Origin of the sequence: Paenibacillus yonginensis, from assembly GCF_001685395.1 — a bacterium.
Lineage (GTDB): Bacteria > Bacillota > Bacilli > Paenibacillales > Paenibacillaceae > Fontibacillus > Fontibacillus yonginensis.
Genome location: NZ_CP014167.1, coordinates 1,377,430 through 2,300,175 on the forward strand (window position 1 = coordinate 1,377,430; position 922,746 = coordinate 2,300,175).

Here is a 922,746-nt window from a genome sequence, read left to right on the forward strand (position 1 = left end):
CGAATTTTTTCAGCTGTGCCTTGAAAGCCTCCAGCTGTATCCAGCCTGGCAGACCCGAGTGAAGGAGGTGTCCGGGCGCACCTTTGAGTATACGGAATCCGGCAGCCTTTATATTGTTTATCATGAAGCGGATATGCTGGCTCTGGAAAGCCGTCGTTTATGGCAAAGGGAATATGGATCATCTGCGTCCATTCTGGAAGGGGATGCGCTGTTTGAGCGGGAACCCCAGCTGTCCCGGCAGGTGCGTGCCGCGCTGTGGACACCGGAGGAAAGCCATGTTTATGCGCCCGATTATGTCAAAGCGCTTGAAGAAGGCTGCCGCCGGCTTGGCGTGGTAATTGCCGAGGAATTGACTGCACTGGAGTGGGCGGAACAAGGCGGAACGGTGCAAGTGAAAGCTCGGGACGGCAGCGTATTTAGCGGCGATCAGCTGCTCATCTGCACGGGAGCCTGGGCCGGGGAGCTGTCTGAGCAGCTGGGAATTGTTGTCCCCATCCGGCCGATCCGGGGCCAAATTTGCGCTTATCATACCGAAGGGTTTCAAGAGCCGCTTCATCATATGGTCTTCAGCAGCCAGGGTTACCTGGTGCAGAAAGAGTCGGGCAATCTTGTCTGCGGCGCTTCCGAGGACATGGCCGGGTTCGATTCATCGGTTACGGAAAGAGGAATTAACCGGCTGATGGAATGGAATAAGAAAATGCTGCCGGTTTTGGCCGGGGAAATCCCATTTCACCGTTGGGCAGGTCTCAGACCGGCTACCCAGGACGGAGCGCCGCTGATCGGACGGCTGCCGGAACATCCGAATGTGATGCTGGCGGCAGGCCATTACCGCAACGGTATCTTATTGAGTCCAGTCACAGCCCAGCTGACGGCGGATATGGTTGACGGCAGGGAACTGCCGGGCTGGGCCGGAGCCTTCCGGCCTGAGCGGTTCGGCACTTTAACTTCAATCTAAGGAGAAAGACCCGGTCACCCGGGTTGAGTATGCACTGAATAATAGGTAGCAAAATACGAAAGCGTCCAGACCGGATCAGCCGGTTTGGACGCTTTTTATATTTATGGCATGCATGATTCATAGCCATTATGGAAAAATTATCATTAAAATTTCTTGCTTACGGGGCTTGCGGATTGTGAAAGAGCTTCGGTAGAACGGGAGAGGGAAAGGAGGATATGCATGGCCGCAGGAGCGTCAGGGGGTCAAGAGGATCAAGTTGTAAAAGTGAAAGGCATATTAAGCGAGGATCTGACTTTTATCCGGCAACACTTTCATCGCTGCTCGGATCTGGCTTACCGGACCTTTTCTTTTGAATCCGGACATCGGGGAGCTTTGGTCTTTATCGACGGGCTTGTAGATGATACGCGGATTGAGCAGGTGATTCTGGAGCCGCTGAAAACGGGGATTTTGACCCGGTACGGGCATTCCGATTTGACGGACCCTGAGCTGAGGTCCCTGCTCGAGCTCTCTATAAATGAAATTCAAGCCGATCAGGTGAAGACGTTGGATTTGATGAATGAAATTGCGGACAGCATTTGCCTTGGCGATACGGCTTTGTTTATGTAGGGCCTGCCGGAAGTGTTCATGATCAGCTTGAGGAAATCAGAGCAGCGCGCCATTGAAGAGCCCGGAACGGAAATGGCGATCCGCGGCCCCAGAGACGGCTTTGTGGAGAGTTTGAGAACCAATGCCACTTTGCTTAGACGCAGGCTGCCTACTCCGGATCTGAAGATGGAGGTTATGCAAGTCGGACGTTTGTCCAAAACGCAGGTTATGATCGTTTATCTGGATTCCGTAGTCATGCCCGGATTGACGGAAGAGATCAAGAAGAGAATTTCCAGGATCGATATTGATGCGGTGCTGGACAGTCATTATATCGAAGAAATGATCACCGACAGCGCCTTAAGCATATTCCCCCTGATGTTAAATACCGAAAGGCCGGATAAGGTCACGGCTGCGGTTCTGGAGGGAAGGGCGGCCATTCTGGTCGACAATACTCCTTTTGCTTTAATTGCTCCTTCGGTTGTGGCGGATTCCATTCAAACCCGTGAAGACTATTACCAGAATTATCTTGTGGCTACGGCCCTCAGATGGCTGAGAATGTGGCTTCATTTCAGCGCACTGGTATTTCCTTCAATTTATGTGGCGCTTTCAACCTTTCACCAGGAAATGATTCCGACCAGCCTGCTGCTCAGCATCGCTTCATCCCGTGAAGATGTTCCTTTCCCGGCGATCGTGGAGGCTTTGCTGATGGAAGCCGCTTTTGAGGGGCTCAGGGAAGCTGGCATCCGGCTGCCCCGGGCAGTTGGCCAGGCCGTGAGTATCGTGGGAGCGCTGGTTATCGGCGAGGCTGCCGTGCAGGCGGGGATTGTATCGGCTACGCTGGTCATTGTCGTGTCTTTTACCGGGATTGCCTCGTTTGTGTTTCCGCTATACAACCAGGGCATGGCGATTCGTGTACTGCGTTTTCCGATGATTTTATTGGCTGGTTTTCTGGGGTTATACGGGATTTTTCTCGGATTGCTGGTTTTAATGATTCATTTGTGCAAGCTTCGTTCTTTTGGCGTTCCTTATCTATCGCCTATTGCTCCCTTGCATGTGAGAGATTTAAAGGATTTGTTTATTCGTATTCCTCTCTGGGGAGTTAAACATAGACCCGTCTCTATTCAAAGCCAAAACTTGCGGCGGATGGAAGGGCGTCTGCGTCCTGAGCCGTCTAATAAGAGCTGAAGCGGGTATTTCTCGGAAAGGGTGAAACTATGCGTCGTAAGACAGCTTCCTTGCTGGTCATGCTGATAATGAGCCTGCTGTTGACCTCCTGCTGGAGCGAACGGGAAATTGACGGTATTGCCATCGTGACTGCAACGGGCCTGGACCGAATGGATAATGGAAAACTCCGCTTATCGCTGCAGATTGCAGTGCCTCGTCTCTTTGGAACGGGGTCTGCACAGGGAGGCGTGGAAAGCAAATTGGACAGCTCCGCGGGATGGGTCGTATCCGAGGAAGGGGATTCTATTATGGAGATCACTCGTATTCTCCAGACGAAGATCCCCCGGGAAATCTTTTATTCGCAGAGCCGGGTGATTATCATTGGGAAAAAATTGGCGGTCAGCGGCTTGCAGCCGGTAATGGACTTCTTTGAGCGTTACAGACAGTCCCAATTAATCAGCTATATAGCCATTTCCAAAACCACGGCCCTGGACATCTTAAATTTCCACCCCAAGTTCGAGAAGCTGGGCTCTGAGGTTCTTAAGCAGGAAATGCGCCAAAATTTGACTCCTAGCGTCCAGTTTATTGATTTTCTTAACACGCTTATGTCGGAAGGGATTGAGCCCTACGCGCCAATGGTAGAGCTGCTTCCTTCGCAGGAGGGGGAGGGAGCACAAAAACAGTTTAATAACGTGGCTGTTACCGGGCTTGCGATGTTTCACAAGGATAAAATGGTCGGGGAAACGGATGAAGAGACCAGCCGTGGGATCATGTGGGTCAACAACAAAATTCATAAAGGTGTCATCACGATCAGCGTGCCGGGAGCAGAACGCGAAGGGAAGATTAGTACGGAATTGGAAAGAGTTGCGGCGAAACGGATAACGGAAATCCGAAACGGCAAGGTGCATATTAAGTTAAAAATCAATCTTACAGAAAATGTTTATGAAAATACATCTGATCTTGATATGGACAACGCCCGGAATGTGGATCTGATTCAGCAGAAGATAGAGGATTCAATCAAGAAGCGGATATATGCAAGCTGCAAGCTGGTTCAGGGAAAATACAATACCGATGTCTATGGATTTGGACAATCCGTATATCGCCGTTATCCCAAGCTATGGCATAAGGAATATAAAGAGCGTTGGAATGAATTATTTCCATAGATTCAACTGGAAGTGAAAATTGACGGCCGTATTATCCGCAGTGGGCTGACCAACAATGTGATCAAAACCGAGGAGTGAGTTCATTGCTTCGAATTTCCAAGTATCAGCTGTTCGCCATGGTCGTTATTTTTCAATTGGGCACCACGATCATATTCGGATTTGCCTCTTCTGCGGGAAGAGATGCCTGGATTTCGAGTCTTCTTGTGACAGTGCTGGGCTCTATTGTGGTAGGCGGCTATCTGCTGATCTTCAGATTAACAGGAGGCCTTACCCTGGTCGAATGGCCGACGGCCTTGCTTGGGAAATGGATCGGCATGCCGATTGCCTGGCTGTACCCGTTTGTTTTTATTTATGACGGGGCAAGAATCGTCAGCGACATCCGGTTTCTATTTCCCATCACTATCCTCCATGGAACGCCCAATTGGATTATCGGCATCTCTTTTCTGGCGGTAGTAGCTTATGCCCTTTATAGCGGGTTTGAGGTCGTAGCCCGAATGCTCAGTATTTTTTTCCCGCTGCTTGTCGTGTTTCTGCTTGCAGAAACGGTGTTATTGGGGTTCTCCGGACGGATTAACCTGTTAAATTTGCTGCCTGTTTTGGGGGAAGGGTGGAACAGGGTTTTTCAAACGATCTGGCCCTTAGGGATTACGCAGACTTTCGGAGAAACGATCGAATTTGCGATGTTTTGGGGATATCTTGATAGCAAAGACAGGGCGCAGCTAGGCCGGATTATGGTGGGGGGATGTGTGCTGTCAGGTTTATGCATCACATTATATATCCTTCTAGGATCAGCATGTATGGGCGAATCGATCTATAAGCAGATGATGTATCCTGTCTTTGCTTTGCTCAAACTTCCAAATATATTCGATCTGCTGGATAACCTGGATGCAGTCGGCGTAATTTATTTGGTTATAACCGCATTCGGCAAGCTGTCTCTGCATTTGTTCGCTGCTGTATTCTGCATTCGAAAGCTTCTCGGAGCCCGGAAGGACTGGGGTATCATCACTTTCTTGTGTCCGCTGGTTTTTTTTTATTTCCATGACGATGGTGATTAGCTTTACGGATCATCTGCAGGTTGCCACTTTTGTGCTTCCTTCCCGAATATGGCTGCCTTTGTTCATTTATTTGCCAATGCTCTTTCTCGGGACAGCCCTGCTGAAAAAAATGTTCCGGGGGGCGAGGTTATGAACGAACATTGGTTTCCGTGGGAGTCCATGAATTTTATCACCACTCCCTGGAAGCTTCAGCTGGCTTTGCTCGGATCAGCTCTGGTTCTCTCAATGGTAAGCTGGTACAGATTATCCGGCAGCAAAACCAAAAGAAAACCGCCTTCGAACAAAAAGGGTTCGAGAGGCGGCGATTCAAAGGCTCGTATTATAGAACAGGATGACCCCGAGGTCAATGGATCGTAGCGTTCTTCCGGCGTTTTCGGCCTTTAAGCCGGACATTGACCAGCAGGATGCTCGCCAGCACCAGGATCATGCCGAGTCCAAGGCGCAGGCTGACCTGCTCGTGCATAAACAGGGCGCTGAAGCAAAGAGCGAGCAGCGGGATCAGGAAGGTGAACGAACCCACCTTGCTTGCTTCGCCGGATTGTACAAGCCGGAAGAATACAAACCAGCCGATCGCGATCACAAACACGGAAATAAACAGCAGGTCGCCAAGGAATGCGGGTCTCCACTCAATAGCTGTGAACGATTCGGTAGCGCCTCCCCATAGAAACAGGAACAGACTGCCGAACAGCAGCTGGACTGCCGTCATCCAGATAACATCTACAGAATCTCCGATCCGCTTAATGAAGACCGTTCCCAGACACCAGCTGACTGCGGAAGCAAGGGCAAGCAAAATACCTATCACCGACAGCCCTTCACTGATTCCTCCGGCGCTGATCACCCCAACCCCGCAGAAGCCGAGGAGCAAACCGGCCATTTTGAGCAGCGACATCGACTCGCCAAGCCATATCCAGGAACAGATGCCGAGCAGGACAGGCTGAAGAAAGACAATAGCCGAGAAGATACCCGCCGGCATATAGCCAAGCCCCACCGTTTGCAGACCGTAGTAGAGCGTGATGTTCAGAATGCCCGCTATTAAATAAGCCGGCCAGTTTCGCCGCAGATTAAGCTTTTTATAGTTGGGCAGGGCGATCAACACCAGAAGTATTCCGCCAATAAAAGTGCGGATCGCGGCAAACAGGACAGGCGGTGTATAGGCTAAGGCCATTTTGGAGAGAGGCCAGTTGACGGCCCAAACCAATATAAGGAACGATAAATAAAACGCCGTCTGGCGTTTGGAAAGTGGACTCATGCTGAGGAATCTCCTTTGCTCAATAATGACATATTTAAAAACTTAATTATTATATCGCAAAATCGACCAAAGCGGGTGAGTTTCATAAGAATGGTAACCGGATTTTGATGTATACTACGTTCATCCTGTATATCATGAACATAGAAGGGAGCGGCAGATCGCTATGAAAGCAGAACAGTCGAATTGGGAAAGGAAGCCGGCGGCCGGCCAGGAATCGGGAGTATGGAGGGTATTTGCAGCTGTGCCCCTTCCAGGCAGCATTAAGCAGCGTTTGGCAGCCTGGTGTAAGGAAGAGCAGTCCAAGCACCGGTTCAAGAAATGGGTTTATCACGAGGATTTTCATATTACGGTTCAGTTTCTGGGCGATATCAACCCGGCAAAGGTCCCGGAGATTCAGCAGGCCTTAACAACAGCGGCAACGGGCATAACCCCCTTCCCCGTAAAGCTGGCCGGGACAGGCATCTTTGGCCGTCCCGTGCAGCCCAGGGTGCTTTGGGCGGCCATTCGGGAGGGGAACAAGGAATTAGAGCGTCTGCATGCAGCGGTAACGGCAAATTTGGCGCCGCTTGGATTCATTCCGGAAGAGCGTCCTTACAGCCCGCATGTCACATTAGCCCGTCAATTTCTCCCCGGTCAGCTGGAAGCGGGTGCGAACTTACAGGCTGTAGAAACGGAATTTGGCAGCTGGAAGGCTGATTCCGTGGTGCTGTACCGGACCCGGATGGGACGTCAGCCGATGTATGAGGGGGTGGCGGAGGCGCCCTTCAAAGGTGTATGAATTCGCAGGCGTATGAATAATAAGGTTCCTTATTTAATGCCAAGTCTCATCCGATAACTGATTAAGAGCTCCAGAGTCTGACCGTCAAACGAGGCCTCCGTCTTGTGCCGAAATTCTTCGGCGGCCTCCAGAATATCCGCTGCTCCCAGCTTTAAAGCGGTTTGAATGCCGCCTTGGCTTAAGGCCAGGTTTACATATCTTTCTGCATTAAAGGTCTCGCGCTGATGGAACACAATCTCGCGGGTATAACGAAACCATCCGGAAGTGCGGATTTGCTGCAAATGCTGGTTTTTGTCTCTTTTTACGGCCCATTTATCCTGTTCAGCCAGCTCCCGGGCACGTTGATCGCCAAGCTCCAGCAAATTCATATACTGCTCCTCGATCTCCCAGCGGAAGGCAGGCGGCCAGTCACAGTCATAAGCGGCAAAGACGCCTCCCGGCTTCAATACGCGTGCGAACTCACGCAGGGTGCTGACGGGCTCCATCCAGTGAAAGGACTGGGAGCAGGTAATCACGTCGGCAGAAGCGGAAGGAAGCTCAAGCTGATGGGAGAGGCCTTTTACGAATGCAAGGCCTTCGGGTTCCTGCAGCTGCCTCCATTTACCGACAGCAACCGAACGCATGTCGTCATTAGGCTCTACGCCGATGACCTTTCGAGCCTCCCCCAGCCAAAGAAAGGAAGAGAGACCGGTTCCGCAGCCCACATCCACAACGAGTTCCGGCTTGCTGTTCAGATAGCCTTCAACGAGGCGGACAACCTCCGTAGGCGCACTAGGGCGGTTCTGGTCATAAAGATTTCCAAATCCGTTAAAGCGATTGATGTTATTGGGGTTCGTCTGCTCGGGCATGATGAGTCTCCTTCCTAAACAAGGGTTTGATTCTTTTTATTATAATTGGCTAAACGAAATAAGGAAAATTAAGACCGGAATGCTAAGTTCCTTGACGACTGTTTCGTGGCGGGGCATATTTGAGTTGCCTTAAATCATCCGGCTATGCAGCGGGATTGCTATTTCGGATCTATGGCGCTAAAGTGAGAATGTAACCTTATCATTATTCAAAGTAGGAGCCTTCTATGTTTCAAAACAAAAGTCAGAACAAGCAACTGAAACAAATTAATCAAATCAGATTTAGTCCACCGCAGATGTTGTCCTTGGGTTTCCTGATTATGATCGTTGTCGGCGCGCTGCTGCTGATGCTTCCGATTTCACTCAGGCCGGGAAAGTCCCTCTCTTTCCTGAACGCGCTATTTGAGGCAACCTCAGCCGTTTGTGTGACCGGACTTGTAGTGACCGATACCGGAACGACCTTCACGGTGTTTGGTCAAACGGTTCTCCTGCTGTTGATCCAGGTGGGAGGCCTCGGCTTTATGACCTTCGGTATCCTTGTAGCCATGCTGTTGGGCAAGAAAATCAGCCTTTCCAACCGCCTGATGGCGCAAAGCGCAATGAACCAGTTCAATTTGTCAGGGATCGTCAAACTGGTCAAGCTGGTGCTGGTCATGACGCTTGTCATCGAAGGGGCCGGCGCTTTGCTGCTGACTATCACTTGGGCAAGAGAAATGCCCTTGGGCTGGGCGATTTACTACGGGATTTTTCATTCAATATCTTCTTTTAATAATGCAGGATTTGATATCATGGGCGATTATGCCAGTATGACCGCTTATGTCGGCAGCTGGCCAGTCAACCTGGTTTTATCTTTTTTATATATTTTGGGCGGTTTGGGTTTCACGGTTATTCTGGAAGTTGTTCAGAAGATCAGGAAATGGAGATGGTCGCTGCATACCCGGATCGTTATGGGAGCAACGCTGCTGCTGAACCTTGTGGCATCGGTGCTGTTCTTCTTACTGGAACGCCATAATCCTTTAACCCTTGGATCACTCCCGCTCGGAGATCAGATTCTGGCTTCCTACTTTCAGGGGACGGTTCCGAGAACAGCAGGCTTCAATACGGTGGATTTGACCCAGATGAACAGCGATTCCGTGCTGCTGATGATGGGCCTGATGTTTATCGGCGGATCTTCGGGTTCTACGGCAGGCGGTATCAAAATCACAACCTTCTTCCTGCTGCTGCTAGTGGTATGGACGTTTATCAAACAAAGAGAGGACGTAACCATTCTTCGTAAACGGATCCCCAAGGATCTGGTATTCCGGGCGCTGGCTATTTCTATGATCGGGATCGGCCTCGTCTTTACAGGCAGCTTCCTGCTGGAGGTAACGGAGAAGGGACTCCCGCTAATGAATCTTGCCTTTGAAGCCGTGTCTGCGTTTGGTACGGTAGGATTAACGCTTGGGGTTACACCAAATTTGAGCGAATGGGGAAAAATCATCATTATGCTGCTCATGTTTGTAGGACGGCTTGGGCCGCTGACCATCGCGCTTGCGCTGACCCGTTCCAAACACGATTCCAAGCTTAAATATCCGGAAGAGAAAATCCTGATCGGGTAAAAATATCGCGGTTTGCAGCCTGGCAGCCCCGGCAGACACCGGTTGAAGCCAGAAAGAGGCTGTCCCAAAAGTCATCGAATGACTGAGGGACAGCCTCTTTTTTTGGAGGGAACTTCATTGGACAGGGGACTATGGCTGGGCTGTTTTGCTGAACAACAGCGTATCAGCCTGCCGACCGGTCACCCTTTGGTCGCTGACGAAATATTCATGCCTTCGATGAAGTATTTCTGGAACAGGAAGAACAGAAGCACTACCGGCAGCAGCACAATCACCGAGCCGGCCATCAAATAATGCCACTGCGTGGTTTCGGTGCTTTTGAAAGCCTGCAGGCCGATCTGCAGGTTGAACAGTGATTCTGAGTTGATGTAGATCAGCGGTCCGGTAAAATCATTCCAGGCTCCCTGGAACGTCATGATCGCAATGGTGGCGATCACCGGCAGGGAGAGGGGCAGCATCAGCTGCCACCAGATCCGGAAATGGTTTGCCCCGTCGACCTTGCCGGCTTCGATCAGCTCGTTCGGGATGGTCATGAAGAACTGCCGGACGAGAAAAATCTGGAAAGCGCTGCCGAAAAAACCAGGCACGGTAAGCGGTAAATACGTGTTGATCCAGTGCAGCTTCGAGAACAGAATATACTGCGGAATCAAAGTCACGAAGCTCGGGATCATCATCGTGCCAAGCATGATGGAGAACAGCAGCTTCTTCCCTTTGAAGCGGATTTTGGCAAAGCCGTAAGCCACAAACGTATTGGACAAGACATGGGAGAAGACGACGATCCCGGCGAGCAGCAGGGTGTTGAGCGCATATCTCCCAAAGTGGCCTTTCTGCCAGGCGTGAACGTAGTTGTCCCAATGTACCTGCTCAGGAACAATCGTCGGCGGGTATGACATGATTTCCCGCATCGATTTCAGCGAGGTCGAGATCATCCACCACAGGGGAACCAGCATCAGGAGGCCAACCAGAGTCATGAGCAGAAACAGCAGCAGGGTGGACAGCTTGCTGCGCAGCGGCTTGGCCGGCGAGGCCTTCATCAGCGCGATTTTGCGTGCTTGCTCGCGTTCCCGGGCATATTCCCTTTTGCTGAAAGTCGCCATATTCATTACTGCTCACCTCCCTCGTAATGGACCCAGAACCTGGATAAAGTCAAATTAATGAGCGTAAGCAGCAGTACAATCAGGAACAGGAACCAGGCCATCGCCATCGCATATCCCATATCGAACACCTTGAAGGCCTTCAGGAACATGTGCAGATTGTAGAACAGCAAGGAGTTCATCGGTGCGCCGGGATCGTTGCCATAGCCCATCACGTAGCCTTCCTGAAAGATTTGAAAGCCGCCGATAAACCCGGTCACGATTTCGAAAAAGATCACCGGCGTAATCATCGGCAAGGTCACATGCCAGAACTTGCGCAGCCTCCCTGCGCCGTCAAGCTCTGCAGCCTCGTACAGCTTGTTCGGAACACCCTGCAGGCTGGCCAGATACAGCAGCATCATGCTGCCCGCTCCCCAGAGCTTCATCAGGATGATGGCGTTCTTGGTCCAGGCCGGATCGGTCAGCCAGGCCGGGCCGTCGATGCCAAGCCAGCTGAGTGCCAGATTTACAAGTCCGGCGCTCGGGGAGAGCAGCATCATCCACAGGACATAGACACCGACTCCGGACAAGACGGATGGAAGGTAAAACACGGTCCGGAAGAGCCGGATGCCCAGCATCCTCCGGTTCAGAATCACGGCCAGCAGCATCCCGGCGACCGTCTGCAGCGGTACGCTGATGGCGACAAAATAAAGCGTGTTGCGGAGAGATTTCCAGAACAGCGGATCATGATTCAGCATGGTGTCGTAGTTCTTGAATCCGATCCAGGCCATCTGTGAAGTAATGTCATAATTCGTAAAGCTCGCGTAAAGCGAGAAGAGCATGGGGCCAGCAGTAAAGAGCAGGAACCCCAGAATCCAGGGACTGACGAATACAAATCCCTGGAGTGCTTCCCGGCTGGCGAGCGACCGGCCTCTCCGGGCGGCTGCGTGCTGAGGGTGTGCCATATGCTGCACCTCTTTCTTAGAAGTAATAAGGAATAAATCGTTATGACGGATATTGCTTTATTTGCCGGACACCAGCTTCTCCACGTCAGCCTGGGCTTTGTTCAGCCCATCCTGGATGGAGGTCTGCCCCAGCATGATCGCGTCCCGCTGCGGGTTGATCAGGTTCATGTAATCCGGCGCGTTCAGCGGATTCGGCGTAAGCTTCGTATGAGCAAGGTTCTCAACGGAAGCCTTATAGACCGGATTGGACATCAGCTCGGACGAATTCGAAGCTTCTTTGTTGGCGACATTGTCGAAGTTCTTCTCGGCCCAGTAGGTTTGAGCTTCAACGTCGGTCATGTATTTCAGGAATTCCCAGGCTTCATCCGGATGTTTCGCTCCGTAAGGGATTTCGATAACGAAGCCGCCGCCGACGCTCCAGTGTCCGGCGCCTTCTTTGGTTTCAGGCAGCGGAGCTACGCCGAAGTTGATTCCGTCCCCGTAGTCGCGAATCTGTGTATAGAAGTTGGTGACGTCGGTCCAGATGGACACTCTGCCGGACAGGAACGGGTTGGCCTGCTGGCTGCCGAAATCGGCTTTGAAGGCGTCGATATTTTTCTGCCCGAGCCGTTTGGCGTTATCCAGGATATACTGCATGGCTTCGGCTTTGGCCGGCGCGTTGACGACCGGCTTGCCGCTTTCGTCGAAGAAGTTGCGGCCCCCGTCGAAGTTCAGCTGCAGCAAATTCCAGTCGGAGTTGAATTGTGGCGAATAACCGATGCGGGTGTAAGTATTGCCATGTTTCTTATCGAGCTTCTGGGCGGCCTGCTCCAGCTCATCCCACGTATCCGGGAACTTGTCCGGATCAAGGCCGGCTTCTTTAAAATCGTCCTTGTTGTAGAACATCATGCGGGTATCGGTGTTGAACGGAAGCGCATAAGGGTCGCCGTTATAAAGCACCGTATTCCACAGCTCCGGGAAAAACCGGTCCTGCACCTTGTCGCGTTCGACGTATTTGGACAGGTTCATGGCTTGATTCTTGCTGGCGCGCTGCTGGACGGTGTTGATGTCGTTCATCATGATGTCCGGCGGGTTGCCTGCCGAAACTGCGGCAAGCTCTTTGGTGAAGATGTCGGAATAAGGATAATAGCTGTGCTTCACAAAAATTTTATCCTGCGATTTATTGAAATCATCGACAAGCTTCTCAATAATCGGACGGCGGGTTTCAGAACCCCACCAGGTCCAGTAGTCGAGCACGACCCGCCCTTCGGGGCTGACGGAAGAGCCCGAGCCGGAGTTTGCAGCTGCATCAGCCTGGGCTGCGGCAGGTCCCCCCGAGGTTCCGCCTGAGCAGGCGGCGAGCAATGAAACCAGGCTGGCTACAGCGGTGAGCTGGAAGACTTTTTTTAGATGTTTGAATGACATGTGGTTAAACCCCCTCAGATGAAGTAATTATGAGACTTATTTAACCTTCCTTGCTGAATTTGCAACAATCGAATCGAAAAAAGGCAAAGGATGGCGAATGCCAAGGGATGAAAATGTTTGAGGTCATCCGTAACATCCACCTTGTGAAAAAAACCTTCATGCCCTCTTGGAAGAGGTTGAAGGTTTTTATGGGCTGTATTTTCTATTTTTCTATTATTAAATGATTTCGAGGGAGCGCAACACTTGAACATACCATTTGTTATTGCCACTGACATGAAACTTAATCTTACTCAGCATTTGCTTGATTGGACGATGTTTGCTAAATAGTATTGCTGTCTTAAGCATTGGAGCGTCGCTGTTGTCTTTCCTCATGAAAAAATAGCGTATGAATTACAATCAGCGCAACGCCGCAGCATATGCCTGTATCAGCCATATTGAAGCTCGGAAAGACGTAGCTGCCGAACGTGAACTGTAGGAAATCCGTGACCTCCCCATACAGCGCACGATCCAGAAAATTACCAAGCGCTCCGCCTAATACCATGCCGAGTCCGATCTGCAGCAGCACTTTGCCGGAATGGCGGTTTTTATGCAAATACCAAACGATGAGGGCAACTACTACCAGCGTGATGGACAGGAGTAAAACACGCTGCTCCTGTAACGAACTGAAGGCCGCTCCGCGATTGCGAACGGAAGTTAGGCTAAAGAAACGCTCTCCGATGACATGAACGGTATCTCCTACCACTAGAGTGCTCTCAATGATCTTCTTTGTGATTAAATCAACGGCAAAAACAAATAGCCCGATCCAATAATAATAGTACTTCAATTCATCGTCCTCCCTGGACTTTTGTCGACAATCGCCGCGTATTTACATTTCGTTTTAAACTTATTCTAAAGAAATTTCAAACTTCGCACCCGCTTCTCCGGCAAAAACAAGCGTGATACAGAATGGTGTCGCCTCCTTTCGCCAACGCCTGAATGCCATATTCTCCGAAGGGATAAAGATCCACACTATCCCAGCCAAGCCCAAAGTTGATGGAAGTATCCGTGTCTTTAGGCCATATGCCGTGTGCATATTCCCTTTGCTCCATGGCCGCAACCGATTCATCCGAAAGTATACCTGCTTGAGGATTGGTGAAAATTTGCGAGAAACGGACTAAATCTTCCGCAGTCGAGTAGATGCCGCCGGCACCGATGATGTTCACCGTTTCGTTTGGCAGCTGGCCTTGATAAGCCGGGAAGTAGAGACCCGCCGTTCTGGAGGAATCGATCCTGTCCTTCGGCGTCATTGTATTGGACATGCCAAGAGGCTGCGTAAAATAACGATGAAGGTAAGCAGTGAAGTCCATACCGCTGACGCGCTCCACCAATATCTCTGCCAACGTAAAACCGTCGTTGCTATAAACCGAGTAGGCGCCCGGATCAGCTTTCAGTTTCTGTTTAGCCAGCTGTTTAAGCAGCGTATCGTGGGCATAACTGTCGTTATCCTCAAACAAAAAGGCGTTGGCCACCGAAGAACTGTAAAGTCCGGAGGAATGGTTCAGCAGCATGCGCGGCGTAATTTTCTTATAGCGATCATCTTGCATCGTAAAATCAGGGATATACTGAACGACAGGAGTGTCCAGATTCAATTTTCCTTCGTCGGCTAACTTCATTACGGCGGCCGTGATGAACATTTTGCTCGCTGATCCAATGCCGTATAACGTATTTCTCGTCAGCGGTATTTTTGCCTTTTCATTACTTCGGCAAACGCTCCCGAAACGACCATTTGACCATGATCAATAAGTGCATATTGAACGCTTGTTGTATCATATTGACCGGTGAGAAGGTCGGCCTTCTCTGCCGCAGCTTTACGCGTAGCTTCACAGGATGGTGTGGCGCTTTGTTCTGCTGCCGTCGCTGCGAGGGAGCCAAGGCCGTTAATAGCAGGATAACAGACAGTATCCGAGTTTTGTTCACCATTCAGCCTCCTAAATAACGAATAGTGGATTGCCCGTGGTAGAGAAGAAGGTTTATACCTTTTTGCTAAGATAGATCCAGTAACCGAGCCCAACTAGGATAGTTAGTGAGAATAGACTCGTAATACAAATTCTAAGCAATGTATACCCGATGTCGTTCCACCCCGTGACGAGGATAATCAGAGATAAACCTGCCAAAAGAAAGGTGAACAGAAAGCTGAATAATTTAAAACCCATAAATCGCGCTCTTTCGTCTGTTCCTTCCTTTTTAACTAAAACCGATAATACGATAACCCCAAACAGCGCTATTATCGAAACGCCGTTCGTAATATTTATTAATAACTCCATGGTCATTCCTCCTCCCCTGTTTCCAACTGAAACACTTCATTAATGTCTACCCCAAAAGCCTTGGCGATTTGAAAACCTAAAATTAACGAGGGAGTAAACTTCCCTTTTTCTACTGAAATAATGGTTTGCCTGCTTACTCCGACTTTTTCAGCTAAATCTTTTTGCGTCCATTGGCATTCCGCTCTTAGAACCGGCATTCGATTTTTAAGTACAGGAAATTTGTTATCCAACTAACCACCCTCTTTTGAAGTAAGTTTTACTTTACATAAGGTAATCTATATTTTACTTAATGTCAAGTACACTTTACTATCTTCTCAATCAAACTTCTCAATCAAAAAATCATTAAAAGTTAAAATGAATAAGTCCTCCTCACGCACACAGGTTGGAATCTATTCCGTCAGGTAAGCTGCGGCTCCGCGCGAGTCAGCCTGATGGGTACCCAACAAACCGGGCAGGAGGGATCTAAATTCACAGGTACTAGTACCAGCTACTAGGATAAAGTGTTATAATGAAATCCTAAATATTGATTTGGACAAAAAAGGAGACCGCAGGGTGAACATACAAGAATGGATTGCACCTGAGATTTACAACATCTCGTCGGAAGTGGAGAAGCATCCGCCTGCCAAAACGGCACTCAAATGGCTGAGTGAAAGCGGAGAATATAAAGAGATTATGTACGGGGAGCTGGTCAGTCGGATGAACCGCCTGGCGGGTGGCTTAAAGCAGCTTGGACTGACCAAGGGAGACCGGGTATTGGTCATGGTCCCCCGGACGATCACCGCTTACCTCATTTATTTGGCTTGTCTAAAGCTCGGTCTGGCTATCATTCCTTCCTCGGAGCTGCTTCGGTCCAAAGATTTGGTCTACCGTTTGAAGCATTCGGAGGCGAAAGCCGTGCTGGTCTGGGGCCAATTTACGGGTGAAGTGAATCGGATTGACGAAGAGCTGCCTAATCTGGATTACAGGATCGCCGTTGGGGAAGAAGAGGCAGAGCCGCAGGAAGGCTGGCTGGATTTGCAGCGGTTGATGGAAGGCCAGCCGGACAGCTTTCAGGCCGAGCCGACCCGCCGCGAAGATATGGCCATTCTTGCCTATACCTCCGGAACGACAGGCAATCCCAAAGGCGTCGTGCATTCGCATGGCTGGGGATATGCCCACCTTCGCATTGCAGCGGAGAATTGGCTGGATATCCGTCAGGATGACATCGTGTGGGCCACAGCAGCGCCAAGCTGGCAGAAATGGATCTGGAGTCCGTTCTTGTCGGTGCTGGGCAGCGGGGCAACCGGATTTATTTATAACGGCTCTTTCTCGCCTAAACGTTATTTGGAGCTGCTGCAGAAATACCGGATTCAGGTCCTGTGCTGCACGCCTACTGAGTACCGGCTGATGGCCAAATCGGGCGGGCTGGAAGAATATGATCTCAGCTCGCTGCGCAGCGCGGTCTCTGCTGGCGAACCGCTTAACCGTGAAGTTATTGATATTTTTAAAAGCCAACAGGGCATTACGATTCGGGACGGCTACGGGCAGACGGAAAGCACGCTGCTGATCGGTGCGCTGAAGGATGCTCCGCTGCGTATCGGTTCGATGGGCAAAGCGCTTGCGCCGGGCCTTGTGGAAATCGTGGATGAAGAGGGACGCCTGGTTCCGCCGGGCGAGGTTGGCAATATTGCTGTCCATCAGGATATGCCGGCTTTATTCCGCGAGTATTACAAAGATCCGGACCGGAAAAAGGCCGGCATGCGCGGGGAATATTTCATTACCGGGGACCGGGCTTCCAAGGATGAAGAGGGCTATTTCTGGTTTGAAGGCCGCGGGGATGACATCATCATCAGCTCTGGCTACACGATCGGACCGTTTGAGGTAGAGGAAGCGCTGATGAAGCACCCGGCTGTTAAGGAATGCGCAGTGGTGGCGAGTCCCGACGAAATCCGCGGACATATCGTGAAAGCGTTCGTCGTATTAAGGAATGCCGAAGAGGCTTCTCCGGAGCTGGCCAGAGAGCTGCAGAACCATGTGAAGCAGACAACGGCTCCTTACAAGTATCCGCGTAAGCTTGAGTTTTGTGACGACCTGCCGAAGACAAGCTCCGGCAAGATCCGCAGAGTTGAGCTTCGTGAGCAGGAGAAGAAAGCCGCCAAGACGAATCAGTAAATACGTGCCTCCAATCAAGAGCGGGGAATGGACAAGTGAAACACCCTTCGGGGTGTTTTTTTTTTGAACTGGAATACGAACGTATATGCGCATTCTGGTGGAGGGATGCTATAATAAAGGGGTTATACCTGTGACGAAAGATTGCCCGTCTGCACTTGCAGACTGGAGAGGAGAATTCATTTGGCTGAGCCGTTAAAAAATGTATACAACAAGCCTTTTATCAGGCAGCTTGCGGACAAGCTTCATCGGGCTTATCCCCCTTTTGACACCGAAGGGTTCATTCATTCCGTGCTGGATGAGGGCTGGGAAGGTCTGGAGCTCAAAGCGAGGATGCGCAAAATTACCGAAACGCTCGGACGTTATTTGCCGTCCGCTTATCCGGAGGCCATCGCGGTTTTGTTTGCGATTGATGGGGAGTGCAGCGGATTTCCGTATTTGATTTTTCCGGATTTTGTGGAGGTGTTCGGCCAGGGAAAGGAAGATTGGGAGCTGTCGATGCAGGCGCTGGAGCGTTTTACGCCTAAATCGTCGGCCGAATTCGCCGTCAGGCCTTTTCTGCTGCGCGATCCTGAACGGACGATGAAGCAGATGCTGGCCTGGGCGGGCCATCCCGACGAACATGTGCGCCGATTGGCCAGCGAGGGCTGCCGGCCCCGGCTTCCCTGGGGCCAGGCGCTCGGCATGTTCAAGAAAGACCCGGCACCGATTCTGCCGGTGCTGGAGCGGCTGAAAGCCGATCCTTCCCTGTATGTAAGGAAGAGCGTAGCGAACAACCTGAACGACATGGCCAAAGACCACCCGGATCTTGTGATCGAGCTTGCCCGCAAATGGAGGGGAAGCGCTCCCGAGACGGATTGGATCATCCGCCATGCCTGCAGAAATCTGATCCGCAAAGCGGTTCCGGAGGTGCTGGCCCTCTTTGGATATGCAGACCCGGAGCAGGGGGAACCGCTCGCAGTCTCGGCGGAGCTGTCGGCAAACCCGGATCACGCGGCCATCGGCGGGCAATCCGAGTTGTCTTATGAGCTTCGTCTCCGGGATGGGGAAGCTGTTCATATTCGGCTCGAATATGGCGTTGATTTCGTGAAAGCCGGAGGCAGGGTCTCCCGCAAGCTGTTCCTGCTAAGTGATAAAACGGTGCCTGGCGGGACAAGGCTTGCCGGAGTCCGTACGCACCGCTGGGCAAATCTTACGACCCGCCGCCATTACCCCGGACAGCACCGGCTGGTGCTGCTGGTTAACGGGCGGGAGATCGCGCAAACGCAGGTATTACTGTCGGAATCGGAGGAATAGCCGGTTCCTGTCAGCAAGGGAGAGCGGAAGGGAGCAAAGGAGGGGATTCAGCCTTCGATGCTGGCGGAATGCGTTTTACTTCCTGCCGGTTTGGTCCGCAGCAGCAGCAAGACGGCTGCGAGCACCAGAATCAGGCAGACCCAATAGACGTTCCGGAAGCCGGCCAATTGGGTAACGGTGCCGCCGGTCAAATTGCCGGCTACCTGTCCCAGTGTAGTCGCATTTGTATATAGAATGGTGGCAAGACCGGGCAGGGTCGGCAGCAAATCCTGAAAATAACTGAGTGCGATGGCAATCACCATAGCAACAAAAGAAGCCTGAAGCAGCTGACCGGCAATAATCGGCCACAGCTCATGGGTCAGCAGAAGAATGACATGATACATGGCAGCCAGCACGCAGCCGATCATCATCATGGCCCGGCTGCCGATTTTGGCCGCCACTCCGCCAAGGCCGATCATCAAGGGGATTTCCAGTCCGGCGCATAAAGCGACAACCAAGCCGGCCTGGCTTTCCGTACCGTGCAGCTGATTGACCACAAACAAAGGAATGGTCGAGTTGTAGACGGTGTTGCAGGTATTCAGCAGAATCAGCGTAATGAACGGGAGCATAATCACTTTGCTCCGAAGTCCCATGCCGCTTTCATTTCTAGGCTCTGAAATCGGCTTGACATTGACCGCGGATTTGACGCTTTTCTTATTCTTCAGCAGGAACAGCACAAGCAGTCCAATGGTTAAGAACAGGACAGAGGTGCCCAGAAATACCCCTCTGTAGCCGACCGTAAGCAGCAGCAGACTTCCGATCAGCGGACCGATCAGGAAGCCGGCCGAGAACAGCGAGCGAAGCAGGGAGTTGGCAAAGGTCGAATCGACGGCCTCCTGGTTCTCGTTGACCGCCTCGCGCGCTGAAGCAAAAATTTGCGGCAGAGCCGGAGCGCCGAGCCCAACCAGAAAGGAAACGCTGATTAGAAGCGCCGCATAATGATGGAAGATCAGAAAGGAAGCGTATCCCATCGCCGAGCAGCAGACAGCAGCGACGATGACCGCTTTGCGGTTCATGCCGCTATCGGAAAATTTGGCGAGTATCGTATTTACAGCAACCCCGCTTAAAGCGAGAACAGCCATAAACAGGCCGTAAGCTCCTGTACTCATGCCGATAACTTTGGTGCAGTATAACGATAGATAAGGGCCTGTTACGCCGATCGAAGCGCCAAGCAGCAGCATGGCGACGACGTACAGCCCGTAGTTTTTAATTCTGAAAAGGCTCCGTATTCGATCAGTCAATGATGTTCCTCCTGCCTACTATTCATCCTGTGTGCCTATATTTGTAGTTCCAACAAACCATTCTAGCACAAGTCGGCCAGCTGCACAGCCTGAAATCCCTCATTTCACCCAGGTTCGGATGGGAGAAGAAATCGGGGGGGGGACAATGACGAACGCGCCCGCCATATGGCGGGCGCGTTTGTCTGTGCAGAAAAACGTAGGCGAGCGGATATGATTTATTTCCGTTTCGGCAGGGAAGACACATAACCGTCGGACATGCTCACCAGCTTATGAGCCTTGTCGTATTCGGTTTTGTCCTCCAGCGGTTTGTTGACGAGTTCGCCGTCCAGCTTGTAGGTCTTCCCATCATTAAAGCTGGTGCCCGGAACAAAGGCGCCCTGCTCGGTAATGAAGGAGCCGGATGGGAGATAATAACGCTGCGGCAGCACGTTTTTCGTGTGGTTAAGCAGATCTTGACCGAAGTGCACCTGATCTTTAAGCGAAACTCCGATCAGGTTGGCGATCGTCGGGTAGATGTCCGATTGACCGCCGATCTGGTCAAACACCTTCGCTCCTTGGCCGGGAACCGACATCACGAGCGGAATGTTCATCATATCCGGTACGGTGTAAGTGCGGCCGTAAATCTCCTTCATGAGATTTTTCTCTTTGCTGTTCAGAGAGTAGACCGGCAGGCCCTGATGATCGCCGTAGAGCACGATAACACTGTTATCCCAAACGCCATTCGCTTTAAGCTCCTGTATAAACTGCCCAAGCGCATAATCCGAATAGTTCTGCGCCTGAATATAGTCGCCTACGAGTGTCCCTTTAAAGCGGTCAGGCAGCTTCATTTTGAATTTCGCTTCCGGAATCCGGAACGGATGGTGGCCGGACATCGAAATGATCTGCGCATAGAAAGGTTTGCCTTCCTGCTGGAATTTGCCGAGCTCTTCAGAGGTCTTCCTGTAGAGGACCTCGTCCGAAGAACCAAACGCAACCGGATCGCTGTCGCCGAAGAAGGTGTTGTCATAATATTTTTCCCAGCCTAAAGCTTTATACAGCTCATCCCGGTTCCAGAAAATGACGTTGTTCGTGTGGAAAGTGGCCGTGCGGTAACCGTTGTTTGCGAGGGTCTTGGGCATGCTCGGCAGCACCCGGTCCGCATAAACCTCTGAAGCCGCGCCATTAGGCGGCACGTACAGGGATGTATTCACCACAAATTCGGCATCGGCCGTGTTGCCCTGTCCCACCTGCTGGAAGAAATGAGGGAAATAGAAAGTGTCCTTCACCAAAGCATTCATGTTCGGCGTAATTTCCTGGCCGTCGATCTTCAGATTGATCAGGAAATTCTGAAAAGCCTCAAGCTGAATGATAATGACATTTTTGCCTTTGGCTGCTTCCCAGTAAGCAGGCTGGCCCGGATCGGTGATTCCCTTAACCTGGGCGACCAAGTCCGGCGTTACGGTCTGCGGATCAATCTTCAGGTCCTTGGAAGGCGCAAAAGCGACGTAAGCTTCGTAGTTGATGATGCCCATGTTTTTGGCCTGCTGCAGCTCGTTCATGCCGTTTCGGAACGGTAAAATAATGACGGCGCACAGCATGAGCATCACCACCTGCCCAACGCCGAGCAGACCGCGGTTCTCCCGAAACCGGAGTCCTCTTCCGAAGGCTTTAAACCGTTTGTTGGACAGCATAAGTACAAAAAGAACCACAATATCCGTGAACACAAACAGATAGTAAGGGTCCATCAGAGAGAAGACGCTGCTGTTCACCTCCGAAACCTGATTGACCTGACGAAGCTCATGGTAGGTGACAATAACGCCAAAATATTTGTAATACATAATGACGGCAAAATAAATAATCGTCAGCACCAAATCGGTGATCAAATAAGCGCTGAGCTTGCGTTTGTAAGCATAGCTTTCCAGCAGACTGAAGATGAACCATACCGGCGGAATGCCGACCAGCAGGGACTGGATCAAGCTGCCTTCATGCCGGAAAACAACGGCCCACACCAGCACCATTTTTAGAATCATGACGATGGAGAAAAAGAAGAACGGCTTTAGCGCGATTTTCCTCCAGGATAGTTGTTTCATCAAACCTTATCGCTCCCTTAGTAAAAACTTGTTGCAACGCTTGCATTTGGACCGCCCATGCTGCCCCGAATGTCCGGTTCCTCCGCTTAAAAGGTCCGGTACACGTAAGGATCGGGCGGGGCGTCAATCGTCTTCCAGCTGTCTACCTTAAGAATAGGCAAGGTCTGTTTAAACGGCTGGTACAGCTCAGAGGTTAAGCTCCCCGTCACCTGTACCCATTGATCGTCCTGAAGGACCGTGCCCTTCGGGAACTGGACCAGCATGCCAAACACGCCGGAGTCGGCCACGCAGTGGATGAAGCCAAAACGGAACACAAAATAATTTTGCTCCCGGGTCTGCTCGCCCTTGTAAATGAAACCTTTAAAGCTGATGGTCTTGTCAGCAAACTTATCCGGGTAATTGTACAGGGACTCCAGTCCGCTGAGGTAGCTGGCGTCCGTCAGATTCAGCTGAGGCTGTTCCTCGAAACCCGCCAGTTCCTTCTTCGATACGGTCTGGTAGCCGGACTTGCCGTAGAAGACGCTTGTATCCGGCTTCAGAAACTGGTGGTAGCCCGGATTGTCGTTGGAAACATCAATCGCCGGGAAGGAGAAGCCCTTTGCTTTGACAAAGCTGGAATCCAGCGTCTCCACAGGCAGAAACAAACCTGTCGCGACGGGGAAAACAAGCACCGTATAAGTGAGCAGACGAAGGAGCCGGGAAGAACTTCCGTGCGAGTGCCCTTCATGGCTGTCGTGGACATGACTATGGTGATGGGCATGATCCTGTTCATGCTGCGCCTGCCGGTGCTCGCGTTGATGCTCATAGTGATGCTCATGGTGCAGGTAAGGCGCCTGCACGTTATAGATCCGGCTCTCCGGATGGTTTCTGTCTTCCTGCAGGGAAGGGGATGGTTTCTCTTTGCGACTGACATCCCGTTCCTTCGCATAGAAACGAACCGCTTCAAAAATAAACAAAAGGCTCAACAAAACAATAGAGCTGACCGAGAGGTAAGCGTATTTGGTGTTGATATATTTGTTTAGATCCCCGTCAAGCTGCATTTTCAGAAACACCAGAATAAATCCGGCCAAGACATAAAGCCGTACCATTCGACCGACCCCCAAATGGCCTAGTTTTTGAGTTCATTATTGTATTATCTTACAATTCAGTGGAAAAATCTATTTTTACATCCTTTAAAGAGAAGAATCCGGACCCAAAACGAAGATCTGGACGAATTATAACCTTTCCTAATGGCATCCATAAGAGGAAGCAAATTGACCGTATGGGTCTTCTATGTTACGTTCAAACGAGCGATATCATTAATTCATATAAAATTGATCGAATTTAAAGAGATTAAAAAACATGTATGCTGTGCGAGGTGGATTTAGTTGGAACTATTAGTCACGAACAGTCCTTTTACGCAGGAGCAGGTTGAGCTGCTTAACCGCCTGCTGCCGACCTTAACCGATTCTCAGCGGATTTGGCTGAACGGATACCTGGCTGCTTTGCAGGGAACAGAGGGGGATGGGGCATCCTTCGCCCCGGCTCTTGCCGCTCCAGGTGCGCCGTCCCGTCCGAATGGCGCTGTATCCGCTGCGCCGGCCGCTTTGGAAGTTCCCAAGGAAGCAGCCGTCCTGTTCGGCTCACAGACAGGCAACAGCCAGGGGCTGGCCAAGAAGCTCGCCCAAAGGCTGGAGCAGCAGGGCTTCACGGTGACGCTCTCCGCCATGAGCGATTTCAAAACCAACACGCTCAAGAAACTTCATTATTTATTTGTTGTTGTCAGCACGCAGGGGGAAGGGGACCCGCCGGATAACGCGATTTCCTTTCACAGCTTTCTGAACAGCAAACGGGCTCCCGAGCTTAAAGAGCTCCGCTATTCGGTGTTGGCGCTTGGCGATACTTCGTACGAATTCTTCTGCAAGACCGGCAAGGACTTCGACGAGCGGCTTGAACAGCTGGGAGCGAACCGGCTTGTGCCGAGAACGGATTGTGACGTTGATTTTGACGAGCCTGCTGCCCAGTGGATGAATCAGGTGCTGGAAGCGGTCAATCAATCGGCAGCGCCCGCCGTAAGGGTGAGTCCATCGGAAGCGGGGGCAGCCTCAAGCGCTGAAACGGAGTCGGAATATTCCAGAACTCATCCGTTCCAGGCGGAGGTGCTGGAGAACCTGAATCTGAATGGCCGGGGAGCAGAGAAAGAGACGCGCCATCTGGAGATCTCGCTGGAAGGCTCCAATTTGACTTATGAGCCGGGGGACAGTCTCGGCATTTATCCGGAGAACCATCCGCAGCTGGTAGAAGATTTGATTGAAGCGATGGGCTGGAATCCGGATGAGACGGTGGCTTTGGATAAAAAAGGGCAGACCGGACCGCTGCGCGAAGCGCTGCTCCGGCATTACGAAATTACCGTGCTGACCAAACCTTTGTTGGAGCAGGCAGCCAAACTGGCTCCGGAGAGCGCGCTTCAAGGGCTGCTGGCCGAAGGTCAGCAACAGGCCCTGCGCGATTATTTGAAAGGACGGGATTTGCTGGATCTGGTTCAGGATTACAGCCTCAAAGGCATCCCGGCAGGCGACTTTGTTGGTATTCTGCGCAAGCTGCCTGCGCGGCTCTATTCCATTTCGAGCAGCCCTTCCGCCACTCCGGATGAAGTTCATGTTACGGTTCGGGCGGTCCGTTACGAAAACGGTGGAAGACAACGCTACGGCGTCTGCTCGGTTCATCTGGCCGATCGCGTGCAGCCGGGGGATAGTCTTCCGGTGTTTATCCAGCAGAATCCGAACTTCAAGCTGCCGGCTGATCCGGAGGCGCCGCTGATTATGGTCGGACCGGGCACCGGTGTAGCGCCGTTCCGCTCTTTCCTGGGTGAACGGGAAGAGCAGGGAGCATCCGGACGGACCTGGCTGTTTTTCGGAGATCAGCATTTTGCGACGGATTTCCTGTATCAGGTAGAGTGGCAGCGCTGGTTGAAGGACGGCGTGCTTACCCGGATGGATGTCGCGTTCTCCAGGGATACGGACCGGAAGATCTACGTGCAGCACAAGATGCTGGAGCGGGGAGCCGAGCTGTACAAGTGGATTCAGGAGGGCGCTTATATTTATGTTTGCGGTGACGAGAAACATATGGCCCAGGATGTTCATCAGGCGCTGCAGTCGATCCTGGTGCAGGAAGGCGGCCTGAGTGCGGAGGCAGCTGCAGAGTATCTGAGCAGCCTGCAGCAGCAGAAACGTTATCAGCGCGATGTGTATTAAGAGCCCAGCCTGTGAAAGGAGAAAGAGTTTATGTCAGAAAATCATTTGTTGTCCAAGAACAGTGCTCCGCACAGTGACGTTGAAGAGATTAAACGAAACAGTAATTATTTGCGCGGCAGCTTGACGGAGACGCTGGCAGATCCGATTACCGGCTCCATCCCCGAAGATGACAACCGGCTAATGAAGCATCACGGCAGCTATATGCAGGATGACCGAGATCTGCGGAACGAACGTGCGCATCAGAAGCTGGAGCCGGCTTACCAGTTTATGCTCCGCGTTCGCGCATCAGGCGGTGTCGTAACCCCGGAGCAGTGGCTGATGATGGACCGCATTTCGCAGAAATACGGGAATGGAACGATTCGCCTGACGACACGCCAGTCCTTCCAGCTGCACGGCGTATTGAAATGGAATTTGAAGAATACGATCCGGGAGGTCAATGAAGTGCTGCTCAGCACGCTGGCAGCCTGCGGCGACGTTAACCGCAACGTCATGTGCAACCCGAATCCGTATCAGTCCGAAATTCACGGCGAAGTGTACGAATGGGCGACCAAAGTCAGCAAACATCTGGACCCGCGGACCCGCGCCTACCATGAAATCTGGCTGGATGAAGAGAAGGTCATCGACAGCCGGGACCTGGATACGGAGGTGGAACCGATTTACGGGCCGGTGTATCTCCCGCGGAAATTCAAAATCGGTATTGCAGTGCCTCCGTCCAACGACGTTGACGTGTTCTCGCAGGATCTTGGCTTTATCGCGATTGTGGAGGACGGGAAGCTGGCCGGCTTTAACGTGGCAGTTGGCGGCGGTATGGGGATGACTCATGGCGATCCGAAGACCTATCCGCAGGTCTCCAAAATTATTGGCTTCTGCACGCCGGACCAGATGGTGGATGTGGCGGAGAAAGTCGTGACCATTCAGCGGGATTATGGCGACCGGGCAGTCCGCAAGCACGCACGCTTTAAATACACGATTGACGACCGCGGCATTGACTGGCTCGTAAAGGAATTGACGGCCCGTTTGGGTTATTCGCTGCTGGAAGCCCGCCCTTATCATTTCGAGCATAACGGTGACCGGTATGGCTGGGTGAAGGGCAGCAACGGCAAATGGCATTTTACCTTGTTCATTCAGAATGGCCGTGTTAAGGATTTCGATGATTATCCCTTAATGACAGGGCTTCGCGAAATTGCGAAGGTGCATGGCGGAGATTTCCGCCTCACGCCTAATCAGAACTTGATCATCGGCAACGTGAGCAGCAAGAAGAAGAAAAAAATCCAGAGCCTGATCGATCAATACGGCTTGACGGATGGCGCCCATTATTCAGCGCTGCGCCGAAACTCGATGGCCTGTGTTGCGCTTCCAACCTGCGGGCTGGCGATGGCCGAATCCGAACGTTATCTGCCTTCCCTGCTCGACAAAATTGAGCCGATGCTTGAAGAGGCTGGACTGCGCGATGAGGACATCGTTATCCGAATGACCGGCTGCCCGAACGGCTGTGCGAGACCTGCGCTCGCCGAGTTATCCTTCATCGGCAAAGCCCCGGGCCGGTACAATATGTATCTCGGCGGCGGCTTCACAGGCAACCGTTTGAATAAGCTGTACAAGGAAAACATCGGCGAAGAGGAAATTTTGAACTCGCTGCAGCCCATCATTAACCGTTACGCCAAAGAACGGCTCGAAGGGGAGCATTTCGGCGATTTCACGATCCGGACGGGATATGTGAAAGAAGTGCTGGATGGGCAGGAATTCCACGCCTGAGCAGGTTGTGTTTTTAAAGGCAAGAAATTAGCGCTCCGTATGGGGCGCTTTTTCTGGTTCTTTTTCTTAATACTCCGCCCCTTCATTTATCCCATATTAAGTACCCTGGAGGCAGCACCGTCTCTTTGAAACCGGCCATCTGACGTTCCAGGTAAAGCAGCGGTCTGGCTGAACCAGCCAATATAAAGTTCACTACGTCTCCGCGGCTGTCTGCCTTTAAAGAGAATGCTCTTGTATAAGCAAAATGCCGGCCCATGGTCTCCCCAATAGCTCCAAGCAGATGATCATGTCCGGCTCTTCCGGTGAGATTGATCAGGACTGAACCTTCCGGTTTAAGTTTGTCTGCTATCGTCTGAAAAAACGCCGTAGACACCAGATGCCTGGGAGTACCCTCCGCGTCAAAAGCGTCCAATACCACATAATCAAATTTACCGGCAGGCTGGTGCTCAAGCAAAGCTCTTCCGTCCCCCGTCTGCACATTATTCAGGCTGTAACCGAAATAGGTTTGACTGATCTGGACGATGACTGGATCGAGTTCGGATACGGTAACATTTTTCTCGGAAAAATAACGGGACAAGGTTCCGATGCCATGCCCAATCATAAAAACCTCTTCAAAATCCGGGACATTATGCTCCATTAAATGAATGATCGCTTTCGGGTATTCAAACAGGATCCGGTCCGGATTATCCATATCCAGGGCTCCCTGATTCGCTTGGCTTGCAAATTGCAGGACCCGAAATCGGCCTTTCTGCCCGTCAAGCTCATCTGTCTCATAAACAGCAATATGATGATGGCCGGTTTCCGTTTCAAATAATAAGCGCTGCAAAAGATGAATCCTCCATTCGTATAGGTGATGATGGTTATCCTTTTATTTGAGGCGTTTTCCAGTTCTGATGCCGCACCTCTCGAAGCTAATATCGAACAGTATAAGACTCGCCGGGCCTTACGGCAAGGATGGAGAGAAGAAGAGGTGCGAATGGGAAGCTCCCATAGAAACGCAGAGGGATTCGCACCTCATAAATTGTCGAAATTTAAGATATTTGTGCACATGCTCTGAGGACAGGAAGCGAATTTAGGCCGTTTTGCGATAAATGCTTTTGTAAAGAGCCTTATAAACTTGATTGTCTCGCAGATTCACTGGGCGAAGCGCAGTCAGCTTCGTCCAGTTTTGTTTTTTCGGACTATAATTAACTCCGCAATATAGAAATGGCCAAAAATATGTAGATTTTACAGTGGTCATATTTGACACATTCCTTTTATTCGTAAATCTGGAATATTCCATCTGAAACGGGGCGGGGCCTACTGTCGCCCCAAGTCCAAAGGAAGCTGAAGGATGCATTTTTAATCAAGCAAAAATAACATATTTACGTCCCGAACAGCCTTCACTACACTTTCTGTAAGCGCTAACAGTTTGGCGGCTGGTCTGAGAACCCGGGTCGATTCCTGGCCAGTGGGTGCCGCATAGGACATGATGAAGTTTTGATCAGACAGGGGGGAGAAACTGAAGGTCCAAGGTTAAGCCGCTCACTAATGAGGGGACAGGAGGAATCATGTAATGAGACAAAGCTTGAAACCGTGGGGGATCATGCTGTGCCTGGCGATGTTTGCTTCACTGCTTGCCGCATGCGGTTCCGGATCCGCGGGGAACGGGAAAGGCGGTCAGTCGTCCGGCTCAGCGGAAAGCGTGCATAAAGAGGGTTTTCCGATTGTCGACAAGCCAATCACACTGTCTGTTTTTGCGCCTGACGTTGGGGCTGCCAAGTGGGATACGATGCAGGTATTCAAGGAAATGGAGAGTATGACCAACATCAAACTCACGTTCCAGACGGCTCCAGTGGACAGCTTTGAAACCAAAAAAAATCTGATCTTTGCAAGCGGCGATCTGCCGGATATCTTCTACGCTGCAAGCCTGACCCCAGCCGAGCAGGTCACTTATGGAAGCCAGGGAACGCTGATTCCGCTGGAGAAACTGATTGACGAGTATGCACCGAACCTCAAGAAGCTGCTGGACGAGAATCCGGATGTCCGAAAGTCGATTACCACGCCGGATGGGCATATTTATGCACTGCCGTACATTGACAAAGGCGCCGTATGGTACAAAAGCCCGCTCTATTATAACGGAAGTTTCCTGAAGAAGCTGGGCGTAACCAAACTCCCAGAAACGCCGGATGAGCTGTACGACTATCTGAAGCGGGTGAAAACCGAAGATCCAAACGGCAACGGCCAGGCGGACGAAATTCCGCTGACCTCCACCAAGCTGAAGGATATCCGCGTGCAGCTGCTGGGCTTCTGGGGCATGTACGATGAGATCTATTATGCGGACAAAGAAGGAAAAGTACACTACACCCCGCAGGAGGAAGGATACAAGGAGTACCTGACCTTCTTGAACCGGCTTTGGAAAGACGATTTGTTGGACCACGAGACGTTCTCTCAAACGGACGATCAGAAGAAAGCCAAGGGGAAAAATAACCAGGTTGCGCTGTTCAACGACTGGCTGCCTTACTTTATGCTCGGCGGGGAGCCGAACACGGACAATCCGTTTATGGCCCCGCTCAAGACAGGGTTCCCGGACTCGCCGGTCGTGGCGAAAAACTCGGGCATCTCCAAAAATGGTACGTTTGCCATTTCCAAAACCAATCCGGCTCCGGAAGCGACGATGCGCTGGGTGGACTATCAGTATGGTTATGAGGGCTCAACTTTGTTTAACCAAGGACCGGAAAATGTGTTGTGGAAATATACGGACAAAGATAAACATATCAAAGAGTGGCTGCCCGTTCCAGATGGAGGCGACCGTGAGCAGTATCGCGGCACGTTGACGCCGAACTATGGGATTACGACGCCTGGCGTCAGTCTGCCCGAAGTTACCCAAGGTTTGAGATCCGAAATTGACGATTGGGTCGAGCAGGAGAACAAGGAGAAAATTTTGCCGTATGCTAAAGTGCCGTATCCGAATGTCTTCTTGACAGAAGCGGAACAAAATGAAGTTACGGCGCTTCAGTCGGACCTGAGCAACTATGTAGAACAGATGGAGGCCAAGTTCGTAACGGGTCAGGAGCCTCTTTCGAACTGGGAGAAATATAAAGCCCAAGTGAAACAAATGGGCGGCGACCGCATCGCCGAGATCTACCAGGCGGCATACGACCGCTGGGATCAGCAAGGAGCGGAATAAGGACCCAAACTGACAAACAACAAACGTCCTGTCTAGGCCGATACGGCGAGACAGGACGTTTTGTTGTGCGGATTCAGAGCCCATGCGAAGGTTTGAACCCAGCGAATAGAGTTAGAGTTAAAGTTTAAGTTAAAGTTTACAGCAGCCCGACCATTTGCAGCCCGTGCAGAATGCCGCCGTCATCCGCTGCTTTGGTCACGTATTTGGCGGCAGCTTTTGCTTCGGGAACGCCATTGCCCATAGCGACGCTGTTCGTAATTTGGGAGAGCATCTCAATATCGTTAAGTCCATCCCCAAAAGCGTATTGGCGTTCGGCCGGGATGCCCAGCTTCCCGGTGATTTTGGCGATGCCTTTGGCTTTCGAACCGCCTGCAGGAATGACGTCGGCCGAATAAGAGTGCCAGCGAATCAGGTCGAAGGCTTTAAATTGCTGCTCATATTCTTGTTCCTCGCCCTCAACGCAGAACAGCAGCGACTGGTAAATTTCGCGATTCTGGTAGTAGAGCGGGTCATGAGCGGGGAGCTCATGGATTTTTAATGTTCCCATGCTGGCCGTTACAAACTCATGATCCGGCACCGTAACTTTCATATCCTCATGATCCATATATACAACGGGGTGATTGCGCTGCAAAGCCAGATCTGTCAACTGCTGAAGGGCAACTTTATCCAGCGGATTTCTATAGATCGGCTCTCCTTGCAGAACGACATATTGCCCGTTATAGCTGACATAAGTTTCAATTTCCAGTTCCTTGCGCAGCTCCTTGAACATAAAGGGGGCCCGGCCTGTCGCAATCGCCACCTCGTGCCCCAGGCGTTTCAGGGCAAAAACCGCTTCCTTGGCCGATGCAGGAACCTTCTTATCCTCGCCCAGCAGCGTTCCGTCTATATCGAAGAAAATAATGCTTCTCTCCGTCATTTTTTCACCTGACTTTCAGAAAATTTTGTTTATTTGCAACTAGTCTTCATCATTATAACAAACCATTCTGAAATTGGCCGGAATACCGCTTATTTTTCCTTATCATTAACAATTCTTACATGGAGCTAACTTTTCTCGGAGCGAATTTTCATCTTCTGCCTGTATACTTGGAGTGTTCGCAAAGATCTTCGACGTTTATTCAGGAGGGAGCTGGTTCGTGAGATGCGTGAGCCGCGCATTATGATTTTAACGGCCGGTTACGGGGAGGGGCATCATCAGGTTTCCAGAGCTTTAGAGCAAGAATTGTCCGCAAGAGGCATCGAGGACGTTCTCATCGTCGATTTGATGAAGGAAGCCCATCCGCTGTTGAACTCGGTTTCGAAGAAACTATATTTGAAGAACAGCCTAACCTCCCAATATGGCTTGGACTTGTATGGCTGGAGTTACTATTGGACGAGGGGGACACGTCCGGGCAGCTCACTGGGCAGATATTTTAATTCTATTGGAAAAAGAAAGCTGAAAGCTCTGCTGCGCCAGGTCTCTCCCGATATCATTTTAAACACCTTCCCTTTCGGAGGGGCAGTTGAAGCCGGAAGCGAACTTGGCGTGCCGGTTTGCACGGTAATTACGGATTATACGCTCCATGGACGATGGATTCATCCGGATATGAGCCGCTATTATGTGGCGACGGACGAATTGAAATACGATATGCAGAAGAAAGCTTGTGCTTCGCCGCAGCAGATTCTGGTGACCGGAATACCGGTCCGCAAAGGTTTTGTCACGCAGAGCAAGTGCGCCCGGGAAGCCCGTAATCAGGAACAGGAACAGGGCGTTATTGCGGACGATCGCAGCCAAAGCAAAAAACAGGTAATGCTCACCGCCGGTTCCTTCGGCGTGCCGCAGCAGATGGAGGAGATCGTGAGGCGGCTGCTGGAGGCAGGAAACTGCCGGCTTGCCATCGTCTGCGGCCGCAATGAACGATTATATGCGAAGTGGTCCGTGATGTTTGGAGGCAACCCAGAAGTGGAAATTTTTGGCTTTGTGCCGCATGTTCACGAAATTATGGCGAAGGCCTCCTGTCTGGTTACCAAAGCCGGTGGGGTTACTTTATCGGAAGCGCTTGCTTTGCGAGTGCCTGTGTTTATCTATAAACCTTTTGCAGGGCAGGAGAAAGAAAATGCGGTATATTTCGCCGGAAAAGGCGCAGCCAGAATCGCGGAAAGCGCTCCGGAGTTAAGCCGGCAAATCAGTCGTTTGCTGGATAATCCCGCAGAAGAAGCGGACATTCGTAGACGAATGTCCGAGCTCTACAAGGGCGGAGCAGCGGAAAGGATTGTCAGCGATATGCTGGAGCTGCTGCAAAGCGGGCTGCGGGTAACGGTTTAATAAAAGGTCCAGGTTAGGGCCGATAGCCGGGGGAATTCATGGACAACAATAGGAACGGCAAAGTGGGCATGACAGGCGTGAAATGGATATCGGCTTTCAGTCTGCTGCTGATTCTTGCCGCCATCGTTTATGTAGCTTATTTAATCAAAACCGGACAATACGCCAAAGTCATGAATTCCGTACAGCAACTGGGGATTTTAGGGATTGTCGCCGGGGTTTTCATCCAGGCGGTGCTCAATATGCTGCCGGTTCCCGGTGAATTTTCCGCTTTGCTGCTGCTGGAGGTGTACGGACCCGTATGGGGAGGCGTTTATGCCTGGATCGGCGGAATCGTAGGTTCCATAGGCGGCTTTTATCTGACCCGCTGGGTGGCTAAACCCCATGTCGGAGCCGTAAAACCGGCGCTCGACAAGATGGAGGAGTGGCTGAACCGGTATGGGGACTTGGGGCTGCTGATGATCCGGTTTGTGCCGTTTGTCCCTTATCATATCGTCAATTATGCGGCGGGGCTTTTGAAAGTGGGATTATGGGGGTTCGCATGGACGACAGCCGTAGGGATTCTACCCTATTCCATAGCGATGAGCTGCCTCTATGCGGGGATGCGGAACAGCCCCTGGGTGTGGGCTTTTGTGCTTGGCATCGGCATTGCCGCGGCGGTCTGGCTGTTTTTTTCCCGGAGAAAAAATGTCGTGCTTGACCGCAAATGAGGTTGCCTTAATCAGCTAAAAAAGCAGCTTCCCGTCCTTGACGGAAAAGCTGCTTTTATTGTTGCTCCTTCGTATCTTAAACTCTGCTGCTCGTACTGAACCGCCAGGAGCCTGATTCCATCCATTCGATAAAATGGTCGGTGACCGTCTTCAAATATTGTTTGGTAGGTTCGTGGATCAATTCGCCATGCTCGTTGAATTTCTCGTGGGCTGTGCCGATATAAACTTCATTGCCCGGGTAGAACGGGGAAGCGATGCTGGGCGAAAACAATATTTCCCGCAGATGGAGCTGGGCGCGCACGCTGCCCAGAAACCCCATGGAGGATCCGAGAATCCAGGAAGGTTTGCCTTTCATGACTTTGTCTACGCGCGACAGCCAGTCTATCGCGTTTTTGGTGACGCCTGGAATGGAGTAGTTGTACTCGGGTGTGATCCACAAAACCGCATCGGCCATGCTGACTTTATGTTTAAAGATTTTAACGCTTTCCGGCGGGTCCAGCTCGATATCCTGATTATAAAAAGGCAGCTCATGAATCTTTAAAATTTCTATGTCAAGCTTGTGTTTAAATTGTTCCTGCATGTAACGTGCTAGTCTCATATTAAAGGAATCCTTCCGCAGACTTCCTACAATGGCCGCGATTTTCAAAAGAGGCTCCTCCTTTTCCTAAAGTATAAATATGTAATAGGACTAATAACTCTCCTGTTTAAATAATAGCACTAATGAACCGGTTTTAACCAGTCATATTAAGCATTTGCACATTTAGGAAAAATAAAAAAAACTGCAACAATCCAAAAGCATCCTGCTACAAAAGGTCACATCTATACAAGAACCCGGATAAGAAACAACCTTTATGGAAGTCCGCCGCTGTCTATTTTTGCTATTTGGCGCCCTGCGCTAAACGCGGAACCGTTTTGTCCCTTTGAATATTTGGGTATAAAATCCACTGAGGGAGAGAATCTACATAAGAACGTGGAGATTTCTTTAGCGGAAATCGAGGGGAAGGCAACCTTTTTGAACCCTATGTCGTTATATATATATATCCTGTACAAAGCGATCCAAAGAGAAAGACGGTCGCCAAGGATTAAAATTTGAACAACTGGAGTGGACAATCATGATGAAATCGATGAAATTTGCGGCGGGAGCCGTTTTCCTTTCTGCTGTATTTGCCTTAACGGCATGCAGTTCCCATTCTTCCAACGAAGCTCAAACAGCAAGCCCGGCACCGTCAGGGACGGAAATGGCCTCCGGAGCCCCTTCGGACGCCGGTGCGGGGGCATCCGTAACCCCGCCGGCAGGCGCTAATGAAGGCACCGAGCCTTCTGCACCGCCAGAACAGCCGTCCTCCACCGAAGATCAGATCAAGCAGCTGCTGGAGCTTGCGAAAAAAGGGGAAGCGCCCGGCATTCCGTTTGCCGCACATGACTCACTGATTGACGATGTAACCCAGGCCTGGGGCAAAGCCGACAAGGAGGATTCGGCAGGCAGCGGCTTTTACGCGACTTATGCGAAGAAAAATGCGGTGTTTGGATACAATAAAGGAAGTCAGCTTTTTGATGTCCGCTCGAGCAGTCCGGAATTGCAGAAGCTGACACTCGAAGAGATTGAGTCGGCTCTCGGCAAGCCGGTCTCTATCAAAAAGAACGGTGCCGACACTATTTATATTTATACTGCAAGCGATCAATTTCAATTGAAGTTCATCATTCCGGCCTCCACCGGTAAGGTGGATCATATTTCGGTATTTTCTCCCAAGGATTCCGTTAACAATATGGCGGGATAACCTGCTAAATCAAAAGCAATCCCCTTTGAAGTCTCTCCAAGGGGATTGCTTTTTTGCATCAGCCGGAAATTTAGTTGCAACAAAACTCAATCGAATTTTACAGGTGTTGCGGCCAAGCAGCTTCCAATAGCCTGGAAGGACAACCAACAGAGCCAAGAGAGCTATGCCAAGAATAATGCGGGTTAAGCGATCCGCTCCGCCTACGTTTTTCATTCTCGCCGAATATACCGCAGGGGCAATAATCGACTTGAAATGGAAGAAGACCAGGAAGGCCTAAAGTAAAGCCTAATACTGTTCGCTTTTATTAAGCGGTTGTTTCGGATAATAGGAGAAACCCGGATATTTTACGACGGGCCACTTTTCTTTCCGGAGTTTGGAAATGAAAGCGGGCTGCACTTTCAAATTGGATTCCACGAGCTGTTTCGGTGTCAGTGCCAGCCATTGATTAAGCGAAACATCCTGGAACCGGTCGCTTTTGAACATTTCGAGAAACCAAAGCGTCGTATCGCCCGTGTTTTGAATGTAGTGGCCGTAAGCAAAAGGGACATAACCTACGTCTCCGGCCTTGACATCGAAGGTTCGGGCGGTCCCGCCGCTGGCAAACACGGTCATGCGTCCGCTGCCGGATAAGTAATACTGCCATTCGTCATTGTTGGGATGCCAATGCATTTCACGCATGGCCCCGGGTTTGATCTCCACGAGCGCGGCCGCAACGGTTCTGGAGATCGGAAAGTTGGTCGAATCTACTATGCGCACCGATCCTCCAGGCGTAATCAGCGGTTCCTGGGCCAGCAGCTCGTGTTTAAACGACAGTGGAACCGTTCCGTAAGGGGAGGAGATGGCTTGGCTCTCCAGGCTGCCTGGCACCGGGGCCTGGTAAATATACACCTGTTCGTTCGGAATGCTGCTGAAATCCGAGACAGGTACGCCAAAGTTGGCGGATAAAACGTCTTTGGGCGTGTGGGCAACCCAATCAGAAAGGGATAACGTGTTTAAATCGGAGAAAGCCCCGTCGTCAAAGACGAGCAGAAATTCACAGCCTTCTTCAAGCCCTTGAATCGAATGGGGAATGCCCGGTGGAAAATACCAAAGATCTCCCTGCTTAACATCCGCGATAAAATTGCGCCCATTCTGATCCACCGCCGTGATCCGGGCGCTCCCTACCAGCATGTAGGACCACTCGGCCTGCTGATGCCAGTGCAGCTCGCGCACACCGCCCGGGGTCAGCGCCATGTTGACGCCGGCAAGGGTGGTAGCAATCGGCAGCTCGCGCTGCGTAACCTCGCGGGACCATCCGCCTTCATTCAACTGCATATGCGTATCCGAGAAAGAGAAACGCAAATTGGGAATAAGACCGTTATCTGTAATGGGAGGGACCAGCAGATCGGGATTTTGAAGATCCAGCATCACGTTTCTGGGCCCTTTATCTACCGTACCTTCCTTTCCTCTGATCGGCTGCGGAATCGGCACCGGCTGTTTTGACTCATCGTGTAGGGTCAATTTCATTCTCCTTTCCATCCTGGATTTCCGCGACGCTTGCGGCAAATATCCATACATCATTGAATATGAGCATAGATGTGTTTTATGCAGGGATAGGGTAAGGAAAATCAGAACCACCCGTCCAACGGGTGGTTTGCACTAGGGGTATAACCCCTTGTTGCCAAACTGCGCCTAAAGACGCTAGCCTGACCACAAAGCGTTCAGGCTCAGTGTTATTTGTCTCTTTCACTTACCAGTTAAACTGGTTTTACTTTTTCTTGCTCTTGTTGCTGCTGAATGGATCTTCATACTCTTTTACACTCAGCTTATCCACTGCCTGGTCATGTGCCTCTTGCTCTCGAATGTATTTGGCGACGGTGGCTTCATTTAGCCCCACTGTACTTACGTAGTAGCCTTCCGCCCAGAATTTACGATTCCCATACTTATACTTCAAATTGGCATGCTTCTCAAAGATCATGAGTGCGCTTTTCCCTTTTAAATAGCCCATAAAGGAAGACACAGTGGAGTGCTACGATAAAAATGCAGTCGAAAAACACCCTCGTATGAAATAAAATGAAAGCTAATGAGGGGATGAGCGAGAATGAATCGGTACGACAAAGCATTCAAAGAAGAAGCGGTAAGGTTAAGCGATGAGATCGGGCCCAAGAAAGCGGCCGAGCAGTTAGGCGTAGCCTACCACACCTTGCAGGACTGGAGGAAACGAAGAACCCTGCACGGTGATGGAGCGCATATCGGAAGTGGTCGCGCTTATGCATCTGCCAATAAGACTACGCGTGAAATCGAATTAGAAAGAGAAAACAGCGAGTTGCGTCGTGCGAATGAAATTCTCAAGGACGCACTTGGTTTTTTCGCAAAAGACCGGAAGCGCTAAAAGCATGCCAGCTCTATGGTTACATCCGTGAACGACGGGATCGATGGACCGTCAAAGAGATGTGCAAAGTACTTGCTGTCAGCGAATCAGGCTATTACCGCAGCTTGAAGCCCACACCCAAACGAGAGCGGCAAGAACGCCTTCTGGTCAAAATCAAAGAAATCATCGAAGAATATGAAGACAACAGCAATTACGGTGCCCAGCGGATTAGGCTGGCTCTAGCGCAAAAAGAGATCGTGACCAGCTACAGCACCGTCTATCGCATCATGAAGAAGCACGGTCTGCTGAAGAAAGTGAGGCGTCATCCAAACGGCATTACACGTGAGGATGCGGCAGCTCAAAAGAGCGAGAACCTGATCCAGAGAGACTTCAGCGCCTCAGCCCCCAACCAGAAGTGGCTATCGGATATCACAGAAGTGCCTTGTTTAGACGGTAAGCTGTATGTGTCCGCCGTATTGGACTGTTTCAATGGGGAGATCGTGGGTCTGGCCATGGATGACAACATGCGTAAGGAACTCTGCATCCAAGCTTTTGAGAATGCCTGCAGGGCCAGAAATGCTCGTGGAATGATTTATCACAGCGACCGAGGCAGCCAGTTCACGAGCCACGCATTCCGAGCGTGTCTGGCTAAACGAGATGTCGTTCAAAGCATGAGCGGCACAGGGCGCTGCTATGACAACGCAAGAATGGAAAGCTTCTTTGCTACGCTAAAGAAAGAAAAGCTATATAAGATCAAAACCGAGCAATACCCGATGGCCTATATGAAATCGATTATCTTCCGATACATCATGGTCTATTACAACAGACAGAGGGTTTACACCTCTAATCCAGGGGGATGGCCCCCAGCTATTTATCGCGAAAGAATGCTGTCACAGGCAGCTTAATCATGGGGTTCTCATGAGTGTGTTTTCAAACTGCACTTTTTTTGACAACTCCACAGATATTTTCGGTGGAATCGCCACCAGCATGTGCACATGATCCGGCATCATATGTCCTTCTAATATCTCGACTCCCTTGTATTTACATAGACGCTTCATGATTTCAATTAGATCTCGTCTCACTTGATTGTAGATCTCTTTGAAGTTAGACTGAATAGTAGACACAGAATATACTGAAAGGAGCAGCATTAGAAAAGGAGACTGTGTCCCATGAAAAAACCTGTGTATGACGAAGCCTTCAAGCGTCAGACGGTGCAACATATTAAGGAAAGTGGCCAAACGGTGGCGGAAGTCGCCCGAGAGCTGAAGATCAACGACAACACCGTGTACGGTTGGGTTAAGAAGTTTGGAACAGATCCGGAAGTGGTTGCAGCCCAGGTGTTCAAATCGGACGAGCATCAGATGCGGGAAATGCAGAAGCGAATCCGAGAGCTGCAAGAGGAAAATGAAATCTTAAAAAAAAGCGATGCACTACTTCGCGAAAGACCGTCGGTAAAGTATTCGTTCATTCATGAACACCGCTTCGAGTACCGATTGGAGAAGTTGTGCATTGTCCTGAAAGTCTCTCGTAGCGGGTACTACAAATGGCGGTGCAGACCGGAAAGTGAACGAGAAAAACATCACCGGGAGATGACGGAGCACGTCCGTAAGGCCTACGAAGAGTCCAGAAGGCTTTACGGGAGCCCGAAACTCACCAGGCAGTTGAATCGTCAAGGGATTCAGATCTCCGAACGCACGGTCGGTCGAATCATGAAAAAACAAGGCTTACGCTCACGTACCGTAAAGAAGTACAAGGCGACTACCAACTCCAAGCATGCGCTTCCCGTTCAAGACAATGTGCTGGGCCGCGAGTTTCAAGCCACGAAGCCGGGGGAGAAATGGGTAACGGATATCACCTATGTCTGGACCGTGGAAGGATGGTTGTATCTGGCGAGTGTCATGGACCTATACTCTCGCAGAATTGTCGGTTGGCAAATGGGTGAGCGGATGACCAAGGAACTCGTGATTGGGGCCCTTCAGCAGGCCTATGGCCGAGGGCGTCCAGACCCTGGATTACTTCACCATTCCGATCGGGGAAGCCAATACGCCTCTCACGATTACCAGAAACAGCTGTTAACATATGAGATGATCGGAAGCATGAGCCGAAAGGGGAATTGCTACGATAATGCCTGCATCGAGTCATTCCATAGTGTCCTCAAAAAGGAACTGATTTACCTGAACCACTATGAAACGAGGGAACAAGCGAAGCAGAGTATTTTCGAGTACATTGAGTTCTTCTACAACACTCGGCGTATCCATTCCTCTATTGATTACCATACCCCCATGGAGTATGAACTGCTTTACCTAAACCAGGCTGCTTAAAATCTGTGTCTACTATCTTGACAGAGGTCCACTTTACGTCTATACTTCGGGGTGAACACAATGTGATACTTACACATCCACTTTGTGTGCGCTAAACTAAAGTTTTTATTTGCCATTTAAGACCATCCTTTCGAATTGAGCCTGAACATCTCAATTTTATCGGGATGGTCTTATTGGTGTAACCCTAGATCCCTCCACCCGCATAGCGGGTGGTTTGGATCGGCTACACTAAGTTGGACAATGAAAATAAGGGCTTGTAGAATAGACCTATCATACGAAGGAGCGGATCTCTACAATGCCAAAACAACGACGTACCTTTACTGCAGAATTTAAGCGACAAATGGTACAGCTTTATGAGAATGGGAAGTCCAGGGCAGCGATTGTGGAGGAATACGACCTCACAGCTTCCGCTTTAGACCGTTGGATTATTCAGGCTCAGACAACGGGTTCCTTTAAGGAAAAGGATAATCGTTCATCAGAAGAAACCGAACTGATGGCGTTACGAAAAGAGAACCAACGTCTGAAGATGGAGGTAGATATTTTAAAGCAAGCGGCGCTGATCATGGGACGAAAGTAGCTATCATTCGGAATAACCTGGATAAATACTCGGTATCAGCATTGTGTAACGTCCTGCAAATTGCAAGAAGTACGTACTATTATGAAGCCAAAGAACGACCGAATGAAGATGGGTTATCAAAGGCTATTGTGGAAATCTTCTATAAGAACCGAAAAGCCTACGGTACACGAAAGATCAAAACCAAGCTCCAGGAACAAGGACTCATCGTGTCTAGACGCCGTATTGGCCGAATCATGCGTGAGCAAGGCCTGGTCTCCACCTATACCATTGCCCAGTTTAAGCCCCACAAAACGGCCTGTAATGAGGCGGCAACGACGAATGTGTTAGCTCGTGAGTTTGACCAGGCTGAAATTAAGCGCTTCGTGGTCAGCGATCTAACGTATGTGAAGGTAGGGCACCGTTGGCACTACATTTGCGTCCTCATCGACCTGTTCAATCGAGAGATCATTGGCCATAGTGCAGGTCCACATAAGGACGCTGCTCTGGTTTCGCGCGCCTTTGCTACGGTAGAAGGTGACCTGAGCCAAATCCAGTGGTTTCATACGGACCGTGGAAGTGAGTTTAAAAACCAGAAGATGGACGAGCTTCTGGAAACCTTTGAGATCAGTCGATCGTTAAGCGCGAAGGGTTGTCCTTATGACAACGCTGTAGCGGAAGCAACCTACAAGGTCATGAAAACGGAGTTCATCCATCAGATGGAGTTCCAGAGCCTCGATCACCTGCAGTTGGAACTATACGACTATGTTAACTGGTTTAACAAGCATCGAATTCATGGATCATTGGGGTACATGACGCCTGTTCAGTACCGTCAAGTAGCCCTTAAAAAAGCTGTCTGATTTAATGTTGACAATCCAGTTTTATATTTCGCGCGTTTCACGCGCTCAACAGGCTGAAGCCTAAAAAATAAAAAAAATCCCCGAAAAAAATTCGGGGATTCTCTACAGCCTGGCAGAGGATGTAAACAGAATAGCCTCCGTATGGCCTGCAAACTAATTTTATAAAAGAGTTGACAAGAAACGGAATAAGGAGTATAAATAAATTGTGGAAAATATAGTTGTTCAAAATTAAATTGGGAATGCGATTCAACGACTATTTCTTCAAGGCTGGACCGATCGCCTTTGTAACAAGAGAGGAAGCAGGTCCAGAAGGTTTTAAGTGGATAAGGGCTTATTTTTTTGACTAATGTATCGTTGACAATTTAATTGCTAACAACTAAAATGAGTGGGGGAATTGAACATGTATAAAGCAATCGTAATCGGTACAGGACCGGCGGGACTAACAGCTGCCATCTATCTGGCTCGGGCCAATCTTCAGCCTTTGGTTATCGAAGGGGATCAACCTGGCGGGCAGTTGACAACAACAACTGAAGTTGAGAACTTTCCCGGGTTTCCGGAGGGCATCCTTGGACCGGACCTTATGGACAATATGAGAAAGCAGGCGGAACGATTCGGCGCAGCTTTCCAAACCGGCTGGGTCAAGGAGATCGATCTGCAAAACCGGCCATTCACGCTGCGGCTGGAGAACGGGGAGACCTTGACGACGGAAGCCCTGATCGTTTCCACAGGGGCATCGGCCAATCTGCTGCATATTCCGAATGAGATGGAGAACATCGGCAGAGGCGTCAGCACCTGCGCGACTTGCGACGGCTTCTTTTTCCGGGGCAAAAAGATCATCGTGGTCGGAGGAGGCGACTCCGCTATGGAGGAAGCTCATTTCCTTACCCGCTTTGCCAGCGAGGTGCGGGTCGTACACCGCAGAGACGAATTGAAAGCTTCCAAGATCATGCAGGATCGGGCCCGGGCCAATGAGAAAATCGAGTGGAGCCTGAACCGGACTCCGCTGGAGGTTGTGGAAGGCGAACACGGGGTTACGGGACTCAAGGTGCTGAACAACGAAACCGGCGAAACCGAAGTCATCGACACGCAGGGAATCTTTGTAGCGATTGGACATCGTCCGAACACGGCTTTCCTGAATGGTCAACTCGAGACTGATGCGAACGGTTATCTGGTAGTTCAGCCGGGCACTTCCGCCACAAGCATTCCAGGCGTATTTGCCTGCGGCGATGTGAAGGACCCTGTTTATCGTCAAGCCATTACTTCGGCGGGCAGCGGCGCCATGGCTGCGCTGGATCTGGAGAGATTCGTAGAGGAGCATCCTGTATCTTCTCCCGCTGTGCAGGAGGTGGTCTAATCCTTGTTGCTTTGACCGTCAAGCCTGCTGCACAACAAAAAATATAAAACATTTATTGGAGGAATTTTATAATGGCACAAGAACGTACTGGAGTAGCAACTTTTGGAGGAAACCCAATTACGCTGATCGGACCTGAATTGAAAGTGGGCGATAAAGCCCCTGATTTCCGAATTAACAAAGACCTGGTAACCGAAGCCGGCTTGTCCGATTATAAAGGCAAAATCAAACTGATTTCGGTAGTTCCTTCTCTGGACACGGACGTGTGTGACGCGCAAACCCGCCGTTTTAACGAGGAAGCGTCCAAACTCGGCGACAACGTGGTCGTATTGACGGTTTCCGTGGACCTTCCGTTTGCACAAAGTCGTTTCTGCTCCGTTGCGGGAATCGATAAATTGGAAACCTTGACCGACTACAAACATCGTTCATTTGGCGAAGCTTACGGCGTATTGATTAAAGAACTTCAGTTGGAAATGCGCTCGATCTTTATCATCGATGCCGACGACACGATCCGTTACGTGGAATATTTGGGCGAGATGGGCAACCATCCGAACTATGAGGCGGCCATTTCTGCTTTGAAACAACTGGTTTAATTCTGACTGGAAAGGATCAGCGGCTGCTGCGGAGCTGCCGCCCTTCAGGCTTGAAAAGCGGTGATCGGGGACGTTTCTTGCGTCTTCCGGTCGCCGCTTTTTTATTTTGCTTATGTAAAATCAGCGATTAAGCCTTGGGTTGACTTTACAAAACGCTTCGTGATACATTGTGTATATACGATATTCACAATTTACGAAGGAGGCAGGTTATGCTGGCGTTAGACATTCGAAATTTGAGCAAAAAATACTCCGACTTTCAGATAAAAGACGTCTCATTTCAGTTGGAGAAGGGTTATATCATGGGGTTTATCGGTGGCAATGGCGCCGGGAAAACAACCACGATAAAATCGATCTTAAACCTGATTCAAATCGATAACGGCGAGATCTACGTTTTTGGCAAGAATATGGCGGAACACGAATTGGAACTGAAGCAGGAAATCGGGTGCACCTTCGGCGATATTGATTTCTATACACGCAGCAAGATAAAAACGATGACACGTATCACAAAGAAGTTCTATAAGAATTGGAATGACGAAACGTATTATAACTATTTGCATAGATTCAAATTGGATGAAAACAAAAAAATTGCCGAATTGTCTACAGGAATGAGAGTCAAATACAGCTTGGCCCTTGCTTTATCCCATGGCGCGAAGCTTCTTATCCTGGATGAACCGACAAGCGGACTCGACCCTGTTTCAAGAGACGAGCTGATCGATATCTTCCAACAGCTTATCGTTGATGGCGAGATCAGCATTCTGTTCTCCACTCATATTACATCCGACTTGGAGAAATGTGCGGATTTTATAACCTTTATTGAGAATGGACAAATCTTCGCCAGCTCCGAGAAAAATGATTTTAAGGATTCCTTTCGTTTGCTCAGCGGCAGCGAGGACCAGCTGCACCAGGTAAAGGAACAGTTAATTTCCTACAAAATAAACTCTTTCGGCTTTACCGGATTGATTCATACCAAAGACCTCAAGCCATCCTCCGAGCTAAAGGCAACCACGCCAAGCCTTGAGGAAATCATGATTTATTTCGCGAAAAAGGAGGATGTACATGTATAATTTGGTGATGAAAGATTTGAAATTAGGCGTAAATCCCTGGTTCCTTGTATTGCCTTTATTTACGGGGGCCTTGATGTTTGTTCCAGGCTGGGTTTATTTTATCGTCCCGCTTTATTTCTGTTTCATAACGGTGCCGAATATGTTTGGCGGATTTAAAAGTCAGAACGATTTGGTGTTTAGTACAATTATGCCCGTGACCAAAAAAGACATCGTAAAAGCCAGAATCACCGTTGTTGTCATTCTGGAGCTCTTGCATCTGCTTGTTGCCATGATCTTCAGCCTGTTTACGCTTCGGTTATACCCGAATCTCACTTATTTTTTCTTTGTGCCGCACACGGGTTTTTGGGGATTATGTTTCATCATGCTTGGGATCTTCAACCTCGTATTTCTGCCCATGTATTACAAAACGGCCTATAAGTATGGAGCGGCAACCGTTGCATCCATTACGGCCGCCATCCTTTTTGCTGGAGTCGCCCAATGGGCCGGAATAAGCAGTCCGTGGATGAACGGTATTTTTTATGGCTCCGGTACAAATCATACGTTGCAGCAGCTCTCCATACTGGCCCTAGGCATTGTCATTTTTATTGCTTTCACTCTGATTGCTTACCGGATTGCGGTGAAACGATTCCTAAAAGTGGAGATATTATGAACGTAACGATTTTGAATACATCCGAGAAACCGATCTATCAGCAGATTTATGAACAGATCAGCGCTCAAATCCTGAAAGGCGAGTTGGAAAGCGGTTATTGCTTACCGCCTATTCGGCAGGCGGCGCTGGAGCTTAGAGTCAGCGTCATCACCGTAAAGAAAGCCTGGGAAGAACTCGAACGAATAGGTTTGATCAATACGGTAACGGGGAAAGGATGTTTTGTAGCAGAATTTACCGCGGAAGAGATGTCGCGAATACGCAGCGAAATGATTCTGAAGCAAATGGAAAGCGACGCCTCGTACTACAAATCCTTTGGCGTCACCCTGGATGAAATGGTGGAGCTGTTGAAGAAGATTTATTGACGGCTTGACCGGTGATGAGCGTTTTTACATGTTAGTCGGATAGCTTCAGCAGGCGCTTAAATGGGCGCCTTTTTTGCGCTGCTGTTTGACTTTATTGTTATTCGGTTCGCAAGCCAAAGAAGACCCCCGGGTCCGCTATTCTGCGGCATTCGAGGGCCTTTGATGTAGGGCTAATCAGGCCTGCTTGGTTCTAAGCCGCTGCCCGCGTCTGGAGGACCAAAGGCGGAACCCGGTCAGCAGAGCGGCAGCCGTGCTGATGCAGGCCGAGGTCATAAACACAACATGCATGCCTGCAATAAAGATGTCCGGTTGCCCCGGAATCAGGCCGGTCACGCGGTGCCCCGCTTCCGAGCTCATTACACCGAACAGGGTTGTGGTAGCTACCGTAATACCCACCACCATCCCCACGTTTCGGATCAGGGAGTTGATGCTGCCAGCGATCCCAAGCTGAGTCTTGGGAATCCGCGACATGACCAGCGAGTTGTTCGGTGACTGGAAGACGCCGTTGCCGAAGCCCAGCATGGCGATCCATAAGCCGACCAGCGGAATCGGGCTTCCTTCATGCAGGTTGGCCAGGCCCACCTGAGCAATGACGGTCACGACCAGACCCGCGAAGGTCAGCAGCTCGGAACCGATTTTGTCCGATAAGGCGCCGCTCAGCGGAGCCACGATCACCATCATAATCGGGAACAGCATCAGCAGGAAGCCGGCATGAAACGGCGACAGATTCAAGATGCTCTGCGCGTAAAAAGGCGCAATGATGTTGTAGCAAAAATTGCCTACGAAGACGAGGAAACCGCAGGTAATGCTTAAAGAAAACAACGGATTCTTAAACATAGTCAGCTGGAGCAAAGGATTTTCCTTCCGTGATTCGACCCAGAGAAAAACACCCAGACTCACAACGGCCAGGATCAAAGCCGCCACGATCCTCGTGTCTCCATATCCGTATTGCTGGCCGAGCAGCAGGCCGGAGAACAAAGCCAATATAAACAAGGTAAACAAGAGACTGCCTTGGCTGTCGATTTTCACCTTCAGCTTCGTATAGTCCTTAGGCAGGACCCGGACCCCGAAGATAAAAGCAAGGATTCCAATCGGCAGGTTGACCCAGAAAATATACTCCCAGCCCAGCGCCGAGACGATAACCCCGCCCAGACTTGGACCGGCGATACTGCCCAGCGAAACAAAAGTTCCGACCAGGCCCAGCGCCCTGCCCCGTTCGGTGCTCGGAAAAATATCGGTGACAATCCCTTGGCTGTTCGCCATGGTCATTGAGGCTCCTACGGCCTGAATCAGACGGGAGGCGATGAGGAAGGGAAGGCTGTGGCTTAACCCGCACAAAGCGGAACCGATAATAAAGATCACCATGCCGATTTTGAAAATTTTGATTTTACCGATGATATCTCCCAGTTTGCCGAAAAATAAAATCGCCGCACAGATCGTCATCAGGTAGCTGGTGACCACCCATTCCGTTTGCGCTACCGGCAGGTTCAGCGTTTTGGAAATGACCGGAAGCGCGATGTTGACGATACTTCCATCGAGCGTAGACATGAAAGTAAACAAATTCATGACGATCAGGATAATCCAGCGCCTTCTCTGTATATTCGGATCGTCCTGGTAGGTCTTCCTGGGGGTTGCTGCTTGACTCATCAATATAGACACCTCTGTTTCATAAAAGAGTAGGTAGTTGCGTCCGCAACTATCTGAACATTTCTTAATGTACTCCGATTTTGTTGCGGGTGCAACTGAATTGGGGTAAACTTTTTCTCAAACCGGTTCAGCCGGATTGGTATTCCGAAGGAAGGTGCGAGTGTGAAACAGCCATCCATGGGGAAGCTTATTTCCCTGATCAGCCGGGTTAACCAAAGAAAGCTTGCCAGCCAGTTAAAACCGTTCGGCATCGGAAGCGGTGGCGCCCATAGCTATTTAAAAGCCATTCTCCAGCGTCCCGGGCAAAGTCAGGAACAGCTTACGGGCGATTTGAAATTCGATAAAGCCACGACTACCCGCACGGTCAGGCAGCTTGAAGAAGCCGGATATATCGAACGCAGGTCCGATGAGAAAGACAGGCGCTCCATCCGGCTGTATCCGACGCAGAAGGGGCAGGCTTTTGCCCCGACGCTGCAAGCCATTCTGGATGAATCGAACAGCCGGCTGACCCGGGATTTGACCGCAGAAGAGCGGGATCAGCTGGTACAGCTTCTTCAGAAGGTGTATGGCAGCCTGCTGGATCAAACCGAAGGAAAAGGCTTGTCCTGATGGTAGAATGAAAATTTGTTTAGCTTACTCTTCTAACCCGTTTGCAACATGCCATCCTTTAGGTCGAAAGTACGACATAATAGGAGGGAATCCTCACCCCGTTGCCGAATATTGGTATATAAATTGATATTCCCGGGGGAGATTTTGTGGCTAAAAGAAGAAAAAGCAAGGCGGGCCAAAGAGAAAACTTATTTAAAGTAATAATGGGACTTTCTTTTATTTTACCCTGTTTCATCGTATTATCAGCAACCAATGATTTGGCTGCAGGGTTATTGGCCGGAATGCTGGGAGTGGGCGTTGCTATAGGAGTCATAATTTATGTTGCAGTCTCGAAGGTAGCCAAATTAAAACGTTCGGGTATAGCTGAGATTGATAAAATGGATGGATACCAGTTTGAAAAATTTCTCGGCCATTTATTTCGATCACAAGGATATAAAGCTGAAGTTACTCAATCTTCTGGAGATTTCGGTGCTGATCTTGTATTAACTAAGGATGGAATTCGAATTGTAGTCCAAGCCAAAAGGTACAGCAAAAATGTTGGCCTGAAAGCCGTCCAAGAAGCTCATAGTGCGATGGCACATTATTCAGCATCCGAAGCTTGGGTTGTCAGTAACGCTGATTATACGGATCAAGCTTATAAATTAGCTCGGTCTAACCATGTACGTTTAATTAACCGAGACCAGCTTATTGAAATGCTTTTGGATATGCATTCCACAAAGAGCAAGTCCAAAAGGACTCCAGCACAGAATGCAAATTTATAAAAAAGAGGAAGTAATAGCTTATTGCTGTGTTCACTTTTCGAATTATCGGGTCAGCCAACGGAATTAATGTCAGTGGGATGATCACACGAATTAACCTTATAGCCAAACCCAAACAGCCTGCCGATCCGGGAGGCTGTTTCTTATGGTACGCCCAGCATGGGCGTCATCTCTAGGGTGAAAGTCCCGAATGGGGGCTGGCGAGCGCCTACCATTAGCCAAGGGCAAGGGTGTCCATCGTGAGGTGGAATCTGAAGGAAGCCGGAGGCAAAAGCACGAGCCAAGGTACACGAACTGGATTTGAGGCAGGAGCAGTCGGATGAGTTGCCCATACACAACGAAATCCAAAGCCGCCAAGGGCTAATCCTGTAGACTCCAGTGGTTGCGGGCGGAAAGATGACGTTCTTATCTGGGGAGGCCTGCCGGATAGGCAAGAAAAAAAAAACTTGTAACCGTAGCCGAGAGGCTACGCTGAACCGGCAGGAGTCAGCAGAGGCCATAGTACGTAAGCTGTTGCAACAGCCTACGGAAGGGCTGAACCGAAAGGAGAGAGGAAACCGATGCGTTCGTACGAAGAGCAACGACAGCAGAATATCTCGCCAGAGAGCTTGCGGCAAAGAGAAGCGGTGAAGCCGCCAGGGTATGCCGGAGCGCCGAGTTCTTTGTCGGCACAAGTCGCCCCTTCCTCTCGCGAAGCAAAGAACAACTTGCTGGAGCGAATGCTCGAAGGAGATAACCTTCGGCTCGCCTATAAACGAGTGGTAGAGAACGGAGGAGCGCCCGGTGTGGACCAAGTAACGGTAGCGAATCTACAAGCTTACTTGAAAACACACTGGGAATCGGCGAAAGCTAAACTTCTAGCAGGTACCTACAGACCTGCGCCAGTCAAACGGGTGGAAATCCCCAAACCCGGAGGCGATGTACGGCTGTTAGGCATCCCGACCGTGATGGACCGCTTTCTCCAGCAAGCCCTTTTACAAGTCATGAACCCGATCTTTGACACGCAATTCTCGTGGTATAGCTATGGCTTTCGACCGGGAAAGAGTGCCCACGACGCCGTGAAACAAGCCCAAAGATATATCCAAAGCGGCCTGAGATGGGTCGTGGATCTCGATCTGGAGAAATTCTTTGACCGGGTAAACCACGACATACTGATGGCAAGAGTGGCGCGGAAAGTGGAGGACAAAAGAGTGCTGACACTGATCCGTGCCTACCTGAACGCTGGAGTGATGGTAGATGGAAAGCTGGAGCGCAGCCGAGAAGGAACGCCGCAGGGTGGGCCCCTGAGTCCGCTTTTAGCGAACATATTGCTGGATGACTTGGACAAGGAGCTAATGGAACGAGGACTGCGATTTGTCCGCTATGCGGACGACTGCAACATCTTCGTCGCCAGCAAACGTGCGGGCGAACGCGTCATGGAGTCGGTAACACGCTTTGTAGAAGGAAAGCTGAAACTGAAAGTGAATCGAGAGAAAAGTGCGGTAGACCGCCCGTGGAACCGAAAGTTCCTCGGCTTTAGTTTCCTGAGGGATAAGAAAGCGACAATTTGTTTAGCCCCACAAACCATCTCGCGATTCAAGGAGAAGGTACGGGAGCTGACGAGCCGAACGCGGTCGATGTCCATGGAAAACAGGATTATGCAATTAAACCGCTACCTCATCGGCTGGATTGGATATTTCCGAATCGCATCGGCGAAGAGCCACTGTGAAAGATTCGATCAATGGATTCGCCGCAGACTGCGTATGTGCTTATGGAAGCAGTGGAAACGGGTACGCACTCGAATCCGTGAGCTTAGAGCACTCGGCGTTCCAGAGTGGGCTTGCTTTGCGATGGGCAACTCTAGACGAGGTGCATGGGAAATGTCCCGAAACACAAACAACGCCCTTCCGACTTCCTACTGGGAAGCGAAAGGGCTGAAAAGTTTGCTTTCTCGTTATTTGGAGCTTTGTTAACCTTTTGGAACCGCCGTATGCGGACCCGCATGTACGGTGGTGTGAGAGGACGGGGGTTAGTCACCCCCTCCTACTCGATTGTTTCGATTCCATTTTTAAGCGTGACCAATGTCACAGCAAGGTTCCTGACGCTATTTTATAATTACCCACAATTGAGAATGATTATCATTATAGAAGGTGAACATATGAAATTAACGGATGCCGGAATTGGCGAAGCCGTCCGGATTCTGGACCTGTCCTGCCGGAGCCGGCTGGTCAGCCGCCGACTAAACGATTTAGGCGTAATGGAAGGAATCGTAGTTCATGTGGAGCAGAAGCTTCCCTTTGGCGGCCCCTTTACGTTGGAAGCGGATGGACAGCGGATCGCAATCCGCCGCCGCGAGGCCGAGGAAATCCTCGTGAACCCCGTATGATGGAGGTTGTATTAGCAGGGAATCCGAATACGGGGAAAAGCTCGCTGTTCAACATGCTGACAGGCTCTTACGAATATGTAGGAAACTGGTCGGGCGTTACGGTCGAGAAAAAGATCGGCAAATTAAAAGGGGACCGGGGAAGGCTGACCGATCTGCCGGGCCTTTATTCGCTGAACCCGATCTCGCGGGATGAGGCGGTGGCTTCCCGTTTTCTGATCGACGAACCCTTTGATTTTATTCTGAATGTAGTAGACGCCTCCCAGCTCGAAAGAAACCTAAATTTGACGATGCAGCTGCTGGAATGCGGAAAACCTCTGGCAATCGGGCTGAACATGATCGACGTGGCCAAGCAGAAGGGCTGCCACGTTCAGGTGGACCGTTTATCCGACCTGCTGGGCGTCCGGGTGGTGCCTTTGGTGGCCCGCACCGGGAAAGGCTGCGATCAGCTGCTTGGCATGCTGGCCGCAACCTCAAGAGAATTGGAGCAGGCAAGTACAGAAGCGGATTCGGGAAATATTTTTTCTAAAACGGAGCCTTATCTGGTTCCATACGGTGATGTGGTGGAAGAGGGGATTGCCAGGCTGATTCGGTTGATGCCTCCTGAAATTCGGTTTCCGCGCTGGATGGCGGTTCAATTTTTCGAAGGGAACCCGGTAGTGCGCGATTTATTGGCGGCCCATGTAGACCCCGAACAGCTGGATTCGCTGCTTCGGTGGGCGGAGCTGGAAATTGCTCAACGGGATGGGGCCAGAACCTTATCTCTCTATATCCGCAAGAAACGGGCCGAGCATATCGCCATGCTGGTGAGACAGTGCACGGTTCAAACCCGGGGGGAGGCCAGCTCGCTCACGGAAAAAATCGACCGAATTGCCACCCATAAATTTTGGGGCATTCCGTTTTTTCTGTTCTTTATGTATCTGACATTTAAATTGACTTTTGAGTGGGTAGGCAGCCCGCTGTCGGATCTGCTTGACGGCTTCATTAACGGTCCCTTGAGGAGTGGAACGGGGTGGCTGCTGGACCGCATGGGGGCGGGGAGCCTGATCCAGGCGGTCATTTTTGACGGGATATTTGCAGGCGTCGGCGGAGTGCTTGTTTTTGTGCCGCAGATCTTTATTCTGTTTTTCATTATTTCTTTTATTGAAGATTCCGGCTATATGGCGAGGATTGCTGCGGTGATGGACCGCCTGATGGAGACGGTTGGCCTGAACGGCAAAACCTTCATCCCGATGATCATCGGCTTTGGCTGCAACGTCCCGGGCATTATGGCAGCCAGAACGATTGAACAGCCGAAAGAACGGCTGCTTACGATTATTTTGACGCCGCTGATGTCCTGTTCGGCTCGTCTGACGGTCTACAGCTTGTTTGTGGGGATTTTTTTTTCAGGCTCATCAGGCGTTTATTGTGCTTTCCTTGTATGTGCTGGGAATCGTGGTCGCGCTTGTCTTGGCTAAGCTGTTCTCAGGAACGATCCTGAAGGCGGAAGAGTCCATGTTTGTCGTGGAGCTGCCGCCTTACCGGATTCCGCAGTGGAGAACCTTGTCCCGCAGCACCTGGGAGAAAGGCAAAGGTTTCGTCCGCAAGGCAGGAACGTTCATTTTTGGCGGATCGGTGCTGATTTGGATTCTCGGATATACGGGGCCGCATGGCTTCGGCGTGCCGATGGATCAAAGCTTTTTGGCGAAAATCGGCGGAGGGATCGGTTATTTACTGACCCCGCTTGGTTTCGGGAGCTGGCAGACCGGGGCGGCGCTGATTACAGGTTTTCTAGCGAAGGAAATTGTGGTTTCCACCATGAATATTATTTACGCCGTTCCGGATACGGCCTCGCTGCAGGGGCTGCTTGCCGGCCATTTTACGGCGCTGCAGGCTTACGGGTTTATGGTTTTTATTCTCTTGTATGTTCCTTGCCTGGCGACAGTGGGGGTGATCCGGAAAGAAACGATGTCCACCCGCTGGACTCTATTTTCCGTCTCGTATTCTCTTGTCATCGCTTATTTCATAACCCTGTTGATCGTCCTGGCAGGCAGGGCTTTGGGTTACCACTGAGAAGCAGAATTTTTCAAGGAACGATAACGAAAGGTAGGGGTTAAAATGGCTGCCAGCCTTGTGCTCGGACTGTTGATCTTCGGTTATGCCGCTTGGACTCTAGTTTCCTTCATCCGCAAAAGCCGGAAGGGAAAATGCGCGGCCTGCTCCATGAACAAAAACTGCGGAGCGTCAGCATCCTGCGGCAAAACGAAGTAGGCGGAAGAAGTTAAAAGAAAGCTTTGCGGTATTTCAATAGAAAAATGTATGATTCTCCTGATAGATTCGTGGATGCCTTGCTAGATTCCCCGCATAAGATAAAGTGCAACAAGAAAAGGAGGAATGAAACATGGCTATCTTATTACCGCTGCAAACGTTTAACATCGGTCCCGGCATCGGCAAATCCTATTTCGAAGATTTGCTCGGGGGCACGGACGCAACCGTTACTGTCAATAACCTTGGCGCCGCTCCGGTTGACCTGGTTCTGTACCCGGTTAATTCTCCGGTGCTCACTTACACCGTACCTGCGGGTACAAGCCTTACCATCGGTGTCGGCCTGCTTTTGGTCGCCGGGCTTCTGACCGGACCGGCTGCCGGCACGGTAGGCACGATTCAGATTGCCACAACTGATTTCTAAATGAAGGGATATGCTTATGGCGGTTCCTCGTCTTTCACGGCGGGGAACCGCCTTTTTGATGATGCATCACCCAATCCTTTTAGCCGCCATATATAAACCGCTCAAGAGTCTCCAGCGTCTCGCTTATGTCCGGGTTTGAGTTGTCGAGCTCCAGCACGCTGGACTTCGGGATCGGCCAGGCTAACCGGCGGGGACCCAGCGAACGGCTGAAGGTTTCCCAGTTTGTCAGCTTCCAGTTGTCGAGCGGGGAATGCCGCTCTTCGATTCTGGAGCGGTACAACGCTTCGCTGGAAAGGCTTACAAGAACAACTTTGACTTCTACCTCCGCCAGCGTTCGGCCGATGCGCTGCAGTTCATCTTCAATCCAGCTCTTCACAGCCGTCTCCTTGGTGAAAGGACCAATGACAAAAACATCCGTATCCAGCGCCACATTGTCCAGAGCCGCGTCCATCGTAATCCGGTAACCCAGATCGCGGCACAGCTCTTTGTAGACAGCTGAGTCCCGGTCGGACGGGTCCAGGCCATGCAGGCTCATGATGGCCTCGGCTGCTGGTCTTAGCAGCACATCCATATCCAAAAAAGCGGCTTTGCGGCGTTGGCATAACGCCTTGGCCAGCGTTGTTTTTCCAGCTCCGGCAGGTCCCAGAAAAAATATCAGTTTGTTCACCTTTGTTCCCTCCCAAAGCATGTCCGCATTATCGGTGGGCTGCTTACTTATCATATTAAAAAACAAATTTGCCCGCTAGTAGGGAACGTTAAATTTTTTCCATAACCAGGGAACCTGGATAGGCATTTGCACATAGGATAAACCGACAAGGATCAGTCAGAAGGAGGAAACGTCTTGGCGGTTGTAAAGGCAAATTCGGAAGACGTTAAGCTGCTGGCCCGCCTGATGCGAGCGGAAGCGGAAGGAGATCTTGATCTGGGCATGTTGATGGTCGGAAATGTCGGAGTTAACCGCATTTTAGCCAACTGCCTGGATTTCAAGGGCATCCGGACCATGGACCAGATGGTATTCCAATCGCCCGGCGGGTACGAATCAACGCAGAAAGGTTATTTCTACCAGAGAGCCCGCGAAAGGGATATCCGTTTGGCGCAGCGCGCCATCAACGGAGAAAGAACGTGGCCGGCTACCAATGCTTTATGGTTTTTCCGTCCGGCGGGGGATTGTCCGCCAACCTGGTATAACCAGCAAAATGTAGGCAGATACAAAGCCCATTGCTTTTTTGCTCCGGAGGCAGGGGAGTGTCCGGCAGTATATTGAGCTAGTTCAGGCGATGCGCCAACATGTATGTTTATTCATTCATTATTAACCATCTGATTTAAGGAGGAAAAGTTCAATGTTTAACCCGAATTACCGCGCTTCTTATCCTTATGGAGGCACTCAGACAGCTATGCCTACTCATATGGGAGGTACACAGGCTCAAACGGCTATGCCAACGCAAACGGGGGGCGGCAGCATACCGCCGTCGCTGAGCGGCAACCAGATGACACAAGGAGGAGCGGTGGTTGTCTCGCCAACGCCTACTTATGAGCAGTCTTATATTGAAAACATTTTCCGCATGAATCTCGGCAAAGTCGGTACCTTTTATATGACGTATGAGAACAACAGCCAGTGGAATGCGAAAATTTTCCGGGGTGTGCTGGAAGCGGCGGGACGTGACCATATCATTATCAGCGACCCTAAAACCGGCCAGCGTATCGTGATGCTTATGGTGAATTTTGATTATGCCACCTTTGATCAGCCGCTTAACTATACTTATCCAGGTGTGATCGGCAATCCGCCTACCGCAACAAGACGGGGCTAAAAGGCGTAAAATGACGAACCTTCTCCACATTTGGGGGAGGTTCTTCCGTTTTTGCTGAGTTTCTGTACTATTACGGGGTTTGACTGTGTAGTGTATAAATATATAATGAAGTTAAAGATTTATGAAAAAGTTGACACATCTTTTCTGAAAGGGGGTGGAACCATTGGGAAGTTGCTGCTAAAGTCGATTCCGTTGCTTGCTTATGATCCATATTTTAATCCGCGAAGGAGGTGCTCCTACTCACCGCCTGCAGATGCGGGAGTAGGATTAAGGATTGAGTGACCCTTTACCGAGTCTTTTACATTTGGTATTGATTTTATTATTGGTGATTTTAAACGGTTTTTTTGTATCGGCGGAATATGCGATCGTCAAGATTCGCGGCGGCCGGATCGATACGCTTGTTGAAGAAGGAAGAAAAAAATGCGGCTGCGGCCAGAAGCATCATTAACCATCTGGATGGTTACTTGTCGGCCTGTCAGCTGGGGATTACGCTCGCCTCGCTTGGGCTTGGCTGGGTCGGGCAGCCGGTGGTGGCGTCCTTCCTGCAGCCTTTGTTTGAAACGTTCGGCTGGAAGCAGGGCTGGACGTACGGAATTTCGTTTGTTATTGCGTTTCTCTTTATTGCCGTCCTGCACATTGTGCTCGGCGAGCTTGCACCCAAGACAATCGCGGTGCGCAAGGCAGAGGAAGTTACTTTGCTGTCGGCGAAGCCGATGAAAATTTTTTACCGAATCATGTATCCATTTATTTGGATCGTTAATGGTCTTGCCAATTGGCTTCTGGGCTTGCTTCATATTAAACCCGCCAGCGAGCAGGATTATTTGCATACCGAGGAAGAAATCCGGATTATGATGAAGGAAAGCAGCGAAAGCGGTTTGATTGACAGCGCTGAAATGAAGCTGGTGGACAACATTTTTGATTTCGCGGCAACAACGGCGCGGGAGATTATGATCCCACGTACGGAAATGATCTGTTTATACGTGAACAATTCGCTGCAGGAAAACATCGATATCGCTGTGGGCGGCATGCGGACGCGTTATCCTCTGTGTGATACGGACAAAGACCATATTATCGGTTTTATCCATATCAAGGATATGATCCGTTCGGATTGCAGCGATCTCAGGGAGCTGCTTCGTCCCATACTGGCAGTGCCTGAATCGATTTCCATCAGCGATTTAATGAAACGCATGCAGAAAAGCAAAACGCAAATCGCAATCCTGATAGATGAATATGGCGGAACATCGGGACTGGTTACGCTGGAAGACATCATGGAGCAAATCGTAGGCGAAATTCAGGATGAGTTTGACGAGGAACGTCCGGGTATTGAGCAAATCGAAGAAGACGTTTATTCGGTTGACGGTCTGATGCTGATTGATTCAATCAACGACCGGTTCAATCTGGAGATGGATTCAGAGGACTATGATACGATTGGCGGCTGGCTGTATGCACGCATCGAGGTTCTCCCGCCGAAGGTAGGGCAGAGCGCTGAATTTGGCGGCTACCTGTTTACGGTTGAGGAGACGGACAACAAGAGAATTTCGCGCGTCAGACTGCTCAAACAGCAGTTTATTCCGCTTGAGGAAGCGGGCGCTTGATGAAATAGAAGCAGGCAGGTTGAATAGCAGTTAAGAAAGAGAAGGTGAAAGGGCGCGGCGGCTGGCCGCGCTTTTTCATGCCTTTTGGCCTATATGTAGAGATTTCTATGAGGACTTTAGTATAATAAAGGGAATTGAGAGGAGTGTGAAGCTGTGAACGAAGTGCTGAATGTAGATCTGCAGTTTAAACTGAAATTTGAATTTATAAGCAGCTTACATAGCTATATTTGCCGGAAATCCCACCGGAAAATCGACCTCACTCCCCATTGGGCCGAGGAGATCAAGCGGCGGATTACGCCTGAGTTCGCCGCCATGCTGGACGAGATGGAGATCAATGCCGATTGGAAGCTTGCTTATCTGCTGATCGTCATGTCCAAGCATGCCGAAACTCCGGAGGAAGTGATCGCCTGGCTGGAAGGGATGACGCCCGGCAACCTGTATGAATGGTTTGCTCCCTATGTGGGCCAGTTCCCGGAGCATATGGGGAACTTTCAATCCCAAATGATTAAGGTATTTACCGAATGGAATCGTCAATATTTTGAATCATGTAGTCCGGCCGTCCATGAAGCCTTAAAGCAGCATCTGGCGGATCGGACGGCCGAAAAAAAGAAAATGAACAAAGCAGAGTTTATCGACGATACCACGGGTGGTTTTGTATTTGATTCGACAGGAGGGGCGGATACACTGCTGCTGGTCCCCCAATATCATTTTCAGCCTGTCAATCTGATCTACCATTTTGGCTCTGTCCTGTTCTGTCATTATTCTTCCCGCATTGACCTCAGTGACGAGGATTTTATGTCGATGCATGATTATCGGGTCCTCCGCAGCCTTGCAGAGAAGAGCCGTTTGAAGATTCTCCGTTATCTGCAGGACGGTCCCAAGCCGTTTATTGAAATTGTCCGCGAATTGAAATTATCCAAAGGCATTACGCATGATCATATATCCAAGCTGCGAAGCGCCGGGTTGATTTACGCTCATTTTCAGGGCGAGAACTTGACCGGCTACAGTACCCGAATGAAGGGGCTTGAGCAGATGCAGGATAAACTGGTGAACTTTATCACCCATTAATTTTTGGCCTGTTGTTTTAGTCCGTTCCTTCCATGAAGGAGCGGACTTTTTAGGTTGATGAGCTGCTGATTTTGCAGTGGGCCTTACGTAGACTGGCATTATCTGCTTGCTGATTCTGTGGAAGAAGAAAAGCGTAAAAGTTCTCTCTTTACAGAACCGTACGACTTACTTATAATAGGGTTCAGCAAGCCAAAAGCACACTGAATTAATCGGAATTCTATTTATATACTACATAGAGAACTTCTCTGTGCTGTAGGCCTAGATAAATTGAATACGAGGGGTAGAGAGATATGAGAAAAAGTACGATTTTGTTAGCTTCCTTACTGCTTGCCGGTTCACTCCTGCTGTCGGCATGCTCTAGCAATAACAATGCTTCCAGTACTGCAAATTCCGGTTCCAACACAGCTGCAAGCAATAGCGGAAGCAATTCGTCTTCCAACACGGCTGGCGTTCAGGATGACTTGTCCATTCAAGCCAGCGATATGTCCAAACTGCCGCAGCTTGCCCAGAACCGCACCGATACGATTATTGTAGGACTTACGGATCCAAGCGGATCGTTTACGCCTTATTTCCAGCAAAGCGGTTATGACGGCAACGTTTCTTCCTTGCTTTATACCCCGCTGGTTACCCAGGACGAAAAAGGCTTGCCTAAAGCCGGTCTTGCTGAAAAATGGGAGGTATCCGAAGATCAGTTGACTTACACCTACCACCTTCGCAAGGATCTGAAATTCAGCGACGGTTCGCCGCTTACGGCTGACGATGTAGCTTTTACCTGGACCATCCTGAACGATCCTTCTTATGACGGGGACTCGCTGATTCCTTCGATCGGCATCAAAGGAGCAGCCGATTACAAAGCTGGGAAGGCAACAACAATCTCCGGGATCAAGGTGATGGATCCGCAGACTATTTCGGTTATGCTTGAGAAGCCAAATGCCACTGCACTGGAGCTGCTGGGTTCGGATGTGCTGTCCAAAGCCTATTACGGCAAGGATTACAAATTCGGCAACCTGAATTATATGAAAGACCTGTCTACGAAACCGCTCGGCACAGGCCCTTATAAATTGGAGAAATTTATTCCGGGTCAAGAGGTGCGGATGGCGGCCAACGAAAATTATTTTGCGGGCAAACCTAAAACCGAACACTTCATTTATAAGACATCCGATGGGGACACCTGGCAGTACCTTGAAACCGGCGAAGTGGATTATGCTTCCTTCAGCGCTACCCAGGAGAATATCGACAAGCTGAAAAGCATGGGTTTTGTCAATCTGGCAACTTATACACCAAGCAACTACGGTTATCTTCAGGTCAACCTGGAGCATTCGCAAATGAGTGATAAGAAAGTCCGTCAGGCGATCGCTTACGGTCTTGACCGTCAAAGTATTTATGTGGACGCCAACCAGGGGGCAGGCTCTGTAGCTAACATTCCGGCGGCCGCTATTTCCTGGTCTTACACGGAAGACGGCATCAACCCTTACAAATACGATCCTGACAAAGCCAACCAGCTGCTGGATGAAGCCGGCTGGACAGTAGGCTCTGACGGTATCCGCGAGAAAGACGGCAAGAAGCTGACGGTGCATTTCCTTGGCTTCAAGAACGCGCAGAATGATATCTTCATTTCGCTGGCAACCGAGAATTTTAAAGCGATCGGCATTGACTTCCAGCCGGAAGTTTTCGCTGACTTTAACGCGATGGTAGCTAAAGTAGAAGGCGGGGATTACGATCTGGCTGCATTCTCGACTTCGCTGCTGAACGATCCTTCCGACGGCGTCGCCCAATTTGTGGACGGCGAGCTGAAGGGGTATGACAACCCGCAGGTGAAAGAGCTTTATAACAAAGCTTTGGCGACCAGCGATATTGAGGAACGCAAGACGATTTACGCCGAACTGTATAAACTGTTGAACGACGAGCTTCCGGTTATTTTCACGAACTATAAGAAACAGGTTTACGCTTACAACGGACGTATCGAGAACTTCAAGATGGATCCGGTCCTTGGACTTTCTCCTAACGTAAACAATTGGACTCTGAAATAATCAATATGCGGACATCCCCTGCGCCTGCTTCTGGTGTGGGGGATGCCTTATCATAAGGAGCCGATCATGAGTAGTTATCTTACGAAACGTATTACGTATATGATATTGATTTTGCTTGCGGCCTCGCTGCTCATCTTTTGCCTTTATGCTTTTACGCCCGGTGATTTCATCAGCGGCAACATGAAGCTCAGTCCTGAACGCAAAGCAGAGCTTAGAGAAATTTACGGTCTGAACAAACCGGTGCTGGAGCGGTACTTGATCTGGATGAAAAACGCCTTCCACGGCGATTTTGGATATTCCCTGGCTCAGCAAAGACCCGTGCTTACCTTGTTTAACGATTACATCTGGAATTCGTTCCTGCTTGCAGTCGTGTCAACCTTCTTCACCTGGTTTATTGCGGTTGTTATCGGGGTGGTCGCTGCTTACAAGCTGTATTCCTGGTTTGATTCCCTGATCATGGTGCTGATCTTCGCTTGTATGTCCTTGCCATCGTTCTTTATCGGGCTGCTGCTGATCAAGATGCTTGCGGTAGACCTGAAATGGCTGCCGCCGGGCGGCATGATCACGACAGGCAGCAATGCGACCGGGATGGCTTATGTCTCGGAGGTCATTCATCATATGACGCTTCCGGTTATCGTTATGACGCTTCTGGGGCTGGGTTCTCTGACCCGTTACTTCCGAAGCAATATGATTGATGTTATTCAGCAGGATTACATCCGGACAGCGCGGGCCAAAGGGCTGAAAGAACGCAAGGTGCTGTTCGTGCATGCCCTGCGCAATGCGCTGCTCCCGGCCATTACGCTGATCGGTTTCGAGCTTCCGGGACTGTTCGGGGGATCCCTGATCATTGAAAAAATCTTCAACTGGCCCGGAATCGGCCAATTGTACATGTCGTCTTTCTCCACCCGCGATTATCCGCTGCTGATGGGATTTACGATGCTGATCGCGATTTTGACGGTGATCGGAACCCTGTTGTCGGATCTGTTGTACAAAATAGCCGACCCGCGCGTGAAATTATAAGGAGGTAGTCATACATGTCATCGGTTAGCGGCAAATTGGCCGCCGGAGGAACCCAGGCGCCTCCGGTCAAAACCTCGTTATGGAAACAATCGTTCAAACAGCTTCGGAAAAATAAACTGGCCGTAGCCGGCTTAGTTATTGTTGTTATTATGTTTCTTGCCTGCTTTGTAGGGCCTTTATTTTCCCCGTATACCGATAATCAGATTAATTTGCGAATCATGGGGAAAGGGCCTAATGCGCAGCACTGGCTAGGAACGGATAAGCTTGGCCGGGACGTGCTGCTGCGGGTGCTTATGGCCGGTAGAATCTCGCTTACCGTCGGATTTGCCGCGATGGTGCTGTCTGTATTTATCGGTACTCTTCTCGGAACGCTCGCCGGCTTCTACCGCGGAGTGGCCGACCAAGTTATCATGCGGATTGCTGATCTGCTGCTCACGATTCCAAGTCTTCCGCTCTTGCTTATTGCGGGCTCCATGCTGTCGAGCTGGAACGTGCCGACGGATTACCGGATGTACGTCGTGATGCTGATGCTGAGCGTGGTCGGCTGGCCGGGACTGGCCCGCATGATCCGCGGCCAGCTGCTCAGTCTTCGCGAAAGGGAATATATGCAGGCAACAGTAGTGCTTGGACTGCGGGACCGCCGCAAATTGTTTAAGCATCTGCTGCCGAACCTGGCTCCGCTCATCATTGTTATCGCTACTTTGAATATCGGCAGCTCGATTCTGCTGGAATCGGTGCTGAGTTATTTTGGTGTCGGCGTTACGGCGCCTACGCCTACTTGGGGGAATATGATTCAGGACAGCAACAACCTGATCGATTTCCAAATGAGACCTTGGCTTTGGGTACCGCCGGGTTTGTGTATTTTTGCAACGGTTATCGCCATTAATTTGTTTGGCGACGGCCTGCGGGATGTTCTCGATCCCAACCACAAAAGGTAGGTGGCAAGTTCGTCATGAATAAAACTTTGCTGGATATAGAGCATTTGAGCACACACTTTTTCACAGATGGGGGCACGGTCAAGGCGGTTGACGATGTCAGCTTCCAGGTTCGCAAAGGCGAAATCGTCTGCATCGTCGGCGAGTCCGGCAGCGGCAAAAGCATTACCGCCATGTCCGTAATGGGCCTCATCAAGGAGCCGGCCGGACGTGTCGTCAGCGGTCAGATCAAGCTGGAAGATCAGAACCTGCTCACCTTAACCAAGAACGAGAAACGCGTCATTCGCGGCAAAGAAATTGCGATGATCTTTCAAGAGCCGATGTCGTCGCTGAATCCGGTTCTGACAATCGGTCAGCAGATTATGGAGCCGCTGCGCGAGCATTTGAAGATGGGGAAAAAGGAAGCCCGCGAGCGCGCCATTGAATTAATCAAAGAAGTAGGCATTTCGCGTGCCGAGCAAATTGTGGACGCCTATCCGCATGAGCTGAGCGGCGGCATGCTGCAGCGGGTGATGATTGCGATTGCGATTTCCTGTCATCCAAAGCTGCTGATTGCAGACGAACCGACGACCGCGCTTGACGTTACGATCCAAGCACAGATTCTGGAAATGATGCGCAAGCTGCGCGAAGAGTCCGATATGTCCATTTTGCTGATCACACACGATTTGGGTGTTGTGGCGGAAATGGCCGATTACGTCGTAGTTATGTATGCCGGTCAGGTGGTGGAGCAGGGGGAAGTGGTGGAGCTGTTCGAGAATCCGAAGCACCCTTACACACAAGGCTTGCTGAAATCGAAGCCGGTTCTGAATCAGCGCCAGGATGAGCTTTATTCTATTCCCGGACAGGTTCCGAATCCGCTCGAATTGAGTGAATCCTGCTATTTCCATGACCGCTGTGAGCACTGCATGGATATTTGCCGGGTGCGGCAGCCGCGCCTGAAAGAGATTGGCAACGAGCAGAAAGTGGCCTGCTGGCTATATGAAGAGGAGGCCGTCACTCATGTCTGAACCCTTACTCGAAATCAAACATCTGAAGAAATATTTTCCGATCAAGCAAGGGCTGCTGAACAGGACGGTTGCCAATGTTAAAGCGGTGGATGACATCAGCTTGTCCATCGGCCGGGGGGAAACGTTCGGCCTGGTAGGCGAGTCCGGCAGCGGCAAAAGCACCGTCGGCAAAAGCATCGTACGGCTGACCGAGAAGACAAGCGGCGATATTTTGTTTAAAGGACAGGACATTTACGGCCTGTCCGGCGAAAATTTGCGGAAGATCAGACCGCAGATGCAGCTGATTTTCCAAGATCCGTACAGTTCCTTGAATCCCCGCGTACGTGTCGGCGATGCCATCGGGGAGGCCCTGCTGGATCATGGGCTTGCTCCTAAGAACGAAGTCCGGGACCGGGTGAAGGAAGTGCTGGGACTGTGCGGGCTTTCATCCTATCATATCGACCGGTTCCCGCATGAGTTCTCCGGCGGGCAGCGTCAGCGGATCGGCATCGCCCGGGCTTTAATTCTGAATCCGGATCTGATTATCGCAGATGAGCCGGTGTCGGCACTGGATGTATCCATTCAGGCCCAGATCATCAACCTGTTCCGAAAGCTTCAGGACGACCGCGGCTTGACTTATTTGTTTATTTCCCATGATCTCAGCGTAGTCGAACATCTTTGCACCCGCATCGGGGTGATGTATCTTGGCACGATGATGGAAACGGGCTCGCGGGATGAGTTGTTCAAGAACCCGCTGCACCCTTACACCAAAGCGCTTCTCTCGGCGGTACCGGTTCCGATTCCGAAGCTGAAGCGAGAGCGGATCGTACTGAAGGGGGATATTCCAAGCCCTGTTAATCCGCCTTCCGGCTGCAAGTTCCATACCCGTTGTCCATTTGCCGTCGAGCGCTGCAAATCCGAGGTTCCGGAATTCCGGAATATGGGCAGTGACCATTTTGTAGCTTGTCATTTGGTCTAATCGGCTAACGATAATGAAAAGGTTGATTTGAAATAAATAAAATTCAAATAGATGATGAAGCAATAAACGCGCCCCTTTCTGGGCGCGTTTATTTTGCAGTTGTGCATTTACGGAGCTATAGAATCTATTCGGCCAAGCTGCTAATCCTCATCCGGGGTAGTATCCGAAGCCATATCCTCATAGCTGTCCACGTTTCGTTTGGCGGACATGGCAGGCGAATCGGAATTGCCATAGCTCTCCACGGTTTTCCAGGCGCTGGCGTCATCGAACCGTCCGGCATTTTGCTGGCGGTGTTCACCGGCTCCGGTGGGCGGCAAAGTCATGACTTCTTCTTCGATAGGCCGAGTGTCGGGAACCTGCTGCTGCGGCGAATTTTCAACCGAATAGGTCGTGTAAGGCAGGGCTTCCAGACGCTCGTACGGAATCGGTTCCCCGGTCGTTACATCGATGCCGTATTCGCCGGTTTCCATTCGCTGCAGCGCTTCATTGACCTGATCCAGCTGCTGCTGGAGGTTCTCGTCCACTGCCAGATCACGGCTTCGCTCAAAGGTTTCTGTTCCTTCATCCGCCGGATGGTTATCAGCCGTACTTAAATCGCCTGTTGACATTCTGAGCGATTCATCGAGCCCAGGCCCTCCATCTTCTTTGAAATGATTCTCCAAATCCTCTTTCATTTCTAGCAATATATGCTTCAGCTTATCCAGCTGGGATGGGGTTAAGTGCTTCATGTCGGTTCCTCCTCCGAATAAGGTCATCTGTTATTTACCCGGAACAAGGGGAGGGTGACGCAAATCCTCATTTCAGCTACAATGAGGGGAGCGGTTTTGTTTGCGTTTTCAAACATTTGCAGAAGAGGGAGATTTTCAGATGAAAAGGTTGATCTGGATCAGCGGATGGTCTTATTTGCTGATCGGCCTGGCCCATGTCATTATCGGCTCGATTATGCCGGTGCTGCTGGAGCATTATGACCAGGATTACAGTGCGGGAGGAACGTTGATCTTCGCCCAGTTTGCCGGGTTCCTGGTGGGAGTGCTGATCTCTCCTTGGCTGATTTCAAAGCTGGGGAAGAGGACGGGACTGCTAGTGGCTTTGAGCGTTCTGGGCGCAGCTGAGCTGCTGTATACGCTGCTTCCGTCTTGGAAGCTAATGTATGTCATCGGGGCGTTTGCAGGGTTTGGTTTCGGAATGATCGAAGCGGTGATCGGCACGCTGATGATTGCTGCGGCTAAAGAGAAGGCGGCTATGGCCATGAGCCGGATTGAGGTGGCTTTTGGCGTTGGTGCCCTGCTGATGCCGTTATTATCGGGCTGGCTAATCCGCTCGGGAGCCTGGCGTTATGGTTTTCTCGTGATTTCGTTATTTGCGGCCGTCATGCTGATCACCTGGATGCGAACCCGATTTGGTGAATTGGATCAGGTGATGAAGGAACGTCCAGTCCGCTTCGCCGGAGACACAGAGCAACTGAGCCAGCATCTGCCCAAGCCCAAGCCGGAGAGGTGGACCCGGCATTATACGAGGGCCCACGGTATGCTGCTGGCTGTGTTTATTTTATTTTTCTTTATTTATGTTGGAATCGAAATGGGATTTGTTAACTTTCTGCCGTCGATGCTGGTTGAACGAAGCGGTGCTGCGGAAGCGACGGCGGCTTACGGCGTAACGGTATTCTGGCTGGCTATGTCGGTCGGAAGAATGTATGCCGGAGTATTGGCTCAGAAGATTGGTTTTGCGAAGTACATCATTTTCGGACTTTTTTTCTCTTTGCTGTTTCTGAGTTTGTTTAATCTGGTGGATCATTTTCTAATGTTTCTGCTGGCTGTCCTGTTCGTCGGGCTGTTTCTGTCGGGGGTGTTCTCGATCGCCTTGGTTTATGCTACAACTTTGCTGCCGGGCAGTGAAGAGACCACCCCAAGCCTGCTGATTGCGGCGGGCGGCATAGGCGGAGCCGTGCTGCCGCTTCTGCTTGGCCGCAGCATGGACCACCTTGGAGCGGCGCCAACAGGCTGGCTCCTGGCTGGTGTATTGGCGCTGCTGCTGGCGCTCGGCTTGATCATTGCCGGTGCCGAGAGGGTCCGGCGCCATCAACAAAGCCTTGAAGCGGCTCGATAACCGATCAGATAGAAGGCTGAACCATAAACGGAACAACAAAACAAGTGGACCTCTTCGCAAGAAGAGGTCCGCTTGTTTATTTGCGAGCAGGGCAGGGAATATGAACGATTAAATCGCCCAGCTGCCTTGCTTGAAGATTTGAATTTCTGTGCCGTCTTCAGTGACGCCGAAAATATCCATTTCACCGGAGCCGACCATAAAGTCCACATGGGTAATGCTGGTGTTCAAGCCGCTTTGCTCCAGCTGCTCCTGGGTCATTTCCTTGCCGCCTTTCAGGTTAAAGGCATAAGCGCTGCCGATGGCCAAGTGGTTGGAAGCATTTTCGTCAAACAAAGTGTTATAGAACAGAATGTTGGATTCGGAAATCGGAGAATTGTGAGGCACAAGCGCCACTTCGCCGAGATAATGTGCGCCTTCATCCAGGGAAACGAGCTGCTTAAGCACCTCTTCGCCTTGTTTGGCGGATACGTCCGTAATCCGTCCATTCTCGAAGGTAATCGTAAATTCGTCAATGATGTTGCCGCTGTAGCTGAGCGGCTTTGTGCTGGACACTTTACCGTTAACACCGGTTTTGAGCGGTGCTGTAAAGACCTCTTCCGTGGGCAGGTTAGCCAGGAAGGTGTGGCCGTTCTGATTGATGCTGTCAGCCGCAACCCATAGATGCCCTTCCGGCAGTTCAATGGTCAAATCGGTCCCTGGCGCTATGTAGTGCAGCTTTTTGAATTTCTTCTCGTTTAAGTAATCGGATTTCTCATTGAGCGTCCGGATATGGTTGTCCCAAGCTTCGAAGGTATCTTCGCGATCAATGCGGGTGGTATGGAAAATCGCATCCCACAATTTATCGATCTGCTCGGATTCCGGTACGTCCGGGAACACCTTGGCGGCCCATGCTTTAGAAGGAACCGCTACGATGGACCAGCTGAACTTGTCAGCCTGCTGATACTGGCGGTATTTGCTCATCGCTTTGCCGGTTACTTTCTGCAGGTTGGTAATCCGTTCATGACTAACGCCTTTAAGCAGGTCCGGATCGGAAGAAATGACATGCAGAACGGCTGCGCCATTCTCTACGAGTTCCAGCATTTCTCCCGCGTACCACTTAGGCTCATCCAGGAAGGATTCATCAGCGGCCATATCGTATCTCAGGCGGGTAACGGTGTCGTCGTTCCAGTTGACTTTCACGAGGCGCGCGCCTCTTTCATAAGCTTTCTTGACGATCAGGCGGACCAGCTCCGCGGAGTCAATCGCAGCATTTACGACTAGCGTTTGGCCAGGCTGAACGTTAACGCCAACCTTTACGGCGAGTTCGGCGTATTTCTCTAATTTCTGCAAAAAATCTGACATGTCGTTTGTCCTCCATTCACCAAATAACTACCCTTCCTATTGTACAGGAAATGTATATAGATTCCAAAATTAATTCGTATCGGCCGGGTCCAGAAGGCTGAGCACCCAATTGCACCACTTGATTTCTTCCTCTTCCATTTTGAGCTTGCGATTATGAACAATATAACGCCCAAACTGAAGCTCTCCGAATTCGGGGACTCTACCGCCGGACTCTTCAATAATACTTGCGATTTTGGCCTTACGGGTTTCACTGGTTGTTTGGTAGTAAGCGATTCGATCATGAAACAGGCGTTTAGCTGTTGAAAGCTCGGATAAGGAAAGAGCGTAAGCCTTAATCAGAAATTCATCCCGCGCAACAGGCAGAGCCGGAGATTTGGACGTCCAGTTCTTCAAAGTTTGCCGTCCTGAATCGGTAATATGGTAGATTTTTTTGTTGGGTTTTCCGGTTTGTTCCACGTTTTCAGATGTCAACAAAGCCTGTTCTTCAAGTTTAGCCAGAAGCGGGTAAATTTGACTATGCTTGGCCTGCCAGAACACTTCCATCATTTTGGCGAGTTCATAACCTGAGCAGGGCTTTCTAACCAACATGGCGAGCAGAGCATAACTAAGACCATTCATGAAAGAAAAACTCCCTTTCTTTTAGTAAAAACAAATGCCTGCTTGTACAAAAAATGATAGTATAAAGCGAGACATATCTTAAAATTACCACACAAATCTCCTTTTATGTGAGATAAATAAGCTTTTTCAATAAAAATTCATTTCAGAGAGGTTGTCCCGGGTTTGCGACAGAAAGTATGGAATATTCGCGGCAAAATACTACTCGGTTTCATCTTGATCATTGTTTTCCTCGGCGTCCTCCTGCTGGCGGTTGCCTCAAGGCTGGACGATCTGCAGACAGAGACGGCTTATATCAGCAATCATGATATAGAGGTGCAGAATGAGACCCACATTATCGAGAAGCTGGTGCTGGATATGGAAACGGCCCAGAGAGGTTATATTCTTACCGGCGTTGAATCCTATCTTGAGCCATATAATAATGCTCATACTTCCTGGAAGGAAGCCTCGGGAAAGTTAAGCGAGCTGATTGTGGGCGATTCCCGTCAAAGCGAGCGCCTGGCCAAAATTGATCAGTCCATCTCTACCTGGATTGAAACGGCAGGAGACGTATCTATCGAATATAAACGAAGCTACAACCAGGCTGAACTGGACAAGTTCTTCAAGAACGATCCAGGCAAACCGATCATCGATCAGATTCGCCAGGACTTCGAGGATTTTCGCACCTATGAAAGAAATGCGACCCAGCAGCGTGTAGAAACGCTTGAGACGGGGAACCGGAAGCTGATCGGCTATATTTTCCTGCTTTGGCTGGCAGTAACGGCAATTGCGCTTATTACGGCGATTACGATCTCTAGTAATATTGTTAAGATTATTACACAGGTTACGCGGGCGATCCGCCAGATCAGTACCGGCGGCAATTTGTCAAGCCGGATCAAGGTTCGAACCAAAGATGAAATTCAGGCTCTGGCCCAGACCACCAATGAGCTGTTAAGCAGGATAGAGCAGGAGAACTGGCAGAAAGAGCAATTGAAGGAGATGGCATTAAGTCTGCAAAATAAATCGTCCGCCGAGGAACTCGGCCAAGTGCTTCTGCAGAAGCTGGCAGAACTGCTCGGGCTGCCGGCCGCGGCTTTGTATCTCACATCAAAAGACGAAAGTCGTCTTGTCCGGACAGCTTCTTATAATCTTACGAAGGAACAGACGTCCGAGTTTCAATTTGGTGAGGGTCTTGTCGGACAATGTGCATTAAGCAGAAGCCGGGTTCAGGTCGATCATGTTCCTTCGGATATTCTTAACATCCAATCGGGGTTTGGGACGGTGGTGCCCGTGCATCTGGCTGCTGTGCCGGTCACGTTTGAAGATCAGATCATAGCTGTGCTGGAGTATGGAACGATGGAGGAGCTGACAGCGGACCAACAGCAATTTCTAAGCGAACTGCTGAACACGGTCGGGGCCTCCATTCATGCTACAACTACCCGGCTTGAGCTTGATTATCTGTACAAGGAATCCCAGGCTGTCAACGAAGAGCTTCAGGTGCAGACAGAAGAGCTGCAGTCCCAGGCGGAAGAGCTTCAGACCCAAACCGAAGAATTAACGATGCAGGCCGAAGAACTGCAGAATTTGAACGAGCGTTTGGAATCGCAGAAGACAGTGGCGGAGTATTCGGCCAGAGAGCTTGAGAAGTTTGCCAAAGAACTGGAGACCAGCTCCAATTTCAAATCGGAATTTCTGGCCAATATGTCGCATGAGCTTCGAACACCACTGAACAGCATGCTGATCTTGTCCCAGATCCTAGCCGAGAATCAAGGCGGCAATCTTTCGAAGGGGGAGCAAAATTATGCTTCAGTCATTCATTCCTCCGGGCAGGATCTGCTCTTGTTGATTAACGATATTTTGGATCTGTCCAAGGTGGAAGCCGGGCAGATGGACCTGGAGATGCTGGATGTTTCAGTCAAGGAAATAGCCGAATCGATGCAGGTGCAGTTTGAGAACACGGCCAAGCAGAAGAACCTGGCCTTCTCTGTCCATTTGGCTGAGAATGTACCGGAATTCGTCCACACCGATTCCTTGCGGGTTCAGCAAATACTAAAGAACCTGTTGTCCAATGCTTTTAAATTTACGGATGAAGGAGAGGTTTCGTTCACTATTGAACGGAGGGACGGCACGCACGTTCCGCAAATTGCGCCTCCTGTAGATCTGCTCGCTTTTGTTGTTCGCGACACGGGAATCGGGATTCCGGAGGATAAGCAAGAGTCCATCTTTGAAGCTTTCCGTCAGGCGGAAGGCAGCACCTCCCGGCGTTATGGCGGGACAGGCTTAGGCCTGTCTATTTCCCTGCAGCTGGCCAAGCTGCTCGGCGGCGCTCTCCTTCTCGAAAGCCAGCCCGGCATCGGCAGCACGTTTACTTTCTATTTGCCGCTGAACGAAGAAGGGGCAGACGACCTGATCAAGCGGAGCCAGGCCAGCTTGTCCAAGCCTTATGAATCCTTGCAGGAGGCGCAGGCGGCCGCTGCTGTTGAGGAGAACGGCGAATCGGCATCCGAGCTGCACCCGGATGCTGTGCAAACCGAACTTTTCAAGAATAAAACCGTGCTCATTGTAGATGACGATATCCGAAACGTATATGCGCTGACCAGCTTTCTGGAGAAGCTGCAGATGAAGGTCCTTATTGCCCAGAACGGTTACGAAAGCCTGGACCTTGTATCCGGGGAGCAGGTGGACCTGGTGCTTATGGATATTATGATGCCGGAGATGGATGGGTATCAGGCGATCCGGGAAATCCGGTCGACCCTGGGCTTCACGGAGCTGCCGATTATTGCTTTGACGGCGAAAGCAATGAAAGAAGACCGCGAGAAATGTCTGGCTGCCGGGGCTTCCGATTATGTAAGCAAACCGCTTGATATTCATTACGTATTAGGTATTATGCAGTTCTGGTTGGAGAAAAATAATTCGCAGACAAACGATGAAACGAAGGAGTTGGAGAACAAATGAACATAATGATTAAGGAAGCTGAAATGAACAAAGATTCGGAAGGGGTGTTCCTGGGTAAAACCGTATTTGAAGTTGAAGGCCACACCCAGCCCTATGAAATAACGTTCCATAGCAAAAAAGGGACCGACTGGGATTATAGTCTTCACTTCCATGCAGAGCCCGGAGAGGAAGAGAAGCTCCTTGCGGTTGATGCGTTTATTGAAGAAAGCGATGAGGCTTTCGACAACCTGCTGGATGCCGCCCTGGATTCCAATCCCGAGCTGTAACCGGCAGTGTTGCCTGGGCCTTGTTTGAGGACTGGGAGGAACAGGCATGCCGCAGAATACTTTTTTTAAAGCGTCGCTTGGCATCATTATGGTGCTTACGATGATTTATCTGTTACATAAAGTCAGCTTTATATTTAATCCGATTGTTACATTCGTTTCCATCATGATCGTGCCGGTGAGCGTCTCCGTCTTTCTGTATTATTTGCTGCGCCCGATTGTACATCTGCTGGACAAACGCAAGGTCCACCGGGTGGCTTCGGTTCTGGTCATTTATTTGGCGATCGGCCTTCTGCTGACCCTTTTTTTTCTGGTTATTTGGCCGCCGCTTCGCAATCAGATCCAGGAGTTCATTAACAACGTGCCGGCTTTGATCAACGGGCTTACCATCCAGATGAACGAAATTCAGAAGAGCAAATATTTTTCGATGTTCGACAGCGATAATGCTCAGTTTACCAGCAAGGTAACGGAGTACCTCAACGAGCTGCTCCAGACGATCAGCGGGTATCTGTCTCATTTCATTTCGTTCCTGAGCGGTTTCTTTATCGTTGTAGGTACCGTTCCTATCGTTCTGTATTACATGCTGAAAGAGGATGGAAAAATATCTCCCACCCTGGTGCGGATCATTCCGTCTAGATACCGCAAAGATGCCAAACATGTGACAGAGGAAATTGATAACGCGCTAAGCGGATTTATTGCCGGGCGAATTATCAGCTCTTTTCTGCTTGGGGTGTTAAGCTTCATCGGCTATATCATCATCGGGCTGCCTTATCCGCTGCTGCTGGCCATCATTTGTGCGATTTTCAACTTCATTCCTTATTTTGGCCCGCTGCTGGGGGCAATTCCCTGCGTAATCGTTGCTTTTACCGAATCGCCAAGCATGGTGCTTTGGGTGATTGTCGTTGTGTTTGTGGCCCAGCAAATCGAAGGGAATCTGATTGCCCCTTATGTATACGGCAGAACGATCAACATCCACCCGCTGACCACGGTAGTGCTGATCCTGATCGCCGGCGAGGTCGGCGGCATTCTGGGCATGCTGCTGGCCATTCCGCTTTACATGATTGTCAAAGTGACTATTGTAAGAATCTATCGGATATTTCTGGCGGACAAAGTTGAAGAGTTTGTCGATTAATGCCGCCTTTGCGCGGAAGTGACAGATGTCATATCGGTATCTTCCGGGGATAAGGGATGATGGAGTTATTCAAGTTCTCTATACTCCCGGGAGGCGATAACATGTCCATGACTGCGAAAGGCGGCAAGTTTGTTTATGCTTGGAGCCTGATCGCCGAAGACGGCTCCCTTCATCTGCCTGAGCAGGCCTTGCAGGAATACGGTATTGTTCCAGGCCCGGTCCTCCTCATGTCCGGACGAAACACTTCAAGCGGCTTCAACGTCATGTGTAAAGAACTGATTCCCAACTCGCCGCTGGCAGCTGTGTTTGCTAGTCTTCCTCAACTGCAGGACTTTTCTATTCAAGAGGGGGGCATCATCCCATTCAAAGGACGTTTGTTCTGCTGGGCATCTCTTCGGAGCGACAACTGTATGACCCTGCCGCTTCCAACCTTGAAACAATGGGGACTTAGGCCAGGGGACAAGCTGCTGTGTCTGCGCGGAAGCCACCTGTCTTTCTCTTGCCTTGCTAAAGGGCCGTATGTGGACAGGGCTGAATCTTCTTATGGAATTAAAGTTTATAGGGTTTGAACAAAAGCCGGTCTTTTCAAGATCGGCTTTTTTATTTTTAGGCTTCAGCCTGTTGAGCGCGTGAAACGCGCGAAATATAAAACCACCCGCTATGCGGGTGGAGGGATCTAGGGTTACACCAATAAGACCATCCCGATAAAATTGAGATGTTCAGGCTCAATTCGAAAGGATGGTCTTAAATGGCAAATAAAAACTTTAGTTTAGCGCACACAAAGTGGATGTGTAAGTATCACATTGTGTTCACCCCGAAGTATAGACGTAAAGAGATCTACAATCAAGTGAGACGAGATCTAATTGAAATCATGAAGCGTCTATGTAAATACAAGGGAGTCGAGATATTAGAAGGACATATGATGCCGGATCATGTGCACATGCTGGTGGCGATTCCACCGAAAATATCTGTGTCTTCCTTTATGGGCTATTTAAAAGGGAAAAGCGCACTCATGATCTTTGAGAAGCATGCCAATTTGAAGTATAAGTATGGGAATCGTAAATTCTGGGCGGAAGGCTACTACGTAAGTACAGTGGGGCTAAATGAAGCCACCGTCGCCAAATACATTCGAGAGCAAGAGGCACATGACCAGGCAGTGGATAAGCTGAGTGTAAAAGAGTATGAAGATCCATTCAGCAGCAACAAGAGCAAGAAAAAGTAAAACCAGTTTAACTGGTAAGTGAAAGAGACAAATAACACTGAGCCTGAACGCTTTGTGGTCAGGCTAGCGTCTTTAGGCGCAGTTTGGCAACAAGGGGTTATACCCCTAGTGCAAACCACCCGTTGGACGGGTGGTTCTGATTTGCAGCAAAATGGGTAATCAAACGGTGAACCCACTTGCATTTACACGAAGCGACAGGAGGAACTTATGAAGGCTGCAACCTACCAAGGCAAGACGAAGCTGGAAGTGAAGGAAGTAAGAGCTCCCATTATTCATTTGATTCCTGAACTTTATCTTCAGATCAAACACGGAGTGATCGATCCGACGGACATCATTACGCACCGCCTTGGATTGGAACAGGCGAAACACGGCTATAGCGTCTTTGACAATAAGGAAGAGGACTGCATCAAGGTGATTTTAAAGCCTTAACCGGTAACGGTAATCCGGCTATTAAAGAACGGGCAGAATGCCAGGCCGTCTGAACGTGGTTCGGACGGCTTTTTCTATCCCTTATTCCGCATTTGAATCAATGGAGGACTTATGTCAGAAATCTGCTGCAGGCCATTCCGGCACAGCAATCCCTCTTTGCGACATATATCAAAAATGTCGTTTTTGGGTTATGATTGTATCCGTATCACTAAAACATCATCATGGCTGGAGCGGGATGTATATGGAGAATTACCCCGAGAATTTTATCGACTGGCTGATTCAAACCATGCAGCTGGAGGGATACTCTATTTTGCTCGTGACGATCCCTCTGGCCCTTATTCAGTCCTTTATCGGTCTGTATCCGTTCGCTGCCTTGATCATGCTGAACATTTCGGCTATCGGTCTGGCAGAAGGGCTGCTTGTCAGCTGGTTAATGGGGACTTTGGGTACGATAGTGGTCTATGTCGTCTGCGAGAAGTTTCTCTCCGATTGGGTGCAGCGCAAATGGCTCAAAAAAATGAAGCGTTATGAAAAATGGCAGAAATATACGGAGCGTTATGGGATCTGGACGATTATCCTGCTTCGTACCCTGCCGATTATGCCAAATAACCTGATTTGTTTAATGGCATCTCTATCATCTTTAAGCTTCCGGAAATACTGCTGGTCTTCGGTGTGGGGCATGCTGTCTTATATCGGACTGATCGGGGTGCTTGGAGCTGCGGTGCTGATGCCCGAAGTGAATGTCGGATTGATAACCGGACTGTACGGCGGATTTTGCCTGCTGCTGGTGCTTATCTTTGTGTGCCAGGAAGTATTCAGGGCCCGGCAGAGCGGGAGGCGCAGAGCCGAGCAGGATGCTCCGCCTACCAATCACTTGATGTAAGGGCCCATAACACGAATTTATTTATTCAGAAAGCGGGGGGTTCTTATGAGAAAAAATCAGCTTGGAACATCGGATTTGTTCGTCTCGGAAATCGGATTTGGCTGCATGACCATCGGAACCGAGGAGCAGGCAGGCATCAGACTTATTCATGAAGCACTGGATCGCGGCATTAATCTGCTGGATACAGCGGATCTGTACGACGGCGGGCGAAATGAAGAAATAGTCGGCTTGGCTTTGAAAGGACGCCGTCAGGACGTCATTCTGGCTACCAAGGTTGGCAACCGGCGTATTCCAGGCCAGGAGGGCTGGGTATGGGACGCTTCCAAGGATTATATTCTATCGGCTGTCAAAGAAAGCCTTCGCCGGCTGCATACCGATTATATTGACCTGTATCAGCTGCATGGAGGCACGCTGGAGGATCCTATCGATGATACGATAGAGGCTTTCGAGCAGTTAAAGAAAGAAGGAATCATTCGCCACTATGGCATTTCTTCGATCCGGCCAAACGTCATAAAGGAATACGTTTCCCGTTCTTCCATCGTCAGCGTCATGAACCAATACAGCATTTTGGACCGGCGCGCCGAGGAGGAGGTTCTTCCGCTGCTCGAGAAGAACGGTATCAGCGTGATCGCCCGCGGTCCGGTAGCAAGCGGCAACTTGGCGGATGGAGGCGAGCGGAAAGCGGCCAAAGGTTATTTGGACTACAGCGAGTCCGAGCTGCTCGAGATTCGCCGCAGACTAACGCGGGTGGCGGCCGGTAGCTGTACGCTTAGCCAGCTGGCGATTCGCTATAGCCTGGCTGCACCCGCCGTAGCTTCGGCTATTGCCGGGGCAAGTTCTCTCAAGCAGCTGGATGAGAATGTAAGCGCCGCGGCTATCCCTCCACTGAGCGATGAGGGGCTCGGGCAAATTCGGCAGATCAGCCGTGCGAATCGTTATACACAGCATCGGTAATGGATTTATATCGCAAATGAATTTAATATAAACTCTATTCAAAACCGGCCCCCCTGGGACCGGTTTTTTTACACAATTTAACACAATTCATACACTCTATTAATCTAGCGGTTGTATGCTACTTTTTGGAAATGTTATTTCACCTTAATTAGGAGGGCATACAATGAAGCTAGCAAAAAGCACCATGAAGAAAACCGCGGTGGTTGCAGCCGCGACGGTAATGGTGGTAACAGGTTTCGTGATCCCGAAAGCATCCGAGTATGTTCAAGCCGACACCCCGAAGACGAAAAACGTCATTTTATTCGTTGGCGACGGTATGGGCACGGCTCAACGCAACGCGATTCGTCTGGCAACGGTTGGCCTGACAGGCAAGCTGGCTATGGACGATATGCCTTACAGCGGTCTCATTCATACCAGCTCAACGGTTCCGGTTACGGATTCCGCAGCTGCGGCTACGGCCTATGCAAGCGGAGTTAAAACCTATAATGGGGCTATCGGTATGGATGAACATAAACAATCGGTGAAAGCGATCATGGAATATGCCAAAGATGCCGGCTTATCTACAGGCGTAGTGACAACCAGCCAGGTAACGGACGCAACGGGCGCCGCCTTTGGTTCTCATGTAGAGAACCGTTCGGCACAAAGCGATATTGCAGAGCAGTATTTGAATGACAGCAAGCTTGATGTTATTCTTGGCGGCGGTGAAGACTACTGGTTCCCGGCAGGAGAACAGGGAGCTTTCCCGGATGAGCCTGCTGAAGATCCGTCCGAGAAAAGCAAGGGAACCAAAGGCAATCTGGTCGAAAAGGCCAAACAGCTCGGTTATTCCTATGTCACCAGCAAATCCGAGCTGGAGCAGGCAACCAGCGGCAAGCTGCTTGGATTGTTTGCGAATGAAGAAATGTTCCAGCAGAATGAAGAAGGCAAAGGCGCTCTCTACAATCCTGTGGTGCCGCTGGCTGATATGACCAAGAAAGCAATCGATACGCTTGCGAACAATGACAAAGGTTTCTTCCTGATGGTGGAAGAGGAGGCAACTGATGAAATGGCTCATCATAACAATGCTGAGCTGACCATTAAAGCAGGCCAGGAGCTGGACAAAGCGGTTCAGGTAGCCAAGGACTTTGCGAAACAAAATCCGGATACGCTGGTGCTTGTTCTGGCTGACCATGAAACCGGTGGATTCTCGATTGAGCCTGTAGAAGATACTGAGGACGAATCCGGCGACGGCATTTCTAAGGAAGACGGCCCATTTGCCATTAAGGGCTCCGCCCAGCAGTTTATGGTGGACTGGACCACTTCCGGGCATACGGCGGTAGACGTGCCAGTTACGGCTATGGGGAAAAACTCGGTTCTCTTCTCCGGCATGTTCGAGAATACCGAGGTTTACAACAAGCTGATGCTGGTTATGGGACTTGGGAACAACAAATAAAATTCGAATTGTAAATGGGAGGCCTATCCGGTTGCGGATGGGCCTTTTTCGATGCCTCCGACCATAGATAAGGGAACGGGCTCACCGGCCAGCATGGCTTGGAATACTCCTATAGTTGAGGTGATGAGTCGTGATCCAGATCAGTTTATGTATGATTGTCAGAAATGAGGAGGATACCATTGGCCGCTGCCTGTCCTCTGTGTACGATTTGGTAGAGGAAATCAATATCGTGGACACCGGTTCCACCGATCGGACCAAAGAAATCGTAAGCCGGTACACGGATCGGATTTATGACTTCGTATGGATCCAGGATTTTGCAGCTGCCCGGAATTACGCCTTCAGCCAAGCAACCAAACCTTATATTTTATGGCTAGATGCGGATGACGTGCTGCAAGAGGCCGATCGCAAGAAATTTGCCGAGTTAAAACAAACGCTGGACCCTTCCATAGATTCCGTGACGATGAAATATGACCTTGCCTTCGATGAATACGGGAACGTGATTTCAAGCTTGCGCCGCAACCGCCTTGTAAAGAGAGCGAACGGATTTAAATGGATCGGCCCTGTACATGAGTATTTAGAGGTAGGGGGCCATATTTATGATAGTGATATATCCGTAACGCACAGCAGTCTCCATCACGACAGCGACCGCAACCTGAACATTTACGAAGCACGGGAACAGGCGGGGGAGGATTTTTCTCCGAGGGATTTATATTATTTCGCGAATGAGCTGTTGGATCATAAAAAATACGAGAAGGCTATTGCATATTATCATCGTTTCTTGGCCACTGGTCTTGGCTGGGTGGAGGACAATATCGCAGCCTGCGGGAAGCTTGCGGATGCTTATACGCATTTGGGCCATAAGGACAAGGCGCTCGAATCTACGCTTCGAACGCTGCAATACGGCAGTCCAAGGCCTGAAGCCTGCTGCCGGCTCGGATATTATTTCCTGAATGAACAGGATTACCGCTCCGCCGTCTTCTGGTATGAGCTTGCCACTCAAATCAGACTGCCCGCCGGCCATTTAGGACTTGCTCATGCCGCCTGCTCAACCTGGCTTCCTCATCTTCAGCTTTGTGTATGTTATGACCGTCTGGGGGAACATAAGCTGGCTTACAGGCATAACGAGCAGGCACTGGCCTACAGACCGACCGATAAGAGGATGCTGCAGAACAAAAGTTATTTTGAAACGATATTAGGCATTTCCGGAGGTCAGGAGCAGGAGTAAGGCTGTAGGAAAAAAGCCAAATTTAATAGGCATTGCCCGTAGGGCATCCATATTCATTGCGCAAAGCAAGGGGATCCGGAAGGAGCTGGTGTTTGCGCTTCTTTTTTTAAATTCTTGTCCTGGAAAATAGGCGGCAACAGCTTTTCAGCTGCCCAAGCTATTTGCCTGGCTATGAATATATTAATTACACAACAAGACTGAGATCAGAGGGGGGTATTGCTTTAATTTGACGTTAGGAGGAGAAGAAGGTGGCAGTCTACCATTCAGGTCCGATAGAGAACCCGATTGACACCTCTACCGGATCGAGACCAACCGGGCAGGTGATGGTCAGCATTACAAACCGCAGTTTAATCAACTCGGCTGTGGCAACCGTTACAGGCTATAGTTTAAGTGGAGTAAGAACGATGTATATTGCGGAAGCGCTGCCTATCCCGGCGAACCAGGTGACGGTTCGGACTTATTACGCTGATGTGGATGCTTTTGAATTTGATTTCAACATCACGGGGGTTACGGCGGAGGAAGTTGAAATTTCGTTGTGGGGCAAAAATGCAAACAATCAGCTGGTCAGCGCGCATCGGTTGTTAACCTCTGAGCTGGTTGGACTTGGGCCTACCGGTGCTACGGGAGCTACCGGGGGAACAGGTCCAACCGGCCCGACAGGCCCGACGGGGCCACCGGGACCAACAGGAGCTGCCGGGCCGCCCGGTGCTGTAGGAGAAACAGGAGCCACTGGTCCGACGGGGCCAGCCGGAGCAAGGGGAGAAACAGGGCCAACAGGGGCCGCCGGGATTATGGGGATGACCGGCCCGACCGGAGCAACAGGGCCTACCGGTGCGACAGGCGCTACTGGTGCGACAGGGGAAACAGGAGCGATTGGCGATACGGGACCAACCGGCCCGGCGGGGGGAGCGACCGGTGAAACCGGGCCAACAGGAGCAACAGGGTCCACGGGGGCAACAGGAGCAACAGGAGCAACAGGGGCGACTGGCCCTACGGGCGCCACCGGCCCGACGGGCAGTGTGGAACCAAATCCGTTTAATGTTTATGTGCAAGCGGGTGCTGCTGGCGGTGATGGGAGCCAGGCAGCTCCGTTCGGCACGATCCAACAGGGAATAACCGCGGTATCACCAACGGGGACCGTGCATATTTTGGGAGGCACATACCCGCTGACTGCCACCATTACCGTCAACAAAGCCGGGGTCACGCTTCAGGGTTATCCGAACACGCAGATTATGCTGCAGGCAGCGGCAATTCCCTTCCTGGTGACAGGCAGCGGAGTGACGATAGACGGTTTGACCGTAACCAGCAATTTGCCTTATGCCGTTGAATTCTTTCAGTTTGCAGGAACGAATCATAGGTTGACCCATAATATAATCTTTGGCCCGCCGCAAGCCGGGCCTTCGACGGGCTGGGTGGTTAACCGCGGATTCTCAACCCAGGGCAACGTGACCAATCTGCTGGTCAGAGGCAATATTTTCTACAGCTTAAGACAGCCTGCTTATCTGAATCCGAACTCGACGGGGAATATCATAAACAATGTCGTGTATAACACCCGGGGGTTCGTAGTGGACGGCGCCATATTCGTCTTCTCGGGCAACTCCTGGGGCATCCCGGCGAATGCGGTAGATATCGCTTTGCTCGTCGGAACGCCAACCGGGGCGCCTTATGATCCGATTGTAGACCTTGCGGCCAACAACAGCAGCGCGAACATCGACGATCAAAGGTAAGGCGTCAGAAGATGGCACTCCGGTCTCGTTCTTAAAACAAAATAACAAATGGCCAGGGCGCTGTTGTTTCAATTCATTAAGGATTCTCGTAAATGCAGAGTCCTTTACTTTTTTTATCGCAGTGCTTGGGGATTCTTGCGATATTCGCTTGGAGTCATGCCGTAAAAAGAACTGAAATGTCTGGAAAAAGGGTGAATAGAGCCGTAGCCCAGCTTCTCGGCAATCAAGGTCACGCTCATTTCACTTTCAAGCAGCAGGTTGGCCGCTTTCTTCATCAGCAGATTGTGCTGGTAAGCTTTCGGGGTGAAACCGGTTTCGCGCAGAAACAATTCATGAAAATAAGTCCGCTTTAACCCGCAGCTTCTGGACCACTCGGCAATGGAGTCCCGCCGCTCGGGCGAGGCATGAAGCTGCTGCAGAAACCGGACAATCCGGTAATCGGTCGGCTGACGGGTTTGAAGCACGTTAAACCAGGCCAGCAGCCAGCCGTAAAAATAACTGTTCACCGTCTCATGCCGGTATAATTCCAGTTCATCAAAGAATCGGACCACCTGAATAAAGCCGTCATAGAGATGCGGAAAGGCACGCAGGGAATAAACCTTCGGCAGAAGGGCGAGCTCTTCGCAGCTTTCCTCCGGTGCTGTCTCATCCAAATGGAACGGCTGCGGCGCATAAATAATGGTCCGGCTATAAGGAGCACGACCGGGACGCTCCCACAGATCGCAATACAGATTATAAGAGGATAAGGGGCGTTCGGGGGAAATATGGAAAGCATGAGGCTGTCCCGGACGCAGAAAGATAAACGTGCCCCGTTCGATCGGATAGCGGATACCGTCAATCTCTATTTCTCCCGGCCCATCCGTGAACAAATGAAATGCATACACGCTGCAGACCCTTAACTTCTCGTTGCTGCTGCCATCGTATAAATATTTCATAGCATCGCCTACAAAGGGACGAACATCGGATAAACGCTTCATGTTTTAAGCTCCTTCATGATCAGCGGAATGATTTTGAATTGCCGGACAATTTGTCAAATCATTGAATCATCCGGCAAAGACAATATTCTGCTTAAAATGATACGATAAATGCACCGTTAATGAAAAGAGGCGGGGGTGCAGAGCGGATCATTCCGCAAGTCTTGCCATTTATGAATGCGTTTTCTTGTTGACTGGAAATATAATACTCATTTTGAATAGAAAGAAGGAATTTCCCATGAATAAGGACAAACTTTGGTACCTGTCGCCGGCGAAAGGGTGGGGGCAAGGCCTGCCGGTGGGCAATGGCAGAATGGGAGCAGTTGTGTTGGCGGAGGCTCTGAAAGAAGTGTGGGTCATGACTGAGGTTACCTATTGGTCCGGACAGCCGGAAGAGGTGCGGGCAGCTGGCGGCGGCAAAGAGGCGCTGGAAGAGATGAGAAGCCATTTCTTTGCCGGAGACTATGCGGGAGGGGATCAGCTGGCGAAACGTTATTTGCAGCCCGATAAACAAAACTTCGGGACAAACCTGAGCTTGTGCGACTTGATCATGGAATTCCAGCCAGCCTTGTCAACTGGACAGCTGAATGCAAACGGAGCGGAGCAGGAGCTTGTTGTATACCGGGAGCTGGACCTCGGCGAAGCCGTTGTGCGAACCGAAGTACAGAAAGCGGATGGAGGGAGCGGGGAGGATTCCGTTTTGTTCACACGGGAGGTTATAGCTACTCACGCCGAAGACTTGGTGGCCGGCAGGGTGCGAAGCGCGATGCGGGGAGGTCTCCATTTTACACTCCGTCTGGAAGGCCGAACCTCTGAATTCAAAGTAGGAAGCGAGCATCAGGATGCGGGGGGAATCCGGTTTCAGGGCCGGGCTGTAGAAACGATACATAGCGACGGAAGCTGCGGAGTCAGCAGCGCAGGGGCCGTCAAGGTGCAGACCTTGGGCGGCACAGTCAGCAGCCATGACGGAATTATTCAAGTCACAGGCGCGGACGAGGCGGTTATTTATGTTGCGGTAAACACGGACTACAAACAAAAGGACGGCAGCTGGAGCACCCGGGCGGCTGAACAAGTGAAAGGTGCCTCGGCGAAAGGTTTCGATCGGCTTAAAGCTGAACATCTGGCCGATTATAAGCCGCTGTATGAACGGGTGCAGCTCGATTTGGGAACCGCGGAAGCGGCGAAGCTGCCGCTGGACGCGAGAATCCGCCGCTTTAAAGAAGGGAAGCTGGATGACCCGGCGCTCGTAGAGCTGTTTTTCCAATATGGACGTTATTTGACGATTGCCGGAGCGAGAGAGGATTCTCCGCTGCCGCTGAATCTGCAGGGCATTTGGAACGACGGGGAAGCCAACCGGATGGCATGGAGCTGTGACTACCACCTCGACATTAATACCCAAATGAACTATTATCCAACGGAGATTGCGAACCTTGGCGAAAGCCATGTGCCGCTTATGAATTATGTGGAGGAGCTGGCCAAGGCCGGACGGACGACGGCGCGGGACTGGTACGGCGCGGACGGCTGGGTCGCCCATGTCTTCTCCAATGCCTGGGGATTTACGCTGCCCGGCTGGCAGACCGGCTGGGGGCTGAACGTAACGGGGGGCTTGTGGATTGCCACACATTTGATGGAGCATTATGAATATTCACTGGACGAACGTTTCCTGTGGGAGCAGGCTTATCCGGTATTAAAGGAAGCGGCGGCCTTTTTCCTCGATTATATGACCGAACATCCAAAGCATGGCTGGCTGGTGACAGGGCCGTCGAATTCGCCGGAGAACAGCTTCTATACTTCGAAGCCAGAGGAAGGCGGGCAGCAGCTGTCCATGGGGCCGACTATGGATATGGTGCTGGTCAGGGATCTGCTGCAGTTCTGCCTGAAGGCTGCCCGCCAGATACAGTTGGATGAAGAGCTGCAGGAGCGGTGGTCAGCGGCGCTTGCCAAACTGCCTCCTCTTCAGATCGGCAAGCAGGGACAGCTGCAGGAGTGGCTCGAGGATTATGAAGAAGCCCAGCCGGAGCACCGGCACCTATCGCATCTGACAGCTCTTTATCCGGGGAATCAAATTCACCCGGAGCGGACCCGAGAATTGGCTGATGCGGCGAAGGTGACCCTGGAGAAGCGTATGGGGCAAAGTAATCTGGAAGACGTGGAGTTCACGGCAGCTTTGTTTGCGATTTATTTCGCAAGGCTGCAGGACGGGGACAGGGCTTTGAAGCATGTCTCCCATTTGATCGGCGAACTTTGCCTGGATAACCTGCTGACGTTCTCCAAAGCAGGAATTGCCGGCGCCGAGACGAATATTTTTGTGATAGACGGCAATTATGGCGGAACCGCTGCGGTTGCCGAAATGCTGATGCACAGCCTTTCTGACGAAATTGAGCTGCTTCCGGCTCTGCCGCGAGTATGGGGGGAAGGACGTGTAATCGGCCTGAGAGCCAAAGGCGGCTTTGAAGTCGACCTCGAGTGGAGCGGGGGAGTGCTTCAGCGGGCTGACGTTCACGGCTGCTCTGCCGCCGGGTCCACCTGGATCCGCTACAAGGATCAACGCGTTTATCTGGAATTGGCGCAAGGCGAAACGGTTCAATTGAACGGAGAACTTCAAATCCTGCAAACCTCGGGAGGTTTGGGAACGATACGCTGACACCGGAATGAGACCTTGCCCCGCACAAACGCCTGCTGCACTGAAGGACAACTGCTGTGCTGAAGACAACTGCTGAGCCTTAATCGGCAGTTGTTTTTCCTGCCTTTGGGAAGCGGGTGCGGGGATCAGGAGACACCTAAGGGGGAGAGGTTTTTGCGTTTCTTGTCTAATCCAATTCTGCGAACTTCGGGAAAGCTGCTCCAAAAGTCAAAGCCTATGCTCGAAAGAACCAGGCAGGTACTGCGCCAGTCTCATTTATTTCGCCGATTCCTTATCTCCTATTTGATCATTCTGATCATTCCCAGCTTTGCCGGCTATTTGTCTTACAGAACGTCTATTTCGCTTACGGAATCCATGTCTATTGAGAACAGCGTGACGGAACTGAACAAAAGCAAGGAAATGCTCGAAAGACGGATGGCGGAGGTAGAGGGGTTTACCCGGCAGTTGGCCCTGAATCAGGATTTGAATGCGCTGTTGAATGAGAAACCGGCTGTCAGCGGAGAAATGAACGTATTTGGCATTTGGCAATTGCTCAAGCAGGTTACCCCGTTTAGCCAAACCAATGATTTTCTGCAAAATTATTATATCTACCTCAGCAACTACAATGTGATTCTTGCTAAAGGTTCGACCTACAGACCGGAGTCGTATTACCAATCCAGCCATTATGAAAATATGTCGTTAACCGAGTGGGAGGACCAGGTTCTGCATGGAACCCACCGCAGCGAAATTACACCGCTTAACACTCTGGTCACGGAAGACAAGCAAATCTCGGCGATTTCCTATATGCAATCGCTGCCGCTGGACAGCTTCAGCGGCTCTTCCCCGGCAGCGATCGTCGTAACGATTGATGAACAGAATATCCAGAATCTGCTGTCAGGCTGGATCGAAAGATATGGAGGATGGACCTCCATTACGGATAAACAAGGGCAGCCGCTCAGTCTGCAGGGAATTTCGACAGATAAAATGAAAGCGATATCATCGGAGCTGGAATCAGACAAAGGGGGGATAAGCCGCTTTGTAGACGATGATTTGGTCATCACCATCCCTTCAAAAGTAACTGGCTGGGTTTACAGAGCAGGTATTCCCAAAGAAATTCTGATGCAGAACGCGAATCACATCAAACATATTTCCTGGATGTTTACGGGGGCAGCGCTGCTGGTCGGCCTGCTGGTCGGTTTATTCCTGTCTTACCGGCACACTGCCCCTTTAAACCGGCTGCTCGCCATGTTTAAGGAGCAGGTGCTAAAGGAGGATCAGCCTCCGAAGAAACGCAATGAATTCGACTTCCTGCATGGCAACATTTCACAGATTCTGGTGGCGAACAGGCAGCTGGAGACCGTAGTAGCCCGCCAGTTCCCGCTTGTCAGGGACGGCTTCCTCAAAAGGCTGATCAACGGGGAATTTGAGACGAAATCGGAAATTTTAGCCGCAGCTATGCAGGCGCAAACCGAATTGGAGTCTCACAGCGGTTACGTCGGCATTTTACAGGTGAACGGTTATCCGGATTTGGACAGCGTGGATATTCTGAACGAGCTGTATGCGGCGCGTCTGCTTGTCAAACAGATGCTCAGCGGGAGCGAGACGGCATCGGGGATGTATCTGACAGATTTGGGCTCCGACCGGATCGTGATGATTGTGCTGAATGGAATGAATGGGGAAGAAGCGGACGGGGAGAAACTCCGCCTGCAGCTCGAATCCCTGATCGGCAAGGTGATCGAAACGGGGTACCAGGAATATAAAATGAAGCTGACCGCTTCTTTCGGTGCATTTTTCTCTTCGCTGCAGGAGATCAGCCAGTCCTTTGAGCAAGCAAAGCAGACAGCGGAATACGCTGCGGCCGAAGACAGTCCGGATATTGTCTGGTTCAGCGATTCCAGGCTTGAGAGCGGAAGTTATTATTATCCTCTGGACATGGAACAGCGGCTGATCAGCACTGTGCGTGCAGGGGACCGTGAAGAAGCGGAGAAGCTGCTTCGTTCGGTTCTGGAGCAGAACCGGGACAACCGGAACCTGCTGCTGGAGATGAGACACCAATTCATTAACGAGATCAAGGCGACCTTGATCAAATTGCTGGACCAGAAGGTCTTCCTTGAATCAGAACGACAACAGGAGCTCCATCTCAAGATTATGGGCATTCAGGCCGGGATCGAATGGGATGGCGCCCAGCGGGAATTTGGCGAGATTATCGCCGGGTTGAGCGAGATCGTAACCAGCAAACAGAATGACAGTCAGCGGCAAATCGTAGAGAAGATCAAACAATTTATTTCGCAGCATTATTCGGATGGCGAACTGAATTTGTACCGGATCGCCGAACAGGCGGGGCGGCCCGAAAAATATATTTCCCAGCTCTTTAAAGAAATCACAGGAACGAACTTATCGGACTATTTGGAGCGGGTAAGGATGGAGGAAGCCGTCAAGCTTCTTCAGGGCAAACAATACACGGTGGACGAAATTTCGGAAATGGTCGGTTACAACAGCGCCCATTCGTTCCGCCGGGCTTTCAAGAGAGTGAGGGGCGTTTCGCCCAGCGCTTATCGGCAGCTCGCGCAATAGTGCGGGCTCTTTTTCTTCTGTCAGAGCTTGCCGTATTCTGTTCAGGCGGGAAATGTACGCTTTGCTGGCTAAATGCCCTGTTCCATTCGGGGGAAAGGTACCTTATAAACCGGAATTGTACCTACCCCGTTTGCACGCTGCAGTCCTACAATGAACCCTATAGAAAGCGCTGTCATTTGGCGCAGATCATCATCTGAAGGGGGGATTTGTTTGAATGTCGCACGAAAAAGTTTTGCCAAGCATTGGCAGCTGTATCTCATCCTGATTCCGCCGATTCTGTTCTTTATCATCTTTAAGTATTATCCGATGGCAAACGCAGTGCTTGCTTTCAAAGACTACAATGTGACAAAGGGCATTTGGGGCAGCCCATGGATCGGTTTTAAGAATTTCAGATTGTTTTTTGACAATCCGATCTTCTGGACGCTCGTTAAAAATACCTTATTGATCAGTCTTTATCAGCTGCTGGTCGGGTTCCCAATCCCGATTCTGCTGGCGCTTGCCCTGAATGAAGTAAGGCATGCCAAGTTCAAGAAGCTGGTGCAAATGGTGACCTTTGCGCCTTATTTCATCTCGACGGTGGTCATGGTTTCGATGATCATGCTGTTCCTTGCGCCGCGGCTTGGTTTCGTCAATCTGGCTTTGAATGCGCTGGGGATGGACTCGATCAACTTCCTTGGGGAACCGGGAATGTTCCGCTCCATTTATGTATGGTCGGATCTCTGGCAGTCTGCCGGTTATGCGTCAGTCGTATATTTGGCAGCGCTCGCAGGGATTGATCCGGTGCTTTATGAAGCGGCCAAGGTGGATGGGGCTTCCCGTCTGCAAAAGATCATTCACGTTGATTTGCCGGGCATATTGCCTACTGTAACGATTCTGCTCATTCTGAATGTGGGCAATATTATGGCGCTTGGCTTCGAGAAAATTTATTTGCTGCAAAATCCGCTTAATACATCGAGTTCAGAGATCATTGCCACCTATGTGTACAAAATGGGCCTTTTGAACGCCAACTACAGCTTTGCAACGGCGGTTGGCTTGTTCAACTCGGTGATTAATCTGGTTCTGCTCGTTCTGGTCAACGGTCTGGCCAAACGGATTTCGAGCAACAGCATCTGGTAGAAAGGAGAGACTAGCCATGGCATCCCCGTTTTCGGCCACCACGGCACCCGGCAGTTCAAGAGCTTACCGCATTAAAAATTCGGCCGGCGACCGGGTATTTATGGCCATCATTTATACAGCGCTCAGTCTCATCCTGATTGCCGTGCTGTATCCGCTTATTTATATTCTCAGCAGCTCGATCAGCAGCCCGGATGCGGTCTCCTCCGGTAAAGTCTGGCTTTGGCCGGTGGATATTTCCTTTGAGGGATATACGACCTTATTTTCGACGCCGCTGATCCTGACCGGTTATGCCAACTCTTTGTTTTATACGGCTGCGGGCACCTTGATCAGCGTCACCTTGACGATTATGATCGCTTATCCGCTGTCCCGGCGAAGCTTGTACGGGCGCAGCGTGATCATGGTTTTTGTCACCTTTACGATGCTGTTTGGGGGAGGTTTGATTCCCACCTATCTCGTCGTAAAGCAGCTTGGAATGGTGGATACCCGCTGGGCGCTGCTCATTCCGAATGCGATCTGGGTGTGGCAGGTCATCATTGCCCGTTCTTTCTTCCAATCCTCGATTCCCGACGAATTGGTAGAAGCCAGCGAGCTTGACGGCTGCAGCGATCTGCGGTTTATCTGGAGCGTCGTGCTTCCGCTGTCCAAGCCGATCATCGCGGTGCTTGTGCTGATGTATGCGGTCGGCCAGTGGAACGCTTATTTCGATGCGCTGATTTATTTGAAATCGGACCATCTATTCCCGCTTCAGCTGATTCTGCGCAGCATTATCATTCTGAATAACGGGGCAGGAGCCATGGATGTCGCGGAGATGGTAGAGAAGCAGCATCTGTCTGATCTGCTGAAATATTCGCTGATTGTAGTAGCCACTCTGCCTGTGCTCTGCATCTATCCGTTTGTTCAGAAGCATTTTGTGCAGGGCATGCTGGTAGGTTCTGTGAAAGGCTGAAGCCTGTTGAAATTGATAATAAAGGAGAGGTCAGCTTTGAGAAAAAGAATGATCAGTTTATGGAGCTTGATCGTTGTATTCAGCGTCCTGCTTAGCGCCTGCGGAGGCGGCAATAACAGCGCGTCCTCCGGCTCCGGCAATGCTGCTAGCGGCAGTGCAGACAGCGGAAAGCCGGTTACCGTCAGCTTGTTTGCCCAGCAGGAATCCGGCATTGATTTGAAGACCAACTCATATAGCAAATTCCTGGAGAAGCAATTCAATGTTAAATTTGACTGGCAGGTCATCCCTACCGACGGCGCACAGGAGAAACGCCAGATCTCCCTGGCGAGCGGGGATTATCCGGATGCGTATTTCCTGACCGAATACATCGATCAGTTCACGCCGGCGGACCTCTTGAAATACGGCAAGCAAGGCGTGCTGGTCCCGCTGAATGACCTGATTGACCAATATGCTCCGCATATCAAGGCAGCTATGGAAGAAAACCCTTCGCTGCGCAGCTACATTACCGCGCCCGACGGCAATATTTACGGTTTGGTTGCCTATGCGGAGTGCTTCCACTGCTCATATCCAAACAAAATGTGGATCAATACGAAATGGCTTTACAAGCTGAATCTGGATATGCCGAAGACAACCGATGATTTCAAGAAGGTTTTGGAAGCGTTTAAAACACAAGATCCGAACGGCAACGGCAAAGCCGACGAGGTGCCTTTGAGCGGATCTACGGAAACGTTTGGCGTGCATGTCGTTCCGTTCCTGATGAACGGCTTCATTTATGACGACGACAATAACTATTTGCAGCTTAAGGACGGCAAAGTCGATTCGGTGGCCAACAAGCCGGAATGGAAGGAAGGCCTTGCCTACATCAAATCCCTATACGATGAAGGTTTGATCGATCCGGGAGCCTTTACGCAAAATGCCGACGCGTTCCGCAAGATCGGCGACAACGCCAGCGCGGAAATTCTGGGTGCGGGAGCCGGCATGCATCCGGCTATCTTCGTCAACACAAATACCAAAGATTATAATCCGGTTCCACCGTTGACCGGGCCGCATGCGAGCTATGCTACTCATAATGACGGCGGCATTGTTCCTGGAGCCAAATTCGTCATCACCAACAAAGCCAGCAAAGAAGCCCAGATTGCTCTGATTAAAATTGCGGATTACATGTATACGCCGGAAGGCCAGACGATTGCCAACTCGGGCCAGGAGGGCGAAGGCTGGAGAAAACCTAAAGAAGGCGAACAAGCGCTTGGAGATGGCGTTACGCCTGAGTTCGCCTCCATCAACTACCCATCCGGAGAAGGTCCGACCAACTATGGCTGGGGCGGCATGTCGCATATGTATATGCCAAAAAGCTACCGAGACAGCTTTGTAGCCGACCAGGACATCTATTCGCCGGACGGATATGAACGCAGATTGTACGAAGCAACGCTGCTGTATGAAGGCAAAGAACCGGAAGAGCTGTTCCCGTTCTGGTCGCTTTGGGTAGACCCAACCGAAACGGATGAAATGAGCATGCTGCAGACGAATATCAAAAACTACATTGATCAAAATACGCTCCAATTCATCACCGGCAGCAAAGACCTGAACAAAGACTGGGACGGCTACGTAAGCGGCCTTGATAAACTCCAGCTGAGCCGTTATCTGGAGATTCTGCAGAAAGCTTACGACGCCAGCCAATCAGCCGCCAAATAAGATGAAATTGTGCAAGGAGCTCAACATCCATTCAGAAAGATCCTTTCCCCTTTGTCGCCGCTTACGGCGGCAGAGGGGTTTGGTTTTTGGGGGAGGCAGTCATGGAGAAACACCGTCTGAATCATACGGCAGAGCCGGCAGCGTTTCAGGTACAGTACGGAGGCGCGGATGGAATCAAAGGATGCGAACAAGAAGAAACCGGATTTCGGTTTCGTGGAGGGCTTGTCCATACGAGGAATAGAATCAAGCTGAGCTGCCCCGTCCGGATCGCCTTTCTGGGCGGTTCAATTACGGAAGGGGCAGGAGCCTCCGAAGCGGAAAGGTCCAGCTGGCGGGCTTTGACCGGCTTTTATTTAAGTGAACGGCTGGGCAGTGAGCAGGTGAGCTGCGTAAATGCGGGTGTCGGCGGCACCTCTTCGGTATTTGGCGCCCATCGGCTGTGTGAGCATGTTCTCAGCCAGGGGCCGATTGACCTTTTGTTCGTGGAATTTAGTGTCAACGATGGCAGCGATCAGCTGGATCGGGCGGAGGTCATCCGGGGAATGGAGGGAATTGTTCGTCAGATGAAGCGGCTGTCGCCGCAGACGGATATTTGTTTCGTATACACCGCCTCGGAGAGAAACTTAAGTGCCGAGAGGCCTGAATACATCGCTATTCATGAACAGGTAGCCGAACATTACCAGCTGCCCAGCGTAAATTTGGCGTACAGAGTCTATCAATGGCTTCAAGCCGAAGCGGCCGAGTGGACCGACCTGGCGCCGGATGGTTACCATCCGAACGACAAAGGGCACGCGCTTTATGCCCGGTATATGAAAGAATTTCTTGAAAAAGCATTATCGGTAGCGTTATCCGCAAACTTATCAATCGGGCCGGTTGTTTTATCGCACAGCCAGGTTGTTGACAAATCTCTGCCGAAACCGATGGACCCCGCAAGTTATGAATTTGCAGCCATGGCGCTGCTTTCAGGACTTGAGGAAGAAGAACAAGGTGGAATCAGGCTGATTAGCCAGAGGGGCTTTAACCGGGTAAAACTCGAAGCCGATGCCCCTTTGATGAACTGGAGATATGACACAGAACATCTGGATGCAGAGCTGAAGGGAGCAGAGCTTGTTTTCCATACCTGGGGGAAGAGCGCCGGTGTTTCGCTGCTTTGCGGACCGGATTCGGGTATTTTTGAATATTCGGTTAACGGAGCGGAGTTTGTACAGGTTAATCCGTTTGACGAATGGTGCCTGGTGGCTTACCGCCCGGTCCATTTTTTATTCCCCTTAGAGGCGGAGCGCGGACCGGTTCACGTCATCCTGCGCAGCACCGGACTAAAAGACGAGCGCAGCTCCGGGTGCAGGGTAAAAGTTTTACGGTTGTTATCGAATTAAGGAGGCGTACAACAAGCAGTAAGACGTCCACTATTTCACTTCAACGGAAGGCAGCCGGATGTGCTCGGCTGCCTTCCGGGCGTTTATTAGGGATAGTTAATGAGGCATTCCGAATATGGGCTCCCTTCATTCTTGACAGCCTCACTATTCTGCGTTACTATGTAGTGGTAATAAGTAATACTGAATACAAGCGACACAGAGTACTGAAAAAAGCAAAACATGGAGGATCATTTTGGATAATATAACAGAAATGCTGAAAGGGGTACTTGAGGGATGCGTGCTTGAAATTATCAGCCGGGGCGAAACGTACGGCTATGAAATCACACATCAGCTGCGCGAGCTCGGGTTCTCCGATGTCGTCGAAGGTACGGTGTATACGATTACTATGCGGCTTGAGAAAAACAACCTGGTGGACATCGAGAAAAAGCCATCCACGATGGGACCGCCGAGGAAATTTTACACACTTAATGCAGCAGGCCAAGAGCAACTGAAGCTTTTTTGGATGAAATGGAACTTCATCTCGAGCAAAATGAATGAACTAAAAGCGAATGAGCTGAAAAGGAGAGAAGAAATATGAATTTGTTTGAAAAAATCATCGGTAGTCTGGATGACAAACGGGAATGGAGGGCGCTGGAGGCGCGGGCGAAAGCTCTCCCCAGCGAATACCGCAGTGCTTACAAAGCTATCCAAAAATATATGTGGACGGCTGGTGATAGTCCTACTGACTGGAAGGACAGCAGCCGGATTTTCGCCGGCATTCTGGATCTCTTGGAGGAAGGGGCGGCAGAAGGGAAAAAAGTGACCGACCTTACGGGGGAAGACGTGGCTGCTTTCTGCGATGATCTGGTAAAGGATGAGCAGACCTGGAAGGATAAATACCGCAAGGAGCTGAACGATACCATTGGCAGGGGATGACCTAAATCGGAACACCAAACTATCCATCAAATCGACTGAATAGCTGATAACGACTGAGAAAGAGAATCGCGCTATTCAGTTTTCTTTTTAGCCAGGTAGTCAGTAATACAGAATATCAGTACAACTAAGTAGCTAGGCGAACCGGTACACTTACTTTACTAAGGAGGAAAAAAAGATGAGCCATGCAGCAATTTCTGTACACGGATTAAAAAAGTCCTTTAAGGGTAAGGAAGTTTTAAAAGGGGTGGATTTTGAGGTGAGGGGCGGAGAAATTTTTGCCCTTCTGGGCTCAAACGGAGCAGGCAAAACAACGACCGTAAATATCCTCTCCACCCTGATGAAGCCGGATAGCGGGCAAGTGGAGATCTGCGGCTTTAACGTTCAAAATCAACCGGATCAGGTGCGCCAGCGCATCAGCCTGACCGGACAGTTTGCCGCATTGGACGGCATGCAGACCGGACGGGAAAATCTGATTATGGTCGCCAAGCTCAGGGGAATTTCCCAACCGGCTCAAGTCGCTGACAATCTCCTGACAAAATTCAGTCTGCTGGATGCGGCCAACCGCCGTGCGGATAAATATTCCGGCGGCATGAAACGCCGGCTGGACATCGCCATGAGCCTGATCGGGAAACCTGCGGTCATCTTCCTCGATGAACCGACCACAGGGCTTGATCCTGAAGCTCGACTGGAGGTTTGGCAAACCGTCAAGGAGCTTGCCGGCGGCGGCACGACCATCCTGCTAACCACACAATATCTGGAGGAAGCCGAACAAATGGCTGACCGGATCGGCATTCTGCATGAAGGGAAAATCATCACGACCGGTACGCTTGCGGAGCTTAAGCAGATGTTCCCCCCGGCAAAAGTGGAATATATCGAAAAACAGCCGACACTTGAAGAGATTTTCCTGGCAATTATTAAAAAGGAGGAGAAATAAATGAAAAATAAAACCGGGGTATTACTAGGCTGTCTAATGCGCAATATCCTGAGAAGCCCGGATACGATCCTGACGGTGGCGATTACGCCGGTCATGATGATGCTGCTGTTTGTTTACGTATTTGGCGGTGCCATTCAAGCAGGTACGGATAACTATGTGAATTATTTACTGCCAGGAATATTGCTGATCACGATCGCATCCGGCATTGCTTACACTTCCCTGCGATTGTTTACGGACGTTAAAAGCGGGCTGATGGCCCGTTTCATGACGATGCCCATTAAACGTTCTTCCGTGTTGTGGGCTCATGTGTTAACCTCACTCGTCTCCAATGCGCTTACTGTCGTGGTCGTTATTTTGGTCGCGCTTTTGATGGGTTTCCGTTCAAACGCCAACATTCTGGATTGGCTTGCGGTAGCCGGAATACTCGGGCTGTTTACCATGGCGCTGACTTGGCTCGCGGTTATTCCAGGATTGACCGCAGGGTCGATGGAAGGAGCGACGGCCTATTCGTATCCATTGATTTTCCTGCCCTTTATCAGTTCCGCTTTTGTCCCAACCGAAACAATGCCTGCTGTTGTCCGTGTGTTCGCTGAGAACCAGCCTGTGACCTCCATCGTAAATTCGATACGTGCCCTTTTGGAAGAAGGGTCTGTTGGTAACGGCATCTGGACTGCGCTGGCCTGGTGCATCGGTATCATGATAATCTCGTATTTTATCGCCAGTAAAGTATTTAAACGCCAGTTAGGTTAGGAGTCCTGCGGGAATCGGTTATTAGTTAATAGTTATTTAAAGCTATTTGATCTTTCTCCTGATGCAGTTATAGAATTAAAGCTGCCCTGATTTGAGACTTGAGGTGAGGACATGGAGATTCGCGTGTTAACTGCGGAGGATGCCGAGATTTACCGGGAGATCCGATTGAGGTCTCTGAAGGAAAATCCGGAGGCTTTCTTAACTACCTATGAAAGGGAACAAAACCTGCCTATTGAAGAGCTGCGGCAAAAAATCAAGGCCACGGAGCATCAGTTTACTTTGGGGGCTTTTATGGACGGCGAGCTTGCTGGGATCGTCACTTTTGTAAGGGAGAGCAGAGCTAAAATTACCCATAAAGGCAATGTTTTCGCTATGTATGTATCCCCTGAATTTAGGAAACAGGCATCGCCAAAGCCCTGGTTCGGCGGTTGATTGAAAAGGCAAAACAGCTTGAGGGACTCGAACAGATTAATCTTGCTGTTATCACAGCTAACAAAGGGGCCAAGCGGTTATATGAAGCAGCAGGTTTTATAACTTATGGAACGGAGCAAAATGCCTTAAAGGCTGGTGGCCGATATTGGGACGAAGACTACATGGTCTTGCGCTTAAACTGACGGGCGGGGAAATGAGACCATCCAAGTGGAGGGAAAATCATGTTAAAGGTTATTGTGCCGTATCAAGCCCATTACCATGATAAACTGGTGGGGATTTGGCACCGGGCTGTCGTTCAAACCCACACCTTTCTGACGGAACAGGATATCGAGTTTTATCATCAGATGGTCCGGAGTGGCGCATTGGGGCAGGTTGAGATCTGGATCGAGATAGAGGAAGATCAGGAGCCGGTCGGCTTTATCGGTCTTGACGGATCCAAAATCGAAATGTTATTCGTAGACCCTAAATATCATGGACGAGGAACAGGCCGCCGTTTAATCGAGCATACAAAAGCCTTAAAAGGAGATAATCTCCAAGTCGACGTGAACGAGCAGAACACTGGGGCATACGTCTTCTATGAACGGCTGGGTTTTATTTGGACCGGCAGGTCAGAGCTGGATGCTTCAGGCCGACCTTTTCCGCTGCTGCATCTGGAGTTTAAAGGAAGCGGCATAGAAGCGCCTTAGCACCTGACAAGGAATGAAGTTTAGGCCGCCAAAATAAACAAAATCGGCACTTTTAATGAAAGAACCTTCTGCGTTTTGAAGTGCACCCCTTAGAATAGACATTGGAAAAACCCCATGGTTATTCCGATGAATTCTAGGGGGTGTATTTTTGTGGCTATAAAAGGACAAAAGTTTAAGCGTTATCTAGAAGAACTCAAGCTTAAAGCGATTCGACTTCATATTGAAGAGAAGTGGACCTATCGGCAAATCAATGAACACTTAGGTATTCAGGATAAAGACCGAATGAAGCGATGGATGCGAAAGTATCGGGAGCAAGGTGAGTTTGGATTATTGGATCAGCGAGGTCGACGTAAAGCCTATATCGATCAGGATCGGTATGTTCAGAAGCTTGAGCGGGAGAATGAACGGTTAAAAAAGTGCTTGGAAATCTGGATGCGGGAAAAGGAACGCTTTACCCTTATCGAGCAAGCGGCAAACCGGGGGGAAGTAGCTGAACTCTGCAGCCTCATTGGCGTCTCAAGAAGTGGTTACTACGCTTATTTAAAGCGGAAAGGCAACGATCGGGATGCGGAAGCGAAACAGCTCATCTCTACGGTTTACAAACGCTACGAAGGAAAATACGGTTACCGGCAACTTCAGTTATTCTTGTGGCAAGATGAGGGCGTATGGATGAATCACAAGAAGATTCTACGACTCATGCAAGAGCTTGGCATTCAAGCTCAGATTCGCCGGAAACAACGCACAAACGCTGTTTACCGAGCGGCAGAGCGTGTAGCGGAGAATCTGCTTCAACGAAATTTCACGGCCGAAAGACCCAACCAGAAATGGGTCACGGATATTACCCAATATCGGGTTGGTGAGCGATGGCTCTACCTTTCGGCCATCAAAGACTTATTCAATAATGAAATAATCGCCTACCAACTTAGCGAACGGAATGACAACGAGTTGGTTCTCCGAACCTTCGCCAAAGCGTTTGCTAAGCAAAAAGACGTGACCGGGTTGGTCGTTCACAGCGACCAAGGTTTCCAGTACACGTCTCATGCTTACCACAACATGCTGCCAAAGGTTGGCGCCCGAATCAGCATGTCTCGCCGAGGCAATTGTCTAGACAACGCCTCCATGGAGAGCTTCTTCTCGCATCTCAAAACGGAAGGGCTCTATCCCTATGATATCCGAAATCTGACAGAGGCACAAAGACGAATTGAAAAATATATACGGTTTTATAACCAAAGTCGACCACAACGGAAGCTAAAAAAACTGACGCCGATCGAGTATCGACGTCAGTTCGCTGCCTAGGTGTTTTTTTGATGTCCACTAAATAGGGGCTTGACCATTTCGCGGAAGGTTCTTTTATTTTTTTTCCAATTTAAAAATGTTTCAATCAGCTCTTAATAGCTCCCATCATCATGCCCTTAACAAAATATTTCTGCACAAACGGATAAACGAGAATGATAGGAATCGTAGCAACCATCGTTGTGGCCATCCGGATGCTTTCCGTCGAGACCGGAATTTGTTTCGAGCTCTGGGCCAGCTGCTGGGCGTCCGACATCATGCCGGCAGTCTGGTATTGGTTGAGGATCTTGACCAGAACAGCCTGCAGCGTTTTGAGGTTTGGTTTGTAGGTGTACACATAGGAATCATACCAGGAATTCCAGTGGCCGATGGCCAGAAACAAACCGATGGTGGCGAGCACCGGCACGCACAGCGGCATGACGATCCGGAAGAAGATCTGCAGATCGTTGGCTCCGTCGATTTTCGAGGACTCTTCGATCTCCCCCGGAATCTGCTCGATAAAGGTACGAACCAGAATCATCAGGAATACGCCGATCAGCCCCGGGAAAATAAATACCCAGAACGAATCGATCAGGCCTACAGATTTAATGACCATATAAGTCGGAATCAGGCCGCCGCCAAAATACATCGTAAAGACGAAGAAGAAGGAGAAATACCTCCAGCCGAGCAAATAACGTTTGCTGAGCGAATAAGCCAGCATGGAGATGCAGAAGATCGACAATGCTGTTCCGATAAGGGTCCGAAGCACGGTCACCTCAAGCGCGCTCCAGATTTCAGGATTCCGGAAGATCGTCCGGTAGCTTTCAAAAGTCAGCGATCGGGGCCAGAAATATAAATTCCCGCGAAGCGTATCCGTCGCATCGTTCAGGGAAATGACCAGGATGTTCCAGAACGGGTAGAAGGTGATGATGAAGATACCCGCCAGGAAAATATACAGCGCCGCGTCAAACAAACGCTCGGCAAAAGTTTTGCTGTTCATATGAAGTCCCTCCGGTGTAAGGTTTAGAATAGGGAGTGCCCGTTCACTCTTTTGGCAATAAAATTGACGATCACCACAATGATGAAAGCGACTACGGAACTGAACATGCCTACTGCGGAAGCGTAGGAGAACATGCCGTTCTGGATCCCGTAGCGGAAGGAGTAGGTCGACAATACGTCCGAATAATCCATGGTCAGGTCATTGCCAAGCAGGAAATGCTGGTCAAAGCCCGCATTCAGGATGCCGCCGAGCGCCAGGATCAGCAGGATAACAATCGTTGGTTTCAAGTGCGGCAGCGTAATGTACCGGATTTGTTTAAACCGGTTGGCCCCGTCGACCTTAGCGGCCTCATACAGCTCCGGATTGATCGAAGAGATGGCGGCCAGATACATAATGGAACTGTAGCCCATGTCTTTCCAGGTATTGCCGAGGGCGACGATCCACCAGAAATATTTGCCGTTCTGCAGGAACAGAATGCTTTCATCCGTGATGTGCAGAAATTTGAGCAGACCGTTGATGGCCCCGTCCGAGGACAACAGGGTTACGATGATGTTCGCAGCGATAACCCAGGAGATGAAATAAGGCAGATAAGAAGCGGTCTGGACGGTTTTCTTAAAGGAGACATTCTTGATTTCGTTGATGGCGATGGCGATCAGGATCGGCATCGGGAACGAGAAGAGCAGGGTAATGAGGGTGGATGCCAGCGTGTTCCGCATAATGATCAGGAAATCGCCATTGCTGAAGAAATAATCGAACCACTTAAAGCCCACGAACTCACTATGAAATAAAGTCTGCCAAAATGCGCCGAGCGTCGGCTGGTAGTTGACGAAGGACATGTACAATCCGACCATCGGCGTATAGGCGAAAATGAGCGCCCAGATGATGGCGGGCAGCATCATCAGGAAGAGGAATTTTTGCTGCTTGAATTTCAACCAGGTCTTACGCTGCGGGATCGCAAGAGCCGGTATTTGGGGGTTCTCTTGCACTTTTGTAAAGGGTTTCATTTTGCTGCACCTCGCAATCTCAAGTTACTTAAAATTATAGGACCGGCCAAAAAGCAGTGTCGATATGACAATCTAACGAATGATACTTGAAAATAACTTTCATGCGTAAGAACGATTAAAGCTCTTTCATGTAAGCGCTATAATAAGTAGCAACAAGTGGAGGAGGGACAGCTATGTACAGCATACTTTTGGTGGATGATGAAACGATTGAGCTTGAGATGCTGCGAGATTATATAAGATGGGAAGAGATGGGGATCTATGTCGCCGGAACAGCTGTTAACGGCAAGGACGCTTTGGAGAAGATCGAAGTCATCCAGCCCGATATCGTCTTGACCGATGTGCAGATGCCCCTCATGAACGGGATTGAACTGGCCAAACGGGTTCGTGAACGGTACGATTGGATGCAGCTTGTTTTTCTGACCGGTCATGATGAATTTGCTTATGTCAAATCAGCGCTAAATGTAGGCGCTATTGGTTACTTGCTGAAACCGCTTGATCTGACGGAAATTGTCGCGGTTATGGAGAGGGTGAAGCAGAATTGCGAGGAGGTTGCGCTCAAGAACCGCTCGATCCAGGTTGCCAAAGCGAATGTCTTCAAAGAGCTGCTATTTGAACGCAATCCGGAAAGGATCGAGAATCTGAAGTCGAGCTTCTGCAAGCTGGCGCGCAGGCAGGAAGCGGGAGTGTACAGCCTGCTGCTGTGCGATATCCATCCTGGTGCTGCGGAGGACGGGGCGATCCTTGAGGATGAGGCCAACCTCTTCCGCTCTTTGGCAGAACGGTTTCTGGCTGCCGAGAAGCTGACGGGCATGACCGTTTCGATCCGTGACTGTGAAATAGGAGTCTTCCTTGAGCGTTCCGCGAAAGCGGGAAGTGTTCTGGAGGCAGAGCAGGGGAGTATGTTCCGAATTGCCCGGCTATGGTCGGCTTTTCTCCAGGAGAAGGCGGGGTTCCCAGTTACGATCGCCGTGAATGAGCAGATTGCGGAGCTCACCGATTTGGCGCATTTATATGAACGGAGCAAATCGGTCCTGGCCGATCAATTTTATGTGGGAGAAGGCACAGTGATTTCCGGTTCGGAGAACCGTACGGCGCTTCATGACGAATTAATGCCGCCTTTCCCGGCTGACCGCTGGCTGGAAGCCGTCAATCAGCTCGACAGGGAGACGGTGAGAGAGCTTGTCCATGAATATATGAGCGGGTTGATCCGGCTTCGTGCGGGCCGCAAGGCCGTATGCGATTGGGCGATCCAGCTGATTGGCCGGCTGGAGGAAGAGATTCTGCATCAATCGGCCGGCGGGTATGAGAGGGGCGAGCTGTATTATTCCGTTTATAATGTCCGGACGATCCAGCAGATTGAAGTTATGGTGCTGAAAGCGGCCGGCGAGACAATGGAGCGGCTTGGGGAGCGGTTTATGGACAAAAACGCCAAGCTGGTTCATCAGGTCTGCACCTTGATTGATCAGACCTATCATGAGCCTATTACCATTAACAGCTTATCCGATCAGGTCTATCTGTCTCCCAACTATTTAAGATCTATCTTTAAAGAGAAGACCGGAATGACCATCCATGACTATTTGACCAAAATCAGGCTCGACAAAGCCAAGCAGCTGCTGGCGGACGGCTCTCTGAAGGTTCAGGACATCGCCCGGAAGGTCGGTTATGAAAGCACCTCGTATTTTATTTCCTTATTTCTAAAAAACCAGGGAGTTACGCCGAATGAATACCGAAAGAACCTATAAGCATGGGAAAGCTGAGCCAGTGAAGGTGAAGGGGCATCCGGGCCTGAACCGGCGGCGTTTCTCGCTGCTGCAGAAAGGGGCGTTCGCGAATCTGCCCCTGCGAAACAAGTTTTTCTTTATCTTTCTGATTGTGCTTATTCTGCCGTTCTCGATGCTGATCTTCTATTCTTATTCTTCTACGAGAGATACGATTACGGAGCAGACCTATACCAGCCTGAACAGCACGCTTGAACAGATTGATACCAACGTCGAGAACCGGCTGGACTATTACAAGCAGCTGTCCACCAGTTTGTATATGGACGCGCAGCTCCGCAACTATCTGTCTTCGAATTACGAGCAAGCCTATTACTATTTGGACGCATTTGAATACATCAACCGCCTGCTGCCGTCGCTTATGATCCTGAATTCGAATCTGCAGGGCATTACGATTTATACCAACAACAAAACACTTTATACGGACGAGCAGTTTGTCAAATATATGGAAGAACTTCCGGACCCGCTCCGCCAAAGAGCGCTGGATGCTGCGGGAGGCACGGTTTATGCGCATTCCAGCGACTATAAAGCGGAAGATGCGCATATCACGCTGGCGAGATCGCTTAGTTACTTCAGTTTGAAGCATCCGTATGGCATCTTGACCATGGACATTAACAGCAGCGAGCTCTACTCGCTGATTGAGAAGGAGAACAACAATAAAAGCGTCTACATCATCGACGAAACCGGCGGGCTGATCAGCACCGGTGATCGAACCGTAACCTCAAGAAAGTTATTTGACGTTTATCCGATCAAAGACCAGCTGGCGGACAAAAATGGGGAATTTGACGCCGTTATTAACGGGCAGAAGCAATTTTTTACTTATAAGACACTCAGCAACGGCTGGAAAATTGTGATCACGATTCCTTACAATGAATTGCTTTCGAACACCAACAAGGCGACCGCCCACATTATCTGGATTTCGGCCATTGCTGTTGCTGCCGCGACGCTGCTGATCTTCGTTACAAGCAAGGTCATCACCAAACGGATCGAAATCCTGTTGTCCCAAATCCGCAAGGTCGAACGGGGGGATTTCAGGTTGTCCATCAAACCGATGGGCCATGATGAAATCGGCCAACTGTCCTTCGCGTTTAACAAGATGGCGGTGCAAATCCAGTCCCTGATTCATGACGTCTACGAGAAGGAGCTGGCCATGAAGGAATCGGAGCTGAACACGCTCCAGGCGCAGATCAATCCTCATTTTCTCTATAATACGTTATCTTCCATCTCCTCTTTGGCCGTCAAAGAAGGCGCGATGCCGGTCTACCAAATGGTTAACTACCTGGCCAAGTATTACCGGGTATCCCTGAATAAAGGCAAGCGGATTATTCTGATTGAACAGGAAATCAACCTGATCCGGAATTATGTGGCGATTCAGGCTATCCGGTTCCCCTACAAGCTGCACATGCACTATGACCTCGATGAATCCTTGTTCGGCAGAACGACCATCAAGCTGATCCTGCAGCCTTTTATCGAAAATTGCATCAATCATGCTATTTGGGATGAGAGCGGGATTAACATCATTGTGAAACTTCAACTGGATGACGGGGACATTCTGCTGAAGGTAATCGACGACGGGATCGGAATGACGGCCGAGCAGCTGGAAAGGGCTTTGAGCAAAACGGATAATTTGTCGGGGTACGGAATCAAGAATGTAGACGACCGAATCAAGCTGGCCTACGGGGACCGCTACGGCGTGCATATGTTCAGCAGACCCGGAATTGGAACTTCCGTGACCATCCGGATTCCTTTCGCCCCGGCGACAGACCGGTAATCATCACCCCTTCAGGATGAAAGACGTTTTCCATTATGGATTGTAAGATTGCGGTATGGATTATTGTTTGCGGCATTTTTACAATGGACTTGTATTCACAGCCATAGCATTCACATTCGGAAGGAAGGGATTTTAAGATGAAAAAGGTATTGGCAATCGCAGCCGCAGCTTCACTCTTGGCAGCGCTTACCGCTTGTGGAAGCGACAAGGGTGCCTCCTCCGGCAATGCAGGCGCTAACGCAGACACAGACACGGCGCCTATTACGCTGACCTGGTTTGACAAAAATACGGGGGATGCGTTCAACAACCCTGTGGCGAAAGCGATTACAGAAAAGACCGGGGTTACGATTGAAGTCCAGCAGCCAACCGGCAACCCGGCTGAGAAGCTGAACCTGATGCTGGCAAGCAACGATCTGCCGGATGTAGTTATGCTGGATCGTGGAAGCGATATCATGAACAAATATATTTCTTCCGGTGCAATCATTCCGCTGAACGATTTGATCGATAAGTATGGGCCGCATATTAAAGAAATGTACGGCGACACACTGAAGAAGACGCGGAGCGACGACGGAAAGAACTATTATTTTGCCAACTGGTATGGACTGGAGCAATATCCGGTGTTCGGGTTCATGATGCGCATGGATCTTATGAAAGAGTTGGGCGTAGGCGATAAGGTGAATAATGGCGAGCCTTTCACTGCTCAGGAATTTGAGGATCTGCTCCTTAAATTCAAAGAGAAATATCCAACGATTGACGGCAAAGAAAGCATTCCGATGACGCTGAACGGCGAAAATATCGGCAGCGTGACCGGTACGTTCAAAGGTATGTTCGGCATCATGCCTTACTACGAAGAGAACGGCGAGCTGAAGAAGGATATTCGGGACCCAAAATATCTGGACATGGTGAAATACTTAAATTCGCTCTACCAAAAAGGGCTGCTGGACAAAGAATGGGCAACCTTGAAAACCAAGCAGTATGAGCAGAAGCTGTCCACAGGCAATGTCTTTGCGACTGCCGAAGCGCTCTGGAATGTCGGCAATGCCAATACGGCGCTGAGAGCTTCAGTGACCGATCCGGCCAAGCAGGACGAACACCAATTCTATCAATACAAGGTGCTTGCTCCCGGCATCGGTCCGGATCAAACGACTTATGGTCCTAAGAGCTCCCTCGGCTGGGACGGCGTTGCGATTACCAAAACCAACAAAGATCCGGTCAGAACGATCAAGCTGCTTGATTACCTGGCCAGCGAAGAAGGTCAATATTTGCTGATGTGGGGGATTGAAGGCAAGGATTGGGATATGAAGGACGGCAAACACGTGCCGCGCCAAGAGACGCTGGATGCCTTCAAGAAAAATTGGGACGAAGCGTCCCGTACGACCGGTATCCGCAAATGGACCTGGATGATCAAAAACGGACCGGGCTCCGATGGCACGCCTTATGACCTGATCGGACGTTATTCCTCGGATCCGGTAACCGATCTGGCGATCAAGAACCTGGCAGATACTTCTTTCGATACAGCGCCTTATGACAGCCTGGGACCTGACGGAGGTACACCGGAAGCAATCATGGAGACCAAAGTCAACGATACAATCAATAAATATTTCTTGAAGATGGCGCTGGCTCCTTCTACAGATCAAGTAACGGATCTGTATAACCAAATGATCAAAGAAGTGGATGCAGCCGGTCTGCCGAAGCTGGAGAAGATCTATAATGAAAACTACAAGAAACGTCAAGAGCTGTGGAACAGCTAAGAGGCCAAACATCTAGAAATTCTATGCAGCTAAATGGCTGAGCAACTAAACAGATACCTTTGAGCAGGCATAGAGCAGGGAAGGGAGAAGAAGACGTCTGTCTTTGCTCTCCCTTTTTTTCGCGCAGCGGCTAATTAACGATGGGCTAATTAACGATGGAAGGATGATTACGATTGGCTATTCAGTTTGATGAACGGCTTCGTATTTTTGCTATGGATACGGTGCAAAGCTCTTACCTCTTTGGAATTAACGATAAAGGCAAACTCCAGCATTTGTATTGGGGGCCGCAGGTTTCCATTCAAGACGCAGCTCCGCTGCTTCGTTCCTCCTCGCACAGTTCCTTTGATGCGGAGCTGGACCGGGAAGCGGAAGAATACAGCTTCTGGGGTGGGGTCAGCTATACAGAGCCTTCCCTGAAGGTGCGCATGCCTGACGGAGTCCGGGATTTGGACATGGATTATGCAGGGCATACGGTCTTGAGAGAGGACGGCAAGGAGACGTTGGTTCTAACCTTGAAGGACAAGGTTTATCCGCTGGAGACGGTTCTTGTATACCAGGTTATACCGGAACACGATCTGATCGAAAGGTATGCCGTTATTAGAAATACCGGGCCGCAGGAGACGATCCTGGAAAATATGCAATCCGCAGCCTGGAGCCTGCCTTATTTGCCGGAGACGCGGATGACTCATGTAACGGGTAAATGGTCAGGGGAATTCCAGCTTCGCCGCACCTTCCTGACCGAAGGCAAAAAGGTGATTGAGTCCCGCAGAGGTTTTACGGACAGCCATGCCAACCCCTGGTTTGCCATTGATGATGGCCAAGCAACGGAAGATGCCGGCCAGGTTTGGTTTGGCGCTCTCGCCTGGAGCGGCAACTGGAAGATCACGGCGGAGAAGACGGCTTTCAACCATGTCCGTGTCACTGGCGGCATCAATGATTTCGATAACGAATGGGTGCTGGGAGGAGGAGAGTCGTTTCAGACGCCTGTGTTTGTCGGCGGCTATAGCATGAGCGGGTTTGGCGGCATGAGCCGGCAGCTTCACCGGTATCAATATGACTACGTCCTCCCTCGCAGCGAGACAAGGAAGGTGCTCTACAATTCCTGGGAAGCGACTTATTTCGACGTGAACGCCAAAGATCAGATGGCCCTTGCCGAGCGGGCGGCCAAATCCGGAGTGGAGCTGTTTGTCGTCGATGACGGCTGGTTTGGAGCCCGGAACCATGACCGTGCCGGTCTCGGGGACTGGTACGTGAACAAAGAGAAGTTCCCAAATGGCCTCCAAGAGCTGATTGACCGGGTTCATGAGCTTGGCATGGAGTTTGGCCTTTGGGTCGAGCCGGAATCCGTCAATCCGGACAGCGATCTGTACCGCGCCCATCCGGATTGGGTGTACCATTTTGAAACCCGCGAGCGGACCGAGCTACGCAATCAGCTGCTCCTGAACATTTCCAAACCGGAAGTGAAGGCTTATATTTTGCAATTCATGACCGAGCTGCTGGAGCAGCACGAGATTAAGTTCATCAAGTGGGACATGAACCGGACCATCTCCGAACCCGGCATGAAGGACCATCCTCTGAACCGGCAAAAGGAAATCTGGGTCCGCCATGCGCTCACCCTTTACGAGATCTGGGACGAGCTGCGCCGCAGATTCCCGCAGGTCGAATTTGAAACCTGTGCCGGCGGCGGCTCACGTATTGATCTGGGCATTTTTCGTTATGCCGACCAATCCTGGCCGAGCGATAATACCGATCCGTTCGACCGCCTGAGCATCCAGAAAGGGTTCTCTTACACCTATGCCCCCCGTATGATGACCTGCTGGGTGACGGAATCGCCGACCGGCATGAACAAACGCCAGGTGTCGCTCAAATACCGTTTTCACAGCGCTATGACGGGCACGCTCGGCATCGGCTCCAATCTGAATGAATGGAGCGATGAGCAGATTGCCGAAACCGCCTCCTATGTGGAGCAGTACAAACAAATCCGCCATCTCGTGCAGTTTGGCGATCAATACCGTTTGTCTTCCCTGGAAGACAAAGGCGTGACCGCCATCCAATATGCGGGCGGAGACGGCAGCGACCATGTCTTGTTTGCCTTCCTGCATTCGCAGAGGCTGGGGGAACCGCTGCCAAGGCTGAAATTAAAAAGTCTTAAGCCGGAGAAGACCTATGCCATCGAAGGGTTAACCGGTCTCTGGAGCGGCCGCGCACTGATGAACATCGGCATTGAACTGCCGCTTCGCGGCGACTTCGACAGCTTGATGTACCGGATTCGCGAGAGCGTTTAACCGGATTGAATATTGAATAACGAATATTGAATAGTAAAATGGAGAAAACCTCCGACTACCCTTTCCGGGTTTCCCGGTATTCGGTCGGAGGTTTTCCCATGATTTTTTTGAACAATCTGGAGAAGTAATAAGGGTCCTGAAAGCCCAGCCTGTGGCTGATTTCTTTAATGCTCTGGTCAGTCAAGTCCAGCATTTGGCAGGCGCGCTGGATCTTAAGCCTTAAATAATAATCGACCGGCGAATAGCCGGTGGCCTGCTTGAAGCGGTGTGTCAGATGAGGCACCGACAGATTGGCCTGCGACGCCAGTTCGGCCAAGGTTAATCGGCCTTCCAGATGTTCGGACATATAGCGGATCGTTCCGTCCATATTCCCTTTATTTCCGGGCTGCCGATTGGAATCGGCGGACAGCAGCTGCGGAAGTCTCAGCATAACCGCAAGATAAGCAGCGAGCTGGGACACATAAATCATGTGATTCAGCGAATACCCTTTCTGCAGAATCTCATATCCTTCTTCAAATAACCGCACGACATTGGCATTCTGCTGGGCGCCTAATAAAAGGGGTTCGGGCTGTTTATCGAAGTCTTCAAAGAAAACCGCGGCCTGTTCGCCTTTCATATGCCACCAGTAGATGCTCCAGGGATGGTCTTCGGAAGAGGCGTACCGATGCCCGGCGCCTGCAGGAATGACGGCGGCAAACCCTTTGCGCAGCCACTGCTTTCTCCCCTCCTGAAGCTGAATCCATCCTTCGCCTCCCGCACAATAAATGAGAATGTAAGCCCCGATTCCGTCCGGCCGTTCCCGGTAATGGTATTTGGCTTCCGGGAAATAACCGGTATCCGTTACATATAGAGGAGCAACAAGCGGATGCTTAGAGATCTTATTCAGTATATCGTCCGGCAATACAATCAGCTTCTGTGACGTAAATCCGTCTATTTTTCTTATCGTATCCATAGTTCAACTATGATCTATTCGGGGGGTGATGTCAACGGGCAACAGGTCCGAAATCATCAAATAATCCATCAAGACCATGAGATTGTCAATGGAACACGGAAGCGGGGGCGAGGTAACATAGCCTTATAAGAAAGCGATTTCTTGACAGAAAGGATGAATATGAACCATGTCCAGCATCTCTTTGCAACCCGCCGTCAAGGTTTGGGAGGAAGACGTTGAAATTCCGACTTATGAAACCGGCCGCCCGGATAAAAATCCGATGTTCCTTGAGAAACGGGTGTATCAGGGCAGCTCAGGCCGCGTGTATCCGCATCCGGTCATCGACAAGATTGAAGACGAGAAAGTGATGAAGTCCTACCGGATCGTATTCCTGGAGAATGAATTCGTACAGATTCAAATCATGCCGCAAATCGGCGGCCGGATCTACCGGGCTCTCGATAAAACCAATAATTATGACTTTGTCTATTACAATCAGGTCATTAAACCGGCGCTGGTCGGATTGGCCGGACCGTGGATCTCTGGCGGGATCGAATTCAACTGGCCACAGCATCACCGGCCAAACACGTTTGGCCCGGTAGAATACCGGACCGAGGAGAATCAGGACGGCAGCAAAACCGTCTGGGTCGGTGAAACGGACAAGATGTACGGCACCAAAGTGACCACCGGCTTTACGCTGTACCCCGGCAAGGCTTATCTGGAAATTCATGCCCAGCTGTACAACCGGACAGCAGAGCCGCAGACGTTCCTGTGGTGGGCCAATCCGGCGGTAGCCGTCAATGATCATACCCAATCCGTATTTCCGCCGGATGTCCATGCCGTATTCGACCATGGCAAACGCGACGTCTCCAAATTCCCGATCGCTACGGGCACCTATTACAAGATGGATTATTCCGCCGGCGTCGACATTTCCAAATACAGCAACATCCCGGTGCCGACCTCCTACATGGCTTATCATTCCGATTTCAACTTTGTCGGCGGTTATGATCATGGCGTTCAGGCCGGGATTCTCCATTTTGCCAACAAACACGTATCTCCGGGCAAAAAGCAGTGGACCTGGGGCAACGGTGAGTTCGGCCAGGCGTGGGACCGGAACTTGACGGATGAAGACGGTCCTTACATCGAGCTGATGACCGGGGTTTATACGGACAACCAGCCCGATTTTACCTGGCTGCATCCTTACGAAGAGAAAAGCTTCAAACAATATTTTATGCCCTACAAGCAGATTGGGATGGTAAAGAACGCCTCCCTGGAAGCTGCGGTAAACCTCGAAGTCCATGAGGGAAAAGCGATGGTGCAGGCGTATGCGACCTCCTTGTTTGAGCAGGCGCGGGTCGTTGTGCAAGGGCGTCTGAAGACCTATGTGGATCAAAGCTTGACCTTGTCTCCAACTCAAACGTATAAAGCCGAATTGGAGCTTGCGTACGGCGAGCTGGAAGAAGATCTGAAAGTAACGGTTTACGAGCAGGGCGGCCGCGAGCTGGTTGCCTTCCAGCCTCTGCCGAAGTCGATTGAGCCGCTGCCTGAACCGGCGAAAGCGATCGGAGAACCGGAAGAGCTGGCGAATACGGAAGCCTTGTATTTGGCCGGACAACATCTGGAGCAATACCGTCATGCGACTTATGAGCCGGAGCCTTATTATCTGGAGGGACTGAAACGGGATCCGGGCGATATCCGGCTGAACAACGCTTATGGATTGCTGCTGCTCCGCCGCGGGCTGTTCGCGGAGAGCGAAATGTATTTCCGCAAAGCGGCGGAGACGCTCACGCGGCATAACGCGCGGCCTTATGACAGCGAACCGTTCTTTAACCTGGGCAAAAGCCTTAAATGGCAGGGGCGGCCTGGCGAAGCCTTCAGCGCCTTTTATAAATCGGTCTGGTCCGCGGTTTGGCAAGCGGCCGGTTATTTCCACCTGGCCCAGATAGCCGCCGAGCAGGGAAATCACATTGAAGCGCTCGAGCTGATCGACCGTTCGCTGAATATGCAGTACCGCAGCTTCAAAGCGCGGCATCTGAAGACGCTGCTGCTTCGCAAGCTCGGTCAAGCACAGCAAGCCGAGCAGCTGGTGCTTGAGACGATAGAGATGGACCCGATTGAGTTCGGTTCTCGTTACGAACGTGTTCGTATAGCCGCGGAGCGGGGAGATTCGGCTGCGGAAACGGCTGCGCTCAGCGCCCTGCTGGGACTGCTGCGTGACGATCCTGCTAACTTCATCCATCTGGCCCAGGATTACGCGGATGCCGGTCAATACGAAGAAGCTTTGCGTGTGCTGGGTTTGTATCCGGGGCTGGAGAAAGGAAATCCGGGTTCGCCGCTGCTTCTGTACTACCTGGCTTTCTACAGCGAAAAGGCAGGGAAGGCTTCAGAGAGCGAAAGGTATTATAAGCTGGCCGCACAAGCCGACCCGGCGTATTGCTTCCCGAATACGCTGCATGATTACGTGCTGCTGCGCCATGTTACCCTGCATTCGCCTGAGGATGCGCATGCCTGCTACTATTTGGGCAATTTGCTGTATGACAAGAAGCGGCATGAGGAGGCCGCCCGCTGCTGGGAGGCGTCCATCAAGCTGAATGACCGCTTTGCTACTCCGCACCGCAATCTGGCGCTGGCTTATTATAATAAACAGCATCGGCCGGAGCAGGCTTTGAATGTGCTGACCCGGGCGTTTGAATTAAACCCGGCGGATGCCCGCGTGCTGTATGAACTCGATCAGCTGCATAAGAAATTGGGCAGTCTGCCGGACAAACGGCTGGAGCTTCTGGAGCAGCACAGGGAGCTGGTGATGCAGCGCGACGACTTATATCTGGAGTACATCACGCTTCATAATACCTTGGGGCATTATGACCAGGCCCTCGAGCTGATTCTGCAGCGGCATTTCCATCCTTGGGAAGGTGGAGAAGGCAAGGTGCCGGCCCAATACGTGTTCGCCCGGGTCGAACGGGCCAAGCGGCTGCTCCGGGAGCAGAAGGCGGATCAGGCCATCAGCGAACTGCTTGCTGCCAAACAATATCCGCTAAATATCAATGAAGGCAAGCTGGAAGGCGCACAGGAAAATAACATCGACTATTATCTGGGCTGCGCTTATGAGCAGCTAGGCCAGCAGGACCTGGCGGCTGCAAGCTTCGAAGCGGCATCCGTAGGGCTGGAAGAACCGTCGAGCGCTATGTTCTATAATGACCAGCCGCCGCACATGATTTTCTATCAGGGGCTTGGACAGCGGAAGCTCGCCCATGAAGCCGCTGCGCGCAGCCGGTTTAATAAGCTGGTGGATTACGGCGAACAGCATTTGTTCGACGATCCGAAAATCGACTATTTTGCTGTATCCCTGCCGGATTTTCTGGTTTTTGACGAGGATTTGAAACGAAAAAACATCATCCACTGCCATTACATGATGGGGCTCGGTTATTTGGGCCTCGGACGTCAGGCAGACGCCAAACGCCAATTCGAAACGGCGCTTGAGCTGGAGCCTCATCATCAAGGAGCCGCGGTGCATCTGGCGCTGGTTCTGGACAACGAAAGGTAGGGAGGTGAGAGCAGGTGAATCATCAGCCCCCCGTCTGGAGCAGAAAGCGCGTGAAAGACCTGGAGATATGGACAGGGGAGACCGCCGCCATGCGGATCTCCCTGATTCCCTCCATCGGCAGCAAAATGATTTCCCTTTATAACCTGGAGACAGGACGCGAATGGCTTACGCAATCCGAGGATTATAACGCTCCTGGATATGGCCGTCCTTTCACCGAAAGCAGTGGAAGCGGCTGGGACGAGATGTTTCCGACCATCACCCCCTGCCGTTACCCTGGAGCGCCATGGCCGGAGGTGGAGCTGCCCGATCATGGGGAGGTTTGGTCCATTCCCTGGCAGGCGAAGGTTGATGCGGAAGGGCAGCGGCTGCACTGTGAAATCCGGGGTGTCCGGCTTCCGTATCTGCTGAGCAAAACGTATGTTTTCCCTGCCCCTGACCGGCTCCGGATCGGTTATGCGGTGAAGAACTTAAGCCCTGCCCCGATGGTTTTTCTATGGGCGGCCCATCCGCTGTTCCGCATAGAAGAGGGCATGGAAATCCGGGTACCGCAAGGTTTGAATGAGATCGTGGTCTCCTATACGGCGGACAACAGGCTTGGCCGGACCGGTGAGGTGAGAGGCTGGCCGCAGCCTTTGGCGGATCGCCCGGACATCCGGCTTGACCGGACAGGAACCCCTGAGCAGGGAACGGCTGAAAAATATTATTTCGCCGGCCCTTTGCCGAGCGGGAGGGCGGGAATCTATGATCCCGCGAAAGGGGACGGTTTGGAGCTGGTTTTTCCGGTAGACAAGGTACCTTATTTGTCGGTTTGGGCCAATGATGGGGGATTTGAGGGCCAATACCATCTCGCACTGGAGCCCGCGACCGGATTTCTGGACGATCTGAGTTATGCCCGGAAGCACGGGCAGGCTGCAGAGGTCGGACCGGACCGTGTATACGAATGGTTTCTGGAAGTAAGCTGGATTTAAAACGGGAGCGGCTAGCGTAAGGAAGCTCGTGCAGCCAATTTTTTAACAAATGATATAATGACGGAAGAATAGAGGGGGAGATGAACAGGAAGATGAACCTGAGTGAGGAAAAGGAAAGATGAGCCGTATTCCTGCAGATCATTTGACCATAAAACGCATCTATGAGCCTTATGAAGCTGCGGATGGCTGCCGAATATTGGTAGACCGGCTGTGGCCGCGGGGCATTGCCAAAGAACAAGCCATGATCCAGGAATGGATGAAAGACGTGGCGCCAAGTCCCGGATTGCGGAAGTGGTTTGGTCATGAACCGGAGCGTTTTGAGGAATTCAGGGACCGTTACATGCTGGAGCTGGAACAGGAGGCTGTTCCGAGAGCAGCGGCAGCGAAAATCCGTGATTTGGCGGCCCTGCAGAAGGTGACCTTGATTTATGCCGCCAAAGACCCCGTGCACAATCATGCCCTTGTTCTGCGCGACTGGTTAAACAGTCTGGAGTAAGGCTTGGGCATGAATACCTCCGCGGGTGAATCTATTCCCTGCTGTTTCTCAATTTGAGCGATTGGCTGGGGCTGTCCCAAAAGTAAACTTTAGAACACCCTCAGCAATAAAATAAGATGGTATTCGTAAAAAACCAAGGAGCTAAGCGGTCTATTCTCGCTTAGCTCCTTGGTTCTTGGCGTCCACGGCAGCTTTTTTGAGTAAATTGTGGGCAAGGGAAAGCCACCCGACCTCCAAGCTTACTTTTGGTAAGCCTCGAAGCAGGAACCTTTTAAACCCCCGATTGTTCTTTATATCGCCAAACACAGGCTCCGGCTCGATCATGCGCCTTACGGCCAGGGCATAACCTTCTTCACTGCGAAGCTTCTGCCTTGCCTGGTTTTTTAGCCGCAAATACTTCATGCTCACTTTGATCTCCCGATCGCCTTTGGCTTTTGTACACTGCGGCTTTAGTGGACAGTCCTCACAGCCAGCACTTCGGTAATGTCGGTATTCGATCTCATACCCACTTTCTGTTTTCTCCTTACTTCCTCTTCGGAAATGGAGCGTTTGTCCAGCCGCGCATGTCCATGTATCTTGTTCGCTGTTATAGGTCCAGTTGTCCATCTTGCTGATGTCCTTTTTCCATGCCTTGCTTTTTTCGCGGTGATACGTGCTGTACTTCACAATGGCTTCGACTTCATTCTGCTCCAAATAGTCATAATTTTCTTCACCGCCATAGCCCGCATCGGCGATGATGGTGCTTGGCAACTTCCCCAACTGCGATTTTATTTTTTCAAGATGCGGGATGAGGCAACGGGTATCGGTCGGACGCTGGTGCAAACTGTAACCGACAATGAATTGGTTTTCAGTACCGATCTGTACGTTGTAACCCGGCTTGAGCTGGCCATTTCGCATATGGTCTTCTTTCATTCGCATAAATGTAGCGTCATGGTCCGTTTTGCTGTAGCTGTTTCTAGTCCCTAAAATCGCCTGTTGGGTTTCATACTTTTGAAGACGCGGAAGTAAGTCCTTGCGGAGCGTACGCACCGCCTTCTTGAGCGGCTTGTCCTTTGGTTTCTCCTGCAGACGCTCCTCCAATTGTTTGACGGCTTGCTCCAGCTTTTCACTGGTGATGGCAGAGGACTCGCCCAGTTCGAGAAGATCCTGGCCGCCGTGCGTTCCTTCTTCTTGCTTCTCGGCTTCCTCAATGGCGGCAAACAAGGCTTGGACTTTCTCCTGGAGCTTGGCTTTATACTTCACCACGGCCTTTCCCCAAACAAATGTATATCGATTGGCATTCGCTTCGATCTTCGTGCCGTCCACAAAGTAATGCTCCAGCTGCACGTAGTTCTCCTCGGCCAGAAACTGAAGAACGGCGGTAAACACCGTCTCCAGTACACTTTTCATTCGTTCTGATCGAAACTGGTTGATGGTGCGGAAATCCGGTCTTTGTCTACCCGCGATCCACATGAACATGATATTTTCGCGGACAGCTTTGGCGATTTGGCGAGAGGAGTAGATGCGCTGTGTGTATGCGTAAATAATGACTTTGGTGAGCATTTTAGGATGGTAGCTGTCTCGTCCGCCTCCAGGGTAGGCCGCGTCGAAGATGGAATCGTCGAGACGATTGACGGCGGCGTTGACCACGCGAACGAGGTGATTTGCGGGAATGTCCTCTTCTAAATCCATTGGTAAACAGAGTTGATCCATGGTATATTGAATGTACAAAGAAACCTCTCCTTTAGGGTAATGGTTGGAGGTACTTCCATTTTACCAAAGAGTGGTTTCTTTTTGTTTGACGAAATGTAAAAGAGGGTCGTCCCTTAGTCATCTATGATGACTTTTGGGACACCCTCATTTTTTTGGTTACGGCGAACCCATTCATATTCAATTCATAATAGCACGTTAATGTATGGATCATGACTCGTAACCTTATTTTGAGGAGATGGTTGGTGTGGCAACAAAAGAACAACAACGTATTACAATCATCGGTGGAGGTCCAGGCAGGTTAATGCTGGCGCTTGTTCTTCAGAAAAAGGGGATCCGTTCCACCATTTATGAACGTGAAATTAGCGGACCAGAACGCCAAACGAGGCGGTTCACTGGACATTCATGAAGATTCCGGACAGCTAGCGCTTCGAGAAATAGGACTACTTGAACCCTTTCAGGCAATAGCTAGATATTCAGGTGAGGAAATTTAATTTTTGGCAGTAAAGAAAGAACCAGCTGCCAGAATGAAGCGGCAACTGGTTGTTTAGTCTAAAAAGTGTCTGAACTCTGTCTTACAAGCAGGGGAAGCTCCCATAAGTAGCTTTATTAGACTCAGAGTTAACTGCTCATTTGAGTTATCGGAATATGACTTTCTAAAAGTAGATGAGTTAATTTCATGCTTAAGGAAAGTTTATTATTCTAAAAAACGATCTTTATTGAACAACTCATCAGATCTATTTTGTTACAAAATAATTAACAAAAATATATCTTAATGGTTCTCCTTGAACAATGTTTAAGGACTCCCAATTAATTTCGTCTGTATAGTTTCCTTTTGAAGGAATATTAGATGTATTTACGCCAGTCGAACCATCTGGAGCTATCATCCCTCTTGTGCCAATAAAAGAAATTTTAGAATTATTTGCAAAAAATATAATATTTCGATTTAGTTGTCCTTCAATGATATTAGCGGTTGAATCGTTCTTTATGTCTACTGTTATTTTGTTCTTCTCAATATCTTTATTTGTTAAAAAGGAAAAGTTGTAAGGAATGATTTTATTTTTGAAATCGTCATTGACTCTTTGCATCTCATCTATAACACTAAGTTTTTGGCTACTCATTATTCTAGAATCAGTTAAATGGACAACGTTTGAACTCTTATTGTAATCTATTTTGATTTTAAATGCTTCAGAAATAAATCTTGCAGGCACCATAATAGTTGAATTTTTTACTACAGATGTTGTGTCCATTTGTTTTTGTATTCCATTTACAAATGCGTTTTTTTTATTTAAGACTACAATGACGCTGTCTTTCCCCATAGTTACCGTTGCTTTTTGTTCTTTCGCATTCCAATTAACTGTTGCCCCCATTACATCTCCGATTAATCTTAACGGCAGAAGGGTTCTCCCATTAGATGCATAAGGTAATTGCTGGCTAGAATATAAAACGTAAGTATTGTTTAATTGAACCTTTAATGAAGGGGAGGTAATTCCGTTGGCGCTTGCAGAATTTTGGAATTCCATAAAAATAAAAGAGATTGAAGCTAAAAAAATGAACATGCCTTTAATATACTTCATTTTAAATTCCTCACTTTCCAAAAGATCAAATTTTTTGTTGCAAAATAATTAACTTCAATTAAGACGTTATATCTATATTAAAAGTTTCAATAATCAATAAAAGGTCTAGCCTAAGATATCTATTTGTATCTTAGGCTAGACAATATCGAAAAGGACGATAAAAAGTTACGGTGTTAAGGTACCAGCCTTAAGCTTAATATATTCATTGTTTTGAGAAATATAATTGACTAAAACATTAGAGATTTGATACCCGCAAGCCGAAGCAGTATTAGTTGAATCCATTAAGACTTCTGTTCCAGATGCTGTACCAACTTTAACATTATACCAATGAACATTATAGAGATACGAACCAGATGTGAGATTTTGAGGTTTTTGTGCGATAGTGGTTAAACGCTTAACTTGCATGTTACTTCCAGAAGTATTGAATCCTTTACTACTTGATACTTGGGCAGTCAACGTATATTCTTTAGCTACCCCTGATTTATTAACTCCATTAACATAGAGTGCTACTGCAGAGCTAGAAACGACATAGAATTTCATGAATACCTCAGACCCCATTTTAAAGTTACCAAAGTTTGCATCATTTGAGGTATCGCCTTTAATAAACATTCCCCATGTCTCATTTGTAGTAGAACTTCCAGGAGCGTAATTTAAAGCGAGCCCCATATCTAGTTCCCCTCCTGGGGCTGATGCTCCCATATAGATGTATGCTTGTTCAGTATTTGAATTAGAGATATACACTTCGGAAGCAGACTTTGATGGAAGATAAATGTTTGCAGTTATTCTGGATTTTCCAGTAGTGGAGAGAACTCTTCTAAATGGGCCAGCATTATCGCTGGTACAAACTGAGTTTGGATTTGTATAAGCATATGTAGTTATTGGACTATCCTCGTTAGCAAATCCATCTGAGGCATTCTCCACGAAGCCCCTTAATTCGTTATTTGGTGTCAGTTTTAACTTTCCATCAGGTCCTATACTATTGGCATTTTCGGCTTTGAATTCATTAATAAGTTCAACTTTATTCGCAGTAATGGTGCCATCTTCATAAAGGTAAATAACATTTTCACGATCTTCAGGATCAAGTCCTTCCATAACATTTTGTAGTGTCGCCCTATCGCGAGAACTAATCTGGGAATCAATCATTATTTTACCGAAGGATGGTTCTGCACTAACAGGTTTAATAGTACTTGCCAATAACATAACTGAAAATAAAACAGCTATAGTTTTTTTCACTTTATCATTCCCTCTCTTAATATATATTTTTCATTAATGTAATATTCCTCCATATATTACAAGGGTATATTATCATTAAATAGAAAAAAATACAAAAGTTTATTGGTATGTACACTTTGTATATCTTAAAGTCAGAAAAATAATCTTAGCAACAATTGATTGAAATTGTTAAAGTTGCAATTGGAAAGTAGCAACACTCTTTCAAATATAAATCTGATTGCTAGATGGAGATTGTCCTGTATCCGCATAGGAATTATATAAACATAGGAGATGTTAATTTAAACAGTAAAAAGAGATGAAACCAGGTCGTATTATTAATTTTTAGTGAGCTAATCCTGTTGCGACTATATAAAAATGGTTTATTTATTTTCCGAAATTTCATACATGGGTTATTTTTCACCGTTAGCCCCGTTAAAGCTGAACCGTATCACAATATAGAGGCAATTTCTCTGAAGAAAACTTGCATAAGTCTGAATTTACAGAATGCGGACGCTTAAGAGTAGGTTAGGGAGTGGTTTGAATGATAGACTCATTCTTTTAAATAGGGCGTAATCCCGCTTGAAAATAGGTTCTCTACTAATTTGAAAAATTCTTCTGATGATAAATCCTGTTGACGCTGGATCCAAAGACGAAACAAAGAAAGGAAGGTTGTCAGGTAAAATTCGATTAAGTATGGCGTTAAGGAATGGTTTTGCGGAACGTTTAATTCTAATTGACCCAAACTGATTTCTTTTTTTAAGCGTTTTAAAAAAACGGGAACTTCCATAATCGCCCAAAAGGGCATTAAGAACCAGGAGATGTTCTCTTTTGTCCAGGCAATAGAGCGTATCTTGCACCGTATGCATCGATAGCTCTTTATTCGCCAATTCATTTTTCATGTCATTCAATAAGTCGTTTTCAACAGAGTCCAACAATTCATAAATGTCAGTAAAGTATTGATAAAAGGTGCTGCGGTTATATCCGGACTTCTTCGTAATTTCCTGAACCGAAATTTTCTCAATCGGCTTTTGGCTGTATAACTCACAAAAAACCTCTACAAACTTTTGTTTTGTTTTCTCCGTGATTTGGGGTTGCTTTTTCATGTTGCCCTCCTGCTGGCGAATAAGAATATCATCCGACAAATCCTAAAATACTGATGGTTGATCAAGAAATAATAAAGCTTTATGATCGCATCATACAACATGTTGTCGGATAATCAAAAAAAGGTTACTAAGCAGGGGTGTTATAATGTCAGCAAAACAAAATCGAATTTTAATTTTCGGTGCAGGTGTTATCGGAAGCATGTTCGCCATCAAGTTTATTGAAGCAGGGTTTGACGTTACCCTGTTTGCACATACTAATCGTTTTAAATCCTTAAGAGAAAACGGCCTGCAATATAAAGAAAAAGGTACAGTTAAATCGATACAAGTGAAGGTCATAGATACGCTCGAAAATGACGATGTATACGATTATATTTTGGTTACCGTTCGTTATGATCGGTCCGAATCAGCCTTATTAGCGCTAAAAGATAATCAAAGCAAAAATATAGTTACGATGACTAATAATTCGATTGGATTTTCTTCGTGGCTGGGTATCGTGGGGGATAGACTTTTACCCGCTTTTCCCGGCTTCGGCGGACAGATTAAAGAGGGAGTTTTATATCCTCGATTTCTGCCAAAGATCATAGCGGCAACGGCATTCGGAGAATTGAACGGCGTAATGACAGAACGCATAGAAAAGCTCGCCAAATTATTTAAAACAGCAAAGCTTCCCTACGTTATTAAAAAGGATATGCCAGCGTATCTAATCACACATTCCGTATCAGACATTGCCCTGCTCAGTATTTTGCAATCCGGAAATAATATAATGGGCAACAAAACAGCCGGAACCGGAAAGATGGCACGCCAAATAACAGTCACTTTAAAAACGTATCTAAGGGCCATACAACAAGCCGGCGTTTCCATTGATCCGCCTATGCTTAAAAGGGTGCTTAAATTTGCAAACTTATTATTGGCTCTCTTCTTTATGACATGGCTGCGAACTAAAATGGTCAGGGATATAAGGCTGCCGGATTATGCGAATAGTGCCAACAATGAGATTGTGCAGCTGAGAAAGGATTTAATGAAATTTTTAAGTCAAAAGGGTATCCTCATAGTAGGCGCTACTGAGCACCTCTAATGGTTGTGATTATAATCACAATCGAAGGAGTTAGGCCATCTTACGCTGAGGTTGTTTCTTATTACCGGGCTGCTCTCGCAGCTTGACTATAAATTCTGGACTAATGAAGTAAACGCTAAGGAGAGGCTGCCCATGATCGTGGGCCAGGATGAGCGGGGCCTTTGCGTCGCTGTTGAAGACTGCTTTTGCAAAGGGCTGCCGGTGGATGAAGAGAAGATGGTGTGCGACCTGGAGGGCGCTATCATGGAAGGAGCGCTTAAGAAAATCCTGAACCGGACGGTCAGCGTACGGGAAGTGAAATGCAATGTGCACGGCGACGAGCGCTGCGAATATGAGGTGCGGCTGCAATAGCTGCGGCAAGGTGCCGAGGGTTTTCCCTAATGGGCAGATTGTGCAAGCTTGCTTACAATATTACATAGACGCATTACTAATTTGACAGATAAGGAGGATGTCTGTGGCAAGGTACATTCCCAAGCAGCATGGAGCCTGGGCGATGCTTGTCCTTCCCTTTTTGGCCGGGGCGGTCTCGGAAGGGAAAATGATTCATATTCCGCTGTTTCTTTGCTGGCTGTTTATTTATTTGTTCAGCTTTCCGGTGCTGCAGTGGATCAAGACGGGAAATAAAGCCCGATACCGCGGGCCCGCGCTGCTGTACGGCGTGATTTTGCTGCCTTTAACGGCTATTCTTATCGCATTTGACCCCATGCTGATCGGCTATGGCGTGCTGCTGCTCGTTTTTTTTATCCCGAATATCTATTACGCCAAAACCAAAAACGAACGTGCGCTTCTCAACGATTTTACGGCCGTTCTTGTCTTTTGCTCTTTCATTTTCCCGGTGGTCTATGTGGGGAAAGGAGGCAGCCGCAGTTATGGAGAAGCCGCGGAATTGTTTGCGTTGTTGTCCGCCTATTTTATCGGGACTGTCCTATACGTCAAAACCGTCATTCGCGAGAAAAACAACCCCAGGTTCTATTACGCCTCCATAACCTATCATCTCTTAAACATTGGGATTGCCGCAGCCGTCAATCTCTATATGATCTTTCCCGCCATGATCCTGCTGCTGCGCGCCGCTTGGTTTCCAACCTTAAGCTTGAAGGTTAAGCAAATCGGCATGGCGGAATTTGGTTTTGCCGCGCTCATCTATGGTTCAATTTTGTTTGTATACGTTTGAACCAAACCATCCGGTACTCCGGATGGTTTTTTGATCGTTGAAACACAGGGATTTCCCTGCAAGCAATAGGACATTCCCTGATGGGCACGCCGAAGCCTTCCTTTCATAATAAGTTTATGGTTATTCTCGGCTCTTGGAGATCACATGACTTATATAGGCAAAGGAGCGTCCTGTTTCAATGAAAAGAAAAAGAAGTCTGAATTTTTTTAAACCGATAGAAAGTTATTCCGGCAACTGGTCCATTCTCGAGGAGAAAAACAGGGAATGGGAGAACGTCTACCGCCAGCGCTGGTCGCATGACAAGGTAGTTCGGACCACGCACGGCGTGAACTGCACCGGCTCTTGCAGCTGGAAGGTGTTTGTCAAGAACGGCATCATTACGTGGGAGAACCAGCAGATCGATTACCCGTCCTGCGGACCCGACATGCCTGAGTTTGAGCCGCGGGGCTGCCCGCGGGGGGCCAGCTTCTCCTGGTACGAATACAGCCCGCTGCGCGTGAAATATCCTTATATGCGAGGCAAGCTCTGGCGGCTGTGGGAAGCAGCCCTCACGGAGCATAGCAACCCGGTGGAAGCCTGGGCCAGTATCATAGAGGACCTGGAGAAAGCCAAGCAATATAAATCCGCGCGGGGCAAAGGCGGCCATGTGCGGGTCAAATGGGAAGATGCCCTGAAGCTGATTTCGGCGCAGCTGATTTACACTATCCGCAAGTATGGGCCGGACAGGATCGCAGGTTTCACTCCGATTCCCGCCATGTCGATGATCAGCTACGCGTCGGGCGCCCGCTTTATCTCCTTGCTGGGCGGTCAAATGCTCAGCTTCTATGACTGGTACGCGGATCTTCCGCCGGCCTCCCCGCAAATCTGGGGTGAACAGACAGACGTTCCCGAGTCTTCGGACTGGTACAATGCCGGTTACCTGATCATGTGGGGCTCGAATGTTCCGCTTACCCGCACGCCGGATGCCCACTTCATGACCGAGGTCCGCTATAAAGGGACCAAGGTGGTTTCGGTAGCCCCGGACCTGGCAGAGAACGTGAAGTTTGCCGACAACTGGCTTGCGCCGAATCCCGGCACCGATGCTGCCTTGGCCCAGGCGATGACCCATGTCATTTTGAATGAATTTTATCAGGTTCGCAAGGAACCGATGTTTTTGAATTACGCCAAACAATACACGGATATGCCGTTTCTTATTCTGCTTGATTCTCATGAGGATGCCTGGAAGGGCGGCCGGTTCCTGAGAGCCAGCGATCTTGGAGAAACTTCGCCGAATTCTGATTGGAAGCCGGTCATTTATGATGAAGCTGCCGGGGAGTTGATGGTTCCAAACGGTACGTTGGGCCAAAGATGGGAGCAGGGCAAGAAATGGAACCTGATCCTTGAAAGGGAGGACGGGACGAAGGTCGAACCTGCGCTTTCCGTAGAAGGCCATAGGGAGCAGTGGGAGGAAATCGTGTTCCCGTATTTCGACAACGTTAAGAACGGGACGTTCAAACGAATGATTCCAGCTATGAAAATCCGTCTGGCCGACGGTTCGGAGCGTTACGCGGCTACCGTGTACGACCTTATGATGAGCCAATACGGCGTTGCCAGTACGGCGAGTTCTTATCACGCTAAAAATGCTTATCACGCTAACAATTACGAGGACGAAACGGTCCACTATACCCCGGCGTGGCAGGAAAAAATTACGGGCGTCAAGGCGTCCGTGGTCGTGCAGATCGCCCGAGAATTTGCCCAGAACGCTCTAGATACCGGGGGACGCTCCATGATTATTATGGGAGCCGGCATCAATCACTGGTTCAACAGCGACACGATTTACCGCTCCATTTTGAATCTGGTTATATTGACCGCTTGCCAAGGCGTTAACGGCGGAGGCTGGGCCCATTATGTCGGCCAGGAGAAGCTCCGTCCCATTGAAGGCTGGTCGGCGATCGCCTTTGCCAAGGACTGGCAGGGACAGGCGCGGCAGCAAAACGCGACTTCGTTTTTCTATTTTGCAACGGACCAGTGGAGATATGAAGAAAGCGATACGCATTCGCTGAAATCTCCGACCGCAGGAGACGTTCATTACCGGCATCCTGCGGACTACAATGTGCTGGCTGCCCGTCTCGGCTGGCTACCTTCCTACCCGCAGTTTAACAAGAACAGCTTGCTGTTCGCGGAAGAAGCGGCCCGGGAGGGCAAGAAATCGCCTGAAGAGATCATCCGCCATTCGGTGGAAGAGATCAAATCCCGTAACACTAAATTTGCGGTGGAAGATCCGGGTGCTCCAGAGAACTTCCCGCGTTCGCTGTTCGTCTGGCGGTCGAACCTGATCTCCATGTCTTATATAGGCGGATGACCGTAACCCGTAAATGGGAGAAAATTAACGGCCTTAAGTCCATTTAGCGGCCCACAGCTTCATTTCATGGCAGATGACATGCAGATCATGTCCTTTGGGTGTCAATGAATATTCTACGGTAACCGGCACGGTAGGGAATACTTCGCGTTCGAGAACGCCCTGTTCCTCCAAATGGCGCAGCGTACTGGTCAAGGCGCGCGGACTGACGCTTGGAATGCGCCGCTGCAGCTCGCCGAAACGCAGTTTGCCGCAGAATAGTTCGCGGATGACAAGAAAAGCCCATTTTCCGCCGAGCACGTCCAGTGTTTTCTCGATATTGCACTCAATATGTACCGGCTCTTTAGGGATATAGCTGCTTGCTTTTTTAGCTGTTTTCATAAGTTATCCTCCTCTGTGCAACTAACTATACAAGGTATAGTAGATATACTAACTATAATTAAGTGAAAATGATTTCACTTCTTTAAATCATATATGAACTTTATTAGAATGAAAAGGGTTACGACCCCAACAAAACACCCTAAGGAGGTACATCGAATATGAAATACCGGAGATTAGGCGGAAGTGGACTGAAAGTCAGTGAAATCAGCTTGGGCAGCTGGCTTACATATGGCGGTTATGTGGAACGTGAAAATGCGGTGAACTCGATTAAAACCGCATATGATTTGGGCATTAACTTTTTTGATACAGCTAACGTTTACGAGAAAGGCGCAGCAGAGGAACTGGTGGGCAAAGCGCTGAAGGAATACCCTCGCGAATCTTACGTGCTGGCTACCAAAGCCTTCTGGCCGATGGGCGAAGGTCCGAATGACCGCGGCTTGTCCCGCAAGCATATTACAGAGCAGGCCAACGCCAGCTTGAAGCGTCTGGGCCATGATTATGTGGATATTTTCTACTGCCACCGTCATGACCCGGAAACGCCGCTGCATGAAACCCTTCGTGCGATTGACGACCTGGTTCGCCAAGGCAAAGTGCTGTATGTGGGTGTGAGCGAATGGCAGGCTTCCCAAATCGCAGAAGCGCTTGGCGTTGCCGACCGTTATCTGCTGGACCGCATCGTCGTAAACCAGCCGATCTACAACATGTTTGAACGTTACATTGAGAAAGAAATCATTCCGCTCAGCGAACGTTCCGGCATCGGACAAGTCGTATTCTCCCCGCTGGCCCAAGGCCTGCTGACAGGCAAATACACATCTGCCTCCGACATCCCGCAGGACAGCCGCGCAGCCAAGCTGGACTGGATGCGCAAAGGCATTACGGAAGAGAAGATCAACAAGGTGCATCAGCTTGAAGGCATTGCCAAAGAGCTGGGCATTTCCGTCGGCAATCTGGCGCTCGCCTGGATTCTGCGTCAAAACAATGTGGCCAGTGCCCTGGTTGGCGCAAGCCGTCCGGAGCAGGTGACGGAGAATGCGAAAGCTTCCGGCATCGAATTGAGCGAAGATGTGCTGAACCGCATTGAAGACATTTTGAAATAATCAAATGGAATAAATGCAATAGAACGAAAGCGGAATATAACCATTGTGAAATGGGGATATTCCGCTTTTTTCTGGGGATCAGAAGTCCAAGAGGGAGAGCGGGAGAAGCTGGAGCGGCCATAACTCATTTTAACGATCCGGATAGGAAACTTCCGTTGATTCACGGCATAGATCGGAAGATCGAAGTATGGAAAGCGCTTTATTTTGTCTTCTATAATATCAGCGAAAGCTTATTCGTAAGCCAATCGGTCCCAAGAAGGAGGTAGCGTTATGAGTGTCAAAAGTACGATCCCCATCAAGGCGGCAAAGGAAGGGGCAACCCGATTTGTAGTGGAGAACGGGAAGCTGAAGCTTATGATTGATCTGGAGAAGGGGGAGTACACCTGCAGCGGTGAAGGATTCGCGGAGCTTGCCGGGCTGAAAAGCGCATTCCGTTGGAACGGACGCGAATATGATTCAGGGCATTACAACACCCGTCAATTGAAAGAACCGGTTCAGGTAGAAGATGGTTTCGGCAAAGGCATCCAGGTAACGGTCGTCCATTCCGAAGAGGGTCTGCCGGAATTGGAACAGAACTTCTACGCTTATGAGAATGCTCCTTTTGTGCTGCTGAGAACGGCTGTTACGGGAGGAGCTCTTTTTAAAGCCAACCGGTTATCCGTTTTCAAATTGAAGGCGTTGTCGTTTGTGGATGAACATCATCCTGATGACCAGCTTCAAGTGCTCCGGATACCGTTCGACAATGACAAGTGGGTGCGGTTCCACGCCGAACAGCTGCCGGTTTCAACGGAAAGTTATGAAGCGACGACCTTGTTCCTCCCGGAGAGCCGCAAAGGGATTGTGATGGGCTCCTTAAGCCATGACCTTTGGAAAACAGGGATTCGGATCAAAGCGGACAGCGCCTCCCAGATTGATGAGCTGGATCTCTACGCCGGGGCGGTGAGCGAGATGACCCGCGACTTTCAGCCGCATGGCTATGTTAAAGGCCCGCGTGTAGAGTCGCCGCTTGTCTTCCTCGGGTTCTATGAGGATTACCGGAGCGGGCTGGAGGCGTATGGCTGGGCCAATACGGTTATCGCTCCTGCGCTTCCGTGGAAGGGAGGCGTCCCATTCGGCTGGAACAGCTGGTCGGCTGCAGCCGCGAAGCTGGACTATGACCTTTACACATCGACAACGAATTTCCTTAAGCAGGAAGTTCAGCCGCTGGGTTTTGAAAATGAGGGAACACTTTATATCAACTTTGATGCCTTCTGGAACAACCTGTCCCCGGAAGAATTTAAATCTGCTGTTGAACGTGTCCGTCAAAACGGACATAAGCCGGGCACTTATTGGACGCCGTTTGCTTTCTGGGGAGCACCCGAGCAGTTCGGACAACCCGTTGAAGGAACAAATGGAAAATACGTATACAGCGACATCCTGCTCCGCGATGCGGATGGCGAGATCGTCGCCGATATAGCCGGAGGCCTGCCGATTGACCCAACACATCCCGGCGCGCTTGCCAGAATAGACTGGTTCATCTCCAAGGCGATTGCGGACGGCTTCGAATATATCAAACTTGATTTTATGGCCCATGGAGCCTTGGAGGGACGGCATTACAACCCGGATATTACGACCGGCATAGCTGCTTATCATTATGGCTTGTCTTATTTGGCGGATAAGCTGTCGCCCGAGAAGGCCGGCCGGCCCTTCTTTATCCATTTGTCAATTGCGCCGTTATTCCCGTATGCGTTCGCTCATGGACGCCGTATTTCCTGCGATGTGTTCGGTGAAATCGGGGACACGGAATATCTGCTGAATTCGCTCACGCATGGCTTCTGGATGAACAACACGTTATACCGCTTTAACGATCCGGACCATACAGTCATGTACAAAAGCTTCAATCAGGAGCCGACGACCCGCCACGAAGGGCGGAGCCGGCTTACGGCTTCCATCATTTCCGGTACAGTGCTGCTGCTTGGCGACGATTTCCGCAGGGAAGAAGCCGCTTGGCGGGCTAAGCACTGGCTGGCCAACCGCGAGGTGCTGAATCTGGCCCGGCTGGGTCAAACCTTTATTCCGGTGGAAGGGAATTTTGGCCAGCAGGCATGCGATATTTTTGTGCTGAAGACGGAGGAGACAGGTTCGGCAGGAGGGGAAGCGCTGTACGCGGCGGTCTTCAATTTCGACAAGCAGAATGCGGCCAGCAAAACCTTCTCGCTGAAACGGATGGGTCTGGAATCCGGACAAAGCTATCAAATGACCGAGCTGTGGGAGGGAGAGTCGGGGATCATTCGGGATAAGCTGACCTGCATCCTTGAACCGGCGGAGTCCAAAATCTACAAGTTGACCGCACTTGCGAAGGAGGAACTCCATGCCTATTAGGCCGATCAACCGTTTTCTGCAAAAATCAGCCGCAGCGGTCATGCCGCTTATCCTGGCGTTAGCTTTCTCAAACGGCTCTATAGCCGCCCCGGCGGATTCGTCAGCTCATGGACGGGAAGCTTCTGCCGCGCTTGTAAGCTATGAAGCAGAGGCCTCCGGCAATACCTTTACAGGCAATGCCGGTCCGGTGGCCTGCGACAGCTGCTCCGGCGGCTCCAAAGTTGGCAATCTGTATGGCGGCTCGACGCTTCAGTTGAATGGAGTCAACGTCAGTCAGGCCGGGGTTTATGATTTGACCATTTCATACATTTCCGGCGATTCGCGGGCGGCCTCTCTCTCCGTAAACGGCGGGGAGAAAGAGAGTATCAGCTTTCCTAAAACGGCGGACTGGAATACGGTGGGACAATATACTTATCAAATCTACCTGCAGGAGGGCAGCAATACCCTCTTGTTCGACGATGATAACGGCTATTCCCCCGATTTTGATAAAATCGAGCTTGTTTATGATGCTGCAGGCAGCGAAGGACCAAGCGGCGACGGCAATATCGGTGCGCTGGGGAAACTCGTCAGCGTTTCGAAATACGGGGCCATTACCCTCACGGAATATAAGAAAGGTTTTAAAGTCAGCAGTTCTTCCTATGACGTCGTGTATAACACTCATACAGGATTGTCACAGTACAACTGGGGAGGCCGCACGGTGGCAACGGGCTTGTACAGCATGATAGACACCGGGAACCAGCTTTCGAGCAAGGATTACAATTCGCATATGTTCAGCAAACAAGAGATCGTGCCTTTCCGGGATACGGTCGGCAAAGGCATCCGCTTGACCGTACACAACAAGAAGCAGGGAGCACCCACCCTTGACCAGATTTACACCATCTATGAAAAAGGCCCTTATTTGCTGACCCAGACGGTAGCCAAACAATCGAAGCCTCTCGCCACAAACTATATTGCGCCGGTTGTCATGGAAGCTAAGGGCGGCATCGATATCGGCAGCTATGGCGATAACAGAGTCCTCGTTGCCCCGTTCGACAACGACGCCTGGTCCCGTTACCAGTCCAAATCAATGAATACAAACCTGAATAACCATAATTTCGTCAGTTCCGAGCTGACGGCGGTCTTTGACAATACCAGCCGCAGCGGCCTCGTATTGGGCTCCGTGACTCATGACACCTGGAAAACCGGCATTTACTGGAGCGGGTCAGACAACAAGCTGAACCAGCTGCAGGTGTATGGAGGGTTTGCTTCGCCATCCTCGACCCGGGACAGTATTGCCCATGGAAAGGTAACGGGAACAAGCGTAGCGTCCCCGGAAATCTTCGTAGGCTTTTACAGCGATTACCGGACAGGACTTGAAGCCTATGGGGCGGCGAATGCTGCCGTAGCGCCTCCGCTTGCCTTTGGGCCGGATATTCCTTCGGGCGTGCCGGTGGGCTGGAACAGCTGGGGAGCTTACTCCAGCAATGTCAGCTATGATGCCGTTGCCGACACCTCCGAATATTTCAAGAATCAGCTGCAGAACCATTCCTTTGAGAATGACGGCAGCGTCTATATCAACCTGGATTCCTATTGGGACAACATGAATGATCAGCAGTTAGCCGATCTTGTGGCTCTGATTCATGGCAACGGGCAGAAAGCGGGCATCTATTATTCGCCTTTCGTATATTGGGGCGATAATCTGGAACAAACGGTGGAAGGCACCAATGGAGCTTATAAATATGGCGATATTGTGCTTCGCGACAACAACGGCCAGGTGCTGCCGAAGCTGGACGGGGCTTATGCGGTTGACCCGACGCATCCGGCTGTTAAGCAGCGCCTGGATTACTACATGGACCGTTTCAAGAAAGCTGGCTTTGAATATATTAAAGTAGACTTTCTGACGCATGGCTCGCTTGAAGGCAAACATTATGATCCGGCGGTTCAAACCGGTATTCAGGCCTATAACGAAGGTATGGCTTACCTAGATCAATCGGCAGGAGGAACAATGTTTATCAGTGCTTCCATTGCGCCGATCTTCCCGAGCCAATACGCGCACAGCCGGCGGATTTCCTGCGATGTGGACGGTTCCATTAGCAGCACAGAGTACCAGCTCAATAACCTGACCTACGGCTGGTGGCAGAACGGAACGATCTACTCCTACACGGATCCGGATTATATGGCGCTGAGCAAAGGCGGTTCCTTGGAAGGAGCACGTTCGCGCGTGAATGCCGCGGCCATTTCCGGAACGGTATATTTGGATTCTGACGACGTACACGATGCGGCTGCCCGCGAATATATGGAAGCTCTGCTGACCAATCCGGCCATTAACAAGGTTGCCTTGAAAGGCAAGGCCTTCAGGCCGGTCGAAGGCAACACAGGCACCCATGCGGCAGACACCTTTGTTTTGGAAGAGGGCCATACCTTCTACTTGGCAACGTTTAACTACACGAATACCTACATTGCAAGAACCGTTGATTTAGAACGTGCAGGATTGAAGGGCAGCAGAGCCTACAAGCTGACGGATCTATGGACCGGCGAAACCAGCACGGTTCGCGGCTCGTTCCATACGGCTCTCCAGGGAGCTGGCTCCAAGCTGTTTAAGCTTGAGCCTATGAATTGATTTTGGGAATTCTCGTTCGGAATTGTTGTTCGCAAAGCCGCTCTCCTGGCGATGGAGAGCGGCTTCTATTGATATGGCGAACAAGAATGAAAAGCGGAATCTTGCGAAAGCATTTTCAAATGAGGGAATTGTGGGGAATTTATTATAGAATCGCAACCTCATTAAGAGGTAAAATATTCCTTGCGGACAAGGCGGCAGCCATCAGGTTGGGCTTTGTTTAGTATGGATCAAGATCGGGGGCTTTACTTTGGAGAAACGTCAATATGGCAATACCGGTATGGAGGTCAGTGTGCTTGGTTTTGGCGGGGCTGAAATCGGCAGAGGCGTGTCTGAGCAGGAGGTTGAACGACTGCTGCACAGCGCGCTGGATGCGGGTCTAAACGTGATTGATACGGCCGAATGTTATGGTGACAGCGAAGAGCTGATCGGCAAAGTGCTGGGCGGAAGGCGCGATGATTTCTATCTCTTCACCAAATGTGGACATGCCTCCGGTTTGGAAGGCGGGGACTGGAATCCGTCCATGCTCGAAAGCAGCATAGATCGAAGCCTTAAGCGGCTGAAGACGGATTATGTCGATGTGATCCATTTGCACAGCTGCAGCGAAGAGGTTCTTCGCCAAGGCGGCGTGATCGAGGTTCTGCAAAAGGCCAAGCAGGCCGGAAAAACACGTTTCATTGGCTACAGCGGAGACAGTAGGGATGCGGCTTATGCCATTCAAACCGGCGTATTCGACAGCTTTGAAACGTCTGTCAATATTGCGGATCAGGAAGCTTTGGAGCTGACGATTCCGAAGGCCAAGGAGAAGGGAATGGGAATTATCGCCAAACGGCCGATTGCCAATGCGGCCTGGACTTATGATTCCCTGGATGAGAAAGCTTATCCTTATGTATACTGGAAGCGCCTGGGTGAATTGAAGTATGACTTCTTGACGCAGGAACTCAAGCAAGCGGTACAAACGGCTTTGCGGTTCACGTTAAGCGTGCCCGGTGTAGATACGGCTATCGTTGGCACCAATAAGCCAAACCGCTGGCAGGAGAACGCGGCTCTTCTGGCTGAAGGCCCTTTGCCTTCAGAGGTGTTTGAACAGATTCGGGCCCGCTGGCAGGAAGTGGCCAAGCCGGATTGGCAAGGTCAAGTTTAACAACCCTTGCACATAAAACCTGTCTGCAATGTGAACAATATAACGGACAAAGCAGGAACTGCCATGGCCTGGCAACCGTAAAATCCTGATTTATTTTGGAAAATATATCGTTTTTGGCCTTAATAGGCGATATCACTGAACTAACCCCTCGTTTAGGCTCTGAAATTGTCGAAATACGGTCACATGTGAGGTTTTTGCAAATTGACCTCTCTCAGACACGAGAGTATACTTGGGTAAGAAACTTTCAAAAATACATTAATTAAATTTGTGGAGGTTACCAAAAATGAAATTTTTCATCGATACTGCCAACCTGGACGACATCAAAAAAGCATACAAACTTGGTGTTCTGTCCGGCGTAACTACAAACCCTTCTCTGGTTGTTAAAGAAGGCGTTAAATTTGAAGACCGCATCGCGGAAATTTTGCAGGCTGTTCCTGAAGTTGAATCCGTATCTGCGGAAGTAACTCCGGATGCAGAATCCGCTGAAGATATGATTGCCCAAGCTCAAGAGCTGATCAAAATCAACAACGGCGACAAGAACATCACAATCAAGCTGCCTATGACTTTGGCCGGTTTGGAAGCTTGCCGCGCTTTGACTAAACAAGGCGTTAAAACCAACGTAACTTTGATCTTCACAGTGAACCAAGCTTTGCTGGCAGCACGTGCTGGCGCAACTTACGTTTCTCCATTCCTGGGTCGTTTGGACGACATCTCCGAAGACGGCGTTCAACTGGTTGCCAAAATTGCTGAACTGTTCCGTGTTCACAATCTGGACACTCAAATCATTGCGGCTTCCGTTCGTCACCCTGACCACGTTACACGCGTAGCGTTGGCTGGTGCGCACATCGCCACAATTCCATTCAGCGTTATCGACCAACTGACTAAACATCCATTGACTGAACAAGGTTTGGCTAAATTTGCTGCCGACTGGAGCAAAGCGGTTAAATAAGAACCGTCAAGCCCGCTTATCAGCTTAAGGGTTATAACCAAGCACCGCGTTGAATAAACGCGGTGCTTTTTTTTACATAAGCTTTACTTGCGATTGACGCTTCACAGCTATAGGAGTGATACGATAGGACTAAAGGGCTAGACGAACAGGAATTTAATTCTCATTTAAAGAACAATAAAGGGAGAAACCAAGATGAAGAAACCGCTCTTTCCAGCTATGGACAAAAGCGGTCTGTATAACTACATGACCTATTTCTATCACAACACCCGCCGCTCCCTGCTGGCTTATAAGCGGTTTGACGAGCTTCAACGCATTGTGCGCGGTAAAAAGCTGACCACTTATTTCCAGCCGATCTTTCATTTGCAAAAGAACGATTGTCTCGGCTTTGAAGTGCTGAACCGTCCAACTGTTTCCTCCCATTTCCCGACCACCGAATCTTTTTATGACTTTATCGGTCAAACGGATCAAGTGTTTGCCTTTGAGCGGTTTTGCCGGGAGTTATCGCTGGAGCGTTTCAACTTAGCGGCGGACGAGGGGCATAAACGAGCTGCCGTCATCTTTTTAAATGTTCATCCGGAGGTGTTGTCCGATGCCAATTACCGCAGCGGGGAGACCCTTCATCTGCTGTCCAGATTCGGATTCACGCCCGAGCAAATTGTATTTGAATTAACGGAACGCCAGGCCGTTCAGGACTACGATGCGTTTGAAAGGGTTCTGTCCCATTACCGCTCGCAAGGGTTCAGGATTGCGATTGATGACGCAGGCTCCGGATATAACAGCCTGAAAGCCATTGTCAGTTTGAAGCCGGAATTTATCAAGCTGGACAAGTCCCTGATTCGTGATGTGCATGTGCAGCCTAACCAGCGGAAGGTGGTCAAGCTGCTGCAGGAATTTGCCGAGGCCTCCGGCACGCATATCATCGCTGAAGGCATTGAAAGTCGGGAGGAAATCTCTTATCTGCGCTCGGAAGGGATCGAATTTGGGCAAGGTTATGCGCTGGGCAGGCCGGAGACCAGCCTTCAATCCGTTCCTTTGTCCTTTGCCCCGATTTAACCGAACTCAACGCTCCGGCATCATGGCATTTCTCCCAGGAGAGAGAGGATGAGAAGATGTTTACGAAAATCGGTGAGATAGCCGAATCTATCCCTTCCGTAACCCCAGACACCCCATGCAGCTTCGTGAATGCCTTATTTAAAGAAAATGCAAAGCTGGAAGGAATTGCGGTAGTTGATGGGAACGGACATCCTCAATTACTGATGCGTTCCCGCTTTTATCAGAAGATCGGTACGCAATACGGCTATAATCTGTATATGGGACGCCCGGTCCGCCTTTTAGTCAATAACCAGCCTTTGGTCGTGGATTACGAGGAACCGATTCCGGAGGTCAGCATCCGGGCTATGAGCCGGAGCGAAGAGGAGCTTTATGAAGGGGTAATTGTGACGAAGGATGGAGGCTTGTATGGGGCTGTCAGCATTCGCAGCTTGCTGCTCGCGGTCGCGGATATCCGGGCTGAGATGGCTATTTTTATGAATCCGTTAACCGGGCTTCCGGGGAACCGGATCATTGAGGACCGGCTGCACCAATCCGTCCGGCAGGAATTTTTCAGCGTGTTATACATAGATTTGGATCATTTCAAAACGTACAATGACAGTTATGGCTTCAAAATGGGCGATGAGCTGATTCAGACCACTGCCAATCTGCTGCGCAAATATTTTGCCGATGATTTCCTGGGGCATATCGGCGGGGATGATTTTATAGCGATACTAAGCCACCATGATTTTGAGCCGATGTGCCGTCAGGTCATTAAGGAGTTCGAGAAGCAGAAGCTGGAATTTTATAATGAAGAGGATTGGCTGAACCAATACGTGATGGGGGAATCTCGGGACGGCCTTTACACCCGAGTACCGCTCACCTCGATTTCTATCGCCGTAGTGACAAACCGGTCAAGGTCCTATAGGCATATGGACGAAGTGGTGGAAGAAGCCACACGGATTAAGAAGATTTGCAAGTCTACCCCGGGGAGCGTCAGTTATGCCGATGATGAGGTTGTTGCCCACAGCCCGGGTGTGCAGACGCTGAATGGAAAGAAATGAAGTTTAATTACGCATTGCTGTTCCTTGCGAGCAGGAGAGCTTGGAGTAGAACAGATTGAACCCGGTGTGTTCATCCAATTCGTTGTTCTGTGATACACTTTCATCAAGAATAGGATTAAATTCAAAGACGGCGGAGGGTGAGAAACAATGCAGATTGAAATTATAAAAGCAAACCCCGATCATCTTCAGCCATTAATGAGCATGATTGGCCGGGTTGTCCGGATAATGAATGATGGCGGCAACGAACAGTGGGGGGCAGATTATCCGGCCGAGGATATTATTGCAGAGGATATAAACAGCCAGACGATGTATATTGCGGCAGGGGAGAATGGCCAGGTACTAGGCATGATGGTGCTTGATGAGAATCAGGATGATCAATATGCAGGAATCGACTGGCAGCAGAAGCAGGGCCCGAACCTGATTATGCACCGGCTGGCGGTAGATCCGAATGCGCAGGGACAGGGCATTGCCAGCAAGCTGATTGCTTTTGCCGAACGGTATGCCCTGGAGAACGGGTACAGGAGTCTGCGCCTGGATACATACGAGAAGAACAGGACAGCGCAAGGCCTTTATCTCAAGCTTGGTTATGAAATTAGAGGGAAAATTAATTATCCGGGGAGAGAGGCCGATTTTCCCGTGTTTGAGAAAGTCCTTCGTCAAGCCTAGAGCAGTCAACCGGTGCGGCAGGAGTAGAAGTATGGATACAACTTTGAAATATAGGTGACAAGGATGTAACCATCTGCAAATGAAAAACAAACCTACCGTTTGCGGTAGGCTTGTTCATGAAGGGCGGTAATACAGCGAAACAGGGATTCTCCGTCATCTCTTCGTTCAAACCCGGGTTTCAAGGGGAGAACTAAAGCCCGATAAGGCTCCGGCACCCATATATAAGTATGAACGTAGTCTGTGGGGATAAAGCCGCATCGTCTCCAAAATTGAAGACGGGCCTGATTGATTTCGTTGTCTTCGGCTTCCGCTTCCAGAATAATCGCTTGAATGTTATGCTCCCGCACGGCCCAATCACGGATTTGATTCAGAAACAGCTTGCCCAAACCCTGCCCGCGCAGATCCTGGCGAATAGCCATATAATCGAGAATCAGCTTTCGCTCGCCTGCTTGCCCGACCAGTCCGGTTACGGCCATTGCTGCGGCTTCCTCCTCCTTATATCCGCCATGCAGAAACCCGATCTTCCGGTCCAGCATACCGCGGAGGATGGGTTCCGGTTTGGCGCCGTGAGGGAAGGCTTCCTCGTAAATGGGCTTCAGCTGATTCCATTTGTTCTGATCCCAATGAGACAGGGTTGTAAACGATAAATCCATCGCTTGTGTCCTCCAAATCCATGTGCAGCACTCTGCAGATGCTCTGATTATGCTTCTCAAACTTATTGTAGCATATGGGCTGTGTCGATGTGCAAAAGGCCCTTTTTTGTATCAAAATTGATATATTCTGTTTATAGGATCGTTACCCTTGAACGGCAGGGTTCAGGTATAGTCGAATAGGAGTTCCAAATGGAACCGGACAGATCCGCCCAGATTGAGCATGGCTTAAGCGGGGTAATGGGACAAAAGGCAAGCTTGACTTAACGATAAAGGAGCAGATTACTATGATACTCAAAAAAACCTTCACAAACGCGACACTTGCGCTGGCTATGGCCGGTGTTATCGGAGCCGGATCGTTCGGCCTATACGGAGGACTGGCGCCTGTACATCAAGCACAGGCTGCAGCCGTCAGCCAGTCCGATTCGCAGAAAGCGCTGGCTACCTTGAACAGCTTCTACAAGCCTGCTTTAAACGGTCATTTCCCTGGAGTGGCAAGCAGCTTTGTCATTGGGAAAACGACGAAAGAAGAGGTCATCAAAGCGATCGGTAAAGCGTCAATGCCGGCCAAAGATGCCGATTCGTTCGATGTATACGGAGCGGAAATGGGCAATCCGGGTTATGCCTTCAATTATAAGTTAGACAAAATCCGGGAAATCCGCTATTTCGGAACCAACGTGGAACGCCAGACGAATATCGGCGGCATCACCATCGCCATGCTGAAGAAAAACTGGTACGCACCAAACTCGGTGTCCACGTTCAAAACAGGCAAGCTCACCCAGACGAAATTAACTTATGTGCGCGGCGATTACAAGCTGGAGTTTATCTTTAACAGCAGCACGGATCTGGATCATATCAATCTTTTGAAGAAATAAGCACGTCATCAAATGGCCGGTACCCTGAGGGTGCCGGCTTTGTTGTTTCATGGGCCCGGATTGCGGATCAAAAAAATACAAATAAGGAGCGGAATCGTCCAAGCTTTCCGAAAGGACGCGGCGGTATAATGCTAGTAAGCATCAACCGGCTAGGTTGTCAGGTTGAATGAAGCAGAGAAGGAGCATAACCATGGAGAAGACGAGGAAGCTGAAGCTGCCGGAAGGGGCAGAACCAACAGGACAGAAAGGGCATTCCAGACCTTCCAATCAAGGGAAAGATCAGCAGCGGCAAGAAAAGGTGGGGGAGCTGCAGGAGCAGCCTCCCATGGAACTAGGGTATGTCTCGGCAACACCGCTTGGGGCGGCGGCCAATCAGATCCTAAACCGGCCTGAGCCGTTTACACATACGTATCGAACGTATTTTCGTCCTTATCGCTGCGGGCGCTTGCTGCTGCGTTTATGGCACAGCAATGCGGTGGACTCGACTTGGGACCGGGGGCAGGAAGCGACAGGAGGAGAGCCTGGCGGGAAATGGAGGATCGAATCCGCTTATCTGGGAGATGGCGGTCTTGAGCCGGACGGCCGAGTGAAGCCTGATTCCATCACCCCAGTTACCTTCGGGGGGACCGGGACCAAAGACGTGCTGCCGGGCGAAACCTTCGCCAGCGATGAAGTATCCGTCCAGGTCGAAGAAGGGCATTACATGGTCTTCAGCTGGACGCTTACGGCACTGGAGCCGGGAAAGTCGATTCCTTACAACGTGGAGGGCATGCTGGCCACTGCTTATGATGGACCGGGGAACTGGGCAGGAGAACCTGAAGCAGGAGAAGCTAAGCTTTCGGAGAATCTGCTTGTAATGCCGAGCTTCATAGGGGAGTATCGGCCGGACGCTTCACGGTTTGTCCTGCTCGGAGATTCCATTACCCAAGGCGTACGAACGGTCAAAGACGCTTATGAATATTGGGCGGCCCGAATCGGCAGCAAGTTAGCCGGGCGGGCCGGGGTCTGGAACATCGGTTCAGGCTGGGGCAGGGCTTATGATGCGGCAGCTGAAGGGAGTCCTTGGCTGCATAAAGCGCAATACGCGGACGAGCTGCTGGTTATGCTCGGCGTGAATGACATCGATATCGGAGAACGTTCGGCCGGGCAGCTTATGGCGGATTTGTCGGCCCTGATCTGCCGGCTTAAGGAGAGAAATCCGGACATGAGGATTTTATTAAGTACGGTTCCTCCTTTTAATTTTACTGGGCATCGGGAACAGGTTTGGCGTTCGGTTAATGAACAGATCTTAAATCAGCCGCCGAAGGGGGCGGACTTTGTTTATCCTGTCGGAGATTGCTTGTCCTGTCCTAAACCGGAGGATCACCGGATCAAACCCGAGTATATGAGCGATAGGTACGATCCCCATCCAAACGGGGCCGCCGGACAGGCCGTAGCCGAGGCGTTTATGGACTGGTACAGAACGCAAGGGGTGTCCGGCTGTTCGAGCCGGGAAAATGAATAATTTGAAAAACTTCTAATAATTTTGTACCCGAAATAGGCAGGTTTTGGGTTATGATAGAGAATGAAAGCGTTAACTATATGGCTTGTATGACTTGTGTGGCTTGTCTTATTCTTCCTGGAAGAGGAAAATTCAGTCAATGGAGGCGGTTGTCGTTCATGGAGAAAGTCAGAATTGGAATGGTTGGATATAAATTTATGGGCAAAGCGCACAGCAATGCTTACCGGGCTTTGCCCATGTTCTTCCCCGGCAGCGGCGCTAAGCCGGAAATGACGGCCATTTGCGGCCGCGATCCCAAAGCTGTCCAGGAGTCGGCAGAACGCTTCGGGTGGAGTGGAGCCGTAACGGATTGGCGCGAGCTTGTCGGCAGGGACGATATTGATTTAATCGATATCAACGCCCCAAGCGATGCTCACAAGGAAATTGCTTTGGCCGCAGCAGCGGCAGGCAAACATATCTTCTGCGAGAAACCTCTGGCCCTGACGCTTGAAGACTCCCGGGATATGCTGGCGGCTGCCGAGCAGGCCGGAGTCAAGCATATGATCGGGTTCAATTACCGCTTCTCTCCGGCGGTGAAGCTGGCCAAGAAATTGGTTGATTCCGGCCGGTTGGGCCAAATCTACCATTTCCGGGCCTTCTTCCTGCAGGACTGGATCCTCGATCCTGAGTTCCCGCTGGTCTGGCGGCTGCAAAAGGAAATCGCCGGTTCCGGTTCGCTTGGGGACCTTGGCGCGCATTTGATCGACCTGGCGCATTATTTGGTCGGGGATATGGAGGAAGTGATCGGCACGAGCCAGACGTTTATCAAGGAACGGCCGCTTGCGGACAACATGACCGGTTTGACGGCCAAGGGAAGCAGCGGAGGGCCGAAGGGGCAGGTGACGGTCGATGACGCCACTTCGTTCCTGGCCCGGTTTGAGAACGGCGCTCTCGGTTTATTTGAAGCTACAAGATTTGCGGCAGGCCATCGCAGCACCAACTCGTTTGAAATCAACGGCAGCAAAGGCAGTGTCCGCTTCGATTTCGAGCGGATGAACGAGCTGGAGGTTTATTTTACGGAGGATGAGGAAGATGTGCAGGGCTTCCGCCGGGTGCTGGCCACGGATGCGGCTCATGAGTATGCAGAGGCCTGGTGGCCGGCCGGTCATACCATTGGCTTCGAGCATACGTTCACGCATGAGATGCTGGAGTTGATGCAGGCAATTCAGGAAGACCGCCAGCCATCGCCGAATTTCCGCGACGGCGTTAAATGCCAGGCGGTGCTGGAAGCCGTGGAGCGTTCGATTGACGAACGGCGCTGGGTGAAGCTGAAGGAAATGTAAGAGCAATTGAATCGATCGGCCTTAATAAATCCATTCATTGAAGGAGCGAGATCCAGCATGAAAGCATTGATCGTATGGGGCGGCTGGGACGGCCATGAGCCGAAACAGGTAGCGGATATTTTCACACGGATTCTGGAGGCTGAAGGGTTTGAAGTAGAGGTTTCAGACAAGCTGGAGGCTTATGCGGATAAAGACAAGCTGCTTGCGCTTGATTTGATCGTTCCGGTGTGGACGATGGGGGAGCTGAGCAGTGAGCTTACGCAAAATGTGCTGGCTGCAGTGCAGCAGGGCACTGGAATCGCCGGCTGCCATGGCGGAATGGGCGACTCCTTCCGGACGAATGTCGACTGGCAGTTTATGGTCGGTGGACAGTGGGTGGCTCATCCCGGAAATGACGGTGTTGAATACACCGTGAATATCGTGAACCGCGAGACGGACGGCGAAGCCCTGCTTGCAGGACTTAAAGACTTTAAAGTGAAGAGCGAGCAGTATTATATGCATGTCGATCCAGTGGTACAGGTGCATGCGACGACCCGTTTCCCCGTGGTTCCCGGACCGCACGATACGAACCCGCCTGTTGATATGCTGGTGGTTTGGACTAAAATGTGGGGCCAGGGGCGGGTGTTCTACAATTCGCTGGGCCACCATGCGGACATCGTAGATATGCCTGAAGTGACGGAGATGATGCGCCGGGGATTTCTGTGGGCGGCTGCCGGCAAACAGCTGGCTGCAGCTGAAGGGGACCGGACTAACAAAAGCGTGTACAGCGGCATGCAGGACAGCCAATACGAATAGGGAATGGGGGAGAACAGCTTGAAACCAGTGAAGGTTGGCATCATCGGATGCGGAAAGATCAGCGGGATTTATATGGAGAACTGCAAGAAATTTGAACATCTTGAGCTGATCGCCTGTGCCGATCTGGATCGCACGCAGGCTGAAAGCAAGGCAGCGGAATATGGGATTCCCCGGGTCTACAGCCCGGAAGAGCTGCTGAACGATCCGGATGTGGAGCTTGTCATCAATCTGACAATCCCGGCGGCGCATGCTTCTGTCTGCCTGGAGGCGCTGCAGGCCGGCAAACATGTTTACGTGGAGAAACCGCTGGCGGTTACCCGCGAGCAAGGGCAGGAGGTGCTGCGGACGGCCAGGGAAAAAGGCCTGCTGGTCGGCTGTGCACCCGAAACGTTCTACGGGGCAGGGATTCAAACCTGCCTGCAGCTGATTCAAAGCGGACGGATTGGCCGTCCGGTTGCGGCTTCGGCCTTTATGATGAGCGGCGGCCATGAATCCTGGCATCCTAGTCCGGAATTCTATTATGCCAAAGGCGGCGGCCCTATGTTTGATATGGGACCGTATTATTTGACGGCGCTGATACAGCTGCTCGGGCCGATCAAGCGGATTACCGGGATTACCGGCAAAGCGCTTGAGGAAAGGGTGATTACCAGCAGTCCCAAAGCCGGGCAGAAGATCAAGGTGGACATTCCGACCCATGTGGCCGGAGTGCTTGAATTTCAGCAGGGAGCGATTGCCACGCTCGTAACAAGCTTTGATGTATTCGGAGGAAGCACCCTGCCGCCGATTGAAATCTACGGCACGCACGGGACGCTCAAGGTACCGGATCCGAACACTTTTGGCGGGAAGGTAGAATACAAGCTGGCCGGCGAATCCGAATGGACCGAGCAGCCGCTTCTTCCGGGCTTCAGCGAGAACGCGCGCGGCATTGCCGCTGCCGATATGGCTGAAGCGATCAGGACCGGACGCCCTCACCGGGCGACCGGCGATCTGGCCTACCATGTGCTGGAGGCCATGTGGGCGTTCCACGATGCCTCTGACGAGCAGGGCCATTACACGATGCAGAGCACGTGTGAGGTTCCGGCCCCGATGGAGGAAGGGGAAGAGGCCTTTTCCCTTAAAAACGGGGTTTCACCGTTATAAATAAAGCTTGTTAAGCATTCAGAGCCATCTCCGCGTGATATGCTCCCCTTGGTAGACAGGTGAAATCATAAAACCTGTCTACCAAGGGGGCTTTTTCATGTCAAAAATTATCCCGAAATCATGAAGCAGTTAAACATGCGAAATAAGACACAAGTAGAACAGAGGGTACCGTAGTCGTAGTGGCAAGCAGAATCGCTTAGAGCAGCCTGTAGGTAAACCATACAGCATGGCAAGGGACCGGAATATACTTCAGATTGGGAGAAGCTTAAGGCTAAGCTGACTCAGAATAAGCGGATTTCAATTAATGGATCTAGCTCTTGTTCTGGACAAAGGACAAGTGCTAGATCCAGTTTCGATTAGAGACAAGATAATTCCCATTATTGCAAAGGGCTGTAATTGTAAAGCTTGTCCCAATTTGGTGTCGCCATGTTCGCTTTATTCTTTAAGTCGGAGAAAGCCTGGTACAACATAGTCATTTCGTTAGAAGATACTGCCTTATCGCTTAGCGTGGTTCTGCCGATGGGAGTTGCTAATATAATCTCCACACGGCAAAAAACAGCTTGTGCTATTTTCGGACTAATTGCTGTTGATCCGTAGGCGTAACTGTGTAACCGTTTTTCTCAACACTTGATGGCCTTCATCTATTGCGTCAATGACGTAGTTAAGCCGCTTTTTGTCCTTTGCGGCTTTGCGCTGGTTCTCCTATACGAGACGGCAATTCGATTCAAAGACAAGTTCATAACGAAGTGGCTTTTCAGCCATTCATCCATATTTCTAGAGGGGATCGTCTTATACCTTGTGTTCTTTAAAGCTTGGTCAATGAAAGATCTCCAAGATAGTTGCTCTCCCAAGCCACCGAAAGCTAGAGTCACCTTTGGGCCGCGCAAGCAGGTTGGCCTTAGGGGAAAAGGATTGACAGAACACCTGAGTACGATTAACTTCGGGCAGCTCGAACACATTGAGAATCTCTACCCCTTGAAAGGCTCAGAGAATTGGCAAAGACTAGGGATTTGAGAGATAAATGAGGCGGTTATATTCGAAAAGAGGCAGCGGTGGGAGAGGGGCTTAAATCAGCCGCAGCCCGCTTGAGAGCAAACTTTTCTCTTTTTTGCTATAAAACAGGTCTAAAGCCCTAGAATAACGTCAGCCCGGCTTACTTTAAGGTCATTCAGACTATGAAAGATTCCCGAAAATGATTCGATAAAGGGAGAAAGGGCTTTTTTTGACATAAGCCACAATGTTCTTTAGTTTCGATGATGTTCTGCAGGAGGGGAATCGATTTGAAAGTTTCTGTTGTGAATCTCCAGCAAGGCGACCGCCTGCTGCAAGATACGTTTAACAGCTCCGGTCTTCACATTCTCAGGAAAGGGGCGGTGCTCAAACCGGAAGATATTGACCTGCTGCTGCAGCATAGGGTTGATTATGTGGAGATTGAATCCGCGCCCGAAGTCAAGGCTGAAGAAGCGGCTTCCGGACTGCTTTCCGATGACGAGGCTCATGCGGAGAAGGTGATCAAACCCCGGTTTGATTTTACCGTTCGTAATTATCAATCCGTGTTTCTGGATGCGCTGGTCAATGGCCGTTTCCATCCGAGCAGGATCGACAATGCTTTTTTGCCCTTGGTAAACGAACTGGCCTTGCATAAGGATGTTGTCCGGCTCCTGCTGATGCTTGAACGCGACGACGTCAATAATTACACGCATTCAATTCAAGTGGGGACTTTATCTTATTACATAGCTAGCTGGCTGGGATATACTGAAGAGGAATGTTATCAAATCAGCAAGGGCGGATATCTGCACGACATAGGCAAATGCAAGGTGCCGCTGCGGATCCGCTACAAGGAGGAAGCGTTAACTCCAGATGAGTGGAAGGAATACCGGAAGCATACCGTACGAGGTTATGACCTCATTCAAAACTCGAAAATGGATCAAACGACGGCGCTCATCGCTCTTCAGCACCATGAACGCGAAGATGGCTCCGGCTATCCCAACCAGATGATGAAGGGAGAAATCCATCCGTTTGCGGAAATTGTGGCGGTGGCTGACGAATATATCAGCATGAGGGAGAAATCCGAGCCGGACAAGCCCAACAATTTGATGGCCAATTTGAAAGAGATGTATACGCTTAGCTTCGGCAAACTGAGTGAGAAGCCGGTTCATGCTCTGATTCAGCATATGCTGCCGAACTTCATCGGGAAGAAGGTTCAGCTCAGCAACGGAGAGCAGGGCGTGATTGTGCTTAATAACCTGTCCGATATGTTCCGCCCGCTTGTTAAGGTGGACGGGAATGTCTACCGAGACCTGTCCAAAAACCGCAGTCTCGAGATTGAAGAGGTTTTGCTGTAAAATAAAGCCTGCCAAAGGGTGCACGATAGTGCTGACCTGCGGCAGGTTTTTTTAGGAGCAGTACAAGAGTAATATTATGCTGATTCGAGGACATATGTCCTTCCCTAAATCTCCTGATCTATCCTTTAATTAGTTAAGCAGAGTTATAAGAAGGAGAGAGAATCGTGAAAGGAATATGGAAAGGGAGTCTGTTTGCTTTGATGGGTGGGGCCTGCATTACGCTGCAGGGAGTAGCGAATGCGCGGATCGGCCAAGATATAGGCACCTGGCAGGCCGCGGCGGTCACACAGATGACCGGGTTTGTTATGGCCTTTTTGATTTTGCTGCTGGTTTGGCGCCGGACGACGCCAAAGATGAAAACTGGCGGAATCCGGGCCGTTAAGCCCTTATATTGGATCGGCGGGGCTTTCGGAGCCGTGGTCATCTTCAGTGAAGTGACGGCCATCCAGAGAATCGGCGTCACCTTGATGATTTCGGCGCTGCTGATCGCGCAGCTGCTCCTCGCTTTTCTGATCGACAGCTTCGGCTGGTTTGGCGTAGCCAAACAGAAGATGAAGCTGCCGCAGTTTGTCGGGATCGGGTTGATGATTGCAGGCGTCCTTATTTTAAAAGCCTTATGACAACTTGGAGGTTGTATTTAGACCATGAAAGAAATACAAGATCGGCAGCAGCTGGCGACCTATCTGAAGGAGCACGGGCTGGAGCCTTTTATTCCGCAGGAGCTGCTGGGCCATCTTTCGCTGTATACGTATGAGCGCGGGGAGCTGATTTGCTCTCAAGGCGAGCAGAGCGGTCAAATGTTTGTGCTGGTTAAAGGCAAAATCAAGATTTATACGACATCGGCGGAAGGGAAATCGTTGATTCTATCTTTTAAAACGCCGCTGGAGATTATTGGAGATATTGAATATATACGGGGCATCGAGATCATCAATACGGTTGAAGCGGTATCCTCGGTTGTGATGATCGGCGTTCAGTACCGCTGGCTCGACAAGTATGGACGGAATTACGCACCATTCCTGCAATTTATGCTGGATATCATCACGGAGAAGTTCTACAGGAAGTCTCATTTCCTAAGCTTCAACATGCTGCATCCGGTGGATGTGAGACTGGCCAGCTACCTGCTGTCGGTGTCATCGGATGAATTCGGTTCCTTTGTAGACAGCCAAATCAGCACTTCCAGCCTGAGAGATGCGGCGAACCTGATCGGAACCAGCTATCGCCACGTGAACCGGGTTATCCAGAAATTTTGTGAAGAGGGATGGGTGGAACGGCGCAAAGGATCTCTTCTGCTGAAAAATAAAGAAGGCTTGCGGGCCTTGACCGGCCAAAGCATTTATGAAGGATAACTGAAGAAAGAGGATTTATGAAAAGGAGGTGCTAATCTTGATCATCGGCATATGGCTAGCGGTCCTTGCGGGATCGCTGGTGAGTCTTCAGAATATTTTTAACAGCAAAGTGAATCAGCATGTCAGCTCCTGGGGGACAACAACTCTTGTGCTCGGCATGGGATTTGCTGCTTCCCTGCTGCTTGGACTAGTCTTTGAAGGCAAACGAATGTTTCATCTGGTGAACATGCAGCCCTGGTATTGGATCAGCGGAATTATTGGGGTAGGTGTGGTAATTTGTCTCGTGCAGGCTTTAAAAAGGCTGGAGCCGACGTTCTCGATCTCCATTGTTATGACCTCGCAGCTGGGTTTTGCTCTTCTGTGGGATTCGATGGGATGGCTTGGCCTGGAGAAGGTGCCCTTCCGTTTGAGTCAGCTGGTCGGCGTGCTGGTCATCATTGCCGGCATTGTCGTGTTCAAGACCGGGGGCAGCTTGGGCAGACCGAAGCGGAAACAGACTCCGAACCGGAAGGAGTCCGAACCGGCCGTTTAAATTTCCTGGGAAAGCGCAGAAATCGATTCGATTTGCTGCGTTTTGCTGGTTTCTTGTTGAAAGGTGACGGAAGAGGGATTCTATGCGGACAGACCTATTTCATGTAAACTAGAAACCATATGTTTAATAGTTATACTGGAGGTTCCATAGACATGATAATCCGTGAATTAAGGGACGAAGATAATAGACGTATTGAGCAGGTCATCCGCGAGTGCCTGATTGAATTTGGCGGCAACAGGGAAGGACTGGCCTGGGCGGACGAAAGCATGCATGATCTGTTTCGTTATTACAACCAGCCGGGCCGCGCTTATTGGGTGGTCGAGACCGAGGAAGGAGAAATTGCCGGAGGCTGCGGGATTGCTCCATTTGATGATGCAAGAGGCGTGTGCGAGCTGCAGAAGATGTATCTGGTCCCAGAGGCCAGAGGGACGGGCGCAGCAAGCCGCCTCCTGCAAAAGGCGTTTGATTTCGCCAGGGAACATTACAGTCAGTGTTATCTGGAAACCTTGGAGAATATGCATGCGGCCAACCGTTTCTACCAGAAAAACGGCTTTAAGCAGCTGGATGCGCCTCTTGCAGGATCTGAGCATTTTGCCTGTGATGCGTGGTACTTGAAAGATTTAAATCCTCATGCAGGTTTGTGAAAAAGGCTTCGTGCCTATCCAGTTAAATGTGCTCCGAGTGAACGGGTTTGGGTTTGGATTTGGGGATGTTCCTTTTCTTGAAGAGCATCGGCAATAAAGCCTGGGAATTGATCAGCAGCAGACCGGAAATCACAATCAGGACGCCGGCGGTCATGTTCCAGGTTACCGGTTCCCCGTACAGTACAAGCCCAAAGCCGAGCGCCAGCACCGGCGAAATATACAGCCAGGTTGTCGGGAACAGCGGTGTAGTCTTGACGATCAGCCAGTAATAGAGGCTGTGGGCTACCATGGAGCCAAAGACGATCAGATAAAGCAAGGACAATAACGCCTTGACATCAAGCAGCGCCTGGACGTTCGGCTTCTCGGCGAACAAAGACAGGATCAGCAGCCCGGCCCCGCCATACATCATTTGAGCTGCATTTTGCGCAATCGGCGAGACGCCTTGAAATCGGGGCATGACCTGTTTGGAATACAGGGTTCCGCCGGCATAAAATACTTCTCCGGCTATGATCACAAGGCTTGCGATCAGCCAGAAAGGGCCATGCAGGGAAGAAACGCCGGGCATCAGCAGGAAAACAATGCCGGCAAATCCGAGCAGGCAGCCCCACAGGGCGTTTTTGGAAGCCCGGACCCGCAGCACCAGCGCCTGAAGGATCAGAACAAGGATTGGACCTGTGGCAGATAACACGGCTGCCATGCCAGAAGGAAGGTACTGCTCTGCCCAATATAAGGCGGAGAAGGTCCCGAAGGTTAAACTGAGTCCGGTGAACAACATCTCTTTTCTCAGCAGAAGAGAGAAAGATACTTGTCCTCGTACGGCCATAAAGGCCAGAAGCACTAACCCCGCCAGCAAGAAACGTATGCCTCCCCCGAGAAAAGGGGTCAAACCTGCATCTATTCCCCATTTAATCGCCAAAAAGGTTGTTCCGAAAATCAAACACATCAATGAATATCCCAAGTAAACCATTTTTATTCCCCCTTTGGGGCTAATTATAGGGGAAAGATAATAGAACAGTTTGAATGAAGCAGAACAGAAAGGGCGCTAAATAGGCCAAAATATAGAACAGTACAACTAGAACAGTACAATAAAGAAAGGAGAACAGCAGCATGAACCTCCGTTCCTCTTCTTCCCCGCAAACGTTATTTATGCAGATTTATGACTATTTGGATGCCCAATTAAAAGAAGGGGTTTGGCAGGAGCATGACAAGCTGCCTTCCGTAAGACACCTGGCTGAAGAGCTGGGCGTTCATAGGCTTACCGTATTACGGGCTTACCAGCTGCTAAAGGACAGCGGGCGGGTTTATGTCAAGGAGAAGTCCGGCTATTACGTGCTGCCGCTAAAGCAGTTAACAGACCAGGGCTCAGAGCCGGTCCCTACCAAACGCCAGCCGTTTATCCAGAGAGGATTGCCTCTGCTTCCGGGGATCGGCGGAACAGCTTCAGGGTATCTGCAGGATATGCATATGATCAAGACGGATGCCAGCTTGCAATCCCTGTCTTTCGCCCAGGCTTTGGTGGATCCGGGTCTGCTTCCGAACCGTTATTTCTCGGAATATGCCAAAAAGGTGTTTGATTTATATCCGAAGGTGCTGGGCACCTATTCTTCGGTTCAAGGAGATGCTGAGCTGCGAACGGTATTAGCTCAGCATCTGGCCGAGACCCACAGGCTGTATTTGGGAGCGGATGACATCATGATCACAAACGGTGCGCAGCAGGCCATTGATTTGCTTGCCCGGGCTGTTCTGTCTCCCGGAGACACCGTGCTGATCGAGCAGCCAACCTATCATTCGGCCATCGATATTTTTAAACACCAAGGCGCCCGGATTGTGCCGGTGAAGATTCATCCTTGGGGATATGACCTGGATGAAGTAGAGAAGCTGATGCAGAACCATCAGCCGCGTTTGTTTTATTTAAATCCTACCTTCCACAATCCAACCGGTTATACGGTTCCGACCTTACAGCGCAAACGGCTGGCCGAGCTTGCGGAGCAATACCGCTGCCTGCTTGCCGAGGACGATCCCTTCCGCGACATTTATTTTCATACTGCACCTCCGCCTCCTGTTGCTTCCTATGACACGGAAGGCTGGGTCGTTTATATTCGGAGCTTCAGCAAATATGCTGCGCCCGGGCTGCGGATCGCCGCTTTGTGCGCCGGTTCTCCCCTCATGGAACAGCTGCTCAGCTTCAAGTACCGGATGGACAACGGGGCGGCGCTGCTTAATCAGAAGGTGTTCTTATTATATCTGGCTTCGGAAAGACTAACCGGACATTTGGAGAAGCTGAGGATTGCACTGGACATCCGCAAACAGATCATGGAGGAGGAGCTTGCTCCGGCCAGGAAACAAGGGTGGACCTGGGAAAGTCCTCAGGGGGGACTCAATTTATGGATCAAGCTGCCGGAGGATGGACCGGAGATGAATGAGCTGGCTGAGCGCTGCGCCCGCCACGGCGTTTATTTCTCCGCTGGAAGCTCGCATGACCCCTCAGGGCAGCCGAACAGGCACATCAGATTGAGTTATTCGTATGTCAACGAGGTTCAAATCCGTGACGGGATTCGGCATCTTGTGAGGGAAGGATTAAGTTAAGGGGTGAGCTGATCCGGTTCGCTTGAAAGCCATCACAAAATTCGTAATGAAATCCTCCGGGCGGGGCAATCTAATTCCGGGAGCCTTCCCAAATCCAACTTTAGACGAGGACCTGTCCAACATGAACAAATCTTCAACGAAACCCTCCACACAAGGCAAAGACAATTTGAAATGGTGGCAGCTTTCCCTGCTTGGGGTTGCCGGGACGATCGGGACCGGCTATTTCCTGGGGTCCGGCCTGGCGATTTCGATAGGCGGTCCAGCGGTTCTGCTGGCTTATCTGCTCGCAGCGGCAGGGACTTATATGGTGTTTGATGCCTTGGCACGGATGACGGCCGATCATCCGGAACAAGGTTCTTTCCGTTCTTATGCGAAACAAGCGTTCGGCGGCTGGGCCGGCTTCGGCAGCGGCTGGGTGTACTGGTTCTCCGAAATGCTGATCATGGGCAGCCAGCTCACGGCGTTGTCCATCTTTGCGCGTTTCTGGTTCCCGGCGGTGCCGATGTGGATCTTCGCTGCCGGATTCGGACTGCTGGGACTGATCATTGTCTTCTTCGGAAATAAAGGCTTCGACCGGGTGGAGAATGTGCTGGCCATCATTAAATCGGCAGCTATTCTAATGTTCCTGTTACTGGCAGCAGCCCTGCTTGCAGGGTGGATTGAGGGAGGCAAATATCAGCCTCATTTTCCGGATCATTATGGAGCCTGGCTCCCGACCGGCTGGACGGGACTTTGGTCGGCTTTCATTTTCGCCTTTTATGCTTATGGAGGAATCGAAGTGCTGGGCATCATGTCGTATAGGCTTAAAGACCCGAGTGAGGCGCCTAAAGCCGGGAAAGTGATGCTGCTGACCCTTGCCGTCGTTTACGTGCTGTCTATCGGACTTGCAGTGATTATGGTTCCGCTGAAAGCTTTCAGTCCTAAAGAGAGCCCGTTCGTGCTGGCTTTGGGCAGCGACCATCTGGCTTTTGTGCCGCATTTGTTCAATGGCGTGCTTATCATTGCCGGCTTCTCAACGATGACAGCCTCTTTGTATGCAGTAACCTCTATGATCAATACGCTGGCCCAGGAGGGGGATGCTCCAAAGCTGTTCGCGAGAAAATGGAAGGACAAATATCCATTATTCGGCCTCGGGCTCATCACATGCGGACTGCTCGCCGCGATCATTATGGCTTTGCTTCTGCCGGGCAAAGTGTATGAATATATTACGACTGCCGCGGGTTTGATGCTCCTGTACAACTGGTCGTTTATTTTGTTGTCTTCAGGCAAGCTGCTGGAATCGAGTGTCTGGAGCGGGATCAAACGCTGGATCGGGCTTGTGCTTATCGCGGCAGCGGTCAGCGGGACTTTATTCCATGCGCTGAGCCGTCCCGGTTTCTTTATCAGCCTGCTGCTTGTGTCCGTGATCGGAATTTGCGGGTTCCTGGTGGAACGCCACCGCAATAAAAACCGGGGGCAGGGTGAACCGCTTCTGCCGGAAAAGCCGCACAGGCTGGAGGAAGGAAGCGGTTACCGGATCAAAGGAATTATAAAGCAGAAGAGCCGGAGCTAAAGGAATAACATCCGGCTAGCTTGTACGCCGAAATAAACGCCGAAGCCGATGAGCGAAAGTCCGGAAAGTATGGAGATGCCTTTAAGCACTCGATCCGTAAGGATATTCCGGAAGATGCTGGAGGCTGCCGCCATCGAGAAATCCCAAATGATGATGCCAATGACAATGCCTACGCTGTAGATAAGCAGCTGGTCCATCGGGAAGCTGTTAGCGGCGTCCGCCAGAATGGACCCGTAAATTCCCAGCCAGAACAAGATGGAGAGCGGGTTGAACAAAGACATAAGAAAGCCGGACAGGAAGGACTTAAGCAGCAGGGAATCTCCGCCCCTTAAAGGCTGCGTTGTTATTTTGCCGGCATCCTTAATGCTTTCGATTCCTGTATACAGCAGCACCATAAATCCGAACAGCGATAGAAAAGCTCTGATATACGGGGCATCCAGCATATGGGAGACGCCGAAATATACGGCCAGCATATAGCCAAGATCGGCGAGCAGCGCGCCTAGCCCTACAGCCCAGGCGTGCCAGAAGCCGCCGCGGATGCCTTTATCCAGCTGGGCGGCGTTGATCGGGCCGATAGGAGCAGAAAGAGATAACCCCAGAAAAATATAACCGATAAATAGGTTGATTGAAATCTCCCCCTTTTTGTAAGCTGCATTACAGCTATATTCAAACATAGAAGAGAGTAGGACAGGTTTTCAATTTCGAGGCCGCAATGTCTGCTTAAAAAATCCACTCCCCAGTCATAAACTTCCAGCAGCTCTTCATAAAATGTACGAGCCAAGGGCAACCAAGACAGGAGTGAAAACGGCTGAGCGCTAATGTTTGGTTAAGTTATATTTTGCTCGGATTAACTTTGGCCGCCCCGATTGGTCCGGTAAACTCGGCTCGGCTGGATAAAGGGATCAAAAATGGATTTTTCCATGCGTGGGTAGTTGGAGTAGGTTCGATGATTGCGGATATGATCTTTATGCTGCTGATTTATTTGGGATTGGTTCAATTTCTGAATATTACGGCAGTTCAGATCTGTTTATGGCTGTTCGGGGGAGCGGTGCTGATCTATTCGGGATTTGAAAGCGGCCTGCGCGCGAAGAAGGTGCGTCTGGATATGATGCGAAGCCGCCGCGATTCTTTAACGAGCTGTTTTATGCTTGGTTTCTTCATGTCGATTACGAGTCCGTTGTCCATTCTGTTCTGGCTGGGCATATACGGTTCTGTCCTGGCTCGGACAGCCGTGTCGCACGGGACAAGCCATCTGCTGTTATACAGCAGTATGATCTTTCTGGGATTGGCTTTGTGGGATTTATTTGTGGCCGGATTGACGACCGGTTTAAGGCGTTTGCTGAACGATACCAGTCTTATGTTGATTTCATTTCTATCCGGGCTTTCTCTGGTCGGCTTTGGGGTTTATTTTGCTTTCCAGGGCGTACAGGCTTTATTCGGCATCTAACAAAATCCTATTTTCAGAATTTTAAGCCCGGAGACCATTTTGACTTCAAAGGACAGCAGGTTCCGGTCCTGACAAAGGCATGAGTCCGTGTATAAGTTTGCAGGTTTCCCCAATAATATAGGTAGTTTCCAGCTTACCGACATTTTGAGGAGGGCCTATTTTGAAACCAACCGAACACGGACTGCTGATCGCTGCCCTCGGCGGCGTTAACGAGATCGGGAAAAACATGTACTTCATTCAGTATAAAGACGACATTGTTGTGATCGACTGCGGCTCCAAATTTCCAACGGAAAACCTGCCGGGCATTGATCTGATTGTTCCGGACATCGCGTATTTATTGGAGAATCAGGAGAAGGTACGGGCTTTAATCGTCACTCATGGACATGAGGACCATATCGGAGGAATTCCTTACCTGCTGAAGCAGCTTAATCTGCCGGTATATGCAAGCAAACTGACTTTGGGGTTGATCAAAATCAAACTCAAGGAACACGGATTGTTAAGAGAAGCTCAGCTGCACACCATCAGCGCGGATTCGGCGATGCAGGCGGGGGAGATCAACGCGACTTTCTTCTCCATCAACCATAGCATCCCGGATTGCTTAGGCATCTGCTTTCAAACCCCGGAAGGAACCGTGGTGCATACGGGTGATTTCAAGTTTGATATGTCTCCTGTGAGTGGTCCTTATCCGGACCTGCACCGGATGGCGGAGATCGGCAAGCAGGGCGTCAAGGTGCTGCTGTCAGAAAGCACAAATGCGGAAAGGCCGGGCTTTACGCCTTCTGAAAGGCAGGTAGGAGAGCATTTGCTCGATGCTTTTATCCGGGCCAAACAGCAGGTGTTTGTTTCAACCTTTGCCTCCAACGTCAACCGGGTGCAGCAGGTGATCGACGCAGCCGTCGAAACGGGGCGCAAGCTGGTATTGCTTGGCCGCAGTATGGTGAATGTCGTGAATGTTTCAATGGAGCTGGGGTATCTGCAAATCCCCGATGGTCTCCTTATTGAACCGGAAGAATCCGAACGGTATCCAGCCGATCAAATTGCGGTGTTGTGTACGGGCAGTCAAGGGGAACCTATGGCCGCGCTGTCGCGGCTGGCCAGCTCGAAACATCCCAAGATCGAAATTTTGCCGGGGGATACCGTGATTATTGCCGCAGGGCCGATTCCGGGCAACGAACGCAATCTCGCCCATGTAATCGACAATTTATATGTGCTGGGCGCCAAGGTGATTTACGGCTCCGGCAGTGCTACGGGCATGCACGTCTCCGGGCACGGCAGCCAGGAGGAGCTGAAATTGATGCTGACCCTGATGAAACCCGAATATTTGATTCCCGTTCACGGCGAATTTCGTATGCTGTATCAGCACCGGCTGCTTGCGGAGTCGGTCGGGGTGCCAAGCGATCATGTATTTATCGTGAACAATGGGGACGCTGTTCGTATTGAGGACGGCAAGGCCTCGCTAGGCCCCAAAGTACCGGCCGGCAACAGCTTTGTTGACGGCATCGGCATAGGCGAGGTTGGCAATATCGTGCTCCGGGACCGCAGACACTTGTCCTCTGACGGGATGATTATTATTGTGACTACGCTGAGCAAATCGGAGAAGACGATGCTGGCCGATCCGGAGGTCATTTCAAGAGGATTTGTGTTCGTTAGGGAATCCGAAGAGCTGATGAACCAGATCCGCGAGCTGGTGCTTTCTACGATGAACGGGCTGAACGAAGCTGAACGAAGCCAGTGGAGCGATATCAAACAAACGTTAAAGGACAACATCGGCAGGTTCATTTACAGCCAGACGAAGAAACGGCCGATGATTCTTCCAATCGTGATTGAAGTTTAGAGCAAAGCGAGGCCTGGCAGCGAGCAGCCGTCTGGCTAAAGAAGAAGCGGAGTGCAAAGAGTCCATGCTTAGGCAAGGGCTCTTTTTTGTGCGCGGACTGCTGCCAGGAGCAACAAAAAGATTTACATCATAGAGTCGAGAAATATGAAACTTTTGCCAGTCCATCAACGTCAAATCAGTTACAGGAGGTGGGAGTTCGGGAATTTGAGGACAAACATAGCCAGCAAGACAAGACGAAGGCAAGACATACACAAGCAGGAGGGTGAATTTTTTGAAAAAGATGATTAGCGCCTTGATGGCTGCTATCCTTACCACAGCGGTTGTCACACCGTTCCACTCACAGGCCGCATCCCCGATTAAAATTATAATTGACGGCAAAGAGCTGGTGACCGATCAGGCACCGCTGATTACTGGAGGCCGTACGTTTGTGCCGCTGAGAGGGATCTTTGAGGCGTTGGATGCGAGTGTTCTCTGGAACAACTCCACCAAAACGGTCACGGCTTATAAAGATGGAACTACAGTTGTGCTGAAGCTCGGCGCAAATAAAGCAACGATTAACAGCCAGACCGTATATCTGGATGCGCCCGCAGTCAGCAAGAATGGACGGACTTTGGTTCCGCTGCGTTTCGTCAGCGAATCCTTGGGACAAAACGTGGAATGGCAACCTGCAAGCAGCCGGGTGGTCATCAGCACTGCAAACGGCGGAAATCCGACCCAGAACGATGTGGGCAGCGCGCCTTATGTGGGTGTACGTACCTCCGGTCAGACAGGCACGGGCTCCGATGTCACAGTAAGCTTTGCCCGGCCGGCCAATCCGGCGAACATTTCCGGGTATCGGATTTTTATCGTCAAGGAAGCAAACGCTTCAAGCTTTACCTATGAGAAGGCCTTAACGGTCAACGCTTCCAATTACACACTCGTAGCGGCCGTTAATTCCGACCCGTCCGTCAATCTTACGGCACAGACCCGGGACGCGGACGGTAATACACTTGTGGCAGGAGCATCTTATCGGGCGTTTGTTCTGAGTGTGGGAAGAACGGGCGGTTACGCGTTATCAGCATCTTCATCAGCCTTTACCTTGTCAGGCTTGTCTGTAGCGGCTGTTTCCAACCTTGCGCTTCGCGATGCCGGAGACTACGGCGATGGACGGGATTTATCGGTCAGCTTCACCAGACCGGGCAATGATGCGAATATTTCGGGTTACCGGGTTTTTATTGTGAAGACTTCAAACGCATCGTCTTTCAGCTTATCAGCAGCGAATGCCACTTCCAGCAGCTACTACACAGCAGTCGGCAAATCCGGCAGCAGCACGCTGAATGTGACCCTGAACGCCGGAAGCCGGGACACTTCGGGTGATCTGATCCGAAATGGAGTATCCTATACGGCTTTTGTGCTTTCGGTAAGCAATCAATCCCTTTATGCCAATAAGCTCTCAAGTCCTTCAGCCGCGCTGACGTTAAATACCGTGAACACGGCTCCGGTGGTCAATTGGCTGAATGACGTATCCGATTATGGAGACGGACGCGATCTTCAGATCAACTTCACGAGGTCGGCAGACGAATCGAAGGTCGCCTATTACCGGATCTTTGTCGTCAAATCCGGAAATGCAGGCAGCTTCAGCTTGAATTCTGCGAATTCGGTGTCCTCCGGCCGTTATTATGATGTTGGCAAAACCGGCAATTCTTCGATCAGCACGATTCTGCCGTCGAATATGAAAGACGTGCAGGGCTCAGCGGTCACTACAGGCGTCTCCTACCGGGTCTTTGTGATGGCTGTATCCAATAATCCGTCGCTGTATCCGAATCTGCTGTCCGCTCCGTCCAGCCTTTTGACGTTAAACAACAACGCAATAACGGCGGTAAGCAACCTGCAGGTAGCGGATACAGCCGATTACGGGGATGGACGTGATCTCCGGGTGTCCTTCAACAGAGCCGCTAATGAGAGCGGCGTATCCGGATACCGGGTGTTCGTAGTGAAAGCAGGAGATGCCGGCAGCTTTAATGTCAATCTGGCCGGCAGCTTGTCCAGCTCTTACTACACGAGCGTATCCAAGACAGGAGGAAATCTGAGTCTTAACTTGAACAGCTATACACGTTCTGTTGACGGCGCTGCGGTTACCAAAGGCCAAAGCTACCGGGTTTATGTACTTACGATGGGGATCGGCGGCAACAACGTCTTGTCTTCGCCTTCTGCTTCCATCACGTTAACGGATAATCTGACGATTGGCGCGGCAAGCCATCTTCAAGTTTCGGACAGAGGGGACGCGGGCAATGCCAGCGACCTGAATGTCAGCTTTAACCGAGCCGCAAATGAAACGAATATCAGCAGCTACCGGATTATGGTTGTCAAAGCTTCGGAAGCGTCCAGCTTTACGCTGGCTAAGGCTAATAAAGTTACAAGCTCTTATTATAAACAGGTTAGTCCGGTGGGCAGGGACATCAGTATCAATCTGGACAACGGGCAGAGAACCGTGAATGGAGACATCATCCAGAATGGAACGTCTTACCAGGTCTTTGTCCTGTCCGTTGGCGGGTCCGGTTACAGCGGAAGCAATGCTTTGTCCGCCGCCTCCCCCGCCATCACCTTGACCAACAACCTGACTCTTCTTCCGGCGACTGAAGTAACGGCTGCTGTAAATGCTGATAATCCCGACAGACTTGACGTCAGCTTTAAGAAATCCGAGACGGAGAATCTGATTGCGGAATACCGGATTCTCGTGGTGCCTGCCGAGCGGGGAACCTTTACGCAAAGCGAAGCCAGCGCGGTAGAAAAACGGGGTTATTTGAGCACCGGGAAGGATGGGGATACGGTTCGCGGTACAGCAACGGTTGATATTACCGGGGCTGACCTGCAGGCAGGTGCTGGCTACAGGGTTTATGTACTGGCGGTATCCAACGGCTCAACCCATGCGCCGGATGTCCTGTCCGCGCCGTCCGAGCCTGTAACCCTGCCTGCGGCAACGACAGCTGATCCTTCAACTGCTCAGGGGCAAGAGCAATCCCCTGCTACCAGCGGCTCAGTGCCTGCTGCTCCTGCGGATAACACCCTGTAAGCAGAAGGAGAAGAGGGGCCCGCAAGGGCTTCAAATTTGGAATACTAAAAATTTTTTCACATCATATGTTAATTAGGGCTGGATTAATTGCCTGGTTCCTGCTATTATAATGGAAATATTTAAATGCTTGGATGAGGAGCAGTACCCGCCTGTCCGGTTGCCAGAAAGCTGCTGGTCGATGCGAAGCAGTAGAAGGATATCGGGGAACTCGCCTTGGAGCAGCCGTTTCGAAACCTGAACTTACTGTTCTGGAAGTAGCTACGGACGGATCGCCCGCCGTTATGATGGGGTTGGATAAGGAGTAAGGCTCTTTATCCGCTGAGCGTATGAACAACTGTTCATAAACTGGAGTGGTACCGCGTAAGACATGGTCTTTCGTCTCTATTGGAATTATAGAGATGAAAGGCCTTTTTTATTATAAACAGCAAATGGGAGGGGTTAAGCATGATGGACTACAACAAGTATAAACGCGGATATTTTATGCCGCCGGTAATCACGTATGACTGGGTGAAAAAGGATTATATCGATAAAGCGCCACTTTGGTGCAGCGTCGATCTCCGGGACGGCAACCAAGCACTGGTGAAACCGATGAATCTCCAAGAGAAGCTGGATATGTTCCGCATGCTGGTGAAGATTGGGTTTAAGGAAATCGAGGTCGCCTTTCCGGCTGCTTCCGATACCGAATTCCAGTTCCTCCGTACGATTATCGAAGAGAAGATGATTCCTGAGGATGTGACGATCCAGGTCCTCACGCAGTCCAGGGAACATATTATCCGCAGAACCTTTCAGGCGCTGGAAGGCGTGCCGCAAGCTATCGTACACCTTTATAATTCCACCTCGGTTGCGCAGCGTCAGCAGGTGTTCCAGAAGAGTAAAGAAGAGATCAAGCAGCTGGCGGTAGACGGAGCGATCCTGGTGAAGGAGCTGGCGGCATCAACGCCGGGGAACTTCCGATTCCAGTACAGCCCGGAGAGCTTCCCGGGTACAGAAGTGGACTATGCTCTGGAAGTATGCAACAGCGTGCTTGAGGTCTGGCAGCCGGACAGCGCCCATAAAGCGATCATCAACATTCCAACAACGGTAGAAATCGCTATGCCGCATGTTTTTGCCAGCCAGATCGAATATATCCATAAAAATCTTGCTTATCGCGACGGGGTTATTTTGTCCGTGCACCCGCATAATGACAGAGGCAGCGGTGTGACCGATGCGGAATATGCTGTGCTGGCCGGAGCGGACCGGGTAGAAGGCACTTTGTTTGGCAATGGAGAAAGAACCGGCAACGTTGACATCATCACACTGGCAATGAATCTGTATTCTCACGGCGTAAACCCGGAGCTGGATTTCAGCAATATGATGGAGATTATTGAAGGTTATGAACGCCTGACCAACATGAAAGTCTCCGAGCGTCACCCTTATGCGGGTCAGCTTGTCTTTACGGCTTTCTCCGGTTCTCATCAGGATGCGATCGCCAAAGGCATGCAGTGGAGGGAAAAACATAACTCGCCGATTTGGGATGTCCCTTATCTGCCTATCGATCCTAAAGATGTAGGCCGGAACTACGAGACGGACGTAATCCGCGTGAACAGCCAATCCGGCAAAGGCGGCGTAGGTTATATGCTGCAGCAAAGCTACGGCGTGCAGCTTCCGACCGGCATGAAAGAGGAAATGGGTTATCTGGCCAAAGGTGCCTCCGACCAGGGTGAAAAAGAGCTGACCGCTGAGGAAATCTACAGCCTCTTTAAAGCCGAATACGTCGATAATACGCAGAAATTTGATTTGCTCGACTGCCATTTCAACAAGCAGGAAGGATCGATTGTAGCTACACTTGAGATTATCCGCGGCGGCAAACGGGATAAAATCAACGCTTTGGGCAACGGACATCTGGATTCCGTAAGCAATGCTTTTAAAGCTTATCTGGGCCTGAATTATGATCTGTCCTTCTATGAAGAACATTCACTTGGCCGGGAGTCTTCGGCCCAGGCGATCGCTTATGTAGGCCTTACCTCAAACGGCAAAATATATTGGGGAGCCGGTATCCACCCGGATATTATCCAGGCTTCCGTTCATGCGATGCTGGTTGCGCTTAACCGTATGGCATAGCCGAATGGCGACCTGGAGGAACGAACCGATCAGCCGATACATCTCCCATGAACCTAGACCCGCCAACTGGCGGGTTTTCTTTTTTTTACATTGGCTCTGTTAAAGTTAATTGTTAGTATTACTTATAAAAAATAGAACTTCCTAATTAATGGTAGTTCTATTTTGTAATATTTGCTTATTAAACTATCGCACCCGTTAGTTGAACAATTTATGCTTTTTTTTTATTGGTATGAATAGGATATTAAGTTCTTCATATTATTTAGGTAAATTTAGTTGCCACGAAACTCCATAACGGTCATTTAGCCAGCCAAATTTCTTACTGAATCCATAATCTCCTATTGGCATAAGTGCTTGTCCACCTTCAATGAGTTTCTGATAAAGATTGTCAAGTTCTTCTTCAGTATTACAAGTAACAAATATTGAGAATGAAGGTGTGAAGGAGAACTGATGTTTAATATTGCTGTCTATGCACATAAATTCTTGACCTTTTAAGGTGAAAGTAGCCTGCATAACAGTTCCTTCATCCCCACTTTCATTTGCACCATATCGAACAATATTTGTAATTGCTGAATCCTCAATCAGAGATGTGTAAAAATTCATTGCCTCTTCTGCGTTGCCCTCTTGAAACATTAAAAATGGTGTGACCTTTTCCATTATAAATCTACTCCTTTTAGAATCTATTTTCTAAATTATAATTCAACCTATATTATAATATCCATTCTTTTACTAACCTGTGCAACTCCATTAAAACGTTGTATCCTTCCTTTAAGCCTCCGGTGATAATTGTTAACGTTCTGGATATGGAATAGTCCCTTTGTGCGAACCTTACCATCAGACTTGAATTGATAAATATCCATCCCTTTTTCAGCAGCATATGTTTTAAAGGCACGCCAAGAATCGGTGCATAATACATTTTCGCTTGAAAGTTTATGTCCGATGGCTTTATCTAACTGTTCTTTTGTTAATCGCCCCATTCCCAACGTCTGCGAAAAAGTCATCTTTTCACGGTCTCTTGCGACCAATACACATACTTGTTCGCTGCTTATGCCACGTTTCTTAGCAGAACCTCCACGTTTACAAGGTTTTCTGTCTTTTATCTTTCTTTGCCCTTTTTCTGAGTATAGGAAACAGGTCTCGTCCATTTCAACGATACCTTCAAAATTAGATATTTCCATTTGTTTTAGTGATGATAAGAGTTTATGCCTCCAGTAAAACAATGTAACGTGAGTAACATTTCCAACTAATTTAGCAGATTTACGCAGAGAATACCCTTCTATCATACATTCGATGAATTTAATCCATTGATTGAGATGGCGTGTTCGATATAGAGCAGTATTTATGAGGTCAGTAAATGTCCTTTTAACACGCTTTACAGCGATAACGTTGCTTTTCTACTTCATCACCATCAACACTCGTTGAGTATGTGCCATACCGAACGATATGTTCTGATTCACAGTCAGGACAATGATAACCGCTCTTATTTTTGCGTTCAGATATTTCTTGCAGAACAGTTCCTGTCGAAGAAGATGCAGTAAGTGCATCAATTAAATCTCTCGTAGTCGGTGCTTTTCTTCTGGATTTAGTTTTTGTATGGTTTTAAGAATATCAGTTGCTCTCACGTTCATCACCACTTTTATATAGTTAAACCCATTATAGAACATAGGTTCCTGTGAATCAAATTATCAACAACAGGCTTTAACAGAGCCTTTACATTAGAAATGCCTACAGTTTCCGTAGAATTGCCTCTCATCCCTAAAAGGCGCTATTCCCTATAATGGGTAGGAAAGAAGTGGAAAGGAGGAAGGCTATCGAATTATGTAACCGCTAACACAATGTTGAAGAAAACGAGATAGAGGTCGTTATTCATTCCAAAACCCGGTTTTTGAGGAGGAATATAATGCGCAACAAATTTGTCGCCTTATCGCTTGTCATCAGCATGTTGTTCTCCGGTTTCTTTCTTGATGCGGGTCCGCTTACTCCATCTGCATCTGCTGCAGGAGGGTCTAATTTGACTCTGGGCAAAACGATTACCGCCAGCGGTCAGGCTGACGTCTATAGTCCGGATAACGTTAAAGACGGCAGCCAGAATACTTATTGGGAAAGCGCGAATAACGCCTTTCCGCAGTGGATTCAAGTCGACCTTGGAGCTGCCGCAAGCATTGATCAGATCGTTCTGAAGCTCCCAACGGCAAGCGGCTGGAATACAAGAACACAAACCCTTTCTGTGCAAGGCAGTATCAATGGCTCAAGTTATACAACTTTGGTCGGTTCCGCAGACTACGTCTTCTCGCCGGAATCGGGCAATACGGTTACCATAAATTTCTCGGCGGCTAATACCCGTTATGTGAAGCTTACTTTTACTGGAAATACAGGCTGGCCGGCTGCTCAGCTTTCCGAATTGGAGATTTACGGAGCCGATCCAACACCGACACCGACACCGACACCGACACCGACACCAACACCAACACCGACACCAACACCGACACCAACACCAACACCAACACCAACACCCGAACCAACGCCAACTCCAGGTCCAGGGTCGAATGTGGCTCTAGGCAAAACCATTACAGCTTCTTCTCACACGCAAAATTATGTGGAAAGCAACGCCAACGACAACAACCTGTCTACTTATTGGGAGGGCGCAAGCAATCCAAGCACGCTAACGCTTGATCTTGGATCGAACCATGATATTTCCTCAATTGTGCTCAAGCTGAATCCAGACCCGGTTTGGTCCTCGCGCACCCAAACCATTCAAGTGCTTGGCCACAATCAGAGCACAACGAGCTTCAGCAGCCTGGTCGGGGAAAAAGCCTACACGTTTGATCCGGCTTCCGGCAATTCGGTCACTATTCCGGTAACGGCTACGGTTAAACGGCTGCAGCTGAATATCAGTTCAAATACAGGAGCTCCGGCAGGCCAAATCGCCGAGTTTCAGGTATTTGGCACTCCGGCGGCCAACCCGGATCTGACGGTCACCGGATTGGCCTGGACGCCGGCTTCTCCGGCTGAGAACAACTCTTTTACGCTTAACGCGGTTGTCAAGAACAACGGAACCCACGCGGCGGGGGCGACGAGCGTGAACTTTTATTTGAACAATGAGCTTGCCGGCTCATCGCCTGTCGGGGGATTAGCCGCAGGGGCAAGCACAACGGTTTCTTTGAATGTGGGCAGCAAAACCGCGGGCACCTATTCCGTCACAGCTAAAGTAGACGAAAATAATGCCGTGATCGAAACGAATGAGAGCAATAACAGCTATACGAGTCCAGCTTCGCTTGTAATTGCTCCGATATCCAGCTCGGACCTGATCGGAACCGTCGCCTGGTCGCCTGCTACACCGCAGGCCGGAAATGCCGTCAGCTTCAGTGTTACCCTGAAGAATCAGGGAACCATCGCGACGGCGGGCGGGGCACACGGCATTACGGTTGTCCTCAAAAATGCTTCCGGAGCAACGCTTCAAACATTCACCGGTTCTTACAACGGTTCGCTTGCTGCCGGGGCTTCGGCTAATGTGGCTCTACCGGGCAGCTGGACCGCGCAAACCGGCAGCTATACAGTAACAACTACAATCGCTGCGGATGCCAATGAAGTGGGCTCAAAACAATCGAACAACACAACGACCAACAATTTTGTCGTTTACGGCGCCCGCGGAGCGAGCATGCCATACAGCCGCTATGACACCGAAGATGCGACCCGGGGCGGCGGCGCCGTATTAAAGACAGCACCTACCTTCGACCAGTCCTTGACGGCTTCGGAAGCTTCAGGCCAAAGCTACATTGCTTTGCCGTCGAACGGTTCCTATGCCGAATGGACCGTGAAGCAGGGGCAAGGCGGAGCAGGCGTAACCATGAGATTTACGCTGCCGGATACGGCTGACGGCATGGGGCAAAACGGTTCTCTCGACGTCTACGTTAATGGAACCAAAGCCCAAACAGTGTCGCTTACTTCGTATTACAGCTGGCAGTACTTTTCGGGTGACATGCCGGCCGACTCGCCAAGCGGCGGACGTCCGCTGTTCCGCTTCGACGAAGTGCATTTTAAACTGGATACGGCACTGAAAGCCGGCGATAAAATCCGCATCCAGAAAAATAACGGGGACAGTCTCGAATACGGGGTCGACTTCCTCGAAATCGAACCGCTGCCTGCACCTGTGCCTCGTCCGGCCAACTCGGTGTCCGTGACCGATTTCGGCGCGGTAGCGAATGACAACCAGGATGATTTGGCCGCGTTTAAGGCGGCGGTAAACGCTGCCGTCTCCGGAGGCAAAGTCCTGTACATTCCGGAAGGCACCTTCCATCTCTCGAGCATGTGGGAGATTGGCTCAGCGAATAACATGATCAACAATATTACGATTACGGGAGCCGGCATTTGGTATACCAATCTGCAGTTCACCAACCCTAACGCAGCGGGCGGAGGCATTTCGCTCCGGATCTCCGGCAAGCTGGATTTCAGCAATGTGTACATGAACTCCAATCTGCGTTCGCGTTACGGCCAAAACGCCATCTACAAAGGTTTCATGGACAATTTCGGCACCAATTCCGTTATCCATGACGTCTGGGTGGAGCATTTCGAATGCGGCATGTGGGTTGGCGATTATGCGCATACGCCGGCCATTTACGCAAACGGCTTGACGGTGGAGAACAGCCGCATCCGCAACAATCTGGCGGACGGCGTCAATTTTTCACAGGGCACCAGCAATTCTACCGTGAGGAATACGAATCTCCGCAACAACGGGGATGACGCTCTTGCTGTCTGGACGAGTGACACCAACGGCGCTCCTGCCGGCGTGAACAATACCTTCTCTTATAACACGATTGAGAACAACTGGCGGGCAGGCGGCATCGCTTTCTTCGGCGGAAGCGGCCACAAAGCGGACCACAACTACATTAGTGACTGTGTTGGCGGCTCCGGCATCCGCATGAATACGGTGTTCCCGGGCTACCACTTCCAGAACAATACGGGCATTTTGTTCTCCGATAATACAATCGTCAATTGCGGTACCAGCAAAGACTTGTATAACGGCGAACGCGGCGCGATTGATTTGGAAGCTTCTAACGACGCCATCCGGAACGTCACGTTTACCAACATCGATATCATCAACAGCCAGCGTGATGCCATTCAGTTCGGCTATGGCGGCGGCTTCCAGAACATTGTGTTCAACAACATCACGATCAACGGAACCGGTCTGGACGGCGTGACCACCTCCCGGTTCTCCGGCCCGCACCTCGGCGCGGCCATCTTCGCTTACACCGGCAACGGTGCGGCTACGTTTAATCGTCTGGTAACCAGCAATGTGGCTTATCCGGATCTGTATTACATCCAGAACGGATTTGGCTTGACGATCAACAATTAAGATTTGGAAAAGAGGGGTCCGACTTGGTCGGGCCTCTTTTTTTGAACTTTTATTCTCTGGGCACAAATGAGATACTGGTTGGAAGACGGGTTATTAAATCCGCAGGCACTGAAAGACCCTATCATCCGATTCGCGATTAGGATCTGTTTGGAGGAAATTCATGTGAAACCGATTCAAACTACGAAACAAGCGCTCAGGCGTTTTCTGCTCGAGACGCAGCTTTTGCCGAGCGTGAGCGTGGAGGCGGATGGCGATCAGGAGGCTCAACCTGCCGCTACGCATCAAAAGGTGTTAGAGGTTCTGCGTCATTTGGAATGTGTGCAAATTGACCCGGTGGCCGCTGTCAAACCCAATCAGCATTTGGTGCTTGCCGCCCGGATTCCCGGCTATCAGCCGTCCTTATTAAACGAGCTTCTGCGGGATAGAGCCGTGTTCGAATATTTTGCAAATGCAGCGTGCGTGATCCCGATGGAGGATTATCCGGTCTTTGAACCGGTTCGCAGGCGCATTTTCAGTCAGCTTGACAGCCGGCTCGAGGAGATCCGGCCGGTTGCGGACGAGGTTTTGAGCAAGCTGGAGCAGGAAGGCCCGCTTCCTGCCAAAGCTTTTCAATCCGATCAGAAGGTCCAGGGTTATTGGGATAATACGGCCAAAACCAAAGCGAGTTCCCACGCGATCAACCTGCTGATGGACATGGCGGAAATTCAGATCGTCGGCCGTGAAGGCAACCAGCGCCTCTTTGATTTAACCCGCCGGAGCATTCCCGGCAAATGGCTGGGGCTTGCGGATACGATTACGGAGGCTGAAGCGCTTGAGGGCATGCTGCAAAAATATTTCCGGGCTTACCGGGTTTTCGAACCCTCGGATCCCCGTTTGGGATGGCAGCGCCTCACGGCGAAAGACCGCCGGGAGACGTTAGCCAGAAGGAAGGCAGAAGGCGAACTTGTTCAGCTGGAGGTGGAGGGCGTCAAAAGCGGTTACTACATCCTAGCCGCTGATCTAAACCGTCTGCTGTTTCATCAGGCGGCAGAAGAGCGAGAGGATTCGCATGGGTTTCCCGCTCCCGTCCGGTTCCTTCCGCCGCTGGATAATTTGTTATGGAGCCGGAAACGTTTGGAGGACTTGTTCGACTTCGAATACCGCTGGGAGATTTATACGCCGGCCGTCAAACGGAAATACGGCTACTACGCCATGCCGATTTTGGCCGGCGACCGGCTGATCGGCCGGATGGATCCGCGGCTTGACACCAAAAAACAGCATTTAACCGTTCGGCTGCTGCAGATCGATCCTGGAATTGACTATACATCCGAACTCCGGCAAAGCGTGGAGCAGGAGCTTGAACGTTTTGCCAAAGTCCACGGGGCTCTTACGCTCACGGTTCAAAACGTGCAGATCGGCGAACAAGCCGCCATCGAATCAAACGAAGATTGACAGCGTTTTCGAATATTGAATATGATGAGGGTGCCGGAAAATGGAGGAGGAACCGAGGTACATATTCATTACCGGGGCTAACCCGGGGCGGGGGAAGAAATGCTGATTGAATCCAAGCTATAGGCAGCTGAAAGGAGCGTTATCCGAATGAATAAAATCGACGAACCCAATATCGACGAACCTAATAAACCTGAGGACCGGGGCGTCACCAGCATACTGGAGACGATCGACGTACAGACCGGAGAAAGGGGGGTGCTGGCCGAGTTCGAGGAACTGATCGAAGCGCCGAACTGGACCCGGGATGGGCGGACGCTTATCTATAACAGCGGCGGATCGCTGTTTAAATTTGATTTGGAAACAAGGGAGAGCACCCGGATGAACTCCGGTTTTGCAAACCGCTGCAACAACGATCATGTCCTGTCGCCGGATAACCGGCGGGTAGCGGTCAGTCATCACACCAAGGAGGACGGCAAGTCCAGAATTTATATTTTCCCGATGGTCGGCGGAAAGCCGGAGCTGATCACGGCAATGGCGCCAAGTTATTTGCACGGCTGGTCGCCGGATGGCAGCACGCTTGCTTACTGCGCGGAACGCGGCGGCGTGTTTAATATCTATACGATCCCGGCCGAAGGCGGAGTGGAGACTCAGCTGACGCATACGCCAGGTCTTGACGACGGGCCGGAATATTCGCCGGACGGCGCGCATATTTGGTTTAATTCCACGCGGACCGGGCTGATGCAGGTTTGGCGGATGAACCCGGACGGCAGCGAACAAACGCAGGTGATGGAGGAAGACAGCAACAATTGGTTCCCACATGTTTCGCCTGACGGTACCAAAGTGGTTTATATCGCTTACCGCAAAGGGGATGTCGACCCGGCGGATCATCCGCCGAACAAACAGGTCCAGCTTCGGATGATGGACTATGACGGCGGGAACATCCGCGTTTTGGCCGACCTGTTTGGAGGACAAGGGACAATCAATGTCAACTCGTGGTCCCCGGAAAGCCGGCAGATTGCTTTTGTCAGCTACCGATTGAGGGGATAAGCCGCAAATTCATGTGTTTGATCTGTTTCGTTTCGGCTAAATGGGCTCATGGAAGGCCCGGAAAAAAGAAAACCATCTTCCGTCCCTTTCGGGCGGAGGATGGTTTTTCACTTTCAGCCCACTGTTCAATCATCGTTCACTGTTACCAAGCGGCTACCGTGCCGTCTGTCCGGGAATCCGTCCCCCCGCAAAACACACCGGTATCCGGGTCCCGCCAGATGATTTGCCCGCGGCCGAAAGATCCGGAATCGAGCGTAATCCGGATATCATGCCCGAGCCGGGCGAGCGCCTGCGCGGTAGCGTTGGGAAAGGTTGGTTCCACAAGCACCGTTTTCCCGCCCGTCCACTGCCATCTTGGCGCATCCAAAGCGGCCTGGGGATGAAGGCCGTAGTCGATCGTATTCATCACTACCTGCATATGGCCCTGGGGCTGCATGTATCCGCCCATGACGCCAAACGGGCCGATGGCCTGGCCGTTTCTCGTCAGGAATCCGGGAATGATCGTATGATAAGTGCGTTTGCCGGGCTCCAGCCGGTTGTCATGTCCGTCCTCAAGCGAGAAATCGCTGCCCCGGTTCTGCAGGGCAATGCCGGTTCCCGGCACAACCAGTCCTGAACCGAAGCCCATATAATTGCTTTGGATAAAAGAGATCATGTTGCCTTCGCCGTCGGCCGCCGCCAGATACACCGTCCCGCTCGCATGCGGGTCCCCGGCCTCGGGCTGGAGCGCACTGGCGCCGATCAGCTCCCTGCGGCGGGCTCCGTATTCCTCGGACAGCAGGCGCGTTATGTCCGCCTTCATGTGGCGGCTGTCCGTTATATATTTCTGGCCATCCGCGAAAGCCAGCTTCATCGCTTCAATCTGGCGGTGGAAGTTCTGCACTTCATCGGCGCCGAATTCAAATCCTTTGGCGATGTTGAGCGCCATCAGGGCGACGAGCCCCTGTCCGTTCGGAGGGATTTCCCATACGTCATAACCCCTGTAGGCCGTGCTGATCGGCTGCACCCATTCCGGCTGGTAGGCCGCCAAATCGTTTGCCTGCAAATAACCGCCGGCCTGGCGCACGAACCCTGCGATCCGTTCCGCAAGCTCTCCTCTGTAAAAAGCTTCCGCTCCCGTTTCACCGATCAGGCGCAGCGTTGAGCCATGGTCCGGAGAACGCCACATTTCCCCGGGTCTGGGCGCACGGCCTGCCGGTGCGAAGGTGGCAAACCAGGGCTCAAAGCACTTGTCGGTAAAAATATCCCGGAAACGCGCATAAGCTTTCTCCCAAAAATAAGCGACCGTCGGCGAAACGGGGAACCCGTTCTCTGCGTAGTCAATGGCCGGCTGCAGCACCTCGCTTAAAGGCAGACGTCCGAAGCGGCGGGACAGCTCCGCCCAGCCGCCCGGCGTTCCCGGCACGGTGACGGGCAAAGCGCCGAACGTGGGCATTTTCGTATGTCCGGCGGCTTTGACGGCCTCTCTGGTTATCGACATTGGGGCGGGGCCGCTCGCATTTAATCCATGCAGCTTGCCTTGGGTCCACACCAGAGCGAAAGCATCGCTGCCAATGCCGTTAGCGTTAGGCTCTACAACAGTCAGTGCTGCGGCTGTCGCGATAGCCGCATCGATGGCATTGCCGCCGCTCCGTAGAATCTCTAGGCCGGCCTGAGCAGCCAAAGGCTGTGAGGCTGCAACCATGCCGTTACGGGCAAAGAGAGGTCTACGGTAAGCGGGGTGAGGCTGGTAATACGAATCAAACATAAGGAAGCACCTCCCTTTTTTTCATTAGATTATGAAGGAAATCTTCCAAAACATCCAGTATAAATTCTGGCGTTTTATGCCGCTTTCGGCAAGGAGTTGAGAATGTATCAAATCACTCTTTCCGTTTGGTCCGGCATGCACTATACTGGGGAAGGAGTAAATTGAAGCGCTTTCTAAATAACTGGGAAGTGCGGTTGTTATGTCTGAATGAGAAGCTTTCAGCAAGAGGGCTTAAGCGTGTACAACAGGGATGGAGGAATTTGAAATGGCTAAATTAAAGGTTACGGTTTGGAATGAATATCGCCATGAACGGGAAGATGCCAAGGTAGCAGAGATTTATCCGGCTGGGATTCATCAGGCGATCGGCGGCTATTTGGGGCAGGACAGCACGCTGGAGGTACGTACAGCGACACTGGATGAGCCTGAGCACGGTTTGACGGATGAAGTATTGGCTGAGACGGACGTGCTGATCTGGTGGGGGCATGTGGCGCATCACGAGGTGAAGGATGAGATTGTGCAGAAGGTAAGAGATCGAGTTCTGGACGGCATGGGACTGATCGTGCTGCATTCCGCACATGCTTCGAAAATCTTTGAAGCTCTGCTCGGCACGCATACCGGCCAGCTCAAATGGCGGGAAGCCGGCGAGAAGGAACGGTTGTGGGTCGTAGAACCGAATCATCCGATTGCCGCAGGATTAGGCGAATATATTGAAATTGCCCATGAGGAAATGTATGGGGAACGTTTTGAAATTCCGGCACCGGATGAACTGGTCTTCATTTCCTGGTTCGAGGGCGGGGAAGTGTTCCGCAGCGGCTGCTGCTACCGCCGGGGCAAAGGCAAGCTGTTCTATTTCCGTCCTGGACATGAAAGCTTTCCGACCTATCACCATCCCGATGTGATCAAGGTCATTTCGAATGCGGTCCGCTGGGCAGCTCCTGTCGCCGGTTCTAAGGTTACGTACGGCCGGGTGGAGCCTCTTGAAGCCCTTAAAGTCACGGAGCATGTTTGAGCATTTGGGGTTGATCTGATTCAGCCGCTTGCAGGAGGCCTTAAGCCGGGGAAGAAAAGAAGCCGCGTTCGTGCGGCTTCTTTTTGTCTGCTTGTGCAGAAAGAGCTTTTTCATCCTTGGGTGAATGACTTGGCCGGATAATGGACAAGCTTTAGTTACCAGAAAATGGTTTGTTTGGGAGGCGAAAATGGATAATTTCCGTGAAAAATGGCGCAGCCGACGTTATAAAGCCCATGTCAGCATTCTTGGAACCACTCAGCTGCATAAAAGAAACCCTTATACAATCGGCTTTTGGTCTATGGCTTTTCCAGGTTTTGGTCACCTGCTGCTTAACAAATACCTGCGTGGTTATGTTCTTGTTCTCTGGGAAATGTTCATCAATCAAAAGATCCATCTGAATGAAGCCATGGTCTTCACTTTTAACGGAAACTTTCAGGCCGCACGCGAGGTGTTGGACCCTAACTTTACTTATCTCTATATACCGGTTTATTTATTCGCCATTTGGGACAGCTACCGGACCGCTGTGGATATGAACAAGGTGTACATCCTTGCGGTAAGGGAAAATGCGCCCTTTAATGAATTCAGTATCGGTGCGCTCGAAGTCAATTACCTGGATAAACGCAAGCCTTGGGTATCGGTTGTATGGTCTATGGGGGTACCGAGTGTAGGTCAGCTGTATCTTCATCGGATCGTGCTGGCGGTTTTTATCCTGGTGACAACGATCGTGCTGGTGTGGGAATCCCATTTTATTCTGGCCGTTCACTACCTGATCCTCGGGGATCTTGCCAGTTCCAACCGGGTTCTGAATGCCCAGTGGCTGCTGTATTTTCCATCGTTCTATTTCTTTACTATCTACGATGCATATACCAATACGATAGAGAATAACAAACTATTTGATTCGGCAATGAAAACGTTCTTGTTACAGAAATACCAGCCTCAGGGCAAACATGTTACGGTAGGAGAAAAGGTGAGCTGATGCAGATTTTTGCTACTTTCGAATATACGTCGCTCCTCGAAATCGCCATTTCGGAGCTTGAGGAGAAAGGTATTACGGAGATCTATGCCGTGCCCCTTGATCTTCGCAAGCAGGAGCCCCGCCTCATGGACAGCATTCACCGGGCTGATGGACTCTCATTTATTGATAAAGGAATGGTGTTTGCCTTTATGCTGTCGACCATAGGGGCAAGCAAAGGTTTTGTTTGGCCAGGAGGCCCTATTATCTGGGGGCTGGCCGGGGCGGTAACCGGATTTACGTTTGGAATCCTGGTGAACTGGGTCATATATTTGGCGAAAAGGCATAAGAACCAAACCGAAATCCGCAAAGGCAAAAAGGGAGATGTCATCTTAATAGTCACCTGCGAGGAAAATCAGATTTCCGTTGTAGAGGATATTTTGTGAGATCATAGAGCGTATGGTCTAGCAAAAACCAGATAACAAGCTTTATGTCTGTTCCTCTCCCTAATCCTCCAATCCCTGGGCTTTGCCGGAATCTTGCTCTCGTAGCCTAAAGACCTTTTAAGTTTACGTATCCTGAGGGTATACTTGGCTTCAGGAGGTGATCAGGTTGCACATGCACAAGGAATTGTTCGACCATATCTATGAGACCGTGGCCAGGAAAGAGAGTACCTATGACGGCGTTTATTATACCTGCGTTAAAACCACCCGTATCTTCTGCCGTCCCTCCTGCCGGGCAAGGACACCTTTTCCTCAAAACATTCTATTTGCAACTTCTGTACAAGAAGCGATCGATGCGGGCTTTCGTCCCTGCAAACGCTGCAGGCCGGAGCTGCCGGGCAGGCAAACGCCGGATGAGCGGCTGGCGGCTGAAGTGAACAGGCTGCTGAAGCAAGGGATCAACGGGCCTATTACGCTTCAGGAGATTGCTGATATGCTTGCGATCAGTCCTTTTCACCTGCAGAGGCTTTATAAGCGGGTCACCGGTTCCACGCCTGCCGTGTACCTGCAGGAGCTCCGGTTAGCTGAAGCAAAAATAAGGCTTGAAAGCGGCGATGATGCCGGAACGATTGCAGCCGTCGCCAAGGCGGTTGGATATCGCAGCCATTCCCATTTCACAGCCTGGTTCAGCCAGGAGACAGGGATGACGCCGAGTGAATACCGCAACGTACATAAGGAAAGGGGCAGGCAAGGATGAGCAGATCTGTGGTTTATTGGGCAGAAACTGAGCCGGGGGAGGATTCATGGACCTTGCTTGCGACAGAACAGGGAATATGCCGAGTTCTATATCCGGGGGACTCCCCGGATCGCTGGAGCAGCTGGCTGAAACGTCTGGCACCTGGAGCAGAGCTGGAGGAGAACAGGGCAGCCATAACGCGTTTTGGAATCTTTGAGTTATGGGACGATTATTTTAAAGGCAAACCGGTCTCCTTCGATTCCGTACCGCTGGATGGATTCGGCACGCCGTTTCAATTGGAGGTTTGGTCCAAGCTGCAGCAGATTCCTTACGGTACGGTCTGGACTTACCGAGAGCTGGCTGCTTCCATCGGCCGGCCTCAAGCGGTTCGTGCAGTTGGAACGGCAAATGGCGCCAATCCGCTGCCGGTTTTGGTGCCATGCCACCGCGTGATCGGCTCGAACAGGACCTTGGTCGGTTACCGAGGAGGTCTGGCGATGAAGGAACGGCTGCTGCAGCTGGAAGGAGTGGTAGCCGTTGAACCGAAAGGACACGAACGTTTCCGGCACTGATTTCTATATTCCGGTTCCTGAAGGTTTTCAATTTGCCCACTGTCTTGATTATTTAGGAAGGTCGGAAGAAGAATGCCTCTATGAGATTCACGGACAAGCGGTACGCAAGCTGTTTGTTCTCAGCGACCGGCTCGTGCTGCTCGAATTCAGCAATGACGGCAGCCGCCGGATTCAGGCGGCAGTTCTGCATGGAGGTCCCTTACAGGATTCCGAGCAGCAGATGGTGGAGAAATACGTTCGCGAATGGTTTGATTTGGAACGGAATTTAGAACCCTTCTACTCGCTTGCCGCTGAGGATGTCCTGTTAAGCAAGGTTGTGAAATCGCTTTACGGATTGCGGATCGTAGGCATCCCCGATCTGTTTGAGGCGCTTTGCTGGGCTGTATTGGGTCAGCAGATTCATTTGTCTTTGGCTTATGCGCTTAAGAGAAGGGTTACCTATGCTTATGGGAGCGCGTTGGACTGGAACGGCACCCGTTATTATAGCTTTCCTTCTCCAAAGCAGCTGTTGGCTGCATCACCGGAAGAGTTGGGGGCTATGAAGGTATCCCGCGCCAAAAGCGCAGCTCTGCTGGAAATTGCCCGGAGCATGGAGAGCGGAGAGTTAAACCGGGAGATGCTGCTTGGACTTGGGGATTATGAGCAGATGGGAGAGAGGCTTCAGCGCATCAAGGGGGTTGGCCCCTGGACGTCCCACTATGTCCGGATGCGGTGTCTGGGAGATTCAGGGGCGTTCCCGATTGGGGATGCGGGTCTGCGCAATGCCGTCAAGTCGGCGGCAGGGCTCGCGGTCAAGCCTGACGAAGCTTGTCTCCGCGAGCTCTTCCTCCCTTGGAAGGGGTGGGAGGCTTACGCGACCTTTTATTTATGGCGAACCTTATATTAGCTTTAGCTCTTGCTGCGGAATTTCCGGAACGCGCTGACGATCAGTATAAGGAGGACCATGAGACAAACGCTGATGCTTAGGCGGTTCTGCGCATCAAACAAGAACAGCAGCGCGATTATGCCAAGGCAAGCCACGGCCGCAAAGTTGATATATGGGGCCCCCCACAGCCTGAAGGTCGGCTGGACAGGATAAACCTTGCGCAGCTTAAGCTGCGCGAGGCAGAACGTCATCCACACGAGCAGAACTACAAATCCCGGCACTGCCATCAGCACCCGGAAGAGCTGGTCCTGGGCGAAGAAGCCAAGCAGGGCACCGGCAACCAGAAGCACCGAAACCAGCTTCAAGGTTTGATACGGAACGCCGCGTTTCGAAACCTGTGCCAGCGCGGAAGGAGCCTCCCCGGCAGCGGCCATCGCATGCAGCATCCGGGTGGCCCCGTATACACCGGAGTTAGCCGCCGACAGCACAGCGGTTACAAGAATGAAATTCATGACATGCGCCGAACCCTTCAGACCGGTATAATTCAGCACCTGGACAAAAGGACTGCTGGTGCCGCTCAGCTCGTTCCACGGAATCAAGGCGCAAATGACCAGGATCGGGAGCGTGTAGAACAGAATAACGCGAAGAATAAAGCTGCTTACAAGACGCGGAAGGATTTTGTCCGCGTTTTCGGTTTCGCTCAGCGTAAGGCCGATCAGCTCAGACCCGCCGTAAGAGAACGTTACGACCAGCAGGGCGGAGAAAATGGCCGTCCAGCCATTTGGAAGAAAACCGCCATGTGCGGTCAAATGGTGCAGACCCGGAGCCGCAGCATCCCCGGTTCCCCGAATGACACCAAAGAGAACCAATATGCCAAGAACGACAAACAGAACGATCATGGCAATTTTGATTCCGGCCAGCCAGAACTCCACCTCGCCAAAGCTGTTCACGCTCATCATATTGATCATAATGATCAGCGCGGCGCAGGCCAGGCTGAGAACCCACAAAGGGACGGAAGGAAGCCAATATTGCAGAAAGCTGCCGGCCGCTATGATTTCAATGACACATACAGCCAGCCACATAAAGCAGTAAAGCCAGCCTAATATAAACGAGGTTCGTTCCCCAAACGCTTCCCGTACAAAATCTTTCATGTTCCGGCCCGGATATACCGTCGCCATCTCGGTCATGGCGCCCATAACCACCAGCAGCAGAAGCCCTGCCAGTATGTAGGTCAGGATAACTCCCGGCCCGGCCAGCCCGATCGTTTCGGCGCTGCCTTTAAAGATGCCCGTTCCGATTACACCGCCCATAGCCATTAAGGTAATATGCCGCGGCTGCAATTTCTTCTGAAGTGTATTGCGGGGTTCTTTGCTCATAACATCCTCCTGCCAAAACAGCAAACTTTTATTTAGTATTTTCCAGTATACAACCTCTTTACTAAAAACAATATGACTTTTACCGGATAAGGTTCTGTCGGTTTGGCGGATGCGGGTATAGGCGCGAGGGGAAGCTGCAATTTGCCTCACGGCGTTTGTCTTGATACGGGTATACTCAAGTATAGTAGCTATCTTGGATATAATTAAGTGAAGATCTTTTCACTTCTTCAAAACCGGACATAACTTATATAAAATGTAAGCGTAACAAAACAAAGGTTAGAAAATGAGAACGTTAGAGAGACAAACAAATCCATGACAGGAGGAATGCCGGATGAAATACAGAAGACTCGGAGGCAGCGGCCTAAAGGTGAGCGAAATCAGCTTGGGAAGCTGGCTTACATACGGGGGTTATGTAGAGTGGGAGAACGCGGTTAATTCCATTAAAACCGCTTATGAGCTGGGCATTAATTTCTTCGATACAGCCAACGTTTATGAAAGAGGGGCTGCTGAGGAGCTGGTCGGGAAGACACTCAAGGAATATCCACGCGAATCCTACGTGCTGGCAACCAAAGCTTTTGGGAAAATGGGCGAAGGTCCCAATGACAAAGGTTTGTCCCGCAAACACATCATCGAGCAGGCCAATGCAAGCCTGAAGCGGCTCGGCCATGATTATGTGGATATCTTCTACTGCCATCGTTATGACCAGGAGACTCCACTCCATGAAACGCTGCGCGCGATTGACGATCTCGTCCGCCAGGGCAAGGTGCTTTATGTAGGCGTTAGCGAATGGCAGGCTTCGCAAATGGCCGAAGCGCTTGCGTTGGCCGATCGGTACCTGCTGGACCGGATCGTCGTGAATCAGCCGATCTACAACATGTTTAACCGGTACATTGAGCAAGAGGTCATTCCGCTTGGCGAACGCTCCGGGATCGGACAAGTGGTCTTCTCGCCGCTGGCGCAAGGCCTGCTGACAGGCAAATACACTTCGGTTTCGGAGCTTCCGCAGGACAGCCGCGCAGCGAAGCTGGAGGGCATGCGCAAGGGAATCACCGAGGAGAAGCTAGAGAAGGTCCGCAGGCTTGAAGCTGTGGCAGGGGAGCTCGGCATCAGCGTCAGCACGCTTGCGCTTGCCTGGATCCTGCGCCAGCCGAACGTGGCCAGCGCTTTGATCGGCGCAAGTCGTCCGGAGCAGGTTGCGGAAAATGCCAAAGCCTCGGGTGTTGAGCTGAGTGATGATGTATTGGCGCGGATTGAGGACATTTTGAACTAGCCGAGAGGGGGAGAAAAGGGTGGCAAAGGTAGTTATAACCGGCGGCAGCGGCATGCTGGGCCGCTGGGTCGTCAAACATTTTGTAGAGCAGGGCTATGAGGTGCTTAACGTGGATACACGCCGACCTGAAGAAGAGCTTTGCCCTACGCTGATCGCTGATTTGGAGAACTTGGGCGAAACCTACAGCGTACTGGCCGGTGCGGACGCGGTCGTTCACCTGGCTGCGATTCCGGCCGCGCATATCCGGACGCCGGAGGTGACCTTCCGCAACAACGTGATGTCCACCTATAACATTCTAGAGGCGGCCGCTGGCCTTGGCATCCGCAAAGCAGTTATCGCTTCGAGCGAATCCTCGTATGGGATCGTATTTGCGGTCAACCCTCCATCTCCGCAGTATGTGCCGATTGACGAGAAACATCCTCAGCTGCCGGAAGACAGCTATGGATTGTCCAAGGTTGTGAACGAGAAAACAGCGGAGATGTTTCATCGGCGGACCGGCATGCAGGTCGTATCGCTGCGCCTTGGCAACGTCATTCCTCCGGAATGGTATGCACGATTCCCTTCCTTTATTGATAAGCCTGAGGAACGGGATCGGATTCTTTGGAGCTACATTGATACACGCGACGCCGCCGTTGCCTGCAGGCTGGCAATTGAAACGGATGGCCTTGGCGCCGTTGCCTTAAACATTGCGTCGGATGATTCCAGCATGAATGTTCGCAGCCGCGAACTGATGTCTGCCCGTTATCCCGGCGTAACCGATATTCGGGCACCGCTTGAGGGTTATGAAACCCTGCTCAGCAATGAACAAGCGAAAAAGCTGCTTGGCTGGCAGCCGACGCACAAGTGGCGCGAAGAGGTTGGGATACAGAGATCGGTATAAAGAAAAGGTAAAATTGAGAAAAGGTAGAATACCATCGGGTTCTTTAATGTGAACGGCGCCCGGTTATCCGTCTTAGACATTGTCCATTTCACTTCGAACCTCTATACTAGGAGCAATACATAGTGAGGGGCTGAGTTGTCTTGGAGATTAAAAAGGATGATTTGACCGGCGCGGCCGTCATTGCGCTGCTGGAGGAGCATTTACAGGATATGTTTGCTACTTCTCCGCCGGAAAGCGTACATGCGCTTGATCTTGAAGGCTTGAGAAAGCCGGAAATGACCTTCTGGACAGCTTGGGAGGGGAACGAACTGCTCGGCTGCGGGGCGTTAAAGGAATTGGATGCCGGGCATGGTGAAATCAAGTCGATGAGGACTTCTTCCGGCCACAAGCGCAAGGGCGTAGCGGAAGCGATGCTGAACCACATTCTTCAGGCGGCCCGCGAAAGAGGCTACAAACGGCTCAGTCTGGAGACCGGTTCCATGGCTTTTTTTTGAACCGGCGCGCAAGCTATATGAGAAGCTGGGATTTGGTTACTGCGAACCGTTCGCCCATTATACTGACGATCCGAACAGCGCATTTATGACCAAGGAAATTTAATTTAGAGTGTTGCAAGCCGAATAAGAGTGAGGGAGCATACCTGACGTAAGCCAGGATGCTCCTTTTTTGTCTTTCTGGCCCGCTTAACTAGGACTGAATTAATGTCACGTATAACACGGATTTCGAATGTTCTCTACTCCGGTAAGAGAATTCCTCTTCTCCCGATACCCGAATGGCCTGTCCATGAGCGATCTCGACGCCTTGCCCGTCTGCGTATACCGTCCCGGCTCCTTCCAGCAGCGTGGCGTAAAGACAAGCTCCCGGATGTTTATGAACGGGCAGCTGCTGCCCCGGGTCGAAAGTCAGTACAAACACCACACGTCCCGGTTCTTGAAACAGGATCTTTTTGGTGAACGGGCTGTTTGGGTAGGGATGAGGATGGGGCCCGGCCGAAAAATGTTGGATATCCATAGGTTTTACACTCCTTTGCTTATTCCTGTGCTTATATCGTACGTTCCTGCCGCACTTCAAATTGTGATTATGATCACAAAGTTGGCAGTTTGGCGATGGTAATTTGGAAGCAAGCCAAGCCAACCTTTTTAGACAAGGGTTGGAAATCAGGAGGGGAACGTCCATGAGCGAGTTGATTAACAACCGGGAACATTACAAAGAAGCCAATGCCGAACGGCTGGCCGCCCTAAAAGAGATCATCAAAGAATTGCATAACGGAACCAGTGTGGAAGAGGTTCAAGACCGTTTTCACCAAGCTGCAGGGGACATTTCGGTCGCTGAAATTTCAGCCTTGGAACAATCTCTGATGGAGGAAGAGGGCATCCCGGTAGAAGAGGTGCAGCGGCTGTGCAGCGTTCATGCGGCCGTATTTAAAGGTTCTATTCAGGAAGTCCATAGATCCGCTAAACCGGAGGAACAGCCGGGTCACCCTGTCCATGTGTTCAAGATGGAAAATCAGGAAATCGACCGGCTTGTCCGCTTTACGATTTCACTGCATGCCGGGCGGTTCCGGGAAGACGATAACGAGCAAAACCGCCTCAAGCTGCTCGCTGACCTCGGACTGCTTTACGATGTGGATAAGCATTACAGCCGTAAAGAGAATCTGCTGTTTCCTTTTCTTGAGAAGTACGGCATTCATGGACCAACCCAAGTGATGTGGGGAGTAGATGACGGAATTCGTCTGGGCATCAAGGAGCTGAAAGCCAAGCTGACAGACTATAACGGAGATCGTGAAGGCTTGCTTGGGCTGCTGGACCGGGTGATGAACGAAGTGACCGACATGATCTTTAAGGAGGAACATATTTTACTGCCGATGGCTCTTGAGAAATTAACGGAAGATGAGTGGGTTCAAATCGCTGCCGAAACCGAAGAAATCGGGTACTGCCTTATTTCACCGGAGCAGCGGTGGATTCCGGAACGTGCCCCGGAACCCTTTGAGGCAGGGGAGCAGGAACAACCAGGGGCAGCGTCTGAAAAGTCTCCGGAAGAACAGCTGGAAGAACGTTCGAGAGAACATTCGTCAGGACACTCGGTGAAACACGCGACAGAACGCTTGGAAAAAAGCTCGGATGCAGGGGCCATTTCCCAAGGCCTGATACGCATGGCTACAGGGGTGCTGTCCTTAACCCAGCTTGAGACGATGCTTAACCATTTGCCGGTGGATTTAACCTTTATTGACGATCAGGACGTTGTCCGTTATTTCTCGCACGGCAAGGAACGTATCTTTGCCCGGACCAAAGCGGTCATTGGCCGTACCGTACAGAACTGTCATCCGCCTCAAAGCGTGCATATTGTGAACAAACTGCTGGAAGACTTCAAATCCGGCGCCAAAGACGTGGAGGATTTCTGGATTCCGTTCAAGGATAAATTTGTATACATTCGTTATTTCGCCGTTAGAGATGAAGCGGGCAAATATCTGGGAACGCTCGAATTCACCCAAAATATCCACCCGATCCGGGAGTTGGAAGGACAGAAACGAATTCTTTCTTGATTTGATTAAAGAGGCAGATCTCAATGCCGGCCACCGCGAGTGCCGGAGCATCGTTGATGCCATCGCCAAGCAAGGCGGCCGTGGTTCGCCCGATTAACGGCCGCCTTGGCGCGTTTGAATTTTAAGCAGCCGGTTTATGGTTTCTCTCCTTAAGCCGATCAGCTGCCCGATTTCACTTTGGGTCAGAATATCGGTGAGGGAAGCCGGCTGAATAAACGTGTGAAGCCAGGACTGCAGCTGAGCCAGCTTATCGGCCGGCGATATTTCGGTCAGCTGGTCGATTCGCTGCTGCATCATGCGCAGTTTGTCCTGGAGCTGGAGAGCAATGGTGCGGTAACGCTCCGGATTCTGCTCCAGCTGCTGATACCATTCGCTGCTTGGAATTCTCTCCACTTCACATGGAATAAGTGCAACGGCTGTCCCGTAGTAGGGATTAGGGCTGATTAAGGAATGGTGCGGAATGGTTTCACCCGGCACAATGACGTTTACCAGAAATTCCGAACCGTCCTCATGGACGCGGACAATTTTCAGCATTCCGCTCTTCAATTGGAATAATGGACCTGACTCGCCTTGTCGAAATAGGATTTCGCCTTTATGTAATTGGATCATAGGGCCTCCTGTAAAATAAGATAGGGTTTGGCTTCCGTTCTAGCCATTTGCCAATAGTCTGATGATCCGGGCAAGCTGCTTCATTCCGTGTTCCATCTCAGGCAATGAAGCATAAGCGTAGGACAATCGCAGATGACGGTGATCGTTCCGGTCGTAGAGATAGCCGGGATTCAGCAGAATTCCCCGCTCCAATGCCGTTTCAAACAGCTTGGCCATCGAAAGGGCGGGAAGCAGCCGAAGCCAGATGTAAAATCCTCCCTGCGGAATCTCCCACACCGCCAGATCCCCGAAATCCCGCTCAAGCCATTCTAGCATAAAATCACGTCTTCTCTTCAATTCCATCCGAAGGTGTTCAAGATGCTCCTGATAGTATCCGGCGGACATCCATTGGGCAACCGTTAATTGGGACAATGAACTTGAGCCGTAATCGGTCTGCATTTTAATGTCGGCCAAACGGTCGATGACGGATTCGGGTCCCGCCACCCAGCCGATCCGCAAACCTGGACTGAGCGTCTTTGAGGTACTGCCCATATAGAGGACAAGTCCTTTCTTATCCATCGCTTTAAGAGGGGGCGGGGGAGGGATGTCAAACCACAAATCCCGGTACACATCGTCTTCTATGATCGGCAGTTGAACCTGTTCGCATGCCTTTAAGAGCTCCAATCGCCTGGAGGCTGGCATTAGCAGACCAGTTGGGTTCTGATAAGAAGGGATGGTATAAAGAAGCGCAGCCTGCTGCTTCTTCTTCTGTTCCTCAACCCGCTGCACGCAAATTCCCTTCTCATCCATGGGAAGACCGGTCAGCCCGATTCCGGCAGATTGGAACACATGCAGCGAGTTCAGATAGGACGGATTCTCCAGCAGGATCGACGATCCCGGCTGCAACAATCCGACTGCAACGAGCTGAAGCGCCTGAAGTGCTCCGGACACGATCAGGATGGAAGAAGGGGAGACCTCCATCCCGGCTCTCTTCATATGACTGCTGATCTGCTCTCTTAAAGGCAGCAGTCCTTTCGGCTCACTGTATCCGAGCGAATCGATATTCCCGGACAGGCTGGCAAGCGCCTGCCGCATCTTCTCCCGGGGGAACAATTCCGGAGAAGGCTCGCCTGTTCCCAGCCGGATGATCCCTGGGATGAACTCCGCTTTGTTGATCATTTGGATTGCAGGAACATTGGGAGGATGGATGCCTGATTGAACATAGGCATTCCAGTCGGGAGGCGGCGGAGAAGCGAGCAGGGACCAGCTGTTGTTGACGACGACCGTACCCTGGCCTCTTTTCCCTTCCAGCAGTCCTTCCGCGATCAGCTCCTCGGCCGCCGTTACAATCGTACTGCGGTTCACGTTCCAGGCTTCTGCCATCACACGCTGCGGAGGAATTCGACTGCCGACCGGCCATTCGCCGGTTTGAATTTTATGCCGGAGAAAATGCTTGATCTGCAAATACAGCGGTATTGTGGACAGCTTGTCGGGCTGCCAATCGGGTATATACAAAGAGGTTCACATCCTCGGACATATTTTCTTCATTGTACCTGTTGGTTGGGTCAGCAGCAATCCAATTGGTTGGATACGAGCCGGTAATTTGCGGTTACAATGAGAGTCGTGCACAGCCTGATAGGGATGCACAATCTTGATTTTGGAGGCCGTTTCAATTGTTAACCGCATTTATTCACGGATTTATTCTTGCTTTGGGTCTGATCCTTCCGCTTGGCGTGCAAAATGTATTTATCTTTAATCAAGGAGCCCAGCAGAGACGATTTCTGCTTGCCCTTCCGGCCGTGCTGACGGCCGCTCTTTGCGATACGCTGCTTATTTTGCTTGCAGTAACGGGCGTTTCTTTACTCCTTCTCGACACGCCCTGGTTAAAGACGCTGCTGATGGCTGTCGGCCTCTTGTTTCTAGTCTATATGGGCTGGCAAACTTGGAGGAGCAGCTTCTCCGTCCCGAAGTCAGCCGATGACGGGCAGGGCAAACCTGCAGGGGTCATGACTCCCCGTCAGCAAATGGGGTTTGCCGCTTCGGTTTCTCTGCTCAACCCTCATGCCATCATGGACACGGTCGGCGTGATCGGTTCAGGGTCCTTGAACTACGACGGGATGGACAAAGCAGCCTTTGCCGCAGCCTGTGTTCTAGTTTCCTGGCTTTGGTTCGCCGGACTGGCTTATTTGGGCAGAAGACTGGGCACCATAGATTCGACGGGACGTCTGTCCGCAGGCATTCAAAGAATATCGGCCTTTATCATCTGGGGGACCGCGTTGTACATTGGATTTACTTTAATGGGTTTACTTTAATTATGAATCTATGGATTAAGATCATCTGAACGGAGCGGGGAATGCACATTCCTTGCTTTATTTTTTAAAAGGGCCCTCAAATGGGTAAACATTCTTTGCTGACATCTTTCACATCATGAAATATAATTGAGCGTTTTGCAGTAATCTGAGGCCTTGAGCCGTAAGGATTTTCGGACATAAAAAAGGGACTTCACCCCAACTTGGAGAAGTTTTCAAGTGACCAAACCCAAAAACCTCAAGGATGGAGGAAGTCACTTTGTATATTCTCCAAGAATGTCTGTTTTCCTTCGAAGAACTTTTAAAAATTCAACCCAAGGAGAGATTGCCGATCTTCTTCAGCTCTCTCGATCTGAGACCGTATGCCAAGGAACTGAGAAGCCGTTCACCCCGAGGCGCTGAGGGATACTGCAGACAAGGTATTCTACGAGCACTCTTGGCTGCGCCGCTTGAAGGAATAAGTACCTTTTCAGGGTTGCATAAGCGTTTGGATACGGATCTCCGGTTTCGTTATCAGTGTGGTCTTCCGCTGGATCGAGAAGCTCCTTCCATATCCACATTAAGCCGAGTTTTCTCAGAACTGACGAGAAAGGACTTGGCAAAACGGCTTTTTGAGGATTTGGTCACACGCTGTCAGCAGGAAGGTATCATAGAAGGCAGTAACGTCGCCATAGACAGCGCCGCTCTCCGCGCTTACGAGAAAAAGCAGCCCAAACGCAAAAGCGAGCAAACGGGTAATGCGAACTGGGGCGCAAAAATTGATTCCTTCGGCAATAAAATCACATGGTTTGGTTACAAAATTCATCTGGCGGTCGATACGAAAAGTGAATTGCCGATCGCCTTGGAAGTAACGCCGGCGCATGTCAATGATGGAGAAATGGCGCCGGGCCTGATCGAGAAAACAGCGTCCAGGACGAGCACACGATTTTTCATACTCGATGCGGGCTACGACCAAATGAAAGTTTATGAGGCCGCCCGCAACGTCAAGGCACAAGCCATCATTCCCCTTAATCTTCGGGGGGAGAAGGAACCGCCTGCTGGCATGACCTCGAACGGAACACCGTGCTGTTCCATGGGTTATGCGATGACATACTGGGGAGTTGACGGCGATATGCATAAATTTCGCTGCCCGCATGCCACGGGTAAAGTCGACTGTCCGCTTGGCATGGCTGCCTGCTCGTCTTCAAACTATGGAATGGTCGTCAAAGTAAATGCGAAGGATGATCTCCGGCGATACAGCATCCCTCATCGGGATACAAAGCGTTGGAAGGAACTTTACAATGAACGAACCAGCGTAGAACGCTGCAACTCCCGATTGAAAACCTATTTGACGGCAGACGCCGCACATGTCCGGGGCATTCAGAAAGTCACAACTCACCAGTATTTGAATGCCATTGTTCTGCTTGCATCTGCGCTCGCCGTTTCTCATCATTCAAAACGGGCTGCCGCTTAAAAAACGAGCTGTTCTAAAATTCTGCAAGTCTGCCCTTTTCTTCATCCATATAATACCATTTTCGAAAATTACCCCTTAACGACAGTGAATATGCTATCGCTTCTTCTCTGAAACGGAATTATGCAAAACACTCAATTAGGAAACTTATAAGCTTCTAGACAACATATTGAGTAAGGAAGGATGTTTTGGATTTGAGGGACAAGATTCAAGCAGGTTCAGCAAAAGGAGACCGGTTTTCCTCTGCAGGCTTTATTTTAGCGGCCATTGGCAGTGCGGTTGGTCTCGGCAACATGTGGAAATTCCCGTACATAACGGGAAAATACGGGGGAGCGGCGTTTTTTTCTGCTGTTTATCATTTGTCTGGTCGTGATCGGTCTTCCGGTGTTATTGGCAGAGCTTTCTATTGGACGTGCAGGCAGAGGCAGCGCAGCTTCTTCGTTTGTGAAGGCCGGCGGCGGACGGATCTGGCAGCGCTTCGGCTTGCTGCAGGTCATTTCTCCGTTTATTATTTTGGCTTTCTATCTGATCGTGACAGGCTGGACGCTGCATTATGCGGTTCTGTCCTTTAGCGGACAGCTTTATACAAGTGATGACTTTGCTGGAAAGTTTGGTGACTTTACGGGAGGTTATCTTCCGATGATCTGGCAGCTGGTTGCCGCGATTCTTACAGCCTATATCGTAGGAAGCGGGGTTGCAAAGGGAATAGAAAGGTTCAATAAAATCGTCATTCCCGGTCTGATTATTTTGCTGCTGATCCTGCTGGTTCGTGCCGTTACGCTGCCGGGAGCCGGAGAAGGCGTTTCCTTCTTCCTGAATCCGGATTTCTCCAAATTGTCTCCGGAATCGGCATTGGTGGCTTTGGGACATGCCTTTTTCTCGTTGTCCCTCGGCATGGGGATTCTGATTACTTACGGCGCTTATGTGGATAAAAATCAGTCGTTAGGCTCAGCGACGCTGGCCATCGGCGCAGGCGATCTTATTTACGCGCTGATTGCGGGTCTGATTATTTTCCCGACGACGTTCTCGTTCGGTATTGACCAGACGCAAGGCGCTTCGCTGGTGTTCATCGCGCTGCCGGCCGCATTCTCGGCGATGCCGTTTGGCGCTTTCTTCGGCGGATTGTTCTTCATCCTGCTGGCGATCGCAGCGCTGACCTCAGCGGTATCGCTGATGGAGGTTCCAGTCTCCTATGTGATGGACCGCTGGGGCTGGAGCCGCAGAACCGCGGTGGCAGTGCTGTCCATTCTTTGCTTCGCGCTTGGTGTGCCGGCGGCGTTGTCGTTTGGTCTGGCTCCTTCGCTTGGGAATATCGGCGGCAAGTCGTTCTTCGACTGGATGGACTTTATCACATCCAATATCCTTCTTCCGGTCGGCGGTCTGCTGACTACGCTGTTTGCGGGCTACTTCTGGAAAAAGGCCGGGGAAGCCGCCGGTCTTACCTCCGGCTGGTTCCGCGCATGGGTCTTTACGCTTCGTTACATTGCGCCGGTGCTGGTCGTGCTTGTGCTTCTTCACACCACGGGAATTATCAAATTCGCTGGTGAATGATACAAATTCGATTATTCTACAAGGAAGTGTTTAAAGAATGGCTGTAACCATCGTGAATCGGATTACCGATTTAATCGGTGACACTCCGGCCGTTAAACTACGGCGTCTTGTCGGGGAACAGGACGCCGAGGTGTACGTCAAACTGGAGTACTTCAATCCAAGCGGAAGTGTGAAGGACAGGGCAGCAAGGAACTTGATCGAGCAGGCGGAGAAGGACGGCAGGCTGCAGCCCGGAGCGACGATTATTGAACCAACAAGCGGCAACACGGGGATCGGGCTGGCCATGAACGCCGCGGCACGCGGCTACAAGCTGATCATTACGATGCCTTCGAATATGAGCCGGGAACGCATCAATATTATGAAGGCTTATGGCGCTGAGGTTATCCTGACTCCGGCGGAGGAGAGAATGCCCGGCGCGATCCGCAGGGCGATGGAGCTGCATGCCTCGATTCCCGGCAGTTTTGTGCCGCAGCAGTTCGAGAATCCGGCCAATCCGGATGCCCATAGAGGCACGACTGCCCGCGAAATTTTGCAGCAAATGGACGGCAGGCTGGATGTGTTTGTCGCCACATCAGGAACCGGAGGTACGATCACCGGAACTGGCGAAGAACTGCGCAAGGCGCTGCCTGACCTCCGGGTGGTCGTGGTGGAGCCGAAAGGCTCACCGGTGTTATCCGGCGGACAACCGGGCCCGCATAAGCTGGTGGGGACAAGCCCCGGCTTCATTCCGTCGATTCTGAATCAGGAAGTATATGATGAAATTGTTCAGGTCGCGGATGAAGACGCCCTCCAAACGATCAGACAGCTCGCGAGGCTGGAAGGACTTCTCCTTGGCCCGTCCTCCGGGGCTTCCGTCTGGACGGCTCTCCAAGAAGCCAAACGGCTTGGCTCGGGTCATCGAATCTTGTGCATAGCGCCCGATAATGGGGAGCGGTATTTAAGCTCTGGTATTTTTGAATAGAAGTAGCAAAATAGCGAAGCCCCTTGCTGGCATGATGAATGCAGGCAAGGGGCTTTTCGTTTAAACCAACCTATTTGCTAAAGTTGATTTCAAACTTCCTTACTCAAATTTCTTTGCTTAAACTCCCTTATTCAAATCTCCTTGCTCATGCTTCCGTTTTAGCCAGCTTGTTCACGACAACTTCCGCTTTGATTTCATCTGCGGGTTTGACCCGCTTAATGAAGAAGGAGAGCACCAGGCCGATCAGGCCGATACCAAGAATAACGAGATAAGCATCGTTAATCCCTTCAATCATCGCTTCCATGGCCGTATGCTGCTCTGCTTCCGCAGTCGCGGCATTTTCGGAGGCCATCAAATCCATCAAGTGCGCTGTAGTGCGGCTGGTCATTACGGTTACCAGCAGGGAGGTTCCCACGGCCCCCGCTACTTGTCTAACGGTATTGGAAATGGCGGTACCGTGTGCGCTCAGCTTCGAAGGCAGCTGATTCAGGCCGGCTGTCTGGAGCGGCATCAGGAACAAGGCCATGCCAATCCGGCGTCCCGTAGACATCAGAATCAGGAAGATATAACTGGTGGAGTCCGTTAAATTTGTAAAGCTAAAAGTGGTGAGCAGGGTGATCGCCAGGCCAATGATCGACAGCCATTTAGCGCCAAAACGGTCAAACAGCCGGCCCGTAACGGGCATCAGGAAGCCCATAATCAAAGCGCCAGGCAGCATCAGCAGGCCTGATTCCAAGGCGGTAAAACCGCGGGCGTTCTGCAGGTAAAGCGGAAGCAGCATCATGTCGGCGTACATCATCATGGTAGCTGCAATATTAATGATCAAGGTCAAGGAGAACATATTATACTTAAATGCTCTGAGGTCGAGCAGCGGTTTGCGGGAAGCGAGCTGCTTCCATGTGAACAAGCCGAGGGCGACGACGCCGGCTGCAATGGACCATAATACTTCTGCGCTTGACCAGCCTTTGCTGCCTGCCGAGCTGAAGCCGTACAGCAGGGCGCCAAAGCCGATCGTCGAGAGAATAACGCTGATGATATCCATTTTGGAACGCTGGGTTTCCGAGACATTTTTCAAATAAATAAAGCCGCAGGCAATGACGATTACCGCAAGCGGAATCATGCCGTAAAACATCGTCTCCCAAGCATAATTCTCCAAAATATAACCGGCAAGCGTAGGGCCGATTGCCGGGGCAAAAATAATCGCGAAGCCGACCATCCCCATGGCGGCGCCTCTCTTTTCAACCGGGAAGATGGTTAAAATAACATTCGTCAGAAGCGGCATAATAATGCCCGCGCCGGCGGCCTGGATCAAACGGCCGATTAACAGAACAGAGAAGGTATCAGAGAATGCCGAAACAATCGTCCCGATCAGGAACAAAATCATCGATGCCTGAAACAGCTGCCGGGTCGTGAATCGGAGCATGAGATAAGCTGTAATCGGGATGAGCACCCCGTTAACCAGCATATATCCGGTGGTCAGCCACTGGGCGGTTGTAGCGGAAATGCTGAAGTCTGTCATCAGCTCCGGAGTAGCCACGCTCATAATGGTCTGGTTCAGAGTGGCCAGAAAGGCTCCCAAGATCATAACAAATAAGATGGGGCCTCTCTTGATCGTATTGCTTTGTGCTAAGTCGTTCTTGCTCAAGTCTAATCATCCTTTCAAACTGCGAGACTAAATTTACAGACTGTTGTATACTTAACAGGGTATGAATTAGATTATAACGGGGAGCAGAAGTTTGACAAGCGACGGAATTTTGAAAAATGTAAATTAGATTACGAAAATTTCATGATCTGTCGTTCATCCGGAAGTTAATCAACAGATTATTTAAAATTGTAGTTTAAAATTGAAGATTAGGACATGGAACTGAAAGGGGCTGCATGAAATGGACTCTAAACCGACTCGCGTCGATCCCCGCGTCCTCCGAACAAAACAGTTAATTAAAGAGGCGTTTATCGATTTGCTGCGGGAAATGGATATTGAGAAAATATCCGTGAACCGGATTGCGGAACGCGCAACGATCAACCGCGTAACCTTCTATCTGCATTACCAGGACATTCCCGATATGCTGGAAAAGCTGTCGGCCGAAATGAGGGACGAGCTGAGCCGTCTGTTGAAAAGTCCTGAGCTCTCCGATCCTGCTGAGGAGGAGTCGGATTGGCCGATGCTGGTCCGTCTGCTGGAGCATATCGCGGACAATGAGAAAATTTATAAAGTGATTCTGGCATCGAAACGGATTCCGATCTTTGTGGATGCTCTATTGAGTCCGATTGTAGAGATGATTACTGACAAAATTGAAACGATGGATGAAGGGTCCTTCTTGGCTAAAGCCAATATTCCCAAAGATTTTGCGGTTTGGTTCTGTTCCTCGGCGTTAATGGGGACGATCAGCGCATGGCTGCGTCAGGATAGCCCGTACACCCCGCGTTATATGGCTAAACAGTTCTCGCTGCTGCTTCCTTATTACTTCAAATAAGGGTTTAAACAAAGCTAAAACCTCCAACCCCACTTACATAGTGGTTTTGGAGGTTTTTTTGTTCTGATCTAGGGCTGGGGCTGGCTAATTAAATGTATCCTTTTAAGACAGCCCAGCTGGAACGGGAAGATATATGTGAAGGGGCCAATAAAGCTTACACCCAGAAGGTAGGATACTGCCGATTGTCCCGAAGGTTATTAATGATTAAAGCTAGCAGCACAATAATGATAGAACCGGACACAACCGGATAAAATAAATATCCAAATGTGAAATGTCCCATAATGACTACGATTGGATCAGCGCCGGCCGGCGGATGGGTCGTTTTGGTCAGCATCATGGCCGCAATCGCCAATCCTACCGCCAGAGCGATTGACCAGGGGCTGTCTCCGAATATGTATAAAGCCAGCAGCCCAATCAGGGTAGAGATGAAGTGTCCGCCAATCACATTTCTCGGCTGTGATAATGGGGCATTCCAGAGGCCGAAGGCCAGCACACAGCTGGCGCCAAACGGGGCCATGAGCCAGGTGGAAGACGTGTAATTTGTCAGCAGAACCAGGGCTAATATAGCGGCAAAGCCACCAATAAATCCTGTAAAAGCATCCCCGTAATTAATTTGCAGGGGGCTTTTTCCTTTGCCTTTCATTTTCATAAAGTAGGCGCTTATCGTATTCGTTTGGTTCGTTTGGACATTTTCGGCTATCGTTTCCATGCATCAACTTCCTCTCGTGATCTGTTAAAGCTAATTTACACCACGGCAAACTAACCTGTCAATGTAAATTTAAAGGGTTAGTTTTTGTGTTTGAGAAGGTCGTCTAAAAGCATAAAAAAACGACTTCCAAAGGAAGCCGTTTTAGCCGATATACAGATCAGGCATTCGAAGATTTTTGACTTTTAAACCGGGCAGCTTTGCTGCGGTTGCCGCATATTTTCATCGAGCACCATTTCCGCTTGCCGCTGTCATCCATAAACAGAAGCACGCAATCGGGATTGGAGCAGTGTTTAAGCGTGCCGAGTTTGCTCTGAGCCATTAAAGACAATGCGTCATAGGCGGCCAAGGCTATCAATACGTCAGCAGCGGTTTCACCGGCGGGTACGGGCACCAAATGGCCGGAGAGGAGTTTATATTGAAAAGGAGCTTTCTCGATCGAACGCTCCAGAAGGGCAATGAAGTCTTCGGCTATTTCTTCCCCGGCCGCGATAGACTCGAAATGTTCACGCACAATAGCACGGAATTCCAAAACCTGCTGAAATTCCTGTTCGGTTTGAATACTACGGGAACCGAGGCTTGCTTTGTAGAGAGTTCCTTCCCCCAGCATCGTATCAACCCAATGAAGCAAATCGGCTTCCGTGAGCAGCAGCTCGTAACGGCGGCCGCGTCTTACCAGCTCGGTGTTGACCAAATCAAGAGACAGAGAACCGGCAAGCAGCGGGAATTTATGATGATCGGTCATGGCTTAATCTCCTGTCTAATTTAGGATGGATATTTTTGGTGCGTCTTTGGCACAAATGGGCGCGTAGAATCATTTTATATAAGGATGAAAGCCCAGGTCTTTTCTTATTCCGGCTAACAGTGTACTATTGGTGATGCTGTATACTGATTAGGGATTGAGAATACTTGAGAATACGGGCAGCAAGAATCCATAACAAAAGCTTAAAGGATGAGATTGGGAATGCGCAAGTTTATGTACGATTTGGAGAATCAAATTCCAAGTGAGAAGATCAAATACGATGAACCTTTAAGAAATCATACCTTTATCCGGGTAGGCGGCGAAGCGGATGTTCTGGTCCAGCCTACACGCAATGACGAAATCCAAACGGTTATCGATATCGCACGTTTAAATAAAGTGCCTTTAACGATTCTGGGCAAAGGCTCCAATACCATTATTAAAGACAAAGGCATCCGGGGCATTACCCTGTCTCTCAGTCATTTTAATCAAATTGAAGTCAGCGGCTGTGAAATCAAGGCGCAGAGCGGCGCCGATATTATCGCTGTGTCGAGAACCGCACTGGACCACGCTTTGACCGGGCTGGAGTTTGCCTGCGGGATTCCGGGCAGCGTTGGAGGGGCGCTTTATATGAATGCGGGGGCGTACGGCGGACAGGTTTCGGATGTGCTGAAGAGCGCTCATGTACTGACCCGTGAGGGTGAACTGCTGCATTTATCCAATGAAGAGATGGAGCTGGGTTACCGGAAAAGTATTTTCCGCAGCGACCGGTATATCATTCTTGATGCGGTATTTGAGCTGAAGCAGGGCGATCAGGCTCTCATTGCCGCTAAGATGGAAGAGCTGACGATCGCGAGAGAATCCAAGCAGCCGCTGGAATACCCATCATGTGGAAGTGTATTTAAACGGCCGGAGGGATATTTTGCCGGAAAGCTGATTCAGGATTGTCAGCTGCAGGGAACCCGGATCGGCGGGGCTGAGGTTTCCACCAAACATGCCGGTTTTATCGTTAATGTTGACCATGCAACCGCTCAGGATTACCTCGATTTGATCCAACACATTCAGCAGAAGGTGCGCGAGAAATTTCAGGTTGAGCTGGAGACCGAGGTCATCACCTTGGGAGAATAAGCTTACGGCGGGAAGCGGGATCCTCAGCAATAATAGGGGCCCGTTTCTTCTTGTTGGCCAATTAGTCTAGTCCGCCTGGTGAAGGGGCATTGCCAGAAGGCAGCGGATGGGGGTAAGATGAAACCAGCAAAACCGGCTGGCGTTCCGTTTCGGGAAAGAGGCGTAATTTCTGCAGCCGGGACACTATCGAGGGTTCAGGAGGTTTGTTGAATGCGCATACAATTGAATCGTTTTCCAAACGGCCTAAGCAAAGCGTTGACCGTAAGCTTTGATGACGGGCGGGATTACGACCATAAATTAGTACAGAAATTAAACCAATACGGCATTCGGGGAACTTTTCACCTGAACAGCGGAAAGCTGGGAGAAGCGGGCCATCTGAAGAAGGAGGAAATTGAGCCGCTCTTCCGAGGACATGAAGTTTCCGTGCATACCGTCCATCATCCGTCTTTGCCTGAGCTGCCCGCGGAACAGGTTATGGAACAAATTCGGAAGGACCGGCTCGCTCTGGAGGAGCTGATCCGCTACCCGGTTAAAGGAATGAGTTATCCGTACGGGGCTTACAATACCGAGGTTGTAGCCTTGGTCAAAGCGGCGGGCATGGAATACGCGAGAACTGTCAACAGCCATGGTTCGTTCCATTTACCGGAGGATTGGCTCCGCTGGCACCCTACCTGCCATCATAAAGAAATGGTAGACTACGCTGACCGGTTTATCGAACGGAAGTCCAGGCATACCGGCGTTTCACTGTTTTACGTTTGGGGCCACAGCTATGAATTTGAAGAAGAGGGTCAGTGGGATTTAGTGGACCGATTCGGGGAAAAGATAGGCGGCCGCAGCGATATCTGGTACGCTACCAATGCCGAAATCGTCTCTTATTGCCAGGCAGTGGAGAGATTGCGAGTATCCGCTGACAACCGGATTCTGCATAATCCGTCTGCCCAGTCTGTATGGGTCAGTGTGGAGGGAGCGGCAACCGAGGTGCCCGGCGGGCAAATGCTGCTGCTGTAGTGAACCACGAACGCGCTTAAAAGCGCGGTCCGTGGTTCTTTTCCTTTTTTAAGCGGATATGGCATGATGGGGTTGGAGGGGAGTGCAAGATGTTTAACGATTTTAAAATACAGGATGAGGACCGGCCGGCCTACATCCAGGTGAAAGAATATTTGAAGCGGCTGATCGCCAAGGGGGCGCTGCAGGAGAATCAGAAGCTGCCTTCCACAAGGGAAATGAGCGTCCTGCTTGCCGTGAGCCGCAATACGATCTTGGCCGCGTATTCCGACCTTGAGGAGGAGGGGCTGATTTATGCCTTGAAGGGGAAGGGGAGCTACGTGGCAGGGGTTCACCGGACGTCCGAGGAATCACAGCCCGCTCTGCAAACCGACTGGTCTGCCCGGGTGAGCGGTTATGCCCGGAAAGCTGTGGAGCTGGACCGCATGAAGAACGGAATTCGGACACCGAGAAGAAGCACGATTTCGTTCACCAGTATAGCACCGGATGAGCAGCTGTTTGATCTGGACCATGTCAAGCGGGCGTTTCTTGACAGAATGGCTTTGGAAGGCCATGTTCTGCTGAATTACGGTTATGCCAAGGGATATAAACCGCTGATCGAGCTGCTGATGCGTTATATGGAGCAAAAAGGCGTAGAGCTGGAAGGGAAGGATCTGCTGATTACCAGCGGGTTCACGGAAGGTTTCGATATTGTCCTGTCCGCCCTGCACCGGAGACATGGAGCCGTCTTATGCGAGAATCCAACCCATCAGACCGCGATCAAAAATTTAAAGCTGAACGGCTTTGACGTAACGGGAATCGAAATGGAGCATGACGGCATCCATCTGGGGAAGCTGAAAGAAGCTTTGATGGAGCGGGCCTATGACTGTGCTTATCTGGTGCCTTCCTATCACAATCCGACGGGGATTGTCACTTCGCCGGCCAAAAGGATCGCGCTCATGAAGCTGATGGCTGAATATCAGATTCCAGTAATTGAAGACGGCTTTAACGAGGAGCTCCGCTATTCAAGCTCACATGCCTTGCCTTTAATGTCGATTGGAGGGCGAGGAAACGGCGTTGTTTATCTCGGCAGCTTCTCCAAGGTGCTGTTTCCCGGTCTGCGGGTAGGCTGGGTGCTGGCCGACAAGCAGCTGATCGATTATTTGGAAAGCATCAAGCGGGCGAGAAGCATTCATACCTCCACCATTGACCAGGCGATCCTGTTCCAATACCTGCATAATGGTCACCTCGACAAGTATTTGAAAAGAGCCCGCTTCGAATATAAGAAGAAATACGAATGGACCCGTCAATGCTGTGAAAAATATTTGCCTGACGCCAGATTGTCGGGGGATGGCGGGCTTCATCTATTTCTGGAATTTGCTCCGGGGTTTGATACTCACAAGCTTCTTGCAAGTTGTTCGGAGCAAGGAGTTGTTTTTACGCCGGGCGATATGTTCTATACCGACGGCAGCGGCAGAAACACGATGCGCATCGGGTTCTCAAGAGTGAGCCTGGAGGATATCGAGGAAGGGCTGCGCATCATAGGGGCAACGGCGCGAATGCAAGGCCAAAAATAAGTTTGAAATTCAACAGCAAGCCATCGGAAATTCGTCAGGAGATCATAACAACGGGGAGGAAACGACATGAAAGTAGGTGTGATTATGGGAGGCAGCTCGTCGGAACGGGAGGTTTCGCTGATGACCGGCCAAGAAATGCTGGCTAACCTGGATCCGGTCAAATACGAGGGGATAGCCGTAGAGATTGGGCGCTTGGAGGAATTGGCGGAGCAGGTCCGGGACATTGATTTCGCTCTGCTGGCTCTGCATGGCAGCTATGGGGAAGACGGAACCGTACAGGCGGCTTTGGAAGCATTGGGAATTCCCTATTCAGGCAGCGGCGTGTTCTCCAGCCATTTATGCATGGATAAACATCTCTCCAAACAGAAGCTTCGGGCGGCCGGAATTGCTACGCCGGATTGGCTGTTCTTAAAGGGAGCGGAAAATCACCTGGCCGACGAGGTTCAAAAGCTTGGTTATCCGGTGTTCGTGAAGCCCAATACAGGAGGCTCAAGCGTGGGAGCTCTGCCTGTCACAGATGAGGTTTCGCTTCTGCCGGCGGTCCAGCAGGCTTTGGAATGGGATTCCTCCGTCCTGGTTGAGCAGTTCATCCCGGGGGAAGAAATCACCTGCTCCATTCTGGGCGGGGAATTGCTCCCGGTTCTGGGCATTCGGCCTCGAACGACCGGGTGGTTTGATTATGAAGCCAAATATCAGATCGGCGGAGCTGAAGAGGAGGTCATTGAGCTGCCGGAGGAAATAGCCGCACAAGTGCAAACAACCGCACTGGAAACCTATCGTCTCCTGAAGTGCGGTGTTTATGCCCGTATAGATATGATGCTGAAGGATGGCATCCCTTATGTGCTTGAAGCAAATACGCTGCCCGGCATGACCCAAACCAGTCTGATGCCCAAAAGCGCAGCGGCAGCCGGGATCGGCTTCAGCCAATTGCTTGACCGGATTATCGAGCTGTCGATTCGCGAACGAAGCGAAGCTGGCAGACTGGGAAAGCCGGTTTAAACGGCTTTTCCAATTTTCTTCCCGAGCAGCAGCAACGGATAGAACAAAATCCCGGCGACAATTAGGGCCAAACCCAGCAGGAAGGTCTTCAGATCAGCTGTCCCCGCTATAATCACCCATAAGGAATAAATGGCAGCCAAGGCTCCAATCCCCCCTTCGATCCACCGTTCTTGTACACGTAGATACGTTTCTCCGGTCACGGTAAGCTTCAGATGATAAACGGCAGCAATCAGGTAGGGCACCAGATAAGCCAGTGTTGCTATATAAATGATAAAGTCAAAGGCGGCCGAAAGGGAGCCGGAAAGGGTCGACAGCAGCAAGATTTGTCCCAGCACATTGGAGACCCATAGGGATACCTTCGGCATGCCGCTTTCGTTCTCTTTGGAGAAAGAGGGCAGGAACACCCCCAGCTTGGCAGCCTGAAACGGGACTTCGGCACTGAGCAGCACCCAGCCTATGGTTGAGCCCAGCAGGCTGATCAGGCCAAGACCGGCCAGCCATTTGCCGCCGGCACTGCCCAGCACGGTCGATATTCCATCCACCAGCGGATTCTGGGAAGCAATCAACTGCTGCTGTGTCAGCAGCCCCATCGTAAGCAGGCTGATTCCGATATACAGAACCAGAGAGATCAGCAGTCCGGCAATCGTGGCGCGGCGGATATCCGGCTTGCGGCGGGCCCTGGCTGCAAATACCATCGCCGATTCGACGCCGATGAACGCCCAAAGCGTAGCCACTGCAGCTCCGTTGATTTGGGAGAGCAGCCCGATGCTTGCGCCGCTTTCACTGGTGCGAGGCGCAACAAACGGTCCGATATTGCTTTGCTGAAACGCAAATAAAGCAATGACGATAAACAGAACAAATCCGATCACCTTGGTTGCAGTCGCGATAAAGTTCAAACGTCCGGCCCCTTTGATGCCATGGAGGCAGATGGCATGTGTCCCCCACAGCAGCACGGAACAGACGATAAAGCTCAGCACGTTACCAGCCTGTAAAGACAGGCTGCCGATGGTCAGCCATACCTTATCACTGGTAAGCACCGGGAAGAAGGTGGACAAATAGCTGGTAAATGTGGTGATTACCGCCACAAAACCGGCGATATTGCCGACCCAATACCCCCAAGTAGACATAAATCCGGCCAGAAGAGAGCCGTGCGATCCAGCGCGAAAAAGTTCCTTCGCATAAATCTGCGGTCCGCCGCTGAGTTCGGGCTTGCGCACAGCCAGGCTGCCGAAGACGAGCGCCAGCATGAGAACACCGAACCCGGTTGCAGCCCAAGCCAGCAGGACTCCGGCCGGACTGGCCGCTTCCGCCAAGGAGCGGGGAAGCATAAAAATACCGGAACCGACCATATTCCCTATTACGAGGGCGGTCAGGACCCAGAAGCCTAATTTGTGTCTGGACATGTTGTACAAAAACTCCTTTAAGTTAAAATGATTATAATTTCGTGAATCACCAGATGAACCGACAAGTAATAATCATACACTTTCTTCTGGTAAAGCACCAGAGCAAATTTCAACCTTTTTTCATTTAGCCGAACCATACAGAACCACGACTGCCGACAATCCGGCGGTTTGTGGTTCTTTTCGTCTTCGCAGCCCCTGTGTCATGATGGACTTAAGCGAAAGTCAAAGACGAACAAGAAAAGAGACAGGAAGTGAATGAGAACGATGGGAATGCAAATGGTAAAAGAGATGAGTACGGCGGCTGTACCGGCCGGCGCAACCCCAACTTTCTACCGGGATACCTGGGTAGAGGTGGATCTTGATCATATCGCCTGGAATATTGCTCAAATAAGAAAGCAGCTGCCTGAAGAGACAGCCTTCATCGCCGTAGTTAAGGCTAACGCTTATGGACATGGGGATGTCCAGGTTGCGGCCGCCGCTCTGGAGGCTGGTGCCTCCTATCTGGCCGTAGCTTGCCTGGACGAAGCGCTGGCTTTAAGGGACAAGGGCATCACGGCGCCGATTCTCGTTCTGGGGGCGACCCGGCCGGTAGACGTGTCTTTGGCCGCTGCTCGCGGCATCACACTAACGATTTTTCAAAAGCAGTGGGTGAATGACGCCCGCATGCATCTGCATGACAAAGACCGGCTGAAAGTGCATGTGAAAGTCGATACCGGCATGGGCCGGATCGGCATACGAAGCTCCGAGGAGCTGACTGAAATCGAAGGTCTTATACAGGCGGACGACAGATTGGAATGGGAAGGCATTTACACCCATTTTTCGACAGCCGATGAGCCGGATACCGCTTATTTCGAGCGGCAGCTTGGCTTGTTTCAAGAGATGCTGGGCAGGTTAACAAGGCAGCCGGAAATGATCCATTGCAGCAACAGTGCGGCCGCTTTGAGATTCCCGAAAGCACGGTTTAATGCCGTAAGGGTCGGTCTGGCCATGTACGGCGTCACTCCTTCGGATGCAGTGAAGGATGAGGCCCAGCTGCCCTTAAAAGAAGCTTTCTCCCTGCGTACGAAACTGATTCACGTCAAAAAGCTGCCCAAAGGCGAAAAGGTCGGCTATGGGGCGACTTACGAAACAGAGGAAGAGGAATGGATTGGCACTCTCCCGATAGGTTACGCGGATGGCTGGATCCGCAGGCTGCAGGGGCAGGAAGTGCTGGTGGACGGAGTACGCGCTCCTATTGTAGGGAGAATCTGCATGGATCAATGTATGATCAGGCTGCCAGCACAGGCAGCAGTTGGAACAACGGTAACCCTGATTGGACACGCGGACACTTCCTTCATTCCGGTGGATGAAATTGCCGAGAAGCTTGAGACGATTGCTTACGAGGTCCTATGCCTAATAGGCAGCCGGGTACCGCGGATTTATAAGCGTACTCTCTTAGCATGAGCTGTTCATGTATGATCCGTTCTTACATGATTGCTTCCTGCATGATCTGTGCTGTAAAAGAACATAATACTTCTCGATTGGATGAACCAGGCAAGTGGATTTCTGGCTTGATATTTCTAAAACTCGATGAAGGAGATTAACGATTTATGGCACAAGTTCTATACATCACGGCCCACCCGAACGATCATCACAGCTCCTACAGCCTGGCTGTAGGCAAAGCTTTCATTGAAGCTTACAGTGAAGCCAATCCGAACGACGAAGTCGTTCATGTTGATCTGTACAAAGAGTCGATCCCTCAAATTGATGCGGATGTGTTCGCTGGCTGGGGAAAGCTGAGATCCGGCTCCGAATTTGACCAGCTGAGTGCGGACGAGAAAGCCAAAGTCGGCCGTCTCGGCGAGCTTGTCGATCAGTTTGCTGCTGCCGATAAATACGTATTTGTTACGCCGATGTGGAACTTCTCTTATCCGCCGGTTGTGAAGGCTTATATTGATTCCATTTGCGTAGCGGGAAAAACGTTCAAATATACGGAAAATGGTCCGGTCGGACTGCTGGGCGGCAAAAAAGCACTGCACATCCAGGCGAGCGGCAGCGTTTATTCAGAGGGTCCGATCGGTGATCTCGAAATGGCCCACCGCCATTTAAAAGTGGTGATGAGCTTTATCGGGATTCCAAATCTCGAAGGGTTATTTGCGGAAGGGATGGCCGCTATGCCGGACAAAGCGGAATCCATCAAGCAGCAGGCTATTGAGCGGGCGCATCAGCTGGCCAAAACCTTTTAACCGGACCAACTCGCAACCGGACGGGTCCCCCATCCGTAATACGATATCCCAAAGTGGAAGAGAACAAATGAAATTCAGACCCGCTAAAGCGCGGTCAGGTTAAGCCTGGCTGCGTTTTTTGTTGTGTAAAATCTAGATAAAACGGCCGATTTGTAGGGTAGCAAAGCTGACTGGTGGATTATAGCGGTGTTTGGCGTGATTTCCTTATTGGTACAAACCATTAATCAATTCAGACTGGACCAATTAGGGTTATTGTTTCTTTCCGTCCGGTTATGAGGTGAAGGGATTTTGATCTTGAGTGTATTCCTTGTTGGATAAAGAGCTGGATTTGGGCCATTGTAAGATGATGCTTTTTGGAGAAGGCCTGGCCCAACAAGACATCAGGCAGGCAGCGGATTGGATGCTGCGAAGAAGGGATATTCAGCTTTTAGTTTTTACTGCCGTGCCCTGCCCTTCAGCGCAGGAGGTCCTTTATGTCCAACCGATATCGGAGAGATTGTCTGGCAACTCGCTGATTCTGGCGTTAAGCAAAGACGGTACGGAATCCCCGTTTATCGTAGGCCAACATTCTCTTATGAACTTGAAAGGCGAATGCAGGAGGTTGGCCTGGATCCGATCATGCCTTTGGCGAAAGTCTCATCGTTACAAGAGACACGTATTAAAACCTGTTATTCATGCAGGTGCGATACGCCAAGCGAGTCCGCCAAAGCGGGCTAATTAAGGTGGTACCACGGGGGTTCTCGTCCTTTCCGGATGAGAAGCCCCTTTTTATTTTTCCAAGAGGAGGGGAAAGAACATGGCTCAACAAATCGTCCTTACGGGCATCAAACCCACAGGAGAGGTGCATGTCGGCAACTATGTCGGGGCAATCAAACCCGCGCTTCGGATGGCGGCAGGCAACACGTGCCAATCTCTTTATTTTATCGCCGACTACCATGGCTTGACGTTTATTCAAAACAAAGCGGATTTCAATCGTTTAACCTACGGGATTGCGGCGACATGGCTGGCTATGGGTCTGGACCCCGAGCAGGTGTTTTTTTATCGTCAGTCGGATGTGCCGGAAATATTTGAAAAATATTTGAACTGCACTGGATTTTGTCCTGTTTGACCCCAAAAGGGCTGATGAACCGTGCCCATGCCTATAAAGCGATAGTGGACCAGAATGAACAGACGGGGATGGAGAGGGACAACGGAGTTAACATGGGGTTGTTTACTTATCCGATCCTGATGGCGGCAGATATCCTGCTGTTTCAATCCGATCAAGTGCCAGTAGGCAAAGATCAGATCCAGCATGTGGAGATTGCCAGAGATATTGCAGAGGAATTCAATCGAAGTTTCGGGAATACCTTCAGGCTGCCAACCTTTGTAGTGGACGAAACCACGGCAGTTGTTCCCGGACTCGACGGCAGGAAAATGAGCAAAAGTTATAACAATACGATCCCGCTTTTTGCTCCGCCCGAAGAACTGGAGAAAAGGATCAAAAAAATCAAGACGGACTCGACGCCGCCAAACGAACCTAAAGATCCGAATACCTCCAGCGTATTTCTGCTCTACAAGGAATTTGCCAAACCCGAAGAAACCGAAAGGCTGCACGGCAGATTTCAGACCGGCATCAGCTGGGGAGAAGCGAAACAGGAGCTGTTTAAGGTGATGAACCGTTACTTGGAAGAACCTCGTGCGAAATACCATGCATTGATGGCCGATCCGGACCGGATCGATCGGATTCTAGCTGAAGGAGCACGGAAAGCACGCACAATGGCTCAACCGCTGCTTGAACAAGTAAAAACGAAGATCGGGCGCTTTAGATAGTTGAATAACCGATTAACCATTTTGTTTTGTACGCGCAGCTACAAAAAGAAACGCAGCGCCATCATGGCCAGCATGCCGACAATAACGGTCGCCAGCAGGCTGCGGGTCAAGACGGCTGCCGCAACAGCGGGAAGCGCAGCGATCACTTCTGCGCCAAACGACAGCTTCCCGTCTTGTACCAGCAATTCTTGTCCGATCAAAGCGGCCATCACGGCAACAGGTACAAAATTCAGCCAGCGCATGCCCCATTCCGGGATTTGAATCCGGCTGAGCAAGACAAGCGGCAGCACTCTCGGAATCAAGGTGACGATCGAGGCGCCGACAATCATCAGGAAGACCTCCCATCTTATTTCCATTTGCTCACCGCCATTCCGAGAGTTGCAGCAGCTATCGTTGCCAAGATGATCGTAATGCTGCTGGAGGTCAAATAACTTAACGCGACAACCAGGCAGATCGAACAGAAGGCCACAAGCAGATCGGCTTTAAGCTTTCTGCGGCTGATCAGCTGCAGCACCAAAAGGCCGATAAACATGGCCGGCAGGGCGAAGTCCAGCCCGAGCCGCTCGGGATCAGCAATCCACTGCCCCAGAAAAGCGCCGGCGATATTGGCTATGATCCAGTTCAGATAAGCTGTTAAGTTCAAGCCGTGCATCCACTTCTCCGAAAGCCTGTGCTTCATAGCTGCCTGATGAATGGCCACCCCAAATGTTTCATCAGTGAGCAGTGCGCCTACGAGCAGATTTTTGAGCGGGGAGAGATGCCGGAAATATGGCGATAAAGCGGCGCTGAGCAGCAAATGGCGCAGGTTGACGAAGAAGATCGTAAGCACGATCGCGGCCGGCGAACCGGAAGCGGCCAGCATGCCTGCGGCAATAAACTGGGCAGAGCCGGCATAAATGAGCACGGACATCAGCAGGATTTCAGCTATGCTGAGCCCGGCCGTTTTCTCGACAACACCGGCAGCAAAGCCAATGCTCAAATAGCCCAATAATGTGGGGATACAGCTTTTGACCCCTTGGAGAAAACGTTCTTCCTGAATGTGTGGTTCATAATTAGGTGCGGTTAAGTTCTCCTGCAAAGCCATCCAACTCTTTCTCTATTTAATGTTTCGTAAACCTATCGTATAACTTTCATCATACAATGACAGCGGGAAGAAAAACTATGGATTTCCCAAAATCGAAGTGCTGCGCTGCTGAAAAGTTGACGTTATAGAAGGAACTGGCTACAATAGCAATATAATTCGTAATTATTACGATTAGACCATAAAGCAAGCTCCCCTACGAACAGCGACCGAGGAACAATGCGGGGCAAAGAAGAAGTAGGGAAGCATTGAACAGGGACATGAAGGAGTAGTTTAACAGATTATGAGCAAAAGCAACCGGTTCAACAGCAGCCGCCTTCCCACCGCTAAAGGCATGGACATGGCCACCGTTTATTCCCCGAAGGAATGTTCCCGCAAAGCCAAACACATCGTGTTATCCCCGGCTAACAAGACGATTATAGAAGAGTTTCAGGCTATATTAGCGATGAAAGAACAATTCGAAGAGCATGATGTGCCCGTTCCGAACAAAATCATGATGTTTGGCCCGCCGGGGACAGGCAAAACGTTGACTGCTTTCTATTTGGCCGAACGGCTGGGACTGCCGCTTGTGCTTGCCCGGCTCGATACGCTGATCCATGCCCATTTGGGAGAGACAGGCAGCAATGTGCGAAAAATATTCGAATACGCCAAGGCCGTGCCCTGCGTATTGTTTCTGGATGAATTCGACGCTTTGGCCCGTACGCGTGACAATAATGATGAAGTCAAGGAGATGTCCCGGGTGGTCAATACGCTGCTGCAGTGTCTGGACGAGTTCAGCGGCGAGAGTATTTTTATGGCGGCGACTAATTTGGAGACCGAGCTTGATCATGCGATCTGGCGCCGCTTCGATACCAAAATGAATTACCTACCGCCTGACCGCAGCTGCCGGGAGGAGTATATCCGCCTGGTGGTCGATAAATTTGAGACGGAAGACGTCTTTGAGAGCCGTGCGGTTGACCTGCTCCAGGGCTGCAGTTACGCCGATATTGAGCAAATCATGCTTAAAGCGAAAAGAAAAGCGATTATCACTGGCCAGAATTTGACTGCAGGCCTGCTACAGACGTCTATCGGTGAATATCTGCCTCAACGCAATGAACGGAGTCTAGCCGAAGAATTGGAGTAAACAAATAAGATGCCGGAAAAAGAAAACAGAAGCGGTCCCTCAAAGGGCCGCTTCTGTTGTTTTATCAAAACTAATGACCGCTAAAGCATCATGCAGATGAATGGATTCTTCGTTCCGGCATTCCACCTTAAAAGCCTTCATGAAATCCATTTCGTACAAATCGGCGGCAACGAGCCGCGCCATATCCTCGACGAAACGGGGATTCTCATAAGCTCTTTCTGTAACGGCTTTCTCGTCCGGACGTTTAAGGACAGGATGTAGGGGAGAGCTGGCGTTGGATTCTATGGCATCCAGCAGGAGCGTTTTCCAATCGCCTTGCGGAAGGGAGGTCTCGTCCAATTCCACCGTAACCGTCACATTTCCCCGCTGGTTATGCGCACTGTATTCGCTGATCTCTTTGGAGCACGGGCACAAGGTGGTAACGGCCGTTTGGAGCTTCAAGACAAATTCCAAGGGGTTCCCTTGGTTGTAGATAACTTTCATGGAGGCCTGAGAATGGTTTAGACCCGTCATTCCTAAAACAGGGGAACTGCGTTCATAGAACCAGGGGAATTCAAGCTCGATCTCCGCCTGGGTTTGCCCCATGTATTCGGCCATTTCGGTGGCGAGCCGCTGAAGTCCCTCAAAGTCCGCTTCCCAATTCTCCCGTCTGTACCGCTCAAGCAGCTCGGTCAGTCTACTCATATTGATTCCTTTGGACTCCCGCTGCAGACTCGTCGTCAATGTTAATTCGGCAACGGTGGTTTGAAGGTCCGGCATCAGCTCCGAGCGGATTTTAATCGGATGACGGACTTTACATATACCTACCTGGTTGATGTTAAACAGATAATCATGGCTCCGATTCTGAAGATCGGGCATTTCTTCTTTGGTAGTCGGTTTGTTGCCGGGAATAGGCGGAACCGAACCAAATCGGATAAGACGCTCTTCTTTCGAAGGAAACGGCTGTGCAGCATATGATTTCATAATGATAGCTCCTAGAATTCTTGTTGAATTTTATTTGGTTGCTTAATCGTAATAATAACTATTAACAGTATAAAAATGATTCCGAGCCTTGTCAATTTACTCCTTGACGCAGCGTGTAAGTACAGACATGTCTATATCATTTCACGAGTAAAGATGTTCAATAGAAGATGTTAACAAAATATAGAAAATATTCCATGTCAGGGAGGTCCGGTTTTTTGCTGCCGCTGACCAATAATGGTAGTTCTGCTATTGAAAATTCTACCGATTGCCTTGATCCAGGACAGGAGTTTCGATTATAATACCCCCTGGGGTATAGGAAAGGTTAAGCAGCTAGGAGGCGCCACAAATGAATTATCATTATCCGGATGAGATCAAAGCTCGTCTTCGAAGAATTGAAGGGCAAACCAGGGGCGTACTACGTCTAATGGAAGAAGGAAAACCATGCAAGGACGTCGTGGCTCAGCTATCGGCCGTCCGAAACGCAGCCGACAAAGCCATAGCTCAAATTGTGGCGGAGAACTTGAGCAGGTGCATTTACGAAGAACAAGCAGCTGAAAATCCGGACACGGACCAGTTAGTGAAGCAAGCTATTGAACTGCTGGTCAAAAGCCGCTGATGAAATGGCTTTAACAATAAAGGAGGCCGAATGAATGGCTTTTAAAGTACCCAAAGAAATTTCGCCTGAGCAGCTGGAAGAGCGGCTGCATCAAGGAGAAACGGTGATGATGCTGGATGTGCGCGAGCCGGGTGAGTGGTTTGAAGGCCATCTTCCCGGGGCCAAACACATTCCTTTAGGAGCTCTTCCTGAACGGTGCGGGGAGCTTGACCGGAACAAGGAATGGGTTGTCATGTGCAGAAGCGGCGGCCGCAGCGGCCTTGCTTGTGAAATCCTGCATGAGAGGGGCTTCCAAGTCGTCAATCTGACCGGCGGTCTTCTGAAATGGACCGGGGAGCTGACTGGTGAAAGGGAGTCCAATTGACCATGATATTGGGGATCATTATGTTTGGAGCAGGAGGCATGTTCTTGGTCTGGCTGGTCCGTCAGCTTTGGCCTCTTCAGTACCTCTCCTTTGTCGATATTGGGGACTGGAAGAACAAGAGAAAGCAGTGCCCGGAGATGAAGCTGCTGGATGTCCGGGACACGTCTGATTTCCAGCAGCTTCACCTGCCTTGCTCTGTCAATATTTCATTGGGCCGTCTGCCTTACGTGTGGAGAAAAGCTTTGTCTCCCGAACAATGTGTGGTTATTGTGTCCGCTCATCCTTTCAAAACGAAGAAGGCCGCTAGAATTTTGCGGAAGAAGGGCTTTCACAAGCTGTATGCCATCCGCGGAAATATCTTTCAACATGAGGAATGGCGAAATCTGGCCTCCATTACGAAGGCGGATTGTCCCAATCAACAAGGCTTCAGTTTATAACCTTCAGAAATAGTATGCATAACAAGAAAAAGCGCTGCCGCGCACAATGGGGGAAAACCCTATTGTACATCGGGCACCGCTTTTTATCGTTTTGTTATCTCCAATCAGTTCAGCTTCCATAAAGCCGGTGTATTGGGTGGTTCCCATGTCACGATGGAGGTATGAGCCTGCAAGCAAGTATAGGTCTTTCCGCCATAAGTCACTACATCACCCACATGATAGGATACGCCGGCAGCCCAGGCTGATATGCCTGGCGCAGGGGTTGGAGAAGGCGTGGGAGCCGGAGTAGGACTTGGCGTAGGTGTCGGTGTCGGGCCAGGTGTCGGCGTTGGTGTTGGGGCAGGAGTTGGCGAAGGCGACGGTGTTGGAGATGGAGTTGGAACAGGGCCTCCGGGAAGATCCGCGTTTAATTTGTTAAGCAGCGTTTGGTTTCGGTCTCCGCTCAGCTCCCAGAACATGGCGCCAGCCAGTCCTTTGGATTTTAAATAGCTGATCTTGTATCCAATCGATTCCGAATCGTCATAGCTGATGAAGGTGCGGGTCGAAGGATTGTACAGGTAAGGGACTTTAGCCGTATCGTTCCAGTAACGGATGTAACCATTTTTGTTAATATAATTGGCCTCAAGGTCGTAGAAGTCATAGCTGCCGTTCTCCCAGGTTCCTGAATTCGAAATACCCGAGGATGTCTGGTATTGGCCGTTGCCATTGCTTGGAGTGCCGCCCCAGCCGCGTCCGTAGAAGGGCATGCCCAGCACAAGTTTATTGGCCGGCACACCGTTAGCCAAATAGGTGGTGACCGCCTTGTCGATGTTGAAGTTTTGCGGATCGGTCAAGCCTGTAGCGGCAGTGGCAGGATCATAATAAAGAGGTGCGTTATGTCCGGTTGTCGTGTTCCAGGAGCCGTTGAAGTCATAGGTCATAATATTGATCCAGTCGACCACGGAAGCAATTCCGGCCAGATTGTTATTGGCTGCATAAGAAGGGCTGGCACCGGAGGCGATGGTCAGCAAATAGGTTTTGCCGTCCGCTTGACCGGCGGCATTCAGTTTTTCACGGATTTTTTGAAGCAGCAGTACATAGTTTTGTTTATCTTCCGGACGGACGCTGTTGCCGGCAAGGCCGCCGCCTACCGGGTACTCCCAGTCCAGATCCACGCCGTCCATTTGATATTTCCGGATAAAATCGACAGCCGAATTCGCAAAAACTTCCCGTGTGGCTGCGGAGGCAGCTACGTCAGAAAATCGGTTTGACCAGGTCCAGCCGCCGACAGAGATGATGGTCTTCAGGTTCGGATTCCGTTCTTTCAATTTCCAGAGCTGTTTCAGATTGCCTTTAATCGGATCATCCCATTTGTCGCCGTCGAAGCTTTTGCCTGTATCAATCCAAGGATCGCCGAGGACAATCGTCCCGTTTGGCACATTGATGGTTTGGGCCTGTTCATTCTGACAGGTCCAGGTGACCGGGTTAGGGCCGGTCGGGTCGGGATTCCCATGAATGCCGTTCCAGCAAATATCGGCAAAAGCATAATTAATAACGTTCATCTTGGTCGGATCAATGTTCGAAACGTTGTATCCCCGGGCATAAGCCGCCCACGACGGATAGTAGCCGACAAGCTTGTAATCCTGTGCGGCTGTGACGGTTTTGACAGAAGAGCCCAAAGCGGGGAACAGCGTAAGGATAAGTACGGCGATCATGACGATGGAGAAGGTTTTACGAGCTTTTTTATTCTTAAGCCACATCATCGAATTGCCTCCCTCGTTCCAAAATTTGGCTGAAAACATGCTCATCGACCGGAAGCTTGTATTCGGTTTCACCTCCCGCTGTTTGAATTGGACCTTCACTCAGCGCTAACGTTTGGAGCTGAACTTCAAAATCCGACAGAACTTCTTCAGGAATCTTGCTGTACGGTAAGCCATGAGAGATTAGTAGAAAACAGGAAGGGGCAGATAAGTAGATTGGGTAGACAGATGGTCAGATGAATAGGCGATAGATGGCTGCACCCCATTCCTTAGGGGCAGGTGAAGGTAGTTCTATTTTCATCCATTTTTAGATAGGGGTCTAGGGATAAAATCCAACTATGATGGGGGAATTTTCTCAAATTCTTTTCAGTTAGAAAGGTGTGTTTCTCTTCAGGTATATAAGCGGGCAGGAAAGGCAATTCTGAATTTCGGAAAGCCAAATCCCTTGAGGAGGAATAAATGGAATGATGAACCCTATGAATGTGTCCCAGCAAATCCGTCAAATCGAGCAGACGATCCGTGAGCTTGAGCAGCAAACAAGACAGGCTACTGCCATGTATCAACAAATGCTGGAGCAGGAGCAGCAAAATGCAATGCGTCTTGAAGAACTTTCTCAGCGCGAACGTAAAGCCGCACAAACGATTCAGCAAGCGCTTCAAGGACACCATATGGCTATGCAGCATTACCAACAGATTTCCAATCTGGTTAACCAGATCGAACACACCGTTCAAAATCCGGCAATGGGCGCTGGTTATCAGCACACCGGCTACAGCCAGCCTGCCTTCGGGACGCCTTCTTTTGGACAAAGCGGCTATAGCAGTCACGCTTCGATGGGACAAGGACAAACCGGCTTCAACAGCACAAGCCATCTGAATGTGAGCAACCCGGGAACTGCCGGTTCCATGGGAAATGGTCAGCAAAACGGTTATCAGCAGTAATTAGCCGGATTACAAGCATGGAAGGAACCGCCGCAGCAGCGTGGCGGTTCTTTTTGGCTTACACCGCGCTCCCCATCTGTGCGCCAATGAAGTTTGTTCCCTGTAAACGAAATATTCCTGCCTGCGTTGGCACATACTGTGAACAAGATCCGCCAACGAGTTAAATGGAGGTTGCCATGGTATTCACAATCACACTTATCATCGCTATATTATTTGCTTTATGGGGAGCAATCGCCCCGGATAGCTTGGCTGCTGCGGCCAATCAAGCCTATAATTTCTCTATTCAAAATTTTGGCTGGTTTTATTTGCTCGCGACATTGTTTTTTCTGCTATTTGCGCTGTATTTAGCTTTCAGCAGGTACGGGAATATCCGATTGGGTGATGACGATGATGAACCGGAATATTCCACCCTTTCCTGGTTATCCATGCTGTTCAGCGCAGGTATGGGGATTGGACTTGTCTTTTGGGGAGTAGCGGAACCCTTGTCCCATTACTTATCTCCTCCGGAAGGGGCTAAAGGAGGAACAACGGAGGCGGCTCGCCTGGCGATGCGTTATTCCTTTTTTCATTGGGGGCTTCATCCATGGGCGATTTATACGGTTATAGCTTTGTCTCTGGCTTATTTTCAATTTCGAAAAGGATATAAAGGGTTAATCAGCTTCACCTTCATTCCTCTGTTTGGCGAGCGGCTGGTCAACGGATGGCTTGGCAAAACCATCGACATTCTGGCTGTGATCGCTACCATCTTCGGCGTGGCCACCTCGCTTGGGCTGGGGGCGCTGCAAATTGGAGGGGGCCTCCATCACCTGTTTGGACTTCCGAACACGGCTTGGTCTCAAATCCTCATCATAACCGTGGTAACTGTCTTGTTCCTGCTGTCGGCAAGCTCAGGTTTGGATAAAGGAATCAAGATCCTGAGCAACGCTAACCTGATTATTGCTTTACTGCTCATGGTGTTTGTCTGGGTAACAGGACCGACTTCTTTTATCTTTGATACCTTTACGACGACTTTGGGCAGCTACCTGCAAAATATAATCAACATGAGCTTAAGGCTCACGCCGTTCTCCGAAAGTACCTGGATTGGCGCATGGACGCTGTTCTACTGGGCCTGGTGGATTGCCTGGGCTCCTTTTGTCGGCACCTTTATTGCCCGGGTGTCCAAAGGCAGAACCATTAAGGAATTTGTCATCTACGTGATGATTATTCCGAGTTTGTTCGGATTTATCTGGTTTTCGGTATTTGGCGGCACGGGCCTGCAGCTGGAAATGTTCGATTTTGCGAATTTGGCGGAGGCTGTTCAGAGAGATACGACGACGGCTCTTTTTATTACGCTGGAGCAGCTTCCTTTAGGTACAATCATAGCTTTTATTGCCACGCTTTTGATCATGACCTTCTTTATTACATCAGCCGATTCGGCAACATTTGTACTCGGCATGCTGACATCGGATGGAAACTTGAATCCGAGCAACAAAGTCAAAATAACCTGGGGGATTTTACAATCGGGCATTGCAGTCGTCCTGCTGATCAGCGGCGGTTTAAATGGGCTCCAAACGGCTTCAGTAGCAGCCGCGCTGCCATTTGCCGTCGTTTTGATCGGCATGTGCTTCTCGCTGCTCAAAGCGCTGCAGGCTGAAGACAAGGAACGCCGCAGGAAAGAGAAGCAGCAGCGGATGAAACTGAAACAGCTGTTGGAGGAATCAACCGCGGCGAAATGACAATCACGTAGAGACAAAGACGACTGAATGAAAAAGAATAGCCTCATCCTTAAATGCCTTGAATGGATAAACTGTCGTAGACGGAATAGGCAGGGAAAACTAAAGGATTTTAAACTTAATATAATAAATAATTAATGTAATTAATAATATAACGTACTCTGATTTTCAACGTTTAATCGGCCTTAAGATCCTGTGGTTGGAATTATTTTCATGTCCACCTCACCGCAAATTTTTGGTAAGGTAGGGAGATACAATCCAAAATAACAGGTGATAAGTGCTTATGATCAAGAAACGTTGTTTATTCTGCGATAAGATCGTTGTGATTCAACCCGAAGGGAATTACGATAGATTCATAGATTGTGCCTGCTCTCCCGGCGGGTTCTATAATCTGCACCGAGACAGCTATGAACCGATTCAGTCGCTGCCGCATCCTAAAAAACGCGACACGCTGCATATCATCTCCGCCTATATTCGCGAGCAAACAGACCGCGGCGAACAAGTGACAATAGCAGCCGATGATTTGGATGCTATTGTCAATGACCCTCAAATTCCGGCAACTATGGAAGCTAAAGGCGGCCGCCTGCTGCAGTATTTATATCGGCATGCAGACCGGGAAGGGGATCCGGTAGTGATTCAGCCTTTGTCGGCCAGCTATAACCTGACATATTCTCACAATCTGCAGGAACTGGTGTATATTCTGGACAAGCTCAGCAGCGACAATCTGCTTATCAGGGAGGGCATGAGCTTCCGGCTTACGGCAAAAGGATGGAAGGAAGCCGCTGCCCAGGCAGGAGGCAAAAAGCTGAAAAATTGTTCTGTGCTCCTTTCGAAAGGACCGGAGCTGCGAGCGCAGTGGCAGGAGACATTGTTCCCAAAAATTGAGCAGCTTGGCTATCTGCCGCATATGCTGCCTCAGTCAAACTCGCAAAATACTTTGGAAGTCGTTGCCATGAGCCAAGCGGTCATCGCCGACTTAACGGACCATTCTCCGGAAGTCTATTTGGCCGCCGGATATGCGCTTGCTTTGAATCTTCCGGTCATATGGACGATAAACGGCGGGGAAACCGGAACCGGGCAATACTCCTCATCCTTCAAAGAGGTCCGGCCGATCGTTTGGAATACCTTTGACGAGCTGACGGTTATGATTCAGCAGAGGCTGAACAAGTAAACAGGATTAGATCATTTAACTGAACGGAAAACAGCGGTAGTCCCGGAAATCATATACACCTCCGGGCTGCCGCTGTTTTTTTAGTTTTTCATCTAACGGGTCAGCCGACCTCGAAGGGCGCGTCTGATACTTTTATGCGTGAGGAACAGTCCCGGAATGAAGATAAGGGCGAGGACAATCGCTGAAACCAAGAAGCCTGCATGATAACCTTTCAAGCCGTTTGCAAGGGTTGGCTGCAGACCCTGTCCCGCGTGTCCTGCGGTTGCGACAACGGTAGCGATTACGGCTGAACCAAAGCTTGAGCCGAGGTTCTCTATCATATTAATCCCTACACCCGCTTCCGGAAGCTGTTTGTTCTCAAGTCCTGTATAAGCGTCACTTGTGAGCGGAAGCATAATCCCGCCGAAGCTGGTACCCCGGATAAACAATACAAGGGCAATCCAGATCATGTTGGTTTGATCCGTAATGAAAATCAGCGGGATCGATCCGATCAGGGACAGAACAAGGCTGACCATCACGACGTATTTGGCACCGATCTTATCAATCAGGGTTCCGATCAAAGGTCTGGTTATCAGCATCCCGATGCCTTGAGGAATCAACGCAAGCGCTGCTTCAATGGCTGTGAAGTGACGAAAGGTTTGAAAGAACAAAGGCAGAATTAACATCGGTCCCATAACGGCCATATTGGCCAGGAACAAGCCGATGCTGGAGGCCGAAAAGCTCCTGTGGGCAAACAAATTCATGGGGAGCACGGTTTGATGGTTTCGGATTCGGTTATACACGATGTAAATGACAGCTAAACCAAGGCCAATTCCCAACCACAGACGGGTTTCACCATTGTTGAACGAGGCATGGTCCGCCGCTTTCGTAATGCCGTAAATCAAGGCCGCACTCATGAAGGACAACGCAATCATGCCGAATAGGTCCAATCTACTCTCTTTGTTGAAGGGTTCGAAGTCCGGGATTGTTTTGATCATTAGGGGTACCGCAATCACAACGATGAACACATTGATGAAGAAGATCCAGTGCCAGGACGCGCCTTGAACGAGGAAACCTCCGATTACGGGGCCAAGAATGGGACCAAAGATCATGGGTGTGCTGACGATAGCCATCACTTTGCCCAGATTGTTCGGACCCGCTGTTTTGACCAGAAGCGTGGACATAAGCGGAGTAATGATCCCGGCGCTAAAGCCTTGAAGCAAACGGAACAAGATGAAGCTGGAAACGTTCCAGCTCAATCCGGCAAAAACAGAAGTGACACCGAAGGCGATGACGGCGCCGATGAAGACTTTTTTACCGTTAAATTTGTTCATAAGCCAGCCGGATAACGGAACGGCCATCGCCAGGGCTAAAACATACCCTGTAATCGCCCATTGGATCGTGCTGAGCGTCGTATTGAAATCCTTGTTTAATTTGTCGACGGCGATGTTCACCATCGTGGAGTCAAGCATAGGGGCAATGGCTCCAAGGGCAATCGCCCAAGCGGCCATAAGAATTTCTTTGGGTAATCCTTGCTGTTTAATTTGAGAAGTTGTCATTTTATTCTCCTTTCAAAGGGTTTCGTTAAGAATGATTTTGTTTCTTTTTCAACTAAAAGTAATTCATTTTTGTTTCCTTGTCAATAAAAATTTCAGAATAAAAAAGCAGCCCGTTCTCTTCAGAACTGGGCTGCTGGCTGGTGAGACTTCATTTTCTTGATTCGGATTTAAAGGGCTTGCTTAATTGATTTCTAAACCTTGTTTCTTTATTTCTGCATCCAAATGTCTGCTGTACTGGTCTATGAAGCGCAGTGTGCTTTCAAGCTGTCCTTCCGTAATCTGCTCAAATACGGCTTTGTCCCGCTCCTGGAACTCTTGGTGCAGTTCTTCATGGATGTGATAAACGACCTTTCCTTGCTCCGTAAGCTTAAAATAGATTTCTTTCTTGTTGCCTGGCTTCTGGTAGCTTTCGATCAAGCCTTTATCCATAAGCTTCTTGGTCATTTTGCTGATGGCGCCTTTGGTCATATATAAGGATTCCGCGAGTTTGGTCACGTTGGGATCTACATTTTTTCCAATGGATTCGATACAATGAACTTCAGAAGGTTTGTAGCCTTTGAGGTTGTCTTCCATTTTATTTTTGTTAAGCCAAACCATCTTGTTAAATAAATCCCTGAATTCCGAGATGACCTGTTCTTGTTTGTTCATGACCTATCCCCCCAACCGCTCGTACATATCAACATTATATTATGATTTCAGGAATTGAGCCATCCGTGAACAAGAAACCCTAAACGAAAGGATGTTTAGCTATGCCGCACTATTATGGAGAGAGAATTGTTCTTAGGGATTACCGCGATTCAGATTTGGATGCGATCAGGCAATGGGTAAATGATCCGGAAATTACGAGCACTTTGTCTGACATTTTCTTATATCCGCATTCCCGGTTAGAGACGGAATCCTTTGTGAGAATGAATATGGAGGGGAAGTCCAGCAACAAAAGTTTTATCATTGCCTCGAAGGACACACTGGACTTTATAGGCCAGATTGAACTATATGCCATAAACATGAAGAATCGGCATGCTTCTCTGGCGATTGTAATAGGAAGCAAAGACAATTTAGGCAAAGGTTATGGCAGTGAAGCGATCCGGGTTCTGCAGAAGTTCGCTTTCGAGGAACTGAATTTGAACAGGCTGGAGCTTGATGTCTATGAGTTTAATGTAAGAGCCTACAACTGTTATTTGAGTGTTTTGCATAATTCCGTTTCAGAGAAGAAGCGATAGCATATTCACTGTCGTTAAGGGGTAATTTTCGAAAATGGTATTATATGGATGAAGAAAAGGGCAGACTTGCAGAATTTTAGAACAGCTCGTTTTTTAAGCGGCAGCCCGTTTTGAATGATGAGAAACGGCGAGCGCAGATGCAAGCAGAACAATGGCATTCAAATACTGGTGAGTTGTGACTTTCTGAATGCCCCGGACATGTGCGGCGTCTGCCGTCAAATAGGTTTTCAATCGGGAGTTGCAGCGTTCTACGCTGGTTCGTTCATTGTAAAGTTCCTTCCAACGCTTTGTATCCCGATGAGGGATGCTGTATCGCCGGAGATCATCCTTCGCATTTACTTTGACGACCATTCCATAGTTTGAAGACGAGCAGGCAGCCATGCCAAGCGGACAGTCGACTTTACCCGTGGCATGCGGGCAGCGAAATTTATGCATATCGCCGTCAACTCCCCAGTATGTCATCGCATAACCCATGGAACAGCACGGTGTTCCGTTCGAGGTCATGCCAGCAGGCGGTTCCTTCTCCCCCCGAAGATTAAGGGGAATGATGGCTTGTGCCTTGACGTTGCGGGCGGCCTCATAAACTTTCATTTGGTCGTAGCCCGCATCGAGTATGAAAAATCGTGTGCTCGTCCTGGACGCTGTTTTCTCGATCAGGCCCGGCGCCATTTCTCCATCATTGACATGCGCCGGCGTTACTTCCAAGGCGATCGGCAATTCACTTTTCGTATCGACCGCCAGATGAATTTTGTAACCAAACCATGTGATTTTATTGCCGAAGGAATCAATTTTTGCGCCCCAGTTCGCATTACCCGTTTGCTCGCTTTTGCGTTTGGGCTGCTTTTTCTCGTAAGCGCGGAGAGCGGCGCTGTCTATGGCGACGTTACTGCCTTCTATGATACCTTCCTGCTGACAGCGTGTGACCAAATCCTCAAAAAGCCGTTTTGCCAAGTCCTTTCTCGTCAGTTCTGAGAAAACTCGGCTTAATGTGGATATGGAAGGAGCTTCTCGATCCAGCGGAAGACCACACTGATAACGAAACCGGAGATCCGTATCCAAACGCTTATGCAACCCTGAAAAGGTACTTATTCCTTCAAGCGGCGCAGCCAAGAGTGCTCGTAGAATACCTTGTCTGCAGTATCCCTCAGCGCCTCGGGGTGAACGGCTTCTCAGTTCCTTGGCATACGGTCTCAGATCGAGAGAGCTGAAGAAGATCGGCAATCTCTCCTTGGGTTGAATTTTTAAAAGTTCTTCGAAGGAAAACAGACATTCTTGGAGAATATACAAAGTGACTTCCTCCATCCTTGAGGTTTTTGGGTTTGGTCACTTGAAAACTTCTCCAAGTTGGGGTGAAGTCCCTTTTTTATGTCCGAAAATCCTTACGGCTCAAGGCCTCAGATTACTGCAAAACGCTCATTTAAAAAACGGCTTTAAAGAAGAAGGCAGAGCCAGACAGAAGATCTATAAGAAAGGCCGGTATTGGGATGTGATCAGAATGAGTATTTTGAAAAGCGAATATGAGCAGGTTTGATGGAATGGGGAGAAAATATCATGAGACTTTCTAAAAAGGGGATAACGAATGAATCTTAAACTTGTACCGGTTCGGGCGGAAAACAAAGACACCTTAATCAATTTGTATCAGTTTTATGAATATGATTTTAGCAGATACATGGATACCGATGTTGATACCAATGGAAAATATGCGCTCGATATTGATTTTTATTGGGAAGGTGACGAGCGTTGGAATCCTTTTCTCATCGAAGTAAATGGTGCAATTGCCGGATTCTTGATAGTGTTGTTTGAAAACATGGATACTGATCCTGATCCAACTCACGTAATCTATGATTTTATGGTTTTACATAAGTATAGAAGGACTGGGGTAGGGCGAAGAGCAGCAGTAGAAGCATTTAACATGTATCAGGCGAATTGGTCCCTGGCCCAAATCAAAAATAATCTTCCTGCTATTTCTTTTTGGAGAAACGTCATTGAGGATTATACAGACGGAAACTTTACTGAAAGATATAGCCCTGATAGTGGAAATTACATCCAGAAATTCAGTACCAAAAAATAAAAAAGCATTAAACGAGAAACAATCTGCCGAACCCAAGTGATTTCAGGGTATATTTGTGAGGTGAGCAAATGATTCTTTGGATAAACGGTGCCTTTGGTTCCGGTAAAACTACAGTTTCTTACGAATTAAATAGAAAACTTCCTAACTCTTTTGTGTATGACCCGGAGAACGCAGGTTATTTCATTAGAAATAATACGCCTAAATCCATTTGGAAAGAGGATTTTCAAGATCATGAGATATGGAGAGAAATCAATTTCTCGTTACTTCAACAATTAAGCAGGGAGTACGACGGAATGATTATTGTACCGATGACTCTTGTGAATCCTCAATACTTTAATGAAATCGTCCAAAGGCTGCGGTCAGAGGGTGTTCAGGTTGTTCATTTTACGCTGTTTGCCAATCGGGAAACCTTGTTAAAACGCTTGAAAAGCAGGGGGGATCACAGAAACTCATGGCCGGCTCAGCAGATTGACCGATGCATCGAGGGTTTGTCCCAGGACCTTTTCAACATACATATTCATACCGATGATTTAACCGTTGATGAAATTGTGGATCAAATTGCAAGAGAGTGTAATCTTGATTTAAATGATCAACCGGACAGAAAAGAAGGTGTATCAATGCCATGAACACTTTGGTCTATTTTGTAAGGCACGCGGATTCTCCATATGCCCCAGGCGAAGAACGGACAAGAGGTTTATCCGAAAGAGGGGAATCCGATGCTCAGCTCGCAGGCAAAATTTTAAAAAAAGAAGGCATTGGAATCTTTATTTCCAGTCCTTATGAAAGGGCCATCCAAACTCTTAAACCAGCAGCTGGACACCATCAAATTCGGATTAAGGAACGGAGAATACGCCAATGATTCATTCCGATGTATTGCAGATCTTAAGCGGCAGATGAACGGTTTTGATAAACCTTGGTTTGTAGCCGGCGGCTGGACCATTGATTTGTTTGTAGGTGAAGTGACGCGAAGTCACAAAGACATAGACCTCTGTCTATTTCGGGAAGATGCCGAATACGCGTTGGAGTATTTCCATGAATGGGACATTTATGTGGCTATCCCGGGAGAGCAGCGGCTGGAGAAAGTCAGAGGGATCCAGGACATTGAATCGCCGAGATATGGTTTGCATATGTATAAGGACAAGCAATTTCTTGAAATTCTGTTGACTAACCGGACGGACGATCAAATTCTGTTCAGAAAAAATACCCGGATTCAAATGAGTTTAGATGAATTCTCGAAAAAATCCGGCGAGCTTCCGTACGTAAATCCGGCCTGGCAGCTTCTGTTTAAAAGCTTGAATCCCAGGGAAGAAGATGAACATGACTTTTTAATTTATTTGCACCGTTCGGCAGCAGAACGTCCAGCCAAGCTGTGGTTACAGGAAAACATGAAAGCCATGAACGGAAGCCCTAGATGGATCGAGGAACTGGATAAACATTTGCTGAAAACTTGAAGCTTGGGCTCAATGGGGCTAGAATATGGAATGGTAATGAAAATTAGGCGGCGTTTTCCACTTACATAACCTTATTTTCTATGCATCTTAGATGAGAACGCTCCTGCGTCAATTGTTGCGACATAGGATAGAGACCTAACGAACTTGGAGGAGGAAAACATGCGTCAGACTATGGAGAGAAAGCCGGACTGGCTTCGCATTTCGCTGAATACAGGTGAGGAATATAAGGAACTTAAGAAAATGATGCGCGGCCGCAAGCTCCATTCCGTGTGCGAGGAGGCTAAATGTCCGAACATCTATGAATGCTGGAGCCAGCGCACGGCTACCTTTATGATTTTAGGAAGCATTTGCACCCGAGCGTGCCGCTTCTGCGCGGTGACGAGCGGACTGCCGACCGAGCTGGATCTGGAAGAACCTATGCACGTGGCCGAGTCGGTTCGGGATATGGGACTGAAGCATGTCGTGATTACGTCAGTGGCTCGCGATGATCTGAACGATCATGGAGCATCCATGTTTGCTGCTACGATCCAAGCGGTTCGTGAACTTAATCCGCTCACCAATGTCGAGGTGCTGATTCCTGACCTTGGCGGAGAACCGGAACGAATTAAGGTTGTTCTCGATGCGAAGCCGGATGTGCTGAACCACAACCTGGAAACGGTCGCCCGCTTGTCGGACAAAGTACGGGCCAAAGCCAAATACGACCGTTCGCTCAGCGTGTTGCGCCAGGCCAAAGAGCTTCGTCCAGGCCAAACGACCAAATCAGGCATCATGGTGGGTCTAGGTGAAACGAAAGAAGAGCTGATTCAGGCGATGAAAGATCTTCATGAAGCCGGTGTGGACATTATTACGATTGGACAATATTTGCAGCCTACGCTGAAGCATATTCAGCTGCAGCGTTACTATACACCAGAAGAATTTGCAGAACTCAAGGAAGAAGGACTTCGCATCGGCTTCGCTCACGTGGAATCCGGCCCGCTGGTTCGCAGCTCCTACCACGCGCATGAACAGGCCGAGCATGCCAAGAACCGGCAGCAAACGCCGGTGGCCGAGTGACAAGGAGGTGCATTCCGTTTGAAGGAAAGAGAACAGCACAACCCTACACTAAATTCAGCAAAAGTAACGCCAATTCAAGCCAACGTTTTGCCCGCATGGCGTTTTGTTCATACGGGCCGGCGTACCGGCGCCATGAATATGGCCATCGACGAAGCGATGATGATTGCCCAGCAGGAGGGACGGGTACCGCCGACTGTAAGGTTCTACAACTGGCTTCCCGGCACGTTGACAGTGGGGTATTTCCAGAAGGCCGAGAAAGAGATCGACTTTGCCGCCGTTGAACGGCATGGCGTAGGTTTTGTGCGGCGGCCTACTGGCGGACGGGCCGTCCTTCACGACCGTGAGGTGACCTATTCGCTGGTTGTGCCGGAAACGTATCCCGGCCTTCCGGCGCGGGTGGATGAAGGTTACCGAGTGCTTAGCGAAGGCCTTCTGTACGGCTTCCGGCGGCTGGGCCTGGATGCGGAGATGACAGGAGGCTACAGCCTGGCTGCCGGTGAAACGCCTCAAGCGGCCCGGCTGTCCCGCTCGGCAGCCTGCTTTGATTCACCGTCACGATACGAGCTGACGGTTGAAGGACGCAAAATCGCCGGCAGCGCTCAAATGCGGACGCGGGGAATCGTGCTGCAGCACGGCTCGATCCCGGTAGATCCGCAGATCGATTTCCTGTTCGAGCTGCTTCATTTTCCGGAGAGCCGGACGAAAGAACGCTGGAAACGGATCGTGGAGGAGAAGGCCGTAGCGATTAACGAAGTGTTAAAGCGGAAAAAACGGCCGGGAAGTAACGCTTGAGGAAGCGGAAGAAGCCTTTCGCATCGGGTTTGCGGAAGCCTTTGGCGCTCCTCTTGTTGCTGAGCCGCTAACGGAATATGAGGAGGAGCTGGCGGAAGAGCTGGTTCGAACCAAATATGGAACCGAAGAATGGAACCGCTCCAGGTAATGAAGTTTTTGACACATAAAGAAACCGCCGGCAGATCAAGCGCCGGCGGTTTCTTCTAATCAGGCGTTCTGCCGCTGCTCCCGCCTGCGCGGCATGCGGAAGGTCAGCAGCAGGATGCCCAAACCGATGACAAAACCGGAAAGGGCAACCAGATGGAAATGGGCAGTCGTAATGTGTTTAGAGAACACGATGCCCAGCAGGCTCGACGAAAAAATCGTGCCCAAATAACGGGAAGTCATAAACAAACCTGAAGCGGCTCCCGTTTCCTCCGGCCTGGTGAAGGCATACAAGGAGGTTTGCATCGCAATATTGTTAAACCCGTTGCTGATCCCAAGCATCGACAACATGGCGAAAATAAACCAAGGCCCGGACCGGTCCCCGATGAGCAGCAGAAGCAGCGTGCCCAGCAGCAGGGTTGCCGAACCGGCAAGGAGAGCGGGTTTGGAGCCCTGCTTATCGATCCATTTTCCCGTCAAGGGAGCGATGATCACTCCAAAACCCGCAACGGCCAGCATGACTAAACCGGTCGTGCCCGAATCAAACTTCTGCACATGCTGAAGGTAAGTCGGAACCCCGAAAAAGACGGAATAAAACACAATGTTGATCAGGATGTACTGAAGATAAACAAAACTAAGATTCAGGTTGCTGACAAAACCGGCTACATCGATAAAAGGTTCCTTCCGGCGTTTCTCGTAAAAGCAGAACCATACGGTAAGGGCCAGACTGATCAGCAGATAGCCCAGGTTCACCCGTTTCTCGAGGGACAAAAGGAACAACAGCCAGCCGACAATGCTGGCGGAGAACAGCAAAACGCCCGTCCAATCGATTTTAGCTCCGGCTTCCGGCCGTTCATCGACCGGGAATAATTTCCACGCGAGCAGAAAGGATCCGATCAGGAACGGAAAATTAATGATGAAAATGGCCGGCCAGTCTCCAAGCTGCAGCATGAAACCGCCGATTGAAGGGCCAAATGCTGCGGAAATCGAAGTGAAAATCGACAGAATGCCAAGCGCCTGCGCCTGGTTTTGGGTAATCCGCTTTCGAATAATGCCCATGCCGGCCGGAAACAAAATCGAACTTCCAAATGCCTGAATGATCCGGAACAGGATCAGCCAAATAAAGTTGGGTGAAAAAGGGGCCAGGGCCGACGAGACGGCGATCAGCAGCAATCCGATGAGAAACAGCCTTTTCCGGCCCCATGTATCGCTGAGTTTGCCCATAACGGGCTGACCGACGGCACTGGCCAAATAGTAAGTCGAAATCAGCCAGGAAGAATCGGTAAAGCTGAGCCCGAACTGCTCCTGCAGCCGGGATAAGGCCACCGAAATCATGGAGGAGTTCAGGGGATTAAGCAGGGTGCCCAAGGCGACGGTTACGACAAGCCATTTCGTATAGTCGCGGGTTTTCGTCATGTACAGCTCACCTCAGATTCATAAACAATGATATTTAAATAAATATATATGTTTTTAGCCGGAAAAGGAACCGTTTTTCTGCCCGTCCAGCAGGCTTTGCTTGAGATCCAGCATGTCCAGCACCTGCCAGGCGAATTGAAGATCAAAAAACACGGCATGCTGTTCGAGCCGGAGATCCAATATTTCCTCGATGCGTTTCATGCGATAGGCAAAGGTGTTGGGATGAATATCGAGCAGGCTGGCGGCTTCTTTAAACCGTTTGCCTGAGAGAATGAAAGCGTCCAGCGCTTTCAGCAGCTCGTATTTGTTTATGGAGCAGCTGTCTAACTCTTCGCTGCTGCGCAATTGGTGCCTGGAGGACACAACGCCCATATATCGGGCGTTATTCTAAATATTTGCAGGAAGCAGGCTTCCGGGTAAGCGGCACGGTGAAGGACACGCTGGACAGTCTGTTAGCGAATAAGATGCTGATGCACAAGTCGACATCAATATAGAAAAAGAGAGTGAGCTTCGATCCTGGCGATCGGAGCTCAAATTTATATACTTGAGAACGGGGAGGATTAGGAGGTAGAATAGAAATGTCTTTAAATGAAGCGTTTTCACACCAATTAAAAAGGAGCACTTGCAGATGAATTCTAAAATTCCTGTTCCGCATCAACCGCTCGTCAGTCATATTTATACTGCGGACCCTTCCGCCCATGTGTTTGAAGGGAAAATTTATATTTATCCTTCCCATGACCTTGAACATGACGGGCCGGACAATGACAACGGAGACCAATATGCGATGGAGGATTATCATATCCTGTCGCTGGATAATTTCTCGTCGCCGGTAGTCGATCACGGTGAAGCACTGCATCTGCGCGACATTCCTTGGGCTTCCAAACAGCTGTGGGCTCCGGATGCGGCTTTCAAGAACGGCATCTATTATTTATTCTTCCCGGCACGTGATCATGACGGCATTTTCCGGATTGGTGTTGCCACCTCGAAGTCTCCTGCAGGACCTTTTAAGGCTGAACCTGATTATATCCCGGGAAGCTACAGCATTGATCCAGCGGTATTGGTCGATGAAGACGATAAAGCGTATATCTATTTTGGCGGACTGTGGGGCGGACAGCTGGAGAAATGGCAGACAGGCACTTTTGAGCCGAATCCGCCCGAACTGAAGCCGGACCAACCTGCCTTGGGCCCCCGAGTAGCACTGCTCAGCGAGGATATGCTGACCTTCCAGCAGGAGCCGCAGGAAATTTCGATCCTAGATGAAGAGGGGCAGCCGATTCTCGCCGGCGATGAGGACCGCAGATATTTTGAAGGGCCTTGGGTACATAAGTATAACGGACTCTATTATCTTTCTTATTCCACAGGGTCTACTCATAAGCTGGTTTATGCGGTAAGCGACAATCCGCTGGGTCCATTTACCTTCAAAGGTACGATCCTGACCCCGGTGATCGGCTGGACGACTCACCATTCCATCGTGCAGTTTGAGGATAAATGGTATCTGTTCTATCATGACAGCTCTTTATCGGGCGGGGTCAACCATAAGCGGAGCGTGAAATACGCCGAACTTACATATAACGCAGACGGGACGATCCAAACGATTGATCCGTACCCATCATGATCCTTTAAGCTACAATTTATATAATCAGTTAGGACCTGCTGGACCTGCTAGACTTGGCCGCTTAATGCGGCTTTTTTTATTGGAACAGGCTGTGTAGAAAATGTGTCTCTTTTCGGCTATGCTTAAATGAAGAAGAAAATAGATGAAGAGAGCGAAGCCAGAAGATGAAAAAGCTGAAAATAGACGATGTTGCCCGTGCTGCAGGCGTTTCCAAAAGCACGGTATCCCAATATCTGAACCAGAGATATAAATATATGAGCGAGGAGACCCGCCAGCGGATTGGAGAGGTCATTGACGAGCTGGGATACCAGCCCAACGGCCTGGCACGCAGCTTAAAACAGAACCGGACGCATCTGGTAGGCGTCGTTGTGGCGGATATTGATTACAGCTTGTCCATCCAGTGCGTAAAGGCGATTGAAAATGAACTTCAAAACCGCGGGATCCAGGTGTTGATCTGCAATTCGGATGAAAATCCGGAGAAAGAGCAGCGTCATATTGAAACGCTGATCGCAAGGCAGGTTGACGGTCTGATTGTCTTTCCTACCGGACATCAGGCGTCTGCCTACGAACGGCTCAGCGAGCAGCAGCTGCCGTTCGTGTTGATTGACCGGCTTGTCGAAGGTGTCAGCACGCAAAGCCTGCTGCTTGATAACGAAATGGCCGTGAAGCTGGCTGTGGAAGAGCTGGTTCGCGAAGGACATGAACGAATCGGGATTGTGACGCTCCCGCTCGGAGAGCAGGGGATTACGCCGCGTAAGGAGCGGCTGGGCGGATTCCGGAAGGCCATGGAGGAGGCCGGCCTGCAGCCGGTCGAAGATTATGTGCTCAGCGTTCCGGCAAGCGAAGTAGCTGCCAGATTGGCGGAACTGCTGGCACGGCCCGAGCCGCCGACGGCTCTGCTTGCAGGCAATGACATCGTACTTGCCGAGCTATTGAAAGCAGCTAACCGTCAGGGCATCATCATTCCGGAGCATCTTTCGCTGATCGGGATTGACGACGCCGAGTTTGCTCAAATTTATAATCCTGTTATCACGACTATCCGCCAGCCGGCTCACGAAATGGGCGCCCAGGCAGCCAAAGTCATATTGTCCGCTATTGAGGAGAAGGACCGTCCGGTACCGATCACGTACCGCTTTCCGCCTACGCTTCAGCAAGGGGCATCAGTGAAAGACTTGAAATCTAAATGAACGTTAAATAGACTCTAAATAGGCTTCCGAATGACTGTAAAAGGAAGGGACCGGTTTTCGGTCTCCAACAGTCAAAAAGGGATTTCTCCCGGCATCAATGCCAGAAGAAATCCCTTTTTGGTTTGATAAGTATAAGTTCTTTCAGCAGCATGAGGCTGTCGAATACGAGACTGCGTGCGCTGCTTAACTGACGGGGATGGCTTTAGCGAGAAAAGACTCCAGCTCGGAGCGCCGCGGCAGACCATCCATATCGCCCGGCGACATGACCGCAAGTGCACCCAGCGCATTGCCGCGCAGCACGGCGGAACGTACATCTAGCTTCTCCAGCATGCCGCTGATTACGCCCACAGCAAAGGCATCGCCTGCACCAACTGTATCTACTACTTCATCCACTTTGAAGCCTGGAACATAACCTTCCAGCCCGGAAGATTTGAAATATGCCCCGCTTGGTCCCATCTTGATCGCCACCAGCGAAACGCCTTGGCTCAAATAGAAATCGGCGATCTCCTCCGGAGAGGTAAGACCGGTCAAAATCCGGGCTTCACCAATGCCGGGCATGAACCAATCGGCACGGGCGGCCAGCTCATTCGTTATGCGGATCATCGTCTCCTGGTCGCTCCAGAGCACCGGGCGGAGATTCGGATCAAAAGAAACCGTGCGTTTAAGCGCTTTCATATAATCCATGGCATGACGGGAAAATTCCAGTGTGGACGGTGAAAGGGCGGCCGAGATGCCGGTAACGTGCAGATGTCCTGCCAGGCCGAAATAATCCGGATCAAAGTCGTCGATGCCGAGCGTGGAAGAGGCTGAATTTTTACGGTAATACTCGACCTTGGGGTCTCCGCTTTGTACACGTGATTTTAGGAGCAGGCCTGTAGGCCGTTCACTGGACATTTTGACACCGGAAGTCTCAATGCCTTCCTTCTGTTGAACTTGCAGAATATGCCGGCCCAGACTATCATCGCCCAGTTTCGTCACATAGCCGGTTGGATGGCCGAGACGGCACAACCCCGTTGCCACGTTATTTTCGGCCCCGGCTACGGCCTTTGAGAATGAAGTAACGTTCTCAAGTTCTCCAAATTCCTCAGCTCTGAACATAACCATCGGTTCGCCAAAAGTAATAGCAGCCAACTGCTTTGACATGCGGAATCCTCCCCGTAATCATTCTTTCACTCAAAATATCACATAAACCGGTTTAGTACAATGATCATTTTAACTTTGTCGTTCCCGTTAGAGCGATACGAGGCCAACTCTCCGGCATACAAATCAGAGCTAGAAATCAAAAATTCCTTAATATATCAAGGATATACAAATTACTCAATGATCTTACTTTCCAGGGCAGTTATTTCTGCAATCGTTTGCAAAAAAAGGTTGACGAAGCTTCGAATTGCGCTTAGTATCAAATTAAACAACTAATTATCGCAATTTAAAGACTTATTTACTAAATTTATTTACTAATTTTAAGTGTTATAGAGTTCATGGAATAACATTCAATAAACAAAAGGAGCAGAAACCTATGAAGAAGCTTAAAGTGCTGGAAAGCCTGTCCGCCTGCGGTGTAGTTGCCGTAATTCGGGCGGATAACGCAGAGGATGCCTGTAAAATGTCGTCAGCTTGTATTGAAGGCGGCTTGACGATGATTGAAGTAGCGTTTACAACGCCTGGTGCGGATGAAGCCATCCGCAGGCTGACTGCGGAACACGGGAATCAAGCGGTCATCGGCGCGGGAACTGTACTTGATCCGGTCACGGCCCGAATCGCGATTTTGGCTGGAGCCGAGTTTGTAGTCAGTCCATCGTTTGACAGCGAGACGGCGAAGATCTGTAATTTGTACGGAATCCCTTATATGCCGGGCATCCTGACCCTGGGCGAAATCAAAGAAGCTCTTAAATCTGGAGTCGATGTATTAAAGCTGTTCCCGGGCAGCGCGTTTGGTCCGGATTTTGTGAAAGCGGTCAAAGGCCCTATGCCTCATATCAGCATTATGCCAACCGGCGGCGTGGATCTGGAGAATATGGAGCAATGGCTGAAAGCAGGCTGCATCGCAGTCGGCATCGGCGGTAATCTGACGGCTCCCGCGAAGCAGGGAAGATACGACAAAATTACGGAGTTGGCCGCTGCTTATGTGGCCAAATATCAAACGCTGCGCGGCAGCGTATAGGAAGCTCTTTTTTAGAATATCCTTTGAAATTTTGGAGTAACGACGGTTTGACGCAGGTCCAGTGATGTGAACGTTTGAACTGCGAAACCTCATATTCCAGTTCAGTCCGGTCGTGGCTTGTCAGAAGGACGTGGATTAGCCATAATAAAATCTCCAGATACAAAATTGACCGGAAGGAGCGAGAGGGGATGGAATATAACCCTGCACAATTGATCGGACATGGCTTGCAGCTGGCCGGGACCAGCCTGCGTTACCCATTTTATCCGGATTTGCCTGTCTTGTATGTCGGAAGCAAAATGTTTGCTCTCTTCGGAAGGAATGAAGATTACCCGAGCATGACTGTAAAAACGAACCCGGAAGAAGCATGGATCGTTCGTGAGCAATATCAGGGAACTGTAATTCCAGGCTACCATATGAATAAAAAGCACTGGAATACGGTTCTGCTTAATGGGAAAGTGCCGGATGCTATTTTGTATGAAATGATCGAGGAATCCTACGGCCTTGTGTTTCGAAATCTGCCGCGCAGCGAGCGGGAGACGATAACCGGCTTATTGAAGTAGAATTTCACTTATAAAAAAAGCTTAACTTGACTATCTCCTGTCGGGTTAAGCTTTTTTACATTTTGCGTAGAGTAAGGTGAAAGGGTTATAGGACAAGGCCGGTAAAGAATACTTCCTTATAGGAGTGTGATCCAGGGGAGGAATTAAAACTTTGAACAAGCCAAGGAAAGTATATGTTTACGCCATAAGCGGAAAGACCGTCCGTTCGATTAAAATCATCATTCTGGTTGATGTTCTTTTGGGCACGGGGCTTTATTTCACGGTGAAATGGGTGACCTCCAGCCTGCTGATTTCCACTATAGGAAGCATTGCGGGCAGTGAAGGCTACAAATGGAGGCTTAGAAAACAGCGGTTCAAAGTGGTTTCCGTCAAGAAAAGACCCTATCCATCAAGGATAAATGAACAGTTCCATGGTAAAGCTATAAGCCTGTTCCGTAAAAATTGACAATTCCGCCAGAGGGTACTAATATATTCAAGCGTAGAAAAAAGTAACTTATTGCTCTATAAATAGCAGCTTACCTTTATAAGGTATTGCCGAACCTTAGCAGAAACTATTGGAGGGAACATACGGATGAGCAGCAACGAAGCTAAACGCCAGCAACTTCTGGACGCTTTTCATTTCAGACATGCTACTAAATCTTTTGATCCTAAGCGTAAAATTGCGGACGAGGATTTCCAAACGATCCTCGAAGCAGGCAGATTGTCTCCAAGTTCAGTCGGTTTGGAACCTTGGAAGTTTCTGGTTGTTCAAAACAGCGACCTTCGTGAAAAGATCAAAAAAGTCTCTTGGGGAGCACAGGGACAGCTGCCTACGGCAAGCCATTTTGTTGTCCTTCTTGCCCGCAGGAACGGACGTTATGATACGGAATATTTCTGGAACCAAATGACGAAGATCAAAGGGATTCCGGAAGATACGGTACGTCAAATGATGGGACGTTATGCCGAATTTCAGGGAGAAGACTTCAATTTGTTTGAAAGCGAGCGCGCCTTGTTTGACTGGGCCTGCAAGCAGACCTATATCGCTTTGGGCAACATGATGACCGCCGCAGCGCTGCTCGGCATCGATTCCTGCCCGATTGAGGGCTTTAACCAGGCTGCCTTAAATGAGGTTCTCGAGCAGGAGGGACTGCTGGAGAACGGAATATACGGCGTCAGCGTAATGGCCGCGTTTGGTTACCGGGTGCAGGAGCGGCGTCCGCAATCCAGAAGAAGCGCAGAAGATGTTATTCAGTGGCTTAACTGATGAAACATGAATAAGCAAAGCAAACCTAACCTAACATCTGATTGAAAAGCAGCAAGCCCCGTTTCAGGTTTAAAATCTGAACGGGGCTTTTCTTGTTTTTCTTTACATCCGGAGTGAGGAGAGCAGGTCGTCCAGCGTTCCGTTAAATTGATCCAGGTCGACATTTCCTGCCACACCAGGAATACTTCCGGTTTGGGAGTATTGCCATATGGACCAGCTGTCCCAAGCCGTAACCGGGGTAGGCAGCTTGCTGCTGTATTTGGCTACCCAAAGCTTATAAGCAGAGAAGGTAGCGTCAAAGTTAGCGGCAAATACATTGCCCGTATACATCATCGGGCGGACTCCGGCAACCGTTTCGAATTCGGACAAAAAGGCTTTGGCCACCTGGTTAATCTGGGCGGTTGTCAATTTGCCCGGATTATCTTCATAATCCAGCACGGGCGGAAGATCAAGCTGCTCAATCCCGCCTGCGGACTGCAGGGTTTCGATAAAGTGATCCGCCTCAAGCCGTGCATTCTCCGGCGTTGTGGCATCCAGGAAGTGATAGGCGCCTGTAAGCAAGCCTGCGGCTTTTGCACCTGCCAGATTGGCGGCAAACTGCGGGTCCTTAAACGTTTTGCCTTCCGAAGCCTTAATAAAAACAAAGGAATAACCGGAGGCGGCGACGTTTGCCCAGTCGATCGAGCCATTATGATGGGACACGTCAAGCCCCATGGCGATCCCGGTTGATGCGCCGGGCTGCGGGGCCGAATCGCTGGCAGCCGGCTGCAACTGAATCGTAATCGTACCTGACGATTGTTGAAGCTGATAGGATTGGTCTCCATTCAGAACCAAGACGATTTGGATCGAAGAGGAGTCATCCGAACCGCTGAACTGGGAAAGCTCGATTTCATTGACGTTAGGATCGCTTGGCAGAAGAATATCTCCGTGATGATTGTCGTCAAGCGGGTATTTCTGCGTAAAACCTGCATCAAAAACCGCAGCAGGCAAATCAATCTGGAGGCGATTCGGATCGCTCAGCAGAGCTGTCCCAGGCTCCGTTGAGCCTTGAACGGTCAGCACTAACTTCCCATCTGCCAGACTCAAATCCTTGAGCACGGCTTGAGCAGGTTTATCGGACACGGAGACGGAGGTGTCCTCTGGCTTGGAACCGAGAGCAGGCGAGGAAGCTTGTCCTGTCCCGGAACCCGAAACGGGATTGGGCTCCGCTGTTGTTCCCTTGGACGGCTGACCTTTAGATGTAGTGACTTTTACCGATTTTGTCGCTGAATCCCAGGCTACTACGCTCCCGAGCTGTTCCCCAACAAAACGGATCGGGACAAAAGCCGTATTGCCAGAGAGCACAGGGGCGGCGCTTAACTGAATGGTTTGTCCATCTGCCACAGCCTCAAGGCGGTTCAAGGTCAGTTTGATCGTCTGGCTTGCGTTATGTATGGTAATCGTTTTATCTCCGTTATTCCAATCCACGGTATAATTCATCTCTTCGGTCAAAACCCGCAGTGGAACCAGCACCCGGCTGTTAGAAATAATGATTTGCTCTGATTTCGATAGACTTATCTCCTGATTATTCAGGAACAAATGGGTGCTCTCCTTGGCCGAAACCGCCTGAGTCTGAACCCAGCAGAGCGTTAGGAACGCGAATAAGCCGAAAAATAACAGTTTCTTCATGATGTACCACCATTCTATGATTTGTAATCTTCAGGACGGAGAAGTTGTCTGTTGTCCTGACTATATACTTTGACGATAAATTAATCGTAAAAGTTTCGATTAGATTCGAGGATTTATAAAGTTTTTTAAGGGCTGCTGTCGAGTAAGGACCCTTCGAAAGGAGATAAATCGGTCTTTTCAAAATAGAAGTTTGTGATATAATCGTAAACATTACGATTAAAAGAGCAGAGGAAGCTGGCATATCCTTGGATATAGAAAACCAACAAGGGAGGGAATAGACCAAACTTCGAAGGATCCTCTGCAAGCTGTACAACTATGGATTACATATAAGGGAGATTGAGAGAAATGAATTTATCAGGTCGTAAAACATCCGCAGCAGTTATCGGATTGATGCTTACTTTAACTTTATCCGCCTGCGGGTCGTCCAATTCTTCAGTTCAGGAACAGTCCGGAAGCTCCGATCCTGCCGTTTCGGCGGCAAATGGAACGTCAGCTTCAAATGCTAATACAGATACGTCCCAGGCAGCTGCCTCAAGCAATCAAGCAAACGCCCCTTTCCTCAGCTTTAAGGATACCGAAGGGCGGGAGGTCACATTATCCAGCCAGCCGCAGCGCATCGTGGTGCTTTCTCCTGAAATTCTCAATATGATTTATGCCATCGGCGGCGAGGTGCTGGGTCGGGCAGACGCCGCGGATATTGAGCTTCCTTCGGGAGCGGAGAAGGCGGAAAGTGTAGGCCAGGTCTCCGAGGTAAGCAGCGAGAAGATTCTCGCGCTGCAGCCGGATCTTGTGATCGGCCAGCCGCGGTTCCACAAGGATTTGGCTCAAACCTTTGAAAGCAGCTCGATTCCATTTGCCTTAATGCAGGTGTCCTCGTATGACCAGATCGCCGATACGGTGGAGCTTCTCGGCAAGATCACGGGCAAAGAAGCCGAAGCCAAAGAGCAGCTGGATCAGCTGCAGCAGCGGGTGGACGCCATTAAAGCCAAACTGCCGGATAAACAATTAACGTTTGCTAACATGAATGTAACGCCGGCTTCCGTCTCTATTCAGCGCTCTGGAACCATTGGTCTGGATATCGCCAAAACCATGAATATGACCAACGTCGCCGAACAGCTTGAACCGGATAAGAAAAGCCCGACAACGGTTCCTTACAGCCTGGAGAAGCTGGTGGAGCAGGATCCCGATTATCTGTTTCTGATCATTCACGGCAGCCGGGCAACCGGAGAGAAGAAGATCAAAACGGATATGGAAAGCAACCCGGCCTGGAGCTCCTTGAAAGCCGTGAAGGAGAAACATGTCGTGATCGTGCCTTCTTCGCTGTTCCTGACCAACCCGGGACTGAAATACGATGAATCCATGACTTATTTGGCCCAATATGTGTATCCGGATATTTTCGGAGCGCCAGCGAAAGAAGAGGCTTCCGGCGCCCCTCAGCAAGGCCATGGTAAATAAGTGGACGAATCCCTATCAGGAAAAAGCGTTATATCGTCTATCAGTTATAACGCTTCTGATTCTGGCGGTTGTTGGAGCCAGCATATTCAGTCTTTGTGTCGGCGCCGTCAAGGTTCCGCTGCCGGATTTAATCCGGTATTTGTTCGATGGAAGCTTTAAGGGGCCTTTACGGGAAATTATTTGGAATATCCGGATCCCCCGGATTATAGTGGGGCTGCTGGTCGGGGCCTGTCTGGCTGTATCCGGCTCCCTGCTGCAGGGCATCATGCGCAATCCTTTGGCAGATCCCCATATTATCGGCGTATCGAGCGGAGCCGGCTTGTTCGGCATTCTGGTGATGCTGGTCTGGCCGGAATATGAATACCTGCTTCCGCCCATCGCATTCCTGGGCGCCGCCTCGGCGGCCGTCATTATTTATTTGCTGGCCTGGAGAGACGGGATACAGCCGGTACGGATCGCGCTTTCCGGCGTTGCCGTATCGGCTTTCCTCGGCGCCGGGATTTCCGGTTTGTTAGTCTTCTACAGCGACCGTGTACAAGGCGCTCTTGTCTTCATGGTCGGCGGATTGGCGGCCAAAAGCTGGCCCCATGTCCAGCTTATTCTCCCTTATGCGCTGCTCGGACTGCTTGCTGCGGTTGTAGGCGCTCCCAAGATGAACCTGCTGATGTTAGGAGATTCGGCGGCGCGGAATTTGGGCGTCCGGGTGGAGTGGATCCGCCTGCTGATGACGGCGGTCGCTACGATGCTTGCGGCCAGCTCCGTCAGCGTAGCCGGTCTGCTGGGATTCGTCGGATTGATTGTTCCGCATGCGGCGCGTCTGCTGGTAGGCGGCGATTATCGTCTGCTGGTGCCTTCCTCGGCCTTGCTGGGGGCGGCGCTTGTTGCTTTCTGCGACACGCTGGCTCGAATTGTATGGGCGCCCACGGAGCTTCCGGTCGGTATCATTATGGGGGCGTTTGGCGCGCCGTTTTTCCTGTATTTATTAAGGAGGAATCGGTCATGAGCATTTTGTCGACCAGCCAGGTGACTCTCAAATATGGGGGGAAAGCTCCCGTAATCCGGGAGTTGTCCTTATCGATTGAACAAGGGAAAGTGTACAGCATTATCGGCCCGAACGGCTGCGGGAAAAGCACGCTCCTAAAAGCGTTGTCTAAGCAGATGAAGGTTCCGGAAGGGCAGGTTTTCTATCAGGAGCAGAACATGAAACAGATGAAGCCCAAACAGGTGGCGCAGAAGCTGTCTTATTTGGCTCAGTCCAATGAGCCGGCTGATTTGACGGTCCGGGAGCTTGTGGCTTACGGGCGTTCTCCTCATCAATCTCTGTTAAGCAACCGGAAAGAAGAGGATGAGAGAATCATAGATTGGGCGCTTAAGGCGGCTTCGTTAAAGCATCTGGAGCACCGGAATATCGAGGGTCTGAGCGGGGGAGAAAGGCAGAGGGCCTGGATCGCCATGTCTCTGGCTCAGAAGACGGACGTTCTGCTGCTGGACGAACCCACAACGTATCTGGATATTCATCATCAGATGGAAATTCTGGAGCTTACCCGGCAGCTGAATCGGGAACTATCCATGACCGTTCTGCTGGTGCTTCATGATATCAACCAGGCCTGCCAATTCAGCGACGAGCTGATCGTGATGCGCGAAGGGCAAATTTACGCCCGGGGAGTGCCGGAGCAGATCATGAATGCAGGTCTGCTTAAAGAAGTGTTCGGCGTAACGGCAGCAGTCCAGCGGGATGAACAGACCGGCAGACCTTACTGCCGCATTATAGGAAGGGATAGAACGGCTGATTCAACTCCCTGATCTAAAGCTTGCAAAGGATGATGACATTGACTATACACCAAGAAACTTACCCGTTTACGGCCATCATCGGCCAGGAAACGATGAAGACGGCCATATTGCTAAATCTGGTTAATCCCAAACTCGGCGGCGTGCTGATTAAAGGGGAGAAGGGAACCGCCAAATCCACGGCCGTCCGCGCAGCGTCCGAGCTTCTTGATGACTTGCACGTGGTGAACCTGCCGGTCAGCGCGACGGAAGACCGGGTCGTCGGAACGCTAGATATTGAACACGCCATCCGGCACGGGGAGAAGAAGTTTGATCCCGGACTGCTGGCCCAGGCTGACGGGCACATCCTGTACGTGGATGAAATCAATCTGCTGGACGATCAGATCGTCGATGTGCTGCTGGATGCGGCCGCTTCCGGCATCAATACGGTTGAACGCGAAGGCATCTCCCATTCCCATCCTGCCCGGTTCATTCTTGTCGGAACGATGAATCCCGAGGAAGGGGATTTGAGACCTCAGCTCCTGGACCGGTTTGCTTTATCCGTTGAAGTAGCAGGAGAGAAGAAGATCGAAGAACGCGTAGAGGTCATTGAGCGCAGATTGGCGTTTGAAGCCGATCCGGCAACTTTCCATGACCGGTTCCGATCCGAGCAGGAGCAATTGAGAGCCAAAATTCTTCAGGCAAGGGAGCTGCTGCCTGCGCTCAAGCCAAGTCAGGAAATTCTGCAGAAAGCAGCCGAAATTGCCATCGCTCTGCAGGTAGACGGGCACCGCTCAGACATCACAATGATCAAGACGGCCCTGACGCTGGCCGCGCTTGAAGGCAGCAGCCAAGCGGAACTGGAGCATCTTAGCCGGGCTGCGGTGCTCGCCATGCCGCACCGGCTCAAGAAATCGCCTTTTGAGCATCAAACGGGAACAACAGAGAAGGTGCTTCAGGTGCTGCGGGAAGTTGGGGCTCTATCCTCATGAGTCTTCAACCCTTTCCTTTCCCTGCGATGACCGGCGGAGAGAAGCAAGGAACAGCGCTAGCCCTTATGCTGCATCTTCTTCATCCTGGACTGGGCGGTGTGCTGCTGAGCGGACCCAAAGGGACCGGCAAGTCGACCTGGCTTAACGGACTGAGGGAGCTCGTCCCTCATCTTAGAACAACGGTCATTCCGGTTGGCGTTACCGAAGACCGCTTGCTTGGCGGCCTGGATTGGGGAGGATTAAACGGAGCCGCGGGAGAGGCGGCAGGTGACTCAGCCGGCATCAAGTTCCGGGAGGGGCTGCTTGCCGAATCCGACAACGGATTGCTGCTGGTGGATCAGATCAATCGTTTGCCCGCCGAACTCCTTTATCCTTTGATGGAAGGTGCCAAATCCAAAAGGCTGCAGCTTGAACGCGAAGGTGTCTCACGCGAAATGCCTTGCTCTTTCCGTTTATTTGCTGCCATGGATCCCGAAGAAGGCGAACTGTCACCCGGAATTCTGGATGGATTTGGGCTCTGCCTGTTTATCCCTAACGACTTTGACGTTCAAAATCGGCTGGAAATCTCAAGCAGGCGTTTGGCCTTCGAAGAGGATCCGGCTTCCTTTATTGATCAATACAGCGAGCAGATGAAGCAGCTCCGGCAGCGTTTGGAACGGGCGTCGGCGCTGCTTCCCTCAGTCACTGCGCAGCCGAAAGTACTGCTCCTGGCTGCAGAGGTTGCGCATGAAGCCGGCTGCGATGGGCAGCGGGGAGAGTATTTTTTGATCGAAAGTGCAAGGGCGCTTGCTGCCTGGGAGAACCGGACATCCGTAACGGAGGCGGATATCGCTGGGGTTGCGCGGTGGGTTCTGCCGCATCGGATGAAGGAACGGCCGGAGCAAGCCCATCCGCGGGAAACGGAGGGAAGCGGCGAGTCCGGGCAAGCACCGGAGGAAGATCAGGAGTTCAACGCGGGTTCCCCGTCCTCAAACGCCGGCAGCTCCTTGCAGGGGCATGAACCTCGGGAGGAACAAAATCCATTTGAAGCATCTTTGTCGAGCGATGAACAGCTGTCCGAGCCGTCCTCCGACAAGCCGGACAGGGAAAAAATCCATGAGATCGGCCGTTCGCTGGCAGAAGAGGCGCTAAAAATTCAAGTCAATGCCGCATTAAACAAGACGCAAGCGAAACAAGGCGGAGGCGGCAAAAGGCAGCTTGTCCGATCCATTAACCAAAGGGGCCGGTATAGGGCTGCCGCACTGCCAAAAGGAAAAATCACAGATTTGGCGCTTGATGCGACCCTGAGGGCGGCTGCGCCCTTTCAGCGTATCCGAACCGGGAAACAGACGGCCTTTCAATTGGAGGCACGGGATTTCAGGCAAAAGGTTCGGTATGCCCGAAGCGGCACGGTGATTCTATTTGCAGTAGATGCCAGCGGCTCCATGTCGGCCCGCAAAAGAATGGAGGCCGTAAAGGGAGCCATTTATACGCTGCTGAATGAGGCCTATGTGCAGAGAGACCGGATCGGCATGCTGGCCTTCCGCAAAAATGAAGCCGAGCTGGTTCTGCCCTTTACCCGCAGCGTAGAATTCGCCGTCAAGCAGCTGCGGGAACTGCCGACCGGGGGCCGCACACCGCTGGGTCATGCGCTCCGTTCCACTTGGGATATGGTGCAGAAGCACGGCTTGTTAAATCAAGGACAGGCACCCGTAGTCGTGTGGTTAACGGACGGCAAAGCGAATCAAGGCACGGTACCGGGCATGTCCATCGCCGAGATCACGGAGGAGTGCCACCGTTTGGCCTCCCGGTTTCGTCAGGCAGGCATGCATACGCTGGTTCTGGATACCGAGCAGGGTTATCTCAGGCTCGGTCAGGCCCGGAAGCTGGCGGAAGTGATGGGCGCTTCCTATTATAAGCTTGAACAGCTGCAGGACAGCGAAGTCGTGAACGCGGTTCGGCATATTTTACATTAAAGAGGAGGAAGTAAACGAATGAAAGTAGTCCTGTTCTCAGCCTCCCAGTCTGCGCTTCGGGATCTCTCCACGGTGTATCCCCGGATGAGGGAGCAAGAGAGAGAAGCACTCACCTTATCCGTGTTTAATCTGGAGGGTTCATTTGACGATGATCCGCTTTGCAGCATCCAATCCGCCGCAGAAGAAGCGGATCTCATCCTCCTGGATGCCCACGGGAGCCCGGCGGAGAAGCTCCAGCCCGTGATCGGAATATGCAAATCTGTAAAGGCCAAGCTGATCCCGGTAGGGGGCAATTATCGCCAAATGGAGGGAGCTCTGTCGCTTGGCGAAATGACCCCGAAGGAACAAGAGTCCAGACAGCAAATCCGTGCCTATTGGCAGGGTTCTGGCCTTCAGAACCTGGAGCACCTGTTAGCCTATCTCCTGCATCAATACAGCGGGCGCCCTGATCAGTGGGCTTGCCCTCCGGTTCCCGTTCTGCTTGAAGGGATACAGATCATGGAGGCCGAAACGGGGGAACAGTTTGAGACGACCGGCGACTACTGGAAGGCAGCGGGAGCCGAGCTCTCAAAACCAACGGTTGCGGTTCTCTTTATGGGGAACTCGTATCCCTTGGATACCCGGCCTGTCGTTTCTTCCATCATCCGCAAAATTCGGGAACAAGCCGGAGCCAATGTTCTGCCCGTCGGCTTTGCCTCCATTGCCGGTATCGATGTCCAGAAGCTGCGGCATTATTTGAGCTGCGGCGGGGCGGATGGATCGCAGGTTCGGCTGATCGTCAATTTCATCCCGTTCCGCCTGGGGTCGGGACCTACAGGCGGTGATTCGGCCCAGGTCATGGAGCTGCTCGAGGAGCTGAAGGTTCCGCTGGTGCATCCTTTTTTCCTCACCCGCAAACAGCGTTCAGATTGGGAATCCTCCCCTCAAGGATTAGCTCCCTCGGAATTTATGGTCCAGATGATGCTGCCGGAATTGGACGGGGCGATTGACCTGCTGCCGGTAGCTACCATGGAACCGGGCGGGGGAGACGACGAGATAGGCTCCCATTGGAAGCAGCTTTCGGTGATCGGCGACCGGGCAGATCGTTTGGTCAGACGTATAACGAGATACCTGACTCTGCAGAGCAAGCCGAGAGAGGATAAAAAGGTCGCCATCATCGGATACAATTACCCGCCGGGTGAAGGCAATTTGTTTGGCGGGTCGTTTCTGGATACCTTTGAATCGCTGTCCCGCATTCTTTCCCATTTGAAAAAAGAAGGCTACCAAGTGGAAGAAATGACCGGAGAGGAAATCCGCAGCAAAATGCTGCAGGAAGGACTGGTCAATTCCGCCGTTTGGGCCGATGGGAATTCCCGGTCCGGCTTGATCCCTTTTCCTGCTAAGCAGTATCAGCATTCCCGCAATCCCAAGAGAGCCCAATCGATGCTGCAGCGCTGGGGCCCCCCTCCGGGTGAGGTGATGGCGGAGAAGGAGCATTTTCAAATTCCGGGCTTTATCAATGGCCATGTCTTTATAGGGCTGCAGCCGACCCGGGGGATTCATGAGGATCCTTCCAAATCCTATCATGACAAATCCCAGCTGCCGCCTCATCAATACCTGGCGTTCTACCAATATATCCGTGAACATTTCCAGGCCGATGCCCTGCTTCATATCGGTACGCACGGCACGCTGGAATTCATGGAAGGCAAAGAAGCGGGCATGTCGCAGGATTGTCTGCCGGATGAGCTGATCGGGGATCTCCCGCATTTCTACTACTATTACATGGGGAATCCTTCGGAAGCGATGATCGCCAAGCGGAGAAGTCATGCAGTGCTGATCAGCTATCAGTCACCTCCGTTTGAAGAAGCGGAGCTGTACGGGGATTTCAATAAGCTGGATGGGCTTCTGCACGACTATTATCAGGCTCAAAGGCTGAATCCCGGGCAGGCGGAAGAGCTGGTCCTTCAAATCCGGGAAGCTGCCCAATCGCTTCACTTAAATGGAGATGACCTGGAAGAGATAGAGAAGGAGCTGTACCGGATGCGCCGTTCCTTGATTCCTCATGGACTGCATATCCTGGGTGACAGGAACAGCCGGCAGCATGCAGCGGATTATATGGGGTTTGTATTGAAGCATGACCGGGCGGAAGCCCGTTCCCTTGTCTCTTTGTTGGCTGCGCGCAAGCAGTGGGATTACGAGCAGCTGGTGGAGCGAAATCAGCTGGAAGCCCTTGAAAGTCTGGATAAAGAGGCCGCCGCGGTTACTGATCTATTTGCGCGGACCGGTGAAATTCCGTTCACTCGCTCCGGTTCCCCGGAATGGGAGCAGGAGTGGTCCAAAACCTGGGCGTTCGGCAAACAAGCCTTTGAGCTGGCGCAGGCAAACCGCGAGCTGGAGCAGCTGACCCATGCCTTGGACGGGAAGTATGTTCCGGCCAAGCTGGCCGGCGATGTGGTGCGTCATCCGCATATTTTGCCGTCCGGATACAATTTGTATCAGTTTGACCCCCGTGCCGTTCCCAGCGACACTGCAGTCAAGCGGGGAGAGAGATTGGCAGCGAACACACTCGCCTTATACAAGAAGGAGCAAGGAGCGTTTCCTTCGACGATTGCTGTTGTCATGTGGGGATTGGAAACGTCCCGGACCCAGGGAGAGACATTTGGTCAAATCCTGAGTTATTTGGGGGCGCGAATCGCCCGGCGAAATGCCTTGAATCAACCCGTATATGAATTTATTCCCGTTCAAGAGCTTGGCAGGCCCCGAATGAATGTGGTGATTAATATTTGCGGTTTCTTCCGGGACATGTTCCCTAATTTAATCGAAGATCTGAACCAGTTGTTTGAGCAGATTTCCACCTTGGAAGAAGACGACACTGACAACGAATTCAAGAAGCAGACTCACCGGATCTATGAGCAGCTTGTGAAAGACGGAATGAACCCTAAGGCGGCCTGGGATCTGGCGTGCGCCCGGATCTTCGGTCCCGCTGAAGGTGAATATGGAGCCCGGGTCAACAAGCTGGTGGAGACGCGGGCCTGGACGGAAGAGGCGGATTTGGGACGAAGCTATATGGACAGCTTGAAGTATGTCTACAGCCGCCAAACCAGGGGCCAAGAGGCAGGTGATCTGTTCAGCATGAATTTGAAGGCGGTCGACATCGTCTCCCAGGTTCGAAGCAATCATGAACATGAAGTCACCGATTTGGATCATTATTATGAATATTTTGGCGGTCTGGCGAAATCAGTGGAATTGTCCAAAGGGACGCGGGCGGAAATCTACATTTCGGATACGACCGGCCAACATGTGCTTACGGAGGATGTGCAGGCTTCGATTCAACGGGGTCTGCAGACGAGAATTCTGAATCCGAAATGGATGGACGGACTCTTGGAGCATTCCTATCACGGCGTCCAGAAAATAGCGGAGCGGTTCCATAACATGCTGGGCCTTGCCGCCACGACCTCAAAGGTGGAAACCTGGATGTTCTCGGCGCTGCATGAAACCTACGTAGCGGATGAGCAGCGAAGCAGGCAGATGGAGGAGAACAACCGCTGGGCCTACCATCATATGCTTGAAACGCTGCTGGAGAGCCATCAGCGGCAGTATTGGGAGGCTTCCGAGGAAGAGCTGAGCCGCCTTTACAACCGGATGATGGAGCTGGAGGGTGAACTGGAAGGAAGCGAAGCCGAGCCGGTTTAGATTTATCAAGGAAAATGTCAGCAGAGAAAGGGAATTGTCCTGTCCGGGTCAGTCCCTTTCTTGCTTTTTCTTCTTTACTTTTCTAATAAGGACTTTTCAAAAGGGATCAACTCTGTTATTCTTTATTCGTAATTATTACGATTAAATATAGAGAAGCGTCTTTGCTCGTATAATTACGGTTTACTTTCTCAACTATGGGACGGAGTGTGAACAACAGATGCTGGATTCCTTCACCTTAACCCGAATCGGGGCCATTATGAATGGTTATATCGCGCAAAAGGTTCCCCCTGAACTGCGTGTTTCTGTTCGGTTGACTTATGACATCAGCAGGGACGAATTAATTCTGGCGGAAGAACGTCCTTCTGCCTGCCGATATGTATGGGACAAGGTCAACATCGCAAGGTTTTGCTGGAGCGAGGAAGGATGGAGGGTATATGCGCCTAGTTCAGAAGACAAGAGCTGGATCTGCGTTGATGTTATCCAGCCTTCCATGGATTTTGAAGCCCAGCTGGAACAAGTAGAACGGGACTCGCTGGGGATTTTTTGGCCGGAATAACAAGGGTTCGTTATTCACGGTTCATTTTAACACTGTAATGACATCAACTGGAGGGATTTCCATGGAGACAATGGATTGTATTATCGTAGGCGCAGGACCTTCCGGTATCGGGCTTGGCATAGTGCTGCAGGATTTGAAGCTGACTAACTTTTGTGTGCTGGAACGGGATTCCGTGGGGGCCTCCTTCAGGTTATGGCCTAAAGAAATGCGGATGATTACCCCTTCTTTTACGGGCAACGCCTACGGGCTTCTGGATCTGAACACGATTTCCATCGACACCTCCCCGGCTTTTACCTTGGGCACCGAACACCCATCGGGTCAAGAGTACGCGGATTATCTGGAAGCTGTTGCGAAATATAAAGAACTTCCGATTCAAACCGGGGTGGATGTAACGCGGATCGAGCCGACGTCCGAAGGGTTTCTTGTCTATACCAGCAAAGGTGTTATGAGCAGCCGGTTTGTGGTTTGGGCGGCTGGGGAGTTCCAGTATCCGAATCTGGGCGGATTCCCCGGAGCCGAACACTGCATACATAACAGTCTGGTACAGAGCTGGGATGATCATGTCAGTGAGGAAAGGATCGTCATCGGCGGGTTTGAGAGCGGGGCGGATTCGGCTATTCATTTAAGCCGGGCAGGAACGAAAGTGACGATCATTGACCGGGGCGTCAAATGGCTGGATAAAGACAGCAGCGATCCCAGCATGGAGCTTTCGCCTTTCACTAAAGACCGGGTCAAGGCCCTTGATGCCGGAGCTAAAATCGATTTTGCCGGCGGTTTGGAAGTGCAGTGGGTAGAGCCGGATGAGCAGGGCGGATTTGTTGTTTATGCCGAGGACATGGAGGGGACAAGCCGGTTGTTCAAGACCGCCGCTTCGCCTATCCTTGCAACGGGATTTAAAGGCAGTCTGGGTCTGATCGAATCGCTGCTGGAGCGGGGGGAAGACGGGCAGATTCTTCTAAGCCAGGTAGACGAGTCGACACGGACGCCGGGGCTGTTTGTCTCCGGGCCAAGTGTCGTTCATCAGCATTTGAAGCTTTGTTTTATTTACAAGTTCCGCCAGCGGTTTGCCGTCATTGCCGGGGTTATGGCCGAGCGGCTGGGACTTTCCACTGAAGCGCTGGAAAATTACCGCAGAAAAACAATGCTGCTGGACGACCTGTCCTGCTGCGAGGAAGACTGCACATGCTGAATGCGGCGGCCCAGCTGGCACCCGGCAAGCAGCACGTTGTTCTGATAGGCTTTGAGTCCTCCGGCAAATCCTCCTTATTCCGGGGCTTGACGGGCGAAGCAACCGGGGAGGAAGCCAATTTCAAAGGTTCTACCGTCATGTCGCGTCAAGCAAGGTTCACGGAGGACATGGATCTGATTGATCTGCCCGGCATGCGGCTGAAGGATGACAGTCTGACGACCCGGATCGCCATGCAGCATTTGTCAGAATCAGACCGGGTGCTGTTAGTCGTCCGGGGCACGCATGCTTCCGAGGAACTGCCCCGCCTGCTCGAAGCCGCTCAAGTTGAATCCAAACCGGGCGTGCTGGTCTTAACCTTCGAAGATAAGACAACCACTCAGCTTTATCAGCTGGCCGAACAGCTCAAGGATTGGCTGGGTATCCCCGTTATAACGGTAGACACCCGTCATTTATCGGAAGGGAAAATCCGGCAGATTCAAGCCGGGCTGCGGCTATCACGGCCTATTCGTCAGGGGGCAGCTGCGCCGGATATGGTTATGGAGGCCGTTAAGCCGCAGGAAACCTGGTTTGAGCATGCGGTTTGGGGAAGATGGCTTTCGCTTTGTACTTTGTTATTGATGTTTGCGCTGCCGGTTGTTTTGGCGTATCTAATCTCAGGCTGGCTGCAGCCGCTGCTCGATTCCGCCATTATTGATCCGGTCAAACAAGGACTCCAAGCAGCCCCGGCGTTCATTCAATCCTTATTGATCGGCGATTACGGGTTAATCTCTCTAGGCTTGTATTCTTTTGTTTGGGCTTTCCCCGTGGTACTGCTGCTTGGCTTCAGCCTGGCGGTCGTGGAGGAAAGCGGCTTGAAGGACCGGATAACGGATTCGCTTGATGGCTGGCTTAGGAAAATAGGCTTGACGGGCAGGGATTTGATCCCCGTCATTTCCGGCTTTGGCTGCAACGTTGTAGCCGTCTTCCAGAGCAGAACCTGCAGCAGCTGCACCCGTCAGGCCTGCGTATCCCTGATCGCTTTCGGCTCTGCCTGCAGCTATCAGATCGGCGCCTCGCTGTCGATCTTCAGCTCGGCCGGAAGGCTATGGCTGTTTGTCCCTTATCTGGCCGTCCTATTTATAGCGGGAGCGGTTCATACCCGGATTTGGAACCGGCACGGCCATAACCTCCCGCTGCCGGCTTATGAAGCCAAAACCTTCCTGCAGGTGCCTTCCGGCAAAGCCGTATCCTGGCGGCTGCGCTCGGTCATCAAGCAGTTTCTGACCCAGGCTATGCCGATCTTTCTGCTTATTTGCCTGGTGGCCGCAAGCTTAAATTATTGGGGCGTGCTGAACAAGCTTTCTGAATGGGCTGCACCTGCCTTGCAGATCTTCAGGCTGCCCGAAGAAGCTTCGAACGGAATCCTGTTCTCCGTGCTGCGCAAAGACGGATTATTAACGCTGAACCAGGATGGAGGAGCTCTGGTTGCCAGCCTGCAGACGTCACAGCTGTTTGTTCTGGTATTTCTGGCCTCGACATTGACAGCGTGCCTCGTTACGCTCTGGACGATCCGCAAAGAAATGGGGATACGGACAGCCGCGTCTATTGCGGGCAAGCAGCTCTTGACATCGGTGTGTGTCTCGATGCTGATCGCCTGGTTGACGGCTTGGCATTAATCGGATAGATCGAAGACACCTGTTTACAAATCGTAATCGTTACGATATAATCGAATCTTGTAATCGTAATTATTACGAATAATTAACAGGTACATAGTTATTGGCCAGTCAGAACTAGACGGCCAAAGCTTATCGAAAGACACGGTTTAAAGGGTTCTATTAGAAAAGGGGTTTAGAAATGAAACGCAGGAAACAGCTACTCGTTATACTTTCATTATCTTTAGTTCTGGTTGCAGCAGGATGCGGATCGAAACAGACCGGAGGTCAAAGTCAAGCCGGGGATGCTGTGTCAGCATCCAACTCATCGGCGGTATCGACTGCCGGGGTGAAACTTAAGATTGAAACAAGCTTCTACCCGATGTACGAATTTACCCGTCACGTAGCGGGCGATCTTGCCGAGGTGCACAATCTGGTTCCGGCTGGCGCCGAACCTCACGATTGGGAGCCTACGCCCAAGGATATTGCAGAAATTACGGATGCAGACGTATTGGTCTATAATGGCGCAGGTATGGAGGGCTGGATCGACCAGGTCACTTCCAGTGCGACAGGCGGACATTTGAATCTCATTGAAGCCAGCAAAGGACTGGATATCATGGACGGCTTTGTGGAAGAGGAAGAAGGCGAATCCGGCGAAGAAGAGGCTGGCCAGGATCAGGATCACTCGGGACTGGACCCTCACGTCTGGCTGTCTCCGGCACTTGCCATCAAGGAAGTTCAAAATATCGAGCAGGGTTTGTCTCAAGCCGATCCGGCCGATGCAGATACGTTCAAAGCCAATGCTGATGCTTATATAGCCGAGCTGCAAACGCTGGATCAGCAGTTTAAGGACAGCCTGAAAGATCCAAAACGCACGGATTTCATCACGCAGCATGCGGCGTTCGGTTATTTGGCTAGAGAATACGGCCTGACGCAGGTGCCTATTGCCGGCTTGTCGCCGGATCAGGAGCCGTCAGCTGCCAAAATGGCGGAGATTGTACAATTCGCCAAGGAACACCAGGTGAAGACGATCTTTTTTGAAACGCTGGTTTCATCCAATGTTGCTGAGACCATCGCCAAGGAAATCGGCGCCAAGTCGGATGTGCTGAATCCGCTGGAAGGGTTGACCGATGAAGAGCTGGCCCAGAACCAGAATTATATTAGTGTCATGAAACAGAATCTGACCGCGCTGCAAAAAGCTTTGAATGAATAACTCGTATCACTCTTATAACGGCATTTTACAATGCAATCAAAACCCGATCTAAAAAAACAATCTAACCCAATTTATAAACAGAAAGGTTGATTTTCAGTGGCTAAAAAATCCAAAGTGGTAAAAGAACTAAAACGCCAGGCCTTGGTAGAGAAATATGCGGAGAAAAGAAGAGAGCTGAAAGCCAAAGGGGATTACGAAGCTTTGCAGAAGCTGCCGCGTGATTCGTCCGCAACAAGACTTCACAGCCGCTGCTCGGTGAGCGGCAGACCAAGAGGTTACCTCAGCAAATATAAAGTATCCCGGATTGTATTCCGTGAACTGGCTCATCAGGGACGGATTCCGGGCGTGAAGAAAGCCAGCTGGTAAGCAGAGTATTAACGAAACGGGCTTTAATTGTGCTTGGTTGAGCTTTAATCGAGTTTTAAGCTTTAAATAACAAAAGCGGCGATCCGCCTTCGGAGTTTTTCATCCGGGCAGATCGCCGTTTTCTTTTGCAGGACGGGTGAATTGTAATAAAATGGAGTTAAATCAGAAAGGAGATAGACGTGATGAAACGAATGATTTCAGGTGCTGTTTTACCGGCTGCTCTCGGCATCCTTATCTTACTCGCAATCGTTATCTATACGGGCACTTATTCCTATAACCATTCTTCCATTTCCAAAGTGCTAAATTCAGAGGACGGCAGCTGGACATTTATCCCTTTCGCGCAAGGCGAAATAGCCTTATTGAATGATGATAAAGAGCTGGACGCCATTTATTTGAAAAAGGGACTGTTAGGCTGGAACAAGGTCATCGAGCCGGCTCCGATTCCAAAAAATACGCAAGCCTACAATCAACGATTTTCTTTCTTTCAAGCGGATGGTCAAACCTTTATATTCGGTTATTTTCCTTCTGATGATATGAAGACCGTAACTTTTAAGGATGAACCTTCTTCTTTCGGAAGCGGTTCTTTAGAAATCAGTTACAGGGTAGGGGAAGACGGGAGCTGGTGTATACCTGTAAACCGAAATATATCATCCCTAAATGGTGACGACCTGTTTGTCACTTTGGACGACGGCACCCGGATTTCTTACCCGTTTACTGAGTTGAACTAAATTATTGGGCTTCCAAATCGTGAGCACGGCTTACTGTCAAGGCGGCATGCAGCGCCACAAACACCATCGTAAAGACGCACACGAGAGCCATGGAGTCGTAGATGTCGCGATAGCCGGTACCGGTGAAGCATAGCAGCAAATAGTTCAAGCTTTGAATAGCATAGACCGCAATTGGCTCAAACCAGTAGGATTTGCTGAACGATTCCGTGCCTTTCTTGTCATATTTGGCAAGGTAAAGGGCAAAAATTTGCATAAACAGATAAACGACGAAGAACCAGCCGAAATAATTGGAGATCGGTACACCGTAATAATTTCCCCCGTCTTCCCAAATCCATTGTTGACTAATAGTTGATGTTAACGGGTCCATAACGACATCCCACATCACCATAATGAAGGCCGACATCAACGGAACCAGGAACACCTGAATGCCGCGAAGCTTCCGTCCATATTGGCCGTTTAGGATGTGACCGATCGTCCAGGCCATGTATCCCATGCCGAAATAAGCGATCATGATGACGAAAGGAACGTCAAATACACGTGGAATCGAAGCCGTGTAATGGTAATTCCCGAAGGGAAATCCGGTTCGGATACTCAGCGTTTCAAAGAAATTGCTGACTACCCAGGTGAGGACGAAGAACAGCGTCATGTTTTTCAGCCCATACCGTTTAGTACCATGGACAAAAGCCAGCACCGGAATGATGGGGAACAAAATGATCTCCATAATGCTAATGTCCGTACCGGAAGTAGGCATCATATATTTGACCACGGTAATGATCAGGAGAAGCGCGATAAATCCCCAGCGCACAGCGCTGAATGAAGATTTTTGATGAGGAATCGCCGGTTTCGCTTCAAGGGGAGCAGAGTGATTTGCCATGTTGTTGCCTCCTAGATTTTATTTCCTATAGATTGTTGTGTTTCCGTCACGACTACAATATACTGGACACAGTGTTGGGTTACAACCATCAATTGGGTTTCAAATGTTCATAATCCGACGCGGCGGAATTAAGTGTCGGATTTATATTTTTATTGGAGAAAGTGGGGGGAAGCATGAACGCTGCAGGGCCGAATCGGCGTGTGAAATTAACTAAAATGATTCTGAAAGAGACACTTATCGAATTAATCCAGAGCAAGCCGATCTCCAAGGTAACGATCAAGGAAATCTGCGACCTGGCGGACTTGAACCGAAGCACCTTCTATGCCCATTACACAGATCAATTCGATTTGATGAAGCAGGTGGAGCAGGAGCTCATTGATGAGTTGAATGCTTATGTAGAGGACAGAACCGGCGGGGAGAGCAGCAGGAGCGGGGAGCCAGCGAGCGATACGAACAGTGCTAAGTCCGAGTCCGAGGATCAAACGGTGGACGAATATGCGGTGATTGAACAAATCCTGCATTTTATGCTGCAGAACAAAGAGCTGTTTATTGCCTTGTTTAACGGACATGGAAGCCCGGATTTCGCAGTGCGGATTGCGGATATGGTCCGCTTCTACAGCATCCATAAATGGCTGGCTGACGAGGCTGTGGACCCCGAAATTGCGGAATATTTATTTAAATTTGCCGAGGCGGGCGGGACGGGCATGATGATTAAGTGGGTGAATGACGGTTATGTAACGCCTCCTGCCGAGATGGCTGCTTTGATTATCCGAATCATTCGAGGCGGAATATCCTCATTTACAGACGAAAGGTGACACCAGATTTAGTGGGTCACCTTTTTTGAATTTACGTCGTTCCTCTGCGATAGGAGCTGGGGCTGACGCCGGTCGCCTTCTTGAAGGTACGAGAGAAGTGGGGGAGATCCATGCCGAGCTGCTCCGCGGTATCCGAAATCGACAAATTGGAAAAAGAAAGCAGCCGCTTCGCCTTGTCCATCCGCTTCTGCTGGACATAGTGGATAGGCGTAACGCCCATCAGCTTCTTAAAATAAGGAATGAAATAATTGGGATGAAGATGGATAATATCGGCCAGCGTATCGATCTCGATCGTCTGATCCAAATGTTCTTCAATATACTGCAGTACGCTGCCGAGTTTGACCCGTTCTTCATGGAACAGGAAGCGGTCCAGCTCTGCTGTATATCCGGAATGCTCCATGCAGTAGGCAAGCAGATGAAGCAGCGCCGATTTGAGCCGCAGCGGAGCCAGATACCCGCCTTGACTGAACTGCTCCTCCATATTCAGAAACAGCCGCCGGGTTGCCTCCGGCTCCTCCGCATCTACAAGAATGAGTTTCCCTTCGGGGGCAAACAGCGGCCATTCGCCGATCTTGGCGTCAAAATGGCAGAAGTGACGGGTATAGGGGTTGTCCCGGGAAGTGGTGGTGGTCTGGACAGAACCAGCGGGCATAATCATCAGCTGCCCCGGCTTCGGGTAGTGGAGCTCGCCGTTCAGCAGCACGCTTCCTTCACCATCCGCAATATAATACAGCCGGCTAAACGACGGAATTTCATCGGTGCGGTTCCAACCGCCAAAATGAGATCTGGAATGAACCAGCGATACGGATACACTCAGATTCTCCATTAAACTTTCGGCTAAAGAAAGAGCTTCGGACATGTTGACAGCCTCCTGCTTCATCATCCTCTTCATTATAATCGACAAACAGGAAATTTGGCAGGAACACCTTAGTTATATACAAATCTGTCTTAGTTTGAATCATTCTCCTGATGATGAAAGCGTTATATTCTCTATCCATAAGAGGACCAAGGAGGAATTCAAAGGGATGAAGAAGGTACGATACGGGATCATCGGGATAGGAAATATGGGCAGATCGCATGCGGTTGAGCTGCTCGATCAGGTGAACGGGGCTGAGCTCGCTGCCGTGTGCGATAGCTCCCCGGACGCTTTGGCCTGGGCCAAAGACCGGCTGCCGGATAACGTTCAACAATTCGACCAGCCCGAAGTGCTGTTCAAGTCGGGACTGATCGATGCGGTGATTATCGCAACGCCTCATTATGATCATCCGCCGCTGGCGATTCAGGCGTTTGACGCCGGCCTTCACGTGCTGATCGAGAAGCCTGCGGGCGTGTACACCAAAGCCGTCAGAGAGATGAATGCCAGAGCAGCGGCTTCGGATCGGGTGTTTGGCATCATGTACAATCAGAGAACCAATCCGCTGTATCAAAAGCTGAAAGAGCTGATTGCTTCCGGCGAGCTTGGCGAGATCCGGCGGACGAACTGGATTATTACGAATTGGTATCGCTCTCAAAGCTACTATAATTCCGGAGGATGGCGAGCAACCTGGGCGGGGGAAGGGGGCGGCGTGCTGCTGAATCAGGACCCGCACCAGCTGGACCTTTGGCAGTGGACAACCGGCTTGATGCCTAAGCGGGTCCGCGCCTTTTGCCATTTCGGGAAATACCGCGATATTGAGGTTGAAGACGACGTAACGGCTTATGTGGAATATGAAAATGGTGCGACCGGCCTGTTCGTGACGACCACCGGCGAAGCGCCGGGCACCAACCGGTTCGAGGTCACCGGAGACCGGGGCAAAATCGTCATCGAAGACGATAAGCTTGTGTTCTGGCGGCTGCGGGTTCCGGAGCCGGAATTTAATGCGTCCTATAACGGCGGCTTTGGTGCGCCGGAATGCTGGAAATGTGAAGTTCCGGTGCCTGCGGGCCACGGCGAGCAGCATCTGGGCATCCTCAAAAATTTCACAAATGCGATTCTGCACGGCGAGCAGCTGATTGCGCCGGGTGAAGAAGGGATCAAAGGCCTGACCTTATCCAATGCCATGCACCTGTCCGCCTGGGAAGATGACTGGGCCGACCTCCCGCTGGATGAAGACCGTTTCCATGAGCTGCTGCAGAGCAAAATAGCCACCTCGAAATATAAGAAGAAAACGGACGAGAGCCGGACGCTGGACGTAACGGGCACCCATTGAAGCCTTATACCCAAACGCGTATCTGACTGGTACCTAATACCAAGCACTTAATGGCTGATGTCTGATATTAACCGGCGCTTTCAAGCCGTATTTCAAATTGAAGAATAGGAGTGAAGAGGATAGATGAAACCCGAGAACTTGGCTGTACAGCTGTATACGCTGCGAAATTTCACGCAAACCGAAGAAAGTTTGAAGGATACGTTTAACAAGGTGGCCTCCATCGGCTACCGCTCCGCTCAGGTTTCCGGGATCGGAGCGATTCCGCACGAAACGGTGAAGAAGCTGGCTGATGAAGCCGGGCTCTCCATCTGCGCGACTCATGTGCCATGGGATCGTCTGGCGGATGACCTGGAAGGGATTGCCGAGCAGCACCGGCTGTGGAACTGCCGTTATGTCGGGCTTGGTTCCCTGCCGGAATCCTACCGGGGATCTGCCGAAGGCTACAGAACCTTTGCGAAGCAGGCGAACGAAATTGCGCTCAAATTGAAGAACGATTACGATCTGCAATTTGTGTATCATAACCATCATTTTGAATTTGAAAAATACGGCGACAAAACTGGCCTGGAAATCCTGTTTGATGAAACCGATCCTGCGGCTTTCGGATTTGAACTGGATCTGTATTGGGTCCAAGCCGGGGGGGGCGACCCTGTAGAATGGATCCACAAGGTGGCCGGACGGATGCAGGTCGTCCATTTCAAGGATATGGCGATTGTCTCCGGCAAACAGGTTTTTGCTGAAATCGGAGAAGGCAATATGAACTATGAAGCGCTTATCCGGGCCTGTGACGAAACGGGCGTTGAATGGATGGTTGTGGAGCAGGACGAATGCCGCCGCGATCCCTTTGAAAGCGTGGGCATCAGCTTGCGGTACCTGCTCGGCAAATGCGAGGGGGTAAAAGCTTGAGCACAAACAACGGCATGATATATGCTCCGGTCCATCAAGCGAAGCCGGTTGTCGGACCTGGCGGATTTGTTATGGCGGCCATGGCGCTGGACCACGGGCATATCTATGGCATGTGCAATGGACTGATCGAAGCCGGTGCCACACTGAAATGGGTGTACGATCCGGACCCGTCCAAGGTGGGGGACTTCACCGCACGTTACCCGCAGGTCCAGGCGGCCCGTTCTCCCGAAGAGATTCTGGAGGATCCGGAGGTCCGGCTGGTGGCGGCTGCCGCTGTGCCAAACGAACGAGGCCCGCTGGGGCTGCGCGTGATGGCTGCGGGCAAGGACTATTTTACCGACAAAACGCCGTTTACCACGCTGTCCCAGCTCGAAGACGCCAGACGGGCAGCCGCGGCGACCGGGCGCAAATATATGGTTTATTTCAGCGAACGGCTTCATGTCGAGAGCGCCATCTATGCAGGCAAACTGATCAAAGAAGGCGTCATTGGCAAGGTCATTCAGGTCATCGGCCTCGGGCCGCACCGGCTGAATGCGCCGGACCGTCCGGCCTGGTTCTTTGAGAAGGAGAAATACGGCGGCATTCTCTGCGATATAGGCAGCCATCAGATCGAGCAATTTCTATATTTTGCCGGCTGCAAGGATGCCAAAGTGCTGCACAGCAAGGTAGCTAATTATGCCAATCCCGATTATCCGGAGCTTGAGGACTTTGGGGATGCCGCGCTGCTGGGCGATAACGGCGCTTCGAACTATTTCCGGGTGGACTGGTTTACGCCGGACGGACTTGGCGTTTGGGGCGACGGAAGATGTACCATTCTGGGGACGGAAGGTTATATCGAGCTGCGCAAATATGTGGATCTGGCCCGTTCCCAAGGAGGCGATCACGTCTACTGGGCCGACCGCAAAGGCGAGCATTACGCCGATGTTCACGGCAAGGTCGGTTATCCCTTCTTCGGCGAGCTGATCCTTGACTGCCTGAACCGGACGGAGACAGCCATGACCCAGGAGCATGTATTTAAGGCAGCCGAGCTTTGTCTGCAGGCTCAGGAGCTGGCGGTGAAGGTAACTCCTGCGGGAGGAGAACCGCCGCAGTGCTAGGCATTTCTAATAGAGAGAGGCGATTTACGATGAAAGAATTAGGAGCAGCCATAGTCGGCTGCGGCAGTATTTTCCCGCTGCACGCCAAAGCCTTGAGCGAGCTGGACGGGGTACGGCTTCGGGCCGTGGTCGATACTGACGCCGAGCGGGCGCGTCTGGCGGGTGAGGAGTATGAATGCGAAGCATTGAGCGATTACCAGGCGCTGCTGGGGAATCCGGATATCCAGGTCGTCCATTTATGCACGCCCCATCATCTGCATGTGCCGATGGCGCTTTCGCTCCTGAAGGCTGGCAAACATGTGCTGACTGAAAAGCCGATCTCCCATACGCTGAGCGAAGGGAAAGAACTGGCCGCAGCCGCTGCCATGAGCGGGAAACAGCTTGGGGTTTGCTTTCAGAACCGGTACAATGAAGCATCCTTACGCATCAAAGAAACGATATTGTCAGGCGAATTAGGCAAGCTGATTGGCATGAAAGCGATCGTGACCTGGTACCGGGACGAGGCGTATTACAAGCAAAGTCCATGGCGCGGCAAATGGGCTACCGAAGGCGGCGGCGTGCTGATGAATCAGTCGATTCATACGCTTGATCTGCTGCAATGGTTCGGCGGCGACATCAGCTCTGTCCGCGGAAGTGTTACAACGGATTCCCTGGACGGCGTTATCGAAGTTGAGGATACGGCGCATGCCCGCATTCGTTTCACGAACGGGGCGACAGCCTTGTTCTATGCTACTAACGGCTATGTGGACAATTCCCCAGTCGAGCTTGAGATTCTCTTTGAAGGAGGCAAGCTGATTCAGCGCAGCGATTCCTTGTATCAGGTGAAGGGAGCAGCAGAAGACGTCTTGTGCGGCGCCGCGGCCCTCACCGGACCTCCGGGCAAATCTTATTGGGGCAGCAGCCATGCCAGCCTGATTCAGGATTTCTATGCCTGCTTGCAGAAAGGCGAGGCGTTTGCGATTGACGGGCGGGAAGGACTGAAGGCCGTCAAGCTGGCCGACGATATTTATCGATCCTCTGGTGTGGAACGGTCTGTCAAGCTCCGCACTTAAACGGGCCTCATCTGCTAAAAAAATAAACTTTAAAGTAAGCCAGCCCGCCGGAAGGCGGGTTTATTTCATTAGGATAAGCGGAGAAACAAAACAGAAAGAAATCAGGAAAAGCAGGAAATAGAAGAAGATAATATTGGATTACGGTTAGTGAAATAGATACAATTTAAGCATAAGCTTTTTTGCTTAGCAAACGTATTGCATAAATTGGGAAGAGAAAGAAGGGATCGTATTGAATAACAGCGCTGTGCAGCTGGAGCTCCGAAGGCGAAGCGCCCTTAGTCTGGATGGAAGCACCTTAAAAATCATCGCCATGACCGCTATGCTGATCGATCATATTGCAGCCGTCATTCTGATTCATCCCGAGATTAACGGGAATCATCCCGCATTCGTACATACCGGACAATATATGCGAATGGCCGGCCGGCTCGCTTTTCCCATCTTCTGCTTCTTGTTGGTCGAGGGGTTCATGTATACCGGCAATAGGCAGAAATATGCCATGCGGCTTATCGCTTTTGCTTTCCTTTCGGAAATCCCGTTCGATCTCGCGTTCAGCGGGCAGATTGTGAATCTCGCAAAACAAAATGTCTTCTTCACGTTATGGATTGGACTGCTGGTGATGATGGGGTTCGAGTATCTTAGAAGCAGGGAGACAGACCCTAGGCGTTTCTCTCTGAGGGCGGTTATGGGGCTGCTGGCTTGTACATTTCTGAGTGCTTTCTATGTCCTCCCATCCGGGCTGCAAATGCTGAATGAGACTTTTCATGCGTTTGGCTCTTCGGCACAAATCACGTTGCCGCAATCTACTTTGGGAAACCTGCTGTGGGTAAACGGGCTGGTATGGATTATCATTTACTTAGCGGTAAGCTCCAGAATTCCAGTTCAAAGGCTGAACAAGGCTTTGGAGATGGCTTTTGTGACCTTTATCGGGGTTGTATTAGCAACGGTGCTCCGGACTGATTACAGCGGCTTTGGAATCATGACGATTGCAGCGATGTACGTGTTCCGCAGGCAGCGGGTAAAATCCATGCTGGCCGGCTCGTTTATCCTTACCTGTATGAGTTTGATCGAAATATGGGCTTTCTTAAACGCCGGACTCATCCGCTTCTATAACGGCAAACGAGGATTAAAGCAGAAATACGTTTTTTATTTCTTTTATCCCGTCCATCTGTTTCTTTTATATCTAATCGCCATCCTGATCAAAAAAAGCTGAATACGCGGCAGGGATTCCCGCTGCTTCGCCTGCCGGCCGGTTTACCACCTCCTCTTGGAGGTGTTTTTTTATTTAATAATCAGTAAATATATATTCATATTTGATAATTATTTATTGATAAACGATAAATATGGTGTTAGAATCAATTTCAGAAATCAAGGTGAGGTGTATAAAAATGGAACGCATATCAACTTTCTTTTTAAGAGCAGCGGTCATTCTGATGGGCCTGGTGATTCTGGCTTTGTGTATCTTTGGGCTGCCTTCGATTGCGAAAGGCTTTGACGGGTATTTTCCGGACTATTGGCTTTATCCGACTATTACGGGAATGTATTTGTCGGCTGTTCCGTTCTTTGCAGCCTTGTACCAAGCTTTAAAGCTGCTGAGTTATATTGACCGCAACACGGCGTTCTCGGATTCGTCCGTCAGGGCCTTAAAGGTCATTAAATACTGCGCTTTGGCGATCTGTATGTTGTACGCGGCGATTCTTCCTTTCTTGTATTTCATGGCCGAGCAGGATGATGCTCCCGGTCTCATCGTCATCGGGCTGGTTGTGATCTTTGCTTCTCTCGTGATCGGCGTTTTTGCCGCTGTTCTTCAGAAGCTGTTAAAGAATGCAATCGACATCAAATCCGAAAATGATTTAACGGTCTGAGGTGAGGACAATGGCGATTATTATTAATGTTGATGTGATGCTGGCCAAGCGGAAGATGAGCGTAACGGAACTGGCCGACCGGGTGGGAATCACGATGGCGAATCTCTCCATTTTAAAGAACGGGAAAGCCAAAGCGATTCGCTTCTCCACACTAGAGGCGATCTGCAAAGCGCTGGATTGCCAGCCGGGAGATATTCTGGAATACAAGCCTGATGAAGATTTGGAAGGATAAGAAGGTATCTGGGGAGATCTTGTCATGAAAAAGATGAAACCTGTAATCCAGCTGCTGCATTTTGGTTATCAGCAGGCAATGAGCTGCATTTTCCCTGCTGCCATTTTTCTGACGTTAGCGGTGTCGGGGGTTGTCCAGCTGCCATTCATCCACCGTTATGATCTGATTCTTGTGGTCCTGCTTCTGGTTCAGTACGGGATGTACCGGAGCGGCCTGGAGACGCGCGATGAGATCAAGGTAATCTGCGTGTTTCATATCATAGGATTAGCGCTGGAAATCTATAAGGTGAAGATGGGCTCGTGGTCTTACCCGGAGCCGGCTTTGAGCAAAGTGTTCGGTGTGCCGCTGTACAGCGGGTTCATGTATGCCAGTGTTGCCAGTTATATGTGCCAGGTGTGGCGCAGACTGAAGATGGATATGACCGGCTGGCCGGGGCTTCTTGCTGCGGGGCTGCTTGGCGGGGCGATCTACCTGAACTTCTTCACCCATCATTTTATCCCCGATTTCCGCTGGTGGCTGGCGCTGCTTGTGTTAATTGTCTTCTGGAGAACCTGGATCATCTACCGCGTGCGGGGGAAGGTTTACCGGATGCCGCTCACGCTGGCCTTTTTTCTGGTAGGCTTCTTCATCTGGCTGGCCGAAAATATCGCTACGTTCTTTAATGCCTGGAAATATCCGGACCAATACGAGGCCTGGCATCCCGTCAGCGTCAGCAAGATCAGCTCCTGGTTCCTGCTGGTCATCATCAGCGTCATTATTGTCGCTCAGCTAAAGCATGTAAAGGCTGGCAGAATGGCAGAAGGCACAAAGTTCGAAGTTGTGAAAGACCCGGCGGAGGAAGGTGCAGGCAATTCATGATAGCGCGTTCATGCCTGATTTTGCTACAATAGGAACGTTGGGATTTAATTGTAGAAAAATAAGGAGGCAACGTTTATGAACAAACGTCCGCTCGGCAGAACGGGCTTGCAGGTCAGTGAAGTCAGCTTTGGCACATGGGCGATCGGAGGCTCCTGGGGACAGACCAGTGAAGCCGAGTCGCTCCGCGCTTTGGATAAAGCTATGGATGAAGGCGTTAACTTCTTCGATACAGCCGATGTATACGGCGACGGCAGAAGCGAGCGGCTGCTCGCCCGCGCTACCAAAGGCAAGGAAGATCAAATTCATATCGCTACGAAATTTTGCCGCCAAGGGGATATCTTTGATCCGCAGACTTATTCGGAGCAGCGGGTCCGCCAGTGGTGCGAGGACAGCCTGAAACGGCTGGAGCGCGACACGATTGATTTGTATCAAATCCACTGTGCGCCGTTTGAGATTTTGCAGCAGGGCGCTGTGTTTGAGGTGCTGGACAAGCTGCAGCAGGAAGGCAAAATCCGCGCTTACGGCGTCAGCGTCGAAACCGTGGAAGAAGGGCTGTTCTGCCTGGAGAAATCCGGCGTGCAGGCGTTGCAGATCATCTTCAACATCTTCCGGCAGAAGCCGATCGCTGAGCTTCTTCCCCGCGCCAGCGAACGCGGCGTAGGGCTGCTGGTCCGGCTGCCGCTTGCGAGCGGACTGCTGACCGGCAAATTCACGGCAAATTCCACCTTTGAAGCGGAGGATCACCGCAACTTCAACCGTGACGGCGCAGCGTTCAATGTAGGTGAGACGTTTGCCGGGCTGCCGTTTGAGAAGGGCGTCGAGCTGGCGTCCCAGCTGGACTGGATAGCCGAAGGCCGCGGCAACATGACGCGCGCCGCTCTTCGCTGGCTGCTGGATTTCAAAGAAATTACGTGTGTGATTCCGGGCTTCAAGAACGTGAAGCAGGTTGAAGACAACCTTGGCGTATTGTCGGCCAAACCGTTTAGTGCAGAAGAACACGAGCGGCTGCGGAAGTTCTACGAAGAGCAGGTGCATCAGCATATTCGCGGCGCTTATTAAAGGAAGCCGCGAAGGCAAGGGAGCCTTGGGCTCCCTTTTTCCGATAAAATTCAGAACTGTCTGGAGGAAAAGTCAGTGAAATATAACCCGAGCCATTCCCATTGGCTTCATGAGCCGAAGAATTACGAGATTAAGGAAGATCAGATTACGATCTACACCGAGCCAGGCACGGATTTCTGGCAGCGGACCTATTACGGATTTAGAAATGATAACGCTCCGGCTTTATTGTTTAAGATGGATGAGCCGTATTTTTCTTTTGAGGTGAAAACCGAGTTTGATAGCCAGCACCGCTTTGACCAATGTGGAGTTATCATCTACCAGAACAGCGATAACTGGTCGAAAGCTTCCATTGAATATGAAAATGATGAATATCAACGGCTGGGGAGCGTAGTGACCAATCACGGGTACTCGGACTGGGCAACAACCGATATTGAAGCTTCCGTTAAACGGATGTATTATCGGCTGAGCCGCCGGGAAAGTGATTTCCTGATTGAACATTCTTATGATGGGGTGGCCTATAAGCAAATGCGGATTTTCCATCTGTTTGAAGGCGCGGGGGAAATTCAGCTGGGGATCTATGCCTGCAGCCCTGAGGAGTCCTCTTTCAAAGCGGTGTTCAGTGAGATTTGGCTGACGGAATGCAAATGGAAGGCACATGAATAATTGTCCGGCATAGACGGTTGAGGGAAGTTTGAGAGAAGAATGAGAGATCAAAGATGAGTATTTGGCTCATCTTTTTTTAATGACTAAATATAATCATTTACTTATATAAATGAAGGCGTATATAATAAATCCAGCGAATTTGGATTCTGAAAGGAGGAGGGCGATGTGAGCACGATTGGAGAGATATCCGAAACCATGAAGCTTCTCGCGGACAAAACCAGACTGACGATTATGGCCCTTCTTAAAGAACGGGAGATGTGCGTCTGTGACATTGTGGATATTTTAGAAACCAGCCAGCCCAACGTCAGTCAGCATTTGAAGAAATTAAAAACAGGAGGACTGGTGCATGAAGCCAAACGCAGCCAATGGGTCTATTATTCCTTGAATGTGGAGGACAAACCTTATCTGGAGAGCGTGGTGGACCAGCTCCCTTGCATGAAATCTCAACTCGAAGGCCGTACCGGCTTATCTTGTGATTAAATTTCCGGAGGTCTTATGTTGATTCTTGCTTCTGTTATTTTTATCCTCACTCTAGTATTTGTCATTTGGCAGCCGCGGGGGCTCAGCATAGGCTGGTCCGCAGCAGGCGGAGCCATATTGGTTCTGGCGTTCGGGGTTGTTGGGTTATCCGATGTCTGGGAGGTTACTCAAATCGTCTGGAATGCAACATTAACGTTTGTTGCTATTATTTTGATCTCCCTGGTTCTCGATGAAATCGGCTTCTTTGAATGGGCAGCTCTGCATATGGCCCGGTTTGCAGGAGGGAATGGCCGTCTGATGTTTATCTACGTGATCCTGCTGGGCGCGGCTGTGTCCGCCTTGTTCGCCAATGACGGCGCAGCTCTGATTCTGACCCCGATCGTACTTGCAATGGTCCGGGGACTTCATTTTAACGAGCGGATGATCCTGCCTTTTATTATGGCCAGCGGTTTCATCTCGGACACGGCTTCGTTGCCGCTTATTATCAGCAACCTGGTGAATATCGTATCCTCAGATTTCTTCGGGATTTCTTTCGTGGATTATGCCAGCCGGATGATTGTTCCGACCTTGTTCTCCGTCGCCGGCAGTCTGCTGATGTTGTACCTCCTGTTCCGCAAGCGTATATCGGTACGTTATGATGCCCACCAGCTTAAAAAGCCTGAAGAGGCTATTAAAGACCCTCGTTTATTCCGTTTATCCTGGGTCATCCTTGGCGTTCTGCTGGCAGCCTACATGTGCAGCCAGTTCATCCACATTCCTGTGTCCGTTATTGCCGGGATTGCTGCTATCGTATTTATTCTATTCGCCCGGACCAGTCCGGAGATTCACACCTGGAAGCTGGTGAAGGGCGCTCCCTGGGCGGTTGTCGTTTTTTCCATCGGAATGTATGTCGTCGTTTATGGTCTGAGAAATGTCGGTTTAACGGACGAGCTCGGGAAGCTGTTTGAAACGGTCAGCCGGCACGGTCTATTTGTATCCACAGTCGCTTCCGGATTTATCGCCGCTATTCTGTCGTCGATTATAAATAACCTGCCTACCGTCATGATTGACGCCCTGGCGATCAAAGCTACGGCCACAGAAGGATTCATTCGGGAATCGCTCGTTTATGCCAATGTAATTGGATCGGATTTGGGACCGAAAATGACACCAATCGGCTCGCTCGCTACTTTGCTTTGGCTTCATGTTTTGGCACAGAAAGGGGTCAAGATCAGCTGGGGAACCTATTTCAAAATCGGTGTAATCCTGACCGTGCCGACGTTGTTCATTACGTTGTGCGGCCTATACCTGTGGCTGGCACTGATCGGTTCCGCGGCCGTTCATGTGTGGATTCTCATTGCTGTAATTATCGCGGGCATCCTTGCTGCCTGGTTGGGAATACGATGGGGGAGAAGAACGTTGTTTCGCAGCAAGCTCAAACTGCCATCCTAAATTACTTAAAGGGGAATATTACCATGACCGCGACAGAGATCAATACAACCATTAACCTGAACGCCAACAACGATACGAAGAAACCTTTTGTTTATTTCCTGTGTACCGGCAATTCCTGCCGCAGCCCAATAGCGGACGGCTTTCTGGAGGCGCTTGGCGGGGACAAATTATGAAGTCAAAAGTACCGGGCTGGAGGCCCACGGATCAAATCCGCATGCTGTCCAAACGATGAAAGAGGCCGGTATCGATATTACCGGTCATACTTCCGACATGATCGATCCGGAACTTCTCAACCGCGCCGATTACGCAAGAAAGTAGGCGTTCACTGCGGCGGAGGCAGAGGCCGGGCAGGTACTGTTGCTGTCGGAACACTTATAGATTGGGGAATAAGCCGTAATCTGGAAGCTGTATCCATCACCCTAATGTTTAATGTCTGAAATTAGAGCTTGCACAGAAATCGAAAGAGGTCCGGAGACGGGCCTCTTTGTTTTTAGTTGAAATGATGCGTTTAAACTTTTACTTAAGGATGGATGGCTTCGCCGGAGGAAACAGGCTGCGGATCAGGACCTCCGGAATAGCCAGCAGCAGAATGATTGAGCCGTAAATACCAAGGGTATAGCTGGCTGAATAGCTGAAACCGAACCCGTATTGGAAGAGGGAAGCAAGCAGATGGATCGACAGGTTAGTGAAGCAAAAAGCGTAGCTCCGGATCATCCAGTCCCGGTGCCGGCCAATTTGTTTCTTCCTGATCCCGATCACCGCCATTACCGTAATAAACGGCCAGATCAGGTTTAAGGCGTTAAATCCAATGCTGCTCATCTTCCCACCAGTCGAATAGGGAGCCAGATATCCGGAGGTCAGTACCACGAGAAATACGGACATGAGATAAACATAGCCGTTTATACGATGGAATCTGCGGCTTTTCCGAAAGATACGATTGGAGAAATTGAGCAGCCCCGTTCCCATAGCTAGGCAGGCAAAGGCAACATGAACATACATCACGTTCAGCCAGGCCGGCAGGTTAAGCTCACGCTTCAGTCCTGTCTTGTGGCTTAGAAAGGCGGAGGCATTCGGATCTACCACGTAATTTTTGATTATCGCATACAAGATAAATAGAGAACAAACTGCAACTAAAACGCTGTATAAGAATCGTTGTCTCTTCAATTTTTGACTTCCCCCCGTGATTCCTGAATTTCATATTCTGTGATATACCGTCTATAGAACCCGTTCGCCTGTTAATTTGGAGGCCGGCAGCATTCCGGCTTTGGCGGTTCCGGCCATTTGGTCGCCTCTGACGTACACCTCAAATCGCAGATTTAAGCGCATCGGTTTCCGAATTTGCAGGGACCAGGTCATCCGATTCTCCACAAGCTGAGGATTGATAAACTCTACCGTCTCATTATCCTGAGTGGCCTTGCCCAGGATCTTCCCTTGGCTTGTTGCAATAGACAGCTTGACCTGGAGTTTCCCAACCGGCGTTGCAATTGACGTATCCCAATCTCCATCAAAGATTGAGCCTTGAGTAATAGGGTCTGGCTTTAGGCTAACCCTAGTCTGTTGATCCTGAGCCAAAGAAACCTTATCGTCCTGAAGCGCGTTAGCGGTGCTGAGGCTGCTGCCTGGCGCCAATCCCGATTGTCTCCACACCGTTCCTCTGCGTTCAAATTCAAACAACCGCTCAACCTCGTGGGCGATCATGGGGCCTAGCTCACGTTCCAGCAAATACAAAGCGACATCAAGCCCTGAGGTGACGCCGCCATAAGCTCTGTCCGGTGAGGATCCAGCTTGCTGCGTGCCTCTAATTGAATTCCGTCGATCCCGCTGGCAACCCTTCTTGGCCCTTCCGCCGTAACAAATTCTAAGTTTATCATGTTTTCACCCATCATGCTGGCAGCGCTGAAAACCTCGTAGGGAGCGATAGCGTCCAGAAGATCAAAGCCTTCAAATAAAACGATTTGAACAGACAACATGGTATGTCCTCCTGACATTAACTTGTTTTCAACCCGAATTATAACGAAGGGTTGTCTCAATCCAGGGTAGGAAAAGGTCACAAAAGAATAAACAAACAATCACAATAAAACGGGGATATCAGTTTCTGAACAAAAAAATGATAGACTAAGAAAAAGAGGTGGGATATTCATGTACATATCAAATACGATACTGGTGGTGGACGATGATCCGAGTATCGTTGATCTATTGAGGGACTTTTTGGAGCATGAAGGATTTGCAGTGTTGACGGCCGGGGACGCAAATGAAGCTTGGAGACTGTTTAAACAGCATTCGATCCAGGGAATCGTGCTTGACATCATGATGCCGGGACAAAGCGGGTTTGAGCTGTGCCGGCAAATCCGGGCAGAAAGTGATGTTTCCATCCTGTTCCTGAGCGCTCGCAGCGATGATGTAGACAAAATACGGGGACTTACGCTCGGCGGAGACGATTATATCGTTAAGACCGCTTCGCCAGGTGAAATTGTCGCCCGGGTAAAGGCGGTTTTGCGGAGAAGCGGTTCGAAAGCGCACAAGGATGAACAGCTGCTGGATTACGGCCGTCTCCGTCTGAACTTATCATCAAGAGAAGTATTTGTGGAAGGGGAGCAGATCCTGCTGACCCGAAGAGAATATGAGCTTCTGCAATTATTTCTGGAACATCCCAAACAGGTTTTCACTTATGAACAGCTGCTCGATCAATTTTGGGAAGGCATCGGAGACAAACATACAATCCGGGTTCATCTTAGCCGTCTTCGTGAGAAAATCGAAACGGATCCCAATCAACCGCGGCATCTTGTGAATGTATGGGGAGTAGGCTACCGTTTCGAGGGGGCATAAAATGAGAAGACTTCGTATTCGTTCGTTTACTTTGCTTTGTTTCTGCTTCATTCTTTTTTTGCCCTGGCTGTTCTTTATTACGGCTCACTTTATAGTCACCCGATCGTTTGAGTTCCCGGAGAATCCGCGCAAGGCGATCCTTCAGCACGATTTTAACAGATTGGTAGAGCAGGTGGAATCAGGGGCAGGCCGCTGGGCGGAACCCGCTTGGCAAAAGCAGCTTAAGTTTCATTTACAGCAGGCCCAAATTGACGTGGTTATTCAGTCCGCAGCAGATCAGATTGTTTACCAGTCTTCCCCGCAAGTCCCCAGCAGACTGTCATCTTCGATTGAACGGTACTCCTTGATCGAAGACGGCCGTTTGCTCGGAAGAGCCACTTTTTATTTGCCAAAATCCTATACCGTCCAAGTGATATCAGCTTTGGCGGGTCTTCTGCTTGCTTTCTTTATTATTGGGTTTGAAATGAGCAGGTTCCTCCTAAAACCTCTGGAGAAAATGAGCAGAGCAGCCAGACAAATTGCTGCAGGGGATTGGGAAGCCGAACTGCCGGTTTCCAGAATTGAGGAAATCGCCGAAGTGGGGGACGGGTTTCGGGTCATGGTAAATGGGCTGCAGCAAGCCAACCGGAAACAAGCCGAGCTGGAAGCAGAACGCCGATTTGTGATTGCGGCGGTCGCTCATGACTTGCGGACGCCGCTTTTTGCCCTTCGGGGGTATTTGGACGGTTTGGAGCAGGGGATTGCTCATTCTCCGGAGAAAATAGCCAAATATGTAGCGGTATGCAAGGAGAAATCAGCGCAATTGGATCTGCTGGTAGAGGACCTTTTCACTTATACGAAGTTAGAATATATCCCAATAGAACCCGGCAGCTTGCGGGTCGATTTCAGGAATATTCTCAGTAAATCAATAGACAGTCTGCAGCCGTTGGCCCGAAAAAAAGAGATCGCCCTCACAATTGAGGCTGGCGAAGATGGTTCCGGCTGCATCGCCATAGGGGACGCTCACTTATTGGAGCGAGCGATCAACAATTTGTTGGATAATGCGGTCAGACACACCCCCCGCCAGGGGGAGATTGCCGTTTGGTGCAAGCAAGAGGGGGATAAAATAAAATTCGCGGTGCGCGATACGGGACCGGGGTTCCCGGCGGAAGAGCTACAGCACGTCTTTGAACCTTTATATCGGGGAGAAACTTCCAGAAGCCGATCAACCGGAGGCAGCGGACTCGGATTAACGATTTCGCAGAATATTATTAGACGGCATGGAGGGGAACTCACAGCGAGCAACCATCCGGATGGCGGTGCGCTGCTATGCGGCTGGATTCCGGTAAAGATCGCATCTGAACGGCTGGAATGATTCATGATTCGCTCTATATCATCTTTCGTCCGGCATGTCCCCGAAGCTGCCGGCTCATGTAGGCCAAGGTCAACGCAACGGCCGCCAATATCCCGCCAAGCAGTTTAAATCCGCCAATGCTGAAGCTTCCGCCCATAATGATGCTTGTTAACAAGGAAGATAGAATGGTTCCCAAGTATCTGGATGTGTTAAATAATCCGGAGGCCACACCCACGATCTCTTGCGGCGAACTTTGGAATAAGGCCGCCTGCATACCGACACTGTTCAGCCCATTGCTAATGCCGAAAGCGGCCAAAGCCAAACAAACCCAGAGAACGGATGAAGTCTCATTCATCAGGAGGATTCCCAGGGAGCCCAGCGTCATGAACAGCGCAGACGTCAATAAGGCCGGCCTTGGCCCGGACTTATCCATCCATTTTCCAGCCCATGGAGAAGCAGCAAGCGAGCATACCCCCAGGCTTAACATGAGCAGGCCGGTATGAACTTCGCTGATCTGGCGTACCGTTTGCAGATAAGACGGAAACCCGAAGAAGACCGAATAATATAGAACGTTCACAAGCATGTATTGAATGTTAACCCGGGTAACTGCAGGATATTGGGCTAAAGTAAGCAAAGGAATAAAAGGAAATGCTGTTCTTGATTCATGACATACAAAAAGGATAAGAATGACGAGGCCGGACAATCCAAACAGGAAGTCGATCCCTGAAAGGTGCCGCGAGGCTATTGCCGACAACAACCCAACCAGTAAAGCCACCAGGCCTGTCGTAAACAGCAGAACCCCTGCCGCATCCAATCTGCTGAGCCATTTCCGGAGAGACAGTCCGTCTATTGCCGGCTTTGATCGATCGTCCTGCGGAATCGTTCTCCACGCGAGCAGAATCCCCGCAATTACAAAGGGGAAGTTGAACCAAAAGAGGGCCGGCCAGTTCCACCAGTCCAACAACACCCCGCCGATAAAAGGCCCTAGAGCCGCTGCTCCGGATAAAAAAATCGACAAAACGGACAGCGCCGTCGCTTGTTTCTCTGTAATATGGATACGGACTAAAGCCATTCCGACAGCCGCCAGCATGCTTGTTCCGATGGACTGCACAATGCGGAACACAATAATCCAACCAAAGCTCATTGACATTGGAGCTAATATGGAAGCCGCGAGGGATACCCAAAGGCCCATTAGAAAAATCCTCCTGCGGCCGAATAAATCACTGGCCTTTCCCATGATCGGCTGAGCGGAAGCACTAGCGATATAAAAAGAAAAAATAATCCAGGAAGCCGTTGTGAAATCGATATGGAATTCCTTTTGCAGCCCTGGAATTGCAACGGAAACCATTGATGAATTAAGTGGATTTAATAGAATTCCAAGACCTATGGAGATCATTAGCCACCAGCTGCGAGCCTTCATTTTGTGTTCCTCCTTAATCATATTAAGGATATCGTACCGGAAACAATACATTTACTCCAACGCATTTTATGATATGATTTCATTGATCCTAAGGAATGAATGGGGGACGCAAGTGGAACTTCTACAATTGCACTATTTTATTGAGGTAGCCCGATTAGAGCACGTAACCGAGGCAGCCCAGAGCCTGCATGTTACTCAATCTTCATTAAGCAAAACGATTCAGCGACTGGAGGAGGATCTGGGAGCTCCTTTGTTTGATCGAACAGGAAGGAGATTGCGCCTGAATGAGTTTGGAAGCAGGTTCCTTCAGCGTGCGGAAAAAGCTTTGTTCGAATTGGAGCAGGGGAGACAAGAGATCAAGGATTTATTAAACCTGGAACAGAGGACACTTGAGCTAGCGGTGACAGCGGCCAGCAAGATTCCACAAATTCTCCATGAATTCCGGAAGAAGCGGCCGGAGATTCAATTTCACGTTCAAATGCTGGCCACCCACGAAATGGCGCTCCTTCTCCAAAGAGGAGAAGTCGATCTTTGCTTGTCTTCCCCTCCGGTCGAAGCAGAGGAGATTGAAAGCTTGATCGTGCACCGGGATCCGATCCTTGTTGCCGTTCCCATGGGGCACCGGCTGGCCACGCGGGCAAGTGTATCTTTAACGGAACTAAAGAACGAATGGTTTGTAGGCGTAAAACCCGGTTACGGAACACGGGATTTAGTGGATTCTGCCTGCAGGTTGATGGGATTTGTCCCCCAATACGTGTATGAAGGGGATGAACCTGCCCGGCTCAGCGCTTTAGTGGAAGCGGAAATCGGGCTAGCTTTTATGCCAAGCACGGCAAGAGACGTAAGAGATCGAATCCATTATGTCGCGATAGAGGATCACAAGCTGGAGAGGGAAATTGCCTTGTTGTGGCACAAGAACCGTTTTCTTTCACAGGCGGCAAGGGAATTTAGAGAAGTCGTTACCGAATATTTCGCCGGCGAAGCCAAACAGCAATTAGAACAGATAAATAATCCGAATAATTCTTAGTAGAATAATAAGAATTATTCTTTTCAAATGACAAGCTTTGTGAGAAAATAGGGCCAATAAACCGTTTCCTCATTTAAAACTTTAAATCATTGAAGGAGGATTTATCTATGTCCGAAGACCGCAAGCTGTCCTTTGAAACGTTAGCCGTACACGCTGGCCAGGAGGTTGATCCAACCACGTTCTCACGCGCCGTGCCGCTTTACCAGACCACTTCTTATGGATTCCGCGATGCCGAGCATGCCGCAAACCTGTTTGCCCTGAAAGAGTTTGGAAATATCTATACGAGAATCATGAACCCGACAACCGACGTGTTTGAACAACGGATTGCGGCTTTGGAAGGCGGGGCAGGGGCGCTTGCTACGGCTTCAGGTTCTGCCGCGATTTCCTTCTCCATCCTTAATATTGCCGGAGCCGGAGACGAAATCGTATCTTCTTCCAGCCTATACGGCGGCACCTACAACCTGTTTGCGCAAACGCTTCCTAAACTGGGCATCAAGGTGCATTTTGTTGATTCGGACAATCCCGAGAACTTCCGAAATGCCATAAACGAGAAGACCAAAGCAGTCTTTGCGGAGACGATCGGCAACCCGCAAGGGAACGTGCTGGACATCGAAGCGGTAGCTGCCATCGCTCACGAGCAGGGTCTCCCGCTGATCGTGGACAATACGTTTCCGAGTCCCTATTTGCTGCGCCCGATTGAACATGGAGCCGACATTGTCGTGCACTCGGCCACCAAATTTATCGGCGGACATGGAACCTCGATCGGCGGAGTCATCGTGGACAGCGGTAAATTCGACTGGAAAGCCAGCGGCCGCTTCCCGGGGTTGACCGAACCCGATCCAAGCTATCACGGCATAGTTTATACGGAGGCTGTTGGTCCAATTGCCTATATCATCAAAGCCAGAGTGCAGCTTCTGCGTGATTTGGGCGCTTCGATTTCGCCGTTTAATTCCTGGCTGCTGCTGCAAGGGCTTGAAACGCTGCATCTGCGCATGGAGCGTCACAGCCAGAATGCGCTGAAGGTTGCCCAATATTTGGAGGCCCATGAAGCTGTTGAATGGGTCAGCTATGCCGGTCTGCCAAGCCATCCATCCTATGATCTGGCGCAAAAATATTTGCCTAAAGGCCAGGGGGCGATCCTCACATTTGGGATCAAAGGAGGGGCTGAAGCCGGCGTCAAGCTGATCGGCAGCGTCAAGCTGTTCTCCCATCTGGCTAACGTGGGGGATTCCAAATCGCTGATCATCCATCCGGCCAGCACGACCCACCAGCAGCTTACCGAAGAAGAACAACGTACGGCCGGCGTGTTGCCGGAGCTGCTGCGCGTGTCGATCGGCACCGAATCTATTGATGATATTCTATACGATCTGGAGCAGGCTATCGCAGCGAGTCAGCGGTAAATACTAAGGTGCGACTAAGTGCTGTCCAGAACAAAGAAACCGGATGCTGTCTAAACAGACATCCGGTTTCTTTGTTTTCCTAAAATGACCTCTCAAACAGCAGCAAACTGGCACAATAGCTTTATAACGTTCTCCCGTTTAACCGGTTTGCTGATATATTCATCCATACCGGCTTCGAGACATTTCTCACGGTCCCCCTTTAAAGCGTTGGCGGTAACAGCAACTATACGGGGACATTTGTCCTTGAGACTCTCTTTGAGCATGCGCGTAGCTTCAAAGCCGTTCAGCACGGGCATGTGAAGGTCCATAAAGATGATATCATACGCCTTGCGGCTTACTTCCTCAATTACCTCCTGGCCATTGGTAACGACAGTGACCTCGTGCCCCAGCTTCTCGAGCATCTTGCTCATGACCAGGCGATTAATCGGATTATCTTCGGCCAGCAAGATCTTGGTATGAACCGTGTTCTGCTGAAGCAGCTCCAGAGTAGGGTGTCCCTCCGGAAGCTGGGAAGCCGGTTTGAATCCGATTGTGAAAATAAACGAAGAGCCTCTACTGCCGTCGCTTTCGGCGTAAATCTCGCCGCCCATCATCTGCACTAATTTGCGGCTGATCGCAAGTCCCAAACCGGTCCCTTCATGCCTGCGGTTCATAAAGCTGTCAATTTGAGCAAAAGGCTCAAAGATGTCTTCAAGCCGCTTGGGATCAATCCCGATTCCAGTATCCGTAACGGTGAAGACCAGTGTGTCCGGCTTCGTTCTAGCATGCTCGACCTTAACCGATATGCTGCCTGTAGGCGTAAATTTGACGGCATTGCCCAATAGGTTAATCAGCACTTGCTTCAGACGGTCAGGATCGCCATAGATGTGGTCGGGAACATCATGATTCAAGGTATAGGACAAAGCGAGCTTCTTCTCTTCCGCCCTCCCCGAGATGACGGAGAAACTTTCCTTGATACATAAGCGCAAATCAAAGGGTTCCTCTTGAAGTTCGGTCCGGCCGGCTTCAATCTTGGACAGATCAAGAATGTCATTAATAATGCCTAATAGGGTTTCACCACTTTGGCGGATGACTTCGATGCAGTTTCTTTGTTCTTCTGTAAGGTCAGGCGTATCCAGCAGAATATCCGTCATGCCGATGACTCCGTTCATCGGTGTCCGGATTTCGTGGCTCATCATGGCGAGAAACTCGCTTTTGGCTTTGTTTGTGCTTTCGGCCGCCTCTTTGGCCAGCAGCAGCTTTTTCTGTTCGGAAATGTCTTTGCAGATGAGGTAAAACCCTATATTCTGCTCGCTGACAAAGATCGGCGCTATGCTGGCCAGCACCTCAACGGCGTTGCCGGACTTGGTAAACAGCTTGTCGATATGATGTTCGATAGAGTTATCGTAAAGAGATTTCTCCAGAATTTTGTCTACATTCTCTTGACCGATCAAATTGGCGAGCTCCATCCCGATCAATTCGGTTTCGTTCACATAGCCGGTCAGTTCTTCGGTCACTTTATTGGTGTTGATAATCCGGCCGTCCAATCCAAAGGAAATAACAGCGTCATGATTGTATTTCTTGAGAGACGTATAGCGTTCAACCGATTCCTGCAGCCGCCGCTCCGATTCTTTCTGCTTAGTGATATCAATCATCTGGGCGATGTAATAAAGAGGTTTCCCCGCTGCATCACTGAAGAGCTTGACAGAGAGCAGCACCCACATGATTTCTCCGTTTTTCTTCAGGTATCTTCTTTCAATTTGGACCTCGTCGCCATCGCCCATTAAAGATCTCAAACCGGCAATGTCCGTGTCTGTTTCGTCCGGGTGAGCAAAGGTGCCAATCGGCCTGCTGTCAAACTCTTCTTTGGTATATCCAAACATCTTCTCCATTGCGGGATTTACGGTCAAAACCATGCCTTCCGGCGAAATAAGGCCAATGCCGAACGAAGCATGATCATATACTTGCTGGTTGAAGGTAACTTGGTTCAAATTCACGCGATGCATAACTTAACCTCCATTGCCTGAGTCAAAATCAGGTCGAAATATATCCAGGTAACGATGCTTATAACTGACTTTGATTATTACCCAAAACACCTTCTTATGAATCACTCGGCAGCCCTTAATGAAAAAAATCAGAAGTCATTTGAAAAATGGACGAGTTTCGCATAAGATGAAAGCGTTATCCTGTATATCGGAATCTATAATTCAGACCGAGAGGTGAGAGGAATGAAATACAGAAGACTAGGCAAAACCGAACTGAACGTTTCCGTCGTGGGTGTAGGCACATGGCAATTTGGCGGTGATTGGGGCAAGGATTATTCCCAGAAAGAAGTGGACAGCATTCTGGACCGGGCCCAAGAGTTGGGCATTAACCTGATCGATACCGCCGAGTGTTACGGACCCCATCATTTATCAGAGCGCTTTATTGGGGATTATATCTCGCGAGGCCGGCGTGAGGACTGGATTATCGCCTCCAAGTTTGGTCATCAATGGCATGAACATTGGGAGCATGCCTGGAACGTGGACCAGATTCGGGTTCAGCTGGAGGAATCTTTAAAAGCCCTTAGAACCGATTACATTGATCTTTATCAATTCCATTCAGGACCGGATGAAGTCTTTGATCAGGATGACCTATGGACGATGCTGGACAAGCAGGTGCAAGCCGGCAAAATCCGAAACCTTGGCATTTCAATCGGAAGCAATGATAACCTGCATCAGACCAGCAAAGCTAAGGAGCTGAACGCGAAAGCAATCCAGGTTGTTTACAACCGATTGGACCGTACGCCTGAACAGCGAGTTTTCCCATCCTGCCAACAGCAGGATCTTGGTGTACTCGCACGGGTACCGCTGGCCAGCGGCTATCTCAGCGGTAAATACAAGCCGGGAGCTGTATTTAAAGACAATGTTAGGAAAGGGCATAAGCGTGAAGAGATCGACGAGAAGATTAAGCTTGTGGAGCAAATCAGGCAGCAGGAAGTGCCTGAAGGCGTAGGCATGGCGGAATGGGCGCTGGCCTGGTGTCTGAAGAATCCGGTCGTAAGCTGCGTAATACCGGGCTGCAAAAGCCCGGAACAGGTCGAGGCTAACGCACGTGCAGCCGATCTGGAGCTGTAGCAGCAGGGATTTTTTGCTTAAATAATGAACAAGGGGCCGATTGACAACCTAAGAAAACCTTTTAAGCAAGGGGAAGACTGGCGGCACTCCGCCGGTCTTTTTCTTTACGGATCAATAGCCTACGAATTAAAGTAAAGATAGATACCAGACAGAGAGGAAGGACTGGAAGTGAAACTTCATTTCTTGAAAGTGAATCAGGCGGAACAAATAGCAGAATTGGCGGCATTGGCGGCAGAAATCTGGCGTGAACATTATGTTAGCATTATTACAATGGAACAGATCAATTATATGATCGATAAATTTCAATCTGTTCCTGCTATCATGGATCAAATCCAGAGACAAGGCTACGAGTATTATGTATTCCAGCAGGATGGGGTTAAGATGGGATATCTGTCGGTCAAGCCAGAAGAAGGGAAGCTGTTTCTGAGCAAGTTCTATGTGGCCAAAGAGCACAGGGGACACGGTTATGCAAGCCAAGCCTTTGCTTTCCTGGAGCAGTTGTGCGAAGATCACAAGCTAAGCCATATCTGGCTGACAGTCAATCGCCATAATACAAACAGCATAGCGGTATATGAGCGAAAAGGGTTCCGGATCATCCGGGAGCAAAAGGCCGATATCGGCAGCGGATTTGTAATGGATGATTATATTATGGAGAGAGAAATTCCAATGTCAGAAACGGCAAAGGGGTAATGTCCAGGGTGGAGAGTCGATTTAAGCAGTATCTCTTGGAGAACGATGATTTGCTGCGAGACTTACGTTTGGTAAAAGAGCTTCAATTGCCCCAAAGCTATATCGCAGCCGGATACATCAGAAATTACATTTGGGACAGGCTTCATGGATTTGATTATAGAGGACGGCACAGCGATATTGACGTGATTTATTATGACCCGTCCGATATTTCGGAGGACAAAGATACCCGGTTGGAATTGGAAATAAAACAGCTCACCGGTAATCCTAAATGGTCTGTCAAGAATCAGGCCAGGATGCATCTGCGAAATGGGGAACCGCCGTATTCCTCAACTTGGGAGGCTATGAGAAGATGGCCGGAAACCGCAACTGCGGTTGGAGCAAGGATGGATGAGGAAGATCAGCTGCAATGGATTTGCCCTTATGGGTTAAAGGATCTGCTTGAATTAATCGTAAGGCGCAGCCCGCTCTATTTGGATAGGGATGATTATTTGCAGCGGATTCGCAAGAAGGATTGGAAGAAAGCGTGGCCTTTATTGAATGTTATTGAGGATTAAATAAGGTTCTGCGGCAAGAAGAAAATAAAATTCGACTAAAGAAGTCGCCTTTAGGGCGGCTTTTTTTTTGCGCAGATAATAGTGGATATGAATTTGCCGATGATCCGTCATTCGGTTCAAATAATCCAATGCGAACATAAGGAACAATAGGGTCGAATGCATATATTTCAACTAAATGGAGATTGTAAAAAGAAATTAGCTAAAAATGGCTGCTTCAAGGTATTTTTGGAAAAGGATCTTCTTAGGAGCTTAAGCGATGACAAACAAAAGCAATCATATTCCCGGTAGAGCAAATGAGTTCACAGACCTCGTAAGAGAAACTTTAGGGCAGAGCCCGGATATTATTTACCGAGAAATTATATTAGGCTGCAAGCCGGCGCTAATTATTTACATCGAGGGATTGGGTGATCCACATGAGATGCTGGAAGCCATCCATCAGGATATGCCGCTTTATTTAGAGAAACAGGAACAGGCAGCAGAGGAGCTCTTAAAGCTGCTCAAAGAACGCACGATTACCTTGGGAAAGATCGGGGAAGTCAAGACGCTCACGGAGCTGGAAGCCAAAATTCTGAGCGGTAATACGATTGTCTATATTGATGGACTAGATAAAGCCCTTTATGTGGGAACGGAAGCTTTAAAGCAGCGCGGAGTTGAGGAGGCCACATCCCAGTCCGTAGTAAGAGGGCCGAGGGAAGGTTTCACGGAATCGCTTCGGGAGAATACGGCCCTGGTAAGAAGGCGGATCCAAAGTCGAAAGCTCCAGCTTGAAGAACGAATAATCGGAGACAATACGAACACACAGGTTGCCATTATGTACATGCAGGGGCTTTGTGATAATGAAGTCCTTAATAAGCTTAGAGACCGTTTGGATCAGATTCGTTTGGACAGCGTGCTCGAGAGCAATTATATCGAAGAGATGATTCAAGATCAGACTTACAGTCCTTTCCCTACCGTATACAATTCAGAGCGTCCGGATGTCATTGCCTCAGAACTACTCGAAGGCCGCATTGCAATCTTTGTTGAAGGCACGCCCTTTGTGCTTGTTGTGCCGGCCTTGTTCGCCCAATTCTTCCAATCCAGCGAAGATTATTACCAACGCGGAGATTTCTCCAGTCTCGTTCGGCTTCTTCGGTATTTATGCTTTGGGATCGCTCTGTTGACTCCTTCCTTCTATATTGCGATCACAACCTTTCATCAGGAGATGCTGCCTACCAATCTGCTTATCAGTTTGATCGGACAGCGGGAAGGGGTGCCGTTTCCGGCGTTCGTAGAAGCGCTTATTATGGAAATAACCTTTGAGATTTTGCGCGAAGCGGGGATCAGGCTGCCGAAATCGATCGGGCAGTCGGTCTCCATCGTAGGGACGCTGGTTATAGGACAAGCCGCCGTAGAAGCCGGTTTAGTATCAGCAGCTATGGTTATCGTCGTATCGATCACAGCTATTTCCAACTTTGCACTTCCTTCTTTTAACGTTGGCATCTCCACTCGAGTTCTCCGGTTTGCCCTGATGGGCATCGGAGCCTCATTTGGTTTGTACGGCATGATTATTGCCTTGATTATTCTTGGTCTGCACCTTTGCAGCCTGGAATCGATGGGAGTTCCATACATGACGTCCTTTGCTCCTTTCCGCTGGAAAAGCCAAAAAGACGTCATGCTGCGCTTATCTCAGCGGACCAAAAAGAAGTATCTGAATCTGCTTGCTTCTTATAACAAAAACGGACCAGAAATCTAATCAAGATAAGGGGGGGAACCGGGATGCTGGGAAGACTGCTGCTCATGACCTTTCTTCTCCTTACTGTCATCTTTACTCCGGGCTGCTGGAGCCGTAAAGAGCTGAATGAAATCGCGGTTGTTATGGCTTTAGGGATTGATAAAGTAGAGGGCGGCTATGCCTTGTCAGCCCAGGTGCTGAATTCGGGCGAAACGGATGCCAAACGGGGCGGCAACATGGGGAGTTTACCCGTAATTACTTATCATTCTGTCGGCGTAACCATCCCGGAAGCGCTTCAGCGAATGCACAGCCAAGCCCCCCGGGCGCTATATTTATCCCACTTAAGAGTCCTCATCTTTGGAGAAAATGTGGCCCGTCAAGGACTGGGAAATGCTCTTGACTTTATAGCAAGGAATTACCAGTTTCGCACGGATTTTTTTCTGCTTGTTGCCAAAGCCGGGAATGCCTCCGAAATCCTCGATGTGGTTACTCCTTTCGAATATATACCAGCGAGTTCACTTTATTCTTCGATTGTGGTTTCCCATGATAGATGGGCTTCGACAGGGAAAGTCACGCTGCAGGAATATATCACCGCAATGAAGCTTAGTGGTTCAGATCCAATCTTATCGGGGGTGGAGCTAAGCGGGAAACCAAACGAAGGGAAAAGCACCGATAACGTAAAAAAGATTACACCGGATACACTGATTAAACACACCGGATTGGGTGTATTTCGAGGGGATCGCCTGGTGGGCTGGTTAGATGAGGGTCCCAGCAAAGCTACGAACTATATTCTTAATGAAGTTGACCACACCGGCGGAGTTATAGAGTTTCCGGAAGGGATTATCGGCTTTCAGATCAACCAAGCTTCCAGCGACTTGCAGGTGCACCTCAATGCAGAAGGCAAACCTGAATTTAATGTTCACTTGAAAGTCGAAGCGGATCTAAGTACGGTTCAGTTCCCGATGAATCTCAATCAGCCTTCCAAGATTATTCAAATTGAGAAACGTATTGAAGAAAAATATAATACTTTGATCAGCAAAGCGATTAAGAAGGTTCAGGTGGATTATGGAGCGGACATCTTTGGTTTTGGAGAAGCCTTACACCGTAAATATCCAAAGAAATGGAAAGAATATAGAGGGAATTGGGATGATTCCTTTAAAGATGTAAAGGTAAGTGTGGACACAAAGGTTGCAATACGGAGGATCGGTTCAATTATACAGCCGGTCACTGAGGAGACGAAATAGCTATGCATTGGGATTTGCCTCTTCTGTTTATATTGGCCTTTTCCTTGATTGAAGGAATTTGGAGGAGCATAAAGCAGCGCTCGCTTGCCCATATCCTTGGCTTTTTCTCAATATGGACGCTTGCGTTAGCTGCCGTGATTGTCGATATGATGCAGCTGCCGGGGTTTAGGCCTTTGGATTGGATTGGTTTTGTTATGCAGCCTATCAATAAATTTATGCCTTAATGAGGAAGGAGTGAAGTGTTGTCATGATCAATCAGAATCAGATTTTCCCAAGGCAATTATTTGTCCTGACGTTCGGTTTGGTCGTAGGCACCTCAATTCTAGTGACCCCTTCCGGGTTGGCCCATACGGCGAGAGAGGATGCCTGGATCGCTTCGTTAGTCAGTTTATCCATCAATGTTCTAACAGTTTTGCTCTATATAGGGATCCTGCGCTTATATCCGGGCCGAACGCTCTTTCAAATTCACGAGGATGTTCTCGGTAAAATTCTGGGGAAACTCGTTAATCTGCTTTATCTGTTCTACTTCCTCATTCTAACCGGTACCTTGCTTGGCAATCTCGGTTTTTTCCTTTCTAGTGAAATGATGCCCGAGACACCGATTGAAGCGATTCAAATCATCTTTTTGGTGGCAGCTATCGTTTGTGCCCGTAAAGGCATTATTATTTTGGCTAGAGTAAGCGAATTAATGTTTCCTTGGATTGTGCTGCTCTTTCTGATATTGGCAAGCTCCTTAATCCCCCAAATCCATTGGAATCACATTAAACCTGTTCTGGAGGACGGTTGGATGCCCGTCTTTAAAGCCGGATTTCATTCCTCCATGTTCGAGGAAACCGTCGTCTTGATGACTTTTATTTCGATGGTTAACGGAAAAAGGAATCAGGAGCGGACGTTTGTCTTAGGAACAGCAGGGGGAGGGCTAGTGCTCTCTATCATTGTGCTGCTAAGTGTGCTGGTATTGGGGATCGAGCAGACAGAGAACAGTACGTTCCCGGCCTTTGCGCTGGCCAAAACCATTAATGTCGGCAATTTCTTTCAAAGGGTCGAGGGAATCTTGATTACGATCTGGATTCTCACTTTTTTTATCAAAATTTCTTTGCTATTTCTATCAATGCTTGACGGCTTGAAGGCTATGTTTGGACTTAAGGAACGCAAACTTTTTATTTATCCCTTGGCTATTTTGTTTATTGTTGTAGCTTGGAATACATATACGAACACAGTCTATGTGGGAAATATCATTCAAAAAGTTTGGGCCGGATACGCAATGCTTCACCTGCTGGCTATCCCTCTAATCGTTTGTCTGGTCGGATTGGTCAGAAAAAAAATGATCCCTACTGAGTCCCGGTAAAGGAAAAAATCTTTAATCTAATGGGGATTAATCTTTAATTTGTCCGGTTGTTATGTATGCGCTTACTTACTATAATTTGGGTGGAAAGGAGGCGAAACCCAAGATTAACATTTGCGATGAAGCGGAGTCTGGACAAACTGCGAGGACAGAAGACAACCAGCAAGGAGTAGCAGGCAAGTACTCACTAATCCAAATCCCAAATCTAGGAGGTAACGTTATGCTTAAATTCAAAAAGAAATGGTTGACGGCGCTTCTTACTGCGGCAATGAGCTTCAGCTTGTTTGGGGCAACTTCTTATGCTGCGACCGACTATTGGCAGAATTGGACGGACGGCGGCGGCACAGTTAACGCAACTAACGGAGCAAACGGCAATTTTAGTGTCTCATGGACCAACAGCGGCAACTTCGTAATCGGCAAAGGCTGGCAGACAGGTTCGCCTTCCCGCATAGTGAACTATAATGCCGGCGCCTTCTCGCCGTCCGGCAACGGATATTTGGCCTTCTACGGTTGGACAAGAAATTCCCTTATTGAATATTACGTTGTTGACAGCTGGGGAACGTATAGACCGACCGGAACCTACAAGGGAACGGTCAACAGCGACGGAGGAACTTATGATATCTATACAAGCACGCGCTACAACGCTCCTTCCATTGACGGAACCCAAACCTTTACCCAGTACTGGAGTGTCAGACAGTCCAAGAGACCGACTGGCAGCAACGTGCAAATCAATTTTGGCAACCATGTCAATGCATGGAGAAACCATGGCATGAACCTGGGCAGCAGCTGGGCATACCAGGCGATGGTCGTTGAGGGTTATCAAAGCAGCGGCTACGCGAACGTAACGGTGTGGTGATCGGATTCTTTTTCATATAGCAAATGAAGGAAGCGCCTCTGGCTATTCAACTGTTTAGGGGCGCTTCTTCTTCACCCAAACGATTAAAGGAGATCGTGGAATGAAAAATCTACTCATCGTCCTGATCCTGGCCTGTCTCGTCACTGCTACCGGCTGCTCGCATGCAACATCTGGAAAGGAGAAAAATCAGCCAGATTTGGACAACGACGACTTGGTGCTGGTTAAAGGGGGGACGCTCACGACGGACCCATCCGATTCAAATGGAAAAGAGGTGACATTACCCGATTTCTATATCGGACGGTATGAAGTCACTCAGAAAGAGTGGGCCGAAGTTATGGGCAATGACCCTTCCCAATTCAAAGGCGATAACTCGCCGGTAGAAATGGTGAGCTGGTATGACGCTATAGAATACTGCAATAAAAGAAGCGAACAAGAGGGGCTTCAGCCCTATTATCATATAGATAAAGATACGCCAGATCCGAATAATAAAAGCGAATATGATTATTTGAAATGGAACGTTACGATTAACAAGGGGGCAAATGGCTACCGTTTGCCGACTGAAGCCGAATGGGAGTATGCCGCAAGCGGTGGGCAGCTCAGCAAAGGTTATACTTACAGCGGAAGCAATCAGGCGGATGAAGTTTCCTGGTATTGGCGAAATTCGGGGGACAAACCTTTATCCGGCGACTGGAGCTGGCCTGCTATCGAGAGCAACAAGGGAAGACCCCATGCTGTCGGCGAGAAGAAAGCCAATGAGCTGGGACTCTACGACATGTCGGGCAACGTCCGGGAATGGTGCTGGGACTGGTTCGAGGATGCGGATACGGCAAGCGGCTCTTACCGGGTTGTGAAAGGCGGCGGTTGGATCGGTGATATCAGCAGCGGCGAGGTTTCTTTCCGCGGTAAATTCGAAGCCAGCGGCTACGGCCCCGATCAAGGATTTCGGGTGGTTCGGGGAACATAGGAAATCAAGCGGAAGCAGGAAGCAAAGGGGCTGATCAGCTCTGCGCGTATTCCAGCTTCCGTTTTATTTTTCCGCAATAGTGTTGTACTGCGTCAGCCTGCTAATGTTTTTTCAGACGGACAAAGCGACATGGAGGAGCCTCCAACATACACTGTTCTCATGTTTGGGCAAATGTTGGCATGTACAATTTGAGAGGAGCAAAGGAATGTTGAGAAGCACCGCAGTCCCCCGCCGTTATGAATCAAGGATGAATCTGCTGGAGACTGAAAAAGCGATTTCGGAGGTTAAAAGTTATTTCGAGCAGCAGCTGAAGGATCAACTCCGGCTCACGAAGGTTTCTGCACCTATCCTGTTGAAAGCCGGGAACGGGATGAACGACAATTTGAACGGAACAGAACGGATCGTTTCTTTTGACGCCTTGGATCTCAAGGAGGGTCCCGTGGAAGTGGTTCAATCCCTGGCAAAGTGGAAACGTATGGCTTTGGCCCGCTACGGCTTTACCTATGGGGAAGGGTTGTACACCGATATGAGGGCCGTAAGACGGGATGAAGTGATGGATAATCTGCATTCGGTTTATGTCGACCAGTGGGATTGGGAGAAGGTTATTTTTGATGGCAAACGTACGATGGAGACACTCCAATTAGAAGCGCGCAAAATCTATAGAGCCGTTAAAGGAACCGAACAATATATCTGCCGTCAGTTTACCTGCCTGAAGCCCGTTTTGCCGGACGCTCTGTTCTTTATAACGACTCAGGAGCTCGAGGATCAATATCCGAACCTTTCTCCGCAGGAAAGAGAAAATGAAGTCGCCCAATTGCATGGAGCTGTCTTCATTATGCAGATTGGAGGCCGATTGAAGTCCGGGGAAGTCCATGACGGCCGTTCTCCGGATTATGATGACTGGTCCTTAAACGGGGATCTCGTGTTATGGAACCCGGTGCTGGAAAGGGCGTTTGAAATTTCCTCCATGGGCATTCGGGTGGATGCAGACACCTTGAAGCAGCAGCTGAAGGCAAGCGGCTGCGAAAATCGTTTGGAGCTGTTTTTTCATCAGGCGGTATTGAACGGCGAACTTCCAGCTTCTATAGGCGGCGGGATCGGCCAGTCCAGACTTTGTATGTTCCTCTTGGGCAAAGCTCATATCGGCGAAGTCCAGGTATCGGTCTGGAATCAGAGGACGCGGGAGGAATGCCGCGAGAGAAACATCCGGCTGCTGTAAACGGAGCGAGCAGCAGCCGGCCCCTGCTTAAGCAAGCAGGGTTTTTTTTATTTCCGGTTCCGTGTATTTCCTTTGGCTGTTTAAGGGACAAGCTGTCTGCAACGTTTCCTTCTTGACCCCTCTGATGAAACCGCTTATTCTATAACTTATTAAAAGTATTATAATAAGTGTGGAAAGGAGGCCGCTTTTTTTGAATCCGATTGTCCATAATACGATTCAAGTCAAGAAGATGAATCAGGAGCTTGTCCGCCAGGCGCTCAAAACGATGAAACAGGGGACAAAATCCATGGTCGCGCAGGCAACGGGGCTCAGCATAGCCACCTGCGGTAATCTGTTAAACGAGCTGCAGGAGCTTGGCGAGCTGATTAAGCTGGATGTGGAAGAGTCCAGCGGCGGCCGTCCGGCCAAGCTGTACAGATATAATGTGGATTTTTCTTATATTGCTTGTCTTATCATTAAATCGGGTGAACAGGCTCATTCGATCACCTATACTGTCGCCAACCTGGCTGGAGAAACTATAGAGAAAGGCTATCAGGAAAATAAGCGGATGGATCCGGCAGTCATCCACCAGCTTGTGGATCGGCTGATCGAACTGTTTCCTCAAATTCGGGCTGTAGGAATTGGAGTTCCGGGCGCCGTGAATCAGGGCATCGTCAATATCAGCGAAATCCAAGAATTGATGCATGTCCCATTGGAAGCTCCGATCCGGGACAAACATGGAGTAGAGGTCATCGTCGAAAATGATATGAATCTTACGGTGTACGGCTACTACCAGAAGCAGGACTATGAGGAGGAAGAGACGGTTGTAGTCGCCACCTTTGATCAAGGCTGCTTTCCCGGGGCAGGCATCATGGTGAACGGCCATATCCATAGAGGCAGTACCCGCTTCGCAGGGGAAATTTCTTTCTTGCCGTTCGGGATGTCTTCCGAAGAGCAATTTCGACAGCTGCATGACCGGGCTACCTTTTATGAACTGGTTGGACGTGCCGTATCCAGTTTGACGGCCGTTTTGAATCCCAAGACGGTTGCCCTTACGGGGAGTCTGGTCTTTCCCTCCGACATTGATCGGATTCGCCAGGAATGCCGGAAATCTATTCCGGATATGCATATGCCGCAGCTGACCCTGCTTGAACATCCTGACGAGGATTATGGGTACGGTCTGATAACAATGACCCTGGAAAGTCTAGCCTATTCGCTCCGGATTGTAGATAAACGGCGGTGAACAGCCAAAGCACGGGTTATTTTCTCGTTTTAGCAGAAGAGAGGACAAGGTGTTGGACATGAAAACCGAAAAACAAAAAATGCTGGCTGGCGAACTCTATGAGGCTTGGGATCCTGAATTGACCCGTGAGCGGGAATATGCGAGAAGGATGACACGCATATACAATCAGACCAGCGAAACGGATCATGAACTGCGGGAAAGCCTTCTGAAGCAGCTGCTTGGCCGGACCGGTCAGCGGGTGGGGATGGAGCCGAATATCCGTTTTGATTATGGCTACAACATTTATGTAGGCGAGAACTTTTTTGCCAACTTTGACTGTACCATTCTGGATGTATGCGAGGTGCATATCGGAGACAACTGTATGTTTGGACCGGGAGTTCATATCTATACCGCAACACACCCCATAGATCCGTATGAACGGATCAAAGGCCCGGAATTGGGCAAACCGGTTAAGCTCGGGGACAACGTCTGGGTGGGCGGCCGGGCGGTTATTAATCCGGGTGTGACAATTGGCAGCAATGTCGTTATTGCTTCGGGTGCCGTCGTCACAAAGGATGTCCCGGACAACGTGATCGTTGGAGGGAATCCGGCCAAGGTGATCAGAACAATAGAGATCGGGAGTAACTAAGATGGCAAGCATGTTCTTAATTATTATTTATTTGGCTTTTATCAGCCTGGGAATTCCGGATTCGCTGCTTGGGGCGGCATGGCCTTCGATGCGGACGGATTTAGGGGCTTCATTTGGTTTCGCCGGCATTATGTCGATGGTCGTGGCCGGAGGAACGATTGTATCCAGTCTAGCTAGCGGAAGTTTACTTAGGCGAGTCGGCGCGGGGAAAATCACGTTAATAAGCTGCCTGCTAACCGCTGCAGCATTATTGGGGTTCTCTCTGGCCCCTTCTGTAATCTGGCTGACTGTGCTGGCTATTCCGCTTGGGCTTGGCGGCGGTGCCATTGATGCAGCATTAAATCATTATGTAGCTGAACATTATAAGGCCCACCATATGAACTGGCTGCATTGTTTTTGGGGTGTCGGGGCAACCCTTGGACCCATTATCATGTCTTATTTTATTGCTGAGCATAATTCATGGCGGAACGGCTATAGCGCTGTATCCAAGATTCAATTCTCACTTGTGGTTATTTTATTCGTTACTCTCCCTTTATGGAAACGTATTGCGGCCATGAAGGAAATTGAGCAGGCCAGACATCCGCAAGACCAATCCAGGCCTGATTCGGAAATAACCTCTTACAGGGGGAACGTGTTTCAGATCAAAGGGGTAAAGCCTACACTTATTTCATTCCTGTTTTATTGTGGTGTTGAAACCACGGTGGGATTATGGGGAGCCAGTTATCTTGTTGGCGCCAGAGATATGTCGGCGGAGACGGCTGCCGGATGGATCTCTTTATATTACGGGGGCATAACGATAGGAAGACTGATTACCGGGTTCATTACGCTGATGGTCCACAATCGGGTGCTCATCCTTTTCGGCCAGATTGTGGCCATAGCTGGCGGACTCATGCTGCTTGCACCTTTGCCTTCCTTATTTCTGATTGGCATCATTCTGATTGGAGTTGGGCTTGCGCCTATTTATCCGGGACTTCTTCATGAAACGCCTGCCCGCTTCGGCCGGGAACATTCCGCCAAACTAATGGGCTATCAGATGGCAGTTGCTTATACGGGTTCGACCCTACTCCCGCCGCTGTTCGGGTTTATTGCAGGCAGAACCAGCATCGGATTATTCCCATTTGTTGTCCTGGCTTTCCTTATTTGTATGTTGATGAGTGTGGAGAAAGTAAACCTGATTTTGAACAAACAAAAAGAAGGCCAATCTTTAACGGGTGGCTGATTCGGGAGAATTTAAAAGGGAACCGTCACGGGCGAATAACGCCGATCAAGGTTCCCTTTATTTTTTTACTCTTCTATAAAGAGCTAAAAACGATATTGCGCAGCTTGCGTGTAATCGCCATCGTGCCGGCATCCTTCTTCTGCACCATAAACAGGATGGTCAAACCGTCTTGAGGGCTGTTGGCGAAATAAGCGCCCAGCCAGCCGTCCCAGCCGTATTCGCCTGGGCTGCCGAGAAATCCGGCTTTGCCGGGATCGGTCATGATCCGCATCATATTGCCGTAGCTGTGACCTTGCAAGGTGTGCCAGGTATTAAAGCCTTTCTGCTGCCGGGAAGTTAAAGCAGGTGAGGTTAAATATTGGACTGTTCGGGGTGTCAGCAGCCGGTCTCCTTTGAAGCTGCCTTGGTTCATCAGCAGGGTCGTAAATTTGGCGGCATCATCAATCGTAGACGCAAGTCCCGCACCACCCGACTCGAATGCCGGATCACGGTCCATTTGGTGATGGATGCCAAGATGATTGCCTGCATACCTCTCCAAGCTGTCCTTACCATCATCCTGATAGGTCTTGACGAGGCGGTCTCTCTTGGGCTCCGGCACCCAGAATCCGGTATCTTTCATTTCCAGCGGGGCAAAGATCTCCTGCTGCAAAAAGGCCCCAAACCTCATTCCTGTTACTGCTTCAACGATCGCGCCGAGCACATCGGCAGAGGCTCCGTATTGCCAGAAGGAGCCCGGCTCAAACGAAAGAGGGACCTGCCCGAGGCGGTTAGCGAATTCCATGGTGCTCATGGGCTGATCTCCGTTCAAACGCCGGTCCAGCTCCTGGAATAAGGCGGCCGTCTGCTGCCCGGCTTTACCGGCTCCTCCATATCCTAAACCCGAAGTCATGTTCAGCAAATCATGAATGTTGACTTCCCGGCCAGCCGGGACCAGCTCGTTGTTATTCTCAACCAACGGACTGCCGAACCCCGGAATATAACGGCTTACGGGATCAAACAAATCGATCTCTCCACGTTCCATCAGCAGCATGATCGAGACGGCGGTAACCGGTTTTGTCATGGAATATAAACGAAAGATGGAATCTCTTGTAATAGGACGACCAGCCTCAAGATCGGCAAAACCTTCTTCATGGTAAAAAACCTCCTGGCCATCCTTGATGACCAGGAAGTTTGCACCGGCGATTTCCTGATTTGCAAGGCTTGCCTTCATCGTTTGGATGAGTAGGTTGGTTTTGTTTGGCGGCAGCATGTTCTTGTCGCTCCTTTCAAATCAACTTTTTGCCAAAGTCTAACGATTCCGTTCACTGCGCCGGGCAAAGAACGTAGCCAGAGCAGAACCGGAGATGTTATGCCACACGCTGAAGATCGCGCTGGGAACAGCAGCTAAAGGGTTGAAGTGAGCGGCGGCCAGCGTGGCGCCAAGTCCTGAATTTTGCATGCCGGTCTCGAACATAATCGCTTTCCGTTTGCCAAGATCCATGCGGAATAGTTTGGCGAACAGGTAGCCTAGCAAATACCCAAGGCCGTTGTGCAGGACAACTACAGCAAAGATCAGCAGTCCGCTGTCCAGAATTTTGGAACGGCTGCCCGCGACGACGATCGAAACGATCAGGACTATAGCGATCGTCGAGACAAGCGGAAGTGCCGGCACACTGGCTTCGGCCTGTTTTTTAAATATAGCTTTAACAAGGACACCGAGCAGAATTGGGAAGATAACCACCGTCACAATATCCTTGATCAGGGAACCGGCATCAATATCCATCCATTGTCCAGCCAGCAGGCTGATCATGGCAGGGGTTGCCAGCGGCGCGATCAAAGTGGACACGGAGGCGATCGAGACGCCCAGCGCCACATCGCCTTTGGCCAGGAGGGTCATCACATTAGATGAAGTCCCGCTGGGGCAGCAGCCAACCAGAATGACACCGACGGCGATATCCGGCGGGAGCTGCAAAATTTTGGCCAAAGCAAAGGCCAGAAGGGGCATAATGATATAATGGCCCACCACGCCAATGGCTACATCCATCGGACGCCGGAAGACCTCGCGGAAATCCGCAGAGGACAAGGTAAGTCCCATACCGAACATCACGATACCGAGAAATAGGGAGATATACCCTTTAAGTCCGAGAAAAACTTGAGGCATCAGAAACCCGAGACAGGCAAACACGATAACCCATACAGAAAAAGTGCCTCCGACAAACTTGCTTACTTTCGCTAGTGAACGCATGCTGTACATCCCTTTCAACTGATTTCTTTGTTGTGTTCGCAGTACCTGTTAGTGCTGTAAAGCGGCACACGAATTATGTAGTTTTCATATTGTACTATAAATCTTACATTTTAGGGGATTTTTTTGAATAGGGAAGATAGGGTATAACTTGGCCGTTTGATGATTGACTTCATAGACTGCAGCAAATAGAATGGGTTGTAATATTATTCCTTAGGTAGAGGAGCTAACGATAGAATGGCACAATTCGAAAATGTCACCGTGGTCAAGGAAGCTAATATTTACTTTGACGGTAAAGTAACCAGCCGCGCTGTCCTGTTCGCAGACGGCACAAGAAAGACGCTCGGCATCATGCTTCCGGGAGACTATGAATTCGGTACGGACAGCATAGAAATTATGGAGATTTTGGCGGGTGATCTGAAAGTTCTCCTGCCAGGGGAGACGAAGTGGCTGCATATTCAAGGCAAAGGAGAATTCACCGTTCCTGCGAACACGAAATTCAAACTTCAAGTGGCGGCTGTAACCGACTACTGCTGTTCTTACGTCTCTGAATAAAAAAATTGATCTTTACCCTCCAATCGGGACATTCTAATCTGAGGTTTTGCAGTTTGGAAACTCGGCTTGAGGAGGGAAAAGGATGAAAAAAGCTCTTGACCGACAATCCATTCTGCTGCTAGCAGTGAATGGATTGTTTGTTTTATCCGGGGCATTGTCCGGTACATTCCTGAATGTCTTTTTGTGGAAAAGCAAGCAGGACTACGCCATGATCGGCTGGTTCACGGTCAGCCAGCAAATAGCGCTTGGCCTGACCTTCTGGATCGCCGGGAAATGGGTGAAGGAGCATAATAAAATGAACGCGCTCCGTGTGGGCACGGCCTTATCCGGTTTGTTCTATTTGCTGGTACTGCTGGCGGGCAAAGCTGCCGTATGGTATATCTGGCCGCTCGGGCTGCTGCTCGGGGCAGCGCTCGGCATGTTCTGGCTGGCTTTTAATGTGGTGACGTTTGAGGTAACAGATCCGGACAATCGGGATTTGTTTAATGGGTGGCTTGGGCTGATCGGGTCCGTATGCGGTATCGTCGGTCCCTGGTTCTCCGGCTGGGTCATTTCCCGTATGCAGGATAATGAGGGCTACCGGCTTATTTTTACCCTGTCACTGGTGATCTACGGGATAGCTGTCGTGTTCAGCTTTTTTCTGAACAAGCGCAAGCTGAAGGGACATTACCAGTGGAGTGCGCCTATACGCGAGCTTAGAAGGCCGGGGAGTCCCTGGCGTAGAGCGGCGTTTGGCTTGGCTTTCCAAGGCCTGAGGGAGGGCGTTTATTCCTTCCTGATTGTGCTTTTGGTTTATGAAGCGACTCAGCAGGAGTGGAAGCTCGGGCAGTTCTCGCTCATCACCTCCGCCGTCTCCCTAGTAACCTTCTGGGCCGCGGGAAAGTGGCTAAAACCCCGTTACCGCTATGCGGGAATGCTGATTGGCGCGCTGCTGCTGGCAGGTTTTATGGTTCCCTTGTTAGGGAGTCTGCAGTACGGCATGCTGCTCGTTATGGGGACAGGAATCGCTGCTTTCTTGCCGCTGTATATGATCCCCATGGTGTCCGTTACCTTTGATTTGATGGGGGCTAGTGAAGAAAGCGCCAACAGTCGCGTTGAGCTCATGGTACTGCGCGAACTTTGTTTGATGTGCGGACGATTGGCAGGCATTCTGCTTTATGTGGTCGTGTTATCGTTCAGCGATGCGCCAAGAACTGTTACCTGGCTTCTTATCGGCTTAGGTTTTGCCCCCGTGCTGGGCTGGCTGTTCATGCGGAAACAATTAAAGAAAACGGCCAGTTGAGTGTACAGGATAGTCCATGCAAGATATCAATCCAATCCCGGCTGCTCCTTAAGTTAAGGGCAAGCGCCGGGTCAACTGAATCAACAAAACCTGTTGACAAAAGTCATTTATTCCTATATATTTCGTTGTACATACAAAATAAAAAAAGGGGGGGAAATCAATGTCCGTACAAGATAATTTTGAATTTTTGCAAAGCTGCTTATATTTTAATACCAACCGTTTAAGCAGGGCCATAACGCGCATGGCAGAAGAAGAATTTTCAGTCACCGGGTTAACGCCTATGTATGGGTATCTGATTCGATTGGTCAACGGAATACCCGGCATCACACAGAAGGAACTGGCCGATAAGCTGTATATTACCGCTTCTACGTTAACCAGATTTATTGACAAGCTGGAAGGCAAGGGACTGGTAGAACGGAAAGTCAGCGGGAAGACTGTCGAGGTTTACCCTACAGCTAAAGGACTGGAGTTAGGAGAGACGATTCGGAAAGCTTCCAAGAATTTAGAGAAACGTTATGAAGAGATTTTAGGGAGCGAGCTGGCCAGAGAATTATCACGGAATATTGAGAATACAAGCCGGATGCTGGAAAAATAAAGTCCTCCGCTATATAAAATTTTTTAAGATATATTTTGTATGTACAACAAATATTGAAAGGGAGATTTTATTATGAATACAAATGAAACCAAAAAGACTTTAGTTATCGTTGCCCATCCGAATTTACGCGAATCGAGAATTAACAAAAGATTGACCGAAGAACTTTTAAAACGGGGAAATGCAACCATTCATCAGCTGTACGAAGTTTACCCCGATGAACAGATCGATGCGGAGAAAGAAAGGCAGCTGCTCGAACAATATGATCGTATCGTTTTCCAATTCCCGTTCTATTGGTACAGTGCGCCTTATCTGCTTAAGAAATGGCTGGACAGCGTATGGGTAGGAGGCTGGGCTTACGGTCCGGGAGGAAACAAATTGGAAGGGAAGGAGCTGCGTCTTGCCATTTCTACAGGCGGTGTCCGTGATGCTTATCAGGCAGGCGGTTTCCATACAATACAGCTACAGCGAGCTTCTGAAGTCGTTCCAGGCAGCAGCCAACCGGGTGAAGATGAGTTATATGCCTCCTTTTGTTATTAGCGGTGTTAGAAATGTGACAGAGGAGCAGCTGGAGAAGCTGGCTGATGAATATGCAGCCTTTGTTACTGAGCCATAAGAAGAGAAAACGAAGAAGCCCTTACACTGCGTAGGGGCTTTGTTATTTTTCCCATTAATTAGAGCGATTGTTCCGTTTGCACGAAATAGGTCATGAAAAATGCTGGCAAAAAAGGAGATTCAGGCATAAACCGAAAGAATGGTGACAAGCTAATTCCGTGAATTTAACGGAGGTGTAGTCAGTGAACGATCAATCCCTTGCTCCCCATGAATCGCTGGAGCTTCATGAAATGCTGAACTTTAAAACGCTTTGCCTGGCCAAATCTAAATTGATGCAGGGGCTGGTGTTTGACCAAGAGCTTAAAGCGTTGATGCAAAAAGACGTGGAGCAATCCGTCAAAGCCATTGCAGACCTTCAAGCCGTTTATGCCAAAGTCCCGTTTCAAGCCCCTGTTCCGCCTAACCGTCCGACTCCTATTTTAAATTAGAGGGTGAACCTAATGAACCAGGATTATTTAGATCCCATTAACGCACAGCATATGCCGGAGCTTGCGGATATGACGTTTGCCGTAGATTTTCTTCTTCGCGCGAAGGAGGGAGTCAGAAATACGGCCACAGCTCTGACGGAAGCCGTTTCTCCTGATGTGCGGACGCTTCTAAAAATGCAATTAAGGGAAGCCCTTGCTCTTCATCAGGAGATTTCAGAGCTCATGATTCGCAAGAAATGGTTCCACCCTTACGAATTAACCGAGCAGTACCAGCTTGACCAGCTGTCCGCGAACAATACAGTCATGATCAGCCAAATGGATTTGTTTCCGAAGGATACAAACCGCAAAGGCATGTTTGATCAGGAGCCGGACGCACAACTAGGAGGACACCAGGCATGAAAGCAGTTACCTACCAAGGCATCAAGAACGTTATGGTCAAAGAGGTTCCTGCTCCTAAAATTCAGAAGCCGGACGATATGATCATCAAATTAACCAGTACGGCCATCTGCGGTTCGGACCTGCATTTGATACACGGCATGATTCCCAATCTGCAGGAGGACTATATCATCGGGCATGAACCGATGGGGATTGTGGAAGAAGTCGGACCGGAAGTAACCCGGTTGAAGAAAGGCGACAGAGTTATTATTCCTTTCACGATTGCTTGCGGGGAATGCTTCTACTGCAAACACCAGCTGGAAAGCCAATGTGATAACGCCAACGAGAATGGCGACATGGGAGCTTACTTCGGCTATTCAGGCAATGCGGGGGGGTATCCCGGCGGGCAGGCCGAATATTTAAGGGTTCCTTTTGCCAACTTCACGCATTTCAAAATTCCGGAAGACAACGAACAGCCCGACGAGAAGCTGTGCCTGATCGCAGATGTGATGCCAACGGCCTTTTGGAGCGTGGATAACGCTGGCGTTAAGAATGGAGATACCGTTATCGTGCTGGGCTGCGGTCCGATTGGACTGATGGTCCAAAAGTTCGCCTGGCTGAAAGGCGCCAAGAGGGTGATTGCGGTTGACTATGTGGATTATCGCCTGGAGCACGCGAAACGGACAAACCATGTGGAGACGGTGAATTTCGAACAGGGCCCTAACATAGGCAGCTATCTGAAGGAAATCACCAAAGGCGGAGCCGATGTGGTCATTGATGCGGTTGGCATGGATGGAAAAATGAACGATCTTGAGTTTCTGGCCAGCGGCCTCAAGCTCCAGGGAGGGACAATGAGTGCTCTGGTCATCGCTTCCCAGGCCGTCCGCAAAGGCGGCATGATCCAGATCACCGGCGTCTACGGCGGCCGGTATAACGGCTTTCCTCTGGGAGATATTATGCAGCGCAACGTGAACATCCGCTCCGGTCAGGCACCGGTGGTCCATTACATGCCTTATATGTATGAACTGATTCATTCCGGCAAAGTAGATCCGGGAGACATTATTACCCATGTTATCCCGCTGTCTGAAGCCAAACACGGATATGAGATTTTTGATACGAAGACGGATAACTGCATTAAAGTCATTTTGAAACCTTAGTTAGAGCTGAGCGGGAGGTAACCATGACCATGAAGAAATACGCCATGCATGAAATGCTGGAAGTACACGAAATAGCTGCATTCAAGACCGTATGCGCCACCAAGTCCAAAGGCATGCAGATTCTGGTCTCGGACCCGGAGCTAAAAGCGATCCTGCAGCAGGACGTCGAGCTGTCCAAGCAGCAGCTCCACGAGCTCGGTATGATTCTTTCCAACGCTTAATACAAGGAGGTTAAAACCAGTCATGAATCCCTTTCTGGAACGATTGATGGGCATGCAGAACCTGACGGATCAGATCATCGCCATGGATTTCCTGAACAACGCCAAAAGCGGTGTCCGGAATTACGCAATGGCCATTACCGAATGCACATCGCCCGACATAAAAGCTGTCTTGACCAAGCAGCTTGAGGAAGCCATTCAAACCCATGAACATATCGTCCATTTCTTGGTCGACAAGGGCTATTACCGCCCTTTCAATGTTGAAGAGCAGAGGCAGCTTGACCTGCAAAATATCCAGACGGCTCAGGGTATTTTGTAGACACTACGCTTAATTATACAGCCTTAGTCGAGTACTTTATCTGGACTAAGGCTGTTTGATTTTTCTAACTCTTATTGAATAAATATTTGCCAGAAGCGGGATATTATTCTCACCTGCCTGTAATTGCCGAAGGAGGGAGATAAGTTGTGGAGAAAACGCTGTTAAGCCAGAGCCTGAAAGAAAACGAACAGAACTTACGGGATGTGTTTCATCTCTGTTCGGACATTGTTTTTCGTTATACATACAATCAAGGAACACCGGAATTTCTTATTCTTTATCTGGATGGATTTGTGGATATGACCGTGCTGGAGCAATCTATATTAAGACCTTTAATGCTGAATCGAAACGCCGAACCGGACACAATGGGGAAGATGATTAGAGACAGCTTTGTCTTTACAGGACAGACCAAAACGTCCAATCAAGTGAAAGACGTCGTCGATAGCGTCCTCAAAGGATACGTTGCTATTTTGACTGAAGGCGAGAGCCTGGCGCTTTTGGCCGATGCCGCCGGTTTTGATAAACGTGCTATCGACGAACCGAAAACGGAGAAAGCCTCTCAAGGACCCAGAGACTGTTTTACTGAAGCTCTGCGTACCAACACAATGCTTCTGCGAAGAAGAATTACTACCCCTCGTTTAAAAATGGAGTCCTTCAAGCTGGGTGAACTCACCTCCACGGACGTAGTTCTCGCCTATGTTGAAGACATTGCGAAACCTGGCTTAATCGAGGAGGTCCGCAAGCGCTTAAAGAATATTTCGACTCAAGGTATCCTGGATGCCGCATACATCGAGGAGCGTATTCAAGACCGGCCGAAATCTCCGTTTCCACAAATCCAGAAAACAGAACGTCCGGATACGACCGCATCCAGTCTGATCGAGGGCAAAGTAGCTATCCTTGTAGACTGTACGCCCACAGTTCTTATTCTGCCTATCAATTTCTGGGCCGGGTTTCAGTCAGCAGATGATTATTATGAGCGCGTGGACTTCGTCTTTGCCCGAAGATTGGTCAGATATGTCATGATGTTTGCCTCTTTGACACTTCCGGGTTTGTACATTGCTTTAACCACGTACCATCCGGATTTGCTGCCCGGAACGCTGTTCATCAGTATAGGGGAGGCACGGGAGAAATCTCCTTTCCCGACCATTATTGAAGTGCTGATCATGGAATTTGTATTTGAAGGTTTACAGGAGGCCGGCATCAGGATGCCCTCGCAAATCGGACCGCTCGTCAGCATCGTTGGGGCGCTTGTGGTTGGCCAAGCGGCCGTAGAAGCTAATATCGTTTCTGCCCCCATTGTTATTGTCGTCGCCTTGACCGGGATTGCCTCCTTCGTCATCCCGCGATATGCGTTTGCGATTCCGCTGCGTATTCTTCGTTTTGCCATTATTTTTTTGGCCGGGATCTACGGAATGTATGGAGTTTCGATCGGCGTCATGGCCATTATGATTCATCTGGTAACCCTGCAATCCATCGGCGAGTCCTATTTACCGCCCATTATGCCCCTCATCCGGCGGCGCCTTAAAGAAGTTTTGCTGCGACCCCCGCATTGGCCATGGGGCAAACCTTAACATGACCAAGATGAAACGTTTAAGGTCACAGCTATCCGCAGCGATCATGTTTGCCGTTTTAATGGGAATTACTACAGGCTGCTGGGATATGGTCGAACCTAACGAACGCTCAATCTGGGTAGGAACGGGGCTGGATTCGGCTGCCGGACGCAAAATTGATTTGAGTGCGCAGATCGCCGTTCCTCGTGCACTGGGGGAGGGAGGCGGGCAGCAAGAACCTTATATGGTGAAATCTACGGTCGGCCGGAACCTGGAAGATTGCTTTCAAAAGCTGCAGGCTAAATTATCCCGCCGAATTTTTCTTGGCCACCGCAATGCTGTTTTTGTTGGGCAAGAAATGGCTGAGAAAAGCATGAAGAGATTGATGGACGAGTTCGGACGGAATCCAAGGAGCAATATTCGGGCCAAGTTATTTTTGGTTAAAGGCGCAACAGCGAAGTCTTTTCTTGCAGAGAGTGGAGGAATTGAATATTTTTCTACGGAAAAGGCAATCCGGCAAACCCGCTTTAATGGAATCAACGATAAGATGACCACCATGATCTTCTTCAAAGAGGTACTCCAGCGAGACGGCATGAGACCCCTTATGCAGGTAGTGGCAGCAGGTACGGAGAAAAATCCGCAGTCTGAAGCTGAAGAATCCGAGTCCAGTCACCGCGAGATTGCCTTGTTCAACAATTCAGCTGCTGCTGTCGGTTATCTGCAGGAAGAAGAAGCCATTGCTGCGTTATGGGCAGCCGGGTATCTCAAGGATCAAATGGTAACAGAGACCGTCAACGGACAGGAAGTGACCATTGATTTCCATCATATGAAGAGGACTCTGAAATCAAAGATTGCAGGCGAAAACGTCGAGGTGAAGCTCGCCTTACGCGCACAAGGCATTGTTGATGAGAACGACACGGACCTTAATCTGTTCTCCTATTCCGATATGAAGCAAGTGGAACAGGCCTTCAACCAAAGAATAGAACAGCAAATGAACATCATGATAAAGAAGGTCCAGCAAAAATATAAAACCGATATCTTTGGATTCGGGGAAGACATCCATAGAAGGTACCCGAAACAGTGGAACCAGATGAAAGGAAACTGGGACGAACGTTTCCCTAAGGTTAAGGTCACCGTGATCTCCAGCATCACAATTAGGCATATTGGTGAAAGAGGGCCCAAGTAACCTCTCTTACCCGTTGAAAGGGTTGAAGTTGTGAAACTTTCAGGTAACCAGCTGTTCTGGATCATGTTTTGTTTTCAAGTACATTATGCCCTGATACCGGCACTTCAATATGGCAAACAAGATGCTTGGCTGATATGTCTGCTAAGCGGAGCAGGAGTAATTGTGATCACTTGCCTGATAGCCCAAGTAAGCCAGCTGTCGCCGGGAGACAATCTGGCCGAGATTTGCCGAAAGCTGCTGGGAAAATGGGTGGGGAACCTCATTCTGTTGCTCTACGTCGTTGTCTGGTTCTTTCTGACAGCCGTAACGCTGCGGGAATGGGCCGACTATGTTTATTTAAAATTACTGCCCGGTACGCCAGTATCTATTGTTGTACTGCCGATGTCGTTACTTCTTATTTATGCAAACTTAAAAGGAGGGATCTTCGCGATCGGCCGCTGCAGTCAGATCATTGGACCGCTGTATTTTCTGATTAGCTTTGCCCCCGTGCTGCTGATGTTCGGCATTATGGATTGGACCAATCTGCTGCCGATCTATGCGGATACAGGCGTTCACCAGATCGTCAAAGGAGCCGTTCCAACACTGGGCAATACGATGGGCGGGGCTATGATGCCTTTAATGCTGACAGCCTTTATGCAGCAGCCACAACAAGCAACCAAATATGCTGTTCGGGCGATGGGTTTATCGTCATTATGGGTGCTTATTGCCGTCCTGATCTCCGTGCTGGTGCTCGGCTCTCACCTTGCTCCGCAGCTTACGCTGCCTTGGGTAGTGTCTATACGGTCGATCTCGATTCTCAATTTCATTCAAAATATCGATGCGATAGCCGTTTTTGTTTATTCGTTCTCCCATTTTATCGCCCTTTCGGCAAGCACATTCGTTACCAGTTATGGATTAGCTCAATTGATCCATAAGAAGCTGTGGAAGCTGATGGTCGTCTGTGTTGTCGGGTTGTCCTTTCTGGCGGTCGTACTGACGTCTGATGTCGGCCACATTACCAATTTGTACCGCGACATTATTTGGGTCCGATGGGTGCTGCCTGTGAATATGATCGGGATTCCTTTGCTGCTTTGGATCATAGGGAAGATGAAAAAGGAGGCTTTGCAGTAAACCTCACAAATACTCGCACTTAAAGTTTGAAAATTCAGCCCTAGCCCCTCGGCCATACGCATATAAACCAATAATAACGCCGGTAAAACCGCCGGCAACTTCAGAGGAAAGGTATTTCGTTTGGGCGCTGCCTAGATGAATATCCTTATCGTCTTCGTGAAGAAAGAAATGATAGCGATCATTATCGGCTCGAATAACCAGCGTGACCTGACGGCTGCCTCCTAAATCCACTTCTTTCTGAATGGACTTGATATCTCCAATCTGGAGTCGTTCGATTACCTTATAGGCGCTGCTCTCAAGGCGAATCGCTAGATCATAATGATGATGTTCGTCCATATATAGAGTAATGCCGGCTTCTCCCTGGAAAAGAGTGACATCGCATGAAATAACGGCTTTGAAGTCTTGTTGCCTGATGCCGATAAAGGTCGGGGAGGCCGGTTGATCCAGTGAGACCTCTGTTCCTATAAGAGTCAGCTTGTTTGGCTCAAACTGATAGTTGTTTGAATGCGGATGCCTGAGATAACACCACTCCTTGTCCCATGCCGTATTTGCGAAGGTAAAGGACATATGTTCTGTTTGAATCACTTCATCCGGAATGCGGTCGGTTTCGACGGTCAATAAGGCCGTTCCGTTATGGCCCGCTGTAAACCAGCCATCCTCATGAAACGTGACAGGGGTTAGAATGACCTCTCGTCCGAGGTGGTGATAAGTCTGCCATTGCCCGATCTGCCTGAAACCCAGATGAAACAGCCACCAATTCCCCAGATGATCCTGAACAAGATCGCCATGACCCACGCCTTGAAGCTCATAGCCGCCCAAATTCCGATTCGTTAAGACCGGATTATGAGGATAAGCCTCGAATGGCCCGGTTACAGAAGACCCGCGGGCATAAGTTTCCATGTGGCCATATTCGGTTCCACCTTCAGCAGCGAGCAAATAATAAGTGCCGTTTATTTCATACATATGAGGGCTTTCCAGGTAACGACCCCCTGAACCTTGCCAGATGGTCCGGCTTGGCGTCAGCTTCCTGCCCGTTTCAATTTCAATTTCACACTGCACGATACCCAAAGCTCCGAAATCATCCGAGCCGTTGCTCATAAAATACGTCCTGTCCGCTTCGAAAAACAAGTCCGGATCGATTCCCCCTTGATCTACGAAAATCGGTTCAGACCATTCACCGTAAATGTCATCCGTCCAAACATAGAAATTTTGCCGGGTCGTATCGTTTGTGGTCGTCATGTAGAAGCGGCCCTTATGGTGACGGAGAGTGGGGGCAAATACCCCTCCGGAGCTGTTTACTTGTTCGAGTTGAACCTGGCTGGTCTTCGTTAGGCAATGGCCGATCTGCTTCCAGTTGATTAAATCCTTGCTTTCAAAGAGCGGAACACCGGGGAAATATTGAAAGGAACTGCAGATCAGATAATAAGTATCGTCTACCTTGCAAACACTTGGATCTGGATAGAATCCTTTGATAACCGGATTATGGTAGATCATTCGTTCACCTCATTAAATTCATTTATTTAGGAATCCAACCTAACAGGAGAGCCTATGGCCATTAAACAATACTCCTTTGAGGCATTCAATAGAGTAAGGTTGTCTGTCAGTTTAAAATAAATTAAATTAATATAAATGTGAATTCAACTAAAGGAACAAAGAGGACATACATGATCAAAGCGAACAGAGAAACGAAATACATTGCTTTATATGAAGCGCTGGCAAGTGAAGTCAGATGGAGAATCATGGATTTGATTAGCGATAAAGAAAGGAGTGTGAAGGAAATAGCCGCCAGGCTGGAACTCAGCCCTTCCATCGTTACGCTCCATATTCGCAAACTGGAGCAAGCCGGGCTTATTGGAAGCCGAAGGGTACGCCTAAATGGCGGGACACACAAAATGTGTTACCTCAAACAAGATAAGATCGAGATCGAACTTCCATCCGCCAGCAGCAGCGAAAGGATAAGGGAACAGACCATCTCGGTGGGCCATTATACCGCTTTTGAGGTTCATCCCACCTGTGGACTTGGGACACGGGAAAAAGAAATCGGGGTTTGGGATGATCCCCGTTATTTTCTTGATCCTGAGCGGGTGCAAGCGTCCATCTTGTGGTTTGGCAGGGGATATGTAGAATACAAGACGCCCAACTATTTGTTTCCTGATCAATCCGTTGAAGCGATTGAACTATCTATGGAAATAGCCTCTGAAGCACCAGGGCTGAGAGACCAGTGGCCCTCTGATATTACCTTTACATTTAACGGGGTTTCCCTTGGCGTATGGACCAGTCCGGCCGATTTCGGAAGAGCGGCGCGAGGCAAATACACACCGGAGTGGTGGCACCGCAACGTGAACCAATACGGGTTATTGAAGACGGTTCGTATAGACGCATCTGGGACGTTTATGGATGGAGAACAAATGTCGGATGTAACGGTCTTGGACATCAAGCTGAGCCAACCGTTTTGGACGCTCCGTTTTGCCGTAGAGAAGGAGGCGGTTCACGTTGGCGGGTTAACGCTCTATGGGTCGGGATTCGGCAATCATGACCAGGACATCCGGATTCGTATATATTTGAAGGAAGAGAGCCCGTCAAAACAGAGACTTTTAGACAAAGAAAGGAAGGCAATTACATGAAGAAACTCCTGCTGAGCACTTCGATCCTGATCTTATCAGCATCTGTACTTGCGGCTTGCAGTGATGAAGTGACCCCCGCTTCCATTCATGAGGCGCCTGCGAACACGGCAGAATCCGCCACTCCGAATACCGGATCGGCCGCCGAAACGGATAACCCCTCGCTTTCCAGCATGGACAACGTCAAATGGGATGAAATAAAGATCCATTGATTGATGAGTCTATGAAAGAAAAACTAAAAGCATCGGTGAATGCAATCGCCGCTAAAGATGTAGAGGCATTCCATAAGACATTAGGCCCGGGTATCGGTACTGAACATGATTATCTTTTAAACAATGTCGTAAATTTCACGACTGTGGATAAAGCGCATGAAGAAAACGGACGAATTCTTGTAGCCGTGAATGGAGAAAATCTGCGGCAAGACGGAGGCTCCCCGGTCATGGGTTATACTTTTTATTTCGAGCAAGAGGAAAGCGCGGATGGCAGATTATAACGATTGATTAGAAGCTGCTCTAAATTTCAGGAGGTGCGTATCAGTTGTGAAACAAAATAAATATGATGATGCTGATTTTTTCGCTGCTTATGAAAAAAATGCCGCGTTCAGTTAAAGGGCTTGAGGGTGCGGGCGAATGGCACGTTTTCAAAGACATGCTACCGGAACTGCGAAATAAAAGGGTCCTTGATTTAGGCTGCGGTTTCGGCTGGCATTGCCGTTATGCTCGTGAACAGCAAGCAAGTTCTGTAGTGGGTGTGGATCTATCTGAGAAAATGCTTCAAAAAGCCCGTGAAATGACGGATGACCCTTCCATTTCCTATCTGAAAATGCCTATCGAAGACATAGATTTTGCAGATTCGCATTTTGAGGTTGTCCTTAGCTCATTGGCCATTCATTATATCAAGTCATTTGAAGCCCTCTGCACAAAAGTTTATCGTTGTCTAAAACCTGGGGGAGCTTTTGTATTTTCGGTTGAGCACCCGATCTTCACTGCTCGGAATGAACAAGATTGGCATTACGATGACCAAGGAAATCGTCTCCATTGGCCAGTGGATCATTACCAATCAGAGGGTTTAAGGGAAACCGGCTTTCTTACTGAGAATGTGATCAAATATCACCGAACTTTCTCGTCTTATATCAATGCCTTAATTAAAGCCGGGTTTCGGATAAGAGAAGTCCAGGAACCCGTTCCTTCTGAAGACATGCTGAAGCGAATCCCTGATATGAAAGAGGAACTGCGCAGACCGATGTTTCTAATCCTTTCAACAGAAAAATAAGGTAAACGAATTTTTCTTTTTTAAACAAAAGGAGACCCTGAAAATGGGGTCTCCTTTTTGTCTGGGTGGCGATTATGCTGTGATCTATACCCTTGAAAGCGTTTAACACTCTAACAATTTTATTAATAAAAGACGATTGACGGCGCAAAACAACCGATGATATGATCAGCTTATTAAAATAATAAACATCGGTTTATTATAATAAACCATTTGGTTGGAGGCAGGAATGGAAAGAAAATATTGGGTTCCGGCATTGGAGAAAGCAAATGATATTTTGCTGCTGATCAGCGAGCATCCCGCAGAGCTCAAATTGATCGATTTGTCCAAACAGCTGGAGATCAACAAAAGCTCCATGTTTACGCTGCTGAACACAATGGAAGCGCTTCAGTGGGTCGTCCGTGAAAAGGACAGCACTTATTCGTTAGGTTCCAAGCTGGGCGCTTGGGGCAATGCGTTTTTCAAGCAGTTCAGCCTCATTGACCGGTTCCGGAAGGAAGCGGCCGTAACGAAACAGACTCTTCTTGAGACGATTCAGCTTGCTAAACTGGAGCAGCAAGAAGTGTTATACCTCGCCAAAGAGGAAATGCCCTCACCGGTAAGAATTGCTTCAGAGCCGGGCAAGAAGCTGCCCGCCCATGCGACGGCGCTCGGGAAAGCCATGCTGGCGTGGCTCGATCACACGGAATTTGGAGCCCTGTATGCTGAAGAGGCGCTTACGCCGAGCCTTACCCAGCATACGCTGCGCTCCCGGGAAGAGCTGCTCCGGGATCTCGCATCCGTAAGGGAGACCGGCTGTGCGTTTGATAGGGAAGAGGCGGTGATGGGCTTCTGCTGCGTAGCCGCTCCCATCCGAGACGGGGATGGGCGGGTCGTAGCCGCAATCAGCTGCTCCATGTTTAAGCATGAGTGGGAGCAGAAGCGGGAATTGGCCAAACAGGAAATTTGCGCTCTGGCAAAAAGGTTGTCGCAATCCTGAAGCAATAAAGGGGTTGACCTCTACTATTGATGAATGAGGAGTTGAAGGCCATGAGATTGCAGAACAAAATCATACTCATCACCGGTTCCGGTTCAGGGATCGGCAAAGCGACGGCGCGTCTGTTCGCCAAGGAAGGCGCTACGGTTATTGTCAACGATTTGGCGGCGGATAAAGGCCGGGAGACGGCTGATGAGATTACGTCGGAAGGCGGGGCGGCCATCTTCATTCAAGCCGATGTGACCGACCCTGAATCGGTGAAGTCGATGGTGGATGGAGTTATCGCTAAATTCGGCAGGATCGACGTTCTGTTCAACAATGCCGGAGTCAGCGGAGTAGGCGCCATTCACGAGGTAGAGCCGGATGCGTGGGACCGCGTGATCAACATCAATATCCGCGGCGTCTTTTTGCCGAATAAATACGTGATTCCTCACATGATGGAGCAGCAGGGCGGCTCAATCATCAATATGTCCTCCTGCATCGCCGAAATCGGTTTGGCCCGCCGGGCTTCCTATTCGGCAACCAAAGGAGCCGTCCTCGCTTTAACGAAATCGATGCAGGTCGATTACGCCCCATACGGAATCCGCGTAAACGCCTTATTGCCGGGTACGGTGCTTACCCCATTTGTTGAAGATTATTTGCGCACTTCCTATGACGATATGGAAGATGGCTACGCATCGCTCAAAAAAACGCCAGCTCAGCGGCGATCTGCTCCGTCCAGAGGATGTGGCCAAAGCCGCGCTGTTCCTCGCATCGGACGATTCGAAATTCATGATGGGTTCACCTCTTTATATTGACGGCGGTGTCGTCTTTGGCAAAAATGTATAACTCTATTCCCGAATCGGAGGTTATGAAATCTTATGAAGCTACTTACTTTTAACGAAAATGGATTACAGCAGTTAGGCGTTAAAACGGACAGCGGTGTTGTACATATTTTGAAAGCGCTGCAAAAGGTTGAGGCCAAGGACAGCAGCGTGCCGACAACCGTCCACCAGGTTATCGAGGGAGGGGCTGCGGCGTTATCCGCTCTGCAGGCATACGTAAATGCAGTGTTGGCAGCCGGCGAAAGCAGCTGCATCTTGGATGAAGGCAGTTTGACTTACGAGCCATGCGTTCCGAATCCGAACAAAATCATCTGTGTGGGCCTCAACTACCGCAAGCATGCGGAAGAAACGAATGCCCCGATTCCGGCGTATCCGATTTTGTTCAACAAATTCAATAATACGTTGACCGGCAGCGGTCATGATGTTCCCCTTCCGGTTAAAGTGACGAGCAAAGTGGACTATGAAGCGGAGCTGGTTATTGTGATCGGCAAGGAAGCGAAATATGTATCCAAAGAAAATGCGCTCGATTACGTATTCGGATACTGCAATGTCAATGATTTGTCGGCCCGCGATCTGCAAATGCGCACCCATCAATGGCTGCTCGGCAAATCCTGCGACGGATTCAGTCCGCTGGGTCCTTACCTGGTAACAGCTGACGAAGTAGGCAACCCGAATGATTTGTCGATCCGCTGTATCGTGAACGGAGAGGTCCGCCAGGACTCGAACACTTCGGATATGATTTTCCATTGTGATGAAATCGTCAGCTACATCTCCCAGCACATGACGCTTACGCCAGGCGATATTATCCTTACAGGAACTCCGGAAGGGGTCGTGCTCGGCTATCCGGAAGATCAGCAGGTTTATCTGAAAGACGGAGACGTCGTGACGATTGAGATCGAGAAGCTTGGTTCTTTGACGAACCGCATGGTGAATGAGCAAGCCTAACTTCTAAATAAATAGGGGGTGCCCTGAATGACCAAAGCTATCGAAGCCGGCGCCAGCGCGATTGTGATGGATGCCCGGGATCACGTGGCAACCGCGATTAAAGATTTACAGGCGGGAGACCACATCACTTTTATGAAAAAGGATCAAGCCACAGAGCTTGTGCTGCTTGACCCTATTCCTTTCGGGCATAAGGTGGCGATCGAAGATATGCCTGCCGGTACGGAAATCCGCAAATACGGTGAAGTCATTGGCCGGACGACAGCGGACATTTTCGCCGGCCAGCATGTCCATGTGCATAACGTCGAGGGTATCCGCGGCCGCGGCGACCAGGCAAATGCCAAACAAGGAGGAACACAGTGATGACTCACATCATGGGATACAGAAGACCCAATGGCGAGATTGGCATCCGCAATCATCTCTTAATTATTCCTACGGTCATTTGCTCCAATCAAGTAAGCAGCCGGATCATGCAGATGGTGCCGGATACGGTTGCCATCCCGCATCAGCACGGCTGCAGCCAAATCGGTGCCGACAAGGACCGGACCTTTGATGTGCTGGCCGGCACCGGCCGCAATCCGAATGTCGGGGGCGTTATCATCGTCAGTCTCGGCTGCGAGGTTGTTGATCCTCAGGAGCTTGCTGAAGCAATCCGCCCTACGGGCAAGTTCGTCGAGGTCATCGACATTCAAGCGGTGGGCGGTTCCGTCAAAGCGATCCAGCATGGCATCGAGCTGGCCAAGGAAATGCGGGCTAAGCTTGATCAGATGCAGCCGGAGCCGGTGGCGCTGAGCGAGCTGATCATCGGCGTCAAATGCGGCGGTTCGGACGCAACCTCCGGACTTGCATCCAACCCTGCGCTTGGGGCGGCCGCCGACACACTGATCCAGCATGGCGGAGGCGTCGTGATCGGGGAGACGACGGAAATCATTGGCGCCGAACACATTCTGGCTTCCCGCTGCTCGGCACCGGAGACGTCGGAGAAGCTCTACCATATCGTAGACCGGTTCGAAAAAGAAGTAGAACGGATGGGCGCCGATATGCGCGGCGGTAATCCAAGTCCGGGCAACATCGCGGGCGGGTTGACGACGATCGAAGAGAAATCGCTCGGCTGCATCAGCAAATGCGGTACGGCTCCGATCCAAGGCGTGATCGAATATGCGGAGGATATTCCGAAGCATGGCCTGTACTTCATGGATTCCCCGGGGAACGATATCGAATGCGTATCCGGCATGGCTGCCGGCGGCGCGCATCTGGTCTGCTTCACCACCGGCCGTGGAACTCCGACCGGTTCAGCCGTGATCCCGGTCATCAAAATCACGGGGAACAGCCGGATGTTTGAACGTATGTCCGACAACATGGACGTCAATGTCGGTGAAATGCTGGACGGCACGCTCAGCCTGGAGTCTGCGGGCAACCGGATCTGGGAAGAAATTGTGGCGGTTGCAAGCGGCAAGCTGACCAAATCCGAAATATTGGGCCATACCGAGTTCAGTATTAACCGGATTGGACCAAGTTTATAATTCATCCGCCTAACCGGCACAACAAATGAAACCATAGGAGGCTATTGGAAATGGGAAGACTAGCTGACAGAGTGGCTCTGGTGACTGGAGCAAGCCGGGGAATCGGAGAAGCTATCGCCATCCGGCTCGCGGAAGAAGGCGCGCATGTGGCGGTCAATTATACATCGGATCGTTCGCGCCCGCTGGCGGAGAAAGTGAAAGAGCAGGTGGAGGCTCTTGGCGTGAAAGCAATGGTCGTCCAGGCGGACGTAGGCAGCAAACAGCAGGTCGAAGCCATGTTCGAGCAAGTGCGCGGGCAGCTCGGCGAGGTGGAGATTCTCGTCAACAATGCCGGCATCGCCCCGTTTGAGCCGTTTATGCAGGTATCTGAAGAAACGTGGGACCGCACCTATAACACCAATGTTAAATCGATATTTATGGCCTCGCAGCTGGCTGCGAAATCGATGATCGAGAAACGTTACGGCAAAATCATCAACGTGCTTTCAACGGCCAGCCTGCTGGTCACAAGCCCGGTCATTCCGCATTACCAATCGTCCAAAGCGGCTGCCCACATGCTGACCAAAGGGATGGCCATCGAGCTTGGCAAATACAATATCAATGTTAACGCCGTCGGTCCAAGCACCGTAGACACTGACATGTGTACCGACTTTCTGGCTGATCCGGAGATTCGCGCCAAGGAAATCGAAGCCAACCCGATGAAGCGGCTAGGTACTTCCCGGCAGATCGGCGACGCCGTAGTGTTCCTCGCCTCCGAAGAGGCCATGCAGATCAACGGTCATCTGCTGATGGTCGACGGCGGACTTACTGTCAAAGCCGCTCAGCCTGACGACCATATGGAGCACTGATAACGTGAGAGGTGCAGCATGAAAGTATCTTTATTCATCACTTGTCTAAGCGATGCCATCTACCCCCGGGTAGGGGAAGCGATGGTCCGGCTGTTGGTCAAATATGGCGTGCGGTTGGATTTCCCGGACGTGCAGACCTGCTGCGGCCAGCCGGCTTACAACAGCGGGTATTGGGAGGAAGCCAGAAGGGCGGCTAGAACGGTTCTTGATGCGTTTGAGGACAGCGACTTTGTGGTTTCCCCGTCCGGTTCCTGTACTTATATGGTTCATCATTATGCGCATCTGTTTCAAGATGATCCCGTCTACCTGGATAAGGCTTTAAAGCTGCAGGAAAAAACGTACGAATTCACTCAGTTCCTGGTTCACGTTCTTGGAGTCACGGATGTCGGCGCCGTATTTCCGCATAAAGTCACTTACCATCCGTCCTGCCATGGCAGCAGGCTGCTTGGCGTCAAGGATGAGCCGATGAAGCTGTTAAACGGGGTCAGCGGGCTCCAGTTTGTTCCGCTCCCCTTTGCCGAGGATTGCTGCGGATTCGGCGGCACGTTTGCGGTCAAAATGGCGGATATTTCAGGTGCTATGGTCACGGAGAAAGCGGATCACGTAACAGAAACGGAAGCGGAAGTGCTGGTAGGCCTGGATATGGGGTGCCTAATGAACATCGCCGGCAATCTGCGGTACCGGGGGGAGCCTGTTAAGGTCATGCATCTGGCCGAATTGTTATACGAAGGAGTGACCCGGGCATGAACAAGGCGAATCCACCGCTCACAACGGTAAAAGAAAGAGCGGACCTGGCGCTGAATGACGAGTTTCTGCGCAAAGCGGTCCGGTTCACGACTGAAAGGCTGCGCAGCGGCAAAAAAAAACGCCTCCGAAGAACACGGCCGCTGGGACGAATGGCGGGAGCGCGGCAGACAAATCCGGCTGCACACGATTGCCCATTTGGACTATTACTTAAATTTGTTCGCCGATAACGCCCGCGCTAACGGGGTTCATGTCCATTTTGCCGAAACTTCGGCGGAAGCGGTGACAATCGCTTTGGCTATTGCCGAACGGAAGTCTGCAAAGTCCGTGGTGAAATCCAAGTCGATGGTAACCGAAGAGCTGCATTTGAACCATGAGCTGGAGACGATCGGCGTAGAAGCCATTGAGACGGATCTTGGCGAATACATCATTCAGCTTGCAGGCGAAACGCCCTCCCATATTATTATCCCGGCTATTCATAAGAACAGGTATCAAATAGCGGAAATGCTCTCCGAAGTCGCAGGGGAAACGCTGCCGCCGGATACGTCGGTTCTTGCCGGTTTCGTCCGCAAGAAGCTGAGGGAGAAATTCCTTGAGGCTGACATCGGCATGACAGGCTGCAACTTTGCGATTGCGGAGACCGGCTCGATGGTTCTGTTTGAGAATGAAGGCAACGCCCGCATGGTCACAACGGTTCCCAAGACGCAAATCACGTTGATGGGCATGGAGCGCATCCTCCCGTCCTGGTCTGACCTCGAGGTTATGGCCACGTTATTGCCCCGTTCGGCAACCGGTCAGAAGCTGACCGTTTATATGTCGGGGATAACCGGACCAAGAAGAGAACAGGACGCTGACGGACCGGAAGAAATGCATCTTATTATCGTGGATAACGGCCGCTCGCTCCAGCTTGGCGATCCGGAATTCCAGGAACTGCTGAACTGCATCCGCTGCGGCGCTTGTTTGAATGCATGCCCCGTTTACCGGCATATCGGAGGTCATGCCTACGGCGGAACCTACAGCGGTCCGATCGGTGCCGTGCTGACGCCGGCTTTACAGAAGAATGTTGCCGAATGGGATGACATCGCAAGCGCTTCCAGCTTGTGCGGCGCTTGTTACGAAGCTTGCCCGGTTAAAATTCCGCTGCACGATATGCTGGTCTCTTTACGCCGCCGCAAGGTGGAAAGCGGACACGGCCAATCTATGGAATCCGCGGGCATGAAAGGTTTTGGCGCCGTGATGGCCAATTCCAGACGGTTCAAGCTTGTGCTCGGGCTTGGCAAAATGGGACAGAAGCTGGTCGCAAGAAACGGGGAAATCCGGTCGAAGCTGGGTCCCTTGAAAGGCTGGAACAACTACCGGGTTGCGCCGAGTTTGCCGAAGGAGTCCTTCCGGGACCGCTGGGGAACGCTGGAGCGGGAAATCCGTCACGGCCTGCAAGAGCTGGATCCGGCCGTTCGGGCAAGGATGGAAGCCCTCGTGAAGGCAAGAGACAACAGCGAAGGGAGGAAGGCTCCCTAGTAATTGCCGAAGGAAAGAAAGGCAGGAAATCCAGGGAAAGGCAGGGAAAGGAGGACCCTCCATGGCGAAGACTGAGATTACGGAGAATATGGAAAATACAAGGGATACAGAGAATACGGAAAATAAGAAAAACACCCATCAGGAATGGCTGGATCAGCTGAGGAGAGAATCGCTGGCCAAGCAGGAAAAGTTTATGAACGGCATTGCCGGCAAGCTGGGCAGGCCTCGTGTGACCGAGAAGCCGGAGCATCCTTTTCGCGGTGCGCCGGACTTCTGGAACTCGTTTGAATGGCCGATGGAAGAGCGAATCGAAAGGTTTACCGCAAATTTTCAAAGTGCTGGCGGCCATGTGGCCAGATGCCTTACGATGGAAGAAGCCAAAACGTTTATTGCCGATAAAGCGAGAGAAACTAGCGCCAAATATATTATCCGTCAGGATCAGCCGGAGCTTGACGCCCTTGGACTGGAAAACGAGCTCCCTGAAGCAAAGCTTACGGTATGGAATCATGGGCAGGAACCTGCTGAACATGCACAAGAGGAGGACTGGAAAGCACGGGCTGCGGAAGCGGATATGGGGATTGTGCTCGTTGATTATGCTACCGCTTACACAGGCTCGATGACCGTGCTGTCCTCTAAGGCCAAGGGCAGGTCCGTCAGTCTTCTTCCTACGATTTTGATGGCTATTCTTCCTGTGGAGCGGCTTCGCACAAGGCTCGGAGAAACGCTGGTTCATTTTGACCGGGCCGGAAGAGATAATCTGCCTGCGGGGATTCATTTTATTTCGGGTCCCAGCCGTTCGGCCGATATTGAAAATGACCTTACCATCGGGGTTCACGGCCCCGGGATCGTTTATGCCATCCTGGTAGGGTAGGGAAAATGGATGACTAAAACAAAAACAGTACGAATCCAGGAGGGAGTCCCTTGTTAATCGGTATATCCAAGCTGATTTCGCCTGACCTGATTAAAATACTCATGGAAATGGGCCATGGCGACGAAATCGTCCTCGCCGACGCTAATTTCCCTGCAGCAAGCGTGGCGCAAAGGCTGGTCCGGGCTGACGGCCATTCGATTCCGGAGCTGCTGGAGGCCATTCTTCGCCTTTTCCCTCTTGATTCTTACTCTGCAAAACAAGCAGCGCTAATGGAAGTCGTCCCCGGCGATCCGGTGGAGACACCGATTTGGACCGTGTACGAAGATATTATTCATAGGCATTATGGTCAAAACCAGCCGTTCGTCGGTTTCGAAGTGGTAGAGCGATTTGCGTTCTATGAACGGGCTAAAAAGGCCTATGCCATCGTAGCCACGGGGGAATCCGCCCAGTATGCGAATATCATTTTGCGAAAAGGAGTGATTACGGCTCATGCGGATTGATGCGCATCAGCATTATTGGAAGCTGGCCCGAGGGGATTATGATTGGATCACGCCCGATATGCCCGTATTGAACCGTGATTATCTTCCCTCCGATCTGGCGCCTCATCTCAAGCAGCACGGGATGGACGGCTCGATCGTCGTTCAAGCAGCCGCGACAGTAGAGGAATCAGATGATTTGCTGTCGTTAGCCGGTGAAGAGGAATCTATTCTCGGGGTAGTAGGCTGGCTTGATTTACAAGATCCGTCCTACAAGGAAAATCTTGAACGGTTTCGGCGTCATCCCAAATTTGTGGGTATCCGCGTCATGATTCAGGAGATGCCCGATGCCGCGGTGATCCTCCAGGAACCTTTTATCGAGGCCTTTACTTATTTGAGTGAACAGGAGACGCCCGTTGACCTGCTGGTCACCTCGGGCCAGCTGGACTCTCTCGTTCAGCTGATGGATCTAGTGCCGGATTTGCATGGCGTAGTTGATCATCTCGCCAAACCGGACATTGCCAATCAAAGGCTGGAACCGTGGAAAAGCCAAATGAAGCAGATCGCCAGGCATCCGAATGTGTACTGCAAATTATCAGGAATGGTGACCGAAGCTGACCACCTGCAATGGCAGCCGTCTGATTTCACGGCGTATATTCATTCTATTTTGGAGATATTTGGCCCTGACCGGGTGATGTTCGGAAGCGACTGGCCAGTTTGCCTGCTCGCGGCGAGTTATGCACAAGTGTTTGAGCTTTTGAACGACCAGCTGCCGCAAACTTTGTCCGCCGAGCAGAAAGGGAATATTTTTGGCCATAATGCGAGCCGGTTCTACAAGTTGAAAGCGCTGCCTCATACCTGATAGAGGGATGGAAAGGAGGGGAAATAGATCGGAATGGGAAGCAGGATCAGCCGGATGAACGTTACGGAAGAAATCTATAAAATCGTCAAAGAAGATATTTTAACACATAAGCTGCCTGCCGGTGAGAAAGTCAACATCGATCAGCTCGCGCGCACGCTGGAAGTCAGTAACATCCCGATTCGCGAAGCGTTATCCCGGCTGCAGTCGGAAGGTTATTTGCATATGGTCCCTTTCAAAGGGATGTTTGTTAATCTAATGAGCCTTCAGCAATTAAACGAAATATTTGAAATCCGATTACAGCTGGAGCCCCTTGCCGCCGGAAAAGCCGCGTTAACCATTCCTGATGGAAAGCTCGCCCAATTGAGCTCGGCCTTGGATTCCATTCGCACCAATGAAACTGTCCGGGCAAATGACGGTCTGCAGATGATCACGGAAATGAATGATTCCATTCACGGCACGATACTTGAATACTGCGATAATCACAGCCTGCGAACGTTGGTGAACGGTTATATTGAGCAGACTCAAAGATACCTCACGTTTATTGAATTAAATCTGGATGTAGACGACCGGGAAGTGGAATGGGCCGAACATCATGCTATTTTGCAGGAGCTAATCCGGCGGAACGTCAACGGGGCTTCAGCCGCAATGTTCGAACATATCAACCAAGCCAGGCAAAGGGCAAACGTCCATTTCAGGAATACAGGAGGCTAAAACATGCAGCTGCAGGGGAAAGTGGCGATTCTTACAGGCGCCGGCTCCGGAATCGGAGAAACGGCCGCCAAGTTATTTGCTGATCGTGGCGCCCATGTTGTTATAGCGGATTGGAATGAAACCCAAGCCGTCCGCGTCGCTGACGAGATCAATCGAAAGCTGCCGCCAAATGGCCGGGCCTTAGCGGTGAAGACGGATGTTTCTTCGGAGCAGCAGGTGAAACGGCTCGTCCAGCAAACCATTGCCGCTTTCGGCTCTATTGATATTTTGGTTAACAATGCGGCCGTCGTCCTTCCCAAGGAGCTTGAGGACATTTCCGAAGACGAATGGAACCGGACTGTAGACGTTAATTTGAAGAGCGTTTTTCTGATGATTAAACATTGCATACCTGAGCTTAGAAAACATAGAGGAACCATCGTGAACATGGCGTCGCTCAACGGATTGATGGGACAACGCCAAAATCCCGTTTATTCGGCAACAAAAGGCGCGGTCATAGCGATGACTAAAGCGCTTGCGCTGGACTACGCACAGGATGGCGTACGCGTAAACTGTATTTGTCCAGCCGGCGTGTCGACGCCGTTGTTGGAAGAATGGATCAGCCGGCAGCCGGATCCGGCGGAAACGGTTCAGGCGCTTCAGGATATGCACCCGCTGGGCAGAAGCGCAACCCCAGAAGAGGTTGCCAAAGCCGTGTTGTACCTGGCAAGCGATGCTTCCGCTTTCATAACAGGCGTAACCCTTCCCGTTGATGGGGGCGCATCTTTAGGATACTAAATTTAAGCTGCTAAACTTTAGGTTATTAAACGAGATCCACGGAGACTCACGGAGAGCCGGGAATTCATGTGCAAAAAAAATCATACACGATATATGATCATAATCATTTGGAGGTTATAACGGATGAAAATCACTAAAGTGGAAAGCTTTATTTTACATGTACCCTTAAATCCGCCGATCACAGATGCCATCAATTCACCGACCCACTGGGGGCTGCCGGGGGTTCGGATTTTTACGGATGAAGGCATCGTCGGTTACGGCTATACAGGCACATGTGCTTATGGTGACAAGCTCATTACGGATACGATCGATGACTATTACGCGCCGGTTCTGATGGGCAAAGATCCTTTTCAAGTCAAGGAAATCTGGGACGAACTGCGTTTTGGCCAGATGCATTGGATCGGTCGTGCAGGGGTTACCCATATGGCCCTTGCCGCCGTCGATATTGCCTTGTGGGATATCATGTCCAAAGCAGCCAACAAACCGCTGTGGCAGTATCTCGGCGGCCATAAATCCAATGGAATCAAAGCTTATAATACGAACGGCGGCTGGCTGAACTGGACAAAAGAAAGATTGCTGCAGGATATTAGCTCCTATGTGGAAGAAGGGTTTACAGGCGTCAAAATGAAGGTCGGAAAACCGAACACCCAAGAAGATTATGATCGGGTTAAAGCCGTCCGCGAGCTGATCGGCAATGAGATTATTCTCATGATTGACGTAAATCAGCAGTGGAATATCAATACGGCCATGACCTGGGGGAAGAAGCTGGAGGAGTTCGACCTGTTTTGGCTGGAGGAGCCGCTCAACCCCGACGACATTTTGGGGCATAAAAAGCTAGCCGACGAATTAAACGTTCCGATTGCGCTTGGCGAACATGTCTATCATAAATATGCCTTCCGGGATTACATCCATAACGGAGCGGTAGAATACGTGCAGGTCGACTGCACACGTGTCGGCGGCATTACGGAATGGCTCCAAGTAGCCGGCCTTGCAGCGGCTTATGACCTGCCCGTTGTTCCCCACGTGGGAGATATGGGCCAAATCCACCAGCATCTCGTCGGAGCTACACAAAATGCCATTATGCTGGAATACATTCCTTGGATCCGGGACATTTTTGTTGAACCTACAACGGTCAAAAACGGCTATTATGTCCTGCCGGAAATGCCGGGCGCGTCGACCGAGGTAATTCCGCAGTATTTTGAGAAATACCGGGTGAAATAAGACCGCTTAAAAAATACAGTGCCTTCATGCAGCGGGATATGTTACCTTATACTGAGAAAGAAAATTTAGCAAGCGACTTTGGAGGTGGATTTATGAAAGCGCTTTTTATTGGAGGAACCGGAACGATCAGCTCGGCCATTACCCGGCAGCTTATCGACCAAGGATGTGAGTTGTATCTCTTAAACCGCGGTTCCAGGAATGATGAACTCCCGGACGGCGTGAAGACTCTTATTGCCGATATTCAAGATGAAGACAAGGTGGCCAAGCTGATTCAGGATTTGCAGTTTGATGTGGTTGCGGATTTTATCGCTTTTGTGCCAGAGCAGCTGGAACGGGACTACCGGTTGTTTCATGGTAAAACAAAGCAATTCATCTTCATCAGCTCGGCTTCCGCTTATCAGACTCCATTGTCCGATTACCGAATCACCGAGGGCACGCCTTTGTCCAACCCGTTGTGGGAATACTCCAGAAACAAGATTGCCTGTGAAGAATATTTGATGAAGCAATATCGCGAGCAGGGTTTCCCCATTACGATTGTTAGACCAAGCCATACTTATGATGAACGATCCATTCCGCTGGGCGTCCATGGCAGCAAAGGAACGTGGCAGGTTGCCAGACGGATGCTGCATAACAAGCCGGTTATCATTCATGGAGACGGGACTTCCTTATGGACCATGACGCATAACCGGGATTTTGCAAAAGGGTTTATCGGTCTCATGGGCAATATTCATGCCATCGGCGAATCGGTGCACATTACCTCGGATGAATCCGTAACCTGGAATCAAATTTATGAAATTATCGCAAGCAGCCTGGGCGTCAAGCTGCAAGCCGTTCATGTGTCATCCGAATTTCTGGCGGCCTGCAGCACCGAGGATTACCGGGGCGGTTTGCTGGGCGATAAGGCCAATACCGTGGTGTTTGATAACTCCAAGATCAAAAGGCTGGTTCCGGAATTTACAGCCACAATCCGCCTGGATCAAGGAATTAAAGAAACGGTTGATCATATCCTGACCCATCCCGAATACCAAACAGAGGATCCGGAATTTGACGCGTGGTGTGATAAAGTCATTCAAGCTTTGGAGGCTGCTGCAAATACGATCAAAGGTTAAACAAAAAGAAGACAAAGGGACAGGAGGCCTGTCCCTTTTTGCTGTTCAATATTGGCGGCCTGTCTGTCATACAAAAGTGTCGGAAGGCATCCATTGTTAAGTTGGGCCGTAATTCCCTTGCATCTCCTTGCTATATGCAAGGGAATGTCTTATATTGACATTACAGTAGGTCAAAAACAAATGAGGTGAACGGACAAGATGACTCCACGCACGAAGGAACAAAATGAGGAGATTCGGTTGCAGCGTTTGACACAGATTCGTAAAGCCGCTGCTGAAGTTTTTTTGAATAAAGGACCTTTGCTGGAAATCCGCGATGTAGCCGCACAAGCAGGACTTGGTTATGGTACGGTGTACCATTATTACGGCAATAAAGGCGATTTGCTCAACGATTTGCTATGGGACGCACTGGAACGAGCTGAGGAATGGTGGAAGGACCCGTTGAAGAGCAGGCATAAGGCTCAATCAGACGGGAACGCCGGCTTGGCTGTGATCCCAGCTTCAGATACCGGACACAAGGGGGACGGCGATTTTCAAAGAAGAGGCCAGGCTGCGGCCACTGCCGCAAAGCAAAGCCCGGTTGCCGTCGCAGGCATCTGTCTGCTGCAGCTGTGGGCGGAGGACCACGCTCTGTACCTGCTGCATAAACTGGCCGTCGAGGATTTCTCCTGGCTGCCGGAGGCGCGCGCAGCTTTGCTTTCAGCTGCCTTTCGCCGGCAGATTCTCACGCCGCTGGCCATGCTGCTGAGAACCGGGCGCTCGGCGAACGGAACTGCCTCTTCCGGAGGAAATCCGGAGGCGGAGCCGCCGGATTGGCTGCAGTACGCGGAAATGCTGCTGGCCGCCTTGGTCGGCTGTGCTTCGCTTTCGCTCCGCCGTGGAATGCTGCGCGAAGAGGCCAGGGATATCGTTCTGTTATTAAAATTATAGAATGGAGAAACGGAAAAGGAGTGAATAAACAAAAGATGATCCTCTTAAAATCCCCCCGGCAAATTGAAGAGATGAAGCCGGCAAGCCAAATCGTTGCAGACTGCTTCCGTGAAGTGGCCAAACTGATCGAACCAGGAATCACCACCCGGGAAATCAACAACTTTGTGGCCAGACACATCACCAAGCTAGGAGGGAAGCAATTTACGAAAGGTTACAACGGGTTTCCGGCCGAAACCTGCACTTCGGTCAACGATGTCGTGGCCCACGGCATTCCTTCAAACCGGGCACTTAAGGACGGCGACTTGCTGAAGCTGGATATCGTCGCAGAATATGGCGGATGGTTCGGCGATTCTTGCTGGTCTTATGCAGTGGGACAGGTCCAGCCGGAAGTGCAAAAATTAATGAAAATAACAAAGGAATGTCTGGAGCTGGGAATCGCTCAGGCGCTTCCCGGGGGGCGGCTCGGCGACATCACGTCGGCGATTCAGCAGCATGCGGAAGCTAACGGGTTCTCAGTCGTACGCGATCTGCTGGCCCACGGGATTGGACGCAGCCTGCATGAGGAGCCTAATTACGAGCAAATCGGCGTAGCCGGCAAAGGCATCCGGTTAAAGGAAGGCATGGTGTTTACGATTGAACCGATGCTTAACGAAGGCACGTTCCGTATTACGATCGACGATGATCAGTGGACCGCAAGAACAGCTGATGGCAAGCTATCAGCGCAATATGAGCATACGATTGCAATTACGCAGGACGGACCGCTGGTTTTAACGGCCCAATAAAATTTGAAGCGAACGTCCAGAAAAGGTGTTGCCAGGTCATAATAAAGGACTAAGCGCAAATCTAGCAGCATGATCTAACGCTTAGACCGCTCATCTTGTTTATGTTAATATATGGGGCAATAATGCTGTTCATATCAACGGCTGTGAGCGAATATTTCATTCTAATGGAGAAGGAGAACGACTATGAAGATCAATCTATCCGGAAAAACAGCCTTGGTCACGGGAGCGACGGGAGAACTCGGCCGTGTCATCGCTCGTACGCTTGCAGAATGCGGCGCGGATATTGCCTTGCATTACCATAGCAACGAAGCGAAAGCGCTTGAATTGAAGGGTACAATCGAAGCGCTCGGAAGACGTGCCGTTGCTGTCAAAGCCGACATAACGAAGCAGGAGTCGATCCAGGCGCTGAAGCAAACTGTTGAAGCAAGCTTGGGTCATGTAGACATTGTCGTAGCCAATGCGGTTGTGCAGTACCAGTGGACTTCCGTGCTGGAGCAGCCAGCGGAGGACTACACAAGCCAATTCGAGTCCTGCGTTCTGCAGAGCGTTTATCTGGCGAAAGCCTTTATACCGGCCATGATCGAGAAGAAGGGCGGACGGTTCATCGGCATCAATACAGAATGCTCCATGCAGAACTTCCCGGGACAATCGGCTTATGTGGCGGGCAAAAGAGGCATGGACGGCGTTTATCGGGTGCTGGCGAAGGAAGTCGGCGCACATCAGATTACGGTCAATCAGGTGGCACCGGGCTGGACGATCAGTGAACGTGAGCGCACGAATGGCATTGCCGAAAGCGACGATTATATCCAAAACGTGCCGCTCAAGAGACGCGGGACTGACCAGGAGATCGCGAATGCAGTTGTTTTTCTGGCTTCGGACTTAGCCAGCTTCATCACCGGAGCCTATATCCCGGTCAGCGGCGGCAATGTCATGCCGGCGATTTGAGTATTGGGGTTATACTTTGAAAGCTGCATAAATTGCAGCTTTTTTTTTCGTTTTACGATCTTTTAAAGAGCCATCCAAAGGACCGGCCGCTTGAACTGATTCTGCTCCCTGTTCGAACAAACATGTTCACAGAAGAACGGATTGGTTAATGTAAATTTGAACCTATCAGAATATCAGTCATTCGGACAGGAGGTTTCCGGGATGTATCAGGATCTTCAAGGACAGACGGTTGTTATTACGGGTGCCGCAACCGGACTCGGAGAGGCGATGGCACGGCGTTTTGGTCAGGAGAAAGCAAATGTGGTGATCAATTACTTCAGCATTAATCAGGATGTCCAGTCTTTGATTGATGAAATCCATTCGTATGGTGGACAGGCTATCGGCGTACAAGGAGATGTTTCCAAAGAAGCGGACGTGAAGAAGCTGGTGCAGGCGGCGCATCAGCATTTCGGTTCCTTGGATATTATGATCAACAACGCCGGTATCGAAAACGAGGTTCCCTCGCAGGACCTGAGTTTGACAGACTGGCAGCAGGTCATTGATGTAAATTTAACCGGCGCGTTTCTCGGCTGCAGGGAGGCTGTTGACTATATGCTGGAGCACGGGATCAAAGGCCGGATCATCAATATTTCCAGTGTTCATGAAACGATTCCGTGGCCGCATTTTCTGCATTACGCTGCGAGCAAGGGCGGAATCAAGATGATGACCGAGACGCTTGCTCTTGAATTTGCACCTAAGGGAATTCGCGTGAACAGCATTGCCCCTGGAGCGATTAACACGCCTATTAATGCACTTAAATTCGCAAACCCTAAGCTGCGTGCTTCGGTTGAGGAGCTTGTGCCGCTGGGTTACATCGGAAGACCTGAAGAAATTGCAGCGGCTGCTGTATGGCTTGCGTCTTCGGAATCCAGCTATGTTACAGGCATAACCCTGTTTGCAGACGGAGGCATGACCAAATATCCTTCCTTCCAAGGAGGCCGCGGGTAACGGACCACAGAACTCTATGTGAATTCCAATGACCGGACAAGCGGGCTGAACATACCCTTTAAAATTCAAAAGAAAAAAATGCCCCGGCTAGGGGCATTTTTTGATCAGGCACTCAGGCGTTCAGGCACTCAGTCACCGAGGAACATTTTCATATCGTCTTCCACATTCGTAATGCCACCGATGCCAAAGTTCTCTACAAGTACCTTGGCTACGTTAGGCGACAGGAAGGCGGGGAGCGTAGGGCCCAGGTGAATATTTTTGACGCCAAGATACAGCAGGGCCAGCAGCACGATCACCGCTTTTTGCTCATACCAGGCAATGTTATAGGAAATCGGCAGCTCGTTGATGTCCTCAAGGCCGAACACTTCCTTCAGCTTCAAAGCAATGACGGCCAGAGAGTAGGAATCATTGCACTGCCCGGCGTCCAGCACCCGCGGAATGCCGCCGATTTCGCCCAAATCCAGCTTATTGTATTTGTATTTGGCGCACCCGGCAGTCAGGATGACCGTATCCTTAGGAAGCTGAGCTGCAAAATCGGTGTAATAATTGCGGGATTTCATCCGCCCGTCGCAGCCGGCCATGACGAAGAATCGGCGGATGGCGCCCGATTTTACGGCATCCACGACTTGATCGGCCACGTTCATCACGGCAGCATGGGCGAAGCCGCCGATGATCTCGCCGGTTTCAAGCTCCGTTGGGGCCGGGCATTCTTTTGCTTGCTCAATCAGCGCGGAGAAGTCCTTGGCAGCGCCGCTTATTCCTTCCGGAATATGGCGGACGCCCGGAAAACCGGTGTTGCCCGTCGTATAAATGCGGTGCTTATAGCTGTCCTTCGGCGGAACAATGCAGTTGGTCGTCATCAGAATCGGTCCGTTAAAGGCTTCAAATTCGCTGCTCTGCTTCCACCAGGCATTCCCGTAATTGCCTACAAAGTGTTCATATTTCTTAAAGGCCGGATAATAGTGGGCAGGCAGCATTTCGCTGTGCGTATACACGTCCACGCCGGTTCCTTCCGTCTGCTTCAGCAGCTCCTCCAAATCCTTCAGGTCGTGGCCGCTGATCAGAATGCCGGGACGATTTCGAACTCCGATATTCACCTTCGTAATCTCCGGATTTCCGTAAGCAGTGGTGTTCGCCGAGTCCAGCATGGCCATGGCGTTTACGCCGTATTTGCCGGTTTCCATCGTCAAAGCTACCAAATCCTGCACCTCAAGGCTGTCGTCAAGCGTAGCCGCAAGCGCGCGGCGCATAAACCGGTTCAGTTCGTTGTCCTCGTTCTCCAGGTGCAGCGCATGGTACGTATAGGCGGCCATTCCCTTTAAGCCGTAAGTGATCAGCTCGCGCAGGGAGCGGATGTCTTCGTCGCGGGTGGAAAGGACGCCAACGGTGCGTGCTTTTTCATCAAAAGCGGCTTCATGCTCTGCTTCCCAGACGGCAGCGTCGGGGAGATTGACCATTCCCTCCGGATATTGTTCGTTAAAATAAACCCGCACCTCGCCGCGGAGCGCCATCGCTTCCCGAATTCTTCCCACAAACAACTTGCGGTCAAAATTCGCATTCGTAATGGTCGCAAACAAGGAATCCATAATAAACAGCGAGACGCGCTGTTCCAGTTCCTCCGGCAGCCGGACATCCAGACTGAGAAAAGAGATTCCTTTCACCAGATAAATAAGCAAATCCTGCAGGTTCGCCACGTCATGGGGTTTGCCGCAGACCCCGGCAATGGTGCAGCCTGTTCCTTTGGACGCTTCCTGGCATTGAAAGCAGAACATGGACGGCTGATGGTTTAAGGTTTGTTCTGTCGCGTTGTTATTCATCATGTTTCTCCTCCCGGTTTCACTTGTTCATTTAGGCAGTATAGCCCCCCGTCAAAGCCCATTTTGTGATTTCAATCACAATTTATTCAGCTGTGAGAAAGATCACTAACCCCGTTCGTTTCTTCTCTTAAACTGGAGTCATTCCCCTACAAGAACAATGAAGAAATGAGGAGTGAACGTGTCGATTTTGCCTCAAAAAAATGAACTGGGATTCTACGAGATCCGTCTCGAATCCATCGGAGGACTAGGTGCCAATCTGGCCGGAAAAATGCTGGCCGAAGCCGGAGTGACCGGCTCGGGACTGAACGGTTCCAACTTCTCCAGCTACGGTTCGGAGAAAAAAGGTTCGCCGGTCAAAAGCTTCGTAAGGTTCTGTGATCTTCAGGTAGAGATCCGCGATCACAGCCCCATTGAGCAGCCGCATGTAGTCGGCGTATTTCATGAAGCGTTATATAAGACAGTTGAGGTCGTAAGCGGATTGCGGCCTGATGGGACGGTGCTGGTGAATACAGCACGGAATCTATCCGAGGTGGCTGCCGATTTGAAGATGACGCAGGGAACGCTGGCCGCGATTGATGCGCTGAAAATCGCCGTCGAGGAGAAAACCAAAGTCAATACGGCGATGCTCGGCGCCTTGTTCCGGATTTGCAGCTTCCTGAATCCGGACGATATGCGGCAGGTCATCCGCAAAACGTTTGAGAAAAAGCTGCCCCATCTCGTTGAGTCCAATTTGCGGACCTTTGACCGGGGGTATAACGAAGTCGAGTTTCTTGTCTTAGGAAATAACGCGGAGCTTACGGACGCGGCGTCTTTCTCCAGACCGCAGCCGGTCCTCGGCTTTGAAACGCAGGAGCCGGGCGGAATCCTTAAAGTTACGGCAAACAGCGTACTGAAGGATCTTAGCGGCTCCCGGCAGGGCTATTTGCCGGAATACAAGCTGGAGGACTGCATTCACTGCGCTGCCTGCGATACGGTATGCCCGGATTTCTGTATCGTCTGGGAACAGAAGCCGGATAAACGCGGCAACCTGCAGATGTTCATGAAAGGCATCGATTATCAGTATTGCAAAGGCTGCCTGAAATGTGTGCAGGCTTGTCCGACAACGGCTTTGGCCGCGATGCTGGAAGAGCCGCATTATGCCGAGCAGCACCGCGTGCCGCAATCATTTCCTTATTTCATAGCGGAAGGAGTCCGGTCATGAGCGTACAAACTAAAGAAATGACGGAGCAAAAGGTACCGGCCGCCCAAACGGCCGTCTTTGAATCGGGCAACGAAATGGCGGCCATGGCCGCCGCCCAGATCAACTATCACATTATGGGGTATTTTCCGATTACGCCGTCCACGGAAATTGCCCAATATCTCGACATGATGCGTACGCGCGGCGAGCACGACATCAAGCTGATTCCGGCTGACGGGGAACATGGCTCGGCGGGAATCTGCTACGGCGCAGCAGCAGCCGGAGCGCGGGTCTTCAACGCCACCAGCGCAAACGGCTTCCTTTATATGATCGAGCAGCTTCCCGTGCAGGCGGGCACCCGATTCCCTATGGTCATGAACCTGGTGACACGGGCCGTCAGCGGACCGCTGGACATCCGCGGCGACCATTCCGATCTCTATTACGGCCTGAACACCGGCTGGGTAATTCTAACGGCTCGTTCGCCGCAGGCCGTGTATGACCTGAACATTATGGCGCTGCGCATTGCCGAGCATGAAGATGTACGCCTGCCGGTCATCGTCGCTTATGACGGCTTCTTCACCTCGCACCAGAAACGCAGGGTGCAAATCTTTGCTGACCGGGACACGGTCCGGCAGTTCGTAGGGGAACAGCCAACGGAATTCCCGCATGTGCTGGACGAGAACAAACCGATCGTCGTCGGCGCTTATATGAACGGCGAAGACTTGATGAACAACCACTATCAGCAGTCAGGTGCGATCTATCGTGCGGGCGAGGTCTTCAAGGAAGTGGCGGAGGAATACGCGGCTCTATCCGGCAGATCCTATTCGCCGCTGGATCTGTACCGTATGGAGGATGCGGAGGTGGCTTTGTTCCTGCTCAATTCGGCGGCTGAATCCTCCAAAGACGTCGTAGACCGGCTGCGGGCGAAAGGGATCAAAGCGGGCGTGATCAGCCCGAATATCATCCGGCCGTTCCCCGCGAAGGAAATCCGCGAGGCGTTGACGGGCGTCAAAGCAGTGCTGGTTGGTGAACGCGCCGATTCTTACGGCGCTAACGGGGCCAATTTGACGCATGAGGTCAAAGCGGCCCTGCAGGAAATCCGCGGACCGCAGCCTCAACCGATTGTACTTTCCCGCATCTTTGGCCTTGGCGGGAAAGATTATTACGCGGATGACGCGGAAGCCTTTTTCGCCCTGACGCTGGAGGCGATGGAGCTGGGTTATGCTAAGGTGCCGTTTGACTATTACGGCCAAACGCCAGGCCTTGAAGCTCAGAAGCTGCAGCCGGTCCTTGCGCCAATGAACGGGGACAGCTTTAAATCGGGCCTGATCACCGTCAAGGTGGATGAGGCGACAAACAAGCTGTCCGTGAAAGTGCCGCCGATGCGGGCGCTTGCCGCCAAACCGAAACGATTCGCTTCCGGCCATGGAGCCTGTCCGGGCTGCGGGATTTTCCCGGGACTGGAGCTCTTTTTCAAAGGGATTGAAGGCAATGTCGTCACTTTATTCCATACCGGCTGCGCTTATATCACCATAACGGGTTATCCGTACAACTCACATAAGCAGAGCTTCATTCATAATTTATTTCAAAACGGTCCGGCTACTTTGTCCGGCACGGTAGAGGCGTTCCTCGAGAAGAAACGGCGCGGGGAAATCGAAGTACCCGAGGACTTCACTTTTGTGATGGTGACCGGCGACGGCGGCATGGACATCGGAATGGGTTCGGCCATCGGAACGGCGCTGCGGGGCCATAATCTGATCATCCTGGAATATGACAATGAAGGCTACATGAACACCGGCGCTCAGCTTTCGTATTCCACGCCTTTAGGCCACATGACCAGCACGTCCGGCGTCGGCAAACAGCAGCAGGGCAAACCGTTCCATCACAAAGATACGGTGCAGATGATGGCGGCGGCGCATATTCCGTACGTATTTACAGGCACAGAAGCCTTCCCGCAGGATCTGGTGAAGAAGGCGGCCAAAGCGCAGTGGTACGCCCAACATGTAGGCACTGTCTACGGCAAGCTGCTGATTACGTGCCCGCTGAACTGGAAGTCTGACGACAAAGAAGGGGAAAATATCGTCCGCGCAGCCGTGAATTCCTGCTTCTTCCCGCTGTATGAAGTCGAGCAGGGCCAAACGAACATCACGTATAATCCGGAGGAAAAAAACAAACGGGTACCGCTCAGCGACTGGTTAAAATATATGGGGAAATCCAGACACCTGCTCAAGGAAGAGAACAAAGCGATGCTTGGTGAATTTGAACGTGAAGTCGAGCGGCGCTGGTCGATCCTGAAAGCGAAACACGAGAATCCGCTGCTTTAGGTTGAGGCGGGGGATATGGCATTTCTAACGTTTCTAACGGGAGTACGACATTCTTGATCCTTTAATGATAAGAGGATATAGAAGCATTGGCGGAATTGGCTTATAATAGAGGAAATTAAAAAGAGGTATAACTGGAAGCGATAATACGGAATAGGACTATGCCTGTAACTTTCAGGATAAAAATTTCATATGTGCAAACACATTAAGCCAGCCTATTTAAGGAGGACAAGAATGGATAAGTTAGGTTTGTATACGAAATTTACGGCGGTTGAAGCGCAAAGGGAAACTCTCCTGGAAATGTTGCTTGAAGCGGCTCACGCCATGCAGTCCATTGAAGGTTGTGATTTGTATGTGGTCAATCTTCCTGAAAATGATCCTAATAGCATTTGGGTAACCGAAATTTGGAATGATCCATCCGCTCACGAAGCTTCATTAACTTTAGAATCTGCTAAAGAGCTAATTAGGAAAGCTAGGCCTCTAATTTCCGGAATCGAACAAATAAAACTCCGGCCGCAGGGCGGAAAAGGTGTCTAAAACCCGGTGGTTATTTTATAAAAGGCAGGAAATATAAAAGAAATGTTGAACCCCACTTAACGGTGGGGTTTTGATTTTTTTGCTTTACTATTTTCGACTCGGATAACCTCGACCTCTCATATAAATCTATTAATTGTATCAATAGGACAACAACATTTGTTGCGTCCCGCAAGCGAAAGGAAGGATAACGATAAAGATGATGGCACAAAAAGAAATACTGTTCCTTGTGCAATCACAACTTGCAATTGACCTGAATTGCGATCGATGACCTAAACACTGAGAAGGACAGCATTATTTTTGTTGAAGCTAAAGAAAATCCTGGACGAAGGCCATTCCGAGGAAGGAACGTTTTTTTGAAATAGTGTCAATGGGGAAATCCATTGTAGTGTCTGCCACACCCGAACGGTTGGCGATCGCTAAAGCTCAGATGCAGGGCAAAGACAGGGATACCGTATTCTCCTTGCCTTTTATCAGAGGTCTTTACTTGCATTTTCTACCTGATGTAAAAAGAATACAGCCCGTGACACCGCCGAATGGTTTTTCATTTGAAATGATCAAGCGAGAAGAATTGGTTCGTTTATTAAGGGACGCTGGAGTATCTGATTGGAGTGAGTAAGTCCTACAGAACGCGAAGGAACTTATTTCAAGTCCGGTCAACTCGATCGTTAAAGTGAATGGTATAGAGAATAGGTATTACTACCCGATCGACTGGGAGATTCAGCTTATTAATCAGTTGAAGGTGGGAAACTTTAAAGTGGTCCGTCAGATTATGGAAGAAACTGATCTGGATGTTCAACAATCTAGACAAGAGTTTGAAATGATTCAGCAATCGACTGATGCAGCATGGGCGTGGAACTATCTCAAGGCATTTTCACAATTGATATGCAGCCGTCTCGAGTATTTCAACCTGGAGTCTACAAAGGGGACGGGTATCGAAATTCTGGAATATGTCGAGCAAAACTATTGCGATTCTAATCTTTCATTACAACAAATTGCTGGTTTACACGGTCTCTCAGTATCCGCGATATCCAAAATATTCAAAGCCACTGTCAAAGTTAATTTTAGTGATTATCTTCAGTTATTAAGAGTACATCGAGCTAAAGAATATTTTGATGCAAATGAAATCGATGTGGCGGAAGTCGCCAAAAAGGTTGGTTATGAAAATGAAATCACATTCAAGCGCGCCTTTCAAAAGTCGGAATCCCTTACTCCCCGGAAGTACATTCAGCAAATCAGTGTGAAACAGAATGACATTCAACCTGAAGGTATCAACTCGTGACGGAGACATCAGCTTGTCTTCGCAATGTCAAGCTTATTTAGGATATTTGGCGGATCAACTCAACGATCAACTCCCTCAGAGCCCTCCACTGAAGAGATCCTTACTGAAGCGATATAACATTAATAATGGTACTGTTCGTTTATTGGGTGGTTATGAAGGTTTTGTTTATGAATATCAGAAAAATGTTGATATTTCTTAAAGCTGATATTTTACCTGATCTTTTTAAATAATCGATCTGATTAATGTGCAGCTTAATCAACCGCAATATTGTATTCATAAACCGTAAAAATGACGTAGATAACCTGAAAATACAGTAATATCATTGTATATGGAACTACCATACATTTGACTAAATAACAGAAAGGTAGCGATGCTTTGAAGCTGAGTCATTTTTACAAAGATGAGACCGGTGTGACGCTGGTTGGTGATGCTGGGCTTCTGCATATTGCATTATCCGCCCCTGGAATTGCGAGAATTCGTTACACCCTGGATTCGCATTTTAGCGACAAGGAAAGTCTTATGATCGAGCAGAGTCGGCCAATAAACAAGGTTCAGTGGACACTTTTGGATCAGACGGAGCATTTGGAGCTTTCCACCGATTTATTCGTAATCCGAATAAACAAAGCTACCTGTGCGTTCAGTTACCGGGATAAACAGGGGAGGCTGCTGACGCAAGAACCGAAAAGAGGCGGCAAGACACTGGAGCGCACCGACGTTTACCGTACGGCTTTTGATACTTCGGGCGGCTTGGAGAGTAATCGCGGCGCGGATGGTCTGAAGGTCCGGGCGGAGGGGATAAACCGCTATTTAGACAGGCAGGCCTACCACACCAAGCTGGAGTTCGAGTGGCAGCCGGATGAAGCGCTGTACGGGCTTGGTTCTCATGAAGAAGGCATGCTGAATCTCCGGGGCAAACACCAATTTTTATATCAGCAAAATATGAAAGCGGTTGTTCCAGTCTTTCTCTCCACGAAGGGTTATGGCATTTTGATGGATTCTTACTCCTTGATGAGTTTTCATGATGATGCCTTCGGCTCCTACTTATGGACCGATGTGGACGATGAGATGGACTATTATTTCATTTACGGACCGGAGTTCGATCAGATTGTAGAAGGGGTTCGTTATTTAACTGGCGGGGCACCTATGCTGCCGAGATGGTCATACGGTTACGTGCAATCGAAAGAGCGTTACGTTTCCCAGGAAGAGCTGATAGCAACCGTACAGGAATACCGCGCGCGTGAGCTTCCTCTTGACTGTATTGTGCTGGATTGGCAGTCCTGGACGGGCGATCTCTGGGGCCAAAAGTCGCTGGATCCCCAGCGGTTTCCCTCTCCGGCGGAAATGATGCAAAAGCTCCATGAGCTTGATGCCAAACTAATGGTATCCATCTGGCCGATCATGAAGGATGGCGGTGATAACCACCGGGAAATGAAGGAAAGGGGTTACCTGCTCGGCAATCAAGCTACCTATGATGCTTTTCAGGAAGAGGCGCGCCGGCTGTATTGGCAGCAAACCCATGACGGCCTGTTTATTCATGGGATAGATGCATGGTGGTGTGATTGTTCCGAGCCTTTTGAGGCGGACTGGAAGGGAGCCGTCAAACCGGAACCGGAGCAGCGGATGCTGATCAACTCGGAAGAAGCCAAACTCTACCTGGACCCCGAATATATCAACGCTTACTCCCTGCTGCATGCCAAAGGCATCTATGAAGGACAACGGTCCGTAACCACCCGGAAACGGGTTGTGAACTTGACCCGGTCGGCTTATGCCGGGCAGCATCGGTACGGCACAATAACATGGTCGGGGGATATTTCCGCGAACTGGGAGACGTTCAGAAAGCAGATTGCGGAGGGATTGTCCTTTTGTGCAACCGGTTCACCCTATTGGACCCTGGATATTGGAGCCTTCTTTGTGCACAACAAACCGGAGCTATGGTTCTGGAAGGGCGATTATAACGGCGGAGCAGCCGATCTGGGCTACCGTGAGCTTTATATCCGCTGGTTCCAATACGGCGTTTTTCTTCCGATGTTCCGTTCCCATGGAACGGATACCCCAAGGGAGATTTGGCAATTCGGGGAGCCTGGCGAGCCCATGTACGACACCCTGGTAAAATATTTAAAACTCCGGTATAGACTGATGCCTTATATTTATTCGCTTGCAGGAGCGGTGGTCCAGCAGAATTACACCATGCTCCGGGCGCTTGCCTTTGATTTCCGCGAAGATGTAAGCGCACACAATATCGACGACGAGTTTATGTTTGGGCCGGCCTTCCTTGTTGCGCCCGTTACCCAAGCTATGTATTACGGTCCTGACTCCAAGGTTCTTGAAGGCACCCGGAAATCACGCAGCGTCTATCTTCCTGGCGGCAGCTGGTTCGATTACTGGACCGACGAATGTCTGGAGGGAGGGCGAAGGGTGGAAGCCAAAGCGGATTTGCAGACCCTTCCTTTATTTGTCCGAGCAGGCTCGATTGTTCCGCTTGGACCGGACATTCAGTATGCGGATGAACGGCCGGCCTCTAATGCCGTCACTCGGCTGAAAGTGTACCCGGGCACAGATGCCGTTTTTACGCTATATGACGATGAGGGAGATAATTACGATTACGAAAACGGAGCTTTTATGCAAATTGAACTGAGTTGGTCTGAAAAGGATCGGACGCTGACGATAGGGGACCGGATTGGCCGCTATGACGGGATGCCGGAAACCTTGCAGTTTGTTGTAGAGATCGCCGGCCGGCCCGGAGCTTGTCATGTCTCGTACCAAGGCAGCTCGCTCCTTGTCCGAGAAGGCGATCTGAATGAAAACGTTATCCTGTAGAAGAAGCAATAAACAAGAAGGAATGTAATCTGAATAAATGCCTATATTTGTAGACGAGGGAGTGTCCTGCATGAAAAAACAAGGATTCAATCCGTACCTGCCATCCTGGGAATACGTCCCGGACGGCGAACCTTACGTGTTTAATGGCAGAGTTTATGTGTACGGCTCGCATGACCGCTTTAACGGACATGTCTTCTGTCTAAACGACTACGTCTGCTGGTCGGCGCCGGCGGACGATCTCGGAGATTGGAGATATGAAGGGGTAATCTACCGGAAAACGGATGACCCGCTTAATCCGGACGGCAGTATGTGTCTTTATGCACCGGACGTTACGGAAGGTCCTGACGGAAGGTATTATCTTTTTTATGTGCTGGATAAGGTGCCCGTTGTGTCTGTCGCTGTCTGCGATACCCCTGCCGGAAAATATGAATTCTACGGTTACGTTAAATACGCCGACGGGACCCGTCTTGGAGAAAGAGAAGGCGATGAGCCCCAATTCGATCCGGGCGTGCTGACTGAAGGGCAGTACACTTATCTTTATACCGGCTTCTGTGCAGCTGGAGATCAATCGAGACATGGCGCGATGGCGACGGTGCTCGGACCCGACATGCTGACGATTGTTGAAGAGCCTGTATTCGTTGCACCGAGTCAGCCCTACAGCGCAGGCAGCGGATTTGAGGGACATGAATTTTTTGAAGCCCCTTCTATCCGGAAAAGGGGAGATACCTACTATTTGGTTTATTCCTCTATCGTCATGCATGAATTATGTTATGCCACCAGCAAGTCTCCCACCCAAGGTTTTGAATATCAGGGCGTTATCGTAAGCAACTGTGATCTTCATATCGACGCCTATAAACCGGCTGACAAGCCGATGTATTACGGCGGCAATAATCATGGCAGCATCGTTGAAATTAACGGAGCCTGGTATATCTTTTACCATAGGCATACCAACGGAGATGCTTTCAACCGGCAGGGGTGCATAGAACGAATTAGCTTTGAAGACGACGGGACGATCCCTCAGGTTGAAATGACCTCCTGCGGACCGAATGGGGGAGCTCTTGAGGGACGCGGGGAGTACCCCGCCTACCTTGCTTGCAACCTCTTCACTAAAGACGAACATCTGTATACCGGCGGATTCGGTGAAATCGGGGCCTGGCTGGACAGCCGCTTTCCGAAGATTACCCAGGATGGCAGGGATGGAGACGAGGAAACCGGCTACATTGCGAATATGACGGATTCGGCTACGGCCGGCTTTAAATATTTCAACTGCCAGGGAATAAGTAAGGTCAGGATCAAGGTACGGGGGTATTGCAGCGGAGCCTTCGAGGTCAGAACGAAGTGGGACGGGGCTGCCTTGGGAACGATTCCGGTTCATTTCACCAATGTTTGGAAGGAATATTCGGCAGACATTTCCGTGCCGGACGGCACGCAGGCCTTGTATTTCACTTATAAGGGTGCGGGAAGCGCAAGCTTGGCCTCTTTTACATTGGAATAAAAAAGCTGGTGTGGCATCTGCATGAAGATGAAGCAGCTCCGGAGCACTCTGGAGCTGCTTTTTTATGTAGAAGCCCTTTCAGCAGGACAAGCCTATCTTAAATTTTGATAACGCTTTCTTAAGAATGTGGCCTTACTTCGTCTGCCTCCTCCGAGATAGACTAGAATTAAAAGGAGGAGCGCTTATGGAGATAAATACACAATATTCAACCCTCCCCGCTTCCAAAGCGGGAAAACGTACTTCTTTATGGAAGCGTTTCAAAAAACAAAAGGTACTGCATCTATTTGTCGGACTCGGCATGATTTTTCTGCTGATTTTCTCCTACACGCCGATGTTCGGTATCCTGATGGCTTTTAAAGATTACACCATTTCGGATGGAATTAAGGGAATTTTCACAAGCGAATGGGTCGGATTCAAATATTTCGATGAATTTATTCATGATTATCAGTTCGGCAATATTGTCCGCAATACGCTGGTTTTAAGCTTCTTAAAGGTGATTTTTGCTTTTCCGGCCCCAATCCTTCTTGCCATCATGCTGAACGAAGTGAAAAACAGGGGGTTCAAACGTTTCGTCCAGACAATCAGCTACCTGCCTCATTTTATTTCATGGGTGGTTGTGGTGGGCGTCTCTTACGCTTTCCTGTCAGCGGATGTAGGCATGATCAACAGAGCTTTGATGGAATTGGGCCTAATCGACAAGCCGCTAAATGTATTAACGAGCCCCAACTACTTCTGGGGATTTGCAGTGGGCAGCGCCATCTGGAAGGAGATGGGCTGGTGGACCATCATTTTCCTGGCGGCCATTACGGGGATCAACCCGTCGCTTTATGAGGCTGCCGAGATGGATGGCGCGGGGAGACTGGCAAGAATCCGCCATATCACTTTTCCGGGAATGAAAGGGACAATAGTGGTTGTCCTCGTTCTGACGATCGGCAGCATCCTTGGCGGAGGACTGGTCGGTTCCAATTTTGAGCAGGCTTATTTGTTTGGCAACAGCATCAACAACCCCACATCAGAGATTGTTCAAACCTATGCTTTTAAAGTCGGTTTAAGCGACGGACGTTTCTCTTATGCGGCGGCTATCGATTTAATTCAGTCCGTGATTTCCGTAATACTGATATTTTCCAGCAATTACATCGCCAAACGGGTGTCCGGTTCAAGCTTATTCTAGAAGGGAGGCGCAGACATGCTAAAAACTCAGAAACAAAAAGACATTCTTTTCGACAGTTTCATTTATGTGGCCTTGTTTATCATCATGCTAACTATGTTGTACCCGTTCTATTATGTTCTGATCGCCTCTTTCAACAAAGGAACTGATACTCTGCTGGGAGGCGTTTACCTTTGGCCGAGAAATGTAACCTTAGAGAACTATAAAATTTTCCTCGCAGATACGAAGTGGCTAAGCGCTTTTATCGTAACAGTTGCACGAACCGTATTGGGAACCCTGTTAGGTCTTCTGTTAACCAGTCTGGTCGCTTACGCACTTTCGCACCGGGACCTTTTGTTCAGCAAAACGTATTTTACAATCATCATTTTTGCTATGTATTTTTCCGGCGGCCTGATTCCTTATTACGTAGTTCTACGTTCGATCGGTCTGCTGAATTCGTTTGCCGTTTATATTGTTCCGAGTATGCTCAACACCTTTTTTCTGCTGATTGCCATTTCCTTTTTCAGAGAAATACCGGGTGAACTTAAAGAATCCGCCCACATGGACGGGGCAGGTGAACTTGTCATCTTTTTCAAAATTATACTGCCTGTTTCAACGCCGGTGCTGGCCACGATGGCCCTGTTTATGGGCGTAGGACAATGGAACTCCTGGCTGGATTCCGCTTATTTCGTACAGTCCGACAGCCTTCGCACCCTTACTTTCCGCATGATGGAAGTGATCAACCAGAGCAATGCGCCCATGGATTCCCTAGCTGTTGCCAATCGGCCTACTTCGGGAGTCACAAGTTTTTCGCTCCAGGTTACCTCGATGGTGGTTTCCATTGTGCCGATTATTTGTGTGTACCCTTTCCTGCAGAAGTATTTTGTGCACGGCATCATGCTAGGCTCCGTTAAGGGCTAAGCCCAAAGATACTACTGAACCTTGCCGGCTTATGGTATTTTAAAGAGAACTATGCGGCGCAGGGGGTCTCAAACCATGAGCATCGTCAGGAAGATCATTTTGGGGTACGTAATTTTAATTTTTATACCGGTCGTTACGTTCGGCTATTATTACTACGTGCAAATCTATGGAAATCTTACCCAGCAGCTGGTTGAAAGCCGGCAAAAAATCCTGGAGCAAGCCTACTCCAACATGAAAGCGGATCTTGTCCGGATCAGTTCGATTCAGCGTTACTTGCAATATAACCCCTATGTAACGGATTATTTGGGAGGGCTTTATACTTCGGATTCGGAAAGCATTTATGCTTACAACCGTTATATTAGTCCGATTATCTCTCATTCGCTGTTTAACAATACTGAGGTTGAGTCGTTTAAAATCTATAAAACGAAACAGCAGACTTTGCCGATCACCGACCGCTTTCTGGATATTTCAACACTTTCTCCGAATATAAAAAAGATCGCGAATGGGCTGAAGCCCGGCCAGGGTATCTGGATGATGACCGATTACGGGACGTCTCCGCCGCCGCTTGTGTTCTACCAGAATCTTTATAACCCGGACTTTACCGAAATAATTGGTCTTCTTGAACTCCGGATCAACAGTGATCTGATAAGCAGATTTTACAAGGCTACAGGGAGCGGGGATAACTGGAACGCCCTTCTGCTGCCGAAGAAGCAAGGCGTGGAGAGAGCTATTCAAGAGTCCGGTCTCCAAGTGGATGAACTTACCAGGAAACAGCTGAGCAATGAAGAGGGGAAATCCTATTTCATTAACCGTAACACCATTGTGAACCAGCTGGATGTAGATGAGCTTGGCGCACGGATTGTCGTTATCGGCAGCGTGGATGAAGTATTCCATACGGTTAAACGAAAAGGAATCATTATGATTACCATGATCGTGATCCTGCTGCTCTCGATGTCCTATGCTTATTATGTTTTTGCCTCAACATTGGCTAAACGGCTTCTCCGGCTGGCCCGGCATATGCGCAACTTGAATGATAACAACATGAAGCAGTACATCAGCAAACATGATAAAGCGGGCCGGCAGGATGAAATCAGCTTTTTAACAAGCACTTATAATTCCATGATTCAACGCATGGACGAATTGATCAACAACGTACACCGTGCCGAGCTGAGGAATAAAGAAGCTGCTTATAAAGTGCTGCAGGCACAAATTAAACCACATTTTCTATATAACACATTAGAGACCATCCGAATGCTTGCCGAATCAAACAATGATAAAGAAGTGGCCGATATTTCTTATTGGTTCGGGAAGCTGATGCGCTACAGCTTGTCTTCCAAAGAGGATCAAACCGTTCTTGCCCGCGAAATTGAAACCGTAATTTTATACCTCAATATTCATAAGATGCGGCTGCAGGACAGGCTTTCCATTGAAATTGACATTCAGGTGGATGCGGAGCAGGTTCCATGCCCTCGTTTCATCCTCCAGCCTTTGGTCGAAAACAGTATCGTCCACGGGGCATCCTCGACCCTGCGGCCGGTTCAGATCAAACTGCAGGCAACCGAGAAGGCGGATGAGATCTACATCCATATATCAGACAGCGGAATGGGAATCCCTGAAGACAAACTGCAGGCTCTTCGGTCAAGGTTATCCGGCGCGAACGAATCTGTTCTTCCGATAGATGAGATGGAAGGGGGCGTAGGCCTGTACAACGTCAGCGAAAGAATCAAATCTTTTTATGGAGAGGGCTCCGACTTGATCCTGGATAGCGTTCAGGGCAGCGGGACTTGTCTTACCCTCGTTATCCCTAAAAAGCTGAAGAATCGCAGTGCCAGTTAAAAACTCCTTAAAAAATGACAACGCTTTCTTAAGGATGTTGGCTTACCTTACTCCTTCGCCGCAGATTAAACTTAAGACATAACCGAACCGACCGCATACAGATCCAGCAACCGATAGAACCGAAGCTTTGGTTTCTTGTAAGCGGTTTAACGATGGGGGTGCTCATCACTAACCTAATATTAAAGCGCTGCTTTAATATAAAAAACGATACAGGAGGGGCTATATGAAAAAGAATAAGGGGAAGAAGAAAACACTGCTTCTGTCGCTTAGCCTAGTTATGCTAACCGCTTTATTGTCTGCCTGCGGCAGCAGCAGCAATAACAACGCTGGCCAGAGTCCAGGAGCGGGGGCTGAAAGTAAGTCTCCGGCTGATAACGGGGGAGTCAAGGAACTTTCATTATTCATCGATGCCTCCTGGTACCCGGTCAAGGAATGGAAAGGGCCGGTTGCCGAGAAGATTACGGAAAAAAACGGGTGTGAAGCTTAAAGTAACCGTGGCTACAGATGATAAACAGCTTCCCTTAATGATTTCTTCCGGCGACCTGCCGGACCTGGTGTTCACCTATTCGAATATTGACCGCATGTCCGATTCCAAGCTGTCTTATCCCTGGAACGAACTGATTGAGAAATATGCGCCCGATTTTAAAATAGACGATACAAGAAAAGCGATCCATACGATGGATGACGGCAATTTCTATACCATCCGGAACTCGTTTGCCACGCAGGAAGAAATGGACAAAAATAAATACGCGATTGGCAGCGACGGGAATCCCGGTATAGCCGTAAGGGAAGATATCCTGAAAGAATTAGGCAATCCGCCGATTCAATCGGTTGAAGATTTCGTAAAGGTATTAGGCATGGTTAAAGAGAAATACCCGGATATGATTCCTCTGATCATGGATAAGGATTGGATCGAGCAATATTTTATGCAGCAGTTCGGTGTAGAAGCGCTCATCGACGGCTGGTATGAACGCGACGGAAAAATCGATTACGCTATTAGACAGCCTGAGATGCTGGATTTCTTCAAGTTTATGAACAGCCTTTACCGCAACGGGTATATTCTGGGCGAAAACTTTGCGTACACCAACGATCAGATCGACGATCAATATGCATTAAGCGGAAAAGCGTTTGCTCACAGCCATACTGTCGCTGTGGCAGATATGGATAACATTAAAGCCAAAAACGACGGAAAACCTTACACATTCAAAATGCTGCCGAGCGCCTTGTCGAAAGATGCCAAAATCGTCAGCACGGGTCTAGGCTTTGCGGGTACGTTTATTACTAAGAAAAATAAGGATCCTGAAGCTTCGATAAAATTCCTTCAATACCTGGCCAGCGATGAAGGCAAAAAACTAACCATGTTTGGTGTTGAAGGCGAGCATTGGACATGGAATGACAAGGGATATCCGGACTTGAAATACTCCCCATCCGATGCCGATTTCATCAACAACAACGGGATCAAGTGGTGGTATTTGTATAATGACGGAGTCATGGAAGGACTGCAGAATTATGTGCCGGGAACCCAGAAGACAGAGGCTTTAATGGAGAGAAAAGCTATAACCGTCTACAAACCGGAAATAGGTCTGATCCAAACGCAGCCTGATTCCGAGGAGAAGACAATTAAAACTAAGATTGACGAAATGATTAAAAATGAAAAAGTAAAAATATACTTGGCGAAATCAGAAGAAGAGGCTGTAGCCAATTATGAAACCATGATTAAAAATGCCGAGAAAATGGGACTCCAGCGTCTTGTAGATTGGGCAAACGGGGTTTATCAGAAGAAGAAAGAGCTGTTTGTTAAATAAATGAACAAGTTCGGTAGGGGCAGCGGCGTCCCTATCGAACTTTATTCATATACAGGCTATGGAGTTGAAGCCGTAGTTCAGCATAACGAAAGGCAGGGGAGCCGGGATGAAGGTATTGACAGTTGATGATGAGCCGCTAATCCTGAGCGGGTTGGTTAAAATTGTGCAGGAAGTCGCTCCCTTGGGGACCGAGGTTCGTAAAGCAACAAATGCTTATGATGCTCTTGACCTAATGAAGGACTATCTGCCCGATGTAACCATTACAGATCTGAATATGCCGGAAAAAAACGGCTTTGAGCTGATTGAAGAAATCAAACTCGGCGGTTGGTGCGACCGTTTCATTATCCTTACAGGTTATGATGAATTTGAATATGTGCGCAGAGCGCTTCGAGCAGGCGTGGTGGATTATCTGCTAAAGCCGATAGACAAAGGCGAAATTGCCGCTCTGCTTGGGCGGATAAGAGAAGAACTGCCAAACGAATCGGATACGGATTATTCCTGTCATGCCAAGCGGCTCTTGACTTATATCCAAATTCATTTCAGAAGAGATCTTTCACTCGACGACCTTGCCGAACAAATGAATCTCCATCCCAACTATATCAGCAGTTTATTTAAGAAAGAAACCGGACATACCTTCATCAATTATCTCAATATGTTACGGATCCAGGCTGCACAAGAGCTGCTGATGTCCAATAGCGAGCTTTCTGTCAGCGCTATTGGCCAACAGGTCGGATATGACAGCAAACATTATTTCTCCAAGGTATTCAAGAAATACACGGGCACTACCCCAGGGGCCTATCGGAATAATCAATGATAAAGTGAAAGGATGAGAGCCTGAAGTGGATATCTGGAAAGAATACCCTCTTGGCGATATGATCGCCCGCTATGTGATGGATAACCAAACCGGACAAATGGGGTTAATCCTGATCCCTTTGTCTCGGGTCTCTTCGGTCTGCGAGAAAAAATTCAAAGTGGATTCCTTGGTACAGCTGAAATGGATCGGGGATACTTACCCGGGAGGTTTCGCGCACGGCCACTCCATGCGAGGCAGCGGCACAGTGGACGCCTTGCAGTTTGAAGATCAATATCAAATTGAACAGGATGGCCAGCTTACCGTTGTCACTGTTTTTCAAAGCGGAGAGGGCGGAAGGATCGCTCATCACCTCGTATGGGACCCGGGATACAACGTGTTGGAATCGTTTACAACCGTTCGTAATGACGGCCAATCTGCCCTTACTGCCGAAATGATCTCCTCGTTCTCCCTGACTGGCTTGACGCCTTACGCCGAAGACGAAGCGCCGGAGACATTAATCCTTCACCGGATTCTCAGCTCCTGGTCCGCCGAAGGACGGCTGCTTTCCAGCCGTATTGAAGATTTGAATCTGGAGCCGGCATGGGCACCTCACGCAGTCAGAGGATTAAGGTTTGGACAAATCGGATCGATGCCGGTAAGAGATTATTTTCCTGCAGCGTTTGTGGAAGATACCCGGGCCGGGGTTATCTGGGGGGTTCAGCTGGCCCATCCCGCTTCCTGGCAAATAGAGCTTGGCAGACGGGATAACGCCCTTTTTCTTTCAGGGGGGCTTGCAGACCGGGAATTTGGACACTGGACAAAAACGATCCGCCCTGGAGAATTCTTTCAGACGCCCAGCGCTTACCTGACAGTAGCGGCAGATAATCTCGATAACACAGCAGCCCGCCTGACGGAAATTCACAAACGTTCTCTATTAGGGGGACCGGAGACTGAAAAAGACTTACCGATTATATTTAACGAATTTTGTACCACATGGGGTTCTCCCTCATCTGAAAATTTGTATGCTATCGCTGAACGGCTTAGAGGTAAAGGCATTCGTTACCTGGTCATCGACAGCGGCTGGTACAAAAGCGAAGGTACCAACTGGTTTAACGGCATGGGGGATTGGGAGGTCAGCAAGCGGGATTTTCCAGAAGGTTTGGGACCGACGCTCGAACATATCCGGCAATGCGGCATGATTCCAGGGATATGGTTTGAAATGGAGGTCTGCGGAACAGAATCTGCCGCGTTCCGGTTAACGGATCATCTGTTAAAGCGGGACGGCATTCCGATTACGGTCGGAGGCCGGCGTTTCTGGGATTTCCGCGATCCTTATGTCGTCAGCTATTTAAAGGAGAAGGTCATTGACTTCCTGAAGGACCATGGTTTTGGTTATTTAAAAGTCGATTATAACGATTCTCTGGGCATCGGCTGTGACGGGGCAGAATCACTCGGCGAAGGTCTGCGCGAGCAGATGGAGGCGGTACAGGACTTCTTCCGGTTAATCCGCAAGGAGGTTCCCGGAATCGTGATTGAAAATTGCGCGTCAGGCGGGCATCGGCTGGAGCCGTCCATGCTCGGGCTCACCAGTATGTCCTCCTTCTCGGACGCCCATGAATGCGAGGAAATTCCGATTATTGCCGCGAACATGCATCGTGTCATCCTGCCGAGACAAAACCAGATCTGGGCGGTGCTGCGGCAAACCGACTCCTTGCAGCGGCTGGCTTATTCGCTGTCCGGCACAATGCTCGGGAGGATGTGTTTATCCGGCGATATTCATGAACTCGATCAGGAGCAGTGGAGCCTTTTGGACAAAGCAATAGCGTTCTACAAAAAGGCGGTTCCCGTCATTAAAGAAGGAAAAAGCAGCAGGTTCGGGCCTGCAATCAGCAGCTACCGGCACCCCAAAGGCTGGCAGGGAATTATGCGTTCCTCAGCCGACGAGTCTGAAATTTTGATAGTGGTTCATACCTTTGAGCTCGAGGGTAAAGAGCGCGTAATTCTGCCTCTTCCACCCGTTTCAGGCACATACAAAACGGCAGATCTCTTTACGGACCAGGAGGTCGAAATGGTGCTCGATCGGGATCAAATCAGCATCAGCCTAGACCGGTCCTTTGCGGCAATTTCTATCTTACTGACTTTATAAAAAAGGGGTGAAATCATGGTGAACTTAAATTCAGGCCGGCGATTATGGTATCGTGATCCGGCAGCCGTTTGGAACGAGGCGCTCCCGATTGGTAACGGAAGGTTGGGAGCCATGATCTTTGGAAGAACAGCGGAGGAGAAGCTGTCGCTGAATGAGGACTCGGTATGGTATGGAGGCCCGCGTGACCGCAATAATGAAGATGCGCGGGTTCACTTGCCCCAGATACGCAAGCTGATTCTGGAAGGAAAACTGCGTGAAGCGGAAGAGCTTGCGGCAATGGCGATGGCTGGACTCCCCGAATCCCAGCGGCATTATCTGCCTTTAGGCGACCTGCTGCTGTCGTTCGCTAATCATGATTTGCCGGCGGAGGACTATATGAGGGAGCTTGATCTCGAAGAAGGGATATGCCGCATCCGGTATAGGATCGGGGATATCCGGTATACCAGAGAGATATTTGCAAGCTGCCCGGATCAGGCAATCGTGATGCGAATCACTGCAGATCACAAAAATGCGATTTCCTTGAAAGCCCGGTTCAACAGAAATAACTGGCGTTATCTGGAAAAAAACGAGAAATGGGAGCAAAGCGGGCTCGTTATGCGCGGAGAATGCGGCGGCAAAGGTGGAAGCACGTTTAGTGCTGTACTAAAAGCCGTTGCGGAAGCTGGACATTGCCGGACCGTGGGTGAATATCTGCTGGTGAATGATGCCGACTCGGTTACGCTGATGCTTGCCGCCGGGACGACTTTCCGGCACCCCGATCCGGAGCTGGAGGCCAAACGGAGGCTGGACACGCTCAGCCAAATCTCCTATTCCGATTTGCTGGAACGGCATACATCCGATTACCGGACTTTGTATGCAAGGGTAGAGCTGACCCTTCCGGAGAGGGCCGACTTAGATTTGCTTCCGACCGATGAGCGGCTTGCCAGGATACGTGAAGGGGAGGAAGACCACGGGTTAATCGCAACTTATTTTCAATATGGACGATACCTGCTCATCTCCTCCAGCAGGCCGGGTTCCTTGCCGGCAAATTTGCAGGGGATTTGGAATGACAGCTTCCTTCCGGCATGGGATAGTAAATATACCATTAACATTAATGCTCAAATGAATTACTGGCTTGCGGAAAATGGGAATTTGTCCGAATGCCATGAGCCTTTGTTTGATCTAATAGAACGCATGCGCGAGCCCGGACGGACAACGGCAAAGGTGATGTATGGCTGCAGGGGATTCACCGCCCATCATAATACCGATATCTGGGGGGATACAGCACCTCAGGATTCCTATCTTCCGGCTTCTTTCTGGCCGCTGGGCGCTGCGTGGCTTTGCCTGCATTTGTGGGAGCATTACCAGTATACACAGGACCGGCATTTCCTTGTCCGGACTTATGAGACGATGAAAGAGGCGGCCTTATTTCTGCTGGATTATTTAATTGAAGACGAAGAGGGCCGCCTTATTACCTGTCCGTCTGTTTCTCCTGAGAACAGCTATATGCTTGCTGACGGTGAAACCGGCGTATTATGCGCGGGAGCCTCCATGGATTTTCAGATTATCGAGGCCTTGTTTAAGGCCTGCATCCGGAGCTCGGAAATCATCGGGGGGGATGCGGCATTCCGCAGCGAACTGGAAGCAGCCTTAGAACGCCTTCCCCAGCCTAAAATTGGGCGTTACGGCCAAATTCAGGAATGGATGAACGATTACGAGGAGTTGGAGCCGGGGCACCGCCACATCTCGCATTTGTTTGGCCTTTACCCTGGAGAAAGCTTCAGCGTGGAACACACGCCTGAGCTGGCTAAAGCGGCCCGGATCACGTTGGAGCGCAGATTGTCGAACGGCGGCGGGCATACCGGATGGAGCCGGGCCTGGATTATCAATTTCTGGGCAAGGCTCCAGGACGGGACACAAGCTTACGAGAATGTCAAAGCGCTCTTGGCCCATTCAACACTGCCTAATCTGTTTGATAATCATCCGCCCTTCCAAATTGACGGCAATTTTGGCGGAACGGCGGGCATAACCGAAATGTTATTGCAAAGCCATGGCGGCATCCTCCGGCTGCTGCCGGCATTGCCTGAGGCGTGGAGTCAAGGATCCGTTAAAGGACTTAGAGCCCGGGGAGGTTTTACGCTTGATTTTGCGTGGGATTCCGGTCAAATATCTACAGCAGTCGTGAAGTGTACGGTTTCCGGACCTTGCCGGCTGGAAGCCCCCGGTTTACAGCCCGTAACCTTTGAAGGAACCGCAGGGCAATCCTATACCTTTACACGTCAAGCAGAGCAACAGCAGTCCTGACCCTGCAGCCTAACCGGTCATGAGCCCGTTCCCGTTTGTTTTAGCCGAATCTTACTTTCAGGTGTAGGACGTATGCTGAGCTTTGTATGCCGAAGGACTCATATTCATATAAACTTTGAACCATTTTGCAAAATAACTCACATTCTGGAAACCGCATTCCAGAGCTGCCTCGAGTACGTTATAAGACCCTGTGAGCAGCAGATGGGCAGCTTTGTTTACTCGGATGTAATTCAGATATTCCATGGGACGCATCCCGGTTTGAGTTTTGAAGAATTTACAGAAATGAGAGCGGCTTAGTGAGACTACCGAGGCCAGAGCATCCAAGTCCAGCTTTTCATGACAGTGCTCTTCCATATAATTCAAAACCAGCTTGATCTGCTGATGCATTTCCCGGCCTTGGTTTGTTTTTCCTTCGGCGCTTTTGACTACAAGTCCATGTTGAAAAAACTCAGCGAACAGCTGGAGCATAAGCCCTTTTACGCTTAATTCATAGGCCGGAAGGCGGCTTTCGTAACCATTCACCAGCTGCCTGAAATAGTCCAGGATTTGAGCGTTGGGACCGGTTGCGGACAAATAAGCGGGAAGCCGAATATCTCCCTGCTGAATCGGCCCCAGGAACTGCTCCTGAATTCGGTCGTGCTGAAGCGAAGACAGCCAGGACAGTTTAAAAACGATAGAATAATAGCACGTTTCCCGGCTATGATCCTTAATGCCCGAATGGTGTTCTCCCGGATGAACGATAACCGCATCTCCTGCTTGGGCGGAGAACTCGCGGCCTTCCACCTTAAAGATCGCCGTCCCTTTGGCCAAATAGATGATTTCCATTTCATTATGCCAGTGGAGCGGGAGGATGATCGATGTGTCGCTTTGATGTTTGACTTTGTAGATATCAAACGGGAAATCTCTCACTCCATGCTGCTTATTTTCACGGTAACGATGTTCGTACATGTCGGCCTCCGGCAATGAGTGATGGATGGTGTTTCTCGGTATGACAACTAGGTCGCCATGCCTCTTCTCATACAGGGATGATCATCGAAAAAAAAGCTTGCATATATGGGCTTCAGGGACAACTTTCTCCCCCTTAGGAAGAGGAGCGGTTCTTCTTTCAAAATATCAAAAAAGGTTATAAAAAGGCAAGTATAAACGATTAATGATCAGAATCGCATTGTGCACAATGTTCACGACACTGGAAGAGGAAGCTAGAAATTATGATGCAAAAGAGGTGCAGCTGAATGCGTATTGACGCTCATCAGCATTACTGGAAAATCGAACGGAAGGATTACGGCTGGATTACTCCCGAGCTGCCTAAGCTGTATCGCGATTTCATGCCGACCGATCTGGAACCCGAATTGTTCAAACATGAACTGGATGCAAGCATCCTTGTCCAGGCGGCTCCCACAATCGAGGAGACCCATTTCCTTCTTGCTATTGCCGACCAGACGCCGTCGGTTGCCGGTGTGGTAGGCTGGCTGGATCTCTTCGATCCTGATCATAGGAAGCATTACGATCAATTCCGGCGCAGTCCCAAATTTAAAGGGTTCCGCCTTATGATCCAAGACATGCCGGATGCCTCCCGCATACTGGACCCGGCTTTTGTCAAAGCGCTTCGTGGTTATGCCGATGAAGAGGTCCCTGTTGATTTGCTGCTCGTATCGGAACAAATGGCGTTTGTGGCGGAGCTGCTCAGGAAAATCCCCCATTTGCGGGGCGTCATTGATCATCTTGCCAAACCACAGATTAAACAGAAGTCATTTGAACCCTGGAAATCATATATGAGCGAATTTGCCCGGTATCCCGGAATCTATTGCAAGCTGTCCGGATTGGTCACGGAAGGGGAACATGCAGGCTGGACCCGAGAGGATTTCACCCCCTATATCCGGACAGCTATAGAACAATTTGGACCTGAACGGGTTATGTTCGGCAGCGACTGGCCGGTATGCCTGCTTGCAGCGGATTATTCGGAGGTTGTTGACCTTCTGCAAAGTTCAATTCCCGAAGAATGGGGCGAATCTCAAATCGAGCGTTTATTCGGCGCCAATGCAAAGGAGTTTTACAAGCTATGAAGCTGATGACGAAGACAGCCTTATCAGGGGAAACCAAAAGCAGGTATGAAGCTTTACAAGGAATGCCTGTAACGGTGCTTCAAATCGGCGAAGGGAACTTCCTGCGCGGCTTCTTTGACTGGATGTTTAATGAATGCCTCAAGCAGGGCTTGATGGAAGGAGGCGTCGCGGTTGTGCAGCCCCGGCCGGCCGGGAGGGAGAAGATCAGACAACTCGCTGAACAAGACGGGTTGTATACGCTCGTAATCCGGGGAATGGAAGAGGGAGTGCCCGTCAGCAGGCGTGAAGTCATTCCGGTATTCAGCGATGTATTTGATCCTTACGAAGAGTGGGGGAGGTTTGCGGAACTCGCGGCCAGCCCGCATCTAAGAATAGTAGTCTCCAATACAACCGAAGCCGGTTTGGTATTTCGACCGGAGTCGCTTGGAAGCGGACCCATCCTCTCTTTTCCCGGAAAAATCACTTACTTGCTCTTTCAGCGTTATCAAGCCTTCAAGGGAGCCAAGGACTCGGGGCTGGTGTTTCTGCCCTGCGAGCTTCTGGAACAAAACGGGGACACCCTGCGCAACCTCGTGCTGCAGTATGCGAAAGATTGGAACCTGCCGGAGGACTTCAGGGAGTGGGTTCAAAACCACAACCGTTTCTTGAATTCGCTGGTGGACCGGATTGTAACAGGTTACCCGGATCTTCAGGAAGCCGAAACCTGGTTTAAGGAATGGGGAGTCCGAGATCCACTCCTTTGTACGGCTGAACCGTATCATTTATGGGCAATTGAAGCGGAGCCGGAGCTGGAGAAGCTGCTGCCCTTTCGCAAAGCCGGTCTGAATGTGTATTTCACCAAAGACCTGAAGCCATTCCAACAGCGCAAAGTCAGCATTTTAAATGGGGCCCATACCTGGATGGCTCCCCTTGGACTTATCTACGGATTGGTCCATGTCCGTGAGCTGCTTGAGCATAGGGAGCTCGGACAGCGGGTTAAGCAGGCCGTTTTAAACGAAATTTTGCCGACGCTTCCTTATGCCAGGGAAGAATTAGAGTCTTATGCCCGCACTGTATTTGAAAGATTCGCGAACCCTTACATCCGCCACCGGCTTGAAGATATTGCAATGAACGCCTTGAGCAAGTTTCGTGTCCGGCTGCTGCCTGCGCTGACTCATTATGGCGGACGGGGAGAACCTGCTCCAGAGCAGCTTGTACTCGGATTTGCCGGACTCTTGCGTTATTACCGTGTAGAGCAAAGAGCAGACGGTTCGTTTGCGGGGAGAAAGCTCTCCGGCGAAACTTACATCGTCAGGGATAATCCGGATTTGTTAGTTTTGATTTCAGAGATTTGGCTCCATGGACAAACGGCTGGAGAATCAACGGAACAAACCGTATACCGGCTGTTGGGGGAAGAGAAAATTTGGGGCCAATCACTAGCTGACCTTAAGGGGCTTGCTGCCGGGATATCGTTCTGGTTAAACCGCTGGGAAGAGGAGGAACAAAGATGAAAGATTGGGTGAGGTTGTCGGACAGCGATCATGTGGTCATTGCCTTACGCTCTTTCTCGTTAGGCGAAACGATTTTGCTGGAGGATGGAGCCTCTCTCCTTATAAGGGAGGATGTACCTAAAAGCCATAAAATATTAACCAAACCTGTTGCCGCAGGGGAGGATGTCCGGAAATTCGGCTATTCGATTGGCAAAGCCAAGGAGGACCTGGTACCCGGAACCTGGGTGCATACCCACAACCTTCGAACGGGTCTTGGCGCAATATTGGATTACCGTTATGATCCGCAGCCTCAACAGGTTTTGGCAGACCCCCCCGTCCCCAAAACCTTTCAAGGATATGTGCGTCCGAACGGGGAAGTCGGCATCCGCAATGAAATTTGGATCATTAACACGGTGGGCTGCATCAATAAAACCTGTGAGATTTTGGCAAAGCAAGGGACAGAGCAGGTTAAGGGAAGGGCGGAAGGAGTGTACCATTTTGCCCATCCCTACGGCTGTTCCCAGCTCGGCGATGACCTTGAGCATACGGCAAAGCTGCTGGCTGCGCTGGTCCATCATCCGAATGCGGCCGGCGTATTAATTGTAGGACTCGGATGCGAAAATAATCAATTGGATACGTTCAGCAAGATCATTGGAGAGGTTGATCCCGAGAAGGTCCGGTTTATGCAGACCCAGGATGAAGCCGACGAGCTGGATACAGGACTCCAACTGATCGATGAGCTGGCCGATTATGCTTCAACCTTTAAACGTGAACCCGTACCTGTCAGCAAGCTTAAAATCGGCTTGAAGTGCGGCGGTTCAGACGGTTTATCGGGAATTACGGCCAATCCTTTGGTCGGAACGATTGCAGACCGCATTACCGCTTGCGGGGGAACCGCCCTATTGACCGAGGTTCCGGAAATGTTCGGTGCGGAGACCCTTTTAATGAACCGTGCTGCTGATGAAGCAGTCTTCCACCAAATCGTCACGCTGGTTAACGATTTTAAAGCTTATTTTGTCCGTCACGGCCAAGAAATCTATGAGAACCCTTCTCCTGGCAATAAAGCGGGAGGGATCAGCACACTGGAAGAAAAGTCGCTCGGCTGTACGCAAAAAGGCGGTCATGCCACCGTAACCGACGTGTTGTTATACGGCGATCGCGTGAACAAACCAGGCCTTAACCTTGTTCAGGCTCCGGGAAATGATCTCGTATCGGTGACAGCCCTATCGGCTTCGGGTGCCCATATGGTTCTGTTCACAACTGGCCGGGGCACGCCGTTTGGCGGACCCGTGCCAACGGTCAAGATCGCGTCCAATAGCGAGCTTGCGGAACGAAAGCGAAACTGGATTGATTTTAATGCAGGTCAGCTGGTTGAAGGGAAATCCATGGCTGAGCTCACCGATGAGCTTTGGGAGAAACTACTTGCTCTAGCCTCCGGCGAGTCCAGAACCTTAAGCGAAATCAACGGATTTAAGGAAATAGCCATATTTAAAGACGGGGTGATTTTATAATGAAATTCCGTAAATTAGGGAAAACCGGCCTGGACGTTTCGGTGCTAAGCTTCGGCGCCTCTTCACTGGGCTCCGTGTTCCGTCAGACAAAGGAGGAGGAGAGCATCCGTACGGTGCATGCGGCCATTGATTCCGGCATGAATTATATTGATGTATCCCCCTATTATGGCTTAACTAAAGCGGAGACCGTGCTGGGAAAAGCCATTCATCAGCTTCCGCGCGACAAGTTCCTGCTGTCTTCCAAGGCCGGACGGTATGGAGAGTCAACTTTTGACTTTACTTCTTCGCGGATTTTCAGCAGTTTGGAGGAAAGCTTAAGCCGGCTTCAAACCGACTATCTTGATATACTGTTTCTCCACGATGTCGAATTTGTATCTCCCCAAATCATTCTCGAAGAAGCGGTTCCGGCCATGCATGAATTGAAGAAACAAGGAAAAATCCGTTACTGCGGCATCAGCGGTCTGCCTTTGCAGCTGTTTGAACAACTGCTCCCCCAAATTGATGTCGATGTGATTCTTTCTTACTGCCATTATTCGCTTAATGACACCTCTTTGCTTTCTTTATTACCGCTGCTTCATGAAAAAGGAATTGGGCTCGTTAATGCCTCGCCGTTATCCATGGGCCTCTTAACTACCCGGGATACGGCAGATTGGCATCCGGCTGGCGCCCGCTTAAAGGCCATATGCAAACAAGCTGCAGAGCATTGTGCGTCAAAAGGTGCGGATATCGCCAAGCTGGCTGTGCAGTATTCTACGAGCCATGAGCAGATTCCTACCACTCTCGTAAGCACGGCCAACCCTCGGAACATTGTGCAAAATGCAGCCTGGGTTGACGAGCCGATGGATACGGAGCTGCTTCACGAGGTCTTGGAAATATTGAAGCCGATCCATAATGAAACATGGTTAAGCGGGCTCCCGCAATACAATCGCCATGCGTCCCAGCTGGAAAGGAGCGATATCAACTTATGAAAGGAATCGTTTGTGAAGAGATTGGCAGGTTTAGCTGGCGGGAGGACTTACCAGCGCCCATAGAAGAGGAAGGGAAAGCGATCGTCCGGATTCGGCGAATCGGCATCTGCGGTACAGATTTGCATGCCTTTCAAGGAAATCAGCCCTATTTCCATTATCCTCGTATTCTGGGCCATGAGCTCGCCGGTGTTATCGAGGCGGTTGGAGAGAACGAGGCCGGCTTTCAAACAGGGGATCAGGTCAGTATAGTGCCTTATTTCCATTGTGGTGAGTGCCCGGCTTGCCTTAGGGGAAAAACGAACTGCTGCCAGAACATGAAGGTCTTCGGCGTCCATATGGACGGAGGGATGCGTGAGCGTGTATCCATCCCTCTAAGCCATCTGATCAAAACTAATGACCTGACGCTGGATCAGTCGGCCATGCTGGAGCCGTTAGCCATTGGCGCCCATGCGATTCGGCGTGCCGGATTGATTTCGGGAGAAACGGTTTTGGTCATCGGGGCGGGGCCAATCGGCCTTGGCCTTATGGCGCTTGCCCGGTATGCCGGGGCCAAGGTGGTAGCGATGGATGTCAACGATGGACGACTGGCCTTCTGCCGCTCCTGGGCAAAAGTTGAACATACAGTTAATGCGCTCCAGGATCCGAAGGAGAAGCTTAACGCCATTAATAATGGCCAGCTCTTTAATCTGGTTATGGATGCGACCGGCAATCCGGCTTCCATGGAAGGCGCTTTTGAATATGTCGGACACGGCGGCTCCCTGATTTACGTTGGTCTTGTAAAAGGGGACATTACCTTTAACGATCCCCATTTTCATAGCCGCGAGATGACCTTGATGGGCAGCCGAAATGCTACATTAGAGGACTTCAATTTTGTGAGAAAAGCTATCTCGGAGGGCGCCATCGAAATCGAACGTTATATTTCACATCGTTCAGCTTTTGAAGATATGATAACTCATTTCGACAGCTGGCTTAAGCCCGATTCCCAAGTCATAAAAGCAGTAGTTGAAATCGACTGATTTAACCTAACAGCAATCTAAAGAAAGGCTATTCCTTTACGGACAGCCTTTCTTTAGGTGAATTTATTTTAAAACGACTTCGTACCGATCGAGGAGTTGGTTCCGCAGATAATCAAAGACATGGATTCCTCGACACGCTGAGAGGACAGCCGGAGTTTGTGGGGTTGTCCTCTTTTTAAAAGGGGTAAAGTATTTATTATTTATTAAAAATAGAATAGAATATTCGTTTAGGTAGATGTAACCCTATTTTTCAACTTATAGATTTTGGAGGTTAAGAGTAAGTGACATACATTCTTATACTCATATTATTGCTTATCATTCTTCATTTATTTACCAAGGTAGGTCAGCTGGAAGGCCGCATAAAAGGCATGCAATATATTATAAATCAGTTAACCAAACAAGTGGAGATACCTGAATTGCCAATAAACGAAGACCTCCGGAAGTTAATAAATGAGGGAGAAGACGTAAAAGCAATAAAAAAGACAAGAGAAGTTTTGGGTCTTTCCTTATTAGAAGCCAAAGCCTACATTGATCAATTGAAATCGGAAGATAGAACATAAAAATCAATAAAGGTACGGATTGACCAGCCCGTTCTAGTATCGAAAAAATGCAGAAAGACAGGTTAAAATGTCTTTTCCAGTTTCCGGCTGGCTTGTTCTGCGGCCTCCATAATCACTTCGCCGAGGGTTGGGTGGGGATGAAGGGTCAACGCCAAATCCTCTACCGTCGGCCATTCATGGAGAACACAGATTTCCCAACGACGACGGGGCTGGATTTCTGCTTGCAGGCTGTTTCGCTCAGGCCAACACTGGCCAATTCTGGGCTGGAAAACACAACAAGCGGAATCGCCTTATAGTCGATAATGGAGGATTTACCGGCAATGTGTTTCTACCGGGTCGGGTATGCCCTGGTAAGCGGCATGGTGGGTACGCTCGCTCTGGCACGTGCGGTTAACGCTTCGAAAGTTGGTCAAAGGTGTCTCCGAGACGCATAACACACTGTAAGCATGGTTTGAAGGAATTAGACCGAGGAAGGTTTTTTGATTTGATTGATCATTATCCTACCGTATGGAGAACAGTTGAAATTTATCCCTGAAGAGTGGGCCCGCCCCACTCCTTTCTTGTTGGTCGGGGATTATAATTTATCTCGACAGTGATCTCTTTTAATGAAAGGAGGGCGGGTCCCCACCAAACAGGGTTTGTTGCCGACAAATATTAGCCTTTCTGACGGACGGTCTGCATCCTGGCGCGGAAGGGTATGAGCTGCTAGGCCGGCGTTTCCGTGACCTACAAGCATTAGCGTTACGAAGCGTATATAGATAAACAGATGAACTATGATGTAGGGGAAGGGAGATTTTTTATCACTATCCGGAACTTGGGAAGTGCATCAGATTGGATCATATATGTACTGAAAACGATCTACCCTGGCGCCTGCCAGAATGAAAAAGATCTCCAAAACCTGATGGATATTTATATGGATGCGGTACTTTATCCAAATATTTATCAAAACAAAGAAATTTCCCGCCAAGAGGGATGGAGCCCTTACTTGGAGTCGGAGATTCAGAACTTCAAGATTCCATTTATTGGCTAGGGTCGAGCTAATTCGAACCCGGCCTTTTTTAATTTGAATTCCTCAAGTTATCGCAAACATGTTGTACATTTTCATTCTCCGTATGTCGTCCCTGGATATTTTGAGTTCATTGATGAGTTCCTGATTTTCGGTTAACGGACATCTGGAGAACAACATTTTGAGAGCGATTGGCATAAAGGGACGGAAAGAAACTCCAGACATCAATCCCCATTTTTGTTCCGATTCAAGAAAAGAGGCCAGAATGTTGATCGTCAATTTCTCCAAGGGTGTAGCTTGGTTCGTTAAAATCAGGGTTGTTAGCGTGTCATAATGCTCGGTATGGCCTGCATATGAGTTTTCACATTGCCAGTATTGATCAAAATCGCGAACGTTCATATATAACATGGTCTTATAGCCGGCATCCTGGGTTTGAGGAAAAATATCAACGACGCATCGGATCAGTTTGTTGATTCTGCCATCGTAAAAATAGGAGTAGAAGCGGTTGGAATTTTTGAAAAAGGTGTTGGGCATGTTCTCCAATAATGGCGACGGTTTGATAGGCTCGGAATACAATAATTGCTCTACCTGTACGTTTAATGCAAGCGCTATGGCATATAGCGTATCGATATCCATGGCGATATCTCCGGTTTCATATTTGGAAACTGTGGCTTTGCTTTTATAAATGATCTTCCCCAGTTCTTCCACGGATATCCCCTTATATTTGCGTATGCTTCTGATTTTTTTACCCACTTCCAGGCTGATTAAAGATGTCACGTGATCTCTCCTTCGGATGTTTCTTAGGAATAAACAAAACGGTGATAACAGGTGAATTCGACTGTGTTTGTAATGAATATAGCACAAATCCCTTTAAAAATTTCTTATTACGAAACAAAGGGATAGAAATGTTTCATATGACGAGAATACGGCCGTTTTGAGCGGGGTGCTTATCATGTGAAATAATACAAACAAGAAACACTTGAATATCGTGCGAGAAAGAGAGGATCGACGTGATGAAGTATAATTTTGACGAAATCATTGATCGCAAAAATACGAACTCTATGAATACGGACGGCTTTCGTGAATTCATGTTCAAAGGGAGAGAGAACTTGAGTTTTGCTTACAAGGATGACGAATTGATACGCATGTGGATTGCGGATATGGATTTTGCGACTCCACCTGAAATTATTGAGGCGATTAGGACGAGGCTTGATCAGCGCATCTTCGGCTATAGCCAAGTATTTGATCCTAATTATTATGTGGCCCTATCGAATTGGACGGAACGTATGTATGATTGGACTTTCCCCAAAGAATATTTGGTAACCTCTCCTGGCATTATCCCGGCCCTGTATGAGTTATGTGAGTATATTTGCAAACCGGATGAAAAAGTGCTGATTGTAACGCCTTCTTATGCCTTTTTTAAATCCGCTGTGGAATTCAATCATTTGGAACTGGTCTGTTCAAAGCTCAAAAATGAAAACGGGCATTATACGATAAACTATGACGATCTTGAAGCCAAAGCAAAGGATCCGAAGGTCGTCTTATGTATCTTCTGTAATCCACATAATCCAACGGGCCGGCTCTGGAAAGAAGAGGAGCTGCGGAGGGTTGGCGAAATTTGTCTAAGAAACCATGTGTGGATCATCTCAGACGAAATCCATTGCGACTTGCTCCGGAGTGGTCTTTCTCATACCCCATTTGCCAAATTGTTCCCGCAATCAGATCGAATCGTCACCTGTATGGCCCCCAGCAAAACGTTTAACATGGCGGGGCTGATGTTCTCCAATGTTATTATTCCTAACCAGGAGCTTCGGGAATTATGGCTCCGTCGTCACTATTCCTTCAAAAATCCATTGAGCATTGCGGCCACTCAAGCAGCCTATGAGCACGGGCAGCAATGGCATCAGGAATTATTGCAGTATCTGGACGGAAACTTCAAGTTTACGGATGCGTTTTTAAGTCAATACCTGCCTGAAGCCCAATTTAAGATTCCCGAAGCGACTTATCTGGCATGGATCAATATTAGCAACTACATTCCGGGAGAGGAAGACCTGACAGGTCTGTTAGCTGCCCACGCAGGTGTGCTTCTGGAGGATGGAAGCATGTTCGTGGATAACGGCCAGGGGTATATCCGTCTCAATCTGGCATGCCCGCGAGCGGTTTTGAAGGAGGGGCTGCAGCGAATTGCTGCATTCCTGAACAGCTATCGGGATCCGTCCTTAGCGGGGACGGCAGCTGCGACTTAAACCGTTAAATCGGAATGCTGCGGGGGTGTTCGGCTTTTTACATGCCTTACTCATTTAATCCTCGACGCGGCTCCCCGCAGCTTTCAAATGCCCATAGGTAATAATTCTACTAAACTGTGATGAAGCTTCTTCCACAGAAAGAGGCTGATCGTTTTTAATCCACCAAATGACTATCCCCATAAAAGCCGATACGAGATATTCGAGCAGCAATTCCTTGGATATCTCTAAAGGAACATTTACCTTGTCCGTATTCCATCCCTCGTTTAATTTATCTTTTATGATGTTCTCCATTTTTGTTCGAAACTGATAGATTCTGTTCTCTTCAATCAACATGGCGTAGTAAAAGGTCTTGTGGCTTGAGATATGTTCCAGCACAGTTGTCATGACCGTTTCAAGGATAGAAATACTGAAGGGATTCGTGCTGACGGGACAAAGAACGACGGCCTCCTTTAATTCGCTCAATAATTCATTTATACATGTTTCCAATAAATCAGGCTTATTTTGATAATGAAGATAAAAAGTGTTTCGGTTGATTATGGCCCGATCGGCAATATCCTGGATGGTTACCGCTTCATATCCCTTTTCCTGAATAAGCTCATAAAAGGCCTTCCGAATGGATTGTTTCGTTCGCAGTATTCTCAGGTCGGTCTTTTTGTGCATTTTTTTGATCCTCCTTTGATCCTCCTAAGTTTATTTGGAGTCGTTATACGACAAAGTGTGATGAATTGTCTGTTATCTTTCAAAACTAAAATTATTGAATATTGAGTCTAATAATAGCCTTTATTATAATGAGCAACAGATAAATAAACAACAAGTACTCATTATTTATCAGATGATTAAAAAATCAGGGAGGATAACCAAATGATAGCAGAAAATCAAAATGAGCTAGTTCTTAAGGCAGTCGCTGTGCTGGAAAGTTTCGAGAGCGGAAACCCCGAAGCGATTACGGCTTACGTAAATCCAAATCAATATATTCAGCATAACCAAAGCTTATCCGATGGTCGAGCAGCCATGCTTGGTGCACTTGGTCATTTAAAGCAAATAGGTACAAAGGTACTCATTAAACGTGCTTTTGTTGATGGAGATTATGTAGTTCTTCATTCCGTATATGAGTTTTTTGGCCCCAAAATCATTATTGATATTTTCCGATTTGAGGATGGCTTGATTGTGGAGCACTGGGACAACATGCAAGTGATGGAAGGAAAGACACCCAGCAATCACACGATGATTGATGGGCCCGTTACGGTAAAGGATATCGACAAAACGGATACTAACAAACAATTTGTCAAAAGTTATGTTGAAAACATCCTTCTGGGGAAGAACCCAAGCCTGCTGGCCTCTTATTTTGATGGGGATCATTACATTCAGCACAGTCCGCATATTGCAGACGGCCTGTCCGGTCTCCACACTGCATTGCAGGCTCTGAAGGAGAAAAACATAACCTTCGAATATACTTATCTCCATAAAGTGATTGGACAAGGTGATTTTGTGCTTACGGTGAGTGAAGGTCTATGGGATGGCCAAGAAACGGCTTTCTACGATCTGTTTCGTGTAGAGAACGAAAAGATTGCTGAGCATTGGGACGTCATCGAGGCCATATTGCCGGTAGAGAAACGAAAAAATTCGAACAGCAGATTCTGAGTATTGGCTGAGGATTCCCTCTCCAAATGGATATAGAAGCGTTGCACAAGCAGCGCTTCTATTCGTTACAAAAAGATCATCAATTATATGTCTATTGTAAATGAACAAGGAGTAGAGAAGGATGAGCATACTGAAAGAAAAAATGACCTGGCTGGGAACAGCAATCGTCCTGGTCGTATTGATTGTATTCGGATTTGCAATGATGGGTTCAGTGCTTGGGTCAGAGCCAAAAGAGCTCCCAGTGGCCCTCGTGGTCCTTGACCAACCGATGGAATTGCCAACAGGCGGAACGTTAGAGGCCGGGAAAATGATCCAGGCAACATTGAGCTCAAATTCGTCGCTGCCGTTCGCCTGGCATATTGTAGGCTCCGAGGAAGAAGCCCGGAAAGGGCTGGATAATCGCGATTATTACGGGGCATTGGTACTTCCGGCTGGTCTGAGCAGCAGCTTGTATTCATTGGTAACTTCTTCACCGATTCACCCTCATGTGAAGATCATATCCAATGAAGGAATGAGCACTCAAGCCTTGGCGGTAGTAACACAGGTATTGGAGCAAGCACTGAGACGGATTAACACAGAACTGTCACTTCAGCTGCTTGAGCAGTTTGGACAGCCAATGGAGCAAGTTCCAGTTGAGACAGTTAAAGCTTTAGTCATGCCCGTGAACATTCAGGAAGAAGTCATACATTCACCAGGGATGAACAATGCATCGGGGAATGCGCCGGCTTTGTTGACCCAGATTATGTGGATCGGCAGCCTGGTGACTGGAATTTCCTTGTTCCTAGCCAGCAAGAAGGAGGTTGGCGCAGCTTCAAGTAGATGGTCAGTCATTGCGGTGCAAACGATCACGGGACTTACAATCATCAGCTTTGCATCAGGTTTTACTATTTGGATGGCCATGTCGTGGTACGGCATGGAAATGGCAGATGCCGGGGGGACTTGGTTGTTCTTATGGCTGGCCGGATCGGCGTTTTTCCTGCTGCAATCTTCCTTGCTGAATTGGATCGGATTCCGAGCGATGCCGCTGCTTGTACTTCTGATGTTCTTTTCCATCCCGCTACTGAACATGGCTCCCGAGTTCTTGCCACAGATAACACGAGATTGGATCTATTCTTGGACGCCATTACGGTTCGCGGCAGGCGGATTGCGGGAAGTAATGTATTTCGGCGGATTGGATGCGGCAGCTTCAAACGTACTGATTTTGTGGAGCATAGCCGTGGGATTCCTTGTGCTGCTGCTCGCTTCAGGATTTAAGGCCGGTCGATCAACAGCTACCGTTTCAAACCCCTAAACTATGTAAGAATCAACAGCGATAAGCTGCTGTTGGCGTAGACAGAGTGACACAGCTTATGAGACCGGAAGTTATCCTCCTCGACATAGGCGTACAGTCTTCGGGCTCCTTGTTGCCTATAGAGATACTCTATAAAGGCTTTCGCGCTTTCACTTGCGTAGCCTTTCCTTTCCTATTTGGCATTAAAGTTCCACCCAATACTGTAGGTCTCCGGTTCTTCCTTCTTATTGAACAGTTCTCCTATAAGCTTGTTGCTTTCTTTTAGACAGACCGCGATATACTCGTCTGCAAGGCTGCGTTTCTCAATCTCTATTACAGCGTCGTCCAATGTCGGAATTTTATGTTCCAGAAAAGGTTTGCATGAGTAATACCTCCATTGTTGATCTGTGCAAAATATTCGCTTCATATAATAGAATATATTCTCCTTTTTATAGTAAGCAACTCTACTCCTTTTGCTAAGGCTGGAAGCCCTCCGCGAGACCGTTTTCCCCGCATCCAATAGCTGCTGCGACTCTTATCATCATAGGGGAAGCCGCAGCTTTTCGCACGTTCCCTGATCTTCGGCATATGATTAATTAGGCTATAGACCAAAATCATGGAGGACTTTTTATGTACAACTTTCATGTCGATCGTCAGAGGGTTCCTCACCCCGTAATAACGAACACCAGGCAAGTGGCTTCCAACCAAATATTGTTTTCGTATGACCAACGAACGGACATGGGATCGGCGATTAACTTATCAAATTATTGGATCCGAAGTAATGCCGGGCCAAATGGTATTGCCAGCGTAAATATGGGAGATATGCTTAGCAGCTCCAATGCACTCAAACCTGAAATGGCAATAATCAGACCCATAGACCATTCGAAAATGAACTTCACGATGACCTTCGCAAACCGTATTCCATCAGGCATTTTGTATATTTTGCTTCCTTGCTTTGTTAATCTTGAAGGGAGCAGCGGATACACTGGCGAAAACTGGGGGCCCTTCAGTATGAATATGTTTATTGGCATATAATAATCAAACTCGCTCAGCCAAACCTTGCTTTGTAAATAACATTTGATTAACGTTCAATCAAATCAATTTTAAAAACAATCGCTGCTTCATGGCGGTTGTTTTTTTATTTGACGAACTGGAATGGGTAATAGAAGTGCGACATCTAGATAGACAGAAAGCTCATGTCGGTTTCCTGTAAAATGGAAGCCACCACTTTGACAGGAGAACCTGAACATGAGCTGCTCAAGCTTAGCATATTTGAACGCGGACAACTAGAGGATCAACATATAGATCAGATGTTCTGGCCGCCCGAGACTTCGATTCTCTGTGCATTAACCCAGCGATTGTCGGGTCTAAGCAGGTTGGCGACTACAGGACCGATATCCTTGGGTACGCCGACTCGACCAAGGGCGGTCATCGAGGCAAACGTGTCATTATAAGCAGGTATGTCGCGTACAGAACCTCCTAGAAAATCGGTTTCAATGGCTCCAGGTGCAATGGTATTAACGGCAATACCTCGGTGGCCAAGTTCTTTGGCCATTATAGATGGTTAGAATTTCGACTGCTCCCTTCGCCGCAGAATAAGCGGAGAACCCGGGATAAGATACACGAGTCAGACCCGAAGAGAAATTCACAATACGGCCACCATCTGCAAGCAGCGGGAGAAGGGTCTGAGTCAAGAAAAACACGCCTTTGACGTGTACATTGAACAGGGCGTCGAACTGAGCTTCTGTTGTTTCGGCAAAGTCCACCATTTCTCCGTGGCCGGCATTGTTCACCAAATGATTGAAAGTGGAGCTATTCCAAGTAGATTGCAGGGCCAAACGGACGTTCTTAGCAAAGTCTGCAAAGCTGGCGATGTTTCCAACATCGAGCTGCAGGGCAACTGCTTTACGGCCCAGAGCTTCGATTTCAGCAACAACAGACTTGGCTTCTTCTGCTTGGCTGCGATAGGTCAGGATGACATCACCGCCATGACGTGCAATACTGATGGCAGTATTGCGGCCGAGTCCGCGGCTGCCACCAGTGACGATCGAGATATTTGTCATTGTAACTTCATCCTTTCTTGATTTATTACTTACTACGCCTGTTATCATAAAAGATGAAGTTCACTTGAAGTCAAGGCTTATTTGATGAAATAATAAATATAGGATTAAGTAGGTAAATTCTTTGCCCTAATCGGTTTTTTTAGCTTTTTTCACAGAAAAATCCAGCTGATTTCATTTGAAAAGCCAAAAAATTATTTAAAGTACACTTTAAGAGGAGGGGAAGCTTTATTTATGTTGACAATAAGTGAAGTAACTGAATTGACAGGAATAACGGCTCCAACACTTCGATATTACGAAAAGGAGGGACTGCTTCCTTATGTGAAGAGAAATGAAAACGGAAAGCGGTTCTATGACGAAGAGGATTTAAGCTGGGTACACTTTGTTACTGCACTTCGGGCAACTGGAATGCCGATTGCTCAAATTCAGAGGTACGTCAACTTGTATAAAGAAGGGGATTCGACGATTTCGGAACGAAAAAAGATGATGCTTCTTCATAAAAAAGAAATTGAGAATAGTATAAGAGAACTGTATTTCAATTTGGATAAAATAAACTATAAACTGGCTCTTTATGATGTATTAGAATCACAGATTGAAAAGACTAGCCTAAAAATTTGACTTGAGTAACTCCAAGTGATGAGGGTAAAGTGGGAGATGTAGCCGATCAAAATGAAAACCGCCCGAGTCCGACCGCCTAGCGCGGTCAGGATTCGGGCGGTTTTTGCATTTTGCGTGAACCCCCTCATTGTAAAAGCGCTGCTTTCTACCTTCCAGCCGTCCTTTCAAGATGAACCAATCCCCACTGGGCCATCGATTGCAAAACCGGAATAAACGTCCGGCCATAGTCGCTCAGGGAATACTCTACTTTTGGAGGAACTTCTGGATATACGTTTCTTATAATTAAGTTATCTCGCTCTAGTTCTCGTAATTGCTCCGTTAACATTTTACGGGTAATTTGTGAAATTGAACGTTCGAGTTCGTTAAATCGCTTTGTCCCCTTAACGAGGCGCCAAAGGATAACGGCCTTCCATTTACCTCCCATTACTGAAAGAGTTGCCTCTACGGGACAACCGCTCATGTCATCACGTCCTATCTTAGTCTTCTAGGTTACCATTTGGGTACTGCGTTACGAAAAGGTGCGTACTTACGTGTTTTATTTTTTATTTTGTATACTACATTGCGAACCAGTCGATTTTATCTTTGAAAATATGAGGGAGGAAATTAGAATGCCGCTCGACCCACAAGTTCAAGTTGTTCTAGAAAATATAAGCAAGCAGGGCATTCCGCCGCTGCATACATTATCCGTGGAAAATGCTCGAAAGGTCAATCTTAGTTTTGGAGCCGGCCAACCGCTTCAAGTTTGGAAAGTAGAGGATTTACAGATTCCGGGTAATCTTCAATCCGTTCCGGTACGAATCTATAAGCCACAAAGGGAGACTCCTTTACCCGTCATCGTATATTATCACGGAGGAGGATGGGTGGTTGGAAATCTTGACGCAGCAGATGTATTGTGCCGAGAATTAGCCAACCGTGTGAACAGTATTGTAGTGTCCGTAGATTACCGTTTAGCTCCAGATCATAAATTTCCTGCAGCTGTGGAAGATGCCTACGCTGCGCTAACGTGGGTCGCGCAAAATACAAGCGCGATCGGTGCAGATCCTTATCGAATAGCGGTAGGCGGAGATAGCGCAGGCGGCAATCTTGCTGCTGTTGTGGCCATGATGGCCCGGGATAACGGCGCTAACTTCGTTAAGTTTCAACTATTGTTTAACCCGGTTACTCATTATTCGTTTGATACCCAATCCTATAAGGAGAACGGCGAAGGTTTCGGTTTGACAGCGGACACGATGAGATGGTTTTGGAACAACTATTTAGCGAACGATCAGGATGGGCTGCATCCCTATGCTTCTCCGCTTCTTGCGGCTGACCTTGCAGGCCTGCCTCCAGCGCTCATTCTCACTGCTGAGTATGATCCCCTGCGAGATGAAGGTGAAGCCTTTGCCGAGAAATTAAGAGCTGCTGGTGTTCCCGTGGAAATGAAACGTTATGAGGGAATGGCCCACGGCTTTATTTTGCAGACAGGGATATACGATAGAGGAAGAGAAGCGTTACAGCATGCTGTAAGGGCGTTGCAGAAAGCTTTTTAAGCAACCCCTGAATCGGAGAGAAAGGCAGCTCCAGGAGCGGGGATGTTCCTGCTATTCTAACATGTAGGAGAACCTGTTCCGTGGGTTCTCCTATTATGCTTAATTTAGCGTTTTCGGTGAGACTATGCTAAGTCTTTTGGCCGAGCTTGGCAACTTTAGCCAAATAGTGTTTTCCGGCAGTGCGATCTCTTAGTCAGGGCAACCTTCATCATATCATGGTGTGTTGCTCTCAATAATGGTTGTTCATTTGAGAGGAATGGAGGGATTATCAGACCAATGTTGAAAAATTCCCTATTGAGTAAATTAACCTAACGGGCCGTTTAACGACAGATCGACACATCTAATATCTTTATTGTGCTTGTTCAGTTGAATGGAGGATCCAGCCATGGGCATTAGGAATTATCTGATTGAAGGTATTTCCGGCTCCGGCAAAACTTCGGTCTGCAAAGAATTGCAGCGGCGCGGCTACCAGGCCGTTCATGGTGACCGTGAATTGGCTTATCAAGGCGTATCCTAGTATACGGACGGATGGTGTCATGCACGAGCACCACATTTGGCATGTAGATAAAGTAAAAACTTTAGTCGCCAATCGGGATGAAGCGGTAACATTTTTCTGCGGTGGCTCTAGGAACTTTTCGAAATTCATAGACCTATTTGACGGTGTGTTTGTCCTCGATGTCGACCTTGACACATTGAACCGGCAGCTTGACGAGCGACCGGAAAATGAGTGGGAAGGGGAGGAAAGAAGACATTCCGAAAAATGGAATTATAATCGACGCGACCGCACCGATCGAGCACGTCGTTGATGAGATCATCCGTCAAAGCGAAGAAAATAAACGCCAACGACAGTAATTTTATATTCGCTTGCAACCATTTTTTGGAGAAAGAAAAGAGCTCAAAAGTCAGGTCATCCAGTTTTTAAGTGTGCCTCTTTGCCTCCATATTTGGGCTTATGGTTATTTCATCATTGGACTTGCTTTTTTACCCATAATATAAATTCCAATCCAGGCTAACATTAATAATATCTGAGCCAGAACGACCAGCCACAATACCTCCGTGTAACCTCCTATAAGGCAAAATATAGTATTAACTAGGGGGAACCCCAAGAAAGTAAACAGGATAGGAAAATCTTTTTTGGGAGTGATTGAATAAATAACCTTCCGATCCCAGAACTTTATAAAAGCGAATGCTAAAATTCCTGTTGTAATTACAGAAAGGGCAATCAACATCACCCATTGCATATTAGAGGTTCTGTCGAAGAACGGCCCCATATAATTAAAGAAGTTAGATAAAGGTGAGAACATACAAGCTAAGGACACAATTGCCGCTAGCAACGGATAGATATAACCGATTAATTTACTGTAGCCTTTCTTTTTGTACCACCATTCACCAATTAGAATAAAGGTAGTCCAATATCCCGCTATATAAATCCATCCTGTAAAATTCATCACGGGTTCCCCATATATTTGAGGTTCACCGGCTAGAGGATAATAAGTCCATCTTGCCATGATTCCATCCATGGTCTGAAATATTTGTTTAACGGCCACCGGGTCCAATGAAAAGTCAAAAACCATAGCGCTTAATCCCGTAATAAAGGGTTTGGTCCAGGACGGTATATTTACAGACTTTAGAGCACGCAAAGTTGAATAAATGATCAGAAATTCAATAATAGGAACCGTAATAGGGATATTAAATAACATTAAAATACTCCGCCCATATGCGTAGAAACCTTCCCCAAGAGACGATGCAGTAATTTCAAAAACGGCTGCGTAAAAAAACACAAAACCTATAAATTGCATTAGAACCGTTTTTGGATGCTCTTCCTTATCAAGGATATAGAAAACCATTAGAATAGCAGCAATTATGACTATAATATCTTGAATAATCCATACAGGCACTACCGTTATATCACCCATATTTTACCTCCATCTGAGTTGAATTTGAATTGAACGTTCAAATAAATTATAATTTCACTGTGTTAGTAAAACAACAGGTAGTTCGATATCATTATGTTCGTTAACTTACAAACTGCATAAGATTTGTTCGTTTATGATGTGGAGGGAGGATATTATGGAAGACAAAAAAACAGATCATAGAGTGAGATATACAAAAATGGTTATCAAAGAAAGCTTGTTGAAGCTTCTGACGGAACGGTCTATCAATAAAGTTACAGTGACCGACATTTGCAGAGAAGCGAATATTAATCGCAACACCTTTTATTCACACTATGCTAACCAGTTTGAGCTGCTTTCAACGATTGAAAATGATCTTTACGAAGATATTAAGCAAGTTGTGATCAATTCTTCAAACCTTAAAACTCCTGAAAAGCTATCTTATGAATTATGTAAGTATATAAAAGCGAATAAAACGATATGTGAGGTTTTGTTCTCGGAGCATGGCGATAAAGCATTATTAGAACGAATCCTTTATATCAGTCACGATTTAACTATTGAGAGATGGAAGCAGGAATTAAAATATTTTGATCAACCCTTATTTGAGTCCTGGTATACGTTTACCGCTCATGGCAGTATAGCCATTATTAAAAAGTGGGTGAATAGTGGTCTGAAGGAAAGCCCGAGTAAAATTGCGGATTTTATTGATAAAGCCACGCAATCCGTATCTAAAGCTTTTTATTCTGAAGAATTGTAGGATTTCTCCGCAGGCTGAATAATCCATACGATTTAAACTCAGATTGAGTGACGGCCATAATACCAGAAACCTGCATGGATATGTTAGACTAATGGGAACTAAACGATGAGGTGTTGCATTTGAAAACAATTGTTGTTATCGGTGGCGGCATTACGGGGCTGTCGGCTATGCATGAATTTCGCAAATGGAGGGAGGCAACCGGAGCCGCAGTCAGGCTTTTATTAATTGAAGCGTCAGCACAGATAGGCGGTAAAATTCGAACCGTTAGGCATCAACAATTCGTGATGGAGACCGGGGCGGATTCTATTGTAGCGCGAAAAATGAACGATATGGACGTGATTGAAGAACTGGGCTTGAAAGATGACGTGGTTTATAACACAACTGGACGCTCCTTCATATATGCGGCTGGACATTTGAAGCCGATTCCGGACGACGCCGTGTTCGGCATTCCGGCAAGCGTGGAGTCGCTCGCCAAGAGTACGCTCGTCTCGGCAGAAGGCAAAGTTGCAGCGCTAAAAGATTTATATACGAAAAATGAGACGTTTACGAAGGACGATTCTGTCGGCGCGTTTCTGGAGTATTTTCTCGGGAGTGAACTAGTCGAGAAGCAAATCGCCCCCGTCCTTTCCGGGGTCTATTCAGGGAATTTGAACGAGTTGACAATTGCCTCAACACTACCTTTCTTGATCGACTACAAGGAGCAATACGGAAGCATTATTAAAGGACTCGAAGCCAACAAGCAGAAGTTTAGGATTGGTGAGAAGAAATTTTTCTCGCTAAAAAACGGTCTGGGCTCGCTAATTGACGCCTTTCAAGCCGGTCTGACCGAAGAATTGTTGTTAAACACTAAAGTCCGCAGGATTGATAAGAACAATGGCCGGTATCGCGTGCACTTGGACAATCAGGACATGATCGAAGCGGATTATGTTGTACTAAGCATCCCGCATACGGCAGCAGAACCGATTCTTGACGATCCGAGACTTACAGAGCAATTCTCGGGATTAAAGAGCAACTCGCTCATCAGCGTATATGTCGGCTTTAACGTGCCCGATTCAGTGCTCCCCGCCGATGGAACGGGATTTATTACCGCGACAACCGATGAATTGTTCTGCAGCGCCTGCACATGGACAAGTCGCAAATGGGAGCATACGTCCAAATCCGGAAATTTGCTTGTCCGGCTATTTTATAAAAGCAGCCATCCTTTGTATGCTTCAATAAAGAATCTGGATCACGATGACCTGCTAAAGGTGGCGCTTAGCGATATTGAGAAGGGGCTTGGAATTACCGCCGAACCTGTCGTTAACGAGATCACCGACTGGTCCGGGCAAATGCCAATTTATTCGATTACCCATCCGAAAATTGTCTATGCACTTGAAAGCATTATGGCAGATGTATTCCCAGGCATTATCCTTGCTGGATGCTCTTATTATGGCGTAGGGATCTCGGATTGCATGAAGAACGGGGCCGATTCGGCAAGAAAAATCATTGATTTATTGAAGGAGGGCTATTCTCCAACCAGTAAGCAAGGGGCATCAGATAATAGTTAATCAGGCTAAAGGGCAAATTTAGTTGAGGATTAATTAGGAGGGACCTTATCATAAATAGGCGAAATTTCGTTTCGGATCTGGAAATATGATGAAAAACAATCAAATGAACAAAGTTTACTAAGCGGGCTCCTACTCCTAAGGGCGCCCGCTTTAAGTTTTGAATGATTTTACTCACAGCTGTCTCCCAAAACAACGCTTTCCTTAAAGTTTACTTTAAGGTTTAGAATGAGGAAGAACCAGCCGGATTCCGTCTGAAAATAACCGATAAGGAGCGATCCTGCCAATGGCATTCACGATCAAAGAAGCTTCAGAGCGGCTTGGTTGCCCGGCTCATACGATTCGTTTTACGAGAAGGAGGGATTGCTCCCTTACATTATGAGAGATAAGAACGGGAATCGACTGTTCGAACAAGATCACCTAGATTAGATCCGTCTTATGACCTGTTTTCGAGCGCCTGCGATCTTCGCAGATGGATGCCGCGGTGCGATCTCCTTAATCTTGTCGACAACCTCTAGGTTCTTTCGGAAGTTGTCGCCTTGGAGATGGAGAAGAACTGTACCCCCTCACAATTGGCCATTGCCTGGACGATTGCCAACGGAGCGCTGCCTATCCCGGGTACGAAGCGTATCAAGTACCTGGAGGAAAATTCAGCCGCGGCTGATATCCTTCTCACAAAGGAGGACCTCGAACGAATCGATCAGGTCAGCCCCAAGAATGTCGTACACGGCACGCGTTATATGAAAGAACAGATGACGCTGCTGGGCGGCTAGACTATAATCAGAAGAAGCAGGGGTCCTCGGGTTCCGTGGACCCTTTGCGATTGGATATTGTCTCAGGGGATCTGCAGCCATGCAGTCTCAAACTTATTTCTTAACACCTGAAGTTTTTCAAAATCTTAAAGCACGTTTGCATCTGCAAAAACGAAGAATATAATGTATGGCATTTGTCCTGAGCTAGGGACAAGAATCATCTTCGATTTGTTTCTATGGTGTTATATTTATGCTCTGGAGTAGAATCAGCCGAAGTAAAAGGTGAGTAGTTAGATGAGTCCAAAAGTCATGTGTTATGTAGAGTGTTCAAAGAAAATAAAATATTAGACTGGCGGGCGCTTCATTAAACTATCTTTAAAAAAGGTGGGGGAGAAATGCAAGATGAGAAAATAATAGGTAAAGGAAATACAGCAACTGTATATGAGTGGGAAGAAGGTAAAGTGCTTAAGCTTTTCGTTAAAAGCTATCCTACTTTGGCTGTAGAGAGAGAGTTTCTTAATGCGAAGGCAATCAATCTTATGAATTTTGCAAAACCAAAGGCATACGAAATGATTTATTATGAAGAGCAAGTCGGCATTATATATGACAGAGTGGAGGGTGAAACTCTGCTGGATTGGGTATTGAAAACCGGTGACCTCCAGGGATGTGCAGAATACATGGCTAGTCTACATAAGTCAATAGTTCTAAACAAAGTTAACAATGTACCCGATTGTAAAGAATTTTTGAAATCTAATATATTAAACGCGTCATCTCTTAACGTAGAGGAGCAGGAAAGAGCATTAGATATTTTGAGTAGATTAAAAGATGGAGATACACTTTGCCATGGTGATTTTTATCCCGGCAATATATTACTATTAAATGGGCAAACCACTGTAATAGACTTTATGAATGTGTGCCGTGGAGATTTTTTATATGATATTGCAAGAACTGTTTATCTAGTGCAATACACACCGGTTCCAGCAGATGCAGATGATAAAGAAACGCTGCTGCAACTAAAAAAAACACTGGCCGACTTATATCTTATCGAAATGAGCGTTACTCGAGAGATGATCCAAGATTACATTACTGTAATTGCTGCCGCTAGAAAAGGGGAATGTCCTAATGAGTTCTATTGAATTTATGGCCCCTGTTTTAGCTTTTTCTGATTCAAATAGTTCAGAGTCAAGGTGTTTTGGATGAGTCGGCATGCCAAGACTTTAGCATCTCTTGTGCTTGAATCGGATCGTCCATAAGCAAAGTCCGATATTCCAGCATTTTGTTAAGGGTGCCCAGCATTTGGTCGTACTCTTCCTTTTTGCTCTCGATCTCCTTCTTCTTGTTGTGAATCCAATCAATAATCTGACGGTTCGTTTGGGTGTTGGCGTCGTGATCCCTCAAAACTTCCTTCAGTTCAGCAAGCGAACAGCCGATAGACTGGAACTTCTTAATGAGCTTTAACCGCTCGACAGCCTCTTCCGAATAATTACGATAATTGTTGCTTTCCCGCCGGACATGCCGATCATCCAGCAAACCTTCCTTTTCGTAATAACGGATCGTATGGATCGTTAATCCCATCTTGTCCGCCAATTCCTGAATTTTCATACTCATTTCTCCTTGGATAGCTTGCTATAGAGTTCACTTCATAGTTTATGCTTAGCATGTTCAAGCAGTCAACACATGAAGGAGGATATCATGATGAAGGTTTTTGTAACAGGAGCAACAGGGTACGTCGGGTCTGCTGTCGTCCGGGAACTGATCGGCGCGGGACATACCGTATCGGGTCTCTGCCGTTCAGAAGAGAAAGCCGCGGGACTAAAGGCTGCAGGAGCCGAAACGGTGTACGGTACGCTGGACGATCTCGATACGCTGGGTAGAGCCGCCGCGGCTGCGGATGGCGTGATTCATTTGGCGTTCACCAACGATTTTTCCAACTTTGAAGGCGCGCTGGATCTAGATTTGCGGGCTGTTGAAGTCATGGGAGCAGCGCTGGAAGGCTCCGGGAAGCCGTTTATTACGACGGCTCACGCAAATGGACATACCGTAGATCAAGCAGTGCTTGCAAAGGCAGAGCAGGGCGTTAGGGCATCAATCGTCTCGCTTGCGCCGTCCGTGCACGGCGAAGGCGATAAGGGGCTTTGTGCCTATGATGATCAACATCGCCCGGGCGAAGGGCTTCGCGGCCTACATCGGCGACGGAATGAATCGCTGGCCGGCGGTTCACCGTCTGGATGCGGCGGTTCTGTACCGCCTGGCGCTGGAATCCGCCCCGGCGGGCTCGCGGCTGCTAGGCGCCGGCGATGAAGGCATTCCGTTCCATGAGATCGCTGCGGTCATCGGGCGTCAATTGAAAGTGCCAACGGTCAGCATCACGCCTGAAGAAGCGGCCGCCCATTTCGGCTTTCTTGGCACCATAGCGGCATTTGATATCACAAGTTTGTACAACGCTAAGCAAGCGAGTCTGGAAACACGGGAGCTTCTGGGCTGGAAACCGATGCAGCCCGGGCTGATCGCCGATCTCGAAGCAGGGCATTATTTTGCATAAAAAATGGAGGGTGTACCCACGTTCTTAAATGGCGGGTTGGGATACCTCCATATTATTATATTCAGGTTAATTCCTTAACCCAATTAGATGGCAAAATGAGAACCTGACTCGTAAAAAAGCAGTGGCGGACTAGGAACCCGAAGGACCTGGACTGTCGCTGCTTTTATTAAGTGCTGCCAGAAATAAAAGGCTCCGTTGCAGGTGCCACTGGTCTTATACAGAAGATCCCTTATTACTCTTTAAACGATATTTCTTTGGCGTGCTGCCGGTCAATTTCTTAAAAACCTTGGTAAAGTGGCTCTGATCCGTAAAATTGAGCAATGTGCTGATTTTTGTAATTGAATAGTCTGTCCAATCTAGCAGGTGTTTCGCTTCCTTAATTTTAGCTTTCTGAATGTACTCTCCTACGGTCATCCCGACTTCTTGTTTGAACAAGGTGGATAGATAGCTCGGATTAAGATGGACATGATGGACTAAATCATCAAGAGATATAGGCTCATATAAATGAGAGAAAATATAGTTGTGGCAACTTGAGATGGGTTTTGAGTAGAGATGTTCGATCGCCTGCTTGACGCGGTCAGCAAATGTACATAAGGCCTCTTCTAAAAGCTGGTCCACATTTTCGGGTTGGGTAACGTCTTCTATTTTCTGGATATAAAGATCGCTTAGTGTAAAGGCGATTTCAGAGTTTAGCCCTCCGCGGATTGCGGCTCTTGTTCCTACAGCTATGGCAGAGATAGCCAGATTTTTTTTGCTGCGCAGAAAGCTGCTCTTGGATAATGTCCCCAATTGGCCCTCTGGGAGCCTGTGAAACAAGCTCAGCAGTTCCTCCTTATTTCCTCTCTCAATGGTTTGAAACAGTTCGGCATCATAAGCCGGGTCATGGTGCAAAGCCTCTTTTTCCCGATTTTTTGCAACTACGGCATCGGCGTTCTCTACCTCTGCTTCAAACTCTTCCATCAATTTCTCTGTTTCCACCATTTCTCGAGTAATAAGTTTTTCATAGGTCATGTAATATAACAGCATCCCCATGGACTGAAGCTGTTGGTGGCTAATAACGGTTAAGGAGTTGTAATAAGAAAAATAAGACAAGTTATTTCTATTGATCCCGTAATCATTTAATAACCCGGTTAATTGGTCTTCCCGCAGTCTAAAGGGAATTGAGGGTCCAATGATCAGGGTACCAAAAGCTCTGTTGTCTTCTCTTAAGTGTAAAAAAATATAAGTTTCAAAATGATTTAGGGTTACTATAACCGGCCGGGGAATTTCCACAGCTAAATGCTTAGGCTTTATTTGGTTTATCGCTGACTCAAAGTACGGGTGGTCATTACTTGTTGGCCATTTAAAGATAAGATCCGTATGGTTATCCACAAAGGCATAAGGAACGTCAAAAGACTCTGAAATGACCTGACAAATATCCCAAAGTTTATGGTTATTCCCGAATCCGCAACTCATTGAACTTTCCTCCAATAGGTTAAGCTAAGTTCTTATTTGTTAAGCCGAAGGGTCCTTTGCAAGTAAATTGTATAAAAATAATACAATTAATATAAAAGTTATACCATAAGTCATACGGAAAAATAATTATGATGGAACAAAAGGAAACGCTTCCTTTTTAATTGATAAGTCGTACTCCTTTTTAAATCATTCCAACACTCATACAGGGAGGAATAACAAATGACCCGTAATTTTGATGAAATTATTAAAAAAATGACCCTGCAGGAAAAGGCCAGCCTTTTCTCAGGACTGGACTTTTGGCATACGAAAGGGATTGAAAGCTTAGGAATCCCATCTCTAATGGTGACGGATGGACCGCATGGCCTCAGAAAACAAGCGGAAGGTGCCGACCACCTTGGCATTTATGATAGTGTTCCGGCTACTTGTTTCCCGTCAGCTGCCGGCCTTGCCTGCTCATGGGACCGGGATCTGATTTATCAGGTCGGGCAGGCGCTTGGTGAGGAATGTCAGGCTGAGGATGTGGCCGTACTGCTTGGACCTGGTGCCAACATTAAACGATCCCCGCTTTGCGGCCGGAACTTTGAATATTTTTCCGAAGACCCTTATTTATCCTCCCAAATGGCAGCAAACCATATTAAAGGGGTCCAAAGCCAAGGGGTAGGTTCATCGCTGAAACACTTTGCGGCCAATAACCAAGAGCACCGGCGGATGTCTGTAAATGCTGAGATTGATGAGCGGACTTTAAGAGAAATCTATCTGGCCAGTTTTGAAACCGCTGTGGATCGGCTACACTAAGTTGGACAATGAAAATAAGGGCTTGTAGAATAGACCTATCATACGAAGGAGCGGATCTCTACAATGCCAAAACAACGACGTACCTTTACTGCAGAATTTAAGCGACAAATGGTACAGCTTTATGAGAATGGGAAGTCCAGGGCAGCGATTGTGGAGGAATACGACCTCACAGCTTCCGCTTTAGACCGTTGGATTATTCAGGCTCAGACAACGGGTTCCTTTAAGGAAAAGGATAATCGTTCATCAGAAGAAACCGAACTGATGGCGTTACGAAAAGAGAACCAACGTCTGAAGATGGAGGTAGATATTTTAAAGCAAGCGGCGCTGATCATGGGACGAAAGTAGCTATCATTCGGAATAACCTGGATAAATACTCGGTATCAGCATTGTGTAACGTCCTGCAAATTGCAAGAAGTACGTACTATTATGAAGCCAAAGAACGACCGAATGAAGATGGGTTATCAAAGGCTATTGTGGAAATCTTCTATAAGAACCGAAAAGCCTACGGTACACGAAAGATCAAAACCAAGCTCCAGAAACAAGGACTCATCGTGTCTAGACGCCGTATTGGCCGAATCATGCGTGAGCAAGGCCTGGTCTCCACCTATACCATTGCCCAGTTTAAGCCCCACAAAACGGCCTGTAATGAGGCGGCAACGACGAATGTGTTAGCTCGTGAGTTTGACCAGGCTGAAATTAAGCGCTTCGTGGTCAGCGATCTAACGTATGTGAAGGTAGGGCACCGTTGGCACTACATTTGCGTCCTCATCGACCTGTTCAATCGAGAGATCATTGGCCATAGTGCAGGTCCACATAAGGACGCTGCTCTGGTTTCGCGCGCCTTTGCTACGGTAGAAGGTGACCTGAGCCAAATCCAGTGGTTTCATACGGACCGTGGAAGTGAGTTTAAAAACCAGAAGATGGACGAGCTTCTGGAAACCTTTGAGATCAGTCGATCGTTAAGCGCGAAGGGTTGTCCTTATGACAACGCTGTAGCGGAAGCAACCTACAAGGTCATGAAAACGGAGTTCATCCATCAGATGGAGTTCCAGAGCCTCGATCACCTGCAGTTGGAACTATACGACTATGTTAACTGGTTTAACAAGCATCGAATTCATGGATCATTGGGGTACATGACGCCTGTTCAGTACCGTCAAGTAGCCCTTAAAAAAGCTGTCTGATTTAATGTTGACAATCCACTTTAATTACGATAGGGAAGGCGAAAGAAGGGCTTTATGCGGATGTGCAGCAGCAGTTGCGTTATGTCCAGGAAAAGTGTCCCTTTCACTTTCTGCGTTTCCATGGGATTTTTGACGACGATATGATGGTTTATCAGGAGGATTCCAAAGGGAACCCTACGTTTAATTTTCGGTATGTCAATGAGCTGTTCGATTTCTTATTATCCATTGGTCTCAAACCCTTCGTTGAACTTGGATTTATGCCTTCAGCACTAGCAAGTGATCAAAGCAAAACTGTATTCTATAAACCCAGTTACACAAGTCCGCCTAAGTCCTTAGACAAATGGTGCAAATTAATGGAGGGGTTTATTTACAATTGCTTTAATCGCTATGGTAGAAGGGAAATTGAAAGCTGGCGTTTTGAGTTTTGGAATGAACCTGAATTTAGTGTGTTTTGGTCGGGGACTAAAGAGGAATATCAGGAATTTTATCGCGCGACTTATGAGACACTGAAAAAGATTTCGTCCAGACTCCAAATTGGGGCACCCGGTCGGATCATTACATTAGAGTCCAACGAATATGGGGCCGAATTTTTCTCATATTGTCAGGAGCATTCCTGTATCCCCGATTTCCTTCCTATTCATTTCTATCCGCATGAGGAATTAAATCTTAATTTGGATAACATGAATCAGATGTTTATTACCCAAACCTATGAGAATATGCTGAGTAATTTTACAGGTATTTCTCCTAATCCTGATTATTTAAAGACTTCGCTCGAACAGGAAAATGGATTGTCAACATTAAATCAGACAGCTTTTTTAAGGGCTACTTGACGGTACTGAACAGGCGTCATGTACCCCAATGATCCATGAATTCGATGCTTGTTAAACCAGTTAACATAGTCGTATAGTTCCAACTGCAGGTGATCGAGGCTCTGGAACTCCATCTGATGGATGAACTCCGTTTTCATGACCTTGTAGGTTGCTTCCGCTACAGCGTTGTCATAAGGACAACCCTTCGCGCTTAACGATCGACTGATCTCAAAGGTTTCCAGAAGCTCGTCCATCTTCTGGTTTTTAAACTCACTTCCACGGTCCGTATGAAACCACTGGATTTGGCTCAGGTCACCTTCTACCGTAGCAAAGGCGCGCGAAACCAGAGCAGCGTCCTTATGTGGACCTGCACTATGGCCAATGATCTCTCGATTGAACAGGTCGATGAGGACGCAAATGTAGTGCCAACGGTGCCCTACCTTCACATACGTTAGATCGCTGACCACGAAGCGCTTAATTTCAGCCTGGTCAAACTCACGAGCTAACACATTCGTCGTTGCCGCCTCATTACAGGCCGTTTTGTGGGGCTTAAACTGGGCAATGGTATAGGTGGAGACCAGGCCTTGCTCACGCATGATTCGGCCAATACGGCGTCTAGACACGATGAGTCCTTGTTCCTGGAGCTTGGTTTTGATCTTTCGTGTACCGTAGGCTTTTCGGTTCTTATAGAAGATTTCCACAATAGCCTTTGATAACCCATCTTCATTCGGTCGTTCTTTGGCTTCATAATAGTACGTACTTCTTGCAATTTGCAGGACGTTACACAATGCTGATACCGAGTATTTATCCAGGTTATTCCGAATGATAGCTACTTTCGTCCCATGATCAGCGCCGCTTGCTTTAAAATATCTACCTCCATCTTCAGACGTTGGTTCTCTTTTCGTAACGCCATCAGTTCGGTTTCTTCTGATGAACGATTATCCTTTTCCTTAAAGGAACCCGTTGTCTGAGCCTGAATAATCCAACGGTCTAAAGCGGAAGCTGTGAGGTCGTATTCCTCCACAATCGCTGCCCTGGACTTCCCATTCTCATAAAGCTGTACCATTTGTCGCTTAAATTCTGCAGTAAAGGTACGTCGTTGTTTTGGCATTGTAGAGATCCGCTCCTTCGTATGATAGGTCTATTCTACAAGCCCTTATTTTCATTGTCCAACTTAGTGTAGCCGATCCAAAAAGAGAGAATAGCCGGTCTGGGGTTATCCCATCTTGAGGTCTATTTAACGGAGTGGAATTCTACAACATACCACCGGGACTTAACGAACGATACCTTATATAAGTCGTCTTATATTGTGAAGAATATCGTAGAAAACCTTGACCGGATTTCGGGCTTTGGTTATTGGGTATTAAGCGACAATATTGAGGAGACAGCAGGATCCCCGCGTTTATTCCACGGGGGTCTTGGTTTAATGACTCAATTCGGTATTCCCAAGCCGGCTATGCTCGCTTATGAACTGTTAGCAAAATTAGGAGATAATTTGATCCACCAGGAGAACGGGTATGTCGTAACAGCGGATAACAGGGGGTACCAGATCCTTGCGTATAACTATTGTCATTTTGATGACCTATATGCTATAGGAGACACCTCTTTTATTAGTGATACGCATAGGTACAATGCCTTTAAGGATGAGAAGACGATTAAGCTGGAGATTGAGTTGAAAGGAATCCCTTCAGGTCATTACCGGATGATTACCCACACAGTAAATAGAGCGCATGGAAGCAGCTTTGATGAATGGGTGAAAATGGGATCACCGGCAAATGTAAATCATGAGGATATTCAATATTTAAAAGCGGTTTCCATCCCGAAACGGGAAAGTCATACCCTTAAAATAGAGGAGAAATGGACATACACCTCCATTTTGGAGCCTCATGCGATTTCTTTAGTGGAACTTCTTCCGGTTTTTTAGGTTCATTTTTAATGTTTTAATCTCCATACAAGGAAAGCGATTTCAAAACAAATTAAAATGAACTATTCAAGTAAGTAAGAAGAAGCCTATCTGCGGATAGGCCTCTTTATTATAATTTAACTATAGAGAAAACGCTTACTTTTTATGGGGTGGATGAGCAAAAAAAGAGCGTATGGATAATTCTTAACGAAAGAAGGAGTAATAAATGGACATACAGGTACAAACCCCTTTGAAGAGATTGATGACAGGTCTGACGTTATCGAACTTTGCTGCCAATCTTGCTTTATTTACGCCGATCGTTGTGCTGCTGACCTTAAAGTTAACCTTCCTGGACGCGGAACATGTGGCAACAAATTTAAGTTATGTTACAGGGATTGGTGCCTTTTTTGCTTTGATTTTTAACCCGATAGCCGGATTTATTAGTGACCGGACAACTTTCAAGTTGGGCCGCCGGCGGACCTGGATTTTATTTGGTCTCGTGTTTGGCGGGCTCTCTTTAGTAGGTATCGGCTTCGCCAATCAGGTATGGCAAATTGTCTTATTCTGGTGCTGCGCTCAAGGTTTTTATAATTTTACCCTGTCTGCAAATATGGCGTTGGTTGCTGAGCAGGTTGATGATACCAAAAAAGGCAGCGTCTCCGGCACGATGGGGATGACGCAGAATTTAACCATATTACTTGGCATGCTGCTTATGACGGCAATGTCAAAAACATCGAATGTATCCAAATTCTCAGTGCTCGCTATTTTTGGGGTTGTGGCTTCGGTCGTTGTCCTAATGCTGATTCGCGAAGGCAAGTATACGGCTAAGAGGAAATCCGGCAGCAGCGTTAAAACGAAATTTAGTATCTGGAGCGTCTTCCCTGACCCTAGAAAACATCGTCCGTTTATGTGGGCGTGGATATCCCGCTTCCTGGTGATGATGGGCATCGCCTCTACTAATTACAATTCCGTTTTATTAACGCAAAGATTCGGGATTAAACCGGAAGATCTGAGCGAAAAAATGCTGATCTTAACCTTTGTTTCGACGATATGCATCGTTGTATCCAGTATTGTATGCGGTAAAATTTCGGATAAATTAAAAAAACAGAAACCGTTTGTACTTGGTTCCGGCTTATTAATGGCTGTTGCTTTAATCATAATCGCTTTTAGCTTTCATTTTAATGTATTGGTTCTTGCAAACGCCTTATATGGAATTGGGGCTGGCGTTTATTGGGCGGTTGATATTGCGCTTGTGACACGAGTTCTGCCTTCAAAGGATACAGCAGCTAAAGATTTAGGCATTATCAATATTGCTAATGCTTTGCCACAATCTATCGTCCCTGCTATCGCTCCTATTTTGCTTTCCATTGGCGGATACAGCTTTATGTTTACCTTCTTGGGAATTGTAGGGATTTTCGGCGGGCTTACGATTCTTCCGGTACCTGAATTAGGCCAGGATAACAAGGCGGAAACTGCCGAAGTTTCCAAGGCTCCCGACCTCGGCTTATCTGTCGACTAACTTTGAATAATAAGGTGATAAATTTGATTAACTATATTAAAAATCCAAATGGCCCGACCCTTGGCGTTTCTACATCATCGGGTGTTGAAATCCTATATGAAGAGGGTTTGGCGTTTAAAGATCTGAATAAGAGCGGTAAACTTGAAGCATACAAGGACTGGCGTTTATCTCCCAAAGAGAGAGCAGAGGACCTTGCCTCAAAAATGAGCCTGGAACAAATGGCTGGCTTAATGTTATACAGCTCACACCAGTCTATTCCTGCGGCAGACCGCGGCTTTCGTTCGGGCACGTATGGGGGGAAATCATTTGCTGAAAGTGATGCAAAACCCTGGGAGCTGTCCGACCAACAAATTGACTTTTTGAAAAAGGACCATTTGCGGCATGTTCTCGTAACTTCTGTAGAGACACCGGAAATTGCGGCAAAATGGAATAATGAAATGCAGGCGTTTGTAGAAGGAGTAGGTCTGGGAATTCCGGTTAATAACAGCTCGGATCCGCGTCACTCCTCAGATTCCAGTAAAGAATTTAATGAAGGCGCGGGCGGCCATATCTCCATGTGGCCAGAACCTCTTGGATTAGCAGCTACTTTTGACCCGGAAGCCGTTAGGAAGTTTGGGGAAATTGCTGCAAGAGAATACCGGGCGCTCGGATTAACGACAGCTTTGTCTCCTCAAGTTGATATGGCAACAGATCCCCGCTGGTTCCGATTTAATGGAACCTTCGGTGAGGATGCCGAATTATCAGCAGATATAGGTAGAGCGTATATAGATGGCTTTCAAACCTCTGAGGGGGATGCCGAAATAGCAGAAGGTTGGGGCTATCATAGTGTAAATGCCATGGTTAAGCACTGGCCGGGCGGCGGATCGGGCGAAGGAGGGAGAGATGCTCACTACGGGGCCGGTAAGTATGCCGTGTACCCGGGGCATAACTTTGACGAGCATCTGATCCCTTTTACAGAGGGAGCCTTCAAGCTTGAGGGTAAAACGGGCAAAGCATCGGCCGTTATGCCCTACTACACCATTTCGTATAATCAGGATCCGAGTGGTGAAAATGTCGGCAATTCCTATAACAAATACATCATTCACGATCTCTTGAGAACCAAATATAACTACGATGGTGTGGTTTGTACAGATTGGAATATTACCCATGACTTTTCCGGGCAAATGGATGTATTTATTGACGGGAAACCATGGGGGGTTGAGGAACTAACCGTTGCTGAACGTCATTATAAACTCCTTATGGCCGGTGTCGACCAGTTTGGCGGCAATAATGAAATGGAGCCTATATTAGAGGCTTATAAGATGGGCGTTAAAGAGCATGGTGAAGTTTTCATGCGTGAGCGAATGGAGCAATCAGCGGTCCGGTTGCTAATCAATATTTTTAGACTTGGACTGTTTGAGAATCCTTATTTAGAGGTGGAAGAAACCGTCGCAACAGTAGGATGCCCCGAATTTATGGAGGCGGGTTACGAAGCCCAGCTCAAATCCATAGTATTATTAAAAAATCAAAATGATGTACTGCCTATAAAACCGCAAACAACGGTGTATGTCCCTAAACGGCTTTATCCGGAAAGAAAAGATTGGTTTGGCAGTCCGATCCCTGAGCGTTGGGACTATCCAGTAAATATGGATCTTGTTAAGAAATATTACCATGTAACTGAAAATCCGGAAGAAGCCGACTGTGCTCTTATTTTTATATCCGGGCCGGACTCTGGTATTGGATACAGTCATGAGGATGCGGCGAGCGGAGAAAATGGCTTTGTCCCAATTAGTCTGCAATATCGTCCTTATCAAGCTGAGTTTGCAAGAGAACAAAGTTTAGCAGGCGATCGCTCTTATAAGGGGAAGACCGTTAGGACAACTAACGAATGCGACTTGGATTTGATTCTGGATACAAAGGAACTCATGAAAGGTAAACCCGTTATCGTGTCCCTGCTCTTGTCTAACCCTGTCGTTGTTGCAGAGTTTGAAAGCCAGGTGGAGGGTCTGCTTGTAAACTTTGGGGTACAGGATCAGGCCCTGCTGGATATCATTAGCGGGAAAGCAGAACCTGCCGGATTACTCCCTTTTCAAATGCCGGCCGATATGCGGACGGTGGAGCAGCAATTCGAAGATGTGGCACACGATATGCAGTGTTATAAGGATGCAGCAGGCCATGTCTACGACTTCGCTTATGGGATGAATTGGGATGGACCGATTGAGGATGAAAGGACTCAAAAGTATAAGAAAGCTAAGATAGCAGAATTAAAATAAGTAGAGCGCTTATAACAAAAAGCAGCCTCGCTCCTTGATCGGCTGTGTTGGCGTACTGGTAAACAGGCCAAGAATAACTAAGGTCAAGCTAACGAATAGAACCGCCTTCATAGGAAGGCGGTTTTCTATTAGCTGGGTGTGTTAATTTACTTCTTGGTTAAGGCGCGATCGAGATGTAACTATAAAGGAGGGAGGGGATAGCTCTTTTAATTCCATCTGTTTGGTTAGACTTATTCAGGCTCACGCTGAAGAATTATAAAAGGTAATAAAACAGAAATTCTTGCCCTACAAAAGGTCAAATTCTTAGAGTATGTATCAGTCTTTTTGATTGGTTCAGATCTTGATGCTAAAAAAACTTTTGTTTCCGAGAAAGTCCACAAGGACGTCCAATCCATCTTTCAGTTAGGTGCATCCCAAGAAACTTCAAATTCATCTAAATTAAATAATCCTGTTGTTGTTAAATCAAGTGATTATACCGATGGTGATGGTGGCAAAGATAAACTTATATTGATTCAAGGCGAAAAGCCTTCCAACCCTGCTAGCGAACTTATTGTTCTGATAATAATAAGGTAGGCTAGGCAACTGTTGCGTCAGAATCAAATTAGCTTTCTTTCCTAACGCCCACCGACCTATGTTAAGGTTAGTGGGCTTTTTTAATATTCTATGGGAACCAGAGGAAGAAGGATTTTTTTAGGAAAAATTACGCAGATCATTAATGTCTCTTATCGGGGGACGTCCAAATAAGCGGGCGTATTCACGATTAAATTGCGAAGGACTTTCATACCCAACACGAAATCCGGCGTTAGCTGCATCCAGATTCTCCGTAAGCAGCAGTCGTCTTGCTGTTTGCAAGCGAATCGTCTTTTGATATTGAATCGGACTCATGGCCGTCACTTTCTTGAAATGTCTATGCAAGGTCCGCGGACTCATCTTAACCGTCTTAGCCAAATCTTCAATGATCAAAGGCTCGGCATAATGATGGTTGATCCATTCAATTGCTTTCGAAATACAGTGCGAATAGCTTCCGATTATGGCAAATTGCCTCAGCAGTTCTCCATTTTCGCCTTGAAGAACCCTATAAAATATCTCCTTAATAATCAAGGGAGCCAGCACCTCAATATCAGAGGGAGTCTCCAGAAGTTCTATAAGGCGCAAAACTGCTTTGAGCAAGTCAGAGGTAGAAGGTTTTAGTAGGAGTCCTCGTTCACTTGTTACCTTCTTCGGAGGACTGGATCTTTTGGATACATCGAGAAGGATTTCTGGCTGCAAGGTCAACTGCAAACTTAAGTATGGAAGGCTTTGCGATGCTTTGGTAATTTGTCCGATAACAGGAAGATGAACCGGAGAGACCAAATAGCTCCCTGGATCCACGTAATATCTTTCCTCGGCTAATTCAACTGTTTTTGCTCCTTGGACAATGATGTATAGGGAAGGATGGCTGTTGCTGTACACTGGCCCTGACTGATGAGATTGACGTCTGAAATAAAGTTCAGGAATTGCCATGCTGTGTACGCCATCCATCGGTGTATGACGATCCATGTACCGGACTAACTCAGAAATAAGCTCTTTCAAGTTTGTGCACCAACCTCTTTTATTCAAATCAGTTAAACCCATTATACTTATGTGGCGGGATTAGGCAAGGAAAGGGCATGAATTGTCTACCGGTTGAACGCCTGCTTTTCTTAAAATGAAAGGTGTAAGACAAATATATTGTAGAAGAAAGAAGTGGTGATGATGTCCGGAATAAAAGATAAAGTAATCGTAATTACAGGGGCAAGTGGCGGGATCGGTGAAGCAACTGCAATGCTGCTTGCTGAGAGAGGGGCTCAAGTTGTCCTTGGCGCGCGCCGATTGGATCAGCTTGAAGCTGTTGCTAACCGCATTGAGAAGTCTGGCGGTAAAGCAACTTATCTAGTTACAGACGTGAAGCGGTCCGAAGACCTTTCGAAAATTGTCCAATTGGCACACGAGAAATTTGGTAAGCTTGATGTTCTTATCAACAATGCGGGATTCATGCCCATGTCACCCTTTGACGATCTGCGGGTTAAGGACTGGGAAGAGATGATCGACATCAACATTAAAGGAGTTCTATATGGGATAGCAGCGGCACTACCCACCTTTCGGAATCAGGGCTCAGGACATTTTATTAACATTGCTTCCACAGCAGCCTATCGCATTCTGCCTAATATGTCGGTTTATGCAGGGACAAAGCTTGCCGTTCGTGCGATTTCAGAGGGTCTGCGTCAAGAAGCCGGTCATAATCTTCGCGTAACGATTGTTTCCCCCGGGTTCACAAACACGCCTGGATCCACACATTCGGATGCCCTGGAAGCCATAAAGGACCCAGACCTGAAAGCCAAACTCGAAGCTTATCAGAACATTGGGTTATCTCCCAGTTCTATCGCTAAAGCCATAGCGTTCGCAATTGAGCAGCCCAATGACGTGGATGTCAGTGAAATAGTAGTTCGCCCCACAGCGCAAGGATAACTAGAATTGCAGGACTCCACAAAGGATCTTGTGTAGTGAGACTTTGATCCGTTCTCGCTTGTCTTGTATTGAAGTAAATCGATAGATGCCTCTGACACTTACCGATATTCTTGAAAGCGAAGCGGCGACTCTGACGCCAGTAAGCAAATGGTTTATTTACTGCTGTTCCCATCTTCGGTTCCCTTCTTCTCCAGCAGCGCCAATTTGTTGTTTAGCATCCGGGCGAGAAGAGACTGCGATTGTTCTAATTCTCTTTTCCTACGGTCCATTTCCTTCATCTTCTTCCGCAAAAATTCAACGGCCCGGGAGAGCTCAAGTTTGTTCCCATCTTCTTCCTTCAAAATAACTTTGATTTCCCTTATCGTAAAACCCGCAGCCTGAACCCTTTTGATCAGTAAAAGGTGTTCGACTGCTTCCTCCGTATATTCACGATAATTATTGTCCCTGCGCTCAACGTGGCGTCTATCCAGCAATCCTTCCTTCTCGTAATAACGAATGGTCGGCGGATTTAACCCGGTCTTCTGTGCCAGCACATGAATTTTCATACTTCCTCCCGCGTAAGGTTTGACCTTCAAGTATACTTTATAGTTTATACTTTAGAGGTCTAATGGAACCTTGTCAAACCTATTGGCATAATAGTCGATCAGAAGGAGGAGCTGTGAATGAACGCTCAGAAAAGGAATTCACCGACCAGAGCTGTAGTTTTGGGGGGCGGTGGCGTGACAGGGATCGCATGGGAGGCTGGCGTCTTAGCGGGACTGCTCGAATCCGGAGTAGACCTCCATCGAGCTGACGTGATCATCGGCACGTCCGCCGGTGCATTTGTCGGAGCAGCCCTGGCCAGCGGGTACGACATGAATAAACTATTTACCGCCCAGTCGGAGACGAACACGGCCGAGATACCGGTCGCAGCGTCTAAAGAATTGATGCAAGCGTGGTATAAGGCATTTGCCATGGGAGGAAGCGATCCGCGAAAAGTCGGTGCAGAATTTGGCCTTATCGCCAAAAATAATCCCTCCCCCGTATCGCCTGAACAGCGGCGCGCCGTGGTCGAGAGTCGCCTTGTGACCAGAAAATGGCCGGCGAATCTTAAGGTGACCGCCATCGATGCCGATACCGGGCAACTTCATACTTTCGATCATCAATCGGGAGTTTCTTTGCTCGATGCCGTGTCGGCCAGCGGAGCCGTTCCGGGAATTTGGCCGCTTGTATCGATCGGTGACCGCTTCTGGACCGACGGAGGGATGGTGTCCACGACCAATTCAAGGCTGGCTGAAGGCTACGAACGGATCGTAATTCTCTCCCCGATGCCCAATGGTTATGGCTCCATCCCGGGAGCAGCGGAAGATGCGGCAAGCCTGCGTACAAGCGCGAACGTTTATCTCATAACACCCGATGAGCGCAGCGTTGTGGCCATCGGCCCAAATCCATACGACGCGGCCCGCCGCAGCGTAACAGCGATCGCCGGGCGGGCGCAGGGACGCTCTATCGCTGAAGCTGTTCTGACTATGTGGTAAGAAGAAGCCGTTTCTTTCTTTCCTAACAACGGCATTGGGGCCAAGCATTGGAAGGCATTTTCGTTTTGGACAGTGATGTGAAGCCGCAAGAAGAACAGAAGACAAGGGGAAAATACATGGATACTCAGGAGCGATTGGCTGAGGTCTACGAATGTTTCATTAAACTAACGGGAAACGATAGGCGTTATAAAACTAACTACTATATTTAGAATAAGAAGGAGGTATTACTACATGTCGGCGATTGTCTATTATAGACAAAAAAATGGAGCAAAGGAAAATTAAAAGGCCAAGAACGAATAAGGCCATCCAAAGTGGACAGCCCTTACCGAAGTTTATAATTTAAGCGTTAATTAGACTGTCTTTTAAAAAATCCGAAAAATTTACTGGGGATCTGCCAATCAGATTTTCCAACGCGGGATTGGTATGCGAAAAATCTCCGAGTCGACTTGCCTGAAACATCCCCGTAAGCATGTCGACCATCGCTTTCGGCAGTCCCCGGGACACCAAGTGGATCCTATATTCATCATCCGACACGACAATTCGCCGAATGGGTCGATCCAAAGCCTTGGAAGCTATCGATGCGATTGCACTCATATCCATCGCTTCAGAGGCCGTAAGGGGAGGGGTGATACCGTCATATCTCTGCTCTGTCAGAATGACCGCTGCGGCTTCAGCCAGGTCGGAATGAGTGGTCCAGGCGACTGGACCATCTTCGGGAGCAATCAACTCGCCTGTTTCCAAGGCATCACCCATCCACATGATCGCAGATGCGGCATAAAACCCGTTTCGGAGCGACGTGAATGCCATTCCTGAAGATTGTAGCATTTCTTCTGTAGCAGCATGAACGTTCATGGGAGAAAAGTGTGATGTTGCCGATGAGAACATTTGGCTTGTATACAGCAATCGACGAACTCCAGCTTTCTTTGCCGCGTTGATTGCGGTTTGATGCTGACGAACAGCAGCTTCTCCCAGGGAGTGGGACGAGATCATGAGAACTTGAGATGCTTCCTCAAAAGTGTAAAGAAGACTTTCGGAATCATCGAAATTTCCTTGCCGAACACGAACTCCGCGTTCTTGTAGATCCCGAACCTTGTCCACATCCCGGACACTGACACCAACATCCCCGGCAGGAAGACGCTTCAGAAGTTCCTGTACGACCTTACGGCCCAATTTTCCATTCGCTCCAGTAACGACAATCATTTCTAACTCATCCTTTCGTCTGCAAATCAGATTAAGCGGTTTCTTGCCATACGATTTTGCATGTGCAATCATAATCGTATAAGTTTAGTTAAAAGGAATGGACCCGCGCGAACAACCTGCAATTCACTGTTTTTGTCCTGTTCCCAACATAGTTGTCTTTTTGTCTGTTATTTGAGTTCAAGAGAAAGAGGGGGTACACATGTCTGTAAATCCCGAAGATCCGCGTGTTATAAGAACCCGTCAATTGTTCGTTCAGGCATTTAACGATTTGGTTGAGATAAAGAGAAACCTTTATTCCATATCTGTGCAAGATATCACGAAACAAGCAGCTGTAAATCGAACAACATTTTATTCTCATTTCAGGACAAACATGACTTTCTTGAATATTGGATGAAGGAAAAATTCCAAATGGCAATTAAGGAGAGACTGCCGGAAGAAACAAGATGCAACGCGAACAATTTGCGAACCCTTTTTCAAACCCTGTTCGAGTTTCTATTGCGGTTTCAACAATGTAGTACGCCGGGAGACAAGCCGTATGAAGCGATGTTGGAAGATGTCATACATCAGGATCTTCAGCGACTCCTGATTAAACGGGTCAATGAAATGGATATACAGGGCTTTTCGCCAGAAAAATTAGAAGCTGCAGCACTAGTAATCAGTTGGGGCATGTTCGGAACGGTTTTGCTCTGGAGTCGGAACCCTCAAGATCACTCAGTGGAAACGATGTTTGAAGAGGTTGTTGAGGTTTTATCAGTCAATTTGGCTCCATTTTGGGAGCAAACAGCCAGCTGAAGAGAACCAAAGAGTCATAATCACATCATTGTTTTTATGACTTTTTAGCGTATAGGCGGGTATTCAAATATCCGAATCGTCAAAATGGAGACGGCTTAGTAGAGAATATTTGGACTTTTATGTCAGAGGACAAGAATAGCCCTTTAGAAATCCGCGAATGGCGCGGATTTTTCATTTTAAAGGGTCAAGTTCTTGTCCTTTTCACTGGACAAGAACTTGATCTTATTGCCACTGAGTACTACATACTTATAATGAGACGTAAACGAAAGATCCTTACAGACTAACGAGCAGGATAATTCAATTATTTCTTGAATAACTCTTAGCAAAGGGTATATACGAACTTCGTTAATATTACGTTAGCTGAAATTGCTGGGAAAATGGTATTCCTAAGACTATAGTATTATAATGAAGAAAAAAATCTGAGATTTGAAGGTGACTTATGATAAAGGGACTAGAGGTACGTGGACTCAATCAGCGAGAGAATTATAAGCTTCAATTTAATGAAGATATTAACATTTTCACGGGTAAAAATGGTACAGGTAAAACAACAGTTCTTAAGCTAATATGGTATCTAATTAGTGGAAATATTGAGAAAGTATTCGAAGAAATTGATTTTAAATATGTTAAGCTTGAAGGTGACAAATACTCACTTGAAATTATCAATCAAGTTGATGTAACGGAGAATAGTACAACGAGTAATATCGAAGATAGAAATACTAAAATAATTTTTGTTCAAAATGATACTGAACAAAAATATGAAATCCCAACATTATTATTAAACCGAATTACACGTATACCTTCAAAGAGAAATAGTATTGATTTCATTAATGAATTGAATCATGAGATTTCTGAAGTATCTGGAGGATCTATTTTTTTTCCTACTTTTCGTAGAATAGAAGGCGGTTTCTCTATGGGGAATAACAATGGATATATGAGGGCAGAACGGTTCCAAGATGCAATTAGTTCTATATCTGATTCTCTGTCCACAAGTAACCATACCTTTATTACGTCCGTTTCGACAAGGGATATAGTTGAACTATTAACAAGACATTATGCAAATATATCAGAACAGACCAATAAATTACATATCGAGTTATCTACATACATTGAATCAAAAATTAAAACCTATTCGGAATTTTCTAGGGATGCTTCATATATACCTGTTCAAACTGATAAAGGACTATTGGATAATGCAAATCAGATCCTACATGAAATTCAAGACGAATTAGTACAAATATCTACAAAAAGAGAAAGTTTTTTGAGACCATTTACTGTGTTATCTGATTTAATTAATCAAATATTTCAACATAAAGGGATAAAGGTTACTGATAAAATAACATTAGGAGAAACTAAAGAAGCTATGTTTTCTGACAAGTTATCGGCTGGAGAGAAGCAAATGCTTAGCTTTCTTTGTTACAATGCTTTTTCTCAAAATTCGAGCATATTTATTGATGAACCTGAAATTAGTTTGCATGTCGACTGGCAGCGTACGTTGTTTCCAACACTAATGTCTCAATCATCGAATAATCAATTTTTCGTAGCAACACACTCACCCTTTATTTATTCAAAATACGAAGATAAAGAAATACTGTTATCTGAAGATAGAGGTGGATACTAATGCCACTTCCTAGGCCAACAGCAGATGAAATAGTTAGTTTATTAAAAAGATCATCATTACCATCAATCATTGTAGAAGGTGACGATGATGTATTAATTTATAGGTATATTGAAGATAAAATAGGTACCTTTAATGCAAGTATACTACCTTGTGGTGGGAGAAAAGCGTTGTTGAATATTTTTTCAAGAAGAGCAGAATTTAATAATTTAAAAACTGTCTTTCTTGCCGATCAAGACATGTGGCTGTTCACAACAATACCTCAAGAACTTTCATCAATTGTTTGGACTACAGGCTACAGCATTGAGAATGACTTATATGCAAGTTCATTAGTCTTATTTGAGCAACTTTTAACAAAGCAAGAAAAAGAGGAAATGATAACTATTGTTAATGAGATTTCAAAATGGTTTGCTTTTGAAGTGGAACTTTATAGGGATCAAAAAGAAATTAATATTGATTGCCACATTAACGAGTTGCTTTCTCAAGATAAAAGGTCACTTTCAGAAACCTTTTTAAAGAGAAGAAACTTCGTTGAACCTTCTAAAGAAACTTTAGCTGAAGTATTAGAAAATTATGATTTGAAAATTAGAGGAAAAATATTATTTGACCTATTGTTATATTTTTTGAATGCTCCAAAGAGAAAATCCAAGTATAGTCGAGATAATTTAATAGAGATATGTATAAAAGTCGGAAATGGTGAACCATATATAAATAGACTAATTGAGAATATTAATGATTCCATAGCATAGTCCTTACAGGGGATCTATCATTTAAATAGTAAGATATTCAAAGATGTCAGCAACATCAGCTAACAATATATTCACGCATCGGGGCTAATGCCCCTTGGTTGTCCAGATGTATAACTATGCAAGAATCTCAGACAACAAACGCCCCAGCCTAAGATAAGAGCTATCTAAGGCTGGGGCGTTTCGTGAATACAAGAACGTTATCCGAAACCATCTAAAGGAGAATTCTTATGCAAGCAATTATTCCAATTGATAATTTTAATATTGAAAAATCTTTTAAACTTGGCAATGTCGTTTTTTTGCCTGCTAATCAATATAAGATCTCATCATTAAAACAAAAGCCTATCGAATTACCTAATGTATTTATTGAAGATGATTTGGAAGCATACGAATTCGCAGGTGAATCTCTAAGAGATCTAGCAAGCGTTATGACAGGGATTCACCTTGAGGATGTATGGAATATAACAGTTGCAGTGATTGAACTGGATCACGGTTCTATGAGCTATTATTTGAATTCTAAAGATCAAGACGAAGTAATGCTGATTGAGGCATGTAACAAACTTGAACAAGTAATGGATATTGTAAGAGTGAACTTTTGCAGAATGGACAATTCACTCATGAATCCGGGATTAGCAGGGTTGCTTAATACAGGATATAGCGGAATGATTTTAATAAGTCCTGATGAAGAAGACCAGTATAGGATTATAGGGAATAGATTTTACGGGTTAACAATGGTAAATGGAATAGGACTAGAATTGAGTGAACAACAAATTGATATTTTATTGCAGAGTGAATTTGTTAGCATGCTTATAGATGAAGAATTAAATGGAGTAAAGAAACTCTCAAGACTTGCATTAAGAAGATTAAGTGAAGCTATGTACGTACCTCATTTAGATAGTAAATTTATATATCTAATGACAACTATTGAGACGTTAGCATCAAGAGAGTATTTAAATTTTAAAAAAGTTAAATCCAAAGTAGTACCTTTGATTGTTAAATCAAAATCTGAATATCATGCCTTATCCGAAGAACTGAGAGAGTACTCTGAGGATGTCAGGACTGAAATAGTTCATAATGGTAAATCAATTTCAGATATAAGCACTGAATATAGAAAGATATTATTAAGACTCCAATTTATTATCGTTAGGTACGTAGTAGCTCTTAACCATAGTGGATGTTCAACTGAAGAAGAATTAGAGGAATTAAGATTAAGTAAAATGAGGGAATTAGGGATAAGTTAGCTTGAATGTTTATCGAGGAAGAGATCGAATCGGATAACATAATATTCACGCTGCGCACATACGTCCTTGGTCTGGCAGTCTCCAGACACCCCACATGCGTCGGGTCGTGAATACAGGAACGTTAGACGACATTCCTTAAGAGCATTTTTAGAAGAGCGGAGGAGATGTATCATCGTTTCACTTATTTCTTCAAATGAATTAGTAAAAGACATTGAATTTTCAGAGCTTGATTATATGCACGATCGAATGATTGCAATACAGAATAGGACAGGCAATCCTGAAGGAATAGAAGTTAAACGCTTTGGAAATGCGCTTTGTTTATATAGTAAGACAATGCCTTGGGGATCATTCAATACTGTCAAAGGCATTACAAATACAGAGTTAGAATACTTGGATTCGATAATTGCTTTCTATCGGGAAAGAGAACGAAAGATACAATTTGAAATTGTCCCCTCGTTTGTAGATGCTAACTTGCTCAAACAACTATCAGATCGGGGCTTTTATCAGTCTGGATTTCATACCTCAACTTATATAGAACCGAAACTTTTTAATGATCAACTTCCAGAACATATTCGTATTCAGGAACTGAATGAAGATCAATTTGAAACCTATGCCATGATTCATTGTAGAGGTACTGGATTACCTGACAATGGTATCGCACCGGTAGCTGCAAACAACAAGGTATTATTTAACCGAGCAGGCTGGAAGTTCTTTATTGCATATGTGAATGATGAGCCAGCTGCAGCAGCTGTAATGTATTTAAAGGATGATATAGCGTCGCTGACTTTTGCAGCGACATTACCGGCTTTTAGAGGGCTTGGCTTACATCAATTACTATTGAAGAGAAGAATTGAAGAAGCGAAACAAAACAACTGTAGACTTGTTGTAGGGCAATGTAATTTCTTATCTCAAAGCCATAGAAATATGGAACGGATTGGAATGAAGATCGGTTATATTAGAACTAAATGGACTGAAAGATAAGTTGTGGGCTGTTCAAAGAAGAATGAACGTCGTATAACAATGTATTCACGCGGCGGGCTGGCTGACGTCGTCCCTTGGTCCGCCCGAGGCATTTTCGAGGAAGTGTATCAGGCAGACAACCCTGCGAACCTAACCGCAGTTGCGGCCGCCCCCGTTGGGGGCTTAAGGTTCTCGGGTTCGTGAATACTGAGAACGTTATAGGAAATCAACGCAATATCGGATAAAAAATATTTATAAATTTAGAGGGGACTATAGAATGAATCCAATACTAATTGATTTTCCAAACCAATTTACAACTGAAAGGTTATTGATTAGAGCACCTCTACCTGGTGAGGGAAAGGTAGTGTATGAGAGTATATTATCCTCGATCAATGAGCTCAAGGAGTGGTTTTCGCTTTTTGCACAGAACGAACATTCCGAACAGTCAATCGAAGAAATTCTACGAGAAGAACATGTAAAGTTTATTAAGAGAGAATATCTTAGATTTTTGATATTTGATAAAGAAACTGAACAATTCATTGGTTTATCTGGATTGTATAAGCCAGATTGGGAGATACGTAAATTTGAAATCGGATACTGGATTGATACACGTATGAGCGGAAAAGGGTATATGACTGAAGCAGTTCAAGGAATTACCAATTTTGCCTTTACAGAGTTGAAGGCTAGAAGACTAGAAATTCGTTGTGATACTTTAAATTATAAGAGTAAGGCGATTCCAGAACGATTAGGCTTTCAATTAGAAGGAACATTAAGATGTAATGATTTATCAGCAGATAAGAGTCAGGTAAGAGATACTCATATATACGCTCTAGTAAAATAATTAGTGCTAGCGGCTCGAGAAGGCGTTGACATCCTATAACACCGCGTTCACGCTTCGGAGCATTCGCCACTCGGTCCGCGAGATGTATTTTCAGGGAGTAGAATCAGCGGATAACCCTGCACCGGCTAAGTCTGTCGACCCGCGCTTACGAGTTAAGCTGGTGAGGGCCCGTGAATGCCTGAACGTTAAGTGAAATTACTGCAGACAACATTACAAACCTTATTTAAATAAAAATAACAAAAAAATCTATAAAAGCGTTATAAAATGAGTTATACTGAGGTAAGAATAAGTAAGGAGCCGTGCGCTAACACGACTCCAAAGTACAATAACTGCATAAAGAGCAGTCGGCCACACATCAGTCAGGTCGCAGAATAGACCGTTTCCTTAGGCAGGGCGGTCTATTCCTTTTTCATGTAGGTAAGCAATGCCAGAATGAACATGCCGAACATGAACATTAAGGAAAGTGCATCTTTGACCTCCATGGGCATCACGTCCCTTCTGGGAGATTAGCCGACCGCTCTTATAGCCGTATATTGTACTAGAAAATTATAACATCTAAGACATGATCAAATACCATTAATATACTATAATTATCTAGAATACATAGGAAACAAAAGCGTATATGAGAAATGTAAACACACAGAAGGCAGTAACATCACTTAACAATGCTGCGGGGCATTCGCCCCTTGGTTGTCAGAAGCAAACTCATAGACATAGATTCAGACAACACACGACCCGGCCTAAGATAAGAGTTATCTAAGGCCGGGTCGCGTCATAGATGCGGAACGTTAAGTGAATTTGCTTGAAATTAATTGAAAAATCGGAGGAACATTAAGGTGAGCATATCGTTTAGACACTCTGCTGGATTTGGGAAACGAATTGAATATTATTTGATAGGTCTGATGCTTAAAGAAGGAATAGATGTTTACGTTCCTTTAGTGGATGACAATGCAATCGACGCCATAATAAAAAAACAAGATGGTAGTTACATTGAAATACAAATTAGAGCTAGATCTCAAGATGTGAATATGGGAGATGCTGCATTGTTCGCAGCCATAAGTCATAAAGATCGAGATAATTATTATTTTGTTTTTTATTCAGAGAGATTGCAAAAGACGTGGATAATGTCTTCGGAAGAGTTTATAAAAGAAGCGGCATTGAATAAGTCTGGTAAGAATATAGGTAAACGATCAATCTGGTTCAATGGAACAAAAACAGACAAAATCACTAAAGAAAAAATTGAATATGCTAAGGAAAGATATGATAAGTACCTTGTAAATGACTTTAGTCAGTTTTATTAGAGTTTTCGCGGAAGAAGCAATAAAAGAATATTGAAAGAATATCCAATCGTTTGTGAGCAGCGCCAAAGAAGCGTTAACCTCGTCTAACACCATATTCACGCATCGGGCATTCGCCCTCGGTCCGGCAGAAGATATTGGCAAGGAAGCAGAATCAACCGGACACATCCGCACCAAAGAAAGAAGGTCAATGAAAATTAGTTACCTTCAATGGATACAAAACTGGTATGAGAGTCAATGTCTGCATATGAGGAGATCTGCAGGACTCTATATTTCCATTTACACGATTTGTTAGATCTTAGTCCTAGACAGCCATGACTTTTGAGAATAAGAACTTTGGAGGGGCAGCAGTTAAAGCCGGTTTCCCTGTTGAACAACAATGAGCCCTTTCATGAGAAAGGTCCCGTTGTTGTTCCTGTTCATTTTACAAATCCGGCATTCACAATACCGAAAAGTACTTTATCGGAGCAATCCATTTCTTCAAAATCAGAACCAATAGGTAAAAGAATAGGTTGTTGTAAGAGGACAAAAACATAAATTCATTGAACTTCGCGCTGGTCGCGTTTTTTTTTGATATAAGAATGCATGTTCTTGTAAAACCGTCCGGATTCTGACCGAACAATTAGACGCCGAAGGCTAACGCTGTGTCACTATAAGCGAGCTGTTGAAATCGTCGGATGCAGCTGCAGAGGAAAGAGTATAAGTTGGTAAATGTAGGCTATGAGAGTTGTGAACGACTCGATCTTCTGCATATTCGCGGATGATGGAGTCGTTTTTTTGTGAAATCTGAATCGTTATGTCTAAGAAGCCAGCAAGAACAGCTATGACGTTCAGCTCAGGCGAAGCGACTGGCCTATACACGGTTGCTACGTTGAAGGAATACCTTTATAGAGGAATCGGCAGCGCACTTGTAGGTTGTTCTTTGAAGGACATGCAGGCCGCAGAAGTAAAGTTAGCCATTTTGCAGGCTAGTCCTATGGGACAGACCCTTTCCCGCAACATTGGATTTGAGGAAGAACTCACAATTCACTTATTCCAAGAAGGATTGTAAATTTTATATCCATTTTATGAATCAGATGTCAACTGTTGTTCTATAAGGAGAATGGACAATAACTGTAAAGAAAGTAAGGAGTTAAATTAATGAAGTATGTGAAACTTGGAAATATCGGCCTGGATGGTTCCCGATTCTGTCTTATGTTCGAATTTTGAAAGTGGATGCACGAATTTTGAATGGAGTAAAGCAAATTTTTCCCTAAAATTGGGAGTGCAATAAAAACAAATTTACGGAGGAGGAAAATTATGAAAGCGCTGTTACGGCCGCTACGATGATGTAAGCTGTTGGAGCCTTGGTGTTTACGAATGGTCCCGGTATGCAGTCGGGTATATCTGCAGTTCCACAGATTCTATACTTTGACAGGTTAAAAACCAGGTAAATATGCCACATCATAACGTTGGGCGTTTATCAAATTGACAATGTGTCCGATTACGATCTGGGTAAGCCGTGGGCCACCGGATCGAAAAAAAGGTGGATTTTCAATGATGTCAAAACGATTTGGCAGAATGCTCGCGTTCCTCTGTTGCTTGGTAATGGTGACGTCACTAATGCCTACCAGCTTTGCCGCCGCCACTGACAATAACGAGTATACAGAAGCACTTAATGGCGACAGCAGTTCTACAACTCTTACAAGCTTGCAGGCAAATGAAACGCCGACCGCCATTTTTGGAACTCCCGAACTCGGATCAGACGACCCGTTATGGGCTCAGACAATGGAGCATCTCATCAACAAAAGCACTGTTCCCGGCGACCCCAGACCCCATGCCACGGGCACAGCCAGGATCCTTTGGGACCAAGACTATCTGTATGCCCGCGTAGTTGTGGAGGACAGCAATCTATATCGGGGACCCGGAAATGATTACCAGTACGACAGCCTGGAGTTTTATGTTGGCTCTGGAACACAAGGCGCAAATCAATGGCGCATCAGCGCGACGGGCGTGTTTTCAGGGCAGAGCGCTCCAGGCAGAGCTGCGTGGACTGAGATCACGGACACAGGATATATCGTGGAGATGAGAATACCTAAAAGAACCTTGAACTTGCAGGCAGGCCCGTTTACCTTTGAAGTTTATATCAATAACTCGACGGAAAAGGGCGGTGACCGCTATGAAGTCGTTTCCTGTTTCGGAACTCCGGACGCGGCTTATAACAGCGCTGCTTCTTATACAAACAGCCTGAATCTCATTGCCGCTAGTGGAGCGGACGACAGATTCTCAATCACCGCCACGGCGGGATCGGGCGGCCGAATAACGCCGAACGCACCCGGCGATGTTCTGAGAATAGCTAGCGGCTCAGACAAAACCTTTACGGTTACCCCCGATTACGGCAAAATTGTAGATACCGTAAAGGTAGACGGAGAGGACGCAACTCTATCCGATGATGGCACTTATACCTTTTCAAATGTTGTCGCTAACCATACCATTCAAGTGACATTCAAAAATGATTCGACCGCGGAGCTGCTCCCCTTTATCGTATGGAATGACAACTTCGCCCGTGGCGAGTATACAACGGCTGTCATCATTGACTTAGGCGAGGGCAGGGCGGCGGAAGGCTCCAAGCTTAATCCGGACTTGTTTACCGTCTCGGCTAGGAACACAACCCTGAACGGCGACTCGGTAACCTTTGAAGGGACGCGCAAGATCACAAGGGTATACGCCAATGACGAACCGAAGGTACGCGGCTATCTGGGGACGGTAAGCCGTTCACCGGATTATCAGGACGGACTGGAACGCGGCCGTTACATCGTAGTTGAGTTTGAGTTTTATTCAGAGAGCGGCGGCAATATAACACTGGATGGCAGCATGAACTCAACAAAACAGGTTTACAGCATCGTTCAAAACGGCGATTTCGTACTGACAGAAGGGGATCCGCTTAACTATGTGGTTTTTGAACAGGAAAAAGTTGTGAATCCGATCCTTGACCAGTTTACAACACCTACGGGCAATTCGGTCAATCGCGCGCTCTACCTTCACAAGGATGAAAACGGTGAGGTGTCGCAAGGATTGCCGCTGTATGTCTATACTCACGGCAGGGGACGCGGCGGCACAAACGCTGCGACTGACCAGAAAGCGGCCATGAAATCCGCCAACGGCGCGGTCGCTCTGATGAAGAAAATGGAACAAGATCCCGAAAAATACGCCAGCCATATCCTGAATATTTCCTATAATGGCACGAGTACTCCCTCCACGGCCAATGTAAAGAAGGTTATTGACGACCTGGTTGCCAGCGGCGCAGTAGACCCTAACCGTATATACGCGGCGGGCTTCTCATGGGGCGGTCAGTATACGAACAGCTTAGTTAACGCTTATCCCGGCTTCTTCGCGTCCGCCGCACCTATGTCTCCGGTAAGCGGCTCACCGAACGCGAATGCCAACTACGTTCACACCAACCTGGCCTATTGGATGTTTATCAATCAGTATAACGTTGGAGGATACCAGACTAACCTCGATAACTTCATAAGCACCAATATGCCGAAAATGATCAACGCGAGAGCTTCGCGCTTTGAGAGCAATGAGGCTCTTGTATGGCCTTACAATCAATTTGATCAGCCGAATCAGAGACCGAATCCGAACAACTCACCTGTCCTGAGTGATGCAGTGGCGCACGAAGTTGAAGCGGCAGTTCTTTACAACGAGATAACGATGGGGACTTGGAGCATCGCGCCAACAGCGCAATCCTCTAACTTGCCAGCTTGGAACAATGACTACACTGACGTCTTTGATTGGATGTTCGCGCAGACCAAAGCAAACAATCGGCCTGTTGCCGGATACGGTTCACCTGTACTCGGCACAAACGACAAACTGTGGGAGCAAGCTGCGGAGTTTGACATAAACAACAGTAGCGCACCCGACCAGAAGATAGGCCCCAAGGCCACCGGCAAAGCCAAAGTGTTTTGGGACGAAGACTTCCTTTATGCACGCGTTGTGGTTACCGACCCGAATGTGTGCGTTGGTAACACGCCTGGCACTGAGCACATGACCGACAGTGTGGAATTTTATGTCGGTGAAGGAAGCAGAGGCTCAAACCAGTGGCGTATTGGCGCAAGCGGTATTTTTTCAGGTCAAGCCGCTCCAGGCCGCGACGGTTCGGTTGTACGAACTGACACCGGGTATATTGTGGAAGTGAAGATACCTAGAAGAACCATTGAATTCACGAACAATTCCCCGATTACGTTTGATGTGTACATCAATAACTCAACTAGTGCCGGCAATGATCGTTATGAGGTTGTATCCGGTTTAGGCCAACCCGACGCGGGGTATGGCAGTTCTGACAGCTTCAAGAATAGCTTGCTGCTGTCTGGGGGCTCCACGGTGTCCAGACACCCCGTTACCGCCACGGCAGGATTAAACGGCACAATCTCGCCATCCGGCTTGATCCGGGTAGCTGACGGCGGAAGCCAAACCTTTACATTCACTCCTATCGGCGGCTATGTCGTGGATACCGTAACTGTAAATGGTGCGTCTGTAGAGATTGCAAACAATACCTATACCTTGGAAAACGTGAACACCGATGACAAGGTAATCCATGTTACATTCAAACCCGATCCGACTGCAACGTTGTTTAACTTTATCGTATACAACGATAACTTTGCCACCGGAGAATTTACCACAGCCGTTATCATCGATCTGGGCGCAGGAAATGAAGCTGTGGGTGCCGACCTTAATTCAAACCTGTTTACAGTATCGGCGAGGAATACTCTGCTGAACGGCAACCTGGCCTATCAAGGCACACGCACCGTCAATAGAGTATACGTCAATGACGAACCTAGACCAAGAGGGTATAAGGGTGTGAAGCAGAACTCCCCTGATTATCAAGCTGGACTTACTAAAGGTCGCTACATCGTTGTAGAATTGGAATTTAGGACATTAACCGGCGGACAGTCCACTTTGGAGGCATCCAATTCCACCGTCCAGAATTACAACATTGTATATAGTGGCGATATCAAGCTTGATGGCAAGGCTGCCATTGGCAAGTCGACTTTCGCACAGTCTGGAGTTGTCAATGAAATCATAGACAAATTTGAAGTTGGTCCCAAAATTGACAACGCAGAAGCGATGCAGTATGGACTCTATATTCATAAGGACAGCAACGGTGTCCCGGTAAAAGGGCTTCCCCTTTACATCTACGCTCACGGTTCTACCCGCGGCGGTACACAGGACGGGGATACCTTCGCGCCCATCAGATCCGCCAACGGAGCCATCGCGCTTATGAAAAAAATGGAGACGAACTCCGAATATGCTAGTCATATAATCGCTTTGCGCGCTCAAAACAACGTTCAGGCAACGGCCGCTACCTTAAAGGCTTATATCGATGATCTGGTAAGCAAGGGACTTGTTGACCCCAATCGTATTTACATGGCAGGCTTCTCTATGGGAGCCGCTTATACTAATACTTTCTTGACGACATATCCCGACGTGCTCGCAGCCGCGGCGCCTATGTCTTACCCACCTTCAATCAACGCGAAACAAGCCGAAACTCTTAAAAACTTTGCATACTGGTCATTCGTTAACACAACTGATTCTCCATCTATAAAAACAGGGGCGGAAACTTTTATAACGAATATAATACCCCTATTGGAAAACGCTAGGCACACGTTCATCGACAGAAATGAAATATTCGTTTGGCCTTATGACCAATGGACAAAGGCGGAAGCGCCTATTAATGGAACCAATTGGATTCCTACTGGCCATGAAATGGAAGCTTCAGTTCTTTGGAACAATATTTCAGGCTACACGGATACGTTGTCCAATGTAGGTTCCGACAAGGAGTGGAGCCTTAAACCTACGGCGCAGTCCTCTAACTTGCCGGCTTGGAACAATGACTACACTGACGTCTTTGAATGGATGTTTGCGCAGAGAAAAGCGGACGTACCTGGTGCTCCGGGCAGCTTCAAGGCGGCGGCGGGCGACGGACAGGTCACATTGAGTTGGACTGCTCCGGCTGATGATGGGGGCAGCGCGATATTGGGTTACAAGGTCTGGTATGGCAGCGTGACGCCGGTCACACTAGATGCGAAGGCCACTCAATATACCTTCAAGAGCCTGAAAAATGGCCAAAGCTACACCTTCAAGATCGTTGCAGTGAGCGCGAAGGGCGACAGTGCGGAGATAAGTGCGACGGCGACGCCGACGACTTCCTATGTACCCAATCCTTCTGGCGGCAATTCGGCCAACACCGGCAATACAGGCAATACAGGCAACACCGGAAATACGGGCAATACGGGCACCGGGACAGACACTGGATCGTCGAGGCCGACCTACACAGTGAACACACCGAAGGATAAGCCTGCGGTCACGGACAAGAACGGCAACACCATCCTGCCCGGCGGCGGCGAGATTGCGACCAAGGGCGGGACGAAGATTGAGGTACCCGAAGGCACGACTATAGACTCAAACGGTAAGGTGACCATTCCGGCGGGCAAGAGCGCCGAAGTGACACTACATGGCGGCGCGAGTGTCGGCTTAGACAACGGCTTGTCGCTGAACATCCATGGGGGTACGGAGTTTGTGTTCGATGACGACACCCCGCTTGGCTTCCTCGTGATGTCGGGCAATCCTTTCAGGGATGTCAACATGGACGACTGGTTCTACAGCTACGTAAACTCCGCCTACACATACGTTCTTTTCATCGGCACGACGTCCACGACGTTCTCACCAGGAAACCCAATGACGCGTGCGATGTACGTGCAGGCACTGGCCAATCTTGAGAACGTAAACCGCTCCGGCTATACGAGTTCCCGCTTTAGCGACGTGACGGAGGGGCAGTGGTACACGGCGGCAGTCGAGTGGGCGGCCGAAAGCGGCATAGTCAACGGTAAAAACGCAGACCTGTTTGATCCCAATTCACCGATAACGCGCGAGCAGATGCTGGTGATGCTGTACAACTACATGAAGTACAAGGGCTATGAGCTACCTGAAAGCCAATCTAAGCCCTTCGCGGACGAGAGTGAGATCAGTTCATGGGCGTTGGAGGCCGTTCAGGCACAGCGGGGCATCGGCATTGTATCAGGCAAGCCGAACAACTTCTTTGACCCCCAAGCCACGGCCACCCGCGCTGAAGTTGCTACGATCTTTATAAAGTTCATCGAATATCTGGCTAAGTAAAAGCATAAACAGAAAAATGCGGACCCTTGCGTCTGGGCAATATCCAGATGCAAGGGTCCGCATTTTATTTTACTAAGAAAATCTCCAGTAGGATGTGCTAAACACACGACAGTAGAAAAGGACCTTAGTCTATGCCTGCTGGGTGCCGCTGTCGATGCACGTGCTATCCACGTGCTATCAATGACGGTCTGATACCTTCATTAATTCCTCGGTTACAAATTAGTTGATTTTTCAGATGGATTTTGGAACAACTGGAATACTCAAATAAGGATCAATGAAGTATCAGTAATATAGGTCATCATCAAAAGAACTTCTGATTTGATAAATACTTATATAAGTAAAGTCGAAGAGTATTTCCTGAGAAAAAAATCCTGACAAATTATTTTTTATAAGATATGAAGGAAAGAAAGGTTTCGGTCGGCAAATTTTACAATTGTTTTTTAGGAATCTAGATAGATTTGCCAAAAAGGTTTCATTTATTTAAAGGGGGGAATTGTGTCATTTTATCAACAACCGACATAAGGGGGCGGCTGTATGCAAGCTTTTTCAGGTTGATATACATATGTACAAAATACGAGTTTTGTGAATAAGTAGTATCGGATAAGAAAAAGGCCAGCTTCAAACTGGCCAAATTCGTACTTTCGCACCTTATTCTTTTAACTCCAAATATCCAGATAACTCGAGCATTTATTCCTGGTTATAACCACTGTCTTGAACTCTTTGAATCTGTGCAATTCTTTTTAAATCTGTGCAATTATCGTTCATAATAATCACGCAATCCACACATCATTACATTATTAATAATCGAATAATCGCTTTGAATCCAATTGGCTTTGTTGGTCTTATTAACAAACCCTTGATCATTGCCTTTGGAATCAGGTTGTTTGGTTCGATTCACACACAGCGACTTTCAATTTGGAACTGTTCCGTGAACTTTAAAGCGTTCTTCATCCTTGAATTTATTTTTTGCATTTCGATTTCTTGCATTCTTGCATTGTTGTAATCTGCTCCCAACATTTAATGAAAACGCTTACCAAAACTGCTCCTGCCAAACCTGCCAAATCCAGCCTGGCCCATTCCAATCACATTCAATCCATGATCCCTCAGAACCGAATTGCCGAATTGACCTGATGAAGCTTGCTCCCTACAACGGAACAACGGAAGCCTACCACCAGATCCCGGTGTTTCTGCTTCTCGTGATCCCCTGCTCTGTAACAGAATAAAAATCCGCCTCCTTTCCTATCTCCCTGCACTTTTGACAGCATCAGCACTTGTATTGACAATGGCAATAACGCCTAGTATTGAGAGGCCATCCTCCTGGATCATCGGTAAGTTCTCATAATACTAATGCCAATGGAATCTCGGGAAAAATCAAACAAGCCTACACGGCAGTGGCTGCGCCCTGTTAGGTAGGCTTGTTCTTTCCTCTAACCCTTATCGTCCTCTCAACCTGTCCGGACCAGGCACCCTTTCTACGGACCTAAACCCGCTGCTGTTCCCCTGCATGTAGGCATAAACGAAAATACCGGTCCGCATTATAATAACAAATATCCTGCACCATCTGTCCAAGGAACGGAAGATCCCGCGGCGCTTCTCCGTTCGCAGCCCAGCCCCCTATCAAATTACACAGCACCCGGCGGAAATACTCATGGCGCGTGTACGACAGGAACGATCTGGAATCCGTGAGCATGCCCACAAAGCAGCTCAGCAGGCCGAGATTAGACAGTGACGTGAGCTGCTTGAGCATGCCGTCCTTCTGGTCGTTATACCACCAGCCAGAGCCGAATTGCACCTTCCCTTTGATGCCCTCGCCCTGGAAGGAGCCAACCATCGCGGCCAGCACATCGTTTTGCGAACTGTTCAGGTTGTAGAGGATCGTCTTCGGCAGCTCATTCGTACGTTCCAAACCGTCAAGCAGCTTGTATAAACGGTCTGCATAAGTGTTATCTCCGATCGTATCATAACCCGTATCCGGACCGAGCTCGTGAAACTTGCGCGAATTCGGATTGCGGATCGCTCCGATATGCAGCTGCATGGTCCAGCCAAGCTCTGCATATTTGCGTCCGAGCGCAAGGAACAAAGCCGTCGTATATTGATCGCATTCCAGGCTGGTTAACGTCTGTCCATTCAGCCGTCTGTTAAAAATATCCTCCAGCTCAGACGGCGCAGCCTCCGCATAAGGCAGATGAGTGAACCCGTGATCGGAGATCAGGCAGCCCTGCTGATCGAAATAATCGGCCCGCTCGAGCAAAGCACGTTCCATAAGGGCATAAGACGTGATTGTAAACCCGGCAGCCTGCTCCAGTTGCTTAACATAATCCGGAAAAGAGTCCGCCCCGATCTGCAGCGCTTTATCCGGCCGGAACGTTGGCGTCACCCGGGTGGCAAAAACCGCATCCCCTTGGCCGCCCTGTCCCAGTCCCTGTTCCCGACCCGCCTGCTTCTGGCTTGCGGAGATTCGGGCATGATGGGCCAGATCATCCGCCGGATCATCGGTGGTGCAGACCCATTTGACCTTGGAGCGTGTGATCAGCCCCTGCGGCTTGAATTCATCTTGAGCCAGCAGCCGGTTGCAGTGATCGTAAATGTCCCGCCAATTGCCCGGCTGAAGCTGCTCTTCTACGCCAAAATACGTTTTGAGCTCCAATGCAGACCAGTGGTAAAGCGGATTGCCAATCGTATAGGGAAGCACTTCGCTCCACTTGGCGAATTTCTCTTCATCCGAAGCACTGCCGGTAATATATCGCTCCTCTACGCCAAACGTTCTTAAAGCCCGCCATTTGTAATGGTCCCCGCCCAGCCATACGTCCGTGATGCTGGTAAACGGCTGATTATCCGCGATCAGCTTAGGGTCCAAATGACAATGATAGTCGATAATCGGCATGCTTTTGGCATACTCATGATAGAGTAAACGTGCTTCCTCCGATTGCAGCAGAAAATCCTCATGAATAAAAGGTTTCATGTCCCGGGTTCACTCCTTTTTTAGATACTTCTCCAAGGTTCTCCGTACGGCGCCCGGGCCTTCCAGCATTTCATGGAACAGGCCCTCGATCTTCTCGCCCAGTCCAACTTCATACAGCCGCACGCCAAAGAGGCGTTCCTCCTCCAAAATACCGCGCACCGCAGACGTCTTGGCGCCCAGCGTCGTCCCGCTTAAATGCTTCTGCAGCATCTCCAGCAGCGGGTCCGGACTGATCCGCATTGGCTTGCCTTCATCGTCCACCCCCAGCAAATACCGGCACCAGGCGGCAATCGCCAGCGGAATGCCCGTCAGCTCAGCCGGATTCAGGTCTTTGCGGTCCCGGTAAGACTTGATCGTCTCCCCGAAGCGGATGCCAACCTTCTGCGAGGTGTCGGCAGCGATCCGCTGCGGCGTATCCGGAATAAACGGGTTAGGGAAGCGTTCCTGCAGCACCGTATCCAGAAACGCTCTCGGATTCAGGATGCCCGGGTCTACGACGACCGGCAGCCCTTCGTCATAACCGATCTTTTCCACCAAGCGGCGCAGCGTATCATCCTTCATTTCGTCCGCTATCAAGCTGTAACCCAGCAGACAGCCAGTGACGGCCAGCGCGGTATGCAGCGGATTGAGGCAGGTGGTCACCTTCATCGTCTCGACCTTGATCACCGTATCCCGGTCTGTGAAGATGACGCCGGCTTCTTCAAGCGGAGGGCGCCCGCCCGCAAACTTGTCTTCTATCACCAGATATCCGCTGCTCTCGGCATTCACGAAAGGGGCGTTAAACGAACGACCGCCGCCTCCGATCATATCCATACCCGCGATCCCCAGCTGCTCCAGCTGATGCTTAATCTTCTCCGAAGGGCGCGGCGTGATTTTATCGATCATCGTCAGCGGGAACGCTACCCGGCTTTCATCCTCCAGATAGGTGAGAAAATTCGGCTCGACCCACCCTTTTTCAGCCCATTCCTTTGCAATCGCTACGATACTGCTCATCAGCTTATCCCCGTTATGGGAGCAGTTATCCAGGCTGACGAACGTCAGCGGATACGCTCCTGCCAGATAACGACGGTAGGCAAGCGAAGCTATTTTGCTCATCAAATGTTCCGGCCGCTCCGGCCCGTTAGCCATATCTTTGCGAACGCTGTCCAAATATTCGCCGTCCGCGCCCGTCAGAGAATAACCTTTCTCCGTAATCGTGAAGCTGACCATTTGCAGACCCGGATGTTCAAAAATCTCCGCCAGCCGCCGGTCGTCCTGCTCCCGCTGCGGATCAGCCCCGAGCACTTCGGCAATGCTGGCAACCACTTTCTTCTGGAAATCGCCGTTAGCGTTCATCTGCACCAGCAGGGTCAGCTGGTCATGCGGTTTATAGAGCTTGTCGATGCTCTCCATATCATGGGGAACAACGGATATGATGCCCGTTTCCGCTTTGCCAGTGTCCAGCAGCTTCTGCTGGCAGTTCGCCACAAAAGCCCGAAAAATCTGACCCAAGCCAAAATGAATCCACTGCGGATTCTCTTCCGTGTTCCTCACCATCTGCCCGATGTCAAACTGGGGAAGCTCCACGCCCACGGACTGCCAGCCTGATTCATCAGCAAGGCCGCTCAAAGATAAGTGAAGCATTTAATTCACCTTCCCTGCGTTTTCCAGACTGTCCCAGACGCCGAGCAGGTACATAACGCCCAGCGCTCGGTCGTACAGACCATAACCCGGGCGGCAGTTGGCCTCTTCTCCCCACAAATGACGGCCGTGATCCGGACGGACATAACCGGTGTATCCGTTTTCATAAAGAGCCTTAACAACCTCCGGCATATCCACGCTGCCATCGCGGCCGCGGTGGGACACCTCAATGAAATCGCCGTTCTCGAACACTTTCACATTCCGGATATGCGCAAAATGAATCCGATCCGCAAATTCACGAATCATCGCCGGCAGATCATTGTCCGGATTGGTTCCCAGTGAACCCGTACAGAACGTAAGGCCATTATAAGGACTATCCACCGCGTCCAGCAATCGGCGGATCGTATCCCGGCTGCGGATAATACGCGGCAGTCCAAAGATCGGCCAAGCCGGATCATCCGGATGGATCGCCATTTTAATATCGACTTCTTCGCAGACCGGGATGATCCGCTCCAGGAAATATTGCAGATTCTCGAAGAGACGCTCCTCGGTCACATCCGCATAAGACGCAAACAATTCATCGAGCTTTTCCAGCCGTTCCGGCTCCCAGCCCGGCATAGTGAACTTGCCTGCGCCCTGCAGGATCCGGTCAACCATTTCACTCGGGTTGTCGGTAATGGCAGCCTTTTCATAGAACAGCGCGTTTGAGCCGTCCGGCAGCTGCTTATACAGCTCGGTCCGCGTCCAGTCGAACACCGGCATAAAATTGTAACAGATCACCTTAACGCCTACCCGGGCCAGCTTGCGGATCGTATCGATATAAATGTCAATATAATGATCACGGCTCGGCCTTCCGATTTTGATATCGTCATGCACATTTACGCTCTCCACCACAGCCGTGCCGAAGCCTTTACTTGTAATCTGATCGGTGGCTGCTTGAATCCGCTCCATCTCCCAAACCTCTCCGGCCACTTTATCGTGCAGGGACCAGACGATGCCCCTTACACCCGGTATTTGCCGGATATGATCCAGGGTAATATTATCATTCCCTTCGCCGTACCATCTCCACGTCATCTTCATTGGCCATACCCTCCCAATTGCTCAAAAGTCTTGTATACAAGATTTCTCCTGAATCATAAAATACAAAAAGAATGCTGTCAATAGACCTATACAAACACCTTAATAAAACTCAAAAAAACATGAAAAGTGCTCAAATTTCTACTATTTATGCTGCCAAAGATTTCTTTTATTCTTAGCAGGTTTATTGTATATTCGTTGTATACTAGTTTAAAATCCGATCCCCATAGGAGCTCATATGTCCACCAAAAATGAAATCAAAAACGAAATCATGAACGCGCTCAAACAAGAAATTATCACTTTAAAGCTGAAGCCCGGAAGTATTCTGAGCGAAACCGCATTGTCCGAACGTTATCAAATCTCCAGAACGCCGCTTCGTGATGTCCTGAAGCAGCTCAGCCTGGAATCCTATATAGACGTTTATCCCAAAAAAGGAAATATGGTTTCCTTTATTGACCTGGAGTCGGTGGAGCAGATGATTTTTCTGAGAAGTGTCCTGGAGAAAGAGATTATGAACCATCTAAGTACCACTCACCTGCCGCTCGCAGGCGTTCATGAATTGAAAGAGATTCTGAACCGGCAGCAGGCGGCCATTCAACAGGACGATGCTGCGGAAAAATTCCTTCACCTGGATGACGCTTTCCACCACGCCCTGTTCCGGCTGGCCGGCCGTGAGTTTCTGTGGAATCTCATCCAGCAGTTTAACGTGCATTATGCCAGGTACCGCAGGCTGCACATGCTCAAGAAGGAGAAGCTGGAGGACATACACGCTGAGCATCAGCAGATGCTTGATTATCTGATTCATCAGGAAACGGACCGGCTTGACGAATTGATCCAGCATCATTTGCGAGAGGACATTAACTCCCGTTATCTGCAGGAGAATTTCTCGGACTATATTAAGGCTTGACTGAAGCAAGCAACAAATAAAAGGTCATAAACTCTATCTGAAGAGAGAAAGTTTATGACCTTTGCTGACTTGCATCTGCTAGTTCCCCTAATGGCGCTTAAAGCTCATTCTGATCCAGCAGTTCACTGGCTTTCAGAGCAGGCGTTGGCGTCAAGAGTTCTCCGTTAAACGGCTTAATCGCTTCACCTTGGGACACTTTCTCGGGCCAATTAGGATTGGCTAAGGCAATTTTGGCCAGTGCTGCCAAGTCCCCGCCTTGATTCAGGGCTTGTTCTACCTCTTCGGCCGTGCTAAGACCTCCGTTCACGATTACGGTCGTATTGCCATATTTGCGGGCCAACTCCGCCAGGGTGTACGGGTTATCCTCGAATGCAGGAGCCAGCGAATTGTATTCATAAACGTGAAGATAATCCACCCCGGCATGTCCCAAGCTTTCAAAGATCACTTTGGCATCCGCTTCTCCATTTGGCCACTTATAAAGATAATTGTTCATTTTGGCCTGTGAAATTCTTATACCAACGGTAAAATTAGAGCCGGTCCGGGACTTTACGGCTTCTATTGTTTCTATCAGGAAACGAAGTCGATTCTCCAGACTGCCGCCGTATTCATCCGTTCGCTGATTCGTATAGGGCGTCAAAAACTGATCATGTAAAAAACCATTGGCGCAATGGATCTCAACGCCGTCAAACCCGGCTCGCTGTGCCCTTTCTGCCGCGGATTCAAAACCGGAGATGATTTCTTTGATCTCCGCCTGGCTTAGTGCTTTTGCCTCCGGATAAGCCCCTCCGGGACCATATAGGGCAATTCGATTACCTTCCGGCTGATAAGCGGACGGACCAACCGTCCCTTCCCGGTGTGCATTTCCTTGCGAAAGAGCACCAGCATGTGCGAGCTGCGCGATGATTTTACTGCCGAATTGATGGACGGCGTCCGTCACCTTTTTCCAGGAAAGAAGCTGTTCCTCGTTGGTTAAACCCGGCTGGTTCAGCGAGCCTTGGCTGTAATTATCGTCTGTATAAACAGATTCCGTAATCAGCAGACCAAAGCCTCCCTTCGCAAAACTTGCGTAATAACGGGCCATTTCTTCAGTTGCCAGTCCATCTGGTGTTGCAGAGACTCTTGTCATTGGCGCCAGAACCACCCGGTTCTTTAAATGAAGTTCGCCCAAACGGTAATCCGTTAATACTTGTTGATTTGCAGCCATCTTTCCCCACTCCTTTGAAGTTATAAAGCTTGATTTATTGACTACTCGGTCAAGAAAAAAACAAAAAAATAATTACCCTTTAAAATCGTTATGAATAGACTTAGACAATCATCAAGAAAACTCAATTCTTGACCACGTGGTCAAGAAAAGAGGCAAAAAAATGGCTTACCACAAACTTTAGTTATGTACTAAGCCAAAAGCTGTATTCAAAACGGATTCGATCCGTTCGGCAGGAGCTCCCGTCTTCTCAAGGATACGAACGCCGCGCAAGGTGTTCGCTAAATGTTCGGCTAATGCCTGGCTTGTAAAGCGTGTCGTAATTTCGTTAAGTTCCTGCCCTTTGCGAATAACCTCCTCAAGCATCATTTGAACATCGCCAAACATCTTCTCAACCTCATCCGTCACTTCCTGATCACTGATGCCGAACTCCAGCGCAGTATTCACCATCAGACAACCCCGGTGACTGCCCTCATTGGACGAACAAAGCGACTTGGACTTAATGCTCTCCAGGATTTCGGTCGGCGTCCCTTCTCCGCTTGCCAGTGCTTCCAGCATTTCTTGGTTTTGAGCCCGGTACAATGCTAAAGCTCTCAGGAATAAAGTGCGTTTATCCTTAAAAACCCCGTACAAGCTTTGTTTCTTAACCTTTGTTTTGTTCGTGAGATCTTCAAAGGAAGTTGCCTTATAACCTTTATCCCAGAAAACCTCCATCGACTGATTCAGCGCTTGATCCACATCGAATTCTCTTGGTCTACTCATGAGTCCATCATAAAGGATTTTGACTCCTTGGTCAATAACATAGATAACCTTGCCCGTTCTTCGCAAAACTGTTTGAGCCAAAGGGTTACAGGTTATAAACATTAGCGAAACTGCAATCCACACATCATAAGGAGGAACTCGTATGTTTTATCACATCAAAGAACTCCAATTTCGGGCGAAGCCAGAGAAACCCGATCCGGTCTATGCCAGAAAGCTGCAGGAAGTGCTGGGCGGGCAATATGGTGAAATGTCCGTAATGATGCAGTATCTGTTTCAGGGCTTTAACTGCCGGGCTGAGCAAAAATACCGCGATATGCTGCTGGATATCGGCACCGAAGAGATCGGCCATGTCGAAATGCTGAGCACCATGATTGCCCAGCTGCTGGACGGCGCTCCCGCCGATCAGGCGGAGGAAGCGGCTAAAGATCCAATCATTGCCGCAGCGCTCGGCGGGATGAATCCGCAGCATGCGATCGTAACCGGATTAGGCGCAGCCCCAACCGATAGCAACGGTTACCCGTGGAACAGCAAATATATCGTTTCAAGCGGCAATCTGCTGGCCGACTTCCGCGCCAATCTGAACGCCGAATCTCAAGGGCTTTTGCAGGTGGTTCGTTTATATGAGCAGACGACGGACCCTGGAATCCGCGACATGTTGTCCTTTATGATTGCCCGCGACATCATGCATCAGAATCAATGGCTGGCCGCGATTGAGGAAATCGAACAGCTGGATGGTCCTATCGTTCCGGCTTCCTTCCCTCGAGAACGTACGGTGGAAGAAGCTACGCGGCAGTTCATGAATTTCTCGGAAGGCGAAGAAAGCCGTCAGGGACGCTGGGCCAGCGGACCTTTGCCGGATGGTACAGGGAACTTTGAATATGTGGCCAAACCTCAGCCAGAAGGCCAGATCCCGATTCTCGGTCCAGCTCCGGACCACCAACACAACGCCCCTGGCGTCAAACCTTATCTATCCAATCCCGGAAAATAATGAGTCACTTTAACAATAAAGAGAGACGCCGCTATGGGCGTCTCTCTTCTTAGTTGTTCATCTCTATCTTATCATTCCTTATATTCTATTCGTTAAGCGCCGTCTTCAAAGCCTCCAGATTCTGACGCATAAGACCGATATAGTCTAAACCGTCAGCTTGATCTTCGGCGGTCAAACCTTCAATCGGATTCAGAACGGCCGATTTCGCTCCGATCTCCTTGGAGATCGTATCCGCCACACTGGAAGACACCAAAGTCTCAAAGAAAATCGTCTTCACATTATGTTCTTTGGCGAAGTCTACGATTTCCGCCATTTTGGCAGCGGACGGCTCCTGTTCCGGAGACAATCCGGCGATCGGCACTTGAGTCAGGCCGTATTCCTTGGCGAGATAACCAAAGGCGGCATGCTGGGTGATGAAATCCTTCCGTTTGACGTCTTTCAGACCGTCTTTAAAGTCCTGATCGAGCTGCTGCAATTGAGCCACATAAGCGTCTGCATTAGCTTTATAGGTATCGGCATGATCCGGATCTACCTGAGCCAATCCCTGCTCAATGTTCTGTACTTCCTGGATGGCAAGTGCCGGAGACAGCCAGACGTGCGGGTCCAGTCCGCCATGGTCATGGTCATGACCTTCCTCATGTCCTTCTTCTTCCTCTTCCTCTACAAAGCCGTCCATGATATCAAGACCTTTGCTGGCTTCAATCGTTGTCAAATGTCCGCCTGTCGCACTGGAAGTTACCTGATCCACCCAGCCTTCCAGACCTGCGCCGTTATAGATCAATACATCGGCATCCGTTATTTCCGCCAAGTCTTTGGCTGTCGGCTCCCAATCATGAGGTTCGACATCCGGCGGAACCAGACTCTCCACATCGGCGAGATCTCCGGCAACGTGGCGGGTAAATTCAAACATCGGATAGAAACTTGTCTTGATTTGAAGCTTCTCGGCTGAAGTGGAAGCCGACGTTTCCGGCTGACCGGATGCGGAAGGTGTACCTTCTTGGTTAGCAGACTGGTTACTGTTATTCGAGCTGCAACCTGCTGCCAGCAGCACCACGGACAGCGATAAAGCAGCAAGCACGTGTTTCGGTGATTTCATAAATCGATTACCCCTTTTTAATCTTTGATTTTACTGATTTTTGCCATAGGCTAGAAACCCTTGTCCTCCGGAGTCGGTTTCCAACTTTATGTACCCTGTAAGCGTAAATATTACGATTAACCCTTCACATATTATCGTAATATTTACGATTTGTAAACCCTAGAGTTCGAAATTCAAAGAGTTTGCTTTCAAATAGTTTGAAAGATTTAATAAGAAACCCTTCAGCATTTGGGCAGCGGATCGGCCAGCCGGGTCCAGTCCCCTTTCAATTCCTCCGGCGTTAACAGCGTTTGATCAAGACTGTGAATGATCTCCTCCCGGTTCATATCCACGCCGATAAAGACCAGCTTGGTGACGCGGTCCCCGTATTGCGGGTCCCAGTCCGGAGAACGATCCTCTTCCCTGATCCCGTAAAGCTCCTTCTCCTCCTGGGTAAGAGCGGACATCCACAGTCCTGCGCTTGACAACTGTTTGGAGCTGCCCGCCTGGCTAAAGGAAACGGCCGTCCGGTTGCGTGTCGCCAGCCACAGCAAACCTTTGCAGCGCACGACCTCCTGCGGCCAGCGGGACACCCATTTCATGAAACGCTCCGGATGAAACGGAATTTTCCGTTTATAGACAAAGGAATGAATGCCATATTCTTCGGTTTCCGGCGTATGCTCTTCCTTCATCAGCTCTCTGATCCAGCCAGCGGATTGACTGGCTTTCTCAAAATCAAACAAACCGGTATCCATGATCTCCTTAGGGTCGATTCGTCCATAAACCGTCTTAATGATCTTCGCCCCCGGCTGAATGCCGCGTAGCACCTGTTCCAGATGCTCTAGATCTGCTTCCTCCAGCAGATCGCATTTATTGATCACCAGCACATCGCAGAACTCCACCTGTTCAATCAGCAGATTTACAATCCGGCGGTCATCCTCTTCTCCGGCTTCCTGTCCCCGGTCCTGGAGGGTTTCGCGAGAGTTATAGTCTTTGAGGAATTCCGGCGCATTGACGACTGTCACCATCGTATCCAAACGTGTCAAGCCGGTGAGATCTATGCCGTTCTCCTCATCCACATAGCTGAAGGTCTGGGCAACCGGTACCGGTTCGCCGATCCCCGTTGATTCGATCAGGATGTAATCGTATTTCTCCTCAACGGCAAGCCGCTCTACCTCTTTGAGCAGATCCTCCCGCAAAGTGCAGCAAATGCAGCCGTTGGACATTTCAACCAGCTTTTCGTCAATACGCGATACCCCTCCGCCTTCGCGGACCAGATCGGCATCTATATTGATTTCACTCATGTCATTCACAATGACTGCGACCTTCCAGCCCTCGCGGTTGTTCAGCACATGATTCAGTATAGTCGTTTTTCCCGATCCTAAATATCCGCTTAATACGGTAACCGGAATTTTTTTGGTCATTCTCTTTAACCTCTTTTCTTATTCGTAATAATTACGATTAGTTTAGATTGTACTGGCCTTATCGTTCTGAGTCAATAAATAATCTGAAAAAAGCACTTTACAAGTCCGTCTGCGTATATTAAATTATTAGCCAAATAAGTTTACTCAAGGAAACTTATTTGTTCTTGTTTAATATTTTGTCCCACGGGTAACATTAGCTCCGCTGGACAGCTGCCGGCCCGCGGAAGATGTTGTCCAATCCAGATTGACAAAGGAGAATGAGCATGTCCATCCCTGCTGTATCCGTAACAGACCTGTTTGTGTCCTATCACGGCAAACCGGCATTAGACAACATCTCTTTCACAATTAACCCCGGCACAAGGGTCGGCATTATCGGTCCCAATGGGGCCGGCAAGTCTACGCTGCTGAAATCGATACTGGGGCTGATTCCCAAAGACCACGGCGAGGTACGCCTGCTGGGCCAACCCGTTAAAGAAGTCCGAACCCGGGTTGCGTATGTCGCCCAGCGCAGTGAAATTGATTTTACCTTTCCGATCACGGTTCTGGATACCGTGCTGCTCGGTACTTACCCGGGGTTAAGCTGGCTGCGTCGTGCGCGCCGGTCTCATAAGGAATGGGCCTTCGAGTGCCTGACGAAGGTCGGCATGGCAGATTTCGCCCGAAGGCAGATCGGCGAGCTGTCCGGCGGACAGCAGCAGCGAGTTTTTCTAGCCCGGGCTCTAGCGCAGAAAGCGGAAATTTTCTGCCTCGATGAGCCGTTTGTCGGGATTGACGCCTCCAGTGAAGAAGCGATCATTGAGCTGCTGCAGGAACAGCAGCAAAGCGGCAAAACCATTCTGATCGTTCATCATGACCTCAGCAAGACAGAGGAATATTTTGATGAGCTGGTGCTGCTGAACGCCGGTTTGATTGCGGCCGGTCCCGTTCAGGAGGTATTCCAGCCCGAAATGATGATGAAGGCTTATGCGGCTCAGCTTTCTTTTTTCAAACGAAAGGAGTGAATTTGTAATGAAGTTCATTTATGCGCTGCTGGAGTACCCTTTCCTGCAAAACGCGCTCATCACTTCTGTGATGGTGGGTATCATTTGCGGCGTCATCGGCTGTTTTATCATTCTAAGAGGCATGGCGCTTATGGGAGATGCGATCTCGCATGCGGTGCTTCCGGGCGTGGCCTTGTCCTACATGCTGGGGATCAACTTTTTGATCGGTGCTGTTGTAACCGGGGTGCTGACCGCGCTGGGGATCGGGTATGTCAGCCAGAGCAGCAGGATTAAAAATGATTCCGCTATCGGCATCGTCTTCACCGCTTTTTTTGCGCTTGGGATTATTCTGATTACTTACGCCCAAAGCTCCAGCGATCTCTATCATATCCTATTTGGCAACGTCCTGGCTGTCCGGGCTGCCGATATGCAGATCACCTTCATCATTGGCCTGCTTATTCTGCTGCTTGTTTATTTGTTCTACAAAGAGCTGCTGGTCAGCTCCTTCGATCCGACCATGGCCAAAGCTTATGGACTGCCCAACCGCCTGATCCATTATTTTCTCATGACGCTGCTTACGCTTGTAACGGTCGTTTCGCTGCAGACTGTCGGCATCATTCTGGTTGTTGCCATGCTGATTACCCCGGCTTCAACGGCTTATCTCCTGACCAACAGGCTGTCGGTCATGATTCTGTTATCCTCTGGGCTTGGGGCCGTGGCCGCAGCAGCCGGCCTGTTCTTCAGTTACCACTACAACTTGGCTTCAGGAGCAGCGATTGTGCTGGCTTCGGCTGTCATGTTTACGCTGGCTTTGGCCTTCTCCCCCAAACAAGGCATACTGTGGCGGCTGCTCTTAAGCCGCAAGCGCAAAGCCAATCTGCCCGCCTGACCGCTCATGATCCATCTAATCTATTTGAATAAATGGAGGGAATGCCGATGCTGGTAAAACATAAAATGAATCCGGAAATCAGGAGATCAACCAGACTCTATGCAGCCCTTTGTTTGGCTACGCTTGTCTGTTTGCTAATGACGGGATGCTCCCCGCAATCCAGCGGTCAAAGCAGCGAACCAAACGCTAAGTCCCAAAAAGACAAACCTGTTGTATTGACGACCAACTCTATTTTATATGATATCGTGCACCAAGTCGGCGGTGACCATATCCAGCTCTATTCGATCGTGCCAGTTGGCACCGATCCCCATGAATACGACCCGCTGCCGGCAGACATCCAGCATGCAAGCGATGCGGCGCTTATTTTCTACAACGGCTTAAATCTCGAGACCGGCAACGGCTGGTTCAGCAAAATGCTGGAGACCGCCGGCAAATCTTTAGAGGATGACAGCGTAGTCGCTTTAAGCGAAGGCGTTAAACCTTTCTACTTAACCTCGGCTGGCAAAGAATCCGAACAGGACCCCCATGCCTGGCTTGATCTGGCCAACGGGATCCAATATACCCAAAATGCCCGGGATGCGTTAATCCACATGGACCCGGACAATAAATCGGGATATGAATCGAAAGCCAATAATTATATAGCTGAACTCGCGCAGCTTCACGAAGAAGCGATCAACCGGTTTGCCGACATTCCGCAGGAAAGGCGAGTTCTGGTCACCAGTGAAGGAGCTTTTAAATACTTCTCCGCGGCTTACGGACTCGAGGCTCAGTATATCTGGGAGATCAACACCGAGAACCAGGGAACTCCGGATCAAATGCAGCGGATTGTAGACATCATTAAAGACAAGAAGGTTCCGGTCTTATTTGTTGAAACAAGCGTGAATCCTCGCAGTATGGAAAGTTTGTCCGAAGCTACCGGAGTCCCGGTCAAAGCCAAGCTGTTCACGGATTCTACGGGCAAACCGGGCGAAGACGGCGACAGCTATCTGAAAATGATGCAGTGGAATTTGGATCAGATTTACAGCGGGTTGGCTCCTTCCATATCCCGCTTGAGGATCGAGTGACGGAAGGAAAGATTAAACCCTATTTTAGAGAAAAGACGCTCCTGAGGGAGCGTTTTTCTCGCAGCGCATAATATTCCCCCCTTTGATCCAACTTAAGTAAAAATACCAAACCAAGAAACGGATGAATCGATCATGACCACGCCCATGCTCTCGGATCTTGATCAGTTTCTGCACAACTGCAGCCGCTCCAGCGATTTCTTAACCGTCCCATTATCCTTCCTTCCTTCCGGCTTTAAATTTCTGTATTACAAAACGCTGATCGACGGGGATAAACTGACCAAACTTCTGGAGGGTCTTCAGGAAGCCGCTCGGGACCAAGCCATTGAAACGCTGAAGCAGTTAGTGAATAGTCTCCCCAGCGACGAGATTGAACTCACAAAGGATAGCGCCCGAATTCAAGAGGCTCTACTGAAAGGTTATTTGCTTATCCGCCAGGAGAAGGAGCCCCACTACGCTCTTGTGCCGATCCCCACCAAAAAAGGCATGCGCACCAATAACGAAACGGATATCGAATTCAGCGTAATCGGTCCCAAGGTGGGGTTCGTAGAAGATCTGGAGACCAACCTCCACCTGATCCGTGCCCAGCTATGCACGCCTGATCTGATTGTGAAAGAACTTACCATCGGCAGTGTTTCGAAATCCAAGGTAGTGATGATGTATATGGAGGGCGTAGCCAATTCCGAGAATGTGGCGAAGATGTCGAAACGGCTCTCATCCATTGATTTTGACATCGTGTTTGACACCTCCCAGCTGGACCAGCTCATTTCGGATAATTCCTTTACCCCGTTCCCGCTGTTTACGACGACTGAACGAAGAGACCGGGTGGTATACGCCCTTTCCCAGGGACAGGTAGCGGTGATCAGCGAGGGGTCGCCCTATTTCATCACAGGCCCTTCATCATTGTTTGATTTTTTCATTTCTCCAGAGGATTATTATATGCCCTGGCTGCTAGGCTCTTTTTTTCGGGTAATTCGTATTTTCGGCGTGATTTTCTCACTGTTTGCCACTGCCCTCTATGTGGCTTTCACGACCTATCATTATGAGGTTATCCCGAAGGAACTGTTAAACCGGATTATCTATTCAAGACAAAGCGTCCCCTTTCCGCCAGTGATCGAGGTCCTTTTCCTTGAAGCCACTGTTGAATTTTTGCGTGAGGCAGGAGCACGGCTCCCCAGCCGAATCGGCCAGACGCTTGGCATTGTCGGCGGGGTTGTTCTGGGGCAGGCTGCCGTAGAGGCCGCCTTTACCAGCAATATTTTAATTATCATCGTATCTCTGTCAGCTTTGACTTCTTTTGTGACGCCTATTTACAAAATGTCTAATGCCATCCGCTTTCTGCGGTTTCCGATCATTATCCTGGCCTCGCTGTGGGGGAGTCTGGGGATTGTTATCTGCCTGATATTCCTGCTGATTCATTTGTCCAGGCTTCGTTCTCTGGGCTACCCGTATACGGTTCCGCTCTTTCCGCTTCGCGTCAAGGATTTGAGGGATAGCTTCATCCGATCCTCTTACGCCCAAATTAATAAGCGGCAAAGCTATTTGAAGCCCGTTTCCAGTCAGCGTTATCAAGTCCCTAGACGAAAGCCAACGACCGACTTCGATGAGGAGTGATTAACTTGTTTGGACGATTTGGCCTTCAGCGGATAGGGGTCAGCGCCCTGTTCCTGCTGCTGCTGGCTCCGCTCTGCTCTTGCGGAACGCCAACCGTCATCAATCGCATCAAGCTGATTCAAGCTGCTGGTTATGATTTGAAAGGGCAAGAAGAAGAGATTCGCGTTAGTGCCTTGGTCGGGGATTACAAGGAGAAAGAGAAAACCAACGTCCAGTTAATGGAGGAAAGATCAAGCAACAGCTTCGATATGATTCCGGTGCTCAGCGAAGAATCCAATGATCCTATTCAATACGGGCAAATGCGTATGATGGTCTTCGGTCAAGATTATGCCAAGAGAGGAATTGGGCCTGTTCTGAATATTTTGGCAAGAGACGTTAAAATATCCAGCCGTTTGAAGCTGGCCGTATCCAGTTCCACTGCGACTGAATTGTTTAAAGCCTGCGAGAATACCCAGGAACCGCTTTATCTGATGCGAATGATCGAACAGAACAGCAAATACGCCAATCTCCCGATCCAGAATCTTCATAAAACCCTTTACAATTATTATGACGAGGGGCGGGATCTCTTTCTCCCCTCTTTCAAGGTGGATGCAGAGCAGCAGCCCCGGATCGACGGCCTGGCTCTGTTCGATGGAGACAGATGGATCGGCAAAGTTGGGAACGATCAGGCGTTATGGCTGAAAATATTAATCGAAGACGCCAAAAACGGCTCATTCGTTATCCCTATTCCCCATTCAAGTGCCCGGGTTGACAAAGTAGCCTTGATTCGGTTTGCCTCTTCAAGAACTACTTTTAAAGCTTCATCTATAAGTAAGCCTTTGGGCTTGAATGTCCACATCGAAGGACAAGTCATCGTGAAGAACATTCCGGGCGATCTTAAACTAGTCAATAAAGTGGAGGTCGAGAAGCTTGAGGACGAGATGGAGCAGTATGTCGCAGCCCGGATAGACCGCTTTATCCGATATTGCTGCTCGAAGCATATCGATCCGGCCGGAATCGGCGATTTTTTCAGAAGCACAGACAGAAAGTGGAATCCGCAAGCATTCTATGCCGTTTATCCATCTCTAACTCCCAAGGTGACCGTTCACTTGAAGATTATTCAATGCGGAAGGCAGGACTAAGCCGCCAAAGAGAGGAGGTCGCATTTATGAATCGTCCGGTTAGCGATAAGTTTACTGTTTCGCCTATTCATATGTTTTTCTTGATCTATGTGAGCCTTGTCGGGATCGGGATGATGAGCTTTCAGCATGACCTCGTTTCTATTGCGGGGGCCGACGCCTGGATAGCCACGTTGCTGTCCCTCCTTGTTGTATTCATTCTGATCTGGATGATGTTCCGGATTTTAGAGATGCAGCCCCCTGGACAAGAACATCTCGCGGCTATTAACCGGCGTTATTTTGGCAACGTTCTGGGCAGGACGCTGAATATTATCTTTGTCCTGTATTTCGTCATAGGGGCTTTTTACGCGTTACGGTTTTACCTGGAGGTGATTCAGGTATGGATTTTTCCCCTTATGAACTTATGGCCGATCAGTCTTTTAATTTTAGCTTTGGCCTATTACCTGGTAACGGGAGGTTTCCAGACTGTGGCGGCCCTATGTTTTTGGGGGACCCTCTTTATGCTGATCTTTGTTGTCACTCAAGTGGTCATGGTTTTTCCTTATTTGCACGGGCGGAATTTGCTTCCCGTCTACGTTCACCGCACCAGTGAAATAATACAAGCTTCGAGGACAATGTGCCAACAATTTCTCGGCTGTGAAATGCTGTTGGTGTTCTATCCTTATATCCAATCCAGGGAAAAATCCCGCAAATGGGCGTACTGGGCGGTGGCCCACTCCGGATTTATCTACCTGCTGGTCCTGTTTATCAGTCTCACTTACTTCACGCCCAATCAGATGGACAAACTTTTATGGCCTACCCTCAGTATTATTTCCATGATAGAGCTTCCTTTGATGCAGCGGACGGAATACATGGTTCTAACCTTTTGGCTGGTCAAATTGCTGGCCAACATCGGTCTGACGATCTGGGCCTCCTGTCAGCTTCTTAAAAAGGACATGAACATTAAACCGCGTATTGGACTTGGATGGATCATGGGGGTTTTTATGGTTTTAATGTTTTTTGTGACCAAACCCAGTCAATTGAAAGGGCTGTCCGTTCTATACAACCAAACAGGCGAATATCTAGTGCTTCTATTTATTCCTTTTTTGTTTGTTCTTTCACAGCTGTTAAGAATCTGGAGACGAGGGAATAAAAACTCTACAGCCGACGATACTCCCACGTGAACCATCCAGCGTCCGGCCAACACGCCATGTATTCCCGTTTAGCAACTAGTCTGCCTTTAGCTCCCCGACAAAACGTCCGGCCTGCCGGAAGTTTTCAATACGTCCGCTTCCGACCGCTGCACATAAGGCTGCTCCGACAGCCGCTTCCTCCGGCGAAGCACTGAGCCTCAGCGGCATGCCGAATATCGTCTCGGCTTTGGCGCGTAAGACCGGGTTGGAACGGAGCGCATTCCCGGAGCCGACCAATCTGTCGTAGGCCGCGGCTTGCAGCTGTTGCAGCTTGATTGCATAGGGCTTAAGTTCTTCGAGCATGCCCTTCAGGAAGGCGTGAGTCAAACTGGCCGGGCGGAAATTATCCAGCGATATATGCTCGATACTCCCCCGGACATTCGGGTTAGAGCGTGTGCCAAGAAACCAGGGCCGTACCGTCAACCCCTGCTCCTGCTCCGGGGCCTCTACCAGGATCCGTTCCATCCAGGCGTACACCTCGCTGGCGTCCAGCGTTTTGCCGGTATAAGCTTCGATTACTTCCTGAAAAAACCTCTCCAGCAGAGCATAAGACTTGCCTCCGCTAAGTGCGGCTCCGACCATTAGTACGCCGCCGCCAGGATAAGGGCGCGCCTCCATTCCCTTTGGCGCCTGCGTCAAATTAGGAACAAAAGCAGAAAGCTGACTGCCCGTTCCGATGTTCAACAGCATCGTATGCTCCGGATCCGGAACACTGCCGAGGAAGCTAGCCTGATTATCTCCTAATGAAGCATACACGGGAATCCCTTCGCGGGTATGCCCGAGTTTTGTCCCGGATGGGACTACAGCTGGAAATACGGAACTATCCAATCCAGCTCCCGCTTTCCCGATCTCCATCCCATCTAAAGCCTTCCGATCAAAAGATCCCAGTTCAGCGCTGTAACCGCCAATAGCTGCGGCCTGAGTCGCGTCCATTACAGGCGTAGTCTTCCCCGTTAATTTAGCTGCCACAAAATCAGCGATTGAGCACAGGGCTGCGGCCCCCCTCTGGAAGCAGTCCGCGCTCCACGTTATACACGTGCGTAACTAGCCCATAACCCGGGGCTACCCGGTACCCGGTTAGTTCGCTGATCCGCTCGGCGTACGTCCTATTTTCCCCGGGAACAAGCTGGGCTCCCCGTCCATCCTGCCACGTATACAGCGGGCTAACCGCATCTCCAAACTCGTTCATATATACAATGCCGTGCATTTGTCCGGTTAATCCGATTCCCTCGATCTCCGGCTCCAGGCCGAGCAGTTCCTTAAGAATGCGCTCGGATTGTCTGTAAATAGCATTCGAATCCTGCAGCCGCTCCCCATTCTCTTGGCCCTGCAGGGAAGCTGAAGCCTGATTGGCCGTAATCCGATGAACCACCTCCCGTCTGTTCAGGTCATAAATCAGACCGGTAATGGTTGTAGTCCCAATGTCTATTCCGATATAAGCTGATCCCATTTGTTTCCCTCCATTTTTTCTAAAACCGAATTTCATAACGAACCTTGTCATGCAAGGACAAAAGGAAATGAATGCGATTGCATTTTTGAACAAAACGTGTCTATTTCTATGGACGCGCTTTCATGAATAACATATACTAGTATTGAATTGAATCGCAAATATGAAGCCTGACGAATGAAATATGCAGCTTTGCTCCACAAACCCTGAGGAGGTACGATTCATGAAAATAGCCGTGATCGGCGGAGGACTCGCCGGCTTAACCGCCGCAGCTTACTTGTCGGAACATCCCGACGTAGAAGGCGTTGTGTTTGAACGCAGCCCGCAGCTGGGCGGACGCGCATTTACGTATCAGAAATCCGGATTTACCCTGAATTACGGCGCACATGCCGTTTACGGAATCGATCGCAACACCATTTCGCAAATGAAGCAGGAGCTTGGCCTGCAATTTGAAAGCAAGCAGGTGGATAAACGCCGTGTCGTTTACGCCAAAAACAACCAATTGACCCTCGCTCCTCTCGATTTCATGAACATCATGAAGACTAACGTGTTATCGGCGATGGAGAAAGTCCGCTTTGTCGGCGAGGTCGCTGCTATCATTGCCAACATTCATCAATTAAAGAATTATCCGACGCTCGGCGAATATCTGGATCGTTCCCACGCTGCTGACGATGTCAAAGAGCTTTGGGAACATCTGGTCTGCTCCAATTTCTTTATTACGCCGGAGGAAGCCCGCAAAGTGCCTGGCACAGTGATTGCCGAATATTATCATAACCTTTTCCTCTCCTCCAAGCCAGTCAACTACATCCTGGGAAGCTGGGCCGTTATAACCGATCAGCTGCAGCAGAAGATCGAATCGAGCGGACGTTGGAATATTTCAGTGAAAGAGCCGGTAGAATCGTTCCGCAAGGAAGGCAGCTCTCTTATTCTGAATACGAAGACCCGCGAGAATCTGGAATTTGATGCGGTTGTTTTTGCTATTCCAGTTCAGCAAGTCTGCAAAATAATGGAGGAGACCCCTTGGGAAACTTCACTCGCGCCTTATGCGGGCAACACCTCCACCGAAGTTCTGGTCTATGACGTCGGGTTCTCCAAAGTGGTGGCTCGTCCTTTCCATTATATCAGCGATATGGATAACAAAATGTTCATCAGCGACGTTTCGGCTACCGATCATACGGTGGTTCCCGAGAACGGCCAGCTGCTTCAGGGCATCGCTTACCTGAACGATCATTTCGAATCCGATGAAGAACGCAAAGCCTATATGGACAATAAAACCAGCAAAATGGAGGAACTGTTCGACCAGTTCTACCCAGGCTGGCGGGATTCCCTGGAGGTCAAACGCGTCTCCAAAAAAGCGATGGTCTCCAGCGTCAAGAACATCGCCTCCAATCAGCTTCTGCCAAACACATTGGCCGGCGTTCCGTTCTATTTCTGCGGCGACGGCTGCGTGGGCAAAGGCGAGCTGGCCGAAAGAGCTTTCTCCAGCGCCCGAAAGGTGGCCCAATCACTGCTGGCCAATTTGAACAAACCGGAAGCCTTATCCTCTTAGCTTCTTCTTAGCCCCGGCTTCCCTCTTGAATACATGGAACAGCCCCGTAAGGAACCGTATGGCTTCCTTCGGGGCTGTTTGTTTGGCTTGAACCTGTACAAAGCCGGATCCTCGCTTTCTTTCATGGCTACAACTGTAAATACAGCGGCTGGTTCATGCAGACTTAATGGCTGCGGTGAATATCCGGGAACTGCCGGGCATATCCATGCACATGACGCCGAAAACCAAGATAACGGGTGCCTTGGAAGGTGAGATTGCCCAAATCGCCTTCAGCGGTCTGTCCGTATTCTTCACCTTGAACCTCAAATTCAAGGCGGTCCCCGCTCTCTACTTCAAAAGTGATGTAATACCGGGTAACCGATCGGTGGGTATCCGAGTCGCTGCTGTGACGGTAGCTTACTTCGGTCCTTTTGCTTGTGACCGTTGTCAATACCGACAGTACCGGCTGGCGGTTATTCCGAACCCACCGGTAAATGCCGCTGCCTGCCGAAATGGCCAGAATGCCCACAATGACAATAATAAACACAGGAATAACGGAACCTGTCACGTCAAACATTTCCAAACCGGTAAGCATGCCCACTCCCCTCCTTGGCTTCAAGAACGGCGAATTCACCTTTCTTCCCCGCTTGTTCTAAATATATGCGTTCCAAACCGAAACTTGATCTTCCCCTGTACAAGAATTGCGGCGTCTCGACCTTTTTACGCAAAAATAACCTTCCCCATGAGTCCTGGGGAAGGTTATTGGAAAACCGTAAAGCCGCTGCCGGCTTGCTGGTTAAGCATAATATTCCATCAACAGCTCTCTTGTTTCACCCGCTTCATCGTCTTCTTCAAGCAGGTTGTTGGCTGCCCAGCATTCTCTGCAGGCCTCTTCTGTCGTACATTCATGAGCGTCGGTGCAGGTGTAGCAGAATTGCAGCAGGTTACGGGTCGTTGTATTATCGAACAATTGGGTTTTCATGTTTATTCACTCCTTAAAGTGTGGGTTGTGGGGGTTCCTCTTTACAAGTTAAATATATCACAGGTCTTTCGGATGTTATGTGATTATTTTCACAATACGCTGGTAAGATCGTAAATCTCCTACATAAAGGTAAACGAAGCTTAACAGCTTGCTTTGATATTTTAAAAGTCGAGTGGAATGGATGGATTTTATGTACCCGCAGGGATAATAAAACCACCTCGTTCTTGTCAGCGAGGTGGTTGGAAACTTCACATACTGCATGGAGAATAGCTTCTTCCTTAGAGACTCCAATCGCAGTTCCATTATTAGTTGAATATTTTTTTAAGAATTATATTCCATGCCATACTTGATACTAACTTCATCATTAAAATCCGGGCTCGTCAGAAATAAAGGATAAAAATTTATAGCATTTGCCAGCTAAGTCCGCCGTCTTGAGTAGACAGTAATCTTGAAGTTCTCTCTTGGCTATTCTGTACAAGCATCCAGCCATATTTAGGTGAAATGAACTGAAGTTTAACCACTTCCGGATAATCATTCAGCGTAGAGGCCAGCCTCGCGCTTTGCGGCAGCGGTCTCCAGGTTTGTCCTTGATCTATCGTATGGTAAAGCAGATGGCCCTGTAAGCTCCAGCCTTCCATTTCATCTACAAAAAACGGAGCAAGCCTGGCATTCACATCCGTTTGCCACGGCAGAGCGAAGTTGATAAATTGGAACTTTGCCGCCCCGTCTGACGTAAAGTATCCACTGTATTTGGAGCTGTCTCCTTTGGTGCAGCGTACCGGGATAAATCCGCTTTGGCCGCTTTCATCAAAGAAGCGGAGTTCCTCGGCTGTATAACTATCGCAATCGCCAAGCTCCTGCTTGTGAAAGAAGCTGTTCAGCGTCCAATGCTGCCCGCCGTCTTTGGTAGTATAAAGGTCGGGTTTCTTGATCTCCTGAATAAGCGCATACCCCTGTTGTTCGGTCGTAAACTCCATATCCGAGAAGTAGCCGTATTGCGGAAGACTGGTCAATGCTCCAGCCTGCCCCGAGCTGACGACTTCGTCTTTGGAAGCGGCCCAGGTTCTGCCGCCGTCATAAGTATTATAGATAAGTTTCTGCTGATTGCCAGGAGAGGTCGGACTGACCGCCATCAGCCAGCCTCGATCGGCACTGGCAAAATATATACTGCTTGGACTTATGCCTGATGGAAGCGATGAAATCTTCCAATTAAGGCCCCCGTCCTCCGTGTGAAGCAGGATTCCTCCCGTAGAGCCTTGGGCTTTGCGCATAATCCAGCCATGTCCTTGGTCCAGGAAAAACATTTCTTTGCCGTAACGAACCGGGCTCGGAAATTGGACCGTCGCAGCCGGTGAAATATTGGTCCATGTCTTGCCTTTGTCACTAGTCGTATAAAGACGTAATTCTCCCCGGGTGATCCCCCAGGCAATGCCGGTCGTTTCCGTCATTAATTGAAAGTCAGTCAAACGTGTTTGAATCTGATATTTCTTCGTAGAATCAACCGCAGCCGCAGTATCCTCCGATTTGGCCGTTTCGGGGTTGACAACAGTGAGTACCTGGCCGTTCTCCTGATTGTCCTCTTCCTGCAGGGGAGCAGGTCCAGATGCTTTTTCTCTCGCTGTACAGGCAGACAACAGCGTACAGGCTGCAACCAGGACGATCATCATGTGCCGCCATTTACTCATCTGTTCTGCCTCCTTTACTAAGATTATCTTCTATCATTATAAGAAAAAGTTTGAATGAAGTCCATGAAAGCGTAATCAAACCAGTCACAGCCGATCATCATGGGCAAAATTAACGACCAGGTGCTGCTCCGGTTTATAAACCGCAAAAGCGTAGCCTTTATGGTTCAGGTAAGCAATCACTTGAGGCAAAACCTGGACCGTCTGTTTCGTTTCATGCATTAAGATGACATTCAAATTGCCGTGCACCTGCCTTTTGATTTGACCGATCACCTTCTCAGGGTGGTTCTTATAGCTCCAGTCCTCGGAATCGACGGTCCAATCCCACAGCTTGAAGCCGGCATTCACAATATCATCGCGGAACTGTTTGTCTATTTGCGGCGCGCTGCCGTATGGGGCACGGATCAGATCCACGTCCCGGCCCGTTATTTTCTTGAACAAGGTTTGTTCCTGCTTGAATTCTTCGATGAAATTCGCTGAGCTCCCGCTCTTGTACAGCTTATTGTAATCGTGGGACATGCTGTGAAGCCCCACATAATGGCCCGCTTTCAGCAGGCGGTTCACCTGCTTCGGATACTTCTTCAAATTCCCGCCGATAGCGAAAAAGGTAGCATGAATATCGTTTTTCGCCAAAATAGCGGCAATTTGATCGCTGTAACGGCTGGGGCCATCATCAAATGTTAAATAAACGGTTTTAGTCTTGACCGACGAGGGGAGCACAGGCTGCAGGCCGGATGGCGATGTGGCCTGAACGTTAGTGCTGCTCGAAGCAGGCGGCTCCGTTGCAGTGCTAATGCTATTGGAAGCCGGCGGAGCTTGGTCCGGTTGATGTGTTGGTTCCGGAGTTGCTTTTGGTTCCCCGGCGCTTGGGCTCCCGCTCGATTCCTGCTCCTGAGCTGTTCCAGCTGTATGTACAGGGCTTGATGAGGACGGCTGACTGCGGTTGGATCCCAATGCTGTCGAACTGACCGTCTTATCCCCTTTTGTCGTAGAATGTGTACTCGCCGTATAGACGGATAAAGCTGCCAAAACGACTACCGCAGCTGCCAAGAAGGTATTGACTCTCCGCAAAGTAATCTTGCTGCGTCTTTTGTTCCCCTGTTTCCTTTGCTTCTCCATACCTCACCCTTGCCTCTCTGCAATCAACTCTCTCTAGTAATACTAGGATAATATAAAAAGCTAGTGTGGAGCTTACAGAATGGTTAACCCGTGGTTACAAACTCATCATAATTTGGTGACAAGCAGGGAAGATTGTCTGATTATGGAAGTTCCTCAATTCTTAAATTCAAATCATCAAAAAGGAGGATATTGGAATGCGAACAATTGAGGTACAATAAGAAAAAAACAGGAAAGGAGCGCCAAACGGCAGTACATAAGGGCCATGGAGCCGTGGATGGAAATCCCGGCTATTGGGGTAATATAAGGAAAAACCTGATTCCATTTTGAAGAGAGAAAGCAAAGGAGAATACAAAATGACAAACACTGCTCAGCGCCCAAACCGGGTTGTCGTGATTGGAACGGGAGCCGTCGGGGCTACTACGGCTTATACTTTATTCCTGCGGGAACGGGCCTCTGAACTTGTGCTGATTGACGCGAATCATGAAAAAGCGCTCGGGGAAGCCCTCGACATGAATCATGGCCTTCCGTTTGCCGGGGGGGTCAAGCTGTGGGCCGGAGACTACAGCGACTGCAAAGACGCCGATATTATCGTCATTGCTGCAGGCTCCAACCAGCGGCCGGGTGAAACCCGCATCGATTTGCTCAAAAGAAATGCGGCGATCTTCGACGATATCATCCGCAATATTACAAACTACAACGACCACGGCATTATTCTCGTGGCCACAAACCCAGTCGACATTTTATCCTATGTTTCGCTGAAGAAAAGCGGATTCCCGGCTAACCGCGTAATCGGCTCCGGCACGCTGCTCGACAGCGCTCGGTTCCGTTATTTGATCGGTCAGAACAAAAAAATCAATCCTCGCAGCATCCATGCTCACATCGTAGGCGAACACGGCGACTCCGAGCTGCCTTTATGGAGCTTGGCCAACGTGGCCGGTGTGGATCTAGAGATCGGTGAAGAGGATAAGGAAGATATCTTTAACCGGACTAAAAATGCCGCTTACGAAATCATCAACGCTAAAGGCTCTACCTCCTACGCTATCGCTTTGGCCCTAGACCGGATCATTGTTTCGATCCTGCAGGATGAAGGTTCCGTCTTGAATGTCTCCACCCTGTTGACCGACTATAACGGGGTTTCCGATGTTTATTTGGGCGTGCCAAGTATTGTGGACCGTTCAGGCGTCCGTGAAGTCCTTGATATTGAGCTAAACACGGAAGAACTTGAACGTTTCCAGGCTTCTGCCCGTAAATTAAAAGAACAAATCGCCAGCTTGGAGCTGTAATACGGAGCTTTTACTCCGAACTGCGGTCGCAACAAATCCACCGCCCCCTCAAAGGGAAAGCGGTGGATTTGTTGATTGGCAGTGAAAAGCCGGATGTAGGAGGCATTTTCGAAAATAATTAATATCATTAATTAATCGCTTCATGCCATTAACTATATTCCCTTGTGCCGACTGACACCGGGGATTGGCCGATGACGTTCAAAATAATGAAAGGAAAATACGGATTTTAAAAATGTCTACCGCGATTAGTTTACATAATAATTATTAAGTTGACTAATGATTGGAATAATGTTGCTCGCTAACAGCTAATGAACATGGAATCCCATTTAATAAGGGATTCCGTCATCCGGTTTCTCCGTCTTCTTGTTGATCAATCGTTCAGCTACATCTTGGAAGGGCTCCGGCTGAAGCAGCTCCACTGGCGAGAAACCTTTATCGAACACAAACGAATCCCCTTCCAAGATAACGGCATACCGACCGTTTAATTTGGAGAAATGAATGGTGCCGCCAAAGTCAGCCAATTTGCCTTTCACCAGCGTATCCCCTATCCGGAATTTCAGCTCGATCTCCGGTTTGATTTCAATAATCCGTTCCGCGGCTTCGACAACCTCGGCTGGCTCCCACTTCTCCTGAATATCCCTCTTTTCGCTTGCCGCCCACAGCTCAATTTCATGTTCTACCTGCTGGCGTTCCTCATGCGTTTCGTCCGGCCATTTGCTTTCGACAAATTGCTGGACGCAGCCCATGACATGATCGTTCACCATTTCCGGTATTGACTGCTCATAAGTGACAAACTTCAGGAAGTCTTCAAAATAGCGGGCATGCGAGGTCTGATGAATTTTCAGCTCCCAGTCGTCAACCATCCCTTCTTCCAGCATATAAGGATACATAATCGATTTCATGCTGCGCGCGCTGATGGCCATTTCGACCTGGTTGACGAGGCTGCGTTCATCCGAAATCCGCGCGATTTTCTGTTCAAAGTCACATTTCAGCAGGAATATAAACGGGTCCTCCGAATAATTCTCCAAAGTCGCCTGCACTGCAATCAAGGCGCCGCCCCGTACGGCGCTGGTGTCCAGGTAAGCCCGGACGACATCATCGCAGGCATATTGAAATTCCTGTTTGTCAGTAGCAGCCCGCATCCGGGCAAACATATTAAAATTCGGATTGCTGTCCAGCCCATAATCCGGTTCCACAATAAAGCGGCCAACCTTAGTCGGCGCATGCTCGACGGAGGGATTTTTCTCTACTTTACGTTTGGCGATCCGGTTAAACTCACCGCTCAGAAAGCGCTGAATCTCACTGTCGATATACTCTTCTCCATCCAAGGTTTGAAAATGCTTGTACGATAAATTCGCGTTATTTCCCCCGCCATTCTCTTGGCCTTCCCCTTGAATTACAAAAAAAGACAACATTTGAACCATAAACTTCATGCAGCAAACTCCTTTACTCATCTTCTGGTGTTTGTATGTTTAATGAGATAAATGATTAATAATATTAAAACAAATAAAAATCTCCCCTATTTATCTCTTTGCCGGGCGTTCATCCCAAGGAGAGTTGGCTCTCCCGTCCTAAAAGTTAACATAATATTTATAATGTATACTTAAAGAGAGGAAGGTTATATCGAAATTCGCAGCTCCAGCTTGGCCATTGCTTCTTCTTTCTCGCGGCTGGTAATGTGAGTATATACCGTTGTCGTCTGGATCGACGAGTGGCCCAGCAGTTCTTGAACCGTGCGGAGATCCGCGCCTCGCCGCAGCAGCATTGTGGCAAAAGAATGCCGCAGCTTATGGCTGGAATAAGCGATTTTCCGCGCCTCCGGCACCCCGGTTTGAAACCGCTCAAACGTATCAGCCGCAATCTGCTGGATGCAGCGGATGGACAATCTTTTCCCCTTCTGCGAAATAAACATCGCTTCCTCTTTGCTTCTCCATGGACTTAAACGGCTGTCCAGCGCGGCCTCGAGAAAAGGCAGCACCGCTTCCGGAATTGGAATGACTCTCCATTTTCGGCCTTTCCCCAGCACACTTAACGTCTTCGCTTCGGGATTATAGTCCGATAGATTTAGCGCATTGACCTCTCCGACCCGCAGCCCCATGTACCCCATCAGCAGAAAAATCGCAATATTCCGCGTTTTGTATTTTCCGTCTATATGCTGAATAAACCGCTCAAGGCTATGCTCATCCAGGAAAACCGGAAGCCGATTTTTTTCCGTTTTGGACTTTTTGATTCCAGCCGCCGGATTGCCCTCCAGCACTTCCAGCTCATTCAGCGCCTTGAAGAAACAATGCACCGAAGCATGTTTCCGGTTGCGGGTCGCGTCTGAAACGCCTTTTTCCCGGACGGACGTCAGATAGCTGACGATATGCAGCCTTTTCACCCGCTCAAGCGGCTTGCCGTCCAGACTGTCCAGCAATTCGTAGACATCGCTTAAATAAGATTTCTGCGTATATTTTGTATACCCCGCATCCTTCATCCAGATCAGAAAAGCCTCCACCGCTTCTTCGTATATTTCCGGGAGTTCTTTCATCATTAAGCCGACCTCCTGCCTGCATAACTGCCATACAAACAAAGCAAAACCGGCTTTCCAGCCGGCAGCTCTGCTCCTTTGCTCGTTCCGTTATAAACAATGTAAGATTCATCCATCAGGACTCAATGGCTGTATCCAAATCAGTTAGATCCAAATCAGCCGCGGCATCAGCCGCATCTGCGGTCTGAAGAGGGCCGTCCGTGCCGCCGACCAGATCCAGCACGCCAATCGCAAGAGCACCGATCGCAGCGGCTTTGGTTAAATTTCTGGCACCTTGTTTAAGCCGGTCCGTATCCTGCTCCCGGATGCCCTGCACAACCGCTTTGCCGTTATCATAAAGATAACCGACACCTTCGGTAACGCCGCGAAGTGTCGTCCCCACAGCAGCTCCCATATCCTGCATGCCGTTCTCCACCTTGTCTTCGTTTCGGGTGGCGATTCCGGCCCCTACCTCCCAGACGCCGCTCGCCGCATGGCCGAGCACAAGACCGGTCTTGGCCGTGGCCGCCTCAACCCCGTCTCCTATTTCCTTGACGAGCTTAGCTCCAGTTAGCTCTCCAACAACTCTTAGACTGCCGCCGAGCATTAAACCGGTAAATTCCCCTGCGGTTTGGCCAGCTTTCTTAAGCCATCTCACGGTTAACCCCTCCTCTTCACGATCATCCGTCCTCACCAGCTTGTGCTTTCTTGTTCCACAACTGCGACGGGCCGGCCATGCCTTATTTAATCCATAGACTCGCTGTCCGGGGTGTGGAAGCCCGATAAGCCGTTTCTCCGCCCATCAGCCGGATTCTTTCTTTGGCCAGCTTCCTATACGTTATCGTCACTTCAAAAGCTTCGGAAAAAGGACTCGGCAACACCTCCACCCGCTCCTTCTCTTTCCAGAAGGCAGTCAGCCGCTTCGCCGACCGGGCATTTAGAAATTCGGTATTCGCAAAGCCTTCCCGAAACCAGGGATGCTCTTCTTCCTTATCTACGCCAGGTTCATTCAGGCTGATATATAAGGAAAGATCATCGCACAGCTGGAGCAGCCGGAAGTGCCGGAGTACGGCGGGGTCCTCCTTCCCGATGGAAAGCTGGTGCCTAAGCCGTTCCTGTCGCTGCTCTTCACGCCTCACAAACTGCTGCCACAGCCTTTCGTGCGCCTGCTGCGTAAAGGAAACAAAATGCAGGCTGCAAATCAAACCCGCATAAGGACTCATTTCCTCTACTTCATTTAAACCCTGCTCATAAGCCTCCAGCTTGGGTTCAAGCGGATAATCCACAAACGTATAAGGCCTGCCCGTCTCTTCATTCCATAGCGGTTTCTTGTCCAAAGCAATCCAGCCGCGGTCATGCTCGTAAACGGCCGTAATCAGATCGTCAGTATAAGGATCATCAGGGGGCAGGATGCCCGCCTTCAATTGTTTGGCAAACTCTCCGGCTAACCTGCCATGTTCGTGCTGCTCGATCATCACCAAACCCATATCATGTTCACGAACGATCATAAACGGCTGCTCCTTTGTATAAAATAGAAGATATGTAAAATTTCCAGGAATAGGATATCTCCATGTTGTATTTATCGTTTATTTTAACACAGATCGGCCCGAAAGCCGATTTTTAAATCGCTCAGAAATGAAATTGCGTATAATTTATGTTATACGCAGTTTTTGGACATAAGAAAGAGGAGGTCCAATTGCGGACGCTCCTAGTTTCTTGCGGTTTTATGGAGGTCACAACGGTTCATCGTTCCCCCGTTATGCCGTTATGCAATTGTACGCAATTCCCGTCATTATTCCGCAGTGAAGTCATTGGAACTTGCACTCCACTGGCTGGTTCATTACTCTCCGTAAACTGTGTCTTCCGCAGCCTGCAGACGTTCTTTCTCTTCACTCAAGGCTTCATTCACCAAATCAACGCCTTGACCGCCTTCCGCGCTTTCAGCAGCTTCCGTTACAGCTTCTTCCGTATGGGCCAGACGATTCTCCGCCTGCTCCAGCATCTGCTCGGTAGGATGGCTCAAAGCCTGCGAAACAGCATTATGCAGTTTGTTAACAGCGATTTGGGCCCGGGCTATCGAGTTGTTTTCATGCAAACTGGAATCATAATCTTTCGTCAATGAGTAAACGCTCCTTTCAATTGGAACCTTTATTGGAACCATAGTCTGTAAGTAGGTTGCATGAGAAGGGCGTTTCTTATTCATTTAGAGGGATTAAATCAGGACCAGCAGCTCTCCCCCTGCCGCTCCGGCCAGCACGACCAGCCACGGAGGCAGCTTCCAGAATACCAGAAGCAGAAACAATACGGCGGCAAACACTAAATCATTTGCTTCTAGAATGGCCGACGTAAATACCGGATGATACAATGCAGCCAGCAATATCCCCACCACCGCAGCGTTAACGCCGATTATAGCGCCCTGCATCTTCCGATTGCTGCGCAAGCCGCTCCAGAACGGCAGCACCCCGGCAACCAACAGAAAGGCCGGAAGGAAAATCGCCAACGTGGCCCAGACTGCCCCGGCGGTTCCAAGCATCGAAGCACCTAAATAAGCGGCAAAAGTAAATAATGGACCCGGTACCGCCTGAGCGGCACCATATCCGGCCAGGAATTCGCCGGCGCTGAGCCAGTCGTTTGGAACTACCTCTCTTTCCAGCAGCGGCAGAACCACATGTCCACCGCCAAACACTAACGATCCTGACCTGTAGAAGCTGTCGAACATAGCCAGCCAAAGATTGCCCGACGATTCCCTCAGCAGCGGAAGGCCCACCAAGAGAACCAGAAATATAACCAAACTTATGAAGGCCGCTCTGCGGCTGAGCGGGACTGAAAGCTCGGTTGGAGCTGCCGTCGCCTCCTTCCGGAACCACAGAACACCGATCCCCGCAGCGGCGATCATAAGCAGCACCTGGCTGACGGCTGTCTGCCAAACCAGGGTCACGGCGAGCGCAAGCACGGCTATAGTCGCTTTATTGCGGTCATTGGCCAGCTTCTGACCCATGCTCAGCACGGCCTGAAGAACGATGACGACAGCCACAATCTTTAGTCCATGAATCCATCCCGCATCACTTAGCCCAATCCCTTTAAGCAGATAAGCAAACAGGACAAGCATGACCACCGAAGGCAGCGTGAAGCCCAGCCAAGCGACCAGACCACCAAGCAGCCCCGCGCGGAGAATGCCGATGCCAATCCCGGCCTGGCTGCTCGCTGGACCCGGCAGCAGCTGGCATAAAGCGATCAGATCGGCATAATTCCGTTCGTCGAGCCATTTCCGCTGCCGGACATATTCGTGATGGAAATATCCCAAATGGGCAATCGGACCGCCAAAGGAGGTCAACCCCAGCTTGAATGAAACCCTCCAAATTTCGTTTAAGGCAGCCAGCTTCCCGCTTGGCCTGTCCTCCCCCTGATCCCGTTCATGCTCTTCTACCATTCTCTGCTTGGATATCACTAACGTTTGCCTCCCGGAGATTTAATCCATAATTTCGAGAAATCCAGAAATCCGAAGCTGGTGGTCTGGAGCCCCTGCAAATCCTGATCATAAAAAGCCTTTTTGTTCATATGACAGCCGTAAAGCAGCCAGTTTTGATCTTTTAGGAGCTGTTCGGCCTGATCCAGCATGAAATGCCGTTCTTCTTGACTATGCTCCATATAACCCTCCAGCACTCCTTTAATCCTGGTTGACTGCTCTGTGTCCAAGAAGAATTGGATTGACCCATAGCTGCTCAGGAACAGGTTGATCAGCCCCCATTCCCAATCCTCCTCGAGCGCCTCCTCTGCCAGAACCAGATCGGCGGCATCCCGCATCGACTCGAAATCGACTTCCTTATACGGAGCAAGAGAAATCCGGATGCCCAGGCTTTCGCAGCGCCGGCGAATCCATTCCGCCTCCTCTTCTTCCTCTTTCATAATACTTTTGAAAGCCAATACCAGCTCTTGCCCATCATAACCGCTGGTTTCAAGCCGTTGCTTCACTTCCTCCACGGAAACCGGGCGAGCACCATGCTCCCCGGTTTTGCTCTTCCAGGGCAGGAAGCTTGAAGCGGGAGCAAGGCGATTGCCGCCTAGCTCCTCCCATAATACCTCAGGATTATAAACCCAGCGTAAAACCTCACGGAAGCCGTCGAGATGCTGAGGACCTTTTTTCCGGAAGTTGAACAGCACATATTTACATCCAGCCGCGCGGTACTCCGGACAGATGCCCGTTGGCAGCGGCCGCGACAAGAGCTCTTCAGGATTGCCCGCCGAGCTTACCTGATAATGGCGTTCACTGGAGGCCATCTCCGGGAAAAACCAGATCCTCACTTCATCCAGCAGCGGACGATAACCGTAATAACCGTCAAAGGCAGTAAGCCGCAGGTTATCCGGCGTCAGGCTGCCGATGGAGAACGGTCCCGTTCCAACCAGGCGTTCCCGAGGGTCTGTGCCTTCCGGCAAAATGCTGAGCGGAAAGCTGCCGACGATATGCAGCATAAACCGGTTAGGGCGGCGAAAGATAAAACTTAAAGCATAATCCCCGTTAACCTCCAGCCGATCCAGATCTTGGAACGGCCATAACCCGGGACTTTCCAAAGCTTCAAGCCGCTCCACGGTAAATTGGACATCTCTGGCGGTCAACGTCTTCCCATGATGGAACCTCACGCCTTTCCGCAAATAAAACGTCCACCGCGTGAAATCCTCATTCGTTTCCCATAAATGAGCTAATTCAGGCTGAAAGCTTGTCTCCTTGAAAGGATCCTCCTCATTTCGCTCATAACGGACAAGCGTGCTGCAGACTTGGCCCAGTATATAGGCCTCAAAAGCCGTATAAACAAACGCCGGGTCAAAACTGCCCGGAGCCCGGTAACGGATCATCTGCATCATATCCGTTCCGCCGGCGGCACTGGTGTGACTGCTGATGCCCATTTCCGCATTGAGCGCTCCCCACAGCTCCTCTTTCTGCCTGTCGCAGATTTCGGGTCTTCCCAGAAGGTCGATCGCTTCTTTGATATGTCCTTTGCCCAGTTCTCTTCGGAAAGCTTCGGCAATCACGTTATGACGGCTGCGGATGAATTGAATTTTTGATTTATGCCCTCTTCCCCGGCCAGCCTCCCAGCGGATATAGCCGAGCTCCTCTAAACGACGCAGAATGATTTTTACATTCCTAGGGGTACAGTTTAAGAACTCCGAGAGCTGCTCTATCGTTACAGGAAGCGGCCCGGCATACGCCGAAGACTCGGGTTTGGTGTTAAGCTCTACCCTGAACAGGTCTGTCATTTCCGGCTTGTATTCCAGCTCTTTGCCCAGGTGACCGGCGATTTTGATAAAATGCTCTTCATACGGCTCCATTCGATCAAACTCCTTCTGCATCCAGATCAATCATGACACCCTTAAAAGGTGAAAAACATTATTTACCCTTTGCACTTTTACTTCCCCTTTTATTAGATACAATTATATAAGATAAACATGAGAAGGAGAAGCACCATGAATACTTTTCGGCAAATCCATCCCTTGGCCTGGACGATCGTGATTGGCACGATGTTCGGCCGGCTCGTAACGTCCATGAGCATCCCTTTTTTATCCATTTATTTAACGCAGGTGCTTGGCGCCTCTTCGACAGAAACCGGCCTGACCGTAGCAGTCAGCTCGCTGGCCGGCGTGCTGGTCAGCTTCTACGGCGGATATGTCTCCGACCGGATCGGACGCAAGAAAGTGATGCTGATCACCGTGTTCGGCTGGGCCTGTGTCTTTTTCGGCTTTGCGGCCGCGCGGGACATCTGGGTTTTCTTCATCGTCAATACGCTGAATGGGCTGTGCAAGTCGGTGTTTGAACCGGCTTCAAGGGCGCTGCTGTCAGACGTCACCCCCAAGGAACGCAAGCTGCTTGTATTCAATATGCGTTATTTTGCCGTGAACCTTGGCGTTGTGTTTGGTCCGCTGATTGGGCTCGCCCTTGGTTCGTCCCGCTCCACCTACCCATTTGTCATTGCCGGACTGATTTATGTCGTGTATGGTCTCATTATCGGGCTCCAGTTCCGCATCCATCCGTTGCATGGTTCGGCGCCGGAGCGAAGCGGCTCCCCGCATATGCTTGAGGCACTGAAAACAACCAGTCAGGACAAAGTGTTTCTGCCGATCCTGCTCGGCACCATTTTCTGCGTGCTCGGTTACGGGCATTTCAGTTCTACACTGGCTCAATACGTAGCCATGAGTCCTCTGTTCGAGAACGGCAGCCGGCTGTTCTCCTACATGCTGTCGCTCAACGCGGTTACTGTGCTTGTACTCCAGTATCCCATTGTGAAGACGGCCAGCCGGTTTCCGCCGGTAGTTCCGCTGCTGGCCGGGAACCTCTGCGTCGCAGGCAGCATGCTGATCTTCGGCTTGGCCGGCCATATGCTGATGCTGCTGCTCGGCGTGATTGTCTTCACCATCGGCGAAGTGCTGATGTTTACGATGATGGACGTGTTGATCGACCGGATCGCGAAGCCGAAATGGCGCGGCACTTATTTCGGAACGATCGGCTTCAACAACATCGGCAGCGTGCTGGCGCCTATCCTCGGCGGCCTGCTGCTGGACGGAGCCGGCGCCGCCCACGGCCTGCTGGTCTTCGCGCCGCTTGCACTGACGACTGCGTTTGGTCTGCCGCTGCTGCTGACCGCACACCGCCGGCTTACGCGGCGTGAACAACACGAACAGACACCTGCTGCTTGAGCGGGTGTCTGTTTTCTTTTTCCCCATAAGCAAGGGTCCGCTTAACCTTTTGTTCCTCCCTGCAGCCCAAACCCTTTGGACATGAACTGTTGGGACAGGATATAAAGCAGCACCGAAGGCAGCGCATACAGGACTGAGAAAGCCGCCAGCTGGCCATAATCGGCCATACCGTATTGCCCGAAGAACTGGTACAGCTTCAGCGAAGCTGGGAACTTCTCCGGTGAATTCAGCAGGATGTAAGGAACAAAGAAGTTGCCCCAGCTGCCGGAGAACGTAAAAATCGCCACCGTACATATCCCCGGTACCATCAGCGGCGCCACCACTTTGCGGATGCCCGTAAAGACGGACGCTCCGTCCACCCAGGCCGCCTCCTCCAGATCATTTGGCACGGAATCCATAAAGTTCTTGATCATCCAGATGCCGTAAGGCATTGAAGAAGCTACGAAGAACAGCACAACGCCAAACACGTTGTTATACAGCTTCAGCCCGAGAAACAGCTGGTAGACGGGGACCATTACGGCCGTAATCGGCAGCGAGGTCATGAACAGAATGGTCAGCATAAACGGTTTCTTATATTTAAGCTGATACCGGGACAAAGGATACGCCGCCAGCAGCGACAGAATAACGACGATCAAGGCTTGGCCCAGCGACATCAACAATCCGATCGCGAATGCGCGCTGATTCTCCTGGCTGGTGATCACTTCCGAATAATTTGCCCCGGTGAACCGGGCCGGCATTTTCAGCGACTGCATCGCATTCGGATCGATCGAAGCCACCAGCACCCATAGCAGCGGCAGCAGAAAACAAAGACCGATAACAGCCAAAATGGCATACGGCAGAATCCGGTAAACCCACTTGCGTTGTTGTCCGTTCATTGGCGTTCTCCTTTCCCGGTTATTCTTTCATGGAGCGGATATAGAACAAGCTGAGTACGATGCCGAGCAGCAGCAGAAGCAGGGAAATAGCTGTTCCATAGCCCAGCTGGTAGTTGACGAACGCCTGGTTGTACATAAAAATCGGCAGCGTAGTTGTTGCTGTACCCGGACCGCCGCCAGTCATGGCGTAGATCAGCCCGAACACGCCCAGCGTCTGGAGCGTGACCAGCATCATGTTGGTTGTGATGGTTTGTTTGATGTACGGAATGGTGATACGAAGCAAAATTTGCATCCTTGAAGCTCCGTCCACGACGGCTGCTTCCTCAATTTCGTTCGGCACATCATCAAGCGCGGCCTGAAACACCAGCATGGAAAAAGCCGTTCCGTGCCATATGTTGGCCAGAATGACCGTCAACATCGGCACGGTATACAGCCAGGCTACATCAGGAATGCCCAGGAAACCTATAATCGCATTTAAAGTCCCTTCATCCCCGAAAAAGCTGTACAAGCACAGCGCGCAGACAATCTCCGGCGTCACCCAGCCCGCCAGTACGATTGTACCGATCACTCGGCGGAACAGCCGGTTCTTATGTTTCATCAGCAGCGCTATAACAAAGCCGAGCACCTGCTGCCCGATCACGGCAGAGCCGATCAGGAACACGAGCGTATTCCAGATGCTGACCCGCACAGACGGGTCCTGGAACATTCGAACGTAGTTGTCCAACCCTATGAATTTAAGCTCCTTCGCGGCTTCGCCGGTCAGCGCCAAATTGGTAAATGAATAATAAAAGGTTAAGAGGATCGGATAAATAAAAAAGACCAGCATCACCGCAATGGACGGCAGCAGGAAATAAATCCAGGCATATGACCGTTTTTTCTTGTGGGCCAAAGGTAAAGCGGCTGAACTGTTCATGTATTTTGTCACCTCTCTTGTTTCGTATGTTTCGTCAAGCACAAGCTGGGTTCCGGAGCTTTCCCCCGCCCGATCGTTCAACCTGGCAAGGGAAAACTTCCGGTCCAGCTATCACTGAACACTCAGTTTCGCTTATTTCTCCTGCACATGGTCTGCCCCTACGATGCGGGTAACATCCTGCGCGTATTTGTTCATAGCCACATCAGGAGCAGTGCCGGTAGCTACCGACTCTACCATCGTCTGAATTTGTGTGGAAACCTCCGGATACTTGTCGTTAGCCGGTCTGAATTCCGCATTATTCAGGTACTCTGTCGCAATTTCATTAAACGGCATGGACGTGTATTCCGGATCTTTGGCCACATCGGCGCGGACCGTAATGTTGCCGAGCCCGATGACCAGCTTCTTGGAATTCTCTTTGTTCAGCGCGAACTTAATGAAATCCCAAGCCTCTTCCTTGTGCTGGCCGTTCTTCGGCAGGGACAAAGCCCATCCGCCGGCAAGCGTGATGCTGCCAGGCTCTTGCCCTTTGCTAGTCGGCATTGGCGCGAATCCGAGCACGTCTTTATATTCCGGCCAAGGGGCGGCTCCGCCTTCGATATAGTTGCCGGTAATCCAGGAGCCGTCGAGCAGAATGCCCAGTTTGCCTTTTGGCATGTATTCACGGGTTGCCGTATTGCCGGCCTGCCCGTTCAGCACTTTGGACAAAGGCGGACCCAGCTTCTCCTTATTGATCGTCTGAATGAAATTCAAGGAATCCAGAATGCCCTGGCTTTTCACCGTCCATTTGCCGGTGGCGTCGTCAATGAGACGTTCCCCTGTTCCATACAGCAGCATTTCATAGGTCTGCATGGAGGTGGCTTCGCCCGTCGCTTTGCCCATATTCATCCAGAACGGCACAACGTCTTTGCCGGCCTTCTCTTTTAAGGTCCGGGCTGCATCCAGCACTTCATCCCAGGTCTTCGGCTGCCAGTCCTCCGGCAATCCGACCTGCTTGAACAGCTCTTTGTTGTACCACAGCCCGCGGGAATCTGTATTGTAAGGAACGCCGTACACCTTGCCGTCACTGGCCGTTACGCCTTTTTTCATCGCTTCGATAAACGATCCGTTGGTCCAGTCCTCCCAAGCGTTCACCTGATCGTCGATCGGCTCAAGAAAGCCTGCGCTGGCATCGGAGTTGAGGATAAACGTATCCTCCGTAACGATGTCCGGGGCAGTATCTTTGGATTTCAGAGCCAAAGCGACTTTGGCAAAATAATCACCTTCCGAGGCCTGAATCGGCGTAGGTTTGACTTCGACATTTTTATTCGGATAAGCAGCGGCCATTTCCTGAATCCATTTATAGAAAGCCCCGTTCTCCCCGATTCCGTCATCCCGGTAGGTTAAGGTCAGAACCGTTTTGGCTGCGCTTCCCCCATTGCTGCTTCCACCGCCCGTATCCGTGCCGCTGTTTGTGCTTCCTCCTCCTGCATTGGCCGACTGGCCTGCCTGCTCCCCGTTCGCGCTGCCGCCGCTATTACCACTTGAGCAGCCGCTAAATAGTAAGGCGATTGTTAACATACTGGCCGTCAGAAACCCTAGTTTTCTTGTTCTGGCTGACATTGGTCTGCCTCCCCTTGGATTGAATCCGCTGTATTCTGAAAGCGTATTCTTTTTGTGGTAATACATCCTATTGGGCTTATGCTTGGATTATTCGAATTTTTCTTGAACACAGAGGCCGCTTCGTTCCGGATTCCTGCGGAGGATATAAAGAAAACCGCCGCTTCGGAGGAAGCGACGGCTTAAAGGCATCTGCAGCAGGCGGATGCGGGTTCAATTTTTACGTCACACCATTTTAACCCCTGCTCGGAATAAAAATGCTTGACCATCTGATCGGGGTACCTGGAATTAGCCGACATCGGTGATTTCAGTTCCTTGATTTCCTGTCCTTATCCCTGTCTCCATCTAACAATGAAATGGCTGCTGGGTTTTGATATTCCGTGCTGTCCGTTACAAAAAGGGCTGTTAAACCGTCTGATCCTCCGGAAATAAAGCGGTCAGGGCCGGACACGGCTGCTTCTTCAGAAAATCTGCCAGAGGGGCTGGCATGTAGTCCTCCTCATACAGCCGGGCTAAAGAAGTGCCTTTGTAAACATTGCCGATCTTGACCGGATAACATAACTCGGAGATCAGCAGATCCCCGTTGCCATGGAGGTGGAGCTGTTTCTTCCCTTCAATACAGTTAGGAAAATAAACCCCCGGCGCTTCCTTAAACCCCAGCTTGTCCATAAACCGGTCCATACAGGTAAAATAAAGCGTCATATCGTCCTGTTTCATGTCAATCAGCTCTTGCACGGCCTGCTGAAGCCGGTCTCTGGCCGCAATCGCCCGCCAGCCGGTATGATTCATGACAATACTGTTCTGGATTTCATGAATCCGGACTCCCAGGCTGTAGACATCCTCATGGATAGCGCGCATCTTATCCTGCGTTTCTTCGAACAGCAGCGTCTCCAGTACGGTATCCACAGCCGAATCCTGGGCGAACCGAAGGATATTCTCACGAATTTTTTTGTAAACGGACGGGTGAATGCCGTAATAGGCCGAGAACGCTTCGGCATTCGTAAAATTAAAGGACATATGGATGCTTGTCAGACCGGCGTCCGATAAAGCAGCGATCCGCCGCGGATTCAGCAGGCTGCCGTTTGAGTTCAGCTGCGTGTGAATGCCGCGTGAAGAACAGTAGCGGACAACCTCCAGGCAATCGTCATATTTCAGCGTCACTTCGCCGCCGGAAAGGCGTACCCGCTTAAGCGTCGGGACCTCCTCCAGCACCCGGATCACGGATTTGGCATGGATCGCTTCTCCATCGTTTCTTTGATACGCACAGCAATAGTCGCAGCGGAAATTGCAATTGGAGGTGATGCCGACCTCCAGTCCTTCAAGCGCAAACCGATCCGGCTGCTCAAGCTCCAAAGCTTTATAAGTCACGTTATGTAGCCTCCTTTGTAGATAAGCCTTGCATGGCAAGTTGGGCTTAATCTATCAAAGTATACCTGGCCTAACGCCTTTCGCCTGTGACCTATTTCCCGAACCCATAGAATAACCCGAAGCTATGCTTCGGGTTTTCTAAATTCATTCAGGCAGAACCTTACACGGCCAAATCCAGCCCAACTACTCCAACCGTTTCCCCTTGCCCATTCACGATGGCCTTGGACAGCGTAATACAGGACCGTTTCGTGATAGCAGAGACATAAGGCCTGGAGACAAAAGCTCCCTGTTCCATCGCACCGATCCACCAGTCCCGGCGTCTGGCATTGAGCAGTCCTGCCGCAGGCTCGGAGAAAATAAACGTCCCGTCCGTATGATTGGACCAAATGGCCTGGATATCTTCTGTTCGGGACAGATAAGAAGTTAATACTGCTTGATGCTGCTCCGGATCTAGAACCCAGAGCTTCTCATTGGCTGCTATCGTTTCAAGAATAGCCTGCATCTCCTGCAGCTTGCCTGCATATAAAGTTTCTCCCGCCTCGGTTGTTCCTGCGATTTCCAGTACGGATTGGTGCAGTGCTTCCGATTCTTTCAGCAGGTTCTCGCTGACTTCATTCAGCTGGTTGATCTGCTCCCGCTGTTTGGTCACCTGTTCCAGCGTCAAATCCACGTTGCTGATCGTTTCGTTCACAATCTGAACCGCGTCATTCAATTTACCCGACGTTTGTTCGATCAGACGGTTCTGGCTCTCCGCCGCGCTTAAGGTCTCAGTGACAACGCCCTCTACTTCTTTCACCCGCTCTGCCACTGTTTCTAGCCGGTTGTGAATGGCTTCTACGTCCTTAACGCCGAGTTTGACGGCGGATTGCTCTTTCTTCACGGAATCAGCCACTTCTTTCACTTGGGTGGTCAGCTCTCTTAATAGCGAAGTCGACTGTTCCACTGAATCCTTGCTTTGGTCGGCAAGCTTCCGAATGCGGCCTGCTACAACCGCAAATCCTCTGCCCTCCTCCCCGGCCCTGGCCGCTTCAATCGAAGCATTTAAGGCCAGCAGCGAAGTCTCTTCAACAATACCGTTAATCAAAGCGTTGATCTGCTCAACCTTGGAGATTTGTTCGTTCAGCTGTCCGAATTTCTGGCGCATTTGACTGCCCTGCTGCTCCAGCTGGTCCATAACCGAACGGGTATTATGTATTGATTCCAGCATCTCGCCAACCCCGCGGCTGGTATCCTGCATATTTCCGCCAAGCCGGTCCGTAAGCTCCGAAATCTGTTCGGTAGCAGCGGCAGCTTCTTTCATTTTGTAGAAAGACTCTTCCATATTGGCTTTGGCTTCATAACTTCGCTGCCTCAATTCCATTTCATAAGCGTGAGAGTAATCGGCTGTCTGCTGAAGCCCATCGGTATGCCTGCTGATTTCCTCCAAAGCGCCGTGCAGCCGGTCGGCCGTGACATAAATTTCGTTCCCTAATTGTTTAATTTCTTCTCTTGAACGGGTCAAATCGTGTCTAAGGCTCTTCAGCCCCCGCTCACTGTACAGCAGTCCGCCGGCTGTCAGCAGCAAAACAGCGCCCAGGATAACCTTGTGCCCCCAAAACATGTCAATAAACAAGCAATAAACAAACAAGACGGCTAAAACAACGGCAAACCAGATCAAGCTGCGGCGAAACTTCATGATGATTCCCCCTACTCTCTGTTAAATGTGAGGATAGCCCTATTCTGTAGGTCTATTTGCTTACATGTTATATTTCCTCACAGTATAGCAGTTGAGAGAGCAAGAGGAAATAGTTTCCTTCTATTTTCTACAATAAAGCATTAAAGTTTTAGCGCTAAGCTTTCATCGGAATAACTGAACAAACAATTAGTTTACATAATTTAATTATTGGAAACTCTGCACTAGGCTCCTTTTAACCAGTAAAGCGACTAAAGTAGAAGATTTGTGAGTAGAAGCTAGGTTCGTTTGGTTTGTTATTGTGAATTTTTCATATGTTGTAATATTATAATAAGAGGGAATTAAGAGAAGTTTTGTCGGTATTTGACCGGAATTGGTTTAGGGTTGTCAGCCTAGGAAGGACAGCTTCTAAATGAAGCAAATAAGGGCGTTTATTGCGGATTTGTGGATTTTAAGCTTCAAAAAGGGTTGGTTCTCTAAGTTTGTTTATAAGGTTAAATAATATATATTATGTTAACTTATAGAGTACAAACACAACTCCCTTCCTCCTGATCTCGATGCCCTCTTTAAATAAAAAAACGGACAAGACCGGCTATGTGCAGCCCATCTCATCCGTAATCTCATCCGTTTGGAGCTTTTCTTATTTTATTCGTCGCCAAAATCAACGTTGTGATAAACCTGCTGCACGTCTTCCAAATCCTCAAGCGCATCGATCAGCTTCTCGAATTGGGCGACCGCATCTCCTTCCAGGGTTACATAGGTTTGCGGAATCATCGACAGCTCGGCTACTGTAAACTCGGCAACACCGGCGTTTTTGAGCGCTTCTTGAACGGCATGGAATTGATCCGGTTCCGCATAAACGATCACCGCTTCATCTTCTTCCAGAACGTCGCGCACATCCACATCGCCTTCGATCAGGATTTCCATCACTTCGTCTGCCGTTTTGCCTTCAAGGCCAATTACTGCAGTCGGATCGAACATATAGGATACAGAGCCGCTGACGCCCATATTCCCGCCGTTTTTGTTGAAAGCGGAACGAACTTCAGGTGCGGTGCGGTTCACATTGTTGGTCAAAGCGTCCACGATAATCATCGAGCCGCTTGGTCCAAAACCTTCATAACGCAGCTCGACATAAGTTTCGTCTCCGCTGCCCTTCGCTTTATCCAGCGCGCGATCGATGATCGCTTTTGGCACGTTATAGGTTTTGGCACGCTCCAATACGACCTTCAGAGCACGGTTGGATTCCGGGTCCGGCTCGCCTTTCTTGGCGGCTACGTAAATTTCAACGCCGAATTTGGCATAAACCCGGCTTGTATTTGCGTCTTTAGAAGCTTTCTTCTCTTTAATATTATTCCACTTACGACCCATTACCAATCCCACTTTCTCGTCTTGAAATGATATAATCTTGCTTTTAAGTACAAATATACCTTGTTCATTATATCCCTTTTGCCGTCCTTTGAACAAGTCCAAATGGAGGCGTGCCTATCGCGGGTTATGGCTGCCCTCCGCCTCGAAGAACTGGACCGTATTCCCGCTGCCCTGCTTCACTTTCTCCCGGTAATGGCCGGACGTATAGGCAGACACCGTTGAACGCCAGAAGGACTGGGCCCTGGTGTTCGCCTGGAGCTGGGAGATGAACCAGCGGCCCGGGTAACGGTCAAAGAGCGCCCAGGCGGCGCTGCGGCCGATGCCTTGGCGGCGGAATCTTTTTAAGACAAAGAACTCGGCCATATAATGCTCCCCGTCCGGATGCATCGGCGGATGATCGACCAAAGCAAACCCGGCCAAATGCTCGCCGTAACGGAACAGGAAGGCTTCGTATTGGGCATCCGCGCCGTTATAATATTTCTCAAGTCCCGGATAAGGCTGGAATTTGCCGTTATCTTCCACCTGAATATCCAGATAGGCCGTAAAATCATAAAAATAAAACTGCATCAGGTTGTGCAGAATTCCGGATTGGCCGGCTGCAACTGGTTCCAACACGATTTTCATAGGCTCCCGCCTTTCCTTAAAGTAGGTGGATGATTGTGGTAGAATAGTGAGCACAGGCTCAAATGGAGAAAAGGTGATTTAAATGAACATTCAAAAAGGTATCGACCGCGGCAAGCTGGATGAAAAGGTCATCCACATGCCTTGGTTTGTCCAGCAGTTTATCGACTATAAACTCCCGGATCTGTCGCCGTCCACCCTGCTGGAGTACGTCCGGGACTACGAACAATTTTTTGGCTGGCTCAGGGCGGAAGGTCTTAGCCAGGCGGAAAGCAACAAAGACGTGACGCTGCAGGAGCTTGAAGTCCTCCATATGGAGAGCATTGTCAGCTACCGCCTTCATTTAGGCACGCGAACACAAGGCACCAACAGCCGGGTTACCGTATCGCGGAAGCTCTCCTCGCTGCGCTCTTTGTTCCATTATCTAAGCCAAATTGCAGAAGACGAGCATTTCTATCCGCTGCTGAAACGCAATATTATGGCCAAGGTCGAGGTGAAGCGCATTCACAAACCCAAGGATACCGCCGCCAAACTCAAGGGCAAAATTCTTGAAGAAGATGAGCTGAATGAGTTTGTGGCTTATATCCATGAGCATTACCGCAAAGATATCGAGAACAACAAACAGGCGCTGCATGCCTTCGAAATGAACCGCGAGCGTGACGCCTGTATCGCCAGTCTGATTCTGAATTCCGGTCTCCGCGTATCCGAGGTGGTCAATTTGAACATAGATGATCTCGACTTGGCCAACAAAATGCTGTATGTGTACCGGAAAGGCAATAACGAAGAAACGTTCAAAACCCCGGTCTACTTCCGGGAACAGGCCCGTGACGACTTGATGGAATATATGAACCTGAGAACGACCCGTTACCGGACGCCCAAGCGGGAGAAAGCCCTGTTCATTGCTCTGCCCAACGGGGCAACGGAAGGCAAACGCATGACCAAACGGGCCATCCAGGCTATGATTATTAAATACGCCAAACGGTTTGGCAAACCCTATTTGACCGTTCACAAGCTGCGGCATTCGTTCGCTACCGACTATTATCTTCAGAACGATATTTACAAGACGAAAGAGCAGCTCGGCCATGCCTCAACGGAGACAACGGAAATTTATGCCCACCTGACCGACAAAACGATGTCCGAAGCGATTGAGCGCCGAACGGAAACTTAATCGTAAAAATATTTCCGTGACCGTGCAGCAGACAGCACTCGTTCTTCGCTTCGTTAAGCCCCTGCTGTGGGGCTATTTTTTATGCTGCGCGTCCCCGATTTGCCCGGCCAGCCATTCGGCCAAGCGGGCGGATTCGCCCAGCTTGAAGCCGGGCACCCCTGCTGCTGCGGCGCCTAATTCTTGGATCGCATCGGAAGCATGAAGGGCTTCCCAGCATACAACCGCTGCGATCCCGGTGCATTCCCGGATAAGCGACAAATCTTCCGGGCTGCGGAGCATCACGATTTTGGGATACGCCTCCCGCTTGAATCCCTCCACGATCACCAAATCGGCTTCGCCAAATCTGGCCAGCAGCTCGTCCAGAGAACGGCCCTGCTCTTCGATCACTGCGGTTCTGCGGGCTGAAGCAATCGCTACGGCAGCCGCCCCGGCCTGCGTCATTCGCCAGGAATCGGTTCCGGCATGATCGACGTCAAACTCATGTCCATCATGTTTGATTACCCCTACCTTCAGGCCCCTGGCGCTAAAATAGCGAACCAGATATTCGGCCAGCGTAGTTTTGCCGCTGTTCTTGTAACCTGCAATCTGGAGTACAACAGGTTTCCTTGAAGCCATTCCTTTCACCAACATCGAGTCATTCAGCCCCCTTGAGGCAGCCGGATTGCGGTCACCAGCTGACCAGCTTTAACGCCGGTGGAGGTCGGCGGTATGACGATCAGCACCTCGCTGTCCTTGATCGTAATCATAACGCCCGATTCGTCAAGCTTGGCCGGATGTACAAACACTTTGCCTTCTTTAAACTGCAGACTCCCGCGTACAAACCGTGTAAAGTTATTGATCTTGTCATAATCCTGGCCAAGCACCGCCTCCATATGCGGCAGATAAGGATCCGGCGCGCCAAGCATGCCGCGGATGGCCGGCCGGGCAAACAGCTCAAATCCGACGAAACAGGCGCCTGGATTGCCGGATAACGCAAACAGCAGCTTGTCCTTATAAACGGCCGCCGTTGTGACGCTGCCCGGCCGCATGGCGACCTTGTTGAACAGCAGATTCAAGCTGCCCCCCTGCACCAGATCGGCCATAATATCATAATCGCCGACGGATACCCCGCCGGTTGTGATGACGATATCATATTCCTCAAGCGCCTTCATGACCCGCTGCTTGGCGAGCTGAAGATCGTCTGCGATGGCTTCCAGAATATAAGGCTCTCCGCCTGCATCCTGAACTTGGCAGGCCAGCGTATAGGTATTGCTGTTGCGAATCCGTCCATCCTGCAGGGGTTCTTCGACCCGCAGCAGCTCCGAGCCGGTCGAGCAGATGGCTACACGGGGCCTGCGGCGGACCTGCACCTGATGATAACCAAAGGTAGCCAGCACCGTAGTTTCCCCGGCGGAGATCATCCGGCCTGCTTCCAGCAGCAGATCTTCGGCTTGAAGCTCGCGGCCGACAGGCGTCAGGTTGGTTCCGGCGGATATCTCCCTTTTTAACGTCATCCAGGTACGCCCGTCCTGTTCCTGCTTCTCCGTCATTTCCAGCATCACTACGGCATCGGCTTCATCCGGCACCTTGGCGCCAGTCATAATGCGGGCAGCCGTGCCTGGCCGGAGCGGGACGTTTGGCAGCGAGCCTGCCGGCACTGCGTCGATCACCTCAAACGTGATCGGCTGGTCCGTAGAGGCCCCTCGCGTATCCTCACTGCGCAGCGCATAACCGTCCATGCCCGAACGGCGGAAATGAGGGTACGGATGGGGAGCGCGGACTGACTCGGCCAGAAACCGCCCCCTTGCCTCTGTCAATGGAACCTGCTCCGTGCCGAGCTGCTTCACGTAAGGCATGATCAGCTGTTGGGCCTGCTCCGGCTGCACGGCGCTTCGTTTAAATTTAGGGTTCTGCATAGGATCCTTGTTCATGGGAAAATCCTTTCTCTTTAACGCTTCTAGGCTTGCTCTTCTCGACTTAAGAAGAAGGCTTTACTCTTATCGTAGGGGGATTAACCAGCAATTGCAAATAAAAAGCGCTTCTGCGCATAAAAAGCTGTACGAATGACTGGTTTTGTCTATCCATTTGCGCTTTTTATTTCGGCTATATAGCTGTCAACCATCCGCTCCGTTCTGCGGCTGATCTCTTCGATCTCCTCCGGCTTCAACCCGTCGTAGTGTATCCCCATCACGACTACGGCCGTAACTCCCAGCTGCCTGCTGATTTGATCAGCCAAACCATCCGTCAGCAGATGCTCCTTATGGCCCGGAACAGCCGCGGTGTACGTTTCTATAGCTCCATTCGCAGCCGGAAAAGAAGTGGAAGCTGCGCCCACATGCGCGGCTCCCCCGGTAATTACAATCAGGTGATCCAGACCCAGCCGGATCGCCTTCAGTTCCAGATCGTCAAACGTTCCCATAACGAATCCCCCTTGTTGATGTATGGCAGCGAACAATTAAAGGATGCCGCGGATCTCCGTGAGCGATTGAATCCCTTCCCGGCGCATAAAGGCTTCCAGCCCGGCTGTCAGCTCTTCACCTGCCCGCAGGTTTACGAAATTGTGGGTGCCGATTTGAACGGTCTCCGCACCGGCCATAATAAACTCAATCATATCTTCAGCCGAGCTGATTCCGCCCATGCCCATCACCGGGATCGACACCGCCTTGCACACCTCATGCACCATTCGCAGCGCAATCGGTTTGATGGCGGGTCCTGACAAGCCGGCGTATAAATTTTCAAAAACGCTGCTCCGCTTGTGAATATCAATTTTCATAGCGGAGAAGGTGTTCACCAAGGAAAGCCCGTCCGCTCCTTCTTCCTCGCACATCACCGCCATCCCCACCAGATCCCGGGCATTGGGCGAAAGCTTGACCACCAGCGGCAGCGTGGTTGCCCGGCGAACCCGCATCACCACCTCGCGTGCCGTCTCGACATGAATGCCGTAAGCCATACCGCCTTCCTTGACATTCGGACAGGAAATATTCAGCTCGATCATGTCATACGCCTTCTGACCGGCAGCCTTCCCGCTCAAAGAGAACTGCTCCAGCAGCTGCGCGCCTTCCTCATATTCTGCTATGGAGTGGCCGCCTAAATTGACGATTCTGACGGTATCCAGCTGCTGCCAATAAGGGACTTCCTTAGACAAGAAACGCCGGATGCCCGGGTTCTCCAACCCTACGCTGTTCAGCATACCCGAGGCCGTCTCCCACACCCGCAGACCCAGGTTTCCTTCTTTGGGATGCAGCGTCAAACCTTTGCCGGACAAGCCGCCAAGCTTGTTCAGATCGTAATAACGGGCATACTCGCGGCCAAAACCAAATGTACCGGACGCCATCACAACCGGATTCTTGAACACGACGTCAGCGATTCGGCAGGTTGTATCGATCATTCAAACACCACCTCCTCCACCGGAAAAATCGGGCCATCCGCGCAGGATTTCCTGCGTCCCCCGCTCGTGCGGATGCTGCAAACCAAACAGGCGCCTATGCCGCAGGCCATCCGGTTTTCCATAGACACATAAACCTTGCCGGTGTTCCCTGATGAAGCGTTCAGCCGCTGCATCGCCAGCATCATCGGCTGAGGACCGCAGACCCAAACCTGATCATACGAAGATAAATCGATCCGATCTGTAATAAAACCGCCGACATCAACAATGACGCGGGAGCTTAAGCGTTCAAATTCCTGAACGAGGTAAGCTTCGCGGCTAAAGCCCAAATAAATGTCGGCCCCCGGCCATTGTTTAAGCGCATAATAAAACGGGGCGATTCCGATCCCGCCGCCAACAAAAGCCATTTGTCCGGAGGGTTCCGGGAAGCCGTTGCCCAGCGGCCCTTCAATCCCGATTTCGTCGCCGGGGCGCAGTCCGGCAAGCCGTTTTGTTCCTTCCCCAACTACCTGATACAGGAATTGGACCCGGTCCTCCTCCACGTTGAAGATGCTGATTGGCCGAGACAGCAGAGGTGAGGCGTTCTTGCTTCTCAGCATATAAAATTGACCCGGTCTGCCTCCCATACCGGATTGCACGGTCATACGAAAGATCCCGGAGCTTATCTGAATATTGTTCATAACCAACGCAGCAGCCATAATTTCCTCCTTTGGTCAGATGCCTGTGACTTTTTGCTCTTGCCTTTGTTTAAAGATGCCTGTTTTATCCGGGTTATTCTGTGAATGATGTCACAAGCAACTGGCATAACCACTATTATCCGGATAATTATTGGAGAAAAGGGCATACCAACACTAACCGAACAATAGGAGGAATAGGCCATGCCGAACCGCACCCGTTATAAAGCCATTATGCTCCTGATGTTATTGTGCTTTATTGCCGTACCCGTCTCCGGCCAAGAACCTTCAAAGGAACCTAAACAGAAGCAGGACGCTCCTTCCTTTCATCAAAATGAAGTACATACGTTGTCCCTCTCCGAATTAAGACGCAAATACGCCGACACCTTTAAATTCAAAGGCTCGCGCGCAGCCAAACAAATCGCTTTGACGTTTGACGATGTGCCGGATCCGCGGTTCACCCCGCAGGTGTTAAAGGTACTTAAGGAAAAACAGGTCAAAGCTACCTTCTTTGTCGTCGGCAGCCGGGCCAAAAAACACCCCGGACTCATCCGGATCATCCAGAAACAAGGCCATGCAATCGGCAATCATTCGTACAGCCATCCTGTTCTCAAAAACTTGAGCATGCGGGAATTTAAACTCGAGATCGAACGAACCGAATATGTGCTGGAACAGATCACCGGCAAGAAGCCGCTGCTGATCCGGCCTCCCTATGGTGAAGTGAATGAGGAGCAGGTGAGATGGGCTAGGCACGGCCGTTACAAAATCGTTAATTGGAACGTGGATTCCCAGGACTGGAAAGGAATCAGCAAAGAGGAAGTCATACGCAACGTCCTTGATCATGCCGGTCCCGGCTCGATTATCCTGCAGCATGCAGGAGGCGGCGTCGGCTCCGACTTGAGCGGCACAATCGAAGCCCTGCCGGTCATCATCGACGAGCTCAAGGCCCGCGGATACCGGTTTGTAACGGTTCCCGAGCTGCTTCATACCCCGGAATACAGGGCTTCTAAAGCTTCTATGCCTTATCCCTTCAGGCTCTGATTCTCTGATCATAGCCGTCTCAACACAAATAGGGTCAAACCGGTACACTACCACCGGTTTGACCCTGTTTATTTTTCCTAATTCAATAAGTTTGAGGCCATCGTTTAATTCAGCACATACAGCTTGATATCCTGAATGCCGAACTGGCTGACCGCATTTTGGGAGCCCGGTACAAAAATATCAATCCGGTTCCCTTTAATCGCGCTGCCCTGATCGGTAGCCGTCGCTACAAAAGCCTGTTTAGGCAGGAATCCGGCAAACTCATGACCGGTAACCAGCACTTTAGTTCCCATTGGGATTACGTTTGGATCTACGGCGATCGTTCCCAAGGCGAGCGGGTTGCCAAAATAATCGACTGCGCCCCATTTGCCATTCTCATCTGCAGAGGAAGAATAGGCTGTTGCTTTTACGTCAATCGTTTTGGAATAGTTGAAGGTTTTGCCCCAGGCCTGTACTACTTTGCTGTCAGACATCACTTTAAGCGCGTTGGCATCGGCGCTGATCGCCTTGCTTGCCGCAGCAGCGGAAGTTTTTGGAGTCGAGGCCGCCTTCAGCTGGCCGGGAATGGTCAATTTCAAGCCTGCATAGATATTGGTAGGTTTAACAGAAGGATTCGCGCTCATCAGAGCCGATACCGTGGTTCCGTAACGTTGGGACAAGAGATAAAAGGTGTCGCCTTCTTTGGCCGTATAATTGGCTGCGAAAGCGGCCGGCACAAACTGCAGGGAAAGCGAAAGACCCAGCACCAATGCGGCTGTTTTTCCGATTAAAGATTTCCGTTTACTCGTAAATACAGATTTGATAGTCATAGCTATGTATTTCCTCCTTAGTCAGCGGCCTCTAGCGGCCTGTTCTGGCTTCGTCAGTAAGACATAGACTAATATATCACAATTTTGTAACCTGTGAGCAAGCAATTGTTACCATTTTGAAACATAAGAGACCCTCAATAGGGTCTCTTATGGATTTTAACGAATATCCGCTTTAAAAGGTCTGTCTTTTGTTCTATGTTTTGTAACTATTTTTTAACCACTTGGCCTTCTGCCGTTTCCCGCTTACAGCACTTTACTAAGGAAATCGCGAGTCCGCTCCTGCTTGGGGCTGCCGAACAGTTCTTCCGGAGAGCCCTGCTCCAAAATAACGCCGCCATCCATAAACAGGATGCGATCTCCGACTTCACGCGCGAACCCCATTTCATGTGTCACGATGACCATGGTCATGCCTTTTTCAGCCAGGTTCTTCATCACATCCAGCACTTCTCCGACCATTTCCGGATCCAGCGCCGAGGTTGGCTCGTCAAACAGCATAACATGCGGCTCCATAGCCAGTGCACGGGCGATCGCAATCCGCTGTTTCTGGCCGCCTGACAATTGGGAAGGATAAGCGTCCCGTTTATCCTCCAGCCCTACGGTTCTCAGCAGCTCCATCGCGTGGCGCTCCGCTTCGGCCGGGTCTTTCTTTTTCACTTTGACCGGAGCAAGTGTAATATTCTCAAGCACGGACTTATGAGGGAACAGGTTAAAATGCTGGAACACCATGCCCATCTTCTCGCGGGCTTTGTTGATGTCGTATTTCTTATCGGTAATCAGCTGGCCTTCAAACCGGATCTCCCCGGACGTCGGCACCTCCAGCAGGTTCAGGCAGCGCAGGAACGTGCTTTTGCCCGATCCGCTGGGACCAATCAGCACGACCACTTCCCCTTTGCCGATCTCCAGATCAATGCCTTTTAGAATGTGAAGCTGGCCGAAGTTTTTGGTTAATTGGTTAACGTTTATCACGGTTACTCAGCTTCCTTTCAAGTTTATTGAGAATTTTGGACAAGGTGAAGGTCAAGATGAAATACATTAGTGCAGCAACCAGGTAAGGTGTCATTCCGTCATAAGTAATCGTAATAATGGTGTTCGTTTGGTACATAATTTCGGCAAGACCGATCACATACACGATAGAAGACTCTTTAATAATCGTCACGAATTCATTGCCGATGGCCGGCAGAACACTCTTTAACGCCTGAGGCAAAATAATATATCGCATCGTCATGCCGCCCGACATCCCGAGGGAACGAGCCGCTTCCGTCTGCCCCTTGTCCACGCCTTGGATGCCTGCCCGGAAAATTTCCGCCAAATAAGCGGAACTGTTCAGAATGAGCGTGATTGAGCCCGATTCAAATGGAGTAAATTTGATATTAAAAGTTGTAGCCAATCCGTAATGGACGATAAACAGCTGCACGATCATCGGCGTACCCCGAAGAATTTCCACCCATGCCGTCCCAATAAAACGCAGGATCGACCAGCGTGACATTCTGAGCAGCGAAATGAGGATACCCACAATAAAACCACCAACAACCGAAATGGCAGCCAAAAGGAGCGTAAATTCCAGCCCTTTAAGGAAGTAATCGCGGTAATCCCAAAAGATTTCAAATATTTTCATCCGTTCCCTTCCTTCCTTTGTTTAAGACAAATTTCCAAGCGGGATTCCGCTTCTCGCAAAAAAACAGAAAATAGCGTGGTCCCGCTATTTTCTGCAGTTTTTGATCCTACAACCTATTAGCGATTAATTGCTTTGCTGATCGGCAATTTCATTGGCATCAGTGACGAACTGATCGATCTTGCCTGCTTGTTTCAGACGATCAAGCGTGGCATTCACTTTGGTCATCAAGTCGCCATTGCCTTTCTTCACTCCGATTACATAACCGTCCTCTTCCGTCGTTGGTTTAGCGGATGTAATCGCCAGGCCTTCAACCTTCTTCAGATAAGATTCGGCTACCGGAGTTTCAATAATAGCCGCATCCACGCGTCCGGACTTAAGCTGCATAATAATGTCGGAGATTTTGGCCAGGGAGGTCAGCTTGGCTCCTTTGATTCCTTTACCGATGTCTTCTTGGATCGAACCGGTTTGCACACCGATCGTTTTGCCTTCCAGCGATTCCATCGTAGCATATTTGTCTTGGCTGCTTTCAGGAACTACGATCGACTGTTCGGCCTGATAATAAATGTTAGACAGGTCTACCTGCTTGGCACGTTCCGGTTTAGGACTGAGACCCGAAATGACCAGATCTACACGTCCGCTGCTCAGCTCATTCAGGAGGGAGGAGAACTGCATATCTTTAATTTCAAGCTCTTTCCCCATATCCTTGGCAATTTCGTTCGCAATATCAATGTCAATACCTACGATCTGGTCATTGCCATCCGAACCTTTAATGTGAAATTCAAACGGCGGATAGTCTGCACTAGTACCGAGAATCAGCTTTCCACCGCTGCTGTCGCCTGTAGTATTGCCGGCGCTTTCGGCCGGGGCCGTGCTGGCATTGCCGCTTCCTGTATTCGTGCTGGCTCCTGCGCCAGAGTTGTTGTTATTTTGTCCGCAAGCCGCAAGCATCATTGTGGTCAGCAACAGGCAGATCGTGAGGAATCCCCATTTTTTCTTCATGTTCATCTTCTCTCCTAATCATTGATTTAAATCCCAGAACACCTTCGTTGTTCTGTACGGCAGGACTAATTATAGGACAAGTTGCATAGTTATGCAAAGGATTTTATGCAAATAAATTTCACATTTTCATGTCAAGTTACATTCTATGGAAAAGAACGGTTGAAATATGCCTTGAAAAACTTGAAAATTTGTTTCAATCTGCCCTTTTCCTGGTTAATAAATGGCTACTCTGACTGGAGGTGATCAGATGCAGCTGGAAGCTTTTTATCATGTTTCAAGGGATAAATGGGCCTATGCATATGATCCCGAAACGATCCATTTGCGCGTGCAGACGAAACGGGACGATGTGGACCAGGTATTGGTTTGGACAGGTGATAAATACGATTGGGATGGAACCTTTGAAGAATTGGCTATGGAAAAAGCCGCCCACGACGATTGGTTCGACTATTGGGAAATCGAGGTTCATCCCAAATTCAAACGTTTATCTTATTTATTTAAACTGATCTCCGGCGACGAAACCGTATACGCCAACGATAAAGGGCTGCAATGCTCGCCGCCTTATCCGCCGGGAGACAACTATGAAATTGCCTATCTGCATGAAATCGACGTGCTAAAGGTGCCGGAATGGGCCAAGAAAGCGGTTTTTTACCAAATCATGCCGGAACGTTTCGCCAATGGCGACCCGTCCAACGATCCGGAGTCCATTGCCGATTGGGGCGAGCAGCCGCAGATCGATAATTTTTATGGAGGAGATTTGCAGGGGGTTCTGAATCATCTCGATTATTTGAGCGAGCTTGGCATCAATGCCATTTATTTCACCCCGCTGTTCACTTCTCCTTCTTATCACAAATACGATATCGTCGATTATAAGCAGGTTGACCCCCACTTCGGCGATACGAAGCTGCTGAAAGAGGTCGTTCAGGCCTGCCATCAGCGTGGCATACGGGTGATTCTTGATGCGGTGTTCAACCACTGCAGCGAGCAGTTCCCTCCTTTCCAGGACGTACTGACCCGTGGCGAGCAATCTCCCTACAAAGACTGGTTTTATATCCGCGAGTTCCCGCTTGAAACCCGGGATGGCATCCCGACTTATGAAACGTTTGGTTTTTACGCTAATATGCCCAAATTCAACACCTCCAACCCGGAAGTTAAAAAGTACCTGCTTGACGTGGCCGACTATTGGATTCGCGAAGTTGAGCTGGACGGCTGGAGACTGGATGTGGCGGATGAAATCGATCATCATTTCTGGAGGGATTTCCGAAAGGTCGTCAAGAGCGCGAATCCGGAAGCTTATATTGTAGGCGAGGTCTGGAGCGATTCCTTGACCTGGCTGCAGGGAGATCAATTCGACTCGGTTATGAATTACCCCTTCTCCGACAAGGTGCTTGAGTTCTTTAACGGAGGCATGGACGGCTACAGCTTTGCCAACTCCATGGGTTCACTCCTGATGCGGTATCCTCAGCAGACGAATGAAGTGATTTTTAATATGCTTTGCAGCCATGATACCCCCCGTCTGTTAACACGCTTAGGGCTGGATAAAAGAAAGCTGAAGCTTTCGGTTGTCTTCCTGTTCACTTATATCGGAACTCCCTGCATCTTCTATGGCGATGAAATTGGTTTGAGCGGTGAAGGCGATCCGGACTGCCGGAAGCCGATGCAGTGGGACACGTCCTGTCAGGACCGGGAGCTCTTTGATTTCTATAAGCTGATGATTGGTCTTCGCAAAAAATATGATGCTCTGCGCAAAGGCCGCTTCCGCTTTCTACAGGCCGAACCCGACAACCCTTGCCTCATATACGAGCGGGTGGATTCTCGTACCCATTTTACGGTTTGGATGAACAACACCCCGGAATATCAGGTGCTCAGCCACCCCATGGAAACAAGCGACTGGCGGGATGCCTTAACCGGTGAACCTGTGAAACCGAATAACGGAATGATGAATATAGGCCTTGACCCGTTTGGCTACCGTATTTTATACCGAAAGATCAAAGGCTGATTAACAAAAGCCAATCCTGCAGAACGACCTGCAGGATTGGCTTTTTAAGCTTAACCCCGGTTTTACCTAGGACAATCCGGCCCCCGGTCACTCCTGTCCGCTAATCTGTTTGTAAATCTCCTCGTATTCCCCTGCAGAGACACTCCAGCTGTAATCGCCGGCGAAGGCATTTTTGACGATCTTTTTCCAATGCTCAGGCAAACGGTAGAAATGAATCGCCCTGCGGATCGTATATAACAAATCATGGGCATTGTAATGGGTGAACGTAAATCCGTTCCCTTCCCCCGTGAACTCGTTGTAGGCCTTCACCGTATCGTTCAGGCCGCCCGTTTCACGCACGATCGGAATGCTGCCGTAACGGAGCGCAAGCAGCTGGCTGATGCCGCACGGCTCGAATTTGGAGGGCATCAGGAACATGTCGGCCCCCGCATAAATCCGCCGGGACAAGCTGTCGTCAAACAGGATCTGCGCAGACAGCTTCTGCGGCTGGCGGTAAGCCGCCTCCCGGAACCACTGTTCATAAGCCGGATCACCTGTACCCAATACGACCACCTGAACCTCGTCGAAATAAAGCAGCTCGTCCAGAATGCGCAGCACCAGATCCAGTCCTTTAGGCTCAACCAGACGTGTCACCATCGCGAGCAGCGGGGTATCCGCAGCTACCGGAAGCCCAAGCTCCTCCTGCAGCTTCATTTTATTCTCACGTTTCTTCGCGAGATTGCTTCGGTAGGTGACCGGCAGAGCTTTGTCTGTAGCCGGATTATACAGCTTGGTATCAATTCCATTGACGATGCCGGATAACCGGCCGCTGATCGAGCGCAGAAGACCGTCAAGCCCGTATCCGTAGAAGGAAGTCTGAATTTCCCGCGCATATGTCGGACTCACAGTCGTAACATGATCAGCAAACACCAGTCCGGCTTTCATGTAATTGACGTTGCCGTAATATTCGACGCCTTCCGGCGTAAAATAATTGTTTGGCAGTCCCAGCAAGTCCCCTAAAACTTCATAAGGAAATATCCCTTGGTAAAGCAAATTATGTACGGTAAATACCGTCTTGATGCCTGCATAGAACGGGTTATGTCCGTAATGGTGGCGAAGCAGCAGCGGTACCGGTCCTGTATGCCAATCATGGACATGAATGACATCAGGCTGAAAATCAATCAGCGGCAGCACATCGAGCACGGCCCGGCTGAAATAAGCAAAACGTTCCCCGTCATCCCCGTACCCGTAAATGCCGTCCCTGGCGAAATAATCTTCATTATCGACGAAATACACCTTGATTCCTTCATAAGTCAAGGTCTCTACGCCGCAATATTTCTCCCGCCAGCCTACATAAACGCTGGTTGTTCCCAGATGAACCATGTCCTGTTTGAAGCTGTCCGGGATGGTTTTATACTTGGGCATAATAAGACGGACATCGTGTCCTTCCTTTAATAAAGCTTTTGGCAAAGCGCCAATCACGTCGGCGAGTCCGCCCGTTTTGACAAAAGGGGTTCCTTCTGCTGCCGCAAAACAAATTTTCATGCCCTTCTCTCCTTTGAATGAAAATTAAGCAAGCGAAACGTTCCGTTTGCTCTGCTTCGCCGCCTTGGTTTTTTTCTTCCTGCTGCTCAGCGTGTTGACTGAGGCTGCCGGTTGCCCCCCCGACGCAGCTCCGGTTCTTTTCCAAATGGATACCGATAACGGCGGCAGCTTAAGTTCTATGCTCTGGAGCTGATCATGCCATTCCACCTTTTCAGCGGCCAGCGGGCTGCCATTTGGAGAGCCGCTCCCGCCAAACTGTGAATCTTCACTGCTGAAGACCTCTCGATAAATGCCCGCTTTAGGCACGCCAATGCGGTAGCGTTCGCGGTAGACGGGCTGGAAATTGATCACAATCAGCAGCGTATCTTTATTTCTTATGCCTTTGCGCATATAAGCAATAACACTTTGCCCGGCATCATGCGGCGTCAGCCACTGATAACCGTCCATACCGTGGTCATGTTCCCACAGCGCAGGCTCCTGCAAATAAAAATGATTGATCGCTTTGGTATATTCCAGCATTAGCCGGTGTGAATCGTAGTCCAGCAGAAACCAGTCCAGCTGGTCCTGATCTTTCCACTCAATGAATTGTCCAAATTCGCCTCCCATAAACAGGAGTTTCTTGCCGGGCGAAGTGAGCTGGTAAGCAAGAAGAAGACGGAGCCCGGCAAACTTCTCTTCGTAGCTGCCCGGCATTTTGTCCAGCAGCGATTTTTTCCCGTGGACCACCTCATCGTGCGAAAGCGGAAGTGTATAATTCTCCGAATAAGCATAAACAATCGGGAAGGTCAGCAGGTGATGTTTGGACGGCCTGTCCCAGAATGGGGTTTCCACGTATGCCAGCGTATCATTCATCCAGCCCATGTTCCATTTGTAGTTGAACCCTAGTCCGCCTTCCTCCACGCTGCCGGTAACCATAGGCCAGGCACTCGACTCCTCGGCCATCATCAGGGCATGCGGGTAATGATCGGAGACTACCTGGTTCAATTCCTTCAGAAACCGGATCGCCTCCAGATTGTCGGTCCCGCCGAATTCATTCAGGCGGAATTGCCCTTCCCCTTTTTCGAAATCAAGCTTCAGCATGCTGGTTACCGCATCCACCCGCAGCCCGTCAAAATGATACACCTCCATCCAATAAAGGGCACTCGATATCAGGAAAGAACGGACTTCAGGTTTGCCAAAATCAAAGCTCAGCGTTCCCCAGCCCGGTTTGTCCGCTTTCAGCGGATCGCTGTACTCAAACAGCGGTGCCCCGTCGAACAGCCTTAACCCGTGATCGTCCCTCGCAAAATGCCCCGGCACCCAGTCCAGCAGCACCCCGATATCGTTCTGATGGCATTGGTCTACGAAATACATGAGATCTTCAGGTTTGCCGTAGCGGCTGGTCGGCGCAAAATATCCAGTTGTCTGGTAACCCCAGGACAAGTCATAAGGATGTTCGGTAAGCGGCATAATTTCTATATGCGTATAGCCCATTTCCTTGACGTAAGGAATCAATAACTCAGCCATTTCCCTGTACGTATAAAATTCGCCATCCTCCTTCTGCCGCCAAGTTCCAAAGTGCATTTCATATATGTTCAGCGGTTTGCGGTAAGGGATGCGGTTCTTTCGCCTCCAGGCTCCATCGCCCCACCTGTAGCCTTCTATTGAAGCCACCACAGATGCGGTATTAGGCCGCACTTCGGCGTGGAAAGCATAAGGATCGGCTTTCAGAAATACCCGTCCGTCCGGACCGGTAATTTCATACTTGTAAAAAGTTCCTTGGACGATTCCTGGGAAAAAACGACTCCAAAAACCGGATTCGGGTATCTTATATAAAGAGTCGTTCTCTCCCCTCCAACCGTTCCAATCCGAAGCCATTCCGACATGGCGTGCATGCGGTGCCCAAACGGTAAAACGAACGCCGCTAATTCCATTTTCAACGGTCAGATGAGCTCCGAGCGAACGATAGCTGCGATATAAAGTTCCTTCGTGGAACAAATAAATATCTTGGGGTGAAATCGCTACTGGGTGGTTAGCTGCGGCCATGTCCGACACTTCATCACATCCAATCTCCATATTTAAAAAAAGATGATATATGTTCTTTATTACCCCTATTCATAAATATTGAAAAGGAAAAAGAACATCCTTACATTAAATTTGTAATTTTTCAAATCATTCCAAAGTAAAATGGTTTCAACATCAGTATATCTCGTTTATGTATGTACTACACTGACCAAAACAAATTCGGGAGGGAAACGACATGAGTAATAAACAATGCATTGCCATGCTGCTTGCGGGAGGGGAAGGCCGCAGATTGTCTCCACTCACCTCAAGTCAAGCAAAACCGGCGGTGCCTTTCGGCAGCCGCTATCGAATTATCGATTTTCCTCTCAGCAACTGCGTCAATTCCGGCATTGATACGATCGGCGTATTAACCCAATATGAAGCTGAATCGCTGCACAATCACATCGGAGACGGAACTGCTTGGGGACTTGGAACTCATGAGAATGGAGGCATCGCCTTACTCCCTTCATACCAAACGGGTGCTGATGAATATCTGGGAACCGCAGATGCCATTTATAAAAATATGGAATACATCGACCGCCAAAACCCGGAAAATGTGCTGATTCTGTCAGGCGATCATATTTACCATATGGACTATCGCGAAATGCTGGATGCCCATTTGAAATCAAGTGCTCCTGCCACCATTTCCGTAATGCCTGTTCCTTGGGAAGAAGCACATCGTTTCGGCGTCATGGTGACGGATGATCAATATAGAATTACGGAGTTCGCAGAGAAACCTGAGAAACCGCAGAGCAATCTCGCTTCCATGGGCATTTATTTGTTCAAGTGGAGTTATCTGAAACAGCATTTAATTGCAGACGCTTTGGATGATAAGTCGAGTCATGACTTTGGCAAAGACGTTATTCCTAAAATGCTGGCGGGTGAGGAAACCCTTCAAGCTTATCCATTTAAAGGATATTGGAGAGACGTGGGTACGGTAGGCAGCTTATGGGAAGCCCACATGGATCTGCTGTGTGAAGAGAGCGACTGGAAGCTGCATAATGAAGCATGGCCGATGTATACCAATGAATCTGAAGCCAGTTTGAAAAGCTCAAAGCACAGCGGCATCCCGGCAAAAAGCTCGATGATACACGATAACTGCGCTCTGGAAGGGTATGCGGAAAAATCCGTTGTCTTCGGCGGCACTTCCATCGGCCGTTTTACAAAGGTGAAAGACAGCGTGGTCATGCCGAATGTGCAGATCGGACGGAACGTCCTTATTGAATGCGCCATAATCGGGGAGGGCGCTGTGATCAAAGACGGAGCCATAATCAAAGGCTCACCGGATGAGGTCGTTGTCATCGGACCGGGTGAGACTGTATTGGCCAAACCAGCTGTACGCTCCCAGTCTTCGAGACTGCTTAAAGAAGTTTATGACAACGCTGCGCCGCTGCGCGCGGGAGGCATGTCTTCTTAACACCCTTATTCTAACACAATTATTTTATACAAAAAAAGCCGTGCTATTTGAAATAGCCGGCTTTTTTGCGTTTATTGATCCGAACGGGCTTCAGAAACAGCTGGAGCTAAACATTCATAGAGATTGGCGAAATGGTCCTTCTGCTCGGAAATCCCCTTGAATGCAAACCCCTGCTTCTGATAATACAGATTAAGCGCCTCGTTATTTTGCCTGCAATCCAGTCTTAATCCTTTCTTTCCATCCCGGATCGCTTTGTCCACCGCAAAGCTCAACAAGGTTTGCCCTAACCCGAAACGCCGATAAGCAAGGCTTACCGTCAAACGGTGCAAATAATAATAAGACGGATCATCCATAGCTTTCCAGTAACCCGGATCTGAAGGCTGCAGCGTGAACATGCCCGCCGGAATATCCCGATCCAGCGCGATAAACACTGTTCTATTAGTGAAATAAGACCGGACTTCGTCTTCCGTAAATTGTTCCGGTTTCCACTGGCTGATCCCCTTCCGCTGCATCCACTCAGCTGCTTCGGTCAGCAGCCTGCCAACCTCGTCTGCCCTGCCGGAAGACGCCTGAATCAATGTAAAAGCTCTACCGGAGGCTGTTATCAAGTCAACCTTCTGCTCAGAGGACATCCCCTGTCTCCCCCCGTTCATTTCACGGCACCGAATTTAAAGGTCTTTGGAAACCGGGCCCGTTTCTTCATCGCTAAAAGAATTTCCAGCATCACCGGAATCAGCAGGAGGCTCCGCACCTGCTTTCATAAGCGGCAGGGTCACCTGAACCGTTGTCCCCGTGCCCAGCTCGCTTTCCATGTTGATGGTCCCTTTATGGAGCTCGACGAGCTGCTGGGTAATCGCCAGGCCAAGCCCGGTTCCCCCGCCTTGATGATTTACCTGGAAGAAACGGTCCTTGACGCGGCGCAGATTCTCTTCACTGATCCCGATCCCGGTATCCTTAACACTGATCGTCGCTGATTCGTCTCCTTTGGACACTACCAGGTAAATAATCGAATTCTCGTGCGAAAATTTGATCGCGTTATCGACGATGTTTAAGAAAACCTGCTTCAGCCGGTTGGCATCCCCGGACACCATCACAGGCTGCTCGGTCTCCCCTTCCAGCTTCAAATGGATTTGCTTCTGCTCGGCTTTAGCCCAAACATTCAGCATAATCTCCTGCAGCAGCTCGGTAATATTGACGCTTCCGATGACCAGCTTCATCTCATTCTGCTGCAGCTTGCTGAAGTCAAGCATTTCCTCGACTAGACCAATCAAACGATCCGTTTCTTTGGAAATAATCTTCATGCCGATTTCCGTTTCTTCCTTGTCGAAGCCGCCCATCGTCAGCGTTTCGCTCCAGCCTTTAATGCCGGTCAGCGGCGTGCGCAGCTCATGGGAAATGGAAGAGATAAAATCATCCTTGATCTGATTGCTCCGCACAATCTCCTGAGCCATAAAGTTTAGGGTGGCGGCCAGCTCACCAAGTTCGTAAGCATAGTCGCCTTTGACCCTGACGTCAAAGTCCCCCTTCGCCATCTGGGAGGAAACGGCCTGAATATTATTGATCGGCTTCACGATCGAGTTCGCCAGGCCCATGCTGAACAGCAGCACGACCGCCAGTACAACAAGCCCGATGACGATGGCAAGCAGCGTAATATTCAGCAGCTTTTCATTGACCAGCTCAAGCGACGTCACATACCTGATAATGAATTTGTTTGTGCCGTTTACCTTGAGCGGACTTGAAACCGCCATGACCAGCTCCCCGGTCCCCGGCTGCCTGCCAATCCATTTGCTGATGCTCCCTGCTTTAGCCTGCAGCACATCGCTTGTCTGCACAGGTTTATCGACCTGGAAGTCCGTGCTGTTCGTCAGCACCACCCCGTCGCCGTTTACGATCTCCACCTCGGTATTCACCAGCTTGAAGGTCTGGATCATGTCCGGCAAATAACTCAGCTCGTCATCTTCATTCTGCTTGACATACTTCTGGAAATAATCCGAAGCCCAGGCCGCGTAGTTCTCTAAATGAGTGCTTATGCTGTTGTAATAATAAGACCGGATCGCGAACATAAAGATCACTTCAACAAGCAGCAGTGTCACAAACACCACGATGAAATAATGCATGACGATCTGGCGGCCGATGCCCTTTTTGATCATTTACTATCGCCTTTCCATTTGTAGCCGTGACCCCATACCGTCTGCAGGTATTCAGGCTCGGATGGATTGCTTTCGATTTTCTGCCGCAGCCGGCGGATATTGACATCCACAATCTTCGGATCGCCCATATAATCTTTGCCCCAGACATGGTCCAGCAGCACATCCCGGCTAAGCGGCGTATTCTCCTGCTCGAGGAAATATTGAATCAGCGAAAATTCAGTTGGCGTCAGCTCCAGCAGCTGCCCGTTTTTCTTGAACTGCTTGGAGATGAGGTCCAGCGAAAAAGGTCCGGATGTGAACGACACCTTCGCGCTGCTCTCCCGGTAAACATTGACCCGGCGCAGCAGCGAATGGATTCTAGCAATCAGCTCGGTTGGACTGAATGGCTTGCTGACATGGTCATCCGCGCCGACGGACAAGGCATACACCTTATCCTGCTCTTGCACTTTGGCCGTCAGAAAAATAATGCCGATCCGTTCGTTCGTCTCGCGAACTCTCCGGCACACTTCAAACCCGTCGATCCCCGGAACCATGACATCGAGCAAAGCAATGTCAATATCCGGAACCGTAGTCAGCTTGCTTAACGCTTCATAGCCGTCCGCCGCTTCCAGGACATCAAATCCGTTGCGTTTCAGATTGATGACGATAAAACTGCGAATGGATTCTTCATCTTCCAATATCAATACTTTACTCACAGCCTTTAACCCTTCCTCTCCGGTCCATTCTATTGTCCTTATCCCTGAATCCAGCCGTCAGCAGCTGATTCTGATTCTGTCAGCCGCCTATTGCTCCCCCCAGCCGACCTTGGCGTTCGTATTAAGCCCCCGGTAGCCAATGACCCGGTCTGTGGTGCGTTCGAGCAGCTTCCAGTCTGCCTTGTTCCGGTCCCACTGGGATAAAGTGAAATATTTGACTTCAAGCACCGTGTGCCCGTTGTCCGTCCTTACAAATTTGATGTATTGATTCTTGATCGACTTCGTATCAACCGTAACCTTGCCAATCAGATCCGTCGGGATAGGCAGGCCCAGGAATTCTTCCCAGACCGGCTTGCCTCCGGAATCCACCTGATAATAATTATACAGCCAGGGGATGTCTTCCAGGGAGAAGCCGTCCCAACCCGCCGGCTTCTGAAGCAGCCCGTATTCGAGAATGCCATCCCCGTTCACGTCGCCGCTCGGTATCCGTTCATCCTTGAAGGTTTGATCCTGGCCCAGCACTTGGATCAGCTTGCCGCCCTTCATTGTAATGACGAGAGTATAAGACGAGTTGCCCGCCGCGTTTAAGGAAACGTCAAGCATAATTCCCTGTTCGCCGCCGGTCGAAATCTTACCGGTCACCATATTGTAATATCCGTTTATGTTGGAATCGAGATCCAGCTTGTTAAGCTGCTCGAAGGACTTCCCGTCATATTGATAGGTGGTCACGTTGGAGAACTCGTTTTTCTTGAAATAGACGATCGAAAGATCCGTTTTGCCGTCCGCATTCAAATCGTTGACCACGTAATAGGTGTACGGAAGCTCAACCAGAATTTTCTCTAACTTCCCGTCTACATAAGAATAAACGGACAACCCCTTCTGCACCTGCTGCTCACCGCTTGAATAACCGGCAATGATGTCGATCTTCCCGTCATTGGTTAAATCGGCCAGCCTTAATGACTCCAGCACCTGTCCCTCTCCGTCAATTTTAGCCTGAGGAGCCCAGGTCCCGTTCTTATTAACGAATATGACGCCGTGAATCGGCACGGGATCGTCAGGCGTTTCATAGAAGATAAGCGCTTCATTATGTCCATCGCCATCAAGATCCACCACTCGAATCAGACTTGTTGTCCCATCGTCGTTTGGACGTATCAGCGTGCCGCCGCTCGGCAGCTGGGCTAAGTATTGGTTAACCACACTCTTTAACGATTCATTATCGGAAGTGAGCTGCGGCGCTTTCATCGAAGCTTTCGGATCAAAGTCCAGATTGCAGCCGCTTAATACAAACATGAGTAGACATACAAGCAGAACGCCCAGTTTGTTTCTGCCTTTCAACCGCATCCCTCTTTCCATGCTAAATCAGCTTCTTCTCGCTGCCGGTTAATCTTCTGCCGGCCACATCGAGCACCAGCTTGCCTTCCGAGATTCCCCAGATCCGGGTGCACCACCGCTCAGCCAGCTCGATCGGCAGGGCGGCTATGACCGTCTTGTTCTGCTCCTCGCAAATGGACTTGAGCGTCTGGAGCACATGATCAGCAGAATGCGGATCCAGTCCGACCACCGGCTCATCGGCCGTGATTACCGTGGCGCCGTGAACCAGCGCCATGCAGATGGCAATGCGCTGCTTCTCTCCGCCGCTCAGCTTGCCCGCCGGAATCTTGGCTTTATCCAGCAGGCCGAACCGCTCCAGCTCGTCCATCGCTCCCATATAATCATCCGAACGGACGGCACCGGTCAAGCGGCGCCACCATGGCGTTTGGCCGGCTTGACCGATCAGCACGTTTTTATGCGCTGTTTTGTTCGGGTTCAGCTGAGGATTCTGTTCAAGATATGCGAACCGGGATTTATTTTTCATAGAAGCGCCGCCGCTTCCGGTAATCAAGCTCTCCCCCTGCGAGGTATAAGTGCCTTCGTTCCAACGGGTCCGAAGCGCCAGACAGCGCAGTAAGGTGCTTTTTCCGCTGCCGCTTGGCCCCACGACGCCAATCATTTCTCCTTCCCCGAATTCCAGGGAAATGTGATCAAAAATGGTTTTCTCTTCTGAAGACATATGTTTTGTCAAGCCCGCAACTTTATACATCGACTAATCTCCTTTTGACTTTTAACAACCGCAACTCCCTAACCTTTAGTGTAGGGGAAATGGGACATAAAATCCAGCGGGAAAGCAGTTTAAGGGGTTTCAGGTTTGTTACTTTTATATCGTTTTGCTTTTAGACGGGCTGCCTTTAAACAGGAATCCGGATAACGCAAACAGAATGTACCCTGAGCCCAGCAGCAGGAACAGCGCGCTCGTAAGCCCTGCTTCCATCAGCGCGCCGCTGAAGTTCGGGCCAACCATGCTGCCCGCGTTGAAATGGAACGAAGCAACGACATTGGCGGCAGGAAGCAAGGTGCGGGGCAAAATGTCCGCCGCAAAGGCGAGCCCCAGCGAGAAAAACGAACTGACCAGGCCGCCGGCCAGCATAAAAATAATCAGGAGCGGCCAGAAAGACGCTCCGCTAAGCGGAACGGCGAAGAACAGCAGACCGCCGAGCAGTCCGGCCGCCATCAACACTTTTTTACGCCCGATCCGGTCGCTTAGCAGCCCGAGCGGCAGCTGAAGAATCAGGCCGCCGATGCCAAAGAAAGGCAGCAGCGTAGATATTTCTCCCGAATCCAGACCGATCCGCAGGCCGTATACCGGGAAGGTTCCGCTCATGCCGGCTTCCATATAGCCGTAAAGTAAAGCCGGAATCAAGGCAAACCAGGCCAGGGCATACACCTTGGCATACCTTCTTCCGCCTTTTTCTTCATGAGTTTCCTGCCGCGGAGGATGGGTATCCTTTAGTCTGTAAATAATTATCAGAACCAAAGCCAGAAACAGGCCGGACAAAACGATAAAAGGAGCCATATTGCCGAAATGCAGCAGCTTGATGCCGAGCGGACCAAAGCTGAAGCCAAGCCCGTAGAACATGCCGTAAAGCGAGATGATCCTGCCCCGCTGATTGGGCGGCGTCACCAGCAGCAGCCACAGCTGGGCCGCAAAATTGATGGCGCTGTCCCCCATTCCGACGATCAGACGGAGCACAAACCAAAGGGACAGGCTCGCGGTCAGCGGGAATAAAGGAAGCGCAGCGGTGACGGCAATGAGCCCGCCAAGCAGCAGCTTTTTAAAACCGGACACCTTCAAAATGCGTTCCGCCATGATCGACATTGCAAATGAACCTATATATAAAGCTGCGGCGTGAAAGCCGTTAACCGAGGAAGAGATCCCTCTTTGTTCCATAAATATAGATAAAACCGGAAGCAGCAACCCTTGGCTTAATCCTGCTACGACTACGACTGAAATCAGTATCGCAATCGGTCCGTAAGACTCTCCCCCTGAAGTAAACCGGGATCTGATGGACGACAACCTTGATGACATGACTTAACCTCCATTTTTCCAATCAAACCCGACAGCTGTAATTCAGCCGCAAGGCAAAAATCTATCAAACTTAAACATTATAGTGGACAAGCTGGAAATGAACAAGCCATAATGGAAATAAATCACCAATCGAATCCATTCATCCTGGGAGGTACATAGAATATGTCCTACAAAGTAAGGGTGGACGTATCTTCGATCTACGAATTCCTGAACAGCTTTATCATTTTCAGCAGCTCCCGATGGATCAACAATCTGGATCTGGGGCATGAATGGGTGGCGGAATCAAGAGCCAAGCTGACCCGTCATGAAGCAGAGCTGTTTGATGAAGCCTCGAGCTGGCCCTTTGTCAATGTCGATCTCCTTCTGGGCTGGGCCATTCAAAGAAAACCGAAGATGCAAATCCCTGATTTTCTGGATTATTTGGAGTACGGGGACACCGAGGACGTGCATAGCCAGGTTCTGAAGCTGATGCCCAATCTGAAGCCTGACGCCATTGAATTTGTCCGCACCCGTTATGTCCCGCTTCTGCGCATATGGTACGAACGATATTTTAAACACATAGAACTGGAACACGAGCACTATCTGCGGGAAGACGTTCTTGAGAAGAAGGCTCTGGAAAGTAAAATAGAGCCCGTAGATTTAATAGAGATCTCCACCAGCGGTATTCTGGTTGGCGACCACCTTCCCATTGACGAAGTGGTGCTGCTGCCTACCCTGCACTTGAGACCTTTAAATACATATTGTTTTTTTGACCGCGTGCTGATGCTGCAGTACCCGGTAGATTTTCCGGAAAAAGAAGGACAGCCGCCGAACATTCTTCTCCGCCTGACCAGAGCGCTGGCCGAACCCAAGCGGCTGAACCTGCTGCGGTTTATTTCGGAATGCGGCCCGCTGTCCCTCTCGGAGATGAAGGAACGGCTGCCCGAGCTGGCCGATCAGCTGACCCATCACCTGATGCTGCTCCGGGTTGCCGGTCTGCTTCGCATTCATCTGGAGGTTAACCAGCAGGAGAACCAGCATGAAACCTACAGCCTTCGTGAAGACGGCATCGCCGATCTCCAAATTTTTCTTGAATCGTACATTCAGGTATAATAAACAAATGATTAGATTAGACAACTCTGGAACGACTGAAAGTAGCAAAGGAGCCTTATCACAATGACAAGCCAACCACATTTGCATCAGCACATTATCTTTGATATGGATGACACCCTGATCTACTGCAATAAATATTTTGAAGCGGTGCTGGAGGACTTTACCCGTCTCCTTCGCCATTTTCTGGGCAAGGACCGGCTGACCGCAGAGGAAATCCGGGCCAAGCAAGTCGAGATAGACGTGGCCGGTGTTCACCAGGTCGGGTTCGCGAGCCATCACTTTCCGGAATCCATGGTCGAAACGTACCGGTATTTCGCTACTCTGCTCGGCCACCCGATCAGTCAGATTGAGGAAGCACGAATTACCAAGCTGGGGTTAAGTGTATACGATCAGCTGGTGGAGCCTTACCCGGGAATGATCGAAACCCTGGACGTGCTGAAAGCGCAAGGTCATGACTTGTACCTGTATACGGGCGGCGAAGCCGCCATCCAGCAGCGCAAAATCGATCAGATGAAGCTTGACGTTTATTTTGGAGACCGCATCTATATCCGGCAGCATAAAAATGTCGAGGCGCTGGAAGAAATCATTGCCCTGCACCAATTTGACCGCAGCCGGACCTGGATGATCGGCAACAGCCTTCGGACTGATATCGAACCGGCCATCAAAGCAGGCATCAACTGCATTTATTTGAAACAACCGGACGAATGGGTATACAATATTATCGAATTAAAACCGGCTAAAGATACGACGATGTACACCATTACTTCGCTGCAGCAGGTACCGGAAGTCATCGCCGAAAATATCGCCGTCAAACACAAACGGACCCTTTAAGGGTCCGTTTGTTTGAAGAATTCGTCATTTTGTTTGATCTATGACAAATCAATGCCGGTTATACCTTTCCTCTGGATCGGCCAGCGCCTCTCCTGCCACGTCCCAGCGGCTGCGAAACTGCTCCAGGTTCGGATGCGGCGCTTCGGGAGCTGCCGAAAGAATCAGCCTGATCCGTTTGATCGCTTCTTTAAAAGCATCGTAACCGGCCAATCGGTTGGCCATTTCCGGCGTTACGTACAGAAAGAGCGGACCGCCGTAGATCTCTTCGAGATGGCGGACCGCCGCCTCGAAAGGCGTATATTTCTTCCGCCTTCCTTCCCAGCTTTCCAGCGTGACCAGCGAGCTGCCAAACCCCTGCTTCCAGGCGATCAGCGTTTTCTCTCTTTTGTGATACGGAGCGGCCGGAGTTTTCGTCATCCGTCTTAACGTTTCTTCATGCAGCGGATACAGCACCAGCTTCGTGAAGGAGCGCTGCCGGGCCGTTTCCAGGGCCGCCGCCAATTCCTGCTCCAACTCTTCTATATCCCCGGAATCAAAGCTGTCGTAAAACACCAGCACGCCTTTAACCGTCCGCACCGGCGGTTCATATCCGAAAGGCACTTGGGCCGTTTCTCTTTTCATAAAGTCCTCCTTGCTGCGGTTATCTTTACTATATAGCTTACCCTTTAATCGGGACGTTACATCCATTAGGTAAAACCGCTTTTAACAAGAATTCCGCTATCCGCTCCGATCCTTATGTCGGGACAATTCTGCCCCATTTTATTCCCGTTCCAATTCCAGCTGCCCGGTTGAAGAATCCCTCAGCACAATCCGCGCCTTAAATTCCGCGCCTGCTTCCGGTTTAAAAGACAACAGCTGGGTACGTCCTTTCTGGACTAGGGCGTTCAGCATCGCTTTGGATATCGTTTTCCCCTTAAATTCCTTCCAGATGACAAACCCGCAGCCCTGCTTGAAGTGCGTACAGCCGTAGCCTTTGCGCCCTTCGATCAGCTGTCCGCCGCAGCCCTGGCGTGGACATTCGCCGAGCACTTCCCGCTCTGCTGGAGCCTTCGCCGCCTGCATTTTGCCGGCCGCAGCAACAGCTGGCGCAGCATTTCCTGCCCGCCGAACGGCCGTCGCCGTCAGGCCCGCTCCGCCTTCGCTGTAGCCGGATCGGCTGCCGCCTGCCGGACTCCCTGCCGCAGCGGCAGCGGAAGGCGGGGCAGCCTCTCCTGCCTCACCGGCCCCGCTTCCCCGGGAGCTCCGTGTCTTCGCCCCGGCGGAAGACGCAGAAGCGCCGCGGGGACTGCGGACTTTTTTGGCCTGTTTCTGCTGGCCTTCAAACAGAGAGGCATCCGCCTTCTGCTGCACCCGGACTTTATCCACAATGGAAACGGTAAACCGTTTGACGTTCTCCATAAACTTTTCGGCCTCCGCTTCTCCCCTCGAGATCTGGTAGAGACGGCGCTCCCATTGGCCCGTCATTTCCGGCGAGGTCAGCAGCTCGACGCCTGCATGGCGGATCAGCTCGATGGCGGTGCGGCCTTTTTGCGTGACCGTGATTTTTTTCCCCTGCATCACAATGTATCCAACCTTCTTCAGCCGTTCGATCGTAGCAGCCCGGGTGGCAGGAGTGCCAAGTCCGGCATCTTTCATCGCTTCGCGCAGCTCGTCGTTCTCCAGCTGTTTGCCCGCACTCTCCATCGCTTTCAGCAGGGTTCCTTCCGTGTAGTCTTTGGGCGGCTTGGTCGCTTTTTCTTTGGCGTCAGCTTTTTTGCAGAGCACAACTTGATCCGGATCAACGGTAAAAGGTTCGCTTACCAGCTCTTCCTCCTGCTCGTCTTCGTCGTCTTTTTTCTTGCGGCTCCGCGAGCCCGAGCCAGAGCTTGAAGCATTCCCGTCATCCGCCTGGCAAATCTTCCAGCCCAGGGACAGCAGCTCTTTTACATTCGTTTTGAAGGTTTCATCCCGGACGACCGTCAACACCATATGCTGCTTGTATTCCGCAGGCGGATAGAAATGCGCCAGAAAACGCCGGATCACCAGATCGTAAATCTGCTGCTCCTCTTTGCCGAGGGAAGACGGGCGTTTCAGCGTAGGCAAAATCGCATGGTGGTCCTCCACCCGCTGCGGGTTACAGACCGCCTTGTTGTTTTTATGGACCCGGCCCGGCTCAGCGCCATCAGCCAGTTCTTTGTACGCCGATGATTTCAGCATCTGCAGCGTCTTCTGCATGCCGTCGATGTTTTGCTCCGTCACATAGTTGGAGTTCGTACGCGGGTAAGTAATCACCTTGTGGCGCTCATACAACGCCTGCGCGATATCCAGCGTTTTTTTGGCCGAGAAACCGTATTTCGCATTGGCTTCCCGCTGCAGCAGCGTCAAATCGTACAGCCTGTAAGGGTATTCCTTAGTGTCCTTCACATCATATTGCGTGATCCGCCCCTGCTGCTTGCGCACCTTCTCGGCAATCGCCGCCGCTTTCTCGGCATCCGTTAACCGCTCTCCCTGCCAAGTGCCTGTATATGAACGTTCCCCTTGCTGAAACACGGCTTTGATTTCGTAAAAAGTCTGCGAATCAAATTTCTCGATTTCCATCTGCCGGTCATAAATCAGCGCCAGCACCGGTGTCTGCACCCGGCCCACCGAAAGCAGCTCGCGGTGTTTAGTCGTAAAAGCTCTTGAGGCATTCATGCCCACCAGCCAGTCCGCTTCGCTCCGCGCTCTTGCGGCCATCGTCAGGTTATCGAATTCATGCCCGTCCCTCAAGCTGTTGAAGCCTTGGGCAATACTCTCGGAGGTCAAATCGGAAATCCACAGCCGTCGCACCGGCTGCCGTAATTTAAGCTGCTGCTGAATCAGCGCAAAAATATACTGCCCCTCCCGCCCGGCATCACAGGCGTTGACGATCTTGTCGCAGCGTTTGGCCAGCTCCGCGATCGTCTTAAGCTGGTCTTTCGTTTTCGGATTTGGCACAATCCTGAACTGCTCCGGCAGAATCGGCAGGTCGTTAAAATTCCAGCGTTTATATTTCGGGTCATAAGCATCCGGCTCCGCCAGCTCCAGCAGATGGCCGATCGCCCATGTAATGATATAATTATCGCCCTCCAGATAGACTCGGTTATTTTTGGCGCGGGGTTCAATCACCCTGCCAATTGTCCGTCCCATGTCCGGTTTCTCTGCAATTACGAGCGTCTTCAAACCCATTCCCCTTTCTCTCGCGAAAGAAAGGACCTTCGCCTGCTTTAGAGCAAATCGGCGAAAGTCCTTTTCTACCAATATGGCTATTATACCATAATTTTGGAATGGTTGTCCTGAGAGGCTAAATCGCTGCTGAAGAGAGAAACGCAAAAAAGCCCGCATCCTCATTCAGAGAACACGGGCTCCAGCAATCAGCTTAAGATTGAATCAGAGTTGTCGTTTGTTCGGGTTTATGCCAATGTTTCGGGCTTAAGCCAACACTGTGGCGCCCATCAGGAATTTATCAACCTCTTTGGCAGCTTCGCGGCCTTCGTTGATCGCCCAAACCACAAGGCTTTGTCCGCGGCGCATGTCGCCGGCGGCAAACACCTTTTCATGGTTCGTTACGAACTTGCCGTATTTCGCTTTAACGTTGGTTCTGCGGTCGGTTTCCAAGCCAAGCTGCTGGACCAGCGTCTGCTCCGGCCCGTCAAAACCGATCGCGATCAACGCGAGCTGAGCCGGGAATACCCGTTCTGTCCCCGGGATCGGCTGATAGATTTTGCGGCCTGTTTCATCTACGATCCGTTCGATTTGAATGGTATGCAGCTCTTTCAGATTGCCGTTCCCGTCGCCGACAAATTTGGTGGTCATGATCGAGAATTCACGCGGATCGTTGCCGAATACCGCCTTGGCTTCCTGATGCGCATAATCCAAAGTATAAACGTTCGGGAATTGCGGCCAAGGATTCTGAATCGGGTCGCGTTCCAAAGGCGCTTTCGCATGGGTGCCGAATTGAGTTACGCTCTTGCAGCCATGACGCAAAGCCGTAGCCACACAGTCTGAGCCGGTATCGCCCCCGCCGATCACGATCACATCTTTGCCTTCAGCGGACAAATATTGGCCGTCCTCAAGGTTGCTGTCCAGGTAGCTCTTGATCGTGCCGTTCAGGAACGGCATGGCGTATTCTACGCCTTTCAAGTCGCTGCCTTCGATATTGAATTCACGTGGTTTGGTAGCACCGCCGCATAGTACAACCGCGTCGTAATCGTCAACCAGCTGCTGTGCCGGGATGTCTTTGCCAATTTCCGTATTGGTGATAAACGTGATGCCTTCAGCTTCCAGCAGTTTCACACGCCGCTCTACTACCTTTTTATCCAGTTTCATGTTTGGGATGCCGTAAGTAAGGAGTCCGCCGACACGGTCCGCACGTTCATATACCGTTACCAGGTGACCGGCTTTATTGAGTTGGGCAGCCGCAGCCAGGCCGGCAGGTCCGGAGCCAACGACCGCTACGCGCCGGCCGGTCCGTTTCTCAGGAGGTTCAGGTACTACCCAGCCTTCCTCAAAACCTTTTTCGATAATCGCCTCTTCAATGGTCTTGATCGTCACAGGCTGTCCGATCAGGCCAACTGTGCAAGACCCCTCGCAGGGCGCCGGACAAATGCGGCCCGTAAACTCGGGGAAATTGTTGGTTTTGTGCAGCCGGTCGAGCGCTTCTCTCCAAAGTCCACGGTAGATGAGATTATTCCATTCCGGAATCAGATTGTGTACCGGACATCCCGACGTGCCGCCGGTCATATCGATTCCCGTATGGCAGTAAGGTGTTCCGCAGTCCATGCAGCGGGCACCCTGTGTGCGAAGTTCTTCTTCGGACATATGTTTGTGGAACTCTTCCCAATCCTTGATCCGCTCCGCAGGACTACGATCGCCCGGAAGCTGGCGTTTAAATTCCATAAAACCCGTAGGTGTAGACATAACCATTCCCCCAGTCTGTTCGTTATCCTTACTCTTGTTCATGTTTCAACTAGTTTATCACCGCATATGTCAGCATTTTAATGGACTTATGAGTGGAAAATTTGCACTTTTCTACATCTCATTACGAACGTTCGTAAGTGAGAAATTTGTATTTGTACGGATTTTTTTCGTCGGTTAAACCCTGGCGTTCCTCAGTTAACTGAAAAAGACTCCAGTCGATCTCAGGCATCACCACGTCTCCTTCAATGCTCTCCTCGATCATCGTAACCAGCAGTTTATCAGCAATAGGAAGGAAATATGCGAACAGCTCGGCACCGCCGATCACCATCAGCTCCCCTTTATCCGCCAAGCGGACTGCTTCATCAAAGGTATGAATCACTTCAGCGCCTTCCGCTTTGAACGCTTTATCGCGGGTAAGCACCACATTTACACGATTCGGCAGGGGTCTGCCGTTCATTGATTCCCAGGTTTTGCGGCCCATCAGCACCGTTTTGCCTGTCGTCTGCGCTTTAAAGTAAGCCATATCCGCGGGCAGCCGCCAAGGCAGCGCATTGTCTCGTCCAATAACGCCGCCCTCCGCCATCGCCCAAATTAACGTAATGCTCATCCGTATTCCTCCCTGCTAAATGGCTACCGGAGCTTTAATTCCCGGATGATGCTGATAGTTCACAAACTCAAAATCCTCAAATTTGTAATCGAAAATAGATTCCGGTTTGCGTTTAATGACAAGCTGCGGCAGCGGATAAGGTTCTCGGGCAAGCTGCGTCTTCACCTGCTCCAGATGATTGGAATAGAGGTGTACATCTCCTCCGGACCAGATAAACTCCCCTACTTCCAGATCGCACTGCTGGGCAATCATATGCGTCAAAAGCGCATAGCTGGCGATATTAAACGGAAGTCCCAGGAATGTATCCACGGAGCGCATCGTCAGCATACAGGACAACTTCCCGTCTGCCACATAGAACTGGAACACAAAATGACAAGGGGGGAGCTTCATGTTGTCAATCTCCGCTACATTCCACGCGCTGACCAGGTGTCGGCGGGAATTCGGATTGTTTTTGATGCCGTCTACCAAAGCAGCGATCTGGTCAATCTTCCGGCCATCCGGTGCTTCCCAGGAACGCCACTGAGACCCGTATACGGGTCCGAGTTCACCGTTCTCATCTGCCCATTCATCCCAAATGGTTACTCCGTTCTCATGCAGATAAGATATGTTAGTCTCTCCTCTAAGGAACCAGAGAAGTTCATGAACGACGGATTTCAAATGAACACGTTTGGTTGTTACGAGCGGAAATCCTTCCGATAGATCGAAGCGGAGCTGGCGGCCAAATACGGACAGAGTACCTGTACCGGTCCGATCTCCTTTTTCAACACCATGATCGAGAATATCTTGCAGCAAATCCAAATATGCTTTCATTAAAGTCTTGCACCTCGTTTATATTCAGCCTCAAACCTGTCGTTTGCGGTATATTTAACGTCCATTATATCATCCCGCGTCAGGTTTGGGAGATTCAAATCCTTTATCAGGGTAAAAAATCACGTTATGCAGTACCCTCGTCCCACCTGCCCATACATCAAAAAAAGAGCGAGAACGTGAACGTTCTCGCTCCTTGCAAGCAGGTATCAAACTTATTTTTTAGGAGCCACTACGTGAATAGGGTGTCCTTCAACAAGCTCTGCTGTTTCCATCACAATTTCACCAAGTGTAGGGTGAGCATGGATAGTCAAGGAGATATCCTCAAGGGTAGCTCCCATTTCAATAGCCAGACCCAACTCGGCGATCAGGTTGGAGGCTTCAACACCTACAATTTGTGCACCGATAACTACGTCATTTTCTTCTTTGGCTACAATCTTGACGAAGCCCTCGGATTGATTCAGGGACAAAGCGCGGCCATTGCCCGCATACGGGAACTTGCCGACTTTCACCTTGTAGCCTTTCTCTTTCGCTTCGGATTCTGTGTAACCTACGCTTGCACATTCTGGATCCGTGAAGCACACGGCCGGAATAGCTTTGTAGTCCACGGCGGATGGAAGTCCGGAGATTGCTTCTGCGGCCACTTTACCTTCATAAGAAGCTTTGTGTGCCAAAGCAGGACCTGGAACAACGTCACCGATGGCAAAGATTTTAGGGTTCGAAGTCCGGCCTTGATGATCGACTTTAATCAATCCGCGGTCAGTCACTTCTACGCCTGCCAGCTCCAGACCGAAATCGCCATCCGTGTTAGGACGACGGCCAACGGTTACGAGCAGGTAATCGGCCGAAATTTCTTTGGTTTCGCCGTTTACGGAATATTTAACCGTAACTTCTTTATCGTTCTGTTCAGCACTTTCCGCTTTCGCGTTAGTGATGATTTCGATGTTCGTTTTGGCCATGTTTTTCGCAACAAGGCGGGTCATATCTTTGTCGAAACCAGGCAGGATACTGTCCATGCCTTCGATGATGGTTACTTTGGTTCCGAATTTGGAGTACATTTGACCCAATTCAGCACCGATATAACCGCCGCCGATCAGCACCAGGCTCTTAGGAACCTCAGGCAGGCTCAACGCTTCTGTCGAAGACAGGATGCGGCCGCCGAACGGGAATGGCTTCAGTTCGATCGGACGGGAACCTGTTGCGATAATGCAGTGTTTGAAACGGTAACGAGGAGCTTCGTTGTCATTGAACAAACGGGCTTCTGTTTCGTTGATAAACATGCATTCACCCTTGAAGACTTCAACCTTGTTGCCTTTCAGCAGGCCGGCAACGCCGCCGGTCAGCTTTTTGACAACACTGTTTTTGAATTCTTGAGTTTTGCCGAAATCCACTTTCACATTTTCAGCGGATACGCCGAATACGTCGCCGTGTTGTGCATTTTCAAATTGATGGGCTGCAGAGATCAAAGCTTTGGAAGGGATACAGCCTACGTTCAAGCAAACGCCGCCCACTTCCGCTTTTTCCACGATCAATACTTTTTGACCCAGCTGAGCGGCGCGGATAGCCGCTACATAACCGCCAGGACCTGCACCGATAACTAGTGTATCAATATCAAGAGACGCGTCTCCTACTACCATTCCTTACACCTCCATAACAAGCAGCTCTGGGTTAGCGAGCAGCTCTTTAATGTAGTTCATGAAGTTTTGAGCCGTTGCACCGTCAATCAGGCGGTGGTCAAAGCTCAAGGACAAGGCCATAACCGGAGCGGCAACGATTTCGCCGTTCTTCACAACCGGTTTCTCGGAGATGCGGCCTGTACCCAGGATCGCAACTTCAGGATAGTTGATGATCGGAGTAAAGAACATACCGCCTGCGGAACCGATGTTGGTGATGGAGATCGTGCTGCCTCTCATTTCAGCCGGTGTCAGTTTGCCGTCGCGGCCGCGGGAAGCCAGATCACGGATCGCGTCAGCGATCATCCAGATGCTCTTGCGGTCGGCATCTTTGATAACCGGAACAATTAAGCCGTTATCTGTATCGGTTGCGATACCGATATTGTAGTATTTTTTATAAACGATTTCGTTGTTCTCTTCGTCGATGGAAGCGTTAAGCGCCGGGAACTTGCGGGACGCTGCAACCAAAGCTTTGACGATAAATGGAAGATAAGTCACTTTCGTGCCTTTCTTCTCGGCGATTGGCTTCATGCGAGTACGGAACGCTACCAGCTCGGTGACGTCCACTTCGTCCATAATCGTAACATGTGGAGCTGTGTAAGCCGATTTAACCATCGCATTGGAGATCGCTTTACGGATACCTTTGAATGGTACACGTTCCTCTTCTCCATTTGCAGCAGCTGCTGGTGCGGATGCTGCCGCTGGCGCCGCCTTAGGCGCTGCTGCAGGAGCAGATGCTGCCGGCGCTGCGGATGCTGCAGGTGCAGGTGCCGCGGAGCCGCCTTTCTTGAAGGCTTCTACATCTTCACGGGTAATGCGGCCTGCTTTGCCAGTGCCTTTAACGAGAGTCAGGTCAACGCCCTGCTCGCGAGCGAATTTACGTACGCTAGGAGTAGCCAGAACTTCGGCGTTAGGAACGGCCGGAACCGCAGAACCGCCGGTGTTGGCTCCGCCTTTTGCTGCATCAGCTTCTTGAGCTGCTGCTTGGGCAGGAGCGGATTCTTGTCCAGCCTGCTCAGGAACTTCACCTTCAGCGTCAATAACCGCTACGACTTGGCCTACACGGAATACAGCACCGTCTTTGCCATACACTTCAAGCACTGTGCCGTTTACCGGACAAGGCACTTCAACGACAGCTTTATCGTTCTGCACTTCCATGATGATATCTTCATCCGTAACTTTATCGCCCGGTTTAATGTGCATTTTGATGATTTCACCTTCATGCAGACCTTCACCGAGTTCTGGGAACAGGTATTCAAATTTCGAAGATCCTGCAGATGCAACCGGAGCTGGAGCCGCTGCAGCAGGGGCTGCTGGCGCAGGCTCGCTGTGTGCTTCAGGAGCGGCTTCCTGTTCCGGAAGCTCGCCTTCCGCTTCGATTACGGCGACGACCTGACCTACGCGGAACACCGCGCCGTCAGCGCCAAAAACCTCTTGCACTACACCGTTCACAGGGCAAGGCACTTCGACTACAGCCTTGTCGTTTTGTACTTCCATAATAATATCTTCGTCGGTTACTTTATCCCCCGGCTTGATATGCATTTTGATGATTTCACCTTCATGCAGACCTTCACCAAGTTCAGGGAAGCGGTATTCAAATTTTGCCACCAGGAAGACCTCCTCTGGATTGATTTATAAGTTAAAATTCACGAACTTGTTGTACGGCAGCGATAATGCGCGCTGGAGTCGGGAGCCAGGTATCTTCGATTTGAGCAAACGGATAAACGGTATCCGGCGGTGTCACACGAAGGACTGGAGCTTCCAGGTGAAGAATGGCTTTCTCGTTGATTTGGGCAATCACTTCCGCCGCGATGCCTGCGGATTTCTGAGCTTCCTGAACCACGATCGCACGGTTCGTTTTCTTAATGGAAGCAATAATCGTATCGATGTCGAGCGGCACCAAGGTTCGCAGGTCGATAACTTCCGCTTTCACGCCGGTTTTCTCCAGCTCGTCAGCTGCTTTAAGCGCAGTATGAACCATCATGCCATAAGAGATAATGGTAACATCGGAACCTTCACGAACCACTTTAGCTTTGCCAAGCTCTACGGTGTAGTCGCCTTCAGGCACTTCATCACGGAAAGCATGGTACAGGTTCAAGTGCTCCATGAAAAATACAGGGTCGTTATCGCGAATCGCGGAGATCATCAGACCTTTAGCATCATAAGGATTGGAAGGTACAACCAGCTTGATCCCCGGAGTCTGGGCAATCAGGCCTTCCAAAGCATCGGTATGAAGCTCAGCCGCTTTAACGCCGCCGCCGAATGGCGTACGGAATACGATCGGCGCATTGTAGCGGCCGCCGGAACGGTAACGCATGCGGGCTGCCTGAACCAGGATTTGGTCCAAAGCTTCGAAGATAAAACCAACGAATTGGATTTCGGCAACCGGACGGAAGCCTTGAATACCCAAACCTACTGCCAAACCGCCGATTGCGGATTCAGCCAGCGGAGTATCAAATACACGCTCTTCACCAAATTGTTTCTGTAAACCTTCAGTCGCACGGAAAACGCCGCCCACATGGCCTACGTCTTCCCCGAAGATTACAACGTTCGGGTCGCGTTCCAGCTCAACGCGCAGCGCGTCGCGGATCGCTTCTTTCATGTTCATTTGTGCCATTGCTATTACTCCTCCTTAACAATTTCCTCGTCACGTTCACAAAGCATATACAACACGTATATCAGAATCAATCCATTTGACCTTCACCGGCAGACCTTCTATGTAGGCAAGAAGACACGGCCGGCGTAAAGCTCGGCGGAACACAAGTCCGACTTTATTTAAATTCCGCTTTTTGCTCTTCCAGATGTTTAGGTGTAGTTTCAAACATGCTGTCAATCAGGCCAGGAATCGTCATTTTTTCGGTTTGTTCAGCTTTCTTGATCTGCTCGTTGACTTTTGCTTTGGCTTCTTCTTTCACGCGAGCCGTATCTTCTTCTGTCCAAAGACCTTTCTTTTCCAGGTATTTGGCAAGACGGTTGATTGGATCCTTTTCGCCCCATTGTCCTTCTTCTTCTTTCGTCCGGTACTTGGAAGTATCGTCAGAAAGGGAATGCGGACGGTAACGGTAAGTCACGGCTTCGATCAGCGTAGCGCCTTCCCCGTTGCGTGCGCGTTCAGCGGCTTCTTGAACTGCTTTGATAACCGCAAATACGTCCATACCGTCAATTTTCACGCCAGTGATGCCGGCAGCAACAGCTTTATGAGCGATGGACAAGGCACCTGTTTGTTTAGCAAACGGAGTAGTAATCGCATAACCGTTGTTTTGCACAAAGAAAATAACCGGCAGCTTGAATGCTCCAGCATAGTTCAGGCCTTCGTAGAAGTCGCCTTCGGAAGAACCGCCGTCACCGGTATAAGTGATGACAACTTGTTTTTGTTTCTTTAATTTGTAACCCATTGCGATCCCCATCGCATGCAAAATCTGCGCACCGATGATGATTTGCGGCATAAGTACGTTTACGCCTTCAGGAATTTGTCCGCCATGTTGATGGCCACGAGAATACAGGAAGGCTTGGTAGAGCGGAAGGCCGTGCCATACGATTTGCGGCATATCACGGTAACCAGGACATACAAAGTCTTCTTTCTGGAGCGCGAACTCACTGCCTACCATGGTTGCTTCCTGACCGGAAACCGGTGCGTAGAAACCAAGGCGGCCTTGGCGGCCCAGATTGATTGCACGTTCGTCCCAAGTACGGGTAAATACCATACGGTACATAACTTCTTTCAACTGATCGTCAGTCAGGTCGGGTACTTTATCAGGATTAATAATTTCGCCGTCCGGAGAGAGTACGGACAAAGCTTCTACTTCTTCCGTATATACTTCATAAGGAACTTTGCTCATGTTTTTCACCTCGACAAAAAATTTGAATATCAGGTTCCGCTGTTATAGAATTATTATACATCTGTTATATCCCTTTCGTCAAAGGATATAAGGAAAAATGTATTAGAAAGCAAATCTTGTATGTATAACAGCGCAATAAAAATGGTGTAACAGCAGTGAGGAGTATCACAGTAAGAAAGCGTGTTCACCACCATGGTTAATCTTACCTGATCAAGCCTCCAAATGCAAAGAAAAAGGGAGAGTGACAGCTATGACAGACAACCGATATTTGAAGCGGACTGTCGTGAAACATGAAATTCACAGCCAATTTTTGAACGAGACGCGCAAGCTGCGCATTTATCTGCCGCCCGGCTATAATGAGCTGCTGAGCTACCCGGTCGTATACTGCCAAGACGGCGAAGAATTTTTCAACTTTGGACGGATTGCCACCTACTCGAACCAGCTCATCCTGGACGAGGACATCGAACCTTTTATTATTGTAGGAGTCGAAGTGAACGTGAAGGTCAGAACCCAGGAGTATGCGCCTTTCGGAAGCCGTCACGAAGCTTATGTCGCTTGTTTTACTGAAGAAATTATACCCTACGTGGAACAGAATTATCCTGTGCGCCGTACGCCGGAGGAACGGATTCTGGCCGGGGATTCCCTGGGCGGATCGGTATCGCTTCATATCGCTTTGAGACGCAAGGACATGTTCTCCAAAATCATTACCCTGTCCGGAGCCTTTTACATCCCCAGCCAGGAAATCATCGCATCGGAAACCGATCTTTCATCCCTGAGCCTTTATATGGTAGTAGGGCTGCAGGAACGGGATTACCAGACAGACACCGGAATTTACGATTTTGTGGATCTGAACCGCAGAACCAAAGAACTGCTTGAGAAACGCGGAGCCAAGGTCGTATATTTCGAGAAAGACGGCGCCCATATTTGGGGATTCTGGCAGAAGGAGCTGCCGGATGCGCTTCGGCATTTCCTTCGCTGATCCTGTCTATTATTGAAAGAAAACACACAAAAAGGCCCGTCTGAACGACGCGGCCTTTTTGTGTTCCTAACCTTTACTGGTGTTTGTTATCGTGCAAAAGGTTTATTTTTCAGCGATCTTCTAGGCAGTCTCCAGCGATAATGGACAGAAAGCATCCGGGAGACAACTACGAGAAGAAACAGAATGATCATCTCCGTTGTGGTCTGCGACCAGCCGAAAGCGATGGCGAGCCCGGCAATTAAAGCCCATACCGCATAAATCTCATCCTGCAAAACCAATGGCTTGCGTCCCGCGAGCAGATCTCGGATAATCCCGCCCCCGACCCCTGTCAGTAGGGCTGCTACCGCAACGGCGCTGGCCGGATGATTCATCTTGACGGCATACAAGGCGCCCTGAATGGCAAAAGCACCAAGTCCGATAGCGTCAAACCAGGCCTCGCCTTTCTTCCAATGGCGAATCCAGGATACCGGAACCAGAAAAGCTGCGGCAATGGATATGCAGGCGATCAGCATTAACGGCCCTTGTGTCCAGATCGTGGTCACCGGGACTCCGATCAGAATGTTTCTAATAATCCCTCCGCCAAAAGCGGTTGCCAACCCCAAAACCACTACGCCAAGCACATCGTATTCCTCTTCCATGGCAACAAGGGCCCCGGAAACGGCAAACGCAATGGTGCCTATAATGCTGAACAGATCAAATAACTCCATTTCCCCTGCTTCTTCCCTCTTCGTAATCTCACATATGACGTAAACATTGTAGCTTTTCCTGGCAAATTGTACAACAAAAAATTCTGTTTTATACTATAGTCATTACATAGCTCCCCAAAATGCAGCAAGGAGAGATACACATGACATCTACCAATCGGGTTCTTATATTCGCAGGCGGCGATATTATCCCGGATTTCAAAGAGCATATCCAGGAGGGGGATTATATTATAGGGGCCGATTACGGCGCCTATTTCCTGATCGAACACGGGATCATTCCGGATACCGCCATCGGGGATTTTGATTCTATTACTCCGCAGCACCTGGAAGAGCTGAAGAAGATATGTCCAGAGGTCATTGCTGTAGATGCGATTGACAAGGACCTGACCGATGCCGAACTGGCCTTTGATATTGCCCTGAACAGACAACCGGATCAAATTATAATGTTTGGTGTTCTCGGCAGCCGGCTCGATCATTCCATGGCCAATATCCAGATGATGCTCCGGGCTTTGCAGCACCAAATCGCCAGCTCGATCTGGGACACAACCAACTATATTACCTTAACCGGCTCAACGGCTGTCGTGGAGAAACGCAACTTCGATTACGTTTCACTGCTTCCATTGACACCGGAGGTGACCGGGATTACGCTGGAGGGGTTCCTTTACAAGCTGGAAAACGCCTCGCTGAGAATGGGCCAATCCTTGGGCATCAGCAATAAGCTGGTACAAAATGAAGGAACTATTCAAATCGAAAGCGGCCTGCTTTTGATTATTCAAAGCAAGGATTGATTACATTTTTGTAACTTTTATTTCGATCAAATAAAACCGGGATCAAAAGGCTCAAACCTTTATTGCACAGAGGTTTGGGCCTTTTCTTTTGCTCCTGGTTTTCTGAAAAATCTTAATTTTTTGTAAATTTTAATCGTTTTTTAATAATTAGGCTCAACCCCCTGATAAACCTAACTCTCTCCTATCTATGGATAAAATTAGGAAGTTTCAAACCTGTTATACTTTGGTCAAGCCCGAGAATACAACATCAGGAGGAACATACAAATGATCAAAATTCAAGGACTCTATAAGAAAGTTATAACAGTAGGGATTTGTGCTTCCGTTGGCTTTACAGGCATGATGCTCGCTGGACAAACCCAGGCTTCTGCAGCTGCCGATACAGCCAATACGTCATCTGCAACTGCGTTGGAGGTTTCCGGCACGGCAACTTCAACCGGTTCCAAGATTATTTCTTACGGTAAAAAGTTCATGGGAACACCTTATAAATTTGGTGCTTCTACTTCAACAACCAAATATTTTGACTGCTCTTCTTTTACGAAATACGTATTTAAACATTATGGCGTAACTTTGCCGCGTACTTCTAAAGAACAAGCTAAAGAAGGCGTTGCCGTCTCCAAAGCAAACCTTAGAGTTGGCGATCTGGTCTTCTTCTCCAGCGGCAGCCGCGCTAACGGGAAGAACGTTACTCACGTTGCCATCTATGCAGGCAATGGCAAGATCCTGCACACCTACGGTAAACCTGGAGTAACCATTTCGAACCTGAACTCCGGCAACTGGAAGAAAACCTATCTGAAAGCACGCCGTGTATTGTAGTTCTATCTGAACTATAGCTTAGCTCAGGCCACGAGTCTCGAGCCTGATCGACTTTGGGCTTAGTCGGTTAACTTACGTTTCACGGTCGCAGGTAACATCTGCTTGTCTATTGAAGCATGTATCCTGTACCGCGGACGGTGTGCAGTAATTTGGGTTTACGACCTTTGTCAATTTTACTTCGGATATGTTTGATATAAACGTCTACGACGTTGGTTCTACCCGTAAAATCATATCCCCAGACTTCATGCAGCAGCAATTCTCTGCTGCAAACTTTCTTTTTTCGACGCGCCAGAAACAGCAGCAGCTCAAATTCTTTAGGCGTTAGGGGAATTTCTTCGCCTGCCCTGAATACTTTATGTTGTCTGATTTCGATACGCAGATCCTCGTGCTCAATATATTGATGCTCACGGGGGTCAATGCGTTGAAATAACCCGGTCAAGTTCTTTATCCGGGCGATTAATTCCTGGGCAGGCGCTTTTTTATGTACATAATCGTTGGCCCCGGCGGAGAATGCCTCCAATAGGCCCTCCGTAGTCGGTGAATCCGTCAAGACGATTACCGGGTAAGGCAGCAAGCCGTCCTCCCATTTTAGCCGAATTAACGATTTTAGAGTATGGGTATCCCTGGAATCCCCATCGATCAAAAGCAGATCCGGAGGCAGATCCATGCTGTCATTAAAGGTATCTGCCTCCATTCCCCCATACCGCTCCACTTCAAAGCCGGCTTCCTGAAGCCGGCTTATAATTTGCTGCGCATACGAGTTGTCTTCACCTTCAAGGAAAACCAAAACCAAACGCTTCTCCATCTTTCCCTTTCACCCCGACATAGAAAAGTCATCCGTTTCATCGGCAACTAATCCTAGTTTGCGGAGCTTGCCGGTTTCTCATACTATCCTTTCTCTTACACCCCTCTCGTATTCCCCTTCATCTTGTTGTGGATACACCTTTACAACGGGCTTCAAAATACCCGCTTGCCGCGGCGTCACGTTCATTCGTAAAGGTTTCTTCTAAACGGTAGGCCCCTTCGCACGGTCTCCGATAATAATATTTAATGCCCGTCTGTGCATCGATCCCTCCCATCACAGCCCGCTTCTTCAGCAGCCTGCCGCCTCCAAAAGCAAAATTGTTATAATACTGATCACCTACCGGAATCCCCTGCAGGAAAACAAGCATCCCTGCATCTTCAATCGTATTGTTCCAGGTTTCGTCCGGTATGTTTGGCAGCGTAAAGGTATAGCTTACTCCAGCCTGCTCTGCAAAATGATTGTGCTCAGCCACAATCCGTTCGAGATCCTGTTCTACAGAGGATACGATAGCCGTCCTGCGAACTGCATCCAGCATTTCCGGATTCTCCAGCAGCGGATCATCCGTTTTCCCTTTCAGGTCTTCAGGCAATCCTTGCAGGAACAATTTTTGGCGTGGATCGAGGAGCGTAAGCTGGTTGTCCAGGGTGAAGGAAAGGACATTAGCGGCAGCATCTGTATAAACATAAGGCTTCTTCGGGAACCAGCCGCCCATCTGCTGCTTCCCTCGGTCCGCCTGCATCCTGTCCTGGATTCCATAAATGCAATATCCGTCATAGTCCAGCACAACCACTGCCGGAACATAAAGCATAAACGCCTGCTGGCCGACCGGATCATCCACCAGGTTAAAATTCATAAACAACGTCTCCAGCAGCGCATCCAGCCCTGCCTGTTTATCGACCCGAAAAAATTTGTCCGAAACGTATCCCGCTTCATAAAGCGGCTGTTCATTGACATTGAGCCTGCTCGCTCCATCCTGTACGGCCGTCTTCAGAATCGAGTTATAACGCTGTTCGAGCAGAAATACTTCCCGGAGATTATCCGCCCGCATGGAGGATACCCAGAAGAATGGACTAGCCAGCAGCACAAACACGATCGCCCATTCAGTAATCTTCATTCAGCACCATTCCCCCATATTCCAGCAGCGCTGTTGATGAAGCCATCTCATCCCCATAAAGAAAACGGTTCAGAACACTTGAGACCTTCTGGGTTTGATCACGGATCCTGACTTCGAAGTAATCACCCGCGCTCAAATAATAGTTTCGGGATTCTTCGTCTGTACCCGCTGGCTGAGCCGGGAACAGCTGCTCCAGAATTTCATCGCCGTAATGAGCTTCTTCATAAACACTGAACCGTCCCAGAAAAGTTGCTGGGTCCGCTGCATCCCCGTATTCCGGCTGATATTTCTTATGGCGGTGCTCCAGGTCCAGTTCAAATCCCGCGAACACCTTACCCAGCTCTGCATTAAATTCGTTATACATAACAGGAGATATATATCCTTTAGTCCGCACAGCATCAACAAATTGGGTAATGATACGGTAAGCATTCAATTGGGAAAGGTCCTCCTGCCGTTTGACATTCTGCAGCATCGGGAACCCGTACAGCAGCAGGACAGCCAGCAAAGCGGCCGTAATTTTGGACAACACGTTAGACAATCCATTCCTCCTCCCGTTTATTGCTCGGTGAAGCTGATCTCCTTTAGTTGGTTATGATCGTCATATCGATAGACAGCGGTATATAACCGATCTAGACGAATCCGGTTGGCCGGAGCTGTCCATTCCGGGTCAGGATAAGGCTCCGGCACGGGGAATATCTCTCCATTGACGATAATCACGACCTTTTCCAGCAAGCTGTTTCTCCACATATAAATCACCTGCGCACCATTAAAGACGGACACTGAATCGCCGTCAGTATTCCCTCCATTTCCTCCTTCCCTATCCGTATAGACATTCAAAGCCTGGTTAGAATAAACAGACGCCGTGGCCCTGAAGGCATCTTCGGAAAGCTGTACGCTCCGTGTCATAACGGTACAAGCCGCCACAAACAAACTGAGGCCGACGGCTGTCCACAGCATGGATTTGATAGAGCTAAACTCCATACCGGCCTACCTGACCGAACTTTGAGTAAAGATAAGCCCGCGAACGACATTCGAGCTGTCCTTGACCACTTCTGCTTTAAACTTGCCGCTTGGATTGACGTATTCGCTGCTGGCTTCATTCCACGTATTGCCTATGCTAGCACTGCTTTCAACCAACACGGAGCCATAATCGGAATTCTCAATATTGGAGACATTAAGTGTGGAGCCATACCATTGGCCTGTCATATTTTTGCCGGTTTTGACCTGGATGCCGAATTGGGTTTTGCCTTTATATTTCCGAAGCGCGTTGGTAACCTGCGATCCGCTGATCGTCGTATCGTCATAAACGGTGAACGAGGCTTGAGCAAGCTCAGTCTGAATATCCGAGAAATTATTTTGCGCGGTTTTTGTTGCCTCCTGGGCGGAGATGAACAAGATCACGACAATCGTAATCAATGCGATGGTAAGAAAGATACCTGCTGCCACCTTAAGTGCTGAAGAAGCGTTGTTCATATTTTCATTACCTGCCTTTTCTTATAATTTTTGAATTTGTTCATAATAAACGGTCATTTGGCTGAAGCTCATCCAAATTAAAGGTATGACCAGATACATAAACACCAGGGCGTACATAGGCGTGAACCCAATGGTTTTACCTAGATTCGCTTTCATATCCAGCGTCTTCTCATAATCCAGCTTGCGCTGTTCAAAAAAATATCCCATTTCTCCATCCACATCATCAAAAGCACGGTTAACCGAAATTTTGCCGACCGCCAGCGCCAGCTTGTCCGCAAGCCTTTGAAACTCAGGCATAGTGACATCCCGTTTCATCCCTTCGATGGCTTCCTCCGGTCCATGTTCATAATGCAGCAAACATTTCTCTATCGGAGTTTTGAAGATAACCGCAAACGAATTCAGCCATTCCAGAATTTCCTCCACGGAAATGCGCTGCATTTCCCTTAAAATGAAAATGATCGTATAAAATTGATAAATTTCATGTTTCATTTCCAGCCTGCGGATTCGGCGCCCGAACAGAAGCAGCCAATACGGCGCATAATAGGCGCAGACACCCGCTCCAAGGGCAGTCAGCACTTCCCAACCCCTTAGCACTTCGGCATTCCAGCGGCTCAGCTTCCCGGCAATACGGTTTACTGAATCATTTAGCTGATCTTTAGTTAAAGGGAATTCAGAGTGGCTGGCGACGCTGGCGGCAATTTTTTCATAGCTCGAATGTTTATTCAGCCCCAGTTCCTTCATGATTTCTTTATCGCTTACGGCCTCAGCCGACAGCCTCGTCTTCTCCTGCTGATCAGGCGCTCCAAAGAACAGCTGGGTCGAATGGACTCCGTTCAAAATATGAGCTCTGACCTGCCCGTGCAGAACCAGAAATAAACCAATCACCACCAGAAAGGTTCCTGCAAATAATACCAGCCTGCGGACTACAAACCACTCCACCCTCATCTTGCTGAAGCTATCCCTGAGCAGCTCCGAATTCCGGATATAACTTTGGGAGCGGGGAGCTGGCAAAAAGACACGAACCAATCCCCTGACTATTCTTCGCTCATAGAGCCGTTTTTCCCAGCGGGAAGCCAGCTTGGCTGGCCGGTATTCTTCTTCGCTTTTTAATTTTTGCAGCAGCACATAACAAATTAAAATAACCGCATAAATCGCCGCTTTCGTGAGCATGCCGTATTTCCCGGCATAAAAGGCGTCCATCAGCGGAAAATTCCCCCTGGCCCACCGCTCAATCGGTTTGGTGAACAATAACGGTGCAAGGGCGATGACATTCAGCCCTTTCAATACATAATCGAGTTTGGAAAGACGAAGCAGATCCAGATGTATTTCTTTGGCCAGCTCAGACAGTGCTTTTAGAAAAAGCGAACCGCCATGGCTGACTTTGTCGCCATACTCCATAACCAGATACGAAACGCCGGCAAAGGTTTTGAGAAACCTGCCGGGATTTGTTTCATAATAATTCTCCAGACTGCGCCCAGGATTATGATCATTCAAGGCTTCATGAATGCGGTAGCCATGAGCGGAAACCTCCCTTTCCGCCCCTTCCGACGCCTCCAGGATCGCTTCATCCACCATCCCGGACCGATGATAGGCATGGCGAACTTTAGTAAACAGGTCATCGGTCTGCTCAAGCAGTCGGCGCTGCAGCCGGTTAGCATATGCTTCGAGCAGCAGGCCGTTTATCACCGCTGCCGAAATCAACAAAGTCAAGAGATAAATCGGATCCGGATTCATAATAAACAGGATTATCACTCCGCCGAGCAGCAAGCTGAGAAGACTATAGACGGCCGCTGCCGTTCGCAGCCTGATCCGATATTCTTCCCGATGCAGCCCGATAGTGAGCCGGCTTCGGACTTTTCGAGTATATTGACGCAGCAAAGGGGTTTTGAGAAACAGCAGATAGGAACGCTGCAGGAACAAATAAACGAAACCTCTCCACCGGAGCTTCGTTTTGCCGGCCAACAAGGCTTCGAACGGTATAGGCTCCGCCTTTAGACTATGCCGACCAAGGATGCCGGCGCTTATAAGAATGGCTGCAAAGCCTGCCATACTAAGGCCCGCTGCCCAAAAAAGCCATGTTTTAAGCTCCAAGCTGTTCCCCCCAATTGTCGGCCAGGAAACGATCAAAACGAATCGCGTCTGCAGGAACCATCTCTTTCCTCATGTCCCGCCGGGTCTGTTCCGAAAGGGTATCCCGGACTTCATATTTGCCATTGCTGTAAACCACAATATCTCTCGCTTCATATTGCCCCGCTTGACCTGAATGATCGATTGGCCCCTGAACCGGCACACATTCCGTAATCCGTTCTATGTATCTTGAACCGTCCATGTCATGCCGCAAATGAACGTCAAAATGGATTGCCCGAATCACCTGCTTCTCTGCTGTGAGCTCGTCCCGGAACAACCCGGATTTCAGCAGGGAATTTCGAAGGGCATGAATCAAATCTGCAAATGTTTTGGCGTGGTGGGTAAATACCGTGAACAGGCTTGCTACCTGTGACATTTGAATCATCCATGCGGCTACTTCGTCCGTCGCTACTTCACCTAGGATGTTAACAGCTCCATCTGTCTTCTTCTGCAGATCCAGCCCCTGCTGACCGGAGATATGATCGGTTTCCCGGAAGGTCAAAATATTCCGGTTCGGATATAAGCGGCGAAGATGAAGCTCAAAGGACATTTCCTGAATTCGAAGCGTATAAGACCCGTAAATAGATTTGATCAAGGCCATCAGCAGAGTCGTTTTTCCCGCTCCTTGAGAGCCTGTGACAGCGGTTATCCGGGCGCCTTTCATCAGAAACTGCAGCAGGAAAATAACCGTTTCGGCACCTTCTCCCTTAATCAGCTGCTCCAGCGAAGCGCTGCCGATATCAAACTTGCGGACAAAAAAAGCCCAGCTCTCCGCAAACGGCGGCCGAACCACCACTACCCTTGAGCCGTCTTTCATTTCATTCACTTTATATGCCGAGGCTTCTGACAGCTGGCCTGGCAAATTATATTTGTAAATGTTCTGACAGACCCGTTTGAGCTCTCCTTCTGAACCAAAGGACAGAAAGGACAAGCGAATCGACTTGCCTCTATAGAAGATCCACACACTATCGAAGTTTCTTTCACCGCTGGCTTCCGGTCCTGCCAGCCCTTCCCACCCTTGTTCAAATACCTGCTGAAGCACGCCTTCCCTGTTTGTATAATCGGAACCGCTAACTCCCCCGCTGACCCCGTCGATCCCCTGATCCCGAATTTCGTCCACAACTGAGAACCCTTTATATATCTGGTAAACCCGCTGCACGATCAATTCCAGCTTCTCTCTCTCTTCAAGCTCCCTGTATTCCATGTAAAAGATATGATTAATTGCCTCCGCATCAATCTCATATCGGAAATCCCCTTCGCTTGACTCATCGGTTTTAGGCGAATCGAGCCTGTATTCCTCAATCATCGTGGACAAAGCCTTGTTCCCGTGACGCTGCTTGTACAAATATAACAAGATATCAAATTGATCCTGTGCGGTCAGCTTCTCCCGCTCGTCAAAAGGAATAATCCGGTTCATTTGGCTTGCCGATAACGGATAGCCAGACTCCAGAACACGGCTGATATAGTTCTTGACGTATAACTTATCCCGAAGATCGCCGGAGACGCAGCCTTTCAGAGCCTGCCTCAGCTCCGCCCGCTGGTTTCGCTTCCGTTTATAGGCCTCTTCGCTTAATCCATAATCCTCAAGCTGATTGCGGCTCAGCTCGTGCAGCGATTGTTTGACAAAGCTAAGCACCTTCAAGGTTTCATCCAGCTCCTTTGAACCAGCCGTATATTCCTCCAATTGAAAGGCCTGCCTCTCGGCCCCTCTTCGGAAATACCAGAAGCTGATTGCACAGAGAAGGACAATAACTAGGATCATCCAGCCCGCATCAATCATGGCTCCATTCCCTCCGCCGCCGCTAATCCGCCAGGCACTCCAGGATGGCCCAGATAACCGGTCAACTGGCGTATAGCCATTATGAAAGAGCTGTTAGGCTGGGCTTTCTTTGCCGTACGCCGGTTTCTAAGCATAAAAGCTGCAGCCTCCCCGTTATTCCAGGCATTCACATAATCCGTACAGTGAGGAACCCCGATGATCGGCAGGCTTCTGCCAAACAAACGTTTGACATTCTTAACGCTCAGAACGGAGTTTTCATCGTAAGGATAAAGCACAATCAGCTCCTTGTTATCAGCCGCCAGATTCGAGGTGACCCGGTTGTAGTAACGCTGCAAAACTCCCCGATTCTGACGCAGCACCACAATCTGCTTATCTCCTGGTCCAATGCCGGCCTGCCGGAGCATCCATTCAGAACCCTGGACGATAACCCGGCTGTATCTCCCTCCAGCCTTGTCCCAAATTCTGCGGTAAACCTGCTCCTTCCCGGCTAAAGTCCGTTTTACCGGCAGCTCATGACCGAAGGCAAGATCCAGCCTTCCCTTCAGCAAAGGAAAGGTATAATCGACAATATTACCGCTGCTGAGCCTGCCGCTTTCCGCCAGCTGGAACAAGGCATCCATGCCTTCTCCGGCAAACATCAGCCCTTGATGCATATCCGACTTGCCAAGAGACAGGAATCCCTGCTCGGCTCCTTCTCCTTTGGAGCCCAAATGGACCAGCAGATGGGTTCCAAACCCGCTCAGTGCCGCTTCCATGGCCGCAGCTGCAGCGATTTCCGAGGCTCCAAACGAATGATCTCCATCATAAATCAGGAATTTGCCCATACCTGCCTCCTTGCCGTGCTTCTAAGCAAGCTTCTTGTCTTTGCCATTCCGTTACCTGCCATTCGGCCGGCCAGCAAACGAATGGTTTTCTTATAATTACGGGATAACGGTTTGAGGTGCAGAGCCCGGTTATGTTCATTTTCGAGCTGAACTCCATAATCGCGTTCATCCCACTGAACTTTAACTGCCTGCCCGCCCCATTGGATCGGCAGCTGGCCAATCATGGCCCGGATATAGGATTCCTCTACCGAACTTTCAACGTAACGTACAAACACAATTTCAGAGCACATCCCCTGCAAGGCGGGATATTTGGAGAACAGAAGTTTGAACCACTCAACGCTCCGTTCTACGGCAAAACGTTCAAAAGCCGTTACCCAAACGATACCGTCGCTTGCTTTCCAGTCGGCTTCGTCGCAAAACGTCAGCTTCTCCAGATCGTAAACTATAAAATCATAATCTTCGATTGAGCTCCTCTGATCCTTTAAATAAATTTTTAATGATTCTGCAGAAAAAAAGCCGCAGGCCACATCAAATCCGCAATATTCCGTAATCGGTAAGGAAGGTTCGGCCTGCCCGATCGAATAGCGGTAAACCTGACGTTCCGTTCCATCTACAAGCAGCACCTTGGTTCCGGCTGAAGCCAGCAGTCTGCACACATACAGCAGCAGGTCATGTTTATCGCTTACCCCTGCATAAATCCAGCTTTTCATGCTCATCTCTCCCTTCTATATTCAGATTAATTTCCGACCAGCTCCGTTTGAGGCGCGTTCCAGGGTGGTCCTCCCTCCTCCTCTTCCCTTCCGTTTAAAGAAGCCCCCGCCTCTGCCGCAGCTGCTGCCGCTTCCGCCTGACTGCCCGCAAAGCTCAGGGCACTTTGCTCCGAGACGGTGTTTAAGCTTTGTTCCAGCAAATCTCTTGAAGCCTGCGAGTTCAAATAGTTTTCTGCTTTAACGGCAAGATTCGGATCCCTGCCCAGCAGCTTCATCACCTGCTGATTAGCCGGATATGTAGGAATGGCTTTCGCTTGAAGTCCCGGCTCGACATAAGTCAGCGCATAAATTGAAGCTTTATGCAGATAGGCATCCACAATAGCGCTGGATAACATTAAAATCTCGTGTTCGTCCAAAGTCACCGTTAAAGTCGGCTTCTTCAAATCGTTGACCTTCTTTTTGGACAATAAAATATAATCCTCGCCAGTCGGGAACTGGATCCGTATATCCATGACATCTCCTTTGCCGAGTGAATTCGGCAGCTGCACAAAGCTCATTTCACGGTTTCTTAAATCACCGGGTGTTGCCTCCTCCTCATATAACAAGGATTCGGTGATCAAGGTGTTGGCCCCAAGCTCCACTTTGGCCGTTCGGCCCGTAATACGGTCTTTGGTTGCGATAAAGTTGCCGGGTACAGATGTTTTGGGTAGCTCTACCGGCTCAAGATCATCCTCGAGGATCTTCTGACCGGCGGCAATCTCCCTGCTGGGTACCCAGCCTTTCGTTAAGGTGGCTTTCGTTTGCTGCTTGAACTGAGCTATTTCAGCGCTGTACTGCTGCTCAAGCCTGTTTTTTTCTTTCGCCTGACGCATTTCGGTCTGAACGAGCAAGCCGCCCAGCAGCAGCGCAGAGACACAGGTTCCCGCAGCAGCTCCGTAAATAACATGACGTGTCTTTGTTCTGAGTCTTGCCACTCCTTCTCACTCCCTGTTATTGATTTTAAGCCATCCCGGCCTCCATCCAGACGTGCGGCGCTGCTTCGGAAGCAGCACTTCACAAATTCGCTTTGCCGCCTGAACCGAAGTTTCCCTTGGATGAAACGGGTCCGGCTCCGCCGGAAGGGCATAAACCTTCGAGCCCTTCAATAGTCGGCTAATGTGCTGAATGCCATCGGCATCCGCCATCGGCACGACATAAACCCGTTTTCTGCCCGCATAGCCAGACAGTCTCTGGCTGCAGCTGCTGATCTCATTCCTCCTCCAATGCCCTGACGGAAGGACTACAATTTGCAGATCGGCCCGGGTAAACTCTTCAAGGCTCTCCTTGCTATGCGTTGTCCCCATATCCATCAGAATCAGGCCGTAGCCCTCTCCAAGCAGCTGCAGCCACTCCGCTTTGGAAGGTTTCTTGTAATAGGCTATACGCCTATGCCCCATGCCTTTCCCGGTAAAAGCGGAAGCCGCTGAAGCTGTCTGCAGGCCAGCAAGGGTAGAAGGTCGTTCATTCCACTCCACATAGCTTACCTTTGAGAAGTGGGAAGACAAGGAATGGGCCAGCAGAAACGCCAAATGAGTCGTTCCCAGGCCAGAAGCTGCGCCTGTAATCGCAATGAGGAAAGGCCTGTCCGCAGATTCGGCTGTTTTCTGTCCTGCTGAATAAGCTGGCTGCAGCATCAGCAGCTCTCTCTTCACCTCCAATGCCGTTTGAACCCTTTCCTCCGCTTCGTAGCTGAGCAATTTGCGGATAAGCCGGGCCAAACCCTGCGATAGTTCTTTCCGATCGAAGGATCGGGCATCCTTGGGCCATTGGGTATATCTGCCTCGAGAAGCCATATACAGCATGATTGCTCCTAAAGCGTATAAATCCGTTCTTGCATCGCTTTGTTTGCCCAAATACTGCTCAGGTGCCGCGAAACCAACCGTGCCCAGCTGTATCGTGTCTTCAGTCAGCTGGGGTTTATAGGCCCTGGCCGTACCAAAATCAATAAATCGGATTTCTTTCCCTTGTTCAACCATTAGATTTGAAGGCTTCAAATCTCTGTAAATGATCGCAGGCTCGCGGGTATGCAAATAATGAAGGCCGTCGCAGATCTGATCCGCAAGCCGAATGATCTCCTCCTCCCGAAGGGACTGCCCGCCCCGGACATGCTCCTCTAATGTGACGCCTTCGATATAATCCATTACCAGATATAAATAATCGCCACAGCTCTCCGGCTTCCCCTCCTTATTTGCTTCCTCGTCTCCCTCATCTTCCTGAAAAAAATCCACAATCCTTGGAAACCTCGGGTGATCCAAGGCGATCAGCACGCCCGTCTCCTCTTCCATGCGTCCAGCCCCTCCCGGAGCTGCCAGGGTCTGCTTCACCGCCCAAAGCTTTCCCGGAAGCTTCAGGTCGCTGGCCACATAAACATGGCTGGAGCCGCCGCTCCCCGTATGCCGGACAATCCGGTAACGACCAGCAAGCAGCGTGCCATTCTCCAGCAGCTCCGGTATCGGAGCCATAACACATCCACCCTTTCAGACAACAAAAAAGGAAAGCCCCCAAACCCGAATACCTGCTGGTATTCGGAGTCTGGGATGCTTTCCCTTAACGGTTGTATAATTTTGGGATTATTATAAAACACAGGAAGCGGTTCTGTAAACCCTTTTTGTGAAAAAAAACTCTTCTAAAACATTAATGACATTAATATTTAATCATATATAATGTGATTTCGTCCCGATTATGAAACAGCTGCTTCGCTTGGATGATCTGCATACGCGCGTCCGTATACATTTCCTGAATTTCCTTAATCAAGGCAAGGGGTTTCTTGCTTAGCAGCTTGATGGTCACAACAGCCGTGCCTCCCGGTACGAGGCTGTACAGCAAATCAATCACCAGTCTCGCCGTCAGCTTGGGGCTCCAGCTCATGTCGCATACCAACAGGTCAAATTGATTTTGATCAAAGGCTACGCTGTCTGCGTTTTTCTTAATATAAGTCAAATTAGGGTGCTTAAGCAGCTCCGGGTTCATATCCGCCGGGTCCACCGCCGTCACCGTCAAACCTCTTTCCAGCAAAAAAGAAGTCCAGCCGCCGGGAGCGGCGCCGATGTCCAGTGCATTTCTGAACTCGCTGAAACCGATGCCAAACGTGCGCTCGGCCTCCAGCAGCTTAAATTTCGCACGGGAAATCTGCCCCTCCTCCCGTTGAAAGCGAACCGCACCACCGTTCCAATCCGACAGATTGGCTGCAGGCGTCGATATACCAGCATAAACGGTCTCCTCAGCCGCATATACGGACAATACAAAATCGGCATCCCGGACAACCAGCTTGGTCTGCTCCGGTTCCGGATCCCAGCCCGCTTCGATACCGTCTTTCAGCTCCAGGGCACTCCCCTGCCAGAAGCTTTTGCCGCTTTTGCGGACTTGAACAGCAACAGCCGTCGCTTCTTTTCCTTGCTCTGTCAAAGCTTCTTCAGCTGCCGGCAGCCATTCGCCGAACTGCCCTTTGGCAAACTCAGCAACCTTCATGATCATTCCTGCGGGCTCATCGCCAGGTTCAAACCTGAATTCGGCTTGTACCGGGAACATATGTCTCAGAAACATCAAAGGCGTTGTCTGCAGCTGCAGCAAAACTTGATCCGCGGAAGCCGGCAAAGTAACCAGCATGACCTCTCCCGATTCCAGAACCTGGCTCTTCAAGGAACCAAATGTTCTGCGGAGCTCTTCCTGGGCATAAGGGGAGAAGCCGTGATTGGCCGTACATATCCAGCGCGACGACTGCTCCTCCCTTTCTGTCCCTGTCTCTTCCTTTGGCCGGTCTTCCCACTGCTCGTTCATATCCAATCGTGTCCTCCTGATGAACGCTTACTGCTGTTCATTCTTTTTTTCCTGTTTCCTGCTATGATGAAGGGCAATCTCATCCAGTCTTTCAAACGGCACCGGACAACTGTGCAAAATAACATGTTCAGGTTTGTTGGCATAAAGCATTTCGTACATGCTGTTTCGACCATAAAGGCTTGAAGTATGCAAATAGATCTCGTTGGCATAAAGCCCTTCGTTCACCATGGCTGCAACCACTTCAGCTCCGGTCATTTCCTCTGGGCCCATATCGTAATCCAGCGATAAAATATCGACTTCCATCTCCCGAAGGAGCTGCAGACATTCCTGCCCCGTTCGTGCGAGCACAAAACCAGTTGGACAACGGCGCAAATCATCCATATATAAATGAATCAAATCTGTTCTTCCTTTCCCAAGTTATTGCCGCCCCGGTCAGATGACTGCCCAACCGTTGACAAGGCCTATATCCTCCCGGTAGGTCTGGTCCGCTCCAGGCTCCGTTTCCATAATCAGCGGCTTGCCTTCCAGCTCCTTGATTCCCACCAGCTCCTGCAAAGGCCCGGCTCCGATAAATCCGCGTCCGACCCTGGCATGGCGGTCCCTGCGTTTGCCTGACGGGTATACCGAGTCGTTAAGATGCACACACTCGACCAGATCCCAGAAGCCGAGCTCCTGCGCTTTGCTCCAGAAGAACCGATCATCTGCTCCGCTCCAGATCCCGGCAGCGAACGCATGACAGGTATCGAAGCAAAAACCAACCCGCTCAGGCTGTTCACACAGCTTCCTGACCTGCACCAGTTCCTCGAGGGTCATTCCCATGTCCCCGTGGTTGCCGGCTTGATTTTCTATCAGGAGTTTGGCTTTTCCCTTCCAGCCGGAAAGGATACTATTTATACATTGTATAACATTTTTGTAACCTTGTAAGGGGTTACTTTTCTTATATATGCCAAAATGGACAACTATTCCCTGAGATCCGCAGGCCTCCGCAATTTCCAAATCGTTGCGCAGCGAACCTACGGTTGTCCCAAACAAATCTGGCTCCTCCTCCCGGCTGACCGCCAGATTGCTTGGATAAGGCGTATGGGCGACAGACAGCAATCCATGCTGCTCACTGAACCTTCTGCAAAGCTCGGCGTCTTTGGCGTTCCAGACCTTAATGCCGAGGCTGCGGGGATTTTTCGGAAAATATTGAAAAGCCCCCGCGCCTTGCGCGTGCGCTGTTTTGGCAGCTCCTGAATAACCGCCGCGGATACTGTAATGCGCCCCGGCCCTGATTAGGAATCTATTTGCCATGCTGGCAGTTCCCGCAGTAGAACACTTTGCGGGATGCAAGTTCTGTTTTGATGATCGGTTGTCCGCAGCGGACGCACGGTTCCCCTTCCCGGTCGTACACCCTGCACCAATCGTTGGAGCCTCCGGTCAGCTTGTCATCTGCTGTCAAAGGCATTTCCATATATCCGCCGCGCTCGGCGGCTTCTGTAAGCACCTCTCTGATCGCCCGATACAGCTTGGCCAAATCCTGCTCCTCCAAATCCTGTATCTTGACGTCCGGCCGAAGTTCAGCCGCAAATGCAATTTCATCCGCATAACAATTGCCGATACCAGCCATCACATTCTGATTGACCAAGGTTGTTTTGAGCATGCCTCGGCGACCGGACAGCAGCTGGATGAAACGCTGCTCGTTCATCCGGCGGTCCAGCAGCTCGGGGCCGAGGACGGATAATGCTTCTTCCGTTTGTTTAGCGGTCAGCAGATGCAGATACCCTAATCTTAACCCAATGAAATATAACGTTTTATCGCCAAACTCAATCTCAACTTGCGTATTTCGTTTAGGTTTGTCTTCCTCCGAACCCAAATAAAGCATGCCGCCCAGCATAAGGTGAAGCAGCAATCTGCGGCCGTTATCCAGATGGAAGATCAGATATTTGGCTCTGCGCTCAACAAAAATCACTTTCCGGCCGATCAGCCCCTGCTTGAACGCCTCAGGCTCCGGATTGACCGATTTCTCACGGCTTACCTTCACCCCGCTGATTTCCTTATCAAGCAGCAGTCCGGACAGCAGACTGCGGTAATTTTCCATTTCCGGCCATTCCGGCATGTCTCATCTTCCCTTTCCTTGCAAAGCAGTAATAAGTTCATACAAATTTCCAAAAATTTGATCCGGCGTAATCCCGGTCAATTCCTTGTAATGCTCGAGATTATCTGAGGTTGTCACCCCTGTTAAGGTCAAAATCGTTCCGCAGCCGGACCGGCTTCCGGCGGAAATATCCGTCAGCATATTATCACCAATCACTGCAGTTTCCGCAGCCGTTAACCCGAGTTGTTCGATCGCCTGCAGCATTAAAATCGATTCCGGTTTGCCGATTGTCACCGGCTTAACACCTGTCGCAGCTTGAATGGCCGCTGACAGCGTACCCGCTCCGGGGGCAAGACCATCCTGCCCAGGCAGCAGCAGATCCGGGTTTGTCAAAATATAAACCGCCCCGCCCGTAATCCACTCAACCGCCTTGCGAAGCGTTTCGTAGGTAAAACTGCGGTCAATCCCTTGAACTACGTATTCCGGGCAGTCTTCCGTCACTTCCAGTCCCGCTTCTTCAAGAGCCGCTACCAGTCCCGCCTCACCGACAACCGCAACGCGGGCTCCCGGTTCACGTTCCGCCAAATAACGCGCTGCCCCAACGGCAGAGGTGCATACTTGGTCCGCCTGGGCTTGTATGCCCATCCCGCGTAAACTGTCCGCCACCTCACCCGGTGTCCGCGAAGAATTGTTGGTCACAAATAAAAAAGGAATATTCTGCTTGTTCAGCTCCGCTATCAATTCATCGGCCCCGGCGACCCGCTTGGAGCCATGATACATCGTGCCGTCCAGATCTATCAGGAAACCTTTCCATCCAAACGCCATTGTAGTCACTTCCTTATAACCGATTAAAAAAATATGTATGGAACACAGCTAACAGCATTAGCCGCATTCGTTTTATTGTAGTCATAAAAGGAGAGGAATGGCAAATCCGATTCCTTATTTCCGGCAGTATTGCCCAGCTCCTTCAAGCCGTCATGACAGATGTTATCGAAACAGCGTCGAACCCGAGCGAAAGCTGATGCCCTGTAGCGGAAAGACGAAGCAAAACTTTGCTAAAGTCTGTCACTTCCTGCGCTTTCCCGGAAAATAATCCGGCTAGAGGCGGTTGGATCAGCTTTTGTCCGGATATTTGCTGATCGGATACAGCACATGCTCTACCGCCAGCTTGGCATTCGGGAAGATCGCCCTGGCTTCTTCCAGCAGCGGAGCCAGCTGCTCCTCGTCTTTATATCTGGAGCTGAAATGCGTCATGAACATTTCATGCGCACCTGCCGCTTTGGCTTCTTCCGCCGCCTGCACGGCGGTGCTGTGGTGATATTCATAAGCCGTTTTCTGAAGTTCATGCAGGAATGTGGCTTCATGAACAAGCATATCGGCATTTCGGGCCAGCTCAACGGCTGCCCGGCAGGGGCGCGTATCGCCCAATATGGTAACGATTCTACCTTTCTTAGGCTTGCCGAGCACATCACAGGAACGTACAACCGTTCCCTGCTCCGTGACGATATTCTCACCACGTTTTAGTTGTCCGTAGAGCGGACCTGGTTTGACGCCGTGTTTCTTCAAGCTTTCAAAGTCCAGCTTGCCGGGCCGGTCCTTCTCGATGATCCGGTAGCCGTAGCTGTCGATCCGGTGTTCAAGCAAAGCCGATTCGACCTGGAACGTGTCATCCTCAAACAGCACGCCGCCCTCATGCTCCTTTACGATCAGCTCATAATTGATCCGAGATTCGCTGATGCCAAGCGTCAGATCAATAAAAGCCTTCAGTCCTTTGGGGCCGTAAACGGTAAGCGGCGTATCTCCCCCTTGATTCGCCCGGCTGGACAGCAAACCTGGAAGTCCAAATAAATGGTCGCCATGAAGGTGAGTAATAAATACCTTTTCCAGCTTGCTCAGCCGCAGCGGAGAACGCAGCACCTGGTGCTGGGTGCCCTCGCCGCAGTCAAACAGCCAGAACGACCGTCTTTCATCCAGCATCCGGAGCGCCAGTGACGTCACGTTTCTTTGCAGGGAAGGAACTCCCGCATTGGTTCCCATAAAATACAGTTCCATAAACAGCCGCTCCTCTCTAAACCTAAATAACCTGCCTGTTAATAAGGCTCTGTACGATGCCCCAATATCAGCAAAAATCCCCCGCTTGCTCCGGGGGATTTGCTAAAGGGCCAGATTAAGCTTTTTCCACATTAAAATATTGCGCTTCAGGATGGCTGAACACCATGGCCGAAACCGAAGCCTCTGGTTCCATCATAAACCCTTCGGTCAGCTCAACGCCAATTTCCTCGGGATTCATCAATTCAAACAGCGGCGCCTGCATCTCCAGGTCCGGGCAGGCCGGATAACCAAAGGATACACGAATTCCCTGATAGCGGGCTCCATGGCGCTGCTTCATGGTCATGTCGTGCGGATCCGGGAAACCCCAGGTGTCCCGCATCATATGGTGCAGACGTTCCGCCATGCCTTCCGCTACTTCGAGCGCAGTCGACTGGAGCACATGAAAGCGAAGATATTCGCCCTGCTCTTTCCATTCTTCCGATTTCTCGCGGATGCCTTTACCAGCCGTCACCACCATAAAGCCGACATAATCCATCGTTCCGCTTTCAACAGGCTTCAAATAATCGGCGAGACATAAATAAGGGGCAACCCGCTGGCGCGGGAACGAGAAGGTCTTCAGCACCTTTGACATATCCTCAGGGTCATAGATCAGAATCTCGTTGCCGCGCGACTGGGCCGGGAAGAACCGGTACATCGCATGAGCTTGAATAATTCCGTCGGTTACCGCTTCGTACAGCACCTGATCCACTGTTTCCTTCAGATGCACCGCCTTTGGATCTCCCGAAGCGATCAGCTGCTCGACATTCCCTTTTAAGCCCAAATGGTGGCCCAGCAGCATCTGCATATTGACATAAGGGATAATGTGGCCCAGCGGATAATTCTTCAGCACATGGCGCTCCAGATCCGGCGGGATATAAACGGGTGCATCAGCGGAAATAGAAGAACGTACGGCCCGTGTCAATTCCGGCAGCGGCGCCGTTTCAGGTTTGGCACTGTCGGTCTCCTTCTCGGCTTCCATTTCCAAGCGGAGTTTCTCGCGGGCCTCCGGATTCATTAATCGGTTAGCCAGATCGAGACCGTCCATGGCGTCTTTGGCGTAGACCACCATTCCGTCATATTCGGGGCGAATCCGGTTCTTAGTGAATTTGCGGGTCAACGCCGCACCGCCTACCATAATCGGCACGTCAATCCCGGCGTTCCGCAAATCCTGCGCCGTAGTGACCATTTGCTGCGCCGATTTAACAAGCAGGCCCGACAAGCCGATTACGTCGACCTTTTCCTTGCGATAAGCCTCGATAATGCTTTCCGGTGGTACTTTTATACCCAAATTTACGATTTGGTAACCGTTGTTGGCAAGGATGATTTCCACCAGATTCTTGCCAATGTCGTGAACGTCCCCTTTAACGGTGGCTAACAGGATTTTACCTTTCACCGAGGATTCGTTCTTCTCCATAAAGTTCTCCAAATAAGCGACCGATGCTTTCATCACTTCCGCGCTTTGCAGCACTTCGGCCACAATCAGCTCGTTATTGTTGAACAGGCGGCCAACCTCTTCCATTCCTTTCATAAGAGGACCATTGATGATCTCCAGGGCCGTGTAGCGGTTAAGCGCTTCGTCCAGATCGGGGATCAGCCCTTCCTTGGTGCCTTCAACGACATAGGAGGCCAGCCGCTCCTCAAGAGGCAGGTTCATCACTTTTTCTTTCTTCTCTACCTTCTTGTTCCGGAAAGCAGCAACAAAGGCCGCCAGAGTTTCATCGTTGGTATTGTAGATCAGTTCTTCGGCCAGCCGGCGTTCTTCTTCCGGAATCGAAGCATAACGCTCCACCTTCTCTGTGTTGACGATGGCATAGTCCAGTCCGGCTTTCGTGCATTCATACAGAAAAACAGAATTCAGCACCTCGCGGCCCGCTTCAGGCAGGCCAAACGAAACGTTGCTGATGCCCAGAATGGTATGGCATTCCGGCAGCGCCTGCTTGATCAGGCGGATGCCCTCTACGGTTTCCTTCGCTGAACCAATATACTGCTCGTCCCCTGTGCCTACCGGGAATACCAGCGGGTCAAAAATAAGGTCCTCGGCCTTCAAGCCGTATTTGCCAACCAGCAGATCGTGGGAGCGTTTCGCCACTTCCAGCTTGTCTTCCCGCGTAATGGCTTGTCCGCGTTCATCAATTGTCCCAACAACCACAGCGGCCCCATACTTGTGAATAAGCGGGGTTACCCGTTCAAATTTCTCTTCTCCATCCTCAAGGTTAATGGAGTTAATTATCGATTTCCCTTGGCAGTATTGCAGTGCAAGGTCGATCACTTCCGCGTCGGTGGTATCGATCATTAAAGGAACCTTCACCTTCTTGACCACCAGCTCCAGGAATTCCCGCATATCGGAGGTTTCATCCCGGTCCGGGTCCTGCACACAGACGTCGATGACCTGGGCCCCGTTCTTGACTTGTGCCCGGGCAATCTCCGAAGCTTCTTCGTATTTGCCTTCCACAATCAGCCGTTTGAATTTGCGGGAACCCAGAACGTTTGTTCTTTCCCCGACCATATACGGACGGTTCTCCGCTTCAATATAGACCGGTTCGATTCCGGAGACTGCCGGCGGATGTTCGCCTTCAACCGGGCGGGGACTGTACGCAGCAAGCTCTTCCGCCAAAGCCCGGATATGCTCCGGAGTCGTACCGCAGCAGCCGCCCGCAATGTTGAGCCAGCCCTGCTCGGCAAAAGCGCCGATTTTTTTCGCTAATGAGCTTGGAGATTCGTGATAATGGCCGTTTTCGTCCGGCAGACCGGCATTGGGATAACAGCTGACCGCCGTCTTCGACATTTCGGACAGCGTACGAATATGATCTCTCATAAACTCAGGGCCCGTTGCACAATTCAGGCCAACCGAGATCGGCTGCAAATGCTCCAGCGAGACGTAAAAAGATTCGATATTTTGCCCGGCAAGCGTTGTGCCCATCGGTTCAATCGTGCCCGAAATCATAATAGGCAGCTTTGTTCCGGTCTTGGAAAAAGCTTGTCTGATGCCGATGCTTCCGGCTTTAACGTTCAAGGTATCCTGTGAGGTTTCCAGCAGCAGCGCATCCACTCCGGCTTCAATAAGCGCAATGGCCTGTTCTTCATAACTTTCGACAAGCTGGCCAAAAGTGACGCCGCCGGTTACAGACAATGTCTTGGTGGTAGGACCAAGCGCGCCGGCCACATACCGCGGCTGCTCCTCGGTGCTGTATTTGCTGGCCGCTTCTACAGCTAATTTTGCCGCAGCCAGATTGATTTCTTTAGCTTTCTCCGGTATATCGTATTCAGCCAGAACCACAGAGGTGGCGCCAAATGTGTTGGTCTCGATGAGATCCGCTCCCGCTTCGAGGTATTGTTCATGAATTCGGCTGATTACATCAGGTCTTGTCAAGACCAGCATCTCATTGCAGCCGTCTAAGTTCTCGCCTCCAAAATCCGCCGGAGACAAATTTTCCTGCTGGATCATGGTTCCCATAGCTCCATCAAGAATCAATATTTTATCTTTCATTCGTGCTTCAAGACTAGGTTTATTCAATCCCAATAACCTCCCTTCAGACATTAACATTTAGTTTAGCAGAAGGCCTTGACTTAGGGAAGAAAATTCAAGCCGGAGAATCTTAATTCCCTTAACTATCCCTTAATTAATTGGTATGAAGAAAAAAACAAAACACCGCCTGGTGTCCGTTTGAACGGCCAAGGCGGTGTTCTCCTTTTTCTAAGAAGCGGAACGGTTATGGATAATTTCAAACAGTTCTGAAAGATGCCCGATTTCGTAATCCGGAATAATTTCGTCATCTTTTGTTTTGCCATCCCGGTTGATCCAGACGGATGTAATTCCTGCAGCAAGCGCTCCTTTGATATCGGTCGTAAGCTTGTCGCCTACCATAATTGTCTCCTCAGGCGCTGTTCCAAGCAGTTCCAAAGCATGTCTAAAGATGGATACATCTGGTTTCCCCCGCCCGAAGCTGCCCGAGATGATCACCTCATCAAAATAAGGAACCAGCTCCGGCACTCCGTCGAGCTTCTCCTGCTGCAGGGAAGGACAACCGTTGGTCAGCAGCAAAAGTTTGACTTTCCCTTTGAGTTCATTCAAGACTTTAAAAGTTTCTCCATACGTATAAGGTCTTGCCCGCCGTTCGGCGGCAAACAGCTCCCCGAGCTCTTCAGCCAGCTTCGCATCATCTACCCCGAAGGAAAGCAGCGCCTGGTACCAGGAATCTCTCCGGTAGGCAGGCACCAGCTGCTGCAGCTTCCGGAACTCCGGCTGAGTGCCCCCGTCGAACTTGGCCCACAGCCCTTCAAACGGATTAATGCCGATCAATTTGGTGAAAGCAAAGGTGTCGTAAGACTCATACAGCTTCCTAGCCTCTCTCCGAACCGCTTCCTCCAGCTGCTCCGCTTTAATGCCGGTTGCGGCTTCGGCTTTTTGGCAGACCTCCTGAAAGGTCTCAGAAACACTGCGCTCATCCCACAATAAAGTGTCATCCAGGTCAAAACAAACCGCTTTAATTACAGCCATTCCCCGTTCCCCCTGTGTCTTAGACAAATCATCTGTTTATTTTCTCTCGAGCTCTACTCCGTGCGCAGCGGCATACTCCTGCAAGGCCGACCCCAGTTCATCCATGTTGTAAAAGTTCCGGCTGCCGGAGAACGTCCAGTTCGGTTCTTTAGTTTTCGTTACAATGGTGATCGTTTTGCCGCTCCATTTGATTTTGGAGATCGAACCTGCATCTAGGCTGCGGTCTCTGTTGAATTTGGAAGTAAACAGCTTGTTTTTGTATATCCGCAAATAGGGTCTACGCAAATAAATGACAATCCCCAGCAGGAAATACAAAGCAACAGTAATGACGTAAAGCGTATTGATGTTTTCGGTGCCTCCGATGAAGCCCATAGCGGCGTACATAGCACCCAGAACGATAAACAGAAGCGGCAAAAGCACGTTCCGGCCCCTAAAAACAACGCCCTCCCCTTTACTGCCTAACGTATTGCCAGGCTTAACCCCTTTTTTCTGCTGATTGAGGTTGTATTTCTGGCGATTCTTCTCCACTTTTCGTTCAAACGATCTTGACATGCACTTGCTTCCTCCCTAGACATGGTTGCCGGCTGAAGCCGGCTATTTCTCGTCAACAATCTCGATGGATTCGAGCTGCTGACGGAAGTTTCTGCGGATATTGCCAAGATATATTTCACGCAGCTCAGCGCGTTCGAGCTTCTCTGCTTCCGTTAAACCTTCCGCTTTATGTTTGCGGGCTAATTCATTAATACGTTGTACCAAACTATCGATGTCCATAAGGTCCTCCTTCATTAAAGGCATTACTATTTACTTTGACATGTCAAAAAGAGCTTGTCAAGGCAGTCTCTTATCCTTTCAAGCTCTAAATTCATAACCTATGAAATGATGCTTTCTTCAAGATTCAATTGACCCCAAAACCACTGCCCTTTGCCCTTTTAAGGAGAAATTAATACGGCTTGTTAATCCGTAATTGGAAGATTCAGAATAGCTCCGGCCTGAATATTGCTGTCATGCAGTCGATTTAAAGAGGTTAACATGTGAACATATTTGCGGGTGTCCATACCATCCGGTTTATGGGCCAGCGCAATATTCCAAAGCGTATCGCCGGGCATCACAATAACAGTTTCGTAGACAGGTTCATCTCCCGGAGAAACCGAGGCGGCAAACGCGCTGATGAAGCCGGTGAGGGAAAGAACAATGACAGCTACTATTAAAAGAGAACGAATTAGTGATCTGCGGGCAAATGGTTTACGTGTTTGATGAACCTTAGAAGTTTTATGGGTAAAACCTGCCGGCGAACCGGAATGAACAGGTTCAGCAGAATAAATACTTTTATATGTACTGTGTTTCAACAAAAGAATCACTCCCAAACGTTTGTTCTGTTTTTGCTCTGAAATCAATATAACACGAACACTTGTTTCGTTCAATAGTTTTTAGAACAATTGTTCCCCCCTTTATTTCGGAAATGTTAGAACTCCTGTTTGTGCGAACGGAGGTTCTATGTTATAATTTTTCCAAACGTTACTAAGATGGGGTTGATAACAAATGTCGAAGGTTTCCAGCCGCCAGCAGGCGATTTTGGAATTTATAAGAAGCGAAGTTCGAATGAAAGGTTATCCTCCTTCTGTTCGGGAAATCGGCGAAGCGGTCGGCTTGGCTTCAAGCTCAACAGTGCACGGTCATCTTGACCGGCTGGAGAAGAAGGGGTTGATCCGCAGAGACCCGACCAAACCGCGTGCGATCGAGCTGCTGGGACAAGAAGAATCGGAAGATTCCAATATGTTTGCCCATACCGTGGCAAGAATTCCGGTAGTCGGCAAAGTGACGGCCGGTGTGCCCATCACTGCAACAGAGAATATCGAGGACTATTTCCCTTTGCCAAACCATTATGTCGGCGAGAAAGAAGTGTTTATGCTGGCCGTTGTGGGTGAAAGCATGATTGAGGCTGGTATTCATAACGGGGATTATGTGATCGTCCGTCAGCAGCAAACCGCCGAGAACGGCGATATCGTGGTCGCAATGACGGAGGATGATGAAGCAACGGTCAAAACTTTTTATAAAGAAAGAGACCATATCCGCCTGCAGCCTGAGAATCCGGCCTTTGAACCGCTTCGTTTGAAGCATGTTACCATTTTAGGCAAGGTGATCGGCCTGTTCAGAGATTTGCATTAGTATATTTTGTTTATTCAGTCGAAAAGGCAGCTCATTTCCAGTATGGAAAAGAGGCTGCCTTTTTTTCATGCAATTCCGGCGCAATTTGGGATATTACGAACGCTTAACACGGGTATACTGGATAGTGAACTTTTATATTCTATGCTATATTGATAAAAAAGATGATTGATTCGATAATTTATTTTTATCATTCAACTTGTCCAAAAAATAAATAAAGGATTGAAACCATTGAATCTGCAGCTGCCGTCCGAATACTTGAAGAAAAAGTCAGCAACGTTGAGACCAGCTCAAGAAGTGGCCGTCATTTTGTTCTCTGCCCTTCTTGTAGCTGCTGGCTTGAATCTATTCCTTATCCCCCACCAGCTATTGTCCGGGGGTATTTCTGGTGTCGCCTCCATCATTGGTTACTTAACCGGCTGGAACATTTCCCTGGTTTATTTTGTGTTAAACGTACCTCTGATTCTGTGGGGCTGGAAAGCGGTTGGCCGCCGCTACATTGTGTTAAGTTGTATTTCCGTTGTCGCCACCACCTGGTTTATGGCCATCATCCCCGTCGTGAGCGTCACCCATGATCCTACTCTGGGCGCCGTTGCTGGCGGGATTATCTCGGCGATCGGAATCGGCTTCTCCTTAAGGGTTGGGGGGTCTACCGGCGGTTTTGATATTGTCGGCTCGATCATTACCCGTAAATATGATTTGCCTATCGGCAACATTTTGTTCGTATTGAACGGCCTTGTATTCATCGTGCTCGGCTTCTACAAGACCTGGGATCTGGCCCTTTACTCCCTGCTTTCAACCTTTGTCAAAGGCAAAGTTGTAGATTCGATCCACGTAGGACACATCAAAGTCACCTGCTTTATCATTACAAAGGAAAGAGAACGTATGCTGGCCGAATTACGCAAGCTTCATCATGGCATCACCTGCATGGATTCCCAGGGCGGTTACAGCAAGGTCGGCAATTCGACCCTGATGACGGTGACTACCCGCTACGAGCTTGCCGCCGTGAGGAAAGCTGTAATCACCACCGATCCTCATGCTTTTATGAACGTCGTGCAGTCCACTGAAATTGTAGGCCGATTCTCAAGAGGCCATTCCAAATAAAACAATCACCCCTAAGAACGGCGTCCGTTCCTGGGGTGATTTTATTTTTGTGCTGATCCGTTTATTAATCCGTTGCTGCCCGCCCCACTTAATCTTCTTCTACTGTGACACCTAAGGCGCGATTTTTTTCTTTAAAACGGCTGTTGTGTGAGGATACATAAGCAACACGCTCTGCGCTTGGATCAATATACAGCTTGGCGCTGTTCACAGCCAGAACCGCATCTGTGAACGTACCGGCTATCAGACGTACCTTACTGTCATAATTAACGAAGTCCCCCGCTGCAAAAATCCCCGGGATATTGGTCTCCAGCTTCGCGTTCACGTCAATCCACCATTGGCCGAGATTTAGCCCCCAATCCCTGACTGGACCGAAATCGGTACGCATTCCATGGCTTACAATAACCGCGTCCACTTCAATCTGTTCCATCTCTCCGGTTTCCACATGCGTAATGGTGACCTGCTCGATAGCTTCGCCGCTGTCACTATGCAGCTTGTCGACCACATAAGGCGTTTTGATCACAGCAGAAGACTGCTTCATCTTCTGAACATTGCGTTCGTGCCCGCCAAATTCCTCGCGGCGGTGAACAACCGTCACACTTTTAGCCAGCGGGGTCAATTCATTTGTCCAGTCCACTGCGGAATCCCCGCCTCCCGAGATCAAGACACGTTTATCCCGGAACCCTTCAAGCTCTTGTACTGTGTAGTAAAGGTTGCTTACCTCGTAACGGTCGGCTCCTTCAATTTCCAGCTTGGCAAGCTTGCGGATGCCGTATCCGATCGCCATGATCACCGTTTTGGTCCAGTGCTTCTGACCCGTTGCTGTGATAAGAAGCAGGGTCCCGTCTTCAAGACGTTTAAAATCCGTAACCTGTTCGTTGAAGACGAACGTAGGATCAAATGTGGCAGCTTGTTTAGCCAGCTGAGCCGTAAGATCCTCACAAAGGATCGGTCCGACGCCGCCTACATCCCAAATCATCTTCTCCGGATAAATCAGCATTCTGCCGCCCAAACGGTCATTGGCCTCAATCAATTTGGTTTTCATGTCCCGCATCCCGCTGTAAAATGCCGCATACATCCCTGCTGGCCCGCCGCCGATAATCGTCACATCATATAATTCAAGCGATGATTCCGTCATTATGTATGTCCTTTCGTTGTTCAATTTCGTTGTAACCAGTTAAAGCTATTATACATCAATTGATAATAATTATCATTATCATATTTAATTTTATTCGTTTCTTGCTCTTATAAAAAAGATGATGCTGAAAAACTCGATTGATTGTTAAGCGGATTTTGGCTGCACCGCCAGGATATTCTCTACTCTAAAAGAACGAATCTGCCCGGTCTTCAAGCATTTGGCAGTAACCATACCTTGCTTGATCCCGTAGACTTCAATGCTGCGTTTCGTTATTTGTCCTTTCCGATCCATATAAATGATTTCCACGACGGTTCCTTTATATTTCTCCGGCATTTTCAAACCCTCCATCAATTCGAACGTTTGTTTGTATTATATGCGAATGTTTGTTCGATATTCAATGTAAAATTATGTTATAGAACTCCATTTTTGTTTGGCCGTTTAACATTTACATTATTTCCCTTTTCAGGATTCGTATGGATGAAATATAATGGAAGATATGAGTGCTACAAAAAGGTGAGGAGGTTAGAACTTTGACATTATTTGCTGCCATGAAACAAGATAAAGTCTTCTACTCTATTTTCTCAGTCATCTATACGCTTGTTATGCTTATCGCCTACAGCCGATATGTATGGATAGATCACCACCGTATGGAAATGTCGACGTATTGGCTGCAGAAATCCTCTCTTTCCCCGGCTGATTTGGTCATCATTAAACATTATGGAAACCTATCCACCAACCTGGAGAAACTTTTCCTAGTTGCCTTATTAACCGCCTTGTTGATCCTTTTGATTCGTTACCGCCAAAATAAAGCCGCCGGATTATGGCTGTTCAGCCTGGCCAACCTCCCTTTTTATCTTGCGGTTATAACCACAAGTCTGATCCTTCCTCATACTACCCGTTTAGCCCCGGGCAATCTCCAGCAGCCACTGTTTCTTACCGTCCCGTACATCAGTCTGGCTTTAGTTTGGAGTGGGTGGATTCAGTTGAGAAGGAGGAAAGTGGGTTAACTTCTCCTTTTCTAATAAAAAAACCGCTCCCTAATCATTGAACGGAATACCGTTTAATTATTTGGGTGCGGTTCATTTTCATTTTTATTTAGAGATTTCAGGTCAAATTATTTGTTCTGCGGTAGGTCAGAAGCCATTCCTGAATAATCAACATCTACATAAGAAGAGGAAGATCGAAAACTTAGAATGTAATATCCTGATCTCATCCCTTGTGTGTAGTCTGCATCACTTGTCCATACAAGAGACTCACCTGCAGCTATAGTCTTCGTAAAATATTCTTTGCCAGAACCCTCATGAGCAACAGAAATGACTGCTTCGCTGGTTCCCTGATTTAGAAATCGAAGCTGAACATGTCCATATCCCTTCGGTACATCAAATGAAGATGAAGTTTGTTTAGATCCTGATAAATGACCTGACCATTTATTCCCTATCCTTGAAGGACTAACGTTATCCTGTAGATTTGTATCCTGAAGATTGACGTGTTGGGATATGTTATCTACGGAAGCCGAGCTTGTAACGTTCTCTTTCTGTGTGGATACAGCAAGCAGGATAATCACGGTTACTGCGACAACTGGTAAAATCGTTAAAAAACTTTTCTTCTTCAAACCTATTCCTCCTAGCGCCACCCTTCTTTACATTTGAATATTTTACAGTATATGCCTGCTTGTATCAAACAAAAAAAGAAGTGACCCTCATTTGGTTGGCACCAGTAAGGGTCACTTCTCCCGTAAAATAACGATCTACAAGGGTTTGTCCAATTAATACAAAGTCAGATATTGATCGCGTTCCCAGTTGTGAACTTGCGTGCGGAACATATCCCATTCGATTTCTTTCAACTCGTAAAAATGGGTCACCGCATGCTCGCCGAGCGCGCTTACGATTACTTCGCTACGGATGAGTTCGCTGAGCGCTTCCTTCAGATCGGACGGCAGGCTTGGGATGCCTTCTTCCAAACGTTCTTCTTCCGACATCACATAGATGTTGCGGTCGATCGGAGCCGGCAGCGGAAGTTCGTTTTTGATGCCGTCAAGGCCGGCTTTCAGCATAGCAGCAAGCGCCAGATAAGGGTTGGCAGCCGGATCCGGGTTACGAACCTCAATACGAGTGCTCAAGCCGCGGGATGCCGGAATACGGATCATCGGGCTGCGGTTGCTCGCAGACCATGCCACATAACAAGGCGCTTCGTAGCCAGGCACCAGACGTTTATAAGAATTCACCGTAGGGTTGGTAACGGCAGCCAATGCACGAGCATGCTTCAAAATTCCCGCCATGTAATGACGAGCCTCATTGCTCAAGCCCAGTTCGTCGCTTTCATCATAGAAGGCGTTCTCGTCGCCGCGGAACAAGGACTGGTGACAGTGCATACCGGAACCATTCACGCCAAACAATGGTTTTGGCATAAATGTGGCATGTAGACCATGCTGGCGGGCAATCGTCTTCACAACCAGCTTAAAGGTTTGAATTTGATCCGCCGCATGAATAGCGTTGGCATATTTAAAGTCGATCTCGTGTTGGCCAGGCGCCACTTCATGGTGGGAAGCTTCGATTTCAAAGCCCATTTCCTCCAGGCAAATTACGATCTCCCGGCGGCAATTCTCGCCAAGATCCGTAGGAGCCAGGTCAAAGTAACCGCCTTGGTCGTTCAGTTCAAGTGTAGGATTGCCTTTCTCATCTGTTTTGAACAGGAAAAATTCCGGTTCCGGGCCTACATTCATGGAGGAATAGCCCATTTCTTCCGCTTCCTTCAGGACCCGTTTCAGAATCCCGCGCGGGTCGCCGGCAAAAGGCGTGCCGTCCGGCATATACACGTCACAAATCAGACGGGCAACGCGGTCGGTAGTCACCCAAGGGAAAATCACCCAGGTGCTCAAATCCGGATAAAGATACATATCCGATTCTTCGATGCGGACATAACCTTCAATAGAAGAACCGTCAAACATCATTTTATTGTCCAGCGCTTTCTCAAGCTGGCTTACCGGAATTTCCACATTTTTGATTGTACCAAGCAGATCGGTAAACTGAAGACGAATAAATCGAACATTCTCTTCTTTGGCAATCCGTAAAATATCCTCTTTCGTGTAACTCACAAAACCCTCTCCCTTTCTGGCTATATTGCTTGGTCAGAAACACGATGCCCATTATTGCTTCAATGGAGTGCAGAATAAATAACATCATACTTCCCCAGACTGTCATAAGCGGGAGCAGGAACCCGGTTATGACTTAAAGAAACGGGATAGTTCCCCTTGGATCAAGGAAACCTGACCAGGTCTTCTCCCGGTGACCAACTGCTGTTTAAGCATTCTGTATAATTGCGAATCTGTCAATTCTTTGCGTTTCTCTTCGGTGTCGTCCGTAAGCACGGTGGCATCCTGCGATTCCTTAGCAACCGGATTCATCACTTGCTTAATTCCTGCAATATTAACACCCTTATCGATCAAAGCCTTAATTTCGAGCAGACGTTCAACATCATTAAACGAGAACAACCGCTGGTTTCCAGATGTCCGAGCCGGCACTATTAATTGATGCTGTTCATAATAACGAATTTGGCGAGCCGACAAGTCAGTAAGTTTCATTACAATACCGATTGGGAATAAGGCCATATTTCTCCGTATTTCGTCACCCATCGCTCCTCAACCTTCCAATAATGTTTTTTCTGATTTTCATTTTATGTTACGTTGTCTAACATGTCAAGCTAGAATCAGGTGAACATTATAGGAGATTGATGTCTTTCATCTTTTCAAGTGAAGACAATATAGCATATTTGACATGAGAGTAGGTTAACCCTCCCTGCAGGTAAGCGATGTAAGGCTCTCGAATCGGCGCGTCGGCGCTAAGCTCCAGACTCCCCCCTTGAATAAATGTGCCTGCGGCCATAATGACAGGATTCTCATACCCCGGCATATCCCAAGGCTCCGGCACAACATGGCCGTCTACCGCCGACGCCTGCTGTACGCCCTGAACGAACGAAATCAGCTGCTCTTCGGAAGCAAAGGAAATCGCCTGAATCAGATCTGTACGCGGTTCATTCCAGCGCGGTTTGGTCACAAAGCCGGCCTGTTCATAGACAGCCGAAGCCAGAATGCTCCCTTTCAGTGCCTGCCCTACAATCGTAGGAGCCATAAACAAACCTTGATAAATGCCGCGTGTTGTACCGAGCATCGCTCCAACCTCTCCGCCGATGCCTGGAGCGGTCAAACGATAGGCCGCAAGTTCTACATATTCGCGTTTGCCGCAAATATATCCTCCTGTTTCGGCCAATCCGCCGCCGGGATTTTTAATCAGCGAACCGGCCATCAAATCGACGCCCACCTGGGTAGGTTCGATCTCTTCGGTGAATTCTCCGTAACAATTGTCTACAAACACGATTAAATCCTGTTTGATTGAGCGCAGTCTGGCGACCATATCCCCGATTTCCTCAACGGTGAATGAACTTCTCCAATCATACCCTCGGGAACGCTGAATCCCGATTACTTTGGTTCTTTCGGTAATCCCGGACGTTACGGCATCCCAATCAACCTTGCCGTCCTCCTGCAGCGCAGCTTCCTTGTAATCAATCCCGAAATCGGCGAGGGACCCCGTTCCGTCTTCCTTCTTGCCAATCACTTTATGCAGCGTGTCGTAAGGTCTGCCCGTAATGTAGAACAGCTCGTCCCCCGGACGCAAAACGCCGAATAAAGCGGTCGAGATCGTATGGGTGCCTGATGCAAAATGGGGCCGCACCAATGCGGCTTCAGCGCCGAACACTTCGGCATAAACCAAATCCAGCACTTCACGTCCCCTATCGTTATAGGCATATCCGGTTGAATTCGAGAAATGATAATCGCTTACCTTATGTTTCTGAAACGCATCAATAACTTTCCACTGGTTGAGGTCGACGATACGGTCGATTTCCGCCATAACGGGAGCGGCCAAAACCTCCGCTTCTTTAACCTTGTTTAAAGTTCCTTCTGAAAAAACGGCCATGCTGCTTTCTACTCTCCTCTTAAATAGCGGCCCATTCCGCCTTGGATTCGGCGATGATGGACCGCTAATGTCACTTAAATGTCATGTATACGTAATTTAACTTATCACTTTACTCTGAAAGGTTCAAGCTTATGTTTCTCCTTCAGGTAATCGCCCTGATTCAGCAGAACACGATAGATCACGTAATCTTCGTCCGTTTCCTGCGCCTCCACCTTGCCGACCCGATGAATCAACGCCCCAAGCTCACCTTGTCCTGCCGGCAGCCTGAAGGTTAACGTTTCACCGGTCAAATGCTCTTGAATCGCAGCCGCTACCTTCTTCAAATCCTCTTCATCATATGCGCTGATCTTCAGTGAAGCCCCGGTAGCAGGCAGCATTTCCAGCTGCTCAGGCCTGCATAGGTCCTTTTTGTTATAGAGGACAATTTGCGGTTTGTCCCCGGCTCCCAATTCATTCAAAATCTCTCCGACCACCCGCATCTGTTCTTCCCGATTCTCGGCCGAAGCATCCACCACATGCAGGATCAGGTCCGCTTCAATTGCTTCCTCCAGGGTAGCCCGGAACGAAGCAACCAGATCATGAGGCAAATTCTGAATAAATCCGACCGTATCGGTCAAAACAATTTCTTGGCCGCTTGGCAGGACCAGGTTTCGTGTTGTCGGGTCGAGTGTGGCAAACAGCTGGTTCTCTACGTAAACATCTGCCTCCGTAAGCTGCTTGAGCAGCGTCGACTTGCCCGCATTCGTATAACCGACGAGCGCTACCTGCACGATGCCCGTTTCCTTGCGCCGCATCCGGTGCAGCTTGCGGTGCCGGGTCACCTCTTCGAGCTGATGCTTCAAGTCGCTGATCCGGCCGCGGATATGGCGCCGATCCGTTTCGAGTTTGCTTTCCCCCGGACCTCTTGTCCCGATCCCGCCGCCAAGCCGGGAAAGGTTCTTCCCGTGCCCTGACAAACGCGGCAGCAGGTAAGACAGCTGCGCCAGCTCCACCTGAATGATCCCTTCACGGGTTTTGGCCCGCTGGGCAAAGATATCCAGGATCAGCTGGGTCCGGTCAATAATTTTGACGTCCAGCTTCTCCTCCAGGTTGCGCACCTGAGCGCCGGACAACTCCTGATCAAAGATTGCCGTATTGGCTCCATACTCGCTGATAAGCTCTGCAAGCTCATCAACCTTGCCTTTGCCAAGGAAAAAGCGGGAATCCGGTGTTTCTTTATTTTGCACCAATTGGCCCCTCACTTCAACGCCGGCCGTTTCAGCCAGGTTCTTCAGTTCCTCAAGCGAGTAATCCGAATCCAGGCCGCTTTTTTTGACTTCATCCGTAATCAAGCTAACGAGGATGGCTCTGTCCGGAATAAGCTGGTTCGTATCGTAGGTCGTCTGTTTCATGGTTCCTATTGCTCCTTTGGATCTCCGCTCGGGCAGAGCGTTTCAGGGCAGCCCCGGTTTCTTCTCCGCCTTCACCTCAACCTTCAAATCCTCCGTTCGGATGGTCATCAGCTCCAGCTTGCCCGGTGAAGATCCGCCATATTGATTAAGCAGCCGTACGGCCTGCTGCCGGATGGAACGTTCAATGACATTGCGAACATACCTCGCATTGCTGAACGCATGCGGGCTTTCCAACTTCTCCGTCAGCAAATGCTGCTTCAGTTTGAGTATCGCCTGCGGCATCAAAATATAATCGCGTTCCTTCGCCATCATTTCGGAAATCTGGATCAGCTGGTCAATCGAATAGTCCGGGAAATCAATCTGAATCGGGAAACGCGACGGAAGCCCCGGATTGGTGTCGAGGAAAAATTCCATTTCATCCGAATATCCGGCCAGGATCAGAATGAACTGATTTTTATGATCCTCCATCGCCTTAACCAGCGTATCTATCGCTTCTTTGCCAAAGTCCTTCTCTCCGCCCCGGGCCAGGCTGTACGCCTCATCAATAAACAGAATGCCGCCCATCGCTTTCTTGACGAGGTCCCGGGTCTTCTGGGCTGTATGTCCGATGTATTCGCCTACCAGATCTGCGCGTTCCGCTTCAATCAAATGCCCTTTGGAGAGCACCCCCATCTTCTGAAAAAGCTTCGCAACAATGCGGGCGACGGTCGTTTTCCCCGTTCCCGGATTGCCGCGGAATACCATATGGAAGACCTGGGCCTCCGACAGCAGTCCCGCATCCGAACGCAGCCGGGCAACCTGAAGCAAAGCAAAAATCTCATAAACCAGGGTTTTGATATTGTCTAGACCAACAAGCTGCTCCAGCTCTTTGCGGATCTCCGCAAAAGCTCCCTGCTGCTGCTTCTCTGCAGACAAAGGCGCGGTTTCCGCATCCGGAACAGCTTGGGATATGACGGGCGGTTCGGAATTGCGCAAAATTACATTGATTTGTCTGGACGGTCTTTCGTCAGAGCGTCCGCTGCCGGCCATGGCACGCCCTTGCATGAAGGCATCACCTCGTTTAAGAGTAAGGAGTTTGATAGCTACTTTTACACTATATTCTAGCTACCCTTACCTTATTAGAAGTTTTGCCTTTGACCGGTCCGGTCCGATCCGTTCAGGTGAAGACCATAGCGATCTGCTGCAGCTTCCATTTGGTGTAGGCAAGCACTTCCCTGGTTTTGTTATAACCTTCGTTCAGAACCCTCGAGTGAACCAGCGAGAGCTGCGGCCATTTGTAGTTCAGCGATCTTGCAATCTCCAAGGAGCGGCGACCGTGGAAATCATGAGTAATAATAATAGCGGTCTTCATGTCCCGTTCCTTCATCATGCGCTGGCTGAACAGCAGATTCTCATAAGTGCTTGTAGCTTTGTTCTCCAGTAAAATGCGATCACCCGGAATGCCGCGCATTTCCAGATATAAAGCCATCCCTTCGGCTTCCGTTCGTTTAGCGGAAGGGTGGTCCAAACCGCCGCTGACGATCAAATAGGGAAATTTCCCCGCACGGTAATCTTGAATCGCTCGGTCCAGCCTTTCCTCCAGCCCAGGGCTGGGGTAATCGTTCCATAAAGCTGCTCCGAGCACGATGCCGACGTCGGCACGTTCTTCGGGTTCCTTGCTGCGTTCGCTTTCGACCTGGAGGGCGGCATAAGCCAGCCATACAGCCAGCAGCAGCAGGAGCAGTCCTCCGCCTTTTGCCAGCGAGCGGTACAACAACTTCTTGTCTCCGGTCCCCAGTGGGCGAACTGATTGTCCTCGCCTGCTCATTGCACGCCTCCACTTTCGCCAAACCACAGCTCATCAAGCTCAAAACCTTGTCTGCAATGATTCAGCGACATCAGGAAATAAGGAAACACATGGGCGTCAATCATGTGGAGCACCTCTCTGGCGGTTTGGGTAGCCAGTCCATAATCGCGCGGCGTAATGACTTTCCGGCCCAGCGCATCGTCAAGCTCGTCCTGATCGAGCAGGAACACTTCTCCGTTGCGCAGCACAACAATATCCAGGTACAGATCGTCAAACCACGGGACTCCCTGATCCGTAACACCTTGATTCTTACATATATCAATATACCATTCCACTATTTCATTCCGGTCATCAAACATCGCCGTTATAATATAATGCGCGTCTTTGGGGTAATACTGCAGCCAGGAATAACCTTTGTCGGCAATACGGAAGGTGTGTCTTCCATAGGTCTTCCAAAGGGGTTCTCTCAGCGCCTCAATACCGTATAACGTAATGTATCCGGAGAAATAAGGATTCTCAACATACCGGGAAGCGAACTTGCGCTGTGTGACGCGCCTCCAGTTCGCGCGGTCTCCGAATTTTCGTTTCATGGTCAAGACCCTTTCAAAGCGTATTAAGTTCAGCTTATCACATTTAACGTTTAGGCTCAAAAAGGGATGTCACTTTTTCATGAAATGATCACCGAAACATCCTTCGTTTCCCTGATAAAAAAAATCAAGCAGGGACCAAAATCCCTGCTTGATTTATAAAAACTGCACCCGTACGCAGATGGCCAGCTTAAGATGAGCAGCCGGCAGCCTGTAGCTTCGCAGGGGTTTATGGATTCCCCAGTGTGTCCGAACCCGTATCCGTATCGTTTCCGGTTCCTGTAGCGGCCCCTTGGTCCGGATTACCCGTTGTCCCGGTTCCCTGTCCGCTCTGTCCATTCCCCTGACCGCTGCCTTGACCCGGGTCAAAAGAAGGGCCTCTCCCGCCGCCGCGTCCGGGCGTATTCGAGGCAGGAGGCTCAACTTGACCTTGTCCTTGTCCTTGGCCCTGCCCTTGTCCCGTATCTCCGCCATTGCCGGTTTCATCAGGTTCGCCCGACTGCGGCGGCGGCGGATTGAATTCCCCATCCGACGGCTGTCCTCCCGGCCAAGTGCTCTCATCAGGAGTGCTTTCGTCAGGAGTTGGTTCCTCGGATGCCGGAGGTTCTTCCTGCGGGACTTCAACTTCCACTTTATTGGAGCCTTCGCTTTCCTGACCGCTGTTCTTATCATAATAGGATACATAATATTGATAAGTTGTTCCAGGCGCGACGCTTAAATCCTCGGCATCGGTCGTCAGCACGCTCATTAGCAGGGAGAAATCCTGCTCTCCGGACGCCTTGCGGTAAATGCGGTATTCGCCGCCGTCCGTCTGGTCTGCCGGCGCGCTCCAGCTAAGTTTGACCGTACCGGTAGAATGATCATAGGAACCGCTCAGTCCCGTTACGCCTTGTGGCGCACTTTCTGTCGGCTCTGGTGTAGACTTCGTTAAATCGGACGGAGTTGGAAAATCCTTGATCGGCACGCCTTGAAGCGCCTCTTTCATGACCGTGCTGAACAGCTTGGCGGCCTCGCCGCTGCTTCCTTTCAGCAGGTGGTTTTTATCCGGCTTGTCATACCCCATCCAGACCGCCGCTGTCCATTCCGGCGTATAGCCGACGAACCAGGCGTCGCGGTTTCGGCTGCTGCCGGAGATGCCGCTTTGCGTTGTACCGGTTTTACCGGCGAGCGGCCGGTCGCCGAGTTTGGCGTTTTTGCCAGTACCATCGGAAATTACGTCCTGCATCATTTTGGTCATGTAATAAGCCGTATCCGCGCTGAGCACTTTCTTCTGCTGCGGATTGCCGTGCTGGTACACAACCGTTCCTTCTTGATTGACAACCTGTTTAATGGAATAAGGCTCGTTATAACGACCTTCATTGCCAAAAACGCTGTAAGCAGCCGCCATCTCCTTGACAGTAGTCCCTTGAGTCAGACCTCCAAGAGCAATGGCCAGGTTGTTGTCATTTTTGTCCAGCTTGATCCCCATTTTCTCCGCGTAAGAAACACCCGTCTTGACCCCGATCTGGTTCAGCAGCCAGACGGCAGGAATATTTTCCGATTTCGTGATCGCTTCGGTCATCCCGATCGTCTTGGAATACCCGTGCAGGTTGGTTGGACAGTAATTGCTGAAGCACTGCTTCTCATTGCTGAGCTGTGAATCCATTGTAAATTTGCCGCTCTCCAAAGCCGGAGCATAAGCCACTATCGGTTTAAAGGACGAACCCGGCTGTCTGCGACTGTTAATGCGGCTGAAGCCTTTACGTTCGTAATCACGTCCGCCAAGCAGGGCCAGAATGCTGCCATTCTCATGGTTCATAATCATCATAGCCGCCTGAACCGGCTGGTCATCAACACTTTTCTCAAACAGATCATCGTTGGCAAACGCCTTCTCGACCGCTTTCTGAGCCTGGGCATCCATCGTGGTATAAATTTTATACCCGCCGCGCACCAGATCGTCTTCGGTAAGATCCGGCATGACGTCTTCGGCTTCATCCATGACATAGTCAAGGAAGGCCAGATAATTCTGCTGTTTGGACGGCGGCTGGTAATCGTAAACCACCTTTTTGGCATGATCCCGCTGCTCGGCCGTGATAAGCCCCTGGTCATACATCAAATCCAGCACTACAGCCCGGCGGGCTGTAGAAGCTTCCGGATGCCGGAGCGGATTATAAGCCGACGGTCCTTTCGGCATCGCCGCCAAGGTTGCCATCTGCCAAATCTCCAGCTTGTTCAGATCGGAGATCCCAAAATATTTTTCAGAAGCGGCCTTTATGCCATAAGTTGTTCCCCCGAAATTAATCCGGTTCAAATACATGGTTAAAATTTCATCTTTAGAAAGCTGCCGTTCAAGCGCCATGGCAATCGACATTTCGGTCGCTTTCCGGAAGAAGGTTTTGTCCCGGGTCAGAAAGATGTTTTTGGCCAGCTGCTGCGTAATGGTACTTCCGCCTTCAACCATGCTGCGCGCCACAACGTCCTTGACGGCCGCCCGGCCGATTGACCAGAAATCAACGCCGCTGTGTTCATAGAACCGTTTATCCTCCGTGGCCACAAACGCCATCTTGAGCAGCTTCGGAATATCCTGGCTTTCTACAGGATCACTTGTCTCCACAGACATTTCACCCATTAATTTGCCGCTGCGGTCAAAGACCTGGGTCGGTCCGTTAACAACCAGTTTATCTCTGTTCGCATCCAGAAGCTTCTCGCCGTTAACCGTAATAAACAGATAACCAATGATTCCACAAATTACGGCTATAGCTATTGTAAAAAACGAGGTCCAAAAAATCATTCGGCCGTTCAGGCGTTTCTTTTTCTTCCTGCCCTTCGGCTGATCCGACATTTTGTCCGGCTTCTTATGGTTGCGTTCCATTCTCGACGGTCTGTCTGTCGGCATAACGTAATGACTCCCTTCCATGCAAAACTTGTTTCCTTGCCCAAAGAAAAGAACAACCTTGGCAGGTTGCTCTATTCCCAGGCGCTATAATATTAACGTTATGGAAATGAAAAAGTTTCAAACGCGGTTTAGCCTTCCTGCTCCTGCATCAGCGAAACATTGCGCTGCGGCTGGAAGGTGGAAATGGCATGCTTGTAAACCATTTGCTGACGGCCATCGCTGTCGATGACAATCGTAAAGCTGTCAAACGCTTTAACTGTTCCTCTGATTTGGAAACCGTTAGTCAAAAAGACGGTAACCGGGATGCTCTCTTTGCGCAATTGGTTCAAGAACGTATCTTGGATGTTAATGGACTTGTTCATTACCGTACCCCCAATAGGATCAATTAGTGTTTGTTGATATATTCAAGAGGAATCCCGAACTTTCCTGCTATTATAGCACGGATCTCGGCCAAATGGTCCGGAAAGTTTTCACCATGCGTCACATCGATCCAGTGGATGTCCTTCATGTGACGAAACCAGGACAGCTGGCGCTTGGCAAAATGCCGGGTATCCCGCTTCAATTTGATAACGGCTTCTCCCAGCGGCAAGCCATCCAGAAGATGCTCGGCAATCTCCTTGTATCCGAGCCCTTGCAGGGACACCAAATCGCGTGAGTAGCCTTTGTCAAGCAGCGATCTTACCTCTTCTACCAAACCTTGTTCAAGCATCAGGTCGATCCGGTCCTCAATTCGTTTATATAGCAATTGACGGTCCATTGTCAAACCGATGATGCATAATTCATAAGGGGAAACCTTCTGCTGGCCGGCCAGCTGGTTCGATAACGTCTGACCGGTCAGATGATAGATTTCCAAAGCCCGGATCACCCGTCTTACATCATTCGGGTGCAGCTTGGCGGCTGATCCCGGATCAACGGCGGCTAATTTCGCATGCAGCGCCTCCGTTCCGTGCTCATCGGCAAACCGCTGCTGCTCCTGCCTGAAAGCTTCGTCCGCTTCGGCTTCCGAGAACTGATATTCGTAGCATACGGACTCCACGTACAAGCCGGTCCCGCCCACAATGAACGGGAGTTTACCACGGGCCGTGATCGCCGGAATCAGCTCCGCGCAGGCGCTCTGGAAGCGGGCTACGGAGAAAGCGTCATCCGGCTCCAGCACATCGATGAGATGGTGCGGCACGCCTTCCATTTCTTGCTCGCTAATTTTAGCAGTCCCAATATCCATACCACGGTAAACCTGCATTGAATCGCCGGAAATAATCTCGCACGAAAAAGATTTGGCAAGCTCTATGCTGAGTTTGGTTTTTCCTACCGCCGTAGGGCCAACCAGAACCAGCAAATTAGGTTTATGTACGCCTGATTCAGCGGTCAAGATGCATCACTCCGTACGTAATTTTGGTGCGGTTCCGCTCAGGGGTCGCGAAGCCCAGCCGTTCAAACTCGCCGCTGTCCCTTTTCTCTTTCAGCACAACCGTCTTGCGGGCTACCCGCCTTGCTTCCGCAATCGCCGCAAGCGACAATGGCTCGCCGTTGGCATAAGCCCGAAGCGGGGAGATTGAAGAAGATTCCAGCGTCGGATCGCGGAACATTGGATCGAAATAGACAATGTCTGCGCTTTTGTCCGGCATTGCTCTGAGGCCCTCCAAATGATCCGTATGGCGCGCCTCGATCCGCTTAAGCGCCTCATTAAACGCTTCGACCTTGGCCCGGTAGGTCCGCAGCCCTTCTTTGAGCAGCATATACAGGGGGAAAGAGCTTTCCAGAGCGATCACTTTCCCCTGCTCGCCCGTGCCCACCGCAAACATCATTGCATCGGCGCCGAGACCGGCCGTGCAATCGACAACAACATCGCCCGGAGCCACACGCGCGGCTTCGAGCATCAGGTCCTTGTCGCCTTTCAGCACCCGTTTGGCGCGGACATAGGACATACTCGGATGAAAGTCCATCGGCCGTTCCGCTTCCCCGGCCAGCCTGACCCCGTTCTCCAGAATGACCAGTATATCCTTGTCTCCGTAACGGGTTCTAAGCTCTTCCAGCGAGCGTCCGGCTCTGCGGACATACAACGCTCCTGGCTCCGATTCGGCCAGTTCCATAGCCCTGCTTACTGTCTTCGGAGATTCGTGCTCTCCGGTTGTTATGATCAAAATTATACCCTCCAATGACATTGCTCAATCGTGCCCGGCACCCGCGCTTTATCTCACGCTCTTTACATCACGCGCTTGAACAGCTTCTCCAGATCATAGCTGGTGAAGGAGACGACAATCGGCCGGCCGTGCGGACACGTATAAGGCTGACGGCAGGCGGCAAGCCGCTTCAGCAGCGTGTTCGCCTCATCCTCCGTCAGCTTCTGGTTGGCTTTGATTGAGGCTTTGCAGGAGACGAGAATCGAAGATTTCTCCCTCAGCTTGGCCAGATCAATCGTCCGTTCATTCAGCACCCATTCGGCCATTTCCTCCACAAGCGCCGCCTCTTCGCCCTGCGGGAACCAATAAGGAAGCGATACGACGCGGAAGGTCTGGCCGCCGAAATGCTCCAGCACAACCCCCACCTGCTCGAACCAATGCAGCCGTTCTTTCAGCTTGGCGCTTTCCGATGGCGTAAATTCGATGGTGATCGGCAGCAGCAGCTCCTGTGAAGCATCGGCCGGCGCTCCAAACTTCTCATAGAAATATTCGTAATTGACCCGTTCATGGGCGGCATGCTGGTCAATCAAATAAAGCCCGGTATCGTTATTTGCAATCAGATAAGTTCCGTGGTGCTGCCCGATATAAGTCAACTCCGGAAAAGCCGGCAGGCCGGCCTGCTCCGCCGGGGATTCATACAGCCGCCCGGCCGCTGCGGGAACAGCCGGATTGCGGTTCACAGAACCGGAAGCAGAAGGCTTCGCGCCCCCTCCGCTCCGGTTCTGCACCGTTCCTCCGGCAGGCCGAACCGCTGATTGGCCTGCCGGCTGCTGGGAGCGGTAGGCGGAATCCGGGTTCCCGTAGCCGTCAAGCTGAGCATAGTCAGGATAAGGATAAGCCTGCGCCGCTGCAGCCTGCTCACGTACCTGCTCATTTAGGCTGGCTGATTGCGCATTGCCTGCATATCCTTTGTCTCCCGGCGGCGCAAGTCCGGCTTGGGCCGCTTCTCCGGTCAGATCCGGTGCCGCTTCCGATTCCGGCGGCGTCCCTTGCCCTCCTGGAAATGGCTCTCCAGCCGAGCCTGAACCGGGTCGGTCGGGCTCCGCAGCTCCATCTATTCCTGCTTGACCAGGCCGAGTCCGGCCTGCCTCCGAAGCGGAATCGCCAAACGGTGCCGCAGAAGGGGCGGAGAAATGGAACTGCTCCTGAATGACGGAATTGCTGCTGCCCCTGCTGATCTTCTGCTTGACGACCTGCGGAATCAGCACTTCCTGAGACAACGTCTCCTTAATAGCCGCTTCGACAAAAGCCGTCAGTTCGGCCTCCTTGCTGAACCGCACCTCCAGCTTGGCCGGATGCACGTTGACGTCCACCAGCGAAGGATGCATCTTCAGCTCCAGCACCAGCAGCGGGTAGCGGCCGATCGGCAGCAGGGTATGGTAAGCCCGCAGGATCGCCTGCTGCAGCGCCGGGTTGCGAATAAACCGGCCATTAACGATCGTCGACATGCCTGCCCGGTTGGACCGGGTCAGCTCGGGCCGCCCGATATAGCCAGTAATCCGGTAATCCGGGTCTTCTGCGGAAATGCTCAGCATGCTTCTCGCCGCGTTATTCCCATAAATCGACGCGATAACCTGAAGCAAATCCCCGTTCCCCTGCGTCTGAAGCAGCAGGTTTCCGTTGTGACGCAGCACGAAGCCGATCTCCGGATGCGCCAGCGCCTGCCGGTACACCACATCGGAAATGTGTCCCAGCTCCGTTTGAATCGTCTTCATGTATTTCAGCCTTGCCGGAGTATTGTAAAATAATTCCTTCACCGTAATATCCGTGCCTTGCGGGGCCGGGGCGTCTTCAGAAGACTTCAGATTTCCGCCTTCGATGACCACCTCGCGTCCCAGCCCGCTGTCGCTGTTCGCTGTAAGCAATTTGACCTTGGCCACCGCCGCGATACTCGGCAGCGCCTCCCCCCGGAAGCCGAGCGTGCGGATCTGATACAGATCGCGGCTGCTGCTCAGCTTGCTGGTGGCATGTCGGTAAAACGCCGTCTCGCAGTCCTCCGGATCAATCCCCGAACCATTATCGGTAATCCGGATGCTGTCCAGTCCGCCTTCCTCGACGCTGACCTCGATTTTGGTCGCTCCGGCGTCTATGGAGTTCTCAATCAGCTCCTTGATCACGGATGCCGGCCGCTCAACCACTTCGCCCGCGGCGATCTGGTTGGCGATATGCTCGTCCAGCACTTGAATTTTCCCCATCATCTATTCACCTCCGCTAGTTCATTCCAGTTTCCCGATTTATTGAAAAAGACACCTGAAAACTTACAAATCTTTCGCTTTCATCTTAAGTTCATTCAGCAGTCCCATCGCCTGCAGCGGCGTCATGTTCATGATGTCGGCCTGTTTGAGCTGCTTCACCAGCCCGCGAAGCTTCGCTTCTTCTTTGGCCGAAGCAGCCGAACCGGACACCGCCTGTTCCGCCTGCTCGTCTCCAAAGATGGAGAGCTGCACAACCTCCTGCTCGGCGGCTGCGGCCGTTTCGGCCAGAGCCTTCCCCGAGTCCGCGGTCTCTTGGGCAGAATACCGCACCTCGGAACCGCCGGCTCCCGGCAGCCGAATACCGGAACGGCCGGAATCTGCTTGCCCGGCCGCATCAGGGGCAGCCGTGCTCAAAGCCTGCTCCGGCACAGCCGCCTTGACAGCTTCGCCGGACACCGCCAGAACCGAGACCTTCTCCAGGTCGCCCAGCAGACTTGAAGCCCGGTCCGTGATCGCTGCCGGAAGACCGGCCAGTTTGGCGCAATAAATGCCGTAGCTCGTGCTTGCCGCGCCGGGAACAAGCTTGCGCAGGAAATGGACCTTATCGCCGCTTTCCTGAACCGCCATCGAATAGTTGCGGAGCTTGGACAAGCCGGATTCCAGATGAGCCAGCTCGTGAAAATGGGTCGAGACCAGCGCCTTGCAGCCGATAACGTCATGCACATATTCAATCACGGCCTGGGCAATGGCAATGCCTTCGGTCGTGGATGTCCCGCGCCCAAGCTCGTCGATGATGATCAAGCTGCGCGGCGTAGCTTTCTCCGTCATGACCTGAATATCCGCCATCTCCACCATAAAGGTGCTTTGGCCGCCAATCAGGTCGTCCGCAGCGCCGATGCGGGTGAAGATCCGGTCCACCATCGGAATCTCTGCCCGCCCGGCCGGAACAAAGCAGCCGATCTGCGCCATGATTGAAATCAGCGCCACCTGGCGCATGTAAGTGCTTTTGCCGGCCATATTGGGTCCCGTGATCAGCAGAATGCTGGCGTCCCGCTTCAGATTCGTTCCGTTGGCGATAAAGCTGCTGCCTTCCATCACTGTCTCTACAACGGGGTGTCTGCCGTTCTCGACGACAAAATCATAACCGTCCGTCAGCACCGGTCTGACAAACCCGGACTCCGCGCTAACCGCGGCCAAAGAACGCAGCACATCAATTTCGGCGACCGCTTCGGCCAGACGCTGCAGACGAGGAATGTTGGCGCTCAGCTGATCGCGCACCTCCGAGAACAGCCCGTATTCCAAATCGAGCATCCGGTCCTCGGCTTCCAGAATCAGCGCTTCGCGTTCCTTCAGCTCCGGTGTTACAAACCGCTCCGCGTTCGCCAGCGTCTGCTTGCGTTCGTACCGGCCTTCAGGCAGAGAAGTCAGATTCGATTTCGTAATTTCAATATAATAACCAAACACTTTGTTGTAGCCGACCTTCAAAGACTTAATGCCCGTCGCCTGGCGCTCCGCCGCTTCCAGATCGGCGATCCAGCGTTTCCCGTTCGTCGACGCTTCTCGCAGCTCGTCCAGCTTGGCGTTGAAGCCAGGCCGGATCAGACCGCCGTCGCGGACCGAAACGGGCGGATCATCGGCAATCGCTTCTTCTATCAGCGAGGCTAGATCGCCGCAGTCATCCATGCCCGAAGCGATGCGGCCCAATGTCGCCGAAGCCGAACCCGAGCAAAGCTCCTTCAGCTCCGGAATTTGCAGCAGCGACAGCTTGAGCGCATTCAGATCGCGGCCGTTGGCCGTGCCGAACGCAATCCGGCCGACCAACCGCTCCAAATCGTAAATGCCCTTCAGCTTCTCCTTCAAATCCTCGCGGAGCATAAAGGCTCCATACAGCTCCTCGACGGCCTCAAGCCGCACTTCCACCTGACTGCGGGAGAGCAGAGGCTTGTCCACCCACCGTCTCAAAAGCCGCGCACCCATCGACGTCTCCGTCCGGTCCAGCAGATGGAGCAGCGAACCTTTCTTAGAGCGGTCGCGGACTGTCTCCACCAGCTCCAGATTCCGCCGTGTAAACGGATCGAGAATCATGTACTGCTCCGGCTCATAAGCAGAGATTCTGCTGAGCTGGCCCAGCGAACGCTTCTGGGTTTCGCCCAGGTAAGCGACCAGCATCGCCACGCAGGCCCGCCGCTCCGGCTCCAGCCGGATCCAGGCTGCTTCGCCAAACTGCTTGCGGCCAACTTCATCCTGTGCTTTGGCGCGCGGCGAATAAACCACCGGTTTGCCCAGCGGTCCGGACTGCTCCTTGATCCAGGCCAGAAGCTGTTCATCCCCGATCATTTCGGACGGCGAATAAATGTTAATTTCATCGCGCAGCCACTCCTGATTGCTAGGTGCAGACGTCACATGCAGCTCACCGGTGGACAGGTCGCAGGCGGCAATCGCCATAACATGATCCACTTCAGTGACAGCGACCATATAGTTGTTGCTTTTCTCCGCAACCGCCTTGCCCTCCATGACCGTTCCCGGGGTCACAACCCGGACGATTTCGCGCCTTACCACGCCTTTGGCTGCCGCCGGATCTTCAACCTGCTCGCAGATCGCAACCTTGTAGCCTTTCTCAATCAATCTTTGTATATAGTTCTCGGCCGAATGGTACGGAACGCCGCACATCGGAATTTTCTCGTCGGCGCCGCCCGCCCGGCCGGTCAACGTAATTTCCAGTTCTTTGGCGGCGAGAATCGCATCATCAAAAAACATCTCATAAAAGTCGCCCAAGCGGAAAAACAAAAAAGCGTCCTTCGCTTCTTCCTTCACGCTTAAATATTGTTCAATCATCGGCGTAAATTTTGCCATTTGACGTACCCCCATGCCCATTCATAGAACTCTATTATATCAGAAAAGCACAGTCTATGCGCCGCTCGAATAGAGAGAAAAGACATGAAAAAACAACGGCTGCTGACAGTATGTCGAAATTCGCTGCGAGCTTAACGGCTCCTCCCGGATATTCTCTTACGCCCGTTGTCCAGGCGGATTCCCCGCAAGCTTCCAGGCTTTGCGAATATCCACGCTTTCGTCCCAGGTCCGCCCGGACCGAACGGCTTTGAACATCGGATCTATATAAAGCTGGTAGCTTGAAAAAGAAGGCAGCGCCTCCGCCTGCTCCAGCGCCCGCAGGGCAAACGGTCGAAGGGCCGTCCGGTCGCCCGTGTAGAAGGCTTCAAGCGCGGACGCAGGGAGAGGCGGGACCTCGGGCAGCGCGCCGCTTTTGTAGACGGACGCCACCAGCAGCGCCAGCGCAACCGTTCCCTTGGTCACCACCGGGGACACAAGGAAGCTGGGCAGCGTCCGGTATTCGAAGCCGCCGTGGCTCTGCCGGCGGAAATCGCCGAGGCAGCCGTAGCGCGGACGTCTGGACGCGCTGCGGCTGTCCTCGAGCAGCGCGACCGGGAGCGCCAGGAAGTGATCCAGGGCGCGCAGCAGCTGCGGCGTCAGCACCACGCCGCTGAAGTGCAGGTGGCCGCCGAGCGGCAGCCCCGGCTGCGGCAGGCCGCCGGCCAGCCAGGCGAGCGGCGCATCGCCGATCTGCCGGGCGGCTTCGCGCATGGCGCCCATGAGCTGGCGGAGGGCGGCCTTCGGCTCGCCCGCCGGATCCGGGCGCAGCTCCGCCAGCGGGAAGCGGCGGCGGCCGCGGATCCAGACGGAGTCGCAGCCGGCGGCTCCGGTTCGGCTGAGGAACCGGGAGGCCGGGATGATTTTGCCGGCGCCCGGGTCGAACAGCAGGAACTCGGGGTCCATGCCGAGCAGCAAGTCACCGCTGCCGCTGCCGAAGAGCTCCGGATCCTCCGCCTGCCCGACCGCCCCGGCAGAACGGCCGTTCACCAGCCGCTCTGCCCCCCTCTCGGCTTCAGCCCGCCAGCCTTCAGCCGTCTCAAGCACCGCTGCGGCGAAAGCTCGGGCGGCTTCGGGCGTCCTGAACGCCGGACAGGCCGTCATCCGGGCAATCTCCCAGCCGGCATCCCCGGCTTCAAGCGTCACCTGTCCAAAGTCCAGCCCTTGCGTATAGAGCGCCTTGACGGCCAGTTTCTCCAGCCGGCGGTGCCAAGGGGAATCCGGCTGAGAGGATTCCTCTTGCCCAACGCCAACACCGCCAGCGGCGCCGGCGTTAGCGCCAAGGCTGGAGCCGGCGCCCACGCCTCCCACTTCGGCCGTGTGCACCGCACGAACGCCGAAGACCGTCACTTCAAAGCGGCGGCGGTACCCGTCACGCCGCTTGCCCTGCCTGGCCGGCACCAGCCCGGCCAAGGACAGGCGCCGCGCCGCGGCTGCCGCAGAGCGCGCGGCAAAAGCTTGCGCGCCGCTGTTCATCCGCAGCGGCGCCGCCCCTTCCGGCAGCGGCTTCAACCCCGCCGCCAGCCAGCCCGAAAGCTCCGCCGGCTTATGGCGGCGAGCTTGCTGCAGCTCTTGATCCTTTTCCCGGCTTCTCTCTTGTCCCCGCTCTGGCTCCTGCTCCCCTGCCTGCCCCGCCTCCGCCATAAGACGCAGCAGCTCCTTGTTCAATCGGCGCACAAAACGGTCTGCTTCGGGTCCTTCTCCGACATAGATTTCTATAGGATGATGAAGCTGCTGGTCGGAATACCGGCTCATCGGCGGCCATCTCCTTCTCGGTTGAGGTGCTGATCCCCAAAATAAATAAACCAAAAAAAAGAGGGCATACGCCCTCTCCGCTGCCATCACAGCTGCATAACATACATCAATTGTTGGTGCTTGTGGGGCGAGTTTCGTCTTACAGATCTTCGTCCAGAAGATCAGGGTCCAAATCGTCGTAATCCCCGTCATCTCCGCCAAAGTCAAAATCTTTGTCCTCGTAATCATCCCCGCCAGGCAATACGAGTACATTGAGTTTGGTTTCAGCGACGAGCTCAACGGCGAACTCGCGTTCCACACGGATCAGAACGCTGCCTCCGCCGGATACCGTTGCTTCAACGGTGCTCGGCTCCTGGATGGCTTCCGCGGTTACTTCCACTGTGGAAGAGCGGTGTCTGCCGTCCAGATAGGTCAGCGGAACGTTCTCCACATAGGATATTTTTTCCTTAGCCACGGCTGTCTGCGAGTTTTTGTCATAGGAATACCAGATGTTGACATCGTAAGTACCAATAACTTCAATTCCGTCTCCCGCAGCTACCGCTTCGTATTGGTGGTTGATAATCCAGGCCCCCAGAATACTCGACGGATTGTGAGGCGGAGTCACGGTATGTGTTACGGTAGAGAACTTACGACCTTTGCCGCAGATCGCCTTCGTGATAATCTCTCTACTTTGATATTTCGATGGCATTTTCGAACCTCCTCCATACAATCATTCAATTCATGTGTATGCAGGACAGTCGCCCAGGGTGACAACTATTTTTATTCCACGCTTATTTTCCTTCCAGCACGGCCTTCTCTCTCCCGGCCTTCAAAGGTTTCTTATCCCGTTTCGAGATATTCAAATATTCGTTCAGCTCGCGGCACAGCTGCAGAATAGCGGCCCGCATCTCAAATTCCTCTCTGGTCGCAGGAAGTTCCATGGCTTTGAAATCGGCCTCCAGCTGCCGCAGCCGCTGCTCCGTTTTGCCGGTATAATGAGGTTCGAGAACATCCGCGCTCAGCTGGTCGAAGACACGCGCGGCAAGCTCCGTTTGCGGCATTTTTCGATAAACCTGGGAAATCAGCTCCATCATGCTTTCGATCCGGTCCAGATGTTCTCTGCGCATATAGAAATATACGGCCCAGGATTCATCCGTATGAATGACCTGGTTCTCCAGCCCGCGTTTAGCGAGGGTTACGCCGTTATCAATCATTTTCTCCGCCAAAATCAGCTCTTCCCCGTTCCACTCATCCTCAGGATTTCGCAGCGTTTCGGCAATATGCTGGAAGATCGTAGCAAACAGCCGGTTGACCTCACGCCGGATTGACGCCAGCCTGTCTTCCTCCTTTGGCATATAAACCAGATTAACCAGCATCGCCGAGCCTAGACCAACCACCAGCAGCAAAATTTGTTCAATAAACATATGGAAGCTGACATCGCCCCCGTTAAAGACCCTAAACACGCAGACGGAGCTGGTTACAATCCCTTCCTTAAAGTTAAGTTTGGCAATCAGCGGGAACCCGACCAGAATATACACGATCAGCACCCAAATCTGAAAGCCGATGAAACGGAATAAAATAAAACATAATACAAGGCCAACCACCGAGGCGAAAAAACGCGCCGAGACCGATCTCAGGCTTCTTTTTCTGGTGACATCAACGCCCAAAATGGCAAGGAGCCCCGCAGACATGGCGCCCGGTATGCCGGCCGTGTCCGCTACCAGAATGGCAATCAATGTCGCAATAGCTGTCTTAATAACCCGAAATCCCATAAATCCCTTTCAACTCTCCATTCTTTATACTTGTGCCGTTTTCTTCCTTTACCCATTATTCCACCGTGCCCGCTGCTTGTCCACGTTACATAGGATGGAACATCTCTATATAAAAAAAAGCAAAGAGGCTCAGCGCCTCTTCACCAGAACCGATTCCAGATAAACTACCAGCTGGTACATCAGGGTAGCGACAATCGCAATGATCACCAGACTGGCAAAAACCAGCGTAAAGTTGAACACCTGGAAGCCATAGATAATCAAGTAGCCGAGGCCAATTTTGGCCACCAGGAATTCGCCGACGATAACCCCTACCCATGACAAGCCAACGTTGACCTTCAAGGTCGAGACGATAGCCGGGAAGGAGGCCGGCAGCATCACCTTGGCAAATACATCTCTTTTGCTGCCGCCAAAGGTTCGGACGACCTTAATGTAATTGGCATCGGTCTCTTTAAAGCTCGTATAAACGACCAAAGTCGTCGTAATAACGGTTATGGACAACGTCGTTGCCACGATCGCCGTAAATCCGCCGCCGAACATGACGATAAAGATCGGTCCAAGCGCCACCTTCGGCATGCTGTTGAAGACAACCATATAGGGATCAAGAACTCTGGACAGAAACGGCGACCACCAGATCAGCACGGCCAGCAGCGTGCCTACAAGCGTGCCAAGCAGAAAGCCGATGACCGTCTCCGTAACCGTCATGCCGATATGCGGCCAAAGCTCGCCGCTCCAGGCATCCTGGCCGATCTGGCGGAATACCTTCGATGGGTAGCTGAAGATCAGCACGTCGATCCAGCGCATGCGGCCCGCCAGCTCCCAGAAGCCGATCAGCGCCAGCAGAATGAACAACTGAACCGTCCGGACCCACCTTGTCGTCCGTTTGCCTTGTCTCTGGTAGCGGGCAAATTCCTCACGCACCCAATCCCCCGAGTCCAAGCTTTTGCTTTGTATTTTCCCGGTTCCGTTCACGGCTGCACCTCCTCCTTCTCGGCCTCAAGCTCCTTCCAGACCTGATGGAACAGCTCGGCAAAACCTTCCTGATCCCTCGCGTAGAAAGGAGCCGTTTCCCGGATTTCCTTTGGGATATCAAAGGTCGTACGGATCCGGCCCGGATGGGCAGCCAGCACAATCACCCGGTCGCTTACCGCGATAGCTTCGCTTAAATCATGGGTGACGAGCACTGCTGTCTTCTTCCGTTCCCGAAGCGTATCCACGATCAAATCTTCCAGCTGCAATTTGGTCTGGTAGTCCAAAGCAGAGAACGGCTCATCCAGCAGCAGCACATCCGGGTCAGTCGCCAAAGTCCGGACGAGCGCTACCCGCTGCCGCATGCCGCCGGACAGCTGGCTCGGATATAAGTTCCAGGTCCCGCCCAGTCCCATACCGTCCAGCAGATCCTTCACCTTCTGAATCCGCTCTTTGGTCAGCTGTTTGGTCAGCTCCAGACCGATCAAGGCATTATCCAGAATCGTCCGCCAAGGAAACAAATAGTCGTGCTGAAGCATATAGCCGGCTTTGTTGCTGCCCGCCTTAAGCGGCTTGCCGTCCAGCAGCACTTCCCCCGTCGACGGCTTCAGCAGTCCAGCCATCACGGAGAGAAGCGTGGTTTTGCCGCATCCGCTTGGTCCTACAAGACTCACGAATTCTCCGGGCTCCACTTTCAGGTTGATATCCTGCAGGGCCAGCGTCGCCTCCCGGTCCGTGACATACACGTGGCTGATGTTCCGCAGTTCAATGACAGGTTGGGTCATCCCGCACGCTCCTTTCCGGATGTTGTTACTTAACGTCCCCTGCCGCTTTCTCGGCGAAAGCCGGATCTACAACACTTTGCATCTCGACTTTTTCTTTCAGCTCGCCCGCCGATTCCATTACATTCTGCAGATTGTTCCACTGCTCCTCGGTAATAGCCGGGGTCTCGGCATAGGTGCCTTGTTCTTTATACCGCTTCACCGAACTGGTCAGAATATCCATATCCGTATCTTTAAAGTAAGGAGCGATAGCCTGAGCGATTTCCTCCGGCGAGTGCTCCTGCACCCAAGTCTGGGCTTTCTGCAGAGCGTTGGTGAATTTCTGGATCTTCTCCTGATTGTTTTTGATATAGCTTTGTTTAGCCATAAACACGGTATAAGGGAGTTTGCCGCTTTCCGTACCGAAGGAAGCTACAACATGGCCCCGGCCTTCTTTCTCAAAAATCGACGCCTGCGGCTCAAACAGCTGGACATATTGGCCTGTGCCGGAAGCGAATGCCGCTGTAATGTTGGCAAAATCGATGTTTTGGATCAGTTCCAGATCGCCATGGGGATCGATGCCGTGTTTCTTCAGTGTAAATTCGCCTGCCATTTGCGGCATGCCGCCTTTGCGCTGTCCGAGGAAGATGCTCCCTTTAAGCTGATCCCAGTCAAAAGCTCCTTTATCCTCACGCGCCACCAGGAATGTGCCGTCCGTTTGCGTAAGGCCCGCAAAGTTGATAACCGGATCCTCGGCTCCCTGTTGGTACACATAAATCGACGTTTCGGCGCCGACCAGCGCCACGTTGATCTGTCCGGCCAGAAGGGCGGTCATCGTCTTGTCGCCACCGGCCGTTGTCTGGAGCTCTACATTCAGCCCCTCATCCTTAAAAAAGCCTTTCTCCAAAGCGACATACTGCGGGGCGTAAAAGACCGAACGGGTCACTTCCCCGATCTTGATGTTCCCGTCCTTTGCTCCGCAGCCGCTCAGCAGAAGGACTGCAACCAGCATCGCTAGGGCCGCAGCGGCGATACGCGGTTTCTTCATGCTCATCCATCCTTTCACTGTGCAGCTTTCTTGTGGGTTTATCTCACTGTATGCAAGGCCCGCCCAAAAGGTTAAAACCCGCCGGACAGGAGAAGAAGTCACCAGGCTGGCTGATTGGCCGTAAAAAAAGACCGAAACCCAGGCAACGCCGGGTTTCGGTCTTGTTGTGGTCTGCTGAGCCAAGTCAGCTTACAGGCCGTAAATCGCTTTGTATTTGCTCTCCAGATAATCCGCCAGGTAATCCGGGTTCAAGTCTTCGCCCGTGATGTCCTTGATCAGCTCGGCCGGCTTGCGGCTTTTGCCGTAGCGGTAGATTTTTTCGGTCAGCCATTCGCGAATCGGGGTAAACTCCCCTTTGGCAATCAATTCATCGAAGTTCGGAATTTCCTTGCGGATCGTATTCGCAAATTGAGCGGCGTACATGTTGCCGAGCGAATAAGACGGGAAGTAGCCGAAACTTCCGCCGGACCAGTGTACGTCCTGCAGCACGCCTACGCCGTCGTTTGGAGGAACGATGCCGAGGTACTGCTCGTATTTCTCGTTCCAAATGCGCGGCAGCTCTTTGACGGACAGATTGTCGTTGAAGAGCATTTTCTCGATTTCATAACGGATGATGATATGCAGATTGTAAGTCAGTTCATCCGCTTCGATCCGGATCAGAGAATTCTCCACCTTGTTGACGGCGCGATAGAACTGCTCTGGCGTTACGTTATCGAACTGCTGCGGGAAATGCTGCTGCAAATCCTTGAAATAATGTTCCCAGAAGCCGCGGCTTCTGCCGACCATGTTCTCCCAGAAACGGGACTGCGACTCATGAATGCCCATGGAGGTTCCGGTTGCCAGCGGCGTGCCTTCAAGCTCCGGATTCAGGTTTTGCTCGTAAAGGGCGTGACCGCCTTCATGCAGGCAGCTGAAGATCGAGCTCGTTACATCGTCTTGAATGAAGTTGGTTGTAACCCGGATGTCCCCGGTGTTGAGGCCGATCATAAACGGATGCACGCTTTCGTCGAGGCGTCCGGCTTCAAAGTCGTAGCCCATTTCCTTGAGCAGGAACAAGCCGAATTTCTCCTGCTGGCCTTTGTCAAACAGCTGGTTCAGGAACTCCGTATCCGGTTTGTTCGGGGAGGCCTGAATCGCTTCGACTAAAGGCACAAGGCGGGCTTTCAAACGGCCGAACACCTCATCCAGCTTCTCGGAGGTCAAATCCGGTTCATACATATGTAGTAGGGTATCATAACGGGTAGCGCGGGGACCCCAGTAGTCGATGAATTCCTGCGTTTTAGCCACGATTTCCGTCAAATTCGGCTCAAAGCCCGCAAAGTCGGAATTCTCTTTCGCGTCTTCCCACAGCGTTTCCGAATGGGCGGTGAGCACCATATAGCTTTGAAATTTGTCCGCCGGGATTTTAATGCTGCGGTCATAATCCTCTTGAACATCAAGCACGGTTCTGCGGTCGATGTCGCTCAGCTGCTCCAGCACTTCAGGACGGTTCAGCGAAGCCAGCAGCTCTCCCATTTCTTTGGAGGTACCCAATTTAAACGCTTCCGTAGATAACATGCCCAGTGCTTCTGCACGGGCTGCTGCCCCTTTGCGCGGAGCCCCGGTCCGCAAATCCCAGGCCATAAGCGCAACAGCTTCGTTATAGCTTTTGATTTTTTTGTTCAATTCACGGAATTGATCAAGCTTTTGCTTCCATTCCTGTTCCATAGTCAAGCGTCCCTCCACTGGTAAATTAACTTACTCTATTGATGATACTTTTTAAAAACACTATAATCAACTAATGAGCGTGATCCATGTCACATTTATACCGGTTTTGCCGCGCATTCTTTATTAAGTACCCGATTTATTTTGGGTTTTAACTTTATTATGGCATGATCGTCCGCCGAAACACGTTTGACACATCCATTGCTGAAAAAGAACGGAGGAAATGATCTTGAGTAAAATTCAATCTATCTTGGAATTCAACAAGGAATTCGTAGCCAACAAAGAATATGAAGCTTATGTCACTGATAAGTTTCCGCAAAAGAAACTCGCAATCGTAACCTGCATGGACACTCGGCTGATCGAGCTGCTGCCTAAAGCAATGAATCTGCGCAACGGTGATGCCAAAATCATTAAAAACGCCGGCGCTATCGTCTCTCACCCTTTCGGATCGGTTATGCGAAGCATCCTGGTTGCGATTTACGAGCTTGGAGCTGAAGAAGTGATCGTGGTTGGGCACCTCGGCTGCGGCATGGCCTCCCTGAATGCGGACCGGATGATTAACTCCATGAAGGAACGCGGAATTTCCGATGATGTCCTGAACACGCTGAAGCATTCCGGCATCAAGCTGGAGAATTGGCTGCGCGGCTTTGACTCCGAACGCGAAGGTGTCATTGAAACGGTCGGCATCATCAAAAATCACCCGCTGCTTCCGGCTACCGTACCGGTTCACGGCATGGTCATCGACTCCAAAACCGGCGAGTTGGAGCTTGTGGTGGACGGAACGCTGGAGGAAAAAGCTGCGCTTTAATAGGGCAGACTATTAAGCAAAAGTAAAGCCTGCACCGCTGAGTCATTTGCGGTGCAGGCTTTTTTATCTTCTGAGTGGGTGCAGGCAGCTGATATCGGCAGCAGGTTTGCCTTCTGTTGGTTGTTGGTTGTTGGTTGTTGGTTGTTGGTCGTTGGGTGTTGGTTGCTGAGTGTTGGTTGCCGTTTGCGGTTGCCCTCTGCTGGCCCCACGGTCTGCCTCTGGCGTGCAATATTTTGGAAAATAATGTTTCAAATATATAAATGGACTGGAGCTTAATCGACCAAAGGAGTGATTACTGTGTTAGAACTTCCATCTTAATTATTATCATAGCGATCTTTATAATGGGTTGTTCAGATAAGGATATAGACCGCTCAGAAAAATCTCAATCTATCATGTAAATGGGGTTATCGTTTCAGAGACACGGTATCCTGACTACACAATTCGGTTGAGTACCAAACCTATTACAGAACAGAAGGATACATTTCAATTTCAAACCAGCATTGAATACACCGGAGACAAAAATTCAATTTCGATTCTTCACAGTGATCCATTGTTTTCATTAGAACTGTTAAATGAAAATAAAAAAGTGCAACTTCCGGAAACAACCAAAGATTCTGCTACCCCTTTGAATTAAACAGAAATGAACCGTATTCGGAAACGATAGTAATTGATAAAAAATAATTTCACAGTTCCCCATTCATAAAAAGTCAGTTATAAAGCTTTACGCCGACTTTATTGAAGATGAATCAGAGCATCCCCCCTTAAAATTTCAACTAAGTTCACCGGTCTGGATATATTAACTTCAGGCTATTGAGAAACCTCCTGTTTTTGCATGGGGTTAAAATTGCCTTATTACTTATAAAATAAGGGTTTTCGGATTTGTTAAACCAATTTTTATAAAAAAGTCTCGCATATAAAAACAGAGTGTCGAAAAGGTCACCGGACTTTTTCACTCTAAAATTATAAAACTTATTAATCTTAAATTTCGACTTAGATACCTCTTCTTAATCAGCGGGAGGTTTTGCTGTTGGTCCGTCAAATCTATGAGGAGATGCACAGCGAGACGCGCAATCCGTTACGTTTGCTGTCGCAGGCCGTGTCCCTATGCGCCCAATTGGGAGACCATGTTCAGCAGAACCCGTCGGATCGCGCAAAAGAATGGTTTCGGACAACACTGTGGAAAATGACAGGGTTCATCCAGCAGCATTACGACACAAAAATCACGCTGGAGGATGTGGCAGCCTCCGGGGGCCGTGTGCCGAAGCAAATGCTGCGAATTGTTCAATAAATACATCGGGCAAACTCCGAACACCTATTTAATGAGGTACCGGATCGCCAAAAGCCGTGAGATGCTGGTGGAGAGCACTCGAACCATCTGCGAGATCGCCATGACCTGCGGTTTTCAAAGCCCCAGCTATTTTGCCTATGTTTTTCGCAAGGAAACGGGGTTAACGCCCCAGGATTACCGCAAATTTAATGCCGGGTCTCAAAATGCTTAAGGGACGGAGCATTAGCATTGGGCAAAAAAACAAGCAAAGCAAAAGAAACGGAAATCCTGCAAAAGCAGACTTCCGTTTCTTTGCTTCATATGCTCAAATCCCCAAGCGAACCTAAATTAAAAATTTCATCTCATATTGCTGTGATCTTCGTATTGGGTTTGAAAAGTTTTACCTTAGAAATATCCGCCATCATTGAACGGGCAGAAATTGAAACCATTTTAAATTGAACTGACTGCCAGGCAAAAATACAAAGGTGACGGTTTGCAAACCTTTAATGCACTCAAGCTCAAACTCTCGTTCGCAATAACCGTCGGAATAATGGAAGTCCACGGATTGCTTATTCTCTCCACAAGGCCCGTTCAAGAGAATATGAATCGTATTTTTATCAATCGGCGAATGTCCGCAGATAACCAACTTTGCGGCCCCCGCTTCACCAAAATCCATATCCTCATAAACAAGGGATACGTTATTGCCGATTTGCTCAATAGCATCTGCTGCAAGTGTGAAGGAGTCCCCATAAATATGAGTGTTATCTAGAGCGCTCAGCCGTTCATAAGCTTTATGAATTTCAGTGAATCGGAAACCCTTCAAATGAATCTTTCGTCGTAAAATAAAGGTGAGAGAAGTGGTCCCGCGCAATCGCCGGGGCAATCGGTAGGTTTCTTCTTGATAGACGTTCCATTTTGACGGTTTCTGATACGTAACTTTTGCAAGAGGTTGTGCCCCGGTTTTACCTGGCACCCCTTCCCAAATTTCAATCGGAAACTCTTCGCCATCCAATGCGAAAATCGGGAGCGTAAGTTCATCCGAGCCGTAGGTTCCGAAATCAATATTTTCAAAACAAATCCAGCTTTCTTCGTCTCGTGCGGTTGCGACTCCCCGCTCATTGCCGTTTGTCAAATTTAAGCTGGATTCGCTATGAAGTCCCGCTGACACGAATTCATAAGGATTTAAATAAGCATTTCCCATACCCTCGATCTGAAATTCCATTAAAGAATACAAGCGGATGTGATCAGCACCATTTTTGGTCGCACAGCGAATATAAATGTCTCCGTCTCCCAATCCCGTAATAACGGCTTCATGTCCATGGGAATCCAGAACAGCAATATTGGTATCTATACCCGCAGCGTTAGTAACCCTCCATTCCACCTCTTGGTATGTGGCATTATGAGGGTGTATGTTCACCCGAACCGGTAGCGACTTGTTGTCAGGAGTCAAGAGATTACCTTTTGGACAAATAATCTCGAGCTTTCGAACAGGTATTTCATGGTTACTTATGGATGAACCGGAAACCGCTGCAGTCCGGTAATCATAGAGCGAACACTCTTCGGCATCCTGGTTCATTTTTATTGCCGGTATTGTAAGTTCAGCAGGTTGCAGCCCAGGTGAGTCTGCACGTATCGTTAGGGTACCGGGATTCAAATCGGCAGCAATGACAGCCAACAGCTTGCCGCTGAACATTCGGCGATTGTTAGCTTTGTAAGAGTCGTAGTCCGTGCTGTCTCCATTGTCCAGCCCAACTAGCCTGCCTGGTCCTTCAACGGTTACTACTACACGATTATTGGCGTTGTCTACCGAACGGCCTGCAAAGTCAGCAGCTGATATTTCTACAAACAGCAAATCGGATCCATCCGCTTTTATATTGTTTTTATCAGCTTTAAGCACAAGTTTGGCCGCATCGCCGAACGAGTGGCGGACATCCGTCGCTATAGGTTCTCCCTTCTCATTGTAGGCGACTGCTTTCAAACATCCTGGTTGGTATGGAATTTGCCATTCACCAAGCAGCTTTTGCCCATGCTGATGATCGATGGAAACGACACCCAATGATTTGTCGTTCAGAAACAATTCGATCTGAGGGGCATTTGAACAAACCCGCACGTCGATCAATTGGCCTTCAGAGAAGTCCCAATAGGGGAATAAATGAACCATCGGATTCACTCGATAGTCGGTCCATTCTGCTTGATAGATATAGAAAGAGTCCTTCTTAAATCCTGCCGTGTCCAATTGTCCGAAATAAGAGTTTTTCGTATGGTAGGGGGTCGGTTCCCCAATATAGTCAAAGCCCGTCCAAATGAATTGGCCAGGAGAAAATTCGGCGTCCCGGTCAGCAATAATGCAGCTCTCCGTGCTTTTTGCCCCCCAGCTTGTGGAACTATTCCCTAAGGAGGAGCACTGCTCGTCATCATCTGCCAGCACGGATTGAGCCAGAGGAAAATGATAAACGCCACGGCTCTGTACCGTAGAAGAAGTTTCACTGCCATAAATGATCCAGTCAGGATGAGATTCATGGTGTTGTTCGTAGTATTTTTCGGCATAATTATAACCTGCGAATTTTACTAAATCGGCACACTTCTGCGCGTTCTCCCAAGGCATATAATTAGATCCGATTGTAACAACAGCGTTAGACTTGGGATCGTGCCGCTTAACTTCGTCCCGAAGCCTCCGCGTCCATTCCTGTCCGCGCTCATCAGCATGAGTATCATAAATTTCATTTCCGATACTCCACATTAACAGGCTAGGGTGATTACGGTCACGACGCACCCAGCTGGCGACGTCCTTTTGCCACCATTCCGGGAAGAACCGGGCATAATCGTAGGTTGTCTTTGGTCTCTCCCACATGTCGAATGCTTCCGACACCATTAATATTCCCATCTCATCTGCCAAATCCATTAATTCTACAGCTGGCATATTATGTGCGGTACGAATGGCGTTAACGCCCATTTCTTTTAATAACATAATCTGTCTTCTCAATGCCGCCTTGTTAACAGCCGCTCCCAGACATCCCAGATCGTGATGCTGGCAGACACCATGGAGCTTAACTTGTCTTCCATTCAGAAAGAAACCTTTCCGGCTATCGAACTTCATTGTACGGAATCCGAAGTTTTGTGTTTCTTCTTCGATCACCGTACCCCCTTCCAGCAGCTCCGCTTTAAGTTTGTAACAGTAAGACCGGTTTAGGTCCCATAATTCAGGCTGTTCTACCGGGATTTTAGTGTCTACAGACAAGACTGCATCGTTTGTGTTTATATTCAATAGACTAGATTCCGTCCTAACCACAGATTCCCCTTCTGCATCCAATACGGTATAACGCAGCTTGAGGTCCGGGGCCGAATCAGTCTCACGTTTTTGTTCCCCTAACACTATTTCTGTGCGAACCTCCACCAACCATGCACCGTTGTCGTTTGAAGTCGAAATATAGATTCCATCTGCTGCTATATGGGTGTCGGGATATGATTTTAACCACACGGATCGGTAAATTCCGGCTCCGGAATACCAGCGGGAATTTGGAGACTGGTGGACAACATGGACAAATATTTCATTACGGCCAGCATGAACAAAGGGAGTAATATCCATTTCAAAGGTCGAATAACCGTATTTCCAAACGCCCGCAACCTTTCCATTTACGTAAAGCGTTGAGTCCATATAGACGCCTTCAAAACGTAATGTCAACCGGGTTCCTGGATCTTGTTCAGGCAAATCAAAGGTTTTACGATACCAGCCATCCCCGTCTTCGTAGAAGTGATTAGGATCCTCAATCAACCAATCATGAGGAATCGTTACGGACTTCCATTCCACCTCGCCGTGTTTTACAGATTCGAAGCTGGTTTGAAGCGGATGCTTGGAGAAAAACCAATCGTTATTAAAAATCTTTTTGAGGCTCATTCCTGTACCACTCCTTGTTTGTTTGTATATAGAGGGAATCGAATAAGGGACTGACCTTGGGAGGACAGCCCCTTTCATAAACATTAATAAAGGGTACGGCCTTGCTCATCCGCGATGCCGCTTTTACGCCAGAAATAAGTATTGATGACGTCACGCCACTCCTTGGCATGTTCGGCTTGTTCTTGAAAGCGGCTTAGTCCCTGTTCAAAAATATTATGATCGATGTATCCCTTTAGCCCTTCCCATTGATCGACCAGCTCTTCAGCCCGTTCGGCACCTTCAAAATGCGTATCGTAAATGTGCTGTATGACTGTTTTACCGGAATGAAGCCGATGTCTATAAGGAACATGGTGAAAAAAGAGCAGCAGCTCGTCCGGAGTTGTCTCCGCAGATTCAAATCGTTCCGAATGGGGGCTATGATATTGCCCCGCATATCCTGTTCCCGTATGGACACTCCGGTCAACACCGATACCACGGCAGTCTGCAAAATGATAGGTTCCCCACATGGAATATTCGTAGCCGTCAACGTCAGGCCCGTAATGATGATTTGGCTTGACCATCCAGCCGACGCCAAGCGGTGCGGTGTACGATTCGTATACGCCCCAAGAGGACATCAGCATGGCAAGAACAGTCCGAATAACGTAGTCGTTATGACCAAATGTCTGCTTTGTCCATTCTACCGCTATTCCATCAGCTGACAGATCCGGATCCCAGGCAAGCCGCCCGTAACCATACAAATTCGCCTGAGCCAGTGGGTGCCCGGTCCAATTGGCATCGCTGCCAATATTGGACACTGCCGCAAATCCTCCCAGCGGCCGGCCGAACAATGAGCCATCCGCCACTTTTTTGACCGTCGATCCCTCACCCCGCAAATACGTGTCAAAATCAAGCGCCTCTTTCCACTGCGGTACCAGATAACATAAGTGGCGCTGTTGTCCGGTATATTCCTGAGTGATCTGAAATTCAATCAGCATGTTCGTATTCGGCATTGCTCCAAACAATGGAGAAACCGGTTCACGTACCTGAAAATCCATCGGACCATTCTTCACCTGCAGCACGACATTATCCATAAACCGGCCGTCCAGCGGAGTGAAGTGATCGTAAGCGGCGCGAGCACGATCCGTCTTCCGATCGCGCCAGTCCTGATTACAGTTGTAGACAAAGCAGCGCCAGACGATAAGGCCTCCATACGGGGCTAACGCCTCCGCCAGCATGTTGGCTCCATCCGCATGATCCCGGCCATATGTGAATGGTCCGGGACGGAATTCGGAGTCTGCCTTAACCAGAAACCCGCCAAAGTCGGGAATTCTTCCATAAAGCTCTCTTGCCCTCTCCTTCCACCAGTCCTTCACCGCTTCGTCAAGGGGATCGGCAGTCGGAAGATCCCCCAGTTCGATCGGCGCGGCAAAATTGATGCTGAGGAACAGGCGAATACCGTAGGTGCGGAAGACATTCGCCACTTCAACGATCCTTGGAAGGTATTTCTCGGTCAGAAACATCGTCTCCAGTTTGTGGACGTTGACGTTATTGATAACGATGCCATTGATTCCTACCGAAGCTAACAGTCGTGCGTAATCACGGACCCGAGACAAGTCGCGGACGATTTCGCCTTCCGCATAAAAAATCGACTGCCCCGAATATCCCCGTTCTATGCTTCCATCCACATTGTCCCATTGGTTGATCAGCCGCAGGCTGTTAGCCGGATTGCTCAGTTCGTCCAATTCGTCAAGCGAATCCCCTGTTTGCATTAAACGCAGGAAAGCAAAAGCTCCGTAAAGCACACCCCGGCCGGTCATTCCGGCTATGAGGACCCTTTCACCGAGCCGCCGAAGTCGGAATCCGTCCTCCTGGACCACCGACATTTCTTCTTCACTGAAGGCTCTGGCAACCTCGGAACTACCCATAAACGTCCCGATCCGCAGCCATCCTCCCCCATCTCCCGGAACGGAATCACTCGGACGTCTGCCAGTCCAGGCTGCAATCATCTCCGCCAGTTCGGATGCCGCCGTTTGGATATAACGATCGTCCTCTTCCAGGACAATCCCATTTGTCCATCTCATTATTAAAGATAATTGGGTCTGGTCCGTCACAGTCCTTTTTCTCAACCAGGCTTCATATCCGGCTTGCGCGGCCTCTTTCATCTTGATCTCCTCCTATCCCTTTTGTTCTCTCCTGCCTCTGTTCCTTGTGTACGCTTGATTTTGTAAGACCACTGCTTATCCTTTTGTTCCGGTGACCGCGATGCCTTCGATAAAATAACGTTGGGCAAACAAATAGATGATGATAATTGGAATAAGAGACATCGTCGTGGCCGCCATAATCAATGGATAATCGGTTCCATTAAGCTGCTGGAAATAACGAATTCCCATCTGGATCGTGTACAGCTTCTCTTTACTCAAGTAGATCAATGGCTGGAGGAAATCGTTCCATGACCAAAGCAGACTGAAGATACCCAATGTAACAAGCGCAGGCTTCGCCAACGGTAATATAATCCGGGCAAAAATCCCCAGCTCAGAGCAGCCGTCAATACGCGCCGATTCATTTAAATCGCCGGGCAACTGTACGAAAAACTGCCGAAGCAGGAAGACACCATAAGGATTAAACAAATGGAGCAGAATGAGCGCCCAATGAGAATTAACAAGATGCAGATGTTTCATAGTGGTAAATTGCGGGATCATGATCGCTTGGCCTGGAATCATCATGGTTGCCAGATATAACAGGAACAGTTTGTTACTGCCCGGAAACTTCAGTTTGGCGAAAGCGTAGGCCGCAAGTGAAGCCGAGATTAAAGAACCTGCAGTAGACAGGAACGTTACCTTGATGGTGTTCCAATAAAAGGTTGCGAAAGGCACTTTGTGCCACACGTCGCTATAGTTGGACCATATTGGATCTTTGGGAATAAGCTGCATGGAATGCTGAAAGATCGTAGCCTGATTCTTAAGCGAGGCGGATAACATCCAGACGAACGGCAAAATCGTAACCACTAAAATAATCAGCAGCAAGAGATAAACGATTCCTTTTCGAAAAAATCCCTTCTTACGCAAACCCGCTGTCCGCGAACGGTCGTTGATGGCTATCTCCACAGAGATCCCCCCTTTCTTCAGTACGTAACCCAGCGCTTCTGCATTTGAAGCTGGACCAATGTAAGGATAAAGATGATAACGAACAGCACATAGGACATGGCAGAAGCCGCGCCGAAATGATAGTTTTGGAAAGCTGAGTTGTAGATGTAATAAACAAGGACGTTGGTCGACCTGCCCGGTCCTCCTTGCGTCATAGCCATCACAGTATCGAATACCTGGAAGGAGCTGATGATTCCCGTCACGACACTAAAGAAAATAACAGGCGACAATCCGGGCAGCGTGACATGGATAAATTTCTTGAACCGGTTGGCACCGTCAAGCTCGGCAGCCTCGTACAAATGACGCGGCACCCCCTGCAGACCGGCAAACAGGATGACCGCATTGTAGCCGACACCTTTCCAGATACTAACCAGCATAACTGCAGGAAGCGCAAGAGAAGTCGAAGCCAGCCATGCCGGCGGATTACTCACCCCAATAAACCTAAGAATCGTATTGATCGGTCCGTATTGCGTAAACATAGCTCCCCAGATGATACCCACTGCGATAGAAGCTGTAATGTTCGGAAAAAAATAGAAGACGCGAAACAGATTAATACCGCGGACTTTAGCGTTCATTAGCAGCGCCAATAAGATAGACAAAATAATTGTCAGCGGAACGGTAACCACTGTGTAATACAGATTATTGAGCAGTGAAATTTTAAAGGTTTCATCTGACCATAAATGACGGTAATTCTCCAGTCCGATCCACTGAACCGGCGTGAGTCCATCCCATCTCGTAAAACTTAAATATAAAGAATCCAATACCGGATATAAGGTGAATACCAGAAGCCCAATCAAACTTGGAGCTAGAAACAAATAGGCAACACCGTATTTCTTAACACTTTTTACGAACATACGTTCACCCCTTGGCCGTAAAGAATTAGGGGAAAAGCTTTTTACAAGGTAATAAGCTTCTCCCGATCATAATGCCATTTACTTTATGAATGAACTTCTTTCTGGAAGCGGCTCTGCATGTTTTGTATAGTCTTATCCAAAGACTGCTTATCCAGCAGATACAAGGTGGTCTCTTCCTTCATGATGTTCATAACTTGATTGTACAGAGGGTCCATTGGAACCTGGCTTAATACTTTGATCGGATCGTTAAGAACACTTACATGTTCAGGAGTTGTCACATTGGACTGGAACGCCTGCTTGACCGAGTCTGTATTCCATGGAGTTAACAATCCGTTGCTGGCAAATATTTGGGCGGCTTCTTCTGAAGCTACATACGCTGCAAATGTCTTAGCTGCATCCATGTGACTTGATTCTTTATTGACCATCACAACCGAATAGGAGCCGGTCGTTGCCGGTTCCGAGCCCTCCCAGTGCGGAAGCGGAGCCACATCATAATTCATCTTCACGTTTTTGCTCGAAATGGTATCGTTCAGCTGCTGCACGGCCCAGTCCCCATTCCACATCATGCCTACATTTCCCTGGAGAAAACGCCCCGCATAATCATTGCCGGCATTTCCGACCAGCTCACTGAACGGCTGCTGAGCTTTGTCCACATTGGTCAAATTATAATAATATTGAAGGACCTTCTTGAATTCCTGAAGATCCTCTGGTTTCATAGGATTATTTGCGCCTTTGATATTGGCAAGCACACGCCACCAGTTGTTCTCCGCCTGATAACTCATCGAGCCATACACTTTGTTTTGGCCGCTTCCGCTCGAAAGCTGTTTGGCTACCTGCTCATACTTGTCCCAGGTCCACGAGCTGTCCGGATAGGCGACTCCGGCTTTATCAAATATATCCTTGTTATAGTAAAGAACCCATTTGCTCGTTCGGTAAGGCAGCCCATAAATATGGCCTTCGTAATTCAATTGTTTAATCGATTCCGAAATGCCGGCCAAATCACTGGAAGTTGCTAAATCATCGAGGGGTTCCAAAACCTGCTTGGAGGTATACTCGGCCAAGTTGGATGTACTTGAAGTTGCAAAAACGTCCATGTCTTCGCCAGTTGACAGATTGACCAGCAGTTTTTGCTGATAATCACTTGTCGGAATGTAGTTGGCATTAACCTTGATATTGGGGTATTTCTTCTCGAAACCGTTTACAACTTTGTCCATATAAACCTGTTCATCGGTCCAGTCATAATAATTGATAGTTACTTTCTTTCCTGAAGCAGTTGTCCCATTCGACGATGAGGCCCCCGAATCAGACGAGTTGGACGAACACGCAGTTAACACAGTCGCACTGAATACGGCAATCAACACGCCGATCGATAACATCTTCAAACGATTCATTCGTAAAACCCCCACATCTTTTTTTCGATGTCGCGATCATCTGCCTTTCATTTTAGAGTAGGGGGTTAGTTTTGAAAACGCATTAATCTTCGGAAAAAGGAACTATTCTTCGGGAGTTCCGATTATGAGGGCTGATTACGGTACTCTGTCGGCGTCAAGCCGAGGAACATCTTGAATACCTTCGTGAACGATCGTGGATTTCTATAACCCAGGTAATCGGAAATATCATTAATTTTCATTGTCGTTTCTACCAGCAGTTCTTTCGCTTTCTCAATCTTCATACGGGTCACGTACTGAATAAAAGTTTCGCCGCTTTTCTCTTTAAAATATTCACTGAAATAAGTCGGATTGAAATGTACATAATCCGCGACCTCCGCCAACGTCAGAGAATCATAAAGATGATCGGCAATATATTCCTTGGCCAGTTTAATCGTTTTGTTATCGCTCAGTTCATTCGGTCCAAAATCCCGTACATAGGTGAACCGAAGATGAATCGCATGGCGAATATTCGATAAATTGCTCAGGTCATTGGAAGATATTCGAATATCCTTGTCGAAGCCGTACAGCCGGTATCTGCCAAAGAAATAATTAACAATCCGCACTACTTCATCCACGTATTGAGTTATCGTCATGGATTTCCTCAGTAACTCTTGTCCTTCCTCAATGACCGCCGCAACTCGCTCCGAATCAAACGATTCCAGGGCGTTAGTCAATTGGAATTCAAATCTTTGCAGCTGCACATGCGCTGACTCGGAGCGCACCTTGATGCTTCTGAAATCTCGCTCGAAATTAGCGAACACGGTAAGGAGATCCTCATCATGGATGGGCTTTAGCAAATAATCGTAAGCACGAAGGCGCAGCGCGGCACGTACAAGCGGGAACTCTTCATAACCCGTAAGAAAGACCACAGGAATCCGGCTGCCTTGTTCCGTAAGTTTATCCAGCATGGCAATCCCGTCAATAACAGGCATCTTGATATCGCTCAAAATCAAATCGAAGGCGGAATGCTCAATCCGCTCTATGGCTTCTTTCCCGTTTGCCGTCTCTTCAATCGCCCATTCGGGGAGAAGCCTTTGCACCATACGAACGACCCCTTTGCGAATAAGCCATTCATCGTCTACAACCAGCAGCCTGAGCATTCATATTCCCCCTTCGATTCTTGGAACCCGTATTTCAACGGTCGTCCCTGATCCATATACAGTTGTTAGAGATAAGCCATAAGGACTGCCATATTCCAGTTGAATACGGGTATGCAGGTTTTTGAGTCCAATGCCGGAGTCCCCAAACGCAAGCTCATTTGCTTCACCAGTCAAATAGGCATTCAGCATGGCCAATTCGTCCTCTTTCATGCCAATACCGTTATCTTGAATTTTGATCCGGATTCCCTCTTCACAAGCCTTGATTTCCAGTTTGATCCACTTCATGCCGTCTGCCTGATCGAAGCCGTGATGAATGCAGTTCTCCACAACAGGCTGCAGCAAAATCGGGATAACCAGACAATTCAGTAGAGCTGGATCTTCATCATATTCCATAGTCAACGTGTTCCCCGAGCGAATCTGCTCGATTTTTATGTAATTATGAACCTGTTGAATCTCCTCGCGGAGCTTAACCTTGGAATTTTGTTTCTTCAAACTATAGCGGAGCATACCGCCGAGAGCCGTCGTGATCTCCTTGATCCCTTCCCGGTCATCTATCTCCGCCAACGCGCGGATGGCCTCCAGATTATTGAAGAGAAAATGCGGCCGGATTTGCAGCTTCAAATTGTTCAGCTCCGCTTCCTTCTGTTTATAACGGAACTCCAATACCTGGTTGATCAGCTCGTCGATTCTCTGATTCATTTTATTGAACGCCCGGCCGACCTGACTAATTTCCAAATTGCCGTTCAGCGACTGAAAGGCAACATTAAAGTTCCCTTTCTCAACGCTTCCCATCAGCCTCCGCAGCGTCTTGAGAGGTTTTGTAATCGTGTTGGACAAGAAAATCGATACCATCAAAACAACTACTAGAATGACAGCCGACACGGTTGCAATAATGTTATATAAAATATCCTTTCCCGCATTCAACTCGGATTCCGAGACAATCCCTACGATTTTCCATCCTGTATCCGCGGATTCCAGTTGGTTCACGATCAGCTTTTCACCATTGCTTTTCACAATCTTTTGGTGAGGATCTAGCCCCTGCAGGGCCGAAAGATAACGGTCGTTTTTGCTATAGATCACATTGCGGTTTTGATCCAGAACAACAAAATTGGAATCGTTGCCCAGATTAGCACTTTGGAAAATGCTTTCCAGTCCCGTGAAATTAACGTCTATGATGACCACCCCAAGAATCGGCCCATTATAGACTTTAATGGCACGAGCAATAGAGAAGGCAGGCTCCGGACGGTTAATGATGCGAGCGTCATTGACTTTTCCCGTGAAGACTACTTTGCCGTTTGCTTTGACCGCTTCTTGATACCATGGGGAGTTTTGGAAATCGTATTGGTAGTTAATATTCGCGTTGTAGATCGAACTGGAGAAGATTTGCCCATCGCGCCGATAAAGGAACACGCTTTGCAAATCCTGACGCGGATTGCGGATTGCCTGGGACAACAAAATCTGTGTCTGATTAAACTCCGAATCGCTAATGTTCCCCGTTTTTGCCATGATGTCTAAAATCTTATTGTTGTAATAGGGCAGTACGGACAACCTCGTTAATTCGCTCAAATAAGTGTTCAAGTGATCGTTAATCAGATGAACCGTATTAGCTACATTGCTATCCGTATTTTTCGTAATTTGATTGCTGTAAATCAAGCTTGACAGCACGGTCAGAAGGATCATAGGGACAAGTGCCAGCGGCAAATAAGTAAAGATCATTTTTTTCTGAAAAGTAAGCGCTTCCCAATATTTTCGTAATATTCGCATGCTTCTGCCTCCAGTCAACGAAAAGAAAAAGGGACGTTTCCTTACGTTCACTCTTGAGAATAAGCCGGAATAGGAACATCCCCTAAATCTATTAAATTATTGTATCAGAGAGCCTTTTCCTATTCCAAACAAAAGATGGAATTCGGATCTCGTCTACTTTTATTCTCTACCCCATCGCCACCGCCGCAATCGCCTCTACCTCGATCAGCAGGTCCTCGCGAATGAGCCTTCTGACCTCAACGGCCGAGCTGGCCGGGGGATTGCTTAAATTGATGTATTGATCCCTGACTTCCCGCACGCTTGCCATCTGAGAAATATCGACCATAAAAAAGGTCAGCTTAATGACATCCGCAAAGGATGCCCCTTCCGTTTCCAAAGCGAGCCGTATGTTCTCAAACACCTGCCGCGTCTGAGCGGCAAGATCACCTTCTCCGACAAGCTGTCCCTCATTATCCAGCGCAATTTGGCCGGAGATATATAACATTCTCGCATTTTTGACTTCTACAATATGAGAGTAGCCGAAAGTCGGCGGCATCGTGTCGGGTCTTGCGAAGCGGATCGATTTGTTGGTTTCCATCAGTAATCTCCTTATGTACGAATCGTTGAAATAATGTTATCTAATTCTACTATAAAATGGAACGGCTAATCTATCCAGGAATTTTCCGATACGCTAGAGAATTAGCAGCCTGACAGCATGACAATGCTGCGGGTCGAAATGCATTTCTAGCCGCAGATGGAGACCAAAATCGTGAACGAGGGGATGGGCTTCGTATGGCAAAGGTGCTTAATATTGGGAACAGAAAAATCAGCCCCCCCTTCCAACGGGTGGTTTGCACTAGGGGTATAACCCCCTGTTGCCAAACTGCGCCTAAAGATGCTAGCCTGACCACAAAGCGTTCAGGCTCAGTGTTATTTGTCTCTTTCACTTACCAGTTAAACTGGTTTTATTTTTCCTTGCTCTTGTTGCTGCTGAATGGATCTTCATACTCTTTTACACTCAGCTTATCCACTGCCTGGTCATGTGCCTCTTGCTCTCGAATGTATTTGGCGACGGTGGCTTCATTTAGCCCCACTGTACTTACGTAGTAGCCTTCCGCCCAGAATTTCCGGTTCCCATACTTATACTTCAAATTGGCGTGCTTCTCGAAGATCATGAGTGCGCTTTTCCCTTTTAAATAGCCCTTAAAGGAAGATACCGATATTTTCGGCGGTATCGCCACCAGCATGTGGACATGATCCGGCGTCATATGCCCTTCTAGTATTTCTACTCCCTTGTATTTACATAGACGCTTCATGATTTCAATTAGATCTCTTCTCACTTGATTGCTGATCTGGATTGTCAACATTAAATCAGACAGCTTTTTTAAGGGCTACTTGACGGTACTGAACAGGCGTCATGTACCCCAATGATCCATGAATTCGATGCTTGTTAAACCAGTTAACATAGTCGTATAGTTCCAACTGCAGGTGATCGAGGCTCTGGAACTCCATCTGATGGATGAACTCCGTTTTCATGACCTTGTAGGTTGCTTCCGCTACAGCGTTGTCATAAGGACAACCCTTCGCGCTTAACGATCGACTGATCTCAAAGGTTTCCAGAAGCTCGTCCATCTTCTGGTTTTTAAACTCACTTCCACGGTCCGTATGAAACCACTGGATTTGGCTCAGGTCACCTTCTACCGTAGCAAAGGCGCGCGAAACCAGAGCAGCGTCCTTATGTGGACCTGCACTATGGCCAATGATCTCTCGATTGAACAGGTCGATGAGGACGCAAATGTAGTGCCAACGGTGCCCTACCTTCACATACGTTAGATCGCTGACCACGAAGCGCTTAATTTCAGCCTGGTCAAACTCACGAGCTAACACATTCGTCGTTGCCGCCTCATTACAGGCCGTTTTGTGGGGCTTAAACTGGGCAATGGTATAGGTGGAGACCAGGCCTTGCTCACGCATGATTCGGCCAATACGGCGTCTAGACACGATGAGTCCTTGTTCCTGGAGCTTGGTTTTGATCTTTCGTGTACCGTAGGCTTTTCGGTTCTTATAGAAGATTTCCACAATAGCCTTTGATAACCCATCTTCATTCGGTCGTTCTTTGGCTTCATAATAGTACGTACTTCTTGCAATTTGCAGGACGTTACACAATGCTGATACCGAGTATTTATCCAGGTTATTCCGAATGATAGCTACTTTCGTCCCATGATCAGCGCCGCTTGCTTTAAAATATCTACCTCCATCTTCAGACGTTGGTTCTCTTTTCGTAACGCCATCAGTTCGGTTTCTTCTGATGAACGATTATCCTTTTCCTTAAAGGAACCCGTTGTCTGAGCCTGAATAATCCAACGGTCTAAAGCGGAAGCTGTGAGGTCGTATTCCTCCACAATCGCTGCCCTGGACTTCCCATTCTCATAAAGCTGTACCATTTGTCGCTTAAATTCTGCAGTAAAGGTACGTCGTTGTTTTGGCATTGTAGAGATCCGCTCCTTCGTATGATAGGTCTATTCTACAAGCCCTTATTTTCATTGTCCAACTTAGTGTAGCCGATCCAATCTCTTTACGTCTATACTTCGGGGTGAACACAATGTGATACTTACACATCCACTTTGTGTGCGCTAAACTAAAATTTTTACTTGCCATATAAGACCATCCTTTCGAAATTTGAGCCTGAACATCTCAATTTTATCGAGGTGGTCTTATTGGTGTAACCCTAGATCCCTCCACCCGCATAGCGGGTGGTTTTATATTTCGCACGTTTCACGTGCTCAACAGGCTAAAGCCTATTAAAAAAAACCGATTCCGCGGGAATCGGCTTTAGCGTATTAGGCTTCCAAGTTAAACAGCTTCCCCAGCGATATCTGAAAATCTTTGAACACATTCGACCGCACGTTATCCTGCTCCGTGTATAAGTCGCGCACTTGATATACGCCATCCTGCAGAGCATACACATGAACCGTGCGATTGCCGGGGTCGACGATCCAATATTCTTGGACACCATTTTTCTGATACAGATTGAACTTCTCATTAAAGTCTTTCAGTGCCGTTGATGGCGACAACACCTCGATAATCATTGTCGGCGCGCCGTGACAGCCGTTTTTGGAGATTTGACTCTTGGAGCACACCACCGACAAATCCGGCTGTGTCACATGATCAGGCGTATCGTATTGATCGCTCTCGCTGAAGAACACGTCGAACGGAGCAACAAACACATAGCAGTTCCGGTTCCGCAAGAACGTTCGGAGCGCGAAATGCAGTTCACCTACAACAAACTGGTGAAGGGCTGTTGGAGCCGGGGACATGTTATATGCCTTGCCATTAATTAATTCCCATGTTCCATCCCATGTCAACCAATCTTGATACGTGTGATGCTTCTTCTCATCCGGATTCGACATTTGGATCTACCTCCTTCGGATTTAACACTCTGTTACTGCTTATCTATAACTTACCTTGTTTAATCTGTTCGACAATTTCACCTGTCGTATAGAACTTGCCTTGCTTGAAATCCTATTCGGATTGTTCGATCAGTGGATATATGTCTGGGATCAGAATCAAGTCTATGAACGGCCCTTCTTAACGCGCTCGGATTATCATCCAATGTCGCAAACTCCTTCGATATACTTGTGAAAATCTGATTGCGTGTGCCTAAATTATAACACATATCGCCACGATTTCTTAGCGCTGAGTTGTTACTTTCAACTAACAATCGGAGGAATACAATATGCAATCTACGGATGTAAATATGCTCAAACTGCAGAATCACAAACATATCTCTGGCAATACGCAAAATGCAGCCGCAAACATAATCTTGATATAAATCAAATTAACTTGTTTTTGTCATTGATTTCGCAGAAACTTTGCCTGTTTTCGTCAGCGTTTTGGTTTCAGTTTGGATTCACATCTTGAGAGTGAACGTCAATTTCTACCTCGAGGCTTTTTGGGCCATCAATAAAAAATTCAAATCCGCTGCCAAACTCGCTAAGATCATCTAATGGGGGCAACTCTTCAATTTAAATGGTTACGTTTCTTAATGTCTAATTTAAATCACTTTTGAATAAAATTCGGTTTAAACTGTTCAAGTTCTCTCCGGGCTGAAACTTCTTTGGGTCCTTTTCCCTCCTTGGGGAAGGAGGCAGGAATACGCTTGATGTCCTCCCAGTTGATTATCTCATCACATTCTTTATGTATGGATTTGATGAATTCTAGCTGGCTCTCAAACATCTGGACCTCATAAATCGCTTGTTATTGTTGCTCAAAGTTTCTCCATGTCTTCTGCAAACGCATAAGTTCATTTCGTTTTTGATAAGCCTGGCTTTTATATTTCCTTCTGGAGCTAGTAGATTCCGAATATAAAAGTCCTGTCCCTGGCAAGCTCGCGGTAAACCTCCCGCCGGTTCTTGAATTAATACTGTACCGTAACCCTTTACTCCAAAACTGAGTCCTGCACTTTTGGAGCCTACATTTAGCCGGATTCCTGATGCAATTTTTATATTTTTTCTAAATCGAAGTCCCATTGCTTGAATCCTCCAATTCATAAGATTTTTCGAAAGCGTTTACTTAGCATAATTACATTTATCTAGGGAGGCGTTATCAATTATTAATTAATACACTAAAATAGGGTAGACCCTTGACCGCAAGAGATCAACACAAATAACCGAAAGATTTTGATTGATCGCTTCTTTATCAAATTCAATATTAAATTTGGACAAAAAACTGCACTCAATTGTTAGATGATCTTCAACAATCGGAGTACAGTTCTGTTTGCTGCCTAGGTGTTTTTTCTGAAATCCACTAAAATGGATTCTGACCGTTTTCTCCCCAAGCAAGGATACCTCTCTCTATTATTCATCCTATCTGCTGCGGCTCCAATACTGGCCCTTCCAGCTTCTCGCAGATCGCTTCCGTTAACAAATAAGAGAGGACCGCTTCCGCCCCGCAGTTCACGTTCGGGCCGTGCTCCTGAAGGCCGTCGTAGCAGCTGCCGTCCTGTTCGTTGACCATGGCTGCCCCCAGGTCGTTATCGCCGTAGAACCAGGCTCGGCACTTGCGGGCCGTCTCTTTATAAGCCGGCTCCCCGGTCAGCTCGTACGCTTTGGCCGCCGCAAGCGCCAGCTTCATGACGTCGATCGGCTGCTGGTCCCATACAGCGCGGAAGCCGGGACGGCACCAGCCGTTGCTGCCGACCACGCTGATTTGCCCGGTTTCATTCCGGGAAATGCCGATCAGGAAATCAAGGCTGTGTCTGGCAATGTCCAGCAGCTCAGTCTGCTCCAGCATTTCATAAGCCCAGAATAAGCCCCAAGGCAGCACACCGTTGCTGTAAGTCAGTTCAGGCTCGAACCAGGACCAGTTCGCGGCCGAATGTTTACGGTACAGAGCAGTTAAACGGCCGGAGAGCATGTCAGCCAGGCCCATCATCTTCTCATCTGCCAAGCCAGCGCGTTTGAGCAGACCAATGGCGGCAAGCGAATAAGCCCATCCGCGCGGATAACGTTGGTTCTTGGCCTGCTTCAGCGCCTTATGGAACATACTTTCAGCGGCTAGACCGATTGAAGGAGAAGGACGCCGGGCCATGGCCAGCGCGCAGGCCCACAGACAGCGTCCGAGGCAATCGTCCGAAGGCTGCTCGGGTTCCCGGCTGCGGTCATAAGCAAAGTTGTTATAGAACCGCCCATCCTCCTCCTGGGCCCAAAGCAGAAAGGCCAGATACTTCTCAGCCAGCGATAAAAGCTGCTTATCGGTCTGCTCCCCGCAGCGGCCAAGCCATTCCAGGCACACCCAGAAAGCACGGGCCTGATCGTCGGTGCTGTAGCCTTCCTTTCTGCGTGGCAAGGAGCCGAGGCTATGCTCCAGGATGCCGGTATCGTCCGTCATTTTGATCAAATGATCAAACCGAATGTTCGGCTGCTGCATGTTTGCCCACCTCGGCGAATAAACGAAGATATTCCTGACCGACGTTTGGCCAATGCATTTCCTGGCCCAGCCGCTTCATTTTCCGGACAACCTCCTGCATCTGTACCTCGTTGGTCATAAGCTGAACAATCCGCTTCTCCCACTGCTTCTCGTCATCCGCCGGAATCAGCAGCTCCGGTTCCTCTGCCAGCAGATCCTGGGCGTAGCAATAAGGCGTAGACAGGACAGGCCGTCCAAGACCGACGGCATAAGCCAGCGTTCCACTTGTGATCTGTTCAAGGCCCGGATAAGGCGTGACATATACGTCACAGGCCGTAATATGACGCACCAAATCCTGCTCCTCCATGTACTGGTCGATCATGACCACGTTTTGCTCGATGCCGCTCTGTTTGATCATCGCCTTCAGCTCTTCGCGGTACTGCTCGCCCTCCCGTTTCTTAACCTCCGGATGGGTCTGCCCGACGATGGCATAAAGCACGTTGGGCACCTGCTTGACGATTTCCGGCAGGGCCTTCAGAATCAGCTCAATCCCTTTGCCCCGGCCCAGCAGACCAAACGTCATCAGCACTTTGCGGTCTGCCCAGCCTAACTTTCTCCGGAAGGACTGTCTGCTTTCAAGCCCCTGCTCCGGCGTGCCGTGCGGAATGAAGACGATTTTATCTTCAGGAATGCCGAATGCCCGGTGCAAATAGCCAATCGCCTTGCGGTTCATCACGACTATCCGGGCACTCCGCTCGGCGATTTCCCGTTGAATGGAGGCGTAGGGCTCACGCGGATGCTCAAACACCGTATGGAACGTAGTCACAAGCGGTTTGTTCAGGTGGCGGATCAGGTTCAAAAGATAACGGCCCGCCTCCCCTCCAAAGATGCCGAATTCATGCTGCAAAGAGACCACTTCTACGTCCGAAGCGTTAATTTTATGTGCCATCTTCTCATAATCATATTCCGAATCCCGCCGCAGCACCCACAGCAGCGGGTCTCCAGGGCCGTCCGCCGGGCCGTCGTGCAGCACGATTACAGGATCCTTCGCCCGCCAATCCTTAGCCGCGTTGACGGCTTGCCGCAGATGAAAAGTGAAGGTGGCCAGTCCACATTTCTTGGGTACATAGGTACTGATATAAGCAATTGAAGTCATGCCTGCATCACTCCTGTCCGATTCATTACGGCTTCATGCAAAATATGTCTGGAGCCCAGCTCCAGTCCGTAGCCGAAGATACAGTTGCTCAAATGGGCGCCTTCATGCACCCGGCATTTATTCCATAAAATGCTGTCCGACAGACGGACATTGGGTCCGATCACGCATTGATCGCCCAAAACCACATTAGGTCCGATTACCGAGCGTGCGCCAATCCGGACGTGATCGCCGATCAGTACAGGCGGCACAAGCAGGACGCCGGGACCGATCTTGCAGCCCTTGCCCATCCGGATGCCGTCCCCGTCATCCTGTCCGGGGACCGGCAGCCGGCTCGCCCCTCTCAGCAGATCCCAATGGAGGCTGCGGTAGCGGTCCTTCGTTCCCATGTCCGCCCAGTAACCTTCGATCCGTTGGCCGTAAACGCCGGCGTCCCCTTCGATCAGGGCAGGGAAAGTTTCACGTTCAATGGAGACCTCCCGATGGGACGGAATAGCTGCCAGCACCTTTTTATCCATGACATAAATGCCGGCATTAATAAGTCTTGAAGGAGCTTCCTTCAGACGGGGTTTCTCCACAAAACGCAAGATCCGTCCAGTCTCGTCCAGCTCAACCACACCGAACTGCGTAGGGTCCTCTACCTCTTTAAGGGCGATGGTGACCTGGCCGCCATGGCGTTCATGCGCTTCCAGCAGCGGCTTCAGCTCCGTATCGTGGACAACGTCAGCATTAATGACCACAAACCGGTCATCGAGCAAAGGTTCAGCATTTTTGATCGCTCCAGCCGTGCCTAGCAGCTCGCGTTCGACCGCATATTGGATCGACACGCCCCACTTGCGCCCGTCGCCAAAGTAGGTTTTGATTTTTTCGGGATGGTGCTTCAGGGCGATAACGAATCGCTGAACGCCTTGTTCCTTCAAATGAAGAATAAGATGCTCCAGCCAAGGACGGTTTATCACCAAAGCCATCGGCTTCGGCATATGTTCCGTCAAGGGTCTAAGCCGTGTTCCCAGTCCTCCTGCCAGCAACAGTACATTCATCTTCGAGATCTCCTCCTGTCCGAAAAAATAAAATCGAGAGTTTTTGTTAGCACTCTATTTAGTAGAGTGCTGATAATATACAATTTTATGTAAAACTCCTTTTTTCGTTCAAGCGATTCTAAAGGAAAATAAAGGTTTTGGACTGCCAAAATTTTTGACTAAAGCCATGTTTTCTTTTTAAATCTCAAATTCTCTTTATTTTCCTGGCGTTTATACAGGTAGGACAATCTCTACGCATATCTGACGTCAATTATTTTGCAGATCGAACCAAATCCTCAAAACTTGGCTGCTAGATCCGAAGAGGAAGGTATTCCAATACGATACCTGACCATGTAAAAACACCCGCCAAGCCAGGTTTACAGCTTTAGCAGGCGTTTTTGGGTTTATGGGTTTGTGGCAAAGTTAGATCCCATTTTACAGATTTATAGCAAATACCCCGACTTGTTCTCCGGACTGTCCCATCCACAACGCTCCGTTGCCGATACTAATCCCTTTCCAGTTGACCCCTACTTTATCGACTTTCTGGGCTAACAAGGCTTTCTTCACTTTGGCGGTCATGATTTTGTCGTATTTGGCGATAAAATCTTTGGCGGTCTTGATTTCCATGGTTTTGCCATTGCTGTTCACTTTCAGCGGATACACCATCAGCTGGGCCGCTTCCGATTTTTTGCCTTCCTTAACGTATTTCTGGAGCAAGCTGAAGTTATGCTCGAATACGACTGGATTTTGTATACCGGCTGCTTCATATGGGTTATTAATGACATTAACTGAAATAACCCCAAGCTTATGGCTCCGTTCACCAATCCATAAATCTCCTTCCCCTACCCGAACTCCTTGGTAGTTCACAAACAGCTGATCGACCTGTTGAGCCAGCAGATTAGCGCGTACGGCAGAAGTGAAGATGCGGTCGTATTTGTTCACAAAATCTTTTTTGCTGTAAATCAAAAAGGTTTTATTATTTTTGTTCAGATTCATCGGGTAAGAGATCAGCTCTGCCACTTGCTCAGGTTTATTATCCTTAACCGCTTTCTGCAATTTGGCAAAATAAGCCGTAAATGCCGCCGGGTCTTTAATGCCGGCAACCTCATAAGGATTTATGCCGCCAGCTTTAGTTGCGGATTTCGTTACAGATTTCGTTGCGGTTGTCGTTATGGAGGCAGGTGCGGATGCTTTTGTGCCCTGCTCAGCCCAAGCCTGCCCGGAAAATGCGGCTAATGCGACTGCGATGCTCAACATCATTGCGGCTTTCTTTTTGGTGTTGTTTGTCATTGTGGTTCCCTCCAATGGATTGGTTGCTTCGAGTATATAGCTAGGATGTATTCAACAAGTGTACACCGGAGAAGAAATTCATATTTTTTAAACACCACGGGAGCAGCCTCCAGATAAGAGAAAAAGGCTGCCCGGGAGGGCAGCCCTGTCGCAACGTATAACATACGTTTGTCTTAAAATACTTTCGTTGTCCACGATTCGCAGTTCCACGTCTCCGTCACGACATCGCGGTAAAATTCAGGTTCGTGAGAAATCAGCAGAATGCTGCCCTTGTACGCTTTGAGCGCCCGCTTCAGCTCATCTTTCGCATCGACGTCCAGATGGTTGGTGGGCTCGTCCAGCACCAGCAGATTTGTTTCATGGTTGATCAGCTTGCAGAGCCGGACTTTAGCTTTCTCGCCGCCGCTCAGCACAGCTACCTTGCTTTCGATGTGTTTGGTCGTCAAGCCGCATTTGGCTAGAGCCGCCCGCACTTCAAACTGGGTAAAGGATGGGAACTCATTCCAGATTTCGTCAATGCAGGTATTGTAGTTGGCTTCCTTCATTTCCTGCTCGAAATAACCGATATCCAGAAGATCGCCAAGCTGGGCAGAACCGGAAATCGGCGGAATTTGACCAAGAATGCTGCGCAGCAGCGTCGTTTTGCCGATTCCGTTAGCGCCGACGAGGGCAATCTTCTGCCCCCGCTCCATGCGCAGATTCAGCGGTCTGGAAAGCGGCGAATCATAGCCGATCACCAGATCGTGCGTTTCAAAAATCACCTTGCCGGACGTACGTCCTTCCTTGAAGTTGAACTGCGGTTTCGGCTTCTCTTTGGCAAGCTCGATGACCTCCATCTTGTCCAGCTTCTTCTGGCGGGACATCGCCATATTCCGCGTAGCCACACTGGCTTTGTTACGCGCCACGAAGTCCTTCAGGTCGGCGATCTCCTGCTGCTGGCGCTTGTAGGCGGATTCCAGCTGCTGTTTCTTCGCCTCGTACACCTGCTGGAAATAATCGTAGTCGCCCACATAACGTGTCAGCGCCTGATTTTCCATATGATAGATCAGATTGATTACGCTGTTCAGGAACGGAATATCGTGTGAAATCAAAATAAAGGCATTCTCGTATTCCTGCAAATAACGCTTCAGCCATTCGATATGCTGCTCGTCCAGATAGTTCGTAGGCTCGTCCAGCAGCAGAATGTCCGGTTTCTCCAGCAGCAGCTTGGCCAGCAGCACTTTGGTCCGCTGACCGCCGCTCAGGTCGTGAACGTCCTTATCCAGACCGATATCGGTAAGACCGAGACCACGCGCGGTTTCATCGACTTTGGCATCGATCATATAGAAATCCTGATTGGTTAACGTGTCCTGTATGGTGCCGACATCCTCAAGCAGCTGCTCCAGCTCCTCAGCGGATACATCGCCCATTCTGCCGTACATGTCGTTCATCTCTTGTTCCATATCGAACAGATATTGAAACGCTCCGCGCAATACGTCGCGGATCGACTGTCCCTTCGTCAATACCGCATGCTGATCCAGGTACCCGACCCGCGTGCGTTTGGCCCACTCTACCTTGCCTTCGTCAGGCTGCAGTTTGCCGGTAATAATGTTCATAAAAGTGGACTTGCCTTCGCCGTTGGCTCCGATCAGACCGATGTGTTCGCCCTTCAGCAGGCGGAAAGATACGTCACTAAAGATCGCGCGGTCTCCGAAACCGTGACTCAGACGTTCTACGTTTAATATGCTCATGAATTTAACACCTTTTCCTTTAAACTGTATATTCTCGTCATATTATAAAGGCTAAAGCGTGATAACTCCATACAGGTTGGAAAAAAGACTCTCCCAAGCGGCATGAAGCCGCGCCGTGGTCTAAGCAGGCTTTGTTGCCTGCGGCAGCCGCTGCCCGCTACGCCGGCCAACAATACGGGGATTAATCCGGATATTTGGCAAAATAATGGTCAAACAAAATATCAATCTGCTTCTCAACGGACATTAGATCCGGAGCGGACGGTAAATTTTTGATGCGCTGGGACATTAAAATAGGAAAATAAGAGGCGGAATGAATGTGCATGGTCATGGTTCTTAAAATTTCCGGATCGGTTTCGCCCGTAATTTCGGACATAAGAACGGAAACTTTGTTCATGCCAAGCTTTTTCATGTAAGTGAGGTATTCATAATGGGATTGAAAGGACAGATTCCCTTTGCCCAGAATTTCTTTCATAAGCTCGGGAAATTCCGCCAAAGAAGCGGCATAACGCTTCATGAACAGCTTAAGCCGTTGTTTGGGAGGGATGGACAAATCGTCCAGGATCAGAAAGTGATCATGAAACTCCGCAAGCATAAACTTCAAGACTTCATTGATCAATTTATCCTTGGAGCCAAAATAATAATTGATGAGCGCCAGGTTGACGTCCGCGCAGGAAGCGATTTTTCGCAGCGTTACATTTTCAAACCCTTTCGCTTTGATCAGTTCCAGTGCGGTGTTCAAAATATGATCTTTAGTTGTCACATCTTTCCCAGTTTCATTGAACATGAGTTACTCCCCTATCGCCATTCTTCATCCACCATAATACTCCCTCCAGTACCGTGTCAAGTTGAAGGTCTAATTCCGTATTGACAAATGTCCCCTTGCCGACTATTGTATTAAACAACGTATTAAACATTGTTTAAAACGGCGATTAATCCTGTTTCGTTATCTATCAGATTCAAGAGGAGGTGAATTTCTTTCGCAAACCATAATGCTGACATAACCAGAGTGGATTATGAAATAAATACTTAAAGAGAAAACGGAGTGAGAAACCTTGCCTAACCCAGCTAGAGAGAAAAAGGCTGTTGATGCCAATGAATTCTCAATCAGAGCGATCATTGGGCCTCTTCTTGCGATTATCGTCGGCATGATTATGGTTATTTTGGATACGACGGTCGTGAATGTAGCCATCCCGAAACTCGTTGACTATTTCCATACCGACTTAAAAACGATTCAATGGACCGTTACCGGTTATACGCTGGCTTTGTCTGCGGTCATTCCGCTGGCCGGATGGATGACGGATAAATTTGGTTCCAAACGGATCTTTCTAATCACCATCGCTTTGTTTACGATCGGCTCCGCCCTTTGCGCGCTGGCTCAAACGCCAACGCAGCTGATTATTTTCCGCATCCTCCAGGGCATCGGCGGCGGCATGGTCTCTCCAATCGGGATGGCTATGGTCTTCAGACTGGCCCCGCCTGAGAAAAGAGGCTCCATCATGGGCGTGCTTGGCGTTCCGATGCTGATGGCTCCGGCTCTGGGCCCGGTATTATCGGGCTGGCTCGTTGAATACGTCAGCTGGAACTGGATTTTCCTGATCAACCTGCCGATCGGTATCGTTGCCATGATTATAGGCATCCGCTTCCTGCCTCAATTTGAACGCCATCAGGCTCCGCACCTGGATGTCCTCGGCATGATCCTCGCTCCAATCGCCTTCGCGATGCTGACCTACGGGGTCAGCGAAGGAGGAACAAGCTGGACTTCGAGCACCACGCTTACCGGCCTCATCGTAGGCGGCCTTGCGCTTGTGCTCTTCATTATTGCTGAACTCCGGCATAAGCAGCCGCTGCTGGAACTGCGCGTATTCCGCTCTTCTGATTTTACGCGGGGCATTCTGCTGCTCTGGATTGCCCAGGTTGCGCTGTTTGGTTCAATGATTCTGATGCCTCTGTATTTGCAGCAGATTAAAGGCTACACCCCGCTGCAAACAGGTCTCATCCTGCTGCCGCAGGCGTTGGCTTCCGCCTTCTTTATGCCGATTGGCGGACGGCTGTTTGACCGCTTGGGCGCTCGTCCGCTGGCCTTTGTTGGTCTCGCCATCATCTCAACCGCTTTGTTCCTATTTGCGCATATCTCGGCCGATACGCATCTGATCGTCATTCTTTTATCTCTGGCCTTGATGGGCAGCGGCATGGGCATGACGATGATGCCGCTCAACACGCACGTTCTCAACGCCGCTCCGTCCAATTTGGTCAGCCGTGTTACGCCTTTGACCACAGCGGCGCAGCAGGTCGTCGTATCCTTTGCGATCGCCGGCTTGACGGGCTACCTGACTTCGCATATTAATGCCCGCATAGCTGAGCTCGGCAAAGATTATACGCCTTTGCAGGCTTTAGATGCAGCCGCAGGCGGTTTTAACGAAACTTACTTTTTGGCAGCCTGCCTGGCTGTGATCGGCTGGGTCATGACCTTTATTTTGCGTAAACCAAAAAAACAGCCTGATGCAGGGAAACAAGAACCTGTCGCAGCTGTCCACGTAGACTTCTAAAGTTTTAAAAAGATGGGCGATCACTTTCCGGTTCTACACCGGAGGGTGATCGCCCATTCTGCTTTGGGATCAAAAAGAAGCTCAGCGGCTCCGCAGGTCCTGGATTCTTACATTCGAACTGTAAAGGGAAGCATCGCTGCTTGCCTTGAAGGAAGGATAGCTGGCGTCCGCTTCGATCCGCATCACTTCATCAAACTGCTGGAGCTGCTGGCGGTCAACAACAAAGGTAAATGGATCGGCCTCAGCCTTCACATCGGTTTGCAAAGGCCGCTCCAAAAGCTGAAGGACCAGTACGCCGTTGCAGCCGCAATCCTGCGTATCATAATAAAGCTTAAAGCACCCTGGCGCTCCGTTTAAATATTCATTCAGTTTTTGCTCCGTCCACCCGTTCATCTCGATTCTCATAGCGCAGATTTCCTCCTTCAGTTTGGCTATTAAAAAGCTATTATACCCAAACATATACCTTGCCGTCTTCCAGAAGTGTTTCGAAGGTGGCGACCGTTCCGTGATCCGGTTCCTGCACCTGCCCGTCCAGCAGGGAAATTTTCCAGTCATAGAGCGGGCAATATACGTATTCCCCCGAAACCGTTCCTTCTGCAAGCGGGCCTTGGCGGTAAGGGCTGACATTCTCCAAAGCTTTAATGCGGCCGTCGCTCAGACGGAAGACGGCGATCTTCCTCTCCCCGCAAACCACGCTGTATCCGATTCGCGGAAGGAGCTCCTCCTGTCGGGCTACATAAACTTTTGTTTTTGGCATCCGGATTACCCCCTTATGACCGCATAAAGGTCTTTTTGAAGTTTTGGATCTTCGACGACTTGCCGCCAAGGATTGTTGCGTTTGCCTTCCACCGCTTCATCCAGGCGTTTCAGCAGTTCGGCGCGCTGCTCGGCGCTTAACAACACACTTTTCACATGGTCAAAACCCATCCGTTTCAGCCAAGGCGCCGTCCGTTCGGCGTATATGCCGGTTTCCCGGTAATATTGAAGGAAAGCGCCGCAAATATCGATGACCTCCTGCTCCGTTTCGACCGTAGTCAGCAGCTGGCCTTCCTGCACCTCGGTCCCGCCATTGCCGCCGATGTAGATCTGGAAGCCGTTTTCAACGCCGATGACGCCAAAGTCTTTCACACCGGTCTCCGCGCAGCTCCGCGGGCAAGCCGACACGCCCATTTTAAATTTGTGCGGGGTATCAATAAATTCATAACGCTCCTCCAGCTTGATGCCGAGGCCCATCGAATCCTGCGTGCCGAACCGGCAAAAAGCGGCGCCGACACAGGTTTTCACGGAACGGACCGCTTTGGCGTAAGCGGAAGCCGAAGTCATGTCCAGCTCTTCCCACATGTTCGGCAGGTCTTCTTTCTTGACGCCATAGAGTCCAATCCGCTGGCTGCCGGTAACTTTGACCAGAGGCACCTCGTATTTTTCAGCCACACGGGCAATCTGCATCAGCTGCTGAGGCGTAGTTTGCCCGCCCCGCATTCTGGGAATGACGGAAAAGGTGCCGTTGTTCTGGATGTTGGCATGCAGGCGTTCGTTGACGAAACGGGAGGCAGGTTCATCCTCATGTTCCTTCGGAAAGGCCACATTCAGGTAAAAATTGATCGCAGGCCGGCATTTCGGACAACCTTCCCGGTTCCGGAATCCGAGCTGCCCGTAGACCTCATCCGTGGTGGTCAGTCCCCGCTCATGGATTTGCAGCACGATTTCGTCCCCCGACAAGTCCGTGCAGCCGCAAATGCCTGTCGGCGCGGTGGCCACTTTATCGCCCAAAACATAGGTCAGCAGGTCTCCGATCATGCCTTTGCATTTTCCGCACGAACCGCCAGCTTTGGTCGCTTTGGTGACTTCCGCTACCGACTTGAGATCCTTGTCCCGGATCGCCTGCAAAACCGTGCCTTTGGTTACCCCGTTACAGCCGCATACCGTTTCATCATCGGCCCACTGGGTCACATCGTCCGCAGCGGCTCCCCCGCAGCATCCGCCACCCGCAGGCAGCACGGAAACCGAAGTGAATGCCGAAATATCCTGCTTCTGCTTCAGCAGTTTAAAGTAACGGTTCTCCTCGGAGATGTCTCCGTAAAGAACGATGCCGACCACCCGGTTGTCTTTGATGAACAGCTTTTTGTAGCTGTTAGCCAGACCGTCATAAGCTTCTATGCTTTTTACGCCGTCAGCTTCCTTGATTTCTCCTGCCGAAAAAAGGTCGCAGCCCGAAACTTTAAGCGACGTATAGGTTGTGCTGCCGCCATAAGGGGCGGTTTCACACCCGGTTAGAACGTCGGCCAGCACTTTGCCCTGCTCAAACAGCGGGGCCACCAGTCCATATACCTTGCCTTGGTGTTCGGCGCATTCGCCAACCGCATAAATGCCCGAAGCGGATGTCTCCATCCAATCGTTAACAACAATCCCGCGGTTTACGGCTAAACCTGCCTGACGGGCCAGAGCCGTTTCCGGGCGTATGCCGACGGTCATGATGACCATATCGGCTTCCAATATGGAGCCGTCGCTGAATTCAAGTCCCGTGACGCGGGTGTCGCCGAGAATCCGGCTCGTTTTTTTCTCCATAAGGAACTTGAGGCCCTGCTGCTCCAAATCGGCCTTCAGCAGCTTGCCGGCCATTTCGTTCAATTGGGTTTCCATCAGCCATTTCTCCAAATGAACAACCGTAACGTCCATGCCCTGATCAACCAGTCCTTTGGCTGCCTCCAAACCCAAAAGCCCTCCGCCAATGACCGCAGCTTTCCGGTAGCTTTTGGCCGTCTTGAGCATATTCAGCGTATCGTCAATGGTCCGGAACCCCAACACGCCTTCGAGGTTTGAACCTTCTACAGGCAAAATAAACGATCGTGAACCCGTCGCCAAAATACATTTATCGAAGCTGATTTCTATGCCGCTTTGGGTGCGCACCTTCCGGGACTCAGCGTCCAGGCTTACCGCCGGATCGTGGTGAACCAGCTCGATCCGGTGTTCCTCATACCAGCTTGCCGGATTGGTGATAATCTCTTCTATCGTATTTTTGTTCTGCAGCACGTTGGAAAGCATGATTCTATTATAATTGGTATAGTTTTCTTCCCCGATGATTGTAATATCATAACGTTCAGCGTCCCGGTCCAGGATTTCCTCAATCGTTCTTACGCCCGCCATCCCGTTCCCGATCAGCAGCAGCTTTTCCCTCGTCATGAGACTCCCTCCAAGTTTGTGATTTCATTCACTTGTTTGTTTTAAATGTATCACACCCTTGTAAGCCGACCTATTAGGGAAATGCCTGAATTTGAGGGGAACTTGCTATAGGGATATCTCTTATTTACGCAAAATAAATAGGGTTTTCCCTGAATCGGGTAGGAGGCTACCCATTAATTGGGCAGCCGACCTCCCACACCACCGTACGTACCGTTCGGTATACGGCGGTTCCATTAGGAATGCGCAGTAACTTGTCGATAATAATCAGAAAAGAAAAGGAATCCGAGGTTCTTCAGCCTATTGTTACCGAGGGACTTCGAGAGGATTGGGCTATTGGAGATTCTCCAATAGCCCTTTCTTGTGTTTGCGTATTCCCACGCCTTCTGTTCATGAATTCCGAGCGATATAAGCCTTTCGAGTTTCGTCCTCACTCGTTTCCATTGCTTCCAGAAGACCATTCGGATACGCCTTCTCATCCATTTATCAGTGGTTTGGAGTAGTTGTTTCATGTCAGCAAGCTTGAAATAATTTACCCATCCCATGATGTAACGCCTAAGCTTCAGCGCCCGGTCGGTGTTGCCCATTCCGTTGCTTCTCGACGTTAGCTCTTTCACTTTAGCTTTCATCTTGGATACGGATTTGGGATGGATTCTGACCCGCGTTTCCCCTTTGCTCTGGTAGAATGAGAAGCCAAGAAATTTAACTTTTGTCGCATCGTCCACAATCGTTTTCTCCCGGTTTACCTTGAGAAACAACTTCTTCTCGATGTAAGGGAGAATTTTCGTCAGGGTACGCTCCGCACTCCTCCTGCTCCGGCAGAATATGAGCATATCGTCTGCGTATCGCACGAATCGATGTCCTCTTGCTTCCAGTTCCTTGTCCAATTCATTCAGCATGATATTGCTGAGAATCGGACTTAGGTTCCCTCCCTGCGGTACGCCGATTTCCGTGTCCTCAAACTTATGCTTCACGACGACTCCCGCCCGGAGATACTTATGGATGAGCGAGATCACTCGTCCGTCTTTGATCGTTCTTGAAAGCACCTCGATAAGCTTGCTTTGGTTGACGGTGTCAAAGTATTTCTCCAAGTCCATATCCACCACGTAACGATATCCCTCTTGCACGTATTGTTGGCTTCGTTTCATCGCGTGGTGTGCGCTCCGTTTGGGTCGGAATCCGTAGCTGTTGTCTGAAAACTGCCTCTCATAAATTGGCGTAAGCACTTGGGCGATTGCCTGCTGGATGACTCGGTCAACCACTGTTGGGATGCCAAGGTTTCTCTTCTTTCCGTTCTCTTTGGGAATCTCTACCCTTCGAACGGGATTCGGGCGGTACTTGCCGCCCAAGATCAGTTGCTTGATGGTCTCGCCGTTGTCTCTGAGATATTGTAGAAGTTCATCTACTCCCATCCCGTCGATTCCGTGCGATCCCTTGTTCGCTTTGACTCTCTTGAATGCTTCGTTCAAGTTGTCCCTGCTAACGATTTTCTCAAGCAACCGGTCCTTCGACTCGGTTGCGTTGGTGTCGTCGGTTTCGGTTATCCTCGCAGGACTGTGCACTCCCGCATATCCTTCGTGTTCCGCACTATTCTTTTGCAAAGAGTCTTCCGTTAGAAGTTGGCTGCCCTTGGCTCCTGTTTCGGTAACTTTCATTGACTTCACCTCCTAAGGTTCAGCCCTTCCCTCGAACCGTCGACTGTTCGCGGTACTATGGCGTCTGCTGACTTCTCATGATAAATCTTGTTTCAACCGTGATTCGAAGTGCATCTCCTCACGTCCATGAGACCTCCCACGGTAAGACGATTCACTTTCCTTCCATATACCCACATCATTTACATTGGTACGTCCGTGTAGTTAATTGGACTTCGTCTTGTTTAGCAGACTCATCCCGTATCCTATGCCTGATGATGTTCGTGTTCCTTGGGCCGGAAGTTTGCCTCCAGCTTCCTTTGGATTCCACCTCGCGGTGGACACCCTTGCTCTTGGCTAGTGGTTGGTAACTACAAACCCCCACAGTGGACTTTCACCACCTAGTTAATCGCCATGCGTGGCACACTAAAAAAAGGAAACCGCTTCCTCAGCGGTTCCTCCGTTACCAGCCTAAATGGGCGCAGCTTTATGGGTTAGGTTTCCTTCTCAATATGCATCATGCGCTCGGCTTCTTCCCAAGGCACGGAAAATCCGGCTCCTTTGGCGCAAAAAATCGAAGCCGACGTATACATCGGGTCCGCATTTTTGTCATAGCAGCGGCGCGCAATAACCTCTTCTGCATTGTGGCAGACGTCATAACCGCCGAAGGTTAAGCGAAGTGATCCTTTGCCGTGCGTAAGAGCCGCAAATTCAGTCGGATAATCCAGGAAGGTCGCTACGGGAACGCGCCCTTCCAGCAGCACATAACCTTCCGTCGTGACCGGCGGCTCAAAAGTGCCGTGGGCCTGCTGGATGTCAGACAGCACCCGGCCCATCTCGTCCAGGCCGACGCGCAGCCTGAAATCATAATAAGGCTCCAACAGCACGTTGTCCGCCTTCTCGAGTCCTTGCCTTAGCGCCCGGTACACCGCTTCCCGGAAATCTCCGCCATGCGTGTGTTTATTATGCGCCCGTCCGGTCAGCAGCGTGATCCGCACATCCGTTAACGGCGAACCCGTCAGCAGACCGTGATGCTCGCGCTCATACAGATGATGCCGAATCAGATTCTGGGTGCCGACCGCCAGGTCTTCAACGTGGCAGGCATTCACAAAGGTGATGCCGCTGCCCCGCTCACCCGGCTCCAGCTTCAAATGTACCTCGGCATAGTGGCGAAGCGGCTCGAAATGGCCATAACCCCGCACCGTACTCGCGATTGTTTCTTTATATAAAATCTCCGGTTGACCGAAAGAGAGCGTCATGCCGAAACGTTCCTTGGCCAGCTGCTCAAGCACCTCGAGCTGAATCACGCCCATCACATGGATGTGAATCTCCTGAAGCTGCTCCTCCCACAGCACTTTGAGCGTCTGGTCTTCAGCCTCCAGCAGCCGGAAGGCCCGCAAAACGTCTTTGACGGCAAGCGCCTGATCGTAAAATACTTTGGCGGTCAAGGCAGGCACCATATCGTAGTTGCTTCGGTCCCGCAGGGCTCCCAGCCCCTGACCGGCAGCCGCTTCCGAAAGGCCGGTAACAGCGACCAATTGGCCTGCCGCTGCCTCGTCAACCGTCTTGGCTTTATGACCGGACACCAGGCGGATGTGCGTAATTTTCTCGATCACTGTTGAAGCTGGCGTTCTCTCCCCGTCACCGGTCCGTTCTTCCTCCACACGTTCTATGCCGAGGTCCAAGTTATAAGCGATTTCGTCACGTATGCGCAGACGGCCGCTCAACACTTTTAAATAAGTAACCCTTACCCCGTTCTCGTCGTGGCGGATTTTATACACCCGGCCGGCGAACGCCTCGGATTCCTGTGCGGCATGATCAGGCTTCAGCAGTTGATCAATTCCTTCCAGCATTTCCTGAACGCCTTCGTCCTGAAGGGCACTTCCGCTAAACAGCGGAAACAGCCGGCCGCTGTTCAGCAATTCCCCAATCGCATTCATCCAGTCGCCTGAAGAATAAGAGCCGCTCAAATAAGCTTCCAGATACCGTTCATCCCGTTCGGCCGCAAACTCCTCGAGCCGAGGGTCTGCCCCGCCGGAAAGAAGCCGAGAATCCGTACAGTCATAAACATCTGGCGTAAGCTGCCGGCGGATCTCCTCAAGCACGCGGGATTTGTCCGCGCCCGTACGGTCCATTTTATTGATGAATAGAAAAGTGGGCACGCCGTGCTTGCGCAGCAGCTGCCAGACGGTTTCCGTATGGCCCTGGACCCCTTCGACCGCGCTGAGAATCACGACGGCACCATCCAGCACCTGAATCGCCCGCTCCATCTCCGGGGAGAAATCGACGTGTCCCGGCGTATCGATCACCTGCAGCACGGACTGTTTGTACGGCAGGATCGCTTGATCGGCAAATACCGTTATGCCCCTGGCTTTTTCGATCTCGTGGTTGTCCAGATAAGCGTCGCGGTGATCGACCCGTCCGCGCTGTTTGATAGTCCCTGTATGAAAAAGAAGCTGCTCGGCCAATGTCGTCTTGCCCGCATCGACATGGGCGAACAGCCCGATCGTTTTGTACATAGGTTGTCCCGCTCCTTTGGTCATGCTATCGCCTACTTGCCGCATCTCTCATGATAGCAGATTTGGGGGCCGCGGGATAAGGGGGAAACAAAGTTTCCGGCTGCTAGATTTCCACAATCAGTTCAATTTCTACGGGCGTATCGAAGGGCAGCTCGTTGGCCGAAATTGCGGACCGGGCATGCCTGCCTTTGTCCCCGAATACCTCAACCAGCAAATCCGATGCCCCGTTGATGACGAACGGCTGCTCCACGAACCCGTCAGCCGAGTTGACGAAAGCCAGCATCTTGACGACCTGTTTGATCCGGTCTAGTTCGCCAAGATGTTCTTTGAGCGCCGACAGGATATTGATCATGACCTGTCGGGACGCATCGTAGCCCTGTTCTATCGTCAGGTCACGACCAAGCTTGCCTGTGTATTTGAGCACCCCGCCGACCCGGCAGTCGTTGCCCGACGTATAAACCAAATTGCCTGCCGTTTTGACCGGCACGTAAGTTGCAACGGGGGTTGGAACCTTCTCCAGGGTGATTCCTAGCTGATTGATTCTATCTTCAATCGTGGGCATGTTATCTTTCTCCTCTCCTATTCCCTTTCAACATTCATCAAAAAGTCGACTAAAATCCGGGCAGCCTGCGTTACTTCTTCCAGATCAACCCATTCGTCTTCCGTGTGCGCCTGGGCAATGCTGCCCGGACCAAATACAATTGAAGGAATGCCTGCCCGCGCCAGCTTGCTTGCATCGCTTCCGTAAGGGGCCCCCAGAATTCCGGCCCCTTTGCGCTGCATTTGTATCCTTTCAAGCAGCCGTTCGACGCATGGTGAATCGGCCGGAGTATCCAGGGCGTAATCCGTCAGAAACGGTTCCCTAACGTCGAGGCGCAGTCCGGGTATGCCGGCGGCGGCTTCGAGCAGCTTCGATTTGATGCCCCGGTAAGCTTCGAGCGGCTCCTCCCCCGGAACCGTCCGGCGGTCCAGCGTAAGGCGGCATAAATCCGGCACGGTATTGGGCGCCGCTCCGCCCCGAATCATGCTGATGCAGTGCGTCGGCGGGCCTGTCAGCGGGTGTGCCAGCGCCGGATAGGTTTCCCGTTCCAGCTTCTGCAGAACCTCAACAACCTGAAAGGCGCGTTCTATCGCGTTGTCCGCCAATCCCGGATTCGAGCTGTGCCCTGCCGTCCCCTGAACGTCGATGTGAAATCGCACGCAGCCTTTATGAGCGGCGATGATGTTCAGGCTTGTCGGTTCGCCGACAATCGCCAGTTCATACCGGGCAGCTTCGCCAGCGGCAAAGTCCGCCAATGCGGAAACACCTTTGTAGCCGATCTCTTCATCCACAACCGCTGCCAATGCAACGGACAGTGAAGGAACCAGCTCATTCGCAACCAGCGTTTCCATCGCTACCAGCATAGCGGCGAGCGAAGCTTTTGTATCACAGGCTCCGCGGCCGTAAAGTCTCCCGTCCCGGATTTCCCCTGCAAAAGGCGGGACCGTCATCCCCTGGATCTGAACGGTATCCATATGGGCTTCCAGCAGAATCCTTGACTTTCGGTCCCTGCCCTCCAGCAAACCAAACACATTAGACCTGTCTGCTTCCACAGGCTGGTCAACAGCCTGCAAACCCAGCCGGCTCAAGAAGCGTTTGACGTACGAAGCCACCTCCCGCTCCCCGACGCCGTCCTCAAAACCTGGGTTTATGCTTGGAATCCCCACCAGCTCCTGCAGCACCTCCGCGACTCTCTCGGGATGCGGCAATTTGGAGTAATCTTGGGTCATGAAATATTCGCCTCCCTGGTGTTGGTTGATCTATTTAATAATTGCAGCCTCTTGCATCAATGCTGATAACTTCGACCGCCTGTCCCTTGCGAACCCCTTGAATTTCGTTATACAAATTAGGAATGATACAGGAGTGATTGGGGATGATTTCAATTTGTTCCCCGATTTCGAGCCGTTCCGTCAGAGGATCAAATTTCAGGAAGCCATGTTCCTCGTTTAATCCGGTTATTTCAATGCCCGGACGTCCGACAACAATGCCGAATCCCGATCGTCCATGCGCCTTGTCGCTGGTCAGCGTTTTGGTGCCGGCGTCGATCGTGGCCAGCCCCGGCAGCGGCGTGCTGATGACCGTGGCCAGGACGCGCAGCGCGCAATCCTCCTCCGCAGCCAACCCCATGCCAATCCCGCTGGCGTCAAAAAATACATAGTTGCCGGCCCGAACCTCCGTTACTCCCTGCAAATGCTTGCAAAACAAAGCCGAGGGCGATGAGCCGCTGCTGACGATGTCTACCGGCACGCCGTAAGCCTTCATCAGGTCCACCGTCTTCCGAAGCAGCGCTGCTTCTTCCCGGACCGCATCGATAAACCCCTGGCTTGTCGTATGCTGGTAGATCGTACCGGCATAATTCATGACTCCCTCGACTTGGATCCCTTCCATGGCGTGAACCGACCTGGCGAAACCTGCGGCATCTTCACCCGGCTGACGCCCGCCGCGATGCAGGCCTCCGTCCACCTCGACCAGCACCCGCACCGGTTTGCCGCTTTCCCTGCCTACGCGGGACAAGCCCTCTGCTCCGATAAAGCTGTCCACGGTTGTAAGCAAATCCGACTGCCGGTGAAGTTCGGCGAATCGCCGCAGGTTGACTTCGCCGACCAGCGAATAGGCGATCAATATATTGGGGATTCCGGCATTGACGAACACCTCCGCTTCGGACAATTTGGCAGCCGTGATGCCGATGGCTCCAGCTACCAGCTGTTTGGCGGCGATCTGGACCGATTTGGAAGATTTGATATGCGGCCGGTGGCGGATACCGTGCTGCTTCAGTTTCTCCGCCATCGATTTAATATTGCGTTCGACGATATCCAGATCAATGATCGGCTGAGGCGTAATCCAGCCTTCGTACATTGCTTATCCCTCCTTAAGGCTAAAAGATCGTTGTGACATCCAGATTCCGGTAGGACGCCATTAGCCGGCCAGCGGCATCCGTCGAAAATAAAAAGGAGCGTTCCCGTTCCAGAACAAAGCGGTAACTTAAACCGTTGTCCAGATTCTGGACTTCGATTTCCGCCTCCCGGCCGTATTCCGAAACAAACGTGAACAAGTAACCTTGTTTATAACGCTGCAAAGACCCGAATACCCCGGACAAATCCCCGCCTTTGATCCAGCGCAGGTTGCCACCGCTCCCCGTTTGGGCAATAACCTGCGAATACAAGGCCGCTACGGGTTCGGTCCGTTCATTTAGCTCGACCGGCAGCGGGGACCAGATCAGCCGGCCCTTCCCAGCTTCGTAAGCATAGACCTTTTCCGTTTCGGCTTCCGTAGGGCCGGCCGAGTCCAGAACGCGTTCAGTCGAAACTTCGCCGATCCGCTTCTGGCCGAAGGACACTTTAAAGCGTTGTCCGTTCACGGCCAGGATCTCTTCGCGGACTACATTGGCCAGACGGCGCGGGCCGGTGAGCCGGCTCAGACGATCCGTTGATTTCCAGTACGAGTCTAATCCAAGAGGTCCCGTAAACAAAAGGGTCCCTCCGTTATTTTCGATGTGCTCTATTAATTGCTGCAGCGCTTCATCGCTGAAGTTGTGCGGGCTCGGTACGATAATCAGCTTGGGGGCCCAGTCGGAAAGCGATTCGAGCTGGTATTCCCCAAGCCCGCGGAACGGAACCTTCAGCTCGTAGGCCAGCACTCTTGCCGCCTTAGCCGTAGCTTCACAAGCGAAACGCCGGTTCGAAAAATCGTTGCTGTAAGGGAACACGACAGCAATCTCCTCCATGGACCGCTCTTCGAACAAACCGCCGGCCGCTTTCATGAAAGCGCCAAAATCATAAGATACGTCTGCTTCCGGCTTCTCCGTCCCGTCAGCCCGGAGAGCGCCGATGTTCGATTCATTTACGTTGTTCATGAAATAATTCGTGTTCCACAGCCACTGCACCGCTCCCGCCCCCCCGGTGCCAAAAGCATAAGCGTATTTCCGTTCCAAAATGCTGCGAAGTTCGGCTTCGCTTCGTTTGGCGCGGTTATCGGGCAGCTCCAGATACATAATGCCCGTTTCCTGTACCAGCAGGGGTTTGTCAGGCGCTTTGGCGAATACGCTGTCCCAGACGAGCTGATCGTTCAGCCACCAGGTATGCACGGTGGTATAATCCACTTCCCCGGCATAAAAGAACGGGGATGGCCGCGGGCCTCTGCCCAGCGCTTCGTCCTGTCCGACCGTAACGAGGTGATCCGGAACAATTTCGTCCAGGGCCTGCTTCAGCTCGCGGATCCAGCGGTTGTGCATATCCATGGTGAACAGCGTGTAATCGAGCCAGCGGTTGTTTTTGCGGGGCAGCCGCATATTTTCAATATCAAAGCTGATTTCTTCCGGCTCCGGCGCTTCGATCGATTCAAAATCGGGCAGCTCATCGGCGGTCATGTTCCAACTGTCCTGAAGCCGTCCGATCTCTCCGTGGCGCTGCTTCAGCCAATCCCGGAAAGCAGCCCGCTCATAGTTGTCGCCGCTGCTGCGCGGGCCGGCAAAAATGCGTTTCGGATCAAACATGGAGGGTTCATTGATGAAATCCCAGTTGACGTTGGTCGTGTCTTTGTGCCGCTGTACTATGGCCAGCAGAAATCTTTTTTGCGCCTCCAGGCTTCTGGGATCCAGATAAGGATTCTCCCCTTCCCACGCCTCCGGGGTGAAAGCAAAAAATGTAAAGGTCACTTCAAGCCCCCAGCGTTTGGCCGTCAGGATAAAAGCGTCAATCGCGCGCAGCACTTCCTCGGAAACGTGCCCGTCCGCGAACATTATCTGGCGCCACGCGGTCCACAGGCCGGTGCGCAGCCAATTGATGCCGGCCTTGCTCATCGCGGCCATGTCCTCGTTCCAGAGCCCAGGATTGGGCAGAAACAGGAATTTGCGCGAGACATCTGAGGTCATGTAGGTCATGCCGACAACCGGCAGAGGACTTCCATTTTTGATGAAATAATCCTTCCCCCGTCTCAGCGGCTCGCCTTCCCGCAGCAATTCGCCGTCCCAGCCCCAAAAACCCTGCCGCAAAATCCGGCGTTCGCCTTGGGCCGACACGCCTTTCGCCGTGAGGGAATACAAGCCGGGCTCCAGCTCCAGAGGAATCGTCAGCATTTCATAAGTCGCCCCAGGCCCGGCTTCCAGCCGGAGTTCGGCAGACCAGAGGGTTTCCGGCCGGTCCGCCCGCCTCAGCTCGATGGCAAAACGCCACGGAACCTTTGGCTGATGCGTCTTCCCTCCTGCCCGGCGTATCCGCTGCAGTTGAAGCCTCAAACCCGCGCGTTCGCCCGGCTGATAGGAGGCATAAGTGGGCTTGAGCCACATCTCCGTTACGCCTGCCGCGCAGAAATCGGCCCATTCGATCAGCGCAGCTGCTCCCTCCGCAGTCCAAAATGCTCTATCGAGCGTTTGGTTGATCAGCACCCATCTTCCGCCCGAAAAATCCCCGTTTGTATGCTCCATCAATACCGCAGGAGCTGCGACCTCCCGCCCTTCGGCGGAGATCCCTTTCAGCAGCGGATAAATCCGCGCATCCATCGGACCGTTCGAGCCGCTTTCCGCAGGAATGTCCCTATGCTTCGAAACATGCAGCACAAGCCCATAGGTCGGAGCTACCTTAAACAAGTTGTCTTGTCCGGTTAACAGCGGAATATCGCCGTTGCCCTCCAGCCGCTCGATGGGTGACGGATCTACCGGAAGGGCTTCGTGAATCAGGAGCTGCTGATGATAAGCCGTCATCCCGCCAAGCTCCTTCCAAGCCTTTCCCGATCCTTCAACCGGGATCTTGAAGGGAGCTCCCCCCGCCAGGACCAGCCCCCCTCCCCTGCGCAAAAAGGCAAGCAGCGGCTCCCACGCCTTTTTCGGAAAATAGGGGCCGTGCAAAAAAATCAGGCTTTCGGTTCGTTCATCAGCAAGCGCGCCGCTTAACCCGTCCGCATCAACTAACGTCATTTGCGCGGACAGAACCTGAATAATCTCCTCCGTAGGTCTTTCCCCCGCGTACGGAAAATGAGGATCATAAAAGATGAGATGTTTCATATTTCCTCCTAACGATGTTGGTTGCCGCAAGGACCGGATCCCTTGTTTGTTCCTTTCAGATCACCGGCATTTAGCCTTTCACGGCTCCCGCCACCATTCCTTTCATAATTTGTTCCTGAAAGATCAGGAAGACGATAATCGTCGGCAGAACAGACATGGCCATCGCGGACATGGTCAGCGCATAATCCGTTCCGAAGCCGTCGGAGAAGATGGATAAGCTGAGCGGGATCGTTTTGAGGGACTGCTTATTGATGAACACAAGCGCAAAAGCAAAGTCGTTCCAGTAGCGCAGAAAACCCAAAATCGCTACGGTGGACAAAGCCGGCAGTGTCAGCGGGAGCATCATCCTTAAGAAAATGCCCCAATAGCCTACCCCGTCTACAATCGCGGCCTCTTCGATCTCCTTGGGAATCGTGGACATATACGCCGCGATCACAAAGATGGCGACAGGAAGCTCGAAGCAGGCATAGGGCAAAATCAATGCCCAATAAGTGTTGAGGATCCCGACATTTTTCATCATGATAAACAACGGAACCAGCGTGCTGTGGATCGGGATAAGCATGCCGACCACGAACAGTCCCGTCAAAGGACCCCGAAGGCGAAAGGAGAATCGGGACAGCACGTAAGCGGTAAGAGCCCCCAAGAACAAAGTCAGGATAATGGCCGTAAAGGTTACGATGCTGGAATTGACCATGGCCCTGCCCATATCGGAAAGCTCCCAGGCGCGTTTGAAATTGCTGAACGCCCAGGCCTGGGGCAGAGCAAACGGATGCTCGTAGAATTCCTGGTTGGTTTTAAAGGCGCTGATGAATAACCAGTAAAGCGGGTAAAGGGTCACCAGGGCGTAACCCAGCATCAACAAATTTACGAGGTAGCCGATGCTTGTTACAAGCAAAGAGCTTCCCTCGTTTCCCTTGGGACGGAACAACCCGGGTTTCGGGTTGGATAACGCGGATTGCGGCAATGTTCCTCCTCCTTCCTATTCGGCTTTATTTCTGAACACAAGCTGGCTGATCGCAATCAAGCCGCCGCTGATAACCACAATCGCTGTAGAAACGGCGGAGCCATAGCCGTAGCGGTAAACGTTGAACGTATTGTTGTACATGTAAGTAGCCAGCAGCTCAGTCGATTGGGCCGGCCCTCCCCCGGTCATGATAAACACCTGGTCAAAGGCTTTAAGGCTGCCAGCTATACACATGACGATTACAACGTTAATCGTGCCGCGGATCATCGGCAAGGTCACGTAAAACAGTTTCTGAAAAGGACGGGTACCGTCTATTTTGCAGGCATCTTCGATTTCCGAAGGAATGTTCTGGATGGCCGCGATGAACATAATGAGATAAGGTCCGATAAAATTCCAGATGATCGGCACGGAAACCGCATACATATTCGCCGAACGGTCCGACAGCCAGGCGCGTTTCCAGGAGCCGAGTCCGATGTGTTCGAGCACCGTATTCACCAGGCCGAACTGCGGATGGTAGATATAACCCCAGATCAGGCCGACTACTACGGTGGACAATACCATCGGCATAAACACGGCGCTTCGGATAAAACGATGCAAAAGAGAGCTTTTGCGCAAAAGCAACGCAAGCACCAGGGCAATCGGCACCTGTCCCAGAATCGAGGCTGCAACGATGATCAGATTATTTTTCAGCGCTCGCCAAAAGATAGGGTCGCTTATGACTTCAGAAAAATTCTCCAGGCCGACGTATTTCAAAGGCCCGATGCCTTTCCATTCGAAAAAGCCGTAGTACATCGACCAGAACACCGGAACGATCACGAAGAAGGCATAAAGAAGAAGGGAGGGGAGAAGCGCCAGCGTGATAAAACGTTTGAAATGCATGGTGGATATCATGGGAATCCCCCTCAAGGTTAATGGTCTTTGGGTTTAGTCTATAACGTCTATCGTTTAGTTGCCTTGGGCTTCCTGCACCTTTTTAGCCACTGCTGCCGGATCGCCGCCGAGCATCAATTCCTGAAGACCGTTATTGAGCGCTTCCGTGCCGGCCGAAGACATGTAAGCATCGTATACCGGTGCAAAAGGGACGCTCGAAATCAACTCGTATGTTTTTGTAAACAGCGGAGTGGCTTTAGCGGTATCCATATCCACTTTGTAATTGACGAGGATGTTGCTTTCAGCGATCGCTTTTTGCGCATCGGGACCACTGATCGTGTATATCAAATCCAAGGCGGCATCCCGCGCGGCTCCCTCCACTTTTTTGTTCAGGGCAAAGCCTGTGCCGGTCGATGCCGTAACAGCGTTTGATTCCCCTTTTCCGTCTGGTACAGACGGGAATGTGGTGACCTCGACCTTGTTGAGGAAATCCTCAGAGGCTGTAGAAGCCAAGTCTGTCAATGTCCAGTTGCCGCCAAGGGTCATAGCTGCCTGTTCTTGCGAGAACAGCTGCTCGGCCTGAGCGTTGTCGATCGAATTCGCTCCGTCCTGGAAGGCGCCGGCATCCGCAAGCTGCTTGAAATAAGTCAAAGCCTGTACAAACTCAGGATCCGTGAAGGAGGCCCCCTCGCCTTTGACGGCATTCAAATACCAATCCGAACCGGTCACCCGGTCGCCCAACACGGACATCACCGTTGAATTGGCCACCCAGTTGGCTTTGTTCCCCATGACAATCGGGATTATGTTATTGTCTTTGAAGGCTTGCACGGCCGTCATAAGCTCATCCCAGGTTTCGGGAACCTTGACGTTGTACTTTTCGAATAAAGCGGAATTGTAGTAGAGAATCGTAGAAGGAGAAAGATTGATGGGAGCGCCATAAACTTTGCCGTCAAACGACAAAGCGTCAAAAGCGCCGGGAAGGAATTGGTCTGACCACTCCCCTTGATGAGCCGAGAGCAGATCGTCGATAGGCTGGATCAGATCGCCGTTGTAGAATTCGGCGATCATGCTGCCCGGGTTGGTCAGAAAGACGTCCGGAAGTTCGTTGGCCGCTGCCACGGTCTTCAGCCGCTGCTTATAACCGTCCGCTGGAATGGCTTGAACATCCAGCTTCACTTCAGGATGCGCGGATTGATATTGTTCAATCAACCCCCTCATCGTTTTGGCCCGCTGATCGTCGCCGGAGAAATTGTGCCAAATCGATAAACTTATTTGCCCGGAACCACCGGCTGCCGAATTTCCGGTTTCACTTCCAGCCTTATTGTTGCTTCCGCAAGCTGCCAGCACGACCACCATCATAATGGTCAAACCCATCAACAACATTTTTTTCATATCTAGACCTCCTTTTGAATGGTTGCTACATCTTTTATTTTACGGGGTGCCAAAAGGGCCTATAAGGGGCGGTTCCTCAGATGAAGGGGGGGCAAATTTCAACTGTTGTCCCTAAAACCTGACGGCGTGTGTCCTGTATGTTTCTTAAACAGCTTTTTGAAATGCTTCAAATCGCTGTAGCCCACTTGATGGGCCACATCGCTAATTTTTGCGGGCGTCTCCATCAGTATGGACATAGCCTTCTCCATCCGTGCCCGGGTGACGAATTCACTGAAATTTTGGCCGGTCTCCCGTTTAAACCTTTCACTCAAATAATTAGGGTGAATGTGGACCTGACGGGCGATTTCGTTCAGGGACAAACTGCCGTCCAAATGCTCGAGGATATACCTTACGGCCTTATGAACATAAGAGGTTTGTGGAGAAGACAAAGTGCCGTATATATCCATAAGCAGGATGAGGCGGTCGAACCAGACGTCCTCCGAAAAAGGTCTGGCCTGCATGTCGGATTCCTGTTCTTTGCCAAGGCCGGTCAAATCTCCGGATCTGCCCAGCGATTCCGCAACTCTTTCCAGCCAGCGGTAACCCGCAATAATCAGCGATTGCAGGAAGGTCTCCAAAGAAGCCGGCGTCAGCTCCGGATCTTTGCGGATGCCTGCTAGCAGCGATCCCGCCCATCGCCGGACTTCGTTTTGGTCTCCGCTTTTCAGACAGGCGATCAATTCATTTTCTTCCTGCTGCGTACAGAAAGCCCTGATGCCTTTCCGGTCTCCGATATGTTCATAGGCAATGTACCGTCTATCCCCCAATATCCAGTAAAAGTCCAAAGCCGTAAGCGCTTCGCTGCAAGATTTGTTAAGCCCTTCTATATGCCGGACCGGAAGCCCGGCCGATGCATATAATTTCAGTCCGAGACGGTGCTCGAGTTCGCCGAGCCTTGTCCCTAGCTCCTGGCCGCCGGGCGCGCAAGGGATCACCGCCATCCACTGCGGTGCGCCGCCCAGAAGGACATTGCCGAAGGTCTGCTCCAATTCGGAACGAATATCCGCATCGTTGATGGAGGAACCCCCGGAAACGGTAATCTGCATAACCCGAAGAGGCATTTGAAGCGCCAAAGCCTCATCCAAAGCCGGGTAACAACGGAGCAGGGATGCCTGTTCTTCGGCCGTTAAGCCCTGTTTGGTCAACAGGACTTTCTCCAGCAGCTGCTTGCCCCCGCCCTGGCTCTGTTTGTCCAGGATGACCCGTCTCATTCGTTTGGCTACGCCGAGAATTTCATCAGGCCGGCTTGTCTTCAGCAAATAGTCGCTGACTCCGTCACGCATAGCCTGCTGGGCGTATTGAAATTCATCGTAATCGGACAGGATGACCACCTGCATGTCCGGGTATGCGGCTTTTGTTTCTTTGGCCAGCTCGAGCCCGCTTTTCCCGTTCATCCGGATGTCCGTGAACAGAATATCCGGTTTCTCTTCGGGCATTCGCTGCAGCGCTTCTTCGGCCGATCCGGCCGGAACAAGCAGTTCAAATCCGGCTTGTTCCCAGTCGATCACCGTGCTGATTCCCTGGCGTATGATAAGTTCATCGTCTACAATGAGTACCTTCACTGTTGGTCCTCCTTCGTATCGGGGATGATGAAAGAAACCTTGGTTCCCCCGGATAAATCTTTGTCCAAGGCCAGTCCAAAGGGACTGCCGTAATGCAGTCTTAAGCGCTGATTGACGTTCCGCAAACCGTAGCTTCCCTGCTGAAGCACGATTTCGTGTTCTGGCCGGATATCGGATAACAACGCATTTAATTCAGAACGTTTGTCGTCGTTAATGCCTGCGCCATTATCGTAAACCGTGAACCTAATGTTTTGTTCCAGCTTCTCCACCTCTACCATGATCTTGCCTTTCTCCTCCTTCTTCAGCACGCCATGCAGAATGGCATTCTCAATGAGCGGCTGGAGCAGGAGCTTTAACATCAACCGGTCCATCAGCACCGGGTCCACCCGGATTTCGAAATCGAATTGCTCGGGGTAACGGATGGATTGAATGTTGACATAATATTGGGCATGTTCGATTTCCTGGCGTACGGTGCAAAATTCGCCGCCTCCATTCAGGCTGAACCGGAGGAATTCGCTTAATGAATTGACCATCTCGGCGATTTTGTATTCTTTGTTCATCAAGGCCAGCCAATTGACCGACGAAAGGGTATTGTAGAGGAAGTGGGGGTTGATCTGGGCCTGCAGCGCAAGCAAATCCGCTTCCTTCTTCAGCGCTTCATTTCGTTTGACCTGGTCCGTCAGCTTTTGAATGCGGTCACTGAACCGGTTATAGCTGATCATAAGCTGCCCCACCTCATCTATGGTGGGAACAGGCAAAAGAGGAAGCGGTTTCTCCAGATTGGCGGAGTTCAAATATTTAACGAGGGCCGACAGCGGATTGGTGACCCGCGCGATCAGCAGCACCAGAAATCCCGCGGACAAAATGACCGCGATAAACACGCCAATGCCGGTTAAATTGAGCACGTAACGGTTTTGGGCACTGTATTCTTTAAAGGGAATTACGCCGACCAGCGTCCAATCCATGGACGGGATTTTATAGTAAAGCACCGTGTTTTGCTGCCCGCCGCTGTTAAAGGAGCCTTCGTCTGCGGTTGTCGCCGGATAGTCAGCCAAAACGCCGGTGATCGGTTTGTATAAATTTTCAGATTCAGAGCTGGATATAATGTTCCTGTTCTTGTCGAGCAATAGAATCGTGCCATTGCCCTCCAGATTGGAATTTCTAAGCAGTTTGGCGATCACATCCTCGTCCAGACTGATGGTCATTTCCCCAATGGTCTGGTACGAGCTGATTTTGCGGATGGGTCTGACGAGGGAAATCACCCGTTTGGCGCCGGTAACAGTTAAGTCTTCATACAGCGAAGTCCAGAACTTGACTTGCTGCGAATCCTTTCCTTCTTCCGAAACCGGAAATCCACTCTTTAAAATGGTAGTCTGCGCTATGGACGGATTCGAATTAAAGGGGCGAAGTTCAATATTGGCGATGTACTCTTTGGTGTAGGCAAGATTCATTAAGAACCCGTAGATGGAGGACTGGACCAGCGTGCCTTTCTGCGGCCTGCCCATATATTCTTGAATGGATTCATCCCCGATCAGGAAAATGGACATGTTTTCCACGTCTTTTGTCATAAGCTCAAGCTGCGTCCTCAGCTGGCGGAGCGTGTTCATTCCGGCCTGCTTGGCTTTCTCTTCCGATATGTCCGTAGCGATAAGGTAAGTGAAGAATCCGAAACAGAGCAGCGGCAAAGTAGTTGCGATAATAACCATCAATGAAAGCTTGTGTTTTAAGGAGCGGGCGAAAAAACGTTTCATTCCAATCCCCCATTTGTTTAAAATAACGGCAAGTTTTTCAGATGTAACCTTTCATCACATTCGCTATATTTCGACAATTTATTTTGTTCATCATATCATTTTTTTGCTGGTTTACGAGATAAAAGCATGATTTTCTCTATGAATATTTAACATTGAATTAACATGTAAAGGTTCAATAGTTTACTACAGAATATGCTTTTGCACAGCACCACTTTAATATACAAAAATAATAACATAAAAAAATAGAATCAATTCCGCTAAAGCGGGTTATTGACTCTATTTTTAAATGATAGATTACTTTGCGCTAATGGGTGATCAAGGCTGTGCCGTCGGTCTCAAAATGATCTCGTTAACGCCCACCTCTTCCGGCTCATTGATAGCAAAAGCGATCGCTCTTGCTGTCGCCTCAGGGGACATGGCGAGTTGTCTGAACTGTCCCGTCATGGCCTGCACCTCCGGACTGGTGACGGTGTCCAGCAGCTCCGAGTCCGTAATTCCCGGCGAAATGATGGTGGAGCGGATCCGGGAGAAAGTCGATTCCTCCTGCCGCAGCCCTTCCGTAATGGCTCTTACCGCAAATTTGGTGGCACTGTATACCGATGAGGTCGGACTAACCTCATGTCCCGCTACCGAAGCTACATTGATGATGTGACCTGCCTGCCTTTCCTTCATCGCTGGAAGAACGGCGGCAATCCCGTACAGCACCCCTTTTATATTGACATCGATCATCCGCTCCCAATCTGATACCCGCAGCTCGCTAAGTCTCGAGACCGGCATAATTCCGGCATTGTTGACCAGCACATCAATCCGTCCATGCTGCTCAAGAGCAAACTCCGCCAGCTTCTCCATCTCTTTCCGGGAGGTTACGTCTGTTCTGCGAAAAACAGCTTCTCCTCCAGCCTGCTGAATTGCGGAGGTCAAGGTCTGCAGACGTTCTTCCCGCCTGGCCGCCAAAACCACTTTGCCCCCCTGCTGCGCCAGCTCTTTGGCCGTGGCTTCCCCGATCCCGCTGGATGCCCCTGTGATGACAATAACTTTTCCCTCAATTTGATTCCTCATTTGATTCATCCTTTCTGCTCTCCTTCGATTCATTCAACACGTGTTGATTATTTAACGTCCGTTGATTAGTATTATAGAGAAACGACAGCCGCTTACAATCGTTAATCTTTGCGGTTTTGTCCCGTATTGAACAGAAGCGGGAAAGCTGTTGAATAACTTAAACATACAAATCGGAAGTTTTTAGAAGGAGGCAGGCAGAACGAAGATGAACAACGGTAAAGTTAACAGCATCGGGAACGGCAGGGGCAGCGACACGGGCAGAAATACGGCCGCAGGCGTCAAAACGGATCTCCGCGTCATCAAAACGAAAACCGCCATTAACCGGGCTTTTTTGGAGTTGTTTGCTGAGAAAGGGCTTGAACAAATCACAATTAACGATATCGCCGCCAAGGCCAACGTAAACCGGGGAACCGTTTATTTGCATTACAGCGACAAATATGATCTGCTGGAGAAAAACACCCAGAACCATCTGGACCAGCTGATCGCCTTCTGCCGTCACGATCCGGCAACGGGCGGGCAAATATCGCAGATCAGCGAGCTGGAACCTGTATTTGTTTATCTGCAGCAGAACTATCTTTTTTTCTCCGCCATGCTCGCTAATCCGCGGATCTCTTTCTTCCGGGAACAATTGCTGCAGTTTGTTTTAGACAACATCAAAATGAAGCTGGATCACCAAAAAGGGCCATCCGGAATCGATCCCGAATTAAACGCCCAGTTCATGGCTGCTTCCTTCGTTGGCATTGTGGAATGGTGGATCAGACATCAAATGCCCCATCCTCCTGCTTATATGGCGGATCAGCTTTGGAGGCTGCTGGAGAAAAACGAAGTGGCTTTAGGCGACAGCCGGTAAGCATCGGCTGATCAAGAGGAAGCTGAAACGAAAGAAGCCGATCCGTTATTCACGGACCAGCTTCTTTCGTTTCATTTTTTACGGCAGGTATCCTCACGGCTGCTAAGAGCTTTGTCCGTCCGCCAAAACAACGGCATCGCCCCGGCGGATTTCGCCCGTTCGGATCACGGAAGCATAAACGCCAAAGTGCAGCCCAAAATCTTCGTTGAGCCTTCTGAGCAGAGACGGATCTTTCTGCTGGCTGCCGGGATCAATCGTGATAAACACACAGCGCTCACAGAAGCTGTCCACCTTAAGGCGGACTTCGCCGATCTCCAGCTCCCGCCCGATCCAGTCCCCTTCAAATATCGAATCATCGTTCAGGGCGATCACAAAATTCCCGCGGAAACGCCGCTGGTCCACCGGTTTGCCCCACAGAGCCTCCAGTTTGCGCAGACTCGCGTCCGTTACCAGCAGCAGGCTTGCCCCATCCACCGATAACAGCTGGGAATGCTGGGCTTCCGGATGCGGCTCCATCATGCGGGACATGGAGATCGGCTTCTTAACCAGTCCCTGGATTTCCTGAAGCAGCTCCTCATCCCAGCCCATCACCCGGCCGTCAGACGCCGTAACTTGAACAAGCCTTTCTTCATCGTGATAACGTGCCTGGTAAGTGAGCATGGCAGGCGTATTCCGGGCGGTCACATATTTCCACCAGTCCTGCTTGGATTCATCGCGGAAGGAGCAAACCCGGTCCCCGCGCATCCCGTAGGTCTCGATTGTACAGGTCTCCAGCGCTTCCCCGCTCATAGACTTCACCGGATAACGGTTGATTTCCCTGATCGTGCCTACCGTCTTGTTCACAAACAACACTCCCCTGCAACCTATATCAGAATCTGCTTTCAGTGCGGGTTTATTCTACGACTACCCGCCAGCTGAACGGATCTTCGATGCGCCCGTTTTGAATGCCGGTAATCGTATCGTAGACACGTGCAGACAGCTCGCCTGTTGAACCGTCACCAATCATGAGTTTCTCGCCTTTCCAGTGCAGCGAGCCAACCGGGGAAATAACCGCAGCCGTGCCGGTGCCGAACATCTCTTTCAGACTGCCGTCCTTCTGCGCTTGTACCAGCTCGTCGATCGAGATCAGACGTTCTTCGACTTCCACTCCCCAATGCTTGAGCAGGTGAATAACGGAATCCCGGGTAATCCCCGGCAGCAGTCCGCCTGTCAAAGCCGGAGTAATGACCTTGTCTCCAATCCGGAAAAAGACGTTCATGCTGCCGACTTCCTCGACGTATTTGCGATGCACGCCATCAAGCCAAAGCACTTGCGAATAACCGAGAGCTGAAGCGCCCTCCTGCGCTTTCAGACCTGCCGCATAGTTGCCGGCGGTTTTGACATGGCCGACTCCGCCCACTACCGAACGGGCATATTCGGATTCCACATAAATGGAAACCGGCTTGATGCCCTCAGCATAATAAGTGCCGACCGGCGACAGGATGATCATGAATTTATACTGCTGCGAAGGCGAAACGCCAAGCGCAGGTTCTGTGGCAATGACAAACGGTCTGACGTACAGAGAGGTCTCTGGTGCATCCGGAATCCAGTCCTGATCGATCAGAACCAACTGACGGAGGGCCTCAAGGCCCAGCGCTTCATCAACAGGAGGAATGCTCATGCGGTCGTTTGAGCGGTTCAAACGTTTCATGTTCATATCCGGACGGAACAAGCTGATTTTTCCATTTTCGGTTCTATAAGCCTTTAATCCTTCGAAGATCGTTTGGCCGTAGTGGAAAACTTTAGCCGCTGGATCCAGGGAAATCGGCTGGTAAGGCACGATTCGCGCATTGTGCCAGCCTTTGCCTTCCTCATAATCGAGAATGAACATATGGTCGGTAAAATATTTTCCGAATCCCAATTCGTTTGCTGCAGGTTTCGGTTTGGGAGTGGTAGTGCGTTCAATGTGGATCGTCTGTGTCATTGTCGTGTCACCCTTCGTGGATAGATTGTCCATTTATCGTAACCCATCTGAGCCTATTTGGAAATATCTATTCTGGCCCCGTACTTCAAGAAATTTAAAGATAAGTTGGATGAATAGCGTCTTCTCGCCTTTTACAGGCCGTAAATTAAAAATTTTTAACGGATCGGATCATTTTATGCAAAACTTCTGTTAGGCAGTCACCCTTCCCTCTCCCCTTTCATAAATAAAGGAGTAGAAGGAGGGAGGCACATGACCGACAGCAGCTTGCATCATCAGCGGGCCATATTTCTGGCAGCCGTCTGCTCACAGACCTATGCCCAATTTAATAATCCGGACGCAGCGGTTATTGTTCCTGCCCCCTACCGGATCTGCCATGTCATTAAAGCCAGGTCCCTTACGCATCACAAGGAACCCTTCGGGTTTATCCTCGAGGCGCCTGAAGAGCTGATTATCGCTTTCCGGGGAACGAGTTCCACCACCAACTGGATTGCCGATATGCTGGCCTCGCAGACCCGATTCAAATATGTACAGTCGGATTGCCGAACGCATCGAGGCTTCACCTCTATTTATGCTTCAGCCCGCAAAGCGCTTCTGAGCGCCGTAGCCAAACTTCCGGCCAACAAACCTTTGTTCATTACGGGGCACAGCCTGGGCGCCGCTCTGGCTACGCTGTGCGCACTGGATCTGGCAGCCAACACCGCTTTCAAATCGCCTTACCTGTACACATTTGGTTCTCCGCGTGTCGGCGACCCCGCTTTTGCCAAAACCTTCAGCAGATATGTACCCAACAGTTGGCGTTTCGCCAACCTTTATGACGTTGTCACTATGGCTCCGCCGCCCGTATACAAGCTGCCTAAACAGGAGAAAAAATATTACTACAGTCATGTCAGGACCCATTCTCCGCTAACCTTCGTCAACGGAGCTTTTGGTCCCAATCATGTGATCGGCAGCTATTATGGCGAGCTGTCCAAACTCGACTCCGAATTTGCCCGGCGATTAAACGACAGCTGTCCCGGATTCTGCCCTGCCCCTTTATAATTCAATTCCGGCCCTGCCCGGAAGGCTGCTCTCCGGTGCGGTTTAGCCCTAAATAAACTTGGGCCTATCCGCCCGGTTATCCTCTTGTTCCTGACGTTATAATCTTCACATTACAATCTTCACATTACAATCTTCTCATTACAATCTTTCAAGCGCTCCCTCCAGCTTGTACGGCTCCAAATCCAGATCCGGACTTTGCCCGAGTGCCAGTTTGGCTAACTGCAAACCTATGTAAGGACCCATGGTCAGTCCGGAAGCGCCTAATCCATTGGCCACATAGATGCCTTCCCAATCCGGAAGTTGTCCAATGACAGGTAGAAAGCCGGGCGTGAAGGGGCGAAAGCCGGCCCTGGCCTCCAGAAACTCCCCTTCGGCCAGCCCCGGAGCGTGCTCAAGCGCTTTGCCCAGCACCTCCTGCAGGCCTCCCGCTGTGATCCGGGTATCGAAGCCGTTGGGATGATTTTCATGCGTGGCGCCGATAACGATCCGCTGGTCGGGAAAAGCCAGAATATACTGGTCGCCGGGCGGCATGACCACCGGCCAGCCGCGTGTGTCCGCACCCTGCAAAGCCAAATGCACGATTTGAGCCTTCTGGTAGGTGACCTTGAATTTAACGCCAAGCGGTTCCAGCAACGGCCCTGCCCAAGCTCCGGCACAAACCAGCACGGCATCGGCTTCCAGTCTCCGGCCACCTATTACGATTCCGTTGGCCACATTCCCCTCAAAGCTTAACCCGGCTTCACCCTTCAGCAGTATGGCTCCATGCCTTTCCGCCGACCGGAGCAGAGCATCCCGCAGCGCCCGCCCGTCCACCCGGGCAGCTCCTCCCACATAAAGAGCGCTGTATTTTTTGTCCAGCGGAGGAAACTGCCGCCCAACCTCTTCCGGGGAAAACAGCAATAGTTCGCCCATTTCCGGAGCTTCGTCTTTCCTTTTCAAGGCAATCTGCCGAAGTTCCTCCAGCTTCGCGAGCTCTTCCTCTAGCCGCAAAGCGCCCACTTGGGCATAACCGGTGTTGGTTTCGCCTTCATTCCCCAGTTCCCTGATCAAGGAAGGATAAAATTTAGCCCCTTCCCTCGCCAGCTTATACCAAACTTTGTTGCGCCTTTTAGAAATCCACGGACAGATAATACCTGCCGCAGCGTCCGTCGCCTGGCCCGATTCCTGCCGGTCCACGATGGTTACATCGGCGCCGCTTCGCGCCAGCTGGTAGGCCGCTGATGCGCCTAGAATTCCGGCGCCGATAACGATATATTTTTGCATATCCAGGTTCCTTCTTTCCTTAATCACTTCGAAATACCTGATAACGGCTGCGGTATTCGCCCAGAGTCATCGCTGCTGCCCGTTTGAACAAGCGGGTAAAATAATTGGGGGTTCGAAGCCCGCACATCTCCCCTACCCGCACAAGCGGATGATCAGAATAGGCAAGCAGGCGTTGGCACGTTTAATCTGCAGATGATGCCTGTAAGTAATCGGGCTCATGCCGGTATGCTTCTTCAAACAGCGGGCAAATAATCGAAGTGATAATGCAGATCTTGTTCCATCTGCGCGAAATTAAACGGCTTTTCTATTCCTTCCGCTAAAAACAGGAAATCCCAACGCCCTTCAAAGTTGTAGAAATTGTACTATACAATGTAGAGATTGTCAGCTTTATCAGGAGGATGAATCAAGTATGGCCATGTTAAAAACAAGCCATCCGCTTCCGCGGATGGCTTTGGCTTTTGAAACAAACGATCTGTCTATTCCCGGGTTATGCTTCTCACCGGCACCCAGATCTCGCTCTTGAATTCCGGCGACGAAACATCCGGACTTTCATTCCACAATATTTCCGGACCTTCTGCCGACTCATAACCGGAGGACGGGAACCACTCGGCATAAATCCGCCCCCACACCTCCTGGAGCGCTTGCGGGAAAGCCCCTACCGCTGTGAAAACCGCCCAAGTACCGGCTTCTACCTCCAGACAGTCCAGATCCTGCGGACAAGCTTCCGTAGTCGCCGCTCCGATGAAATGGTCCAGTTCCCCCTGTTCTTCCATACGTCCCTCCGAGAAATTCACCGAGGCGCTGATCAGTCCGCAGGGTTCTCTATTGGACAAAGCTTTGAACCGTTTGATTTTGGTTTCATCCAGTTGAGCCCACATGGCCTCTATTTCCGGATTTACGCCCTCGAATTGAATCGGCACCCTCTTCTTTAAGCCGACAATCCGGAATGCTTCTTGTTCTACGATGCGGTAATTCATTTCCTGTCCTCCTTCGATCGTTAATTGAAATGTCATACGAGGAAAGGATTTTAGCGGGTGTTCTTTGGTTTTGTGTCTGGCCTCCGACGGCGTAACCCCATGGAAGAGCTGAAATGCTTTCGTAAAGGCATCCGGGGACTGATAGCCGTAAGTTAAAGCGATATCGATAATTTTGCCGGTTGTATGCTGCAAATCGAAAGCCGCCAAAGTCAATCTTCTGCGCCGGATATATTCCGATAAAGGAATTCCTGACAGAAAGGAAAACATCCGTTTGAAATGATATTCCGAGCATAAAGCAAGCCTGGCGACTTCTTTATAATCAATTTCCCCGCCCAGATTCTCTTCCACATAAGCCATCGCTTTGTTCATAGGCTCCAAAGTGTTCATCTGCCCTCTCCTTTCCTCACAAACAGCTTAACGGATCGGCCGGACGCGCATCCGACAATTGGTGCACCAAATTCGCGGAAACAAGCCGCTAAAGCGAATATAACATAAGCTGAGGATAACAAAAAAGCCCGCAAACCCGGCGCTATTCAAGCGATAGGTTTGCAGGCTGCCGGTTGGCTGACCAGTCTTGGAACTTAGGCAGTTCCCTTCTTACTCTTTCACTTCAGTAGCGCCGGTTACTTTGCCGTCAAGCACGGCTGTGCTTTGCAGGTCTGCGCTCTTGAAATACAGGTTGCCGTCGATGGTGGCTGTTTTGTCCAGCGTAAAGCCTTTAGCTTCTACATAAACGTCACCTTTCAGAGTGCCGCCCTGGATTTTGAAATTTTCACTTTGCACAGTCATTTTAGGAACAGTCAGCGTATAAGAAGCCGTAATGTTGTGATTCTCATCTTGGGAATACAAGGCAAGTTTGCGGTAGATCGCATTTTCGGCTTTGCCTTTGTCGTGGAATTCACCGGATACGGTTACCTCTTTATCGATCGTAAGATCATTCAGGATTGCTATAATCCAGTTGCCTTTGTCGCTTACCGCTGCGATAAACGGATCCGCCTGGTTGACGATTGAAGCCGTAGTAACGGCGTCCGTTTGCTCTGCTGCCGGGCTTGCGGACGTGTTTGCCGCTTTGTCATTATTGGAACCGCATCCCGCCAGTACCGCGGCTGCAATCCCCATCACCACCAAACCTTTGATTACTTTCATGATTCATGTCCCCCTTAGTGTTTGTTTCTGAGAGAATTATAAATAGAGCTGCCGCAATAAGTAAGTGATTAATTTCACAATAGCTGTAAAAAAAGGCTCACAAGCATTCCGCTCATGAGCCTTTGCTGCATTATTCCAAGGATAAAAGAACTTGCACGACCGTCCGCACCTTGCCGATTCAGTCAAGCCGCCTGGCTGCTCTTATTCAGCGTTCTATATACCTTCTGATACACCCACAAGGCATTTAACAGCAGCAGCCCACTGGTCATAAAAAAGACCGCCCGGAAGCCAAACCAGCCGGCTACCTGGCCGCCGAATACCGAACCGGTGAATGCGCCTAAATAGGTTGCCGCCTGATTGAAGCCGAAGACCCGTCCGGTCAGGGTATCCGGCGTGATTTTTTTGAGCAGCGTATTGACAGATGGGCTTAACCCGGCTGCGGCCAGTCCAAGCAGGAAACGCAAACCCGCCAGCTCCCACGGATTGCTGACGAAGGCTTGGGGAATGAAGATAATTCCCGCCACGATCAGGGATACGAAGATGATTTTATGTGCGCCGATCCGGTCAGACAGCTTCCCGAGCCGAGGAGCAGCTAGTATGTTCGCCAGACCTGACGCCGAGAAGGTAATCCCGGCAATCAAGGCGGCATGGCGAGCATTGCCCGACAGCTGAGTCACATATACGGTGAGGATCGGTTCAATCGAATACATCGCGATCGTCAATACGAGACCGGTGATAAACATCGTAATCGTCAAACCTTTTTGTGGTATGCTGCTCCAAACCTCTTTCATCCGCGGAGCGTGTTTATGCTGCCGGGTGAAGGTTTCCTTGACGAACAGCAGGGTCGTGATAAAGGCAACCAGCATTAATCCGCCTGTAACAAAAAAAGAATTTTGTAAACCAAAATGCTCAGCAATAAATCCGCCAAGAGTCGGCCCCAATAATGAACCGGAAATATTGGCGGTGGAAAGTGTGCCGAGCGCCCAGCCCGAATGCTCTTTATCCGTTTGAGTCGCAATCAGCGTGGTACAGGCCGTGCTGTATCCCGTAATGATCCCCTGCAGCAGGCGCAGTCCGATCAGTTCATAGACATTATGCGCAAATCCCATGCTGCCAATGACGATGGCCATTCCCAAGCTCGCGCGCAGCAGCATCGGTTTACGTCCGAATTTATCGGCGGCAATCCCCCAGATCGGAGAGAAAATAGCCGATACGATAAAGGTGATGCCAAATGCTATCCCCGTAAATTGGGTAATCGAGCCCGAATCCTGCACGCCCAGCTGTTTAATATAGAGCGGCAAAATGGGAGCGATCTGGCTCATCCCTATGCCGGTGACAAACATGCCGAACCAGCACACAAACAAATTTCTTTTCCAAATAGGCATAACAAAGCCTTCCTTCTGCTAGATGCGTTGTTCGCGGCCGTTTGACCACACTGTACAATTATGTCCTCATTCTAGCAGCAAGAAAGGCCTTAAACCATGCAAAATCTTAAACTCCATGGACATTTTTGCTGTAAAATTCCGAAGGGCTGAGTCCCTCGCTTTTCTTGAACAGCCTGCTGAAATAAAATTCATCCTGAAATCCAAGCGCGCCCGCCACCTCTTTAATTTTGGGATTGCCTTCAATCAGCATCTCTTTCGCTTTATCCATCTTGAGCTTGTTGAAGAACTCGATTACGGAATAGCCGGTCAGCTCTTTAAACGTTCGGGACAGATAAGCAGGCGACAGCTGTACCAGCTCGGACAGCTCAGCAAGCATAATTTTGCCGCTTAAATGCTCATGCATATAGGTGATGATTTTCTCCACTTTTAGGGACGACGAGTAATTCAGCAGGTTCTGCCGATCTTGTTTTAATCCCTGATAAATGGTGATGAACAGCTGCTGAAGCAGCGTCCTGGATGTGAACTCATAACCGGGAAGCTTGCCGTACCAGCTTTCGCACAGCTTTCTAAATGCATCTTCCAGAAGATAGAAGTCCTTGGGCTGCCGGGCCGGCTGAAGGGGAAGAGCCTGTCTCTCCTCTGCTAGCCCCCAGCCTTCTTCACCAAGGTTTACCCGGGTATAACTGAAATGAACCGTCATCAGCCGGACAGGATGGTCGGAGTCGATTTCCAGGGTATAAGCTATATTCGGGGCAATATACAGCAGCATCCCGTCCTGGAGCTTATACTCCTTCTTGTCGATGTTAAAAATACCTTGAGCTTCGCTCAGCAGCACCAGCTCGTGATGGTGGAGCGTCCGGCTGAGCTTGATCGGCATGCTTTGGCCGTCCTGCGATTGCTTGGAATTGCAATAATGAATGTGAAAGAACAAATTGTTGATATTCATGGATTTGTTATCCTTTACCCTATATGCTTTATCCTTTATAACTGCAGCTCGCCCTGCTTCATTATCATTTGGTCATCGAGATATACATCCGGACGACCGGTGACGCAATCCAGATGCACACCGGCATTGATGACGCCGCCAAACGTATGATTGCTGCCGAAAGCCACATGAATCGTGCCGTATACCTTCTCATCCTCCAGCACGACACCCGTGATCCGGGCTTTATTGTTGGTGCCAATTCCAAATTCGGCAAGCTGCCGCCCGTCTCCGTCCCCCAGCAGCTTCAGCAGCCTGGAGCCCTCCTCGCCGCCTTCAGCCTTCACCAAACGGCCTTGCTCCAGCGTCAGCAGCAGCGGCTGAGACAGCTTTCCGATACCGGCAACGGAACCGTCAATCCGGATTTGTCCGCTTGCCGTACCTTCTACCGGCGCTATATAAGCTTCGCCGGAAGGCAGGTTGCCGGACTGCCCGGGCTCCAAATATAACCCGGTGCTCGGGATTCCGCTGCGCCCTTCAATGGAAAATTCCAGCACATGCCCGTCCTTCTCGATCCGAACCTGGCGGCTTGGCGTCAGCAGCTCTGTTACCTGCTCGGTCAAGGCTTTGACCTGCAAATAATCGGCGGCAATAGCCCCTTCCAGAAACATGTCTTCGGTAATGCCGGGCATCGTGGCCAGCCGGGCTCCGGCCGCCGCGGCGTCCTTGCGGGCCTCAGTGTGGGTAAGCGAATGTTGGGTTGCACAAACCACCACGTTTGCGGCAGACATAGCCGCCGCTACCGGAGCAGGCGGTTCTTCGCCGGATTTCGTCCGCTCTTTCATGACCATCAGGACCGCTTCCGCTTCCAGCTGCTGCCCGGCCTGGCAGAGCGCAGCTGCCAAGTCCTTCCGCGTATCGTCCGTTACGACCAGGAAATGTTCTCCGGATTTAAGGCCCAGGCAATTGACCAGCAGCCTGCGGCTGATTTCAATAAGTTTTTCGTTCATGCAGCAGCAACTCCCTTTTTCATGTTAATGGCAGGCTCTGCTCGTTTGCCGGTCTGCCTCTTACTCCAAAACATATCTCCATCATTTTACTGCCTGAAGTCCGCTGCTGCAAAAAAATCTCCGGTGTATAACCATTCCTCAAACGAATGCCGATTAAAACTTGTAAGTCCCGGTCCAGCCAACACGAATATTTGCACCTGCCTGAAAGCCACAATAAAATGATAAACCTGGAGCAGATCGGGTTAAATCTACACTACACGCATTTCTATATACATAAGATAAAGGATGATAAAAATGGACTTAACCCTGTTAGCTTCAGCGATTGCACCCGTTAATTTAAGAAGCTGCCTCATCCAAAGGCAGGGAGAGCTGATATTCGAGCATTACAGAAGACCTCAGACCGTCCGGGAAATCGCCAAAATCAATTCCTGCACCAAAAGTGTTCTCTCGGCGCTGCTCTGCATTGCGATGGATCAAGGCCTGCTGCCCGAGCTGTCCACGCCGGCTTCGGCTTTCTTCCCCGTGCTTGCTGCCGCAGACGATCCGCGCAAACGGCTGATTACTTTAGAGCATCTGCTCACCATGACAGCCGGCTTCAGCTGGACCGAATTCGGCGGCAGAAACTCCTTTCCGCACATGACCCGTACTCCCGACTGGATCGCTTATGTGCTTGAGCAGCCCATGTCCGATGAACCGGGGACAAGGATGGAATATAATTCGGGCGTCTCGCAAATGCTGTCGCATATTCTGCTACAGACAACAGGAATGCCGGCTGCCGCCTTTGCCGAAAAATATTTGTTTGGACCGCTGGGAATCACCCAATATGAATGGGAAACCGATCCCCAGGGTGTTCATACCGGCGGATTTGGCTTGAAGCTTCGTCCGGCCGACTTAATGAGATTCGGACAGCTGTATCTGGATAAGGGAAACTGGCAGGGGAAACAGCTCATTTCCAGCCGACTTGCGGAAAGGTCTGTGCAGCCGGCCATCGCTGTCAAGGATCCTTGGCGCGGTTATTATTGCTGGCATTGGTGGGCTGATTCCTTTACCGTTTCAGCTCCATCCGATTCACCTGATTCGTTCGACTACTTCTATGCCCGCGGATTCGGCGGACAGTTTGTTCATGTCATCCCCAAGCTGGATATGGTCGTAGTGCTCACGCACGACAACCGGAAGAACACCAAATATCCCGATGTGTTCCGGGAATTTATCGCACCGCTGCTGGCCGTGGAGCCGGTTATCAAGAAATAGCCAGACTAACACAGCCCATCGGCCAAGCCGATAGGCTGTTAGCGTTTAGCAAGATCATGATCTTTACAGTATCTTTAGGAAAGATCGACAACAAACTCGTCTTTGCCAGGATATTGACCCGGAGAGAAATAATTAAACCGATCCAGATAAGGAGAGTAGGTTCGTACAAACAGCTTCTGGTGTTTGAGGTCAAACTGCAGCAGCCTCATAAAGCCCTCCCCCCCTTTGCTTGCATCCTGATAATCCGCCAGGATCTGATAAACCTTGCGGTCCTTATGACCATCCCGGTTGTCATCCAGCTCATCCACTTTCAACCGGGCGCTGTGATAGTGGCCGCAGAGCACGGCAAACACATTTCGGTTTGGAATTACCACCCGCTTGTAGATCTGCTCGGCAATAGGCGAACGTTCACCATCAGCCAGCAAATATTCGTGAAACGCCAGGATCGCCTTACGATCCTTATATTTCGCTAGAACTTTGTTCATCCAGTCCAGCTCGCGTGCACCAATTCCCCAGCCCATATAAACCACTATAAAAGGGGTATTACCTTCCGTAATCAGATCATAGTGGCCATGGTTGTTCTCATAAGACCGGCCATAGACCGGGCTTTTCTTGAAACGGCTCGCTCCAAACCATTTGCGGTAATGGACATCGTTTTTGCCGGAATCGCTCACATCATGATTGCCTGCCAGCACGCCGTAAGGTATTTGTGCCTGTTCAAGCCCCTGCATGGCTATATCCGCTTTCTCCCACTGCGTACTTTCGGCCCAGCGATTGACAATATCCCCCGTATGGATGACATATTTGATCTTCTGATCCTCCTGATGCAGAACAATCCAGTTGACCATTGCGTTATAAATTTCCGGATAACTTTCGGAATAATACTGCGTATCCGACATCCACACGAATGAGAAGTCAAACGGCTGCTCAGCCTGAGCTTTGACCTGTTGACCCGAAAGCTGGAAACCGGAGACCAGAACGAAACAAGCGGCAGCGGCCAGAAGGATCTTTTTGATACGTACGGCTTTCACTTTGCAAAGTCCCCTTCCATGATTTAAGCAGGATCTGTTCCCTGTGTTTAATTTCCCATATTTGTCCGAAATTAACCCTCTTTCTTGTCCTGCATATCCAGGTAAAGTTTGGGTTATCCTAGTTAAACCTTTAGAAAACGAATTTGAAGGATGAAAGAAGGATGAAGAGAAAACATGGCTTGGGTGCTTATCGGAATCACTTTTGTAGTCATCTGGCCGGCCGTTTTTAGAATGAAAAAAAATTTACCTTGGGATGTGTTGTATACGAATGTCCTGTTTGGTTTATTTGTTCAAAATCTGGCCGACAGCTTCGCCAGCTTTCGGTATCGGGCCTGGGGTTTCTTTGAAGTCCCGCAAGTAGAATACAGATCTTTGGTTGTAATCCTCGGCGTTTACCCGGCCTTTGCCATACTGATCGTGAATCTGTTCCCTTTTAAAAGCAGATGGATGACGCGGATTGCCTATCTGATAGGCTGGTCTATCTTCTCAACCCTGTACGAGTGGCTTGCCGTTCGAACCGGCATTATTTGGCATATCCACTGGGATTTATACTGTTCTTTCATTCTGTATCCGTTCATTTATTACATGCTGATTCTTCAGATTCGTCTGCATTTATGGCTGAAACGCCTGCCTGACCCTACAAGAGAAAGAGGCTTGTAATTATGCTTTATGTTCTATTGGCCATCGTCATCCTGTCGCTTATTGTTGGATATAAAATGAATATGCTAGACCGCAAACAGGCTATGATCACCTGGATGTACGGGGTTGTGGTCAACGAACTGTTTCTTGTCGTCTCTAATCACAGTGTGGTCAAAAGAGCCTATAACTGGGATACCTTATGGCCTTATTTGGTTTATTTCAACCTGATGAATCCATTGCTTATGCTTCTGGCTGTCCAAGTAATGAACAAACAGACCGGTGTTCACCGGAAAGTGGGGGTGGCTTTGCTTTCGAGCCTTGTTCTGACAGCCGGTCTCTACCTGCTGTACCCAATCCGTTTGCTTCATGCCGAGAGCGTCCAGCCTCTGGTAACGGTTGTGCTTTGGATGTTTGCACTCATCAGCATGTTCGGACTGGTTCACTATTTAAATCATTCCTCCAGGAGATGATTGTTTATGTTAATTCCGCCCGTCCATTTCGATGCCAATGAATGGCTTGTCCTAACTACCATGGTGGCGCTGCCAATTCTTATGTATATAACGCCCAAAAGATTCTCTGCCGTTACTGCAATAGCTGTTATGTTATATAATATTGCTTTCAGTCTGGCGACAGACTGCCTGGCAGGCTCCTGCTTCCCTTGGGATCTGTACGACACGATGGATACCGATCAATATGATCTGTTTGACCTTTTTATTTATATCGTTCAATATCCGATTTACGGATATTTTTTTGCCTGGTTCTTAAGCTTCTGGAGAAACAATACAGGTTTGGTTATTTTGTATGTGCTCATCTGGAGCTTGTGGACCACCTTTCTGGAGTGGGTGGCTGTTCAATTTCATGTTTACAATTATAATCCGGGCTGGTCTATTACCCATTCCGCTTTTTTCTACGTCATTTATTTCCTGCTGGAGGCCAAATTCGTGCAGTGGATGTTTAGCCAAGACGAACAACTTGGCACCGTTCAGCGCCCTCTGTGAGAGTTTGGAGGTTGCCACAATCATCAAAAAAAAGCAGTTCCCCCAACTTCTTGGAGAAACTGCTGTAGAATTACGGTTAAGCTGCGGCTGCATACGGATTTGATTCAGAGCGGGCAGGGCTGTTGCTTCCAGCTTCTTAACTGTTTACCCATTTCTTAAGCTGCTCTTTGGACTGAAGACCCGTCACCTGGTGAACCGGAACCCCATCTTTGATGCGGACAATTGTAGGGATGCTCATAATGCCGAATTTCCCGGCCGAAACCGGATTTTCATCCACATTGACTTTGACGACTTGCACGGAATCGCCCATCTCGGCATCGAACTCATCCAGGATAGGCGACATCGCTTTACATGGTCCACACCAAGGAGCCCAGAAATCCACCAGCACCGTACCTTTCTGATTAGTGACCTCCGCTTCAAACGTTTGATCTGTTACATGTTTAATCATGTTCATTACCTCCTGAATTTGTTGGTTTAAGCTGACGCAAAACCCGTTTATTTATATTTCCACCAATTATATTGGTCAAAATATTTTATCCTAAAAAAATTTAATGTTGCCCTAAATGCAGAACAGGCGCTGGACAACATTAATTTTTTTAATTCGTGCTGCTGTAATGGTTCACCTGCTCGGACAGCTTCTTGATTGTTTCATTGAGCTGCTGAAGCTGGTTCATATCCATCGCGCTTGCCGAGAGAAAAGACTCCGGAATACACATGGCATCCTGCTTTAACGCTTCGCCTTTATCCGTCAGCTTAATCATGACAACACGCTCATCCTGCTTCAAACGTTCCCGTTTGATCAGCTCATTGGCTTCCATGCGTTTGAGCAAGGGTGTTAATGTACCGGTATCCAAATCCAGAGATTCGCCAAGTTCCTTTACGGAAGATTCGCCTTGTTCCCACAACACCATCAGAACCAGATACTGCGGGTAAGTAATGCCAAGCTTCTCCATCAAAGGCCGATACATTCGCGAAATGGCCCGGGAGCATGAATATAACGAGAAACACAAATGATCTTTAAGTTTAACTTCCTGCAACCTTATCCCCTCCTCGCGTGTATCTGCTTTGTTTTGTTTTAAATTCGGTCAATTCCATCGTGCACAATGTAAATATAGCGTATTGTGATTATATTGTCAACAACTTATTAGGCAAATCGGTAATGGGAAAAGCCTTATATAGTATGTACGCCGCCTGTGGGGCTTATGCCTTGCTGCCTTCCTAACTAAACAAACGGGGATCATGCATAGGATTTGGCCTTTAGGAAGATAATGGGGTATAAACAGCCTGCAGGAGGCCTTTATGACTTATTTAAAGGACAAGTTGGAACAGCGATTTAAGAATGACCAGGATTTTACGTGCATAACTACCTTTTATCTCGGTCCAATTCCGGTAACCCTGGTCGGGTATTCCACGCTGATTCATTTCCCGGACACGCTTAAGCTGCTTGCTTTGCAGGCCCAGCATTTAACCGAAAAAGATGAAGAAACACTCTGCTTCCTGGCCAGTTTGGGAACCGTTATAGAGAGCAAGAATGCCGAGCAGCAAGCTGCTAAAGCAATTGTCACTGGCTCGTTGATCCTCTTGCATGAACCATCCGGAATGTGTGTCGATATCCGATCCGTGATCCCCCAAACGTTGACCCGCTCTATCGAAACACCTTCAACAGAAAATGTGCTCCGCGGAACTATAAGCTCTTTTAATGAAAATATAGATACCAATATTGGAATGATCCGCAAACAGCTGATCGACGAACGACTGCAGATCAAATCCTTCCGCTGCGGCCAGCAAAAGTCGACCAGACTTGAAGTTCTGTATGTGAAGGATAAGGTGAGCAGCGATCTTCTTAACCGGTTGTTAAAGCAAATTGAAGCCAATCAGGATACGGATACGCCAAATATCCGGCAGTTAGGGCTGATGCTGGGCTTTCGCAAATGGGAGTTCACAGCCAAATTCCATTCAACGGAGCTTCCGCAAAGTACGGCTGCCGCCCTTAAAAACGGGAAAGTGGTCATCCTGCTTGATCGTTTTCCATTCGCGCTTATTCTTCCCAGCCTCTTATCCGACATGTACGTGATGGAAGACGATAATAATTTTCAGTATCCGTTTATATTGTTCTTGCGCATGATTCGTATTACCGGCATTTTAATTACGCTTTTGATTCCTGGTCTTTATGTAGCACTTGTTTCGGTTAACCCGGAGGTCCTCCGGATCGAACTGGCTCTATCCATAGCCAAAAGCCGGGTAGATGTACCCTACCCCGCCCTCATCGAAACGCTGCTGCTGCTCATTATACTTGAGCTTATCCTGGAAGCAAGCGTACGCCTCCCTAAAAGCATCGGCCCCACCCTCACCATGGTTGGCGGGATCATTTTAGGTGAAGCTATCGTATCGGCCAAACTTGTGAGCAACCTTCTGATTATTATTCTGGCAGCTACAACTATTGCCTGTTCTACGGTTGCCGGCTATCAGAATTCCCTCACATTACGGCTTATGAAATATGCGGTTCTGTTCCTATGTTCCTTTTTTGGCATTATGGGCCTTGTTGCCGGGCTGGTGGTCATCAGTACTTATGTAGCCAAAACCGAAACATTCGGAATTCCTTATTTTCAATTAAAACCTCCAAAGGATGAGAACAGTGGATAAAGGATTGCCCCTAGTAGTGATGTACATTTTGACACATTTGGCGTTAATCTTTTTCATGTACCCTACCTATATAGTCAGTTCAACTTCTACCGGACACTGGCTGCCAGTCCTCTGCGGCTATCTGATCCATATTCTTGTCCTGACAGCCTATCTGACGGGACTGGGCTATTTCAAAAATCAGGATATTGTAGAGATCCTCATGTCCAATAAAATAGCAGCTATTTTCCTTCTGCTTCCTGTAACCTTCTACTTGATCCTTCTTGCCATTGTCACGACACGAGCCATCTCGGAAATTATTACGATTGTTTATTTGTCGAGAACTCCGATGTGGGTAATTATGTGCCTATTTTTAGTTATAGCAGGATTTATGGCGAATTCGGGGCTTAAATCTTTATTTCGGATTGGGATATTGCTCGGTATCCTTTTTGCACCGATTATTTTTATAGTATTGATCAGCTCTTTTCAAAACATCGACTGGCGGTATCTCTTTCCTTTAGTCAATAAAGAGATGTGGTCTTTCTCTTTCCTTGGCAACAAATCGTTCCATAATGGAGGATTCGCTTTTACCGGGGCTTTTGTATTCTTCGGATTCATTCCCAAACAAATTGCATTAAAGCGCAAGCAAATCTTATTATCTAGTTTAATTCTGCTTCCTGTTTTTCTGGCGGCTGTTTACGTACCGATTCTGACCTTCGGGGAAGCCACAGCTACCCAGTTCCAATTTCCCTATATAACGAGTTTGGATACGGTAGAGAGCAACTGGATGATGTTTGACCGAATCACGATTTTTTTCCTCCAGAGCTTGATCGCTTTCGTCATGCTGTATATCGGATTGGTGCTGTGGGAAGCCATAACGATTCTTCATCGGACAGTTATTAAAGTGAAACAGAATTATATATTGACAGCCCTGATCCTCTTCGTATTCGTGGTTTGTCTTCAAATTACGGATTGGGCCGATGTAGAGAAACTGTTCTATTGGAATACTCTCTTACGAACCTATATCATCATTGTCCTTCCGGCTGCACTCCTGTTGCTGGGAATATACCGGAAGAGAAAGTTTGGCCAGCAGAAAGGATGATGCCCATGCCGATCCTTCAACCAATAGTCCTTTGGAGAACTGCAATCATATTGGCTATTCTGCTCCTGCTCCCAGGCTGCTGGGACAATAAAGATATTAATCACCGTTCCCTGCCGATCATTATGGGCGTTTCCATGGAAAACAACCGGTATAACGTTTATCTGGATATCCCCACTATAGCGGCAGAAGAAGGGGGGATGAAAGTAGTAAAAGGTACCGGCAGTACCATCAGTGAAACTATTGATGACCTTAGCGCTGATATCGAAAGCCAGGTGGACCTGCTTCATTTAAAAATCATTGTTGTGGATAAAAAATATGCGCAAAAGGGACTTAAGGACAGCATCTATACCTTTATGCGTTCCAGGGACATTTCGGCCAAAACGATCTTGATTGTCTCTGATGAAGATTTGGACACCTTCTTCAAGAATGTGAACGATTTTTCTCAAGATGAGGAGACAACCCTGTATAACTATTTCCAGAAAAACGCCGGCTGGAACCCGCAAATTACGGATACGCGTGTATGGCAGGTCTTCAGAAGCATTAATTCCTACACCCATGACGTAGTTGCTCCGTTGGTCAGAACAGGAGGCACAACCCCTGTCGACATTTTAGGCTCAGCGGTTCTCAAAAACGGAAAAATGGTTGATGAAATCAGTACGGAAGAAACCCTGCTGATCAACGCTTTTAACGGAATAAGCGCCCAAGGGAAAATTGAGGTGATGAACAAAGCGACCGTCCAAATTACAAGCAGCTCGATATCCCATAAGGCCTCTCTACGAAACGGGGTGCCTTCTCTCAGCTCGAAATTCAAACTGAGGGTAACTGTTCTGGACACGAAAGGAGATCCCTCTGTCACAGAAATCAAAAATGAGGTTCAAACTCTCCTTTGCAAACGAGTCGAGAAGTTTTTTGCCAAAGTCCAAAAGGACCGGGCCGACGTATTGGGATTGGGCCAGCTGTTTCGCACCAAATTATCGAGATCTGAGCTGGCCCATTGGAGAGAAGACTATTATCCGCGGATGCAGCTCAACTTTTCCGTTCACACGGATATTCAGAATCTGGGCAATTTGCGTACTACCGAATAAACCCCAAGCTGCAGCAAGATCCTTGACACTCCATATCTATAACTTATAGTGCAGAATGAATTGCAGCCCTGAACGGCCGGTGTTCCGATGTCCCAAGTCTTCAAAGCCGCACCGGCTGTACAGCTGCCTTCCGGCAGCGTTCTTCTCGTTAACCGCCAGCACAATCTCCTCTTGATCCGGAAAAAACTGCTTAACCAGCTCCGGAAGCTTTCGCATGGCCTGCTTGGCATATCCTTGCCCCTGATGTTTATGATTCACACTTAAGGCCCGCAGCAGCACTGCCTTGGGGTTGCTTAACCGTTCCGCCAGCTCCGAATGAAGATGAAGCACAAAGAAACCTACGGCTTCTCCTTCATTCACAATGACTACCGGATAACGGTTCTCATCACGAAGCGCTAGTTCCAACACTTCCCGCGGCATGGCCGTAAAGGCCTGCTGCTCCTGCGGAAGTTCAAATTTCATCAAATCCTCGAAAAAGTCTTGCCGGTACCCTTGTAATTCAATCATTCTCCCACCTACTGACCTTAAGAATTTAAGCGGAACGCTGTTGTCTGAGTCAACCGCATCACATAGAAATCCAGCTCTGTGGATTCTATTCTGCTCTTGAAACGCACACCTCTGACGAAACCGGCTCGTTCATATACGGTGATGGCCCGTTCATTAAAAGCTGCGACAACCAGCCGAATGCCTGTGGCGCCCAGCTGGGTACGCACGAATTGGATACAGGCGGTTACAAAGTCCACGCCGATTCCTTTGCCCGTCAGCTCCGGTTTCAAGCTCAGACCCAAGTCCAGAAAGCCCGGCTCGTCGTAAATGCCCAGCGGATACCCGCCAGGCACTTTCGCCGTCTCTCCGGTACACATAAACCCGACAAGCTCTTCATCTTCACTTTCGTTTTGAACGCCGTTTTGAGCTCTGATTTCGGCATTCCCTCTGGCCGTAGCGGCCCAGAAAGCCCCACTCATCAGCTCGGCGATATTCTCTTCGCTGCCGTCCCAGCTATATAATGCATAGGGAGGCTCGTAAGTCCATGTGGAAATTTGGCGTGCGTAAGGTTCATCCATAGGCTGAAACCGAAAATTTGTTGTCACCAAAAGCCCCCTTTCTCTCCCCTTTACTTAGAGTTTGAAAATAACTTTTTTGAACTTTGGTCCGTCTATAGATAGGAAGAAGGGAGTGAAACTTTTGAAACCCAAAACATATATCTCAGCTCTCCTGCTCGCTTTAGTTATTGCCGTGTGGGCTGGCGGGTACTGGAACCACACGGGGCTGTCCCGTTCAAACGGCGGAGAACCTACCGGGAATACGGCAGCTTCCACCTGGCTGTCGGCGGATAAACCACCTCTTCCCGAGGTTCAGATCAATGGACAACAGCTGCCGATACGTAGAGAGTCTTACCGTTGGTGCCAGTCAATCTCCGGCTTGGCAGACCGATCCTGCGTTTCCGCGGACAGTGCAGCTTTGTTTGAAACCGCCGGACCTGGTGGATTAAAAACTGCTGTCGTACAGCCTAATTCGCCGATTCAAATACAAGCTCCGAAGCAAATCAAGAAACTGTCCATACAGCGGTTAGATTCTCATAGCGGACAGTTAGCCGAGGACAACGGCTACACCACTCCGGTCCAAGCCGGCACTTATTATTATCTCATCCACTGTGAATGGCTGGCGGATCAAGGGGAAGCCGATTTCAGCTTTGGCGTTGAGATTACGGACAGCAGCACCTGATAAACCTTCTCCTGCTCCATTGTCCGGAACACATAGGTTTGACTTCGAGAAGTCAAACTCACTTTGTTGGGGATAAGGAAAAAGGAATTCCGCTTCTTAACGCCCTGCAGCTCGCTGACCTGAAGGTCCAGTTCTTCCTTCATCAGGGCTCCTTTAAAGGTTCTAAACGTTACGGCTTCACCAGTAATAGTCAGCTGCCCGTTATAGGTTTCTTTACTGCTTTTCCAATAGCCAGCTTGTCCTTGATATAACACCGTCTCCGTCTGCCGTGATTCCAGCGGTTTCTCCATATCCGAACTTATTCCCCTTTCGCAAATCGTTCTTGAACTTCCTTATAAGCCTCATGCGTGCCAATATCATAAATCTCCCCGTCTGCGAAGAAAGCCCGGACCTCCTGCCGATGGACCAGCCATTCCGGGAATTGGGTAGGTGAATCCGAACTGTTACCCTCTTCCAGATAACGTTTGACCTGCTTCAAGGTTTCCTTCTTGTAAATGTATAAGGCGAACACGCCAATATTTGAGCGGGGTTCAGCCGGTTTCTCCACCAGCCCGGTCACTCTTCCCTCCGCGTCAAGCTCGGCTACACCAATTCTGCGCAGCTCCCGGAAATCATCCGTCTGCCTCACCAGAATGCAATCTTTGTCCACCGAGTGGAAATAATCCAAGTAATCGTGCAGATCAAAGGTAAAAATATTATCACCAGCCAGCACGAGCAGGTCATCCTGCAGGTTCTCGCATTCGATCACATACTGCATGTCTCCGACCGCGCCAAGTTTGTCTTCCAGCGACGAAGTTCCGTCATCTAGGATGCGGATCTCCTTGGCAGAACGCCGTCCTTCGAGCCAGGATTCGAACGCTCCTGCATATTTATGGTTGGTCACGATCAGAATCTGACTTACCTGCTCCAGCTTCTCCAGCTTGTCTAGTATAAAATCTATTACGCAGGATGTATCCGTAATCGGCAGCAGGCCTTTAGGTTTGTTAAGGGTCAACGGATATAAACGGGTTGCGTAACCTGCGGCTAAGATCAAGGCTTTCATAAGCTCCTCCTTCGGGAATGTTAAGAGGCTGAGATCAGCCGATTGAACCGGGTGCATAAAGCTTTAATATCGTCCAGCCGAGCCAAAGCCGTCACCCAAACCTCAGGGACCCGGTCCAAGCCGTAGATCAGACCAGCCAACCCGCCGGTAACTGCGCCGGTAGTATCCGTGTCCTCCCCCAGATTGACTGCTTTTAGTACCGCTTCTTCAAAACTGCCGGAAGTAAGCAAACACCATAAACTGGCTTCCAGCGTATGTACGACATAACCGGAAGATTGAATTTCTTCACGTTTTAGCTTGGAGATCTCGCCGTTTAAAATGCGGGAAAAAGGCTGTAAATCTTCGTTATGCAGATTCATCCCGCCGATGGTCTCTACGGCTTTGGATATACTATCCGGCAAAGGATCACCGTCAAGCAAATGAATGGCTATTTCAGTATACAACAAGCAGGCAATGATCGAGACCGGATGCCTATGCGTCACCGATGAGACTTGTGCAACCGACTCAATACGAGATTCAAGCTCCTTGTTCCGAAGGAAAAAAGCCAATGGCAAAATTCGCATCAAAGAGCCATTGCCATTGCTGAATTCCCCGGCCCCGCCGGCTAATTCGGGAGGGATTGCATCTTCGCGATAATTCTGGATCGCTTTTCGTGTAGCGATGCCAACATCAAAAACGACTCCATGAGGCGTCCAGTCCCCGTGCTCAAGCCAATTCCCGAACCTGTCAGCCAAATCATACAAATCTATTTTCTCCTGTATAATCAAGCTCTCCATCAGACAAAACATCAGCGAGCTGTCATCCGACCAAGTACCGGGTGGCTGATGATGGGTTCCGTAACCGGTCATTTCCTTAACCGGATCAAGATCCAACGTTTCCCGCGGCTTAAATTCGGCCGGGACGCCTAAGGCGTCGCCTGCACAGAAACCGAGAACGGCCGATTCAATTCTGCTCCTCATGCTTACGCCTCCATCTCTTTCATTCTTCTATACCCTTTTCGACATAAAAAAAGCAATGCCTGCCTTTTTCCAAAACCGAGCATCCGGCAATGCTGTCTAAAATTATTTATATAGAGACTCCCTATAAAAAAATTAAAACAGGAATCCCGAAAAAATCTTTCAGGACTCCTGTTTTTTCTTATAGGAAATGCTTCAAACCTCGCAGCATACGGACGCCTGCGTATCCAGCACGCTGCCGATGAACCTGGCCACGTCCAGGTGCGCGGGGTGAGCCAGGTATTTGTCCAAATCGGCCATGGACTCAAACTTCGTAATCAGAATCAGATCATAACCAGACGGACCGGGGCGCACATTGACTTCTGCCTGAATGTCGACCAGGACGTCGATTTTCCCTTTCATGCCCAGCAGAACGGACCGGGTATGTTCTATTTGCTCCGCGGAGCGGTCCTTAAGTTTAAGCAGCAAATGGTTGATGATCATTTCCTCGTAGCCTCGCTTTCTTTTACTTATTTAATCGTTAATTTCGCGATTTTCCCGCCTTGAACCTCAAAATGGAAGGTCAGCAGCAAGGGATTGGGAAGACCGGTTTTGTCATAATCACCATCGATCTTGCAGCTGACAGCTATGCTTGTTTATCTGCTCCTTTATTTCGGTCGATTAGACGGTCCGGATCGTTCCGCCGTCGATTGCGTATTCGCAGCCCGTAATGTAAGAAGATCTGCCGGAAGCCAGGAATGCCGCCAGCTCGGCGACTTCTTCCGGTCTGGCCGGACGGCCCAAAGGAATGCCTCCCAGCGCATCCATCAATTGCTGGCGGGCGGTAGGGTAGTCGGTTCCGGCATTTTCGGCCATCCGTTCGATTAAACGTTCTGCCGCTTCCGTTTCCGTAAACCCGGGTGCCAGCGCGTTGATCCGGATCCCGTCAGGGCCAAATTGGGTCGCGAGATTTTTGCTGTAGTTCACCAGCGCCGCCTTGGCCGCCGAATACGGCATGGTCATATTGCCCGGCAGCCTGCGCTGAATTGACGAGATATGGACGATTACCCCGCCTTGCTGTTTGACCATATGAGGCAGAAAGCCGCGGTCCAGCCGAACCGAAGAAAATAAATTGGCGTTAAACGTGGCCAGCCAATCCTCGTCCGTCAAAGCCAACGCACCGGCGGTGCTTGTAGAAGATCCCCCGACATTGTTGATCAAAATATCGAGGCCGCCCGCTCCCTCCAGCGTCTCCCGAATAAGCTTGTCCGTTCCTGCCGGACTGCTGACATCTCCCTGAATGAAATGAACGCCTTCCGGCAGATCATCCGGATGCGAACGCGCCGTAGCTATAACCTCCGCCCCTGCCGCATGCAGCCGCTGGACAATCGCTTTGCCGATGCCCTTGGTCCCGCCGGTGACAAGCGCACGTTGGCCTGCAAATTCTTGGCTCATATCCGTTAGAAAGTAACTGTTATCCATAGGTTTACTGAACGCCTCCTTGAAGTTGGGTTACATGGTCAGTTTAGCGAACAAAACCTGACAACAGGATGTCCAGTTCTCTTAAAACAGTCCTAAAAATATTTTTCAGCCATCTTCTTGATGCGGACAATCAGCTCTGACCGGATACATTCCGGCTCGGCTACCTCCACCAGCGGCCCGAATGAAAGCAGATAATCATAAAGCCATTCGCCTGCAGGCATGTTGGTTGTGACCAGAAAGGAACCGTTTTCGAATCTGGAAACCTCTTCTTCCGAAAAATCATCCAACACCCGATAAGCCGCTGCGGCATCGAATTTTAAACGCAGAGTAACCTTGTGTTCCACCGTCTCCATCTTGTCAGGCATTGGAGGCCTTTCTCCGTCCTGTTCACCGGCAAGCCGGACGTCCGACATCCGGGTAATTTTGAAGGTTCTGATGGCCATATGCTCCAGACAATATCCCTGGAAATACCATGCCCTGTTCTTAAATAGCAGCTTCACCGGCGCAGCGCTTCGGTCCCTTTTTTCCCCCGAGGCGCTATAGTAAGTAAAAGAAATAACCTTCCTGCCCAAAATGGCCTTCTTCAGCAGGCCGAAAATCTCTGTCTGCTTCCGCTCGTTCCCCCAGGAAGAGAAGTCTACTTCAATCCAGCTGGCATTATTTTTCATAAACAGGCTGCTCAGCTTGGCCAACACGTCGTCATAGCCGGGATGCTGAGCAGCCGACAAGCTTTGCAGGGCAAACAGAATTTTATCCTGCTCCGTGTCCGAAAGCAGGGATTTGTTCAGAATAAACCGGTCGGAAAGGGAGATCCCTCCGCCTTTGCCTTGACTCGTATAGATGGGGATTCCCGCCTGGCTTAACGCCTCCACATCCCGGTAAATGGTCCGGACCGAAACCTCGAACCGTTCAGCAAGTTCATTGGCGGTTACGGTTCCTTTTTCAAGCAAAATATAGATGACCTGGAACAACCGGCTGATCTGCATCTTTCTCACCTCTACGGTTCAGTATACCCCTTGAAACTTGACAATAAGATGTCAGGTTAACATCAAAAAAGCCCCTCCCGCAATCCGGAAGGAGCAAACGGCTTCATGCATTCAATCCGTTCTCCTAAGCAAAAAAAGGGCGCCGGCACGGCGCCTAAACCGCCTTGTTCGCTTCATATTCCATCAGCCAGCAGTCCCTGTATTCCCCTTCGTGCCATTCGTGTTTGGGCAGAAGCTGCTTTTTCACAAATCCGCATTTCTCGTAGACCCTTATCGCCCTTGCATTCCAGGCTTGCGGATCCATTACGATCCTTGACGCTTTACGCTCTTCCGCCAGATAGGCAACCATCGCATCGACCAATTCTGTGCCCAGTCCCCGGTTCCAGCAATCCGGTTCCCCGATAAACTGATCCATGCCATAGATGACTTCCTGAAAATCCGCATATCCATAGAGCTTGCGCTCCGCTTCCTCGATTTCATAGACCTGCATGTAGCCGATGTCCCGCCCGTAATGCCGGATGATGCAGGCTGTGATCCCTTCCCTGTCTTTATAAAAATGCTCCTTCACCAATTCCACATCATGCGGCCGGTCCCGGCCTTCATAATATTCCAGTACCGCCGGATCACTCAGCCACCTGCTGAGAAGAAGAGCGTCTTGTTCCTCAAGGCTTCTGAATACGAGATTTTTTGAGCGGGCGATCATCACAGTCCTCATCTCCTTATTTGGTTTAAGATATACATATGCGGCTGATTATTCAGAAATTAAATGCAAAACCATCCATAAAAAGGTTAATCCCAGCGCTCGTCCAGTTTGTCCGCATAAAAAAGTATGGCTTTCTTGTAAGCCTGAATGCCCGGATCGGCGCTGGTTTCGGCGAGCAGCTTCAGCAGCAGCTCCATTCCCTCGCTGTAGGCTTTGAGATTGTATTTCACCATCGCCTGGAAGACTTGAAACTCCTTGTTCTCCGGGTATTCCAGGATCGCTTGGGCAAAAAGCCGCTCGGCCTCATTATATAAACCCAACGTCCGGTAAGTGCTGCCGAGTCCGAGCAGCGCCCCTTCCCTTTCTTCCCCGCCTAAACCCAGCTCTAAAGCTTTCTCGTAAAATGGCACCGCCTCTTTCTCCAGCCCCATCACATCATGGGTCCAGGCGCATTGGTACCACACCGAGGCATTTAAAGGCTCCTGCCGCAGCAGCTGCTCCAGCAGCGTTCTGGCCTCCGCTGGGTTGCCGGACTGCCGGAGCCCGATCGCCTTCTCCAGTTTCTCATTGATAGTCATAGCTGCATTCACCCTCTAATCTTGCATTCACTCTCTAAAAGCATGTTTCTTCATCGTGTTCATCTTCATCTTTATACTTTATAGTTTCTAGCTAAAAAGGTTAAAATCCTTTATTCTCGCCTACTTCAGGACAATTGACGGCCCAAGCTCAATGAAAAACGGCCTGCGCCCTTTAGGGAACGCAGACCGTTACACGATACAAATATTGAAATTATCGCACTACATTGAATTCGGCGGAAAGCGTATCGGTTAGACTGCCTCCTACCCTGACTTCAACCCGGCACGGTTCAGCCGCAAATGTCATTTGCCGGTTCCATACGGCCAGCTCTTCGAACCCAAGCTCCAGCTGGACAAGCTGCTCTTCGCCGGGAAGCAAGCTGATCTTGCGGAATCCCTTCAGCTCCGCATACCGGCGGGTGATGCCCGATTCGCTCGCCTGAATGTACAGCTGAACGGTTTCCGCTCCGCTGACAGAGCCGGTGTTTTTCACTTTGACGCTGACCTTGACTGTCCCGCCCTCCGCCAGCTCAGCCGAAGTCATGGCCGTTTGTGAAAGGGACAGGTTGCTGTAGGCAAAACTTGTATAGCTGAGTCCGTATCCGAACGGATACAGCGGCGCCGAGGGCTGATCCACATAGTTGCGGATCCGGTGGGCCGCTTTCTGGTTGTAGTAAACCGGCAGCTGCGCGGCGGAGTGCGGCAGCGAAGCCGGCAGTTTGCCGCTCGGATTCACCTGGCCGAACAGGATTTCCCCGATAGCGAGCCCGCCTTCCATGCCGGGATACCAGGCACAAAGCAGGGCGTCCGCAAGCGGATCCAGGTCGGTCAGCTCCAGCGGGCGGCCTTGGATCAGGACCGCAACGACCGGCGTTCCGGTCGCAGCCACCGCTTCCGCGAGCTGCTGCTGAAGGCCGCCCGGACGCAGGTCGGCCAGGTCAACGCCTTCGCCGCAGTCCATTTCGGACGGACTGCCTTCGGAAATGACGGCTTCCCCGTTGCCGTCAAAGTCGCCGCCGAACTGGCGGGCGCTGCTGCCGCCCAGCACCAGCACGGCGACGTCCGCTCCCGCGGCGAGCTCCACCGCCGCAGCCAGGCCGGCATCCGACGTATCGCGGATGCCGCAGCCCATCGCGTGCTCGACCACCACGCCGGCGGGTGCTGCCTGGCGGATGCCCTCGAGCACGGTGTAGCCCCGTCCCTTGCGCTGCACGCTCGTATAATCGCCAAGCTGATTATACAGCCGGTCCGCGTTGGGACCGATAACGGCGATGCGCCTCTGCTTATTCGCCTTCAAAGGCAGGATGGATTCCTCGTTCTTCAGCAGGACGACCGATTCCCGGGCCACCTGCAGGTTGAGCCCGCGCATATCGTCGCTGCCGACCACGGAAGCCGGACGCTGCTCGTCGGCATAAGGGCTGTCGAACAGGCCCAGCCGGAACTTGAGTGTCAGCACGCGGGCGGCCGCCCGGTCTATGTACGCCTCGGAGACCAGCCCTTGATTGACCGCTTCCTCCAGCGTCGTAAAAGACTTGTCCCAGAGGCTCAGATCCACGCCCGCCGACAAAGCCAGCGCTCCAGCCCCTTCGTGGCTGCCGGATAAGGCCAGCAGGCGGTCAACCGCCTGACCGTCCGCCATGACAATGCCGTCAAATCCCCATTCTTCCCGCAAAATGCCGGTCAGCAGCTTGTCGTTCGCATGGCAAGGCACGCCGTCAATTTCGTTATAAGCGGCCATAAAGCCGGCCGCTCCGGCTGCGGCGCCCGCTTTGGCCGCCGGCAGATGGATTTCGCGCAGCTCGCGTTCGCCGATTTCCGCCGGTCCGGCGTTTCGGCCGCCCTGACCCGCTCCCTGCGCACACAGATGCTTTAACACGACCGCAATCCGGTCCGTTCCCGCCAGTTCCTCCGCGGGTCCGCCCTGCATGCCGCGCACGGCCGCCGCCGCAAAGGCGGCGGCCAAATAAGGGTCCTCGCTGTAGCATTCCTCGGAACGCCCCCAGCGCGGATCGTGGAGAATATCCAGCGCGGACACAAGCCCGATGTGCGCGCCGCGGCTGCGAATCTCGGCCGCCACGCCGCCATACGCCCGCTCGAGCAGCTCCGGGTTCCAGGTCGAGCCCGCGCCCAGATTCACCGGCAGCATCGTGCCGTCCAGAGCCTGATGGCCATGAGGACATTCTTCGGTCAGCAGCACAGGAATACCCAGGCGCGAATGCTCGATCACGTAGCGCTGGATTTGATTGGCCGCCGCCGCGCTGTTCTCCGCGGTAATGCCGTTTGAATAATCCACTCCGGACCAAGGGTCGCTGCGGAACAGGCCATATAAAGCGCCCATGCCGCCATATGCGGCTACTTCCTGTTTAAAATCCTCCGTGATCCGGAATTCCCCGTCCTCCATCTTATAAGCATCCCAGCCGTACATCCGCTGATTTAGCTGCCCGACCTTTTCCTTTAACGTCATCCGGGGCAGCAGATCCTGTACCCGCTCCGGGACCGGAAGCCCCGCCTGCTTGTATTTCTCCACCTTCCGCTTCACTCCTTATCGGTTGTACTTGCCCGAAGTCCCCTGTATTCCTTCGGAGTCATGCCTGTAAACGACTTGAAGACCGAAACAAAATATTTGTATTCCTTGTACCCGACCTGATCGGCAATTTCGAACACTTTATCATGCGTGGTTGCCAGCAGCGTTTTAGCCTGCTCAATGCGCAGCTCGTTCATATATTCCGTGAACCCTTTGCCCGTGCTTTGCTTAAAAATATAACTGAAATAACTCGGCGTAATTTTCAGCCAGGCCGCCACCTCCGAAGCCTTGAGATCGCTCCGGTACTGCTCCTCGATATATCGTTTCGCTTTCTCGATGATCCAATATGAACGGTCTATACCGCTCCGGTCAATCAGCGCAAGCAGCTCCGCCATATCCCGGTTCACCGCTTCCTCCAGCGCAAGGTAGGAATTATAGAGATTCAAATCCGGCAGAGGCCGGCTGCTTTCAAGCCCGGTCATGCCGCTTTTTCTGAGCCTCTGGCGAAGCAGCGCGAACAGCTCCTCGCAGGAGGCGAGGACTTCCTGAAGCAGGTAAGTTTCCTGCTTAAAGAAGCGGAACAGCTGCGCAACCTGCGCCCTTAATTCCTGCTCGTCCTGCTTGAACAAAGCGGCGACCAGGTTTTGCACGCTTGCCGATACATCCAGGGCTTCCGGCCGGCGAAGATTCTGCCATTTGGTTTCGTACGCGGCATTTAGCACCGGTTCCTGCTCCAGGACGTAATATTTGAGTCTCGATGCCGCTTCCGTACAGTGTTCAGCCGTTTCTCCCAGAATCTTATAAGGCTTGGAGAGCCCGCAGTAGAACTGCGGCTGCCCGGATGGCAGCAAAGCGCCATGCCGCAGCAGGCGCTCCCACTCTTCCTCTTCCAGCAGCCGGTCCGATACGGCCAGGGTGATCAGCATATTTTCATGGTCAAAGATCGAGAAAGGACGGATCTCAGAAGAACTCAACCGCCGGTGCAGCATCTGCATCCACTGCTCCTGGATTTGTTCGAACTGGTCCAGCTCAAGTTCTTCATAAAGCTCGTGGAAGCAGGCCAGCTGGCTGGCCAGAATCCGGAACTCGGCGCCATGCAGCGGCGGGGGTGACATTTTCCCGTATGCGATGCCGCTGCGGGCCATATTGGCCAGCCAAAGCTTGACCTCTCGGGTTCCATCTTCTTTTTCATTGCGCCGGATGTCTTCTACTACCTTCTGCACGACCTTGGTCAATTCCTCTACTTCCACCGGTTTCAGCAGATAATCGTTGACGCCTAGACGCATGGCTTGACGGGCGTAGCCGAAATCTTCGTATCCGCTGATGATCACCATTTTTGTTTTCGGATAAAGCTGTTTTAGCTGATCAGCCAGCTCTATCCCGTCCATGCCGTCCATCCGGATGTCCGACAGCAGGAAATCAGCCGGCTGCTCTTCCATTTTGCGGAGCGCCTCCTCCCCGTCATAGGCTTCGCCGATGACCTCAACGCCCAGCTCCTCCCAATCGATCGTGCAGCGCAGTCCTTTGCAAATAATCGGCTCGTCGTCCACGATCAGCATTTTGATCCGCCGCTGCTCTGCAGCTTCCTCTCTGCCCATGAGATGCCCCCCTAACTTCCCGGCTCCAGACCAGGAAGCCTTAAACGGATTCCGGTGCCTTCAGCCGAATTATTAATGATCTCCAATCCGTATTGCTGCCCAAAAAAGATTGTCACCCGCTCATGGATATTCAGCAGCGCTCCCATCCGGCCCACGGAACGATTCAGGCGCCTGCTGGACAAGGCTTCGCTGATTTCACGCTCCCGTTCGGCAGGCATGCCTTTCCCGTTGTCCGTCACATCGATCCAGACCTCGCCCTCCGATCTGTAACCGATGACTTCGATCATGCTGACGGGTTTCTTCCTGTCCAGACCGTGTTTAATGAAATTCTCCACCAGCGGCTGAATCGAAGCCTTCAAAGCAGGCGTCTCTTCGATGCCCGGCTCCAAATACAGCTTGTACGTCAGCTTATCCCCCAAACGATACTGCTGAAGATACAAATAAGCCTGGGCAAACTCTATTTCCTTAGCGAGCGTGGTTTGGTAATTTTTATTGCCCGCACTGGAACGGAAAAACTTCGACAGCATCTCGATCAGGCGGCTTGATTTATCCGCATTCTCCAGCCTTGCCGTCCAGCGGATCATGTCCAGCGTATTATAGAGAAAATGCGGGTCCATCTGGTTCTGCATCAGCTTGAGTTCGGTTTCCCGCTCCCTCAGCTCCAGCTTGTATTTATGCTCGATCAGCTCTTCAATGGTCATGACCATTTCATTAAATTTGCGGTTGAGCTCGGCAATTTCATCCTGCGAATCCACAGGAACCCTGGCGCTGAAATCGCCGCCCGCCACCCGGCCCGTTTCTTTCTTCAACCGCAGAATGGGCCGGATAATCGTCAGATGAAAGCCGGATAAAGCAACTAAAGCGAGCAGCAGGATCGCCATCAGAATAAACAGCATAATGACCTGAACCCCGCGCAGCTGCTCGGAAATATTAGCCTCGGAAATCATCGCGATGATTTTCCAATCCGTATTCTCCATTTGATTGTACAAGTTCAAATAACGTTTCCCCTGGACCTTGTAGCTGAGAAAAGCGTCTTTGCTCTCCGCAAGCTTCTTCAGCAGCGTTTCATCAGGGACATATCCGCCCGGCATTTGGACTTTGGACGATAGAATCAGGTTGCCTTCCGGTCCAACGATAAACACGCCCCCCGCTTCGGCTTCCAGCACGCCCTTCTCCAGCTGCGATACGAGGCTGGCTTCGTCAAGACGGATGGTCAGCATCCCCAGCGGCTCCGTAATCTTGATAAAGGAATTTAAGATGCGGATCATGGAAAGCACCCGCACCTGACCCTTCCAGGAGCTTGCCAAGGTATGGCCTTCACTCCAGAGAATGCCGCCCTTGCGCTGCCTGGCTTCTTCCTCCCAGCGGCTTTCGTCGCCGGTAAACGGCTCGCCCATCTGGATCTGGTTCCCGTTATATCCTGTAATTTCAATGGACCGGATATAACTTTTAGACATGAGCTGGAAGGTCAGAAAATTTTCAATATTGTTTTTGAGATCGGCTTTAAGCTCATTATTAAGCGGGGGGGCACTTCTCAAGTAGGTTCGCATATCCGGACTTAAAATAAGATAGTCGGCGATGTCCTCGACCATCTTGGTCTGCTCGGACAGCTGGCTGGTTACATTATCGAGATTTCGCCTCGTCGAACTGATAAACTGCTCGCGCAGCACTTGATTGTATTTGTACTGCACAACGACGCCAACCCCAATCGTCGGTAATATGACGAACAGCAGGAAGATGACCAGCGCCTTACGCTTTAAACTTAAATTGCCGAGGCGCCTGATATAGCTTGTCTTCATGTCATCTCTCCTTTGCTGTCAGGGTAGCGGGCGGAGCCGGGTCAGCCTTTCACCGCACCAGCCGTCATGCCGGTAACCAGCTGCTTCTGCAGCAGCAGATAGAAAATAATGATAGGAATCAGCGCGATGGTCAAAGCCGACATCTGCAGGGTATAGCTCGCCGTTTCAATGCCCACAAAATTGGCCAGACCAAGCGGCAGCGTCTTCAGCGCATTGGAGGTAATCAGAACGAGCGCAAACAAATATTCATTCCAATTGTAAATAAAGTTGAGAATAATTACGGTGGCCATTGCCGGACGGGTGATCGGCAGGATGATGGACCAGAAGATCCGGAAAATGCCGGCCCCGTCCATGATGCCTGATTCTTCCAGGTCTTTCGGGAAACCCCGCATGAACCCTTCCAGAATAAAAACCGTCAACGATAGGTGGAACGCTGTATAAGGTAAAATGAGCGACAGATACGTATCGATCAGGCTCAGCTTTTGCATGATCAGAAAGATTGGAATCAGCGTGGCATGAATGGGAACCAGCATGCCGAGCAGAAACAAGCTGTAAGTCAATCCGCGCAGCTTAAAGGAGAAGCGGGCCAGGAAATAGGCGGCCAGCGATCCAAGCAGCACGGTCACAATCAGCGAGACGAAAGTGATCAAAAGGCTGTTCAAGAAATAAACGTTCATATTGGCAATTCTCCACGCTTCCGCGTAATTGGAGAATTGCAGGCCGCTTGGCATCGAAAATGGATCAGCCGAATATTCTTGCTCCGACTTAAACGAGTTTATAACCATCCAAAAAATAGGGACTATATTCATGATAGCGAACAGGCTTAAAAATGTGTATGCGAATATTTGGAATAACGGAGATTTTTTCTTCATATGCGTATTCCTCCTCCCCTCTTAATCTTTCTCCCTGGCGATCCGGTTTACAATCGAAATGACGATAAGGCTGAACAGCAGGATCAGGATTGAAGCTGCACTGCCGTAGCCATAACGCAGGTTCATAAAAGCGCTGTTGTACATATAAATCGTCATGACTTCCGTTTGGTGAGCCGGTCCGCCGCCAGTGAGCACTTGAATGAGATCGAATACGCGAAACGAGTTGCTTATGCTGTACACGATAGTTACCATTAAAGTGCTGCGCAGCATTGGAATCGTGATAAACCGCGTTTTTTTGAAGCCTGTCGCTCCATCCAGCTCAGCGGCTTCATTCACCTCATCCGGAATGTTCTGCAAAGCGGCCAGGAACATCACCATGTATAAACCGCAGTTCTGCCAAATATAAGCGACACTGATGGACAACATGGACCATTTCGAATCGCCCAGCCAGTTCTGCTGCCAGCTTTCCAGTCCAAAGAAGCCAAGCACGTTGTTCAGCAGGCCGTATTCGGTGTTGTAGACCATACCAAAAATCAGCGATACCATAACCGATGAAATCACGACCGGCATAAATCCAACAGTCCGGAAGAACCCGGAGCCCTTCATGCCGCGGTTCAGCAGCAGCGCCATCAGCAGTCCAATCGGGATTTGCCCGACCAGGCCGGTAACCATAATAATGACGTTGTTTTTCACCGAGAGCCAAAACGTGTCATCCTGCAGCATCTGGACGTAATTGTCCAGTCCTATAAATTTCATGGAACCGATGCCGTTCCAGTTCATGAGCGAATAATAAAGCGAGATGCCAATCGGTACGATCGCGATGCCCAGATAGATGACCAGCGCCGGGAACAAGCCGATAAAGATGGCGAATCTGCTTCGTTTCAAGGTTTGCATGAACCATTCTCCTTTCGGTCAGTTCTTGGCTTTGATACAAAGAAAACCCGGATACCGGGTTTTCTTTATACCGAATCAAGCCTGTTCAACTGAACCTTAGTTACTGATGTTGTCCATTGCTTTTTGTGCGTCTGCAGCGACTTGTTCAGGCGTGCCGTGACCTACGGTCAGAGCCTGCAGGCCGTTCTGAATGACGTCCACCACTTGAGTCGGGATAAGGCTGTCGAATACCGGAGCCGTTCCGTTGCCGGTCAGCTCAAGCATTTCTTTTAGATAAGGGCTTGCGTCCTCCGGAATGTCTACTTTGGCCGGAACCACCACGCCGTTGCTGATCAAAGCTTTATACAAATCTTCGCTTACGAAATATTTGAGGAATTCTTCGGCTGCCGCTTTCTTCTTCTCGTCTAGACCGCTCTTGATCGCGATACCATATTGCACGACGCCGGCGCTTTTCTTCGGATCTCCTTTGCCGCCGTTCACACTTGGGAACAGCGCGATGCCAAACTTGTCGCCGTTTTCGTTGTTGATCCGAATCCGGGCGTCAACCGTCGAAGAGGAAATATGCATGGCAGCTTTACCCTGGATCAGGTAATCCTGTCCCTGAACGGAATCCATGTTGTTCGCATCCACGTTAAACGCACCAAGCTTCGACAATTCGTCAATAACACCGATCGCTTTCACGAATTCCGGATCGGTAAATTTAGCTTCCTTGTTCAGAACCTTCTGCAGGAAATCACTGCCCGTAAAGCGGTCTCCGATGATTGACAGGTAGGAGGACTGCAGCGGCCACTGCTCTTTATTGCCAAGAGCAATCGGCGTAATATTAGCCGCTTTCAGCTTTTTGACCAGGTCAATGAATTCATCATAGGTTTTAGGGAACTCGTTATAGCCGACTTGGGCAAGAAGCTCCTTGTTGTAATAAACAATGTCTACAAAAGTTTGTTTGGTCGGAACGGCATATTGCTTGCCATTCACGTTAAAGCCTTCCAGCGCCGCTTCCGGCAGAATCGAATTCCAGTTGTCCATCAGATCGTCGATCGGCTCAAGCAAATTCCCGTCGATGAGCGGATCCATTTCCGCTCCCGGCCACACAACGCTAATGTCAGCCAGGTTGTTGGCTGCAGCCAAGGTTCGAAGCTTGGTTTTGTATTGAGCGGAAGGAACTTCATCCGTTTTAATCGTAATGTTCGGATGATCCTTCTCAAAGTCAGCAATCCGCGCTTTATACACATCATTGTCGATGTTCGGCGTCGTCCACGGATGCATCATTGTCAGCGTGACTTTATCGCCGTCACCTGATCCAGAAGCGCCGTTCCCGCTTCCCGAACTGTTGTTGCCGCATGCGGCGGTGAATAAGGCAAGCAGGCCAACCAGACTTAAAAGAGCTACTTTTTTGCTTATCTTTCTGTTTTTCATCTTGCAACCCTCTTTCCTAAAGTTTTATCGTTGCCTTTCCTTTCTTGCTCCAGATCTCTATGCTGCTTCGTTAAAGCTTTCGATCTGTTGGTTCAATTATAGAAGGTATGTCCGTTAGGCTATATCCCACAAATGTTAGATTATATCCGTAATTCTTCAGCTAACTTATTAAAACTGCCCTTTTTTCATTGAAATAGAAGCTTTTAAGTAACTAATCATAACATACAATGTAATAAAGTTAGTATTTAAAATATAGTAAGCGGTTGCAGCTTTTGTAATTTAATAACCGCTTGCGGCAAGCGGTTATTAAATGTAACATCTATTTTTAAGGAAAGAAACTGCGCTTGGCCTTCGCTTAGTCTGTCCTTTCCTTTCCATCTGCTTCCACTAATGCAGGATTTCGTTACCCGGGCTGCTTTTTATACCTTCTGCTCCAGCAGATGGTTAAGCATGTCTTCGAGCGGAACAGTCGCCAAGGCGATCGCCGTATCGGTAACCCCGTAATAAATGTGCAGAATGCCTTCATCCAATACGCAGCCAGTCGGGAAAATGACATTGGGAATCTGGTAGCCGAATTTCTCGTAATAGGTTTCCGGCTCCATAATAAAGTTGGAAGTTCTGGCCAGCACTTTATTCGGGTTCTCCAGATCCAGCAGCATCGCCCCTACCCGGTAAACGGTGTTCTGATCTACGCCGTGATACAGCAGCAGCCAGCCGTGTTCAGTACGGATTGGCGGCGTAGAGCTGCCGATTTTTTTGCCTTCCCATTCATTCTCCGCCTTCGCCAGCAGGACAGGTGCATTCCAGTTGATCAGATCATCGGAATAAGAAATCCAGATTGCAGCCTGATCGGTTCCAAACATTTCTCCGATATATTCTTCAGGTCTGCGGAGCAGGACGTATTTGCCGTTGATCTTCTCTGGGAATAACACATTGTTGCGGTCATTGATCTCAAGCGGAGTAGTGGTCGTAACGTATTCCCAGTCGATCAGATTCCGGGAGGACATCAGAACGGAGCGGGTCAGCCAGTGCCCTTCCTCTTCGCCCCAGCCGTCCGGATAAGTGGGAATCGAACGTTCCGGAATGCCGGTGCCCGTTGGGTAATAGTTCATGGCGCAAGGACGGACTGCGATGGTCATGTAGAACGTGTCTCCGATTTTGACCATGCGGGGATCTTGTACGCTTCCGTACGGAAAACCGAGCATATCCGGTGTTACGACCGGCTGGTCGGTAACATGTTTGAAATGCACGCCGTCTTCGCTTTCCAGCAAACCAAGGAAGTTTTTGCACGGGGTCAGCGAACCCGCTGTCCGTTCAATCATGTAATATTTGCCGTTATCCTTCACAACGGCCGGGTTAAACACCGTCGCGAGCCGCCATTCATATTCGCCGGGGACGACAATCGGGTTTTCAGGATGTCTAGTGATTTTCATGAATTCCGCCTCCTTGTTCCAGTACATAGAATTAAAGCCATTATAGCCCCGCCTTCCGGCTGCTCATATCCCAGAAAGTTTCGAAATCATCCGAAATCTAGCGATAAATCCGGAGTATATAACATAACGTTATAATGTTTAAAGGCATCTTTTTCTGATTCATGTTCGGGTTAATTCTATAATAAACCGGCCTGGGATTTGAAAATATCCCGTAAAATTGCGATTCTATCCGTTAATTTTATGTATTTTAATAACCTGCTTTAACAGCTGCTGATGAAAGTTAAACCAAATAAAACCGCCATGAAGGCGGTTGTTTGGCTGTTCTTCTATCGGATCATAGGAATTATTTTTAAAATACGAGCTTATTAAACGATATCCGATACTCTATACACGTCTTTCAAGCTTGACCCTACATTCTGAAGTGGTCGCTGTGACGTATTCGATATAATTTAGTCCAGCACCTGTTCCTTGGGAACCCATTTACTTTCGCTTGTTTCATCTGAAGTAGCTAACTCTCCGCCTACAGCTCGGCACACGAAATCAAACATGACCTTAGTAGGAACGTCAGTTACTCCGTCATACCATTTATGTACCGCTGTATTCGAAATTACACTAATTAAATGGCTGACTGTGGCATCTATTCCACTTTCCTCTTTGATTTCACGAATCACGCCATCAATCAGGTTTTGTAGGCATTGCCCTGTAAAGAAAGCTGATAGCGAATCATCACCGTTTCTTCGTCTCCCGAACCCTTTAACGTTGTCAGCCTGCCAACTTCCCCGAAACCAATTCTCTTCAGCATGTTTCTTGATCTCAGGTTGGTTTCCTCCGCTTCTGCCAGAAATAGAGTAAGCCCCAGCCCCCGTGAAGCATAGGCCATCAAGTGCTGGGCTGCCATAGCTCCAAGCCCTTTCCCCCACAAGGAAGAATCGCCAATCGCAACACCCAGCTCAGCCGAACTCCCCTGAATAAAAGCCAGATCCGCATAGCCGATCAGCTTACCTTCGTATTGAATTCCCATCCGCAAAAAGTCCTCCGCCTGCCCGCTTACACAGCGGCTCCACCACTCCTTCGTCTCGTCCGGTGTTCTGTTCAACTCCCATCCGTTGGCCGAACAAAACAACTCGTCTTGGCTCCAACTCAAAACTGCATCCAGATCGCCCATGGTAATAGGTCTAAGAACGAAATTTTCCGGTTCAGGTTTAGCGTTCATAGGTTGACTCTCCCGTCCGTTAGGAACTTTATCTCACAAATGTATTTCTCACTGCTCCTGAATTAAAATTGAAATCGTTCCCTAATCATTTCCGCGGTTTCATCCGGCCCAAGCTTCGTATTATTGATTCTCAGATAATGATCCCTCGATATTTCTCCCGGCAAAGAGTTCAGTCGATACTTCTCATGTGTTCTGATCAAATTGGCTTCCGATTTCTCTAAATGGCGTTTGGTCGGCTTATGTTTGAGCCGATTTGGCGTTTGGTTGCGGTGTAACCTTTCTTCGAGATCCGCTTCAAGTTCCACCCAATAAACCGTCCAGCCTCTGGATTCAAACAATTTCGTGATTCCTTCGACGTACTCCCCATCCTGCTGCAGGTCAAATGCCCAAACATACGTGAAGATAAAGCCATCCATGCCGCTTTGCGAAACTTCCTCAAAAATCCCTTGCCTGATCAGACTCACCAACCGATTACCGGAAGGCGTTCCATATTCAAAAAAGGGCGCCACAAATTCAATCGACATATGATTGTGAAACAGCTTGAAATGAGTTTTGGCTGCCAGACTTTGGCCTACCGTCATTTTCCCCACCGCTTGCGGACCAAAAATAAGTACGAAATGCATACGGTTCCTCCTCCCTTATAATCGCTTTTCAGCCTCTTGAGCAAAGTCTACCGGCTCGAAAGCAGCCATAACTAAATGGAAAAATTTTAACACCGGCGTCCTTTAACCTGCTCATGATTCATGAAGATATTGAGGATGATTAACTATTCAAGACGGCTTTCTCATAATCCTGTTTTCATGTTAAGAATTCCCGGAATGCGGCCTTAATCTTTAGATCCGCATTTCCGCAGGTTAATCCGTCGGGGGATCGACTCAAGCGGTTTGACGGGCTTTGGCTCTAAATCTCTTAATAAATATCTCATGAAAAACGACGACCTGCGGCCGGTGGAAATTCCCGGTCAGATCGCCGTGTTTATTTTCTGCTCAGCTTCGGAATGAATAATACGCTGACGCGAAAAACTTTAAGGAATCCTTAAACCCTTCTTAACCTAAAACTCAATGGCTTTATGTTATGATAATTGGGCCTTTACAGCGGCAGAAGCCGCGTATTGTATTGCTGCAGGATCTTTAATTAACGTTTGGAAGGTGTTACGATGTCGTCTTTTCTGTTCCCGATTTCTTATGCATTTTTGACCTTTCCGGTTGCCGCACTGCTGTTCACCCTGCCTTTTCTTGTGGTCCAATACCGGAAACACGGCTATATTAACAAGATCAGAGCGGTTCTTCTCTATCTGTTTCTGCTTTATCTGATGAACGCGGTTTATTTGGTGGTCCTTCCTTTCCCGGCTTCCCGGCATAACCTGGCTTTGGCGGGCGGAAGCGTTCAGGCGGTTCCATTTCATTTTATTAAGGACATCATGAAGGAAACCCTTGTACAACCGGATAAACCTTCGACCTATTGGCATTTGTTCGTAGAGAGGGCTTTTCTGCAGGTCGTTTTTAATGTGGCATTAACCGTTCCTTACGGCATGATTTTACGTTATTATTTCCGCACCCGCTGGATTCGCTGCTTCTTACTGTCTTTTCTGCTTTCCCTCTTGTTCGAGGTAACGCAGCTGACGGGCATTTACGGTTATTACGATCACCCTTACCGGGTGTTTGACGTTGACGACCTGATTACTAATACGCTCGGAGGCGTGGTGGGATTTTTGCTGGCTCACTGGCTGACGCGTTTTCTGCCCCAGACGGCAAATCTGGATCGCAACGTCGACATTGCCGCAAAAAGAGTGTCTTACACGCGCAGGGGCGTCGCCTTGTTTTTCGATTTCTTCGCCTGGCAGCTGGTGCTCGCGGCGCTTTTCGCACTCCATCTGCACGGGCCGTCCGCTTATGTGGTTTCTACGGGCCTTTATTTTATGCTTCTCCCTTGGATTACCGGAGGACGCACGCTAGGCAAATGGCTGGTCCGCATTCACCTTGAGAGAGTGGGCGGCCGGTTATCCCTGTTATCCTTGGTTCTGCGGTACGGAATTTTATATTGGCTCCTCGCCGGCTTAAATTTGCTGTTTCTCCGCGCATTTACGGAGATGCACGCGGTTGGGCGGGTGGCAGGTGGTTTGGGCCTATTCTTGATGGATGCCTGTTTCCTGCTTCATCTGATCCAGCATCTTATCGGCAGAAACCCGGTTCTGTTTTACGAAAAAATCAGCCGAACCGCCCACAAAATCACATGGCATCCGGAAAAAAATCCGCCGGTTCAGGGAGGCCGGAACCAAACGGAGCCGGACGGGGATTCGAACCCGGCAGACCCGGTTTAAAAGCCGAACGACAGCTGCTCCACGGGCAGCTCCCCGGCAATTTCCTCCAGGGCCGCGGCTTTGGACAATAAGGCTCCGCGGCTATCGGTACTAGACGCCTCCCTCTTAACTTTAGAGGTTTCATCTCCCGTTAAAGCATATTTCAGCTGCAGCTCGTCGGTTATTCGCCGGATGCGTTCGCGGTAACTTTCGTCCGTGTAAGCCCCTCCTTGGTATAAATCCCTGTAAGCCTGCAGCTTCTCCGGAAAATGTTCGCACAGCGTCTTGTAATACCAGCCTTTCACATCCGGAGATAACCGCAGCAGGGAAGTCATGACAAAGTCAGCTCCGCCCTTTCGGGCAGCTGCAAAGAGGACCTCCAGCCCCTCCTTGTCATCGGTCAGCAAAGGCAGGATCGGCGCAACAAACACGCCCGTCCGGATGCCGCTTCCGCTTAACGCTTCCAGCGCCTCAAGCCGTTTGAATGGCAATGGAGCACCAGGCTCCAGCAGACGAATCAGCTTCGCGTCAAGCGAACCGATGCTGATATTGACCAAAATATCGTCCATCGCCTGCAGCAGATCAAGATCCCGCAGAATAAGCGGGGAACGTGTCGTGATCGACGTGCGAATCCGGTATTTAGCCAGTACCTTCAGGCATTCCCGCGTAATGCGGGTTTTGCTCTCCACCGGCTGATAAGGATCGGTAACCGTTCCGATAGCCACCCGTCCGATATGGCGGCGGACCGCCTCCAAATCGTGGGCATACCGGACGGCCAGTTTGGACAGCTGCGTTTCCAGCGCTTCGGCTGCATTCATTTTCAACAGGATATGGTTCTGGAACTCATCATTAGCCTGCTTATCAATAAACCCCTGAAACCCCCGGGCATAACAAAAGCTGCAGCCATGTGCGCAGCCTCTGTACGGATTGATCGACCATTCAAAGGGCATACGTTCTTCTTTCACTTTGGTCAGTGTCTGCTTGGCATGAATCTGCTCATACGTCTTGGCCATGCTTCAGCTTCCTAACAAGAACATTTGTTCTCATTGTAACACAAACCAAATCCCTTATCCTTATTTAGAATATGTAAATTTATGGGATACGATTTATCAAGTCCACGCATGATTCCGCTCATGCCTTGCCAGTCTTATTCCTCTGGTTTCATTTCGTCTTCCATGACGCTGTAAACCTGAATTTTATCTTCAATAGCTTTCACATTTTCCATTAATGCAGCCATTTGGGCGTAAATACCCTCTCGATGGGATTCTAGCAGCTCACGTCTCTCCCTTATAGTCCCCTCACCCAGGCTGCGCAGTTCCGAAAAACGTTTCATCTCCCCGATCTTCATCCCCGTCTCCCGTAAACGGATCAGGAATTGAATCCAAGCCATGTCTTGTTCCGAATATTGACGGTACCCGATACCGTCACGCTGAACTCCGTTCAGCAGGCCGATTTTTTCGTAATAACGCAAAGTATGGTCCGTCAAACCTGTCAATTTCGCGATTTGTTGAATGGAATAGGTAGTCTTGTTCTTATTCATGTTCATGAGGCGATTATAGCACAAGCCCGAAAAAGAGGGGTTGCCTTAGAGCGCGCTCTAAACGATAAGCTTTGAAATATCAATCCATAAGGAGGAATTAAAGATGACCAATGAGCGTTACAAGCGGGGTTGGGACAAACTGATGCAAATCGATGGTGAAGGTGGTGAGCGGGTAATTGAATCGTTAAAAGAGATCGCCCCCGATCTCGGAACTTATATCGTCGAATTTGCGTTCGGGGACATTTATTCACGTGACACGCTTGATGCCAGGCAGCGCCAGCTGATCACGCTTGCTGCGCTCACCGCTCAAGGCGGGTGCGAGCCCCAGCTCGGCGTTCATATCAACGCTTCCCTGAATGTAGGTCTCACGCCCCGCGAGGTGGTTGAGGCGATCATGCATTGCGTTCCGTATGTGGGTTTCCCCAAAGTGCTAAACGCCATTTCTGTGGCTAAAGACGTTATTGCCAAACGAGGAGTTTCTGCGAAACAGGAAAGTTGCGGACCATGAAATGGATGAAGTTTTAATCGTTTAAACCTTTTCCGTCAAGAATAGGCTGAACATATTTTTCAATTCTGGACACTCGGGTCTTGGACTGCTTGGCTTCCGAGAAATAAAACAGGTACGCTCTTTGACGCCCGGGTGTCAAGGCTTCAAAAGCCGTCTTGAGTGCGGGCATTTCAGCAAATTTCTGCTCCAGCTCTTCGGGAACGGTGTATTCAGACGTCTGTTTGAAATCGACTTTTAGCCCGGCTTGTTCAATTTCAATAGCCGCCTGAACATACGCCTTCAAAGTGGTTTCAAGTGCGGTTATCTCTTCAACGTTTGTGAACCGAATCTGACGTGCCGCTTGAACCTTATCCGTTTGCTGAATTAAAATCCCTGCGGGATCTTTCATCAAAGCCCCTTTGTGGAACAGAAGTGCACAATAATCTTTAAATCCGTGGATGATAACGATGTTTTTGCCATTAAAGGTATAGCAAGGATGCATCCATTTAAAATCCTCAATCAGCTCGCTGTGACTGTCCAGAACAATGGCTCTCAGTTTTACATATTCATCTTTCCACTTGGTTGCTTTGCTCAGAAATTCTTCAACTTTAGGATTGGTTCTGTTAGTTGTCATCCAGAAACACCTCAGAGGGTTATTTTTTATGGGGTTTGGCCAGCGAAATGTATAGCTAGTCCCATTGCCATTCTATCACGGGATCCTCTGGCTACCAAATGAAGAAGACGGCAATGTTGTTCTTCGGTTCTGGATCGACAACAGCACGCGGTGAAGAGGGTGTCGCCCCCTCTTTTATTAACAGGTATCCCACAGGATTATAGAAGGAGTCAGCTCGTTTTGTTTTTATCGAAATATACCCAGCAATAATACACTGCCCAGAACACAACTAAGGTAAATAAGGCATAGGGCCTGTGAGGTAAATAGATCGCTAACAAGATTGCCGTTATCAAAAAAGGCGGCAGGAGGATCCAATATTTTTTATTACGCATCTAAAGATCCGCCTCCCCTGGTTTCCAGCCCGTTTCCTGTGACCAAAGATGTGCTTGTCTTAAAATATCCCATACCATCGTTCCTTTGCCTTCCACGTATTTAATCCGATCCAGTGGATATAAGTTCATCAATCGCCGTTTTTCTGCCTCATACCTTAAACAGTCCTCTGGATGTCCCCTCAAATAATCTCGAAATAACAAGTTCCCTTCTCATGTTAACAAGCCCTTAAACTTCAAATAATATTTAATTCCAGCTCTGTCTACATCCGAAAAACCTAAGGGATCCTGCCGGAACAAATCTCTCACCGCTTTCACGTTCATCCATTTGTCTCCGAGGTGTCATCGCCTGTCTCAAGTAAATTCCCCGTAGCCTGGCATCTGAAATAAAGACCTACCGAATCAACTGGCCTTTGATAGTCTGATAAGCCGCAAAAGGTTTCAGGCATTCAAGCTCAAATGCCGGGTTCATCCCGACCGTATCTACTCTTGTTTCCACATCTTCAATTTTTGAAATATCAAACCCGGTTTCTTCTTTAACTTCTCTGATTAAAGCTTCTATTAAGGACTCGAAGGGGTCAATCCTTCCTCCTGGAAGCTCAAGCTTAAACAGAGAATCCGGCTTTGTCCTTCTTTGTAGGAGAATCTCGGTTTCGTCCCCGCTAAAACGTTCAATAATGGCCCTCGAATTGACATAGAACATAGTTCTTAACCCGCTGCTGCTATTCTGACCTCTCCAAACTGTCCGATCTTCTGCTGATCAAACCCAACTCCGCCGCCGTCTTTCACCATATAGAAACAGAAGCTTGGTGTTCCCCAGCATACTGATTTACCGCATCAACAGCTTCCTCTATGCCATCCCAATGGGGCAGGAATGCAAACAAAAACCAGTCTCGATCAGGTCGCCGAGCATCACTAGTTTGGCTATCCTAAATCAACTCCTTAATGACAGAGAAAGGACCTATAACTTTTCTATTTCAAGACGAATCTACCGCCAGCATAACCGTTATCGGTTAGATATTCCTTCATCAACCGGTTTGACACCTCAAGCGCCTCTTCCCGGCTTGCAGCCGGTCCTGCAAACATGAAGCCGTCTTCACCACTCCATTCCTTTTGGATCGTACCGTTTTTGGCCGTGTAGTCCCTGTACCTCAGAAACGTAACCGTGCTGAAGTCTGCACTGGCAAACAAAGCCCCGCTGCTGTAAACCTGCGGAACTGCAGTTTCGTTATTCTCAGAATACCAATACCAGACAGAGCCATATCCCTTTTTATCAAAGGAAATGGTAGCCTCTTCACTCCCTTTCGGTACCTCAATCGTCTGATGATCAAATGTAACCGAACCTTTGAAAGTTCTTGAGCCTTTCCAGCTTCTATACAAAGTTCCTTTTAGATGAAGCGTCTCAGGCTCTAGAACCTTGCTGTTTTCAGGACCAAGCTGATAGTTGATCCCGCGGACGGCTACATCGATTGGACGGCCTATCCTGCCCATGATGATATAGACGGCTCCTGCAACCAAAGCGGTAATCAGCAGGAGAAGCAAGATCAGCTTAAGTTTTTTCAAGAAATCTCCGGAAGCCGCCATACTCCCTCCCCCTCAAAGAACAAATTCACTGCGACTCGTAAGCGTAAACAGTTATCCTCACTCCATTATACCTAATAACTGGAGATGAGACCTATCTAAATTCCACTCCCTGGCATTCGCTCTTTCCCTCAAACAAACAAAAGGCAAGAACGACAAACGCGCTCTCGCCTAATCCTATAAAGTACCCCTCCGGCTGTCAGGACTTTCGCCTTGATCCCTGCGGCTCCCAGGTTTCTTTCTCTTCTCCGTTACGCTTAAAATAACCCCGGCGAGGATAATAAATCCTCCGATCCAATCCGTTGCATGAAGTGCTTCGTGCAGGAACATCGACGAGAACAATACGCCGAACACCGGAACCAGATTAAGCAGCGCTACCGCCGTTCCGGAATGAAGTCTGCGCAGCCCGTAATTATAAAGCATAAAAGCCGCCACGGAACAGAACAACCCCAGATAAACGATCATCCAAACAGCTTGCGCATTCGGCCCGACCCACTGCTTGTGTTCAAACCAGGCAAGCGGGATAAACGAAAGAGTTCCCGATACATTTTGATAGAACGAGACGGTAACCATCGAATATTTCCCGACAACTTTGCGGGTGGAGAAATTATAAGCGGCAAATACGACTCCCGCTGCCACCAGAATTAAATTGCCTTTGACGGAATGAATGCCCCCGTCCACACTTCCTCCTGTTACGACATACACACCAGCAATCGCCGTTATAATGCCTAGGCCCTTGATCCAGGAGGTTATGATCCGGAAAAAGATAAATTCCAGCAGCAGCGTAATAGCCGGATAAGAAGCCACGATCAAAGCGGCGCTGGAGGCCGAGGTCCAGCCCAGCCCGATATTTTCAAGCGAAAAATACAGGGTAATTCCCAGTAGTCCGCTCAGCACCATCCAGCCCAGATCTTGGAGCGGAGGCCAATAAAATTCTTTTCGAAGGACAAGCAGCGCCCCCAATATAACGGAAGCCACGGCAAAACGAGCGGCTCCAACGGTTAGCGGAGGAAAAGACTGATAAGCCAGCTTGGTGCCCACAAATGAAGTGCTCCATAATAAAACGGCGATTACAGCCGCTGCCAGATGAAAGTTAAAGGCGGTTTTCCGCACTTTAACTGTTTGTATTTTTGCACCTTCCGTTAACCTGTTCATGAATGCTCCTCCCGTCGAATGGATCACCCGTGAATATAGTAGCTACTTTTGTAGCCACTTATATTCCAGGTATAACATTCGTTATATGGACTGTCAAGCACAAGAAATGTAATAATGGAAGGAAATAAAATTGAACCGTCATATGTCGCAAGACGTTGGCGTACCGGGAGGCATTGAGTACAACCTATGACATCAGAAATGATCCGTATGCTCCAGGACTTGAACTTCACGGAATATGAAGCTAAAGCCTATTTGGCACTGCTCGATAAATCGCCGTTGTCGGGATACGCGATTTCTTTGAACTCGGGTGTTCCCCGCTCGAAGATTTACGAGGTGTTAAGCGGGCTTGTAGAGCGGGGCGAGATCATGGTCAGCCATGAAGAACCGGCCTTATACACCCCGCTCCCCCCTCAGGAGCTGATTCGCCTTAAGAAGAACAAGATGAAGTCTTCACTAGACGCGGCGGCGGAAGCTCTTTCCCGCTACACTCAGGTGGCTTCAAACCGTGAGCAAATTTGGAATATCACCGGTTCCGAAGCCATTTTGAGCCGAACAGCGGAAGCGATTGGACGTGCCGGCGAAAGAGTGCTGCTCGAGATTTGGACCGAAGAGGCCAAAATGCTGGAACCAGAGTTAAGGCAAGCGGCTGCACGGGGAGTAGAAATTCTGATCGTGGTTTACGGAGAGCTTGATTTCGACTTTGCCCAGGTATTCCCTCATGATTCAAGTGAAGAGGTCACTTGGGAATACGGGGGACGCTGGATCGTGGCCAGTATGGACGACCGTGAAGTGATCGCGGGCATCGTCTCCCTTGGCGCAGACAGCCGGGCTGCCTGGACGGTGCACCCCGCTTTGGTGATGCCGATCACGGAGGTTATTATCCATGACTTGTACATCTTCGAGCTGCTGCGTGCGCATCGTCCGACCCTGGAGCAGACGTTTGGTCCCGATTTGATCAACCTGCGCAAGAAATACAACTATGGTCCGTCCGGCTTCAGGATGGCCGTCAAGCTCGGCCTGGGACCTGAGACCTGACCGCTGCTTTCAGGAGTCCAGCCATCAATAAACCGCAGCAGCAAAACCGTACGTTTTGACCTGCGGTTTATGACTATGTTCGTTTTCAGGTTGATTTTTTCAAGTAAAATCGCTTAATTTTCTTGCTAGTTCGACAAAATGCTTGTATAATAACTTACGTTACAAGAAGGCGAACTAATCAGGCAGGTGGATTATGACGCTGCTGGACAGCAATGAAAGCAAGAAGAAAATGTGCCAGATTTACAATGAGATTTCGAAAGAATTGTTTGGCTTTGGAACGACCCTGCTGAGAGCTAACGTAGAAGGCAACATCGTCAGCTTCTACGCCAAGCACCGCCGTTCTCCCCGTTCTGCAGCTCTGGAAGATGAAGCGCCCGGCTTGAAGCTGGAAGTGGACTTCCATATGTCGCAGCTGTACAAACGGAAGTTTCGTGAGAAGTTGGAAGAGCAGCTCGGACTGGAAATTGAGACACTCCTTCGCGATTACGATGCTGCAACCCAATGGGCGGTTACGAATGTCATTGTGCGGGAACCATCATAACTTTATAGGACGGATTTTTCTTTTTGATCTATCTTAAGGAAAGACCTCCCTTCTATTAGCGGGTTCCGCTTGACTTTGTTTACAAAGGAAAAGTGTTCTTGTCTCTACAAGAATGCTTTTCTTTTTTTATTTCTTGACTTTTTCAAGGGGGTGCATGGCCAAACTACGGTCCAGGAGCGAACAGCCGGAGCCATACTGAAGATCTACTGGTGCGTCCGGAATGCAATCTTTGTTTCAGAAAAATAGAACTATATTTCATGGAGGGTTATGAACAATGAAAAAATGGATGGGCGGACTAGCTTCCGCAGCACTTGCCGCTTTACTTCTTGCCGGATGCGGCTCAAACAACACCAATCAAGCAGGCAGCAGCTCGGCCGAAAGCTCGGCTAACACTGGCGGCAGCGGCGAACCCACCAAGCTGGTTATTTCCACCTGGGGTTTCTCCGAAGATTTCTTCAACCAAGAGGTTTATGCCCCATTTGAGAAAGCCCATAACGTCAAAATCGTGGTCGAGACCGGCAACAACGCCGAACGTTTGAACAAGATCCGTCAAGGCAGCTCCAGCGTGGACATCATGTACCTGTCCGATTATTACGCGCAGCAGGCGATTGACGAAGGTTTGTTTGAGAAGATCGACCGCAGCAAAATCCCTAACATCAACGACATTTACGGCATTGCCAAAGCACCGCTTGGCGAGGATTACGGTCCTGCTTACACTGTTGGCCGTTTGGGTATTGTCTATAACCCTTCTATGGTGAAAAAAGAAGTGACGTCCTGGAGCGACCTGTGGGGTCCCGACTTCAAAAATAACCTGGCCCTGCCGAACATCACGGCAACGGCTGGTCCTATGATTCTGGATGCGGCTTCCAATGTTGCTATGCAAACCACTTTTAACGAGGATAAAGCGTTTGAGAAGCTGAAGGAGCTGAATCCCAGCGTCGTGAAATATTACACGCAAACCTCCGATTTCGTGAACATGTTCTCCCAGGAGGAAATTGCCGGCGGACCGATCATGGAATCCTATTTCAAAGATTTGAAAGCAGCTGTGCCTGATGCCAAATTCGTCTCTCCTAAAGAAGGCGCTTATGCCATCATGAACACCGTCAACATCGTTAAAGGCAGCAAAAACAAAGAACTCGCCGAAGAATTCATCAACTGGCATCTCAGCAAAGAGGTACAGGAAGCTTCCGCCAAAGCGAAAGTGGACTCCCCGGTTAACGAAAAGGTTGAACTGACCGATGCCGAAACCGAAGGCATCACTTACGGTCCTGAAATCGTCAACGGTCTAGTGAAACTGGACATGAAATTCGTTAACGACAACATGAAAGAATGGACTGACCGCTGGAACCGTGAACTGGCTCAATAAGCTTGAACTTCATTGACAAATACAGCCTCACCCCGCCTGCATCCGCCAACCGCGGATGCAGGTTCTATTATCCAAACACAGGAGACCATGATATGACCAGACGATTGATTTTGGATGTGGATACCGGTATCGACGATGCCCTAGGCATCATGCTCGCCGTCAAAAGCGGCTTTTTTCAAATCGAGGGCATTACAACCGTGAACGGCAACGTTTCCTTACAGCAGGCTACCCTGAACACCTGTAAAATCACGGAATTCCTTGGAGCCTCTTCTATTCCGGTCATCCCCGGAGCCGATAAACCGCTTATTCGCAAGCCCGTATTTGAACACCGGGTCCATGGGAATGACGGATTGGGCGGCGCCCTGCTCGATATGCAGCCGTCCAAACGGCCCGAAGCCGGCTTTGGTCCCGACTTTATCGTAGAGACTGTCCTCCGCTATCCCGGCGAAGTAACGCTGGTTATGACCGGTCCGCTTACCAATCTGGCCTTGGCGCTTCATAAATGCCCGGATTTGATCCATCACGTGGCCGAAGTCTTTTTTATGGGCGGTGTGGCCGGCGGACTCGGCAATATTACGCCGACGGCGGAATACAACGCGTATGTGGATCCGGAGGCAGCCCGTACGGTCCTGCACGCCGGTTTCCGGAAGCTGACGATGGTAGGCCTTGATGTCACCCGCAGAGCGCTGCTCCGCGCCGATGACATTGCCAAGCTGACCGATCCCCGCATTCGGGAATACGTTGCGGACAGCACCTCTGCTTATTTCGACCGCTACGAAGAACGCAACGGAGTACGTGCCTGCGCCATGCATGATCCGCTGGCTGTGGCTGCGGCCATTCATCCCGAACTGGTCACCACTAAACCTTATTACGTAGATGTGGAAACCCGCAGCGAGCTGTGCGACGGCCAAACCGTCTGCGATTTTCAGAACCGCCTCGGACGGCCCGCTAATGTGGAAGTATGTATGGACCTTAACGAGCAGGCTTTCATTCAGCTGTTTGTCGATACCTTAAACCGTCCTGAAGCAGGCTGACGGGAACAGGAGTTGGATATGAAGAAAACGTACCTTTACTGGCTGCTGCTGCCAGGCTTATTGTTTTTGTCTGTATTTATGATCATTCCGATTGTGCTGACGATCGGCTCGACTTTTTTCCAGGCCGAACGCTTCACCTTATCCGGTTATGTCGATTATTTCAAAGACCCTTATTTTCTGAAAATCCTGCTGACCACGCTTGAAGTCAGCGTTGCCGCGACGCTGCTGAGTATTCTGCTCGGCCTGCCCGTCGCCTATTACATCTCGCAGAAAGCGCCCCGCCGCAAAGGCGTCCTGCTTGCGCTCGCAATCTTCCCGCTGCTGACCAGTCCGGTCGTCCGGTCGTTCAGCTGGATGATTATTTTAGGCCGCAAAGGTCTGATCAACAATTTGCTGGTGGACATCGGACTGATTGACAAACCTTTGACCATTCTATATACGCCAGTCGCCATGATGATCGGCATGCTGCACCTGTTCCTGCCGATGATGATCATTTCACTTGTCGGCGTACTGGAGAACATCGACGGCGATTTGATGACGGCTGCGCAAAGCCTTGGCGCATCGCGGGCCAAAGCCTTTTTCAAGATCGTGTTCCCGCTCGCCATGCCTGGTCTGATTATCGGCGGTATTCTCGTCTTCGTCGGCAGTCTGACAGCGTATACGACCCCCGCCCTGCTCGGCGGCAAACAGCGTGTAATCTCGACGTTCCTGTACCAGAACGCCATGACGCTGAACGACTGGTATTCGGCTTCCATCATCGCCACGATCATGATCGTTATTACGTTTGTTGTAGTGGGGCTGATGAATAAATGGGCGAACAAATTAAATCCGAAGGGGTAGACAACGATGCGGAATAAACAGTGGGGACTTGGTCTATTCAGTCTGCTGGTCTATCTATTTCTGCTGGGCCCGCTTCTGATTATCTCGATCACCTCCTTTGAACCCGGAACCGTGCTCAAATTTCCGCCGGACGGATTTTCTCTGCACTGGTACCGGCATATTTTCGAAGTCCAGATGTTTCCGAAGACTTTTACAACCTCCATCATCATTTCACTGCTCGGCAATATTTTGTCGCTGCTGCTCGGCATTCCGGCCGCTTATGCGCTGAACCGGTTCAGCTTCAAGGGCAAGGACCTGCTTAACGCTGCGTTCCTCTCCCCCGTGCTGATTCCGGGCATTGTGCTTGGCTTTACGATGCTTAAATATCTGCTCGTTACGTATCACCTGCCTCTTTATGCGGGTTTGCTTGTTGGACATACCGTCATCATGCTGCCGTTCATCATCCGGGTCGTAGGCTCCAGCTTGTCCAGCTTTGACTTCGCGATAGAAGAAGCAGCGCTCAGTCTCGGCGCGGGACCGCTCAAGACGTTCTTCAAGGTGGTTCTGCCCAACATTCGTTCCGGGATTATCGCCGCCGTGCTGATCGCGTTCCTGGAGTCGTTCAACAATGTGGACATCTCCTTGTTTATGACCGGTCCGGGCGTAAGTACCCTGCCGATTCAAATGTTGACTTATGTAGAGAATTATTTCGACCCGACGATCGCGGCCATTTCCGTCCTGCTGATGGTATTGACCGGCATTCTAATGTTCGGGATTGAGAAACTGATGGGATTGTCTTATTTTACAAAACGCTAATGGAGGCGAGACTCAATGTCGCTCTTAAGCTTGGAGCATATATCGGTTGCTTACAACAACCAGCTAGTATTAGAAGATTTTAACCTGAACATCGAACAAGGACAGCTCGTTTCCCTGCTTGGCCCAAGCGGCTGCGGCAAGACGACCACCCTGCGCCTGATCGCGGGTTTTCTGGATTCCAAGGACGGCAAGTTTATGTTCGGCGGCAAAGATTATACCCGGATGCCGGTCAACAAACGCAATTTCGGGTTTGTGTTTCAAAGCTACGCCCTGTTTCCCCATCTGAGTGTCTATGAAAATGTCGCCTTCGGCCTCCGCATGCGCAAAGTGAAAGACGCGGAAGTGAAGCAGCGCGTTATGCGGATTCTCGAGGTGGTCAGCCTTGGGGGCTTTGAAGGCCGCTATCCGCGCGAGTTGTCCGGCGGCCAGCGTCAGCGGGTAGCCATTGCCCGCGCGCTTGTCATCGAACCGGAGCTGCTGCTGTTCGACGAACCGCTCAGCAACCTCGACGCCAATCTGCGGGTCAATATGAGGGTGGAAATCCGCCGCATCCAACAGGAGCTGGGCATTACCACCGTTTACGTGTCCCACGATCAGGAGGAATGTTTCTCGATTTCCGACCGGGTGGCCATCATGAACAAAGGCAATATCGAGCAGCTTGATGCCCCGGCCAAAATCTTCCGCTACCCGGCCAGCGAATATGTAGCCCGCTTTATCGGATTTCAGAACTTCCTGGAGTTCGCAAGCCGCCGCGAAGAGAACGGCGAATTTGTGCTGAACCTGGGCGGACGCGAATTCAAGGCCTCCAGGAACCCGGGCACAGCCAAATCCAGCGGTCTCAAAGGCGCGTTCCGGCCGGACGATTTGCTGCTGCTGCCGCAGAACAGCGCTTCCGACGAGCTGGACAACGTTGTGCCGGGCATCATCAAAGTCAGCACGTATCTCGGGCGCAGCTATCAATACGTCGTGGATACCGAATTTGGCGAGTTTACAGTCAATCAGGAAATGGACACCCCTTATCTCAGCGGACAAAGAATAAACCTTGCATTCCCTCAAGACAGAATGGTATTGGTGGATTAAGGTAGGCAGGAGCTAAACTCATGAACGTACAGCAATTAATTGTGAACGCAAAGGTTTACAACAGTTACTACAAGAGATTTGATGCAGCCAATGTTGCTGTTCAGGACGGCAAATTCCTGTATATCGGGAGCCGGGGAATCGAGACGTTTGAAGCTGAGGAAGTCATAGACGCCAAAGGACGCTGGATGATTCCGGGCCTTGTCGACATTCATTTGCATATCGAGAGCTCGATGGTGACGCCCGCTTCTTTTTCCTACGGGCTCATTAAGAACGGGGTAACAACCATCGTGCCCGAACCTCACGAAATGGCCAACGTGTTTGGTCTGGAGGGTGTCAAACAGATGATGGCCGCCAGCAAAGACTGCACGGCTGATATGTTTTATGCCATCCCCAGCTCTGTTCCGGCAACCCCGATGGAGACCACAGGCGGTTCAATCGAAATTGAAGACATGGACGAGCTTCTGAGAACGGAGACGATCGCCTGCCTAGGGGAAATTATGAATTACGTCGATGTCATCCGAGACCCGGAATGTAAAACGAATCAGATTTTGCGCCACGTCCGCAGCCACTATCCGGATTTGATCATCGAAGGCCATACGCCGAAGCTGCTTGATCTTGATCTACACCAGCTGATCGCCGCCGGCGTTGATTCCGATCACACCCATCAGAGCATTGAAGGCATGGAAGCCCGCATCGCAGCGGGCATGTTTATCGAAATCCAGGAGAAATCGATGACCCCCGAAGTGATGGATTACCTGCTTCAGCACGATGTAGCCGAGCATTTCTGCTTTGTGACCGACGATGTCATGACCGATGCTTTCATTGAAGACGGCCATTTGAACCATATCGTCCGTAAAGCCGTTGCCTTGGGCATGAAGCCGGAGGACGCCATTTATGCCGCTACCTATACGCCAACCCGGCGGATGAAGATGCACGACCGCGGCAGCATTGCGCCAAACAAGGTCGCCGATTTCCTGCTCGTATCGGACCTGGAGCATCTGGTCATTGACGAAGTTTATAAAAATGGCGCCAAAGTGTTCGATTATCAGAACGATTATGGCCAGACCGCCCGCTCCGGCCAATTCCCGCCGCATTTCTACACCAGTGTCCGGCTCAGCCCGTTATCCGAAGCCGATTTCCAGGTGAAGCTGGACATGGCGGACGGAACCCGTACGGCCCGGATGATGGTGGTGAAGGACGGTTCTACTTTCACCGAGGAACGCCATGTGCCCGTTACGGTAACGGAAGGTTTGCTGGATTGGCAAAACAGCGGCCACGGACTGATCGCCACCTTTGAACGTTACGGGAAGAACGGCAACCGCGCCTACGGCCTTATTGACGGCGATACGATCCAGCGCGGCGCCATCGCCACGACTTATTCGCATGATAACCATAATCTGCTGGTCGTCGGCCGCAATCCTTACGATATGATGGTGGCTGCCAATGCGGTCATTCAAAGCCAAGGCGGCTTCTGCGCCGTGGAGAATGGACAAATTCTGGCCATGATGGAGCTTCCGGTCGGCGGGATTCTGACCGAGGAACCACTGGAGGCTGCCGGCCGCAAGGTTCAGAAGCTGCGTGCCGCGATGAAATCGCTTGGCTACAAGCACTACAATCCGATCATGTCGATCAGCACGCATTCGCTGGCCGTCAGCCCGGCGCTCAAGATCACCGACTGGGGCCTGATCGACGTCAATAAAGGCCAAGTGGTTTCATTGTTGGTGGACTAAGCAATCACTGAGCCTCAAATTCCAACAGATCTTTCCTTTAATAAACACATAAAGACCACAATACACCAGAAAAACCGCGCTTAAGCTTTACAGCATGAGCGCGGTTTTTTCTTTATCTTTCTGGTAATGCCGTCAGGTTCCGGATCCAGCTTTCTTCGTGTCCGCTTGGGTTTGGCTGACCGAAGCCCAGAAAGACTGAATGACCTGGCGCAGAGCACGCTCCTCTACAGGGAAGTACCCCTGAAGCTGTCCTTTGATCAAGTAGACCATCGAACCGTAATGCATCTGCACCATCATTTCAGGATCAAGCTCAATAAATAGCCCCTGCTCCACCGCCTCCTCGTACAGCCGGGCTAAAGGCGCACACCAGCCCACCTTATAGGCCTCCTGCTTCGTCGACTCCGTAATATACGGCGAGAAAGAATATTGTTCGATGAAACGGAATCCCTCGGAATACGTCTGGCAAAGCTCAGCTACATACCTCCACGCCCGCTCAAAACGAGTTTGGATCGGTTCATCGGTAAACAGTTCACGTGTCACAAACTCGCCGTTGAATTTGACAATGCCTCTGTACAGCTCGTTTATGATTTCTTCCTTACTCGAAAAATAATGGTAAATGTTGCCCGTTGAAACTCCGGATTCCTTGGCGATCAGCGACATCGAGGTTGCCTGAAGCTCCTTCTCGATAATCAGCCGAAGTGTCGTTTCTAGCACTGCCTGCTCTACTTTGTTGTAATTGTTAAACACCTGCATTCCTCCAAATCAAATCCACATGCAAATAGAACGTTCATTCTACGCTCAGCATAACCGGAAGGTCGCCATCTGTCAACTCGCTTTCGCCAGCTAACGGCCCCAAATCTTCTATACGTCCGTTCTCATGCCTCGTCCCCCTGGCTGTAGGCCTCCTGCAAGGCAGCAAGCTGCCGGCGTATGGCCAACACCAGCTCGGCGGGTTCGTTCACCTTCGCATCCAAACCCAAACCCGTGAAATAACTCGCGAAAAATGGAAGGTCCGACCTCAAAATCCGGCCGTCAATCCGGCCGCTCCCGTCTTCCCTTTTCAGGATCTTGAGCAGCGGCCAGAGTTCCGATTCACACCTTCGGCAGCCCTCGCGGCTGAGCTCAACGCTGACATCAACAAATTCGGAATGGGCATGATGTACGCTGTTCCAATTCTTCAGGTCCACCTGCCCGGTCTGCGGGGCTTCAGACTCAGGCGCATGAACGATCTCCGCAGTTAGAATCCGGTCGCAGCGAAACAAACGGTAATCCTGCCTGCCATAACAGTACGCCGGGCAATACCATAGACCACCGCTGGCATAGATGCCCACAGGTAAAATTTCCCGAACCTCCAGACCCTTTCGGCCATCATATTCAGCACGCACCACCTGCTGCTCAATCGCTGCCTGCAGAAGCAAATTCAGATGAGGCGATTCCTGCGGCCTCTGCGGAACCTGAAAATCGACCCGGTCCCGCATGATGTCGATTTTATCCCGGACATCCTGCGGCATATGCAGATAGAATTTGCTGAGGGCCGAAGAAATTTCCGTCTGGAACGGAATGTCCCGGTAATGGCGGAGCGCATGGCTTGCGAAAAAGACCGCCACAGCCTCCTCCTCGCTGAACGCGATCGGCGGCAGCATCCGCTCATTCAGCAGCCGGTAGCCCCCATGGGGGCCAACCTCGGAATAGAGCGGAACCCCAAGCTCCCCGAGTTCCTGCAAATCGCGCAGGATTGTCCGCGGCGAAACACCGAATTCATTCGCCAGCTCCTTCACGGTAAAATGGCGCTTGCGGTGCACCGCAAGCATCAGCTCCATCAGCCGTTTTGATTTTGACATCCCCTATCCCCTTATTTTTTGCTGTGATCATGACAATACTTGTCACTATTATAAATTAAAATAAGAGACAAGCCCAGCATCTCCGGATGTCCGGCATCCCCAACCGAATGGAGTGTATGACATGACTGCTGCACAAGAAATGAAACGGCTTTTGTTTGAAGAACTTCAGTTGATCGTGCGGACCACCACCGGCCTGATCAGCAAAATCAAACCCGAAGACTTGTCCTTCCGGCCGCGCGAGAACATGAGAACTGTGAAAGAGCTGGCTGACCATCTAGCTGCCATCCCTGCCGTGGACCTGCTGATTCTTCAGGAACGCCCGGAGTCCGATATCCGGCAGCTGGAAGGACAATTCGCAGAGGCGGCTCCGTCGGCGTTAGGTCCCCTTATGGAACAAGGCCTCGACGAGCTGAAACGCTACATGGAGGCTTTAAGCGAACAGGATTTCTGGCATAAAGAAACCAAACCCTTCTACATGGACCATGGTTCCTCGCAGGCCAAATGGCTGGTCGAAATTGTGACCCATGCCCAGCACCATCGCGGTCAGCTGTTTACCTATCTGAAGATGCAAGGCTATGAAGTCAACATGTTTGATTTATATTAGAGCTATCTTACGTAGAAGCTCATATCATGAACAAAAGCCAATCCGGACTACCGGATTGGCTTTTGTTTGCAGAAGCGTCTTCTCTTTTATACAAAGGTCCGTGTATCGTTATTCCGGCTGAACCTGTAGACGGCAATGAGGCCAAAAGCCGCGGCAAAAGCCACTAGGATCAGCAAATTCAGATAAAGATGGCCAAAGGGCGTCCCCTTCTGCAGGTCATTAACCGTTTCGAGCAGCCAGTGCTGCGGGAGAAACGTCGCGATTTTACGGATGCTGTCCGGCATGATGTCCATCGGGAAATAGCAGCCTGCCAAGAGACAGCTTGGCGTAATAATCAGATTCTGCATGGCTCCTGACATGCTGGAATTTTTGGCGAATGCCACAATGACTAACGATAACCCAATCGCGGCCAGACCATACAGGAACAGCGCGACAACAAGCTCAATTGTCGGTACCCCGGAGTCAATGCCCAGCACGGCTTTCAGCACAACCAGCGTCAGCGCCATTTGCACCATTAAGAGAACGATATTGACTAACACGTTTGAAAGCACGTACGTTTTAGCTGAAATGGGAGAGGTCAGCAGCCGCAGATAAGTGCGGTTTTCCTTTTCCTTCAGAATTAAATGAGTCAGGTTGCATGCCGAGAACATCATAAAGGCAATCAGAAAACCCATGGACTGATAGGTCATATTTTTGGCCTTCGAAGTATCCTGCACGAGCGAAGCATCAAGTTTGAAATGACTTTCGTTATATTCCTTATAAATTTGATCAAATAAAGCCGGGTTCTGCTCGGCCGCTGCACCGATCGAAGCTATATTGGCGATATAATTATGAAGCAGGGCTTTCAGATACGCCGTCACCTGTGCCCCTTTGACCGAAAGCAGGGTCAGCCCCTCGGGCTGCCCGCTGCGCACGTGCTCGGCAAAGCCGCTTTCCAGTACGATACCGGTGTCCAGGGACCCCGATGCGATACGTTTCTTCAGCGACTCCTCATCAGTCGCGATCGTTACCTGCGCCTGGTTCATATTGAGTATGAATGCCATCGTGTTCTGCGTGATCGGATTGTCTCCATCCTGGTTGACAAGGCCCACCCGGAGCACGCTGCTGGTGCCGCCTCCATAGATCAGCATGCTGATCAGCACACCTGCTACCGGGAGAATGAACAGCATGATCCAACCGGATTTCTTGCGGAGTGCAGCCGACAACGTTCGGCGCGAAAGCCACCATAAATCTTTCATGTTAGAGCGCCTCCTGTCTTCTCATATAAATGCCCGAAAGGATCAGAAATACTGCGACCAGCGCCATATTAAACACCGCAACCGGCAGTGCGGCGGACGCCTGATCGGCATAAATGATTTGGTTTAAGGCCTGGTTGGCCCAGCGGAGCGGCGAGATCAGAGCCAGATGACCTGAAAAGTCATCCCCCACAGGGAAATAGGCCCCGCCTATAAAAGAAAATACTTGAATGAGGATCACGATAAAGGTGCGGCCGCTGGAAGCCTCCTTGAACAAATAGCCGCAGAACAGCCCCAGACTGACTGAAAGAGCCACCAACGTCAATAAAACCAGAGCCACTGCCCCATAATGGGATCCCCAGTCCGCACCGAAGACCAGTCCGCTGAAGAGGACAACAACCATAACGCATACAAAATTAATCAGGGTAGCGCCAATCACTTTACCCGCAAAGATTTCTCCCTTGCTTACTGGAGAGGCGCTCAGCCGGATGGACGTTCTCCGTGAATGCTCCCCCTGGATTAGAGTGGTTGAGGACATGCTTGCATAAAGCGCAATCATCGTAGACATGGCAATCGCATAATAATCAATGGAGCCCGGCTGCTTTTCTTTGTTGAGCGAGGTTTCCGGAATGAAATCGCCAAATGAATCCACGCCGGCTACAATAGGCTGCACCGAAGCCGGATCAATCTTGATGGCCGCTGCCGCGAGATTATAGCGGTCGGCATAGACGGACAACATGCTTTGAACGATATTATTTTCGATCTGGTGCTGCGAGCTTCCATAATAATGGATACCGTTGTCATCCAGTTCGGCATAACCCGTATACAGGTCATCTTGGACCTCCTGTTTGCCATCTGTACCGCTGGGCAAAGCTGTGAGCTCGACACCCTCCTGCTTCAGGACCTCTGAGAAAGCTTTCCAGGATTCTTTGAGCTGTGCGTTTTGGGCATTATCCCGGTACAGCAGCTTCATAGAATCAACAGTGGTTTCTGCGGAGAATGCATTTGTCAGCGCCGAACCAAGAATCAGGATCAGCACGATCGGGAAGGCGATCATGAACAGAAAGGTCTGTTTGTTTCGGAGTTGAATCAGCAGCTCCTTGCGGGTAATACGTAATATGTTCACAAACTCCCCTCCTAATCACGCAGATTTCTGCCGGTCAGCGTCAGAAATACGGTTTCCAGATTCGGTGCTTTCTCATCCACTGAGCGGATTTCTATGCCATTTTGAATCAGCTGCTGCAGAATCGTATTCAAATTGTTGACTTCGGTTTTGGAATGCACTCTCAGCATTTGTTCAAGCGGGTCATCCAGCACCTGAGTGACGCCCGGAATTTGTTTGATACGCTCCAAATCCAACGGAAGCTCTGATTTATAGCTGATCCAAAGATCTTTGGTGTCTGTAATGCTGGATTCGAGTTCTTCCTTCGTTCCCTCGGCAATGACTTTTCCATGGTCTACGATGGCGATACGCGTACAAAGCTCTTCAACTTCCTCCATGTAATGACTGGTGTAAATAATCGTGCTGCCCATTTCATTCAGCTTGCGGACCGAACGAAGGATGTAATTGCGGGACTGCGGATCAATGCCGACGGTCGGTTCATCCATGATAATCAGCTTTGGTTTATGCGCAATCGCGCAGGCAATGTTCAGGCGGCGTTTCATCCCGCCCGAGAAGTTTTTGGGCAGCTCCTTGGCTTTGTCGGTCAGCCCGACAAACGCAAGCGCCTCCAGCGTTCGTTCTTTCAGCTCCTGTCCCCGCAACCCATATAAGCCTGCAAAGAAGTGAATATTCTCATAGGCGGTCATTTCTTCATAGATCGCAAGATCCTGAGGAACAATGCCGATGTTCATTTTGGCAAACTTTCCATGTTTGCTGATATTTTTGCCGAGCAGCAGGATTTCTCCCTTGGTAATGCGCAGCAGGGATGAAATCATATTGATGGTCGTACTTTTCCCGGCGCCGTTGGCCCCCAGAAACCCGAAAATTTCCCCTTCACGAACCTTTAGATTCATATGATCTACGGCGATGAAATCCCCGAATTTACGGGTAAGATCCTTAATCTCCAGCACGTTCACTCCGAATCACTCCTGTACCTGTACTTGAATATGCCTTTATGATAATAAAAAAGGACGCCCTTATGTCAGTGCATAAGTTCATCCTTTATCAATGAGAATGTTCATGACCTGGTGCCATGAGTAAACTCCCGGCTGCCTTCAAGAGGCAGGAGCGTAATCACCCGGAACCCGTCGGATCCGTCCACGATGAGCGTTCCTCCGAGTGACGCGGCCCTCTCTTCCATCCCTGTAATTCCTAACCCTTTGACAATCTGGATGGCGCCAATCCCGTTGTCGGAAATCTGGGCTTTCACCAACCTGTGCAGGACCTGGACATGCAGCTGAACTCTGTCAGCCTGGGCGTATTTAATCGTGTTCGTAACGGCTTCCTTGGCATTATCCTGGATCACCTTCCATTGGAGCGGCGTAATCACGTCCAGATTCCCTTCGTAAGTAAGAGAAGCTGATAATGAATGTTTGGCCGCAAGCTCGTCCACAAACAAACGAAGACGGTTAATGCCCAGTTCCTCGGATCTCGGCTTGGTATCCTTGAGCGTCAATCTAATTTGTTCCAAACCTTCCTTGGAAATTTGAATGGCATTGCCGAGCAGCTCGGCCGCTTTCTCCGGATTTACGGTGAGCAGCCGTTTGGACGCCTCCATCTGAATCAGCGCTCCAGCCATCGAGTGCCCGATTTCATCGTGAATCCGCTGGGACAACCGGTTTCGTTCTTCCAGTTTGATTGTATATTCGGACTGCCTCGCATATTCCCTGTTCTCGCTTAATGCCCGGGTCAACCGCTGGAGATTCGCACTCAGCTCTTCATTCCGGCTGTTCTGGCGGATGAGCTTCTCTCCGCCCTCCCTGATCATCAGATAGCCTAGCCAGGATATGGCGGCCGTGGCTGCATACAGAGGCAGCTCACGAGCAGGCACAAGCCAGGCTTCCGCAATCAGAAGCAGCAGCGAAAGACCTCGGGGTTTAAAGGATTCCCCCAGTTCAATCAGGCTGAGCGGCAGCAGCAGAAGCAAGAGCGGGATTTGGAGCAGCCAGAAGCTAGCCGTTAAGTAGGCTGCGGTCCCCAAAGCTATTGCACAAATTGCCCGCCAGTCTTTAAGAACAAGTTGAGCGAAGACGAGGCAAATATAAATCAAGTAGACCAATACAGCCCAGGCTCCAGTCTGGTTCTGATGGAAATACGACTCCCAAATGACGTAACCCAGCAGCACAAGCTTGCTCCCAATAACCCATCCTTCCAGCATCATTTTCTGGCTACTCATCTTGGCACTTGACTTCCCCGGTCAGAAAATAGATGGCGATTTGCGTCCGGTGCGCAAGCCCCGTTTTGTTCAAAATCGACGTAATGTGGTTGGCGACCGTTCCTTCGGACAGAAACAGCTTTTTGGCAATGCCTTTATTGGACAATCCTTTGGCAATCTGAGTCATGACTTCGAGCTCTCGGTCTGTGAACAGGCTTAAATCAAGTTTGGCGTGCGGACCCGGCTCCTCGCAGGACCGGCTGCCATTTGAATCGCTTTGGCTGGAAGGTTCAATGAACCCGCTTTTAAGCCGGTCGACAACAACCTCCTGCAGGACATGGTGGTTATGGAATACGCTTTTAATGGCATCCCGAATCTGTTCAGGATCATTGTTCTTAAGCAGATAACCCCGTGCCCCCGCCTGAATGGCGTCAATTATAAACTCATCATCATCGAAAGTCGTCAAAATCAGCGGCTTTGCCGTTCCTTCGGCTGCAATCAGGCGCGTCGCCTCCACACCGTTCATATTCGGCATCCGGATATCCAGCATGGCGACATCCACCTCATGATCCCGGCAGAAAGACACGGCTTCCGCCCCATCCTGCACCGTTCCGATCACTTCGAATTCGTCAAAGCTGGACAGAATGATTTTCATACCTTCTCTAATAAAAGAATTGTCGTCAGCAATCATGACTTTTATTTTCATCCAGGTAAGCTCCTTATGTAAAAATAATGCTAAACGTTCTTATAGTGAACTCTATTATAAACTTTACAACATTGGAATGGCTACGCTTTGCATCTGTTAAACAGCAAAAAGCCCGCCGCCTCTACGGCCGGGCTCGGATTTAGGCAGGCCCCTGCTGTATTTTCTCACACAATACGGCTGCGGCTGTCCAAGATTCTTGGTTCATTGGGTCTATTTTTGGCCAGCCGCAGAATAGCTTCATATTGAGCTTTGGCGATTTTCCGTTTTCCTGCCGGCACATTCAAGTTATTGACGATGTCCGCCAGCTTCTCCAGCTCTTGATATTCGTGGGCTGTCACGCTGATTTTCTTAGCCAAAAAGAACCCCTCCTTTTGTTCTATCATACTGAGCGCACAGCCGTATGGTGCATCACGATAAAGCTGTAAACGGCCCAAGTCTTTCCCCATTTTATTCCCTTTCCCCGATTCAAATGCCTGGCGGCTTCTGTTCCGGTTCCGAGGACCTGGCCGGTGAATTATCCGGGCCGGCTGTTTGAACAGGCTCCACCACCGTACTCGGGTCCAGCTTCTGATCCATTCCCAAATCTTTGCGCTGTCGATCTCGTATGTAGGATAATCCTGCAAAACCAGCGATAAATGCCGCGCTTACTTCTGCATATAAGTTGTTGGTGCCCGCCATTTCGACCGCCGTTTTCGCTAAAATACCCGTTCCCACGCCAATCAGAATATCCCCCATCCACCCCAGCTCCAGATAAACACGTTTGCTCCCGTACTGGTCCCCTCGGAACCCTATCACAAACAACAGCAGATCAATCGGACCGAGGAGCAGATAAACTATAACCTTTCTCAGCAAGTTGCCCCATTTTAACGGATAATCGAGACATTGCGAGAACCAGCTGCTTCTTTCGTAAGGAATGACAAATAGCGGAAACTGAATGACTCCGTTCTTGGAATAATGGCCGATCAGAGCGCCAAGCAAACTGATTAAGATGGATACTCGAAAGGTGCTCCAGAATTCCGGCCAGCTGACGGCTGCATGCATAAGGCTCGACTCCTTGTCGCTAGACTGGCTGATAATCAACCTTCCTTAACCAGCATATTCGGGAATCCTCTGAAAAGAATCAATTCCTTCCCCAAAAAAAAACAAAAGGCCCGGACTTCTCCGTCCGAAACCTCTAACTTTTGAAACTCTTAGCAAATCTATTGGAAAGGGGCCCGCCCTCTCTTGTCGTTAAACGCTACTCATACTGCTATCATTTCTGCATTTTTTATGTAATTGACTCGCTTCCTTCAGCTCCGCCCTGAAATCGGGCACGAATGCCGGAGATTGCCGAAGGAATAGCTTCGCCGGGAACCGGCATGCTCAGCAGGAACCCCTGAGCCTGATGACACCCGAAGCTTCTAAGCATCTCCAGCTGTTCTTCTTCTTCGACGCCTTCCGCAACTACGGTCATTTCCAGGTTCTGCCCCATGTTGATGATCGTCTTGAGCAGCACCGCATCCTGATCATTCTCCGTGCAATGCCGGACAAAAGAACTGTCTACCTTTAGGATATCCAGCGGCAGCGATTTCAGATAAGTTAAAGAACTGTACCCTTTGCCGAAATCGTCAAGCGAAGTGCGAACGCCCAGCTGCTTGAGCTGGGCCAGCGTTTCCGCCGCATAGCTCATATCAAGCATCATGCTCTCCGTTAATTCAAGCTCCAGAAACTCCGGAGATAAACCGGACTTCTCAAGCGAACGTTTGACTTTCTGCACGATGCTCCCATCCTTGAACTGGCGGGGAGATAAATTAACCGACATAAACACAGGCGGAACGCCGGCCTGCTGCCAGGCTTTGTTTTGCAGACAAGCGGTTTCGAGCACCCATTCGCCAATTGGTACAATCAACCCGCTTTCTTCCGCCAAAGGAATAAACTGATTGGGTGGAACAAGACCGAAATCGGGATGGTTCCAGCGCAGCAGCGCTTCAACGCCCACCACCTCGCCGCGGCCAATATCCACTTTAGGCTGATAATGGAGGACAAACTCTTTGCGTTCCAGCGCCTTACGCAGCTGCTGCTCCATAGCAAGCGAAGCACCGCTGTCCATATTGCGGCTGTAGAAGCGGTAGCTGTTCTTCCCCGCCTCTTTGGCATAATAGGTTGCGGTTGAAGCGTTGTTAAGCAGCATGTCCACATCTTCGCCGTCTTCCGGACTCATCGTGATGCCTAGGCTCGGCGTGATGGAAATCTCCATTTGCTTCACAACAAACGGCAGCTGGAACTGCTCCAGAATGCGTTCGGCAATCTGACGGACCTGCTGTTTGTTGACGTCCTGCAGAAGAATGAGGAAGCGGTCGATGCTCCAGCGGAATACGGGGTCCTCCTGACGGATAATCGAAGTCAGTCTTTGGGATACGGCCACCAGGAAGTCATCTCCGCGGTCATAACCGGCATAATGATTAACAATGCCAAAACGGTCCAAATCCAGCAGCACGATGGCGCACGTGGCCTCTGGCGAGGCATGGGCGTGCAGACGCTGCCATACCTCTTTGAATTTATTCAGATTCGGCAGACCTGTAAGGCTGTCATAATAGGTCAGTTGGCGGATCTGGCGGATCAGCGCTTGCTCCTGCAGCCGATTTGGATTGACTGGACGGCCGATGGCAAGAATACCGGCGCGTTTCCCCTCATAATCCACCGGTGCTATGGTCATCTCCAGCTCGAGTTCTCTTTCATTCACGTCACGAACATAAACTTTGGATTGGTTTAACTGGTGCAGCAATTGAACGCCGAAGAAACGGCCGAACGGCCGGCCGACAAAATACTCCGCCGGATGGCCGGAGAGAGTCAGCAAAGTCTCGTTCACATTCAAAATCACTCCATCGTCATTCATCCATACCACGGCGTCTGAAGTATATTTAGAAAGTATTTTTAGAATTTCCGCTTCCGCAGAATGAATCACACTGCATGGCGTCATGTGGATACTCCTCCTATTCATTGATCATATGAAGGCCGCATCGGTAACCGGTCTCTTCCGTTCCTTGAACCCAGGAAATACGTCCTTGAACCAAGGACTCCATTTGCAGGGTTGGCAGATCAAACCGGATCATCTCTCCAATTTTAAAAGGCACGGAAGCCCAAAATCGCATGCCTTCTTCACTTACTTCTTCAATGATCATTTTGACATACTTATAAACGCCGGTCTCCCCCTCAATCTGACTGACCTCGACCTCGAGCGGCGGAATTTTAGACCGTTCAAACTTTCTTTGTTCCTTCATGCTGTGCCTCTTTCCTCTTTCTCTTCTTGCTTCAGCTATCGGAATAACGATGGCATCTTATGTAACGCAGGCGCATTGCCTGCTCTTGCCTGTTATAATAGTACCTCTATATTAAGAAATCGGCATTTCGGGAGCTGTTTGTAAGATCAGCTTCTAAAATTTCACGGAAAAACACAATTTTACCCAAATTCTGTTTCATTCTATTTCCTAAACTAATATCAGCCCCTTAGCCTTTGGACAGCCAAGCCCGGTCATGGCTCCAGGTAACCCCGACAGGCAGCTCAAAAAATTCGGATAAAATCTCGCTGCTCATCATGTCCCGCGTAAGTCCCTGCCCGTAGACCTGCCCTCTTCTCAGAAGAAGCGTATGGCTGAATGCCGGCAAAATTTCTTCCGTATGATGCGTGACGAACATCAGGTGAGGCGCGTCCGGACCCTGAGCCAGCTGTTCAATGCTTTCCAGCAGCCCTTCTTTGGAGATGAAGTCCAGTCCGTTGCAAGCTTCATCCAGAATGAGCAGTTTTGGCGAAGCCATAAGCGCTCTGGCAATCAATAACTTCTGCTTCTCTCCCTGGGAGCAGGTCTGGTAAGTCCGATCCAGCAAATGGCCGCAGCGCAGCTGCTCCATCAGCTTGGTCGCACGTTCATAATCCTCTTCCGATGTCTTCTCATACAGTCCAAACGAAGCATATTTCCCGCTGACCACCAGATCCTGCGCTTTCTCTGTGCCGTAAACCTTCTCCTCGAGCGACGAACTTACCCAGCCGATCGTGCGGCGAAGCTCCCGAACATCGATTTCCCCGAGTTTATGGCCCAGAACGTGCACCTCGCCTTCCGAGGGCCAGAGGTAACCGCTGAGCATGTTCAGGATAGTCGTTTTGCCAGACCCGTTTAGGCCGAATACCGCCCAGTTTTCTCCTTCTTTAACGGTCCAATTGATATCGTTCAAGACCGTTTTGCCGTCACGGCGCCATGATACATGTTTGAGTTCGATGATATTGCCCATGCTTCTCCTCCTTTTTTGGATCCTTTGATCTAATAGTAACAAACTTACGCCCGCCCAGGCTGGCTTGTCAAGATTCGATCTCCGTCATGCCGCCGGCTTTGGAAGGCTTTACTGATCGAACTCCGGCCAAATAAAAAACAGGTTAAACCAACCTTCCTCTACCCGTATACCGAAAATCCCCGTTACAATATTTCTATCTGTACAAAATGGAGGCTCTAAACATGCTGAACACACAGGACTGGGAACAAGTCAAATCCCTGCAGAAGGAAGTAGAGCAGGCCGATGGGATTTCGCTGAAGCTGAACTGGGATATGCTGCAAACCCGCAAGTCTGACGAGCATTATGATTTCGTTTACCGCGAGAACGGGAAAATAATCGCTTTCCTCGGCTTATACGATTTTGCCTCCAAACTGGAGTTATGCGGCATGGTCGCCCCGGCCAGCCGGAGAAAAGGCATCTTCCGCTCACTGCTGGCAGAGGCGCTCCCGCCGGAACGCGCGGCAAAGTACAAGGAAATTCTGCTTAATATTCCGGCCGCTTCCGCCTCCGGAAAGGGTTTTGCGGCGCGGCTGGGCCTTGCGGTTACTCTGACCGAATATCAAATGAAGTTTAACCCGGAGGCGATCGGCCGTTTGGCACCGCCCCTTCTTAAGGTTTCGCTTCGGAAAGCGAAGTTGTCCGACTGCGCTTTCCTGAACCGGCTCGACATGCAGGGGTTTGGCTTGACGGAGGAAGAAGCTGGATGGCTGAACGCTGATTCCTTAGAGCAGAACGAAGCAGATGGCACGGATTCCGTTACGTATGTCATTGAGTTTGGCGGGCAAGATACGGGCAAAATCCGCGTCCAATACGGTCCAACGGAAAGCTGGATATACGGTTTTGTCATAGACGCCGCCTTCCGAGGGCAGGGGATTGGCCGTTCGGTGCTGATGAAGCTGGTGCATGATGAGCAGGCCAAAGGCAGAGATTTATTCCTCGAGGTTGCGCTGGATAATAAACGGGCTCTGCAGCTCTATCAGTCCTGCGGCTTTGAACAAATCCAGGTACAGGACTATTACAGCTGGCGGCCATGACCCCGCCCGCAGTCCTGCGCTGACCGTTTTAAAAATTGAACGGGTTCTTCTGGCATCAAGCCCTTAAAATGAGGTACAATATAAGGTAATTGATCAAATCGTCGGCTCCGCTGCACCCTGCAGGCGGAGCCGATGGTTTGTAGCTGGAAGGATGGAATGAAGAACATGTACATGGCAACAGACTGGAAAGATTACGAACTGATCGATACAGGAGCCGGGGACAAGCTCGAACGCTGGGGAGACGTTATCCTCCGCAGACCCGATCCGCAAATCATATGGCCGATCGAACATGAAACCGGAGAATGGAAGAATCTGCACGGCCATTACCACCGCAGCTCCTCTGGCGGGGGCAGCTGGGACATGAAGAAGCCCCTCCCTGACAAATGGACGATCTCCTATAATCATCTGAAGTTTTATATTAAACCGACCAGCTTTAAACATACAGGGCTGTTCCCTGAACAGGCCGCCAACTGGTCCTGGATGATGGACAAAATTAAAGGAGCCGGCCGGCCGATCTCCGTGCTCAACCTGTTCGCTTATACCGGCGGCGCATCCGTTGCCGCCGCATCCGCCGGCGCTTCGGTCGTACACGTTGACGCCGCAAAAGGCATGGTGCAGTGGGCGAAAGAAAACCTGCAGCTGTCCGGTCTTGGCGACCGTCCCGTCCGGTTCATCACCGACGACGTGTTCAAATTCGTACAGCGCGAGCAGCGCAGAGGCAACAAATATGACGCGATCATCATGGATCCGCCTTCTTATGGCAGAGGACCCGGCGGCGAGATGTGGAAGCTGGAGCAAAGCCTGTATCCGTTCCTGGAATCCTGCCTGAGCATCTTGTCGGACAAGCCGCTCTTTTTCCTGATTAACTCGTATACGACCGGGATCTCCCCAACCGTGCTGCACAATATGCTGTCCATGACCGTTCAGCGCCGCTATGGCGGGCGTATCTCGGCCGGCGAGCTTGGCCTGCCGATTACCCGATCCGGCCTTACCCTGCCTTGCGGCATTTTGGGACGCTGGGAGGAATAATCATGTCCGAACCGCTAGCCCGCACATGGAGCACGCCTTCCATGACAATTCTATACGAGGACAATCACCTGCTCGGCGTTGAGAAACCTGTGAACGTGCCGGTGCAGGAGGATGCCAGCGGCGATCCGGATATGCTGACTTTGCTGAAAGAGGATTTGAAGGAGCGCTACAGCAAACCCGGCAACGTGTATTTGGGGCTGGTTCACCGGCTGGACCGTCCGGTCGGCGGGGCTATGATTTTCGCCAAAACGTCCAAAGCCGCTTCACGTTTATCGGAGGCTGTACGCAGCCGGCAGTTTGAGAAGACCTACCTCGCCGTAGTTCACGGCGTGCCTGCCGTCCGGTCAGGACGGCTGACGCATTATTTGCTGAAGGATGAACGGACCAACACCGTTTCCGTCGTTCCCAAAGGCACAAACGGCGCCAAGGAGGCCATTCTGGAATACTACGTGGTCGGAAGCCCGGCAGACGGCCTATCCTTGGTGAGAGTTGAACTGCAAACCGGGCGGCCGCATCAAATCCGCGTGCAGTTCAGCCATACGGGCACCCCGCTCTACGGGGATCAGAAATACGGGGCGAACGTGAATAAACCAGGGCAGCAGATCGCCTTGTGGTCGGCTTTTGCCGGCTTCCCGCATCCTGTGACCAAAGAGCTGGTCAAGCTGGTGTCTGCTCCGCCGGAGCAGCAGCCCTGGTCCCATTGGACCCGTGAAATCGGACAGCTGCGCTTCTGACACTCACAAAAATAAAAAGGGCTGATTCGCCAAAGGACATCACAGCAGTTGTCCTGGCGGCCAGCCCTTTTATTTAATAGATCCGTAAAGCTGCGGCTAATTCATTGTGTCAAGATCGCGTGAACGCGCTAGGTTCACATTTATGAAACTGCCGTCATGCTGTTATTTTGCCCAGCAGAAACAGCAGCAGCTGTTGATTATGAGTCGAGATCCGGTCCAGCATCTGGCTCAGAAATTCGGTGCGGACTTCCCGTCCGTGCTCGGCCTGCTCTTTCCCTTTCTCCGTAATGGACACCCAAACAATTCTCCGGTCGTTCTCATCCCGTTCGCGGGAGATGAGGCCGCCCTTCTCCATCCGGTCCAGAAGCATGGTTACCGCAGCTGGTGTCGTAGCCAGAAAAGGAATCATATCCGACGGTTTCATCTTCGGCTGGTCTCCCAGCAGTTCCAGAACGGTTAACTGCGATTCCGTCAGGGATGGCGACAGCTCATTCTCCATATGCGACTGATAGTCTTTGGACAGCTTCGACCAAAGTTTGGCAAATTCTTCTGTGTACACAATTGATCCCTCCAAATTCAGCGTATCCATTTCTTTCACTGCCTTAACCTTCGCCAGTTTCCTTCGCAATTCCTTCTCCACCGCAGTATACGACAAAAGAAGAACCTCTCCTTCAGCCAAAGCGTCAGGAAAAGTTCTCTTTCGTCAAATCCATACTTTTTCTGTTGTTCCTCAGGCTTCCGTTGAAGCGCCGTAATGAGGCAGCTGCAGCAAATCCAGAATCAGGTCCTCTTTGTTCAGGCTGACCAGCGCCTTCCCGATTGATTTGCGGTCAGCAAGCGGCGCCTGCTCGGAGGAGAAGGACAAGCTTTGTCCCTCCCGGGTAACCGCCGTGAGCTGAAGCGGCTCCTTCACCCAATAAGCGCCAATAACGGCATTGCCGTTAGGCTTGACACGTTTGCCTTCCTTGAATTCAAACGTTTGTATCCCTTTGCCGCCGCGGCTTTGGGTTGGATAATCCAGCAGCAGGGAACGTTTGCCGTAGCCCAGGTCGCTGACGACCATCACTTCGCCTTCATCGCCATTCAGCAATAAGGCAGCTGTCACTTCGTCTTCGTCACGCAGCTGGATGCCGCGAACACCGGCCGCCACCCGGCCCATCGTTCCCACTTCCTGTTCATTAAAGCGGATCGCCATGCCAAGTTTGGTCACCAGCATTAAGTCTTTGTCGCTTCGGCTTTGATTCACCGAAATAATTTCATCATCAGCGCCGACCTTGCAGGCCGCCACAGCTGAAGAACGTTTTGTCTCGTATTCGCTAAGCAGCGTCCGTTTCACCTGCCCGCGTTTGGTCACAAACACAAGGCTCATATCCGGCTGGTCGAAATGGCGCACCGGAATTACGCTGACAATCCGGTCTTCTTTCGTCAGCGGGATGACGTTAACGATGGCGGTGCCGTTATCCTTCCATTTGAACTCCGGTATCTGATGCACCGGAAGCAGGAAATATTGGCCGCGCTGCGTAAAGATCAGCAGATTCTCCAGCGTATTGACGCTGTGAATAAACTTGATATAATCGCCTTCCTTGACGCCTGCGCTGCCAATCTCGCCGCCGGAGCGGGTATAGGACAACATGCTGGTCCGTTTGATATACCCTTCGCCGGACAGAGTCACCAGCACATCTTCCTGGGTGACCATGACCTCCAGGTTTACCTTCAGCTCTTCCACTTCGCCCTGAATCACCGAACGCCGGTCAATCCCGTATTTGTCGCGAATTTCGACCAGTTCCTTTTTGATCACCGAAACGAGCTTTTTATCGCTGTTCAGAATCGCTTCAAGCGAAGCTATTTTCTTCTGCGTTTCATCCAGCTCTTTCTGAAGCTGCGTGATCTCCAGATTGGTCAAGCGGTACAGCTGGAGCGTCAGGATCGAATCCGCCTGCCGTTCGGAGAAGCCGAACATCCACTGCAAATTGTTCTGCGCATCCTGCCGGTTCTTGGAGGCTTTAATTGCGTCGATCACTTCATCCAAAATGTTCAGCGCTTTGACCAATCCTTCGAGTACATGCGCCCGGTCCTGGGCTTTCTCCAGTTCAAATTGCGTCCGGTGGGTCACCACCTCGCGCTGATGCGCGATATACGACTGCAAAATTTCGCGAACGCCAAGCTGGCGCGGCGCTTTATTAACGATAGCGACCATATTGAAGTTGTACGTCACCTGAAGATCTGTTTTCTTAAGCAGATAAGCCAGAATCCCGTTGGCATCGGCGTCTTTTTTTAATTCAACGACGATCCGCAGGCCGGCACGTCCGCTTTCATCGCGGACTTCAGCAATGCCTTCTACCTTCTTCTCCAGCCGGATATTCTCCATGGCGGTTACCAGGCGGGATTTGACCACCTGATAAGGGATTTCGGTAATAACGATCTGCTGCTTGCCGCCGCGGACCGTTTCAATTTCCGTTTTGGAGCGGATATAAATCCGTCCTTTGCCCGTTTCATAGGCTTCACGGATGCCCTCTTCTCCCATGATAATCCCGCCGGTCGGGAAATCCGGGCCTTTGATGATCTGCATCAGCTGCTCCAGCGTGGTGTCCGGTTTCTCCATCAGCTCGATGCAGGCATCGATCGTTTCGCGGAGATTATGCGTCGGAATTTCCGTAGCAAAGCCGGAGGAAATGCCGCTTACCCCGTTAACGAGCAGGTTTGGAAAACGAGCCGGAAGCACCACCGGTTCTTTCGCCGTGTTATCGAAATTGTCCTTGAACAGCACCGTCCGTTTCTCGATGTCACGGAGCAGTTCAAGCGCAATCGGCGAAAGCCGGGCTTCCGTATACCGCATAGCCGCAGGCGGATCATCGTCCTGTGAACCCCAGTTGCCGTGTCCGTCCACCAGAACATGCGCCATCTTCCATGGCTGAGCCATACGCACCATGCCGTCGTAAATCGACGAATCGCCGTGAGGGTGATAGTTACCCATCACATCCCCGACCGTCTTCGCGGATTTGCGGTACGGCTTGTCCGGCGTGTTGCCCGAATCGTACATCGCGTACAAAATCCGGCGCTGAACCGGCTTAAGCCCATCCCTTACGTCCGGAATTGCCCGGTCCTGAATGATATATTTGGAATATCTGCCGAACCGGTCGCCAACAACCTCTTCCAGAAAGGCCGGCAGAAAATTCTCAAGCGTTCCCATGACCCATCACCTTCTCATTCCTCAAACTCTGTGAAATCTACATTCTCAACGATCCAGCGCTTACGAGGCTCAACCTTGTCCCCCATCAGCGTTGATACCCGGCGTTCCGCTTTGGCTGCGTCTTCGATTTGAACCTGCAGCAGAGTCCGCGTTTCCGGATTCATGGTTGTTTCCCAAAGCTGATCCGGATTCATTTCCCCGAGTCCTTTGTAACGCTGCAGCTCAAAGTTTTTGCCAAATTCCTTCAAATAGTTTTGCAGCTGTTCGTCCGTCCAGGCATAACGAACCGTTTCCAGCTTGCCCGATTTGCGGGTAATTTTGTACAGCGGCGGCTGTGCGATATAAACCCGGCCCGCATCGATCAGCTCTTTCATGTAGCGGTAGAAGAACGTCAGCAGCAGCACCTGAATGTGTGCGCCGTCCGTATCGGCGTCAGTCATAATAATAATTTTCGAAAAATTGCTGTCTTCGAGCTCAAACTCCGTTCCGATCCCGGCACCGATTGCCGTGATGATCGCCCGGTATTCCTCATTCTTCAGAATGTCGGCCAGCTTGGCTTTCTCCGGATTCATCGGTTTGCCCTTCAGCGGCAGAATCGCCTGAATTTTGGAGTCCCGCCCTTGCTTGGCCGATCCGCCCGCCGAGTCGCCTTCCACGATAAACAGCTCGGTCCGCGTAAAATCCTTGGACTGTGCCGGCGTCAGCTTGCCGCCCAGGTTCGAGCTTTCGCTGCGCTTCTTGCCGGTCCGCATTTCATCGCGTGCCTTGCGGGCCGCTTCGCGCGCTTTGGAAGCCTGAACAGCTTTCTTGATCAGCGTTTGAGCAACACCCGGATTCTCCTCCAGGAACAGCTGCATCTTCTCGGCGACCGTCGCATCAACCGCACTGCGCGCGGATGCGCTTCCGAGCTGATCCTTGGTTTGGCCCACGAACTCAACTTCGGACATCTTCACGCTGATGACGGCCATCATGCCTTCGCGCAGATCCGAGCCTTCCAGATTTTTGTCCTTCTCTTTCAATATTCCCGCTTTACGTGCATATTCGTTCATCACGCGGGTATAAGCGGTCTTAAATCCCGTTTCATGCGTGCCCCCGCCGCGGGTGGGAATCGAATTGACGAAAGAGGCGATGGTTTCGGTATAACCGGCGTTGTACTGCATCGCTACTTCCACTTCGATTTCGTCGCGCTCGGCATAGAAATGAATAACATCATGAAGCACATCCTTGCCTTCGTTCAAATATTCGACAAACTGGCTGGCTCCACCTTCATAATAAAATTCATCGGCCCGGCCAGAGCGTTCATCCTTCAAAACAACCCTTAAACCCGAGTTCAGGAACGCAATTTCCTGCAGACGTTCGGCAAGCGTATCGTAATTCAAGGCAATGCCGTTTTGAAACACACGAATATCCGGTTTAAAAGTAACCTTGGTGCCCGTTTTGTTTGTATTGCCAAGCACCTCCAGTCCTGTCACCGGTTCACCGACATGCTCCTTGCCGTCCTTGCCGACCCAATATTCAAACCGCATGCGATGAATTTTGCCTTCGCGGTAAATTTCAACTTCAAGCCACTCCGACAATGCATTCGTCACGGAAGCGCCTACCCCGTGGAGTCCCCCTGACTTTTTGTATCCGCCTCCGCCAAATTTGCCGCCTGCGTGAAGAATCGTAAAAACGACCTGCGGCGTCGGAATTCCCGTTTTATGCATGCCCGTAGGAATACCGCGTCCATTGTCCAAAACCGTTACCGTACCATCTTTATGAAGGGTAATATCGATTCTGGAGCAGTATTTGGCAAGATGTTCGTCTACGGCGTTGTCCACGATCTCCCAAACCAGATGATGCAGACCCGACGAGCTTGTGCTGCCGATATACATCCCCGGCCGTTTTCTGACCGCGACAAGTCCTTCGAGCACTTGAATATCGTCCGCGTCATATCCTGCTTGTTCCGCCCCGTTCCCGGAGTTAGCCGCGAACAAATCGATTTGCTCGGCCATTCATGCTCCCCCTTTGATCTTTTGCTCGATGTAGGGCTGAGATGGCCCCGAATGCAAACAAATGTTTTCTTAATCCTTGTACATTTTAATTCAATATATCCTGTTTCGTAAAGACAATGAAGGAAACAACTAGTGAAGCCGCCCCCCAAATCGCCAGTACAGCCAGGGAGAAACCAAGCGTCATCCCTTCAATGGGAGCTGGTGTTCCCGATAAATAATCGGTCAATTCCAGGTTGACCATAAACAAATATTTGGCGCTTTCCCACGCGGAGGCCATATTCGTGAGAATACTGCCGGCAATCAAGGCAGCCATCATGATAACGATGCTGGCCGAGGTGCTCCGCACCAGAACGGAGATCATGAAGGCGAGCATGGAGACCACCAGACTGACAAACCAGATCAGCCCAAGCTGCATAAACAGATACAGCCATTGCGGAACCGCATGCACACCCGAAAGGTCGACATCGCTCCCATCAAGCTGAAATCCGGTAAAGACCGGCATCGTAAACCCTTGATACCCAAACACAAGGCCGGAAATGGCATAGCAGATCACAAACGCCGAAGCGACGGTCAGCGAAACGAACATAAACAAGGTGATCAGCTTGCTGAGCAGCACCTTCCATCTCCGGACGGGTTTGGTCAGCAGCATTTTAATCGTGCCCGACGTTCGTTCCGAGGATACAATATCCGAAGCAATTCCCATAATCAGCAGCGGGATAAACAAGGAAGAGGCGTTGTCCATAAACTCTCTCGTAAAAGTAACGCCGCCCGGCTGCTGCGGGTTTACGTCATGATCCAAATAATATTTCATTTGCTGAATATAGATTTGACGATATTTCTTCCATTCATCCGGGATCCGCGAACTTCCAAGCGAATTCTGGTTGTCCGTGATGGCCTGCTGGACGGATCTGCGCCAGTCGTCGCCGAATTTCTCCTTGTTCCGCTCGGCCACCTTCATCTGTGCGTAAGTAAACATCGGCACCAACACGACAAGGACAAGCAAAATTACGTAAAAACGCTTTTTACGGACCATTTTTATCGTCTCGTTCTTTATCAGCGGGAGGAGGTTATTCAATGGTTTCACCTTCCGTCATCTCGAGGAACAGCTGTTCCAGCGTAGGATTAAGTTTGTAAACCGACTGGATTCTGAGCCCTTCCGCCGTAAAGCTTTCCACAAAATCGGCCATCCTGCTGCTTTCCATCTGGCAGATGACCGCATCCGGCGCGATGCCCGCCATCACCGAATCGTCCAGCACCGCTTCCGGCTGCGGGATAATCGGGATTCCGGACCGCTTCAGAAGCTCAACTACGCGGACACGCGGCTCCGCTTCCCAAACGACATAATTGGATTGGTTCGCAATCAGTTCGTCAACGCAGCCAACCGCCAGAACCCGCCCTGAGCTGATAATAGCTACCCGGTCGCACAGCAGCTGAATCTCGCTGAGCAAATGGCTCGACACAAATACCGCCATCCCCTGCTCGGCCAGCCTGCGGATGAAATCCCTCATCTCTTTGATTCCTTTCGGATCCAGTCCATTGGTCGGTTCATCGAGAATCAACAGTTTCGGCCTGCCGAGCAGCGCTTGGGCAATCCCGAGCCGCTGCCGCATCCCAAGCGAATAAGTCCGCACCTTATCATGAATCCGCTGGTCCAGCCGGACCAGCTCCACGACCTCTTGAATCCGGGCGGCATCGACGCCAGGCAGCATCCGCGCAAATTGCTCAAGATTCTCCCAACCGGTCAAATAAGGATAAACCTCCGGATTCTCAACGATAGCCCCGATCCTGGCAAGCGCCTGCTCTGGCTGGCGCCGGACATCATACCCGCAGATTTCTATCGTTCCCTTGGTGGGCTTGATCAGATCCACCAGCATACGGATCGTGGTTGTTTTACCGGCCCCATTGGGTCCCAGAAAGCCAAAAATCTCTCCGGCCAAAACGTTGAACGTGACATCCTCAATGATCCATCTCCTGCCGATTTTCTTCCGGAGATGGCGCACTTCCAAAACGGATTGTCCCGGCCGGATCAGCCCATTGTCCTGGTTTCTCCGGCTTTCGCCGCTTAGCTCCTCCTGATCCAAAAGTTGTCCGCGGCCCCTTGAGGTTTGTTCCCGCATGTCGTTCCCTCCTTTTGCTCCCTGTTAGCTTCAGACCGATTTTGTGGTTTGGCTTCCTGCCTCCGGTCACTTCAGACTCTGCGCAATGCGCTCAGCGATCTGCTCGTAACCGGCGCTGTTCGGGTGAAAATGGTCCCCGGACAAATACGCTGCCAGATTCCCGGCAAACAGGTCGTAGGTCGGAACAAGAAGCGCTCCGTCATACGAGTTTAGCGCTGCCTGCGCTGCCGTATTCCAGCGCGTAACTCCGTTGTTCCCGATCGTTCTCATCTCCTCCAGATCGGAGAACGGGTTATATAATCCGATGTAAACCAGCGTGGCGCCGGGACTGATCTTGTTTAACTGCTGAACGATCGACTTGAACCTTACCGAGGCTTTGTCAATGGATGTATTGAGTTCCGCAGCCGTAGGAAGCTCGCCTCCGTTTTCCATAGCTTCGGCTCCCTGAAACAAGTCGTTGCCTCCGATGGACAGCAGAATGACGTTTGCTTCCTTCAGCATATGCTGTACGCCGTTCTCCTTTAATTCATCCGTTAAACCGGTGGTGAGCAGCCCATTAATGCCCAAATTGCCAAGCAGCTTTACCTCGCGGCCCGGATCCTGCGTCTGAAGCCTTTCAACCGCCCGCTGTCCAAAACCTTTCCCTTCGTCATCCCCCGTTCCTTTGGCCAGCGAATCGCCGATGACGACGACCCCTATTTGCCCCGGAGGGGCGGACGCCGAAGGACCCGGAGAACTTTTTGCCGGTTCCGACGAAAAGTGCGGTGCAGAAGCGGGATTGGCAATATCGTTAACCGCATATATAAAACCGCAAAGCAGCAGCAGGGTCACGATCCCTGAAACGAGACCGACCGCCGCCCAGAGCCTGGAAGATGAACGCATAATAGCCCTCCTGTCTGTAAACTTTTCAGCATAATTGTTAAACTTCGGCCTGTTGGCACGCTTTTCCTTTAACCTTTACTTAACATAATTCTTCTCCATTGAATTTGCAAATCGTTCAAAAATAAGCTCTTGTTCTTTGGTTCTGACAGGCGTATACTAAGAAAAGTAAGGTACTTACGGGTTATTAGCTTAGCTGGTAGAGCAGCCGACTCTTAATCGGCAGGTCGCAGGTTCGAGCCCTGCATAACCCATATTGTGTTTTCTTTTTGTAAAAACTGTTTCTCACTCGAGAAGCAGTTTTTGTTTTTTTTAGCAAAAATATAAGCCCACCTTCCGCTTAAGCTGTCCCCTCGTGAATATTCATGTTTCTGCCCAAATTAAAACACCTTCCGCAAAAGGTTTTGCGGAAGGTGCCTCACAAGCCGATTTCATTTTATAAGATCGCTTATTTCCCGACGAATTCCTGAGACCAATACCCGTTATAGTAGCCGACTCCGATAAGCGTGTAGTTGGGATTGAGCATGTTTTTCCGGTGGTCCGGACTGTTCATCCAGTCTTTCACGACTTCCGACGGCGTTTTTTGTCCTTTGGCGAGATTCTCGCCTGCATACCTAAACGAGATTTTGTAGCTGTCCATCATATCAAATGGAGAACCGTACTTCGGGGAGGTGTGGCTGAAATACTTGTGATTGTACATATCCATTACTTTGTTTTTTGCCATTTTCGTCAGGTTGGTGTGAATGACCAAAGGTTTCAACCCGGCTTTCTGACGGATTTGGTTGACCAGCTTGACCACCTGGGCCGAATTGTCGGCCTGGATCTGGGCGTACTTAACCTGTGCCGTCGATAGGGCGGTAACCGGAGCGGCTCCGGCCTGGCTTGGCCCTATGGCCAACATAGTAGAGAAGGCTAAAGAAACGGCTGTCCATGCTGCTCGTTTGTACCAACTACTCTTACTTCTGTTCTTCTGCATCTTGTCTCTCCTATGCGATTTATTACCAGTGGAACGATGTTCTTGTCACATTTTAACATGTTTTGTCTATCTGGTCATCCCCGAAAATACTCATTTTTGCAGGTTTTTTGTCATATATACCTGTTCAACGACCGGGGTAAAACCCAGGCTCCTCAGCACAAGTCCCGTGAGTGCGCTTCCGTTCTTCGGAAGGTTGGGAATCGTCCGGTTGATCGTGTCCTGAAGGTCTCCGAACGCCTGCCAGACCAGTCCCTTTAGAATCGAAACAGCCTCCGGATTGCCGGGCTCGGCTTCGCATTGATACAGCACGGTTGCCGCGTGTTCGCCGGCCGGATTAAAAATCTTTTTCCAATAGGCATATCCGACAACATGACCCTCCCGGTCCTTCGCCGCGGCTGCTTGTCCTTCTCTCGCGCTTTGCCATTGGGTTTGCCACGGGTTCAAAGATTTATAAAACGGGATTTTGGAGATATGGGCCGGAGGAATCCGGACAAAATCGTACCCTTCCGCTTCAGGTTTGCCGAGCAGCCGCTCGGCGGGGCCCTTCAAGCTTAAATGCTCCAACTCGTCCGCCTGTACATAACCTGCTTTTTGATATAAGGCGATGGCAGGCGTGTTCTGGCTCAGCGCTTCCAGCGTAGCAAGGTGTACGCCGTTTTCCTGAAAAAGAGTCAAGGCGGCTTCGATCAGCTGCCGGCCGACCCCGGTGCCCCGAAACTCGGCAGCAACACCGGTTCCCCCGTTCCAGCCGATTTTATGGCCATCCGCCTCGCGGATTCCGTTCAAAACCAGGCCGGCAGGTATGCCGTCCTGAAAACCAACGATGGACAATTCGCTGGACAGCTCTTCCGCCGCCATCCGTTTCAGAAACGCGTCCGGCGTTGTCGTGGCATCAAATGCGTATCCTTCGAATCCGTCGTTCCAGGCTTTCACGGCCTCTTCCAGGGTGCAGGATTTAAGTTTTTTGATCTCCAGCAAGGATGTTCCCCCTCAATATTCATATATTGACCGCTACTCAGCTTGTTTCGGCATCGAGCGGCAAAATCCTTTCATTAAAAAGCCGGGGCAACGTTTTTACTCCGGAAATTCCGATATTCCGATCCCCGTCATCCCCTGCCGTCTTCGCCCGTTTCGTTTGGAAAAGCGCCGCCTTTCCGGTATAAATTGGGGGAAACGCCCATCATCTTTTTGAAGGCCGTGCTGAAGTAATGCTGGCTTTCGTATCCTACCTGCTCGGCAATTTCAAGAATCGTCAAGTCGGTGGAATTCAGCAGCTGGACTGCTTTCCGGACCCGCAAACCCGTCAGGCAAGCCACAAACGATTCGCCGAGCTCTTTTTTGAGCAGCCGGCTTAGATACACGGATGAAACCTGAAGTCTGTTCGCGAAAGACTCCAGCGTGAGCCCAGGATCCCCGTATTCCTCCAGCATTTGCTGCTTGGCTCTCCGGACGAGCGGCGACAGGTGAACTTCTTGAGAAACAGCGTCCTTTGCCGCACAGTACGCCTGCCTCACGGAGGTCAAATCCCCGGTTACAGGAAGGATCCGGCTGTGCACGGAAATTTTTAAATAGTCCCGGGCTGCCCGTTCGACCTCCAGAGATAACTCCTCCTTCACAAGATCCCAGAATAAAGTGACCAGCATGCCCGTGGAATCCCGAAAAAGCATATGCCGGCAGGATGAGGCGAGTTCGGCCGTGATGTTTTCTAGCGCAAACAGAAGCAGCTGCCGGTCGCTTTCTCTTAGAATGGACGGGGAGGCCGCCAGTTCCGGCCAACGGGTCACGCCCAGCTGAACCGGCCCCTCACCGGGAAGGCCAAGAAATTGGAGCTGCTCCGAAATTTCTTCGCCGGACAAACTTCCGTTGATCCACTCCTGGCCAAACCGGCTTTGGAGCAGCGGAATATTTTTACGGATTTGTTCAGAGGCCTGCTTCAAATATTCCGTTTGCTTCCGGACCTGGTCCAGTTCATTCCGAATGCGCTCAAGCACTTTAAGGAGTTGCTCCCCATTCACTGGCTTTAAAATGTAATCCTCGACCCCAAGACGGATGGCTTCCTGGGCGTAAGCAAATTCGTCATGCCCCGTAATGATGACAAAACGGCAGTCGGGAAGCGGGGTGCGCAGATTTTTCATCAGGGTAATGCCGTCCATAAACGGCATATTCATGTCCACCAGCACCATCTGCACGTTCAGCTCCAGCGCCCGCTCATAAGCCTCCTCCCCGTCTTCCGCCTCCGCGGCGACTTCCATGCCGAGACTCTCCCAGTCTACGGAGTCCCGGATGCCCTCCCGGATGATCGTTTCGTCGTCTGCAATTAATACCCGATATGGAGCCGGTTTCATCCAACCTCACCCTCCTGTTTCCTTTGATGCGGCCCGGTGGAAGGCAGCTGAGCGAGCAGCGGATGCCGGATGGTTACCCGGGTTCCCTCGCCTTCCGCACTCTCAAGCTCGATGCCGGCCTGTTCGCCAAAGGCCAGCCGGAGCCTGGCCTGAACGTTCAATAGGCCATAGCTTTGTCCCGCCCGCTCCGCGGACCCTGCCAGTCGTTCCATCGCTTCAAGCGGTTCTTTCAGTTTTTTGCGCAGCTCTGCCAGCCTTGGCGGCGGCATGCCTGCCCCGTTATCTGCGACCCTTAAGATCAAAACGTCTTTTTCTTTAAAAATATGGATATCCACGCTGCCCGGCCCGCGCCGCGCCTTGATCCCGTGATAAATCGCATTTTCGACCACAGGCTGCAGCAGCAGCTTTAATACCGGGAATTCCTCGGTTTCCGGATTTACGAGGATCGTCACCTCTAGCCGGCCTTTGTAACGCGTCTGCTGAATTTGCAGATAACTCCTAATATGCTCCAGCTCTTCGGTCACAGGAATGATATCTCCGCCTTTGCTGAGCCCGATCCGAAACAGCTTGGATAACGATTCCACCATGCCGGAGACGTCTTCCGCCCCTTTTCGTTTGGCCATCCAGTGAATCGTATCCAGCGTGTTGTATAAAAAATGGGGTTTAATATGCGCCTGCAAACTGCGCAGCTCTGCTTCCCTTTTCTGCCGCTCTTTGGTTTCGTTCAGCTCCATCAGCCTTTGGATCCGGGTCAGCATCCGGTTGAAGCTTCTGCCGAGCAGCCCGATTTCGTCCCGTCTGCCTCCCCGGTAGCGTACCGTTAAATCGCCTTCCTCCGCCACGCTCATGAAAGAGCGCAGCTGGCGGATCGGCCTGGAAATGGACTGCGACAGAAGCAGGGAGGCCGTCAATCCGAACAAACCGACCAAAAACATAAAACAGATGACATAAAAATGGATCTGCCTTACCTCCGCCGCCGATTCCCGGGTTAAAAACACCCCCACCGTCCTCCAGCCGGTAAACGCCGAACTCGCAAAAATAAACTGCATCCTTTGGCCGCCGACGGTCCGGGTGAACGTACCGGTATCTGAGGCACCAAACCAGGAGGCCGGCAGTTCGGAAAGATAAGGAGCGTCAGGCAAGTAAATATTTTTGCCGCTTCTTTCAGTGACCATCAAATAACCGGTTTTGCCAAGTTTGACGTCCCTGGCCGCTTTCGAAACGGCCCAAAGCTTAAGGTCAATCAGCACCACCCCGGTAACCCGTTTGGTTTTAGGGTCCGCCAGGGAACGGACGACCGTAATGACCTCATTGTCCCTGTAAAGCACATGCGAGGCCAAATTCCGGCCGCTCGGCTGGCCCAAGATCGTAAAAATGCCTTCCTTAGCCGCCGCAGCTTTGTACCAGGCATCTTCGGTCAAGCTTTGCGTCTTCTTGGCGTACAGCTCGTTGCTGATGTAATCTCCTTTAGCGTTTACGACCAAAATGCCCGCGATCTCCGGATAAAGTGTCGTGAAGTTTTGCAAATATTTTTTCAGGTCGTACAGGGTCTGATCTTCATTATTAGGCACCTCAGCCGTCCCTTCCGTTCCTGCTGTCAAAGCTTCCCCGTCCCTCATCTCTCCGCTCAGGTCCGGCTTACCGCCCCCCTTTGCTGCTCCGCCGCGGGGGTCGGCCCCCGCGTGCCCGTCCGCAGCGGTTCGGCCTTCCAGAAAAGCCTGAACTTTATTATCGAAACCTATCAAATAGGTGATGTTCTGCAAATTTTCCATGTCATTATCAAGCGTCTGGTTTACTTTGCCGATCAACTGCTGGGTTTGACCCGCCACCTGTTGCTCCACAATCCGTCCTGCCGTCCAGTTCACGAGAACGGACAAGCATAGAGACGGGAGAATGCCGATGGCCAGAAATAAAAGGCCGAGCTGATAACGCAGCGGCCAGTAATCCAGCTTCAGTCTGCGCCACAGCCACGATCGTTCGATCCCTCTGATTATCCGGTTATTTCGCATAATAATCATCCACATTGTCCGGGGTGACCACCGAAATTCCGGTATCGACACGAACCGGGAGCGGGGAAACCCTACCCGATGATGACGGGGCTGGAACCGTTAACCCATGGTGCAGGTGAAACAAATACTGTAAGGACCAATACCCCATATTCCATGTGCCTTGGGCCATCGTCGCTGCAATCGTGCCGTCTTTGATCATATCGAGCGTCCCTTTGTCCGTGTCGAAAGCGATGATGGAAGGAGGTTTGTCCGGCTTGGCACTTTTGACGGCTTCCCCGGCTCCGATGCCGCCTGCGGCTTCAGTCACAAAAATGCCCGCAAGCTGCGGATAGGTTTTGAGGAGCTGCAACGCCAGGCTCCGGGACACCTGCGTGTCCCCCTGATCGTCAACAACGTCTACAATTTTCATGCCGGGATACCGCTGCTTGATCGTTTCGGAGAAACCGCGCGTACGCTCCGCATGATTTTGCTGCCAGGGCTGGGTCAGGATGGCTACCTCGCCTTGCCCGCCGGTCAGCTCGCCCATTTTGACTGCCGCTTCCTGGCCGGCGTTGTAATTATTTGTCCCGAGAAAAGAATACGCTTTGCTGTCTTTGACCCCTGCATCGAACAAAACGACCGGAATTCCGGCCTCCACCGCTTTGTCGATGGCTTGCTGCAAAGGTGGCGTATCGATCGCAGAAATTGCGATTCCCGCCGGTTTTTTTCGCAATAACCTGCTCCAGCACCGTGCGTTGCTCCTGCGCATCATATTGCGTCGCGCCGCGGTATTCGATCGATACCCCAAGCTTGCCGGCCGCATCCTCGAACCCTTTTAAACAGCTTTTCCAATATTCAAGCCCGGACAGAAACGTCACCATCACATAATTCTCCCCGATGTCCCCGCGGAGTCCGTCTCCCCGCCAAACGCCGTTTGTATCCGGATCCTGTTTGTAATACTGAAAGACGTAAGCCAGAAAAGCTAAGATTAGAACGGCGTATACCATAAGCATCTTTTTCATGAAGGCTCCTCCTTCTCGTCAGTTCACCGCTGTAACCGGATACATTTTACGCCGGCATTCCTTGTTTAGAAAAGTCTAATTTCTAGTTTATAGAAAAAAGCCCCATAACAGAAGGAGCAATTTCCCTGTACGGAGCAGTTGCAAAAATGGCTTTCGTCTAGCCGGCCTGGTCTAGGCGGCTCTTTTATTTTTGTTATAAATATCAAAAGCTACGGCAAGCAGCAGCACCAGCCCTTTAATGCCCTGCTGCCAGTCAATGCCCAGACCGATCAGCGACATGCCGTTATTCAACACCCCCATGACCAGGCCGCCGATGATAGCACCAAAAACGGTCCCGATGCCGCCCGAGGCCGACGCTCCGCCAATGAAGCAGGCCGCAATGGCATCCAGCTCAAAGTTGGTCCCCGCTTTCGGCGTAGCCGCATTCAGGCGGGCGGCAAAAACCAGGCCGGAAATAGCGGCCAGCACCCCCATATTAACGAATACCCAGAAGGTCACTTTTTTCGTTTTGACTCCCGATAAACCGGCGGCTTTCTCATTGCCTCCCAAAGCATAAACATGGCGGCCCATGACCGTTTTCCCCATAACAAAGGAATACATCACAATGAGAATAAACAGCAGTACCAGAATATTAGGGATTCCCGCATAACTCGCAAGCATAAAGGTGAAGACATTGATAACCGCCACCAGCAATACCAGCTTCAGCACAAACAGCCCTTGGGAAGAGACCTCGAACCGGTATTTAAGCTGCGCACGCCGGTCGCGGATCTCGTTCAGGATATAAAGCACGGAAAGCACGATGCCCGCCAGTATCGAGACCATATTAGTCGCCGTATTGGCCAGATCGGGCAGGAACCCGGAGCTGATCTTCTGGAATCCGCCGGGAAAAGGAGAAATTGACTGTCCTTCCAGCACGATCATCGTAAGCCCGCGGAACAGCAGCATGCCCGCAAGGGTGACGATAAAGGCCGGAATCCGCACATAGGCGACCCAAAACCCCTGCCACGCCCCGATCAGGGCGCCTGCTACCAAAGAAACCACCACGGCCACCCAGGCCGGAAAATCCCAGTTGACCATCATAATAGCGGACAAGGCGCCTACAAAGGCGGCAATGGAACCCACGGATAAATCAATATGTCCCGTAATAATGACCAGAACCATACCGATTGCCAGGACGAGGATATAGCTGTTCTGAAGAATCAAGTTAGTGATATTGATCGGTTTAACCAACAGTCCCCCGGTCAAAAGGGTGAACAAAAACATGATGACAACAAGCGCGATGATCATTCCATATTGGCGGATATTGGTTTTAAACAGCCTCGTGATGACTTCCATGTTTAACCCCTCCCGATTTAGTCATGTCTTTCATCAAATTTTCTTGCGTGGCTTCTTCTCCGCTAAACTCGCCCGTAATTTTGCCTGCGCTTAGGACATAAATCCGGTCGCTGAGGCCGATGACTTCGGGCAGTTCGGAAGAAATGACGAGAATCGCTTTCCCCTGCTCGGCGAGGGCATGTATGATCGTATAAATTTCATATTTGGCCCCGACGTCGATGCCCCGCGTAGGTTCATCCAGAATGAGAATGTCCGGTCCGGAAAAAATCCATTTGCCCAGCACGACCTTCTGCTGGTTGCCGCCGCTCAGATTGCCCGTTTTCTGCAGCACGCTTGGGGCTTTGATATTCATTCTGCGGCGCATGTCTTCCGCGGCCAGCACTTCTTCCCTTTCATTCACAATCATCCGCTTCGAAAGCTTGCGGAGACCGGTCAAGGAAATATTCCGTTTGATGTCGTCCATCAGGATCAGCCCATACTCCTTGCGGTCTTCCGTCACGTAAGCGAATCCGTTCGAGATCGCTTCATTGATCGTCCGGTTGTGGATCTCCCTGCCGTCTTTAAAGAGCTGCCCGGAAATGTTCCGGCCGTACGACTTGCCGAAAATGCTCATCGCGAGCTCAGTTCGCCCGGCGCCCATCAGCCCGGCGATGCCGACGATTTCGCCCCGACGGAGCTTCAGGTTAACGCCATCCAGCACTTTCCGCTCCGCATGCTGTTCGTGGTAAACCGTCCAATTGCGGACTTCCAGCGCTACCTCTCCGATATTGGCGATGCGCTCCGGGAACCGCTCCGTCATGTCGCGTCCGACCATGCCGCGGATGATCCGGTCTTCCGTGACGTTGTCCCGCTTCATATCCATCGTTTCGATTGTCTTCCCGTCCCGGAGAATCGTAATGGAATCCGATACTTTGGACACCTCGTTCATCTTGTGCGAAATCAAAATGCAAGAAATCCCCTGGCGTTTAAATTCGAGCATCAGGTTCAGCAGGTTTTCGCTGTCATCTTCATTGAGCGCGGCAGTTGGTTCATCCAAAATGAGAAGCTTCACCCTTTTGGAAAGCGCTTTCGAAATTTCGACCAGCTGCTGTTTGCCGACGCCGATATCCGTCACCAGCGTGTTTGGGTTTTCATGCAGGCCCACCTTCTCCAGCAACTCCTGCGTTCCGGCAAAGGTTTCGTTCCAGTTAATGATGCCGCGGCGTTTGCGTTCATTGCCCAGATAAATATTTTCGGCAATCGACAGCTCCGGAATCAGGGCCAGCTCCTGGTGAATAATGACGATGCCACGCTCTTCACTTTGCCGGATGTCCTTGAATCTGCAAATTTCCCCCTCCAGCAAAATGTCGCCTTCGTAAGAACCAAAAGGGTAAACGCCGCTAAGCACCTTCATCAGCGTAGATTTCCCCGCCCCGTTTTCCCCGCACAGAGCATGAATTTCCCCTTGGCGCACCTTAAGATTGACCTGATCCAGCGCCTTGACGCCGGGAAACGTTTTGCTGATGTTCTTCATTTCCAAAATGTACTCGGACAAAATCATCCGCTCCTTTCCCGTTTTCCAAGTCGGCTTCTTCGTTTATTTCAAACCCACTTCTTCTTTGGTGTAATACCCTTCGTCGACAATGGCTTCCTGCACGTTTGCAGCATCCACCGATATCGGATCCAGCAGATAAGCGGGTACAACCGTAATTCCGTTATCATAAGATTTCGTGTCGTTGACTTCGGCCTGTTCGCCTTTAAGCACGCTTTCCACCATCTTCACCGTTTGGGCGGCCAGCTTTCTTGTATCTTTAAAAATCGTTTCCGTCTGCTCCCCGCTGACGATCGACTTGACCGATGCCAGCTCCGCATCCTGTCCGGTGATCACCGGGAGCGGTTTGTTTGGTTTGCCGTAGCCGATTCCTTTCAGAGAGGAAATAATGCCTATGCTGATGCCGTCATAAGGCGAAAGCACCGCATCCAGGTTTTCGCTGGAATAATAAGCGCTAAGCAGATTATCCATCCGTGCCTGCGCAAGCGCACCGTCCCACCGCAGTGTAGCAATCTGGGCCATCGTGTTCTGTTTGCTGCGAACAACCAGTTTTCCGGAATCCATGTAAGGCTGGAGAACCGACATAGCTCCGTTAAAAAAGAAATAAGCGTTGTTGTCATCGGGAGATCCGCCAAAAAGCTCCAGGTTAAAAGGACCCTTGCCTTCTTTTAATCCCAGTTTTTCCTCAATGTACGAAGCCTGCAGCACACCTACCTTAAAGTTGTCGAAAGTCGCGTAATAACTTAAATAAGGCGTATTTCGAATCAGCCGGTCATAGGCAATAACCGCAATGCCCTGCTTATGCGCTTTGCCGATTACGTCCGTCAGTGTATTGCCGTCTACCGCGGCAATCACAATGACGTCAACCCCTTTCGTAATCATGTTTTCAATTTGCGAAATCTGATTTTCCACCACATCCTCGGCGAACTGGAGATCCGTCTTGTAGCCTTTTTCCTGGAACAAACGGGCCATATTCTCCCCGTCCGCCACCCAGCGCTCGGACGATTTAGTCGGCATGGATAAGCCGATGTAGCCCTTTTCCGCGCTGCCTGCGCTGGTTTCGGCCAAATTGCAGCCGGCAAGCATCACCGTCAGGACCAGTGCGAGCGCAAGGGTGAGGACCCGAGAGATTTTGTTTTTCATGTATCTTCCCTCCCGAAACACAATTTTCTTCCCCAGAATAACACTGCGGCTTTTTCCAGTCTTTTCAAGAATCAGACTTTTTTTATAAAAATCAAACTTTCCTTTTTGGGGTTAACGCAAAAAAAGCCGGAACCCGCTGTGCGGATCCGGCTTCTTTACTATTCTTTTGTAAAATCACGAAAGTAAATATGTTATCTTGCTAAGGACGGGCTATCGCCGCCTGGATATGCCTCCCCTCCCCGAGCGGGTGGAAGGTTTTTTGATAGAGGTACGCGGTTTGGTATAACTTCCAGACCCGCTTCCGGTGCCGCCATTTGGGCTGCGTTCAATGCTGCCGCGGCTGCCCGTTCCCGTACCCGTTCCGCTGCCCGCTCCACCCCCTCCGAAGAAACCGCCCGTACTGCCTCCGGTTGTGGAGCCGCGGCGGATAACCGAACCTTTTTTCTCGACCGTCAGCGGCGGCGCCGCCTTTTTCTCAGTGGTTGACGGGGTATGGTAAGTTTGTTTCGGCGCATAAATGTCCCGGCTCGTATAACCGCGGTAACTACCGCCATACCCGCCCAAGCCGTTAAACAAGCTGCCAATCAGCTGAGCGGTCAAATACCCCTGAAGGAAGCTGGAATCGTAGTTCTGTCTTACATAACTTTCCGAATCCACTTCAATGAGCGTGTCTTCCGGGTTACCCGGGTCCTTCTGAAGATGATAATATTCATCCTTGTAGACAAGGAACATATGATCCGGGTCTTCCGGAGACATTTCATCCGGTGTCCGCTGGCCGGCCAGATCTGCAGCCACTTCCGGCACCGTTTCTCCGGCAGCTCTATAAACGTAAGAGCTGGAATTCCCGTTTTGGTTAACCGATTCCAGCGGATAATTCTCTTTGACGACTGAAGGACTGCCGCAGCCGCTCAGCAGGCCGGCCACAAGGCTAAGGATGACAATGATTTTCAGGTATAAACTGTGTCTGTTCTTCATGGAACCACTCCTAGTTCGAGCGGATGACTTGAACATCTCCGGAGATGACTTTTACCCCTTCATACAGCATAAATCTTCCATCCTGCCATTCTATGCGCAGAAGGGAATAATCGTCGGCCTGGAACTGCCAGACATGTTGTTCTCCGCCTTGGAGGAAAGGAGCTCTGCCAAGAACCGTAACCCGCCCCTCAAATTCTTCTTCCAGATAAAATAGTTTGCCGTCCAGCTCAAGCTCCGTCGGCACCTCGGCCGGATTGTCCAGCCGCCCATCAATGACATCATAAAGCGCATATTCCAGCTTCTCGCGTTCTTCAATATGAAGATATTTAATGCGATTTCCGTCCCGCAGCGTAAGCACCACAGCATTCCTGCCAGGATTGCGAACACTGCCCGTCACTTCATAAGTAACAAATTCAACTTCGCAAATATCTCCCGGGCCCAGATCAAGCATACTTTTCTCAGGAAGCTTCGGTGCTTCTTTGGCAAATAAACGGCCTATACGTTTGACTAAATTCATGTTCGCTTCCCCTCTCGCCCGCTACCCTGCGCAGCAGGGGATATCATAAAGAAGGAGAAACCAGAAATCGTTTCCCCCTCAGGTTGCGCAGAACGCAGGTTATTTAGAACGGTATTGTTTGCCTGGTTTATTTCTCGTATTGCTTCAGCAGCGCCGCAAGCTCATCTTCAACGGCTTTGTCTTTGCCGAGCTCTTTAAATTCATCATCCAGCGATTTGGACTTGGCATTAAGTTCGCCAGAAGCTTCGGCTTGAGCTTCCATTTGCAGCATTTTCTCTTCCATCCGCTTCATGCCGGATGCCGCGCTGTCGGCATCAAAGCCGGAGATGGATTTGTTGATTTGCTGCTGGGCTTTCGCAGCGTTATAGCGGGCTACCAGCGTTTCGCGTTTATTTTTCAGCTCGGACAGCTGTTTGCGCATTTCTGCTAGCTTGTCGCGCAGATTGTCGGCGGCTGTTTTGTTCTGTTCGTAATTGGCTTTATATTCAGCAGCCTTCTCTTCCGCCGTCTTCTTCTCTTCGAGCGCCCGGCGGGCCAGGTCTACATTGCCGGCTTTAGCTGCTGTATGCGCCTGCTCGTTGCGGCGGTTCACCAGTTCCTCCTGCTCTTCATAAAGCGCTTTGAATCTCTTCTCAATCGCAATCTGAGCCGCTACCGCTTTCTCGGCATCCTCAAGGTCGGCCTGCATATCCCGGATATATTGATCAGTCATTTTGACCGGGTCTTCGGCTTTGTCAATCATAGCGTTAATATTAGACATCGTTAAATCACGCAGTCTTTTGAAAATGGACATCAGTCAATTCCTCCCATAAATCAAATGTTTTTATGATCATATTTACGTAGAACAACGGATACAGTTTCATTTTTCCACAAAATGATTGAAATATCAAAAACGCGTGCCCCGTATTAAAAAAGACATTATCTGATGATTTGCAGTTGATTTTGAATTGCAAATCCGTTACACTACAATTAGTGATTGATCAATTACAAAATATGCGATTATTTATTCAGGGTCAAGAAAGGAGCTGCCATGGCAAAAAGCAATTCAACCTCTGTGAACAGACAGAAAGATATCGTCTCGGCAGCAATCGAAGTGTTTGCCGAAATGGGCTATTACCGCGCCACAACGGCTAAGGTGGCTGAACGGGCCAGCATATCCCAGCCTTATGTATTCAGATTCTTCTCCACCAAAGAAGAGCTGCTGCTGGAAGCCTTGAAGGTATCCTTTGAACGGATTAACGAAGCCTTCGCCCGAGTGATCCAATCCGCGCCACAAACTTCGCTGGAACAAGAATTGATCGAAGCCTATCAAGACATTATGGATGAGCACCGCAGCGAAATTCTGCTGCAAATGCAGGCCCAGACGATGATGGAACATTCAGTTGCCGAGCTTATGCGCGAATCCTATGCTCAAATCCACGACAATGTCTACCGCGCCTTTAAGGCGGCCGGGCTTGAAGCGCCGATGGAAAAAACCATGCTGTTCCTGGCCAGAGGAATGTTGTGCAACACGGCTATGGCCATCCAGCTGCCTTTGCTCATGAAAATAAACGAATGATTTCGTTTATTTTGCAATTTGGTAATTGATTAATCACTTAATGAATATGCACAAGTAACCGTTCATTTGCTGGAGCGAAGCTTCCTCTTTTGTAATTGATCAATCACTAATTTAATTTAATCTCATTATCTAACCGAAGGAGTGTGTTTTTCTATGAAAAAAGCAATTGTATTAGGCGCCACAGGCGGAACCGGTAGCGCCATAACAGCAGAACTTATCCGCCGAAATATCGAAACCATCGCTTTTGGCCGCTCCGAACGAAAATTAAAGCAGCTTCATCTGACTTTGAACGCCTCTCCCCTCCTCTCCCTGGCTGTTGGAGATGCGTTTGACGCAGAATCCATCATTCAGGCGGCCCAATCCGCAGACGTGATCATCCATTGCGTCGCCGTTCCCTATAACGAAATGATACAAAGCCAGCTCCCTTTAGGCGAAACGGTGCTTACGGCAGCGTCAGCTCTGGGCAAAAAGCTGGTGATCATCGACGGCATTTACCCTTACGGAAAAGCCATTACGCCCCGTGTAAGCGAAACGCATCCCAAACAGCCTCATACCCGAAAAGGCCAAACTAAACTTGCCTTTGAGCAGCTGGTCTTCAGTCCTCGCTGGCAGAATCTTTCCCGGATGATCGTCAGACTGCCGGATTATTACGGCCCAACGGCCAATAAATCCTCCTACCTCGGCATGACGATGGAAGCTATTGCAGCGGGCCGTCCCGCCATGTTTGTCGGCAGTCTGAAGGTGCCCCGGGAATATATTTATCTGCCTGACGCCGCTTATATGATTGCCGAGCTGGCTGCCTGTGAGGAGGCTTACAATGAAGAATGGAACCTGCCCGGATCTGGCATTATTACCGGACATGAGCTTGTACGGCTTGCCCGTCAGGCTGCCGGAATGTCCAAACCTGTGCTGCCGCTGAATAAGCTGCTGCTCCGCATGAGCGGCTGGTTTGACCCTGTCGTCGGGGAAATCGTAGAGATGTATTATTTGACGAAGACGCCGGTGATTCTGGACGGCAGCAAATATACGTCCCGGATCGGGCCGCTTAAAGCTACTCCGTATCAGACGGGAATTCCGGAGACGATTAAGGCCATTCAAGCCGCCAAGCAATCGGCCAGACAAGCAAATTAAACAAGCAGCAAATTAAGCAGCTGCAAAACACCGGCCCCCCGCTATTCAGCAGGGAGCCGGTGCATGTTTTACCAAAAACTGATATTCCAGCAGCTTCTGAACTTCTTATTTCTTCGCCGCGTATTTACGCATATCAAACGCAACTGCAGCAACGATGATCAAACCTTTAATAATCAGCTGCCAATACGGGCTGACGCCGATAAAGGTCAAACCGTAGTTGATGACGGTAAAGATAAGCACGCCTGTTACGACGCCCGGCACGGTACCGATCCCGCCTGTAGTAGAAACGCCGCCGACCACGCACGCTGCGATGGCGTCAAGCTCATACATGTTGCCGTAGTTGTTCGTGGCTCCGCCGGTTCTCGCAGCTTCCAGCACACCTGCCAGGCCGTACAGCGCCCCGGCAATCCCGTAAATCCACAGCAGGTTTTTGGCGACATTAATGCCCGATACGCGGGCGGCTTGTTCGTTGCCGCCAATGGCGTACATGTTTTTGCCCAGCTTGGTTTTATTGAAGACTACCCAGACGATAAAAGCTACAAAAATCGCAATCAACACGATATAAGGAAGGGAATATTCGCCGCTGCCGATACTGCCCGAGCCAATGTCCGTAAAGTCTTTGCGCAGACCGCCGATCGGCTGGGACTGGTTCGGCTTCGTATCGAAATAGAGCGAGTTGACGCCATAGATCGCTACCATGGTGCCTAAAGTCGCAATAAATGGTGGCACTTTGAATTTGGATACGATAAATCCGTTCAGCAAACCAAATAGCAAACCGACAACCAAAGCGATCAGGATCGGAATACCGACCCACAGCTGCGGCAGGTCCGGGAAGAAACGGCGGCCATAGTCGCTGACCTGCAGCATGGAAGCCGAGATAACAGCGGTCAAACCAACCATACGGCCTGCGGACAAGTCCGTTCCGCCGGTAATCAGGATAAACGCAACGCCGAGCGCGATGATTACGCGGGTTGCCGACTGAATCAGAATATCACGCAGGGTGCTGACCGCAAAAAAAGACGGGTCATAAGCAGTGATTGCGATCAGCAAAACAACAAGCACGATGTATATCGCATTTTGTGAGATTGAGCCTCTTAATTTCTGTGTATTCATCTTTCTGTTTCCTCCTTCTCCTGCCCTAATGCTGGGCTGCCAAACGCATAATTTCTTGTTCTGTTGCTTGTTCTCTATCCAGAATGCCGGTCAGACGGCCTTCGGACATGACCATGATGCGGTCTGACATTCCCAGCAGCTCAGGCATTTCAGAGGAAATGACGATAATGCTTTTCCCTTGCTCGGCCAGATCCGCAATAATCGAATAAATTTCGAATTTGGCGCCGACGTCGATGCCCCGGGTTGGTTCATCCAGCAGAAGAATGTCCGGATTGGTCAGCAGCCAGCGGGCGAGCAGCACCTTCTGTTGGTTGCCGCCGGACAGATTCATGATCAAAGCTTTCATATTCGGCGTTTTGGTCCGCAGCTTCTCGATCTTCTCATTGACCTCCGCTTTCTTCTTGCGTTCATCAAGCAGCATATACGGGGTCACGTAAGCATCAAGATTAGCTACGGCGCCGTTCTCGTGCACGGATAATACCGGCAGAATCCCGGTTGCCCGCCGTTCCTCAGTAAGCAAAGCCATGCCGTATTTCTTGGCATCGCCCGGCGATTTGATTTTGACCTCTTTGCCATGGATAGAGATCGTGCCGGACGAAATCTCGCGAAGACCAAACAAGGCTTCCACAAGCTCCGTCCGCTGCGCCCCGACCAAGCCGCCGATCCCGAGAATCTCGCCTTTGCGCAGCTCGAAGGAGATGTCTTTGAACGATTTCGGATCGACCGAGGTTAAGCCGGTTGCTTTGAGAATGACCTCGCCCGGATGGTTGTGGCGCTCCGGGAAACGCTGCTCCAGATCCCGGCCTACCATGCGGGAAATGATCAGATCGGTGGTCATTTCTTTAGCCGGCCAGGTGCCGATTTTTTTGCCGTCGCGCATGATTGTCACTTCGTCGGAGATCCGCAGAATTTCTTCCATCTTGTGCGAAATATATATGATCGACACACCGTTGCTGCGCAGCTCGTTAATAATGCGGAACAGATGCTCGACTTCGACGCTGGTCAGCGAGGAGGTCGGCTCATCCATCACGATAAGTTTCGAGTTGAACGAAACGGCTTTGGCGATTTCAATCGATTGGACTTTGGATACAGACAGCTTGCCGACAAGAATATCGGGGTCGATGTCGATATCCAGCTGCTTGAACAGTTTGATGGTATCCTCGCGCATTTTCTTATGGTCAATAAATTTAAGCGGTCCCTTCGTCGGGAAACGTCCGAGCCAAATATTTTCCATTACGCTGCGGTGAGGGATCGGGTGGAGCTCCTGATGAATCATGGAGATCCCGTACTGCAAAGCTTCGCTTGAATTGTTGATGACCGTCTTCTGTCCATTCAGCAAAATTTCACCGTCGTCCGGATGGTAGATGCCGAACAGGCATTTCATCAGCGTTGATTTGCCGGCGCCGTTCTCGCCCATAAGGGCGTGAACGGTACCGGGTTTGACTTGCAGAGTAACGCCATCCAGCGCTTTAACGCCGGGGAACTCCTTTGTGATGCTTTTCATTTCAAGCCAATATTGTTCTTCAGGCATGGTTACTCCACTCCCCACTTATTTCGCGTCGTCTATATTGTCTTTCGTGATTTTTTTATAAGGGATCCAAACGTATTGGTTGTCGGTAATATCAAAACCTACGCTGTCTTTGGTAATTTCTTTGCCTTGAGCGAGCAGGGAAGCCAGCGTGATTGCCGCTTTGCCTTGGTTTTTAGCATCGTTGAGAACGGTGCCGAGCAGCGTGCCTTCCTGCAGCGCCTGCACCGCAGGAGCTGTAGCGTCAACGCCTACAACCGGCATGTACTTGTCGCCTTTGAAATAACCGGCGGCTTTCAAAGCTTCGATGGCGCCGAGGGCCATATCATCATTATTGGCAAAAACGGCTTCGATCTTATCACCGTTGGAACCCAGGAAAGCCGCCATTTTGTCCTGGCCTTTCACGCGGTCCCACATCGCTGTATCTTCAGCCAGCTTCTCTACCTTAATTCCTGCGTCTTCCAAAGCTTGGATGGAATATTTCGTGCGCAGCTCCGCATCCTGGTGTCCTGGTTCACCTTTCAGCATGACGTATTGCAGGACGCCGTCGCCGTTCTTGTCGGCTTCAGGATGTGCTTTCCAGTAATCGGCTACGATTTGGCCGGACAAGGTGCCGGATTCTTCCGCTTTCGCGCCCACATAATAAACTTTATCCCATTTCTTCATATCTTCCGGCATCGGTTCGCGGTTGAGGAACACGACCGGCACGTCTTTGGCTTTCGCTTTGTCGATAATAACGCCGGCTGCGGTACGGTCTACCGGGTTAACGACCAGCGCTTTATCTTTTTTGGTAAGGAATTGATCGACCTTGTCGTTCTGCGTTGCCTGCGAGTTCTGGCTGTCTACGATGTCCACTTTGGCAATGCCTTTCGCGGAATCCTCAATCGCATTGCGGACACCTGTCATAAAGGTATCGTCAAATTTGTAAATCGCAACGCCGACTTTCGGTTCGGAGCTGGAGCCGCTGCTGTCCGAATTGCCGCATCCTGCAAGCGCTCCCCCGAGCAATGTTGCTGCCGCCAATACGCTAACCATCTTTTTCATAGATTGACCTCCTGATTATATAACTGATATTTACCCCCGCATCCGCCTATTGGATACGCTTTCATTATGGGGTTTCGAATCCGTTTTGCGAATTAAAAATTCTGAGATGTTTTATCAAAATTCTAATGAAGTACGACTAAAGTACGATTTTTTTCGAGAAAAAAAAGCGGCAAACCTTTTACGGCCCGCCGCCATGAAATACGTCTCTTCAAATTGCCCAATTCTATTTCACAAATGGAAACAACAGCTTCTGATTCTCCGGCCAGAGCATGTTCTCCAAGTCAATCACCTTAATCCCGGTATCGTACCTCTCCTCCACACTTTCCCCACGAGCCGCTTTCAAAGCGGTAACTACAGCCAAATAGCCGTTGCTGAATGCGTTCTGTACCACCATTGCCTGAACCTTCTTCTCCTGCAGCAGCTCCAGCATCTCCGGCGGATTATCAAAAGTAATCAGCTGAAGATGGGCAGCCGCCCCCGATTCGTTTACGGCTCTGCCGACTCCAATTGAGGCTTCGGCATTCATCGCTACGATTCCGTCTAGACTGGGGAACCGCTTTAGCATCTCCAGCGTCAGCCGATATGCCAAAGCTTCGTCCGATCCGCAGTATACCGTATCCACGATTTTAACCCCCGGGAACCGGGCCGCATAATCCGTGAAACCTTCTTCACGCTGATCGGCATTTCTGGCTCCTTGGACAAAATTGACGATGCCGATCTGGGCTGACGGTCCTGTCAGCTTAATCAGCCGCTCCGCCGCCTTTTGCCCTGCTTCATAGTTATTGGCCCCGATATAGGATTTCACCTTGGTCGAAGCGACCTCGGAGTCCATGGAGATCACCGGAATTCCCGCGTAAGACGCCCGGTCCGTGACCTGGGCAAGGGCCATATAATCGGTAGCCGACAAAATAATGGCGTCCGGTTTCTCTTTGATCGCTTGCTCCATCTGGCTGATTTGGCCGGCTATATCATTTTCATTCTCGGGCGCGCTGAACTTGAAATTCACATTATATTCCTTGGCCGCTACTTCAGCCCCCATCCGAACCGTATTCCAATAGTCTCCGTGATCCATCTTGACAATCAGATCAATGACCGGCTCCTTGCCTTCTTTCCCCAGCTCGCCGTTTTCGGAAGAGCAGCCGGCCGTAACCAGCAGCAGGCAGACGGCAGCCAGCAGCCAATTTTTGTGTCTACTCACCGCTATCCCTCCATGGTTTCTTCCAGCTTAACGGCCGGAAGCGTTATAGTGACTGCAGTCCCTTCCTCCAGCTCGCTTTCATAGGAGAGGCCGTAGTCCGGCCCATAATACAAGCGGATTCTTTCATGCACGTTGTGAACGCCGACCCCCGAGCCGCTTCCTTTTACCCGTTTCTCCCCGCTCAAAATACCCTTCAGCACCTCTTCCGTCATCCCGATGCCGTTGTCCTGCAAAGTAATGATCAGCTGATCGCCAGCGACCTGGGCACTGATGCGGATATGGCCGGTTTCGGCCAGCACCTCGATGCCGTGGTAGACGGCATTTTCAGCAAGCGGCTGCAGAATCAGCTTCAGGCAAGAGCAGCCCAAAGCCTCCTCGCTGGCTTCAATCTCGAACTCAAATTTATTCTTGAAACGAATCTTCTGGATGACCAGATAATGTCTGACATGCTCCAGTTCGTCGCGCAGCGGAATGATATTGTTGCCTTGACTCAAGCTGATGCGGAAAAACTTCGACAGCGACGTAATCGTCGTAACCACCTCGTCACTCCGGCCCATTTCGGCAAGCCGGGTCATGGCATTCAGCGTATTGTACAGAAAATGCGGATTGATCTGCGCCTGCAGCGCGTCCAGCTCGCTCTTGCGTTTCGCTTCCTGCTCATGGATGATCTGATCCATCAGCTCGCGAATCCGCCGAAGCATCAAATTAAACCGCTTAAACAGCTGTTCAACCTCATAAGGACCGCTTACCGGCACCAGCGCGCGGAAATCACCGCTTTCGATCCGTTTCACCGATCGTTCCAGCTTGCGGATCGGCTGGGCGATCTTATAAGACACCACTACCGAAATCAGCAGCACCAGAGCAATAGCAATGATCAGAAACCGGAAAATAAACGTGTTCAGATCCTTTTTTGTTGTCATGATCTCATCGGCATAAGAAACGCCGACCACCCGCCAGCCGGTCGGATTGACGGTCTTGATCGTAATGATCCGCTTCTCGCCGGTTGATTCATCTTCATAGGAACCGTAAGCATAGTTAAGCACCGGCTCCAAGTTCTCATATTTCAATCCGGCGTAAATTAGCTGCTGCTGTGGATGATAAACAATGTTCCCCTGCGGATCGATGATGTAGATATAACCCTTTTTGCCCAGACTGATCCGGTGGCTGAGCTCGTCGATCGTACGGAAGTTCACATCGAGCACCAGCACGCCCGGCTTCTTTTGGCCATGATCGTTGTAAACGATTTGTTTGCTTAAGGACACCACCCAGCGGTACTGCCACTTGAACAGATTCTGGATATGCGGCGGCGAGAACTGCAGAGTTCCCGGATTCTTCTGGGCGGACACAAACCAGCTTTGCTCCTGAAGTTTGGTATTAGGCCTAAGAGCAACGGCCGGTACGTTCAGCACCAGTGATCCGTCGGGTTTAAACAAGGCCGCGGACACCAGATCCGCTCTCGTTTCGAGAATCGTTGACAGCTGGTTTTGTGTCTGTTCGTCGCCCAGCAAGCCGGATTCGTCAATCTTTTTCTCCAATATTTCAAAAATATCCTGAATTCCCCCGACATACAGCTCCAAATTCGAGCTGACCTGCTCAATGATCTGGCCGATATTCAGATAGGTGTTCTCTTCAGCTGATGAGGAAAACTTGTTGTATAACATCAGGCTCGCGATCAATACCGAAAAGACGGTAACGAACATAATGGTTAAGGTTACGATCACCTGGATCTGTTTGACGTGCAGCCTTCGGGGCAGCGTCAGGAGCCACTTCAGTCCGTCTCTCATGCCCTCACGCCGTTCCGATATTCTTTAGGGGATACGCCGAAACGTTTCTTGAAGCAGAAGCTGAAGTAATTGGGATCGCTGAAGCCTACTTTTTCGGCAATTTCGAACGCCTTCAGATCGGTCATCAGCAGCAGTTCCTGCGCCGCTTCCATCCGAATGCCCATTAAATAGCCGACAAACGTCATTTTGGTTTCCTTCTTAAAAATGTTGCTGAAATAGCCGGTGCTGATGTGCAGATGCTGGCACAGCCGGCCAATGGACATATCTTCTTCGGCATAATGGGCTTTCACATAACTTTTGGCTTCTTCCACCAGCCGCCGATACCCGGACTGCCGGTCTGCGGCAATAAAGCTTCTCAGCCTGAGGCAGATGCCGGTAAACCATTCCTTCGCATCCTCGGCCAACGTGAAGCTGGCAATCGCCGCCAGCCCTGTGCCGCTGTCACCGAACACCGCCTCAAGGTCAGCATTATGCTCTTTCGCTGTTTTCACCAGCGTAGTCAGCAGCTCCAGCAGAAACAGCTGGAAATCGCCATAGGACTGCCCCGACCCGATCAACTCGGAAAATAACTCATCCATCATCTCCAGCAGCTCGCCGTCGCTGCCCAGCTTGATCTTACGAACCAGCTGCTGCTCAAGGCTTTCGTCAAACACGAGCGGCCGGTCGGAACGCTGCTCCACATCGCCGATCCAGATAACCTTATTGGTCCCTAGAATCATCCTGTAATCCAGGGCCTGCCGGGCTTCTCCGTAGCTCTCCGGCATCTTGGCCAGCTCGCTGCCGGGTAAACCAGCGCCTATCGTCACCGTCAGCTTCAAATACCGTTCAACATGATGCCGGATCTCTTCCAGCAGCCGCAGATTCTCCTCCATAAACCCGGATGAGCGGCGCTCCCTCCCCAGCATAAGCAGCACCACTTCGCCGGCATGGATAAAAGCATATCCCCGGCGGTGTTTCTCCATCGTCTCCTGCGCGATATTGAGCACGGCAAACTGCTTCAGCTCCACGTTGGGCGTATCGCGCAAAGAGCCTGTTTCGCCGGAAGAATCCGAGAAGTCGGACGGGGACGGCTGGTAAGCTCCCTGCAGTCGGGTCAGCATTCGGTCAAGGCTGATTACAGCGACAGCAAACTGCTCGCCCTCCAGATCCAGCTGATAGCTGCGGCATTTCTGTTCCAGCTCAGACGTACTGATTTTACGAGTCACAATTCCGGCCAGAAACAGATTCTGCAGCATCGGCAGATTTTGCCGGTAATGCTCCCTAAGCGCCTGTAGATTCTCGCGCTGCTCCATTTCGCGGTCTATGCTCTGCTTAACCTTCGTAAGAACCTGCTCCAGATCCTTTGAAGAAAATGGCTTTAACACATATTCGTCAATTTGCAGCTTGATGGCTTTCTGGGCATATTCAAACTCCTCGAATCCGGTCAAAATAATGATCCGTGTTGACGGAGAATATTGCCTGATCCATTCAGCCAGCTGGAGACCGTTCATAAACGGCATTTGAATGTCCGTAACTACGACGTCAGGCCTGGATTTCTCTATCATTTCTGCAGCTTCTCTGCCGTTCTCTGCCGTTTCAACAGAATCGAATCCAAGGGCCGCCCAGTTGATCTGATCCAGAAGTCCCTCACGCACGTCCGTTTCATCGTCCGCAAGAATCAGTTTATACATGTCTGCTATCCGCCTTTCTCATGAAAATTCCGCTTGTTGGACAGCCTGTTTGCCATGCAAACGCTTACCCGTATACCATTCCCGATCATAGCTTATGTTAGAAGAATTGTAAACCTGGCAAATTCATTCTAAGATTAACGTTTTCTATCCATCATCAGCCCCAAAAAAAAGAAAGACATGCAGCACGAGCCTGCATGTCTTTATCTATATAAATGAAACCTGTCTATTAAAGAGAAGTGTCTATATCTATTACAACGCTTTGCTCAGACGGTATCCGTTGCATTCAAAACCTTGTTTGAGGTAAAACGATTTGGCCGAACCCGGACCTCTTTCCGCCTTATACCCTACATGCAGATGGCTGCAGGAAAGCTCGGCGGCGATGGTTTCTACCTGGGCAATCAATCGTTTGCCAAGCCCCATCTTCCGGAACTTCTCATCCACTACTAAAGAAGTAATGACCAGAACCGGCTGCTTCATATCCTGCTTGCGGACGACTTCCAAACCAACCGTGCCAACAACCTCGCCGTCCAATTCAGCTACAAACGAAAATTTCGAAGACTGCTTATCCATCATAGTGAGGCGTTCTTTCATCACGTTCAGTGTTGTCGGGTAACTCAACTGGCGCATCAAAGACGTCAGAGCAAGCGCGTCATTGGAACAGCATTTCCGAATGACAAGCGTTGGTGCACATATCTCACTACTCATTTCAAGACCACTCCACCTTTAATAGATTTGCCGCTGCTGTCACGCGGCCTCGTGCGGTTTCCACATCTTCCGCAGCGCTGAGAGCTACAGCCATTCTCCGTCCGGGTTTGGTTTCCGGCTTGCCGAATACCCGGACCTGCGTGCGGGGCTGTTTCAAAGCTTCATCTATCCCAGAGATGATAAAATCAGTGCCTTCACGGTCTGCCTTCAAGGTTGCCGAAGCGCCAGCAGTCAGCAGATGCACTTCTTCAACCGGCAGTCCCAGAATCGCTCTGACATGCAAGGCAAACTCGGATAAATCCTGAGTCGCCATCGTCACCATGCCTGTATCGTGAGGTCTCGGGGAAACCTCGCTGAATACGATCCCGTCCGGTGTCACAAACAACTCGACGCCAAACAATCCGTATCCGCCAAGCTCGTCCGTCACTTTCCGGGCGATATCCTGGGCTTCCTGCAGCTGAGCCTCCGTCATGCGGTGCGGCTGCCAAGACTCCACATAATCCCCATCCTTCTGAATATGTCCGATGGGCGGACAGAACAACGTGCCCGATACCGAACGGACGGTCAGCAGCGTAATTTCACTGTCGAAATTCACGAAGGACTCTACGATGACTCTGGTGGTTTTGCCTCTCGCTCCTTGTACGGCCGCTTCCCAGCTGGCCGCGGCATCATCAGCGGTTCTGCAGACCGACTGGCCTTTGCCGGAGGAGCTCATAAGCGGCTTCACCACGCATGGCGCACCAAGCTCGTTCACCGCAGCCTGCAATTCCTCAAAGCTGTCAGCAAAACGGTAAGCAGCAGTAGGAAGTCCCAGCGTTTCAGCCGCCAGACGGCGAATGCCTTCGCGATCCATCGTCAAACGTGCGGCTCTTGCAGTAGGCACTACATGATAACCTTCCTCTTCAAGCTCCAGCAGCGCTTCGGTTGCAATCGCCTCGATTTCGGGGACGACCACATCCGGACGTTTGTCGCGGATCAAATCTTTTAGGGTTTCTCCATTTAACATATCAATTACATAACTTTCATGTGCTACTTGCATAGCCGGAGCATGCGCGTACCTGTCCACGGCTATGGTTTTAACGCCAAGGCGCTGTGCCTCGATAATCACTTCCTTGCCAAGCTCTCCGCTGCCCAGCAGCATCATTGTCTTGGAGTGTGCATGAAAAGGAGCACCCCACATCGGCCCTAAAACCCCCTAATGATAATCTGTCGTCTATCATCTATTTTCGGGGTTTCTTGTCCAGAATGCAAGAGTGCTCTTTAAGAAATTTACAAACTTTTCGACATCGTTTTACAAAAAAATGGCTAAAATTTTACGCATTCCCATTAATTTCTTTACAGGAACCGGAACTGGGCTTCGATAAGCCCATTATATATGCCATTTTTGGCAATAAGCTCCTTGTGATTACCCTGTTCCTTAATTTCGCCGTGATCCAGCACGATGATCTTATCAGCATGACGAATCGTGGACAACCGGTGCGCAACGATAAAGGAGGTTCTTCCCTGAAGCAGCACCTTGAGCGCCTCCTGGATTTTGAGTTCCGTCTCCGTATCGATGCTGGCCGTTGCTTCATCCAGGATCAGAATCCGCGGATCCGCCAGAAGCGCGCGAGCAAAGGACAGCAGCTGGCGCTGCCCCATCGACAGGGCGCTGCCCCGTTCTTCTACTTCCGTATCATAGCCGCCCGGCAGCTTCTCGATAAACTCATGGGCATTAACCGCCCGGGCCGCCTGCTCGACTTCCTCGTCGGTAGCGTCCAGCCGTCCAAACCGGATATTGTCCCGAATCGTACCCGAGAAAATAAACGTATCCTGCAGCACGATGCCGATCTGCTTGCGCAGGCTTTGAACGGTTACATCTCGGATGTCATATCCGTCAATCGTGATTCTCCCGCTGGTAATATCATAGAACCTGCCGATGAGGTTGATGATTGTACTTTTGCCTGATCCCGTATGGCCGACAAGAGCGATCGACTGTCCGGCCTTGACGTCAATGTCAATGCCTTTAAGGGCTGCGCGGCCTTTCTCGTATTCGAAGACCACTTTCTCAAACTTGATATCTCCCAAAATCTGCGGCAGAGGAGTCGCTCCCGGTTTGTCTTTGATCATCGGCTCTTCGTCCAGATATTCAAAGATACGTTCCGAGGAAGCCATCGCCACAAGCAGCTGGTTGTACATTTGGCCCAGACGGTTGATCGGGTCCCAGAAGTTGCTGACATAGCTGCTGAACGCTACCAGCAGACCAACGGTAAGCTGGCCTTCCGAAATCAGGTAAGCTCCAAGCCAGAACAGAATCAGGGTTCCGAGCCCGCCTGTAATTTCGATAATCGGCCCAAACGCCTGGTTCATGGCCGAGGCTTTGTCCCACGATTTGCGGCTGTCCAGATTCATGCGGTCGAAGAACTTCATATTCTCCTGTTCCTGCGTATAAGCCTGGGTGACCCGAATCCCTTGAATGGACTCATTCAAATGGGAGTTGATGCGGGAGTTCTTCATCCGCACGTCCTGCCAGGCAACCCGGATCTTCTGACGCAGCTTGGTCGAAACGAAGAACATGATCGGCACGGTGACCATAACCGCTAGACCAAGCTTCCAGTTGATCAGCAGCAGGATGACGACGATGCCGATTAGCTGAACGCAGTCGATCATCAGGTTGACAACCCCGTTCGTGAACAGATCCTGCAGCGAGTTAATGTCATTGGTTATGCGGACAAGGACAGAACCCGCAGGCCGTTTGTCAAAAAAGTTAAACGACAGCTTCTGAATATGCTTGAACAAATCGGAGCGCAGATCGTAAATGACTCTTTGACCGATGATGTTCGTGTATTTGATCCGGTATACACCCGAAATCCATTGAATCAAGTATAAAACAATGACCGTTGCTGTAAGGGTATATAACAAGGTTAAGCTTGTTTGGCCGTCTTCCGGTGCAATCGCTTTGTCGATAGCCATACTGGTCAGAAAAGGCACCGCCAGCTTGGTAACCGTTCCAAGCACCATCATCACCAGCACTAATGGCAGCATCTGTCTGGCATAAGGTTTCATATAACCAAACAATCTGGCGAACTGCTTCCAGTCGAACGCTTTGTCGATGACGTCATCATCCTTGTAGACAAAACGGTCCTGAGTTACGGCTCCGGCTGCAGCCTGACCGCTATCCGGGGCGGGTGAGCCGTTTGGTTTCTGTTTTGGATCGTTACTCATCTGCTCACTCCCTCTCCCCGGCGTTCACTTTCGCCAAATAATCCGCATATTGTATCCGGTAAACATCCTGGTAAGCGCCCGGAACCTGAATCAGTTCCTCGTGTTTACCGCGCTGCACGACACGTCCCTGATCGAGCACCATGATTTCATCCGCATGGCGGAGCGAAGAAATCCGGTGGGCGATGATGAAGGTGGTGCGGCCTTTCATAACCTCCTGGAAGCCGGACTGGATTTCATGTTCGGTCTCCATGTCTACCGCACTGGTCGCATCGTCAAGCACCAGAATGCGCGGATTTTTCAGCAGGGCTCTGGCGATCGCAATTCTCTGCTTCTGCCCGCCGGATAATCCCATACCGCGTTCTCCGACAACCGTGTCATAGCCGTCCGGCATTTCCATAATAAAATCATGGGCTTTGGCCAATTTGGCCACCCGGATGACTTCTTCCATCGGCACATTGTTCATCCCATAAGCGATGTTGTTGCGGATGGAAGAGGAGAACAGGAACGTTTCCTGGAACACGGTGGCAATTTGCGACCGCAGGCTCTGTACGGCGTACTCACGAAGGTCGATACCGTCCAGCTTGATGGAGCCGCTGTTCACGTCATATGCGCGCATCATCAGCTGAATAATCGTTGATTTCCCTGAACCCGTACCGCCCAGGAAGCCGATGACCGAACCCGGTTTGGCATCAAAATTGATATCCACAACAGCCGGCATCTTGTTGCCATAAGCAAACGTAACATGGTCAAAGGTAACGTGTCCTTGCACCTTATAGCTGTCCAGCTCGATCGCATCTTCCTTATCCACCACATCGATCGGCTGGTTCAGCACCTCCAGCACCCGTTCACCGGACGCCTTGGACTGCGTATAGTTATTGATATGGAACCCGAGGCCCCACATCGGGCCAATGATGTACCAGATCAAGCTGAAGAAAGCCACCAGCTCGCCGATGCTCATTTTGCCGTGAATAACCAAAGAACCTCCAACACCCAGCAGAATTGCCACACTGACCGAAGCCAGCAGCTCCATCACCGGGAAGAACTTGCTCCAAAGAGAAGAGGCGAAAATCTGATTCACCTTATAACGCTCATTCCGGTGAGAGAACTTGTCGACCTCATAGTCTTCTCGCGCAAAGGATTTAACAGTTCTTACGCCCGTAATATTCTCCTGAACAGCCGTGGTCAGGGAACTGAGCGCAAGTCTCATCTCCTGGAACGCCGGGTGAATCTTCGATTCAAACCGCAGGGCAACCGCAGCCAGAAAAGGCATCGAAACGAGCGTTACCAGGGTCAGCTGCCAATTGATTGAGAACATCATCAAACAACCGAACAGCACCATAAAAAATACGTTCAACAATTGGGCAAATCCAAAACCGATAAAGTTGCGAATCGCTTCCAAATCCCCTGTGAGGCGGGACATTAAATCGCCGGTTTTGGCTCTGTCGTAATACCGGAAAGATAGAAATTGCAGCTTCTCATAACAGGCATTACGCAGCTTATAAGCCAAATAGTTGCCCAGGCGTCCGCCAAAGAAGCCGTGAGCGAACTGAAGTAACCCTTTGAATATAACAACGATAAGTACAGTGATGGCGAGCATTGGCACCCTCTTGAAATCCCCCGGCACAATCGCGTCGTCAATCAAAATCCGTAACAGGTTGGGGGTTATCAACCCCACTGCAGTAGCGGCGGCCAAACATAGAATTGAAAGAACGAGATAACTCATCCTCTCCTGATAATATCGCCGCAGTTGCCTGAGAACTTCCATGTCTCTCCTCCTAAAAGTTTTGTTAAGCGAGGTGTTTAGCCGAAGCGGACAAAACTTGCTTCGAAAGCCTACACTTAGTTTTGTTAAGCTGCCGAGCAAGCATGAATGACCATCAAAAGTTTACTCCTCCTGCTTAAAGCTAATCCGGAATCCAACCTCTCCCACTCAGCGCTCACGTCCGAAAAGCACAACCGCTGCTTCCCGGCTCCCTTTTTGTCTTCGCTTCAGTTTCTTCATTCATACGTTTTAATTCATCGGATAAACAGGTTTCCTCCTTCTGATGTTTGCTTCGCTTTACTTAGCTTTTAGCAGTTTATCATTCTCATTTTAATGCGGCAAAGGGGAGAAATACGCGTATTCCCCTTTATTCTGGAATAATGCGCCATCAACTAGATATAAAACGTGTTATCACTTATAAAATGCTTCCATTTCCTCGCAATAGCGGCTTAATTGAACCGCTGCAAATTCCCATTGCTTCAGGTCTTCTTCTGAGGCCCCAGAATTTCGGATACTGCTCTCCCATTCCTTCCATAATTGCAGGAAATATTGGGCCAATTCTTCTTGTTTCTCCGCAATAACGTTCAAGTAATGGTGTTTAAAAATCGCCTCTCCTTCGCTCACCGCTTTCTTCAAGCTGAGGACAAGCGGCTTCTCGATCGCCTCGCGGAGCAAAGCCCGGCCGTTACCTTCAAAGAAAGACTTTGGATTCTTGAAATAAGACCAATAAGCGGACGGGGACATATCCTCCGAGCCAAGCAGCCCTTCGGGAATTTGAACCGTATCCCAGGCTGCAAGTTTTGCCGGAGGTGTCAGCGGCATATCAAAAGCCGGGCCGTTCACACGGCACCAGCCTTCCGCTTCCCGCAGCAGCAGCTGTTCTCCTTTACGCTCCAAACGTAGAGAGGTTGCAAGCAGTTCCCTTTCCAGTTCAGCGGAGGTCTGATCCAGCCAGCCTTTAAGCGCAATAGCAAAATTGCGTTTCATCTGGCCTTGCCCCTCCTGAAGCAGAGACGGATGGAAAAACTCTGCAAACAGATCCAGGGACTGAAGCCGTAATCTTTGCACGACATGGAAAAGAAGCTCTTCGCATTCCTGACTCCATTCACGGCGGATGTCCGCATTTTTCAGTACGGCTACAGCCGCTTCAAACGCTTCCCTTTCCTGTGCAAACCGCTCAACCTGCTGTTCCTTGTTCCGCAGCAGCTGATCGGCCGTACCGGTCCATTTGTTCAGACGTTCATTCAGCTGTCCCAGCTCAGCCGCGGCAGCAGCAGCAGCAAGACGGCTGAGATCCTCCTCCAGGAACGTAGAGAAATGTTCACTGAACCGGGCAAATCCGTTCGATGCCTGTTCTTCTTCCCTGACCGCTGCTTTCTCTTCAAGCCTGTGATAAGACGTGAACAGAGAGGAACCGCCCCGGTTCTCTTTCAGCGCCTGATGGCTGGATAAGGCATAAACCTGGGGAGTGGAGATTCCAGCCCCCTTCAAGCCGTCCCGGACATGCTCCACCACCTGGCCCAGTTCTTCCTCCGAGGAGGCCAAGTCCGCCGCATTGACGATAAAAAACATTTTATCCAGTGCAAAACTTCCTTTAATCCGGCCTAATTGGGCCAGGAATTGTTTATCCGCTCTGGAGAAAGCGTGATTATAATAAGTTACGAACAAAATAGCGTCCGAATTTTTCATATATTGAAAGGTGACACCTGTATGTCTGGCATGGATGGAATCCGCCCCTGGCGTATCCACGAGCACCACGCCCTGATCGGTCAGCGGGCAGCTGTAATAAAGATCTATGGAAGCCACAAAACAGGCTTTGGTCTCTTCTGCGGCATACTGCCTGAATTCCTCAAGCTCTGCTGTATGAGCATGCCCCAGCTTTGGAGACATGTCTTCCCAGCCCGCAGCCGCCGCTTTAAGAAAGCTGAAGTGGGCCCGGCCTGAAGCCGGAATTTGATCGGCCTGCAGCTTCTTGACGACAGTAAGCCACCCCGCTGGCTCCCATTCCCCCAGCTGTAAAGCAGCAAACGAAAAGGCAAGATCCTCCTCCATCGCCTGAACCGATTTGAATTGGATATGCGCCGTCTCATGCGCAAATCCTTCTTCCGGCGCCAGAATGCGGCCAATCGCCGCCGTCGTCGGGTGCGGCGATACCGGCAGGACCGGGGCGCCGAGCAAAGCGTTGGCGAACGAGGATTTGCCTGCGCTGAACGCACCGAACAGCGCAACCGTGAACCGGCCGCGGCGCAGCTCCGCGGCCCGCTTGCGCAGCTCCTCCACGCCCGTCCCGAAGGCGGGGTGAGGAGCAAGCAGCCCGGCCGCGGCTTCCAGACGCGCGGCCGACTCCAGCGCGCGCCGCCGCAGCTTGCGCGGCGCGGATGCGCCACCTTCCGCCTCGGCGGGAAGGTGTCCGGCTCTGCCGCCTGTCGGCGCGGACGCTTCCGCGCGGCTGGCTGGCTGGGCCCCCGGCGTGCCGTCTGCGGGCATGCCGGCCCCGGCTGCGCCCGCCGCAGGCGGCGCAGCGTCCTTCACCTCCGGCAGCAGTCCGGAGGTGAGCGTCACCGGCGCGCCCAGCAGCGCGCCGAAGCGTGCTTCACGCGCAGCCGCTGCGGCGTCCAGCTCCGCGAGACGCCGCGCCGCGGGCAGGCGCGCCTCCAGCTCGGCGCGCCGCTCGGCTGCCGCTGCCTGCCGGCGTTCGCGCAGCGGCGACGGTGCCGCAAGCAGCGCCTCGATCACCTCGGCGGCTGCGCGGCGGAATCTGGCGGTTACGCCTGCGGCGACCGCTCCGGCATAACGAAGCGTCGACTCCCCGGACACAACCGCGCCGCTCGGCAGCGCGTCCGTGATCCAGCTCTCCTCCGCTTTCGGCATCCACTCATCGAGCTTGGCTTCCCATTCGTCATCCCAAAGCTCCAGTTCCTGTCCAATCTTTCTCAGCTCCGTACGGACATGCCAATCCACCTGCGCTTCCGTCTGCTCCGCAAGCGTCCGCAGAAAGTCGCTGCTCCGCTTCTCCTTCTCTGCCGCCGTTTTGCTGCCGGCGAACCAGCCCTTGGCCTTGAATCCGGGCGAACGGCTTTCCAAATACAAACCAGCCAGCTCCCGAAGCGCCGGTGTCATCAGCTGGGCATTATCCAGCATCCGTCCAATTTGCTCCAGCTGCCGGGTTCTGTAGCCCTCCCCGTCTCCGTCATCTCCGCTCTGCAAACGTTCAAGCTCCTTTTCCATTGCAGCAACATCCGTTTCGCCCCCTGCCTGCTCCAGCAGGAGCTCCCGCTGCTCGTTATCATCTTCGCGCAGCCGGCGAAGATGATCCTTAACAGCCTGCGCAGCAGACGTATAAGTGCTGTAAGCCAGCAGCTCGCCTTGATCCTCCAGCAAGACCTGCATACTCGCCTTTAAAGCTGATAGCTGATTGTATGGGAAATCCGCCACTTTAAGCGAAGTATAAAAAATTCCAGCCGCCTCGACGTTCCAAACCTCAAACGCCTGCTCCACCGTCCGTTTATAAACGGCAAACGGCAGCTCCTCTTCTCTGTGCTTATCGATCTGGTTCACGACCATATACAGCGGTTTGCCGTAATCGGTCAGCGTTTTGGCAAAACTCAGATTGCTTTCCGAGCCCACATGGTTATAGTCCATTACATAGAAAACCACATCCGCCAAATGCAGCGCCGAATGTGTAGCCATGGCATGTCCGGCATCGTTTGAGTCGACGCCCGGCGTATCCAGCAGAACACCTTGGCTGCCAAGGAACGGCAGATCCGCCCACAGCTCGACCCGCGTGTAATCTTCACCGTTGCGGCAATAATCAGCCGCTTCCTGCAGCGGAACTTCTATATTCCGACTTCCATCGGACGAGGTCAGTACGGCGCGTTCAGCGCCGTTTCGGATCATAACGATGTTGGCGCTCGTCGGCAGCGGACTCGATGGCAGCACCTGCTTGCCGCACAGCTTATTGACCAAACTGGACTTCCCCGCCGAAAAATGTCCGCAGAACGCCACAACAAGCTCCTGCTCCATCCTTTTATGTATTAACTCCCGAATGATCTGCTCGGCCTGAAAGTCTTGTTCCTCATGAAGCTGCTTTGCCAGCGGTTCAAGCCGCTGCAGCCATTCCGGTTGCACCTGATCTGTAATCGGTTTCATAAAAAGCTTCTCCCGCCTTCCTATTTGGCCATGATTCTGTCTAATTGGAAACATTCTCATTTTAACATCCGATTCTCCCTCTCGGGAACCCTGCAAGCAAAAAAGCAGGCCAAGGAAATTCATCCCTGGCCTGCCCATTGTAAGCTTTGTGTATAACTTAGCACTTATACCTTAAAGGCTTAGCCTACGATTTCTGCCGTTTCTTCAGTTGGAAGCAAAATTTCAAACACTTTGCCATGCTGGAAAATCGTGATGCCTCTTGTTCTGTCCTTCATGACCACAACCTCTGGTTTGGCAGACATACGCTCGATGTAGTGTTCAGGTACTTGACCGGAATCGCTGACAACAACGCCTTCCACTTCACGTTCATCATTTTCGCCAAGCTGCAGCGCCAAAACATCCTCAAACAAATCGGAAAACTGCTCAAAATTGTCCGTGTAAACAGAAATACATCTCATGGGGTCTCATCCTCTACTATCAAATATCATTTGGAATTGTTTTCTTTATCATTTCTGACTTTTGCTGTTTTCATACGCTTTTTGCCTTCTCTGCACACATCCAGGAGAGGGCAGACCTGGCATTTCGGATTTTGCGCTTTGCAGTGATAACGGCCAAAAAAGATTAACCGGTGGTGTGTAAGCATCCATTCCTCCCTTGGCACCTGTTTCATCAGCTTCTTCTCTACTTCAAGTACGGAGTCTTTCCAGGCTGCCAGCCCCAACCGTTTGCTGACGCGCTCTACATGGGTATCTACAGCAATTGCGGGCACTCCAAAAGCATTGGAGACTACCACGTTTGCCGTCTTGCGGCCTACCCCCGGCAATTTGACAAGCTCATCGTGTTCGCTCGGTACCTCGCCGCCATATTGCTCCATCAAAATCCGGCACAAATTTTGAATATGTTTGGCTTTGTTCCGATATAACCCGATTCTACGGATGTCCTGCTCCAATTCCTCAAGCGGCACCGCTACGTAATCCGCCGGCGTTTTGTATTTCTGAAACAAATCGGCGGTTACCTTATTCACCGTTGCATCCGTACACTGGGCTGAGAGCAGGACGGCAATCGTCAATTCAAACGCATTGGAATGGACCAATTCGCAGTCCGCATCCGGAAACATGTTTCCGATCGTATCCAATATATGTCTGACACCTGCTACATTCATAAGTTCTATCCTCCCGGCACAAAAAAAATCTTGATACGGGCAGATCCCGTATCAAGACGGTGAATCTTAGAAAATGTTATTGTTTTACGATCTCGACCAGCTTGTCCCCGTCGAAATACAATACAATATTATCATTTTCTTGAAGGCTTTGCACGGTTAATGTCGTGTCTCCTTGGTGAATATATGGATTTGCTCCTACGGAGAAACGAATATTCGTGTCAGAAAGTGTACTTCTCTTGACATAAACCTCTTTCGACACGGAATCATAACGCCAGTAAGTACGTTCTAACGGAGTCAGTACCGTAACCAAGGTTGACCCGTCCGCCGCTTTCTTGACCACTACATGATCCGAAGTCGTTAAGGCTGTCAGCGAAGTGCTGGTTCCCGAATCACGGACGACTTTAACAGCACCCGCTGCAGGAATCGTTGTTACCGATCCGTCAAAGGTTTTGAGTGTCACGGAACTTGCGTCTGCCTGGGTGACTGCGCCATAAGTCAACTTGACCTGCTGAACGTTGGCAGCTGTGGAACCGCTAAAGAGAACGTTGATAAAATCGCCCGCTTTCAGATCCGTCACTTTAATCACAGCCCCATTAGCGTTAAGCAAAGTCGCTTGGTTCACATAAAAGGTTTGGGTCAGATTGTCCGAAACAGCCGTAATTCGGCTGTTTGTCGTATCTACAGCCTTGATTTCAAACTGCTTGGTCGTCTTCACGTTAATCGACTGTACAACATCCTGATTGCTGCTCAGGACCGCGGTAATCGGATCCCCGGCCTTCAGGCTGGACAAGGTAGCTGAAGCCTGGCCGTAAATATAGACAGGCAGTGATGCGTTGGTGAAAGCCAGCTCGCGAGTTTTCCCCGCCGAATCGGTCAGCTTCAATTTCTTGCTCGCCGAATCGAAGCCTACAAAATTTCCTTCATACTGATAAATGACGCTAACCGAAAGGACACGTTTGCCGATATGCGTCAAGGTGATTTTGCGATCCGTATTCAGCAAAGCTTCCAGGCCGGACAACGTTGGTGCTGTACTATTATATTCGACTGCCGTTTTGCCGTCCAGTTCCAGTACATATGGATTATTATCCGTGTCTACGACTGTAAGCAGCTTGCGGGTTTTATCGTAAGAAACCACGCTAACCTCGGACAGCTTCTCAGCCTGGCGGCCAAGCACTTCAATTTTAGTGACCTCTCCATTCGCATTCAGCGTAAGCTGTACCTGATCCCCGCCGTTATCGTCGGCAATCAGATCGGAAAGGCTTGGCGCGGCAATCCCGTCGACCACAACTTGGACATTCTGCGAAATAGGAAGCGGAGTCCCGTAAGAACCGTCCGACTTCTTGTACGTCAGCAGCTTGCCGTTGCCCAGACTGATCAGTGATCCGCTGATCGTACGTTCTACCGACTGAGTCACCTCAAGACTGATCAGGGAGTTGTCCTTGATCGTATAAGTTACTACAGATCCAGGTTTCAAATCGGCAAGCTCCATGACTTGGCCTTGATAAAGAATTTTGACTGTACTGTTTAATACAAGTTTATCTTCGTTGCCGGACTCCTCTTTGACAGTAATCGTCTTGGACGACGTATCTACCGACTCTACTGTCCCTTTCGAGGATTTATTCACGATGCCGGATTTCACCTGTACGATGACCGGCTTCTTGTCTGCCGTAAAAGTTTCGCGTTTCAGCTCAATCGTGCTGTCATTGGACAAGCTGTCCGGTTTGATCGTTTGTCCGTTCTGATCATAAAACACGGTCGCATTATCGTAAGTAAAGGTAACCGGTTCTCCGTTCACTAGCAGAAGCAGACGGCTGCCGCTGAGGGAGCTTAGCAGCGTTCCTTCGACCGTCTCCAGCTGAGGGGTAGGGTCGGTAATCTCCACATAAGCTGCCGTCCCTACCTTGTCGATGACCATCGCTTTGGAATACAGAACAACATCGCTTTGTGCGGCTTTCGTTTCAGAAGCGCTTGTGAAATAAGCGGTCCGGCTGTCCAGCGTAAAGCTGCGGCTTGCCCCGTTTGTGTACAACGTCATTTTTCCATTGCCGATGGAAGTGACTACACCTTCATAGACATTGTCATAACTTTGATTGACATAAGCTTGCCCCCGGCTTAAGAAGGTAGCGATCTGCGCGCGCGTGACCGTGCCGAGAGGATCAAAGCGATTGCCGTCCACGCCGTTCGTCAGCTCCAGGCTCACAGCCACATTGACGTAACCGCGGGCAGCAGCGGAAATGGTAGCATTATCGGCAAAGGTCGTGCCTTTGCCTGCTGCTGATTTCGCTTCGTCTTCACGTCCCAAGGCACGCACCAGAATTTTGGCTACCCACTCGCGGGATGCTTTCTTCGTGCCCCAGGCTTCGCCTGCCGCCGTGGCAGCCGCTTCCTCGTCCGGGTTAATCAGCTTTTCTTTGACGGCCAGCGCTATGTAAGGTTTGAAATAAGCAGAAACCTCAAGCTTGTCAGGCGCCTTGGCGTCTGCTGTTAATTGATCCGTCACATTCATGAAACGCAGCGCCAATGTAATGGCCTCCTGCTGGGTTACGGAATCGCCTGGGCGAAACTTGCCGTTATCGCCAAGGATAATTCCCTCCGATGCCAGCTTGTAGATATGCTTTTCGGCCCAGAAGCCGCTTGCCACATCGCTGAAGAGCAGCGTTGGCACCGTATTGCCCACCGTGGAAGCGGATGCTACAGCATCCGCACCGGTGGTTGGATCCGCTGGATCAGCCGCAAAAGCAGCTGCTCCACTGGTCATAAAAGTTAAAGTCAGCAGCAGCGTGGCTGCTGTACGTTTCAAGCTTCGGCTTGTCTTCTTCTCTTGCGTCATCCTTGTCTCCCCTTTGGCTATTGATCCCTTTTAAACCTAATTCGACGAAACAGGTCTTCCTTCCTGCCTGTTAGTTGCGGGTCATCGGGTGAAGCAGGTCGGCGTGCCCCATTAAAGTTTCGAGCTTTTTGCCGTCTACAAGCAGTTCAATGCTTTGAACTTCATCAAATTGAAACATCGTTTTCTGCAAGGAATCCAGCGCCATCAATTCGCCGTCCGATCCCATGCGCGCCTCGTCCGGCATATGAATATCCAGCGTGACTTCGCCGTTGGCAAACTTTACGCTAAGCAGCTGAACTTTCTCCCACAAGGAGATAAGATCATCGCTGCCGCTCTTCTGCAGTCCTTCAAAAGCCGCTTTATATTTGGAAGTGTTGTCTGAGGCTTCATAGCTGATGTCGCGGGTTGCTTCTTTCAGTTCCATAAAGTCCTTGTCCGCATAATAAAGCTTGATGGATTCGGTTTGTTTGGCATTTGCCGAGACCGACGCATCTTCCGATGAAGAAGGTTGGCCAGACGGAGCTATCGAGGCCGGAGCATTTCCGGCTCCTTGCTGAGCATCTGCGCTTTCTGTAGGCGCGGAACTGGATTCGGCAACATTGGTATTGCCGTTCTCAGCAGGAGAGGCCGCGGGTTTTTGCCCGCAGCCTGCAAGTACAGCCAATAATAGAACACTACATATCATCGTCAAACGTTTTTTATTCACGTGTACACCTGCCTTCACTCATAAATGTCTTACTTTACGCCAAGAAACTCTTTAATACCGGCCACAATGCCTTCAGCAACCTTTTGCTGGAAATCCGCACTGTACATTTTGGCCTCATCGCCTTTATTGCTGAGGAAGCCACATTCCAGCAATACCGCCGGCATCGTCGTTTCCCTCGTTACATGAAGGCTTGACTGGCGAACCTTACGGTCCGGAAGCCCGGTTGCTTTCACCAAATACTTGTGCATGATATTGGCAAAGGTTTGACTGGAGCCGCTTCGCGTGTAATACGTCTCAACTCCGGAAGCGGAGGACGGTCCGCTGTTGCCGTGAACCGAAACAAAGGCATCTGCCTTCAATTTGTTGGCCAGATCGGTACGGTCGGACAACGACGGATAAGTGTCGCCGCTGCGGGTCAACACATAGTCGATATTTGGCTCGTTTTTGAGCAGCTTCTCCACCTTCAGCACAACAGCCAATGTGAAATCTTTTTCTTTTTTGCTGTGCAAACTGATAGCGCCGGGATCCGAACCGCCGTGTCCGGCATCGATCACAACCAATTTCTTCCCGTTGCCCCCAGGAGCCGGATTAGTGGTTCCAGGCGCTGTTCCCTTGTCCAGGTCAATAATAACCAGACCATCATTGGCATTGGTCATTTCGAAGCCTTTGGCATAATTCAGGTCAAGCACAATCCGAATCGTTGAAGGCTGACTGTTAAACAGGGAATAACGGATTTGCGAAACGTCCGGATAACCCGTTACCGGAATCGTCCCGGTTTGATGGCTGTCCAAAGGAAATCCGGAAGCGAAATCCGCAGCGAATTTGACATTCGGCAGATCAATGACAATCCGGTCCGGATTGGTCAATGTCGATGTCTTCGGGCTGACTTGTCCATCTACAGCCAGGATCAGCCGGTTATCGCTGTAGCTGAGTCCGGTCAAGGACACCAGATTTGCGTTTGGATCCGGTACGGATACCGATCCGCCGCTGCCTGAATTTCCGCCTGGCAGCGAGGCGCTGCCGCTGCCGGAATTCGGCGTGGTAAGACTTACGGTTTTGGTCACATTGTTCCAGTCTACCGCTAGTCCCATCTGTTCACTGACAAACCGGACCGGAACAAAAGTCGTTCCATTTTTGGCAAAAGCCGGAGCGGTTAACTTGAAAGATTGTCCATTAACGGTAGCTGTATTGCTGTTCGTCAGCAATGTAATGACATTGCCGGACTGCTGTATGGTTACCGTGCCTGTCTTGCTGTTCCAATCCACATTAAACCCAAGTTCCTCTACGACGACACGAATCGGGATCATTACGCTGTTGTTGACAACCTGGACCTGCCTGTCCGCACTCAAGTCAATCTCATTCCCGTCCAAGAGAATGTGTGTTGCCTTGGAAGCAGCATGTCCTGTTAATGGAAAAGCCAACACGCATAGAAACAAAATGATTAAAAAGCCAAATTTCTTCATTCTTCACCCTTCCATTCATATTTTTGTGGTTCCTGATGAATGCTGCCGTAAGGCTTTGAAACATCAACAGACTCACTAATTAGACGCCATAATCTATCAAAAGTTGCGTAAATTATGGCAATTTAATTGGAACAAAATAGAATGAAAGGTTAAACCCCACAAATGCTTCGATTATCTCTTGTTTATATCCATTTTCAAATTACAAGCCCAAAAACTCTTTCAGCCCCGCTGCAATCCCTTCGGCAAGCTGCTGCTGGAACTCGTCCGAGAACATCGCCGCCTCGTCCTTCGGATTGCTCAGGAAGCCGCATTCCAGAAGCACGGCCGGCATTTTCGTGTTTTTGGTTACATAAAGATTGCCGGTTTTGAGTCCCCGGTCAGCCATTCCGCTGGCCTGGACCAGATGTTTCTGCATGATCTTGGCCAAGGTCTCGCTGTTTTTATTGGTATAATGCGTTTCTATTCCTTTGGGTCCTGGCCCGCCATCCGGGCTCTTATTGCCGTGGATGGAGACAAACACATCCGCCTTTAATCCGTTGGCCAGCGCTACCCGGTCCTGCAAAGTCGGATAAGTATCTCCGCTTCTGGTCAGCACCACCTCAATGCGGCTGTCTGCAGCCAACACCTGCTGCAGCTTCAGCACGGCAGCCAGCGTAAAATCCTTCTCATTGCGGTTGTTTAAGCTGTTGGCTCCTGGATCGCTGCCGCCGTGGCCAGCATCGATAACGATCACCTTCTTGCCGACGGTATCGGTTGGCAGAGACGCCCCAGACTGCGAAGGGTCCGCAATGGGCCCGCCTCCCGGCTGACCGCCGTTATCTTCTACATTTAAGTCGATTGTAATCAAACCGTCTTGGTTGTCGATCACCTGATAGGCTGCCGGACTGGTCAAATCAAGCACCACGCGGACTGCCGCCGGGCTGCTGCTGAACAGGGCATAACGGACATCCTTGACCTTTGAGATCTCCTGAACGTCAATCTGTCCGCTAAATGCCGCGTTTAAAGGCAGCTGATCGCCGAACGTTTGGGAGAATGCCGCGCCCGGCAGGTCTACGACAATCCGGTCCGGGGCGCTGATTGTAAATACGGAAGGCGTTACCTTTCCGCTTACGGCAAGCACCAGCTTGCCTTCGCTGAAGCTGAGGCCCGTCAATTCACCGGTGCTTTTGGAGCCGCCCGCTGCGCCTTCCCCGCCATTGCCTTCAGCTGGCTTAGAAGGGTCAGGCACGGAAACAGGGCTGCCGCCGGATTCCCCGGAGCTGTCCGAACCAGGGAGAACGGTCTCCTGACTGCCGGATACGGCAGAAGTTATGTATACGGTTTTGGTGATGTTATCCCAGCTGACCTCCGCTCCCGTCTGCTCCCCCACAAAACGCAGCGGGACAAGGGTGACTTGCGTTTTGCCTGAACCGGCAAATACGGCAGGACCGGCCATCTTGGTCTCTTTCCCGTTGACCTTCGCTGTCGGCTGGCCAACAATCAGCTGGAGGACCGTTTTGTCTTTCTGGATGGTAATGCCTTGCGACTTATTGTCATAATCGACCATATAGCCCATATTCTCCGTCACCAGACGCAGTGGAACCATGACGCTGCCATTAAGAGTTTCTACGCCGGCTTGGTCTCCAAGCTTCAAATCTTTGCCGTCCAGGTTAATGTGTGTCGTGTTGGACGCCGCATGGCCAATTCCGGGGAGAATTAACAGGAGCAGCAGTAAAAAAGCCAAAAATCCAAATTTTTTCATTCGATTATCCATCCTCTACCGTTTCTATGAATTTGCACCTAATCTTTGAACAGGACGACATATTCTATGAAAAGTTGCGCCTTTCTAACATTTTAACAGGAAAAATTTGCCCTTGATAGACAATTTCCATTATTTACGGCAAAAAAAAATCCGCCGGATGGCGGACATTAGCGAAAAGCTATATTTCTTTATCTTGATAGTGTCGATTCTTCGGATGATTTAATAGCGTTATACTTCACGGGTCATACTTCGCTTAACGGCGGGATCGACCAGTCGATCGGCTGCAAGCCCCGTTCCGTCAAAAAACGATTGGCCGCCGAAAACGGCCGGCTCCCGAGGAACCCTCTGTGAGCTGAAAAGGGGCTTGGATGCGGCGAACGAATCACCTTGTGCCGGCTTGCATCCAGAAAGGCGCCTTTCTGCTGCGCATGGCTTCCCCATAAAATAAACACCATCGGCGTATCCCGCTCGTTCAGCTTCTCGACAACGCCATCCGTAAAGGACTCCCAGCCGAGGCCTTTGTGCGAATTAGGCTGCCCCTGCCGGACGGTAAGCACAGCATTCAGCAGGAGCACCCCCTGCTCGGCCCAATGCAGCAGGGAACCGTGATTCGGAATCGGTGCCCCCACATCATCCGCCAGCTCCTTGTAGATGTTCTGCAAAGAAGGCGGTATACGGACGCCCGGCTGGACCGAGAAGCTCAGGCCGTGCGCCTGGCCCGGCCCGTGGTATGGGTCTTGACCGAGGATCACCACACGCGTGTCCCGGTACGGGGTCAGTTTCAGGGCCGAGAACAGCAATTCCTTAGGCGGGTATACGGTATGCAGCTTGTACTCTCTCGCCAACGCATAGCGGAGCTCCTGAAAATAAGGTTTCTTGATCTCCTCCGCCAACACCTCGTCCCAATCATTGTCAAACATGGTCGTTCCTCCTAACCTTCATGGCTGCAATATAGCCTGACGCAGCGTTAAACCATCACTGTCGATTATGAGGAACGCCATCCCGAATTGTCAATGCGGTCAGTGCCGTCCGCCCAGTTTAAACATCAAGCTTTAGGCAAACAAGCGCTCTTTGTGTTTGGCTTCATAAGCGGTAATCAGATCCTCATGCTGCAGCGTGAGGCCGATGTCATCCAGTCCTTGCAGCAGGAATTGACGACGGTGTTCGTCCAAGTCAAACGTATATTCCAGCCCGAATTCATCGGTGATTTTTTTGTTCTCCAAATCCACGTTCAGCTTGTAGCCTTCATGTTTGGCCGTTCTTTGGAACAGCTCTTCGACCTGCTCTTCGGAAAGCTTGATCGGCAGAATGCCGTTTTTGAAGCAGTTATTATAGAAAATGTCCGCATAGGACGGAGCAATAATGCAGCGGAAGCCGTAATCCTGAATTGCCCAAGGCGCGTGCTCCCGGGAGGAGCCGCAGCCGAAGTTAACACGGGAAAGCAGGACGGACGCCCCTTTATAACGGGGTTTGTTCAGTTCAAAATCCGGGTTCTCGTTGCCCTCCTCGTCGAAACGCCATTCGAAGAACAGGAATTGGCCAAAGCCGCTCCGTTCGATTCTTTTCAGAAATTGTTTGGGAATAATCGCATCTGTATCTACATTCACGCGGTCTACGGGGCCCACAATGCCGTTCAATGTTTTAAAAGCTTCCATCGTTCAATCTCTCCCTTGTTCTTCTGTTAAGTTCCGGTTCGTCAGCTTTCAGCTGACAACTTCCGATTTGAAGGTCCAGTCGCGCACATCCACGAAATGACCGCGGATCGCCGCCGCTGCAGCCATGGCTGGAGATACGAGATGCGTACGTCCGCCGCGGCCCTGGCGTCCCTCAAAGTTACGGTTCGAGGTCGAAGCGCAGCGTTGTCCCGGTTTCAACACGTCCGGATTCATAGCAAGACACATGCTGCAGCCCGCATCGCGCCATTCAAAACCTGCTTCGGTAAAAATTTTATCGAGTCCCTCTTCTTCGGCCTGGATTTTAACACGGCCTGAGCCCGGTACCACAATCGCGGTAACCTTGTCGGAAACCTTGTAGCCTTTGGCGATCGAAGCCGCCGCGCGCAAATCCTCAATCCGCCCGTTGGTGCAGGAGCCGATAAACACGTAATCCACCGGAATTTCCGAAATCGGCGTACCGGGAACAAGTCCCATATATTCAAGCGCCTGTTTGGCTGCTTTTCTTTCATTCTCGCTGGCAAAGCTGTCCGGATCAGGAACCGCAGAAGTGATGTCGGTGCCCATGCCCGGGCTGGTGCCCCAAGTCACTTGCGGAATCAGCGAATCGACATCAAATTCAACTACAGTGTCATATTCGGCGCCTTCATCGGTCGTCAGCTGTTTCCAGGCTTCAACCGCTTCATCAAACGCGCTGCCCTGCGGTGCGTATTGACGGCCGCGAAGATAGTTAAAGGTCGTATCGTCCGGCGCGATCAGACCAGCACGCGCACCCGCCTCAATCGACATGTTGCAGACGGTCATCCGCTCTTCCATCGTCAGGCTGCGAATGGCTTCGCCTGTATATTCAATGACATAACCAGTCGCAAAATCAGTGCCGTATTTGGCGATCACGCCAAGAATAAGGTCCTTGGCCGTAACGCCCGGATTGCGTTTGCCGACGAAACGAACTTCCATCGTTTTGGATTTGGCCTGCTGCAGACACTGGGTGGCCAGCACATGCTCTACCTCACTGGTGCCAATGCCGAACGCCAAAGCGCCAAATGCCCCGTGTGTCGAAGTGTGGCTGTCGCCGCAAACAATCGTTTTGCCTGGCGCTGTAAGTCCAAGCTCCGGTCCCATAACGTGAACGACCCCTTGATCCAGCGTATCCAGATCATAAAGGGTAACGCCGAAATCGCGACAGTTCTGGGTCAGCGTATCAATCTGCTGCTTGGAAATCGGATCCGTAATGTTATATCTGTCTTTCGTAGGCACATTGTGGTCCATCGTAGCAAACGTCAGCTCGGGTCTGCGAACCTTCCGTCCGGTCATCCGCAGCCCTTCAAAAGCCTGGGGAGAGGTGACCTCATGAACCAAATGAAGATCAATATACAAAATGCTAGGTTTGCCTTCTTCCTGGTAAATCACATGGTTATCCCAAATTTTCTCATACATCGTTTTCTTCTGACTCATACTTATCACTCCCGGTTTAAAAGTGCGTCCATGATTCAGGCTGCAGCGGTGCTTCCGATTGGAATCGGGCAGCACCGATAAATTTTTTTTGCCTGACTGATTGCATTTACTATAACAAGGAAGAGCGTTATTTGAGAAATACATAAATACAATTACAGTCATAGGTGATAACTATAAGAGGCCCAAAAAGGCGAAAAGAAGATAAATCTCTTAGGCGTTTCTTCTATTTTGTCATAAAGGAAATTTAAAAAAGAGCTTCCGCCCGCGAATAAGATTCGCAGCAGAAGCCCTTCTTTCTATAATTTCGGCCGTTTATTTCAGCCCTTTAACCCCCATCACATGGTCAAGAGGTATAAAGCCGATCATGCGGCTGTCCTTGCTGTTATTCCGGTTATCTCCCATCACAAAAACCTCTCCGGCAGGAACATCATATTCCTGATCCGGTTCGATCCGCATAGGTTCCTTAATATAAGGCTCGTTCAGCAGCTCGCCGTTCCGGTAAACGTGGCCCTGCTTGATTTCGATCTTGTCTCCGGGTTTGCCGATTAACCGTTTCACATAAAAAATTTCCTGTTTCGACTCGCCTGTCAGAAGCGCAATCAGCGGATGTTCCTTCAGATCATCCCAAAAAGAGCGGGAACGGTCTACCCGGCTGTCTACTATGACAATATCCCCGTAATCGGGTACCCTGCCTAAAGCGTGCGACCATTTCTCGGCATAAATTCGTTCTTTGTCATGCAAAGTAGGATCCATAGAATGTCCGTCTACCTTATATGGCTGAATGACAAAGATGCCGATGATCAAGCTAAGTACAAATGCGATCCCGATGGACAGCAGCCATCCGCGGATTTCTTTCCACACCTTCATTCATACAACCTCCACATTAATCATGGGGCCATTATACCATACTCTTTCAAGTCATGGGAAATCCTGCTCGCCGCCTTCCTATTTATCCTCTCTTGTTAATAGGTTATAATTATAACCAAGCTATTAGTGCCAATCAGGAGGAAACATGGAATTCAGACAACTTCAATACACCTTAAAAATTGCCGAAGAACGAAATTTCTCAAGAGCGGCGGATAAACTTCATATCGCCCAGCCCTCGCTCAGCCAGCAGCTGTCGAAGCTGGAGAAAGAGCTGGGCGTGCTGCTGTTTCAGCGCAATACCAGCTCCGTAGAATTAACCCATGCCGGAGAAAGCTTTGTCGCTCATGCCCGGCGGATTATGGATGCTGTCGAGGAGCTGCGCCAGGAAATGGACGACATCTCCCAGCTCAGAAGCGGACGGGTCGTCGTAGGAAGCATGCCGATTACTGGTTCCCACCTGCTGCCTTACGTGCTGCCTGAATTTAAACAGGCATATCCCGGCATTCAGATTTCTCTGCTGGAGGATACTTCTTTGAATCTCGAGAAGCTGACCGGTGGAGGCGGCACGGACCTCAGCCTTCTTTCTCTGCCGCTTCAGGAAACCTCGCTGGATTATGAAATTATCGGCGAGGAACGGATTCTGCTCGCTGTTCCGCCCGGCCACCGTTTGGCGCAAAGAACCGAAGCCGATGGAGTCCGCATAGAGGAGCTGCGGGAGGAACCTTTTGTGGTTCTCAAGAAAGGCCAGGGCTTCCGCAAGCTGACCGTCGGTTTGTGCCAGCAGGCCGGTTTTGAACCAAACGTTGTATTTGAAAGCAATAACATTGAGACCGTCCAATCCCTGGTGGCGGCCGGGATGGGGATTACGCTGGTTCCCCGTTTCATCGCTAGGGCCAAACGGAGCGAGCTGATGCCCGTTTATGTTCCGCTGGCCGAACCGGCTCCCAGCCGCACGCTGATCATCGCCTACCGCAAAGGGCGGTATTTGTCCAAAGCGGCGGAGGCTTTTATCCAGACCTTTAAGCAGACGTTTAACAACCGCTGGAAAGACGAAGAATGAAGACGGCTTAAAGCCGGTACAAGTCCGGCCGCCGGTCTTCAAAGACCGGAATGCGCCCGCGCACCTCATCCACAAGCGCAAGCTGGATGCAACCGGCTATGATGCCTTCTTCCTCTCCGCCCTCTGAAAGGATTTCTCCCCACGGATCGATGATGAGCGAATGGCCGAAAAAGCGGTTGGCCGCATCCTGGCCCACCCTGTTGCAGGCCACCACGTACATCTGGTTCTCAATGGCCCTTGCCTGCAGCAGCGTCCGCCAATGGTGAAGGCGCGGATGCGGCCATTCGGCCGGTACAAACAACAGTTTGGCACCGGCCAAAGCCAAGGTCCGGCCCAGCTCCGGGAAGCGGATGTCGTAACAAACGGAAGCTCCGCATAACAGGCCTTCCAGGTCGAAGGTGACGGTCTCCGTCCCTTCTGCCAAATGCTTCTCTTCCTGCATGAGCCGGAACAGGTGGATTTTAGAATACCGGCCGACTTCGCGGCCTTGACGGTCAATAACAAGCATCGTGTTGCGGACCTGTCCGTCTTTGCTTCGTTCAGCAACCGAGCCGCCTACGATATGAACGTTATGTTTGGCGGCAAATGCGCTGAGCCAGGCGCGGGAGCTTTCCGCTTCCGGGTCAGCCAGCTCCTGTATGCGGTCCAGCGCGTAACCGGTGGTCCACATTTCCGGCAGCATGATGAGATCAGGTCTGGCGGCAGCCGTCATGGCCTGCTCCATCAAAGCTTCAATCCGGCTGCGGTTCAGCGCAGGTTCACCCAGGATCAAATCGGCCTGAATCAATGCCAGGTTCCAATATTCCGGATAGGATCGCAAAAGGCCTCCTCCTTTCCCAACGTGCACTAGTCCTATTGCTTGATGGGGCTTACTTCTTCTTGTACTCATCTTAGAGGCGGCTCTGCTGGCCGTCAATTTCCTTATATGTTATTCAGGGTATGCCGCTTGGAAAAAGCCTGTTTGCTCGTTTTTCGTCTTTGCAAAGTCAGACCGCTATGGTATTCTAGCAATAAAATACGAAACGTAATGACGGGACCAGTACGCGGGCGACAGCTCCGTTCTCAGAGAGTAAATTCCTTAGGCTGCGAGAATTTACCGGAACTCCTGCGGAAACCTACCCCCGAACGGCCGGCTTTGCCGGACAGCTGCCTGCTGTTAACAGGCCCTAAAGACGGATGAGCCGAGTTTGAGCTCATCAATAAAGGTGGTACCGCGGAAGCCGAGCTTTCGTCCTTTGCACGCATGTGCTGGGGACGGGAGCTTTTTTTTATGGATGACAGCTTCAGCTCCTCTGTGCTTCCTTCCCGTTATGGACGGCATGGAGACTTATTTATAGATTTAGACGAAAGTTTACTCAAGGAGGTTGTCCTTATGCTGCATCGGATCGTTGTAAAAATTGGAAGCAGCTCCCTTACCTCCCCGGAAGGGGGACTCAACAAAGAAGCTACCCGCTTCTTTGCCGCTGAGCTGGCTTCGCTGGTTGCGGCCGGTTATCAGCCGGTGCTGGTCACGTCCGGTGCCGTCGCAGCCGGTTTCCGCGAGATCGGCTATGAGCAGCGCCCCAAGCTGCTGCATGAGAAGCAAGCTGCGGCCGCGGTCGGCCAGGCCCTGCTCATGCAGGCCTACCGCGAGGCGTTCGCCCGGCACAAAGTGCGTTCCGCCCAGGTGCTGCTCACCCGCGCGGATTTCAACAGCCGCAAACGTATGGGCAATGCGAGCATGGCGCTGGAAGAGCTGCTGAAGCAGCAGGTCATTCCCGTCATTAACGAAAATGACACCGTATCTGTCGATGAACTCAAATTCGGCGATAACGACACCCTTTCCGCGCTTGTAGCCAACCTGCTCAAAGCGGATCATCTGCTCATCCTGACGGACATGGACGGCCTCTATACCCAGGATCCCCGCATCGACCCGGGTGCGGTCCGCCTCAGCCGCGTTGAAGAAATTACGGAAGAAATGCTTCAGGGCGCCGGAGGAGCAGGCAGCAAAGTCGGCACCGGCGGCATGCGCTCCAAACTGGAGGCCGCACGTATCGCTACCCGCGGCGGGATTCCCGTGTTTGTAGGGCGTATCCGGGATGCGGGCGAGCTGCTGACGGCAGTTCGCGGCGATGGCCACGGGACTTATTTCAGCACCTCTTCGTCCAACCTGCCCCGCAAGAAGCAGTGGCTCGGCTTCCTGTCCACGCCTCTTGGCCGGCTGTACGTTGATGAAGGTGCAGCCGAGGCCCTTGTCCATGGAGGCAGAAGCCTGCTGCCGGTAGGCGTCAAGCGGGTCGACGGCGCTTTTCATGCCGGAGACGTGGTGGAGGTTTACGGCCCGGACGATTCGACGCTTGGCCGCGGTATTGTTAACTATGACGCGGAAGAGCTCGATACGATCAAAGGGCTGAGCAGCGCCGATGTGGTGAAACAGATTGATGTCGTCCACCGGCTTGAGGTTATCCACCGGGACGAATGGATTTCTTTGAAATATTCAAATTCGAGGTTTTAACATTTGGCGGCGGCCAAACGCGGATTGGAGGTTACCCGAAATGAGCGAAGTGAAACAGAAAGCAGCGCTGGCAGCGGCACGCGCTCCCCAGCTGGCCTGGTTGACCAGCGAGCAGAAGAATCATGCTTTATTTGCAGCTGCCGATGCTTTAATCAACGGAACCGAGGAAATACTGAAGGCCAACCGTGAAGATCTGGAACGCGGCCGGCAGAACGGCACCACCGCAGCCATGCTCGACCGGCTTGCCTTAAATGCGGAACGAATTAAAGGCATGGCCGAAGGGCTCCGCCAGATTGCGGAGCTGAAGGATCCGGTCGGAGAAGTGCTTGAGACGCTGGATCGGCCCAACGGTCTTCATATCGTGAAGAAACGGGTGCCGATCGGCGTAATCGGCATTATTTACGAAGCGCGTCCAAACGTCACCGTCGATGCTGCCGGTCTATGCCTGAAGACGGGTAATGCTGTGCTGCTGCGCGGAGGTTCGGCAGCCCTTTCCTCCAACATTCAGATTGCGGAGCTGTTCCATGCCGCACTAGAGACAGCCGGACTGCCTAAAGACGTGCTGCAGCTGGTTCACGATTCCGACCGTTCATCCGTAGATGAGATGCTTAAGCTGAACGGCCTGCTCGACGTTATTATTCCAAGAGGCGGCAGCTCCCTGATTCAGCACGTCGTGCAGAACGCAAGCGTTCCCGTTATCGAGACAGGCGCCGGCATCTGCCACACTTATCTCGACGCTTCCGCCGACCTCGAAATGGCCCTTCGCATAGCGGTGAACGCTAAAGCCCAGCGCCCTTCCGTCTGCAATTCGATGGAGACGCTGCTGATTCATCAGCATTTTGCAGGCCAATATATGGATCGGGTGGGAGAAGCCTTTAAAGCGGCAGGCGTGGAGCTTAGAGGCTGCAAGCGGACCCGGGAGCTTCTGTCGGAAGCCAAAGCCGCAACCGAACAGGATTACGCCACGGAATATAACGACTACATCCTAAACGTTAAAATTGTGGACGATCTCCAGCAGGCTATGGATCACATCGCCAAATTTGGCACCAAACACTCCGAGTGTATCGTCACGGAAAATGAGGAGCTTGCCGCCCGCTTCCAGAACGAAGTCGATGCGGCTGCCGTTTACCACAATGCTTCTACCCGTTTTACCGACGGATTTGAATTTGGCTTCGGGGCGGAGATCGGCATCAGCACACAAAAGCTTCACGCCCGCGGGCCTATGGGCCTGTCCGCCCTCACTTCCACCAAATATATCATTAAGGGCTCGGGGCAAATCCGCGGCTAACTGAGCCCGATTGAACCAGCTCCATTATCAGGAGGTTATTTTACGATGTCCAATACACCCTTATCTTCAGCTTCTCAGGCTATCGTCTTCTACGGCGCCGGCTCCATGGCCGAAGCGATCGCCCGCGGACTGATTGCCTCATCGGCAGCCAAATCCGAGCAAATCGCCATGTTCAACCGCAGCAATACAGAACGCCTGAAGCAGCTGGAGGCCAACTACGGGGTTGTTACCGCTGCAGACGCGGAAACCCAGAATGAACTGCTCTCCAAAGCCGAAATCATCGTGCTTGCGATGAAACCCAAAGATGCAGGGGCCGCCATTCGGCGTTTGACTCCGCTCATTCAGGGTAATCAATTAATCGTATCCATAATCGCCGGCTTGTCGATTCCAACCATTCAAAGCCTGCTGGGCGATAAACTGCCGGTCGCCCGAACCATGCCAAACACATCCAGTACAATCGGACTGGGCGCTACCGGCATCTCCTTCTCGGAGGAAGTGACGCCTGAGCTGCGCTCGCGTACACTGTCCATCTTTGAAGCTGTAGGCATGGTAAGCGTCATTCCGGAAGCACAAATGGAAATTTTGACCGGCGTATCCGGAAGTGGACCGGCGTATGTGTATTACATGATGGAAGCGATGATTGCCGCCGGCATTGAAGGCGGACTTTCGCCCGAGCAGGCCCGCGAGCTGACCGTGCAAACCGTGCTTGGCGCAGCGTCCATGATGAAGCAGACCGGCGAGAAACCGGCAGATTTGAGAAAAGCCATTACGTCCCCGAACGGTTCTACCCAGGCAGCTCTGGAAGTGCTGGACCAATATCGGTTTACCGAAGCTGTCAAATCAGCCGTCCACCGCTCGGCCTCCAGATCCCAGGAAATGGGCGCCGCCATTGAAGCTGAACTGGCTTAAAAGTACAGCCCGACGCAAGGCGTGTAAACAACTTCAAGCGCTTTACGTCCCACAAACACTAAGAGCCCTTCCGGAGCGCAATGCGCTTCAGAAGGGCTCTTTGACATTTTTATCATCCAAAAGTTAATGATTTATTCGTCGATATGTTTGCCGTAAGCTTCAGCGTTCATCAGTTTGGCGAAAGCTTCGTCCGGAGAAGCGGACAATTTGATCTTGACCATCCAGCCGCTGCCGAAAGGTGCTTCGTTCACGCGTTCAGGAGCGTTCGTCAGCTCTTCATTCACTTCTACAATCGTGCCGCTGACCGGAGAGAACAAATCAGATACGGTCTTAACGGATTCGATCGTTCCGATGCCGTCTTCGGCTCCAACCTCGGTGCCTGTCTCCGGCAGTTCAACAAACACGATGTCGCCCAGGCGATCCTGTGCAAAATCCGTGATGCCGACAAGCACGGTGCCATCTCCCATATCTTGTACCCATTCGTGTTCTTCGCTGTACCAAAGTCCTTGTTTAATTTCGCTCATCGCTATTCTTCCGCTCCAATCTCGTGAACTTATTTTGATTCCAGACTGTCATCATCCAAGTGCGGTCTTGTTCCGTCCCGACCTCGGCAGGGATTTACAAGTCTAGGTTATTCATTTCGCTAGCAAAAGTCAATATAGCTGGCATTTTCTATTTTTCCTGTTTATAACGGCATGAGAACGCTGTATTCCAGGGTTTGTCCCCCATAATCCGAAAATTAAAACATAATTTTGTTGACATCCTTCGGGTTTACCCGTTTAAATGAGAGTATGAAGAGCGGGTGAACGTAAAGGGAGAGATTGCCGTTTTCTAGCGAAAGCGGCAACGCCGAAGGAGCAAACTCCTGCCATTAGCTGGAGTGAATCTCTCAGGCAAAAGGACTTTTACCGGACGCATCTCTGGAGAGCATTCGGCAGCGCAAGCCGCCGGGTCACCCAAGGGGAAACCTGAACAGCGCGGAGGTTATCAGGACATCCGCGGCGCAAGGGACACTCTCAGGTACCAAGGACAGAGGCTTCAAGAAACCGTAACTGCGGGATTTCCGCGGGACAGACGGGTTCTTGGCCCTGTCCTTTTTTGTGCTTTGATCAAACACTTACGAGGTGAAAAAATGTCAGAATTGTTGAGAACGCCGCTATTTCCTTGTTATGCCGATTATCCTGGCGCAAGATGTATCGATTTCGGCGGCTGGGAGCTGCCTGTCCAATTTGAAGGCATTCAGAAGGAACATGATGCCGTGCGCCATCAGGCCGGTTTGTTCGACGTGTCCCATATGGGCGAATTTCTGGTGGAAGGCGAAGGCTCGCTTCCCTTCCTGCAAAACATGCTCACCAACGATGTCTCGGCCCTGCAGCCAGGCGCAGCCCAATATACGCTGATGTGTTATCCGACCGGCGGCGTCGTAGATGATCTTCTCGTGTATTGTCTTTCGGAAAATCATTACATGCTGGTCGTAAATGCCTCCAATATCCGCAAGGATTGGGAATGGCTGCGGGACCACCAGCCTGAAGACGTCCAAATGACTGACATTTCCTCTACAACAGCGCTGATCGCTCTGCAAGGGCCTTTAGCCGAACAAATTTTGACCGAAGCCGGCATTGCGGCGGCTGCCGGGTTGTCCTCTTTTACATTTGCCGCTGAGGTTGAACTGTTTGGCGCCAAAGCGATTCTCTCCCGCACCGGTTATACCGGAGAAGACGGTTTTGAAATTTATGCGCCGGCCGAACAAGCCCCGGCCATCTGGAAAGGGCTGCTGGCGGCGGGAGCGCCACAGGGTCTTGTACCTGCTGGACTGGGCGCCCGCGATACGCTGCGCTTCGAAGCCAAGCTGCCTCTGTACGGACAGGAGCTGTCCGCTACGATTTCGCCGCTGGAAGCCGGCGTAGGTTTTTTCGTGAAATGGGACAAAGGCGATTTTATCGGGCGCAGCGCTTTGGAAGCGCAAAAGGCCGCCGGGCTGCCGCGCAAGCTGGTCGGCATCGAGATGATCGACCGCGGGATTCCGCGTTCCCACTATCCGGTTTATGGAGACGGCGTGAAGATCGGGGAAGTCACCACAGGTACCCAATCGCCTTCTTTGAAACGCAATTTGGGGCTCGCGCTGGTGGACAGCGGGTACGCCGCCATCGGCACCGTCGTCGAAGTCGAGATTCGCGGCAGAAAGCTGAAAGCCGAAGTCGTGAAAGCTCCATTTTACAAAAAAAACCGCAAAGCCTGCCAAAGGAGCTGAATAATCCATGAAACACCGTTATCTGCCGATTACTGAAGACAACAAAAAAGAAATGCTGGCCACGATCGGCGTAGAATCCGTGGAAGATCTGTTCGCCGACATTCCTGCCAGCATTCGCTTCAATGGCGAGCTGCCGGTATCCTCCCGTCTGGATGAATACGCCCTGACCCGCCATATGGGCGCGCTGGCCGGCAAAAACGCCGACAGCGACCGTTACGTCAGTTTCCTTGGCGCAGGCATTTACGATCATCACGTACCTTCCGTCATTAATCACGTCGTTTCCCGTTCGGAATTTTATACGGCTTATACGCCTTACCAGCCGGAGATCAGCCAAGGCGAGCTGCAGGCTATTTTTGAATTCCAGTCTTACATTTGCGAATTGACCGGCATGGCTGTTGCCAATGCCAGTATGTACGACGGGGCAACCGCGCTCGCGGAAGCTGCGAACCTTGCAGCGGGCGCGACCCGCCGCAAGAGGATTGTCGTCTCCCGTGCCGTCCATCCGGAAGCGCGCGGTGTCCTTGACACTTACGCTCACGGCCTCAATCTGGAAGTCGTCGAAGTCGGCACCTTGGGCGGCGTAACCGATGCCGAAGCGCTGGCCCAGGCGGTAACGCCGGATACGGCGGCCGTCATCGTGCAGAGCCCGAACTTCTTCGGGGCTGTGGAAGACGTGCAGGCGTTTGGCGAGCTGGCCCATGCCAGCAAAGCGCTGCTGATCGTCAGCACCAACCCGCTGGCGCTCGGACTGATCGAAGCGCCGGGCCGACAAGGCGCCGATATCGTGATCGGGGACGCTCAGCCGCTTGGCATTTCCGGCTCCTACGGCGGCCCAACATGCGGATTTTTTGCCGTATCCGAAGCGCATATGCGCCGGATGCCGGGCCGGATCGTCGGCCAGACGACCGACCGGAACGGCAAACGTGGTTTCGTGCTGACGCTGCAAGCGCGCGAGCAGCACATCCGCCGCGAGAAAGCAACATCCAACATCTGCTCCAACCAGGCGCTGCTGGCGCTGTGCGCTTCCGTTTATCTGTCGCTCGTGGGCAGACAGGGGCTTAAGGAGGTTTCCCACCTCAACCTGCAAAAAAGCCATTATGCCAAACAAAAACTGGCTGCCATAAAGGGGGTATCCATCCCCTTCCCTTCGCCGACCTTTAATGAATTCGTCATCCAGCTGCCGGAAGGTACAGACATGGCCGCTTTGCAAAGCAAACTGCTGGCCGAAGGTTATATTGGCGGTTATGACCTCGGCAAAACGTATCCGGAACTCGCAGGCCATATGCTGATTGCTGTTACGGAACGCCGCAGCAAAGAAGAAATCGACCGGTTTTCGGTTATTTTGGAGGGATCCCTATGAGCGTAAGCACCAAAGACTTGAAAGATAAAGCGCTGATCTTTGAACTGAGCACCCCGGGCCGTGTTGCTTATTCCCTGCCGGAAATCGACGTACCGGTCCAGCCTGTGGAAGAGCTGATTCCGGCGCAATTCCTGCGCAAGGAAGAAGCCGCTTTGCCTGAGGTTTACGAAGTGGACGTGATTCGCCACTATACGGAATTGTCCCGGCGCAACTTCGGGGTAGACAATGGTTTCTATCCGCTGGGCTCCTGCACGATGAAATACAATCCGAAAATCAACGAAGACGTGGCCCGTTACGCCGGCTTTGCCAAAATCCACCCTTACCAGCCGGAAGAAAGCGTACAGGGCGCGCTTGAGCTGATGCACACGCTGCAAAACGACCTGGCCGGACTGACCGGCATGGACGCGGTTACGCTGCAGCCTGCGGCCGGCGCCCATGGCGAATGGACCGGGCTGATGATGATCCGCGCTTACCATGAGGAACGCGGCGAGCACAACCGCGTCAAGGTGATCGTGCCGGACTCCTCGCACGGCACCAACCCGGCCAGCGCTTCCGTTGCCGGCTTCCAGACCGTCACGATTCCTTCCAAAGCAAACGGCCTGGTGGATCTGGATGCCCTGCGGGGAGCAGTTGGCGAAGATACGGCCGCTTTGATGCTGACGAATCCGAACACGCTTGGCTTGTTCGAAGAGCAGATCGTGGAAATCGCCGAAATCGTGCATGAAGCGGGCGGCCTGGTCTATTATGACGGCGCCAACTCCAACGCCATTATGGGCATCACCCGCCCTGGCGACATGGGCTTTGACGTTGTGCACTTGAACCTGCACAAAACGATGAGCACCCCTCACGGCGGCGGAGGCCCCGGCGCGGGTCCGGTCGGCGTGAAAAACATCCTGCTCCCTTACCTGCCAGGACCTATTGTCGTGAAAAACGAAGACGGCTCTTTCGCTTTCAGCGAAAAGCAGGACCGCTCGATTGGCCGCGTAAAAGCCTATTACGGCAACTTCGGCATTCTCGTCCGTGCTTACGCCTACATCCGTACTTACGGCCCGGAAGGTCTGCGCACCGTATCCGAACATGCCGTGCTGAACGCTAACTATATGCGGGCCAGATTGGCGCCTTATTTCGAAATGCCGTATGACCGGATCTGCAAACACGAATTCGTCATGTCCGGCAGCGGTCTTAAGCCATACGGCATCCATACGCTTGACGTTGCCAAACGACTGCTCGATTTCGGTTATCATCCGCCTACCATCTACTTCCCGCTGAATGTAGAAGAATGCATCATGATCGAGCCGACGGAAACCGAAAGCAAAGAAACGCTTGACGATTTCATCGACACGATGATCCAAATCGCCCAGGAGGCGAAAGAAAATCCCGAGCTGCTGCTGAATGCGCCTTATACCACGCCGGTAACCCGGCTGGACGAAACCGGCGCAGCCCGCAAGCCGGTTCTGAACTGCGCCTGCAGTTAAGGAAAATCAAACAGCCCCCGCCTGGCCAGGTTATGCCTGAGCCAAACGGGGGCTGTTCTTTTTTTAAAGCCAAGAAAAGCTAAGTTTGCTCCGTGGGCGCCTTCCGCCCGCTGTAATACTTGTAAAACAGCCGGAACAGCGGCGGTACGGCCAGGAAGATAAAGAAGGTCCGGAACAGCTGGTACCCGGCCACCACCGAAAGCTCAGCGTTAATTTCGTGGGCCATGATGCTCATTTGGTCCATGCCGCCAGGCGCCATGCTGAGCAGCGACGTTGCCAGCGAAAGCGACTCCGTCCATTTCAGGATCAAAGCAAATACAAAAGCTCCAACAATCAGCAGTACGCCGCTCAGCAGGGCGCAGCCAAAGACTTTGATCTTGTTCTGCAGCGCACCCGGTTTCAGCATCAGGCCAACGTTGGCGCCGATCACCAGCTGGGCGGCATTCACCAGCTCGGTTGGCAAAGTGGGTCCGGATTGCCAAATGGCCTGAAAAACGGCTGTCGCAATCGCCGGTCCCAGCAGGAAGGCCGTCGGGAATTTGATCCGGTTCGCAAGCAGTCCAAATACCGCTGCTACAGCTAAGAAAACCAGCAGCTGCCAGGTTATGCCAGGAGCATAGGACACCGCTTCCGAGGCGGCTTGAGCCGCTTCGGCCTGCCCGCTCGCCGAATGCTGATAACCGAACAGTGGACTGAAAATGAATAGCGGCACCAAAATAATAATCATCATCAGCCGAATAACCTGATAAAAGGTGACTATTGTGATGTCGGCCCCTTTGGTTTCTTCAGCCAGCATAATGACCTGGGTCAATCCCCCGGGGATGCTCCCCATGAGCAGGGTAATAAAATCGATGCCCGACAGCTTGGAGATAATAAACGCAAATCCCATGCACATGAGCAGCAGCAAAATGGTCATCGCCGCCATCGATGGAAGCTGGTGAGACATCGACTTCAAAGCGGTCCCGGTCATGGACAGGCCAATGGTATAACCTACGAGGACCATGCCGCCATTCCGGGTTTTATTGGACCAGGCATATTTATTTTTAAATAACAGCGATCCAATCAGCACAAAAATCATCGGCCCAAGCAGCCAAGGAATCGGCAGACCGGCCCATTGAAACAAAAATCCTCCCAGAAGCGCCGTAACCAAGGTCAGCAGCTGGCCTGGCAGCCTCCAGGATTGGAATCGGGTTGTATTCACGTCTAAACTCCTTTTCGACAAGCAGCATAACTACTCAACGACTTATTTATAATCCAGCGTTACAGCTTCCGTTTGCCCCTTCAGATGTTGAGGTTCCACCATCAGCACCTGCTCATGACGGGAAGAACCGATTAATTTTAGAAAAACATCTGCTTTTTCAAAAAAGAACCTGCCGGCCAGTCCAAGCGCTTTCTTCCGGTAATGCATCGGAATGGCGATAGAGGGCTTAAGCTGCTGAGCGACTTTATAAGCGCCTTGACCGTCCAGCGTCATTTTGCCTCCAACCGGCACCATCAGCACATCAACCTGCCCAATCGCCTCCGCCTGCTCATCGCTCAGCTGATGCCCCAGATCGCCGCAATGCGCAACCCGCATACCATCGATCTCAAACACAAACACGATGTTGTCGCCCCGTTTCGCCCCGCCCACGTTATCGTGAAAAGTTTTGATTCCTTTGATGCGGATTCCATCGATCTCATAAGACTTGGCTTCGTTAACCAGGATGTATTCACCATCTACAATTTGAACCTGATTATGATCCCGGTGGTTATGTGTAACCGCCACTATATCCGCTGTCAGACGCGGCATTTTGTAGCCCAGCATTTTGCCTAACGGATCAATGAGCACCTTCGTCCCTGCCTCGCTTGTGATCAAGAAACTCGACTGCCCATACCACCTTATCTTCATTCTTTTCTTCTCCTCCTCGTTCAAATGATTCTCTTTAAAAAGCGTTCCGCATAAATTGTGCGCGAAATTGCACATTTAACTCCTTATCCGGCCCGCCGCTTTACTCTTCAAGCAAATCCGCCACCGTGTAGGTCCCGAGCGTCTTCTCTACTACTGTGTTAATATCATTCAGGATTCGGCCAAAGACGTTCTGAATCTTGCTGCCTTCCGCTGCATCCTGCAGGGTGTCGAGCATCCCCTGCCATTCGGCTTCATCATCCCGGACAGCTTCAAAGACCTCGGAAAGCGGAATTTGTTCCGGACTGCGAAACAGCTTGTAGCCTCCCATCCGTCCCTGCCTGACCTCCAGCAGCTTGCTTTCAGCCAGCTGGGCCATCACTTTCCGCAGCGCTGTCGGTTCACAACCAAGCACCTCGGCGATTTCTGAGCTGGTCATAAAGCGGTTCTCTTTCGCAAGCAATCTGAGCGCCTGCAGGCCAAACCCAAGCCGTTTTACCTGCGCCATGCCTTTAACTCCTTTTAACTAAATTAATATGTGCAAATTATAGCACAATTAAAAAGAGCAATCAATGCCCTTAAAAAGGACAACCCCCGGAACAAGCTGCATTCCGAAGGATGTTAGCAAAAATAGTATAGTTAGAAACGGTAGTTTAGAAAGGAATGTTAGAATAATTGTTTACTAACAAAAGTGGACCGGGTCACATCAAGCAGACTCTTCTTCACTAGGTCCGATAGAGTAATGTCGTTCGGGCAACCGTTTCGACCGTTGTGAAGCTGCAGCAGCCTTACGAATGAAATAGAGAGGCATTAGGCCCATAACAACCATGGCCCCCAGAAACAGATTTAATTGTAGTTCTATATGAGGAGTATCAGAACGGTAAATCGCATAAAGCAGCGCTACACTGGAGATTCGTCCAACACTGAGCGCTGCCTCCCTCCATACAACCAGCTCGATTCGGATTGTTCCGTTTCGGTCAAATCGGCCGATTGCATTAAAGGCTGTAGTATTAAAAGGAGCATCAAAAAAAGGCCGGCGGGCTGCGCTGACAACTGCGTATAAGACAAGGCTCCAGGTAGTCAGCAGTGCGATACCTGTCATGGACAAGCTGATCAGCACAGCGCCAAATACCATAAACCTCCAGCGCAAATGCTCTTTCCCGAAATGACCGACAAGGTAGAACCCGCCAACCGAGAGCAGTGTAGTCAGAAACGCATATTGACCCGTTGAGCTTTCGCTGCCCGTAGCGATATAAACCCACAGCCAGATTGCTACCGAAAGCACGCCGTCCCGGAAAGCCACACCAACAAAAGCGAAGGTAAGCGAGCGCCACTCCTTATGCCTCAAAGTTTGATTTAAACTGCTCCAGTCAAAGCCCCCCTCAGGCCGGTCTTTCGGCAGAAGCAGCGCGGTCAGCAGTGAAACCAGGAAACATACAAAGCTAAGCATAAATACGGTGGTATAACCGGCCATCTGCGGCATAGCTCCAACTACGATTCCCGCCACAAGCGGCCCTATCATGCCGGAAACCGCTCCCGCAATTCCATTGACTCCGTTGAACCAGTCGCGGTTCTCAGGGCTGGTCACATCCACGCTGAGCACATTCACCGACATCCAGTAGAAACCCTGCCCGATTCCATTCAGAATCCCTAAAGCTGTCAGCCATTTGGACGACTCGGTACCTAAGCCCAATACACTGATGTAAAATAGGACCTGTACTGCGCTTCCGATCCATAATGCTTTGGTGCGGCTGGCTTTTTTGCTGAGCCATCCTGCCGCTGCAAACGCCGGTAACCAGGCCAAATAAGTAATCAGATTAAAGAGCAGCGTTTGAGACATATCCTGTGTTAATTTATACCAATATACATTAATAAATATACTGGATAAGCTGGTACCGAGTGCATTGCAGGCATTCACCGCCAGCAGGAGCCTGGCTGAACGGGGAAGAGTGCGGCGGTGATGCTGATGCCCGGATTCGGCTCCTCTAACATTCACGTTAGGAAGATGCCCCTTGTCGTTCAAGATAGATCGGGTTAGTGAGGCAGCTCATAACCTCGATATTGTGCTCCGGCAGGAATCGGCGGGCTTCCAATCGGTAAAACAAACGGTCACCGGGTAAATTCAACACGATGTCCTGTTTGTGCTCCACGTTCCATTCCTGCTCCAGCCCCCGGTCCGACCACAACCCAATACGATCCTGCACAGCTCCGCGTATTTGAATTTCAAAGGTTACCTCTTCGCCTTCAACAGCGGTAACCGTTCCCCCGACCCGGGTTTGTCCCGCTCTAAAATCCATAAACGTTTCGTTGGCCTCCATAGATATTACTACCGCGCCTCTTCGAATCCCTTCTATAATAGCTCCTGCCGTTTCCGATCCTGCCAGGACATAAGCGGTTGGTGTCCCGTGGCTCATATAAGCCTCCGTGCGGTGCACGTCGCTGCCGCCGACCGCCACGATTCTTTGTCCCTGTGCCAGCTGCTCCTGCCACCATCTGACCGCCGTTTCGTTCAATTCCCGCCAAGGTCCGTTCCACACTTCGACTGCGTCATAAGGAACATCAAACCCGAATTCCCAAGGGCAGCTTTCGTCAAACGGATGGTTTAGCGAAATCAGTGCGCCTTTGTCTCGCGCTTTCTCCAACTGGGCAGCCGCCTGCTCTCGGGTAAGCACCCGGAAGTCTTCCAGGCTGTCCGGATGTCCAAGCAAATTAGCATGCCCTTTATAGCTGGTCAGCTCCACACCCGGAATCAGCAGCAGCTCCTCATGCCCGGCATGGGCAAAACGATTTTGCGAAGCTGTGTTATGATCCGTCAAAGCCAAATAGTCCAGCCCTTTCCCAAGGCTGAGCTCCATGGCCTGCTCAGGCGTATAACTGCCGTCACTGTGCCGCGTATGCGCATGAAGATCGCCTTTCAGCCAGCGTTCGTGTTGGAGCGTTAAAAGGATTTCTACGCTTACCCGGCAGCCCTCTTCCGGAATCCGGTAAGCTCCAAGCATAACGGACCACTGTCCCGGTTTCAAGGGACCGGCCAAATAGCCGGGAGTGGCTTTCTCCAAACCGACGAAGAAACGCTCCCTGGCCCCGCCGCTCCAGCCGATCAGGCGTTCAGGCGAACGCAGGCCGATATCCACTACGGTCTGCTCGTTTTTGGGATAACGATAGCAGACTTCTATTTTTTCGACCTGATCCGGAACCTGAAAGGTGATCTCGGGGTAACTTTTTTCCTGCTCATGTTGGATCAAAAGCTCCTGTTCAATCCTTAACGTGAAAGGAGCAGTTCGGTTGTTTTCCAGAACGGTCATCTTTATGCCTTCCTCTCCGTTTATCTGTTCACCTGCAAATAACTGATTAAGCCTGGATGCACCTATTCCTTGCTTGCCCCAAGCAAAATTCCTTTCATGAAAAACCTTTGCACAAAAGGATAGATGGCAATCAGAGGCAAAATAGCGATGATGATGCCGGCCATTTTCACATTGGTCGTCACCATATAAGTGCTCGACGTGGCGCTTGTATCCACGATCATTGATTTCAGCGCAAGCTGCAGCGTATATTTCATGCTGTCATTAATGAAAACTAGCGGTTCCGTAAACATATTCCAGCGTCTTACAAACTCAAACAGTGTAACCGTAGCCAAGCCGGCCGTTGCCAGCCTCATATAGATGGCGCCAAATACCCAAAATTCCCCGGCACCATCAATCTTCGCCGACTCGGCGATTTCATAAGGAATGCTGAGAAAGAAATTCCGCATCAGAAGGATGGAGAAGCCGGACACCAGGCCCGACAAAACCAGCACGCTGAGCGTGTTGATCAAATGCAGGTCCTTATTGACGACATATAGAGGAATAAGCACCGCTTCCTGCGGGATCATCATCGTAATCAGGATAAAGGTGATCATCAGCTTTTTCCCCGGGACATGAGGATGCACCAATACATATCCGGCCAGCGAGGACAAAAGGACATGCAGCAAGGTCCCAGTCACCGTTACGGTTACGCTGTTCACAAACGGCCGCCAGATGTCCAGACTTGTCCAGATGATCTTATAACCCTCAAAGCTGAAGTCCTTGGGCAGCAAAATAATGTCGGGCTGCATGGAGGCCACCCCTGACGACAAAGATAAGGAAATTACGTTCAGGAAAGGGATGATCATGGTTAACATCAGCAGCAGCAGAAAAAGCAGATTAATGGCATCAAATACCCGGCTTCCCCAGCCTGCCCGTTCAAATCGTTCTATGCCCATCAATTTCTACACCTCGTCAAATCTGGTTAGTTTTCTTACGATCAGAGTCAGAAGCAACGTAAAGATCAAAACCAGCACACTGGCTGCCGCAGCCACTCCGACATGAAAGTCAAGAATGCCCTTCTGGTATGTGTAATACATGAGCACGTCGACATCAGGAGCCGTCGAATTGTTCCGCAGGATAAACACCTGATCGAAAATGCGGAGCAGGCCAAGCGTATTGAGCAGCAGAACTACTTTCATCGTGCTTTGAATCTGAGGTAAAGTGACATAACGGACCTGCTGCCATCTGGTGGCACCGTCCAGTCTGGCCGCTTCATATAAAGAGGGATTGATGGCTACGATTCCTGCCAGAAATAAAATACAGTTATACCCCATATCCTTCCAGGTAGCTACCAGAATCATTACCACTCTTGCCCAGCCGGATTCGGCCAGAAAATGCACGGGCGGGATGTCCAGGGTCCGCTGCAGCAGAAGGTTGACCAAGCCGGTGTCCGGCGAAAGCAAATAGATCCACATGCCTCCGACGACTACCCAGGATAATAAATGGGGGACGTATAAGAGCATTTGCGCCGTTTTCTTAAACCACGACTTAAGCACCTCATTTAGGGATAAGGCAATGATCAGCGGAGCCAGAAATCCGCAAACGAGCGATCCTCCACCTATGACAAGGGTATTGGTCAACGATTTCCAGAAGTTCGGATCATGCCATACAGTCCCGTAATTATCGAAACCAATATACGGCCGATTTCCGATCAGACGATAGTCCTGAAAGCTAATTTGCAGCCCCCTGGCCAGCGGATAATATCCGTAGACCAGAAAGTAGCAAATGACAGGGATCATCATCAAATAAAGCGCTCCGTATTTACGCCAAGTTTTCAGCATGAACTCTCACATCCTTTGTTCGGCAGGTTTGATAGATATGCAGAAAACGGGCTTTGGCCGTGAAGCTGTTTGCCCTCACAGCCTGTCTCCCTCCTGCGATCTGTGCCCTACTCGTCGATCAGATTAGCTGCTTTAAGCTCTTTCTGCATCTGTTTCACAGCATCAGCAGCCGGCATGCTTCCGGACATCGCCTTCAGGGCATAATTGGTTACGATCTTCTCAGCATCGCTCCATTCCGGAAGAGACAATTCGAGGGTCGCATACTGTTTGACCAGATCCTGCGCTGCTTGGACACCCGGCAGTTTGTCGAACGGGGCTTTAACGTTTTCGTTGTACCAGAACGGAACCCCATGATCCATGCCATGTTCTTTTCCCGTTTCAGTCAGCGTATAAGTTCCATTGTCTTTCGTGTAGTCTTCACCTTCGATGCCAAGGCTGCCCAGGATGATGCCCGGCTCCGAATGCCAGAATTCCAGGAATTTCTCGGCGGCTTCCACGTGTTCCGCGTTAGCCGGAACCATCCAGTAGTCCGGATCTCCGCGTCTCAGCATGATTTTGCCGTCCGGTCCTTCCGCTCCGGCAACGGCTTCAGCCTGAAAGGACGTATTCGGATCCTCTTCTTGGCGCGTATTGTTCAGCATTCCGACCCAGGCGTCCCAATAAGTGATCATGCCGACACGGTCGGTCAGGAACAGGTTGCGCATTTTTGCGGTATCATTGGTGACGAAGTTAGGGTCCAGAATGCCTTCCTTCGTAAGTTTGGCGAACCATTCATACATCGGGATCGCCGCATCCGAAGCGTAAGGGATGGTCCGTTTGCCGTCTTTCATAACATAGCGGTATTTCAAGCCCGCAGCAGACATAAAACCTTGAATATCATAGAGTCCTGAAGTGGACAGACCGTAGGTGTCTTTTTTGCCGTTGCCGTCCGGATCTCGTTCCGCGAAAGCCTTCAGCACGTTATAATAGTCATCCAGCGTTTTAGGCTCCTGCAGGTGCAGCTTGTCCAGCCAGTCCTTGCGCACAATCGGCATCGTTCCACCCTGGAACTTGCTGAACACAGCATAAATGTGGCCGTCTTTCCCCTTTAACTGGTCCCATTCCTCAGTCGGCACGACGGTTGGATCGGACAATTCCTTGGAGCCTTGGACAAAATCGGTTAAATCTGTAGTTACACCTTGATCAATAAACATATTCAGCTTGCCAAGATCACTGCCTTCGATCAAATCGTATTTCTCACCAGAACCAAGTGCCGTCAGCACCTTCTGATCATAATCGCTGGCCGGTTTCTCAATAGTGACCTCAATACCGGTCAACCGTTTGATTTCCTCTTCAAATCGCTTCATTTCCTCAGGCGTCTTCCCGCCAACATTACTTGATAAAATCCTCAGCTTCGTGTCTGCTGCCTGAGCAGAGGACGTTTCCCCGTTTGAAGCCGAAGCTGTGCCATTAGCATTTGAGGCATTGGCGGGGAAGCTGTTGGAGCCTGACGACTGATTAGCCGAAGACCCGCAGGCGGACAGCAGCATGGAACCCAAGGTGAGCAGCGAGACCAGCAAAGTGATTCTGGAACTCGCTTTCGGTTTCTGCCTTCCATGTACAGGTACCGGGCTTTCCGCAAGATGAGATAATCGGGATGAATTTTTAAAAGGAATATTAAAGTTCACGTGTAGATCCTCCTCATTAGGCCATCATTTAGTCATTTTTTTGGTTAACCTCTCGGTTTGGCGTGCGCAGGAACCTCGAACCACAAGATCTGAAGGAATAATCGTCCTTTTGGCCAGCTTGTTCCCGGCATCCGACTGCTCCAGCTGCTCCAGAAGAAGCAGGATGGCTTCCGTCCCAAGCTTGTCCGCATGAAGATCGACCCCGGTTAACGGGGGATTAAATTCCTGTGCAAATGTCCCGCCATAGCCGAAGCAGAGCACCGAAAGCTGTTCGGGAATACGTAGGTTCAGTTCAGCTGCCGCCTTGTATACCCCGAGAGCCATCGATTCGGTATCCGTTAATACCGCCGTAATTTCCGGATTCTCCTTAAGGCGCACGAGCGCTGTTTCATAGCTGTAGGTTAATGAAGTCATCGTTTGCATGTTGTTCTGGTGGACAATCATCCCTTCAGATGGACTCTGGCCCTGCTGGGCAAAGGCCTGCATGTAACCAGCCGTTCTGTCCACGGTTACCGTCCGGTTCTCGGGTCCATTGATAAACAAAATCTGTTCATGTCCGAGGGAAATCAAATACTGGGTGACTTTAGCCGCCGTACTAATGTTATCGTTGTTGACGTATGACACGCGGGTCTCATCTTCGCCTGATGGACGCCCGATCACGACGATCGGGACATTACGCTGCAGACAATCCTCAATCCGGCTGTCTCCAATGACGGCATCCAAAATAATTTCTCCATCTACCGGGTCTGAGGCCAAATGCTCGACTTGATTCAAATAATTAGGAGACAGCGTGTTAAGCAGCAGCCGGTAACCACGTTCGTAACATACGGGCAGGACCCCATTTAGCAGCGAATACTGAAAGTGGCTCATTTTAAGCTTTTCTCCGCGCATATTCAGGCCGATAATCCGGGTCTTCTTGTTGACAAGACTCCGGGCCCAATAATTTGGCCTGTAATTCAGCTCCTTTGCCACCTTCATCACATGCTCCGTTACTTCCTTGCTTATCGGACGTTTCTTGCTGAATACATTCGAAACCGTCCCTTTTGAAACTCCGGCCGCCTTGGCCACATCCTCAATCGTTGCCACTGCATTTCTTCCTTTCAACTGTACTAGTACGAACTCTATATTAAACCGGTTTTGTAAGATTCATTTTTGAGGCACCGTCTTTTTATGTAAAAATCGACTTCAACAATCAATAAAGTGTAAAATTATGTGTAATATCTACCATAAAAAGAAATTTTATAAATGTTTAATTATTAAACCGGTTTACTTCTACTATTGTGATTGTGAACTCTATCAATTCCATGACAAAAAAAGAAGACCCAAACGGATTTGGGTCTTCTTCCTGAATATCGCTATAAAGCTATATTGATTATTTATTAAACACTTTAACGCGGTCTTCAACCGGCTGGTATTGTTTCTCGCTTGGCTGCATGGTTGGTTTGCCGAAAGGCATTTGAGCAATCAGCTTCCAATGGGAAGGAATGTTCCAAGTGGACTTCACTTCTTCGTCGATCAACGGATTGTAGTGCTGCAGAGATGCGCCCAGGCCCGCTTCTTCCAAAGCCGACCAAACAACCAGCTGGAGCATGCCGTTGGATTGGTTAGCCCAAATAGGGAAGTTATCGGCATAAGCCGCAAACTGCTCCTGCAGTCCTTTGATCACTTGCTCATCTTCAAAGAACAATACGGTGCCATAACCGTTGTAGAACGAAGCCATTTTTTCGGAGGTTGCTGCAAACGCCTCTTCGCTTTTCGTAATCTTCCGCAGCTCTTCTTTGGTAATATCCCACAGCTTATGATGATGCTCGCCAAGCAATACTACTGCGCGAGAAGTTTGGGAATTAAAAGAAGTAGGCGTATGTTTAACAGCCTCTTGAACAATGTCTACAATTTGATCATCGCTGATCGTAGATTCATTGCTGATACCGTAATAGGAACGTCTTGTTTTCAAAGCTTCTAAAATTTTGCTCATCTTCTTTAATTTCCTCCTTGGTTAGTTTCTTGAACAGGAATAGCAAAACCATTGTTAGTTACTTTTCGTAATTAAATATATTATAGTTAAGATCCCTAAGTCAACTCTAATTTTATAGAGTCATCCTTTATTACCCTCTTTATCAACCTTTTCGCGAATAATAATCAATCAGACTAAAAAAGAGGTTGTCTCAAAAGATCACTAAATGACCTTTCAAAACAACCTCTTATTATCGATTATCCTTTATTTGCGTTTCCTGTGCCTCTAAACCGCTGCGTGTAAGCTCTTGCTTCTTCGGCATTTCGTACCCGGTTCCGGCTCCATTCCAGCAGAATCCGGTCGATATACCGAAAATGGATTTTGCCGGCAAAAACCGCTTCCTTCAAAGCCAAACGGATCAGCTCCTCCGGATAACCGTCCTGATCAATCCAGCCTGAAATGGTTTCGCATTCCATCGGGGACAAAGGACGGGCAAATTCTTGTTCAAAAGTGATGAACAGGTTCCGCTCGGCCGAATCCATTTCGGCCGTTTCCTCTTCCAGCTGTTCCCGACTCAGCCGCAGCTCTTTGCGTTCCGCGGCAAAATGCTCCGCCAGACATAAACTGAGTTTCTTGTACATCCCGTTCAAATGATAATGTTCGGACTGTACACCGGTCTGTTCATCCGTCACCTGGTCAATCGTCAGCCAGCCGTCCTTGATCAGCTTGCGGACAGCGGAAGCCACCGCTCCCGGTGAGGTGCTCATCACCTGTTCAATTTCCGCAAGCGGCGGAAATTCGCTTCCGCGGCTTTGCCGGAAATGAAGCAGGTGGATCAGCAGCATAGCCTCCATATCGCTGAGCTTTAAACGGCGATAATAGGCAAGCAATGCGGCGGGCACATTTACGGTTCCATTTTCCATGCCGTAAGCGATGCCGTTAGCCCACACCTTCCAGCCTTCATTCATGGCCATCTAGCTCACCTCTAGCCTGTTATGGATATAGACGGTACAGTGTGCGAGGGAACGGAATAGTTTCTCTGACATGATCCAGACCACAAATCCAGGCCACGGTTCTTTCCAGTCCCAGACCGAAGCCGGAATGAGGAACGGTTCCGTATTTCCGGAGATCGAGATACCATTGGTAGGATTCCGGAGAAAGCTCATGTTCCTTGAAACGTTCTTCCATCAGCTCAGGATCATCAATCCGCTGGGAGCCGCCGATAATTTCGCCGTAACCTTCAGGGGCGATCATATCCGCACACAGGACAACCTCCGGACGTGTAGGATCCGGCTTCATATAGAAAGCTTTAATGCTGGCCGGATAATGGGTAATAAACACCGGTTTATCATAAGCTTCAGCAATCGCCGTTTCATGTGGCGCACCAAAATCTTCGCCCCAAGGAATATCAAATCCTTCTTTATTCAAGAATTCGATAGCCGCATCATAAGTAATCCGCGGGAATGGAGCCTGAATGTTCTCCAGTTTGGAAATATCGCGTTCGAGCGTTTCCAGCTCGGAACGACAGTTCTTCAAGACAGATTGAACTACATGAGAAATGAAGTTCTCTTGCACGCGCAGGCTTTCTTCATGGTCCGTAAATGCCATCTCCGGCTCAATCATCCAGAACTCGATCAGATGACGGCGCGTCTTGGATTTCTCGGCACGGAAGGTTGGACCAAAGGAATAAACCTTGCCCAAAGCCATCGCCGCAGCTTCCATGTAGAGCTGTCCGCTTTGCGTCAAATACGCATCTTCTTCAAAATATTTGGTATGGAAAAGGTTGGTTGTTCCTTCTGCCGAAGTTGGCGTCAAGATCGGCGGATCCACCAAGGTGAAGCCGTTTGTATCAAAAAACTCCTGCACCGCACGGATAATTTCTGCCCGGATGACCATAATAGCGCGCTGTTTGGTGGAACGCAGCCATAAATGGCGGTGGTCCATCAGGAAATCAACGCCGTGTTCTTTCGGGGTAATCGGATAGTTATCCGTCAATTGAATCAGTTCAAGACCGGTCACCGTCATTTCAAAACCGGATTTGCTTCTTGCTTCCTCGCGGATAACGCCAGTTACATAAACCGAACTCTCCTGAGTCAGGCTTTTGGCGAGGTTCCAGGTTTCTTCAGAGACTTCATTCTTCACGACTACGCCCTGAATATAACCTGTGCCGTCACGCAGCTGCAAAAATTGAATTTTGCCGCTGGAACGTTTGTTGTTAATCCAGCTGCCGATAACGACGGTCTCCCCGACATGGTCTTTCACCTGTCGGATTACGGTTTTGATCGCCATTCTACTCTCTCCTCTAACGTAACAAATAATTAGTGTAATGTAGGCTTATTTCGATTCTTCTACGATACGCAGCGTATCCCGTGCAATGACCAGTTCTTCATTGGTTGGAACGACCAGCACTTCCACCTTCGAATTCGCGGAAGAAATGCGGCGTGGTTCGCCGGAACGGATTTTGTTCAGCTCCGGATCAATTTCAACGCCCAGGTAAGTCAGGTTCTCACAAACCTTCTCACGCACGACAGCAGAGTTCTCGCCTACGCCTGCGGTAAAGACGATCACGTCAACACCGTTCAATGCAGCCGCATAAGAGCCGATATATTTGCGAAGACGGTATTCGTACATTTCAAAGGCAAGGGTGGCGTTCGGTTCGCCCGCTTCCAGACCATCCGTAATATCGCGCATGTCGCTGCTGCTGCCGGAAATCGCAAGCAGTCCGCTGTGCTTATTCAGCATGGAGTTGACTTCGCTGATCGTCAGCTCTTCTTTGTTCATAACAAAGGTAACGACAGCCGGATCCAGATCACCGCTGCGCGTACCCATCATCAGGCCTTCAAGCGGAGTCAGCCCCATGGAAGTATCGTACGATTTCCCGTCCTTGATCGCTGTCAAGCTGCCGCCGTTGCCGATGTGGCAGGTGATGATCTTCAAATCCTCAAGCGGACGGTTCAAATATTCGGCTGCTACGCGGCTTACATAGTAATGCGATGTGCCGTGCATCCCGTAACGGCGAACATGGTGTTTCTTGTAGAGCACTTTAGGAATCGGGTACAAAAATACTTTCTCTTCCATCGTCTGATGGAAAGCCGTATCAAACACGACTACCTGCGGTACGCCAGGCATGTTCTTCTCGGCAGCCGTAATCCCGGAAATCGCCGGCGGATTATGGAGCGGAGCAAGGTCGAACAAACGGCGGATTTCCGCTTTGGCTTCAGGGGTAACCAGAGCGGAACTTTTAAACGCCTCGCCGCCGTGTACGACGCGATGGCCGACAGCCTGGATCTCGTCAACCGAATTCAGTACGCCATGTTCTTTATCAACCAGCTTGTCCAGAACTTTACGGATCGCCGTAGTATGCTCCAGAATTTCGCTGACTTCCGTTACTTCCTCTTTACCCGTAGGTTTATGGGTCAAGATGGAGGAATCCATGCCGATTCTCTCCACCAGCCCTTTGGCCAATACCGATTCGTCGTTCATGTCATAAAGCTGATATTTCAGGGAAGAGCTTCCCGCGTTAATTACGAGTACCTTCACAGCCGGTCACCATCCTTGTCGTATTTAAAAAATCCTTCGCCGGTCTTAACGCCCAAATTGCCTGCGCGAACCATTTTCTTCAATACAAAGGAAGGACGGTATTTCAGTTCGCCGAAATCGCGGAACATCCGCTCAAGCGCAGCAAGTACGGAATCAAGGCCGAAACGGTCAGCCATTTCCAGCGGTCCATATTGGAACTGGTAACCTACGCGCATGGCATCGTCAATATCCTCCGCCGAGGCCACGCCTTCTCCGAGCACATGCAAAGCTTCGTTGATCATCAGGCAGACGATCCGCGAGGTTACGAAACCTGGAGATTCATTGACCATAATGCCGCGTTTGTCCACCACTTCTTCAACAAAAGCTTTGGTTTCCTCAAAGGTTTGGTCAGACGTTTTGAGGCCGCGGATAATTTCCACCAGATCAATTTTGGATACAGGATAGATAAAGTGCAAACCGATAACACGTTCCGGGTATTTGGTGGAACCCGCAATTTCTGTCAGACTCAAGGTTGAAGTATTGCTTGCAAGGATAATGTGGCTTGGACATACCTGGTCAAGCTTCTGGAATACCTTCTTTTTCGCTTCCAGATCTTCCGAAATGGTTTCAATGACCATATCCGCTTGTCCGAGGTCGGCCAGGTGGGTCACTTTATGAATTTTCGACAAAATGAGCTTCTTCTCTGCTTTCGTGATCGCCCATTTCTCGAGTTGTTTATCCAGGCTGGTTTCAATCATATCGTATGCATAATTCAGCTTTGCTTCATTCTCCTCAACAAGAAGAACGTCCAGTCCTTTGCCGGCAAGCATTTCGCTTATGCCTTGGCCCATCGTGCCGCCGCCGATGACTCCTATTTTCTTAAAATTCATGGTCCTCTTACTCCATCCTTTCGTCTTATCCTTCTACATATTATACCCCTGATGTCGAAGAATACATCTTTCTACACCCAACATATAATAATATCTTAGCACGGTCAAAAAGTAAAAAAAAATAACCGGCATATAAAATTATGCCGGTTGAAGTGCGTTGTCACGAAATAGACATCTGAATTCCTCTCCGGACATCCGTTCTTCCTTAAACAAAATGTCCAGCGATCTGTCGAAAATAGCCGAATGCTCTTCAAGCAGCTGCTTGGTCCGAGCAGCAAGGGCATCCAGAATCGTTTGGTTTTCTTTCATCAGCACTTCCGTGGTGACCATTTCCATATTCATGATGCCTAAAGACGTAAGTCCGGAAGTCATCATCGTTTGAACCAGATTCAAGGCCTGCTCAAAGTCGTTCCGCGAGCCCGTGCTGCGGCCCCCGTAATAGATTTCTTCGGCTGCCGCTCCGGCAAGGGCCACCATGATCTGCCCTTCCAGATAACTTTTGGTGTACAAATATTTCTCTTCCTGCGGATTATGCCGGACATAACCAAGCGCTTGCCCGCGCGGGCTCAAAACTACCTGATTAACGCTACCCGGGGCAACAATCTCAGCCAGAATGGCATGTCCCAGCTCATGGATGGCCACCCGGCGTTTCTCTTCCAGGGTTGATTCCCGGTCCGTCTTCTCCCCGAGCATCACCTTGTCGATCGCCATGGACAGATGGTGCTGGCGGATTTCCGCTTCGCTTGCGCGCATCGCATAGATGGCAGCTTCGTTCATTACGCTTTCCAGCTGGGCACCGGAGAATCCGTAGGATTCCTCCGCAACTCTTTCTAGGCTTACAGACTCATGCAGCGGTTTATTTTTGGCGTGGATGTCCAGAATCATCATCCGGCCCTTCTTGTCAGGCAGATCTACCTGAATATGGCGATCGAAGCGGCCCGGGCGAAGCAGCGCGCTGTCGAGCATTTCTTTACGGTTTGTGGCGGCAATAATTAGAATACGCGGAGATTCCGACGTATAAATGCCATCCATTTCCGTTAGCAGCTGGTTCAGCGTCTGGTCGTATTCCCGCTGCTGTCCGCCTTCCCGTTTCCCGCCGATTACGTCTATTTCGTCAATAAAGATAATTGCATTTTGTTTATTTTCTTTGGTTGCCCGGTTCCGGGCCTCCTTAAATAAATCGCGGATCCGGCTTGCACCGACCCCGACATACATTTCCACGAACTCACTGCCTGAGGAAGCTACAAACACGGAGTTGGTATAGTGAGCAGCCGCTTTTGCCATCAGCGTTTTGCCGGTTCCCGGAGGACCCGTCAGCAGGATCCCTTTGATCGGACGAATGCCGAATTTCTGAATTTCATCATAATGAATCATAAAATCAAGCGCCTCGCGCAGCTCCTGCTTCGCGCTGTCTTGTCCGCCGATCTCTTCAAAGGTCAGCTTGGCCGGCCCGGCCTTTTTGCGCTTTCGCTCCTGAGAAGCTCCTACAGCCAGCCCCCCTCTCATCACCGTCAAGGCGTACAAGGCCCCCAGCATGATCACGGCGACGATTACGGGCACAATATTAACCCCGATATATCCAAGAAAAATGAGCAGCACCGGAACAAAACCGATTAATATTTCTTTACTCCATCTAGGCATTGTTCCACACCCCCACCTGCTCAGCTTTACGCGGCAAAATAATAAATTTGCTGGCTTTGCCATCGGTCAGCGATATATAAACATTGGTGTCGTCCATTTCGGCTGTTGCCTTCAGTCCGGGCACCTCGTTTTTCAGTTTGTCTAAAGTGCTTGTAATTTCAGTATATTTCTTGTTCTCCATAGCCTCCGCGATCGGGAATAACGCCTCCGACCACCACTTGTTCAAAGCTTCGTTGGAATGATCCTGAACTTCCAGCTTCAGCTCTTTGCCCCTGATCAGGGATCCGCCTTTATCTTTGATATGCTGGACCAAATCTCTTAAATCGGTCTGCGGTTTCAAATCAAGTTTCAAAGTAACCGTATTATGGTTAATATTCAATTGGACGTTGTTCACGCCGTTATATTGGGTAACCATCTTCTCAAACGGACTCTGAAGGGCTATCTGGCGGTAACCATACCAGCCGCCAAACAGCAAGAGGGCCGAAACGACTACAGTAGCAACAATCGGAAAAATACGCAGTTTCAATTAAATCCCCCTCTGCACAGTATAAGTTTATACTCCTATCATCCATCAAATACGCAATCAAAAGATGCGTATTATTTTTGTATATCTCGAATACAGGCTCTAGTATATCACATAATCTATATCATTTTATGATTAAATTTTGAATTTTAAGAAAATTTCAAGGATGTTTATGTATAAAAAGATAAGGCTTCCAATTTTATCATGAAAAGTTAAAAGAAACGGCCTTGGTCCCCTGGGAAGGGAAGACCAAGGCCTCTCGCATGATCCTTTCAACTTCTTATTTGGCCGGAAGCTCGATTTGGCCATATCCGATAGTCGTAAACCAATTTTTGACCGTCTCGAAATCCTTCGAATAAGACAGGCAGAGCAGCAGCAAAATCCGGGCATGAGCTGCGTTCAAATTATCACCGGCAATCACGCCGTCCCCGTTTGAATAATTGCTGCCCGATCCGGTACGGGTCGTCATAACAAAGATGACGCCCTTTTTGATCGCCTCGGCACGTTCTTCGCTCATGGCTTTGGAGATGCCTCCGGCTCCAGTGCCCGCAGTTACAATACCTTTGGCCCCGGCAGCCACAAAGCCGCTGATGGCCCCAGGCCCCGCATCCTGATAAGAGTAAGCAATTTCAACTTTGGCCAGGTCCTTTTTCGAAATTTGGGTCAGATCAAACGGTGTCTCCCACTCGCTTGCGGGTTTAAGCGCTCGGAAGGGAGCCCGGTATACGCGGATATTTTTTTCATCAATATAACCAAGCGCCCCGATTTCCGGAGTTACAAAAGTATCAGTCCGATAGGAATTTGTTTTGGTGACCTCTCGTGCAGCATGGAATTCATCATTCAGCATGACCACAGTCCCGAAATATTTGGTTTTGCCGCTGGCGGCCAGCTTGATCGCATTATAGAGATTTGCAGGGGCGTCCGTGCCGATAACCGTCCACGGTCTCATTGATCCGGTTACAACTACCGGTTTGGGACTGCGTACGGTCAGGTCCAGGAAATAAGCAATTTCTTCCATCGTATCCGTTCCGCTGGTCACTACGACACCATCCTGGGTTTTAAGCGCCTCGTCGACCTTCAGGGACAAATCGTACAGCTGCTCCATGGAATAAGCGCTAGAGCCGGAATTCCCGAATTGATAGGTACTCACCTCAGCGATTTGGTCTTTATTCGGCAGGGATTTCACCAAGTCTTCAATCGGCAGCGAACCGGCCCGGTATGTATCGAAGCTTGTTTCATCCGTTGATTTGCCGGCCAACGTTCCTCCTGTCGCGATCACCTCTACTTTGGGCAGCTTCTTAACTACTCCAATTGTGGAAGTAACAGCCGTTGAGTCCGTGGCTGCAGAAACAGGTGACACAAACAATTGGGGCAGCAATAATAACACCGTTAAACCTGTCGTGAGCAGCATCTTCTGGATTTTTGTCGTTCCCCTCTTCATCAAATCATCCTCCGCCAAATAATTTGTTAACTTAACGTCAGGTTATATAACCTAAATTCTGTTAACTTGAGAGGATTATATTTTAATGTAATGAAATATGACAAGAACCAGAATCCCATAAGTAAGCGCTTAACCTTAGCTTTTTTTCGCTTTATCGCGTTAATTCAAGCTCAGTATAAAAAAACGGCAAACCCTTGCGGCCCGAAGGCCTTAAAAAGAGTTTGCCGGCAATCCCATTTATAAAGTGTTATAAAAATAAAAAGCGTTAATCTAACGGTTAGGCAGCGTAAACTCCTCAGTCAAAGCTTCACCATTGCTGAAACTGAAGAACCGGTAGTAATAATGATCTTGTTCTTTGTAATACAGCTGCCACACATATTGACCATTATAGATCCCCGGGACCAGACGTTTAACGTCGGCGTTCGGCATCAGCGCTTTGATTTTGGCCTGCATCGCTTTTTTGGTTGAAGCGCCCGTCACCTGTTCCGTATGCGGGGGCTGCCCATCCTGCAGCCAGACCATAATATGTTCTCCTGAAGCATTGTTGCCTTCGACTACCCAGCATACATCATCCCAAACCGATTTGGTGACTCCGATGGTCTTGACGAGACCGGCCTCCTGCTTGGCTCTCAGGATTGCCGCATCCTCCTGCGTCCATGTGTCCTGCATCACATAAACATAATAACGATACAGCCCAAACAGAATCGCCGCCAAAACCAAAATTGAAATCCAGATCCATTTCGTTTTTGTTCTCAAATCTGTTCTTCACTCCTCTCCCTGCTCCGCATCCCTTCAAACAATTCCATTAGCGGGCAAGGAGACCTTCAAATGCCTGCTGGGCTTCAAAGCGAATACGCTCCTCGTCCAGCGTAAGGCATTCTCCATGCTTGACCACCTGCCGCCCGTCAACCCAAACATGCTCTACATCTTTGGCTCCAGCAGCGTAGACCGTGTGCGAGATGAAATCCGTTTTCGGCAGGAAATGAGCCTGCTCGGTATTTAAAGCGATGAAATCGGCTTTCATCCCGGCCTCCAGCCGGCCGACGTCCTGCAGGAACAGCGATTTGGCGCCGTATTCCGTTCCCATCTTCAAGGCTTCCAGAGCCGGAACCGCCGTTGGATCACCGGAAACACCTTTATGGATCAAGGCAGCGAGTCGGATTTCCTCCAGCATGTCGAGATTGTTGTTGCTAGCCGGCCCATCCGTCCCCAAGGAAACGGTAACTCCCGCCTTGAGCAAATCCACCACGCGGGCTATGCCGCTGGCCAGCTTCAGGTTGCTTCCCGGATTGTGGGAAACGCCGACGCGGTGTTCCGCCAGAATAGCGATCTCCTCATCGGTCAGATGTACGGCATGAGCTACGAGAGACGGGCGGGAGAACAGGCCCAGCTTAAGCAAATGCTCTACTGGACGCGTGCCGTAATCCCGGACATTCTGCTCCACTTCAGCCCGTGTCTCAGACATATGCGTATGAAGCGGCAGATCCAGATCATGGGCAGCCTGAACGATTTTTTCAATATAATCCGGCGGACACGTGTAAGGAGCGTGGGGCGACATCATCGCCGTAATTCGGCCCTCTGCCGCACCATGCCACTGCTTGGCGAAGCTGACTGCGTCCTGGAGTTTGGCTGTCTGCACTTCGGGCGGACAAAGACCGATTACCCCGCGGGTCAGCACTGCCCGAATGCCGCTTTGCTCAGCGACCTTGCCGACCTGGTCCATATGATCGTACATGTCAAGGAAAGTGGTGGTGCCGCCCTTCAGCATTTCGAGCACGGACAGAGCGGTACCCTTATACACATCTTCGCCGGTGAATTTGGCTTCCATCGGCCACATTTTCTCCTGCAGCCAGACCTGAAGCGCCAGATCATCCCCGTAACCGCGAAGCAGCGACATGGCGGCATGGCCATGCGTATTGACCAGCCCCGGCAGGAACAGCAACCCGGAGCCGTCAAAGCTGTCTGTATCCTCAGTTCCTTCAGGCAAACTTTCGCCGATATATTGAATCCGGTTGTCCTCAACCAGCATGTATCCGTTAATTACAGGCTTCTCGGGGTTCATCACCGCGAAGGTCCCGTTTTTGATCAACCATTTACGACTCATTTGAATGTTCCTTTCCTTGGTCCAAATAATAAGCCAAACTTAACAGGTCGGTAGTAAAGTCCGCAGCATGGACCCGGACACCGGGCGGAACCTTCAGGATGACCGGCGCGAAATTCAGAATGGCCTGAATGCCTGCCTCCACAAGCTGATCCGCGACCCGCTGGGCCTCCCAATGAGGCACAGTGATAATGCCGATGCGGATTCCCAGCTTCTTAACGGTTTCGGGCAACTCCGCGATTGGCTGAACGGACAAATAATTGATCTGGGTACCGATTTTGGCTTCTGCGATATCAAAGACCGCTACAATCTTCATATTGTCTTTTAAATACATATTGTAATTGGAAAGCGCTTGACCGAGATTACCGGCACCTACGAGAGCTACGCTGATTTCCTGATCCAGATTCAGAATCTGACGAATCTTCTCGATCAGGTAAGCGACGTCATAGCCGATGCCCTTACGGCCGAAATCACCGAAATATGCCAGGTCCTTGCGGATTTGGGCCGGATTTAAATCCAGATTCTGCCCCAGCTCCTGAGAGGATACCGTCATGACATCCCGGTTGTGCAGCTCGTTTAAGTACCGCAGATAAACCGGCATACGCCGGACGACGGCATCCGATATTTTTTCCGATTTCATGTTATTCACCCTTTGCTGCGCCTGGATCGGCGCCATTTTCCGTAGGTTCCAGCCACTCCGTGATCCGGGGAACCATCTGGCTTAGCGGCATGTGCTCCATTTTAGGTCCCGGCAGCGAATACAGAAAATATTTCCCGTAATATGAGTCCAGAATACGAGTATCGTATACGATGACGATGCCTTTATCTCTAGAAGAGCGCACCAGCCGGCCAAAGCCTTGTTTGAAACGGATAACCGCCTGAGGAACGGACAGCTTTGTGAATGGATTTTTTTTCTGCTGCTGCAGCCGTTCGCTTTTGGCTTCTACCAGCGGATGGTTTGGCGGCTGGAAGGGCAGTCTGACAATGGCCAAACTGGTCAGCGCATCCCCCGGGATATCTACGCCTTCCCAAAAACTGCTTGTGCCCAGCAGTACCGAGGCGTCTTTGCTTTGGAAACGCCGGGTCAGCTTGGTTCGGCTGCCGCTGTCCATCCCCTGCCCAATTACCGTTATATTGTGGGCAGAAAGCTGCTCTTTAAGCGGCTCATAAACCTGCTTCAGCATTCGGTACGACGTGAACAGCACCAGCATCCTGCCGTTTGTCGCCACAGCCGATTCCGCCAGGGAATCGACAAGTGTGTTCACGAAATACGCGTCGCCGACACTGCCTTTCACGCTTGGAAAATCACGCGGGATAACGAGCAGCGCCTGATCTCTGTAATTGAACGGCGAAGGAAGAATGGCCGTCAGCAGACGGTCCTCTTCACTTGCCTCCTGCAGTCCGAGCTGATCAATCATATATTGGAAGGACTTATCAACCGTCAAAGTCGCAGAGGTCATGACTACGCTTTTTTTCTTGTCAAAGAAATAGGCTTTCAGCTGTTCGCTTACGTCAATGGGAACGGCATACATCTGCAAAGATTTGCTGCGGTAATGCCCATTGCCTTCAAGCCAGTACACCGTCTCCTCGTTATCCAGCTTCATGAAGAAACGCAGCGAATCCCGTTCGCTGCCCAGATCCTTGAACAAGCCGCTAATATCGGTCAGCAGGCCGTCAATGCCGTAATCATCCTGCTCCTCTTTCAACTCAGCCACCATCCGTTCACCCTTCCTCAGCACTTCGCTGATGGTAACGTGAATCTGGTTCTCCAGCAGGTTCAAAGTCTCCCACTGCTCCGGACGTTTGGCGGGAAGCAGACGTTTCACAAATTGTCCCGGTTCTCCAGGCGCCGCATCGCTGCGTTCGGTCATTAATCCGAACAGCAGCTCGCTAAGCTTATCCCAGTTCTCCTTCACCTCCAGGAGTGCCGGATAAATGGAGTCGATGGTCTCCATCCAGCCGGAAGCTTTCTCGGCACCGGAAGCGCCAAGCTGCAGCCGCAGATTGGGGAGCTGGCCGGTTCGGCTGTCCTTAAACAGCCGGGTCAACGTATGAATGATGGAGAAATATTTCATATGCAGTCCCAAATGTTTGCCGGCAACGTCCTCCAGATGATGCGCCTCGTCGATCACCAGCCGTTCATAAGCAGGCAGCAGCTGATGCCCGGCCTGAATGTCGGTGAACAGCTTTGAATGATTGGTAATGACGACATCCGCAACGCTGGCTTCGTGTTTGGCCCGGTGGTAGAAGCATTTGCGGAACCAGGGACATGAACGTCCAAGACAGGAGTCCGATTCGCTGGCAACGGTTTCCCAGAAATCGCCGCCCCTTCCCAGATTCAGCTCCTCATCATCACCGGTTTCAGTCTGGCTTAACCAGACGATCATCTGAGCCGCCGTGATGCTGTCTTCTTTCGGGCTTGCGAAATCACGCCTGCTTAGCTTGTGCTCAAACTTGCGCAGACACAAATAATGTTGTCTTCCTTTAAACACTGCTGCGCGAAAAGGAAAAGGAACCGCTTCAGTCAGCAGGGGAATATCCCGTTCCCTCAGCTGCTCCTGCAGGTTAATGGTATGGGTGCTGACCATGACCTTTTCCCCGGTTTTGACCGAGGAATAAATCGCCGGAAGCAAATACCCCAAGGATTTCCCGGTGCCAGTCCCCGCTTCTACAAGCAGATGTTTATCTTCGGCAAATGCCTGCTCCACCTGTCCAAGCATAATCTTCTGGGCTTCGCGTTCTTCATAGAACGGCAGCTTCTCCTTCAAATTCTCCCGAACCTGATCCAGAAACTGCTCAAAGCTCACCTTGGCCAGCGGATTCTCCTCGGCGTCATACCTTGCCGGCAAAATATCCATCCAGTCCTCATTGCGCATAGCAAACTGGCGGTAATACACAAATCCTGCATCATCCGTCTGGTCAGCCTGGCTTTCCCTTTCCGTTAACAGGGCGTCAAAAAACCAGCCCAAATCACTGTCTTCTGCGGCAAACAGGTCTGCAAGACGCTGAATCGTAATCAGCGGCAGCTCGGCAAGCTCATCCAGACATTTGAGAAAAATCAAAGCCGTAGCCTCAGCATCGCTGTCCGCCTGGTGCGGCCGGTCATGACTGAGTCCAAATTCCGTGCTGACCAGACCCAGCTGGTAGGAATTTAAGGAGGGAAAACAAATTTTCAAGAAATCCATCGTGTCGAGAATCCGCCCCGTAAAGGGAAGATATCCACAGCTGTCCAAGGCCTGCTGCAAGAAATTAAAATCAAATGCAACATTATGCCCGACCAGGACAACGTCATCAAGCAGCGGAACCATGTCCATCATCACTTCGTCGATTGAAGGAGCGTCCGCCACATCCTCTTCCGTGATGCCTGTTAAGCCGGTTATAAATGGCGGGATCGGCACTCCCGGTTTGACATAAGAAGAATAGACCTGCGAGATGGTGGAATCATGATCTATGATGGCAAGTCCAACCTGTATAATTTCATCGGTGGACTGATTACCCGTTGTTTCAAAATCGAGTACAGCATACTTCATTGGTTGTAAAATCCCTTTCTTTCGGGTCTATCACCTAGCATATCAAAAAAAATCCCGTTTGAAAATTGAACGAAGCCGGCTTTGAGAAATCCTGCACTTGCCTGACAAGCCCTAACAGTCAAAAAGGGCAAAAAAAACGATGCGTCCGAGGCGCATCGTTATCCCCTGCTTTACAAATAAGCATGGAGCTGGCTTTCAAATTGGTAAGTCCCGCGATTCTCCATACAAGCCTCGAGATTCGCCAAAGGTTCGGGCAGACTGGGATCCAGCTTATAGGCGGTAAGGAAAAACCCCCGCGCCTTCTCGACCCGATTATCCATGGCAGCCAAACATCCCAAGGCGTTACAGCAGATCGCTTTTAATTTCTTGTCTTTGCCGTGCGTAAAAATATAATTTAAATAACCAGCCGCATTTTCCCTGTCATTCAGATGCACGCGGCACACGGCCAAGAACAACAAGGGCAGGGGATTATCCGGATAAAGGCTGGAAGCCTGCTCAAAATGCTCGGAAGCCTGTTTGTACATTTTGAGGGTAAAATAACCTTGCCCTTTAAGAAAGGGGCCTCCGCCCAGCTCGACAATCTTCAGTTGATCCTGGGCTTCAAAATCCCCACATTTCCGGCGAATCTCCCCCATCTTCTCTTCAAAAGACATCCATTCCTCGATAATGCCGTCACTCATTTGCTTCAACAGTTTCCATTTCATGCCCAGCGCTTCTTTCTGTTCGCCTTCCGCCTCAGGATAACGCCGGGCGATATCGTCCAGCGCGCTGTTCATTTCCGCAAAGATATGTTCAAACATTATCTCACCTCATCCTGAACAAAATGAAATCAGTGCGAAACCGAATCAAAGCCAGCTTGACGTTTGACCGTATTGATTCAGGTTTACCTTCATTTTTTGTTCAAGACGGCTTTTTCATTCGAGCGCCCAGTTATTACATAACCAGCCTGCTTAGCCGATTAACGAATCGTGGCATGCAGCTCGTGGTCAGCCGATTCGGCAGGACGATTGTTCTCGTCCACAAAAACAACGGTCGGCTTATGGTACTTCAGTTCAGCCGAATCCAGCTGCGCGTAGGAAATAATGATGACCGTGTCGCCAGGCTGCACCAGACGGGCTGCCGCGCCGTTGAGGCAGATAACGCCGCTGCCTCGCGGACCGGGGATCACATAAGTTTCGAGACGCGCTCCATTGTTGTTGTTGACGATTTGAACTTTTTCATTTTCCAGCAAATCCGCCGCTTCCATCAAATCCTCGTCGATGGTAATGCTGCCCACATAATTCAAATTGGCTTCCGTTACGGTTGCGCGGTGAATTTTGGATTTCATCATCGTTCTATACATGAAGAGCCACGTCCTTTTTCTGAAATAACATATTGTCAATTAATCGAGTGCTGCCGAATTTAACGGCGAGTGCTGCGATGATGTCCCCTTCATAATCAGACAAACGGGTTTGCTCGGAGATCGGCTCCAGCTCTGGGAACGTCAGCACCTCCACATAATCGATTTCCGCCAGCGGTTTGGCTTCAATCCGCTCTGTAAGCAGCTTCTTCAATTCTGCAGCAGTGGTTGACTTCTGCTCCTGCACAAGCTCGTAGGCTTCCTTCAGGGAGGCCGACAGCACAAGCGCCTGACTGCGCTGCTCCTCGTTCAAATAAACGTTCCGGGAGCTGAGCGCCATCCCGTCGCTTTCGCGTACAATCGGACAAGGCACCAGCTGCACATCCATATTCAAATCCGCAACCATCTGGCTGAGCACCGCTACCTGCTGGGCATCCTTCATGCCGAAATAAGCGAAATCAGGTTTTGTAATATGGAAAAGCTTAGCCACGACCGTAGTTACCCCGTCGAAATGCCCCGGGCGCGAAGCGCCGCACAGGCTGGAGGTCAACCCTTCCACCTGAATTTTGGTTTTGGTTGGCTGCGGATACATGTGCTGTACTTCCGGCATAAACACAATATCCACGCATTCTTTCTCGGCAAGCGCCAAATCCCGGGCTGCGTCCCGCGGATAACGATCCAGATCTTCATTAGGACCGAACTGAATCGGATTCACGAAAATGCTCAGCACGACCACGTCATTGGCACGCGCTTTGCGGATCAGGCTGGCATGACCTTCATGCAAATAACCCATCGTCGGCACCAGCCCGACGGTCAGCTCCCGTCCCTGCTTGGCGGCTTCAAAACGCCGGCGTTTCAACTCCTGCTGCAGTTCTTTAGGTTCTTTAATAATCATCATAACGTCATGCCAACCTTTCTATCCGTCTCTGCGGCATTACCGGCTTTCTCCGTTTTATCCTTGTTGCCATATAAAGAGTCGACTACCCCTTCTTCGGCACCGAATACGTGCTGCTCAGCCGGGAATAATCCGCCTTTCACTTCTTTTACATAATCCGCGATTCCGGTTTTAACCAGGCCGCCCACATCCGCAAAAGTTTTGACAAACCGCTTCTCGCGGTAATCGTCCGTATATTTAACCAAGTCATGGAATACAAGCACCTGGCCGCTGCAGCCCCGTCCAGCTCCGATTCCAATCGTAGGAATTTCTAACAATTTAGTAATTTCCGCGGCCACCTCTTCTGTGACCAGCTCCAATACGATGCCAAAAGCTCCCGCTTCCTGCAGCGCTTTGGCATCTTCGAGCAGACGCCGGGCATCCTTGGCATCTTTGCCCTGAATCCGGTAACCGCCAAGCTGATTGACGGACTGCGGCGTAAGGCCAATATGTCCAAGCACAGGCACACCAGCCCGAACGACTGCGGCAACCGTATCCGCGATTTCTGCTCCGCCCTCCATTTTCACGGCATGAACATGACCTTCCTGCATCAACCTTCTGACACCGCGCAAGGTTTCGTCCAGGCTGCCATGGTAAGTCATAAAAGGCATATCCGCGACGATAAATGTCCGCTCCGCACCTCTGGCGACCGAACGGGAATGATAAACCATATCGTCAAGCGTAACCGGAATGGTCGAATCATAGCCAAGCACCACATTGCCCAGCGAATCCCCCACAAGAATCATGTCTACGCCGGCTTCTTCAGCCAGTCTGGCCGAAGGATAATCATAAGCCGTAACCATGGCGATCGACTCGCCGCTTTGTTTCATGCGTTTCAATTTTAAGATGTTTAAAGCTTGTTTGGCTGCCATACTTTTTAACTCCTCTCCTAGTTGACGTACCCGCCGAGTAACCGTCGTGTTTGATTTTCAAACACGAAAAAAAAAGCCTTTAGTTGTTCACTAAAAAGGCCCGAAAGTCCAAAGAAGAGTCACTTGGCGATCGTCCCTTCTGTCTCGGTCCTTTCGGCTCAGAGCAGAATCCAGGCGTAACCGGCAATACCAAATATGACGGTTATATTCATTCATACATCCCGCTGCAGCCAGCGGAAATAAAAATACTGCCCCAAGAGTGCTGTTCGGCCAAGCCGATACCGCCTCTTAGGGACAGTATAACAAATGACGTCAACTTTTTCATCCCTCAATTTAATGGATCTACCGTTACATCGCCGGAAATAATTTTTGTCGTTTGTCCATCTGCCAGCCTGACGATCAGCGCACCGGAGGAATCCAGTGAAACCGCCGTTCCCTTCACCTCTCCGGCAGGCGTCTGCACCGTTACCGGCTTATCCAAGCTGATGGACAAGGCTTCCCATAAAGCAGCGATCGGACCGAAGCCTTCGGTCATGTAGATTCCGTACAGCTGTTCCGTTTCGTTCAAGATCGTTCCGGCAAGCTCCGAGCGATTAATCTTTTGTCCCGATTCAATCCTCAGAGACGTCATAATGGCACGCAGATCTTCCGGGAGCTCTCCGGCCGCCATATTTACGTCAATGCCTATCCCGGCTATACAATAGCGGATCCGTTCGTCTTCCCCCGTCGATTCGAGCAGAATGCCGCTTGTCTTCCGTCCGCTGATCAGAATATCATTCGGCCATTTGATCCCCGCATCAACCCCGGCAACACTCCGGATGGCCCGGCATACAGCTACCGCCATAAGGAGGGTGAGCTGGGGCGCTGATCCAAGCGGCAGATTGGGCCGAAGCAGCAAGCTCATCCAAAGTCCGTTCCCTGGCGGGGAATACCAGCTGCGCCCCATCCGTCCTTTCCCTTTCGTTTGTTCCTCGGCAATAACAAGCGTTCCTTCGGGCGCCCCTTGTTCCGCAAGCAGCCTGGCTTCGTCCTGAGTCGATCCGGTCACGTCCAGCAGCTTCAAATTCCGTCCCATTACGGAAGTGCGGGCAGCCAGCATCAGATCGGCGGCAGCGAGTCTGGAAGGCTCGCCGGTCAAGCGGTACCCCTTGCGGGAGACCGCTTCAAATTCATATCCCGTCTCACGGAGTTTATTGATCTGCTTCCAGACAGCTGTCCGGCTGATCCCGAGCTGGCGGCTGATTTCCTCGCCGGATATATATTCCCCCGCCCGCTCCTTGAACATACGCAGGAGCCGCTGCTCGGGCTGCTGTAATTCAATTTGATTCTTGTCCATCGTTCAAACGCTCCTTCACTGCTTGAAGCAATACCGCCTTATCGTTCTCCAGGTCTCCTGCGGCCACTTGTTCCAGCAGTTCCTTCATCAGTTCGCCCAGCCACGGTCCGCCGCGCCGGCCGCTGCCGCTCATCACCTCGCCGGCGGTCAACGCCAGATCAGTCACTTTATGTACAGGCACAGTCTGGTGCCACTTGGCGGCTTCGGCCAGAAAGACGGCTCGTTTTGTTTTTTCCGCGCCTTCGCTCTCCGCCTCTGGCCCGGCGGACAGCCGACCTGCTTCACGCCGGAGCCATAAGGCAGCAGCGTCCTTCCCGAAGGTAAGCTGCAGGTACACCCAGTACCGGCGCCATTGCTCGAGCACGCCGCCGTCCAGACCCCGGCCGGCAGGCACCTTAGCGTCCCCGGCCGGCTCGGTCCCGGCCTCGAGCAGCTCGCCCACCGCTTCTTCGATATAAAGAAGCGCCGTGACCTGCCGGGTTAATACGCCCGGAAAGGTCCAGCTGCGCAGCAGCGGCTCGGCTTCTTCCGCCGCAACCCGCAAAACCTGCAGCAGCCAGGACCAGCGCAGCGCCGGCTCATCCGCCGGCAGGGCGGTCAGCCCTGCCAGCTCCGCCAGCCCGTCCAGCCCGTCCGCACCGGGACGGCTGGCCGCAGGCGGCAGCGGCGCTTTGGCCGGCAGCAGCAGGCCGCTGCGCCGCAGCAGCTCCAGGCCGCGCACAGGCCGCGGCCCCAGCACGATCCGCTCCAGCTCCGCGCGGATCCGCTCCACCGCGATGTAAGCCATGCCATCGCGGCACTGCAAAAGCCCGCGCCAGAGGCTTGTCAGCGGCTTGAAGCCGAAGACCGAAGCGAAGCGGACCGCGCGCAGCATGCGCAGCGCGTCCTCTTCGAACCGCTCTTCCGGCTTCCCGACGCAGCGTATCCAGCCGCGCTCGATATCTCCGCGCCCTCCATACGGGTCAAACAGCTGCCCGTCCAGACTCCGGGCAATCGCGTTCATCGTGAAGTCGCGTCTCTTCAGATCTTCGTCAACCGCGTCAACAAATTCGACTTCCTCCGGTCTGCGGTGATCCTTATACCCCGTTTCCTTGCGGAAAGTCGTCACTTCAAAAGACCATTCCGCCAGCAGAACCGTAACCGTTCCATGAGCCAGTCCGGTTGGCACTGTTCTTTCGAACAGCTCCATCACCTGTGCGGGCTCGGCGGATGTAGCGATATCCATATCGTGAACGGGGCGTCCCATCAATTCGTCACGGACGCAGCCGCCGACATAAAAGGCCTGATAACCGGCCGTTTCCAGGCGGCGCAGGACCTCGTCTCCGGCGGACGCCATGCCGGGCTCAGCTTGTAACCATAACATCCCCAAGCTTACATCCCCCGTTTCGGCAAAACCTCCGTGTGCCGTCAAAGCCGCTTAAGCCTTGGGCAGACCACAGGCCGTCAGCTTAGGCTTGGATTGTTCCGCCTGCAGCACACGATAATATATTTGCTCATATTGTTTTGTGATTTTCTCGCTGTTAAACTCGGTTTGCGCCCGGCGAATGCACGCTTGTTTGACCTTGGCGGTCAAAACCTCGTCGTTCAGCAGCTGCAGCGCGAAATCCGCCATCGCAGCCGTATCGCCGATCGGCGCCAGATAACCGGTCTCGCCGTGCTTGACCAGCTCCGGAATACCGCCGGCCATCGAGCCGATGGTCGGAACGCCGCAGGCCATCGCTTCTAGGGCTACCAGCCCGAAGCTTTCTTTCTCCGATGGCAGCAGCAGCACATCCGCCATTGAAATGATCTGGGCGATTTCATCCTGTTTGCCCAGGAACCGAATCTTATCCTCCAGCCCCATATCTCGAATCTGGCACTGGATCTTCGGCAAATCCGGACCTTCTCCTACAAACAGCAGCCTGGCCGGAATTTCCTTGGACACGCGCGCAAACACGTCCACAACGTCCTTCACCCGCTTTACCGGCCGGAAGTTGGAAACGTGCATCAGGATTTTTTCGTCCGGTGCCGCAAATTCCTTGCGCAGTTCGGATACATCGCGTGGATAATAGAAACGTTCATCCACAAAATTGTACGTTAAATCAATGCCTCGGGTAATATCAAGCAGCTCCTGCGTTTCACGGGTCAAATCCTGCGAGACAGAGGTCACCGCATCACTTTCGTTAATCGCCAGACGAATCAGGTCTTTCAGAGATTCATCCTGGGCCAGCACGGTGATGTCTGTGCCATGAAGCGTTGTAACTACCTTAAGATGGTCGCCGACCATCTGTTTGGCCAGGAAAGCACAAACCGCATGCGGAACCGCATAATGAACATGAAGCACATCCAGCTTCTCCTGCTTGACCACTTGAGCCATTTTGGTGGCGAGTGACAAATCATACGGAGGGTAGCGGAACACATAATAGTCATTGACTTCCACTTCGTGGTAAAAGATGTTTTTATGAAAAGCTCCCAGCCTGAACGGGACGCTGTGTGAAATAAAATGCACTTCATGTCCCTTTTCGGCGAGCAGTTTACCAAGTTCAGTAGCTACTACACCCGATCCTCCAAGGGACGGGTAACAGGTAATGCCGATTTTCAGCGGTCGGTTCAAAAGCGGAACCCCCTTTCATGCGTAAAAATGCGCTATTTTAAATTTCGACTATATCTTCATAATTGGACCTCATAAGAAGCGCTGAATCCGGTAAGGAGCTTTCACCGCAAAACCTTCGGCAAAAGGAATCAGCTTCTTCTGGCCCAGCAGAGCATCCCTTGCTTGGACACGCTCGACGTAACCTTGATTCAGCGGAGTTGCAACTGTATCTTCACCATGCGCCTGCTCGAATTGAGAGCGGTAGCTGCGCAGCGCCGCCAGCTTGGCTTCATAATGTTCAGTAACATCCACGACAAGATCCGGATTACGCCAATCATTGATGAAATAAAAAAACAGGTCTTCAACAAGGACCGGGGGCTTGTCCAGCTTGTCCGGCATGTATTTGCGCAGTTTGGCGTTAAACACCGCTTCCTCGACCAGCCGGCTGCAGGCCACATGATCCGGATGCCGATCTTCCCAATAAGGGGCAAACACGATCCGGGGCGCATATTTGCGAATTTCTTCGGTTACGGCTGCAATGTGTTCCGGAGTCAGAAAAAGTCCCCGATCAGGCAGACCCAGATTGCTGCGGGCCGCAAGGCCAAGCGCATTCGCCGCCTCCGCCGCCTCCTGCTTTCTTCGCTCTACGCCGCCATTCGAGGACATCTCCGCAAAAGTCAAATCACAAATGCCAACCCTGAGGCCTGCTGCCGTATGTTTGGCAATCGTGCCCGCCATGCCGATTTCAGCATCATCCGCATGGGCGCCGAAGATCAGTATATCCAGCTTCTCCATCATTCTTACTCCGCCTTTGGCTTGTGAAGCTCAACAAGCTCGCGCCAGCCAAAATCTCCGCGATCCAGCGCTTTAATCAAAATTTCTGCCGTAGCCATGTTTGTGGCCACCGGAATGCCGTGCACGTCACAGAGGCGGAGCAAAGCGGTAATATCCGGTTCATGCGGCTGCGCCATCAGCGGGTCTCGCATGAAAATGACCAGATCCATTTCATTCTGGGCAATCATAGCGCCGATCTGCTGGTCGCCGCCAAGCGGTCCGGACAGAAACCGGTGAATTTTCAGCGAAGTTGCTTCCATAATTCGTTGACCGGTAGTTCCGGTCGAATAAAGTTTTTTATCCTTAAAGACGTGTTCATAGGCAACCGCCAGATTGACGATGTCCTCTTTTTTACGATCATGGGCAATAAACGCAATATTTAGCATATCCGAAATTCCTCCCTCTACTCCATTAAATGCTCAAAGCCATAAAGCAAACCTTTATAGTTCATAACCCGTTTGACCGCATGGTTAACGCCCGGCATATAAGCGGAACGTTCGTAAGAGTCATGGCGGATCTTCAGACTTTCCCCGTGAGCCCCGAAGATGACCTCCTGCTGGGCAAACACGCCCGGCAAACGGACGCTGTGGATGCGGAAGCCGTTATAGTAGCCGCCTCTCGCTCCCTCAATCGTCTCTTCTTCCTGCGGATTCCCCTGCCGGATCTCCTCGCGGTTCCCTGCGATCCATTCGGCGGTTTTGACCGCCGTACCGGATGGAGCGTCCAGCTTCTGGTCTCCGTGATATTCAATAATCTCCAGATGAGGGAAATATTTGGCCGCCTGGGCAGCGAACTGCATCATCAGAATGGCTCCAATCGAGAAGTTTGGCGCAATCAGTCCGCCGATTCCCTGCAGCTGGCACTGCTTGTCCAGCGCCTCAATCTGCTCCGGTGTGAAGCCGGTCGCCCCGACAACCGGACGGACGCCAAGCGAAATCGCCAGCTCCGTGTTCGCATATACCGTTTGCGGGGTGGTGAAATCCACCAGCACATCAGCGCCGGAGGATTTCAGCGCACGCTCCAGGTCGTTCTCAACCAGGATGCCGGAAGCCGGCAGTCCTGCCAGCGTTCCTGCATCCACTCCGGTCTGGGAACGGTTCACGGCGCTGACCAGTTGAAGCTCTTCGTCCTGCAGCACCATCTTAACGACCTCTCGGCCCATTCTGCCGGCTGCTCCCGCAACCGCTACTCTTATTTGATCAGCCATGTTTTTATCCTCCCCATTCCGCTAGTATGATGAGTGATCGATATAAGTCTTGAAACGCTGCTCCAACTTTATTAAATGTTCGGATACGGCATCATCCTGCATTAAAGCTGACGCTTCCCAAATAGCCTTGAGCGCCTTGTGATAATCTTTGGTTTCTCCGTATGACAAAGCCAGCCATACCTGGGCTTCCGCAGACAAGGGGTCCAGTTTGGCCGCTTCTTCAAGCAATTTGGCCGCTTCAGCCGCCTCTCCAAAATCGTCATCCTGTCTGAACTGAAGTTTTCTTACGGCCTGTCTTGTCAGCTCCTTCGCCTGCAGACGCTGGAAATGAAGTTTATACGAAGGTTCCTGCGGATCCAGCCGGATCGCTTCCTTAACGTTTCGGATCGCCTGCTCCAGCTTGTCGCTGCGAGCATAAGTGATCGAACAACGATAACGAATGTCGGCTCTATCCGGTTCAATCTCAATAGCCTGCTCGAACCAGCTGATTGCCCCTTCAAAATCATTGTCAAGAATGCATTTATAAGCCTTCCTCAAAAGATCATCCGCTTTCATCTGCTGTCCCTCCCTCTGAATCGGGCTATGGTACAGCATATGAAACATCAGCCTATTCGGTGTCCTTTCGGGTCCAACGGTTTGCATCCCGTGTATTAAATTTGTTCATCACTTTATCGTGGGCTTCGGTAAGATCTATACCAAGCGAATTAGCGAAACAAATCGTTATGAACAAAATATCGCCAAGCTCCAGCTCGATCGAATTCTCCTCTTCTGTTGCTTTCTTGGGTTTCTCGCCGAACTGGTGGTTCACTTCGCGGGCCAGTTCCCCGACCTCTTCGCTCATTCGGGCGAGCATGGCAAGCGGGCTGAAGTACCCTTCTTTAAATTGAGATATGTATTGATCCACTTCCCGCTGCAGCTCCGATAGCGGCCTGTCAGCCATCTGTCATCCCCTCTTTTCTGCACGGCTTTTTCCCCCTTATGTTATCTTAAAGGGGGGTTGAAAACAAATGCTTTTTTAATCGGCGCTTAAAAAGGTATACTAGGAATGTTATCCATGTTCACTATCTGCATTAAAGAGAGGGATTCGATGAATACCACCAAATTGTCCGCTTTCATGAAAACAACGATGCCTATTTTGCTCGGCACCGCCATTTATGCGTTCGGACTCCTGTATTTTATTATTCCCAACCAGCTGACCGAGGGCGGTGTTACCGGGATTACCATCCTGCTGAAATACGGGTTTGGCATTTCGCCTTCCCTGTCCACGCTGGTCATCAATATTCCGCTGTTTCTGATCGGCTGGAAAATGCTTGGGGGCAGACAGATCGTCTACACAGGCGTCGGCATCGCCTCGTTGACCTTCTTCCTCTGGCTGTTCGAATGGATGATCAACCGGGGCTGGATCGTCCCTTTCCGTACGCATCAGGATTACATACTGGCCTCGCTGTACGCCGGCGTTACTTTAGGCGCTGGACTGGGCGTTGTTTTCCGTTACGGCGGAACGACCGGAGGCTCCGATATCATAGCTAGAATTCTCAACCGCAAATTCGGCTGGAGCATGGGGCAAGTGATCCTGATCACCGACGTGCTCATTATCGGCTTATCGCTGTTCTTTATTCCGATCGAGAAAATCCTGTATACGCTGGTTGCCGTGTTCATCGCTTCCAAGGTCATCGACTTTATTCAGGAAGGCGCTTATGCGGCAAGAGCTTTTATGATCATTTCCGACCACGCCGAAGCGATCGCCGATCTGATTACTAAAGAAATGGACCGGGGCGTCACGCTGATTCCGGCTATCGGCGCTTATTCCAAACGAGGCAAAAATGTCGTCTACTGCGTGGTATCCAGGCAGGAAATCCGCCGCTTGAGCCTGCTGGTCAAATCGGTGGATCCCCGTGCCTTTATGGTTATTAACGATGTGCATGACGTTCAGGGCGAAGGCTTCCGGGAGGATTAAAACGGTTCCTCGAATGGGGGATTACCGCCATTCTCCTGCGGATTTTCGGCTCACCAGGTCCTTCTCCCGCCGGATGATTTCTCACTGTAAGGGGCAACCGGCTGTACCTCCTGCTGGGCGGAATATTTGCGGTATGCCGTATAGCCCAGCGCAAGCAGGATCCACAAGCCGATCAGGAAGCTCCAATGCCACGGGTTGCTGTACCCCGCAATAGGCAGCAGTACCGGCTCGTCTTTCTGCTTGCCGAACAAATTCTGCAGCAGCCCTTGCCCGCCGGCCAGGGCTGTTTGCAGGGCCTGGAGGTCCTGCTTTTCGCCGGCGCTGATATTCTCCACATAAGACAGCCAGGAATCCATGGCAGTAATGTCTGAGGGAGACTTCCGGATCATTGCTGCCGGACGAATCAGCTCATAATGGTCCTTCAAATCTGCAAAAGAACGCTGGACAGCCTGCCCGTTCCCCTCCACAGCCGCTTTATTCAGCTTCTCGGAGTCCTCGGCCAGCACTTTGTAATACTGCTGCCACATCGCTCCTTTCGTATGGATTAGGCTGTCTACCGCAAGCCGGAGCCGGGCGGACGTCGTTCTCCAAGCCTCCGGCGAAGGATCGGCCTTGAGCAGAGCCGTGCGGGCATCCATCACGCAAGCTGTCAGCTCATGAATGCCATCGACGCCGGTCAAACCCTGATAGGAAATCGTGCCGATCAATGACGTAATACGGTCCATTTCAACCTGGGCCTCTTCCGCTTTTCCGCTTTGCATCGCTTGATATAAAGATTCCGAGGCCTGTTCTAATTCGGCCAGCTTTTGGGCTTGCGAGGCTGGAGCGGCCGCCTGGCCGATCTGAGCCGCTTGCGGGGCGGCCTGCCCGTTCTGCGGAGCCGCCAAACCTTTTTCCGAATAAGTCGTCAGCCCTGCGGCCGCCGCCGTCAACAGTGCAATCGCCATGATAAACGTTCGTAATCTCGCTTTCACCGGACATCCCCTCCTACCACAATCTATGGCAGGTTGTCTCTACTTAGAACGCCGGCCAGCGGCCTTTCAAACTGCTGCTTCAGAATCTTCCCGACCGCCTGACTCCTAACCACGCAACCGCTATTGTCAGCAGCGTAAGCAGAAAAGTAAAATTCTGAACCGCAACCAGATCGTTCTGCAGCGGACGCGGCAGCCACGGGAAAACGCCATAAGTGTAATCCACGGTGTCATTGATCAGGGTCCAGACGCCGGCAAGCGCTGTCATCATCGTGCCAAACCTGAAGAAACGGAGGAAAAGCAGCGCCTCCGCCGCCATCGCCAGGTGAGAGGCCATCAGCATATAATCCTGCCAGACCAGGGCGTCCCCCTGATAAGCGCCCGCAAGAATCATTGACACCGCCCATATGCCGTATTTAACGCTTGTTACGACAGCCAGCGCTTCGATCAGCATCCGAATGCCCAGCCATTTCGCGCCAAAGCGGCGTTCGAACAGAAGAAATACCAGCGCCAGGGTGAAAAACAAGCTGGCCGTCGGGCTGTCCGGCACAAAGATCAGCAGCCATGCCGATTCATGCTGCGCCGTATATTCAAGCTGCGCGTCATACCATATGTACCCGTAGATCGTTCCCAGCAAATTGCATATGAGGAGCAGCCACAAAAGGGCCGGATGGATCAAAAATGTCCTGCTCCAAAACCTGCTTATGTACATAAATCTTTTATCCCTCTCTCCCCTTCTCAGGTCTATTGTTTTATATTTTCTATCATATCCCATCTAAGGTCCTCGTACAAAAAAAGAAGAAATGCCGAAGCATTCCTTCATCTTTGCAAGGTTTTCAGTTCATCCGTCAGAAGCCGGAAGGCCACCTCATCGCCTTCTGCCAAAGCGCTGTCAATCGCGCCGTACAGCTTTTCCTCCCGACTTTTGCGCAAGATTTCATCCAGGGCCATTTCCGCAGCCAAAGCCAGCATTACTTCGTAAGTAGCCTTCATTTTATCCATTAGGATGCACCTCCAACAGATATAAGTATTTAGATGATAAAAATGGTGACCTGCCAGAGCCGATCATTCCTGTCAGACTCGCATATTCCGAATGTCCGCAGATTTGAGTTCCCGTAGACCGGCCGTGCCGGCAACCAGGCTGTTAACGACGCTTCTCCCGCCGGAAGTCATGCGGATTACCGCTCCATGGCGGAGATCCTCCCCTACCTTCATCATGCCAAGATGGAGCATCATTTTTACGATTCTCTCCTGAAAAATCGACTCGGCCGCATCGTAATAAAACGGCTTGATAAACCGCTGAACCGTGCCGAACACCGAGGCTGCGCTGCACCAGTTCTCACTCCCGTGGCTGATCCAGTAAATCAGGGAAACCAGATTTGGTATGGGGCTTTTATAAAGTCTTAACCAAAACTGGATCAAATCAAGCAAGGGTTCCTTGATCTCTTCCTCAACCCTTCTATGGCCTGAATCTGTGAGGACAAGCTCATGGGCTTTCTCCCGAAGATAGCCGCGATGACAGGCATAATCATACAACAGCGCCAGGCGGTCCGGGTAATCCTTGAAGCGCCGGCCGTAGCCGAAACGCCAGCCCGCACCGCTGACCAGCGGCTCAGGAACATGCAGCATCTCCATCAGCTGCGTCTGGCAGCGCTTATGCATGACACCTTCCGCATTCAAAGGCACTTCATGCCTTTGCACGTAACGCAGCAGCAAATATAAATCCTCCGGAGCCTGCTCCTGCTCTTCGCGGTACACTTCCGGCTCCTTCACAGTGACGATCTGCTCTTCGAGCTGCTGCTCCATCACGCTGCGAAACCTGGATTTCAAATCGTCGGGAATACCAAACAAATAACGGGTGTCCGGAGTTGAGCCATTAAAGAGCCAGCCTCTTTGCCTGAACCGGGCGATCATCTCTCGTACTGAACCTGAACCTTCCTGTTTCTGCCCTTCGGCAAATTTGGCCTGCCCGGCGCTCGCCAGCAGCTCTTCAAGACTTAAACGGCTCCTTTTGTCGAATAGCAAGGTGTTGAGAAACCGCAAATCTTCAATGCCCATTTGATCGACGTGCTTTTGAATAAAATCCCGGTTGCCCATCTTGTTGAGGATGCTTTGTATAAGCTCATTTTTGGAGTGGGCGTTACAATTGCATTCATAGTGGGCAGCTATCTTCGAGAGCATTTCGATATCGGCATAAGTCAGCATTTCTGCTAGGTTCATGGAACATCGCCTCACCGTTTTAATACCATTATGGGAAATCCTGCAGCTTTTATTCTCACTTATCTAAAAAAATATAGAGCTCCCTCAGAGAGATTCCCGCTCATTCCCCGCAAAAAAAGCCGTTAGCCAACCTGTCCGGCAGGTAGCTAACGGCTCTGTAAGAGCTCATTCCTGATTTTTGGAAACCGGAGATGCAAGATGCCTTGTACAATTGTACAAAACCAGATCCCAGTTCTTATCCTTCTTCTCAAGCACGGTAAGAGAAAGATTGCCGATTCGTTCGCGGTACTGATCCTGATACAGGATGCGGTAAAGCTGGGCAAGCAGTCCTCCATGGGAAACCACAAGCACATTTTTATCGGGAAAACGTTCAGCCAGATCCTCCATAAAAGACAGGGCTCTCTGCTGGACTTCTTCAACCGTTTCCTGGCCGAGCGCCTGGGTATCCCAATCGGCTCCCCACAGCGTTTCCCTTTCATCGGCCGTGAGGCCCTCGGCTTTGCCGAAGGAGCGCTCCAGCAGCCGGGAATCCGGATCATAGACCGGAATGGATAACCGGCTTGCAATAATCTCTCCTGTCTCCTGCGCCCTGGATAAACCGCTTGTGATAACAAAATCCCACTTTTGAGGTTCGGCTGCCAGCCGTTCGGCGAGCAATCTGGCCTGCTGGCGTCCTTCCTCATTGAGAGGGATGTCGCTTCTTCCCTGAATTTTCCCCTTGGCGTTCCAATCGGTAAGTCCGTGGCGAATCAAGCCAACAATCATGAAAATCCTCCTTGGTTGTTAATGATCAAGCTGCTACAAAAAAGACAAATGCCATTTCGGCATTTGTCTTAATGGGTGCGAACCCGGCGAAAACCTCTCCATGCCAATAGAGCCAATCCCATAGCTACCATAGATAAAACGATCCAATACTGCGGATAACTTGGGCCTATGCCTGCCGTAAAAGGATCTACGATGCCGCTTGACACCTGGGTTAAATTGTAGCTGACGCTTGAACCGGATACACTTTCCGCTCCGGCTACGGCTGTAGGAATCAGACCGGAATCCATAACCTGCGAATCCCTGCTGCCGCTATAGGTATTAGAAAAGGCAAACACGGCAATGCTGACTAGAAAAATAAACATGAAACTGGCGGCCCAAATCTTCAGCCTGCTTCGAAATATTCGCTCGGAAGCCGTCCGTTTGCCCTCGGTAAGCCATGGAGATTCCGCATAAATGCGCTCCATCACCCTCCGGTTCACTTCTTCTGCACGTTCTTCGCTGATTTCAATTGGCAAACTATGTACTATTCCTAGGCTTTCCTGCCATATTTCAAAATCTGCCGAGCACTCCATGCACTCCAGCAGATGGGCTTCCAAACGTCTGCGATCTGGATGGGATTTTGGCAAATCCGCAGTCCAACCAAACATTTCCTGGGCCTCTCTACAGTTCATCTGCTCTTCATCCCTTCGAACGGCTCGAACAACGGCTCATAGAGATAAGGTTCGAGCTGATTCTTGACGCTGCTCCTAGCCCGAAACAGCAAGGATTTTACAGCGCTAATGCTTTGCCCCAAAATCACGGATATTTCATGATAATCAAGCTGGTCATATTCCCTAAGAATTAACGCGGACCTTTGTTTCTCCGGCAAATTGTTGATGGCATCCCGGACCTTGTTTACCTTTTCGCTGCGCAATATGGCGTGTTCCGGAATAATTTCCTGAGGAGCAACCGGCACATACCCGCTTTCTTCAAGCGGTATCTGGCTGCTTCGCTGCTTCCGCAGCTCGCTTAATACCGTATTTCTTGCTATCGTATATAACCAAGTCGAGAATGAAGCGTCCACTTCCCGGAAGGAGTGGAGGCTGCGATAAGCTTTATAAAAGGTCTCAGAACATATATCTTCCGCAAGCAATTCAAGATTGGCGCTCTTGAGCATATGATAGACGAAGGTTAAAATCTTCCGCTGATATCGGCGCATTAACTGCGAATATAGTTCAGTATTGCCTTCCTTGATTTCTTTAATCAACTGGGAATCCGTCATTGACATGCGATCCTCCTCGCCCATCCTGTCTTCATCCCGAGGTTTCTGCCTGTTTATACCGTATCGGGAGAAAAAAGTTGCGGCATTTCGCCAAAAAATTTAACTTTTTTAAAGGGTCTTCAATTTTCCAAAGACTCCAGTATTATACCATAAGAAAGCCGCTCAAAAATAAAAACGAATAGTATTCCCTGATTATTGCTTCTTTATACCTAGTTTCTGACGACGTACATGACTTTTTAATTCTTATCGGCTGACACCTTTTAAATATGTATGGCTTTGGTCCATGTTTTCAGAATCTTTTAGGTCTAATTTTTTTTGATTTCTGCAGAAAAAAGGAGCAAAAAAAAAAAAACCGCCATTTCGGCGGCCGACGTTCATTTTCAGAACGTCCAGTTATTGGATAGGAGTGGAGAGAAACCATACTGTACTTTTATTATATGTATACGTTTTCATTCTGTCAACACTAAATTTAAATACGCTTACATTTCATTCCTCTGGAATAAATTCCAGATAAACAAACCTTCAGACATAGACCGAATATTCCAGCTTCATCAGCAGATTTCTGGCCTTCTCCATCTCTTTCTCGTCTCGGAAAGACAACCGAAGGGTTCCCGGCACATCTTCACGGCTTTCGATAATCTGCATATTGCTCAGGTTAATTTGGCGCACCCCCAGCACTGTGGCTACCTGCCCGATCACTCCCGGCACGTCAGGCACGTCGATGTAAATATCATATAGCGGCTGAATAGCGCCCTTCCGGCGTTCAGGCAGTTCGTTTCTAAAGGCTCCCGCCTCCCGGAACGCCCGCTCAATCCCTTCTCCGTTCTCCTCCGCCAGCATTTCGGCAAAACGATCAACATGGCAGCGCCAATCCTCCAGCAACCGCAGCAGCACCTCTTTATTGCTCAGCAGGATATCCCGCCAGACGTCAGGAGCGCTCGAAGCAATCCGGGTAATATCCCGAAAGCCGCCGGCAGCCAGCTGGCGGTACAATTCGTTGGATTCGTTGTAGGCCCTCACCTGGTTAACGAGCGCCACTGCGATGATATGCGGCAGGTGGCTGATGGCTCCAACGATGTCGTCGTGCAGCCTGGGTTCTACGCGAATCACATGAGATTTCGTATAAGCGAGCAGCTTCTCCAGCGACTGATAGGCTTCTTCCGTTGCATGCTGTGAAGGCGTCAGCACATAATAAGCATTTTCAAACAGCAGGGTAGATGCAGCTTCCACCCCGGAACGCTCGGAGCCGGCCATCGGATGTCCTCCGATGAAATGAACGTCATGCAGCGACAGCACATCTGCAGCCGAAGCAATGGAGGCTTTAGTGCTGCCGACATCCGTAATAATACAACCCGGTTTAAGCGGTAGCCGGCTTAACTGCTGCAGATAACGGCCTAGAATACCCACAGGCACGCATAAAAAAATAAAATCAGCGTCATGGACCGCCTCTTCAAGCGACATCGTAACTTCATCCGCAACACCCCGCGCTTCGATCCGCTCCATAACCTCACGGGTATGGCTGTATCCAACCACCGTAATGTCCGGTTTGCCTTTAAAGCAAAGCGCCAAGGACCCGCCTATCAATCCTACGCCAATGATTGCGATTTTAGTTTGCATATGTAAACCACTCGATTCCCTAAAAGATCTATTGCCAAATTAAACGTAATTACGTACATAAACGGAAGCGGAACCCCAGGAAGCGGGGCTCCGTCTTCGTATTATCCCTATGTTGGCAAACTTCCTGCTAAACCAGGATCCGCTGCTCCTTCAACACCCGCTCAAGCGCAGCAATAAATTTCCGGTTCTGTTCCTCGGTCCCGACAGATACACGGATATAATTCGGATATTTGCCAAATCCGCTGCGAATAATGATTCCCAGCTTGAGCAGCGCCTGGAACATTTCCACCGCCGAAGTGCGGACATCCACCATAATGAAGTTGCCGTGCGCCGGGAAATAATTCAGTCCCAAACGGTCAAATTCCCGATTCAGGTATTCGATGCCTTCGCGGTTCTTCCGACGGCAATCCGCAATAAATGACTGATCATTCAGAGCAGCCAGAGCCGCTGCTTGCGCGAAGCGGGAAGTATTAAACGGCTCCCGAACCTGATTGATCAGTTTGATGACGGAGGCATCGCCTACCCCGTAACCAATACGCAAGGACGCCAAACCATAGATTTTGGAGAAGGTGCGCAGCACCACTACATTTTTATATTGGCTGATCAGCGGAATGCCGTTCGGATAGGTTTCGTCAGTAACATATTCGTAGTAGGCTTCATCCAGAACAACCATTACACGTTCAGGCACACGCTCCAGAAAAGCTTTCAATTCGTCGGAAGGAATGATCGTTCCGGTCGGATTGTTGGGGTTGCAGATCCAAATTACTTTTGTCCGTTCGGTTACGGCCGCCAGCATAGCCTCCAGATCGTGAACTCCATCCTTAAGAGGGACCTCAATGCTTACGGCTCCTTCGATATCCGCATTGCTTTTATATACAGAGAACGTTTGGTCAGCCATAATATTCTCGTCGCCCGGCAGGAAGAATGCCCGCGCAATCAGGCAGATCACTTCATCGGAACCACAACCGAAGATGAGCTGATCCTGCTCCACGCCTAAATGGGCTGCCAAAGCCTGAGCCAGTTCTGCCGCGCTGCCATCGGGATATAAGCTGATGTTCGCAAGCTCAGCCCGAACGGCCTCCAGCGCTTTCGGGGAGCTGCCATAAGGATTCTCGTTGGAGGCAAGCTTGATGACCTCCTCGAGTCCTAGTTCTTTCTTGACTTCTTCTATAGGTTTGCCAGGCTGGTAAACCGGAAGATTCACGATCTGCGGTTTGGGTTGCATAATAAACGTTCCCTGCCTTTCTTATCCAAATAAGTGCTTTGCTATCCTTTTAATTGTGACACAAAACTGCAAATTTGCAATAGAGCGTCCTCTTTGGTTTCTGCACCAGCCAGCAGCTCCGCTTTAGATTCAATCTCGCGGACGATAGCGCTGCCGATAACTACGCCATCGCACAAGGCGGAGAAGCGCTCCACCTGCTCATGGCTCGAAATGCCAAAACCCAAAGCTACAGGCAGATCCGTGGCCTGCTTAACCGACCCGATAAAGTCTTCTATTCCTTCATGGAAGGACGCACGAACGCCGGTTACGCCGAGCGAAGAGACGCAATAAACAAATCCCCGGGCCTTCCCGAGGATCGCCTGTATTCGTCCTTCTGAGGTCGGAGCAATCAGCGGAATCAGATGAATTCCCGCCCCGTCCGCCAGCTTCAGCAGCTCGCTGCTCTCCTCAAACGGCAGATCCGGGATAATCAGACCGCTGATGCCGTTCTCCCTGGCGGCAGACATAAAAGCTTCAAGTCCCATCTGCAGGACCGGATTATAATAAGTGAACAGGACAAACGGCATCTGAACGCCCCGTTCACGAGCTTTCCGCGCTGCTTCAAAACAGCTGTCGATCGTGATCCCATGCTGCAGCGCCCGCTCCGAAGCCCGCTGAATGACAGGGCCGTCAGCCAGCGGATCCGAATAAGGCACCCCGAGCTCCAGAATGTCCGCCCCGGCGCGTTCGATGCCTACAATCAGGTCTACCGTCGTCTCGGGGTTAGGATCGCCAACCGTCAGAAAGGGGATAAAAGCGGCGCGTCCTTCCTGCTTCAGCTTCCGGAAGGTCGTGTCGATCAGGTTGCTTGTTGTACCCGTCATGCTCATTGCCCTTCTCCTCCTTGCTCCAAATAGGCCATAATAGAATCTACATCCTTGTCCCCGCGTCCGGACAAACAGATGACCACGATTTGATCCTGCGGCAGCTGCGGAGCCAGTTTGACTGCATGAGCAACTGCATGAGCGGATTCCAGTGCCGGAATAATCCCCTCCGTCCGGCTTAGCAGCTGCAGCGCATCTATCGCTTCCTGATCCGTGACCGGCACATATTGGGCTCTTTCAAGATCCTTGAGATAAGCATGTTCCGGTCCGATACCCGGATAATCCAATCCTGCAGAAATCGAATGGGCCGGCTGAACCTGGCCGTGTTCGTCCTGCAGCAAATAGCTCAGCGAGCCTTGAAAAACCCCTTTGCTGCCAAGCGTCATTGTAGCGGCATGATAGGGAGTATCAATGCCTTTGCCAGCTGCTTCAACGCCAATCAGTCCTACTTCAGTATCCTGAATGAACGGGTAAAACATGCCGATTGAATTGCTGCCTCCGCCCACGGCGGCTATAATCTGGTCCGGCAGCCGCCCTTCGGTTTCAAGGATCTGCTCCCTCGTTTCATCCCCGATCACACGCTGAAAGTTCCGCACCATCATCGGATAAGGATGAGGACCGGTAGCCGAACCCAAAATGTAGAAGGTATCTTCCACGTGGCTGACCCAGTAACGCAGCGTTTCGTTGCACGCATCCTTTAAAGTCCGTGTTCCGGACAGCACCGGAACGACTTCCGCCCCGAGGAGCTTCATTCGAAAGACATTCAGCTGCTGGCGTTTCATATCCTCTTCACCCATAAAGACTTTGCATTCCAGTCCCAGCAAAGCGGCAACCGTTGCACTCGCTACGCCATGCTGGCCGGCTCCGGTCTCGGCAATAATTTTGGTTTTGCCCATACGTTTGGCCAGAACGCCCTGCCCGATAGCGTTGTTGATTTTGTGCGCTCCGGTGTGGTTCAAATCTTCACGTTTCAAATAAATTTTGGCCCCGCCCAGTTCCTGAGTCAATCTATCCGCATAATACAGAGGCGTCTTGCGCCCCGAATAATGCTTGAGCAAATAATCAATCTCTTCCTGAAAGGAAGGATCTTCGGCATGCCGCTTGTAAGCTTCCTCCAGTTCCAGAAGAGCATTCATCAATGTCTCGGGAACATAACGTCCTCCAAAACCGCCGAATCGCCCCTTCTCATCCGGCATCGTTGCCTGTCCGCCCAGCTGATATTCTGTCATTGTCCGCGCACCCTCTCTACAAATGCTGTAATTAATCCGATATCTTTAACGCCTTCGCGTTCTACTCCGCTTGATACGTCTACGCCGTCCGGATGATAGTCCCGGACAAGCTGTCCGACATTCCGTTCATGTAGCCCCCCCGCAATCAGCAGCGGGATCCGGGCATTGTGAGCCCAGGCCTGATAAGGTTTGATTAAACTCCAGTCAAAAGCAACGCCCGAGCCTCCGCCGTATACAGGATCATACGTGTCCAATAGGATCGCATCCACCGAATGACGATAAGGCTCCAGCAGAACGTCAGGAGAGAACGGCTCTGGTTCCGACTCGGCTTGAGCATTCTCATTTGCCTCCTGCACGCCGCCTTCCGCCGCCTTGCTTCTCATAGCCAGCGCTTTGAACACCTCTACGCCAAAACGTTGCTTGACCTGGCGGCAAAACTCGGGCCGCTCTTGCCCGTGCAGCTGCACGACGTCAAGTTTGGCCTGCCCCAGCACCTGCTCAAGCTCCTCCATCGCCGGGTTAACAAATACGCCGACGGTTTTGGGGAGTTTGGGTTCCCTATGTCCAGCGCCCCATTCTTTTACGGCTTCAATCATCATTCCCGCTTGATCTGCCGGCACTTGCCTGCGGCTTGGAGCAAATACAAATCCGATCCAATCGACCTGTAAAGGTAACAATGATTTTACCACTTCAACGCTTTGCAGTCCACAAATTTTTATGGCCGTGTCCACCATCAGCGCACACCTTCCGGTTTGGAATTCCGCGGCCCCATCACATCCAGCACCGCCTGGGTCACAGACTCCCTCCTCATGAAGGTTTCCCCGATCAGCACGCCCTTGGCTCCGCATCCGGCCAGATAAGCGATGTCAGGCGTTCCGGCAATGCCGCTTTCACTGATTAATGCCGCTCCAGGCTTTACATAGGGTGCCAACCGTTCAGTCGTTTCCAGCCGGGTCTCAAAGGTCGTTAAATCGCGATTGTTCACGCCTATCAGTTTAACTCCGTCAAGTTTGTTGGCACGCTCCAGCTCCTGCCGGTCATGCACCTCGACCAGCGCATCCATGCCGAGTGAGGAAGCCAGATGGAAATAGTCATGAAGCTGGCGATCATCCAATATGGCGGCAATCAACAGGACCGCATCAGCGCCCAAAAGGCGCGCTTCGTAAATTTGCAGCTCATCAATGATAAAATCCTTCCGCAGCAGCGGCAGCTTTACTTCGGCACGGATTTGTCCGAGATACTCCGGACGCCCCTGAAAATACGAAACATCCGTCAATACGGAAATGCAGTCGGCCCCTGCTTCTTCGTAAGAGCGGGCAATCTCGACCGGATCAAAGTCCGGCCGAATCAGCCCTTTGGAGGGAGAAGCTTTCTTCACCTCGGCTATCAGTCCCATCTCGCGACTGCGTCCGGACAACAGCGCCTGTGCGAATCCGCGCGTCGGCGGAAGAGCGGCTACAGCCTTTTCTGCTTCCTTCACACTTAAACGACTCTTTAGTACTGCAACCTCTTCCTGCTTGGTAACGACGATTCGATCAAGATACATAACTTAACGCCCCCGTTGTTTGAATTAGCTGCTCCAGCTTGCTCGCAGCTCTGCCGCTGTCGACCGCCTCAGCCGCGATAACGACACCTTCCTTCATGCTGTCTGCGTAACCTGCCAGATAAATGCAAGCTCCGGCGTTTGCAAGCACAATATCACGGGCCGGCCCTTGCCGGCCATTCAAAATCTCCCGAATCAGCTGGGCATTTCTGACCGCATCCCCACCGTAAATTTCCTCAAGCGAACAGCCGGTCAATCCCAGATCTTCCGCCCTGATTTCAAAGGTTCTGACTTCTCCATCCTTAAGCTCCGAAACTCGGGTTGGAGAAGACAAGCTGATCTCATCCAATCCTTCGCCGCTGCTCACCACAAGAGCACGAACCAAACCTAATTCCCGTAGCACCTTGGCAATTGTTTCCGTCATGCGGGGATCATAAAGGCCAAGGAGCTGCCGGTCTGCGCCGGCCGGATTCGTAAGCGGTCCAAGCAGATTAAATACGGTCCGCATTCCCAGCTCCTTGCGGGGACCGGCCGCATGTTTCATTGAAGGGTGGTATACCTGCGCGAACAGGAAGCAGAGTCCGATTTCATCCAGGCAGCGTTTGGCCTGTTCACCGTTTAAATGAATGTTGACTCCAAGCGCTTCGAGCACATCTGCGCTGCCGGCTTTGCTGGAAGCCGAGCGGTTGCCATGTTTGGCAATCCGGACGGAAGCCGATGAAGCAATCACAGCTGAAGCCGTTGAAATATTGAACTTCTGAATCCCCGAACCTCCGGTGCCGCAGGTATCAAGCAGTCCTGCAGTCTGAGCGCCGACTCCGGCAGCTTTACTGCGCATCGCTTCGGCAAAACCGGCAATCTCCTGGACTGTCTCCCCTTTAAAGCGAAGCGCAGCCAGCAGACCGCCGATTTGGGCAGGAGTTGCTCCGCCTTCCATAATCAGATTCATCACTTCGCGCGCCTCTTCACGGCTTAAATCGCCGCCTCCGACCACCTTGGCCAATCCCGACTGCATAGTTCCGAACTCATTCATCTGATTTCCCCTCCTACCTGAACCGGCTTGTTGTATGGATATAAATAATCCTGATTGATTTCATGCTCCCCCGCTTCGGGTTCTGCCGGCGGAAACATCTGTTCCGCCATGCGGATAGCCTTCAGCAGAGCCGTTGCTTTGTTAACCGTTTCCTCGTATTCCTTCTCCGGCACAGAATCCCAGACGATTCCCGCTCCGGCTTGAACGTAAGCTTTGCCTTGCTTGAACACGATCGTCCGAATGGTGATGCAGGAATCCATGTTCCCCGAGAAGCCGAGATAACCGATCGCTCCGGCATAAGTTCCGCGGGCTTCGCGTTCCAGCTCGGCGATGATTTCCATCGCTCGCAATTTCGGCGCACCGGAGACGGTTCCAGCCGGCAGGCAGGAGAGAAAAGCGTCAAAGAAATCCTTATCCTTGCGCATCCGGCCCGAGACGCCGGAGACGATATGCATCACATGCGAGTATTTCTCTATGCTCATCAGCGTATCGCATTTCACAGAGCCGAATTCGGACACCCGGCCCAGGTCGTTGCGGCCCAGATCAACCAGCATCAAATGCTCTGCCCGTTCTTTCTCGTCCGCCAGCAGCTCCGCTTCCAGAAGCGCATCTTCTTCCGGCGTTTTGCCCCTGGGCCGGGTACCAGCAATCGGACGGGTTTCGACCCTGCCCTGATCCACTTTCACCAGTGCCTCCGGCGAAGTCCCGACGATAATCTCGTCATCCAGCTTCAGGTAATACATATAAGGCGACGGGTTCGTTGTTCGCAGCAGCCTGTAGACGTGCATTGGAGATACATGGGTATCCATTTCAAATCTTTGCGATAACACCACTTGAAAAATGTCCCCCGCCCGGATGTAGTCCTTTGCCCGATCTACATTCGCCATATATTCCGCTTTGGTCAGATTGGACTTGATCTCGCCCAGCTCGATATGCTCCGGCACGGGTCTGCGGCTGAACCCTTCGCTTCCGTCCGGCTTCTCGAGCAGTTCAGCCATTTCATCCAGCTTCCGGCAGGCTTCTTCGTAGGCGAGGCGAATTTCACCGTCCCCCGCGCCCGGCTTAACATGAATATTGGCAACCAGCAGGATTTGCTGTTTGACGTGATCAAAGACAATAACCTGATCGCAGAACATAAACTGGATATCCTGCATGCCCATGTCATCTACCTTATGGGCGGGCAGCTTCTCATAATACTGCAGCAGGTCGTAGCCAAAGAATCCGATGGCCCCGCCTGTGAAAGGCGGCATCTGCTCCAGGCGCGGGCTGCGGTATTTCCGCAGCAACGCTTTCAGCTCTTCCACCGGTTTGCCGGAAAGAGCCGTTTTCTTGCCCTCCTGCTCCAGCACCATCTGTCCATGTTTGCCGTACATCATGACAAAGGGATCGGTACCGATGAACGAATACCTCGCCCATTTCACGCCTCCCTCCACACTCTCCAGCAGAAAAGCGCGATCTTTCGAAGCAAATCTTTGAAACAAACGAATCGGCGTCTCCAAATCGGCAAGAAGCGGCCTCATTACGGGGATCAGATTAAATTCGTTTGCCATTGCAAGCACCTGTTCAACATTCGGGGTTGTCGTCACCATTATTCACTCCTTATGGGGTTGGCGGACGATGAGCAACGGCTGCAAAACTTCCCGGTTGGACTTACCTCCGAGAAGGCGCCATCAAAGGATCGGCATGCCGGGGACGAACCGATAGGTCCATGTCCATGCTCCGGCAACAAAAAAAGCCTCTACCGAAGTAGAGGCTTACCCTTTGATCGCAGATAAAGACAAGAGTCCTGCGGGAAAAAGCTCGTTCCGCTAAGGGTTCTTCCCCATAACGGCGCACTTTCACCTGACCCGGACATACTCATCCACTCATCTCAGCTCTGCTCATCTCAGCTCTACTCTTCTAAACTTGATCCTATAAACGCCAATCATGACGGATGACATACTCAGTCATAACGGGCTGCCCCGGAACCGGCTCTCCGATTCCTCCAAGGCCTTCTATGCTAAAACTCATATTGAAACCTGTATACACTCTTCTAACCTAATCACAATATAACGAATGCCGAACCGTTTGGCAACAGCTTTCTGGGAAAAAAACGGCCTACTTGCTCAAATCAGGCCGCAGCACCTGGGCGCCGCGCAGGTAAACATGACGCATTTCGCGCTGGTTTTTCTCCGTATTCACCTGGATCATGACCCGAATGCACAGAGGAAGGCTGCCCTGTACCGGAATCTCCGTCGCGCACATCAACGGAACAAAATCCCAGCCTTCGATCGCTCTGACCGCTCTTGCCGGAAAGGCAGCGTCGAGATCGGTGGTCATCGTAATCCAAACGCTGCCAACCGTTTCAGGGTCCAGAACGTTTCGTGTAATGATTTCATTCAGCAGCTCTTCCGTTGCCTGCAAAATTTCTTGTTCATCGTTCCGCTGTACAGTCGTTGCTCCGCGGATCCCGCGATTAAACATGCTGCTTCTCCTCCCTGAGCCGCCCAAGCACATCCTTCACCTCGGCGACCGTCATGTCTTTAACGATGTTTACCTTGCCAATTCTGTCCGGCAGCACAAACACCATCTGATCTTCTCTGAATTTCTTGTCATGCATCATCGCGCTGAGGATCGCTTCATCCTCCCAGCCTTCCGGAATAGCGGTCGGCAGTTCGAATTTCTCCAGCAGCGACTTGGTTCTTGGTAAAATATCCGCCGGTTTGCCCCGGCCAACCGCCAGCATGGCCGAACCGACCATGCCGATCGAAATCGCTTCGCCATGAAGCAGTGTACCGTATCCGCCAACCGCTTCCAGCGCATGGCCGATCGTATGCCCCAGATTAAGAATGGCTCGCTGTCCATTCTCGCGTTCATCGCCCGAAACGACCTGCGCCTTGATGGAGCAGCCCCGCTCCAGCGCGTATCCCAGCGCCGGAAGGTTTAAAGCCAGCAGCTCGGCTGCATGTTCGTCGCACCAGCCAGCGAACGCTTCATCCCAGATCAGCCCGTGTTTGACCACTTCGGCCAAACCGGACCGCACTTCGCGGGGTGGAAGCGTTAGCAGTGTATTCAGATCATACAAAACCAGCTTCGGCTGGTGAAAAGCGCCGATCATATTTTTGGCCAGTGGATGATTCACAGCCACCTTGCCGCCGACGCTGCTGTCATGAGCCAGTATTGTCGTCGGGATTTGCACAAAATCGATGCCCCTCATGTAAGTAGCCGCCACGAAGCCGGCCAGATCGCCTACAACACCTCCGCCCAGCGCAACCACGGTGGAGCTGCGGTCAAGCCCGGCCTGGATGGCTGTCGTCATGACCTCTTCATATACCTGCAGCGATTTGGAGGCTTCACCGCCCGGTACGACATGTGCTTTTGTCTGATAGCCTTCCGCCTGCAGCCGGTCTTCCAATAAAGCCAAATAATGTGGAGCAATATGATCATCCGTGACGATCAGCAGCTTGCTCTTGCGGGAAATCTCATGCAGGGCAAACAACTCTCCCGCCCGTTCCAGCAGCCCTTCCCCAATGTAAATCGGATAAGAGCGGTCGCCTAGTTCCACCTGAACCGTTCTCATTAGTACCGCTCCAGCTGCTGCTTGTAAGCTTCGTAGTTGCGCTCGATCTCTCCCAGGGAATCGCCGCCGAACTTCTCCAGGAACGCTTTGGCCACTTCCCAGGCCACCACGCTCTCGAGCACTACGCTTGCCGCAGGCACCGCACAGGCATCGGAACGTTCGACTTGAGCCGTGAACGGCTCTTTTGTATCGATGTCCACGCTTTGCAGCGGTTTGTACAGGGTAGGGATCGGCTTCATGACGCCGCGTACCACAATAGGCATGCCGTTGGTCATGCCGCCCTCGAATCCGCCGAGACGGTTGCTGGCCCGGTGATACCCTTTCTCCTCGCTGTACAAAATTTCATCATGCACCTGGGAGCCGCGCAGCTGGCCCGCCTCAAATCCGATTCCGATTTCAACACCTTTAAAGGCATTGATTGACATAACTGCTTGGGCAATCCGTCCATCCAGCTTGCGGTCATACTGCACATGGCTGCCCAGTCCGACCGGCGCCCCTTCGATAATACATTCCACGACCCCGCCGATCGAATCGCCCTCCTGTTTGATCTGGTCGATGTAGGCCTCCATTTTCGCTTCGGTTTCCTTATCGACTACACGAACAGAAGATTCCTCGGTCAAACGGGCCAGTTCGTCCAGCGGCAGATTATTAGGGGGTGCTTCAATTTCCCCGATCCGGATAACTTGTCCGGCCACCTTTATGCCGAAATGCTCAAGCAGCTGCCGGGCCACCGCGCCGCAGGCCACGCGGATCGCCGTTTCCCTGGCGCTGGAACGCTCCAGGACGTTCCGAAGATCCTTGAGATCATATTTCAAACCACCGTTCAAATCGGCGTGACCCGGACGTGGGCGATGGACGCGGCGTTTCTCTTCGTCCGTGCCTTCAATCGGTTCAATGTTCATAATGTTCTGCCAGTGCTTCCAGTCGTTATTTTCGACGATCAAAGCAACCGGCGCTCCGGTTGTGTACCCGTGACGAACACCGCCTGCAATTTTGGCCGTATCCTTCTCGATCTGCATGCGCCGGCCGCGGCCATACCCTTTCTGCCGTCTGAGCAGTTGGAAATTCAAAGCTTCAAAATCCAGCTTCAAATTGCTGGGCAATCCTTCTATGATAGCTGTAAGCTGAGGACCGTGTGTCTCCCCTGCTGTCAAATAACGCAAACTCATGCTGCGTTCCCCCTTTAAACTGTTAAACTGTAAAGAGCTAAATTGAACATTCTTGCCCCATTATAATATTTGAGTATACGTTCTGTCACGCAGGGATTCAAATTTGCTGCCAAACGGCTGTTGATCCGTCCGGATGTCCACAAAGCTCGAACCCCTGTTCTGATGCTGCTTGACACGGATATGCAGCAATAATACTCTTAATATCAGTGAGGTGTATACATTGAGCAAGCGTAAGGATATTTTGAAGGCTACACTGGATTTGATCCATGAGGAAGGACTACAGTCCGTCACATTTTCTAAAATTTTCAAGAAAGCGAACGTTGGCTCCGGGACGGTTTTTAATTATTTTTCCAGCAAAGAGGAGCTTGTGAACGAAGTCTACCGGGAAGCCAGAATCCATATGGGAGAAGCCTTGCTTGAAGGCTATGATTCCAGTCTCGGCTTGTATGAACGCTTCAAGCAGCTGCAGATGAACCGGCTGAAATTTGGCATGCAGTCGCCAAAGGAGTATTTGTTTATTGACAGCTACTCCTATTCTCCTTACATTTCTCCCGAACTCCGCCATATGGAGGATCACTCGCTTGAGGTGTTCAACTCTGTTCTTGCCGAAGGCCAGAAACAAGGCCTGATCAGGCCGATTGATCCCCGGCTGTGCTATCAAATCATCAATGGCGTGATTTCCTCCATCCTGAAAGGTTATTTTGTGCAAAAATATCCGCTGGATGAGCAGCAGATTCAGCAAACCCTGGAAGCCTCGTGGAAAGCAATCTCCCTATAACGAAAGCCCGGGCCCTTTTATGGGCTTGGGCTTTTTTTGGTTTGCGCCTATTTAGTTTGAGAAGATTTTGGAATTATAATTCCATAAACATGTGATTAACACACATATAAATTACTTTTTTCTGAAAAAAGTAGCTTTACCCTCAATTTTACGGAATGTATATTCCAAAAATCGCTTGACGTTTTTCTCGACCTGCTCTACAATGAACTTGGAATGAACATTCCAAATCTTAAATTAGAAACGAGGGCGCTGGAATAATGAATAAAGTGTGGTTCGTTACGGGAAGTTCACGCGGCTTAGGCCGTGCTTTGGCCGAGGAAGTGCTGAAGCAGGGTCACAAGCTGTTTGCTACCGCCCGCAAACCCGAGCAGCTGGCTGAGCTAGTGCAGCAATATCCGGGGCAGGTAGAGGCTTTCGCTCTCGATGTCACCCATAAAGAGCAAGTGCAAGCGGCCGTGCAAAAAGCGGTTGAGGTTTTTGGCCGGATTGATGTGCTGGTGAACAACGCGGGGTATGGAAATATCGCATCAATCGAAGAAGTCACGGAAGACGATTTAAGAGCTCAAATCGAAACCAATCTGTTTGGCGTTATTAACGTTACTCAAGCCGTTCTTCCTGTTATGCGCAAGCAGCGGGCCGGACATATCCTCCAAATCTCTTCAATCGGAGGCCGCATCGGATCTCCCGGTCTTGGCGCCTACCAGACGGCCAAATGGGCGGTGGAAGGTTTCTCGGAGGTGTTGACTGAAGAAGTCAAACCGCTGGGCATTAAAGTCACGATCATCGAACCAAGCGGGTTCCGTACGGATTGGGCAGGATCATCCATAAGTTATCAGGAGCCTATGGAGGACTATCAGGCAACTGTGGGCAACATGCATGAGCTGTTGCGGCAAGGCTCCGGCAAACAAGACGGGGATCCGGTACGTGCCGCACAAGCCATGATTGCCATCACGGCCGAGCCTTCCCCTCCTCTGCGGCTTCTCCTCGGCAAAACAGCCGTGCAAATGGCCAAACAAGCGGATCAGGCCAAACTCGCCGAAACGGAAAAATGGGAAGCGCTAAGCGTTTCTGCTGATTTCCCTGAATAAGCTCTGTTCCATAATCCTCCAGCCGCATACGCCAAAACAAGAAACGTCTTGTTCCCCTCAGGAGCAAGACGTTTCTTGTTGATCAGCTATCAGCTTTATGCAATAAATTTCGTTATAAGTCCTATGTAACTTCCCCTTGCAGCAGCTTACAGCTTTCGGTAGAAAAAGGTCTCTGCCGCTTCCAAGCCATATCTGCCGGGAGAGAAAATCTGCTCCGTACTGCCGACAAACAGCATGCCCCCGGGACGAAGTGCCGCCGAAAATTTATGGTAGAGGTCATGTTTCGCTTCTTCGGTAAAATAAATCATGACATTGCGGCAAACAATCAAATCATGATTCGTTTCAAAAGGATCAAGCAGCAAATTCTGCTTCTTGAATGTCACGGCATTCTTAAGCTGGTCGCTTACCCGCAGCATCAGGCCTTCTTTGGTGAAGTAACGCGAAGCTACGTCCTCCGGCACATCCTTGATCGAACGGTCAATGTAAAGACCTTTTGCAGCCTTTTGCAGGGCTCCCTCATCAATATCGGTAGCCGTCAGGCTTGACGTCCCCAGCAGCCCCATATCCGATAGAATCATAGCAATGGTATACGGCTCCTCTCCGGTCGAGCAGGCCGCGCTCCAGATCTTCAGGCGGCTGTTCTTCTTCAGCAGCTCCGGCAGCACCGTATCACGCAGCACTTCCCAGCGGTTGGGATTCCGCCAGAACTCGGATACGTTGATCGTCATCCGGTCCAGAAATTCATAGAACAGCTTTTTGTTCGCCGTCATCGCTTTAAAGAAATCCTCGAAGGTGTTATAGCCGTTTTTATTCCGCAGCGTCGTTAAACGCCGTTTCATCTGTGCTTCTTTATACAGAGCCAGGTCAATGCCGGTGCTCTGCTTCACGTTTTTCACAAATCCCAAATAATCAGGATCCTGCTCCCGTACTGTCGCTTCGTGTTCATTATTATGCAGCATCTTTCCTCATATCCAGTCAGCAATAGTTTTATTATAAGTAAGCAATTCCTTCTCTTCAAAGAAATTTGCAATTTCACGCGCCGCGCTTTCCGGACTGTCTGAGCCGTGGATCAAATTAAACGGCGTATGAGCTGCAAAATCCCCGCGGATCGTTCCCGGAAGTGCTTCCGTTACTTTCGTTTTGCCCATCAGCGTTCGAGAGAGGGTTACGATATCGTCGCCTTCCCAAACCATAGCGAACACGGGTCCGGAAGTAATAAATCCGACGAGTTCGTCAAAAAAGGCTTTCCCTTCATGCTCGGCATAATGGCGTTTGGCTTGCGCTTCGGAAATCTGCATGAACTTTCCGGCAATCAATTTGAACCCTTTGTCTTCCAAACGGCTGATAATACGGCCGATAAGACCACGCTGTACTCCGTCCGGTTTAACCATCATAAACGTCCGTTCCATAAGATTACCTCCCGTGTGTACCGCCCTGCTGTGCAAAGCGCAAATAAATACGTTTTCAATCGTATTTTAGCAGAAAAGGAGGAATGAATGAAAGATTAATATGTTCTTCTATTCACAAAATGCGCAATATCCTGTAAATTCTTTCTCGCTTTGTTCTCGGGAAGCCGGGAAAGCGCGTCAAGCGCCTTGTCGATGTAACGGTCCGCAAGCCCTTCAGCCGTTGCAACCCCCGAGCTTTGGCGGATCATCTGAATGGCGTCCGAAGCATCCTTGCGGCCGTCCATTTTGTGGATTTCCCGAATCTCCTGAAGCAGAGGCTCCCGCAGTTCTTCCTCCCGGAGTGCATATAGCACAGGAAGCGTGATATTTCCCTGCCGCATATCGCTGCCCGGAGGTTTGCCGATTTGCTTCTCGGTGCCGAACAGATCGAGCAGGTCATCCCGAATCTGGAAGGCCATGCCCACGTTGTATCCGTAACGGTACAGCAAGCGGCTCATCTCGTCAGAGGCGCCTGCAGCGATGGCTCCAAGCTGGCAGCTGATGGCGATTAGCAATGCGGTCTTCCTTCTAATACGCAGCAGATAATTGCGAACGGACTGCTCCGTATTAAAGAAATCGCGGATCTGCTCCATTTCGCCTATGGACATCTGCACCATCGCTTTGGCCAGAATCTGATGGATCTTCGGATCTTCCAGCCGCGTGGCCAGCGTCAAAGCTTTGCCGTATATATAATCCCCCGTATACATGGCAATCCGGTTATCCCATTGAGATTTGACCGTTGGTTTCCCGCGCCTTGTATCGGCATCGTCAATCACATCATCATGAACCAAGGAAGCGGAATGAATCAGCTCTAGCGGTACCGCTACATACTGCAGCCTCTCCAGATCGTAGTTGCCAAATTTGCCACCTAGCAGGACAAAGACAGGACGCAGCCGTTTGCCTCCGGCCTTGAGCAGATGACTGGAGGTGCTGCTGAGCAGGCCCTCTTCCCCTTCAATGCTTCTGTACAGCTGCTTTTCGATAAAATCCATATCTTTCTTCATGGGGCCAAACAAATCCAACATTTTCATCATTTCACCTGAATCCGTGTAGTCTCGTTCCAGAAGGAAAGCTGTACAGGCTGCTCCAGCAGGCCGAGCTCATAACAATAGTCGAAGTAAAGCTGGAGCCCCCGCTGTCTCTCCTCCGTAAAATCATGACACAAATTTTGGAAGTAATGATTCCAGTAAGCGTCCGTTCCGCCAATCTGCTTGCAAGCTTCGGTAACAAGCGGTTCAAGATTTTGTTCGCTCTGCTTGCGGCTTTCATGGAGCGCCTCTGTAATTTCACGAAGCCAGTCTGCCTGGCTGCCGGCGAACGATTGCTGCACCGCCCACACCGCGAAGGTCATGCCAAAGCCGGTCCACTCTTTCCACACTTTTCCCAAATCGGTCACATGAAAACCGTGGTCGCGCCAGGAGGCCTTGATGGCATGATCGCCAATCAGCAGGGCTGCGTCGCTGGCCGCCATCATGGCATCCAGATCAGGCTCGCTGTCCCAGTACTCCGGATTCCCCCCGTAATACTTGTTCATAATGATCTTCAGCAGGTTCACGGAAGTAGCGGAAGTGTTGGTTAAAGCCATTTTACCGTTTTTCACCGAATCCAGCGGTTCCTTCGAGAACACCAGAATGGAATTGACAGGCCCTTCCGAACTGACGGACAGCCCGGGCAGAAGCTTCAGCTGCCGGCTGCCGAAGCCGTAAGCAAAAGAAGAAACCGGGGAAAGATCGAGTTCACCCGCGATCATTGCCCGGTTCAAAACCGCCGGAACTTTGGTGATGATTTCAATCGGCCGGCTGAGTTGTTTTTCGTTGAAATAATAAGTAATGGGCCAAACATTCGTATAATCGATGATGCCCATACGGGTCGGTTTATTCGCTGACAGATTCATGTTGCTCCCCCCATCTCTTAAACAGCTCATGATCAATACGCAGGCTGTCCAGCACTTTTCCAACCATAAAATCCACGAGATCGTCCATCGTAGCCGGCCCGAAATAGAAGGCAGGCATGGCGGGAATGATTTTGACCCCAAGCCTTGCCAGCTTCAGCATGTTCTCCAAATGAATCGCATGCAGCGGAGTTTCTCTCGGTACAAGAACCAGTTCCCGTCCTTCTTTAAGCATAACGTCTGCGGCCCGGGCCAGCAAATTGTCCGAGGTGCCATGGGCCACAGCCGAAAGCGAGCCCATGGAGCAAGGCATGATGACCATGCCTTCCACCCGGAAGGAGCCGCTGGCGATCGAAGCGCCGATGTCGCCGATGACATGGTAGACCAGCTTGCCGGGAAAATGGCCGAACGCCCTGTGAAGAGCCTGCTCACGGTCCGTAATGTCCCATCCCAGCTCTTCCTTGATCACCCGCCATCCGGCTTGGGTAACAACCAGATGGACATCAATATTCATCTCAAGCAGCACCGAGACCAGCCGGATGCCGTAAATGGATCCGCTGGCTCCTGTAATGCCGACTACTAACGGACGTTTCTTCGCTTCGCTCATCGGTAGACGTTCACCGCCAAATCAATCAGTGTAAAGCAGAACACCACAATGCTGAGTGCTCCGTTCATCGTAAAGAAGGCTGTTTGCAGGCGGCTCAAATCCTTTGGCGTTACGATATGGTGCTCGTAGAATAAAATGAGCAGGGCGATGACAATCCCGCCGATGTACCACCAGCCGAGATGGGCAAGCAGCAGCAAAGACACGAAACCAACAGCCGTAATGATGTGAAAAGCCTTGGCAATGATTAAAGAACGACGTACCCCGAAACGGGAAGGAATGGAATAAAGACCTTCTTTTTGATCAAACTCGATATCCTGGCAAGCATAAATCACATCAAATCCGGCCACCCAAAATGCGATAGTTACAAATAAAACAAAGGCTGTCAGGTCGACTTTTCCGGTTACCGCAACCCAGCCGCCGAGCGGCGCCAATGCAATTGTAAATCCAAGCACAACATGACATAACCAAGTGAAACGTTTGGTGTAAGAATAAACCACCAGCATCACTACCGCTATCGGCAGCAGCTTGAGCGCCAGCGGGTTTAATTCGGAAGCAGCCCAGAACAAGAGCACAAACGAAACAATTATAAAAATCAGCACTTCCGAGATACGCAGCAGTCCGGCCGGTATGGCTCTCCCTTTCGTGCGGGGGTTCTTGCCGTCGCTCACCCGGTCAATCAACCGGTTAAGCCCCATAGCCGCGCTACGGGCTCCAAACATAGCCAGCAGCACCCAGCCGATCTGCGCCCAAGTCGGGAAGGAATCCTTCATGGCCACCGCACCAAGCAAAGCGCCCATAAAAGCAAAAGGAAGAGCAAACAGCGTATGCTCAAATTTAATCATCTGCAGAAATATGCCTATCTTTCTAAACATGGTGTTTCTCCTTCACTCCAATATGTAAAGCGGCTATACCGCCTGTCAAAGGATATGCCTTGACATCCTTTAAGCCCGTCTCCTGAAAAATAGCCGCCAGCTCATGCCGACCGGGAAACTGGACCAACGAATCCGGCAGCCATTTGTATTGTTCATACCGTTTGGCGACCAGCTTGCCCAGAAAAGGAAGAATGTGTTTGAAATACAAATAATAAATGCCTTTGAAAGGCTGCCAGGTCGGCTTGGACAATTCCAGGCAGACCACCATGCCGCCAGGCTTCACCACCCGCTGCATTTCACTCAGAACACGACGCAAATCAGGCACATTCCGGAGTCCAAAGCCGATGGTCGCGTAATCAAAGGTATTGTCTTCGAAAGGCAGCTCCATCGCGTTCCCCTGCAACAGGGAGATCCGATCCTCCAGCCCCTTCTCTTTCACCTTTGCTTGTCCGACGGCCAGCATATTCGGGCTGAAATCCAGCCCGGTAATGGGGCCCCCGCTCTGCTCTGCCATGCTGATCGTCCAGTCGCAGGTGCCGCAGCATAAATCCACAGCCGTGCTTCCTGGCTGCATTTTCATTTTGGCCATAGTGAATTTGCGCCATGCTTTATGCCGGCGGAAACTTAAAATATCGTTCATCAAATCATATTTGGGAGCTATGCTCTCAAATACGGCATGCACAAACTGTTCTTTGTTTTGCGCTTTCTCAGCCATTAAACATGCACCTTACCCTTCATTCCAAGCTGTATTCGGTTTGCCAAGCAGCGCTTTAAAAGGTTCGGCTATACCGGCTAACTCCTTGCAGAATCGCTCGTCCGTATTCTCCTTCAGCAGCTGCTGGACCTGTTCCACCGATTGATGCAGCTTGTCCGCCAGCTGCTCCATCACTTTGTACTTCAGCAGAAGCGAGGACCAATCCCTTGTGCTCAATTTGCTTCTGCTCAGCATGGCTTTGTCTTCCGTGCTTCCAGATTCCATAATCCGCAAATACGCGAATCCCAGGTGACCCGAAGATTCACGCGCTGTCAGGGACATTTCCGCCGCCAGAGCCTCGCATTTGCTGACTTCCGCCAGCAGCGGCCGCCAGTAATGCTGGACCGTCTTATCCAGCAAAGGCGTAAAGAAGGTGAACAGCTGCATTTTCAGCAAAGCGGATTCTTTCACATAATCCTCTGCGCTGAGAAGCAGATCTTTCATCCTCGTGTAGAAACGGGCCTTCAAACGATTCACTTCGCAAACCGCCGAGGAAAGCAGGGAAATATGCTGGATTTGGTTGGTTTTGGCCAGCAGCTGATAGAACAGGCTGCTGAAATAATCGCCGGCCAGCACTTTCAGCTGGCGGGAGCGCATCAGCCGCTCCTCCTTGCGAACCGGCTCCGGATCAATCAGATCGTGCGTATCCAAACCCAGCTGCAGTAGATAAACGGCAAGCGCGCATACCTCCAGGTCGCTTTCGTTGTCCGGCTGCTCATGCTTAAGAAAAGTGTATAACAAACGGACGCGGGAATCCGGAAAATCCGCCAGCTCCGTATGGGTGGAGATCATGTCATAATCGACATATTTTTTTGCCAAGTCAGGTACACGATACAATTTCATGTTTTGCCTCCGAGCCGAACTAGTATGACATTAACGGTTTGCCACAATGTTGTATATTATATCACAATTTAATACCCCGCGCACGACTGGCGGCTTGCGTTTTTGGGCCATCCGAACTAAATGTCGGACTGGGGATAAGCTTTTTTCCACAACGCGGTTTCCACAATGCGGAGTCTTGCTTTCAGGTTCTCGCCAAGCGGCGCATTTCCGGCCGTTTTAAGCCCCTCCAGCAGTTGGCCCGTATCGCCGGACAAATCCGACCTGTCCATCTCCGAGGCCAGAAGCAGATGTTGTCTGCCCGTCCAGGCATCCTCGGCGACAAGTCTTAACCTGAGCTGGTTAATATTGTGGCTTCTAAGCAAGGCCAGGCTGCCCAGCTCGGCCATGTCTTCATAAACCGGTCCCGTTCCCGAAGCGCTGCTCCGCACCTTTAAATCAACCGTCAGGGTCGTCCCCCTCAAATCGGCCCGAACGATTCTGGCATGCAGCGGCAGAGCCGACAGCAAATCAACCAGGTTAACATCTGTAACCTGCAAGGCAGGTTCTTCGGTAATCCCCTGTCCTGCAGCCATGCGCAGCTGTGTATTTTCCGTTTGTTCAAGAAGCCTTGCAGACAGAATGACCACAAATAAAGCCGACACGGCGAGTATTGCGGCTATTTTCCATTTCATCAAGAGGCATTCCCTTCTTTCTTACCCGAAAGCGGGTACGTTATAGCAGGGGTATACCTCATTTTACAACGAAAAAAAGCAGGCTATGCCTGCAGCTTGTTATTCTTCCGTATCAATTACACCTAATTTGGTCATAATGACCGCTTTGCCCCGTACTTTAACAGCCGAGGTATGATCCGTAAACTGGGCGATAAGCACCTCGCCTTTATCCAGCTTCTCCGTATGATGAAAGCGGGTATCCTTGCCGCGTGTAAGCCCGATCACCTGAACCCCTTGCTCTTTGGCTTTGACGACAAAATAATCGCCGCCTGCGCTGTTTGGCTCGCCCGCTCCGCCTGTTTGTCCAGTCTGCTCCATAACGAGAGTCCTCCCTCCCGGATTCGTTGGTTTAAATTGCTTTTATTCTATATCGCTCGAACGGAAAAAGAAAGGGCCGTGAACATTAGCTCACGTCCCTTCTTACGGAAAAATATGTAGAAAGCTTTATTTAATTCCGTCTTTAAGCGCTTTGCCTGGTTTGAAAGCAGGGATTTTGCTGGCAGGGATTTCGATTTCTTCGCCAGTTTGCGGGTTGCGGCCTTTACGGGCAGAACGTTCGCGAACCTCGAAGTTTCCGAATCCAACCAATTGCACTTTGTCTCCGTTTTGCAGAGCTTCGGAAATCGCTTCGAATACAGCGTCAACTGCTTTCGTTACGTCTTTCTTGGACAGCTCAGTGCTTTCAGCCACTTGAGTAATCAGTTCAGACTTATTCATTATTTCACCTCCCCAACAAAGATTTATTCTAGTATAATTTGTTTCCGTTTTGCTCGAAATTATACGCGAATTTCCTGAATTAAGCAAATAAAGCTGCAAAGAACCCGTGGAAATCGCGGTTTTTGCATATCTTTTGAAGCCGAGAACAAACTTATAGTAATACAGTCATTCTCTAATTTCAAGTTAAAAATACTAGATTGCACAAACAAAAACCGGCCGGAAGAGTCCTGTCTCTTCCAGCCGGTTGGCTGCTGCAGAAGTTCGGTAGGTTTTACAGAATGATGGCGATCAGACCGCCGGAGCCTTCGTTGATGATGCGGCCAAGCGTTTCCTGCAGCTTGTAGCGGGCGTTGTCAGGCATAAGCGCAATCTTGCCCTGGATGCCTTCGCGCACAATGGAATGAAGCGAGCGGCCAAAAATGTCGGATTCCCAAATTTTGATCGGGTCATTCTCGAAGTCCTGCATCAGATAGCGGACCAATTCCTCACTTTGCTTCTCCGTACCGATAATCGGCGCAAATTCAGACTCCACATCCACCCGGATCATATGGATGGACGGCGCAGTCGCCTTCAGTCTTACCCCAAACTTGGAGCCCTGACGAATCAGCTCCGGTTCATCCAGTGCCATCTCGGCAAGCGTCGGCGCGGCGATGCCGTAGCCGGTCGTTTTAACCATTTCCAGCGCTTCCGCAAAACGGTCATACTCCCGCTTGGCATGCGTAAACTCCTGCATCAGCTGCAGTAGATGATCTTTGCCACGAATTTCGACCCCGACCACTTCCGTAAGGATGCTGTCGTACAAATCATCCGGCGCGTATAGATCAATTTCCGCTACTCCTTGCCCCATATTCAGTCCGCTTAAGCCCGCGCGGTCAATGAAGTCATATTCGAGGAAGCTGTTGACCACACGGTCGACATCACGCAATCTGCGGATATCTTTAACGCTTTCACGGACGGAGGATTCATAATTGCTGCGCAGCCAGTGATTTTCGTTCAGCACCATAACCCAGCTAGGCAGATTGACGTTGACTTCATGAACCGGGAACTCATAAAGCACTTCCCGGAGCACACCGGTAACGTCTTCTTCCGTCATCGTAGCCGCGCTAAGCGTAATAACCGGAATGTCATATTTGGCTTGTAGCTCGCTGCGAAGCTGAAGAGCTTCCTCGCTGCGCGGTTTGGTGGAGTTGATTACAAGCACAAAAGGTTTGCCAACCTCTTTCAATTCCTCAACGACACGCTCCTCGGATTCCACATAAGAAGAACGGGGAATATCGGCAACCGTGCCATCTGTTGTGATCACAACCCCTAAAGTCGAGTGTTCCTGGATCACTTTACGTGTTCCGATCTCGGCCGCTTCCTGGAACGGAATCGGCTCCTCGAACCATGGCGTTGAGATCATCCGAGGACCATTTTCATCCTCATACCCTTTAGCCCCGTCAACCGCATAACCCACGCAGTCTACCAGGCGCACATTCACCTCAAGACCTTCGTCTACCTTGATCTGCACCGCATTATTAGGCACAAATTTAGGTTCGGTGGTCATGATCGTTTTGCCTGCTGCGCTCTGCGGAAGCTCATCGACCGCCCGGACCCGGTCGGCTTCGCTGGCGATATTCGGCAGCACAACAGTTTCCATAAATCTTTTGATAAAAGTTGATTTGCCTGTACGGACTGCCCCGACAACTCCCAAATAAATATCTCCTCCGGTACGTTCGGCAATGTCCTTAAAAATGTCCACTTTCTCCAATACCAATGATATCCCCTCCTCAAATTTCGCCGAAGGATAAATGCCCTGCGAGCATCCGCCCTTGCTGTAGGAACCAGTTTCCCTTTTGAGCTGTTGCAGGCGGCAGAGCAGCCTCCCTATTCCCTCGTCCACCGCCGTGCAGACAGATGCATCCTTTTCAGGAGAGCGGCGTGAACTCGTACATGCATTTGGACTAGTATCATCTTATGTACCGGATCCTAAATTATGTCTTGAATCATTTGAACTTTCTCAAGCATAATTCAAGAGGACGGCCGGATGCTTCCTGCGCGCAAAGGAACGGGCATTCCCGCACTGTACTGAAAGTTTATGATAATCTATCATCCGATATGACAACAAAAAAGACCGGGATTGTCCCGGTCTTTTTGTCGTTCTTTCATTTATATAGATTAGGCAGCCCCTTGGCCTGCCGCGCTCCATCTCTACCATAACGAGTCATCCTCGTTCTGCTGGGCTTCAAGCAGCTTTCTGACCACTGTCTTTAACCGATCCTCCGGAAGGCTCACAACCGCCTGTCCGTCAATTTTGGCCTGGCAGGCAAGCCTAATCCCTTTCTGCAATAAAGGGCCCAGCTTCCGCCTTTCAGCCTGCGTAGCTGCAGACAAGGCTGCCGCATGCTCAGCCTCAACCTGAATCTTGCACATCAGGCAGCTGGCCATCCCGCTGCAGCGGGTAGGAATATGGATGCGATTCTGCTGAGCGGCAAGCAGCACGGTTGTGCCTGGTCGAACTTTAAACGTCTTGCCGGCTGGTTTAAACGTGATCGTTGTTTCCAAGCTTGGTTGAACTCCCTTCTTTAACGGTTTGAGTTTGCTCTCTCTAGCCCCGAGACGGCTCTAATCCAGCCATCCCTGCAGGCAGGCCAGCTTATTCATTTCCTTCTGCTGCTGCAGCGACCAGCCTCTCCGTAAGGCAATCTGCTTCAGGAGGGGGATATGCTTGTCCGGTTTGGCATTAATTTGCGCGGCAATCGCCCGGTAGCGGTCCGGTCTTCCTCGAAGCAGGTTGAAGATCAGCTCATGCGCCAGCGGCATTACCTTCAGTCCGGGTATAATTTCAAAGGCTGCGGCCTCCAGCACCTGTTCTACCTCTACCTTGTAATCGGCCAGAGATGTGCGGACTTCGAAACCGCCCACCAGCTCGAGCGTATAACCTTCAATCTCGTAATGGCTGAGCAAAGAAGCGTAGATTCCGCTTTCATCCCAGCGGGGTTCATCCGTGGCCCATGCCTCCAGCTGTATGTGAATCAAGGAGGCAGCAGGCTGCTCAGCATAAATATCAATATCCCTTGGCGGAGCGTTCAGGGGCACGCCCTGCAGCCACAATCCAACGCTGCCGCCCGCCAGCCATTTCACCCCGGCAGGCCGTACAAGCTCGGTAACAGCCGACAACGCGTGTTCCAATCCGGGATTGGGGACAAGTGACTTATGTTTTATGTAATTTTCCAGCATCTCAAGGCTGCTAATCCTCTTCATGTAATCAACACCCAATACTCACAAAAATTGAAGCCGCAAGCTCAATTCCAATGATCCTTTCTGTTCTTTGTATCCTATACTGCCCCATATTATATCATTCAGGGCCTCCATGGGAACCCAATCTCTACGGAAAATGAGAAACTAGATTTCTATTGCATAATCAAATCCGTATGGAACACCAGACCTCTTTACAAACCAAAAAAGAACCTGCGGCTATAAGCCGAGGTTCTTGACGGATGCCAGGACGGTTCCTGACGGGCAACCTTTATTTTTTCATCATCAGTTTCATCAAAGATTCCATATTCTGCGGGTTCATGCCGCTTTTCTTGACGGCGGCCACAATCTCCGAAACGGTCGATTCCGACACCGGCACTTTGGCCATGGCAGATACGGATTTGATCAATTGGCGGAGCTGCGCTTCATTTTGCAGTGTCGAAGGCTTGACCGTGCTGGCCAATTTCTTGACGGCACCTTCTGTAATATTTTTTCCCGCCTTTTTGTTAATCAGATTCAAGGCATCCTTGGAAATGTTTTTGCTCATGCTCATCCCTCCTCCGGCAGTGCTCTTTGACACTATATGAAAGAGGGGGGCAATATGTGAGCCGGCCATCAGCCGCTTTTCAGCCAGCCGTCAGGCACGTGGTCCTTAGGTATGCCACTGCTCCCACGTTTCCAGGGACATGACTTCCATTTCCGTCTTTTTATCTCGCCCCATCAACGCTTCCACCGCAGTCCGGGCATCCAGTCCTTTAAAAAGAACATTATACAGCTGGCTTGCGATCGGCATCTGGACTTTATATTTCTCAGCGATTTCGTGTGCCGCCTGAGTCGTTCTTATACCTTCTACAACCATATCCATCTTCTTGAGCACTTCATCCAGCGTCATCCCCTGCCCGAGCATCGAACCGGCCCGCCAATTGCGGCTGTGCTGGCTCGTTGCAGTGACCACCAAATCCCCCACCCCTGCAAGACCGGCAAAAGTAAGCGGATTGGCGCCCATTTGCGCGCCTACCCGGGTAATCTCGGCCAAACCGCGAGTCAGCAGCGCTGCTTTGGCGTTATCTCCATAACCCAGGCCATCAGACATTCCGGCGCCAAGGGCAATGATATTTTTTAACGCACCGGCGAGCTCAACGCCAACCTGATCCCGGTTCGTATAGACACGGAAATAAGTGTTCATAAACAGATCCTGAGCGCGCTGCGCCTCCTGTTCTTCCAAAGAAGCCACAACCACAGTAGTCGGGCATTGCTTGACGACTTCCTCGGCATGGCTGGGTCCGGACAAGACAACAATCCGCCCTTCCTCGCAGCCCAGCTCCTCGGAAATCACGGTAGACATTCTTTTTAACGTTTCCGTTTCAAAACCTTTTACAGCATGGATCACCAGCTGCTCCGGTCTCCAATGCTTGCTTAGTTCCTTCGACACCTGGCGGGCAGCCGATGAAGGAGAGACGATTACGATGGCTTCAGCGCCTTTCACCGCCTCCTCCATATCGGTTGTAGCAATAATATTGGAAGACAACGTTACACCCGGCAGGTAGCGGTTCTGATGATCCCGGTTGATCTCCTCCGCCTGCCCGCTATTCCGGGTCCACAACGAAACCTGTATGCCTTTATCGGCCAGTACGGAAGCTAAGGCTGTTCCCCAGCTTCCCGCAACTAAAACCGCCGCTTTCTGAAACAAATCAAATTCCCCCTTTGGAACCCAGTTTGTTCTCTCTGCCTTGAATAATTTTAACGATATTGGACCGGTGTCTCCAGAAGGCAAACACACAGATCAGGACGCTCGCCCAAAAGTTAGGCCAGAAGTCGGCGCCGTTTGGTCCAAAAATCAGCATAAAAATGGGCGTAAGAAGAACAAGCAATAACGAACCTAAAGAGACATAACGGGTAATAACCACAACGATAATTAAGACAACTCCCGCACACAATACAGGGAGGATAGCCAGGCAGGCCATTACGCCCACCGTAGTGGCAATTCCTTTACCTCCGCGGAACCGGAAATAAACCGGCCAATTATGCCCGATGATGGAAGCCAATCCACAGAGCGCAGGAACCCATTCATGCTCGCCGCCCAGCCAGCGGCCAAGCAAAACGGCGATTACGCCTTTTAAAATATCGAGAATCAGGACAAGGATCCCCGGACCCTTGCCTAATACCCGTAAAGTGTTGGTGGCTCCGGCGTTCCCGCTGCCATGATGCCGGATGTCAATGCCTTTGATTCCTTTGGCCATCAAGACGCTGAAGCTGATGGAACCCAGCAAATAGGAAATAATCACTGCCAAAACAGAAAGAATCACGTAACTCTCCCCTAATCTTCTTTATCTGATTTGCGACGCGTAAATATACGGATCGGTGTGCCCTCAAAATCAAATGCCGCTCTGATTTTATTCTCCAGATACCGTTCATAAGAGAAATGCATCAGCTCCGGATCGTTGACGAACACCACAATAGTCGGCGGCTTCACCGCAACCTGTGTTACATAGTTAATCCGCATCCGGCGTCCTTTATCGGTAGGAGGAGGGTTGATGGCAATAGCATCGGATACGACATCGTTAAGCAGATGTGTTGCCACCCGTCTGGCATGCTGCTCAGCCGCATGCTGAACGACCGGCAGCAGCTTATGAAGCCGCTGTTTGGTCAAGGCGGACAGGAACACGATAGGCGCATAAGTCATGAACAGAAAATGATCGCGGATCTTTTTCTCGAACTCGTGCATCGTTTTGTCGTCCTTCTCAACAGCATCCCATTTGTTCACCACAAAAACGGTTGCTTTGCCCGCCTCATAAGCATAACCGGCCACATGCTTGTCCTGCTCAATAATCCCCTCTTCGCCATTGATAACCACAAGCACGACATCGGCCCGTTCGATGGCCTTCATCGCCCGCATGACGCTGTATTTCTCCGTCGATTCATAGACTTTGCCGCGTTTGCGCATGCCCGCCGTATCGATCAGCACATAACGCTGGCCATCTTTCTCAAAAGGCGTATCAATCGCATCTCTGGTCGTTCCTGCAACATTGCTTACGATAACCCGTTCTTCACCCAGGATCGCATTCACAAGAGAAGACTTGCCCACATTCGGCCGGCCGATCAAAGCAACCCGAATGACGTCTTCATCATATTCATCATCCGGAAGCTCCGGCAAATGTTCCGTAATCGCATCCAGCAGATCGCCGACTCCGGTGCCGTGACTGCCGGATACGCCGATCGGATCGCCGAAACCCAGATTATAAAATTCGTAAATATGGTCCATGCGGGCCAGATTGTCCACCTTGTTAACCGCCAGCAGAACCGGCTTGCCTGACCGGTAAAGCAGGTTGCCGACCTCTTCGTCGGATTGGGTGATCCCTGCTTTGGCATCACACATAAAAACAATAACATCCGCTTCTTCAATGGCCAGTTCAGCCTGGGCGCGAATCGATTTCAGAATCATGTCGTCGCCGTCAATTTCGATGCCGCCTGTATCAATGATGCTGAACGGTTTGCCGTTCCATTCCGAGGTGCCATAAATCCGGTCTCTGGTGATCCCCGGTTTATCTTCTACGATGGCTAGGCGATCACCGATGATGCGGTTAAAAATCGTGGATTTCCCCACATTCGGCCTGCCCACAATAGCCACTACTGGTCTTGCCATTCACATTCCTCCTAAAAACCTGTCCTCTTCTTCAGAGGTTATCATTCGTAAAGTTATCATTGGTACTTTCACGCGCTAACTATCCGTACAACATCATAGCAAAAATTAGGGCGATTGGCGAACTCTTGAAATCAAATTTCGCCCTTGTCTCCGCCCCGCTAGGTGCTTTTATGACTAAAAAAACGGCGAACCCTCTGCCGAGTTCGCCGTTCAACGCCAACTATCCAATGGTTACTGCTTATTTCAATTTGCTCAGTTTGTCGCCGAAACGTTCGCCAAGCGTAATGCTCAGACCTTGATTGTTCAAGGACACATTAGGGTTATTGCCCAAATCTTCAGCCTTCACGCTGTCTCTTCTTTCCCGGTTAGAAGAAGAGGATCTTTCAGGCTTAGCGGATTCAGCAGGAGCTTCTTCCGTTTCTTTAATGCTGAGGCTTACACGTTTCTCGGAAGGATTTACTTCAAGCACCTTCACTTGAACGTTTTGCCCTTCTTTCAGCACTTCATGTGGAGTGCCAATATGTTTATGAGAAATTTGGGAGATATGAACGAGACCTTCAACGCCTGGTGCAATTTCAACAAAAGCACCGAAAGGAACAAGGCGTTTCACTTCACCGGATACGATATCTCCGGATTTGAACTGATCAGCGGCGGTTTCCCAAGGTCCTGGTGTAGCGGCTTTAATGCTCAAGCTGATTTTGCCTTTCTCAGGGTCAACTTTAAGCACTTTCACTTTCACCTGGTCGCCTTCGGACAGCACGTCAGCCGGTTTATCCACATGATTCCAAGCGATTTCGGACACGTGAACCAAACCATCAACGCCGCCTACGTCAACAAACGCACCGAACTGAGTCAGACGCTGTACAGTTCCTTCGATTACGGAACCTTCCTGAAGCTCAGCCATCACTTTAAGTTTGTTTGCTTCGAATTCCTCGTCCAGAACATCCTTCTGAGACAAGATCACTTTGTTGTTCTCACGGTCCAGCTCCTTCACTTTAACGCGAAGAGTACGGCCTTTGTAATCGCTGAAATCTTCAACGAAATGACGTTCCACCATGGAGGCAGGGATAAAGCCGCGTACGCCTACGTTAGCTACGATACCGCCTTTAACCACGTCTGCAACAACTACTTCAAACGTTTCGTTGCTGTCGAATTTCGCCTGCAGGTCATCCCAAGCGTTCTCGCTGTCGATCGCGCGTTTGGAAAGCACGAGGCTTTCTTTCTCGTCATTAATGCTGACAACCTTCGCTTCGACTTCTTGTCCTACTTGGACTACATCGTTTGCGGAATCCAGATGCACCGAAGACAACTCACGAATAGGAATGATACCGTCATATTTATATCCAAGACTTACGTAAGCCTGATTGTCCTCAACCTTGACAATCGTTCCTTTGACGGTGTCCCCTTTTTTCAAGGATACGATTTGCTCCAGCTCGTCTTGATTTGTCGCTTCCACAACTTCTTGTTGATCTTTGAATTCTTCCGACATTTCAATAACCTCCTCAGTTCAATAAGCCCATTTATTTAAACTCGCTCTTGGCGTAGTTCAAAACGTGATGAATCTGTAATAGCTTGCCAATTCCCCGGTTTGTTCATGCATATTCCTCTCCAGGGAATCCTTCCTTTCAAGCACTCTTCTGTTTGAGCTCGCGGATGGAGGTCATAATTCTCTCCGTTGCCGCTTCCACCGCTTCCCCAGAAGGATCATTCCGGAACTCGTCCAACTCTACCGGCGGTCCGTACACAACTTTCACTTTCCTAAAAAGTTTATAATTGCCTATGATGGCCACAGGAACCACAGCTGCTCCGCTCCGCAGCGCAAAGTTGGCCGCCCCCTTCTTCACGGCAGCGTCTGCCGCGGCTTTCCGGGTGCCTTCGGGAAAAATCCCCATGACATGGCCTTCTCTCAACAGCTTGAGCGAAGTTTTGATGGACTCCTTGCTGACCCCGCCCCTCTTCACCGGGAAGGCTCCCAGTTCCGTAATGAGCTTGCCAAAAACCGGAACTTCAAACAATTCGGCTTTCGCCATAAAATGAACCCTGCGTTTAAGCAGCAGCGCCACTGCCGGCGGATCGAAATTGCTGATATGGTTGGAGCATAACAGAACCCCGCCTTCCTGCGGAACATGCTCCAGCCCAACCGCTTCAAACCGAAACAGCAGTTTATAAATGGCTTTTACAATAACTCGGCAAAAGCTGTAGATCATTCCACACTTCTCTCCATCCCATAAGCCTCACATAAAGATACAATGGCTTCCGATACTTCCGAGATTGTCATGCGGGTCGTGTCGAGCAGAACCGCATCGCTGGCCTGACGCAGCGGGGATACTTCCCGCTCCGCATCCAAGCGGTCGCGTTCGGCAATATCACGGGTAAGCTGCTCGAGTGACGTGCTTTCCGGGTCCTTCATTTCCTGAAACCGGCGCCGAGCCCGTTCTTCCACGGCAGCAGTCATAAAAACCTTGACTTCTGCGGTCGGCAGGACGGTTGTCCCGATATCGCGTCCATCCATAACGACGCCTTTGCGCAAAGCCATTTGCCGCTGAAGGGAAACCATCAAAGCTCGCAGCCCCTCGATTTGCGCATATCGCGACACATTGGCATTGATGCCGGTGGAACGAATTTGTTCGGTGACGTCCTTCCCGTCAAGAAGCACCTTCTGCCCTTCTTCTCCGGGTTTTAATTCAATAACCATGTCCCGGGCCACTTGAAGCACTTTGTCTTCATTTTCCGGTGGAATTCCTAGTTCAAGCATCCGCAGCGTGACGGCGCGGTACATGGCTCCGGTATCGACATAGACGTAACCAAGCTTGCCGGCAACCATTCGTGCGACTGTGCTTTTGCCTGCCCCCGCCGGCCCATCGATCGCGATGTTGATTTTGCTGTTGGTGTAACCCTCCGATTGACCTGACAAGGGGTATTCCTCCTCAAACTGTCAAACTTAGCTGCAAAACTCAAGAAAAAAGCAGGCATTGCCTGCGACGTGAAAATTATACCACATAAAAAGGGAGGATGCAAAAAAGTCAGTTTTCCTCCGGCATATTTACAGGAACCCAAATGGACTTCGGAATCTTGCCTTCCCATCTTTCCGCTGACGACATGACGCTTCGCACCGCAGGGATTTGCAGCAGCAGCTGACTGATGCCGAGGCAAATAACAAGCAGAATCAATCCTTTTTTGAACCAGCGCTGCATGCCGTTACTGAACTGAATGAATAATGCCGTATATTCCTCTGCGTCATTTTTTCTCTTCACAAGCTGTTCACCCTTTAAAATTGAAGTATCCATAGAATGACCCAGAAGTTGGAAACTTATGTATCCGTGCTAATTAAAAAGGATTCATGATTTTACCAAAAATTTTGGTTTAGCGGTTTCTGAAATCAAATTGCCGTTCAAAGCAGTAACGGATAATCTTTTGACGCTCAAAGTCCGTAATACCGACAAATTTAAGCATCACTTGTTCCTTGCCGGACTCCAGCTTTTTTTTCCGGACAACCTCGGCTTCAAAATGAACATGCTCAATGGAGCCGTTCCGGTAAGGAACCAGCAGCCAGCAGTCCAGCTGTTCTCCCTCCATAACCTGATTAGAGCTATCCGCAAAATAAGAAACCCCGCCGCCGCCGACATCATCCGTCAGGACCAAAAAACGCTGGCCGGTCTTCAGACCTACAGCAAGCTCAAGTTCGGCCGGTACACGAAGGTAGTTGCGACGCTGAATCTGCGTGATCGAACCAGGATCGGGTTTGCGGATGCGGACCAGGCGGACTACGTCGTTCGTAAACCCGAGCACGTATGTACTGAAATAATTTTTGGTCCCAGACTCCGTCATGAAATAGACAGACAACTCTTCCCCTAGAAACAGTCTTCTCAGGCGATTGTGACCCACTTCCATCGGGACTTCAATTACCAGGGCATCCTCTTCGATATCCGAGATACGCGATTTGTATTCGGTCCTTCCTTCTTTCTCATCCCCTGAAACCACTTGAAGATAGACGAACTCATTAATCTTTGGATACACGTTATCACCGCCAGTGTTTATCTGAATAATCTATTCGAATTATAGCACGTCCTTCCTTGAAAAATGATCAATTTTGAACAAAAACAAGCAGCCCATCCTGGTAAGGGATGAAAGCTGCTCGGTGGTTCTGCCATTTTAGATCAGGAGCGGCTTGTTCCGGCTTGATGGAACTCCTCCACTTTCTCCTCTTCGCCGGTATTGCCGTTCAGATAAATTCTGTAGTTCGATCCGTTGATCCGGCCGCTGAATTCATAGGTAGCTACCCGCTCGCCAGCGTCATTGTCAATAACGGCCATCCGATGGTAATTTTCCTTGAATTCAGGGTTCAAATGCTTCTTGACCTCTGCAAGAGTCATCTTCGCTTTAGGAAGCTGTTCTTTATCATCTTTGTTTCTTTCATACACATAATCGCTGCACTGCACACCGGTTACCTCGCCGGTGTCCAGCGCTACCCGGACCGTCGCTTTCTCCGGATAGATCAGAACGCCATCCTGTGAGCGGACAAAGGTCAGGCTGCCCATATTATCATATTCATCATAAGTCACCGGCGTCATCTCCTCGAACCCTTTGCTTTTGAGGAATTCTCCGGCTTTCTGTCTGGCTGCGCCAGCGGAAATCGTTCGCGGCCCCACGTCTCGGGACAGGTTGTAAGAAATCATATTCCCACCGCGCTGGGTGAAATCCAGCGAAGCAACTGCCCGGGAATCCTGGCCGACTCCTGTTGCCGTGGCCGTGTAGGAAGCCCATTCGGTGCCAGTGCCGTTTTCGGCCACCTTGATATTGCTGGTCGAAACACCAAGGAATTTGGCAGCTTTATCACGGATTTCATTTTGAGAAACCGGCTTGGAATCCAGCTGCTTCACGCTGCGCTTTTTATAAACGCTCGCAACAGACGGTCCCAAATCAAGCTCCGAATATTCGCTGACTTTTTTATCTACGGTTTTGAATCCGTCAATAATCGTATTATCAGCCGCCGCTTTCTCCGTTGCCAACGCAGATTCTACATCCATCCAGCGGAGACGGTTGGAGATTACCTTGTTTTGCACCTGCTGCAAATTGTTCGAAATCTCTCCCGTACGCTTGTAAAGTTCCTTTAAATTGCTTAATTCTTTGTCACTGAGCGGACTTTTGGTCAAGTCCCGCGCAGCCGTCTGGTAGGAGAACTGGCTCACACGAGACAGCAGCTCTTCCGTCTGATTGAAAGGTAGAAGCGTTAAAGGAAGCTGATTGATTTCACCTTGAGCTTCGCTTGTAATACGCCAAACATTCATTAATCCCTTGCGGTGCATTTGGGTCGAATCCGAATTGACCGCCAAGGTATTGCCAATTTCGCCGTGGATGCGGTCCACATGGTAAGACAGGTCATGAAATGCTCGCTGATATTGGTTCTCCGCTTTGAGCAGCACCGAGTTTTTATCGCGGTTCTCCTGATAACCCCACACCAGAGCCCCGATCAGCAATATAGTCATGACGGGAAACAATACGCCGCTTAACCGTCTGTACATTAACTATTCGCTCTCCTTTCTTCAATTAACTGCCATTAGTTTGACAAGAAGAAAGGCACTTTATGCATGCTTTTTAGTTTGGCCCCTAGATTGGAATTTCCTCGATTTCAAACGCTTCCGTATTATCGCAAATACACTGCTTAAAACCGGTCTCTAGTTTGCCCCGTTCTTTCCGGGCTCTTAAAATAAACCGTTCCCCGCAGCTTTTGCATGTAATCGCCACTTTTACCCGCATAACAAAAAAAACATCCTTTCCCTGAAATTTCCGATTGACGGTTCTATCAGGAACAGGATGCCCAAAAATGGGGATTTTAGTCTCTCGAACTGATCTCCATCGGCCGAAACGGAGAACGGCTGTTGGCCCTTGTCATTTTACCGAGTCCTCCGTACCACAGGAAAGCCATCAAGGGAACGATATACCAAAGCCAGTATTCCGTAATGTTGCCGAGAACCCAGTCATATACGCCGTGCCAAAACACCGGGAGCAGCAGTGAAAACAATAAGTAACGTCCCGTTTTGTTCCCGTTGGAGAATTTGGCGCGGCCCAGGTAATAGCCCATAATGACCCCGAACATCGCATGGCCGGAAACCGGAAGCAGCGCACGGACCAGAAGCGATCCCATCGATGCCTCATGAGTCAAACCAAAGAGGACATTCTCTATGGTAGCAAAACCCAGAGAAACGGCGGTTGCATAAACAATTCCGTCGTAAGGCTCGTCGAACTCCGTATGGTTGTAGATCATGTGATACAATACGAACCATTTGACAAGCTCTTCAATGCCCGCCGAGATCAGAAAGGAATAAACAAACGAATTGTCTCCGAGCCAGATAATCAGCCCCCGCTGCAGTATCATAATCGGGAACACGATCAGAAAGCCGACCAGAAAGATTTTGATTACCATATGCAGCGGTTCTGTATCATATTTATCCTTTAAGTAAAAATAGGTCAGCAGCGCAAGACCAGGGGCGAGCGCAGCCGTACCAATAGAAAACCACAGCAAAGGTCATCTCCTCCTTCCGGTTCGCGCGGCGGCGTTTAAAATAATGGCGTTAAAATAATTAGGCTTAAAAATAAGAAAGGCCCGCATCGCCTTGTAGGAAGACGCGGACCCCTGAACCTGCCCGATTGTCAGGACTGGCGTTTGAAATGAGATACGATGGTTTGAATAGCATTCTCTTCCATAACGACCTTGCCGTATTCTTCAAGAACAGCCGGAGTAACGGATGTCGCTTCTCCATATTCAGCCAAAACCGCAATAAGCAGCTGCTGCTTGGCTTCCTCGACGTCTTCAGGTTCCAGGTACAGAACCCATTTCCCTTTATAGTTATACAGCCTTCCGGCTCCGGTAAGTGAATGGTTGAGTACATGAGCAGCCTCGATAAGCACTTCAAAGTCGCTAAAGGCATATACAATGGAATCGCTCAGTTCGAGCGTAACTTCCATTTCGTATACGTCGTCCGCCATCTCGTCCTCGTTCATGGAACCGAACGGATGACTACGATCATATTTGCCTCGCGTCACGATGACGACCATCCCTTGAGCAGGGAGTGCGAAAACTTCAACAGCAAGTGGACCTGTAGCATCAAAGCCCAATTCATTATAAGCTTGATCCATCATTTCCGTAAATAGATCCTGGACTTTGGGGATTTCCTGCCACATATCCTCTTTCTGGATACCGCGTTCGCTAAGGTCATCAAAAGTGAGGAAAATCCGTATCTTATCCTGGCCCAATCGTTCTATTTTCATACAGGATCCTCCTCTCTAATCCGTGTTACAACAGATTATGAAGCACTCAGCAATATGTGCTGGAAATGGTTCTATGTAATTATGTTATCATTTCTTGCACTTAATTGCACGCAATAAAATAGTTAAAAAAAAGAATCATTTTCCTGGTTAGGACCAGAAGAAATGATTCAGGACTGCATTCTTTAATTACAAGCCGGGAATGATGGTATTTGTCTCTTTCATGATAAGTTCGACTTCGCGGCGCACATCCGGGTCCCCTTTGATGAAGTCTTTAATGGTTTTAAGACTGGACTCCTTCTGCTCCGCCTTTTGGGCCGGGTTTAGGCTGTGGCTGTCCGACTTGATGCTGTTTGCAAGGCTGCCGGAATCCATGCCGTTAAAGGTTCCGTTGCTTTTGTTTTTGGCCAGATTGGCGAAGTTGATCATCGAACCAGCGCCGGATGCGACGGACATCAAACCTTTTCTTTTTCTGGAAGCCCAAACCACGCCGGCCGCCCCTAAAGCTACGCCCATTAGAAATGATGAAGTTTTCACTTGCGGATGCCTCCTTTAGATTAAGATCACAAGTATTGTTGCCGCCGCGCAGCTGTCTCATGCGGCATAAATACAGGAAATCCCGATCCGCCGGATACTCATGGGACGAAATTCGCCCTTCCCTGCGCCCGCAAATTTAATTGCCTTGTTTAATCGCCCATGGGGAGGAATGGAACCCCCACCATAGAAGCCAAACCGTCAATCCGATAAAAATGACCAGCAGCACGTTAAAAAACCAGCGTGTCCATTTAATTCGATGGGACGGATAAAGTTCAGTCCGCGGCGGAAAAACCTCTTCGACTTCAGGTTCAGCCTCGCTGGCGGCGGAGCTGGCGGTGAGACTGGCGGCTGGCCGGGCACCGCCCCTCCGTCCTCTGACGGCCGTACCGGCTTGATTCTGTCGGGAAGGTCCTGAAGGGTTGAAAGTTCCTTGGACCTGAACCGAAGGTTTTTCCCGTTTTGGCACGCTGTCCACTGGCCCTGCTCCGACAGACATCCTGGCTGCAGCCGCCTCGTAAACGGCCGTATTCAGCAGGATCTCTTCATCTGCGTATATTTCCTGTTTCAGCGGTTGATGAGCACGCCGCCTGCTTTTTTTCTCCGCCTTCACATCGTTTCTTTTCCCTAACCGTTCAACTCTGCTTAACTTTTGACTCATTGCTCCCTCCGAAACCGGATCACAAGTCCGGAAATCAGGTCAATCAGAAAATGGCATAAAATCGGGGCCCAAAGCGTGCCTGAGGCGATATAGATGTAGCCGAGACCATAGCTGCTTGCGAACACCCAGGCGGTAGGAATCCAGTGCCGCAGATAGCGGACATGAATAACCGCAAACAAAATGCTCGTCCAGTAGGGGCCCAAGGAATGCTGAATCGCTCCACGGAACAGCAGCTCTTCGCAAATGGCCACGATTACCGCGATCAGAACAATATGCCAGATCTGCCGTCTGCGAAACAGCATTTCATTAATCCCGCCGTCATCCATCGTGCTTTCCGGAATGATTCTGGACAAAACCAGATCCACGATAAAAGCAATGCCGGCAAGACCTAACCCCCACCACACAAAGTTGATTTCTGTGGGCAGTTTAAGGAGCTGCAGCGGATTTCGCCATTGAAACAACATAATAATCAGACTTAATACAAGGGTGAGGCCTTGGGTGAAATATAAATTGATCAATAAGAGCCGATCATTTAGTTCTTCCGGTTTGAGTTGCCTGATTTTGATTTTCTCTAATTTTTTTCTCATCCGCATACCGCTTTTCTTCAGAATTGTCTTAATGATGTCCTTCATAAAATCATAACCGATCAGGACAGCCATGTTCAAGGCGCCCTAAGAAGGATAATGCTGAGCGCTTGTCTCCCGCGAGCCAGGCCTTCCTAAAATCAACAAATTGCAGTATTGACAGTCGTTACTTGCCATGTTACATTATGAAAAATTAATCGATAACACGTTGATGGAGAAAGGTCGATTTTGAGCTTTCAGAGAGCCGGTGGTCGCTGCGAACCGGCAGCTTGGAAATTGCAAACCTAGCCCTCCAGAGTGCTGTGCTGAAGCTTCAGTAGGCCAGCCGGTTGAAATCCGTTATCATTTCTGTCGCAAGACATGGAGGCCGTCTCTGTAAGGATTCGGCGAATAAGGGTGGCACCACGAACAGTCTCGTCCCTTACTACGGTGGTAGTATGCGGATTGGGGCTTTTTTTATTGTTGTTTTTATTTACCGTAGACAGCAGGCCTAAAGAGTCTGTTGGAGCCCCTGTTCGCATACACCCTTTGTCGCGGCAATTCATCACTTCTCTAAAGCGTGCTTCCGAAGCGTTTTGTCGATGCTTTTCAGGGAGCTTATGCTATACAAAACTTTAAGCTCATGCTTCCGAAGCGTTTTGTCGATGCTTTTCAGGGAGCTTATGCTATACAAAACTTTAGGAGGTCAAAACATGTTTAAAGTGTTAGTGTCGGATCCGATCAGCGATTTGGGAATTCAGCAGCTTGTGGATGCCGAGGATGTTACTGTAGATCGGGTAACCGGTCTGAGCGAAGCCGAACTTATTGCCATTATTCCGCAGTACGACGCCCTGCTTGTCCGCAGTCAAACGAAAGTTACTCCGGCGATTATGAAAGCCGGCGAACGTCTTAAAGTAATCGGCCGAGCCGGGGTAGGTGTTGACAACATCGACCTGGAGGCGGCTACCCAATCCGGCATTATCGTCATAAACGCCCCGGACGGCAATACGATTACAACTTGTGAGCATGCTTTTGCGATGATGATGGCTTTGGCTCGTCATATTCCGCAGGCTTACGCCAAAACTATCAGCGGACAATGGGACCGCAAGTTTCTGGGCGTAGAGCTTCGCAACAAAAAGCTGGGCGTGCTGGGCATGGGACGTATCGGCAGTGAAGTGGCCAAACGCGCCAAAGCTTTCGGCATGGACATCCTCGGGTATGATCCTTTTCTGACCGAAGAACGCGCCGAGAAAATGGGCGTACAATTGGCTACCGTGGATTATATCGTACGTCATGCCGATTTCATCACAGTTCACACCCCTCTCACTCCGGAAACCAAACACATGATTGCTTCCCCGCAGTTTGAAGTGATGAAGAAAGGCATGCGGATTATCAACTGTGCCCGCGGCGGAATCATCGACGAGAAAGCCCTGATTGAAGCTATCGACCAAGGTATTGTAGCCGGAGCAGCCTTTGACGTATTTGAGCAGGAGCCTCCGCAGCCGGACCATCCGTTCCTGAACCATCCGAACATTATTGTGACTCCGCACCTTGGTGCTTCCACGGTCGAAGCTCAAGAAAACGTAGCGATTGATGTATCGGAGCAAGTGCTGCACATTTTGCGGGACGAACCCTTTAAAAACGCGGTCAACATGCCTCCGGTTGCCGCTGGTGTCATGAGCAAGCTGCAGCCTTATTTCGGACTCGGGGAAAAAATCGGCTCGATCGCCGCGCAAATCAACCAGGCGGCCATCAAAGGCATTCAAATCGACTATGCCGGCGATTTGTCCGAAGTAGATACGCAGCCGTTGACCCGCTATATTCTGAAAGGGGTTCTCGCACGCCATTTCGGCAGCGACGTCAACATCGTCAATTCGATGCACCTGGCCAAAACCCGGGATGTTCATGTCGCCGTTTCGTCTGCTCCGGCCCGGAAAGGTTTTATGAATCTGATTACAATTACACTTCAGACCTCGAGCGGCGACACGCTGATTGCCGGAACTTTACTCAACGGTTATGGAGAACGGATCGTGCAGATTAACAAATTCCCGGTGGACATCGCTCCGGAAGGTCATCTGATCGTCATCTCACATACCGACAAACCGGGCATTATCGGCAACGTCGGCACGCTGCTTGGGCGCAATGACGTCAATATCGCCTCCATGCAGGTGGGCCGTCAGGTTGTCGGCGGAGAAGCGATCATGGTATTGACCGTCGATAAAGCCGTGCCTGAGTATGTATTAGAGGAATTAACCCAATTGCCTGAGCTGAAAACTGCCCAGGAGATCACGCTCGCTTAATTTATGTATGTCTCCGGTTTTCCCTAGTTTCAGAAGCAGGTTCCTTTAGTGTATCTAAACGACTTTTAAAAAACGTTCTTCCTCATCGGGAAGAACGTTTTTTAATGACCTAGCTATTTACCCATCCCAAACAGCTTCTCTATATGGACAGGATTGGCTTCTTGCTTTTTATATCACTATATCATAATATTACGATATAACGATTTTGAGAGGTGTTTGCCTTGGATAACCATTTTAAGCAATACGAGGAAGCAGCCGAGAAACTCAAGGCGCTTGCCCACCCAGTCAGACTATGCATTGTTAAAGGACTAATGACCAAAAAACAATGCAATGTCTCTTATATGCAGGATTGTCTGGGTCTTCCCCAGTCCACGGTTTCGCAGCATTTGCAGAAGCTTCGTACGCTTGGGATCATCGAAGCCGAGCGCAGCGGCCTCGAAATCCATTATTCAATTAAAGACCCGAAAATAATGAAACTTGTACAAGTGCTGTTAGGAGAGGATCATCTATGAGCAGGAAAATATTAATTGTAGGCGGCGTTGCAGGCGGCGCATCGGCCGCGGCCAGACTTCGGAGATTGGATGAAGAAGCGCAGATCATCATGTTTGAAAGAGAACCGCATATCTCCATCGCAAACTGTGGTCTCCCTTATTATATTGGCGACTCGATCCACGACCGCTCCAAATTGCTGGTTCAGACACCTGAAGCGATGAAGCAGCGTTTCAACCTGGATATCCGCACGAACAGCGAAGTGATCGCCGTAGATCCAATCCATAAAACCGTACGGGTCTCCAGCCGGGAGCGCGGCGTTTACGAAGAGAGTTATGATGCATTAATTTTATCTCCGGGGGCCAAGCCCGTTCGTCCAAACTTGCCTGGAATTGAAAGCCCGCGTATCTTCTCGCTTCGCAATATTACAGATACGGACAAGATCAAGTCCAAAGTTCAGAAGGAAGAAACCCGATCTGCCGTTATCGTCGGCGGGGGGTTCATCGGTATAGAAATGGCGGAGAATCTGCGGGAAATCGGACTTGAGGTTACGTTGATTGAACGGAATGCACAAATCCTGAAATCTTTTGATTCCGAGATGGCAGCCCCCTTAGCCAAAGAGCTTGAACAGCAGGGCATCCGTTTGCTGCTGTCGGAGTCGGTAGCTTCGTTCAAAGAAAGCGGAGACCAAATTGAAACCCTTCTGGAAAGCGGGAAAAAATTTGCCTCAGACCTGGTCATTCTCGCCATCGGCGTCACTCCGGATACCGGCTTTCTTAAGGACAGCGGCATTGCCCTCGGTGAACGGGGACATATACTCGTTAATGAGAAGATGGAAACCTCGGCGGAGCAGGTATTTGCAGCTGGTGACGCTGTAGAGATTACGGACTTCGTTACCGGCCGCAAAACAGCCGTTCCGCTTGCCGGCCCGGCCAACAAACAGGGCCGCATTGCCGCCGACAACGTCTGCGGCCTCCAGACCCGGTTCAAAGGCACCCAGGGCACCGCTATTATTAAAGTATTCGGCTTGACCGGCGCCATTACTGGAGCCAGCGAAAGAACGCTCCGGCGTCTCGGTCTGACCTATCAAGTATCCTATGTCCATCCAAGCTCGCATGCCTCCTATTATCCGGGAGCAAGCCCTCTTACGATTAAAGTGATCTTTGATGAACAAGGAACCTTGCTCGGCGCTCAAGCGCTGGGTTATGACGGTGTCGATAAACGGATTGACGACATGGCTGCGGTCATTCACTTCAAGGGAACGGTCACAGATCTCAGCGAACTCGAGCTGGCTTATGCGCCGCCGTATTCGTCGGCGAAAGATCCGGTCAATATGGCGGGATACGCAGCCGAAAATATACTGGCCGGCAGAACCCGGGTATTTCTTCCTGGCGACCTTAAACAGCGTTCCGAAGAAAATACGATTTTGGTCGATGTCAGAACCGAAATCGAGCATCAAAACGGGCATATCCCGGGCTCGATCCACCTTCCGGTCGACGAGCTGCGCAGCCGCCTGGATGAATTGGATCCTGCCAAAGAAATTTGGGTCTACTGCCAGGTCGGCCTTCGGGGTTACACGGCTTTAAGAATTTTAACGCAGCGAGGCTTTCGTGTCCGCAACCTGTCCGGGGGCTACAAAACATATTTAATGGCCACCTATGAACCAGCCCCCTACGGCAATGAACCGTCTGCAGACTTAAGCACGCGGCAGAGCGCAGCCGCTTTGGAAGCAGACCCTCAGCGTCCTTCTGAAACGGCACCTTTGGATCTCTCCGGAATTCATGCCGATGTTCAAGTGGACGCCTGCGGATTATCTTGCCCAGGTCCGCTGATTAAAGCGAAGCAGACCCTGGACCAGCTTCAGGATCGCCAAATCGCCCGAATCAGCGCTTCCGATCCCGGTTTCTACGAGGATGTTCAGGCCTGGGCCGGGATGTCGGGCAACAAGCTGCTGAAGCTTGGCAAAACCCAATCGGGAATCATCGAAGTCTATATCCAGAAACAGGCAGCATCTCCTTCTGCTGGGACGGATGACTCCGTCAACCGCTCAACGCCATCCCCCGAAGGCACAACTATGGTGGTCTTCAGCGGGGATCTCGACAAAGCCATCGCATCGTTCATCATTGCCAATGGTGCCGCAGCCAGCGGCAAGAAGGTTACTTTGTTTTTTACCTTCTGGGGACTTAATGTGCTTCGCAGATCGGAGCCTACACCAGTCACCAAGAATTTCATAGGCAAAATGTTCGGGATGATGATGCCGCGAGGCAGCCGCAAGCTTGGTTTGTCACGTATGAATATGCTGGGCATGGGCTCCAAAATGATCCGCAGTGTCATGAACCGCCATGGCATCGCTTCACTCGAGCAGCTGATGGATACCGCCAAAGAGCAGGGCGTGGAGCTGGTGGCCTGCCAAATGTCGATGGACGTGATGGGAATCCGCCAGGAGGAACTCATTCCGGGAGTCAAAATTGGCGGCGTCGGCTATTACCTCGGCAAAGCAAACCAATCCGGCATTAACCTTTTTATCTAAATCAAACACAAAAAAGTGCTGTCCGTTAGGCTTGATTCTGCCGCGGCCGGCACTTTTTTAAGGATTTTATGGATTAAGCCCTCTGTTCCACGTAGAACAAGATTTATCTCCCCGTTTCAACAAAAAGCCTGTTCAGAGGCTGAATGCCTGCAGCTAATTCTGTTTTTCGACAGGCAGTTTGATCCGAAATACGGTTCCGCTGCCAACTTCGCTTTCAGCGGTAATCGTTCCGTGGTGGGCGACGACGATATTTTTGACAATGGATAATCCAAGCCCCGTTCCGGCGGACTCTCCCCGAACCCGCGCCTTGTCCGCTTTATAGAAACGCTCAAAGATATAGGGCAGGTCCTCTTGATCAATGCCATGCCCCTGGTCGGAAACCGTAATCTCCACATACGGCTCCTGTCTCGCCCCTTCAAGGATCCTTCGGGCCGAAAGCGCGATCTGGCGGTTCTCCGGCGTATGACGGAACGCATTGTCCAGCAAGTTGGTCAACACTTGTTCCAGCCGGTCTTCGCTCGCTTCCTTCAGAAGCAAAACCTCGGGCGGCAGCGACACGTTCAATTGAATGGAACGTTCTTTAGCACGGACAGCGAACTTCCGGTACACCCTGCTGAGCAGCTCGCTCAGGTTGGTCTCATGCATCACCATTTCAGTATGTCCGGCTTCCATCCGGGCCAAATCCAGCAGGTCATGAACCAGCCGCCCCATGCGCAGAGACTCATCATAGATGACCTGCATCAGCTCGCGCTCTTCCTCGGGAGTCGAAGCCATTCCATCCAGCAGAGCTTCACTGTACCCCTGCATCATCGACAAGGGGGTCCGGATCTCATGCGAGACATTGGCAACAAAGTCTTTGCGCATCTTCTCGAGCTGCGCCTGCTCGGTTACATCTCGCAGAACCGCCACCACCCCTTGAATATCCCCTTCGGAAGTCAGGGGCGTCATATGTACCGACCAGACGGTTTGCTTGACGTGAACATCTTCACGCTGATCCTCCTGCTCCCCGAACACTCGTCTGAACATCGGGACAAGCGGCTCAGGAACCGGCCGAAGATAAGACGGAATGAGCCCTTGCGGGGTTTCCATTTCTTTTTCTTTATCCGGGTCAATATGCTCCCATTGACGGAGCAGCTCTTCCGCCGGCGGATTCGTCAGGATAACGGCCCCATTCTGGTCGATCGTGAGAACGGCATCGTTCATGCTGCGCAGCACGCTGGCCAGATGCTCTTTCTCCAGGTTCAAGCTGCGGATGGTATTCTCGAGCTCTTCGGCCATATGGTTAAAGGTGCTCGCCAAATCGCCGATTTCATCGCTGGTCCGCAGCGTAACCCGGGTATCATAGTGGCCGGTCCGGATTTCATCGGCAGCCTGTATGAGCCGCCGCATCGGCTGAGTAATTTTGGTGAACAGAAAAAGGGCAAAAAAAGTGGTTAAAGCAAAGCCGGCAATGGAGACCCATACAAACAGGGATTTGATCGCACCGGAATTGGTGAAATTCGTATCGATGTAAGGAAGCAGAAACAGGCCCAGCGTAAGCAATACGCAAGCTACCAAGGCGCTGATCGTCAGCCAAAGCTTGCCGACAAGTGACCTCCAGAAGCTCGCCACTTATTTTCCAACCTCCAGCTTATAGCCTACGCCCCATACCGTTGTAATCATCAGCGCCGCTTCGGGAGACACCTTGTTGAGCTTCTCGCGCAGCCGTTTGACATGGGTATCAACCGTACGCAGATCACCGAAGAACTCATAGTTCCAAACATCCTTCAGCAGTTCTTCGCGGGAGAAGACTTTATCCGGTGAAACCGCCAAATAGTGCAGCAGCTCATATTCCTTAGGCGTTAGGCTGATCTCCTCTCCTCCGGCTGTTACACGGTGTGCATCGTGTTCAATCGTCAGATTCGGGAAGACAATGGTGCTGCTTGTGCCACTCTCCTGGGACAAGAAGGCGGTCGCCGAGGAACGGCGCAAAATAGCTTTGACGCGGTAAATGACCTCGCGCGGACTGAAAGGCTTCACGACATAATCATCCGCTCCCACCTCAAACCCTTGGACACGGTTGACCTCTTCCCCTTTTGCGGTCAGCATAAGCACCGGTGTCGCCTTGGCTTGTCTTAAACGGTTGCAGACCTCGATCCCGTCCATGCCAGGAAGCATGACGTCAAGCAGCACCAGATCGTAGTCATACTCCAGCGCTTTCTTGAGAGCGCTTTCCCCATCTTCCGCTTCGTCGATTTCATAACCTTCTTTCTCCAGATACATCTTGAGCAGACGCCGAATCCGTTCTTCGTCATCTACAACTAAAATGCGGTTGACCTGTTCTGACATCCTAACAACTCCTCCATCTGATTGCCCGATCTATGTTCAGGCGGCGGCAAATCTATAATAATTCATTGTACCTCCGGGACATCGGATTCATCAAATCCCGCTTAACCTCAGCATAAAACGCCGCCTGGTCCCCAAGCAAGGTGACAGCAAGCGACGCTCAGGCATAACTCTTTTTAGCTTGTTATTGTTCTTATCCTCTTGATCTGCTTAGTGCTTCTGCTTGCTTACTCCTGTAATGGCGCTTTGACGCAAGCTTTCCACTTCCGCTTTGGTCAGATGACGGTAAACGCCACGTTTCATAGTCCCGAGAAACAGGTTCCCGAACGAAATGCGTTTCAGCCGCGTAACCGGATGGCCTACCGCTTCAAACATACGCCGGACCTGACGGTTTCTACCCTCGTGAATCGTAATCGAGATCGTAGCCTGCTTGTTATCCGGATCCACATCGTGGTATTCCACCTCGGCCGGAGCCGTCATCCCGTCCTCCAGCATGATGCCCTTCTTCAGCTTGTCCAGCTCCGTGCCATGCGGGACTCCCTTCACGGTTGCCAGATAAGTTTTGGGAACGTGATGTTTCGGGTGGGTCAGCAGATGGGCGAATTCGCCGTCATTAGTCAGCAGCAGCAGCCCTTCCGTATCGTAATCCAGTCGTCCGACCGGGTAGACTCTCTCCTTGATTCCTTTTAAATAATCGGTGACAATCTTTCGTCCGTGCGGATCGCTGGCACTGGTAATAACCCCTTTGGGTTTATTAAACAACAGATACAGCTTCTGCTCCGCTCCAATATTCTTCCCGGCTACCGTAATCGTGTCCGTAGCGGGGTCGGCTTTGGTTCCAAGCACGGTTACCGTCTCTCCGTTCACCTGGACCTTGCCGGCCAAAATGAGCTCCTCGCATTTGCGGCGCGAGGCCACTCCCGCTTGAGCCAGTATTTTCTGCAATCTTTCCATATTCTCAAGTCACCTCTCATTCATGATACCCAGTTGCGCATAAAATCACAATAGACAAACCTAAAAACGCTCTCGCAAGGAGAGCGTTATTCCGGTTCAGCCGAATAGAAGCAAACAAACAAATATGGCGGCGACAAAGCCGACAAGGTCTGAAAATAAGCCGACCTTCAGCGCGTAGCGGCCGTTGCGAATGCCAACGGCGCCGAAATATACCGTTAGCACGTAGAGAGTGGTGTCCGTGCTTCCCTGTATGGTTGAGGCGATCCGCCCGATCATGGAATCAGGACCGTAGGTTTTGATGAGATCGGTTGTGAAAGCCAAGGAGCCCGTCCCTGTCAGCGGCCTTAAGATGCCCAGCGGAAGCACCTCGGGCGGAATATGGAGCCAGCGGACAAGCGGGGCGGCCAGCCCGATCAGAAAATCCATCGCTCCCGAGGCCCGGAATACGCTGATCGCCACCATCATTCCTACCAGATGCGGAATAATGCCGATCGCTGTTGAGAAGCCGCCTTTCGCTCCTTCCACAAAGGATTCATAAACAGGTATCTTCCGGAAAAAGGCGTATAGCGGAATAAAAGCAATCATTACCGGGACCGCCCAGGCGGAAATCTGATGAATCCAGTTCAAGTCCCTTCACCCCATCCGGCGGAAGCTGAACGGGCTGTTGGAGGCGGCGGGCTGTTGGCAGCCCCAGCCGGCGGGACCGGAGGATAAGGAGCCCTGCGCCGGTACCAGCGGTCTGCAAACACGGCGGCCAAGGTGGCGATAGCTGTTGCCAGCAGCGTGCTGCCTACAATTTCGGCCGGGTTGGCCGAATGATAAGTATTTCGTATCGCGATCAGGGTGGTCGGAATCAGCGTAATACTGGCTGTATTCAAGGCCAGCAGCGTACACATGGCAGGCGAAGCCGTTGTTTTATCCGGATTCAGCCGCTGGAGCTCCTGCATCGCCCGAATGCCCATCGGCGTGGCCGCATTGCCTAGGCCAAGCAGATTCGCGCTCATGTTGGAAAGTATGTACCCCATGGCGGGATCATTTTTTGGCACATCCGGGAACAGAAAACGCACCACCGGTCCCAGCAGCTTTGAAATCTTCGCAACCAGTCCGGAATCTTCGGCCAGCTTCATAATCCCCATCCAGAACACCAGCACGCTGATCAATCCGAAACAGACGGTTACCCCTGTCTCCGCCCCTTCGAATGCGGCTTTGGTCACAAGATTGATGTCCCCCTTATAAGCGGCAAAGCCGAAGCCTATAAGCAGCATGCCCAGCCATATTTTATTAACCATGTTTCCCCTCTCCCCTTTGCAACAGACAAGCTCTTTGTTACTTGGTTGTGCTCCCCTTCCCCTGTTGCTGCTGATTTTCTTTGCTCTCATAAAGCGGCACAGAGCCAATAATCTCGCCGCTGAGCTTAAACATCAATTTGCCCTGAGGCCCGAAGTGAGCCGGATTGTCAATCCGCTTGATCTCCTGCTGAACCAGCTGTTTCTCAGATTCATGGAGCGGATAGCTGAACGTTATCCCGGCCACCCAATCCTTCCCTTCAAATGAAAAGTGCTGCTGCTTGCCAACCAAGGTTTGCAGCGGGAAGTTGGCAAAACCGAAATCAAGCATCTTTGCATGGTCATTCCAGTCATCGCCGTCATTGAGTGTAACTGCGGCAAGCTGCTGTCCGCTGCGGGTCGCCGAGCTCACCAGACAACGCCGGGCAATCTTCGTAAAACCGGTTTTGACCCCGTCGGCTCCTTCATACATCCTGAGCATTTTATTTTTGTTCAGCCAGTCATAATCCCAGGACTCGTTCGGATTTGGCGCTTTCTTGTGCCGGGTCGATACGATTTCCCGGAACACCGGATTATGCAACGCATACGCCGTAAGCTTGGCCAAATCGTTGGCCGTTGAATAATGCTCCTTATGATCAAGCCCGTGCGGATTCATAAAATGGGTATGCTTCAGGCCAATCATTTCCGCTTTCTGATTCATTAAATGCACGAAACCTTCCTCAGACCCGCCAACGTGCTCCGCAATGGCTGTAGCCGCATCATTCCCGGAGCGCAGCATCAGGCCGTAAAGCATATTCTCCAAGGTCATCTCTTCGCCCAGCTTTAAATAAATGGAGGACCCTTCCTTGCCGAACGCTTTGGCGCTCACTTTAACCGGCTTGTCCAGGCCTCCGTTCTCAATGGCCACAATCGCGGTCATAATTTTGGTCAGACTCGCAATCGGGAGCCTTTCGTCCCCTTGCTTGCTGTAGAGCAGTCTGCCGGATTCTACATCAATCAGCGCGGCGGCTTGGGCATGCGTGCCTACCTCCGGCAGCGCCTTTGTTGTTTCTTGCGCCCTGGCTCCGGCCGGCTGCAGCAGCAGACAGGCCAATAGCATTAAACTTAACCAGGAAACCTTTCTTTTCGATCGTTTCATATCCTACTCCTTAGCTGATTGGTCTCGTAGTGGGTTCTGATAGTTAATATATGCAAAAGGGGGGGCCGGATAGACCCCGTTTGTCCATCTTTACTCCAGCCCGAAGATAAAAAAACCCTTCCACGATTCGGAAGGGAAATTCATGGCTACCGGATAAGTTCTTTTTATACGCGCGACTGGAACGTTGGGGTTTCGGATACCACCATCGTTGAACTGCCGCTGTTATTGAACATATTCTGCAGCTGATTAATGACGCCCGGTACCGTGTCGATAATCTTCTCCATCACGTGGGTTTGATTATCCAGCGGCACTACATTGACGCCTTGAGGCCCTACGACAAGAAACGCAATCGGATTGATGGAAACACCGCCGCCGCTGCCGCCGCCAAACGGACGCGCCACTTCGTTGTTCTCGGCATGATGTTCGTGATGCTCACCGGAAATCCGGAAATCGCTGCCCCCGGCAGCAAACCCGAAACCGACGCGGCTGATCGGCAGAATCACGCTGCCATCTTTCGTTTCAACCGGAGCTCCGACAATTGTGTTCACGTCAACCATAGCTTTGATGTTCTCCATTGCGGTTCTCATCAAGCCTTGAATAGGATGTTCAGCCATTGTTTAGTTCCTCCTTTCACTTTGAGCACGCGAGTTATAAGAGTCAGTCCAGCATACATAGCATATCCTAGACCGATTTTCGCTATGCAGTCCATTTGCGTTGTAAAGTGCGGACTCGATCCAAACCCAGGGGTGACCTGAAGTTCAGGTGGTTTTTTCATGTGCACCCGGAAGGAAAGTCCGCCGACGATAAAGTTTTTTACACTCCAAAGCAGACCGCTGGCCACCGCCGTATGATCGGCTTCCTTCATCGCGAAGTCGGTCGTCCACGCCAGCTGGGTGACCTCCAGGTGTTTAAGGGTTGCTTCCGTCCATACTTTTAAGCCCTCGGTTGCATGCAGGATCTGCTTATAAATTTCTTTCCATTGCTGCACCTTCTCTTTGTCGATATGCTGAGCATCTTCCTTATAATTCGACATGACCGGCGACTGGCTGTCCATAGCCGTCTCGACTTTGAAGCCTTGTTTGAAATTATCAAAAACAATGCGCGGCACCTCGTAATGAAGATTCACCATACCGAACAAAGCTTTCATATCCGCCGTAATTTGCTCATCCTTGTTCTGTTTGCTGGCATGAACCCTAATAGTAACTTTTGACAACAGGACAACCAAAAGCAGCAGAACTACCGCCAATGCCAGCAGCCCCGTCCATATCCAAGTCCACATGTTCCATCCTCCGTCCAAGTGAAAATCCATTTTCTAGTATGCCTGACCGGCTAACATATCATTCCTGCTCCTTAAGCGCCGTCTACACCGGATGCCGATAACAAAAAAAAACGGACGACAAGGAATCCCTTGTCGCCCGTCGGGCTTCTAAATTCAATTAATCTACATCGTCAATCGTTAGCTGCTCGCCGCGGATACGGTCAAATAAATCTTGGGTTTCGCCTTCCAACGATTCGACGTCCGCAAACTGTTCAGGATCCGGCAGATCCTTCAGGCTAGCCAGTCCAAAATAATCGAGAAAAGCTTTGGTCGTTCCATATAAAATAGGACGTCCGATCGCCTCTGCTCTGCCGACTTCTTCAATCAGATCTTTATTGACCAGCGTGTGAATAGCCCTTTCCGCTTTAACGCCGCGGATCTCCTCAATTTCAATCCGGGTAATCGGCTGACGGTAGGCAATGATGGACAAGGTCTCCAAAGCCGCCTGCGATAAAGAGGATCTGGATGGCGAATACGCCAGCTTCTCAAAATAAGGGGCATGCTCCTTGAGCGTAGCCATCTGAAAATGTCCGGCGATCTCCAGCAGCTGCAGGCCCCGCCCTTCCTTGGACATATCCTTTTGGAGCTCGGCCAGCACATCTTTAATCATTTCAGGCCGCTGATCCAGCACCTCGCATAGTTGTTTCACAGTCAGCCCTTCCTCACCGGCCAGGAAGAGCATCCCTTCAATAATCGATTTCAACTTCAGAAAATCCATTACCGGCTTGTTCCCCTTTCCACTCCATCACAATGTCATCAAACAAATGGTTCTGGTAACACAAAATAAGTTTCATCTTCATTAATTCCAGAATAGCCAGGAACGTCACCACTATCTCATGACGGGACATCTCCTCATCCAGCAGCTTGGAGAACAACACCCGCCCTCCGCGTCCTGTCAGCTCGAGCACACTCACTACTTCCTTGATCCGGTCCTTTACGGAAATCTCGTCCCGCTGAATTCGGGCCACCGTATTCCGTTTGACAGCCTTGCGCAGCGCTTTATGGAAGACCGTGATCAGATCGGAAACATGCAGCCCTTCTACCGGATTCTCAGCCGCTTCAGGCATAAATGGCGTCAGATCTTCAGGCTCCTTGGAGAAAATCAGGCTGCGTTCCCACTCCTTGTCATGCAGAAGCTCGGCAATGCCCTTGAATTTGCGGTACTCGATCAGCCTGCGGATCAGCTCTTCTTCCGGGTTCTCATCCTCTTGATCGTACAAATCATATTCGTCTTCCCATTCGATGACAGGAGGTTTAGGGAGAAGCTTCTTGCTTTTTATCGACAGCAGGGTTGCCGCCATCACCAGAAATTCGCTCGTAATTTCCAGCTCCAGCTCCTGCATGGAATGCAAGTAATCCATATATTGGTCCGTAATTTCGCTAATGGAGATATCTTCGATTTCAATCTCCGCTTTGTCAATCAAGTGAAGCAGCAGATCCAGGGGACCTTCAAAGGTCTCCAGCTTGTAAAGTACCGTCACTCTATGATCCACCACCCGTACAAAAGAAAATGTAGCACCTTCCGTAGAAAGGCACTACATTAAATAAGCACTATTTTAGCTGATTCGTCAAGTTTGCCATTTCAATTGCCGCTACTGCAGCATCCCAGCCTTTGTTGCCGGCTTTGGTTCCGGCCCGTTCTACGGCCTGTTCGATGTTCTCGGTCGTGAGCACCCCAAAGATCACCGGAAGCCCCGTTTTGAGACTAATCGCCGCTACGCCCTTCGCCACCTCGTTGCAGACATAATCGTAATGGCTGGTAGAACCGCGGATGACCGTGCCTAGTGTGATTACCGCATCGTATTTGCCGCTTTCCGCCAGCTTCTGCGCGGCCAAAGGGATTTCAAACGCTCCCGGCACCCAGGCGACATCCACCTCTTCGTCTTTGACGCCGTGGCGTTTCAACGCGTCCAGCGCTCCACCCAGCAGCTTGCTTGTAATAAACTCGTTGAAACGGCCCACCACAATCGCGTATTTCAGTCCGGACGATACCAGATGACCTTCAAAAATTTGTCCCATAAAAGGTTACCTCCATCAAATTTGTATTTTTATTTTTCTTACCGGTCCAATTCATTTTGCTCGAGGTCATCCCATTTCTTGACCTCATCGAACACCAGCATATGCCCCAGCTTGGCCTGTTTCGTATGCAGATACGCCGTATTGTCCTCATTCTCTTTAATCTGAATCGGAACACGCTGCACCACCTGCAGGCCGTATCCTTCCAGTCCTTTAATCTTGCGGGGGTTGTTTGTCATCAGACGAATTTGCCGGACCCCAAGGTCCTTAAGTATCTGCGCTCCGATGCCGTAATCCCGGAGATCGGCCTGGAAGCCGAGCTTAAGGTTGGCTTCCACCGTATCAAGTCCCTGCTCCTGCAGCTTATAGGCCTTAAGTTTATTAATCAGCCCGATGCCTCGTCCTTCCTGGCGCATATAGAGCAGAATCCCGCGGCCTTCCTCTTCGATCTGCCGCAGTGCTGCCGCAAGCTGCGGCCCGCAGTCGCAGCGGTGAGAGTGGAACACATCGCCGGTCAGACATTCGGAATGGACCCGGACAAGCACCGGTTCATTGGAATCAATATTTCCTTTGACCAGAGCCAAATGCTCCTTGTTGTCCACGGAGTTTGTGTACGCGACAGCCCGGAACTCGCCGAAATCGGTGGGCATCCGGACCTCAACCTCCCGGTTCACCAGCTTCTCCCGTTCATTCCGGTAACGGATCAGATCGCGGACGCTGATCAGCTTGAGGCCATGCTGCCCGGCAAATTGTTTAAGCTCGGGAAGTCTCGCCATTTCACCGTTCTCCTTGATAACTTCGCAAATGACGCCGGCCGGATAAGCTCCGCACAGCTTCGCCAGATCAACCGCGGCTTCCGTATGCCCGGCCCGCCGCAGCACGCCGCCTTTCTTGGCAATCAGCGGAAACATATGTCCCGGCTTGCGGAAATCCTCCGGTCCCGCCGCCGGATTCATCAGCCCCTTAACCGTCTGTGAACGTTCGAAAGCGGAAATACCTGTGGTCGTATCCTTGTAATCTACAGACACTGTAAAGTTAGTGCCGTGGTAATCGGTGTTGTGCTCAACCATAGGGGTGAGTTCAAGCTCTTCTGCCCTTTCCTGCGTAATTGGCACACACACCAATCCCCTGGCTTGGGTAATCATAAAATTGATCACATCCGGCGTAGCCATTTCTGCTAATGCAACCAGATCGCCTTCATTTTCCCGGTCTTCATCATCCACGACGATGATCGGTTTGCCTTGCTTCAACTCTTCAAGCGCTTCTTCAATGGAATCAAGTTCGATGGGTTCCAATTTTACCGCCTCCCCTTCTAACAAAATCTGCCGTTTGCCGGTTAAACAAATCCGTTCTCGGCAAGGAAATTCAAATCCAGCCCTTTTGATCCTTCCGCGGCCGGCACAGCGGCCGGGCCATTATATAGCAGCAACCGCTCAACATATTTGCCTAAAACATCACATTCCAGATTAACACTGTCCCCCGAGTTCTTGGTGCCTAGCGCCGTCTGTGCCAGCGTATGGGGGATAATCGAAACGCTGAAACGATCCCCGTCCAGTTCGGCTACAGTCAAACTAATGCCGTCAACCGTAATCGAACCTTGGGCCACCATATACCTTAACAAATCGCTGGGGGCAGGTTTGATCGTATAAACAACTGCATTATAATCGCGCCGGACGTTCACGATCTCCCCCGTTCCGTCCACATGACCCTGCACGATATGGCCGCCAAACCGGCCTCCTGCAGACATCGCCCTTTCCAGATTCAGCTTCTGTCCGGCTGTCAGCTTGGACAGATTGGTGTGTTTATATGTTTGCGGCATCACATCAACGTTAAAGGAGGCCGCCGTCATGCTGGTTACCGTTAGGCAAACTCCATTTACGGCGATGCTGTCGCCAAGCTTCATATCCTCCATGATTTTATGTGCTTCAATCCACAGCACCATGGCCTCCCCGCTGCGGCTTACCGACTTTAGGCGGCCTATTTCCTCAACCAGTCCTGTAAACAAGGTTTATCCCTCCCAGCTTGGTGTTCCTGTAAGCAAGAGATCCTTTCCTGCCGGTGTAATCTGCAGGTTCGTTAAGGCAATCGCCTCCTTCATTCTGGAGGGTCCGGCAAAACCGAAGCTGTCGATTCCTCCGCTCCCGAGCAGTTTAGGGGCGAGGAACAGCTGAACTTCGTCTACCAGTTTCTCCGCCAGAAACGCTCCGCCTATCGTCCCTCCGCCTTCCACCAGCACCGAAGATATGCCGGATAAGGCAAGCTGCTTTAATCCTTCATGCAGATCGACCCGCTCTCCTCCTCCGCAAGGAATGACGCGGATGCCTTTGGATTCCAGCAGCAGCTGCTTCTCCACATTCCCGTGGTTCATAGTCGTTAAAAGGATTGTCTCCGGGTCGCCATAAACGACGGGTTTAAGCACTCTAGCATCATCCGGGATGCGCAGCTTTGAGTCCACAATGACCCGGATCGGTGAAAGCCCCGGCACAGGCAAGCGGGTTGTCAAAGACGGATCATCAGCAATCACCGTGTTCACGCCAACGAGAATCGCCGCATGCTGATGCCGCATCGTATGCACAAGCTGACGTGCGGCTTCCCCCGTCACCCACTTGCTGTCGCCCGTTCGCGTCGCTATTTTGCCATCCAGCGTACTGGCCGTTTTGAGCGTCACAAAGGGTAGCCCCGTCGTAATAAACTTGATGAATTTCTTATTCAGCTGTCTGGCTTCTTCAGCCATAACACCCGTTTCCACCGTGATTCCGGCTTCCTTCAGCATAGCGATGCCCCGGCCGGACACCTGGGGATTCGGGTCTTCGCAAGCCACAACGACTCGGGACACGCCTGCTTCAATCAGCCGTTTGCTGCAGGGGGGAGTCGCCCCATAGTGGCTGCACGGCTCGAGTGTCACATAAACGGTGCTTCCTTCCGCCCGTTCGCCTGCCATCTGGAGTGCCTGAACCTCGGCATGCCCTTCGCCGCGTTTCAGATGTGCACCCATGCCGACTACCGCCCCGTCCCGGACAACCACGGAGCCTACAACCGGATTTATGCCGGTCTGCCCCTGAGTGTGTCTAGCCATATCCAAAGCAAGCCCCATATAGTATTCGTCGCTCATCGGCTGTAAATTCCTGTCACCGGATGGGGTCCACTGCATCTTTTGTTTTCCTCCTTTCCAAATTCTTTGCTGCTTTCTTCGAACCTAAATCTTTGACATAAACGCAAAAACCCCGGCCAATGGCCGGGGCAACAGGAGAATTTTCGATACCAAATAAATCAATGTCCAGCTTACAAACCGCAAAGCACAAGGGGAAGTCCCCTTCAAATCAACTGCTTGTTTAGCCCCATTGAACGTTGATCAATAAAAGTCGGCATCACGAAACAGAAACGATTGAATGCTGCTTGTTTGAGCTCATCATCGATCATCAAAGAAACCTGCCTAAATGCTGAAAAAAGCGCAAGCTTCCGTATCTCCTTCTCCCATCCAGACTATACTGTCGGTCCCGGAATTGCACCGGGTCAGCCGCAGTCCCGTTCACGAAAAACGGATGAGCTGCGGGTCACGGACTAAGGCACAGCGCTGATTGAGTCAGGCCGGCCATCACCGTCGGTCGGGATTTTCACCCTGCCCCGAAGGATACGATTATGAAATTGTTTCAGTTCAAGTCCAGACGCCGTCAAAGCCGCGCCTAACTTGCTTGCAATAGTAGCACTTATTGTTAATCAATGCAATACGCAAATTCACAAGCCTCTGCCTGCCGAAATGCCGAATGGATGAGCCCAACCCAAAAAAGCCTGGGCTTCTGGCCCAAGCTCATTTTGGAAAAACTGAATTTTAGACTTCGTATACTTCTACGGATTCCATACGGTCACGTCCTTGGAAAGCATCCACATGCTCCATGCCGCTGACTACTTTGCCAAATACAGTGTGCTGGCCGTCAAGATGCGGCTGAGCTTCGTAGCAGATGTAGAACTGGCTGCCGCCTGTGTTGCGTCCGGCATGTGCCATAGCCAGGGAACCGCGCTCATGTTTGTTCGGATTGATTTCGCAGTTGATGGTATAGCCTGGACCGCCGGTGCCTGTTCCGTTAGGGCAGCCGCCTTGGGCTACAAATCCTGGGATAACGCGATGAAAGACAAGGCCGTTGTAGAAGCCGGAGTTTGCCAATTTTTCGAAGTTTGCTACCGTATTCGGAGCGTCTTTATCGAACAGGTCGAGGACAACTTCCCCACCGTTCGCAAGTTTGATTTTTGCTTGTTTAGCCATTTGAGTTCAAGCTCCTTCCAGATTATGTTTCAATGTACAACATGTCCAGTTTACTATGAAAAGACTAGTTGTGCAAAAAAATCCCGCCGGATGCTGCGCCACCCGGCGGGATTTCTTTTATTTCAGCGAATGCTGTTTCAAAATCCGTTCCGGAATAACGTCATTGGCGATAATATCGTTTAACGATTCCCGCTTGACGACCAGGTCGCTTTCTCCATCCTTAACGAATACAACTGCAGGACGCGGAATCCGGTTATAGTTGCTGGCCATAGAGTAGTTATAAGCTCCGGTAGAAGCCACTGCCAGCAGGTCGCCGGCTTTGGATTCAGGCAGCTTGAGGTCCCAAATCAGCATGTCGCCGCTCTCGCAGCATTTGCCGGCAATGGAAACCGTTTCGGTTGCCGCTTCATCGGCCCGGTTCGCAAGCATCGCTTCATATTTGGAATCATACAAAGCCGGACGCGGATTATCCGTCATCCCGCCGTCAACGGACACATATTTGCGGATGCCGGGGATCTGTTTGCTGGAACCGATCGTATACAGCGTAGTGCCAGCATCGCCGACAATGCTCCTGCCCGGCTCGATCCACACTTCGGGCAGCTGGTCGTATACGCCGGAGAAGTGGTGCTTCACCGCATCCGTAATGGCTTTTACATACACAGAAGCATGCAGCGGAGCGTCTTCTTCGGTATACCGGATGCCAAAGCCCCCGCCGAGATTGATCACTTTAAAAATAAAATTAAGCTCGCGTTTCACCTTCACGGCAAATTCGGATACCCGTTCTGCGGCTACCTTGAAGCCTTCGACTTCGAAGATTTGGGAGCCGATATGAGAATGCAGCCCGAGCAGGTTCAGCTGCGGCAGTCCTATCGCTGTCTTCACCGCTTCGTAAGCTGCTCCATTCGCCAAATCGAAGCCGAATTTGGAATCGGTTTGGCCCGTCGAAATATATTCATGCGTGTGGGCTTCTACACCTGGAGTGATCCGCAGGAGCACGTTAACTTTAACCCCGTTGTCAGCGGCCAAAGCATTGAGCAAATGAAGCTCGTCAAAGTTGTCGGCCACAAAGCAGCCGATTCTGGCATCAATCGCCATCTGGATTTCGTCCGGCGTTTTGTTGTTGCCATGAAAATGAATGCGCTGCGGCGGAAAACCGGCCTTCAAAGCCGTATAAAGCTCGCCTTCCGACACTACATCAAGGCTCATGCCTTCCTCTTCCACCAGACGGCACATGGCCATCGTGCAGAACGCCTTGCTTGCAAAAGCCACCTGAAAAGCCAGGCCCGATTGCCGAAAAGCTTCTGTGTATTCCCGCGCGCGTTGGCGGATCAGCGTTTCGTCCATTATATAAAGCGGTGTTCCGTATTTCTCCTTAAGCTCTACAGTATCGCAGCCGCCGATCTCCAAATGACCTTTGGCATTAATTGTACTGGTACCATGTAAATACATTCAGCAGCCTCCGATTTTCCGATTTGCAATCAGTATATCAGTTTATTGCGATTTGGAAAAATGGATTTTTGCACATTTCATTTACACTTTACGGACAGGCGTATTTCAGCTGTTATTCCTGTCCAATTCGGCTGCGATCACGCGGTTTGTTGAAGGACGGGCGTGATTTGGCATACATCACCGGCATACGAAGCACCACGGCCGCCATAGCCTTTGCATTAAATGGTATAAAAGGCCACAGGTAAGAGGAGTTGAAGGAGCGGTGCAGCGTCAGCAGGATAAGGAAGAAAGTAACCCCTGCAACAAAACCCGGCACCCCAAAGATCGCAACTGTAACGAGCAGAAACAACCGCACAAGGCGATTGGCGAGCCCCAGCTCATAGCTTGGCGTTGCGAACATCCCGATGGCGGCAACCGCCATGTACAGTACCACTTCGTTGACAAACAAACCGGTTTTGACCGCAATATCGCCGACCAGAATAGCCGCAATCAAGCCCATGGCAGAAGCCAGCGGAGTTGGCGTATGAACAGCAGCCATGCGCATCAGGTCAACCCCGAATTCAACCAGGAGAAACTGGGCAATGAGCGGGATCTTCGCCTGCGCCTGAGGCCCGATGAAAGATAAAGCCGGCGGCTTGATCTCCGGATGCACAACGACCAGCAGCCAAAGAGGCAGCAGAAACAGGGAGGCCAATATCCCGAAGAACCGGATCCAGCGCAAATAAGTGCCCATAAAGGCCGTCTGCCGGTTCTCCTCCGCATGCTGGCACAGATCAAAAAAGGTCGTAGGCAGAATCATTACGCTTGGCGATGTATCCACAAGTACGACGATCCGGCCCTCGAGCAGATGCGAGGCGACCGTATCCGGACGCTCTGAATAGCGGACCAGCGGATAAGGATTCCAGCCCTTGTGGATAATAGCTTCCTCCAGCTGTTTATCCGCAAGGGGAATCCCCTCAATATCGACGCTGGCGATCTTTTCCCTCAACTGCTCAACCTGGACTTTATCGACAATATCATCAATATAAGCAATCGAAACATCCATCTCTGTGCGCCGGCCTACCTTCAAAATTTCAAAGGTCAACCCAGGGTCTCGCAGCCGGCGGCGGACCAGGCTGACATTGGTCAGCAGCGTTTCGGTGAAGCCGTCCCTCGCTCCGCGGACCACTCTTTCCAGGGAAGGCTCCTCGGGATTTCTCATCGGATAAGAACGCGTATCCATCAGAATCGCCGTATCTTCGCCTTCCAGGAACAACACGCTCATGCCGGACAAAACCTGCGTAATACATTCGCTTAATTTGTCGGTCGTTGTAACCTGCATATGAGGAATATATTCTTCAAAAAAGGCCTTGACCGCACTCCCGGATACCGATTCAGGCGTCAAATAGGTCAGCCTTTTCATAATCTCAACAAGGATATTGTCTTTCACAAACGTAGTAATAAGGAATATAGCCGCTCTCCTGCCGGCAAATGTCATCTCCCGAAAATCAACGTCAAAGCTTTCGCCAAGTCCCACGACCTGCTGGAGCGTCTTCTTCGTGGTGTTCAGCTTCCGGCTGATGCCGTCGCTGTGCTGCCAATACACAACCGATTCCTTAATGGAATCCGAAGCTTCGTTCTCTTTTTTCCCTGCACTTACTTCTCCGCTTCCGGGTTTGCCTCCACCGTCTGACTCCTCGGAGCCGCCGCGTCCAGGATCAAAATCCGGAATAAATTCGATCGTGCCTTGCTCTGAATCCCGGGAGGATTCCATATCTGAATTACGTTCACTCATTGCTTGCTTACCTCCTGCACAGAATAGAATCGGAACCTGGTCCGTCGGTTAGGGATGATAAATAAACCAATCGTAGAAAGAACCGGCGACTTTGCCGAATACCATGGCAAGCAGCAGCAGAAACAGATACCGCTGAAGCCGTACTCTCTTGGCTAAAATCGGCAGCACATTAAGCACCTCCGTCAGCGCGGCAGCCAGCATGCCTACAAAAATCCCGTTAAGCAGCCCTACCAGCGCGGACAACGGCTTCCATGCAATATAAAATTTCCAGCTCCAAAAGTCGGCAAAAGTGCCGAATAAGGAACCGGCGATCATGGCCCCTTCATACCAATGCACCTGCGGGTAAGTTCGGGTCAGCTGAGCCAGTCTCGGAACAATGTCCAGCACAACAAACAAGGCAACCACGCCGGCCCCGACAGCCGTCCCTCCGGCCAATCCCAGAAAGGCGAGACAAACCGCCTCAAGCAGTTGAGGAACCGTCACGGCGCACCCCCTCCCCCGTCATTCTTCTTGCTTTCCTTGCGGTGAATTTTTTTGTACTCCTCGGTAATTACATAGTGATCCATATTCTCTTGATACAGGAACATTTCGACCTCAAGGGGAGTAGGTTCTTCATTCCATTTTTTGCGAAACAGATGATTAAAAAAGAGAATCATGCCCACTCCAATGCCGAGTGAATAAGTGGTTTGAAACAGATAAGGATGGTCGTCATGTTTGCCCGTGATCATTTCGACAATATGCACGATCACCTCAGGCATACTAACATCTTCATGAAAATTCATGATCGTGAGCATAGAACCGAAGAACAGCAGCAGCCAAACCATAATAAAGAGAAGAATGGAAGGTTTCCTCTCTTTGCCGCTGATCTCCACAAGCGTATGAGGTTCTCCGATATATTCCACCAGGAGCCGGGGGAACACTTCACGAATCACCTGGATCACCTGCATCATATCAATGACGATCCGGTTGCCGTCCTGCTTGACCGGCTGCTTAACCACCAGCTCTTTTAACGGCTTCTCACAGGAAGCCGGAGCCAGAATCTGCGCGATGTCTCCAAGAAGAATCCGGGTGCCGTCCATCAGCTTCACATGTTTTCTCAGCCTGATATAGACCAATTCGGTTTCCTTCGCTTGACCCAAGCTTGATCACCTCTTGCCTGCCTAATTGTCCCTAGTATGCCAAGGCCTTGCTGACTTTACTCCCGGCCGGGAAATAAAACAGCGCCGCTTAAGACCCGGCTGATCCGGTCATAAGCGGCGCTGCTGCAAACAAGCAAAGAGGCACTTTTTCAGGTTAAACCCCTTATTGTGCAATCTGATCCCTGATATTTTGAAGAATCTTTTTCTCAAGCCTTGAAACCTGCACCTGGGAAATGCCCAGCCTGCTGGCGACCTCTGACTGCGTCTGATCCCGGTAATACCTCAAGTAGACAATCAGCCTTTCCCTTTCCGTCAGTCCGTCCAGCGCTTCATGCAGCGCCAGCTTATCGAACCAGCGTTCCTGGGACTCATCGGCAATCTGGTCGATCAGCGTTATCGGGTCCCCTTCGTTCTCAAATACCGTCTCGTGGATGGAAGTTGGCGGTTTATTCGCCTCCTGGGCGAAAACAACGTCCTCCGGTGATACCCCCAGCTCCTGGGCCACCTCTTTGATGGTCGGCAGGCGGCCAAGCGTTTTGGACAGCTCGTCTTTCTTCTTCCGAACCTTGTTGGCCATTTCCTTCAGCGAGCGGCTCACCTTCAGCGTACCGTCATCCCTGAGAAAACGCTGGATTTCTCCAATGATCATCGGCACTGCATAGGTGGAGAACTTCACATCATAGCTGAGGTCAAATTTATCCACCGATTTCAGCAGCCCAATACATCCGATCTGGAACAAGTCCTCCGGTTCGTAGCCGCGGTTCATAAACCGCTGCACTACGGACCATACGAGACGTATGTTGCAGTTCACCAGCGTATCCCGCGCGAGCGTATCGCCCGACTGGCTGAGGGCGATCAGCCTCTTGACTTCCGAGTCGTCCAAATATTCTCTCGGCGTTTGTTTCACATCAGCATCCATAGGGCATCACCTTAGTTATACAAGGCTTTCTTGGATTCGATCCTCTTCTTCATCCGGATCATCGTGCCCCGCCCCATTTCGCTGGTGACGCCAAACTCGTCCATGAAGTTCTCCATGATGGTGAAACCCATCCCGGAGCGCTCCAGTTCCGGCTTGGACGTGTACAGAGGCTGCTGGGCCAGTTCCAGATCCTCGATACCGCGTCCTTTGTCTTCAATTGTCAGCAGGATCGTATCCTCTTCGATCTCTGCCGTAATGGTGATGATCCCGTTTGGATCACTGTCATAGCCGTGAATAATACAATTCGTTACGGCTTCGGATACAACCGTCTTGAGATCGGTAATTTCGTCCATCGTTGGATCAAGCTGTGAAACAAAAGCAGCTACGGTCACCCGGGCAAAAGATTCATTCTCAGACTTGGCGGCAAACTGCAATGTCATGAAATTACGGCTGCTTTCGCTCATAGGGCAACCTCCAGTTCCGTAAGTGCCTCTTCTTCTGTGGCATAGATCGGCATGATTTTGAACAAACCGGACATTTCAAACAGCCGGTACACAGGCGCGTTGACATGGCATACAGCCATTTGACCGCCTTTCTGCTTAATCAGCTTGTAACGGCCCAGAATAACGCCAAGACCGGAACTATCCATGAATTGAAGGGACTCCAGGCTGAGCACTAGATGGCGGCAGCGCCCCCGGGCGATTTCCTCATCCAGCTGCAGGCGAACGCCGTCTGCCGCATGGTGGTCAAGCTCACCGCCGAGCCGAACGATCAGCGTGTCCCTGCGTGTTTCCAATTCCACATTCACCTTCATGTCTGTTCACTCTCCTCCCTGTCATGAACACTCATTTCTACAAGGCAAAAGGTCATTCCTGCCCGCCGACAAAACTAGAAAAAAACTCCAATCAATCTACAAAAAACAGGCGTGTAGTGGTCCGTTTAAACAGCTTCCACCAGCCGGCCTTCTGGATATCGGCAGGAGCAGTCAGCTCAAATTCCTTGAGCACCTTGTCTCCCTGATAAACAACCAGCTTGCCGACCGGCTGTCCAGCTTTGATTGGCGCTTTGATCGAGTCGGGAACAATCACTTTGTGTGTGATGCCTTCCGGGGAAGCCCCTTTTTTCACAAGAATGTTATAGGATTTGTCCGCCGGGATCTCCAGCACCGCCTGCTGGCCTTTAGCCACCTTCACCCGTCCGATAACTTCCCCGCTCTTGAAAAGAGGCTGCATCGCAAATTGCGAAAAGGCATAGTCGAACATAGCCGAAACCTCTGCATTCCGCGTCTTCGTATTCGGCTCACCCAGCACGACTGCGATCAGCCGCAGTCCATCGCGCTTCGCCGTGGCCGTCAAACAAAATTTGGCTTCCGAGGTATAGCCCGTCTTCAGACCGTCAGCCCCGCTGTAGAAACGAACCAGCTTGTTTGTGTTGACGAGCCAGAACGGTTTTTCGCTGTCTTTGCGCAAATAATCCTGATAAGCGCCGGTATATTTGGTCATATATTCATGCTTGAGCAGTTCCCGGCTCATGATAGCAATGTCGTAAGCGGAGGAATAATGATCGGCCGTTGGAAGACCATTCGGATTGACAAAATGAGTATCCTTCAGTCCCAGCTCCTTGGCCTTGTCATTCATCATTTTCACAAATCCGGCTTCGGTGCCGCCGATGTGCTCCGCAATCGCTACAGATGCATCGTTTCCTGAGGCCATAGCAATGCCTTTCAGCAGATCTTCGACCGTCATTTCTTCGCCAGGCTCCAGAAAAATCTGAGACCCGCCCATGGAAGCCGCGTTTTCGCTTGTTTTGACTTTATCAGTCAGCTTTAAAGTGCCTTTATCCAGAGCTTCGGCCGTAAGCAGCATCGTCATCACCTTGGTGATGCTGGCAGGAGGAAGCTTCTTATGGCTGTCCTTCTCAAAAATAACCGTGCCGGTATCGGCATCCATCAACACGGCCGAAGCGGCATTGGCGCCAAGGCCTGCCATAGCGGGATCCTGCGTTGGCGAACCGGCCGGGGCCGCGTTGCCGGGCACCGCTATACCGGCGAATAAGCAGATCGCAAGCGAACAGATTAACAACCTTTTCTTCAAGGGTACTCCTCCTTTAAAATTGGCAACTCTCATTCTTCTAACCTAGTATTCGCCGAAAAGCTGGAAAATATTCCTTGTCTGCGCCTCTGTTTCTACAAAAAAAGCCGTGCCGGTCAGCGCCTTTGATCAAGACGTTAACCGGCACGGCTTGTGCCTGCTGCCTATTTTAATGGTTTACATGTTTGGAATAACGGCGAGCACGAGACCGAGGAATTTCTCCCGAACCTTATCCGTTGTTTCCATGACCTCGTCATGGGACAGCGGCTGATCCAGAATCCCTGCTGCCATATTGCTGATGCAGGAAATGCCGAGCACTTCAATCCCCGTATGACGGGCTACAATCACCTCGGATACCGTGGACATGCCTACGGCATCAGCGCCAAGCGTCCGGAGCATCCGGATTTCAGCCGGTGTCTCGTAGTTCGGGCCAAGCAGACCGGCGTAAACGCCCTCTTGCAGCGGGAATCCTTTCTCGGCGGCTACGCTTTTGGCCAGCTCGCGCAGGCGGCGGCTGTACGCTTCCGACATGTCCGGGAACCGTGGACCAAACGCCGCATCGTTGGCTCCGATTAGCGGATTGCGGCCGGTCAGGTTCAGATGATCCGAAATGAGCATCAGATCGCCAGGCTGATAGGAGGTGTTCACACCGCCTGCCGCATTGGTTACGAGAAGTTTGGTTACGCCCAGCTCTTTCATAACCCGGACAGGGAAGGCTGTCATTTCAGGGCCATAACCTTCATACATGTGGAAGCGGCCTTTCATCAGCAACACATCGACGCGGCCCACGGTGCCGATCATAAGCTCTCCCGCATGTCCTTCCACAGTGGACCGAGGGAAATGCGGAATGCTCTCATATTGAATCGTTACCGCATCTTCGATGTAATCCGCAAGTACGCCAAGTCCGGACCCCAAGATGAGCCCAATCTGCGGAACACGGTTTGTTTGTTGCCGGATATAAGCGCAGGCTTCCTGCACCATACCTTGGTTTAATGTCAACATATATTCGTTACCTCTCCTGTTCTTCCAGCGATTATTGCAATTCCTTCAAAAAGCTTTCGCCCAAACCTGTGCCCTGAATGCCGAAATTCTCGGCAATGGTTGCCGCCAGGTCCGCATAAGTAGCGCGAACGCCGATGCCGCCGCCCGGCTGCTTCAGGGAAGGTCCATAGATCAACACAGGGACATATTCCCGGGTATGGTCTGTACCCGCATGAACCGGGTCATTCCCGTGGTCGGCCGTAATGATCAGCAGGTCCTGCTCCCCGGTAGCCGCCATCAAATCAGGCAGCGCACAGTCAAATACCTCAAGAGCCCCAGCGTATCCTTTCGGATCACGGCGATGGCCGTACAAAGAATCAAAGTCGACCAGGTTCGTAAAGATCATGCCTGTAAAAGGTTCCGGCAGAAGTTTGAGCGTTTCTTCAATGCCATGCTCATTGCTTTTGGTCGGATAAGAACGATTGATGCCTTCACCGGAGAAGATATCATTGATTTTGCCGACGGAAACTACCTCATAGCCGGCATTCTTCAAGCCGTTCAGCACGGTTGGCTCCGGAGGGCTTACCGCATAGTCATGACGGTTGGGCGTACGTTTCCAGTTGCCAGGCGATCCGACAAACGGACGCGCAATCACGCGGCCAACGGAGTGCTCCGGCTCCAGCGTAAGCCGGCGGGCGATCTCGCAAGCACGATACAGCTCGTCCAGCGGAATGATGTCTTCATGAGCCGCAATCTGGAACACGCTGTCTGCGGAGGTATACACAATAAACGCGCCTGTCCGCATATGCTCTTCACCCAGCTCGTCCAAAATTTCAGTTCCGGAGGCCGGTTTGTTGCCGATCGTCTTGCGGCCGGTCTCCTGCTCAAAGCGGGCCATCAGATCACGCGGGAACCCTTCAGGATACGTTTGGAACGGGGTATCAATCTTGAGGCCCATCAGCTCCCAGTGACCGGTCATCGTATCTTTGCCTGAAGAGACCTCGGCCATCTTGCCATAGTAGCCAAGCGGCTCTGCAGCCGGCTCTACCGGAGGAATCGGCGCAATGTTGCCGAGACCCAGCTTGGCCAGGTTCGGCAGCTGTGTTTCCGGGTGGGTGCTCAAGATATGCCCCAGCGTATGCGAACCGGCATCGCCGAAGTTCGGCGCGTCCGGCAATTCGCCAATGCCGACACTATCCATTACGATAACGGAAATTTTTCTAAAACGGGGTTGATGCTGGTTACTCATCTCGTGTCACTCCTTCTGGTGGGTACAAAACAAATTACGATCAGCTATAGTTATCCCTGTGAATTGGCAAACCATTCAGCCTTCGGACTGAACGTCAGCCCCGGCCGCCCTCGGATGGAACTTGTCGTAGACGGCTTTGATATTGGTGCCCGACCGATTCAAATAAGCCTGCGTAGATGAAATGTCGGCATGGCCCATCAGCTCCTGCACGGTCCTCAGATCGGCCCCGCCGTTTAACAGATGCGAAGCAAAAGACGACCTCAGCGTATGCGGCGTTATTTCCGCCTGAATGCCGGCAGCTTGTCCGTACTTCTTGATTGTCTTCCAGAATCCCTGACGGGTAATCCTGCCGCCTAAGCGGTTCGGAAACAGCGCTTCTTCCTCCTGCTGATCATGAAGCAGGGCTTGTCTCGCCTCCGTCAAATAACGTTCCAGCCACTCTCCGGTGCTGGCCGCAAACGGTACGATCCTTTCATGGCTCGTCCCTTCGCCGCAGCGGACAAACCTGAGCCTCACGTCAATATCCTGACGATTTAGGCAAATCAGCTCGGACACCCGAATCCCCGTGGCATACAGAAGCTCCAGCATCGCCTTATCCCGCAGTCCGAGCAGCGTGGAGGTATCCGGCATATCGAGGAGAGCCATCGTCTCCTGCAGCGAAAGAGGAGCAGGCGCCTTGCGCGCTGCTTTCGGCGACTCCAGATGAAGGAAAGGATCCTGGCGAATCTGCGATTCACGCAGCAGATGCTTGAAGAAAGCCCGCAGCGAGACGGAAGCCCTCGTCACAGTAGAGGACGCTTTGCCCTGGTCTTTCAGCATCACAAAATATTGCGCCATAACGCCTCTTGTCACCAGGTCTGGCGTTTCGATCTCCCGTTCGGCGAGATAACCGGCAAACTGCTCCAAATCTCTCCTGTAAGAAGTCAGGGTGGCCTCCGTCAGTCCTTTACGCTCTTCGAGATCGCAAATAAAAGCGTTGATCCATTCCTCCATGCGGTGTCGACTCCTCTCTTCTTTAGGCCCTTATTCCCCTAGCCTATAAAATAGCTTCAGCCGTTCCAGCATATCCTCCTGCTCTTCCTGGTGAACCTGCATACTGCCGGCTTTCACCGCAGACCCTTCGGGATAACGATAAGGATCTCCCGGATTCAGCCAATGTTCAAAAATTCCGAACAGCTTGCTGAATACATAAACAAGCATACAGAATAGAAGGAAGAAACGCAGTGCCTTTAGCCACTTTCGAACAGAAATAACCATACTCTCCCTCTTTCTTACCCTATTTTGCCGTCCTTTGATAGAAAGGCTGTATTAGAGTATACAAGCAGTCGGGAACGTTTATGTATGAAGGGAAACTTTCGGCACTAAGAAGCCCCCTGACTCAAAAAAGCTCCCTCGGCCTTAACCGTGAGAGCTTGATCTGCGGCTATCCATTATGAAGATTGAGATGAATTCCCTTCATCGTTCTTCTTGTCCTGTTCTTTCTTCTTGCAGCGGTGACAAATGCCGTGGAAATCAAGACGGTGATCCAGCACCGTGAAGTTGAACTCACGTTCCAGCCGTTCCTCCAAAGGTCCCAGCCAGTCCTCCCGGATTTCATCCATAGCCCCGCACTGAACGCATATCAGATGATGATGGTGATGTTTCGAGGTGTCCGTACGCAGATCGTAACGGGCAACTCCGTCTCCAAAGTTGATTTTCTCCACAACATGAAGTTCGCTAAGCAGTTCAAGGGTACGGTACACGGTAGCCAAGCCGATTTCCGGAGCCTTGTCCTTGACAAGCATAAAGACATCTTCGGCACTTAGATGATCGTCTTCGTTCTCCAACAGAACCCTTACCGTGGCTTCCCTCTGGGGCGTCAGCTTGTATCCGTGGGATTGCAGCTGCTGTTTAATTTTGTCGATCCGTGCTTCCATACTACCCCTCCCCCTCGGAAAAGCCGAACCTATGTTTTTAATGATCGCTCTTTTCATTATAGGGGGAGGATGCGCGATAAGTCAAACATTTTGCTAGCACGGTATAAGGATCAAACCGGTTCAAGCATCGGGGCAACCCAGCCCATCAGAACCGGAGAAATCCAGGTTTCGAAACAGGCAACGCCAAGCAGGATCACCGCCATCGAAACGATCATCCCGGTATAAGACAGAAAGGGTTCGGTTATCCCTCCCGGCCTGCTAAGGAATACGCGGCTGCGGATCATGCCAATCGAAAATTTGACCGCCGCCACACTGCTGACGAGCAGTACGGGAATTACGATCAGATTATGAGGCGCTACAGATACCAAAGCCAGCAGCAAACCTTTCCAGCTGAACTGGCCTACCATGCAGCCGACCGTAAAGCCGATCAGAACCCCTTTCAGGAAGTCAAGAATCAGGATGCCGGGCAAACCGATGACGGACAAGCCGAACAGCCAGATCAAACCGACCCATTTCAGTTGGAGCATGGCGATAGACCAAAATGAAGCTTTACCGTCCACCGAGGACGGATCCAGGTTAAGAAAGAAATTGCCGAGATAACGGGAAATATCCTGCTGCTGGTCCAGGGTCAGCGCATTGACCATGAGAGCGCCGAATACCACGCCCATCAGCAGCAGCACTGCAACGAAGGCGTACAGCGGTGTCTGGTCTTTTAACGTACGATGGATCATTTGAAACATCTGCCTTCCCCTCCTTCTCCACACTCTGCTAGTAAACAGAATATGAGAGAAGCAGACAAGCTAGACCATGTTTCAGGGAAAACGCCATTTGTCTGAATCGGGCCTTAGGCCCAAGATCAGCAATCAGGGCTGCCCGTCTCCGCTGTCTCCGTTCCCCAGCACTTTCCCGTACGTGCCTCCTCCGCCCGCTTGAAGCCGGACATTCCCCAGGCGGGCCTCGGCAATAATTGCCGCGGGCCCTGCACCCGCTATAACTGCAAGCTCCTGCTCAGGCACCTGATGCAGAATGTTCATTTCATTGCCAAAGGAGGCGATCAGCGCATCAAGCTTCCGCGGGCCCAGCCCCGGGATAAATTCAAGCGGAATCTGGTATCGGTAAGGAGGCCTGTACGGCGGCAGATGCGGCTGCTCGCGGTCCGCAATCGAACGGATCCGGTCCAGCACTCCTCTTACAATTTTGGGACTGCCGCAATAAAGGCAGCGGGTAACCGCATCCTCCGCTTCATCCAGCACCTCTCCGCAGTTCGCGCAGAACGTACGGTGGTATTTGCCCAGACGGGGATTCAAGCCGAAGTTCACCAGAACCCGGCGGCCTCCCTCTCCGCGGATGACCTTCTTGAATTCGTCAAAAGTTGGCTTGCGCATCAGCAGCTGATTGTATTCCCTGCCGATTTTGCCGAGAGAATGGGCATCGGAGTTCGTCAGAAATGTAAACCGGTCCAGTTCGCTGATCCAGCCCGCCATTTCCGAATCCGCGCTAAGTCCAAGCTCGACCGCATCAATCAGGGAAAGATCCAGCACCTCCGACATCCGGTCGGCAGCGCTGCCGTAAATGCTTTTATGGGGTGTAAAGATATGGGCGGGAATGAGAATGCCCCCCAGACGAAACACTTCTTCCTGCAGGCTTCTGGCCGGAGCATGAAGGCGCTGCGTGCTGAGCGTCAGGTTCTTCATCCGTTTGGACAGCCACTCCGTAAGCAAAGCCATATCTGCCAAACTTGGCAAATAGACCAGCAACATGGGCAGCGCCTTGTCCGGGCTCGCGGATTTCGATTTCGCTGCCCAGCAGAATGGTCGTTTCCTTGTAGCGGATTCCTCCGCCCTCCAGCTCCTCCATCTCCCCGCTGGCGAGGCTGGCCTTGATATCCTCCTGGACCCCAGGTACATGGCAATCAATGATGCCGACGAGATGAATGCCTTTTCGTTCGGCCGCTTCCCTGGCGATGCCTGCAAAGGTCAAATTCCGGCTGCCGGAAATTTTGACCGGCCTGCCGCTGTTCGTACGGCCAATGTGAATATGCAGATCCGCATAATAAGGTTTAAGCGTTTGTTCCGCTTGTTTCATCAGCATTCCCTGGCCCCGCCCGCTGCACCGAACTGCCACATATAAACGGCCAGCAGCGTTTTGGCGTCGGCAATACGCCCCTCGGCTATGTATTGCTGAGCTTCTTCCAGCGTCACCTGGTAAATTTCCAGAAACTCGTCTTCATCCGGCGAAACTTCACCTGCGGTCAGATCCTCGGCCGCATAAAGATGAATGATTTCATCAGCGAATCCCGGCGAGGTATAAAACGAATGCAGCAGCCGGATGCTTCCGCAGCGGAATCCGGTTTCTTCCTGCAGCTCGCGTCTGGCCGCCTCCATCGGATCTTCTCCCTTCTCCAGCTTGCCCGCCGGAATTTCGAGCTCACAGCGGCCCATCGCCTGACGGTATTGATCCACCAGCAGCAGTTTGCCTTCATGAACAGCGAGCACAGCAACCGCTCCCGGATGTTTGACGATTTCACGTTTCCCCTGTGATCCGTCAGGCAGTTCAACGGTATCCACCTGGACGTTAATCACCTTGCCCTGGAAGATCGGTTCGGTCGATATCCATTTTTCTTTTAAATGTTTGGATGAAGTCGGATTCATATTTAGGTCTCCTTAGAATGATATATTTTCTTAATTCAGATGCCGGTATCCCTTATATTTTCACGCTTCCTGGTCCATACAGAAGACATAGGAAGATCAGGTCGGCATAACTTGTCCAGCAGCCTCATATGGTCTTACTATAACTTGAACAAAAGGAGTCTAACCTATGAAAAGCTACTGGTCTGAAGATCAAATCCGTTTGTCGGGAAAAGCTTGGCAGATCCGTCACTTTCTCAAACGATGGCAGCGCGAGGCGGAACCCGGCATGCTGCTGAAGGACTGGATCGGGCAAACGGGCAAACAACGTCGTTAACCAGCTCCGGACCAGCACCCAAATAACGGACCGGGAAAAGGCGCTTGCTCCTGCCTTCTTTGAGAATTATCTATAAATAAACTAAAAGCCCACGCCTGATTCGGCGCGGGCTGACGCCGTTTTCTGAACTGCAAAACCGGCTGACTCATTACTTGGCTCATTACTTGGGCTAAACTTAAGAGGGATTGGCCGCCTGCCTGATGATCTCCAGAACAAACCGCGCTGCTTTGCCGATGTCCTCGGCTTTGATTTGCTCAGAAGTCGTATGGATATGTTCGTAACCAACCGCCAAATTTACCGTAGGAATGCCATGTCCGTTAAATACGTTGGCGTCGCTGCCGCCTCCGGAAGCAAACGTCCGCCCGGACAAACCCAGCTCGCCTGCCGCTTTCTTCGCCAGCTGAACCACTGCGTCGCTGTCATCGTAGCGGTAGGCCGGGTACACAATCCGGCTGTGCACTTCGCCGCGCGCTCCGTAATCCCGGCAGGCCGATACAACGGCTTCCTTCATGTCCGCGAGCTGCTTCTCGACCTTCTCCTGAACGACGCTGCGGGCTTCAGCATACAGCTTCACATAATCAGGCACAATGTTGGTAGCGCCGCCGCCCTCAAATTTGCCGATATTGGCCGTCGTTTCATTGTCGATCCGTCCCAGGTTCATCCGGGAAATCGCCTTGCCGGCCACTTGAATCGCGCTGATTCCATCTTCCGGATTGACTCCGGCATGTGCGGAGCGGCCGTAAATTTCGATCTCCAGCTTGGCTTGTGTAGGAGCCGCGATACAAATCGAACCGACCTCGCCGTTCGAATCAAGAGCATAACCGAATTTGGCGTCCAGAAGTTTGGGATCCATCGCTCTGGCGCCAACCAGTCCCGATTCCTCGCCAACCGTAATGACAAACTGGATTTGACCATGCGGCACGTTATTTTCCTTCAGAGCCTGAATCACTTCCAGAAGCGCAGCCAGGCCCGCTTTGTCGTCTGAGCCAAGGATGGTAGTGCCGTCACTGCGAATCCAGCCGTCTTCGGTGATCACCGGTTTGATGCCTTTGCCCGGCATTACGGTATCCATATGGCAGGTGAAAAAGATCGGATCTGCCCCCGCAACTCCGTTCTCTGCCAGCGTAGCAATCAGATTACCCGCACCGTGACCGGTAGCTGCCTGGGTATCGTCTTCCACCACCCGAAGTCCAAGCTGTTCAAACTTACGTGTGAGCAGGTCGGCCATTTCGCGTTCCTGTCCCGTTTCACTGTCTACCTGAACCAGTTCAAGAAACTGCTCGATCAGTCGCTTTTGGTTAATCACTTTACTTTCCCCGCTTTCTTATTTACGATTAAAGAAGGACACGCCAGATGGCTACCCGAGTTGTCTTTCATTATAAAACATAAGGAGTACCGCCGCATGCCAAAAAAAAGCCATGAGAATTGTTGTTTATGTCATGCTGATAGCCATGGTCGGTTCTGCGCTGATGGCGCTGATTGAACCCTTTATTTTTGATTAGAAGCAAGCGGAGCGTGCCATCCCGGCCCGGGTGGCTGCGCTCCGCTTGTTTTCCTCTGCCAAGCTCCGATTCCAAACCTCTGAATCAGACCTCGAACCTCTTTAATTAATACAGCTTTGTATTCTCCAGCGTCATGCTCTCCAGATTGTCTTTCACCCGCTGCATAAACCGTCCGCAGATAACGCCGTCCAGAATCCGGTGGTCCAGCGACAAACACAAATTGGCCATGGAGCGGACCGCGATCATGTCGTTGATGACAACCGGCTTTTTGACGATTGATTCAAAGGTAAGGATGGCCGCCTGCGGATAGTTGATGATCGGCTGCGACAGGATCGAACCAAATGAACCGGTATTGTTCACGGTAAAAGTACCGCCCTGCATATCGTCCAGCTTCAGCTTGCCTTCGCGTGTTTTGCGAGCCAGCTCTTCCACCTCGCGGGCAAGACCGGCAATGTTCTTCTGATCGGCTTTCTTAATGACCGGGGTCATCACGGAATCCTCTGTGCCAACAGCGAGCGAGATATTAATGTCCCGTTTGACGATGATTTTATCCACCGCCCAGACGGAGTTCATAATCGGATAATCTTTGATGGCATTGACGACCGCCTTAAGCAGGAAAGCCAGATATGTCAAATTAATGCCTTCTTTGCGGTAGAACTCTTCTTTCAGCTTATTGCGCAGGTGCACCAGATTGGTAACGTCCACTTCGATCATCATCCAGCCATGCGGGATTTCCGATACGCTTTGACGCATTCTTGTGGCGATCGTGTTGCGAATAGGCGTTACATCAATAAAATATTCGGACTGAGGGCCTTCGACCTCAATCTTAGGAATCCGCGGCGTCTCGGTCAGATGGAGCCCCGAATGACGAACAGGTTCGGAAGCGGCCTGAACCGGAATTCCAGGCTGAACAGCAGCTGGTGTTTGCTGAACCGGCGTTTGCTGTGCGGCTGGAGCCGCAGCCTGGCTGACATGCGCCATAGGTTCCTGCTTCGCTTGGGAAGCGCCGCCGGCACCTCCGCGCTCGATGGATGCAAGCACGTCTTTGCGCGTAATCCGGCCGCCCATGCCGGTACCAGCCACCTGCTGCAAATCAATGCCATGCTCGGCGGCTAAGGTTTGAACCGCAGGAGAATAACGTGCGCGCTGGCTTTGATCCCCGGATGAGGCAGCGAATCCTGTTTGCTCAGCGGCAGCGCCCTGCACCTGCGCGCTGCCGGCTCCTGCATTTGAAGAAGAGCCCGCGTTTGTTTGAGCCTGAATGTTTCCGGCAGCAGCTCCGGCTTCCACTGCCTCATCGGCAGTTTCAATCACACAAATCACTTCGCCTACAGCAACGGTTTGTCCTTCGGAAGCGCGAAGCTCGCCCATTACTCCTTCAATGGTGGAAGGAATTTCGGCATTTACCTTATCCGTGATGACTTCACAAATCGGCTCATAGGCTTCCACACGGTCGCCCGGCTTTTTCAGCCATTTGCCGATCGTAGCTGAAACGAGGGATTCGGCAAGCTGGGGCATAACCACTTCGATTAACGGTTGGGTTGATGGCATAAATAACACACTCCTGTCTGCAGCTCAGGATCTCCGGTGTTTTGATGGTTCCGGCGGGCTGCACTGGGTCTAGTTTAACGATTTTAAACAGCTATTCTTTCAAATATAAAATAACGTTCTGCCGCCACTCTATGGCGATATACGATCACAGCCGCCAGAAGGCGGCTGTTGAGATTAATACAAGGCAAGCTCGAGCATGGCCTCTTTCACTTTATCTTTGCTTAACATAAAGAACTTCTCCATAGGAGGACTGATCGGCATCGCCGGAACGTCCGGGCCGCACAGCCGTCTAATCGGGGCGTCAAGCTCAAACAGACACTCCTCTGCAATAATAGCAGCCACCTCGCCGCCAACCCCGCCTGTTTTGTTATCTTCATGCACGATCAGCACCTTGCCCGTACGGCGGGCGGCAGCGATAATCGCTTCACGGTCAAGCGGCTGGATGGTGCGCAGATCGAGAATATGCGCGGTAATCCCCTGCTCGGCCTCGAGCTCTTCCGCAGCCTGCATGGCGAAATGAAGCGGCAGACTATAGCCGATTACGGTAATGTCGTCGCCTTCGCGAAGCACGTTGGCTTTCCCGATTTCGACGATATAATCGTCTTCAGGCACATCCTCTTTGATCAGCTTGTAGCACTTCTTGTTCTCGAAAAAAAGCACCGGATCCGCATCACGGACCGCAGCCTTCAGCAGACCTTTGGCATCATAAGCCGAATAAGGCGCCACGATCTTTAAGCCCGGCGTGCCGAAGAAGATGGACTCGGGACATTGGGAATGGTACAAACCGCCAAAGATGCCGCCGCCGATTGGCGCACGAACAACGACCGGACAGCTCCAGTCATTGTTGGAGCGGTAGCGGATTTTGGCCGCTTCACTGATAATCTGGTTTGTCGCAGGCAGCATAAAATCCGAATACTGCATTTCAGCGATCGGTCTCATGCCATACATAGCCGCACCGATGGCAACACCGGCAATGGCCGATTCTGACAAAGGCGTATCCATGACCCGGTCTTCGCCAAACTGCTCCTGCAGGCCTTTGGTGGTGGTGAACACGCCGCCTTTTACGCCAACGTCTTCCCCAAGCACAAACACCCGCTCATCACGTTCCATTTCCTCTTTCATCGCCAAACGGATGGCGTCGATATATTCCATTACCGGCATCTCTTATTCCTCCCTCTCATCGGCATACACATGCAGCAGCGTATCTTCCGGTTTAGGGAAAGGAGCCCGATCCGCATAGTCGATCGCTTCTTTTAACTGTTCGGACAGCTCTTTCACATAAGCTTCCTCTTGCTCTTCCGACCATAAACCGCATTCGATCAGGTACTGCTTGAATTTCGGGATGCCGTCTTTCTGGCGGTATTCCTCAACTTCTTCTTTAGTTCGGTAAGCAAGATCGTTATCGGAAGTCGAATGTGGAGAGAGCCGGTACATCATCGCTTCAATCAAAGTAGGTCCCTCGCCGCGCAGCGCACGTTCTCTCGCTTCCTTCACCACCCGGTAAACCTCAAGCGCGTCATTGCCGTCTACCCGCAGGCCCGGAAAGCCGTAGCCGAGCGCACGGTCGCTTACTTTGCCGGCCAGCTGCTTGTGAATCGGCACCGAAATCGCATATTGGTTGTTCTCACACATGATGATGACAGGAAGCTTATGCACACCAGCAAAATTGCAGCCTTCGTGGAAGTCCCCCTGGTTGCTGGAGCCTTCACCGAAGGTCACAAACGACACGAGCTTTTTCTTTTGCATTTTGGCGGCCAGCGCTACGCCGACGGCGTGCGGAACCTGTGTGGTCACCGGACTTGAGCCTGTGACGATACGCAGCTTCTTGGAACCGAAATGGCCCGGCATCTGCCGTCCGCCGCTGTTTGGGTCCTCGGCTTTCGCAAAAGCGCATAACATCAGCTCCTTAAGCGTCATGCCGACTGACAAAACAAAACCGTAATCCCGGTAATAAGGCAGGAAATAATCCTGTTCCCGGTCCAGGGCAAACGCCGAAGCGACCTGCGCCACTTCCTGTCCGATCCCGGAGACGTGGAAGTTGATTTTCCCCGCCCGCTGCAGCAGCAAAATCCGTTCGTCGTATTTGCGTGCGAGCAGCATATATTTGTACATTTCCACGGCTTTCTGATCGGAAAGCCCAAGCTGCTCATGTTTAGGTTTTTGCTCCAAAGCTGATTTAGCATTCATTAGGGAGTTGCCTCCATTTCTTATTGGCATTAAAGCCTGAGGACCTCTTCAAAGAAGCCGCACAGTCCGCCAAAGATTTCCCATTTCAAGATTAGTATCCAAGTTCTAAAACCTGGTACTAAGACTTGGGGTAACTCTATTATAATCGCTTTTTCCGCAAAAAGAAAATATTACTTCTCTTCCCTTTACATTCCCGTTATTACATCCCGAGAGAAAGCCCGTCCACCGCAAGAGCAGCTTCGCCCAAAATCTCCGCAAGCGTAGGATGTGCATGCACCGTATGCCCGATTTCCCACGGCGTGGCGTCCAGAACCTGGGCAAGTGCAGCTTCGCTGATCAAATCCGTCACATGCGGGCCAATCATATGGACACCAAGAAGATCTCCGGTTTCAGCATCAGCAATCATTTTAACAAAACCATCTTTCTCTCCATAGACCAGCGCTTTGCCGATAGCCGAGAAAGGAAATTTGCCAACCTTCACTTTAAAGCCTTTGTCTTTAGCATTTTGCTCTGTCATGCCGACAGAAGCTGCCTCTGGCCGGGTATATACGCAGCGAGGCGTGTGCAGAGCATTAGATTTGACGCGGGAAGGCTCTCCAGCCAGGTGTTCAGCTGCAGTGACGCCTTCATGGCTGGCCGCATGAGCCAGCTGAAGTCCGCCGATGCAGTCGCCAATCGCATAAATATGGGGTTCGGTTGTCTGCATTTGCTCATTAACCCGAATAAAGCCGTCTTTAACCGCTATATCGGTATTTTCCAGACCAATGCCTTCTACGTTTGCCTGGCGGCCAATGGACAACAGCAGCTTTTCGGCGGCAAGCTCCATTTCTTTCCCACCCATGTCCGCCTGGATGGTGACAGCTCCATTATCTTTCTGCAGGGTATCCGGCTTGATTTTGGCTCCGGTCAGCACCTTAATGCCCCGGCGTTCAAACAGACGCTTCAGCTCTTTGGCTACGTCCTGATCTTCATTCGGCAGCAGCTGCGGCGCTGCTTCAACGACGGTAACCTGGACTCCAAAGTCATGCAGCATCGACGCCCACTCTACGCCAATTACACCGCCGCCGACGATAAGAATGGAGGCCGGCAGCGCCGACATCTCCAGCGCTTCGTCGCTGCTCAGCACATATTGGCCGTCGGGCTCCATTCCCGGAAGAATCCGCGGACGGGACCCTGTGGCGATAATCAGGTTAGTTGGCACGATTGTCTCCATCTCTCCGTCCGCCAGCTCGACAGCGAGCGCTCCACTCTTTGGAGAAAAGATGGACGGACCGATAATACGGCCGCGGCCTTGAATAACCTTGATCTTATGTTTCTTCATCAGGTATTGTACCCCTTTGTACAGCTGCTCCACGACTGCCGCTTTACGGGCCTGCACCTTGGGAAATGCCAAAGCAACGCCCTGCGTCTCAATGCCGTAGCTTTCGCTGTCCTTCATCTGGGCGAACAGCTCTGCGCTCCGCAGCAAGCTTTTGCTTGGGATACAGCCTTTATGCAGACAGGTCCCGCCCAGCTTGTCCTGCTCCACCACAACCACTTCTTTCCCTAACTGCGCAGCACGGATCGCTGCTATGTATCCTCCCGTTCCTCCTCCTAGAACGGCTACGTCACAAGTAATGGACATGTTGGTCTCCTCCAATGGATTAAGTTTAGTGTTTTGAACAAGTCTCCTATTCGTAAAGCGCATCCCGAAGTTTAGTCGACATCTTAGGGCCTTTAGCCCGCTGGGCCAGCAACGCTTTCCGCAGTCTTTTGTTCTCGGCCGTAAGAGCTTGTACATCCGAATGCAGCTGTATGATCAGCTCTCGGGCGGCTTCATCCCATTCGGGATGGCCAGCCAGCAGCTTGTCTACAGAAGAATCAAGTTCTTCCTGCTTAAAAGGTTGAGATTGAATATTTGATCCGTTCATGCCTGTCATTTCTGCACCTTCTCTGCCTTCTTTAGGATAGGCTCCAGGCTTTTCCTGAAGTATTAACCTCGTTATTTTACCATAACCCTGCCTGACAATCTCGTTTTCGCAGAACAAGGAACGCTCCCGACTGAATCCTAGAGTTGAATTTGCCAGTCAATACGGTTAATTATATAATCCGTTATGGGATTACAAATATCATTTCCCCTGAATCATAAGCAACACAAGTTAGGGGCTAGGTGCTGGGAGTCGTTTAGTATGAAATATGATATGATTTTGCGTTTTGTGGCGGCTGTTGTGTTCTTTACGTTTGTACCTTTTGTTCAGGCTTATCCTTGGGCAACGGCTTTGTTTGTCGCAGCGGGAATTTATTGTGCGGTTACGGGATTCTCAAAAATCATTAAACCCGGTGGACGAAAATAACCCGTTAATTCAAAGGGAAGGCTTGGAGATCTGTCCTACACAAAAATACGCAAAAACGCCTTGCTCCAGCTTCAAATGGGACAAGGCGTTTTCTTATGGGGCGGCTTCATCAGTTGCCCTGTTCCTTGGCAGGGGTGACAGAATCACGCTCTACGAAATATTTGTTAGTCATATAATGAGCCGGACCTTTCGGCGTATCAACCAATCCTTTTTTCATATCCAAAAAGACGATTTCATTACATTCATTACAATACCATTTAGTTCGCTTCAGCGGCGAGTGGGTCACATAAGAGGCTCCGCATTTGCAATCTACTTTTATTAATAGTTCACTTTTCTTGTACGCGCTGGAAAGCTGCTGCTGGTTCAAGTTGGAGTGCTGCCCTTGAGAAACCGGCATAATCGTTTCCTGATAGCTGGAATACTTGTTATGTACCTTGAAATCGGCAACCAGCTCCGGATTCAAGCCAAAAAATTCCTGTCCGATTTCGGTTACAAATTTAACGCCGTTCTTGTAACATTCCATCCAAATCTTGATTTGATCAGGCGACAAAGGAACGGTTCCTTTGATACCGCTGTTCAAGGTGTAAGTCATGATGTAAAGCGTATCATTTTGTTTGTTCAATTGTTGCTAGCCTCCTTTAATCATCAGATACTGTACTATACTTTCAGAAAGAAATCAAAACTCCCCTTCCTGAGTCCTAAAAGCGACAAGGCGCTCTGTATAAGGCAGGCTTTTTAACATTATTATGAATTATTTTAGACAAATATACAAACCTCCTTCTTACATTCCTATGACATTATCTCAAGGAAGATCTTCTTGCTTGTTTTCAACACAAAAAATACCACGATCCATTGAATGGCACACTCCGTCCAATGGCCGTGGTACTTGCTGTGCTATTAATAAGTATGTTGGCTGGTTTCATTGGCCAAATCGCTGGATTCGGCCGACGATTCAATCCTCCTTACCCTTTCACGACACCTTATGCTCAATTCTCAGCTTGTCGGCGACCATGGCGATAAATTCGCTGTTGGTCGGCTTTGATTTGCTGATATTGATCGTATAGCCGAACAGGTGGCTGATGCTGTCGATGTTGCCGCGTGTCCAGGCCACCTCGATGGCATGACGGATGGCACGTTCAACCCGGGAAGGGGTTGTTTTGAATTTCTCAGCGATAGCTGGATACAGCGTCTTGGTAATAGCCCCAAGAATCTCGATGTTATTGTAAACCATCGTAATGGCTTCACGCAGGTATTGGTAACCTTTAATATGTGCCGGTACGCCGATTTCATGAATGATCGACGTAATGTTCGCATCCAAATTCTTGCCTTTAGCAATCGGAACTACATTATTGGATTTCACAAACAACGAAGAAGCAGGTGCACTACCGGAGGCCAGAGCCTGAACATTAACAAGCTGCCGAATCCGGCTGGCCAGAACATCCATGTCAAACGGTTTGAGAATGTAATAAGAAGCACCAAGCTGAACCGCACGCTGCGTAATGTTCTCTTGACCGAAAGCAGTCAGCATAATAATCTTCGGCTGCGGGTTTAGATTCATTTCACGCAGACGTTCGAGAACGCCTAGTCCATCAAGATGAGGCATAATGATGTCCAAAATCAACACATCAGGCAGCTTTCCGCCTTGTTCGATAGCTTGAAGAACTTCTTCACCATTGTAAGCAATACCGGAGACGACCATATCCTCCTGTTCGGAAATGTATTCCGCCAATAAATTCGTGAATTCCCGATTATCATCCGCCAACAATACCTCTATCTTCTGCAAGACCTTATTCCTCCTTAGTATGTGTGAATATTTCTGGTAGTTTTTTCCCTCAGGAATAACAATTTCGACACAGAGGTTGGAATCCCTTCTGTCGAAAATTATTTTTCTTTATTTTTTTTCTTGGCTAGGCTATAATTAATAATTTATTTACAACATTTCTGTTTTTTTCGCTCAGTTTCGACATAATGCAAAACAATCTTAAGGGGTTAACCCACCTTAAGATTGCTGTCAGTGTTGGGAGAAATCGAGATTCCGGCGTCTTTGAGCATCCATTCTATAAAACACCCGTAACCGGATTTGGGGTCATTGACGAAGACATGCGTAACGGCTCCAATGAGCTTTCCGTTCTGCATAATCGGACTTCCGCTCATGCCCTGAACAATACCACCCGTTTTGTTGATCAGCTTCGGATCGGTAATCCGGATCACCATGCCTTTAGTTTCGGGGGTATGCTGTTTGGCAACATGAACCACTTCCACTTTAAAACGTTCAACCTGCTGTCCGTTTACTACGGTCAAGATTTCGGCAGGGCCTTCTTTGACCTCTTCGGCAAAAGCGACGGGAACCGGCTGTCCATACAAGCTGTGATCCGGATTTTTGTCCATTTTCCCGAAGATCCCGAAATTGGTATTGCGTTCAATGGTTCCAAGCTGTTTACCTTCTTTTACAAAAATGGCCCGCTTCTCTCCAGGTTCCCCGTTTTCGCTTTTGGAGATCGAAGTAACGCTGGATTGGATCACTTGGCCGCTGCCGACTACAATTGGAGTTTGGGTATTCATGTCGGTAATTACATGTCCCAAGGCTCCGTAGACGCCTTGTTTTGGGGCGTAAAAGGTTAAGGTTCCTACACCAGCGGCAGAATCACGAATATAAAGTCCCAGCCGCCAGACTTTGTCTTTGGCATCAAAGCCGGGCGTCAATTGTGTAGTCTTGACTTCATTACCCCGTTTAAAGGTCACTTCAAGCGGTTTCTTGCTTTTCCCAGCCTTCTCTACAATTGGGGACACTTCTTTGGCATCCGTCAATTTAATGCCGTTCAGGTGGGTAATCAAATCGCCAAGCTTAAGTCCGGCAATTTCTCCCGGCGAAATCTTGCCTTGGCTTTCCGTAATCTGATGATGACCGACAACCAGAATACCATCCGACTTGACCTTCACCCCAATGGTTTGCCCTCCTGGTATGACTTTCAGGTCAGGTACAACTTTTACTTTAACCGTTTTGTACGGCAGCTTGCCAAATAACTTCAGCTTCAAATCAGCAGCCCCTGCGGTTAAAGAGGTAAGGCGCAAGGAATGTCCAGGTTCAACATTGGCTTGAAGAGAAGTTATGCCGTCCATTGCTACGACACCAGGACGGCTAACAGATGCCTGGGTTTGTACCGGCAGATCCATCGAGACCTGGGCGGCCTGCCCTTCGAACATGCGCAGCTCACTGGTTAAGAGCGGGTATTTGGCGGCTGCGGTGGTACCGATTAAACATAAAAAGAAAGCAACAAAAAGACCGAGAATCCTTTGCTTTAGGTTACGGTTCAATGGCTGTCACGCTCCCTCTGCTTCTTTCGCCTGACGAAAAGGTGGTCGCCAATCGCGTAACTATAAGATACCCCCGGCCTGATCTTTTATTACTGTTAATCATTGTTCCTTACATTAAAAAATACCCTTTTGCGCCTCAGCCAAATTGAGCATTTCCTGAGCATGATGCAACGTTTTCTCCGTAATCTCCACTCCGCCGAGCATGCGCGCCAGCTCCTTCACCCTGCCTTCCTGACTAAGCGGTTCAACCGTAGTCATGGTTCTTCCGTCCGTAACCGTCTTCTCAATTAAGAACTGATTATCGGCCATGCAAGCTACCTGCGGCAGGTGGGTAATCGAGAAAACCTGACAGGTTGCAGAAAGCTTGTACAGCTTCTCTGCTATAGATTGTGCCGCACGCCCGCTAACCCCCGTGTCCACTTCATCAAAGATCAGGACAGGGACCTGGTCATGACGGGCAAACACACTTTTGAGCGCCAGCATCATTCTCGACAATTCACCGCCGGATGCAATCTTGCCAAGCGGTCGCAGCGGTTCTCCTGGGTTGGGAGAAATCAGGAATTCGGCCGTATCCATCCCTTGTTTGGTCAACCTGATCCGTCGGCCCTGCCATTCTACACCGGACGGGTCCTCCATCATTCCCATTTCAACCTTTAAGGATGTCCGCTGCATCTGAAGATCCTTGAGTTCCCCTTCAATTTGCAAAGCCAAATCAGCAGCGCAGGATTTCCGAGCCTGACTTAAAGCTTCGGCTCTAGACATAAGCTGTTCGAGCAAAACCGCTCTCTTCTCTTCCAGCTGCTCCAGGATTTCGTCCTTATTCTCAAGAGTATCCGTCTCCTGACGGATCTTCTCGTAATAACTTAATATGGACTCAATGGAATCCCCATATTTGCGGCGCAACGAAGAAATATCATCCAAACGGTCTTCAACTTCCCTGAGCCGCTCAGGATTAAACTCGAGCGTATCCCGGTAATCCCGAAGCCCAAAGGCGGCATCTTCCAGCTGGTAATAAGCATTTTGAAGCTGCTCGACAATGGGGCCGATTTTTTTGCTGTCATAAGAAGCAATATCCTCCAGCCTGGAAATTGCAGTAGCAATTACATCAATTCCCTGCTGGCCATATAACTGTTCATAAGCGCCGGATACCGCATCCATCATTTTCTCGCTATGGGATAGTTTAAGCTTTTCTTCGGCCAGCCATTCATCTTCTCCGACCGTTAATTTGGCTGCTGCGATTTCTTCCAGCTGGAATCGGTACATATCCAGCATTTGCAGCATCTTCTGGCTGGTGCTGCGCAGTTCATTATATTCCCGGTTGGTTTTGATAAATTCGACATAGGTTTCCTGATAATCGGATTTAAGAGGACCGATCAAAGAACTTCCGTAAGCATCAAGCAATTCCAGATGACGTTCGGGTCGCAGCAAGGTCTGGTGTTCATGCTGACCATGAATATTAATCAATCGTTCACCGATTTCACGGAGCATGGTCAAATTGACCAGCTGTCCATTAATGCGGGCCGTGCTTTTCCCCTGCAGGCTGATATCCCGCCGGATAATCAGCAGTTCTCCTGCATCGCCGCTTAATCCGAATTCCTTCATTTTCACCCATACCGGATGTTCTGGAGGTAGGTCGAAGGCTGCTTCCATCTCTGCTTTATCACAGCCGTAACGGATCAAGTCCGCGGAGCCCCGGGCACCGGCGATTAAACCTAAAGCATCAATAATAATTGATTTACCGGCACCGGTCTCTCCTGTCAGGACAAGAAATCCCCGGTCAAAGGTAATGTCCACGGCCTCCACAACGGCCAGATTACGGATGGATAATGAAAATAGCACGCCAAACCCTCCCAAAATCCTGTTATCAGGAAATATAGCTCATAATTTGATTAACTACCCAGCTGCTGTTCTCTTCCGTCCGGCAGATGATCAGCATCGTGTCGTCTCCGCAAATGGTCCCCATAATTTCCGACCACTCCATATTATCCAGCAGAACGCACACCGAATTGGCCGTTCCCGGCAAACACTTCATGACAACCAGATTCCCGGTGTAATCAATGTGAACAAAACTGTCCACCAAAGCCCGCTTCAGCTTCTGCACAGGGTTATAGCGCTGATCGGTCGGCATTGAATATTTATACCGTCCATCATCTGTCGGAACTTTGATCAGCAGCAGCTCCTTAATATCCCTAGATACGGTTGCCTGCGTAACCTGAAAACCAGCCTTTCTTAACGAATCGACCAATTCATCTTGAGTTTCAATGTCCTGCTGGGTAATAATTTCGCGTATTTTGATATGACGTAGCCCTTTCATGTAATTCCTCCAACTGCCTATTTGGCTAATACTCTTCTTCGTTCGCCAGACGAATCTTGCGAATTTCATTCATTTCGCCGTTTATATATAACATTCCTTCACAATCCGGATAGAGCAGCAAAAACGGAAGCAAAGCCTTTCGTACGCCGCTGCCTGTCCAATCCATGGGCTGCCTGTCTCGTGCTTCCTTAACGACATAGTATGCCCCATCCTTGCTAACTACATAATCTATATACAGCCGGCTGTACAGCCGTTCGCCATCGCAATCAAACGTAAGAGGCACCTTCAGTTTGCCGCTTACCACTTCATAGCCGCTGCGCTCCAGCAATTCAACGGCAGCCGTTCGTTCGAACTGATCATTGATTTCAAACCCATGTCCCGGTTTAAAGGGGGCGGGACGGGACAGCCAGGAAGAAAAAGTTCTCCAAAGCAGGAATAGAATAACCAATACCATCACGATCATTAGCCATTTATCCGAGCCTGCGTCCACATCCGCACCCCGCTTTCCCTTTGATTGCCTTTATTATAAACAAACAAACGTTCGCAAATCAAGCCTCTTCCCGTTCAAAACACACAAATTCGAGCAAAAAGCTCCCGGGAGCTATAAACTCTCGGAAGCTTTCCAAGCACGTCGTATTTAATTTGCTGATGAATGCCCAGGCGCTGAGCGGAAGGTCTTTGAAGCCCGAGCAACAATTTCCTTGGCCGTCTCCGTCCAGGAATACGGTTCCTGCAAGGCGCTTGCGCCTTCCGGCTCCAGACCCAGGTGAGCCAGAAACTCGATATTTCCTTCCCCGCCTGTAATCGGAGAGAAAGTGAGCCCTTTGATCTGAAAGCCGAGCTCCTCGGCAAAGGACAAGACGTGCATCAGAACTTCCTCATGCACCTTGGCATCCCTGACTACTCCGGATTTGCCCACCTTTTCCCTGCCTGCTTCAAACTGAGGTTTAATTAAGGCAACAACATCCGCCGGCCGTTTCAACAGCTGTTTGAGCGGAGGCAAAATAATGCGCAGCGATATGAACGAAACGTCTATGCTCGCAAAATCGGGCTCAGGCCCGTCGAGATCCTCCGGCGTCATGTAACGGAAATTAGTCCGCTCTTTGACGTTGACACGCTCATCATTACGAAGACTCCAGTCCAGCTGATTGTATCCCACGTCAATCGCGTACACATAAGAAGCTCCATGCTGCAGCGCACAGTCAGTGAATCCGCCAGTTGAGGAGCCTATGTCCAGCATAATCCGGTCATGAAGCGGGATCTCGAATTGTTTGATCGCTTTCTCCAGCTTCAGGCCTCCCCGGCTAACATAAGGGTGAACGGCCCCCTTCACTTTAAGCACAGCTGTGCGCGGAAGTTTGGTGCCTGCCTTCTCCACACGGCCATGTTCATCGTATACCAATCCGGCCATAATAGCGGTCTTGGCTTTCTCCCGGCTTTCAAAAAAGCCCTGTTCGACGAGCAGCACGTCTACCCGTTCTTTGGTCCCTGAACCTGACATGTAGTTCTCCTGTCTGTATGTTTAAGCTTTAAACCCTTTAATCTAAAAAATCAAGAAGGCAGCGTTTTTTTACCATAAGCAAAAGCTTGCTCGGCTTTGGCCTGCTGAACCTTCTGTACAACCGCTTCAACCGTCAAACCGACCTGCTCGCGCTGTTCCTTGATGCTGCCGTGCTCAATAAACCGGTCGGGAATGCCCATCAGCTTGATGTCGATCCCGGTGATTTCATGCTCAGCGTAAAACTCCAGAATCGCGCTGCCCAGACTGCCGGCTTGGCTTGCTTCTTCCAGCACCAGCATCGTTCCGTGGGACTTCACCACTTCGAGCAGCATGGCCGAATCCAGCGGTTTGAGGAAGCGGGCGTTGATTACGGTTACTTTGATCCCTGCCGATTTCAGTTGATCGGCAGCCTCTTCGGCCACCTGAACCATAGGTCCGATCGCCGCAATCGCGATGCCTTCGCCCTCACGAAGCTTCTGCCAGCTGCCGATCGGAATCGAAACCAGCTCCTCGTCCAGTTTAACGCCGGTTCCGTTCACGCGAGGATAACGGTAAGCAATCGGGCCGTCATTATAGTCAAGCGCCGTCTTCATCATATGGCGAAGCTCATTCTCATCCTTCGGCATCATCATGACAAGGTTAGGAATATGGCGCATGAAGGCAATGTCGTAGGCCCCCTGATGTGTTTCTCCGTCCGCGCCGACGAAGCCGGCCCGGTCAATCGCAAACATGACGTTTGCGTTATGCCGGCATATATCGTGAACGATCTGGTCATAAGCCCGCTGCATAAAAGTCGAATATACCGCATATACGGGCTTCATGCCTTCCATTGCAAGCGCTGCGCACATCGTGGCTGCATGCTGCTCGGCAATACCTACATCAATCATCCGGTCCGGAAACCTTTCCGAGAAAGGAATAAGACCGGAGCCGCCCGGCATGGCCGGCGTTACCGCCACAATCCGTTCGTCCTGCTCGGCCAGTTCAATTAGAGTCTGCCCGAAAACCTCCGTGTACATCGGATTGCCTACAGCTTTGAGCACTTGGCCGGATTCAATTTTGTACGGCGAGATGCCGTGCCATTTATAAGAATCTGCTTCAGCAGGCTTGTAGCCTTTGCCTTTGGTTGTTAAGACATGAACAAGTACAGGCCCCTCTACGTTATCGGCCTGCTTAAATGTCTCCAGCAGCTTCTGGATATCATGACCGTCTACGGGTCCCAAATAGGTAAAGCCAAGCTCCTCGAACAAAATGCCGGGAACCATCATATATTTGAGGCTGTCCTTGACTTTCTCAGCCGTCTTGGCGAGTTTGCCGCCAATGGCCGGAATTTTTCGCAGCAGAATTTCAATTTCATCTTTGGCACGCAAATAGGTGCGGTCCGAACGAATCCGCGACAAATAATTGTGCAGCGCCCCAACGTTGGGGGCTATAGACATCTCGTTGTCGTTCAGAATAACCATCAGCTTCTTTTTCTCATGGCCGATGTGATTCAAGGCTTCAAAAGCCATGCCTCCCGTCAGTGCTCCATCACCGATAATCGGAACGACCTTAAAATTCTCGCCCTTCAGATCTCGAGCCAGCGCCATGCCCATTGCTGCAGACAAAGAAGTGCTGCTGTGCCCGGCTTCCCAGACATCGTGTTCGCTTTCCCGCCGTTTAACAAAGCCGCATAAGCCATTTAATTTGCGAAGCGTATCAAATTGGTCCATTCTGCCGGTCAGCATTTTATGTACGTACGCCTGATGACCGACATCATAAATAAATTTGTCCGTGGGGCTGTTATAGCGGTAATGAAGCGCCAGCGTCAGTTCCACCACGCCCAAGTTGGAAGCCAGATGGCCGCCGGTGACGGAAAGCTTCTCAATCAGAAACTGACGGATCTCCGCCGCCAGCGATGCAAGCTCATCGACGGACAACTGTTTGAGATCCTCAGGCCCGTTGATTTGCGAAAGCAGCATTTGAATTCCCCGCTTTCCTTTGTTTAAATAACATTCTATTGTTAGTGTTCCCAATTATAACATAAAAGTCGTTTTAACAGAAATAACGGCAAATTTTGCGCTGCTTGTCCTGCAAGGGACAATAATGAAAAGCAAGCGCTTATTTGCCGTCATCCATCTGCCGTTAGGGATCATCACCGGATTCAGTTCGGTTAATGGTCGCGTTTCAGCAGGAAGTCTGATATTTCAAACAAACGGGCCGGATCCGGAATCCCGCCATCCTCCAGAGCACCTTTCGCCTCTGCGGTTAATCTGGCCACTTCCGCACGGGAAGCCTCAAGTCCGGCAAAATAAGGATAGGTGACCTTCTCCATCTTGACATCGCTTTGCGTACTCTTCCCAAGCTTGGCTTCGTCCCCGACCAGATCCAGAATATCGTCTTGAATCTGAAAGGCAAACCCGATATTGCGGCCAAACCGCTCTAGCGCATCAAGCTGGCGCGGAGATGCCGAAGCGATTCTGCCGCCGGCCTTTAAGGCGAATACGATCAGATCGCCGGTTTTATGTTCATGGATATACCGGAGTCCATCCAGATCCGTAACCCCTTGCTCCGCTTCCATATCCGCAGCTTGTCCCCCCACCATGCCGCAAGGACCGGCATAACGGGACAATTCCTCCACGATAGCCAAGGTTTGTTCGGCCGGCACATGGTATCTGCGGGAGGCCTGGGCCACACTGTAAAAAGCATGGGTCAGCAGGCCGTCCCCGGCCAATATGGCCGCTGCCTCTCCAAACACCTTGTGATTGGTTGGTTTGCCCCGTCTGAAATCATCGTTGTCCATAGCCGGAAGATCATCATGAATGAGGGAGTAGGTATGAATCATCTCCACTGCACATGCGACCGGCATGGCCGCCTCCCGGCTTCCGCCAAGGCTTTCGGCTGCGGCAATTACCAGCAGCGGACGCAATCTTTTTCCCCCGGCCGTCAGCGAATATTGCATAGCCTCTTTAAGCGTGCCGGGAACCTGCCAATCACCGGGCAAAAAGCTTTCAAGAGCGGTATTCACCTGACCGCAAACTTGCTCCATATATTGCTCAAAAGACGGACGACTCAAGCAAAATCACCGCTTCCTCCGCCGTTTTCACTGTAGGGTTTCTTCACGGCGGCTCCGTCAACCTCAACAATCATTTCGATCTTCCGTTCCACCTGCTCCAATTTCTGACCGCAGAGCTGGGACAGCTTCATCCCCTGCTGGAACAGATCAATCGCTTTCTCAAGCGGCACATCCCCATGCTCCAGCTGGGAGACAATCGCCTCCAGTTCGCTCATGGCCTCTTCAAAACTCAGTTCCTGTTTCTGTTCTTCCATGCTCTTCTCCTTCCGGCTTTATGCCCCAAACCTGGCAGTCAAGCACCCCGTCGGTGATTTTGATCTTCACCTGATCGCCCGGCTGCACCTGGTTGATCGATTTGATCAGCTTTTGTTCCTGCTCATCATAGACAAGGCTGTAGCCGCGGCTCATCACCTTGAGCGGACTCAGCGCATCGAGCTGCCTGATCGCGCCGCCAAGTGCAGCGGAGCGCTCTTTGAGCAGCGCAGCCATGCTTTGCTTCAGCCGGCGGGTCAGCTCATCCTCGCGGGCTGAAGCCTGGTTCAGCTGCGCCTGCGGATGGAAGCGCAGCAGCGTTTCATGCAGCCGCCCGTAGCGGCCGGCTGTCAGCTTGACCCGGCTGTCCATCGTGCGGGACAGCCGGTGCTTCAGCATGTCCAGCCGCTGGACATGCTGAAGCACCTGGCGGCGCGGCTGCGTCAGCGCCGGCGACCTTTGCAGGCGCGCGAGGCGCTCGCGCTCGCGGGACGCCTTGTGCTGCAGCCCCTGCCGCAGCGAACGCTGGAGCTGGCGCAGCAGCTCCTTCAAATCCGCGATATGCGGCACCGCAAGCTCGGCCGCAGCTGTCGGCGTGGCCGCCCGCAGGTCGGCCACAAAGTCGGCGATCGTAAAGTCCGTTTCGTGCCCGACGGCCGAAATAATCGGGATCGCCGAATCATGGATCGCTCTGGCTACGATCTCTTCGTTGAAGGCCCACAGCTCTTCAAGCGAGCCGCCGCCGCGGCCCACAATGAGTACATCCGCCTCGCCCATGCGGTTCAGCTCGCGGATGGCCTTGACGATCGAGGGCGCTGCGCCTTTCCCCTGCACCAGCACGGGATAGAGGACAATATGCGCCTGCGGATACCTTCTCTGCAGCGTAATCATAATATCGCGCACCGCCGCACCCGTTGGCGAGGTTACCACACCGATGCTGCGCGGAAATTTCGGGATTGCCTTCTTGATCGAAGCTTCAAACAGACCTTCCTGCCCCAGCTTCTTCTTCAGCTGCTCATAAGCCAGATATAAGCTGCCAATTCCGTCCGGCTGCATATGCGTGGCATAAAATTGATATTGTCCATCCCGTTCAAACACCGACACATTGCCTCTGGCAATCACCCGTGAGCCTTCCTTCGGAATGAAAGGCAGCCTCTGGTTATGCGAAGCGAACATGATGCTTTTAATCCGGCTGTCCGCATCCTTAAGTGTGAAATACATATGTCCGCTGGAATGATGCGTGAAGTTGGAAATTTCCCCGCGGACCCATACCTCGGACAAAAGCGGATCGCTTTCCATTTTCATCCGAATATACCGGTTTAGTTCCTTGATGGAATAAATGCGCTGTTCCACAGCAAAGCCTCCTTTATCAGGCTGCCGGACACCTTTCGGCATCCAATCAAACCGTCAAACCGTTCAGCCTTTTGGCGGCGATCAGCGTATTTTTCATCAGCATCGTAATCGTCATCGGACCTACCCCGCCAGGAACCGGCGTAATAGGACCGGAAACCTCCTGCACGCTTGCAAAATCGACGTCCCCGGCCAGCTTGCCGTTCTCCAAACGGTTCATGCCGACGTCGATGACAACCGCACCCGGTTTAATGTAGGAAGCATCCACAAAATTGGCGCGGCCGATCGCCACCACGACGATATCCGCCTGTTTGGTCAGTTCTTTCATATTCGCTGTGCGGGAATGGCACATCGTAACTGTGGCATTCTCACGCTGCAGCAGCAGGGAAACCGGTTTGCCGACAATGTTGCTGCGGCCGATGACAACGGCATGTTTGCCGCTGATTTCAATGCCCGCACGTTTAATCAGCTCGATAACTCCAGCCGGTGTACAAGGCAGCAGGCTGTCGTCCCCGATCACTAAATTGCCTACATTAACCGGGTGGAACCCGTCGACATCCTTCTCTACCGAAATGGCGTCGATCACCGATTTCTCATGGATATGGGAAGGAAGCGGCAGCTGAACCAAAATGCCATGGATGCTGGCTTGTCCATTCAGTTTGTCAATCAGCACAAGCAGTTCTTCCTGGGTCGTAGAGGCCGGAAGGCGATGAACCTCGGAATAAAAGCCAAGATCTACGCAGGCCTTCTCTTTATTGCGGACGTAAACCTGGGAGGCCGGATCTTCCCCGACAAGCACGACGGCAAGACCTGGCTGGACTCCCTTTCCTTTAAGCTCTTCTACTTCAATGCGAATCTGGCTGCGAATTTCTTCTGATACCTGTTTCCCGTTGATAATAGGTGCTGTCATCGTTTCCCCGTCTCCTTTAACCCTTAGCTATTTTTAGTTTTTGAGCTTGTCCAGATCCTGTATCATTTTCCCCAGTACCCCGTTGACAAACTTGCCCGATTCCTCGGTGCCAAAATGTTTGGCCAATTCAATCGCTTCGTTGACGGCTACCTTGGCTGGCACGTCCTCGCGGAAGATCATCTCATAAGCGGCCAAACGGAGTACCTGCCGGTCCACCCGGGACAAGCGGCTGATCTGCCAGTTCTTCAGATACTGCTCCAGCATTCCGTCAATGGCGGTTTTGTGCTCGGTTACTCCTGCCACCAAACCCATGATCTGTTCTCTGGCTTCATCAGGATTGCCTACGCTGTCAACTCCGCTTTCATTGTCTTCTGCCGCTTCGGTGAGCAGCATCATTACGGCCTCCTGGGCGCCGACTTCATTCATTTCCATCTGGTACAAGCTTTGTACCGCAAGTTCTCTAGTTAAACGCTTTTTCACAACATTTCCTCCCGGACTTTTACATAGCTGATCTATAAACTTCGTTGCAATAAAAAAACCTGCAAAATGCTATTCTCCACCGCCCTGGGGGGCCTTATTCAGCTTCATCTGTTTTGCAGGAGAAAAGCATATCACAGGAATTAGCGGAAAGGACGCCATTTGCTAAACAGCCAGTCCCTTATTTCCTTCCATGGTATCAAAGAGCCTTGATCAAGATCCTTGTATTTGCCGGCCGTGTAACCGACGAATAGGATCAGCGCACAAAACATCATGTTCCAAAATCCGGATATTAAATAAATAATGATTAAAAATACAGCAGCCGCAACTCCCAGCAGGCGTCCCCTATAGCTGGCCCACAATTCTTTCCAAAACATCGGGACGAACTCCCCCTATTCCACCCGGCTCTTAATCACCGGCGATTGCACCAGGTTGGCAATATATACGGAGACATAAGAAACCGGAATGCCGGTAATTTCTTCCACCTGATCATGAACCTGCTTCTGCACTTCTTCCGTAAGGGGAGGAATCGCTGTTTCCCCGTCGACAAGAGCACGGACATGGATTTCAAGACCGGATTCGGAAACCCGGATTCTTGTCTTCACATCACGGACTCCGCGCACGCGCGAAGCGGCTTTATACGAAAGATTCTCAATCGTCTCCACCGAAATCTGGATATCGCCAAATTCGGTTCTTTGATCGATTGACGGCAGCGAGGAACGATCCCTGCGGATCGAAATATAGAAGAAACGGATGCTGAACAGGAATAGAAGAACCGCTGCTACCAGGACGGCTATATAAAGTCTATTTTGATCGCGCGAGCTCAAAGAGACCGGAACGGCATTCGTTAGGAGGAGGATTGCAATTACACTGATAATGCCAATGCTCAGGCTATATATAAAAAGCAAAATCCTGTCTAAAATCTTTGCCACGAAATCTGCAGCCTCCCTAAATTATAGTAAACCCCTGACTCAATTGTCGGGGGTTTATGCTCTCGTTATTTAACCCTGTTGTTTAAATCGGTTGTTTCTTCAACTTTTTCAGCCGTCTTGAAAATGACGTCATGAATATGTACGTTCACTTCCACAACGGCAAGACCCGTCATCTGCTCAATGGAGCGTTTAACGTTGCGCTGAACTTCACTCGCCACTTCAGGAATCCGGTTCCCGTATTCCACGATGACCGATACGTCGACAGCCGCTTCACGCTGGCCTACTTCGACTTTAACGCCTTTGGATAAGTTCTTGCGTCCGAGCAGTTCGGCAATGCCGCCGGCAAATCCGCCGCTCATTCCCGCTACCCCTTTCACCTCTACCGTTGCCAAACCGGCAATGACTTCGATGACTTCCGGCGCAATTTGAATCTCTCCAATATCGGTACGTTCAAATTCAGTCGGCAAAGTACTCATCTTCTTCTCCACCTCTCAATAAGTTTGCGACAGACCCAGTGTCATAGAGGCAAGCGCACTTATTATACATACTATATCATTTTGCCTGTATTATGACAAACTTGGCCTAATTGTTTTAAACCTCATGTTCTTCCAGAAATTTAATATCGAAATCACCACGGACAAACACCGGATGATCCAGCAATTTCTGATGGAACGGAATGGTGGTATGAATACCTTCCACGGCAAATTCGGCCAGAGCGCGTTTCATCTTGGCGATTGCTTCCTCGCGGGTCGGCGCCCAGACGATCAGCTTCGCAATCATCGAATCATAATGAGGAGAGATGGTATAACCCGGATAAGCTCCGCTGTCCACTCGTACTCCCGGTCCGCCCGGTGCCAGATAAAACTGGATTTTGCCCGGCGAAGGCAGGAAACCCCGGTCAGGATTCTCCGCATTGATCCGGCATTCGATCGACCAGCCGTTTAACACGATATCCTCTTGTTTGAAGGACAGACGGTTGCCTTCGGCAACGGAGATCATCTCTTTGATCAGATCCACGCCGGTGACCATTTCCGTTACCGGATGCTCGACCTGAATCCGCGTATTCATTTCCATGAAATAGAATTGGCCGTCGGGACCGAGCAGAAATTCCAGCGTGCCTGCACCGCAGTAATCCACAGCAAGAGCAGCCCGAACGGCGGCTTCGCCCATCTCGGCTCTCTTCTCCGGAGATAACACCGGACAAGGGGATTCCTCCACCAGCTTCTGGCGGCGGCGCTGCACGGAGCAGTCACGTTCGCCCAGATAAACGGCATTGCCGTGACTGTCGGCCATAATTTGAATTTCAACGTGTTTCATGCCCGTCAAATATTTCTCCAGGTACACGCCGGCATTGCCGAACGCCTTTTGGGCCTCCTGCTGTGCCGTTGTAATTTGCTGAATCAGGGAAGCTTCATCCTCGGCCAGACGGATGCCTTTGCCTCCGCCGCCCGCTGTTGCCTTAATAATGACAGGATAACCAATATCTCTGGCAATCATGACCGCTTCATCCAAATCTTCGATAATGCCTTCGGAGCCTGGAATGACCGGTACGCCCGCATCCTTCATGGTCTGCTTGGCAACGGATTTGTCGCCCATCCGGCTGATCGCGTCAGCGGAAGGTCCAATAAAAGTGATGTTGCAGGAGTCGCAGATCTCAGCAAAGTCGGCATTCTCAGACAAAAATCCATAGCCCGGATGAATGGCATCACATTCCGTCAGCGTAGCAACACTCATAATATTCGTAAAATTCAAATAACTGTCTTTGGATAAAGTCGGGCCGATGCAATAGGCTTCATCTGCAAGACGAACATGCAGCGAATCCTTATCCGCTTCGGAATAAACGGCAACCGTGGAAATATTCATTTCCCGGCAGGCACGGATAATCCGAACCGCGATTTCGCCCCGGTTGGCAATTAATATTTTGTGAAATTTCATGGTTTATCCTCCTGGTACCAATTTCTTAAGCTAATATTATTCCGGCTTCACCAAAAAGAGGGGCTGTCCATATTCCACAAGCTGTCCGTTTTCAACCAAAATATCAACGATTTCGCCTTTGACTTCGGCTTCAATTTCGTTCATCAGCTTCATCGCTTCGATAATGCAGACTACCGTCTTGTCCGAAACGCGGTCGCCCTTATTCACGAAAGGACCAGCATCCGGGGAGGAAGCACGATAGAAGGTCCCTACCATCGGAGAAGCGATTGTATGTAAATTGGAATCCGCCGCTTTCCGTTCCGGAGCTTTGGCTTCTTGCGTCAGCTCAACTGCAGCCGCTGCTGCAGGAGCAGGAGCCTGAACAACCGGGGCTGCCGCAACCTGAACGACTTCGGTTTTACCCGGTTTGCGAATCATCAGGCGAGTTCCTTCGTTCTCAATTTCCAGTTCGTGGACAGAGGTTTCATCCACCAATTTGATCAATTCTTTAATTTCATTCAATTTAAACATTCAACTATTCACTCCTCCAGCTTTTTTGAAGAACACCCCGATGTCCGGCGGCAGGAAATCCACCGTCTTCTCAGGCGTGTCCTTTGGTAAAGAAAGCAATGTCCGTCAGTTGTGCAGCACAGCCGAAACGATTCAACTTCCTTTGACACCGTAAAGCTTTGGTACTTGGTCATAACATAACTTTATGTATTATATCACAATGTGATGAAATAGAAAGAGTCCAAGCAGAACCCTGGACTCTTTGGCATCAAGTTTAATTGGAACCGATTACTTGGCCGAACTTACATACTGGACTTTTACTTTGTCCTGGGAGACGCCAAGTTCGCTGATGACAAGGTCAATGATGGTCGCTGCGTCTTTGGCCTGCAGCTTGTCGTTCATTACCACGACTTTAAAGCTGTTATTCTCTTCTGCAACTACGGCTTTGCCATAACGCTGGGATACCTGCTCTTCGATATCGTTGATTTTGGATTCTTTATCTTGAAGAGCGTTATATTCGTTTGCCGCTTTCGCGTTTTCTTCCGGCGTTTTGCTGAGATCGTTCATCGTTTGCAGCAGCTCATCGGCTTTCTTGTAGTTGGCTTCGTTTCTTTCGTATTGATATTGGTCCAGTTGATCGCTGCCAATTGTGCCCTGTGCCTGAGCCGTTTCCAGCACTTCTTCGTCCGTCTTGGCTGTCTGCGAGCCGGCTGCTTGTTTGTCGCCGGAGGAGGCGTCAGCCGATGCGCTGCCGTCTTTAGCAGCCTTATCATTGGACGCTTCTCCCGATTGGGTTTGGTCACCGGCTGCTGCGGCTGTGCCGCTGTCCGTTTGCGTTTGGTCGTCCGCCGCCGTGCTGTCTGTTGCGCTATCATCAGCGGCTGCTGTTTGTCCGTCATCTCCGCTGGTTTCATCCGTCACTTCGGTTACAATCGAGCCGCCGGAATCGCCGGAACCTGTTCCTTGGGCATCCGAGACGGCAACCTGCTGCCCGTCGGCCGATTTGGTCGCAGCCGGACCCGAGTCTTCGGTAAACAGATAATAGGCGGACAAAACCACCATCAAGCTGAGCATGGAGACAAGCCAAATCGTTTGACGTTTTGTTTTCATTGAAAATTCCTCCTTAAAATTAATAGGGTAAGAGAAGTTTTGATTATTTCCTGAATCTGCACTTACTCAGAGGTTTTCCTTGGAGCAACAGAAATGCGATAGGCCGGCACGTTCAATCCTTTCTCCACAGCATCAACAATCATTTGTTTGACGATTTTGTTTTCGGCCCCTTTAGCTACGACCAGTACGCCCCTGACCTGTGGTTTTACTTTTTTGGTAACGATGGGCTGCTGATCGCCTGACACTTCATACGTCACAATTTCACCGTCTCTTGTGTATTCCGTAATGTGCCTTTTTCCCCCGTTTCCATCGGTCTCATCGGTAGACTGCTGACTGTCCTTGACATTGCGCTGGAAGACCGTTTCCTCGGTAGAATCCACGGTTACCATCACATCGACTGAGCCCACGCCGACGATCTTTTCGAGAATATCCTTTGTTTTGTTCTCCATCTCTTCTTCGATGCTGTCAAAAGGACTGGTGCCGTCCGTTCCCGCCGCAACGGATGCTGAAGTGTTCACCGTATCGGAAGGAGGCTCCCGTCCGACGCCGCCCGTGTCGATTTTCTTCACATGGACAAAGGAATTAAACAGCATGAAGGCAATACCGATGAGCCCGATAATAATGAGCAGCCTGAAGGTATGTATTTTTTTCCCTCCGCCTTCACCCCCGCCGATCCACTGCTCCAGTTTTTTGAGCCAATTCATTTCCGCCCTCACCTCCTTTACGGTCTATCCGCCTGCAGCTGGTAGATCTCGATCCGATCTCCGGCGACTCCCCAGCTGCTCCCGAGCATCCGTGTAATCTCTTGCCCTTCAGCCGTATCTGGCGCCACCAACACCGCCTGGTCGCCGTCCGCCTGGGTTCCAGCTTTGCTTCCGTCTCCGGCGCCTCCGGCATCCGAGGAATCCTCCGTAACCTCAGGCCCCTGCGCCCCATTCTCTTTGGGTCCGATCCTGATTTGATCTACGCCGATTTGAATCGGATCCACCCCCGGGATTTGTATGGTGCCCTGGGACATATCTGATGAGGAGAATGCAGAGTCCCGGTTCGGCTCAGCCGTTTTTGCCATAACAGGGGTATCCTCCGCCGCCGGATTCAAGTACACCTTCACACTGCTGATCACCGGTTTGTCGTAGTTCTGCCGGATGCCTTGTTCCTGGTCCTTTGCCTCAGTTTCTTTAGCCGGCACTACCTGGATCGTGACAGCTACACGCTTCACATTCAGGCCTGTGTTCGCTTCGATTTGCGTTTTCATCTGCTGCGCCGTCTCCGAGCCCGCCCATTTCAAGGAATCCTCCAAGCTTGATTGCCTCAGCTGCTCTCCTTGCTTTAGGATCTGCTCAAGGCTCGATTGTCCGGCTGCTTTGGTGGAATTCAACTGCTTCTCAATAGCCTGCTGCAGCTTCTCTACAGGGCTGCCGTCCAGCAGCTTCAGGATCGGACTCAGCAGTGTCAACAGCACCAGCAGACTGAGGACCAGCTTTACGTACCGCTCCATCGAACGGCTGGGAAGCAGCATCTCGATAATGCCTGCCAGCAGCACGATAAAAATGATTTGTCTCAGCCACTCGGCTAACCAGCTCATGTCCACTCCCGCCTTTCCCGCTTCAGCGCATCATGACCGTAATATTGCCCGCCGTCAGCATGATTGTAATGGCCAGGAAAAACATCAGGCCTACCGCTGCCAATACAGCGAACACATACAGCATGCTTTTGCCGATCGTCTCCAGACAGGCCACAATTGGCGTATCGCCTAGCGGCTGCATGACGGCTGCTGTGAAATTATAGATCAGCGCAAGGGTGAGAATCTTGATCGCCGGAAAAGCACACAGGAATAAGATGATGACCACGCCGACAATGCCAACTGCATTTTTCACAAGAATTGAGGCCGAGATAACCGTATCCGTGGCATCCGAGAATACCTTTCCGACGACCGGAACAAAATTCCCGGTTAAATATTTCGCTGTCCGCAGGGTAACGCCGTCCGCTACAGAGCCTGCAATGCCTTTGACGGAAATGACCCCGAGAAATATGGTAAGCATGACCCCCAAAAGTCCCATCGCTACCGTTCTGAGCAGGTCGGCCAGCCTGGACAGCTTATACCTTTCGTGCATGGAGCTTACAATATGAAGGATGGCCGAGAAGAACAGCAGCGGAAACACGACAACATGAACGAGCGTACCCACCGAATGGACCATGAAGACGACCAGCGGATGCGTGACCGAAACGGTGACGACATTGCCCATGGAAGCGAGCAGAGTGAACAGCAGCGGTACCATCGCCATCATAAAATCAATCATGCCTTCTATCGCTTTTGCCGCATAAGAAATCGCCACATGAAAGCTGTTGATCGCCAGGATAATCAGAACCATGTAACAGATATAGAAAGCGATTTTGCCGACGCTGCCTTTCTCGAAGGCGCTCTGCAGAGTTTCTAGCAGCATACTGAAGACTGTCAGAACGACTATGGTTACCAAGATTTTGGCGTTATACAGCACCTCGTGCCACATAAACCGGAGCAACCCTGACAAACCTGCCGGGATACTGAATCCATCACCGCCCGGAAGGATCATCTCCTTGAAGGCAGGCAGGCTTCCTTCGGGAAAAAATCCCCCGTATTCTTTCATAAGCTGCTGCCAATAGGCTTCAATTTCGTCCGTCTTCACCTGCTGGCTCGCGGCTGAAGCCTGCTGCTCGTCCGCCGACGGGTCTGTTTGTTCTTCTCCGGATGCGAAGGCCGTCAAGGGAGTCATAAGCAGGAGGGTCAGCCACATGGCCGCAATCAAACTCACCAGGGTCGTCCGAAATCGGTGTTTCATGGTCACTCCTCGTTTCTAGGCGGGCAGCAGCTTTACCACGGTTTCAATAATGATGCCGATAATCGGAACTGCCAGTACAATAATCAGGACTTTACCTGCCAGCTCGATTTTGGAGGCAATGGAATCCTGTCCGGCATCCCGGACAATTTGGGCGCCAAACTCCGCGATGTAAGCAATGCCGATAATTTTAAGGATCGTCTTCAGATAGACATTCTGAACGCCCGACGCTGCGGCCAGCTCTTCGAGCGTATCCAGCACAGTACCGATCTTGCCGATGAGGAACAGAAAGATGGTGATGCCGGTGAAAGCGGTAATCAGGAAAGCAAAGATGGGTTTTTGCTCCCGCATCAGTAGGGAGAGAATGGCGGCGATCAGGCCAAGTCCGACAATTTGGATCATATCCATTGCCGGTTACCTACTGGAACAGAAAGATCGTTTTGATTTGCTGAAACAGGCTGTCCAGCATCCGGACAACCATAAACAGCACCACCACAAACCCGATCAGCGTTACCCAATGGGCCATATCCTCTTTTCCCATCTGCTTCAGCACGGTGTGGATCATGGCGATAATGATCCCGATTCCGGCAATTTGAAAGATAGCGTTCACTTCTATGTTCATGAAAAAGGCACCTCGCTGTTTTCTCCGCAATCCCTACTTGGAGAGTCACCATACTAATAGATCAGAATAACAATCAATGCGCCGACAAGCAGTCCGAGGCTTCGGGACATCTTCTCGTATCTAGCCTGCTCTTCCAGTGCCTGCGCTTCCTCGGCTTCCAGCGCTTTGACCGCTGACTGGATGTGGCTTTTCTGGTTAGTCCGGTCACTGGTGCCCAGGGTAAAGCCGAGCTGGTGCAGCACTTCCCTTTCCGGCGCTTTCATAGAGGTATATTTCCAGTTCTCTTTCAGGGCATGATGCAGGCTGTCCTGGGCCGTCCAGTTTCGAGGGGCCTCCATGGCTGTCGCCGCTTCGTTGTAAAGCCGGGTCAACGGCTCCCGGCTTTGCGCGCCGATCCGCCTGAATGCTTCGGGAAGAGGGGTGAAGCCGTAGCCGATCTCGGTTTCGAGCCTCTGCAGCGATAGGATCAGACGTCTGATTTCGTTGGGTCTTGCTGCAAACCTTCTGGCCTGAACCCAGCCTGCCAGCGTGCCGGCCAGAAGCACTAAGATGGCGCCTACCATTTTGAACATCGCATCACCGCCTTCCTGCTTGTAAATGATGGAGAGGAGAACATCCGGAATTTCTAAATCAGCGGCTTGTATTCTCCATCGTATACTTTGAAAGTGAAGCCGTGTTCCCCGCGCCCCAGGGCAACAAATCTCTGGAACAGCTTGCCGACTGAGACGCCGCTTAAGAGCGGACTGAGAGATGTGCCGTTTATCCCGGAGCCGTGGGCTGTTGCAATCACCCTCACCCCCGCATGAAGCGCCTGGGTCAAAGCCTCGGCGTCCTCAGGGCGGCCAATCTCGTCAACGATGATCACATCAGGCGACATGGAGCGGATCATCATCATGATCCCTTCTGCTTTGGGACAGCCGTCCATAATGTCCGTCCGGGGGCCGATGTCAAAGCTTGGCACTCCCCGCCGGCATCCGGCAATCTCCGAACGTTCATCAATGATCGCCACTTTGAGTCCCGGCCATTTCTCTCTGGCCGGAGCAAATTGTCCGCTGCTGACCGCTCTGGCAATGTCCCGCAGCATCGTCGTTTTCCCCTGCTGGGGGGGAGCAACAATCAAAGTGTGCAGCACGCTTTTGTGACGGTAATCAAGAAGATGGGGCAAAACGCCCGACGAGGCCCCCTTAACCTCCCTGGCAATCCGCAGGTTAAACCCGCTGATATCCCGGATGTGCTCCACCTTGCCGCGGCTAAGCACCGTACGCCCGGAAAGTCCCATCCGATGACCGCCCGGCAATGTGATAAACCCTTTGCGCAGCTCTTCTTCCATCGTATAAACGGAATGATTGGTGATCAGGTCGAGCAGCCGATGGCTTTCTTCCCGGCCTGTCCGAACAGCGTCAGCCACCTGATCCGTAAGCGCGCCGTCCTCCTTCAGGAAATAGAAACGGCCTCCAGCATTGATCTCCAGGGGGCGTTCTTCCCTGATTCGCACCTCTTCAAGCTCGGTCAGCATTTTTGCGGGGAGCTTTATCAGCAGAGAACGGATACGTTCCGGAAATATGGACAGCCACGACTCGGTCATTCTGGCTTCACCACCATTTCTGTCTTCACTAGACTTGATCTTGGAAGTCTATTTTATTTTATGCTTGTACCTATCTTTTATGACGGAATCTATTATTTCTTTAGGATCCCGATTAAGAGGAAAGATACACCGCAGGCGATCCAGGCCATTTTGCTCCAGGAGAGCTTGTCAGCCATGCCGGCCAGACCGATGGAAGTCGTAAGGATCAGAATCGTGGGGCCTACAAATGCAAGCGCAGAATTGACGGCTAAAGCCTTGTCCACTCTGCCCAGCTTCAGCATGATAAGGGCTGCTAGAATTTCGGCAGAGCCTGAAAAAATACGAAGCGATGCCATGCTCAACACAAATTTATCCAGCATCATATACCTCCTACTTGTCCGGATGTACTTATCGATATGCGGCCTGTCCGGGATTTAGTCCATGAAATCCCCCTTTTTCCAGACAGTTTTCATAAAAAAAGCTGCCCCGTTCTTCCAAATCGGAAGATGGAACAGCTTGCTGAATTGGATATTGATTTTTTAAGGATATAACTTAACGGCGTTCCTGAGGGCCGCCGACAAACGCTTGTTCATTTGTATCCAGTCCATAAGCGGTGTGAAGGGCACGAACCACGTCGTTCAGCTTCTCGCGGTCAATGACGCAGGATGTTTTAATTTCCGAGGTGCTCACCATTTTAATGTTCACGCCCTGCTGGGAAATAACGTCGAACATCTGGGCGGCAACGCCTGGATGGCTGACCATGCCGGCGCCCACGATCGAAACTTTCACCAAATCTTCTTCGGAGGTTGCTTCCCGGTATGGCACCTGGCTCCGGATGCTTTCGATGACATCAAGCGCTTTTTGACGTTCGCCCAGCGCTACGGTAAAGGAGAAATCGGCAATGCCGTCCTGTACCCCGTTTTGAACAATAATATCTACGTTAATCTGCGCTTGTGCCAGTGCGCCAAATACTTTGGCCAGCACGCCCGGTACATGGGAAACGCCCATAATCGTGATCCGAGCTACATTTTTATCATAAGCAATCCCGCTGACTACAACACCTTGTTCCATGGTGACATCCTCCTTAACAACCGTTCCTTCATTTTTATTGAAACTTGAGCGGACAACCAGCTTGACCTGATGATGCTTAGCATATTCAACCGCTCTCGGATGCAGCACCGCCGCTCCTAAATTGGCCAGCTCGAGCATCTCGTCGTAAGAAATTTCGCTCAGCTTTCGCGCGCAAGATACGATCCGCGGATCGGTTGAATAGATGCCGTCTACATCGGTGTAAATTTCACAAACATCCGCTTCGATAGCCGCCGCAAGCGCCACAGCAGTCGTATCCGAGCCGCCGCGGCCAAATGTCGTAATTTCTCGGTCTTCCGACATCCCCTGGAATCCGGCAACGACCACAATGTTTCCTTCCTCCAAGGACTTCAGCACACGTTCAGGCTGAATGTCCGTAATCCGGGCATTGCCGTGAACCGGTTCGGTACGAAAGCCGGCCTGCCAGCCTGTATAGGAAACCGCTTTGCCCCCGAGCTGATGGATGGCGATGGACAACAAAGCAATCGAAATCTGCTCCCCCGTTGTCATCAGCATATCCATTTCACGGGCAGGCGGGTTCGGGTCCAGCAGTTTGGCCTGATCAATCAAATCGTCGGTTGTATCTCCCATCGCCGAAACGACAACTACACAGCGATGGCCCTCTTCCTGTTTCTCCATAACGCGTCTTGCGACTCGCTGCATCCGCTCAATATCGCCAACGGAGCTGCCGCCAAACTTCATGACGTATAATGCCAAAACGTTCACTCCCATTTCGCTCTTTAAAAATCTGACTTACTCTGTTATTTTATCACTTTAACTCAGTATAATAGGAAAGTCGACGCCCGAAGTCAATCTTTTTCCTCATTTTTATAACAGAGCCCAAACCGCTTCGCTCTGCGGTCCCAAATCCTTCCTGTTTGAACAAAAAAATTCCCCCACCTTGGCGGTGGAGGAATTCTTCCGCCGCACACGGCGGCAAATCCGCATTCCGCAGCAGACACGCTGCTGGGCTGCGGAGAAGCAAACCTTATTATGCGCGGGAAACATATTTTCCTTCGCGTGTATCAATCAGCAGAACGTCGCCTTCATTGATGAACAGAGGAACCTGAACGTTCAGGCCGGTTTCAAGCTTGGCGTTTTTAGTTGCGCCAGTAGCCGTGTTGCCTTTGATGCCCGGCTCGGTTTCAACCACTTTAAGCTCAACACTCATCGGCAGGTTGACACCCAGAATTTCGCCTTGGTAGCTGACGATCTTCACATTCATGTTTTCTTTCAGGAAGTTCAGCTCCCATTCCAGCTGTTCGGAAGTCAGCGAGAACTGGTCATAGGTTTGGTTATCCATAAAAGTATGCTCTTGACCGCTGGCATACAGATATTGTACGTCGCGGTTTTCGATTTGTGCACGGCCGATATTTTCTCCTGCACGGAAAGTACGCTCAACCGTATTGCCATTGCGGAGGTTTTTCATTTTAGTACGTACAAATGCCGCACCTTTACCTGGTTTAACGTGTTGGAAATCGATGATCGTGAAGATATCTCCTTCCACTTCTACTGTAAGACCTGTTTTCAAATCGTTTACTGAAATCACAAAATAACCTCCTCAAAATAGTCAAGCGTATTATGTTCTTTGGCGCTATCAAGCGCATCGACCAAACCGTTCCTTTTGGGAACCGGTTTACAAAATCATGAGTTCTTTGGTGGATTCCGTCAAACGGCGCACACCGGTTTCGGTAATGACAACATCGTCTTCAATTCGAACCCCGCCAAAGTCTGGAATATAAATGCCCGGCTCGACTGTAACTACCATACCCGGTTTAAGCACAGTGTCGCTGAGCTTGGACAAATTCGGCGCCTCATGAACCTCCATGCCAAGACCGTGTCCGGTGCTGTGGCCAAACTGCTCCCCATAGCCGTAACGGGTAATGACATCGCGGGCCAGCGCATCCGCTTCACGGCCGGTCATGCCCGGACGAAGATGCTCCAGGGTATGAAGCTGAGCTTCAAGGACAATGTTATAAATTTCCTGCTGCTTCTCATTAGGTTTACCGACCATCACCGTTCTGGTGATATCCGAGCAATACCCTTTAAGCAGAGCGCCAAAGTCCATCGTCAGCAGTTCCCCGGTACCGACAACCTTTGGACTGGCTACGCCGTGAGGAAGGGCAGAACGTTCTCCGGAAGCAAAAATGGTATCAAAGGAAGTCGCCGAAGCTCCGTTCTTCCGCATGAAAAATTCCATTTCCAATGCTCCGTCCAATTCGGTCATTCCGGGTTTAATCACGTCCAGCATGTGGAGAAAAGCCCGGTCAGCGACGTCCGCCGCTTCTTTCATGATCGTCAACTCTTCTTCGTCTTTAAATACACGGATTTCTTCCACCAGCCCGCTGGCCGGAACCAGTTCAAACGGTTTCAAGGCTTCCGAATATTTGACGTAGGCCGAGTAGGACATCAGCTCATTCTCGAATCCCAGTCGTTTTACTTTGCCGGCTTCAAGCAGTCCTTGGATGATGGCGAGCGTATCTTGGCGATGCTCTTCAATCACCTCAAAGTCAACAGCCTGCTGCGGAGCCTGGGTCATGTACCGGAAATCGGTAAGCAAATAGGCTTTCTCTGCGGTAATCAGTACATAACCGGAAGAACCCGTAAATCCCGTCAAATATCGGCGGTTAATCGGACTGGTAACCAGCAGTCCGTCCAAATGACGCTCAAGAAGTGCCTCGCGCACCTTGCTTACTCGTTGATTAGCCATCTTCATATCTCCTTATAGCCTGCTGTTAAATGCCGATGAAGCGCTGCGAGTCCCCATTCGTAACTGGCGGCGCCAAATCCGGCGATTTGACCGACAGCCACGGGCGCAATAACTGATGTATGCCGAAAAGCTTCACGCGCATGGATGTTGGACATATGTACTTCCACAACCGGAATATTTACCGTCTGCAGGGCATCCCGCAAGCTGTAGCTGTAATGGGTCAGCGCTCCCGGATTCAGCAGGATTCCGTCAATGTTCCCGAAAGCCGCATGAATGCGGTCAATCAGGGCCCCTTCGTGATTAGATTGGAAGAACGAGAGTTCAATGCCCCACTCGCCTGCAAGGCTGGATAACCTGGATTCGATATCCGCGAGTGTGGAAGATCCGTAAATTCCGGGCTCCCGAATGCCAAGCATGTTTAAATTAGGGCCATTCAGCACCAAAATTCGGCTCACTTGCTTCTCTCCCCTTTTCTTCTAAAACAACCAGAATTCATTTTACCATAGGAAAGATAGAGTTGAGAAGTATTTTCCCTTAAACCGGGGCCTCCTTGGGTTCTCTTAACCGGTCCTCTGTATATTCGGTTGCTGCGGTATAACCAATGAACAGTCCCCACAGCAGAAAAAGGCAAAATTCGCTGATGATGCTTGTCCAGCCCAAACGCTGCAGCGGAGGAGCCAGGGCAAACCAAGGGGCGAGAACGCAGAAGATAACAGCCCACCACACGATTCCATACAGCATGCCTGGCCACGGCCCCCTTAATTTACGGAACAGCAGCGTATACAGCATGGACGCAATAATCGAGAAAACGATAAAAAACAACCAACCTATATAATAGCCTGGCTGAGTTTTCAGAAAGCTGTTCTTAAAGAACGGCTCCGCCAAAAAGCCCGGTATAACCACCGTAAAACGCATAAAATAAAAAAAAACCGTGGATCGCTCCCCAGATAAAACCTGCAAAAAAACCGAGCTCCAGCGAAAATCCGAGCACATTGGTTTCATGCTTTTTCTGAACCGTCTGATTGCTCCGCTCGGATCGGCTTCCGCCTGCTCCGGCTTGGCTGGCTTGACTTTGCCGTGCCATAACATCATTCCCTTCTGTGCCTATTCCTTCCGGTATTGGGTCGTAGCTTATTATGACCAATTTGAAAAAGGCTAAACCAACTAGAATTTGCATCCAAAATTCGCTACAATAAGGGAACCGGGGCATTTGGACTAAATTCCGCCTCGATAACGCTTAAGTCTGTATTTATTCATTACATTTAGGGAAGGTGAAATTGTGCCGAAAACAGAGAGTCCGGTCATCTATGGCGGCCAAGCCGTTATGGAAGGTGTAATGTTCGGCGGCAGACACGTTAACGTAACCGCCGTCCGCCGGAAGAGCGGCGAAATTACCTTTCTTGAGGTTCCGAGAGAGGACAAATCGTGGGTAAAGTCGCTCCGAAAAATCCCGCTGATCAGAGGAATCGTCAGTATCATCGATTCCAGTGCCAAAGGCTCCAAACATCTTAATTATTCAGCGGAAGCGATGGCCGATGACAGCATGGATCCGGAAGAGCGCGCCAAACAGAAGGAGAAAGAGGAATCCTCCTGGTCTCTCAGCATGATTGTCGGCGTGACGATTGCGGGGATCCTTTCCTTTATATTCGGCAAACTGGTGTTTACGCTTGTTCCAGCCGTGCTTGAAGATCTGCTGTTTGAGCGGATTGTACAGAATAGAGTTCTGGATACGCTCATTGAAGGGATTATCAAAATCATCCTTCTGCTCGCGTACCTCTGGATTATTTCTTTGACGCCGGTTGTCAAACGGCTGTTTCAGTACCACGGAGCCGAACATAAAGTCATAACCGCGTATGAGAACGGCGAAGAACTTACTCCGGCTAACGTGCAGAAATACAGCCGTTTGCATTATCGCTGCGGCAGCAGCTTTATTATTCTGACGGTCATAGTCGGCATCATCGTCTATTCCTTTTTCCATTGGGATAATATTTGGGAAAGAATGTACATCCGTGTTCTGCTGCTTCCTGTCGTTATTGGACTTTCATTTGAACTGCTCAAGTTCACCAATTCGGTCCGCGATATTCCGCTGCTTCGTTTTCTAGGTTACCCGGGGCTGTGGCTTCAATTGCTGACGACCAAAGAACCGACTGATGAGCAGGTCGAGGTTTCGATCGCTTCATTTAACCGCATGCGCGAATTGGACGCTCAGCTTGAGAATGAAACCGCGCACAGCCGTGTGCCGGACGTTTCCCCATTGGATCCCGTGAAAGGGTGATAAACATGAGAAGACAAAATTTGATTTTCTGGATCGTTATGGCCCTGGTGGCCGTCGGCGTCATCCGGGGGCTGCTCAGCAACTGGATTTCCCTGGTAATCCCTTTAGTGCTGGTCGCCTTGGTGTACGTTCTGTACAAGTATCCGCCCAAACGTTTCCGGAGAGGGCCGAAGATCAAACCTTCGGCCCGGACAGCGGCCAAGGTAGCAGCTTCGCAGCGCCGTTCGGCTGCATCCTCCCGCTCCTCATCTGAGGGGAAACGAAAACATTATCCTTTTCAGGTTATTGACGGTCAGAAAGGAAAAAATGACGAGGATCTGCCCAAATATCATTAAGGATTTAAAGCAGGAAAATACTTTTGGTACTGCGTTTCATAATGTTTGGAATCCCAATTTCTGAAAAATTCCCGGCCTGCGCTTACGCCTGATTCGTAAAGCTGCAGGCTTTCTTCTTCTGTAAGGGAAAACTGTGTGGTGCTTACGCCAAGGGTTGGAATTTTAATCGTACGATACCGTTTGGACTGTTCGATATAACGTTCGTCGTGGGCGGACAACATCGTTTCTACAATCGCCTCCAGCATAGTAAAGGGCCCCTTGATCAAGTGAGGTTTGCCCGTCGTTTCTCCCACCATTTGAAAACCTACCGTCGGAATCCTTTTCCCGTCTTTGGGGAACGATCGCTGGTCAAACAGCCACAAAGGCAAATTGCTGAGCACGCCTCCATCCACCACATAAACAAATTGCTCCGCAAAACTTCTCCCCCTCTTCACCACCGGCCCCATCCTAAGCATAACCGGATCAAAAAAATACGGAATGCTGCAGCTCATGCGGATGGCTTTGGCCACCTCAAACCTTCCCGGGTCAAATCCCAATTGGACAAGATCATCGGGAAGCACCAGGATTTTGCCATGTGTAATGTCGGAAGCGACAATCGATAATTTTCCCGGCTCCAGATCGTTAAAGGTACGGATGCCCTTCACCAGCAGGGCTTGTCGCACCCATTCCTCAAGTGCTTCTCCTGAATACAACCCTTTCTTGAAGATAACCCTTAAAGCGGGGCCTATTAAAGTGATGTTGAACAAAGGCGCCCGTTTAAGGAAGCTGGTAAAGGAGGTGCCCATTATGATGGCTTTAAGTTCATCCGCCGTGTATCCTGCCGCCAGAAGGGAGGCAACAATGGAGCCTGAGGAGGTCCCAGCCAGCCTGTGAAAAAGAACCCCGCTTTGTTCGGCTGCTTTCACTGCGCCCGCCAGTGAGATTCCTTTCACTCCTCCGCCTTGAAAAACGCCGTTAATGAGCACAGCAAACAGCCCCCATCCTTGATAAGCTGCCTTATAAGTAGGCTATTGCTTATGTATGAAGGACAGGGGCTGTCTTATGATTTTTATTTAAGTTGTGAGTCCGTAATAGCTTTTCAACAATTGGGTTAATCCAAACGGATTGCCGAGCAAGCTGCTGGACCGGTAAAAGATACTGCCTTGAATCTGACTGAACTTCTCATTATACTTCAGCTGGTTCATCAGCTCCTGAGCCGTTTGCCAGCCTTTCTCCGGAGAACCGATTTTGTAAGGAGCCATCCCGATGTACAGCTTGACGCCTGTACCTTTCACTTCATTGGCCCACCAGTCTACCACTTTATCATAAGGAGCTGCCGCTGTAGCAAAACTCCAGTATACCTGTGGGGCAACATAGTCGATATCTCCGCCCTGAATCCAGGCCCGGGCATCCGCATATTCACTGTCATAAGCGGATCGGCCGGACGTAGCCGAACCTGTTGGATCCGTGGCCTGATTGCGCCAAATCCCGGATGGGCTGATTCCGAAGACCAGCTGCGGTTTGGCGGCGTGGATGCTGGCGTTCAAGTCGCTTACAAAAGTGTTGATATTATCTCTGCGCCAATCTGCTTTCGTTTTAAAGCCTTTACTGTTATACGCTTTAAAGGCTGCGCTGTCGTCAAATGGACTGGAGGTTGTTTCGTCTGACGGATAGAAATAGTCGTCCAGATGCACACCGTCGATCGGATATTGATTAACGACCTCCATAATCGCGTCAATGATATGCTGTCTTGCCGCCGGTATGCCGGGATTCAGATACAGACGGCTGCTTGCCTTCACAATCCAGTCCGGATGCTGCAGGGCTACGTTGTTCGCTGCCAGCTTGCTTGTATCGGTTCCACTAGCGGTGACCCTGAACGGATTAAACCAGGCATGGAACTGCATGCCGTGATTATGCGCCTCTTCGATCATAAACGCAAGCGGATCATAACCCGGATCTTTGCCCGGAGTCCCGGTCAACACCTGGGACCAAGGCACAAGCTTGGACGGATACAGCGCATCCGCCGAAGGTCTGACCTGGACGAACACCGCATTAATGCCTTGAGCCTGAAGGTTATCCAGCATGTCTGTGAATTGCTGCTTCTGTTTGGCTGTGTTTCCCTTGGAAGAACTGCTTGGCCAGTCCAAATTGGACACCGAAGCGATCCAGGCGCCCCGCAAAGTATTGCTGCCGGCAAGAACGCCGGTCGAGCCGTTGGATGAGCTGCCGTTATTTGTACCGCCGCTGCCTTCCCATCCGGAAGTAGTCAGGGTAATTCGTCTTGAGTCCTGGTTCCAGTCAACGTTCAGTCCCAGCTGCTCGCTGACAAAACGGATCGGCACCATCGTCCGTCCGGATACGGATTGCAAAGGCACATCAAGCGCCATGGAGTGGCCCCCAACAACGGCTGTGCTGCTTCCCATAACCATTTCAATCGTGATGCCATTCTGTCTGATTGTCACGGTCTTGGAGGCTGCCTGCCAATCCACGAAGGCCCCTATCCCCTCCGAGACGACCCTTAATGGCACAAAAGTTCTATTCGACTTTACATACGGCGCCACATCACTTGTCAATGGCATGCCGTCCAGCTCCATCGTAATTGCCGCTTCGGCTGCCTCAACTATGCCTTGTCTGGCTGCGGCAGCAGAAACCACCAGCAGCAGCACCGTCAAAGCGGTAATCGCCTTCTTCCAATAACGCATTAAGGATCCTCCCCCAGATCTTTGATTCATCCGTTCTCTCCGTCACTTAGCGCTCCCATGCGCTTACCGCCATAAACACGAAAGCATCTGCCGCAAGACAGATGCCTAATTACGAACCGCTGATCATTTCGTTATGAATATTTTGAAGTTCCTCGAGACGGTTCTTGTCGCGGCGGAAAAATTCGACCAATGTTTCTATGCATGTAATGGAGTCCCAGCTCAAATGGTGCTCAATGCCTTCCACATCTTTATAAACGTTCTCTTCCTGAACGCCGATCATCTCCAGAAATTCCTCCAGCAGCGCATGGCGGTCGACAAGTCGCTTGCCCACCTTCTTGCCTTTGCTTGTCAGCACAAGGCCGCGGTATTTCTCATAAATCAAATACTCGTCTTTGTCCAGCTTCTGGATCATTTTCGTTACGGATGAAGGGTGAACCTCCAGCCCTTCCGCGATATCCGAAACGCGGGCGTATCCTTTCTCATCAATCAGCTTATAGATGCGCTCCAAGTAATCTTCCATGCTGGGCGTTGGCATCCTGCTTCCCTCTTTTCCTAAGTTAAACGGCCAGCGGCCGGCACTTTTCACTCTTGTTAATGATACATGTTTCTGCAACTTCTTGGCAAGTCCCGTCAGCTTCCCGCCACGGTTTGCTCATATTTCCATTGCCCCGGGACAGCTGCAGTTATAAATAGACTTAAAAAATCAAAAAATCCGGCGTCATCCGCTGCAGCCAAATCGTAATCCCCGTTAACCGCCCGGTAAATAACAATACCCCCATAAGCACCATCACAGCGCCGCCGGCCTTCATAATCCAGCCTGAATACCGGCTCAGCCTCTTAACGGACCCTACATAAAACGCAAACAGGAAAAAAGGCACGGCAAAACCTGCCGTATAAGCGGTTATAAGCTTCAGCCAGGCAGCGGGTTCGCTTGCAGCCAGCGCAATCACCCCCGCCAATATCGGTCCGACGCACGGAGACCAGCCTGCCGCAAATCCAATTCCCAGCAGAAAAGAGCCCAGATAACCGGCTGCCGAACGTTTCCCCCAGCCCGGTTTCCACTCCTTAAGCAGCAGGGTCGGTTGAACCAGCCCGGACAGAAACAGCCCCATGACGATCATAAGCACGCCGGAAATTTGGCGCAGCAAAACCCTATTATCGTGGAACAAAGCTCCAATGGCCCCCGCCCCATAACCCAGCGAATAGAAAACCACTGAAAATCCGGCGATAAAAACAGCTGTATGCCTAATCACCCTGCTCCGGTTGTCCCGCTCATTTAGCCCGCTCTTCAGCGTATTGAGGGATAACCCTGTTATATAGGAGATAAAAGAAGGATACAGCGGCAGGCAGCAAGGCGAAACAAAAGAAGCAACCCCTGCGGCAAAAGCTGCACCTATGTGAATTTGGTCCATCATCCCATTCCCCTCCTTGATAACCTTGTTGTCCCTTCCTACTACTATATAAATTTTAAGAAAAAAAATGTCCGGGCTCCCAGCCTACCCAGCAGGAAGAAGAAGCGGTCCAGTTCGTTTCTGTCGTCCTAGCGGATAGCGAAGATATTTGGTCCGAGATTTTCCGCCAGAGAGGCATGACTTATGAGGAACCCAAGCTGGTATTGTACAAAGATGCTGTTCAATCGGCTTGCGGGACGGCACAGTCGGCGGTTGGGCCGTTTTAGATTTAAGCTTCTTTAATGGGCTGAAACAAAGGTTCCACGCCCCGGGCGACTTTGCTATGTGACTTATATGGTCGCTCGCCTGGAGCTTCAGGCCGATTATTATCTGGCCGGTGCCTGGGCGCATTACGTACAGGGCAAGAATCTGCTGGAGCAGGGAGATCTGGAGGAAGCGCTGACCGCGGCCAGCGCAGTAGGTGATAATGCGATTCAGCGGCTATGTAGGGCCTGAAAGCTTTACGCATGGAACCTCAGAGCAGAGGAAACGCTGGTTCTATAAAGGCTACGAGAACGGCACGATTGAAGGCGGAAATACTTTTAGTGCCGGCAGCTTATAAACAATAAGCCCGTTTGCAGGAAACGATCATGAAGCGTGCAGGAACGCGCTTTTTGATCGTTTTTTGAGTCTGAGGTTTATAAAGCCAAACGCTTCCTCCCATCCCCCTTCTTTCTCCGTGATAGAGTTTCATTTTGTATGCCTATAACCCAAAACCCATGCAATAGGACTATAAATAACAGTAAAATAGTTTCATTTTTTGACATCAAGACGGATTTTGCTTTACGATAATCTAGTCTATTTCTAAGATAAAAGAGAGAAAAGGAATGGAACAATCAAAATGACAAAGAGAGCTTTCAGGAGGAGAAACTATGTGGGAATGGTTAAAGTACGCCATCTTGGGTCTGGTTCAAGGCTTGACGGAACCGATCCCCGTATCTTCAAGCGGTCATCTGATCATCGCGGAGCATTTGTTCGGGATTCATAGTGAAGGCCTAAGTTTTGAGGTTTTGACCAATACGGCCTCGCTAATCGCCATTGTGTTCATTTACAGGAAAGACCTGGCCAGCTTGATCGCTGCCTTCTTCCGTTATTTGTTTAAGCGAACCGAGCAGGACAAAGACGAATTCAAGCTGGGGGTTTATTTGATTGTGGCCTCGATTCCGGCGGGGGCTATCGGATTTTTATTCAACGACGCTATAGGCGAAACCTTTAAAGGAATGACCACCATCGGCATTGCCCTGCTTATTACGGCTCTGGCTTTGTGGGGAGTCCGCAATCTTCGGGGCAGAAAAAGCGATAAAAACCTCTCGTTCGGCGAAACGTTTATCGTCGGTTTGGCTCAAGCTCTGGCCCTTATTCCCGGTATCAGCCGCTCCGGCGCCACCATCGTGGCTGCGCTGCTGCTGGGCTGGAAGCCGGAGACAGCGCTGCGCTTTTCCTTCTTCCTCTATATCCCGGTAAGTCTGGGAGGCATGCTGCTGGAAGGCAAAGACATGGCTCAGGATCCGCAACTTAGCAGCTTGGCCTTTCCTTACACTGCAGCTTTTATTTGCGCTCTTGTTGCTACTTATTTCTCCATGCGCTGGTTTATGGGGATTATGGCCAAAGGCAATCTTAAAGGGCTTTCGATCTACTGCCTGCTCCTCGGTCTGGCTGTATTGGTGTTCTTATAGTCCTTGTCCTTTCAAGAATGAAAAAAAGAACCTCCCAACGCGAGTTTTCCTTCACGCGGGAGGTTTCTTGATTTATCGTTTTATTTCACAACAGCGCCGTTAGGCATGTTGTCGGGAACAGTGGCCAGCGTCAGCTGATCGCCATGGGAAGCGGCCAGAATCATGCCTTGGGACAGCTCACCGCGCAGCTTCACCGGCTTCAGGTTAACCACTACGATCACCTTGCGTCCTACCAGTTCCTCGGGGCTGTAGAATTTAGCGATGCCGGACACCACCTGGCGCTGCTCAAAACCTAAGTCAAGCTGCAGCTTCAGCAGCTTATCGGCTTTCTTCACCGCCTCTGCGGCCACAACCTGTGCGACCCGCAGCTCCACCTTAGCGAAATCTTCAATGCCGATTTCTTCTTTGAGCTCTACGGCCTCTTCGGCAGTAGACTGAGGGCCTCCGCCAGCTGCCTTCGCTTCTTCCGCAGGCACTCCGCCGGTCATCGACTCGGCGATATAAGCCACTTCCTGCTCGGCATCAAGCCGCGGGAAGATGGGTTCCCCTTGGCCTAAACGCGTGCCCGCCGGAATCAGGCCAAAACTTTTTGCGCTTTCCCAGGAGGTCAATTCCCCAGGCGAAATGCCCAATTGGCTCCAGATTTTGGCCGGTGCCTGCGTGAGGAACGGCTGAAGCAGGATCGAAGCAATCCGCAGCGATTCCATCAAATGCACCATAACGGAGCCAAGCTGCTCTTGTTTGTCGCCCTCCTTCGCCATTACCCATGGCTGGGTTTCATCGATATATTTGTTCGTACGGCTGATAAACTGGCCGATGGAAGCAAGCGCTACCGAGAACTCCATGTTCTCCATAACCTCTTCGACCTTTTCTACCGTCTTCTGTGCCGCTGCGGTCAAAGCTGCGTCGAACTCGGTAGCATTCGGAATATAAGCCGGGGTTACGCCGTCAAAATATTTGCCGACCATCGCTACAGTCCGGTTCAGCAGATTGCCAAGATCGTTGGCCAGATCGGAGTTAACCCGCTCTACGAAGCTCTCCGGCGTAAAGCTGCCGTCCGCGCCAAACGGGACCTCGCGCAGCAGATAATAGCGGGTCGCATCCAGGCCGTAACGGTCAATCAAGGTGTTCGGATCTACGACGTTGCCTTTGGATTTGGACATTTTGCCGCCCTTCATGAGCAGCCAGCCATGGGCAAATACCTTTTTCGGAAGCGGCAGCCCTAAAGCCATCAGCATAATCGGCCAATAAATCGTATGGAACCGGACAATCTCTTTCCCGACCAGATGGACATCCGCCGGCCAATAACGATTATAAAGCTCAGGATTATCCGTGCCGTAGCCAAGAGCTGTAATATAGTTCGACAACGCATCAATCCAAACGTAAACCACATGTTTAGGGTCGCCTTTCACCTTTACGCCCCATTCAAACGTAGTCCGGGAGACGGCCAAGTCTTCCAGGCCCGGTTTGATAAAGTTGTTGATCATTTCGTTCTTACGGGATTCCGGCTGAATGAAACCTGGATTCTCCTCGTAAAACTGTAACAGACGATCAGCATATTTGCTCATCCGGAAGAAATAAGATTCTTCTTTTACCAGCTCAACCGGGTGGCCGCTGTCCGGCGATTTCCCGCCGATGATTTCGCCCTTGTCATTTTTGACCGGCTCGACCAGCTGCGTTTCCGTATAATACGTTTCATCAGGAATGCTGTACCAGCCTTCATATTCCCCTTTGTAGATATCCCCCTGCTGAAGCAGCCGGTCAAAAATATCCTGAACAATCTGTTTGTGTTTCGCATCCGTTGTGCGGATAAAATCATCGTTGGAAATGTCGAGTTTCTTCCAAAGTTCTTTAATGCCGACCACAATGTTGTCTACAAACTGCTGCGGGGTCAGGCCTTTCTCCTGGGCTTTCCGCTCGATCTTCTGACCATGCTCATCGGTCCCCGTCAAATAACGCACGTCAAAACCGCGCAGGCGTTTGTAACGGGCCATAGCGTCACCGGCTACCGTCGTATAAGCATGACCGATATGCAGCTTGTCGCTCGGATAATAAATGGGTGTTGTAATGTAAAAAGTTTTGTTGTCTGTTGCCAAATTTACCACTCCTTCTTGAAATATCCGTTTGCCCGGTGCTCAGCTCGAAAGAAAAAGGCGGCAAACGCAAAAAACTCCCGTCCCGGTTCGGGACGAGAGCCTACTCACGCGTTACCACCCAATTTCCCTGCCGCTTCACAGCCAGCAGGCTTAACAGGTTCAAAGCTGAACCTTCCCTTTAACGCCGGATTCGCGCTTCATCCTTACCGCAGGCATGCGGCTCGAAAGAAGATCCTCCAGGACCATCTTCCAGCGGTTCCCCAGACCGGTTCTCAGCTCCCCCGGCTCTCTGCTGCTGCTTCGCCACTGTACTTATCCGTTCACAGGACAAACTATGTTAGAACTATTATTTCCTAATATATGCAAAGTAAACACCCCTGTCAAGCGTGTTTGCCTTGATTCCCGCCTAGCTGACGGCCTTTCTCGGCCTTCTTGGGAGGAACCAGGTCAATCCCTCCGGGGTGAAAAGGATGACACTTTGCGATACGTTTGGCCGCCAGCCAGCTGCCTTTCAGCGCGCCATGCACTTCAATCGCTTCAAGCGCATAAGCCGAACAGGTCGGATAAAACCGGCAGGTCGGCGGTTTAAGCGGAGAAATGAACTTGCGGTAGACATGGATCGGCACCTGAACAGCTCTCCGGGTGATGGTCATGACATATGCTCCTTCGGTTTGGAACCCGCCTGGCAGTCTTTGCAGTAACCGAAGACCTCGAATTTATGCTTCACGACCTGGAAATGATCGGGAGCATCCGCTAAAGGCATCGGACAGAAAGGGATCGGGTAGGTTTTCTCGCAGCCGAGGCAGATCATATGATGGTGATGATGCTCATCGCTGCAGCTTGCCCGGAACTTGAGGCCGTCTTCAAATACGATTTGCTCCAGCACGCCCATTTCTTCCATAATTCTAAGATTCCGGTATACCGTATCAAAGCTTAGGCCCGAATATTTCTTGCACATAAAATCATAAACGTCTTTAGGCGTCAAATACCCGTCTGTATCCACAAAAAGTTTGGCAAGCGTCCGGCGCTGATCCGTGATCCGCAGACCCTGGCTTGACATCTTCTGAATAATTTCATCTGCTGAAAGCATAGAGGCCACTTCCCCTTCCGGTATTTCCTCATTCCAAAAACTCAGGTCCAATTATACAATGAGACTCCTTGCAAGAGTCGTTCTTCTTTAATAATGCCGCAAATTGACGAAAGCGTCAAACGGCCATCCCGTTACGAAAAAAACGGCGCCTGGTCCAGGACCAAAACGCCGTCTTACGTCTTATCTAAGGAAAGAAAATAAAGAACTGATTATTCCGGCTTCACTTCGGGAAGCGGCTGGAAGAGCAAATTGACGGACAAGTTGCTGCCCGGTGCAGCTGTAAAGACGAAATCAATCGTTTCTTCCCGGTCTCCGGTGCGATACAGCACCGCCGCATCATTTGGAGCATTCAGCACGCCGCTGACCGGTAGGTCGACCATCATACCGTTCACCATAATGCTGCCCACATAAGTACCACCACGCGGGTTAAAGGTGATCAGCGTATGAGGGGCCACCTTGGTCGTTCTAATCTTGTACAGAACCCCAAAATTGCCGGCATTGGTAGACGGTGTATAGAATGGGGTGTCAAATCCGGTCTGGAACGGATCGCTGGCATTGTCTCCGATCAGAAGGCGTTTCGGCTTATCGCCAAGCACCTCGTCATATTGAATACTCCGGGTGGCTTCCGGATAGGTTCCGCGGTTATGAACTCCATCCCGGTCCAGCACACTGAGCTGTGGCAGCGTGTTAAGCGGGTCTTTGGAAGCGTCAATCATGATCACATCAAATTGGACCGGATAGTCGGTATAAATATCCGACAGCAGGGAAATGACTTGACCCGGTTTCATTTTCTGCGCGCTCAGCTCGCTGAAGATAATCTTTTGCTCCCGTGGAGCGATCGTTATATCCTGCTCTGCCGAACGGGTTTGCATGGAAGAGAAATAACGTTTAACGGACAATTTTCCGGTTGCGGTTGCATTTTCATTAGGTCCCGCAAATCCCAGCGTATCAATATACAGGTTGGCTGGAGAATCATTCAGATTCGTAGCCACGACGTACATCTTCACATCTTTGCCAACGGCATTGGCATGGTGGATCATGAAACGGGCCCGGCCGACGGTTGTTTCGCGGTACAGGATGCCTTCACTGTAATTGGTCTCTGGACTGTTGCTGCGGATCAAAGTAACCGGCTCGGTTGTGAACGTATAGTTCACTTTATCCCAGCTTGGCACCTCGCTGCCTTCAAATTGATATTTGTCGCCTACAGGAACAAACAGCTTATTGAAGTCGGATTCGTTATACAGCGTTTCGCCTGAAATGGTGATCGTATGTTCAACCGTAGAAGTCAAACCGTATTTGTTGGTGACTTTAAGCCGAACCGTTTGTGGTCCTGGCGTAAAGAATGCCAGCTTGTTATTTTCCCACACGGCTGAAGTGATGGAATTTTCTTCATCGGTGCTCTGGTCAATGTAGGTGATTTTTTCACCCATTTTATAAGTGTCTTTATCGGTTGTAAAAGCTGCAACCGGCGGGGTATGCGGCTTCTCAACATTGATGGTGACGGAATACCAGTCGCTCCAGTTGCCCGCTGAATCCTGAACCCGGTAACTCACGACGTAAGAACCCGGCGTAGAGAAAATCTCCTGACGCCCTGTCCATTCCTCATTCACAATGGACTGTCCGGCTGGGGCCGTAGACATCGTTTGATAAGTAACCTGTGTTTCTCCCGCGATGATTTCGTTTGGCAGAACCGTGAACTTGGCCGTCGGTTTGGCGGTGACATCCAGCGTGATTAGCTTCGTTTTGGTATCCAGCACATACGGCAGCTTGAGTGCAGCCGTAATTGAGGTGAACGGCACCATAAAGTTGCTGTTCTTGGTGGCATAGGATTTGCCTCTCATCGTAGTGACAACGCCGTTCACTTTATAAGTGTTGCTGTTGAGCTTAAAGCGCATTTCATCGGAGCCGCGGGTAATGACGGTTTCTTTGGTTGCACTATCATAACGGATTGCAAGTCCCACCCGGTTCACCAGCGAACGGATGGCTACATAGGAAACGCCGTCCTTTACCGCCATCGGTTCTGTCGCTTTATATTGAATGCCGTTCTGGTACATAATGTTGCTGTTCAGCAGCAAAATGAGTTTGCCCGGGGAAGCGGCTGAAATCGCTTGAGCCGAATTGGCAGGGGCTCCGGTGCTCGATGGAGGCAATGAGCCTGAAGTCGAAGCCGGAGAACCCGGGTTCTCCGTTGGGGTTCCCGTTGTAGGGCTGCCGGAAGCATCAGCTGGAGCCGAAGGATCGGGCGTAGAAACCGGATCTGCAGGGAGATTGGAATCCGGGCTGCCGGACGGATCCGGTGTAGCGGGCGGGTTAGTCCATTCGTCCGGGTTTGCGGAATCCTGAGCGGATGGATCAGTAGAAGCTGAAGATGCTGAATCCCCCTGCTGATAGGTTTGACCGGTTGCCTGAGTGGAAGCCGCATCGGCCCCAGCATTTGGAAGAATCATGGCCATTTGTGAAGCTGCTAAAATTGTAGAAAGTAAAAGTCTGCGGAATTTCATTATGTGCTCCTTTATCTCTGTATTAAAAACTTGTAAACTCTCGTTCAAAAGTAACATACTATTAAACGCTTTATAAGAGTGAAAGTTGCTAATTGTCCAAAAAAAAATGAAAAAACCGGTAAATCTGACCCCTTTTTGAAAGTCAGACCTCCGGTTTTGCAGGATGAATTTCAGATTTCAAAGCTGGGTTAACCCGCCGCCGATCGGATAAAGTCCCTTTAACGTGACAGGCAGCCTGCCGAACGGCTGCTTCCGCCCTGTCAGCACAGCCGCCACCGCATCCAAGGCATGAGGCCTGTTCTCGTAGGCGCATAGATATGCCTGCACTTCCGGGAACACAAGAAGGTCATAAGGATTTCTAACCGATACCACCGTAATCTGATTTTGTTTCTTCGCCATAAGTCCCTTTACAAGCTGAACCTGCCCTTCAGGAAGCGCACCTTCCGAAGTATAAGTCACCACCACTATCTGGCTGTATGCCTCAGCTTGACGAAGCACGTCCTCCACTTCGGCATCCGTCGCCCTTGTACCGACCTCGGCCAGCCTGATCTCCTTCATATACGGCTTCAAGGCATCGGCCAGCGTATACCGGTATTCGGCCGCTTCATCCACTTCAGTGCGGTGCCTCAGCTCGGGCCATACGATCAGCGTCGGCTGAGCCGGGTCCAGGGGAAGCTGCGGCGGATTCCCTTCGTTCTTTACAAGCGTAATAGACCTGCCCGCGGCCTCTTCGAGCAGCGGAACCGTCTGCTCCGTCGGAAGCAAAGGCATGCCAGGCTCGGCGGGTGGCGTTTGCGTTTGTCCAGTCAATCCCGCTTCGGCAGCCAAACCGCTTTTTAAGGCCAAAATCCGCTGCAAAGAGCGGTCAATTGCCGCTTCAGGCAATCTGCCAGACTTGACTGCAGCCACCACCGCTTTAATAGCCGAAGCCTGTTCCTCCAGCGTATGGCTGACCAGCACCAGGTCCGCTCCCGCTTCAAGAGCCATCACAGCTCCCTCCGCCGCCCCATATTGATCCGCAATCGCCTTCATTTCAAGGCAGTCTGTCACAATGAGCCCTTCAAATCCCAGCTCCTTCCGCAGCAAATCGGTAAGAACAGCGCGGGAAAGCGTCGCCGGTATGCCCTTAGGCTCGAAGGCCGGGAATACGACATGGGCGGTCATAATGGCTTTGACCCCAGCCTGAATCATCCGTTTAAACGGCAGAAGCTCCACTTCATAAAGCCTCTGCTTGTCATGCCCTACTACAGCCAGCCCCAGATGGGAATCAACCTCGGTATCGCCATGCCCTGGAAAATGTTTGGCCGTCGCAATGATCCCGCTGCGCTGAAACCCGCGTACCGCCGCTTCCCCATGCAAGGCTACTTTGTGGGGGTCCTCCGAATAAGACCGGACTCCAATCACCGGATTAAGCGGGTTGTTATTCACATCGACACACGGCGCAAAATTCAGATTAATGCCAAGCCGTTTCAATTCTTCGGCAGACAGCGCCGCAATCGCTTCAGTCAGCGCAGGGTCATCCGCTGCCCCCAAGGACATATTGCCGGGAATCCGGCTGATGCCTTCGTGATCCAGACGCGAAACCATACCACCTTCTTGGTCGATCGCTATCAGCAGCGGCAGACCGCCCGAGCTGTCCATCGCCAGCTTCTGCAAATCGGCCGACAGCTTTGCCAGCTGAGGGGCAGACTCCACATTTCTGCGGAAATAAATAACGCCGCCGATCTGATAATCCTCGATCAAAGCCGTAATCTGCTCATCCGGTGTATAACTGTGGAATCCGCAAATGAACAGCTGACCGATCTTCTGCTCCAAACTCATCGTTTCGTGGTTGAACATACCCGTCTCACTCCTTCATAACGCTGCCTTGAACCCCATGCACCGAAGCCCGGTAATCGGACGGGGTAACCCCGGTGTATTTCTGGAACACCTTCGTAAAATAACGCCGCTCCTGATAACCGAGCCCCTGGCCGATTTGTGTAATGCTGGCTTCGCTGGTCGCCAGCTGTTTCTTCGCTGCCTCCATCCGCTGTCTGGTCACATACTCGACAAAGGTTTCCCCGTAATGGTTCTTGAACAGCAGACAGAAGTAGCTGCAGCTGATCCCCAAATGATCGGCCACCTCTTCAATGCCGAAGTCGCCGCCTAAATGCCGGGCAATATAGTCGCCGGCGACCATCATCAGCTGTTCAGCCGGCTTTCGCGACGAAGCCGGTCCTTTCGGCCGGATCGCCAGCTCGCTTAGCAGATGCATCAAATCTTTTAACCCCAGCGGCTGCTGCAGTTCTTCCCAGACCGCCTCTTCTTCATGATCCTTTAGCAGCTGCAGCTCCCTCATTTCTCTGAGAAGATGAATCAGCATATAATGAAGCATTTTCTCCGCCCGCAGCGCTGCATGTTCATCCAGCAGAGCCAGATAAGTTCTTAGCTCGTCTATGACCTTGCGGACGCCGTTCTCGTCTTCGCCGCGCAAAGCACTGCCGATTTGTTCCAGCCAGCGCCATTGGGATTCCGGGGTTTCCTCCGGTGCCTCAAACAAGCCGGGTTTAAGCTCTTCTCCGTTCAGCAGCCACTCTTCGGAAGGCGTCAGGAGGAGAGAACGCTGAATCCTGTGGTAGACGCCGGACAGCTCGTTCAGCGAGAAAGGCCCCTTCTCTGCGAGAATCCTTACCTCCATATCGCCGGCCGTCCTGGCCAGCCGCTGAAGCTCCGAATAAACCGGATAAAGCACCTCGCGGGTTTTCTGGATGATGGAGTCAGCATCATAGAAAATAAACCATTCCCCTTCGCGAAGCTGAAGGACGGTTTGACCGTCTCCAAAGGGCAGCCGCTCTTTGAGCAGCTTCTTCATCCGGCAGTTAAATCGTCTTCGCTCTTCCCGGGTCCAGAACGTTGAGCTTTTGGCGTACCCCTCCAGGTCGGCAAGCATGACCGAATACCGCGGGTGGGACAGAAATTCTTCTTCTCCGTCCTCATCGGCAAGAAATTGACCACGCCCGGACAGGATTTGGGTGATAAAATGCTCGCTCGCCCAGTTCACCACGGAATTCAACTGGCTGCCGCGTCGGCTGGCTCCGCGTTCTGTCCGGATTTGTCTGGCGATTTTATCCACGGTCTGCTCCAGCATTTCATAATGAATCGGTTTGCTGATATAGTCTTTAACGCCGTAACGGATAGCGGTCCGGGCATATTCGAATTCCTGATAACCGGTCAGCAGCAGGATTTCTGTCCTCATGCCGCGCTCCCGGATTTCCTTGGCTAAAGACAAGCCATCCATGACCGGCATTCGGATATCACTTAATATAATGTCGATCTGCTGTTCTTCGGCAAACTTCAGAGCTTCAGCCCCGTTGCGGGCCATGCCGGCGACTTCCACGCCCAGCTCTTCCCATTTCAGCACTTTAGACAAATTGTTCAGAATCGGATATTCATCATCTACGAGCAGCGCTTTAAGCTTCATGCGGATCACCCAATTCGTATTTTGGTAAAATGCATTGAATCGCTACGCCCATCCCGGGCGTCGTACATATAAACAGGCCGTACTCCTTGCCATACTGCAGCTTGATCCGGTCTGCCACATTCCGCAGCCCGATGCCTCTTCGCTCTTCGCCCGGATAATAGATCTGCATCTGCTGCTCATTGGATTCGGCGTCCATATTCAAATTGGCCAGCAGCTCGGCACCCGTCATGCCCGTGCCGTTGTCTTCCACACGAAGCAGAATTCTGTCTTCTTCCACGCTGCCGGAAATGCGCACTTCCCCTTTATAAGGAATCCCTTCAAAGCCATGCTGGATGCTGTTCTCGACCAAAGGCTGAAGCATCAGCTTGAGCACCTGGTAATTAAGCATTTCCTCGGGAATGTCGATCGTGTAATCAAACAAATCGTCCCAGCGGTATTTCTGAATTTCGAGATAACTCGTCAGGTGCTCCAGCTCCAGCCACAGCGGAATTTCCTCCCGGTCCTGAATGCTGATCCTTAGGATATTGCCGAGTCTGAGCACCATCTCACTAACCTTCCGGCCTTCATTCTGCACGGCAAGACCGTTAATCAGCTCCAGCGTATTAAACAGAAAATGAGGTTTGATCTGAGCCTGCAGCACACGAAGCTCGGCTTTCGCCTTCTGCTGCTGCTCCATCTTCACTTCCTCCAGCAGGCCGCCAATTTTCTCCGTCAAGTTGTTGAATCCCTGCAGAAGCAGCAGCAGCTCATCATGGCCCTTTTCTTCAACCCTGGCGTTCAAATCTCCGTCTTCCACCTTGCGCATAAACCGTACGATGATGCCAATCGTACCGGTAATCCGGTTCATAAAGAAGGTGTTAAACAGCATGGCGGTTAGTATACAAACCCCCAGAATCACCATAAACCAGGCCGCGAAGGTCATAACTTCCTTGGACAAATAATCCCAAGACGTCACGGAGACGAGGCTCCAGGAATAATCCTGCAGATGATAAACCGAAACCACACTTTCCTGGCCGTCAAACCGGGCTTTAAAGCTTTTATAGCCGCCTTTGGCAACCGTTATGTTTTTCCCGGTGTATTCATGGATCGGGTGGCCGTCCAGCTTGTTCTGGTAATCATACAGAATGGTGCCTTCGTCATTGACCAGCAGAAACCTTGTATCTCTTAAATGATTGCGAAGCTGCAAATTTTTAAAAATATCTTCAAACTCCCAGTTCTTCACCTGCACGATCAGAATACCGACATTCTGCAGATAACTCAGTTCCTTAATGAGTCTGATTTGTGTAAAAACCTGCTCCGAACCAGTTAATTCTGGATATTCGTGCGGGGCGATCCACTTGGATTGGCCTTTCAGATTTAAGACTTCCTGATATAACGGCTCCTGCTTGAACTTCTCAAACGGGAGCATCTTGAAATTTTCTTTGTTAAAAATAGAAATGGGTTTATCTTGTGCTCCCTCTTTCAGGTTATAGAGGAAGGCGTAATCGATGGAAGGATGATTATACAGCAGCGACCGAAAGTTGCGCTGATTAGCGTTGAGGCTGAGCTGATCTTTGGCGGTCAAATTCTGGTTGTCGGGATTGCCTGAATTCAGCGCCATCTGGAATACGCCTTTAGCGATCCCATCATCGGTCACTTTGTCCATTTCCTCGAAAACGCCGGTGATGCTGTAGCTAATCGACTTCAGTGCGTATTCCGCCTGATCGCTGTATTTGGTTTCAATATAATGAAAGATAGCGAAGAAAGTAATGATGCCTACGATAAACAAAGGGATAATGACCAGAGATAAAAAGGCCGTAAAAAGTTTGATGCGCAGATTCATATGTAACTGCTCCCTGTCAAAGCCGTTATCCCTTAACGCTGCCGGCGGTTACCCCTTCAATGATCTTCTCCTGCAGGATCGCATAAATCACAATTACCGGTACCACGGAAAATACAATTCCGGCTGACATCTGCGCGTAATTCATCTGATATTGATCCCGGAATTGAACCATACCTACCGGAAGCGTCCTCAAGTCATCATTGGAAAGGAAGTAGTTGGCCAGCAGGAACTCATTCCAATTCCCCAGAAAATTGACGATAAACACCGTAACCATCGCCGGGACTGTTAAAGGTATTATCATTCTAGCAAAGATACCCCCCGACCTCAATCCATCCATAACCGCGGCCTCTTCGATTTCACTAGGCAGAGAGCGCATGAAAGCCGCTAAAATAATGATCGTAAACGGAATGGCATTCGCTACATAAGGAATAATCAGTGCCCAGTGGGTATCCAGAATGTGCAGCTTTCTGACCAGTGTATAAATCGGCAGCATTAAAGCATTGTTAGGAATCAGCATGCCGACGAGCACCAGTCCAAACAGCGCTGCAGCCACACGTCCATATCTCATTCGAGTTACCGCAAATGCAAACATGGAGCCAAGCAGAATGCTGACGACCGATGATAACACGGAGATATACAAGCTGTTGAAAAAATACGTGCTGATTTTGGCATTCACCCACGCCTCCACATAGTTATGGAAGACCAGCTTGTGGGGGATGCCAAACGGATTGAGCGCTATGGCGTTGTTGTCCGTTTTGACCGAGGAGAACAGCACGAACAAGAACGGAAATAGAATGACGACCAAATACAAAAGCAGAAAGAGATGCGGCAGTCCTTTTTTCCATGTACGGGTCATCAGTATTCAATCCTTTCATTGCGACGGGCAATCAGCAGCTGGTACAAGACCGTTACGATGACCGTAAAGATAAAAATCAGCACCGCGATCGTATTCCCGTAGCCGTATTTGAAGTTGGTAATCGCATATTTGATCATATACGTGGCCATGACTTCCGTTGAGCCGGCCGGTCCGCCTTTGGTCATAACCAGAACGATATCTGCCGCTTTCATGGCGCCGGCAATCGACAGCATAATGACTACGGAAATGATCGGCCGGATCAAAGGCAAGGTAATCCGTACCGCTCTTTGAAAAGCCGACGCTCCGTCGATGGCAGCCGCCTCGTCGAGTTCGCCCGGAATGGACAAAATCGCCGCCAGCACCATCACGATATAAAATCCCGTCCACTGCCAGGCGTTCGTAATCAGGATCGACAGCATCGCATAACGTTCATCGGACAGCCAATAAATCGGCTTGATCCCGAAGGTGCCGAGGATCTGATTCAGCAGCCCGATGTCCGGCTCGTAGATGAAGCCCCACAAAATACCGATGACGGCTGTGGACATAATGGAAGGCAGAAAGACCGTCGTTTTGTATAGCCCCTTGAGCTTTTTGACATGGGCAATCAGCAAAGAGAACAGGATAATCAGCGGAACTTGAATGAAGACGGAGAAGACGATAAACCAGCCATTATTTTGGACCGAAACCCAGAAACGTTTCTGCTCCAAAGCTTTGGTATAATTTTCGAGCCCGGTCCATTTCACATGTGCGGAAACCCCGTTCCAGCTTGTAAAGCTGTAGTAGATGGAAGAGAAGATCGGATAAATAAAAAACATAACAAACAAAATCAGGGCCGGCAGGATAAATAAAAGAAAAATCGTTGGGCTTCTTAGCGCTTTGTTCATGAGGACCTCCACAAGACGTTATCGTTCATCCAAACCAAAGCAAGAATGCGCTTCGCCCGATTTGTCGGCGAAACGCATCCCGGGTCCAGCAGCTTTATTCCGAATCCGCGTTGGCTTCTTCCTGCACGGCTTGAAGTTCTTTGCCCATCTGTTCAGGTGTTGTCTGTTTGCCGATCAGCTTCTGAATCTGGATGTTGCTGATTTCGGTCGTTACATCCCCTTGAACGAGCGAGTCAAACGCAGGGAAAGAAGATTTCGAATTATTCAGCACATTGACGATTTCTTTCATCAGATCGTCCGTAATATTAGCCGAAAGCACGTCTTCGCTCAGCTTCATCGCTGGAAGCACACCGTCCTCAACCAGACCGCGGATCTGCATTTCTTCGTTGTACATGTATTTGATGAACAGCTTAACGGCCTGCAGCTTTCTTGGGTCCTTCTCTACTGCGGCCGAGAAGCCGTAACCGTTGTTGACGTCACGCATCAGCGCCGTTTGGTCGCCTACACCGCCGTCAACCGGAGGAAGGTTAAAGAACCCGACTTTGCCGATCAACCCCTCGCCGGATTGACCTTCTTTGAATACGGAGGATTTCCAGGTGCCGTCATACATTAGAACAGCTTCACCGCTGGTGAATTGGGTCGTATACTCTGCATATTCAAAGCCAAGCTCGCCTTTCTTGAAGTAACCTTTATCTTCCCACTCCTGATATTTCGCAAAAGCCTTCACCACATTTGGATCTGACCATTTCGCTTCACCGGTGACAAATTTCTGGGTCACGTCAGGTCCTGCATATCTCGCCCAAAGATGGTTGGCCAGCATAAGCGGCACCCAGCCGGCTTTGGACGCAGCGGCCATCGGCACTTTGCCGTCCGCTTTGATTTTGGCCAGCAGGTCTTCCAGTTCGGCCCAAGTGGTTGGAACTTTCAGGCCCTTCTCTTCGAAATAAGCTTTATTGTAGAAAAATCCTTCGCCCGAGCCGCCGATCGGCAAACCGTAGACGTTGCCTTCATAAGTGAAGGGCTCTAAAGAAGAAAAGCTGTCCGACAGGCCAAGCTCATCCAGTATCGGACTTAAATTGAGCAGCATGCCTTCTTTGGCGTAGACCTGGGAGTCCGGACTTCCAAACAAATCAAAAATATCCGGCGGGTTGCCCGCAGCCATCTCGCCGCGGAGCTTCTCTTTGCGGTTAACGTCCGACTCGACCCCGTCCAGTTTGATCGTGAGGCCAGGGACATCGGCTTCTACTTTCTTAACGACATCATTCAGGATCGCAAGACGTTTCTGTTTGTCGGCTCCCACCTGGGTATGACGCAAAGTCAGTTCGAATGGAGAGGTGTCCGTGGTGGATTCGCTAGGTGTGTTTGAGGCATCATTTGAGGCATTGCCTGCAGCCGAATTGTTGTTGTTGCCGTTGCCGCTGCCGCAGGCAGACAGCAGAGTCGTGGCTGCGATGAACAGCGTAAGTAACAGGACCATGCTTTTCTTCATCTTCCAAAATCCCCCCGAATGATCGATTTGTTTTACAATCTTATTATAGATTTAGGCCATCAGCCCCAGAAAGGAGGATATTTTTCTAATCGGGGGATAATATCATCCAAAATAACAAAAGAAAGCGGTTCAACTTCACATGTTCTGTGAGTTGACCGCTTTTTGCGTCACAATCTATGACATGAATCTATCAGGAGGTTAAACCCATGACGGCTTTGTCCGCCGCTATTTCTTTCATCCCCTGCTCCACCAGTTGGTAGGCTCTCGTTACTTCTTCAGGAGTAGGACTAGGCACTCCTTCCAGCGGATAAGCCCATTTCAAGGCTTCCCATTTGTAGATGCCCATTTGATGATACGGCAAAATCTCGAATTTCTCCACGGCGTTCAGCCCGCCGATAAAACGTCCAAGCTCAAGCAAATCCTCTTCATCCGTATTGATTCCAGGGACAAGCACGTGCCGGATCCACATGGGACGGTTATGATCCGACAGCCATTTGGCCATCGCCAGCATCTTATCATTAGGTTTGCCTGTCAGCTTGATGTGCTTCTCATTATCGATATGCTTCAAATCCAGAAGCACCAGATCTGTAACATCCAGCAAACCCTTGATTTTATCCCCTTCGTTATAACCGTTTGTATCCAAGGTAGTGTGAAGGTTCCAGCGTTCCTTCACGGCACGGAACAAATCAGCCACGAAATGGGCCTGCAGCGTCGCTTCGCCGCCGGATACCGTAAGTCCCCCGCCGGAGGTGCGGTAATAACTAATGTAAGGCTCAATTTCGGCCAGCACTTCCTCCAGCGTCATATCCTTGCCGCCTTCCAGATTCCAGGTGTCCGGATTATGACAATACTGGCATTTCAGCAGACAGCCCTGCATAAAGAGTACGAAACGAATTCCGGGGCCGTCGACCGTTCCGAAGGTTTCTAATGAATGTATGTGCCCTTTGATCATGTTACGTCATCCTTTCTGCAGGGACTGCAGGGAATTGTTTATTTCTTACATGCCTTCATGGAACGTTCTGTTGACTACATCCAGCTGCTGCTCGCGGGTCAGCTTGATAAAGTTAACCGCATAACCGGATACGCGGATGGTCAATTGCGGATAGTTCTCTGGATGGTCCATCGCATCCAGCAGCTGTTCGCGGTCGAACACGTTGACGTTCAGGTGATGCGCGTCGCTGCCAAAGTAGCCGTCCATCATTGCTACCAGGTTGTTTTTACGTGATTCCACTTCTTTACCCAGCGCTTTAGGGACGATTGAGAACGTGTTGGAAATACCGTCAAGGCTGTGTTCGTAAGGCAGTTTGGCTACCGAACTCAAGGAAGCGAGAGCACCTTTCTTGTCACGGCCATGCATAGGGTTTGCGCCCGGTGCAAATGGTTCGCCAGCCTTGCGGCCATCAGGTGTTGTACCTGTCTTCTTACCGTACACCACGTTGGAGGTGATGGTCAGAATCGATTGGGTTGGCAAAGCGTTGCGGTACGTTTTATGCTTGCGAATCATGCTCATAAAGGTTTCTACCAGGTTGACCGCAATGCTGTCGACACGATCGTCGTTGTTGCCGTAGCAAGGGAAGTCGCCTTCGATTTCAAAGTCGACTGCGATGCCGTTTTCGTTTCGGATCGGTTTAACTTTAGCATATTTGATAGCGCTCAAGGAATCGGCTACAACCGACAGACCGGCGATGCCGCAAGCCATGGTGCGGAGGATGTCGCGATCATGCAGCGCCATTTCGATCCGTTCGTAAGCGTATTTGTCATGCATGTAGTGGATCACGTTCAGCGTGTTCACATACAGTTTGGACAGCCATTCCATCATTGGAATTAACCGTTTCATCACTTCGTCGTAGTCCAGATATTCGGAAGTGATGGCTGGGAATTCCGGTGCGATCTGCGTGCCGTATCTTTCATCTTTACCGCCGTTGATGGCGTACAGCAAAGCTTTGGCCAGGTTGGCGCGTGCACCGAAGAATTGCATTTGTTTGCCGATGCGCATAGCGGATACGCAGCAGGCGATACCGTAATCATCGCCGTAGATCGGACGCATCAGATCGTCATTTTCGTATTGGATCGAGCTGGTTTCGATGGAAACCTTAGCGCAATATTTTTTAAATGCATCAGGCAGTTTGTCGGACCAGAGAACGGTCAGGTTTGGCTCCGGTGCAGGTCCCAGGTTGTACAGGGTATGCAGGAAGCGGAAGCTGTTCTTGGTGACTTTGGTTGTTCCGTTTACAGACATGCCGCCGATGGATTCCGTTACCCAGGTAGGGTCGCCGCTGTAAAGCTCGTTATATTCAGGCGTTCTGAGGAACTTCACGATCCGCAGCTTCATGACGAAATGGTCAACCAGTTCCTGAGCTTGTTCTTCTGTCAGCGTGCCTTCGGCAAGGTCACGTTCGATATAAGTGTCAAGGAACGAGGATACACGGCCAAGAGACATTGCCGCGCCGTCCTGCTCTTTAACGGCTGCCAAATAACCGAAATACAGCCATTGGAAAGCTTCTTTAGCATTGTTGGCCGGTCTGGAGATGTCAAAGCCGTACATTTCGCCGAGCTGTTTCAATTCGCCCAAAGCGCGGATTTGTTCGGACAGCTCTTCACGGAGACGAATCACGTCGACGTCCATAACATCTACTTCCATATCTTTCAGTTCTTCTTGTTTCTGTTTGATCAGGAAGTCTACCCCGTACAAAGCTACGCGGCGGTAGTCGCCGATAATGCGGCCGCGGCCGTAAGCGTCAGGCAAACCGGTGATGATACCAGTATGACGGGCATTTCTCATTTCTGCCGTATAAGCATCAAATACCCCTTGGTTATGAGTTTTGCGAACGTTCGTGTACAGATCTACGATTTCTGGCGGAAGGTCAAAGCCGTAAGCTTTACAAGCCGTAATGACCATCCGGATGCCGCCATTAGGGCGAATCGTACGTTGGAACGGAGCAGAGCCCTGCACACCTACGATTTGCTCTTTGTCTTTATCCAGAAATCCGGGAGCATGGGAAGTGATCGTCGAAGGCGTGTTAACGTCTACGTCCAGCACACCGCCTGCTTCTCTTTCTTTCTTGGACAGGTCGGACACGATTTCCCACAAAGCTTTGGTATTAGCCGTTGCGCCCTGCAGGAAGGATTCGTTTCCTTCATAAGGTTTGATGTTGGTATCGATGAAATTGGCCGTATTGACCTCTCTCATCCATTTGCCCGGTTTAAAGCCTCTCCAGGCATTCTGCGTTGCTGCTGTTTCTTTTTCAATCACCGACATTTGTAATCCCTCCATTTATATAGTTTGGAGTACGAAGGCTTGAAGGTTATCCTCCGCCTCGAGATCCCTAAAATTTGTGATAGATTTCACAATTCAGAATCTGATGAGGCCAGTTCAAGGTTATCTTCAGCTGCCCCATCACTTTCGCTTCGGGATCTTTTATGGTTTCATCATAGCTTATCCCCGGTAAAAGGGATGTGACAAACATCACAATTGCGGTGATGTTTGTCACTTTTTTCACAAAGTTATGGAGTTCAGATCCCTGTCTTATCCCTTATTTCATCCATTTACTCTTCGAAACGTCCGTAGAAGGCGTCTCTGTATACCTCGGCAAGCTCGGTGACCAGCGGCAGCTTAGGATTGGCGGTTGTGCATTGATCCTCGAAGGCGCGGTCTGCAAGATAATCTACATTCGATTCAAAATCTTTTGGATCAAATCCGAGCGCCTGGAACGACTCCGGAATGCCCAGCTTTTTGTTCAGGTCGCGGATCGCGTTGATCAGGCTCTTCACGCCTTCTTCTGTGGTGCGTGCGGGCAGTCCCAGGATGCGGGCGATTTCGGCATAACGCTGGTCGGCTACGAAGTTAGTGTACTTAGGCCAAGCCGCAAATTTCGTAGGTTTCTTCGCGTTATAGCGGATGACGTGCGGCAGCAGGATCGCGTTGGTACGTCCGTGAGCGGTATGATATTGACCGCCCCATTTATGCGCCAAGCTGTGGTTGATGCCCAGGAACGCATTCGCAAAAGCCATACCGGCCAGAGTCGAAGCGTTGTGCATTTTCTCGCGGGCGAGTTTGTCGCCGGTCAAAGCCGATTTCTCGAGATATTGGAACACCAGCTGAATCGCTTTAATCGCCAGGCCGTCCGTATAATCGTTTGCCATAACGGATACATAAGCTTCGATACCATGAGTCAGCACGTCCATGCCGGTATCGGCAACGGCTACTTTAGGCAGGCTGTAGACGAATTCAGGGTCGATGATCGCAACGTCCGGCGTCAGCTCGTAATCGGCCAAAGGATATTTGGTGTTGCCGACTTCTTTATTAGTAATAACTGCAAACGGCGTAACTTCGGAACCTGTACCGGATGTTGTCGGGATCGCTACGAATTTTGCTTTTTGACCCAAGCTAGGGTATTTGTAGGTCCGTTTGCGGATATCCATGAATTTCTGTTTCAGGTTGTGGAAATCGGTGTCCGGATATTCATAGAACAGCCACATGCCTTTGGCGGCATCCATCGGCGAACCGCCGCCTAGAGCGATGATGCAGTCCGGCTGGAATTTCGCCATCATTTCAGTACCGCGGGCAACGGTCGTAGTCGATGGATCCGGTTCAACGTCGGAGAACACTTCGATCGCTACAGGCGTTTGGCGCTGACGGAGGTAATGCTCCAATCTTTCCACATATCCCAGCTTCACCATCATCGGGTCGGTAACGATCATGACACGGTTAATGTCCGGCATTTTGGCCAGGTACTGGGTTGCGCCTTTTTCAAAATAGATTTTGGAAGGTACTTTAAACCACTGCATATTCACGGTACGATGGTTCACCCTTTTCACGTTAATCAGGTTGACGGCGGTCACGTTCGAAGAAGTGGAGTTGCGTCCGTAAGAGCCGCAGCCCAGCGTCAGCGACGGCAGGTTCGTGTTGTAGATGTCGCCGATGCCGCCCTGCGAAGAAGGCTGGTTCACCAGGATCCGGCAGGTTGGCAGACGGTCCGAAAATTTCTGGATGATTTCATCGTTGTTCGAATGAATAACCGACGAATGTCCCATGCCGCCGAAGTGTACAACCTGTTCCGCAAGGTCGATGCCTTGTTCAGCGGTTTTTACTTTGTAGCAGGCCAGTACAGGGCTGAGCTTCTCCGCAGACAGCGGGAATTTAGGACCTACGCCGTCAATTTCGGCGACAAGGATTTTGGTTCCGGCCGGCACCTGAATGCCGCACATTTCCGCAATTTTAACGGCTGGCTGTCCGACGATGGCCGGATTAACGGCGCATTTTTCGGCGACAATAGCTCCGGCCGTCAGCTTGGCGGCTTCTTCCTTGTTGACGAAATAGCAGCCGTTGGCGATCATTTTTTTCTTCACTTGGTCAAAAATAGGCTCTTCAATAATAACCGCTTGTTCGGAAGCACAGATCATGCCGTTGTCGAACGTTTTGGACAGGATCAAATCATTAACCGCTTGATCCAAATCAGCGCTTTTCTCAATGAAGCAAGGCACGTTGCCGGGACCTACGCCGAGAGCCGGTTTGCCGCAGCTGTAAGCTGCTTTCACCATGGCGGAACCGCCGGTGGCGAGAATGCAGGCTACATCAGGATGATTCATCAAAGCGTTGGTTCGGTCCATGGAAGGCTGTTCGATCCATTGGATGCAATCGGCGGGAGCGCCGTGTTTCACAGCGGCTTCCAGCAGAATTTTAGCGGCTTCGCGGCTGCATTCCTGTGCGGAAGGGTGGAAGCCGAAGATAATCGGGTTGCGTGTCTTAATGGCGATCAAAGATTTGAAGATCGTCGTGGAAGTCGGATTCGTCACCGGCGTAATCCCCATAATAATGCCGACCGGTTCAGCGATCTTCTGGAAGCTTTCGTAAGGATTGTCTTCAATCACGCCGACCGTCTTGCCATATTTGATGCTGTTCCAGATGTATTCGGTAGCGAACATGTTTTTAATAATTTTGTCCTCGTATACCCCGCGGCCCGTTTCTTCAACGGCTTTCTTGGCGAGGTACATGTGTTTGTCGAGCCCGGCCAGAGCCATCGCCTGCACAATGTCGTCGATTTGCTGCTGATCCATGCTCATGAAAGCCTCTGAAGCTTTTTTCGCTTTGTCGATCAAACCTTGGATGTACTCCTGTGCAGGCTGTACGGCCTGCTTTACATTTGAAGCTGCTTCATTTTTTACGGCCATCTCTCTCATCCTCCTGATAGTTGAAAAAGTTTAATAGGTCGGGCGGAGCAGCCCGGCGGCCTTGCTGTTGCCTCAACGAGACTTTGTAACACTTTGTTACAAAGTCTGCCGCGCCGAATCGCCTTACCGTTCTTCTTTACGGATTTATCATAGCACAGCCATTTTAACTTGTGTAGTGAATTTTTTCACAAAGTTTGTCTGTTTTGAAAATTTGTTTTCGCTCTAGTTTCAATTTCTTGCAATACAGCGTTCATTTATTATTCCCATTTTCCCTGTTTCCAAATGCTGGTTCCCCTCTTTTAAGTGAAAATAGTCACAATGTTTAAAATTTCGCCACTTTTTAGGCTTCAAAAAGCCCCAAATTACAGATAATACACGTTATAATTAATTTAAAAATTTGAGAAAAATTTGGAGTACAAAGGGGAAACCAAAAATGAGCGAGCAAATGAACGGCGTTGAAACCCAAGGGAATACAAGTTGTTTTTCGGAACAGAATTTCAATCGACTGCTTGTCATCATGAAAGACAAAAATTACGCCGAAGGTTCCCATCTGTTCTGGGAAGGCGATGTGTCGGACAAATTGTTCTACATCAAACGCGGACGCGTTAAAATGACCAAATCGACGGATGAAGGCAAAGAACTCATTCTATATATGTACGGACGCGGGGACCTGATCGGCCAGGCCGATCCGTTCTTCAGCTCGAAGCACAGCTTTACGGCGGAAGTCATTGAAGACTGCGAGGTCGGCATCGTGGAAAATAAGGATCTTGAAATCCTCATCTGTCAGCACTGCGATTTCGCGATCGACTTCATGAAATGGATGGGCATTCACCACCGCCTGACCCAAACCAAATTCAGAGACTTGATGATGTACGGCAAACCGGGCGCGCTCTGCTCGACGCTGATCCGGCTTAGCAATACTTACGGCGAACAGCACGGCGACACGATCCTCATTAATAAAAAGATTACGCATACCGATCTTTCGAACATGATCGGCGCTACACGCGAAAGCGTCAACCGGATGCTGAGCGACCTGCGCAAGAAGGACGCGCTTGAATACGAAAACGGCATGATCGTCATTAAAGATCTCGTTATGCTCCAGGACATCTGCCACTGCGAGCTGTGCCCGAATGAAATTTGCCGGATCTGATCCCTTTTCAGCTGCCTTTGCGAGCTCACTTCAGCCCCTGCAAATCTAAAAGCTCTGCCCGTTAGCAGCGGACAGAGCTTTTTAATTTACGCTCGACTTACTAATGTTTGGTGTCGCTTGGTTGTTCCAGAACCGAATACATTGCAGCAGCTTGCCTTAAATCTGACTCAGCACAACCTCAAGTTTGTCGCTGGGCTGAAGCGGGATATCCAGACCGCTTTGCAGCAGTTTTTTGTTGTTCAGCTTGACGACCCACTGTTCGTTCACATTGCCGGTATAACCATTAACAGACGTCACAAGACGGCTCCCGTCATTGAGCTGAATCAAACCGCATTGCATGAGAACGCTTCTAACCGTCAGATTCGCCTGGTAGATATTCACAAAGTAATACTGCATGCTCGGCTTGGACAATCCGCCGGAAATATTGAGTACCACAGGGGTAAGTGACGAGGCGGTTGCTCCGTCCTTCCCTTTCAGATATACCAGCACTTCGTCGCCGCTATGCATCGTCTTGCCCCAGGAAGAGGCCTCTGCTTCGGCACCATTCACTTTAACCGCCCAGGATAATCCGTTATCCAGCGATATATCGCCGACGGAGACAATGCCGTCTTGCTCATCATTTAACACAATAATTCCACTGCTCCGAAGGACTTCTCTCAGGTCAGGTTTCTTCAGCTCATCCACCGGGAAGGTCCGGGTAATATCCGGAATCAGCCTTTCACCGTCAATTCGCAGCCTGATCTTATTGTCAAGCGGCATGACAGAAGGCTGCGGTTCTGCAGAAGGCCGCGAGGAACAGGCAGCCGAGAATAATAACACCGAGCATGCCAATAACCCTAAAAGAAGGCGGCCGATCCAGCTTGTCCAGCTCACCTTTCCTCCCCCTCTCTTGGTATGGTTCCTCCTTTAAGCATACCGGACATCTCCGTCCGTTTCAAACGCCTACCTTCAAAAGAGCGTCCCACTGGGGACGCCCTGCCTTCTATACCTTCCCAAAATCCCGGCTTCCGTCAAACATTCTGTTCATCCAGATCATAAAGGCTGCGGACAGATTGAAATCATTATCGCTAAGCAAAAAACAAATGCCGCAATCCGCGTACCGGATCCGGCATTTGCTTATTCATCATTTACTGTTCTATCCCTACCCGTTTCTTGAATGGCCGCCTGTGTTGAAACTCTTGTTAATAAGGCTATGCTTGCTTGATCCACTTTTACTCGATCCAATCTTCCGCCCAAGACTGAATTTGATCCATTACAGGGCGGAGCGCCTTCCCCTTTTCGGTCAGCTCATATTCAATCCTAACCGGTGTTTCCGGATAGACGTGCCGGGTCAAAATCCCTTCGCACTCCAGATCCTTCATCCGTTCAGACAGCATTTTATCGCTCATCGACGGGATCAGATTCGAAATATCTTTAAAGCGTTTGGGACCACTCATCAAAGTTCGAATAATCAATCCGTTCCACCGTTTCCCCAGGAAAGAAAATGCGGTTTCAAAGCGGGGGCACATGCTGAAATCCTTATCTGCCATTGCTTATCACCTCTTTAATGATCCGGAGCAGATGGTTCCGGATTTTGCTTACATTAAGTTAGTACATATCATTTTAACATAGTTTTAACGATTTGAAAACGGGCTATTCATGGAATCTTCATTTTTCGGGAAAAAGGGTAACTTGGTTATCCTGCCTCCCCTAAAAACAGAGAAGCAATCCTTAAACGAACCGTTCAGGATTGCTTCTCTTTCTCTTTTTGAGCTGTCAGGCGAATCAGTTGTTTACAGCCACCACATATCGGCAGCGGAGTCCTCAATCAGCACCTGCTTCAGGTTGCCGACCGCTTTGGTAAAGCCTTCTTCTACGGACATGAGGCCGTCTTCATGCTCGATGCTGACCACATAATCGTAACCAACGAGACGCAGCGCGCTGATGATGTCCGCCCAGGTCTTGAGGTCATGGCCATAACCCACGGTGCGGAACTGCCAGGCGCGGTCCATCATTTTGTCATAGGTCTGCATATCGGTAATGCCCCATTTGTTGACGTTCACCGGATCAATGGTGGTGTCCTTCGCATGGAAATGGTGGATCGCGTTTTCATGGCCCAAAATTTTGACCGCCTCGACCGGATCAATTCCCTGCCACCACATATGGCTTGGGTCCAGGTTTGCACCGACTACTTCGCCTGCCGCTTCACGCAGCTTCAGAAGTGTTCCCGGCGTATGTACCGAGAAACCACCATGCAGCTCCAAACCGATCTTCACATGATGTTCGGCAGCAAATTTTCCCCACTCTGTCCAATAAGGGATCACTTTGTTCTCCCACTGCCATTTCAGAATGTCCTGGTAATCGTTTGGCCAAGGAGCTACCGGCCAGTTTGGATATTTTGCGTCTTCATGATCTCCCGGACACCCAGAGAAGGTATTGACTACCGGCACTTCAAGCTGCTCCGCCAGCAGGACGCTTTTGACGAAATCGTCATGATCCGCCTGGGCCAGCGCTTTTTGCGGGTGAAGCGGATTGCCGTGGCAGCTGAGTGCGCTGATTGTCAAGCCGCGGGATTGAACCGCCCGCTTGAACTCGGTAAGCTTGGTTTTATTTTCGAGCAGCTCTTCAGGTTTGCAATGGGCATTGCCCGGATTGCCACCTGTACCGATTTCTACGGCCTGGATGCCTTTTGAGGCCACATAGTCAAGCGCTTCCTCGAGAGGACGTCCACCAAACAGAACCATAAAAATGCCTAATTTCACACCAATTCCTCCTTGAACCCTTAATATGGAATACTAATCTTTATTATAGACATGCTTTCTAGGCAACAGCTGCAAAACTTCCATTTCCGGCTTATTTCAGCGTGTTAGCGTATTAGGATTGATCAGTCAAAATAAACCGCTTTGCCGGTTTTGGCCGACTCATAGATCGCTTCTAGGATTTGCGTAACCACAAAGGCTTGCTCCGGCTTCACGAGCGGCTCCTTGTCTTCCAGAATCGCCTGCACCCAGGCTTTGGCTTCACGATAAGCGTCGGTCTCTTCTTCGCCGGAGAAAAAGGCTACGCCGCCGGAGCTGAGGTCGATTTGCGTATCATAAAGACGGCTATTCTTCTCGCCATTGATGCGCAGGCCATTTTTCATATCAGCTCCGCCTTCAGTTCCGCACAGCAGCGTTTTGGCTTCGCCGGTTTCAACTACGTTCAGGGCCCAGCTGGATTCCAGAATGATCGTGGCGCCGTTCTTCATCGTAATGTAACCGAACGCAGAGTCCTCAACCTTGAACTCGGCAGGATCCCAGGAGCCGAATGCGTTCGCTGCATTCTCGCGATGTCCCAGCTTGTGGAAGACGGAACCCATTACGCTCTTAGGCTCGTAGTTATCCATCAGCCACAAGGTCAGATCCAGCGCGTGTGTGCCGATATCGATCAACGGGCCGCCGCCTTGCTTCTCTTCATCCAGGAATACGCCCCAGGTTGGAACCGCGCGGCGGCGGATCGCCAATGCTTTGCCCAGGTAAATATCGCCCAGTTCGCCTTGCTCGCACAATTCTTTCAAATATAAGCTGTCATTGCGGAAGCGGTTCTGGTAGGCGATGCTCAGCTTCTTGCCGGTCCGTTTGGCAGCTTCCAGCATGGCACGGGCCTGCTCCGACGTTTTGGCCATCGGCTTCTCGCACATGACATGGTTGCCTGCTTCAAGCGCAGCTACCGTAATTTCGGAGTGTGAATCGTTTGGCGTACAGACATGCACGACATCAATGTCGCTGTTTGCCAGCAGCTCGCGGTAATCGGTAAAGACTTTAGCGTCCTGCGTGCCGTATTCCTTGGCCGCTTTGCGGGCGCGTTCTTCAACGATATCGCAGAATGCGACCAAATCCACTTCAGGTTGTTTAGCCAGGCTCGGAAGATGTTTGCCATTGGCAATTCCTCCGCAGCCGATAATCGCTACTTTCAGTTGTTTAGACATTCAATTTTCCTCCCTGAGACACATAGTTTTTAACCCAGTCCATGCTGGTTGTAATACAGTTGATTGCACCGTTCGCCGTATAATCCTGCTCCACGATCAGCCATTCAACACCGGCTTCGATGGCGGCGTCCGCTATGCGTTTAATATCCAGCTGTCCTGCGCCCAGCTCGACTGTTTCCGGCGAGCCGTCTTCTTTCTTTTTCACGTCTTTCAGATGCAGAAGCGGCATGCGGCCTTTGTATTTCTCAATGTAAGCGACGGCGTCAAAGCCGGCAAACTCGACCCAGCAGGAGTCCAGTTCGACTTCTAGCAGCGAAGCAGGCACCGTTTCAAAAATCGTATCCAGCACGGTTTCGCCATTCAGCTTCTGGGTCAGCTCAAAATCATGGTTATGGTACATCAAAGTGATGCCTTTAGCCGCGCAGGCTTCAGCTATACGCTGGATGTCGGCAATGATCTCTTCCCAGCGGCCGCGGTCCTCTTCGGCGACGTAAGGGACAATCAGCTTGTTGTTGCCGATAAACTGGTTGATTTCAATCTGTTCATCCAGATGATTCAGCAGCAGATCCAGCGAAGTGTGTGCGCCGACAGCCGTCAGCCCGTTTTCTTCAAGCAGCGCTTTCACCTGCTCTTTGGTTCTGCCGTAGAAGCCGGCAAACTCGACGCCTTGGTATCCCAGTTCCGCTACTTTGCGGAGCGTTCCTTCAAAATCCTGTTCCATTTGTTCGCGAACCGTATACAATTGCAGGGCTATTTTGGCCATGTCGATTCTCCTCTTCCTCAATTTAGATTCATCGGTTTCAATTCATTGTTCGGGGTCCTATGTTCATTGATCGCTAGGGAGCCAGAGCCGCGCTCAGCTCTGCGGCGCTTTCAAGCGCAATGTGCCGGCCTTCCTGGGACGATCTGCCGAAGGCATGCATCGCTTCCAGCACGTGATAAGCTACCAGCCCGGACGCACGCGGGTTGCGGCCTTCGGATATCGCATCGGCCATATCTTCAAGACCTCTGCCCCGCTCATTGCCATGGCTTTCGAATACGGGCGGGAGAACCGTCCATTCCTCGCTGCCGACTTTCCGAAGCTTAACTTCGCCTTCAAAATAGTTCGGGTCCGGCAGACGCAGGGTTCCTTCCGTTCCGTAAATCTCAATCCACGGGAGCGTGCTGCCGCCACGGATGTCAAAGCTGGTCACGAGTGTGCCGATTACGCCGCTGGCAAAATCCAGCGTACCGCTGTAATGCGTCGGGGTCTGAACCGGGATCGGCTTGCCCGCGTCCGGACCGGAGCCGACCTTCCGCTCCGGAATCTGGCTGCCTGCCGAGCCGCTGATCCGGGCAATCGGCCCGAGCAGCTGGATCAGTGCGGTCAAATAATAGGGTCCCATGTCAAACATCGGTCCGCCACCGGCAGCGTAGAAAAAGGCGGGGTTCGGATGCCAGCCTTCCGGTCCGGCTCCCATCATAAAGGCGGTCGCCGCAACAGGCCGTCCAATCGCCCCGTCAAGCAATGCCTGGCGGGCAGTCTCAAGGCCGGAACCCATAAAGGTATCCGGGGCTGAACCGACCACGAGCCCTTTTCTGGCCGCCAGCTCCAGCATTTTCTTTCCATCGGAAAGAGAAATGGCGAGCGGTTTCTCCGTATATACGTGCTTTCCATGTTCGAGCGCAGCCAGACTGACTGCCGCATGGGAAGCGGGAATGGTCAAGTTCAGAATGGCGTCTACATCGCTTTCCAGCATTTCTTCAACGGTGTATACGCTTTCAACATCAAACTGCTTGGCCCTCTCCTGCGCCTTCTCAGGCAGCATGTCCGAACAAGCTACCAACGCCACCTTGGAGCTGTTCTTCAGATAAGTAAAATATGCGGGACTGATATTGCCGCAGCCAATAACGCCAACCTTCAACGGGGTCACGGAATCACTCCTTGAGCTGTTCAATTTAGCAGCCAATTTCTTCATCCTTAAGGAGTCGGCTTGCTTGGTTGCGCTTCCTTAAGTTAGCTTTATAGTAATATGATTCGAATTAAAGTAAAATGAATAATATGATTCAAACATGAACAATCTGGTCATTATTTTATTTTTGAATGAAGCAGGAGGATGCAGCAGCATGGTCGCCGAAGAGCACCTGGTTATTCTGGCGGCGGGTTATTCCGTTCACCGCAAAGCTTATGGCTCCAACGATGCCAACGGCCCGGATCATTATTTAATCCGGCTGCAAACCGAAGGCAAAGCGCGCACGCGTATCGGCAGCGAACTCGTGGATGTTGAAATGGGAGATGTGCTTCTCTTCTCTCCAAGAGAGCCTTATGAATTATATATCGATTCCGCGGCCCAGTCTAAAACCTCTTCCATTTTGAGCGGAGATTACTATATCTTCACTGACGGAAGCTGGATCCGGAATTGGTGGGCAGCCAAAAGCAGGCCCAACAAAATTCGCATGCCGATGACCGACGCTTTTATCAACCTGTTCCGGCAGATATCGCTGGAGCAGCAACGGGTTTCGAGGCTCAAAGATGAGATTGCAGCCCATTACATCAAGATTTTATGTCTGGAAATTGATCGCCAGCTGGAGGAGCAGCCCCGGGACGGGCAGCGCTCTTATCTGGCTTATCAGCTCAAACATTTTGTGGAGGAGAACGCCGCTACCAGCTTCCGTCTGGAAGACGCCGCTGCCCACGTCGGCATCAGCGTGTCCAGGGCGGTGCATCTGTTCAAAGCCACCTTCGGGCAGAGCATCATCCAGTATGCAACCGATATTCGGCTGAACATGGCCCGGGAACGCATTATTTTCAGCCCGCTGTCGCTGGAGCATGTGGCGGAGAGCTCCGGTTTTCCAAGCTACAACTACTTCCACAAAGTATTCCGGTCCAAATTCGGCATGTCTCCCAAGCAGTTTCGTCTGGCCAGCCGGGAGAACACCAAATAACTGAATAACCCCGAGGGACGTCCGCTTCAACAGCAGACTCCCGCAGCACAAAAAGGATGAAGCCGCGCCTAGGCGCTTGCTCCATCCTTTTTTCGCTTCAGAGCCTTGTTTCAGGATAAGGATTTCTCGGAGGTCTGACTTTTACGTTTCGCTTTTGTCATCAGCCCCAGACCAACTACGGCAATAATAACGAGTGCCTCAAACCCATATTTGACAATTCCAAGGGCAAACCAATCGTGAATAAGCGGTTCTTCGACCAGCATTTTCGCTGCGGTCCAGGCCAGCACGGCCGAACCGATCGTAATAACAATCGGGAAACGTTCCGTCAGCTTCAGAATCATCGTGCTGCCCCATACCATAATCGGCACCGAGATAGCAAGTCCGATAATAACCATCGTCATGTCGCCATGTGCCGCCCCCGCGACGGCCAGCACGTTGTCGAGTCCCATCATCGTATCCGCAATAATGATGGTGCGAATGGCCGCCCACATGCGGGTTCCCGCCGTGATATCGTGTTTCTTCTCTTCAACCAGCAGCTTATAGGCAATCCAGATCAATGCCAGGCCGCCTGCCAGCCGCAAGCCCGGAATGTTCAGCAGCTGTACAACAAGCACCGTCATAATTACCCTGACTACTATAGCGCCTACGGTCCCCCACAAAATCACTTTCTTTTGATCAGCCTTCGGGACATTCCGAGCGGCAAGACCGATGACAATCGCGTTGTCCCCTGCCAGCACCAAGTCGATCAGAATGATTGAGAATAAGGCCGTCCAGAATTCCATGCTCATCAAATCCAAGATATATAACCTCCTTTTTGTTCGAATTTTGCCGGATCCGCGCTGCCGGAACGTTATTTCCTTAATTCTCGAAAAAACATTCCGCAAAACAAAGCGCCTTGCCTGACTTCAGGCAAAGGCGCCGTTTTGTCCGGAAAATCGCACAAAAAGAGACCTTTACCCGCAGCATAACAAGCAGGCAAAGGTCTCGCTAACAACAATTCGAATTGTTGCCGATAAAGCCGGGGATACTATCCCGTAATGACGACTTTATTGTCTTAAGCTACTCCCCTTTGGGAACCGAACTATTCATTTGCTTCATTATAGCATCTGGTTCCTGATAAAGTCTATAGCACACTTATTTTTCTAAACAACAAGAATAGGAAGTGCCGGCCTTTACCGGTCTGTTGTTTCTTGAGCGGAGTTTCTATATGATTTGGAGTAGACTCAGGAAGGATCAGATGCAAATGAAGAAATGGCTTGGACCTGTTATTTATGTCTTGCTGATGGCAGCGGCTTTTGCCTGCAGGGATCAGATCAGCCTGCTGCTGAATCATCGGCTGTCACTGATGATGACGTTTCTGCTGGCTACTTTGCTTGCCCTGTTCCCCATTATGCCTTATAAAGTAGTCATTGCGGCTGCAGGGCTTCTCTATGGCCCTTGGACAGGCGCTCTCCTGACGATAGCAGGCTCTACCCTGTCGGGTGTTCTGCTCTACGCCGCCGGAGCAGCCTGGTACCGCCAGGATGCCGAGCGGTGGCTGAACCGGTTCTCGGGGCTGAAGCGTTTTGCTTCGTATGTCGATAAACACCCCTTTGAATCGGTTCTTCTATACCGGCTCCTCCCTGTTGTTCCCCAATGGGCCCTTAATGTGTATGCCGGTTTGGCTTCTATCCCGTTTGGCCTTTATTTGGCAGCTTCCATACTCGGCAAGCTCCCCGGCATTTTGGTTTACGCTTATCTCGGGAGCTCCCTGTTCTCCCGCCCTCTGCTGGCTTTGGAGATCTTAGGCCTATATATTATGTTTGTCCTCGTTGGAGTTTGGGGATATAAAAAAAGAAGCGCCGCCAAACCGGATCATTCGTAATTTTAGTTTTACAGCCAAATCTATTATAATGGTCTTATCTTCTGAATGATTCAAATTTGATGTAAAGGCAGGCGAAGACGCTATGAATCATATACAAGGCAAAACCGAACTGGCTACGTTTGCAGGCGGCTGCTTCTGGTGCATGGTCACTCCTTTTGAAGAACTTCCGGGAATTAAAGGCATAGTATCCGGCTATACCGGCGGTCATACGGAGAACCCAACTTATGAACAGGTATGTGCCGGCGGAACCGGACATTACGAGGCAGTGCAAATCACTTTTGATCCGGACGTATTCCCTTACCGCAAGCTGCTGGAGCTGTTCTGGCAGCAAATTGATCCAACGGATGCCGGAGGCCAGTTCCATGACCGCGGACAGTCCTACCAAACCGCTATCTTCTATCATAATGAAGCCCAGCGGGAAGCGGCTGAAGCCTCCAAGCAGGAGCTTGCCAGCAGCGGTCGGTTCGATAAACCGATCGTGACGGAAATTTTACCGGCCAAACCGTTTTATCCGGCTGAAGACTACCATCAGGATTATCACAAAAAAAATCCGATGCACTATAAACGCTATCGCAAAGGCTCGGGCCGCGAGGACTTCATTGAAACCCACTGGTCCAAACCGGTTATCGATCAGCAGACGCTGAAAAGCAAACTTACGCCGATCCAATACGAAGTCACGCAGAACAGCGCGACGGAACGTCCGTTTACCGGCGAATATTGGGATCATGAAGAGGAAGGCATTTACGTGGATATCGTCTCCGGCGAGCCGCTGTTCAGCTCCACGGACAAATATGACGCCGGCTGCGGCTGGCCTAGCTTTACTCGCCCGCTCCGCGATTACAGCATCAAGGAGAAACTTGATACCAGTCATTTCATGGTCCGGACCGAGGTGCGCAGCCGGGGGGCCAACTCCCATTTGGGCCACGTCTTCGATGACGGGCCAGGTCCGAACGGCCTGCGCTACTGCATCAATTCTGCCGCTCTCCGCTTCGTTCCGAAAGAGGATCTGGAGAAAGAAGGCTACGGCGAATATCTTGCGCTGTTTGAATAAGCCCCGTAAGGGTAATCTAATATACAACCGGAGCGGTCTCGTATGGGCCCGCTTCGGATTTCGTGCAGGAGAGTATAACGTTGACGTTTGTACTCTCCTGTATGCATTCGAGGAGGAATACAGATGCCTTGGAGCAAAAATGATTATCCCCCATCCATGAAAAATCTCGATCCACGTGTCCGCGGCAAAGCGGTGGAGATCGCCAACGCGCTGCTGGAGGACGGCTATGAAGAAGGGCGGGCCATTGCAATCGGCACCGCTAAAGCAGAGGAATGGGATAAAGACCATCCGGAGAAAAAATAACCGCGAGAAGTTTCCCGTCCCAAGCACACCTAGTCCGAATCTTCGGAAGGTGTGCTTTTTTTAGCATGTAACGCCGCGAAATCGTTTTCTTCCTAGTCTGCATTTGGGCCTGTAATAAGTGTCCTTTCTGGCGGGTGCAGACATATGAAATCGATTTCTGATTCCCTTAGAACAAAATGCTATACTTCGGCAGAATTAGAGGTCATTTTTCCTTACGGTACTCCCCCTTTATCTGAAACTCAATGCTTATGGTAATCGATTTCAGTTTGAAATATAATAAGCTTATAAGTCTTATATACAAATTAATTCTAAGATTGAGGTTAATGATGGACACCAAAATTGTCGATGTGGCTGCCAAAGCGGGCGTTTCCCCCGCCACCGTGTCCCGGGTGCTGAACCGCTCAAACGGAGTTACGGAGAGAACAAGGCTAAAGGTAATGAAAGCTATTGAGGAATTAGGTTATCATCCCAACGCCGCAGCCAAACATCTCCGTTCTCAAAGGACAAAAACGATCGGAGTTATTGCCCAGGACATCAACAGCACTTATTTCACCGAAATTATCAAGGGCATTGAAAATATGGCCTATGCACAGGGCTACAGGGTGATCATTTGCGACGCCGAGAACCATAAGGAGAAAGAGCAGGAGTATTTGAACCTGCTGCTGGACCGGACTATTGACGGCCTGATTCTAATCGTTCCGCTCATTACGGACGAAGAAATTATCGAGCTCGCTGATAAAGGCTATTTCGTAGCCGTAGTCGGCCGCCATATTCAGCATGACCGCATCCCTTGCGTTTACACCGATAACGTCAAATTTTCTCGGGAAGTAGTCAAACATCTCGTTCAGCAGGGACATCGGGATATCGTGTTCCTGAACGGACATCCCGACGCCGTTGATAGTTTCGAAAGGCTTGAAGGGTATTTGAAGGCGCTAAGAGACCATCAAATTCCGTTCCGGCCTGAATTTGTAGAGAACGGCCATTTCAGCGAGAACGGCGGTTACGAAGCGCTCAAACGCCTGGTAGAGAAGCAGCTGTCCTTCACTGCGGTCTTCGCTGCCAACGACGAGATGGCGCTTGGCGTTTACCGGGCGTGCGCGGAGCTTGGCATCCGCATCCCGGACCAGCTTGCGGTTATCGGAGTCGATAACAATCGGATCAGCAAATACATTCAGCCGACCTTAAGTACGGTAAATCAGCCTAAATATACGATGGGAGCCATTTTGGTCGAAAAATTCATCGACCAGATGAACGAAAACCAGTTTGAGAACAAACGGGTGTTTGTCGTCGATTCCGAATTGATTGTACGGGAATCCTCCCTCTTTACGGTAGGCAAAAAAAGCGGACCCGGGAATAAATAATTTCCCTGGTCCGCTTTCTTCGTGTCATTTTAGATTGCGGGAAATCTCTGCTGGTTTGGCAAAGAGACAACCGCTGTCCGTCCCAGCGAAGATCCGCATCAGCGCTCATATCGTCCGTTCTCCGCTATTCTCCGCCCAGCGAGCTGTAAGGAGCAGTAAGGAGCGGAGTCCACCGGCTTGACGGATCAGCCCAGAAAAGCCCGCGGCGATACATACACAAACCGCTCGGCGCGCGCCATGATATGAAATTTCTGCTCCGGAAAATGGCGGTACAGATAGTCGGCGAAATATCCCGGATTTTCGGCATTGCCGGCAAACAGATCATAATGAAGCGGAATGACGGTTTCAAATCCGGCCGCGTAAGCGAATTCGGCAGCCTCCCGGTAATCCATGTTGCCGATGATGTCCCGGCTGGTCCGGAAATAATCGCGCCCGTTAATCGGCAGCATTGCCAAATCCACATTATGCTGCCGAACCTTTTCCAGAAGTCCTTTGTAGATCACCGTGTCTCCGGCATGATACAGGATAACGCCATTCAGTTCCATAAGATATCCCACATAACGGTGGAACCCTTGGCTATTCTGCTCCAATTGTTCATGCGCGGCTGGAATGGCCTGGATGCGGATTCCTTCTCGAGGAGAACGCCAGACAGCCGTTTCAGCGTCTGCCAGCTTGTCCTCCTTCACTCCTGCCTCTTCCAGCAGCTGTTCCCGGCACCAGGCCGGCGCTACCATTTGCATGGAAGGGTTATTCCGGACCATCACCGACAGCGTGGCCGGGTCCATATGGTCGATATGCTCGTGCGTAATCAGACACAGATCAGCCCCGGTGATATGCTCCGGACGAATCGGCGCCGGGTAACTCCGCCCTTCAAACTCGGACACAAAAGGATCGACGTAAACCGTCACGCCTCCCCCTTTGATGATGACGCTTTCCTGGCCCAGAAACCAGACCGACAGACAGCCGTACGGCACCTCCGTGTTATTGACCTCCTGAATCAAGACCTCTCCGCTTCTGCTCTTGTTTCTATTCGTTTCGTTCATCCGTTGCGCTCCTTTCAGCCATTATAATAAAAGCTCGTTATGTAAAAAGCGCCCCCCGAAAAAGGAAAGCGCCCCAAGGTCTTAAGCTTGCGCCGGTTTGCCATCCACCCGTTCCACAACATAAGAGATGGTAACTGGTTTGGCCGGTTTGGTTTTCTTCTGGAAACCGACGATCCAGGTGATGATTTTTCCCGCGATCAAGACGGCCAGAACCGTAAACAGCGTTTCCGGCAGCGGCAGGAAAATCAGGGAAACCAGCAGGACCACGGCATCAAGTAAAATAAATACCGTACCGATCTTCATGCCGGTCCATTTGCTAACGCATAAAGCCAATATATCGTCCCCTCCGCAGGCTCCTCCTCCGCGTAGAACAAGACCAGCTCCTATCCCGGTCAGCAATCCGGAAAGGATTGCCACGACGAGCAGGTTATGGTGCAGATTCAGCGTTATCGGCGAATAACGTTCGCATGCTTCGTACGCAGCCGAGAAGGAAACCGAGCCTAGCAGCATATAGCCGATGAAACGGCGTCCTTTCAGATAAAAAGCAAGCACCATCAGGGGGAGGTCCAGCAGAATCGTCATCAGGCCGGGCGGCAGATTAAACAGGTATTTCCCCAGCAGGGCTATCCCGACAAATCCGCCCTCCGCCAAATGATTCTGAAAGTTAATGTGGTAATACGTCAATGCAAGCAAAATCGAACCCGTTAAAATCATTATAATCTGTCTGACATGGTTGGTGTTTTCTGTTCTCATCAGGTATCCCTCTTATCGCAGTTTTGTTGTCCTTTCGGCAACGCCCTGCAAAGAAGGTCCTTCGAGCTTTTGTCCTTCGCATGATTACACGCTTCTTTCGCAGGGAGTTAGCCTATCCGGCATGCCACTACGAAAGGGAGCTAAGTATAAGAGAGATCACAACGTTTCCAAATCGTCCTTTCGGATTTCGTCCTTCGGGAACTCATGGTATCCTGATCCTTTCCTTATTTGATTTGAAGCAAAAGCCGATCAGCCGGTTCTGCCTCCTTTTTTCCTAATATTATTATAACACAGGAAAAATGATGACTAAACAGCTTAACGCCCGTTTATATGGGCGTCCGCTGTTTTAAACCGGTATAGGCCGTTAAATTTCGCGCAGGATAAACAGTAAGCTCTTGAAATCTCCTTCAAGCGGCTTAAAATGCAGGCCCCGATACATCAGCTCGTCCCCGCCGTACACTTTGCCGTCCGCTTCCAGGCGATAAGCCTTGGCCGGATCCAGACCTTTCAGCTTTAGGCGGCGAAGCGGCGCATTCGGGCCGGCCAGCACCTGGAAGTAGGCGGCGAACGCTTCTTTTTTATCCTCGGACACAAACATCCAGGCCGTTTCATTCCCTTCGAACGGACTGAGCAGTCGGTAGAAATCGCCAAACTGGATCAATCCCCGAAGCTGCTTGTATTGCTCGACCTGGAGTTTGACGTTCCGTTTCTCCTCGTCCGTCAGCTTGGTCAGATCCAGCTCGTAGCCGAAGTTGCCGGACATCGCCACATGGCCGCGGGTTTCAAACGACGTGCTGCGGTGCACCTGATGGTTCGGCACGGCGGATACATGCGCGCCCATAGTGCTGGCCGGGTACACGATGCTGGTGCCATATTGGATTTTCAGGCGTTCCACGGCATCCGTATCGTCGCTGGTCCATGTTTGCGGCATGTAATACAGCATGCCCGGATCAAATCTTCCGCCTCCGCCAGAGCAGCTTTCGAACAGAATATGCGGGAATTTCGAGGTGATCCGTTCCAGCACATTGTACAAACCTAGCATGTATCGGTGGGCCGTTTCGCGCTGGCGTTCAGGCGGCAGCAGGGCGGAGCCGATCTCCGTCATGTTGCGGTTCATGTCCCATTTCACGTAAGTAATGGGTGCAGAAGCCAGGACGCTGCTTACAGAGTCAACGATATAATCGCAGACGTCGGCCCGGCTGAGATCAAGAATCAGCTGTTCCCTGGCCAGCGTGCGGCTGCGTCCGTCCACATGCAGGCACCAGTCCGGATGCGCCCTATACAGATCGCTGTCCGGCGACACCATTTCCGGCTCGAACCACAATCCGAACTGCATGCCCATTTCGTTGATGTCTTCGCCCAGCTTCTTTAAGCCGTTCGGCAGCTTGCGGCGGTCTTCCTTCCAATCGCCCAGTGAAGAATCATCGCTGTCGCGACACCCGAACCAGCCGTCGTCGAGCACAAACAGCTCCAGGCCCAATTCTTTGCCGGCAGCGGCGATTTCTTTGATTGTCGATTCGTTGAAGTTGAAATAAGTCGCTTCCCAGTTATTGATCAGAATCGGCCGGCTTTGATCGCGGTGAACACCCCGGCAAAGGCGGGTCCGGTAAAGCCTGTGATAAGTGCGCGACATGCCGCCAAGCCCTTCCGAGGACCGGACCAGCACAAGCTCCGGCGTCTGAAATGTCTCTCCAGGCTCAAGCTGCCAGCTGAAGCCAAAAGGCTGAAGCCCCAGCATGACCCGGGTCGTGGCGTATTGATCCACCTCCGCCTGGGCCATAAAGCTGCCGCTGTACACGAGGCTGAAACCGTAAACCTCGCCGAAATCCTCACCGGCATTCCGCTCAAGCAGCGCGATAAATGGATTCTGCTGATGGCTGCTGGAGCCGCGTTTGCTGTCAATCCGGTGAATGCCCGGCACCAGCGGGCGGGTATGCATATGGCGCTCCCGTGTCCACGTGCCGGACAGCTGCAGCATTTCGTAATCCGCATCGGCGAATTCCACGCTGCCGCTCATCACCCGCTCCAGAACGGCCGGGTTTGTCCCTTTATTTTCAATCCGTACGGAACGTGTAATGGCATCGATATTCCGGAAGGCGGTAAAAGCCAGCACCACCGACAGCCCGCTTGGCTCGTCCTTCAAATAAAGCTCCAGCGTATCGGCTTCCTCTTTGGTTTCCACATAGGTGGCCGGAAGTCCGGTCAACTCGGGTTTGCCCGCCTTGATTGCATGCCCCTCGTAACGGAAGTCACTGATTGCTGATCCGTCCGCAAACCGGATCTCCAGCGCAGGCTCGCGGAAGTCCCCCGTTCCATAGGAAGGATATTCATGCGGCAGCGTATCAAAGGAAAAAGTCCGGTCCTCGCGAATGAAATTCGGGCTGAACGAGCAGCGCTCGATCGTCAGGTAATCCGTATGGAAGCGGGAAACGTCCAGCTTCGGTCCCCAATACAAATGAGCCGGATAACCGGACTGCACAAGCTGGAAGATGTAGCTGGAATCTTTGGACTGCAAATGAAAAATATGATTGCCGGAGTCGTAATGAATGGTCATGGTTTTCCCCTTTTTCGATTCATTTAGTAATAAGGTAGCGTTTTCATTTCGAACTACATTCAGTATATAAGCGGCTTGGCTGAAACACCAGCCTCCTGATGGGCTTCTTTTGCCCTTCTTATCATTACATGCGAAAAAGAAAGGCCGGCCTGACTTCCAGGCACTGCCTTTCTTCCGCTTCTTCCCGCCGGCGGCTTGCTCAAACTGTCTCCGCCAGCTTCATTATATTGTCTTTGATGACCCGGCACGACTGCCGGAACTTTTGCTCCTCGCCAGTCGACAGGTTCAGCTCCAGAATTTCCTGAATGCCGCCTTTGCCAACAATCGCCGGCACGCCGATGCTAAGATCCTGCTGCCCATATTCGCCGTCCAAAATCGCGGAAACGGCAATAATTTTATGCTCGTCATTCAGAATCGAGCGGGTGATGTAAGCTAAAGCATTGCCGATGCCGAACTGCGTATTGCCCTTCCGGGTAAAAATCTCCCATCCGGCATCTTTGGTCCGCTGCTCAATCGTCTCAAGATTAAAGGCTTTAAACCGCTCTTTATGCTGCTCCAGAATGTGCAGAATCGGTTTGCCTCCAATCGTCACATGCGACCAGGCCACAAATTGGGAATCGCCGTGTTCGCCAAGCGCATAGCCCTGCACGCTGCGGGGATCGATGGAGAACACTTCGGACAGCAATGTTTTGAGCCGGGAGGAATCGATCGAGGTCCCCGTTCCAAGCACCCGGCCGCGCGGCAGCCCGGAAATTTCACGTACCAGATAGGTGACGATGTCGACCGGATTGGCAGCGACCACAAACACACCATCAAAGCCGCTGGCCATGATCCGATCGATAATATCCTTCGTGATGGCCTTGGCATCCTCAAGCAAGGCAAGCCGCGACTGCATGCCTTTCGGATTTCGGCCCGCCGTTAAAATAATGACATCCATGTCGGTGCAATCCTCCAACGTTCCTGCATAAACCTTGGTGCGCGTCGAAGTAAACTCCATGCAATGCGACAAATCAAGCGCCTGCGCCACCGCCTTATCATAAGTGCGGTCGATAATCATAATTTCATCGCAGATCGACTGGTTAATCATCGAATAAGCACAGCCGGAGCCGACCATGCCTGCCCCTACGATTGCTACTCTTCTAGTTCCTTTTCTCATCCGTCATCCTCCTGTTGTTGTCCGGTACTCCTCATGTGTCTCTATACAGTATAGTCTTCAGCCTATTGAAATGTCACAAAACCTGCCATCCTGTTCGTGACATTTCCATGAGTATAGGCTAAACGGAGGAACTAAGCGAGGCTTCACCCCTTCATTCGGGCTCCCAGAATTTCCTCAGCCGGCATATAGGCATATCCAAGACTGAGCGCTACAGCTTCATTAGTTACTTGGCCTGCCGACACGTTGACCCCTTTGGCCAAAGCCCGGTTGCTGCGGACGCTGTCCGCCAGACCGAGATTAGCAATTTGAAGCGCATAAGGCATCGTGACATTGGTCAGAGCCAGCGTGGAGGTCCGCGCCACCGCCCCAGGCATATTGGCTACAGCGTAATGAATGACGCCATGTTTCGTATACGTCGGGTTCGCATGGGTTGTTACCCGGTCAATCGTCTCTACTGAACCGCCCTGATCAATCGCCACATCCACGATCACGGAACCTTCGCTCATTTGCTGCACCATATATTCTTTGACCAGCTTTGGCGCACGCGCACCCGGAATCAGCACCGCTCCTATAACCAGATCCGCTTTGGCTACAGCATGCTCAAGGTTATACGGACTCGACATAACCGTCGTTAAACGTCCGCCGAAAATTTCATCCAAATAACGGAGCCGGCTTGCATTAAGGTCAAGCAGCGTCACTTTTGCCCCCATGCCCAGCGCAATTTTGGCTGCATTGGTTCCCACGACGCCGCCGCCTACAATCACCACTTCTGCCGGAGCTACTCCCGGAACGCCGGCCAGCAAAATGCCTTTCCCTCCGTACGGCTTCTCCAGAAACTGAGCTCCGATCTGCACGGCCATCCGCCCGGCCACCTCGCTCATCGGCGTAAGCAGCGGCAGCGAACCATCCTCAAGCTGGACCGTTTCATAGGCTACGGCATGGACCCCGCTTTCTACCAGGGCTCGCGTCAATTCGGGCTCTGGAGCCAGGTGAAGATAAGTGAATAGAATCAAGCCTTCACGGAAGAACCCGTATTCCTCGGGCAGGGGTTCTTTGACCTTCATGATCATCTCGGCGCGCGACCAAACTTCCGCGGCACTCTCTGCTACATGGGCTCCTTTGGCCAGATATTCCTCGTCCGCAAAGCCGCTGCCCTGGCCTGCCGCTCTTTCGATCCAGACCTCATGCCCGGCACGAACCAACGTATCTACGCCTGCCGGCGTAATGGCAATACGATTTTCGTTATTTTTGATCTCCTTTGGAATCCCTACCCGCATATCCAATACTTCCCTTCCTTAAGTGGTATGTAGAAAGCTGCGGCCCTGGCGACCGTTCTTCTCAGACTACTCCTATATATTACATGAGAAGACGTGCAGTTGGAACATATTCGCACATGAAAAATGCAGTGAAGACCCTGAAATACCAAAAAATTCGATTTTCATCCGAAAATAGCGTTATATTTTATATCATAAAACGTCAACTCATGTGTTTATTAAGGAGTAAGAGCTGCCCCTCTTATTTCATTTGCCCCTCCCTTTCGTTTTGCCCTATATTCTGCCGGTTCATCCGCCGGCCGTCAAACGTGCCGCCATTTCTTTCAGGTATCTGGTCAAACGAACGCTGATTTCTGCCCGGACCACATCACGCACCAGACCCAGCCGGTCTTCGTAACCTCTGCATACAAAACGGTGGTAGACCACCATCTCCTCCTGTTCATCACGAAACACCCGAATATTCCGCCGGGCCAGTTCCCGCCGCAAAAGGTACAGATCCTCGCTGATTCTGCTCCTCACGACCTTGCCTGCCATTAAATAAAGAGGTTTCAGCAAATTGGCGCGATGCTCCATGTCATCCAGGCTTTTCTCCACCATGCTCAGCATGTAAGGAAGCAAAATATAATCGCGAATCATAATCATTTCCGCCTCCGTAGGCCGAGAAGCAGGCACTTTTGCCCCGTCGGCGCGGCGCTGCTCGTACTGCTCCTGATGTTCGGTGAGCAGCATTTTGGATTTCCAGCGCTCGTTCCCATCCAATTTACTCATTTGTAATGCCCCCCAATTTGTCCGGCTCTTTCCCTGGCAACCCCAGATTCCAGCAAGGAAGATGCGCTGACAATAGCATCGCTGCCGTATCGGTCTTTAATCAGGTCGGCCGCTTGTTCCAGTCTATAAGCCTTGATCCGGTCATCAAAAAGAGTAAGCTGCACCCCACCAGGATCAGTCAGATCCGTAAGTGAAACATGCAAACGGCTGAGGGACATTCCCCTCCAATACTTGCGGAAAATATGCCGGGCAGCCGCAGCCACCTCATGAGAAAGGGACGTTGCCTCCGGAAGCGTCATCTGACGGCTGAACGATGCTGTACGGCGGCCATCCGTCTCGACTGCTCCTACCGTCACTACTCGCCCGATATACCCCCATCTTCTGCAGCGGCGGCATACCTCCACGACCAGCTCCAGCAGCACAACCTCGATGTCTTCGAGGCTCCGGTACAAGCTGCTGCGCAGCGCTTTGCCATGGCTGACTGATTTCAGCCTGCCCCGTATACCGGCCACTACCGGGCTCGGGTCGATGCCTCTTGCCGTCTGCCAGTAATATTCTGCCTGAATGTCGCTTTGCTTGCCCATTTCCTGGCGCATGCGGCGTTTGAAATCCCCTAGATCCAGCCTGGCGATATCTCCAATCTGATGCAGCCCCATTCGTTTAAAATGCCGGGTCATGCGGGAGGCCGTCATAAACATTTGGTGCACAGGCAGCTGCCAGAGCTCGGTTTCAATATTGGCGGCATCCAGTTTAAATATGCCCTCCGGTTTCTTTTTGGCAAAATTGTCCGTCGCCATCTTGGCCAAAATCTTGCTTGGGCCGATTCCGCACCGGGTCCAGACACCCGTTGAGAGCAGCACACGCGTCTGGATTTGCCGGGCGATCTCTTCCGGTGGACCAAAATAAGGAATGGACCCTGTTACATCCAGGAACTGCTCATCAATCGAATAAGGCTCGACCTGATCCGTAAACGATTCAAAAATTTCCGTAATCAATAGAGAGACGGCGATATAGGTTTGCATCCGCGGACGGATTACCACCAGGTCCGGACATTTGGCAAGCGCCTCCCCTACCCGTTCGGCAGTAGTTATGCCCCGCGATTTGGCGATCGGGCAGGCTGCAAGGATGATGCCGGAGCGACGGGAAGGATCCCCTACCGCTACCGGTTTGTTTTTCAGATCAGGCCTGCCCGCCTTCTCCACCGAGGCATAAAACGACTGCCCGTCTGCCAGCATAATGACACGCTCCGTCTTCACTCTCTCACTCCCCATCACAAAACCGAAAATACGTTCGCATATCATTATATACCGAATGTATGTTCGTTATGCAATGGTTATTTCACCCAGCTTGAGACGGGGACAATCACCTGCCGCTCCCTTGCCAAAATAGCGAGCAGACGCGGCTGCCGGACCATACAGATTTGGGCGTTTCATCTGGGTATATGTCCATAACGAATACGCCTCCCCTTCATACTATGATTCAGAAAGTAACAATTCCTGAAAAGGAGGAAACAACAATGACTTATGGAGCAGGTTGCGGCCCGGTAGGCGGCGGACTCTGGACTTCCACTGGAGCGATCTTGGTTCTGTTCATTCTCCTCGTAATTATCACTCGCAGCTTTGGATTCGTTTACTAAGCTGCTCTTGTTCGGCAAGGCCGGAAAGGTACGATTTAACAAATTAAAATTTAAAATTTGATTAGGAGGAATTTTCCATGGGTGAAGTAGCAGGCGTAGGTTGTGGACCAGTAGGCGGACCAGTAGGCGGTCTTTGGACTTCCACTGGCGTAATTTTGGTTTTGTTCATTCTTCTGGTTATCATTTCCCGCACATTCTTCCTGTAAGGACTGACAGATTAACCGTCTGAAACAGACGGATGTTCTGAGCCGTTTGACAATCTGGTCATGCTCGCTCGCACAAATTGACTGACCCAGCTATCGTCCGTGAAGCCATCCGGCTTTCACGGTATACTTAGCAGCAGCATAGGGCAGAACGCCTCAGAGTCGCACAAGAGCCCGGACAATGTCCGGGCTCTTTCTTTTAATAATAAGCGGCGGCTTGATGCCCCTCTGCTCTCCGTTGACTACTGAGCTGTCAAAATCAGAGGCCCGTCTGCCGTAATCGCTACCGTATGTTCATATTGGGCGGACAAGCGGCCGTCTGCCGTCCGGGCCGTCCATTCGTCCTCGTCGATGGTAATCCGGAACGTGCCCTCATTAATCATCGGCTCAATCGTCAGTACCATTCCTTCCTTTAGCAGCAGCCCTTTGCCTGGCTGGCCGACATGTTCAAAGTTCGGCTCTTCATGGAGCGCACGTCCAATTCCATGGGCCAGCAAATCCCGGACTACAGAGAAGCCGCTGCTTTCCGCATGAACCTGGATGGCATGTCCAATATCGCCCAGACGTTTGCCCGGAAGCGCCTGCTCAATCCCCAGGTACAGACATTCCTTGGTGACCTCCATCAATTTTCGCGCATTCTCGCTGATCTCGCCGACCGCGTAACACCAGGCGGAATCCCCAAACCAGCCATCATATTCAGCTACGATATCCATTTTGACGATATCCCCTTCCTTTAACGGGGTACGATTCGGGAAGCCGTGGGCTATCACATCATTAACCGAAGCGCAGGTTTCAGCGGGAAATCCGTTATAACCTTTCGTAAACTGCTTGCCTCCAAGCTTTGTAATATGGCGGGCTACGAAATCATTGATTTCCAGCGTGGTAATGCCCGGCTCAATCAGCTTCGCAATTTCCCGGTGGCAGTCGGCCACAATAAAATTCGCCATTTTCATTTGTTCAATTTCTTCCGGTTTCTTCAATCGGATCATGGTGTTATCCCCCTTTGTGCTCTCTACCCAAACTACACCTATGGTTCATAAAAAGCAAATTTGGCGCCCGGGATGCCCCCTCGCCTCATCCCGGCACTGAGGAGCAATCGGCACGGACATTTGATCAAAGTCAAACCACAAGGCAGCAAAAACCCGCCGGGGTTCCCGGCGGGCCTGAACGGCTTGGGCTTGAGATCCGATTAGGGCTGAGCCCTCTTAACCTTAGCGGAACATGCCCCACAACTTGATCAGGTGGAACGTATTCTTCGGATCGATTCGCTGTGCAAGCACAAATTGCGTCATCTGCTCTTCCTGCACACTGGTCAAACGTTCGTTAAGTATAACCGAAGCGCTTTTTACAAGCCGGCGGACTTTGGCAGGATCCTGCAGATCCGCTTTATTCACATTCTCCACAAGCTTCTTGATCCGGTCCTTCACCACCGGATTTTTCATCTTCAGCTTTACCCGCTGCACAAGCTGCTGGCTGATCCCAAACTGCTGATAACCCAAGTTCTATGGCACCTCCCGTCAAAACTGTCGTCTTCCCCAGTATATGACGGTGCACTTGTCCCAAGTGCCAGGAAAATTGCCGCCGTACCCTCCGGCTGGTTGATCCGGCTCCTTTGGAGCATCCTTATCGGTCAAAAAAAACGCAGGCTGACCGCAATCCGCTAGTCGATCAGCTCGCCCTGCAAAATCTGCTCCCGCTGCAGGTATTCCCGCAGCGGCAGATAAGCCGGCGACGTCCAGAACGCCGGCTCCCGCACCAGCTCGGCGGCGTCGTCCCTCGCCGCCTCCAGCACCGCGAAATCGCTGACCATGTCCGCGATTCGGAACTCCGGCACACCGCTCTGCTTCGTGCCGAAGAAATCGCCGGGACCGCGCAGCTCCAGGTCCCGCCGGGCCACCTCGAAGCCGTCGTCCGTTTCGGTCATGACGCGCATGCGCTCCTGACCCACCTCCGACTTCGGATCCGCGATGAGCACGCAATAAGACGCGTGCTCTCCCCGCCCGACCCGGCCGCGCAGCTGGTGCAGCTGCGACAGCCCGAACCGGTCGGCGTCCATGACGATCATCAGCGTCGCATTCGGCACGTCTACGCCGACCTCGACGACCGTCGTCGAAACGAGCAGCTGCGTTTCGTTCGCGTAGAACAGACGCATCGCTTCTTCTTTCTCCGCCGGCGTCATCCGCCCGTGCAGCAGCCCTACTTGAAAGTCCGGGAACGCCTGCTGCATCGAAACAAATAAATCAATCGCATTCTGCACATCCAGCTTGTCCGATTCCTCGATCAGCGGACAGATCAGGTAAGCCTGCCGCCCCTGGCTGATCTCACGGTTGATAAAACCAAGCACCCGGTCCATCATGCCGTGCTTGACCCAATAAGTCGAGATCGGCTTGCGGCCTGCCGGACGTTCGGACAAGGTGGAGACGTCCATGTCGCCGAAAGCCGTAATCGCCAGCGTGCGTGGAATCGGCGTTGCCGTCATCGTCAGCACGTCCGGATTATAACCTTTGCGCCGCAGAATGCTGCGCTGGTTGACGCCAAAGCGGTGCTGCTCATCCGTAACCACAAGACCCAGCGCCCTAAAGAACACATCCTCCTGAATCAGCGCATGGGTGCCGACCACAATATCGGTCAGTCCCATCTGCAGCGAAGCGAGCAGGTCTTTTCTTTTGCGCCCTGTAATGCTGCCCGTAAGCAGACCTACCGTAATCCCAAACGGCTCAAACAATTTCGCCAGAGAGCGGGCATGCTGCTCGGCCAAAATTTCCGTCGGGACCATAAGCGCGCCCTGATATCCCGATTTGACGGCCGCATACAGTGCCAAAGCCGCCACCACTGTTTTGCCGGAGCCTACATCGCCCTGCAGCAAGCGGTTCATGCAGTAAGGAGAGCGCATATCCTGCAGGATCTCCAGCTCCACCTTCTTCTGCGCGTCCGTCAGCTCAAAGGGCAGGCTGCGCACGAACTCGCGCATCGTTGCATTATCGACCGTATGCTGTACCCCATCCTGGCGCTGCTGATTCATTGCCCGGTACACCTGCAGCTTCAGTTGAAACAGGAATAACTCCTCGTACACCATCCGCCGCCGCGCCTGCTGGCCTTCCTCGTTATCCACCGGCTGGTGGATGCGCTGAATCGCCCGGCTGCGCGCCATCAGACCATATTGCTGCACAAGCTCCTGCGGCAGAATCTCCGGGATCATCTCGCCGTATTGCATCAGCGCCTGCTTGATCGTCTTGCGCATCCAGGCCTGCGTTATGTTCCCGCCTACCGAATAGACCGGCTGCAGGCTGCCGCTGCGGCTTGCCCCCTGATCCGGAAACTCCGAATCCGAGACGGTCAGCTGCATCCGGCGCATATCCCATTTGCCGGTCAGCGTTACCTCCCGCCCGGGCGTCAGCTGCTCCTTCAGGAAATGGCGGTTAAACCAGGTGGCCGTGAACATCCAGTCGTCCGCCATCATTTTGCAGGTCAACCTGGATTTCTTGCCGTAGCGCTGCAGGACCGGCAGACCAAACACCTTGGCCTGCACGGTCGCTTTCTCGCCGTCCTGCACCTCGCTCAGCGGCCTAAGCCGGTAATCCTCATAACGGAATGGATAATATTCCAGCAAATCGGCTACCGTAAAGATATGAAAGGCGTGAAGCTCCCCTTCTTTGAGAGCACTCACGCCGCTGACTTTTTTTACAGGAATTTCGTTTAACAGCATCTCTAATCCCTCGCTGGCCAGCAAAATACAGCAACCGTCCCGCGCCCAACATGAGCGCCAACGACGGCGCCGATATCTGTTCGAACCACCTCATGCAGCGTAAAATGATTCCGCAGCTCCGCCAAAATTTCTTCGGCTCCCTCCGGGTTGGCCGAATCGGCGAGCGCCGCATGGATATCTTTCACCTCGCCAAAGTCTTTGCGGAACAGCTCCATCATGCGAGCGATCGCTTTCTTCCGCCCCCTGGCTTTGTCCACCGAATAAATAACACCGTCTTCGCCTACCGAAAGAATCGGTTTGATGTTCAGCAGCGTCCCCAGCAGCGCGGTAGCCCGGCCAATCCGGCCGCCTTTCTGCAGATATTCCAGCGTATCGACCATAAAATACAGATGCCGGACCTGCCGCAACCGTTCGACTTCCTTGAGAATCGAAGCCGTGTCCGCCCCTTCTTCCGCCATGCGGGCCGCGGCTGTGACCAGCATGCCGAAGCCGTAGCTTGCGCACCTGGAGTCGACTACATGCACGTCCACCGGATGTCCAAGCTCTTCTTCGAGCATTTCTTTGCCAAGCATAGAAGCCTGATAAGTCCCGCTCATCCCGGAAGAAAGGTGAATGGAAATCACAGCGCTGTCTGGATTGGCTTCCAGCAGCCCCCGGAACACCTCCATATATTGCGAAGGCGAAGTTTGGGACGTGGTCGGCAGCTCCTTCTCACGCTCCAGCCGTTCATAGAATTCGCCTGCCGTCAGATCGATTCCTTCACGATAAGAGTCCTCACCAAACCGGACCACCATCGGAATGACATGAATCCCGTAAGCTTCAACGATAGATTTGGGTACATCGGCTGTGCTGTCTGTCACGATAACGGGTTTCGCCATTTTGATCCCCCTGACTATGCTCCCGGCCCTGTTTTATCCTTCCACCGAGAACAAATAATAATAGATTGGCTGACCGCCTTCATGAGCTTCGACCTCTGCGTCCGGATAATGTTCCTTCAGCCATCCGGTCAGCAGCAGCGTTTCTTCTTCCTTGGCCTCTTCACCGGTCAGAATCGTCACTACCTCGTCGCCGTTCACAAGCATTTTGGCCAGCAGCTCCTGACAGGTGGCCAGCATATTCTCTTCCGTAGCCACAATTTGGGAATCGGCGATGCCGATATAATGCCCGGCGCGGATTTCCAGGCCGTCAAAAGTAGTGTCGCGGACCGCGTAAGTCACCTGTCCGGTTCTGACCTCATGGACCGCCGCTGTCATGCGGCTTTCGTTCACCTGGACGTCGTCTTCCTCCTGGAACGAAAATGCCGCTGCCATGCCCTGCGGAATGCTTTTGCTCGGAATGACCGTAACACTGCGTTCTCCTTCCAGCAGATCACGCGCCTGCTGGGCTGCCAGCACAATATTCGAATTGTTCGGCAGAATGAATACATGCTGAGCCGTAATCGACTGCACCGCGTTCACAAAATCTTCCGTGCTCGGGTTCATTGTTTGTCCGCCGGACAAAACGATGTCTACGCCAAGACTTCTAAAGATCTCTGTGATGCCGTCGCCAGAGGCTACCGCAATAAAGCCGTACGGGGCGAGCTCATCAGCAGGCAGAATGGCCGGGTCTTCCTGCCTTGCCGGTTCGGCCGGCATTTCGGCAAACAGCTCAGGAGCCGGTGCCGCATCCATGCCCGCAGTCAGCAGGTCCCTGTGCTGCTCCCGCATATTCAGAATATGAATCTGCGTAATTTCCCCATACTTCAGCGCAAGATTAAGCACTTCGCCAGGCGCCTTGGAATGAACATGCACCTTGATGATTTCGTCGTCTGCAATAACAATAATCGAATCGCCGTTAACAGCCAAAGCGCTGCGGAAGGCATCCTCCAGGAAAGGGGCCTTCTGCCCTTCTCCAAGCTTGCGGTTGATAAAAAATTCCATGTCGTACAGAAATTCTATATCTTCCGTTTCAAGCTTGGCCTGGGCCGACATCGGCACTTCTGCAAACGGCCGCTGGACAGTCTGCACAGCCGTCTCTTTCACCATCAAGGCACCGGCAGAAGGTTTCGAGCCAGCTTGTCCTTCAGGCACGCCCGTCGTGCCCGATGTTTGCGGCGCCACTCCGTTCAAATAGTCGGCAAACCCTTGATAAATATATACAAGCCCTTGTCCGCCCGAGTCTACGACTCCAACCTGCTTCAGTACGGGCAGCTGCTCCGGCGTTTGAGCCAAGGCTTCCTTCGCTTTAGTCAGCACCCCGTTCATCAGTTCAGTCACGTCGCTCGTACGGCGCGATAAATAAACGGCCTGTTTCGCCGCCTCTTTCGCCACCGTTAAGATCGTCCCCTCAACCGGTTTGACAACGGCTTTATAAGCAGTATCTACCCCGCTCTGCAGCGCCAAGGCGAATTGCACAGCGTTTAATTCTTCATATGACGCTGCATAGCGGCCAAACCCGCGAAACAGCTGGGACAAAATCACTCCCGAGTTGCCGCGGGCCCCCATCAGCAGTCCCTTGGAAAGAACGGCAGCTCTGGTTCCCACACCTCCGGTATCCTGTTTGCGCAGCTCCGTTACCCCGTTTGTCATCGTCAAATTCATGTTGGTTCCGGTATCACCATCCGGTACCGGAAATACGTTTAGTGAATTGACATGCTCGGCATGCCTGTGCAACTGCTCCGCTCCGGCAAGAACCATCGCGCTGAAATCTGTTCCATTTAGAGAACGCTTACTCAATGAGAATTCCCCTTCCTAGCTTGAATACGCTATTGCGCAGTGAAATTAGCGGCTCCTTATTCAGCCGGTTTCCTCTGCGGCTCCTATACTTCATTTTTGTCTATACCAAACCGGTCCGATACCAGAACTTCCTGACTCCCGCTTCTTCTTAACGCCAAATCATTTATAAAATCAAAAATGCATGGTCAGGTCAAACTACAGTTCCCGGATCGCTGGTGGCCAATCGCCTGATCAGATCCGCCCGAGTGCAAACCTCCCTGAACCAGCTATCAAACCGCATCAGGGATGCCCGGCTTTAAACAACATTGTACTATAAGAACAAAGAGAAATAAATAAAAGATGCCGGGAGGCGGGAAATAATGTTTACACAGCTGTTGACGTAGCTTTTTTTGCTGTGATATTATATTTAAAGTGTTGTGTTTTCAAGATGATCGTCTTGGAATAAGGAGGTGTAATCAATGTCCCGCAAATGTTATGTAACTGGCAAGAAACCAAGCACCGGTAACCACGTTTCCCACGCAAACAACCGTAACCGCCGTTCTTGGGGCGTAAACGTGCAGAAAGTACGGATCTTGGTCGACGGTAAACCAAAACGCGTTTATGTCAGCACTCGTGCCCTGAAATCCGGCAAAGTAACACGCGTTTAATCACATACGCATATAAACAAAAAGCACCTTTAATTGTAGAGGTGCTTTTTTCATGTCTTGCCTGTGCGGAAAGGCGCAGGGGTTCCGGTTCCCTACGCTTTTGCTCCGGCAACAGTTGTTCTTTAATTCTTCTGAAATGTATTCAAAACAGCCTTCACAAAACCTCCCAGAAACTTCGGCAGCCTAAACGTGTAAAATTTCATGCTTCACCCTCCCCATCGTTCTCACCATTACCATATGCGGATCTGAGTGCCCGAGTCCCGCTTTCGCGCACAAAAAAATGGCTACATGAGAAAAACGCCTGCTCATGTAACCATTTGTATGCGAAGCGGACTCCGCCTATTCCATTCGATCTTGACCTTGCTTGTCCTTTTCGCGGTCAGGGCATCAGCCCCGGGAGACCGCAACGCTCGAACGAATCTCGCGGATGGCCTCCGCCCGGTCGCTCCGGCCGAATACGGCGCTTCCGGCCACCAGCACGTCTGCCCCGGCCTCCACTACGATCGGAGCCGTCTCAGACGTAATGCCGCCGTCTACTTCAATATGCAGATGGGCAATGCCCCGCTCCTGCTGCAGCTTTCGGATTTCGGCGATTTTCCGTACTGTCGTCGGGATGAAGGCTTGTCCGCCGAAACCCGGGTTAACGGTCATGACAAGCACCAGATCCACGTCTTCCAGCACCTGTTCGATAGCCGATACCGGTGTCCCTGGATTAATCGCTACGCCGGCTTTGACGCCATGTTCCTTGATCATATGCAGCACACGGTGCAAATGCACGCAGGCCTCTGCATGAACAGTAATCACATGAGCTCCTGCTTTGGCAAACGCCGGAATGTAATTCTCCGGATTTTCGATCATCAAATGCACATCCAGCGGTTTCTTGGCGATGGGAGCAATCGCGTCCATCACGATCGGGCCGAAGGTCAGATTCGGCACAAAATGGCCGTCCATGACATCAACGTGAATCCAGTCCGCTCCTGCAGCTTCCACTTCCACAATCTCCGCGCCTAGCTTGTCAAAACGAGCCGATAAAATAGAGGGTGCAATATATACCATAACTTTAGTACCTCCGCTTCTTGTCTTTCATTTCCTGGAAAAACTCCACATAATGCTCATACCGACTGGCGGCAATGCCGCCGGATTCCACCGCTTCCCTTACGCGGCAGCCGGGTTCATGCAGATGACTGCAGCCCCGGAATTTACACTGCTCCGCCAGGGGAGCGAATTCAATAAAACAGGAGGACAACTCGTCTACGCCAAGCTCCAGAAAGTCCAGCTGGCTGAATCCCGGCGTATCGGCGACATAAGCGCCGTTGTCGAGCTCGATCAGCTCGACATGCCGGGTCGTATGACGGCCGCGGCCCAGGCGCATGCTGATTTCGCTGGTTTCAAGCGTCAGGCCGGGAAGCATCGCATTCAGCAGCGAAGATTTCCCGACCCCCGACTGCCCGGCAAAGACGCTGATATGGCCGGCCAGGTTCTCTTTGACCCGCTCCATTCCTTCGCCTTTAAGCGAACTCGTGACAAGCACCTTGTAGCCCACTTGTTCATAAAGCTCTACTGTACGGGCAACCTGCTGCTCTTCCTGCGCGTCCATTAAATCGTGTTTGGTCAAACAGATAAGCGCGCGGAGCCCCGCATGCTCAATATGTACAAGAAATTTATCGAGCAGCTGCAAATTCAAGTCAGGCTCTTTCACGGAAAACAGCAGGACGGCAAGACTGGCATTAGCCACGGGCGGACGGATGAGCTCCGTCTCCCGCGGCAAAAGTTCATCCACCGTGCCTTCCCCGTTTTCAGTTGGCGTATAAATGACGCGATCTCCCACAAGGGGGGACAATCCTTTTTTTTTGAAGATTCCTCGTCCGCGGCACTGGACCGTTCCGTCCTCATCCGCTGCATCGGGTTTTACATAATAATAGCCGCTTAACGCTTTAACGATTAAACCTTCAGGCATGAGGTTCCTCGCTTTCATCTATCTAGGTTTGCCGTACGGGTTTGATGATTACCGTCCGTCTTTGTTTTTACTTTTGTCATGACCGTGCTTAATGTCAACAGAGGCAAGAGAATTGCCGGCATAATTGCCCTTATTGTTCATACCCGTAACATCATTCCCCGAACCGTCCTCATCCGATTCACCGGGAACATACGACTCCCCTTGTCCCGGATCGTTTGATTCAGGAGGAGCGGTTACCGGAAGTTCCGGGGTTGGTACCGTTCCCTGCTTGGCGTCAATATACGATACCCGGTAAGTATCGAACAGCTGGCCATCCCGGTATACACTGACCGTGGCGTCTTTGTTAGGGGCTAGAACCAGATCGACCGACAAGGTCTGAACCGTGTTGATCGTTTTGGTTCCCCAGTCCTGATTCTCCCCGCGCGCATCGGTGAAGACAATCCGGATTTTGCTGTTCTTGTCCGCCTGTGCCGGGGCTACCGGAATACCGTAAGAATAATTGACCGCATCCTCCGGATAACCAGTACTGATCGTCAGGGTTACTTCTTCGCCAGGTTCTGCAGAATCACCAGGCTTATAAGGCCACTGCTCGATGACCAAACCTTTGTCAACCGTAAAGCTTGACTCTTGTTTCGTAACCATCGACAAGCCCAGATCGTCTAGCTTGCTTTTAGCCGCTTTCTGGTCCAGTCCGGTCAAATCCGGCATCGTTACCGATTCTTTGCCTTTGCTGATCGTCAGACGAACCGAAGCGATTTCCGGATCAAAGTCACTGTTGGGCGCAGGGTCCTGGCTGATGACCTTGCCAGCTTCAACGGTATCGTTGAATTCCTCGGTACTGGTAATAGAGTCTCCGCTTACACCCAAGTTCGTGAGCTGCTGTTTGGCTTGCTCCAGCGTCATTCCGCTCAGATCGATCATTTTCTCCAGCGGCTTCTCGGTGCTGACCGTCAGGTCAATCAGAGCCCCCTCCTTAACTTCGGTGCCCTCTGGTTTGCTTTGCTCATAGACGACATCAGGATCATAATCCTTGTTATAAGCCTGCTTGACGTTGCCGACCGTAAGGCCCTGCTCGGTCAGTTTTGTTCTGGCTTCATCCTGAGTCAAACCAATCAGATTCGGAACCGTCACATCCGACACTTCCAGCTGGTTCTTGAAATACAAGGCCATGCTTCCAAGAATAACGATAATAGCAAGAACAATGCCGGCCCAAATCCACGGTTTTCTGGATTTTCTCTTTCTCTCGGGTTCCTTAGGCGCCTTCTCAGGCACATCGTCATCTTCGTAATCGCGGCTTCTTCTGCCTTTCGCCGCTCCAGCCGGCTGAGGTTTGATCGCAGGGATGATCAGCGTGTTGTCCTCATCCTCCGGACCAAACTCCAGCTTGGGCTCCGTTCTGCGCTCCGGCAGCAGACAAGTCTCCAGGTCCAGCAGCATTTCCTTGGCGGAGTTGTAACGTTCGCCGGGATTTTTCCGCATCGACTTACAAATAATATTCTCGACGCTCTGCGGAATCATAGGGTTGACCAGACGCGGCTCCTCGAAATCCTCCTGCAGGTGCTTCAGGGCAACGCTGATCGGGCTTTCGCCATGGAAAGGAAGTTTGCCCGTCAGCATTTGATAGAGCACGATGCCAAGAGAATACAAATCCGACTTCTCCCCCGCCGCAACTCCTTTAGCATGCTCAGGGGAGAAATAATGCACAGAACCCACAACCGAACCGGTTTGGGTAATCGTCGCTGAAGTGACCGCCCGCGCAATCCCGAAATCGGTCACTTTCACCCGTCCGTTGCGGCCTATCAAAATATTATGAGGTTTAATATCCCGGTGAATGATTTGGTTCTGATGGGCATGATCCAGCGCATCACAAATTTGGGACGCGATCCGTACCGCTTCATCGACCTGCAGCGGAGCGCGCTCCTTAATAATTTCATTCAGATTCTGGCCTTCGACGTATTCCATCACGATGTAGTATATTTCATTTTCTTCGCCAACATCGTAAATACTCACTACATTCGGATGGGAAAGCGATGCAGCAGACTGCGCTTCCCGGCGGAAGCGGCGGATAAATTCTTCGTCGTTAACGAACTGCTGCCTCAGCACCTTGATCGCGACGTGACGGTTCAGCAGCAGATCTTGAGCTTTATAGACCAGGGCCATGCCACCTCCGCCTATACGCTCAAGAATCTGATAGCGGCCGCCGATTTCGTGACCGATCATAAGCTCAACTCCTTTGTGCCTGACCCAGGTGCTTCGGACTGAAGTTCCAGCAGTACCACAGTAATATTGTCTTCTCCGCCCGCATCAAGGGCGAGCGAAACCAGACGTTCGGCCCGTTCCTTCAAGGAGACCCCTGTCAGCCCCAGCGTCCGGTTGATATCCTGAGCTGATACATAGCTGCTGAGGCCGTCGCTGCAGACGAGCAGAATCTCTTCTTCCTCCAAAGTTACAGGGTAAAGATCCACTTCCACGTCCGCATCGGTACCCAAAGCCCGCATAATGACATTTCTGCGTGGATGAACGCTGGCTTCCTCTGCGCTGATCTGATTGTTTTTGACCAGCTCGTTAACCAGCGTATGATCTTCAGTCAGCTGAACGCTTGTCCCGTTCTTGAACTTATAAGCGCGGCTGTCGCCGATATGGCCGATAACGCCGCCGGAAGGGCCAAGCAATACCGCAACAACCGTTGTGCCCATGCTGTGCAGCTCCTCATGCGCAGAGGCCGTTTCATAAATGACCCTGTTGGCATGCAATATCGCTTCCTTGAGGGCAACCGCGCAGGCCTCGGGATTCAGATGAGGCGAAACCTCATACAAATCAGCCGCAATCGTCTCCACGGCCAGACGGCTGGCCGTATCGCCGGCCTGATGGCCGCCCATTCCGTCGGCTACTATGCCAAGCGTATAACCCTGCTCCAGTTTGACAACGGAGAACGAATCTTCATTGACGGATCGGATATGACCGATATTGGTTACACTTACACTATTGATCAACTGATCTCACCTCGCATTAGACTCCATATGCTTGGCCCGCAGTTGTCCGCAGGCAGCGGCAATATCGTGGCCCTGTTCTCTGCGGATCGTGACATTAATGCCCTGGTCCGCGAGAGCCCGCTGGAATTTGAATATATCATTCCGTGAAGTGCGCACATATTTGCGTTCCGGAACATGGTTAACCGGAATCAGATTGACATGGCAGAGCATGTCCTTGAGAACGGAAGCCAGCTCCTCGGCATGTTCAACCTGGTCGTTGACGCCGCCGATCAACGCATATTCAAACGAAATGCGGCGGCCGGTTTTGGCCTGATAATAACGCAAAGCCTCCATCACGTCATCGAACGGATAACGGCGGTTAACCGGCATAAGCTTCGAGCGCAGGGCATCGTTCGGCGCATGAATGGAGATCGCCAGGTTAATCTGGGTTCCTTCATCCGCAAATTTGTAGATGCTTGGCACGATGCCGCTGGTAGATACAGTAATATGACGCTGGCCGATATTGAGCCCCTTCTCATGGATCATCAGGCGCAGGAATTTCATGGTGTTGTCATAATTCTCGAACGGCTCCCCGGTACCCATGATCACGATGCTGCTGACGCGTTCGCCGCGTTCGTCGAGAATCTGCTGGGCTTTCACTACCTGGGCGACAATTTCACCTGCGGTCAAATCCCGTTTCAAGCCGCCGAGGGTCGAAGCACAGAACGTACAGCCGATCCGGCAGCCCACCTGGGTCGTAACACAGATGCTGTTGCCGTAGTTATGTTTCATAATAACCGTTTCGATCGCATGATCGTCATGAAGACCAAACAGGAATTTGACGGTACCGTCTTTGGACTCGAATTTCGTGATCTCCTTCAGCGTGACAAACTGGAACTGATCGTCCAGCTTTTGGCGCAGAGCTTTGGACAGGTTCGTCATTTCCTCAAAGGAGTTCACCCGTTTCACATAAATCCATTCAAAAATCTGGCTGCCGCGGAACGCCGGCTCGCCTTGTTCTACGGCCCATGCCTGCAGTTCTTCCAGCGTAAAATCATATATAAAAGGTTTCATTTTCACACACCTGTTCTAAATTAATGTATGCTGCCATCTGGGATGCCATGCTCACTCATTCTTCCCATTTTAGCATAAAACCCGGATAGTCTAAAGAGGAAATAACCCGCCAGCTCTGCGCGGCGGGTTAAATTCGGGTTTGATTCCGGGAGAATGGCCGGGAATCAAACCTGTTTAACGAGTCTGGCGATGTAGAAGCCGTCCGAGCCCGCATCCTGCGGCAGCACCTGCAGGCCGACAGGCTCCCGGTCCGCCGCCGCGGCAAGGCGGCGGAACAATTCCGGCGATTCATCCGCCGCGAATTCGGGATGGCGGGCGAGGAACGCCTCGACCGCCCCGGCATTTTCGGCCCGCTCGATCGTGCACGTGCTGTAGACCAGCACGCCGCCCGGCTTCAGCAGGCCGCAGACCGCGTCCAGCAGCTGCTGCTGCAGCTGCGCGATTTCGGCCAAATCCTGCGGAGATTTGGTCCATTTCAAATCCGGCTTCCGCCGGATTACGCCAAGCCCCGAACATGGGGCGTCGAGCAGAATCCGGTCAAAGGAAGCCGGCTCATATTGCCCGGCCAGCTCCAGCGCGTCGCCGGTCCGGGTTTGAACGTTGGACAGGCCAAGCCGCTCGGCCTGCTCCCCGATAAGCTTCGCTTTATGCGCGTGCACATCATTCGCGACTACGGTTCCGCTGCCTTCCATTCGCTCGGCCATGTGGCAGGATTTGCCGCCAGGAGCCGCGCAGCAGTCCAGCACGCTCATGCCTGGCCCGGCCTCGACAGCCTCGGCGACCAGCATGGAGCTTTCGTCCTGGACGGACAACAGCCCTTCCCGGTACCAGCCGGTTAAAGCCATGTTGCCGCCGCCCTGTACGATAATCCCGTCTCCCGACAGCGAAGACGGGACGGCCTCAACCCCCTGAGCCGCCATCTCTTGAAGCAGCCGCTCCCGGTCCGTCTTCGTCCGGTTGACCCGGACGCTGACAGACGGCGGTTCATTATCGGCCCGGCAGATGGCCTCGGCCGTCTGCGCACCATACTGCTTGATCCAGCCTTCGACCATCCATACGGGATGGGATTCTGAAAGGGCAATCCGCTGCGCTGCAGGCAGATCTTCCGGCAGCTTCAGCGTCTCCTTCTGGCGCAGCACGTTCCGCAGCACGCCGTTCACCATGCCGGAGATGCCTTGATGGCCGCGTTTCTTGGCGATATTGACCGCTTCGTTAACCGCAGCGTGGGGCGGAATCCGGTCCAGATAATACAGCTGGTAGAAACTTAATCTCAGCAGGTTGCGAACCCAGGGCTGCAGCTTATCCATCCCTTTGCTCACGAACCGGGCCAGAAAATAATCAATCGTCGAACGTCTGGAGATCGTTCCATACACCAGCTCGGTCGTAAGCCCTACATCCGGGCCGGACAAACCGGCACTCTGAATGGCTCCATTCAGCAGCAAATTGCTGTAGGCTCCTTCCGTTTCCACTTCCGTCAGCACGTAGAGGGCCGTCTCGCGTGCGCTCGACTTGCCGCGCAGACCCGCCGCTCCCGCACCTTTCCCTTTGGAGCCGCCCTGCCTTTGGCTTGTGCCCTGGGCTTTTGAGGGGGTCCCTTGGCCTCCAGCTCTCACTCCACCTGAGCCGCGGCGGCTGCTTCTCCCTTGGTCCATGCTCATGCCAAAACCTCGCCCTGCTTCATTTGACCGCCTCGCACAAACTCGGATGCGGCCATCGCCTTTTTGCCGGCCGGCTGAACGCGCGTGAGCAGCACTACGCCGCTGCCGGCCTGCACTTCGATGCCTTTATCGGACAAGCTCAGTACGGTGCCCGGCGTTTGTCCCGAACCTCCGCCGTTTTCCTTCAGCACGGAGAGCTCCCAAATTTTAAAAACCTCACCGTTCCAAAGCGTAAACGCACCGGAGAAAGGCAGCAGTCCGCGCACACGGTTGCGGATACTCTCTGAATCAGCCGTCCAGTCGATCTTCTCATCTTCGCGGGTCAGATTCGGCGCGTAGGTAGATTCGGCATCATTCTGCGGGATTCGTTCGGCGCGTCCCTCGATAATAAGCGGAAGCTGCTCTTTAAGGAGCTGGGCGCCCGCTGTGCTCAGCTTGTCAAAAATCGTGCCCGATGTGTCGTCATACTCAATCGGAACGACTACTTTGGCGATCATATCGCCCGTGTCCAGTCCTTCGGCCATATACATCAGCGTAACGCCGGTTTCCTTCTCGCCGCTCATAATCGAGCGCTGAATCGGCGCTCCCCCGCGGTATTTCGGCAGCAGGGAGCCGTGCACGTTCAAACAGCCGAATTTAGGCATGTCCAATACCGATTTCGGCAAAATTTGGCCGTAAGCAGCCGTCACAATCAGGTCTGGCTTCAGAGCCGCCACTTCAGCAACCGCTTCAGGAGCACGGAGACGGGAAGGCTGAAGCACGGGGATGCCGTGCTTCAAAGCCGCTTCCTTCACGGGAGTTGGAGTCAGCACTTTCTTCCGCCCCTGCGGACGGTCCGGCTGCGTCACAACTCCTACGATGTTATAGCCTTCGGCCAAAAGCATCTCGAGGGACGGAACCGCAAACTGCGGGGTCCCCATAAATACAATATTCATGCGATCCGCCTCACTCTCGTTCCTCTTCTTCGCGGGGAGTTTCATAGACCCGTTCGGCGATATCTGTATACAGAACGCCGTCCAGATGGTCGATCTCGTGCTGGAATGCCCGTGCCAGCAGATCAGATCCGGTATAAGTCACCTCGTTGCCATTGCGGTCCAGGCCTTTCACCGTTACCGTCTGGGCGCGTTTGACGTCGCCGCGGTAGCCGGGAATGCTGAGGCAGCCTTCAGGGCCAAACTGCTCGCCCTCTTTGGACACGATCTCAGGGTTAATCAGCTCGATCAGCCCGTTGTCGTCGCCGACATCCACTACGATCATCCGTTTCAGAATGCCGACCTGCGGAGCAGCCAGGCCTACGCCTTCGGCGTGATACATCGTGTCGGCCATGTCGGTCAGCAGCTTCTGCACATTAGGGGTAATCTTCGTAACTTCCTTTGCTCTCTTATGGAGCACTTCATCCGGTTCAAGCACAATAATTCTTAATGCCATATAAATTCCCTTCCTTCACTTCACGGAGTCAATTGTGTATTCAGTATATGCGGCGAACAAAATCGGAGGTTCCTTGCCCGCCGTCCTTACATCAGCATTTGCGGATCCACGTCGATGCTGATCTGCAGCAGTGAATCTTTAAGACCGTCCAGCATGCCTGCGGCGGTTCGCCGGACCAATTCAACCGCATCAATGTCTCCCCGATATTTTACCATACATTGAAACCGATAGCGTTTCTTTAAGCGCGGCATCGGAGAAGCAATCGGCCCCAGAATGTCCAGCGCTTCCGCAGACAAGCGGTCCAGGCTGCCAAACACGCCTTTCTTCACGGCATTGCCGCGCAGCTCGGCCGCAAAATTTTCAGCCATGCGCACCAGCACCGGCATATGCTCATGAGACAGGGTGATCAGGATCAGCCGGCAGTAAGGCGGATAGCCGAGCCCTCTGCGGTGCTGCAGCTCCTCCCGTACAAAAGATAAATAATCATGCCTGCTGGCATGGATAATGGAGTAATGCTCCGGCATATAAGACTGGATAAAAACCTCGCCCGGCAGCTGATGCCGGCCTGCCCGTCCGGCCACCTGCGTCAGCAGCTGGAACGTCTTCTCAGCGGCGCGGAAGTCAGGCAGATTCAGCGCCGAGTCTGCGGCAATAGCCCCTACGAGGGTGACGTTGGGAAAATCCAGGCCTTTGGCGACCATCTGCGTACCGAGCAGCACATCGCCTTTTTGTTCCCGGAACGCCTGCAGCAGGCGTTCATGGGATCCTTTTTCCGTCGTCGTATCGACATCCATCCGGATGACCCGAATGCCCGGGAACAGCTTGGCCAGCTCCCCTTCCACGCGCTGCGTCCCCGTTCCGAAATAGCGGATATGCTCGCTCCCGCATTCCGGACAGATTGAAGGAGCAGGCTCGGCATGGCCGCAGTAATGGCAGCGGAGATTGTTGGACTTCTCATGGTACGTCAGCGAAATGTCGCAGTCCGGGCAATTCGCCACATAACCGCAGCTGCGGCACATGACGAAGGTTGAGAAGCCACGGCGGTTGAGAAAAAGCACCGATTGCTCCTTCCTTTCCAGCCGGTCGGCGATCGCCTGATGCAGCGGGCGGCTGAACATGGAACGGTTGCCTTCCTTCAGCTCCTCCCGCATATCCACGATATGCACTTTGGGCAGGCTGCTGCCTGAAGGGCGGTTCCGCATTTCAAGCAGCATCGGCGCAAACTCGTCATCCGACTGGGAACGCGCCGCATGGTAGCTTTCCAGGGATGGCGTTGCCGAGCCGAGGATCACCACCGCGCCGTGCTGGCGCGCCCTGCGGACGGCGACATCACGGGCATGATACTTCGGCGTTTCCTCCTGCTTGTAGGAAGTTTCATGCTCTTCGTCCATCACAATAAGCCCCAGCCGCTCAAACGGTGCAAACACGGCTGATCGCGCGCCGATCGCTACCTGAACCTTGCCTTCACGGATCTTGCGCCACTCGTCATATCGTTCCCCGCCTGACAACCGGCTGTGCAGAATCGCCACCTTGTTGCCAAAACGTCCTTTAAACCGCTCCACCATCTGCGGCGTCAGCGAAATTTCCGGCACCAGCACAATGGCCTGGCGGTCCTGGGCAATACAACGTTCAATGGTCTGCAGGTAAACCTCGGTTTTCCCGCTGCCCGTAACGCCGTGCAGCAGAAAAGTATCATGAACACGGGCCTGAAGGGCTCCGTTGATTTTGTCAAATACATCACTTTGTTCATCCGTCAGCTCCAGCGGGACCGTAGCCTTAAATCTCCGGTCGGCGTATGGATCGCGGTAGACCTCGACGTCTTCAATGACGGCATACCCTTTCTCTGCGAGCTTCTTGACCGTCCCTGCCGTAACCCCGAGGGTTGACAGCAGCTCCTGCTGGGAAATCGGAATCCCGACCTCAAGCAGGAACTCCAGCACCTCCTTCTGGCGGCGGGCCTGGGCGGTAAAAGAAGCCAAAGCCGCTTCGGCTGCTTCGCCGGATACGGCCGCGGCCACGGTTTTGACCGTCTTCCTGCGCATCTGGTCTTTAATCTGCTGGGTTTCTGTCAGCAATCCTTGGCTCAGCAGCGCCTTGACCGTTTCTCCTTCCTCGGGATAACGTTTGCCCAGCTGGGATAACGGCACAAGACCGGCGTTTCGCACAAACGCCAGAATCGAGCGGGCTTCCGGAGGCAGCGCCGCCGTCAAGGCAAACAAAGCTCCCTGCTCCCCCTCCATGGACCCGCCAACCGATCGGAACAAGTTCTCCGCGTTCCCTGTGCCCGATGCAGGAACACCGGCTCCGGCAGCAGCCTCCGCATATCCCGGCTGGAGATCGGGGACGCTGACATATCGTTCGGCTTTGCCTTTCAGCGCTGACGGAATCATCACCTGCAGCGCAGCAATTGTCGTGCAGGCGTATTTGCGGCTCATCCAGCCCGCCAGTTCGACCAGATCCGGCGACAGCGGAGGCAGATGATCGAGCAGCTCCTGAATCGGCTTGATCCGCGCCGGGTCCATATCCGACTGCTTCTCCAGACCCACTACGAATCCCTGAAGGGTCCGGCGTCCAAACGGCACGCCGACCCGGCTGCCGATTTCAATCCAGCCTGCCATATCCGGCGGAATCCGGTAATCAAACGGCCGGTCGGTATCACGGCTGGGTACATCGACAATCACTTTGGCGATCGTATACATCAGCCCTGCGCTCCCGGAAGACGCTGCGCGGCCAATTCAAGAATCCGGCGGGCAGTCTGCTGTTTGGACATCAGCGGCAGCTTCTGCACCAGCCCGTTTGCATCATAAATATGAACAATATTTGTGTCGGTGCCGAATCCGGCTCCTTCAGACGTAACATCATTAGCTACGATCAGATCACAATTTTTGCGGCGGAGCTTATCCAAAGCATAATGTTCCAAATCGTTGGTTTCAGCCGCAAAGCCGATCAGCAGCTGTCCGTTTTTTTTGCGCCCCAGCTGCTCAAGAATATCTACGTTTTTGACCAGTTCGAGCGTCAGCGTGTCCCCGCTTTTTTTGATCTTGCGGTCCGCCTGGACAGCCGGCCGGTAATCGGCTACAGCTGCCGCTTTGAT

The 922,746-nt window shown here is 50.5% G+C and carries 840 protein-coding genes, 1 tRNA gene, 29 pseudogenes, 3 riboswitches and 2 other annotated features (2 of these 875 cut by a window edge); of the genes and pseudogenes, 364 read left to right on the plus strand and 506 right to left on the minus strand.

Translation table 11 applies throughout. The annotated features are described in order from the left end of the window. The 5 genes and pseudogenes from thiO to AWM70_RS06365 form a co-directional block, all read left to right on the plus strand. A protein-coding gene (gene thiO / locus AWM70_RS06345; protein WP_068694848.1) for a glycine oxidase ThiO crosses the window boundary here: on the plus strand, positions 1-955 show its 3' portion. Its footprint begins 176 nt before the window's first position; 955 of the gene's 1,131 nt are visible here — the last part of the coding sequence; its start codon lies off the left edge, out of view; its stop codon occupies positions 953-955. Positions 956-1,174: 219 nt separating this feature from the next. Next, a pseudogene (locus tag AWM70_RS06350) lies at positions 1,175-2,725 on the plus strand (spore germination protein). A 29-nt stretch (positions 2,726-2,754) separates the two neighbouring features. After that, positions 2,755-3,867 (plus strand): Ger(x)C family spore germination protein, encoded by a 1,113-nt coding sequence (locus AWM70_RS06355; RefSeq protein ID WP_068694849.1) that lies wholly within the window; start codon positions 2,755-2,757, stop codon positions 3,865-3,867. A gap of 83 nt (positions 3,868-3,950) precedes the next feature. After that, positions 3,951-4,922 carry a GerAB/ArcD/ProY family transporter gene (locus AWM70_RS06360; RefSeq protein WP_068694850.1) on the plus strand — a complete coding sequence of 324 codons (972 nt, stop codon included), beginning with the start codon at positions 3,951-3,953 and terminating at the stop codon, positions 4,920-4,922. Between the two features lie 129 nt (positions 4,923-5,051). Continuing rightward, positions 5,052-5,279 carry a hypothetical protein gene (locus AWM70_RS06365; protein ID WP_151208732.1) on the plus strand — a complete coding sequence of 76 codons (228 nt, stop codon included), beginning with the start codon at positions 5,052-5,054 and terminating at the stop codon, positions 5,277-5,279. On the opposite strand, the gene AWM70_RS06370 is transcribed toward AWM70_RS06365, so the two are convergent. Continuing rightward, a complete protein-coding gene (locus tag AWM70_RS06370; RefSeq protein WP_068694852.1) occupies positions 5,266-6,171 on the minus strand; it encodes a DMT family transporter in 906 nt (301 codons plus the stop codon). The two genes, AWM70_RS06365 and AWM70_RS06370, sit on opposite strands and share 14 nt — an antisense overlap. A 163-nt stretch (positions 6,172-6,334) precedes the next feature. On the opposite strand from AWM70_RS06370, the gene thpR reads away from it, so the two are divergent. Continuing rightward, positions 6,335-6,949: an RNA 2',3'-cyclic phosphodiesterase gene (thpR, locus tag AWM70_RS06375; RefSeq protein ID WP_068694853.1), complete on the plus strand. Its 615-nt coding sequence runs from the start codon at positions 6,335-6,337 to the stop codon at positions 6,947-6,949. 29 nt (positions 6,950-6,978) lie between these two features. Here the strand turns inward: thpR and AWM70_RS06380 are convergent, their stop codons facing one another. After that, positions 6,979-7,797 carry a class I SAM-dependent methyltransferase gene (locus AWM70_RS06380; protein ID WP_068694854.1) on the minus strand — a complete coding sequence of 273 codons (819 nt, stop codon included), beginning with the start codon at positions 7,795-7,797 and terminating at the stop codon, positions 6,979-6,981. A 224-nt stretch (positions 7,798-8,021) separates the two neighbouring features. On the opposite strand from AWM70_RS06380, the gene AWM70_RS06385 reads away from it, so the two are divergent. Beyond that, the gene (locus AWM70_RS06385) at positions 8,022-9,392 is read left to right on the plus strand and encodes a TrkH family potassium uptake protein (protein ID WP_068694855.1); all 1,371 of its coding nucleotides are present in this window, start codon (positions 8,022-8,024) and stop codon (positions 9,390-9,392) included. 179 nt (positions 9,393-9,571) lie between these two features. Here AWM70_RS06385 and AWM70_RS06390 read toward each other — a convergent pair whose 3' ends face one another. From AWM70_RS06390 to AWM70_RS06425, 6 genes and pseudogenes are all read right to left on the minus strand, one after another. Further along, positions 9,572-10,492, minus strand: a complete 921-nt coding sequence (locus tag AWM70_RS06390) for a carbohydrate ABC transporter permease (protein ID WP_237167846.1) — start codon at positions 10,490-10,492, stop codon at positions 9,572-9,574. Then, a complete protein-coding gene (locus tag AWM70_RS06395) occupies positions 10,492-11,427 on the minus strand; it encodes a carbohydrate ABC transporter permease (protein WP_068694856.1) in 936 nt (311 codons plus the stop codon). The genes AWM70_RS06390 and AWM70_RS06395 overlap by 1 nt, the downstream gene beginning before the upstream one ends. A gap of 57 nt (positions 11,428-11,484) precedes the next feature. Beyond that, complete coding sequence (locus AWM70_RS06400; protein ID WP_068694857.1) at positions 11,485-12,831, minus strand: ABC transporter substrate-binding protein; 1,347 nt, start codon at positions 12,829-12,831, stop codon at positions 11,485-11,487. Between the two features lie 337 nt (positions 12,832-13,168). Next, positions 13,169-13,654: a signal peptidase II gene (gene lspA, locus AWM70_RS06405; RefSeq protein WP_068694858.1), complete on the minus strand. Its 486-nt coding sequence runs from the start codon at positions 13,652-13,654 to the stop codon at positions 13,169-13,171. A 109-nt stretch (positions 13,655-13,763) separates the two neighbouring features. Continuing rightward, positions 13,764-14,790: pseudogene (locus AWM70_RS06410) on the minus strand (serine hydrolase domain-containing protein); the annotation flags it as partial. A 346-nt stretch (positions 14,791-15,136) separates the two neighbouring features. Further along, positions 15,137-15,331 (minus strand): helix-turn-helix transcriptional regulator, encoded by a 195-nt coding sequence (locus tag AWM70_RS06425; protein WP_083180535.1) that lies wholly within the window; start codon positions 15,329-15,331, stop codon positions 15,137-15,139. Positions 15,332-15,686: 355 nt separating this feature from the next. Here AWM70_RS06425 and AWM70_RS06430 point away from each other — a divergent pair, with 355 nt between their 5' ends. Continuing rightward, positions 15,687-17,285, plus strand: coding sequence for an acetate--CoA ligase (locus AWM70_RS06430; protein WP_068694863.1), 1,599 nt, complete (start codon positions 15,687-15,689; stop codon positions 17,283-17,285). Positions 17,286-17,465: 180 nt separating this feature from the next. Further along, positions 17,466-18,578 (plus strand): DNA alkylation repair protein, encoded by a 1,113-nt coding sequence (locus AWM70_RS06435; RefSeq protein WP_068694864.1) that lies wholly within the window; start codon positions 17,466-17,468, stop codon positions 18,576-18,578. Positions 18,579-18,625: 47 nt separating this feature from the next. Here the strand turns inward: AWM70_RS06435 and AWM70_RS06440 are convergent, their stop codons facing one another. From AWM70_RS06440 to AWM70_RS06450, 3 genes are all read right to left on the minus strand, one after another. After that, positions 18,626-19,858 (minus strand): sugar efflux transporter, encoded by a 1,233-nt coding sequence (locus tag AWM70_RS06440; RefSeq protein WP_083180145.1) that lies wholly within the window; start codon positions 19,856-19,858, stop codon positions 18,626-18,628. Positions 19,859-20,073: 215 nt separating this feature from the next. Then, positions 20,074-21,927, minus strand: a complete 1,854-nt coding sequence (locus tag AWM70_RS06445) for an LTA synthase family protein (RefSeq protein ID WP_068694865.1) — start codon at positions 21,925-21,927, stop codon at positions 20,074-20,076. A gap of 86 nt (positions 21,928-22,013) precedes the next feature. Continuing rightward, a complete protein-coding gene (locus AWM70_RS06450) occupies positions 22,014-23,015 on the minus strand; it encodes a TIGR03943 family putative permease subunit (RefSeq protein ID WP_068694866.1) in 1,002 nt (333 codons plus the stop codon). 279 nt (positions 23,016-23,294) lie between these two features. Between AWM70_RS06450 and AWM70_RS06455 the strand changes: the two genes are divergently transcribed. Together AWM70_RS06455 and cysI are read left to right on the plus strand one after the other, a co-directional pair. Beyond that, entirely contained in the window at positions 23,295-25,160 is a 1,866-nt protein-coding gene (locus tag AWM70_RS06455; protein WP_068694867.1) for an assimilatory sulfite reductase (NADPH) flavoprotein subunit, read from the plus strand. A 30-nt stretch (positions 25,161-25,190) separates the two neighbouring features. Further along, positions 25,191-26,915, plus strand: a complete 1,725-nt coding sequence (cysI, locus tag AWM70_RS06460) for an assimilatory sulfite reductase (NADPH) hemoprotein subunit (protein ID WP_068694868.1) — start codon at positions 25,191-25,193, stop codon at positions 26,913-26,915. 82 nt (positions 26,916-26,997) lie between these two features. Here cysI and AWM70_RS06465 read toward each other — a convergent pair whose 3' ends face one another. Further along, positions 26,998-27,741, minus strand: a complete 744-nt coding sequence (locus tag AWM70_RS06465; RefSeq protein WP_083180146.1) for a spermidine synthase — start codon at positions 27,739-27,741, stop codon at positions 26,998-27,000. Positions 27,742-28,470: 729 nt separating this feature from the next. Between AWM70_RS06465 and AWM70_RS06470 the strand changes: the two genes are divergently transcribed. Next, positions 28,471-30,084: a type 2 periplasmic-binding domain-containing protein gene (locus tag AWM70_RS06470; RefSeq protein ID WP_068694870.1), complete on the plus strand. Its 1,614-nt coding sequence runs from the start codon at positions 28,471-28,473 to the stop codon at positions 30,082-30,084. 136 nt (positions 30,085-30,220) lie between these two features. On the opposite strand, the gene AWM70_RS06475 is transcribed toward AWM70_RS06470, so the two are convergent. Continuing rightward, positions 30,221-31,000 carry a Cof-type HAD-IIB family hydrolase gene (locus tag AWM70_RS06475; RefSeq protein ID WP_068694871.1) on the minus strand — a complete coding sequence of 260 codons (780 nt, stop codon included), beginning with the start codon at positions 30,998-31,000 and terminating at the stop codon, positions 30,221-30,223. A gap of 240 nt (positions 31,001-31,240) precedes the next feature. Here AWM70_RS06475 and AWM70_RS06480 point away from each other — a divergent pair, with 240 nt between their 5' ends. Beyond that, positions 31,241-32,386, plus strand: a complete 1,146-nt coding sequence (locus tag AWM70_RS06480) for an MGDG synthase family glycosyltransferase (RefSeq protein ID WP_169823409.1) — start codon at positions 31,241-31,243, stop codon at positions 32,384-32,386. 38 nt (positions 32,387-32,424) lie between these two features. Next, positions 32,425-33,093, plus strand: coding sequence for a TVP38/TMEM64 family protein (locus tag AWM70_RS06485; RefSeq protein WP_068694873.1), 669 nt, complete (start codon positions 32,425-32,427; stop codon positions 33,091-33,093). Positions 33,094-33,169: 76 nt separating this feature from the next. Here the strand turns inward: AWM70_RS06485 and AWM70_RS06490 are convergent, their stop codons facing one another. Further along, positions 33,170-33,739, minus strand: coding sequence for an NADPH-dependent FMN reductase (locus tag AWM70_RS06490; protein ID WP_068694874.1), 570 nt, complete (start codon positions 33,737-33,739; stop codon positions 33,170-33,172). 466 nt (positions 33,740-34,205) lie between these two features. Here AWM70_RS06490 and AWM70_RS06495 point away from each other — a divergent pair, with 466 nt between their 5' ends. Further along, positions 34,206-34,871: a YjgB family protein gene (locus AWM70_RS06495; RefSeq protein WP_068694875.1), complete on the plus strand. Its 666-nt coding sequence runs from the start codon at positions 34,206-34,208 to the stop codon at positions 34,869-34,871. A 9-nt stretch (positions 34,872-34,880) separates the two neighbouring features. On the opposite strand, the gene AWM70_RS22605 is transcribed toward AWM70_RS06495, so the two are convergent. The 3 genes and pseudogenes from AWM70_RS22605 to tnpA (AWM70_RS06505) all read right to left on the minus strand — a co-directional run. Then, positions 34,881-35,084: a YgaP-like transmembrane domain gene (locus AWM70_RS22605; RefSeq protein WP_083180147.1), complete on the minus strand. Its 204-nt coding sequence runs from the start codon at positions 35,082-35,084 to the stop codon at positions 34,881-34,883. Between the two features lie 72 nt (positions 35,085-35,156). Then, positions 35,157-36,377, minus strand: coding sequence for an oxalate decarboxylase family bicupin (locus AWM70_RS06500; protein ID WP_068694876.1), 1,221 nt, complete (start codon positions 36,375-36,377; stop codon positions 35,157-35,159). Positions 36,378-36,618: 241 nt separating this feature from the next. After that, positions 36,619-36,873 (minus strand): annotated as a pseudogene (gene tnpA / locus AWM70_RS06505) (IS200/IS605 family transposase); the annotation flags it as partial. A 78-nt stretch (positions 36,874-36,951) separates the two neighbouring features. On the opposite strand from tnpA (AWM70_RS06505), the gene AWM70_RS06510 reads away from it, so the two are divergent. Together AWM70_RS06510 and AWM70_RS06515 are read left to right on the plus strand one after the other, a co-directional pair. Beyond that, positions 36,952-37,242: a transposase gene (locus tag AWM70_RS06510; protein WP_068693238.1), complete on the plus strand. Its 291-nt coding sequence runs from the start codon at positions 36,952-36,954 to the stop codon at positions 37,240-37,242. A gap of 23 nt (positions 37,243-37,265) precedes the next feature. Further along, entirely contained in the window at positions 37,266-38,126 is an 861-nt protein-coding gene (locus AWM70_RS06515) for an IS3 family transposase (RefSeq protein WP_151208713.1), read from the plus strand. Between the two features lie 51 nt (positions 38,127-38,177). Here AWM70_RS06515 and AWM70_RS22610 read toward each other — a convergent pair. Next, a pseudogene (locus AWM70_RS22610) lies at positions 38,178-38,285 on the minus strand (transposase); the annotation flags it as partial. A gap of 105 nt (positions 38,286-38,390) precedes the next feature. Here AWM70_RS22610 and AWM70_RS06520 point away from each other — a divergent pair. Beyond that, the gene (locus AWM70_RS06520) at positions 38,391-39,542 is read left to right on the plus strand and encodes an IS3 family transposase (RefSeq protein ID WP_083180148.1); all 1,152 of its coding nucleotides are present in this window, start codon (positions 38,391-38,393) and stop codon (positions 39,540-39,542) included. Positions 39,543-39,571: 29 nt separating this feature from the next. Here the strand turns inward: AWM70_RS06520 and AWM70_RS22615 are convergent. Then, positions 39,572-39,658 (minus strand): annotated as a pseudogene (locus tag AWM70_RS22615) (IS200/IS605 family transposase); the annotation flags it as partial. A gap of 179 nt (positions 39,659-39,837) precedes the next feature. On the opposite strand from AWM70_RS22615, the gene AWM70_RS06530 reads away from it, so the two are divergent. From AWM70_RS06530 to AWM70_RS06555, 6 genes are all read left to right on the plus strand, one after another. Next, positions 39,838-40,955 (plus strand): IS3 family transposase gene (locus tag AWM70_RS06530; RefSeq protein WP_206093401.1). Its coding sequence is split into 2 segments (ribosomal slippage): positions 39,838-40,084 and positions 40,084-40,955, totalling 1,119 coding nucleotides; the frame shifts between segments, so codons are not numbered across the junction. Between the two features lie 400 nt (positions 40,956-41,355). Further along, positions 41,356-42,309, plus strand: a complete 954-nt coding sequence (gene trxB / locus AWM70_RS06535; RefSeq protein ID WP_068694877.1) for a thioredoxin-disulfide reductase — start codon at positions 41,356-41,358, stop codon at positions 42,307-42,309. Between the two features lie 71 nt (positions 42,310-42,380). Continuing rightward, the gene (gene tpx / locus AWM70_RS06540; RefSeq protein WP_068694878.1) at positions 42,381-42,899 is read left to right on the plus strand and encodes a thiol peroxidase; all 519 of its coding nucleotides are present in this window, start codon (positions 42,381-42,383) and stop codon (positions 42,897-42,899) included. Between the two features lie 209 nt (positions 42,900-43,108). After that, positions 43,109-43,963, plus strand: coding sequence for an ABC transporter ATP-binding protein (locus AWM70_RS06545; RefSeq protein WP_068694879.1), 855 nt, complete (start codon positions 43,109-43,111; stop codon positions 43,961-43,963). Continuing rightward, the gene (locus AWM70_RS06550; RefSeq protein WP_068694880.1) at positions 43,956-44,612 is read left to right on the plus strand and encodes an ABC-2 transporter permease; all 657 of its coding nucleotides are present in this window, start codon (positions 43,956-43,958) and stop codon (positions 44,610-44,612) included. The genes AWM70_RS06545 and AWM70_RS06550 overlap by 8 nt, the downstream gene beginning before the upstream one ends. After that, positions 44,609-44,974, plus strand: coding sequence for a GntR family transcriptional regulator (locus AWM70_RS06555; protein WP_068694881.1), 366 nt, complete (start codon positions 44,609-44,611; stop codon positions 44,972-44,974). Before AWM70_RS06550 ends, AWM70_RS06555 begins: the two co-directional genes overlap by 4 nt. Before the next feature lie 174 nt (positions 44,975-45,148). On the opposite strand, the gene AWM70_RS06560 is transcribed toward AWM70_RS06555, so the two are convergent. Continuing rightward, a complete protein-coding gene (locus AWM70_RS06560; protein WP_068694882.1) occupies positions 45,149-46,621 on the minus strand; it encodes an MFS transporter in 1,473 nt (490 codons plus the stop codon). Positions 46,622-46,783: 162 nt separating this feature from the next. Between AWM70_RS06560 and AWM70_RS06565 the strand changes: the two genes are divergently transcribed. From AWM70_RS06565 to AWM70_RS06595, 7 genes and pseudogenes are all read left to right on the plus strand, one after another. Then, the gene (locus tag AWM70_RS06565) at positions 46,784-47,230 is read left to right on the plus strand and encodes a MarR family winged helix-turn-helix transcriptional regulator (protein WP_068694883.1); all 447 of its coding nucleotides are present in this window, start codon (positions 46,784-46,786) and stop codon (positions 47,228-47,230) included. A gap of 146 nt (positions 47,231-47,376) precedes the next feature. Beyond that, a complete protein-coding gene (locus AWM70_RS06570; protein ID WP_237167847.1) occupies positions 47,377-47,991 on the plus strand; it encodes a restriction endonuclease in 615 nt (204 codons plus the stop codon). 557 nt (positions 47,992-48,548) lie between these two features. Next, entirely contained in the window at positions 48,549-49,940 is a 1,392-nt protein-coding gene (gene ltrA / locus AWM70_RS06575) for a group II intron reverse transcriptase/maturase (RefSeq protein ID WP_068694884.1), read from the plus strand. Between the two features lie 185 nt (positions 49,941-50,125). Next, positions 50,126-50,353: a FeoA family protein gene (locus AWM70_RS06580; RefSeq protein WP_068694885.1), complete on the plus strand. Its 228-nt coding sequence runs from the start codon at positions 50,126-50,128 to the stop codon at positions 50,351-50,353. After that, positions 50,350-52,402, plus strand: a pseudogene (gene feoB, locus AWM70_RS06585) (ferrous iron transport protein B). Before AWM70_RS06580 ends, feoB begins: the two are co-directional and overlap by 4 nt. A gap of 45 nt (positions 52,403-52,447) precedes the next feature. Continuing rightward, positions 52,448-52,600: a FeoB-associated Cys-rich membrane protein gene (locus AWM70_RS06590; RefSeq protein WP_068694886.1), complete on the plus strand. Its 153-nt coding sequence runs from the start codon at positions 52,448-52,450 to the stop codon at positions 52,598-52,600. 130 nt (positions 52,601-52,730) lie between these two features. Then, positions 52,731-53,018 (plus strand): hypothetical protein, encoded by a 288-nt coding sequence (locus tag AWM70_RS06595; protein ID WP_068694887.1) that lies wholly within the window; start codon positions 52,731-52,733, stop codon positions 53,016-53,018. Positions 53,019-53,097: 79 nt separating this feature from the next. Here AWM70_RS06595 and AWM70_RS06600 read toward each other — a convergent pair whose 3' ends face one another. Further along, entirely contained in the window at positions 53,098-53,685 is a 588-nt protein-coding gene (locus AWM70_RS06600; RefSeq protein ID WP_068694888.1) for a P-loop nucleotide/nucleoside kinase family protein, read from the minus strand. A 174-nt stretch (positions 53,686-53,859) separates the two neighbouring features. On the opposite strand from AWM70_RS06600, the gene AWM70_RS06605 reads away from it, so the two are divergent. The 9 genes and pseudogenes from AWM70_RS06605 (at position 53,860) to AWM70_RS06650 (ending at position 63,439) form a co-directional block, all read left to right on the plus strand. Then, entirely contained in the window at positions 53,860-54,282 is a 423-nt protein-coding gene (locus AWM70_RS06605; protein ID WP_068694889.1) for a cell wall hydrolase, read from the plus strand. 76 nt (positions 54,283-54,358) lie between these two features. Continuing rightward, the gene (gerQ, locus tag AWM70_RS06610) at positions 54,359-54,826 is read left to right on the plus strand and encodes a spore coat protein GerQ (protein ID WP_083180149.1); all 468 of its coding nucleotides are present in this window, start codon (positions 54,359-54,361) and stop codon (positions 54,824-54,826) included. Positions 54,827-55,100: 274 nt separating this feature from the next. Next, positions 55,101-56,421: pseudogene (locus AWM70_RS06620) on the plus strand (hemolysin family protein). 153 nt (positions 56,422-56,574) lie between these two features. After that, positions 56,575-57,489: a winged helix-turn-helix domain-containing protein gene (locus AWM70_RS06625; protein WP_068694891.1), complete on the plus strand. Its 915-nt coding sequence runs from the start codon at positions 56,575-56,577 to the stop codon at positions 57,487-57,489. Between the two features lie 290 nt (positions 57,490-57,779). Next, complete coding sequence (locus tag AWM70_RS06630; protein ID WP_068694892.1) at positions 57,780-59,519, plus strand: ABC transporter substrate-binding protein; 1,740 nt, start codon at positions 57,780-57,782, stop codon at positions 59,517-59,519. Positions 59,520-59,585: 66 nt separating this feature from the next. Then, positions 59,586-60,539, plus strand: a complete 954-nt coding sequence (locus AWM70_RS06635; RefSeq protein ID WP_068700426.1) for an ABC transporter permease — start codon at positions 59,586-59,588, stop codon at positions 60,537-60,539. Between the two features lie 14 nt (positions 60,540-60,553). Beyond that, positions 60,554-61,477 (plus strand): oligopeptide ABC transporter permease, encoded by a 924-nt coding sequence (gene opp4C / locus AWM70_RS06640; protein WP_068694893.1) that lies wholly within the window; start codon positions 60,554-60,556, stop codon positions 61,475-61,477. Positions 61,478-61,491: 14 nt separating this feature from the next. Next, a complete protein-coding gene (locus tag AWM70_RS06645; RefSeq protein ID WP_068694894.1) occupies positions 61,492-62,481 on the plus strand; it encodes an ABC transporter ATP-binding protein in 990 nt (329 codons plus the stop codon). Further along, positions 62,474-63,439, plus strand: coding sequence for an ABC transporter ATP-binding protein (locus AWM70_RS06650; protein WP_068694895.1), 966 nt, complete (start codon positions 62,474-62,476; stop codon positions 63,437-63,439). The genes AWM70_RS06645 and AWM70_RS06650 overlap by 8 nt, the downstream gene beginning before the upstream one ends. 140 nt (positions 63,440-63,579) lie before the next feature. Here the strand turns inward: AWM70_RS06650 and AWM70_RS06655 are convergent, their stop codons facing one another. Next, positions 63,580-64,167: a TraR/DksA C4-type zinc finger protein gene (locus AWM70_RS06655; protein WP_068694896.1), complete on the minus strand. Its 588-nt coding sequence runs from the start codon at positions 64,165-64,167 to the stop codon at positions 63,580-63,582. Positions 64,168-64,306: 139 nt separating this feature from the next. Here AWM70_RS06655 and AWM70_RS06660 point away from each other — a divergent pair, with 139 nt between their 5' ends. Then, on the plus strand, positions 64,307-65,545 hold the full coding sequence (locus AWM70_RS06660) for an MFS transporter (protein WP_068700428.1): 1,239 nt from the start codon (positions 64,307-64,309) through the stop codon (positions 65,543-65,545). A 108-nt stretch (positions 65,546-65,653) separates the two neighbouring features. Here AWM70_RS06660 and AWM70_RS06665 read toward each other — a convergent pair whose 3' ends face one another. Both AWM70_RS06665 and AWM70_RS06670 read right to left on the minus strand, forming a co-directional pair. Further along, positions 65,654-66,886, minus strand: a complete 1,233-nt coding sequence (locus AWM70_RS06665; protein WP_068694897.1) for an aminopeptidase — start codon at positions 66,884-66,886, stop codon at positions 65,654-65,656. Positions 66,887-66,955: 69 nt separating this feature from the next. After that, positions 66,956-67,504: a PadR family transcriptional regulator gene (locus tag AWM70_RS06670; RefSeq protein WP_068694898.1), complete on the minus strand. Its 549-nt coding sequence runs from the start codon at positions 67,502-67,504 to the stop codon at positions 66,956-66,958. 213 nt (positions 67,505-67,717) lie between these two features. On the opposite strand from AWM70_RS06670, the gene AWM70_RS06675 reads away from it, so the two are divergent. The 11 genes from AWM70_RS06675 to AWM70_RS24155 all read left to right on the plus strand — a co-directional run bounded on the left by AWM70_RS06675 (position 67,718) and on the right by AWM70_RS24155 (position 79,702). Continuing rightward, positions 67,718-70,435, plus strand: coding sequence for an ATP-binding protein (locus AWM70_RS06675; protein WP_169823410.1), 2,718 nt, complete (start codon positions 67,718-67,720; stop codon positions 70,433-70,435). Continuing rightward, on the plus strand, positions 70,432-70,701 hold the full coding sequence (locus AWM70_RS06680; protein ID WP_068694900.1) for a hypothetical protein: 270 nt from the start codon (positions 70,432-70,434) through the stop codon (positions 70,699-70,701). The genes AWM70_RS06675 and AWM70_RS06680 overlap by 4 nt, the downstream gene beginning before the upstream one ends. Positions 70,702-70,747: 46 nt before the next feature. Next, the gene (locus tag AWM70_RS06685; RefSeq protein WP_068694901.1) at positions 70,748-71,830 is read left to right on the plus strand and encodes an AI-2E family transporter; all 1,083 of its coding nucleotides are present in this window, start codon (positions 70,748-70,750) and stop codon (positions 71,828-71,830) included. A gap of 101 nt (positions 71,831-71,931) precedes the next feature. Further along, the gene (locus tag AWM70_RS06690; RefSeq protein WP_068694902.1) at positions 71,932-72,399 is read left to right on the plus strand and encodes a hypothetical protein; all 468 of its coding nucleotides are present in this window, start codon (positions 71,932-71,934) and stop codon (positions 72,397-72,399) included. Between the two features lie 179 nt (positions 72,400-72,578). Then, complete coding sequence (tnpA, locus tag AWM70_RS06695; protein WP_068693347.1) at positions 72,579-73,052, plus strand: IS200/IS605 family transposase; 474 nt, start codon at positions 72,579-72,581, stop codon at positions 73,050-73,052. 207 nt (positions 73,053-73,259) lie between these two features. Then, positions 73,260-73,481, plus strand: coding sequence for a hypothetical protein (locus AWM70_RS06700; RefSeq protein ID WP_068694903.1), 222 nt, complete (start codon positions 73,260-73,262; stop codon positions 73,479-73,481). A gap of 190 nt (positions 73,482-73,671) precedes the next feature. Next, positions 73,672-74,364 carry a TVP38/TMEM64 family protein gene (locus AWM70_RS06705; protein WP_237167848.1) on the plus strand — a complete coding sequence of 231 codons (693 nt, stop codon included), beginning with the start codon at positions 73,672-73,674 and terminating at the stop codon, positions 74,362-74,364. Positions 74,365-74,409: 45 nt separating this feature from the next. Then, entirely contained in the window at positions 74,410-75,318 is a 909-nt protein-coding gene (locus AWM70_RS06710) for an aldo/keto reductase (RefSeq protein WP_068694905.1), read from the plus strand. 163 nt (positions 75,319-75,481) lie between these two features. Beyond that, on the plus strand, positions 75,482-76,750 hold the full coding sequence (locus tag AWM70_RS06715) for an alkaline phosphatase (protein WP_068694906.1): 1,269 nt from the start codon (positions 75,482-75,484) through the stop codon (positions 76,748-76,750). 151 nt (positions 76,751-76,901) lie between these two features. After that, complete coding sequence (locus tag AWM70_RS06720; protein ID WP_068700430.1) at positions 76,902-77,975, plus strand: glycosyltransferase; 1,074 nt, start codon at positions 76,902-76,904, stop codon at positions 77,973-77,975. Between the two features lie 248 nt (positions 77,976-78,223). Continuing rightward, positions 78,224-79,702: a collagen-like triple helix repeat-containing protein gene (locus tag AWM70_RS24155; protein ID WP_068694907.1), complete on the plus strand. Its 1,479-nt coding sequence runs from the start codon at positions 78,224-78,226 to the stop codon at positions 79,700-79,702. A gap of 113 nt (positions 79,703-79,815) precedes the next feature. On the opposite strand, the gene AWM70_RS06730 is transcribed toward AWM70_RS24155, so the two are convergent. Next, complete coding sequence (locus tag AWM70_RS06730; protein WP_068694908.1) at positions 79,816-80,679, minus strand: helix-turn-helix domain-containing protein; 864 nt, start codon at positions 80,677-80,679, stop codon at positions 79,816-79,818. A 235-nt stretch (positions 80,680-80,914) separates the two neighbouring features. On the opposite strand from AWM70_RS06730, the gene AWM70_RS06735 reads away from it, so the two are divergent. The 13 genes and pseudogenes from AWM70_RS06735 to AWM70_RS22620 all read left to right on the plus strand — a co-directional run bounded on the left by AWM70_RS06735 (position 80,915) and on the right by AWM70_RS22620 (position 96,016). Then, positions 80,915-83,320, plus strand: coding sequence for a glycoside hydrolase family 95 protein (locus tag AWM70_RS06735; protein WP_068694909.1), 2,406 nt, complete (start codon positions 80,915-80,917; stop codon positions 83,318-83,320). Positions 83,321-83,536: 216 nt separating this feature from the next. Further along, positions 83,537-85,873, plus strand: a complete 2,337-nt coding sequence (locus AWM70_RS06740) for a helix-turn-helix domain-containing protein (protein ID WP_068700432.1) — start codon at positions 83,537-83,539, stop codon at positions 85,871-85,873. A 210-nt stretch (positions 85,874-86,083) separates the two neighbouring features. After that, positions 86,084-86,989, plus strand: coding sequence for an ABC transporter permease (locus AWM70_RS06745; protein ID WP_237167849.1), 906 nt, complete (start codon positions 86,084-86,086; stop codon positions 86,987-86,989). A 16-nt stretch (positions 86,990-87,005) separates the two neighbouring features. Further along, entirely contained in the window at positions 87,006-87,935 is a 930-nt protein-coding gene (locus tag AWM70_RS06750; RefSeq protein ID WP_068694910.1) for a carbohydrate ABC transporter permease, read from the plus strand. A gap of 36 nt (positions 87,936-87,971) precedes the next feature. Continuing rightward, complete coding sequence (locus AWM70_RS06755) at positions 87,972-89,627, plus strand: ABC transporter substrate-binding protein (protein ID WP_068694911.1); 1,656 nt, start codon at positions 87,972-87,974, stop codon at positions 89,625-89,627. Positions 89,628-89,728: 101 nt separating this feature from the next. After that, the gene (locus tag AWM70_RS06760; protein ID WP_068694912.1) at positions 89,729-91,003 is read left to right on the plus strand and encodes an SGNH/GDSL hydrolase family protein; all 1,275 of its coding nucleotides are present in this window, start codon (positions 89,729-89,731) and stop codon (positions 91,001-91,003) included. 232 nt (positions 91,004-91,235) lie between these two features. Continuing rightward, on the plus strand, positions 91,236-91,580 hold the full coding sequence (locus AWM70_RS06765) for a PadR family transcriptional regulator (RefSeq protein ID WP_068694913.1): 345 nt from the start codon (positions 91,236-91,238) through the stop codon (positions 91,578-91,580). Further along, on the plus strand, positions 91,577-91,918 hold the full coding sequence (locus AWM70_RS06770; protein ID WP_068694914.1) for a DUF1048 domain-containing protein: 342 nt from the start codon (positions 91,577-91,579) through the stop codon (positions 91,916-91,918). The genes AWM70_RS06765 and AWM70_RS06770 overlap by 4 nt, the downstream gene beginning before the upstream one ends. 175 nt (positions 91,919-92,093) lie before the next feature. After that, the gene (locus AWM70_RS06775) at positions 92,094-92,852 is read left to right on the plus strand and encodes an ABC transporter ATP-binding protein (RefSeq protein WP_068694915.1); all 759 of its coding nucleotides are present in this window, start codon (positions 92,094-92,096) and stop codon (positions 92,850-92,852) included. Beyond that, positions 92,853-93,602, plus strand: coding sequence for an ABC transporter permease (locus AWM70_RS06780; protein WP_068694916.1), 750 nt, complete (start codon positions 92,853-92,855; stop codon positions 93,600-93,602). A 111-nt stretch (positions 93,603-93,713) separates the two neighbouring features. After that, positions 93,714-94,216, plus strand: a pseudogene (locus tag AWM70_RS24175) (GNAT family N-acetyltransferase). Between the two features lie 39 nt (positions 94,217-94,255). Further along, on the plus strand, positions 94,256-94,720 hold the full coding sequence (locus AWM70_RS06790; RefSeq protein ID WP_068694917.1) for an acetyltransferase: 465 nt from the start codon (positions 94,256-94,258) through the stop codon (positions 94,718-94,720). Positions 94,721-94,870: 150 nt separating this feature from the next. Then, the gene (locus AWM70_RS22620) at positions 94,871-96,016 is read left to right on the plus strand and encodes an IS3 family transposase (protein ID WP_169823411.1); all 1,146 of its coding nucleotides are present in this window, start codon (positions 94,871-94,873) and stop codon (positions 96,014-96,016) included. 85 nt (positions 96,017-96,101) lie between these two features. On the opposite strand, the gene AWM70_RS06800 is transcribed toward AWM70_RS22620, so the two are convergent. Next, positions 96,102-96,992: a carbohydrate ABC transporter permease gene (locus AWM70_RS06800; RefSeq protein WP_068694918.1), complete on the minus strand. Its 891-nt coding sequence runs from the start codon at positions 96,990-96,992 to the stop codon at positions 96,102-96,104. A gap of 23 nt (positions 96,993-97,015) precedes the next feature. After that, the gene (locus AWM70_RS06805; RefSeq protein ID WP_068694919.1) at positions 97,016-97,996 is read right to left on the minus strand and encodes an ABC transporter permease; all 981 of its coding nucleotides are present in this window, start codon (positions 97,994-97,996) and stop codon (positions 97,016-97,018) included. A gap of 173 nt (positions 97,997-98,169) precedes the next feature. Between AWM70_RS06805 and AWM70_RS06810 the strand changes: the two genes are divergently transcribed. The 4 genes from AWM70_RS06810 to AWM70_RS06825 all read left to right on the plus strand — a co-directional run bounded on the left by AWM70_RS06810 (position 98,170) and on the right by AWM70_RS06825 (position 105,578). Then, positions 98,170-99,738 carry a response regulator gene (locus tag AWM70_RS06810; protein ID WP_068694920.1) on the plus strand — a complete coding sequence of 523 codons (1,569 nt, stop codon included), beginning with the start codon at positions 98,170-98,172 and terminating at the stop codon, positions 99,736-99,738. After that, complete coding sequence (locus AWM70_RS06815; protein WP_083180153.1) at positions 99,716-101,542, plus strand: sensor histidine kinase; 1,827 nt, start codon at positions 99,716-99,718, stop codon at positions 101,540-101,542. The genes AWM70_RS06810 and AWM70_RS06815 overlap by 23 nt, the downstream gene beginning before the upstream one ends. 137 nt (positions 101,543-101,679) lie before the next feature. Further along, the gene (locus AWM70_RS06820; protein WP_068694921.1) at positions 101,680-103,293 is read left to right on the plus strand and encodes an ABC transporter substrate-binding protein; all 1,614 of its coding nucleotides are present in this window, start codon (positions 101,680-101,682) and stop codon (positions 103,291-103,293) included. Between the two features lie 173 nt (positions 103,294-103,466). Further along, positions 103,467-105,578, plus strand: a complete 2,112-nt coding sequence (locus AWM70_RS06825; RefSeq protein WP_068694922.1) for an alpha-galactosidase — start codon at positions 103,467-103,469, stop codon at positions 105,576-105,578. A gap of 55 nt (positions 105,579-105,633) precedes the next feature. On the opposite strand, the gene AWM70_RS06830 is transcribed toward AWM70_RS06825, so the two are convergent. After that, positions 105,634-106,530: an AraC family transcriptional regulator gene (locus AWM70_RS06830; protein ID WP_068694923.1), complete on the minus strand. Its 897-nt coding sequence runs from the start codon at positions 106,528-106,530 to the stop codon at positions 105,634-105,636. Between the two features lie 166 nt (positions 106,531-106,696). On the opposite strand from AWM70_RS06830, the gene AWM70_RS06835 reads away from it, so the two are divergent. The 3 genes from AWM70_RS06835 to AWM70_RS06845 all read left to right on the plus strand — a co-directional run bounded on the left by AWM70_RS06835 (position 106,697) and on the right by AWM70_RS06845 (position 111,514). Further along, the gene (locus AWM70_RS06835) at positions 106,697-110,050 is read left to right on the plus strand and encodes a tetratricopeptide repeat protein (RefSeq protein ID WP_068694924.1); all 3,354 of its coding nucleotides are present in this window, start codon (positions 106,697-106,699) and stop codon (positions 110,048-110,050) included. A gap of 14 nt (positions 110,051-110,064) precedes the next feature. Next, on the plus strand, positions 110,065-111,018 hold the full coding sequence (locus tag AWM70_RS06840) for an aldose epimerase family protein (protein ID WP_068694925.1): 954 nt from the start codon (positions 110,065-110,067) through the stop codon (positions 111,016-111,018). A 118-nt stretch (positions 111,019-111,136) separates the two neighbouring features. Beyond that, positions 111,137-111,514, plus strand: coding sequence for a DUF488 domain-containing protein (locus tag AWM70_RS06845; RefSeq protein WP_068694926.1), 378 nt, complete (start codon positions 111,137-111,139; stop codon positions 111,512-111,514). Between the two features lie 150 nt (positions 111,515-111,664). Here AWM70_RS06845 and AWM70_RS06850 read toward each other — a convergent pair whose 3' ends face one another. Continuing rightward, a complete protein-coding gene (locus AWM70_RS06850) occupies positions 111,665-113,224 on the minus strand; it encodes an IS1182 family transposase (protein WP_068694927.1) in 1,560 nt (519 codons plus the stop codon). Between the two features lie 217 nt (positions 113,225-113,441). Between AWM70_RS06850 and AWM70_RS24275 the strand changes: the two are divergent. Continuing rightward, positions 113,442-113,691 (plus strand): annotated as a pseudogene (locus AWM70_RS24275) (FAD-dependent oxidoreductase); the annotation flags it as partial. 249 nt (positions 113,692-113,940) lie between these two features. On the opposite strand, the gene AWM70_RS06855 reads toward AWM70_RS24275, so the two are convergent. The 3 genes from AWM70_RS06855 to AWM70_RS06865 all read right to left on the minus strand — a co-directional run bounded on the left by AWM70_RS06855 (position 113,941) and on the right by AWM70_RS06865 (position 117,095). After that, positions 113,941-114,780 carry a copper amine oxidase N-terminal domain-containing protein gene (locus tag AWM70_RS06855; protein WP_068694928.1) on the minus strand — a complete coding sequence of 280 codons (840 nt, stop codon included), beginning with the start codon at positions 114,778-114,780 and terminating at the stop codon, positions 113,941-113,943. Between the two features lie 165 nt (positions 114,781-114,945). Continuing rightward, positions 114,946-116,013: a hypothetical protein gene (locus AWM70_RS06860; protein ID WP_083180154.1), complete on the minus strand. Its 1,068-nt coding sequence runs from the start codon at positions 116,011-116,013 to the stop codon at positions 114,946-114,948. Positions 116,014-116,489: 476 nt separating this feature from the next. Next, the gene (locus tag AWM70_RS06865; RefSeq protein ID WP_237167853.1) at positions 116,490-117,095 is read right to left on the minus strand and encodes a TetR/AcrR family transcriptional regulator; all 606 of its coding nucleotides are present in this window, start codon (positions 117,093-117,095) and stop codon (positions 116,490-116,492) included. 145 nt (positions 117,096-117,240) lie between these two features. Here AWM70_RS06865 and AWM70_RS06870 point away from each other — a divergent pair, with 145 nt between their 5' ends. The 4 genes and pseudogenes from AWM70_RS06870 to AWM70_RS06885 form a co-directional block, all read left to right on the plus strand. Continuing rightward, entirely contained in the window at positions 117,241-118,170 is a 930-nt protein-coding gene (locus tag AWM70_RS06870; protein ID WP_068694929.1) for a ketopantoate reductase family protein, read from the plus strand. Between the two features lie 51 nt (positions 118,171-118,221). After that, on the plus strand, positions 118,222-118,521 hold the full coding sequence (locus tag AWM70_RS06875) for a 4-vinyl reductase (protein ID WP_237167854.1): 300 nt from the start codon (positions 118,222-118,224) through the stop codon (positions 118,519-118,521). A 103-nt stretch (positions 118,522-118,624) separates the two neighbouring features. Beyond that, positions 118,625-119,341, plus strand: coding sequence for a YwiC-like family protein (locus AWM70_RS06880; RefSeq protein ID WP_237167855.1), 717 nt, complete (start codon positions 118,625-118,627; stop codon positions 119,339-119,341). Between the two features lie 178 nt (positions 119,342-119,519). Then, positions 119,520-121,676 (plus strand): annotated as a pseudogene (locus AWM70_RS06885) (nitrate reductase subunit alpha); the annotation flags it as partial. A gap of 39 nt (positions 121,677-121,715) precedes the next feature. On the opposite strand, the gene AWM70_RS06890 reads toward AWM70_RS06885, so the two are convergent. Continuing rightward, the gene (locus AWM70_RS06890; protein ID WP_068694931.1) at positions 121,716-122,060 is read right to left on the minus strand and encodes a winged helix-turn-helix transcriptional regulator; all 345 of its coding nucleotides are present in this window, start codon (positions 122,058-122,060) and stop codon (positions 121,716-121,718) included. Between the two features lie 158 nt (positions 122,061-122,218). On the opposite strand from AWM70_RS06890, the gene AWM70_RS06895 reads away from it, so the two are divergent. From AWM70_RS06895 to AWM70_RS06930, 8 genes are all read left to right on the plus strand, one after another. Beyond that, positions 122,219-123,157, plus strand: coding sequence for an aldo/keto reductase family protein (locus AWM70_RS06895; RefSeq protein ID WP_068694932.1), 939 nt, complete (start codon positions 122,219-122,221; stop codon positions 123,155-123,157). Between the two features lie 270 nt (positions 123,158-123,427). Next, complete coding sequence (locus tag AWM70_RS06900; protein ID WP_068694933.1) at positions 123,428-125,518, plus strand: alpha-amylase family protein; 2,091 nt, start codon at positions 123,428-123,430, stop codon at positions 125,516-125,518. After that, positions 125,508-128,117, plus strand: a complete 2,610-nt coding sequence (locus tag AWM70_RS06905) for a carbohydrate-binding protein (protein WP_068694934.1) — start codon at positions 125,508-125,510, stop codon at positions 128,115-128,117. Before AWM70_RS06900 ends, AWM70_RS06905 begins: the two co-directional genes overlap by 11 nt. A 247-nt stretch (positions 128,118-128,364) precedes the next feature. Continuing rightward, positions 128,365-129,258 carry an aldo/keto reductase gene (locus AWM70_RS06910; RefSeq protein WP_068694935.1) on the plus strand — a complete coding sequence of 298 codons (894 nt, stop codon included), beginning with the start codon at positions 128,365-128,367 and terminating at the stop codon, positions 129,256-129,258. Positions 129,259-129,541: 283 nt separating this feature from the next. Next, entirely contained in the window at positions 129,542-130,207 is a 666-nt protein-coding gene (gene fsa, locus AWM70_RS06915; protein WP_068694937.1) for a fructose-6-phosphate aldolase, read from the plus strand. A 192-nt stretch (positions 130,208-130,399) separates the two neighbouring features. After that, positions 130,400-131,260, plus strand: a complete 861-nt coding sequence (locus AWM70_RS06920; RefSeq protein WP_068694939.1) for an EAL domain-containing protein — start codon at positions 130,400-130,402, stop codon at positions 131,258-131,260. A gap of 56 nt (positions 131,261-131,316) precedes the next feature. Next, positions 131,317-132,300 (plus strand): GGDEF domain-containing protein, encoded by a 984-nt coding sequence (locus tag AWM70_RS06925; RefSeq protein WP_068694941.1) that lies wholly within the window; start codon positions 131,317-131,319, stop codon positions 132,298-132,300. 147 nt (positions 132,301-132,447) lie between these two features. Then, a complete protein-coding gene (locus AWM70_RS06930) occupies positions 132,448-132,966 on the plus strand; it encodes a GNAT family N-acetyltransferase (protein WP_068694943.1) in 519 nt (172 codons plus the stop codon). Positions 132,967-133,058: 92 nt separating this feature from the next. Here AWM70_RS06930 and AWM70_RS06935 read toward each other — a convergent pair whose 3' ends face one another. Beyond that, a complete protein-coding gene (locus tag AWM70_RS06935) occupies positions 133,059-133,619 on the minus strand; it encodes a GNAT family N-acetyltransferase (protein ID WP_068694945.1) in 561 nt (186 codons plus the stop codon). Between the two features lie 284 nt (positions 133,620-133,903). Here AWM70_RS06935 and AWM70_RS06940 point away from each other — a divergent pair, with 284 nt between their 5' ends. The 10 genes from AWM70_RS06940 to AWM70_RS06990 all read left to right on the plus strand — a co-directional run bounded on the left by AWM70_RS06940 (position 133,904) and on the right by AWM70_RS06990 (position 144,116). Continuing rightward, the gene (locus AWM70_RS06940; protein WP_068694947.1) at positions 133,904-134,491 is read left to right on the plus strand and encodes a YjgB family protein; all 588 of its coding nucleotides are present in this window, start codon (positions 133,904-133,906) and stop codon (positions 134,489-134,491) included. A 190-nt stretch (positions 134,492-134,681) separates the two neighbouring features. Further along, positions 134,682-135,995, plus strand: a complete 1,314-nt coding sequence (locus AWM70_RS06945; protein ID WP_237167856.1) for an SGNH/GDSL hydrolase family protein — start codon at positions 134,682-134,684, stop codon at positions 135,993-135,995. Between the two features lie 155 nt (positions 135,996-136,150). Beyond that, on the plus strand, positions 136,151-137,314 hold the full coding sequence (locus AWM70_RS06950) for a Gfo/Idh/MocA family protein (RefSeq protein ID WP_068694949.1): 1,164 nt from the start codon (positions 136,151-136,153) through the stop codon (positions 137,312-137,314). Positions 137,315-137,371: 57 nt separating this feature from the next. After that, positions 137,372-138,109, plus strand: coding sequence for a ThuA domain-containing protein (locus tag AWM70_RS06955; RefSeq protein WP_068694951.1), 738 nt, complete (start codon positions 137,372-137,374; stop codon positions 138,107-138,109). A gap of 18 nt (positions 138,110-138,127) precedes the next feature. Continuing rightward, positions 138,128-139,249, plus strand: coding sequence for a Gfo/Idh/MocA family protein (locus tag AWM70_RS06960; RefSeq protein ID WP_068694953.1), 1,122 nt, complete (start codon positions 138,128-138,130; stop codon positions 139,247-139,249). A 1,280-nt stretch (positions 139,250-140,529) separates the two neighbouring features. Continuing rightward, positions 140,530-141,594, plus strand: a complete 1,065-nt coding sequence (locus AWM70_RS06970; protein WP_068694957.1) for an HD-GYP domain-containing protein — start codon at positions 140,530-140,532, stop codon at positions 141,592-141,594. A gap of 200 nt (positions 141,595-141,794) precedes the next feature. Further along, the gene (locus AWM70_RS06975; protein ID WP_068700443.1) at positions 141,795-142,214 is read left to right on the plus strand and encodes a DMT family transporter; all 420 of its coding nucleotides are present in this window, start codon (positions 141,795-141,797) and stop codon (positions 142,212-142,214) included. Between the two features lie 24 nt (positions 142,215-142,238). Beyond that, positions 142,239-142,940, plus strand: coding sequence for a Crp/Fnr family transcriptional regulator (locus tag AWM70_RS06980; RefSeq protein ID WP_068694959.1), 702 nt, complete (start codon positions 142,239-142,241; stop codon positions 142,938-142,940). Between the two features lie 37 nt (positions 142,941-142,977). After that, positions 142,978-143,472, plus strand: a complete 495-nt coding sequence (locus AWM70_RS06985; RefSeq protein ID WP_068694961.1) for a DMT family transporter — start codon at positions 142,978-142,980, stop codon at positions 143,470-143,472. Between the two features lie 152 nt (positions 143,473-143,624). Beyond that, positions 143,625-144,116 carry a GNAT family N-acetyltransferase gene (locus tag AWM70_RS06990; protein WP_068694963.1) on the plus strand — a complete coding sequence of 164 codons (492 nt, stop codon included), beginning with the start codon at positions 143,625-143,627 and terminating at the stop codon, positions 144,114-144,116. 22 nt (positions 144,117-144,138) lie between these two features. Here the strand turns inward: AWM70_RS06990 and AWM70_RS06995 are convergent, their stop codons facing one another. After that, positions 144,139-145,083 (minus strand): DMT family transporter, encoded by a 945-nt coding sequence (locus AWM70_RS06995; protein ID WP_068694965.1) that lies wholly within the window; start codon positions 145,081-145,083, stop codon positions 144,139-144,141. A gap of 140 nt (positions 145,084-145,223) precedes the next feature. Here AWM70_RS06995 and AWM70_RS07000 point away from each other — a divergent pair, with 140 nt between their 5' ends. Both AWM70_RS07000 and AWM70_RS07005 read left to right on the plus strand, forming a co-directional pair. After that, positions 145,224-146,702, plus strand: a complete 1,479-nt coding sequence (locus AWM70_RS07000; RefSeq protein WP_068694967.1) for an aminotransferase-like domain-containing protein — start codon at positions 145,224-145,226, stop codon at positions 146,700-146,702. 121 nt (positions 146,703-146,823) lie between these two features. After that, on the plus strand, positions 146,824-148,254 hold the full coding sequence (locus AWM70_RS07005; RefSeq protein ID WP_068700445.1) for an amino acid permease: 1,431 nt from the start codon (positions 146,824-146,826) through the stop codon (positions 148,252-148,254). Here AWM70_RS07005 and AWM70_RS07010 read toward each other — a convergent pair. Beyond that, a complete protein-coding gene (locus tag AWM70_RS07010) occupies positions 148,251-148,880 on the minus strand; it encodes a LysE family transporter (protein ID WP_068700447.1) in 630 nt (209 codons plus the stop codon). The two genes, AWM70_RS07005 and AWM70_RS07010, sit on opposite strands and share 4 nt — an antisense overlap. Before the next feature lie 182 nt (positions 148,881-149,062). Between AWM70_RS07010 and AWM70_RS07015 the strand changes: the two genes are divergently transcribed. From AWM70_RS07015 to AWM70_RS07030, 4 genes are all read left to right on the plus strand, one after another. Next, entirely contained in the window at positions 149,063-149,701 is a 639-nt protein-coding gene (locus tag AWM70_RS07015; RefSeq protein ID WP_068694969.1) for a LysE family translocator, read from the plus strand. A 157-nt stretch (positions 149,702-149,858) separates the two neighbouring features. Then, a complete protein-coding gene (locus tag AWM70_RS07020; protein WP_418303213.1) occupies positions 149,859-151,535 on the plus strand; it encodes a ribonuclease J in 1,677 nt (558 codons plus the stop codon). Positions 151,536-151,815: 280 nt separating this feature from the next. Then, positions 151,816-154,587 (plus strand): copper amine oxidase N-terminal domain-containing protein, encoded by a 2,772-nt coding sequence (locus tag AWM70_RS07025; RefSeq protein WP_237167899.1) that lies wholly within the window; start codon positions 151,816-151,818, stop codon positions 154,585-154,587. A 119-nt stretch (positions 154,588-154,706) separates the two neighbouring features. Further along, positions 154,707-154,973, plus strand: a binding site (T-box leader). 58 nt (positions 154,974-155,031) lie between these two features. Beyond that, a complete protein-coding gene (locus AWM70_RS07030; RefSeq protein ID WP_068694976.1) occupies positions 155,032-156,687 on the plus strand; it encodes a 2-isopropylmalate synthase in 1,656 nt (551 codons plus the stop codon). Positions 156,688-156,942: 255 nt separating this feature from the next. On the opposite strand, the gene AWM70_RS07035 is transcribed toward AWM70_RS07030, so the two are convergent. Together AWM70_RS07035 and AWM70_RS22630 are read right to left on the minus strand one after the other, a co-directional pair. Beyond that, positions 156,943-157,341 (minus strand): VOC family protein, encoded by a 399-nt coding sequence (locus AWM70_RS07035; protein ID WP_068694978.1) that lies wholly within the window; start codon positions 157,339-157,341, stop codon positions 156,943-156,945. An 80-nt stretch (positions 157,342-157,421) separates the two neighbouring features. Next, a pseudogene (locus AWM70_RS22630) lies at positions 157,422-158,306 on the minus strand (IS1595 family transposase); the annotation flags it as partial. Between the two features lie 278 nt (positions 158,307-158,584). On the opposite strand from AWM70_RS22630, the gene AWM70_RS07045 reads away from it, so the two are divergent. The 3 genes from AWM70_RS07045 (at position 158,585) to AWM70_RS07055 (ending at position 164,512) form a co-directional block, all read left to right on the plus strand. After that, positions 158,585-162,037, plus strand: a complete 3,453-nt coding sequence (locus tag AWM70_RS07045) for a discoidin domain-containing protein (RefSeq protein ID WP_068694980.1) — start codon at positions 158,585-158,587, stop codon at positions 162,035-162,037. A gap of 162 nt (positions 162,038-162,199) precedes the next feature. Continuing rightward, positions 162,200-163,468, plus strand: coding sequence for a winged helix-turn-helix domain-containing protein (locus AWM70_RS07050; RefSeq protein WP_068694982.1), 1,269 nt, complete (start codon positions 162,200-162,202; stop codon positions 163,466-163,468). 147 nt (positions 163,469-163,615) lie between these two features. Continuing rightward, positions 163,616-164,512 (plus strand): TolB family protein, encoded by an 897-nt coding sequence (locus tag AWM70_RS07055; RefSeq protein ID WP_068694984.1) that lies wholly within the window; start codon positions 163,616-163,618, stop codon positions 164,510-164,512. 142 nt (positions 164,513-164,654) lie between these two features. Here the strand turns inward: AWM70_RS07055 and AWM70_RS07060 are convergent, their stop codons facing one another. After that, the gene (locus tag AWM70_RS07060) at positions 164,655-166,259 is read right to left on the minus strand and encodes a gamma-glutamyltransferase family protein (RefSeq protein ID WP_068694986.1); all 1,605 of its coding nucleotides are present in this window, start codon (positions 166,257-166,259) and stop codon (positions 164,655-164,657) included. Between the two features lie 265 nt (positions 166,260-166,524). Here AWM70_RS07060 and AWM70_RS07065 point away from each other — a divergent pair, with 265 nt between their 5' ends. From AWM70_RS07065 to AWM70_RS07090, 6 genes are all read left to right on the plus strand, one after another. Beyond that, a complete protein-coding gene (locus AWM70_RS07065) occupies positions 166,525-167,268 on the plus strand; it encodes a ThuA domain-containing protein (RefSeq protein WP_068694988.1) in 744 nt (247 codons plus the stop codon). 187 nt (positions 167,269-167,455) lie between these two features. Further along, complete coding sequence (locus AWM70_RS07070; protein WP_068694990.1) at positions 167,456-168,244, plus strand: hypothetical protein; 789 nt, start codon at positions 167,456-167,458, stop codon at positions 168,242-168,244. Then, positions 168,244-168,666, plus strand: a complete 423-nt coding sequence (locus AWM70_RS07075) for a hypothetical protein (RefSeq protein WP_068694992.1) — start codon at positions 168,244-168,246, stop codon at positions 168,664-168,666. The genes AWM70_RS07070 and AWM70_RS07075 overlap by 1 nt, the downstream gene beginning before the upstream one ends. A gap of 172 nt (positions 168,667-168,838) precedes the next feature. After that, on the plus strand, positions 168,839-169,420 hold the full coding sequence (locus AWM70_RS07080; RefSeq protein WP_068694994.1) for a bifunctional transcriptional activator/DNA repair enzyme AdaA: 582 nt from the start codon (positions 168,839-168,841) through the stop codon (positions 169,418-169,420). Continuing rightward, entirely contained in the window at positions 169,417-169,971 is a 555-nt protein-coding gene (locus tag AWM70_RS07085) for a methylated-DNA--[protein]-cysteine S-methyltransferase (protein WP_068694996.1), read from the plus strand. The genes AWM70_RS07080 and AWM70_RS07085 overlap by 4 nt, the downstream gene beginning before the upstream one ends. Further along, a complete protein-coding gene (locus AWM70_RS07090) occupies positions 169,937-170,857 on the plus strand; it encodes a DNA-3-methyladenine glycosylase family protein (protein ID WP_083180156.1) in 921 nt (306 codons plus the stop codon). The genes AWM70_RS07085 and AWM70_RS07090 overlap by 35 nt, the downstream gene beginning before the upstream one ends. A 2-nt stretch (positions 170,858-170,859) precedes the next feature. Here AWM70_RS07090 and AWM70_RS07095 read toward each other — a convergent pair whose 3' ends face one another. Further along, on the minus strand, positions 170,860-172,212 hold the full coding sequence (locus AWM70_RS07095) for an amino acid permease (protein ID WP_068694998.1): 1,353 nt from the start codon (positions 172,210-172,212) through the stop codon (positions 170,860-170,862). A gap of 331 nt (positions 172,213-172,543) precedes the next feature. Here AWM70_RS07095 and AWM70_RS07100 point away from each other — a divergent pair, with 331 nt between their 5' ends. The 3 genes and pseudogenes from AWM70_RS07100 (at position 172,544) to AWM70_RS07110 (ending at position 174,959) form a co-directional block, all read left to right on the plus strand. Further along, complete coding sequence (locus AWM70_RS07100; RefSeq protein ID WP_068695000.1) at positions 172,544-173,482, plus strand: aldo/keto reductase family protein; 939 nt, start codon at positions 172,544-172,546, stop codon at positions 173,480-173,482. 19 nt (positions 173,483-173,501) lie between these two features. Next, a complete protein-coding gene (locus AWM70_RS07105) occupies positions 173,502-174,362 on the plus strand; it encodes an NAD-dependent epimerase/dehydratase family protein (RefSeq protein WP_068695002.1) in 861 nt (286 codons plus the stop codon). 140 nt (positions 174,363-174,502) lie between these two features. Next, positions 174,503-174,959, plus strand: a pseudogene (locus AWM70_RS07110) (GNAT family N-acetyltransferase). Positions 174,960-175,046: 87 nt separating this feature from the next. Here AWM70_RS07110 and AWM70_RS07115 read toward each other — a convergent pair. Further along, the gene (locus tag AWM70_RS07115; protein WP_068695004.1) at positions 175,047-175,370 is read right to left on the minus strand and encodes a cupin domain-containing protein; all 324 of its coding nucleotides are present in this window, start codon (positions 175,368-175,370) and stop codon (positions 175,047-175,049) included. A 163-nt stretch (positions 175,371-175,533) separates the two neighbouring features. On the opposite strand from AWM70_RS07115, the gene AWM70_RS07120 reads away from it, so the two are divergent. Next, positions 175,534-176,901 (plus strand): DUF438 domain-containing protein, encoded by a 1,368-nt coding sequence (locus AWM70_RS07120; protein WP_068695006.1) that lies wholly within the window; start codon positions 175,534-175,536, stop codon positions 176,899-176,901. 93 nt (positions 176,902-176,994) lie between these two features. On the opposite strand, the gene AWM70_RS07125 is transcribed toward AWM70_RS07120, so the two are convergent. Beyond that, a complete protein-coding gene (locus tag AWM70_RS07125; RefSeq protein WP_068700453.1) occupies positions 176,995-177,507 on the minus strand; it encodes a Crp/Fnr family transcriptional regulator in 513 nt (170 codons plus the stop codon). 42 nt (positions 177,508-177,549) lie between these two features. Continuing rightward, positions 177,550-179,004 (minus strand): MocR-like pyridoxine biosynthesis transcription factor PdxR, encoded by a 1,455-nt coding sequence (pdxR, locus tag AWM70_RS07130; protein WP_068695009.1) that lies wholly within the window; start codon positions 179,002-179,004, stop codon positions 177,550-177,552. Between the two features lie 158 nt (positions 179,005-179,162). On the opposite strand from pdxR, the gene AWM70_RS07135 reads away from it, so the two are divergent. The 4 genes and pseudogenes from AWM70_RS07135 (at position 179,163) to cysK (ending at position 183,760) form a co-directional block, all read left to right on the plus strand. After that, positions 179,163-179,801, plus strand: coding sequence for a LysE/ArgO family amino acid transporter (locus tag AWM70_RS07135; protein WP_068695011.1), 639 nt, complete (start codon positions 179,163-179,165; stop codon positions 179,799-179,801). Positions 179,802-180,057: 256 nt separating this feature from the next. Then, entirely contained in the window at positions 180,058-181,251 is a 1,194-nt protein-coding gene (locus tag AWM70_RS07140; RefSeq protein ID WP_016311143.1) for a transposase, read from the plus strand. A 185-nt stretch (positions 181,252-181,436) separates the two neighbouring features. Continuing rightward, a pseudogene (locus tag AWM70_RS07145) lies at positions 181,437-182,799 on the plus strand (sodium-dependent transporter). A 37-nt stretch (positions 182,800-182,836) separates the two neighbouring features. After that, a complete protein-coding gene (gene cysK, locus AWM70_RS07150; RefSeq protein ID WP_068695013.1) occupies positions 182,837-183,760 on the plus strand; it encodes a cysteine synthase A in 924 nt (307 codons plus the stop codon). Positions 183,761-183,905: 145 nt separating this feature from the next. On the opposite strand, the gene AWM70_RS07155 is transcribed toward cysK, so the two are convergent. Beyond that, positions 183,906-185,345 (minus strand): DHA2 family efflux MFS transporter permease subunit, encoded by a 1,440-nt coding sequence (locus tag AWM70_RS07155; RefSeq protein ID WP_068700455.1) that lies wholly within the window; start codon positions 185,343-185,345, stop codon positions 183,906-183,908. Positions 185,346-185,643: 298 nt separating this feature from the next. Between AWM70_RS07155 and AWM70_RS07160 the strand changes: the two genes are divergently transcribed. Continuing rightward, the gene (locus AWM70_RS07160) at positions 185,644-186,234 is read left to right on the plus strand and encodes a TetR/AcrR family transcriptional regulator (protein ID WP_068695015.1); all 591 of its coding nucleotides are present in this window, start codon (positions 185,644-185,646) and stop codon (positions 186,232-186,234) included. Positions 186,235-186,388: 154 nt separating this feature from the next. On the opposite strand, the gene AWM70_RS07165 is transcribed toward AWM70_RS07160, so the two are convergent. Further along, positions 186,389-186,943 (minus strand): HPP family protein, encoded by a 555-nt coding sequence (locus AWM70_RS07165; protein ID WP_068695017.1) that lies wholly within the window; start codon positions 186,941-186,943, stop codon positions 186,389-186,391. 157 nt (positions 186,944-187,100) lie between these two features. After that, a complete protein-coding gene (locus AWM70_RS07170; RefSeq protein WP_068695019.1) occupies positions 187,101-187,685 on the minus strand; it encodes a CGNR zinc finger domain-containing protein in 585 nt (194 codons plus the stop codon). Positions 187,686-187,904: 219 nt separating this feature from the next. Here AWM70_RS07170 and murB point away from each other — a divergent pair, with 219 nt between their 5' ends. The 4 genes from murB (at position 187,905) to AWM70_RS07190 (ending at position 192,367) form a co-directional block, all read left to right on the plus strand. Next, positions 187,905-188,807, plus strand: coding sequence for a UDP-N-acetylmuramate dehydrogenase (gene murB / locus AWM70_RS07175; protein WP_068695021.1), 903 nt, complete (start codon positions 187,905-187,907; stop codon positions 188,805-188,807). Positions 188,808-189,017: 210 nt separating this feature from the next. Beyond that, complete coding sequence (locus tag AWM70_RS07180; protein WP_068695023.1) at positions 189,018-189,815, plus strand: polysaccharide deacetylase family protein; 798 nt, start codon at positions 189,018-189,020, stop codon at positions 189,813-189,815. 89 nt (positions 189,816-189,904) lie between these two features. Beyond that, on the plus strand, positions 189,905-191,368 hold the full coding sequence (locus tag AWM70_RS07185) for an aminotransferase-like domain-containing protein (RefSeq protein WP_068695025.1): 1,464 nt from the start codon (positions 189,905-189,907) through the stop codon (positions 191,366-191,368). 66 nt (positions 191,369-191,434) lie between these two features. Continuing rightward, positions 191,435-192,367: a D-alanine--D-alanine ligase gene (locus tag AWM70_RS07190; protein WP_068695027.1), complete on the plus strand. Its 933-nt coding sequence runs from the start codon at positions 191,435-191,437 to the stop codon at positions 192,365-192,367. On the opposite strand, the gene AWM70_RS07195 is transcribed toward AWM70_RS07190, so the two are convergent. Then, entirely contained in the window at positions 192,364-193,770 is a 1,407-nt protein-coding gene (locus AWM70_RS07195; protein WP_068695029.1) for an amino acid permease, read from the minus strand. The two genes, AWM70_RS07190 and AWM70_RS07195, sit on opposite strands and share 4 nt — an antisense overlap. A gap of 270 nt (positions 193,771-194,040) precedes the next feature. On the opposite strand from AWM70_RS07195, the gene alr reads away from it, so the two are divergent. The 4 genes and pseudogenes from alr (at position 194,041) to AWM70_RS07215 (ending at position 197,804) form a co-directional block, all read left to right on the plus strand. Then, positions 194,041-195,213 (plus strand): alanine racemase, encoded by a 1,173-nt coding sequence (gene alr, locus AWM70_RS07200; protein WP_237167900.1) that lies wholly within the window; start codon positions 194,041-194,043, stop codon positions 195,211-195,213. A gap of 146 nt (positions 195,214-195,359) precedes the next feature. Next, positions 195,360-195,995: an FMN-dependent NADH-azoreductase gene (locus tag AWM70_RS07205; protein WP_068695031.1), complete on the plus strand. Its 636-nt coding sequence runs from the start codon at positions 195,360-195,362 to the stop codon at positions 195,993-195,995. Between the two features lie 298 nt (positions 195,996-196,293). Continuing rightward, positions 196,294-196,716: a Ger(x)C family spore germination protein gene (locus tag AWM70_RS24375; RefSeq protein WP_068695033.1), complete on the plus strand. Its 423-nt coding sequence runs from the start codon at positions 196,294-196,296 to the stop codon at positions 196,714-196,716. 75 nt (positions 196,717-196,791) lie between these two features. Further along, positions 196,792-197,804 (plus strand): annotated as a pseudogene (locus AWM70_RS07215) (tryptophan--tRNA ligase). Positions 197,805-197,842: 38 nt separating this feature from the next. Here AWM70_RS07215 and AWM70_RS07220 read toward each other — a convergent pair. Further along, positions 197,843-198,160 carry an AzlD domain-containing protein gene (locus AWM70_RS07220; RefSeq protein WP_068695035.1) on the minus strand — a complete coding sequence of 106 codons (318 nt, stop codon included), beginning with the start codon at positions 198,158-198,160 and terminating at the stop codon, positions 197,843-197,845. Beyond that, on the minus strand, positions 198,151-198,888 hold the full coding sequence (locus AWM70_RS07225) for an AzlC family ABC transporter permease (protein WP_068695037.1): 738 nt from the start codon (positions 198,886-198,888) through the stop codon (positions 198,151-198,153). The genes AWM70_RS07220 and AWM70_RS07225 overlap by 10 nt, the downstream gene beginning before the upstream one ends. Before the next feature lie 280 nt (positions 198,889-199,168). Here AWM70_RS07225 and AWM70_RS07230 point away from each other — a divergent pair, with 280 nt between their 5' ends. Beyond that, the gene (locus tag AWM70_RS07230) at positions 199,169-200,008 is read left to right on the plus strand and encodes an AAA family ATPase (RefSeq protein WP_068695039.1); all 840 of its coding nucleotides are present in this window, start codon (positions 199,169-199,171) and stop codon (positions 200,006-200,008) included. Between the two features lie 39 nt (positions 200,009-200,047). On the opposite strand, the gene folE2 is transcribed toward AWM70_RS07230, so the two are convergent. Then, entirely contained in the window at positions 200,048-200,971 is a 924-nt protein-coding gene (gene folE2, locus AWM70_RS07235; RefSeq protein WP_068695041.1) for a GTP cyclohydrolase FolE2, read from the minus strand. Between the two features lie 346 nt (positions 200,972-201,317). Here folE2 and AWM70_RS07240 point away from each other — a divergent pair, with 346 nt between their 5' ends. Genes AWM70_RS07240 through AWM70_RS07250 form a run of 3 tightly spaced genes read left to right on the plus strand, consistent with a single transcriptional unit; the run spans position 201,318 to position 202,388 of the window. Next, positions 201,318-201,587 carry a metal-sensitive transcriptional regulator gene (locus AWM70_RS07240; RefSeq protein WP_068695043.1) on the plus strand — a complete coding sequence of 90 codons (270 nt, stop codon included), beginning with the start codon at positions 201,318-201,320 and terminating at the stop codon, positions 201,585-201,587. Between the two features lie 34 nt (positions 201,588-201,621). Then, positions 201,622-201,951, plus strand: coding sequence for a rhodanese-like domain-containing protein (locus AWM70_RS07245; RefSeq protein ID WP_068695045.1), 330 nt, complete (start codon positions 201,622-201,624; stop codon positions 201,949-201,951). 2 nt (positions 201,952-201,953) lie between these two features. Further along, complete coding sequence (locus AWM70_RS07250) at positions 201,954-202,388, plus strand: rhodanese-like domain-containing protein (protein ID WP_068695047.1); 435 nt, start codon at positions 201,954-201,956, stop codon at positions 202,386-202,388. Positions 202,389-202,492: 104 nt separating this feature from the next. Here the strand turns inward: AWM70_RS07250 and AWM70_RS07255 are convergent, their stop codons facing one another. Then, the gene (locus AWM70_RS07255) at positions 202,493-204,130 is read right to left on the minus strand and encodes a glycosyl hydrolase family 18 protein (RefSeq protein ID WP_068700459.1); all 1,638 of its coding nucleotides are present in this window, start codon (positions 204,128-204,130) and stop codon (positions 202,493-202,495) included. A 461-nt stretch (positions 204,131-204,591) separates the two neighbouring features. On the opposite strand from AWM70_RS07255, the gene AWM70_RS07260 reads away from it, so the two are divergent. The 3 genes from AWM70_RS07260 to AWM70_RS07270 all read left to right on the plus strand — a co-directional run bounded on the left by AWM70_RS07260 (position 204,592) and on the right by AWM70_RS07270 (position 207,948). After that, complete coding sequence (locus tag AWM70_RS07260) at positions 204,592-205,065, plus strand: hypothetical protein (RefSeq protein ID WP_068695049.1); 474 nt, start codon at positions 204,592-204,594, stop codon at positions 205,063-205,065. 176 nt (positions 205,066-205,241) lie between these two features. After that, entirely contained in the window at positions 205,242-206,780 is a 1,539-nt protein-coding gene (locus AWM70_RS07265) for a glycine betaine uptake BCCT transporter (protein ID WP_068695051.1), read from the plus strand. A 280-nt stretch (positions 206,781-207,060) separates the two neighbouring features. Next, positions 207,061-207,948 carry a hypothetical protein gene (locus AWM70_RS07270; RefSeq protein ID WP_068695053.1) on the plus strand — a complete coding sequence of 296 codons (888 nt, stop codon included), beginning with the start codon at positions 207,061-207,063 and terminating at the stop codon, positions 207,946-207,948. Positions 207,949-208,040: 92 nt separating this feature from the next. Here the strand turns inward: AWM70_RS07270 and AWM70_RS07275 are convergent, their stop codons facing one another. Further along, the gene (locus AWM70_RS07275) at positions 208,041-209,486 is read right to left on the minus strand and encodes an MDR family MFS transporter (RefSeq protein ID WP_068695055.1); all 1,446 of its coding nucleotides are present in this window, start codon (positions 209,484-209,486) and stop codon (positions 208,041-208,043) included. 180 nt (positions 209,487-209,666) lie between these two features. Beyond that, entirely contained in the window at positions 209,667-210,134 is a 468-nt protein-coding gene (locus AWM70_RS07280) for a MarR family transcriptional regulator (protein WP_068695057.1), read from the minus strand. A gap of 101 nt (positions 210,135-210,235) precedes the next feature. Here AWM70_RS07280 and AWM70_RS07285 point away from each other — a divergent pair, with 101 nt between their 5' ends. Next, entirely contained in the window at positions 210,236-210,706 is a 471-nt protein-coding gene (locus AWM70_RS07285) for a GNAT family N-acetyltransferase (protein WP_083180158.1), read from the plus strand. A 93-nt stretch (positions 210,707-210,799) separates the two neighbouring features. Here AWM70_RS07285 and AWM70_RS07290 read toward each other — a convergent pair whose 3' ends face one another. After that, positions 210,800-211,993 carry a transposase gene (locus AWM70_RS07290; protein WP_016311143.1) on the minus strand — a complete coding sequence of 398 codons (1,194 nt, stop codon included), beginning with the start codon at positions 211,991-211,993 and terminating at the stop codon, positions 210,800-210,802. Between the two features lie 292 nt (positions 211,994-212,285). Here AWM70_RS07290 and AWM70_RS07300 point away from each other — a divergent pair, with 292 nt between their 5' ends. From AWM70_RS07300 to AWM70_RS07320, 6 genes and pseudogenes are all read left to right on the plus strand, one after another. Next, a complete protein-coding gene (locus AWM70_RS07300) occupies positions 212,286-212,777 on the plus strand; it encodes a GNAT family N-acetyltransferase (protein WP_068695061.1) in 492 nt (163 codons plus the stop codon). 68 nt (positions 212,778-212,845) lie between these two features. Continuing rightward, a complete protein-coding gene (locus AWM70_RS07305; protein WP_068695063.1) occupies positions 212,846-213,403 on the plus strand; it encodes an AAA family ATPase in 558 nt (185 codons plus the stop codon). Then, positions 213,400-213,636, plus strand: a complete 237-nt coding sequence (locus AWM70_RS22635; RefSeq protein ID WP_083180159.1) for a SixA phosphatase family protein — start codon at positions 213,400-213,402, stop codon at positions 213,634-213,636. Before AWM70_RS07305 ends, AWM70_RS22635 begins: the two co-directional genes overlap by 4 nt. Next, positions 213,557-214,228, plus strand: a complete 672-nt coding sequence (locus AWM70_RS07310) for a nucleotidyltransferase domain-containing protein (protein ID WP_068695065.1) — start codon at positions 213,557-213,559, stop codon at positions 214,226-214,228. Before AWM70_RS22635 ends, AWM70_RS07310 begins: the two co-directional genes overlap by 80 nt. Positions 214,229-214,387: 159 nt before the next feature. Continuing rightward, a complete protein-coding gene (lipA, locus tag AWM70_RS07315) occupies positions 214,388-215,281 on the plus strand; it encodes a lipoyl synthase (RefSeq protein WP_068695067.1) in 894 nt (297 codons plus the stop codon). Positions 215,282-215,368: 87 nt separating this feature from the next. Then, positions 215,369-216,221 (plus strand): annotated as a pseudogene (locus AWM70_RS07320) (lipoate--protein ligase family protein). Between the two features lie 59 nt (positions 216,222-216,280). Here the strand turns inward: AWM70_RS07320 and AWM70_RS07325 are convergent. Together AWM70_RS07325 and AWM70_RS07330 are read right to left on the minus strand one after the other, a co-directional pair. Then, positions 216,281-217,633, minus strand: coding sequence for an MFS transporter (locus tag AWM70_RS07325; RefSeq protein ID WP_068695068.1), 1,353 nt, complete (start codon positions 217,631-217,633; stop codon positions 216,281-216,283). 54 nt (positions 217,634-217,687) lie between these two features. Then, entirely contained in the window at positions 217,688-218,005 is a 318-nt protein-coding gene (locus tag AWM70_RS07330) for a helix-turn-helix domain-containing protein (RefSeq protein WP_068695070.1), read from the minus strand. Between the two features lie 256 nt (positions 218,006-218,261). On the opposite strand from AWM70_RS07330, the gene AWM70_RS07335 reads away from it, so the two are divergent. Further along, entirely contained in the window at positions 218,262-219,248 is a 987-nt protein-coding gene (locus AWM70_RS07335) for a glycoside hydrolase family 43 protein (RefSeq protein WP_068695072.1), read from the plus strand. A 164-nt stretch (positions 219,249-219,412) separates the two neighbouring features. Next, positions 219,413-220,435, plus strand: a complete 1,023-nt coding sequence (locus tag AWM70_RS07340; protein ID WP_068695074.1) for a LacI family DNA-binding transcriptional regulator — start codon at positions 219,413-219,415, stop codon at positions 220,433-220,435. A gap of 183 nt (positions 220,436-220,618) precedes the next feature. On the opposite strand, the gene AWM70_RS07345 is transcribed toward AWM70_RS07340, so the two are convergent. Beyond that, positions 220,619-221,578 carry a sugar kinase gene (locus tag AWM70_RS07345; RefSeq protein WP_068695076.1) on the minus strand — a complete coding sequence of 320 codons (960 nt, stop codon included), beginning with the start codon at positions 221,576-221,578 and terminating at the stop codon, positions 220,619-220,621. A 373-nt stretch (positions 221,579-221,951) separates the two neighbouring features. Between AWM70_RS07345 and AWM70_RS07350 the strand changes: the two genes are divergently transcribed. The 4 genes from AWM70_RS07350 (at position 221,952) to AWM70_RS07365 (ending at position 224,399) form a co-directional block, all read left to right on the plus strand. Continuing rightward, the gene (locus AWM70_RS07350) at positions 221,952-222,596 is read left to right on the plus strand and encodes a bifunctional 2-keto-4-hydroxyglutarate aldolase/2-keto-3-deoxy-6-phosphogluconate aldolase (protein ID WP_068695078.1); all 645 of its coding nucleotides are present in this window, start codon (positions 221,952-221,954) and stop codon (positions 222,594-222,596) included. 188 nt (positions 222,597-222,784) lie between these two features. Continuing rightward, positions 222,785-223,156: an MmcQ/YjbR family DNA-binding protein gene (locus AWM70_RS07355; RefSeq protein WP_068695080.1), complete on the plus strand. Its 372-nt coding sequence runs from the start codon at positions 222,785-222,787 to the stop codon at positions 223,154-223,156. Between the two features lie 151 nt (positions 223,157-223,307). Then, positions 223,308-223,601: a hypothetical protein gene (locus AWM70_RS07360; protein ID WP_068695082.1), complete on the plus strand. Its 294-nt coding sequence runs from the start codon at positions 223,308-223,310 to the stop codon at positions 223,599-223,601. A gap of 126 nt (positions 223,602-223,727) precedes the next feature. Beyond that, positions 223,728-224,399 carry an NAD(P)H-dependent oxidoreductase gene (locus AWM70_RS07365; RefSeq protein WP_068695084.1) on the plus strand — a complete coding sequence of 224 codons (672 nt, stop codon included), beginning with the start codon at positions 223,728-223,730 and terminating at the stop codon, positions 224,397-224,399. Positions 224,400-224,501: 102 nt separating this feature from the next. On the opposite strand, the gene AWM70_RS07370 is transcribed toward AWM70_RS07365, so the two are convergent. Beyond that, the gene (locus tag AWM70_RS07370; protein ID WP_068695086.1) at positions 224,502-226,067 is read right to left on the minus strand and encodes a GH25 family lysozyme; all 1,566 of its coding nucleotides are present in this window, start codon (positions 226,065-226,067) and stop codon (positions 224,502-224,504) included. 345 nt (positions 226,068-226,412) lie between these two features. On the opposite strand from AWM70_RS07370, the gene AWM70_RS07375 reads away from it, so the two are divergent. From AWM70_RS07375 to AWM70_RS07430, 12 genes are all read left to right on the plus strand, one after another. Then, positions 226,413-227,522: an ABC transporter substrate-binding protein gene (locus tag AWM70_RS07375; RefSeq protein ID WP_068695088.1), complete on the plus strand. Its 1,110-nt coding sequence runs from the start codon at positions 226,413-226,415 to the stop codon at positions 227,520-227,522. Beyond that, on the plus strand, positions 227,512-228,525 hold the full coding sequence (locus AWM70_RS07380) for a FecCD family ABC transporter permease (RefSeq protein ID WP_068695090.1): 1,014 nt from the start codon (positions 227,512-227,514) through the stop codon (positions 228,523-228,525). The genes AWM70_RS07375 and AWM70_RS07380 overlap by 11 nt, the downstream gene beginning before the upstream one ends. Further along, positions 228,522-229,325 carry an ABC transporter ATP-binding protein gene (locus AWM70_RS07385; protein ID WP_068695092.1) on the plus strand — a complete coding sequence of 268 codons (804 nt, stop codon included), beginning with the start codon at positions 228,522-228,524 and terminating at the stop codon, positions 229,323-229,325. The genes AWM70_RS07380 and AWM70_RS07385 overlap by 4 nt, the downstream gene beginning before the upstream one ends. Positions 229,326-229,351: 26 nt before the next feature. Then, positions 229,352-230,281 (plus strand): magnesium chelatase ATPase subunit I, encoded by a 930-nt coding sequence (locus AWM70_RS07390; RefSeq protein WP_237167857.1) that lies wholly within the window; start codon positions 229,352-229,354, stop codon positions 230,279-230,281. Further along, the gene (locus AWM70_RS07395) at positions 230,278-232,236 is read left to right on the plus strand and encodes a VWA domain-containing protein (protein WP_068695096.1); all 1,959 of its coding nucleotides are present in this window, start codon (positions 230,278-230,280) and stop codon (positions 232,234-232,236) included. The genes AWM70_RS07390 and AWM70_RS07395 overlap by 4 nt, the downstream gene beginning before the upstream one ends. An 18-nt stretch (positions 232,237-232,254) precedes the next feature. Further along, positions 232,255-235,908, plus strand: coding sequence for a cobaltochelatase subunit CobN (locus AWM70_RS07400; RefSeq protein WP_068695098.1), 3,654 nt, complete (start codon positions 232,255-232,257; stop codon positions 235,906-235,908). Positions 235,909-236,125: 217 nt separating this feature from the next. Beyond that, positions 236,126-236,464 carry a DUF3024 domain-containing protein gene (locus tag AWM70_RS07405; protein ID WP_083180162.1) on the plus strand — a complete coding sequence of 113 codons (339 nt, stop codon included), beginning with the start codon at positions 236,126-236,128 and terminating at the stop codon, positions 236,462-236,464. Between the two features lie 61 nt (positions 236,465-236,525). Continuing rightward, the gene (locus AWM70_RS07410; RefSeq protein WP_083180163.1) at positions 236,526-237,653 is read left to right on the plus strand and encodes an NAD(P)/FAD-dependent oxidoreductase; all 1,128 of its coding nucleotides are present in this window, start codon (positions 236,526-236,528) and stop codon (positions 237,651-237,653) included. Next, on the plus strand, positions 237,647-239,308 hold the full coding sequence (locus tag AWM70_RS07415) for a nucleoside recognition domain-containing protein (RefSeq protein ID WP_068695104.1): 1,662 nt from the start codon (positions 237,647-237,649) through the stop codon (positions 239,306-239,308). The genes AWM70_RS07410 and AWM70_RS07415 overlap by 7 nt, the downstream gene beginning before the upstream one ends. Before the next feature lie 178 nt (positions 239,309-239,486). Then, a complete protein-coding gene (locus AWM70_RS07420; RefSeq protein ID WP_068695106.1) occupies positions 239,487-240,497 on the plus strand; it encodes a metal ABC transporter substrate-binding protein in 1,011 nt (336 codons plus the stop codon). Positions 240,498-240,593: 96 nt separating this feature from the next. After that, positions 240,594-240,863 carry a 30S ribosomal protein S14 gene (gene rpsN, locus AWM70_RS07425; protein WP_068695108.1) on the plus strand — a complete coding sequence of 90 codons (270 nt, stop codon included), beginning with the start codon at positions 240,594-240,596 and terminating at the stop codon, positions 240,861-240,863. Between the two features lie 182 nt (positions 240,864-241,045). After that, complete coding sequence (locus tag AWM70_RS07430) at positions 241,046-241,591, plus strand: hypothetical protein (protein ID WP_068695110.1); 546 nt, start codon at positions 241,046-241,048, stop codon at positions 241,589-241,591. 1 nt (position 241,592) lies between these two features. Here the strand turns inward: AWM70_RS07430 and AWM70_RS07435 are convergent, their stop codons facing one another. Next, positions 241,593-242,465 (minus strand): carotenoid biosynthesis protein, encoded by an 873-nt coding sequence (locus tag AWM70_RS07435; RefSeq protein ID WP_083180164.1) that lies wholly within the window; start codon positions 242,463-242,465, stop codon positions 241,593-241,595. A 173-nt stretch (positions 242,466-242,638) separates the two neighbouring features. On the opposite strand from AWM70_RS07435, the gene AWM70_RS07440 reads away from it, so the two are divergent. After that, positions 242,639-243,280 (plus strand): TetR/AcrR family transcriptional regulator, encoded by a 642-nt coding sequence (locus tag AWM70_RS07440; RefSeq protein ID WP_068695112.1) that lies wholly within the window; start codon positions 242,639-242,641, stop codon positions 243,278-243,280. 31 nt (positions 243,281-243,311) lie between these two features. On the opposite strand, the gene AWM70_RS07445 is transcribed toward AWM70_RS07440, so the two are convergent. Beyond that, positions 243,312-244,139 (minus strand): AraC family transcriptional regulator, encoded by an 828-nt coding sequence (locus AWM70_RS07445; RefSeq protein ID WP_068695114.1) that lies wholly within the window; start codon positions 244,137-244,139, stop codon positions 243,312-243,314. A gap of 166 nt (positions 244,140-244,305) precedes the next feature. On the opposite strand from AWM70_RS07445, the gene AWM70_RS07450 reads away from it, so the two are divergent. The 14 genes and pseudogenes from AWM70_RS07450 to AWM70_RS24280 all read left to right on the plus strand — a co-directional run bounded on the left by AWM70_RS07450 (position 244,306) and on the right by AWM70_RS24280 (position 255,540). Beyond that, on the plus strand, positions 244,306-245,469 hold the full coding sequence (locus AWM70_RS07450; RefSeq protein WP_068695116.1) for a Gfo/Idh/MocA family protein: 1,164 nt from the start codon (positions 244,306-244,308) through the stop codon (positions 245,467-245,469). Between the two features lie 123 nt (positions 245,470-245,592). Continuing rightward, complete coding sequence (locus tag AWM70_RS07455) at positions 245,593-246,372, plus strand: sugar phosphate isomerase/epimerase family protein (RefSeq protein WP_068695118.1); 780 nt, start codon at positions 245,593-245,595, stop codon at positions 246,370-246,372. Continuing rightward, positions 246,369-247,469 (plus strand): Gfo/Idh/MocA family protein, encoded by a 1,101-nt coding sequence (locus tag AWM70_RS07460; RefSeq protein WP_068695120.1) that lies wholly within the window; start codon positions 246,369-246,371, stop codon positions 247,467-247,469. The genes AWM70_RS07455 and AWM70_RS07460 overlap by 4 nt, the downstream gene beginning before the upstream one ends. Positions 247,470-247,498: 29 nt before the next feature. Beyond that, positions 247,499-248,521, plus strand: coding sequence for a Gfo/Idh/MocA family protein (locus tag AWM70_RS07465; protein ID WP_068695122.1), 1,023 nt, complete (start codon positions 247,499-247,501; stop codon positions 248,519-248,521). Between the two features lie 229 nt (positions 248,522-248,750). Next, positions 248,751-249,731: a TraX family protein gene (locus AWM70_RS07470; protein WP_068695124.1), complete on the plus strand. Its 981-nt coding sequence runs from the start codon at positions 248,751-248,753 to the stop codon at positions 249,729-249,731. Positions 249,732-249,906: 175 nt separating this feature from the next. Further along, the gene (locus AWM70_RS07475; protein ID WP_068695126.1) at positions 249,907-250,383 is read left to right on the plus strand and encodes a DUF2975 domain-containing protein; all 477 of its coding nucleotides are present in this window, start codon (positions 249,907-249,909) and stop codon (positions 250,381-250,383) included. Between the two features lie 10 nt (positions 250,384-250,393). Beyond that, entirely contained in the window at positions 250,394-250,615 is a 222-nt protein-coding gene (locus AWM70_RS07480) for a helix-turn-helix domain-containing protein (RefSeq protein WP_068695128.1), read from the plus strand. Positions 250,616-250,648: 33 nt separating this feature from the next. Continuing rightward, a complete protein-coding gene (locus tag AWM70_RS07485) occupies positions 250,649-251,473 on the plus strand; it encodes a DUF817 domain-containing protein (RefSeq protein WP_068700461.1) in 825 nt (274 codons plus the stop codon). A 75-nt stretch (positions 251,474-251,548) separates the two neighbouring features. Further along, complete coding sequence (locus tag AWM70_RS07490; protein ID WP_068695130.1) at positions 251,549-252,532, plus strand: aldo/keto reductase; 984 nt, start codon at positions 251,549-251,551, stop codon at positions 252,530-252,532. Between the two features lie 75 nt (positions 252,533-252,607). Continuing rightward, complete coding sequence (locus AWM70_RS07495; protein WP_068695132.1) at positions 252,608-253,195, plus strand: DUF1349 domain-containing protein; 588 nt, start codon at positions 252,608-252,610, stop codon at positions 253,193-253,195. A gap of 165 nt (positions 253,196-253,360) precedes the next feature. Beyond that, positions 253,361-253,675, plus strand: coding sequence for an ArsR/SmtB family transcription factor (locus tag AWM70_RS07500; protein ID WP_068695134.1), 315 nt, complete (start codon positions 253,361-253,363; stop codon positions 253,673-253,675). Between the two features lie 15 nt (positions 253,676-253,690). Further along, positions 253,691-255,103, plus strand: coding sequence for an arsenic transporter (locus tag AWM70_RS07505; protein WP_068695136.1), 1,413 nt, complete (start codon positions 253,691-253,693; stop codon positions 255,101-255,103). Between the two features lie 23 nt (positions 255,104-255,126). After that, positions 255,127-255,409: pseudogene (locus AWM70_RS07510) on the plus strand (arsenate reductase/protein-tyrosine-phosphatase family protein); the annotation flags it as partial. Beyond that, the gene (locus AWM70_RS24280) at positions 255,307-255,540 is read left to right on the plus strand and encodes a phosphatase domain-containing protein (protein WP_418303214.1); all 234 of its coding nucleotides are present in this window, start codon (positions 255,307-255,309) and stop codon (positions 255,538-255,540) included. The pseudogene AWM70_RS07510 and the gene AWM70_RS24280, both read left to right, overlap by 103 nt. A gap of 79 nt (positions 255,541-255,619) precedes the next feature. On the opposite strand, the gene AWM70_RS07515 is transcribed toward AWM70_RS24280, so the two are convergent. Genes AWM70_RS07515 through AWM70_RS24180 form a run of 3 tightly spaced genes read right to left on the minus strand, consistent with a single transcriptional unit; the run spans position 255,620 to position 257,073 of the window. Then, positions 255,620-256,267 carry a DUF2306 domain-containing protein gene (locus AWM70_RS07515; protein WP_068695138.1) on the minus strand — a complete coding sequence of 216 codons (648 nt, stop codon included), beginning with the start codon at positions 256,265-256,267 and terminating at the stop codon, positions 255,620-255,622. 51 nt (positions 256,268-256,318) lie between these two features. Beyond that, positions 256,319-256,831, minus strand: a complete 513-nt coding sequence (locus tag AWM70_RS07520; RefSeq protein ID WP_335582147.1) for a hypothetical protein — start codon at positions 256,829-256,831, stop codon at positions 256,319-256,321. Continuing rightward, positions 256,807-257,073, minus strand: coding sequence for a type 1 glutamine amidotransferase family protein (locus AWM70_RS24180; RefSeq protein ID WP_335582148.1), 267 nt, complete (start codon positions 257,071-257,073; stop codon positions 256,807-256,809). The genes AWM70_RS07520 and AWM70_RS24180 overlap by 25 nt, the downstream gene beginning before the upstream one ends. 169 nt (positions 257,074-257,242) lie before the next feature. On the opposite strand from AWM70_RS24180, the gene AWM70_RS07525 reads away from it, so the two are divergent. Together AWM70_RS07525 and AWM70_RS07530 are read left to right on the plus strand one after the other, a co-directional pair. Further along, on the plus strand, positions 257,243-257,929 hold the full coding sequence (locus AWM70_RS07525) for a response regulator transcription factor (RefSeq protein ID WP_068695139.1): 687 nt from the start codon (positions 257,243-257,245) through the stop codon (positions 257,927-257,929). Between the two features lies 1 nt (position 257,930). Continuing rightward, on the plus strand, positions 257,931-259,283 hold the full coding sequence (locus AWM70_RS07530) for a sensor histidine kinase (RefSeq protein WP_068695141.1): 1,353 nt from the start codon (positions 257,931-257,933) through the stop codon (positions 259,281-259,283). A gap of 13 nt (positions 259,284-259,296) precedes the next feature. Here AWM70_RS07530 and AWM70_RS07535 read toward each other — a convergent pair whose 3' ends face one another. Beyond that, entirely contained in the window at positions 259,297-260,682 is a 1,386-nt protein-coding gene (locus AWM70_RS07535; RefSeq protein ID WP_068695143.1) for an MFS transporter, read from the minus strand. Between the two features lie 112 nt (positions 260,683-260,794). On the opposite strand from AWM70_RS07535, the gene AWM70_RS07540 reads away from it, so the two are divergent. Together AWM70_RS07540 and AWM70_RS07545 are read left to right on the plus strand one after the other, a co-directional pair. Further along, positions 260,795-261,709 carry a LysR family transcriptional regulator gene (locus AWM70_RS07540; protein ID WP_068695145.1) on the plus strand — a complete coding sequence of 305 codons (915 nt, stop codon included), beginning with the start codon at positions 260,795-260,797 and terminating at the stop codon, positions 261,707-261,709. A 107-nt stretch (positions 261,710-261,816) separates the two neighbouring features. Further along, positions 261,817-263,109 (plus strand): homocysteine synthase, encoded by a 1,293-nt coding sequence (locus AWM70_RS07545; protein ID WP_068695147.1) that lies wholly within the window; start codon positions 261,817-261,819, stop codon positions 263,107-263,109. A 92-nt stretch (positions 263,110-263,201) separates the two neighbouring features. Here AWM70_RS07545 and AWM70_RS07550 read toward each other — a convergent pair whose 3' ends face one another. Beyond that, positions 263,202-265,094, minus strand: a complete 1,893-nt coding sequence (locus AWM70_RS07550; RefSeq protein ID WP_068695149.1) for a PAS domain S-box protein — start codon at positions 265,092-265,094, stop codon at positions 263,202-263,204. A 222-nt stretch (positions 265,095-265,316) separates the two neighbouring features. Between AWM70_RS07550 and AWM70_RS07555 the strand changes: the two genes are divergently transcribed. From AWM70_RS07555 to AWM70_RS07615, 13 genes are all read left to right on the plus strand, one after another. Continuing rightward, positions 265,317-266,204 carry an aldo/keto reductase gene (locus AWM70_RS07555; RefSeq protein WP_068695151.1) on the plus strand — a complete coding sequence of 296 codons (888 nt, stop codon included), beginning with the start codon at positions 265,317-265,319 and terminating at the stop codon, positions 266,202-266,204. 168 nt (positions 266,205-266,372) lie between these two features. Continuing rightward, the gene (locus AWM70_RS07560; protein ID WP_068695153.1) at positions 266,373-266,894 is read left to right on the plus strand and encodes a GNAT family N-acetyltransferase; all 522 of its coding nucleotides are present in this window, start codon (positions 266,373-266,375) and stop codon (positions 266,892-266,894) included. Beyond that, positions 266,894-267,448, plus strand: coding sequence for a nucleotidyltransferase family protein (locus AWM70_RS07565; RefSeq protein WP_068695155.1), 555 nt, complete (start codon positions 266,894-266,896; stop codon positions 267,446-267,448). The genes AWM70_RS07560 and AWM70_RS07565 overlap by 1 nt, the downstream gene beginning before the upstream one ends. A gap of 256 nt (positions 267,449-267,704) precedes the next feature. Beyond that, the gene (locus AWM70_RS07570; RefSeq protein ID WP_068695157.1) at positions 267,705-269,180 is read left to right on the plus strand and encodes a spore germination protein; all 1,476 of its coding nucleotides are present in this window, start codon (positions 267,705-267,707) and stop codon (positions 269,178-269,180) included. A gap of 23 nt (positions 269,181-269,203) precedes the next feature. Then, positions 269,204-270,403, plus strand: a complete 1,200-nt coding sequence (locus AWM70_RS07575; protein WP_068695159.1) for a Ger(x)C family spore germination protein — start codon at positions 269,204-269,206, stop codon at positions 270,401-270,403. A gap of 2 nt (positions 270,404-270,405) precedes the next feature. Beyond that, positions 270,406-270,627 carry a hypothetical protein gene (locus AWM70_RS07580; RefSeq protein WP_068695160.1) on the plus strand — a complete coding sequence of 74 codons (222 nt, stop codon included), beginning with the start codon at positions 270,406-270,408 and terminating at the stop codon, positions 270,625-270,627. Between the two features lie 23 nt (positions 270,628-270,650). Beyond that, complete coding sequence (locus AWM70_RS07585; protein ID WP_068695163.1) at positions 270,651-271,751, plus strand: GerAB/ArcD/ProY family transporter; 1,101 nt, start codon at positions 270,651-270,653, stop codon at positions 271,749-271,751. 217 nt (positions 271,752-271,968) lie between these two features. Then, positions 271,969-272,604 carry a glycoside hydrolase family 11 protein gene (locus AWM70_RS07590; protein ID WP_068695165.1) on the plus strand — a complete coding sequence of 212 codons (636 nt, stop codon included), beginning with the start codon at positions 271,969-271,971 and terminating at the stop codon, positions 272,602-272,604. A gap of 100 nt (positions 272,605-272,704) precedes the next feature. Further along, positions 272,705-273,568 (plus strand): formylglycine-generating enzyme family protein, encoded by an 864-nt coding sequence (locus AWM70_RS07595; RefSeq protein WP_068695167.1) that lies wholly within the window; start codon positions 272,705-272,707, stop codon positions 273,566-273,568. 205 nt (positions 273,569-273,773) lie between these two features. Then, positions 273,774-274,787: an aspartate--ammonia ligase gene (asnA, locus tag AWM70_RS07600; RefSeq protein ID WP_068695169.1), complete on the plus strand. Its 1,014-nt coding sequence runs from the start codon at positions 273,774-273,776 to the stop codon at positions 274,785-274,787. A 190-nt stretch (positions 274,788-274,977) separates the two neighbouring features. After that, positions 274,978-276,009, plus strand: a complete 1,032-nt coding sequence (locus AWM70_RS07605; protein ID WP_068695171.1) for an ROK family protein — start codon at positions 274,978-274,980, stop codon at positions 276,007-276,009. Positions 276,010-276,067: 58 nt separating this feature from the next. Continuing rightward, positions 276,068-276,637, plus strand: a complete 570-nt coding sequence (locus AWM70_RS07610; RefSeq protein WP_151208734.1) for a maltose acetyltransferase domain-containing protein — start codon at positions 276,068-276,070, stop codon at positions 276,635-276,637. A 1-nt stretch (position 276,638) separates the two neighbouring features. Beyond that, positions 276,639-277,856: an MFS transporter gene (locus AWM70_RS07615; RefSeq protein ID WP_068695173.1), complete on the plus strand. Its 1,218-nt coding sequence runs from the start codon at positions 276,639-276,641 to the stop codon at positions 277,854-277,856. Positions 277,857-277,929: 73 nt separating this feature from the next. Here the strand turns inward: AWM70_RS07615 and AWM70_RS07620 are convergent, their stop codons facing one another. Both AWM70_RS07620 and AWM70_RS07625 read right to left on the minus strand, forming a co-directional pair. Beyond that, a complete protein-coding gene (locus AWM70_RS07620) occupies positions 277,930-279,105 on the minus strand; it encodes a serine hydrolase domain-containing protein (RefSeq protein WP_068695175.1) in 1,176 nt (391 codons plus the stop codon). 39 nt (positions 279,106-279,144) lie between these two features. Beyond that, complete coding sequence (locus AWM70_RS07625) at positions 279,145-280,080, minus strand: bile acid:sodium symporter family protein (protein WP_068695177.1); 936 nt, start codon at positions 280,078-280,080, stop codon at positions 279,145-279,147. A gap of 234 nt (positions 280,081-280,314) precedes the next feature. Between AWM70_RS07625 and ppnP the strand changes: the two genes are divergently transcribed. The 12 genes and pseudogenes from ppnP to AWM70_RS07685 all read left to right on the plus strand — a co-directional run bounded on the left by ppnP (position 280,315) and on the right by AWM70_RS07685 (position 289,461). Next, entirely contained in the window at positions 280,315-280,632 is a 318-nt protein-coding gene (ppnP, locus tag AWM70_RS07630) for a pyrimidine/purine nucleoside phosphorylase (protein ID WP_068695178.1), read from the plus strand. 82 nt (positions 280,633-280,714) lie between these two features. Beyond that, entirely contained in the window at positions 280,715-281,914 is a 1,200-nt protein-coding gene (locus AWM70_RS07635) for an MFS transporter (protein WP_068695181.1), read from the plus strand. 160 nt (positions 281,915-282,074) lie between these two features. Then, positions 282,075-282,509: a MarR family winged helix-turn-helix transcriptional regulator gene (locus AWM70_RS07640; RefSeq protein ID WP_068695183.1), complete on the plus strand. Its 435-nt coding sequence runs from the start codon at positions 282,075-282,077 to the stop codon at positions 282,507-282,509. A 72-nt stretch (positions 282,510-282,581) separates the two neighbouring features. Continuing rightward, positions 282,582-283,122 (plus strand): annotated as a pseudogene (locus AWM70_RS07645) (NAD(P)H-dependent oxidoreductase). Positions 283,123-283,303: 181 nt separating this feature from the next. Further along, a complete protein-coding gene (locus tag AWM70_RS07650; RefSeq protein ID WP_068695185.1) occupies positions 283,304-283,549 on the plus strand; it encodes a spore gernimation protein GerQ in 246 nt (81 codons plus the stop codon). A gap of 12 nt (positions 283,550-283,561) precedes the next feature. Continuing rightward, positions 283,562-283,948 (plus strand): spore coat protein, encoded by a 387-nt coding sequence (locus AWM70_RS07655; RefSeq protein ID WP_068695187.1) that lies wholly within the window; start codon positions 283,562-283,564, stop codon positions 283,946-283,948. Continuing rightward, positions 283,945-285,081 carry a zinc-dependent alcohol dehydrogenase gene (locus AWM70_RS07660; RefSeq protein WP_068695189.1) on the plus strand — a complete coding sequence of 379 codons (1,137 nt, stop codon included), beginning with the start codon at positions 283,945-283,947 and terminating at the stop codon, positions 285,079-285,081. The genes AWM70_RS07655 and AWM70_RS07660 overlap by 4 nt, the downstream gene beginning before the upstream one ends. A 23-nt stretch (positions 285,082-285,104) precedes the next feature. Further along, positions 285,105-285,302, plus strand: coding sequence for a hypothetical protein (locus AWM70_RS07665; protein WP_068695190.1), 198 nt, complete (start codon positions 285,105-285,107; stop codon positions 285,300-285,302). A 22-nt stretch (positions 285,303-285,324) separates the two neighbouring features. After that, complete coding sequence (locus AWM70_RS07670; protein WP_068695192.1) at positions 285,325-285,618, plus strand: spore coat protein; 294 nt, start codon at positions 285,325-285,327, stop codon at positions 285,616-285,618. Positions 285,619-285,764: 146 nt separating this feature from the next. After that, positions 285,765-287,186, plus strand: a complete 1,422-nt coding sequence (locus tag AWM70_RS07675; protein WP_068695194.1) for a spore germination protein — start codon at positions 285,765-285,767, stop codon at positions 287,184-287,186. A 1-nt stretch (position 287,187) separates the two neighbouring features. Next, positions 287,188-288,351, plus strand: a complete 1,164-nt coding sequence (locus tag AWM70_RS07680) for a Ger(x)C family spore germination protein (protein ID WP_068695196.1) — start codon at positions 287,188-287,190, stop codon at positions 288,349-288,351. A gap of 30 nt (positions 288,352-288,381) precedes the next feature. Further along, positions 288,382-289,461, plus strand: a complete 1,080-nt coding sequence (locus tag AWM70_RS07685) for a GerAB/ArcD/ProY family transporter (RefSeq protein ID WP_068695198.1) — start codon at positions 288,382-288,384, stop codon at positions 289,459-289,461. 3 nt (positions 289,462-289,464) lie between these two features. Here AWM70_RS07685 and AWM70_RS07690 read toward each other — a convergent pair whose 3' ends face one another. Further along, positions 289,465-290,955: a glycoside hydrolase family 43 protein gene (locus tag AWM70_RS07690; protein ID WP_068695200.1), complete on the minus strand. Its 1,491-nt coding sequence runs from the start codon at positions 290,953-290,955 to the stop codon at positions 289,465-289,467. 170 nt (positions 290,956-291,125) lie between these two features. Between AWM70_RS07690 and AWM70_RS07695 the strand changes: the two genes are divergently transcribed. The 23 genes and pseudogenes from AWM70_RS07695 to AWM70_RS07800 all read left to right on the plus strand — a co-directional run bounded on the left by AWM70_RS07695 (position 291,126) and on the right by AWM70_RS07800 (position 310,388). Further along, complete coding sequence (locus AWM70_RS07695) at positions 291,126-292,085, plus strand: ArsR/SmtB family transcription factor (RefSeq protein WP_068695202.1); 960 nt, start codon at positions 291,126-291,128, stop codon at positions 292,083-292,085. Beyond that, positions 292,082-292,294 carry a hypothetical protein gene (locus tag AWM70_RS22640; RefSeq protein ID WP_083180165.1) on the plus strand — a complete coding sequence of 71 codons (213 nt, stop codon included), beginning with the start codon at positions 292,082-292,084 and terminating at the stop codon, positions 292,292-292,294. The genes AWM70_RS07695 and AWM70_RS22640 overlap by 4 nt, the downstream gene beginning before the upstream one ends. Before the next feature lie 11 nt (positions 292,295-292,305). Continuing rightward, positions 292,306-292,575 (plus strand): hypothetical protein, encoded by a 270-nt coding sequence (locus AWM70_RS22645; RefSeq protein ID WP_169823413.1) that lies wholly within the window; start codon positions 292,306-292,308, stop codon positions 292,573-292,575. Positions 292,576-292,621: 46 nt separating this feature from the next. Then, positions 292,622-293,354 (plus strand): annotated as a pseudogene (locus tag AWM70_RS07705) (class I SAM-dependent methyltransferase). A 226-nt stretch (positions 293,355-293,580) separates the two neighbouring features. Continuing rightward, complete coding sequence (locus AWM70_RS07710) at positions 293,581-294,330, plus strand: IclR family transcriptional regulator (protein WP_068695204.1); 750 nt, start codon at positions 293,581-293,583, stop codon at positions 294,328-294,330. A 50-nt stretch (positions 294,331-294,380) separates the two neighbouring features. Further along, a pseudogene (locus AWM70_RS07715) lies at positions 294,381-295,155 on the plus strand (SDR family NAD(P)-dependent oxidoreductase). Between the two features lie 32 nt (positions 295,156-295,187). Next, the gene (locus AWM70_RS07720) at positions 295,188-296,096 is read left to right on the plus strand and encodes a fumarylacetoacetate hydrolase family protein (RefSeq protein ID WP_068695206.1); all 909 of its coding nucleotides are present in this window, start codon (positions 295,188-295,190) and stop codon (positions 296,094-296,096) included. A 27-nt stretch (positions 296,097-296,123) separates the two neighbouring features. After that, positions 296,124-296,456 carry a UxaA family hydrolase gene (locus AWM70_RS07725; protein WP_068695208.1) on the plus strand — a complete coding sequence of 111 codons (333 nt, stop codon included), beginning with the start codon at positions 296,124-296,126 and terminating at the stop codon, positions 296,454-296,456. Then, entirely contained in the window at positions 296,456-297,616 is a 1,161-nt protein-coding gene (locus AWM70_RS07730; protein WP_068695210.1) for a UxaA family hydrolase, read from the plus strand. The genes AWM70_RS07725 and AWM70_RS07730 overlap by 1 nt, the downstream gene beginning before the upstream one ends. A gap of 50 nt (positions 297,617-297,666) precedes the next feature. After that, the gene (locus AWM70_RS07735) at positions 297,667-298,461 is read left to right on the plus strand and encodes an SDR family NAD(P)-dependent oxidoreductase (protein WP_068695212.1); all 795 of its coding nucleotides are present in this window, start codon (positions 297,667-297,669) and stop codon (positions 298,459-298,461) included. 18 nt (positions 298,462-298,479) lie between these two features. Further along, positions 298,480-299,208, plus strand: a complete 729-nt coding sequence (locus AWM70_RS07740) for a (Fe-S)-binding protein (RefSeq protein ID WP_068695214.1) — start codon at positions 298,480-298,482, stop codon at positions 299,206-299,208. After that, a pseudogene (locus tag AWM70_RS07745) lies at positions 299,205-300,723 on the plus strand (LutB/LldF family L-lactate oxidation iron-sulfur protein). Before AWM70_RS07740 ends, AWM70_RS07745 begins: the two are co-directional and overlap by 4 nt. A gap of 88 nt (positions 300,724-300,811) precedes the next feature. Further along, complete coding sequence (locus AWM70_RS07750; protein WP_068700465.1) at positions 300,812-301,594, plus strand: LutC/YkgG family protein; 783 nt, start codon at positions 300,812-300,814, stop codon at positions 301,592-301,594. A gap of 50 nt (positions 301,595-301,644) precedes the next feature. Further along, entirely contained in the window at positions 301,645-302,094 is a 450-nt protein-coding gene (fucU, locus tag AWM70_RS07755) for an L-fucose mutarotase (protein ID WP_068695215.1), read from the plus strand. Beyond that, the gene (locus AWM70_RS07760; protein ID WP_068695217.1) at positions 302,084-302,932 is read left to right on the plus strand and encodes an amidohydrolase family protein; all 849 of its coding nucleotides are present in this window, start codon (positions 302,084-302,086) and stop codon (positions 302,930-302,932) included. The genes fucU and AWM70_RS07760 overlap by 11 nt, the downstream gene beginning before the upstream one ends. A 33-nt stretch (positions 302,933-302,965) precedes the next feature. Further along, positions 302,966-303,643: a GntR family transcriptional regulator gene (locus AWM70_RS07765; protein WP_068695220.1), complete on the plus strand. Its 678-nt coding sequence runs from the start codon at positions 302,966-302,968 to the stop codon at positions 303,641-303,643. A gap of 3 nt (positions 303,644-303,646) precedes the next feature. After that, positions 303,647-304,417: a meso-2,3-butanediol dehydrogenase gene (gene budC / locus AWM70_RS07770; RefSeq protein WP_068695222.1), complete on the plus strand. Its 771-nt coding sequence runs from the start codon at positions 303,647-303,649 to the stop codon at positions 304,415-304,417. Between the two features lie 123 nt (positions 304,418-304,540). Further along, positions 304,541-305,638, plus strand: a complete 1,098-nt coding sequence (locus AWM70_RS07775) for a mandelate racemase/muconate lactonizing enzyme family protein (RefSeq protein ID WP_068695224.1) — start codon at positions 304,541-304,543, stop codon at positions 305,636-305,638. A gap of 92 nt (positions 305,639-305,730) precedes the next feature. Then, positions 305,731-306,747: an SDR family oxidoreductase gene (locus tag AWM70_RS07780; RefSeq protein WP_068695226.1), complete on the plus strand. Its 1,017-nt coding sequence runs from the start codon at positions 305,731-305,733 to the stop codon at positions 306,745-306,747. Between the two features lie 198 nt (positions 306,748-306,945). Next, positions 306,946-307,674, plus strand: coding sequence for a TetR/AcrR family transcriptional regulator (locus tag AWM70_RS07785; protein ID WP_068695228.1), 729 nt, complete (start codon positions 306,946-306,948; stop codon positions 307,672-307,674). A 35-nt stretch (positions 307,675-307,709) separates the two neighbouring features. Then, positions 307,710-308,456: a type I methionyl aminopeptidase gene (map, locus tag AWM70_RS07790; protein ID WP_068695229.1), complete on the plus strand. Its 747-nt coding sequence runs from the start codon at positions 307,710-307,712 to the stop codon at positions 308,454-308,456. A 183-nt stretch (positions 308,457-308,639) separates the two neighbouring features. After that, a complete protein-coding gene (locus tag AWM70_RS07795) occupies positions 308,640-309,401 on the plus strand; it encodes an SDR family NAD(P)-dependent oxidoreductase (RefSeq protein WP_068695231.1) in 762 nt (253 codons plus the stop codon). A gap of 201 nt (positions 309,402-309,602) precedes the next feature. Beyond that, a complete protein-coding gene (locus AWM70_RS07800) occupies positions 309,603-310,388 on the plus strand; it encodes a glucose-1-dehydrogenase (RefSeq protein WP_068695233.1) in 786 nt (261 codons plus the stop codon). 128 nt (positions 310,389-310,516) lie between these two features. Here AWM70_RS07800 and hcp read toward each other — a convergent pair whose 3' ends face one another. After that, positions 310,517-312,205, minus strand: coding sequence for a hydroxylamine reductase (hcp, locus tag AWM70_RS07805; RefSeq protein WP_068695235.1), 1,689 nt, complete (start codon positions 312,203-312,205; stop codon positions 310,517-310,519). 178 nt (positions 312,206-312,383) lie between these two features. On the opposite strand from hcp, the gene AWM70_RS07810 reads away from it, so the two are divergent. The 16 genes from AWM70_RS07810 to AWM70_RS07875 all read left to right on the plus strand — a co-directional run bounded on the left by AWM70_RS07810 (position 312,384) and on the right by AWM70_RS07875 (position 332,762). Beyond that, entirely contained in the window at positions 312,384-313,406 is a 1,023-nt protein-coding gene (locus AWM70_RS07810) for a 2-oxoacid:acceptor oxidoreductase family protein (RefSeq protein ID WP_068695237.1), read from the plus strand. Continuing rightward, on the plus strand, positions 313,403-315,706 hold the full coding sequence (locus tag AWM70_RS07815) for a thiamine pyrophosphate-dependent enzyme (RefSeq protein WP_068695239.1): 2,304 nt from the start codon (positions 313,403-313,405) through the stop codon (positions 315,704-315,706). The genes AWM70_RS07810 and AWM70_RS07815 overlap by 4 nt, the downstream gene beginning before the upstream one ends. Positions 315,707-315,937: 231 nt before the next feature. Then, complete coding sequence (locus tag AWM70_RS07820; RefSeq protein ID WP_068695241.1) at positions 315,938-316,240, plus strand: putative quinol monooxygenase; 303 nt, start codon at positions 315,938-315,940, stop codon at positions 316,238-316,240. A 367-nt stretch (positions 316,241-316,607) separates the two neighbouring features. Beyond that, complete coding sequence (locus tag AWM70_RS23785) at positions 316,608-316,856, plus strand: hypothetical protein (protein ID WP_068695243.1); 249 nt, start codon at positions 316,608-316,610, stop codon at positions 316,854-316,856. 54 nt (positions 316,857-316,910) lie between these two features. After that, the gene (locus AWM70_RS07830; protein ID WP_068695245.1) at positions 316,911-317,519 is read left to right on the plus strand and encodes a helix-turn-helix domain-containing protein; all 609 of its coding nucleotides are present in this window, start codon (positions 316,911-316,913) and stop codon (positions 317,517-317,519) included. Positions 317,520-317,930: 411 nt separating this feature from the next. Then, positions 317,931-320,336, plus strand: coding sequence for a glycoside hydrolase family 31 protein (locus tag AWM70_RS07835; protein WP_237167902.1), 2,406 nt, complete (start codon positions 317,931-317,933; stop codon positions 320,334-320,336). A gap of 70 nt (positions 320,337-320,406) precedes the next feature. Next, entirely contained in the window at positions 320,407-321,831 is a 1,425-nt protein-coding gene (locus tag AWM70_RS07840) for a family 43 glycosylhydrolase (RefSeq protein WP_068695249.1), read from the plus strand. A gap of 184 nt (positions 321,832-322,015) precedes the next feature. Further along, positions 322,016-323,002, plus strand: a complete 987-nt coding sequence (locus AWM70_RS07845) for an ABC transporter permease (protein ID WP_068695251.1) — start codon at positions 322,016-322,018, stop codon at positions 323,000-323,002. A gap of 15 nt (positions 323,003-323,017) precedes the next feature. After that, positions 323,018-323,899, plus strand: a complete 882-nt coding sequence (locus AWM70_RS07850) for a carbohydrate ABC transporter permease (protein WP_068695253.1) — start codon at positions 323,018-323,020, stop codon at positions 323,897-323,899. Positions 323,900-323,974: 75 nt separating this feature from the next. Beyond that, the gene (locus AWM70_RS07855; protein ID WP_068695255.1) at positions 323,975-325,735 is read left to right on the plus strand and encodes a sensor histidine kinase; all 1,761 of its coding nucleotides are present in this window, start codon (positions 323,975-323,977) and stop codon (positions 325,733-325,735) included. A 223-nt stretch (positions 325,736-325,958) separates the two neighbouring features. Then, positions 325,959-326,222, plus strand: coding sequence for a hypothetical protein (locus tag AWM70_RS23790; protein WP_237167858.1), 264 nt, complete (start codon positions 325,959-325,961; stop codon positions 326,220-326,222). 7 nt (positions 326,223-326,229) lie between these two features. Then, positions 326,230-327,540, plus strand: a complete 1,311-nt coding sequence (locus AWM70_RS07860) for an extracellular solute-binding protein (RefSeq protein WP_237167859.1) — start codon at positions 326,230-326,232, stop codon at positions 327,538-327,540. Further along, on the plus strand, positions 327,541-327,666 hold the full coding sequence (locus AWM70_RS24105; RefSeq protein ID WP_257784541.1) for a hypothetical protein: 126 nt from the start codon (positions 327,541-327,543) through the stop codon (positions 327,664-327,666). Continuing rightward, positions 327,647-328,354: a response regulator transcription factor gene (locus AWM70_RS07865; protein WP_068695257.1), complete on the plus strand. Its 708-nt coding sequence runs from the start codon at positions 327,647-327,649 to the stop codon at positions 328,352-328,354. Before AWM70_RS24105 ends, AWM70_RS07865 begins: the two co-directional genes overlap by 20 nt. Before the next feature lie 25 nt (positions 328,355-328,379). Further along, on the plus strand, positions 328,380-330,479 hold the full coding sequence (locus AWM70_RS07870; RefSeq protein ID WP_083180167.1) for a glycoside hydrolase family 36 protein: 2,100 nt from the start codon (positions 328,380-328,382) through the stop codon (positions 330,477-330,479). A 15-nt stretch (positions 330,480-330,494) separates the two neighbouring features. Then, a complete protein-coding gene (locus AWM70_RS07875) occupies positions 330,495-332,762 on the plus strand; it encodes a glycoside hydrolase family 95 protein (RefSeq protein WP_068695259.1) in 2,268 nt (755 codons plus the stop codon). 57 nt (positions 332,763-332,819) lie between these two features. Here AWM70_RS07875 and AWM70_RS07880 read toward each other — a convergent pair whose 3' ends face one another. Beyond that, complete coding sequence (locus AWM70_RS07880; RefSeq protein WP_068695261.1) at positions 332,820-333,710, minus strand: AraC family transcriptional regulator; 891 nt, start codon at positions 333,708-333,710, stop codon at positions 332,820-332,822. A 284-nt stretch (positions 333,711-333,994) separates the two neighbouring features. Between AWM70_RS07880 and AWM70_RS07885 the strand changes: the two genes are divergently transcribed. The 6 genes from AWM70_RS07885 to AWM70_RS07910 all read left to right on the plus strand — a co-directional run bounded on the left by AWM70_RS07885 (position 333,995) and on the right by AWM70_RS07910 (position 340,349). Then, positions 333,995-334,825 (plus strand): amidohydrolase family protein, encoded by an 831-nt coding sequence (locus AWM70_RS07885; RefSeq protein WP_068695263.1) that lies wholly within the window; start codon positions 333,995-333,997, stop codon positions 334,823-334,825. Then, positions 334,822-336,315: a tagaturonate reductase gene (locus AWM70_RS07890; RefSeq protein WP_068695265.1), complete on the plus strand. Its 1,494-nt coding sequence runs from the start codon at positions 334,822-334,824 to the stop codon at positions 336,313-336,315. Before AWM70_RS07885 ends, AWM70_RS07890 begins: the two co-directional genes overlap by 4 nt. Then, positions 336,312-337,805 (plus strand): UxaA family hydrolase, encoded by a 1,494-nt coding sequence (locus tag AWM70_RS07895; RefSeq protein WP_068695267.1) that lies wholly within the window; start codon positions 336,312-336,314, stop codon positions 337,803-337,805. The genes AWM70_RS07890 and AWM70_RS07895 overlap by 4 nt, the downstream gene beginning before the upstream one ends. Further along, entirely contained in the window at positions 337,805-338,773 is a 969-nt protein-coding gene (locus tag AWM70_RS07900) for an aldo/keto reductase (protein ID WP_068695269.1), read from the plus strand. Before AWM70_RS07895 ends, AWM70_RS07900 begins: the two co-directional genes overlap by 1 nt. After that, positions 338,770-339,789 (plus strand): zinc-binding alcohol dehydrogenase family protein, encoded by a 1,020-nt coding sequence (locus AWM70_RS07905; RefSeq protein WP_068695271.1) that lies wholly within the window; start codon positions 338,770-338,772, stop codon positions 339,787-339,789. Before AWM70_RS07900 ends, AWM70_RS07905 begins: the two co-directional genes overlap by 4 nt. Positions 339,790-340,070: 281 nt before the next feature. After that, on the plus strand, positions 340,071-340,349 hold the full coding sequence (locus tag AWM70_RS07910) for a hypothetical protein (protein ID WP_068695273.1): 279 nt from the start codon (positions 340,071-340,073) through the stop codon (positions 340,347-340,349). Between the two features lie 62 nt (positions 340,350-340,411). Here AWM70_RS07910 and AWM70_RS22655 read toward each other — a convergent pair. Beyond that, positions 340,412-340,671 (minus strand): annotated as a pseudogene (locus AWM70_RS22655) (dihydrolipoyl dehydrogenase); the annotation flags it as partial. A gap of 444 nt (positions 340,672-341,115) precedes the next feature. Here AWM70_RS22655 and AWM70_RS07915 point away from each other — a divergent pair. Then, the gene (locus tag AWM70_RS07915; RefSeq protein ID WP_068695275.1) at positions 341,116-341,379 is read left to right on the plus strand and encodes a hypothetical protein; all 264 of its coding nucleotides are present in this window, start codon (positions 341,116-341,118) and stop codon (positions 341,377-341,379) included. Between the two features lie 42 nt (positions 341,380-341,421). Here AWM70_RS07915 and AWM70_RS07920 read toward each other — a convergent pair whose 3' ends face one another. Continuing rightward, positions 341,422-342,132 (minus strand): helix-turn-helix domain-containing protein, encoded by a 711-nt coding sequence (locus AWM70_RS07920; protein WP_068695277.1) that lies wholly within the window; start codon positions 342,130-342,132, stop codon positions 341,422-341,424. Positions 342,133-342,368: 236 nt separating this feature from the next. Here AWM70_RS07920 and AWM70_RS07925 point away from each other — a divergent pair, with 236 nt between their 5' ends. Continuing rightward, the gene (locus tag AWM70_RS07925; protein ID WP_068695279.1) at positions 342,369-343,601 is read left to right on the plus strand and encodes a MalY/PatB family protein; all 1,233 of its coding nucleotides are present in this window, start codon (positions 342,369-342,371) and stop codon (positions 343,599-343,601) included. Between the two features lie 54 nt (positions 343,602-343,655). Here AWM70_RS07925 and AWM70_RS07930 read toward each other — a convergent pair whose 3' ends face one another. Then, positions 343,656-344,261, minus strand: coding sequence for a TetR/AcrR family transcriptional regulator (locus tag AWM70_RS07930; protein WP_068695281.1), 606 nt, complete (start codon positions 344,259-344,261; stop codon positions 343,656-343,658). 201 nt (positions 344,262-344,462) lie between these two features. On the opposite strand from AWM70_RS07930, the gene AWM70_RS07935 reads away from it, so the two are divergent. Both AWM70_RS07935 and AWM70_RS07940 read left to right on the plus strand, forming a co-directional pair. Then, the gene (locus tag AWM70_RS07935; protein ID WP_068695283.1) at positions 344,463-345,242 is read left to right on the plus strand and encodes a nuclear transport factor 2 family protein; all 780 of its coding nucleotides are present in this window, start codon (positions 344,463-344,465) and stop codon (positions 345,240-345,242) included. 121 nt (positions 345,243-345,363) lie between these two features. Continuing rightward, positions 345,364-346,533, plus strand: a complete 1,170-nt coding sequence (locus AWM70_RS07940) for a YhgE/Pip domain-containing protein (protein ID WP_068695285.1) — start codon at positions 345,364-345,366, stop codon at positions 346,531-346,533. Positions 346,534-346,582: 49 nt separating this feature from the next. On the opposite strand, the pseudogene AWM70_RS24185 reads toward AWM70_RS07940, so the two are convergent. Then, a pseudogene (locus tag AWM70_RS24185) lies at positions 346,583-346,900 on the minus strand (GNAT family N-acetyltransferase); the annotation flags it as partial. Positions 346,901-347,142: 242 nt separating this feature from the next. On the opposite strand from AWM70_RS24185, the gene AWM70_RS07950 reads away from it, so the two are divergent. Further along, positions 347,143-347,547, plus strand: a complete 405-nt coding sequence (locus tag AWM70_RS07950; RefSeq protein ID WP_068695289.1) for a hypothetical protein — start codon at positions 347,143-347,145, stop codon at positions 347,545-347,547. Between the two features lie 271 nt (positions 347,548-347,818). Here the strand turns inward: AWM70_RS07950 and AWM70_RS24190 are convergent, their stop codons facing one another. Both AWM70_RS24190 and AWM70_RS07955 read right to left on the minus strand, forming a co-directional pair. Next, positions 347,819-348,067, minus strand: coding sequence for an SDR family oxidoreductase (locus tag AWM70_RS24190; protein WP_335582150.1), 249 nt, complete (start codon positions 348,065-348,067; stop codon positions 347,819-347,821). Continuing rightward, positions 348,030-348,575, minus strand: a complete 546-nt coding sequence (locus AWM70_RS07955; protein WP_335582151.1) for an SDR family NAD(P)-dependent oxidoreductase — start codon at positions 348,573-348,575, stop codon at positions 348,030-348,032. Before AWM70_RS07955 ends, AWM70_RS24190 begins: the two co-directional genes overlap by 38 nt. Before the next feature lie 231 nt (positions 348,576-348,806). On the opposite strand from AWM70_RS07955, the gene AWM70_RS07960 reads away from it, so the two are divergent. Further along, positions 348,807-349,190, plus strand: a complete 384-nt coding sequence (locus AWM70_RS07960; RefSeq protein WP_068695291.1) for a MerR family transcriptional regulator — start codon at positions 348,807-348,809, stop codon at positions 349,188-349,190. Between the two features lie 145 nt (positions 349,191-349,335). Here the strand turns inward: AWM70_RS07960 and AWM70_RS07965 are convergent, their stop codons facing one another. After that, complete coding sequence (locus AWM70_RS07965; protein WP_068695293.1) at positions 349,336-349,650, minus strand: winged helix-turn-helix transcriptional regulator; 315 nt, start codon at positions 349,648-349,650, stop codon at positions 349,336-349,338. 70 nt (positions 349,651-349,720) lie between these two features. Here AWM70_RS07965 and AWM70_RS07970 point away from each other — a divergent pair, with 70 nt between their 5' ends. Both AWM70_RS07970 and AWM70_RS24110 read left to right on the plus strand, forming a co-directional pair. Next, positions 349,721-350,719: an alpha/beta hydrolase gene (locus tag AWM70_RS07970; RefSeq protein WP_237167860.1), complete on the plus strand. Its 999-nt coding sequence runs from the start codon at positions 349,721-349,723 to the stop codon at positions 350,717-350,719. Positions 350,720-351,104: 385 nt separating this feature from the next. Beyond that, on the plus strand, positions 351,105-351,236 hold the full coding sequence (locus AWM70_RS24110; RefSeq protein WP_257784542.1) for a hypothetical protein: 132 nt from the start codon (positions 351,105-351,107) through the stop codon (positions 351,234-351,236). Between the two features lie 439 nt (positions 351,237-351,675). Here the strand turns inward: AWM70_RS24110 and AWM70_RS07980 are convergent, their stop codons facing one another. Beyond that, positions 351,676-352,635, minus strand: coding sequence for a carotenoid biosynthesis protein (locus AWM70_RS07980; protein ID WP_068695297.1), 960 nt, complete (start codon positions 352,633-352,635; stop codon positions 351,676-351,678). A 154-nt stretch (positions 352,636-352,789) separates the two neighbouring features. On the opposite strand from AWM70_RS07980, the gene AWM70_RS07985 reads away from it, so the two are divergent. From AWM70_RS07985 to AWM70_RS08000, 4 genes are all read left to right on the plus strand, one after another. Further along, positions 352,790-353,368, plus strand: a complete 579-nt coding sequence (locus AWM70_RS07985) for a TetR/AcrR family transcriptional regulator (RefSeq protein ID WP_206093429.1) — start codon at positions 352,790-352,792, stop codon at positions 353,366-353,368. Positions 353,369-353,487: 119 nt separating this feature from the next. After that, positions 353,488-354,915: a protoporphyrinogen oxidase gene (gene hemG / locus AWM70_RS07990; RefSeq protein ID WP_068695299.1), complete on the plus strand. Its 1,428-nt coding sequence runs from the start codon at positions 353,488-353,490 to the stop codon at positions 354,913-354,915. A 542-nt stretch (positions 354,916-355,457) separates the two neighbouring features. After that, positions 355,458-355,685, plus strand: a complete 228-nt coding sequence (locus AWM70_RS07995) for an aldo/keto reductase (protein WP_237167861.1) — start codon at positions 355,458-355,460, stop codon at positions 355,683-355,685. Between the two features lie 374 nt (positions 355,686-356,059). Next, a complete protein-coding gene (locus AWM70_RS08000; protein ID WP_068695303.1) occupies positions 356,060-356,800 on the plus strand; it encodes a phosphotransferase family protein in 741 nt (246 codons plus the stop codon). A gap of 46 nt (positions 356,801-356,846) precedes the next feature. On the opposite strand, the gene AWM70_RS08005 is transcribed toward AWM70_RS08000, so the two are convergent. Next, positions 356,847-357,266 (minus strand): MerR family transcriptional regulator, encoded by a 420-nt coding sequence (locus AWM70_RS08005; RefSeq protein ID WP_068695305.1) that lies wholly within the window; start codon positions 357,264-357,266, stop codon positions 356,847-356,849. Positions 357,267-357,359: 93 nt separating this feature from the next. Here AWM70_RS08005 and AWM70_RS08010 point away from each other — a divergent pair. Next, positions 357,360-358,206 (plus strand): annotated as a pseudogene (locus AWM70_RS08010) (SDR family oxidoreductase). 213 nt (positions 358,207-358,419) lie between these two features. On the opposite strand, the gene AWM70_RS08015 reads toward AWM70_RS08010, so the two are convergent. Further along, positions 358,420-359,661, minus strand: coding sequence for a helix-turn-helix domain-containing protein (locus tag AWM70_RS08015; RefSeq protein ID WP_068695307.1), 1,242 nt, complete (start codon positions 359,659-359,661; stop codon positions 358,420-358,422). A 219-nt stretch (positions 359,662-359,880) separates the two neighbouring features. Here AWM70_RS08015 and AWM70_RS08020 point away from each other — a divergent pair. The 3 genes and pseudogenes from AWM70_RS08020 to AWM70_RS08035 all read left to right on the plus strand — a co-directional run. Continuing rightward, positions 359,881-360,441: pseudogene (locus AWM70_RS08020) on the plus strand (glycoside hydrolase family 3 protein); the annotation flags it as partial. 78 nt (positions 360,442-360,519) lie between these two features. Continuing rightward, positions 360,520-361,637, plus strand: a protein-coding gene (locus tag AWM70_RS08030) for an IS3 family transposase (protein ID WP_206093431.1) whose coding sequence is annotated in 2 segments (ribosomal slippage) — positions 360,520-360,766 and positions 360,766-361,637 — 1,119 coding nt in all. Because the reading frame shifts where the segments join, the coding sequence is not laid out codon by codon here. A gap of 62 nt (positions 361,638-361,699) precedes the next feature. Continuing rightward, positions 361,700-362,467, plus strand: a complete 768-nt coding sequence (locus AWM70_RS08035; RefSeq protein ID WP_068695312.1) for a GH39 family glycosyl hydrolase — start codon at positions 361,700-361,702, stop codon at positions 362,465-362,467. Here the strand turns inward: AWM70_RS08035 and AWM70_RS08040 are convergent. Continuing rightward, positions 362,440-363,557, minus strand: a protein-coding gene (locus tag AWM70_RS08040) for an IS3 family transposase (protein ID WP_206093401.1) whose coding sequence is annotated in 2 segments (ribosomal slippage) — positions 362,440-363,311 and positions 363,311-363,557 — 1,119 coding nt in all. Because the reading frame shifts where the segments join, the coding sequence is not laid out codon by codon here. The two genes, AWM70_RS08035 and AWM70_RS08040, sit on opposite strands and share 28 nt — an antisense overlap. 99 nt (positions 363,558-363,656) lie before the next feature. On the opposite strand from AWM70_RS08040, the gene AWM70_RS08050 reads away from it, so the two are divergent. The 4 genes from AWM70_RS08050 to AWM70_RS23425 all read left to right on the plus strand — a co-directional run bounded on the left by AWM70_RS08050 (position 363,657) and on the right by AWM70_RS23425 (position 368,693). Then, positions 363,657-364,370 carry a GH39 family glycosyl hydrolase gene (locus tag AWM70_RS08050; RefSeq protein ID WP_237167904.1) on the plus strand — a complete coding sequence of 238 codons (714 nt, stop codon included), beginning with the start codon at positions 363,657-363,659 and terminating at the stop codon, positions 364,368-364,370. Between the two features lie 205 nt (positions 364,371-364,575). After that, entirely contained in the window at positions 364,576-365,868 is a 1,293-nt protein-coding gene (locus AWM70_RS08055) for an MFS transporter (protein WP_083180171.1), read from the plus strand. Positions 365,869-365,882: 14 nt separating this feature from the next. After that, a complete protein-coding gene (locus AWM70_RS08060; RefSeq protein WP_237167862.1) occupies positions 365,883-368,120 on the plus strand; it encodes a glycoside hydrolase family 3 protein in 2,238 nt (745 codons plus the stop codon). A gap of 324 nt (positions 368,121-368,444) precedes the next feature. Beyond that, positions 368,445-368,693, plus strand: coding sequence for a hypothetical protein (locus AWM70_RS23425; protein WP_169823414.1), 249 nt, complete (start codon positions 368,445-368,447; stop codon positions 368,691-368,693). 117 nt (positions 368,694-368,810) lie between these two features. Here AWM70_RS23425 and AWM70_RS08065 read toward each other — a convergent pair whose 3' ends face one another. Beyond that, positions 368,811-369,659 (minus strand): AraC family transcriptional regulator, encoded by an 849-nt coding sequence (locus AWM70_RS08065; protein ID WP_237167863.1) that lies wholly within the window; start codon positions 369,657-369,659, stop codon positions 368,811-368,813. A 195-nt stretch (positions 369,660-369,854) separates the two neighbouring features. On the opposite strand from AWM70_RS08065, the gene AWM70_RS08070 reads away from it, so the two are divergent. Further along, entirely contained in the window at positions 369,855-370,607 is a 753-nt protein-coding gene (locus tag AWM70_RS08070) for an SDR family oxidoreductase (RefSeq protein ID WP_068700472.1), read from the plus strand. A 152-nt stretch (positions 370,608-370,759) separates the two neighbouring features. On the opposite strand, the gene AWM70_RS08075 is transcribed toward AWM70_RS08070, so the two are convergent. Beyond that, entirely contained in the window at positions 370,760-371,152 is a 393-nt protein-coding gene (locus AWM70_RS08075) for a MerR family transcriptional regulator (protein ID WP_068695319.1), read from the minus strand. A 117-nt stretch (positions 371,153-371,269) separates the two neighbouring features. Here AWM70_RS08075 and AWM70_RS08080 point away from each other — a divergent pair, with 117 nt between their 5' ends. Beyond that, on the plus strand, positions 371,270-372,124 hold the full coding sequence (locus AWM70_RS08080) for a patatin-like phospholipase family protein (RefSeq protein ID WP_068695321.1): 855 nt from the start codon (positions 371,270-371,272) through the stop codon (positions 372,122-372,124). 339 nt (positions 372,125-372,463) lie between these two features. Here the strand turns inward: AWM70_RS08080 and AWM70_RS08085 are convergent, their stop codons facing one another. Next, positions 372,464-373,324, minus strand: a complete 861-nt coding sequence (locus AWM70_RS08085) for an SDR family oxidoreductase (protein WP_068695322.1) — start codon at positions 373,322-373,324, stop codon at positions 372,464-372,466. Positions 373,325-373,732: 408 nt separating this feature from the next. On the opposite strand from AWM70_RS08085, the gene AWM70_RS23805 reads away from it, so the two are divergent. From AWM70_RS23805 to AWM70_RS08115, 6 genes are all read left to right on the plus strand, one after another. Then, the gene (locus tag AWM70_RS23805; protein WP_237167865.1) at positions 373,733-374,116 is read left to right on the plus strand and encodes a hypothetical protein; all 384 of its coding nucleotides are present in this window, start codon (positions 373,733-373,735) and stop codon (positions 374,114-374,116) included. 439 nt (positions 374,117-374,555) lie between these two features. Further along, entirely contained in the window at positions 374,556-375,734 is a 1,179-nt protein-coding gene (locus AWM70_RS08095) for an AAA family ATPase (RefSeq protein WP_068695327.1), read from the plus strand. Next, positions 375,734-376,480, plus strand: a complete 747-nt coding sequence (locus tag AWM70_RS08100; protein ID WP_068695329.1) for a DUF4435 domain-containing protein — start codon at positions 375,734-375,736, stop codon at positions 376,478-376,480. Before AWM70_RS08095 ends, AWM70_RS08100 begins: the two co-directional genes overlap by 1 nt. Positions 376,481-376,707: 227 nt before the next feature. Further along, a complete protein-coding gene (locus AWM70_RS08105; RefSeq protein WP_068695331.1) occupies positions 376,708-377,718 on the plus strand; it encodes a hypothetical protein in 1,011 nt (336 codons plus the stop codon). A 234-nt stretch (positions 377,719-377,952) separates the two neighbouring features. Further along, on the plus strand, positions 377,953-378,699 hold the full coding sequence (locus tag AWM70_RS08110; protein ID WP_068695338.1) for a GNAT family N-acetyltransferase: 747 nt from the start codon (positions 377,953-377,955) through the stop codon (positions 378,697-378,699). Positions 378,700-378,955: 256 nt separating this feature from the next. Then, entirely contained in the window at positions 378,956-379,519 is a 564-nt protein-coding gene (locus AWM70_RS08115; RefSeq protein WP_068695340.1) for a GNAT family N-acetyltransferase, read from the plus strand. A 398-nt stretch (positions 379,520-379,917) separates the two neighbouring features. On the opposite strand, the gene AWM70_RS24195 is transcribed toward AWM70_RS08115, so the two are convergent. Further along, the gene (locus AWM70_RS24195; RefSeq protein WP_335582157.1) at positions 379,918-380,001 is read right to left on the minus strand and encodes a putative holin-like toxin; all 84 of its coding nucleotides are present in this window, start codon (positions 379,999-380,001) and stop codon (positions 379,918-379,920) included. A gap of 354 nt (positions 380,002-380,355) precedes the next feature. Here AWM70_RS24195 and AWM70_RS08120 point away from each other — a divergent pair, with 354 nt between their 5' ends. The 3 genes from AWM70_RS08120 (at position 380,356) to AWM70_RS23435 (ending at position 387,972) form a co-directional block, all read left to right on the plus strand. Further along, complete coding sequence (locus AWM70_RS08120; protein WP_068695346.1) at positions 380,356-380,820, plus strand: hypothetical protein; 465 nt, start codon at positions 380,356-380,358, stop codon at positions 380,818-380,820. 793 nt (positions 380,821-381,613) lie between these two features. After that, positions 381,614-381,868, plus strand: coding sequence for a GNAT family N-acetyltransferase (locus AWM70_RS23430; RefSeq protein WP_169823415.1), 255 nt, complete (start codon positions 381,614-381,616; stop codon positions 381,866-381,868). 485 nt (positions 381,869-382,353) lie between these two features. Then, on the plus strand, positions 382,354-387,972 hold the full coding sequence (locus AWM70_RS23435) for a sugar-binding protein (protein ID WP_169823416.1): 5,619 nt from the start codon (positions 382,354-382,356) through the stop codon (positions 387,970-387,972). 1,480 nt (positions 387,973-389,452) lie between these two features. On the opposite strand, the gene uxaC is transcribed toward AWM70_RS23435, so the two are convergent. Genes uxaC through uxuA form a run of 3 tightly spaced genes read right to left on the minus strand, consistent with a single transcriptional unit; the run spans position 389,453 to position 393,634 of the window. After that, entirely contained in the window at positions 389,453-390,934 is a 1,482-nt protein-coding gene (uxaC, locus tag AWM70_RS08140) for a glucuronate isomerase (RefSeq protein ID WP_068695352.1), read from the minus strand. Positions 390,935-390,943: 9 nt separating this feature from the next. After that, the gene (locus AWM70_RS08145) at positions 390,944-392,557 is read right to left on the minus strand and encodes a mannitol dehydrogenase family protein (protein WP_068695354.1); all 1,614 of its coding nucleotides are present in this window, start codon (positions 392,555-392,557) and stop codon (positions 390,944-390,946) included. Further along, the gene (uxuA, locus tag AWM70_RS08150) at positions 392,558-393,634 is read right to left on the minus strand and encodes a mannonate dehydratase (RefSeq protein WP_068695356.1); all 1,077 of its coding nucleotides are present in this window, start codon (positions 393,632-393,634) and stop codon (positions 392,558-392,560) included. It lies immediately after the preceding gene. 235 nt (positions 393,635-393,869) lie between these two features. On the opposite strand from uxuA, the gene AWM70_RS08155 reads away from it, so the two are divergent. Then, a complete protein-coding gene (locus tag AWM70_RS08155) occupies positions 393,870-394,538 on the plus strand; it encodes a GntR family transcriptional regulator (protein WP_068695358.1) in 669 nt (222 codons plus the stop codon). A 97-nt stretch (positions 394,539-394,635) separates the two neighbouring features. On the opposite strand, the gene AWM70_RS08160 is transcribed toward AWM70_RS08155, so the two are convergent. After that, positions 394,636-395,742: an NADH:flavin oxidoreductase gene (locus AWM70_RS08160; protein ID WP_068695360.1), complete on the minus strand. Its 1,107-nt coding sequence runs from the start codon at positions 395,740-395,742 to the stop codon at positions 394,636-394,638. Between the two features lie 177 nt (positions 395,743-395,919). Next, entirely contained in the window at positions 395,920-396,501 is a 582-nt protein-coding gene (locus AWM70_RS08165) for a TetR/AcrR family transcriptional regulator (RefSeq protein ID WP_068695362.1), read from the minus strand. Positions 396,502-396,643: 142 nt separating this feature from the next. On the opposite strand from AWM70_RS08165, the gene AWM70_RS08170 reads away from it, so the two are divergent. Continuing rightward, positions 396,644-397,489, plus strand: coding sequence for a manganese catalase (locus AWM70_RS08170; protein ID WP_068695364.1), 846 nt, complete (start codon positions 396,644-396,646; stop codon positions 397,487-397,489). 85 nt (positions 397,490-397,574) lie between these two features. On the opposite strand, the gene AWM70_RS08175 is transcribed toward AWM70_RS08170, so the two are convergent. Both AWM70_RS08175 and AWM70_RS08180 read right to left on the minus strand, forming a co-directional pair. Then, positions 397,575-398,585 carry a metal ABC transporter substrate-binding protein gene (locus AWM70_RS08175; RefSeq protein WP_068695366.1) on the minus strand — a complete coding sequence of 337 codons (1,011 nt, stop codon included), beginning with the start codon at positions 398,583-398,585 and terminating at the stop codon, positions 397,575-397,577. A gap of 221 nt (positions 398,586-398,806) precedes the next feature. Then, positions 398,807-399,988 (minus strand): GTP-binding protein, encoded by a 1,182-nt coding sequence (locus tag AWM70_RS08180; RefSeq protein WP_068695368.1) that lies wholly within the window; start codon positions 399,986-399,988, stop codon positions 398,807-398,809. 257 nt (positions 399,989-400,245) lie between these two features. On the opposite strand from AWM70_RS08180, the gene AWM70_RS08185 reads away from it, so the two are divergent. The 6 genes from AWM70_RS08185 (at position 400,246) to AWM70_RS08210 (ending at position 406,813) form a co-directional block, all read left to right on the plus strand. Next, positions 400,246-400,989 (plus strand): metal ABC transporter ATP-binding protein, encoded by a 744-nt coding sequence (locus AWM70_RS08185; protein WP_418303203.1) that lies wholly within the window; start codon positions 400,246-400,248, stop codon positions 400,987-400,989. Positions 400,990-400,996: 7 nt separating this feature from the next. Continuing rightward, a complete protein-coding gene (locus AWM70_RS08190; RefSeq protein ID WP_068695372.1) occupies positions 400,997-401,857 on the plus strand; it encodes a metal ABC transporter permease in 861 nt (286 codons plus the stop codon). A 137-nt stretch (positions 401,858-401,994) separates the two neighbouring features. Further along, a complete protein-coding gene (locus AWM70_RS08195; RefSeq protein ID WP_237167906.1) occupies positions 401,995-402,921 on the plus strand; it encodes a metal ABC transporter substrate-binding protein in 927 nt (308 codons plus the stop codon). A 132-nt stretch (positions 402,922-403,053) separates the two neighbouring features. Then, positions 403,054-404,532 (plus strand): spore germination protein, encoded by a 1,479-nt coding sequence (locus AWM70_RS08200; RefSeq protein WP_068695374.1) that lies wholly within the window; start codon positions 403,054-403,056, stop codon positions 404,530-404,532. A 5-nt stretch (positions 404,533-404,537) separates the two neighbouring features. Then, positions 404,538-405,653, plus strand: coding sequence for a Ger(x)C family spore germination protein (locus tag AWM70_RS08205; protein ID WP_068695376.1), 1,116 nt, complete (start codon positions 404,538-404,540; stop codon positions 405,651-405,653). Positions 405,654-405,679: 26 nt separating this feature from the next. Then, positions 405,680-406,813 carry a GerAB/ArcD/ProY family transporter gene (locus tag AWM70_RS08210; RefSeq protein WP_068695378.1) on the plus strand — a complete coding sequence of 378 codons (1,134 nt, stop codon included), beginning with the start codon at positions 405,680-405,682 and terminating at the stop codon, positions 406,811-406,813. 45 nt (positions 406,814-406,858) lie between these two features. Here AWM70_RS08210 and AWM70_RS08215 read toward each other — a convergent pair whose 3' ends face one another. Both AWM70_RS08215 and AWM70_RS08220 read right to left on the minus strand, forming a co-directional pair. After that, positions 406,859-407,791, minus strand: coding sequence for a sedoheptulokinase (locus tag AWM70_RS08215; RefSeq protein ID WP_169823417.1), 933 nt, complete (start codon positions 407,789-407,791; stop codon positions 406,859-406,861). 4 nt (positions 407,792-407,795) lie between these two features. Further along, positions 407,796-408,272: an FGGY family carbohydrate kinase gene (locus AWM70_RS08220; protein WP_068695382.1), complete on the minus strand. Its 477-nt coding sequence runs from the start codon at positions 408,270-408,272 to the stop codon at positions 407,796-407,798. A 220-nt stretch (positions 408,273-408,492) separates the two neighbouring features. On the opposite strand from AWM70_RS08220, the gene AWM70_RS08225 reads away from it, so the two are divergent. Beyond that, positions 408,493-409,818 (plus strand): FAD-dependent oxidoreductase, encoded by a 1,326-nt coding sequence (locus tag AWM70_RS08225; RefSeq protein ID WP_068695383.1) that lies wholly within the window; start codon positions 408,493-408,495, stop codon positions 409,816-409,818. A 163-nt stretch (positions 409,819-409,981) separates the two neighbouring features. On the opposite strand, the gene AWM70_RS08230 is transcribed toward AWM70_RS08225, so the two are convergent. From AWM70_RS08230 to AWM70_RS08245, 4 genes are all read right to left on the minus strand, one after another. Further along, the gene (locus AWM70_RS08230) at positions 409,982-410,392 is read right to left on the minus strand and encodes a DUF2500 domain-containing protein (protein ID WP_068695385.1); all 411 of its coding nucleotides are present in this window, start codon (positions 410,390-410,392) and stop codon (positions 409,982-409,984) included. 201 nt (positions 410,393-410,593) lie between these two features. Then, positions 410,594-410,779, minus strand: a complete 186-nt coding sequence (locus tag AWM70_RS08235; protein ID WP_068695387.1) for a hypothetical protein — start codon at positions 410,777-410,779, stop codon at positions 410,594-410,596. 401 nt (positions 410,780-411,180) lie between these two features. After that, the gene (locus tag AWM70_RS08240; RefSeq protein ID WP_068695388.1) at positions 411,181-412,464 is read right to left on the minus strand and encodes a YCF48-related protein; all 1,284 of its coding nucleotides are present in this window, start codon (positions 412,462-412,464) and stop codon (positions 411,181-411,183) included. A gap of 84 nt (positions 412,465-412,548) precedes the next feature. Further along, a complete protein-coding gene (locus AWM70_RS08245) occupies positions 412,549-413,580 on the minus strand; it encodes a polysaccharide deacetylase family protein (RefSeq protein ID WP_068695391.1) in 1,032 nt (343 codons plus the stop codon). Between the two features lie 353 nt (positions 413,581-413,933). Here AWM70_RS08245 and AWM70_RS08250 point away from each other — a divergent pair, with 353 nt between their 5' ends. Next, positions 413,934-414,863 carry an L-lactate dehydrogenase gene (locus AWM70_RS08250; RefSeq protein ID WP_068695393.1) on the plus strand — a complete coding sequence of 310 codons (930 nt, stop codon included), beginning with the start codon at positions 413,934-413,936 and terminating at the stop codon, positions 414,861-414,863. 326 nt (positions 414,864-415,189) lie between these two features. Here the strand turns inward: AWM70_RS08250 and AWM70_RS08255 are convergent, their stop codons facing one another. From AWM70_RS08255 to AWM70_RS08285, 7 genes are all read right to left on the minus strand, one after another. Beyond that, positions 415,190-416,296: a DUF3900 domain-containing protein gene (locus AWM70_RS08255; RefSeq protein WP_068695395.1), complete on the minus strand. Its 1,107-nt coding sequence runs from the start codon at positions 416,294-416,296 to the stop codon at positions 415,190-415,192. Positions 416,297-416,481: 185 nt separating this feature from the next. Continuing rightward, complete coding sequence (locus AWM70_RS08260; RefSeq protein ID WP_099093074.1) at positions 416,482-417,396, minus strand: tyrosine-type recombinase/integrase; 915 nt, start codon at positions 417,394-417,396, stop codon at positions 416,482-416,484. 112 nt (positions 417,397-417,508) lie between these two features. Continuing rightward, positions 417,509-418,030, minus strand: a complete 522-nt coding sequence (locus AWM70_RS08265) for a hypothetical protein (RefSeq protein ID WP_068695397.1) — start codon at positions 418,028-418,030, stop codon at positions 417,509-417,511. Between the two features lie 82 nt (positions 418,031-418,112). After that, positions 418,113-418,880 carry a DUF3891 family protein gene (locus AWM70_RS08270; protein ID WP_068695399.1) on the minus strand — a complete coding sequence of 256 codons (768 nt, stop codon included), beginning with the start codon at positions 418,878-418,880 and terminating at the stop codon, positions 418,113-418,115. Positions 418,881-419,212: 332 nt separating this feature from the next. Continuing rightward, positions 419,213-419,491: a 3-hydroxyacyl-CoA dehydrogenase gene (locus AWM70_RS08275; RefSeq protein ID WP_237167866.1), complete on the minus strand. Its 279-nt coding sequence runs from the start codon at positions 419,489-419,491 to the stop codon at positions 419,213-419,215. 93 nt (positions 419,492-419,584) lie between these two features. After that, entirely contained in the window at positions 419,585-420,802 is a 1,218-nt protein-coding gene (locus tag AWM70_RS08280) for a chromate transporter (protein ID WP_068700479.1), read from the minus strand. Between the two features lie 17 nt (positions 420,803-420,819). After that, positions 420,820-422,697, minus strand: a complete 1,878-nt coding sequence (locus tag AWM70_RS08285; protein WP_068695401.1) for an ABC transporter substrate-binding protein — start codon at positions 422,695-422,697, stop codon at positions 420,820-420,822. Positions 422,698-422,832: 135 nt separating this feature from the next. Between AWM70_RS08285 and AWM70_RS08290 the strand changes: the two genes are divergently transcribed. Further along, the gene (locus AWM70_RS08290) at positions 422,833-424,059 is read left to right on the plus strand and encodes an MDR family MFS transporter (protein WP_068695403.1); all 1,227 of its coding nucleotides are present in this window, start codon (positions 422,833-422,835) and stop codon (positions 424,057-424,059) included. Positions 424,060-424,100: 41 nt separating this feature from the next. Here AWM70_RS08290 and AWM70_RS08295 read toward each other — a convergent pair whose 3' ends face one another. The 7 genes from AWM70_RS08295 to AWM70_RS08325 all read right to left on the minus strand — a co-directional run bounded on the left by AWM70_RS08295 (position 424,101) and on the right by AWM70_RS08325 (position 432,475). Next, complete coding sequence (locus tag AWM70_RS08295) at positions 424,101-424,934, minus strand: carbohydrate ABC transporter permease (protein WP_068695405.1); 834 nt, start codon at positions 424,932-424,934, stop codon at positions 424,101-424,103. 19 nt (positions 424,935-424,953) lie between these two features. Further along, the gene (locus AWM70_RS08300; protein WP_068700481.1) at positions 424,954-425,847 is read right to left on the minus strand and encodes a carbohydrate ABC transporter permease; all 894 of its coding nucleotides are present in this window, start codon (positions 425,845-425,847) and stop codon (positions 424,954-424,956) included. 132 nt (positions 425,848-425,979) lie between these two features. Continuing rightward, positions 425,980-427,446, minus strand: a complete 1,467-nt coding sequence (locus tag AWM70_RS08305; RefSeq protein ID WP_068695407.1) for an ABC transporter substrate-binding protein — start codon at positions 427,444-427,446, stop codon at positions 425,980-425,982. Positions 427,447-427,848: 402 nt separating this feature from the next. Continuing rightward, entirely contained in the window at positions 427,849-428,811 is a 963-nt protein-coding gene (locus AWM70_RS08310) for a radical SAM protein (protein ID WP_083180180.1), read from the minus strand. A gap of 160 nt (positions 428,812-428,971) precedes the next feature. After that, positions 428,972-430,486 (minus strand): methyl-accepting chemotaxis protein, encoded by a 1,515-nt coding sequence (locus AWM70_RS08315; protein ID WP_083180181.1) that lies wholly within the window; start codon positions 430,484-430,486, stop codon positions 428,972-428,974. A 642-nt stretch (positions 430,487-431,128) separates the two neighbouring features. Continuing rightward, positions 431,129-431,851 (minus strand): YebC/PmpR family DNA-binding transcriptional regulator, encoded by a 723-nt coding sequence (locus AWM70_RS08320; protein WP_068700485.1) that lies wholly within the window; start codon positions 431,849-431,851, stop codon positions 431,129-431,131. Positions 431,852-431,965: 114 nt separating this feature from the next. Next, positions 431,966-432,475: a GNAT family N-acetyltransferase gene (locus AWM70_RS08325; RefSeq protein ID WP_068695411.1), complete on the minus strand. Its 510-nt coding sequence runs from the start codon at positions 432,473-432,475 to the stop codon at positions 431,966-431,968. An 82-nt stretch (positions 432,476-432,557) separates the two neighbouring features. Here AWM70_RS08325 and xerS point away from each other — a divergent pair, with 82 nt between their 5' ends. Then, positions 432,558-433,640, plus strand: coding sequence for a tyrosine recombinase XerS (gene xerS / locus AWM70_RS08330; protein ID WP_068695413.1), 1,083 nt, complete (start codon positions 432,558-432,560; stop codon positions 433,638-433,640). A gap of 72 nt (positions 433,641-433,712) precedes the next feature. Here the strand turns inward: xerS and mobB are convergent, their stop codons facing one another. The 5 genes from mobB to AWM70_RS08355 form a co-directional block, all read right to left on the minus strand. Then, positions 433,713-434,255 carry a molybdopterin-guanine dinucleotide biosynthesis protein B gene (gene mobB / locus AWM70_RS08335; RefSeq protein ID WP_068700487.1) on the minus strand — a complete coding sequence of 181 codons (543 nt, stop codon included), beginning with the start codon at positions 434,253-434,255 and terminating at the stop codon, positions 433,713-433,715. Positions 434,256-434,278: 23 nt separating this feature from the next. After that, positions 434,279-435,550 carry a molybdopterin molybdotransferase MoeA gene (locus AWM70_RS08340; RefSeq protein ID WP_068695415.1) on the minus strand — a complete coding sequence of 424 codons (1,272 nt, stop codon included), beginning with the start codon at positions 435,548-435,550 and terminating at the stop codon, positions 434,279-434,281. 146 nt (positions 435,551-435,696) lie between these two features. Next, entirely contained in the window at positions 435,697-436,038 is a 342-nt protein-coding gene (gene lpdD / locus AWM70_RS08345) for a prenylated flavin chaperone LpdD (protein WP_068695417.1), read from the minus strand. Positions 436,039-436,074: 36 nt separating this feature from the next. Next, positions 436,075-437,007 carry a dihydroorotate dehydrogenase gene (locus AWM70_RS08350; RefSeq protein ID WP_068695419.1) on the minus strand — a complete coding sequence of 311 codons (933 nt, stop codon included), beginning with the start codon at positions 437,005-437,007 and terminating at the stop codon, positions 436,075-436,077. Next, on the minus strand, positions 437,004-437,702 hold the full coding sequence (locus AWM70_RS08355; RefSeq protein WP_068695420.1) for a dihydroorotate dehydrogenase electron transfer subunit: 699 nt from the start codon (positions 437,700-437,702) through the stop codon (positions 437,004-437,006). Before AWM70_RS08355 ends, AWM70_RS08350 begins: the two co-directional genes overlap by 4 nt. A gap of 180 nt (positions 437,703-437,882) precedes the next feature. Between AWM70_RS08355 and AWM70_RS08360 the strand changes: the two genes are divergently transcribed. Then, on the plus strand, positions 437,883-438,719 hold the full coding sequence (locus tag AWM70_RS08360; protein WP_068695421.1) for a polysaccharide deacetylase family protein: 837 nt from the start codon (positions 437,883-437,885) through the stop codon (positions 438,717-438,719). Between the two features lie 104 nt (positions 438,720-438,823). Here AWM70_RS08360 and AWM70_RS08365 read toward each other — a convergent pair whose 3' ends face one another. From AWM70_RS08365 to AWM70_RS08380, 4 genes are all read right to left on the minus strand, one after another. After that, positions 438,824-439,528 carry a 3D domain-containing protein gene (locus AWM70_RS08365; protein ID WP_068695423.1) on the minus strand — a complete coding sequence of 235 codons (705 nt, stop codon included), beginning with the start codon at positions 439,526-439,528 and terminating at the stop codon, positions 438,824-438,826. A 243-nt stretch (positions 439,529-439,771) separates the two neighbouring features. Beyond that, positions 439,772-440,494, minus strand: coding sequence for an amino acid ABC transporter ATP-binding protein (locus tag AWM70_RS08370; protein ID WP_068695425.1), 723 nt, complete (start codon positions 440,492-440,494; stop codon positions 439,772-439,774). Beyond that, positions 440,481-441,143 carry an amino acid ABC transporter permease gene (locus AWM70_RS08375; protein ID WP_068695427.1) on the minus strand — a complete coding sequence of 221 codons (663 nt, stop codon included), beginning with the start codon at positions 441,141-441,143 and terminating at the stop codon, positions 440,481-440,483. The genes AWM70_RS08370 and AWM70_RS08375 overlap by 14 nt, the downstream gene beginning before the upstream one ends. Before the next feature lie 123 nt (positions 441,144-441,266). Further along, positions 441,267-442,142: a transporter substrate-binding domain-containing protein gene (locus AWM70_RS08380; RefSeq protein WP_068695429.1), complete on the minus strand. Its 876-nt coding sequence runs from the start codon at positions 442,140-442,142 to the stop codon at positions 441,267-441,269. Between the two features lie 247 nt (positions 442,143-442,389). On the opposite strand from AWM70_RS08380, the gene AWM70_RS08385 reads away from it, so the two are divergent. Further along, positions 442,390-444,138, plus strand: coding sequence for an alpha-glycosidase (locus AWM70_RS08385; protein WP_068695431.1), 1,749 nt, complete (start codon positions 442,390-442,392; stop codon positions 444,136-444,138). Between the two features lie 87 nt (positions 444,139-444,225). On the opposite strand, the gene glgA is transcribed toward AWM70_RS08385, so the two are convergent. Together glgA and glgB are read right to left on the minus strand one after the other, a co-directional pair. Continuing rightward, the gene (gene glgA, locus AWM70_RS08390; protein ID WP_068695433.1) at positions 444,226-445,662 is read right to left on the minus strand and encodes a glycogen synthase GlgA; all 1,437 of its coding nucleotides are present in this window, start codon (positions 445,660-445,662) and stop codon (positions 444,226-444,228) included. Positions 445,663-445,686: 24 nt separating this feature from the next. Further along, positions 445,687-447,717 carry a 1,4-alpha-glucan branching protein GlgB gene (glgB, locus tag AWM70_RS08395; protein WP_237167867.1) on the minus strand — a complete coding sequence of 677 codons (2,031 nt, stop codon included), beginning with the start codon at positions 447,715-447,717 and terminating at the stop codon, positions 445,687-445,689. A gap of 184 nt (positions 447,718-447,901) precedes the next feature. Between glgB and AWM70_RS08400 the strand changes: the two genes are divergently transcribed. After that, positions 447,902-449,122 carry a glucose-1-phosphate adenylyltransferase gene (locus AWM70_RS08400; RefSeq protein WP_068695435.1) on the plus strand — a complete coding sequence of 407 codons (1,221 nt, stop codon included), beginning with the start codon at positions 447,902-447,904 and terminating at the stop codon, positions 449,120-449,122. Positions 449,123-449,193: 71 nt separating this feature from the next. Here the strand turns inward: AWM70_RS08400 and AWM70_RS08405 are convergent, their stop codons facing one another. The 6 genes from AWM70_RS08405 to AWM70_RS08430 form a co-directional block, all read right to left on the minus strand. Then, positions 449,194-449,754: a GNAT family N-acetyltransferase gene (locus AWM70_RS08405; RefSeq protein WP_068695437.1), complete on the minus strand. Its 561-nt coding sequence runs from the start codon at positions 449,752-449,754 to the stop codon at positions 449,194-449,196. A 36-nt stretch (positions 449,755-449,790) separates the two neighbouring features. Further along, the gene (locus AWM70_RS08410) at positions 449,791-451,272 is read right to left on the minus strand and encodes a sensor histidine kinase (RefSeq protein WP_068695439.1); all 1,482 of its coding nucleotides are present in this window, start codon (positions 451,270-451,272) and stop codon (positions 449,791-449,793) included. Beyond that, positions 451,269-451,967, minus strand: a complete 699-nt coding sequence (locus AWM70_RS08415; RefSeq protein ID WP_068695441.1) for a response regulator transcription factor — start codon at positions 451,965-451,967, stop codon at positions 451,269-451,271. Before AWM70_RS08415 ends, AWM70_RS08410 begins: the two co-directional genes overlap by 4 nt. Before the next feature lie 87 nt (positions 451,968-452,054). Beyond that, positions 452,055-453,320: an FG-GAP repeat domain-containing protein gene (locus AWM70_RS08420; protein WP_068695443.1), complete on the minus strand. Its 1,266-nt coding sequence runs from the start codon at positions 453,318-453,320 to the stop codon at positions 452,055-452,057. 1 nt (position 453,321) lies between these two features. After that, the gene (locus tag AWM70_RS08425; protein WP_068695445.1) at positions 453,322-454,047 is read right to left on the minus strand and encodes a phosphonate ABC transporter ATP-binding protein; all 726 of its coding nucleotides are present in this window, start codon (positions 454,045-454,047) and stop codon (positions 453,322-453,324) included. A gap of 114 nt (positions 454,048-454,161) precedes the next feature. Next, on the minus strand, positions 454,162-455,370 hold the full coding sequence (locus AWM70_RS08430) for an MFS transporter (protein WP_083180184.1): 1,209 nt from the start codon (positions 455,368-455,370) through the stop codon (positions 454,162-454,164). Between the two features lie 162 nt (positions 455,371-455,532). On the opposite strand from AWM70_RS08430, the gene AWM70_RS08435 reads away from it, so the two are divergent. Together AWM70_RS08435 and AWM70_RS08440 are read left to right on the plus strand one after the other, a co-directional pair. Continuing rightward, positions 455,533-456,462 carry an ArsR/SmtB family transcription factor gene (locus AWM70_RS08435; protein WP_068695447.1) on the plus strand — a complete coding sequence of 310 codons (930 nt, stop codon included), beginning with the start codon at positions 455,533-455,535 and terminating at the stop codon, positions 456,460-456,462. A 63-nt stretch (positions 456,463-456,525) separates the two neighbouring features. After that, the gene (locus AWM70_RS08440) at positions 456,526-457,293 is read left to right on the plus strand and encodes an HAD family hydrolase (RefSeq protein WP_068695449.1); all 768 of its coding nucleotides are present in this window, start codon (positions 456,526-456,528) and stop codon (positions 457,291-457,293) included. 48 nt (positions 457,294-457,341) lie between these two features. Here AWM70_RS08440 and AWM70_RS08445 read toward each other — a convergent pair whose 3' ends face one another. The 9 genes from AWM70_RS08445 to pdhA all read right to left on the minus strand — a co-directional run bounded on the left by AWM70_RS08445 (position 457,342) and on the right by pdhA (position 469,136). After that, the gene (locus AWM70_RS08445) at positions 457,342-457,914 is read right to left on the minus strand and encodes a hypothetical protein (RefSeq protein ID WP_068695451.1); all 573 of its coding nucleotides are present in this window, start codon (positions 457,912-457,914) and stop codon (positions 457,342-457,344) included. 138 nt (positions 457,915-458,052) lie between these two features. Further along, entirely contained in the window at positions 458,053-460,473 is a 2,421-nt protein-coding gene (locus AWM70_RS08450) for a type IA DNA topoisomerase (RefSeq protein ID WP_068700493.1), read from the minus strand. Between the two features lie 249 nt (positions 460,474-460,722). Continuing rightward, positions 460,723-462,210: a glutamate synthase subunit beta gene (locus AWM70_RS08455; protein WP_068695453.1), complete on the minus strand. Its 1,488-nt coding sequence runs from the start codon at positions 462,208-462,210 to the stop codon at positions 460,723-460,725. Between the two features lie 121 nt (positions 462,211-462,331). Beyond that, on the minus strand, positions 462,332-462,817 hold the full coding sequence (locus AWM70_RS08460; protein WP_068695455.1) for a dihydrofolate reductase: 486 nt from the start codon (positions 462,815-462,817) through the stop codon (positions 462,332-462,334). A gap of 15 nt (positions 462,818-462,832) precedes the next feature. Then, on the minus strand, positions 462,833-463,627 hold the full coding sequence (thyA, locus tag AWM70_RS08465) for a thymidylate synthase (RefSeq protein WP_068695457.1): 795 nt from the start codon (positions 463,625-463,627) through the stop codon (positions 462,833-462,835). Positions 463,628-463,839: 212 nt separating this feature from the next. Then, a complete protein-coding gene (gene lpdA, locus AWM70_RS08470; protein WP_068695459.1) occupies positions 463,840-465,261 on the minus strand; it encodes a dihydrolipoyl dehydrogenase in 1,422 nt (473 codons plus the stop codon). 3 nt (positions 465,262-465,264) lie between these two features. Next, positions 465,265-466,905 carry a 2-oxo acid dehydrogenase subunit E2 gene (locus tag AWM70_RS08475; RefSeq protein ID WP_068695461.1) on the minus strand — a complete coding sequence of 547 codons (1,641 nt, stop codon included), beginning with the start codon at positions 466,903-466,905 and terminating at the stop codon, positions 465,265-465,267. Between the two features lie 31 nt (positions 466,906-466,936). Beyond that, complete coding sequence (locus tag AWM70_RS08480; protein ID WP_068695463.1) at positions 466,937-467,914, minus strand: alpha-ketoacid dehydrogenase subunit beta; 978 nt, start codon at positions 467,912-467,914, stop codon at positions 466,937-466,939. 154 nt (positions 467,915-468,068) lie between these two features. Beyond that, the gene (gene pdhA, locus AWM70_RS08485) at positions 468,069-469,136 is read right to left on the minus strand and encodes a pyruvate dehydrogenase (acetyl-transferring) E1 component subunit alpha (RefSeq protein WP_068695465.1); all 1,068 of its coding nucleotides are present in this window, start codon (positions 469,134-469,136) and stop codon (positions 468,069-468,071) included. Between the two features lie 250 nt (positions 469,137-469,386). Between pdhA and AWM70_RS08490 the strand changes: the two genes are divergently transcribed. Next, a complete protein-coding gene (locus tag AWM70_RS08490; protein ID WP_068695467.1) occupies positions 469,387-470,115 on the plus strand; it encodes an alpha/beta hydrolase in 729 nt (242 codons plus the stop codon). An 86-nt stretch (positions 470,116-470,201) separates the two neighbouring features. Here AWM70_RS08490 and AWM70_RS08495 read toward each other — a convergent pair whose 3' ends face one another. Then, complete coding sequence (locus AWM70_RS08495) at positions 470,202-470,822, minus strand: trimeric intracellular cation channel family protein (RefSeq protein WP_068695469.1); 621 nt, start codon at positions 470,820-470,822, stop codon at positions 470,202-470,204. Between the two features lie 140 nt (positions 470,823-470,962). Between AWM70_RS08495 and AWM70_RS08500 the strand changes: the two genes are divergently transcribed. Further along, positions 470,963-471,607 carry a thiamine diphosphokinase gene (locus tag AWM70_RS08500; protein ID WP_068695471.1) on the plus strand — a complete coding sequence of 215 codons (645 nt, stop codon included), beginning with the start codon at positions 470,963-470,965 and terminating at the stop codon, positions 471,605-471,607. Between the two features lie 267 nt (positions 471,608-471,874). Continuing rightward, positions 471,875-472,420 (plus strand): C40 family peptidase, encoded by a 546-nt coding sequence (locus AWM70_RS08505; RefSeq protein WP_068700496.1) that lies wholly within the window; start codon positions 471,875-471,877, stop codon positions 472,418-472,420. A 106-nt stretch (positions 472,421-472,526) separates the two neighbouring features. On the opposite strand, the gene AWM70_RS08510 is transcribed toward AWM70_RS08505, so the two are convergent. From AWM70_RS08510 to AWM70_RS08610, 22 genes are all read right to left on the minus strand, one after another. Then, positions 472,527-473,225: a winged helix-turn-helix transcriptional regulator gene (locus tag AWM70_RS08510; RefSeq protein ID WP_068695473.1), complete on the minus strand. Its 699-nt coding sequence runs from the start codon at positions 473,223-473,225 to the stop codon at positions 472,527-472,529. A 118-nt stretch (positions 473,226-473,343) separates the two neighbouring features. Further along, positions 473,344-474,339, minus strand: a complete 996-nt coding sequence (locus AWM70_RS08515; RefSeq protein ID WP_068695475.1) for a hypothetical protein — start codon at positions 474,337-474,339, stop codon at positions 473,344-473,346. Next, on the minus strand, positions 474,326-474,868 hold the full coding sequence (locus tag AWM70_RS08520; RefSeq protein ID WP_237167908.1) for a hypothetical protein: 543 nt from the start codon (positions 474,866-474,868) through the stop codon (positions 474,326-474,328). Before AWM70_RS08520 ends, AWM70_RS08515 begins: the two co-directional genes overlap by 14 nt. Before the next feature lie 26 nt (positions 474,869-474,894). Next, on the minus strand, positions 474,895-475,320 hold the full coding sequence (locus AWM70_RS08525) for a hypothetical protein (protein ID WP_068695479.1): 426 nt from the start codon (positions 475,318-475,320) through the stop codon (positions 474,895-474,897). Positions 475,321-475,326: 6 nt separating this feature from the next. Then, the gene (locus AWM70_RS08530) at positions 475,327-475,812 is read right to left on the minus strand and encodes an ABC transporter permease (protein ID WP_068695481.1); all 486 of its coding nucleotides are present in this window, start codon (positions 475,810-475,812) and stop codon (positions 475,327-475,329) included. A gap of 21 nt (positions 475,813-475,833) precedes the next feature. Further along, positions 475,834-477,861, minus strand: a complete 2,028-nt coding sequence (locus tag AWM70_RS08535) for a hypothetical protein (protein ID WP_151208737.1) — start codon at positions 477,859-477,861, stop codon at positions 475,834-475,836. Between the two features lie 31 nt (positions 477,862-477,892). Beyond that, positions 477,893-479,719, minus strand: coding sequence for a P-loop NTPase family protein (locus AWM70_RS08540; protein ID WP_068695485.1), 1,827 nt, complete (start codon positions 479,717-479,719; stop codon positions 477,893-477,895). Further along, entirely contained in the window at positions 479,716-480,543 is an 828-nt protein-coding gene (locus tag AWM70_RS08545) for a hypothetical protein (protein WP_068695487.1), read from the minus strand. The genes AWM70_RS08540 and AWM70_RS08545 overlap by 4 nt, the downstream gene beginning before the upstream one ends. After that, positions 480,528-481,253, minus strand: coding sequence for a hypothetical protein (locus AWM70_RS08550; RefSeq protein WP_151208738.1), 726 nt, complete (start codon positions 481,251-481,253; stop codon positions 480,528-480,530). Before AWM70_RS08550 ends, AWM70_RS08545 begins: the two co-directional genes overlap by 16 nt. Positions 481,254-481,279: 26 nt before the next feature. Next, positions 481,280-482,227 (minus strand): SAF domain-containing protein, encoded by a 948-nt coding sequence (locus AWM70_RS08555; protein ID WP_068695491.1) that lies wholly within the window; start codon positions 482,225-482,227, stop codon positions 481,280-481,282. A 6-nt stretch (positions 482,228-482,233) separates the two neighbouring features. Further along, a complete protein-coding gene (locus AWM70_RS08560; RefSeq protein ID WP_068695493.1) occupies positions 482,234-483,754 on the minus strand; it encodes a serine/threonine protein kinase in 1,521 nt (506 codons plus the stop codon). A 181-nt stretch (positions 483,755-483,935) separates the two neighbouring features. Beyond that, the gene (locus AWM70_RS08565) at positions 483,936-485,069 is read right to left on the minus strand and encodes an SAM-dependent methyltransferase (RefSeq protein WP_068695495.1); all 1,134 of its coding nucleotides are present in this window, start codon (positions 485,067-485,069) and stop codon (positions 483,936-483,938) included. Positions 485,070-485,096: 27 nt separating this feature from the next. Beyond that, a complete protein-coding gene (locus AWM70_RS08570; protein ID WP_068695497.1) occupies positions 485,097-485,465 on the minus strand; it encodes a cyclic-phosphate processing receiver domain-containing protein in 369 nt (122 codons plus the stop codon). Between the two features lie 36 nt (positions 485,466-485,501). Further along, on the minus strand, positions 485,502-486,362 hold the full coding sequence (locus tag AWM70_RS08575) for a deoxyribonuclease IV (protein WP_068695499.1): 861 nt from the start codon (positions 486,360-486,362) through the stop codon (positions 485,502-485,504). Next, on the minus strand, positions 486,352-487,167 hold the full coding sequence (locus AWM70_RS08580) for an Fpg/Nei family DNA glycosylase (RefSeq protein ID WP_068695500.1): 816 nt from the start codon (positions 487,165-487,167) through the stop codon (positions 486,352-486,354). Before AWM70_RS08580 ends, AWM70_RS08575 begins: the two co-directional genes overlap by 11 nt. A 3-nt stretch (positions 487,168-487,170) precedes the next feature. Next, positions 487,171-487,971 carry a TIGR01457 family HAD-type hydrolase gene (locus AWM70_RS08585; RefSeq protein WP_068695501.1) on the minus strand — a complete coding sequence of 267 codons (801 nt, stop codon included), beginning with the start codon at positions 487,969-487,971 and terminating at the stop codon, positions 487,171-487,173. A 288-nt stretch (positions 487,972-488,259) separates the two neighbouring features. After that, entirely contained in the window at positions 488,260-489,198 is a 939-nt protein-coding gene (rnz, locus tag AWM70_RS08590) for a ribonuclease Z (protein WP_068695503.1), read from the minus strand. Between the two features lie 115 nt (positions 489,199-489,313). Then, on the minus strand, positions 489,314-492,751 hold the full coding sequence (gene metH / locus AWM70_RS08595) for a methionine synthase (protein WP_068695505.1): 3,438 nt from the start codon (positions 492,749-492,751) through the stop codon (positions 489,314-489,316). Between the two features lie 180 nt (positions 492,752-492,931). Beyond that, positions 492,932-493,735, minus strand: a complete 804-nt coding sequence (locus AWM70_RS08600) for an HAD family hydrolase (protein ID WP_068695507.1) — start codon at positions 493,733-493,735, stop codon at positions 492,932-492,934. A 36-nt stretch (positions 493,736-493,771) separates the two neighbouring features. After that, a complete protein-coding gene (locus tag AWM70_RS08605) occupies positions 493,772-494,287 on the minus strand; it encodes a hypothetical protein (RefSeq protein ID WP_068695509.1) in 516 nt (171 codons plus the stop codon). A 42-nt stretch (positions 494,288-494,329) separates the two neighbouring features. Continuing rightward, positions 494,330-494,506 carry a DUF896 domain-containing protein gene (locus AWM70_RS22675; protein ID WP_083180189.1) on the minus strand — a complete coding sequence of 59 codons (177 nt, stop codon included), beginning with the start codon at positions 494,504-494,506 and terminating at the stop codon, positions 494,330-494,332. A gap of 182 nt (positions 494,507-494,688) precedes the next feature. After that, positions 494,689-495,156 (minus strand): LysM peptidoglycan-binding domain-containing protein, encoded by a 468-nt coding sequence (locus AWM70_RS08610; RefSeq protein ID WP_169823418.1) that lies wholly within the window; start codon positions 495,154-495,156, stop codon positions 494,689-494,691. A gap of 118 nt (positions 495,157-495,274) precedes the next feature. On the opposite strand from AWM70_RS08610, the gene lexA reads away from it, so the two are divergent. Together lexA and AWM70_RS08620 are read left to right on the plus strand one after the other, a co-directional pair. Next, a complete protein-coding gene (gene lexA, locus AWM70_RS08615; RefSeq protein ID WP_068695513.1) occupies positions 495,275-495,901 on the plus strand; it encodes a transcriptional repressor LexA in 627 nt (208 codons plus the stop codon). 228 nt (positions 495,902-496,129) lie between these two features. Continuing rightward, positions 496,130-497,002, plus strand: a complete 873-nt coding sequence (locus AWM70_RS08620) for a YitT family protein (protein ID WP_083180191.1) — start codon at positions 496,130-496,132, stop codon at positions 497,000-497,002. Between the two features lie 88 nt (positions 497,003-497,090). Here AWM70_RS08620 and AWM70_RS08625 read toward each other — a convergent pair whose 3' ends face one another. Together AWM70_RS08625 and AWM70_RS08630 are read right to left on the minus strand one after the other, a co-directional pair. Further along, positions 497,091-498,137: an NAD(P)/FAD-dependent oxidoreductase gene (locus AWM70_RS08625; RefSeq protein ID WP_068695515.1), complete on the minus strand. Its 1,047-nt coding sequence runs from the start codon at positions 498,135-498,137 to the stop codon at positions 497,091-497,093. A gap of 144 nt (positions 498,138-498,281) precedes the next feature. Then, positions 498,282-498,470, minus strand: coding sequence for a hypothetical protein (locus tag AWM70_RS08630; protein WP_068695517.1), 189 nt, complete (start codon positions 498,468-498,470; stop codon positions 498,282-498,284). A 197-nt stretch (positions 498,471-498,667) separates the two neighbouring features. Between AWM70_RS08630 and AWM70_RS08635 the strand changes: the two genes are divergently transcribed. Next, positions 498,668-499,144, plus strand: a complete 477-nt coding sequence (locus AWM70_RS08635; protein ID WP_068695519.1) for a hypothetical protein — start codon at positions 498,668-498,670, stop codon at positions 499,142-499,144. A gap of 107 nt (positions 499,145-499,251) precedes the next feature. On the opposite strand, the gene AWM70_RS08640 is transcribed toward AWM70_RS08635, so the two are convergent. The 21 genes from AWM70_RS08640 to AWM70_RS08740 form a co-directional block, all read right to left on the minus strand. After that, positions 499,252-499,749, minus strand: a complete 498-nt coding sequence (locus AWM70_RS08640) for a hypothetical protein (protein WP_068695522.1) — start codon at positions 499,747-499,749, stop codon at positions 499,252-499,254. A 153-nt stretch (positions 499,750-499,902) separates the two neighbouring features. Continuing rightward, on the minus strand, positions 499,903-501,231 hold the full coding sequence (gene glnA, locus AWM70_RS08645; protein ID WP_068695524.1) for a type I glutamate--ammonia ligase: 1,329 nt from the start codon (positions 501,229-501,231) through the stop codon (positions 499,903-499,905). A 126-nt stretch (positions 501,232-501,357) separates the two neighbouring features. Further along, positions 501,358-501,768, minus strand: coding sequence for a MerR family transcriptional regulator (locus AWM70_RS08650; protein WP_068695526.1), 411 nt, complete (start codon positions 501,766-501,768; stop codon positions 501,358-501,360). A gap of 85 nt (positions 501,769-501,853) precedes the next feature. Then, the gene (locus AWM70_RS08655; RefSeq protein ID WP_068695528.1) at positions 501,854-503,107 is read right to left on the minus strand and encodes a methionine gamma-lyase family protein; all 1,254 of its coding nucleotides are present in this window, start codon (positions 503,105-503,107) and stop codon (positions 501,854-501,856) included. Between the two features lie 104 nt (positions 503,108-503,211). Then, positions 503,212-504,498, minus strand: a complete 1,287-nt coding sequence (hflX, locus tag AWM70_RS08660) for a GTPase HflX (protein ID WP_068695530.1) — start codon at positions 504,496-504,498, stop codon at positions 503,212-503,214. Positions 504,499-504,540: 42 nt separating this feature from the next. Beyond that, positions 504,541-505,542, minus strand: coding sequence for an AAA family ATPase (locus AWM70_RS08665; protein ID WP_068695532.1), 1,002 nt, complete (start codon positions 505,540-505,542; stop codon positions 504,541-504,543). Positions 505,543-505,654: 112 nt separating this feature from the next. Further along, positions 505,655-506,305, minus strand: a complete 651-nt coding sequence (locus AWM70_RS08670) for a YdcF family protein (protein ID WP_068695534.1) — start codon at positions 506,303-506,305, stop codon at positions 505,655-505,657. Next, the gene (locus tag AWM70_RS08675) at positions 506,302-506,874 is read right to left on the minus strand and encodes a ribonuclease FAU-1 family protein (protein WP_068695536.1); all 573 of its coding nucleotides are present in this window, start codon (positions 506,872-506,874) and stop codon (positions 506,302-506,304) included. Before AWM70_RS08675 ends, AWM70_RS08670 begins: the two co-directional genes overlap by 4 nt. A gap of 226 nt (positions 506,875-507,100) precedes the next feature. Continuing rightward, a complete protein-coding gene (locus AWM70_RS08680) occupies positions 507,101-509,746 on the minus strand; it encodes a PBP1A family penicillin-binding protein (RefSeq protein WP_068700500.1) in 2,646 nt (881 codons plus the stop codon). Between the two features lie 128 nt (positions 509,747-509,874). Continuing rightward, positions 509,875-510,108: an RNA chaperone Hfq gene (gene hfq, locus AWM70_RS08685; protein WP_068695538.1), complete on the minus strand. Its 234-nt coding sequence runs from the start codon at positions 510,106-510,108 to the stop codon at positions 509,875-509,877. A 23-nt stretch (positions 510,109-510,131) separates the two neighbouring features. Beyond that, the gene (miaA, locus tag AWM70_RS08690) at positions 510,132-511,115 is read right to left on the minus strand and encodes a tRNA (adenosine(37)-N6)-dimethylallyltransferase MiaA (protein WP_068695540.1); all 984 of its coding nucleotides are present in this window, start codon (positions 511,113-511,115) and stop codon (positions 510,132-510,134) included. Next, complete coding sequence (locus tag AWM70_RS08695; RefSeq protein ID WP_068695542.1) at positions 511,105-511,887, minus strand: class I SAM-dependent methyltransferase; 783 nt, start codon at positions 511,885-511,887, stop codon at positions 511,105-511,107. Before AWM70_RS08695 ends, miaA begins: the two co-directional genes overlap by 11 nt. A 62-nt stretch (positions 511,888-511,949) precedes the next feature. Further along, a complete protein-coding gene (gene mutL, locus AWM70_RS08700) occupies positions 511,950-514,121 on the minus strand; it encodes a DNA mismatch repair endonuclease MutL (RefSeq protein ID WP_068700502.1) in 2,172 nt (723 codons plus the stop codon). 63 nt (positions 514,122-514,184) lie between these two features. Further along, complete coding sequence (gene mutS, locus AWM70_RS08705; RefSeq protein ID WP_068695544.1) at positions 514,185-516,974, minus strand: DNA mismatch repair protein MutS; 2,790 nt, start codon at positions 516,972-516,974, stop codon at positions 514,185-514,187. 156 nt (positions 516,975-517,130) lie between these two features. Continuing rightward, on the minus strand, positions 517,131-518,972 hold the full coding sequence (locus AWM70_RS08710) for a putative amidoligase domain-containing protein (RefSeq protein ID WP_169823419.1): 1,842 nt from the start codon (positions 518,970-518,972) through the stop codon (positions 517,131-517,133). Continuing rightward, positions 518,905-519,453 (minus strand): outer spore coat protein CotE, encoded by a 549-nt coding sequence (cotE, locus tag AWM70_RS08715; protein WP_068695546.1) that lies wholly within the window; start codon positions 519,451-519,453, stop codon positions 518,905-518,907. Before cotE ends, AWM70_RS08710 begins: the two co-directional genes overlap by 68 nt. A gap of 82 nt (positions 519,454-519,535) precedes the next feature. Further along, entirely contained in the window at positions 519,536-520,516 is a 981-nt protein-coding gene (locus AWM70_RS08720; protein ID WP_068695549.1) for an aromatic acid exporter family protein, read from the minus strand. A 129-nt stretch (positions 520,517-520,645) separates the two neighbouring features. Next, a complete protein-coding gene (locus AWM70_RS08725; protein WP_237167910.1) occupies positions 520,646-521,434 on the minus strand; it encodes an ABC transporter permease in 789 nt (262 codons plus the stop codon). 47 nt (positions 521,435-521,481) lie between these two features. Next, positions 521,482-522,267 (minus strand): ABC transporter ATP-binding protein, encoded by a 786-nt coding sequence (locus AWM70_RS08730; RefSeq protein ID WP_068695551.1) that lies wholly within the window; start codon positions 522,265-522,267, stop codon positions 521,482-521,484. Positions 522,268-522,292: 25 nt separating this feature from the next. Beyond that, complete coding sequence (locus AWM70_RS08735) at positions 522,293-523,291, minus strand: ABC transporter substrate-binding protein (RefSeq protein ID WP_068695553.1); 999 nt, start codon at positions 523,289-523,291, stop codon at positions 522,293-522,295. 189 nt (positions 523,292-523,480) lie between these two features. Beyond that, entirely contained in the window at positions 523,481-524,998 is a 1,518-nt protein-coding gene (locus AWM70_RS08740) for a carboxypeptidase M32 (protein WP_068695555.1), read from the minus strand. Between the two features lie 226 nt (positions 524,999-525,224). Here AWM70_RS08740 and AWM70_RS08745 point away from each other — a divergent pair, with 226 nt between their 5' ends. The 4 genes from AWM70_RS08745 to AWM70_RS08760 all read left to right on the plus strand — a co-directional run bounded on the left by AWM70_RS08745 (position 525,225) and on the right by AWM70_RS08760 (position 527,529). Further along, on the plus strand, positions 525,225-525,803 hold the full coding sequence (locus tag AWM70_RS08745; RefSeq protein WP_099093076.1) for a beta-class carbonic anhydrase: 579 nt from the start codon (positions 525,225-525,227) through the stop codon (positions 525,801-525,803). 1,027 nt (positions 525,804-526,830) lie between these two features. Further along, positions 526,831-527,091: a hypothetical protein gene (locus tag AWM70_RS23240; RefSeq protein WP_068695559.1), complete on the plus strand. Its 261-nt coding sequence runs from the start codon at positions 526,831-526,833 to the stop codon at positions 527,089-527,091. Beyond that, a complete protein-coding gene (locus AWM70_RS08755; RefSeq protein ID WP_169823420.1) occupies positions 527,057-527,302 on the plus strand; it encodes a helix-turn-helix domain-containing protein in 246 nt (81 codons plus the stop codon). The genes AWM70_RS23240 and AWM70_RS08755 overlap by 35 nt, the downstream gene beginning before the upstream one ends. Positions 527,303-527,319: 17 nt before the next feature. Continuing rightward, complete coding sequence (locus tag AWM70_RS08760) at positions 527,320-527,529, plus strand: hypothetical protein (RefSeq protein WP_068695563.1); 210 nt, start codon at positions 527,320-527,322, stop codon at positions 527,527-527,529. On the opposite strand, the gene AWM70_RS08765 is transcribed toward AWM70_RS08760, so the two are convergent. The 19 genes and pseudogenes from AWM70_RS08765 to AWM70_RS08850 form a co-directional block, all read right to left on the minus strand. Then, complete coding sequence (locus tag AWM70_RS08765; RefSeq protein WP_068695565.1) at positions 527,492-530,965, minus strand: glycoside hydrolase family 2 TIM barrel-domain containing protein; 3,474 nt, start codon at positions 530,963-530,965, stop codon at positions 527,492-527,494. The genes AWM70_RS08760 and AWM70_RS08765 overlap by 38 nt on opposite strands. An 83-nt stretch (positions 530,966-531,048) precedes the next feature. Beyond that, positions 531,049-533,106: an alpha-glucuronidase family glycosyl hydrolase gene (locus AWM70_RS08770; protein ID WP_068695567.1), complete on the minus strand. Its 2,058-nt coding sequence runs from the start codon at positions 533,104-533,106 to the stop codon at positions 531,049-531,051. Positions 533,107-533,181: 75 nt separating this feature from the next. Continuing rightward, the gene (locus AWM70_RS08775; RefSeq protein ID WP_237167868.1) at positions 533,182-534,048 is read right to left on the minus strand and encodes a carbohydrate ABC transporter permease; all 867 of its coding nucleotides are present in this window, start codon (positions 534,046-534,048) and stop codon (positions 533,182-533,184) included. A gap of 17 nt (positions 534,049-534,065) precedes the next feature. Then, positions 534,066-534,941, minus strand: a complete 876-nt coding sequence (locus AWM70_RS08780; protein ID WP_068695570.1) for a carbohydrate ABC transporter permease — start codon at positions 534,939-534,941, stop codon at positions 534,066-534,068. 83 nt (positions 534,942-535,024) lie between these two features. Continuing rightward, complete coding sequence (locus AWM70_RS08785; protein WP_068695572.1) at positions 535,025-536,332, minus strand: ABC transporter substrate-binding protein; 1,308 nt, start codon at positions 536,330-536,332, stop codon at positions 535,025-535,027. Positions 536,333-536,454: 122 nt separating this feature from the next. Continuing rightward, the gene (locus AWM70_RS08790; RefSeq protein WP_068695574.1) at positions 536,455-537,471 is read right to left on the minus strand and encodes a response regulator transcription factor; all 1,017 of its coding nucleotides are present in this window, start codon (positions 537,469-537,471) and stop codon (positions 536,455-536,457) included. Beyond that, positions 537,472-539,235: a cache domain-containing sensor histidine kinase gene (locus AWM70_RS08795; RefSeq protein WP_068695576.1), complete on the minus strand. Its 1,764-nt coding sequence runs from the start codon at positions 539,233-539,235 to the stop codon at positions 537,472-537,474. A 166-nt stretch (positions 539,236-539,401) separates the two neighbouring features. Beyond that, positions 539,402-539,812 (minus strand): RidA family protein, encoded by a 411-nt coding sequence (locus AWM70_RS08800; RefSeq protein WP_068695578.1) that lies wholly within the window; start codon positions 539,810-539,812, stop codon positions 539,402-539,404. A gap of 367 nt (positions 539,813-540,179) precedes the next feature. Next, a pseudogene (gene tnpA, locus AWM70_RS08805) lies at positions 540,180-540,536 on the minus strand (IS200/IS605 family transposase); the annotation flags it as partial. 49 nt (positions 540,537-540,585) lie between these two features. Continuing rightward, positions 540,586-541,703 (minus strand): IS3 family transposase gene (locus tag AWM70_RS08810; RefSeq protein ID WP_206093401.1). Its coding sequence is split into 2 segments (ribosomal slippage): positions 540,586-541,457 and positions 541,457-541,703, totalling 1,119 coding nucleotides; the frame shifts between segments, so codons are not numbered across the junction. A gap of 79 nt (positions 541,704-541,782) precedes the next feature. Continuing rightward, positions 541,783-541,872: pseudogene (locus AWM70_RS22685) on the minus strand (IS200/IS605 family transposase); the annotation flags it as partial. 182 nt (positions 541,873-542,054) lie between these two features. Continuing rightward, positions 542,055-542,624, minus strand: coding sequence for a Uma2 family endonuclease (locus AWM70_RS08820; protein WP_068695582.1), 570 nt, complete (start codon positions 542,622-542,624; stop codon positions 542,055-542,057). An 807-nt stretch (positions 542,625-543,431) separates the two neighbouring features. Then, the gene (locus AWM70_RS24285) at positions 543,432-543,764 is read right to left on the minus strand and encodes a DUF4236 domain-containing protein (RefSeq protein ID WP_083180199.1); all 333 of its coding nucleotides are present in this window, start codon (positions 543,762-543,764) and stop codon (positions 543,432-543,434) included. Between the two features lie 310 nt (positions 543,765-544,074). Next, positions 544,075-545,142 (minus strand): glycosyl transferase, encoded by a 1,068-nt coding sequence (locus tag AWM70_RS08825; RefSeq protein WP_068695584.1) that lies wholly within the window; start codon positions 545,140-545,142, stop codon positions 544,075-544,077. Continuing rightward, on the minus strand, positions 545,117-546,277 hold the full coding sequence (locus AWM70_RS08830) for a glycosyltransferase family 4 protein (RefSeq protein WP_068695586.1): 1,161 nt from the start codon (positions 546,275-546,277) through the stop codon (positions 545,117-545,119). Before AWM70_RS08830 ends, AWM70_RS08825 begins: the two co-directional genes overlap by 26 nt. After that, positions 546,274-547,314, minus strand: coding sequence for a nucleotidyltransferase family protein (locus tag AWM70_RS08835; protein WP_068695588.1), 1,041 nt, complete (start codon positions 547,312-547,314; stop codon positions 546,274-546,276). Before AWM70_RS08835 ends, AWM70_RS08830 begins: the two co-directional genes overlap by 4 nt. 414 nt (positions 547,315-547,728) lie before the next feature. Then, positions 547,729-548,583, minus strand: coding sequence for a hypothetical protein (locus AWM70_RS08840; RefSeq protein ID WP_068695590.1), 855 nt, complete (start codon positions 548,581-548,583; stop codon positions 547,729-547,731). Positions 548,584-548,756: 173 nt separating this feature from the next. Further along, positions 548,757-550,313: an ABC-F family ATP-binding cassette domain-containing protein gene (locus tag AWM70_RS08845; protein WP_068695591.1), complete on the minus strand. Its 1,557-nt coding sequence runs from the start codon at positions 550,311-550,313 to the stop codon at positions 548,757-548,759. 181 nt (positions 550,314-550,494) lie between these two features. Next, on the minus strand, positions 550,495-551,097 hold the full coding sequence (locus AWM70_RS08850) for a TetR/AcrR family transcriptional regulator (protein WP_068695593.1): 603 nt from the start codon (positions 551,095-551,097) through the stop codon (positions 550,495-550,497). A gap of 268 nt (positions 551,098-551,365) precedes the next feature. On the opposite strand from AWM70_RS08850, the gene AWM70_RS08855 reads away from it, so the two are divergent. Then, positions 551,366-552,859: an MDR family MFS transporter gene (locus AWM70_RS08855; RefSeq protein ID WP_068695595.1), complete on the plus strand. Its 1,494-nt coding sequence runs from the start codon at positions 551,366-551,368 to the stop codon at positions 552,857-552,859. An 81-nt stretch (positions 552,860-552,940) separates the two neighbouring features. On the opposite strand, the gene AWM70_RS08860 is transcribed toward AWM70_RS08855, so the two are convergent. The 15 genes from AWM70_RS08860 to AWM70_RS08930 all read right to left on the minus strand — a co-directional run bounded on the left by AWM70_RS08860 (position 552,941) and on the right by AWM70_RS08930 (position 573,870). Further along, on the minus strand, positions 552,941-553,264 hold the full coding sequence (locus AWM70_RS08860; protein ID WP_068695597.1) for an iron-sulfur cluster biosynthesis family protein: 324 nt from the start codon (positions 553,262-553,264) through the stop codon (positions 552,941-552,943). Positions 553,265-553,304: 40 nt separating this feature from the next. Next, positions 553,305-553,616: a nitrite reductase small subunit NirD gene (nirD, locus tag AWM70_RS08865; protein ID WP_068695599.1), complete on the minus strand. Its 312-nt coding sequence runs from the start codon at positions 553,614-553,616 to the stop codon at positions 553,305-553,307. 5 nt (positions 553,617-553,621) lie between these two features. Beyond that, positions 553,622-556,039: a nitrite reductase large subunit NirB gene (nirB, locus tag AWM70_RS08870; protein WP_068695601.1), complete on the minus strand. Its 2,418-nt coding sequence runs from the start codon at positions 556,037-556,039 to the stop codon at positions 553,622-553,624. A 233-nt stretch (positions 556,040-556,272) separates the two neighbouring features. Continuing rightward, a complete protein-coding gene (gene ltrA, locus AWM70_RS08875) occupies positions 556,273-557,691 on the minus strand; it encodes a group II intron reverse transcriptase/maturase (RefSeq protein ID WP_068693838.1) in 1,419 nt (472 codons plus the stop codon). Positions 557,692-558,161: 470 nt separating this feature from the next. Next, positions 558,162-560,210, minus strand: coding sequence for a GTP-binding protein (locus AWM70_RS08880; protein WP_418303204.1), 2,049 nt, complete (start codon positions 560,208-560,210; stop codon positions 558,162-558,164). A 79-nt stretch (positions 560,211-560,289) separates the two neighbouring features. Continuing rightward, positions 560,290-560,748 carry a RidA family protein gene (locus AWM70_RS08885; protein ID WP_068695605.1) on the minus strand — a complete coding sequence of 153 codons (459 nt, stop codon included), beginning with the start codon at positions 560,746-560,748 and terminating at the stop codon, positions 560,290-560,292. A 17-nt stretch (positions 560,749-560,765) separates the two neighbouring features. Beyond that, positions 560,766-561,956, minus strand: coding sequence for a M20 family metallopeptidase (locus tag AWM70_RS08890; RefSeq protein ID WP_068695607.1), 1,191 nt, complete (start codon positions 561,954-561,956; stop codon positions 560,766-560,768). Between the two features lie 34 nt (positions 561,957-561,990). After that, the gene (locus AWM70_RS08895; RefSeq protein ID WP_068695609.1) at positions 561,991-563,082 is read right to left on the minus strand and encodes an alanine racemase; all 1,092 of its coding nucleotides are present in this window, start codon (positions 563,080-563,082) and stop codon (positions 561,991-561,993) included. Positions 563,083-563,101: 19 nt separating this feature from the next. Continuing rightward, positions 563,102-566,224, minus strand: a complete 3,123-nt coding sequence (locus tag AWM70_RS08900; RefSeq protein ID WP_068695611.1) for an alpha-amylase family protein — start codon at positions 566,222-566,224, stop codon at positions 563,102-563,104. A 70-nt stretch (positions 566,225-566,294) separates the two neighbouring features. Continuing rightward, positions 566,295-567,080 (minus strand): carbohydrate ABC transporter permease, encoded by a 786-nt coding sequence (locus tag AWM70_RS08905; RefSeq protein WP_083180543.1) that lies wholly within the window; start codon positions 567,078-567,080, stop codon positions 566,295-566,297. A gap of 123 nt (positions 567,081-567,203) precedes the next feature. Beyond that, a complete protein-coding gene (locus AWM70_RS08910) occupies positions 567,204-568,079 on the minus strand; it encodes a carbohydrate ABC transporter permease (RefSeq protein WP_068695613.1) in 876 nt (291 codons plus the stop codon). Positions 568,080-568,133: 54 nt separating this feature from the next. Beyond that, positions 568,134-569,450: an extracellular solute-binding protein gene (locus AWM70_RS08915; protein ID WP_068695615.1), complete on the minus strand. Its 1,317-nt coding sequence runs from the start codon at positions 569,448-569,450 to the stop codon at positions 568,134-568,136. A gap of 98 nt (positions 569,451-569,548) precedes the next feature. After that, complete coding sequence (locus AWM70_RS08920) at positions 569,549-571,051, minus strand: helix-turn-helix domain-containing protein (protein WP_068695617.1); 1,503 nt, start codon at positions 571,049-571,051, stop codon at positions 569,549-569,551. Further along, positions 571,048-572,802 (minus strand): sensor histidine kinase, encoded by a 1,755-nt coding sequence (locus tag AWM70_RS08925; RefSeq protein ID WP_068695619.1) that lies wholly within the window; start codon positions 572,800-572,802, stop codon positions 571,048-571,050. Before AWM70_RS08925 ends, AWM70_RS08920 begins: the two co-directional genes overlap by 4 nt. A 315-nt stretch (positions 572,803-573,117) precedes the next feature. Continuing rightward, the gene (locus AWM70_RS08930) at positions 573,118-573,870 is read right to left on the minus strand and encodes an SDR family oxidoreductase (protein WP_418303205.1); all 753 of its coding nucleotides are present in this window, start codon (positions 573,868-573,870) and stop codon (positions 573,118-573,120) included. Between the two features lie 196 nt (positions 573,871-574,066). On the opposite strand from AWM70_RS08930, the gene AWM70_RS08935 reads away from it, so the two are divergent. Beyond that, entirely contained in the window at positions 574,067-574,711 is a 645-nt protein-coding gene (locus AWM70_RS08935; RefSeq protein ID WP_083180201.1) for a TetR/AcrR family transcriptional regulator, read from the plus strand. Positions 574,712-574,813: 102 nt separating this feature from the next. On the opposite strand, the gene AWM70_RS08940 is transcribed toward AWM70_RS08935, so the two are convergent. Together AWM70_RS08940 and AWM70_RS08945 are read right to left on the minus strand one after the other, a co-directional pair. Continuing rightward, positions 574,814-575,554, minus strand: a complete 741-nt coding sequence (locus tag AWM70_RS08940) for an MOSC domain-containing protein (RefSeq protein ID WP_099093077.1) — start codon at positions 575,552-575,554, stop codon at positions 574,814-574,816. A gap of 49 nt (positions 575,555-575,603) precedes the next feature. Next, complete coding sequence (locus AWM70_RS08945) at positions 575,604-576,674, minus strand: branched-chain amino acid aminotransferase (protein WP_068695621.1); 1,071 nt, start codon at positions 576,672-576,674, stop codon at positions 575,604-575,606. Between the two features lie 249 nt (positions 576,675-576,923). On the opposite strand from AWM70_RS08945, the gene AWM70_RS08950 reads away from it, so the two are divergent. After that, a complete protein-coding gene (locus AWM70_RS08950) occupies positions 576,924-577,712 on the plus strand; it encodes a lipase family protein (protein ID WP_068695623.1) in 789 nt (262 codons plus the stop codon). A gap of 138 nt (positions 577,713-577,850) precedes the next feature. Here the strand turns inward: AWM70_RS08950 and AWM70_RS08955 are convergent, their stop codons facing one another. The 6 genes from AWM70_RS08955 to AWM70_RS08980 form a co-directional block, all read right to left on the minus strand. Beyond that, on the minus strand, positions 577,851-578,975 hold the full coding sequence (locus AWM70_RS08955; RefSeq protein ID WP_068695624.1) for an NAD(P)/FAD-dependent oxidoreductase: 1,125 nt from the start codon (positions 578,973-578,975) through the stop codon (positions 577,851-577,853). 476 nt (positions 578,976-579,451) lie between these two features. After that, positions 579,452-580,339 (minus strand): AraC family transcriptional regulator, encoded by an 888-nt coding sequence (locus AWM70_RS08960; protein WP_068695626.1) that lies wholly within the window; start codon positions 580,337-580,339, stop codon positions 579,452-579,454. 210 nt (positions 580,340-580,549) lie between these two features. Further along, a complete protein-coding gene (locus AWM70_RS08965; protein WP_068695628.1) occupies positions 580,550-581,098 on the minus strand; it encodes a polymer-forming cytoskeletal protein in 549 nt (182 codons plus the stop codon). A gap of 182 nt (positions 581,099-581,280) precedes the next feature. Further along, positions 581,281-582,483 carry a multidrug efflux MFS transporter gene (locus AWM70_RS08970; RefSeq protein WP_068695630.1) on the minus strand — a complete coding sequence of 401 codons (1,203 nt, stop codon included), beginning with the start codon at positions 582,481-582,483 and terminating at the stop codon, positions 581,281-581,283. A 106-nt stretch (positions 582,484-582,589) separates the two neighbouring features. Then, positions 582,590-583,429: a helix-turn-helix domain-containing protein gene (locus AWM70_RS08975; protein WP_068695632.1), complete on the minus strand. Its 840-nt coding sequence runs from the start codon at positions 583,427-583,429 to the stop codon at positions 582,590-582,592. Between the two features lie 35 nt (positions 583,430-583,464). Next, positions 583,465-584,415 carry an aminopeptidase gene (locus tag AWM70_RS08980; protein ID WP_068695634.1) on the minus strand — a complete coding sequence of 317 codons (951 nt, stop codon included), beginning with the start codon at positions 584,413-584,415 and terminating at the stop codon, positions 583,465-583,467. 294 nt (positions 584,416-584,709) lie between these two features. Between AWM70_RS08980 and AWM70_RS08985 the strand changes: the two genes are divergently transcribed. Then, the gene (locus tag AWM70_RS08985; RefSeq protein ID WP_099093078.1) at positions 584,710-585,666 is read left to right on the plus strand and encodes a serine hydrolase domain-containing protein; all 957 of its coding nucleotides are present in this window, start codon (positions 584,710-584,712) and stop codon (positions 585,664-585,666) included. Positions 585,667-585,740: 74 nt separating this feature from the next. Here AWM70_RS08985 and AWM70_RS08990 read toward each other — a convergent pair whose 3' ends face one another. Then, complete coding sequence (locus AWM70_RS08990; protein WP_068695638.1) at positions 585,741-586,697, minus strand: metallophosphoesterase; 957 nt, start codon at positions 586,695-586,697, stop codon at positions 585,741-585,743. A 231-nt stretch (positions 586,698-586,928) separates the two neighbouring features. Between AWM70_RS08990 and AWM70_RS08995 the strand changes: the two genes are divergently transcribed. The 3 genes from AWM70_RS08995 to AWM70_RS09005 are packed head-to-tail and all read left to right on the plus strand — an operon-like array spanning position 586,929 to position 588,334. Further along, positions 586,929-587,357 (plus strand): CBO0543 family protein, encoded by a 429-nt coding sequence (locus AWM70_RS08995; RefSeq protein WP_169823422.1) that lies wholly within the window; start codon positions 586,929-586,931, stop codon positions 587,355-587,357. A gap of 2 nt (positions 587,358-587,359) precedes the next feature. Continuing rightward, positions 587,360-587,806, plus strand: coding sequence for a hypothetical protein (locus AWM70_RS09000; RefSeq protein ID WP_068695643.1), 447 nt, complete (start codon positions 587,360-587,362; stop codon positions 587,804-587,806). A gap of 6 nt (positions 587,807-587,812) precedes the next feature. Continuing rightward, positions 587,813-588,334, plus strand: a complete 522-nt coding sequence (locus AWM70_RS09005) for a hypothetical protein (RefSeq protein ID WP_068695645.1) — start codon at positions 587,813-587,815, stop codon at positions 588,332-588,334. A 136-nt stretch (positions 588,335-588,470) separates the two neighbouring features. On the opposite strand, the gene trxA is transcribed toward AWM70_RS09005, so the two are convergent. Further along, entirely contained in the window at positions 588,471-588,788 is a 318-nt protein-coding gene (gene trxA, locus AWM70_RS09010) for a thioredoxin (protein WP_083180203.1), read from the minus strand. A 142-nt stretch (positions 588,789-588,930) separates the two neighbouring features. After that, positions 588,931-589,371, minus strand: coding sequence for a MarR family winged helix-turn-helix transcriptional regulator (locus AWM70_RS09015; protein WP_237167869.1), 441 nt, complete (start codon positions 589,369-589,371; stop codon positions 588,931-588,933). 262 nt (positions 589,372-589,633) lie between these two features. Here AWM70_RS09015 and AWM70_RS09020 point away from each other — a divergent pair, with 262 nt between their 5' ends. From AWM70_RS09020 to AWM70_RS09030, 3 genes are read left to right on the plus strand one after another with little or no spacing between them, the layout of a single operon-like run. After that, positions 589,634-590,977: a spore germination protein gene (locus AWM70_RS09020; protein ID WP_068695650.1), complete on the plus strand. Its 1,344-nt coding sequence runs from the start codon at positions 589,634-589,636 to the stop codon at positions 590,975-590,977. Then, on the plus strand, positions 590,970-592,055 hold the full coding sequence (locus AWM70_RS09025; protein ID WP_169823423.1) for a GerAB/ArcD/ProY family transporter: 1,086 nt from the start codon (positions 590,970-590,972) through the stop codon (positions 592,053-592,055). The genes AWM70_RS09020 and AWM70_RS09025 overlap by 8 nt, the downstream gene beginning before the upstream one ends. A 50-nt stretch (positions 592,056-592,105) precedes the next feature. After that, positions 592,106-593,140, plus strand: coding sequence for a Ger(x)C family spore germination protein (locus AWM70_RS09030; protein WP_237167870.1), 1,035 nt, complete (start codon positions 592,106-592,108; stop codon positions 593,138-593,140). A gap of 36 nt (positions 593,141-593,176) precedes the next feature. Here the strand turns inward: AWM70_RS09030 and AWM70_RS09035 are convergent, their stop codons facing one another. Further along, the gene (locus tag AWM70_RS09035; RefSeq protein WP_068695656.1) at positions 593,177-593,647 is read right to left on the minus strand and encodes a GNAT family N-acetyltransferase; all 471 of its coding nucleotides are present in this window, start codon (positions 593,645-593,647) and stop codon (positions 593,177-593,179) included. 17 nt (positions 593,648-593,664) lie between these two features. After that, the gene (locus tag AWM70_RS09040) at positions 593,665-594,231 is read right to left on the minus strand and encodes a GNAT family N-acetyltransferase (RefSeq protein WP_237167871.1); all 567 of its coding nucleotides are present in this window, start codon (positions 594,229-594,231) and stop codon (positions 593,665-593,667) included. 94 nt (positions 594,232-594,325) lie between these two features. Between AWM70_RS09040 and AWM70_RS23245 the strand changes: the two genes are divergently transcribed. After that, positions 594,326-594,865, plus strand: coding sequence for a hypothetical protein (locus tag AWM70_RS23245; protein WP_151208739.1), 540 nt, complete (start codon positions 594,326-594,328; stop codon positions 594,863-594,865). On the opposite strand, the gene AWM70_RS09045 is transcribed toward AWM70_RS23245, so the two are convergent. The 18 genes from AWM70_RS09045 to AWM70_RS09125 all read right to left on the minus strand — a co-directional run bounded on the left by AWM70_RS09045 (position 594,811) and on the right by AWM70_RS09125 (position 612,960). Beyond that, positions 594,811-595,155, minus strand: a complete 345-nt coding sequence (locus tag AWM70_RS09045) for a PH domain-containing protein (protein ID WP_068695659.1) — start codon at positions 595,153-595,155, stop codon at positions 594,811-594,813. The two genes, AWM70_RS23245 and AWM70_RS09045, sit on opposite strands and share 55 nt — an antisense overlap. 8 nt (positions 595,156-595,163) lie before the next feature. Beyond that, the gene (locus AWM70_RS09050; protein ID WP_068695661.1) at positions 595,164-595,907 is read right to left on the minus strand and encodes a nucleotidyltransferase family protein; all 744 of its coding nucleotides are present in this window, start codon (positions 595,905-595,907) and stop codon (positions 595,164-595,166) included. A gap of 20 nt (positions 595,908-595,927) precedes the next feature. Then, positions 595,928-596,866 carry an ADP-ribosylglycohydrolase family protein gene (locus tag AWM70_RS09055; RefSeq protein ID WP_068695663.1) on the minus strand — a complete coding sequence of 313 codons (939 nt, stop codon included), beginning with the start codon at positions 596,864-596,866 and terminating at the stop codon, positions 595,928-595,930. Between the two features lie 192 nt (positions 596,867-597,058). Beyond that, entirely contained in the window at positions 597,059-597,346 is a 288-nt protein-coding gene (locus AWM70_RS09060) for a Dabb family protein (protein ID WP_068695665.1), read from the minus strand. A gap of 177 nt (positions 597,347-597,523) precedes the next feature. Further along, entirely contained in the window at positions 597,524-598,324 is an 801-nt protein-coding gene (locus AWM70_RS09065; protein ID WP_068695667.1) for an SDR family oxidoreductase, read from the minus strand. 92 nt (positions 598,325-598,416) lie between these two features. Next, complete coding sequence (locus tag AWM70_RS09070; protein ID WP_068695669.1) at positions 598,417-599,310, minus strand: helix-turn-helix transcriptional regulator; 894 nt, start codon at positions 599,308-599,310, stop codon at positions 598,417-598,419. A 154-nt stretch (positions 599,311-599,464) separates the two neighbouring features. After that, entirely contained in the window at positions 599,465-600,013 is a 549-nt protein-coding gene (locus AWM70_RS09075) for a GNAT family N-acetyltransferase (RefSeq protein ID WP_068695671.1), read from the minus strand. Between the two features lie 86 nt (positions 600,014-600,099). Continuing rightward, positions 600,100-600,591, minus strand: coding sequence for a tetratricopeptide repeat protein (locus AWM70_RS09080; protein ID WP_068695673.1), 492 nt, complete (start codon positions 600,589-600,591; stop codon positions 600,100-600,102). A 211-nt stretch (positions 600,592-600,802) separates the two neighbouring features. Next, positions 600,803-603,115, minus strand: coding sequence for a glycoside hydrolase family 3 N-terminal domain-containing protein (locus AWM70_RS09085; protein WP_068695674.1), 2,313 nt, complete (start codon positions 603,113-603,115; stop codon positions 600,803-600,805). A gap of 8 nt (positions 603,116-603,123) precedes the next feature. After that, positions 603,124-604,710 (minus strand): response regulator transcription factor, encoded by a 1,587-nt coding sequence (locus AWM70_RS09090; protein WP_068695676.1) that lies wholly within the window; start codon positions 604,708-604,710, stop codon positions 603,124-603,126. A gap of 11 nt (positions 604,711-604,721) precedes the next feature. After that, complete coding sequence (locus AWM70_RS09095) at positions 604,722-606,509, minus strand: sensor histidine kinase (protein WP_068695678.1); 1,788 nt, start codon at positions 606,507-606,509, stop codon at positions 604,722-604,724. A gap of 41 nt (positions 606,510-606,550) precedes the next feature. After that, complete coding sequence (locus AWM70_RS09100) at positions 606,551-607,381, minus strand: carbohydrate ABC transporter permease (RefSeq protein ID WP_068695680.1); 831 nt, start codon at positions 607,379-607,381, stop codon at positions 606,551-606,553. 21 nt (positions 607,382-607,402) lie between these two features. Beyond that, positions 607,403-608,275, minus strand: coding sequence for a carbohydrate ABC transporter permease (locus tag AWM70_RS09105; RefSeq protein ID WP_068695682.1), 873 nt, complete (start codon positions 608,273-608,275; stop codon positions 607,403-607,405). Positions 608,276-608,371: 96 nt separating this feature from the next. Then, the gene (locus tag AWM70_RS09110) at positions 608,372-609,691 is read right to left on the minus strand and encodes an extracellular solute-binding protein (RefSeq protein ID WP_068695684.1); all 1,320 of its coding nucleotides are present in this window, start codon (positions 609,689-609,691) and stop codon (positions 608,372-608,374) included. Positions 609,692-610,110: 419 nt separating this feature from the next. After that, complete coding sequence (locus tag AWM70_RS09115; protein WP_068695686.1) at positions 610,111-611,124, minus strand: glycoside hydrolase family 130 protein; 1,014 nt, start codon at positions 611,122-611,124, stop codon at positions 610,111-610,113. 449 nt (positions 611,125-611,573) lie between these two features. Continuing rightward, complete coding sequence (locus tag AWM70_RS23440; RefSeq protein ID WP_169823378.1) at positions 611,574-611,795, minus strand: NUDIX hydrolase; 222 nt, start codon at positions 611,793-611,795, stop codon at positions 611,574-611,576. Between the two features lie 8 nt (positions 611,796-611,803). Next, a complete protein-coding gene (locus AWM70_RS09120; protein ID WP_068695688.1) occupies positions 611,804-612,337 on the minus strand; it encodes a GNAT family N-acetyltransferase in 534 nt (177 codons plus the stop codon). Positions 612,338-612,399: 62 nt separating this feature from the next. Then, positions 612,400-612,960: a DEAD/DEAH box helicase family protein gene (locus tag AWM70_RS09125; protein WP_068695690.1), complete on the minus strand. Its 561-nt coding sequence runs from the start codon at positions 612,958-612,960 to the stop codon at positions 612,400-612,402. 533 nt (positions 612,961-613,493) lie between these two features. Here AWM70_RS09125 and AWM70_RS09130 point away from each other — a divergent pair. Next, the gene (locus AWM70_RS09130) at positions 613,494-614,657 is read left to right on the plus strand and encodes a VanZ family protein (protein ID WP_068695692.1); all 1,164 of its coding nucleotides are present in this window, start codon (positions 613,494-613,496) and stop codon (positions 614,655-614,657) included. Here the strand turns inward: AWM70_RS09130 and AWM70_RS09135 are convergent. Both AWM70_RS09135 and AWM70_RS09140 read right to left on the minus strand, forming a co-directional pair. Next, a complete protein-coding gene (locus tag AWM70_RS09135; RefSeq protein ID WP_068695694.1) occupies positions 614,654-615,649 on the minus strand; it encodes an SPL family radical SAM protein in 996 nt (331 codons plus the stop codon). The genes AWM70_RS09130 and AWM70_RS09135 overlap by 4 nt on opposite strands. 134 nt (positions 615,650-615,783) lie before the next feature. Further along, the gene (locus AWM70_RS09140; protein WP_335582152.1) at positions 615,784-616,182 is read right to left on the minus strand and encodes a MerR family transcriptional regulator; all 399 of its coding nucleotides are present in this window, start codon (positions 616,180-616,182) and stop codon (positions 615,784-615,786) included. 97 nt (positions 616,183-616,279) lie between these two features. Here AWM70_RS09140 and AWM70_RS09145 point away from each other — a divergent pair, with 97 nt between their 5' ends. Beyond that, positions 616,280-616,684 carry a carboxymuconolactone decarboxylase family protein gene (locus tag AWM70_RS09145; RefSeq protein WP_068695696.1) on the plus strand — a complete coding sequence of 135 codons (405 nt, stop codon included), beginning with the start codon at positions 616,280-616,282 and terminating at the stop codon, positions 616,682-616,684. Positions 616,685-616,697: 13 nt separating this feature from the next. On the opposite strand, the gene AWM70_RS09150 is transcribed toward AWM70_RS09145, so the two are convergent. The 5 genes from AWM70_RS09150 to AWM70_RS09165 all read right to left on the minus strand — a co-directional run bounded on the left by AWM70_RS09150 (position 616,698) and on the right by AWM70_RS09165 (position 620,401). Next, on the minus strand, positions 616,698-617,297 hold the full coding sequence (locus AWM70_RS09150) for a YdeI/OmpD-associated family protein (protein ID WP_068695698.1): 600 nt from the start codon (positions 617,295-617,297) through the stop codon (positions 616,698-616,700). Positions 617,298-617,668: 371 nt separating this feature from the next. Continuing rightward, positions 617,669-617,869 carry a GrpB family protein gene (locus AWM70_RS22705; RefSeq protein ID WP_083180206.1) on the minus strand — a complete coding sequence of 67 codons (201 nt, stop codon included), beginning with the start codon at positions 617,867-617,869 and terminating at the stop codon, positions 617,669-617,671. 190 nt (positions 617,870-618,059) lie between these two features. Further along, positions 618,060-618,368 carry an NUDIX domain-containing protein gene (locus tag AWM70_RS23820; RefSeq protein WP_237167873.1) on the minus strand — a complete coding sequence of 103 codons (309 nt, stop codon included), beginning with the start codon at positions 618,366-618,368 and terminating at the stop codon, positions 618,060-618,062. Positions 618,369-618,637: 269 nt separating this feature from the next. After that, positions 618,638-619,249 carry a hypothetical protein gene (locus AWM70_RS09160; protein WP_068695700.1) on the minus strand — a complete coding sequence of 204 codons (612 nt, stop codon included), beginning with the start codon at positions 619,247-619,249 and terminating at the stop codon, positions 618,638-618,640. 174 nt (positions 619,250-619,423) lie between these two features. Then, a complete protein-coding gene (locus AWM70_RS09165) occupies positions 619,424-620,401 on the minus strand; it encodes a DMT family transporter (protein WP_068695702.1) in 978 nt (325 codons plus the stop codon). 186 nt (positions 620,402-620,587) lie between these two features. On the opposite strand from AWM70_RS09165, the gene AWM70_RS09170 reads away from it, so the two are divergent. The 8 genes from AWM70_RS09170 (at position 620,588) to AWM70_RS09205 (ending at position 628,822) form a co-directional block, all read left to right on the plus strand. Further along, on the plus strand, positions 620,588-621,436 hold the full coding sequence (locus AWM70_RS09170; protein WP_068695704.1) for a TrmB family transcriptional regulator: 849 nt from the start codon (positions 620,588-620,590) through the stop codon (positions 621,434-621,436). 193 nt (positions 621,437-621,629) lie between these two features. Then, the gene (locus tag AWM70_RS09175) at positions 621,630-621,977 is read left to right on the plus strand and encodes a DUF2294 domain-containing protein (RefSeq protein WP_068695706.1); all 348 of its coding nucleotides are present in this window, start codon (positions 621,630-621,632) and stop codon (positions 621,975-621,977) included. 274 nt (positions 621,978-622,251) lie between these two features. Beyond that, positions 622,252-623,343: an ABC transporter substrate-binding protein gene (locus tag AWM70_RS09180; RefSeq protein ID WP_068695708.1), complete on the plus strand. Its 1,092-nt coding sequence runs from the start codon at positions 622,252-622,254 to the stop codon at positions 623,341-623,343. A 92-nt stretch (positions 623,344-623,435) separates the two neighbouring features. Further along, positions 623,436-624,377 (plus strand): nucleoside hydrolase, encoded by a 942-nt coding sequence (locus AWM70_RS09185; RefSeq protein WP_068695710.1) that lies wholly within the window; start codon positions 623,436-623,438, stop codon positions 624,375-624,377. Between the two features lie 18 nt (positions 624,378-624,395). Further along, positions 624,396-625,217: an ABC transporter permease gene (locus AWM70_RS09190; protein ID WP_068695712.1), complete on the plus strand. Its 822-nt coding sequence runs from the start codon at positions 624,396-624,398 to the stop codon at positions 625,215-625,217. A gap of 6 nt (positions 625,218-625,223) precedes the next feature. Further along, positions 625,224-626,012, plus strand: a complete 789-nt coding sequence (locus tag AWM70_RS09195; RefSeq protein WP_068695714.1) for an ABC transporter permease — start codon at positions 625,224-625,226, stop codon at positions 626,010-626,012. Between the two features lie 15 nt (positions 626,013-626,027). Further along, positions 626,028-627,092, plus strand: a complete 1,065-nt coding sequence (locus AWM70_RS09200; protein ID WP_068695716.1) for an ABC transporter ATP-binding protein — start codon at positions 626,028-626,030, stop codon at positions 627,090-627,092. A 20-nt stretch (positions 627,093-627,112) separates the two neighbouring features. Then, on the plus strand, positions 627,113-628,822 hold the full coding sequence (locus AWM70_RS09205) for an adenine deaminase C-terminal domain-containing protein (RefSeq protein WP_068695718.1): 1,710 nt from the start codon (positions 627,113-627,115) through the stop codon (positions 628,820-628,822). 132 nt (positions 628,823-628,954) lie between these two features. On the opposite strand, the gene AWM70_RS09210 is transcribed toward AWM70_RS09205, so the two are convergent. Together AWM70_RS09210 and AWM70_RS09215 are read right to left on the minus strand one after the other, a co-directional pair. Beyond that, a complete protein-coding gene (locus AWM70_RS09210) occupies positions 628,955-629,569 on the minus strand; it encodes a TetR/AcrR family transcriptional regulator (RefSeq protein WP_068695720.1) in 615 nt (204 codons plus the stop codon). 128 nt (positions 629,570-629,697) lie between these two features. Further along, positions 629,698-630,663 carry a helix-turn-helix transcriptional regulator gene (locus AWM70_RS09215; protein WP_068695722.1) on the minus strand — a complete coding sequence of 322 codons (966 nt, stop codon included), beginning with the start codon at positions 630,661-630,663 and terminating at the stop codon, positions 629,698-629,700. A 121-nt stretch (positions 630,664-630,784) separates the two neighbouring features. Between AWM70_RS09215 and AWM70_RS09220 the strand changes: the two genes are divergently transcribed. Beyond that, the gene (locus tag AWM70_RS09220) at positions 630,785-631,267 is read left to right on the plus strand and encodes a DinB family protein (protein WP_068695724.1); all 483 of its coding nucleotides are present in this window, start codon (positions 630,785-630,787) and stop codon (positions 631,265-631,267) included. A gap of 86 nt (positions 631,268-631,353) precedes the next feature. On the opposite strand, the gene AWM70_RS09225 is transcribed toward AWM70_RS09220, so the two are convergent. The 10 genes from AWM70_RS09225 to AWM70_RS09270 form a co-directional block, all read right to left on the minus strand. Then, on the minus strand, positions 631,354-632,505 hold the full coding sequence (locus AWM70_RS09225) for an ABC transporter permease (RefSeq protein WP_068695726.1): 1,152 nt from the start codon (positions 632,503-632,505) through the stop codon (positions 631,354-631,356). Between the two features lies 1 nt (position 632,506). Continuing rightward, positions 632,507-633,628: an ABC transporter permease gene (locus tag AWM70_RS09230; protein ID WP_068695728.1), complete on the minus strand. Its 1,122-nt coding sequence runs from the start codon at positions 633,626-633,628 to the stop codon at positions 632,507-632,509. 11 nt (positions 633,629-633,639) lie between these two features. After that, the gene (locus AWM70_RS09235) at positions 633,640-634,581 is read right to left on the minus strand and encodes an ABC transporter ATP-binding protein (protein WP_068695730.1); all 942 of its coding nucleotides are present in this window, start codon (positions 634,579-634,581) and stop codon (positions 633,640-633,642) included. A 101-nt stretch (positions 634,582-634,682) separates the two neighbouring features. Continuing rightward, positions 634,683-635,840, minus strand: coding sequence for a sensor histidine kinase (locus AWM70_RS09240; protein WP_068695732.1), 1,158 nt, complete (start codon positions 635,838-635,840; stop codon positions 634,683-634,685). Next, positions 635,833-636,525 carry a response regulator transcription factor gene (locus AWM70_RS09245; RefSeq protein WP_068695734.1) on the minus strand — a complete coding sequence of 231 codons (693 nt, stop codon included), beginning with the start codon at positions 636,523-636,525 and terminating at the stop codon, positions 635,833-635,835. Before AWM70_RS09245 ends, AWM70_RS09240 begins: the two co-directional genes overlap by 8 nt. 164 nt (positions 636,526-636,689) lie before the next feature. Next, entirely contained in the window at positions 636,690-636,881 is a 192-nt protein-coding gene (locus AWM70_RS09250) for a hypothetical protein (RefSeq protein ID WP_068695736.1), read from the minus strand. 109 nt (positions 636,882-636,990) lie between these two features. Next, positions 636,991-637,566, minus strand: coding sequence for a hypothetical protein (locus AWM70_RS09255; RefSeq protein WP_068695738.1), 576 nt, complete (start codon positions 637,564-637,566; stop codon positions 636,991-636,993). A gap of 226 nt (positions 637,567-637,792) precedes the next feature. Beyond that, positions 637,793-639,484 carry a putative bifunctional diguanylate cyclase/phosphodiesterase gene (locus AWM70_RS09260; protein WP_068695740.1) on the minus strand — a complete coding sequence of 564 codons (1,692 nt, stop codon included), beginning with the start codon at positions 639,482-639,484 and terminating at the stop codon, positions 637,793-637,795. A gap of 13 nt (positions 639,485-639,497) precedes the next feature. Continuing rightward, positions 639,498-639,785: a PilZ domain-containing protein gene (locus AWM70_RS09265; RefSeq protein ID WP_068695742.1), complete on the minus strand. Its 288-nt coding sequence runs from the start codon at positions 639,783-639,785 to the stop codon at positions 639,498-639,500. A gap of 226 nt (positions 639,786-640,011) precedes the next feature. Then, on the minus strand, positions 640,012-640,791 hold the full coding sequence (locus AWM70_RS09270) for an ABC transporter ATP-binding protein (RefSeq protein ID WP_068695745.1): 780 nt from the start codon (positions 640,789-640,791) through the stop codon (positions 640,012-640,014). Between the two features lie 221 nt (positions 640,792-641,012). On the opposite strand from AWM70_RS09270, the gene AWM70_RS09275 reads away from it, so the two are divergent. The 3 genes from AWM70_RS09275 (at position 641,013) to AWM70_RS09285 (ending at position 643,627) form a co-directional block, all read left to right on the plus strand. Then, the gene (locus AWM70_RS09275) at positions 641,013-641,864 is read left to right on the plus strand and encodes a GNAT family N-acetyltransferase (RefSeq protein WP_068695747.1); all 852 of its coding nucleotides are present in this window, start codon (positions 641,013-641,015) and stop codon (positions 641,862-641,864) included. Positions 641,865-642,029: 165 nt separating this feature from the next. Next, entirely contained in the window at positions 642,030-642,893 is an 864-nt protein-coding gene (locus AWM70_RS09280; RefSeq protein ID WP_068700520.1) for a class I SAM-dependent methyltransferase, read from the plus strand. Positions 642,894-642,895: 2 nt separating this feature from the next. Beyond that, a complete protein-coding gene (locus AWM70_RS09285; protein WP_068695750.1) occupies positions 642,896-643,627 on the plus strand; it encodes an RluA family pseudouridine synthase in 732 nt (243 codons plus the stop codon). Between the two features lie 154 nt (positions 643,628-643,781). Here AWM70_RS09285 and AWM70_RS09290 read toward each other — a convergent pair whose 3' ends face one another. The 6 genes from AWM70_RS09290 to AWM70_RS09315 form a co-directional block, all read right to left on the minus strand. Next, positions 643,782-644,186 (minus strand): MarR family winged helix-turn-helix transcriptional regulator, encoded by a 405-nt coding sequence (locus AWM70_RS09290; RefSeq protein WP_068700522.1) that lies wholly within the window; start codon positions 644,184-644,186, stop codon positions 643,782-643,784. Positions 644,187-644,357: 171 nt separating this feature from the next. Further along, complete coding sequence (gene gyrA, locus AWM70_RS09295) at positions 644,358-646,817, minus strand: DNA gyrase subunit A (protein WP_068695752.1); 2,460 nt, start codon at positions 646,815-646,817, stop codon at positions 644,358-644,360. A gap of 14 nt (positions 646,818-646,831) precedes the next feature. Further along, positions 646,832-648,811: a DNA topoisomerase IV subunit B gene (gene parE / locus AWM70_RS09300; protein WP_068695754.1), complete on the minus strand. Its 1,980-nt coding sequence runs from the start codon at positions 648,809-648,811 to the stop codon at positions 646,832-646,834. A gap of 85 nt (positions 648,812-648,896) precedes the next feature. After that, entirely contained in the window at positions 648,897-649,886 is a 990-nt protein-coding gene (locus AWM70_RS09305; protein ID WP_068695756.1) for an ABC transporter permease, read from the minus strand. Next, the gene (locus AWM70_RS09310; protein WP_083180212.1) at positions 649,879-650,928 is read right to left on the minus strand and encodes an ABC transporter ATP-binding protein; all 1,050 of its coding nucleotides are present in this window, start codon (positions 650,926-650,928) and stop codon (positions 649,879-649,881) included. The genes AWM70_RS09305 and AWM70_RS09310 overlap by 8 nt, the downstream gene beginning before the upstream one ends. 66 nt (positions 650,929-650,994) lie before the next feature. Further along, positions 650,995-651,810, minus strand: coding sequence for a GDSL-type esterase/lipase family protein (locus tag AWM70_RS09315; RefSeq protein ID WP_068695758.1), 816 nt, complete (start codon positions 651,808-651,810; stop codon positions 650,995-650,997). A 178-nt stretch (positions 651,811-651,988) separates the two neighbouring features. Here AWM70_RS09315 and AWM70_RS09320 point away from each other — a divergent pair. Beyond that, positions 651,989-652,061, plus strand: a tRNA-Lys gene (locus AWM70_RS09320). A 194-nt stretch (positions 652,062-652,255) separates the two neighbouring features. Here the strand turns inward: AWM70_RS09320 and AWM70_RS09325 are convergent. The 11 genes and pseudogenes from AWM70_RS09325 to AWM70_RS09375 form a co-directional block, all read right to left on the minus strand. Further along, positions 652,256-652,783 carry a CAP domain-containing protein gene (locus tag AWM70_RS09325; RefSeq protein ID WP_083180213.1) on the minus strand — a complete coding sequence of 176 codons (528 nt, stop codon included), beginning with the start codon at positions 652,781-652,783 and terminating at the stop codon, positions 652,256-652,258. 90 nt (positions 652,784-652,873) lie between these two features. Then, the gene (locus tag AWM70_RS09330; RefSeq protein ID WP_068695760.1) at positions 652,874-653,761 is read right to left on the minus strand and encodes a GNAT family N-acetyltransferase; all 888 of its coding nucleotides are present in this window, start codon (positions 653,759-653,761) and stop codon (positions 652,874-652,876) included. Between the two features lie 128 nt (positions 653,762-653,889). Then, a complete protein-coding gene (locus AWM70_RS09335) occupies positions 653,890-655,128 on the minus strand; it encodes a response regulator transcription factor (RefSeq protein ID WP_068695762.1) in 1,239 nt (412 codons plus the stop codon). Next, positions 655,125-657,146 (minus strand): cache domain-containing sensor histidine kinase, encoded by a 2,022-nt coding sequence (locus AWM70_RS09340; RefSeq protein ID WP_083180546.1) that lies wholly within the window; start codon positions 657,144-657,146, stop codon positions 655,125-655,127. Before AWM70_RS09340 ends, AWM70_RS09335 begins: the two co-directional genes overlap by 4 nt. Continuing rightward, a pseudogene (locus AWM70_RS09345) lies at positions 657,127-658,138 on the minus strand (substrate-binding domain-containing protein). Before AWM70_RS09345 ends, AWM70_RS09340 begins: the two are co-directional and overlap by 20 nt. Before the next feature lie 171 nt (positions 658,139-658,309). Further along, positions 658,310-659,473: a multiple monosaccharide ABC transporter permease gene (gene mmsB / locus AWM70_RS09350; RefSeq protein ID WP_068695764.1), complete on the minus strand. Its 1,164-nt coding sequence runs from the start codon at positions 659,471-659,473 to the stop codon at positions 658,310-658,312. Continuing rightward, positions 659,448-661,007: a multiple monosaccharide ABC transporter ATP-binding protein gene (gene mmsA / locus AWM70_RS09355; RefSeq protein WP_068695765.1), complete on the minus strand. Its 1,560-nt coding sequence runs from the start codon at positions 661,005-661,007 to the stop codon at positions 659,448-659,450. The genes mmsB and mmsA overlap by 26 nt, the downstream gene beginning before the upstream one ends. Positions 661,008-661,049: 42 nt before the next feature. Beyond that, positions 661,050-662,147, minus strand: a complete 1,098-nt coding sequence (gene chvE / locus AWM70_RS09360) for a multiple monosaccharide ABC transporter substrate-binding protein (protein WP_068695767.1) — start codon at positions 662,145-662,147, stop codon at positions 661,050-661,052. A gap of 210 nt (positions 662,148-662,357) precedes the next feature. Further along, positions 662,358-663,122, minus strand: a complete 765-nt coding sequence (locus AWM70_RS09365; protein WP_068695769.1) for a DUF4247 domain-containing protein — start codon at positions 663,120-663,122, stop codon at positions 662,358-662,360. Between the two features lie 10 nt (positions 663,123-663,132). Further along, the gene (locus tag AWM70_RS09370; protein WP_068695771.1) at positions 663,133-663,639 is read right to left on the minus strand and encodes a DUF4178 domain-containing protein; all 507 of its coding nucleotides are present in this window, start codon (positions 663,637-663,639) and stop codon (positions 663,133-663,135) included. A gap of 127 nt (positions 663,640-663,766) precedes the next feature. After that, a complete protein-coding gene (locus tag AWM70_RS09375) occupies positions 663,767-664,432 on the minus strand; it encodes a PspA/IM30 family protein (protein ID WP_068695773.1) in 666 nt (221 codons plus the stop codon). Positions 664,433-664,669: 237 nt separating this feature from the next. On the opposite strand from AWM70_RS09375, the gene AWM70_RS09380 reads away from it, so the two are divergent. Both AWM70_RS09380 and AWM70_RS09385 read left to right on the plus strand, forming a co-directional pair. Beyond that, complete coding sequence (locus AWM70_RS09380) at positions 664,670-665,197, plus strand: TetR/AcrR family transcriptional regulator (RefSeq protein WP_068695775.1); 528 nt, start codon at positions 664,670-664,672, stop codon at positions 665,195-665,197. A 153-nt stretch (positions 665,198-665,350) separates the two neighbouring features. Beyond that, positions 665,351-666,328: an NAD-dependent epimerase/dehydratase family protein gene (locus tag AWM70_RS09385; protein ID WP_068695777.1), complete on the plus strand. Its 978-nt coding sequence runs from the start codon at positions 665,351-665,353 to the stop codon at positions 666,326-666,328. Positions 666,329-666,433: 105 nt separating this feature from the next. Here the strand turns inward: AWM70_RS09385 and mglC are convergent, their stop codons facing one another. The 21 genes from mglC to lepB all read right to left on the minus strand — a co-directional run bounded on the left by mglC (position 666,434) and on the right by lepB (position 696,382). Continuing rightward, entirely contained in the window at positions 666,434-667,441 is a 1,008-nt protein-coding gene (gene mglC, locus AWM70_RS09390; RefSeq protein ID WP_068695779.1) for a galactose/methyl galactoside ABC transporter permease MglC, read from the minus strand. Between the two features lie 25 nt (positions 667,442-667,466). After that, positions 667,467-668,972, minus strand: coding sequence for a sugar ABC transporter ATP-binding protein (locus AWM70_RS09395; RefSeq protein ID WP_068695781.1), 1,506 nt, complete (start codon positions 668,970-668,972; stop codon positions 667,467-667,469). Positions 668,973-668,990: 18 nt separating this feature from the next. After that, complete coding sequence (locus AWM70_RS09400; protein ID WP_068695783.1) at positions 668,991-670,013, minus strand: galactose ABC transporter substrate-binding protein; 1,023 nt, start codon at positions 670,011-670,013, stop codon at positions 668,991-668,993. Between the two features lie 223 nt (positions 670,014-670,236). Then, a complete protein-coding gene (locus tag AWM70_RS09405) occupies positions 670,237-671,211 on the minus strand; it encodes a substrate-binding domain-containing protein (protein ID WP_068695785.1) in 975 nt (324 codons plus the stop codon). Positions 671,212-671,213: 2 nt separating this feature from the next. Then, the gene (locus tag AWM70_RS09410) at positions 671,214-672,995 is read right to left on the minus strand and encodes a sensor histidine kinase (protein WP_237167874.1); all 1,782 of its coding nucleotides are present in this window, start codon (positions 672,993-672,995) and stop codon (positions 671,214-671,216) included. Continuing rightward, positions 672,992-674,665, minus strand: coding sequence for a response regulator (locus AWM70_RS09415; protein WP_068695787.1), 1,674 nt, complete (start codon positions 674,663-674,665; stop codon positions 672,992-672,994). The genes AWM70_RS09410 and AWM70_RS09415 overlap by 4 nt, the downstream gene beginning before the upstream one ends. A gap of 249 nt (positions 674,666-674,914) precedes the next feature. Next, entirely contained in the window at positions 674,915-675,370 is a 456-nt protein-coding gene (locus AWM70_RS09420) for a GNAT family N-acetyltransferase (RefSeq protein ID WP_068695789.1), read from the minus strand. A gap of 1 nt (position 675,371) precedes the next feature. Further along, the gene (purT, locus tag AWM70_RS09425; protein ID WP_068695791.1) at positions 675,372-676,550 is read right to left on the minus strand and encodes a formate-dependent phosphoribosylglycinamide formyltransferase; all 1,179 of its coding nucleotides are present in this window, start codon (positions 676,548-676,550) and stop codon (positions 675,372-675,374) included. Positions 676,551-676,705: 155 nt separating this feature from the next. Further along, on the minus strand, positions 676,706-678,574 hold the full coding sequence (locus AWM70_RS09430; protein WP_068695793.1) for an ABC transporter ATP-binding protein: 1,869 nt from the start codon (positions 678,572-678,574) through the stop codon (positions 676,706-676,708). Positions 678,575-678,578: 4 nt separating this feature from the next. Continuing rightward, on the minus strand, positions 678,579-680,339 hold the full coding sequence (locus tag AWM70_RS09435) for an ABC transporter ATP-binding protein (RefSeq protein ID WP_068695795.1): 1,761 nt from the start codon (positions 680,337-680,339) through the stop codon (positions 678,579-678,581). Positions 680,340-680,747: 408 nt separating this feature from the next. Continuing rightward, positions 680,748-684,485: a dynamin family protein gene (locus tag AWM70_RS09440; protein ID WP_068695796.1), complete on the minus strand. Its 3,738-nt coding sequence runs from the start codon at positions 684,483-684,485 to the stop codon at positions 680,748-680,750. 179 nt (positions 684,486-684,664) lie between these two features. After that, a complete protein-coding gene (locus AWM70_RS09445; RefSeq protein WP_068695798.1) occupies positions 684,665-684,943 on the minus strand; it encodes an NAD/NADP transhydrogenase alpha subunit in 279 nt (92 codons plus the stop codon). 26 nt (positions 684,944-684,969) lie between these two features. Next, positions 684,970-685,647, minus strand: a complete 678-nt coding sequence (nth, locus tag AWM70_RS09450; RefSeq protein ID WP_068695800.1) for an endonuclease III — start codon at positions 685,645-685,647, stop codon at positions 684,970-684,972. A 76-nt stretch (positions 685,648-685,723) separates the two neighbouring features. Beyond that, on the minus strand, positions 685,724-688,477 hold the full coding sequence (locus AWM70_RS09455) for an S-layer homology domain-containing protein (RefSeq protein WP_068695802.1): 2,754 nt from the start codon (positions 688,475-688,477) through the stop codon (positions 685,724-685,726). Between the two features lie 70 nt (positions 688,478-688,547). Further along, positions 688,548-689,183 (minus strand): GerMN domain-containing protein, encoded by a 636-nt coding sequence (locus AWM70_RS09460; protein ID WP_068695804.1) that lies wholly within the window; start codon positions 689,181-689,183, stop codon positions 688,548-688,550. A 29-nt stretch (positions 689,184-689,212) separates the two neighbouring features. Beyond that, positions 689,213-690,607, minus strand: coding sequence for an N-acetylmuramoyl-L-alanine amidase family protein (locus AWM70_RS09465; RefSeq protein WP_335582158.1), 1,395 nt, complete (start codon positions 690,605-690,607; stop codon positions 689,213-689,215). A 238-nt stretch (positions 690,608-690,845) separates the two neighbouring features. Next, complete coding sequence (locus AWM70_RS09470; protein WP_068695808.1) at positions 690,846-692,387, minus strand: N-acetylmuramoyl-L-alanine amidase family protein; 1,542 nt, start codon at positions 692,385-692,387, stop codon at positions 690,846-690,848. A 242-nt stretch (positions 692,388-692,629) separates the two neighbouring features. Continuing rightward, a complete protein-coding gene (gene ung, locus AWM70_RS09475) occupies positions 692,630-693,307 on the minus strand; it encodes a uracil-DNA glycosylase (RefSeq protein WP_068695810.1) in 678 nt (225 codons plus the stop codon). A gap of 132 nt (positions 693,308-693,439) precedes the next feature. Further along, the gene (gene leuD / locus AWM70_RS09480) at positions 693,440-694,042 is read right to left on the minus strand and encodes a 3-isopropylmalate dehydratase small subunit (RefSeq protein WP_068695812.1); all 603 of its coding nucleotides are present in this window, start codon (positions 694,040-694,042) and stop codon (positions 693,440-693,442) included. Between the two features lie 48 nt (positions 694,043-694,090). Beyond that, entirely contained in the window at positions 694,091-695,515 is a 1,425-nt protein-coding gene (leuC, locus tag AWM70_RS09485) for a 3-isopropylmalate dehydratase large subunit (protein WP_068695814.1), read from the minus strand. A gap of 312 nt (positions 695,516-695,827) precedes the next feature. Further along, positions 695,828-696,382, minus strand: a complete 555-nt coding sequence (gene lepB / locus AWM70_RS09490) for a signal peptidase I (protein ID WP_068695816.1) — start codon at positions 696,380-696,382, stop codon at positions 695,828-695,830. A gap of 145 nt (positions 696,383-696,527) precedes the next feature. Here lepB and AWM70_RS09495 point away from each other — a divergent pair, with 145 nt between their 5' ends. Further along, entirely contained in the window at positions 696,528-697,442 is a 915-nt protein-coding gene (locus AWM70_RS09495; protein WP_068695818.1) for a LysR family transcriptional regulator, read from the plus strand. A gap of 7 nt (positions 697,443-697,449) precedes the next feature. Here AWM70_RS09495 and AWM70_RS09500 read toward each other — a convergent pair whose 3' ends face one another. Further along, positions 697,450-698,262: a carbon-nitrogen family hydrolase gene (locus AWM70_RS09500; protein ID WP_068695820.1), complete on the minus strand. Its 813-nt coding sequence runs from the start codon at positions 698,260-698,262 to the stop codon at positions 697,450-697,452. A gap of 552 nt (positions 698,263-698,814) precedes the next feature. Between AWM70_RS09500 and proB the strand changes: the two genes are divergently transcribed. Genes proB through proC form a run of 3 tightly spaced genes read left to right on the plus strand, consistent with a single transcriptional unit; the run spans position 698,815 to position 702,133 of the window. Beyond that, positions 698,815-699,936 (plus strand): glutamate 5-kinase, encoded by a 1,122-nt coding sequence (gene proB, locus AWM70_RS09505; protein ID WP_068695822.1) that lies wholly within the window; start codon positions 698,815-698,817, stop codon positions 699,934-699,936. A gap of 40 nt (positions 699,937-699,976) precedes the next feature. Continuing rightward, positions 699,977-701,224 (plus strand): glutamate-5-semialdehyde dehydrogenase, encoded by a 1,248-nt coding sequence (locus tag AWM70_RS09510; RefSeq protein ID WP_068695824.1) that lies wholly within the window; start codon positions 699,977-699,979, stop codon positions 701,222-701,224. 45 nt (positions 701,225-701,269) lie between these two features. Continuing rightward, positions 701,270-702,133 carry a pyrroline-5-carboxylate reductase gene (gene proC / locus AWM70_RS09515; RefSeq protein ID WP_068695826.1) on the plus strand — a complete coding sequence of 288 codons (864 nt, stop codon included), beginning with the start codon at positions 701,270-701,272 and terminating at the stop codon, positions 702,131-702,133. Between the two features lie 131 nt (positions 702,134-702,264). Here the strand turns inward: proC and gcvH are convergent, their stop codons facing one another. Next, positions 702,265-702,657, minus strand: a complete 393-nt coding sequence (gcvH, locus tag AWM70_RS09520; RefSeq protein ID WP_068695828.1) for a glycine cleavage system protein GcvH — start codon at positions 702,655-702,657, stop codon at positions 702,265-702,267. A gap of 278 nt (positions 702,658-702,935) precedes the next feature. Beyond that, positions 702,936-703,048: riboswitch (glycine riboswitch) on the plus strand. Between the two features lie 3 nt (positions 703,049-703,051). Continuing rightward, positions 703,052-703,168, plus strand: a riboswitch (glycine riboswitch). A gap of 97 nt (positions 703,169-703,265) precedes the next feature. Here gcvH and gcvT point away from each other — a divergent pair. The 3 genes from gcvT to gcvPB are packed head-to-tail and all read left to right on the plus strand — an operon-like array spanning position 703,266 to position 707,219. Further along, entirely contained in the window at positions 703,266-704,384 is a 1,119-nt protein-coding gene (gene gcvT, locus AWM70_RS09525; protein WP_068695830.1) for a glycine cleavage system aminomethyltransferase GcvT, read from the plus strand. 7 nt (positions 704,385-704,391) lie between these two features. Then, positions 704,392-705,744 carry an aminomethyl-transferring glycine dehydrogenase subunit GcvPA gene (gene gcvPA, locus AWM70_RS09530; RefSeq protein WP_068695832.1) on the plus strand — a complete coding sequence of 451 codons (1,353 nt, stop codon included), beginning with the start codon at positions 704,392-704,394 and terminating at the stop codon, positions 705,742-705,744. Beyond that, the gene (gene gcvPB / locus AWM70_RS09535) at positions 705,741-707,219 is read left to right on the plus strand and encodes an aminomethyl-transferring glycine dehydrogenase subunit GcvPB (protein WP_206093433.1); all 1,479 of its coding nucleotides are present in this window, start codon (positions 705,741-705,743) and stop codon (positions 707,217-707,219) included. Before gcvPA ends, gcvPB begins: the two co-directional genes overlap by 4 nt. Before the next feature lie 79 nt (positions 707,220-707,298). On the opposite strand, the gene AWM70_RS09540 is transcribed toward gcvPB, so the two are convergent. From AWM70_RS09540 to AWM70_RS09700, 33 genes are all read right to left on the minus strand, one after another. Beyond that, positions 707,299-708,420, minus strand: a complete 1,122-nt coding sequence (locus AWM70_RS09540) for an AbrB family transcriptional regulator (protein ID WP_068695834.1) — start codon at positions 708,418-708,420, stop codon at positions 707,299-707,301. Between the two features lie 42 nt (positions 708,421-708,462). Then, on the minus strand, positions 708,463-709,107 hold the full coding sequence (locus AWM70_RS09545) for an MBL fold metallo-hydrolase (RefSeq protein WP_068700531.1): 645 nt from the start codon (positions 709,105-709,107) through the stop codon (positions 708,463-708,465). A 100-nt stretch (positions 709,108-709,207) separates the two neighbouring features. Then, a complete protein-coding gene (locus tag AWM70_RS09550; protein ID WP_068695836.1) occupies positions 709,208-709,612 on the minus strand; it encodes an Rrf2 family transcriptional regulator in 405 nt (134 codons plus the stop codon). Between the two features lie 198 nt (positions 709,613-709,810). Then, positions 709,811-711,100 (minus strand): MFS transporter, encoded by a 1,290-nt coding sequence (locus tag AWM70_RS09555; RefSeq protein WP_068695838.1) that lies wholly within the window; start codon positions 711,098-711,100, stop codon positions 709,811-709,813. 1 nt (position 711,101) lies between these two features. After that, a complete protein-coding gene (locus AWM70_RS09560; RefSeq protein ID WP_083180219.1) occupies positions 711,102-712,409 on the minus strand; it encodes a CehA/McbA family metallohydrolase in 1,308 nt (435 codons plus the stop codon). A gap of 62 nt (positions 712,410-712,471) precedes the next feature. Continuing rightward, complete coding sequence (locus AWM70_RS09565) at positions 712,472-713,344, minus strand: carbohydrate ABC transporter permease (protein WP_068695840.1); 873 nt, start codon at positions 713,342-713,344, stop codon at positions 712,472-712,474. Positions 713,345-713,350: 6 nt separating this feature from the next. Beyond that, positions 713,351-714,229: an ABC transporter permease subunit gene (locus AWM70_RS09570; RefSeq protein ID WP_068695842.1), complete on the minus strand. Its 879-nt coding sequence runs from the start codon at positions 714,227-714,229 to the stop codon at positions 713,351-713,353. Between the two features lie 107 nt (positions 714,230-714,336). After that, on the minus strand, positions 714,337-715,896 hold the full coding sequence (locus AWM70_RS09575) for an extracellular solute-binding protein (RefSeq protein WP_237167875.1): 1,560 nt from the start codon (positions 715,894-715,896) through the stop codon (positions 714,337-714,339). A gap of 24 nt (positions 715,897-715,920) precedes the next feature. Then, complete coding sequence (locus AWM70_RS09580) at positions 715,921-716,982, minus strand: LacI family DNA-binding transcriptional regulator (protein WP_068695845.1); 1,062 nt, start codon at positions 716,980-716,982, stop codon at positions 715,921-715,923. A gap of 286 nt (positions 716,983-717,268) precedes the next feature. Next, a complete protein-coding gene (locus AWM70_RS09585; protein WP_068695847.1) occupies positions 717,269-717,871 on the minus strand; it encodes a nitroreductase family protein in 603 nt (200 codons plus the stop codon). 236 nt (positions 717,872-718,107) lie between these two features. Further along, positions 718,108-718,824, minus strand: a complete 717-nt coding sequence (locus tag AWM70_RS09590) for a DnaD domain protein (RefSeq protein WP_068695849.1) — start codon at positions 718,822-718,824, stop codon at positions 718,108-718,110. A gap of 19 nt (positions 718,825-718,843) precedes the next feature. Beyond that, positions 718,844-720,139, minus strand: coding sequence for an asparagine--tRNA ligase (asnS, locus tag AWM70_RS09595; RefSeq protein ID WP_068695851.1), 1,296 nt, complete (start codon positions 720,137-720,139; stop codon positions 718,844-718,846). Positions 720,140-720,184: 45 nt separating this feature from the next. Further along, positions 720,185-721,390: an acetate/propionate family kinase gene (locus AWM70_RS09600; RefSeq protein ID WP_068695853.1), complete on the minus strand. Its 1,206-nt coding sequence runs from the start codon at positions 721,388-721,390 to the stop codon at positions 720,185-720,187. Then, positions 721,387-722,259, minus strand: a complete 873-nt coding sequence (locus AWM70_RS09605) for a 3-hydroxyacyl-CoA dehydrogenase family protein (RefSeq protein WP_068695855.1) — start codon at positions 722,257-722,259, stop codon at positions 721,387-721,389. Before AWM70_RS09605 ends, AWM70_RS09600 begins: the two co-directional genes overlap by 4 nt. 138 nt (positions 722,260-722,397) lie before the next feature. Next, positions 722,398-723,900, minus strand: a complete 1,503-nt coding sequence (locus AWM70_RS09610; RefSeq protein ID WP_068695857.1) for an AAA family ATPase — start codon at positions 723,898-723,900, stop codon at positions 722,398-722,400. Next, positions 723,893-724,426, minus strand: coding sequence for a hypothetical protein (locus AWM70_RS09615; RefSeq protein ID WP_068695859.1), 534 nt, complete (start codon positions 724,424-724,426; stop codon positions 723,893-723,895). The genes AWM70_RS09610 and AWM70_RS09615 overlap by 8 nt, the downstream gene beginning before the upstream one ends. Before the next feature lie 277 nt (positions 724,427-724,703). Further along, entirely contained in the window at positions 724,704-725,864 is a 1,161-nt protein-coding gene (locus AWM70_RS09620) for an asparaginase (RefSeq protein ID WP_068695861.1), read from the minus strand. A gap of 270 nt (positions 725,865-726,134) precedes the next feature. Beyond that, positions 726,135-726,620 carry a cell wall elongation regulator TseB-like domain-containing protein gene (locus AWM70_RS09625; protein WP_068695863.1) on the minus strand — a complete coding sequence of 162 codons (486 nt, stop codon included), beginning with the start codon at positions 726,618-726,620 and terminating at the stop codon, positions 726,135-726,137. Positions 726,621-726,669: 49 nt separating this feature from the next. Then, a complete protein-coding gene (locus tag AWM70_RS09630; RefSeq protein WP_068695865.1) occupies positions 726,670-727,968 on the minus strand; it encodes an amidohydrolase in 1,299 nt (432 codons plus the stop codon). Beyond that, complete coding sequence (locus tag AWM70_RS09635) at positions 727,958-728,605, minus strand: redox-sensing transcriptional repressor Rex (protein ID WP_068695867.1); 648 nt, start codon at positions 728,603-728,605, stop codon at positions 727,958-727,960. Before AWM70_RS09635 ends, AWM70_RS09630 begins: the two co-directional genes overlap by 11 nt. Position 728,606: 1 nt before the next feature. Further along, on the minus strand, positions 728,607-731,495 hold the full coding sequence (gene dinG, locus AWM70_RS09640) for an ATP-dependent DNA helicase DinG (RefSeq protein ID WP_068695869.1): 2,889 nt from the start codon (positions 731,493-731,495) through the stop codon (positions 728,607-728,609). A 170-nt stretch (positions 731,496-731,665) separates the two neighbouring features. Beyond that, entirely contained in the window at positions 731,666-732,295 is a 630-nt protein-coding gene (locus AWM70_RS09645) for a tetratricopeptide repeat protein (protein ID WP_068695871.1), read from the minus strand. 158 nt (positions 732,296-732,453) lie between these two features. Then, positions 732,454-732,837 (minus strand): aspartate 1-decarboxylase, encoded by a 384-nt coding sequence (panD, locus tag AWM70_RS09650; protein ID WP_068695874.1) that lies wholly within the window; start codon positions 732,835-732,837, stop codon positions 732,454-732,456. Continuing rightward, positions 732,830-733,732 (minus strand): pantoate--beta-alanine ligase, encoded by a 903-nt coding sequence (panC, locus tag AWM70_RS09655; RefSeq protein ID WP_068695877.1) that lies wholly within the window; start codon positions 733,730-733,732, stop codon positions 732,830-732,832. Before panC ends, panD begins: the two co-directional genes overlap by 8 nt. After that, positions 733,729-734,640: a 3-methyl-2-oxobutanoate hydroxymethyltransferase gene (panB, locus tag AWM70_RS09660; RefSeq protein ID WP_068695879.1), complete on the minus strand. Its 912-nt coding sequence runs from the start codon at positions 734,638-734,640 to the stop codon at positions 733,729-733,731. The genes panC and panB overlap by 4 nt, the downstream gene beginning before the upstream one ends. Positions 734,641-734,968: 328 nt before the next feature. Then, positions 734,969-735,976 carry a biotin--[acetyl-CoA-carboxylase] ligase gene (locus tag AWM70_RS09665; RefSeq protein ID WP_068695880.1) on the minus strand — a complete coding sequence of 336 codons (1,008 nt, stop codon included), beginning with the start codon at positions 735,974-735,976 and terminating at the stop codon, positions 734,969-734,971. Then, positions 735,957-737,339, minus strand: coding sequence for a CCA tRNA nucleotidyltransferase (locus tag AWM70_RS09670; protein ID WP_068695882.1), 1,383 nt, complete (start codon positions 737,337-737,339; stop codon positions 735,957-735,959). Before AWM70_RS09670 ends, AWM70_RS09665 begins: the two co-directional genes overlap by 20 nt. A 54-nt stretch (positions 737,340-737,393) precedes the next feature. Continuing rightward, positions 737,394-738,569, minus strand: a complete 1,176-nt coding sequence (bshA, locus tag AWM70_RS09675) for an N-acetyl-alpha-D-glucosaminyl L-malate synthase BshA (protein WP_068695883.1) — start codon at positions 738,567-738,569, stop codon at positions 737,394-737,396. A 69-nt stretch (positions 738,570-738,638) separates the two neighbouring features. Then, positions 738,639-739,346, minus strand: coding sequence for a bacillithiol biosynthesis deacetylase BshB1 (gene bshB1 / locus AWM70_RS09680; protein WP_068695885.1), 708 nt, complete (start codon positions 739,344-739,346; stop codon positions 738,639-738,641). A gap of 2 nt (positions 739,347-739,348) precedes the next feature. Further along, positions 739,349-739,768: a methylglyoxal synthase gene (locus AWM70_RS09685; protein WP_068695886.1), complete on the minus strand. Its 420-nt coding sequence runs from the start codon at positions 739,766-739,768 to the stop codon at positions 739,349-739,351. A gap of 17 nt (positions 739,769-739,785) precedes the next feature. Then, positions 739,786-740,589: a 4-hydroxy-tetrahydrodipicolinate reductase gene (gene dapB, locus AWM70_RS09690; protein ID WP_068695888.1), complete on the minus strand. Its 804-nt coding sequence runs from the start codon at positions 740,587-740,589 to the stop codon at positions 739,786-739,788. Positions 740,590-740,610: 21 nt separating this feature from the next. Continuing rightward, positions 740,611-741,144, minus strand: a complete 534-nt coding sequence (locus AWM70_RS09695; protein WP_068695890.1) for a tetratricopeptide repeat protein — start codon at positions 741,142-741,144, stop codon at positions 740,611-740,613. Positions 741,145-741,196: 52 nt separating this feature from the next. After that, positions 741,197-741,529 (minus strand): nucleotide pyrophosphohydrolase, encoded by a 333-nt coding sequence (locus AWM70_RS09700; RefSeq protein ID WP_068695892.1) that lies wholly within the window; start codon positions 741,527-741,529, stop codon positions 741,197-741,199. Between the two features lie 147 nt (positions 741,530-741,676). Between AWM70_RS09700 and AWM70_RS09705 the strand changes: the two genes are divergently transcribed. Then, positions 741,677-742,546: a YitT family protein gene (locus AWM70_RS09705; RefSeq protein ID WP_068695894.1), complete on the plus strand. Its 870-nt coding sequence runs from the start codon at positions 741,677-741,679 to the stop codon at positions 742,544-742,546. A 50-nt stretch (positions 742,547-742,596) separates the two neighbouring features. On the opposite strand, the gene AWM70_RS09710 is transcribed toward AWM70_RS09705, so the two are convergent. From AWM70_RS09710 to aroC, 18 genes are all read right to left on the minus strand, one after another. Then, complete coding sequence (locus tag AWM70_RS09710; RefSeq protein WP_068695896.1) at positions 742,597-743,520, minus strand: sporulation protein YpjB; 924 nt, start codon at positions 743,518-743,520, stop codon at positions 742,597-742,599. 79 nt (positions 743,521-743,599) lie between these two features. Next, a complete protein-coding gene (locus tag AWM70_RS09715) occupies positions 743,600-744,229 on the minus strand; it encodes a DUF1405 domain-containing protein (RefSeq protein WP_068695899.1) in 630 nt (209 codons plus the stop codon). Between the two features lie 107 nt (positions 744,230-744,336). Further along, the gene (locus tag AWM70_RS09720) at positions 744,337-744,519 is read right to left on the minus strand and encodes an IDEAL domain-containing protein (RefSeq protein ID WP_068695901.1); all 183 of its coding nucleotides are present in this window, start codon (positions 744,517-744,519) and stop codon (positions 744,337-744,339) included. Positions 744,520-744,591: 72 nt separating this feature from the next. Beyond that, positions 744,592-745,737, minus strand: coding sequence for a hypothetical protein (locus tag AWM70_RS09725; protein WP_068695903.1), 1,146 nt, complete (start codon positions 745,735-745,737; stop codon positions 744,592-744,594). Between the two features lie 165 nt (positions 745,738-745,902). Beyond that, on the minus strand, positions 745,903-746,502 hold the full coding sequence (locus AWM70_RS09730; protein ID WP_068695905.1) for a histidine phosphatase family protein: 600 nt from the start codon (positions 746,500-746,502) through the stop codon (positions 745,903-745,905). A 68-nt stretch (positions 746,503-746,570) separates the two neighbouring features. Then, positions 746,571-747,149 carry an anti-sigma factor gene (locus AWM70_RS09735; protein WP_237167876.1) on the minus strand — a complete coding sequence of 193 codons (579 nt, stop codon included), beginning with the start codon at positions 747,147-747,149 and terminating at the stop codon, positions 746,571-746,573. Positions 747,150-747,169: 20 nt separating this feature from the next. Next, positions 747,170-747,763 carry an RNA polymerase sigma factor gene (locus AWM70_RS09740; protein ID WP_068695909.1) on the minus strand — a complete coding sequence of 198 codons (594 nt, stop codon included), beginning with the start codon at positions 747,761-747,763 and terminating at the stop codon, positions 747,170-747,172. Positions 747,764-748,285: 522 nt separating this feature from the next. Next, entirely contained in the window at positions 748,286-749,380 is a 1,095-nt protein-coding gene (locus AWM70_RS09745; protein WP_068695911.1) for a prephenate dehydrogenase, read from the minus strand. Positions 749,381-749,507: 127 nt separating this feature from the next. Next, entirely contained in the window at positions 749,508-750,605 is a 1,098-nt protein-coding gene (gene hisC / locus AWM70_RS09750; protein WP_068695913.1) for a histidinol-phosphate transaminase, read from the minus strand. A 41-nt stretch (positions 750,606-750,646) separates the two neighbouring features. Further along, positions 750,647-751,468 (minus strand): tryptophan synthase subunit alpha, encoded by an 822-nt coding sequence (gene trpA / locus AWM70_RS09755; RefSeq protein WP_068700539.1) that lies wholly within the window; start codon positions 751,466-751,468, stop codon positions 750,647-750,649. Positions 751,469-751,470: 2 nt separating this feature from the next. Continuing rightward, positions 751,471-752,697: a tryptophan synthase subunit beta gene (trpB, locus tag AWM70_RS09760; RefSeq protein ID WP_237167877.1), complete on the minus strand. Its 1,227-nt coding sequence runs from the start codon at positions 752,695-752,697 to the stop codon at positions 751,471-751,473. Then, positions 752,694-753,431, minus strand: coding sequence for a phosphoribosylanthranilate isomerase (locus AWM70_RS09765; protein ID WP_068695915.1), 738 nt, complete (start codon positions 753,429-753,431; stop codon positions 752,694-752,696). The genes trpB and AWM70_RS09765 overlap by 4 nt, the downstream gene beginning before the upstream one ends. Beyond that, positions 753,431-754,243, minus strand: coding sequence for an indole-3-glycerol phosphate synthase TrpC (gene trpC / locus AWM70_RS09770; protein WP_068695917.1), 813 nt, complete (start codon positions 754,241-754,243; stop codon positions 753,431-753,433). Before trpC ends, AWM70_RS09765 begins: the two co-directional genes overlap by 1 nt. Next, positions 754,233-755,273 carry an anthranilate phosphoribosyltransferase gene (gene trpD, locus AWM70_RS09775; RefSeq protein ID WP_068695918.1) on the minus strand — a complete coding sequence of 347 codons (1,041 nt, stop codon included), beginning with the start codon at positions 755,271-755,273 and terminating at the stop codon, positions 754,233-754,235. The genes trpC and trpD overlap by 11 nt, the downstream gene beginning before the upstream one ends. Further along, positions 755,270-756,862 (minus strand): anthranilate synthase component I, encoded by a 1,593-nt coding sequence (gene trpE / locus AWM70_RS09780; RefSeq protein ID WP_068695920.1) that lies wholly within the window; start codon positions 756,860-756,862, stop codon positions 755,270-755,272. The genes trpD and trpE overlap by 4 nt, the downstream gene beginning before the upstream one ends. Before the next feature lie 508 nt (positions 756,863-757,370). After that, on the minus strand, positions 757,371-757,736 hold the full coding sequence (gene aroH, locus AWM70_RS09785) for a chorismate mutase (RefSeq protein ID WP_068695922.1): 366 nt from the start codon (positions 757,734-757,736) through the stop codon (positions 757,371-757,373). Next, complete coding sequence (gene aroB, locus AWM70_RS09790; protein WP_068695924.1) at positions 757,729-758,832, minus strand: 3-dehydroquinate synthase; 1,104 nt, start codon at positions 758,830-758,832, stop codon at positions 757,729-757,731. Before aroB ends, aroH begins: the two co-directional genes overlap by 8 nt. Then, positions 758,832-760,001 (minus strand): chorismate synthase, encoded by a 1,170-nt coding sequence (gene aroC, locus AWM70_RS09795; protein ID WP_068695926.1) that lies wholly within the window; start codon positions 759,999-760,001, stop codon positions 758,832-758,834. The genes aroB and aroC overlap by 1 nt, the downstream gene beginning before the upstream one ends. 69 nt (positions 760,002-760,070) lie before the next feature. On the opposite strand from aroC, the gene AWM70_RS24115 reads away from it, so the two are divergent. The 3 genes from AWM70_RS24115 to AWM70_RS09805 all read left to right on the plus strand — a co-directional run bounded on the left by AWM70_RS24115 (position 760,071) and on the right by AWM70_RS09805 (position 761,867). Continuing rightward, positions 760,071-760,193 (plus strand): hypothetical protein, encoded by a 123-nt coding sequence (locus AWM70_RS24115; RefSeq protein WP_257784543.1) that lies wholly within the window; start codon positions 760,071-760,073, stop codon positions 760,191-760,193. A 19-nt stretch (positions 760,194-760,212) separates the two neighbouring features. Beyond that, entirely contained in the window at positions 760,213-760,779 is a 567-nt protein-coding gene (locus AWM70_RS09800; protein ID WP_237167878.1) for a TetR/AcrR family transcriptional regulator, read from the plus strand. A gap of 257 nt (positions 760,780-761,036) precedes the next feature. Then, complete coding sequence (locus AWM70_RS09805; RefSeq protein ID WP_068695931.1) at positions 761,037-761,867, plus strand: oxidoreductase; 831 nt, start codon at positions 761,037-761,039, stop codon at positions 761,865-761,867. Positions 761,868-762,013: 146 nt separating this feature from the next. On the opposite strand, the gene AWM70_RS09810 is transcribed toward AWM70_RS09805, so the two are convergent. The 30 genes from AWM70_RS09810 to AWM70_RS09950 form a co-directional block, all read right to left on the minus strand. After that, complete coding sequence (locus AWM70_RS09810) at positions 762,014-762,826, minus strand: CheR family methyltransferase (protein WP_068695933.1); 813 nt, start codon at positions 762,824-762,826, stop codon at positions 762,014-762,016. Between the two features lie 6 nt (positions 762,827-762,832). Next, positions 762,833-763,276: a nucleoside-diphosphate kinase gene (gene ndk / locus AWM70_RS09815; protein WP_068695935.1), complete on the minus strand. Its 444-nt coding sequence runs from the start codon at positions 763,274-763,276 to the stop codon at positions 762,833-762,835. A 95-nt stretch (positions 763,277-763,371) separates the two neighbouring features. Further along, a complete protein-coding gene (locus tag AWM70_RS09820; protein ID WP_068695937.1) occupies positions 763,372-764,346 on the minus strand; it encodes a polyprenyl synthetase family protein in 975 nt (324 codons plus the stop codon). Then, entirely contained in the window at positions 764,346-765,209 is an 864-nt protein-coding gene (locus tag AWM70_RS09825) for a menaquinone biosynthetic enzyme MqnA/MqnD family protein (protein WP_068695938.1), read from the minus strand. The genes AWM70_RS09820 and AWM70_RS09825 overlap by 1 nt, the downstream gene beginning before the upstream one ends. After that, positions 765,190-765,813, minus strand: a complete 624-nt coding sequence (locus AWM70_RS09830) for a UbiX family flavin prenyltransferase (RefSeq protein WP_068695940.1) — start codon at positions 765,811-765,813, stop codon at positions 765,190-765,192. Before AWM70_RS09830 ends, AWM70_RS09825 begins: the two co-directional genes overlap by 20 nt. Beyond that, on the minus strand, positions 765,810-766,685 hold the full coding sequence (locus AWM70_RS09835) for a UbiA-like polyprenyltransferase (protein WP_068695942.1): 876 nt from the start codon (positions 766,683-766,685) through the stop codon (positions 765,810-765,812). The genes AWM70_RS09830 and AWM70_RS09835 overlap by 4 nt, the downstream gene beginning before the upstream one ends. Further along, the gene (locus tag AWM70_RS09840) at positions 766,678-767,400 is read right to left on the minus strand and encodes a demethylmenaquinone methyltransferase (RefSeq protein WP_068695944.1); all 723 of its coding nucleotides are present in this window, start codon (positions 767,398-767,400) and stop codon (positions 766,678-766,680) included. Before AWM70_RS09840 ends, AWM70_RS09835 begins: the two co-directional genes overlap by 8 nt. A 12-nt stretch (positions 767,401-767,412) precedes the next feature. Next, positions 767,413-768,282, minus strand: coding sequence for a heptaprenyl diphosphate synthase component 1 (locus tag AWM70_RS09845; protein ID WP_068695946.1), 870 nt, complete (start codon positions 768,280-768,282; stop codon positions 767,413-767,415). Between the two features lie 116 nt (positions 768,283-768,398). Then, positions 768,399-768,956, minus strand: a complete 558-nt coding sequence (locus AWM70_RS09850) for a hypothetical protein (RefSeq protein ID WP_169823424.1) — start codon at positions 768,954-768,956, stop codon at positions 768,399-768,401. 96 nt (positions 768,957-769,052) lie between these two features. Next, complete coding sequence (gene mtrB, locus AWM70_RS09855; protein WP_068695950.1) at positions 769,053-769,310, minus strand: trp RNA-binding attenuation protein MtrB; 258 nt, start codon at positions 769,308-769,310, stop codon at positions 769,053-769,055. A 126-nt stretch (positions 769,311-769,436) separates the two neighbouring features. After that, positions 769,437-769,709, minus strand: a complete 273-nt coding sequence (locus tag AWM70_RS09860) for an HU family DNA-binding protein (protein WP_068695953.1) — start codon at positions 769,707-769,709, stop codon at positions 769,437-769,439. Between the two features lie 271 nt (positions 769,710-769,980). Further along, positions 769,981-771,459: a stage IV sporulation protein A gene (gene spoIVA, locus AWM70_RS09865; protein WP_068700540.1), complete on the minus strand. Its 1,479-nt coding sequence runs from the start codon at positions 771,457-771,459 to the stop codon at positions 769,981-769,983. A gap of 440 nt (positions 771,460-771,899) precedes the next feature. Next, a complete protein-coding gene (locus AWM70_RS09870) occupies positions 771,900-772,253 on the minus strand; it encodes a 2Fe-2S iron-sulfur cluster-binding protein (RefSeq protein ID WP_068695955.1) in 354 nt (117 codons plus the stop codon). Positions 772,254-772,313: 60 nt separating this feature from the next. Further along, on the minus strand, positions 772,314-772,952 hold the full coding sequence (locus tag AWM70_RS09875) for a nucleotidyltransferase family protein (protein ID WP_151208740.1): 639 nt from the start codon (positions 772,950-772,952) through the stop codon (positions 772,314-772,316). Positions 772,953-773,217: 265 nt separating this feature from the next. Continuing rightward, a complete protein-coding gene (locus tag AWM70_RS09880; protein ID WP_068695959.1) occupies positions 773,218-773,493 on the minus strand; it encodes a stage VI sporulation protein F in 276 nt (91 codons plus the stop codon). A gap of 105 nt (positions 773,494-773,598) precedes the next feature. Beyond that, entirely contained in the window at positions 773,599-774,636 is a 1,038-nt protein-coding gene (locus AWM70_RS09885; protein ID WP_068695961.1) for an NAD(P)H-dependent glycerol-3-phosphate dehydrogenase, read from the minus strand. 1 nt (position 774,637) lies between these two features. Continuing rightward, the gene (gene plsY, locus AWM70_RS09890) at positions 774,638-775,252 is read right to left on the minus strand and encodes a glycerol-3-phosphate 1-O-acyltransferase PlsY (RefSeq protein WP_068695963.1); all 615 of its coding nucleotides are present in this window, start codon (positions 775,250-775,252) and stop codon (positions 774,638-774,640) included. An 11-nt stretch (positions 775,253-775,263) separates the two neighbouring features. Then, positions 775,264-776,589, minus strand: coding sequence for a ribosome biogenesis GTPase Der (der, locus tag AWM70_RS09895; RefSeq protein WP_068695965.1), 1,326 nt, complete (start codon positions 776,587-776,589; stop codon positions 775,264-775,266). Positions 776,590-776,827: 238 nt separating this feature from the next. Further along, on the minus strand, positions 776,828-778,078 hold the full coding sequence (rpsA, locus tag AWM70_RS09900) for a 30S ribosomal protein S1 (RefSeq protein ID WP_068695967.1): 1,251 nt from the start codon (positions 778,076-778,078) through the stop codon (positions 776,828-776,830). Between the two features lie 136 nt (positions 778,079-778,214). Beyond that, complete coding sequence (locus tag AWM70_RS09905; protein ID WP_068695969.1) at positions 778,215-778,796, minus strand: lysophospholipid acyltransferase family protein; 582 nt, start codon at positions 778,794-778,796, stop codon at positions 778,215-778,217. Further along, positions 778,793-779,503: a (d)CMP kinase gene (gene cmk / locus AWM70_RS09910; protein ID WP_068695971.1), complete on the minus strand. Its 711-nt coding sequence runs from the start codon at positions 779,501-779,503 to the stop codon at positions 778,793-778,795. Before cmk ends, AWM70_RS09905 begins: the two co-directional genes overlap by 4 nt. A 109-nt stretch (positions 779,504-779,612) precedes the next feature. Continuing rightward, on the minus strand, positions 779,613-779,843 hold the full coding sequence (locus AWM70_RS09915) for a hypothetical protein (RefSeq protein WP_237167879.1): 231 nt from the start codon (positions 779,841-779,843) through the stop codon (positions 779,613-779,615). A 109-nt stretch (positions 779,844-779,952) separates the two neighbouring features. Beyond that, positions 779,953-780,606 (minus strand): flagellar brake protein, encoded by a 654-nt coding sequence (locus tag AWM70_RS09920; protein WP_068695975.1) that lies wholly within the window; start codon positions 780,604-780,606, stop codon positions 779,953-779,955. Between the two features lie 140 nt (positions 780,607-780,746). Beyond that, positions 780,747-782,111 carry a germination protein YpeB gene (gene ypeB, locus AWM70_RS09925; protein WP_068695977.1) on the minus strand — a complete coding sequence of 455 codons (1,365 nt, stop codon included), beginning with the start codon at positions 782,109-782,111 and terminating at the stop codon, positions 780,747-780,749. Between the two features lie 85 nt (positions 782,112-782,196). Beyond that, complete coding sequence (locus AWM70_RS23445; RefSeq protein WP_169823425.1) at positions 782,197-782,346, minus strand: hypothetical protein; 150 nt, start codon at positions 782,344-782,346, stop codon at positions 782,197-782,199. A gap of 76 nt (positions 782,347-782,422) precedes the next feature. After that, entirely contained in the window at positions 782,423-783,112 is a 690-nt protein-coding gene (gene prsW / locus AWM70_RS09930; protein WP_068695979.1) for a glutamic-type intramembrane protease PrsW, read from the minus strand. A 128-nt stretch (positions 783,113-783,240) separates the two neighbouring features. Continuing rightward, entirely contained in the window at positions 783,241-783,858 is a 618-nt protein-coding gene (locus AWM70_RS09935) for a genetic competence negative regulator (RefSeq protein WP_068695981.1), read from the minus strand. Positions 783,859-784,044: 186 nt separating this feature from the next. After that, on the minus strand, positions 784,045-784,392 hold the full coding sequence (locus AWM70_RS09940; RefSeq protein ID WP_068695983.1) for a hypothetical protein: 348 nt from the start codon (positions 784,390-784,392) through the stop codon (positions 784,045-784,047). Positions 784,393-784,528: 136 nt separating this feature from the next. Further along, positions 784,529-785,050, minus strand: a complete 522-nt coding sequence (locus tag AWM70_RS09945) for a hypothetical protein (protein WP_068695985.1) — start codon at positions 785,048-785,050, stop codon at positions 784,529-784,531. Next, positions 785,047-785,637: a CPBP family intramembrane glutamic endopeptidase gene (locus tag AWM70_RS09950; RefSeq protein WP_068700542.1), complete on the minus strand. Its 591-nt coding sequence runs from the start codon at positions 785,635-785,637 to the stop codon at positions 785,047-785,049. The genes AWM70_RS09945 and AWM70_RS09950 overlap by 4 nt, the downstream gene beginning before the upstream one ends. Before the next feature lie 196 nt (positions 785,638-785,833). Then, positions 785,834-786,059, plus strand: a binding site (T-box leader). A 267-nt stretch (positions 786,060-786,326) separates the two neighbouring features. Between AWM70_RS09950 and serA the strand changes: the two genes are divergently transcribed. From serA to AWM70_RS09965, 3 genes are all read left to right on the plus strand, one after another. After that, entirely contained in the window at positions 786,327-787,913 is a 1,587-nt protein-coding gene (gene serA / locus AWM70_RS09955) for a phosphoglycerate dehydrogenase (protein WP_068695987.1), read from the plus strand. 221 nt (positions 787,914-788,134) lie between these two features. Further along, a complete protein-coding gene (locus AWM70_RS09960) occupies positions 788,135-788,425 on the plus strand; it encodes an ArsR/SmtB family transcription factor (RefSeq protein ID WP_068695989.1) in 291 nt (96 codons plus the stop codon). Next, the gene (locus tag AWM70_RS09965; protein ID WP_068695991.1) at positions 788,422-790,932 is read left to right on the plus strand and encodes an FAD-dependent oxidoreductase; all 2,511 of its coding nucleotides are present in this window, start codon (positions 788,422-788,424) and stop codon (positions 790,930-790,932) included. The genes AWM70_RS09960 and AWM70_RS09965 overlap by 4 nt, the downstream gene beginning before the upstream one ends. 153 nt (positions 790,933-791,085) lie before the next feature. Here the strand turns inward: AWM70_RS09965 and AWM70_RS09970 are convergent, their stop codons facing one another. The 31 genes and pseudogenes from AWM70_RS09970 to AWM70_RS10120 all read right to left on the minus strand — a co-directional run bounded on the left by AWM70_RS09970 (position 791,086) and on the right by AWM70_RS10120 (position 818,398). Next, entirely contained in the window at positions 791,086-792,543 is a 1,458-nt protein-coding gene (locus AWM70_RS09970) for a HAMP domain-containing sensor histidine kinase (protein ID WP_068695993.1), read from the minus strand. Next, positions 792,544-793,260, minus strand: a complete 717-nt coding sequence (locus AWM70_RS09975; RefSeq protein ID WP_068695995.1) for a response regulator transcription factor — start codon at positions 793,258-793,260, stop codon at positions 792,544-792,546. It lies immediately after the preceding gene. A 207-nt stretch (positions 793,261-793,467) separates the two neighbouring features. Further along, complete coding sequence (locus tag AWM70_RS09980; protein ID WP_068695997.1) at positions 793,468-794,211, minus strand: pseudouridine synthase; 744 nt, start codon at positions 794,209-794,211, stop codon at positions 793,468-793,470. Positions 794,212-794,307: 96 nt separating this feature from the next. Next, complete coding sequence (locus tag AWM70_RS09985) at positions 794,308-794,796, minus strand: spore maturation protein (RefSeq protein ID WP_068700544.1); 489 nt, start codon at positions 794,794-794,796, stop codon at positions 794,308-794,310. 38 nt (positions 794,797-794,834) lie between these two features. Next, positions 794,835-795,500, minus strand: a complete 666-nt coding sequence (locus AWM70_RS09990; RefSeq protein ID WP_068695999.1) for a nucleoside recognition domain-containing protein — start codon at positions 795,498-795,500, stop codon at positions 794,835-794,837. Positions 795,501-795,537: 37 nt separating this feature from the next. Further along, entirely contained in the window at positions 795,538-796,635 is a 1,098-nt protein-coding gene (locus AWM70_RS09995) for a D-alanyl-D-alanine carboxypeptidase family protein (protein WP_068696001.1), read from the minus strand. A gap of 164 nt (positions 796,636-796,799) precedes the next feature. Next, on the minus strand, positions 796,800-797,249 hold the full coding sequence (gene ytfJ, locus AWM70_RS10000) for a GerW family sporulation protein (RefSeq protein ID WP_068696002.1): 450 nt from the start codon (positions 797,247-797,249) through the stop codon (positions 796,800-796,802). Further along, on the minus strand, positions 797,222-797,914 hold the full coding sequence (locus AWM70_RS10005; RefSeq protein WP_068696004.1) for a DUF2953 domain-containing protein: 693 nt from the start codon (positions 797,912-797,914) through the stop codon (positions 797,222-797,224). The genes ytfJ and AWM70_RS10005 overlap by 28 nt, the downstream gene beginning before the upstream one ends. 157 nt (positions 797,915-798,071) lie before the next feature. Then, positions 798,072-798,671, minus strand: a complete 600-nt coding sequence (gene scpB / locus AWM70_RS10010; protein ID WP_068696006.1) for an SMC-Scp complex subunit ScpB — start codon at positions 798,669-798,671, stop codon at positions 798,072-798,074. Next, entirely contained in the window at positions 798,640-799,434 is a 795-nt protein-coding gene (locus AWM70_RS10015) for a segregation and condensation protein A (protein ID WP_068696008.1), read from the minus strand. The genes scpB and AWM70_RS10015 overlap by 32 nt, the downstream gene beginning before the upstream one ends. Positions 799,435-799,504: 70 nt before the next feature. Continuing rightward, positions 799,505-799,972, minus strand: a complete 468-nt coding sequence (ribH, locus tag AWM70_RS10020) for a 6,7-dimethyl-8-ribityllumazine synthase (protein WP_068696010.1) — start codon at positions 799,970-799,972, stop codon at positions 799,505-799,507. Between the two features lie 38 nt (positions 799,973-800,010). After that, positions 800,011-801,264: a bifunctional 3,4-dihydroxy-2-butanone-4-phosphate synthase/GTP cyclohydrolase II gene (locus AWM70_RS10025; RefSeq protein WP_068696012.1), complete on the minus strand. Its 1,254-nt coding sequence runs from the start codon at positions 801,262-801,264 to the stop codon at positions 800,011-800,013. 41 nt (positions 801,265-801,305) lie between these two features. Then, positions 801,306-801,974, minus strand: coding sequence for a riboflavin synthase (locus AWM70_RS10030; protein WP_068696014.1), 669 nt, complete (start codon positions 801,972-801,974; stop codon positions 801,306-801,308). A 3-nt stretch (positions 801,975-801,977) separates the two neighbouring features. After that, positions 801,978-803,120 carry a bifunctional diaminohydroxyphosphoribosylaminopyrimidine deaminase/5-amino-6-(5-phosphoribosylamino)uracil reductase RibD gene (gene ribD / locus AWM70_RS10035; RefSeq protein WP_068696016.1) on the minus strand — a complete coding sequence of 381 codons (1,143 nt, stop codon included), beginning with the start codon at positions 803,118-803,120 and terminating at the stop codon, positions 801,978-801,980. Between the two features lie 311 nt (positions 803,121-803,431). Beyond that, positions 803,432-803,605, minus strand: a riboswitch (FMN riboswitch). Positions 803,606-803,798: 193 nt separating this feature from the next. Continuing rightward, entirely contained in the window at positions 803,799-804,230 is a 432-nt protein-coding gene (locus AWM70_RS10040) for a peptidylprolyl isomerase (protein ID WP_068696018.1), read from the minus strand. Positions 804,231-804,347: 117 nt separating this feature from the next. Continuing rightward, positions 804,348-805,679 carry a diaminopimelate decarboxylase gene (gene lysA / locus AWM70_RS10045; RefSeq protein ID WP_068696020.1) on the minus strand — a complete coding sequence of 444 codons (1,332 nt, stop codon included), beginning with the start codon at positions 805,677-805,679 and terminating at the stop codon, positions 804,348-804,350. A gap of 112 nt (positions 805,680-805,791) precedes the next feature. After that, positions 805,792-807,453, minus strand: a complete 1,662-nt coding sequence (locus AWM70_RS10050; protein ID WP_068696022.1) for a spore germination protein — start codon at positions 807,451-807,453, stop codon at positions 805,792-805,794. Between the two features lie 48 nt (positions 807,454-807,501). Next, positions 807,502-807,936 (minus strand): stage V sporulation protein AB, encoded by a 435-nt coding sequence (locus tag AWM70_RS10055; protein ID WP_083180223.1) that lies wholly within the window; start codon positions 807,934-807,936, stop codon positions 807,502-807,504. Continuing rightward, the gene (locus AWM70_RS10060) at positions 807,933-808,532 is read right to left on the minus strand and encodes a stage V sporulation protein AA (protein ID WP_068700547.1); all 600 of its coding nucleotides are present in this window, start codon (positions 808,530-808,532) and stop codon (positions 807,933-807,935) included. Before AWM70_RS10060 ends, AWM70_RS10055 begins: the two co-directional genes overlap by 4 nt. 223 nt (positions 808,533-808,755) lie before the next feature. Then, positions 808,756-809,511 carry an RNA polymerase sporulation sigma factor SigF gene (sigF, locus tag AWM70_RS10065; protein WP_068696024.1) on the minus strand — a complete coding sequence of 252 codons (756 nt, stop codon included), beginning with the start codon at positions 809,509-809,511 and terminating at the stop codon, positions 808,756-808,758. An 11-nt stretch (positions 809,512-809,522) separates the two neighbouring features. Beyond that, positions 809,523-809,975, minus strand: a complete 453-nt coding sequence (gene spoIIAB, locus AWM70_RS10070; RefSeq protein WP_068696026.1) for an anti-sigma F factor — start codon at positions 809,973-809,975, stop codon at positions 809,523-809,525. After that, on the minus strand, positions 809,972-810,325 hold the full coding sequence (gene spoIIAA, locus AWM70_RS10075; protein ID WP_068696028.1) for an anti-sigma F factor antagonist: 354 nt from the start codon (positions 810,323-810,325) through the stop codon (positions 809,972-809,974). Before spoIIAA ends, spoIIAB begins: the two co-directional genes overlap by 4 nt. Before the next feature lie 91 nt (positions 810,326-810,416). Next, a complete protein-coding gene (locus tag AWM70_RS10080) occupies positions 810,417-811,604 on the minus strand; it encodes a D-alanyl-D-alanine carboxypeptidase family protein (RefSeq protein ID WP_068696030.1) in 1,188 nt (395 codons plus the stop codon). A 174-nt stretch (positions 811,605-811,778) separates the two neighbouring features. Then, positions 811,779-812,603, minus strand: coding sequence for a purine-nucleoside phosphorylase (locus AWM70_RS10085; protein WP_068696032.1), 825 nt, complete (start codon positions 812,601-812,603; stop codon positions 811,779-811,781). Between the two features lie 31 nt (positions 812,604-812,634). After that, positions 812,635-813,831 carry a phosphopentomutase gene (locus tag AWM70_RS10090; protein ID WP_068696035.1) on the minus strand — a complete coding sequence of 399 codons (1,197 nt, stop codon included), beginning with the start codon at positions 813,829-813,831 and terminating at the stop codon, positions 812,635-812,637. Between the two features lie 75 nt (positions 813,832-813,906). Next, the gene (locus AWM70_RS10095; protein WP_068696037.1) at positions 813,907-814,824 is read right to left on the minus strand and encodes a tyrosine recombinase; all 918 of its coding nucleotides are present in this window, start codon (positions 814,822-814,824) and stop codon (positions 813,907-813,909) included. A gap of 30 nt (positions 814,825-814,854) precedes the next feature. Then, positions 814,855-815,088, minus strand: a complete 234-nt coding sequence (locus AWM70_RS10100) for a DUF4227 family protein (protein WP_068696039.1) — start codon at positions 815,086-815,088, stop codon at positions 814,855-814,857. Positions 815,089-815,261: 173 nt separating this feature from the next. Next, positions 815,262-815,747 (minus strand): ferric iron uptake transcriptional regulator, encoded by a 486-nt coding sequence (fur, locus tag AWM70_RS10105; RefSeq protein ID WP_068696041.1) that lies wholly within the window; start codon positions 815,745-815,747, stop codon positions 815,262-815,264. Between the two features lie 110 nt (positions 815,748-815,857). After that, a complete protein-coding gene (spoIIM, locus tag AWM70_RS10110; protein WP_083180225.1) occupies positions 815,858-816,487 on the minus strand; it encodes a stage II sporulation protein M in 630 nt (209 codons plus the stop codon). A gap of 123 nt (positions 816,488-816,610) precedes the next feature. Beyond that, positions 816,611-817,832: pseudogene (locus tag AWM70_RS10115) on the minus strand (endonuclease Q family protein). Continuing rightward, complete coding sequence (locus AWM70_RS10120; protein WP_068696043.1) at positions 817,832-818,398, minus strand: NUDIX hydrolase; 567 nt, start codon at positions 818,396-818,398, stop codon at positions 817,832-817,834. The pseudogene AWM70_RS10115 and the gene AWM70_RS10120 overlap by 1 nt, the downstream one beginning before the upstream one ends. A 166-nt stretch (positions 818,399-818,564) precedes the next feature. Between AWM70_RS10120 and mciZ the strand changes: the two genes are divergently transcribed. Continuing rightward, positions 818,565-818,711: a Z-ring formation inhibitor MciZ gene (mciZ, locus tag AWM70_RS22710; RefSeq protein WP_083180226.1), complete on the plus strand. Its 147-nt coding sequence runs from the start codon at positions 818,565-818,567 to the stop codon at positions 818,709-818,711. Between the two features lie 175 nt (positions 818,712-818,886). Here the strand turns inward: mciZ and AWM70_RS10125 are convergent, their stop codons facing one another. Next, positions 818,887-820,017 carry a M20/M25/M40 family metallo-hydrolase gene (locus AWM70_RS10125; RefSeq protein ID WP_068696045.1) on the minus strand — a complete coding sequence of 377 codons (1,131 nt, stop codon included), beginning with the start codon at positions 820,015-820,017 and terminating at the stop codon, positions 818,887-818,889. Between the two features lie 133 nt (positions 820,018-820,150). Here AWM70_RS10125 and AWM70_RS23250 point away from each other — a divergent pair, with 133 nt between their 5' ends. After that, complete coding sequence (locus tag AWM70_RS23250; RefSeq protein WP_237167912.1) at positions 820,151-820,213, plus strand: hypothetical protein; 63 nt, start codon at positions 820,151-820,153, stop codon at positions 820,211-820,213. Positions 820,214-820,318: 105 nt separating this feature from the next. On the opposite strand, the gene AWM70_RS10130 is transcribed toward AWM70_RS23250, so the two are convergent. From AWM70_RS10130 to AWM70_RS10150, 5 genes are all read right to left on the minus strand, one after another. Next, the gene (locus AWM70_RS10130; RefSeq protein ID WP_068696047.1) at positions 820,319-821,764 is read right to left on the minus strand and encodes a dihydrolipoamide acetyltransferase family protein; all 1,446 of its coding nucleotides are present in this window, start codon (positions 821,762-821,764) and stop codon (positions 820,319-820,321) included. 174 nt (positions 821,765-821,938) lie between these two features. Next, positions 821,939-822,925 (minus strand): alpha-ketoacid dehydrogenase subunit beta, encoded by a 987-nt coding sequence (locus AWM70_RS10135; RefSeq protein WP_068696049.1) that lies wholly within the window; start codon positions 822,923-822,925, stop codon positions 821,939-821,941. Positions 822,926-822,928: 3 nt separating this feature from the next. Continuing rightward, the gene (locus AWM70_RS10140; RefSeq protein ID WP_068696051.1) at positions 822,929-823,951 is read right to left on the minus strand and encodes a thiamine pyrophosphate-dependent dehydrogenase E1 component subunit alpha; all 1,023 of its coding nucleotides are present in this window, start codon (positions 823,949-823,951) and stop codon (positions 822,929-822,931) included. A gap of 199 nt (positions 823,952-824,150) precedes the next feature. Beyond that, positions 824,151-825,575, minus strand: a complete 1,425-nt coding sequence (gene lpdA, locus AWM70_RS10145; RefSeq protein ID WP_068696053.1) for a dihydrolipoyl dehydrogenase — start codon at positions 825,573-825,575, stop codon at positions 824,151-824,153. Between the two features lie 46 nt (positions 825,576-825,621). Beyond that, positions 825,622-825,861, minus strand: a complete 240-nt coding sequence (locus tag AWM70_RS10150) for a hypothetical protein (RefSeq protein ID WP_169823426.1) — start codon at positions 825,859-825,861, stop codon at positions 825,622-825,624. 258 nt (positions 825,862-826,119) lie between these two features. Between AWM70_RS10150 and AWM70_RS23450 the strand changes: the two genes are divergently transcribed. After that, a complete protein-coding gene (locus AWM70_RS23450; protein ID WP_169823427.1) occupies positions 826,120-826,284 on the plus strand; it encodes a hypothetical protein in 165 nt (54 codons plus the stop codon). A 109-nt stretch (positions 826,285-826,393) separates the two neighbouring features. Here AWM70_RS23450 and AWM70_RS10155 read toward each other — a convergent pair whose 3' ends face one another. The 33 genes from AWM70_RS10155 to AWM70_RS24200 all read right to left on the minus strand — a co-directional run bounded on the left by AWM70_RS10155 (position 826,394) and on the right by AWM70_RS24200 (position 853,899). Beyond that, positions 826,394-826,876, minus strand: coding sequence for a hypothetical protein (locus tag AWM70_RS10155; protein WP_068700551.1), 483 nt, complete (start codon positions 826,874-826,876; stop codon positions 826,394-826,396). A 378-nt stretch (positions 826,877-827,254) separates the two neighbouring features. Further along, positions 827,255-828,067: a sporulation transcription factor Spo0A gene (spo0A, locus tag AWM70_RS10160; protein ID WP_068696055.1), complete on the minus strand. Its 813-nt coding sequence runs from the start codon at positions 828,065-828,067 to the stop codon at positions 827,255-827,257. A gap of 206 nt (positions 828,068-828,273) precedes the next feature. Beyond that, positions 828,274-829,599: a SpoIVB peptidase gene (gene spoIVB, locus AWM70_RS10165; protein WP_068696057.1), complete on the minus strand. Its 1,326-nt coding sequence runs from the start codon at positions 829,597-829,599 to the stop codon at positions 828,274-828,276. Between the two features lie 114 nt (positions 829,600-829,713). Then, the gene (gene recN, locus AWM70_RS10170) at positions 829,714-831,438 is read right to left on the minus strand and encodes a DNA repair protein RecN (protein WP_068696059.1); all 1,725 of its coding nucleotides are present in this window, start codon (positions 831,436-831,438) and stop codon (positions 829,714-829,716) included. Positions 831,439-831,463: 25 nt separating this feature from the next. Then, positions 831,464-831,913 carry a transcriptional regulator AhrC/ArgR gene (ahrC, locus tag AWM70_RS10175; RefSeq protein ID WP_068696061.1) on the minus strand — a complete coding sequence of 150 codons (450 nt, stop codon included), beginning with the start codon at positions 831,911-831,913 and terminating at the stop codon, positions 831,464-831,466. A gap of 25 nt (positions 831,914-831,938) precedes the next feature. Further along, positions 831,939-832,403, minus strand: coding sequence for a hypothetical protein (locus AWM70_RS10180; RefSeq protein WP_083180227.1), 465 nt, complete (start codon positions 832,401-832,403; stop codon positions 831,939-831,941). A gap of 147 nt (positions 832,404-832,550) precedes the next feature. Then, entirely contained in the window at positions 832,551-833,414 is an 864-nt protein-coding gene (locus tag AWM70_RS10185) for a TlyA family RNA methyltransferase (protein ID WP_068696062.1), read from the minus strand. A 50-nt stretch (positions 833,415-833,464) separates the two neighbouring features. Next, on the minus strand, positions 833,465-835,372 hold the full coding sequence (gene dxs / locus AWM70_RS10190) for a 1-deoxy-D-xylulose-5-phosphate synthase (protein ID WP_068696064.1): 1,908 nt from the start codon (positions 835,370-835,372) through the stop codon (positions 833,465-833,467). Positions 835,373-835,563: 191 nt separating this feature from the next. Beyond that, complete coding sequence (locus AWM70_RS10195; protein WP_068700555.1) at positions 835,564-836,439, minus strand: polyprenyl synthetase family protein; 876 nt, start codon at positions 836,437-836,439, stop codon at positions 835,564-835,566. A gap of 23 nt (positions 836,440-836,462) precedes the next feature. Beyond that, positions 836,463-836,720 carry an exodeoxyribonuclease VII small subunit gene (gene xseB, locus AWM70_RS10200; RefSeq protein ID WP_068696066.1) on the minus strand — a complete coding sequence of 86 codons (258 nt, stop codon included), beginning with the start codon at positions 836,718-836,720 and terminating at the stop codon, positions 836,463-836,465. Beyond that, complete coding sequence (gene xseA, locus AWM70_RS10205) at positions 836,689-838,113, minus strand: exodeoxyribonuclease VII large subunit (protein WP_068696068.1); 1,425 nt, start codon at positions 838,111-838,113, stop codon at positions 836,689-836,691. Before xseA ends, xseB begins: the two co-directional genes overlap by 32 nt. A gap of 4 nt (positions 838,114-838,117) precedes the next feature. After that, a complete protein-coding gene (folD, locus tag AWM70_RS10210) occupies positions 838,118-838,978 on the minus strand; it encodes a bifunctional methylenetetrahydrofolate dehydrogenase/methenyltetrahydrofolate cyclohydrolase FolD (protein ID WP_068696070.1) in 861 nt (286 codons plus the stop codon). A gap of 33 nt (positions 838,979-839,011) precedes the next feature. Further along, positions 839,012-839,458, minus strand: a complete 447-nt coding sequence (gene nusB / locus AWM70_RS10215; protein WP_068696072.1) for a transcription antitermination factor NusB — start codon at positions 839,456-839,458, stop codon at positions 839,012-839,014. A 140-nt stretch (positions 839,459-839,598) separates the two neighbouring features. Beyond that, the gene (locus AWM70_RS10220) at positions 839,599-839,832 is read right to left on the minus strand and encodes a DUF2273 domain-containing protein (protein ID WP_068696074.1); all 234 of its coding nucleotides are present in this window, start codon (positions 839,830-839,832) and stop codon (positions 839,599-839,601) included. 15 nt (positions 839,833-839,847) lie between these two features. After that, a complete protein-coding gene (gene amaP, locus AWM70_RS10225) occupies positions 839,848-840,387 on the minus strand; it encodes an alkaline shock response membrane anchor protein AmaP (RefSeq protein WP_068696076.1) in 540 nt (179 codons plus the stop codon). 65 nt (positions 840,388-840,452) lie between these two features. Beyond that, positions 840,453-840,863, minus strand: coding sequence for an Asp23/Gls24 family envelope stress response protein (locus AWM70_RS10230; RefSeq protein WP_068696078.1), 411 nt, complete (start codon positions 840,861-840,863; stop codon positions 840,453-840,455). Positions 840,864-840,978: 115 nt separating this feature from the next. Then, positions 840,979-842,322 carry an acetyl-CoA carboxylase biotin carboxylase subunit gene (accC, locus tag AWM70_RS10235; protein WP_068696080.1) on the minus strand — a complete coding sequence of 448 codons (1,344 nt, stop codon included), beginning with the start codon at positions 842,320-842,322 and terminating at the stop codon, positions 840,979-840,981. Positions 842,323-842,358: 36 nt separating this feature from the next. Next, positions 842,359-842,832, minus strand: coding sequence for an acetyl-CoA carboxylase biotin carboxyl carrier protein (gene accB, locus AWM70_RS10240; RefSeq protein ID WP_068696082.1), 474 nt, complete (start codon positions 842,830-842,832; stop codon positions 842,359-842,361). A gap of 267 nt (positions 842,833-843,099) precedes the next feature. After that, the gene (locus AWM70_RS10245) at positions 843,100-843,921 is read right to left on the minus strand and encodes a SpoIIIAH-like family protein (protein ID WP_068696084.1); all 822 of its coding nucleotides are present in this window, start codon (positions 843,919-843,921) and stop codon (positions 843,100-843,102) included. A 62-nt stretch (positions 843,922-843,983) separates the two neighbouring features. Then, positions 843,984-844,625 (minus strand): stage III sporulation protein AG, encoded by a 642-nt coding sequence (gene spoIIIAG / locus AWM70_RS10250; protein ID WP_068696086.1) that lies wholly within the window; start codon positions 844,623-844,625, stop codon positions 843,984-843,986. 17 nt (positions 844,626-844,642) lie between these two features. Then, positions 844,643-845,506, minus strand: coding sequence for a stage III sporulation protein AF (gene spoIIIAF / locus AWM70_RS10255; RefSeq protein ID WP_068696088.1), 864 nt, complete (start codon positions 845,504-845,506; stop codon positions 844,643-844,645). A gap of 22 nt (positions 845,507-845,528) precedes the next feature. Then, positions 845,529-846,740, minus strand: a complete 1,212-nt coding sequence (gene spoIIIAE, locus AWM70_RS10260) for a stage III sporulation protein AE (protein ID WP_068696090.1) — start codon at positions 846,738-846,740, stop codon at positions 845,529-845,531. A gap of 15 nt (positions 846,741-846,755) precedes the next feature. Then, positions 846,756-847,145: a stage III sporulation protein AD gene (gene spoIIIAD / locus AWM70_RS10265; protein ID WP_068696092.1), complete on the minus strand. Its 390-nt coding sequence runs from the start codon at positions 847,143-847,145 to the stop codon at positions 846,756-846,758. 10 nt (positions 847,146-847,155) lie between these two features. Next, positions 847,156-847,359, minus strand: a complete 204-nt coding sequence (spoIIIAC, locus tag AWM70_RS10270; protein WP_068696094.1) for a stage III sporulation protein AC — start codon at positions 847,357-847,359, stop codon at positions 847,156-847,158. Between the two features lie 53 nt (positions 847,360-847,412). Next, positions 847,413-847,931: a stage III sporulation protein SpoIIIAB gene (gene spoIIIAB, locus AWM70_RS10275; RefSeq protein WP_068696096.1), complete on the minus strand. Its 519-nt coding sequence runs from the start codon at positions 847,929-847,931 to the stop codon at positions 847,413-847,415. Positions 847,932-847,984: 53 nt separating this feature from the next. Next, the gene (gene spoIIIAA / locus AWM70_RS10280) at positions 847,985-848,944 is read right to left on the minus strand and encodes a stage III sporulation protein AA (RefSeq protein ID WP_068696098.1); all 960 of its coding nucleotides are present in this window, start codon (positions 848,942-848,944) and stop codon (positions 847,985-847,987) included. A gap of 92 nt (positions 848,945-849,036) precedes the next feature. Then, positions 849,037-849,303, minus strand: a complete 267-nt coding sequence (locus AWM70_RS10285; protein ID WP_068696100.1) for a YqhV family protein — start codon at positions 849,301-849,303, stop codon at positions 849,037-849,039. A 172-nt stretch (positions 849,304-849,475) separates the two neighbouring features. Further along, on the minus strand, positions 849,476-850,729 hold the full coding sequence (locus AWM70_RS10290; protein ID WP_068696102.1) for an aspartate kinase: 1,254 nt from the start codon (positions 850,727-850,729) through the stop codon (positions 849,476-849,478). A gap of 274 nt (positions 850,730-851,003) precedes the next feature. Continuing rightward, positions 851,004-851,561 (minus strand): elongation factor P, encoded by a 558-nt coding sequence (gene efp / locus AWM70_RS10295; protein WP_068696104.1) that lies wholly within the window; start codon positions 851,559-851,561, stop codon positions 851,004-851,006. A gap of 87 nt (positions 851,562-851,648) precedes the next feature. Then, positions 851,649-852,722 (minus strand): M24 family metallopeptidase, encoded by a 1,074-nt coding sequence (locus AWM70_RS10300; RefSeq protein ID WP_068696106.1) that lies wholly within the window; start codon positions 852,720-852,722, stop codon positions 851,649-851,651. A gap of 2 nt (positions 852,723-852,724) precedes the next feature. Next, complete coding sequence (gene aroQ / locus AWM70_RS10305) at positions 852,725-853,177, minus strand: type II 3-dehydroquinate dehydratase (protein WP_068696109.1); 453 nt, start codon at positions 853,175-853,177, stop codon at positions 852,725-852,727. 79 nt (positions 853,178-853,256) lie between these two features. After that, positions 853,257-853,637: a YqhR family membrane protein gene (locus AWM70_RS10310; RefSeq protein WP_335582153.1), complete on the minus strand. Its 381-nt coding sequence runs from the start codon at positions 853,635-853,637 to the stop codon at positions 853,257-853,259. Beyond that, the gene (locus tag AWM70_RS24200; protein WP_335582154.1) at positions 853,588-853,899 is read right to left on the minus strand and encodes a hypothetical protein; all 312 of its coding nucleotides are present in this window, start codon (positions 853,897-853,899) and stop codon (positions 853,588-853,590) included. Before AWM70_RS24200 ends, AWM70_RS10310 begins: the two co-directional genes overlap by 50 nt. A gap of 102 nt (positions 853,900-854,001) precedes the next feature. Here AWM70_RS24200 and AWM70_RS10315 point away from each other — a divergent pair, with 102 nt between their 5' ends. Next, positions 854,002-854,997 carry a DUF1385 domain-containing protein gene (locus AWM70_RS10315; RefSeq protein WP_068696111.1) on the plus strand — a complete coding sequence of 332 codons (996 nt, stop codon included), beginning with the start codon at positions 854,002-854,004 and terminating at the stop codon, positions 854,995-854,997. Positions 854,998-855,002: 5 nt separating this feature from the next. After that, a complete protein-coding gene (locus AWM70_RS10320; protein ID WP_068696113.1) occupies positions 855,003-855,332 on the plus strand; it encodes a hypothetical protein in 330 nt (109 codons plus the stop codon). Here the strand turns inward: AWM70_RS10320 and AWM70_RS10325 are convergent. The 4 genes from AWM70_RS10325 to AWM70_RS10340 form a co-directional block, all read right to left on the minus strand. Next, entirely contained in the window at positions 855,329-856,297 is a 969-nt protein-coding gene (locus tag AWM70_RS10325) for a patatin-like phospholipase family protein (protein WP_068696115.1), read from the minus strand. The two genes, AWM70_RS10320 and AWM70_RS10325, sit on opposite strands and share 4 nt — an antisense overlap. An 87-nt stretch (positions 856,298-856,384) precedes the next feature. After that, on the minus strand, positions 856,385-858,013 hold the full coding sequence (locus AWM70_RS10330) for a family 10 glycosylhydrolase (protein WP_068696117.1): 1,629 nt from the start codon (positions 858,011-858,013) through the stop codon (positions 856,385-856,387). A 109-nt stretch (positions 858,014-858,122) separates the two neighbouring features. Beyond that, positions 858,123-858,548, minus strand: coding sequence for a transcriptional regulator MntR (gene mntR / locus AWM70_RS10335; RefSeq protein ID WP_068696119.1), 426 nt, complete (start codon positions 858,546-858,548; stop codon positions 858,123-858,125). A 160-nt stretch (positions 858,549-858,708) separates the two neighbouring features. Further along, entirely contained in the window at positions 858,709-859,425 is a 717-nt protein-coding gene (locus tag AWM70_RS10340) for a cytochrome c biogenesis protein CcdA (RefSeq protein ID WP_068700556.1), read from the minus strand. Between the two features lie 80 nt (positions 859,426-859,505). Here AWM70_RS10340 and AWM70_RS22715 point away from each other — a divergent pair. After that, positions 859,506-860,026: pseudogene (locus tag AWM70_RS22715) on the plus strand (neutral zinc metallopeptidase); the annotation flags it as partial. A gap of 310 nt (positions 860,027-860,336) precedes the next feature. After that, on the plus strand, positions 860,337-861,140 hold the full coding sequence (locus AWM70_RS10345; protein ID WP_068696121.1) for an undecaprenyl-diphosphate phosphatase: 804 nt from the start codon (positions 860,337-860,339) through the stop codon (positions 861,138-861,140). 80 nt (positions 861,141-861,220) lie between these two features. Here AWM70_RS10345 and metG read toward each other — a convergent pair whose 3' ends face one another. The 13 genes from metG to adhE form a co-directional block, all read right to left on the minus strand. Further along, positions 861,221-863,236, minus strand: a complete 2,016-nt coding sequence (gene metG / locus AWM70_RS10350; RefSeq protein WP_068696123.1) for a methionine--tRNA ligase — start codon at positions 863,234-863,236, stop codon at positions 861,221-861,223. A gap of 380 nt (positions 863,237-863,616) precedes the next feature. Next, positions 863,617-863,889: a membrane protein insertion efficiency factor YidD gene (yidD, locus tag AWM70_RS10355; protein ID WP_068696126.1), complete on the minus strand. Its 273-nt coding sequence runs from the start codon at positions 863,887-863,889 to the stop codon at positions 863,617-863,619. Then, entirely contained in the window at positions 863,886-864,326 is a 441-nt protein-coding gene (locus AWM70_RS10360; protein ID WP_068700558.1) for a Fur family transcriptional regulator, read from the minus strand. The genes yidD and AWM70_RS10360 overlap by 4 nt, the downstream gene beginning before the upstream one ends. Before the next feature lie 209 nt (positions 864,327-864,535). Beyond that, the gene (locus AWM70_RS10365) at positions 864,536-866,827 is read right to left on the minus strand and encodes a stalk domain-containing protein (protein ID WP_068696128.1); all 2,292 of its coding nucleotides are present in this window, start codon (positions 866,825-866,827) and stop codon (positions 864,536-864,538) included. Between the two features lie 177 nt (positions 866,828-867,004). After that, complete coding sequence (gene nagZ, locus AWM70_RS10370) at positions 867,005-868,666, minus strand: beta-N-acetylhexosaminidase (protein ID WP_068696130.1); 1,662 nt, start codon at positions 868,664-868,666, stop codon at positions 867,005-867,007. Positions 868,667-868,673: 7 nt separating this feature from the next. Beyond that, positions 868,674-870,287: a response regulator gene (locus tag AWM70_RS10375; protein WP_068696132.1), complete on the minus strand. Its 1,614-nt coding sequence runs from the start codon at positions 870,285-870,287 to the stop codon at positions 868,674-868,676. Next, a complete protein-coding gene (locus tag AWM70_RS10380; protein WP_068696134.1) occupies positions 870,277-872,109 on the minus strand; it encodes a cache domain-containing sensor histidine kinase in 1,833 nt (610 codons plus the stop codon). The genes AWM70_RS10375 and AWM70_RS10380 overlap by 11 nt, the downstream gene beginning before the upstream one ends. Before the next feature lie 25 nt (positions 872,110-872,134). Next, the gene (locus AWM70_RS10385) at positions 872,135-872,965 is read right to left on the minus strand and encodes a carbohydrate ABC transporter permease (protein WP_068696136.1); all 831 of its coding nucleotides are present in this window, start codon (positions 872,963-872,965) and stop codon (positions 872,135-872,137) included. Then, a complete protein-coding gene (locus AWM70_RS10390) occupies positions 872,965-873,849 on the minus strand; it encodes a carbohydrate ABC transporter permease (RefSeq protein WP_068696138.1) in 885 nt (294 codons plus the stop codon). Before AWM70_RS10390 ends, AWM70_RS10385 begins: the two co-directional genes overlap by 1 nt. A gap of 94 nt (positions 873,850-873,943) precedes the next feature. Then, complete coding sequence (locus AWM70_RS10395; RefSeq protein ID WP_068696140.1) at positions 873,944-875,338, minus strand: extracellular solute-binding protein; 1,395 nt, start codon at positions 875,336-875,338, stop codon at positions 873,944-873,946. Positions 875,339-875,528: 190 nt separating this feature from the next. Further along, the gene (gene pflA, locus AWM70_RS10400; RefSeq protein ID WP_068696142.1) at positions 875,529-876,290 is read right to left on the minus strand and encodes a pyruvate formate-lyase-activating protein; all 762 of its coding nucleotides are present in this window, start codon (positions 876,288-876,290) and stop codon (positions 875,529-875,531) included. Between the two features lie 45 nt (positions 876,291-876,335). Continuing rightward, on the minus strand, positions 876,336-878,597 hold the full coding sequence (gene pflB / locus AWM70_RS10405) for a formate C-acetyltransferase (protein ID WP_068696144.1): 2,262 nt from the start codon (positions 878,595-878,597) through the stop codon (positions 876,336-876,338). A 287-nt stretch (positions 878,598-878,884) separates the two neighbouring features. Beyond that, complete coding sequence (gene adhE, locus AWM70_RS10410; RefSeq protein ID WP_068696146.1) at positions 878,885-881,509, minus strand: bifunctional acetaldehyde-CoA/alcohol dehydrogenase; 2,625 nt, start codon at positions 881,507-881,509, stop codon at positions 878,885-878,887. A gap of 433 nt (positions 881,510-881,942) precedes the next feature. Between adhE and AWM70_RS10415 the strand changes: the two genes are divergently transcribed. Continuing rightward, entirely contained in the window at positions 881,943-882,659 is a 717-nt protein-coding gene (locus AWM70_RS10415) for a Crp/Fnr family transcriptional regulator (protein WP_068696148.1), read from the plus strand. A gap of 156 nt (positions 882,660-882,815) precedes the next feature. Here the strand turns inward: AWM70_RS10415 and AWM70_RS10420 are convergent, their stop codons facing one another. The 6 genes from AWM70_RS10420 to AWM70_RS10445 all read right to left on the minus strand — a co-directional run bounded on the left by AWM70_RS10420 (position 882,816) and on the right by AWM70_RS10445 (position 888,518). Continuing rightward, positions 882,816-883,532: a hypothetical protein gene (locus AWM70_RS10420; protein ID WP_068696150.1), complete on the minus strand. Its 717-nt coding sequence runs from the start codon at positions 883,530-883,532 to the stop codon at positions 882,816-882,818. Between the two features lie 338 nt (positions 883,533-883,870). Continuing rightward, on the minus strand, positions 883,871-884,188 hold the full coding sequence (locus tag AWM70_RS10425; RefSeq protein ID WP_068696152.1) for a winged helix-turn-helix transcriptional regulator: 318 nt from the start codon (positions 884,186-884,188) through the stop codon (positions 883,871-883,873). Between the two features lie 243 nt (positions 884,189-884,431). Continuing rightward, complete coding sequence (locus AWM70_RS10430; protein WP_068696154.1) at positions 884,432-885,400, minus strand: sugar phosphate isomerase/epimerase family protein; 969 nt, start codon at positions 885,398-885,400, stop codon at positions 884,432-884,434. 122 nt (positions 885,401-885,522) lie between these two features. Then, positions 885,523-886,605 (minus strand): Gfo/Idh/MocA family protein, encoded by a 1,083-nt coding sequence (locus AWM70_RS10435; protein ID WP_068696156.1) that lies wholly within the window; start codon positions 886,603-886,605, stop codon positions 885,523-885,525. Next, entirely contained in the window at positions 886,598-887,368 is a 771-nt protein-coding gene (locus tag AWM70_RS10440; RefSeq protein ID WP_068696158.1) for a sugar phosphate isomerase/epimerase family protein, read from the minus strand. Before AWM70_RS10440 ends, AWM70_RS10435 begins: the two co-directional genes overlap by 8 nt. A gap of 73 nt (positions 887,369-887,441) precedes the next feature. Continuing rightward, a complete protein-coding gene (locus AWM70_RS10445) occupies positions 887,442-888,518 on the minus strand; it encodes a Gfo/Idh/MocA family protein (RefSeq protein WP_099093080.1) in 1,077 nt (358 codons plus the stop codon). Positions 888,519-888,711: 193 nt separating this feature from the next. Between AWM70_RS10445 and AWM70_RS10450 the strand changes: the two genes are divergently transcribed. After that, positions 888,712-889,530 carry an AraC family transcriptional regulator gene (locus tag AWM70_RS10450; protein ID WP_068696163.1) on the plus strand — a complete coding sequence of 273 codons (819 nt, stop codon included), beginning with the start codon at positions 888,712-888,714 and terminating at the stop codon, positions 889,528-889,530. A 110-nt stretch (positions 889,531-889,640) separates the two neighbouring features. On the opposite strand, the gene AWM70_RS10455 is transcribed toward AWM70_RS10450, so the two are convergent. Beyond that, a complete protein-coding gene (locus AWM70_RS10455; RefSeq protein WP_068696166.1) occupies positions 889,641-890,327 on the minus strand; it encodes a TerC family protein in 687 nt (228 codons plus the stop codon). Positions 890,328-890,773: 446 nt separating this feature from the next. Between AWM70_RS10455 and AWM70_RS10460 the strand changes: the two genes are divergently transcribed. The 4 genes from AWM70_RS10460 to AWM70_RS10475 all read left to right on the plus strand — a co-directional run bounded on the left by AWM70_RS10460 (position 890,774) and on the right by AWM70_RS10475 (position 894,109). Continuing rightward, positions 890,774-891,394 carry a TVP38/TMEM64 family protein gene (locus AWM70_RS10460; protein WP_068700559.1) on the plus strand — a complete coding sequence of 207 codons (621 nt, stop codon included), beginning with the start codon at positions 890,774-890,776 and terminating at the stop codon, positions 891,392-891,394. An 82-nt stretch (positions 891,395-891,476) separates the two neighbouring features. After that, entirely contained in the window at positions 891,477-892,445 is a 969-nt protein-coding gene (gene msrA, locus AWM70_RS10465) for a peptide-methionine (S)-S-oxide reductase MsrA (protein WP_068696168.1), read from the plus strand. A gap of 123 nt (positions 892,446-892,568) precedes the next feature. Next, positions 892,569-892,748: a DUF2188 domain-containing protein gene (locus tag AWM70_RS10470; protein WP_068696170.1), complete on the plus strand. Its 180-nt coding sequence runs from the start codon at positions 892,569-892,571 to the stop codon at positions 892,746-892,748. A gap of 326 nt (positions 892,749-893,074) precedes the next feature. After that, complete coding sequence (locus AWM70_RS10475) at positions 893,075-894,109, plus strand: LacI family DNA-binding transcriptional regulator (RefSeq protein WP_068696172.1); 1,035 nt, start codon at positions 893,075-893,077, stop codon at positions 894,107-894,109. Between the two features lie 185 nt (positions 894,110-894,294). Here AWM70_RS10475 and AWM70_RS10480 read toward each other — a convergent pair whose 3' ends face one another. From AWM70_RS10480 to AWM70_RS10510, 7 genes are all read right to left on the minus strand, one after another. After that, a complete protein-coding gene (locus tag AWM70_RS10480; protein WP_068696174.1) occupies positions 894,295-895,152 on the minus strand; it encodes an MBL fold metallo-hydrolase in 858 nt (285 codons plus the stop codon). Positions 895,153-895,233: 81 nt separating this feature from the next. Further along, positions 895,234-895,905, minus strand: a complete 672-nt coding sequence (locus AWM70_RS10485) for a YitT family protein (protein WP_068696176.1) — start codon at positions 895,903-895,905, stop codon at positions 895,234-895,236. 364 nt (positions 895,906-896,269) lie between these two features. Next, entirely contained in the window at positions 896,270-898,459 is a 2,190-nt protein-coding gene (locus AWM70_RS10490; RefSeq protein WP_068696178.1) for an alpha-galactosidase, read from the minus strand. Positions 898,460-898,658: 199 nt separating this feature from the next. Further along, positions 898,659-899,615, minus strand: coding sequence for an L-lactate dehydrogenase (locus tag AWM70_RS10495; RefSeq protein ID WP_068696180.1), 957 nt, complete (start codon positions 899,613-899,615; stop codon positions 898,659-898,661). 143 nt (positions 899,616-899,758) lie between these two features. Further along, positions 899,759-900,892: an alanine dehydrogenase gene (ald, locus tag AWM70_RS10500; protein ID WP_068700561.1), complete on the minus strand. Its 1,134-nt coding sequence runs from the start codon at positions 900,890-900,892 to the stop codon at positions 899,759-899,761. A gap of 285 nt (positions 900,893-901,177) precedes the next feature. Next, a complete protein-coding gene (locus tag AWM70_RS10505; RefSeq protein WP_068696182.1) occupies positions 901,178-901,657 on the minus strand; it encodes a YhjD family protein in 480 nt (159 codons plus the stop codon). Then, positions 901,654-902,913 carry a DNA polymerase IV gene (locus tag AWM70_RS10510; protein ID WP_237167880.1) on the minus strand — a complete coding sequence of 420 codons (1,260 nt, stop codon included), beginning with the start codon at positions 902,911-902,913 and terminating at the stop codon, positions 901,654-901,656. Before AWM70_RS10510 ends, AWM70_RS10505 begins: the two co-directional genes overlap by 4 nt. A 260-nt stretch (positions 902,914-903,173) precedes the next feature. On the opposite strand from AWM70_RS10510, the gene AWM70_RS23825 reads away from it, so the two are divergent. Together AWM70_RS23825 and AWM70_RS24120 are read left to right on the plus strand one after the other, a co-directional pair. Further along, a complete protein-coding gene (locus AWM70_RS23825; protein WP_083180232.1) occupies positions 903,174-903,293 on the plus strand; it encodes a sporulation protein YjcZ in 120 nt (39 codons plus the stop codon). A gap of 77 nt (positions 903,294-903,370) precedes the next feature. Then, on the plus strand, positions 903,371-903,499 hold the full coding sequence (locus tag AWM70_RS24120) for a hypothetical protein (protein WP_257784544.1): 129 nt from the start codon (positions 903,371-903,373) through the stop codon (positions 903,497-903,499). A 239-nt stretch (positions 903,500-903,738) separates the two neighbouring features. Here AWM70_RS24120 and map (AWM70_RS10515) read toward each other — a convergent pair whose 3' ends face one another. The 5 genes from map (AWM70_RS10515) to AWM70_RS10535 all read right to left on the minus strand — a co-directional run bounded on the left by map (AWM70_RS10515) (position 903,739) and on the right by AWM70_RS10535 (position 909,916). Then, a complete protein-coding gene (gene map / locus AWM70_RS10515; RefSeq protein WP_068696184.1) occupies positions 903,739-904,485 on the minus strand; it encodes a type I methionyl aminopeptidase in 747 nt (248 codons plus the stop codon). Between the two features lie 222 nt (positions 904,486-904,707). Next, positions 904,708-904,995 carry a stage VI sporulation protein F gene (locus AWM70_RS10520; protein ID WP_068696186.1) on the minus strand — a complete coding sequence of 96 codons (288 nt, stop codon included), beginning with the start codon at positions 904,993-904,995 and terminating at the stop codon, positions 904,708-904,710. Between the two features lie 161 nt (positions 904,996-905,156). Beyond that, a complete protein-coding gene (gene recG / locus AWM70_RS10525; protein WP_068696188.1) occupies positions 905,157-907,202 on the minus strand; it encodes an ATP-dependent DNA helicase RecG in 2,046 nt (681 codons plus the stop codon). Positions 907,203-907,204: 2 nt separating this feature from the next. Continuing rightward, complete coding sequence (locus tag AWM70_RS10530) at positions 907,205-908,080, minus strand: DegV family protein (protein WP_068696189.1); 876 nt, start codon at positions 908,078-908,080, stop codon at positions 907,205-907,207. Between the two features lie 33 nt (positions 908,081-908,113). After that, positions 908,114-909,916, minus strand: coding sequence for a DAK2 domain-containing protein (locus tag AWM70_RS10535; RefSeq protein WP_068696191.1), 1,803 nt, complete (start codon positions 909,914-909,916; stop codon positions 908,114-908,116). Between the two features lie 458 nt (positions 909,917-910,374). On the opposite strand from AWM70_RS10535, the gene rpmB reads away from it, so the two are divergent. Beyond that, positions 910,375-910,563 (plus strand): 50S ribosomal protein L28, encoded by a 189-nt coding sequence (rpmB, locus tag AWM70_RS10540; protein WP_068696193.1) that lies wholly within the window; start codon positions 910,375-910,377, stop codon positions 910,561-910,563. Between the two features lie 122 nt (positions 910,564-910,685). Here rpmB and spoVM read toward each other — a convergent pair whose 3' ends face one another. The 11 genes from spoVM to coaBC form a co-directional block, all read right to left on the minus strand. Then, entirely contained in the window at positions 910,686-910,766 is an 81-nt protein-coding gene (gene spoVM / locus AWM70_RS10545; protein WP_068696195.1) for a stage V sporulation protein SpoVM, read from the minus strand. Between the two features lie 184 nt (positions 910,767-910,950). Next, the gene (gene rpe / locus AWM70_RS10550; protein ID WP_068696196.1) at positions 910,951-911,619 is read right to left on the minus strand and encodes a ribulose-phosphate 3-epimerase; all 669 of its coding nucleotides are present in this window, start codon (positions 911,617-911,619) and stop codon (positions 910,951-910,953) included. A 4-nt stretch (positions 911,620-911,623) separates the two neighbouring features. Next, positions 911,624-912,520 carry a ribosome small subunit-dependent GTPase A gene (rsgA, locus tag AWM70_RS10555; RefSeq protein WP_068696198.1) on the minus strand — a complete coding sequence of 299 codons (897 nt, stop codon included), beginning with the start codon at positions 912,518-912,520 and terminating at the stop codon, positions 911,624-911,626. Positions 912,521-912,568: 48 nt separating this feature from the next. Then, positions 912,569-914,740 (minus strand): Stk1 family PASTA domain-containing Ser/Thr kinase, encoded by a 2,172-nt coding sequence (gene pknB / locus AWM70_RS10560; protein ID WP_068696200.1) that lies wholly within the window; start codon positions 914,738-914,740, stop codon positions 912,569-912,571. Beyond that, positions 914,737-915,513 (minus strand): Stp1/IreP family PP2C-type Ser/Thr phosphatase, encoded by a 777-nt coding sequence (locus tag AWM70_RS10565; RefSeq protein WP_068696202.1) that lies wholly within the window; start codon positions 915,511-915,513, stop codon positions 914,737-914,739. The genes pknB and AWM70_RS10565 overlap by 4 nt, the downstream gene beginning before the upstream one ends. 6 nt (positions 915,514-915,519) lie before the next feature. Then, the gene (gene rlmN, locus AWM70_RS10570; protein WP_068696204.1) at positions 915,520-916,566 is read right to left on the minus strand and encodes a dual-specificity RNA methyltransferase RlmN; all 1,047 of its coding nucleotides are present in this window, start codon (positions 916,564-916,566) and stop codon (positions 915,520-915,522) included. A gap of 164 nt (positions 916,567-916,730) precedes the next feature. Next, positions 916,731-918,224: a 16S rRNA (cytosine(967)-C(5))-methyltransferase RsmB gene (rsmB, locus tag AWM70_RS10575; protein ID WP_083180234.1), complete on the minus strand. Its 1,494-nt coding sequence runs from the start codon at positions 918,222-918,224 to the stop codon at positions 916,731-916,733. Further along, the gene (fmt, locus tag AWM70_RS10580; RefSeq protein ID WP_068696206.1) at positions 918,221-919,159 is read right to left on the minus strand and encodes a methionyl-tRNA formyltransferase; all 939 of its coding nucleotides are present in this window, start codon (positions 919,157-919,159) and stop codon (positions 918,221-918,223) included. The genes rsmB and fmt overlap by 4 nt, the downstream gene beginning before the upstream one ends. A 10-nt stretch (positions 919,160-919,169) precedes the next feature. Further along, complete coding sequence (gene def, locus AWM70_RS10585; RefSeq protein WP_068696208.1) at positions 919,170-919,652, minus strand: peptide deformylase; 483 nt, start codon at positions 919,650-919,652, stop codon at positions 919,170-919,172. Between the two features lie 86 nt (positions 919,653-919,738). Beyond that, a complete protein-coding gene (gene priA, locus AWM70_RS10590) occupies positions 919,739-922,351 on the minus strand; it encodes a primosomal protein N' (RefSeq protein ID WP_068696210.1) in 2,613 nt (870 codons plus the stop codon). Beyond that, positions 922,351-922,746: the 3' portion of a bifunctional phosphopantothenoylcysteine decarboxylase/phosphopantothenate--cysteine ligase CoaBC gene (gene coaBC / locus AWM70_RS10595; RefSeq protein WP_068696212.1), read on the minus strand. It continues 831 nt past the right edge of the window; 396 of the gene's 1,227 nt are visible here — the last part of the coding sequence; its start codon lies off the right edge, out of view; the stop codon is at positions 922,351-922,353. The genes priA and coaBC overlap by 1 nt, the downstream gene beginning before the upstream one ends.

What these genes read in the sequence shown, in the direction of transcription:
- AWM70_RS08545 (WP_068695487.1), bottom strand. Translation starts at nt 480,543, where the DNA reads ATGGGCAAATTCCTGATTTATGATGGAGATCATTCGTTTGGAGCCTCG.
- AWM70_RS07030 (WP_068694976.1), top strand. Translation starts at nt 155,032, where the DNA reads ATGATGGACTACAACAAGTATAAACGCGGATATTTTATGCCGCCGGTA.
- AWM70_RS24195 (WP_335582157.1), bottom strand. Translation starts at nt 380,001, where the DNA reads ATGGAGGTCAAAGATGCACTTTCCTTAATGTTCATGTTCGGCATGTTC.
- trpC (WP_068695917.1), bottom strand. Translation starts at nt 754,243, where the DNA reads ATGTATCTTGATCGAATCGTCGTTACCAAGCAGGAAGAGGTTGCAGTA.
- AWM70_RS09095 (WP_068695678.1), bottom strand. Translation starts at nt 606,509, where the DNA reads ATGAAGACAAGCTATATCAGGCGCCTCGGCAATTTAAGTTTAAAGCGT.
- fsa (WP_068694937.1), top strand. Translation starts at nt 129,542, where the DNA reads ATGAAATTTTTCATCGATACTGCCAACCTGGACGACATCAAAAAAGCA.
- AWM70_RS08325 (WP_068695411.1), bottom strand. Translation starts at nt 432,475, where the DNA reads ATGAAAATCGTGTTGGAACCAGTTGCAGCCGGCCAATCCGGAATTCTG.
- AWM70_RS09455 (WP_068695802.1), bottom strand. Translation starts at nt 688,477, where the DNA reads ATGACGCAAGAGAAGAAGACAAGCCGAAGCTTGAAACGTACAGCAGCC.
- AWM70_RS07590 (WP_068695165.1), top strand. Translation starts at nt 271,969, where the DNA reads ATGCTTAAATTCAAAAAGAAATGGTTGACGGCGCTTCTTACTGCGGCA.
- folD (WP_068696070.1), bottom strand. Translation starts at nt 838,978, where the DNA reads ATGACAGCACCTATTATCAACGGGAAACAGGTATCAGAAGAAATTCGC.
- pknB (WP_068696200.1), bottom strand. Translation starts at nt 914,740, where the DNA reads ATGATCGGTCACGAAATCGGCGGCCGCTATCAGATTCTTGAGCGTATA.
- AWM70_RS08085 (WP_068695322.1), bottom strand. Translation starts at nt 373,324, where the DNA reads ATGATTGTCGTTACTGGAGCGAATGGAAAATTGGGCCGTAAGGTCGTA.
- AWM70_RS06635 (WP_068700426.1), top strand. Translation starts at nt 59,586, where the DNA reads ATGAGTAGTTATCTTACGAAACGTATTACGTATATGATATTGATTTTG.
- AWM70_RS07285 (WP_083180158.1), top strand. Translation starts at nt 210,236, where the DNA reads ATGCCGCACTATTATGGAGAGAGAATTGTTCTTAGGGATTACCGCGAT.
- AWM70_RS07905 (WP_068695271.1), top strand. Translation starts at nt 338,770, where the DNA reads ATGAAAGGAATCGTTTGTGAAGAGATTGGCAGGTTTAGCTGGCGGGAG.
- pflB (WP_068696144.1), bottom strand. Translation starts at nt 878,597, where the DNA reads ATGTCGGTGATTGAAAAAGAAACAGCAGCAACGCAGAATGCCTGGAGA.
- AWM70_RS08905 (WP_083180543.1), bottom strand. Translation starts at nt 567,080, where the DNA reads ATGCTGGGTTACGCCCTGGTGACCCTTTACCCGCTTTACTGGTTATTC.
- AWM70_RS06665 (WP_068694897.1), bottom strand. Translation starts at nt 66,886, where the DNA reads ATGTCAGATTTTTTGCAGAAATTAGAGAAATACGCCGAACTCGCCGTA.
- AWM70_RS09720 (WP_068695901.1), bottom strand. Translation starts at nt 744,519, where the DNA reads ATGGATAAAATGAAGGCTACTTACGAAGTAATGCTGGCTTTGGCTGCG.
- AWM70_RS10345 (WP_068696121.1), top strand. Translation starts at nt 860,337, where the DNA reads ATGTGGGAATGGTTAAAGTACGCCATCTTGGGTCTGGTTCAAGGCTTG.
- AWM70_RS09875 (WP_151208740.1), bottom strand. Translation starts at nt 772,952, where the DNA reads ATGAAGAGGATTAGCAGCCTTGAGATGCTGGAAAATTACATAAAACAT.
- AWM70_RS09175 (WP_068695706.1), top strand. Translation starts at nt 621,630, where the DNA reads ATGACGCTGCTGGACAGCAATGAAAGCAAGAAGAAAATGTGCCAGATT.
- AWM70_RS22635 (WP_083180159.1), top strand. Translation starts at nt 213,400, where the DNA reads ATGAACACTTTGGTCTATTTTGTAAGGCACGCGGATTCTCCATATGCC.
- AWM70_RS09315 (WP_068695758.1), bottom strand. Translation starts at nt 651,810, where the DNA reads ATGCGTTCATCTTCCAGGCTCTGGGCGGCGGTCGGTCTCGTTTCAGGG.
- sigF (WP_068696024.1), bottom strand. Translation starts at nt 809,511, where the DNA reads ATGGATGCTGATGTGAAACAAACGCCGAGAGAATATTTGGACGACTCG.
- spoIIIAA (WP_068696098.1), bottom strand. Translation starts at nt 848,944, where the DNA reads ATGACCGAGTCGTGGCTGTCCATATTTCCGGAACGTATCCGTTCTCTG.
- lepB (WP_068695816.1), bottom strand. Translation starts at nt 696,382, where the DNA reads ATGAAGGTGTGGAAAGAAATCCGCGGATGGCTGCTGTCCATCGGGATC.
- AWM70_RS08730 (WP_068695551.1), bottom strand. Translation starts at nt 522,267, where the DNA reads ATGACCCAACCTGTCATTGAACTGCGGAACATCAGCCACGTGTATGTC.
- AWM70_RS10385 (WP_068696136.1), bottom strand. Translation starts at nt 872,965, where the DNA reads ATGACCCGTACATGGAAAAAAGGACTGCCGCATCTCTTTCTGCTTTTG.
- AWM70_RS08075 (WP_068695319.1), bottom strand. Translation starts at nt 371,152, where the DNA reads ATGAAAATTCATGTGCTGGCACAGAAGACCGGGTTAAATCCGCCGACC.
- AWM70_RS06845 (WP_068694926.1), top strand. Translation starts at nt 111,137, where the DNA reads ATGAGCCGTATTCCTGCAGATCATTTGACCATAAAACGCATCTATGAG.
- AWM70_RS09965 (WP_068695991.1), top strand. Translation starts at nt 788,422, where the DNA reads ATGAGCAGGAAAATATTAATTGTAGGCGGCGTTGCAGGCGGCGCATCG.
- AWM70_RS08145 (WP_068695354.1), bottom strand. Translation starts at nt 392,557, where the DNA reads ATGCTTCACTTATCTTTGAGCGGCCTTGCTGATGAATCAGGCTGGCAG.
- AWM70_RS23825 (WP_083180232.1), top strand. Translation starts at nt 903,174, where the DNA reads ATGACTTATGGAGCAGGTTGCGGCCCGGTAGGCGGCGGACTCTGGACT.
- AWM70_RS09400 (WP_068695783.1), bottom strand. Translation starts at nt 670,013, where the DNA reads ATGAAAAAGATGGTTAGCGTATTGGCGGCAGCAACATTGCTCGGGGGA.
- AWM70_RS10230 (WP_068696078.1), bottom strand. Translation starts at nt 840,863, where the DNA reads ATGAGTACTTTGCCGACTGAATTTGAACGTACCGATATTGGAGAGATT.
- opp4C (WP_068694893.1), top strand. Translation starts at nt 60,554, where the DNA reads ATGTCATCGGTTAGCGGCAAATTGGCCGCCGGAGGAACCCAGGCGCCT.
- AWM70_RS07170 (WP_068695019.1), bottom strand. Translation starts at nt 187,685, where the DNA reads ATGACCGATCATCATAAATTCCCGCTGCTTGCCGGTTCTCTGTCTCTT.
- ribH (WP_068696010.1), bottom strand. Translation starts at nt 799,972, where the DNA reads ATGGGACAAATTTTTGAAGGTCATCTGGTATCGTCCGGACTGAAATAC.
- parE (WP_068695754.1), bottom strand. Translation starts at nt 648,811, where the DNA reads ATGGCCGAGCAAATCGATTTGTTCGCGGCTAACTCCGGGAACGGGGCG.
- AWM70_RS07760 (WP_068695217.1), top strand. Translation starts at nt 302,084, where the DNA reads ATGCGGATTGATGCGCATCAGCATTATTGGAAGCTGGCCCGAGGGGAT.
- aroH (WP_068695922.1), bottom strand. Translation starts at nt 757,736, where the DNA reads ATGTTTAATCGCGGGATCCGCGGAGCAACGACTGTACAGCGGAACGAT.
- AWM70_RS08375 (WP_068695427.1), bottom strand. Translation starts at nt 441,143, where the DNA reads ATGAAAATATTTGAAATCTTTTGGGATTACCGCGATTACTTCCTTAAA.
- AWM70_RS07435 (WP_083180164.1), bottom strand. Translation starts at nt 242,465, where the DNA reads ATGGCAAATCACTCTGCTCCCCTTGAAGCGAAACCGGCGATTCCTCAT.
- bshB1 (WP_068695885.1), bottom strand. Translation starts at nt 739,346, where the DNA reads ATGATGGAGAAGCTGGATATACTGATCTTCGGCGCCCATGCGGATGAT.
- aroC (WP_068695926.1), bottom strand. Translation starts at nt 760,001, where the DNA reads ATGAGTTTGCGTTATTTGACAGCAGGGGAGACACACGGTCCTCAGCTT.
- AWM70_RS06425 (WP_083180535.1), bottom strand. Translation starts at nt 15,331, where the DNA reads ATGCCGGTTCTAAGAGCGGAATGCCAATGGACGCAAAAAGATTTAGCT.
- AWM70_RS06800 (WP_068694918.1), bottom strand. Translation starts at nt 96,992, where the DNA reads ATGAACAGCAAAACTTTTGCCGAGCGTTTGTTTGACGCGGCGCTGTAT.
- AWM70_RS06365 (WP_151208732.1), top strand. Translation starts at nt 5,052, where the DNA reads ATGAACGAACATTGGTTTCCGTGGGAGTCCATGAATTTTATCACCACT.
- AWM70_RS08210 (WP_068695378.1), top strand. Translation starts at nt 405,680, where the DNA reads ATGAATCGTCCGGTTAGCGATAAGTTTACTGTTTCGCCTATTCATATG.
- AWM70_RS07275 (WP_068695055.1), bottom strand. Translation starts at nt 209,486, where the DNA reads ATGACAACTTCTCAAATTAAACAGCAAGGATTACCCAAAGAAATTCTT.
- AWM70_RS06475 (WP_068694871.1), bottom strand. Translation starts at nt 31,000, where the DNA reads ATGACGGAGAGAAGCATTATTTTCTTCGATATAGACGGAACGCTGCTG.
- AWM70_RS08380 (WP_068695429.1), bottom strand. Translation starts at nt 442,142, where the DNA reads ATGAAGAAAAAATGGGGATTCCTCACGATCTGCCTGTTGCTGACCACA.
- AWM70_RS08565 (WP_068695495.1), bottom strand. Translation starts at nt 485,069, where the DNA reads ATGAACGAGCAGTGGGAAGACCGGCCAAAGGAAGAGACAGGGACAGAA.
- AWM70_RS10390 (WP_068696138.1), bottom strand. Translation starts at nt 873,849, where the DNA reads ATGAACAAAGCGCTAAGAAGCCCAACGATTTTTCTTTTATTTATCCTG.
- trpD (WP_068695918.1), bottom strand. Translation starts at nt 755,273, where the DNA reads ATGAATGAGTTCGGAACTATGCAGTCGGGATTGGCCAAGGTGGTCGGA.
- AWM70_RS09140 (WP_335582152.1), bottom strand. Translation starts at nt 616,182, where the DNA reads ATGAACATGAATAAGAACAAGACTACCTATTCCATTCAACAAATCGCG.
- AWM70_RS06780 (WP_068694916.1), top strand. Translation starts at nt 92,853, where the DNA reads ATGAAAAATAAAACCGGGGTATTACTAGGCTGTCTAATGCGCAATATC.
- alr (WP_237167900.1), top strand. Translation starts at nt 194,041, where the DNA reads ATGCAAATGGTAAAAGAGATGAGTACGGCGGCTGTACCGGCCGGCGCA.
- nirB (WP_068695601.1), bottom strand. Translation starts at nt 556,039, where the DNA reads ATGACGAGGGAAAAGCTGCTGCTGATCGGGAACGGGATGGCGGGCGTA.
- AWM70_RS07325 (WP_068695068.1), bottom strand. Translation starts at nt 217,633, where the DNA reads ATGACGAAAACCCGCGACTATACGAAATGGCTTGTCGTAACCGTCGCC.
- spoIIIAG (WP_068696086.1), bottom strand. Translation starts at nt 844,625, where the DNA reads ATGAATTGGCTCAAAAAACTGGAGCAGTGGATCGGCGGGGGTGAAGGC.
- AWM70_RS08735 (WP_068695553.1), bottom strand. Translation starts at nt 523,291, where the DNA reads ATGAAGAAACCGCGTATCGCCGCTGCGGCCCTAGCGATGCTGGTTGCA.
- AWM70_RS08655 (WP_068695528.1), bottom strand. Translation starts at nt 503,107, where the DNA reads ATGGCCGTTTTTTCAGAAGGAACTTTAAACAAGGTTAAAGAAGCGGAG.
- AWM70_RS09125 (WP_068695690.1), bottom strand. Translation starts at nt 612,960, where the DNA reads ATGCATTTCGTACTTATTTTTGGTCCGCAAGCGGTGGGGAAAATGACG.
- AWM70_RS08795 (WP_068695576.1), bottom strand. Translation starts at nt 539,235, where the DNA reads ATGCGAATATTACGAAAATATTGGGAAGCGCTTACTTTTCAGAAAAAA.
- AWM70_RS07395 (WP_068695096.1), top strand. Translation starts at nt 230,278, where the DNA reads ATGAGTCTTCAACCCTTTCCTTTCCCTGCGATGACCGGCGGAGAGAAG.
- rsgA (WP_068696198.1), bottom strand. Translation starts at nt 912,520, where the DNA reads ATGCCTGAAGGTTTAATCGTTAAAGCGTTAAGCGGCTATTATTATGTA.
- AWM70_RS06810 (WP_068694920.1), top strand. Translation starts at nt 98,170, where the DNA reads ATGTACAGCATACTTTTGGTGGATGATGAAACGATTGAGCTTGAGATG.
- AWM70_RS07095 (WP_068694998.1), bottom strand. Translation starts at nt 172,212, where the DNA reads ATGAGCAAAGAACCCCGCAATACACTTCAGAAGAAATTGCAGCCGCGG.
- lexA (WP_068695513.1), top strand. Translation starts at nt 495,275, where the DNA reads ATGTCGAAGGTTTCCAGCCGCCAGCAGGCGATTTTGGAATTTATAAGA.
- AWM70_RS06485 (WP_068694873.1), top strand. Translation starts at nt 32,425, where the DNA reads ATGGACAACAATAGGAACGGCAAAGTGGGCATGACAGGCGTGAAATGG.
- AWM70_RS09435 (WP_068695795.1), bottom strand. Translation starts at nt 680,339, where the DNA reads ATGGAAGTTCTCAGGCAACTGCGGCGATATTATCAGGAGAGGATGAGT.
- AWM70_RS09725 (WP_068695903.1), bottom strand. Translation starts at nt 745,737, where the DNA reads ATGAACCTAGCAGAAATGCTGACTTATGCCGATATCGAAATGCTCTCG.
- AWM70_RS08985 (WP_099093078.1), top strand. Translation starts at nt 584,710, where the DNA reads ATGGACTTAACCCTGTTAGCTTCAGCGATTGCACCCGTTAATTTAAGA.
- AWM70_RS08165 (WP_068695362.1), bottom strand. Translation starts at nt 396,501, where the DNA reads ATGAGTAGACCAAGAGAATTCGATGTGGATCAAGCGCTGAATCAGTCG.
- AWM70_RS09645 (WP_068695871.1), bottom strand. Translation starts at nt 732,295, where the DNA reads ATGTTTGAACATATCTTTGCGGAAATGAACAGCGCGCTGGACGATATC.
- AWM70_RS08860 (WP_068695597.1), bottom strand. Translation starts at nt 553,264, where the DNA reads ATGAGAATCGAGATGAACGGGTGGACGGAGCAAAAACTGAATGAATAT.
- AWM70_RS08430 (WP_083180184.1), bottom strand. Translation starts at nt 455,370, where the DNA reads ATGTCATCAAGGTTGTCGTCCATCAGATCCCGGTTTACTTCAGGGGGA.
- AWM70_RS09975 (WP_068695995.1), bottom strand. Translation starts at nt 793,260, where the DNA reads ATGTCAGAACAGGTCAACCGCATTTTAGTTGTAGATGACGAAGAACGG.
- AWM70_RS07900 (WP_068695269.1), top strand. Translation starts at nt 337,805, where the DNA reads ATGAAATTCCGTAAATTAGGGAAAACCGGCCTGGACGTTTCGGTGCTA.
- AWM70_RS06920 (WP_068694939.1), top strand. Translation starts at nt 130,400, where the DNA reads ATGAAGAAACCGCTCTTTCCAGCTATGGACAAAAGCGGTCTGTATAAC.
- gcvPB (WP_206093433.1), top strand. Translation starts at nt 705,741, where the DNA reads ATGAGCGTAAGCACCAAAGACTTGAAAGATAAAGCGCTGATCTTTGAA.
- AWM70_RS09310 (WP_083180212.1), bottom strand. Translation starts at nt 650,928, where the DNA reads ATGCGGGAACAAACCTCAAGGGGCCGCGGACAACTTTTGGATCAGGAG.
- AWM70_RS08290 (WP_068695403.1), top strand. Translation starts at nt 422,833, where the DNA reads ATGAATACTTTTCGGCAAATCCATCCCTTGGCCTGGACGATCGTGATT.
- AWM70_RS07660 (WP_068695189.1), top strand. Translation starts at nt 283,945, where the DNA reads ATGAAAGCAGTTACCTACCAAGGCATCAAGAACGTTATGGTCAAAGAG.
- AWM70_RS10150 (WP_169823426.1), bottom strand. Translation starts at nt 825,861, where the DNA reads ATGAACGGATCAAATATTCAATCTCAACCTTTTAAGCAGGAAGAACTT.
- AWM70_RS08110 (WP_068695338.1), top strand. Translation starts at nt 377,953, where the DNA reads ATGCACGATCGAATGATTGCAATACAGAATAGGACAGGCAATCCTGAA.
- AWM70_RS08015 (WP_068695307.1), bottom strand. Translation starts at nt 359,661, where the DNA reads ATGAGTTGCGGATTCGGGAATAACCATAAACTTTGGGATATTTGTCAG.
- AWM70_RS09705 (WP_068695894.1), top strand. Translation starts at nt 741,677, where the DNA reads ATGAATACCACCAAATTGTCCGCTTTCATGAAAACAACGATGCCTATT.
- AWM70_RS07475 (WP_068695126.1), top strand. Translation starts at nt 249,907, where the DNA reads ATGGAACGCATATCAACTTTCTTTTTAAGAGCAGCGGTCATTCTGATG.
- AWM70_RS06990 (WP_068694963.1), top strand. Translation starts at nt 143,625, where the DNA reads ATGATAATCCGTGAATTAAGGGACGAAGATAATAGACGTATTGAGCAG.
- AWM70_RS06855 (WP_068694928.1), bottom strand. Translation starts at nt 114,780, where the DNA reads ATGAAGTATATTAAAGGCATGTTCATTTTTTTAGCTTCAATCTCTTTT.
- AWM70_RS08525 (WP_068695479.1), bottom strand. Translation starts at nt 475,320, where the DNA reads ATGGAGTTTAGCTCTATCAAATCCATGCTGTGGACAGCCGTCGGCCTC.
- AWM70_RS09135 (WP_068695694.1), bottom strand. Translation starts at nt 615,649, where the DNA reads ATGGCCAAGACGTATGAGCAGATTCATGCCAAGCAGACACTGACCAAA.
- AWM70_RS08105 (WP_068695331.1), top strand. Translation starts at nt 376,708, where the DNA reads ATGCAAGCAATTATTCCAATTGATAATTTTAATATTGAAAAATCTTTT.
- mutS (WP_068695544.1), bottom strand. Translation starts at nt 516,974, where the DNA reads ATGGCAAAATTTACGCCGATGATTGAACAATATTTAAGCGTGAAGGAA.
- ahrC (WP_068696061.1), bottom strand. Translation starts at nt 831,913, where the DNA reads ATGAAAGGGCTACGTCATATCAAAATACGCGAAATTATTACCCAGCAG.
- AWM70_RS07085 (WP_068694996.1), top strand. Translation starts at nt 169,417, where the DNA reads ATGAGCAGATCTGTGGTTTATTGGGCAGAAACTGAGCCGGGGGAGGAT.
- AWM70_RS09590 (WP_068695849.1), bottom strand. Translation starts at nt 718,824, where the DNA reads ATGGCCATGAATGAAGGCTGGAAGGTGTGGGCTAACGGCATCGCTTAC.
- AWM70_RS08765 (WP_068695565.1), bottom strand. Translation starts at nt 530,965, where the DNA reads ATGAGCCTCAAAAAGATTTTTAATAACGATTGGTTTTTCTCCAAGCAT.
- AWM70_RS07635 (WP_068695181.1), top strand. Translation starts at nt 280,715, where the DNA reads ATGAAAAAAGCTCTTGACCGACAATCCATTCTGCTGCTAGCAGTGAAT.
- AWM70_RS08680 (WP_068700500.1), bottom strand. Translation starts at nt 509,746, where the DNA reads ATGCCGACAGACAGACCGTCGAGAATGGAACGCAACCATAAGAAGCCG.
- AWM70_RS07850 (WP_068695253.1), top strand. Translation starts at nt 323,018, where the DNA reads ATGCTAAAAACTCAGAAACAAAAAGACATTCTTTTCGACAGTTTCATT.
- AWM70_RS06930 (WP_068694943.1), top strand. Translation starts at nt 132,448, where the DNA reads ATGCAGATTGAAATTATAAAAGCAAACCCCGATCATCTTCAGCCATTA.
- AWM70_RS08490 (WP_068695467.1), top strand. Translation starts at nt 469,387, where the DNA reads ATGACAGACAACCGATATTTGAAGCGGACTGTCGTGAAACATGAAATT.
- AWM70_RS07965 (WP_068695293.1), bottom strand. Translation starts at nt 349,650, where the DNA reads ATGAGCGGTTGTCCCGTAGAGGCAACTCTTTCAGTAATGGGAGGTAAA.
- AWM70_RS06395 (WP_068694856.1), bottom strand. Translation starts at nt 11,427, where the DNA reads ATGGCACACCCTCAGCACGCAGCCGCCCGGAGAGGCCGGTCGCTCGCC.
- AWM70_RS07000 (WP_068694967.1), top strand. Translation starts at nt 145,224, where the DNA reads ATGAACCTCCGTTCCTCTTCTTCCCCGCAAACGTTATTTATGCAGATT.
- AWM70_RS09880 (WP_068695959.1), bottom strand. Translation starts at nt 773,493, where the DNA reads ATGAGCAAAAACATTTCCAAGGATGCCTTGAATCTGATTAACAAAAAG.
- AWM70_RS06705 (WP_237167848.1), top strand. Translation starts at nt 73,672, where the DNA reads ATGATTGTATCCGTATCACTAAAACATCATCATGGCTGGAGCGGGATG.
- AWM70_RS07180 (WP_068695023.1), top strand. Translation starts at nt 189,018, where the DNA reads ATGCGCATACAATTGAATCGTTTTCCAAACGGCCTAAGCAAAGCGTTG.
- hflX (WP_068695530.1), bottom strand. Translation starts at nt 504,498, where the DNA reads ATGAAACAGACGACCTACGATACGAACCAGCTTATTCCGGACAGAGCC.
- def (WP_068696208.1), bottom strand. Translation starts at nt 919,652, where the DNA reads ATGGCATTAAGAATTATTGTGCTTGAACCGGATGAAGTGCTCCATAAG.
- AWM70_RS06950 (WP_068694949.1), top strand. Translation starts at nt 136,151, where the DNA reads ATGGAGAAAGTCAGAATTGGAATGGTTGGATATAAATTTATGGGCAAA.
- AWM70_RS07345 (WP_068695076.1), bottom strand. Translation starts at nt 221,578, where the DNA reads ATGTCAAAGCAGTTGGCTGCTATTACTTTTGGCGAACCGATGGTTATG.
- trxA (WP_083180203.1), bottom strand. Translation starts at nt 588,788, where the DNA reads ATGAACATGATTAAACATGTAACAGATCAAACGTTTGAAGCGGAGGTC.
- AWM70_RS08185 (WP_418303203.1), top strand. Translation starts at nt 400,246, where the DNA reads ATGAGCATGTCCATCCCTGCTGTATCCGTAACAGACCTGTTTGTGTCC.
- AWM70_RS07765 (WP_068695220.1), top strand. Translation starts at nt 302,966, where the DNA reads ATGGGAAGCAGGATCAGCCGGATGAACGTTACGGAAGAAATCTATAAA.
- AWM70_RS10130 (WP_068696047.1), bottom strand. Translation starts at nt 821,764, where the DNA reads ATGCCATCAACCCAACCGTTAATCGAAGTGGTTATGCCCCAGCTTGCC.
- AWM70_RS09035 (WP_068695656.1), bottom strand. Translation starts at nt 593,647, where the DNA reads ATGATTGAATTACAAGGGTACCGGCAAGACTTTTTCGAGGATTTGATG.
- AWM70_RS10195 (WP_068700555.1), bottom strand. Translation starts at nt 836,439, where the DNA reads ATGGAGCAAGTTTGCGGTCAGGTGAATACCGCTCTTGAAAGCTTTTTG.
- AWM70_RS09820 (WP_068695937.1), bottom strand. Translation starts at nt 764,346, where the DNA reads ATGAAAATGTTGGATTTGTTTGGCCCCATGAAGAAAGATATGGATTTT.
- AWM70_RS08160 (WP_068695360.1), bottom strand. Translation starts at nt 395,742, where the DNA reads ATGGCTGCAAATCAACAAGTATTAACGGATTACCGTTTGGGCGAACTT.
- AWM70_RS08890 (WP_068695607.1), bottom strand. Translation starts at nt 561,956, where the DNA reads ATGACCCAAGATTACTCCAAATTGCCGCATCCCGAGAGAGTCGCGGAG.
- AWM70_RS07865 (WP_068695257.1), top strand. Translation starts at nt 327,647, where the DNA reads ATGAAGGTATTGACAGTTGATGATGAGCCGCTAATCCTGAGCGGGTTG.
- AWM70_RS09050 (WP_068695661.1), bottom strand. Translation starts at nt 595,907, where the DNA reads ATGAAAGCCTTGATCTTAGCCGCAGGTTACGCAACCCGTTTATATCCG.
- AWM70_RS10490 (WP_068696178.1), bottom strand. Translation starts at nt 898,459, where the DNA reads ATGACCATTCATTACGACTCCGGCAATCATATTTTTCATTTGCAGTCC.
- AWM70_RS08195 (WP_237167906.1), top strand. Translation starts at nt 401,995, where the DNA reads ATGACGGGATGCTCCCCGCAATCCAGCGGTCAAAGCAGCGAACCAAAC.
- AWM70_RS08440 (WP_068695449.1), top strand. Translation starts at nt 456,526, where the DNA reads ATGACAAGCCAACCACATTTGCATCAGCACATTATCTTTGATATGGAT.
- AWM70_RS07985 (WP_206093429.1), top strand. Translation starts at nt 352,790, where the DNA reads ATGGAAGACAAAAAAACAGATCATAGAGTGAGATATACAAAAATGGTT.
- AWM70_RS06580 (WP_068694885.1), top strand. Translation starts at nt 50,126, where the DNA reads ATGAAATTAACGGATGCCGGAATTGGCGAAGCCGTCCGGATTCTGGAC.
- AWM70_RS07280 (WP_068695057.1), bottom strand. Translation starts at nt 210,134, where the DNA reads ATGAACAAACAAGAACAGGTCATCTCGGAATTCAGGGATTTATTTAAC.
- AWM70_RS06830 (WP_068694923.1), bottom strand. Translation starts at nt 106,530, where the DNA reads ATGGATACGATAAGAAAAATAGACGGATTTACGTCACAGAAGCTGATT.
- AWM70_RS24285 (WP_083180199.1), bottom strand. Translation starts at nt 543,764, where the DNA reads ATGAATTGGAGGATTCAAGCAATGGGACTTCGATTTAGAAAAAATATA.
- AWM70_RS06980 (WP_068694959.1), top strand. Translation starts at nt 142,239, where the DNA reads ATGAAAGAAATACAAGATCGGCAGCAGCTGGCGACCTATCTGAAGGAG.
- AWM70_RS08550 (WP_151208738.1), bottom strand. Translation starts at nt 481,253, where the DNA reads ATGAAAAGCTGGATTTATGCAGGGGTAAGCGATAAACATGACCTGCTG.
- AWM70_RS06510 (WP_068693238.1), top strand. Translation starts at nt 36,952, where the DNA reads ATGAATCGGTACGACAAAGCATTCAAAGAAGAAGCGGTAAGGTTAAGC.
- ypeB (WP_068695977.1), bottom strand. Translation starts at nt 782,111, where the DNA reads ATGTACAGACGGTTAAGCGGCGTATTGTTTCCCGTCATGACTATATTG.
- AWM70_RS08670 (WP_068695534.1), bottom strand. Translation starts at nt 506,305, where the DNA reads ATGAGCAGGCGAGGACAATCAGTTCGCCCACTGGGGACCGGAGACAAG.
- AWM70_RS07440 (WP_068695112.1), top strand. Translation starts at nt 242,639, where the DNA reads ATGAACGCTGCAGGGCCGAATCGGCGTGTGAAATTAACTAAAATGATT.
- AWM70_RS09385 (WP_068695777.1), top strand. Translation starts at nt 665,351, where the DNA reads ATGAAAAAAGCAATTGTATTAGGCGCCACAGGCGGAACCGGTAGCGCC.
- AWM70_RS10285 (WP_068696100.1), bottom strand. Translation starts at nt 849,303, where the DNA reads ATGCTGGATAAATTTGTGTTGAGCATGGCATCGCTTCGTATTTTTTCA.
- accB (WP_068696082.1), bottom strand. Translation starts at nt 842,832, where the DNA reads ATGTTTAAATTGAATGAAATTAAAGAATTGATCAAATTGGTGGATGAA.
- AWM70_RS10085 (WP_068696032.1), bottom strand. Translation starts at nt 812,603, where the DNA reads ATGTTGACATTAAACCAAGGTATGGTGCAGGAAGCCTGCGCTTATATC.
- AWM70_RS07155 (WP_068700455.1), bottom strand. Translation starts at nt 185,345, where the DNA reads ATGATCTTGGGAGCCTTTCTGGCCACTCTGAACCAGACCATTATGAGC.
- glgA (WP_068695433.1), bottom strand. Translation starts at nt 445,662, where the DNA reads ATGAAAATTTGTTTTGCGGCAGCAGAAGGAACCCCTTTTGTCAAAACG.
- AWM70_RS09415 (WP_068695787.1), bottom strand. Translation starts at nt 674,665, where the DNA reads ATGTATAAACTGATTCTTGCGGACGATGAAACGGACGTGCGTGAGGGA.
- asnS (WP_068695851.1), bottom strand. Translation starts at nt 720,139, where the DNA reads ATGGCGATCAAAACCGTAATCCGACAGGTGAAAGACCATGTCGGGGAG.
- AWM70_RS08835 (WP_068695588.1), bottom strand. Translation starts at nt 547,314, where the DNA reads ATGAATGTACTGTTGCTGGCAGGAGGACTGGGAACACGGCTTAGACCC.
- AWM70_RS08400 (WP_068695435.1), top strand. Translation starts at nt 447,902, where the DNA reads ATGAGTAATAAACAATGCATTGCCATGCTGCTTGCGGGAGGGGAAGGC.
- AWM70_RS06720 (WP_068700430.1), top strand. Translation starts at nt 76,902, where the DNA reads ATGATTGTCAGAAATGAGGAGGATACCATTGGCCGCTGCCTGTCCTCT.
- AWM70_RS10480 (WP_068696174.1), bottom strand. Translation starts at nt 895,152, where the DNA reads ATGAACGAAACGAATAGAAACAAGAGCAGAAGCGGAGAGGTCTTGATT.
- AWM70_RS08295 (WP_068695405.1), bottom strand. Translation starts at nt 424,934, where the DNA reads ATGAACGGACAACAACGCAAGTGGGTTTACCGGATTCTGCCGTATGCC.
- tpx (WP_068694878.1), top strand. Translation starts at nt 42,381, where the DNA reads ATGGCACAAGAACGTACTGGAGTAGCAACTTTTGGAGGAAACCCAATT.
- AWM70_RS08830 (WP_068695586.1), bottom strand. Translation starts at nt 546,277, where the DNA reads ATGACTTCAATTGCTTATATCAGTACCTATGTACCCAAGAAATGTGGA.
- AWM70_RS06900 (WP_068694933.1), top strand. Translation starts at nt 123,428, where the DNA reads ATGAGTGTCAAAAGTACGATCCCCATCAAGGCGGCAAAGGAAGGGGCA.
- AWM70_RS07740 (WP_068695214.1), top strand. Translation starts at nt 298,480, where the DNA reads ATGAAAGTATCTTTATTCATCACTTGTCTAAGCGATGCCATCTACCCC.
- murB (WP_068695021.1), top strand. Translation starts at nt 187,905, where the DNA reads ATGCGCAAGTTTATGTACGATTTGGAGAATCAAATTCCAAGTGAGAAG.
- purT (WP_068695791.1), bottom strand. Translation starts at nt 676,550, where the DNA reads ATGTGGGGTGCTCCTTTTCATGCACACTCCAAGACAATGATGCTGCTG.
- map (WP_068696184.1), bottom strand. Translation starts at nt 904,485, where the DNA reads ATGATCCGATTGAAGAAACCGGAAGAAATTGAACAAATGAAAATGGCG.
- AWM70_RS08850 (WP_068695593.1), bottom strand. Translation starts at nt 551,097, where the DNA reads ATGTTCAATGAAACTGGGAAAGATGTGACAACTAAAGATCATATTTTG.
- AWM70_RS09370 (WP_068695771.1), bottom strand. Translation starts at nt 663,639, where the DNA reads ATGAATTTAGTCAAACGTATAGGCCGTTTATTTGCCAAAGAAGCACCG.
- AWM70_RS08235 (WP_068695387.1), bottom strand. Translation starts at nt 410,779, where the DNA reads ATGAAAACCCAATTGTTCGATAATACAACGACCCGTAACCTGCTGCAA.
- gerQ (WP_083180149.1), top strand. Translation starts at nt 54,359, where the DNA reads ATGTTTAACCCGAATTACCGCGCTTCTTATCCTTATGGAGGCACTCAG.
- AWM70_RS07815 (WP_068695239.1), top strand. Translation starts at nt 313,403, where the DNA reads ATGAGCGTACAAACTAAAGAAATGACGGAGCAAAAGGTACCGGCCGCC.
- spoIIAA (WP_068696028.1), bottom strand. Translation starts at nt 810,325, where the DNA reads ATGAAGGTGAATGTGGAATTGGAAACACGCAGGGACACGCTGATCGTT.
- AWM70_RS08255 (WP_068695395.1), bottom strand. Translation starts at nt 416,296, where the DNA reads ATGAAGTTTATGGTTCAAATGTTGTCTTTTTTTGTAATTCAAGGGGAA.
- AWM70_RS07880 (WP_068695261.1), bottom strand. Translation starts at nt 333,710, where the DNA reads ATGTACGAACATCGTTACCGTGAAAATAAGCAGCATGGAGTGAGAGAT.
- thpR (WP_068694853.1), top strand. Translation starts at nt 6,335, where the DNA reads ATGAAAGCAGAACAGTCGAATTGGGAAAGGAAGCCGGCGGCCGGCCAG.
- AWM70_RS22675 (WP_083180189.1), bottom strand. Translation starts at nt 494,506, where the DNA reads ATGGACATCGATAGTTTGGTACAACGTATTAATGAATTAGCCCGCAAA.
- AWM70_RS10340 (WP_068700556.1), bottom strand. Translation starts at nt 859,425, where the DNA reads ATGGACCAAATTCACATAGGTGCAGCTTTTGCCGCAGGGGTTGCTTCT.
- AWM70_RS08995 (WP_169823422.1), top strand. Translation starts at nt 586,929, where the DNA reads ATGAAAAAAAATTTACCTTGGGATGTGTTGTATACGAATGTCCTGTTT.
- AWM70_RS07940 (WP_068695285.1), top strand. Translation starts at nt 345,364, where the DNA reads ATGAGCATACTGAAAGAAAAAATGACCTGGCTGGGAACAGCAATCGTC.
- chvE (WP_068695767.1), bottom strand. Translation starts at nt 662,147, where the DNA reads ATGAAAAACAAAATCTCTCGGGTCCTCACCCTTGCGCTCGCACTGGTC.
- AWM70_RS07375 (WP_068695088.1), top strand. Translation starts at nt 226,413, where the DNA reads ATGAATTTATCAGGTCGTAAAACATCCGCAGCAGTTATCGGATTGATG.
- AWM70_RS07340 (WP_068695074.1), top strand. Translation starts at nt 219,413, where the DNA reads ATGAAAAAGCTGAAAATAGACGATGTTGCCCGTGCTGCAGGCGTTTCC.
- AWM70_RS07925 (WP_068695279.1), top strand. Translation starts at nt 342,369, where the DNA reads ATGAAGTATAATTTTGACGAAATCATTGATCGCAAAAATACGAACTCT.
- AWM70_RS10475 (WP_068696172.1), top strand. Translation starts at nt 893,075, where the DNA reads ATGGACACCAAAATTGTCGATGTGGCTGCCAAAGCGGGCGTTTCCCCC.
- AWM70_RS10450 (WP_068696163.1), top strand. Translation starts at nt 888,712, where the DNA reads ATGGTCGCCGAAGAGCACCTGGTTATTCTGGCGGCGGGTTATTCCGTT.
- ndk (WP_068695935.1), bottom strand. Translation starts at nt 763,276, where the DNA reads ATGGAACGGACGTTTATGATGGTTAAACCGGACGGAGTACAGCGTGGT.
- trpE (WP_068695920.1), bottom strand. Translation starts at nt 756,862, where the DNA reads ATGGTGACGACAACCCCGAATGTTGAACAGGTGCTTGCAATGGCAAAC.
- AWM70_RS08530 (WP_068695481.1), bottom strand. Translation starts at nt 475,812, where the DNA reads ATGAACAACGCTTCTTCAGCACTTAAGGTGGCAGCAGGTATCTTTCTT.
- AWM70_RS23435 (WP_169823416.1), top strand. Translation starts at nt 382,354, where the DNA reads ATGATGTCAAAACGATTTGGCAGAATGCTCGCGTTCCTCTGTTGCTTG.
- AWM70_RS08285 (WP_068695401.1), bottom strand. Translation starts at nt 422,697, where the DNA reads ATGGAGCCGTATGAAGAGCATTTTATCAAAATCGCCGGTCACCTGGGC.
- AWM70_RS09700 (WP_068695892.1), bottom strand. Translation starts at nt 741,529, where the DNA reads ATGGCTGACAGGCCGCTATCGGAGCTGCAGCGGGAAGTGGATCAATAC.
- AWM70_RS07065 (WP_068694988.1), top strand. Translation starts at nt 166,525, where the DNA reads ATGGCTAAATTAAAGGTTACGGTTTGGAATGAATATCGCCATGAACGG.
- AWM70_RS08970 (WP_068695630.1), bottom strand. Translation starts at nt 582,483, where the DNA reads ATGCCTATTTGGAAAAGAAATTTGTTTGTGTGCTGGTTCGGCATGTTT.
- pflA (WP_068696142.1), bottom strand. Translation starts at nt 876,290, where the DNA reads ATGATCAAAGGGCACATACATTCATTAGAAACCTTCGGAACGGTCGAC.
- proC (WP_068695826.1), top strand. Translation starts at nt 701,270, where the DNA reads ATGTCCAATACACCCTTATCTTCAGCTTCTCAGGCTATCGTCTTCTAC.
- spoIIIAB (WP_068696096.1), bottom strand. Translation starts at nt 847,931, where the DNA reads ATGTTCAAAATGGTAGGCGCCATCTTAGTGCTTCTGGCCGGCACGCTG.
- AWM70_RS08625 (WP_068695515.1), bottom strand. Translation starts at nt 498,137, where the DNA reads ATGACGGAATCATCGCTTGAATTATATGATGTGACGATTATCGGCGGC.
- AWM70_RS08315 (WP_083180181.1), bottom strand. Translation starts at nt 430,486, where the DNA reads ATGAAGTTTCGCCGCAGCTTGATCTGGTTTGCCGTTGTTTTAGCCGTC.
- AWM70_RS09945 (WP_068695985.1), bottom strand. Translation starts at nt 785,050, where the DNA reads ATGAGTCAAAAGTTAAGCAGAGTTGAACGGTTAGGGAAAAGAAACGAT.
- AWM70_RS10005 (WP_068696004.1), bottom strand. Translation starts at nt 797,914, where the DNA reads ATGTGGACTTGGATATGGACGGGGCTGCTGGCATTGGCGGTAGTTCTG.
- ltrA (WP_068693838.1), bottom strand. Translation starts at nt 557,691, where the DNA reads ATGAAAGTTACCGAAACAGGAGCCAAGGGCAGCCAACTTCTAACGGAA.
- AWM70_RS08200 (WP_068695374.1), top strand. Translation starts at nt 403,054, where the DNA reads ATGACCACGCCCATGCTCTCGGATCTTGATCAGTTTCTGCACAACTGC.
- AWM70_RS07955 (WP_335582151.1), bottom strand. Translation starts at nt 348,575, where the DNA reads ATGACAAATATCTCGATCGTCACTGGTGGCAGCCGCGGACTCGGCCGC.
- AWM70_RS08900 (WP_068695611.1), bottom strand. Translation starts at nt 566,224, where the DNA reads ATGAAACATCTCATCTTTTATGATCCTCATTTTCCGTACGCGGGGGAA.
- AWM70_RS06995 (WP_068694965.1), bottom strand. Translation starts at nt 145,083, where the DNA reads ATGGTTTACTTGGGATATTCATTGATGTGTTTGATTTTCGGAACAACC.
- pdhA (WP_068695465.1), bottom strand. Translation starts at nt 469,136, where the DNA reads ATGAGCAAAGTTCCTTATGAAGTATATACGGAAGAAGTAGAAGCTTTG.
- AWM70_RS08960 (WP_068695626.1), bottom strand. Translation starts at nt 580,339, where the DNA reads ATGAACACTTTGGAGCCTATGAACAAAGCGATGGCTTATGTGGAAGAG.
- AWM70_RS07380 (WP_068695090.1), top strand. Translation starts at nt 227,512, where the DNA reads ATGGTAAATAAGTGGACGAATCCCTATCAGGAAAAAGCGTTATATCGT.
- AWM70_RS07370 (WP_068695086.1), bottom strand. Translation starts at nt 226,067, where the DNA reads ATGAAGAAACTGTTATTTTTCGGCTTATTCGCGTTCCTAACGCTCTGC.
- AWM70_RS08270 (WP_068695399.1), bottom strand. Translation starts at nt 418,880, where the DNA reads ATGATCGTTCGTGAACATGATATGGGTTTGGTGATGATCGAGCAGCAC.
- budC (WP_068695222.1), top strand. Translation starts at nt 303,647, where the DNA reads ATGCAGCTGCAGGGGAAAGTGGCGATTCTTACAGGCGCCGGCTCCGGA.
- AWM70_RS06865 (WP_237167853.1), bottom strand. Translation starts at nt 117,095, where the DNA reads ATGAAAAAGCAACCCCAAATCACGGAGAAAACAAAACAAAAGTTTGTA.
- AWM70_RS07935 (WP_068695283.1), top strand. Translation starts at nt 344,463, where the DNA reads ATGATAGCAGAAAATCAAAATGAGCTAGTTCTTAAGGCAGTCGCTGTG.
- AWM70_RS07785 (WP_068695228.1), top strand. Translation starts at nt 306,946, where the DNA reads ATGACTCCACGCACGAAGGAACAAAATGAGGAGATTCGGTTGCAGCGT.
- AWM70_RS08895 (WP_068695609.1), bottom strand. Translation starts at nt 563,082, where the DNA reads ATGTACGAAGGCTGGATTACGCCTCAGCCGATCATTGATCTGGATATC.
- AWM70_RS09060 (WP_068695665.1), bottom strand. Translation starts at nt 597,346, where the DNA reads ATGATCATCAACCATTTGCTGCTTAAACTTAAGGACCGCTCCGCGGAG.
- AWM70_RS08155 (WP_068695358.1), top strand. Translation starts at nt 393,870, where the DNA reads ATGTCCACCAAAAATGAAATCAAAAACGAAATCATGAACGCGCTCAAA.
- AWM70_RS09045 (WP_068695659.1), bottom strand. Translation starts at nt 595,155, where the DNA reads ATGGAGAAACCGCTGGAATCACGGCAGACGGAGACGGTGTTATATCAA.
- AWM70_RS09950 (WP_068700542.1), bottom strand. Translation starts at nt 785,637, where the DNA reads ATGAGAAAAAAATTAGAGAAAATCAAAATCAGGCAACTCAAACCGGAA.
- AWM70_RS10050 (WP_068696022.1), bottom strand. Translation starts at nt 807,453, where the DNA reads ATGAGTGAACGTAATTCAGATATGGAATCCTCCCGGGATTCAGAGCAA.
- AWM70_RS09545 (WP_068700531.1), bottom strand. Translation starts at nt 709,107, where the DNA reads ATGAAGATAAGGTGGTATGGGCAGTCGAGTTTCTTGATCACAAGCGAG.
- AWM70_RS07450 (WP_068695116.1), top strand. Translation starts at nt 244,306, where the DNA reads ATGAAGAAGGTACGATACGGGATCATCGGGATAGGAAATATGGGCAGA.
- AWM70_RS07055 (WP_068694984.1), top strand. Translation starts at nt 163,616, where the DNA reads ATGAATAAAATCGACGAACCCAATATCGACGAACCTAATAAACCTGAG.
- AWM70_RS08070 (WP_068700472.1), top strand. Translation starts at nt 369,855, where the DNA reads ATGTCCGGAATAAAAGATAAAGTAATCGTAATTACAGGGGCAAGTGGC.
- AWM70_RS07960 (WP_068695291.1), top strand. Translation starts at nt 348,807, where the DNA reads ATGTTGACAATAAGTGAAGTAACTGAATTGACAGGAATAACGGCTCCA.
- AWM70_RS08600 (WP_068695507.1), bottom strand. Translation starts at nt 493,735, where the DNA reads ATGGCTGTAATTAAAGCGGTTTGTTTTGACCTGGATGACACTTTATTG.
- AWM70_RS07565 (WP_068695155.1), top strand. Translation starts at nt 266,894, where the DNA reads ATGTCCAGGGTGGAGAGTCGATTTAAGCAGTATCTCTTGGAGAACGAT.
- AWM70_RS10310 (WP_335582153.1), bottom strand. Translation starts at nt 853,637, where the DNA reads ATGCGTTTTACGGTGGTTATACCGGGCTTTTTGGCGGAGCCGTTCTTT.
- AWM70_RS07205 (WP_068695031.1), top strand. Translation starts at nt 195,360, where the DNA reads ATGGCACAAGTTCTATACATCACGGCCCACCCGAACGATCATCACAGC.
- cotE (WP_068695546.1), bottom strand. Translation starts at nt 519,453, where the DNA reads ATGCCATCGAAATATCAAAGTAGAGAGATTATCACGAAGGCGATCTGC.
- AWM70_RS07915 (WP_068695275.1), top strand. Translation starts at nt 341,116, where the DNA reads ATGAACTATGATGTAGGGGAAGGGAGATTTTTTATCACTATCCGGAAC.
- AWM70_RS08065 (WP_237167863.1), bottom strand. Translation starts at nt 369,659, where the DNA reads ATGGATCGTCATACACCGATGGATGGCGTACACAGCATGGCAATTCCT.
- AWM70_RS08220 (WP_068695382.1), bottom strand. Translation starts at nt 408,272, where the DNA reads ATGGGATCAGCTTATATCGGAATAGACATTGGGACTACAACCATTACC.
- AWM70_RS10330 (WP_068696117.1), bottom strand. Translation starts at nt 858,013, where the DNA reads ATGCGTTATTGGAAGAAGGCGATTACCGCTTTGACGGTGCTGCTGCTG.
- AWM70_RS09020 (WP_068695650.1), top strand. Translation starts at nt 589,634, where the DNA reads ATGACTTATTTAAAGGACAAGTTGGAACAGCGATTTAAGAATGACCAG.
- AWM70_RS24105 (WP_257784541.1), top strand. Translation starts at nt 327,541, where the DNA reads ATGAACAAGTTCGGTAGGGGCAGCGGCGTCCCTATCGAACTTTATTCA.
- ppnP (WP_068695178.1), top strand. Translation starts at nt 280,315, where the DNA reads ATGGCACAATTCGAAAATGTCACCGTGGTCAAGGAAGCTAATATTTAC.
- AWM70_RS08230 (WP_068695385.1), bottom strand. Translation starts at nt 410,392, where the DNA reads ATGCTTACCGGTTTGGAAATGTTTGACGTGACAGGTTCCGTTATTCCT.
- AWM70_RS06835 (WP_068694924.1), top strand. Translation starts at nt 106,697, where the DNA reads ATGTCCAGCATCTCTTTGCAACCCGCCGTCAAGGTTTGGGAGGAAGAC.
- AWM70_RS08280 (WP_068700479.1), bottom strand. Translation starts at nt 420,802, where the DNA reads ATGGTAGAAGAGCATGAACGGGATCAGGGGGAGGACAGGCCAAGCGGG.
- hfq (WP_068695538.1), bottom strand. Translation starts at nt 510,108, where the DNA reads ATGAACAAGTCCATTAACATCCAAGATACGTTCTTGAACCAATTGCGC.
- AWM70_RS06870 (WP_068694929.1), top strand. Translation starts at nt 117,241, where the DNA reads ATGTCAGCAAAACAAAATCGAATTTTAATTTTCGGTGCAGGTGTTATC.
- AWM70_RS06715 (WP_068694906.1), top strand. Translation starts at nt 75,482, where the DNA reads ATGAAGCTAGCAAAAAGCACCATGAAGAAAACCGCGGTGGTTGCAGCC.
- AWM70_RS07195 (WP_068695029.1), bottom strand. Translation starts at nt 193,770, where the DNA reads ATGTCCAGACACAAATTAGGCTTCTGGGTCCTGACCGCCCTCGTAATA.
- AWM70_RS08885 (WP_068695605.1), bottom strand. Translation starts at nt 560,748, where the DNA reads ATGCCCACGATTGAAGATAGAATCAATCAGCTAGGAATCACCCTGGAG.
- AWM70_RS06790 (WP_068694917.1), top strand. Translation starts at nt 94,256, where the DNA reads ATGTTAAAGGTTATTGTGCCGTATCAAGCCCATTACCATGATAAACTG.
- AWM70_RS06385 (WP_068694855.1), top strand. Translation starts at nt 8,022, where the DNA reads ATGTTTCAAAACAAAAGTCAGAACAAGCAACTGAAACAAATTAATCAA.
- AWM70_RS07445 (WP_068695114.1), bottom strand. Translation starts at nt 244,139, where the DNA reads ATGTCCGAAGCTCTTTCTTTAGCCGAAAGTTTAATGGAGAATCTGAGT.
- AWM70_RS07305 (WP_068695063.1), top strand. Translation starts at nt 212,846, where the DNA reads ATGATTCTTTGGATAAACGGTGCCTTTGGTTCCGGTAAAACTACAGTT.
- AWM70_RS07220 (WP_068695035.1), bottom strand. Translation starts at nt 198,160, where the DNA reads ATGGAAATAAGATGGGAGGTCTTCCTGATGATTGTCGGCGCCTCGATC.
- AWM70_RS07270 (WP_068695053.1), top strand. Translation starts at nt 207,061, where the DNA reads ATGATCAAGAAACGTTGTTTATTCTGCGATAAGATCGTTGTGATTCAA.
- AWM70_RS06470 (WP_068694870.1), top strand. Translation starts at nt 28,471, where the DNA reads ATGAGACAAAGCTTGAAACCGTGGGGGATCATGCTGTGCCTGGCGATG.
- AWM70_RS09365 (WP_068695769.1), bottom strand. Translation starts at nt 663,122, where the DNA reads ATGAAGAACAGACACAGTTTATACCTGAAAATCATTGTCATCCTTAGC.
- AWM70_RS09695 (WP_068695890.1), bottom strand. Translation starts at nt 741,144, where the DNA reads ATGAAAGCGGATGATCTTTTGAGGAAGGCTTATAAATGCATTCTTGAC.
- ung (WP_068695810.1), bottom strand. Translation starts at nt 693,307, where the DNA reads ATGTTTGACAATGATTGGGACGAGGTGTTGGCGGAGGAGATCAAGAAA.
- AWM70_RS07070 (WP_068694990.1), top strand. Translation starts at nt 167,456, where the DNA reads ATGGATAATTTCCGTGAAAAATGGCGCAGCCGACGTTATAAAGCCCAT.
- rpmB (WP_068696193.1), top strand. Translation starts at nt 910,375, where the DNA reads ATGTCCCGCAAATGTTATGTAACTGGCAAGAAACCAAGCACCGGTAAC.
- AWM70_RS06480 (WP_169823409.1), top strand. Translation starts at nt 31,241, where the DNA reads ATGATTTTAACGGCCGGTTACGGGGAGGGGCATCATCAGGTTTCCAGA.
- AWM70_RS09980 (WP_068695997.1), bottom strand. Translation starts at nt 794,211, where the DNA reads ATGGAAAGATTGCAGAAAATACTGGCTCAAGCGGGAGTGGCCTCGCGC.
- AWM70_RS08935 (WP_083180201.1), top strand. Translation starts at nt 574,067, where the DNA reads ATGAACAACGGTAAAGTTAACAGCATCGGGAACGGCAGGGGCAGCGAC.
- AWM70_RS09245 (WP_068695734.1), bottom strand. Translation starts at nt 636,525, where the DNA reads ATGAAAATAAAAGTCATGATTGCTGACGACAATTCTTTTATTAGAGAA.
- trpB (WP_237167877.1), bottom strand. Translation starts at nt 752,697, where the DNA reads ATGACAGAATATCAGCTGGGCGGACAGGCAACGATGCCGGATGAGAAG.
- AWM70_RS09610 (WP_068695857.1), bottom strand. Translation starts at nt 723,900, where the DNA reads ATGCCTAGATGGAGTAAAGAAATATTAATCGGTTTTGTTCCGGTGCTG.
- AWM70_RS09340 (WP_083180546.1), bottom strand. Translation starts at nt 657,146, where the DNA reads ATGATTATTATGCGAAATAACCGGATAATCAGAGGGATCGAACGATCG.
- AWM70_RS07795 (WP_068695231.1), top strand. Translation starts at nt 308,640, where the DNA reads ATGAAGATCAATCTATCCGGAAAAACAGCCTTGGTCACGGGAGCGACG.
- AWM70_RS09270 (WP_068695745.1), bottom strand. Translation starts at nt 640,791, where the DNA reads ATGGGCAATATCATCGAACTCAAACATGTATCATGGCGCCGTGACGGC.
- AWM70_RS10100 (WP_068696039.1), bottom strand. Translation starts at nt 815,088, where the DNA reads ATGGTTATTTCTGTTCGAAAGTGGCTAAAGGCACTGCGTTTCTTCCTT.
- mciZ (WP_083180226.1), top strand. Translation starts at nt 818,565, where the DNA reads ATGAAAAGCTACTGGTCTGAAGATCAAATCCGTTTGTCGGGAAAAGCT.
- AWM70_RS07595 (WP_068695167.1), top strand. Translation starts at nt 272,705, where the DNA reads ATGAAAAATCTACTCATCGTCCTGATCCTGGCCTGTCTCGTCACTGCT.
- AWM70_RS10440 (WP_068696158.1), bottom strand. Translation starts at nt 887,368, where the DNA reads ATGGCCAAAATAGCCCTGCAATTGTATACGGTTCGCGAACAAATGGAA.
- AWM70_RS07545 (WP_068695147.1), top strand. Translation starts at nt 261,817, where the DNA reads ATGTCCGAAGACCGCAAGCTGTCCTTTGAAACGTTAGCCGTACACGCT.
- AWM70_RS06555 (WP_068694881.1), top strand. Translation starts at nt 44,609, where the DNA reads ATGAACGTAACGATTTTGAATACATCCGAGAAACCGATCTATCAGCAG.
- AWM70_RS06450 (WP_068694866.1), bottom strand. Translation starts at nt 23,015, where the DNA reads ATGGTACGGCTTTATGTCTTGGCCGGATTTATTCTGGTGTTTCTGAAA.
- AWM70_RS07430 (WP_068695110.1), top strand. Translation starts at nt 241,046, where the DNA reads ATGAAACGAATGATTTCAGGTGCTGTTTTACCGGCTGCTCTCGGCATC.
- AWM70_RS06940 (WP_068694947.1), top strand. Translation starts at nt 133,904, where the DNA reads ATGATACTCAAAAAAACCTTCACAAACGCGACACTTGCGCTGGCTATG.
- gcvT (WP_068695830.1), top strand. Translation starts at nt 703,266, where the DNA reads ATGTCAGAATTGTTGAGAACGCCGCTATTTCCTTGTTATGCCGATTAT.
- AWM70_RS06770 (WP_068694914.1), top strand. Translation starts at nt 91,577, where the DNA reads ATGAATTTGTTTGAAAAAATCATCGGTAGTCTGGATGACAAACGGGAA.
- AWM70_RS07400 (WP_068695098.1), top strand. Translation starts at nt 232,255, where the DNA reads ATGAAAGTAGTCCTGTTCTCAGCCTCCCAGTCTGCGCTTCGGGATCTC.
- spoIIIAC (WP_068696094.1), bottom strand. Translation starts at nt 847,359, where the DNA reads ATGAACATAGAAGTGAACGCTATCTTTCAAATTGCCGGAATCGGGATC.
- recG (WP_068696188.1), bottom strand. Translation starts at nt 907,202, where the DNA reads ATGCTGTTAAACGAAATTCCTGTAAAAAAAGTCAGCGGCGTGAGTGCT.
- AWM70_RS08355 (WP_068695420.1), bottom strand. Translation starts at nt 437,702, where the DNA reads ATGGCTGCTGCGTTGGTTATGAACAATATTCAGATAAGCTCCGGGATC.
- AWM70_RS08780 (WP_068695570.1), bottom strand. Translation starts at nt 534,941, where the DNA reads ATGTTCGTAAAAAGTGTTAAGAAATACGGTGTTGCCTATTTGTTTCTA.
- AWM70_RS06805 (WP_068694919.1), bottom strand. Translation starts at nt 97,996, where the DNA reads ATGAAACCCTTTACAAAAGTGCAAGAGAACCCCCAAATACCGGCTCTT.
- msrA (WP_068696168.1), top strand. Translation starts at nt 891,477, where the DNA reads ATGAATCATATACAAGGCAAAACCGAACTGGCTACGTTTGCAGGCGGC.
- AWM70_RS23450 (WP_169823427.1), top strand. Translation starts at nt 826,120, where the DNA reads ATGAAATATGATATGATTTTGCGTTTTGTGGCGGCTGTTGTGTTCTTT.
- AWM70_RS08975 (WP_068695632.1), bottom strand. Translation starts at nt 583,429, where the DNA reads ATGAATATCAACAATTTGTTCTTTCACATTCATTATTGCAATTCCAAG.
- AWM70_RS07060 (WP_068694986.1), bottom strand. Translation starts at nt 166,259, where the DNA reads ATGTTTGATTCGTATTACCAGCCTCACCCCGCTTACCGTAGACCTCTC.
- AWM70_RS06685 (WP_068694901.1), top strand. Translation starts at nt 70,748, where the DNA reads ATGCCGCAGAATACTTTTTTTAAAGCGTCGCTTGGCATCATTATGGTG.
- AWM70_RS23820 (WP_237167873.1), bottom strand. Translation starts at nt 618,368, where the DNA reads ATGTTCTATGTCAATTCGAGGGCCATTATTGAACGTTTTAGCGGGGAC.
- AWM70_RS08880 (WP_418303204.1), bottom strand. Translation starts at nt 560,210, where the DNA reads ATGACCAAAGGAGCGGGACAACCTATGTACAAAACGATCGGGCTGTTC.
- AWM70_RS09150 (WP_068695698.1), bottom strand. Translation starts at nt 617,297, where the DNA reads ATGACAACTAACAGAACCAATCCTAAAGTTGAAGAATTTCTGAGCAAA.
- AWM70_RS06520 (WP_083180148.1), top strand. Translation starts at nt 38,391, where the DNA reads ATGAAAAAACCTGTGTATGACGAAGCCTTCAAGCGTCAGACGGTGCAA.
- AWM70_RS07455 (WP_068695118.1), top strand. Translation starts at nt 245,593, where the DNA reads ATGAAACCCGAGAACTTGGCTGTACAGCTGTATACGCTGCGAAATTTC.
- AWM70_RS07080 (WP_068694994.1), top strand. Translation starts at nt 168,839, where the DNA reads ATGCACAAGGAATTGTTCGACCATATCTATGAGACCGTGGCCAGGAAA.
- AWM70_RS10415 (WP_068696148.1), top strand. Translation starts at nt 881,943, where the DNA reads ATGAGCGAGCAAATGAACGGCGTTGAAACCCAAGGGAATACAAGTTGT.
- AWM70_RS06590 (WP_068694886.1), top strand. Translation starts at nt 52,448, where the DNA reads ATGGCTGCCAGCCTTGTGCTCGGACTGTTGATCTTCGGTTATGCCGCT.
- AWM70_RS07780 (WP_068695226.1), top strand. Translation starts at nt 305,731, where the DNA reads ATGAAAGCGCTTTTTATTGGAGGAACCGGAACGATCAGCTCGGCCATT.
- AWM70_RS07855 (WP_068695255.1), top strand. Translation starts at nt 323,975, where the DNA reads ATGAGCATCGTCAGGAAGATCATTTTGGGGTACGTAATTTTAATTTTT.
- AWM70_RS09745 (WP_068695911.1), bottom strand. Translation starts at nt 749,380, where the DNA reads ATGCAAACTAAAATCGCAATCATTGGCGTAGGATTGATAGGCGGGTCC.
- AWM70_RS09495 (WP_068695818.1), top strand. Translation starts at nt 696,528, where the DNA reads ATGGAATTCAGACAACTTCAATACACCTTAAAAATTGCCGAAGAACGA.
- AWM70_RS07555 (WP_068695151.1), top strand. Translation starts at nt 265,317, where the DNA reads ATGAAATACAGAAGACTAGGCAAAACCGAACTGAACGTTTCCGTCGTG.
- AWM70_RS07980 (WP_068695297.1), bottom strand. Translation starts at nt 352,635, where the DNA reads ATGGGTGATATAACGGTAGTGCCTGTATGGATTATTCAAGATATTATA.
- AWM70_RS07665 (WP_068695190.1), top strand. Translation starts at nt 285,105, where the DNA reads ATGACCATGAAGAAATACGCCATGCATGAAATGCTGGAAGTACACGAA.
- AWM70_RS09840 (WP_068695944.1), bottom strand. Translation starts at nt 767,400, where the DNA reads ATGGCTGAGAAAGCGCAAAACAAAGAACAGTTTGTGCATGCCGTATTT.
- AWM70_RS08480 (WP_068695463.1), bottom strand. Translation starts at nt 467,914, where the DNA reads ATGGCACAAATGAACATGAAAGAAGCGATCCGCGACGCGCTGCGCGTT.
- AWM70_RS07845 (WP_068695251.1), top strand. Translation starts at nt 322,016, where the DNA reads ATGGAGATAAATACACAATATTCAACCCTCCCCGCTTCCAAAGCGGGA.
- AWM70_RS07575 (WP_068695159.1), top strand. Translation starts at nt 269,204, where the DNA reads ATGCTGGGAAGACTGCTGCTCATGACCTTTCTTCTCCTTACTGTCATC.
- AWM70_RS09200 (WP_068695716.1), top strand. Translation starts at nt 626,028, where the DNA reads ATGTCGCTCTTAAGCTTGGAGCATATATCGGTTGCTTACAACAACCAG.
- AWM70_RS23790 (WP_237167858.1), top strand. Translation starts at nt 325,959, where the DNA reads ATGAAAAAGAATAAGGGGAAGAAGAAAACACTGCTTCTGTCGCTTAGC.
- AWM70_RS08300 (WP_068700481.1), bottom strand. Translation starts at nt 425,847, where the DNA reads ATGAACAGTTCAGCCGCTTTACCTTTGGCCCACAAGAAAAAACGGTCA.
- AWM70_RS07525 (WP_068695139.1), top strand. Translation starts at nt 257,243, where the DNA reads ATGTACATATCAAATACGATACTGGTGGTGGACGATGATCCGAGTATC.
- asnA (WP_068695169.1), top strand. Translation starts at nt 273,774, where the DNA reads ATGTTGAGAAGCACCGCAGTCCCCCGCCGTTATGAATCAAGGATGAAT.
- nagZ (WP_068696130.1), bottom strand. Translation starts at nt 868,666, where the DNA reads ATGTTCAACCACGAAACGATGAGTTTGGAGCAGAAGATCGGTCAGCTG.
- priA (WP_068696210.1), bottom strand. Translation starts at nt 922,351, where the DNA reads ATGTATACGATCGCCAAAGTGATTGTCGATGTACCCAGCCGTGATACC.
- AWM70_RS07245 (WP_068695045.1), top strand. Translation starts at nt 201,622, where the DNA reads ATGGCTTTTAAAGTACCCAAAGAAATTTCGCCTGAGCAGCTGGAAGAG.
- AWM70_RS09685 (WP_068695886.1), bottom strand. Translation starts at nt 739,768, where the DNA reads ATGCTAAATATTGCGTTTATTGCCCATGATCGTAAAAAAGAGGACATC.
- fur (WP_068696041.1), bottom strand. Translation starts at nt 815,747, where the DNA reads ATGGAAGCACGGATCGACAAAATTAAACAGCAGCTGCAATCCCACGGA.
- AWM70_RS09380 (WP_068695775.1), top strand. Translation starts at nt 664,670, where the DNA reads ATGGCAAAAAGCAATTCAACCTCTGTGAACAGACAGAAAGATATCGTC.
- AWM70_RS07480 (WP_068695128.1), top strand. Translation starts at nt 250,394, where the DNA reads ATGGCGATTATTATTAATGTTGATGTGATGCTGGCCAAGCGGAAGATG.
- AWM70_RS08360 (WP_068695421.1), top strand. Translation starts at nt 437,883, where the DNA reads ATGCCGAACCGCACCCGTTATAAAGCCATTATGCTCCTGATGTTATTG.
- AWM70_RS09130 (WP_068695692.1), top strand. Translation starts at nt 613,494, where the DNA reads ATGTCGTCTTTTCTGTTCCCGATTTCTTATGCATTTTTGACCTTTCCG.
- AWM70_RS06750 (WP_068694910.1), top strand. Translation starts at nt 87,006, where the DNA reads ATGGCATCCCCGTTTTCGGCCACCACGGCACCCGGCAGTTCAAGAGCT.
- AWM70_RS07875 (WP_068695259.1), top strand. Translation starts at nt 330,495, where the DNA reads ATGGTGAACTTAAATTCAGGCCGGCGATTATGGTATCGTGATCCGGCA.
- AWM70_RS08605 (WP_068695509.1), bottom strand. Translation starts at nt 494,287, where the DNA reads ATGTCAAGATCGTTTGAACGAAAAGTGGAGAAGAATCGCCAGAAATAC.
- panD (WP_068695874.1), bottom strand. Translation starts at nt 732,837, where the DNA reads ATGTATAGAACGATGATGAAATCCAAAATTCACCGCGCAACCGTAACG.
- AWM70_RS10530 (WP_068696189.1), bottom strand. Translation starts at nt 908,080, where the DNA reads ATGGCGAAACCCGTTATCGTGACAGACAGCACAGCCGATGTACCCAAA.
- AWM70_RS10220 (WP_068696074.1), bottom strand. Translation starts at nt 839,832, where the DNA reads ATGTTTTGGAAAGAATTGTGGGCCAGCTATAGGGGACGCCTGCTGGGA.
- map (WP_068695229.1), top strand. Translation starts at nt 307,710, where the DNA reads ATGATCCTCTTAAAATCCCCCCGGCAAATTGAAGAGATGAAGCCGGCA.
- AWM70_RS09985 (WP_068700544.1), bottom strand. Translation starts at nt 794,796, where the DNA reads ATGATTGCTTTTATTCCGCTATACGCCTTTTTCCGGAAGATACCTGTT.
- AWM70_RS08495 (WP_068695469.1), bottom strand. Translation starts at nt 470,822, where the DNA reads ATGGAGTTATTTGATCTGTTCAGCATTATAGGCACCATTGCGTTTGCC.
- AWM70_RS09375 (WP_068695773.1), bottom strand. Translation starts at nt 664,432, where the DNA reads ATGTCCATTTTCAAAAGACTGCGTGATTTAACGATGTCTAATATTAAC.
- AWM70_RS08080 (WP_068695321.1), top strand. Translation starts at nt 371,270, where the DNA reads ATGAACGCTCAGAAAAGGAATTCACCGACCAGAGCTGTAGTTTTGGGG.
- AWM70_RS10090 (WP_068696035.1), bottom strand. Translation starts at nt 813,831, where the DNA reads ATGAGTAACCAGCATCAACCCCGTTTTAGAAAAATTTCCGTTATCGTA.
- AWM70_RS09805 (WP_068695931.1), top strand. Translation starts at nt 761,037, where the DNA reads ATGAATAAAGTGTGGTTCGTTACGGGAAGTTCACGCGGCTTAGGCCGT.
- AWM70_RS07585 (WP_068695163.1), top strand. Translation starts at nt 270,651, where the DNA reads ATGATCAATCAGAATCAGATTTTCCCAAGGCAATTATTTGTCCTGACG.
- AWM70_RS09470 (WP_068695808.1), bottom strand. Translation starts at nt 692,387, where the DNA reads ATGAAAAAATTTGGATTTTTGGCTTTTTTACTGCTGCTCCTGTTAATT.
- AWM70_RS09825 (WP_068695938.1), bottom strand. Translation starts at nt 765,209, where the DNA reads ATGAATCTGTCAGCGAATAAACCGACCCGTATGGGCATCATCGATTAT.
- AWM70_RS06670 (WP_068694898.1), bottom strand. Translation starts at nt 67,504, where the DNA reads ATGAATGGTCTTAGTTATGCTCTGCTCGCCATGTTGGTTAGAAAGCCC.
- AWM70_RS08320 (WP_068700485.1), bottom strand. Translation starts at nt 431,851, where the DNA reads ATGGGTCGTAAGTGGAATAATATTAAAGAGAAGAAAGCTTCTAAAGAC.
- AWM70_RS06925 (WP_068694941.1), top strand. Translation starts at nt 131,317, where the DNA reads ATGTTTACGAAAATCGGTGAGATAGCCGAATCTATCCCTTCCGTAACC.
- AWM70_RS23785 (WP_068695243.1), top strand. Translation starts at nt 316,608, where the DNA reads ATGGGGAAATCCATTGTAGTGTCTGCCACACCCGAACGGTTGGCGATC.
- AWM70_RS07415 (WP_068695104.1), top strand. Translation starts at nt 237,647, where the DNA reads ATGCTGAATGCGGCGGCCCAGCTGGCACCCGGCAAGCAGCACGTTGTT.
- AWM70_RS09430 (WP_068695793.1), bottom strand. Translation starts at nt 678,574, where the DNA reads ATGAGTAACGATCCAAAACAGAAACCAAACGGCTCACCCGCCCCGGAT.
- AWM70_RS09190 (WP_068695712.1), top strand. Translation starts at nt 624,396, where the DNA reads ATGAAGAAAACGTACCTTTACTGGCTGCTGCTGCCAGGCTTATTGTTT.
- mutL (WP_068700502.1), bottom strand. Translation starts at nt 514,121, where the DNA reads ATGGGGAAAATTCAAGTGCTGGACGAGCATATCGCCAACCAGATCGCC.
- AWM70_RS09090 (WP_068695676.1), bottom strand. Translation starts at nt 604,710, where the DNA reads ATGGGCAGAGAGGAAGCTGCAGAGCAGCGGCGGATCAAAATGCTGATC.
- AWM70_RS10495 (WP_068696180.1), bottom strand. Translation starts at nt 899,615, where the DNA reads ATGAGAAAAGGAACTAGAAGAGTAGCAATCGTAGGGGCAGGCATGGTC.
- AWM70_RS07300 (WP_068695061.1), top strand. Translation starts at nt 212,286, where the DNA reads ATGAATCTTAAACTTGTACCGGTTCGGGCGGAAAACAAAGACACCTTA.
- cysI (WP_068694868.1), top strand. Translation starts at nt 25,191, where the DNA reads ATGTCAGAAAATCATTTGTTGTCCAAGAACAGTGCTCCGCACAGTGAC.
- uxuA (WP_068695356.1), bottom strand. Translation starts at nt 393,634, where the DNA reads ATGAAGATGACGTGGAGATGGTACGGCGAAGGGAATGATAATATTACC.
- AWM70_RS07385 (WP_068695092.1), top strand. Translation starts at nt 228,522, where the DNA reads ATGAGCATTTTGTCGACCAGCCAGGTGACTCTCAAATATGGGGGGAAA.
- gcvH (WP_068695828.1), bottom strand. Translation starts at nt 702,657, where the DNA reads ATGAGCGAAATTAAACAAGGACTTTGGTACAGCGAAGAACACGAATGG.
- AWM70_RS10470 (WP_068696170.1), top strand. Translation starts at nt 892,569, where the DNA reads ATGCCTTGGAGCAAAAATGATTATCCCCCATCCATGAAAAATCTCGAT.
- xseB (WP_068696066.1), bottom strand. Translation starts at nt 836,720, where the DNA reads ATGGAAGAACAGAAACAGGAACTGAGTTTTGAAGAGGCCATGAGCGAA.
- serA (WP_068695987.1), top strand. Translation starts at nt 786,327, where the DNA reads ATGTTTAAAGTGTTAGTGTCGGATCCGATCAGCGATTTGGGAATTCAG.
- panB (WP_068695879.1), bottom strand. Translation starts at nt 734,640, where the DNA reads ATGGCAGCCAAACAAGCTTTAAACATCTTAAAATTGAAACGCATGAAA.
- AWM70_RS10135 (WP_068696049.1), bottom strand. Translation starts at nt 822,925, where the DNA reads ATGCCGGTAATGGAATATATCGACGCCATCCGTTTGGCGATGAAAGAG.
- AWM70_RS10365 (WP_068696128.1), bottom strand. Translation starts at nt 866,827, where the DNA reads ATGAAATTCCGCAGACTTTTACTTTCTACAATTTTAGCAGCTTCACAA.
- lpdD (WP_068695417.1), bottom strand. Translation starts at nt 436,038, where the DNA reads ATGGGAACGTTTGACGATCTGGAACTGAAGGCGATCCGGCTGGGTCTG.
- AWM70_RS10380 (WP_068696134.1), bottom strand. Translation starts at nt 872,109, where the DNA reads ATGAATCTGCGCATCAAACTTTTTACGGCCTTTTTATCTCTGGTCATT.
- AWM70_RS06390 (WP_237167846.1), bottom strand. Translation starts at nt 10,492, where the DNA reads ATGAATATGGCGACTTTCAGCAAAAGGGAATATGCCCGGGAACGCGAG.
- AWM70_RS10375 (WP_068696132.1), bottom strand. Translation starts at nt 870,287, where the DNA reads ATGAAGCTTAAAGCGCTGCTCGTAGATGATGAATATCCGATTCTGAAC.
- lpdA (WP_068695459.1), bottom strand. Translation starts at nt 465,261, where the DNA reads ATGGTAGTAGGAGACGCGTCTCTTGATATTGATACACTAGTTATCGGT.
- AWM70_RS06710 (WP_068694905.1), top strand. Translation starts at nt 74,410, where the DNA reads ATGAGAAAAAATCAGCTTGGAACATCGGATTTGTTCGTCTCGGAAATC.
- AWM70_RS06740 (WP_068700432.1), top strand. Translation starts at nt 83,537, where the DNA reads ATGCTCGAAAGAACCAGGCAGGTACTGCGCCAGTCTCATTTATTTCGC.
- AWM70_RS09165 (WP_068695702.1), bottom strand. Translation starts at nt 620,401, where the DNA reads ATGAACAGGTTAACGGAAGGTGCAAAAATACAAACAGTTAAAGTGCGG.
- AWM70_RS08435 (WP_068695447.1), top strand. Translation starts at nt 455,533, where the DNA reads ATGTCCTACAAAGTAAGGGTGGACGTATCTTCGATCTACGAATTCCTG.
- AWM70_RS08225 (WP_068695383.1), top strand. Translation starts at nt 408,493, where the DNA reads ATGAAAATAGCCGTGATCGGCGGAGGACTCGCCGGCTTAACCGCCGCA.
- AWM70_RS09240 (WP_068695732.1), bottom strand. Translation starts at nt 635,840, where the DNA reads ATGAGTAGCCAGAAAATGATGCTGGAAGGATGGGTTATTGGGAGCAAG.
- spoIIAB (WP_068696026.1), bottom strand. Translation starts at nt 809,975, where the DNA reads ATGAGCGAAAGCAGCCGTAATTTCATGACATTGCAGTTTGCCGCCAAG.
- AWM70_RS09905 (WP_068695969.1), bottom strand. Translation starts at nt 778,796, where the DNA reads ATGATCTACAGCTTTTGCCGAGTTATTGTAAAAGCCATTTATAAACTG.
- AWM70_RS07750 (WP_068700465.1), top strand. Translation starts at nt 300,812, where the DNA reads ATGGAAAATACAAGGGATACAGAGAATACGGAAAATAAGAAAAACACC.
- AWM70_RS07045 (WP_068694980.1), top strand. Translation starts at nt 158,585, where the DNA reads ATGCGCAACAAATTTGTCGCCTTATCGCTTGTCATCAGCATGTTGTTC.
- trpA (WP_068700539.1), bottom strand. Translation starts at nt 751,468, where the DNA reads ATGACGGGTACAACAAGCAACCTGATCGACACGACCTTCCGGAAGCTG.
- AWM70_RS09065 (WP_068695667.1), bottom strand. Translation starts at nt 598,324, where the DNA reads ATGGATAACAGTTACTTTCTAACGGATATGAGCCAAGAATTTGCAGGC.
- AWM70_RS07505 (WP_068695136.1), top strand. Translation starts at nt 253,691, where the DNA reads ATGTTGATTCTTGCTTCTGTTATTTTTATCCTCACTCTAGTATTTGTC.
- AWM70_RS08385 (WP_068695431.1), top strand. Translation starts at nt 442,390, where the DNA reads ATGCAGCTGGAAGCTTTTTATCATGTTTCAAGGGATAAATGGGCCTAT.
- aroB (WP_068695924.1), bottom strand. Translation starts at nt 758,832, where the DNA reads ATGAGAACGGTTCAGGTGGAACTAGGCGACCGCTCTTATCCGATTTAC.
- AWM70_RS06630 (WP_068694892.1), top strand. Translation starts at nt 57,780, where the DNA reads ATGAGAAAAAGTACGATTTTGTTAGCTTCCTTACTGCTTGCCGGTTCA.
- AWM70_RS09005 (WP_068695645.1), top strand. Translation starts at nt 587,813, where the DNA reads ATGTTAATTCCGCCCGTCCATTTCGATGCCAATGAATGGCTTGTCCTA.
- AWM70_RS09835 (WP_068695942.1), bottom strand. Translation starts at nt 766,685, where the DNA reads ATGTTTAGAAAGATAGGCATATTTCTGCAGATGATTAAATTTGAGCAT.
- AWM70_RS06895 (WP_068694932.1), top strand. Translation starts at nt 122,219, where the DNA reads ATGAAATACCGGAGATTAGGCGGAAGTGGACTGAAAGTCAGTGAAATC.
- AWM70_RS07730 (WP_068695210.1), top strand. Translation starts at nt 296,456, where the DNA reads ATGACTCACATCATGGGATACAGAAGACCCAATGGCGAGATTGGCATC.
- AWM70_RS10460 (WP_068700559.1), top strand. Translation starts at nt 890,774, where the DNA reads ATGAAGAAATGGCTTGGACCTGTTATTTATGTCTTGCTGATGGCAGCG.
- hcp (WP_068695235.1), bottom strand. Translation starts at nt 312,205, where the DNA reads ATGAATAACAACGCGACAGAACAAACCTTAAACCATCAGCCGTCCATG.
- AWM70_RS08175 (WP_068695366.1), bottom strand. Translation starts at nt 398,585, where the DNA reads ATGAAATCACCGAAACACGTGCTTGCTGCTTTATCGCTGTCCGTGGTG.
- AWM70_RS09170 (WP_068695704.1), top strand. Translation starts at nt 620,588, where the DNA reads ATGACATCAGAAATGATCCGTATGCTCCAGGACTTGAACTTCACGGAA.
- AWM70_RS06935 (WP_068694945.1), bottom strand. Translation starts at nt 133,619, where the DNA reads ATGGATTTATCGTTTACAACCCTGTCTCATTGGGATCAGAACAAATGG.
- AWM70_RS09550 (WP_068695836.1), bottom strand. Translation starts at nt 709,612, where the DNA reads ATGGCGCAGGTAAAACGGCTTGGGTTTGGCCTGCAGGCGCTCAGATTG.
- AWM70_RS09395 (WP_068695781.1), bottom strand. Translation starts at nt 668,972, where the DNA reads ATGCCTGAAGAACAATATTGGCTTGAAATGAAAAGCATCACAAAGGAG.
- AWM70_RS08500 (WP_068695471.1), top strand. Translation starts at nt 470,963, where the DNA reads ATGACATCTACCAATCGGGTTCTTATATTCGCAGGCGGCGATATTATC.
- AWM70_RS23445 (WP_169823425.1), bottom strand. Translation starts at nt 782,346, where the DNA reads ATGCGGGTAAAAGTGGCGATTACATGCAAAAGCTGCGGGGAACGGTTT.
- AWM70_RS08540 (WP_068695485.1), bottom strand. Translation starts at nt 479,719, where the DNA reads ATGATTGATGCGGGCTGGATGATCCTAGTTATTGTCCTTCTCTGTGCA.
- AWM70_RS07620 (WP_068695175.1), bottom strand. Translation starts at nt 279,105, where the DNA reads ATGCTGCCGCCAAACAAAACCAACCTACTCATCCAAACGATGAAGGCA.
- AWM70_RS10505 (WP_068696182.1), bottom strand. Translation starts at nt 901,657, where the DNA reads ATGAGTAAATTGGATGGGAACGAGCGCTGGAAATCCAAAATGCTGCTC.
- AWM70_RS08095 (WP_068695327.1), top strand. Translation starts at nt 374,556, where the DNA reads ATGATAAAGGGACTAGAGGTACGTGGACTCAATCAGCGAGAGAATTAT.
- AWM70_RS07800 (WP_068695233.1), top strand. Translation starts at nt 309,603, where the DNA reads ATGTATCAGGATCTTCAAGGACAGACGGTTGTTATTACGGGTGCCGCA.
- AWM70_RS08820 (WP_068695582.1), bottom strand. Translation starts at nt 542,624, where the DNA reads ATGTCGAATCCGGATGAGAAGAAGCATCACACGTATCAAGATTGGTTG.
- AWM70_RS09225 (WP_068695726.1), bottom strand. Translation starts at nt 632,505, where the DNA reads ATGAAAGATTTATGGTGGCTTTCGCGCCGAACGTTGTCGGCTGCACTC.
- AWM70_RS09570 (WP_068695842.1), bottom strand. Translation starts at nt 714,229, where the DNA reads ATGCTGAAAACTTGGCGTAAATACGGAGCGCTTTATTTGATGATGATC.
- AWM70_RS07995 (WP_237167861.1), top strand. Translation starts at nt 355,458, where the DNA reads ATGGAGAAGAACTGTACCCCCTCACAATTGGCCATTGCCTGGACGATT.
- adhE (WP_068696146.1), bottom strand. Translation starts at nt 881,509, where the DNA reads ATGGCCGTAAAAAATGAAGCAGCTTCAAATGTAAAGCAGGCCGTACAG.
- AWM70_RS10140 (WP_068696051.1), bottom strand. Translation starts at nt 823,951, where the DNA reads ATGAATGCTAAATCAGCTTTGGAGCAAAAACCTAAACATGAGCAGCTT.
- AWM70_RS09070 (WP_068695669.1), bottom strand. Translation starts at nt 599,310, where the DNA reads ATGCAGATCAGCCGGTTGTTCCAGGTCATCTATATTTTGCTTGAAAAA.
- AWM70_RS08965 (WP_068695628.1), bottom strand. Translation starts at nt 581,098, where the DNA reads ATGAAAGTAATCAAAGGTTTGGTGGTGATGGGGATTGCAGCCGCGGTA.
- leuC (WP_068695814.1), bottom strand. Translation starts at nt 695,515, where the DNA reads ATGAGTCAGAAGAAAACGATGTATGAGAAAATTTGGGATAACCATGTG.
- AWM70_RS09440 (WP_068695796.1), bottom strand. Translation starts at nt 684,485, where the DNA reads ATGAAACCGATTACAGATCAGGTGCAACCGGAATGGCTGCAGCGGCTT.
- AWM70_RS08675 (WP_068695536.1), bottom strand. Translation starts at nt 506,874, where the DNA reads ATGAAACGAAAATTCGGAGACCGCGCGAACTGGAGGCGCGTCACACAG.
- AWM70_RS06945 (WP_237167856.1), top strand. Translation starts at nt 134,682, where the DNA reads ATGGAGAAGACGAGGAAGCTGAAGCTGCCGGAAGGGGCAGAACCAACA.
- AWM70_RS09420 (WP_068695789.1), bottom strand. Translation starts at nt 675,370, where the DNA reads ATGAGTAGTGAGATATGTGCACCAACGCTTGTCATTCGGAAATGCTGT.
- AWM70_RS09335 (WP_068695762.1), bottom strand. Translation starts at nt 655,128, where the DNA reads ATGAAACCGGCTCCATATCGGGTATTAATTGCAGACGACGAAACGATC.
- mntR (WP_068696119.1), bottom strand. Translation starts at nt 858,548, where the DNA reads ATGCCAACGCCCAGCATGGAAGATTACTTGGAGCGCATCTATAAGCTG.
- AWM70_RS09000 (WP_068695643.1), top strand. Translation starts at nt 587,360, where the DNA reads ATGCTTTATGTTCTATTGGCCATCGTCATCCTGTCGCTTATTGTTGGA.
- AWM70_RS06975 (WP_068700443.1), top strand. Translation starts at nt 141,795, where the DNA reads ATGGGTGGGGCCTGCATTACGCTGCAGGGAGTAGCGAATGCGCGGATC.
- AWM70_RS06690 (WP_068694902.1), top strand. Translation starts at nt 71,932, where the DNA reads ATGTCCATGACTGCGAAAGGCGGCAAGTTTGTTTATGCTTGGAGCCTG.
- AWM70_RS10485 (WP_068696176.1), bottom strand. Translation starts at nt 895,905, where the DNA reads ATGAGAACAGAAAACACCAACCATGTCAGACAGATTATAATGATTTTA.
- AWM70_RS07820 (WP_068695241.1), top strand. Translation starts at nt 315,938, where the DNA reads ATGGATAAGTTAGGTTTGTATACGAAATTTACGGCGGTTGAAGCGCAA.
- AWM70_RS09110 (WP_068695684.1), bottom strand. Translation starts at nt 609,691, where the DNA reads ATGAAAAACAGAAAGATAAGCAAAAAAGTAGCTCTTTTAAGTCTGGTT.
- AWM70_RS07410 (WP_083180163.1), top strand. Translation starts at nt 236,526, where the DNA reads ATGGAGACAATGGATTGTATTATCGTAGGCGCAGGACCTTCCGGTATC.
- der (WP_068695965.1), bottom strand. Translation starts at nt 776,589, where the DNA reads ATGGCAAGACCAGTAGTGGCTATTGTGGGCAGGCCGAATGTGGGGAAA.
- AWM70_RS08245 (WP_068695391.1), bottom strand. Translation starts at nt 413,580, where the DNA reads ATGGAGAAGCAAAGGAAACAGGGGAACAAAAGACGCAGCAAGATTACT.
- AWM70_RS09120 (WP_068695688.1), bottom strand. Translation starts at nt 612,337, where the DNA reads ATGAACGCTAAACCTGAACCGGAAAATTTCGTTCTTAGACCTATTACC.
- AWM70_RS06760 (WP_068694912.1), top strand. Translation starts at nt 89,729, where the DNA reads ATGGAGAAACACCGTCTGAATCATACGGCAGAGCCGGCAGCGTTTCAG.
- AWM70_RS06400 (WP_068694857.1), bottom strand. Translation starts at nt 12,831, where the DNA reads ATGTCATTCAAACATCTAAAAAAAGTCTTCCAGCTCACCGCTGTAGCC.
- AWM70_RS08650 (WP_068695526.1), bottom strand. Translation starts at nt 501,768, where the DNA reads ATGGGTGACGAAATACGGAGAAATATGGCCTTATTCCCAATCGGTATT.
- AWM70_RS07550 (WP_068695149.1), bottom strand. Translation starts at nt 265,094, where the DNA reads ATGCATCGCGTGAATTTGAACCAAGTTACCTTCAACCAGCAAGTATAT.
- AWM70_RS08665 (WP_068695532.1), bottom strand. Translation starts at nt 505,542, where the DNA reads ATGCAAGGGCGTGCCATGGCCGGCAGCGGACGCTCTGACGAAAGACCG.
- AWM70_RS06955 (WP_068694951.1), top strand. Translation starts at nt 137,372, where the DNA reads ATGAAAGCATTGATCGTATGGGGCGGCTGGGACGGCCATGAGCCGAAA.
- AWM70_RS06815 (WP_083180153.1), top strand. Translation starts at nt 99,716, where the DNA reads ATGAATACCGAAAGAACCTATAAGCATGGGAAAGCTGAGCCAGTGAAG.
- AWM70_RS09255 (WP_068695738.1), bottom strand. Translation starts at nt 637,566, where the DNA reads ATGCATGCAGCCGTCAGCTGGCCGGAATTCTGGAGCACCTTTCGAGTA.
- AWM70_RS07310 (WP_068695065.1), top strand. Translation starts at nt 213,557, where the DNA reads ATGAAAGGGCCATCCAAACTCTTAAACCAGCAGCTGGACACCATCAAA.
- AWM70_RS07950 (WP_068695289.1), top strand. Translation starts at nt 347,143, where the DNA reads ATGTACAACTTTCATGTCGATCGTCAGAGGGTTCCTCACCCCGTAATA.
- AWM70_RS07365 (WP_068695084.1), top strand. Translation starts at nt 223,728, where the DNA reads ATGAGCAGCAACGAAGCTAAACGCCAGCAACTTCTGGACGCTTTTCAT.
- AWM70_RS07350 (WP_068695078.1), top strand. Translation starts at nt 221,952, where the DNA reads ATGAAGAAGCTTAAAGTGCTGGAAAGCCTGTCCGCCTGCGGTGTAGTT.
- AWM70_RS06655 (WP_068694896.1), bottom strand. Translation starts at nt 64,167, where the DNA reads ATGAAGCACTTAACCCCATCCCAGCTGGATAAGCTGAAGCATATATTG.
- AWM70_RS09845 (WP_068695946.1), bottom strand. Translation starts at nt 768,282, where the DNA reads ATGAAATTGTATCGTGTACCTGACTTGGCAAAAAAATATGTCGATTAT.
- AWM70_RS24200 (WP_335582154.1), bottom strand. Translation starts at nt 853,899, where the DNA reads ATGCAAATTCTAGTTGGTTTAGCCTTTTTCAAATTGGTCATAATAAGC.
- AWM70_RS07535 (WP_068695143.1), bottom strand. Translation starts at nt 260,682, where the DNA reads ATGAAGGCTCGCAGCTGGTGGCTAATGATCTCCATAGGTCTTGGAATT.
- AWM70_RS08580 (WP_068695500.1), bottom strand. Translation starts at nt 487,167, where the DNA reads ATGCCGGAATGGCCGGAAATGGAAAATTACCGCAGTCTGCTGTCCGGA.
- nth (WP_068695800.1), bottom strand. Translation starts at nt 685,647, where the DNA reads ATGAATGTAGCAGGTGTCAGACATATATTGGATACGATCGGAAACATG.
- AWM70_RS09860 (WP_068695953.1), bottom strand. Translation starts at nt 769,709, where the DNA reads ATGAATAAGTCTGAACTGATTACTCAAGTGGCTGAAAGCACTGAGCTG.
- AWM70_RS08115 (WP_068695340.1), top strand. Translation starts at nt 378,956, where the DNA reads ATGAATCCAATACTAATTGATTTTCCAAACCAATTTACAACTGAAAGG.
- AWM70_RS06680 (WP_068694900.1), top strand. Translation starts at nt 70,432, where the DNA reads ATGAACATAATGATTAAGGAAGCTGAAATGAACAAAGATTCGGAAGGG.
- AWM70_RS09145 (WP_068695696.1), top strand. Translation starts at nt 616,280, where the DNA reads ATGACCAATGAGCGTTACAAGCGGGGTTGGGACAAACTGATGCAAATC.
- AWM70_RS07250 (WP_068695047.1), top strand. Translation starts at nt 201,954, where the DNA reads ATGATATTGGGGATCATTATGTTTGGAGCAGGAGGCATGTTCTTGGTC.
- AWM70_RS10120 (WP_068696043.1), bottom strand. Translation starts at nt 818,398, where the DNA reads ATGAATCCGACTTCATCCAAACATTTAAAAGAAAAATGGATATCGACC.
- AWM70_RS09100 (WP_068695680.1), bottom strand. Translation starts at nt 607,381, where the DNA reads ATGAAGAAAAAATCTCCGTTATTCCAAATATTCGCATACACATTTTTA.
- AWM70_RS07330 (WP_068695070.1), bottom strand. Translation starts at nt 218,005, where the DNA reads ATGGGCGTTGTGTCCTCCAGGCACCAATTGCGCAGCAGCGAAGAGTTA.
- AWM70_RS07230 (WP_068695039.1), top strand. Translation starts at nt 199,169, where the DNA reads ATGAGCAAAAGCAACCGGTTCAACAGCAGCCGCCTTCCCACCGCTAAA.
- AWM70_RS07640 (WP_068695183.1), top strand. Translation starts at nt 282,075, where the DNA reads ATGTCCGTACAAGATAATTTTGAATTTTTGCAAAGCTGCTTATATTTT.
- rlmN (WP_068696204.1), bottom strand. Translation starts at nt 916,566, where the DNA reads ATGAAACCTTTTATATATGATTTTACGCTGGAAGAACTGCAGGCATGG.
- AWM70_RS09080 (WP_068695673.1), bottom strand. Translation starts at nt 600,591, where the DNA reads ATGACTATCAATGAGAAACTGGAGAAGGCGATCGGGCTCCGGCAGTCC.
- accC (WP_068696080.1), bottom strand. Translation starts at nt 842,322, where the DNA reads ATGAAATTTCACAAAATATTAATTGCCAACCGGGGCGAAATCGCGGTT.
- AWM70_RS07185 (WP_068695025.1), top strand. Translation starts at nt 189,905, where the DNA reads ATGTTTAACGATTTTAAAATACAGGATGAGGACCGGCCGGCCTACATC.
- AWM70_RS09055 (WP_068695663.1), bottom strand. Translation starts at nt 596,866, where the DNA reads ATGAGGAGCAGAATTGAATCGGCCGTTCTCGGTTTCTGTGCAGGCGAC.
- AWM70_RS08000 (WP_068695303.1), top strand. Translation starts at nt 356,060, where the DNA reads ATGCAAGATGAGAAAATAATAGGTAAAGGAAATACAGCAACTGTATAT.
- AWM70_RS07670 (WP_068695192.1), top strand. Translation starts at nt 285,325, where the DNA reads ATGAATCCCTTTCTGGAACGATTGATGGGCATGCAGAACCTGACGGAT.
- AWM70_RS22645 (WP_169823413.1), top strand. Translation starts at nt 292,306, where the DNA reads ATGAAAGAAAAACTAAAAGCATCGGTGAATGCAATCGCCGCTAAAGAT.
- AWM70_RS07075 (WP_068694992.1), top strand. Translation starts at nt 168,244, where the DNA reads ATGCAGATTTTTGCTACTTTCGAATATACGTCGCTCCTCGAAATCGCC.
- AWM70_RS06890 (WP_068694931.1), bottom strand. Translation starts at nt 122,060, where the DNA reads ATGAAAACAGCTAAAAAAGCAAGCAGCTATATCCCTAAAGAGCCGGTA.
- AWM70_RS08785 (WP_068695572.1), bottom strand. Translation starts at nt 536,332, where the DNA reads ATGAATCGTTTGAAGATGTTATCGATCGGCGTGTTGATTGCCGTATTC.
- AWM70_RS07735 (WP_068695212.1), top strand. Translation starts at nt 297,667, where the DNA reads ATGGGAAGACTAGCTGACAGAGTGGCTCTGGTGACTGGAGCAAGCCGG.
- AWM70_RS08170 (WP_068695364.1), top strand. Translation starts at nt 396,644, where the DNA reads ATGTTTTATCACATCAAAGAACTCCAATTTCGGGCGAAGCCAGAGAAA.
- AWM70_RS06700 (WP_068694903.1), top strand. Translation starts at nt 73,260, where the DNA reads ATGAAGGCTGCAACCTACCAAGGCAAGACGAAGCTGGAAGTGAAGGAA.
- AWM70_RS09115 (WP_068695686.1), bottom strand. Translation starts at nt 611,124, where the DNA reads ATGAAAATCACTAGACATCCTGAAAACCCGATTGTCGTCCCCGGCGAA.
- scpB (WP_068696006.1), bottom strand. Translation starts at nt 798,671, where the DNA reads ATGGATTTTCTGAAGTTGAAATCGATTATTGAAGGGATGCTCTTCCTG.
- AWM70_RS08720 (WP_068695549.1), bottom strand. Translation starts at nt 520,516, where the DNA reads ATGGGATTTCGGGTTATTAAGACAGCTATTGCGACATTGATTGCCATT.
- AWM70_RS09995 (WP_068696001.1), bottom strand. Translation starts at nt 796,635, where the DNA reads ATGAAACGATCGAAAAGAAAGGTTTCCTGGTTAAGTTTAATGCTATTG.
- AWM70_RS09160 (WP_068695700.1), bottom strand. Translation starts at nt 619,249, where the DNA reads ATGGCGGCTTCCGGAGATTTCTTGAAAAAACTTAAGCTGATCTTGCTT.
- AWM70_RS09565 (WP_068695840.1), bottom strand. Translation starts at nt 713,344, where the DNA reads ATGGGCATAGAACGATTTGAACGGGCAGGCTGGGGAAGCCGGGTATTT.
- AWM70_RS08790 (WP_068695574.1), bottom strand. Translation starts at nt 537,471, where the DNA reads ATGCTCAGGCTGCTGGTTGTAGACGATGAATGGCTTATTCGCAAAGGG.
- AWM70_RS08055 (WP_083180171.1), top strand. Translation starts at nt 364,576, where the DNA reads ATGGACATACAGGTACAAACCCCTTTGAAGAGATTGATGACAGGTCTG.
- AWM70_RS10435 (WP_068696156.1), bottom strand. Translation starts at nt 886,605, where the DNA reads ATGTCTAAACAACTGAAAGTAGCGATTATCGGCTGCGGAGGAATTGCC.
- AWM70_RS10060 (WP_068700547.1), bottom strand. Translation starts at nt 808,532, where the DNA reads ATGGACGGCACCCGGATTCTTCTTGGAGACATCGCGCAGATTCTGGCT.
- AWM70_RS07490 (WP_068695130.1), top strand. Translation starts at nt 251,549, where the DNA reads ATGAACAAACGTCCGCTCGGCAGAACGGGCTTGCAGGTCAGTGAAGTC.
- AWM70_RS09635 (WP_068695867.1), bottom strand. Translation starts at nt 728,605, where the DNA reads ATGAAATCGGAAAAAATATCGGATGCCGTCGTCCGGCGTATGCCGGTT.
- lpdA (WP_068696053.1), bottom strand. Translation starts at nt 825,575, where the DNA reads ATGTCCATTACTTGTGACGTAGCCGTTCTAGGAGGAGGAACGGGAGGA.
- AWM70_RS08425 (WP_068695445.1), bottom strand. Translation starts at nt 454,047, where the DNA reads ATGTATAAAGTTGCGGGCTTGACAAAACATATGTCTTCAGAAGAGAAA.
- AWM70_RS09275 (WP_068695747.1), top strand. Translation starts at nt 641,013, where the DNA reads ATGCTGAACACACAGGACTGGGAACAAGTCAAATCCCTGCAGAAGGAA.
- AWM70_RS07355 (WP_068695080.1), top strand. Translation starts at nt 222,785, where the DNA reads ATGGAATATAACCCTGCACAATTGATCGGACATGGCTTGCAGCTGGCC.
- AWM70_RS08240 (WP_068695388.1), bottom strand. Translation starts at nt 412,464, where the DNA reads ATGAGTAAATGGCGGCACATGATGATCGTCCTGGTTGCAGCCTGTACG.
- AWM70_RS08630 (WP_068695517.1), bottom strand. Translation starts at nt 498,470, where the DNA reads ATGCCGGAGAAATATAAAGGAACCGTCGTGGAAATCATTTATATGGAT.
- AWM70_RS08445 (WP_068695451.1), bottom strand. Translation starts at nt 457,914, where the DNA reads ATGAAAAGAGAAACGGCCCAAGTGCCTTTCGGATATGAACCGCCGGTG.
- ald (WP_068700561.1), bottom strand. Translation starts at nt 900,892, where the DNA reads ATGCGGGTAGGGATTCCAAAGGAGATCAAAAATAACGAAAATCGTATT.
- AWM70_RS08350 (WP_068695419.1), bottom strand. Translation starts at nt 437,007, where the DNA reads ATGATCGATACAACCTGCCGAATCGCTGACGTCGTGTTCAAGAATCCG.
- AWM70_RS09105 (WP_068695682.1), bottom strand. Translation starts at nt 608,275, where the DNA reads ATGCAAACCTTGAAACGAAGCAGATTCGCCATCTTTATCGGCTTGTTC.
- AWM70_RS07260 (WP_068695049.1), top strand. Translation starts at nt 204,592, where the DNA reads ATGATGAACCCTATGAATGTGTCCCAGCAAATCCGTCAAATCGAGCAG.
- AWM70_RS22605 (WP_083180147.1), bottom strand. Translation starts at nt 35,084, where the DNA reads ATGAAAAACGTAGGCGGAGCGGATCGCTTAACCCGCATTATTCTTGGC.
- AWM70_RS09510 (WP_068695824.1), top strand. Translation starts at nt 699,977, where the DNA reads ATGAGCGAAGTGAAACAGAAAGCAGCGCTGGCAGCGGCACGCGCTCCC.
- AWM70_RS24110 (WP_257784542.1), top strand. Translation starts at nt 351,105, where the DNA reads ATGGGCATTAGGAATTATCTGATTGAAGGTATTTCCGGCTCCGGCAAA.
- tnpA (WP_068693347.1), top strand. Translation starts at nt 72,579, where the DNA reads ATGGCAAATAAAAACTTTAGTTTAGCGCACACAAAGTGGATGTGTAAG.
- AWM70_RS06905 (WP_068694934.1), top strand. Translation starts at nt 125,508, where the DNA reads ATGCCTATTAGGCCGATCAACCGTTTTCTGCAAAAATCAGCCGCAGCG.
- mobB (WP_068700487.1), bottom strand. Translation starts at nt 434,255, where the DNA reads ATGGCTTCAAGGAAACCTGTTGTACTCCAGATTGCAGGTTACAAGAAC.
- rpe (WP_068696196.1), bottom strand. Translation starts at nt 911,619, where the DNA reads ATGGTATATATTGCACCCTCTATTTTATCGGCTCGTTTTGACAAGCTA.
- dxs (WP_068696064.1), bottom strand. Translation starts at nt 835,372, where the DNA reads ATGCTGCTTTCGCAAATCAACGGGCCTGAGGATCTCAAACAGTTGTCC.
- AWM70_RS08455 (WP_068695453.1), bottom strand. Translation starts at nt 462,210, where the DNA reads ATGTCTACACCTACGGGTTTTATGGAATTTAAACGCCAGCTTCCGGGC.
- AWM70_RS08420 (WP_068695443.1), bottom strand. Translation starts at nt 453,320, where the DNA reads ATGGAAAGAGGGATGCGGTTGAAAGGCAGAAACAAACTGGGCGTTCTG.
- AWM70_RS07570 (WP_068695157.1), top strand. Translation starts at nt 267,705, where the DNA reads ATGACAAACAAAAGCAATCATATTCCCGGTAGAGCAAATGAGTTCACA.
- AWM70_RS08190 (WP_068695372.1), top strand. Translation starts at nt 400,997, where the DNA reads ATGAAGTTCATTTATGCGCTGCTGGAGTACCCTTTCCTGCAAAACGCG.
- AWM70_RS07680 (WP_068695196.1), top strand. Translation starts at nt 287,188, where the DNA reads ATGACCAAGATGAAACGTTTAAGGTCACAGCTATCCGCAGCGATCATG.
- AWM70_RS09670 (WP_068695882.1), bottom strand. Translation starts at nt 737,339, where the DNA reads ATGTTATGGTTACAAGCTGAGCCCGGCATGGCGTCCGCCGGAGACGAG.
- AWM70_RS06820 (WP_068694921.1), top strand. Translation starts at nt 101,680, where the DNA reads ATGAAAAAGGTATTGGCAATCGCAGCCGCAGCTTCACTCTTGGCAGCG.
- AWM70_RS24190 (WP_335582150.1), bottom strand. Translation starts at nt 348,067, where the DNA reads ATGGCCAAAGAACTTGGCCACCGAGGTATTGCCGTTAATACCATTGCA.
- AWM70_RS07885 (WP_068695263.1), top strand. Translation starts at nt 333,995, where the DNA reads ATGCGTATTGACGCTCATCAGCATTACTGGAAAATCGAACGGAAGGAT.
- spoVM (WP_068696195.1), bottom strand. Translation starts at nt 910,766, where the DNA reads ATGAAATTTTACACGTTTAGGCTGCCGAAGTTTCTGGGAGGTTTTGTG.
- AWM70_RS09665 (WP_068695880.1), bottom strand. Translation starts at nt 735,976, where the DNA reads ATGGACAAGAATCAAATTGAATTACAGCAGCCCGAGCAGCGGCTCCTG.
- AWM70_RS06355 (WP_068694849.1), top strand. Translation starts at nt 2,755, where the DNA reads ATGCGTCGTAAGACAGCTTCCTTGCTGGTCATGCTGATAATGAGCCTG.
- AWM70_RS07625 (WP_068695177.1), bottom strand. Translation starts at nt 280,080, where the DNA reads ATGCGTTCACTAGCGAAAGTAAGCAAGTTTGTCGGAGGCACTTTTTCT.
- AWM70_RS09180 (WP_068695708.1), top strand. Translation starts at nt 622,252, where the DNA reads ATGAAAAAATGGATGGGCGGACTAGCTTCCGCAGCACTTGCCGCTTTA.
- AWM70_RS09280 (WP_068700520.1), top strand. Translation starts at nt 642,030, where the DNA reads ATGTACATGGCAACAGACTGGAAAGATTACGAACTGATCGATACAGGA.
- lysA (WP_068696020.1), bottom strand. Translation starts at nt 805,679, where the DNA reads ATGTATTTACATGGTACCAGTACAATTAATGCCAAAGGTCATTTGGAG.
- AWM70_RS07165 (WP_068695017.1), bottom strand. Translation starts at nt 186,943, where the DNA reads ATGGAAACGATAGCCGAAAATGTCCAAACGAACCAAACGAATACGATA.
- AWM70_RS08575 (WP_068695499.1), bottom strand. Translation starts at nt 486,362, where the DNA reads ATGGCAAATAGATTCCTAATCAGGGCCGGGGCGCATTACAGTATCCGC.
- fmt (WP_068696206.1), bottom strand. Translation starts at nt 919,159, where the DNA reads ATGAATATTGTATTTATGGGGACCCCGCAGTTTGCGGTTCCGTCCCTC.
- AWM70_RS09560 (WP_083180219.1), bottom strand. Translation starts at nt 712,409, where the DNA reads ATGACCGTTCTGGAAAACAACCGAACTGCTCCTTTCACGTTAAGGATT.
- gyrA (WP_068695752.1), bottom strand. Translation starts at nt 646,817, where the DNA reads ATGGGAACGCTTGAGAATTTTCTGCCGGCCTTTCTGGAAGAGGTTGTT.
- AWM70_RS08840 (WP_068695590.1), bottom strand. Translation starts at nt 548,583, where the DNA reads ATGACAAACAACACCAAAAAGAAAGCCGCAATGATGTTGAGCATCGCA.
- AWM70_RS07005 (WP_068700445.1), top strand. Translation starts at nt 146,824, where the DNA reads ATGAACAAATCTTCAACGAAACCCTCCACACAAGGCAAAGACAATTTG.
- AWM70_RS22640 (WP_083180165.1), top strand. Translation starts at nt 292,082, where the DNA reads ATGAAGAAACTCCTGCTGAGCACTTCGATCCTGATCTTATCAGCATCT.
- xerS (WP_068695413.1), top strand. Translation starts at nt 432,558, where the DNA reads ATGAACATTCAAAAAGGTATCGACCGCGGCAAGCTGGATGAAAAGGTC.
- AWM70_RS09410 (WP_237167874.1), bottom strand. Translation starts at nt 672,995, where the DNA reads ATGAGAGACGGACTGAAGTGGCTCCTGACGCTGCCCCGAAGGCTGCAC.
- nirD (WP_068695599.1), bottom strand. Translation starts at nt 553,616, where the DNA reads ATGCCAAAAACAAAAGTTTATGTAGCCCGACAGGAGGAGCTCCTTCCG.
- AWM70_RS08405 (WP_068695437.1), bottom strand. Translation starts at nt 449,754, where the DNA reads ATGTCCTCTGAGCAGAAGGTTGACTTGATAACAGCCTCCGGTAGAGCT.
- AWM70_RS08585 (WP_068695501.1), bottom strand. Translation starts at nt 487,971, where the DNA reads ATGGCGTTTGGATGGAAAGGTTTCCTGATAGATCTGGACGGCACGATG.
- AWM70_RS06660 (WP_068700428.1), top strand. Translation starts at nt 64,307, where the DNA reads ATGAAAAGGTTGATCTGGATCAGCGGATGGTCTTATTTGCTGATCGGC.
- AWM70_RS07610 (WP_151208734.1), top strand. Translation starts at nt 276,068, where the DNA reads ATGAAAACCGAAAAACAAAAAATGCTGGCTGGCGAACTCTATGAGGCT.
- AWM70_RS07720 (WP_068695206.1), top strand. Translation starts at nt 295,188, where the DNA reads ATGAAGCTACTTACTTTTAACGAAAATGGATTACAGCAGTTAGGCGTT.
- AWM70_RS08915 (WP_068695615.1), bottom strand. Translation starts at nt 569,450, where the DNA reads ATGAAAAAAATGTTGTTGATGGGTTTGACCATTATGATGGTGGTCGTG.
- AWM70_RS08180 (WP_068695368.1), bottom strand. Translation starts at nt 399,988, where the DNA reads ATGACCAAAAAAATTCCGGTTACCGTATTAAGCGGATATTTAGGATCG.
- AWM70_RS07690 (WP_068695200.1), bottom strand. Translation starts at nt 290,955, where the DNA reads ATGATCTACCATAATCCGGTTATCAAAGGATTCTATCCAGATCCAAGT.
- AWM70_RS09830 (WP_068695940.1), bottom strand. Translation starts at nt 765,813, where the DNA reads ATGAGCGAAGCGAAGAAACGTCCGTTAGTAGTCGGCATTACAGGAGCC.
- AWM70_RS06730 (WP_068694908.1), bottom strand. Translation starts at nt 80,679, where the DNA reads ATGAAGCGTTTATCCGATGTTCGTCCCTTTGTAGGCGATGCTATGAAA.
- AWM70_RS09620 (WP_068695861.1), bottom strand. Translation starts at nt 725,864, where the DNA reads ATGAAGAGGGGAACGACAAAAATCCAGAAGATGCTGCTCACGACAGGT.
- AWM70_RS09325 (WP_083180213.1), bottom strand. Translation starts at nt 652,783, where the DNA reads ATGCAGAAGAACAGAAGTAAGAGTAGTTGGTACAAACGAGCAGCATGG.
- folE2 (WP_068695041.1), bottom strand. Translation starts at nt 200,971, where the DNA reads ATGAAATCATATGCTGCACAGCCGTTTCCTTCGAAAGAAGAGCGTCTT.
- leuD (WP_068695812.1), bottom strand. Translation starts at nt 694,042, where the DNA reads ATGGAAGCTTTTAAAACATTGAACGGCATTGTGGGCCCCGTAGACCGC.
- mtrB (WP_068695950.1), bottom strand. Translation starts at nt 769,310, where the DNA reads ATGGAGCAGACTGGACAAACAGGCGGAGCGGGCGAGCCAAACAGCGCA.
- AWM70_RS06500 (WP_068694876.1), bottom strand. Translation starts at nt 36,377, where the DNA reads ATGAAATTGACCCTACACGATGAGTCAAAACAGCCGGTGCCGATTCCG.
- AWM70_RS09285 (WP_068695750.1), top strand. Translation starts at nt 642,896, where the DNA reads ATGTCCGAACCGCTAGCCCGCACATGGAGCACGCCTTCCATGACAATT.
- proB (WP_068695822.1), top strand. Translation starts at nt 698,815, where the DNA reads ATGCTGCATCGGATCGTTGTAAAAATTGGAAGCAGCTCCCTTACCTCC.
- AWM70_RS08825 (WP_068695584.1), bottom strand. Translation starts at nt 545,142, where the DNA reads ATGCAGCAGCCGAACATTCGGTTTGATCATTTGATCAAAATGACGGAC.
- AWM70_RS07895 (WP_068695267.1), top strand. Translation starts at nt 336,312, where the DNA reads ATGAAAGATTGGGTGAGGTTGTCGGACAGCGATCATGTGGTCATTGCC.
- AWM70_RS07775 (WP_068695224.1), top strand. Translation starts at nt 304,541, where the DNA reads ATGAAAATCACTAAAGTGGAAAGCTTTATTTTACATGTACCCTTAAAT.
- lipA (WP_068695067.1), top strand. Translation starts at nt 214,388, where the DNA reads ATGCGTCAGACTATGGAGAGAAAGCCGGACTGGCTTCGCATTTCGCTG.
- AWM70_RS08560 (WP_068695493.1), bottom strand. Translation starts at nt 483,754, where the DNA reads ATGGCTCCGATACCGGAGCTGCTGGAGAATGGCACGCTGCTTGCTGGT.
- AWM70_RS09265 (WP_068695742.1), bottom strand. Translation starts at nt 639,785, where the DNA reads ATGAAGGAACAAAGAAAGTTTGAACGGTCTAAAATTCCGCCGCTCGAG.
- AWM70_RS08460 (WP_068695455.1), bottom strand. Translation starts at nt 462,817, where the DNA reads ATGAGCATTACGTTAATTTGGGCGATGGCGGAGGGCGGCGTTATTGGA.
- yidD (WP_068696126.1), bottom strand. Translation starts at nt 863,889, where the DNA reads ATGACCATCACCCGGAGAGCTGTTCAGGTGCCGATCCATGTCTACCGC.
- mglC (WP_068695779.1), bottom strand. Translation starts at nt 667,441, where the DNA reads ATGAATACACAGAAATTAAGAGGCTCAATCTCACAAAATGCGATATAC.
- AWM70_RS09260 (WP_068695740.1), bottom strand. Translation starts at nt 639,484, where the DNA reads ATGACGCCATGCAGTGTGATTCATTCTGCGGAAGCGGAAATTCTAAAA.
- AWM70_RS07255 (WP_068700459.1), bottom strand. Translation starts at nt 204,130, where the DNA reads ATGATGTGGCTTAAGAATAAAAAAGCTCGTAAAACCTTCTCCATCGTC.
- AWM70_RS08930 (WP_418303205.1), bottom strand. Translation starts at nt 573,870, where the DNA reads ATGAATCAAATGAGGAATCAAATTGAGGGAAAAGTTATTGTCATCACA.
- AWM70_RS07710 (WP_068695204.1), top strand. Translation starts at nt 293,581, where the DNA reads ATGGAAAGAAAATATTGGGTTCCGGCATTGGAGAAAGCAAATGATATT.
- AWM70_RS08510 (WP_068695473.1), bottom strand. Translation starts at nt 473,225, where the DNA reads ATGGAGAAGCGTTTGGTTTTGGTTTTCCTTGAAGGTGAAGACAACTCG.
- ltrA (WP_068694884.1), top strand. Translation starts at nt 48,549, where the DNA reads ATGCGTTCGTACGAAGAGCAACGACAGCAGAATATCTCGCCAGAGAGC.
- AWM70_RS09715 (WP_068695899.1), bottom strand. Translation starts at nt 744,229, where the DNA reads ATGTACATAAGCAGGTTTTGGAGCAGGACATTTTTGATCCATCCGGCC.
- ytfJ (WP_068696002.1), bottom strand. Translation starts at nt 797,249, where the DNA reads ATGGCTGAACATCCTATTCAAGGCTTGATGAGAACCGCAATGGAGAAC.
- AWM70_RS09195 (WP_068695714.1), top strand. Translation starts at nt 625,224, where the DNA reads ATGCGGAATAAACAGTGGGGACTTGGTCTATTCAGTCTGCTGGTCTAT.
- AWM70_RS07840 (WP_068695249.1), top strand. Translation starts at nt 320,407, where the DNA reads ATGAAAAAACAAGGATTCAATCCGTACCTGCCATCCTGGGAATACGTC.
- xseA (WP_068696068.1), bottom strand. Translation starts at nt 838,113, where the DNA reads ATGCCGAAAGGTGTCCGGCAGCCTGATAAAGGAGGCTTTGCTGTGGAA.
- AWM70_RS09605 (WP_068695855.1), bottom strand. Translation starts at nt 722,259, where the DNA reads ATGAATTTTAAGAAAATAGGAGTCATCGGCGGCGGCACGATGGGCCAA.
- AWM70_RS07100 (WP_068695000.1), top strand. Translation starts at nt 172,544, where the DNA reads ATGAAATACAGAAGACTCGGAGGCAGCGGCCTAAAGGTGAGCGAAATC.
- AWM70_RS08950 (WP_068695623.1), top strand. Translation starts at nt 576,924, where the DNA reads ATGACCGACAGCAGCTTGCATCATCAGCGGGCCATATTTCTGGCAGCC.
- AWM70_RS07160 (WP_068695015.1), top strand. Translation starts at nt 185,644, where the DNA reads ATGGACTCTAAACCGACTCGCGTCGATCCCCGCGTCCTCCGAACAAAA.
- AWM70_RS08260 (WP_099093074.1), bottom strand. Translation starts at nt 417,396, where the DNA reads ATGATGAAAGAACTCCCGGAAATATACGAAGAAGCGGTGGAGGCTTTT.
- AWM70_RS06550 (WP_068694880.1), top strand. Translation starts at nt 43,956, where the DNA reads ATGTATAATTTGGTGATGAAAGATTTGAAATTAGGCGTAAATCCCTGG.
- spoIIM (WP_083180225.1), bottom strand. Translation starts at nt 816,487, where the DNA reads ATGTTTCAAATGATCCATCGTACGTTAAAAGACCAGACACCGCTGTAC.
- AWM70_RS10155 (WP_068700551.1), bottom strand. Translation starts at nt 826,876, where the DNA reads ATGACTTACACCTTGAACAGCGGTATCAAAGGAACCGTTCCTTTGTCG.
- AWM70_RS07335 (WP_068695072.1), top strand. Translation starts at nt 218,262, where the DNA reads ATGAATTCTAAAATTCCTGTTCCGCATCAACCGCTCGTCAGTCATATT.
- AWM70_RS09445 (WP_068695798.1), bottom strand. Translation starts at nt 684,943, where the DNA reads ATGAGATGTATTTCTGTTTACACGGACAATTTTGAGCAGTTTTCCGAT.
- AWM70_RS06545 (WP_068694879.1), top strand. Translation starts at nt 43,109, where the DNA reads ATGCTGGCGTTAGACATTCGAAATTTGAGCAAAAAATACTCCGACTTT.
- AWM70_RS23805 (WP_237167865.1), top strand. Translation starts at nt 373,733, where the DNA reads ATGGCAATTAAGGAGAGACTGCCGGAAGAAACAAGATGCAACGCGAAC.
- ribD (WP_068696016.1), bottom strand. Translation starts at nt 803,120, where the DNA reads ATGCAGTGGACCCCATCCGGTGACAGGAATTTACAGCCGATGAGCGAC.
- AWM70_RS06775 (WP_068694915.1), top strand. Translation starts at nt 92,094, where the DNA reads ATGAGCCATGCAGCAATTTCTGTACACGGATTAAAAAAGTCCTTTAAG.
- AWM70_RS08305 (WP_068695407.1), bottom strand. Translation starts at nt 427,446, where the DNA reads ATGTCAGCCAGAACAAGAAAACTAGGGTTTCTGACGGCCAGTATGTTA.
- panC (WP_068695877.1), bottom strand. Translation starts at nt 733,732, where the DNA reads ATGATGATTATTAAAGAACCTAAAGAACTGCAGCAGGAGTTGAAACGC.
- AWM70_RS07695 (WP_068695202.1), top strand. Translation starts at nt 291,126, where the DNA reads ATGATCAAAGCGAACAGAGAAACGAAATACATTGCTTTATATGAAGCG.
- AWM70_RS07265 (WP_068695051.1), top strand. Translation starts at nt 205,242, where the DNA reads ATGGTATTCACAATCACACTTATCATCGCTATATTATTTGCTTTATGG.
- AWM70_RS10185 (WP_068696062.1), bottom strand. Translation starts at nt 833,414, where the DNA reads ATGTCAGGTTCAGGGACCAAAGAACGGGTAGACGTGCTGCTCGTCGAA.
- AWM70_RS07420 (WP_068695106.1), top strand. Translation starts at nt 239,487, where the DNA reads ATGAAACGCAGGAAACAGCTACTCGTTATACTTTCATTATCTTTAGTT.
- AWM70_RS09740 (WP_068695909.1), bottom strand. Translation starts at nt 747,763, where the DNA reads ATGACGGATTCCCAGTTGATTAAAGAAATCAAGGAAGGCAATACTGAA.
- AWM70_RS07530 (WP_068695141.1), top strand. Translation starts at nt 257,931, where the DNA reads ATGAGAAGACTTCGTATTCGTTCGTTTACTTTGCTTTGTTTCTGCTTC.
- gcvPA (WP_068695832.1), top strand. Translation starts at nt 704,392, where the DNA reads ATGAAACACCGTTATCTGCCGATTACTGAAGACAACAAAAAAGAAATG.
- AWM70_RS08100 (WP_068695329.1), top strand. Translation starts at nt 375,734, where the DNA reads ATGCCACTTCCTAGGCCAACAGCAGATGAAATAGTTAGTTTATTAAAA.
- AWM70_RS07405 (WP_083180162.1), top strand. Translation starts at nt 236,126, where the DNA reads ATGCTGGATTCCTTCACCTTAACCCGAATCGGGGCCATTATGAATGGT.
- AWM70_RS09205 (WP_068695718.1), top strand. Translation starts at nt 627,113, where the DNA reads ATGAACGTACAGCAATTAATTGTGAACGCAAAGGTTTACAACAGTTAC.
- dapB (WP_068695888.1), bottom strand. Translation starts at nt 740,589, where the DNA reads ATGGCTGATCAAATAAGAGTAGCGGTTGCGGGAGCAGCCGGCAGAATG.
- AWM70_RS08945 (WP_068695621.1), bottom strand. Translation starts at nt 576,674, where the DNA reads ATGACACAGACGATCCACATTGAACGCACTACCACTCCCAAACCGAAA.
- uxaC (WP_068695352.1), bottom strand. Translation starts at nt 390,934, where the DNA reads ATGAAACCTTTTATTCATGAGGATTTTCTGCTGCAATCGGAGGAAGCA.
- AWM70_RS08365 (WP_068695423.1), bottom strand. Translation starts at nt 439,528, where the DNA reads ATGACTATCAAATCTGTATTTACGAGTAAACGGAAATCTTTAATCGGA.
- AWM70_RS23430 (WP_169823415.1), top strand. Translation starts at nt 381,614, where the DNA reads ATGTCTAAGAAGCCAGCAAGAACAGCTATGACGTTCAGCTCAGGCGAA.
- AWM70_RS09585 (WP_068695847.1), bottom strand. Translation starts at nt 717,871, where the DNA reads ATGAGCAAAATTTTAGAAGCTTTGAAAACAAGACGTTCCTATTACGGT.
- AWM70_RS10095 (WP_068696037.1), bottom strand. Translation starts at nt 814,824, where the DNA reads ATGGAGGAATGGATCAACGCTTTTATTTGCGATCTCGAAGAGCGTAAA.
- AWM70_RS06445 (WP_068694865.1), bottom strand. Translation starts at nt 21,927, where the DNA reads ATGAAACAACTATCCTGGAGGAAAATCGCGCTAAAGCCGTTCTTCTTT.
- AWM70_RS08800 (WP_068695578.1), bottom strand. Translation starts at nt 539,812, where the DNA reads ATGGAAACCAACAAATCGATCCGCTTCGCAAGACCCGACACGATGCCG.
- AWM70_RS08515 (WP_068695475.1), bottom strand. Translation starts at nt 474,339, where the DNA reads ATGAAGATTACTGAATGGGCGATCGTGTTTGTGCTGCTGGCTAGTCCA.
- AWM70_RS08410 (WP_068695439.1), bottom strand. Translation starts at nt 451,272, where the DNA reads ATGATCAAAAAGGGCATCGGCCGCCAGATCGTCATGCATTATTTCATC.
- mmsB (WP_068695764.1), bottom strand. Translation starts at nt 659,473, where the DNA reads ATGGAAGTCATCACGAGGCTGTTTAAAACCAATATCCGCCAATATGGA.
- spoIIIAE (WP_068696090.1), bottom strand. Translation starts at nt 846,740, where the DNA reads ATGAAACACCGATTTCGGACGACCCTGGTGAGTTTGATTGCGGCCATG.
- AWM70_RS10395 (WP_068696140.1), bottom strand. Translation starts at nt 875,338, where the DNA reads ATGAAGAAAAGCATGGTCCTGTTACTTACGCTGTTCATCGCAGCCACG.
- AWM70_RS10360 (WP_068700558.1), bottom strand. Translation starts at nt 864,326, where the DNA reads ATGCTTTCAGCAGATGAAATTATTCAGAAGATGTCAAGCCAGGGTCTG.
- AWM70_RS09810 (WP_068695933.1), bottom strand. Translation starts at nt 762,826, where the DNA reads ATGCTGCATAATAATGAACACGAAGCGACAGTACGGGAGCAGGATCCT.
- AWM70_RS06495 (WP_068694875.1), top strand. Translation starts at nt 34,206, where the DNA reads ATGATGAAATCGATGAAATTTGCGGCGGGAGCCGTTTTCCTTTCTGCT.
- AWM70_RS08005 (WP_068695305.1), bottom strand. Translation starts at nt 357,266, where the DNA reads ATGAAAATTCAGGAATTGGCGGACAAGATGGGATTAACGATCCATACG.
- AWM70_RS09990 (WP_068695999.1), bottom strand. Translation starts at nt 795,500, where the DNA reads ATGGTTAATAAAATATGGCTGGGCATGCTGCTTATAGGCTTCGGCTTT.
- AWM70_RS10300 (WP_068696106.1), bottom strand. Translation starts at nt 852,722, where the DNA reads ATGGCTAATCAACGAGTAAGCAAGGTGCGCGAGGCACTTCTTGAGCGT.
- AWM70_RS08980 (WP_068695634.1), bottom strand. Translation starts at nt 584,415, where the DNA reads ATGAACGAAAAACTTATTGAAATCAGCCGCAGGCTGCTGGTCAATTGC.
- AWM70_RS09215 (WP_068695722.1), bottom strand. Translation starts at nt 630,663, where the DNA reads ATGTCAAAATCAAAACGGCTGATGGAGCTGATGCTTGCGGTGCACCGC.
- AWM70_RS09765 (WP_068695915.1), bottom strand. Translation starts at nt 753,431, where the DNA reads ATGGTGGACACGGCCATAAAAATTTGTGGACTGCAAAGCGTTGAAGTG.
- AWM70_RS07225 (WP_068695037.1), bottom strand. Translation starts at nt 198,888, where the DNA reads ATGGCTTTGCAGGAGAACTTAACCGCACCTAATTATGAACCACACATT.
- rsmB (WP_083180234.1), bottom strand. Translation starts at nt 918,224, where the DNA reads ATGAGCATGGACCAAGGGAGAAGCAGCCGCCGCGGCTCAGGTGGAGTG.
- AWM70_RS07035 (WP_068694978.1), bottom strand. Translation starts at nt 157,341, where the DNA reads ATGGAAAAGGTCACACCATTTTTAATGTTTCAAGAGGGCAACGCAGAA.
- AWM70_RS07190 (WP_068695027.1), top strand. Translation starts at nt 191,435, where the DNA reads ATGAAAGTAGGTGTGATTATGGGAGGCAGCTCGTCGGAACGGGAGGTT.
- AWM70_RS08740 (WP_068695555.1), bottom strand. Translation starts at nt 524,998, where the DNA reads ATGGAACAGGAATGGAAGCAAAAGCTTGATCAATTCCGTGAATTGAAC.
- AWM70_RS09220 (WP_068695724.1), top strand. Translation starts at nt 630,785, where the DNA reads ATGACTGCTGCACAAGAAATGAAACGGCTTTTGTTTGAAGAACTTCAG.
- glgB (WP_237167867.1), bottom strand. Translation starts at nt 447,717, where the DNA reads ATGGAGATTGGATGTGATGAAGTGTCGGACATGGCCGCAGCTAACCAC.
- AWM70_RS07725 (WP_068695208.1), top strand. Translation starts at nt 296,124, where the DNA reads ATGACCAAAGCTATCGAAGCCGGCGCCAGCGCGATTGTGATGGATGCC.
- AWM70_RS08250 (WP_068695393.1), top strand. Translation starts at nt 413,934, where the DNA reads ATGACAAACACTGCTCAGCGCCCAAACCGGGTTGTCGTGATTGGAACG.
- AWM70_RS09075 (WP_068695671.1), bottom strand. Translation starts at nt 600,013, where the DNA reads ATGATCGCCCGCTCAAAAAATCTCGTATTCAGAAGCCTTGAGGAACAA.
- trxB (WP_068694877.1), top strand. Translation starts at nt 41,356, where the DNA reads ATGTATAAAGCAATCGTAATCGGTACAGGACCGGCGGGACTAACAGCT.
- spoIIIAF (WP_068696088.1), bottom strand. Translation starts at nt 845,506, where the DNA reads ATGAGCTGGTTAGCCGAGTGGCTGAGACAAATCATTTTTATCGTGCTG.
- rpsA (WP_068695967.1), bottom strand. Translation starts at nt 778,078, where the DNA reads ATGTCGGAAGAATTCAAAGATCAACAAGAAGTTGTGGAAGCGACAAAT.
- AWM70_RS06370 (WP_068694852.1), bottom strand. Translation starts at nt 6,171, where the DNA reads ATGAGTCCACTTTCCAAACGCCAGACGGCGTTTTATTTATCGTTCCTT.
- cysK (WP_068695013.1), top strand. Translation starts at nt 182,837, where the DNA reads ATGGCTGTAACCATCGTGAATCGGATTACCGATTTAATCGGTGACACT.
- AWM70_RS08845 (WP_068695591.1), bottom strand. Translation starts at nt 550,313, where the DNA reads ATGAGCATATTAAACGTAGAACGTCTGAGTCACGGTTTCGGAGACCGC.
- AWM70_RS09735 (WP_237167876.1), bottom strand. Translation starts at nt 747,149, where the DNA reads ATGTTTGGTTGGACTGCGGATTTGCCAAAATCCCATCCAGATCGCAGA.
- AWM70_RS07115 (WP_068695004.1), bottom strand. Translation starts at nt 175,370, where the DNA reads ATGGATATCCAACATTTTTCGGCCGGGCCCCATCCTCATCCCTACCCA.
- AWM70_RS08910 (WP_068695613.1), bottom strand. Translation starts at nt 568,079, where the DNA reads ATGATATCCACCATGCATTTCAAACGTTTTATCACGCTGGCGCTTCTC.
- AWM70_RS07930 (WP_068695281.1), bottom strand. Translation starts at nt 344,261, where the DNA reads ATGCACAAAAAGACCGACCTGAGAATACTGCGAACGAAACAATCCATT.
- AWM70_RS07240 (WP_068695043.1), top strand. Translation starts at nt 201,318, where the DNA reads ATGAATTATCATTATCCGGATGAGATCAAAGCTCGTCTTCGAAGAATT.
- AWM70_RS06595 (WP_068694887.1), top strand. Translation starts at nt 52,731, where the DNA reads ATGGCTATCTTATTACCGCTGCAAACGTTTAACATCGGTCCCGGCATC.
- AWM70_RS10245 (WP_068696084.1), bottom strand. Translation starts at nt 843,921, where the DNA reads ATGAAAACAAAACGTCAAACGATTTGGCTTGTCTCCATGCTCAGCTTG.
- AWM70_RS10040 (WP_068696018.1), bottom strand. Translation starts at nt 804,230, where the DNA reads ATGGCTAAACAAGCAAAAATCAAACTTGCGAACGGTGGGGAAGTTGTC.
- AWM70_RS07655 (WP_068695187.1), top strand. Translation starts at nt 283,562, where the DNA reads ATGAACCAGGATTATTTAGATCCCATTAACGCACAGCATATGCCGGAG.
- AWM70_RS08955 (WP_068695624.1), bottom strand. Translation starts at nt 578,975, where the DNA reads ATGCAAAAATATATCGTTATCGGCGCCGGAATTCTAGGCGCATCAGCG.
- AWM70_RS07465 (WP_068695122.1), top strand. Translation starts at nt 247,499, where the DNA reads ATGAAAGAATTAGGAGCAGCCATAGTCGGCTGCGGCAGTATTTTCCCG.
- AWM70_RS07580 (WP_068695160.1), top strand. Translation starts at nt 270,406, where the DNA reads ATGCATTGGGATTTGCCTCTTCTGTTTATATTGGCCTTTTCCTTGATT.
- dinG (WP_068695869.1), bottom strand. Translation starts at nt 731,495, where the DNA reads ATGAAGTATGCTGTACTCGATTTTGAAACAACGGGTAATCAGTCCACC.
- AWM70_RS08925 (WP_068695619.1), bottom strand. Translation starts at nt 572,802, where the DNA reads ATGAAACGTTTTTTCGCCCGCTCCTTAAAACACAAGCTTTCATTGATG.
- AWM70_RS08340 (WP_068695415.1), bottom strand. Translation starts at nt 435,550, where the DNA reads ATGAACAAGGATCCTATGCAGAACCCTAAATTTAAACGAAGCGCCGTG.
- AWM70_RS06645 (WP_068694894.1), top strand. Translation starts at nt 61,492, where the DNA reads ATGAATAAAACTTTGCTGGATATAGAGCATTTGAGCACACACTTTTTC.
- AWM70_RS06380 (WP_068694854.1), bottom strand. Translation starts at nt 7,797, where the DNA reads ATGCCCGAGCAGACGAACCCCAATAACATCAATCGCTTTAACGGATTT.
- AWM70_RS07615 (WP_068695173.1), top strand. Translation starts at nt 276,639, where the DNA reads ATGGCAAGCATGTTCTTAATTATTATTTATTTGGCTTTTATCAGCCTG.
- rnz (WP_068695503.1), bottom strand. Translation starts at nt 489,198, where the DNA reads ATGGAACTGTATTTTATGGGAACCAATGCGGGAGTTCCTTCCCTGCAA.
- AWM70_RS06650 (WP_068694895.1), top strand. Translation starts at nt 62,474, where the DNA reads ATGTCTGAACCCTTACTCGAAATCAAACATCTGAAGAAATATTTTCCG.
- AWM70_RS10320 (WP_068696113.1), top strand. Translation starts at nt 855,003, where the DNA reads ATGAGAAGACAAAATTTGATTTTCTGGATCGTTATGGCCCTGGTGGCC.
- AWM70_RS08770 (WP_068695567.1), bottom strand. Translation starts at nt 533,106, where the DNA reads ATGAAAGAGGCCGCGCAAGCCGGATATGAAGCCTGGTTGAGAAAAAGG.
- AWM70_RS24120 (WP_257784544.1), top strand. Translation starts at nt 903,371, where the DNA reads ATGGGTGAAGTAGCAGGCGTAGGTTGTGGACCAGTAGGCGGACCAGTA.
- AWM70_RS09935 (WP_068695981.1), bottom strand. Translation starts at nt 783,858, where the DNA reads ATGAAAATAGAACGATTGGGCCAGGATAAGATACGGATTTTCCTCACT.
- thyA (WP_068695457.1), bottom strand. Translation starts at nt 463,627, where the DNA reads ATGAAAGCATATTTGGATTTGCTGCAAGATATTCTCGATCATGGTGTT.
- AWM70_RS09185 (WP_068695710.1), top strand. Translation starts at nt 623,436, where the DNA reads ATGACCAGACGATTGATTTTGGATGTGGATACCGGTATCGACGATGCC.
- AWM70_RS07025 (WP_237167899.1), top strand. Translation starts at nt 151,816, where the DNA reads ATGATTAGCGCCTTGATGGCTGCTATCCTTACCACAGCGGTTGTCACA.
- AWM70_RS06735 (WP_068694909.1), top strand. Translation starts at nt 80,915, where the DNA reads ATGAATAAGGACAAACTTTGGTACCTGTCGCCGGCGAAAGGGTGGGGG.
- AWM70_RS06560 (WP_068694882.1), bottom strand. Translation starts at nt 46,621, where the DNA reads ATGAGTCAAGCAGCAACCCCCAGGAAGACCTACCAGGACGATCCGAAT.
- spoIIIAD (WP_068696092.1), bottom strand. Translation starts at nt 847,145, where the DNA reads ATGGATATGATCCAAATTGTCGGACTTGGCCTGATCGCCGCCATTCTC.
- AWM70_RS09630 (WP_068695865.1), bottom strand. Translation starts at nt 727,968, where the DNA reads ATGAGTCGTAAATGGTTGATCAAAAACGGGACCTTCGCGGTGATGAAC.
- AWM70_RS09730 (WP_068695905.1), bottom strand. Translation starts at nt 746,502, where the DNA reads ATGATTGTTGGCTTGATTCGCCACGGACTTACCGATTGGAACGCCAAG.
- AWM70_RS07890 (WP_068695265.1), top strand. Translation starts at nt 334,822, where the DNA reads ATGAAGCTGATGACGAAGACAGCCTTATCAGGGGAAACCAAAAGCAGG.
- AWM70_RS24180 (WP_335582148.1), bottom strand. Translation starts at nt 257,073, where the DNA reads ATGTTGTCTGTTCAAATCGTTTTATTTGAAGGCTTTGATCTTCTGGAC.
- AWM70_RS10425 (WP_068696152.1), bottom strand. Translation starts at nt 884,188, where the DNA reads ATGGCAGATAAGGATTTCAGCATGTGCCCCCGCTTTGAAACCGCATTT.
- hisC (WP_068695913.1), bottom strand. Translation starts at nt 750,605, where the DNA reads ATGCAACCCAAACCGCAGATCGTGAATCTTCCGGTTTACCAGCCTGGC.
- AWM70_RS07120 (WP_068695006.1), top strand. Translation starts at nt 175,534, where the DNA reads ATGAGCGAGTTGATTAACAACCGGGAACATTACAAAGAAGCCAATGCC.
- AWM70_RS08535 (WP_151208737.1), bottom strand. Translation starts at nt 477,861, where the DNA reads ATGGCAGGCTTTGCAGCCATTCTTATAAGCGCCGGCATCCTTGGTCGG.
- AWM70_RS07485 (WP_068700461.1), top strand. Translation starts at nt 250,649, where the DNA reads ATGAAACCTGTAATCCAGCTGCTGCATTTTGGTTATCAGCAGGCAATG.